We start from the raw sequence: 687,453 nt of genomic DNA, 5'->3' as shown, positions 1-687,453 counted from the left end.
TTAAACTGTCCATATTATGGGTTATAGATCATATCGGGAAGCTTTTCTTTATGACTGAAGAACTGGCATCTTTATCATTTCCTTGGCTGCTTGAATTGCTTCTTGCTTCGCTTTTTCAACAATTTCCGGAACTTTTTGAGGGTATAAGTCTAAAGCTTCTGCAATAATCGTATCCATTAGCTCGATACCTAAGAAATTAAGTGCGATTCTTAAATAATGATCGCCGCATTCTAATTCCTTCATCGGTGTACCTGTATAAAGGCCGCCGCGTGTATTGATATGGATTGCTTTTTTGCCAGTAAGGAGACCTTTTGGACCATTTGCAGTATGGGCAAATGTCTTTCCAGCGATAAAGAGGTTATCTAAGTAGGCTTTTAACACCGCTGGAGAGCTTAAGTTCCAAATAGGAGAGACGAATACATAGTAATCATAAGATACGAAATCATCAGCTAGGGCATGCATTTTAAGAATTTTCTCTCGTTCTCCGTCTGTTAACTGATCTACAGTATACCCATAGCCTGCCAGCTTGCCTCTTGCAGACACTAATTCTGAATCCATATGTGCAATATCTAGTGAAAATAAATCAATCGTCTTAATTTCCATTTCCGGGCATTCTTCTTTTATTGTGTTGATAAATGCCTCACCGATTTTCAGCCCTTTTGATTTCTCAAGTCCTTTTGGATTTGCTGTTATATATAATAATTTTCTCACTTAAACACATCCAATCAATTTAATAAAACTCATTAATACTATTATAATAAAAAGAAACTGTTCAATTTTTGTACAAAAGGTGAAGATCATGAACATTAAGTGTCGAAAAGTAAAAAAAGAATCGTCACCACGTTACGTGGATGTCCGATTCTTTTTTACCATACGGTGCCTTAGGAAATAAACAATATGACGTAATAAACCGCCATGGTAATAAGGCCGACAGGAACACCGAAGCGTGCCCATTCTTTGCTGGTTATGTTGAGTTTTCCTGCAGCGATAATATTGGGGATGTTACCAGGTATCAACATACCGCCGCTTATAATTAAACCGAGCAAAACAGCACGAATGGTGACTGGCTCCATTGCGGGACTTATTTCAGCAGCTGCAAGAGTAGCATTATCTAAAATCGCAGAAATCATGTTGAGCCAATATAACTGCACGGGGGGAAGTCCAATTATGTATTCATTAATTAGCGGTTCAAAACCATGCCCTAGGAATGTTAGTCCCATGACAAATAAGTAGATTTTCCCTGATCGAATGACTATTTCTTTATAGCTTTCTGCTTTTTGTTTTGCTCCTAAACTATAAATGCTCTTTTGGGGCTTAACCAAGAGCCAAGTCATAATCCCAAAAATCATCAGTGCTGGGATTACTTCTCGACCAATTAACTCTACCAAATAGAAGAAATCAGTATTTAATTTACTAATGGTAATCGTTGCTAATGGTTCTCCAATCGGTGTTAAAGCAGCCCCAAGCCCGATTGAAAAACAAGCTAAAACCGTAAACTTTATTTCTGATTTTCGATCAAGCGGCAGTACATTAATGATGATAACCAGGACAATCGCAGCAATAATTGCTGTGATAATGCTTGAGACTAGTCCTAAAATTACAACGGTTAATCCAAAGAAAACGCGAGGAGTGACGATTATGCTTATAGAAAGGATTAACCTTTCCAGTTGAGCTTGTCCCCACTTACAGACTAATCCAGCAATCAAAACGGCGAGTGTAATGTTGATTGGGTCAATAAGCGCCTTTTCAATTAATGATGGCTTCATCATACCGCTGATAGCCGCCGCGGCAATCCCCATCAAAAACAAGAAAACCTCTAAATTATGTTCCACTTTTTTCACTAAAAAGGGTAAAAATAAAACCATAAATAAAATGATGATTAATCCAGCCATTACTGTCTAACCCCCTGTCACTTTATTTATATGAATATGATTATAGTATAATACTTTTTTAGGGTTAATTACCGCAGTTATTATGTATAATATTTTGAATTTTTATAACAGTAAAAAAAGGGCCGGTTAAGGCCTTATCTTGTCCGTTTTCGAACTTTAATATATTCCCTTGGTTTGAAGTCCCACGTTTCAACTTCTTCCGCTTCTACTTTGATAGGAGTTACGATATAGTCAGCAATTGGCTCCACATCGGAAATCACAAATTTTATATGGTTTCGTTGTGTTTTCTCATTTAATAACCATGCACCTGAAAATAATAACATAAAAATAGAGATTGAAATTACTATTTTACTCTTCATTGAATCATCACCTTTACCCATAGTTTTTGAAAGGGAAGATGAAAATATTCACGTTTTTAAAATTTTTTTTTCTTAATAAATTCTGCGTTCCTACATATTTAATAACTGCTTTTAAATCTCAGTCCCTAGTGAACCCCTTCCCATGCAATCAACTTAAAAGTGCGTTATAATCGTATTTAAATGAATTCTAATGTAATTTCCATTCATTTCATAAAGCTGAAAATTTAATGCAAAATATGAATGAGTGATTATTTAGTAAGGGGGGAGTTTATGTCTAGTCTTCATTGGGTTGTGTTTTCACCATTTCTTTTGGCCATTTTTGTGCCATTGTTATTCAAGCAGTTTCGGCGAATACATACTGGGTGGTTTGTGCTCATTTTACCTATCATCCTTTTTGTTTACTTTTTACAATTCATAGTAGTGACAAGTTCAGGAAATACCGTAATGGAACGGGCAGATTGGATTCCATCACTTCAAATCGGCATTGATTTATACGTAGATGGCCTTGGGTTATTATTTGCACTATTAATCACTGGAATTGGCTCATTGGTGGTTCTCTACTCGGTTTTCTACTTATCAAAGGAAACAGAAAAGCTAAATCAATTTTATGTATTTCTTCTATTATTTATGGGGGCAATGCTTGGAGTAGTACTTTCTGATAATCTGATTGGATTGTATATGTTCTGGGAATTCACCAGTTTATCCTCGTTTTTACTAATCGGGTATTGGAATGAACGCGAGCGTTCCCGCTACGGTGCTCAAAAATCATTATTGATAACGGTATTGGGCGGATTGAGTATGCTGGGTGGGTTCGTTATGTTAGGTTTTATGGGACAAACGTTCAGCATTCGGGAATTAATTTCTCAGAGTGCAGAAATCTTTGCACACCCATTATTTATCCCAGCTATGCTCTTGATTTTACTAGGTGCATTTACAAAATCGGCTCAATTTCCATTTCATATTTGGCTCCCGGATGCTATGGAAGCTCCTACACCAGTTAGTGCGTATCTTCACTCCGCTACGATGGTTAAGGCGGGAATCTATCTGGTTGCTCGGTTAAGTCCAATCTTTGCCGAATCAGGTGTATGGCTGTGGCTGATTTCTGCAGTTGGATTAGTCACCTTATTCTGGGGTTCTTTCTCAGCGGTAAAACAAACCGACCTAAAAGGAATTCTTGCCTTTTCAACGATAAGTCAACTCGGTCTTATCATGTCCTTATTAGGCCTAGGTGCAGCAGCATTGCACTTTGAGAACCTTGATGACAATATTTACATGGCTGCAACAGTGGCCGCGATTTTCCACTTAATTAACCATGCTACATTTAAAGGAAGCCTCTTTATGGCAGCAGGGATTGTGGACCATGAAACAGGTACCCGTGATATACGGAAACTAGGCGGTTTATTACCATTTATGCCGATTACCTTTACCATTACCGTTATCGGCGGTTTCTCCATGGCTGGTTTGCCGCCCTTCAATGGCTTTTTAAGTAAGGAAATGTTTTTTACTGGGATGGTTAATGTCCTGGCGCTCGATATCTTTAACATGAATACTTGGGGTGTGTTATTCCCAGTCATTGCGTGGATTGCCAGCGTTTTTACATTTCTTTACAGCATGATTCTAATTTTTAAAACCTTCACGGGTAAAGCTCAATTAGAAAAATTGGAGAAAAAGCCGCATGAAGCACCCATGGGAATGTTAATTTCTCCTATCATTTTAGCTTCCTTGGTGATTACTTTTGGGATTTTTCCGAACCTACTATCTGCCTCACTTATTGAACCGGCCGTTTCTAGTATTCAGCCGTTACTTGCGCAAAACGACTTCCATGTCCACATAAGTTTTTGGCATGGGTGGTGGACACCGGAACTATGGATGACGATTGGTGTTATCGCCATTGGTATCATATTGTATCTTACTCTTTCAAAGTGGAAGGGAATATACGGGATACTCAGTCAGCGATATTCGCTAAATGCGTTGTATGACTGGATCCTCTCGACGATGGACAACTTTTCAAGAGCGTTGTCTGACAGGGTCATGACAGGTTCGATAAGAAACTATCTGGTATATATTTTTACAGCCTTTTTCTTGTTATTAGGAGTATCTCTATTCGGTAAGGGAGCTTTCCGATTAGAATTTGGTAATATAGCACCAATCGGACTGTATGAAATCATTCTTGCCTTTGCTTTGGTTATTGGTTCGATTTCAATCTTGTTTGCTAAATCACGGCTAACGGCGATTATCCTTTTAGGGGCAGTCGGGTATACTGTATCCTTGTTCTTTGTCCTTTTCCGTGCACCGGATTTGGCCTTAACTCAGCTTGTGATTGAAACGATTTCTGTAGCGTTATTCCTGCTATGCTTCTATCATTTGCCAAAGCTGACCAGCAGAAAAGAGGAACGATTAACATTTAAAGTAACAAATGCAATAATCTCTGTGGGAGTAGGTGTAGTCATCGCATTGATTGCCTTATCCTCTCATAGTCAAAAGCTATTTGACTCGATATCAAGTTTCTATTTAGAAAAAGCATATACAGAAGCCGGCGGTAAGAATGTTGTTAACGTCATTTTGGTTGATTTCCGTGGACTCGATACGATGTTTGAGATTACGGTATTAGGAATCGCCGCTTTAGGTATTTTTGCTATGATTCGCTTACGGTTGACAAGGAGGAATGATCAATTATGAAAAATGATTTAATCCTTCAAACTGTTACTAAAGTTGCTGTATTTATTATACTTCTATTCTCAATATCGATCTTTTTTGGTGGGCATTATTCACCAGGAGGAGGGTTTGTCGGCGGTCTAATGACTTCTGCAGCGATTGTATTACTGCTGCTCGCTTACGACTTGAATACGGTGGCAAAAATATTACCTGTTGATTATAAAATCATGATTGCCACGGGATTATTAATTTCAGCGCTGACCGTCGCAGGCGGTGCCATTTTCGATGTTCCACTGATGACCCATGCCTATAAATACTTTGACCTTCCGATATTGGGGCACACTTCGCTGCATACAGCTGTGTTATTTGATTTAGGAGTTTATTTGGTTGTTGTCGGTGTAACGATGACCATTATTCAAACGATAGGGGAGGATGAATAATGGAAATAGTCATGGCAGTAGTTATTGGTGTTTTATTTATGTGTGCAACCTATTTAATCTTATCAAAAAGCATTTTGAGAATCATTGTAGGGACAGGCCTTTTGAGCCATGGTGCACATTTGTTAATTTTGACGATGGGCGGTTTAAAACAAGGTGCTGTTCCTTTATTAAGCGAGAAAGCGGCGTCTTATGTGGATCCATTGCCACAGGCGTTAATATTAACTGCGATTGTTATTAGCTTTGGGGTCACTGCCTTTTTACTGGTGCTTGCATACCGTGCCTATCAGGAATTGGGGACAGATGATATGGAGTGTTTGAAAGGAAACGATACACATGAATAATCTAATATTAATGCCTGTATTATGGCCGCTCCTGACTGGAATCATCCTTATTTTCTGTGTAAAACAAGTAAGGGTGCAAAAGGCGATATCATTTCTGTCTTCCATGATCGCAATTATGATTTCCGCAGCAGTGGTTTACGTTGTAAAGCAAGAAGGGATGGTGACGCTGGCGATGGGGAGCTGGGAGGCACCCTTTGGGATTATTATTGCCGCGGACATGCTTGCTTCCTTGCTGGTGCTGACCACTTCTATTATTGCTGCAGCCGTGCTTGTCTATTCTTTCAAGGGAATTGGAACGGAGCGAGAACGCTACTATTATTATGCTGTGTTTCAGTTTCTAATAGTAGGGGTAAACGGGGCGTTCCTAACGGGTGATGTTTTTAACCTCTTTGTGTTTTTTGAAGTGATGTTAATGGCGTCTTATGTCCTGCTTGTTCTTGGCGGTACGAAGATTCAACTGCGGGAGTCTCTAAAATATATCATCGTAAATGTAATTTCATCAGCCTTTTTCGTTATTGGTGTTGCTTATCTTTATGCCGTCACTGGAACGTTAAATATGGCGCAGCTAAGCGAACGTGTAGCAGCAGTCAATCAACCGGGAATTTTAAGTGTTATTGCCATTTGCTTTTTAGTAGTTTTCGGTTTAAAAGCAGCAATCTTTCCGTTTTTCTTTTGGCTGCCAGGTTCGTATCATGCACCGCCGATCCCTGTGATTGCGATATTTGGGGCTTTACTGACAAAAGTGGGTGTTTATTCAATATTTCGTACTTATACGCTCATCTTTCATCACGATCAAGCTTTTACCCATATGATTTTAGGGACATTGTCACTGCTCACGATTGTTGTAGGAGTGATTGGGGCTATTGCGTACTGGGATGTTAAAAAAATTATTATTTACAATATTGTCATTGCCGTTGGGGTGATTCTGTACGGAGTTTCTTTAATGAACGAAGAGGCAATTGCCGGCTCACTCCTTTATCTTATTCACGACATGCTCATAAAAGCCGCTTTATTTTTGCTGATTGGCATTATGATTAGGGTGAGCGGTACAAGTGATTTACGGAAAATGGGCGGTTTGATGAAACAGTATCCTTACCTTGCCTGGACATTTTTTATTGCAGCAATCTCATTAGCGGGGATACCGCCATTTAGCGGCTTTGCTGGGAAATTGCTAATTCTAAAAGGAACTGTTTATGCTGAATCTTACGTTGGACTTGGAATTATTTTATTGTCGAGTTTAATGGTCTTATATTCAGTATTCAAAATCTTTATTCACGGTTTCTGGGGAACTGTTAACAGGGATTATGTCCCTAAGCAAGTTTCGATTTCGGGATTATTTATCCCAGCTGTCGTCCTTGTTGTGATTGCGGTTTTGTATGGTGTCGGGACAGAAGAGGTTTATCCATTTATCTCTCAAGCTGTACAGACTATCCTAGACCCAGAAATCTATATTAATGCGGTATTAAAGGAGTAATGCTATGTCCTTTCAAATTTTACTGAATGTATTTCTTGCTTATATCTGGATGTTTTTGAAAAATGATTATAGTTCAAGCACCTTTTTTATCGGGTATCTTTTGGGGCTGTTGATTATGCTGGCTTACCGGCACTTCTTTAAGGAACGGTTTTATCTTTCGAGGGTCTGGGCTGTAATTAAATTAATTCTCCTTTTTTTAAAAGAGCTGGTACTCTCTAATATTAGTGTCCTTAAGCTTGTCCTAAGCCCGAAATTGAATATTCGTCCAGGAATCTTCGCACTGGAAACAGAATTGACGAAGGATTGGGAGATTACGATTTTGGCAAATTTAATTACGTTAACACCAGGAACCCTCGTTGTGGATGTATCGCTGGATAGCAAGACTTTGTATATCCATGCAGTGGATATACCAGAGAAACACGAAGCGATTGATAGTATTAAGAATACCTTTGAAAAAGCAATTATGGAGGTGAGCAGGTAATGTTTGAGATAATAATTAAAATTGCATTATTAGGAACCTCCATTTCAATCATTGGACTTATATACCGTCTTATTAAAGGGCCATCCATTCATGACAGGGTCATTGCACTTGATGCAATCGGGATCAATTTAATTGCTCTGGTTGCGTTAACCTCCATTGTACTCAAAACAAGTGCCTATCTTGAAGCGATTCTCCTGCTCGGAATCCTTTCCTTTGTTGGAACCATTGCCTTTGCTAAGTTCCTAGAGAAAGGGGAGATCATTGAACGTGGAAGAGATTTATAAAATCGTTGCAGCGCTTTTTATCATCATTGGTACTTTTTTATCATTAGTCTCAACGTTTGGTTTAATTAGACTTCCTGATGTATATACAAGAAATCATGCAGCATCCAAAAGCGCGACATTAGGGATTATGTCTATTCTGCTCGGAACCTTTTTGTATTTCCATTATGTGCACGGTCATTTTGATACAAGAGTATTGCTGGGGATCTTTTTCATCTTCCTGACAAGCCCTGTTGCAGGTCATTTAATCAGCCGGTCTGCCTACCATTCTGGGGTGAAAATGTGGGAGAAGAGTGTCGAGGATGATTTGCACAATGCAAAAGAAAAAGTTTTTATAAAAAAATAAGTTGTAGACTGCTTCTAATAGGAGCCGTCTTTAAAATTATAATTTAGTTTTTTAAATATATTTGTCCGGTCACTCTGATTTCGTTAAACTATAGTAAGAGTGTAAGAATCATCCAAAAATCTATTTGGGAGTGAGCATTTAATGAATAAAAGAGTAGTGATTACAGGTGTTGGAGCAGTCACTCCTTTGGGAAATGATGCTCATACATCATGGGAACAGATTAAGAATGGTGTTTCCGGAATTGGCCCAGCAACCCTTTTTGATGTAGATAAGGTTGACGTCAAGATTGCAGCGGAAGTTAAAGGCTTTCTTCCGGAAGAGTTTATGGATAAAAAAGAATCAAGAAGAATGGGTCGTTACAGTCAGTTTGCTATTGCAGCAAGTCAAATGGCTGTTAAGGATGCCGGGATCCAAATTGGAGAAGACGTTCAACCGGAACGGGTCGGTGTTTGGATTGGTTCCGGAATTGGCGGTTTGGCTGAATTCGAGGAACAACATCGGAAGTTTATTGAAAAAGGACAAAGAAGGGTTAACCCTTTTACAATACCGATGTTTATTCCTGATATGGCGGCAGGACAAGTATCCATTTCTCTTGGTGCCAAAGGGATCAACAATTGTTCAGTTACAGCATGTGCGTCCGGTGCCAATTCCATTGGTGATGCATTCCGTGTGATTCAAAATGGCGATGTGGATGTGATGATTGCAGGCGGTACAGAAGCAACCATTACCGCGATGACGGTGGCAGGATTTTCTAATATGACTGCACTTTCAAAAAATCCAGACCCCGCCACAGCAAGCAGACCATTTGATAAGAATCGCGACGGATTTGTAATTGGGGAAGGCGCGGGTATCGTGGTATTAGAAGAATTAGAACACGCAGTAGCTCGTGGTGCTTTCATTTATGGAGAATTAGCAGGGTACGGAGCTACAGGTGATGCTCATCATATTACTACTCCAGCACCAGAAGGAGAAGGGGCAGGAAGAGCAATGAAATTAGCATTAGCTGATGCTGGGATTGCTCCTGAACAAGTTGACTATATCAATGCTCATGGCACGTCCACCTATTATAATGATTTGTATGAAACGTTAGCCATCAAAGACGTTTTCAAAGAACATGCCTATAAATTATCTGTCAGTTCCACGAAATCAATGACCGGCCACTTGTTGGGAGCAACTGGGGCAATTGAGGCGATTTTTTCTCTTTTGGCAATCAAGGATGGAATCATCCCGCCAACAATCAATTATCAAACACAGGATGAACAACTGGATTTAGATTATGTCCCTAACGTGGCTAAGGTGAAGGATGTTCAAATCGTGTTATCCAATTCATTAGGATTTGGCGGTCATAATGCTACTTTGATATTTAAAAAATTCTTAGATAATTAGTGCAAATAAAGTTTCTAAAAAGAACCAAAAATTGAGCTATGGTCACTTTAAGAGTTCTATAGTACCGAAACTCTAAAATGTAAAAGCTGCGGTCACCATGAGTGACCCAGCTTTTTTAACCCCAAAATACCTATAAACCCAGCTTTTTTAAGAAATCGACTGTTTCCTGATGTTCTCGTTTAATTAGTTTTTTTAATTTTTTATCTGTCTTAACTAGAGGATTTCCATTTTCATCAGCTATGGATCTTGTAAAGGCTGTGCTTTTTACAACTCTCCATATTCCTTCCTGAACCTCTAGCTGGAGATCAATTATTCCCAGCCTGCTGCCAAAAGCACCGGCCATGACAACTGGTTTTCCCTTAATTTTTCCTTCGTTAATATCGGTATTTGGCAAATTCTTGTATGCGCGTCCCGGGAAAATGCCGTGGGAATGACCGGCAAGAATGGCATCAATATCTTTCATTTCACTTAGGTAATAGACTGCATTTTCCGTTTCAGGATGGTAAGGTTCACTATCAATACCTGTATGGGCAAGAGCGATTATTATATCTGCACCTTCTGCCTTCATCTTTGGAACGAATTCTTTTGCAGCTTCCACTATGGGCCGTGCAATCACCTTACCCTCTAGATTTGCTTTATCCCAACGCATAATTTGAGGCGGCATAAATCCTATGACGCCTATATTTAATTCATGGCTTTGTCCCTGATTATCCAATACATTCCTTTTTAAAATAACATAAGGCTTAAAGTAAGGTTTAATGGTTTTCGCTTTATATACAGTGGCGTTGACAACAGGCATTTTAGCTCCCTTTAGCACAGTTTTTAGAAATTTAAGCCCATAATTTAGTTCATGGTTTCCGATTGCAATACCATCATATTTCAGATAATTAAACGCACGGTAAACGGGGTGTATATTCCCTTTTTGGATTCCCTTAATTCTCACCAGGTATTCACCAAGCGGGTTCCCTTTTAAATGGTCGCCATTATCGAATAGAAGGGAATTCTCTGCCTCATTTCTCGCTTGATGAATAAGACTGGAGGTCTTTACAAGCCCAATTGAGTTGTCTGTTTTCGTCTGGTAATAATCATAATTCATTAAAGCAGCATGTATATCCGTCGTCTCGAGGATTCGTAAATCGACGATTCCATTGTTTTCGGCATAAGTGTTAGAAGAAAATAGAGCCTGAGAGATTGTAAACATGAAGAGTATAAGGAATAACTTTTTATTGTTCATAAACGTCAGCCCCCTTTAAACGGTTAGTTATGTGGTGTTATTATTTGGCAGTTTGCAGCCGTTGATACATTAAATAAAAAAGCCTGGGTTTCATTTACCCAGGCTCATTTATCCAAAAATTATTTTTAAAAAACCTCTATTTGATCACTTGAATCATAATTTTGGTGACGTAATCTTCATTATGATTCATGACAACTGTATCATAAATATACTCTTCAAAAACAAAATCACCTAAGGTTAAATTTAAACGTTCCATCTCCGAGAATAGTCGCTTATATGTTTTATGAATTGTTTTCTCATCTCCAATATGATATCCAATTAGAAAATCACCCTTTACACTTTTAAAATACGGATACCCTTCCTTTGGATGTGGCTGCTCCATATATAAATAGCTATAATTAGTGAATTCTCCTTTTAGGACTTGCTCCCGTTTGGTTATAACACCTATTGGATATCCTGTATCAAGTTTTGATTGAGACAATTCATTTATAAAATCAGAAACTACCTCTACAAATTTCTCGTCGGTTATATTTTCAATATTCCTGCTTAAATAAAGTGTTACTTCTGGTAATTGTTCCAGCGTTATTTGTTGAAAATTAAGACGTGACGCTTCTTCCATTAATGCTATTTTTGAGTCGATTATTTTTTTCTTCGCTTCGATCTCCTGAAGTTTTTCCACAATCTCTTCCTTCTTTCGGTACATTAAGGACAAAAAACTCTCAGGCGTTTTATTTTGCGTATATTCTTGAATATCGTTTAGCGACATACCAATATCCTTTAATAAATCAATAACAAAGAATAGCTCGATCTGGCGAATTGAATAATACCGGTACCCTTTTTCATTTTTCAATATCGGAGAAAAAAGCCCGATTTGGTCGTAATAAAAGAGAGTTTGTTTGTTTACTCTGCAAAGCTTCGCAAACTCACCTGTAGTTAAATATTTTCCATTTTTATTATTCATTTTTACTGCTCCACTCTTGACTATATAGTTACTATATACACTACGATGAGATTTGTAAATAAATGAAAACAATACTAGTTAGTTTACTGTAATTAGTCTTGTTAAGGAGAATGTAAAATATGAAGACTCATAATGTCACTTTAACATTATTATTAATAAATTTATTCATTGCCTTTTTGGGAATTGGTCTTGTCATTCCAGTCTTACCAACGCTGATGAACGAATTAGGTATTACTGGAACAACAATTGGTTATTTAACTGCAGCTTTTGCCATTGCTCAGCTGATCGTTTCACCATTTGCAGGGAAAGCGGCAGATAAATTCGGCAGGAAAATTATGATTGTCATTGGCTTATTTATTTTCGGGATCTCTGAATTTTTATTCGGAATCGGAAAAGAAATCGAGATGTTATTTTTCTCTCGGATTTTAGGTGGAATTAGTGCTGCATTCATTATGCCGGCCGTTACAGCTTTTATTGCAGATATTACAAATTTGGATACTCGCCCAAAAGCGCTAGGTTATATGTCAGCTGCGATTAGTACAGGATTTATTATTGGTCCAGGTATTGGCGGATTTTTGGCGGAATTTGGAACACGTATACCATTCTTCTTTGCGGGAGCACTTGGGACAATCGCAGCCTTACTCTCTATTATTTTATTATCTGAGCCAGCACGTAACGTTGAGCATATTGAACAAGCCTCAGATGGAAAGTTTGGCTATAAACGTATTTTTGCCCCAAAATATCTCCTTGCGTTTATATTAATATTTATTGCCTCATTTGGTTTAGCAGCTTTTGAATCGTTTTTTAGTCTATTTGTGGACCATAAATTTCAGTTTAAACCATCCGATATAGCCATTGTCATCACAGGTGGTGCCATTTTTGGTGCAGTTTCACAAGTCCTTTTATTTGATAGGCTTACAAGAATTTGGGGTGAAATAAAACTAATTCAATATAGCTTAATATTATCAGCCTTACTTGTCTTTTTAATGACTGTTGTCCATTCATACTTCTCAATTTTACTAGTTACATTCATTGTTTTTGTAGGCTTTGATTTATTCCGTCCGGCGGTTACTTCATACCTCTCAAATATCGCCGGGAACGAACAAGGTTTCGTTGGCGGTATGAACTCTATGTTTACAAGTTTAGCGAACATTAGCGGGCCAATTCTAGGGGGAATATTATTTGATATAGATATTAACTACCCTTACTACTTTGCTACTGTGATTCTATTTCTGGGAATTGTGATTACATGGTTCTGGAAGAAGCAAGCAAGTGGTTTATCAAAAAAAGTAAAGGCTAGTGCAGCTAATTTTTAGCTATTACCTATGTGTAACACTAAAAAATAGGAGGTATCTCCCGTAGATACTGTGGGTTTTTCCTGAAACGATTAGTAATAATAAACAGTGATACGCTTCACTTAATTGAAAATGATTTTCAGTTAAAATATAGGTAAGACATCACTAGGAGGGAAATAGGATGGAAAAAAATTCAGTTAAAGCCTATCAAGAATTCAGCGAAGAGAGATTTACAAAACGTATCATTTACAAAAAGGGTGAAACGACAGCATTTGTGCTAAACTTCATGCCTGGACAGCAGCTTCCCGTTCATAAACACCCTGGAACAGAAGTTTATCTTTACGTAGTAACTGGAACCGGCACCTTCATTATCGATGGTCAGGAAACTACAGTTTCAGAAGCGGATTTGGTTCATGTTGGCGGCGACGAGGAGCTTGCGTTTAACAATACAGGCAGCGAACCTGTCAGCTTATATGTCGTGTTAAGTAAAGTCCCTAGTGACCAATACGCAAAAAATATCTAAAAACGATTGCATAAAGAAAGGCCAGCCAAATAAAATTTAGGCTGGCCTTTTGCTTTTCTTCGCTTGTTCTTTATTCTTAAAACCAAAGAACCACCAGTTCCAATCCCCGAACAACTTCATCAAGGCCGGAACTAGCACCATTCGCACGATGGTGGCGTCAATGAAGATCGCAATCGCGATGCCGACGCCAAGCTGTTTAATCGGCATGACTCCTGTAAAAGCAAACGCACCTGTCACCACAATCATAATCGCGGCAGCAGAGGTAATAATTTTACTGGTGTATGTTAACCCAGATATCGTAGCCTCTGTATTATCACCTGTTTTCAAATAAAACTCCTGAATCCTTGAAATCAAGAACACTTCGTAATCCATTGAAAGTCCAAAGACCAGTGTAAAAACAAAGACAGGTAAAATTAACGCAATATCGACAGGCTCGACACCAAAATGCCCCTTCTGAAAAATCCAGACAACAATCCCGAACGTACAGCTTAAGCTCAAGATATTCATTAGAATAGCCTTAAGCGGAATAAGGATTGACCTGAAAGCGGCCATGAGAATGAAGAAGGTTGAAACAACGATTAATAACAACCCGTATGGTGCTTTCTCAAATATCTCATCAAAGATTTCCTGTTCGAATTTTATCGATCCCCCAAAATGGGTAGTCAACACACTGCTGCGATTGGACCAGTCACGGACCCATTCTCTAGCTTCTGCGGAATGGTCTGTCGTTTTTAAATAGACCTCAATCAGCATTTTATTGTCCCTGATAAAGTAGTCTAAAATCGGTGCTGTCTGTTCTTTTGGACCAAAGGAGAGCGTTTGAGATAATACTTTCTCATCCTTTATACCCGTCACAGAAAAAGGAGAATCAACGGTATCAACTAGTGTTTCGTTCTCGAGTTCCTTGATATATCGGTTGACCTGCTTAAGGTTATCGACTTCTAAAACAGATTCTTTTGTTTCAAGTACTATGGTTACTTTGTTTTCAGTCCGTTTATCTTTAGAAATAAAATGTTCCTCAAAGGTTTCAAAAGCCACTCTGGATGGATATTTGGCGGGGAGTGATTCTGTCCCCGGAATCGACATCGTCAACTGTGCAACAGGAATGAGTCCTGCTAATAAAATGGCTAGAGATAGAACTGCCATCAAAACAGGATGCTTCATCACAAACGTAGCAAATCGATGCCATATACTCGTTTCTGAATCTTTTGCCCGAAGCACACTAAACTTGTTAATTCTAGTCCCAATCATGGCGAGAAGGGCAGGCAGGAAGGTCAGTGCACAAAAGGCAGAAATAAGCACAACTGTCATACCGCCCAAGGCAACATTCTGAAAAATATCTATTTGAATAAACCATAAAGCAGATAAGCCAATAAAAACACAAAGTCCTGAAAAAATAATCGAACGCCCAGCCGTTGCCACGCTAATCTGAATGGCTTCCCGAATGGATTTTGTTTGTAATTCCTCTTTGTAACGATTAATTAACAATAATGCAAAGTCAATACTTAAAGCGAGCCCAATCATGGGAACGATATTTAAAATGAAAATGGTTAAATCAGCACGGTAACTAAAAAAGAAGACGGCGCCCATTGTTGTAAGAATAGATACAACACCAATAACAATTGGAATTGATGCAGCGATTAACCCCCCGAAGGCAAGGACTAAGACAAGGAGAGCAATCGGCAGTCCAATCATTTCAGCCTTAGCTAAATCCTCTTGGCTTGCTAGGTTTAGGTCTTGAACAATGATTGGTTCACCCGTCATGGTAACGGTTAATCCCTGATTATTTTTAAGTAACTTATCCAATTGGTTAATTTCAGTACCGAGATCCTCTGCATTTTTATCAAAAGTTAACAGACCATAGGCAACTTCTTCCTTTATCATCTTTTCTCGGTCAAAAGGACTTATCATACTTTTGGCACCATCGAAGGTTCTTAAATTCTCAATAGTTGCTTTGATATATTGTTTCCAGTCACGATCAGGAACTGTTCGCTCTCTTTCGAATACGAGTATTATGGATGACTTGGCTTGTCCAAATTCCTCTTCAAGGAGCATTCTTGTATCGTTATATTCACCTTTGTATTCAAAGCCGTTACCGCTTAATACAGAGGGTAATTTTAAGGCGAATACTACAGATAGTGCAATGATAAGCAGCCAAATTACGAGAACCGTTTTCCGGTAATGGTATATGAGTTCTCCAAGTTTCCCCATTTGAGACCTCCTTATATAGGAAATATATTCCTTAAACTTAGTATAGCAGAGTGGCATATGGCAAGGGTTGACTATTTCATGTCAACAAAATGGACATAGTAAATATGATAAGAATCATTCCCTGTTTTGAGAATGAAAATGCAGCAGGGGTGAGGTAAAAAATGTTCAGTTTGAGTTTTACAAATGTAAAAAGATAGTGGGTTCACCTCACATATTGTTATAATTATAAAAAAAATGGAATGAAAGGTGATGAACAGTGGACCTAGAAAAACTTAGCAAGGTAATCGAGGCAGCAAAATTATATTATTTATTGGATTATAATCAAAACGAAATTGCCAAGATATTGGGTGTTTCACGCCCAACAGTGTCGCGTTTATTACAACAGGCAAAAGAACAGGGAATCGTCCAAATCAATATCATGGATCCAACTGAAAATGTTGAAAAATTAGCTGTTCAGCTAGAAAAAAAGTTTAACTTAAAAAGAGCAATTGTTACCTCCATTCCACAATTTGAAAATCACATTATCAAAAATTATCTAGGAGAAACTGCAGCATTATATCTTGATGAAATTGTAAAGGATCAAGACATTATTGGTGTAACGTGGGGAACAACTTTATACCACATTGCAGTAGAGCTAAAACAGAAATTTGTGAAGGATGTTAAGGTAGTTCAGTTGAAAGGCGGCGTCAGTCACGCTGAAACTAATAACTACGCATCAGAAATCTTGTATTTATTTGGCAAGGCGTACAATACAACACCTCTAAATCTTCCGCTGCCTGCAATTGTTGATCATGTTGTTGTAAAGCAGGCAATGGAAGCAGACCGTCATATTAATAAAATTCTTGAACTAGGTAAAAAAGCTAATATAGCACTGTTTACCATTGGATCGATTAAAAAGGATTCCTTATTGTTCCAAATGGGTTATTTTACCGAGAGTGATCAAAAGGCCATAAATGAAAAAGCAGTAGGTGATATTTGTTCACGTTTTTTTGATAAAGATGGTGAAGTGTGTAATGAAAGTCTGAATGATAGAACGCTGGGAGTAAAATTAGAGGATTTACGAAACAAAGAATACTCGATACTTATTGCCGGCGGACCGAATAAAATTGAAGGCATATACGGTGCTTTAAAGGGGAATTATGCCAATGTTTTAATAACCGACCAATTCTCTGCAAAGTTCCTGCTCGATAAAAAATAATTACTTTACATTTGTTCAAAAACATATTTACATATGTTCATTCATTTTGTTATAGTTACATTATAGATAGAAACAGTGCTTGTCTAAAATAGGGAGGATGTACATTATGACTCAAAATGTGACTAAAATGATCGATCATACATTATTAAAGGCCAATGCAACTAAGGAAGAAATCGTGAAGTTAGTAGAAGAAGCTAAGAAATATTCCTTCGCTTCCGTATGTGTTAATCCAACTTGGGTAAAAATATCAGCAGATATGCTGAAAGATACCCCAGAGGTAAAAGTTTGTACGGTAATTGGATTTCCTTTAGGAGCATCTACGCCGGAAACAAAAGCATTTGAAACAAAAAATGCAATTGAGAATGGTGCAAATGAAATCGATATGGTAATCAATATTGGCGCACTTAAAGATAAACAAGATGACTTAGTAGAAAGAGATATCAAAGCTGTTGTTGAGGCAGCGAAAGGTAAAGCACTGACAAAAGTTATTATTGAAACATGTCTTTTAACACAAGAAGAAAAAGTTCGAGCATGTGAACTATCAGTTAAAGCTGGAGCAGACTTTGTAAAAACCTCTACTGGGTTCTCTACAGGCGGGGCAACAGCTGCTGATATCACTTTAATGCGTGAAACAGTTGGGCCTGAAATTGGTGTAAAAGCTTCCGGAGGGGTCCGCAGCCGCGAAGATGCACTTGCAATGATTGAAGCAGGAGCTACTCGTATCGGTGCAAGTTCTGGAGTGTCTATTAGTAAAGGTGAAATTTCTCAAAGCAATTATTAATTTACGATTTGAGGGAATAAAGATGAAAGAAGTTCTATTAGCATTGGTTGCTGGTTTAATTGTTGGAATCATCTTTAAATTTATGAAGCTTCCATTACCTGCTCCGCCAGTATTTTCAGCAGTTGTCGGCGTATTTGGTGTATATTTTGGAGGCGTTGTTGCTGGTTGGATGGTAAAGTTTTTCCAAGGATAATTGAAGATTGCGGAGTGTGAGCATAATGGATGTACAACAACTAGTGGATGAAGCAAAGAAGGCCCGGGGCTTTGCTTATGTGCCGTATTCAAAATTTCAGGTTGGTGCAGCTCTTCTAGCAAAAGATGGAACGGTATTTCATGGATGTAACATTGAAAATGCATCCTATGGAATGACGAACTGTGCAGAGCGAACTGCATTATTTAAAGCATACTCCGAAGGGGTTACGAAATTTGATACACTTGTTGTGGTGGCAGATACAGATGGTCCGGTTTCTCCATGTGGAGCATGCCGGCAGGTGATTTCTGAACTATGTGAGCCAGATATGGAAGTTATCCTTACAAACTTAAAAGGCGATGTTCAGAGAACCCTTGTTAAGGAACTTCTTCCTGGTGCATTTTCACCAAATGATTTAAAATAAAATGTTGAGGCAGGATACCAGTCCTGCCTCTTTTTAATGCAATTTAATAAAAAGGGCATAATTAAAAATAATATTAATGGCATTGAATTTTGAAAATGCAAACGGAAGAGGAAACTATGAATAGTAAAACAAAATTATTTATTTCGATCATTGATAATGATGAAATGATTCAATCACTGCTAGTGAGGATTCTCAATTTAATGAATATCGACCAATTTGAGATTTCCATTGAAGCATATGACGATGGGGTTCAATTTTTTGAATCACACACCCTGGATGCGATTGGAGAACACCTTTTGATTCTTGATGGTGTTATGCCAAATATGGATGGTATCGAGATTCTGCAAAAAGTGAAGAGTGACAGTACTAGACATGTATATGTATTAATGCTGTCAGCAAGAAAAAGTAAATCTGAAATTGACAAGGCACTGAAATTAGGTGCTGATGACTATATGATAAAACCTTTTAGTATTAAGGAACTTCAGGCAAGAGTCCTTCAAATCATACAAAGGATGAAGTAAATGATCAATCAAGAGCTTTTATTTCTAACTATAATTACTTTATCTCTACTATCTTTACTGTTTCTTTTGTTGTTGTATTTGATGTCTCGTAAATTTTTCGATATTAAAAAAAGAAGAAAGATTGAAGAATATAAAAATAAAATTTACCCGAAAGTTCTTTCGATAATAGCTGAAGGTGACTTAGTCAGGGGGCTGGGTTTTGAAAAAAAGGCGATAAAACAAAAAGCAATGGAAGAGCTCCTTAGTAAATATGTAAAAGTTTTAGAAGGTGAAGAGGAAAAGAAGAGATTATCAGAATTGGCTGCTATATGCCTTCAGGATTATTATCAAAAGCGTCTTAAAAGTAAAAGATGGAGTCATCGTATGAATGCTCTATACCATATTGAGGATTTTCAAATGACAAAGCTGCAGGGCGATGTTGTTCTGTTAACTAGAAAGAAGAAAATCAGCCATCAAGAAAGTATTCATATTCTGAGAATTCTTGCTTCCTTTCAGTTTGACGGTTTAAAAGACTTACTTCAAAATCAATATCATTATTTATCTGAGTATGACTACCGAAGTATTTTAACCAGATTAGATCAAGGACTGTTTGATCAGTTTGTATTAAGCTTTCATAAAAGTCCCACTCCATTGAAGTATGCGATTCTTGATGTTATTGCAGTTAAAAGACTAATAAAATACCGCGTATTTGCCGAGAATGTTTTTTCTGCTTATAAAGATGAAGTTAAGCTTCGTGCCCTAAAGGCACTAGCGGAAATAGGCTGCGTAAAGGATATTGAGCCATTCTTAGAATTGATGAACTCTTCAAAATGGCAGGAGAGAATGGTGGCAGCAAAGCTCATCGGTTCGATCAAGGAAGAAAAAGGTATTCCAAGATTGATTGAGCTGCTCCATGATCCGTCTTGGTGGGTCCGTTCACAGGCAGGACAATCAATTAATCAGTTCCCTAATGGGAAGACAATTTTGCAAAGAGTCTTAGAAACTTCCAAGGACGCATATGCGAGAGACATGGCGTGGGATTGGCTGCACAAAGGAGTATAGAAAATGTTTAATGTTCAATGGGTGGATATTGTTTCCTTTTTTGGTTGGTTTATTGCTGTATATATGGTAATTGTTATTGTTTTCTATTCTGTAATATTAATTATTTCAACCATTCAACTACGGAAGGAATACCAATTAGATAGAATACAGGCTTACGAAGATTATATGGAAGAGTTTAATACAAGACCTGTCTCAATTATTGTTCCTGCCTTTAATGAGGAGGCAGGAATTATTCAGAGTGTGCGTTCCCTTTTGAGTGTCAATTATCCAACCTATGAAATCATTGTTGTCAATGACGGCTCCACCGATCAAACCTTGAAAAAATTAATCGAGCATTACGATATGAAGGAAATAAGCAGAGTTGTCCGTAAACAAGTACATACAAAGCCGATTAAGACTATTTACCAATCTTCAATCCTTTCTAACCTGTTTTTAGTGGATAAAGAAAATGGCGGAAAAGCGGATGCATTGAATGTGGGTCTTAATTTTTCACATTATCCTTACTTTTGCTCACTAGATGGTGATTCTGTATTAGAGCCGGATGCATTTTTAAAGGTAATGAAACCTATTATTGATTCCAATGAAGAGGTGATAGCTTCAGGCGGCAGTGTACGAATTGCGAATGGCTGTGAAATAAAGAATGGACATATCTTGAAAATTGGTCTTTCAGATAATCCTATTGTCGTGATGCAGATTATTGAATACCTGCGTGCATTTTTAATGGGAAGAATTGGTTTAAGCCGACATAATCTGCTTTTAATTATTTCCGGTGCATTTGGAGTTTTTTCAAAGCATTGGAGTATTGAGGCCGGAGGATATAAGACTGATACAGTTGGAGAGGACATGGAGTTAGTAGTTAGAATTCATCGTTTATTGAAAGAAAGAGGGGTAAATAAAAAGATTGTTTATGTTCCTGATCCGGTATGCTGGACGGAAGTGCCTGAGGATACGACAATTTTGAGGAGACAAAGGCGGCGCTGGCATAGAGGACTATTTGAAAGCTTATGGACACATCGTGGACTAACATTTAACCCAAAATACGGATCCATAGGAATGATTTCATTTCCCTACTTTTGGATTGTTGAGTTTTTGGGACCTATCATTGAGTTTTTAGGTTATATATTTATGATTCTTTGTCTTTTTTTAGGCGGGGTTTATATTGAATTTGCCATTTTATTATTTCTTCTATCCTGTCTTTATGGTTCGCTTTTTTCAATGACAGCTGTTTTATTAGAAGAATGGAGTTTAACCAAATACCCCAAAGTATCAGATATTCTAAAGCTCTTTTTATACTCATTAACGGAAACGATTTGGTATCGGCCGATGACCGTCTTTTGGAGATGTGAGGGGGTATGGCAGATGTTAAAAGGGGATAAAAGCTGGGGAGAAATGAAAAGAAAAGGTGTTTCAAAATGAAAAAACAAACCTCATTAATTGTTTATACCTTACTATTTATTATTATCTTATTAAGCCCTTTTTGGCTTTGGAAATTCCAGCCCTCTAAAGAATTAAAGGTACTAATCTTTGATAAAACAGTACCAGATCAAACCTATAGGGAGCACAAAGGACTTGTTTGGATTTTAAATAATGCAAAATATATCAAGGAAAATAAAAAGAGCTACGAAATAAATGAAGATTATAAAGGTTTTGTACCAAAAGATGGACAACAATATTCGATTACATCACTGCCTAAGGATTTGAAAGATTATGATTTATATTATTTAACTGATCAGTATGGTGTGTACGAAGAAGATTTTATAGGAAAAAACGAAACAGGTGAGAGATCTTCCATCATGTTTGGAGGCTTAGAATCATCAGATGTAGACGCAATAGAGCAAGCGTTACTAAGTAGTAAAGGGAAGACCTTAATTGCGGAATTTAATACATTTGCCAGTCCGACTCCTGAACCAGTCCGGGAAAAAATAACGAACCTGCTAAATCTTGAATGGACAGGCTGGATTGGCAGGTATTTTCCTGACCTTGACAATAATGAAGTTCCTATTTGGGTGAGAGAGCAGTACGAAGTAAGCAATAAAAAGTGGGAATTCAAAGGAAAAGGGTTTGTTTTTGTAAATAAAGAAAATGAAATTATTGTAGTAGATCAGGATAATGTTAAGAATAATGGTGCTCTTTTTACTTTAACAGATAAAGGCCAGAATCATTTTAAACGAGAACTTAACGGGAAGTATCAGTATTGGTTCGATATCAATATTGCTAGAAGCGATGAGGAAATTCTAGCAGCATATGATCTGCCTATTACGGATAGTAAGAAGGAAGAGTTAGAGGCGCTGGGGATACCAACCCATTTTCCAGCGATTATTCATCACCAGAATGCTAAATATAATACTTATTATTTTGCTGGTGATTATGCAGATGAAGCAGAAGTGCCGGCTATCTACCAAACTAAAGGGTTGGAATGGTGGAAGAAACATTTCGGCACCCAAGATTCCTTCTATTGGGATGTATATGTTCCAATGATGAAAGTTTTATTGGCTAGTGGTCTAAATCAAACTATTAAACAAGAACAAGTAGAAATTGTCCAGAAAAATGAGATCGAAACCAATAGCACTACAGGTGATACATATATTCAAATTCAAAAGAATGGTAAGTGGAGTGACTTCCTGATTAAGGGAGTAAATATGGGTATTGCCAAGCCAGGATATTTTCCAGGTGAAACAGCCATAAGTAAAGAGGAATACTCACGTTGGTTTAAGGAAATTGGTGAAATGAATGCAAATGCCATTAGGATATACACGCTCCATCCGCCTCAGTTTTACGAAGCATTTTATGAGTACAATCAGATTGCAGAAAAGCCTTTATTTCTTTTTCATGGTTCTTGGGTGAATGAAGAAAAACTCCTGCGAAATCAAGATGCCTTTGCGGCGGAAAATGTTGAAGATGCAAAGACAGAAATAAAGAACCTGATTGATATCATTCATGGGGATGCGGAGCTGCCTGAACAACCTGGGCACGCTTCAGGTGTATACAAATATGATATTTCCAAATATGTTCTTGGAATTATTGTTGGGACGGAGTGGGACCCGTACATGGTCTCCAACACGAATCTAAAACATAATGGTATTGCTGAATATGATGGGAAATATTTTAAAACCGATGGTGCAAGTCCATTTGAAGTTTGGCTGGCTAAATTACTGGACTTTGCTGCTGAATATGAAACAACACAATACAATTGGCAGCACACCATGAGTTTTACAAATTGGGTAACGACTGATCTATTAGAACACCCCTCAGAACCACTAGAAAACGAGGATTTAGTATCAATTGATCCCAATCATATTATGGCTGCAGAAGGTTTTTATGCAGGTTTATTTGCTTCCTATCATATCTATCCCTACTATCCAGATTTTTTGAATTATGAGAGAAGCTATTTAGAATATATCGATCATGAAGGCGAAAAGAATAATTATGCTGGGTATTTACATGAATTGATTGCTGCACATAACATGCCAGTACTAGTGGCTGAATTTGGCGTTCCATCCTCTAGGGGCTTAACCCACAAAAATGCCATCGGAATGAACCAAGGATTTCATTCTGAAGAAGAGCAAGGCTTAATAGACAAAGTGTTATTTAAGTCTATCGTTTCGGAAGGATATGCAGGCGGCTTAATTTTCACGTGGCAGGATGAGTGGTTTAAACGGACGTGGAATACAATGGATTTTGATAATCCAGATCGAAGACCTTTTTGGAATAACCAGCAAACAAACGAACAGCACTTCGGATTGCTATCCTTTGAACCAGGAACAAAAGAATCTGCCATTCTGGTAGATGGAAAAAGAATGGATTGGAAAGAAAACAACAGCAAGCTAATCTATCGATCGAAGGAAAAACCTGAGACACTTAATGAGGTTAGAATCTCCTCTGATAATGGCTATTTATATTTTTTGCTATCCTTTACGCAGCCAGTTGACTTTGCTCACGAAGCTGTGTATGTTCTTCTCGATACAATTGAAGATCAAGGCCAAAATAATATCACATTATCAAAGGAAGCTATCCTAAAAACAGACCTTGGAGTAGACTTTTTGATTAATCTTTTAGGTCCAAAGAATTCTACTATTATGGTTGACAGTTATTATGATACTTACTATTACCAATACGCTCACTTATTGAATATGGTTAAAAAGGAGCCTTACGCTAACCAAAAAAATAATGGGGTGTTCCATCCAATTCGTCTTGCTCTAAATAAAGAATTGAGGATTCCAACAACTAATACTATCGTGCCTTTTGAGGGTTATGAAACAGGGGTCCTAAGGTTTGGAAATGCTGACCCAGCTGATAAGGAGTTTGACTCGTTAACAGATGTCAGTATAAGTAGTGATAAGCGGGTAATTGAAATGAGGATACCATGGCAATTAGTCAATGTTAAAGACCCAAGCTTAAAAGAAGTAATGGGTGATGTATGGAAGTCTGGATTAAACAAAAGTGAAAGCATTGAAGGGATCCGGGCAGCGGTGACGACAACAAAACATGGGAAGATTAAGGAAAGCATTCCTAAGGCAGTTAATAATACCATCAACAAGAAAGATGTATACTTATATTCATGGGATGAGTGGGAACACCCATCCTACTATGAACGTTTGAAAGAGTCATATCAAATCATAAAAGAGGCGTTTGGAACCATTAATAATGCAAATGATTTGAAATAAGAGTGGATGTGATTAAGTGAATAAAAAGATTGGATTCATTGGGGCAGGAAAAATGGCCCAAGCAATGATTGAGGGCATTTTAAAGAATAATCAAATAAGTAGAGAAAATATAATGGTTAGTGCTGCGACAGATAAGACAATTGATAAAATCAAAACTAATTATCAATTAGCTGCCACCAAAGACAATCAGGAAGTTGCCAGGTTTTCAAATATCCTTTTTCTAGCCGTAAAACCAGACTTACATTCAAAACTGATAGCAGAGATAAAAAATGATATTAAGCATGAAGTCATTATCATAACGATTGCAGCTGGTATTACATTAGATGATATTGAACGCAATTTTGGTTACAAAATTAAGAGTGTTCGAACGATGCCAAATACTCCCTCATTAGTGGGGGAAGGCATGAGTGCGATTTGTCCGAATGATAGTATGACTGAGGATGAAATCAAGGAAATCGAAAATCTTTTTCATACTTTCGGGAAAACTGAAAGAATGGATGAGAAACTAATGGATGCTATCCCTGCGATAAGTGGATCTTCCCCAGCATATGTTTATATGTTTATTGAAGCATTGGCAGATGGAGGGGTAATTCAGGGAATACCAAGGGATAAAGCCTATCGTCTTGCAGCACAGGCAGTTCTTGGAGCAGCAAAGATGGTGCTCGAAACCGGAATTCACCCCGGACAGTTAAAGGATAATGTTTGTACTCCCGGCGGGGCAACAATTGAAGCAGTAGCAGCACTTGAGAAAATGCAATTTCGAGGGTCTATACTTTCTGCTATGGAAAGCTGTACCGAAAAGGTTAAATCATTAAAATGAATATGTAAATGATGAAGGAACCTGCTTTGAGGCAGGTTCTTTCAATATATTTCGGGCTTTCTAATGACAGTTATTGAAGTCATTAATCCAACAAAAATAATAGTTAATAGAGAGTAGAAGAATTTTTCTAAACCCACTACTTGAATCCCGCTGGTAATGACAATTCCATCAATTAGGAAAATGATGATTCCAATATTAACAGAAGTAAATTTAGTAAGAATCTGGGCTAATAAATCAGTTCCACCCGTACTCGTTTCATAGCGGAGCATTAAACCGATCCCCACTCCTACCAGAATACCCCCAATAATGGTACTGGGAAAAATACCAACCTGTATCTTTCCATTGATAAACGAAAGAAGGTCAATGCAAAAAGATGAGATGATTAGTCCATGAAGACTATAGTAAAAATAACGTCTTTCAAAGAACCATGCCAAGATATAGAGTGGAAGACTTAAGACTATCATACTAAGTCCAGTGGGCCACCCGTAAAAATAGTGAATGATTAACCCTAAGCCAATCACGCCGCCATCAAGCAAATGATAGGGCACCAAAAAACCATTAACCCCAAGGCTTAACAATAGACTGCCGATAAGCATAGCCATAATTTTTTGTCTCAATAATAATCACCCCAAACTTGTCCCTACATAAAAAATATGAAAGGGATTAACATTTAGAAGTGGTGAAAATAAAAAAGAGGATGAAAAAATCATCCTCTTTGATCAATTTAATTAAATTTAAAAGAAAAGATTTAAAATGAAATAAGAAATAGCTGCAATACCTGCTGAAATAGGAAGTGTAATTACCCAAGTAATTAACATTCTTTGAGCCGTGTCCCATTTTACACCCTTTAGGCGGTGTGAAGCACCAACCCCTAAAATACCGGAAGAAATAACATGTGTAGTACTAACAGGTACATGTAAGAAAGTGGCCCCAAAAATAACAGCTGCACCTGTCAAATCTGCTGCTACCCCGTTAATTGGTCTAATTTTCATAATCTTACCGCCAACGGTTTTAATAATTTTCCATCCACCGACAGAGGTACCTAATCCCATTGCCAGCGCACAGGAGAATTGTACCCAAAATGGAACTTCAGCATTAGCTCCAAGATAACCATTAGCAATTAAGGCCATTGTGATAATCCCCATTGCCTTTTGTGCATCATTCGTTCCATGTGAGTAAGACTGGAGAGCTGCAGTGGCGATTTGCATATAACGAAAATTTCGATTAGTCTTCGCTAAATTTGCATTCTTAAACACCACTTTAAAAATACTGTACACAATATAACCGACAGCGAACGCTAATACTGGTGAAAGAAGCAATGCCTGAATGATTTTCAAGAAACCATTATAGTTAAGGGCACCAAAACCAGCTGATGCAATCGCTGCCCCGGCAATTGATCCAATAATTGCGTGAGAAGAACTACTAGGGATTCCAAAGTACCACGTTAATAAGTTCCAAAAAATAGCTGATATGAGTGCAGCTAGAATAACTACCGATCCATTTTCAAGCGTAAAAGGGTCAACAATATCTTTGGATATGGATTTAGCTACACCTGTAAACGTCATTGCTCCTACAAAATTCATAATTGCAGCTAACAGAATGGCGTGACGCGGTTTTAATGCCTTTGTTGAGACAGAAGTCGCAATCGAGTTAGCCGTATCATGGAACCCATTAATAAAGTCAAATGCTAGGGCACCGATGACAACTAAAATAATTAATATTTCCATTTGTTTGCTCCTTATGCATTTTTCATGATAATGGCTTCAAGTGTATTCGCAACGGATTGGCAGCTATCAGCAATATCCTCAAGATTTTCATATATTTCCTTAAACTGAATAATCCGGATTGGGTCTTTCTCTACTGTAAATAAATGCTTAATTGACTGACGAAGGATATTATCGCATTTAGATTCATAATCTTTTATCTTTATTGCGTGTTCTCTCATATGAGGAAGTTTTTTATTTGATAATAGTACAATTGCTTCATCAATTTCATGAACACTGGATTTTATTGCACCAACAAACTGAAGCATAAAATCATCTGCCTGTGTGATTGAGTACATCTCAAACAATGCCGCGGTAGCTTCTAGTCCGTCAAGTACATCATCCATGCTGTTCGCTAGGTGAAGAATATCTTCACGTTCAATAGGAGTAATAAACGCGTCGTTTAATTGTTTAATTACTTCATGAACAAAGGAATCACCCTTCGTTTCAATCTCTTTCATCTTCTCTGAGAAAATTTTCAAATCACTTATATTTTTTAATTTATAATCAGCAAAGTAATTTGCCCCTTCCTTTAAGTTAGAAGAAATATTACTTAATAGAGCAGAAAATTTATCAACCTTTTTTGCCATTTTCAAAATCCCCCTAAATAGTATGTAAAAAGTTTTTACACTGACGGACAACATTGTATCTGATATAGAAAAAAAAATCATAAAAAATTTACGTAATTTACAAAAACTTAACAAAAGAATTTTCTGACTTTTCCGTGTGATTCCAATTCTAAAATATTTACTATTACTTTCCCCGGGTATTATTTTAATTATGTATCAAAAAAGACTTGTTTTATGTATGTAAAAATAGTAATTGGGTACTTTAATGGTACAAGACAGTGTTTTAATTATTATTACTGCTTGTTAACTTTAGTTGTGATCATTTGTAAAAATGAATACAAAAAAGGAGTGTTCGCAAATGAGTTTCTTATGGGCATTAATTGTTGGTGGAGTAATTGGCTGGTTAGCCGGCCTTATTGTTGGCAGGGATGTTCCAGGTGGTATTATCGGTAATATAATTGCTGGGTTTGTTGGTGCATGGCTTGGTACTTTACTATTAGGAGATTGGGGACCAAATGTTGCCGATTTTGCAATTATTCCTGCCATAATCGGTTCCGTTGCTTTAGTCTTCCTATTATCACTAATAATGAGAGCATTTAGAAAAGCAGACTAAAAGCAAAAATGAGGCCTCCCACAAAAAGTGGGCGGCCCTTTTTGTTATAAGCTATGTATGTCTATCCCTTTAAATAGAGGGGGCTGATCCAAAAATGGAGCATAACAAATCACTTTTTCCTCAGTAATAGGGTGTATAAATTCTAACTTTGCTGCGTGTAAAGCCTGTCTATTAAATAGCGGCTTTCCTCCATAAAGAGTATCGCCAATTAAGGGGTGCCCTATATGACTTAAATGTACACGTATTTGATGAGTTCTTCCTGTTTCAAGCCAACATTTAACATATGAAGTATTGGTATGTTCTTTAATAACTTGATAATGCGTTAGGGCATCCTGACCAGACGGAGAAACTCTTCTTCTTGTAGAATGGTGGCGGTCACGACCAATGGGCTCGTGTATGCTCCCTTTTTTCTTTCTTATATGGCCTTGGACAATGGCAAGATACGTTCTTTTTAATTCATGTTTTTCGAGCATTCTGTCCAATATTGAACCTGCCAATGCATGTTTAGCAAAAAGGATAGCACCAGTTGTATCCTTATCTAAACGATGTACATGTCTGATATCGAATTCTTTTTCACCCTTGGAATGCAAGTAAAACTGAGCTGCATTTAAAAGTGTATTTTTATCAGTGTCATCATTAGGGTGGGTGCTCATAAAAGCAGGTTTATTAAAAACAATAACATGTTCATCTTCAAACAGAACTTGTATATCATAGAAGAAAGAAGGTATAAAATTTGGTTCCTCTTCTTCAAAAATTTTAATCAGAACCCTATCTCCCAATTTAAGAGGAGATCCCCAGGCAGCTTTACTTCCATTTACAAATACTTTGTTTTCCATTCGGAATAAATGAGTAAGCTTCTTTGAGACTTCCCATTCTTTTCGAAAGATATCCTCAATAGATTTTCCTTCCCATTTTTCGGGTGTAATAATTTCCATCCAATTGCCTTTTTGCACTGTTTTTAACATCTTAACTCCTTATATATCAAGATTTCACTATAGATTTGTCGTGGTTATAATTACCACCGAAAATTCACTCTCATTTATGATATCCTTATGTATATATATTACGATAGATTATTGTTATCGCAAAGGTGGGTTACAAGTGAAAATTGTTTTTGCCTCAACACCGGGTCAGGAAGAAGAAATTTGTGGACTTGTGAGGTATATCTATTCAACTGTTTTTCCACTCTATTTTACGGATAAGGAAATTAGGGAGTTTGAGCAATTAAAAGTATTGCATACTCCAGATGACTTTAATACATTAAAGGACGCTTTTCAAGTAATGGCAAGTATGCAAACAATCATTTCCATACTTGAGACAACAACACTTGATGATCAATATGAAGCGTTATTTAATAAAAATGTTATGAACCTCCAAGATTTTGGTCTTTTCTTTCCGTTTGAGTATGAACAATTCGTTGATGCAAAAAATATGAAAAACAGTGTATTTAGTATCTATATCAAAGCCGCAAATGAACTACTTGTATAATTTCAAGGAAAAAATGTCTGCAATTGCAGACATTTTTTTTATTATAATCCTTGAACTTACTGAGATAAAATATACAATAAAAAGAAGGTGTAAGTTTATTGGGAAATTCGAACAATAATGTAGATGGAAGCATAAGGAGGAAGAAATTGATGGATTGGAAAGAAAATGCAAAAAGGTGGATACAGTTCTCAAACTTGAATGAAGAGTTAAAGCAGCAGCTTGAGGAAATTAACAATGATGAAAAACAATTAGAAGAGTTATTTTATAAAAATCTTGAGTTTGGTACTGGCGGAATGCGAGGAGAAATTGGTGCAGGGACTAATCGTATGAATCTCTATACGGTCCGTAAAGCTTCTGCTGGATTAGCAGCATACATAGACGAACAAGGTAATGAAGCAAAACAACGTGGAGTAGTGATCGCCTACGATTCACGACATAAATCTCCAGAGTTTTGTATGGAAGCAGCAAGAACGCTCGCAACAAAAGGAATAAAAACATATGTATTTGATGAGTTAAGACCAACACCTGAATTATCTTTTGCTTTAAGATATCTAAACGCATTTTCCGGTATTGTTATAACAGCAAGCCACAATCCACCTGAATATAATGGATATAAAGTATATGGTTCTGACGGCGGGCAGTTACCACCTGACGCAGCTGACGTGGTTATTGCGAAGGTTAACGAAATTGAAAATGAATTGTTGATAGAAGTAGATACCGAGGAAAACCTAAGGTCACTTGGATTAATTAATACAATTGGTGCTGAGATTGACCAAGCCTATATTGAAAAATTAAAGACGATCTCTGAAAATCCAACAATTTCGAACGAAACAGATGTGAAAATAGTATTTACACCTTTACATGGTACAGCTAATAAGCCTGTCCGCCAAGCATTGCAAGCACTGGGATATACAAACGTAACGGTTGTAAAAGAGCAGGAACTTCCAGATCCTGAATTTTCAACAGTTAAAAGTCCAAATCCAGAGGAACATGCCGCATTTGAATTAGCCATTCGAGATGGTAAAAAGGTGGGCGCAGATCTATTAATTGCCACTGACCCTGATGCAGACCGCTTAGGAATTGCTGTTCTTAATCCTGAGGGTGAATATGTTGTTCTAACGGGGAACCAAACGGGAGCTTTGTTATTAGATTACATTCTTACACAAGAGCAGAGCAAAGGGACTCTTCCTTCAAATGGAGTTGTGCTTAAGACGATTGTAACATCAGAAATTGGCAGGAAAATTGCAGAGGCTTATCAGTTAAAAACCTTTGATGTGCTTACAGGATTTAAGTTTATTGCCGAAAAGATAAAGGAATATGAAGAAAGTGGCGAATACACTTTCCTTTTTGGTTATGAAGAAAGTTATGGCTATCTCATCGGAGACTTTGCCCGTGATAAGGATGCTGTGCAGGCAGCCATTTTAGCTGTAGAAGTATGTGCATTTTATAAAAAACAAGGTATGTCACTTTATGAAGGATTAATGCAAGTATTTGAAAAGTATGGATATTATCAGGAAGGTCTTAGATCTTTAACCTTAAAGGGTAAAGAAGGTGCAGAACAGATTCAGCAGATTTTAGCCTCTTTCCGTTCTGAACCAATTGAAAAGCTTGGTGATTTAACGATATCATCGTCCGAAGATTACCTGACTGGTATTCGACAGACATCTGCTGGTGACGAAAAAATCGATTTACCAAAATCAAACGTATTAAAATATACTTTCACAGATGGCTCATGGGTATGCTTGAGACCATCCGGAACTGAACCAAAAGTAAAATTCTATTTTGGTGTAAATAGTAAAAGCTTAGAGGAAAGCAGAAGTAAATTAAGTGAAATTGAAAAGAATTTTATGGGACTTGTGGACGATAAGGTTAAAATGGTAACTGGAAACTAATTTTTCATGACTCACCTAAGTATTTCAACACGAAAGGAAAAAAAAATCATGTTAAAGGATCAAGTATCAATCGTTACCGGAGCATCTAGAGGAATTGGGAAAGAAATTGCCATTAAGCTGGCCGAGCAGGGAATGAAATTGGCGATAATCGGCAGCTCAGCACAAATTTCAGAAACAGCCGATGAGCTTAAGCGTAAAGGTTTTCCTCATGTACTTCCAATTCAGGCTGATGTTACAAAGGAAGAAGATCTGCAGCAAGTGATTAAGAAAACCATTGAAGAATATGGACAAGTGGACATGCTTGTTAATAATGCTGGTGTCGGATTCTTTAAATTAACAGAAGAAGTAACTCTCGAAGAGTGGAGAAAAGTGTTTGAAGTGAATGTACAGGGTGTGTTTTTGGCTACCAAGGCGGTGCTTCCACATATGAAGGAGAGAAAAACAGGTACTATTATTACCATTTCTTCAGATGTTGCCAGGTATACAATTCCGAATGGTTCAGCTTACACAGCTTCAAAATATGCTGTTCAAGGCTTTTCAGGGTCTGTAGCACAAGAGGTACGTGAATATGGCATCCGGGTGGGCACCATTAATCCAGGGATGGTTGATACTTATTTTGCCGACTCTACACAAGGTTTACCAGAAAAACATGATTGGCTTAAGGTGGAAGATATTGCAAATGCTGTGGTGTACATGGCTTCTGCTCCAAAGTATATGCTTATTGATGAAATCGTCATTCATCCCCTTGTTCAACAATATCCAATCGCTTAACATATAGAAAGTTTAAAAAACGGCTCCGTTGAGGAAGCCGTTTTTTTTGGTGGAATTCTTTGGTCCGGTTGTAAAATATTTTCTCAACAAAAATTGTATCCACTTGATTTTTCAGGAAAGACTATACATCGGTAACTCATTATTATCATGTTCAACTGTTTCGTTAGCATGGTCGATATAACGAAGCAGAGAATATAAACTTTTTTCAATTACTGAGTAGTCACGTTCAAAGTTATAAGCATGCAGGAAATGCTCAATCCGCTTTGATAAAATTTGGTCTTTTGTTCGTACCATGAGTATCAGTAAATTATCCCATTCAGATCGATGTGTATAATATAGGGCTCGATCATAATCCATTTTATTCATTTGTTTTGTCTCCTCCTTACTAGGAGTTGAGTTTATTTTATGACTTTTTGCCGATAACTTTCGCAGAAAATGTTGGACAAGTTGTTATAACGCTGTTTTCAACTTTTACCTGTATAACAAATAAGGAATTTGATTAGAAAGGGAGGTTTTATGAAGAAACTTATTTGTATTTTATTGTTCTTATCCATACTTATTGATGATATTGCAGCGGCAAGAATTGTATATACAAATCAAACTTATTCGTATGAGAATATGGAAAAAGATATAGTAAAAATTCAAAAACAATATAGTAGTGCAAAGGTAAAGAAAATTGGAAAGACTCATTTCGGCAGAACGATTTATGCAATCAAGCTTGGAAGCGGAAAGCGTAATATCGTTTTAATTGGAGCTCATCATGGACGTGAATGGATGACGAGTATGCTTTTGATGAAGAAACTCGAAGAGTACGCTAAAGCTTATCAGAATCAAGCCGATTATGGCCGCTTTTCAACGGCTATATTAGACGATGTTTCTATTTGGTTTATTCCTATGCTTAATCCAGATGGTGTTGCCATACAACAAAATGCTCTGCATCAGTTCCCGAATAACCACCAAAAACAGCTGTTTTTAATGAATGAAGAAATGAAAAGTTTTGAACGCTGGAAAGCAAATGGAATGGGGGTGGATTTAAATAGACAATATCCTGCAGGCTGGAAAGAGCTTAAGAAGCAGCCCAATTCACCGCACTACCAATTTTATAAGGGTAAGAAGCCATTGGAAGCAAAAGAAGTTCAGGTATTAACAAAATTTATACGTAAAATCAATCCGGAAATCGCTGTAGCATACCATTCGGCGGGCAGGGAGGTTTTTTGGAATTATCATAATGGTAAACATCATTATAGAGATAAACGTATTGCAAAAAAAATATCAAAATTGACAGGATATAAGCTCGGAAAACCACCTAAACATGCTACCGGGGGAGGGTTCACCGATTGGTTTATCACCAAATATCATCGCCCTGCTATGACAATTGAAATTAGCCCACTGGTTGGAGAAACGTCTCCTCCTATGTCAATTTTTGAGACAGAATGGGAAAGAAATAAGTATGTAGGACTAATCCTGGCAAAAGAGGCAAAGAACTTAAAAAAGGGAAAATAAGAGGTTAGACTTGCTGTTTTTTACATCTTGTTTCATCTTTCCCGGTTTTTCCTCATACATTGTGGTAAGAGGAAAAGGGGGAATGGCGATGAATGGGGACGATCGCAAAGCACTCGAATACGCGATTAGTGAGATTACTGAAATTGCGCGGGGCTTTGGCTTAGATTTTTATCCAATGCGATATGAAATTTGCCCGGCAGAAATCATTTACACATTTGGTGCCTATGGAATGCCTACCAGATTTTCACACTGGAGCTTTGGGAAGCAGTTTCATAAGATGAAACTGCATTATGATTTAGGACTAAGTAAAATATATGAACTGGTTATCAATTCAAATCCTTGTTATGCCTTCTTATTAGATTCCAATTCACTCATACAGAATAAATTAATTGTTGCACACGTACTTGCTCATTGTGATTTCTTCAAGAATAATGTCCGTTTCCAAAATACCAAGCGAGACATGGTTGAAAGCATGGCTGCGACGGCTGAAAGAATTCGTCTTTATGAAATTCAATTTGGAAAAAAAGAAGTCGAGACCTTCCTAGATGCAGTATTGGCTATTGATGAACATATAGACCCTTCACTAATGAGACCAAAACTTGCATGGTCACTTGAGGATGATGCAGAAGATGAGGTTCAGCAAACAGCTTCTCCTTACGATGATTTATGGAAGCTCGATGAAAAAGACAAACAACAGCCAGCTCAGCCTAGAAAAAAGCAATTTCCTCCGAGACCTGAGAAGGATATATTATTGTTTATTGAAACCTATAGCAGGGAACTAACTGATTGGCAGCGGGATATTTTGACGATGATGCGTGAAGAAATGCTTTATTTTTGGCCGCAGCTTGAAACGAAAATTATGAATGAGGGCTGGGCGTCATATTGGCATCAACGAATCATAAGAGAGATGGATTTAACAAGTGGTGAAGCCATTGAGTTTGCAAAATTGAATGCAGGTGTTGTTCAGCCTTCAAAGACAGGAATTAACCCGTACTATCTTGGCATTAAGATATTTGAGGATATTGAAGAAAGATACAATAATCCAACGGAAGACATGATAAGAAGAGGAGTTACCCCAGGATCTGGCCGGGAAAAGATGTTTGAAGTTCGTGAAGTGGAATCCGATATATCTTTTTTACGGAATTATTTAAACAAAGACCTAGTGATGAGGGAAGATATGTATCTCTTCCAGAAGCAGGGAAGGGATTATAAAATCGTGGATAAGGAATGGGAGCATGTTCGCGACCAACTTGTCAATATGCGTGTAAATGGGGGCTTCCCATACATTACCGTCAATGACGGTGACTATTTGAAAAACGGTGAGCTCTATCTGAAGCATTGGTATGAGGGTGTAGAATTAGATGTGAAATATCTTGAAAAGGTATTGCCGTATATTCACCAATTATGGGGAAGACCTGCTCATATAGAAACCATGATTGAAGACCGAAGAATGTTGTTTTCCTATGATGGAAAAGGTGTTCATCGGAAGTATTTGTAAATTCTGGCTTCGCGCTCAGAAAAACACATGACCATGGTGTCAGATTGTCGAGAAAGGTATCTTTCTCGGCAATTATTATTTTTTGCCTGCCCAAAGGCCTGTTGATTTCCGCTCCAGGTGCTTCGCTTTCCGCGGGCGTGCCGGGGAGCCTCCTCAGCGCTTAAGCGCCTGCGGGGTCTCCCCAGCCCCGTACTCCCGCAGGAGTCTTCGCACCTTCCACTCCAATCAACAGGGAGAATGAACCTGGATATTGCCACACACTTTTTCAAACCTGGCTAAGTGCGTGGCAAACTTTTTCATGTTTTGGATGCATCGGTAAGTAACACTTGTTCACCAATAAAAGAAAAATTAATATACTTGTCCCACCTTTCTTAACAGGTGATTGTGAGGCACTAAATCATCAATAAATACAAATTCCGCTTCATTTTGTATCTCTTTTTTAGGCTTATACATTTAATCCATCGGCCTATTAATATAAATAATATTATGTTAAATTAACGCGGTGAAATGTTAAAGTTATTGAAGAATAAAGGCTCTTTTCTAACATATTGTTGCAAAGAGTGGATTGGAGCGAAAGGTGCTTGACTCCTGCGGGATGTAGAGGAAAAGTCGAGACCCCACAGACGCGCAGCGTCGAGGAGGCTCGACTTCCTCCCCGCGGAAAGCAAGCACCTGTAGCGGAAAGGAACGGTCCATTTGTATACAAAAAACAACATTCTATACAAAAAGAGCCAAAATAAAAGACTGTCGAGAGTTTCTCGACTGCCTGACACCATGACCATGGTGTTTTTCTTTTTTTATTCTAGTTTTTTCATGTTATTTATTTAAAAGAACAGCACCAATAGCAATTAGGAAAATGCCAATAATGGAATAAACTGAAATTTTCTGATGTAGTACTAAAATTGATAAAACTGTAATCAGAACTGCATTTACTCCCGTTTGAATACCGCCAAGCATTACCGTATTTCCAAATATTGTACTGCCTTGAATGAACCCCCAGGCTAGTACAATGTTTCCGATAAAAGAAAGAGGGAGAAAATATACATTAAACCGGATGCTGTCTTTTAAAGTGGGTTGAAAAAAATATGCTGATAAAATTGGTAACAAAGAAAAAACAGCAGCACCAATGATAATTGCGCCAATTACAAGAAATTTCAAAGAAACACCTCTTTTAATGGACTATTTTATCTTAAATATTCTTTGTTCTATCAGTGATCCATAACAAGACTACCTGAGGATGTTGTATTAACTGATATGTACTCATAACGTCGCTCCTTGTCATTTCATTACTTTATAGAATGTGCATTACAATAAATTTTTATAAAAAAAAGCTATCTTGCAGAACAAGATAGCCCATTTCTAAAAAAATAATTTCAATCCAACTAAGATTAGTCCGATTAGGAAGCCGCAGACGGCGCCGTTTACTCGGATCCATTGCAGGTCTTTGCCAACGTTGTTTTCAATCATATCAATCAGTGTCTCATTATCAAGTTTTTCGAGATTTTCTTCAACAAGTTTACCAATTTTAGAATGATTGTTATCGACAAAGGTTGTGATTTGCTGCTTAACCCAGATATCAATGGCTTTTACTTTTTCTTCATCTGTCTTAAGGCTTTCAAGTGCCTGTGATAATAAAGGAAGGAGGTAGCCCTCGTAAAAGCCCGGTAACACAATCAGGTTGGAGGCTTTTTCTTTTAGCTGGTCTATAAATTCGATGATTTTACTTTCCAGGTCCCATGAGGCGACTAACTGATCCTTAATATTGCTTAGCTCTAAGGCAAGGTTTTCATCAGTTTTGATACCCTGAAGCTTGGTATTGATATGATAAAGTAAGGTTTGCCTATTATGATTAAATGGGTCTTTGAAGCTGACTACCCCTTTTTGGATAAGTCCAATTATTATACTTCCTAACTTTTCCTCATTGACTATGTTAGTAAACGATTTTAATGCAAATTGCATAAAACCGTCTGCTTTAATATTTTCCAATGCGTCAACTGCCATTCTGCCCAGTCTTTCTTTTGTACTTTCCTTTTTTGACCAATCTTCAATTTCCTTTAGGACAAAATCAAGCGCTTTTTCATCATATTTCCGAGCTATTAGTTGATCAATGGCAAGCGGAAGATATTTACTTGTATCCATATCCTGCAGCTTTTCTTTCAATTCTCCTACTATGGTTGGTGCTAGTTTTTTACTATCAACAGAAGAAAGGAGATGCTGGATTAGCTTTATACTGCCATTTTTTACGGCCTCACCTGGTAATGCTTTCTCGGCTATATCAAATAGCTTCTCAGGAAATTGAATGCTTGATACTTTCTTCCTAATGCTTTCTTTCGTAAGCCAATCGTTTTCAAGCATGGAGATTATTGCTCCAATAATTCTTTTACGGTTCTTAGGCAATAGTGCTGTATGTGGTATGGGCAGACCTAAAGGGTGACGGAATAATGCGGTAACTGCAAACCAATCTGCAAGTCCACCAACTAAACCTGCTTCAAATCCTCCCTGAAGAATAGTTCCCCATAGGGAATCCTGAAACGGAATCGTCACTACAAACCCGACTCCCATGACAGCTAGAGAAATCGTAGCTAAGTGCTTCGATTTATTCTTTTTTCTCGACATCTTTGAATCCCTCATTTTTAACTGAAATATGTTTGTTTATTGATATTATCTCAATAACAGAAAAAAAAGCAAAAATAAACTCCTCAACACTAGTGAGAGGAGTCCTTCATTTTTCTCTTTTCAGGTTTGATGTGCGTTATGAGCCCATCCAATTCAGTGATATAAAACTGTGTAACAGGAGCAGATTTTAGATATTTTTCTTGAACTAATTGATAATAGTTAACCCTTCGATTTGGGTCAAATTGAAGCATTGGATATTCCTTACGTTCCTTAACATACAAGTCTACTGCTTTTTGGACCATGTCCATTTCAGCAGGGATAATCTTTTCATTTTCCTCGAAAAGATCATAAGTCTCTTTTGACATATAATATTTCTTAGAAGGAATGCCGCCTAGAATATGTGCCAGTTGTTTGAAGTCAATGCTGTTATCATCTTGAACAATAATCGATCGGTATACACCCTTTGGCAAATTATCAGAGAATTGTCTCACAGCCTTCCGAACTTGGTCGATAGTGACATCAATGATTGGGTAGTTTTTATCGTCGGCCTGTTCTTTTTGTGAGACATTTTTAACCTGTGAATCCTTATCATCCGGCTTCTTAAAATACTTTTGAACCATAACGTATCCAGTAAGTCCTCCAATTCCGATACCGATAAAGGTGAAAACTACGGTTAACCAAGGCTGCAAACCGTATCGGCCATCTAAAAAAGAGCCAAGTTTATAAAATCCGAAAACAGTTAAGGCAATTGTTAATCCAAAAACCATATTGAGGGAAAGGGTTTTCATTAAAAAGTTTGTAAACTCGTTCCAATGTTGATCATTGAAGTTCTTTTCATTGTCCAGGAATTTTCTAACCTCTTTCTTCATCTCTTCAGAAACCTTATTTTCCTTAAAGAAAGGCTCTAAATATTCACTTTTTGTTTTATCTTTATTTTTTAAAATACATGCTGTTTTTTCTGTGTTTCCTTTTGTGTAATGTACGTAAATATACTTTTCCTCAAAACCCAATTCAAGATTTTCGGTAACTCTTCCTAGGTATTTTGTAAACTTGTGTCTCATATTTTACGCCCCCTTACTATCTTTATGCATGAATGAACGGGAACGGAATAATTCCTCTTTCGCTTCCTTTACTATTTCTTTTGCCTGGAATTTCGCATCGGAAATAATTAATTTGGCCTCATATTCACTATGTTTCATTATTTCCCTGGCGTCTTTTCTAGCTTGATTTAGGACTTCGGCACTTAGCTCCAAATTTTTTTCTGCCTCCTGTTTATATTGTTCTGTCAGCTGGAGCTGATTTTCAATATGTTGTTTTCTGCTATCCATGACACCAACTAACTTTTTAAAAACAAGTTTCTTTAAAATAAAAACTAAAACGGTAAATATAAGTGCTTGATAGACCATGGTTCCTAGAGAGATGGGGAGCCCAAACAGAGTTATATCTCCCAAAATAATCAACTCCTAACCTTCATATTTTCTATTATGTTAAACGATGAGCTATATAAACCATAGTGAGTGTAACAAATATGTAAGCTTGAATAGTGCCAATGAAAACACAGAATGCTTGCCAAATGAGCATTGGAATAGCGGCAAGGGAAGCAACCGCAAATCCATGTGTGACTGCACCTGCTAATAATGCAAGCATTACCTCCCCAGCATATATATTACCAAATAATCTAAGACCAAGGGTTAAGGTAGTTGCAAATTGTTCCAAAATGTTGATTGCAAATAAAGCTTTAAAGGGTTTGAAAAAACTGAGTAGATAATGTTTTAAACCATGCAGGCGAATGTCGATGAAGTGTGTGTAGGCAATAATCATGATGGCTAAAGTCATGGTAACATGAGCATCAGCAGTTGGAGAGCGCCACCAAGAAACAGGATGGTCTTCACTGGTTATGATGGAAAAGGGGACACCTAAAAGATTGGCAATAAATAAATACATTAATAGAGATACTCCAGTAGATAAAACAAATAAATTGTTAGTGTGACCCATTGAATTATTCATGATATCTCTAACAAAGTCCATGATCCATTCCATAAAGTTTTGCCACTTCTTTGGGATACCTTCTGTGAGGTTTCTAGTAGCTAAATAAGCAATGAAAAAAACAAGCAGTGAAGCAATTGTGGTAGTCAATATGATGGATAAATCAAAGGTTAAATTAAATAAGACTACTTGTGGCCTAGCGTGTTCCATGATGTTCAACCCCCTTCTTATAGTAGGTTAAATTAAGCGATATTGCTTAAGAAATAGGAAATATTTACTAGGTAGCGCTTTCATTATAAGGCTAATTAATCATTATTGCAACATAGTTCACAATTTATTGCTAATTTTCAGAATTATATAGTTACCAAGGTTACAAACAAAGTTAGTGTATTGTGATTTGCCCCAATTTTATTGTTTGGAATAGTATTAATAATGGAAAAGGGCAGCCATATAATGGCTGCCCGAAATGATGATAATGGAGAATTAATTTAATTTCTAATGGTTTCCTTGAAGGAAATTTGGATTTCCTTTTCTTCTTCATTGTAGGATAAACAGGTTTCGGTGTCTTCAAAGAACCATACATCATTTCCTTCTACATAGAAGTGAATGCCATTAATCTCTTTTGTAAATCCAATATTTGATGGTGCCTCTCCTGAAAAAGCAAGGCTGAAGCCTTTGTGTTTTTCACCAAAACCACTGTACTGTGGAAACATTCTTACCGTATTAATCTCGAATTCATTTGTAAACCACTTTGCAGCTTTTTCATCAATAGAAATTAACATAAAAATTACACCAGCCTTTTCAAAATGGTACTATCCATAATAATAGTTAATCTGTGTTTGATTAAGAAATATGGTTATTTCTTATGCTATTAGATTAAGGCTTTTTGTTATATTTGCATGTGACATTTTTCACAAGGATTCCTATCATAAAGATTATTTTGAAAAAAGTTCAAAATTCCGCAATAATCATCACAAAAGGTGGATAATAAAAAAATAATAAATACATTAACCTTGGATTAGATATGCAGTCACTTTGGTATTATTGTTTTGGAATTTGTAACATATATAAAGTGTTAAAGGTGTTAAAATGGATTTATAACGAAAAGGGAGCTAGCAATCATGGAACATAAACTTGATAAATTGACAGAGAATATTTCTGATATTAAAACGCTAATTGACACTTTCAATAAAACCTTAGAAAACATTGAGCATAGACTATCTCGATTAGAGCAAATGGACAGTATTGAACACCGCGTAGAGGTTAATCAGATTGACTTGTCAGATATTAAAGAATCGCTGCAGCGAATTGAGGACGTACAGAGTACCGTAGTAAAAGAAGTAAAGAATAATTCAGGAAATGGCGAGAATATAAAGCATATTAATCGTCGGCTTGATTCACACCTAATTAAATTAGCCAAAGCAGAAGAAGAAATTATTATGTTGAAAAATAGGTAAAAAAAAATAGAAAAGATCAGATGATAATCTGATCTTCTTTAACTCTTAAAGGCAAGCTGGTAATTTATTTGAATAATGATTTAACACCTTTAAAGATTAGCACTAATGAAAAAATGATAACGGCTAATGCTCCAACGATATCAAATATTGGACCTAGGAAACTTAAAAATGATACCGGCTCAACGCTCATTAATGCAAATCCAGAAAGTATAGAAGCTAAAAATAATAAAATTAGTTCCATCGTTTTTATCACCCCTTTAATGTAAGATATGTTTTCAAGGGGGATAGTGCTTGGATTTTAAGTAGAATATTACAAAATTATTACAAAAAAACAGCCAAAATCACTTTTGGCCGTTTTGTAAGGTTCTATATACTAGGAAAGTACTTCCGTTTGAGATAATGCTATATTTTTGGCGCTGGGTTCTTCATCATGAACTTTTTTTGTAACTTCAATATACTTTATGTGATGTTCCTCCATATCAAGAATTTTAAAGCTATAAGATTCATGCTGTATGGAGTCTCCTTCTTTTGCTTCATAATTCTCGGTTAATATCCAGCCGCCGATGGTGTCAATATCTTCATCATTGATGTCGACGCCCAACAAATCATTTACTTCTGTTACTAATACCTTAGAGTCAATTATATAGTGGTTCTCCTTAATTTTACGTATCATTGGTATTTCATCTGAATCAAATTCATCACGGATTTCACCAACAATCTCCTCAAGGATATCTTCAACTGTAACTAACCCTGATGTACCGCCATATTCATCCATTAATATTGCCATATGCATTCGGTCTTTCTGCATTTTTACTAGTAAATCATGGATTGGAATGGTTTCAATCACCCTGATAATTGGACGGGTATAGTGTTCAAGTGTCTTAGTTGAAAGTGTTTCTTTACTAATTAAATCTGTCACCATTTCCTTAATGTTAACTAGCCCAATAATATGGTCCTTATCACCATCAATAATCGGATATCTCGTATATTTTTCCTCACGGATGACTTGGAGAAAAGTGTCCAATGTATCATCTTTCGATAATGAAACGATTTCCGTCCTTGGAACCATAATTTCTTTGGCGATGCGGTTATCAAATTCAAATATTTTATTTACATACTTAAACTCTGATTGGTTAATTTCGCCGCTTTTATAGCTTTCAGATAGGATAATTCGAAGCTCTTCCTCGGTATGTGCCATTTCGCTTTCTGAGACAGGCTTGAGACCAAAAATGCTTGTTACTATTCGTGCTGACCCATTTAATAACCAAATAAAGGGATACATCACTTTATAAAAGAGGATCAAAGGCCGTGACATAATCAAAGTTATCAATTCAGCTTTCTGAATAGCAAGTGTTTTAGGTGCCAGCTCTCCTACGACAACATGTAAAAACGTAATGGTCGCAAACGCAATCCCAATTGATAAGACATGGGAAACGCCTTCAGGAATTTCTAGTCCATTAAAAAGGGGAGCGAGTATATGCTCAATCGTTGATTCCCCAATCCAACCTAAAGCGAGGGCAGTAATGGTAATTCCCAACTGACAAGCTGAAAGATATTCGTCTAGGTTTGAAATTACCTTTTTTGCATGAATAGCGCTCGAATTACCTTCTTCAATCAACTGATCAATTCTTGAACTGCGAATTTTAACAATAGCAAACTCTGAAGTTACAAAAAAAGCAGTTAACGCAATTAAAATGGCTATTAACACCAAGTTAAATATGTCCAAATAATTTCCCTTAGCTCGTAAAATACGAGTTAAGGAGTCACCTCCTAGTAATTTAAAAAACTCGTTACATTAAAAAAGGGATTTCATCGAGACTCATAATCTAAATTTAAAAACAATTATAGTAAATTACAACTGTACAGTCAAACGTTCTGGTTTGTAAATTAGTTGGTATAAACATTTTATGAAAAAAGTCTTGTACATATGAATCTGAAAATTGTAAATTGTTAAAATTTTAATTAAAAATAAACGTCTCCTATATAGAAGACGCTGCAATAGGTAATTTAATTGTAAATATTGTAATATCTGGGGTAGAAGAACAGTTTAGTTCACCTTTATGTTTTTCAATGATTTCATTACATACAAAGAGCCCGAGACCTGTACCCAGTTTTTTTGTTGTAAAGAAAGGCTCGAATATCGTTTTACTTAATTCTGCAGGAATCATTGGGCCGTTATTGGAAATGGATAGAACAACATTTTCATTATTTTCTATAAAGCTTTTAATCTCAATAATTGGATTGGAGCTTCTGTGATGGTTTAACACGTCAATCGCATTAAATATTATATTAATGAGTACTTGCCGCATTTCATCGGCATACCCATAAAGTGTAATCTCTTCAACTATTTCCTTTTTGATTTTTACTTTACCATCTAAAATACTCGGATATAAGAAATTTAAGACTTCATCAATCAACTTATTAAGATGAAACTGTTCTTTTTCCTTTCCAATTAGTTCTTTCTTAGATAAAAGTAAAAATTGTGAAATTCGAAAGTTAAGCTGCTCCAGCTCACTTGAAATGATTTCCAAATATTTCATATTTGGATGGTCAGCTTTAAGAAGTTGAATAAACCCCTGTATTGATGTAAGAGGATTTCTAAATTCATGAATAAAACTAGATGTCATTTGTCCGAGAAGTGTTAAACGGTCCTGATGTGTTGAATCAATAAACATCGTTTTCTCTTCGATAATTTTGTTTTTAGCCTCTGTATAATGGGTGACAGCATAATATAGAAATTTATCAAAACAGTAATTTATTTTATTAATGGATTCCTGAAGTTCATCCCACTGTAAGCCCGCTCTGCTTAGGTAACTGTATAACACACTTCTGCCAAGATTAACATTATAAACAAAGTCACCAATATTAATGTTCGCCAGCGCTCTTTCCTCAGAAATTTCAATAGCATATTTTCGGATAATCTCTAATAACTCTTCTTCACTCATGGTATGCATAGTAAGGATAACATTAAATAAAGCAATTCCATTTTCACGTATTTTTTCTTTATAGGGGTCCCCGTTAGAAATAACAATTGAACTTTCCCACTCGCGTACTAAACTTTCTTTATTCTCATCAAAAAAGACTATTAATTTCGTTTGTGTACCAGATAGCATCACAGTTTCCTCCTAAAGACATTGCCAAACTGACTAAAAAGATAATTCGTGATAATAGCTGAAAATCCCTTTAAAATAAAATGGGTAAACCTTACCAATTTTAAAACATACTGCATAATTATTTTCATTATACCACGGATGGAAGATTATCCTTGTAAAAGTCCTATAAAAATAGTATATTCGTGTATGAACATAATTAAATATTTCCACAGGGGGAGCTGCTATTAGCGGCTGAGAGTGAACGTTCGAGTTCTGACCCTATGAACCTGTTAGTTAACGCTAGCGTAGGGATGTGGTTTGCCAACTATTAAAAGCTAACAATGCAGACAATCCTAACTCGTCCTGCATTGTTTTTTTTGTTTTTATAGGCGCCATATTAATTCTTAGGAGTAATACCTGTCGAACGTTCTCCACTATACAAATAATAAGGGGGAACATGTATGGAGAAAAAACGCAGCAATACATTATTTTTAGTTGAAGTAGCTGTATTTTCAGCACTAGCTTATTTATTGGATTTCGTTTCAGGATTGTTGTCATTAAAAATATGGCCACAAGGAGGTTCTATTTCAATCGCAATGATTCCAGTCTTCCTTATGGCGTTCCGATGGGGAATTAAAGGTGGACTCTTATCTGGCTTTTTGCTAGGTTTACTTCAAGTTATCCTTGGCACTCCACAAATTCTCACCATTGTTCAAGCACTACTTGACTACGGTATTGCGTTTACTGTTATCGGTTTGGCCGGAATTTTCTCAAATCAAATTAAAAACGGTCTCGAAAATAAAAATAAAGCTAAATGGATCACTTATGTAGTTTTAGGGACATTTTTGGGAAGTGCCTTAAGATATTTAGCTGCCGTGTTATCAGGAATAGTGTTTTTTGCACACTATGCACCTGAGGGCCAGCCGATAGAAATCTATTCTTTAATTTATAATGGAACTTACATGCTTCCAAGTTTTATCCTCAGTGCCATCATTGTAATTCTTGTCATCAGTGCTGCACCGAAAAAAATGATATAAGTGGAAAATAGAAAAGTCTGTGACTTTTCTATTTTTTTTTCGAACTTTTGTCACAGAATGAGCCATCTTTCAATGGTAAAATAATGTTATAAATAAAGATAATCATTCTCAATTAACAGAAGTTAGGGTGATATAAATGTTCGGCTCATTTAGAGTAGGTGAAAAAGGAAAAATAATAAATATATCTAAAGTTGGCCGCCTTGTCCAAAGAAGGTTATTAGATCTAGGAATAACAGAAGGTTCTGAAGTATGTGTTAAATGTATCATGCCATTTGGCGGTCCCGTTATGATTGAGTCTTGTGGACAGTGTGTAGGACTCCGTCGGAAAGAAGCTCGCCTAATAGAAGTGGAGAGAGTTTAATGGAAATTGCCCTAATAGGAAACCCAAATACAGGAAAGACCTCGTTATTTAATAATCTTACAGGATCCTATGAATATGTGGGCAACTGGAGCGGTGTTACAGTTGAAAAGAAAGTAGGGGTTTTCAAGAATAATATAGGAAAATTAATTGATTTGCCAGGAATCTATTCCTTGAATCCATTATCAAAGGATGAAGGTGTCGTTACTACTTACTTCCTAGTTGAACAAGTCGATAGACTGCTAAATATTCTTGATGCTTCTCAATTAGAACGAAATTTACATTTGACTCTGCAGCTGCTCGAGTATGAGAAACCTGCCTTAATTGGTTTGAATATGATTGATGTCGCGAATAACCGCGGAATTAAAATAGACCCTGCTAAGTTATCCCAGATTTTAGGTGTACCCGTTGTTCCTGTTGTGGCAAGGAGCGGTAAAGGCTGCGACCATTTAATAGAAGTGATTTCAACAAGTTCGAATCATTCAAAGGTCAAAAAACATGTTTACTATGGAAAAGCAATCGAGGATGCTATAACAAAATTAAGTATTGAACTATTTGGAAGAACACAGCATTCACCTAGATGGCTTGCCATTCAGCTTTTCGAAGGTAATGAATATGTATTTCAATACCTTGCTGATCTTTTAGAACCAAGTAAACTAGAGTCACTCGTTTCAAATTTGGAGTCGGCAGTTAAACAAGAAAATAGTCATGTAAAATCGCTGGAAAACTATATCTATATGAAAAGAAAAGAAGTAATAGAAAAAATACTGGCAGCATCTGTTCAAAAGGTGTGCAGCATTGTACCTTTGTCTGAAAGAATTGACGCTATCGTAACCAATCGCTTTTTAGGAATGCCAATCTTTCTAATTTGTATGTATTTGATGTTTATGCTTACCTTTGATTGGCTTGGTACTCCATTATCTGATGTTTTGGATGGATTTCTTACAGGACCAGTAACCACAGGATTTGAGAAATTCCTTGGTGCTGTTCATGCTTCAGACTTTATCCATGCATTGATTATCGAAGGACTGATCGCTGGCGTCGGAGGGGTATTGGTATTTGTTCCACAGATATTTATTCTATTCTTTTTTATTTCCCTTTTAGAGGATTCTGGCTACATGGCCCGGGTTGCGCTAGTAATGGACCGGATTATGGAGTCTGTGGGGCTGAACGGAAAGGCATTTATTCCAATGATGATTGGATTTGGCTGTAATGTCCCAGGAATTATGGCTGCAAGAACGATAGAAACACCGCGCGAGAGACTAATGACCATATTATTGACACCCCTGATGTCATGTTCAGCACGCCTTCCTGTATACGCATTGTTTGTGGGAGCATTTTTTGCAGCTCATAAAGCACTAGTGGTATTAAGTCTTTATGTTCTAGGAATCGTTGTCGCACTTTTACTAGCAAAACTATTTACAAAAACATTATTAAAATCAGAAACATCGTTATTCGTGATCGAGTTGCCGCCATATCGTCTCCCGCAGATACAATCGCTCTGGAGAAGCACTTGGGATAAGGGAAAGGGTTTTGTTAGAAAAGCTGGAACCTTCATCTTCGCAGGCTCCGTTTTCATTTGGCTGTTATCGTATGCTGGACCGAATGGATTAAAAGTAGATATGGATGATAGCTTTTTGGCATTTATAGGGAATTTGTTTGCACCGTTATTAGAGCCAATTGGCTTCGGAACTTGGCAGGCTGCTGCATCATTAATAACAGGGTTCTTAGCAAAAGAAGCAATCAATTCAACCATGAATATTATTTACTTTGTTCCAGAGAATGCAAGTCTGCAAGGTTTATTAAGTGATTTTTACACACCGCTGGCTGCCTATAGTTTTATGGTGTTTATTCTATTATATATTCCTTGTTTAGCAACTGCGGCTACTATTTATAAAGAAACAGGCTCAAGGAAGTGGACTGCATTTTCAATCCTATACGCACTATTTATTGCATATGTTTTATGTTTGGTCATTTATCAGGGCGGTAAACTGTTTGGATTAGTCTAAGATAAGGATGTGTACCGTATGATAGCTAATATCATCATTGGCGCTGCGATTTTCGGTTACGCCACTTGGGCATTAGTAAAGTTTATTAACAAATCGAAAAAAGGAAAATGTGCGGCATGTGACCTTGAAAAATCCTGCTCTAGTCAAAGTAACTGCGGCACTCCAACTAAATAAAACAATAAAAACTGCTGTCTTTTAATCGATAGCAGTTTTTTCTTTTAAAAATAAGGCAACTTGTGTAAAATTACACTAGTAGGTTTTTGAAAGAAGGTCTTAGCATGAATAGGGAAGAAATCATTATGCTAGTTTCAGATAAATTGCGATTGATCCGTGCGGAAGCCGGCTATACTCAGGATAAAATGGCAGAAATTATTGGTGTATCTAAGAAAACTCTTGTACAAATCGAAAAAGGAAGGGTCCTTGCAGGCTGGTCGACGGTTGTTACGGTTTGTGCTTTATTTAGAGAAACAGAAACGGTTCAATTTTTATTTGGGAATGAACCACTCGAAGTTTTGGAGACAGTTGCCCGCGAAGGAATTGATTATCGGAAAATGAAAACGTTTGGAGGGAGAATTTGGTGGCGTGAAGTCTCGAGAAAAAATGGATTTATTCTCCAGCAAAATATTCTCAGCAAGCATTTTCGAATACTGGATGACAGAAATTATCGGGTATACAGCAGCTTTGATGAAAAACAATCCAAAATACGCTTTAAAGAATTAACCAAGAACGAATAACCAAAAGCATTCGAATATTATTTCGAGTGCATTTTTTCTCTCCTTGAAGGTTGATAGCCCGAGAACCTGCTATTTTGGGAAAGAGCGGTCACTCATAAGAGGATGAGAGCCCGTGAATAGCAAAAAGACCAAAGAGCGGTCACTCATAAGGAAGATGAGAGCCCATGAATAGCAAAAAGACCAAAGAGCGGTCACTCATAAGGAGAATGAGTGACCGTGAATAGTAAAAAGTAGAAAGAGCGGTTACTCATAATAAGTCCATTGCTTACATCCAATAACTTTATAATGTTTCTGCAGGATTCTCCGTATAGTTTTCCTAGAATCTATCACCTTACACCAATCAAAAATCATATTAGTTGTAACTCTGAGAGTTGGAAAAAGCAATTTAAACTCTTCGGTACTACGTTTAACAGCTGATTCAACCTCTTCCTCGAAACCGCAAATTTTACAAGTAAGTAACCATTTGTCACATGACAAAAAAAAAGAATTGCATTTAGCATAAGTGGTCCCTTTTTGTAGTGATTGATATTCGTATGAAGGTAATTTTGGATAGGGAGATTCAATTTTGTGGTCTGCAATTAATTTTTCAGCAAGTTTTTGCTGCATCCCATTAGGATTAGTTGGTTTTAAATTTTGTTTATCCATAAAGCTGCTAAGCTGTGGAGGGAAAATAATTGACTCATTTTGGGGAGCTTGATATAAAAAGAATTTTGGATTGATAAAAACTAGAAAAGGAACAATTCGAAATTGGAATCCATTTTTCTTGAGAAATTGTTGGAGCAAAGTTTCTACTCTCTGAATTTGGTGCAATGGATTCATGATTGGATTTTTTAAACCAGTTAAATAGAAATCGCCATCCTTGTACAGATAATTCCTTCATAATTTTTTACTTCACAGGGGATTATTGTATCTTGAATAATCAAAGAGGAATCAATTTGAAATTTTGATTGATTAATTTCAAGCATTAGATCATTTAGAATAAATATTTCATTATTGAGCTTTTCCGCTGCCATTAAATCAAATGCAACTTCCCCTTCATATCCTTTTTTTAGATATAAATACTGCTTCAGTTCGTCTTCAGTTAAAATCATTCGTGTGTTTAGAAATCCCAATAGTGTTAATAATTTTGGTTCAGTTCTAGAGTTTAAGAACATATTCCACTTCCTTTATCGAAACTATAACCTAATCATATAAGAAATTAACCGAAAATTTGTGACAAAATATCTACAAGTTTGGTTAATTTTACCTCATTTAGGGAAAAAGAAAATGATGTCCTTCATTTCTATTTTTATTTCGTAAGGAGGAACTATGAAAAAGGTAGTGAATAATTGGAAGCGATGGCATATGAACCAATTAATGGTTCTCTCGTTTTCACTTTTAGTTTTGGGATTTCTAGGAATCGTATATGCATATTCAATGGATGCGGATATTTCTTCACTAAAGAATGAACTTCCCCAGGCTACAGTTTTTTATGACTTGAACGGCGAGGTTGCAAGTAAGGTATCGGCCAATAAAAATGAAGGTATCCCCATTAGTCAGGTCCCAGACTCTATGAAAAATGCAGTTATTGCAATAGAGGACCGGAGATTTTATGAGCATCATGGTGTCGATTATATTGGTATCACAAGAGCACTGATAAGGGATATCAAAGCTCGCGGAATGGTAGAAGGCGGAAGTACCATAACCCAGCAATTAACAAAAAACACACTGCTTACCTCTCAAAAAACATTAAAGAGAAAAGTAGATGAAGTATTCCTAGCCATGCAAATTGAGCGGCAATACAGCAAACAGGAAATCCTTCAAATGTATTTAAACCAAATCTATTTTGGTGATGGTGCATGGGGAATTAAGCATGCAGCACGAAATTACTTTGCAAAAGAGGTCAAGGATCTTTCTATTAGCGAATCGGCATTACTGGCGGGATTAATAAAAGCACCATCAGCTTTAAATCCATATCATCACTTGGAAAAAGCAACACAAAGAAGAAACCTTGTATTAACACAAATGAAGAAGCAGGGATATATAACGGCACAGCAATATGAACAAGCTCTAAATGAAAAAATCAACTTAAATAATAAAGGCGGGGATCCTTTTCGAGGGAAGTATCCTCACTATGTGGATCAAGTATTTGATGAAGCGATAAAAGTATATCATTTATCGCAGGATGAATTATTAACAGGCGGGTTTCAAATTTATACAGAGCTTGACCCTGCTTTGCAGAATGCTATGGAGAGAACCTATCAAAAAGACTATTTATTTCCAAAGGGCACTGACCAAATGGTTCAAAGCGGCGGTGTATTAGTTGATCCCAAGACCGGAGGAATCCGGGCTATTGTTGGCGGCCGCGGAGAGCACACTTTTAGAGGATATAATCGTGCAACTCAACTAAAGGCACAGCCAGGTTCAGCTATTAAACCGATTGCCGTCTTTACTCCAGCACTCGAAAATGGCTGGAAAATAACCGACATGTTAAAGGATGAACCGATGAGCTTTGGTGAGTATGAGCCAAGCAATTACAACCATGAATATGCAGGGGAAGTTCCCATGTATGAAGCAGTGAAAGATTCAAAAAATGTTTCAGCAGTCTGGTTATTGAATGAGATTGGGATTGAAAAGGGCTTAGATTCGACCAAACGTTTTGGAATACCACTAGAAAAGGGTGATCGCAATCTATCTCTTGCACTTGGAGGATTAGAAGAAGGAGTATCTCCGTTAATAATGGCTGAGGCCTATTCTGCTTTCCCAAATAATGGTGTCCGGATAAAAGCTCATGTTATTAAAAAGATTGTGGATGCAGAAGGGAATACAGTTGCAGAATGGAAGGAAAAAAAGGAAAAAGTCACCACAAAAGCTGTTTCAGAACACATAAACACGATGCTGCTTGGCGTTGTTGAACATGGGTCTGGAAAAAACGCTCAAATACCTGGAAGAGAAATTGCTGGGAAAACAGGTTCAACACAAGTTCCAATTGAAGGAGTAAAAGGTGTCAAGGATCAATGGTTTGTAGGCTATACACCTCATTTAGTTGGCGCGGTCTGGGTCGGCTACGATAAAACTGATGAAAAACATTACTTGAAAACCACTAGCAGTGCAGGTGCAGCCATTGTTTTTCGGGAAATCATAAAGGAAGCATTAAGAGATACGCCTTCAACCAGCTTTGATGTTCCTCGGATTGATGGTTTGATTCAAAAAAGGCAAGAGGAAGAAAAAGAAATGAACCGAGAAACAATTGAGGAGCATTTTAATAAAGGTGCGAAAAAATGGGAAGAAAAATGGAGGAAACAAAAAGAAAAGTGGGAAAAACGATGGAAAAGAATTGGACCCAAAATAAATTATTAATGGTAAGGCACGAGGTTTTTCGTGCCGTATTTTTTTTAAAAACGACAGGACCTCAAAGTTGTAAGAATCATCCTTATGAGTGACCGAAGCTGCCCTTTTAATAAGATTTCGGGTTCTCATCACCCCTATGAGTGACCGAAGCTGCCCTTTTAATAAGATTACTGGCACTCATCAATCTTATGAGTACCGCAGCTGCCCTTTAGAATAAAATCGTGCCTTTTGTGTTAGAAATTATATTATTTAATAAAAATATTATAAAATATGAACGAAATGATTAGATTCACGTCTTATACATATACAAAAAGATAAAGGGTTCGATGGGGGAAAGAGAGGACAAGTGTGATGGATCCGTTAATAAAAAGCGCAAAAGAAGGGGATCATCTTGCATTTGCTATGTTGTTTAAAGAAAATTATCCATTCCTTGTAAAATACTTAATGAAAATTACAATGAATCCAGATATAGCAGAGGAACTAGCACAAGAAACAATGGCAAAATGCATTCAAAAAATTCACCTCTATAATGGTCAAAGCAAATTTTCCACTTGGCTGATTTCCATTGCTACTAATGCTTACATTGACCAATGTAGAAAGCAAAAGAGAGAAAACCAATGGAAGGGACAAGAAGAAGTTTATCGAAAGCTGAAATGGCATTTTGAAAGCCGGAATGAGGAATGGAACGATGCCATTGAGGCATTAGGTAAATTGCCGGTAGACGTTCGGGTTCCTATTGTACTAAAGCATTATTATGGATACTCATATGATGAAATTGGTGCATGGATGAAAATATCCTCTGGAACGGTGAAATCAAGAGTTCATAATGGAATCTTGGCAGTAAGAAGGGAGCTGAAACTAGGTGAAGAAACAGAAGGTCGTCATACTCGACAACGAACAACAAAATAAGCATGACTTGGATGCTATTCACAAGCTTCAAGAAGGGTTAAGCAAGGTTGATCAATTCCCTGTCTATACACCGGACCTGCAATGGTTTGAAAATATGGTAATAACGGAAAAGGAAAATAGCAGAAAAAAACTAAGGAAAGAATTATCCTTATTCCTTACGATTGCCTTATTCATTTTAAGTGGAATTATTGTATCTTTTTATCAAATGCCAATTGTGTTTCTCTTTATTCAGATCATTACTACAATTTTTATTGTATTCTACACAGTGACTGGGTTTCGCAGGAAGGTGAAAATTAATGAATAATGAATTATCCCCCACCGTCATAATTATCGTAGCAGCGATTCTTTTAACGCAAAGCATCTTTTTATTTTTAGATGCCAGAAAACGCAATCACAACTATTGGTTATGGGGAATCGTAGGGCTTATTCAAGCTCCAATGCCAACCCTTTTTTACCTGTTATTTGTTCGAAAGATTTTTCGAAAGAGGTAAAATTAAGCAGGATGAAAAATTCTGAAAAATAGGAATTGACATATAAATAAACTGGTGATAATCTAACAAAGGATGTAAAAAAAGGAAATGGAGGGTTACCAAATGATTGTTACACACAGAACTTTAACTGCAACTGAATACTCGAATGTAACCTGTCCAATTTTACATGCATTAGTCTGATTTTTTCTATTTGCAATAGTAATGGAGTCAACACAGGTTGCGTTCTTTTCTTGACGTAATGTGTGTTTTTTTGTCTCTATTTTTAGGTTTTGAGGCATACTGCACAAATGCGGTATGCTTTTTTGTCTTTTTTACAGGGGGGATTTTATGTTTTCGGTTCTAAAAAAATTAAGTTGGTTTTTTAAGGAATATTGGAAGCGATATGTTATTGCGATTTCTTTATTAATTTTAGTCGGAATTTTAGATGTGCTGCCGCCTAAAATAATCGGGATGGCCATAGACGATATTCATTTAGGAGAAATGAATACTGGAAAGATAACAGGCTATTTAGGCAATCTTTTGCTGATTACCGTTTTCTCTTACGGAATTACGTATGTTTGGATGTACAAATTATTTGGCGGAGCTTTTCTGGTTGAGAGGAAGCTGCGATCAAGGTTCATGGGACACTTATTAAAGATGTCGCCGACATTTTATGAGAAAAATCGAACAGGCGATTTAATGGCTAGGGCAACAAATGATTTAAAGGCGATTTCCAATACTGCTGGTTTTGGGATATTAACTTTAGTTGATTCTAGTGTCTGGATGCTGACACTTATTATAACAATGGGAGTGCTTATCAGCTGGAAACTTACCCTTGCGGCCATTCTTCCTCTGCCAATTATGGCCTATATCATGCAGGTATATGGAAATAGGATTCATAAACGATTTATGGAAGCACAAGATGCATTTGGGGAATTGAACGACCGAGTATTAGAAAGTGTTGCTGGTGTAAGGGTAATTCGTGCCTATGTCCAAGAAGAAGCAGATGGCAGACGGTTCCATCAATTAACAGAGGATGTATTCGAAAAAAATATCAAGGTGGCAAGGATTGATTCATTATTTGACCCAACTGTCAGGATCCTTGTAGGAATCAGCTATATTATTGGTCTTGGATATGGAGCGTATTTAGTCTTTAATCAGGCGATTACCTTGGGCGACCTCGTTGCTTTTAATGTTTATTTAGGAATGTTAATTTGGCCGATGTTTGCAATAGGTGAGTTAATTAATATCATGCAAAGAGGAAATGCTTCCTTGGACAGGGTAAATGAAACACTATCCTTTCAGGAAACAGTAGAGCAGCCATCAAAGCCCGTTAAGGTCGAGACTGCAGATAGAATTGATTTTAAGCAAGTGGGATTTCGGTATCCGTCTTCTAAAGAAGATAATTTAATAAATATATCTGTTCAATTACTCCAAGGTCAGACACTTGGGATTGTCGGAAAGACAGGAAGTGGTAAGACCACTCTCATTAAACAGTTGCTGAGACAATACCCTTTAGGCATTGGTGAACTATCCATCTCGGGTGTTCCTCTTAACGAGCAAACCGTCAATCAGATTCGGAAGTGGATTGGATATGTTCCACAAGACCATGTTCTTTTTTCGAAAAGTGTTAAAGAGAATATCTTATTTGGAAATAAGGATGCAAGTGACGAAGAGCTGGAAAAGGCCATTGAGTTAGCTGCTTTCCGGAAAGACTTAGAAATGCTCCCTGAAGGTTTGGAAACACTGGTCGGTGAAAAAGGTGTAGCCCTTTCAGGCGGCCAGAAACAAAGAATTTCTATTGCCAGGGCGCTTATTAAAAATCCAGAGATTCTGATACTTGATGATTCTTTGTCGGCTGTTGATGCCAAAACTGAAAAAAGTATTATTGACAATATCCGTGATATAAGGAAGGACAAAACCACGATTATCACTACCCACCGCATGTCAGCTGTTCAGCATGCAGACCATATTATCGTTCTTGATGAGGGCCGAGTAATCGAAGAAGGAACACATGAGCAGCTGATTTCACTTGATGGCTGGTATAAGGAACAATATTTACGACAACAGGTGGAGAATAACTTTGAAGAGGGGGTGACAGCATGAGTACAGGATGGCGATTAACTCAGTATGCGTTAAAGTATAAAAAAATCATCTTTGCTGCATTATTTATGCTGACCATTTCCGTTGTTGCAGATTTAGCAGGTCCATTCATCGCAAAAAATATTATCGATCAGCATATTTTAGGTATTGAATCGGTTTGGAATGAAACCAAAGAGGGAAAAAACACCGCAGCGTATCAAGGGAAGTTTTATAAAAAAGAAAAGAATTTCGCCAACGACGAGGTAAAGGGCAATAAAATAAGAATTTTACAGGTTGGTGCAAGATTTGTCATCGTTGAAGGGGAGCTTGAATTCGATGGTAAAAGAACCTTTAAAGAAGGTGTGCTGACACTTCAAAAGGGTACCCAGAAGGCAGAATATGAGGCACAGGTCTTGACGACAAAAGAGTTAATGGCGTTTTACCAGCTGGAGATTCCAGGGATTATTACGCTGCTGGTCATTTATTTTTGTTTATTGGTTATTTCTTCAATTTTTCAATATGGCCAGCGGTTTTTATTGCAAAAGTCAGCCAATCGAATCATTCAAAAGATGCGTGAAGATGTGTACGGACAAATCCAGCGTTTGCCTATTCAATACTTTGATAACCTGCCCGCTGGAAAAGTGGTAGCAAGAATCACCAATGATACAGAGGCGATACGTGAGCTTTATGTAACGGTATTGGCACAATTTTTTACGAGTGCAATTTATATTACGGGAATCTATGCAGCACTGTTTATTTTAGACGTGGAGCTGGCTGCAATCTGTTTAGTATTATTACCAATCCTTTATGCATGGATGAAAGTTTACCGGCTTTTTGCCTCTAAATATAATCATGTAATACGTTCACGAATTAGTGATATTAATGCGACAATAAATGAATCAATTGGCGGTATGAGTATCATTCAAGCGTTTCACAGGGAAAAGGATACTGAAAAGGAATTTGAAAAGCTTAATACCGAACATTTTACCTTTCAAAATAAGCTGTTAAGCTTGAACGCTTTAACCTCTCATAACTTAGTTGGGGTGCTTAGAAACCTCGTATTCGTTGCCTTCATCTGGTACTTTGGAGGGCAGGCGGTAAATCCGGCTTCCGTAATATCCTTAGGCGTGCTCTATGCTTTTGTCGATTACATTAACCGTCTTTTTCAGCCTGTACAGGGGATTGTTAATCAGTTAGCGAATTTGGAAACTGCTTTGGTTGCCGGGGAACGAGTGTTTAAGCTGATGGATGAACAAGGTGAAAATGTCAGTACTGAACGAATGAAGCGTTTTTCTGGGAATGTCACTTTTGATCAAGTCTCTTTTGGGTATAAAGAAAATGAGTATGTACTGAAGGATATTGACTTTGAGGCGAAGCAGGGGCAGACTGTTGCACTTGTAGGACACACTGGTTCTGGAAAAAGTTCGATTATGAATTTACTATTCCGTTTTTATGATTGTCAAAAGGGCAAAATTCTAATTGATGGTAAGGACATTATCAATATTCCACGGCAAACCATTCGGAATCATATGGGTATTGTGCTGCAGGATCCATATTTGTTTACCGGTACGATTGCCTCTAATGTAAGTTTAGGTGATCCAGAAATCACGAGGGAAATGGTAGAAAAGGCTTTAAAGGATGTTGGGGCTGAAAAAGTCTTTAAGAACTTAGAAAATGGATATGATGAACCTGTTATTGAAAAAGGAAGTACGCTTTCAAGCGGACAGCGTCAGTTAATCTCTTTTGCTAGAGCCCTTGCTTTTAACCCGGCAATTTTAATTTTAGATGAAGCAACATCAAGTATCGATACTGAAACAGAAGCAGTTATTCAAGAGGCAATGGATGTTTTGAAGAAAGGCAGAACAACGTTTATCATTGCACATAGACTGTCAACGATTCGCAATGCTGACCAAATTCTTGTGCTTGACCGTGGAAGGATTGTTGAACGTGGTTCGCATGAAGAATTGATGGTTCTAAAGGGAAAATACTATCAAATGTATGAACTCCAAAAAGGGCGAACGGAGCTTGCAGGATGATGTTCACTAAAATTTCACAATGTGATTGGTGAACTGTTAATTTTATCACATATAAAAACCGCTAATTATGATAATTTAAATATGTTTAAGCTCTAACATAATAAGGGGTGGATATAATTGACAGATTATTCTATTGTTAATGTAATTGGAAGTTTATTAATTCTTTCGTATTTTATTGGCTATATGATTGTTAAGCATTAAAGTGCAGACATTTGTCTGCATTTTTTTTTGTAAAAAAGGAATAAGAATATGAATAACGATACAAAAATGAAATAGAGAGGTGGTAAGCTATGGAAAAGTTTAGATTGGAAAAAGATACTCTCGGTGAGGTTCGGGTCCCCGTTGATAAATATTGGGGTGCACAAACACAAAGGAGTCGTGAAAACTTTCAAATTGGCAGCGAAAAAATGCCGCTAGAGGTGGTTTATGCTTTAACCCAAATAAAAAAAGCAGCTGCAAAAGTTAACCATCAACTAGGTAAATTAGTGGATACAAAAATGAATGCGATTATTACTGTTTGTGATCAAATTCTTAATGGAGCATATGATCAGCATTTTCCACTTGCTGTTTGGCAAACTGGAAGCGGCACTCAGACCAATATGAATGTTAATGAGGTAATTGCTAATCGAGCGAATGAATTATTAAGCAGGCAGGGCAGTATAGTTAGGGTTCATCCAAATGACGATGTGAATATGTCACAAAGCTCTAACGATACTTTTCCTACGGCCATGCATATTGCTGCGTACATAAAAATTACTGAGAATTTAATCCCTGCTATTAATGAATTAAAAAGCACCCTGTTTAATAAGGAAAAAGCTTTTATGAAAGTGGTGAAAATCGGCAGAACCCATCTACAGGACGCTACACCATTGACCCTTGGTCAAGAAATAAGCGGATGGAGGGGAATGCTTGAAAAGAATGAACATATGGTTTTAGATTCAAGTAAATATGTACTCGACCTGGCAATTGGCGGCACTGCAGTTGGAACTGGTATAAACGCTGATCCTCAATTTGGAGATAAAGTAGCAGAGCAGATTTCATTATTCACAGGTTATCCATTTAAAGCTTCTCCAAACAAATTTCATGCCTTAACCAGTCACGATGAAATCGTATTTTTACATGGTGCTCTAAAAGGGCTGGCAGCAGATTTAATGAAAATAGTCAATGATGTCAGATGGCTGGCCAGTGGACCAAGAAGTGGTATTGGTGAGTTGATTATTCCGGCCAATGAGCCGGGGAGTTCCATTATGCCTGGTAAAGTAAACCCAACTCAAAGTGAAGCATTAACAATGGTTTCATGCCAAATTTTTGGGAATGATGCCACAATTGGATTTGCGGCAAGCCAAGGGAACTTCGAATTAAATGTTTTTAAGCCAGTGATTATATATAATTTAATTCAATCGATCTCACTTTTAACAGATAGCATTCGTTCCTTTAATGAAAAATGTGCTATGGGAATAGAAGCAAACAAAGAAGTGATTAATAAGCATGTGGAACGCTCTTTAATGCTAGTCACTGCACTAAACCCTTATATAGGTTATGAAAAAGCAGCTGAAATCGCCAAGCTTGCTTTTAAAGATAATAGTACATTGAAAGAAGCAGCCGTTAAAACAGGCTATGTTACGCCGGAGCAATTTGATGAGTGGATTAAGCCTGATAAAATGGTGTAGAAATAGTGCTAAGTTAAATGAAAGCCCCCTCCGATGAAGGAGGGGGCTTAAGCCATAATATTTATTTTTTCTGTGGTTGCTTAAAGATTAGCGTTGGAATCCGCCAAGTTGTTGCTCTGCCATTGCTACTAGACGCTTAGTGATTTCTCCTCCGACAGAACCGTTGGCACGAGAAGTAGTATCTGCACCAAGATTTACACCAAATTCTGTAGCAATTTCATACTTCATTTGTTGAAGTGCTTGCTCCACTCCAGGTACTAAAAGTTGATTAGAGTTGTTGTTACTAGCCATAGTTGAATAACACTCCTCTTAATAATTTTGGGGTCAGTATGGAATTGAACCATTATGGTTAAGCTAACCATTGCCACCTTGGCCTAACCCATCTTATAAATTTATTAGATATTGGAGCTGCTTTCTAATTTCCTTTTGTGGCTGGGTTAGCCGGACTTGCACCGGCCTAAGGCCCTTTAGAAAAGAGATGTCTTTTCCACTTGGTAACCCATCGATTAAATGTTGTTGCTTGCTTTGTAATATTTATTATGATTAAAAATGGACAACTTATTCGATTATTTTAACTGGTAATTTATTCCGGTACATAGTGCTGTAATAGTAACGCAAACTAAATATATACAAAAACTTAAAGGGTGAATGTAAATGTCAATATGCCCAATATGCAACGGTTTACGTGAAATCAATTTACTATGTACACATTGCGGGGGACAAATGTTAGACAGCGGAAGGTTAATGGATTACTATGATGATTATAGTCCGTACATGGAAATCGATTTAATGAAGATGGAAGATGGATATCCAGACAGTAACTCTGGAGGAAAATGCCCGCATCTTTATCAATGTCCATCCTGTCAAAAGGATCAAGTAATCTTTATAAAAGAGTAGATATACATATGTAAAAAAGGTCCCGCTAAAAAAACGGGACCTTTTTGTATCATCTATTCATTCGCTACGCGAATACGAGACTCAGTTTCAATGTCAAAGAAATGACCCTTATTTAAATCAAATGCTAAGTCTAATGTATCGCCTGGGTGAATGTCAGCTCTTGAATCAAGGCGGGCCACGAAGTCCTGACCATCGATACTAGAGTAAACCATTAATTCAGCACCAGTTAACTCAGCAACATCAACATTTGTTGTGATCTTTGTGCCGGCAGATGCTTCGATAAATACAGGCTCATCATGGATGTCTTCAGGACGAACACCCAAGATAATTGGTTTTCCAACATATCCTTGCTCACGAAGAACTTTCATCTTACCTTCAGGAACAGCGATAGAAGTATTACCGACTACAAATTTGCCCTCTTCTAATTTACCATTAAAGAAGTTCATTGCTGGTGAACCGATGAAACCGCCAACAAATACGTTTTCAGGCTTTTCGTATACTTCTTTAGGTGTTCCCACTTGTTGAATAAGACCGTCCTTCATAACTACCAGCCTTGAAGCCATTGTCATCGCTTCTGTTTGGTCATGCGTTACATAAATAGTTGTTGTGTTTAAACGACGGTGAAGCTTAGCAATTTCAGCACGCATAGCTACACGAAGTTTTGCATCCAGGTTAGATAAAGGTTCGTCCATTAAGAATACCTTTGCATCACGGACAATCGCACGTCCTAATGCAACACGCTGACGCTGACCACCAGATAAAGCTTTTGGCTTTCTCTTTAGGTAGGCTTCTAATCCTAGAATTTTTGCTGCTTCATTTACACGACGCTCAATTTCTTCTTTTGGAAACTTACGAAGTTTTAATCCGAAAGCCATGTTATCATATACAGTCATATGCGGATATAGTGCGTAGTTTTGGAAAACCATCGCAATATCACGATCTTTAGGAGCTACATCATTCACTCGTTTGCCGTCGATGTAGAAGTCACCTTTTGAAATTTCCTCAAGTCCAGCGACCATACGCAGTGTTGTAGATTTACCACATCCAGATGGACCAACAAAAACGATAAACTCCTTATCCTGGATATGTAAATTAAAGTCTGTAACAGCGGTTACTTTATTATCGTAAATTTTATAAATATGATCTAATTTTAATTCTGCCATTTTGAAAAACCTCCCTGTTTTGATTAACTTAAGTGTACATGAAAAGGTTTACAAAAAGTATGGACATACTGCACAAAGTTCCCAAATTGAATTTTGTGCATTGTGTCCTATTTGTCTTGTTCAAAGAGCAGGCAGGCTAAAAAGACGGTAAAAGCTCCGTAAAAGTCCTTCAACTGAACTCCTGTTTTTTCGATAAATTTATCGATTCGATATTGAAGAGTATTCCGATGAATATACAGCTTTTTAGCAGTTAAACTAGCATTTAAGTTGTTTTCTAAAAAAACTTTAATGGTTGTAAATAATTCGGGATCCTCTGTAAAAACGGTTGAAAGTTCCAGTTTAACCTTATCCTTGATAGATTCAGGCAGACTAAATGCTACATACGATGGGAAAATTTTTTCAAAGGTTATAATATTCGAGCTGGTGTGATTATTCTTGGCAAAATCAAAATACTCCTTTTCTTGTTGAAAATGGTTGCGTAAATGATTTGAGAAGGGGTAAAGCTTGCCGATATAAAAGGAAACCTTCACATATAAGTCACTCTCTAACGTATCTGCTATAGATGTTAACTCTTCTTCTGTAAGAGATAGCTGTCTGCTTTCTTCGATAACAATGCCATTGTGGATATTTTCCCAAAAGATTTGAACTTCATCTGGAAAAAATCCTTTTATTGCTGATTCAATTTCTTCTTGATCAACCCCGTGACCTTTAATATGAAACTGAATGAAACGAAAATTACTTTCAAGGTTTAGTGAAGGGATGGAACCGTTAGATAGTAAAAACTCATACCATTTTTTTGATAGTGTGGTTAACGGCTTAGATGGGAGTTTTACCTGTTCATAAACCACTTGCAAAAGATTTAGCTCTTTTTCTGATAAACTTTTTTTGGGAATCGAAAGCCAGTTGTTCTCAGACTCATCAAAAAATAGATAAAATTGGTCAGATGTATGGTTTGGCTGTTCAGAATATAGTACTGAATTTTCATATAAGGACATAATTTTTTTTAGCAAGGTCAACTACTCCATTTTGAAATTTAGAAAATGATGTCCTAATTATAACATCTTTTTAAATTTTGGCTGTGTTATATTGGCCTGTTGATTTCCACTACAGGCACTTCGCTTTCCGCAGGCGTTGCGGTGAGCCTGTCTAGCTACAGCGCCTAGCCCCTCGAGTCACTTCGGTCCTGACGATGAAGTCAAAGAGCGACTTCAGCGCCAGGCCCTCCAGCGCTTGTCGGGGCTAGACAAGGCGCTTCCGCTTTTCCTTCTCCTCGGCGCTAGCGCCTGTGGGGTCTCACCCGCTCCGTACTCCTGCAGGAGTCTTCGTGCCTTTTGCTCCAATCAACAGGGTGCAAAATCAACAATTATCTTTAACACAGCCTAAATTTTAAATAAAAAAAGGCTGACACGTGATTTATTCACTGTGTTAGCCTTTTTATTTTAGTCATTTATTTGAGTAGGAGGTTCTTCTTCACTTAGATCACGAGCTTCTTCAATATTGGTTGTGTCATGTCGGGAGTGAACAGATCCACCTGATAATCCTTCGTTAATGATTCGGTCAATATCTAAAAAGACTTTATCTTTCCCTTCATACTGCAAATCTTTTTTTCCCTTATTCATGGTAATCAGCCCTTTTCTATTTTACCTATAGTTTGTGAAAAGGGCATTATTTCATTCAATGATGTTATTCATAAACATGGAATAGCATTAGCTCATGGATTTGGCTGGTTAAAGAATCAATTTCATCCTGTTCGGGTGTATTTGCTGTCCATTCAATTTTTCCAGTTTGGTGATAGATCCCTGCATATCTTTGTTTTTTATAATAAAAGCTGAAGTTCCACCCAGGAATATTTTTATTTTCAAATAATGGCTTATACTGAAAGTGTGTCAGCATTCCTACATCTCCCTTGTAAGCTATTGGTTACCTCTAGCTTACGAGAAAACCAGCCTATATTCCAGCATAATTTTCAAATGTCAGGATAACCTGTAAGCTGCAGGAATAAATTGCAGAGATGATCAATTTTTCTCTCTTCGATTTCATTCTCATCAAAACTCATTGGTTTTGAGTTCACCTCATAAATGTAGTAGTGACCAGATTGACTGATACCAGCATCGATTGAAAACTCCCCGAAAAATCCAAACTGTTCAGATAGTGCTTCTCCAATTTGCTTTACTATAGTATGAATAAAAAGATCGTGTTCCTCCGTTTGTAACAATTCATAAGGCAAAAGTCTGCCCCCTGTAGGAACATGAGTGGTAATATCCTGTTTTTGGGATTGCCTGATCCCGACTCCTGTAACGATATATTGGTTATTTTCGGCATGGGCAAGAATTCGAAAATCAAACCTTTTTCCTTCATAAAGAAGTGACTTTATTTCTTCTTGAGCTAAATAGTTTTTCTTCATAAGTAAGTCTTCCCACTCTTGCCAAAAATGGTCAAAGGTTAGAAACTCTTCGCATTTATTTAATCCTTTTAAATGAATCCTTTTTTGGGAATCCACATTTAATATAAAAATCCCATTTCCTCTCGCTGACTGAGCTGGTTTTAAATAAACTGATTGATATTGGGATAAAAAAATCATTAGTTTTTGCTTTTGTATTGCTGATATCGTAGCTGGTAGATAAGAGTGTAGAGCAGGGTGGTTTTTTAGGAGGCGGTAAAGTTCGAATTTATCAATAAAACCCGGGTTGAAAAAGGGAATATTTTGTTCCTTTAAACGAGAGAAGAACCCGCTATGTGTTATTTCCTCCTCCGATTTCCGAAAGGGAATACGGTTGTAAACAAGGTCTGGGTACGGGGAATTTATCCGTTCCCATTCATCCTTTTCTGGAATATATGTGAAACCATCAATTGAATCAGCATGAACACCGTCTAATGTAAAGATAAAGCTTATTCCATTAAGTGAAATAAGCTTTTTTTGGAGTTCAATAAAAAGCGGTCCATTTCCAGCGATGGTGCCATCCTTTTTTTTTGCAGTCAAAATACCAATGACAGGAACCATTCTTTTGCTCCAAGGATTGATTACTGCCATTTAAGGACTTCCTCAGGGTGCAAAATGGTTTGTTCTGTTAAAAAAACCGCAAATGCAAGAGAGAGCTTACACGTGAGTTTATCAAAATCCTTTAGTTCCGGGTGACTAAAAATCGATCTCCCTGGTTTCGAATTTGCTTCAAATAACCAAACGCCGCCATTCCTATCAATACCTAAATCAAAACCAATCTCGGCAATAATCCCTTCCATATTATTTTCAATACTCTTACTCAACTGAAGGGCAGCATTTACAAGCCTTTCGGTATAATATTGGCATTCTTCCGGCTGAAAAATTTCTGCTAATGTTTTGACATCGCCCCCGCTTCGGGCATGGGTAGTAACGCTGCCTCGACCAGCTATTTTTGCTGCCATTGCCGTGACATGCCATTTCCCGGATTCATCTTTATTACTATGAACACGAAAATCAATAGGCCGCTGCTCTTGTCGCAGCAGGTGAATACCTTGTTGAACAATCATTCTATCTAGATTACGTTTGGCAAAGACGGTTTGGAACAATCCTTCTATGGATGAAAACTTTCTAAGACGATTCGTTCCATTAGTATCTTGATAGCGACAATAATATTCATTTTGCATTTTATCGTAGAGAATTTGATGGACACCTAAACCGAGGCTGCCGTTTATTGGCTTAAGATAGATATGACCATATTTGGCCAGCATGTCTTCAATTGATGAAAATGAAGTGAATGAATGTGTCTCTGGCAGATAGACAGCGACTGATTCGTCCTGCTGTAACCTTTCATAAATATCCAGTTTACTGAAAAAACCTGGATTATACCAAGGAATTAGATAATCCTTTTGCAGCTTTTCCTTTACACTAACTAATTTTGGATTTCTTTCACTTTTTCGGTTTGGAAGTCGATCATAAACTACATGTGGAAATGGAACTTCTATGCTCTGCCAATTGTTGTCATGATAAAAATATCCATTAATTGTACCCTTTTCCCAATGAATATGTTGTTCCCCAAAAACAAATGGAATGGCACCAACATTGGTTCTTACCGATAATAGTTTAGAAAAAAAATTCGTTCTATCACCTAGCGGACGATGTGGGAATGGTGTGAATCCTGCTGTGAATATTCCAACAAGCGGTCCAATGTTTAGAACTTGATTTTCGATAAAGACATGTAATCTTACTGCAAAATCAGGGAAATGTAAGAGCTTTTGCAGTTCTTTGCTTATTACAATGCATCCATTTTTCTTAGGATTTTGCCTGAACTCCACTTCGATAACTTTTGAGCCAAAGGCGATTTTTTTTAATTCCTTCTCCATTAAGAGCTCTTGAGGGCAGTAAACAACGAAAGTGCTATTTCCAGTTATTTCAATGGTATAGCGTTTTCTCATAGTAGCTCTTCCTTTCTTTCCTATCATTAGTAGTAAGGTATTTACCATATAGGAGTGGAGCAAGGGATAAGGTATCTTTTAAATCTGGCTGTGTGTTCATTATTACCTTTCTCCCTGGCTTTGAATTTACATCGAGAATCCAAAGTGCACCATTCTTTGCCATTCCAATATCAATGCCAATTTCAAATAAAGGCAGGATTTCCCTTTCAAGGACAGAAGGGAGTTTTTTTGTTATAAAGTTTAATTCAGTTGCAATGTACTCTTTATTGGCTGCTGCAGATAAAGTAGATAACCAGGAAGCGAAGTCTTTGACAGAGCCCCCTGCACTTAGGTTTGAAAGAATACCGCCAGTATTTCCTATGCGTATTCCCTTTCCACGCTCAACCCAAAGTCCTTGCTCATCTTTTTGCAGCAGGATTCTAATATCAAAGGGCTGTGAAGAACTATTTGATAGCTCTAGATAAGGCTGAAGCAAGTATGGTCTAAAATTAATTAACGGTTGCAGCCATTGAAAGAACTTCGTTTCATTAGGAAAAATCCTCGAGATGATTTTCTTATTTTTTTCTGTTTTAACATGAATGGTTTTATCATTTCGCTTTAGATAATAGATTCCGTAACCCTGAGATCCATTAATTGGCTTGATGATAATTTTCTTTTGACTGTTTAGGGCATTTGCAACCTGTAAGCAATCCTTAATAGCCTGTGAGTGTGGTAAATAAGGAGCTAAGACAGAATTAGATAATGTTTCATATAACTCTAGCTTATTGGGTAAACCAAAGCCTAAAAAAGTAATATCCTCTCTGCTCTTTAACCATGAAACGATGGGGATACATTTCTTTGAATGTTCATCGTCTCCGTAAAAACAACGATCATAGATGAGTGAAGGGAGAGGAAACTCATCTTCCACCCAACATTGTTGATTTGCATCAAACCGCCTGCCCTGGATTTGTGTGGTGAGAGGGTTAATATTAGATGGCAGGAAGTGAAAACATTCCATGCCGCAAGACTGGCCCCTTGCGGCGATTTCATGTATATATCCTGCTTCACTTTCTAAGTTTAAGGTCATTATCCCAAAGGTAATCATCTATGAATCCTCCATTTCTGAGCTTGTATCGAATGCAAGCTTTGTACAAAACTTGATAATGGCTTTGGCTGAAGGCCTTATTTTCATTTGACCATCTTCAAAGTTTTTCGAGGGTTTTGAATTGACTTCTATAAGCCATGGTTTACCTTCCTGATCTATCCCAATATCGATTCCAAGTTCTCCGGTTATTCCAGAAGATTTCCTATCAATAATCACTGCTGTTTCAATGGCTAATTCTTTCATTTGTGTGATAAGCCACTTTGCGTCGCTTATACTCATGTTTTCTTTCAATGCATTTAGTGGAGTCATTATTTCTCCGCCCCGGGCAATATTGGAAACAAACTCATCTTCCGCCGAAATTCGAGCTACCGCCGAGGTAGCCTTCCAGTTGTTTTGTTGACTTTTATGACACAGAATCCTATAGTCCATCCCTCTAGACTGATAGGTTAGGAGGGGAATCCCTTGTTGGATAATGTAGATTCTATTGTTCAACAGCGGTTTAAGATGCTGGTAGATTTCATCAATGGAAAGTATCACATGCTTTTTCTCTGTTTGCGATTTAATGGAAGATTCCAATGTAAAATAATCATTTTTCTTTTGGAGTTTGAAAATGTTTCTTCCCTGACTTCCATGTACAGGTTTAATAAAAACAGTTTCATAGCTTTTTGCAAATGTGGTTAAATGCTCTTTTGAGAAGAGTTTTGTATCAGGTACATAAGAGAGCAGATGATTTTCATGGATTAAGTGCTCATGAACCTCCCATTTGGAAAGAAAGCGGTCGTTAAAAATAGGAATATTTAACTCAGCAAGTCTATGTCGAAATAAATGATATTCTTTACCAAATTCGATTTTTCGAGAATGGATACGGTTATAAATAACATTTGGAAGAGGGAGCTGTGCAGCCTTCCATTTTCCACCTTCAAAGTAATATCCTTGATCAGAAAACTCTGGATAAGAAAATACATATAAGAAGCCTCCATTTTCCGAAAGACCATGATGGAGTTCTTCACAAAAAGTGTGGATTGAACGAAAATGGGGTTCTTCATTTCCTTTATTTTTAAAGTCTGTTACCAGACCTATAACGGGACCCAATAAAAGTGATTGTGTATTTTCCTGATAAATCACATGAAATTTGTACCTTTGAATCGGTAATTGAAAAAGTTGAAATAGATTTTCGGGGAAATGAATCTCATCAGGATTCATTTCAACACTTCTTATCTTTACTGTCACCATTTTCTTTCCTATAGAAATCGAGATTTCTTTTGTATCGAGCAGCAGCTGTTGATAAAGTTGTTCGGACATTTCAACAAAATTAGCTGATTTCATAGGAATAATCGTGATAGGGGGCATAGTCACTCCTCATTTATAGGCAAATATGTGTTTCCATAATAGGCATTCTTTGATATGGTATCGTATGATACCGCCCAGTAGTTGGTGATACATAATTGCACCCTTAGTTGAACATCCTCGCGTTTATAAACATAGTTTGTTATAGTTATAAAGATTATGTTTTCTTAAAAGGAGTGGAATCAATGTCCGTTAATGTATACGATGCAGCAAATGCATTAGAAAAAGCAATTCGACAAAGTGATGAATATAAACACTTACAGCAAATTTATCAAGAGGTAAATGCTGATCCAGCTGCAAAAAAAATGTTTGATAACTTCCGTCAAATTCAAATGAATTTACAACAAAAACAAATGATGGGACAGGAAATATCTGAGCAAGAGGTTCAACAGGCTCAAGCAACTGTAGCTCTTGTACAACAAAATGAAAAAATTGCTAAACTTATGCAGGCTGAACAGCGGATGAGTATGATTATTGGTGAGTTAAACCAATTGATTATGAAACCACTAGAAGAACTTTACGGTAATTTATAATAGAATCACCAAAAACTTTCGGTCTTCCGGAAGTTTTTTGTTTTATACTGCACTTGTTCTATCTTTGGGTGAAATATCATAAAAGTGATATAAGGGTATCTTCACCAAGAACAGGGGGCAGCGTAATGATTTATCGTTTGCTTGCATTAAATATTGATGGAACTCTATTGCAGAGTAACGGTAAAATTCATAAGTCAACAAAGGAAGCGATTGAGTATGTACAGCAAAAGGGAATTTATGTAACGCTCATGACATCTAGAAGCTTTCCCTCAGCCAAGAAGGTGGCAAGGGCGTTAAAAATAAAAAACCCGCTGATTACTCATCAAGGGGCTTATATTGCTAACATCCAAGATAAACAGAATTTTGTTCAAAGAATTAGTGAAAATATCACGTATGATACAGTCCGTTTTCTGGAGGGCATGCCTTGTCAAATTAGACTTGTACATGAACAATTTTCGTTAGCTAATAGGTTGAAGTTGAACAATAATTTGTTAGCGAAAACCGTCTTTACCTCAGGAGATCCTGTTTTTTATTCGCAGCAATTTGTTTCAACACTAAGTGAATACTTACATGATCAACCGGTTACCCCGCCAAAGATTGAGGTTTATTTTGAGGAGGAAAGTGATCTTCAAGATGCACAACAGGCTATCGAAAAGATGTTTACAGAAATTGAGAGTATTCAACTTGACCGGCTGCGATTAGATATTGTCCCTGCGGGTGTCTCAAAGTTAAAGGGCCTATCCTTTCTAGGAAGTCAACTTGGGATCCAATTAAAGGAAATGGTCGTAATTGGAGATGGATTAGATGATATCCCTGCTATTGAGCAAGCAGGATTAGGTGTAGCCATGTGGAACGCGGATTTTGAGGTGAAAAGAGCAGCTGACTGGGTAACTAGATCGAAAAATGAGCACGGTGTGGGATATATGGTTAAAGAACACTTCAGAAAACAACAGCCAATTGAGTTTCTAAGGAAGATGAATATCATCAAAAAGTAATTTAGCGGACATCATCGTATACATACGGTGATGTCTTTTGATATTGGTGAAAGCCCGAGCCATCTATAAATTAGAAGAACAGTCACTCATAAGGGCAGGTACTCCCTGGAGTGAATAATTTCCATTATATTGACCTTATAATATTGATTCTGTAAACTTAAAGGAGTTTTATAATAATGTCTAGCTGGAGAGCCAGTGCGCTTTTCACTTTTCTATAAAAAAGGTGATTTAATTGAAAATTAGTATTTTAGGTTTAGACGATGAACGCTTTAACCGAATGTTGCAGCTCATCGGAAATTTATTTTTTGAAGAAACAGAGATTGTGAAAGTTCAAGATGAAGCTTCTGATTTAATCATAAATTTTGCTTTAGTCGAAAATGACTTGATTAATGTTTCCGCTGTTTTAAAGGATACAGATGGCAATTCCTATACAGAGAGTTACGAAAAAGAACTCCAGCCTTCACAAACAGACAAGGAACAATTCAAGCAAATTAAAAACGCAGTTGCTCACGTTTATTTAGTCCTTTTACAGAAATGGACTGGAATCACCCAAAAGTGGGGCATCTTAACGGGCGTTAGACCTACCAAGCTGTTGCATCGGAAAGTCCAAGAGGGTGTGCCTCAACATATTGCTCACCAGCAATTAAAAGATGATTATCTCATAACCGACGAAAAGATAAATCTAATGCAGCACATAGTCGATAGGCAGCTTGCGATTGTACCAGACCTCTATTCACTGCAAAAAGAAGTAAGTATTTATATTGGAATTCCTTTTTGTCCGACAAAATGCGCTTACTGTACGTTCCCGGCATATGCCATTAACGGCCGGCAAGGATCAGTTGATTCGTTCCTAGGCGGGCTGCATTATGAAATAAAGAAAATTGGGGAGTGGCTGAAGGAAAAGGGGGTACGGATTACAACTGTTTACTATGGCGGCGGTACACCAACCAGTATTACGGCTGAAGAGATGGATATGCTTTACGAAGAGATGTATACTTCTTTCCCAGAAGTTGAAAAAATACGTGAAATCACAGTCGAAGCAGGTCGTCCCGATACGATTACCCCTGAAAAGTTAGAAGTATTAAAGAAATGGAAAATTGATCGGATTAGTATTAATCCCCAATCTTATACGCAAGAAACATTAAAAGCCATTGGGCGTCATCATACGGTTACAGAAACCATAGATAAATATCATTTAGCCAGAGATATGGGTATGAATAATATTAATATGGATCTTATCATCGGCCTGCCAGGTGAGGGGATAAAAGAATTTACACATTCACTTGCTGAAACTGAAAAACTAATGCCGGAATCCTTAACCGTTCATACGCTATCCTTTAAGCGTGCTTCTGAAATGACGAAAAACAAGGACAAATACAAAGTGGCTGACCGTGAAGAAGTAGAACAAATGATGAATCTAGCAACAGAGTGGACAGACAGTCACGGGTATGTTCCCTATTATCTCTACCGTCAAAAAAACATTCTTGGTAATCTCGAAAATGTCGGTTATGCTTTTCCTAATCAAGAAAGTATCTATAACATCATGATTATGGAGGAGCAGCAGACGATTATCGGGCTTGGCTGCGGAGCTTCCAGTAAATTTATTGACTCACAAACAGGAAAGATTACTCAGTTCGCTAATCCTAAAGATCCTAAAACATATAATGAAAGCTTTGAAGCGTATACAGAAGAAAAAATAAAAATATTAAATCAAATTTTCTCTGAAAAAGAATCTCCTGCTTAATTGCAGGAGATTTTTTTTGTTCTTAATAGAGGAATTGTCCTAAACCTGACGAATATTTTATAGGTAACGAGTCATAGAATACTATAATTTGAAAACGTTTTCAGTTATGGAGGGGATTTTAGTAATGATGCAAACGCCTTTAACAATGACACAGATGATTGAAAGAGCAGAAAAGTATTTTTCGAAGAAGCAAGTAGTTTCTAGAACATCAAGTGGCATTCATCGTTTTACGTATAAACAAATCGGTGAAAGAACGAGAAGGCTTGCAGATAGTCTAAAAAAGTTAGGAATAGAAAAAGGTGATAGGGTAGGAACACTTGCCTGGAACCATCATCGCCATCTAGAAGCCTATTTTGCGATACCTTGTATCGGTGCTGTTCTTCATACCATTAACATCCGACTTTCTCCACAGCATATATCCTATATTATCAATCATGCAGAAGATAGTGTCCTCTTAGTAGATCCAGATTTGATTCCATTACTTGAAAAATGTGCATCTGAGCTTAAAAGCGTAAAGGCTTATGTAATTATGACAGACGAAAAGGTACTTCCTGAAACGACACTTTCGCCCATCTATCATTACGAGGATCTTTTAGCTCAAGCCAATCCTAAATTTCAATATCCAGAAGACATAGAAGAAAACGATCCTGCTGGTATGTGCTATACATCTGCGACCACAGGAAATCCAAAAGGAGTCGTATACTCCCATAGAGGAATATTCCTTCATAGTATGGCATTGGGACTGGCAGATAGTGCGGCAATGAGTGAGAAAGATATCGCGTTGCCAGTGGTTCCAATGTTCCATGCGAATGCATGGGGAATGCCATTTGCAGCTGTTTGGTTTGGAACCTCTTTAGTGCTGCCAGGACCATATTTTACACCAAAACTAATTGCTGAATTAATTGAAAATGAAAAAGTAACTATAACGGCGGGTGTTCCTACCATTTGGCTTGGGTTATTAAAAGAACTAGATGAGGACTCTTATGATCTTAGTAGTTTAAGAGGAGTGCTTTGCGGCGGTTCAGCTGCGCCGAAAGGGATGATTAAGGCATTTGAACAACGTCACAATGTGCCGTTCTTACATGCATACGGGATGACGGAAACAAGTCCGCTGGTGGTTATTTCAACTCTAAAAAGCTATCAAGAGAATTTAGATTATGAAGAAAGACTAGAAATAAGAGCTAAGCAAGGGGTTCTTGTTCCTGGACTAAGTATAAAAATTCTCGGCAAAGACGGAGAAGTGGCTTGGGATGGTAAGGAAATGGGAGAGTTATGCATTAAGGGTCCGTGGATTGCCTCAGAGTATTATAAGGATGAGCGAACACAAGATGCATTCCGTGATGGATGGCTGCACACAGGTGATGTCGTAACGATTGACGTGGAAGGTTTTGTGAAAATTGTCGATCGGACAAAGGATTTAATTAAGAGCGGCGGTGAATGGATTTCATCCGTTGATTTGGAAAATGCCTTGATGGCCCATGAATCGGTTTTTGAAGCGGCAGTTGTTGCTGTCCCACATGAACAGTGGCAGGAAAGACCGGTGGCATGTGTTGTGTTAAAAGAATCATATAAAGATAAGGTGAAAAAAGAAGATTTAATCGAATTTTTAACACCACAGTTTGCAAAGTGGTGGTTACCTGACGAAATTTTGTTCTTAGAGGAAATTCCGAAGACCTCGGTTGGGAAGTTTCTAAAGATGACCCTGCGTGAGCAAGTACAAAAGGAAGTATCAAGAAAGTAAGGTGTAATGGACAAAGAGTCTGCTCTTTGTCTTTTTACTCGTAAAAATGTTTTTGTTGAATAGGGTAGTGAAAATTCCATATATTATGAAAATTTATTCTTTATCTTACTATTTCAAGCTATAATAGAGTTGAATAAAGTTATGGGAGGCGTGCAGGGTGAGTATTAATTTTGTAACAGATAAGGTAAAAGTGAGAGTAAATGGCCGGGTTGCAACAGTGGAGATGAATAGACCTGAAGCATTAAATGCACTCGATTTGGAAATGATAAAGGGGTTAGTTTCTAAACTAAAAGAAATATCTGAATCGGATGATATTGATGTCATTGTATTGACAGGTAATGGCAGGGCTTTCTCGGCAGGCGGCGATATCAAAACAATGCTCTCAGACCTAAGTGAAACCGAATTCTTCCCTGTTATGGATTGTATTAGTGAATTAGTGATTACGCTTTATAGTATCCCAAAATTAACAATAAGCGCAGTCAATGGTGCGGCCGCAGGTCTTGGGTTAAGCCTCGCATTAGCTGCGGATTACATTATTGCTGATAGTAAGAGCAAATTAGCAATGAATTTCATTGGGATCGGGTTAATACCAGACGGCGGTGCACATTACTTTTTAGAAAAGAAATTGGGAGAACTTAAGGCAAAGCAGGTTATATGGGACGGGAAGATGATGAGTGCAGCGGAAGCTTTAGAATTAGGGCTGATCCAAGAAGTTACCGATAATCTGCAAGAAAGTTTGGAAGCTAGAATCTCTGATTGGCTGAAACGTCCGGTACAGGCCATGATAAAAACGAAAAAAATATTAGCAGATAGTAACCGCCCGCAGCTGTTAAAAATATTAGAACTAGAAAAACAAGGGCAATTAAAAATGCGCCGGACCTTCGACCACCAAGAAGGAATTCGAGCATTTATTGAAAAGAGAACACCTAAGTTTATCGGAAAGTAACAAGAAAAAAAGAAGCATTTTTGCTTCTTTTTTCTTTCTTCAAATTATGAGTGGAACAGCAATAGCTTTCCGCTTGGAGATGTACACCGATGTGTTTTATCTAGTAAATTCTTTTCTGCTAACAGTTTTTCTGCTAATTCTTTTGCTGCATCATCATGTTCAGCTTGAAACGCTTCATCTACTATTTTTTCACCGTTTTTTTCAAAGGCAGTTAATTTGTAAGTTTTCATGCAATATCCTCCCTGCTTTCAATATTGATATTATAATATTTGCACAATTCTTGTTTTTTTGCAAAAATGAAACTTTTTTAGAGGAATATCGTAGTAACTCTGTGAGGGGGAATTTGTATGGTTTTAAAACTTGAACATGTGACAAAACGATTTGGAGATTTTACGGCTGTTAACGATTTATCCATTGCTATACCAGATAAAGAAATGTTTGGATTTTTAGGAGCTAACGGTGCCGGGAAGACAACTACATTTCGAATGATCTTAGGGCTGTTGGATTCTAGCGATGGAAGGATTACCTGGGATGGGAAGCCAATCAATTATTCTACAAGTCATTTAGTGGGATATCTCCCTGAAGAAAGGGGTTTATACCCAAAGTTAAAGGTTGGGGAGCAAATTGTCTACCTTGCAAGATTAAGAGGAATGCCAAAAAGTGAGGCAGTTTCCGAATTAAAATATTGGCTGGAGAAATTTAAAGTCCCAGAATATGAAAATAAGAAGGTAGAAGAGCTATCAAAGGGAAACCAACAGAAAATACAATTCATTGCGGCAGTCATACATAAACCAAAATTATTGATACTCGATGAGCCATTCAGCGGTTTGGATCCAGTAAACGTTGAATTGCTTAAAGAGGCAGTTCTCTCATTAAAGGAAAAGGGAACAACAATTGTATTTTCAAGCCATCAAATGCATCATGTTGAAGAGATGTGTGAACATCTCTGTATCATGCATAAAGGAGCACCAGTTGTTCACGGTTCATTAAAAGAAATTAAACGTGCCTTTGGTAAAAAGAACCTGGTTATTCATGCTGATTTTCCATTGGGATTTCTGGGGAATTATCCAGGGGTAGTCAAAGCTAAATCGACTACTGAGGGAATTCATCTTCAAATCGATGCGGAATATGTTGCTGAAAAGATACTTAAAGAGATCGTAAACAAGGGATTCATCAGGAAATTTGACCTTGAAGAGCCTTCTTTAAATGATATTTTTATCGAGAAAGTGGGCGATTCCTATGAATAAATTTTGGATTATTTTATCCCATACTTATCTAAATAAATTAAAAACAAAATCCTTTATTATCACCACATTGTTAACTGTAGTTATTACTTTAGGGTTAACCAACATGAGTAATATCATTGAAGTTTTCGATAAAGGCGGTGATAAAGAAAAGGTTGCTGTGTTAGATGAAACAGGGCAGCTCTATGCACCGCTTAAAGAACAAATGAGTGCACTAAATAAAAACCTATCACTGAAAGAGTTTGACGGCACTGAAAAAGAGGCTGAAAAGGCAGTGGAAGAAGGAGAATATACAGGATTTGTCCAGCTTCGTTATGATGAAGAGCAATTACCTGAAGCTACATATAAAGCAATGAGTGTTGCTGATTCAAATATATTTACTGATCTTCAGGCTGGACTTCAGCAGTTGAAAACCATGCTTGCAGCATCAAAAATTAGTTTAACACCTGAACAGCTTCAACAGTTATATGAACCAGTCACGTTCGATAAAGTGGCTCTTGAAGAAAATGCAAAAACAGAAGAAGAATTAAACCAGGCTAGAGGACTTGTTTATGTCCTGCTGTTTGTTATCTATTTTGCCGTTATTATGTATGCTAGTATGATTGCAATGGAAGTGGCTACTGAAAAGTCATCGAGAGTAATGGAAATCCTAATCTCCAGCGTATCCCCTATCAAGCAGATGTTTGCAAAAATACTGGGGATAGGTCTGTTAAGCTTAACGCAGCTCGCGGTACTATTATCAGTAGGTTATTTCTCAATAAAAAGGAATTTGTCTTCACTAGAAGGCGGCTTTTTTGATGCATTTGGATTTGGTAACGTATCAATATCAACGATTGCTTATGCCGTCATATTCTTTATCCTTGGCTATTTCCTTTATGCTACGCTTGCTGCCTTTTTAGGCTCTCTAGTCAGCAGGATAGAGGATGTACAGCAAATGATCACACCTATGACTTTGCTGGTTGTAGCAGGATTTATGATTGCAATGTTTGGGCTGGGGCAGCCGGACTCACCTTTTATCGTCATAACTTCCTATATACCATTTTTCACCCCAATGATTATGTTTTTGCGTGTAGGAATGCTGAATATCCCAATTTGGGAATCTGTATTAGGAATCTCCATCCTGGCAGGTACTATCGTTATTTTAGCGGTATTTGGCGCACGGGTTTACCGAGGTGGAGTATTAATGTACGGGAAATCAAATTCCTTTAAGGATATTAAAAAGGCTTTGCAATTAACAAAAAAGGAATAGATATGTGAAGGGCTTTGTCAAAAAAGACAAAGCTCTTTTAATATTTACTTTCAGAACGTGCATTCGCTTTTTTAAGGTGTTACAATAAAGGAAAACTCACTCCAAAGGAGATTTATATGAAACAGATATCATTTATACATGCTGCAGACCTGCATTTGGACAGTCCTATGGTTGGCTTAAAGCATTTGCCAGCTAACATCCTTTCCAGAGTGAGAGAGAGTACATTCGCAGCTTTAGAAAGGCTGAGCGCAGCTGCTATTGAACATAACGTTGACTTTGTAATTATAGCCGGAGATTTATATGATGGTGAGGACAGAAGCTTACGTGCACAATCACGTTTCCGGAATGAAATGCAGAAGCTTGCACAAAAGGATATCCCTGTATTTGTTATTCATGGCAACCATGATCATTTAAATGGTTCATGGGTACACCTTGACATGCCCGCAAACGTTCATATTTTTGGCAGTGATGTTGAATGGAAGGTACTCCATACCAAACGCGGCGAAACTGTTCATCTTTATGGTTTTAGTTATATCCAGCGGCATATTCTTGATAAAAAAGTTGATGACTATCAAAAACAAGATTCAGCAGATTTTCATATTGGTATTCTTCATGGGAATGAAGGTGGAGGAACGGACCATGATAATTATGCTCCCTTTACCATTAAAGACCTTTATGAGAAACAATTTGATTATTGGGCATTAGGTCATATTCATAAACGGAAGATTCTATCAGAACATCCTCCGATTATTTACCCGGGAAACCTTCAGGGACGAAATAAAAAAGAGACAGGTATAAAAGGGTGCTACCATGTAACCTTAAATGAATTTGAAACCATTAAGGCGTTTATCGAAACATCAGACGTGGTTTGGGAAGAAGTCTCTTTTGATGCTTCTCCCGCCAATAGTTTTCAAGATATTCTTCAGTTATGCCGATTAGCAATTGAACGATTGCGTAAACCCCGTATCGGTACATTGCTGACTCTCAACTTACAAAATGTTCAATTAGACGATATCCAAGATAAACGGACCTTGGATGGAGAATTGCTGGAATTACTGATGGACGATGAAAATGATGAAGAATCATTTGTCTGGCTGGTAGACTTAACTGTACAGAACTCACAGCCTCTGGATAGAAATCATCTTATAGGTGAGGCGGATTTTTACGCAGAGCTGTTTGCCGCCATCGATGATTACCAAAACCTTGATCAGGCAATCGCACCTTTATACGAACATCAAGTGGGACGCAAGTATTTAAGCGGGTTAACACAAAGCGAACAGAAGGAATTATTGGATAAGGCTGAGAAACTATTAATCGGATTATTATATCAATAGTAAAAAGGGGATGATGGATTGAAAATCAAAGAGATACATATATATGGCTATGGTCAGCTAAATAATGTGGTCATCAAGGACCTGTCTGATTTTCAAGTGTTCTATGGTGAGAATGAAGCAGGAAAATCCACGATAATGTCATTTATACATGGAATTCTATTTGGATTCCCTTTAAAGCAATCCACAGAACTGCGTTATGAGCCGAAAAATGGGTCTAATTACGGCGGTAAGTTAAGGATATTCTTCGACGAAGTTGGCCTTGTAACGATTGAGAGGGTTAGAGGCAGGGCAGCGGGGGACGTTACGGTATCATTGGAAGATGGAACAACGGGTGAGGAGCTCCTTCTCAAGCAGCTTCTCGGAAATATGGACAAGGGATTATACCAAGCTATTTTTTCATTTAATATCCATGGCTTGCAAAACATTCACCAAATGAAAGGGGAGGAATTGGGCAAATTTTTATTTTCCACAGGTACGCTCGGAACTGAAAGGCTAGCAAAGACTGAGGCAGAACTTCAGAAGGAATTAGATGCCCGTTTTAAACCGAGCGGCAAGAAACCTGAGATCAATGAAAAACTAAAGGCTATTCACGAGCTTAGCAGTGACCTAAAGAAAGCTGCGGCTAAAAATCAAGGCTACGAAGCTTTAATCTCAGAAAGAGACGCAATCAATCAAGAAATAATGGATATAAACCATTCACTGCAGGAAGTAAAAAAAGAAGTAGATAAATTAAATGAATGGCAGAAAATTCATTCCCTCGTCAAAGAGGAAAGATGGATAAGCTCAGAAATAAGGAGATTGGGTGATTTTACATTTCCGGCAAGAGGAATGGAGCGATTAGATAAATTAAATGGGTTAATCCTTCCTTACAATGCTCAAATTTCCAGCATAGAAGAAAGAATCACTCTATTAAAAGTAGAGATAGCTTCCATTAAGACACAAACAAAATTAATAGAGGATGAGCCTCAGATTCTTGCTGCAATTGAGCAGATACCCCTCTATGAACAGCTGACGCATGAAAAGCAGCAATGTGAACTGAAATTAGACCTTCTAGAAGAAAAGATTACTTCGTTAAAGGAAAAACTTCACCTGCCATTAAATGAAGAAGAAGTTCTAACCATCAATACAAACATTTATATGAAAAATCAGGTTGAACAAGTATCTCGAAAAAAGCAAAGACTTTTAGAAGTCAAACAGGAACTCGAGGAGAAATTCCTTGAGGAAAAGAATACGCTTGAAGAGTTAAAGGCAAAGATCTCTTCAGCGAAAACGCAAATCATTTCTGATATTGATAGAGCGAGCCTCGAAGCAGTGGTTAATGATGATCATGAAAAGAGGAATGTAGAGTTAGAATTGAATGCAGTCCAGGATAAAATAGAATATTATCACCATTCCAATGAACAGGACAAGAAGACATTTGCAAAAATTAATAAGCAAAAACAAGTGCAGTTCCTGACAATCGGTGTGCTGCTGCTTGTTTTATCACTATATGGATTGTATACAAGGCAGTGGGGGCTGCTGGTTATTGGTGTAATTGGCAGTATATTAATTGGTGTGTTTTTAAGCAAAAACCTAAGGCCAAAAAATGATCACACTGTTAATATGGCCCTCGGTCAGCTGTTAGAAAAAGAAAAAGCATTGCTGCAAAAACTTAAGGATCTTTCCAAAAGTAATATCCCAGTGATTCAGGAAAGATTGAACCAGGATAATCGGGTGAGAGAGCAGCTGCAGCTATTAAAAATTAAACTTGAACAACAACAGATGCAATACGATAAAGTGATTAGGAAATTTGAAGACTGGGAAAAGGAAGCTGCAGAAAATAAAGACCTCTTACAAAAATTATCTAGTGAACTCAACATCCCTGAATATATTGCCGACACCTTTCTTCTTGAAGCATTTCAACTGATTGAACAATATAAACTAGTGGGAAGAGAAAAAAGGAATTTGCATGCTAGATTGAAAGATATTAAACTTGAGCAGGCAGGTATTATAGATAAACTTTCTTATTTTTCACAAGAATACCTGGCAAATCAAGAGTCTGATCTGTCAAAAATCGCTTATCAATTACGAAACAAACTTAAAGAAGAACAAGGAAAGTTAATTAAAAGTGATGAAAAGCTTGGGAAGCTTGGTGACCTGGAGGCAGACTTAAACCAGTTAAAACAGGAGCAGGCCCATTTGATTTTAGAAAGGACAAAGCTTCTTAATGAAGCCGAAGTCGAAGTAGAAGAGGCATTCTATGAGCTCGGGAATAAAGTTGAAGAGAAGTCTAGACTGATGGAACGGCAGGCTGATATAAATAAACAGTTATGTTACACATTCCTAGAGGAATCGGACCTTGATAGATTCCTGCAAATTCATAATACCGACGAATTGGTGAGCAAATATCGTAACGAGCTGGATCTATTATCGGTTCAATTAAGTGAACGGCAGGAAAAACTGGCGGCTGCAAACTACCAGATTCAGATTCTTGAAGAGGGAGGGTCCTACTCTGAGCTTCTTCACCAATTTAAGCAGAAAAAGTTTGAGTTAGAAGAAGCAGCAAAGGAATGGGCAGGTTATAGTTTGGCGCAGGACATTTTATCGCAAACGGTCGAGAAGTATAAAAACGGTCATCTTCCAAGAATGCTTGCAAAAGCAGAGGAGTATTTATCCTATCTGACAGACAAGCATTACTGCCGCATTCACCTGCAAAAGTCTGGGTCTGGGTTTCTGATTGAAAGGGACGACCACACTTTATTCGAAGCAAACGAGTTAAGTCAAGCTACTACAGAACAGGTATATGTTTCTATAAGACTGGCGCTTGCGGTCACACTTTACGAAAAATATCAATTTCCGATTATTATTGATGATAGCTTTGTGAATTTTGATGAAAATAGAACCAAAAAGGTAATGGAGCTTTTAACAACACTTAAACATAACCAAATCTTATTTTTTACCTGTCATGCTCATTTACTTCTGTTTTTTCAAACAGAAAAAGTCCATTTTCTCCATAAGGGAAATGTTGAAGTAATTTCATAGAGATAGGTGCTATACTTTTACTATCGGGAGGGAGCAAGAAAAGATGAATAAAGGAATACTAGATTATGACTTTGGAGTACAGGTTGATCTATATTTACTGATAAAAAGCGCCACAAAGGGGATTGCCAGTAATGGTAAGCCATTCTTAACGCTTATCCTTCAGGATCAAAGCGGCGATATCGAAGCAAAGCTTTGGGATGCTAGTGAAGAGGATGAAAAGAATTACACCGCCCAAAAAATCGTTAAAGTTATCGGTGATATTCATAATTATCGCGGGAAGAGTCAGTTGAAAATTAGACAGATTCGAAGAACTGGACCTAGTGATTCAGTAAAACTGGAAGATTTTTTAGAAACGGCTCCATTAAGTCAAGAGGACATGAATAGTAAACTGACACAATATATTTTTGACATGAAAAACCCAAACATCCAAAGAATTACCCGTCACTTATTGAAAAAACACCAACAGGCTTTTTTAGAGTACCCTGCAGCCACGAAGAACCATCATGAATTTGTATCAGGGCTAGTCTATCACGTGGTCAGTATGCTGGATTTAGCGAAATCCATTGCCACTCTTTACCCAAGTCTTGATAAGGATTTACTTTATGCAGGCGTGATTTTGCATGACATGGGGAAAGTGGTAGAATTGTCAGGACCAATATCCACTGTGTATACAGTTGAAGGAAATCTGCTCGGTCATATTACCATAATGGTGAATGAAATCGGTAAAGCTGCACAAGAGCTCGGAATCTCGGGTGAGGAAGTATTAATTCTTCAACATCTAGTGTTAAGCCATCATGGAAAGGCAGAGTGGGGAAGTCCAAAGCCGCCATTAATTAAAGAAGCAGAAATTCTCCATTATATCGATAATCTAGACGCAAAGATGAATATGCTCGATCGTGCATTAGAAAGAGTAAAACCAGGAGAATTTACTGAACGAGTATACGCCTTAGAAAATCGTTCATTTTATAAACCGATATTTCATAAATAAAATAACCCAGCCGGGTTATTTTTTTTGTTCAGATGAATATTTATTGATAACTCGAATATGTTGTATAAAAAGTGGACAACCACTTACGAAGGGAGCAAAAATAAATGACTATTCCTATTTGGGTATATGCAGTCGTGGTTGGTATTGTGATAAGTGCCTTGATGGCCATCAAAACAGGCAGAGAAGAGCGAATGTTGGAAATGGAAAATATTGAAAAAGAGGGAGAGATTTATCTAAACCGTTTAGAACAGGAAAAAGAAAGACGCGAAGGTGAAAGAGTAACAGCGGAATAAAAAAAGAAGGGACTCCAAGGAGTTCCTTCTTTGCTTCTCTTACTGAGCCGGAGCCGCAGGTGCTGGATCAAGTGCATTTTTTAAATCTTTATCGCTTATTTTTACTTTTGCATCCTTAATTTCTTTTTGCATAATTTCGTTAATCTTCTCATTGGTTAATTTTGAAGATTTTAATTCCTTTTCCATTTGGTCTTTCATATCCTCAAATGACTTTTTCTCTTTTGCTTCAGTAACTTCAATAATATGATAACCAAACGAGCTTTTAACTGGTGCACTGATTTCATTTACCTTTAGTGCGAATGCTGCTTTTAAGAAGTCAGGATCCATTTGTGCTTCAGGACCAAACCAGCCTAAGTCACCGCCAGCCTGCTTAGCCGCTTCATCAGTAGAATACGTATTGCTAACGTCTTCAAATTTCTCTCCAGCGTCAAGCTTTTGCTTCACTTCTAACGCAGTCTTTTCATCGGCAACAAGAATATGACGAGCCTTAATATCAGGCTTATAGTTATCGTAGTATTCTTTTACTTCTTTATCTGTTACTTTAATTGACTTCATTGCAGCCTTTTCTTGCAACATTCCAAGTTTCATTGTCTCTTTAAAGTCTTCTTCATTTGCATAACCGTATTGTGCAAGTGCCGCTTCAAAATTTTCTCCAAGCTGTTCTTTTAATTCATCAACCTTTGCATCCAATTCTTTGTCGGTTACTTCGTATTTCTCAGATAGGACTTTTTCATAAACAAGCTGTTGTAATGCTTGTGAACCCACCTTTTCCTTCATTGCTTCATAAAGCTCTTCCTGTGTAATATCACCGGCATTGCTTTCTGCCACAGTAGAACCATTTTGATTACACGCGCTTAAGGCAATAACCCCGCCAGCTAATGTAAGGGCTAACATCCATTTTTTCATGAGGAACCTCTCCTAAACAGTAGTTTCTTGTGGGTTTTTGTCCACAAACTATACTATAACATAAATGGTAACACCTGCAAAAAATTTTCGCGTATTTGTTTTCATTATTATGGGCATTTACCTAGTGCGAAATTCGAATATGTACATACAATACCGTGTAAGAAAAAATATCTATTCAACTGACCATCAGAGAAGCGTTAATTCTAAATGGATTACTACCCAAAATGAAAAAGCTGGACTTTTTCATAAGAAATAAGGTAAGCGCCTAGTCGAAATGAATACAGCTTGAATAGTATATCGTAGAAAATCATAAAGGAGGTATTACGATGAGTGGTGGACACGGATACGGAGCAGGATTTGCATTGATTGTAGTCCTATTCATTCTATTGATTATTGTTGGAGCATCTTGGTTTTAATTAAAGGGTAACACCTGATGCAGACAACAGCTTTACCATTTAAGAAAGGGGAGAATTGTGTGTCTGGTACTGGATTCCACGGTGGAGGATTTGCGTTAATCGTAGTTCTTTTCATCCTGTTAATAATTATTGGGGCTTCTTGGCTCTAACATCTAACATGCAAAAAAACATGTAAAAGCGATGAGAATTTTCTCATCGCTTCTATTTTTTAGAAACATTACTATTAGCCTATGTATACAAAATTTCTACATAGGATGATATGAGTAATATCGTGACAAGTACATTAATTGTCCGAAACACTTTGTGCTGACGTTCCTCTGGGATTTCTTTTTGAATACAAAGGGAATTGGTCATTTTGTTTACATAATATAAAATAAAAACAGCTAAGACAATAAATATGGAGATCACCCGCCGATTCCCTCCCTGATGTTCAATTTATGTTTAATACATTATCAAAAATTCACAAAAAAAGATAGTTAAAAGGAATGGTAGAAAAGTAGGAAAAAATTTGAAATTGTACCTACTTAAGAAAAAGGTTTACCTCTGCCTAAAAAAGGTAAATAATGAACATAAGAAACGTAAAAAATGTTTGGAGGTTGTTATATATGGATAAATATTTTGAATTACAATCTAAGGTGAATCTCCTTGAATACCATCAAAGGTTACTGTTAAAAATGTTATCTGCCCCTAATCTCGAATTCTATAGATTGGTCATCGAAAATGGAATATCAGAACTTGAAGTACAAGAATTCAACAAACTTTGTGAGGATTTGAACAAAAAGATGGAAGAACAAAAAGCGGAGGGGTTTGTAAATTTTCATCCGCTTTTCAATGAGTTTCTATATTCGCTGCCTGCAAAATTTGACGCGAAGGAAGTAGTTCAATCCTGTGTAAATCAACGACTATATGAACCTCTTTTTAGAGAGTTTCAAAAATGTCTATAATCATTATGAAAGTTCTTGTTCTTTCTCTGACTTCTTGAGTTTACCATCATCCTCGTTAAATTCTGTCTCGATATTATGGAAAGAACGCTCGAAGATCTCCATAAAGTCATCACCATAAATATTACGAACAATTGCCATCATTTCAATAATATCCGGAAATTTTCCATATAAATCTCTTAATGGCAAGGCTCCTGCATATGCTGCATTACCAGTTGGCTGATAAGACTCCATTATCCTGAGAAAGATATCTTCACCTTCAGGGGTAAGCTGGATATACGTATTCCGTTTATCATTCTCTTTCTTTGAAAATTGAAGCAGGCCTCTTTCTTCTAACTTTTTTGAAAAATTGAACGCTGTAGAGACATGCATGACTCCAAACTTTGCCACATCTGAAATGGATGCTCCATTTAAATGATATGCAATCCATAGGATATGATGTTCATTAATATTTAAATCAAAGGGTTTTATCCATTGCTGCCAATCCTTCTCAATCGATTTCCACAAAGCTTTACTTAATTGTGCAATCCGTTGGCTGAATAGCATCGCTTCTTTCATTGAATACTGTTTCTCCGTCATCCCCAATTTCACCTACTTTTTTATTTCTCTATTAACATTATGCCAATAAAATAAAAATTAATAAAGATGTAAATTCACAAAATTTTTAGAAATTACGTTTTTTTCTACTTGTAATTAATGATTTTTACTCAAAGTACGAAATTATTAAAATATTTCATCTTTATTTTAAGGTTATTCTCTTAATAATTCCAACTTTTTGAATATTCTACATAGGTAAGGACAGTAAAACATAAGAATGATAGTATCAACTTTTGGTGCGTCGATAGGGGGTATTATATGAAAAGCGTAATTTCACTTCTATTTTTCCTAAGTGTATTGTCCATTGCCGGTGGGATATGGCATGCGTTAGCCGTTAAAAGACCAGGGTTTTATCCACCTAAAAAAGTTTTGAAAAAACGTGCTGCAGCCTTGGCAGGCGGCGGAGGTATATTGTTAATTGTGACCATCATATTATCAAGCTTTTGATCATGGGTATAAGATATTTATAGAAAGAAAAGAACCTTGCTGAGGTTCTTTTCTCCTGCGTTATTTGGAAATGACAACGGATGATTGCAACTTCGTTCTTTTCACTATTGAGAGTGCAACTGGATACAAAATAACCATAATAATTGTATTTAATGCAATCGCAGGTAAGACGCCTGCAGCAAAAAGTACAGTGAAAGAACTTGGCAGGCCAACAATAAAATGTGCTGCCCCTAAAAAGACAGAGCCTGAAACTAATGTCCCTACAGCAGTTAAGACTGCAACACTTATAATAGAATTACGGTGTTTCTTTAATGCCAAAAATAAACCAAAAAAGATTAAGGCAGTTATAGGCTTATCAATGATATTTGGAAGTTGACCGCCAGGAAAACCTGTTGTTAAGGCAGATAACCCTCCTGTCACAATTGATAATAACATAACACTTTTTATTTCAGGAATAAGAATAATTCCTAAAAACATCATGGCCAGCATCATATCTGGTTTAATGGTAAGAAAGGCTGGCATTACCGTGTGCAAAACGACCCCAATTCCGGCTAAAAGTGATAGGACTACTAGATTTTTTGTATTCATTTCTCAACTCTCCTCTGCTGACTAAGCTATTAGTTCCTCCTGTAGTGCGCTAATGCCTACAGCGAAAAACTTGTTATCATTATAGCACAGGTATATAAAAATAATAAAGAAATAATTTTCAGATAATTTAAGTTTTTCTTTAAATATGCTTACTGATCTTATCTGCCATTTCTTTTAGTGTTTCTGGAGAATAATCACTCGTATTGGTCTTCCAAACAGCACCAAATCCATCTCCTTTTCCATAGCGTGGTATTAAGTGCATATGGAAATGAAATACCGTCTGACCAGCGTGTTCGCCGTTATTATTTACTAGGTTAAGTCCGAGTGGTTCATATTCACTTTTTAATGCCTTTGCAATTGCCGGAACAGATGCGAAGAGGTTATTCGCGATGTCAGGAGTTAGTTCATACAAATTCTCTTTATGTATTTTTGGTATGACTAGTGTATGTCCTTTTGTAACCTGACTGATATCGAGAAAGGCTAAAACATGTTCATTTTCAAATACTTTTGCTGAGGGAATATCACCATTAACAATTTTACAAAAAATACAATCACTCATTTAATTAACAACTCCTTACTAATTTTTATATCCGTATTTTACCATATGTATTAGTTTAAGAAAAAGAAAGAGACAGGATCCGCATGGAATCCTGCCCTCTCGAAGGGGAATTGCTTCATTTTATACGTTCATTCAGGAATTACGTTTGATAAACACCTCATTTGACAATTTAGTGTTTTTTATAAACAGTAATCTTTGTTCAAGCTGACCATCCCCTATGTGTTTTTATAGTTTTCCCAACTTATAAAAACGGATGATAATCTGCGGTAAACACCTCATTTATTTTTTTGATAAATAGCTGGTGTTATTTGAACTCTAAATGGTTACAAGGCAACTTGTGCAAAACAACCATCCCCTTATTTGAAACGTTTAGAAGCTGCATGTTTGAAAAGTTAAATGTCTTTGACAGACACCTCATTTCAAATTTTTGATGAATCACTTCATCGAGTAGGTGTTTCCCCTTCGAATATTATGATAACCCTTTTGAAGAAGAATATACAAAAAAACATCAAAAATTTGAATTCCTATTTTTATCCATAATGATTTGGTAAAATGGAAGATAATCATGTAACAGAAAGGACGTAACTCATGTCTTTATTATCAATCGAAAGCCTTACAGGAGGATATACTAGAAACCCAGTTCTAAAAGATGTATCTTTTGAAGTAAATGAAAAAGAATTGGTTGGATTAATTGGCCTGAATGGTGCAGGGAAAAGTACGACCATTAAACACATTATCGGTTTAATGGAACCGCATCGTGGCGAAGTAAAAATAAATGGAAGTTCGATTACGGAAGATAAAGAAGCTTATCGAAAAATGTTTACTTTTGTACCGGAAACACCCGTTTTATACGAAGAACTCACCCTCGAGGAGCACCTGAGATTAACAGCAATGGCCTACGGGTTAGATGAGAATACATATAATTCAAGGATTGGTAAATTATTAACGGAATTCCGTATGGAGAAAAGATTAAAATGGTTTCCAGCTCATTTTTCTAAAGGGATGAAACAAAAAGTCATGATTATGTGTGCTTTCTTGGTTCAGCCGTCTCTATATATAGTGGATGAGCCCTTTGTCGGTCTTGACCCGCTTGGGATTCAGTCATTGCTTGATTTAATGAAAAAAATGAAAGATAACGGTGCGGGAATATTAATGTCAACTCATATTCTTACCACGGCGGAAAAATACTGTGATGCCTTTGTGATTCTTCATGAAGGGAAAGTTAGGGCAAAGGGGACTCTTGATGAACTTAGAAAGCAATTTTCCATGCCGCAGGCTTCATTAGATGATTTATATATTCAATTGACGAAGGAAGAAAAATATGTTTGATGAGAAAAAGCTATGGAAAGACAGATCTGTCCACCGTCTAAAGGAATTTGGAATTTATCTTAGGTATATATTAAATGGTCATCTAGTTGTCGTCCTGCTATTTCTAATTGGAACGGCTGCATTTTATTATCAAGAATGGATAAGTTCATTATCACAAGAATTTCCTGCAGCGATTATTATTGCTTTAATTATGGGTGTCTTTTTAACACACAGTCCAGTGTATACTTTTTTACTTGAAGCGGATCAGGTTTTTTTGATTCCACTTGAAACAAGATTAAAGGGGTATTTTTTTCGATCGGGGTTATTAAGTTTAATTTTTCAAGGATATATTTTATTAATGGTGTTAGCGGTATTGATGCCAATATATGCACACGTGAGTGCAAATGGATTTAAATCGTTCTTTATTTTTTTATTGGTATTGTTGGTAATAAAAGCATGGAACCTTGTTGTTAACTGGCGGATTCACTATTATGTTCAGCCCTCGGTTTATGTATGGGACATGTTTGTTCGATATTTCATAAATGTAATTTTTTCCTTTTTATTATTTAGCAATGCAAATATACTTTTCTTCCTAATATTTACCTTCATTTTGGCATTTTACTATTATTCCTTTTATGTCAGAACGAAAAAAATGGGTTTGAAATGGGATTTACTAATCGCTCAAGAAGAGAAGCGTATGGCTTCTTTTTATCGATTAGCTAATTTATTCACAGATGTTCCGAAATTAAAGGATACTGTGAAGAGAAGAAAATGGTTAGACATATTTATTAATACAATTTCCTTTTCACAAAATAATACCTATCGGTACTTATTTGCACGAACGTTCCTGAGGGCCTCTGATTATTTTGGTCTCTTTATTCGTCTTACTGTAATCGGTGCTTTAGCCCTGTACTTTATTTCCTTTGGGTGGGGGCAATTGGTTCTGTCACTTTTGTTTATTTATTTAACTGGATTTCAACTGCTGCCTTTATGGAATCATCACCAAAACAAGCTTTGGATTGATTTATATCCTGTTGACCCAAAGCACAAAATGGCTGCATTCCAATCTATTCTAAAAATAATTCTTTTCGTACAATCCACTGTTTTTACTTTAATTGTTTTGATAAAAGGGGAATGGTTGTTTTCTTTAGCAGTCCTGATTTCAGGTCTCTTGTTTAGTTACTTATTTGTAACTGTTTATAGTAAGAAAAGACTAAAAGCATGAATGGATCTAAAAAATAACTAATATTCTTTTCTAAGGTTATTTTCGTAACGATTGGGAGTGGGAGCATGAATGAATATGAGTTAAAGGTTTACGGTGAAGTGGTTGAGTGGAAAAGGAAATTAACCAGACGTTCTGGAATGATGAATCGCATCTCAAAAAAGGCTCAAGGGAAAATAAATGAAATCATTCCAGAGAAGGTCCATGAAGTAATGACTGAAAGTATAAAAGGAATGGTCAAAACCACTTTATTTGGATCACAGCTCACGACAAATAAAAATCAAGCAGCAGGTCTCTCATTAGAAGAACGTGATGAATTAATGAGAAAAAAGACGGCTGTGTTTCAAAAAACGGCTCTGGTAGAGGGAGCAGGGACAGGAGCAGGGGGAATTCTGCTGGGCCTTGCTGATTTCCCATTACTGCTTTCCATAAAAATGAAATTTCTTTTTGAAGCAGCAGCTATTTATGGATTTAACACGAAGGAATTTGAAGAACGGCTATTTTTACTGCATATCTTCCAGCTTGCATTTTCAAGTGATGATATTCGCAGGGAGACATTAGCTGAGATTGAGAATTGGGAAGAGAGAAAGCAGACACTTGTAGAAATGGATTGGCGTAAATTTCAACAAGAATATAGAGATTACATCGATCTTGTAAAGATGTTTCAGTTAGTACCTGGAATCGGTGCATTTGTGGGTGCATATGCCAATAACAATTTATTAAAACAATTAGGCGAGACTGCAATGAATGCATACAGATTAAGAATCCTAACAAAAGCCCCTGAACTGTAACCTTCGTTCAGGGGTAAAATTCTTTATTCAGCCTGGTGTACTCTAATAGCTGCAGTGCCGAGTGTTTTCGCTGCAATTAGCATCGCGTTCTCATCAATATCAAATTTGGGGTGGTGATGAGGAAATCCAGGGTCAGCACCGGGCGGTTTTGCGCCTGTGAAAAAGAAGGTACCAGGTATTTCCTTTAGATAGTAAGCGAAATCTTCTCCGCCCATTTGGAGTTCAGATTCTTCAATCGTAAGAACCTCAGGAACATCCTTTGCACAAGTAATAAGAAATTCAGTTTCTTTTGCATGATTGACCACTGCTGGATATCCTCTTTCGTATAAAAAGGTAAAGGAGCTGTCAGATAAATGGCAAGTGCCTTGAATAATTTTTTCCATTTCTTCTTCAATAAACTGCCGAACCTCATCGTTAAAGGTCCGGACTGTACCTATCAGCTTTGCTTTATCAGCTATCACGTTAAAGGCATTTTCAGCAGTAAATGAGCCAACCGTAACAACCGCAGAATGTACTGGATTCACTTTCCTGCTGACAATTTGCTGAAGGTTTAAAACTAGCTGGGAAGCTGTAACAATGGCATCCCTCGTCTTATGAGGCTGTGCACCATGTCCGCCTTTACCCTGAATGTCAATTTCAAAACGATCAGCCGCTGCCATAATTGGACCTGTCCGATATTGTATGGTGCCAGTCGTTTCGCTGGCCCATAAATGTGTTCCAAATATAGCATCAACTCCTTCTAAGCAGCCATCCTTAATCATTGAAATGGCCCCGCCTGGAGCAAACTCCTCTGCATGCTGATGAATAAAGACATAATTTCCTTCGAGGTCATCCTTTAATTCATTTAAAGCCTTTGCAAGGACCAGAAGCGTTGCTGTGTGGCCATCATGACCACAGGCATGCATAACGCCAGGTACTAATGATTTGTAAGGCACGTCCTTTTCGTCATGAATAGGCAGGGCATCAAAATCAGCTCTTAATGCTACTGTTTTTCCAGGTTTTTTGCCATACACTTTTGCCACTACGCCATTTCCGCCAACTTTTCCTTTTACCTCAATTCCAAGGTTTTCATAAAACGTCTGAATAAACTGTGCAGTATTATATTCTTGAAAGGATAACTCTGGATGCTGGTGCATAAATCTGCGAATGGAAACCATTTCTTCATAGTATTCTTCTAATTTAGAAAACAATTGATTGATCATGAACATTCCCCCAACACCATAAAATAGTATTTTCAAACTATTTTAACACTTTTACACTATTATGTAGATTTTTAAGTTTGTTTTCTTTATAATTTTATAGAGTTTTGACTTAAGAGAGAGGATCATGTAACCGATGAAAAAAGGGAACAGTTATACATACTTAATATTAGCATTTGCTATTATCATAGCAATCTATACCTCAATTAAAGTTGCTGCTAAAGAAACCTTTTGGCTGGATGATAAACTAGCAGACTTATTTGCTTATGTACCTGACAATCTAAACCCATTTTTTCTTGTGCTGACTGAATTAGGAGACAAAAAGGGAATTGGTATTGTGGCATTACTTGTTTTAGCCTGGTTATTATTAATAAAGAGAAATTTTTTAGGGGCGGCAGCCATTGCTTTATCTGTTGCTATAGGTAATGAAGTTAATAAACTCTTAAAAGACTTCATCGATCGTCCAAGACCAGAGCTTGAGCATCTAGGACATGTGGATAGCTTAAGTTTTCCAAGTGGGCATGCCATGGTAGGATTAGTATTCTATTTTTTCATTGCCTACATAGTGATTGAAGAATTGAAGTCTTCTACAGCGAAAAAAATGGTCATTTTCTTAGTAACATTGTTATTGCTATTAATCGGTGCAAGTCGAATCATTCTCCAAGTCCATTACCCAACTGATGTCATTGGCGGCTTTGCATTCGGATATATTTGGGTGATGATATCGCTATGTATATACAATTTCTTTAAAAAGAAACTAAAGAATAATCGGAAATGAAAAAAAGAGAAGGTGCCGAGTAAGAAGGCATTGAAAAACCTACTGTATTTTTAAACCACTAAATTACTGTAACACAAAAAGACGACTAAAAAAATTCAGGTAATGAATTTTGAGTCGTCTTTTTTGTTATTTGGTTGTATTTGTTCCCTGCTCCACATGAGGAGAGGAATAGGCAAACTTTCAAGAGGAATTGGATATCAGTGGCTTTTTAATTTATGAGAAAATGATTGGGATTGGCTTTCCAACTAAAGCATGGTATTTAACATGACAATAAATGAACCAACGTGGAGGAGGAAAACAGTATGAAAAAGCTATTATTTCATTTACTTGCATTGATGGTGATTTTCATTATTCCTGCTTGCAACAGCAATAATGATACAAATCACGTTTCCCAACAGGAGCCATCAGGTGAAAGTTCCGAGCAGCCATCCTCTGGGGCTGGAACTATCCTTGTCAAGTTCCCTGAAAACTACAATAAGGGTGTACTCTACACGACTGTGACTCGTGGGAATACTTACGAAGAGCTGTACACAAGCCGTGAAGCAATCGAGGCTGTAAAGAACGGAGAGCCAATCCCCAGCGGCACCGTTATCACTCTTGAAATCTATGAGGATGAAGAACTTGACCGAATCTTCGTGATGGAAAAGCAGAATGGTTGGGCTGAACAAAACTCGTCTGAAATGCGTAACGGCGATTGGCAATACCAGGAGTTTACAGAAGACGGGGCAGTGAACGAAGAGGCAGACATCGGTCGATGCTTTTCCTGCCATGCAAATCAGGAACGTGATGATTACGTTAACACACTAGATGATATGAAGGATTTTGATTTAGATAATTATACTGGCTTTAATGAAGTAAATATTGAATCCCAAATCGCGGGTATTCCGATTGATGAATGGGAGGTAAAAGAGGTTGGCAATCATCTGAATGCTCAGAAGGATGAGCATGAGCTAATAGCAGATGTGTCAAAGGAGGAAATGATCCAGAAGGCACTTTTTATGATTCATTTTAATAAGGAGAAAAGCTGAACGGCTTTCCTGCTTTACACCAGAAACTAGAACAATTTGTAAAAAAATCGAAAGAGGTGAACTTTTTGAATCTAAAAATGTTAATCAGACTGGTTATCGATTTTTCTATGACTATTCTCATGTTAGTCGCAATTGCTTACCATATAACTGGAAATGCAATCCATGAACTGGTTGGAGTTTTCCTCCTGGTATTGTTTCTTGTCCACAATATTTTAAACCGGAGATGGTATAAGACAATTTTTAAGGGAAAGCACAATGTCCGACGTATTCTAAGCTTTGCGGTCAATCTGCTTTTTCTTGTGTCCATGACTGTGGTGATGGTAAGCTCTGTACCTATATCCCAAGACATATTCCCTTTTATTCCAATAAACAATGATATCGTTCTACGACAGATGCACGTTCTGACTTCTTACTGGGGATTTATCTTCATGGCTATACATATAGGATTGTCCTGGGGAACGCTGCTCAATGCAGCGCGAAAAATGACTGGTATTACAAACCCAAGCATTATCCGGACAATAACGTTGCGTGTGATAGCTGTGTTAATTGTTGTTTATGGTGTCCAGGCATCTTTTGAGAGAGAGATAGTTTCCAAGCTTACTATATATAATCCATTTGGTTGGGCCATTGATGGGTCCACTTCAGAATTTATATTAGATTACCTATCTATAATGGGTATTTATATCGCTGGTTCACATTACGCTCTGAAAATTGTTCAGAAGCAGGGAAAAGATAGAGCCCACTTAAGGTAATTCTGATACTGATAACAAGGAGCAGTGGTCTAAAGCCGCTGCTCCTTTTTTTCTTCATGCGTTAATCCTTTGATCATAGGATTCTTTCAGGCGTTTTATATCCTCTTTGGGTGGTAAACCAAATAACCGGGAATATTCACGGCTGAATTGTGATGGACTTTCATAACCTACCCGGAATGCAACATCTGCAGCACCTGCTGCCTCAGTTAATAACAAATGACGGGCTTCCTGCAGTCTCAGTTGTTTTTGGAACTGTATAGGGCTCATCGCCGTAACCTCTTTAAAAAGTCTATGAAGCGAAGAAACACCCATATTCGCCATTTCGGCAAGCTCCTCAACCCGAATAGCCCTATCATAATTATTCATGATATGTTCGATTGCGTCACTGATTTGATAGGCAGAACTTCCTTCTACTGCAATTTGCCCCAGTGCAGCACCGTGCCGCCCTTGTAGAACCCTATAGATGATTTCCTTTTTGATAAGAGGAGCAAGGATTGGGATATCTTCAGTGTTGTCAAGTAAGCGTACAAATCTGGCAACCGCATCCAACAGAGGTAACTCTATCAGGTTGACATACATCCCTCTCTTAGTATTTTCTTCTTTACTCACACCAATTTGAAATTCTCCTAAAACCTCTAAAATTTCATTAGGCGTAAACTCAATTTTCAGAGCCAGATATGGAACCTCTGAAGAAGCCTCCGTTACTTGCCCAATAATTGGCAAGTTAACGGACGTAACAAGGTAATCGGCAGGTCCGTATCTAAAGATCTCCTTTGATAGCAGGACCTCCTTCATACCTTGAACGACGATGCACAATGAAGGTTTATGAACACCGTAAAAAGGTCCGGCAGCATCAGAGAAATGAGAGAAAAATAAAGATGGAATAGCAGTCCCGTGACCCCCGTCCTGACCTGTGAGAGATTGAATGAGTTTGGCAAGTTCAGCCTGGTATTTATGGATTTTTTCAGACATATTGACCTCCTTGTTCTTTTCTTATATCTCAATTGTAATGAACCTTACTGTTTTGCGAAAGTATGGTGAGAGGATTAGGCAATGATTTGATAGGAATTGGATATCAGTAGCGTTATCATTTGTTACATAATAATAAAGTACAATTCACGGAATAGTAACTACATTGCATAATCGTAGGGAAAACAGGAGGAGTTTATATGCAAAAAGTAATTTTGAACAATGGTGTTGAGATGCCTATACTCGGCTTTGGTGTTTTTCAAATGAATGATTCAAAAGAATGTGAACAGGCCGTTTACGATGCACTTAGGGCAGGCTATCGTCTGATTGATACAGCTGCCTCTTATCTAAACGAAGAAGCAGTGGGCAGAGCCATAAAGCGGAGTGATGTACCAAGAGAAGAATTGTTCATTACAACAAAACTATGGGTTCAAGATGCCGGTTATGAGGGCACAAAAAAAGCATTCGCAAAATCACTGGAAAGACTGCAATTGGATTATTTGGACTTGTATTTAATTCATCAGCCATTTGGTGATGTACACGGTTCTTGGCGTGCCATGGAGGAATTGTATCGAGAAGGTAAAATCAAGGCTATCGGTGTGAGTAACTTCCATCCTGACCGCTTGATGGATTTAATCATTTATAATGAAGTGATTCCTGCTGTTAACCAGGTTGAAACGCATCCTTTCAATCAACAAATGGAAAGTGCTCAATTCATGAAGGAGAATAATGTGCAAATACAGTCTTGGGGACCTTTTGCAGAAGGTAAAAATGATATCTTCCGGAATGCTGTGTTAGTTTCAATTGCTGAAAAGCACAATAAATCCGTAGCACAGGTTATTTTACGTTGGCTGACACAAAGAGGAGTAGTTGCGATTCCAAAATCGGTTCGTAAGGAAAGAATCATCGAAAACTTTAATATCTTTGACTTCGAGTTAAGCCAAGAAGATATGGAAAATATCTCTACGTTAGACACGAATCAGAGTTTGTTCTTTTCACATAGAGATCCTGAAATGGTGAAATGGATCGGTACAAGGAAAATTGATATTTAATTACTCAACAAGGCTGCCCCACTTCTATAATGGGTCGCTAATGTATAGGAAAGCGAGGGAAATTTAAATGGAATATGTGAAACTTGGGAATACGGGTTTGGACGTATCTCGGCTTTGCCTTGGTTGCATGGGTTTTGGTGTTGCGGAACGATGGGTTCATCCTTGGGTAATGGATGAAGAGAGCAGCCGTCCGATTATTAAAAAGGCCCTTGAGTTAGGAATTAATTTTTTCGACACAGCGAATGTATATTCAGATGGAACAAGCGAAGAAATTGTTGGACGAGCACTAAAGGATTTTGCCAATCGGGATGAAATTGTCCTTGCAACAAAGGTTTATTTCCCTATGCATGAAGGTCCAAATGGTAAAGGTCTTTCTCGAAAGCATATTATGAGTGAAATTGATAAGAGCCTTAAACGACTCGGTACGGATTATGTGGATCTGTACCAAATACACCGCTGGGATTATAACACTCCTATCGAAGAGACTATGGAAGCGTTGCATGATATTGTGAAGGCTGGCAAGGTAAGATACATTGGTGCGTCTGCTATGTTTGCATGGCAGTTTCTAAAAGCAAACCATGTCGCTGAAAAAAATGGTTGGACCCAGTTTGTATCGATGCAAAATCATTTAAACCTTTTATATCGTGAAGAGGAACGTGAAATGCTCCCGTTATGTAAAGAAGAAAAAATCGGGGTAATTCCTTATAGCCCACTTGCATCAGGAAGATTGACACGTGATTGGTCTGAATCTACGCATCGGTCTGAAACTGACCAAGTACAAAAATCTAAATATGACGCATCTGCTGATACTGACAGATTAATTGCAAAACAGGTTGCTGAAATTGCAGAAAAACGTGGAGTACTTAGATCCCAAATTGCTCTTGCTTGGCTGCTTCAAAAAGAACCTGTAACAGCTCCTATCATTGGGGCAACAAAAATATCGCATCTCGAAGATGCAGTACCAGCTCTTTCAATAAAGTTAACACCTGATGAAATAACAAAACTAGAGGAACCATACGTACCGCATCCCGTAGTCGGTCCTTTAATTTAGATATTGATAAGAAAATCAAAAAACACCGTGATTTTAAATTACGGTGCTTTTTGAGCAGCTTGTTTATATTAAAAACATTGCTACAATCGTTGTGACTACAAGACCAATAGCAACAGGTAGAAGATTTCGCCTTGCTAGCTCAAATGGATCAACATTACAGATAGCTGCAGCAGGAATTAACGCCCAAGGGACTAAAGTTCCTCCACCTACCCATATGGCTGCTATTTGACCAAGAGCAGTTAGTGTGGCAACACCTTTCCCAATTGCAAAAGCAAACAATCCAGCTACTGACCCCGCAAGAGATATTCCCGAAAACCCAGAGCCATCTAAGCCTGTAATCGCACCTACCGTGGTTAACGTTACGGCTCCCACGACTTTACTCAGTGGAACAATATTAGCTAATGCGATACCAAGGTCATTTACAATTCCTTGGGAGCCATCTGGTAAAAAGTCACCGATAATCTTTCCAAAACCAGCATCACCTAGATAGAAGAAGGCAGCTATTGGAATAACAGGCCCAAATACTTTAAATCCGAAGGTAAATCCTTCAATTAAATAGCTGGTTGTTTTTTCGAGACCTTTGTTTTTATGGCTGACCATTGTGATTAAGAGAAGGATGAATATCGATGTTCCCCCGACTAAAGCAGTTGCGTCGCCGCCAGTCAAATCAAGGATAAACATACCGGCAACGTCAATGGCAAATAAAATAGGAACTAGAATGGCGAAGAATTGCTTTTGACCAATTGTGAGGAGATTTTTCTCTGATGCTGCATCCTCGTTTGAATCTACGGGGATAAATGGAGTGGGTTGCAGCACACCGTTTTTCATATCTCTTCTTAAGAAATAAAAGGCTGCAATCGTGGTTACGATCCCCATTGTAAAGACTAAAGGGATACTTGCACTGATTACATCACCGATTGGGATTCCGGCAGCATCCGAAGTTAGTTTTGGTGCTGCCTGAATAACAAAGTCACCTGAAAGGGCTATACCGTGCCCAAACAAGTTCATTGCCATCGCTACGCCCAAAGCTGGAAGTCCTGCTCGTATTGCAACTGGAAGGAGTACGGCACCTAGTAGTGCAACAGCAGGTGACGGCCAGAAGAACCAGGAAATAACCATCATTAAAATCCCGATGGTCCAATACGCTAGTGCAGGGTTACGGATTAATTTTGTGAAAGGTGAAATCATCACATCGTTTATCCCGGTGGATGTTAAGGTTTTACTCATGGCGACAATAATAGAAATGACCAAGATGGTTGATAACAACTCTGTAATGGCATAAATAAAACTGTTAAAAATACTGCTGACTGAACTGCTTAAAGACCCTGTTGCAGTAATGGCAATTAGGAATATTCCAACGATACAAATGAGTGTAGTGTCTCTTCGTTTGACCATAAATCCGATAATAAGAGCGATAAAGACAACATAAATCCAATGAAGAGCAGAAAGCTCGACTAGCATATTTAATCACCCCTTTCATTTCACCAAAGGGACGAATATAGTTATTCGCCCTTACGAATGTAATACAGAATATGAAAAAACTTATAGGTGGTGAGGGGGATTTAAAATAATTCTTTTTTTAAATATGACCAAGAACAGGTGGAGGATAAAGGTAAGAGGTACAAGAGTGTTCATGTGACCAAAACAGGTGGAGGAAATAGGAAAAGTGGTCACAAGAATGGTTCATGTGACCGAAAAAAGTGTATGAAATAGGAAAAGTGGTCACAAGAATGGTTCATGTGACCAAAACAGGTGGAGGAAATAGGAAAAGTGGTCACAAGAATGGTTCATGTGACCAAAACAGGTGGAGGAAATAGGAAAAGTGGTCACAAGAGTGGCTCATGTGACCGAAAGAGGATGAGATTCAAAATAAAGTGGTCACATGAGGTTATTCAGCCGGAATATGATATTTACTTGCATAAGGTGCACTGGTGAACATGTTAGATTGAGTAACAATTTCATACCTTTTTTTAATCTCAGACTGCAAAACCGATTTATCATAGGTCCTCTCATCTTCCCATATTGATAGGATTATATAGGAGTTTGATGATAATGGTCGAAGTACACGAATGGACCTAAATCCTTCTTCTGTTTTCACTAAGCTGGGGAGATTCTTAAATTGGTGTTCAAATAGTGGACTGCTTTCTTCATTGATTGGGACGTAGTTCAAGACACCAAACCCTTCCTTTATGAGCGTCCCTGACCAGCTTAAAATTTCAAATTTCCGCGGCTCTTTAAAAACAGAGGGTTTACTAGTCTCATGGAGCAGGAGAGCGCCATTTTCATTGATCATGGTTACCATTGACTCTGCAGGATACTTTAATTCTATCCCTTTTAAATATTCGAAGCTTCCTATTGTGATATAGGTATACATTATGGTCACCTCTATTTGTTATGTTTTAACAGATTATTGTGTACGCTTTTATATTATTTACACCATATCTACAAAATTTCCAACATTTCTTTTGCAGCAAAATCGACTTTTTTTTGACACTTTTCATCGTAAGCTATACACAAATAGGAATAATCGATATAGTGAAGGCAGAGCTGTGTACGCCATAAAGTTTTTTATTTTACGCTACATATATTAAAATAGAATTAGATAGGTCTTTTGAAAGGTGGATTTTTTTACATGATGAAGCAAATCAACGAAACATTTTTAAAAGCAGCAAGAGGAGAAAAAACAGACCATGTACCAGTATGGTTCATGCGTCAAGCTGGACGGTCACAACCAGAGTATAGAGAGATTAAAGAAAAGTATTCTTTATTTGAAATTACACACCAGCCTGAACTTTGTGCTTATGTTACCCGTCTTCCAGTAGAGCAGTACAATGTGGATGCGGCTATTCTATATAAAGATATCATGACACCGCTTCCTGCGATTGGTATGCAGGTTGAAATAAAATCTGGAATTGGTCCAGTTATCGACAACCCAATCACTTCATTAGCTGATGTTGAAAAACTTGGTGAAATTCATCCGGAAGAGGATGTGCCTTACGTTTTAGATACGATTAAATTATTAACGCAAGAACAATTATCAGTGCCTTTAATCGGATTTTCTGGGGCTCCATTTACACTTGCCAGTTATATGATCGAAGGTGGACCTTCGAAAAACTATAATAAAACGAAAGCATTCATGTACTCTGAACCAAAAGCATGGTTCGCTTTAATGGAAAAGCTTGCTGATATGATCATCACATATGTGAAATCACAAATTAAGGCCGGAGCTAAAGCAATTCAAATTTTTGATTCTTGGGTTGGTGCACTAAACGTACAAGACTATCAATATTTTATTAAGCCAGTCATGAATAGAATTTTTACTGAGCTGAAAGAAGAAAATGTTCCACTTATTATGTTTGGCGTAGGAGCAAGCCATCTTGCACTGGAATGGAATGACCTGCCAATAGATGTAGTTGGTTTGGACTGGCGTTTGCCAATTCAACAAGCAAGAGAAATGGGAATTCATAAAACCGTTCAAGGTAATCTTGACCCAGCAATCTTGTTAGCACCTTGGGAAGTGATTGAGGAAAGAGCTAAAGCCATTCTTGATCAAGGAATGGCGCAAGGCGGCTATATCTTTAATCTCGGACATGGTGTATTCCCATCAGTAAACCCAGCGACCTTAAAAAGATTAACCTCATTTGTTCATGAGTATTCTGCAGCAAAAATGAGCAAATAAAAACGTTATTCGAGTGTTAAAATTGGTAAGAATGCTGTTTTTTTGGCACAATATAATATGCATAAAAAGAGGGCCCTAAACATTAGCGGCCCTTTAATCCTTAATTGAGGCCATTTATATGAGAGAAGATCTTATGATTTGGATAGGGCAACAAGACTTAAGAACGAGGTGCGGATGATGACTAAAAAGAAAATGGGACTACTTGTAATGGCTTACGGTACCCCATATCATTTAGATGACTTAGAACGATATTATACACATATACGGCACGGAAGAAAGCCTACTCCAGAAATGATTGAAGAATTACGGAGCCGCTATGAAGCGATTGGCGGCATATCACCACTAGCAAAAATTACAATTGAGCAGGCTGAAAAACTAGAAAAGCATTTAAATCGGGTCCAGGATGAAATTGAGTTTAAAATGTATCTTGGCTTGAAGCATATAGAACCATTTATCGAAGATGCTGTTAAGGAAATGCATGCAGATGGAATTCAAGAAGCTGTTAGTATAGTCTTAGCTCCGCATTTTTCAACTTTTAGCATTAAATCTTATAATAACCGGGCAAGTGAAGAGGCGGAAAAACTCGGCGGTCTAAAAATCACTTCCATTGATAGCTGGTATGATGAACCAAAATTTATTCATTACTGGGCTGAGAAGATCAAAGGGATTTATGAACAAATGCCCCAAGAAGAACGAGATGACGCCATGATGATTGTTTCAGCGCATAGTCTTCCTGAGAAGATCTTGCAATTTGGTGATCCATACCCAAGCCAGCTGCAAGAAAGTGCTGATTTAATTGCAAAGCAGGCTGGTGTTAGCAACTATGCGATAGGCTGGCAGAGCGCAGGGAATACACCTGATCCTTGGCTTGGCCCGGATGTTCAAGATTTAACACGTGCTTTAGCAAAAGAACATCCTTATAAGGCATTTGTTTATGCGCCTGTAGGTTTTGTATGTGAGCATTTGGAAGTACTATACGACAATGATTATGAGTGCAGAATAGCGGCTGAGGAAGTGGGCGCAAGTTATTATCGTCCTGAAATGCCAAATGCACATGATGATCTAATTGATGCCATGTCTACGGTTATCTTAAAAAAATTAGCCATTCAATAACGGAAAGCAGGGTGAAAACCGTGGCGGAAGAAAAAAAGAAGGTCGCGATTATTGGAGGCGGAATCGCAGGACTCACTGCGGCATTTTACCTTCAGAAAATTATAAATGAAAAAAAGCTGCCTCTCGAAGTCAAACTTATTGAAGCATCTCACCGTCTCGGAGGCAAAATGCAAACCGTTATAAGAGATGGTTTTACCATTGAAAGGGGTCCTGATTCCTTCCTTGCTAGAAAAGTGAGCATGATTAGACTAGCAAAGGAAGTAGGGATGGAGGACCAATTAGTTTCAAACTCAACAGGAAAATCCTATGTTCTAGTGAACGACAAGCTGTATTCAATGCCTGGAGGATCCATTATGGGAATCCCGACTGAAATTGGACCGTTTATTACGACGGGTTTATTTTCAGTTCCAGGAAAAGTTAGAGCAGCGGCGGATTTTATTTTACCAAGATCAGCCTCTAATGTTGATCAATCATTAGGGAAATTTTTTCGCAGACGCTTAGGGGATGAGGTAGTTGAGAATCTGATTGAACCTTTGTTATCGGGAATTTACGCTGGGGACATCGATCAAATGAGCTTAATGTCAACTTTTCCGCAATTCTATGAGGTTGAACAGAAACACCGAAGTCTTATTCTAGGAATGAAAAAGACAACACCTGCCAAGCCAAAAACACAAGCGTCGAACGAGAAGAAAAAGGGTGCATTTTTAACCTTTAAGTCCGGCCTTCAATCGTTTGCCGAGAGTATTGAAGCGAAACTTGATCCTCATTCGATATTAAAAGGACACCGGGTTGATAAAATTACAAAGGTAAATAAACAATATGAACTGTATCTAAATAACGGTGAAACATTGGCTGCAGATTGTATTGTTGCAGCAACACCTCATAAAATAACACAAAGTATGTTCTCGGATTATGAATTTTTTGATCCCTTTAAGTCAGTTCCATCAACATCTGTTGCTACAGTTGCCCTTGCATTTCCTGAACAGGCTATTAAAAAGGATATAGATGGAACAGGCTTTGTTGTCTCACGAAATGGTGATTATTCGATTACTGCCTGTACTTGGACTCATAAGAAATGGGAACATTCTACACCAAAAGGAAAGGTACTGCTTCGGTGTTATGTTGGCAGAGCTGGTGATGAAACAATAGTAGATCTTTCCGATGATAGAATCATTCAGATTGTTCTTGATGACTTAAGCAGGACAATGGATATTAGTATGCAGCCTGATTTTGCTGTTGTTTCACGCTGGAAAGATTCAATGCCGCAATATACAGTAGGACATAAAAAGCGTTTAGAGTCCATCAGAAAGCATATTAAATCTGAACTGCCTGGAGTCTTTTTAGCCAGCGCCTCTTTTGGCGGTGTAGGATTGCCTGATTGTATTGATCAAGGTGAAGAAGCTGTAAAAGGAGTATTAGAGTATCTAAATGTCACAGAATAAACTCAGAAGCTGTTTTTTAAATAGCTTCTTTTTTTATCAAAAGGGGGGTTTTTAGTATGAAATTAACAATAATCGGTTTTTGGGGCGGCTATCCTAATAAAAACGGAGCAAGTTCAGGGTATATACTAGAGCATGAAGGATTTAATTTGTTAATTGATTGTGGCAGCGGTATTCTTGCGAAAATACAAAATATCATTCAGCCAGAAGAGCTGGATGCTGTTTTGATTTCCCACTATCACACAGACCATATTGCAGATATAGGGGTTCTGCAGCATGCACGGTTGATACAAGGCTTTTTAGGAAAGAGTTTCCCTGCATTACCTATCTATGGACATTCTTTAGACAAAGAAGAATTTGCAAAGTTAACCTATAAAGAAATCACAAAGGGAATTGCGTATTCGCCTAATGATGTTCTAACGGTTGGGCCCTTCCAAGTATCCTTTCTAATAACAGACCATCCAGTGCCGTGTTATGCAATGAGGATAGACGCAAATGGAAAGTCAATGGTATACACAGGAGATAGTTCCTTTAAAGAAGAATTTATTGAGTTTAGTAAAGGGGCAGACCTTTTATTATGTGAATGTAATTTTTATCAGAATCAAAATGGGAAATCTGCAGGGCATATGAACAGCGTTGACGCAGGCAGATTGGCTGCCAGAGCAGGTGTTAAACAGTTAATCTTAACCCATCTGCCGCATTACGGAGATTTATCTAAGCTTATCAGTGAAGCTAGTACAGAATATACTGGTATAATAAAACTTGCAGAAGAATTTCAAACCATTTCACTATAAGAAGGGGAAGGATAGTATGTTATTTATCGATAATAAAGGTATCACCGATCCACGTATAAATCTAGCGATTGAAGAGTATGCCTTAAAAAACCTCGATATCAATGAAACGTATTTATTATTTTACATAAATGAGCCGTCCATTATTATTGGGAAAAACCAAAATTCCATAGAAGAAATAAATACAGAGTATGTAGAGATTAATGGCATTCATGTAGTACGCAGGTTGTCTGGCGGAGGAGCCGTATATCATGACCTTGGCAATCTTAATTATAGTTTTATTACGAAGGATGACGGAGACAGCTTCCACAATTTCCGCAAATTCACAGAGCCAGTGATTGCCGCACTTAAGCAGATGGGGATAAACGCAGAATTAAGCGGCAGAAATGATATTATAGCTGAAGGCAGGAAAATATCAGGCAATGCTCAATTCTCGACTAAGGGCAGAATGTTCACCCATGGAACACTTCTTTTCAATTCCGAAATGGACCATATTGTCTCTGCATTAAGAGTGAAAAAGGATAAAATAGAATCCAAGGGAATTAAGTCCGTCCGAAGCAGGGTCGCTAATATTTCAGAGTTTTTATCAGGAAAAGTGGATATTGAGGAGTTTCGGTCCTCTTTGTTGAAATTTATCTTTCAAGGGGAAGAAGTATCGGAATATGTACTTACGGAAGAGGATTGGGAGAAAATCCACCAGCTTTCAAGGGAACGCTATCAAAACTGGGATTGGAATTATGGGAAATCACCAAAGTTTAATCTTCAGCATTCACATCGTTTTCCTGTCGGGCAAATTGATGTCCGCTTAGATGTGGAGAGAGGAGTCATTGAAAATTGTAAAATATATGGTGACTTTTTTGGTGTTGGTGACGTAAATGACATAGAGAATAAACTAAAGGGTGTTCGCTATGAGAAAGGCGAGCTAGAAGCAGCACTGAAGGATGTTGACACAACTCATTATTTTGGAAATGTCTCAAAAGAAGAATTTATCAATTTAATTTATTAAGTTTAAAACGATGATGAAAATCATCGTTTTTTTTTTAGGCTTTTTAATGTGCTGCTTAACACAAACACAACACAAAGACATTCATAATATATGAATAAACGAATATTAAACTGTGCCATTGCTGAGTTTATATATTTTGAAAATCCCTTATTGGAGTTGATGTTGGTGGATGAACTCATCGTTTCTCGGATGTCTTTTGAAGAAATTGCTCCTATTGTCCCCTATGTTATTGAAGGAAGATTGAGAGTAAGAAATACTGAAAATACAGTTTGGTTTGGGGCAAAGCTAGGAGATGAAGTAGTTGGTGTGGTTTCCTGTGTTTTAAGGAGGGCATACATTTATTATAATACTGACTTTGTCAAAAAAGAATTTAGAAAAAAAGGAATATACACTCGTTTATTTGAAGAAAGGGACAAGTATGTGGTAACCCTAAATAGGGACTTAATAAGGGCAAAGTGTACACGATATTCTCTGAATCACTACTTAAAGAATGGGTTTACAGCGACAGCAAAAGGGGGAAGTTTAACTCCCGTTGAAAAAAAATTGGGTAAATCATAAAAAAAGAGGAGCATATCAAAATGCTCCTCTGAATTATTTAACGAATAGATTCTTATATCTTTATTGTATTACACGTCTAGCCGTAATATAATGCTGCTGATAATAATCCATTAACATGACTCTAGTAACAGTACCATAGGCGGTAGAGGCTAATAGTAATCGGTGATCTCCTGCATAAATACCAACTAATGCTGGTGTACTTGAACCTGCCGTGTTATTAAAGAAAACAAGATCCCCTTTTTTAAGGTTAGCCTTCGAAACGGGTTGGCCTAATTTCATTTGTTCACGAATATTTTTAGTACCTAAATTCATACCTGCTTGTTTATAAATTTGATGAATCAATCCAGCATTTGTATAGGTTGATGTTGCTGCAATGTTGGTTGTAGAGCTAATTTTTACTTTATCCTTTAAAGCAAAATATCCTGATACAATTTGGTCGCCTTTTGTTGCAGGGTTTGCTGATAAAAGGTTGGGAAGTACTCTTTTTGCTGTTACATAATTGTTTCTATAGTAAGAAGTACTATTTAAATCAGAGATGGTTACATCTAATTCAGCATTTGCCATATGAATAATCTTATTATCGCCAATATATAGTCCTACATGGTCGGCAGGATCAGTGTTTGTTGGATTAGAGTCAAAAAATACAAGATCCCCTTTTTGCAGCTGGTCTCTTGGAACTTCATATCCTTGTGCCATCATATGCTCTTCTCTTGAGGTAGCTAAATCCACACCATTTTGTTCAAAAACAAAATTGATAAATGAAGCGCAGGCAAATTGATAAGGATATGTCTTTTTAATGTTATGGCCATACGAAGCTTTACCAATTAAGTTTTTTGCGGTTGCGATAAGGGCGTTGGCTTTTGCATCAACCGCTGCTTGATTGTTGTACGGGTTAGGGATCGCTGTCGTTGCAGCGGCCGCATGATTTGTCGTTATATTCATAGCTGGAATACTCATCCCGCTAAATGTAATCATAAGGGCTACTGACGTGGTGATTAATTTCTTTTTCATATATGTTTTCTCCTCGCTTTCTAAAAATGGTCTCCTGCGTAGGAACAAAACCATCTTAACATAGAAAATAGGGGAGAAACCGAGGAAATATATTACCTGTTTACCAGAATTAGGATTTTATGATGACTTGAAATCTGCGGCAAGTTTAATCATATTTGAGTTATTACCAAAACTCTTAATTAATATTGCTGCGTTTTCATCTAAGATATTTTCCAGTAGTGTGTAGACTTCATCGTAATCAAAAAATGAGTAAATATGACACCTTAATCCTAACTCACGGGTGTAGTTCGCCATATTCTTTGCACGATTTCCAATCGTGATGATGGTATCTACTCCATGTTTACTTACAATTTCACCTGCTTCCTTGTGAAGTTGAAGGCTATAATCGCCAAGTGCAGCCATATCAGTAAATAGAGCAATTCTGTGTTTTCCGCCGGCTACATAGTTTAAAACCTGCATGCCAGCCTCTAACGAAGTAGTATTAAAATTCCAAGTGTCATCAATAATAGTAGCACCGTTATATCCTGTGGCTATTTCTAAATGCCTTCCGAGATTCTTGAAAGTACGTAAATGATTTGCCGCTTGGCGAAGGTCCATGCCTACCTCATTTACTGCAGCTAAGGCAGCCAGGGCATTTGCCACTTGATGTTCTCCGTAACCTGGAATAAATACAGGTATGCTAATGTTTTTTTGTTTGAGAATAAAATTCATGCCCCCCTTTCCGTATTGAATGTCTGCTGCCTGAAAGTCAGCATGGTTCTTGATTCCAAAGTAAAGAATCTTCTCCCCTTTAAAATGATCTAAAGTGATGGTATTCGTCTTATCATCGTCTGCATTTAAGATTAAAACACCGCTATCCCCTATAACAGATACCATTTCCGCTTTAGCTGCTACATAAGCCTCGATGGTTTTGCAGGAATTTAAATGACATGCCCCAATGTTTGTAATAATTCCGATTGTTGGTTTAAAAAATTTAGATGCATAGCGAATGTCACCTGGCTTCCCTACGGCAGTTTCTATTACTGCAGCTTCAGTATGCTCATCAATTCCAAGGAGATAGTGTAAATGGGCAAGCCTGGAGTTTGCACTCCTGAAAGTTGATTGGACTTTTTTCTCTGCGCTGAGGAGATGGGTAATCATTTCCTTTGTTGTTGTCTTCCCGCATGTACCTGTTACAGCTACTACAGGAATCGTAAATAGTCCTCGGTAGTATTGGACAAATTTCCAAAATGCAGTGTTTACATTTACTACTTTTATAATGGTTAATTCCTGTACTGACTTAAGTCCATTTGTATCAAAGTCGATTACGATAGCACAAGGAAGTCTTGTTTTAATATAATTCAGATCTAAGTCAGCTTTATTTCTTATAAAAATAAGGACGTTTCTCTTATTTTTTCGAATTTTTTTATAATGTGGTATATAGTCCACTATAAGTTCATCAGAGCCTTCAATTAATTCACCATTAATAATTTGTCGGATTTCGAAAATGGAAAAAGCCTTCATGAATTTTCATTCACTTCCTAACCTAAAAGTACGTTCACTTGTTAGTGTATGATTTTTATTACTCTTGAGATTGGTCTTTTAACTATGAATCCAAAGGATACAATCAGATGAAATTTCGTGAAATATTGAAAATGTCTATACAAAATTTATTGTTTTTCATAACATATAGGGCATTCATCATTGTCGTGGGAAATAGGAGTGAGAAGAATGAAGACGATCATTTTTATCGGATTAAATAAATCAGGGTCAAGCAGAGAGGCCGTTAAAGCGGCAAATGAATTAGGATATTATACGGTTGTTTTGACAGATAAAGAGAAACAAATTCAGCAAAGAAGTGAATATATAGATGTTCATCAACTCACTTTAGTGGATATTAGTCAAATAGAGGAAATAAAAAAACAAATACATTTATTGCAGCAACGTGGTAATGAGATTGTAACCATAACTAGCTTTGTAGCAAACTATGTACAAATTGCATCATTATTAGCGGATGAGTATTGTAAGAACTATTTATCCACAGAAGCTATTGGTATTATGGAAGATAAAGAAAAAACACGGACATTTTTTGCTTCACAACCTTTTACACCAAAATTTGAGTTAGTTACAAAAGATGTAAAGCTGCCGCTTGATTCCGAAGAAAATCATTTTAGGTTTCCAGCGGTAGTGAAATGTGCTTCCTCTACAGGATCAAAGGATGTTCTGTTTGCAGAAAGTATGAAGGAATTAGAAAAAAATGTACGGAAGTTACGAACCAAAAATCCAAGTGAAACTATTATCATTGAAGAGTATGTCGTTGGTGATCAATATTTAGTTGAGGTCCTAGTTACCAGCTGGAGAGTACAAATTGGTGCGATTATTAAGCAAGAAATCACAAAAGGAAGACGGTTTATCGTTACGGGATATGGGGTATTAGCAGAAGTTCCATCAAATATAGAAGAGAGTTTACTGGATGTAATCGAAACGATTGTATCCATGTTAGAATTACAGAATGGAACTTTCCATTTAGAAATAAGATTGGCTATGGACGGTTGGAAATTGATTGAAATCAACCCGAGGATTTCGGGTGGAGCTATGAACAGGATGATTGAAGCCGCATTTGGTTATAGCTTAGTAGAAGAAACGCTAAGAATGTTGGCAGGAGAGGATCCAATTTTAGAAAAAAGCTCAAACTATTTCGTTTACACACAGTACATTATCCTTGAAAGTAAGGGGATCTTAGAAAAAGTAACAGGAAAGAAAAGGGCGATGGCAACCCCCGGTGTAGTGGAGGTATATGTTAAACCGAAGAGTGGAACCTACGTTACACCTCCATTGTCAATGGGGCATCGATATGCGTACGTTATTGCAAGAGGAGAAACGCTCGAAGAAGCACAAAGCATTGCCAAGCAAGCAGCCAGCGAAATAACATTCCACGTGAGAGAAGAGTAAAAAAGATCCCCATACTCGTCAATATGGGGATCTTTTGTATCTATCTAACAATTTCTTCTTTGACACCAATGGCTGAAATGAGGAATTGAACCGTGTTAAACATATTCATTATACTAGCCCCTTTTACAAGAATCGTATCATCTTCTTGCAAAATGTTTAGAAGGTATTCGTGCATCTCTTCTTCATCCATGAAATGTCTGAAATTTTCAGGAGATAGCCCTGTACTGATAGCCTTCTGCCCGATTCTGTTGGCATCAGCTCCAAGGGTAATGATAATATCTACTCCCTGGTTAACTAGATATTTTCCAATTTTTTGGTATTCCTCGATGGTATGACGTTGTCCAAGCCCAATCATCCGTCCTAACACTGCTATTTTTCTGTAAGGGCTAATATTTTTTAAGACATCTATGGCGGCTATGACACCCTGAGGTGTTGAATGGACAGTATCATCGATTAGGGTGATTCCGTAGTTTAAGTGATATTCGGTTAAACGCTGAGGCGGCTTTTTAAAGTGTAAACCGGACTTTATTTCCTGTGGTGAAAAGCCTAAGTAATCTGCAACGGCAATCGCATTTAGAGCATTATATACATGGTGCTCCCCATAAATAGGAATAAAAAACGACCACTCTTTGTTATGAAGCTTTACCTTAAACTTCATTCCACTATCAGCATAGGCGACATCATAGGCGCGATAATCTGCCGATTTTTTAATTCCTATACTGATTATTTTACCTTTAAACTCATCAATTTCGAGTAATTTTGAATTTTCGTCATCTCTGTTAATAAACAAAATTCCGTTTTTCTTTGTTCCGTGAATTATCTCTGATTTTGCTTTAGCTATTCTTTTAATGTCTCCACCGAAGTTACCTATATGTGCTGTACCGACATTTGTAATGATACTCATATTGGGCTGGATAATACGGCAATGTTCAGTTATAACCCCAGGGAACCCCATTCCATACTCTAAAACAACAGCTTGATGTTTAGTATTAATTAGACCTGCATGTATTCGAGTATGATCCGTTCTGTTCCAGTAATCCTTCGATTCGAATGTGTTCAATCTTGTTTTAAGAATGGACGAAATAAAGGATTTGGTCGTGGTTTTTCCGGCACTCCCCGTAACAGCAATAATTGGAATCCTCCTTTTTTCCAGGTCATTTCTCTTAAATTGGCGAATTTCCTGTTTTAACTTTTCGTGGTTTTTGGCAAGATATATCGCATATTGAATGGTATTTTTGACAACATCGAGTTCTAAGTAAAAAGCAGGGGGGCAGCCTGGGCGCCAGTTTACCTCATAAATCCATAATTTTTGGTTTTCATCTAAGCCAACATCAATTCCTATCTCATCGATGACTTCAGAGTATTCAAGCATCTGTAGTTGATCAAGGTGTTTGGCGAGTGAAAGTGTAAAGTATTCTAGTGTTTTTTTAATATTATAGGCTTCCTCTTCATCGAACTCTTGGAGTAGAAACGGTAATAAATAATTTGTATAACCACCATTATTGATATTGGTTATGATCGTACCCTCTGCCGCGATTCGGGGGTAAATAGTAGTAATAACCCATTTGCCTTCTCCATTTTTCTGAGCGTGCAGGCGGAAGTCAAAGATAACACCAGATTTAGTCTTACTCCTCACATATGGCTGTACAATATAAGTGTTTTCTTGAAGTAAAAACTTCAATAACTCCTTCAATTCCTTTTTTGTATAGACTTTATCCTTATAATCTTTATTGACAACAAAACCTTTTTCGGTTGTCCTTATAAAATAAATTCCTTGTCCTTTCCTCCCATCCATCGGTTTCACGACAACATCCTTATACAAGTTCAGGTATTCAGATAGGTTACTCCAATCATTTAGAATCTCTGCTGGAATTAAGTACTTAGAAAATTCCTTCCCTTTTTTTAGCCGTTCATTAATCGTCCATTTATTCCCTAACGAGACGGTGGTAAAGGGAATGCTTTCCTTTAGTTGACTAATAATTTCCTTTGAAACATCGAGTTTCTCCGGACTGCCTGTATTATAGATAACATCTGGGAAAGGTGTAATCTTTTCCTGCCAAGCTCCATTTCTATACTCATATCCTTCAATGGTCTGGTTATCAAAATTCACACTCTTCGGGGTGAAATAAATGAAATCAGCACCTTCGGCCATGGCGACAGCCGCATAGGCATAGGACTTAATAACGGTATTAGGATCCTTTCTATGATGAAGCATGCCTATTAAGGTCATGCAAAATCCCCCTTCCATATTACATACTGATAAAATATGATATATTACTGTATTTTGTTATGGATAGAAGCGGAAGTAGAAATTTGTATCTTTTTGGAACTTTAGGCTTGTATACTTAAATTTCTTTAAATATAATATATTTAGAAAATTTTTATTATTAGGTGAATGAACATTCATTCACAAAGGGAGGCATATTATGAATTTATCATCTAAGCTTCACGAAACTGCAAAAAAATCAGCGAATAAAATTGCTTATTATTTTATGGGCCAAGGAACTACATATGCAGAATTGGATGGAGCGATTACTAAGTTTGCATCTGGTTTAGAAAAGTTAGGAGTTAAACAAGGGGACCATATTGCATTATTACTAGGTAACTCACCACATTTTGTTATTGGATTATACGGGGCATTACGGTTAGGGGCAACGGTGATTCCTGTTAACCCTATTTATACAGCAGATGAGATTGGGTATATATTAAATAATGGCGATGTGAAACTGGTAGTCGCACTAGATATGGCCATTCCATTAGCTGAAAAAGTACATACTTTCTTGCCTAAGGTAGAAAATTTTGTATTCTGTGAAACTAGTAAAGATGGTATTTTACAGCATAATATTGAATCACTCTCACTTTACCCTAAAATGAAATCGTTTACAGAGGTAGTTGCCTCAGGTAACCTTACTTTTAATGGGCCAGAGCTGCAGGATGATGACACCGCGATTATCCTTTATACTTCCGGGACCACAGGGAAACCAAAAGGTGCCATGTTAACCCACAAGAATCTATACAGCAATGCCAGTGATGTGGGTGATTATTTAAAGATGAATGATCAAGACCGTGTTATTACGACCCTGCCTATGTTTCATGTATTTTGCTTAACGGTAGCTTTAAACGCACCATTATTGAGTGGAGCCACTTTGTTGATTGCTCCAAGGTTTAGTCCGAAGGATATTTTTGAACTGGCAAAAGAGTTTGAAGCCACTGTTTTTGCAGGTGTTCCAACGATGTACAATTTCTTATATCAATATCCAGAAGGGAACCCAGAGGATTTTAACACGTTAAGATTATGTATTTCTGGTGGAGCATCTTTACCGGTAGCACTGCTTAATAATTTTGAAAAGAAATTTAATGTTCGAATTTCTGAGGGTTATGGTTTGTCAGAGGCTTCACCTGTAACCTGTTTCAACCCACTGGACCGCCCGCGTAAGGCTGGTTCCATTGGGACATCCATTCTCCATGTTGAAAACAAAATAGTAAATGAATTAGCAGAAGAACAGCCAGTTGGGGCAGTTGGTGAATTAATTGTTTCTGGACCGAATGTCATGAAAGGCTATTACAAAATGCCAGAGGAAACAGCTGCAGCCATTCGTGATGGCTGGTTATATACTGGGGACTTGGCTAGAATGGATGAAGATGGTTATTTTTATATAGTTGATAGAAAGAAAGATTTGATTATTGTTGGCGGATATAATGTATATCCTCGTGAGGTTGAAGAAGTGCTCTATAACCACCCGGATATAGTAGAAGCGGCAGTGCTTGGTGTACCAGATTCGAATCTTGGTGAATCAGTGAAATGCTTTGTTGTCAGCAAAAGTCCGGATACAACTGAAGAGCAATTACTAGAGTATTGCAAAGAACATTTAGCCAAGTACAAGGTTCCTTCTTCGATTGAATTCTTAGAAGAATTACCGAAAAATACAACAGGAAAAATTCTGCGAAGAGCATTAAAAACGCAGATAACTCAGACTGTCTAAAAGCATTGCAGCAGTTCATATACTTTATAAGGGCAGGCAGTCAGCCTGCCTTTGTTTAGAAAAAAGAAAGGAGAGAAAAGCAATGGATCAGATTTTACTTGAGGTTCAAAGCCATGTAGCTATTGTTACGATTAATCGTGCTGAAGCTCTTAATGCCTTCAATTATCAAACGCTTATAGAATTACAGGATAAAGTTGAGGAAATTCGAATCAATCGTGACATCCGAACAGTTATCTTTATCGGCTCCGGAGAAAAAGCTTTTAGTGTTGGCGCAGACTTAAAGGAGCGAAAAGATCTTACAGATGAGCAAGTAAAACGTAATCTACACAAAATAAATGAGGTCTTTAACGCAATCGACCAACTTCCTCAGCCTACGATTGCAGCAATGAATGGTTTTGCCTTTGGAGGGGGAATGGAGTTGGCACTTGCTTGCGATATTCGAATTGCAGCAGAAGAGGCTGTGATGGGATTAACTGAAACGGGGCTTGCCATTATTCCTGGTGCCGGCGGGACTCAGCGGCTGCCTAGACTAATAGGACAGGCTAAAGCGTTGGAATTAATTCTTACCGCACGCCGTTTTACTGCAAACGAAGCTCTCACATATGGGGTAGTGACAAAAGTGGTTAGTCGGATTGATCTGCTATCCGAGAGTCTAGCCTTTGCCTCGCAAATGCTCAACAATGGACCAATTGCGTTACAACAGGCCAAATTCGCCATTAAAAACGGAATGAATGCTGATTTGAACACTGGCCTTCAAATTGAAAGAAAAGCATATGAAGTGACCCTTCCAACGGAAGATAGGATAGAAGCACTGCAAGCCTTCGCAGAAAAAAGAAAACCTATATTCAAAGGAAAATAACATGGCATTCTGCCGTGTTTTTTTATTTCATTCTTTTGCGAAAATTTGATAAAATATTATTTTGATCCAAGCATGAAAGATGTCTAGCTTCAGTCAGGCACCTTACGCTTTTTTGGGAGGGATAAATTTGTCGGAGTTTGCAATAGGAAAGGAATCATCTGAGTTTAAAAAGGGACTGCAGGCAGGGGTTAGTATTGGAATTGGTTATTTTCCCATTGCATTGACGTTTGGTCTCCTCGCTAAAACAACTGGACTATCTATCTATGAAGCTGTGTTAATGAGTATGATAGTCTTTGCAGGAGCCTCACAGTATATATCACTTAGCTTGCTCGCCTATGGAACGGGGATAGTTGAAATTGTTTTAACAACTTTTATCGTAAATATTCGCCATTTTTTAATGTCGACAACTTTAAATGAGAAATGCGAGGATGACACACTCAGCAATAAAATGCTTTATTCGTTTGGGATTACCGATGAAACCTTTTCTGTCGCGGCAACCAAAGAGGGGACAGCGTCAACTGGATTCATGTTTGGTGTAAATTTGCTGGCATACTTAAGCTGGGTTGTTTTTACGGGGATTGGTCATTTGATTGGGGCAAGTCTTCCTCAAACCTTACAAGAAAGTATGGGAATAGCCCTTTATGCAATGTTTGTTGGTCTCTTAGTGCCGTCTTTGAAAAAAAGTGTTAAAGTGTTATTTCTAGCTGCTCTTGCTGCGATTTTTAATTCGGTCTTTACACTTGGCGGCATTATGGCACAAGGCTGGTCTATTGTTGTTTCGACTATCCTGTCTGCTGTTTTGATGGAGCTGATTGAAATGATGAAGGCAAAGCATTGGGGTGTTAATAATGAAAAGTGAAATCGTTTGGATGATTATTGGAATGGGTTTAGTTACATATATACCTAGAATGCTGCCGTTTGTATTATTTAAAGGTAAGGAGCTTCCGCCCTTTATTCAAGGAGTATTAAAAAACGTCCCATATGCAACTTTGGGAGCATTAATTTTCCCAGCGATCCTTTTACTTCAAAAGGGTGATATCTGGTATGGAATTGCAGGAGCCGCTGCCGCCTTTGCTGCAGCTTTCTTAGGGGCAAATGTCATTATTGTGGTTTTAGGGTCCATCACATTCCTTGCTGTATATTCTTATTTTCTTTAAGTCGGTAAGTCCGGCTTTTTTTTGTTCTAAATATTAACTTTAAAACTAAACTATGTATAGAGAGGTTGTACAAAAGGAGGGACAACACACTACATGGTTAGAAAAATGGGATTCTATGCGGTTTTGGCCTATGTATTGTATGGGTTATTTTTCTACTGGTATTTATTTCACTTCGCAGACACAAGCCTGCCTTTTGAATATCAAGGAACAAAAGCAGATCCTGCAACTTTTTTAAATGGCAGAGAGTTAATGCTAAGTGAAGAGTATTCAAAGATAAGAAATTTATTGTTTTTCCTTTCAACACCATTTGAATGGCTTTTCTATTTTTTTATTTTATTATTTGGCTTTTCAAAGGCATTTAAAAAATGGGCAGAGAGTTCATCTAAGTACAAATTGCTTCAAACTGCTATCTATCTGATTTGGCTTTCATTTTTCTCCTTTGCGGCCACATTGCCTCTTAGCTATATTAGTTATTCCTTGTCAAAAACCTATAACATCTCAACCCAGACCTTTGCATCATGGATGAAGGAAGAGTTAATTGATTTCTGGATTAACTATGGAACGTTAATGATCATTGTTCCGGTATTATATTGGCTGATGCAAAAAAGTGTTAAACGCTGGTGGCTCTATGCTTGGGCATTATCGATACCTTTTACATTGTTCATGATGTTTTTACAGCCAATTGTCATTGACCCTTTGTATAATGACTTCTATCCTTTGAAAAATAAAGAATTGGAAACCAAGATCTTAGCGTTAGCAGACAAGGCTCAGATTCCAGCAGAACATGTCTTTGAAGTGAATATGTCCGCAGAGACGAATTCATTAAATGCGTATGTAACAGGCATTGGTTCAAATGCAAGAATCGTATTATGGGACACAACTCTAAATAAATTATCGGATGACCAAATTTTATTTATCATGGCACATGAAATTTGTCATTATGTTGAAAAGCATATTTATATTGGTATTGCCTTGTATTTACTACTATCCCTGTTTGGTTTATACCTAACGTATCGAATAATGAATTGGGCAGTTTTACGTTTTGGAAAAGAACTAAAAATCCCAGATGTAAGGGATATTCGATCATTACCATTATTTTTTATGATTCTTTCGATGTTAATGTTTACCGTCAGTCCGTTTTCAAATCTAATTTCTCGTTATGAAGAAACAAGGGCGGATAGATATGCCATAAATATGACTGGGAACCCTGATGCTGCTATTACTTCTTTCCAAGAATTATCCCGCTCAGGTCTTAGTCAAGTCAATCCGCCATTATTAGTGAAGATTTTCCGTTACAGTCACCCATCTATGCTTGAACGCATTGCTATGCTGGAGGAATATGAAGTGAAAATGAAGAATAAATAACTAAAAAAGGAATGGGAAATGGAGTCTATCTCCATTTCCCATTCCTTTTTGATGGTACACTACGTTCCGAACCGTTTGTTTATTTCGATAAGTTGTTTAGATAAATGGTAAAAGTCTTTTTTATCCCGATGGTCAATCGCACAATCAATTTTTTTAAGCAGTTTTTCTTTTTCAATACCCAATTGAATTTCTGATAAGAGCATATCAATGTATAAATCCTGAACAAAATTCTCTTTCCGTTGACGTTTCATGGCACCAAGTTTCATTAATTCCGTGTATGATTTCTCATTCATCAAAATCACCTCTGATGCTTTTTAATATTATATGGATTTTTTTAAATAATATCAATGAATATTTATAATTTTCCGACTTATATTTTTGTTAATAACTTTGTGACAAAATACGTAACAATTCAGAAAAATAAATGAACTGTAAATCATTCGTGATATGATGGATAAAATTGCTAATGGAGTTGAAAAATATTGAAGCTGAAGCAAATTGAAGAATATGAGGTAAACCCATTTACGATGTTCATTAAACCCATCGTGTATGGCAGTAAAATTTATTCGGAGATTTTTGAGGTAGAAGATAAATTCCTATCCCCCTTTAAACCGCTTGATATTATAAAAAATAGTTGTGAATATTATGGATGTGATTATGAAGGCCGCAGGAATGGTACAAAACAGTTAGTCGGTTATGCACATAAGATTCCAATTGCAATTGATCCCACAAACCGTATTTTTTTCTTCCCAACCACTTCACCTAACCGTCAAGAGTGTATTTGGATTTCACATGAACATGTAAAAAAGCCGGTTTCAATTAATCCCCAAGAAACTTTGATGATATTTAATAATAATCAGTCATTTGAACTTCCTGTTTCGTGCAGTTCGATTATTTCTCAATGGGAGAGAACCTCTCATTTAAGAGCGAAGTTAATGCAAAGGATTGAATACAATGAACGAAAATCATTTTACTTATTACAACGGCCGAAGGCCTTAGAAGCGTCAGAAGAATCCTACCAATATGGGAAAAAGAGAATAAAGGATAAACGTTAACAACCTAAGGGGACAGGTGCCGTTTTTGGAAATAAAACTCCATTAGTTCTTGAACTTTATTGCGTATTCTTGGATTAAAGTAATTATGAGCTTCTTCATAGCCTTTATATAAGAACATATACATAGTAAAAGCATCGTCCCGTTTCGTTTCAATTACTTTCAGGTTATTCTTCTTCATATACCGTTTTACTTCTGCTAATTCTGTTTGGATGCTTTTCATCGTTTCTTCAATGAGTTCTAAATAGGGTTTTTTTAATTTAAATGGACTCTTTTCCACAACCGTTAAATCACGATTTAAGACAATTAATACCATCGGTAAATAAATGGCTTTTTCCATTATATTACGATCATCCTCTGGAATTCTGGTCATACACCATCGGCTCCTTTCTTATTATAGGAACAAACGTTCTACTTCATCATACAAAAATCTAATCGAAAACGCAATGCTTAAAAGCTTGCGTTTATTTTATTTGCAAAATTTGGTACATGTATGAGAAAGTTTTTGATAGAAGGATATTTTCTCGGGGAGAATGAATTATAGTATAGACATATTAAATTAATTTAACGATTGATAGTCCTCAAAATTTTACATAGATGGGTGAGTAAAGTATGAGATATGAAAAACATAAAAAAAAGAAAAAAAGAAAAACAAAATCGATATTTTTAGCTCTGCTGTTAGTAGTTGGCGCAACAGCAGGATATTCTTATTATCAGTATAAACAAGGAGTCAGCCAATCCTTAGAGCAAATTAATAATGGAAGTGCAGAAAATAATGTGAATGAAGAAGTATACACTTTTGAAGGTAAAAAGGATCAATATGGGGCCACCAATATCCTTTTATTAGGAAGTGACGCAAGAGAGGGTGAGGAGGTATCCCGAGCTGATACAATCATGATTGCTCATTATAATGAAGACAAAGGAACCTATAAATTAACTTCTATTATGAGGGATATTTATGTGAGTATCCCTGGTGAAGGCAAGCATAAAATCAATTCCGCCTTTATGCGGGGCGGGCCTGAGCTCATGAGAAAAACCATCAAGGAAAACTTTGATATTGATTTACAGTATTATGCGATTGTTGACTTTGAAGGTTTTGAACAATTGATTGATGAAGCTTTTCCTAATGGTGTTGAAATTAATGTTGAGAAGAGAATGGAAGAATATATAGAGGTTCCACTTGAGCCTGGACTGCAAAGATTAGATGGTAAAGAAATGCTTAGCTTTGTTCGGTTTAGACACGATGCAATAGGAGACTTTGGCCGGGTTCAACGACAGCAGCAGGCGCTTCAGGCGATAAGTGATCAGCTTTCAGGCATTCAAACGATACCGAAGCTGCCCAAATTAATTGGAGTAGTCACACCATATGTCAACACCAACATGGATACTGGAGATATGTTGTTTATGGCAAAGGATTTCTTTGCAAAGGATAGGGGAGATATTTTGACCTTTAGAATTCCTATAGAAAATGGATATACAGATGCAAAAATAAAAGGAGAAGGTGCAGTTTTGGATTTAGATTTAGAGATGAACACTGAGGCCTTTCATCAATTCTTAACTCAATAATAAAAAAAACAGCACAAAGCATTAAATAAGGAGCATGCGTATGGACTTTGAAGCGATTAAGGCATGGTTCACACTTGAAAATATAATGGATTTAATACAAGAATATCGGTCTTTTGGACCGTTACCTGGTATCGTGCTGCCCATGATTGAAGCATTTTTACCATTTTTACCATTAGTAATATTTGTAATGGCTAATGCAAGTGCTTTTGGGCTATGGCTGGGATTTTTATATTCTTGGATGGGGTCATGCTTAGGGGCATTATTACTATTTTTGCTTATAAGGAGGTATGGACAAAAAAGAATTTTTTCTTTTCTCTCAAAACACCCAAAGGTTCAAAAGTTAATGGATTGGGTTGACCGGCATGGTTTTGGACCACTATTCTTGCTGCTTTGTTTTCCATTCACACCTTCAGTTGTGGTTAATGTAGTAGCGGCTTTTTCAAAGATCAGTATTTACCAATACATGCTCGCCGTGGCAATCGGCAAAATGGTAATGATATTCACCATGAGTTTTGTTGGTTATGATCTTCAATCATTAATTACGCAGCCATACCGTACGGCAATTGTTTTTATCGTAATTTTTATTCTTTGGTATGTTGGAAAAAGAATTGAAGTAAGATTGAATAAGCGCATGGAAAATGACCATAATGAGGAGATAAATAGAGGAAAAGAATTGAAGAAACGGAGGAGCTAAAAATGAATATTGAATGGAAAAAAGAGGGGATTGAATGGATTAAAGCCTTTGCTATTGGAATTATCATTTTTGCTTTTATACGAACATTTTTCTTTTCTAACTATGTCGTTGAGGGTGAGTCTATGATGCCTACTCTCCAGGACGGAAACAAATTAGTAGTGAATAAACTAGGGTATCAAATTAGTGATCTTAGCCGTTTTGATGTTATTGTCTTCCATGCAAATGAGAAAGAGGATTTTGTAAAACGTGTTATTGGCCTTCCAGGAGATAAAATTGAATTTAGAGACGATCAATTATTTATTAATGGACAAAAGTACAAGGAACCATTTTTATCTGTTTATAAGCAAGACATCCCAGGTATCAAACTGACAGGCGATTTTAGTTTAAAGGAAATTACAGGAGAAAGTACCGTACCAGAAGGAAAACTATTTGTTCTAGGAGATAATCGCTTAGGCAGCTGGGACAGCAGGCATTTTGGATTTATCTCTGTCAGCCAGGTAGTTGGAAAAGTTGATCTCCGGTACTGGCCGCTAAATGAAGTAGATGTTCAATTTTAATAATAGCAGTTTGAGAAACCTGAGAGTACGATGATGATATCGTCTCTTTTTTTGTTAAAAAAATTTACCATTATTGGTGTTAATCTTTATAAGGTGTTCCAAACGTTTGTGCTCATTTTATGATAAAATGAGTGTATTAAATGATAGAAGGGTAATCGGAAAGCGAGGAAGATACATGTCTTTAAGAATGGTAACCGGAAGGTCGGGCAGCGGTAAAAGTCAATTGTGTATGAACGAAATACAAGACAGGCTGCTTGAGAATCCAGAAGGAGCACCGATTATTTATATAGTTCCAGAACAGATGACGTTTCAGGCAGAGTATCGTTTGGCAACCAATCCAATACTTGGTGGTATGATTCGTGCGCAAGTGTACAGTTTTTCTCGATTAGCTTGGAGAATTTTGCAGGAAACCGGCGGTATAGGCCGTTATCATCTAAGCAGTGTTGGAATTAGTATGCTTATTCGAAAAATAATTGAAGAGAAAAAAGATCAATTAACATTGTTTGGGCGCGCAGCTGACAAAAATGGTTTTGTTCAGCAAGTAGAACAAATGATTACTGAATTTAAACGTTATTGCATTACTCCTGATGAACTCATTCAAGAGGCTGAAATGGAAAACGGGAATGCATCGAGAGCGTTGAAAAATAAATTAAGTGATTTAGAAATTATTTATAGACAATTTGAAGATGAGGTCTTTGGGAAATATATCGATTCCGAAGACTATTTTCATTTGCTGTCAGAAAAAATTTCTGAATCAACCTACTTGAAAAATGCCGAGATTTATATTGATGGTTTTTATAGCTTTACACCACAGGAATTACGAGTCTTGAAAGAATTAATGAAACACTGTCCAAGAGTGACCATTACCATGACGACTGATTTAGACTCCTTTACTGTACCACCTGACGAATTAGATTTATTTCGGTTATCGACTGAGGCTGGTTTCATTATTTATGAAATGGCAAAATCTGAAGGAATTGAAATTGAAAATCCTATCTTTTTATCACATCAACAAAAATGGAGTAATCCATCTCTAAGTCATTTAGAGAGTAATTTTGATACGAGACCAGCACCCTCTTACTTTGGACAAACAGAGGTCCATATTGGTCAAGCTGTTAATCGCAGAGCAGAGATAGAAGGGATAGCGCGAAAAATTATTCAGCTGGTTAGGACCGGGAATTATCGCTATAAAGACTTAGCACTATTGATAAGAAATGGCAGTGATTATCATGAAATTGTAGAGCCAGTTTTCTCAGATTATCAGATTCCTTATTTTATTGATCAGAAGAGAACTATGCTGAATCATCCATTAATTGAACTAATCCGATCTACACTAGAAGTAATCCAATCATTTTGGCGATATGATCCTGTTTTCAGAGTAATAAAAACAGAATTGATATTCCCGCAGCAGGAAAATCCAGATAAAATGCGGGAGCAGATGGATAGGTTAGAAAACTATGTCCTTGCTTACGGAATAAAAGGGAGCAAATGGACGAAAAAAGAGCGATGGACGTATCGGCGCTTCAAAGGTCTTGAAATGGAAACAAATGGGCAAACAGATGCTGAAAAAGAAATAGAACAGCAATTAAATGAATTAAAGCTTATGGTGTCAGCACCGATTCTGCGTTTGTCCAGGAGGCTTAAAAAAGCTGATTCCGGTCGAAAACTTTGTGAAGCAATCTATTTATATTTAGAGGAATTAGATATTCCTTCTAAATTAGAAAATTTAAAAATAGAGGCTGAAGAAAAAGGAAATCTTGTTAAAATGCGTGAGCATGAACAGGTGTGGAATGCATGTATCGACCTTTTAGACCAGTATGTTGAAATATTAGGGGATGAGGAGGTTTCCTTAAAGTCATTCTCAGCTATATTAGAGGCGGGATTTGAATCTCTCTATTTTTCACTAATTCCTCCAGCGCTGGACCAGGTTATTATCGGAGATTTAGAAAAATCTAGATTGACAGATATAAAGGCAGCCTTTGTCGCAGGTGTGAATGAAGGTGTATTACCAGCTAAGATTTCGGATGATGGGATATTATCTGATGAAGAACGTGAGAGCTTAATAGCTCAAAATTTAACCGTGGCACCAAGCAGTCGAACACGATTATTAGATGAGAATTTTATTGCTTATAAAGCACTAACTACCCCAACAGACGCTCTATATGTCAGCTATCCGCTAGCAAATGATGAAGGAAAAGCATTAATACCTTCTTCGTATATCAAGAGATTGAAAGATATGTATCCGGGTTTAGAAGAGCATTTTTATGGTTTAGATTCTGCGGAATTAATAGAAGAGGAACAGTTGGACTTTGTTACCAATTACCAAACAACTTTGTCTTACCTAACCTCACAGCTTCAATTGAAAAAGCGGAATTATCCTCTTTCTGACCTATGGTGGGATGTATATAACTTTTATATATCAGGTGAGTGGAAAGGCAGGGCAGAGAAGGTATTCTCTTCTCTCTTTTATACCAACCAGACCATACAGCTTTCAAAGGAAACGGCGGATGAATTGTATGGTGATACGATACAAGCAAGTGTTTCAAGAATGGAATTATATAATGGCTGTGCCTTTTCTCATTTTGCACAGCACGGACTAAAGCTCCGCGAACGGCAAGTCTTTCGGTTGGAAGCTCCTGACATAGGTGAGCTGTTTCATGCAGCCTTAAAGTATATATCTGATTTTGTCAATGAGCAAAAACTTAGCTGGGATTCACTTACAAAGAGGCAATGTGAAGAACTAGCCAGGGAAGCAGTTACTGCTTTAGCTCCAAAGCTGCAAAATGAAATTCTATTAAGCTCTGAGCGGCATCATTATATAAAGCGAAAGTTAGAACAAATTATTACTAGAGCCTCTCAAGTATTAAGTGAGCATGCAAAAGTAAGTGGATTCTCTCCAATTGGGTTAGAACTAAGCTTTGGACGGAATGGCAAGCTTCCCCCATTAACGTTTTCATTAAAAAATGGAAAACGGATGGAATTAGCAGGCCGGATTGACAGAGTGGATCAAGCAAAAGGTGAAAATGATAGTACTTTTTTGCGTGTGATCGATTATAAATCGAGTGAAAAGGATGTTAATCTTAACGAAGTATATTATGGACTAGCACTGCAAATGTTAACCTACTTAGATATCGTCATTACACATTCTGATGAATTGGTAGAAATGAAGGCAAGTCCTGCAGGAGTCCTTTATTTCCATGTTCATAACCCGTTAATAAGTACAACTAAATTATTGACCATTGATGAAATAGAAAAGGAAATCATGAAAAAATTCAAGATGAACGGTTTAATGCTGGGTGACCAAAATGTCCTGAAGCTGATGGACCAAACCCTTGAATCAGGCGATTCGCAGATTATTTCGGCCGGTATTAAAAAAGATGGGAATCTGACGAAGAAATCAAAAGTAGCGAGCCTAAATGAATTTGATGACCTTAGGAGTTATGTCCGCAAGCTCTACCAAACTACAGGGGAGGCTATAGTGGACGGCCAGGTTGAAATCGCCCCTTTTAAATTAAAAGATAAAACGCCTTGTACATTTTGTTCGTACAAATCTGTTTGTCAATTTGACGAGTCCATTGAAAATCATTATAGAATTCTAACGCCACAGCCTAAAGAAACAATCTTTGAGTTAATGAGAAAGGAGGTCGGCGAAAATGAATAAATATGTAATACCGCCTAAACCCGCCGGGGCAAGTTGGACGGAAGACCAATGGAAAGCCATTATGGAAAAAAATAAAGACATCCTTGTTGCTGCGGCAGCCGGTTCTGGTAAAACAGCTGTCTTGGTTGAACGAATTATCCAAAAAATTCTTTCCGAACAAGACCCTATTGATGTGGATGAGTTATTAGTCGTAACGTTTACGAACGCATCTGCAGCTGAAATGCGTCATCGAATCGGAGAAGCATTGGAAAAGGCGATAAATAATGACCCAGGTTCAAGGCATTTACGAAAACAGCTTAGCTTATTAAATAAGGCATCTATCTCGACCCTTCACTCCTTTTGTATGGAGGTTATCCGTAAATACTATTACCTCATTGATATTGATCCTGGCTTTCGGATCGCTGATGATACAGAGGCACAATTAATGAGAGATGAAGTAATGGACGACCTGTTTGAAGAGGAGTATGGAAAAAAGGATAATGAGCCATTCTTTCGTTTAGTAGATTCCTTTACCAGCGACCGAAGCGACAGCGCCTTAATGGATATTGTCCGGGATATTTATGATTTTGCACGATCGAACCCAATGCCTAGTCAGTATTTACAGTCAATGATTGATATGTATGATGTAAATGCAGTAACAAATATAGAAGAATTACCCTTTATTCAAGCACTGCTATTTGATATTGAGCTCCAACTTGAAGGAGCTAAGGAAATGATAGAGCGCGGATTGGAAGTGACCAGGCTTCCGGGTGGTCCTGCACCAAGAGCGGAAAATTTTATGGATGACATAAATGTTATTAATACTCTAATCGAGGCAAACCGTGACTCGTGGTCAGCTCTTTATAATGCTATGCAAACATGGTCCTTCACTAGAGCAAAACAAGTAAAGGGGGACCATTTCGATAAAGAGTTGACTGAAAAGGCTCAAAAACTTCGTGATAAAGCTAAAAAGAAGATTCAAGATATCAAAGAAGAACTTTTTCTAAGAAAACCAGAGGGCTTCTTACGTGATATGGACGAAATGAGGCCACTAATTGAAACGCTTGTCCATTTGGTCACTGCTTTTTCTGCGCACTTTGAGAAAGCGAAGCGAGAAAAGGGTTTGGTGGATTATGCAGATTTAGAGCATTATTGTCTGGCCATATTAACAGGGGAAATTCGTTCAGATGGAGTGTTTCTGCCATCAGAAGCTGCATTAGCCTATCGCCATCATTTTAATGAAGTATTTGTGGACGAGTATCAAGATGTCAACATGGTACAGGAAACCATCTTACGGCTCGTTGCAAAAGAAGATGAGATCAATGGTAATCTATTCATGGTCGGTGACGTAAAACAATCCATCTATCGTTTTCGTTTAGCCGAGCCGAATTTATTCTTGGGAAAATATAACCGTTTCAGGCCGGACGCTCAGGGTACAGGATTACGTATTGATCTTGCACGAAATTTTAGAAGCCGGAAGGAAGTATTAGAAGGTACAAACTATTTATTTAAACAGATTATGGGTCTGAAGGTAGGGGAAATTGAATATGATGAAGCTGCTGAACTGCGGCCGGGTGCACCCTATCCTGAAGATGAATCATTTCCAATCGAGCTATTACTCATTGATCAAAATAATGATCGTAAAGAAGTGCCTGCAGACGCTGCTGATTCAGAAACGGAAATAGGACCTCTTGAATTTGATGAGGTGGATTTAGAAAAATCCCAGTTAGAAGCAAGAGTAATGGCTTCAAAGATTAAAGAATTAATAACGAATGAGACAAAGGTTTATAATCCTAAGACAGAGTCTAACCGTCCCATCAGGTATCGGGATATGGTTATCCTGCTCCGATCTATGACCTGGGCACCTCAGATTATGGAAGAGTTCAAACAACAAGGAATTCCTATTTATGCGAACCTTTCTTCTGGCTATTTTGAAGCAACAGAGGTGGCTGTCATGATGTCGTTGTTAAGGGTGATTGATAACCCAGTTCAAGATATTCCATTGGCCTCTGTCCTGCGGTCGCCCATCGTTGGGCTGAACGAAGAGGAGCTGGCACAAATACGTTTGCATAACAAAGGTACTTTTTGGGAGGCAGTTAAAAAGTTCTGTATGAGCAGCCCAACAGAAAAAACAGAGCTTTTATACGAAAAGGTCCGGCGTTTTTATGATTATTTGGTTGAATGGCGTTCCATGGCCCGCCAAGGATCACTTTCTGAACTAATTTGGCAGCTATACAGGGATACACAGTTTTATGACTTTGTTGGCGGTTTGCCAGGCGGTAAACAGCGGCAGGCTAACTTACGTGCCTTGTACGATAGAGCTAGACAATATGAGCAAACCTCTTTTAGAGGCTTATTCCGTTTCTTACGATTTGTGGAGAGAATGATTGAAAGAGGAGACGATCTAGGTGCAGCTAGAGCACTAGGTGAGCAGGAAGATGTTATTCGGGTTATGACTATTCACAGCAGTAAAGGACTTGAATTTCCAGTTGTATTTATTGCAGGGATGTCGCGAAACTTTAATATGACTGATATCCGAAAAGCCTATATGCTCGATAAAGAGTACGGTTTTGCTGCTAAATATGTAAATGTGGAAAAACGAATTTCCTATCCCTCTTTACCTCAAATTGCTTTTAAACGGAAAAAGAAAATGGAAATGCTCGCAGAAGAAATGCGGGTTCTTTATGTAGCCTTGACGAGGGCAAAAGAAAAGCTTTATCTGACTGGAACCATAAAGGATGCCGGTAAAAAAATAGAACAGTGGAATGATGTCTCAGCGAATACTGAATGGCTGCTCAAGGATTTTGAAAGAGCAGGTGCAGGCTGTTATATGGATTGGGTTGGGCCGGCGCTTATTCGACACCAAGACAGTAATGAAATAAGAAAGTTTGATAATATGCTTGTTCCCGAAGAGATTACCAGTCACCCTTCGTCATGGAAAATCACTTTAATTAATGCTGATGAGATCAATAATCAGGAGATTATTCAGACCACAGAAGAGGAATCCCTTCTTGAGCAGGTTGAGCAAAGTAAACTAATACCGATAACATCACCCTTTAGTGATGAAATTAAGTCTCGCTTAACATGGGAATATTCCTTTAGCAATGCCTCTACACATCGCTCAAAGCAATCAGTTTCGGAAATGAAGCGGCAAAGGGAAATGTCTGATGAGCATAGTGGAACAGAATTGTTAAGTAAGTTTAAAAAGTCAATCACGAAACGACCTAAGTTTATGCAGGAAAAGTCCTTAAGTCCTGCAGAGAGAGGAACAGCACTGCATATGGTCATGCAGCATGTTGATTTGAAAAAACCGATTACAGTTGAAAATATTGACGCACAAGTAGAATCTATGGTTAACAATGAACTGCTGTCTGTTGAACAGGCAGAGGTTATTGATACTCAGCTTATTGTGAAATTCTTTGATTCCGATTTAGGTAAAAGGATCACGAATGCTAAAGCGGTAAATCGTGAAATACCCTTTACCCTTTCATTACCTGCCTCAGAGGTATATCCAACTTGGACAGGTGAGGATGAATCTGTTTTTATTCAGGGGATTATTGACTGTGTTTTTGAGGATGAACATGGACTTGTCCTTATCGACTTTAAATCAGATGGAATTTATGATCGGTTCAAAGATGGATTTGAACAAGCTAGACCTATCCTTGAAGAACGCTACCGATTACAAATCAATTTATATACGAAAGCGTTAGAGCAAATTTGGAAGAGGAAGGTCAATGAAAGATATTTATTCTTCTTTGACGGCGCACATATTTTATATCTATAACTAATAAAAGACATAAACCGACTTTGGTTTATGTCTTTTATTAGTTATTCCCGCCAATTGGCTGGTCGAGTACATTCGCATCTAATACATTTGTACCGCTGATTCCGTTTGCTGTAAAGATAATTCCCCCCGTATTAAAGCCGCCTGAACCTGCATTTGTCTTAGAGGCACTTTTTGGAGAGATATAGACGGTATCACCGAAATGAACAACACCACCACTTACATTCACAATTTGAACTGGACCAATTATCGCTGGCATAAAAACATCCTTCACTTAAGTATTCCTACATATCATATTCTTTAATGCTCTCTATTGTTCATCTTCCTTATCGAACAACTGCCTGATATGTTTAACCCTTGCTTCTAATGAGACGTTTTCACTATTTCCAACATGAAGGATTGTCGCCGAAGACATGGCGATGATGGAAATATTATTAACCTTTATAAGTGGAAGGGTATTATGGGTAGAATGTGACAATTCTTCAGTTATTGGCAATAAAGGAATTGGTTCCGAAAAAATAGGATATTTTGAAAAGTTCCCTTCTTTTCCAAAAAACACATCAGCTTCCCGCTGAACAGCTAAGGCTCGTGAAAATCCATTAACCATACAAGAATCACCCAGTTGTATGGTAGAGGCGAAGGAAGCCGAATTCACTTTAATGGAGTTTACGACAGATGTTCTCTGGAGCATTTGACAGGCCCCCTTAAAATAATGGCACAAACGGCCCCATTATCAGTGATTCTGCTGGAGTATCAAAAGTTGAAGCCAATTGAATGGTTTGAGTGTCTCCAACCATTATGAGTGAGGAACTTGCTACCCCCATAATTCGAATAGTATCTACATGGAGGTCACGATTATATACTTCAAAGTTCATTGTGTGTATTCATTCCTTTCACGTTATCTGGTAAGTGATTAATAAATATTAAAATCCCTTTTTTAATTTCCTGTTTGATTAATTGAATAATACTATCTTCGGTATTTTGTTCGCCTTCATGTTCTCTGGTATTTTTGATATGGTAATCAATCCTAGCTGGAAGCTGCTTCATGATATCTTGTTTAATAAAATCTAAATAGGAATCATCTAACCGAATATTTAATTGATTCTGAGTTTCCTTAAATAGTGCTGGAAGTTCTGTTTCTAAATACTGATAAACTGACTCTTCTATTCTCATAGACCTCTGCATTTGTGCTTTAGGATGAATGGGAGTATTTAAGGATTGATTATCTACAGCAAAATCTTCAATATTTGCCAAATCTGAGGGGTTTAGTCCAATGTTTAATGTTCCATCAAGACTTTCAACCTTTAATTGATCGAATTTGTATTCAATTTTATCCACTCTAATACTAGGCTTATCCTTTAATTGCTTCATTTCTTCCTGAAGTTTTTGAATGGTCTGTTCCAGAATTGCTATTCTATTTTCTTGTGTTTGTAAAGTAATTTGGACCCACTGAAGAAGTTGTGAATAATCCTGATACATACCATCACCTCACCTTGAATCTTCTTCTCGTCCAGCACCAGACAAAGGTACCGCAAAATTAGATTGCCCGCTTGTTGTTTGCGTGCCCCCAGCTGTTGGTGCAGGGCCTGTAAAACCACCTGTATTATATAGATAAGAGGCAGGTTTGATGATTCCAGCACTGCCAATTTGCAGAACGGAAGAATTAGTAATACTGCTAATCTTAATAAAATTAATTTGAATGGACTGCTGGATATAAAAATTCATTGAAAAATCAACCTTTCCTTACGCATTAAGGAAGATTCCTTGATCAATACCATCTGAATCATTGGTATTCGTATTACTTAAATTATTATTATGGACATTTAAACTTTCCCCCGTATTAAAGGACCCAGCTCCGGAAAAAGTTTTTGCTGATGAAAATGGCATGATTTTATAGACATCTCCAATATGAAAAACTGAACTTGTGCCAAGTGAAATGACTTGAGCAACTCCTACAATGGCTGGCATAAACAACACCCTTTTTACCTTTTTTCTCCTAATATGGTATGTATGGGTTGGTGTAATGTGATTCATTCGCCCAATAAAAGTAAAAGTGAGTAAAACGATGTTGGGAAAAAAACGAAAATAGGCATATATCCCTATAGTTTTTGTATAAATGGTATATTAGTAGGATATAAGATAAAGGCAAAAGGGCTTATTATTAGTTTAAGAGGTCAGTCGGAAACTAAACACTGATTCTCGATAAAGGCAAAACTGATGAAAATCAGTGACGCAAAGCTAAAGGGGCTAAGGCGCATTTGCGCTACGCCAGCCAGTTACCGAAAGAACCGGGTGTTTTTCGTATGCTGCAGCAATCCAATACATAGTATTTTTATGTACATTGTTGTATTACATTTGTTAACCCCCCTTTCGGTAAAGGCGGGGTTATTTTTATTTTAGTTTTATTGAACCCTGCCTAACCGTTCATATTTTCTTTATGTTTTGTGAGCAAATTGGTTTTCAAAAACAAAAACAAGGCGGGTGGAATCTATGGGGCTATTAAAACAAATCCAACAGACGACTCAGGGACAAGATGTAGAACACAAATTATACAAGTCAGCAAGGCTGGCTATTAAAAGGAATTCATGGAAACCATTAGAACTGCAGGATCTAATTCGTAACGAGACCCTGTCAAAAGAAATGGCTCTCTTCCTCTGTACATGTGTGAAAGCTAGATTAAATATTCTAGTAAGCGGTGGGACAGGGGCAGGTAAAACAACCCTTGTCAATGCACTTTCCACTTTCATTCCAAAAGAGGAAAGAAGAATTATTGGAGATATTCGAGATAAGGATGGACGTGACATACTTCTGAAAGAAAATAAAGCATTTGATGGTTTTCTTGCAGCAGGGCACTCCAGCAGTCCAAGTAATATGATTGATCGCTTGGAACTTATTGCCTATCTTAATGGAATGAATATGCCTATCAATGCGATCAGGGAACAAATTGCTGGTACCATTGACATCATTGTTCACCTTTCACGTTTAAATGATGGATCAAGAAAAATTACGAAGATAACAGAGGTCCGGGGACTCGAAGGGGAAAATATTGTGCTTAGAGATATTTTTAAGGTTAGTCCTCTTAAAGGTTCTTATTATTAATTACACTTTTTATTTAGGATTTAGCTAATGCCTGTGGTATGATAGTGTTGCTATAAGCTATTGTACATAGGAGGAAAATTACATGATTCACGGTCACGTTACAGCTTGGGTTTTAGCCCTAATATTATTTATTGTCGCTATATTTTTACTAAAAGGCGGAAAAGAAAAGGGCGCTAAAATTGTTCGGATGATTTTGCGTGTACTTTATCTGCTAATTATTGCAACAGGAGTTGGACTGTTGTTCATGCTGTCCAATATTGATTTGTTGTATATATTAAAAGCGGCAGTAGGGATATGGGTAATTGGGTTATTTGAAATGATTCTTAGCAAGGTTGCACAAAATAGAAAGACATCAGTTCTGTGGATACAATTTGTTATCGCCTTCTTACTTGTATTGTATTTAGGATTTGATAAACTTCCAATGTCAATCTTTTATGTATAAGTTAGTTTTTTAAAGGAGCTGTCGGTTTATTTACCGGCAGCTCTTTTTTTGTGTAAAAAGTGATGACAAGGATTGCAAATAGTTTTACTATTTATGTAAGGAGAGAGGAGTGTTTGAGATGCTAGTAAGAGTGTTTGCTAATCTCCGGCAGATTTGCGGCGGAGTGGGGGTAGAGGTTATTCCGGAAGGCCAACGGGTAATCGATGTACTAGATAAAATGGTAGAAATGTTTCCTTATCTCAAGGATGAAATATTTACTGCTGAAAAAGAACTGCTGCCATTTGTCCATGTTTTTATTAACGGAAGAAATATTATTCATTTAGATGGTCTTGTAACCATTGTAAAAGAAACTGATCAATTTGCACTCTTTCCGCCTGTGGCAGGTGGTTAACATGCTGCAGCAGGAATTGGAGTTTCGTGGAATAAATCGAGAGCACCTCGGAATGTATTTTGAGGAGTTAGGCGGTAAACAAATTACCGATCATTTTCCTTACGTATATCAATCTAAGGACTGGTACGGAGAAATAGTATACGAAGAGGAGATTTCGATTACTTCAACATTTAAAGTGAATGCTGTCTATATCCGCTTTTATGCTTCAGATGATATCACGCTTAACCAGCTGATCAAAGATTATCGTGTGAAAACTAGGAGAATAGGTGGATAGTAAATTTCAAGACAAAAGGCTTCTGCAAAATATGCAGAAGCCTTTGATTATGTCATTAGACTAACTGATTTTCCGGATCGATAATCTCAAGCTCACGAAGCTTTGCTTCGGTAACTTTACCAGCCTCCCAGCCGCGGACTTGGTAGTACTCTTTAAGCATAATATCCATACGGCTGACCTCACCAGCACTATTACCAGATGCAGGCTCATCTGTGAATCGTTTTGGAAGATAGTCATCTTCTTCTTTATCAAATCCAGCGAGGTTGTTATAATAACGCTCAAGATTGTAAATTCTTTCTCCAGCCTTCATTACATCATCAGCAGTCAACGGAATACCAGTCATAGTGCTATATTGCTCTGCATAATGCTCAGCGTTTTCCGAGAAGGAAGAAAACTTACAAATATTCATAGAATCAGAGAAAGCAAGCATATCTTGGAATATTTTTAATAACTCACCTTTTCCTTCAGGCTTAAGGCGGTCTGTTGGTTCTGGAATACCCGCAATTTCACTGGCAACCGTATAGCCGCGTAAATGACAGGCTCCACGGTTACTAGTTGCATAACCGAGACCAATCCCTTGAATACCACGTGGGTCATATGCAGGAATAGACTGTCCCTTTACAGACATAGAAAGCTCTGGTGCACCCCAGGAAGCTGTTGCTTTCGCAGGGCCTTCAGCAAGGATACCGCCAAACCCTTCACGGAATACAATCTTCTTAGTTAAGTCAATCATGGAATCGGCATCGCCCCAAATGAGTTCTTCTGTGATTAACCCCTTTTCATAGGCTTCCATCGTGACAGAGAAGCAATGGCCAAGCTCAATTGTATCGAGCCCATATTCATTACACTGGTCAATTAGATAAGAAATAGCTTCAGCATCACTTAATAAGCAGTTAGATCCAAGTGACCAGGAAGATTCAAATTCAAAGCTTTCTACTCTAGTTTTATACTTGCCATCCTTTACTTCTACTTCAATTTTGCAGCCAACAGGGCATGCATGGCATGTATTGTTTTTAACAAGCAAATGCTGGTTTACATATTCACCACTGTGCTTTTCTGCCTCATCCCAATGAGTGAACTGAGAGTTCTTTGTTGGAAGTGCTCCAACCTCATTGATAATGTTAGTTAATACGTTTGTACCGTAAACGGAAAGACCGCCTTTATTTGGCGCAGTTAATCCGCCGTCAAGAATTGCTTTTACTGCCTTTTTGTTCGCTTCTTTATACTCAGTTTCTAATTTTGGCTGCGGCATATTACCTTTTTGAGATGCCTTAATTACAACCGCTTTCAATTTTTTGTAGCCTGCAACAGCGGCAGTTCCGCCTCGTCCTGCAGCGCGATCATGCTCGTTAATAAAGGAAGCGAACTTAACTGTGTTTTCACCTGCTTGACCAATCGTCATGACACTAAGATCTTGTTCACCATATCTAGCCTGCATCGTTTTAACTGTTTCTCTTGTTCCTTTACCCCAAAGATCTGACGCATCACGCAATTCCGCCTTGCCATCCTCGATATAAAGATAAACTGGCTTGTCACTTTTACCTGTAAGGATTATATTATCAACACCTGCCCATTTTAAGCGGGCTGCTGTCCATCCTCCCATATGGGAATCCGTAACGGTTCCTGTTAACGGAGACTTAGTTACAACACAAAGACGTCCGCTCATGGAAGAACGTGAGCCGGTTACAGGACCAGTCATAATACAAAGCATGTTTTCAGGAGACAATGGCTCAACCTCAGGACCGTTATCAAGGACATATTTAACGCCCAGCCCGCGGCCGCCAATGTACTTTTTTGCATCTTCCTCGTTAATAGGTCTGTAATTAATACTGCCTGCTGTTAAATCAACTACCACTTCTTTGTTTAAGAAACCGCCTAAATTCAATGTTTTTCCCTCTCTTTCATTAATAAATTGAAGCTTATCTCCCATTTATATTAGAAAATATTAATAGGATATTCCTCTCAAAATTAATAAATAAACCCAATTCCTATTATACAATCATTTTTACATATTTAATATTTAAACTTTTCTAAAATTAAATTAAAATTAACGTAGATTGCATGACTCGTTACAATGTACTATTAATCTAGAAAAGAGGATTACTATATGGACGATTTAGGACGATATTCAAGACAAATTCTTTTTTCAGGAATAGGGAAAGAGGGACAGGTGAAGTTACTGGAGAGTAAGGTCGCTATTGTCGGTGTCGGTGCCCTTGGGACAGTATGTGCCAATCATTTAGCCCGATCGGGTGTGGGATACATAAGATTAATTGATAGAGATGTAGTAGACCTTTCCAATCTGCAGCGTCAATCACTTTTTAATGAGGAAGATGTAAAACTTAATCTTCCAAAGGCAGTTGCTGCAGGGAAGAGACTAAACTCTATTAACTCTACGGTTACAGTTGATGCTGCTGTTACAGATTTAAATCTTGATAATGCAGAGGAATTATTAGCAGGGGTTGATGTTATCATTGATGGCACAGATAATTTTATGACCCGCTATTTAATCAATGATGTTTGTGTTAAATATGGGATCCCCTGGGTTCATGGGGCTGCAGTCAGTTCTAGAGGAATGTTTGCTGTAATAAAGCCCGGAATCACCCCTTGTTATCGCTGTCTATTTCCGACTGTGCCAGCTGGAAGAGGAGAAACCTGTGATACGATTGGTGTTCTGTCACCAATAACGGATATAATTGGTTCCTTTCAGGCAATGGAAGCTATAAAACTATTAATAGGGGCACCCACGAGTTCTAACCTTGAGCAAATTGATGTTTGGGATACTTCTTTTTTTTCAATGGATACAAGTAAGGGAGCAAACCCGCAATGTCCGTCATGTGTAAACCATCAATTTGACTTTCTAGATCGTTCATCATCCCTGCAAGAAGCGTATAGCTCGCTATGCGGTCGAGATACGGTGCAAATATATTTTAGGGATAAGCGTGAGCGAGACCTAATAAAACTTAGTGAACGCCTAAAGAAAAATGGAAAGGTAACCGGAAACCAATTCTTACTTCGTTTCTCACCTAACGAAGAAACTTCAATAGTCGTCTTCAAAGATGGTCGGGTTCTTGTCCACGGAACAAATGATATCGTAAAAGCAAAATCCCTTTATTCAAAATATATAGGAAACTAAAAAACAGTAAAAGGTGTGTTTTATCTATACAAGGCTATGATAATAGACATTTATGATTGGAGCGGAAGGCGCGAGACTCCTGCGGGAGGACGGGGCAGGGGAGACCCCACAGGCGCATAAGCGCCGAGGAGGCTCCCCGGACCGCCCGCGGAAAGCGAAGCGCCTTGAGCGCAAATCAACAAACAACTTTTACATAGCCTTTATGAAAAACACACCTTTTCTATTATGAAATCATTTTTTCAATGACCAATCGTTTTCCGGTATTTAAGGTAAATTCAAAGCGGTCATTTACCTTTTCAAAATAGCAAAAATGATGTTGAACATTACAAATTTGCTCCTGGTTATCGAATACAATAAAGTTTACCCCATCCTTTCGATTATCATCGGACAAGAATGATAGGTGATTATAACAATAAATACAATCATAAATAGAAAAGTCTAGGGAGTTTAATGTCGTGACAAATTGAAAGAAGGCGTCATCATTCATTCCCTCTAAAAGTCTCTCTAATGAGTAAATTAAATGCTTCCTGATTCTAACCTTGTCATGGTCGCGAAGCATTATCAGCTCATTTCCACTTCGAATCTTTCCGGATTCGATTAAAATCCCTTTCCTCCAACGATTAACCCTAAATATTTCGACCTCTTGCTGAAGATAGTCATCAAGCATAGCTGCTTCTTCTGTTTCCTCATCAAAAAAAATCCATTGATCACTGATTTGCTCAACTGCTCCTTCGTTATAGGCCCTCAGTTGAAAATCTAATAGTTTAATTCTCTGTTGTCGATTCATGTTTAACCTCCGTGCCTAATGCTTTCTTTTTCTTTGTAGACATCTTTATGAACTTTTATAACTTGTTTATCTTTAATTTGGACAATTTACCAAATAAATTGGGCTGAATAGAATAAAAGCATGTAATGATATCCAGTGTCAGTTACTGGAGAGAGGAGCTTTATATGTGCGGAGTTTCAGGATGGGCTGATTTTACTAAAGATTTAAGAAATGAAAAAGCTGCGATTGAAAAAATGACAAAAACTCTAGCAAAGCGGGGACCAGATGAAACGAACCTCTGGGTTCAAACACATGCTGGATTTGGTCATAAGCGTCTGATAGTTGTTGACCCTGAAGGGGGAAGACAGCCAATGACTAAACAAAAAGATGGTATACAATATACAATTTGTTACAATGGGGAGTTGTACAATACTGAAGATATCCGCAAAATTCTCCTTACTAAAGGATATTCTTTTAAAGGTCATTCTGATACAGAAGTTCTGTTAACAGCCTATATAGAATGGGCGGAGGAGTGCGTAAATTTCTTAAACGGGATATATGCCTTCGCTATTTGGGATCAGCAGAAAGAACAATTGTTTATTGGCCGCGACCGGTTAGGAGTTAAACCCTTATTTTTTACAGAATTAAATAACGGGATTGTATTTGCTTCTGAAATCAAGGCTATTCTTGCAAACCCTGGGATGAAAACAGAGCTGGAATATGAGGGGCTGGCCGAGATATTCGGTTTAGGACCGTCACGGACGCCGGGATCTGGAATCTTTAAAGGAATTAAAGAGTTAAGGCCGGCACATGCCATGACTTTTTCTAAAAACGGGCTAAAGATTTGGCGCTATTGGAATGTGAAGAGTGATGTGCACAAGGATAATGTTGAGGAAACGGCTGAAAAGGTCCGTTATTTGGTAACAGATGCTGTAACAAGGCAGCTGGTATCGGATGTTCCACTCTCTACCTTCTTATCAGGCGGCCTGGATTCAAGTATTATCACGGCCATTGCAGCACAGGGATTTAAAGACCAAGGAAAAGGTCAGCTTCATACTTATTCTATTGACTATGAAGGAAACGACCAATTCTTCAAAGCAAATGAATTCCAGCCAAATGCGGATGAAAAATGGATTAACATTGTAACCAATGAGTTTAATACAAAGCATCATTTCAAAACCATTTCTCAGGATCAATTAGTGAAAGACTTAACAGAAGCGGTTCATGTCCGCGACTGTCCTGGTATGGCTGACATTGATTCCTCCTTGCTTTGGTTTTGTAAAGAAATTAAAAAGGATTTTGTTGTTAGTCTTTCAGGAGAATGTGCAGATGAGATATTTGGAGGGTATCCATGGTTTCACCGCAAGGAAGATTTAGAGAGACCAGGTTTCCCTTGGATGCGTTCCGTAAATGAAAGAAACAATTTGTTAAGAGCTGATTGGCAGCAAAAACTGAATTTAAAGGATTATGTTATCGAAAGATACAATCAAGCCATCCAGGAAACACCTAAATTGGATGGTGAGAGCTTGGCAGAAACAAAACGGAGAGAGCTTTTCTATATTAATATGACACATTTTATGACAACGCTGCTTGATCGAAAAGATCGGATGAGTATGGGCGCGAGTTTAGAAGTTAGGGTGCCCTTTGCAGACCATCGTCTTGTAGAATACGTCTGGAACATCCCGTGGGATGTAAAAATGGTTCATGGCAGGGAAAAGGGGATATTAAGAAAAGCTTTTGAAGGGGTTCTCCCTGAGGAAGTATTATATCGTAAGAAAAGTCCTTACCCGAAAACCCATAATCCAGCCTATACGCAGGCTGTTCAAAAGCAGATGCGGGAGATATTAAATGATAAGTCCTCGGTACTTTATGAATTATTTAATCGTGATTTATTAAATGAAATCGTTGAATCAGGAGGAAATTCTTTTAAAGAGCCTTGGTTTGGTCAGTTGATGTCAGGACCACAGCTATTAGCTTATTTTATCCAGCTGGATATTTGGTTTAAAGATTACAATATTAACATAATAAATGCATAGACGTTAATAGTTGGATTACCATCTTTATTAGATTAAAATGAGTGTATGGAAGGGGATTGAAGATGAAGAAAACCTTGATTACACTCATTTTATTTTGTATTTTAATTATTTCAGCAGTACCAGCTTACGCAGAGACAAAGAAGGATACACGGAAGTGGCAGGATGAAACTGTTTATAGCTTAATGGTCGATCGTTTTTTTAATGCTGATACGAAAAATGATATTGATGTAAATACTCTAGACCCTCTTGCCTACAATGGCGGGGATTTCCAGGGAGTTTTGGATAAGCTTGATTATCTCAAGGATATGGGATTCACAGCTGTCCGGTTAACATCGATATTTGACAATACTCCTTTTGGATACCACGGTTATTGGGTGAATGACTTTTATAAGATTGAAGAACATTTTGGATCAATGAAGCTCTTTAAAAAGCTCGTTCAAGAGGCACATAAAAGAGATATGAAAGTGATCATTGATTTTACAGCCAATAGTGTTTCCACAGAAAATCCATGGGTAAAGGATGAAACGAAGCAAGACTGGTTCAACAAAAAACGAGAAATTGCCAATTGGGCTGATCAGGATGAGGTATTGAATGGCTGGGTGAATGGTCTTCCTGACTTAAATCAGGACAACCCTGAAGTTAAAAAATATTTATTGGATGCCGCCAAATGGTGGATAAATGAGACGGATATAGATGGATACAGCCTTCCAGAAGTAAATCATGTACCTGTTTCTTTTTGGAGTGATTTTGCAAAAGAAGTCAAAAGCGAAAAGGAAAACTTTTTTCTTTTAGGGATCACCACCTCAAACAGTGAAGTAGGTCTTGAAACATATGCAGGTGCAGGAATTGACAGCGTTACTGATTATCAACATAGTGAGAACCTGCGCAGGGTCTTTGCTTCTACCAATCAATCGTTTAATGAGTTGAAAGATAATGATCTTCAAAAACCAGAAATACAGCCGCAATTTTTTGATAATGAACTGACGACTAGGTTTACAAGTGATATTGTTAAGAACAAACATTTTCCAGGAGCCCGCTGGCGGACGGCTTTGACTTATATATATAGTACCCCAGGCATCCCAATCGTCTTTTATGGCAGTGAAATTGCTTTAAATGGCGGAGAAATTCCGGACAACCACCAGCCAATGAATTTTAGGACAGAAAAAGAGCTCATTGATTATATTACGAAGCTTGGCGAATTAAGAAATCAGCTGCCTTCTTTGACGCGGGGAAGTATGGAGATGCTTTATGAAAAAGATGGAATGGCTGTTTATAAACGCGTCTACCAAGATGAAACGGCGATTATTGCTATCAATAATACAAGTGAATCTCAAAATGTTACCTTAAGCGATGAGCAAATTGATGGTGGAAAAGAACTTCGTGGAATGCTTAATGGAGATTTAGTCCGAAGCACTAAAGATAACCAGTATGATCTGATAATTGACCGAGATGAAGCAGAGATTTATGTGCTTGCAAAAAAGAGCGGGATTAATCTTCCTCTAATTGGATCACTAGTTGCAGTCTACATTTTATTTACTCTTTTTATCATAAAAGTAAAGAAGAGAAAAAAATAAAAATTATCAAAAAAGGCGATTCTTCATTGGGGAAGGATCGCCTTTTTTTTCTAGCTTGGATTCCTAGTAAATATTCTATCCATTAACGATTTTACCGCCATTAACATGGAGTATTTGACCACTTACATAGGATGAATCATCAGATGCAAGATATACATAGCTTGGGGCTAACTCGTAAGGTTGGCCGGCTCTCCCCATAGGGGTATCTGTACCAAAGGAAGCGACTTGGTCTTCAGTGAATGTTGAAGGAATGAGCGGTGTCCAAATCGGACCTGGTGCGACACCATTTACTCTTATCCCCTCCGGAGCCAGGGATTTTGCTAACGAACGTGTGAAAGTTACTATAGCCCCTTTTGTAGCTGAGTAATCTAATAATTCTTCGTGCCCGGCATAGGCTGTAATCGAAGTGGTATTGATAATGGAGGCACCCTTTTTTAAGTATGGTAATACCATTTTGGACATATAAAAGTAGGAGAAAATATTAGTCCTAAACGTTTTTTCAAGCTGTTCAGAGGTTATATCCAGCAGACTTTTCTGCGGGTGCTGCTCTGCTGCATTATTAACTAAAATATCAATTTTTCCAAATTGCTCTTTTATTTGCTTTACAATATCTTTACAAAATTTTTCGCTGCCAATGTCACCAGCAAAGAGAAGGCAGTTACGCCCTTCTGCTTCAACAAGTGCTTTTGTTTCTTCTGCATCCTGCTGCTCCTCTAAGTAGGCGATGGCAACATCTGCACCTTCTTTAGCAAAATAAATAGCAACAGATTTTCCAATACCACTATCCCCGCCAGTAATAATCGCTGTTTTCCCTGCCAGTTTCCCTGCGCTTTTATAGTTAGTGTCCACTGAAACGGGACGAGGGTTCATTTCACTTTCGACCCCAGGCTGATGATTTTGATGCTGCGGGGGGAAAGACTTCTTCTGCTGTTGTTGTTTGTTGTTAGTCATTCATTCCTACCTCCAAGATTATTTACCATGTTAGTTTAAGGAATATGAACGAAAATATTAGCAAATAAAAAAGGAGAAGAGGAATTTTCCTTTTCTCCTGTAAATATTGATCATCGATAGTTAATAAATTGGACATCGACTGTAAGGTCTGCTTCGCGTACCAAAGAGATAATCTTCTGCAGGTCATCACGGTTCTTACCGCTAACACGTACTTGGTCGTCCTGAATTTGGCTTTTTACCTTAAGGCCGCTATTTTTAATAATGGTGTTAATTTTTTTAGCATTTTCTTTATCAATTCCTTGGACAAGTTTTGCTCTTTGACGAACAGTCCCGCCAGATGCTTTTTCCAATTTTCCATAATCTAGATTCTTAACGGGAACACCTCTTTTGATTAACCTGCCAAGCAGGACGTCCTTCAGTTGATCCATTTTAAATTCGTCATCTGAAACCAGAACAAGCTCTTCTTTATCAAGAGTAACTTCACTTTTGCTGCCTTTAAAATCATAACGAGTTTTAATTTCCTTCATCGTTGCAGTAATTGCATTTGTGACTTCCGGAAAATCGACTTTGGATACAATATCAAAAGATTCATCTTTGGCCATAGTAATAATACCTCCAAAATATTTTTAATTACGGTATGTAATTTTGCTAAAGTTTCCCTTTATGGCTTCATTATAGTAAAATATAGCAAGTCAAACAACCCTATAGACAACTATAGGAGAGAAAAGGTGAGTTAAGATGTCTTTACAAGAACTAATTGGTCAAACCGTTACGTTAACCGTAGCACGAAAAGCCGACTTCGGGTATTTTTTAACAGATGGAAATGAAGATGTTTTGTTGCATATAAATGAGGCTGACCGGGATTATGAGGAAGATGAATCTGTAGAAGTCTTCCTTTATGTTGACTCCGAAGGCAGGACCTCTGCTTCTACAACCATACCTGAAGTTGCGATTGGTAAATATGCTTGGCTTAAAGTAGTAGATTCTAACCCTCATGTTGGAGTGTTTTTAGATATTGGGATTAAAAAGGATTTATTATTAGGGATTGATGATCTCCCTGTTCATAAATCAGTCTGGCCAAAGGCAGGGGATTTGGTTTATGTTACATTGAGGGTGAATAATAATTTTCTGCTATATGCTAAGCTTGCGACTGACCCTGTTATTGAATCGATTTCTAATCAGGCAACTAGGAAAGATTTTAACAAAAATGTTCAGGGGCATATCTATCGTACAGCAAAGGTAGGCAGCTGGATCTATACCATTGAGGGCTATAAAGGATTCATTCATGAGTCTCAAAGACAAACAGAGCCACGGTTAGGACAAATGGTAGAAGGAAGAATTATTGACGTCAAGGAAGATGGAACAGTAAATGTGTCGTTACTTGCGAGGAAGCAAGAAGCACAAGACCTTGAGGCTGAACGAATCTTTGAATATTTAATGAGCAGAAATGGTGCTATGCCATTTAATGATAAAAGCATGCCTGAAGAGATACAGGAACGTTTTCAGTTAAGTAAAGGTGCATTTAAACGTGCGCTTGGAAAACTTATGAAAGATGGCCGTGTTTATCAAGAAGGAAGCTGGACATATCTTAAGAAAGATTAATTTTTTTCTACATACTCTTTTATAAATGGACAACACTAATGTTGAAAGCATTTTGAAAGGGGTATGAGTATGCCGCATACATCAGATAATGATAAAAAAGCTCAAGATAATAATGCACTAAGACATGAGAAAAATATGATGAGAGAAAAAAATCGTCAAGCTGGTAAAAACCAATACTCGAAAAAAACAGATCATAAATAAAAATAAGCGGGATTTTCTCCCGCTTATTTTTTATTAAATTATGATGGCAATTTGTTTAAAAAGAAAATGGAAATGGTGCCTGGGCCTGTATGAGCACCAACTGCGGAACCAATAGAACTAATATAAACCTCTTGTGGATTCAGTTCCTCCTCAATCAACGCTTTTACCTCTAAGGCGGTTTCAATTGTATCCGCGTGGCTTATTCCAACAATTTGATCCTTAAAGTTTTCACCGCGCTCTTTCATGATTTCAATTATGCGACGATAAACTTTCTTTTTCCCGCGAATTTTTTCAATTGGAACGAGTTTCCCGTCCTCTACATTTAGAATAGGTTTTATGTTTAGTAATCCACCCAGAAAGGCTGAGGCTTTAGATACACGACCACCTTTAGCTAAATAATCTAAGTCCTCTACCGTAAACAAATGCTCCATATGCTGACTGCGAAATAGCACATCATTTAAAATTTCTTCCTTTGAGGCATTTTGGGCTGCAAGCCTTGCTGCTTCTTTAACAGAAAGACCAAAACCAAGAGAAGCACATTTTGTATCGACAATCGTTAAATTAAAGTTTGGATATTTTTCCTTTACTTGGTCAAGAATCATAACAGATGTCTGATATGTACCAGATAAAGCTGATGAGAAAGCAATATATATTCCATCCTCATTATTTTCAGCCATTTTCGTAAAGACTTCCTCAAATAATAAAGGAGAAACTTGAGACGTTTTAGGAACATCGCCAGAGCGTATGGCGTCATAAACAGTTTTAGGATCAATCGTTTTAACATCCTCATATTCTTGCCCATTAACCTGAACCTTTAGTGGAAATAATGTGACGTTATGTTCAGGGTAAAAATCTTTGGGTAAATCGCATGCGCTGTCAGCTAGTATTTTTACCGGCATGAAGCTCACCTGCTTTCAAGCTATTATAGTTAGTTTTAGTTTATCGGTTTCACCTCGAAAATACAATTATCTGTTTAGAGATTAGCCTTAAAAAATTGAAGGAGATGGTGCTTTTGTTTTGGCAGCAAACCAAGAAATCAATAATTGTTATTGTGGGTGCATTCCTAAATGCCCTGGCGATAAACTTATTTTTAATTCCAGCAAATGTTTATTCTAGTGGATTTACTGGAATTGCACAATTATTATCAAAAGTATTAAGCGAACAAACCCCCTTAAATATCTCAATGGGATTTCTATTACTATTGCTAAATATACCAGTAGCCATTTTAGGGTGGTTGAAGGTAGGAAAATCCTTCACCATCTATAGTTTTTTGAGTGTGGCTTTATCCTCACTATTCTTAGAATTGATTCCCATTACGCAAGTTTCGAAAGATATTCTTCTTAATGCTGTATTTGGCGGGGTAATATTAGCAGTTGGAGTTGGACTTACATTAAAATGGGGTGCGTCAACTGGAGGCTTAGATATTATTGCCATGGTTTTATCTAGGATGAAAGATAAACCAATTGGCAGTTATATGTTTATTTTAAATGCATTTATTATTATTACAGCTGGTTTTTTATATGGATGGGAAAAAGCTCTTTATACAATTGTTTCCTTGTATGCTTCAACAAGAGTAGTGGACGCTATCCATACGAGACATGCAAAGCTTACAGCCATGATTATTACGAAAAAGGCAGATGAGCTAAAGGCAGCAATCCATTCGCAATTGGTAAGGGGAATTACATTGATTCCTGCAAAAGGTGCTTTTTCAAATGAACCGAAAGACATGCTGATGATTGTTATAACGCGCTATGAGTTATATGATTTGGAACGTATCCTTGCTGAGGTTGATCCCAATGCATTTACCAATATCATTCAAACAACTGGAATTTACGGTTTCTTTAGGCGTGAATAGGAGGGGAAAGTTTGAAAAGTTTTTTATGTATAATCTTGTTTCTATTTCCGTTTAGTTTAAAAGGAGAAGCGAACAATGGTGAGAATGATCAACGATTTCAGTTTTCAATTATTCCTATTGCTGGGCAGGATAAAGTGGAATTTGAGATTCTCATCAAAAATGAAGGTGATGAACCATTGAGTTTGAAGTTCCCAAGCTCACAGTATTATGAGATTTCTGTTACAGATCCATCTGGTCTAGAGGTTTATCGTTATTCAAAAGGACGCTTCTTTTTACAGGCACTGCAAACTGTAAAAATTGATCCATATCAAACCTATCGGAAAATAGAGAGCTGGAATTACCAGGTGAATGGAGAAAGAGTGCCTGCGGGTCAATATACAGTTACTGCAGCTCTTTTATCTAGGGAACTAAATGACAAGCCATTGAGTAACAAACAAAGAGTAGTCAGCAAGGTGAATTTTAATTTGCCAGAAGAAAATCCTGTTATTCGGAATGTGAAGGCAACAGGTGACAGCGGCAATTATTTGATAACTGGAGAGTCCAAAGGATCTGTTGGACTTTTTTATATCGTCGAGGATGGGCATGTAGAATATATTACTGAGAAACCTATTAGAACAAAGAGAAGTCAGGAGTGGGAGCACTTCAAACTTGAAGTTCACATCCCAAAGGATAAACTGCCTGATAATGGTTCATTAATCTTCACTGTTTATGAGCGCAGCGGTGAGGAAATAAAGAATACTTATCCGGTAGTATTAGAAGAGTTTTAAAAAATTAGAAATGAAAAGCTGGCACGCTTTTAGTAACGTGCCAGCTTTTTTCGGTTATTTCAATTGTTCAAGCTCATTTTGCATTTCTTGGAGCTGACTTTGTTCTGCGGCTGTTGAATTAGCGTATGCAGAACTTAAAGCATTTTTCGCTTTCGAAACCACAGAACTCCGTTCAGCAGGGTCGGCCGACTTCGCCATCTCAACAAATCTTCTGGCTTCTTGGAACAACTGGTTTCCCATATTTATATTCCTCCAAGCGAGGAGTCACGCACATTGGACATTTTCTGGGCTTCCGCTTCAGCGTAGGTCATGTGGTAAGGAATACGTTCATCGTGCTTACTGACAGTATCCACTCCTTGCTGGACAAAGCGTTTTGATTTGTTTCGTTTACCCATTGCAATCCCTCCAATTTGGTGAGCTTGTGTGAAGCAGTGTATACTGCCTCACAAAAGTTAGTATGCTCAACTCAGAGTTTTTCATTTAGGTAAACAATGGTGACCGCCAACCATTATTTGAGATTTAACAAATCTGACAAATATACGCCAATACCATCTTCTTCATTCGTAAGCGTCACTTCATTTGCGACTGTTTTAACTTGATCTATCGCATTTCCCATTGCAATTCCATGACCTGCATATTCAAGCATTTCCAAGTCATTATCTTCATCACCAAAAGCAATAATTCTTTCAGGGGGAATGTTGAAGTATTCAGAAGCTTTTTTTAACCCAACAGCCTTGCTTAAGCCAGTTTTAATGATTTCAATTACATGCCATGGTGCTGCCCAGCTGCGGTGGTCAATAACCTCAGCATGAACATCTGACAAATGTTGTCGGATACTCTTTAATTCACTCTCCTCGGTATGAATTAACAAACTCGTAGGAGAATCTTGAAGGTAATTCCGTAAATCACCTGTTGTAACTCTTGGATTTCCCATACTAAAGATATCTAGCAATTTTTCGTCATGATAATGGAAATAAACATCATCAATCACTTCTGCAATAATATTGTGGAAATGAAAGGAGCGGCAGGCTTCCACAATCTCCTTCGCTACCTTCACATCAAGCGGGTCATGGAAAAATCCCCAGCTTGAATCAAGAGGATGATGCATGAAGGCACCATTAAAATTCACAATGGGAGTGTCCAGCTTGAGTTCGCGGTAATATGGTTCACTGGAACGATAGGGTCTTCCCGTTGCAATCATTACAACATGTCCCTCTTCACGCGCTTTACTTAGAACATTTTTTGTTTTTTCAGAAATGGTTTTATCATCTTTTAATAAGGTTCCATCTAAGTCTAATGCGATTAAATGTTTTTCTGCCATATTAACTCCTCTTTAAATGTTTTTAATTCCATAAGTCTAAGCTTTAGATAATTAGTGAACGAAATGTTACACTACAACTATGAATTTTCTTTTTATAGTTTGAAAATCAAATTTGTATAAATACTATGTTAACAATTTTATACCTTACCTGTAAAAAAATTCACTTTATATGAATTGGAATTCCGATATACTTAATTTACCCAGGAGGTTCTACCTAAGTGATTGTTGTAGAAAAAAGTTTGCTGAAAAATAATCCTTATCTACATATAGTAAATAAGAGTGACCAACAAAAAAAACTTCCGTTTATTATTTTTAATCATGGATTTACGAGTGCAAAGGAACATAATCTCCATTACGCCTATTTATTAGCGGAAAAGGGATTTCGGGTTATCTTACCAGAGGCGATCTACCATGGTGAAAGAGGGAAGGGGTTACCTGAGAAAAATCTATACAGTCATTTTTGGGAAATTGTCATTAAGACAATCCATGAATTAAACGATTATAAGGAATACTATGTTAATGAGGGCTTAGCAGATCAGGAGCAAATTGGACTTGCTGGAACTTCAATGGGTGGTATTGTTACCTTGGGTGCTTTAACTAAATATAAATGGGTTAAAGCAGCAGTCAGCTTAATGGGAATGCCAGCTTATGAGGAATATTTACATTGGCAATTAGAACAAATGCAAAGCCTTGGTGTTAATCTTTCTTTCACGAATGAACAAATTGAAGAGCAATTATCATATCTGCGACAATATGATTTAAGTCTTCAACCAGAAAAACTTGAAAATCGCCCTTTATTATTTTGGCATGGAAAAAAGGATCCAATTGTCCCGTATCACTTAACATACAAATTTTATCAAACAATAAAAGAAAATTATCAGCAGACACCAGCTAATCTTCACTTCATAGGTGATGCACAAGCCGATCACAAGGTTAGCAGAGAAGGTTTAAAAGCCACCGTTGAATGGTTCGAGAAACATTTATTAAAATAAAAGGAGTGTTTATAAAATGAATGAAGAATTAAAAGAAAATATCATGGGTGCACTAGAATTGGTAATAGACCCTGAATTAGGTGTAGATATTGTAAACCTAGGCTTGGTATACGATGCTGAGATGGATGATGAAGGGAACGTTACGATTACGATGACGTTAACTTCAATGGGCTGCCCGCTTGCAGGTACAATAGTAGACCAAGTAAAAAGAGCATTAGCAGATATACCAGAAATAAAAGAAGTTGAGGTTAATATCGTGTTTAACCCGCCATGGAACAAGGAAATGATGTCCCGGTATGCTAAAATCGCATTAGGAATTCGCTAAGAATTTAAGTAAAACAGCAGATAGTTTCTGCTGTTTTTTTATTGTCTCTTCACAAAGTGGACATATCTTTTAGGCGTAATGTGAGGTAGTTCACTTATCGATAGTGGAATCCCCTATATAATACAGGTAATAAGGCTGTTTGGTTTTTGAAATGGCCGTTTAGGAGGCGTTTCATATGGCTTTTGGCCGAGATTTTAATAAAGATCCATTTATCGTTATATGGGAACTCACACGTGCTTGTCAGCTGGCTTGTTTACACTGTCGTGCAGAAGCTCAATTAAGAAGAGACCCGCGTGAACTATCTTTTGAAGAAGGTAAAAACCTAATCGATCAGATATACGAAATGAATAATCCAATGCTTGTCTTTACGGGCGGAGACCCATTAATGAGACAAGATGTTTTTGATATTGCAAAATATGCAGTAGAAAAAGGCGTTAGAGTTTCCATGACCCCGAGTGCGACACCAAATGTTACAAAAGAAGCGATTGAAAAGGCGAAGGAAGTTGGTCTTTCCCGTTGGGCATTTAGTATTGATGGACCAACTGCTGAAGTTCATGATCATTTCCGCGGAACAGCGGGATCCTTCGACCTCACAATGGAAAGAATTAAATACTTACATGAACTCGAAATTCCAATTCAAATAAATACGGTAATATCAAGATATAACATTGAGTACCTGGATGAAATGGCAAAAATGGTCGAGGATTTAGGGTGTGTCCTTTGGAGTGTCTTTTTCCTTGTCCCAACAGGAAGGGGTCAAGAATCAGATATGATTTCACCTGTAGAACACGAGAAGGTATTCAGATGGCTGTATGACCTAAGTAAACGTGTTTCTTTTGATATAAAAACAACTGCAGCCCAGCATTATCGCCGCGTTGTTATTCAGCAAAAGATGCGTGAGGCAAAAGATCAGGCAGAAGAAATAAATTATTTAAGCGCGTTAACAGAACAGGGGTTAACTGGATCAATTGACGGGCTTGGACGAGCACCTAAAGGTGTTAATGATGGAAATGGATTTGTCTTCATCTCGCATATTGGAGATGTATATCCAAGCGGTTTATTACCAGTAAAAGCAGGAAATGTCCGTGAAACACCATTAGCGGAGATTTATCGAGAATCACCAATTTTTAAATCACTTAGAAATCCTGATCTTTATAAAGGAAAATGTGGTGTTTGTGAATTCCGCCATGTCTGCGGCGGTTCAAGATCAAGAGCTTATGCAATGACTGGAGATTACCTGGAGAGCGAACCATTCTGTGTATATATTCCAAAAGCGATGAGGGAAAAACAAGTTCAATCATAATAAAAAATGGAAGCAATCATTCGTGATTGCTTCCATCCTATTATTCAATGCTGCAGTAGACAGCCGGACAATTTTCACAGCCGATTTCATCTTTTAAATATTGAAGATCTAAAATTGATATTTTTCCTTTTTTAATACTTATTTTTTTATCTTTTTTCAATTCACTTAGGATACGGTTTGTGCTTTCTCTTGAAGTTCCACAAAAGTTTGCAAGCTCCTGGTTTGTTAATGGTAGATCAATTAATATTTCGTTTTCTTTATGAATACCATAGCTATTAGACATTCGAATTAACGTAGAGAAAAGTGCTCCTCGTTTTCCATTCAAGACAAGGTCACGAAATTTCGTCTGGGTTTTACGGAAATGGTCACTCATCCATTTCATAAACTCAAAGGCAAGCTTACTATTTTGGAATATTTCACTCTCGATTACATCCTTTTTAATAGCTACTATTTCACCTTCCTCTAGAATTCTGGCGCTTAATAAATACCTTGGATTGTCAGTAAAAAGCGTTAATTCGCCGCAGATATCATTTTCGCCGCAAATTCTTAAAGATAGTTCACGTCCATCTGAAGTAATTTTACTGATTTGAACTTTTCCAGAGATAATGATATAAAGTTCTTCTGCCAGCATACCTTCCTGAAATAAATAGGATCCTCTTTCACTTCTAATTTTCCGATCGGCAAATCTAAGTAATTCTTTAATTTCTATGGAATGAGTTGGTTTAATATTAGTTATCATATATTCTCACCTCGAGGGTATTGTTTGACCTTAAACTTTTATTTTCGTTAGTCTTATTTTATCGCAGGTTTTTAAGTTTTAACGGAGTAAACAATGACAATATAGTGAAAACTCTCAAATTTTATGGTCAACTTTTAATAAATCTTCAATGATTGCGTTAATAAATAAGAAAAGAAATGTTATGATAGTGAATAAAGTAACTGTATTTTTTATTAATAGTTGGTACACTTGCAATATATTATTCGCTTTTAAAATAATGGAGTTGATATTAATGGAAAAGACCATTATTAAAGATAAATTAGATCGCCCGTTACGTGATTTAAGAATCTCAGTAATCGATCGTTGTAATTTTCGCTGTCAATATTGCATGCCTGCCGATCAATTTGGTGATGATTTTGAATTTCTGCCCAAAAGTGCGTTGCTTACTTATGAGGAAATTGAGCGTGTTGCAAAGGCTTTTATTAGTGTAGGTGTGGAAAAAATACGCTTAACTGGCGGCGAGCCGCTTCTTCGCAAAGATCTTCCGATTTTGGTAGAAAAGCTTTCAAAAATTGAGGGTTTAAAAGATATAGCACTGACAACAAATGGGGTACTCCTTCCTAAACTAGCTGAAAAATTAAAGAATGCTGGTCTTAAACGGGTCAATATCAGCCTGGATACCTTAAATGACGAGTTGTTTGGTAAAATTAACGGTCGTGGTGTTGGCACTCAGCCTGTTTTAGATGGGATTGAAGCAGCTAAGAAGGCTGGTCTCAAAATTAAAATAAATATGGTCGTAAAAAAAGGCCTCAACGATACTGAAATCATTCCAATGGCTGACTTTTGTTTAAAGAATGGGCTGGAGCTCCGCTTTATTGAGTATATGGATGTAGGCTCATCTAATGGCTGGAAAATGGATGATGTTATCACAAAAAAGCAAATATATGAACTATTAAAAGAGCACTATCAATTAGAGTCTCTTGACCCAGCCTATTTTGGCGAAGTCGCAAAGTTATATAATTATCAAAACTCTGATGTTAATGTAGGATTTATCTCTTCGGTATCGGAATCATTTTGCAGCAGTTGTACCCGGTCCAGGCTTTCTGCTAATGGACAAATTTTTACTTGTTTGTTCAATGGGAATGGTCATGATATTCGGAACTTTATGAGAAACGGTGCAACAGATGAAGAACTGCGAAACCGGATCACTTCTATTTGGAATGGACGGAATGACCGGTATTCAGATGAAAGAACAGAGGAGACAGCAAAGAACCGTAAGAAAATTGAAATGTCCTATATTGGCGGCTAACCTCTCTTTCCCAAAGAGAGGTTTTTTACATAGAAAAGAGGCTGGTTCGGCAGCCTCTATAAATTACTTAGAAGTATCTAGGGAATAAAATGTTATTTTCGAGATGTACATGCATAAATGTTAGTCCTTCTAGTTCTTCTAATCGCTTGTATACTAATGTGTACGTCCCGCAAGCATCAACTGGGAGCGCATAGTCCGATGTAACGGCGCGAATCTGTCTTAGGATTTCACCTGCATGGTCATGTTCTTTCTCAAGCTCAACAATCATATTAATTGCTTCTTCTCTATTTTCCACCGTACCATCGGCAAGTTGTTTGATTAACGGAAATACAACTGCTTCTTCTTTAGCCATATGCTCCATTAATTCTCTTTTAAATTCATAAAATAATTCATAAACCTTTAATAGCTCTGGATGAGTGTCGCCATGAACACGTGAAACCTTAGTTACATAAGGGCTAAGCAGGGATAATTCTTCTTCTGATGTTCGGTGATAGTGGTTGATAACATGATCTATAATGGTTGTAGAATCTGATTTAGTCCAAACATCTAAATCAGTCTCCGTAGAGCTATACTTTTCAAAGACTGCTTTTAATTCATTCATCAATGCTTTTTCATCTAATCCGTTTGCTTCTATAGCCTGTGATAGTGGAATATTACCACCACAACAAAAATCAATTCTGAATTTCTTAAAAACATCGCTCGTTTTTGGCAGTTCATTTACAATATCTTTAACTAATGTATTTGTAGAAAAAGGGAAAGTAATCATAATTTCCTCCTAATATTTGTTTGTTCTTCATATATCTAACCTAAGGATAAGGTATTCCTTAAAAAAAATGGGTGACCTGAATCACACATTCGAATGTATTTAATATTTTTTTGTTAAATAATGTGATGTTTGCTATATTAGTGACTTTTCGATAGGCTTATAATGAAATAGGTATAAGAGAATTATCATAAAATTGATTTGTTTCCTGCAGGAGTTGAGTGAATTGTTAGAGAGAAGAAAGCCAATCCCCATTGGGGATGCAGTTAATAAAATAATGGAATATCAATTAGATGGAAAAACAGAGTATGTTTCAATTGATGAGAGCTATGGCCGCTATTTATCAGAAGATTTACTTGCCACGAGTGATGTTCCTCATTTTGATCGAGCACCATATGATGGTTTTGCTGTCCGGTCTATAGATACCAAGGGAGCCTCTATTAATAATCAAGTAGAGTTTAAAGTGGTTGACCACCTTGGAGCGGGAATGACGTCTTCTAAGGTCATTGAAGAATACGAGGCCGTTCGAATTATGACTGGAGCAATGATGCCTGAAGGTACAGACGCAGTTGTCATGTTTGAAGTTGCTAAAGCCTATGATAAAAATGGAACACCATATATGTCAATAAAACGAAGCTTTAATAAGGGGGATAATGTATCCTATCGAGGTGAAGATGCCAAAGAAGGTGAAGTCCTAGTAAAAAAGGGTACATTAATAAACCCTGGAATTCAAGCAATGCTGGCTACATTCGGCTACCACTCAGTTCCTGTTGCAAAAAAACCGGTTATAGGGTTGTTTGCGACTGGAACGGAATTGTTGGAAGTGGATGAGGAATTGGTACCTGGTAAAATCCGAAATAGTAATTCACATATGATCGCTGCGCAAATTCAAAGAACTGGGGCAATTGTCCATTATTATGGTAAACTTCCAGACGTATTTGATACTTGTTATACAGCAGTAAAAAACGCTCTGGATAAAGTCGATATACTCATAACCACTGGCGGCGTTTCTGTTGGCGATTTTGACTATCTCCCTGCGATCTATGAAAAGCTTGGTGCTGAAGTTTTATTTAATAAAGTGGCGATGAGACCTGGAAGTGTAACAACAGCAGCACAATTTAAAGGGAAGCTTCTATTGGGATTATCAGGTAATCCATCTGCCTGCTATGTAGGATTTGAGTTATTTGCTCGGCCGATTATCCGTAAAATGCTGTTTTCCGCTAAACCTCATTTACGTAAAGAACAGGCATTGCTCGAGGTCGATTTTCCTAAAGCCAACCCATTCACACGATTTGTCCGAAGTGCTTACTCCGTAAAAAATGGCAGGTTAATTGTAACCCCGAGTGGATTAGATAAATCTAATATTATAATGAGTCTTTCAGGAGCTAATTCCTTAATGATTCTTCCTGGGGGAACGAGAAGCTTTCATGCTGGAGATGAAGTAGACATTCTGCTGCTTGAAGACCATATTGGCAGTGAGTGGCCTTGGTAAAGCCATTCATCTATCAAATTGTGGGGTACCAAAATAGCGGTAAAACCACTTTTATAGTAAAACTAATTCAAGCATTAAAAAATCAAGGTATAAAAAGTGTTACCATCAAGCATCATGGACATGGTGGAAGGCCTGATGTTATTCCTCAAAAGGACTCATCCAGGCATCTTGAAGCTGGAGCACTTGCTGCTTTGGTTGAAGGCGATGGGAGACTAATCCTGCAAGCAGATGAATCCTTTTTAACTCTTGATGAACAAATTAGATTTATGGCTTATTTTCACCCAGATATTATCTTAATTGAAGGACATAAGAAACAATCATACCCCAAATTACTAATTCTTAGAAACGAGAATGACCTGGAACTGATTACATATGTAAATAATATTAAGGCAGTCATTGTCTGGACTCATTCTTTAATAGAAGTAGTCAGGGAACAATTGGGTGTTCCTGTATTTCATATACAAGAGGATAGTGCAGTAGCGGAGGTTTCAGAAGAATTAATAAAACTTGTTCAATAATTTGACGAAGAAAATTAATAAAATTGTCAAATATGTTACTTTTATCACTGAAGAAAGTACCTATCTACGTTAAGATAATAATTGGGGATTATATGTTTGTTCAATTTATAGAATAAAAAGTAGAAGGCAGTCTGCCTTCTATTTTTATTTGCACTATTTGTGATGTGTTTCACTTTTTTATACTTTTAGCTGGTATATAGTGAAGGAAAGTAGTAAAGGAGTGGAGAGCATGAAGTTATTTTTACCAAAACAACATGGTGCTTGGGCAATGACCATTATCCCTTTTTGGTTAGGAGTAATACATGGTGGGTTTTTGTGGCAGCATATCTCATTTTTTATTGGCTGGTTATTCCTATACTTAGCCACGTATCCAATGCTGCTCATATTTAAGAAGAAAAAAATTCAATTTTACACAAAATGGACAATCATTTATATGGTGCCAGCATTATTACTCTTACTATTCCCGCTTATTAAAATGCCTTCTATTATCATATTCGGATTATTGATGATTCCTTTCTTTATTATCAATGCTTATTATACTTCTCAAAACCAAGAACGTGCATTGGTGAATGACTTTAGTGCGATTTTTGCCTTTTCTATAGCTGGATTAGCCAGCAGCTACTTAGGTAATGGTCAGGTAACATTTGAATCTATTGTCATCTTTATAACATCAGTATTATTTTTTGCAGGCTGTACATTTTATGTAAAAACAATGATCAGAGAAAAAAAGAATTCTCATTATAAATGGATCTCATGGGGATATCATTCGTTATTGCCCATTATCTGGTTATCCTTTGGTTACTGGATCGTGGCAATTGCGTACCTCCCAAGCTTAATTCGCGCCATCATATTTTACGGAAAACCATTATCGCCAATGAACATTGGCATCTTTGAAATCATAAATTCGACTATATTCTTTACGTTTATGATTGTCCAAATTATCTTGCTCTAAGAAAAAAATCGGTCAAGGGACCGATTTTTTTCTTTAGTCTATTTTACAAATTTCTGTAGAACAGTCCTCGCAATCAATTTCATTCTTTAGATAATCCAAATCATGAATAGTGATGGACCCTTTATCAATTGATATAATACCTGTTTTTCTCAAATCACTTAGTAATCGATTAACTACTTCCCGTGATGTTCCGCAAAAATTAGCCAATTCTTGATTCGTTAATGGAAGATCAATCAAGATTCCTTGATTTGTCTGTGTTCCATAACTGTTAGTTATTCTAATTAATGTTGAATATAATGCGCCTTTCTTACCATGCAAAACAAGGTCTCTAAATCTTGTTTGCGTTTTCCGGTATTGCTGGCTCATCCATTTCATAAATTCAAGGGAGAGTTCACTGTTTTTTGTCAGCTTCTCCTCAAGAATATCCTTCATAATAACAGCTACTTCGCCGCTTTCAGCAACACGGGCACTTAATAAATATTTTGGAGCAGGAGAAAATAAATCAAGTTCCCCAATAAAGTCTCCTTTTGAACACATTCTTAAAGTAAGTTCCCGGCCATCTGGAATAATCTTGCTGATTTGAATGATTCCGCTTTGGACAATATATAATTCATTTGCAGCAGAACCTTCCTGAAATAGGAAAGTGCCTTTTTCGATTTTCTTCATATGGTGAACCGTTTCAAACAGTTGTGTTAACTTTACAGGTATTTCTTTTATTGACTGCATACAAATAACCACCTTTAAAGGGGCGAAATCAATCGCTAATTTGCTTTCCTAAATAAATGACAGTCAAAGTTTCATTTACTAGATAATACTATAATTATATTGTTAACAACGCTTATATATCAATAATTGTGGCATAAATTCATACAATCGTCATATTTAAAAATTAATTGGGAAAATGCTTCATTACATAATTATTCCTTTAATGACCTTAGCGTATATGGAAATAATAAAGAAGAACGAAAAAAGGAGGGACAAAAATGGGACAGAATCGTCAGTTTAAATCAGGCCAAAGAGCACCCAATAATGGGATATATATAGAAGTCGGTGATACAGGTTCAAACGTCAATAATCCAAAGCAGATAAGGTTAAAAGCAGGAGATCGTTTTCCTGAAACATCAAATGATGAACGAATCTGGACATACCAGCGTAAACCTTAATACATTCCAAAAAGTCATCCCTTGAGGATGGCTTTTATTTTATATTTTGATACATACTCGTATATAATAAAAACAAATAGGTCAAATATGGTCAAAGGGGTGGAAGTGATGGATTTAAACCGTATGACAGAGCGGCTGCAAAATGGTATTTTAGATGCCCAGTCCTTAGCAATCAAAAGTAATCATCAAGAGGTAGATGAACCCCATTTATTCTTAACACTTCTCCATCAAGAGGATAGTTTATTGAAGGCTTTTCTAGAAAAAGCAAGCATCCAAAATGAGAGTGTTGTTAAGGCATTGCAGACTGCTCTTCATAAGAAGCCGCAGGTTTTGGGCAGCGGCGTGGAGCAAGGAAAGTTATATATTACTTCAAAGCTGCAAAAACTTTTTGTTTCTGCAGAGGAATTTGCGTCTAAGTTTTCAGATGATTATATTTCGATTGAACATATTTTATTAGCTGCGTGCTACGATAAAGACTCCGTAATGGGCAAAATAGTACTATCGAATGGAAAAACTGCAGAAAATATTCTATCCGCAATAAAGGAAATTAGGGGGAACCAAAGGGTGACATCACAAAATCCGGAGGCTGTTTACGAGGCGCTAAAGAAATATGGAAGAGACCTTGTAGCCGAAGTGAAGGCAGGTAAACTCGACCCAGTCATTGGAAGGGACGCGGAAATTCGTCATGTAATTAGAATATTATCACGAAAGACGAAAAATAACCCTGTATTAATCGGAGAACCAGGAGTAGGGAAAACCGCTATTGTAGAGGGGCTGGCCCAGCGAATTGTCAGGAAGGACGTTCCCGAGGGTTTAAAGGATAAGACCATTTTTTCCTTAGACATGAGTGCTTTAATCGCAGGGGCTAAGTTTAGAGGTGAATTTGAAGAAAGGTTAAAAGCAGTTTTGAATGAGGTTAAAAAGAGCGAAGGACAAATTCTGTTATTCATTGATGAGCTCCATACTATCGTAGGAGCAGGAAAAACGGATGGAGCAATGGATGCCGGCAATATGTTAAAACCGATGCTGGCTCGTGGGGAGCTTCATTGTATTGGAGCAACAACTCTTGATGAGCATCGAAAATATATTGAAAAGGACCCTGCACTCGAGCGGAGATTTCAGCAAGTGCTTGTTCAAGAACCTAATGTGGAGGACACGATTTCCATTTTACGTGGTTTGAAAGAAAGATTCGAGGTACATCATGGCGTAAAAATCCATGACCATGCTCTCGTTGCAGCAGCTGCCTTGTCAGACAGATATATAACCGACCGCTTTTTGCCGGATAAAGCAATAGATTTAGTAGATGAGGCATGTGCATTAATCAGGACAGAGATTGATTCTATGCCTACGGAACTTGATGAGGTTACACGAAGAGTTATGCAGTTGGAAATTGAAGAAGCTGCCCTGAAAAAAGAACAGGATGAGGCTAGTAAGAAAAGGCTTGAATCACTTTTAAAGGAGCTTGCAGAATTAAAAGACCAAGCAAACACCATGAAAGCCCAATGGATGCACGAAAAACAAGGTATACAAAAATTACAGGAAAAAAGGGAACAACTTGAAAAGCTGCGTAGAGAACTGCAGACAGCAGAAGACAAATATGACCTAAATCGTGCAGCAGAGCTGCGTCACGGTCTAATCCCTTTAGCTGAAAAAGATCTGAACGAGCTTGAATCAGCAGCCTCAGCCAATGAAAGATTACTTCGCGAGGAAGTGACTGGCGAAGAAATATCAAATATTGTATCAAGATGGACGGGGATTCCTCTATCCAAGTTAGTTGAAGGGGAAAGAGAAAAGCTTCTAAGATTAGAATCACTGTTACATGAACGTGTAATTGGACAAAATGAAGCAGTTCAATTGGTTTCTGATGCAGTTTTAAGGGCACGAGCAGGAATTAAGGATCCAGACAGACCAATAGGATCATTTCTTTTCTTAGGACCAACAGGGGTTGGAAAGACAGAATTGGCGAAAGCACTTGCTGAAGCGTTATTTGATAGTGAAGAGCAAATAATTCGGATAGATATGTCCGAGTACATGGAAAAGCACGCGGTCTCAAGGTTAATTGGTGCACCCCCTGGATACGTAGGCTACGAAGAGGGTGGACAACTTACTGAATCCGTCAGAAGAAGACCTTATTCTGTTATCCTGATGGATGAAATTGAAAAAGCCCATCCAGAGGTATTTAACATTCTCCTGCAGGCACTCGATGATGGAAGAATTACGGATTCACAAGGAAGAATAGTGGATTTTAAAAATACAGTTATTATCATGACGTCCAATATCGGATCCCACTTTCTTTTAGAACGCAATGAGAATGAAGTTGAAATATCTGAGGTTACAAGAGATAAAGTCCTAAGCCAATTAAAGAGTCATTTTAGGCCTGAATTTCTAAATAGAATTGACGAAACCATACTATTTAAACCTTTATCGTTAATGGAAATAAAAGATATTGTGGTTAAAATGATGAAGGAACTTCAAAGCAGGTTAAAGGAACAGGAGATTGAAATAACGATTTCTGACAGCGCTAAGGAGTTTATCGCAGTAAATGGCTTCAATCCTATTTATGGAGCAAGACCGTTAAAGAGATTTATTCAAAGGAATATAGAAACAAAACTTGCACGGGCTATCATAGCAGGTGAAGTCCTAGAACATTCAGTAGTCAATGTAACAACTGAAAATGGAGAAATAATGATCTCCATAGAGTAAGGAAGCAAAAAGGTCATCCAAAATTGAGGATGACCTTTTTTCCTAATTAATGTTTCTCAACAGGTTCATTTGGGATTACAGCCGTAGCAATAACGATTAAAAGGAAAACACCAATTGAAATAATTGCTCCTGACGTGAAGTCGAAAACGCCGCCTTCTGTCATTGAACTAACTACATATGAAAGCATTTGCACTAAAACAAACGCCCAGAAAAAAGTCCAAAAGTATCGCACTATCTTTCACCTCAACCCTATTTATCATCTTTAATAATATTACCATATGAATTTAAAATAATAAACGCATAAATTGACATTCACCTAATACCTTTCCATTTATAATAAAAACACTAGTTGGATGGTTTTTGCTAGGCTATATTCCCTTTCATCTCATGTGAAATCACATACAATATTTTGAGGAAATATGTAAAAGGAGATTTAGCGATGGAGAACCGGAATTTTCAGATGGATACCCAGTGGAATATCATCCATTACCCTGAAAAGCCCACAGGTTTTGGAGTATTAATAATTGGAGATGAAAGGCATTTTGTGGATGAAAGCAAATGCTTTTGGACTCAAAATGAAGGTAAGCTGGCTATTATCAATCAATTGAGACAATCAGGATATACTATCTTTTCCTCAAATTTGTATGGGCGAAACTGGGGAAGTGATCAAGCGGTAGATCTTGCACAAAGGCTGTACCAACAGGTAATTAGAAGTGAAATTTTGAATAATAAAGTCCATCTAATAGCTGAGGGAATGGGAGCGCTTGTTGCCGTAAAATTAATGGAAAAGATGAAAGGTCAATTAAGATCGGTCGTTTTACTAAACCCGATACTTTCCTTAAAAAAACATATTGAGCTTGAAAAAGAACATAAGTTTTTTTATAAAAAATTAATAAGGGAACTGACTGCTGCTCATAAGCTCGATCAGCTCACTCTTGCCCAGGAACTTGAAAATATGGGGGATGAAGTGAATTTGCAATCAGGTGTACCTTTAAAAATTATCCATGTCTTATCAAGTGGTAAATCATACAATCAATCCAAACAATTACAGCAATTACTAGCGAACACCGATATTAGCCCAACCTATATTGTTCCAGAAAAAAAGCAGCAGCTTGGAAGCATGATTAAAAAGTTCTTCAATCAATATGAGAAGGTGCTCTAACATACTACCTCCCCTTAAGAAGATATATTTCTGAATGAATCCGCATAGGATTCAATAAAGAAGCTTGGGGAGGCAGGAATTGTAATGGACAAGGTCGTTATTGCTGGAGTATTTGACTTTGTGAATTTTCATGTATGCAAAGCATTGCTTGATAAAGGAATAGAAGTTAAGGGTATACAGATTGAAACAGAAGAAAATGATATTCTTGTTGAGAAAAGGTTAGAAGTCGGACGAAATGCTAACTTTACTGAGGCATCAATAGGAGAAATAATAAAGGATTCAGACGGAAGTGAGACAGTTATACTCTCCATTTACGACTTATATATGTGCTATAAGGAAGATTTCTTACTAAATGAGGACTTTATTAAAAAAGGTAATTGGGAACAGCTTGTTATTTTTGCTCCAAGCCAGCTGCTAACAGATGAAATTGCTCCAGAATCTAATTTGATAATCAATAATTTTTTAAGAAGTGCGGCAGGTAAAGACATTCATTTGCTTTATTTACCTACTATATACGGACCTTGGCAACCCGATACATTTTTGTTTCAACATAAAATCCTTTCAGAAATGGATAGAAGGAATCCATTTATAGGTTTGCGAGAAGAGACTTGCGATGCTCTTTTTGTTGAAGAGGCAGTGGAATCGATAATAAAAATAATTGAAGATAAGCGATCAGGCAGATATTTACTTCAAAGTGGAAAGAAAAATCAGTGGGATATATGTGCTTCCTTTTTAGGAATCAATCAACAAGACTCAACCGAAAGAAACGTAAAAATTATTGAAAAAGGTGACCTAACAAAAATAACAGTACAAAGTTCCGTACCTATACCTATTGCTTTAACAAAGCAAATTGACCATGCCCATCGTCTTTATCGTTAAATTGCTTAGTAACTTTAAGAAACGTATTTAGGAAACCCAGAAAAAGCTGCCGCGGATTGCGGCAGCTTACTTTTTCTTCAAAAATCCTTGTACGAAAGGATACACCATCTGAAATAATGGTTTTAGATTTTGGGAGGAATCCCTTAATTTGCTTATGTTTTCCAGTATTGATTCAATATCTAGTGAAGATGGATTCGATTCAGGAACACTATGATGATTCTCCCGTATACTCTGTCTTCGATCACCAAACATCATTCTTGAAAAGCGATCATCTCGATGGCTTTCATTTCCCATCTTTTTAGCCCCTCCTTATATGATTCTCCTTTAGATTATGAAATATATGAACATATGGTATGGTCATAAGCGGGGAAGGTTTATTTAATTGTTGCTTAACTATACTTTTATTTGATAAAATTAGTACCAAGTCATAATAATTGATAATAATTTAAGATGAATTATATAAGGAGATGATTCCTTGAACGCTGGAATTATTGGAATTGGAAGGTATTTACCAGAAAAAATAGTAACTAATGCAGATTTAGAAAAAATAATGGATACATCAGATGAATGGATTCGAACACGTACAGGTATTGAAGAACGTCGTATCGCAGACGATAATACAAACACTTCTGATATGGGTTTTGCAGCTGCGCAAAAAGCAATTGAAGATGCAGGAATTACACCGGAAGATATCGATTTAATCTTAGTTGCAACCGTGACACCAGACCAGCCATTCCCTTCTGTTGCATGTATGCTCCAAGAACGGTTAGGTGCAAAAAAAGCTGCGGCAATGGACGTAAGTGCCGCTTGTGCCGGCTTTATGTATGGTATCGTTACAGGGAAGCAGTTTGTTGAATCTGGAGTTTATAAGCATGTCTTGGTGGTAGGTGTTGAAAAACTTTCAAAGGTTACCGACTGGAATGATCGTAACACTGCGGTCCTATTTGGTGATGGTGCCGGCGCAGTAATTGTGGGAGAAGTTTCAGAAGGCAGAGGTATCCTTTCCTTTGAATTGGGTGCAGATGGTACAGGTGCTAAGCATTTATACCAAGATGAGTATATTATCATGAATGGACGGGAAGTCTTTAAGTTTGCGGTGCGCCAAATGGGTGAAAGCTGTATTAATGTTCTCGAAAAGGCTGGGCTGACAAAAGAGGATGTGGATTTCCTTATTCCTCACCAAGCTAATATCCGTATTATGGAGGCTTCTAGACAAAGACTTGAACTTCCGATTGAAAAAATGTCTAAAACAGTTCATAAATACGGCAATACTTCAGCAGCATCTATTCCGATTTCTATCGTTGAGGAATTAGAGGCAGGGAAAATAAAAGACGATGATCTTATTGTAATGGTTGGCTTTGGCGGCGGACTTACTTGGGGTGCCATAGCCATTAGATGGGGAAAATAAAGGCAAATTGCTTGATATACAATGAAGTGTAATAAAGGAGATGTCTCAATGGAAAAGCGCAGGGTTGTAGTAACAGGCTTAGGAGCGGTTACCCCGCTTGGAAACGATGTTGAAACAACGTGGAAAGGGATTATTGAAGGAAAGTCTGGAATCGGGCCATTAACTAGAGTGAATGCAGAGGAGTATCCTGCAAAGGTTGCTGCACAGATTAACGACTTTAACCCAGAATCCTATATGGATAGAAAAGAAGCAAGGAAAATGGATCGTTTTACACAGTATGCGGTTGCAGCTTCACTGATGGCTGTTGAGGATGCAAAGCTAACGATAACTGATGAAAATGCCCCTCGAATTGGAGTTTGGATTGGTTCAGGGATTGGCGGAATGGAAACATTTGAAGAACAGTATGAGATTTTTCAAAAAAGAGGTTATCGCAGGGTAAGCCCATTTTTTGTACCGATGCTAATTCCAGACATGGCAACAGGTCAGGTTTCGATAAGATTAGGTGCAAAAGGATTTAATTCCTGTACGGTGACAGCATGTGCAACAGGAACCAATTCAATTGGGGACGCTTTTAAAGTCATTCAGCGGGGTGACGCTGATGCGATGATTACGGGCGGTGCGGAAGCGCCAATCACTAAAATGTCTGTAGCTGGATTCTGTGCGAATACAGCTCTTTCCACAAATCCAGACCCGAATACTGCAAGCAGACCTTTCGATAAAAATCGTGATGGATTTGTAATCGGTGAGGGAGCAGGTATTGTGGTGCTTGAAGAGTTAGAGCACGCATTAGCCCGCGGTGCAAAAATATATGCAGAGATCGTTGGCTATGGTGCAACGGGTGACGCTTATCATATTACAGCACCTGCACCTGGTGGTGAAGGCGGTGCTCGCGCGATGAAAATGGCTATTAACGACGCAGGACTAAATATTGAAGAAATCGATTATATTAATGCTCATGGTACGAGCACTGAGTATAACGATAAATTTGAAACATTGGCAGTTAAAGAAGTATTTGGAGTTCATGCATATAAGCTGGCAATGAGTTCAACCAAATCTATGACTGGCCATCTACTTGGCGCAGCAGGCGGTGTAGAAGCTATCTTTACTGTACTTGCTATGAAAGAAAGCATTCTCCCTCCAACAATTAACTACGAAACAGCAGATCCAGAATGTGATTTAGATTATGTCCCAAATAAGGCACGTCAAAAAGAAATTAAAGCAGCCATGAGCAACTCGTTAGGCTTTGGCGGCCACAATGCAACAATTGTATTTAAGAAATACGAAAAATAAACGGCTTGACCAGGTAACTCTGGTCGGCTTTTTTCTTTGAAGGGGATGACAACACCCGAACCTCCTACTTTATCATTCATAAAATGTAAAATAATGAAAAGTATGGAGTGAGGAAATGGGCATCATTCGAACGGATAAATGGCTAGAGGAGGAGTTTGATCGTCCTGCAAAAATTTGTGAAAAGCTGCTCCCTGCTTTTAAAGGGCTAAGTGCTCCAAAAATCTATAATCAATTAACCGATTTCGGGATGTATCGAGCATCCAGAATGACCAAGGAAATTTTCAATTCGATGAAGGAAAACCTGGTTTGGGAGGAAGTGGATAGTTTTTTTCAGGAATATAAAAGGAGATGGGGTGGTCCGGATATCCCAATCTATCTGTTTCCAATTGGTCAAGAAAGAAGCTTTTTTTTTAGACAGGAAGAAAAAGTTAAGGGTGGAGTCTCCTATCCGGATAAAATGTTTTTATTTCTCTCAAACAGACTAACCAGTAGAGAGTTAGAGGCATTATTTGTACATGAATACCATCATATTTGCAGGTTAAATAAACAAACTAAAAGATTTGAAGATTATACCTTGCTGGACTCAATCATCATAGAAGGGCTTGCAGAATACGCTGTGTTGGTACATTGCGGGAGAAACTATTTAGCAGACTGGTGTACCATGTATACTGATGCTGAATTGGAAAATTTATGGGATAGATATTTACATGACCATTTGGATTTGAAAAAAAGTGATAGAAAACACGATGATTTACTATTTGGGTCAGGAAGAATTCCTAAATTACTAGGATACGCAGCTGGGTTTAAGATTGTTGAAAATTATTATAAAGTTAATTCTTACTCTACAAAAGTTTCCTTTACTATGCCTGCAAGGAAATATATAAGTGCCGAACATAACTCCACTAAAAAAAGCCGAAAAAAATAGGCTTTTTTTTTATACCTTCCAACTAAGGAATAAATTAACTTATGTCTGCCCATACTGATTGACAAACAGTTTCTTGAAGTGAGGGGTTGTACAATGTTGTATCTTCATGATGTTTGGGTAAATTGGTTTGAAGGTGAAGAAAATGGATATAATGTGTGCCACTTTCATGAATGGCGCAAAGATGATGGTGTAGAGCTGTTAGACCAGGCTCCTTTGTTAAAAGTAGAACCGATTCTCTTTCACTATATTGAGAACGATCTCTCGGAATTACCTCAACAGCTTCTAGATGATATTTTTCAAAAGGCTTATTTAAGAAAAAATCATGAAAGAGTCCAACTCGAATATTGCTTTGTGGTTACAGATGGGGTAGGAATATTAGCTGTTGATACAATTGGATATTCAATACCAATTAGAAAAAGCCGGCTTATCCCTAGACAAGAGCAGCTAGTGTACGAGATGATTGCCAATCATGAGGCGAAACAATACCATTTTCAAAAGAGTACAGTCGAAAAGGATTTCCATATTTTATCACCTGAGCCAGAATTAATGACTGGTCTAACCCGCAAGGAGCGTCAGCTAAAGCAGTTGTTATTTATGGCACTAGATCAATTACATACATCTAAGAACGAAGCGGAAGTCCGTTACTGGTTTACGGAATGGTGCCCAGAGCGTTACTCTGCTATCCAGGAATTAAACTTTGAAAGTGCTTGGCAGCAATTATTCGAGGAAACGAAATACGGCTGGTCTAAACGACATGAAACATTTTGCGAAAATCTAATAAAAGGTCAGCCATTTTTTGAAAAGCTATGGGAAATGGAGCACGGCCCGAAAGTAAATTAAAAAGCCGGTCACGAAAGATAGCGATTAATCTTTCGTGACCGGACTTTTTTTATCTTCTTTTTCTTCCTAATCCCATTGCGTTTTCCATTTTCTTAAGGGTTTTGCTTGCTGCTTGGTTTGCTTTTTCGGCACCTTCGTCAAGGATTCTATCTAGTTCTGTTGATTCCATTAGGTTATTATATTTTTCTTGAATTGGCTCAAATACATCTGCCACTACTTGTGCTAAATCTCCTTTGAAATCGCCATATCCTTTGCCTTGATACATTTCTTCAAGCTCTGTAATGGTCTTATTGCCTAAGATGGAGTAAATAGATAGTAAGTTAGAAATCCCAGGTTTGTTGGTTTTATCAAATTTAACAATACCCTCAGAGTCTGTAACAGCACTCTTTATCTTCTTCACGATTTGTTTTGGATCATCTAATGGTGTGATAAACGCCTTATTATTTGGATCAGATTTGCTCATTTTTTTTGTTGGTTCCTGCAGCGACATAATCCGTGCACCAACTTCTGGAATGCGAATATCAGGGATGGTTAGAACTTCCCCATATTTTTTATTAAATCTTTCCGCTAAATCACGCGTTAATTCCATATGCTGCTTCTGATCTTCCCCAACCGGAACAAGATCCGTATTATATAAAAGAATGTCAGCAGCCATTAATGGCGGGTAAGTTAATAAGCTTGCAGAAACCGCGTCTTTACCAGCTGACTTATCCTTAAATTGAGTCATTCTTTCCAATTCACCAATATAGGCAATGCACTGCATTAACCATCCTGCCTGAGCATGGGCTGGAACTTCTGACTGGATAAACAAGGTTGCTTTCTGTGGATCGATGCCTACTGCTAGGTAGAGGGCAGCTAAACTGCGGATATTTTTCCGAAGCTCTAAACGGTCCTGTGGGACAGTTATCGCATGTTGGTCGACGATGCAAAAGTAGCAATTATAATCATTCTGTAATTCAACGAATTGCATCATCGCTCCAATATAATTTCCAAGTGTTATCGTGCCGCTTGGCTGAATTCCTGAAAAAATTGTTTTCATGACCGAAATCCTCCTAAATTTATATATCTAAATAAAAAAAACCATTCATCCCTAAAAACAATAGGGACGAATGGTTCGCGGTACCACCCTAAATTACTCAAAAAGAGTCACTCAATTCCAGAACTATCTGAATGGATAGTCTGTTATCCTTTTAACGCAAGGTCAACGTCTTTTCCTACTAATCATTAGAAGTTCGGAAAAGAAGCTCAAAAGTCCATTCGGTATTTTTCCGTGTTTGTTTTCACCAGCCACAAACTCTCTGAATCGGTTAAAAATACGTACTACTCTTTGTCATCGCTAAAGCAATAATTTATTTATTATTATTATCACTATTATAAATAAATGCAAAGTGTGAATCAAGTGTGTTAAGGATTACTTCTTCTTCCCGCCGACCTTTTTCCACTGTGTTTGGAACCGTGCACTTTGGTCAACAAATTCAGAACGTTTTTTTCCTCCGAAAACATTTTCTCCAAAACCGTTCGTCATTACTCCCATAAGTGCAGTAATACCTATGATTAGAATAGCAACCATAGATAAATCAGCTATGTAACCACCCATGATAAAACCTCCATATTCAAACAAAAGTTAGAATCAACTGTTTGTTTTGTTTATTACCCTTATTTATATTTTAAAAGAACTTGAGCGTTATTAAAAGAGGTAATGCAATAAAAACATTAAAAGTTATATAAAAATGAAGGCGTTTTCACTCATTGAGGTTTAATTGAGAATATCTTGGGGTATAGAAAGTATGAAACTTTTTTGATATTTAACCGTCTAATATAATGAGTTGGACATTCAATTAATTTTGAAAAAAGGATACCTTTTTTAGAAACAGTGGTGTATAATTAATGATATAAATTACTTATTTATAATAATTTTAATCAAGATACAAAAACTAGATGGATTTACTATAGATATCGATAGTAATAAAATGAGGAGTGTGGAGACGAATGGTTACATTATACACTTCACCAAGTTGTACATCATGTAGGAAAGCGAAATCATGGTTGGAAGAACATGAGATTCCATATACAGAAAGAAATATATTTTCTGAGCCGTTGTCAATTGAAGAAATTAAAGAAATCCTGCGAATGACTGAAGATGGTACAGACGAAATTATATCTACACGATCTAAAACATTTCAAAAATTAGATGTAAACTTAGATACAATGCCGCTGCAAGACTTATTTGAATTAATTAAGGCGAATCCTGGATTATTACGTCGTCCAATAATTATTGACGAAAAGCGTTTACAAGTTGGATATAACGAAGATGAAATCCGGCGTTTTTTACCGAGGAGAGTTCGAACTTTCCAATTAAGAGAAGCACAGCGTATGGTAAATTAAACAAATATGAGTAAGCCTTCATTGCTGAAGGCTTTTTTTATACCCTTAGTGTCATCTGGTTTGAGATTTCTCTGTCATTTTGTTACAATATAAGGAATATCTAATTAATAGGCAAATTAATGGTTTTTGCAATTAGAAGTAAATTTATTTCCCAAAAGAAAACTTTTGTCATAAAATGAAAGTACAAGGATTACATTCTTTTTTATCTCACAAATTAATCCTAACAATTTTAGTAATTGCATAAAGCATTTGTCTGCTGGGGGTATTTAGTCCCTTCAATATGGAAACGGAAGGGAGAGGTGAAGATGGAAATCGAACGAATTAATGAGAATACAGTAAAGTTTTACATCTCTTATGGTGATATAGAGGAAAGAGGCTTCGATCGTGAGGAAATTTGGTACAATCGTGAGCGAAGTGAGGAGCTTTTCTGGGAAATGATGGATGAGGTTCATCAAGAGGAAGAGTTTGTGGTAGAAGGTCCACTGTGGATTCAAGTCCAGGCGTTAGAAAAAGGTTTGGAAATTCTAGTGACAAAAGCACAGGTTTCAAAGGATGGACAAAAGTTTGAGCTGCCAATTCCTAATGAGAAATTAAAGGATTTACCTGTTGATAATAATATTGAAGATATCTTGGACCATCATTTCAATCCAGGACAACGCGAAGATGATGACCTTTTAATGGAAGAGGAGTCTTTAGAGTTTTTAATTGCCTTCAAAGATTTTGAAGATGTAATTATGTTGTCAAATCGGGGCGGTCTAGATGATTTACAAACAGTGTTGTATAGCTTTAATAATAAATATTATTTATATACTGAGTTTCCAGAAGATTTGTTTGAAGAGGACGAAATTGATGATATCCTAAGTATCCTGTTAGAGTATGGGTATGAAACACAGTTAACCATCCATCGTATTCAGGAGTATGGCAAAGAGATTATTTCTAAGAACGTGTTTGCTGAAATTAGAAAACATTTTAAATAAACGTACCGATTTCTATTATTGAAATCGGTATTTTTTACTTTGTATTTTTTAAATGGCGGTGATGAGGCTGAAAAATACAGTTAGAATCGGTTTGTTTGTGATATTTCTATCCATACTATTGTTTTTCTTAAAGGATCATTTAGCAGGCGGAATCTTGGGGTTCCTAAGCCTTTTAATGACACTGTCTGTCATTTTTATTTCGTTTGTTATTTTCCTTGAAAATCGCCATCCTACACAAACTATTACTTGGTTAGTTGTTTTAGGAAGCTTTCCTTTAGTTGGTTTTTTCTTTTATTTACTATTCGGAAGGAATCATCGAAAGGAGAAAATGTACCGGAAGAAGTATTTTCTCGATAAACAAGCTTTTTTAACGGTGGAGGGTGAAAATGACCCGCGCAGTGATGAAAAGCTTAGTTTAATGGGGGAACATCAGGCGAGGCTGTTTACATTGGCACAAAAATTAGGGAATAGTCCTATTTCTTTTGATACGGCAACGAAGGTGCTAACCAATGGGGAGGAAACCTTTCAACATATCCTTGAGCAATTGAATAGAGCCAGACATCATATACATATGGAGTATTATATCGTTCGAGATGATGGGATTGGCCGAGAAATCAAAGAGCTATTAATTGAAAAGGCTGTACAAGGGGTAAAGGTACGATTCCTTTATGACGCAGTGGGTTCTTGGAAATTATCAAAAGAGTATATTAACGACCTGAAAAGAGCGGGGATAGAAACGGTTTGTTTTGGACCTGTTAAGGTACCAATTTTAAATAACAAATTTAATTTTAGAAACCACCGGAAAATTATCGTGATTGACGGGACGATTGGGTTTGTTGGAGGACTTAATATTGGTGATGAATACTTAGGCAGAAATAAACACTTTGGCTTTTGGCGGGATACCCACTTAATGGTGAGAGGAGAGGCTGTAAGATCATTACAATTGATTTTTCTGCAGGATTGGTATTATATGACCAATCATAGCTTTTTAACTGCAGAATATTTGTCTCCGCAGGTAGATGATAAAAATCATGGAGGAGTCCAGTTAATTGCCGGCGGCCCGGATAATGAATGGAGTGTAATTAAAAATATATTTTTTTCTATGATAACTTCCGCAAAAAAATCGGTTTGGATTGCATCCCCATACTTTATTCCAGACCAGGATATTTTTTCTGCAATAAAAGTGGCTGCTTTAAGCGGGATTGATGTGAGACTACTTGTGCCTAACGCCCCAGATAAACGAATTGTCTTTCATGCTTCAAGATCCTATTTTCCCGAGCTTCTAGAAGCGGGTGTTAAGGTTTATGAATATGAACGCGGGTTTATGCATAGTAAAATCATTATTGTCGATCATGAACTAGCATCAATTGGCACTTCGAATATGGATATGCGTAGTTTTCATTTGAATTTCGAGGTTAATGCTTTTTTATTTCGTACAAAGAGTACCCAAAAACTAGTGGCAGAATATATAAATGATTTAGAATCTGCGAGGCAGCTTGAATTGTCTTCTTTTAGGAAGAGACATATTGGATTACGGTTAATTGAGTCAACAGCCAGGCTGCTATCACCGCTTCTTTAAGTTCACAAACTCGTCAAAATTGACGGGTTTCTTTTTTTCAATAAAGAGGATTTATTGAGTGACACCAAGAATGATAAGATAGAAAACAAGGAGGGTGATATCATTTTGCTGACAGCAAAAACAAGATTAGGTACAATTTTTAACTTGGGACATAATCATAGGAAAGAAAGTTTATTGTTTCTTCGGAATACAGAGGAGTTTTTTTGTCCTGTTTGTGGGGAAGCAGTATCTCTTAAATTAGGGAATCAACGAATTTACCATTTTGCACATCGAAGCGGTACTGTATGCAGAGATATATATGAAAGTGAAACGCAGTATCATATGGAAGGAAAGCTCCAGCTTTATCAATGGCTTGTTAAGCAGCATATCCCTGCAGTTTTAGAATATTATGATCCCATAATCGGGCAGCGTCCTGATATTATGTTCGAGAATGACGGGAAAAAGTATGCTTTGGAATTTCAATGTTCTCCAATAGCCGAAGAACTATTTATGAAGCGAACGGAGGCGTATTATCAACAAAAATACATCCCACTCTGGATAATAGGAAGTAAGCATATTAAAGCAAAAAGAAGTAATATTTTTTCGCTTTCAAACTTCCATTATTTCTTTCTAAGAAAAACAAAAGACGGGCATTTTATACTTCCTTCTTATTGCCCCGAAGAGAAACAATTTCAAATCCTCAGTTCAATTCTTCCTTATTCCATTAAAAATGCAATCGCAAATAGCTTCCATCGTTCTATTCAAGATACTGGCATTGTAGAATTACTAGAACCAAATTTGAATTCTCATTCTAATATCTCAAAATGGTTTTATGAAAATGAGAAAAATACAATAAACTGGTCACTTCATCCCAGCCCCGTACAAAAGGGTTTTCTTCGCGAAATTTATCATCATAACCTCAACTTATATTTACTGCCGCCTGAAATCGGCTTGCCGGTTAGTCATTCTCTTCTCATCCAAACACCTGCTGTTGTCTGGCAGACATACTTGTATTTAGATTCTCTAGAGGATAAATTACCTTATGATCTAATTGATTTGAACGATGTCGAAAGAAAATTCAACAGAAGAATTAAGTCCAATGAGATTATCATAAGAAAATTACCACAAGTTCCGGGTGAAACCTCTATTATATCGGTAAAAGAGTATTTCCTTCACTTAGAGAGACTAGGATTAGTCATAAAAAAAAGTGAAACGCTGTATCAACTAAAAAATAGAATTTACATTCCTCAATCAAATCGTGAAAAAGAAGAGAGAAGGAATGAATTTCTTCAAAAAAATAAGTTTATCCTTTCGAAAATATAAATGAAATAGCATCTTAGGGCATAATATAATGGGTAAATCTAATTTATTAAAGGAAATAGCATGAAAAAAGGAGAATATTAACAGGGGTTAAAAATTTTTACTCTGAAAAATGTTGAATGGAGGAAGAAATATGGCAAATGAAGCAGCAGTGAAAGCATTGCCACAAAGAAATGAAATACCTGTTGAAGATACCTGGAGATTGGAAGATATCTTTGCTAGTGATAAAGATTGGGAAACTGAATTTCAAGAAGTAAAGAACCAAATTTCTGGCATTAAAGAGTTTGAAGGAAAGCTTGGAGAGAGTGCAGATACTCTTTATAGTGCTCTTCAATTTCAAGATAAGCTTCTTGAGCGGCTCGGAAAGCTTTATACATATGCCCATATGCGCTATGATCAGGACACCACTAATTCCTTCTACCAGGGACTAGATGACAGGATGAAGAATCTGTACTCTCAAGCAGCGAGTCAATTAGCATTTATTGTTCCTGAGATTCTTTCATTAGAAGAAAGTAAGGTTAACGGTTTCTTAAATGAGAAAGCAGAATTAAAACTTTATGAGCATGCCATTGAGGAGATTAACCTCCAGAGACCACATGTTTTGTCTGCAGAGCAGGAAGCATTGCTAGCAGAAGCAAGTGAAGTCATGGATGCATCTAGTAACACCTTTGGAATGTTAAATAATGCAGATTTAAAGTTTCCTTCCGTTAAAGATGAAAATGGTGAAGAGGTTGAGATTACGCATGGCCGATACATCCGCTTCCTAGAAAGTGGTGACCAAAGAGTGCGCCGTGACGCCTTTAAGGCAGTCTACGAAACCTATGGTAATTTTCGAAATACTTTTGCCAGTACGATTAGCGGTAATGTGAAAAAGGATAATTTTAATGCAAGAATTAGAAAATATGACTCTGCAAGGCATGCAGCACTTTCTGCAAATAATATTCCGGAAAGTGTCTATGATAATCTTGTTAACACCATAAACGATCATTTACATTTATTGCACCGCTACGTCAAACTTCGCAAAAAAGTGTTAGGTGTAGAAGAATTGCATATGTACGATCTATATACGCCGCTAGTAAAAGATGTGAAAATGGAAATTCCATATAAGGAGGCAGAAGAGCTCGTTGTAAAAGGGCTTGCACCATTAGGTGAGGAATATTCACAAATTTTAAAAGAAGGCTTTGAAAACCGCTGGGTAGATGTTCACGAAAATAAAGGAAAGCGCAGTGGAGCATATTCTTCCGGTGCCTATGGAACCAATCCTTATATTCTTATGAATTGGCAGGATAATGTGAATAACTTGTTTACATTGGCACATGAATTCGGCCATTCTGTTCACAGCTACTATACAAGGAAGAATCAGCCCTATCCATATGGAAACTATTCCATATTTGTTGCAGAAGTGGCCTCAACCTGTAATGAAGCACTGCTAAATGATTATTTATTAAAAACCATTGATGATGAACAAAAAAGGATCTATTTATTAAATCATTATTTAGAAGGCTTCAGAGGTACTGTATTCCGTCAAACGATGTTTGCTGAATATGAGCATATCATTCATCAAAAAGCCCAAAATAATGAGGCATTGACAGCCGATTCATTAACAAGTGAATACTATGCCTTAAACAAGAAGTATTTTGGTGATGAGGATATTGTGATTGATGAAGAAATTGGCTTAGAGTGGGCAAGGATTCCTCACTTCTACTACAATTATTATGTATATCAATATGCTACCGGGTATAGTGCAGCAACAGCATTAAGCAAGCAGATTCTTGAAGAGGGTGAGCCAGCTGTTAAACGCTATATCGATTTCCTAAGTTCAGGAAGCTCTGATTACCCAATTGAAGTTCTTAAAAAAGCTGGTGTAGACATGACCAGCGCCGACCCAATAAGAAACGCATGTAAAGTATTCGAAGAAAAATTAAACGAACTAGAGCAGCTATTATCATAAAGAGTTAAAGGGATGGTACCAAAGTGTACCATCCCTTTAAAAACCTCTAAATCTCTTCCTGTCATTAAGATAAAAAAGAAAAATAAAAATCCCAATAAAAAATAGAGGAATGCTAATAAGCATTGGGAACACCTTCATTAAGGCTAAAATATGAAGAAAAAAGCCAAATAACAGGAAGAGAATCATAAGAAAAACAGGTAAATTCTTCATTTTACATACCACCTTAATAATAAAGTCAGCCAAGTATCACCTTAAATATAGTTTATTGTCCAAAATTGGATAATATGATTTTGACAATTATGTGAAACAACGCACAATCACATTGCCAGCGGGGGCAAGCCCATGGTATATTCTATACGTGAAGTTAATCACAACAAACATATACCCCTTTGTTTGACCGTGAAAAATTTCTCCCATCCCCTTTGTTCGTATTAATAGAAAAAGACCTTGCAGCGGAAGCGGCAAGGTCTTTTCATATAAAAAAGTTATTCTTCTACGCCCACGTATCTCCAAAACGTTCCATACTTTGCAGGCAGCTGTTCAACCTTTTGCAGTAAAAGCAATTTCTTCATTTCCCGCTCGACCTGAGAAATTGTCATATTATAAACTACTGCGATTTCTTTTGATGCCACTAGTTTAAAGTATTTCAAAAATGTATCTAATGGGGGCGGTTGATTTTTAATAGGTTCTTCAGATAGCATTTCTTCAAGGATTTGAACATAAACCTCATACGGATAGGGACCAGTGATTTTAATTCCTTCATCCTCTGCATTCTCGTTAAAAAATACAAGAGTCGGTATTTCTTGTACTTCCATTTCAGTGGTGATTTTTAAGTCACACTGAAAAGCTTTGGCCGCACTCTCAGAATGGAAGTCTGAAATGAATTCCTCAACATCTAAACCCGCACTTTCTGCACAAACTTTTAAAACCTCAAAATCTGAAATGTTCTGTTTACCAATAAAAAGTTTCTCTTGCAGCTTTCGTAAAAAACGTATACCTGCTCTTCTGCCTTGTAACTCCGCTGCCTTAATTGCAATAGAAGCAATATAAGGTGATGCTACTGGATTTTCTAACCACAGGCTCCCGTCACATGACATCCCTGAACGACTAGCTGTCTTTTCCCATAAATCTGCTATAACTTCATAATTCTTTCTTTTGCTGACATTTAAATTAGCGATACGACCACTTAACACATGCTTTAGAGAAAAGTATCTGCCATATTCGATGTGCAATTTTTTCAAGATAGGCTCAAGTGCCCAACACTCAGGGCATAAAGGATCGATGAACATGTATATTTCAAGTGGCTTCTTGTCATAACCGTAAGATTGCTGCTTTGATGTGAACTTTGGGTTACTCACGTATTTTCACCCGATACCTCACTGCCTTCAGGCGTATTCACCATGTGCTGTGCAGTAAGATAGAGCCTAGAATAAAATTCATCCCTAAACGGACCCTCTAATCCAGTCTTGTCCATTGCTTGGTTCATGCAAGATAGCCATGCTTTTGCACGGTTAGGAGTAATGGGAAAAGGCAAATGTCGTGCACGCATCATCGGATGACCATGCTCTTCAGTATACAAAGGTGGTCCTCCCAAATATTGTGTTAAAAATTGCTTTTGTTTACGGGCAATTTCTGTAAAGTCATTTGGAAAGATTGGAGCAAGATCAGGATGTTGTGCAACTAGCCCATAAAAAGTATCCACAAGACGATGTAGAGTATCTTCGCCAAGGGACTCATATGGAGTAGGCTTTTTCTCATTCATGTTGACAACTCCTTTTAATATGTTGTTTGTTATATTTTATCAATGCATTTTTTATATCTCAAATAAACCGCTTATAATTTTTGCTGGTAAAACCGTGCAATCTTATTTGGGGTTATCCGTATAGGTATTTCATATTGCTTTAGCAGTTCTTGGAATACGATTTGACCTTGTTGAAAATCCTCAACTTCGTATTCAATCTCATAGTCTTCTGTATCTAAATAATGGCTATGATCCAATACCAGTAATCCATTTTTATAGGGGAATTCTACCCTCCTGGTAGTGAGAGACCCAAAATATTCTATATTATTAACTATTACTTTTAATTGTTCTAATCGATCTTGAACGATTCCTTTTGGAAATTCATGGTATTCGATTGCTAGTTGGAAATCATTTACAGATAATACTTGTGTCGTTTCCAAGAGACCAATATCAGCCGGTTGTTTTAAGGTCATTTCAAAGCTATTATATTTTTCTCTGATTCTCAATGCAGATCCTTTATCTTTTAATGTAAATTCAGGTGTGTCAAAGTAATGATTTGTTTGGATGAAAGCAGCTTTTTCTTCTACTTGAAAGGCTTTAAGAAGAGTTTCATATTCAACTTTCTTAAGTAAATTCTTAAATTCTATTTCAATAGTCTCTGACATCAGGTCCATTCCTTTCTTATCCATCAATTTATTGTATCGCAGCTTTTAGTTAAACCGCAATTCTTGGGAGAAATGGATAGATTATGCTAAAATAAAGAGTGAATAGTGGAGGTAAAAAAGATGAATAAAAGAATAACGATTAACAAAGCAAACTTTTTGGATAGTAAACTATATCTACATGCAAGTGAGTCAATTAGCGGGTTAAGTCCTGCAGAACAAATTCTGGTTGATTCAAAAGAATTTTCTTTTGTCTACATAATGGAAAATCATGAGGGTTATACATATATCGAAATGAATGAACCAATTTGGCCTTTATTAAAAAAGGGTTTGGAACAAAAAATTCCAGTATGGGTCCTTTTTGAGGATGATCAAAAGGAATTAACTAATTTTAATGAGGAATTAAATGATTTAATAAATAACATAAGAGGTAACAGTAATTATGGTGCAGAAATGGTCACGAAAGTAGAAGAGATTTTTTAAACATATTTTAGTTGTCATTGGGGTGGAATGATGAAGCATTGGGACCAGTTTTTAGCTCCATATAAACAAGCCGTGTCAGAGCTGAAGATAAAATTAAAAGGGATGAGAGGACAATTTGAGCTAGATTCCAGCCATTCACCTATTGAATTTGTGACGGGGAGAGTTAAGCCAATTGCAAGTATCCTTGATAAGGCAAATCAAAAAGGTATTCCACTAGATAAATTGGAAGAAGAAATGCAAGATATTGCAGGTATGCGAATCATGTGTCAATTTGTAGATGACATTCATCGAGTTGTAAGCTTATTAAGGAACCGAAATGATCTTGAAATTGTTGAGGAAAGGGATTATATATCACACAAAAAAACAAGTGGATATCGCTCTTACCATGTTGTTATCATGTACCCAGTCCAAACGATTCATGGGGAAAAAAAGATACTTGCTGAAATACAAATAAGAACCTTGGCGATGAACTTTTGGGCAACAATTGAACACACTTTAAGTTACAAATATAAAGGGGTTTTCCCGACCGATATTCAAATAAGGCTGCAGCGGGCTGCTGAAGCAGCATTTCGTCTAGATGAGGAAATGTCACTGATTCGTGGAGAAATTCAAGATGCCCAAGCGTTCTTTACAAGAAATAAAGAGTTTAAACAAGAGGAGAAAAGCTAATAGAGGCTTTGTAAGCATCCTGAGTACAAGGAGTATATGATGATGAAATTTTCCATTACATCCAAAGGAGATCAAAAGTCGAATATCTTAATGCATAAAATGAGGACGTATTTACTTGACTTTGATCTAGTTTACGACGAGGACCAACCAGATATTGTCGTCTCAATTGGCGGCGATGGGACGCTGCTATATGCTTTTCACCGATACAGCAGCCGCCTGGATAAGACTGCTTTTGTCGGGATTCATACTGGCCATCTCGGCTTTTATGCAGACTGGACTCCTGATGAGATTGAGAAACTTGTAATTGCAATCGCCAAAACACCTTATCAAGTTGTTGAATATCCGTTGATAGAAGTAATCATTCGATATCAGCATGCAGGTAAAGAATCCAGGTATCTTGCACTAAACGAATCAACTGTCAAAAGTGTTGAAGGTACATTGGTGATGGATGTGGAAATTCGAGGGCAGCACTTTGAGCGGTTTAGAGGTGATGGTTTATGTGTCTCCACACCATCTGGCAGTACTGCCTATAATAAAGCACTTGGAGGGGCAATCATTCATCCATCCATACCGGCGTTACAGGTTGCGGAAATGGCTTCAATAAACAATCGGGTGTTTCGAACTGTTGGATCACCTTTAATCTTACCGTCACATCATACTTGTATGTTGAAACCTGTTAATCGGGTGGATTTTCAAGTAACGGTTGACCATCTAACTCTACTTCATAAAGATGTTAAATCAATTCAATTTAGGGTGCCGGATGAAAAAATTCGCTTTGCTCGTTTCCGTCCATTTCCTTTTTGGAAAAGAGTACATGATTCATTTATATCAGACTCAGACTGATTCGGGTAAGCTGGAGGAAACAACATGAAATCAGGTTTTCAACTTCAGTGGGAAATAAATGAACTGCAAGCAGGCAGCATAATTAGAGAGTTTCTCAAAGAAGAGGAAATATCTCGTGTGGCCCTAACGGACATTAAATTCAATGGCGGAAAAATTCTTGTGAATGATATGGAAGTAAATGTTCGGTATATGTTGAAGGAAGGAGAAGTCTTAACTGTTATTTTTCCTCGGGAAAACCCAAGTGAAGGGGCAGCGGGAGAAAAAATTCCATTGGATATTCTCTTTGAAGATCAATATTTACTGGTAGTTAACAAACCAGCAGGAATGAGTACCATACCATCAAGAGAACATCCTACAGGCAGTTTAGCAAATGCCTTAGTAGGATACTATGAAGAAATTGGTTTAAGTGCAACCTCACATATTGTCACGCGTTTAGACCGAGATACCTCTGGAATCGTTTTAATTGCCAAGCATCGACATGTACATCATCTGCTCAGCAAACAACAGAAAAATGGTAATATAAAAAGAACATATGAAGCACTTGCTGAGGGTAATTTTGCACTTGAAAAAGGTACAATCGAAAAGCCGATTGGCAGAAAGCTAGACAGTATAATTGAAAGAGAGGTACGCAGTGATGGGCAATATGCATGCACCCATTACTGCGTCCTTAAAAGGCATAAAGAGTTTACTCATGTTGAATTACAGCTAAAGACTGGACGAACCCATCAAATTAGGGTTCATATGTCTTTTATTGGTCACCCCTTATTGGGTGATGACTTATATGGCGGGACTCTTTCTCTCATAGCACGACAAGCACTGCATTGCAAAATTATTCAATTTCCTCACCCTTTTACCGGCCAAAATATGATTTTTACAGCAGATCTTCCCTTAGACATGTCTGAATTGATAAAGGCTGACTTCTAAAGTCAGCCTTTTTGCGTAATTTGGTGATTTCCTAGGAAATTTGTCGGGTCGATAGGTTTATTTACCCTTTTTTTAAGCAAAGTCTTTAAATTTTTCTTTAATGTATGGCATAGTAGAATCTACAGAAACTATTTCCATCTCAGGATACCTTAGCGCAGTCAACTTACCGCCAAAAACGGCCCCAGTATCAATATTATATGTATTATTGATAATTCTTGGTTCCTTCACTGGTGTGTGGCCGTATACAATCAGAGCATTGCCCTCATACTGTTGTGCCCAATCTCTTCTTACAGGGGAACCATCAGGGTGTTTTTCGCCAGTAATATCTCCGTAAAGGACAAACGTCTTCACCTTAGAATTTGTTTTGCCGATAAATTCTTCTTTAATCCCAGCATGTGCTATAACTAGCCTATTTTCATCTAATACTAAGTGAAGCGGCGATTTTTCATACAGTTCAATGAATTTCTTTTTAATAGTTTGCTGTTCCTTACGAGGCAGTGATTTGAACTCTGCTACCGTTGTCTCTAGCCCATGTGTTTCTTGAACCTTGTTCCCAAGAAAGTATCGATATAGTTTATTGCAATGGTTTCCAGGTGTGTAAAATGCCTTTTTCTGTTCTATTACCAGCCGCCATACTATTTCGGCTACTTTTAGAGAAGATGGTCCGCGGTCAGTTAAATCGCCAACAAAACCAAGCAGCCTGTTTTCAGGATGATTTGGAATTCCGTCCAACCATTGGTAACCGCATTTCTTAGTTAAAGCTTGAAATTCGGGCAAACAGCCATGTATATCTCCGATGATATCAATTTTCATTGGAATCTTCCCCCTTGATTATTTATATTTTGTTTATCTAGTGATTTTTATAAAAAAAACGAAGGAGGACATTTATGGAACAACATGCTTCTGTAATATCTTTATTAGTAGTAGTGACGGTTGCGTTTGTAACGCCTATTTTACTACATAGATTAAAATTAAATTATATCCCTGTTGTAGTTGCAGAAATCATTATGGGACTTGTGATTGGAAAAAGCGGCTTCAATGTGGTTCATGAAGATATGTGGCTATCAACGCTGTCAACACTAGGATTTATTTTTCTAATGTTCCTTAGTGGGTTAGAGATTGATTTCACTGCTTTCACAGGGGGAAAGAAAAATAAAACACTTCCAAATGGTAAAAAGGAACCGAACACCTTCTTGGTCTCAACTATCATTTTTATTGGTATATTTATTATTTCACTGCTGTTATCCTATTTGTTTGTATTTGCCGGTTTTATAGACAATGCCTTTTTAATGACGCTCATCATATCAACGATTTCACTTGGAGTGGTTGTACCAACATTAAAAGAAGCACATCTGATGAAATCAAACATTGGTCAAATCATTTTATTAGTTGCGGTGATTGCTGATTTAGCGACCATGATTCTCTTGGCCATTTTTGTATCAATTTATGACCCAGGCCAGGGGAATACATGGCTGCTGCTCATTTTATTTGCAGCTGGTGTTGTTTTGTACTTTGTTGGTAAACGTTTTAAAAATCGTCCTTTGCTAGAATCAATGTCAAAAGGAACGGTGCAAATCGGAACCCGGGCTGTATTTATGCTTATTATTGTATTAGTTGGACTTTCAGAAACAGTAGGAGCAGAGAACATATTAGGTGCCTTTCTAGCCGGTGTACTTGTTTCCCTTCTATCTCCAAATCAAGAACTAATCCATAAACTAGATTCCTTTGGATATGGTTTCTTAATACCAATCTTTTTTGTGATGATTGGTGTGGAGCTGGATGTCTGGTCTTTATTTGCCGATAAGAAACTATTATTATTAATACCGCTTTTATTAGTTGGGCTTCTCCTTTCAAAAATTGTCCCGGTTTATTTATTAAAAGTCTGGTATGATTCGAAAACTGTCCTGGCTTCGGGCTTTTTGCTAACATCTACACTTTCGTTAGTAATTGCAGCGGCAACAATCGGTGAGCGTATGGAGGTCATTTCTTCTGAGATGAGCGGAACACTAATACTTGTTGCAGTCATCACCTCTATATTCACGCCAATTGCTTTTAAAAAGTTGTTCCCTAAAGAAGTTGCTGCAGCTCCAAAAGAAAGGATTGCCTTTTTAGGAGCGAACCAAGTGACACTTCCCGTTTCTCGGGAATTAGAATCAAGTTTATATGAAACAATTTTATATCACACAAAAATGGACAAATTAGATAAAATGATCTCGAATTCATTATTTGAAATCGTTGAAATTAGTGATTATTCGTTGGAAACAATTGAAAGCAATAAGATTTTTCAAACAGATATAATTGTCATTTCTACTGGTAATGATCAAACAAATGCTGATTTGGCAATAAAAGCAAAGGAACTTGGCGTAACCAGGGTAATTGTTCGGATTGAAAGTCCTGATGTTGAGCAGAGCCTAAGGGATAAAGAAATTGAAGTTTTCTCTTCTTTCATGTCTACTAAAACACTGCTTCGGGCATTAATTGAAACACCAAGTGTCGTTAACATCTTAACCAATCAAGAAACCTCATTATATGAAATAAGAATGCAAAATGAACAGTTCGACGGGATAACCTTAAGAAGATTTCCGTTTACTGGAGATGTCATTTTTGTTCGTATTTTTCGTGGGAAGGATTCGATAGTACCGCATGGTGATACTGAATTGCTCCTCAATGATCGTTTGATTGTAACTGGGTCAAAAGAGTATGTGGATGAATTGAAAAGGGAACTTGAGTTCTAATTGCTTGAGAATCTGCTGCTTTTCATTTTTTAGTAAATAGTGTAATATTAGTACCAAGTACTAATAACTAATAGTAAAGTTTGAGTAGGGGGACTATTTCTATATGAATCTTTCTTTGGCTGGAAAAACATATGTTGTAATGGGCGTTGCAAATAAACGCAGTATCGCATGGGGAATCGCTCGATCATTAAACAATGCAGGTGCACGTTTAATCTTTACTTATGCAGGGGAAAGGCTTGAAGGCAGTGTTCGACAATTAGCGGAATCCTTAGAAGCAGAAGGTACGCTTGTACTGCCTTGTGATGTAACCAATGATGAAGAAGTGGCTAAATGCTTTTCTGAAATTAAGGAAGCTGTTGGTACCATCCATGGCATTGCACACTGTATTGCATTTGCTCATAAAGAAGAACTAAGCGGAGAATATTTGAACACAACAAGAGAAGGCTTCTTGCTGGCTCATAATATAAGCTCTTATTCTTTAACAGCTGTAGCAAAAGAAGCTAGAGGGTTAATGACAGAAGGCGGAAGTATCGTTACATTAACCTATTTAGGCGGCGAACGAGTTATTCAGAATTATAATGTAATGGGTGTTGCGAAGGCCTCTTTAGATGCAAGCGTTCGTTACTTGGCTGAAGACTTAGGTAAAGAAGGTATTCGTGTCAACTCAATCTCAGCTGGACCAATAAGAACTCTATCGGCTAAAGGAATTAGTGATTTTAATTCCATTACAAAAGTGATTGAAGAAAAAGCACCATTACGCAGAACCACAACACCAGAAGAAGTGGGTGACACCGCATTGTTCCTATTCAGTGAATTGTCTCGTGGAATCACTGGTGAAAATATACACGTTGATTCTGGCTTTCATATTTTATAAATTGTACTGCCCGCTGAAAATAGCGGGCATTTTTTTATGAACGAGTATAGGCAAACTGCATACATATAGAGTGTAGGGCTAGGTAAATGGAGGTGAATTGGGTGGAGAAAAACACAAAAAAGGGACCGTTATTATATGTCTCTCAAACTTTTTTAAATACACCTGTAAAAAATAATCAGGAAGTATTTACAACGAGGCAGGAGGTCCAGCTGCCAATCGAAGAACCACAGCTAGAGGAGGAAAAAGAAAAGAAAAAGGTATTCGAGGTCTCACTAGCTAAGACTGATCTACCTAAAGTGTCTAAGAAAAAAGAAGTGAAAGAGGAGATTAAAGCTCAAACAAATCAAGAAAAACAACGAAATTTCAACCGAGTAAAAGGCTTTAAGGAAATGAACCTTATTGAACGTTTGGAATATCTGGCTAACTTCCCTAAGGCATTGCCGCCTGTTCCATGTGTTTATTATACAGAAGAAAAGAATTACCAGGGTTATCTAGTTGAATACAACGAACAAGAAATAACGATTAGAATTCCAAATCAAAAAACAGAAACCATACCTGTCAAAAATATAAAAGATATTATTATGATTGGAATAAGAAGATAAACAAAAAAAGCCAGCCGGGTTATCGACTGGCTCATTTTATTCTATTAGTCACAAATACCCAGGTCTACATCAGCAATACACTGTATAGCACAGAAACAATTTAAATCAACCGTAATACAGTCATTGGTAGAACGAAATGCGTTAACCTGACATACTCTTTCAAGGTTAATACAGCATACTTCTCCTCCGCCAACGAGATCAACCGGGCTAAACCCTCCATTTGTCCTGTTTCCTGGCTCTAACACACGAAGTGTTGCACAGCAATTATCAAATACCTCTTCAACGCGGAAGTAAATTGAAACGCATGCTCCGTTTGTAGGCATAAAGAACGCGTGGAAGGGTGAACCATCAGCGTTTTTTAATACAAATACACGAGTATCAGCGCGATCTCTAGCTGGTGAAACTAATGTACCAAGTGGTTCCAAGAAACAACTTGGGCAATCTAGGCAATCATCATCTTGTACAGCATTATCCTGGATATCTTTTATTGCACGAACAACATCGCATACACAGCCACTGGTACTGCGTACGTCACTATTTCGGCCACAACCCATTAATTACTCCTCCTATCCGTGATATATATCTTACATTACTAACATATTTAAACAGGACCAATTGGGTCACGGACAAACGCCTTTTTGACTAAAATTAGGCTAATTTAATGGAAAGGACAGAAAAAATGAATATTGATCTTTTAAATTTTATTATATTAGGGTTAGCCTGCTTCCGATTAACAAGGCTCATTGTTTTTGACAAGATAACTGAATTTATAAGGCATCCGTTCTTTGATGAAATAGAAGAAGAAAGGGAAGACGGTTCGATGGAGGTGTATTATCTGCCGAAGAGGACGCCTATAAAAAAATTCATTGGAGAGCTGCTAAGCTGTTATTGGTGTACGGGCGTATGGACTTCAGCTTTAGTAATAGCGGGATACCTGTTTTTACCGACAATATTTGGACCAATTATTCTAGTTTTTGCTATTGCTGGTTTGGCAGCAATCTTGGAATCTGTTGTTCAGACCTGGATATAACTTTGTACACTAAAATGGTTGTACGTCCGAGACAAGTTATAAATTTCTTTCATATCTTATTAGTAGTAATAATAAGAATATGGAGGGGTGAAAGGTGAACGGAAGAAATAAAAAAATTCAAACAACGAAAACTACTCAAACAAAAAAGTCTGGAAAGAAAAAAGGCTGCGGCTGTGGTAAAAAAACTCAACGATAATCATTAAACTGCCGAATTTAATGGCAGTTTTTTTGTGGTCCAAAAATTGAAAATATAAAAGTTAGGACAATCAAGTCATAATTTTAGTCAATCTCGAAAAAACTACAATGTAGTGGTATTTCTATTAATTCGGATGAGGGAAGGAAATGAAATGGTCTATATAATTCGACTAATGATAATTGCTAGTATGATCTTAATGAGTTCATGTAGTCAGGGGCACACAGAGGAGGATAGCCAGCTGGCTCTCATGAAAGCGACCAATCCTAACCCGACTGTTACGGAGAAGAATAACGGCCAGGACAAAGTCGAAGAAATTGAAAAGAAAGTAAGCAATTTTAATGAGATTTATGATGCGGCGATAATAAAGGGAAAAGAAGCAACACTTGTCGTTTATAAGGTTAAGCATATGCAGCGATTCAACATGAAAAAAATTGAAAAGGACTTAAACAAAACTCTGGAAGAAGATTACCCGAAAGAAAACTTCACAGTATCAAGTGATTATAAGATTTTTCTGGAAGCTGTTCGGCTAATAGAGAGGAAGAATAATGGAAGTTATTCCGATAAACAGGCTGAGAAACGGTTAAACGAAATACTTAAAATGACATCAGATATGAAGTAAGAAGGGATGAATACCAATGGCGAGTAAGCAGAAGAATATGACGCCCCAGCAGCAAAAGTATCAACAACTTCAACAGAAGCATGAACTAAAACGACCGGTTCTAAAGAACTGTATCAAAGCTTTTTGGGTAGGCGGATTGATATGTGCGGTTGGGCAGGCAATCAGTTATTTCTACATATACTTTTTCCACTTCACAGAACAGAATGTTGGTAATCCAACAGTAGCAACTATGGTATTCCTGTCCATGCTGCTTACTGGTTTCGGAGTTTATGACCGCCTTGGACAGTTTGCGGGAGCTGGAAGTGCGGTGCCTGTCACCGGGTTTGGAAATGCTGTTATATCAGCTGCGATAGAACACCGAACAGAAGGCTTTGTATTAGGTGTTGGTGGAAATATGTTTAAGCTTGCTGGCTCCGTTATTCTCTTTGGAGTGTTCTCTGCGTTTGTTGTTGCGCTCATAAAAACATTACTGGGAATGTGGGGGGTTTTGTAATTGTTAAAAGGGCATCAATCTTGGGTTTTTAATAACCGTCCAATGATATCTGCAACAGGTGTTTCCGGAGGCCCCTTTGAGGCAAATGGCAACCTCGCCAATGACTTTGACATCCTGCATGAGGATTTATGGATGGGGATGGATTCCTATGAGAAGGCGCAGCGAGTTTTGCTGGAAGAAGCAGTTAGAACTACATTAGCTAAAGCAAAAATGGAGAAAGAACAAATTGAATTTTTATTTGCGGGGGATTTAATCAATCAAATAACGCCTACTAGTTTTGCAGCGAGAACCATGCAAATTCCCTATTTCGGGCTTTTTGGGGCATGTTCGACATCTATGGAAGGGTTGGCGTTAGCATCCTTTGTTGTTAATTATCAAGGGGCAAGAAACGTGTTAACGGGTGCCACAAGCCATAATGCTGCAACTGAAAAACAATTTCGATATCCAACAGAGTATGGAGGACAAAAGCCGCCTACAGCTCAATGGACTGTTACAGGGGCTGGCGTAGGATTAATTACTCAAAATGTTCCTGGGGAACAACAGCCCGTCACTACCTCCGCAACTATTGGAAGAGTAATTGATATGGGGTTATCTGATCCTTTTAATATGGGTGGTGCCATGGCACCTGCTGCTGCAGATACCATTATGGCACATTTTCGGGATATGGAATTAGACCCGTCCCATTATGATTTAATCCTCACTGGAGACTTAGGCAGAATCGGCCAAGATACCACTTTCGAGCTTCTTATTAAAAGTGGACTAAAAATAGACCGTAAGCAATTTCAAGATTGCGGCCTGTTACTTTATAAGGATGATCAGCCAGTGCAAGCTGGGGGAAGTGGAGCGGGCTGCTCTGCTACTGTTTTTTATGGTCATATATTAAATCAGATGAAAAAGGGAATGTATAAACGAATATTAGTTGTAGCAACTGGAGCGCTGTTATCTCCGCTTAGCTTTCAACAAAAAGAATCAATTCCGTGTATTGCACATGCTGTGGCCGTTGAAATGAATGAAGAGAGAAGGTAATACTTATGTTAGCAATGTTTTTTTGGGCATTTGTGGTTGGGGGTTTAATTTGTGTAATCGGACAGCTTTTATTTGATGTTGCTAAACTTACACCCGGGCATACCCTAAGTTTACTTGTGGTGGCAGGAGCCATCCTAGACGGATTTGGGTTGTATGAGCCGCTAGTGAATTTTGCTGGTGCAGGAGCAACCATTCCAATAACGAGTTTCGGTAATTCATTAGTACACGGTGCCCTGCAGGATGCAGAAAAGCATGGTCTAATCGGAGTTTTAACTGGTATGTTTCAGGTTACCAGTTCAGGGATATCAGCCGCCATTATTTTTGGATTTATTGGTGCTTTAATTTTTAAACCAAAAGGATAAAAAATTTCACAGGTTGTCTGTAGAGTAGAGCCCAGTACACTTTGTAGCAATGTCTCATATGTTATTAATGAGAATACGAAGTGAGGTGACATTATATGTTCTATGGATATGGCGGCTGTGGCTACGGTGGTGGATATGGCGGCGGTTCAACTTTTGTATTAATCGTCGTATTATTCATTCTTTTAATCATTGTCGGTGCTAGCTTTTATTAATAATAGCAACGGCAGAAAAGGTTGGCCATCACACTTGGCCAGCCTTTTTCTTTCATAATTCTTTTTCACGTTTTTACCCTTCCTTCATACAATAACAGTAGCCTATGAAGGAGCGTGATATTTACCATGGATAATGGTTTCTTTAAAAATGTCGAAAAGAAAACAGGCGTTAATATGAAAGATATTCTTGATTTAGCGAATTCCTTACAAAATGCCAATTTTAAAGATGAAACAACCGTACGCAATGTGATCCGCCGAGTTTCGCAAATTGCTAATAAACCGGTAAATAAAGAAACAGAAGATAAAATTGTGCAATCTATAGTAAACGATGGAAAACAACTTGATTTCAATACAATTTCAAAGATGATTAATAAGAAATAAGTAAAAAGGACCTCTTTCCTTGATGGAAACAGGTCCTTTGGTTATTTTTTTCCTTTTTTTATTAGGGGTAGTAAAAAACGTGACGTGCTGGCTTTTTTTCCTCTTCGATTCTGTGGAACAGAAATAAGAAGCTCATGTTTGGCACGTGTCATAGCTACATAAAAAAGTCTTCTTTCTTCTTCGAGCGCGGAAAAATCACCATTCCTTAAACTATCCAAGGCATAATCGTGCGGCAGGCTGCCATCTACTGCACCAATGATATATACGTTCTTATATTCTAATCCTTTGGCCCGGTGGACAGTACTTAAGCTAATAGCTTCTGTAAAATGCTTACTTAAATTCTTGATTTCCTTATTCATTGCAGTCATATGTTCAGCATGGGACAAGAAAGCTTCAATACTAGTAAAGCTTTTTACAGCAACTTTTAGGTCTTTTAAGTCATCCGAACCTTTGTCTTGCTGATTTGATTCATTTCCTCGTTTTTTCAAAAAATCAAGGAAACCGATGTCCTTTTCTATGGTTTCAACCGATTTAATTGGGGAGGAAAATTTCAACGAACGAATCAGCTGCACTGCCTTTTTTAATTTCTTTTCTTGAAAAGCATGTTTTGTTTTTATGTGTGAAAGTGCCTCAAGATAGGTACAATCTTTTAGGATGCTTTCAGCTTTTAAATCTTTTAATACAGCTTGACTTAAAAATAATATAGGTAAAATGTCAGATAATGCCTGATTGTCATCTTCATTTAAGCTGATTTTTAGAAAGGCAAGAACAGTTTTCACAATTCGACGTTCATAAAAAGCCTCTGAATCCAAATCAATTCTAAAAGGCAGGTTTGAACTTGCTAAGCGTTCAAACACAGCCCGTGAACCTGCATTGGTTCGATAGAGAATAGCAAAATCAGATGGGTTAGCTCCATGCATAACTTTCTCCTGGATATCAGTTACGATCATGGTTGCTTCTTCCTCCTCATCATATGGGAAAAAGAGCAATGGAGAAGTACCAGATGCAAATTGTGCCTTCATTTTCTTTATTCGGCGGACTTTGTTTTTCGAAATCATTTCATTTGCAGCAGAGACAATTTCATGTGATGAGCGATAGTTTTGTTCAAGTGAAACTAATTTTGCGTTAGGAAAGTCTTTTTCAAACTCTAACAAATAACTTGGGTCACTGCCCCGGAAGGAATATATCGCCTGATCATCGTCACCAACAGCACAGACATTTCTATGCTTACCTGACAGCAGCTTAATCAGTTCATATTGAACCTTATTGATATCTTGAAATTCATCAATCAGAAAATAGTGAAACCGATTTTGATAAAGTTCCAAAAGTGAGGGTGTTGTACTAAGAAGCTGATAACAGCCTATCAGCATATCATCAAAATCAAATAGCCCTTTTTGAGATTTATATTCCTCATATTTTTTATACAGGAATACAGCTTTTTCTTCCCATTCAGTTTCAGGCTTAATGTCATGAGGGAAAAGAAGCGAGTTCTTCCAAAATCCAATTTGCTGAAGTGCCAAATCATAAGCAAATTCCTTTTCAGATAACTCGATTTCCTTACCTGCATCTTTAAGGATTTTATCTCGCTGCCATTCTTTCTTCAACAGCCGCTCCGAAGACCAGTTACTCCCTTCGTGAAACATAAGAATTCTATAAAAAATACTGTGAAAGGTGCCTGTCACCAACTTACTTATTTGATCCTTTTTAATCTGCGGGTAGGAGGTTAAACGATTTTTCATTTCCCCTGCAGCTTTTGAGGTAAAGGTGACGAGCATGATGGAGCGCGGGTCAATCTTTTTTACATCGAGCATATAAGCAGTACGGGCGGTAAGTACTCGCGTTTTGCCGCTGCCGGCTCCAGCAAGAACTAACAATGACCCTTCAGTTTTTACGACAGCCGCAGCCTGACTTTCGTCCAATACGACTCCATTTGCTGCAAGGTCTCTTAAATAGGAATCGTGTTCAAGATGTTTAGCACCATTCGATTTTAGAAAGGGAATGCTGCATTCAATCGTTTTTGCAGGACGGTATAAGCTGGCGGTTTTGGTTGTTTCAATAATGTTCCTGCCTTGTGGGATACGAAATCCATTCCTCTCGACAATAACTGGTTCAATTGCTTCTATATCTGGTTCCGGGCATGACTTTTCCGGAAATTTACTATGAAAAAAATAGGGCTCTTCCTGTATTCCAAGAAATAATCGAACCTTTTCTTGACAGACGGGGCAGGTTAGTTCGTTGTTTTTCCCTTGTATATATAGCTGTTGATATTGTTCTCTTGCTAATTGGTCAAGAACAATCCTTTGATTATGGTTCATAGCAATTTTCATTTTTTAGCCTCTTTTTTCAAAAATACGACAAACTCTATCATAACAAAACCAGTTGGTATCGAAAAGAGTACTATAGAAAAATGAATCAAAAAAGCACTTGCCACTATGGGCAAATGCTAAGAATTATATTTTTTTAATCATCGTTTTATGAGGAATTCCAGCGTCTAAGAATTCTTCCGAAGCAACCTCATAACCAAGACCAGAATAAAAAGGAATGGCATGTGTCTGGGCATTCAATTTTAATTTATGTAAACCTTTCTCAGAAGCATAAGTTTCTATTTTATTCATAATGGCTTTTCCAGCGCCGGTTTTTCTAGCAGTCTTTAATACACAAATACGTTCTACTTTTCCGTAACCATCCACAACCCGGAAGCGTCCGGCTGCAATAGGTGAACCCTCTTGGTAGGAAACGAAATGTACCGCATCTTTCTCATATTGATCAATTTCTTCTTCCTCAGGGACTTCTTGTTCATCGATAAAGACAGTTCTTCTGACAGAAAAAGCATCCTCAAGTTCTTTTTCATTTTCTACGATTTTTACATTCACAATTGATTATTCCTTTCCTAGTCGAAATGTTTCATATACCGTCCACGAACCGTTATCTAATTGATAAAGCAGATGAAAACGGTCTATAGTCTCTTCGTGGTCAAATCTTTTCATCCTTAAGGAGCCATACACATCTGAGTGCTCATCATTTGAAAGATCTTGACCAATTGTAATATGTGGAACGAAAGCATATTCTAAATTTTGCTCACTAAATTCTTGATTGATTTCATGGTGCAGCTGATTTAACTCTTCAGTTGGATCTACTTTAAAGTAGATTACATTATTTACTGGCTGAAAAGAGCTGATTTTTGTGGTCTTTAAGGTAAATGCTTTGGTTTTGCTGGCTATTTGCCTTAATTTATCAGCAAAGCTAACAACGTCTTTTTCCGTGGCTTCAAATGCATTTTTCAATGTTAGATGTGGAGTTATGAGTGAATAATGCGGGTCATAACGCTTACGATAGGAATTAGCTAAATCCTGCAGTTTCTTTGATGGAAAAATAACAACCCCAAATTTCATATATCTAACCTCCATGATAAGAATCTTTCTGATAATTATATCAAATATTCAAAAAAATATGAAATCAACCAATATCGTTAAAACATCATCTTTAGGGCTCTTCTTAAATCGGGCTGCCAGTGCGTCCAGGTATGGTCGCCATTGAATTCCTCATAAAAGTATGTATTAAACTTACCCTTAAGAACTGTGGAAAGTTCACGATTTGGTGTAAGGAAATCACTAATTCTCCCATTGGTCGTTTGTACTTCTGTTTCTTGATTCCCAATGATGTGATAGATTTCTAATAACCCTGTTTCTTTAAAGCTCTCGGCCAATTCCATTACCCCTTTATCCACATAAGGTGATTGCAGCAGCACTTTTCCGAAAGTGTGCGGGTATTGGAGAGCAGTCATGAACGATACTGTTGCTCCTAATGAGTCACCGATTAATGCTCTTGTGGAGCCCATGTGATAAGTTGGGAATTCCTGATCCAGGTACGGAACTAATTCATGCGCTAAAAAACGTATGTATTGTTGATGCTGTTCACCATCAGGATGGTATTTCCTGCGTCGATCCTCTACATCTTTATAGGGTATCCCAATAATGATTAAATTTTCAATTTCTCTTTCATAAAGATACTCATCTGCTAATCGGCCAATTTTGCCAAGTTGAAAATAATCTCTGCCATCCTGCGCGATTAACAGTGAGTATTTATACAATGGTGAGAAATTTGCTGGCAAATAGATGAGAACGAGAATTTCTTCTCCCAGCTCTTTACTTTTAATTGTATGTTCTTTTATCGTGCCTTTTGGTATCTCCATGCGACAATTCCCCCAATGTTCATAGATACAAATGCATTTTATCATATCTATGTTGGAAATGCTCAGCTGGGGTGAGAAGGATATTAGGGGTATATTTCAGTGTAGAAAATGATTGTTTGAAACAGTATTTGGCATTATGGATAAAATATTTTCGCGGCGGAAAGTCCGAATCTGTTTACGGAGAAGACAATAAGCACGAATGTACTCATCATTCACTTCTTTTACAAGTAATTTACGCTGTGAAATCTGTTGATCTTCTGATAAATAAATCATTTCTAACGGAAAATTTTCCTCGATAGAACGCAGCAAAAGCCCATCCATGTTTATCCCGCCTTTCTTGTTGTTTTATACTATTATTATATACGAACATTCGTTCTTTATTCAATTATTTTGGAATGTATGTTCGATTTTAAAGGTATTGACATTTTTTCAGTTTTTACTATAATTATATTTGTAGCTTAATAAGAGATCTGTTAGCTCAGCTGGGAGAGCGCAACCTTGACAGGGTTGAGGTCGGGGGTTCGAACCCCTCACAGGTCATATACAAAAAGCCTAACATCTTAATGGTGTTAGGCTTTTTCTGATTATTAGGTCAGTCTCGCAATGAGGCTGACCCTTTCTACGTCTCCAGCCCTACTTGAAAATCAAGCTCAGGCTCAATTATGTGAAACGCTGAAAAAAGGTAAGATGATATCAAGAAAGCAAAGGAGGAAAACAAAATGAAAAAATTTGGTTTAGTTTTAGCTGGAGGAATTGCAGCCATTATCTTACTCTCTACACTTGGTCCGATGGTGGGATTATTAATAAGTCTGGCGATACTGTATTTCATCTATAAACAATTTTTAAAGGCAGAATCAACTGGCGGGAAAATTGCGCTGGGTATAATTGGGGTTATTTTTCTAATGGCTTCGATCTCTAACGCACCAGCGATTATTGGCCTTGTGGCAGCGTATATTTTATACCTTGTATATAAAAACTGGAATTCCAGCAAACATGCTGTAATCAAGGAAGAATCTGATCCCTTTGTAAATTTTGAAAAACAATGGAATGAAATAAAAAACTATTAATTAAAGGAGCGAAAATAACATGACAAACCTTTTCACAAGAATTAAAAATACGATTACGGCAGACTTAAATGAGGTAATTGATCGAAAAGAAAAACAAAATCCGATTTTCTTACTCAATCAATACCTGCGCCAATGCGAACAGGAAACCGAAAAAGCTGCAAAATTCTTGGAACGCCAAAATGCACTTAAGGATGAATTTACAAAAGAGTTGTACAATGCGGAACAGTTAGTTGAAAAAAGGAAATATCAAGCTGAAGTTGCTTTAAAAGCGGGAGAAACTGAGCTTTATCAATTTGCCTCTGAGGAAATGCAACTTTATTCTAATCGGGCCGAAAAATTAAGAGCATCACTCGAACAAGTAAAAGGTCAGCAAAACGAACTAGAAAGAAAGCATGGAGAAATGAAGAATAAACTAAAGGATATGCAGATCCGTCGTATGGAGCTTATGGGGCGTGAAAACGTAACAAGAGCAAATCATCGAATGGATCAAGTATTAGATTCTAACAGTGATAAATCATTCTCGCGGTTCCAAGAAATCGAGAATTATATCTATCTCTTAGAGAATCAAGTGAATCGTTCATATAATGTGACAACAATTGACTCACGTATTGAACAATTAGAAAAAGAAATAAATCAATCAACTCAGAATTAGCACAATGCAAAACGCATGGATTACGGAATCCATGCGTTTTTGCATTTATTGACTTTGTTTTTTTATCCAATTTATGTAGTTATCCATCACCGTATCAATAAACTGAACAGTGGGTTCATGTACCAAACTGCCGGATTCATCAAGTTTTTCATGAACTGCACCAATAAATACTTCATTTCCCGGTAAAGTTAGTGCAGATATGCCAGGAGAATTTAATATTTGACGTAAATGCATTTGCGCACGCGCGGTTCCTAATACACCAGGGGAGCCTCCCACGATCATGACAGGTTTGCCTGCCATTACCTTATCGACACGAGAAAACCAATCAATTGCATTTTTCAAAAAGGCAGGAATAGAATGATTGTACTCAGGTGTAACAAAAAGAACACCATCACTATCAGCCACTTTTTTCTTAATCTCTGTAACGATTTCCGGCGGTGTCAGCTCATCATCTTGATTATACATCGGTAATTTTTCTATAGGCAGAATTTCAATTTCTACAGTTGCTCTGTACCGTTTTTGCATATATAAAGCTAATTTTTTGTTAAATGAATCCTTTCGATTACTCCCTACGAGTGCTGCGATTTTCACGAATATCTCTCCTTTCATATCAGTAATAATAGTATCACTTATATGATTGTAATTCATATTCAGGGACTCGCAGATGATGAATTAGTACAAAAGAAACAGAAATAATGAAACCTTCTTACTGCTATATCGTATAATTAAAAAGAAATATTTTACATAATTGGAAATCGGGGTGTTAATAATGGAAAATCAAACAGAAATCATTACAAAAGTACCAAAACCTTCATTATTAGGGATGTTTACGAGTCCGGGTGAACAGTTCGAAAGGATTAAACAGAATCCGAAAATTTGGCTGCCGCTAGTTATTGTAAGTATTCTTTATGCAATTGGAATGACCTTAATGGCATTATCCATGGATGCTTCAACCTTGATAGAACAGGGAGTTCCGGAAGATCAAGTTGACATAGTATTAGGTATTACAAAAGTTACCATTGCCATAACAGGCATCCTTACACCCATTATTGGTGTTCTTATTAGCAGTGCAATCCACTTAATAATTACCAAGATTGCTAGTTCGCCAGTAACATTTAAACAATTATTTTCAATGAATACGTATATCGCGGTAATCGGTGCTGTGGGGCTCATTCTAAATACAGGTATTAGATATGCCATTGGTGGAAATTCGGAGATATATGTTACTAGTTTAGCAGGATTACTAAATCAAGATAAAGTTGGAGTGTTAGGTTCAATTGAGGTTTTCGCAATCTGGACTATGTTTATAACGGCCATTGGACTTTACAAAACAGCCCAACTCTCTAAGGGACTTGCATGGACCATTGCGATTGTGTTCTTTTTAATCGGAATTGGTTTTACTTTAATCGGTAGCCTGTTACAAGGAGCGCCGATGTTATAATGAAAAAGAAAATTTGGATCATAATAGGCGTAGTCAGCTTGGTATCCATTATGATTTCAGTCAGTGTTTACCGGGAGGTCTTTGCAAAAGGACCTTCTGTAGAAACCACTGAAATGAAGGAAGAGGAAATTTCCTCGGAGCTAATGATTCCAGGTACAGTAAGGCTTGAAGAGGAACAGATTGTTTTTTCCTCACCAGAAAAAGGCGAGCTAAAAGAACTGCTTGTAGAAGAGGGGCAGGAAGTTAAGAAAGATACTGTAATAGCTAGGCTTCATAATCCTCAGCTTGAACTTGAACTGGAGCAAAATAAGCTATCTATTGAATCGGCTAATCTAAAAATAAATCAACTTGATAATCAATTAAAGCTTTTAAAAGAGAAAGAAAAGACTCTTTCAGATCAAGTGGGAAAAAAGGAAGCGAAAAAACAACTGGATCCTGAATATGGCCAGCTCGAGATGGAAAAAAAACTTGCCAATCTGGAGTTGAAGCAAACATCTCTTCAAAAGGATATGCTTAGTAAGCGTCAAAGTGAGTTAGAGATTAAGAGTACGATAGATGGTGTCGTCCTCACCGTTAATAAACCTCATTCAACCTCTCTCGAAAACAGCTTGGCTGAACCTATTATACATATTGGTAAGCTCGATGCAATGATTGTAACCGGATTATTATCTGAATATGATACCTTGAAAGTAAATAGTGGACAAAAAGTAACCCTTCGTACTGATGCTATACCTGATCAGGAATGGCAGGGAGAAATTATCAAGATTTCTCTTTTGCCAGAACAAAATCAAACTGCTCTTCAAAGTGGAAATCAGGCTGTACAGTATCCAGTAACGATGAAGATTACTGGTGATAGTAAAGCATTAAAGCCTGGTTTCCAAGTAATCATGGAAATTGAAACGGACAAAAAGCTGGCAAAAGTACTTTCAATTGACGCCTTATTTGATGATGGAGATCAGCCATATGTTTTTATCATTAAGGATGGAAAAGCAAATAAGAAAAAAGTTAAAACAGGAATTACTTCAGGAAGTAAGATTGAAATTCTAGAAGGTATATCAATGGATGACAAAGTTATGATTAACGGACCAGAATCAATCAAGGATGGCATGGAAGTGAATGTAAAATGATCCATCTGGAATCTATTACCAAAACCTATTTGCTTGGAAAAGAGAGCGTGAATGTACTAAATAATATTAGTTTAAGAATAGAGCAAGGTGAATTCGTTGCCATTATGGGTCCCTCTGGTTCTGGGAAATCTACTTTGATGAATATGATAGGCTGTTTAGATAAACCAACAACTGGAACATACAACCTTAGCGGGGAAAACGTTTCTCATTATAGTGAAAATGAACTTGCAAGGGTAAGGAATCAATCAATTGGATTTGTATTCCAGCAATTTCATTTATTACCCCGATTGTCAGCATTAAAGAATGTAGAACTTCCGATGATATATGCGGGGGTCTCCAAATCCGAGCGCCAATCTAGAGCGGAAGAAGCATTAATAAAAGTAGGATTAGCTGATAGAATGGACCATCTTCCTAATGCCCTGTCTGGAGGGCAAAAGCAGCGTGTTGCAATCGCAAGAGCGATTGTTAATAAACCAAAGATCATTCTTGCGGATGAGCCGACGGGAGCACTAGATTCGAAGACAAGCGTAGCTATAATGGAGCAATTTAGGGAACTAAATCAAGAAGAGGGAGTTACTATCATTGTAGTTACCCATGAATCCGAAGTGGCAGAGTATGCAAAACGTACTATATTTGTTCGAGATGGGATGATTCAGGCTCCTTCATCCTCCAGTAAGGGGGCATTTGAATGAGTTTTATGGAAAACCTTTTAATGGCGTTAAATTCGCTGAAAGCTCATAAAATGCGAAGCATTCTAACTATGCTGGGGATTATTATTGGTGTTGGAGCGGTTATCATTGTAGTCGCAATCGGGCAGGGCGGAGAAGCTATGCTTAAAACACAAATTACCGGTCCAGGTAACACTGTAGAACTATTCTATCAGCCTTCTGATGAAGAAATTCGATCAAATCCAAATATCTTTCTTGTGGCTCCGTTTAAACAGGAGGATATTCGGGCAATTGAGCAGATTCAAGAAATCAAAAGTATTGTTGCCTCCAGCACTCAAATGTCAACTGTTAGTTATAAGCAGGAAACCGCTGATGCGTCTTCCACAGGTATTAATCAGGCTTATTTAAAATTGAACGAAATGGAAGTTGAAAAAGGGAGAAGTTTCTCTACTTCAGACTTTCTAGGAGGGCGCAGAGTTGGCTTGGTAAGTCATGTAATCCAGGAGGAACTATTTAAGGGTGATAATCCAGTAGGTGAAGTAATCAAAGTGGCAAATCAGCCGATTGAAATTATTGGTGTATTAGAAAAACCTACAGGGCTGCTTTCATTTGGTTCAATGGAGGTTTATCTTCCATTCCAAACCTGGCGGACGATATATGGCAGCAGTGATTTTACACAGGTCACCCTTCAGGCAGAATCATCAGAACAGCTGCAGATTGCTGGTAAAAAGGCTGCTAAACTATTAAATAATATGCATAACACGGAAGATTCCTATCAGGTGCTTAATATGGAAGAAATCGCAGCCGGGATTGGGCAGATTACTAGAATCATGACCATTATCATTGGAAGTATTGCAGGTATTTCGTTGTTCGTAGGCGGTATTGGTGTCATGAATATCATGCTCGTTTCTGTAACAGAACGGACAAGAGAAATTGGAATTCGTATGGCTCTTGGCGCGACTAGAGGGCAGGTTTTAACTCAATTTTTAATTGAATCGATGACATTAACATTAATTGGCGGGATCCTTGGGATTTTTCTAGGCTGGGGTACTGCAAGTATTGTAAGTTTCTTTGCAGGATGGCCATCATTAATATCGTGGCAGGTAGTGTTAGGCGGTGTTGTCTTTTCGATGGTGATTGGGGTTGTGTTTGGACTGCTGCCAGCAAATAAGGCATCTAAATTAGACCCAATTGAAGCGTTGAGATATGAGTAAATATTTTATTTGAATATTCAGTAAATATATATTATAATAATTTCAACTCTAGCATGAGTAATATTTTAGTAGCAGGGAGACGAGCTGAGTATGGAAAAGGTTAGTGTAGAGAATAGGGGTTATTTTGGAGAATTTGGCGGGAGTTTTGTGCCTGATGAGCTGCAGCTTGTTCTGAATGATTTGGATGCACAATTTGTAAAGTATAAAGATGATCCGGATTTTATCGAGGAGTTTAACTTCTATCTTAAGGAATATGTTGGGCGTGAAAACCCGCTTACCTATGCAGAAAATTTAACGAAACAAATGGGCGGAGCAAAAATCTATCTTAAACGGGAAGATTTAAACCATACTGGTGCCCATAAAATAAACAATGCGATTGGACAAATATTATTGGCGAAACGTATGGGCGTAAAACGAATTATTGCCGAAACAGGAGCAGGTCAGCATGGTGTTGCGACGGCCTCAGCATGTGCAATGTTTGGAATGGAATGTATTATCTATATGGGCAAGCTTGATACAGAGCGTCAGGCATTAAACGTCTTTAGGATGGAGCTATTAGGTGCAAAGGTAATCCCGGTAGAAAAAGGACAGGGCAGATTAAAGGACGCAGTGGATGAAGCTTTAGCTGACTTAGTTCAAAACTACCAAAATACATTTTATTTGTTAGGCTCGGCAGTTGGTCCCCATCCATATCCATCCATGGTTAAATACTTTCAATCCATCATTAGTGAAGAGTCAAGGCGCCAAATTATCGAGAAAGAAGGAAGGCTGCCAACAGCTGTCATTGCATGTGCTGGCGGAGGCAGTAATGCTATTGGTGCTTTTGCTCATTATATCGATGAAAAATATGTCCGCTTGATTGGGGTCGAGCCGGAAGAAGCACCAACCTTAACAAAAGGAACCCCTGCAGTCATTCATGGCTTTAAATGTTTAACTCTATTAGATGAAAATGGTAACCCTCAGCCAACCTATTCAATCGCAGCCGGTTTAGATTATCCTGGTGTTGGGCCTGAGCATAGCCACTTGAAAACAAGTGGAAGAGCTGAATACGTGACGGTTACTGGGCAAGAAGCATTAGAAGCATTTTTACTTCTTAGTAAAACGGAGGGGATTATCCCAGCGTTAGAGAGCTCCCACGCCGTTGCCTATGCTATAAAACTAGCAAAAGAATTACCGAAAGATGATGTCTTAATTGTAAATTTATCAGGCCGCGGCGATAAAGATGTGGAGCAAGTATTTAAAATGTTGAAAAAGCAATAATATAAAAGAGACGTATCTAGTATAGATGCGTCTTTTTGTTATTTAATCGAACAATCAGTGAATGACCTTGTAAATCTTAGGAAAAAGTGAGAATCTTGATTCGGGGAAGTAAATAATAAAAACTCCCAGCAGGAGTGACATAGATGATTAAGAAAAAAATACGACATATTCAACGGTATCGAGACATTGTATATGCCTTTACTAAGTATGGTTTTGGGTTGGTCATGAAGGAATTAGGACTTCTAGAATTGTTATCAGTTCCGAAGAGAGTATTTATTGAAGGGAATCAATCACTGAATAGCAGAACAACAGGAGAAAGAATTAGAATGTTTCTCGAGGAGCTTGGCCCAACCTTTGTAAAAATCGGCCAAATTGCCAGCACTAGACCTGATATTATTCCGGCTGAAATTCTTCAAGAGCTGGTGAAACTTCAGGACAATGTTTCTCTTTTCTCATTTGATGAAGTGAAAAGAATAATCGAGGAGGAATTAGCTGATTCACTCGAAAATTCATTTTTAGAATTCAGTGAGACACCGGTGGCTGCCGCATCTATCGGGCAAGTCCATCATGCTGTCTTGCTGACTGGAGAGCGTGTTGCTGTTAAAGTTCAACGTCCCAATATTATGAGTGTGATTGAAACGGATTTAGAAATTCTGCAAGACCTCGCCAGATTAGCGGAAAATAGAATTGATTGGGTTGAAAGGTACCAGATACGGACGATTGTAGAAGAATTATCAAGGTCTCTTCGTGAAGAATTAGATTACGAAAATGAAGGAAGAAACGCTGAAAAGATTGCTAAACAATTTAGTAAAGACAGCAAGATCAACATTCCCAAGGTATATTGGGTTTACACGACCAAAAAGATATTAACGATGGAATTTATTGATGGAATTAAATTAAATGAAATCGAAAAGCTTCATCAAGAGGGATACAACACAAAGGAAATAGGTGAAAAAGTAGTCCATGCTATTTTTCATCAAATCTTAATTGATGGATTCTTTCATGGCGATCCCCATCCAGGGAATATCGTTGCCCTGCCAGGGCAGGTTATTGCATTTATGGATTTTGGTATGGTGGGACGAATCACTCCCGAAATGAGATCTCACATAGCCTCTTTTGTGATTGCCTTAATGCGTAAAAATACAGCTGATGTTGTGAGGGCCATTACGAGCATGGGACTTGTACCAGAGGATGTAAATGTAAAACAGTTACATTCAGATGTAGATAAGCTTCGGGAAAAGTATCTTGATGTTCCTTTTAGCCAGATGAGTGTTGGTACGGCTGTTAATGAACTGTTTTCAGTTGCCTGCCGACATAAAATTACGATACCAACAGATTTAACGATTTTAGGAAAAACGCTGCTGACTTTGGAGGGGACAGTTGAAAAGCTAAACCACGAAATAAGTATATTAGCTGTCGCGGAACCATTTGGAAAACAACTGCTTATGGATCGTTTTAAACCCAAAAATATGGCAGAGTTTGCATGGTCTAACTTCTCAGAATATGGGAATATCCTTCATGAGTTCCCAAAAACAATCAAAGATTTTACCTCTGTTATGAGTAAGGGAAAGATGCAGATTGAAATTTCAACACCTGAAATTGACCCGGTCCTCAATAAACTTAATCGGATAAGCAACAGGCTTTCCTTTAGTATCATATTGCTTTCCTTTAGTATTATTTTGGTAGGCATTATTATTGGAGCCTCCTTATCAGGACAAACATCAATCCTGTTATACAAACTGCCAGTTATAGAAATAGGATTTGGTATTGCCGCCGCATTGTTCCTGCTGCTGCTTTATTCCATTTTTAGATCAGGGAGATTTTAGTAGAAGATGGACTATATTAATTAGAACTCTGTGTAACAAATTGAAACCATTTTATGCAGGGTTCTTTTTGTGTTTATTTGTCAAAGAAATTTCACACCTTTTTGTTAAGGTTTTGTGAATAATCACTAAAACGTCGACAAAATTCGACTGCATTCTTCCAAGATTTTTATATGTAAAGTGATAAAACAGGATGACCCTTTTTTCTGAATAAAAACACCAAGAATCATAGCAGATAGTGTCGAGATTCGCACGTTTACAAGAATGCCTCCAATCACAAATAATGAAAATTGAAACAGGAATTGAATTTTTGGGAGGCATGTGTTTATGATTTATCAACAAAAGCCATGGTTAAAGTTTTATGATCCTAGAGTTGACGAGCATGTAAGTGTAAAGTATGAATCCTTGTACGATTTCCTAGAAGATGCGGTTGCCCGTTTTAGTGAAAAAACTGCATTTACATTTTATGGTAAAGTTTTTAGCTACCAGGAAACGAAAATGATTGTAGACAGTTTAGCATCTGCATTACATAAAGAGGGCTTGAAAAAAGGGGATACAGTAGGTGTTATGCTTCCGAACTGTCCTCATTATATTTTTACCTTATTTGCTATTTTCCGCATAGGGTGCATTGCGGTACAAGTGAACCCAATGTATGTTGAGAGAGAAATAGAATTTGTCTTAGAGGATTCAGGAGCTAAATACATGGTTGCTCATGATGCTTTTTATCCAAGAATTAAAAAGGTCCAATCGGCCACTTCCTTGAAAAAGGTTATTGTGGTAGGCTTTGGCGGTGAAAGACAAGAGCTTGGAGAAGGAGATTACTACTTTGAACAGGCACTTCAAGGTGAAATACTTACCCCGGAAGTGGAGATTAACCCATATGAGGATTTAGCAGTACTACAATATACAGGTGGTACCACAGGTGTTCCAAAAGGAGTTATGCTTACTCACAATAATCTATTAGCCAATTTCAATCAGGTTTGCGATTTTATATATAATACATGTGATGATTTACCAGATAACTTCAAAATGATTACGGTTCTTCCAATGTTCCATGTATATGGGCTCTCGAGTGTTGCTTTATGCGGATTAAGGGAAGGTGCAAATCAAATTGTATTGCCTCGTTTCGATATCAGAGAAGTCTTTGAAACGATCAAACGGGAAAAACCATCCATTTTTGCTGGGGTTCCAACAATGTACTTTGCTCTAAATAGTCAGCCTGAACTATTAAAAGAGTGCGGTTTCGAAAATCTTTTATACGTAGGCAGCGGCGGGGCGCCATTACCAGTTGAACAAGCGAAAATATTTGAAAAAATAACTGGTGCAATCTTAAGAGATGGATATGGCTTATCTGAGGCAGCACCGACAGTTGCGTTTAATCCGCCATTTTTACCAAGGAAATATGGAAGTATCGGTATACCAGTACCTAGCACGGTAATAAGGATTGTTCGCGAGTTAGAAAATGGGGCATTTGAAGATGTTCCTGTTGGAGAATCAGGAGAACTAATTGTTAAAGGTCCACAGGTAATGAAGGGATATTGGAACCGACCTAAGGATACAGAAGAAGTGATTAAGGATGGCTGGTTGGTTACAGGAGATATTGCAAGAATGGATGAAGAAGGGTATTTTTATATCCTTGATCGTAAAAAGGATATGATTATTGCGAGCGGATACAATGTCTATCCACGTGAAGTAGAAGAGGTCCTTTATCAAATGGAAGAAGTAGAAGAAGCGATTGTTATTGGCATTCCTGATACCTATAGAGGTGAAACCGTAAAGGCTTTTGTTAAAGTGAAAGAAGGTTTTACACTATCTGTAGAAGAAGTTATACAGTTTGCAAAGGATAATCTTGCTCCATACAAGACTCCGAAAGAAGTTGAAATCCTAACTGAACTGCCAAAATCATCTGTTGGTAAACTACTTAGAAGAGTGCTCCGAGATGAAGAGCTAGCAAAAATAAAAGCTTAATCAGCCATTAAAGATAGTAAAACAAGATGCCTGACCAGATGGTCGGGCATTATTCATATTTAAAAGAATATACTGTAAAGGAGAGATAAATCTAGCTGAAGGGGCGGATTATGTATAAGAAGAGAGTTAGTTATTATAATAGTTATACCCGATCTGCTTATATATCTATTAATAAAAGATTATTATACGTCTTCTGCGGGGCTTCACTAGTTGGGGTATCCTTACAGTTATTGTTGGTGAAAAATAGTGTTATTGATGGCGGTATTGTAGGACTAAGTATTATTCTCTCTCATATCACCAGCATAGAAATTGGTTTATTTCTATTATTATTAAATACTCCTTTTTTTATTTTGGGCTACTCTTACCTTGGAAAGAGATTTCTAATCCTAAGTCTTTTTGCGATAACTGTCCTTTCATTCGTAACCCATTTTTTTGAACCATTTTCTTCCCTAACAAGTAATCCATTAATTGTTATTGTAATAGGCGGGATTACCTTAGGACTAGGTGTGGGTTGTGTGATTCGATTTGGAGGATCCTTAGATGGTACAGAGGTATTGGCCATTTTAATAAGTAAACGAACCCCTTTTTCTATTGGAGAAGTTGTTATGTTTTTTAATTTATTTATTTTTGGAAGCTCTATTTTTATATTTGGATTGAAAGAGGCAATTTTTTCTTTGGCAACATTTTTCATTGCGTATAAAACGATTGATTTCATTATCAAATAAAACAAACCTTGAGTAAAAGGGTCCATGAATATCATGGATTTTTTTTGTTGAAATGCAGAAAAATGTCGAAAATCGTAAGTTTACAAATTTACCATTTATTAGAATAATAATTGTAATAGAATAAAGGAGTGATAAGGCAGATGACAGTTAATGATTTATTTAGTTTACAAGGGAAAACAGCAATTGTAACCGGAGGAGGAAGAGGTCTTGGTGAACAAATAGCAGATTCCTATGCAGATGCTGGTGCAAATGTGGTTGTTTGTTCTCGAAACCTTGAGGCTTGTCAGCAAATTAGCGATAGTCTAAAAGCAAAAGGGGTTCGTTCACTTGCATTAAAATGTGATGTTTCAAATCCTGAGGAAATTCAGTATGTTGTTGATGAGACTATTAAAGAGTTTGGAAGAATTGATATTTTGGTCAATAATAGTGGTGTAAGCTGGGGGGCCCCTGCACTAGAAATGCCTGCAGACAAATGGGATAAGGTAATGAATATCAATCTTAAAGCCGTGTTCTTATTTTCGCAGGCAGTTGGGAAAGTTATGAAGGAACAGCGTTCTGGTAAAATCATAAATATTGCTTCGATAGCAGGACTTGGCGGTCAAGATCCAACAGTGATGGATGCAATTGGCTATTCAACCAGTAAAGGAGCAGTCATTACGTTTACGAAAGATCTGGCAGTTAAACTGGCACCATATAATATTCATGTCAATGCCATTGCTCCAGGATTTTTCCCAACAAAGATGGCAAAAGGGATATTAGATTATTCAGGGGATAAAATACTTGAGAGAACACCGGCAGGACGATTTGGATCTGATGACGATATGAAAGGCCCAGCATTATTTTTAGCCAGTGATGCTTCTAACTATGTTTACGGTCATGTTCTGGTTGTAGACGGCGGGACAAGTGCAAGTGTTCAGTAAAAATAGAAATGCCCAGTCAAAATGATTGGGCATTTTTGGGATGAAATTATAGGTTATTTAGAAACTCTAGGACTCTTTTATTTACTAAATCATTCGCTTCCGTTAGATAGATGTGACCGGCGCCATTAATGGTCAGAAATTCAGCATTGGGTATTTTCTCGGCCAGTGTAACACCATTTTCATATGGAACTAATTTATCCTCAGTTCCATGAATAACCAAAACAGGTACTTTTATTTGGTCTATTTCATTATATGTGTCATGAGCTAGACATGCTTGGAGCTGCAGCATGTAAGCGTAGGGAAGGACAGGTATCTCAATTCGCCTTTGGACATCTTCAGCGACGAGTTCCCTATGATTTTCGATGAACGATTGACTATAAAGGATAGGAGCAGTTGCCCAGGCCATTTCTTCTGGTGTGGCTGTAGATGAACCTCTAGACAGCATTAGCATAGATACCTCAGCACCAGGTTGTACATGTTTTTCTCCTCCTGATGTCGTGCAGCCTAGGATGAGGGACCTAACTCTATCCGGGTAGTTGACAGCAAATCTTTGCGCTATCATTCCTCCCATAGAAATGCCGTAAACATGTGCTGAATCTACACCTGCGGCGTCCAAAACAGATCTAGCGTCTTCGGCCATTAATTCAATTGAGTAGGGAGTATTAGGTTTCCCGCTTAGACCTACACCGCGATTATCGAATACGATCACTTTATATTGTTCACTTAAAGCGGGCAATGTTCGAAACCATGATTTAGAAGTAAGGGATAAACCCATAATTAAAAGCAGCGGTTCACCTTCACCATGAACTTCATAATATAATTCAATTCCATTTGCCTTAGTAATTGGCATTCTTATCACTCCCTTTTTACTATATATTGTAAATTATATGAAATCTCACAATCTGAAAGAACAAAAATGGTACTGAAAGTGCTGTAAACATTTATAGGAAAATATTATTTTATCTAGTTAACTTAATGTAAGCAAAGATTTAGCAGAGGGAAATGAGGATATTGTCAAATAAAACTGTTACAATTTTGTGGCAAGTAAGTTTTTTTCGACAAATTTCTTTAATTCTTACATCCTATTGGAGTTGAAAAAATAGTCATATCATGAAGGATTTGAATAATATAAGAGTTTTATTTGGAATATTGTAGAAATGTGTCGAAAATGGAAGGTTTACAAAATAGCATTTTATTACAATAATTTGAATTATACAATATTTTAATCTGCGAAATTTAGTAGGTTATTTGAAATATGTGTCGAACTAAATATTATTGAATGAGAATCTTAAGGAGGTTGTGTTTTGGTTTATCAAGAAAAGCCGTGGTTGAAGATTTATGATTCGAGAATTAGCGAGCATGTAAATATTGAACACGAAACACTCTATGATTTTTTACAAGGTGCAGTAAGCCGGTATACCGATAAACCTGCATTCACATTCTATGGTAAGGTTTGGAGTTACAATGATACGAAAGAAATAACTGACAAGCTGTCAACTGCCTTATATAGAGATGGATTTAAAAAAGGCGATACTTTGTCTATTATGCTTCCCAATTCACCACATTACCTTTTTACATTATTCGCTGCTTTTCGTTTAGGTGGAATCGCTGTTCAAGTTAACCCGATGTATGTAGAAAGAGAAATAGAGCATGTATTAACAGATTCTGGCTCTGAATACATAGTTGTTCTTGATGCGTTATATTCAAGAATTAAGAAAGTCCAGTCAAATACCTCTTTAAAGAAGGTAGTTGTTGTAGGATTTGGCGGATCCCAAATTGACCTTGCTGAAGGTGACCTTTATTTTGATGATTTTCTTGCTGAGGATATCGACAACCCAGTAGTAGAAATCAATCCACTAGAGGATGTCGCGATGCTTCAATATACTGGTGGAACTACAGGTCTAGCTAAGGGCGTTATGCTTACCCATAATAATCTGTTAGCAAACTTTAACCAAGTTTGTGATTTTGCTTATAAAACATGTGAGAATCGACCAGAATCCTTTAAAATGATCACCGTTCTGCCGTTTTTTCACGTTTATGGACTCTCAAGTGTTGCGCTTTGTGGAATTAGAGAAGGAGCAAACCAAATTATTTTACCTCGATTTGATGTTAAAGAAGTTATGGAAACTGTTAAACGTGAAAAACCATTCCAAATGTCAGCGGTTCCAACCATGTTTTTTGCATTAAACAGTCAACCAGGTTTAGAAGAATGTGGATTCGATCAATTGTATTACATAAGCTGTGGAGGAGCTCCTTTACCGGTAGAACAAGTGAAGATCTTTGAAAAACGGACGGGTGCAAAGCTGCTCGATGGATACGGTCTTTCTGAGGCAGCACCTACAGTCATCTTTAATCCTCCTTTCGTACCTAGAAAGTATGGCAGTATCGGAATTCCTGTTCAGAGTACGATTGCAAGAATCGTTCGTGAAACCGATGATGGATATATAGACGCACCGGTAGGAGAAGAAGGAGAATTAATTATTAAAGGTCCTCAGGTTATGAAAGGTTATTGGAACTGTCCTGAAGATACAGCAGCTGCATTAAAGGATGGATGGCTATTTACAGGTGATATGGCCAAAATGGATGAGGATGGATATTTTTATATTCTAGACCGTAAAAAGGATATGATTATTGCAAGCGGATACAATGTATATCCAAGTGAAATTGAGGATGTTCTTTACCAGTTGGAAGCTATAGAAGAAGCGCTCGTAATTGGTGTGCCTGATCCTTATAGAGGAGAGACGGTTAAGGCATATGTCAAATTAAAGGCTGGTCATTCGCTTTCAGAGGAGAATATAAAATTATTTGCTAAAGAAAACCTAGCTCCTTATAAGGCTCCAAAAGAAGTAGAGATACTGCCCGAACTCCCAAAATCAACTGTTGGAAAATTACTAAGAAGAACATTAAGAGATCAAGAGAGAACCAAATTAAAAGTTTAATAGGGCGTTTGGTGTTAGATTTATACTTTTGTAGATTGACTAAAAGATATATATTTCTTATCCTAAAATTAACATACTAACTGGTCAGATTAGAGGGAACTTATGGAATCGAGGCATCAAGACCCTGAAACTTTTTATAAAGAGTTAGAAAAAGAGTGGAATAAGAGAATTCATGCATATACCAATTCTTTAACCTTTACACATGCTTTTGGAAAAACACTGGATAAACATTTAGACTTTATTGTGTTTCAGCGAAAGTTAATAAACAATTGGCTTACTGTATTTGATATTCCCAATAAAGGTGAATTTGTAACTCTTGCAGGAAAAAAAGTAGATTGTATAGAAAGGATAGATAGTCTAGAAGAAACAATTTACGAACTAAATAAGGACTTGGAAAAGGACAATATCGTATTTAAAAAGCTTAATAATTCTCTATCAGACCTGCTCTCCCTTATTGAGGATGAAGTCAAAAACATCAAGACAGCTAAATTAAAAACATTAGAAAAAGAGCTCGAGGAATTGAAGTTCATATTTAAAGATTAGAATAGAGGAGGAAATCAATTATGACAACTCAAAATGAATCAACAGTTGAAAATCAAGGTTACCAGGACAAACAACTATCAAGCTATGAATTGATGTGGAAAGCTGCCTTTGAAGAAATGGATGCGTGGGCTGAACGCTTAAATAAGCGTGATGGTGTATTCTTAAACGCGACTAAACAGTATGTCGAAGATATTAAAAGGAATCAAGAAAATAGTAAAGCTATTACTGAGCAATTTAAGAGAGAGCTTCTTGTTTGGGAAAAATATGCTCGGGAAGAATTACTCATGACCACAACTACTGTTCAACATTTTTTCCCTGTTAAATCATATGAAGACATTAACCGAGTAGTTGACGATATTCAGAATAAAACTACAACACTTTTAACAACCCCTATTCGCTCTTTATCGAATGGTCAAGCACTGGATAAGTACTTAGAGTATGTAGAACAATATATTGCATTTAGAAAGAGAAGCCGAGATAAATATATTCAAGCTGTAAAGGGGACAACAAATATTTTATATGAAAATCAAAAAATATTTGTCAATCTATTTGAAAAGCAAGTAAAATCTGCCCTATTTCCTTTTCAGCAATATATGAAAAATATTACCGAATCTACAAAATCTTAACTCTATTGAGGTGAACAAAATGACGACAAATAGACCGTATGATCCATATGATTCATTCAAAAAATACAGTGAATTGTGGGAAAAACAGATAAATGATTTTATTTATCTTTGGACAAATAACTCTGAATTCGTCAAAATGTCAAAAGCAGGGGCTGAAACACAATCTCGATACCTTGAAGCATTTAGAAAAAATCAAGAGGCACTTGCGGGTGTACTAAATATCCCAACTAAGAACGACCTGGCTAATGTTGCGACATTAACCATCCAAACAGAAGAAAAAATTGAATCTCTTGAAGAACAAATTTGGGATTTACAAGATTCCATGAAAACACAAAGTAAAGAAATTGAAACGGTAGTAGAAGTGTCTAAGGAAATCATTAAACTTACAAAGCAGCTTAAAACAGAGTTAGTTAAAACGAAAAAAGAGCTGGCTGATTCTAAAAACATACAAAGTGAACTCCAAGAGATGAAGCTTGAACTAAGTAAATTAAATACTTTTAAAGATGAATTTGAGATACTGAAAAATTTGATAGAGAAAGACAAAAGGGAAGAACCAATCCTAGCAGGAGCGGGTTCAGCGAAATAGTCAAAGTAGGAGGTCAATAAAGTGGCAGTAGAAACACCTAATTTATTTCCACCGTTAGACTTTGAGAAAGAAATGAAGCGTTGGAAGCATGTTTTTCAAGTGTTAAATGAACCGGAACCGAAAATCGGCCATACACCTAGAAATGAAGTATGGAAAAAAAATAAATCCGTATTATGGCATTATCCTGCCAAACAAAAAAAATATGCAATTCCTTTATTCTTCGTTTATTCTCTATTTAATAAACCATATATTCTTGATATCGCACCAAAGGCAAGTGTGATTGAGGGACTTACAAACCGTGGTTATGAAGTGTATTTGTTAGACTGGGGTGAACCCGGTTTTGAGGATAAAAATATTGGGCTGGATACATATATCCAAAAATATTTAAGAACAGCTGTTAAGCGTGCGTTGCGCCATTCTGGTGCAGAGGAGATAACGCTGGTTGGTTATTGCTTAGGTGGAACTATTGCTTCTATTTACGCTTCAATTGCTGAAGAGCCAATTAAAAATTTGATTGTTGCCACGGTACCGATTGACTTTAGTACAATTGTCGGTCCTGATAAATGGGCAGAAGGTCTAAAAGATGGAACCATTAATGTTGATCGCTTCATTGATGTTTTTGGGGTTGTCCCTCCTGCATATGTAGAAGGAATGTTTAGAGCAGTATCTGCACCTATTTATTTTAGTAACTATACAATGCTTTTGAACCGGGCTCATGATTCACGATATGTAGATAAATGGCGCCGTATGAATAAATGGACAACTGATCAGGTTCCTTTTGCAGGTGAAGCATTTAGACAATTGTCGAATGATCTTTTTAAAGAGAACAAGCTTGTAAAGGGTGAATTAATGATAGGAGATAAAAATGCAAATTTGAAAAATATTAAAGCAAATATGCTTGTTGTCTCTTCATCTAATGATAATTTAGTTTTAGAACCTCAAAGCTTGCCAATCATGGATCTAATCTCAAGTGAGGATAAGACATATAAACTAGTTGAAGCTGGTCATGTATCCTTAGCATTAACCGGATTGTTTGCAGTAGTTGTAGATGAGTGGGCTGCAAGCAGGTCCAATCCACTTTAAATTAAAGTAATAAAGGTGAGGACAAGACTATATAATTGATAAGGAAGAAAGGGAAGGGGCAGTCCTTCCCTTAACTGGCTTTTTTATGTTTGTGTAAAAAGTTCCGCAAAACTTCGTTAAAGGCTTCTTTTGCTTCTAGTTTAGCAATATGCCCTGTATTTCTAAATATAACAAAATCAGAATGTCTAATCTGCTTATGCATTAATAATTGAATCCAGACTGGTGTTACGGAGTCGTATTGACCACCTATAATTAGGGTTGGTACTTTAATCTTTGACAGCAGGCATAGATTATTGACTTCAAGGCAAGCTTTCATAGAAGGTATATAAAATTCGCGATTCGGATGATAAAATTTATGAAAATTCTCAATGTTTTTTTCAGTCCATGAGTAGAGGCAGAGACGTGCTGCCATATTTTTTTGTTCCTCTAGGGAAAGAGACTCCGCGCGAGACTTTCGAAATTTTATAAATAGCTCACCAAAACGTTTAGGTGCATAATGGAATGTACTTACGAGCATAAGTGACCTGCACATTTCAGGTGCTTGCCGATAAATTTCCTGTGCAACCATTCCCCCCATAGATAACCCGCAAATGTGTGCGCTTTCAATTCCAAGACCCCTTAACAAACAAATTACATCAAATGCAAAGTTTGGTATAGAAATTTCCTCGTTGGTAATATACTCTCCATGCCCTCGTAAATCGGGGATAATCAGGTCATACTGTTCTGCAAACTCAAACTGGTTCGACCAGCCTTCTTTTATTTCACCAAGCCCATGAATAAAAACCAATGTTTCACCAGCACCCATTCGTAAATAGGGAATCCCAGAAAATAACTCACCCAAAGTAACTACCTCCTATGGTTTAATATTATTATTTACTTTCCCATATTTCGGATAGTGTAAACAGGTATAATGCAGTGATTAACATATTATATATACCTTTTTAAGTTATTATTACCAATAGGTGTAATTAACATATATATTGACGAGCGAAAGGACAACCGCTTGGCGGTTGTCCTTTCTTATATTCTTTCCATCTACAGGTTATTCTTAATCCGTTATCAATCATCATCATGGCCATTATCGTTACTATCGTTTTGTTTACTTTCATAATCGTCCCAGGATACTGTCATAATATTTCCTGTAATTGCATGGATTTGAACAATTGCTTCACGATCATCCTCTGTTTCAATCTTAACCAGGTAATGGCTTTGATTATTTTCAGTTTCAAACCAAATATCCTCAACCTCTCCCTGAACCTCTGTACGTGCTATTTCTGCAGCCTCTTTTTCAGTCAATGTTTTAGGCTGTTGTTTAATTGGAATTGAGTTAGAAGAGAGGATACGGCCAGAAACGGCATCTACTGTGATCGTAGTCTGATTTTCTTTGTCAACCACAATAGCCTTATAGAATAAATCGGAACCGTTATCTATTTTTTCTATTGAAGAAATTGTTCCATTTACCAATTCGGAAAGGATAATTTCCTTTATTTTCTCTTCTGATAACTCAGCATCTTGTTGAGGATTTTGTGATGGCGCTGGTGTTAAAGATTCAGAATTCCTTTGTGTAAAAGATAAAACTTTTCCATTAGTGGAATCTAGTTTTATAGTGTAGAGCTGATTTTGCTTTTCCAATTCTATATGATACTGTTGTTTGTCTGTTTTTATTGATGAAACTACTCCTTGATAGCGTTCTTGAACAAGCTTCTCGGCTTCCTGTTCTGTTAACATGTCTGCAGAGGGGCTAAGCTTTCCAAACTGCTGGAAGCTGACAAAGACTACAATTAGGATTATGGAGCTAATAGCCATCCAAAACCAAGAAATCTTTTTCATATAAATTCACCACCTTATTTACATTTATTTTCTTATATGAAAATGAGAAAGTGATGAGAATTTTAATAATTTTTTCGAATTTTTTTAAGAAGTATAGTGGCTGTAGTTCCTATACCCACTTTGCTTTCCAGTTGTAATTCAATTCCAATTGCATCGGCAATTTCTTTAGCAATCGACAGCCCAAGACCAGAACCGCCTTGTTTTCTGCTTCTTGCTTTATCAACACGATAAAATCTGTCAAATACCATTGGAAGTTCGCTTGCTTGGATGCCAATGCCGCGATCGATAATGTTGATATAAATTTCATCGTTGCTTTCCCCAAGTTCGACTGAAATGATTTTATCACTATATTTTCTTGCATTGTCTAAAAAAATAAATAACACTTGCTTAAGCTTTTTTTCATCACTTTCAAAGTATAACGGAGCTTCGTTTAACGCAGAAAATTTAATATCACGATTATAGGCATTCTTGAAAGCATTGACAGTTTGGGTAATTAATTGGTTGAGATTTACCTTGCTGAGTTCGATATTCCACTGTTCATGATGCCTCGCTAACATCAACAGCTGCTCAGTCATTTCCTTCATACGCAGTGCTTCCGAGTGGATGGCTTCAATCGATTCGGTGAAGAGCTTTGGTTCCGTTAAGCCCCTTCTTTTTAAAAGACTCGCATAACTCTCTATTACAGTCAAAGGGGTCTTAAGTTCATGTGAAGCACTAGAAACAAATTGCTCTTGTTTTTCAAAGTTTGTTTCTAATAGCTCAATCATATGGTTAAAGGTTTGACCCATTTGAAAAAGCTCATCTTTGGAATTAACTTCCAATTTTATGGTTTTAAATGTTCCGCTTTTCCTTATTTCTGTCATGGTATTTATTATAGACGTGACAGGTTTAGTAATTAAGTTACTAAGAAACCGGCTGGAAATTAATACGGGAATCATAGCAAGCAGTGTAACCAAAATTAAAACTAGGCGAAGGATGGATAAAATATTCGTTGCTGTCTCCATACTTTTGGTAATTTGAAGGTTAGCAACACGACCGTCTTGCAAGATTATAGGCATTGATTCAAAGGTATATTGATGTCCCTCGTATTCTGCCGTTTTGCTGACTTCACTACTATAATATACTGGTTTCCTCTTGCTTAGATTTTGCTGGCCGCTGCTCGTAAACGCAGGAGAATTTTGGTTATCCTCAGTCACGATTTGAATCATGCCATTTATAGGAACGTAGGATCTAAGAAGGGAATCATCCGGTACCTTTCCTAGAGACTTTCCAAAATTATCGGATACTTGTTCCATCTCCTTATGTGCTGTAGTAAGCTCACTGTCGAGAATTAAGTTACTGAATGTATAATAAACAGTAATATTTATGAGCAGCAGCAGCAGGGCAAATAGAAATGCTGTATACAGGTTAATTTTATTTCGTAGTTTCATTTTGTATCCTTCATCACATAACCAACGCCGCGAACGGTATGAATTAATGCGGGTAAATGCGGGAGGTCTAATTTCTTGCGTACATAACGAATATAAACATCTACTACGTTTGTATCCCCCAAAAAGTCATAGCCCCATACTGCCTCTAATATCTGGTCCCTGCTCAGGACCTGCCGTTTATGAACCATTAGGTAGACAAGCAAATCGAATTCTCTTGGAGTTAATTCAATAGGTTCTCCAGCTCTTATTACTTCCCTGGATTTTTGATCAATACTTAAATCAGCAAAACGCAGCAGGTCACTGTCATTATGAGGTTGTTCAACAATTTTGATTCTTAATGCAGCACGAATTCTCGCTAAAAGTTCTTCTATTTGAAAAGGCTTTGTAATATAATCGTTAGCTCCTAAGTCAAGACCAGACACTTTATCTTCAACAGAACTTTTTGCTGTTAAAAGAATAACAGGTGTAAGAATGTCATTTTTACGAATCCGTCGAAGCAGTTCAATCCCGCTTAATCCTGGGAGCATTACATCCAATAAGATTAAATCCCAACTTCCGGTACGATATGCTTCTAGGGCCTCAAGACCGTCTATAACTTTCGTTACTGAATACCCTTCATATTCAAGTTCCAGCTCCAATACCCGCGCAATCTTTTCTTCATCCTCAACAACCAGAATGGTCCCTTTATAAGTAGACATTTGAATTCTCCTCTTGTTTCATTTCTACATTCTATTCGGCACAATAAAGTAAAAAACCTTTCGAACATAGGCTCATAGTTATTTCAAGTGTATCAAAAAAGTATTAATTTATTGTGAACGAAATCCCACCATAAATCGTTATATTGAAGGATGAACGTTTTAGGGGGGAGAAATTTTGACAAATATAATAGAGGTCGATAGAGTAAGCAAAAAATTTAATGACACTGTAATATTAAAGGATATTTCTTTTACAATTAAAGAAGGAAGTATCAATGGATTGCTAGGGCCAAATGGGGCAGGCAAAACAACGATTATCCGTTTATTAAATGGAGTGATAGAGGCAACAACTGGAATCATGAAGGTAATGAGCTTTGACCCAAAAATACAGGGGGATGAAATTAGGGAAAGGGTTGGAATTGTAACAGAGAGTGCAAGCCTTTATCATGATATGACAGCTTGGGAAAACTTAGTCTTTTTCTCAAAAGTATATGGTGAATTTGACCCGAAGAGAATAACTGATTTATTGCAGCAATTTGATATGCTTGCATTTAAGGATCAACTGGTAGGGAGCTTTTCGACGGGAATGAAAAAGAGAATATCACTTGCAAAGTCTTTATTGCACCATCCAAAACTCCTATTTTTAGATGAACCGACAAATGGACTGGATCCAGAAGGAATCAATGAGGTCATTCATTATTTACGTAAGGTGAATCAAGAAGAAGGTGTAACAATTCTGATTTGTTCTCATGTACTGCACCAATTAGAAACCATCTGTGATTCGTATTTGTTCCTGAATAAGGGGAGAATATTCGAAAAGGGGACAAAGAAGCAGTTAGAGGAAAAATATTTAAAGAACGTTGATTTAGTAGTTGAAACCGGTCTTAATCCATTACACAGCTGTAGTTACAAAGGGTATACATACAGTAGAAAAGGACCTGGTCAATTAGAATTTAAGCTTTCCTCAAAGGAAGAAATTACTCCTTTATTATCTCATATTCTTAATGAATCCTGGGTTCATAATTGTGAAATAACCAATAGAAGTCTCGAGGCTCTTTATTTCCAAATTAGAGGGGGGAAAGATATTGAATAAAAATATTATCATAACCATTGCAGTGAAAGATATGAAAGCCGTATTTTCATCCAAAAAGGTATGGGTACCAATGATCATTGTTGCATTAATCATTTGTATTGCAGTACCATCATGTATTGCTTTTTTCGGACTTCAATTTGATTTAATTGGAACCTCTACACAGGAAATAGAAAAACCTATAAATGCGTTTATTAAAGACTTCCCAAATGAGGAAATGAGAAATACACTTGCAGCTTTCCCGACTCTTACCTACAAATTTGTTTATTTTTTCCTAACCTTTATGATGATCCCTTTTTTCTTAATGGTAGCCATTATAAATTCAATGGTAACCTCATCAAATAGTTTTGTAGGTGAAAAGGAAAGAAATACGTTAGAGACCTTGTTGTTTGCACCTATTTCCATTAAAGACTTATTTCTTGGCAAGGTACTAGCCTCACTAATCCCAACCTTAGGAATTTCCTTTGCTGCCTTTATCGTAAGTTTTATCATGGTTAATATTATCACGTATCCTTACTTTGAGGTAATCCTATATTTTAACTCTACTTGGATGATTTTAATGTTTTGGGTAATCCCTATATTAGTGCTCTTTAATATCATCTTGAATGTTTTGATTTCGGCAAAAGTCAAAACGTTCCAGGAGGCCCAGCAATTCGGCGGTCTGCTAGTACTGCCAATCGTAGGGATCATTATAAGCCAAGCAAGCGGGATGTTCTTCTTAAGCCCATTAACCCTATTCCTAATAGGAGTTGTACTGTTAATAGCCAACCTAGCCCTATTAAAACTTGTTACGAAATTCAATAACCGTAACGCGCTATTTCAAAGTCAAATTCATTAACAAAAAGACAGTGTCCACCTGAGGTGACACTGTCTTTTGTTAATGAAAACGATAACCAGATCCCCATACAGTTTCAATGTATTCAGGGTTAGAGGGGTCGTGCTCGATTTTTTCTCTGATTTTTCGAATGTGGACGGTTACGGTGGAGACGTCTCCATTGCTGTCATATCCCCAAATCCTCTCGAAGAGATGATCCTTGCTAAAGACCTGTTCAGGGTTAAGGGCAAGAAAGGTGAGTACGTCAAATTCCTTTGTAGTTAAGGTAATTTCTTTATTGTTTACAAAAACCCTTCTTGCAGACCTATCTATGAATAAACCGCGGATATATATGCCTTGGGATTCTGCAGTTTGTTTCATGGATAATCGCTCATATCGAGATAGATGTGCTTTAACTCTGGCAACCATTTCATTTGGGCTAAAAGGCTTAACCAAATAATCATCGGCACCTAGCCCAAGTCCTCTAATTTTATCAATTTCTTCTTTTTTCGCTGTTACCATAATAATTGGGATATCTTTGCTATTTCTTATTTTTTTGCAAATTTCAAAGCCGTCGATGTTTGGCAGCATGACGTCTAGTAAAATTAAATCGTAATCTTGAGTGAGTGCCTTCTGAAGCCCGATATCTCCTGTATGAACCATCTCTGTATGGAAGCCATTAATCTCCAAATAATCCCGTTCAAGCTCTGCGATACTTTTTTCATCTTCAATAATTAATATTTTTTTCATGATGTGCCTCCTCGGGGACACAGGTTTAGTACGGCAAAATAATGGTAATCTTTGTTCCCACCTGTATTGTACTTTCCAATTTTATCACACCATTATGTTCTTCGATAATCATTTTTGCTATTGAAAGACCTAAACCGCTGCCGCCGGTTAGTTTATTTCTTGATTGCTCTGCTCGGTAAAACTGATTAAAAATGAAAGGAATCGACTTATCTGGAATACCTGGCCCATTATCGGCAATGGAAATCTCTACATTCTCATTAGTAGAATGCATGGATATGGTTAATTCTTTTTTATCTTTATCCATATACTTCAAACTATTGTTAATGATATTTGCAAGAACTCGTTTAAACTTGTCTCGATCAACAAGAACATCGTAATCACCTTGTGGGTTAAATTGAAAATTCAATTCTACATTTTGTTTACGAAGGTCAAAGCTTAATTCTTCAAAAAAATCAGTTAAATAGTTTTTAATATCAATCTTTTCAAATTCGAAGGGAACTTTGCCTAAATCTAGTTTAGAGAATAAGAATAATTCATCAATTAAATGATCCATATCCACTGCTTTCGTATAGATGGTTTGAATATACCTTGCTCTCCTTTCAGGGGTGTCGGCCACTCCATCACGGATTCCTTCTATATAACCCTTAATTGAGGTAATTGGTGTTTTAAGATCATGCGAAATATGGGCAATTAATTCCTTCCGATTATTCTCATATTGTTTTTGGACTTCGTGAGACGCCTTTAACTGAATCCTCATTTCTTCAAATGCTTGTGTTAATTGACCTATCTCATCATTTCGAGATGCTGTAATGGAATGCTCAAGGTTTCCATTTTTAATAAAGTGAGCGGCTTTTTTTAGTTGATTAATTGGTTTGATAATACTCTTGGATACAAAATAAGCTAATAAACCATTAGTGGCAATTAATATCAATAAGCATAAACCAAACAAAATCGGGAAAAAAGTTCTTACAAACTGATTCCAAGGACTTGCATCTCTCATTAGAAATAGTGAAATTTGGCTGCCATCATGTAAGTAAAAATCATGCTGTTTAATAGCAAATGTCTGCTCACCAATTTTTTCAAGGCTGCGAAAGCTTTTTTCCGCTCCAAAAACAGGCAGCCCTTGAGTGTGAACTCTTTTAAGCTCAGAAGTAGCATAGATTACATCATCGTTTTTTCGGATAATTAATCCAGAGTCGATTTCTTTAAGATCTTTATTCAGTGCTTCTAAATATTCCTTACTTAACAATTCTTCTGGGTCAGCAGCGGATTTTTCTTTTAATGATAAAAACAACAATGTGTCCTCTTGTTTTGTTTTGTGATAGTTGTGACTTTCTGGTAAAAAATTTGCCATTTCCCGGATATCACCGAGAAAAACAATCATTAAAAGAAAAGAGGTAATCATAAACAAGATAATCGGTACTGTGATCATGGCTATATTTGATAAAATTAGCCGGAGTTTGATAGACATTTGAATAGCACCCTTCACTTATGCTTCTTTTCTATTAAACATATAATAGCCTATTGAAAAAAACAATGTGAAAGAAGAGCACAAATAAGTGACAGTTTGGATGATCCAACGAAATGAGACATCTCCAAGCCACTGCATATACCAATCCAAATAGGTTGATGGAAGCAAATACAGGGTGGAAGGGAGCAGGTATGGAATAAACATCATGATTAAATAAAGGACAATCATAGTAGATATCGCAAGAACACTAGACCGAATTACTAATGACAGCATAACGGCAAATGCAGAGATTACGATGATAGGAAACCAGGATACAATAAATGCTCCAAGACTCGCAGTAACCGAACTGAATTCAAAAGTATTATCAAAAATTGCACTGCTAATTATTACGGACAACCATTCAGCCAAAAGTACAGTTAAGGTTAAGATTCCAATGGCAGATAATTTGGAGACGAATAGCTCGAGTCGACTAATGGGTCTAACTTGTAATAATGTTCCGCGTTCACCTTCTCCAGTGAATAAATCCGTAGAGGCGATAAATATGTAAAGTGGAATGAGCATGGTTACGAATAAATCCAACAAAGTAAAATTTATATTTTCTGTTGGCAATGCCATCCAATCAGTGAGAAAAAGATTATTTACAAGAATCTTTGTTAGCACAGGAATAATCACAGCACTGAAAAGCAGCAGTTTGGTTACCTTTTTTGCTAGTAACTTTTGTATCTCATTCAAACTATTTGCAAGTATTGTGTTCATCTGCAAGCCTCCTCCACTTTCATGATATAAACATCCTCTAAAGACTGATTGCGGGTTTCATAAAACGAAGCCTGGCCCTGAATGAGAAAACAGAAACGATTGCATAATTTCTCAAGTTCTGATATATGATGACTAGAAATCACAAAAGTCACTCCAGATTTACTAGATATTTCCTGAATGGTCTTTCTTAATAATAATAAACCATCAATATCTAAACCGTTGGTAGGTTCATCTAAGATAATTAAACGCGGCTTGGAAATAAGGGCTGAAGCAATACCAAAACGCTGCTTCATTCCCATAGAAAAGGAGGATATTTTCTCATCTTTATAAGATGTTAAACCAGTTAAACACAATGCTTGTTCAATATCTTCATGAGTAATACCAGAATACAATCGGGAAATCATTTTTAGATTTTTATAGGGTGACATGTTTTCATAAGCAACAGCCGGTCCAATTAACGCGCCAACAGGTGTAATCGCATTTTTAAAATTACTTTGAAGGTCAGCGCCAAATAATTCTACACTACCTTGATCAGGGGAGGTCAGACCGGTCATACATTTTAATAATGTTGTTTTACCTGCTCCATTTGGACCAAGTATTCCCACTATTTCCCCCTGATCAATGGATAAGTTAATGTCCTGTATTCCTCTGCCGTTTCCATATTGCTTCGTTAATCCGGTGATAACCACTGCTTTTTCCAAATTTGTCACCCTCTATTAATTACTCATTTTTTACTTACTTTTTTCCATGTTCAAATTCGACTACTTTATCTGCTTTTATCTCGACAGGAGTTACTGTAGTTTGGTTGTAATCAGTTGCATTCAAGTCCGCACTTAAAACGATTTCATGGGTCATATCTTGTTTATCCTTGCCTGTTACAACGACCTTGACAAGCTGTTGTTCAATGTAATTTTCCTTGTTAACCTGTGCTGTTAATTTGACCTGCTTAACAGTGATATCATGATCCAGCTCTGGGAAATCTGCCTTGATGTGAAAGCCTGAGCCGTCACTATCATTATTGTCTTGAATCATGACAGCGTGTTTAATCATCAACGTGCTTAAAGCATTCGCAGTAAGAGGAATTTCTTTTCCGGTTAAATTAAGCTCAATAACGTGATTGCCATCTTTCTTTTCCGCCACTGTAATTTGTTGTTGAAGATTTTTAGTCATAACATCAATCAGATTTTCAACGTCATCTTTTAATTCTGCCGTATTACTGTGATGTGGATTTTTTGAAGTATCCATTTTGTAAACAGTATCAAGCCCGTCCTTCATTACAAACCAATTTTCGTTCTGCTTATACATGTTCATATTGCTGACCTCTGAATCATTGGACATACGGGTTGAAATAGAGTTTACTTGATTTACTGAATCAGATTTGAAAATGGACTGTGATGTAATGAGAGATTTTTTGTTGTCCTCCAGTTTAAGGTTGAAATTTAACGTTGCACTCTCGGCCGAATGTGTTTTCTTTAAGGCTTCTTTATATAGGTCATAACCAGATGTATTTGCTGAAATCGAATAGACACTGCCTAACATAAGCGCTCCACTAATTCCGATAGCAGCTAAAATCTTCTTATTCATAATCTTCTTCCCCCAATCATTATTTTGTTACAAACTTAGTGTAGTCGGGAGATATAAAAGCAATCTAAAAAAACTATTAAATTTTTCTTAAATAAAGGCAGTTTTTAATATTTTGGCACTCTGTTAATTGGAGCGGAAGGCACGAAGACTCCTCGAAAATGCTATCGCATTTTCTTCGTGCGTGGGCATATTCGAGGAGGTAAATCAATGTCCTGCGGGAGGACGGGCAGGGGGAGACCCCGCAGGCGCTTAAGCGCCGAGGAGGCTTCCCGGACCGCCCGCGGAAAGCGAAGTGCCTCGTGACAGGCAAAGACCGCCTGTCCCTGCGGTGATTATTCAAAGAAGCTTTCCTTTGTGGAGCGGAAATTAACAGACAACTGTAAAACGGTAAAACCATTGGTTTGAATAAAAGTGAAAAAATTTTTTAATTGATATTAAATATAATGTTTGAATTTTTAGAAAATTAACTGTATAATAAGAAAAAGCTCAAGGAGTTGATTTCCATGGAAAAGAGATTATTAAATTCACCACAACAAACTGATGAAAACAACGATTCTGTAATTGCTGAGATGTTTTTAAACCACGCCTTGATTGAATTTAGAAGACATGTGCTCCGTAAGGAAATCGACCGCTCTTTACAAGAGAGAAATGAGAAAGCCTTCCTCGAGTTATCAGAGGAACTAAAGAAAATTTCATCGTAAATACCTGACAGACATATTCTCATATTGGAAGCCCTTTTCTCAAATGAAAGGGCTTCTTTTGTTTCATAAATTCATGTTATGATTGAATAGCAGCTCAAAAAAAACAGGTGCCCTGTTTTCTATGGCACCAGTACTTACTTCTGTTTTTCTGTATTTTTATTATTCATTAAATAAAATGTAACAGGCTGGTCCGAACCGGTCATAAGATTATACACATAGGAGGATGTAATTTTATATCCTTCATCAATTTTTTCTGCTAGGTAGTTTGTTCGTTCAAAAAGGATGGAGCGAATATGATTGATTTGACGGAAAATTTTCTCCGTTAATGCTTCTTGCTGATCCAGCCGATTTAATACCCCCATTTGAAATTCTTCTTGTTTACTAATTTTTTCGGATAATTGTTTTTGTAAATCCTCTTGTGTTTTCAATAAATGAATAATTAATTCTTCGTATTCTTTATGTTGTAAATTACTTGTTCTAAGTTCATTTAATTGTGTAGTAATCGTATTCAAGTGGCTTGCTTGTACTACCTCTTGGTTAAGGAATTGATGCTTCATCGCGTTGATGGCATTAATGAGTGAAACATTTGCTTGCTGCTGTTCGTCTATTATTTCAGTAAGATAATCCTTTCTCACCAGCTCTTGGTTGGGCTCTGATATTTTCTTATTATTTTTAAATACAGTTGGATGTTTACCTTTATTAATATATAATCCCATTTTTTACACCCCTAATCATCAGTGAATGTATTATAGTATGCTTGAATTGTTAAAAATGGGAAATTTTTATAAAAAAAACAGGAAAAATGTGTTTCTATGAGGAATTTAATTTAGTGAATTATAATATATGAGATATACGAATTCCTGTTTACGGGATAAGTCTTAAGTCTTAAGTCTTAGTTGAAAATAATACTCCAGATTGTTTATACCAGGAGATATGTACGGTATGATAAATATAAAGAATAATAGATAATATCAAGGGATCATGCGAAAAGAATCCCTTCCTATAGAAAAAGAGGGGGAATATAGGATGAGGAAGGTTTACGTACTTCTTACTGATACCGGGACCGTATTAACAAAAATGATTAAACTATATACGAAGAAACCGCATAATCATGCTTCCATTGCACTTGATGATCAATTATGGGATGTTTATAGTTTTGGAAGAAAAAGACCCCGCAATCCTTTCTTAGCTGGCTTTGTTAGAGAAAATATCCGAGGCGGAATATTCAGGAATGCTGATTGTGCTATTTACTGCTGTACAATCTCAGAAAAACAATATGAAACAATTTGTCAAAAAATTAAGGAAATTGAAAAGAATAAAGGAGAGTATCGCTATAATTTATTAGGTTTATTTGCTGTTATGTTCAATTTGGAATTAGACCGTAAAAATGCGTTCTTTTGTTCCCACTTTGTTGCCGCTTTACTTGAAGAGTCAGGAGTGAAAATCAATAAACAAAAGCCGCTGTCGCTTGTTACTCCAGATGACATCAAAGAATCTGCTTCCTTAGAATTGGTTTATGAGGGGAAATTATCCTCCTACTTTGCTGAAGCACATGAACATGATATTAATAACTTAACGCCCCAAACATATTATAGAGATTTTAACTCCGATAGAGTGGAAGTTATATAGCTGTATTAGAAGAAAGACGTGTGTCTATAGATACACGTCTTCTCTAATTTGTTTATCTTTATTTTTAAATACTTCAACTAAACTTTTAAAAATCACTAATGATTTTTGGAAAACAGGACTTTGGATTAAGGTATATAGGAAGGTTGCAATAAAAACCGGTCCTCCTAGAATAAATCCGATGACCAGCACAAAACTTTCAACCAGAATACGTGCCTGACTTACCGATAATTTTGTATTATGCGAGATGGAGAGCATAAAGCCATCCCGTGGTCCTGCACCAAGACCAGCAGCAACATACATCCCCCCGCCAATCCCAGCAATTACAATGGCAAGCAGTAAAATTAGATAATCAATCCAGGAATTTGCAGCCTCAGGTAATATATCTAACCACAGAAAAAAATCCATGATGGGTCCAATAAATAAAGCATTTAAAAAAGTCCCAATGCTTATATACTTCCTTGCTGTAAAAAAGGAAATAATAATTAGAAATAATCCACAAATAACGCCCCAAGTTCCTATGGTAAGTCCAAAATGTTGATACAAGGCTACATTTAAAACCTCCCATGGATGTAAACCAATATATTGCACTTTTACTGCAATGGCATTTCCTAGTCCGAAAAGTGTCAATCCCAAGAAAAATAGTAAATATTGAAAGGCTTTCACCGGCAAGGACCCCCAAAAAATGTATAATCTGTACGTTAATTATTCTAAATCTTAAAAGATATCCTTTTGATTATCAATCTTTTTGTCTATAAAGTTAATATTCATCATATAAATGTAAAAAAGACCTTCAGCACAATGAAGGTCTTTTACATTTTATACGAAAGAGGGATACAAATGCCAAGTGAAATTCAGCAGATAGAATTAGATATCCCCATAAAAGTGATTTGGGATTTTGCAAGGGATGCGAATAATTGGGCACCACTTGTTCCGGGATATATTCAACATGAACAAATCAATGATCACTTAATTACATGGGAATTTAAGAGTGACCTTGGTATTATGAAAAAAAAGGTTGGTTTAGTAATAAATATTAAAGAGTGGAATGAACCAACTAAAGTCAGCTTTGAATTAAGGCGCACCAATGAAAAGTATATTGGGGAAGGTTATTTTGAAGCACAAGTGCTTAATAAAAATAAAACCTTGCTGACCGGATACATTGAAATTAATGCTAGCGGGGCATTGGGTTCATTGGCAAATTCGCTTTTTAAAAATGCGATACCGAAATCAACAGAAGAAGTAGCTGCAGCGATTTCTTCAAAGCTTGAAGAATTTAAGCAAAAGTAAAAGTCAATTTTACGCAATCCGGATAAATTTCGGGTTGCTTTTTTTAATTATTCTAAAAATTTTTTTACAGAAGACTAAAAGATATGTTATATTAATAAATAAAAAAATTTAGTCAATGAACTAGTACAGGGAAGGTGAAAGCATGAGTACAGAATTGAAAGTGAATGACAGCAGTCTTCCACTTCGCCGCGATGTTAAATTACTTGGACAAATACTTGGTGAAATCCTTGTCAATCACGGGGGAACAGATTTACTAGATAAAGTGGAAAAAATTCGTATGATGTGTAAAACACTTAGGATTCATTTTGATCAAGATATTTATTCTGAATTAAAACAGGAGATCTCAAACCTCAGCAGCCCAATGAGAAAACAAGTGATTCGCGCATTTTCAATGTACTTTCATTTGATAAATGTAGCTGAACAAAATCACCGTATTCGCAGAAAGAGGCAATATCATTTAGAAGATGACACCATCGTTCAACCCGACTCAATTGAGAGTGCGGTTCTTGCTTTAAAGGAAAATAATATTAATGAACATATGATTCAAGATGTTTTAAACAAATTGTCCTTAGAGCTGGTAATAACGGCCCACCCTACAGAGGCAGCAAAGCGTTCAATATTGGAAATTCAACAACGTATAGCTGCAATTTTAAAGAAACTTGATCATCCTCTTTTAACAAGCAGAGAACGTCGGAAGCTCGAAGAGAGTTTATTCAATGAAGTTACTATTCTATGGCAAACAGATGAACTGCGTCATAATAAGCCGACTGTGCTAGATGAGGTGCGGAATGGGCTGTATTATTTTGATCAGACCTTGTTTGAAGTTCTTCCTGAAATTCACCGTGAAGTAGAGGATTGTTTAGATAAGAACTATTCTGCAAAAAAATGGGATGTTCCTAATTTTTTAAGATTTGGTTCATGGATAGGCGGAGACAGAGATGGGAATCCCAATGTTACGCCTGAGGTAACGTGGGAGACATTACAAAGGCAGCGGAAGCTTGTCTTAAAAAAGTATAAAAATGTTTTAGTCGATTTGATGAAACGATATAGTCATTCTACAACTCGAGTAGAAGTAAGTTCAGAATTCATTGATACAATAGAGGAAGAAGAAAATAAGTATTTAACTGATGATAAAAAATGGCCGGTAAAATCAGAAGTTTATCGCCGAAAGTTCGCTGTAATCATCGAACGATTAAAACAAGTTGGACAGTCTGATTTAGGGTATGTTACTGCAGAAGAGTTGCTAGAGGATTTATTCTTAGTCAAAAGAAGTTTGAAAAGTCATCATCCTGCGGCACATGAGTTAAAAACAATCCAAAAGTTGATTCGTCAGGTACAGCTTTTCGGTTTTCATCTTGCGACACTTGATATTCGTAATCACAGTGGTGAGCATGAAGCAGCCATGACAGAAATTTTACGAAAAGTACGAATTTCGGATGATTATGCACAGCTTTCCGAAGACGAAAAGGTAAGAATTTTAGAAAGTATTTTAAAGGACCCAAGACCGCTTCTTTTATTAAATGAAGATTATACTCCTGAAACTCAGAAAATGATTCAGGTATTTCAAATGATTAGAAAAGCTCATAAAGAGTTTGGAACCCGTTCGATTTCTGTTTATCTTGTAAGTATGACCAAATCTCCTAGTGACTTACTTGAAGTATTGGTTTTGGCCAAAGAGGCAGGAATTTATCGGCTTCATGCAGATGGGAGTGTTGAAAGCCAATTAAATGTGGCTCCATTACTTGAAACGATTGAAGATTTAACTGCGGGTCCAATAATTATGGAAACCTTATTTAAAATGCCTGTGTATCGCAATCACTTAGAAGTCATGAACAACCAACAGGAAGTCATGCTTGGATATTCAGACGGAAGTAAAGACGGCGGCACGCTGACAGCCAATTGGAAGCTGTATAAAGCACAGCTTGAAATTCATGAAATGGCTAGCAAGTATCAAATAGGATTGAAATTTTTCCATGGCCGCGGCGGGTCTCTTGGAAGAGGCGGCGGTCCATTAAATAAAAGCCTATTATCTCAACCTGCAGAAACAATTGGGGATGGAGTAAAGATTACCGAGCAGGGGGAAGTTCTTTCATCTCGTTATTTACTTGAAGACATCGCTTATCGGAGCCTAGAACAGGCAACCTCGACACTAATGCTGGCAACAGCTCACGTTTCAAAAGAGGCAGAGCGTGGCAACATGCGTGATGGTTCATGGGAATCTGCAATTGAAGAGATTTCCAGCGTCGCATTAAAGAAATATCAATCACTCGTTTTTGAAGATTCAGACTTTCTTACCTACTTTAATGAAGCGACACCTCTTAGAGAACTTGGGGACCTTAATATCGGATCACGACCAATGAGCAGAAAGAACCGCGGCCGATTTGAGGATTTAAGGGCTATTCCATGGGTGTTTGCATGGACACAAAGCAGACAGCTGCTGCCTGCTTGGTACGCTGCAGGTACCGGGTTGGAAAGCTTTGCTTCAAAGAGTGATCAAAATCTTCAACAATTAAAGGTGATGTATGAGAAATGGCCATTCTTCCGGTCAACAATTGATAATCTGCAAATGGCTTTGATGAAGGCGGATATCACAACTGCAAAAGAATACCTATTACTAGTAGAAGATCAGCAAATTGCTGAGCGGATCTTTTCTAATATCTTGGAAGAATACGAAAAAACAAAGAGTATTTTGCTCAAAATAACTGGTGATAAAGAATTGCTTGATCACACACCTAACATTAAGGACTCGGTATATCGCCGAAATCCATATGTTGATCCATTAAACTTTTTACAGGTCGAATTAATTAAACAATTAAGACAACAAGACGAGCCTACTGAAGAATTAATGACTGAAGTCCTTCTTACAATAAGTGGAATATCAGCAGGATTACGTAATACTGGTTGAGTTAAATTGTAAACCGCATCCCCAAAAAAGAGGGGTGCGGTTTTTTATTTTCAATTGAAGGAGTAGTTATTTTTGAACAATTTGTGAAAATATTAAAAATGAATGAATGTTCATTCGTTTTTTAGCAAAATTCGACAAATTCAGCATTGCTCAGCATGATATATTTTAGCCAGAAAAGATTAATTCACCTAATTATTGGGTGAGGAAAATACTTATTGAAAAGAATGACTTGGAGGGATAGATAATGGCAGTAGAAGAAAGAGTCTTAAAGGAAAAACATGTTGCAGCAATGATTGATATCTTAGCTAAAAATGGAGCTAAGGCGTTAGCTGAATTTCGCTGCTTCAATCAGGAAATGGTAGACGAGATTGTCAAGCAAATGGCCTATACTGCCCTTGATAACCATAAAGATTTAGCTAAGCTGGCAGTAGAAGAAACTAGAAGAGGCGTATATGAAGATAAAGTATTTAAAAATATGTTTGCAACAGAGTTTATCTATAACAATATTAGAGACCTAAAAACAGTTGGAGTTATTAATGAAAATGAACATGAGGGAATGGTAGAGATGGCCGAGCCAGTTGGTGTCATAGCTGGTGTTATACCTATTACGAACCCAACCTCCACTGTAATTTTTAAATCATTGATTTCTCTTAAAACTAGAAATCCAATTATCTTTGCGTTTCCAAAATATGCACAGAAATGCTGTGTTGAAACTGCACGCCTTCTAAGGGAAGCTGCAATAAAGGCAGGGGCACCTGAGAATAGCATTCAGTGGATTGAAACTCCCTCCCATGAAGCATTTCAAGCCCTAATGAAGCATCCAAAGGTTTCGCTCATTCTTGCAACAGGCGGACCTAACTTGGTGAAGGCTGCATATAGTTCAGGAAAACCAGCACTTGGTGTTGGGGCGGGGAATGTTCCTTGTTATATAGAGAAAAGCGCCAATATAAAACGTGCAGTAAATGACATTATCCTATCTAAAACATTTGACAACGGGATGATTTGTGCCTCTGAGCAAGCCCTAATTATCGATAATGAAATCTATGAAGATGTAAAAAGGGAAATGCTCGATAACAATTGTTATTTCTTAAATAAAGAAGAAAAACAAATGATTGAAAAAGCAGTGATAGATGAAAAAAGTGCTTCTTTAAATCCACTGATTGTTGGATTACCTGCATTTATGATAGCAAAAATGGCAGGTGTGAATGTTCCCGCAGATACCAAAATCTTAATAGCAGAATTAAAAGGCGTTGGCCCGAAATACCCGCTTTCTTGTGAAAAATTAAGCCCTATTCTAGCATGCTATAAAGTAAATAGTTTAGCTGAGGGCCTGCTTCTAGCTGAAGAAACACTTGAGTATGGGGGACTGGGACACTCTGCAGCTATTCATACAGCAGACCAGCATGTAATTGATACATTTTCCCTGCGTATGAAAGCTGGGAGAATTATGGTTAATACACCATCGACTCACGGTGCTATTGGTGATATCTATAACACATCATTACCGTCCTTAACGATTGGGTGCGGAACTTATGGAGGGAACTCTGTGTCTCAGAATGTAGGAGCAGCGAATTTGATTAACATTAAGAAAGTTGCAAAAAGGAGAAACATGACACAATGGTTTAAGGTTCCATCACAAATATTCTTTGAAAGAAATTCGATTCAGGTACTATCATCTGTTCCAGGAATCTCAAGAGTATTTATTGTAACAAGTTCAAGTCAAATGAAAAATGGATCCATCGATAAAGTACTGTATCAATTAGAAAAACATCCTGGCAATATCCAATATGAAGTGTTGTATGACATTGAAACTGAACCAGACATTGATGCTGTTAAGAGAGGTGCAGAAAGGATGAGAAAGTTTCAGCCTGACTGTCTTATAGCTCTGGGAGGCGGTTCTGTCATGGACGCTGTAAAGGCGATGTGGTTGTTCTATGAACATCCAGAGGCAGATTTTAATAGTTTAAAACAAAAATTCTTCGATCCTAGTAAGAGAGTGGTTAGATTCCCTGCTCTTCGCGGTAAGGCAATATTAATTGCAATACCTACCACATCAGGAACAGGTTCTGAGGTAACCTCCTTTTCGGTTATTTCAGATAAAAAGTCTAATATGAAATATCCGCTAGCAGACTTTCAATTAACACCAGATTTGGCTATTATCGACCCACAGTTTGTTATGACCGTTCCTAAGCATGTTACGGCAGATACAGGGATAGATGTATTAACACATGCCATTGAAGCGTATGTTTCCGTGCTTGCCAATGATTTTACAGATGGATTGGCATTAAAAGCAATTCAATTAGTATTTGAGTACTTGCCAAAGGCTTACAGAGATGGCGATGACGAACTTGCCCGAGAAAAGATGCACAATGCGTCAACCATAGCTGGTATGGCATTTGCAAATTCATTCTTAGGAATTAACCATAGCCTGGCACATGCACTTGGTGCTGAATTTAATATTGCACATGGCCGTGCTAATGCCCTGATGCTGCCACACGTGATTCGTTACAATGCTCAAAAGCCTAATAAATTTATGACATACCCAAAATATGAACACTTTATAGCGGATCAACGCTATGCAGAAATCGCTAAAATGCTTGGTCTGCCTGCAGCAACGACAGAAGAAGGGGTAGAGAGTTTAGTTCAAGCAATCATGAAACTTATTGTTGAGTTGGAGCTTCCAACGAGTATAGAAGAATCAGGTATAAACAAAAGTGAATTCGAAAGAAAAATAAATGTGTTAGCTGAACATGCCTTTGATGATCAAGATACGATTGCAAATCCCAAACAGCCACTTGTTGCAGAGTTAGCGCAAATCTACCGTCAGGCATACAAGAATTGCTAATTTAACAATGTGAAAACAGGGAAAAAGATAGTTTAGAATAATTTTTCCACTGTATTTAGGTAAGTTTTAATTTCGAGAATTGTGTGAACAAGGTTTAAAGTTTCGACATAAAACATCAATCTTCGTAGATATATGCCTTGTTGGTATTTTTTCGGCCTCGTAAGTTAGTGGTATTATTTAAAAAATGTGGAAAAATGTCGATTTGGCTACGTTTACAAAAACCTTTTTTAAAACAATAATTTAAGTGTTTAAGAAACCTCCCAAGAGTATTTTAGTAGGTTAAAACCTACTAAAATACTCTTGGGAGGATAGTAAAAAGGAGGAGATTGTGTGGTTTATTCACAGAAGCCATGGTTAAAGTTTTATGATCCTAGAATTAATAAAGACGTATCGGTAGACTATGATTCATTATTCGATCTTCTGGAGCAGGCAGCCAATATTCACGGGGAAAACCCAGCTCTTACTTTTTATGAGAGGTCATGGAGTTACAAAGAAACAAGAGCTATTACTGAATGGCTTGCTGCTTCCTTGTACCGTACTGGCTTCCAAAAGGGAGATAGATTAGGAATAATGCTGCCTAACAGCCCTCATTATATTTTTAGTTTATTTGCAGTCTTCCGATTAGGAGGTATTGCAGTTCAAGTTAATCCAATGTATGTCGAAAGAGAAATTGAATATGCTTTAAATGATTCAGAAGCAAAATATATGGTTGTATTTGAGGCGTTCTATCACAAGGTCAAAGAAGTTCAGCCAAGAACATCTTTGCAAAAAATTATTGTAGTTGGGTTTGGCGGTACCAGGGTTGACCTTGCTGAAGATGATATTTACTTTGATGACTTCCTTACACATGATAATGTGATTCCTGATATTCCTATTAACATAGAAGAAGATGTTGCTATTTTACAATACACTGGAGGAACAACTGGTGTTTCAAAAGGTGTAATGCTTACACATCAGAACCTGCTGGCAAATATAATTCAAGTTTGTGATTTTACCTATAATGCAGTTGATGAAAAACCAGAAAATTTTAAAATTATCAGTGTTCTCCCGATGTTTCATGTGTATGGTTTGTCATGCAATGCACTTTCGGCAATCCGAATTGGGTGTAATCAACTAATTCTCCCTCGTTTTGATGTGAATGAATTACTTGAGCTGATTAATAGAGAGAAGCCATTCCAGTTGACCGCAGTTCCTACAATGATATTTGCATTAAATAGTCATCCACAATTGGAACAAAGCGCAATTAAGGATATCTTCTACTTTAGCAGCGGGGGTGCCCCGCTTCCTGTAGAACAGGTGAAATCCTTTGAAAATCGTGTAGGTATAAGACTTGCAGATGGCTATGGGCTTTCGGAAACAGCGCCTTCAGCTATTTCTACACCGCCATTCCTTCCGCGTAAATTGGGAAGTGTAGGAATACCTATCCCAGGAACGGAAGCGAGAATTGTTAAGGTAACAGAAGAGGGGTACGAAAATGTCCCAGTTGGTGAAGCAGGGGAATTGATACTTCGTGGTCCGCAGGTTATGAAAGGCTACTGGAAGCGTCCTAGTGACACACAATTAGTAATTAGAGACGGCTGGCTTTTTACAGGCGATATCGCCAAAATGGATGAGGATGGTTATTTCTATATATTAGATCGCAAAAAGGACATGATTATCGCGAGTGGATACAATGTATACCCACGCGAAATCGAGGAAATTATTTACCAGCATGAAGCCGTTGAAGAGGCCATTGTAGTTGGGAAACCTGACTCCTATAGAGGAGAAACAGTCAAGGCATTCGTAAAATTAAAAGCAGGATCAAGTGTTTCATCAGAGCAATTGATAGAATTTGCTAAACAATATTTAGCCCCTTATAAAGTACCAAAAGAGATCGAGTTTTTATCTGAGCTTCCTAAATCATCAGTAGGTAAACTGTTAAGGAGAATGCTTCGTCAAGAAGAAAGTGAAAAGGTTCATTCTTAAAAAGCTATAAAAGCTAATAACTCACAATACTAACAACGCAGACTGCATCAAGACACCTCAAAAGAACACATCACGATAGTTTACCTTAAAAAATATGCACCTTATTTATAGTTTCCGACCTATAGGATTAATAAAAGGAGGAAAGAATACAATGGCTGAAAAAAAAGAAAGCAATGTTAAAAAAGAAGAATCTCCAAAAAACACTAAAAGGAGACGAAACACTGTTGATAATCCTGAATTAGAAAATAAAGTGGAAGAACAGAAATTGTCAGCGCTGCATGAATCCCTCGATGGGGAGAAAGCCAAAACTGCTGATCGTGTTGAAGGTATCGGTATAGAAAATGATCAAGAACAGTTTTCGTCCTTGGATATTATTTGGAATCACGCTTTTCGTGAGTTAGACCAATGGGTGAAGCACGCTGATTTTCGCGACGACGTGTTTTTAAAGCAAGCAATGTATTTTGCAGACAGTATAAAACGAAATCAGGAAACCATTAAATCTGCCAGAGAACAGTTCAGTAAAGAGTTTACTAGTTGGGAAAGAACTGCCCGAGAAGAATTATTAATGTCCACTACTGCGCTGCAGCACATTTTCCCAAAGAAATCTTATGAGGAAATTAATCAGCAGATAGACCAAATTCAAACTAGAACAGCAGCGATTCTAAGAACACCGATACAAATGGCTGTAAGTACTCAATTGATGGAACAATACCTTCAAATGATAGACCAATATATTGCACTTAGAAAGAATGGAAGGACGCAATATGTAAAAACATTAAAACAAGCTGCAAGCCTAATCTATGAGAGTCAAAAAGGTTTGGTTAATCTATTTACCGGACAATTTAAAGCCTTTATGTTCCCATTAAATAAATACATGGAAAAGACAGAAGAAACGACAAAATCATGAGAATGAGGATGATGAACGATGGAAAAAGAAAAGATGTATGATCCATACGAAGGCTTTAAACAAATTAGTGAAATGTGGGAAAGACAAATAAATGGTCTACTCTTTATGGCAGCGGACAATAATGAATTTGTTCGTTTAGCCAGTTCAGGGTTGGGGATTCACTCTCGCTACATGGAGCTTCTACGAAAAAACCAGGAGCTTATGGCAGGTTTCATGAATATTCCTACAAAGAAAGACGTTGCAAATGTTGCGAATCTATCAATTCAAGCAGAAGGAAAAATTGATATTTTAGAAGAACAGATTTGGAATCTTCAAGACAGCATTGGTTCATTAAATAAGGAAAATCTTGAATTATTTCAAGAAATGGTGAGAATGATTAAACAAATGCAGGCGGAATTCCAAAAAAACATCCATGAAGCAGCCGAATTAAAGAGAATGTATAATGACTTACATGAAATCAGAAAAGACCTCGTTGACATAAAAATTATTCAGGTAAATCTTCGAGATGTAAGGGAAGAGATTGAGGAGATAAAGGATCTTCAAAAGAAACTAGTTGGAGTGAACAGTCTTAATGAACAAGCAAACATTCACGGCGGTTTGCAGGAAGTTAAACATGAACTAGATCAATTAGCTGAAATAAAAAGTGAATTAGCTTTATTGAGGGGGATTTTGGTAAAAGAAAGTCCAAAAGGAAAGGTAAAAGAAAAGGAATTGGTAACAACAAAATAATCAAGCGGGGGAATAATGATGAGTATGCAAGGAAGTATTAAGGACTTCATTCCACTCCTTGATCTTGGTAAAGAGACAAAACGGTGGGAACAGGTATTAAGAATATTAAAAGAACCGAAGCCAGATATTATTCCTACTCAAAGAGAGGTTGTATGGAAAAAAAATAAGTCAACTCTGTGGTTTCATCCTGCAAAAGAAAAAAAATATAAAGTACCATTGTTTTTTGTTTATTCACTCCTAAACAAGTCTTACATTCTTGATATTGGTGAAGGCAGCAGCGTAATAGGCGGTCTAACAGAAATGGGCTATGACGTTTATCTTCTTGATTGGGGTTCCCCGGGCTATGAAGATAGCAATATTACTCTAGATAATTATATTTTAGATTATTTAAAAGCAGCGGTAAAGAGGGCAATTCGTCATTCAGGGGTAAATGAAATTACAGTTGTTGGATATTGTTTAGGTGGAACTATTTCAGCCATTCTTGCTGCCATTACAGACCTGCCAATAAAAAATCTTGTCCTTGCCACAATTCCAATTGATTTTAGTATGGGTATTGTTCCTTCAAAATGGCTGGAGGGACTGCAGAACGGCCAATTAAATATTGAGCGCTTTGCAGATGCCTATGGAGTAATTCCAGAAGATATTATGTATGCGATGTTTAGAGGACTTTCTCCAATATATATTAGTCCGATGGTTAACCTAATTACCCGCGCCTATGATACGGATTATGTAGAGAAGTGGCGACGAATGGACAAATGGACAAAAGACTCAGCCTCTTTTTCGGGTGCAGCCTTCAAACAGTTATTTAATGATCTTTATAAAGATAATAAGCTGTTAAAAGGAGAATTAGTAATTGGTGGTAAGCGAGTTGATTTGAGTAATATTAATTGTCCGTTATTTGTCGTATCCACTTCAAGGGATACACTTGTTTTGGAGCCGCAAAGCCTGCCAATTATGGATCTTGTTTCGAGCATGGATAAGACCTATCAAGTAGTAGAAGCTGGTCACGTCTCGCTCGCATTGACAGGTACTTTTTCTATTATTGCAGATAAATGGCTTTCAGCAAGATCTGAAGAAATCCAACCAATATTCTCATAATTTGTAAGACAATAAATATAAGCGGGAAGGACCGTAATCTTTCCCGCTCATATCAATTAAGCAGCAGCCTTTTGCCGGTTTAAGAACTTTCTTAGCAGTAGATTAAACCGGTTGGCTGCTTCTAATTTTGCTAAATGACCTGAGTTTCTCATAATGATAAATTCAGAATGAGGTATCAATTTGTGCATACAGTATTGTATCCATACAGGTAAAACCGAGTCATACTGGCATCCAATGATTAGTGTTGGAACCTTGATTGTTGGTAATAAAGAAATATTATTTACCTGAAAACAAGCTTTAAGAGATTTTAAAAAGATATCGCGCTTAGGCTGGAAATATCGTTTGAAATGATTCATGTTTTCCTCAGACCAAGAATAAAGACTCATATGAGCAGCTGTTTCTTTAACTGCGTCATCTGTTGCTGCAATACCTAACCTTAGCTTCTTGAATTTAAATAGCGGTTTTCTGAGTTTTTTTGGAAAAAAGTGGAATGTGCTGATCAACATGAGAGATCGGACTAGGTGGGGAGCTTGACGGTAAATTTCCTGAGCGACAGCGCCGCCCATGGACAAACCTAAAATGTGAGCGTTTTCAATTTTTAACTCATTTAATAAAGCAACAACATCTGAAGCGAAATTTTGAATAGATATCCCTTCCGTTTTGGTGCATTCACCATGCCCGCGTAAATCAGGAATAATTAGCTCATATTGTTCAGCTAATTCAAATTGTGACTGCCAACCTTCTTTCACTTCACCTAAACCATGGATTAGAACTAAGTGTTCACCATTGCCAAAATGTAAATAAGGCACCCCTAACATACTTACTTTCGATTTTACCAATTTGACACCACCTTCAATTTTTATTAATTTTATTACCAAGTTACGAAAATTGTAAACGTGATGTTACACCATATAATAACATTTATTTGTCAAGTTGACAAAATATTACCCATAGGTGTAAAATACATATAGGTGAGGTGATATTGAAATGGTAAATCAAGACAGTCAATCTGTCAATCCTTCAAAAAATTTTGTTCTGCCATTTATTCTATTGCTTCTTAGCAGGATGTCTCTTCACGGCTATGAGCTAAGTCAAAAATTGCAAACATTTGGTTTCAAAACAATTGATCAAGGTAATCTCTACAGAATGTTAAGACAGCTAGAAAAGGAAGAGCTAGTATCATCAGAGTGGGATACAAATGGCAGTGGTCCTGCTAAAAGAAGATATTCCATTACAAAGGCTGGTATTACATACTTAAATGGCTATGCCAATCAACTAGAATCGTACCAATCGATGCTAGACCAATTCTTTAAAATGTATTCAAGTTTTCTTGAGCTCTATATTCCTTCATTTCAAAAGAGGGATCAAATAGAGAAAGACAATAGTAAAAAGAGGAGGAAGGACGATGGCACAGAAAAAGAGTGAACCAGTTCTAGCTGTTGAAGAAAAAATGATTCCTGCAGCAGAAGAACCTAAAAATGAAGGACTATTTGTAGATACACTGTGGAATCAGTATGAGCAATCACTGGAGCGTACTAGACATTTGCGTGAAAGCCGTGAAGATGCTTATATGAACGCTCTAAGAGAAGTTCTTAAGTTTAACAAGCAATATAGAAAATCATTAGGTAACCTCTTTGAGCAAACTAAAAAAACAAACAAAGAAGTTATTTCTGGACTTATGCAGCAAATGAATGCACGCAGAGAAGAATTATTGAAAAACGAAGAGAGTGTAGAAGCAGAAATGATGAGTGAAAGGGAGGAGCTTAAACAGCAGCTTGAAAAAGTTACCAACCAATTAGAAAACCTTGCTATCACTCCTATCAAATCTGTATTTCAAATTATTGATCAGTTAGAGGATAATTTTGAAAAGAGTACAGAAGCCAACATTGCTTATGGCCGTGAACGCCGAAATGCTTGGCAGCAAGTTACGAATGAGTATGTTAAAATGGCTAGAAGTACACATATTGAAATTGTTAATCGTGGAAAAAATAGTGTAAAAGAACTTTTGAGAACAAATTAATTTAAGATATTGCTGAGAATTATCTAACATAAGCAGACCTAAATTACGGTCTGCTTTTTTGTGTTTGTGAATGAACAATGAGAGTATTTCTTGAAATATAAATTTAATATTACTATTATTGATTTAACAAGAATTCATGATATACTTCTAGTTGCAGTTGAATAGGATAAAAATGGGTATAAAGGATGAATTTTGGTAATTTAATAAAGTATAGATAGCTAGTTTACATATAACAAATTGTGTTGCTTTATGCGATGAAGGAAAGCAGGGGAATAGAATTGAAAAAGAAGATAATAGCTTTTTGTTCAATAATCACGTTTGGAAGTCCAACTGTGTTACTTCAAGTAGAAGCAGAGGAAAATGATAAACAACTAGTAGAAACAACGGAAAATGAAAGTCCACAAGTAGAAACTGAGGAAAATAAAAACCAGCAAGTAATAGATGAACAGCGTTCTAGAATCCAATTAGAAATATTAAAGGGAAATGAAGAGCTAAACCAGGTAAAAGATGAAATTAAAAAAATAAATGATCAAATCATCCGTGTCGAGCAAGCTATAAATGATAATAATAAAATTATTCTCGAAACAGAGAATAAAATAAATGCTTCCCAAGTTGAAATACAGAACCTAGAGTCAGAGATTAAAACACTAAACGAAAAAGTTAATAAGCGTAATGAGATATTAAAAAAGCGTGCTCTTACCTTTCAGGAAACAGGAGGAAAGGTTAGTTACATTGATGTTTTACTTGGTGCCTCAAGTTTTAAGGACTTTGTAGGACGTGTTGGTGCTGTAGCCTCATTTGTTGATGCAGACCAAACCCTAATAAAACAACATGAGGATGACAAGCTGGATGTTAAAAAGAAGCAAGATCAAGTTCAGGATAAATTATCAGAGCTTCAGAGTATGAAAGTAGAATTAGAAGGAATGCAGGCGCAAATACTCGAACAAAAGCAACAAAATGAATTGTTAAAATCAGAATTAAAGAAAAAAGAGCAAGTCAAACTAGCTGAACAAGCCGGGTTAATGCAGCAGGATTCCGCGCTTACTGCGATGTATACATTACCCGATATTGACCCTAATCAAATCTTGAGCGATTCATTAATTTCGAACGAAACTGTTCAAGAGCTAATTTCCGAAGGACTTAAGTATGTAGGGAATTCAGTCTATGTATTCGGCGGAGGGCGAAATGATTACGATGTTGCTAATGGCAGGTTTGACTGTTCTGCTTTTGTTAGTTGGGCATTTGCTCAGGTAGATATTAAGATTGGTGCTAGTACAGAGATCTTGAAAAATACAGGAACACCCGTCACTGTTGAAGTAATGCAGCCAGGGGACCTCGTATTTTTTGATACGTATAAAAAAGATGGGCATGTTGGGATTTATCTCGGTGCTGGCAAGTTCTTAGGATCGCAAAGTTCTACTGGCGTTGCCATTGCAGATATGACTAGCGGTTATTGGTTAGAAAAATTTAATGGCCGGGTAAATCGCATCATATTACCATAAGCAGCGGGGCTAGCGCAGCCTCGCTGTTATCTATGTTAAAAAGTATTTGCTAAAAACAATGGATATTGAGTACAATTAAAAAGTTATGCACTATCCTTGTCATTACTAAAGAAGATATAGTTAGGAGTAGTTTTGTAAATGGAGTTTTTATTGATAATTAAAGCAATTATTTTAGGGCTAGTAGAGGGTCTAACAGAATTTGCCCCCGTATCATCAACCGGTCATATGATTATAGTAGATGATATGTGGCTTCAATCAGAAAAGTTTTTGGGAAAGTATGGCGCAAATACATTTAAAGTAGTGATTCAATTAGGTTCAATATTAGCAGTTGTTGTGACCTTCAAAGATAGGTTTATTGATCTTTTAGGAATGGGACGAATAAAAAATAAACTATCTGGACAAAGTGGCGGTCGTTTAAAGTTAACTCAAGTAATTGTTGGATTAATTCCTGCTGGAATTTTTGGGGTATTACTAGAGGACTATATAGATGAATATTTATTTTCGACTGAAACGGTTTTAATCGGTTTAGTGATTGGTGCTATTTTTATGATTATTGCTGATCGCTTTGGTCCAAAAACACCAAAGATTCAAACGGTTGACCAAATTACGTATAAACAAGCCCTAACGATTGGTCTCATTCAATGTTTATCATTGTGGCCAGGTTTCTCTCGTTCCGGCTCGACTATTTCAGGCGGCGTTCTATTAGGATTGAGTCATAGAGCGGCAGCAGACTTTACTTTTATAATGGCAGTACCTATTATGGCGGGTGCCAGCTTTCTATCTTTACTTAAAAATTGGCAGTATATGACGGTGGATGCCCTGCCATTTTTTATTGCTGGGTTTATTAGTGCCTTTGTTTTTGCATTAATTTCTATTCGCTTTTTCTTGAAGCTTATTGATAAAATTAAGCTCGTTCCATTTGCTATATACCGAATCCTATTAGCGTTTATTATATTCCTTGTGTATTTTTAAACAAATGTATTAACCAACAACAAAAAGTTGTTGGTCAGATTGTCGAGAAAGGTATCTTTCTCGGCAATTTTTATTTTCTTCCTGCCCAATGGCCTGTTGATTTCCGCTCCAGGTGCTTCGCTTTCCGCGGGCGTGCCGGGGAGCCTCCTCGGCGCTTAAGCGCCTGCGGGGTCTCCCCAGCCCCGGACTCCCGCAGGAGTCTTCGCACCTTCCGCTCCAATCAACAGGGGGAATGAACTAAGAGATTGCCACACACTTTTTCAAACCTGGCTAAGTGTGTGGCAACCTTTTTCATGTTTTGACATGCTGCTGTAAGTAACACTTGCTCACTCGCATTTCACAATCCCCGTAACCTACAATAGCGAAGCCCATGTAGTTCTTTAGAATCTGCGAAGCTTCGCTCTACTTTTTCTTTTCTAAATTTATATAGTATTTTACCTGACTTTGAAAGTCTGTTAAGTCGAACCTTTTCCTTATGTTCCTCCCAAACATGTCTGGTAACTACTTTTGTTTTATTTTGAGATTTTGTACACTCCGGCAGGAGTGGGCAGTTAGTACACTTTTTAGGAACTGACTTATATTCTCGATAACCTTCTCTTGTAGTTGTTCGATATTGTAACTCCTGACCATTTGGACAAACATACAAATCTCTTTCTTTATCATATGTAAACTTCCATTTAGGAAATAACCCTTTTGTTCATTGATATCTTCTGTGGGCGATAACTCCAAAAATATTGTGGTCATTAAGTCCCTTACAAATCGGATTTGTCAGGTAACCTGAATCAAGTGCGACAGCTTCTACTTTAAATCCAAAACGTTCGACCTGACGGTCTAACCGAGAAAGATAGGGGACAGAATCATGAACATTTCCTGGTGGAACGTACGCAAACGTTATGATGTTGAACTTCATGTCGGTAGTCCGATGATCAAGATAACAGAACATTTCCTGTTTATTCTCTCGTGACATAAAACCGCATTCAGAATCAGTTGTGCTGAGACGTATTTCCTTTTTCTCGGTCACCTCCTCCTTTTCCTTTAAAGGCTTTTTTCCATGATCTCTCCTGTCCTCCTCAATAGCTTTGTTTAATTCTCCTACGTATTCGCGTGTTTCAACTTCCACTCTAGAGAATTTATGTTTGTTTGCATTCGCTTTAAGGTGTGTTGAATCGGAAAATAAAACTCTACCACCTACCATCTTGTGGTTAATTGCTTTGAATACAATCTCATCAAAAATCTCCTGAAATATATTTGTATCCTTAAAACGGGTTCGCCGATTCCAACTAATGGTGGAATGATGGGGAACTGGATCGTTTAGCTTTAATCCTAAGAACCATCGATAGGCCACATCGTCTGAATTTCACGCTCTAATTGTCGTTCAGAACGAATGCCATAAAAATATCCGATAAACATCATCTTAAAGAGCTGTATAGGGTCCGAAGGTCGCCCGTTATTTTGAGAGTAAAAAGGAAGGACCTTCTCACCAATAAAAGAAAAGTCGATATATTTGTCCACCTTTCTTAACAGGTGATCTTGAGGCACTAAATCATCAATAAATACAAATTCCGCTTCATTTTGTATCTCTTTTTTTGGCTTAAACATTTAATCCACAGTCCTATTAATATTAATAATATTATACAAAATTAACGCGGTGAATTAGTAAAGTAATTGAAAAATAAAGACTCTTTTCTAAAAGATTGGTGCCATTATCAATGTTGATAGTAAAGAGTGGATTGGAGCGAAAGGTGCTTGACTCCTGCGGGATGTAGAGGAAAAGTCGAGACCCCACAGACGCGCAGCGTCGAGGAGGCTCGACTTCCTCCCCGCGGAAAGCAAGCACCTGTAGCGGAAAGGAACGGCCCATTTGTATACAAAAAACAACATTCTATAAAAATGTGCCAAAATAAAAGACTGTCGAGAGTTCTCGACAGCCTGACCAACAACAAAAAGTTGTTGGTTTTTTGTGGATAAAAACGGGTACAAGGATATGGTTTTTCTAAACACTTGTCCATTATTTTTTTTACAGGCAACTGTCACACTTTTAATTTATTAGTCAAATAACTGTATGTACATAATGAACTAGCCTGCACCAACTACCAGAAAAAGAATATTTTATTGTAACAGGTAAACTATCACAAAAAAGGTGATGAAAATCTTTGGTGGGTGCAAAAAAATGAATTCAATCGTTTTTTTAGGGACCAACAAATCAGGATCAAGTTATGAAGGAATAAGAGCAGCAAAAAGGCTCGGTTACGAGACCATCCTTTTTACAAATCGCACCATTTTTGTAGAGGAAAAGGAGGATTATACAGAAATAGATGAGGTAGTACTAATTAATATGTTAGACACAGACGAAATATTGTTAACGATTAATGACCTGCTTGTTGAAGGGAAAAAGGTTGACTGTTTTATTAGCTTTTTAGATGAATATATTTATTTAGCTGCCTTGCTATCGAATGTTCTTTGCAATACGCCTCTTACGTATGAACCCTTGAAAATTATGACCGATAAAATCCAAACTAGAAGGTTCTTATCTGGAAAGCATTATTCTCCTTATTATAGGGTTCTAAGCTCCCCTGATACCCTTGAACAGGATATAAATGAGTTAAATGATAAATTTCCTTTAATTATCAAATCACCACAATCAAATGGCTCAAAGGATGTCATCCTAGTCAAGAATATTTTGGAATGCAGGAAGGGTGTAAAACAACTTCAACGAAAGAATCCTGAATTTCCTATATTAGTAGAAGAATATTTAGAAGGTCCACAATATTTGGTTGAAGTGGTTGTCTATGATTCAACCATCACCATTGCTGCACTTGTTGAACAGGAAGTAACAAAGGGCGAACGTTTTATTATCACTGGTTATTCTATCTGTCCTGATTTGGCCGCAGAACAACTGCCAGGCCTAAAAGAAACAGTCTTTGCAATTATTGAGGATTTTGAGTTAAGAAATGGTACTTGCCATTTAGAGATAAAATTAACGAATAATGGTTGGAAGTTAATTGAGATTAATCCGAGGATGGCTGGTGGTGCAATGAATCGGATGATTGAAGAGGCGTTTGGTTATAGTCTTGCAGAACAGACAATTAGGTTGTTCGCAGGGATGCAGCCTGAATTAATAAAAAAAAGGGATACCGCTATTTATACACATTATTTAATTGTTAAATCTGTTGGGATATTACTTAAAGTTTCCGGTTGTGATACGGCCAAAGAACAAGCAGGAATCATAGAGGTGTATACGAAGGCAGAAAATGGTCAACTTCTCACCCCGCCTCGCTCAATGGGACAGCGGTATGGATATGTAATAGCAGCAGCCGATTCAATACATCAGGCTAAAAAGTGCGCCATAAACGGTGCACAACACATTCAATTTTACTTGCAGCCAGTTTAATAAAATTGAAAGGAGGATTGGATTATGGGGGAAAATCAAAAGAATACATGTGTTTGTCAGGAACTTCAACAACTTTTGGAAGAACAGAGGAGATTATCCTTTGAAGATTTTCGTTTTATAAATGATGAATTTGGATATAACACGATTCCATTTATACTCTCTACGAGAGAATGTCAATTTGAGGCTTGGGGTTGGACAAATAATGGGGACTTCTTTACAACAAATGTATTTAGATTAGAAGCATTAGATGAAAAGAGATGCTGCGCTACACTATCTCTTCTTGAGCCAATAGATATAGATGGCTGCCCAGTAGATCTTTGCGAAAATTTCTTTTCGTTAAGAACTACAATGAATTGTATTATTGTAGACCTCACCTGCTTTACTTCAATACAGGCTCTATCACCAAGATTAGTAAATCGTATACTGCCGATTATAGATCCAAAGTGTTAAAGCCCAATTAGATTATTGGGCTTATTCTTTTTTTGGAAAAGTGGGTTATTTGGATATGTAACTATCGCACATTTTTAACCCTATGAATAGGATATATGGAATTAAAAAAGGAGGTAATGTAAATGTCTGGTTCACATGGCGGGTATGGCGGCGGCTTTGCCCTTCTAGTTGTATTATTCATTTTGTTAATTATTATCGGGGCTTCTTGGGGCCGAGGATACTATTAAATTAAAGAGGGGGTTATAAATATGCCATATGGATATGGTTACGGTGGCGGCTTTGGTTATGGAGGCTGTGGTACTGGATTTGGCGGCGGCTTTGCTTTAATCGTAGTTTTATTTATCCTATTAATCATCGTTGGTGCAGCTTGCTTTAGATAAAACGAAAAGCGGAAGCGCCTTGATCAGGGAAAATGAAGTTGTTCCTAGGCGCTGCAGCAGACAAAAATAACAAGCCCTCTTGACTAGTCAAGAGGGTTTGTTATTTTTGAATGTTTCCACTTTTTAAATTCATCAATCTCAGCTGATAATTTTTTTAGCGTAAAGGTGATAACTGCTGCATCATCGAGGATGCCTAAGCCCACCAAAAAATCAGGGACAACGTCTAATGGAGAAACGAAATATAAGATTGCACCAATAATAGTCAAGATAGTAGCAGGTGCGACGTTTCGATATTCGCCTTTTGAATATGCTTGAACTAAATCAAAAAATAGTTGCAGCTTTTCCCATGCGTCACCTAAAGTTCCTTTATTATTCCTCGCCTTTAAGATTGCCTTCTTCAATAAGCCTTCGGTCTTTTTAGGATTATCAATGAACCTCTTTGCGTTTTCCTGGTACTTTTTTGCTTCAAAATCTATTTTTGAGTCCATCATTTTACCATACACTTCCTTTACGTAGAATACATAAAGTTATTGTGCCTCAGTAACATGCATTTCATTTATGTGCAAAACATCATCACTTATTACTGGAGTCTTTCCCCATACAATATCTTCTACTTCAAAGCCTTCAAGAGTTTCCTTTTTTAACAAGCTATCGACTAAATGTTGATACTGCTGCTGATGACTCTTAATGAGATTCTCTGCTTTTTCTATCCCTTTTTCAAACAGTCCTTGCATCTTTACTTCCTTGTCCTGTTTGTTAAAAGTTAGGGTAAAACCGCCTTGGATCATACCAGTATCTACCATTTGTTCAATAATTTGCTTTGCTTGCTTAACGTCACCGCTGACCCCTATACTATGTTCACCAAGAAGCATTCTTTCGGCAACGCCGCCAGCTAATACCATTGCAATTCGATCCAGCAAATCGCTTGTTGTTGATAAATGCAGCTCCTTAGGAATTGGTGCCACATAACCGAGTGCTTCGCCGCGAGGGATAATGGTAGCTTTTCTTACAGAACCTGGCTTGGTTAATGAAGCAACAATGGCATGACCTGCTTCATGAATAGCCACCCGGCGTTTCGTGTCGATATCTTGTAAAGAACGAGAAGTACTGCCTAATATAGTTCGGTCAAGAGCATAGTCTAGGTCAGCTTTTGTTAATACTTCCTGCCCGTTACGTACAGCCATTCTGCTTGCTGTTTCAAATAGCGACTGCAGCTCTGCACCGGAAAAGCCAGACGTACTTTCGGCTAATTCATCTAAAGAGGCTAGAACCTCAGCACTTAGTGCTTTTCCTTTTGTATGAATATCAATAATTTCTCTTCTTCCTTTTGTATCAGGAAGCGGAACTTGGAAAGTGAAGTCAATTCTCCCTGGTCTTAAGAAAGCTTCATCCAGCATATCTTTTCTATTCGTGGCGGCAATAAATAATATTCCATCATTTGATTGCCCCCCATCAAGCTGGACAAGGAGTTCTGTTAGAGTTTTTTCTGCCTCTTCACCGCCATGGGCTTTTCTTCTGCCTGCTAGTGCGTCTACTTCGTCAATGAAGATTACAGCCGGGCCTTGTTTTCTTGCATTCTGAAATAAAGAGCGTACCCTGCTGGCGCCGACGCCAACGAATAACTCATTAAAAGCAGACCCGCTGGCTGAAAAGAAAGCTGCATTTAATTCATGAGCAATCGCTTGTGCTAATAACGTTTTACCTGTTCCTGGCGGTCCATATAATAAGATACCTTTTGGAGGTTTTATCCCCATTTTAATGGCTCTCTCAGGTTCTTTTAGTGATGAAAGTGTTTGGAGGATTTCTTCCTTCATTTCTTCACCAATTCCGCCAACATCTTCTAAACTAATATCAGGAAGAGGGCGTGCTTGAGAAACACTGCTTTTCATCGAGTTTGAAAGCCCAAGACCACCTTTAGTTTTTTGAAGTACCAAAGCAGTTGAAACGAGGGCAAGTAGTATACCTGCCATGATCCACTTTCCATAGGTGCTGCTATTTGAAAATGAGTAAGTTATATTATATTTTTCAACTAGTTTGTCCACCATTTGGCTGTTTGGAGGAACATGAGATACGTATTTATGATTACCCGCTTCAAGAAGAAGGCTGCCGTCTGAATGCTCGGTTAGTGCAACAGTTTTCCCATTCTGGTTTTGAATGGTCCTTTCTACAGAAGAAAAAGGAATTTCTATTTTTTTATTCGTTGTTTGGATAAACCAAGTAATACCTGCTGTCAATATTAGTAACGCTGCGATGAGCGGAATGATCTTTGAAACTAGTTTTTTACTTTGATTCAATTATAGTCATCTCCTTAAACAGAGTCTTATTCTATTATAAAAGGAAAATAACATAAGTGGGTGTGGGAATAGGTGGAAATGAATTTCCAATTGGATTATATTAAAGGATTGCAAATTTTACCGCAAGACTATAAGATTAAGGGTACGTGAAAAATTTTTTGATTGTTAAAAGAGAGGAATTTGAAATGGGTAAGAATTTTAAAGAAGAAGTACTATCGCGCAGGACCTTTGCGATTATTTCTCACCCGGATGCCGGGAAAACAACACTTACAGAAAAATTATTATTGTTCGGCGGAGCTATACGTGACGCTGGAACGGTAAAAGCAAAAAAAACAGGTAAGTTTGCAACAAGTGACTGGATGGAGATTGAAAAGCAACGGGGAATTTCTGTTACATCCAGCGTTATGCAATTTGACTATAATGATTTTCGTGTCAACATTTTGGATACACCTGGACACCAGGACTTTAGTGAAGATACCTATCGTACCTTAATGGCTGTAGACAGTGCTGTTATGATCATTGATTCTGCAAAAGGGATTGAAGAACAGACATTAAAGTTATTTAAGGTCTGCCGTATGCGTGGAATTCCTATCTTTACTTTTATCAATAAGCTGGACCGTCAAGGGAAAGCACCATTAGAGCTTCTTGCTGAACTAGAAGAGGTTCTTGGTATTGAATCATATCCAATGAACTGGCCAATTGGAATGGGAAAAGAGTTTCTTGGGATTTACGACCGATATTACAATCGAATTGAACAATTTAGAGTAAACGACGAAGATCGTTTTATTTCTTTAAATGGTGAAGGAGAAATAGAAGGTGACCATCCATTAAAGGCTTCTGGACTGTATGACCAAACGCTCGAAGAGATTATGCTGCTTAACGAAGCGGGTAATGATTTCTCTGCTGAAAAAGTAGCGGATGGCAAGATTACCCCAGTTTTCTTTGGCAGTGCATTAACCACTTTTGGGGTCCAAACATTCCTAGAGACGTACCTGCAATTTGCTCCAGCACCAATGGCTCGTAATTCTTCGGTGGGTGAAATTGATCCGCTTGGAGACCAGTTTTCAGGCTTTGTTTTTAAAATTCAAGCTAATATGAACCCTGCACATCGTGACAGGATAGCTTTTGTTCGAATTTGTTCTGGTAAATTTGAACGCGGAATGACGGTAAACATCCCGCGTTTAAGTAAACAAATAAAACTTTCTCAATCCACTTCTTTTATGGCTGAGGAAAGAAACACGGTTGATGAGGCAGTCAGCGGAGACATCATCGGACTTTATGATACTGGTACCTATCAAATCGGTGACACCATAACCTCAGGTAAAGAGAGCTTTCAATTTGAAAGACTACCGCAATTTACACCTGAGCTTTTCGTCAGGGTATCTGCTAAGAATGTCATGAAACAAAAATCCTTTTATAAAGGAATACAGCAGCTTGTTCAGGAAGGTGCGATTCAGCTCTATAAAACGGTCAAAACGGATGATTATTTGTTAGGGGCTGTTGGCCAGCTGCAATTCGAGGTTTTTGAACATAGGATGAGAAATGAATATAATGCTGAGGTATTAATGGAACGCATAGGATCTAAAATAGGTAGATGGGTTGAAGGAGAAGTCGTTGATGAAAATCTCTCGAGCTCGAGAAGCATGCTCGTAAAAGATCGTTTTGATCGTTATGTCTTCTTATTTGAAAATGATTTTGCTCTTCGCTGGTTCCAAGAAAAAAATCCAGGTGTGAAGTTATATAACCCTATGGATCAGGAGTAATAAAGTTTTGACGGGATTATTCCCGTCATTTTTTTTGGGTGTTAAAATACAGAAAATTCAGATTAATAACTTGACTAACATTTCGCGAACGGCATACAATTAGTACAAATGTCTACTTTACATTTTTTGGGAGGGATATTAATGGGATATGGGTATTTTTTTACAGGATTTCCGGGTTTTATATGCAGCCAATTAATTAGAGAAGTATTACAAAAGAATGAATTAAAAGGGACGGTTTATGTTCTTGTCCTACAAGGGATGATGGATAAAGCAAGAAACGAGCGTCAAGTAATCATCTCGGAGCTTGGTTTAAGTGAGGAAGCTTTTGTTATTATTGAAGGAGATATTACAAAACCTTCACTTTTGATTTCAGAGGCAAACCAAGAAAAATTAAGAGAAGGGATCACACATGTTTTTCATCTTGCTGCTATTTATGATTTGGCAGTGCCAAGGGATATCGCCTATAGGATTAATGTGGAAGGTACGGATAATGTGAATAAATGGGTAAGAGAGCTGCCTCATCTAAAAAGATACGTCTATTTTAGTACCGCATATGTTGTGGGAAAACGTGAGGGAACTTTATTCGAGACAGAGCTTATTCGTCCCACAAGCTTTAAAAATCATTATGAAGAAACCAAGTATGAAGCAGAGGTCCTAGTGGATAAATTGAAAAAGGAAATTCCCATCACGATCATTCGCCCTGGAATTGTTAAGGGACATTCGCATACAGGAGAAACGATTAAATTTGATGGTCCATATTTTATGATGAATTTTTTGGAAAGGTTAAAATTTCTCCCGATACTGCCTAGATTAGGAAAGGGCGAAGCATTCGTGAATTTGGTTCCAATTGACTATATCGTTCAGGCAGCAGCCTATCTTAGTTTTTTTGAAAATGGGACAGGAAAGACTTACCACCTGACTGATCCTCGGCCATATCGTGCAACTGATATTTATAGTTTTATGATGAAGGAAATGTTAAACAAAAAACCGATTGGAACGCTTCCGTTAACGATGGGTAAATGGTTTCTTTCTATTAAACCAATGAGAAAATTATTAAGGGTTGAAAAAGAGGCGTTGGATTATTTTACATGGATGGGGCATTTTGATTGTACTCAGGCTGTCAATGATTTAAAGGGTTCTGGTATCAGCTGCCCCGATTTTAAGGAAGGGATAAAGCCTATGACAGCTTTTTATTTGAAACAAAAAGATAATCCTAACTTTCATATCCCAATTTTATAATTTTTAATTATTATTGCTGTAAGAAAATATTTCTTCTCTTTCTCGTTTATTAGGTGAATTACTGGTAAAACTAACTTGGAAGCAACTTACAGAAGCGAGATAGAGAAATGAAAAAAATAAGTAAATTAGAAGCAGTACTATGGAACATAGCCTTTCCAGGATTTAGCCAACTGTTAACTGGCCAGTACATCAAAGGTTTATTGTTTGTAACTCTTGAATTTATTATGAATGTAAACAGTCGTTTTAACAGCGGAATTATGTACAGTTTTTTAGGTGAAATTGAAAAGGCAGAGGCTGTAATTAATTACCAATGGCTCTTGTTTTACCCGTGTGTTTATATGTTTTCAATGTGGGATGGATATCGTACAGCGATGCCTGAGGGAGAAAAGTATTCTTATTTGCCATTTGTATTCTCTGCATATATGGTTACTGTGGGTCTAATGATTTCACCAAAGGTCACTATATTTAATGTCCATCCAGGTCCTGTCTTTTTACCAATGTCATTTGTAATACCAGGATTGCTCATAGGTTTTTTTATTAGATGGTTGTTAATTTCTCGAGATAAAAAGGCTGTTGGCTCAAAATAGCTTCAAATCTGACAAGGATTTGAAGCTATTTTAATGCAAATTTTTAAAATGCCCCCATAAAAGGAGGCTTATTAGACGTAAATATTTAGAGTGAAAGAGGCTTTATCATCAACAACTTTTTAAGGGAAAATTTTCAATATTTGGAGTCTATTTTTTACTCTATGCATTTATCACCACAAAATCCAAATTCCTATTCATATGGTATAATTGGGTTTATTGAGAGGTGAGACAATGCTAGGTTTATTGTTTTTAACCAGGAATAAAAAACGTACATTAGAAGAGTCGGTTCAATTAATTCAACAAGGCGACACCTCTCTTCTAAATGAAATAATAGACGCTTATAAACCATTTATAGCAAAAAACGTATCTTCTGTTTGTAAACGATATATATATGAAACCGATGATGAATTTAGTATTGGTCTTATTGCATTTAATGAAGCGATTGAAAAGTATTCACCTGAGAAGGGCAGTTCGCTGCTTAGTTTTGCTGAGGTCATTATTAAAAGAAGAGTTATTGATTATATTCGGAAACAAACTAAAAATCAACACGTTAGTATCGACTTAACCTATTCATCACTTGAGGAAGAGTCAGCAGGAATGGTGATTGTAAACGAACTTTCCCTTGAAGAATATAGAAAAAAGTCAGACGAGGAAATTAGAAAAGAAGAAATTATTCACTTTCAAGCTTTGTTAACATCATATGACTTAAGCTTTAGCGATTTAGTTGAGAATTCACCTAAGCATGCAGATGCTAGAGAAAATGCCATTTTGGTAGCTAGACAATTAGTTGAAAATAAGGAACTAAAAAGCTTCTTAATTGAAAAAAAGAGGCTTCCGATAAAGCAGCTGGAAAAAATGGTTAATGTCAGCAGAAAGACAATCGAGCGGAACAGAAAATATATTATTGCAATTGCACTTATATTATCTAGTGATTATGTATATTTAAATGATTATCTAAAGGGGGTGCTAGAGACATGAGAAAGGGAATTGTAATGGAAATTGATGATCCCTATTTGACATTACTAACTCCAGATGGTGAGTTCTTACGTGCCCATAAAAGTGATAGACTTTATTCTGTAGGTGAAGAAATAGATTTTTTTCCAGTAACTGATAATATTGTTAGTAAAAAGTCTAAATCAATTAGAACCTTTTTCACCTTAAGAACTGCTTTAATGTCGGCGGCTGTGCTTATTATTTGTTTGGGTTCCATTATTCCAGTGTATCAAAGCAACAAGGCTTATGCATATATGTCGATTGACGCCAGCACGAGTATTGAGATGGGACTTAATAAACAAATGGAAGTTGTCCACTTAAAGGGATTTGATAAAGAAGCAGATGAAATCATATCTCAGCTGGGTGAGTGGGAAAAAAAGGATGTTTCAGTGCTAACCGCTATTATTGTTGCAGAATTAAAAGATGAGGGGCAAATATCCCAATCTGAGCCTGTTGTTATTTCGACTGTAAAAACGAAACAGTTAAATGATAATGTGGAAACGAAACTAGAGAAAAATGTCGTGGAAATCCAACAAACTATAGACCAACAACTTGTAGAAGTAAAAGTGTATACAATTACGGAAGAAGAGATTGAAAAAGCACGGGACTCAGGTGTGCCAGTTGGAATATACCAAAGAAGTAAAAATAAATCGGCTAAAAACAAACAACCTAGAGAAAAAAATAATAATATGGCTCCCATTGAATCATCAGCAAAGTCAACATTGCCTCCAGGTCAGCAAAAGAAACAAAAAAATAACAGTAATCTTCCTGATAACAGACAAAGTGAATACCTAAATGAAAAGAAGAATGATGAAAATAAGAAACCTGTTGTGATAAATCAAGAAAACGGGAACCAAGTTTCACCAGGAGTTAACATTGGAAAAAACAATGGAAACGAAAAACGAAATAATAGTCAAGTGAAACAGAGAGAGAACAATAAGGTAAAGAACCAAGAAAAACAGAATAGTTTAAACCAAAGTAATAATCGAGAAAAACAAAATATTAATAATAATAAACAAGAAAAACAGAAAACAAATAATCATAATAATGTAAGAAAACATGAGAATAAAGGAAAAAAATAAGTCCGGCAATAATGCCGGACTTTTTCCATGTGTATTTAGTTGTATTATTGTTGTTGTTGACCTGCCATTTGAGCTTGAGCTTGTTTTACTAGTCTTTTGGTAATTTCGCCGCCAACAGAACCATTTGCGCGTGAAACTGTATCTGAACCTAAATTAACGCCAAACTCTTGTGCAATTTCATATTTAACTTGATCAAGGTATTGCTCGATTCCTGGAACTAATAATTTATTGCTGCTGTTAGCCATTATTTTCAACTCCTTAGTATCTATACAGAGAGTAATTTCTTTTCTCTGTAATGGTATTATGATTCAATTTTGTTTTTTCATAAGTGGTAATGTTTTGCGGATTTGGATACTTATATAATTTAATCAGTTCCCTTGCTTACGTCTTTGTCTGGGTGCATGAAGGGATATGCTTGCGGTTTCTTTTTACTTTCGAGCAGTTCTCGGTTTTCTGCTGTATTCCAGCCAATATCATTTGTTGGGTGAACCCATTCGTCCCCGGCCATAATTTCGGGATCGGTATTTTCAGTCCAATTTTCTAAAGGCGAGTTTGGTGAAGAATATAAGCTGTCTCCAATCACAACGCCATGTTCATTTATGAATGGAGGCTGCATTTTTATACCTGTTCCTTCGAAACTTGGTGCATTCATTTGATGTGGGATTGTTTCATTCATCGTTGGATTATCAGGTTTTTGCTTTTTCTTATTGGTCATCATGCTCACTCCTATTTTTCTTTATTTTTCGCTTGAAAGTCAATTTTATTTAAGAAAAATAAGGAAGTGATTGAATTCCTGCTTCCTGTGAAAACTAATATTGTAACACACGATAGGAGGTCAAAAAATATGGCAAAACGAAAAGCTGAATATGATGCAGTAAATAAGTATTCGAAGACACCTCACAAAAATGTACAGGAAAGTGAATTCTCAGCTGAATTTACTGATGATGATAACGCAATTAGGTTTGCAAATCGTAATTCAAAGCTTGGGAAAAAAGGAAGAAGTTAAATGAAAGAGAAGAAAAGCGTCCAGAACACTCGTGAGGAATTTAGTATTGAATTTGGCGATGTAAACGGCACTAAGCTATATGAAGTACTTCAGGCCAACAAGAATAATAATAAGTCTACTAAAAAGAAATAAGCCGGCTAAATCAGCCGGCTGTTTTTATAGTTTATACGAAAACATGAGTGTGCCTTTGTTTGAAGGATCAAAATAGGCAATTAAAGTCGAAGGATGCTTAATAATAGTTCCTGTAGATAGGTATTCAGAAAGATCAAAGGAAAGCTCTTCAATCATTGTGTGCTTATATAAATCTTTCTCATCAAGGTCTAATTCCAAATAGTTTTGTCCTAAGAGAGATGGGTTTTCAACTATTTGCTTATAAATCTCAGTTCGATTCTGTTTAGAAAAGCTTTGTTCCCACCACGGCTTCCGGGGCTTGTACTTATGATTAATTAAATAATCATATTTCATCAAACCTGCGATGATTTCTATATCGTTAACAGACCGATTTTCTAAAAAGGAGAACAATCTTCGGAATAAATCTTCTAACTGATGACCAATTCTAGACCACCCCTGTTCATCCCAATAGGTACCAAACTCCTGGAAAAAGTCAAAAGGTGACGGGAAAACATTCGTTACTAAGTACTCGATTGTGTGGTTCATCCGATGGTCATTCCAATATTTTTCCAGCACATCCTCGACCTGCTTGATTCGAAGAATATCATCAAAAGGCAGGACATTATTCCCCAAAATCTCATATGGAGAATGATCCATATAAACATACTCATGATCTGCAGCGCGAAGTCTAAGTCCTGTTCCCCGGAGCATTTTTAAAAACCCTAACTGCAGTTCTTCTGGTCGAAGCTCGAAGACATCATTAAATGTTTTCCTAAAGGAGGCGTAATCTTCCTCTGGCAGCCCGGCAATTAAATCAAGATGCTGATCTATTTTACCGCCATCCTTTACCATCGTGACCGTTCTAGTTAATTTTTCAAAATTTTGTTTCCGCATGACAAGTTCGTTTGTATAATCATTGGTTGATTGTACACCGATTTCGAAACGGAAGAGGCCATTAGGGGCTTCATTATTTAGAAATTCGATAACCTCAGGTCTCATGATGTCAGCAGTAATTTCAAATTGAAAAACAGTCCCCGGCATATGTTCGTCTATTAAGAATCTGAACATTTCCATCGCATAGCTTCTGCTTATGTTGAAGGTGCGATCAACAAACTTAATTGTCTTTGCTCCATTGGCCATTAAATAACGTATATCATCCTTAATTTTCTCTCTATCAAAATAACGTACACCAACTTCAATAGAAGAAAGACAAAATTGACAGCTAAATGGACAGCCTCTGCTTGTCTCAATATAAGTGACGCGTTTTCCTAAATAAGCTTTATCTTCAGGGAATCGATAGGGAGATGGAAGTTCCTTTAGATCAAGTTTATTTAGTTGAGGTGTGACTTTTACCTGTCCATTTTCGCGGTATGCTATTCCGTGGACATTTTTAAAGTTTCCCTCACCGTTCATTTCAGAAAGTAACTCCTTAAATGTTTGTTCTCCCTCACCCATAACAATGAAGTCTACACTTGGAATTTTTTTCATCCATTCAACAGTATCGTAGGATACTTCAGGACCACCGAAAACAATCTGAATGGAAGAGTCAACTTTTTTAATCATATTAACAACTTTAATGGTCTCTTCAATATTCCAGATATAACAACTAAATCCAATAATTGCAGGTTTTTGCTGATATAGGTCAGAAACGATGTTCATCACTGGATCCTTAATTGTGTATTCCTTTAGTTGGATATCAAATTCGGGAGCTGCAAAAGCTTTTAAGTAACGAATAGCCAAATTCGTATGGATATATTTAGCATTTAAGGTACTGCAAATAACGTTCATAGTAAAACTCCTTCGACAAAATACAAACAATAGTATATTATATCTCATTTTTGAAAAAAACCATAATCGAACGAGCGTGGATGGCTGTTATACCACAGTTTATTCTCTGTTATATAGTTATTTTTTGGATGAAATCCATATAAATTAACGTTTTGTTTATGTGTTTGAAAGGTGTTATAGAAAATTATTAATGATGTTTGATTTTTGTCACAGCATGAAAAAAATATATGTCCTACAATGAGTGAGGGGAATTAATATTATATGTATTTTTAGTTTTTTGAACAGGAAGGGGAGGGCCATTATGTCTATATTACCGAAGAAAAATGAGCTGGGGTTCTTTGAGATTCGCCTTGAATCCATTGGCGGTCTTGGAGCAAACCTAGCAGGAAAAATGCTGGCTGAAGCAGGAGTGCTTGGTCTTGGTCTGAATGGATCTAACTTTTCATCATACGGTTCTGAAAAAAAGGGTTCACCGGTTAAAAGTTTTATCCGTTATTGTGAACATGATGTTGAAATAAGAGATCACAGCCCAATCGAGCAGCCGCATATTGTTGCTGTTTTTCATGAAGCACTCTATAGAACAGTTGATGTTGTCAGCGGATTGAATGCAGATGGAATCGCACTTGTAAATACGTCACGGGAGTTTGATGAGGTTAAAAAAGACTTAAAGCTTGAGTATGGAACACTTGCCCTTGTCGATGCTTTAGCAATTGCGGTTGAAGAAAAAACAAAGGTAAACACTGCAATGCTTGGAGCCTTATATCGTATTTGTGATTTCTTAGATCCAGATTCCATGCGTAAGGTTATCCGCAAAACGTTTGAAAAGAAGTACCCTCATCTAGTTGAACCAAATATCCGTACATTTGACCGCGGCTATAATGAGGTTCAATTTAAAACCTATGATGTTCCAGAAGGTGCAGAAGGTAAAAGTTTTTCTCGTCCACTGCCGCAATTAGGTTACATGACTCAGGAAATCGGAGGAGTTATGACTGCTCAGGGCAATAGTATATTGAAAGATTTAAGCGGTTCACGGCAAGGATTTCTTCCACAGTTTGAACAGGATAAATGTATCCATTGTGCTGCGTGTGATAATGTATGTCCCGATTATTGCTTCGTCTGGGGAGCTGGCGAGGATAAGAAGGGCCGAAAGCAAATGTTCCTTAAAGGGATTGATTATCAATATTGTAAGGGCTGTTTGAAATGCGTAGAAGCCTGTCCAACTGATGCACTAGGCGATCTTCGTGAAATGATTGGATATGCAGATGCTAACACAGTGAAACAGAACTTTCCGTATCTAGCAGGGGGGATTTCATAATGGCAATGTTAGAAGATAAAATTACCAGTTCGTCGATCGCTGAGCAGCTTTCCACCTTTGAATCTGGAAATGAAATGGCTGCTATGGCAGCTGCACAAATTAATTATCATATTATGGGGTATTTTCCAATTACACCTTCTACTGAGGTAGCGCAATTTCTGGATCAGATGAAAGCGCGCGGTGAGCATGATATTAAGCTGATTCCTGCTGATGGTGAACATGGCTCAGCGGGTATTTGCTACGGTGCCTCAGCTACCGGAGCAAGAGTATTCAATGCAACAAGTGCAAATGGTCTTCTTTATATGATAGAACAGCTGCCAGTTCAGTCTGGAACCCGTTTTCCAATGGTTATGAATCTTGTAACTCGTGCTGTCAGTGGACCTCTTGATATTAGAGGAGATCATTCTGATCTATACTTTGCCTTAAATACTGGCTGGGTTATCTTAACAGCTAGTACACCGCAGGCGGTTTATGATATGAATATTATGGCTTTGAAAATTGCAGAACATTCTAAGGTGCGTCTGCCGGTTATCGTTGCTTATGATGGATTCTTTACATCCCATCAAAAGCGCCGGGTGGAATATTTTAAAGAAAGAAAGGTCGTTCAGCAATTTGTTGGTGAATGTCCAACAGATTATCATTTTGCAAGAGATCCAAAGAAACCAGTAACAATTGGTGCTCATATGAATGGTGATGACCTTATCAACAACAATTTTCAGCAATCCGAAGCCATTTATGCAGCTGGAGAGGTGTATAAAGAGGTTGCAGCTGAATACGCTCGTTTATCAGGCCGTGAATACTCAGTGCTTGATTTATATAAAATGGAAGATGCGGATGTTGCATTATTCCTCTTAAATTCTGCTGGTGAATCAGCGAAAGATGTAGTTGATGAATTACGTGCTAAAGGAATTAAGGCGGGGGTAATCAGCCCAAATGTTATCCGTCCATTCCCGGCGAAGGAAATTCGTGAGGCTCTTAAAAATGTAAAAGCATTACTAGTGGGTGAACGTGCAGATTCATATGGCGCAAATGGACCAAATTTAACACATGAGGTGAAATCTGCCCTCCAAGAAGACCGTGAAAATAAAACAATCGTACTAAGTCGAGTTTTCGGCCTGGGCGGTAAAGATTTCTACGCATCTGATGCACATAAATTCTTTGATATGACCGTCGATGCAATGGAAAAAGGATATGCTGAAAAGCCATTTGATTATTATGGACATGTTCCTGGTAATCCAGATCAAATTCTTAAGCCAGTAATTACACCTCAGCACGGTGAAGTATACAGATCTGGTTTAATTGATGTGAAATTGGATGAAGAAACAAACAAACTTAAGGTGAAAATTCCACCGCTTCGTGCATTGACGGGCAAACCTAAGCGAATTGCTTCCGGACACGGTGCCTGTCCTGGGTGTGGAATATTTGGGGGATTGGAATTATTCTTTAAAGGAATTGAAGGTGATATCGTCACATTATTCCAAACAGGTTGTGCTTATGTGACAACAACCTCATATCCCCACAGTTCTCATAAACAAACCATGATGCATAACTTATTCCAAAATGGTCCTGCAACGTTATCAGGAACACTTGAAGCGTTTATGGAATTAAAACGCCGTGGAGAAATTGAAGTTTCTGACGATGCCACGTTTGTTATGATAACCGGTGATGGCGGGATGGATATTGGAATGGGATCTGCCATAGGAACTGCGCTTCGGGGACATAAGTTGATTATGCTGGAGTATGATAATGAAGGCTATATGAATACTGGCTCACAAATGTCTTATTCTACTCCATTAGGTCATATGACAAGCACATCAGGTGTAGGAAAAGTACAAAAAGGAAAAGGGTTCCATCACAAGGATACAGCGCAAATTATGGCTGCAACAAATATCCCTTACGTATTTACAGGGGCAGAAAGCTTTCCTCAGGACTTAGTTAAAAAAGGTGCGAAAGCACAGTGGTATGCACAAAATGTTGGTACTGTTTATGGCAAAATTCTGATTACCTGCCCGCTTAACTGGAAGTCAGAGGATCGTTATGGAACCACAATTTTGGAGCAAGCAGTAAATTCCTGCTTCTTCCCGCTGTATGAAGTAGAACAAGGGGTTACAACTATAACCCATGATCCAGAGGCGAAAAATAAACGAGTTCCAATATCCGAATGGTTAAAATATATGGGTAAAACAAAACATCTTCTAAAAGAAGAAAACAAATCTATCTTAGAAGAATTTGAGGAAGAAGTCGAAAAGAGATGGCAGCGTCTTAAAGCAAAGCACGAAAATCCATTCCTATAAGGCAAGGTCGTAAAAGGTAAAGCGGGAAATTTTGCGCTTTACCTTTTTAATTTTCCCAATCAAATTTACAAACAATATACTTATTTTTTTGTCAAGTAAAAAGGATTTTATATTATAATGTAGAATATAGAGATATTGAATTACCTTATTTTAGGTTTCATGAGGCAGGTGCAGTAAGTGGGAAAAACAGCGAATCAGAACGAGGCTTCGCCAAGTGAACAAAAATTCCGAAGAATATTTGAAGATTCGATGGACGGATTAATTTTATGGAATGAAAATTATCAGATTGTGGATATAAATTGCGCTGCGGTGAGAATTTTTGATCTTCCAATAGAAAGACTGTTAGGCAAATCCATCCTAGACATATTTAGTAAGATAGAAGATAAAAAACAGGAAATTATTAATCATATAGAACAAGTAAACAATAAAGGTAAAAAACATTCATCAATGGTCATTAAATGGTATGACGGAAGTGTTAAACATTTTGATTATTCTACAAAGCACGGAATAATTGATGGTATGAATCTTACTGTTATTATTGATGTAACTGAAAAAGCTGAGATGCAGGAACAGTTAAGAAAGTCGGATCGGTTAAATATTGTTGGAGAACTTGCAGCAGGAATTGCACATGAAATAAGAAACCCTATGACTGCTTTAAAGGGATTTATTCAATTACTTGAGCCTAGTATTAAAGCACAGCATTCTTTGTATTACGATGTAATAACTTCTGAGTTAGCAAGAATTGACTCTATTATTAATGAGTTTCTAATTCTGGCAAAACCTCAAGAGATTAGATTTCTTGAGAAAGATGTATGTCAAATTATGAGGGAAACTGTCGAGCTGTTAAGTGCCCAAGCGGTGCTTTTCAATGTACAGTTCGAAACACATTATGAAAACAATTTGCCGCTAGTATACTGTGAACCTAACCAATTAAAAAAGGTTTTTATTAACCTAATTAAAAACGCTATTGAAGTGATGTCAGATGGAGGGAAAATTACAGTTTCGATAAAATCAGTTGACGATCAATATTTACAGATATCAATTCAGGATGAAGGGATTGGTATTCCAAAGGATAAAATTAGAAAACTCGGAGAACCCTTTTATACCACAAAAGAAAAAGGGACTGGGTTAGGCTTGATGGTCAGTTACCGGATTATCGAGGAACACAATGGGCATATTCAAATCGAGAGTGAAGAGGGAATAGGTACCACTTTCCAACTCATTTTACCAATTAGAACTATTGATAATTAAAAAACCACTCCCAAAAACTGGAAGTGGTTTTTTGTTAATATAAATCCGGCCTTCTATCTTTAAAGATAGGTATTTGCTTACGAATATCTTTGACAAGTTCTAACTCAATTTCTGCAGACAATATTTCCTCATTCGCACCAGCTTCAGCAATTACTTCTCCCCATGGATTTATAATCATAGAGTGTCCAGCAAATTCATTATTGGGATCAGAACCTGAGCGGTTACAAGCAATGACAAAACATTGGTTTTCTATTGCTCTAGCAATCAGCAGTGCTCTCCAGTGTGTTAAACGAGCTGCCGGCCACTCCGCAACTACGAATAATGCTTCTGCACCCTTTGCAGTATGTGTACGGATCCATTCCGGAAAACGGATATCATAGCAGATTACACCACTGAAGGTAAGACCCTCCAATTCAAATAATCCTTCCTGATCTCCAGCCTCGAGATAAAGATGCTCATCCATCAATTTGAATAGATGTAATTTACTGTATGAATGTACCAGTTCTCCCTTTTTATTGATAATAAGAAGGGTATTCTTTACTCCTGATTCCCCCTGATTCGCAACAGATCCTCCCACAAAGTGAACTTGATATTTTATCGCGGCATTTCTTAAAAAACGAATAGTATTACCTGCATCCTTGTCAGCAATTTGCTCAAGACGTGTTAAATCGTATCCTGTCGTCCACAACTCAGGAAGGACAATAATATCAGGTTTCTCCGTCATAGCTTCATCAATTAGTTTTTCTGCATTTTGATAGTTTTTATTTGGACTCCCAAAAGCGATATCCATTTGCAAACAAGTTATTTTAAATTTCACTTCTATTCACCTCGTTCGAAATTTTAGAATTTTTACTTTACAAGCTGTATTAAAAGTTATATCATTTGTGACTAGAATTCAACAATAAACTGAAATAAATTAAGCAGGTGAAAAGATGAAACACTTTCCAACATCAAATATATTAAATAATCTCCCAAACCAGTTTTTTGCTTCATTAGTAAAAAAAGTAGGGAAATACGTTGAAGCAGGCTGCGATGTAATAAATTTAGGACAAGGGAATCCCGATCAAGCAACACCGCAGCATATTGTGAAAAAGATGCAGGAAGCATCCGCTAATCCTGTAAACCATAAGTATTCACCATTTCAGGGTTATCGATATTTAAAGGTGGCAGCAGCAGACTTTTATCAAAAAGAATACGGTGTGACCGTTGATCCTGATAAAGAAGTGGCAATTCTGTTTGGTGGTAAGGCTGGATTGGTAGAAATCCCACAATGCTTATTAAACCCAGGGGACACAATGCTTGTGCCAGATCCAGGGTATCCAGATTATTTATCAGGCGTAGCTTTATCAAAGGCAGAAATGGTAACCATGCCATTACGTGAAAAAAACAACTTTTTACCAGACTTTAACGAATTAGATGCCAGTGCAATTGAAAGAGCAAAATTAATGTTCCTTAATTACCCGAATAACCCCACAGGGGCTTGTGCGACAAAGGAATTCTTTGAAGAAACTGTCCATCTCGCCAAGCAGCATGAAATTTGTGTGGTTCATGATTTTGCTTATGGTGCAATAGGATTCGATGGAGAGAAGCCGTTAAGCTTTTTGCAGACTGATGGGGCAAAAGATGTTGGAATAGAAATATATACTTTATCAAAAACGTATAATATGGCTGGCTGGCGTGTAGCCTTTGCGGTTGGTAATAGCAGTGTTATTTCAGCAATTGAGCTTTTACAAGACCATTTATATTGCAGTATATTTGGCGGCATTCAGGAAGCCGCAGCAGAAGCATTAACTGGCCCTCAGGATTGTGTGCAGGAATTAAATAATCTTTATGAGCGCAGAAGAAATGTTTTGATTGACGGACTTAAGTCCCTAGGGTGGAATGTTACGGCTCCAAAAGGATCATTTTTTGCCTGGCTAAAAGTACCTGAAGGGATAACATCTACAGAGTTTGCTGATATTTTACTTGAACAAGCGCATATTGCTGTTGCACCTGGAGTCGCATTTGGTGAACTGGGAGAAGGATTTGTACGGGTTGGTCTGCTTACAAGTGAGGAACGCTTAGAAGAGGCTGTTAAAAGAATTAGTAAGTTGCAAATTTTTAAAAAATAGATTGACAAAAAATATTATTCTTGGGATAATGCAAAATATAGTTTATCAACGTGATAAAAGTAAATAATACGATCGTTTTCTTATCAAGAGCTGGTGGAGGGAAAAGCCCTATGAAGCCCGGCAACCGACTTAACAATTATGTTAGGCACGGTGCTAAATCTTGCAGCAAAATGCTGAAAGATGAGAAGATGTTAGTTTGTGACGCTAACCTCTTCTTTTTGAAGAGGTTTTTATGTTTTTGGGGAAAGGAAGATTAAATTGTCTGAATTAATAGCAAAATACCTCGTTCATGATGAACCAAATATTGAAAAAAAAGCGGAGGAAATCGCCTTAGGGTTAACCGTCGGTTCATGGACAAATCTCCCTGAACTTGAGCAAAGTCAATTACGTAAGCACAAAGGAAGGGTAGTTTCCACTGAGAGAATAAATTCTGAACAGGCGGAATCACTTATCACTATTGCCTATCCAACTATCAATTTTTCTAATGATATACCCGCAATCCTGACAACTGTTTTTGGAAAACTTTCACTAGACGGAAAAATAAAATTAATTGATTTGCAGTTTGAAGATGAATTAAAAAACAATTTCCCAGGCCCCCGATTTGGAATTGAGGGATTAAGGGAAAAGCTTGGAGTTTTTAACCGTCCATTATTAATGAGCATCTTTAAAGGAGTTCTTGGAAAGGATATAGATTTCCTGACAGAGCAGCTAAAGCAGCAGGCGCTTGGCGGAGTTGATTTTGTTAAGGACGATGAAATTCTATTTGAAAATGTCCTGACTCCCTTTGAAAAAAGGATAGCCGAAGGTAAAAAAGTCCTGCAGGAAGTATATGATCAAACAGGACATCGTACATTGTATGCGGTAAACCTAACAGGCCGGACATCACAATTGAGAGAAAAAGCAAGGAAAGCGAAGGAGCTAGGTGCTGACCTGTTACTATTTAATGTGTTTGCTTATGGTTTGGATGTGTTACAGGAGCTTCGGGAAGATGACCAAATTGCCCTGCCATTAATGGCTCATCCTGCTGTAAGCGGTGCTTTAACATCATCATTACATTATGGACTTTCTCATTCGTTATTACTTGGAAAGCTGCTCCGGCTGACAGGTGCGGATTTGTCATTATTTCCATCACCATATGGAACAGTAGCTTTGGAGAAATCTTCTGCTATTTCTATAGCAGAAGAATTAACAAAGAAAGACAGTATTAAAATGTCGTTTCCTGTTCCATCTGCAGGAATACATCCTGGGTTGGTACCACTCTTGATTCGCGATTTTGGAGTGGATTCTGTCATCAATGCCGGAGGCGGTGTACATGGTCATCCTGATGGTGCTCGCGGCGGCGGACTTGCATTCCGACAAGCTATTGAAGTGAATCTTCAAGGAAAGACCCTGGCAGAGGGTGCAGAACAATATCCGGAGCTGAAAAGTGCATTACAGTTATGGGGAAATGCAGAGGTGTCAGCTTAAATGAAGCCTGCCATTTACTGTGATTTTGATGGGACGATTACTGAGAGTGATAACATAATTGCAATCATGAAGAAATTTGCTCCTCCCAATTGGGAAGAAATTAAAGACAAAATATTATCTCAGGAAATTTCAATAAGTGAGGGCGTTGGTAAATTATTCTCGCAATTACCAAGTGGAAAAAAAGAAGAAATTACAAAGTTTGCAATTGAAAACGCCAAGATTCGTGAAGGATTTTCTGAGTTTGTAGAATTTGCTAGAACAGAGGATATTCCGCTCTATATTGTCAGCGGCGGAATTGATTTCTTTGTATATCCGATTCTTGAGAAATTTGGCCCATTCGAAGGGATTTATTGTAACCAGAGTGACTTTTCAGGAGAAAATATAAAAATTCTTTGGCCATACACTTGTGATTCTTTATGTCAAAACGAATGCGGCTGTTGTAAACCAAGTATTATTCGGAATATCAATCGAGATGAGGATGGTTTTACAATCGTAATCGGCGATTCAGTCACCGATCTAGAGGCCGCTAAACAAGCAGATTTTGTGTTAGCAAGAGACCTCCTAGAGGTAAAGTGTTCTGAGTGGGATTTAAATTATAAAGGATTTACTACCTTTTATGATTGTATAGAAGCAATAAAAAACCAGATAGAGGTGAAGAGGACATTATGATAAAGGAAAAATGGCTTGAGTTAGCGGACATAAAGGATGAATTGGCTGAGCGGGATTGGTTTATGGGAACAAGCGGCAACCTTGCCATTAAGGTTAGTGATAAACCTCTTCAATTTCTGGTGACGGCGAGTGGTAAAGATAAGCGTAAACGAACAGAAGAGGACTTTCTATTAGTCGATGAATTTGGTAAAGCAGTGGAAGAAAATCACTTGAGACCTTCAGCGGAAACGCTGCTTCATGTTGAAATATATCGAAAAACAAATGCAGGCTGCAGCCTTCACGTTCACACAATTGATAACAATGTGATATCGGAGTTATATGGGGATCAAGGCGTGGTAACGTTTAAAGGCCAAGAGCTAATTAAGGCCTTTAATAAGTGGGAAGAGGACGCCGTTCTGACAATCCCTATTATTAAAAACCATGCTCATATTCCAACGCTTGCATGTGAATTTTCAGAGCATGTTAAAGAAGATTCTGGTGCAGTATTAATCCGTAATCACGGTATAACAGTATGGGGAGAAAATGCGTTCGAGGCAAAAAAGATACTTGAAGCATCTGAATTTTTATTTAAATACCAATTACGCCTTCTAGCGCATAAGTCATCACAATTAACTAAAGCAGTATAAATATATATTTAGGAGAGGAAGATTTATTATGGCATATATTACATTCCAAAGTAGAGAAGACCAAATTCATAATCAAGAAGAAGTAGCAGCCTTTCTAGCATCACAAGAGGTTATTTATGAAAATTGGGATATTTCTAAACTTCCAGGTGAACTAGTGGAGAAGTACCTTTTGAGTGATGAAGAGAAAGAAGAAATCCTGAATGTATTTGCAGCGGAAATTTCAGATATTTCGGCCCGCCGAGAATACAAAGCTCAAGATGTCATCTCATTGTCTGATAATACTCCAAATCTAGATACTTTGCTGACGAACTTCAAAAACGAACATCACCATACGGACGATGAAGTTCGTTTTATCGTGAGTGGTCATGGTGTCTTTGTTATTCAAAGTAAGGATGGCGAATTTTTCGAGGTTCACCTTAGCCCAGGAGACTTAATTTCAGTGCCTGAAAATATAAGACATTATTTTACATTAGAAGACGATCGTAAAGTAGTTGCAGTTCGTATTTTCGTTACCACAGAAGGCTGGGTGCCAATTTACGAAAAAGCAGAAATTCATCAATAATTAAACAAAAACTGGCTGGAGATCCATTAACAGCCGGTTTTTTTTGTTTATTTTTTTAATCAACATTTACTTATTTAGTAAATATATTTACTAAAAAGTTACCGAAAACTAGTGAAAAATGTCGTAAAATCGAAAAAACAAGCATAAATTTTGTCGAAATATGGAGTATAATGCTTGTTTTGTCTACTTTTGCGAAAGTATTTACTTTTGTCTTAAATCTTGTCATAATTCATCAAGTAATCAAATTTTTTAGCAGTTTAGTGCAAAAGAGTAAGGAGTAGGTGGAGAAAATTGTATATGGAGAGTAATAACCCTTCTGAGATGCTTAATGCCATAAAAGTAAAACGTGCCATGATGATAAATTGTGCGAACAAACAAGGTTTTACCAGTGAAGAAACGATAAAATATAGCCAGGAGCTTGATATTTTAATAAATGAGTATCAAAAAGCATCCCAGCAATTTTCACGGCCAATTGAAGAAGTGAAGTTTGCGTTTAATCACATGACTATGATCTGGCCGAAGGTATGTGTTTAAGAAATTCATACATGTCTTAGAAAATATCAATGATAAGTACCATCACTAAGAGACCGGTAATAAAAGCATAGGTAGAGACTCTCTCATTGCCATCACCATGGCTTTCTGGGATTAACTCTTTATAGATAATAAACAACATCGCACCGGCTGCAAAAGAAAGACCATACGGGACAAGTACTTGAACAAAGGATGTTAGATAAAAGCCCATGAAAGATGTTACAATCTCAATTGCACCCGTTAAGGTAGCCAGGAAGAAGGCCTTGAATTTGCTGATTTTTTGATTGACTAAAAATAGGGCAACAAGAAGGCCTTCTGGCGCATTCTGAAAACCAATAGCCAATGCAATTAAATTCCCCGTATCTTCTGTTTGTGAAGCATAGCTGACTCCAACCGACAAACCTTCTGGAATATTATGCAGTGTAATTGCTGCAATGATTAACAATGCCTTTTCATCAAATTGAATACCATGTCTGTTATGTTCAAGGTCAATATGTGGAATTCTCTTTTCAAGAGTTGTTAATGCCATAACCCCAAAGAAAACCCCAATTGCAAGTGGAACAAAACCACCTAGTTTTAACGCCTCTGGAATAAGTCCAATGGTTGAAGCAGCCATCATGATTCCAGCACTAAATGCTAATAAGATGTCCATCCAACGGTGTGTAAACGATTGATTAATAAAAAGAATGATAAGAGCTCCTGCACCAGTTGATAAAGCAGAAAGAACACTTCCCACAAATACTTCGAGCATGTCAGCCTCAACCCTTTCACCTTTTAAAATTGACTTTAAAATTATCAACAATATTAGACAGAAACTGTGATGTTTGTCATTGTTATAATCTGAATATTTCTTATAGTTAAATTAGTACTGCTTTATTAAAAAACTCAACCGCAGCATGAAATATTTCCATTCATATTTACTCCTAGAATTTACCTCCATCATTAAATTTATCAATTTTGAAAAAAAGAAATCTATCAATGTTTGGTACTATGCTTGTGTTGCGATTCATATATCGTAATATGGCATTTTTTATAACCAAGGAAGGCAAGCGCTTTCAAAACAATCATAGCCAATATGGGGGAGGGAAATTCCTGCATGCACATTGTCGTATGTGTCAAACAAGTACCAGATACAAAGATCATTAAGATTAATCCGAAAACGAACACGCTTGATCGGCGCAGCGCACCAGCCATTTTAAATCCTTACGATGCTCATGCTGTGCAAGCTGCAGTAAGTATTAGAGAAAAGACAGGCGGTACAATCTCCGTTTTATCAATGGGGCCGCCGCAAGCAACAGCAGTAATCAAAAAAAGCATTGAAATTGGCGCAGATAGAGGGTTCCTAATTTCGGACCGTGCCTTTGCAGGAGCCGATACACTAGCAACCAGCTATGCCTTATCCAAAGCATTAGAAAAAATTAATAAAGAAATGCCTGTTGATATGATCATTTGCGGCAAACATGCTATTGATGGTGACACAGGGCAGGTAGGACCAGGTATTGCAAGGAGGATGGATATTCCTCCTGTGACAAATGTTATTGAAGTATCCGAGGTTAACTTAGAAGAAAAAACGGTATTAATCAAAAGAAAGTTATCAAATGGCTATGAATTAATCCAAGCGGAATTACCATGCCTGTTAACGGTTGAAAAGGAAATAAATCAAATTGAGTACTCACCAATGCCAAATATGATTAAAGCTGCAAGATATGAACCTGTCATATGGGCTGTAAGTGATTTTGAAAATGTTGACCGTTCTCAGCTTGGACTAAAAGGATCACCAACAATAGTTGGAAAAATGTTTACACCTCCACGGCCTGAAGGCGGTAAAAAAATCGAAGGGTCTGTGGATGAACAAGTCAATCAACTCATGGACATTTTGATGGAGAAAAAAGACGTATTAACGTTACAGTCATCTAAATAATAAAGTTCATTCTTGGTGATGTGGGGAGGGGTTTACATGAATTTTGATGAATACCGCGGCGTCTGGATATTCATTGAGCAAAATGATGGGAAGATTGAAGGAGTTTCACTGGAACTCTTAGGTGCTGGACGAAAGCTAGCAGACAAACTACAGGTCCCGCTTGGAGGTTTTTTACTAGGAAGTGGTATTAAACCATTGGCCAAGCAAGTAATAGCCTACGGCGCAGATGAAGTTTATATGGTAGATCATCCAGTCCTAAAGCAATATCGGACAGAATCGTATATGCAGGGGGTAATGCTTCTAGTAGAGAAATATAAACCAGAAATTATCCTTTATGGAGCTACTCCAAATGGGAAAGATTTAGCTAGTGCTGTCGCAACCGATTTAGTAACCGGGTTGACTGCTGATACAACCATGCTTGATGTTGATGTAGACAGCCGTTTGCTTGAGGCAAGCAGGCCAGCGTTTGGCGGTAATATCATGGCAACAATACTCTGTAAAAAGCACAGGCCGCAAATGGCAACCGTTAGACCAAAGGTAATGAAGGCACTTGAACCTGATTCAGGCAAAGTGGGTAAGATTATCGAGGAAAGCATAGACCTCAAAGAAGAGAATATGCGGACAAAAGTACTGCAAATTGTGAATGACGTAACAAAAAAGGCAAATCTGGCAGAGGCACATGTAATAGTTTGTGGAGGAAAAGGGATGGGCGATGTTCAAAACTTCCAGATTCTTTACGAATTGGCAGATACAATTGGTGCCACGGTTGGAGGTACACGCGATGTTGTAGAAGCTGGGTGGCTTCCACATGAGTTGCAAATTGGTCAGACAGGTGAAACTGTAACGCCTAAAATTTACTTCGCGATTGCCTTATCAGGGGCCATTCAGCATGTTGTGGGCATGAAAAACTCTGATTTAATCATCGCCATAAACAAGGACCCAAATGCACCAGTTTTTGATGTAGCAACATACGGAATAGTAGGAGACGCATTGGAGATTGTACCTAAATTAATACAGCAATTTAAACAGCTGCAAAGCGAAAAAGGCGGTGAAGTGAGCTATGCCAGAGAAATTTGATGTGATCGTCGTTGGGGCAGGCCCTGCAGGTACTTCTTGTGCACTTGTATGTGCCCAAAAAGGCTTAAACGTTTTGCTTATTGAAAGAGGAGAGTATCCAGGAAGTAAAAATGTCATGGGCGGCGTTTTATATAGGAAACAAATGGAAGAGCTAATCCCGGAATTTTGGAAAGAGGCACCGCTGGAGAGACCCGTAATTGAACAGCGTTTTTGGATGATGGATAAGGAATCAGTGGTTCAGTTTGGTTACAAAGGTCTCGAATGGGGAGTAGAGCCATATAATAACTTTACGGTATTACGAGCCCAATTTGACCAATGGTTTGCTAAAAAGGCAGTTGAAGCAGGTGCGTTATTAATTAATGAAACAGTTGTAACGGAATGTATTGTTGAAAATGGTAAGGTTATTGGGGTCCGAACTGACCGTCCGAATGGAGAAGTTTATGCCGATGTAGTTGTTTTGGCAGATGGTGTTAACTCGCTGCTGTCTAAACAGTTAGGCTTCCATAAAGAATTCCGTCCTGATGAAGTGGCCTTAACGGTAATGGAGGTTATTAATTTACCAAAAGAAAAAATTAATGACCGTTTCAATCTAGAGGATAACCAAGGATGTACGATTGAGATTTTTGGAGATTCAACTAAAGGGAATCTGGGAACTGCTTTTCTGTACACCAATAAGGATAGCTTGAATATTGGAGTAGGGACTACACTGTCTAGTATGATAAAGGCAAAATTGAAGCCATATGATCTGCTGGATTATTTAAAAACTCACCCTATGGTAAGACCGATGCTGGCTGGAGGAGAGTCAGCTGAGTATTTAGCTCACCTTATCCCAGAGGGAGGATACCGATCTGTACCGAAAGTAGCTGGTAATGGTGTGGTTGTTGTAGGTGATGCAGCACAACTGGTAAACGCCATTCATCGTGAAGGTTCGAACATGGCAATGCACTCTGGTTTACTGGCAGCTGAAACGGTTATAGAGGCAAAATACCGAGGGGACTTCTCAGAGTCTAGTTTAAACCTCTATCGTCAGAAGCTATATGATAGTTTCATAATCAAAGATTTAGAGAAATATAAGGACGCAACACATACATTTGAGAATAATCCACAATATTTTAAAGAATACGTACCAATGATGAACAAAGCAATGAGCAAGTTTTTTACAGTTGACGGAACACCAAAACGTGATAAGCAAAAAGAAATTATGAAGAGTGTAACATCGGAAAGAGGAACCATCAAAGTAATACAAGATATATATCGTGCATGGAAGGCGGTGAAATAATGTCAACTAAGAATATTGAAGAAAAACAGTATCTTCTTCGATTTAAAGCTGATACGAAGTCACATTTAACCGTAATGGACGATGATATTTGTGCAACAAAATGTCCTGATAAAATTTGTACCATTTTCTGTCCAGCTGAGGTGTATAAATGGGAAGGACTGAGGATGCAGGTTGGTTATGAGGGCTGTCATGAATGCGGCAGCTGCAGGATCGGCTGTCCGTACCAAAACATCAAATGGGAGTATCCAAAGGGCGGCCATGGAATTGTATTCAGGCTGGCTTAATAAAAAAAGAGTGTTGTTTGCGATTAGCAGGCAGCACTTTTTTTGAGGAAAATTATTATCACTGTATGTAGGTTTTTTCACATGGCAGGGAAAAAAGAAGGTGAAGCGCAAAAGGGGGATGTTTTTTGAAGATTAACTTATTTTCTCTTGTAGGTTTAAGTTGGAGAGTTGATCTAATTTACTAGATGTTACCAAAGAGCAGGCAAGTTCATTGGCACTATCCATAGATTCCATAATTGGGGAACAATAATATGGTTTCTTCCAATTAAAATCACCGTCTTCTTTTGATGGATAGATACTTACTTTCCAGTTAAAGTATATCTTTGGTTGAGGGAGCTGCTCTCCTTCAACTGCGATGAGCCAATGAGTGGAAGGTGAATCTAAATCATAGGATTCGAATTCCTTTAGTGCCAGCAGGTCATTGAAGCCAATTGGTATCAATGCTTTTTGATAAAAGTCATGATAATTTGGTGTTTTCATAATCTTTGCCCTCCCTTTTATGTTGTAACTATATTATATGATAGATTATTAGTTTTTTTGAGTATAAATGTTAAAATTTTTTGAAAATTTAAGGATGGGCTCTTAAGCCCATCCTTTATTATTTCTCTTTATTCCATTCATGGACCAATTGATCACTCGGAAGAAGGAACGCAAGTAAACCAAGCAAGGGCAGGAAACCAATGGACGAGACCATAACTGTTATGCTTAATAAATCCGCTATGTACCCTAGACCGACTGAACCAATAGCTCCCATACCAAATGCGAGTCCCACCGTTAACCCCGACATGGTCCCGATTTTTCCAGGAACAAGTTCCTGTGCGTAAACCACTGTTACTGAAAAACTTGTCATTAAAATAAAGCCTGTTATAGTCAGAAAGATAAATGCCAACGTTGCTGGTACAAAAGGAATAAGTAATGAAAATGGGACAGTTGCCAACATTGAGATTGAGATAACTTTCTTTTTTCCAAAGCGGTCAGCAAGTGGACCGCCAAAAAAAGTTCCAAAGGCACCTGCAATTAAAAAGGCAAATAGGAAAAGCTGTGATTCCTTAATCGACAAGGAATATTCTTCTATAGCAAAGAAAGCATAAAAATTTGTCATACCAGAAATATACCATGACCTTGCAAATATTAATAAAAGAATTAACAGCAGCGACTGTTTTACCTTTTTGGAAAGACCTGATTTTTTGGTTACTGATGTCTCTTTCCTTTTTATGTTGGGAAGGTCTAGAGCTAATTTTTGTTTATACCAATTAGCGATGTAAATTAATAATAATACAGCTAATGCGGCAACAAGTGAAAACCAGGAAGCCCCCGTCTGTCCAAGCGGGACAAGAATAAGTGCAGTGATTAACGGGGCCAATGCCTGCCCTGTATTACCTCCTACTTGATAAATGGATTGCGCGAGTCCTCTTCGGCTGCCCGCTGCCATATACGCTACCCTAGATCCTTCCGGATGAAAGACTGCAGAGCCAAGTCCAATAAATATGACTGAAATAACAATCAAACTAAAGGAAGGCGCAAATGCTAATCCTAGTACACCGCCTAATGTCAGGGTAAGTCCTATTGGTAACGCGAAGGGCATCGGTTTTTTATCTGTCACGAGTCCAACAACAGGCTGAAGCACGGACGATACCATATTTAACCAAAAGGCAATAATTCCAAGTTGAGTAAATGATAATCCCATAGATTTCTCAAGGATAGGGAACATTGCAGGTACAACAGCTTGTATGGCATCATTAAGCAGATGGCAAAGCCCAATGATGAAAAGGATATTAAACATTGTTTTATCCGCCGCTTTTGGTGTTTTTGCAGACACTGCTGCTGGTTGACCCATTATTCGCACCTCATTTTAGTAAAATATCAAACTTTTAATACTCTTATCTTACATAAATACTATAAAAATGAGAAATGGAATGTTTCAAATTTGGAATATTTAAATATAATTAGAGTGATAGTGACATTGATATGGAAAAGAGGAGCAGGATGGAGAAACCAGTTGAAATCTTATTTACAGAGGATATTCTAAAGAGATTTTTAAACTCTTTCGGTTTACAATCGGAGGTTAAAAAGCTGGGAGATTTTGAGAATTATGTTTTTGAGGTCAGCCATGGTGATACACCTGTAATTTTAAGAATTACGCATAGTTCTCACCGAAGTAAGGATGAAATTTATGCTGAGCTTGATTGGATGAATTACTTAAATAATCAAAGAGTTAATTGCCCAACTGTATTTCAATCAGTAAATAATCAAATAATTGAAGTGCTGCAAGCCGCCGATGGATCATTTTTTTATGGATGTCTTTATTCAAAAGTACCGGGTAATCCAGTGAAAATCAGTTCAGAGGAATTTAATGAACAGTTATTTTATGCGTGGGGTAAAGCGACTGGTCAAATGCATTGTGTAACGAAGAATTACAAACCAAGTAAGGAGGCAAAGCTTCGGCCATCTTGGGAGGATGAAGAATTACTTGATATTGAAACTTATGTTCCTAATGAAGAGAAAATCATTAAGAATTCAAACCTTTTAATTAATGAATTGAAATTACTGCCTAAAAACAAGGATAATTTTGGACTCATCCACAGTGATATTCATTCAGGAAACTTTTTTTATGATGGTGAGTCTATTCATGTATTTGATTTTGATGATTGTAGTTACCATTGGTATGCTTCGGATATAGCGATTCCGCTTTATTATTCAATAATGTATGGATATCATAGTGCAAGTGAGAGAGAAAGAGTACAGTTTGCTCATAAGTTCCTTACTTATTTTGTTGAAGGTTATGAACAGCATACATCCTTACCAGAAGGCTGGAAGGAGCAGCTCCCGCTATTTTTTAATCTAAGAGATATTACTCTTTTTACAGTTTTACATAAGAAGATACCGACAGAGGAAAGAGATGAGAGTCTAAATAAAATGATTGAAGGATTGAGGAAGAGAATCATAAATAGAGAACCAATCGTAAAACTAGATTAATTTGTCAACAGGAGTTGAATTGACACTTAGATAAAAGTTTTTTATAATAATCTTGAAGTCGAGATATTATAAAAGGAATGATTATTTATGGAAAATGATTCGGTATCACAATCGTTGAAATTATTTATTGTCCTTTCGAGAGCATATAAAGCGATTAATGAGCATGTAAATAAAGTTATTCAAGCAAGTGGTTTAAACCCAACTGAATTCGCTGTATTAGAGCTTCTATATCATAAAGGTGATCAGCCTATGCAGCAAATTGGCGGAAAAATATTACTTGCCAGCGGCAGCATTACCTATGTAGTTGATAAGCTTGAACAAAAAGGAATGCTAGTGAGAATTGCCTGTCCGAATGATAGACGTGTTACGTTCGCACAAATTACCGATAAAGGGAAAGCCTTTATAGAAGAGGTATTTCCTGAACATGCACAACAAATTCATTCGTTGATGTCGAGTTTGTCAGATTCCGAAAAACAGGAAGCGATTGATTTGTTGAAGAAACTTGGATTGCCAGCAGGGAAATTTTAATACGGCACTTGCCGTATTTTTTTTTACATAAAGGAATATTAATGGAGAGTGTCGAAAGATAAAGTTGGAAAAGTTTGAGATAAAGGGGATGTACCTATGAGATTTGAAGAGTATACATATACCCGCCCAAACCTTGATGAAGTAAAAGCAGGATTTGAGGCGGCGATAGAAAAGTTTACGAAGGCTTCTTCTATTGAAGAGCAAAGTTTGGCTATGAATGAAGTAAATGAAATAAGAAATGATATTGGAACGATGTTTAATCTTTGTTATATTCGTCATTCTGTTGATACCAATGATGAGTTTTATAAAGCGGAGCAGGATTATATGGATGAGGTGCAGCCTGAGATTGAGGGGTTCGTTACCAAATACTATCAAGCTCTTGTTTCTTCTCCGTTTCGTACAGAATTAGAAGCTAAATGGGGCAAACAATTATTTGCTCTAGCAGAGGGACAATTAAAAACCTTTAAACCGGAAATTGTTCCATTGCTTCAAAAGGAAAATCGCCTATCGACAGAGTATACAAAATTAATTGCGTCAGCAAAGATAAACTTTGAAGGGGAGGAGCGGACTCTAGCTCAGCTGGAACCTTTCACAGAATCAATTGACCGCGAAATGAGAAAGAAGGCAAATGAGGCCAAGTTTGGATTTTTAGCTGAACACGAAGAAGAGTTTGACCGGATTTATGATGATCTTGTGAAAGTCAGAACTCAAATTGCCCATGAACTAGGTTATAAGAACTTTGTTGAGTTAGGCTACTACCGGATGATGCGAACAGATTATAACTCAGAAATGGTAGCTAATTTCCGTCAGCAGGTAAAGGACTATATTGTTCCAATTGCAACTAAATTAAAAGCAAGGCAGCAAGAACGTATCGGCGTAGAACAGTTAAAATACTTCGATGAAGGATTTAACTATAAGACTGGAAATGCTGCTCCAAAGGGCAGTCCAGAATGGATTATTGAAAATGGTCAGACCATGTATCAAGAATTATCAGCAGAAACCGGAGATTTTTTCCAGTTTATGCAAGATAATAACTTAATGGATTTAGTGGCGAAGAAAGGAAAAGCCGGAGGAGGCTATTGTACGTTTATTGAAAACTATAAAGCACCCTTTATCTTTTCCAACTTTAATGGTACCTCTGGAGACATTGATGTCCTAACACACGAAGCGGGCCATGCATTCCAGGTTTATTCAAGCAGAAATTTTGAAATTCCTGAATATTATTGGCCTACTTACGAAGCCTGTGAAATCCATTCAATGAGTATGGAATTTTTCACATGGCCATGGATGGACTTATTCTTTAAGGAAGATACAGATAAATATAAATTCTCACACCTAAGCTCTGCTTTACTATTCCTGCCATACGGGGTTTCCGTTGATGAATTCCAACATTGGGTTTACGAGAATTGGGAGGCAACACCGGAAGAACGAAAGCAGCAGTGGCGCGAAATTGAGAAAAAATATTTGCCGCATAAGGACTATGATGGTAATACCTATTTAGAGAATGGCGGCTTCTGGCAGCGCCAAGGACATATTTTTAATTCACCATTCTATTATATTGATTACACGCTAGCTCAAATCTGTGCTTTCCAATTTTGGAAACGTTCTAGAGAAAACCAAGAAGAAGCGTGGGCAGATTATGTTAATCTTTGCAAGCTTGGCGGCAGCATGTCGTTTACAAAGCTTGTTGAAGCAGCTAATCTGATTTCACCTTTTGAGGATGGCTGTGTAGAATCAGTGGTAGAGGAAATTGAAGCCTGGTTAAATTCAATTGAAGATCAAAAGTTATAATATACAAAAGAAAAGCGAAGCCTCATTGGCTTCGCTTTTTCCATTAATGAGCGTTTACACTTTCCGCAGTTATTACCTTCAATTGATCATCTTCTATTATTGCAGATAATACGTTCGCCTCAGGCTGCTCAAGAATAAAGTCGGCAATTTTATCTTCAATCTGTTCTTGAATCACCCTGCGGAGCGGGCGTGCACCAAATGCTGGATGGTAACCTAACTCTGCCAGCTTTTCTTTGGCCTCCATTGTAATTGTAAACTCAATATCTTGCTCTTTTAAAGTTTCTTGTAGTTCAGAAATCATTAAATCAACAATCTCCAAAATATGTTCTTTTTCAAGTGAGTGAAATTCAATGATGCTATCAAATCGGTTTAAGAACTCTGGCTTAAAGAAGCTGCCAAGAGAATCTAGAATTGAAGCTTCTTCAATTGCATCGTTTGTAGTTCCAAAACCAACATGAATCGTTTTGTGCCCACCACCAGCATTACTTGTCATGATTATAACAGTATCCTTGAAGCTGACGGTTCTTCCTTGACTGTCAGTCAGACGACCATCCTCTAAAATCTGCAAAAACATATGCTGGACATCAGGATGTGCTTTTTCAATCTCATCCAATAAAATAATGCTATATGGGTTTCTACGTACCTTTTCAGTCAGTTGCCCAGCCTCATTATGACCTACATATCCAGGAGGTGAACCAATTAATTTTGAAATACTGTGTTTTTCCATGTACTCACTCATATCGAGACGAATCATGGAATCAGTTGAGCCAAATAATTCTGCTGCGAGTGTTTTTGTCAACTCTGTCTTACCAACACCTGTCGGACCAACAAAGAGGAAGGAACCAATAGGGCGATTCTTTGACTTTAACCCAGCACGGCTTCGGCGAACAGCCTTAGCAACCTTTTCTACAGCTTTCTTCTGCCCGATAACCTTCTTATTTAAGTTTTCTTCAAGGTGCTTCATTTTTTGCTGCTCATCCTCTTGCAGTTTACCAACAGGAATACCAGTCTTCTGTTCGATGATTTCCTGGATGTGCGATACCTCTACAACAGGTCGTTTTTTATCTGGACTTTCATTTAGAGTTTTTTCAAGTGACGCTTCCTCATCACGGAGGGAAGCAGCTAATTCATAATTTTCACTTTTGAGTGCAGTATCTTTTTGTACCGCAATTTCTTTTAAGCGATTTTCAATCTGATCTTGGCTTGTTATACCAGAGGAAAGATTTAATTTTGATCCGGCTTCATCAAGTAAGTCAATTGCTTTATCAGGTAAGAAGCGATCTTGTATATATCGATGTGACAGCTGAACACATGCCCTAATTGCAGCATCCGAATAATTTACTTCATGATAATCCTCATACTTATTTTTTATTCCTGCTAAAATTTCGATTGCAGCCTCAGGAGTGGGCTCAGAAACTTGAACAGGCTGGAATCGTCTTTCTAAAGCCGAGTCCTTTTCAATTTGACGGTATTCCTTTAAAGTGGTTGCTCCAACAAGCTGTAGTTCACCACGTGCAAGCGCAGGTTTTAGTATATTACCTGCATCCATAGAACCTTCTGCTGAACCAGCCCCTACGAGGAGATGGATTTCATCGACGAAGAGGATTATATTTTTTCTCTCCTGTAATTCTGCAATTAATTGCTTCATTCTTTCTTCAAACTGACCACGAATACCTGTATTCGCAACTAGCGAAGCAACATCCAGCAAGTAAACTTCTTTATTACTTAATTTTGCAGGTACTTGGCCGGCAACAATTTTTAGTGCAAGACCCTCTGCGATTGCGGTTTTACCGACACCAGGTTCACCAATTAATACTGGATTGTTTTTATTACGGCGATTCAAAATTTCAATAACCCTTTTAACCTCTTCATCACGGCCAATTACTGGGTCAATCAAGCCCGCTTTGGCCATTTGTGTTAAATTACGGCCAAATTGGTCGATAAAGCCCCCGCCATTACGCTCGGCAGTATGCTGCTGACTATTTGGCGGAAATGCTTCTTTAGACTTCATATTAAAAAATAAATCTTCTAATGGAAAACCAGGAAAGGAGCTCATCTTTGGTCCAAACCCAGAACTGATTTTATTTTTATTTGCTGCATAGCAGTCATGGCACAGCTTCATGTCACTGTGCTGGCCATTAATGTTTAATTTTAATTGAACAGTGGCTTGGTTTTCTTTACACAATTGACAAAGCATAAAATAAAACCCTCCTATATATTTAAATTATTTTGTCTTTGACTATATTTGACCTTATGCGAATAGTATACTTTGACCTTCTTTGACTTTTCAAGTAGTCTGCTTATGGTAATTTTTTCAAAATAGAAATTGGGATCATTTAAAAAAAGCTCGTCTTTGTTTGTCCTCTTGCTCATATATTGTATTTGAGGGGGAGATGAGGTGAAAAAGAATTGGTCAGCAGCTTTTCAAATCGCTGCAGTCTACGTTGGAACAGTCGTAGGAGCAGGGTTTGCTACAGGAAGGGAAATTGTAGAGTTTTTCTCTCGATTTGGCTTCATCGGTTTTTTAAGTATTTTATTGAGCGGCTATCTCCTTATCGTATTAGGCTCGAAGTTAATGAGAATTGCCGCTCGAATTAATGCAGTCTCATATCAGGAATTTAATGTACACTTGTTTGGAAAATGGGCAGGCAGGGGTATTAATATAATTATGCTGTTTATGCTGCTTGGAGTAAGTGCTGTGATGCTTGCAGGAGCAGGAGCGGTTTTTGAAGAACAATTAGGTCTATCGAAGAATTTAGGTGTTTTTATTACCATTTTTTTATCCTTTTTAGTTATGTTAGTCGGTACCAAGGGCTTATTTGCAGTAAATTCATTTGTTGTTCCGATTATGGTTTGCTTTAGTCTGATGTTAATGTCACTATCCATTAAACAGTCTGATTTTCTAAATCACTTATTATTTATACCCCATGCGGAGGATGGATGGAAAAGCATATTAGCCCCCTTTTCCTATACAGCTTTAAACCTTGCTTTAGCACAGGCTGTGCTTGTCCCAATAGCAAATGAAATAAAAGATGATTGGACGATTAAATGGGGAGGTATTCTAGGAGGAACCGCATTAACAGTTATACTAATCTCAAGTCATTTTACACTGATAATGCTTCCAAACGTAGAGCTTTATGAGATACCAATGGCAATCATAATGAAACAAATAGCCCCTTTTTTTTATTGGATATTTGTCCTGGTTATTTATGGTGAAATCTTCACTTCAGTTATCGGGAATGTATTTGGTCTAGACCGGCAGTTAAAACAATTTGTTAATGTTCCGACTTTCATAACCATATCAGCTATTTTTATCGTGTCATATATGATCAGTCTTATTGATTATAGTAAGCTTCTGTCAAACCTCTACCCATTATTTGGGTATATAAGCCTTATCTTCTTTATTCTTCTTTGGATGAAGCCATTAAATGATGCAGCGAAAAAACCATAAAAAAAGAAAAGCATTTATCTATACATAGATAGATGCTTTTCTCATATTAGCGGCAAAATAATAAAGATCATTATATCAAAAACAATATGCGAAACAATTACTAAAGGCATGCTTTTTTTCCACATGTATAGGGCTCCCCACAAAAGTCCAGAAAGAAATGCTGCGAGCATTAAGATGAAGGTTCCTGAATAAATATGGACAGAAGAATAAAGCAAGGCTCCGATTGTAATACTTCCAACCGGACCGAAATATCGAAGCAGCCTTTTTTGAATAAATCCACGCCAAAAGAGTTCTTCTCCAGGAGCAGCCACTAAAATTAAGGCAAGATATTGCCAGAATAAAGTTGGGGCAAACCAACGGTATAGATTTTTAATACTCTTTTCAAATGGGAGGTTAAATAGGTCAAAGATTTGAACCCCCAGCCAAAAGAGAGCATAGAGAAGTAATCCAGATAATACACCCATCGAAATATATTTAAAAAATGATGCCTCATCATCAACATCTTCTTGAAACATTGCAAAAGTAATTAAAACCAGAAGTGACCCAGTGAATATATACCAAAATATGGCTCTATCGCTGAAGGTAAAGTACATTAGAGCATGGGCAAGGATGTATCCAGCAATTAGACGCAGGTCAATGAAGCGGTTCTTCATTTATTTATAGCTCCTTTCTAACATAAAACTTATTTTAGCAAAATTGATTTATGAAAGGAAATGATTGCATCACACTTTTAAACATTTACAATAATAAGAAATGAAGAAATTGAAAAAAATAGGAATGTGAAAGGAAAGGAGGAAGGACGATGAGTAAATCCAAAAGCCAGCAAGAGCGGGAATGGACTGTTCGTAAACAAGACCAAAATCCTCACGGAAAAGTAAAGTCAAAGGATCAGTTATTAAAAGAAGCTGGGCAGGATAAATAATAAGCAAAAAGGCAGCAATTGGCTGCCTTTTCTACGAATTTATTAAATTAATAAGCGCTTTCTTTAATAATCTTATAGTTTTTATGGTTAACTACAGTCCTCTGATCTAGTTCGAGGTCGCGATAATTATCCATTAATGTCAGGTCGACTATTACAGAGTTTTCATTTACCTTTTCAACAATCCCTTTTAATCCACCGCGGAATTCAATGATATTTCCTACTTCTGCTTTTTTCAATTAGTCTCTCTCCTTTACGTGACAATCTATAGTTATTTAAGTAACAGTTTGCACTACTTTACTAGTTTCGTAAAGGGTTTTCACTGACAATTTTGTTAATTCCTTTAAAAAATTGCAATCGGTTACATTTATTACTGGTTATTGTGCAGCAAAAGGTGTAATTGTTGACTACAAAATGAATTCTTACTATAAAATGTAATAGAGGTGACTTATATGCAGGAACAATTTATTGAAGAGATTTTGGATAAATTAAAAACAGGTGAGCTATCTGAGTATTATGTTGAAAAAGAAGCTTTTATGGATTTTCGTCAAGTCCTTGTCAAGAGGGAAGACTTTAAACATTTTCGTGGAATAGGTCAGCGGGGAGGCGATGTATTATATCACTACTTAAAAGAGCCTAGAAGCTAAATATTAGTGGATAAATTTATGGCTAATTTGTGAACTTTTAAAAAAAGTCATAATGTCGATTTTTTAATGCGCTTACAAAAAGGGTTTTATGTTGTCTGTGCTGTTTGAACATGGTATCCTTGCAATTGTATGAATTTCTAATAATAAAATGAGGCTTGTTGATTTACATACTTCGTATTACTTTGGAGAAAATATAACAATTAGTTCAGTTATATTTATCTGACTATAAGCCGTTAGATATGTAATAGCCAGTGTCATTTTATAATAATGAGAAGGAGTTTGATTTAACATGGCAGAAAAACAATTTAAAGTAACAGCTGATACAGGTATTCACGCTAGACCTGCAACTTTATTAGTACAGACAGCTAGCAAATTTGATTCAGAAATCAACTTAGAATATAAGGGTAAAAAGGTTAACTTGAAATCTATTATGGGTGTCATGTCTTTAGGTATTGGACAAGGTGCTGATATCTCCATTAGTGCAGAAGGCAGTGACAGTGAAGAGGCTTTAAGAAGCCTTGATGAATTATTGAAAAAAGAAGGACTGGCTGAGTAATGACATTTTTACAGGGAATTGCTGCTTCAAATGGCATTGCCATTGCAAAAGCATATCGGTTAGTTGAACCAAATTTAACATTTGAAACACAAACAATCGAAGATACGGCATCAGAGGTTTCGCGTTTTAGGGAAGCAATTGCAAAATCTAAAGCAGAACTAGAAGCTATTCGCGACCGTGCTAAGGTTGACTTAGGGGCAGATAAAGCAGCCATTTTCGAAGCACATTTACTTGTCTTAACAGATCCAGAATTAAATGGTCCAATTGAAGACAAGATTCAATCAGATAAAGTAAATGCAGAAGCTGCGTTAAAAGATACAGCAGATATGTTTGTTACGATGTTTGAACAAATGGACAATGAATATATGAAGGAACGTGCAGCAGATATCCGTGATGTTACAAAACGTGTTCTTTCACACCTGCTAGGGGTACAGCTGGTAAATCCAAGCATGATCGCCGAAGAAGTAATTATTGTAGCAGAGGATTTAACTCCATCAGATACTGCTCAATTGAACCGGCAATATGTACTAGGATTTACTACTGATATTGGCGGACGTACTTCTCATTCAGCGATTATGGCTCGTTCAATGGAGATTCCGGCAGTTGTAGGTACAAAAACGGCTACAGAAGAAATTAACAATGGTGACTTAGTCATAGTCGATGGGCTTAAAGGTGAAGTACATATTAACCCGACTCCAGAACTTGTGGAAGAATACCGTAACATCCATCAGCAATTTGAAGCTCAAAAGAGTGAATGGGCAAAGCTTGTTAATGAAAAAACGGTATCAGCGGACGACCACCATGTTGAGTTGGCTGCTAATATTGGTACTCCAAATGATTTAAAGGGAGTAATTGAAAATGGCGGTGAAGGCGTAGGTCTTTACCGGACTGAGTTCCTTTATATGGGAAGAGACCAGCTTCCTACTGAAGAAGAGCAGTTTGAGGCTTATAAAGCGGTTTTAGAAGGTATGAAGGATAAGCCTGTGGTTGTTCGTACATTGGACATCGGCGGCGATAAAGAGCTTCCATATCTTCAATTACCAAAAGAGCTTAATCCATTTTTAGGTTTTAGAGCGATTCGTTTATGTTTAGAGGAGCAGGATATCTTCCGTACTCAGCTCCGTGCGCTTCTCCGAGCAAGTACTTATGGCAGCTTAAAAATTATGTTCCCGATGATTGCAACTTTGGATGAATTCCGTGAAGCTAAGGCTATCCTTGAAGATGAAAGACAAAAGCTTATTGCTGCTGGTCAAAAGGTATCAGACAGTATTGAGCTTGGAATCATGGTTGAAATTCCATCAACTGCTATTTTAGCTGACCAATTTGCGAAAGAAGTGGATTTCTTTAGTATTGGTACGAATGATTTAATTCAATATACAATGGCAGCTGACCGAATGAATCAACGTGTATCCTACCTATATCAACCATATAGCCCGTCAATTCTTAGATTGGTAAAAATGGTTATTGACGCTGCACATGCAGAAGGAAAGTGGGCTGGAATGTGCGGTGAAATGGCTGGAGATGAAACGGCAATACCACTTCTTCTTGGCCTTGGATTAGATGAATTTTCAATGAGTGCAACGTCTATTTTAAAAGCACGTTCACAAATTAAAAAGTTACGCAAGGCTGATATGGAGAAACTGGCCAATCAGGTATTAAATATGCAAACAACCGATCAGGTGATCGAAGCAGTTAATGCTGCAACCAAATAATGATCGACAAAAAAGAGGCAGATTTATTTTGTCTCTTTTTTGTTGTACATGTTTTAGGAAATAGAGGTAATTTTTAGTATAATAGGGATAGACGAGTTTAAAGGGGGATGGATGATGGATTTAAATCTGAGCGGGAAAACAGCGCTTGTAATTGCTTCCAGCCAAGGCCTAGGTTTTGCGATTGCGAAGGCGTTAGTAAAAGAAGGCACCAATGTAATGATTTCAGGTCGAGATGTGGAAAAACTCAAAAAGAAGGCAGCGGAATTAGAGGTTCTGGGGCTTGGCAAAGTGGCCTTCCAAAAAACAGATATAACAAAGACAGAGGATATCAAACAACTTGTATCAAAAACAATCGAGACATTTGGCACTCTTCAATTACTGGTTAATAACGCGGGCGGTCCGCCAGCTGGAACATTTGAGGAATTAACAGATGATGAGTGGCAAAATGCATTTGAATTAAATTTATTATCATATGTCCGTATTATACGTGAAGCATTGCCACATCTAAAGAGACAAGGTGGAAAAATTCTTAATATCGCCTCATCTTCCATTAAGGAACCCATTCCAGGCTTAATACTCTCAAATACGTTTAGAACCGGTATCGTAGGACTCTCCAAAACTTTAGCAGCGGAATTAGCTGAATATAATATACTTATCAACACAATTGCACCAGGACGAATTGCAACTGACAGAGTTAGACATTTAGACCAAATTAGAGCGGATAAACTGGGAGTAGATCTAAACACTGTTGAATTATCAATGAAGGCGACAATCCCTTTAAAAAGATATGGTACACCTGAAGAATTTGCAAATGTAGCGGCTTTCCTTCTATCAGATGCAAATACTTATATGACAGGCAGTTCGTTTTTAGTTGATGGGGGAATGATTAGAGCCATTTAACCTCTCTGCCTTAATACTATAATCAACCTCATTTTACGTTTATTACCAATAATATTTGGTTAAGGTAAAAACATAAAGGAGTGTTTAACATGCGGAGAAGAATAAAAGTGTTTTTACTTATAGTAGGTTTAATGTTTATTGGAACAACACTTACAGGTTGTGGACTCCCTCTAACAGAAGAATTAATAGTAAACCGCTATGCGGATGCTTTGTTAACAAAGAATAATGAACTGCAATTTCGTTTTAGGATAAATAATGAGATTTTAGATAGACATGAATTATATAAAGTAAGGGTTACAATTCATAATGATCAACTTGCCGCTGCAATTGGCAAACGAGAAATTATCTATGGTGAAGATCAAGTTTTAAATGGAGAATATTTAGAGGTGAAGGGGAAAAGTGAAAAGTATATTTTTATGGATCCGCTCCCTTTAAAAGAAGATTTACACATTCATGACCTAAAAAATATGATTGAAAAAAATCAAGCTGTTTCCATAGAAATATACAACAATCAGGAAGTTTTTGGACGTGTTTTTTTAACAAATTTCTCGTCTGAACTTTAGAAAAGTTCGTTTATCCTGGTTTAGTATAGGAGAAGCTAAAAAGGTGCATAAATTTGGAGATTGAGCACGATAACCGGAAAGTACTTTGTTCCGGTTTTTTTCTCGTTAACGATATATAATTAAATAGATAAAAATTTAAAATCGGAGGATGATTCCTGTGTTCACTCCAGAAAATACGATAATTGGATTTATTGGGACAGGTGTTATGGGGAAAAGTATGGCGGGGCATTTATTAGGTGCTGGATTTCCACTAATTGTTTATTCAAGAACAAAGGAAAAGTCAGCAGAACTTTTAGATAAAGGCGCCAAATGGGTAGATTCACCAAAGGAAATGGCTGAAAGTGCTAATATTATTATCACCATGGTCGGCTATCCTGATGATGTAGAAGAGATTTATCTAGGAGTTAGTGGATTAATTAATCATAGCCGTAAAGACAGCGTCCTAATTGATATGACGACATCCTCTCCGTCTCTTGCAGTGAGAATTAATGAAGCTGCAATAGAAAAAGGAATTCATACCATTGATGCACCTGTGTCCGGTGGTGATGTAGGGGCAAAGGAAGCAAAGCTGTCAATTATGGCTGGCGGGGAGGATGAAGTCTTTGAATCTATAAAGCCGCTGTTAAACCTGCTCGGAACAAATATTGTTTATCAGGGAAAGGCAGGTGCAGGTCAGCATACAAAAATGTGCAACCAAATTGCAATTGCTACGAATATGATTGGTGTCTGCGAGGCAATTATTTATGCTGAGAAGGCAGGGTTAGATCCAGAATCGGTTTTAAGAAGTATAACCACAGGTGCTGCAGGCAGCTGGTCCTTAAGTAATCTTGCACCTAGAATGCTAAATGGTAATTTTGAACCAGGATTTTACATAAAACATTTTATTAAGGATATGAAAATTGCTTTAGCGGAAGCAGACCGTATGGAAATGAAGGTCCCAGGATTGGCATTGGCAAAATCACTTTATGAGCAGCTTGCTGAAATGGGCGAGGAAAACAGTGGAACGCAAGCGCTTTATAAATATTGGAAGTCTTAAACATTGAATAAATTCCTCCTCCTTTTTAAAAACTAGAAAGGAACATAAAAGAGGAGGAGATTTTATAATGGCTAAAAAGAATAAAAAGAATGACCCGCAGCAAAAAAACAAAAAGGGTTTTGACTCTGCTGTTTTAAATGAGGAATTTGCTCATGAAATGGGTTCAGCAGCTACCAATAAAATTCACAAAGATAAAGCAAAAAAAGAAAAAGCATCTAAAAATAACGGTAAATATAAAGGTTAATAAAAACAAAAGAACCCTCACTTTTTTCGCAGTGAGGGTTCTTTTGTTATATGTCAGCATTTAAAAATTTCTCCATCCGGTTCAACCCATTTTCCAATGTTTCGTGAGAACAGGCAAAGGATAGTCGAAAGTAGCCTTCACCATACTCAGAGAATGCACTTCCAGGAACTACGGCTACCTTAGCTTCATGAACCATTTTCAGGGCAAAATCAAAGCTATTCAAGGAAATAGATTCGGGAATTTTTACAAAGAAATAAAATGCCCCATCTGGTTTAACTACATTGAGCCCCATTGCGGTAAGGCGGTTATAAACATAGTCACGTCTTATCGAATACTCTTTTTTCATCGGAATAGCGTCATCAATCCCGGCCGTTAATGCAGCTAAAGCGGCTTTCTGAGCAATTGAATTTGCACACGATACATTGTATTGGTGTACTTTTAATATGTGCTTTGTAATATTTTGTGGTGCAAATAGAAAACCAATTCTCCATCCGGTCATCGCATGTGATTTGGATAACCCATTAATAACAATTGATTTCTCCTTTAGGAAAGAAGCAATTGAGACATGTGTTTGATCATAAATTAACTCGCTGTAGATTTCGTCAGCAAGTACAAAAATATCCCGGTCCTTTAAGTAATCAGCGATTTCCTTTAATTCACCTTCTGACAGGCTCACACCAGTAGGATTTGAAGGATATGGTAAAACAATACAACGAGTCTTTTCGGAAATATAAGGTTTAATCATTTCTAAAGTAAATCGGAACTGATTTTCTCTTATATCCACATGAACCGGAACTGCTCCACACATTCGAACAATGGGTTCATATCCTGGGTAAATGGGTCCTGGTAATATTACTTCGGTACCTTCGCTCAGAATCGCTCTAAAGGTTATATCAATCGCCTCACTTGCACCCATTGTGACGATTACTTCAGATTCTGGTTCATAGGAAAGCCCATATTTTTTTTTAACAAAATCACATGCGGCAGTTCGTAATTCAGTGATTCCAGCATTAGGCGTATAAGATGTGAAATTTTCCTCAATCGCTTGAATGCCGGCTAGTTTTACATGTTCTGGTGTTTGAAAATCTGGCTGACCAATTGTAAATGAAATCAAATCGTCTATGTGTGATACCATATTATAAAACTTTCTTATACCTGAAACCTCTATTCCCTGAACTTTGGTATTAATTAAATGCTCCACCCTCGTTCATCCTTCCCTTGCTTTCATGAATACTCTGATTATAAACAGATTTATAGAAATATTCTACAATAATAGGCAGGACCAGGGGGGATTGGAGAAAGTAAAACAGCCTGAACATGTATTCAGGCTGTATTTTGGGTAGGAAGTTTATATAATTTTATTGAGTATTTCTAATATCCATAGTCCCAATCTACTTCATCTTCATGCCAGAAAACAGGGGAAACGGAACCGAATGAAACGACTTTATCATTTAGTTTACAGCTGCATTGATTGCAGCCACATTGATCTTTAATTTCTTTGTACACAGAGAGATCAACATCTTCAATAAATGTAATTCTCTTTTCTTGAAAAAGTATCGCTGTCCCTTTCATGTCTAAGGCACCTCTTTATATTTTTTTTCTTCTTACTTGCATTGTAAGCTTGATGAGGAAAAGGGTCTAGATTTTGTTAAAGAGTTCACAAAATTATCAATAATATGTTTCGAATTTATGTACAAAAAAATACGTAAAAAGCCTGATAAATCCAGCTTTTTACGTATATCGTTCTCCTAACTTTTTAAAGATTGGTTTTTGATATGGACGATTTTTTCGTTGATTTGCAGGTGGTTGTTCCATCTCTACAATGCCTGTAAATTGCTGTAGTATGCCCTTTGCCTGATTAAGTGAAATCGAGGATTTTGGATTTCTAACACTGCCATCTAATTTTCCCAAATGAGGAAGCTCAGAAAAGTCAGCCTTTGTAGGAGGAATATGAAAAGTATAATGACCGCACTGAACGAGGACATCTGATTGCTGTTTGCTATTACGAGGATTTTCCGAAAAATGAAGCCCAATTTTTTTCGCTTTACCTTCGTCTAATAACTTCTTTAATGATTCATGCTTTAATTTATATAAAAATTTGGGGTTTGGAGCTGTCTTTGCATGGCGATTTACAATATAGAGAGCTTGTGAGAGGTTATCAATCGTTATCTTTCCTTTAGGGTGGGGATTTTTTCTTTCTTGAGTCAAAATATGTACTCCTTTCTATTACAAGCAGGAAACTATCTTACTTAGTATGATTTAATTGTAAAATAGAAATTCAAGAAAGTAAAAACATTATTGTAAAAAACAAGAACTTTTACATAATTAAAAAGTCCTTACCCCTTGCAAAGGTAAGGATTTTTTAATTTGTTTTTGATGAAATCAATGTAAATAAAGTTAATTCAGGTTTTGCCATAAAACGAAAAGGGAGACGTGTTGTCCCAATTCCTCGATTAACATATAAAGACAAAGGATTAATCTCACCAATGGAATAATAACCTTCAGGGTAATTTTGAGCAAAAGGCGGAATTACAAGAGCACCCAAGAAAGGCATTTTTACCTGCCCGCCATGGCTGTGCCCGCTTAACTGCCAATGTATTTGATACATTGAGGCTTCATCAGCGATATCGGGGGCATGAGCTAAAAGGAGTTTAAATGAATCCTCAGGTACATGTGTCATTGCCAGTTTTAAGTCAGGTTTACCCAGCATTTGATCATCAATCCCTAATAGTGAAATAAAACTTCCATCCTTTTGTTTAATTGGAAGGGATTCATTTAAAAGAAGGGTAAAATTAGACATTTCCATTAGATTTCTATAGATTTCTGAACCATACCCTCCATGGTCATGGTTCCCATAAATACAATACTTTCCAATTGTTGCTTTTAACTGCTGTAAAATTGGAGGAACTTTGTTAATATCATCATACTTATTTGGCTCGTCCATTAAGTCTCCCGTAAAAAAAATCAAATCAGGCTGAAGTTGATTAATCTTCTCAACTAAATTTCTTAATTGATTAATATTATAATGAAAACCTAAATGTGTATCACTAAATTGTACGATTTTTACTCCATTAAAACTTGCAGGAATTAAGGAATGCTGAATTTCTAGTTTATTTACTTCAAGAAGTGAAGGTTCAATTCGATTGGCATAGAAGTAACCGCCTGAACCTAGACCAATAACGGTGAGAAATGTACCTGCAGTCCTCTTCAGGAATGTTCTCCTCTTCATTTTTTTGTACATAATTAATCTACCAACCTATCTCCCGATTTTTTCTGTGTAAAAAAAGTGTCAATCGTATTTTCTTTAAAAATGAACAATTTTGCAAGCTATATGCAGGAAAAAACATATTATAAAAAAAGGGATATATTAGTTCATATTCTAAAATCAATAAAAAATGCATAAAAGCAGCCGGTTGGCTGCTTTTTCACTTACTTGTAACTTACTGCACGATTCTTAAGGGCATTCCAGGATGCAATAAATTGATCTTTACCTACTCTAACTTGTTTTTTTCCAGAGAGTGGATCGTTTAAATAAACATAGTTTGCATCATAACCCACAAGTACCACAGCATGCAAATCAAGGGGAGTTTTAATAACTTGCTGTCCATGATTCCAAGACTCCCATCGGTCGGGTAATCGATAATCCCCGGTTGTCCACACTACCACAGGGAAACCAGCAGAAACATGCTCTAGAACCTTTTCAAAAGGCTGGTTAGATAAGTTCACAGCTCTTCCCGGAAGTTTTTGATTTATTAGTGCTTCCATCGGTTTATCGAAAACCGCATATCCTGGTTGTCTGCCTGTCATATCTCCGACGAAACCATCAGCAGGATTGCCCCAATGTAAAATATCGCCATTAGGAGATTTTTTTATTGGATCAGAATCTTTCTGAATTGAACGATACAAATCCATTTTATCTGTCTTCACGCCTGCATGATTTAATACCATCGCGAGACTTGTTACCTCACACCCATATCGCAATTCTGGATTTTGTTTAATTAACACAACATCCAGTATGACTGAATCCTTTTTCGCAGGCTGATTTACAGGTGTACCTTCCTTTTTTGAGCTAACAGGACTTGGAACTTGTTCATATATTTGTGTGTAGCTGTCTTGTTCTGATTTCTTTGAAACGGTGTTATCGTCAGTATTATTACATCCAAACAGTGGAAGGATGGAGACAAGCAAGCAAAGTTTTTTCAAAACTTATCCTCCTATCATGTGGACTTGTTACTATGATTCGTTTGTTTCAGTTAGACTATGATGGAATCTTTGGGAAATGAACATGATGTGCAAGATAAGCGTATTGTATATAAGGGTATGGTATAATGAGGAAAATCTTTTTTGGAGGGTACTTGAATGGATGCATTGGATATCCTAACGGATCTTGAAAATGTCATTCCTTATTTTCAACCAATTTTTAGTGCCGATGAGCAGCGTGTCATTGCATATGAGGTATTAGGAAGATATCGATTTGAAGGCAATATCATCTCTTTAGGTCCATTTTTTCTGGATGATCAAATTCCAGACGAATATAAGTATGAAGTGGATAATCTGTTAGTGAAAAAAGCATTAGAACTAGCATTTGAGCTTGAGGATGATGTTAGTATCTTTTTAAATCGAGATGCAGATCTACTTATGTATCAACATGGTGAGCCATTTTTACAAGAATTATTGGCATTTGAAAAAAGAGGAATGAATTTAAAGAGAATAGTACTTGAAATTTCTGAAGGTCGTTATAAGGGCGATTTTGCTCAATTGGATCATCTATTGCAATACTATAGGACATATGGGATTAAGGTTGCTATTGCTAGTATAGATAGTGATACAAATTATTTTGAACGAATCGGCCAATTGAGTCCTGAAATTATTAAAATTAACTTACAAGCGCTAAAATCTAATGCTGCGGCAGCAGGTTTTACTGATGTCTTATTTTCCTTGTCATTATTAGCGAGGAAAATAGGAGCAACATTACTTTTTGAGAATATTGAAATGAGCTACCAGCTTCAATTTGCTTGGAAAAACGGCGGCAGATATTATCAAGGGTTTTACCTTCATCCTCCTGAATCTGAATTTATTGACCGTGAATTACTAAAACAACGTTTAAAAACGAAATTCCATGAGTTTATTACCTATGAGAAGAGAAAACTGGAAGCCATTTATTCAGCAGCAGAATTTTTTCAAAATAAAGTACAAGATATTTTATTAAAGAATAAAAAAGCTAATTATGAGGAATTATTTGGTTCACTTATTAAAGAAATGGATCAGATAGCATTTAGAATGTATGTGTGCGACGAAGATGGGTTCCAAAAGTCTTCAAATATTTATAAAAGTAATGATGGCTGGAATACGCAAAAAGAATATGTTCAAAAAAATTGGAGCTGGCGTCCATATTTTCTAGAAAATATAATTAAAATGAGAAATGAACGTAAGGGAATCCTTTCTGACCTATATAGTGATATTGAGACAGGAGAGACCATACGGACGTTCTCCATTCCAATTAACGGGAATGATTATTTGTTTATTGATATTACGTATCAGTATTTGTTCGATAATGACCAATTGTTATAACTTAATGAGTATAGAATGATTCATGCGGTGGAATTTTAATAGAAACATGATTAAAGGAGAAATCGCTCATGAATCTGTTCGTTAATGCACTTTCAATTGTTATAGTTGGAATTCTTGCGGTTTCGCTTATTTATACATTATCAGTGGCAAGACAGAAAAAAGCCGTTGAAGGAGAAATCGATACAAGTATAGCTAAGCCAGTACAAAGACATATTTATTTGAGTAACCCGATTTTTTGGGCATATGGTATATTTTTCACCCTAGTTTTGTTTATCATCCTATTTGTTACAATCACTTTTTTCCGATAAGGCCTCTCATTGAGGCCTATTTTTTATTAAAATTTTTCGGGAGATTCATTAAATAATTTGGGGGTTCATGTCTATTGATGGTGTTTTTTTACGATTTATTTTTGCAATTGTTAGGAATAATTGTTGTTAAAATGAATAATAACATTCGTTTTATGTAAGGGGGAAAAGGAAATGAAGAAAACATTACTGATGCTTCTTATTGTCTTATTATTAATACCTTTGTCTCCAAACGCAAAAGAGAATTTAAGTAGTAAAAAAGAGGTTTTTAGTATGTTGCAGAATGCCTTTCAAGTTCAGGTTTCTCTGAGTGAACAGACTAGAACAAAAAAAGAAATAAATGATTTATTAGACCCTTATTTCTCAGAAAGTTACCAAAAGTTGTTTTGGGATGAAAATGTCTTTGAAGAAGAGGGGAAATTTGTTACTTACGGTTCAGATTTTGCACTATATTATATTCCTTTTTTCCAGTATTCAGATGAGACAAAAATGATTATTTCTCAAGAAAGCATCTATGTTTTTGAATTTTTTCCTTCAAACAGTGATGGTCCAGTTGGCTACGAGGATCATTATGAGGGAATAATGCTAAAAAAAGAGAATGGAGGCTGGAAGATAGACGAATTTTTATATAACAATATTCCAGATTCCGTCTTGGAAAAGGCTAAAAGCACAAATAAATAAAAAAAGTTCCCATTTTTTTCATTTTTACATGGACAGATGCTGTCTGTTATTTTATTCTTTTAATATTGGCATATTCACCAGGCAAAAAATTTGCTGGAAAAAATCCATAAGGATAGAAATATGTCAAAAGAGAAACATAACAGTAGAAAGTTTGCTTGTGTTTGAAAGGAGACGAAGCATATGTCACAGCTTCAAGGGATATTAACCCGGTTAAAAAACCTTCAGGAACAGTCTAATGGAGGAGAACCGGCACAACGCTATTTCGAAGTAAATGGCGAAAGAAAGTGTCAGGTAACATTTCATCCAAAAACAGAAACATTTGAATTGGAAATATATAATGAAAAGGAAAAGCCAAAACGTTATCAATTTGATAATGTTGACATGATTACAATTGAAATTTTTGATTTAATTCAATAGGGACCGATTCCGGTTCCTATCTTTTTTTGTGTGAAAAAGTCCAATTTTGAATTTATTACGTTTTCATAAAAAAACCCAGTTCTCCGAAAACTATGGTAGAATATACATGTGGTATAACAAACATTGAGGAGTTTTCGGCGATGATAAGTCTTCACAGTGGTGAATTTTTAGAAATAGATATTCGCAAATTAATGATCCCTTCCGAGCGAGTTGCTCATGTGCAGGTTGGGAATAATCTTGAGCATGCACTGTTAGTTTTAACAAAAAGTGGATATACGGCAATCCCCGTACTTGACCCACATTACAAACTACATGGTCTTATTAGCACCCCAATAATAATGGATTCGATTCTTGGTCTTGAAAGAATTGAATTTGAACAACTTGAAAAAAAAAGAGTGGAAGAGGTTATGAATATTTCTGTTCCCCGGGTAAAGAACACGGCTTCCATCAAGACGTGTCTTAGGCTCCTAGTAGATCATCCTTTTTTATGTGTTGATACTGAGGATGGTTATTTTGAAGGAATCCTGCCACGCAGTACATTATTAATGCAGCTGAATTTGGATGTAAATAAGATGAATAAAAGTGAGAAATAAGGCTCCCAATAGGGGGCTGTATTATTTTTTTGTGAAATATGAGGTGTAATAATGGACAATCCAATTTCTAAATCGAAAAGGGGAAAGACAAATAGACCGCTAGTACTCGCAGCCGTAATGCTGGCCATGTTTATGGGAGCGATTGAGGCAACGATTGTTTCAACTGCCATGCCTGCTATTGTTGCTGACCTAGGTGGTTTTACCCTCTACAGCTGGGTTTTTTCAGCATATCTACTAATGAATGCGATAACAGTCCTTATTTATGGCAAATTATCGGATTTATTCGGCAGGAAACCCATTCTTTTTTTCGGAATTATTATTTTCTTAATTGGGTCGATTCTTTGCGGCTTTGCAACATCGATGGAATCACTGATTATTTTTCGATTAATTCAGGGATTTGGGGCAGGTGCTGTTACGCCAATAGCAACTACCATCGTTGGAGATATATACTCTGTAGAGGAAAGGGCACAAGTTCAAGGGTATTTAGCGAGTGTATGGGGAATCTCTGCTGTTACCGGTCCGGCAGTTGGCGGATTATTAGTCCAATACGTCAGTTGGAATTATGTATTTTGGATAAACATTCCCCTTGGAATCCTTTCATTAATCGGTTTAGGATACTTCCTGCACGAAAAGGTTGAAAAGAAAAAACGTGAAATTGATTACATAGGTGCTCTTTTATTAACTGTGTCTATTTCATCATTAATGTTCTTGTTAGTTGAGGGCGGCGGTAGATGGTCTTGGGGCTCATGGCAAGTGATCAGCTTGATTACCCTATTCCTAGTAACGATTACTATGTTTGTCTATCATGAAGGCCGGACAAAAGAACCTGTCATGCCGTTTAATATTTGGAAGGAACGCTCTATTTTCGTAGCAAATGTTACTTCTTTAACCACTGGTATTATGTTAATTGGAATTTCTAGTTTCCTTCCTACTTTTGTCCAGGGGGTAATGGAACAAACTCCAATTGTTGCAGGATTTACATTAACCGCCATGTCAATTGGCTGGCCAATTGCCTCAACAATATCTGGGAAATTGCTAAATTCAATAGGTTATCGTAAAACCTTGCTTATTGGTGGAGCATCGTTGATTATTGGCAGTATAGTATTTGTGACTATGACAGCCTCCTCAGGGCCTCTTTGGGCGGCGTTAGGTTCCTTTATTATTGGTGTAGGCATGGGATTAACCTCCACGGCTTTCATTGTATCTATTCAAAGTACGGTAGGCTGGGAACAAAGAGGGATAGCAACAGCTGCTAATATGTTTATGAGGAATCTAGGAAACACTATTGGCGCTGCCTTGCTTGGAGGAATTCTTAATAATAGGCTGGCAAACTACCTAAATACTAATGCTGACAAAAGTGATGGGTTGACGGTGGATTCAGCAAACCTGCTATTAAAGGAAAATGAAAGGGCAGGTTTACACGAGAATGTGAAGGAAGTGCTTCAGGAAGGACTAACCCAATCCTTACATTGGGTATATTATGTCGTTCTAACATTTTCCATTATAAGTTTAATCCTAATAACGTTTATTCCGAAACATAAACAAGGCTCTGCATAATGATTATGCAGAGCTGTTTTTTTGAATAAAAACTATCTAAGTAATGAAAAGTTTTAATTTTCTCTATATAATAAGTTATGCGGAAGTTTAAACAAGCAAAAGGTGGATGGTTTTGTCTTCTATATCTGAATTTCACTTATTATCTGTTTTAGCACAAGAAATGAATATGAGGAAAGCTTCAGAGAGGCTATTTGTATCACAGCCTGCTCTGTCACAACGCCTGCAAAGTATTGAGAAGGAGTGGGGAACTAAGCTATTCATTCGTTCACAAAAAGGGCTTTCACTTACTCCTGCTGGCGAACACGTCATCCAATTTGTAAATGAAGTACTGGTTAAAGAAGAAAAAGTTCGAGAAACCATTCATTCGCTGCAATCAGGTGTATCAGGAACACTGAAAATCGCAGTTGCTTCAATAGTGGGTCAAAATTGGCTGCCGCCTGTATTAAAAAAATATAGTGATACCTATCCGCAAGCAAAAATTTCACTCATTACAGGCTGGAGCAGTGAAATACTAAAAAGTTTATACGACGATCAAGTACATATTGGAATTACACGCGGACTTCCAGATTGGAAAGGTGTTAAAGTTAAACTATTCAGCGATCCGTTATTCTTAGTGGATAAAGACATAACAAGACCTGAGCAGCTTTTGGAAACGGACAGGCCCTTTATCCAGTTTAAAAGTGATTCAAATTATTATCAGGAAATCCAAGATTGGTGGATGCGTCAGTTTAAAACCTCTCCGAAAAGAACAATTATAGTGGATCAAATAGAGACTTGTAAGCAATTAACCTTTAATGGATTAGGATACTCTATCCTGCCTGGAATTACATTGACTAACACCGAAAAGGAAATTTACAAAGTTCCCTTGCTTAATGAGAATGGTGAGCCTCTAAAGCGTGATACTTGGTTATTAGGCTATGAATCATCCTTCCAACTAAAACAGGTGCAGGCATTTGTAGATCTTATCAAGGAACATAGTAGTCAGAGTCAATGATTGATATTCATTTTTCTTGTTTTCAAAACTTTTGTTTGGTAAAGTAAATTTTAATTCAACTTGGAGGTAGTATGATGAAAATGATGGACGCAAACGAAATTATTTCTTTTATTCAAAATAGTAAAAAGTCAACACCTGTAAAAGTATATGTAAAAGGTGATTTAGAAGGGCTTGACTTTGGAAGCAATTCTAAAACGTTTATCAACGGCAATACAGGAGTTGTTTTTGGAGAATGGGCTGATATTAACCCTGTTTTAGAATCAAACCAAGCAAAAATTGAAGATTATGTAATTGAAAATGATCGCAGAAATTCAGCTATTCCATTGCTAAATACTAAAAATATTAATGCTCGTATTGAACCAGGAGTAACAATTCGTGACCAAGTCGAAATTGGTGATAATGCTGTTATCATGATGGGTGCAGTTATAAATATTGGCGCAGTAATAGGTGAAAAAACAATGATTGATATGGGTGTTGTCCTTGGCGGCAGAGCAACAGTGGGTAAGAACTGCCATATTGGTGCAGGTACTGTTTTGGCTGGTGTTATTGAACCGCCATCCGCACAGCCTGTCATTATTGAGGATGATGTGTTAATCGGTGCAAATGCAGTTGTATTAGAAGGTGTAAGAGTTGGACAAGGTTCAGTAGTTGCTGCTGGTGCGGTGGTTACGAAAGATGTTCCTCCATATACCGTTGTAGCAGGAACACCAGCTAGAAAAATAAAAGATATTGATGAAAAAACAAAGTCAAAGACTGAAATTATGCAAGAACTTCGTCAATTATAGATTAGACAAAGGAGCGTGGAGCATTTCCACGCTTTCTTTCTAGTATAAGGAGTGGATTGTGAGAATGAACCCTTTTGTAAAAATCCGACGCGATCTTCATTTAATACCAGAGTTAGGATTTCAAGAATATAAAACCCAAGCATATTTGTTATCTTATTTAGAGACATTATCACAAGAGAGGTTATCCATTAAGAAATGGAAAACAGGACTGTTTGTTAAAGTTCATGGATTGAATCCTGGAAAAGTAATTGGTTATCGTGCGGATATTGATGGTCTGCCAATCGTTGAAGAAACGGGATTAGAATTCTCCTCAACTCATACAGAACAAATGCATGCCTGTGGGCATGACTTTCATATGAGTATCGCTCTTGGTGTTTTAACACACTATGTAGAAAACCCGATTGAGGATGACCTTTTATTTATCTTCCAACCTGCAGAAGAGGGTCCTGGCGGTGCAGAACCAATGCTGAAATCCGACATCATGAAGGAATGGAAGCCAGACATTATTTTTGCCTTACACATTGCACCAGAGTACCCTGTAGGAACCATTGCTCTCAAAGAGGGGTTATTGTTTGCAAATACATCTGAACTCTTTATTGACTTAAAAGGGAAGGGCGGGCATGCTGCCTATCCACATTTAACAAATGATATGGTGATAGCGGCCTGTTCACTAGTAGGTCAGCTGCAAACAATCATTTCCCGTAATGTGAATCCATTAGACAGTGCGGTCATTACCATTGGAAAAATCACGGGTGGGACCGTTCAAAATATTATTGCCGAGAATGCAAGACTTGAGGGAACGATTAGAACTTTATCGGATGAATCTATGGATAAGGTTAAACAACGAATCAATGCTGTGGTGAAAGGAATAGAAACTAGCTTTGAATGTGAAGCAGTTATTGATTACGGTTCTATGTACCATCAGGTATACAATGATGAGAAAATTACGAGAGATTTTATTCAATACATGAAAACCCAGCCTAGTATTGAAGTTATTGAATGCAAAGAAGCAATGACGGGGGAAGATTTCGGATACATGCTAAAGGAAATACCGGGATTGATGTTCTGGCTCGGAGTAGATTCGCCATATGGCCTGCACCATGCCAAATTAAATCCAAAGGAAGAGGCAATAGAAGTTGCGATTAATCTTCTCACCAGCTACATAACGTTTCAAGGAAATTGATGAAGATTAAATCAATAAGGCATTTCATTTTATTCTTTTGACCTATGATGTTAAACTGAAAATTAGAAAAGATTGTTACATATCGTCGTTTATTCTTTATGTAAAAAGGGTAAACCAATGAAGGAACTAATTATTTAATTGGAGGGATTAGACATGCCAGAACGTATGGTAGCTAAACAAGCACCTAGATTTGAAATGGATGCGGTATTACCAAACAAAGAATTTGGAAAAGTAAGTCTTGAAGAAAACATGAAAAACGACAAGTGGACTGTGTTGTTCTTCTATCCAATGGATTTTACTTTTGTATGTCCAACTGAAATCACAGCAGTTTCTGATCGTTATGAAGAATTTGATGATCTTGATGCAGTTGTAATCGGTGCTTCTACTGATACCATTCATACTCACCTTGCGTGGATTAATACAGACCGCAAAAACAATGGTCTTGGTGATCTAAACTATCCATTAGCAGCAGATACTAACCATGTGGTTGCTCGCGACTATGGTGTCTTAATTGAAGAAGAAGGTATTGCACTTCGCGGCTTATTCATTATCAGCCCAGAAGGTGAATTAATGTATTCTGTTGTTAACCACAATAACATCGGTCGTGATGTAGATGAAACATTACGTGTGCTTCAAGCGCTGCAAACTGGGGGACTTTGCCCAGCTAACTGGAAGCCAGGACAAGCTACTCTTAACGCTTAATTCTAAAATTCTTAAATACGCAGGGCCTAACCTTTAGTGTTAGGTCTTTTTTAAAAAGGAGAATACTTATGAAATTACGGGAGCCAATGCCAGAATTAACTGGTGCAGTTGAATGGTTAAATGGAGAAGTTACAAGAGAGGACCTAGTGGGTGATAAGCCTGCGCTAATTCATTTCTGGTCGGTCAGCTGTCACTTATGTAAAGAAGCAATGCCGCAAGTGAATCAATTCCGTGACCAATATAAAGATAAATTAAATGTAATTGCTGTTCACATGCCTAGATCCGAAGATGATTTAGACCTAGATCAGATCAAACAAGTTGCTGCAGAACATGGAATCAACCAGCCAATCTTTGTTGACAGTGAACATAAGCTAGCTGAAGCATTTGAAAATCAATATGTTCCTGCCTATTATGTATTTGACAGAGAAGGCAGGCTCCGTCATTTCCAAGCAGGCGGAAGCGGCATGAAAATGCTCGAAAAAAGAGTAAATCGAGTACTAGACGAACTAGAAAAAACCGAATAATAATCTACCGCAAGGCTGCTCGTTTATACCGAGTAGTCTTTTTTATTTTTTTTAGAAATATAAGGCAAATGGGTAGATTATTATTTCGAAACCCGTTATATTAAATATTACGTGTTAATTCAAAAAATTAAAAATAGTTAGAAAGGGGTTAAGCCTTTGGAGACATTTAAAAAATTAAGTCCTTACTACTGGCCTTATAAAAAGTATTTCCTTTACTCAATTGCCTTTTTAGTGTTAGTTACGGCAATTACAGTTGTTTACCCAATGATCCTGCAAGTGACAATCGATGAAGTGGTTCTTAAAGGGAAATACCATTGGATTCCATACTTATCAATCGGATTTATTTTATTAATGCTAGTAAAAGGTATAGCTACATATATAAACCAATATACCGGAGACCTATTCGGGATTAGTTCGGTTTACAGGATGAGAGATGCCCTATACGAAAAACTACAATACCTGCCGTTTAAATACTATGATAATGCCAAAACAGGAGATCTTATGTCACGTCTAACCGCTGATGTGGAAGGATTCCGTTTCTTTCTCTCCTTTGGTTTTACAGAATTACTTCGGTTCTTCTTATTAATTGTAATTAGCGTGGGTGTCATGTTTTATTATTCCGTATCCTTAACGATTGTCACATTAATTACGCTTCCATTTTTAGGATTGGCAGTTTATAAATTTGATCGTGCTGTCCATCCAGCATTTAGAGGAATCAGGGAATCCTTTGGAAAACTGAATACAAAAGTACAGGAAAGTATTAGCGGAATAAACACGGTAAAGTCCCTGTCTAAAGAAAACTATGAAATTGGTAAATTTAACGTCTCCAATAATGATTACAAGGAGAACTATTTATTTACTTCAGCAATATGGGCAAAGTATTTCCCTTTAATGGAGCTACTGGGGAACATAAGTGTTATCCTTCTTTTAGCCTATGGTGGTTCACTTGTAATGAATGGTTCATTAAAACCTGGTGAGTTGGTTGCTTTCTATAGTTTGGTTTGGTACATTATTTGGCCAATTGTGAACCTAGGGTTTGTTATTAATCAATTTTCCCAAGCAAAAGCTTCTGGTGAAAGATTAATAGAAGTTTTAGACTCAGAAAGCGAAATTAGTGATCAATCTGAGTTAACCAGCTTTGAGCGCTTAAGAGGAGAAGTTGAATTTAGAAATGTTTCTCTTCGTTATGATGAAGACTCAAAAGAAGCTCTACATGATATTACATTTAAGGCTGTCCCTGGAAAGGTATTTGGTCTAATTGGTTCAACGGGTTCAGGAAAAACGAGTCTCACACAATTAATGACTAAATTCTATGAACCTAGCAGCGGTGAGGTTTTAATAGACGGTAAGTCTGTTAACAGCTATTCCTTAACGGCATTAAGAAGAAATGTTGGATTTGTTTTGCAGGAGTCATTTCTGTTTTCTACAACAATAAAAGAAAATATCTCATATGGTCGACCGGAAGTTACATTAGAACAAGTAATAGATTCTGCCAAACGTGCTCAGGCACATGAGTTTATTATGGAACTTCCAAAGGGATATGAAACGGTACTTGGAGAAAGAGGTATGGGGTTATCTGGGGGGCAAAAGCAAAGAATAGCAATTGCACGGGCACTGTGTATTGACCCTAGCATTCTAATTCTAGATGATGCTACAAGTGCAGTCGACATGGAAACGGAAGTAAACATTCAAAAGGCACTAAATGAAGTGATGAAAGGGCGGACAACATTTATTATTGCCCATAGGATTAGCTCTCTTAAGCATGCAGATGAAATTCTTGTTCTTGAAGATGGAAGGATAGTGGAACGAGGAAAACATGAAGAATTGATTGAAAATAATGGAGCTTATCAACGTATTTACGATATTCAATTTAAAGATCAAAAGACTGTTCTTACCTCAAATATCAGTTAAGGAGTCAAATATGAGCAAGGAAATTAAAAAACGAAATGTCTCAAAAAGATTTCATTATTCAGTTGATCAAGTCATTGATATGCCTTTTAATTGGTTACAAATGACACGTCTATTTGGTTATTTAAAGCCATATCAGACGAAGCTGCTGCCGCTCTCCTTCCTAATGGTTATTATCACTACAGCTGTTCGGTTAATAATCCCAATACTAATTGGTGTATATACTCTTGATAAGGCAATCGGAAATAAAGATACTAAACTGCTGACGATATTAGTCTTTATGATTGCACTCCTTTATATCATTTCATATACTGCTAATATTTTCCGTATTCGCTGGATGAATGAGCTGGGGCAGGGAGTAATTTACGATATTAGAAAGCATTTATTTACACATGTACAAAGTCTTTCCCATCGTTTTTTCGACCAGCGGTCAGCAGGTTCCATTCTAGTTCGAATAATGAACGATATCAATTCACTGCAGGAGCTGTTTACAAACGGTGTCATCAATTCATTAATGGATACATTATTATTGGTAGGAATATTTGCTATTCTATTTTCATTGAGTCCGTCACTTACTCTAGCCATTATGATTATCCTGCCATTAATGTTCTTTATTTCAACAAGTTTACGTCGCAATATCCGACGTTCTTGGCAAACGGTACGGTTGAAGCAATCGAAGTTGAATTCCCATCTAAATGAAAGTATTCAAGGAATTCGTGTTACTCAGTCATTTACCCAAGAAAAAGAGAATATGTCCTTTTTTGAAGGAGTAAATTATGAGAATTTTGAAAGCTGGAGAGCTGCATCCCAAAAGAACGCCATGTTCAGACCGCTAGTTGAGGTAACGAACGCACTTGGTACAGCAGTATTGATTTGGTATGGAGCACATTTAATTCAAAACGGAACCATAACCATCGGCGTTTTCGTGTCCTTTGCTTTTTATTTAGGCATGTTTTGGGAACCGATATCTCGTCTAGGTCAGGTTTATAACCAATTATTAATGGGAATGGCTTCATCGGAGCGGATTTTTGAGTTTCTCGATGAAAAGCCGATTGTTTCGGAAGGTGAAAAGGCAATAGATATAGGTGAAATAAAAGGAGAAATAGTTTTTAAGAATGTTTCCTTTGCTTATGATGAAAGCAGGCCGGCTCTAAGAGGGATAAATTTAGAAATTAAAGCTGGGCAAACTGCTGCCCTTGTCGGTCACACAGGATCAGGAAAGTCCACAATCGCTAACCTGATCAGCCGATTTTATGACCCTACATTGGGAGAGGTTAACATTGATAATCATAATATTAGAGAAATTTCACTTAAAAGCTTACGCCAGCAAATTAGTGTAGTTTTACAAGATACCTTTATTTTTTCTGGTACCATTATTGAAAATATTCGGTTTGGCAGACCAGAAGCAACTGACGAAGAAGTAATCGAGGCAGCTAAGTCGGTTGGTGCACATAAGTTTATAGAACAATTGCCGAATGGTTATCACACAGAGGTAGAAGAACGTGGAAATATTCTATCAGTGGGTGAGCGCCAGCTGCTATCATTTGCAAGAGCATTACTGGCGAACCCAAGAATCTTAATTTTGGATGAAGCAACTGCTAGTATTGACACTGAGACGGAAGTCCAGATTCAACAAGCATTAAAGACTCTTTTAAAGGATAGAACAGCGATTATTATCGCACACAGGCTCTCGACCATTCGAGATGCTGAACAAATTATTGTCCTTGACCATGGTGAAATCTTAGAGAGAGGCAGCCACTCTCAGTTGATGGCGGAAAACGGTCATTATCACAGACTGGTAAAAGCGCAATTCAATATGTTAAATGCAGGATAAAAAACAGTCTTTGGCTGTTTTTTATTTTTTTGTAACCATCCCAATTATTTATCGTCGGTATTAATAAATAGACAGAAGGGGGTTATCGTATGAACAAATGGTTGAGATTACTTACTATCATATCGCTGGTTCTTTTTCTAGGTGCCTGCAGTTCAAACAGTAAAAGTGATGAAGCGAAGATGAGTAGTGACAGAAGCGTGGAAAGTGATTCAGGTCAGGCTTCTAGTGAGGAAAAGTTACAAGTATCTTTTGATAATAATGCAAAACAAGAGGAAGCAGCTCCTAAGGAAATGGAAGTCCCCAGTCAAATGGTAATTTATCAAGCTGATTTACAATTACGTGTAAAGAAATTTGAAAAAACCTTACAAAATATAGAAGAACAAGTAATAAAGTATGGCGGCTATATCTCTGAGTCCAATGTTTTTAAAGAAGGTGAAGAACAAGTTAGTGGCCAAATTGCTGTACGTATTCCCCAAAAGAATTTCCAAGCATTTTTGCGTGAGGCTGAGGGGCAGGCTGCTGAGGTTCTGCAGAGAAATATTACTGGTACAGATGTTTCAGAAGAGTATGTCGACCTTGACTCGAGACTAAAATCAAAAAGAGTAGTGGAAGAACGATTAACATCATTTATGAAGAATGCACAAAAGACAGAAGATTTACTAAAAATTTCTGCAGACCTCGCTGCCGTACAAGAGGAAATAGAAAGAATTCAAGGAAGAATGAAATATTTAGAAAATCAGACTTCACTATCTACAATTCATATATCACTTTTTGAAAATAAGGTTATTGTACCTAATCTTGAAGATGATGACTTAAATACTTGGGATAAAACAAAAAAACAATTTATGAAAAGCACAAACATGCTATTAGCAGCTATCTCAGGGATATTTGTATTTTTGGTTGGTAATTTGCCTGTTTTAGGAATCCTTGCAGTGGCTGCTGTTTTTATTTACCTATTCATCAAAAGAGTACTGAAAAGAAACGACAATCAATAAATTAGTATATTCAACTAAATTGGATATGCTAAAATGAAAATGGTTAATTGATTTTGCTGGGGGAGTACTTGTGAGGAAAAATTTTGCAGTAATAGGTCTTGGCCGTTTTGGCGGGAGTATTTGCCGGACTCTTTCTGATGAAGGTTTTGAGGTGCTGGCGATTGATAAAAATGAAGAAAGAGTAAATGCATACGCGATGATAGCCTCGCATGCTGCTGTAGGTGATACAACAGATGAAGCAGTTCTAAAGAGTCTTGGTATTCGTAACTTCGATCATGTAATTGTTGCAATTGGTGATGACATCCAATCTAGCATCTTAACAACTTTAATATTAAAGGAATTAGGGGTTAATCATATTACCGTAAAAGCACAGAATGATTATCATGAAAAAGTGCTTGTGAAAATTGGGGCAGATAAGGTTGTTCATCCTGAAAGAGATATGGGAAGAAGAATTGCTCATAATATGGCTTCCAGCTCTGTGTTGGATTATCTAGAATTGTCAGATGAACATAGTATTGTTGAAATTGTGGCAAACAGCAAGATTAGCGGTCATACCATTATTGATTTAGACATTCGAAAGAAATATGGATTAAATATTGTAGCGATTAAAAGAGGAATGGATATCATCGTTTCTCCAAAGGCAAATGAAGATATCCGTCACAACGATGTATTAATTGTTATCGGTACAGATGAGGACATCGATCGATTTGAAAGGAAAGTTATGCAATAAGAAAAGGAAGCGCTTGTGCGCTTCCTTTTAGCTTATACTTCCATAATGATCGGTAAAATCATTGGTCTACGTTTTGTTTTTTCGTATAGGAATGGTGCTAATGTATCGGTAATTTCATTTTTGATTTCTGACCATTGGCTTGTTTTACGTTCCATAACTTTATTTAAGTGTTTAGTAATTAAATTTTGAGCGTCGTTTATTAAATCTCCGGATTCTCTCATATAAACAAATCCTCTAGAAATAAGGTCAGGACCTGAAGCAATCTTGAAATCCTTCATGTTAATGCTGACTACCACAACAACTAATCCTTCTTCAGAAAGGATTCTTCTGTCGCGCAGAACAATATTTCCTATATCGCCAATACCGCTTCCGTCAATATAAACGGAGCCGGATGGGATTTTTCCTGCTACTTGCGCACTGTTTTCGGATAGAGCTAAAACCTCACCGTTGTCCATGATGAAGCAATTTTCCGCTTCTACACCACAGTCCACAGCTAACTTGGCATGCATTCTCTGCATTCGGTATTCGCCGTGAATCGGCATGAAGAATTTTGGTTTAATTAAGCGAAGCATTAATTTTTGTTCCTCTTGGCCGCCATGTCCAGATGTATGGATGTTACTGAGTTTACCGTGAACAACTTCAGCACCTGCTCTAAACAACTGGTTAATCGTCCGATTTACACTTATCGTGTTCCCAGGAATAGGTGAAGATGAGAATACTACCGTATCTCCAGGGATAATTTGAATTTGTCTATGAGTGCCATTGGCAATTCTAGATAAAGCAGCCATTGCTTCCCCTTGACTTCCAGTACAAAGAATGGTGACTTTATCTGCCGGTAACCGATTGATTTGATTCGCTTCAATAAATGTCTCTTTTGGGGCAACAATATAGCCCAATTCTTGACCTATGTTAATGGCTGATTCCATGCTTCGACCGAAAACAGCAACCTTTCTTCCATTCGCTACAGCAGCTTCTACAACTTGCTGAAGCCTATAAATATTTGATGCAAACGTGGCAAAGATAATCCGTCCAGAAACCTTTCGGAAGATATCATCAATGCTCTCTCCCACAAGACGTTCAGACATCGTGAATTCAGGAATCTCACTGTTCGTACTATCTGATAGCAAACATAGTACGCCTTCTTTTCCGATTTCTGCCATTTTTGTTAAATTAGCAGGTTCCCCTACTGGTGTAAAGTCAAATTTGAAATCTCCCGTATGGACGACTTGACCTGGCGGTGTTTTAACCACAATTCCGTAAGAATCAGGAATACTGTGAGTTGTCCGGAAAAAAGATACAGAAGTCTTGCGGAACTTAATCACATCGTCTTCCTGAATGACGTTTAACTTTGCATTTCTTAATAAACCATGCTCTTCAAGTTTATTTTTAATTAAACCTAAAGCAAGTTTCCCGCCGTAAATTGGAATATTTACTTCTCTGAGTAAATAAGGGATTCCGCCGATATGATCTTCGTGTCCGTGTGTGATAAACAAACCTTTGATTTTGTCTTCATTTTTTACTAAATAAGTGTAATCAGGGATGACATAATCAATTCCTAAAAGCTCGTCCTCAGGAAATTTAATTCCAGCATCAATTAGGATTATTTCATCCTGGAATTGTACAGCATATGTGTTTTTACCAATTTCGCCCAAACCGCCTAAAGCAAAAACTGCGGTTTGGTCATTTTTTACAAATTTCATAAATTATCAAATCTCCAATACTTTATAATCTTCATTTTGTTGTTCATATTCTAAATATGCTGCGGTTACTTCTTGTACAAATTCAACATTATATCCACGATCAACAATTTTTTTTCGAACATCCCTTACAGAATCTCCCTCGACATAGATAACCTTTGTTTTTTCTCTGACAGGGACTTCAGTAATTCTTTCTTGAAAGTAAATTTTAAATACCATAATAAATCGCTCCTTAATCGATCATGACTTTTTCTATTATATTAAATAATTACATTTTTTTCATTTAATTTCACTTTTCGCCTAATTTAGGAAGCACTCGGACTTATAGAAAAATATGTAAGTAAATACACTGATAATCAATTTACAATAAGGAAGGAGCCCTTCGCAAGTTTGAAGGGCTCGAAAAAGTTGTTGTTAAGCAATTGATTTCTTTCGCAGTAAATCTTTCCACTGTTTTAAGAGCTTCTTTCTTAGCTTCTTTAACATAGTGGATCATCTCCTTACTTCCTATTTTAAACGATCCTTGTCCAATGTAAAGCAAGCCATGATAGATTATTGCAGTTTTTTTTAATTTAAGCATTTTTTATACTAATATTATATGGAATTAACAAGAATTCTTTCATGGATAAACATGGAAGAATTATGAAAGTTTAATGAATTGACAATTATTCTTGTTAAGATTAGTGTTTATTAGAGAAATTTATTGAAAAATGACTTTAATTATTAAATGCAAAGAGGTGTTAGAATTACTTATGAAGAAAATTGTTTTTTTTGATATAGATGGGACCTTGCTCGATCATGAAAAAAAACTCCCGGCTAGTGCTAAGAGAGCTATCCAATCACTTAAGGAGAATGGTGTATTTGTAGCGATTGCGACCGGAAGAGCACCTTTTATGTTTTCTAGTTTAAGAAAAGAACTTGATATTGATTCCTACGTAAGCTTCAATGGCCAATTTGTAGTGTTTGAAAATGAACCGATTTATAAGAATCCATTAAATCAATCTGAGTTAAAGAGATTTCTTGTTGATACAAAGGCCAGCAGCCATCCATTAATATTTATGAACGAACTAACTATGAAGGCAACCACTCATTATCATCCTTATATTGAAACAAGTATGGGGAGCTTGTTATTCCCGCATCCTGATGAAGACCAATCCTTCTACGTCCACAATGAGATTTATCAATCTTTACTCTTCTGTAAAGAAGAAGAAGAGAAATTATATTTCGAAAATTATTCCGAATTTGATTTTATAAGATGGCACCCATATTCAGTTGATATCTTACCAAAAGGCGGTTCAAAAGCCGAAGGAATAAAGAAAATGGTTGATCGTTTAGGCTTTGACTTAAAAGATGTTTATGCATTTGGTGATGGTCTGAATGACTTAGAAATGCTTAAAGCGGTTGGAACTGGAGTTGCAATGGGTAATGGCGTTCCGGAGGCTAAGGAGCTTGCAAATTTAGTTACGACTGATGTTGCAGATGATGGTATTTGGAATGGATTGAAAGAATTAGAGCTTATATAATAGAAAAAAAGCGCAAGAGCCAGGGAGCACTTGCGCCATTTTTATCTTTCGATTGCGATTGCCCCTTCAATTGGTTCGAAAGGATCTTGTTTATTGATATGATCGTAAAACATAATTCCGTTTAAATGGTCTATTTCATGTTGAAAGCAAATTGCCGGCAGACCTTTTAAACGTAATTTCACTTCTTCACCTTCTAGTGAAATTCCCTTTACTGTAATTCGAGCAAACCTTTCTACATAACCAGGAATGTCTTCATCAACAGAAAGGCAGCCTTCACCTGAAACCAAGTAAGCTTTTTCGACTGAATGGCTAATAACTTTGGGATTAAACAATGCATAACTGTAAAGGTTTCCTTTGTTATCATGGAGGTGAACAGCAATCATCCGCTTGGAAACATTGATTTGTGGTGCAGCTAAACCGATCCCAGGCCGCAGCCCATATTTCTCTGCTATTTCTGGATTCTGGCTGTTTTTAACATATTCTTGAAGACTTTGAAGTATTTCTTTTTCTTCATCCGAAGGCGGCATTGAAACTTCTGCAGCTACTTTTCTAAGTGTAGGATGGCCGTCTCGAATGATATCATCCATCATTAACATGATTCCATTCACTCCTGTTTCAAAATAAAGATATTAATATACATTAGTCTATCAGACAATACCATAAAAGTTAATGTAAGAATAACCATTCTTCTTTTGTTACTTGATAATTTATATGAGATATTGTCAAAAATACTAAGTACCGATATAGTAGGAATTGTAATCAGTAAGGGGGCTGCCACTTGGCTATTTTAAGAACTCGCTTTATTTTATCTTTAATTGCAGTGGGTATGATATTGACTGGCTGCACAAGCAAGGAGAAAAACGCTGAAGAATTGTATCAGGTGTTGGAAAGCGTTGTGGATGCAGAAAAAGAATTTGAGGAGCAGCAAGAGCCGCTTGTAGAGTTGGAAAAACAAGAAAAGGACATTTACAATCAAATAATGGAACTCGGTATGAAACAGCATAAAGAGATTGTAAAGCTTTCTGACGAAGCTCTCTTATTAATTGAAAAAAGAAGAAATCATTTACAGAAAGAAATAGATAGTATAAATGCTTCGGAAGAGAAGTTTAAAAAAGCAGAAGAAATAAAGAACAAAATTAAAGATCCTGATCAGAAAAGAAGTGCAGAGGATTTATTCGTAATAATGACAAATAGATATAAGGTACATAAACAGCTTTCAAAAGAGTATTCAAACGCGCTCGATCGTGATAAAGAATTGTATATAATGCTTAAGAAAGAAAACATATCTTATGATAAGCTAGAGACGCATGTTACGGAGTTAAATACTACCTACCAAAAAGTAGCTGCTGCAAATGAAGAATTCAATGAATTAACAGCCCAATATAATGAGAAAAAGCTTGAATTTTATAAAAAAGCAGGGCTTAATTTAGAAAATGAAGAGTAAGAAATCGGCTTTTAAGACCGATTTCTTTTTTTTGTGTAAAAACCGAAAATATATTAATATAACAGGGTGAGGTATTGAGTGATACAGAGCTATGGATTTTTAGCGAGTTAATAATATTGGCGTGTTATAAAATTATGAAACATAGTATTTGACGAGCGTATTTAGATGATGTAAACTCAATATGGACTTAATTATTGTACCATTAATTCTTTGAGAAATTATAGTACAGAACAATAGATGGTTATGGATAAAATTAATCATTTATGATGTTAAAGTTTTTTGGGTAATCTAATATGAGTGAATTTATTTTACATTTTTGTAATGGAAGAAAGGAAGATGTGACGAATGGCTTCTAAAACGCAGAACGCTCAAGTCGATGCTAAAAAAGTACTTGAAGTAGTAGAAGATCAATTTACAACGCTTCAAATTTTAAATGAAGAAGGCGAAGTTGTTAATGAAGCAGCAATGCCAAACTTAAGTGACGAACAACTACAAGAATTAATGCGACGTATGGTTTATACACGTATTTTAGACCAGCGTTCAATTTCATTGAATCGTCAAGGACGTCTTGGCTTTTATGCACCAACAGCAGGGCAGGAAGCATCACAATTAGCTTCTCAATTTGCACTTGAAAAAGAAGATTTCATTTTACCTGGTTATCGTGATGTTCCGCCAATCGTATGGCATGGTCTTCCGTTATACCAAGCATTTTTATGGTCCAGAGGTCATTTAGCAGGTGGACAGATACCTGAGGGAGTAAATGTTGCGATTCCTCAAATTATCATTGGTGCGCAGTACGTTCAAACTGCAGGTGTTGCTTTGGGAATGAAAAAACGTGGAGTTAAAGCTGTTGCTCTTACATATACAGGTGATGGCGGTACATCTCAAGGTGACTTCTATGAAGGAATGAACTTTGCAGGTGCATATAAAGCGCCGGCAATCTTTATTGCTCAAAATAATAGATTTGCTATCTCAACTCCTGTTGATAAGCAAACTGCAGCTAAAACACTTGCTCAAAAAGCAGTTGCTGCTGGTATTCCTGGTATCCAAGTAGACGGTATGGATCCTTTAGCTGTATATGCAGCGGTAAAAGATGCACGTGAGCGAGCGATTAACGGTGAAGGACCTACATTTATTGAAACGTTAACTTACCGCTATGGTCCACATACAATGGCTGGTGATGATCCAACACGTTATCGTACAGCAGAATTAGACAATGAATGGGAAAAGAAAGATCCACTAGTACGTTTCCGTAAATTCCTTGAAAAGAAAGGTCTATGGAATGAGGAAAAAGAAAATGAAGTGATCGAACTTGCGAAAGAAGAAATTAAAGAAGCACTAAAGCAAGCAGATGCTGCTCCTAAGCAAAAGGTAACGGACCTAATCAATATTACGTATACGGACTTACCTCAAAACTTAAAAGAGCAATATGAAATTTATACAGCAAAGGAGTCGAAGTAAGTCATGGCTCAAATGACAATGATTCAAGCAATTACAGATGCGATGCGAGTGGAATTAAAGAATGATCCTAACGTATTGGTTTTTGGTGAAGATGTCGGTGTAAATGGCGGTGTTTTCCGTGCGACGGAAGGATTGCAAAATGAATTTGGCGAGGATCGCGTATTTGATACACCTTTAGCTGAATCAGGAATCGGTGGTTTAGCGGTAGGTCTTGCGCTGCAAGGTTTCCGCCCAGTTCCAGAAATTCAGTTCTTCGGATTTGTTTATGAAGTAATGGATTCCATCTCTGGACAGGCAGCTCGTCTTCGTTTCCGTACTGGCGGTAAGTTCAATGCTCCAATTACATTCCGCTCACCATTTGGCGGCGGCGTACATACACCAGATATGCACGCAGACAGTTTAGAAGGCTTAATGGCACAGCAGCCAGGACTTAAAGTAGTTATTCCGTCAACACCATATGATGCGAAAGGTCTTCTTATCTCAGCAATCCGTGATAATGACCCAGTTATTTTCCTTGAGCATATGAAATTATATCGTTCATTCCGTCAAGAAGTTCCTGAAGGAGAATATACCATTCCGCTAGGAAAAGCAGATGTTAAGCGTGAAGGTACGGATCTTTCTATTATTACTTATGGTGCAATGGTACATGAGTCGCTAAAGGCTGCAGAAGAGTTAGAGAAGGAAGGTTTCTCTGCTGAAGTCATCGACTTGCGAACTGTCAGCCCAATCGATATTGAAACAATTATTGCGTCTGTAGAAAAAACTGGACGTGCAATTGTTGTTCAAGAAGCTCAAAAGCAAGCTGGTGTAGCAGCTAATGTAGTTGCTGAAATTAACGACCGTGCGATTCTAAGCTTAGAAGCACCTGTTTTGCGTGTAGCAGCGCCAGACACTATTTACCCATTCCCACAAGCAGAAGCAGTTTGGCTTCCAAACTATAAAGATGTAATTGAAACAGCAAAAAAAGTTTTAACATTCTAATATAAGTTGGGGAATAGTAATACTGTTTCCCACTTATTTCTTATTATTGATCGGTAGAAATTTATGCAAAAAATAGGAGGATGAATCCCAAGTGAGCGCAACCGCAACCACATTCCAATTTAAAATGCCTGACATTGGTGAAGGTATACATGAAGGCGAGATTGTTAAATGGTTCATAAAGCCAGGTGATAAAGTCCAAGAAGATGATGTACTTTGCGAAATTCAAAATGATAAAGCAGTAGTAGAGATTCCTTCACCTGTTGAAGGTACTGTACTTGAAGTTTTAGTAGCTGAAGGAACTGTTGCGACTGTTGGACAGGTACTAGTAACTTTTGATGCTCCTGGTTACGAAAACCTTCAATTTAAAGGTGACGACCATGCTGAAGAAGCACCAAAACAAGAAGCGGCTCCAGCGCCAGCTACTGCTGCTGCTCCTGAGGGACAAACAACACCACCGCCAGCTCCGCCTGCGTATGGTATCGGCGTAACTGAACCACAAGTACAAGCGGAAGTAGATCCAAACCGTAAAATTATTGCGATGCCATCTGTTCGTAAGTACGCGCGAGATAAAGGTGTGGAAATTACACAAGTTCCAGGTTCAGGTAAAAATGGACGTATTGTAAAAAGTGATATCGATGCATTCTTAAGCGGCGGTGCAGCTGTTACAGCACCACAAGCGGCGGCAGCACCAGCACCAGCAGCTGCTCAGACGGAGGAAGCACCAAAAGCTGCTCCAATCCCACAAGGAGAATATCCTGAAACACGTGAGAAGATGAGCGGGATCAGAAAAGCAATTGCTAAAGCAATGGTAAATTCAAAACATACTGCACCACACGTAACTCTAATGGATGAAATTGATGTAACAAAACTTGTTACTCATCGTAAAAAATTCAAAGAAGTTGCAGCAGCTAAGGGTATCAAGTTAACATTCTTACCATACATCGTAAAAGCATTAACAAGTGCTTTACGTGAATTCCCTGCTTTAAATACATCACTTGATGACGCAACAAGTGAAATTATTCATAAGCATTACTACAATATTGGAATTGCCGCTGATACTGAAAAAGGTTTATTGGTACCAGTTGTTAAAGATGCTGATCGCAAATCAGTATTCTCAATTTCAAATGAAATCAATGAATTAGCTGGAAAAGCACGTGACGGAAAGTTAGCTCCAAACGAAATGAAAGGTGCTTCTTGTACTATTTCGAATATCGGATCTGCAGGCGGTCAATGGTTTACACCAGTAATTAACCATCCTGAGGTGGCTATCCTTGGTGTTGGCCGAATTGCTGAAAAGCCAATCGTTCGTGATGGAGAAATCGTGGCAGCTCCTGTATTAGCATTGTCATTAAGCTTTGACCACAGAATGATTGATGGAGCGACTGCTCAAAATGCATTAAATCACATTAAGAGATTATTGAACGATCCAGAACTATTGTTAATGGAGGCGTAACAAATGGTAGTAGGAGATTTTGCAATTGATACTGATACTATAGTCATTGGTGCTGGTCCTGGCGGTTATGTGGCTGCGATTCGTGCAGCCCAGCTAGGTCAAAAGGTGACTATAGTAGAAAAAGAATATATTGGCGGCGTTTGTTTAAACGTAGGTTGTATTCCGTCAAAAGCGGTAATTGCTGCTGGACATCGTTACGAAGTAGCAAAACACTCCGATTCATTCGGAATTAAAGCTGAAAATGTAACAGTTGATTTTTCAAAGGTTCAGGAATGGAAAGCTGGAATCGTGAAAAAGTTAACTGGTGGTGTTGAGGGCTTATTAAAAGGAAATAAGGTAGAAATCGTTCGTGGTGAAGCATACTTTGTGGACGGTAATTCTTTACGAGTTATTGGTGAAAATTCTGCACAAACGTACAACTTCAAGAATGCAATCATTGCATCGGGATCTCGACCAATTGAACTGCCAACTTTTAAATACTCAAAACGAATACTTAATTCAACTGGTGCACTTAACTTACAAGAACTTCCTGAGAAAATCGTCGTAATCGGCGGAGGTGTCATTGGAATAGAACTTGGCGGTGCCTATGCGAATTTTGGTACACAAGTTACCATTCTAGAGGGTGCTGACGATATATTAGGTCTTGGCGTTTTTGAAAAGCAAATGGCTGCTCTTGTTAAAAAGACCATGAAGAAAAAAGGTGCAGAATTCTATACAAAGGCTATGGCTAAAGGTGTAGAAGAAACTGAAAATGGTGTAGTTGTAACCTTTGAAGTAAAAGGCGAAGAAAAGAAAATTGAAGCAGATTATGTATTTGTAATGGTTGGACGTCGTCCAAATACGGATGAAATGGGTCTTGAACAAATCGGTGTTAGCCTTACAGATCGTGGACTAATCGAAATTGACAATCAGTGTCGTACAAGTGTTTCTAACATTTTTGCAATTGGTGATGTTGTAGCGGGGCCTCAATTAGCACACAAGGCTTCTTACGAAGGGAAAATTGCAGCGGAGGCAATTGCAGGACATAATGCTGTAATCGACTACTTAGGTATTCCGGCTGTTGTATTCTCAGATCCAGAACTTGCGAGTGTAGGTTATACCGAAGGGCAAGCTAAAGAAGAAGGAATTGATGTTAATTCAGCAAAATTCCCATTCGCAGCAAATGGACGTGCTCTATCATTAGATAGTGCAGATGGATTTGTTAAATTAGTTTCCCGTAAAGAAGATGGTGTCTTAATCGGTGCCCAAATCGCCGGTGCAAGTGCTTCTGATATGATTGCTGAACTAGGTTTGGCGATTGAAGCAGGAATGACTGTTGAAGATTTAGCGTTAACTATCCATGCTCATCCAACTTTAGGTGAAATCACAATGGAAGCCGCTGAAGTAGCAATGGGTACTCCAATTCATGTATTAAAATAATAAAAATGAAAGTCCTTTCTGAAATGGAAAGGACTTTCTTGTTTTTTATGGAATACGAATGATATCTTTTTCATTTCTGTCATATATTTAAAACACTACAATCTTTATAAGTAAGAAAAGATTTCGAGTGGTGATAATAAATGAGGGTTTACGTTATTATGATACTCCAACTAATTATTTGGAGTGCTTATACTCTAATTGAATGGCTTTCAAAGCATGACCAACTATTATATAAGGTAATAATGTTTTTTGTGTTTTTCTATTTAGCTTTTATCCTTTGTAACAGAGTGACCCGGTCGACTGCCAAAACACTTTTTATAACCACTTTAAGTCTTATGGTATATACTTCTATACATTATACACTCGCACTTCTAACGCATTAAAAAAACTCCCGGTATGGGAGTTTTCACTTCTTACTTCCTTGGATAATAGTACATGATTCTTTCATTAAAAAGATGCAGCTCTCCTTGCAGCTTCTTTGCAAGGAATTTACAGAATTCATTTGCTTTGCCCTTATCACCGAACGTGGATTGTTCTGGAAGAGTAACTTGTATGTATGTTTGAATTCTATCAGTGCCATCTTCTTGGCGAATACTCTCTTGATCAACACCAATTAAGATAGCGTAATAACGCTCATTAGTAGAGTGGAGATAGAACCATTTCCCTTTTCCTTCCTCTTTTTCTTTAATCACGTATGGAAAAGCAGAGTCACCATATTCCCAATCAACTTGGTTACCGGTTTTACCAGTAATATCTTTATAATAATATAAGAGTTCTTTTACTTCTTCTACTGTAATTGTTTGCTTTGCGGATGAAGGCACTAGTTTTATAAATGCGTTCTCAGCCATCATCATCCCCCCTAGTCCCATTTGATATCTCCTTTATTCTAGCATTGTAAAAAGCTTGATGACAACATTTAGACACATAAATGTCATTTGTTATTTTAATAAAAAAGAATTATAATAATATTCTAAATACTTAATTAAAAGGGAGGACTCATATGGAATTATTTGATAAGCTCTATGATGAGCACGAAAATGTTAAAGTAAGATTTATTGGATTTACTACTGAACAGACCCGTTATGATTTTGGGATTATTTACACCAATATGTTTTTTGGTAAACCTCTTGTTGTCTGCATGCAAACAGGCCGTTCTACTCTCCTCGATCCTAAAGAAATTGAAGATATTGAATACCTTCAAAATGTATTCCGGATTCCAGATAAGCAGCAAGCAGCAGATTTAGCTGAATTCTTTAGAGATACCCTCCCGCAAATCCCATTTGAAACCCAATATGATTAATTCTCAGATAAAGACCTATTAGTAGGTCTTTTTTGTTATAAAAATATTAATGTGACATACAATTTGGGCTTGATAAATTCAATGTGTTATATTATTATTAAGTTAACAAGTATAAAGCGTTTTCGATGTAATGAACATTTCATAATGAAAAGGGGATTGAAAAAGATGGGTACAATTGTATGCCAAGCTTGCGACTCAACAATTGATCATTTCGAAGACGAAAAGGTAACAGTTCTCTATTCAAGATGTAATTGTTGCGACGGTCACCATTCAGAAGAAGAACTATAAAAAATATCATACTTAAATAGAAACAGGATTCCTCAGAGGAATCCTGTATTTTTATTTTATAGCCTTATATTCTTTAATTACACGGATGGTCTTGATTTCGTCATCCTCTGGCCCTTGAACAGGCAAACCAGCTTCGAGGTTTTCTCGAACATAATGCAGGTTTTCTTTTGTGATAATTTCACCTGGAATAAAAATTGGAATTCCGGGTGGATAGACCATGATAAATTCTGCGATAATTCTTCCTTCAGATTCTTCAAAAGGAATAACTTCCGTTTCAGCATAAAAAGCATCTCTTGGAGTCAGCGCTAGAATAGGAATATCTGGCAGAAGAACTTGGATAGGTTCGAACTTTTCATTAAGATGTTCTCGTTCCTCTGCGAGTTCTTTTAATGCATTAACCAAAATATCGCCTTCCGCATCGGTATCGCCAATTGTTATGATACAAAGGATGTTATAAAGGTCAGACATTTCTACTTCAATATTATGTTTTTCTCTGAGCCACTTTTCGACATCATAACCCGTTAATCCTAATTCTTTCACTGAGATAATTAATTTAGTTGGATCATAATCAAAGGTTGCTTTCGAACCTAAGATTTCTTCTCCCACACAATGTAGATGATCGATTTCATTAATTCTTTTTCTAATTGATTGTGCAAGGCCAATCGTTTTATCTATTAACTCTTTTCCTTTGGTGGCTAATTGTTTTCTAGCAACGTCTAGGGACGCAAGTAATAAATAGGAAGTTGAAGTCGTTGTCAGCATACTTAATATGGATTGAACGTGTTTAGCAGAGACAAGGCCCTCTTTTACGTTTAAAATTGAGCTTTGTGTCATGGATCCGCCAAGTTTATGGACGCTCGTTGCAGCCATATCAGCACCGGCCTGCATGGCAGATAGTGGCAAATCATCGTGAAAATGAATATGAACCCCATGAGCTTCATCAACTAGGACCGGAACATTATGAGAATGTGCGATTTCGACTATTCTTTTTAAATCTGCTGATATCCCAAAATACGTTGGGTTAATCACAAGGATAGCTTTTGCATCTGGATGCTGTTTTAGCGCCTTTTCAACTGAATCAATCGTGATTCCATGTGATATACCTAAATCCTCATCGATTTCCGGATGAATGAAAACAGGGATTGCCCCGGAAAAGACTATAGCTGACATAATTGATTTATGAACATTCCTTGGGACAATGATTTTATCCTCAGGGCCGCATACGGCCATAATCATTGCAATAATGGCACCGCTCGTTCCTTGAACTGAGAAGAAGGTTCTGTCTGCTCCGAAAGCCTCAGCAGCCAAATCTTGTGCTTGTTTAATGATTCCTTTTGGCTGATGAAGGTCATCGAGAGGACCAATATTAATTAAGTCTATCGATAATGCATTATCGCCGATAAAATTTCTAAAATCAGGATCAATTCCCACACCTTTTTTATGACCAGGGATATGAAATTGGATCGGATTTTTTTTTGAATGTTCTAATAAACCGCTGAATAACGGTGTTTGGTTTTGAGACAATTTATTTCCACACCTCTTTATTTACAAAATGCTTTAATATCAATACAAAACAAATGAATTATAGCACTAATACAAGTGCTTGCATAGAAATTTATATCTTTATTCTTTCATTTTTTCGTGTTACTTTAGTTTGCTCAATAAAACAGGAAAATTAACCTTTAAGAGCGAAATAGGATGGTAACAATAATTAGGAGGGTTTTTCTTTGAATTGGCAAACTCGAGTTACTGAAATCCTTAATATCCAATATCCAATAGTTCAGGGAGGATTAGCATATTTAGCTTATTCTGAACTTGCAGCAGCTGTCTCCAATGCCGGTGGACTTGGACAAATTACAGCAATGTCTCTTGAAAATCCGTCGCAGCTTCGAGAGGAAATTAGAAAAGTAAAGAAACTAACGAATAAACCTTTTGGAGTCAATTATGCAATTGGTCAGCATAATAGGCCATTTAAAGAAATGCTGCAGGTAGCCATTGATGAAGACGTACCAGTTGTCTCAATGACAGGGGGGAATCCTGCACCCATTTTTGAACAATTAAAAGGAACATCGATTAAAAAACTTGTTCTTGTAGCTGCTAGAAGGCAGGCTGAAAAGGCGGAAGAGCTCGGAGCCGATGCAGTTATGGTGGTTGGCCAGGAGGGTGGCGGTCATCTTGGAAGGGACGATATTGGTACGATTGTATTAATACCTCAAGTAGTTGACGCTGTATCTATTCCTGTAATTGCATCAGGGGGTATTGGTGACGGCAGAGGACTAATGGCAGCACTAAGCCTTGGAGCAGAAGGAATCGAGATGGGAACAAGATTTATTGCAACAAAAGAATGTGTCCATGCAGCTGAACTGTACAAAAGAAGACTAGTCGAGGGGACAGAGGCAAATACAGTTGTTATCAAACGCGCTCTAGGATCACCAGCACGTGCTATTTCAAACACATGGACAGATAAAATCCTAGAAATTGAAAAAGAATATGGGAGTTACGAGCAATTAAAGAATTACATTAGCGGGCAGGCAAATAAACGATATATCTACGATGGAGTAGAAAATGAGGGGTTTGCATGGGCAGGTCAGGTGATGGGTCTAATTAAAGATGAACCAACAGTTGCTGAATTATTTACTCGCATGATAGGTGATGCAGAACAAATTCGTGAAAAATGGGCAAAATAAGGGTATTATACATATAGGTAAATAATATAAGCAGGTGACAACATGGAATATCAATACCCAATCGATTATCATTGGACCACTGATGAAATTGTTGATGTAATCAAATTTTACGAGGCTATAGAGAGAGCATATGAAAAGGGAATAGATCGTGATGAATTAATGGCTATTTATCGACGATTTAAAGAAATCGTCCCTAGTAAAGCTGAAGAAAAAACAATTTGTGGTGAATTTGAAGAAATTAGCGGATATTCTTCATACCGGACGATAAAAAAAGCAAAAGATTCAGCCTCTGGTGACAGTATATCAATGAAATAAACAGGAAAAACTCCGAACAAAGGTTCAGGAGTTTTTTTATTTGATATTCAGAGCAATTTTATATAATGGTGCTACTTTAGTAAATACATATTCAACTTGCTTAAGGAAGTCGTCAACACTTAAATGAATCAGATCATCACGTTTAATTTCGTACCCGCACAGTAATTCAGCTTTCTTAACATTTTCTAACCGCTCAAACATTCCCCGCAAATCTTCCTTTTTAAGCTGACCATGCGGCACTGATTCAGATTTGGTATGATCTAATGACCAAACAAAATCTTTAGGGATCTCTTTATGAATCTTATTTAATTTTTTCGTAAACCTGGCGGCCATTTCTTCCTTTTGTGGTGCTTCATATATAACAGCAAACCAAATAAATAAATGAGTATTCCACAAACCTATTTGAAAATGTGGGAGCATTTTATATCCACGTGAATTATTTGCAAATGCTGCCCAAGTATCTTTTGGCGGGTTAATCGTCCTTCTGGCATGTTTGGCAACATGAACAAACATCTCGTCACCAGTCAGTGTGGTTAAAGTTGGTGCGAATATATGCCCAAGACTTTCTAATTTTGGCCGAATCCTCTCCTTTAACCCCTCCATGCGTGCTTCTAATCCATCTATTTGAAAAACATCAAAGTCTTCATTCGTAAAGTTCTTAAATTCCATAATACACACTCCATATGATGACGTTTGTCATTTATTGTAGCATACTAGCGAAAATTCTTGAAACGAAGTGCTTATATAGGTTAATGCACATATTTGTTGCAACCTTACATGGTGGCTCATATTATATTACTAAAAATAGTCTGAAAAATTAAATAACAGTTGAAAGGAGATAGCTGAAATGAAACAATTAATGAATACATCATTGAAAAAAGTTGGAGAAAAGGAAAGATTAGCATATTTACGATTAGAAATGGATTATGAGCTAGCAACATTATTTGAAGCTCTTGAAGAAAAAAATGAGAAAAAGATGAAGGAATGTAAACAAAAACTAGAAAAAATTCGCCAAGAGTTATTAAAATTAAAAGCTCTTTGATAAAATATTTTCAAAGGGGATACTAATTTAGAATGAAAAGAAAGAAGTATATATTGAAATTATAAAACGAACTCTGAGCAAGAAAGTAGAGAGTTCGTTTATTGTTTTGTCCACTAAAATAAGGTTGTTAAAAGTTGAAGGCTTACCTAAATTTGATTAAGCTAAGAATATGTTACATATAAGGATTGAAAAAATTGGAGGGATAGAATGGACTGGGAAAATATTGATCTTCTGGCTAAGCAATGGGTAAAGGAAGCTGGGGATAAGATTAGGGATTCTTTTACTAAAACGTTAAATATCCAAACCAAATCAAATCCAAATGACTTAGTAACCAATATAGATAAAGAAATTGAGCAATTTTTTATCAATAAAATTAGAAGTGCCTTCCAAAACCATAGGATTTTGGGTGAAGAAGGGTTCGGGGATGAAGTAAATAATTTAGATGGCGTTGTATGGATAATTGACCCAATCGATGGGACGATGAACTTTATCCATCAACAACGAAATTTTGCAATATCTTTAGCTGTATATGAAAACGGTATAGGAAAAATTGGTCTTATTTACGATGTTGCTCACGGTGAATTATATCATGCTATTAGTGGCAAAGGTGCTTTTATGAATGACTCAAAGCTGCCTAGTTTAAGTAAGAGTACGGTAAAAGAATCAATCATTGCATTAAATGCTACATGGGTGATGGAAAATCATCGCATTGACCACAACCTGCTCATCCCTCTGGTAAAAGAGGCAAGAGGGACGCGGTCTTATGGTACAGCTGCACTTGAAATGGTTTTTGTGGCAACAGGAAGAGTTGACGCCTATATATCAATGAGATTATCACCATGGGATGTTGCTGCTGGAGCAGTCATCATTGGAGAATTAGGCGGTGTTGTTACTAATTTAAGAGGAGAAAAGCTTGATTTCCTTTCAAAAGATTCATTGCTTGCAGCTAAACCGGGCTTACACCAAACGATAATAAATGATTACCTAAAAAAAGGTAAATGGTAAAAAAAGAAGCCCCGCAAGGCTTCTTTTTTTATAGTTGACCGCTGGCACGTAATTTAGCTTTTGTTTTAAATCCAAACCCCATAATAAATATTAGTGCAAGGATACTGCCAATTACCCCCAGAATACTCTTTTCACCTATAGCCACACCAATGCCCATTATACTCACTGCAGCCAGTACTGCGTAAAGCACAAATACCCATTTAATCTGCTTCATTTCAACGATTCCCCTTTGTATTATAAATAAAGAATTTTAAGGTGATAATTAATATAGCTTTATTCTACATAAAATGCTTTTAGCTTTCCACCATAAATGTGGTATAATACTTTAGTTGTATATGGGAAACTATAAATAGCTTAAATTTTTGAAATAGAGGCAGGAGTGAATCATTTGAAATTAAGAGAAGATATTCGCAACATAGCGATCATCGCACACGTTGACCATGGGAAAACGACTTTGGTTGACCAACTATTGAAGCAATCAGGAACATTTCGTACGAACGAGCATGTTGAAGAGCGTGCAATGGATTCGAATGACCTTGAAAGGGAACGTGGAATAACGATTCTCGCTAAAAACACAGCGATTCAATATAAAGATAACCGAATTAATATTTTGGATACACCAGGGCATGCTGATTTCGGCGGTGAAGTGGAACGTATCATGAAAATGGTTGATGGTGTTCTACTTGTCGTTGATGCCTATGAAGGAACAATGCCGCAAACTAGGTTTGTATTAAAAAAGGCTTTAGAGCAAAATTTAACTCCAATTGTTGTTGTTAATAAAATTGACCGTGATTTTGCCCGTCCTTTAGAAGTAATAGATGAAGTTATTGATTTATTTATTGAGCTGGATGCTAATGAAGATCAGCTTGAGTTCCCAGTTATTTTTGCTTCTGCAATAAATGGAACTGCCAGCACGGATCCTGAAAAACAGGATGAAAACATGCAATGTTTGTATGATGCCATTGTAGAACATATTCCAGCACCTATTGATAATAGCGATGAGCCTCTTCAATTCCAAGTGGCGCTGCTTGATTATAATGATTATGTAGGAAGAATTGGAATTGGCCGAGTTTTCCGCGGGAAAATGCATGTTGGGCAACAGGTAGCATTAATGAAAATAGATGGTTCTGTTAAACAATTCCGAGTAACAAAAATCTTTGGTTTCTTTGGTTTGAAACGGCAGGAAATCCAGGAAGCTGTGGCAGGAGACTTAATTGCGGTTTCTGGAATGGAAGATATCAATGTAGGCGAAACCGTATGTCCGGTTGAACATCAAGAGGCACTGCCAATTCTAAGAATTGATGAACCTACTTTACAAATGACGTTTGTTGTAAATAACAGCCCATTTGCAGGAAGAGAAGGTAAGTACCTAACTTCTAGAAAGATTGAAGAGAGATTGCTCGCTCAGCTGCAAACGGATGTAAGCTTACGTGTTGAAAATACTGATTCACCAGATGCTTGGATTGTTTCAGGTCGTGGAGAGCTTCATTTATCCATTTTAATTGAGAACATGCGCCGTGAAGGGTATGAACTTCAAGTTTCCAAGCCAGAAGTTATTGTAAAAGAAGTTGATGGTGTACGTTGTGAGCCAATTGAGAGAGTTCAAATTGACGTACCTGAAGAACATACAGGTTCAGTGATGGAATCAATTGGTGCGCGTAAAGGCGAAATGATTGATATGATTAATAATGGATCTGGTCAAGTACGCTTGATTTTTAATGTTCCAGCCCGCGGATTAATTGGTTATACAACCGAGTTCTTAACCATGACACGTGGATATGGAATTATCAATCATACGTTTGACAGCTATCAGCCGTTGGTTCAAGGTCAAGTTGGTGGAAGACGTCAAGGTGTACTAGTTTCCATGGAGTCTGGAAAAGCTTCGACATATGGTATTATGGGAGTTGAAGACCGTGGTACAATCTTTGTTGAACCTGGAACTGAGATTTACGAAGGTATGATTGTTGGCGAACACACTCGTGAAAATGATATTACTGTTAATATCACAAAAGTAAAACAGGCAACGAATGTTCGTTCTGCCAATAAGGATCAAACTTCGGTTATTAAGAAACCAAGAATTATGACACTAGAAGAGTCATTAGAATACCTAAATGATGATGAATACTGTGAAGTAACACCTGAATCAATTCGTTTACGTAAGAAAATTCTTGATAAAAATGAACGAGAAAGAATGGCTAAAAAGAAAAAATATGCAGAATTAAGTTAATTTCTCTTCGGGGGAGGTTTTAAGAGTGAATGTAGCAGATCGGCTTTCTTTTTTTCCAGCCCTCTATAATGTAACTGAACAACCAAAATTGGGAATGTGGCTGCTTTATTTTACAATTGTTGCTCTCTCAATATTGGTTTATAAACTTGGCTTTGCTCAAAAGCAGAAGCTCCCGTTAATTAAATCGATATTGATTTATATCTTTTTAGCTGCAGGGTGTACGATCCTAACTGCACTCGGCATCTTTTTACCAATAACAGAGGGGCTTGTTGTAGCAGCTTTGATTTTAATCATTTACAAAATTCGCTTACATCAGTCGAAAAAACAGCATGCTTGAGGCAAAGTAACGGGGGATTTTTAACATGAGATCGGTGCAGGATGTACTCTATAATTGGCTTTCGATAAAGGTTGTTTGCGACGTGCGACCTGAGGATACTGCAGCAAGAGAAACCTTAGACCTCTTTGAGGGGATTATTAAGGATGAACATCACTTATCAAACGTTGAAGTTACAACAGATGAAGTTATGTATTATGTTTCCTATACTCTAGGAGGGGAATCGAAAAAGACGCGATTTCCACGTGAACTCATCGAAGTAATGCTCAATCAAATTAATCAAGAGCCAGATAAATATTGTAACTTTCCAATAGAAGAATAAAAAAATTCATGCCGAAATTCGGCATGAATTTTTTTTACCAATCATCCTTTTCTGACTGTGTACGATAAAATCTAAAATTACCTGTATCAATTCTTGCCTTTGTTTTATCAGAGATTCTAGTACTGCAGTCTTGACACATATATGTATGGATTGGACGATTCCGAAGACGTTTAGCTGTAAATGATTCATCTTCTATCGATTCAATTTTGTCGCAGATTACGCATTTAACTCTCATCATGCACCTCAAGTCCTCTAATCTTGCTTGGTTTTATTATAGTATATCATGCAAATATGGTGACGAGTAAATCAATCTGATTAAGTTGCTGAAAAAAACAGATAATAGTACTATGAGAATGTCTGTTTTTTTAGCCTAAGGCAGGAATTGAAAAAAGGGGTTGTAAGGATGCCAAATCAAGTAGAACCAAGACTCATTAAGCCTTTATATGATGAGCTGCAAAAAGAAAGGTTTGTAACATTAGCTACAGTGGATTTTGAAACAGGTGGCCCGAATGTTAGTGCGATATCTTGGATATTAGCAAAAGATGAAGAAACAATCTTTTTTGCTGTAGATAATAAATCAAGAATCATTCAAAATATCACACACAATAATAAAGTGGTTATCAATTTAATTGCGAATGAATCTACATATTCCATACAAGGCGAAGCTTCCCTGAAAGAAGAGCGGCTCCAGGACGTTCCTTTAAAGCTAGCGTTACTTGAAATAAGGGTACAGGAAGTAAGAGATGTCATGTTCTATGGTTCAAAAATTGTTACAGAACCGCAGTACGACAAAACCTATGATAAAAATGCCGCCGCCAGACTAGATAAACAGGTAATGGAAGCAATGAAAAAAGCTTAGTCGAAAAGACTAAGCTTTTTTTATTTGTCTAGCTCACGCCTAGGCGCTGAAGAATTTCTATTTATAATGTTTGGATTCTTCTTGTTGTTTATCCTCTAAACTTCTTTTTTCGTTCTTCTGAAGTTTTTTCTTTGGTTCTTCTGGAGCATTTTTAGGGTTAGGATCTATCATATCTCCAGGGATTTCAGGCATTAACCTGCCGGCGACGTCAGCAAGTTCCTCCATTATACCTTGGATTGGTCTTCCATTTTGAATGTCTGCCGAGATTTCCTTCAATCGTTGATTGGTATCTGCATCGGCGACAACGATTGCGCGTGCACCGTATGGGTCAGCCTTCAAACTCTCAGCTACTGAATATTTTATTGACCCTACTTGAGATCGTTCAATCTTAGAATTCACATCAATGCCAACAATAGCATACCTGCCAATGACAACTGCCGTAGCATCATGAACATTTGGGATACTAGTGGCAAGTTCAACTAATCGCTTAGAAACTTCCTGGCCGGTTTTCCGGTCTACTTCTTCAATATAGCTGTTCTTTACGTTTACTAATGATTGCTTTTCATTATTCTGAGCATTGTTGCTGCTGTTGTTACAAGCCGTTAAGACCAATACTAAAGTGGTAAATATGAAAAGCCTCTTCATTTAAAATCCACCTCCAGATAGAGTTGTATGAACGTTTTCATATGGACGATAGAAATTCGTTATACTCAACTTACATTTATTGTGCGGAAATCCTTCTATCTTTATTCGAACAAACATATATTTTACAAAAGTCCTATCTAGCAATCGGTTTGTTATAAAAGAAGCAGCAAACCAAACAACTAGGAAAAGTGGAGGCGTCGCTTTGAGTAAAATATACGTGTTAGATACAAACGTCTTATTACAAGACCCGTATTCCATATTCTCATTCGAAGATAATGAAGTAGTCATTCCTGCAGTTGTCCTTGAAGAAGTGGACTCAAAGAAAAGGTACATGGATGAAATCGGCAGGAATGCCCGTCATGTATCTAGATTAATTGATGAATTGCGAGCAGCGGGGAAGCTTCATGAAAAAATCCCACTTGAAAATGGTGGAACGATTAGAATTGAGCTCAATCATCGTGCATTTCATGAATTACAGGAAATCTTTGTTGAGAAAACAAATGATAATCGAATTCTTGCAGTAGCAAAAAATTTATCAACAGAAGAACAGCAGAAAGAAGATGGAAAACCAGTAATCCTTGTAAGTAAAGATACATTGGTCAGGGTAAAAGCAGACGCTATAGGGTTAATAGCAGAGGACTTTTTAAGTGACAGGGTAGTTGAAATCGATCATATATATACTGGCTTTTTGGAAGTTTTTTTACCTGTAGAACTGCTCGGAACCTTTTATGAAAAAGGTGAGTTGCTTTTATCTGAAGTCGGTAAATATTCATTTTATCCGAATCAATTCTTAATTATGAAAGATGCCCTGGGAGGGTCTGCTTCCGCAGTAGGGATGGTGGATAAAACAAGACTTAGAGTAAAAAAACTTGCTATTAATCAAGAGCATGTATGGGGAATCCATCCAAGAAATGTTCAGCAAACAATGGCGATTGAACTGCTTCTTCGTAAAGATATACCGCTTGTAACCTTGATAGGTAAAGCAGGAACAGGAAAAACATTACTAGCCTTAGCGTCAGGCTTAATGCAGACGGAGGACTATAGAGAATTTAAAAAGCTATTAGTTGCTAGACCAATTGTTCCGGTTGGAAAGGATTTAGGGTATTTACCTGGAGAAAAACAAGAAAAGCTTAGGCCTTGGATGCAGCCTATCTTTGATAATCTTGAATTTCTCTTTAATACAAAGAAACCTGGTGAATTGGACGCCATTCTTGCAGGAATGGGTTCGATAGAGGTAGAGGCATTAACCTATATACGTGGAAGAAGTCTGCCGAAGCAATTTATTATCATTGATGAAGCTCAAAATTTAACGAAACATGAGGTAAAAACAATCTTAACCCGTGTAGGTGAGGGGAGCAAAATAGTCTTAATGGGTGATCCAGAACAAATCGACCATCCATATCTTGACGCCTACAATAATGGTCTAACATACGTGGTTGAACGTTTTAAAGACCAAGTTATTTCCGGACATGTTAAATTGTTAAAAGGGGAGCGGTCTGGATTAGCCAGGCTGGCAGCAGACTTGCTGTAAACTTACCTGAGGAAAAATGTACTAACGCAGAAAACGGGTACCAATTTGGCACCCGTTGTTTACTATTTAATAATAAATTCCCTAACATTTTTTATTGGATTTTGTTGATTAGAACCATCCCCGTAGTAAACATGGACAGGTCCATCCTCTGAAAGAGGCTTGCCAGATTTTGAAAAACCTAAGATAAGATCCTGTGCAATGTCTAAAGGTATTTCATGTACAGAGGTTGATGTTTTAATAACTAATACAGCGGCTTCCTCTGTTGGTTCTGCATTCTTAATAAAAGGCTGAAGGGATATCCCGAAACTACCTGTTAATACCTTTTCTTTCTCATATTTTTTCTCAGTTTTTAAGGTTGGCGGATAGACAGCGCCTTCTATTATTTCACGGTCCCAATGCTTTGAAATTGATTTTGTATACTCCTCAAGTTCATTATTTTGTTCCATACTTTTAGAGAAATATGTAGTTAAATCAACCTTGCGATCATCAAAAATCCAAACACTGGGATCAAGAGTAATTGAATATTTAACCTTTCCGGATATTAATAATATATTTTCCATCTTTCATTCCTCCAGTTCATTTCTATTAAAGTATATCGTGAAATAGGGTGAATGTCATATCTAGAAATAATGGTGCAATATAACCTTGAGGTTATAGTTCTTGCATTTTTCTGTAGTAAAAGGTAAAATTTATAGATAAGTTGGGTTATCGCTCTGAAATGGGGGGATCAATGTTGGCGTCTGAAATGATAGTGAATCATCAGGAAAAAGCCTATGCCTTGTTACAGGCAGACGCTGAAAAAATATTAAAGCTTATTAAGGTGCAAATGGAAAATCTTACGATGCCTCAATGCCCTCTTTATGAAGAGGTATTGGATACGCAAATGTTTGGTTTATCAAGAGAAATAGAATTTGCGGTTAGGTTAGGCTTAATTGATGTTAAGGATGGCAAAGCGATTCTAGATAAATTAGAAAGAGAATTATCTGCGCTTCATGAAGCATCCCTTAGAAAATAGCTAAAAAAACTCAAACAATGATGAAGTGTTGTTTGAGTTTTTTATTAACCTTTTACTTTTTCAGAATATTCTTAATTGAAATATTGGAGTAATGTAACTTTTCCTCAACTAATTCGTCCCATTTTCTATTATAATAGCAGTAACGACTATTCTAAAAACGAGGAAGTTATAACATGTTTAAAAAAATATTGAAATCCTATGACTATTCACTAGTCATCGCAATTATCCTTTTATCTTTGTTTGGATTAGTAATGGTTTATAGTGCCAGTATGGCATCAAGCGTCCAACGATACGGGGTGGAGAGTGATTATTTTTATCAAAAGCAAAAGCTCTATTTATTAGCATCAGGTTTTATTTTTACCTTTATTGCACTTTTCCCATATAAGATAATGAGAAGCACAAAATTTTTACTGCCAATGGTTGGTTTGTCTATCCTTAGTCTTATAGGTTTATTTGCATTTGGACAAGTTAGAGGAAATGCTCAAAGTTGGTATGATTTTGGTTTTATAAGTATACAACCAGCAGAGTTTGTTAAAATATCGCTGATTATTTATTTGTCAGCCGTATATGCAAAAAAACAGGCATATATTAATAAGTTTAATCATGGTGTTCTGCCGCCGCTAGCCTATCTAGTAATCGTACTTGGACTAATCGCTTTTCAACCAGACTTTGGTACAGCACTTATAATTGGTCTGATTGCAGGTACTATTATTCTCTCATCAGGAATGAATATCAAAACGATTACCAAATTAGTTTTGCTAGGAATGATTCTCCTATCTCCTGTAATATTAGTACTGCAGGACGAAATTTTTTCTGAAAAACGTCTGGAACGATTTGAGGTCTTAAATGATCCATTTCAGGATGAATTAGATTCTGGATTCCATCTAGCAAACTCGTATATTGCGATTGGGTCTGGCGGTGTAAATGGATTAGGTCTAGGGAAAAGTGTTCAAAAACTAGGTTATTTACCTGAATCTCATACGGATTTTATTATGGCAGTCATTGCAGAAGAGTTAGGTGTATGGGGAGTCAGCTTCGTCATTATTACACTAGGTTATATTGTACTAAGAGGAATATACCTGGGAATTCGATGTAAGGACCCTTTTGGAAGCTTATTGGCCATTGGGATATCTAGTATGATTGGAATCCAATCTTTTATCAATCTTGCGGGTGTTTCAGGTGTCATGCCGCTTACAGGTGTCCCTTTGCCATTTGTAAGTTATGGAGGTTCTTCACTTTTACAACTGGCAATTGCAGCTGGTATTCTCGTAAATGTTTCCATGTTTGTTAAATACGAAAGTAAATACTCACAAAAACACCAAGAGAAAGAAAAGAACATTAAAGCACAAGATGGAAATGTATATCAACTTCGAACATAGCGCGGGGAATAAAATCCCAGCGCTTTTATTTAAAATGAGAGATAGAGGTGCTTAGAATGACGAGACAAATCAACAAAGTATTAGTTGCAAACCGAGGTGAAATTGCAATTCGTGTATTTCGGGCTTGTACCGAATTAAATATCAAAACCGTTGCAATCTATTCCAGGGAAGATACAGGAGCGTATCATCGCTATAAAGCAGATGAAGCCTACTTAGTTGGTGAAGGGAAGAAACCAATTGATGCCTATTTAGACATTGATGGAATCATTGAAATTGCTAAGTTTAGCGGTGCAAATGCCATTCATCCGGGTTATGGTTTTTTATCAGAAAACATCCATTTTGCTAAACGCTGTGAAGAAGAAGGAATTATCTTTATCGGACCAACATCCAGACATTTGGATATGTTTGGTGATAAGGTTAAAGCTAGAAAACAGGCAGAATTGGCAGGAATCCCGGTTATTCCAGGCACCGATGGGCCAGTCGTCAATATTGAAGAGGTCGAGGATTTCACCTTGAATCATGGTTTTCCGATTATTATTAAAGCAGCCCTTGGCGGCGGCGGACGTGGAATGAGGATTGTAAAAAGACAGGAAGAAATGCAAGAAGCATTTGACCGTGCTAAATCAGAAGCAAAGGCTGCCTTTGGCAGTGACGAGGTCTATCTTGAAAAGTTAATTGAGAAACCAAAACATATTGAAGTTCAAATATTTGGCGATAAATCTGGAAACATTGTTCATTTATATGACAGAGATTGCTCTGTACAACGGCGGCATCAAAAGGTAGTTGAAGTAGCCCCAAGTGTTTCGATATCCAATAACCTTCGTGAGAAAATATGTTCTGCGGCAGTTAAATTAATGAGAAATGTGAATTACTTAAATGCTGGTACAGTCGAATTTCTAGTTTCAGGGCAGGATTTTTACTTCATAGAAGTAAACCCAAGGATTCAAGTTGAACATACAGTAACAGAAATGGTAACTGGAATTGATATTGTACATACACAAATTTTAGTTGCCGAAGGGCAGGAATTGCACAGCCCGATAGTTGGAATTCCTCCACAGGAAGAGATTAGGATTAACGGTTTTGCCATCCAGTCACGTGTTACCACAGAAGACCCTCTTAATAATTTTATGCCTGATACCGGTAAAATCATGGCATATCGCTCTGGTGGAGGATTTGGCGTTCGTCTTGACGCAGGAAATGGATTTCAAGGGGCTGTCATCACGCCATATTATGATTCCTTACTTGTGAAGCTTTCTACATGGGCATTAACCTTTGAACAAGCTTCCTCGAAAATGGTTCGAAACTTACGCGAGTTTAGAATTCGTGGAATTAAAACGAATATTCCTTTCCTTGAAAATGTAGTGAGGCATGAGAAGTTTAGAAGGGGAGAGTACGATACTTCATTTATTGATACAACACCTGAATTATTCGTATTTCCAGTCAGCAAGGACCGCGGGACCAAGATGCTTTCGTATATTGGTAATGTGACGGTGAATGGCTTCCCAGGTATTGAGAAAAAGAAAAGACCTGTATTCTCTAAACCGCGTATCCCAAAAATAAAATATGACCTGCCTTATCAAGAGGGGACAAAACAAATACTGAACCAGGAAGGTGCAGAAGGTCTTGTTCAATGGATAAAGGATCAAAAGCAGGTATTATTAACGGATACGACATTTAGAGACGCACATCAATCTTTATTGGCAACAAGGGTAAGAACAACGGATATCTTGCATATTGCTGAGCCTGCTGCAAAGCTGATGCCCAACCTGTTTTCCTTTGAGATGTGGGGAGGAGCAACCTTTGATGTCGCCTATCGCTTTTTAAAAGAAGATCCATGGGAAAGATTGCAGACACTTCGAAAAAAAATTCCGAATGTTCTGTTTCAAATGTTAATCCGCGGTTCTAATGCAGTTGGCTATAAGAATTATCCAGACAACCTAATCCGTGAATTTGTTAGAAAATCTGCGGACGAAGGCATCGATGTTTTTAGAGTCTTTGACAGTTTAAATTGGGTGCCTGGGATGGAAATTGCCATTGAAGCTGTACGAGATAGTGGGAAAATAGCAGAAGCTGCAATTTGTTATACTGGTGATATCCTTGATAAAACGAGAGTAAAGTATGATTTGAACTATTATAAGATGCTTGCAAAAGAACTAGAAAATCAAGGAGCACATATATTAGGAATTAAAGATATGGCCGGCCTATTAAAACCCGAAGCTGCATACGTGCTAATTTCAGAATTAAAAGAGAGTGTTGATATACCGATTCATCTTCATACTCATGATACAAGTGGAAACGGTATCTTCACCTGCGCACGTGCCATTGACGGTGGAGTAGATATTGTGGATACCGCTTTAAGTTCAATGGCGGGGCTTACTTCACAACCAAGTGCAAATTCACTTTATTATGCATTAGAAGGCAAAGATAGGAAACCAAATATAAATATTAATGCTCTTGAACAGCTTTCCTATTATTGGGAGGATGTTCGAAAATATTATCAAGATTTTGAAAGTGGAATGGTTGCACCCCATTCAGAAGTATACCAGCATGAAATGCCGGGAGGACAATATAGTAATCTTCAACAACAAGCAAAAGGTGTTGGGCTGGGCGACCGCTGGGATGAGGTCAAGCAAATGTACACGAGGGTCAATCACATGTTTGGTGATATCGTTAAGGTAACGCCATCATCTAAAGTTGTCGGTGATATGGCACTCTTTATGGTACAAAATAATCTATCAGAAAATGATGTTCTTAATAGCGGAGATTCGCTTGACTTCCCGGATTCTGTAGTTGAATTGTTCCAAGGTTATCTTGGCCAGCCTCATCAAGGATTTCCTGAGAAACTTCAGAGTGTAATATTAAAAGGTAAAAAGGCTTTGGAGGTTCGTCCAGGAGAGTTATTGCCTGAGGTGAATTTTTCAAAATTAAAAGAAGAATTAAATAGAGATTTTGGAAGAGACGTTTCGGATGTTGATTTAATTTCTTTTGCACTATATCCAAAGGTATTTAAAGAGTACTTAAATACGGTGGACCAATATGGAAATATCTCTTTCTTAGATACACCAACTTTCCTTTATGGGCTGCGCCTAGGCGAAGAAATCGAAGTAGAGATTGAAACGGGAAAAACACTTATTGTAAAACTTGTTTCGATTGGTCAGCCGCAAGCGGACGGTACGCGTGTTGTGTATTTTGAACTAAATGGACAGCCGCGTGAAGTAAATATCAAAGATGAAAGTATTAAAGCAGCCATATTATCTAGATTAAAAGCAGACCCTAAGAATGAAAAGCATATTGCCGCGTCAATGCCTGGAACAGTTATAAAAGTATTGGTGGAAAAAGGAGAAAGAGTGGAACGGGGTGACCATCTCATGATTACGGAGGCTATGAAAATGGAAACAACCGTCCAAGCTCCTTTTTCAGGAGTAGTAAAAGATATTTATGTGAAAAATGAGGATACTATCCAAACCGGAGATTTGCTCCTTGAATTAGAAAAGTAAATAGAATAAAAAAGTTGCCAATAATGATAATGGCAACTTTTTTATTTTTACTTTTTCTTCCTAGACCGCGAAAGTAAAAATAGAAAATAACTTAGAACACCGAATAAACAGGTAATAAATAAAGCGTGCATTAAAGCAATAAAGAGATTTAATCGGGTAAAAATAACAAGTGCACCAGATAAAACTTGGAGAGATACTAAAGTAAATGCAATAATCCAACCCCAATAAATAACTTTTTGGCTGCGATAATTTTTTACTGCTAAGTAAGTTACATACCCAATCCAAATGAAAATAAGTCCTGCAGCAGCACGATGTCCCATCTGAACCCATTCATATAGATTACTTGGAAGCGCGGGGCTGTCATTGATACATAATGGCCAATCACGGCAGACTAAACTTGATTCAGTATGACGGACTAGTGCTCCTGTATAAATAACAAAGTAGCTATAAATGGAAATAGAGATAATATGAAAGCCCATTTTCTTATCGATTACCAGTTTATCTGCATCAAACTTTTTATCAACTTCAAAAATCAATAAGGTAAGCAGCAATACAGCGGCAAAGGAAATAAGAGATATGCCAAAGTGCAGAGCGAGGATAAAGTCAGACTGTTCCCAAATAACAGCAGCTGCTCCTATTAACCCTTGTAATAACAAAAAGAAAAAAGAAAGAAAGGATAGGAATTTTGTTTCCCTGATGTGCCCGATTACCTTCCAAGACCAAATGGATAAAATCAACACCAAAAAACCGACTGATCCAGACACAAGTCTATGGGCAAGTTCAATGACTAATTCGGCTGTTATCTCCGTTGGAACGAACTCACCATTACATAATGGCCAAGATCTCCCGCACCCCATACCTGATTCCGTTTTTGTTACAAGGGCTCCCCCTAGTAATACTAATATCATTCCAATAGTAGTTGCTACTGCTAACCACTTTAAAGAACGTTGCAAGTAATCACCTTCTTAAATAAATGTTAACAAAATTATTAGATATTTTGTAAGTATAATGATTTGGAATATGAAACGATAAAAGTACTTACTTATCATAACGAAAACATAAGAAAAAGAACAGAATAAAAACTTAAATTTTTGGTTTACTTTAAAAAAAATTTGATGTATGGATAACTTTTAGTTTTCACTATTATTATAGTGAAAACTATTGCTAAATAGATATGTGTCTGTTAGAAATATATAGATAGGTAAAAATTTTCTTATATATAACAAGGTATAATTACATGATTGTTGTCTATAACACATAGGAATTATTATAGTTATACTTAAAATAGAGTGTATTTTATTATCTAACGATTCAAAAATATAGTATAATGGTTATTAAATACCAGCGGACACAATTTAGACAAAAATTATTCAAAAAAAGTTCACAAAAATGCAACAAAGTGTGATTTAATATACAGAGAAAGTGTTGTATAAGTAACAGTATTATAAAATAATAATAGCTTTTAAATAACTATTATAATTTGGTAAAGTTATCTATCAGGTTTATAATAATGTTTATAACAAATTTAGGAGGGGGAAAGATGCCAAATACAAAGGCATACGGTGAAGCAGCGATTGACAGCAGCTCAACTGGGCTTAATTCACAAATAGAAAAATCAACAATGTGGAAAGACTTTATGGCACTTATTAAGATTGGGATTGTTAATTCAAATCTTATTACCACTTTTACTGGCTTATGGCTGGCTCTCCATTTTAGCGGTCAGAGTTTTCTGAATAACTTAGATATCGTTTTATATACCGTAATTGGTTCCTCTCTTATTATTGCAGGCTCATGCTGCATTAATAATTATGTTGATCGTGATATCGACCCTCTAATGGAAAGAACGAAAGCTAGACCTACGGTAACGGGGAAAATCGTTCCTTCAAAGGTACTTGGATTGGGAATTTTCTTGATTGCCATAGGTACAATATTTCTATTGTTTACTACCTTAACTGCAACAGTAATCGGACTGCTTGGGGTTTTTAGTTATGTTGTTCTGTACACCTTATGGTCTAAAAGACAATTAGTCTCAAATACAATAATAGGCAGTATTTCTGGTGCAGTACCACCATTAATAGGGTGGGCAGCAATAGACGGAAATCTTGATATGATTGCTTGGGCTTTATTTATTATTATGTTTATTTGGCAGCCGCCGCATTTTTATTCCCTTGCAATGAGAAGGGTAGAAGAATATAGAGCTGCGGGTATACCAATGCTTCCAGTAGTGAAGGGGTTTAAAACAACCAAGAAACACATCTTAATATGGGTAGCAGCATTACTGCCGACACCTTTATTACTTACTTCATTAGGAATCCCATTTCTAATTTTGGCAACTGTATTAAATATCGGTTGGCTTGTATTAGGGATTTATGGATATAAGATCAAAGATGATATTAAGTGGGCAAAATTGATGTTTGTGTACTCATTGCAATATTTAACGATTATTTTTGTTGCAATGGTCATTGTTACATTGGTTTAGCTTGGATGTTCTTTCTTAGTTAAGGGAAATATAACTATCCTTAAGGTGAAAAAATCGGAGGTTATTATTATTTTTAATAAGCCTCCGAGTTTCCTAAAATATTTAAGAAAGAATAATACTACATACATTTTTGATCACAGATAATTTAAGAAATCATTTAGCGAAAGAGGGGTATGATTTAGCTATGAAAAGGCTTGCAAAATGGCGTTTGATCTCGATATTTGCGATTCTTTCGCTTATCCTTTCAGGATGTGGCGAACCGTTCCTATCGACGTTAAGGCCTGCTGGTGAAGTTGCAGACATTCAATATGATCTGATGAAACTAAGTACATTGATTATGGTAGGAGTTATTGTAGTAGTAATGGTAATCTTCTTTATCGTTATGTTTAAGTTCAGACGTAAAGATGAAAAGATACCAAAACAAGTAGAAGGAAGTCACAAACTAGAAATTATTTGGACTGTTATACCTATATTATTACTATTGCTTTTAGCAGTACCAACCGTTTCTGCTACATTTAAATTGGCAGATGTAAAGGAAATGGATAAAAAAGACTCAGACGCACTTGTTATCAACGTACGCTCTAATTTATATTGGTGGGAATTTGAATACCCTGGTCAAGGAATTGTGACTGGTCAAGATTTAGTCGTTCCTACTGATGAAAAGGTATACTTTAATTTAATTTCTTCAGATGTTAAACATTCATTTTGGGTTCCTGCTGTAGGTGGTAAGCTTGATACCAATACAGAGAATGTTAATAAGTTTTGGTTAGAGTTTGACAGCGCTAAAGCTGATGAAGCTGGAAATCTATTCTATGGTAAGTGTGCAGAGCTTTGTGGACCATCACATGCATTAATGGACTTTAAAGTTAAAACAATGAGCCGTGATGATTTTGATGGCTGGGCAGCGGCAATGAAAGATGTTGAAAAACCAGTCCAAGCTAAAACTGATTTAGCTCAGGAAGGTCAAGAAATCTTCAATAAAAGTTGTGTAAGCTGTCATGCTGTTACACCTTCAAATGCTGCTCCACCTGAAGCAAGACTTGCTCCAAACTTAACGAACTTTGGAGAACGATCTCGTATTGCGGGTGTATTAGACCATAATGAAGAAGAATTAAAAAATTGGTTGCGTACTCCTGAGAAATACAAGCCAGGAAATTTAATGACTGGTAAATATCCGCAATTAAGTGAAGAACAACTTGATGCTTTAACAGCATACCTAATGGAATTAAAGGTCCAGGAATAATAGGGGAATTGGTAGAAAGGGAGGTAAAAAGCGTGAGTACCTACGCACAAAAAAAGGGATTTGGCGCGACTTTATGGGACTATTTAACAACAGTTGACCATAAAAAAATCGCCATCCTATATCTTATTGCAGGTGGATTTTTCTTCGTAGTCGGCGGACTAGAGGCAGTTTTTATCCGTATCCAGCTTGCAGTACCAAATAATGATTTTGTCAGTGCAGGATTATTTAATGAAATTATAACCATGCATGGAACAACGATGATCTTCCTTGCAGCCATGCCGCTCGTGTTTGCTTTTATGAATGCGGTAATGCCATTACAAATTGGAGCGCGTGACGTTGCATTTCCATTTGTCAATGCATTAGGATTTTGGTTATTCTTCTTCGGAGGAGTTTTTCTAAACCTTTCTTGGTTTTTTGACGGGGCACCTGATGCTGGTTGGACATCTTATGCGTCTCTTGCCATGGCCTCAAAAGGGCACGGTGTCGATTTCTATGTTTTGGGTTTACAGATATCAGGACTTGGGACGTTGATTGGTGGTATTAACTTCCTAGTAACGATTATTAATATGCGTGCTCCAGGAATGACGTATATGAGGATGCCATTATTTACATGGACTACCTTTGTCACTTCTGCACTTATTTTATTCGCATTTCCACCACTAACTGTCGGTTTAGTATTAATGATGTTTGACCGTATGTTTGGATCAAACTTCTTTGTTACAACAATGGGTGGTAATACTGTAATCTGGGAGCATTTATTCTGGATTTTCGGACATCCAGAAGTTTACATCTTGATACTTCCCGCTTTTGGGATTTTCTCGGAAATATTCCCGATGTTTTCTAGAAAACGTTTGTTTGGATATTCTTCAATGGTTTTTGCGACTGTATTAATAGGCTTCTTGGGCTTCATGGTATGGGCACACCATATGTTTACAACAGGTTTAGGACCTGTTGCCAATGCGATTTTCGCTGTTGCAACAATGGCAATTGGTGTTCCAACTGGTATTAAAATTTTCAACTGGCTATTTACCATTTGGGGAGGCAGTGTAAAATTTACTACTCCAATGCATTGGGCCTTGGCATTTATTCCTTCGTTTCTTGCAGGTGGGGTAACTGGAGTAATGCTTGCAGCAGCAGCAGCTGATTATCAGTACCACGATACGTATTTCGTTGTAGCACACTTCCACTACGTTATTGTTGGAGGCGTTGTATTTGCAATCTTTGCTGGTACCCACCTATATTGGCCAAAAATGTTTGGGACAATGTTAAATGAAACATTAGGGAAAATTACATTCTGGTTGTTTTTCATCGGTTTCCATATGACATTCTTTATTCAACATTTTCTTGGTCTTTGGGGTATGCCGCGTCGTGTATTCACATATTTACCAGGTCAAGGGTTCGAAACTTCAAACTTAATTAGCTCTATTGGGGCTGTATTTATGTCCTTAGCGGTTATCGTTATGCTTTACAACATAATCATGACTTCAGTGAAAAATGTTAAAGTTGGAAATGATCCATGGGGAGATGGAAGAACACTCGAGTGGGCACTTCCTTCACCACCGCCATTCTATAACTTTAAACAGCTTCCACTTGTACGTGGATTGGATGCATACTGGTTAGAGAAAATGGAAGGTAAAAAAGGGATGACTCCTGCAGAACCACTAGGAGATATTCACATGCCTAATTCATCGTTCCTGCCATTTGTGATTGCATTTGGATTATTTGTTGCTGCGTTCGGTGCATTGTTTAACATGGATGATAAGGCATGGTCAGTGCCAGTAATTATCATTGGTTTATTGATTACATTTGGTGCTATGTTCTTACGTTCTGTTAAGGATGACCATGGTTTCCATATTCATAAAGAAGAATTAATGGAAGATGATAACGATAAGGGGGTTAAGGCATAATGCACGCAGAAGAAAAGTTAACACATGAAACATGGCCTGCTGAGCCTGAAAAATCAACCCTTGAAGCAAAAAATAAATTTTTAGGCTTTTGGTTCTTCCTTGGTGGAGAGACAGTGCTGTTTGCTTCACTCTTTGCTACCTACCTTGCATTAAAGGACAAAGTACCTGATACGACACATACATTAGCAAAAGATTTGTTTGACTTGCCATTGACCTTTGTTGCTACAATGCTGTTATTAACAAGTTCACTAACAAGTGTTTATGCTATGTATCATATGAAGAATTTTAATGCAAAAAAAATGAACCTTTGGTTAATTCTAACACTGCTCCTAGGAGCTGCATTCCTTGCACTAGAGGTTTATGAGTTCTCGCATTATGTTCATGAGTATCATCATACATTTACAAGCAGTGCGTTTGGATCGGCATTTTACACATTAGTTGGTTTCCATGGCGCTCACGTTGCTTTCGGTTTACTGTGGATAACTACATTAATTGTTCGCAATTACAACCGTGGTTTGGACCTTTACAATGCTCCTAAATTCTACGTTGCAAGTCTTTATTGGCATTTTATTGACGTAGTTTGGGTATTCATCTTTACAGTAGTATATTTAATGGGGATGGTGGGATAAACTGATGGCAAATTCACAATTAAATTCAGGTAACCCAAGAGTAGACATTGAATATCGTAGGAAAAAAAGCGCTGAAGAAATGAAACAGCAAGTGGTGTCATTTGCCTTAATGATTTTCTTAACATTAATCGCTTTTGCCGCGGTAGCGATGAAAGGAGCATCTGCATGGTTTGTCGTGCCGTTTATACTCCTTTTGGCTGCAGTGCAGGTCGTTTTTCAGCTTTACTATTTTATGCACATGAAACACAAAGGACATGAAGCTCCTTCCATGTTTCTATATTCAGGTTTACTTGTTGGCTTAATCACTATATTAGCTTTCACAACCATTATTTGGTGGTAAACGTAAAAAGAAAATCGGCGTTATGCCGATTTTCTATTTTTAAGGAAGCTTCTTTGCTCTTAACTTATCTATGTATATAATAAAACTATGATTTAACTATTAATATAGAGGTGATATGCGGTGCTTACATTAGATATATTCGGCTTTAAAGCACTTTGGAGCCCGTACTTTCTATTATGTTTATTAGCGGTAACAGCCATCTACTTTTTAATAACAATAAAATTCCGATACAGATTTGCAGATAGTGAGCCATTAACCAAAAAGCAGGCTGGATTATTTTTACTATCCATTTTGATGATTTATGCTATTAAAGGATCTCCGTTAGATTTAATGGCACATCTAATGTTTTATGTGCATATGATTAACATGGCAGTATTGGTGCTTGTAATACCGCCAATCTTTATTTTTGGAATACCGGTTTGGATTTGGAGAAAGCTTTTCAAAATACGCCTAATTGATTCCTTGTTTAAATTTTTTACAAAACCTCTTATTGCGTTATTCGTTTTTAACGGCTTATTTTCTTTCTACCATATTCCATTGATTTTTGACACAGTTATGCAAAGTTTCTGGTTACATGCAGGATATTCGCTGCTTTTATTTATTGTGGCAATATTAATGTGGTGGCCGCTTATTAACCCTGTACCAGAGCATCAAAGGTTAAGTGGTCTAAAGAAGGTAGGGTATATTTTTGCCGATGGTATATTAATCACTCCTGCTTGCGCATTAATTATATTTGCTCCTGGTTCTATTTATGCAACTTACTCTGATCCCCAAGTTTGGGCACAGGTGATGAGTCTTTGTGTGGGACCGGCAACGTTTTCTGGTTTAGATATAAGTGGTCCAGAATTATTTAGTTCGATGTCATTATTACATGATCAACAACTTGGTGGTGTATTAATGAAGATTATTCAGGAAATTGTGTATGGTATTATCTTAGGACATGTTTTCTTTGAATGGTATCGTAAGGATCAAGCAGATTCTGAAAAAGAAATGAAGCAATCCCTAAAACCTTTGATAGATTAATCTCCCATAGAACTGGGAGATTTTCTTTTTATTGAAAAACTTGGGGAACTAAACTAAAATTATTGTAGAAATATATATAAAGTGAGGCTAATTCCATGAATTCCCTACCTATTTTACCCACGATAAGTACGACTTTCATTGTTTTAAGTGCCATAACGGTGGCAATAGGCTGGTGGCAAATTAAACAAAGGAAAATAGAAGCGCACAAAAAGACTATGTTCTTAGCTGGAATTTTTGCTCTGATTTTCTTTATTATTTATGCTTCCAGGACAATCTTTATCGGTAATACTGCTTTTGGCGGTCCGGAACACTTGAAAATCTATTACACTGTTTTTTTAATTTTTCACATTACGTTAGCAACCACTGGAGCTGTTTTTGGTATTGTTTCGTTATATACTGGATATAAAAGTAATTTACCTATACATAGAAAACTTGGTCCGATTACAAGTGTCATTTGGTTCTTTACGGCAATTACCGGTGTAGCAGTTTACTTATTGTTGTATGTATTTTTCCATGGTGGAGAAACAACCTCCGTTATTAAAGCAATATTAGGATTTTAAAGTGTCTTCTAAGAGACACTTTTTTCTTTTATAGAGAGGAGTTTTTGTTTAAAGATAGAAATAATTATGGAGAGGAGTGATAAATGTGGTAATAAAAGAGCTTAATGAAAAAGATTATTTGGAATCAATGAAGCTTTCAATGTATGCCTTTCAATATAAAATACCTGAAGAGTCCATTCCCGCTAGATTAGAAATGTTAAAACGGCATAAACTAATAGGAGTTTGGGAGGATAATAGCATTTTGGCAAAGCTTCATATCATTCCTCATCAAATTTTCATCAATGATCAGAGATGGAAAATGGGGGGATTGGCTGGTGTTGCAACGTATCCAGAGTATAGAAGAAAAGGATATGTAAAACAGTTAATCATTCATGCCCTGCAGACGATGCGCGAGGAGGAACAAATCGTTTCCTTATTACATCCTTTTGACATTGGTTTTTACCGGAAATTTGGCTGGGAAGTATTTACGGATAACAAAAAGATTCATATTGAGAAAAAGGATCTTAAATTTACTAATGAACAGCCTGGAATCATTAAGCGATTTGCTAAAGAAACTCATCATACCGATATAGAAAACCTTTATACCCAGTTTAGTGAAAAATACACGGGTATGCTTGTCCGTGATTCAACATGGTGGAAGAATAACGTTTATGGAGATGGGCAGATTGCTGTCTATTACAACGACAATAATGAAGCTCAGGGTTATATTCTATATGAAGTAAAAGAAAGTAAAATGGATATTGAAGAGTTTGCAGCATTATCGCATGAAGCCAGGTGTGGATTATGGAATTTTATTTGTCAACACGACTCTATGGTGGAAAAAGTCAGTATCCTAACCTCAAACCATGAATTGTTACCATTTACCTTTCAGCAACCGAAAGTAAAGATGGAAGTAACACCGTATTTTATGGCACGCATCGTAAATGCAGCGGAATGCTTAAAGCAATATCCTTTTAACGATATTAGTCAAAATATTTTCATACACCTCGAGGATCAATATGCGCCTTGGAACAACGGGAGCTATTTCATTTCAAATGGAGAAGTAAAGGAGTTTAAAGACAAGCCAGGCAGCAATTGTGTGCAGCCGCCGAAAAGAGGAGTAAGGTTGGATATTAATTCATTGACTGCGTTAATATTTGGTTACAAACGACCTGCTGAATTATTCGAAATAGGATCAATAAAGGGTCAGGAATCAGAAATCGCTGTTTTAGAATCTTTATTTCCTAAACACAAACCATATTTTTATGATTTTTTCTAAAAAAAGAGCGCATGAATTATTTTCATGCGCCTTTTTTTTTTATAAAGCAAATTTTTCAACTTCTTTTTTTACATCATCAAGAATTTTCTTGCATTGATTTACTAGTGAAGTTGGGAAGTTTTCGCCTTCGCCATATTCAACGCCATGAGGATAATAATGCTTCCCTAATAATGGAGTCAGGAGCTGAATAACTGCCTTATGCGAATCAACATTTCCTTCAATAGCATAGCCGCGAACTCGTAAGTAAAAGACGCCTTCTTTTAATTCAAATTTGCGGTCGTATGTAACACGCTCGTAATCCCACTGACCTTCACGGACTAAACCGTACTCTAGCATCACATCATCTAAACGGTTTAAATCAGCTTTCATCTGGTCCAAGCCAGTATTCTCGAATTTCATAATTAGTCCCTCCTAGAAACAATGCCTAAACAAGCAAATTAATTCAATTTAATAATAGTTGAAAATGTGTAAACTTGCAATGAATACCTTACCGAATAAATCAACCCTTTTTGGAAATCCTATGAAAATGTAAAGGAATATGCATACTGGGGGCGTTGAAATGGAAAAGATTCGTGATATCATGACAGATAACGTAGAGTGTTGTACTTTGTTGGATAATGTTTTTGAAGTGGCAGTTAAAATGAAAGAATTAAATGTTGGAGCTATTCCGATTGTCGACGAAGAAAAGCTAGTTGGTATGATTACAGACCGTGATATCGTCGTCCGAGGCGTTGCCGAAAAGCATCCTGGATCAACAAAAGTGGAAGATATAATGAGCAGTAAACTTGTTACAATAACTGCCGACGCTACTAGTCAAGAGGCAGCCAAATTAATGGCAGAGCATCAAATACGCCGTCTTCCGGTTGTTGAAGGTGATAAATTAATTGGCATTGTTTCACTCGGAGATTTTGCAATAAGAAAACTTACTGATGACCAAGCGAAAGAAGCATTAACTGAAATCTCTGAGCAAAATTATAATGGTGTACAACATTAAAGGGGAGAACAGATACATCTCAATGATGTATCTGTTTTTTTACATAAATTTTATTTTTCTGACAAGTTTAATATTCTCTATTACTAACAATGGTAATGGTGATATAATTATTAATACATAGCATATAATGAAAGAGAATGTAATAGAGAGGGTGAATACATCTGCGTACTCTCTTCAGAATCCTCATCCTAGCGTCTATTTTCGTGACAATTGGTTTTTATGCAAGTATAAATGAAAATGGCGATAATGAAGTTTTAATTACTGATGACCATACGTTAGAAAAGAATAAATCATTATATCAAAATCAGGATAGTAATATTCAGGAGAAAACTTCTGCTGTACGTCCAGTTAGTGGTATGGGCTTGCTTGTTGGCCAAGATATTACCTATTTAAAAGGGGTATTAGGAGAACCGCAAAGAATCGATGAATCTTTATATGGCTACCAATGGTATATATATAATTCTGATTACTCTAGTTATGTACAGGTTGGTGTGGAGAATAAGAGAGTAGTGACGGTATTTGCAATAGGTGAAAATTTAGATGTTTCGCCCTTTAAAATTGGACAGCCAATTGAAGAAATTTTTAATACCCAATCTATTAATACAAATATAGACTTCGAATTTAAAGGGAATTCCTATCGTTTTGAATTAAATGATACAGATTTAAATATTCGCCCATTAATTAGATTGGGAGATATTTTTGTCCAGCTATATATCGATCAGTTTACCGGCAGCCTTTCAAGTGTCCGTTTTTTAAATGAGGAGACCTTAATTAAGCAGCGGCCCTATGAACTAGTATACAGCGGAGAACTAGTTGAAACAGCTGAACCAAGTGAAGAGATGTGGAGAGCAATTGAGCAAGGAACAGAGAAGGAAATCCTTGATATAACCAATGTAATGCGAATTAGACATAATGTTAAGTCGCTAAAATGGGATGAGGATACATCTGCTGTCGCCTATGGTCATAGTAAGGATATGTCAGACAACAATGATTTCTCGCATACCTCAAAGCAGTTCGGCAGTCTATCTGACAGACTAGAGGCAGCTGAGGTAGCCTATAAATCTGCAGGAGAGAATATAGCTGCAAATTACATTGACGGCCCTGCAGTGGCTGAAGGCTGGTTAAACAGCAAAGGCCATCGAGAATCTCTGCTAAATGAGGATTTTACCCATCTTGGCGTTGGCGTTTATCAGAAATATTATACACAAAACTTTATTCAAAAATTTGAGGATTAGAAAAAAGTAAAAGGGTGACTTATTTGTCACCTTTTTACTTTTTATCCGCTTTCATCTTATGGTATTCATTAAAGTGAAAATGATTTCCTTGCCAGGAACCGTATATCCGTACCACCTCGCCAATTGTAAAGGTATCGGCCTCAAAATGATTTTTTATCGGTATAATTTTTTTTGCTTTTATTAATTTCGTTTCCGTTTGGAGTGTAAGTTCATAGACAAGTATATAACGATGATAATAAAAACGTTGTTTCTCCATGTTAACACTTTTTATTTCACCACTCAGAACAGCTTCCTTTATTACGTCAGCAGATGCCAGCCATTTACTATCGTTTAGTTTCATTTCTTTTCTAGTAATCCAAAAGAAGTAAAGGCAGATAATAGGTATTACTACTGCAGTAACCATTTAGTTCCTTCTCCCCAAATCTCCTATTTTTGGATAATAAAAAATGTACCTGTAGCATGTGCTATTTTTTTTCCATCAGAACGGAAAGCTTCTCCTGAAACCACCACTGTTTTACTTCCATGATGAATAATTTCAGCCTTACAAGTGAGGGTGTCACCTAAACCAGGAGCAATGTAATGGATATTCAGTTGATTAGTTACGGCTCCAAAACCTTCAGGAAGAATGGCATTTATTACTGTCCCCATAACAGTATCAAGTAAAGTGGCAGTGATTCCTCCATGAACAATATCTAATGAATTATTCCACACGACATTTAATGGTACTGTAATTTCGCAGGTTTTCTTTTCTCGATCTATTTTCCTTTCCATATGGAGCAGCCCATCAATATATTGTGAGTACTTATGGTCAATTTTCTTCTCAAGCCCTTTTAATATATACTCTAGCGCACTTAGGTCACTGTCTGAGCCTTTTTCGATACAATTATCTAATAGTTGTTGTAATGTGTTTTTCATCTAAATCCCTCTCTCATTTCTAGTACTGAAGACATCTTACCATTATAAATATAATTTTTACAGCATCAGGTTTTTCACAATTTTTAATTTAGCACATATCGTATAATAGGCACATTGGATTTAGGCAGGGGTGAAGTATTATGCAGAAAAATTTACATCCTTCCGTGATTAAATTTAAAGAGTTTGTGAAAAATAACCCAGCGTTAATTAAAGAAGTACGGAATGGAAATACTACTTGGCAGGAGTTGTATGAGGATTGGTATCTTCTTGGGGAAGAAGATACTCGGTGGGAAACAATAGGGGTAAAAACTAGTCCTAGTGCTGAAGTGGCGGAAGAAAAAAAAGGAGACTGGATTTCAACAATCTTAGGTTCCGTCCAAAAAATGGACCCTGATCAAATTCAGCATTATGTAAATAACTTAAGTCAAGCCTTGGGAGCTATTCAAGGGGTCCTATCCCAATTTCAGGGCAGTCAACCTAAACAAGGATCTCCGAAAGTTGAACCAAGACATCCTTTTTCATTTCGTAAAGACTAACAGAAGGGAAAATGTCGATGAGAAGAGATGTACTAGAATATCTAAATAGCCAAAAAGAATTAAAAAGATTTATTCGCGAACAGCCGCTCTGGTATCGAAAGCTATCTAGGAACCCCTATGATCTGCAGACATTAGAAATAGAATCACTTCACTATTATAAAAAGACAATTCCTCATAAAGTAGAGAAATTTACAAATAATGTACAAATGGCTTCCATGATGTTTTATATGCTGCAGTCAATGAAAGACCAAAATGGATGAGGACCACTAGATAGTGGTCTTTTTATGTTGTGGAACTAGAATATTGACTAAAAAAATAAAGGAGGAGAACAATACAGGTAAAAGGAGTGATGGAATTGAAAAGAATCATGGGAGTTATCCTTCTATCTATCTTTATAGTGGTCATTATGACTGGATTTCAACAAAATGAAAACCAAAACCCTTCATTTTTTGTGCAATCCAGCATAAAAGGCAATAATGTGTATGTAGAGTGCATATTATCTGGAATCAGCTTCCGGGAAGCAAATCAAAATGGTCAAAAAGCAGGGAAGCTTGTTATTTGGCTGGATGGAAAAAGAAGGGAAGAAGTAAACTCTGCAGCTTTAATTATTAAAGGTTTATCTCCTGGCGAACATAAAGTTAAACTTGAGGTTGTAGACTTGAAAAATGAACCGTACGGATTAATAAAGGAATTCATGGTAAATATCCCTAAATGATAGTTTATTTCACTTTCTATACTCATTCATGTTAAAATGTGAATGGAGGTGGGCGTGCATGCTTGCTACATCAGAAAGAGTAGAACTAATAGAATATGCTGAGGAATTAGCTCAAATGGTTTTAGAATCTGATATTGTTGAACAATATCATATTTGCCTATATAAAATGCAGAATAATAAGGAAACGCAAGAAAAGATCAGCCGTTTTGTAAATCTTAAGGAGCTTTATGAAGAGGTACAGCGGTTTGGTAAATATCACCCAGATTATAAAAAGGTGATGAGTCAAATTCGGGAATACAAACGGGAAATGGACTTAGACCAACATGTAGCTGAGTTCAAATTAGCGGAAAATGACCTGCAGCATCTGCTGGATGAAATTAGTATGTTAGTCGGCGGTGCAGTTTCAAAACATATTAAAGTTCCTTCAGGGAATCCATTTTTTGATACAGGTTCTCATGGCTCAGGCTGCGGCGGCGGCGGAAGCTGCAGTTGCTCAGCGTAAAAAATCGGCTTAATTTTCATTAAGCCGATTTTTCTTACCCTTTTAACCGTGTACAATCTACGCACAAATTTCCGCAGCAAAACATTTTTTCCTGAGGTACATAAAACCGGTGGCGATAGACAAACAGCATGTCATCCTGCCGTACAAATACAGTTTCGCTATGCAGACGTTTTCCTTTTATAGCGATATCAGAACACTTCTTGATCAAACTTTCAAGAGTGGAGTGAGGTGTATCATGGTTTATCTGTATATAGAGAAAGGGAATTCCAGTTATTTTCTTCCAATATGCTTTGTAAATGCACTCATCTAAGGTAAGCTGCTTTATAAATAATTGCCAAGTGGGCTCTAAATCCATTTCAATCACCTTTAACCTTGGTGTTATTTTTTAGGAATCATCAGGTTTGAATTGAAAAAAGGGGTTTTAATATGCTAGACTTAGTAAAATGATGGTTTATTGAAGGGGAAAAAAGTATGTTCGTTCAAAGGCAAGGTTTAGTTATTTGGCTCTATTCTTTAAAACAAGCAAAAATGTTAAGACGTTTTGGTAATGTTCATTACGTTTCAAAAAAGTTAAAATATGTTGTATTGTATTGTAATCAAGATGAACTTGAAGTGATAATGGAAAAAATAAATTCCTTTTCATTTGTTAAGAAAGTAGAACCGTCATATAAGCCTTTCTTAAAAATGGAGTTTGAAAACGCTGCACCAGATAAAGCTAAAGAATATGATTATAAAATGGGAATTTAATTTATAGCTTCAGCGCAAATCGCGCTGAAGCTTTTTTAATGTAAGGGTCGTATATAATGGTTTAATCTCAATATTGCGATTAAATGTTGATAATATAGCTCTTTCTCATGGAAGATAGAAGAAGGTTTGACAGAAAGTTGAATAATTTCCTTTCCAAGTTCCTCTGCAGTCTGCTGAAACAAGTCATACCTTTTATTAGGTATAAAGTTTGGATTTGGAATACCTTCACGGCAGAAATAAAGGGCTTGGAATTTTCCAGGGTCTGTGAGTTGTAAAACTACTGCTAAAGAAGTCACTTGCTTCTCATTCTTAACGGTGTGGAATGCCATCATATGAAGTAGCCTGTGATGATTGGCTTTTGCTAGTTCAAGCAGCTCATATATATCAGAATAGCCTTCACCTAGTTCAATAAAGCGTTGTATCAAAAATAACTCTCCTTTATTTATGATTTCATTCCTTACTTTATCATAATTTTAGTAACAATGTTAAAAACAAAGAAAAAACCCTGCAGACATAAATCTGCAGGGTCCTTCTACATCCTCGATAAAGGATAGAAGGCAAAGGGAGAGGAGAAACCGGAGGAAGAACTTATGGGGAAACGTAAGTCTTCTCCGCGGTTGGCAACAACATCCTCGAATTGATGTTGTTAGTAACATTATCTCCACAACTAACAAGCTTATACGTCTTTTAAAATAATTTTTTGTAAATTAATCCGGCAAGTTGGCTAGTTTATTCAATTATGATAGGATAATGTTAAAAATAGAATATAGAAAAATTGTGGTGATAATGATTGAGAGTCGTTTCAGGTGTTTGTAAAGGCAGAGCTTTAAAAGCTGTTCCTGGAAATACAACCAGACCAACAACGGATAAAGTAAAAGAAGCCTTATTTAATATGATTGGACCCTATTTTGAAGGAGGATTGGGGCTTGACCTTTTCGCTGGAAGTGGTGGACTAGGACTGGAAGCCCTGAGCAGAGGATTAGATAGGGTTATATTTGTTGACCGAGATGCAAAGGCCATTCAAACGATCTATGAGAATATAGAAGCGTGTAAAATGGAGGATAATGCAGAAGTTTATCGAAATGATGCAGAACGAGCAATAAAAGCCTTGATAAAAAGGGAAATACGTTTTGATTACATATTTTTAGATCCGCCATACAAAAAGCAGCAGTTACTTAGTTTAATGCAAAAAATATCGGAACACAGACTCTTGAATAATGAAGGGTATATTGTCTGTGAACATAGCCATGATGTTGAATTACCAGACAGTGTCGGGGAGTTTACACAATATAAGCATGAAAAGTATGGAATTATTGCGATAACAATTTATTCGCGGTTTAGTGAGGAATAAGGGGGAGTCATTTGTGTCTAGTATTGCTGTTTGTCCTGGAAGTTTTGACCCAATCACGTATGGTCATTTAGATATTATAAGAAGAGGCGCCAAGGTATTTGATATGGTCTATGTAAGCGTGATGAATAATTCATCTAAGAATCCGCTTTTTACAGTGGAAGAGCGGATGAATCTAATAAAAGAAGTAACAAAGGACCTCCCAAATGTAAAGGTTGATGAACATTCTGGGCTCCTAGTTGAATATGCTAAGGCTGTTAATGCAAATGCAATCATTCGAGGTTTACGTGCGGTTTCAGATTTTGAATATGAAATGCAAATAACCTCGATGAACAGAGTTCTAAATGATGAAATCGAAACATTCTTTATTATGACAAACAGTCAATATTCATTTTTAAGCTCTAGTATTGTTAAAGAAGTATCAAAATACAATGGGAATATATCAGAGCTCGTTCCTCCAATCGTGGAAATGGCACTGAACAAGAAATTTAACCGATGATATATAAAGACATGTAAAAAGCCTTGGCAAAGTGCCAGGGCTTCTTTCTGCATATTCTAGTAGCTTTTACGTAATCGGCTGTAAAGGATAAGCACATAAATACAAAGTGAAATAATCGTAATTAGTGGACCGAGTTCCATTAATTTCTGAAAGTAAGAATGTAGCCAAGACTCTTCTCCGAAGAAACCAACAGGGATTGCGTTAGAGGGGTGTTCTGTTTGATAAAAGCGTATATAAATTGGTTTCCACAAAATTAGTGCAAATACGCTGGCGAATATACCCTGCAAAATTCTTGCAAAGAAGAACGGCTTAAAGCGAATACCAGCTTGTGCTAAAATGCTGGCAACCTGTGCTTGAACACTAAAACCGCTAAAGCCTAAAATAAAGCTGGTGATGATCGCTTGCTGCAGCAAAGTAGCCTCCTGAACCCGGCTTGTTAAATCGCTCCCCATTGTAATTTCAAATAATCCAGATATGAATGGAATGCTAAGTATATCTGGGAATGAAAGGAATGAAAAAATTAAGTCAAAGCCTTTTGCAAGTGCTCCAGTAATATGTAGAAGAAAAAGCAGCTTGTTAATAACTGAAAACAAAATAATAAATCCACCAACCATTAGTAAGGTTTGAATAGATGAATTGACAGCATCACCAAGAAGTTTGCCGATCGGCCTTTTGTCTTTTAATCTAGTTTGATGCAAGGCTGATAATGCAGTTTTTACTATAAATTTACCTTGCTTGTCCTTCCCCTTATCAGGAGTTTCACTGCCATAAAATCGCATAATAATACCAACACAAATATTCCCTAAATAATGGGCCAGTGCCAGGATTACCCCTAAGTGCGGGTTGTGAAAAAAACCGACCGCTACGGCACCGAAAATAAATAATGGGTTAGAGGAGTTAGTAAATGAAACCAGCCTTTCTGCTTCAATTTGTGTTAACTGACCCTCCTGACGAAGTCTTGCAGTCAGTTTGGCGCCAGCTGGAAAACCAGAGGCCATTCCCATTGCCCAAACAAAACCCCCGACACCAGGAACTCTAAATAGAGGTCTCATGAGAGGCTCTAATAAGACCCCGATAAATTTAACTACTCCAAAACCAATAAGCATTTCTGATACGATAAAAAAAGGCAGCAAAGAAGGAAAAACAATTTCCCACCACATGTTTAGACCGCGTATGGAGGCTTCAAGTGACTCCTTTGGAAAAGTTATCAAAGAACCAGCTAAAATGATAGCTGATAAAGAAAGAAATATTGTTTTTATTTTTGATTGAAACAAAGAAAGAGCCTCCTTTCCGATGGTTTTGTTATACTGTATAAATAAATAATGTTAAAATAAGGATTATTCATTCACACTTTTAGACTTGACTTGTCCCCATATAACACAAATATACTCATAGAACGCTAATTTAGACCATAAGATTGAACGAGATTTCTCCGAACATATTATGTTTATTGTCATAATGCTTTTATAGCTTATGAAAAGGAGGGAATGCTTTGAAGCGTCCTATAATAGGGTTAGCACTTGGTTCGGGTGGAGCACGTGGATTTGCACACTTAGGGGTTATTAAAGTCTTGAAGGAAGCAGGAATCCCAATCGATTTGATCGCCGGAAGCAGTATGGGAGCACTTGTAGGGAGCTTTTATGGAGCGGGTATAGAAATTGACCGCTTATATAAATTATCAACAGCATTTAAACGGAAATATTTTTTGGATTTTACTGTTCCGAAAATGGGTTTTATTGCTGGGAAAAGAGTGAAGGATTTCATTAAGGTCTTTACTCATAGTAAAAATATTGAAGATTTGTCCATTCCACTGGGAATCGTTGCAACCGATTTGCTTACTGGTGAAAAAGTTGTTTTTAAAAAAGGACCTGTGGCTGAAGCGGTAAGAGCAAGTATATCTATACCAGGGATTTTTGTGCCTGAAAAAATAAATGGAAGAATCTTAGTGGATGGTGGAGTTTCTGATAGGGTTCCAGTGTCCGTTGCGAAAGAAATGGGTGCGGATATTGTGATTGCAGTGGATGTATCAAGGGTAAAGCGTAATGCGGAAATCACCTCGATTTATGACGTGATTATGCAAAGTATCGATATTATGCAAACAGAAATTCTCATTAATCGTGAGATTGCTTCTGATATCATGATACGCCCGCCTGTTGAGGTATATAGCTCCCGAGCATTTACAAATATAGATGAAATCATTATTCTCGGAGAAGAAGAAGCAATAAAACAAATAGACCTAATAAAGAATGTTATAGAGGAATGGAAGGAGTAAATGCTGTGAGAAGAAAAATATTTGTAAGTTCTTCCATTGTAATAGCATTAATGATGATTGCTGGAATATTCTTTTCATTGCCTTATTATGTATCAAAACCAGGCATAGCAAAAGAATTATCTCCCATCATTCAAGTTGAAGGCGGCGAGGAAGGTAAGGGAAGCTTCATGCTTACAACTGTAAGGATGGGAAGAGCCAATATCTATTCTTATGTTGAGGCGAAGTTATTTGATTATGTTGAGCTCTACCCAGTGGATGCTATATTACATGAAACTGAAACCCAAGATGAATACAATGCCAGGCAGCTTCACATGATGGCAGGGTCCAAGCTGAATGCGATTGAAGTAGCTTATAAAAAGGCTGGTTTACCGGTTGAATACAAATACCAGGGTGTCTATGTTGTGCAGGTAGTGCCTGATATGCCTGCTGAAGGAAAACTGCTTCCAGGCGATCGTATCATTGAAGTTGATAATCAGAAATTTACCTCATCTGAAAATTTTATTGAATATGTGGGCGAGAAAAAGGCAGGCAATCAAGTAGAATTAACGATAAAGAGGAATAATAAAACTAAGAATGTTAATGTAACCCTGCAGGCCTTTAAAGAGGATCCAAAGAAGGTTGGTATTGGAATTTCTTTGGTGGATGATAAGGAAATAATTGTAGATCCAACCGTTTCAGTCAAGACAGATGAGATTGGCGGACCATCGGCTGGATTGATGTTTACATTAGAAATTTATGATCAATTAATGGATGAGGACTTTACGAAGGGCTACAAAATTGCAGGGACAGGGACCATTGATTCCAAAGGAGCAATTGGACCAATTGGCGGGATTGATCAAAAGATTGTTGCTGCAGACAAGGCAGGAGCAGAAGTTTTCTTTGCCCCGAATGAAAAGGGAAGCGCTGATTCCAATTATAAATTAGCGCTCAAGACAGCTGAAGAAATTGATTCAAAAATGAAAATTGTTCCAGTGGACTTAGTAGATGACGCAATTAATTACCTGCAAAAACTACCTATGAAATAAAAAAGATGATGCCTTAACATGGGCATCATCTTTTTCTTTAATTGATGTGATGGAAATATAGATTTTAGAACCCTGTTGATTTTTGCGGAAGGCGCGAGACTCCTGCTCAGAGGACGGGACAGGGGAGACCCCGCAGGCGCTAGCGCCGAGGAGGCTTCCCCGAACCGCCTGCGGAAAGCGAAGCGCCTCGTGACAGGCAAAAACCGCCTGTCCCTGCGGTGCTTATTCGAAGGAGCTTTCCTTAGTGGAGCACAAATCAACAGCCCAATTTAACACAGCTATTTTATAAATATAGGTGGTTGTTTATATTCTTGATGTAATAGGTTGATCCCTTTCTGTTTTCCTATTCCTAAGGAATAAACACGAGAGGCCTTAATATCAAGAGAAATATCATTTTCCTTATATGCTGACAGCTTTGATATCAACGGAAGTTTAAAGTGTGATTTATTTTTATTCAAGTAATCTTTTCCTCTAGTTGTCATTCCTAATAGCCTTAAATAAGCGGCCTTTTCTAGAGAAACGCCCATATCCTCCTTTTTTGTATTGGTTAAGATATGGACACATATCCTTTGTATTCTAGTCCAGGTATATCGTTTGGTTTTAACCTTTTCCATAAATTCTTTAAAGGTAAAGGAATCTATTGCTGCAGCCATTAACCTGTTTTCTATTCCTTCCTCAACTTCATAAATATCTCTTAGTTCTGCAGGATTGCTATGGAGCAGGCGAAAACGTAATAAATCCCAATAATTTTCCCAACCGTGAAAGTTCCCGTATTCATTTAAATACTCTTTTAGTAATATGTAAGTTGACGCTGGAACATATTGCTCAATGGCACTATTATTTTCTTCTGAGGCGAAGAGAGCTTTCCTTATGCTTGTCGCACTGGCAATTGTCTCAGTAGCAAAATGTTCATCATGATAATCAGCATTTTTTCTTTTGACAGTGAGGGGAATGATTGAACTTTGTTGTTGTTGTATCGCTTTTACATAATGAAAACCTAGGATATTATTCGGTTTTTCTAAACTCATTATGTTTTCAATACTTGACAATGATTGAAAAGACAACGATAATGCTTTAGGGAAACTAACTCCTGTTTTGATATTCATTTTAATACTTTCATCATATTGTTCCTTATGTTCTTCTAAATAGTTGACAGTTTTTATGATCGTTGAAATATCACCACTTTCACTGCCAAAGCAAAGTGACTGACACCCTATTGCGTCTAGCATCGAGACTGCACCATTTGCAAAAGTCTCTGCCTTTTGAGTTGCAAATTGATAAGGAAGTTCTAAAACGATATCAACACCGCCAAGAAGTGCCATTTTTGCCCGATACCATTTAGAAACTAGGGCAGGTTCACCGCGCTGAAGGAAATTACCACTCATTACAGCGATAGTTAAATCTGCTTCCGCTATTTCCTTTGCAGCTTGTAAATGATAGGCATGTCCATTATGGAAAGGGTTGTATTCAACAATTACACCAACAGCTTTCATAAGTAACTACTCCTTATTGATAAACTAATTTTTACAGTATTCGTATTATAGCAAAAATTACCATAATAAGATAATGATACTGCATATTCGAATAAGGCGATTGTAATGTGAATGAACTGGGTAAACTAATATGAGGACGTTGTTATTGAAAAAATATTAAAATCAAAATCACCTTTTTAGGTGTAAAGAAAAAACATTGACAAAAATTTAATCGAAGGCTATAATTACCTTTGTTGCCTTGGGGTGATTCAATTGAAATGGACATTAAGCCAATTACAAAAATATCGAAACAAGGATTTTCTGATTGATGATACTATTAGAGTTGATGAAATTATTGAAACGGATCCATCGATTCGTGAAGTATCTCCGATGCACATTACAGGTCGGGGTGACATTGATTCAACAAAAGTAACATTTCATTTGAAAATAGAAGGTTATTTAATCCTGCCTTGTTCTCGTACTTTAGTGGATGTAAAACTTCCGATTAATGTCGAAACAACTGAAACTTTCCTCTTACAAGGTTCAGAATATGCAACTGAAGAGGAAGTATATCTTGTAAAAGGGGAAGTAATTGATTTAATGCCAGTCATTAGAGAAATCCTTTTACTCGAAGTTCCAATGCAGGTGTTCTGTGATGATGTTAATCATGAAGATGCAGCACCACAATCCGGTAAGGACTGGGAAGTTGTTCATGATCAAGATCAATCCAAAAAGATTGATCCAAGACTAGCAGGTCTTGCAAAGTTTTTTGATAAAAACAATTCTTCTTCCGAATCATAATCAGCAAAACAAGAAGCAAAGTGAAGAACCAGCGTTCCTGGACTTCATTACTTTCTTAATACTCTTTAAGGAGGTGGGAAGAATGGCTGTACCTTTTAGAAGGACTTCTAAAACTGTAAAAAGAAAACGTCGTACACATTTTAAATTAAACGTACCTGGTATGGTAAGCTGCCCAAACTGTGGTGAAATGAAACTTTCACACCGCGTATGTAAAGCTTGCGGAACATACAAAGGAAAAGACGTTGTTAACGACTAATTCCATTAGGATAAAAAGCACAAGGAGCAACATGCCCTTGTGCTTTTGTCGTTTCTATAAATCTAATACAGAATACATACCTTTCAAAATGGAGGAGAATCAGTTTGTCCTATTCAATCGAGAAACGAGAGAGTGGCTATTTACTTTTTACAATTGCCCGAAGTGAAAAAAGAAATGCTATTAATTACGATGTGATGGATGGCTTGTCGGAAGCGATTTCTTTGGCAGGTGATCCAAAGATAAAGGCACTAGTCATTACTGGAGAAGGTGATACAGCGTTTTGTTCAGGTGGAGACTTATCGGTTTTTCACGAACTTCAAACAAAAGAAGAGGCTTATCCAATGCTTTCAAGGATGTCGAACATACTGTATTCTCTGTTGACGCTGACTAAACCCACCATTGCCCTAATTAATGGGACAGCTGTTGGCGGTGGATGCGAGCTTGCAGCTGCTTGTGACTTCCGCTTAGCAAGGGCAGGAGTTAAAGCTGGATTTGTACAAGGAAAACAAGCCATTACTACTGGCTGGGGAGGCGGGACAATTTTAGCAGAAAAACTGCCAGCATTAAGTAGTATGAAGCTTTTAATGGAAGCGGATATTCAAAGTATTGAATATTTAAAAGAAGTTGGCTTTATAGATTATATTTATTCAAATAACCCCATATCTTCTTGTGAAACCTATTTGGAGAAGCTGTTAGCCACTGATATACAGGTATTAGAGTCATATAAAAAGGTATGGATTCGAAAATGGGAAGAGAATAAACTTAGAGAAAGAATAGAAAAAGAAGTCAGTAATTGCAGTGTTTTATGGGAAAGTGAGCCCCATCATCACTATGTAAAAAACTTTATTAGTAAAAAAACAAAGAAATAAGAATAAAGACAAACTGTTATCAGTCTATCTTTTCTAGTAGATGCATATGTATGAATAAAAACACTAGGAGGGATTTTCTGATGTCACCAACTCGCCAAGATGCATGGTCCCAAGATGAAGATTTATTGCTTGCTGAAGTTGTGTTAAGACATATTCGAGAAGGCGGGACACAGCTCCAAGCATTTGAAGAAGTTGGAAAACAGCTATCTCGCACATCAGCAGCCTGCGGATTTCGCTGGAATTCGTTTGTAAGGAAGCAATATAAATCTGGAATTGAATTGGCTAAGAAACAGCGGAAGGAATTAAAAAAACAGGGTATTCCAACAGAAACAGAGTATAGCAATGAGTTTGCAAGTGAAGAGACGCCAGTACCTGCTTCATCTAGGAGTGAAGGAGTGTCATATCAATCCGTGCTTCAGTATTTAGAAAACCTTCATAAGAAAGCTTCTACTGCGTCAAGCATTGAGCAGGCAAAGGAAAAGTCTCTTCAAAAAATTCGAGAACTTGAAAAGAAATCTTATACACTTGCGGCAGAAAATGAAAGATTATCCAAAAACTTAAAGGCAATTGAAGAAGACTACCGTTCCCTAATTGAAATTATGGAAAGAGCACGAAAAATGGTTGTCTTGCAAGAAGAAGATAGACAGCAAAAAGTAAAATTCCAGATGGATAAAAACGGGAACCTTGAAAGAGTTGAAAAATAGTAAAAGCGGACATAATGTCCGCTTTTTACTTTATTCATTATGAGCTGCTTCTACACCTTCTGGATACCAGACAAGAGGGTTTTCACCACGATCGCGCTCCGTATCATATTCTACATTAGTAAAGTTCATATGCTCCCAAAAATTTCTTGATTGTACTCTTGGGTTTGTTTTAATTGGAAGACCAAAGCTCTTTGCAAATTCTACAAGCTTTTGTCCATAACCCTTACCCTGATATTCTGGTAAAACCTCAAGCTTCCATAATTCTAAATAATTTTGTGGAGGGTAGAAGTATCGGTCAAATTTAGCATCTATTTGATATAGGCTCATTCGTGCTACTAGTTTGTCTCCGAAATAGATCCCGTAAAATGGAGAATCACTATCATTATCAACCATATTTGCTTCTAAATCCTCGAGCATAGACAGCTCTTGAATTCCATATTCTTTAAATTTCTTAAATTCCTCTAGTGTTTTAAAGTTTACTTTTAATTTTTGAACGTTCATCACCATATATAAGCCCCCTAAGAAATGATTATCATATCAACTGTATATATTCATTTAATGCTGAATAATATGGAAATGGGTAAGATATTCGATTATTCAAAATGAATTAATAATATTATATAACAAAAATACGAAAAATTCTTTATATATTAACAAGAAAGCGTTTTCTATTTTTGCAGGAAATCTAAAGAATCTTGTAGAAATATAAGAGTGAAAGCGTTAAGGGACGAAAGGGGAAACTATGTGCAAAAAATATTAATCGCTAATCGTGGGGAAATTGCATTAAGGATTATTAAAACCTGTACCCAAATGGGGATTGAAAGTGTTGCTATTTATTCAGAGGCAGATAAAGAAATGCCATACGTAAAAGCAGCTTCAAAAGCAGTGTGTGTAGGGGAACCACCTGTAAATAAATCGTACTTGCAGTCAGATAAGATTTTAGAGATAGCAAAAAATGAAAAGGTAGACGCTATTCACCCTGGTTATGGTTTCCTTTCAGAAAATGCCGCTTTTGCACAAGCTGCTAGAAGGGAAGGTATTATTTTTATTGGTCCAGACCCCGAGACGATACAATTAATGGGAGATAAAATTGATTCTCGTAAAACAATGGAGCAGGCAGGAGTGCCGGTAGTCCCTGGAAGCAATCAGGGCCTAAAAACGATTGAAGAAGCCTGCGGTCTGGCGTCCCAGATTGAGTATCCAGTGATGCTTAAAGCAAGCAGCGGCGGCGGTGGAATTGGTATGGTGTTGTGTGAAAATGAGCAAGCGCTCATCAAACATTTCACCTCTACAAAGTCAAGGGCACTTGCTTATTTCGGGTCTGATGAAGTGTTTATTGAAAAATATATTGATGAAGCACGACATGTCGAGGTTCAAGTCTTCGGTGATCATATAGGTAATATCGTTCATCTATATGAAAGGGATTGTTCCATTCAGCGAAGACATCAAAAAGTGATTGAAGAATCGCCATCTCCTTTTTTATCAGAAGGGACAAGGCAAAAAATTTATGAAACGGCTTTAAAGGCAGCAAAGGCTGTAGGGTATAAAAATGCTGGAACCATAGAATTCATTGTTGATGGAAAAGAGAATTTTTACTTTTTAGAAATGAATACCCGGCTTCAGGTGGAACACCCCGTAACAGAAATGATTACAGGAGTAGATTTAGTTAAGTGGCAGATTCTGATTGCACAAGGGGAGACCTTGCCGTTGCAGCAATCACAGATAAAATCCACAGGTTATGCGATGGAATTCCGTTTATATGCAGAAGATCCTATTCGGTTCTTGCCATCACCTGGTAAGATCACCAAATTTGGTTGGAATGAGGGTTCTGGAACTAGAATAGATGCAGGTTATCAGGAGGGAGATACGGTCACACCTTATTATGACCCGATGATAGCTAAATGTATTTTTCATGGTGAAGGACGGGAAGAAGTTATTAAGTCCGCAGAAGAATTTTTTAAGAACCTGCAAATTGAAGGAATCAAAACAAATGTCCCGCTTTTCTTAAATATTTTAGTAGACGAAGACTTTAAAAAAGGCATATATACAACAACCTTTTTATCAAAAAAAATAGTGAAATAAGGAGAGAGTAGAATGAAAGAAATTACAGCAACTATGGCAGGTACTGTACTTAATGTAATGGTATCAAACGGTGACAATGTTAATGCAGGACAGGAAGTTTTGATGCTTGAGTCAATGAAAATGGAGATTCCAATTGAGAGTGAACTGGATGGTTTAATCAAAGAAGTAAAAGTTAATGTTGGAGATTTTGTAAATGAAGGCGATGTTTTAATTATTGTAGAATAAGTACTTTAAGGGGGACATTATGACAACTACCAATATATTAAATGAGCAATTGTTTGAAAAAAGGAAGGGGATTGAAGCAGGCGGGCATCCGAAATACCATGAAAAGTTAAAACAGCAAAATAAACTGTTTGTCCGTGACCGGCTTGCCTTATTGTTTGATGATGGAAAATATGAAGAGGATGGTAAATTTGCCAATGTTCAAGCAGGTGACCTGCCGGCTGATGGTGTTGTAACGGCAATTGGGAGAATTAACGGAATGACAGTATGTGTTATGGCCAATGATTCGACCATAAAAGCTGGCTCATGGGGAGCACGAACGGTTGAAAAAATTATCCGAATTCAAGAAACCGCAGAAAAGTTAAAAGTTCCATTGTTTTACCTTGTAGACTCTGCAGGTGCAAGAATTACGGACCAGTTGGAGATGTTTCCAAACCGCCGTGGTGCGGGGAAAATCTTTTATAACCAGGTAAAGCTTTCTGGGATGATTCCGCAGGTTTGTATCTTGTTCGGGCCATCTGCTGCTGGAGGCGCATATATCCCTGCTTTTTGTGATGTGGTAATCATGGTGGATCAAAATGCTTCCATGTATCTTGGCTCACCCCGAATGGCTGAGAAGGTAATTGGTGAAAAAGTAACATTGGAGGAAATGGGCGGAGCACGTATGCATTGTTCCGTCAGCGGGTGTGGTGATGTCCTTGCCTATAGTGAGGAAGAAGCGATTGAATCGGCAAAAAATTATATCAGCTACTTTCCTTCAAGTTTCAAAGAAAAAACCAAAATAGTTGATGGTGAAGCTCCCAAGGAGGGGCGCGAATTAGAGGCAATTATACCACATAATCAAAATGCACCGTTTGACATGTATGAAGCCATTGATAGGTTAATTGATAAAAATAGTTTTTATGAAATAAAAAAATTATTTGCGGCCGAGCTTATTACTGGATTCGCTAGAATTGACGGTCGAGTAGTTGGAATCATTGCTAATCAGCCAAAAGCAAAAGGCGGGGTCCTATTTGTTGATTCTGCAGATAAAGGTGCAAAATTTATCCAATTATGCGATGCGTACCATATTCCATTGTTATTCCTTGCTGATGTACCAGGTTTTATGATTGGTACAAAAGTAGAACGTGCCGGAATCATTCGACACGGAGCTAAGTTAATTGCTGCCATGAGCTCTGCAACCGTGCCTAAAATATCTGTTATAGTAAGAAAAGCTTATGGTGCCGGCCTTTATGCAATGGCAGGTCCAGCGTTTGAACCAGATTGCTGCATTGCATTGCCAACAGCTCAAATTGCTGTTATGGGTCCCGAAGCTGCGGTCAACGCGGTTTATTCCAATAAAATTAGTGAAATTGAAGATGCTAAAGAAAGAATAGCCTTCGTACAGGCAAAGCAGCAGGAGTATAAAGAGCATATTGATATCTACAAACTGGCCTCAGAACTAATTGTCGATGAAATAGTTGCACCATCTGAACTCAGGGAGGTTCTCATCCAGCGTTTTGCTTATTATGAAACAAAAGAAATGAACTTTAGTGTTCGGAAACATCCTGTATATCCAGTGTAATGCTAAAATCCCATTTCGCAATTTTGCGAAATGGGATTTTTCTATTTTTAGGACAGACTTACAAACTAGTATCTGCTAAAATATTAGTAAAAAAGAAAATAAATGGGTGGGTATTATGAACATTGGTATTATTGGCGCTGGTTCTATTGGATTATTATTTGCCTCATACTTAAGTAAGGCATTCTCTATTACGCTGTATACAAGAACCATAGAACAAGCAGAAGAAATCAATCAAAATGGAATCCTACTGCAAAAAGGGGAAATTCAAAGCAGAATTATAGTTAAGGCATTTCCGCTTTCCATGTGGAAGGGGACAGAGGAATTATCAATAATTGCAGTAAAACAATATCAACTTCGCCCCATTATTGAATATTTAAATAAATTGGACTGCATACCTAAAAATCTATTATTTTTACAAAACGGTATGAGTCACTTGGCATTGCTAGAAAAAGTTGATGCTGCTGCTATTCTGGTCGGATCCGTAGAGCATGGAGCTAGTAAGATAAATTCTTATAGTGTGCGTCACAATGGTGAAGGAGCCGTCAATATAGCGGTATTTAAAGGTAAATCAACAACTCTAAGTGAATTTGCACAAGCCTGCGCAGAAATACATTTTCCTTTAACGATCAAGGAAGATTATTATCAGATGTTAGTAAATAAATTAATAGCAAATGCAGTGATAAATCCTCTAACGGCACTCCTTCAAGTTAAAAATGGTGAATTAATCAGTAATACTTTCTATTTTTCTGCTGTCAAAAAGTTATTTCTTGAAATCTCTTCTATCTTAAATTTAGAAGATCCTATTAAAAAGTTCAGAGATATAATTAATATATGTAAAAAGACAGGGGATAATCAATCTTCTATGCTTAAGGATGTAAAGGCAGGAAGAAAGACTGAGATAGACTCGATTCTTGGCTTTTTGTTAGATGAAGGAGCTAAACAACAAAAGACAGCGGTGAATATTGAAACTTACTATCTTTTATTAAAAGGAAAAGAACAGACTAGGGGGGAAGTGAAGTGAGTTTATTCATCTCATCCATTATCACTATTTTCTTAACAGTTCCTCTGCTAGGCTTTATTACCATCTTTATAATAAATAAACTAATTACAAAAAACGCTCGTAAGTCTTTTCATAAGGCGCTGGACTACTCTACTATTTTATTTATCATGGCTGTTCATTTTTTGGTAATAACCATTTGGGGAAAATCACTTTTTTGGTTAATACTGCTCGTATTAATAATCATTGCGATGGTATTCGTGTTAATACATTGGAAAATAAAGGGTGAAATTATCCTGCCTAAAGTTTTTAAAGGCTTTTGGCGATTTAATTTTCTAATCTTCTTTATAGCGTATGTATCGCTGACTTTATTTGGTATTCTACATCGTGCAGTAACTTTTACATTTTCTTAAGCAAAGATTTTTTTTATTAGGATGGATGATGGTATACTACTCATATTGGAATGAATATGGTTGATCAGAAAGGAAGTACTTAAATGGAGATTTTAAATCTCTCATTATCAGCAACGAACCGATTTGCTTCTAATTATCTAGAGAAATCTCCTGATGTTCTGTCTTTTTTTCATTATCGCTTTAATGACTTGAGTGAAGATCAGAAAAGATTGGATGAAATAAGCAATCGAAACTTTCCGCGTGAAAAAGTAGCTGATCACATTGAGAAATTTATGGAGCGTTTTCCATCATCAGAAGCAGTTAATAATTCACTTGCAAAACTAAAACAATTGAATAGTGTCGTTGTCATAGGCGGTCAACAAGCAGGCATTCTTACAGGTCCTCTTTATTCAATACATAAAATTATCTCAATTATTAAATTAGCTGAGGAAAAAGAGAGACAGCTGGGAGTTCCAGTCGTCCCTGTATTCTGGATCGCAGGAGAAGACCATGATTTTCACGAGGTAAATCATGTGTTTATGCCTGTAGAGCGAAGAGTAGACAAATGGTCTTACCCAGAAAAGGTTAAGCAAAAGATAATGGTCTCGGATATTACCCTTGATAAAGATGTCTGCAGGGAGTGGGTAATTAATCTTATTGAAAATTACGGAGAAACCAATTACACAAAAGAGTTGATTGCGTTTGCAGAAGATGCATTAATGAAATCGTCTACCTTTGTTGACTTTTTTGCCAGCATTGTGATGGAGCTCTTTAAGGATTACGGTTTATTAATCGTTGATTCAGGTGATAGTAAATTCCGCCAATTACAAAAGGTTAACTTCTCACAGCAAATTGAGAACCATAGAGAGATTACAAATAATTTACTAGAACAGCAAAGTGTTATAGGGAAAAATGGTTATCCTATCACAATTGATTCACATGAGAATGCAGCTAATTTATTTTATTGCCATCCAAAATCAAATGAACGAATCCTGCTGGAATATGATTTAATAAATAATACATTTGTAGGGAAAAGTGGAGCCGTCTCATTTACAAAAGATGAATTAATACAAATTGCCAATCAAGATCCTGCAAAACTGAGCAATAATGTGGTGACTCGACCCATAATGCAAGAGTTGCTTTTTCCAACACTAGCGTTTATTGCAGGACCAGGTGAAATTTCTTATTGGGCTGAATTAAAGCTTGTCTTTGAACATTTTAATATTAAAATGCCGCCGATTGTCCCAAGATTAAACATTACGCTGGTAGAAAGAGCTGTCGAGAGCGAAATAAATGATCTTAATTTAGAACTTTCCGAGGTATTAAGCAGAGGAAGTGTGGAAGAAAGAGACCGTTATCTGGAGTCAATTAAGGATAAAGAGGTTGCTGAACTATTTTCTTCACTAAAATCTCAATTATTAAAGCAGTATCAGCTTATTGAAATGAAAACAAATGAGCTGGATCGCAGTTTAATACCTTTATTAAAGAAAAATGAAAACTATTTAGTAAAGCAAATTAATTTTATGGAAACAAAACTGGAAGAATCAGTAAAGTCAAAGTTTGATGTGGTTCTTAATAAGTTTAACCGTATTGATTTATCATTGCGTCCGGATGGTTTTCCTCAAGAGCGAGTGTGGAATATATTCTTTTATTTAAATCAGTATGGAACTAATTTTATTAAAGAATTAATGGAACTTGAGTTTGAATTTGATGGTCGTCATAAGGTAATTAAACTTTAAAGAAACTTCACTTATTCAGTGAAGTTTCTTTTTTTTTGAATAAATTTTCTGGATAAAAAAGGATTTGGGGAAGTTAGCAAGAATAATTTATAAAATAAGTGGAGGAAAGTGGGGGAATGTGGTACATTTTATATAGAAAGTGGGGGTACCGGGTATGTTTATGGGTGAATACCATCATAGCATTGATAATAAAGGCCGTATGATTGTGCCATCCAAATTCCGCGATGATCTTGGTGAGATGTTTATCATCACACGCGGCTTGGATCAATGTCTATTTGGTTACCCATTATCAGAGTGGGCGCTGATTGAGGAAAAACTTAAAGGCCTGCCACTGACAAAAAAGGATGCCCGTGCATTTACCCGATTCTTCTTTTCTGGTGCAACAGAGAGTGAACTGGATAAACAAGGAAGAATTAATATCCCAGCACCATTGCTTCAGTATGCAAAATTAGAAAAAGAATGTGTAGTTTTAGGAGTTTCCAATCGAATTGAAATTTGGAGTAAACAAATTTGGGAGGACTATTTCGCGCAGTCTGAAGATTCTTTTGCTGAAATTGCGGAAAATATGATTGGTTTTGATATATAATGGACAAGTTATTCTATTATAACTTGCGTTTTATATCGTTCGATTGGAAAAGGTGATAATAATGTTTGAACACACAACTGTATTGCTGGATGAAGCCGTTAATGGGTTGAATATCAAACCAGATGGCACTTATGTTGATTGTACTTTAGGAGGAGCCGGCCACAGTTCCTTGATACTTTCAAAACTTACTGAAAACGGAAAATTGTTTGCCTTTGATCAAGACGAAATCGCTATTGCGCATGCAAAAGAGAAATTGTCACGCTACGGTGAACAACTAACAATAATAAAAAGCAATTTCTTATACATCCAGGAAGAACTTGAAAGACTTGGGGTTAAAAAAGTTGACGGTATTCTGTATGACCTTGGTGTCTCCTCTCCTCAATTAGATACGCCAGAAAGGGGCTTCAGTTACCATCATGACGCACCTCTGGATATGAGAATGGATAATGAAGCAGATATTTCAGCCTATGACGTTATTAATCACTGGTCTTATGAGGATTTGGTCAGAATCTTTTTTCGCTACGGAGAAGAGAAGTTCTCTAAGCAAATTGCTCGAAAAATAGAGGCTAGGAGAGAGATTAAGCCAATAGAAACTACCTTTGAGCTGGTTGAACTTATTAAGGAAGGTATTCCTGCACCTGCAAGAAGAAAGGGCGGACATCCAGCCAAGCGGATTTTTCAGGCAGTCAGAATTGCGGTTAATGATGAATTAGCTGTTTTCGAAAAGTCCTTACATAAAGCAATTGATATTCTCCACCCGGGTGGAAGGATAAGTGTTATTACTTTTCACTCATTAGAAGATCGGATATGTAAGGCTGCTTTTAAGAAAGCAAGTGAATTGCCAGAATTACCGCATGGCTTACCTGTAATTCCCGAAGAATTCAAGCCTGATTTGAAGTTAATTACTAGAAAGCCAATTCTTCCAACAGAAGAAGAATTAGAACATAATAATCGTGCTCGATCTGCAAAGCTTCGGATTGCAGAAAAAAATATAAAATAAATTATGTGGAGGGGAAAGAATGAGTAGTCTTGCCAGGAAATTTCAGCAACAACAAGAAGTAGAAGTGACAGTACAGGAGAAACGTATTGTAAAAACAAAAAAGCACTGGCTTACACCTGGGGAGAAAATAATCGGAGTAGTATTTACAGGGTTGGTTTGTTTTGGTGCCGTCAACCTCATCTCGAATCAAGCGGAAATTTACCAGGTAAATAAGGATATTCAAGAGGTTCAAACCTCGATTAATGAAATTACAAAGGTCAATAATGACTTGCAGGTACAAGTAAGTGAACTTAGTACGTATGAACGTCTTTGGGAGAAAGCAAAACAAATGGGGCTTGTTATCAACGAAAATAACGTCAAGGTTGTGCACGAGAAATGAACAAGAAACAGCCATATATGAATTTCGGAGCAGCCGGTTTATTTGCATTATTCGGCCTGCTCTTTTTTATTTTGCTCTTTAGATACTTTTCAATTCAAATCACTGGTGAGGTTGGTTCCCAGCCGCTTGCAGCAAAGGCTCAGCAAAAATACAACAGAACAGGGAATTTAGAGGGTGCAAGAGGCGTCATTTATGATACAAAAGGAGAAGTTATTTCTGAGGATACCACTGCTTATACTTTAATTGCTATTTTAGATAAGAAGATGACAACAAGCCCCAAAAAACCAAACCATGTAACAAATCCAGAAAAAACAGCTAGGGAATTAGCAAGGTTTATTGATATGGAAGAATCTGAGATTTATAGTATTCTAACGAAAGACCTTTTTCAGGTTGAATTTGGGAAAGCGGGCAGGGATATTTCTCACCAAATCAAGAAGGAAATTGAAGAACTTAAACTTCCTGGTATTACCTTTAAACGTGATTCGAAAAGATTTTATCCGAATGGAATATTTGCATCTCACCTGATTGGTTATGCTGACAGAATTGAGGAGAAAGATGGAACTTACAACTATGTTGGCAAAATGGGCATTGAAATGACCTTGAACGAGGAGTTAACAGGTAAGGATGGAACGATAAATTATGAAAGTGATCTTTGGGGGTACTTACTTCCGAACGGAGAACAAAAAGTTACCCCTGCCAAGAACGGGAATGATGTGTATTTGACATTAGATAAAAAAATTCAAACCTTCTTGGAAGATGCCATGAACAAAGTAGTGGATGAATATAACCCTAAAAAGATTATCGCCATTGTTGCTGATCCTAAAACAGGTGATATCTTAGCGATGGGGCAAAGACCATCCTTTCATCCAAAAACAAAAGAAGGAATCGATAATAGCTGGCATAACGAAGCAATTGAAACCTCTTTTGAGCCTGGTTCGACGATGAAGATATTTACGCTTGCAGCGGCTATAGAAGAAAATAAATTTGATCCCAATGAATTATTCCAATCTGGTTCTTATAAAGTAACATCAAAAGATAAACCGATACATGATCATAAAAGAGCTGGCTGGGGAACCATTTCCTATCTTGAAGGGGTTCAGCGTTCTTCGAATGTTGCTTTTGCAAAACTAGCAAATGAAAAACTAGGATTTGATAAGTTTCGTGAATATCTAACGAAATTCGGCTTTGATAAACCAACCGGGATTGACCTGCCTTCGGAAACATCCGGGAAAATCCAATATACTTGGCCAGTTGAAAAAGCAACTACCGCTTATGGACAGGGTACAGCGATAACGCCTATTCAACAAATTCAAGCGGCGACTGCTGTTGCAAATAATGGGAAAATGATGAAGCCTCAAGTGATTGATAAAATCGTTAACCATGATACTGGAGAAATCATTAAAGATATTAAACCAGAGGTTGTTTCGTCTCCAATTTCAGCTGAGACCGCCAAAGAAGTCCGTGATATTCTTGAGACGGTTGTGACTAACAAAAAAACAGGTACAGGAACTCGTTATCAAATTGACGGCTATAGTGTTGCAGGGAAAACAGGAACTGCAAGCATTCCTGATCCAAAGGGCGGTTATTTAACCGGACAAGAAGATTATATTTTTTCATTCTTAGGAATGGCCCCTAAAAATGATCCAAAATTAATTGTATACGTTGCTATCCAACAACCAGAGATAGACCACTATTCGATGGGGTCTATTCCAGTATCGATGGTTTTTAATCCAGTAATGAAAAATAGTTTACAGTATTTAAATATTCAGCCTTCACAGCAAGAAAAAGCTTCCACTACAAAGCTGGGTGATTTAGATGGACAGAGTGTAACTGAAACAATTAAGCAGCTTGAGAAATCAGCTCTAGAAGTGGTTGTTCTAGGAAAAGGTTCAAAAGTAACTGGCCAAATTCCGGCACCTGATACAAATGTTCTTGAAGGTGAGAAGGTTATTATCAAAACGGGTGGTGATTTGGAAGCACCCGATATGACAGGATGGTCACTAAGGGACGTGATGAAGGTTGCTAAACTATCAGGTGTAAAACTAAATTCTACTGGCAGCGGGTATGTTGTTAAGCAAAATATTGCCGAGGGTGCAGTCTTACACGATGGGGATTTCCTGATTGTTGATTTAAAGACTCCAGAAGAAGTATTGATGTTAGAAGAAGAAAATAAGGAAGCCGATGAAAATAGTGAGGAATCTGAGGGAGAACTAGAGAATGTCCCGCTAGATTAATAATAGGTGCACGAACGGGTTTAGTGATCGTTCTATTCAAATAGGTACAAGCATATAAATGAACGAGTAGGATAAAGGAGGCTCGTTCATTTTATGCGTGTTTCAAATGTTACTGTTCGTAAAAGGTTAATGATTGCATTGTTCGCAGGAATTCTAATCTTTCTAATCATTGATGTACGCCTTGGTTATGTACAGTTTGTTCTAGGTGATATGTTGACTGGTCAAGCTAAGGGTTCGTGGAGCAGGAATATTCCTTTTGAACCAGAGCGCGGCGAGATAATAGACCGGAATGGTGTCCCGTTAGCAACAAATATTAGTGCTCCAACTGTATATGTGGTACCAAGGCAGGTAAAAGACCCAGCCGCAACTTCAGAAAAACTTGCTGCAGTGTTAAATATTCCAAAAGAAAATGCTTATAGACAAATTACTCAGGGTCAATCGATAATAAGGATAAAAGAAGGAAGAAAGATTTCTCATGAAAAAGCGAAAGAAATCAGGGCTTTAGGACTTGAAGGGGTTTATATTGGAGAAGACTCAAAGAGACATTATCCGTTTGGAAGCTATCTCTCGCATGTTTTAGGATTTTCGGGGGTGGACAACCAGGGGTTAATGGGATTAGAACTTTACTATGATAAAGAGCTAAGCGGTGAAAGAGGTTCGGTTAAGTTTTATGCCAATGCCAAGGGAGAAAGAATGGACGATATGGCTGACGACTACGAGAAGCCTGTTGATGGACTAGATTTAAAGCTTACAATTGACACGAAAATTCAAACAATTATTGAGAGAGAACTTGATATTGCGGAGGCGACCTATAACCCGGATGGGATTATTGCTATTGCGATGAATCCAAATAATGGGAAAATACTTGGAATGTCGAGCCGTCCAACGTTCGATCCAGCTAATTTCCGAAATGTTCCACAAGAGGTTTACAACCGAAATTTACCGGTATGGTCAAGCTATGAGCCTGGTTCCACCTTTAAAATCATCACGCTTGCCGCTGCCCTTGAGGAGGGGAAAGTGAACCTTGAAAAAGAACATTTTCATGATCCAGGTTCGGTAGAAGTTGCTGGTGCCAGGCTGAAATGCTGGAAACGAGGCGGACATGGAAGCCAGACCTTCTTAGAAGTAGTCCAAAATTCATGTAACCCGGGATTTGTAGAATTAGGTCAAAGGTTAGGTAAAGATACACTTTTTAAATATATAAAGAATTTTGGTTTTGGTCAGAAGACTGGTATTGATTTAGCCGGAGAAGGCTCAGGGATTTTATTTAATTTAGATCGAGTAGGTCCGGTGGAATTAGCTACAACCGCTTTTGGGCAGGGCGTTTCTGTTACCCCTATCCAACAGGTTGCTGCCGTTGCGGCAGCGGTAAACGGCGGGACTCTTTATAAGCCATTTATAGCAGAAGAGTTAATTGACCCTGTCACGAAGGAAGTGGTCATGCGAAATGCTCCTGTTGAAAAACGGCGGGTAATATCTGAAGAAACGTCCAAGGAAATTCGTCATGCCTTAGAAAGTGTTGTTGCTCAAGGTACAGGATTTCGAGCATTTGTTGATTCCTACCGGATTGGCGGAAAAACCGGAACAGCACAAAAAGCGCAAAACGGACGATATTTAGAAAATAACTTTATCGTTTCTTTTATGGGCTTTGCTCCTGCAGATGATCCTGAAATTGTGGTCTATGTGGCAGTCGATAACCCTAAAGGCGGACTCGTCTTTGGGGGAACCATAAGCGCTCCTATCGTGGGCAGTATCATGAAGGATGGCCTTATGGCAATGGGAGTAAAACCTAGAAAAGACCAAATTGAAAAAGAATTAAGATGGCCAGACACTCCGCCAATAACCATTCCTGACTTAACAGGTTTAACGAAACTAGAGATTACGGAACAGATGTTAAATCTTAAAATTGACGCAAGTGGTGAAGGTGATATTGTTGTGAGACAATCCCCTGAAGCTGGGGCAAAAGTAAAAGAAGGTTCAACAATAAGACTTTATTTTGGTAAAGAGGAATAATTAAAGAAATTAAACTCTTTAAGTTAGGCGGCCGGAATGAATTCCGCCGCCTATTTTTTTGAAAAACAAAAAGGTAAATGGCATTCTAGTTTGTTTTGCTGTAAAATAAGGTGAATCTTTTTTAGAAGAAATTTTAAGGTGAATATATAGTTTGTCTTGTAAAAGGTAAGAGAGGATTTGAGATTATGAAACTAATTGATTTACTTCAACATTTGCACCTCCTAGTTCCTTATCAAGGAACTAATCCTGAAATCACGTCTATTGAAAACGACAATCGTAAAGTGCAAAAGGGAAGTTTATTTATTTGTATTAAGGGATATACCGTCGATGGTCATGATTATGCTGAGTCAGCTGTGAACAATGGAGCTGCCGCAGTACTAGCTGAAAGGGAACTTCCTTTATCCGTACCAGTAATCATCGTAAAAGATACAACTCGAGCGATGGCCGTGCTCGCTGATGCTTTTTATCAGCATCCCACAAAAAAAATGCATCTTATCGGCATAACAGGTACAAATGGAAAAACAACGACTAGCCATTTAATTGAAAAAATATTTTCTGATGTAAATCGCTGCACAGGTTTAATAGGGACCATGTATACGAAAATCGGTGATCAGAAGATTGAAACAAAAAATACAACACCAGAAAGTCTTGTCCTCCAAAAACATTTTCATCAAATGCTGGAGGCGGGTGTTGATACAGCCATTATGGAGGTTTCTTCGCATGCCCTGCATATGGGAAGAGTCCATGGTTGTGATTATGATATCGCTGTGTTTACAAACCTCAGTCAAGATCATTTAGACTATCATAAAACAATGGACGAATACCAGCACGCTAAGAGTTTATTATTTTCTCAGCTTGGAAATACATTTGACCCAAATAAACCCAAATATGCGATTTTAAATGCAGATGACTCTGCTTCAGAAATGTATCGTAAATCAACTGCAGCCCATGTTGTTACATATGGTATTGATAATGATGCAGATTTCCATGCAAGAAATATCCGGATGACTTCTGCGGGGACTACTTTTGAAATAGTAATAAAAGAGAAGAGTTATCCAATCAATATACAATTAATTGGGAAATTTAGTGTTTATAATGTCTTAGCTAGTATCGCAGCTGCTTATGTTTCAAAAATTCCGATGAATAAAATAATCGATTCCATCGAAAGTGTTAAAGGAGTAGACGGAAGATTTGAGCTTGTAAATGCAGGACAGGAATTTACCGTAATTGTAGATTATGCTCATACACCAGATAGTTTAGAAAATGTTTTAAAAACGATACAAAGCTTTGCGCAAAAGAGGGTTTTTGTAATCGTTGGGTGTGGAGGCGACCGGGATAAAACCAAACGGCCATTGATGGCTGAAATTGCCTGTCGCTATGCAAGTGATCCTATCTTTACCTCAGATAACCCAAGAAGTGAAGACCCTTTAGCTATTCTTAAAGATATGGAAAATGGTGTTCCAGGAAAAAAATATATCACGATTCCTGATCGGAAAGAGGCTATTGGTACGGCGATTAACAATGCTGCAGATGGTGATGTTATCTTAATAGCAGGCAAAGGTCACGAAACATACCAGATTATTGGCAGTGAGGTTTATGATTTTGATGACCGAGTCGCAGCTCGGGAAGCTATCGAGGAGAGATAGAATGTATTTAGCATTTAATGACTTAGTAACGTTATTCCCGGATTTTAAGGGTGTACGAGAGGCGGACCATAGATATATTACTGTAACTGATCAAGCAGGCATAATGCAGACCAGGGGCCTTTATATACCTTTAAATGATAACTCTGGAGAGCTTTTAGATGCAATTGCAAATGGTGCTATTGCTGCTGTCTGGGATAAAGGGAAACCTGTACCAAGGTATACCCCCAATCATTTTCCAATCTTCTTTACTGACAAACCAGTAAGTGGAGTTATAGATTTGCTGCAATTTTATTTTGAAAAATTAAATGGAGATAATGAAGAGAAAATGGATATAACAAAATTCGTATTTTTAGATAAAAAACTTCTCAAAGAAAATAAAGAAACATATGATATAGCTGTACTGTTAGAAAAGATAGCTAAGATTGAAAGGAGGGGATAGAATGCTGGAGCAAGTTATTTTTTTCACAATACTAATGGGCTTTTTGATAACGGTTTTGCTTTCTCCCATTTTTATTCCCTTCTTAAGAAGGTTGAAATTTGGACAAAGCATTCGAGAAGAAGGCCCTAAGTCTCATCAGGTAAAAACAGGGACTCCAACGATGGGCGGAATCATGATTTTATTTTCGATTATTATAACGACTCTAGTGATGACTGGAAAGTTTTCAGAACCGACTGTTAAAACATACCTATTAATTCTTGTAACCTTTGGTTTTGGTTTACTTGGCTTTTTGGATGATTTTATCAAAGTGGCACTAAAGCGTAATTTGGGCTTAACCTCCAGACAAAAGCTGTTAGGACAAATTATTATATCCGTTATTTTTTATCTAGTTTATAAACAAAATGGGTTTCCTACAGACGTTACGATTCCCGGTAGTGATTACTCCATTGAACTAGGCTGGTTTTTTGTGTTTTTCATTGTCTTTTGGCTTGTAGGATTCTCAAACGCAGTCAATCTAACAGATGGATTAGATGGATTGGTTTCTGGGACAGCTGCAATTGCCTTTGGTGCTTTCGCTGTTTTAGCCTGGAATCAATCTCAGATGGAAGTTGCGATATTTTCAGTTGCTGTAGCTGGGGCCCTTTTAGGATTCCTGGTATTTAATGCGCATCCTGCAAAGGTTTTTATGGGTGATACAGGGTCATTGGCGCTTGGCGGTGCCATTGCAACGATTGCCATTTTAACTAAGTTAGAATTACTATTAGTCATTATTGGCGGAGTATTTGTAATTGAAACTTTATCGGTTATTTTACAGGTCATTTCTTTTAAAACAACGGGTAAAAGAATATTTCGAATGAGTCCGCTTCATCACCATTACGAGCTGCTTGGCTGGTCGGAATGGAAGGTTGTTGTAACTTTTTGGAGTGTTGGGTTAATATTAGCGATACTAGGTATCTATATTGAGGTGTGGTTATAGTTGAAACAGATAAATACGTATCTTCATAAAAAAGTTCTTGTCCTCGGTTTAGCAAAGAGCGGCGTGACTGCTGCAGCACTTTTACATAAGCTAGGTGCGTTCGTGACGGTAAATGATAAAAAACCATTGTCGGAGAATCCTGAAGCCCGGGGGTTATTAGAGCAAGGAATCAAAGTTATTTGTGGAGAACATCCAGTAGAACTCCTTGACGAAGGATTTGAATTAATCGTTAAAAATCCAGGTATTCCCTATCAAAACCCCATTATTGAAGGTGCTCTTGAAAAAGGTATTCCTGTATTAACAGAGGTTGAACTTGCCTATCAAATATCAGAAGCGCCCTTCATAGGTATTACCGGGACAAATGGTAAAACCACAACGACAACACTTATTTTTGAAATGTTGAACGAAGGTAAAAAGAAGCCTCTAATTGCCGGTAATATCGGAACGGTAGCTTCAGGTGTTGCGGAGGAAGCTGCACCTGATAATAACATTGTTATCGAATTATCCTCTTTTCAATTAATGGGGATAGAGACTTTTTGTCCAAAGATAGCAATTATTACAAACCTTTATGATGCTCATTTGGATTATCATGGGACTAGAAAAGAGTATTATCAAGCAAAAGCTAATATTACTAAAAATCAAACTGACTCTGATTATTTTATTTATAATGCTGATCAGCAGGCTGTGCTGGAAATTGCTGAACATACTCAAGCCGCCGCTATTCCGTTTTCAACAAAACGTGTCCTTAAAGAAGGTGCTTATATAAGTGATGGCTGGATTTGTTTTAACGGAGAGAAAGTAATGATAGTGGATGAAATTGCTCTTCCTGGTGTTCATAATCTTGAAAATATCTTATCTGCCATGGCTGCTGCAAAGTTAACGGGTGTTAGTAATGAAGCAATTCAGGACGTACTTAGAACGTTTACAGGTGTTAAACACCGCCTGCAGTACGTAACGGAAATTGATGAAAGAAAGTTTTATAACGACTCAAAGGCAACAAATATTCTTGCTACTATACCTGCGTTACAGGCTTTTAAGAGCCCAATTATCTTGTTGGCAGGCGGACTAGACCGTGGAAATGAATTCGATGAATTAATACCGTATTTAAAGAATGTGAAAGCATTAATTTCTTTTGGCCAAACTGCTGCTAAAATTCAGCAGGCTGGGGCAGAAGCAGGAATAAAACAAATTAACACTGTCGATAATGTTGAAAAGGCCGTGCCGGTTGCTTTTGAATATTCAGAACCAGGCGACGTTATTTTGTTATCTCCTGCATGTGCAAGCTGGGATCAATATAAAAGTTTTGAAGTCAGGGGAGACATTTTTATCGAAGCGGTGCATAAGCTTAAGTAAGGGCTTGTCTTACAAGGAGTTACCTTGGGGGGCCCTAAAACTTGCTATTCGAGGTGTTAGGTGTGCCGACAAAGAGAACAACTCCTGATTTTATATTATTAATTTGTACTTTTACGTTATTAGCAGTAGGGCTTATTATGGTATATAGTGCAAGTGCGGTATGGGCAGAGTATAAATTCGATGACTCTTTTTTCTTCGCTAAAAGACAAACGCTCTTTGCGGGTGTTGGGATAGCAGCCATGTTTTTTATCATGAATATAAATTATTGGACATGGAGAGAGTGGTCAAAGGTCTTAGTAATTGCCTGCTTTGTATTACTTATACTTGTCCTTATCCCAGGGGTTGGAAATGTACGGAACGGTTCACGAAGCTGGATTGGAGTCGGTGCCTTTTCCGTTCAGCCATCAGAGTTTATGAAGCTTGCTATGATAGCCTTTTTAGCGAAGTTTCTGTCTGAACGGCAAAAGTTAATAACCTCCTTCCGAAAAGGACTTGTTCCATCTTTAGGTCTTGTTTTTATAGCATTTGCCTTAATTATGCTTCAGCCTGATTTAGGTACTGGAACAGTAATGATTGGCACATGTGTGGTTATGATTTTTATTGCTGGTGCTAGAGTAGGACATTTTGCTTTCTTAGGATTAATAGGATTAGCGGGATTTGTAGCTCTGGTTGCTTCAGCACCATATAGGATGAAACGGATCACCTCCTTTTTAGACCCCTGGCAGGACCCGTTAGGGAGTGGGTTTCAGATAATCCAATCGCTATATGCAATCGGTCCTGGCGGGCTATTTGGTCTGGGACTAGGTGAAAGCAGGCAAAAGTTCTTTTACTTACCGGAACCGCAGACTGACTTTATTTTTGCGATATTATCGGAGGAACTTGGTTTTATTGGCGGCTCATTCATTATTCTATTATTTGCATTGTTGTTATGGAGGGGCATACGTATTGCCTTAGGTGCACCAGATTTATATGGAAGCTTTCTGGCGGTAGGTATTATTTCAATGGTAGCAATTCAGGTAATGATTAACATTGGTGTTGTAATTGGATTAATGCCTGTTACTGGAATTACCCTTCCATTCCTAAGTTATGGGGGATCTTCACTAACCTTAATGTTGATGGCAATAGGCGTTCTTTTAAATATAAGCCGCTATTCTAGATATTAATTTACCCTGTTATGTGGCAGGGTTCTTTTTATTTACTTGCTTCGTTTAGTTTACAATTAGATAACATTCTTTTATCAATCATTAACTTCTGTTAATTTTATAGTAAGATAGGATAAGACATGAACTTATAGCACTTTTTATACGGGGTGGAATTATGAAAATAGTAGTAAGCGGCGGGGGAACTGGAGGGCATATATATCCAGCTCTTGCTTTAATAAGGGAGATACAAAAGGAAAATAAAGATGCGCAATTTTTATACATAGGGACAAAAAATGGACTGGAGAGTACAATTGTCCCAAGGGAAAAGATTCCATTTAAATCAATCCATATTACAGGGTTTAAAAGAAAGTTATCCTTGGATAATATCAAAACCGTTTTAAGATTTTTAAAAGGTGCTAGGGACAGCAGAAGAATGTTAAAAGAATTCCAACCTGATATTGTCATTGGAACAGGTGGTTATGTCTGCGGTCCAGTTGTTTATGCAGCAGCAAAGTTAAAAATTCCAACGATTGTTCATGAACAAAATAGTGTACCGGGGCTGACAAATAAATTTTTAAGCAGATACGTAAACAAGGTTGCTATTTGTTTTGAAGAAGCAAGAGAACACTTTCCAAAGGAAAAAGTGGTGTTTACTGGTAACCCGCGTGCCTCAGAAGTAATTGGAAAAGATGGAATCAGAGGAAGGCTTTCTGCTGGATTAAGCACTACTATGCCGGCAGTATTGATTTTCGGAGGGAGCCGGGGTGCAAGACCAATAAATGATGCTGTTGTAAAGGCGCTATCACAATTTGGTGAAAAGCCATATCAAGTATTATATATTACAGGTGATGTTCATTTTGAAGATGTACAAAAGGAAGCAGAGCTTGTAGGCAGTCCTAAAAACGTAGTGATTAAGTCATTTATCCATAACATGCCTGAGGTACTGGCAGGAATTGACTTAGTTGTTTCTAGAGCTGGTGCAACGACACTTGCTGAAATCACTTCATTAGGAATTCCGAGTATACTCGTGCCAAGTCCTTATGTGACAAATAATCATCAGGAAAAAAATGCTAGGTCATTAAGTGATCACGGAGCTGCAGAATTACTAATAGAAAAAGACTTAAATAGTAAAAGTTTAATTCATCATATTGATAAAATTTTGTTAGACGAAGAGAATCTAAAGAGTATGAAAATAAAAGCTAAAAAGTTAGGGGTCCCTGACTCTGCTGAAAGATTATATAAAATTATGAAACAGCTGGTCCAAGGAAAATAAAAAGTAGCCCAAAAAAGTTTTTAGCATAAACTAAAACTATACGTTTGTTTTGAAAGATAGGGTGATAGGAATGGACGGATTATTTGCAGAATTACAAGAATTAAATATTGGCAAAGTCAAGAGAAATGAACTGCTATCCCAGCATACAACCATGAAAATTGGAGGGCCGGCTGATATCTTTATTGAACCATCATCATTAGAGAATATACAAAAAGTAATGACCTTTATTAAGGAACGTCAAATCCCTTGGAGAGCAATTGGCAGGGGATCAAATCTTCTTGTTTCTGATAAGGGTATTGAAGGTGTGGTAATAAAATTAGGTACGGGATTGAACCATCTAGACATTAATGGGTCCACTATTACTGTTGGGGGAGGACATTCTTTAGTCAGTTTATCAACATTAATTTCGAAGAAGGGCTTGTCTGGACTTGAATTTGCAAGTGGGATTCCTGGATCAGTTGGCGGAGCAGTATACATGAACGCAGGAGCACATGGTTCTGATATCAGTAAAATTTTAACCAAGGCTCACATATTGTTTGAAGACGGTTCGATTGAATGGTTATCGAACGGTGAAATGGAATTTACTTACAGGACTTCAGTACTTCAAAATAAGCGGCCAGGTATTGTTCTTGAAGCTGAATTTCAGCTGACTAAGGGCGATAGGACAGTAATTGTTGCACAAATGCAAAAGAACAAGGATTATCGTAAAGATACACAGCCCTGGAATTTCCCGTGTGCAGGAAGTATCTTCAGAAACCCGCTGCCAAATTATGCAGGTAAATTAATAGAGGAAGCAGGTCTAAAAGGTTTCCAAATTGGTGGAGCGAAAATATCGGAAATGCATGGAAATTTTATTGTAAATGCCGGTAATGCAACAGCTAAAGATGTTCTAGATTTAATTCAATATATTAAAGATGAAATATTAAATCTATATGGAGTTAAAATGGAAACTGAGGTAGAAATTATTGGCCGAAAGTGAAAAGAATTAAAGTACTAACTACAAATATTGTGTTATAATTACTCATTATAAATATGGAAAAAAACTGAGAAAATGAATGACGGCATGATTTTTCGTGCCGTTGTTTTCGCTTTTCAGCGAAGGAAAAGCGGGTAGTATATCATAGGTTTTCTTTTAGGACATGCTAAGCGTTATTCTTAATGGAGGGAAGTGTATGGATAAAGGTAAGATTGTTGCTCTTGAGGATCGAATTCCAAAGCTTAAAGAGCAAAGACGGCGTAAAGCCAATAGAAGACTGATTATTCTTCTGTTTTTGTTCTTTACCATGATTGCCGTTGTCGCTTATGTACAGTCACCATTAAGTCATGTGAAAAAGGTAACCGTTAAAGGAAATGAATTATTGTCAACAAATGAAATTATCGAAACTGCTGAAATAGCGAAGAAAACAAACATTTGGAGTGTAAAGAAAGATATTGTTGCACAAGAGCTCGAGAAGTTAAATGTAATAAAAGAGGCAAAAGTAAGAATCACTTTCCCTAATACCGTTATCATCGAGATCCAAGAGAGGAATAAAATTGCGTATCTCGAGGATGATCGTTCTTATTTTCCTGTAATGGAAAACGGAAAAGTCCTAAAGGATAGAAAAGTGGCTGAAATACCAGTTACTGCTCCAATTCTTTTTAACTTTAAAGAAGGTGCTTTCCTAAAAGAAATGGTTACTGCATTAGAAGAACTTCCTACTGAAGTTCTGAACGCTATCTCTGAAATACACTATACACCGAAAAAAACGGATCAATACCATATTTCTTTATTTATGAACGATGGTTTTGAAGTCAGCGCTACTTTGAGAAGTTTTTCGAAAAAAATGGTCCATTATCCTTCGATCATAAGCCAATTAGATCATAACAAAAAAGGGATTATCGATTTAGAGGTAGGTTCTTATTTTAAAGCCTATGAATTGGAAGCGGAGAAATCGGAGGAATCGGAAATTGAGAATGATAAAGGTGAAGGGTAAGCACGTAATTTTATCCCTTGTATGCCTTGTTCTTGGGTTTATGATTGCATTTTCCTACCATTTTACCCAAAAAGAAATTAATCAAAAAGACAAAAATTTGACAAGTAAACAATGGGAAAAAACCATAGACCTCAGAAATCAACTAATCGAAGTTGAAGAATTAAACCGGAAGCTGCAAAAGGAATTAAACAAAAAGCAAGAAAAGGTACTAGAAAACGAAAAGGCTCTTTCAAAAGAAGCTGAAGCATATGTGACCCTTGCTGAAGACGCAGAAAAATACCGGATGTTTTTAGGTAAAGTTAAGGTTAAGGGGCAAGGTGTAATGGTTCAGTTATCTGATGGGGCGTACGATCCAAAGGAAGAAAATGTTAATAACTATCTTGTACATGAGTACCATGTCTTTAAAGTGATTAATGAACTATATATCTCAGGTGCTGCCGCGATTGCAATTAATGGTCAGAGGTTAACAAGTCAGTCTTATATTCTATGTAACGGACCTGTTATTACAATTGACGGTATTCAACATCCAGCTCCATTTGTCATCACAGCAATTGGTGACCCTGAGGTATTAACCTCTGCCTTAAATCTTACTGGCGGTGTAAAAGATCAACTTGTAAATGATAATATTGTTTTTACTCTTGAAAAAAAGAACGAAATTATCCTAAATCCTATTTTAGGAAATTCATAAAAAAATTCGAATATGTCCACGTTTAGATAATAGTAAAAGGTAAGGTGAAAAAAGTGGACAAGCATAAAAAAAACTTTAGTTTCATTGCTATATCCACCGTTATTGGTTTTATGATTGCTATTCAGTTTCAATCTATTAAGGAACCGGTTGAACGCGATACTCGTGATTTATGGCAGCTCCGGGAGGCATTGCTTCAAGAAAAGGAACTGCAATCTGAGTTAATAAGTGAGATTCGTTCTATTGAAGAAAAATTACTTGCTTATGAATCAAAGCAGAAACAAAGTAAAGAACAAGCATTACGAGATACCATCGAAGAATTAGAATTTGAGGCAGGCTTAACGGAAATGCTTGTTCCAGGGGTAACATTGAAAATTTCCCCTATACTAGAGGAAATCCAAATAGGAGCATCCGTATCAAAGGCAGTGTCACCTGAATTGCTCAAACGGTTATTGAATGAATTAAATATGTATGATGCTAAATACATTTCCGTTGATGGTCAAAGAATCATTAATACTACTGTTATTAGAGATATTAACAATGAAACTAAAATTGATGGCCACGCATTGTCAAGCCTGCCAATTGAAGTCAAGGTTGGTGTCGATAATATTGCAACAGCTGAAAAATTGTACAATCGGATAAAAGCTTCCAAAGCAACAGAGGAATTCTTTACCGAAAACCTTAAGCTTACCATTTCAGAACCAAATCCTGAAGTTACCATTCCCGCTTATGATAATCCTATCCGGATTCGATATTTAGAGTCATTGAAGGCGGATGAAGGAGGGAATACATAATGTGGCTGCCGATATTAGGATTAATTGCTGGTATATTACTAGGTCTATTAACTGATATAAGGATTCCTGAAGAATACTCTAATTATCTATCAATTGCCGTACTTGCAGCTCTTGATACGTTATTTGGAGGAATACGAGCACATTTGCAAAATATTTATGATGAAAAAGTGTTTGTTTCTGGATTCTTTTTTAATATAATACTTGCTGCAAGTTTAGCTTTTCTAGGCGTTCATCTTGGTGTAGACTTATATTTAGCCGCTGTTTTTGCTTTTGGTGTTCGCTTATTTCAAAATATTGCTGTAATAAGACGAATATTATTGACAAAATGGTCAACAAACAAAGAAAAGTTAGAAAAAAATTGAATTTTTTAAAGGGAATTATTTAGTTGTGACGAATAATTTTATAAGATATAGGTATGAAATCTTTTAGTTATATCTTGTGAAATATAAATGTTGTTCGATTGAAGGAATGCTAAGGAGGTGCCAAAGAATGAACAGCAATGAGATATATGTTAGTCTTGACATCGGTACATCCAGTGTAAAAGTAATCATCGGTGAAATTGTCAATGACTCGATCAATATAATTGGTGTTGGAAATGTAAAATCGGAAGGTTTGCGTAAGGGGTCTATCATTGACATCAATGATACCGTTCATTCTATTAAACGCGCGATTGAAGAAGCAGAGAGAATGATTGGTATGGAAATACGACAAGTGATTGTAGGTATTTCTGGCAATCAGGTCGCTCTTGAACCATGCCGTGGAATTGTAGGAGTTTCTAGTCAAAACCGTGAAATTACAAATGATGATGTTAGACGTGTAATAGAAGAGGCTCAAGTTGTTTCTATTCCTCAGGATAGAGAGATTATAGGAGTAATACGAAAACAATTTATCCTTGATGGCAAGGATGAAATTAATAATCCATGTGGCATGATTGGTGTTCGTTTAGAAGTAGAAGGGACACTTATCACTGGATCAAATGCAATTATTACAAATACACTGCGCTGTGTAGAACGTGCTGGATTAGAGATTACTGACATTATTCTACAGCCGCTTGCAGCTGGAGATTATGCATTGTCAAAGGATGAGAAGAATTTAGGTGTAGCATTAGTTGATTTAGGCGGCGGTTCTACAACCATAGCCTATTTCGAACAAGGATACTTGGCTGCAACAAGTGTAATTCCTGTCGGTGGAGATCTAATTACCAATGACTTATCAAAAGTATTACACACTTCTACCGAAGATGCTGAAAAAATCAAAGTAAAATATGGACATGCTTTTTACGATGATGCATCTGAGGATGAATTCTTTAGTGTTCCTATTATCGGAAGTGATCAGCACCAGCAATTTAATCAATTATATGTATCTGAAATTATAGAGGCTAGAATGGAAGAAATCTTTGAATTGATTGCTCATGAACTAAAACGATTAGGTATAAATGATTTACCTGGAGGATTTGTTTTTACAGGTGGTACTGCAAATATGCTTGGTATATTGGAACTAGCACAATCAATTTTCCAAAGCCCAGTTCGCAAAGCCGTTCCCAACTATATTGGAGTGAGAGAACCTCAATATACAACTGCGGTTGGTTTAATCAAATATGCATACAAGAATGCTAGATTACCAGGCGGGACCTTCGTCGCTTCAGCTCCTGTTTCTGAACCAATCGAGAAGAAAGTTCAAAAACAACAACAACAACAACCAAAAGCAAAACCAGAAAAACATCCGGAAGATAAGATGTCATCAAAAGTAAAAAAATTCCTTGGTCTCTTTTTCGAATAGGCAATACGAAAAGGAATATCGACGAATTAGGAGGATTTGTCATGTTAGAGTTTGATACAAATTTAGATTCTCTTGCTACTATAAAAGTTATTGGGGTTGGCGGCGGAGGAAATAACGCAGTAAACCGAATGATCGAACATGGTGTTCAAGGAGTAGAGTTTATCGCAGTTAATACCGATGCACAAGCTTTAAATCTATCAAAAGCAGAAGTTAAAATGCAAATTGGTTCAAAGTTAACCAGAGGCCTTGGAGCGGGTGCAAATCCTGAAGTTGGTAAGAAAGCAGCAGAAGAGAGTAAAGAGCAATTAGAAGACGCACTGCGTGGAGCGGATATGGTGTTTGTAACTGCTGGTATGGGCGGTGGAACGGGTACTGGTGCGGCGCCTGTTATTGCTCAAATTGCCCGTGATTTAGGCGCTTTGACGGTCGGTGTTGTAACACGTCCGTTTACATTCGAAGGTAAAAAACGTTCGAATCAAGCTGCAGGTGGAATCGGTGCAATGAAAGAGGCAGTAGATACTTTGATTGTTATCCCGAATGACCGCCTGTTAGAGATTGTAGATAAAAGTACTCCAATGCTTGAAGCTTTCCGTGAAGCGGATAATGTACTCCGCCAAGGTGTTCAGGGTATTTCAGATTTAATCGCAGTTCCTGGACTTATTAACTTGGACTTTGCAGACGTTAAAACCATTATGTCGAACAAAGGATCTGCGTTAATGGGAATTGGAATGGCGACCGGAGAAAATCGTGCAACTGAAGCAGCGAAGAAAGCAATTAGTTCTCCGTTGCTAGAAACGTCTATTGATGGTGCACAAGGAGTTCTAATGAATATTACCGGCGGCAGTAACTTGAGCTTATATGAAGTTCAAGAAGCTGCTGATATTGTGGCTACAGCCTCTGATCAAGAAGTAAACATGATTTTTGGATCAGTAATTAATGAAAATCATAAAGATGAAATCATTGTTACTGTTATTGCAACTGGTTTTAATGAAGAAGTTATCCAGCCAAAAACAACACGCCCAGCTTTTGGTCAAGCGGCTAAGCCACAAATGAATACGATCAAGAGAGAGCAAAAACGTGAAGAAGCTCCACAAGAACCTGTTCGTACTAACAATGCACCACAAGAAGAAACACTAGACATTCCAACATTCCTGCGAAACAGAAACCGTAGAAGATAATATTAAAGAAGGCATGGTCCAAATGGGCTATGCCTTTTTTGTTAGGCTGTGCAGACAAAATTAACACAGCCTAGCTAAAAATGAAATTAGACAAAATACGTTGTTTATAGTGAAAATTTCTGTTTATTTGATTACACAAAGTGACACACTTCAGCCCTCAAAGTAGGTTATACTTTTTCCTAAACAGAATAATAGAAATAAAGAGGTAAGACACCCTTATGTATATCCATAAAGCTTCTAATAGCTTGTGACATTAAAAGGGGGTAAGGCTTGGTTGTCTGTCTATTTAGATGTTATTTGGGCTCTTAATCTGTTATTTGATAGCCTTCTCCTGTATCTATCAGCCATTTTTTTAAAAAGAAAAATAAAGATTTGGAGGTTAATTGCAGGCGGATTTATTGGTTCATTGATCATATTATTTTCGTTTACTCCATTACATGCCTATTCAAGCCATCCGATATCTAAGCTTTTATTTTCTGTAGTAATGGTTTTGGTGGTATTTGGATATAAACGATTATCATTTTTCATTAAGGCATTAATGACTCTTTATGTCACGACCTTTCTAATTGGAGGAGCATTAATCGGAGCTCATTATTTCGTTCAATTTGACGCAGAAATGTCAACAAAAGTAGTGATTGCTAATGTTACAGGGTTTGGTGATCCCATTAGCTGGCTTTTTGTTATGTTAGGTTTCCCAATCGCTTGGCATTTCTCAAAGAGGAATATTGAGGGTATGGAAATGACCAAAATCCAGTTTGATCAGATTGTTAATGTAACAATAAAAATAAATGGTGATTCTTATACATTTAAAGGGCTTGTCGACAGTGGAAACCAGCTTTATGATCCAATAACCAAACTTCCAGTTATGTTTGTTTGTATTAAGAATATCTTAGAAGGGATGGCCGAACCGGTAAAAAAAATGGCAGCAGATCCTGAATCTCTGATTCTTGGAAATGAGGAAATTCCGGTTGAATGGCAGAACAGGCTCAGGATAGTTCCATGCCGGGTGGTGGGACAAGAGCATCAGCTCATCGTTGCTGTTAAGCCTGACTCGATATTAATTGATTTAAAGGATGAGAGTTATTTATGCGAAAAAGGTCTTGTGTCGTTTACGATGCAGCAATTATCTGCTGATGATGCCTTCCAATGCATTGTACATCCTAAAATGCTCACCGGACCTAAGCAGCATGATGATTCAGTGAAAGTAAGCTAATAATACTATACTCGTAGAAAACCTATTTTAGAAGGAGGAACTTGCGTGAAAAAATGGAGACTTCGCTTATCCTACTACTGGTATAAGATACTAATCAAATTAGGAATTAAAAGTGATGAAGTTTATTATATTGGCGGCAGCGAAGCCTTACCGCCTCCTTTAAGTAAAGATGAAGAAGAACTGCTTTTAAATAAGCTTCCAGGCGGTGATAAGGCCGCTAGATCAATATTAATTGAGCGAAATCTAAGACTTGTTGTATATATCGCTAGAAAATTTGAGAATACCGGAATTAATATTGAGGACTTAATTAGTATTGGTACCATTGGCTTAATTAAAGCAGTTAACACTTTTAATCCTGAGAAAAAAATTAAGCTGGCTACATATGCATCCCGTTGTATTGAAAATGAAATTCTTATGTACTTGCGTAGAAATAACAAAATAAGGTCTGAAGTTTCCTTTGATGAACCATTAAATATTGATTGGGACGGGAATGAATTATTATTATCCGATGTTTTGGGGACAGATGATGATATTATTACGAAGGATTTAGAAGCGAATGTTGACAGAAAACTATTAACAAAGGCGCTTCACCAATTATCAGATAGGGAAAAGCAAATCATGGAGCTTCGATTCGGTCTGACGAATGGAGAAGAAAAAACGCAGAAGGATGTAGCTGATATGCTTGGTATTTCTCAATCGTATATTTCCAGGCTTGAAAAAAGAATAATTAAAAGATTACGAAAAGAATTTAACAAGATGGTCTAATATCACAAAAAAAGAATTTTTTTCATGTGATTAGGCCGTTGAAACTAGAGAGTTAATCGTATTTTTGACATTTTCATGGCAATCCCTCAGAAAGTACAAGTGCATATTTTTCCTTCTCAAGGAAATACTGTTTTTTGTACAGCAACTCCTATGAGGAGGGAAAAGGGATTGACTCGAAATAAAGTTGAAATTTGTGGCGTAGATACATCAAAACTTCCTGTATTAAAAAATGAAGAAATGAGATTACTCTTCAGGCAAATGCAAGAGGGCGATATTACAGCACGAGAAAAACTCGTTAACGGAAATTTACGACTCGTATTAAGTGTAATACAGCGGTTTAACAACCGAGGCGAGTTTGTTGATGATCTGTTTCAGGTTGGCTGTATTGGACTTATGAAATCGATTGATAACTTTGATTTAAGTCAAAACGTAAAGTTTTCCACTTATGCCGTACCAATGATTATTGGCGAAATACGCAGGTACCTGCGCGATAACAATCCTATTCGCGTGTCGAGGTCCTTAAGAGATATCGCCTATAAGGCTCTTCAAGTAAGGGAACGATTAATGAGTGAAACTTCACGTGAACCAACAGCTGAGGAGATTGCAAAAGTATTAGAAGTCCCTCACGAAGAAATAGTCTTTGCGCTAGACGCTATTCAAGACCCAGTATCCCTGTTCGAGCCCATCTATAATGATGGTGGAGATCCTATCTATGTGATGGACCAATTAAGCGATGAACGAAATAAAGATATCAACTGGATTGAAGAAATCGCATTAAAAGAGGGTATGCGGCGCTTAAATGAGCGTGAAAAGTTAATTCTAAGAAAACGCTTCTTCCAAGGTAAAACACAAATGGAAGTGGCCGATGAAATTGGAATTTCCCAAGCTCAGGTTTCAAGGTTAGAAAAAGCGGCAATTAAACAAATGAATAAAAATATCCAAAGTTAAAGCTGCCCACACGGCAGCTTTATTTTTTCTGTCTTTTACAGATAAATTGCGCAATCATATCATATATTTTCATTAGGATAAAAAAGGCGGGAGTGAGCGATATGGTTAAAATATCTGAATTTCAGATTAAAGATGTGGTAAATGTATCTGATGGAAAAAAACTTGGGAACATTGGTGATATTGAAATTAATCTATCGACAGGAAAAATTGAAGCGGTTATTGTAACTGGTAACGGTAAAGTTTTAGGGTTTTTTGGCCGGGATGAAGATATTGTTATCCCATGGAAAAATATTATTAAAATAGGTCAAGATGTAATATTGGTTAGATATAAAAGTGTCGATGAAAGGGCTGCAGAAGAATTAGAAGTATAGTTATCACCGCCATCATTACGGTGACCAATTATACATTTCATGGTAAACTAGAAAAAAACAAATGAGGTTTGAGTATGGAACCCTTTATAATGGATAATCAATCATATTTTTCAATAAAAAATTGGATGAATCAATTTCCTGGGCTTGTTGCCGGAATTACAACCAAAAATGGCGGAAATAGCACAGGATTTTTTGAAAATCTTAACATGGGCTTTCATGTTGGTGACCTTCATGAGTCTGTTTGTTCTAATAGGGATAAACTGGCTAATCTACTGCACTTTCCATTGAAGCATTGGGTAGGGGCTGAACAGACGCATGATACCCTAATAAAAAAAGTTATGAAAACTGACCGTGGTAATGGGGCCGATTCCTATGAAAATGCTTTTAAAGGGACAGATGGTTTTTATACAAATAAAGAGGGGATTTTATTAACACTTTGCTATGCAGATTGTGTCCCTCTTTTCTTTGTTTCTCCGAATTACAGGATGATTGGAGCAGCGCATGCTGGATGGAAGGGAACCGTAAATGAAATAGCAAGAAAGATGATAGAGAAATGGGCAGAGGAAGGTATACCAGCCGATCAAATATTTGTAACTATTGGTCCGTCTATTTGTGAAAAATGTTATATTGTTAATGATTATGTAATTAACTTTGTAGAAAATACACTAGTAGATGTCGAAAAAAAACCATATAATTTAATAAATGAAGGTCAATATGAATTAGACTTACGAAAACTGAATAAAATGATTCTTCTTAAGGCCGGGGTCCCGGAAAAAAATATTCAAACATCACAACTATGCTCAAGTTGTCACCAATCTGAATTCTTTTCACATCGCCGTGACCACGGGAAAACGGGAAGAATGTTAAGTTATATAGGATGGAAGGAGACCTCCGAATGAAGGTAGCAGAAAATCTCATACATATAAGACAGCAAATTATCAATGCCTGCCAAAAGGTGAATCGGGCTCCTGATGAAGTAAAACTAATAGCTGTTACTAAATATGTCAGCATTGAAAGAGCTCAGGAAGCAATGGATGCTGGTATAATAAATCTAGGTGAAAATCGAGATGATGGACTTTTAAAAAAGTGGAACGTATTAGGGGACAAGCCCTTCTGGCACTTTATCGGAACGCTGCAGACACGCAAAGTTAAAAATATTATTGATAAGGTAGAATACATTCATTCTTTAGACCGAATTTCACTTGCAGAGGAAATAAATAAAAGAGCAATAAAGAAGATGAAATGTCTTGTCCAAGTGAATGTTTCACAGGAAGAATCAAAACATGGACTTGCACTCGAGGAAGTAATTGATTTTATAAAAAGTCTTCATCCATATGAAAATATTAGTATTGAAGGATTAATGACGATGGCCCCATTTACAGATGATGAAGAACAGCTTAGGAGCTGTTTTCGGAGCTTAAAAGAGCTCCAAGAAGAAATAAAGAATCTCAATCTTGATTATGCTCCTTGTACTGAGCTTTCTATGGGGATGTCTAATGACTTTAAGATTGCCATTGAAGAGGGAGCCACGATGATTAGAATCGGCACTGCACTTGTCGGTTGAGGCTCGATTGAGGAGGGAATAAAATGACGATTAAATCTAAATTAAAAACATTTTTCTTTTTAGATGATGATTATGATGATAATAATCAGGATGAATATGAGAAGGTTGAACCAATAAAGCCCCAGCAGAAGCAGCCTTCGAAGCCTCAAAATGTTGTAAGTCTGCAGAGTGTACAAAAAGGGGCAAAGGTAATTTTGGTGGAACCTAGAGTTTATGCTGAAGCACAAGATATAACCGACCATCTTAAAAATCGCCGTGCAGTTGTAGTAAATCTGCAGCGTATTGATCACGAAGAGGGCAGACAAATTGTTGATTTCCTTAGTGGAGCAGTTTATGCATTAGGCGGCGATATTCAAAAGATTGGCTCAAGTATTTTTTTATGCACACCAGATAATGTTGAGATATCTGGCAATATTTCTGAATTAGTGAAGGAACAAGAATATCATGATACGAGGTGGTAAAAGAAATGGATATGATCTTTGACCTATTGATCCAATTAATCGGAATATACAAATGGATGCTTATTATTTATATCCTATTATCCTGGTTCCCGAATATGAGAGACTCACAAGTTGGAACAATTCTGGGTAAATTATGCGAACCATTTCTAGAACCTTTTAGAAAAATTATACCGCCAATTGGTATGATGGATCTTTCTCCTTTAGCAGCATTCTTAGTTTTATCTTTTGCCCCTAATGGTTTAAGAGTTATCCAAAATCTAATTTTTTAATGTTGATTAATTGAGCTTAGGAGTTAATTATGAATATTTACCAGCATTTTCGCCCGGAGGAACGAGAATTTATTGATCAAGTTTTACATTGGAAGGATTTTGTAGATTCCAGCTATACAGCTAAACTTACTGATTTTCTTGATCCTAGAGAGCAGCATATTTTAAGAACCATAATAGGTGAGAATGGAAGTGTTAAGTATCAACTCTTTGGGGGGAATTCTGAGGGAGAAAGAAAAAGGGCATTGATAATGCCTGATTATTTAGTACCGACAGAGAATGAATTTCAAATTAATCTTTTTGAAATCGACTATCCTATTAAATTTGTTTCAATAGAACATCCCCAAGTTCTTGGCTCACTTATGTCTTTAGGATTAAAACGTGGGAAATTTGGCGACATTCTCATGAAAGAAGGACGAGTTCAATTTTTCACTGCTGCTGAAATTGGTGACTATATTAAGAGTAATTTAGAATCAATCGGCAGGGCTTCAATACGTTTAAAAGAGTTAAACCTTGAAGAAGCCATAAAAGTTGAGGATTTATGGATGGAACAAGACATCACTGTATCTTCCTTACGGCTCGATACCATTATCTCTGGTGTACATCATATCTCCAGGCAAAAATCTCAGCTTTTCATTCATCAAGGATTGGTTAAGGTAAATTGGACATCAATTGAAAATCATTCCTTTGAATGTGCTGAGGGTGATTTGTTGTCAGTCAGAGGCTATGGCAGGGTGAAGATTTTGTCAATTGAAGGAAGAACCAAAAAAGATAAATGGCGAATTGTTGTTGGAAAGCAAAAATAATTTTTTGTTTTAGCAGGATTCCGGAAGAAGTTTGTCGAATATTTGCTTATACACTAAATACATACAGAAGAAACATTCTTGGAGGTGGCATCATGCCGTTAACGCCGTTAGATATTCACAATAAAGAATTTAATAAAGGCTTTCGTGGTTACGATGAAGACGAGGTAAATGAATTTTTAGATCAAGTTATTAAGGATTATGAACTAGTCCTTCGCGAAAAGAAAGAAATGGAAGAACGTTTAAACGAAATGAAGGACCGTTTAGGTCATTTTGTAAATATTGAAGAAACGTTAAACAAGTCGATTGTTATTGCACAAGAGGCTGGGGAAGATGTAAAACGTAATGCGCAAAAGGAAGCAAAGCTCATTATTAAAGAGGCGGAAAAGAATGCTGATCGTATCGTTAATGAGTCTCTTTCAAAAGCTAGAAAAATTGCACTTGAGATCGAGGATTTGAAAAAGCAATCAAAAGTATTCCGTACTCGTTTTAAGATGTTGATAGAAGCTCAGCTTGATATGTTAAATACAGATGACTGGGATCATTTATTAGAGTATGAGGTCGACGCAACCGAACTGAAGATCCATCAAGAGGAAGATTCCTTAGCTTGACGAATTGGTATTATTTCGCATATAATTTCTTAACAGGTAAATAAAGAATGATAATGACAATGAGAGGGACAGTATAATTTTTCAAAAACTTTTGATAGCGAGCCGGGGATGGTGGAAGCCTGGGAAAAGTGAAGAATTAGAAGATCACCCTTGAGTCCCAAACTGAAACTCTTATAATTAGAAGAGTAAGTTATGGCGGGTTATTCACGTTACGAATCTTAAAGAGGATAGTACTTTTTCGTACTATTTATCAGGGTGGTACCGCGGGAATAAAACCTTCTCGTCCCTTTTATGGGATGAGAGGGTTTTTTTATTTGTCTATTGGCAATTCTGTTTATGATGAGTGTTACAGGAGGAATAAGAAAATGGAATATAAAGATACGTTATTAATGCCAAAAACTGAATTCCCAATGCGTGGGAATCTCCCACAAAGAGAACCTGAGATTCAGGCAAAATGGGAAGAAATGAATATTTACAAAAAGGTTCAGGAGCGGACTGCTGATCGTCCGATGTTTGTGCTTCATGACGGACCTCCATATGCAAATGGTGATATTCATATGGGCCATGCCCTTAACAAAGTATTAAAAGACTTTATTGTTCGCTTTAAATCAATGAGCGGCTTTAATGCCCCATATGTACCGGGATGGGATACACATGGATTGCCAATCGAGCAGGCACTTACAAATAAGGGAGTAAAGCGTAAAGAGATGACGGTAGCTGAATTCCGCCAGCTTTGTACAAAATATGCCCTTGAGCAAGTAAGTAATCAGCGCGAGCAATTCAAACGCATCGGTGTTCGTGGTGACTGGGAGAACCCATATATCACGCTTAAACCTGAATATGAGGCACAGCAAATTAAGGTCTTTGGGGAAATGGCAAAGAAGGGCTATATTTATAAAGGCCTTAAGCCTGTATATTGGTCCCCGTCAAGTGAATCAGCCCTAGCAGAAGCAGAGATTGAATACCAGGATAAAAAGTCTCCTTCCATTTATGTAGGTTTTAAGGTAAAAGACGGTAAAGGTGTTCTAGATACTGATGTTCAAATTGTTATCTGGACGACTACACCATGGACCATTCCTGCAAACTTAGGAATTTCCGTACATCCAGACTTAACATATGTAGTGGTTGCAGCTAACGGAAACAAATATTTAGTGGCGGAAGCTTTACTAGAGGCAGTAACAAATGAAATAGGCTGGGAAAATGCTGAGGTTGTTCAAAAGGTAAAAGGAAATGAGTTAGAAAATATCCTTGCAGCACACCCATTATATGGACGCGACTCATTGGTAATGCTTGGTGAACATGTTACTACCGATGCTGGAACAGGTTGTGTTCATACAGCACCAGGACACGGGGAGGATGACTTCCATGTTGGTCAAAAGTATGGACTTGAAGTACTTTGCCCGGTAGATGATAAAGGTGTAATGACGAGTGAAGCACCTGGTTTCGAAGGATTATTTTACGATACTGCAAACAAGCCAATTTCTCAAGCTTTAGAAGAGGCAGGAGCTCTCTTAAAGCTTTCATTTATCACTCACTCCTATCCACATGACTGGAGAACGAAGAAACCTGTTATTTTCCGGGCAACTGCACAATGGTTTGCGTCGATTAAAGATTTCAGAAATGAACTTCTGGAAGCAGTTAAAGAAACAAAATGGGTACCGGCATGGGGCGAAACACGATTATTTAACATGGTCCGTGACCGCGGAGATTGGTGTATTTCACGCCAGCGTGTCTGGGGTGTTCCAATTCCAGTATTCTATGCTGAAAACGGTGAAGAAATCATTACAGATGAAACCATTGATCATGTTTCTGCCTTGTTCCGTGAATCTGGATCAAATATCTGGTTTGAGCGTGAAGCGAAGGACCTATTGCCAGAAGGGTTTACGCATCCTGGAAGTCCAAATGGAATGTTTACAAAAGAAACAGATATCATGGATGTTTGGTTCGATTCTGGGTCATCGCATCAAGCCGTCCTTCTTGAAAGAGAAGACTTAGTACGACCTGCTGATTTGTATTTAGAAGGTTCAGACCAATATCGAGGCTGGTTTAACTCTTCCTTGTCGACTGCGGTAGCGGTAACAGGCAAAGCTCCTTATAAAGGAGTATTAAGCCACGGGTTCGCACTTGATGGAGAAGGAAGAAAGATGAGTAAGTCATTAGGAAATGTTGTTGTTCCTGAGAAGGTAATGAAACAGCTGGGAGCAGACATTTTAAGACTTTGGGTTGCTTCTGTTGATTATCAAGCAGATGTTCGTGTATCCGATGCAATCCTTAAACAAGTTGCTGAAGTATATCGGAAAATCCGCAACACCTTCCGTTTCTTATTAGGTAATTTGGCTGACTTTAATCCAGCAAAGGATAAGGTAGCATACGAAAACCTAAGAGAAGTAGATCAGTTTATGCTGGTAAAACTAAATAAGCTTATTAAATCGGTTCGCAATGCTTATGAGAATTACGAGTTTGCCGGAATTTATCACGCTGTCAATAACTTCTGTACCTTAGATTTGAGTTCATTTTATCTTGATTTTGCTAAGGACGTTTTATATATCGAAGCGGTTGATAATGCAGAGCGCCGTGCCATTCAAACGGTTTTATATGAATCATTGTTTGCATTAACGAAGTTAGTTGCTCCTATTCTTCCACATACAGCAGATGAGGTTTGGAAATTCATTCCTGATGTTAAGGAAGAAAGTGTTCAATTAACAGATATGCCAGAATATCAGGAACTAAATAATGCAGTAGCTTTAGAAGAAAAGTGGACTGCGTTTATGAAATTGCGTGATGATGTTCTAAAAGCCCTTGAAGAAGCTAGAAATCAAAAGGTCATTGGTAAATCATTAACAGCAAAGGTTTCCTTATATGTCACTGAGGATACAAAGGCGCTATTGAAGTCTATTAACGAAAATGTGCAGCAATTATTTATCATTTCTGCATTTGAAATCGCAGGAAGCTATGAGCAAGCACCTGAAGATGCAATCAAATTAGATACAGCTGCCATTGTTGTCACAAAAGCTGAAGGCGAAACATGTGAACGATGCTGGGTTGTAACACCTGAGGTTGGTAAAGATTCAGAGCACCCAACGCTTTGCCCGCGCTGTGCTGAAGTAGTTAAAGGAAACTATACACATTTAGCCTAATAATGATACAATGCCCCATGATTAATTCATGGGGTTTTTTCATTTTTTAACCTATTCCGTTAATTGTTGTTGATGATGTCAAATGTTTTCCCGAGTTAGTCTAATTAAAGAGGAGATAATATTAGAAATGACTTGACGGAGGTTACAACTATGAATGCAATGCAGGAACAGCTGTTTTGGGAACTCCGTAAAACGCAAATAGAAATTTTAAGATCATTAAAAAATAAGCAAAAAAATGAATGGATGATCCCTATATTAGAGGATGAACTATCAGATATATCAACTGCCATTCAAAAGCTGGAGGAAGGAAACTTTGGCCAGTGTGAAGCATCAGGTGAACCTTTACCCGAACATCTAATAAAGATAATGCCGACAATGAAATCATCGAAGGATTCTGACAACTTAGAGCATTTTTATAAGAAACCAATTAATTCAGGCTTTTTCTAACCTTCCATTGTTGTTTCGTTAGAGATTATGCTAAAATGCTAAGGAAGTAAAGTCTTCGTAGATGGGGGTATTCCTTAGTGTTTTATTATTTAATCGCAATTTTTATTATTCTATTAGACCAAGTGACGAAATGGATGATCGTCAAAAACATGTATCTTGGTGAAAGTATCCCAATTATTGAGGACTTTTTGTATATTACTTCTCACCGAAATCGCGGAGCAGCATGGGGAATACTTCAGGGTCAAATGTGGTTCTTTTATGTGATAACCGCTATAGTGATTATTGCGATCATTTATTACATTCAAAAAGAAGCAAAAGGTAAGTGGTTGTTAGGTGTTTCCCTGGCATTTATGCTTGGCGGAGCAATAGGAAATTTTATTGATCGTTTGCTGCGTAAAGAAGTAGTTGATTTTATACATACGTATATTTTCAATTATAACTTCCCCGTATTTAATATTGCGGATTCGGCTTTAGTCATTGGCGTAGTATTATTAATGATTCAAATGCTGCGTGATGAGCGTGAAACAAAGGAGAAATCATATGGAGAAAATGGTACACACCATTCTTGAACAGGAAAAAGGCGACCGTATTGATAAGGTTATTTCAACTTTAGATGAAGATTGGTCAAGAACTCAAGTTCAACAATGGATTAAAGATGGAAATGTCTTAGTCAACGGACAAAAGATAAAAACAAATTATAAATGCAGTATAAATGATGAAATTGAAATAAGTATACCAGACCCAGAATTATTAGATGTCATTCCAGAAGAAATGAACTTAGATATTTATTTCGAGGATAGGGATGTTTTAGTCGTTAATAAACCTAGCGGTATGGTAGTCCATCCAGCCCCGGGACATTTAACAGGGACACTCGTAAATGGGTTAATGGCCCATTGTAAGGATCTATCAGGTATTAATGGGGTTTTGCGTCCTGGGATCGTTCATCGCATCGATAAGGACACGTCAGGCCTTTTAATGGTTGCTAAAAATGATATGGCCCATGAAAAGCTTGTGAACCAATTAGTCGAAAAGACCGTTACCCGAAAGTATAGAGCAATTGTTCACGGTGTAATTCCTCATGATTTTGGTACGATTGATGCACCGCTTGGGAGAGATATTAGAGACCGCCAAAGTATGACCGTTGTGGATAATGGTAAGCATGCCGTTACTCATTTTCATGTAATAGAAAGATTCAAGGATTTTACATTTGTGGAGTGCCAGCTAGAGACAGGCAGAACACACCAAATTCGTGTTCATATGAAATATATTGGCTATCCGCTTGCTGGTGATCCAAAGTATGGTCCAAAGAAAACATTGGATATCAATGGTCAGGCTTTGCATGCAGGAATCCTTGGATTTAACCACCCTAGAACCAATGAATACCTTGAATTTGAAGCACCATTACCGGAAGAGTTTGAAGAGGTTTTAGAACAATTACGAAAAAATCGTTGACACATTTGTCGAATTATTGTACGATAGCAACAGTTGAATATGCCTTTAAATCAGTCCAGTGAGGCTGAGAAGGAAACGGATGAATTGGTTGGGATACCTATGCCCATACTAATAAACTCTTGTACCTCTCACCTCAAGGTGAGAGGTTTTTTTATTAAATTAGGCAGGTGTTGAAAATGAACCAAAAAGCCGTAGTATTAGATGCACAAGCAATTGGAAGAGCATTAACAAGAATTGCTCACCAAATTATTGAAAAGAATAAAGGTATTGAAGATTGTGTCCTCGTGGGAATTCGTACAAGAGGGATATTCATTGCCGAAAGACTTGCTGCCAAAATTGAGGAAATTGAAGGAAAACCAATACCTGTAGGTGAATTGGACATTACTTTATATCGAGATGATCTAACGAAGAAAACAGACAATCATGAACCACTCGTTAAGGGATCAGATATTCCAGTCGAAATGAAAGATAAAAAAGTTATACTTGTTGATGATGTTTTATATACAGGCAGAACGGTTAGAGCAGGACTAGACGCTATTATGGATCTTGGACGCCCATCTTCTATACAACTTGCTGTACTAGTTGACCGTGGACACCGTGAACTTCCTATAAGAGCAGATTATGTTGGTAAAAACATCCCAACATCAAGCAGTGAAAAGGTAGTTGTTGAATTAGTAGATGTCGATAAAGTAGACCAAGTAAGTATCTTTGAAAAATAAATAGCTACCCTTTAATTGCAGTCCCGTGAGGCTGACAAAGGGGAAAATGCCATCATAAAAGCTTTCATGGCATTTCCATACCCTCTTTGTACACTCATGGACAAAGAGGGTTTTTTTATGAGAAAAAACACACATTAAAAAGAAGGATATTGGAGGAGAAACCATTGAACAATAAACCTATCTTAGACGTAAATGAAATTCCCAATCCTGCCCAATGGCTCACCTTAAGCCTGCAGCATTTATTCGCCATGTTTGGAGCAACAATTCTTGTACCTTATCTTGTTGGGTTAAGCCCAGCGATTGCATTGATATCAAGTGGTTTAGGAACACTCGCATTCTTAATAATTACAAAGTGGCAGGTGCCTGCATACCTTGGTTCCTCGTTTGCCTTTATTGTTCCGGTAATAGCAGCGAAAGCATCAGGTGGTCCAGGCGGGGCCATGATTGGTTCATTCCTTGCAGGACTTGTCTATGGAATTGTCGCACTGATCATTAGTAAAGCAGGTCATCGCTGGATTATGAATCTGCTGCCTCCAATTGTTGTGGGTCCAGTCATTATCGTAATCGGTTTAGCGCTCGCAGGTACAGCAGTAGGAATGGCAATGAATAACCCAGCAGGAGAATATAGCTTGATTCATTTCTCCGCAGCGTTAGTAACGTTAGCAGCGACCATCATTTGTACCATATACATGCGCGGCATGTTAAGCATAATCCCAATTCTAGCAGGTATCGTGATTGGGTACCTATACTCCTTCGCAATCGGCATCGTTGATTTTAAACCGGTATTAGAAGCTAATTGGTTTGAAATGCCTGAATTCATCATTCCGTTTGTAAGCTACGAGGTAAAAGTAACATGGGACTTGGCGCTTCTTATGGTGCCAGTTGCAATCGTAACTCTTTCTGAACATATTGGCCATCAGCTTGTACTTAGTAAGGTAGTTGGCCGTGACTACATTAAAGAACCAGGTCTTCACCGCTCTATATTAGGGGATGGAACAGCAACCATTATTTCTGCACTCATTGGCGGGCCGCCAAAAACAACCTATGGTGAGAATATCGGTGTTCTTGCAATCACTCGAGTTTACAGTGTGTATGTCATTGCTGGTGCTGCAGTTCTCGCAACAATCTTTGGATTTATCGGAAAAATTACTGCACTAATCAGTACGATCCCGACACCTGTTATGGGCGGTGTCTCCATTCTACTCTTTGGAATCATCGCTTCATCTGGTTTACGGATGCTAGTTGATAGTAAGATTGATTTTGGCAACAAGCGTAACTTGGTCATCTCATCAGTCATTCTCGTAATCGGAATTGGCGGTGCCTTTATAAAAGTATCAGAATCTTTCCAAATACAAGGAATGGCATTTGCAGCCATAGCTGGTGTTCTGCTGCACCTTATCCTTCCGGGTAAAGAACCAGTAAGTGAAGATATGTTTGAACAAACTGTAGAGAAAGAGAATCAAAAAACTGCATAAAATTTCAACCTTTTAAAAGTAGTCCAGAGAGGCTATAAGGGTGTAATACTAAGTGCCATCGTAATGTATCTATACATTTATGGTCTTAGTATGTAACAGTGCACCCTGATCAAAAAGATCAGGGTCTTTTTTTACAAAAAAACGAGATGGGGGAATAGCATGTTAAAACACTTGCTAACCACAAATGAACTTAAGGTCGAAGAGATTTATCAAATTCTATCTGATGCGCAGCGTTTTGCTGAGGGGATGAAGTGGTGTCCGGAAGGTAAACTTTTTACTGCTAATCTATTTTTCGAGAACAGTACAAGGACAAAGTCGAGCTTTGAAATGGCTGAAAGAAGGCTGGGGCTGGATGTTATTCCTTTTGAAGTCCAAACTTCGAGTGTACAAAAGGGTGAAACCCTATACGATACGGTAAAAACGCTTGAATCGATTGGAGTTAATGCCGTTGTCATTCGCCACGGTCAGGATCGATACTTTGATGAACTCGTTGAAAAAATAAATATCCCGATTATAAATGGAGGAGATGGCTGCGGTCATCATCCTACGCAGTCACTTCTAGACTTGTTAACCATCTATCAGGAGTTTGGGGAGTTTGAAGGTTTGAAAATTGCCATCATAGGTGACATAAGGCACAGCAGAGTAGCACGTTCCAATGCAGATACTCTTACCAGGCTGGGAGCGGATGTTATTTTCTCAGGTCCCAGGGAATGGTTTGATCATCATAGTCTTAGTGCTGCAAGATTTAGGCCGATTGATGAAGCTATAGCTGACGCAGATGTTGTTATGCTCCTTCGTGTTCAACATGAAAGGCACCAAAAAAAAGGAAGCTTTACAGCAGCAGAATATCATAAACAATTTGGACTCACTTTAGATAGAGAAAAGACAATGAAACCACAAAGTATCATTATGCACCCTGCACCAGTAAATCGAAATGTTGAGATATCTGATAGCTTAGTAGAATGCAAACGTTCAAGAATCTTTAAGCAAATGGAAAATGGTGTGTTTGTAAGAATGGCTGTCCTAAAAAGGTCAATAGAAAGTCTAAAAGGAGTGTATGGGAATGAAACTACTTATTCAGAACGCCAGCTACATAGTATCTAACGGTGAAAATAAACAGGCCGATATATTAATAGAAGATGGAAAAATTGTAAAAATTGATAAACAAATAGAGACAACTGTTGATCGAGTTGTAAATGCAGAAGGAATGTTAGTATCACCAGGATTTGTCGATTTACATGTTCATCTCCGCGAGCCAGGAGGAGAAAAGAAGGAAACCATTGCAAGTGGTACACTCGCTGCGGCAAAAGGTGGATTTACTACACTTGCGGCAATGCCGAATACAAGACCAGTACCAGACTCAAAAGAACAAATGGAATGGCTGCAGAAGCGTATTCAAGAAACTGCAAACGTCCGGGTCTTACCATATGCCTCCATTACAGTAAGACAAATTGGGAAAGAACTAACCGATTTTGAAGCATTAAAAAATGCAGGAGCATTTGCCTTCACTGATGACGGTGTAGGTGTTCAAGATGCGAGCAAGATGCTCGAAGCCATGAAAAAAGCTGCAAGTGTGAATATGGCTATTGTCGCACACTGTGAAGAAAATACACTGATCAATAAAGGCTGTGTCCATGAAGGTTCTTTTTCTAAAAGAAATGGATTAAATGGAATTCCTTCGGTTTGTGAGTCAGTTCAGATTGCGAGAGATGTACTGCTGGCTGAGGCTGCTGACTGCCATTATCATGTGTGCCATGTCAGTACAAAAGAATCGGTTCGTGTGATTAGGGATGCAAAAAAAGCAGGGATTAAAGTTACTGCCGAAGTAACACCCCATCATTTACTCTTAACACAAGATGATATTCCGAATAGTCTTGATCCGAATTATAAAATGAATCCGCCGCTTCGTGATAGGGCAGATCGGGACGCGCTAATTGAAGGGTTGTTGGATGGAACAATTGATTTTATTGCAACGGATCATGCACCGCATACAACCGAGGAAAAGAATGAGGGAATTGAACTGGCACCTTTTGGTATTGTTGGTCTAGAAACAGCATTTCCGCTGCTATATACTCACTTCGTCTTAAAGAACGTTATGAGTCTTGAACAATTAATACACTTTTTAACGAAAAAGCCAGCAGAAAGCTTTTCACTTCCTTTTGGAAAAATTGAAGTAGGAGCAGCTGCCGATATCGTTCTATTAAACCTTGACGAAGAAAAAGCAATTGACCCACAAGAATTTTTATCTAAAGGAAAAAATACTCCATTTGGCGGTTGGAATTGTAAGGGCTGGCCGCAAATGACAATTGCCAGCGGCGAAGTAGTTTGGGAGAAGGGACGTGTAACAGTATGAAAGCACAGCTAATTTTAGAAGATGGAACAGTATTTATAGGTGAAGGTTTTGGAAGTCACATGGACACAATTGGAGAAGTCGTCTTTAATACAGGAATGACGGGATACCAAGAAATCCTATCTGATCCATCCTACTGTGGGCAAATTGTTATGCTGACATATCCTTTGATTGGAAATTACGGGATAAACAGGGATGACTTTGAAACTATTAATCCAGCAGTAAAAGGCTTTATAGTCAAGGAGGCTGCTGAATTCCCTTCCAATTGGAGAAGTGAATTTACGATTGATGAGTACTTTAAAATGAAAAAGATCCCTGGAATTGCAGGAATTGATACGCGTAAATTAACCAGGATTATTCGCCAATACGGGACATTAAAAGGAGCCATCTGCTCGATAGAAAGTGATCCAAATGAGGTAATCAGCAAGTTGAGACAGGCAAAACTTCCAATCGACCAAGTGAGAAGAGTTTCTACAAAAAACTCTTACCCAAGTCCAGGCAGAGGGAAAAGAATTGTGCTCGTTGACTTTGGGATGAAACATGGTATTTTACGAGAATTAAATAAACGTGATTGCGATGTTGTGGTAGTACCTTATCATACTACTGCTGAGGAAATCATCCAATTACGCCCTGATGGAATCATGCTTTCGAATGGCCCTGGAGATCCAAAGGATGTTCCAGAAGCAGTCCATATGATTAAACAGTTATTGGGCATAGTGCCAATTTTCGGAATATGTCTTGGGCACCAATTATTTGCTTTAGCATGCGGTGCCGATACAGTGAAAATGAAATTCGGTCATCGCGGCTCTAATCACCCCGTTAAAGATTTAGCGACTGGGAAAGTTGCGATTACTGCTCAAAATCATGGATATACAGTTGATGAAAAATCATTATTAAATACAAATCTTGCAGTAACACATATTGCTTTAAATGATGGCAGTGTTGAAGGCTTAAAACATTTAGATTACCCTGCCTTTACTGTTCAATATCACCCAGAAGCTTCACCAGGTCCTGAAGATGCAAACCATTTATTTGACCAATTTCTCACCATGATAGAATCGGAAAAACAGGAGGTTTCAACAACATGCCAAAACGTACAGATATAAATTCCATTTTAGTGATTGGGTCCGGACCAATTGTCATTGGGCAGGCTGCTGAATTCGATTATGCAGGTACTCAGGCTTGTATTGCACTTAAAGAAGAAGGATATCGCGTTATTCTTGTTAATTCAAATCCAGCTACGATAATGACGGATACAGAAATAGCAGATGCAGTCTATATTGAACCGTTAACGGAGGAATTTGTCAGCCGAATCATCCGCAAGGAGCGTCCTGACGCTCTATTAGCTACACTTGGCGGGCAGACTGGCCTTAATCTAGCGGTTGAATTGTCAAAATCAGGAGTCTTGGAAGAGTGCGAAGTTGAAATCTTAGGAACGAAGTTATCAGCTATTAAACAAGCAGAGGACCGCGATTTATTCAGAAGCTTAATGAATGAACTGGGTGAACCTGTACCGGACAGCGAAATCATCCACGAATTAGCAGAAGCGCATGCATTTGTAGAAAAAATCGGTTATCCCGTTATCGTTCGCCCTGCTTATACTCTTGGTGGTACTGGCGGCGGTATCTGTAATAATTCAGAAGAGTTGGACGAAATCGTTACAAGCGGCTTAAAGCATAGTCCTGTTAATCAATGCTTGCTGGAGAAAAGCATTGCAGGATATAAAGAAATTGAATACGAAGTAATGCGTGATGGAAATGACAATGCCATCGTTGTATGTAATATGGAAAATATTGACCCTGTTGGTGTTCATACCGGTGACTCAATTGTAGTTGCACCAAGCCAAACGCTGAGTGACAGAGAATATCAGCTATTAAGAAATGTTTCTCTTAAAATTATTCGTGCACTAGGAATAGAAGGCGGTTGTAATGTTCAGCTGGCACTAGACCCTTATAGCTTTAACTACTACATCATTGAAGTAAATCCAAGGGTAAGCCGTTCTTCGGCTCTTGCCTCAAAAGCAACAGGCTACCCGATTGCTAAACTTGCAGCGAAAATTGCCGTTGGTTTAACGCTGGATGAGATGCTTAATCCTGTAACAGGAAAAACCTATGCAAGCTTTGAACCTGCTCTTGATTACATCGTAACAAAAATACCGAGATGGCCATTCGATAAATTTGAATCAGGGAACCGTTCACTTGGAACGCAAATGAAAGCCACTGGTGAAGTAATGGCGATTGGAAGAACTTTTGAAGAATCTTTATTAAAAGCAATCCGCTCGCTAGAAGCTGGAGTATATCATTTTGAATTAAATGGTGCAGAAGAAATCAGTAATGAATTACTAGAAAAACGAATTTGCAAAGCTGGAGACGAGAGACTCTTTTATATCGCTGAAGCACTTAAGCGAGGGATTACTGTTGAAACCATTCATCAATGGAGCCAGATAGACTTATTTTTCTTAAACAAGTTCCAAGGAATGATCGAATTAGAAACAAGAATTGCTTCTAATCAAATGGATATTAATATTCTTAAAGAAGCTAAACAAAAAGGTTTCTCTGATAAAACAATTGCAAAACTTTGGAATCAAAAGGAACAGGATATTTATACTCTACGCAAAGATCTGGGTATGATTCCAGTGTATAAAATGGTAGATACCTGCGCAGCAGAATTTGAATCAGAAACCCCTTACTACTATGGAACATACGAAGAGGAAAATGAATCGATTGTAACTGACAGACAAAGTGTCATTGTTCTTGGTTCAGGTCCAATTCGTATCGGCCAAGGTATTGAGTTTGATTACGCAACGGTTCATTCTGTTAAAGCGATTAAAGAAGCTGGTTATGAAGCGATTATTATTAATAATAATCCTGAAACGGTTTCGACCGATTTCAGTATCTCGGATAAGCTTTACTTTGAACCTCTAACGATTGAGGATGTCATGAGCATTATTGATTTAGAAAATCCATTAGGTGTAGTCGTACAATTTGGCGGCCAAACAGCGATTAATCTTGCAGCACAATTAGAGGAAAATGGGGTTAAAATTCTTGGAACAAGCCTAGAGGATTTAGATCGGGCAGAGAATAGAGACAAATTTGAACAAGCACTTGTACAACTTGATATCCCAATGCCGCTTGGAAAAACAGCATTATCGGTAGAGGAAGCGGTGGAAATTGCAAATGGAATTGGGTATCCAGTCCTTGTACGTCCATCCTATGTACTTGGCGGCAGGGCAATGGAAATTGTCTATCGTCAGGAAGAGCTGCTTCATTATATGGAAAATGCAGTTAAAATCAACCCTGAACATCCTGTCTTGATTGACCGTTACTTAACAGGAAAAGAAATTGAAGTGGATGCAATCTGTGACGGCGAAAATGTGTTGATACCTGGAATTATGGAGCATATTGAACGTGCTGGCGTACACTCTGGAGACTCGATTGCGGTTTATCCTCCTCAGACGTTATCTGAGAGAATTAAACAAAAGCTCGTTGAGTACACAGTAAAAATGGCTAAGGGTCTAAACATTATCGGATTGCTAAATATTCAGTATGTTATTTCTGAAAACGAAGTATATGTACTAGAAGTCAATCCGCGCTCAAGTCGTACGGTTCCATTCCTAAGCAAAATTACCAATATTCCTATGGCTAAAATTGCTACCAAAGCCATTTTAGGGGTATCAATCCCTGACCAAGGCTATACACCAGGAATTGTTCCTGAAAAAAGCGGCGTGTATGTAAAGGTTCCAGTCTTCTCCTTTGCAAAGTTAAGAAACGTTGACATCACGCTTGGGCCAGAAATGAAATCGACTGGTGAAGTAATGGGGAAAGATATTACCCTAGAAAAGGCACTTTATAAAGGATTAGTTGCCTCGGGTATGAACATTCAAAAATTCGGTACAGTACTGTTTACAGTCGCAGACAAAGATAAACAAGAGTCATTAAAACTTGCGAAACGCTTTGCGGCGAACGGCTACCGGCTAATGGCGACAAGCGGAACAGCCGCAGTCCTTGAGTCCGCTGGTCTGTCAGTTAAAGTAATCGGCAAAATTGGTTCAGAAAGCAAAACATTGCTGGATGTTATTCATAATGGAGAAGCCCAATTTATTATCAACACATTGACTAAAGGGAAACAGCCAGAACGTGATGGCTTTAGAATCCGCCGTGAAGCAGTTGAAAATGGCGTTCCTTGCTTAACATCTTTGGATACAGCAGATGCTATTCTTAAAGTAATTGAATCAATGAATTTCTCAGCAGAAGCTATGGCAGTAGAAGAAAAGGAGGCAGTTTTTGCATGATAAAAAAGGAATTATGCAAAATCATCTCCCAAGAAGAAATTGCTAAAGATATTTTTCAACTAACAGTTGAAGCAGAATTTGTTAAGGAGATTAAAGCACCTGGTCAATTTGTGCATATTCGGGTCGATAAGTCTTTCGACCCCTTATTGCGAAGACCAATAAGCATCTCATCTGTAGATAGCAAAAACTCACGATTCACAATGATCTATCGTAAAGAGGGAAAAGGGACGTCGCTGCTTGCTGAAAAAGGCCCGGGAATACTGCTGGATATTCTTGGTCCGTTAGGCAACGGATTTCCAGTCGATGAAGTACATGAAGGAGAAACTGCCTTACTGGTTGGCGGAGGGATCGGTGTTCCGCCTTTGTATGAGCTTTCTAAACAACTGATTGCAAAAGGGATAAAGGTGGTCCATGTACTGGGCTTCCAGACTGAGTCAGCAGTTTTTTATGAAAAAGAGTTCTTGGAAAATGGAGAGACCTATATTACAACCGTTGATGGATCATATGGCAGCAAAGGTTTTGTTACAGATATTATCAAAGATCTAGAATTTGATTCTTTATATACATGCGGACCTACACCTATGTTGAAAGCAATTGAAAAAGGATATGGACACAAAAAGGTATTTTTATCCTTAGAAGAAAGAATGGGCTGCGGCGTTGGAGCATGTTTTGCATGTGTATGTAATAGCAGTAGTGATATTAATGATGTTTCATATAAAAAAGTATGCAGTGATGGTCCAGTTTTCCGTGCCGGGGAGGTTTTAATATGAGCAGTCGTTTAAACATCGAGTTACCAGGTTTAACCTTAAAAAACCCAATTATGCCTGCTTCTGGATGCTTCGGATTTGGCAGAGAGTATAGCCAATTCTATGATTTAAGTAAACTTGGTGCGATTATGATTAAAGCGACAACGGTAGAACCTCGATTCGGCAATCCAACTCCTAGAGTTGCAGAAACTTCATCAGGCATGCTGAATGCAATCGGTCTGCAAAATCCCGGTCTAGAAAAAGTAGTAAGCCATGAACTTCCATGGTTGTCTCAGTATGATGTTCCGATTATTGCCAACGTTGCAGGCTCATTGGAAGAAGATTATATCGAGGTGGCAAGTCAAATCTCCAAAGCTTCCAATGTTCATGCCTTAGAATTGAATATTTCCTGCCCAAATGTAAAAACAGGAGGAATCGCTTTTGGTACGATTCCGGAGGTAGCAAAACAGTTAACGCGGAAAGTAAAAGAAGTCTCCGAAGTTCCAGTTTATGTTAAGCTTTCACCGAATGTAACCAATATTGTAGAAATGGCAAAGGCAGTTGAAGATGGCGGTGCGGATGGCTTAACGATGATCAACACACTTGTTGGTATGAGATTGGATTTAAAAACAGGAAAGCCAATCTTAGCTAATCGTACCGGCGGTCTATCCGGACCTGCGATTAAACCAGTCGCACTTCGGATGATTTATGAAGTGAGTCAGGCAGTAGGTATCCCAATCATTGGGATGGGCGGTATTGAGTCTGCTGAAGATGTCATTGAATTCTTCTATGCCGGGGCAAGTGCGGTTGCTGTTGGTACAGCGAATTTTGTGGACCCGTTTGTCTGTCCGACTATTATTGAAGAATTACCAATACTATTAGACCAATTAGGCTATGAACATATCACTGAATGCAGAGGGAGGAGCTGGCAGGAACATGGACAACTCACTTATCATCGCGCTTGATTTTGCAAATCGTAAAGAGGTGGAGCAATTTTTACAGTCTTTTAAGAGCCAGGAGCTTTTTGTAAAAGTAGGAATGGAGCTGTTTTATCAGGAAGGTCCTGATATTGTGCATTATTTAAAAGAAAATGGCCATCGTATTTTTCTAGACTTAAAGCTTCATGACATACCGAATACAGTGAAAAGTGCAATGAAGGGTCTTGCTAAGCTGGAATGTGATCTTGTAAATGTCCATGCCGCCGGAGGCAAAGAAATGATGCGTGCTGCATTAGAAGGACTAGAAGAAGGTACTGGAGCTGGAAGAAAGCGTCCAGCGTGTATCGCAGTCACCCAACTTACAAGCACCTCAGAAGAACAAATGAACAAAGAGCAGCTCATTCCGGGTCCGCTCAAACAATCTGTTCTTCACTACGCTGCAATAACAAAAGAGGCAGGATTAGACGGAGTGGTATGCTCCGCTTGGGAGGCAGCAGAAATTCGGGAGAATTTGGGTGAAAAATTTCACACGGTTACTCCAGGTATAAGAATGCCTGAAGATAATACGGGTGATCAAAAACGGATTGCAACCCCAGAATTTGCAAGAAGTGCGGGCGTTACGTCAATTGTTGTAGGACGTTCAATTACACGATCAATAGATCCAGTTAAAAGCTATGATAAATGGATAGAAGCTTGGAGAGGAGTTCAACTATGAAACAATTAATTTCAGAAATGCTATTAGATATTCATGCTGTTGCGTTACAACCAAACAATCCCTTTACATGGACCTCGGGGTTACGCTCGCCGATATATTGTGATAACCGCTTAACACTTTCTTATCCAGAGGTTAGAAGAGAAATAGCAAAAGGCCTGCAAAAAATAATTCTTGATAAATTTCCTGGTGCACAAGTAATAGCGGGAACTGCTACTGCTGGAATTCCACATGCTGCATGGGTAAGTGAAAATATGAATCTGCCCATGTGCTACGTTCGTTCAAAGGCAAAAGGTCATGGTAAAGGGAATCAAATTGAAGGAAGAGTGGAAAAGGGTCAACAGGTTGTTGTGGTAGAAGATTTAATCTCTACTGGCGGCAGTGTACTTACAGCTGTTCAAGCTCTTAGAGAAGCTGGATGTGAAGTCCTTGGTGTAGTTTCAATTTTTACATATGGACTTGAAAAAGGGATCGAAGCATTTGCACAAGAAGGTATTATTAGTGAATCACTTACTGATTTTCCTGCTCTTATAGAAGTTGCAATAGCAAAGGGGTATATCAGCAGTGATGATCAAGAAAGTTTACTATCCTGGAGTAAGGCACCTGCTGAGTGGGGTAAAAGGTTCGTATAAAGTAAGTAAAAGCCCCGGAAAAACCGGGGCATTTTCTATTTCTTCAATTTCAAAACCAATTCTTCTTCTGGAGTTACGTATATGGTCTGCTGATTATCATAAATAACAAATCCAGGCTTTGCACCGTTCGGTTTTTTTACGTAACGTACTTTAGTAAAATCAACGGGCACAGAGCTTGAGCTTCTAGCTTTACTAAAATAGGCTGCCAAGTTCGCTGCTTCCTGTATGGTTTCATGTGATGGTTCTTTACTTCGAATGACAACATGCGAGCCTGGAATATCCTTGGTGTGAAGCCAAATTTCGTCTCTTGCTGCAAGTTTATTGGTTAAATAATCATTTTGCTTATTGTTTTTCCCAACAATAATTTCAGTACCATCAGAAGAAGTGTAATGATCAAGAATAGGTTTAGCATTGGATGTTTTTTTTGCATTCCGTCTTTGTCTGTCGCGTATATAGCCCCCTTCAACAAGTTCTTCACGAATTTCTTGAATATCCTTTGGAGAAGCCGTCTGCACTTGTTGTAGTAAGTTATCAAAGTAAGTAACTTCTTCACGTGCTTTTTCAATTTGTTCGATAACGATAGAAACAGAATTTTTTGCTTTCTGGTACTTAGAAAAATATTTCTGGGCATTTTCTGAAGGTGTCTTTCGCGGATCCAATGGTATGGAAACTTTTCCGCCCAATTCATCGTAATAATCGATTACTTCGATTTCCTTCATCCCTCTTTTAGCTGCGTAAAGATTGGCTGTTAATAGCTCTCCATATCGTTGAAGAGAGTCTGCTTTCTCTGCCTCTCTTAATGTACTCTCTAACTTTTCAATTTTCTTCTCATTCTTTTCTTTTTCATTAATGATGAGCCGTTCTATATCATTCCCTTGCTGTTTAACCCGATCTCGTTCGGCCTTGCCAAAATAAAAACGGTCGAGCATTTCGCTTAGGGTAGAGAAGGTCTTAACTTCCCCGTTAACATGATCAAGGGGAAATAAGTAGAAGATTTCCTTGTTCACTGTGGACATTATGGCGGGCTTGATTTCTGCATTCTTAATTTGTTGAATCAATTGAATGAATGCTTTAGGAACAGTCATTCGGTTGGCAATCCCGCTTCGGAAAATAACTTCTTTAGCAAATAGCGGCGAGGTACCGGCAAAATGCTCAACAAGCTGCCGATCAAGTTTTCCGCTATTAAAGTCAATTTTCTTTAAAATATCATCTTCGCCAGCCATGAACGGATTTTGTTTGTTTTGCGCTGGAGGGTAAATATAAGGTTGGCCAGGTAATATAGCTCTATGACTATTTACTGCAAACGAAACATGCTTAACGCTGTCAAGAATAACGTTTCGTGTTTTATCAACCAGAACAATATTACTGTGTCTGCCCATAATTTCTATAATCAACTGCTTGTAGCTGACATCTCCAATTTCATTTCGGCCTTTGATTTCAAAAATAATCATCCGATCATTTTCAACCTGGTAGACATCCTCTAATATATAGCCTTCAATATGCTTTCTTAATAACATACAGAACATCGGCGGTTCGCTGGGATTCTCGTATGCTTCCGTTGTTAGTTGTACACGTGCATAGCTTGGATGTGCTGAAAATAATAATTTTTGATTCACTCCATTTGCACGAATGGTTAATATGACTTCATTTTTATATGGCTGATGTACTTTATTAATTCTGCCGCCTTTTAAAGACTGCGCGAGTTCATCGACCATTGCTTTTGTAAATAAACCGTCAAATGACATGGAAAACATCCTTTACTTCAAACATATTTATTCCTTTAGTATAACGTACAAGTTTAGAGTATGTCTCATTTTAAATAGTTCATACAGTTATCATTGCTCATCTTAATTATCATAGCATTTTTTGGGACGAGGCTGAATAAGCTTTCTTTAGAGTATGCCTATACATTTAAGGAGAGTGAGATGGTCGGATGAAATTCCATGAGATGGAGATAAATCAAGTAGAAAAGGTCTTAGACACCGACTTTTCGTCTGGGTTATCACCAGAAACTGTAAAGAAACGAATAGCCCAGCATGGGCTCAATGAACTGGAGGAAGGGGAAAAGCAATCCGCTTTACTCTTATTTTTTAGCCAGTTTAAAGATTTTATGGTATTAGTGCTGCTGGCTGCGACATTATTATCTGGTCTGCTTGGAGAGTATATTGATGCAGTCGCCATTATTGCAATTGTCATTATTAACGGAATTCTTGGCTTCTATCAAGAAAGAAGAGCTGAAAAGTCCCTGCAGGCATTAAAGGAATTATCCGCTCCGCAGGTTTCTGTTTTACGTGAGGGACAGTGGATTAAGATCCCTTCTAAAGAAATTGTCGTCGGAGATATAATTAAATTTGCAAGTGGAGATAGAATTGGTGCGGATGTGCGGATTATTGAATCTAATAGTTTAGAAGTAGAAGAGTCAGCCCTCACGGGGGAGTCCGTACCGGTATCTAAACATACAGATCCTTTAAAAACGATAAATCCCGGGATTGGTGATATGGAAAATATCGCCTTTATGGGGACTATGATTACTAGGGGAAGCGGACTTGGGGTTGTCATCGGTACAGGTATGAAAACGGCAATGGGACAAATTGCTGATTTACTTCAAAATGCCCAAACACAGGAGACCCCTTTACAGCGCCGCTTAGAACAGCTGGGAAAAATATTAATAACAGTAGCATTATTATTGACGGTTCTTGTGGTTGCCATAGGAGTCTTACAAGGACATGAATTATATACGATGTTCCTAGCAGGTGTATCTCTAGCTGTAGCTGCTATACCAGAAGGATTACCTGCAATTGTTACGGTCGCATTGTCGCTCGGAGTACAAAAAATGATTAAAAAGAATGCAATTGTCAGGAAACTTCCGGCGGTTGAAACGCTGGGATGTGCTTCGGTTATTTGTTCTGACAAAACAGGAACAATGACGCAAAATAAAATGACAGTTACTCATTTATGGAGCGGTGGTCATACTTGGACAGTGGATGGAGTTGGGTATCAGCCGCGAGGTGACTTTTATCGAAATAATACAAAGGTACATCCAAAGGAAGAGAAAGCTTTACAGCAAATGCTCGTTTTCGGGATGATCTGCAACCATTCTGAATTAGTGTTTAAGGAAGAAGATTACATTCTTGACGGAGATCCAACCGAAGGTGCACTGCTCGTTAGTGCTATGAAAGCTGGGCTGGACCGATCAAATTTATTAGATGAGTTTACAATCATCAAGGAGTTTCCATTTGACTCTGCTAGAAAAATGATGAGTATGCATGTGAAGGATAAACAAGGCAGAAATTTTATTGTAACAAAAGGGGCACCTGATGTAATTATTGGGAAAAGTGAGTCAATCCTTTGGGATGGTAAAACACAATATCTTGGCCAGAATGTTCAGAACCAGGTCCAAGAAGCGATAAATAATCTTGCTTCAAAAGCACTTAGAACGATTGCGATTGCTTTTAAACCCGTTCCTGCTAACACCATTATACTTAGCGAACAGGAAGCAGAGAGTAAATTAACCTTCATAGGTGTACAAGGAATGATTGACCCGCCTAGACCAGAGGTTAAAGACGCTGTGAAAGAATGTAAAGAAGCAGGGATTAAAACCGTCATGATTACAGGTGATCATGTTATCACAGCAAAAGCGATTGCTGCACAGCTCGGTATATTAACAAGAAATAGTAAGGTTCTCGATGGAAATGCTTTATCCATCATGTCCGTTGAGGAGCTTGAGGAAGTAGTCGATGATGTATCGGTTTTTGCGCGTGTTTCACCAGAGCATAAATTGAAAATAGTTAAAGCCCTGCAAAATAGAGGTCATATTGTCGCAATGACCGGTGATGGAGTCAACGATGCACCAGCCATTAAGGCTGCAGATATTGGCGTTGCGATGGGGATCACAGGAACAGATGTTGCAAAAGAAGCTTCTTCACTTGTTTTGTTAGATGATAATTTTGCAACTATTAAAGCGGCCATTGAAGAAGGAAGAAACATTTATGAAAACATTCGAAAGTTTGTTCGCTACTTACTTGCTTCGAATGTAGGTGAAATTTTGGTTATGTTGTTTGCGATGTTATTAGCATTGCCGCTACCGCTCGTACCAATTCAAATTCTCTGGGTTAACTTGGTAACAGATGGTTTACCTGCAATGGCCCTGGGACTTGATCGTCCCGAAGAGGATGTAATGAAGCGAAAACCACGAAGTCCAAATGAGGGTGTCTTTGCCCGCGGGTTAGGCTGGAAAGTGGTCTCAAGGGGTTTTCTCATAGGAGTAGTAACGTTGCTGGCTTTTATGCTGGTTTATAAACAAAACCCTGCAAACCTGGAATATGCACAAACCATTGCATTCGCAACCCTAGTATTGGCACAGCTAATTCATGTATTTGATTGTAGAAGTGAAAAATCGGTTTTATCAAGAAATCCATTCGGGAACAAATACCTTGTTTGGGCAGTTATTTCTTCCCTTGCTTTGATGTTTGTTGTTATTTACTACCCGCCATTACAGCCAATATTCCACACCCTTCCAATTTTAGCAAAAGACTGGCTTTTAATTATTGGACTGTCATCTATTCCAACTTTTTTACTAGCAGGATCATTTTTGTTAAGAAAAACAAAATAAAGTGTGTTATAATCCAAAAGGTAGTAGAGGTCACTCTATTACCTTTTGTTAGTTTCCAAATTAGTACAATTTACTTTACATAGTAGGTTAGCGCTCATCTTCATTTGATTGGAGTGTACTTAATGGTTATAAGTATGACGGGCTTTGGGAGAAGCAGGATTACCTCAGCCTCTTTTTCTGTGAATGTCGAAATTAAAACAGTCAACCATCGTTTTAGTGAAGTAAATGTCCGGATGCCTAGGCATTTATTAAAGGTTGAAGATAAAATAAAGAAGAAAGTGAATGAGCATCTCCGTCGCGGCAGAGCTGAAGTTTATATAATGATAGAAGGGGAAGGTGCGGTTACACGGAAAATTCAGGTTGATTGGAAACTGCTTGAAGACTACTACCTGTTTATTAAACAAGCACGCGATAAATTCAATATTGAAGGAGAAGTTATACTTCAAGATTTATTAAGCCGTAATGAATTTTTACATATTGAAGAAATGGATGCTGGCAGCGAAGAATTGGAAAGTTTAGTACTAAGAGCAACAGAAGAGGCTGTTTTACTCTGTAAACAGATGCGAGTTACAGAAGGAGAAGAGCTAAAGAAGGATATGCAGTTTTCATTAGGACAATTAGATGCAAATATAGATAAACTGACGAAATATGCACCCTTGGCAGCATCAGCTTATAGAGAACGGTTAATGAAAAAAATTGAGGAATTAATCCAGGGGCAAGTGGATGAAACTCGTGTGTTAACCGAGGTTGCTATATTTGCGGACAAAATTGATATTAATGAAGAATTAACAAGGTTAAGAAGCCACATTCAGCAATTCAAGCAAACATTAGACGAAGTTGAGCCAATTGGGAGGAAACTTGATTTCCTTGTTCAAGAAATGAATAGGGAAGCCAATACGATTGGATCTAAAGCTAATGACTCAAGTATTACTAAAAAGGTAGTGGAGATTAAAAGTTTGCTGGAGAAGCTGAAAGAACAAGTTCAAAATATTGAGTAAAATGGTTTAGAAAGTGTTTAACACGGCCAAAATATATTATTGATGATTGGATGATAATCATGTCGATTAAATTGATTAATATTGGATTTGGAAATATCGTATCTGCCAATCGGATAATTTCTATTGTAAGCCCCGAATCAGCTCCGATTAAGAGGATTATTCAAGATGCCCGAGATCGGGGTTCATTGATTGACGCTACATATGGAAGACGCACTCGTGCAGTAATTGTAATGGATAGTGATCATGTCATATTATCAGCCGTACAGCCTGAAACGGTTGCCCATCGACTTGCAGACCGTGATGAAATTATTGATGAAGGGTAGGATTATAGAAAATGCAGGAAAAAGGATTGCTAATCGTATTTTCTGGTCCATCTGGTGTCGGAAAAGGAACAGTTAGAAAAGAAATATTTTCCCATCCGGACACGGCTTTTGAATATTCTATTTCAGCCACAACACGGGCGCCGCGCCCTGGTGAAGTAAACGGAGTAGATTATTTCTTTAAGTCACGGGATGAATTTGAAGAATTAATTAAACAAGGTAAACTTCTAGAGTATGCAGAGTTCGTAGGGAATTATTACGGAACACCTGTAGATTATGTACGTGAAACCTTAGATGCTGGAAAAGATGTATTTTTAGAAATTGAAGTGAAGGGTGCCAGGCAGGTAAGGGAAAAGTTCCCAGAAGGATTGTTTATCTTCTTAATGCCTCCGAGTCTTTCTGAATTAAAGAACCGGATTGTTACCAGGGGTACAGAAACAGAAGAGTTAATCAACAATCGAATGCTGTCTGCCCGTGAAGAAATAGAAATGATGGAATTATATGATTATGTAGTTGAGAATGATCAAGTTGAATTAGCCTGTGAACGTGTAAAAGCAATAGTTGTCGCTGAACATTGCCGCAGAGAACGTGTAGAACACCGTTATAAAAAATTACTGGAGGTTGAATAAATGTTATATCCTTCTATTGATTCATTGCTTAACAAAATTGACTCAAAATACTCTCTTGTATCCGTTGCAGCAAAACGTGCCCGTTCTATGCAGCAAACACGTGATGAAAGACTGCCTAAATATGTTTCGTATAAGCATGTAGGTAAAGCGCTCGAGGAAATTTACAGTGGTGAACTTACTTATCGTGTTCCTAAGAAATCAGAAACAGGTGCAATTTACGGTAAAGATAGCAATATAGGCAAGTAATATCATGAAGGTCTGACAGCAGCAAATGTCAGCCTTTTTTATTTTTAATTGCAAAAACAGACAATTTTTTTAGAAACAAAGTTCCAAAAAGATGAAAATATAATGTGATTCTAGCATAATAAAGGAAAAGATTGTTTTGGAATAGAAGTGAGGGATACGATCATGATGGATAAAAAGATATTATTGTGTGTAACCGGTGGAATAGCTGTATATAAGGCTGCTGCATTAACAAGCAAACTTGTCCAAGCAGGAGCCAAGGTAAAAGTGATCCTCAGTGATTCTGCAGGAAAATTTGTTTCCCCTTTAACTTTTCAGGCCTTATCCCGCAATGAAGTGTATACTGATACCTTTGATGAAAAAAATCCAAATGTGATCGCGCACATTGATTTAGCCGATTGGCCAGATTTAATACTAGTTGCACCTGCAACCGCCAATACAATAGGAAAGCTGGCAAATGGTATAGCAGATAATATGATTACCACAACCTTACTGGCCGCAACTGCTCCGGTGTGGATTGCTCCGGCAATGAATGTACATATGTACGACCATCCAGCTGTAATAAAAAACATTATGACTTTAGCATCTTATGGCTATCGTTTCATTGAACCGGGTGAAGGCTATTTAGCTTGTGGCTATGTAGGGAAAGGCCGGTTAGAGGAACCTGAAAAAATTGTTGAATTGATAAGACAGCATTTTTCTGCAAAGAACACATTAAAACTTAAAGGAAAAACTGTTTTAGTTACGGCCGGCCCCACGAGAGAAAAGATTGATCCTGTCCGCTTCATAACCAACCATTCTACAGGAAAAATGGGGTATTCTCTTGCTGAGGAAGCAAAGAAAGAGGGCGCACGGGTCATATTGGTTTCTGGACCAGTTAATTTGACGCCGCCACTGGGTGTGGAATTAGTTAGGTGTGAGAGCGCAGAGGATATGTATCATTCGGTCATGGAACACTTTGATTCAGCAGATATTGTAATAAAAACAGCCGCAGTAGCGGATTATCGTCCAAAAGTATCCTTTGACCATAAAATGAAAAAGCAGCCAGGGGACAAAGTAATTGAACTTGAACGAACAAAGGATATATTATTAGAGCTCGGAACCAAAAAGAAAAATCAGATACTTGTTGGGTTTGCGGCTGAAACGGAAAATGTGGAAGAATATGCAACAAAAAAATTAAACGCAAAAAATGCAGATATGATTGTAGCAAATAATGTTAAATCAGAAGGTGCTGGATTTGGAAGCGATACGAATATTGTTACGATATTTAAACGAGATGGCAGCAAGATTGAACTACCTTTAATGTCAAAAACAGAGGTAGCGCAAAAGATTATTGAAGAAATTGCTGCATTTCAAGAGGATTTAGGATTACATGAAGATCGCTAGTGTTATCGTTGATGTCCCAACAAAACAAACGGACAGGGAATTTGATTATTTGATTCCCGAACAATGGCTGGAAACCATTCAGCCAGGAATGCGTGTAATTGTCCCCTTTGGCCCAAGAAAAATTCAAGGATTTGTGACTGAGATTAAAGGAGAATCTGAATTTAAAAAGCTGCGTGAAATTAGTGAGCCGATGGATTTAGAGCCAGTTTTAAATAAGGAGTTACTTGAACTTGGTAATTGGCTGACTGAAAATACGCTGTGCTTTAAAATATATGCCTACCAAGCTATGCTTCCGGCCGCCTTGAAAGCTAAATATGAAAAGAAAGTGAAGCTGTCTTTAGGGGTAACTCTTAATGATTTACCTGCAGCGCTTCATGAGGTCTTTGAAAAAGGGGAAGAGATCCTATGGGAGGATGCATTGAAGAATGGCCTTGTTCCCATTCTCCAAAGAGAAGCGGCAAAAGGTCTGCTTGAGGTAATTTACCTAGTTAAAGGAAAACTGAATAAAAAGAAATTAAGGTTTGTAAGCCCGCTTCTTTCTCCTGCAGACCTAGAAGCTGAACTTAATGCCTTACCACTGAGAGCGCAAAAACAAAAAGATGCATTAAGGTACTTTGTCCACACCCCTGAACCAATCGAGCTGAGACAATTGTCAACAGACTTAAAGATCTCGGCAGCGACTGTAAGGGCGCTTGTGGAAAAGGGGCTCCTTACAGAACAGGACAAAGAGGTCTACCGTGATCCCTATGAAAACAGGACCTTCACTCGAACGGAGCCGCTGCCATTAACCACTGATCAGCAGGAAGCAATGGGGCCGATATTAGGTTCAATCGAAAATAAGCTCCATGAAGTATTTCTCCTCTATGGGGTAACAGGCAGCGGGAAAACTGAAATTTACTTGCAATCCATCCAGGATGTCATCGAAAAAGGCAAAGAAGCCATTGTTCTTGTGCCGGAAATTGCCCTTACCCCGCAAATGGTAAATCGCTTTAAGGGTCGTTTTGGCAATTTAGTTGCTGTTTTGCACAGTGGTCTTTCAGCCGGTGAGAAATATGATGAGTGGCGGAAGATTCAGCGTAAAGAAGTGAAAGTGGTTGTCGGTGCAAGGTCAGCGATTTTTGCACCATTCGAAAACCTGGGGATTATTATTATTGATGAGGAACATGAAACAAGCTATAAACAGGAAGAAATGCCGCGTTATCATGCGAGAGATGTTGCGATTGAACGCGCTCAAAAATATAATTGTCCCGTTGTTCTCGGGAGTGCTACACCATCTTTAGAATCTTTTGCAAGAGCTCAAAAAGGAGTTTACAAACTGTTATCTCTTCCAAACCGAATGAATCAGCGGGCACTTCCTGCAGTGGAAATTATTGATATGCGTGAAGAGCTTAGGGAAGGTAATCGTTCCATGTTTTCTAGAAAGTTACTTGAACTCCTAAAAGGAAGAATCGATAGGAAAGAGCAGTCAGTATTATTTTTAAATAAACGCGGTCACTCTTCCTTTGTTATGTGCAGAGATTGCGGGTATGTAATGAATTGCCCTAATTGTGATATTTCATTAACCTATCACAGAGTTCATGAACAAATGAAATGCCATTATTGCGGATTTGAGAGCCATGTTCCTACTCAATGTCCTGAGTGTTCAAGTGATTATATCCGATACTTTGGTACAGGCACACAAAAGGTTGAGGATGAACTTGGCAAAATTCTTCCTGAGGCAAGAGTAATCCGTATGGATGTTGATACAACTGGGAAAAAGGGATCGCATGAAAGGCTCCTAAAAGAATTTCATGAAGGCAAAGCCGATATTTTACTAGGGACACAGATGATTGCAAAAGGGCTGGATTTTCCGAATATAACACTTGTTGGTGTTCTCTCAGCTGATACAATGCTGCATTTACCAGATTTTCGCTCCTCCGAAAAAACCTTTCAATTATTAACACAGGTAAGCGGAAGGGCGGGGCGCCATGAATTGCCAGGTGAAGTCATTATCCAGACTTACACCCCTGAACATTATAGTGTTGAGTTAGCTGGAACACAGGACTATGATCTCTTTTATAATCGGGAGATGATGATGCGAAAAGCACATCACTATCCACCTTTTTACTATTTGGCTTTAATTACTGTCAGTCATGAACAATTAATAACGGTAGTCGGAGCAACTGAAAAAATCACTGCATTTGTAAGGTCGCGAATTTCAAATCAAGCAGTTGTTCTAGGACCCGCCGCTTCACCCATCCCGAGGATTAATAATCGATACCGTTACCACTGTCTTATTAAATACAAGCGTGAACCGGAGCTTTCCAAAACACTAAAAGCCATCCTTGACCAATATCAAAACGACCCCAAAAGCGGTCTGTTAGTCTCAATCGACGTAAACCCATATATTTTAATGTAGATACGCAAATAACGTTGATATAAAAGGTTATGATAAAGAAATTTGGGTGAAAATGTATAGTATACAAATAATATAAAAAAATCAGAAACTACAATGATGGAGGAACACCTTTGGCGATACGAAAGATAGTAATGTACCCTGCAGAGGTACTTGAAAAAAAATGCAGACCTGTAGAAAAGTTTGATAAAAAACTTATAAAATTACTAGATGATATGTACGATACGATGATTGAATACGACGGTGTGGGTTTAGCAGCCCCGCAAATTGGAATAGATGAAAGAATTGCCATCGTGGATATTGATAATGAACTTGGAACCATCGAGATGATTAATCCCCACATTATAAAAACATCAGGAGAGCAAAATGGTCCTGAAGGGTGTTTAAGCTTCCCGAACCTATTTGGAGAAGTAAAAAGACCAAACTATGTAATGATTGAGGCTTATAATCGCAAAGGGAAAAAGTACACTCTCGAAGCCGAAGAATTTCTAGCTAGAGCGATACTTCATGAAATCGATCATTTGGACGGGATATTATTTACAACTAAGGTTTCCCGATATCTAGAGGAAGATGAGTTAAAAGGAGTAGAAATTGAATGACGAAAATCGTGTTTATGGGTACTCCGGATTTCTCCGTACCTGTCTTACAAAGAATTATTGAAGACGGATATGAGGTTATCGGAGTAGTTACCCAGCCAGACAGACCAGTAGGAAGAAAAAAAGTACTAACACCGCCACCAGTCAAAGTGGAAGCTTTAAAGCATGGAATCCCTGTCTACCAGCCAGAAAAGATTCGGCAAAAGGAAGAAGCAGAAAGAATAATTTCTTTGAATCCTGATTTAATCATTACGGCTGCTTTTGGACAAATACTGCCAAAAGAAATATTAGAAGCACCTCTACATGGCTGCATTAATGTCCATGCCTCGCTCCTGCCAGAACTTCGCGGCGGAGCTCCTATACATTATGCGCTGATTCAAGGCAAAAAGAAAACGGGAATTACCATTATGTATATGGTTGAAAAGCTGGATGCAGGTGATATTTTAACTCAGGTTGAGGTAGAGATTACCGAAGAAGATAATGTTGGTTCCCTTCATAATAAACTTAGTGTGGCAGGGGCAGCATTACTGTCGGAAACACTTCCTAAGCTGCTGGCAGGAAAATTAACGCCTGCTCCTCAAAATAATGACGAAGCAACGTTTGCTTATAATATAAAAAGGGATCAGGAAAAAATTGATTGGTCCAAAACTGGTGAAGAAATCTATAATCATATCCGCGGTTTAAATCCGTGGCCCGTCGCCTTTACTACTCTTGATGGTCAAACATTAAAGCTATGGCGTACAGAGAAAGTAAAAGGTGTAAAGAGTGAAGTGCCAGGGACTATTATCAAAAATGATTCTGACGGTATTATTGTATCTACCGGTAATGAAACGGCAATTAAGATAAAAGAGCTGCAGCCCGCTGGCAAAACAAAAATGGCAAGCGAAGAGTTTTACAGAGGTGCAGGATCGAAAATCGTAGTTGGCAGCAGACTAGGAGAATAAAATGACCAATAAGAAAAAGAATGTGCGGGAAGCCGCAATGGATTTACTCGAAGCAATTGAAAAGAATCAATCTTATAGTAACTTACTGCTTAATAGTACGATTGAAAAAAACAAAATATCATCGATTGACACTGGGCTGTTAACAGAGTTAACCTATGGTACCTTACAGAGAAAGATGGCACTGGATTACTACTTAAAACCCTTTATTAAAAATAGTAAAAAGTTAGAAAAATGGGTGCTTCAGTTATTACGAATTACCCTCTATCAAATGGTATATCTAGATAAAATCCCAGACCGGGCAGCTATTTTTGAAGCAGTAGAAATTGCAAAGAAGCGCGGCCACAAGGGAATTTCAGGGATGGTAAATGGTGTATTGCGGAGTATTCAGCGTCAGGGAATTCCTTCACTTGAAGCAGTAAATGATCCCATTGAAAGGCTGTCAATTGAAACCAGTCACCCTGAATGGCTAGTAAAGAGGTGGGTAAGCCAGTTTGGCTTTGATCGAACGAAGGAAATGTGTGAGGTCAATCTAACGGCACCTCTGCAAACGGCGAGAGTCAACCTTACTAAAACGACCATACGCGAATGTATTGAAGATCTTGACGAAGAAGGCTTTCTAATCGAAAAAAGCCCAATTATTCCTGAAGCTATCCGGTCATTAAAAGGAAATTTAGCTTTTTCCAGGGCGTATAAAAAAGGCATGATTACAATACAAGATGAAAGTTCAATGCTTGCAGCCTATGCATTAGCACCCCGCGAAAATGAATTAATCCTTGATGCTTGTGCCGCTCCTGGTGGTAAAACTACTCATATAGCTGAAACAATGAAATTAACAGGCGGAGTCATTTCGCTGGATTTACACGAACATAAAGTGAAATTAATTAAACAAAATGCAAAACGATTAGGTTTGGGTAACATAAGGACAATTGCAATGGATTCAAGAAATGCGGGAGAACAGTTTGATAAGGAATACTTTGACAGAATCCTGCTCGATGCCCCGTGTTCTGGATTGGGAGTAATGAGAAGAAAACCTGATATGAAATATACAAAGAAAGAACAAGATCTTTATCAATTAAGTACAATTCAGCAGAATTTATTAAACTCTGTATCGCCTTTAGTCAAAAAAGGTGGAATTCTTGTCTACAGTACGTGTACAGTAGATAAAGAGGAAAATGAAAATACTGTCAGCCAGTTTTTAAAAGAGCATCCAGAGTTTGAAATGGATACAGCATTAAAAGAAAGAATGCCTGAGGCCATTCAACCGCTGGTAACAGATGGGTACTTACAAATTTTTCCCCAGGACTTTGGGTCTGACGGATTCTTTATCGCAAGCTTAAGAAAGAAGGTGTAACAGTTGGAACAATTAAATACAACTGAGAACAATACAACATTGGATATGAAAAAAACTTCTATTTATTCACTGCAGCTTCATGAATTAAAGGAATGGCTTACAAATAATGGTGAGAAGCCTTTCCGAGCAGACCAAATTTATGACTGGCTGTACAAAAAAAGAGTATCTACTTTTGAAGATATGAATAATTTATCAAAAGGATTACGTGACAAACTTTCGGAGAATTTTACCATTACCACATTAAAAACCGTTATTAAACAATCTTCTTCTGATGGTACCATTAAATTTCTCTTTGAGCTGCATGATGGGTACTCCATTGAGACTGTTTTAATGCGTCATGATTATGGTAATTCAGTGTGTGTAACCACGCAGGTTGGCTGCCGGATTGGGTGTACCTTCTGTGCTTCAACACTTGGAGGGCTAAAGCGTCACCTCGAAGCAGGTGAAATTGTTGCTCAGGTTGTTACCGTGCAGCAGGCTCTTGACGAAACAGATGAGCGTGTAAGCTCGGTTGTTATTATGGGAATAGGAGAACCTTTTGACAATTATGATAATATGATGTCGTTTCTAAAGATCATTAATCATGATAAAGGCTTGATGATCGGTGCACGTCATATAACAGTATCCACTAGTGGTATTGTTCCGAAAATTTATCAATTTGCAGATGAAAATATGCAAATTAATTTTGCGATATCTCTACATGCCCCTAATACTGAATTAAGGTCTCGTTTAATGCCAATTAACAGAGCATATAAACTTGATGACTTAATGAAATCTGTAAGGTATTATATCGATAAGACGGGGCGCAGGATTAGCTTTGAATATGGACTTTTTGGCGGTGTTAATGATTCTGTTGAACACGCGGAAGAATTGGCTGACTTGTTAAAAGGGTTAAAATGCCATGTTAATCTCATCCCTGTTAACTATGTTCCAGAGAGGGACTATGTACGGACCCCAAAGGATAAAATTTTTGCTTTTGAAAAGACGCTTAAAAATCGTGGTATTAATGTGACGATTCGCAGGGAACAGGGTCACGATATTGACGCAGCATGTGGACAACTTCGTGCAAAGGAGCGGAAAGAAGAGACGAGGTGAAAGGGTTGAAAGCTGTATTTATGACTGACCAAGGCAAGGTCAGGCAGCATAATGAAGATGCTGGAGGAATATTTGTTAATAAGGACGGTCACCGCTTAGCCATTGTTGCAGATGGTATGGGCGGTCACCGTGCTGGTGATGTTGCCAGCGAAATGACCATATCCCAGTTGAAAAACGACTGGGAAGCTTCAGAAGGGTTAGTAACTGCTGGTGATGCAGAAAATTGGCTGAAAGAACAAATTACAAAAGTAAATAATATGATTTTTAATCACGCAATGAACCACCTGGAATGTGATGGTATGGGTACTACCATTGTTGCGGCAATAAGTAACGATCGATTTGTAACCATTGCACACATAGGTGACAGCAGATGTTATTTACTAAATGAAAGTGGTTTTAAACAGGTTACTGAGGATCACTCTTTAGTAAATGAACTCGTGAGGACTGGACAAATTTCAAGAGAAGATGCCGAATATCATCCGCGAAAGAATGTACTTTTACGAGCGCTTGGTACCGAAAAAACAGTTGAAATGGATATTAAAACGATCATATTCGAGGAAGGGGATATCCTCTTATTATGCTCTGACGGCCTTTCAAATAAAGTGAATGAAAATGAAATGACCGCTATTCTAACGAATGAAGAGACTTTGGAGCAAAAGGCAGTCACACTTATCTCGCTTGCTAATGAGTATGGTGGAGAGGATAACATAACACTTGCGATTGTAGAGTTCTTTGATACCAGCGAGGGTGATGAATAATGTTGATTGGGAAACGTTTAAGCGGTCGCTATAAAGTACTAGAAATGATTGGCGGGGGCGGTATGGCCAATGTGTATTTAGCCCACGACATGATTCTGGACCGTGATGTAGCCGTCAAGATGCTTCGCCTTGATTTTGCAAATGATGAAGAATTTATACGAAGGTTTCGTAGAGAGGCTCAATCTGCGACAAGTTTAGCACATCCTAATATCGTAAATATCTATGATGTTGGTGAAGAAAATGATCTTTATTATATTGTCATGGAATATGTTGAGGGTCAAACATTAAAACAATACATACAGCTTAATTCACCTTTACAGGTGGAAGAAACACTTGAAATCATGAAACAGCTTACTTCCGCTATCTCACATGCACACCAAAATCATATTGTTCACAGGGATATAAAGCCACAAAATATTCTCGTTGACCGTTTTGGAAATGTGAAGATAACTGATTTTGGAATTGCCATGGCTTTAAGTGCCACAAGCATTACCCAAACGAATTCGGTTCTTGGCTCGGTTCACTACTTGTCGCCAGAACAAGCTCGCGGGGGCATGGCGAATAAAAAGTCAGATATTTATTCCCTAGGAATTGTTATGTTTGAATTATTGACCGGAAGACTTCCTTTTTCCGGTGAGTCGGCTGTTTCGATTGCATTAAAGCATTTACAATCGGAAACTCCCTCTGTAAGAAGATGGAATCCAAACATTCCTCAGAGTGTTGAAAATATTGTGTTAAAGTCGACGGCAAAGGATTCTTTTCATCGATATAACTCTGTAGAGGAAATGGAAGAGGACTTAAGGACTGCACTTGATGCAGAGAGAATAAACGAAACAAAATTTGTTATCCCGATTGATGACGAAGCAACTAAGGCAATCCCGGTCATAACAAATGATCGCCGTCCTCTGCAGAATCTAGATGAAACGATGGTACATCCTCAGGAAAAAAATAAAGATAATGGTACCGATTCAAAAGGAAAAGGGCAGAAAAAACGTAAAAAGTGGCCGGCAATTTTAATCACAACTTTCTTGGTGTTATCATTATTAGGGTTATTTACTTTTCTAGTATTGCCAGGTCTGATTTCACCTAAAGATGTTACTATTCCTGATGTTAGCGGCATGGAAGCAGATGAGGCGATTGCAAAGATAGAATCAGCAGGATTGCTGGTTGATGAAGAAATAGAGAGTACCCATGAAGAAATAGAAGAAGGCAAAGTAATAAAAACAAATCCCGAAGAAGGAAGTACCGTTAAGGAAGAAACTGGGGTAACTCTTTATATTAGTATTGGAAAAGAAAAGTTTGAATTATCGGATTACACCGGCCGTAAATACAGTGATGTGATGCGTTTCTTAGAAAACCAAAACTTTAAAGATATTAAAATTACAGAGGTATTCGATGACAGTGATCCTGGAACAATCTTAAGTCAAAACCCTGAAAATGGCGAGGAAGTGGTTCCTGAAGATACCATCCTAGAATTTGAAGTTAGTAAGGGACAGGAAAAAATAATCTTAAAAGACCTAACACAATCTAATACAAAGGGTGCACAGGATTATGTTGATTCTGTCGGCTTAACACTTGACGCCTCTGAGGAAAAGTATGATGATACCATTCCTGCTGGAAATATTATTTCTCAAACACCTCCTCCAGGAACAGAGATGAAAAAAGGTGACAGGGTTTCTGTTGTTATTTCAAAGGGGAAAGAAGAGAAACCACCTAAACCAGTTTCAATTGATATAACCATTGAATATACAGGAACAGAACCAGAACAAGAGCAAAATGTTATCATTTACATTGAAGATGTTAATCGCAATATGACTACTCCAGCAGATACCTTTACAATTTCAGCAACAACCAAGACAAGGATTGAGCTGCTGGTTCCATTTGAGGGTGGAGCAGGATATAAAGTAATAAGAGATAACACAGTAGTTGCAGATGAGTCTGTGGAGTATCCAAAGTAATGCTATGAAATGCAAGGAGTGTGGCTATGCCTGAAGGAAAAATTGTAAAAGCATTAAGTGGATTTTATTACGTACTTCATAATGGAGAAATGATTCAATGCCGGGGCAGAGGTGTTTTTCGTAAAAATAAGATTACCCCGCTTGTCGGAGATGAGGTAGTTTTTCAAGCCGAAAATGACCGAGAAGGTTATATTATGGAGGTTAAGGAAAGAAAGAATGAACTTGTTCGTCCACCTATTGCGAACGTCGACCAAGCCATTCTTGTTTTTTCCGCTGTGGAACCGGAATTTAGTACCGTCCTTCTAGACCGGTTTCTTGTTCTAGTTGAATATAATCGGATTCAACCACTTATTTGTGTTACCAAAATGGACTTAACCAATGAGCAGGAAAAGCAGGCTATATTGGAATATGCTGATCAATACAGAAGTATTGGGTATGAAGTATTACTTACATCATCTGAAACAGAAGCAGGGATAGAAGCTTTAAATCCACATGTCGAGGATAAGATATCCGTTTTTGCCGGCCAATCAGGTGTGGGAAAATCTTCTCTTTTAAATGTATTGAGACCAGACCTTGAACTGAAAACCAATGATATTTCCTCCCATTTGGGCAGAGGGAAGCATACCACTCGACATGTTGAATTAATTAGTATTGGGAATGGCTTAATTGCGGATACACCGGGATTTAGTTCATTAGAATTCACTACTATTGAGGCGGAAGAATTAACGCATTGCTTTCCGGAAATGGCACGTGAAAGTGAGAATTGTAAGTTTCGAGCCTGTTTACATATTAGTGAGCCTAAATGTGCCGTAAAAGCAGCAGTTGAAGCACAGACCATTACTCAATATCGCTATCAACATTATGTTGATTTTCTCCAAGAAATAAAAGACAGAAAGCCGAGGTATTAATGATGGTGAAGATTGCACCTTCCATCCTATCTGCAGATTTCGCAAGACTAGGCGAAGAAATAACTGCAGTTGAAAAGGCTGGGGCTGACTATATTCATATTGATGTTATGGATGGTCATTTTGTTCCAAATATCACAATTGGACCATTAATTGTGGAGGCGATTCGTCCTGTAACGAAGCTTCCCTTGGATGTCCATCTCATGATTGAAAACCCAGACCAATATATAGAAGCATTTGCTAAAGCAGGGGCAGATTATATTACAGTACATGTTGAAGCGTGCAAGCACCTTCATAGAACGATTCACTATATTAAATCTTTTGGTATAAAGGCAGGGGTAGTATTAAATCCTGCTACTCCTGTTGACAGCATTCAGCATGTACTTGCTGATATTGATATGGTTTTGTTAATGTCTGTAAATCCCGGATTCGGCGGTCAAAAGTTTATTCCAGAGGTTCTTCCTAAAATTAGGAAAGTAAAAGAAATGGCTGACCTAAAAGGGAAAGAAATAGAGATAGAAATTGATGGCGGTGTTAATTCTGAAACTGCAAAGCTATGTATTGAGGCAGGGGCAAATGTTCTTGTTGCTGGATCTGCTATTTATAATCAAGAAGACTACGAAGCAGCGATATCGTTAATAAGAGGATAAAAAATTCGAAAGCCGGCTATTTTGCTGGCTTTTTGTGTAGTAAAAAGGGGGATACCTGGTGCATATAAATATCTTAGCTGGAGGTCCTGTGGAACTTCTTCCTAATTTGAATGAATATAAACAAGAAAACGAGGTATGGGTTGGTGTCGACAGAGGGGTTTTTACCCTGATAAATATGAATATTACTCCACAAATCGCTTTCGGAGACTTCGATTCCGTAACTAAACAGGAATTAATGATCATCGAAGAGAATGTAGAAAATATGAAGATTTATAAACCGGAAAAAAATGAAACCGATATGGAGCTTGCTCTAAATTGGGCAATAGAACAAAGGCCGGATTTAATCAGAGTCTTTGGAGCAAGCGGCGGCCGATTGGATCATTTCTTAGCGAATGTCCAATTGTTAGTCAAACCATTAATGGAAGATAATAATGTAAAAATTTTTCTTATAGATAAGCAAAATATCATATCATTAAAAGGTCCCGGCAGTTATAAAATTAAAATGAGGTCAGATAAAAAGTATATTTCTTTTGTACCTCTAACCCTTAGTGTAAAAGGGCTGACACTAGAAGGGTTTAAATATCCGTTAAAAAACCGTCATATTTCCATCGGGTCTACATTATGTATTAGTAATGAACTTGTTAGTGATAATGGTACTTTTTCATTTTCAGAAGGCATATTATTAGTGATAAGAAGTAATGATTAATACGATTTTTAGAGGTACTGATTTCGTCCGTAAGAATAAAATACTAAGTGCGTACGAGAGAAGTTTAGATGTGTGAGATGGTGAGGAGGGACATTATGAAGTTTTATACAATTAAACTGCCAAAGTTTTTAGGTGGACTTGTCCGAGCGATGATTGGTGCATTTAAAAAGAATGAATAGAAAATCTGTCTAAGCACCTATTATGGGTGCTTTTTTATTTTTAGGCTGTGATAAACTGGGCTGTTGATTTGCGCTGCAGGCACTTCGCTTTCCGCAGGCGTTGCGGTGAGCCTCCTCGGCGCTAGCGCCTGTGGGGTCTCACCCGCTCCGTACTCCTGCAGGAGTCTTCGTGCCTTTCGCTCCAATCAACAGGGTGCAAAATCAACAATTATCTTTAACACAGCCTTATTTTAAAAAATATGGTAAAGAAAATGAGAAAGGGCACCCTATAAAGGATGCCCAAACATATTAAACGCGTTCTACTTTACCAGCTCTTAACGCTCTTGTAGAAACCCAAACACGCTTAGGCTTTCCATCAACAAGAATACGTACTTTTTGTAGGTTAGCACCCCATGTACGCTTGTTAGCGTTCATAGCGTGAGAACGTGCGTTACCAGTTGTAGTTTTCTTTCCAGTTACAACACATTTACGTGGCATAATGATTCCCTCCTTAATACCCAAAGCTTTATACAGCATTTACGTTATTGTCTAAAGATACCTTAATAATTTATCATACAACCAGTTTGAATGCAATAGTGATTAACAAACGTTTCAAGAAAAAAACCTTGACATGCATATTTATTGTTGTGTAAATACTATAAGAAGAAAGTATCGCTTTCAAATTTTTCTTGACTATAGTAAAATGACTTTAGTCAAGGAGCAATTTCCAAAAGGGGGAACGATTCATGTCCATCGAATTAAAAACCAAGTACGGACAAATTGATATATCAAATGAAGTAATCGCCACCATCGCTGGAGGAGCCGCTATCGATTGTTATGGTATTGTTGGTATGGCATCCAAGAGTCAAATAAAAGACGGTCTTACAGAAATTTTAAGAAGAGAGAATTTTACTCGTGGAGTTATTGTTCGCCAAGAAAATGAAGAAGTACATATTGATATGTATATAATTGTCAGCTATGGAACAAAGATTTCCGAGGTTGCTCATAACGTGCAATCGAAGGTGAAATACACACTTGATAAGACCGTTGGACTTGCCGTTGACTCGGTAAATATTTACGTTCAGGGAGTTCGTGTAACGAACCCGTAAGTGGTGTAACGAACCGCAAGTAGAGGAGGAAAGTTTGTGTCTATTACAGCTTTAGATGGAAAACGTTTTGCAGAAATGGTGATTCAAGGAGCGAATCACTTAGGAGCAAACGCAAAAATGGTTGACGCGTTAAACGTTTTTCCTGTGCCCGATGGTGATACTGGAACGAATATGAATTTATCAATGACCTCAGGGGCAAAGGAAGTAAAAAATAATGTTCAGGAACATATTGGTAAAGTAGGAATAGCTTTATCAAAGGGTTTACTTATGGGTGCCAGAGGAAATTCCGGGGTTATTCTATCCCAATTATTTCGTGGATTTTCAAAGGCAATCGAAACAAAAGCAACAATATCTAGTAAAGAATTTGCACAAGCTTTAGAGTCAGGCGTTGAAACTGCATATAAAGCAGTAATGAAGCCTGTTGAGGGAACAATTTTAACAGTTGCTAAGGATTCAGCAAAAAGAGGTGTGCAAGCTTCCCAAAAATCAAACGATATCATTGAGATTATGGAAGAAGTCTTAAAAGAAGCAAAAGCATCACTAAAGCGTACACCAGATCTGCTTCCGGTTCTAAAAGAAGTTGGAGTGGTTGACAGCGGCGGACAAGGGCTTGTTTTTGTTTATGAAGGATTTCTTGCTGAATTAAAAGGTGAACAGCTGCCTGATTCACCGCAAAGCTATCCTTCTATGGATGAAATGGTTAACGCAGAACACCATAAAAGTGTTCAAAGTCATATGAATACAGAAGATATTGTATTCGGCTATTGTACTGAATTTATGGTGAAATTTGAAGATGCCAAGCTCGCAAAGCATCCATTTGATGAACAGGTTTACCGAAATGATCTCAGTAAGCTTGGAGATTCTCTGCTGGTAATAGCTGATGACGAGGTTGTTAAGGTACATATTCATTCTGAACAGCCTGGTGATTGCCTAAGCTATGGACAGAAATACGGCAGCTTAATCAATATTAAAATTGAAAACATGAGGCAGCAGCATTCCAATATTGTTGGAGAGACACACACTCCTTTAGTTTCTGATAAACCGCAAGTTCCTAAAGAACAACAGGAGTATGGAATTGTTACGGTATCAATGGGTTCCGGGATCGCTAAGTTATTTAAGAGTATCGGGGCACATGCTGTGATTGAAGGCGGACAAACAATGAATCCAAGTACAGAGGATATTGTAAAGGCCGTAAAAGAAGTGAATGCAAAAAAGGTATTTATTCTTCCGAATAATAAAAATATTATCATGGCTGCACAGCAGGCAGCGGATGTCTCGGATGAAGAAATTTATGTTATTCCATCTAAAACAGTTCCACAGGGTCTTTCTGCACTTTTAGCATTTAATCCTGCTGGAGATGTTGCAACAAATGAAGCATCGATGACAGAAGCTATGCAGCATGTAAAGACGGGGCAAATTACTTTTGCAGTTCGCGATACCCAGATTGACGGGTTAGAAATCGAGAAAGATGATTTCATGGGAATTGCTGAAGGTAAAATTGTTGTGAAAAACAAAGATAGAGTAAAAGTGGCTGAAGATTTGCTATCTAAGATGTTGGATGATGATTCGGAAATCCTAACCATTATTTATGGTGAAGATGTTTATGAGGATGAGGTCAATAATCTTGTTACGTATGTTGAAGAGCACTTTCCTGATTTAGAGGTTGAACTCCATGATGGAAAACAACCATTATATTCATTTATCTTTGCAATTGAATAAGTGATAAAATAGAAGGGGAGAAAACCCTTCTTTTTTCTTTTTTCTGTGTTATAAATAAAGATGGATTACCAATGAGATTTATTTGTCCGAGGGGAGAAAGACGAATGAAATATAGAAGCGTGTTTGACATAATTGGACCTGTGATGATTGGACCTTCCAGTTCTCATACTGCTGGTGCTGCCAGGATTGGCAGAGTTGCCAGGAGTTTATTTGGCAGGGAACCAAAATGGGCAAATATATCTTTATACGGTTCATTTGCCAAGACGTATAAAGGACATGGTACAGACGTGGCAATTATTGGTGGTTTATTAGACTTTGACACCGATGACGAAAGAATAATAAAAGCAATTGATATCGCGAAAGAGCGGGGGATTAAACTCCGATTTATAGAAGAAGAGGCCATAACTGACCATCCTAATACTGCAAGAGTAATCATTGGGGATGATAAAGGTGAACTAGAGCTAGTCGGAATATCAATTGGCGGCGGTAAAATCGAAGTAATAGAGCTAAATGGTTTTGAACTGAAATTATCTGGAAACCATCCTGCTATACTAGTTGTTCATAATGATCGTTTCGGAGCAATCGCCAGTGTATCAAATATATTAGCAAAATATGAAATCAATATAGGTCATATGGAAGTTTCTAGAAAAGAAATTGGGAAGCTTGCCTTAATGACAATTGAAGTTGACCAGAACATTGAAGATAAAATCCTTCAAGAACTTGAACAGCTTCCCAATATACTAAAAGTCACTAAAATTGTAGATTAGTTAGAGATAAACAACAACGAGGGGGAAAACAATGTTTCGAAATGTTGCTGAGTTGGTAGAGCTTGCAATAAGCAAGAATAAAAAAATCTCAGAAATTATGATTGAGCAGGAAATGGATGTTACCGGACGCAGCCGGGATGAAGTTCTTGCTTTTATGGATAGAAATTTAAGAGTCATGGAAGAAGCGGTTGAACGTGGAATTAAGGGTGTGAAATCACACTCTGGATTAACCGGGGGGGATGCGGTTCTTCTACAAAAGTATATCGAAAAAGGCAACTTCCTGTCAGGCAAAACTATCCTTGACGCAGTTAGTAAAGCGGTAGCGACGAATGAAGTAAATGCAGCGATGGGAACAATTTGTGCTACCCCAACTGCCGGTTCTGCAGGAGTGGTGCCTGGTACATTATTCGCAGTAAAAGAAAAACTAAATCCGACTAGAGAGGAAATGGTGGCATTTCTTTTTACAGCGGGAGCTTTTGGTTTTGTGGTTGCGAACAATGCTTCAATCTCAGGTGCTGCAGGCGGATGCCAAGCAGAGGTTGGTTCAGCATCAGGTATGGCTGCAGCTGCTATTGTTGAAATGGCAGGCGGTTCACCGGAGCAATGTGCCGAGGCAATGGCCATTACACTGAAAAATATGTTAGGTCTGGTATGTGATCCTGTTGCTGGATTAGTCGAAGTCCCATGTGTAAAAAGGAATGCAATGGGTGCTGCAAATGCCATGGTCGCGGCGGACATGGCTTTAGCAGGTATTACTAGCAGAATTCCATGCGATGAAGTCATCGATGCAATGTATAAAATAGGTCAATCAATGCCTACAGCATTGAAAGAAACTGCACAGGGAGGGTTGGCGGCAACTCCGACAGGTCGTGAACTCGAGGCTAAGATCTTCGGTATTCCGCGCGTGTAAAGTGAATCATTATCTTAAACAATCAGTAACAGTATTAAAAGGCATTGGGGAAGAGACAGCTGAGAGTTTAGCAGAAATGAAAATCTATACAGTTCAGGACTTATTAGAGTACTTTCCATACCGTTATGAAGATTATCGTCTCCGTGACCTAACAGAAGTTCAGCATGAAGAGAAAATCACAGTGGAAGGGAAGGTTCATAGTGAGCCTTCTCTTACCTATTTTGGCCGTAAGAAATCGAAGTTAATGATTAGGATGTTCGTGGGGCAATACCTTATTAAGGTAGTATTCTTTAATCAGCCCTACTTAAAGAGTAAACTGGTCATGAATGAAACCATCACTGTAACAGGGAAATGGGACGCCCATCGCCAGACGATTACGGGAAATGAAATGCAGGCGGGACAAAATACTAAAGGTAAAGATTTTGAGCCTGTCTACTCACTAAAAGGAAAAATTACAACAAAAGGAATGCGGAAGTTTATTTCCATTGCATTCCAACAATTCGGCCAATATATTGAGGAAAGTCTTCCAAATACCCTTGTGACAAGGTACCGTTTGTTGAACCGTTATGAAGCTTTAAGAGCCATGCATTTTCCAGTTAACCAGGAGGATGTAAAACAGGCCCGCCGACGTTTAGTCTATGAAGAATTTTTATTATTTCAGTTGAAAATGCAGGCATTACGGAAATTCGAACGGGAACACTCACCTGGAATTGAACAACAATATCTAGAAACAAAGGTAGAGAAATTTATTACTTCGCTGCCATTCCCTTTGACGCAAGCACAAAATCGGGTCGTTACTGAGATATTAAGTGATTTAAAATCGCCGCTCAGAATGAATCGCTTATTGCAGGGGGATGTAGGCTCAGGTAAAACAGTAGTGGCAGCCATTGGCTTATACGCAAGTGTTACCGCAGGTTATCAAGGGGCTTTGATGGTTCCTACAGAAATATTAGCTGAGCAGCACTCGGAATCGCTAAAAAGTCTATTAGAACCTTTTGGCCTAAGTTGTGAATTATTAACTAGTTCTGTTAAAGGCAAACGACGAAGGGGAATTCTTCAAAATTTAGCTGAAGGAAAAGTCGATATTTTAATAGGGACGCATGCTCTCATTCAAGATGAAGTAACCTTTAAGAAACTGGGATTTGTGATTACAGATGAACAGCATCGGTTTGGTGTTGAGCAGCGAAGAGTGCTGCGGGAAAAGGGAGAAAATCCTGATGTTCTGTTTATGACGGCAACGCCAATACCAAGAACTCTTGCCATTACTGTATTTGGTGAGATGGATGTATCAATCATTGATGAAATGCCTGCGGGTCGAAAAGCGATAGAGACTTATTGGGCAAAACCAGATATGTTGGGAAGAGTCCTGTCTTTTATAGAAAAGGAATTGGTGAAGGGGCATCAAGCCTATGTAATTTGTCCGTTAATTGAAGAATCAGACAAGCTGGATGTTCAAAATGCAATCGATGTTCATACTACTCTAACACACTTTTTTCAAAATCGATATAAAGTCGGACTTATGCATGGCCGGTTAAGCTCCGAAGAGAAAGATATCATTATGAAGGCATTTAGTATCAACGAGGTACAAGTTTTGGTATCCACAACCGTTGTCGAAGTAGGAGTCAATGTTCCGAACGCCACAATGATGGTGATTTATGATGCGGAAAGATTTGGTCTTTCACAGCTCCATCAGCTCAGAGGGAGAGTAGGAAGGGGCAGCGACCAGTCCTATTGTATTTTGTTAGCAGATCCAAAGTCTGAAGTAGGTCAGGAAAGAATGAGAATTATGACTGATACAAACGACGGATTCGTTCTAAGTGAAAAGGATCTTGAATTACGGGGGCCAGGTGACTTCTTTGGGAGAAAACAAAGTGGTGTACCTGAATTTAAACTTGCAGACATGGTTCATGACTACCGTACCCTCGAAACAGCTAGAAACGACGCATCAATTATGATCCAATCTGCACACTTCTGGAACGATAAAGAATACGAATACCTAAGAAACCAGCTCGACGACACAGGTGTATTAGAAGGCGAAAAGCTTGATTGATTTATAAAATTAACTATAGGCAGGTTGTAAGAATAAAAACTTATTCTTGCAATCTGCTTTTTCTAATTTTATACTACTATTAGTACCTAGTCATAATAGCTCGGACGGTGTTTGATATGAGAAGAACAAAAAAAGAACGTCAGCAGATGTTAAAAGAGACCATAAAGGAAAATCCGTTTATTACGGATGAAGACCTTGCAGATAAATTTCACGTGAGTGTACAAACCATTCGCCTTGACCGTCTGGAATTATCAATTCCTGAGTTACGGGAAAGGATAAAATATGTTGCAGAGAAAAAATTTGAAGACGAGGTACGATCACTGCCAATTGAGGAAATAATTGGTGAAATTATTGATATCGAATTAGATCAGAGCGCTATTTCCATATTGGATGTAAAAGCAGAGCATGTTTTTGTTCGTAATAAAATTGCTCGCGGCCACCATCTTTTTGCACAGGCAAATTCACTAGCAGTAGCGGTAATAAATGATGAATTGGCACTGACAGCGAAGGCAAATATTCAATTTAAGCGTTCCGTCAAACAAGGCGAACGTGTCATTGCGAAAGCAAAGGTTCTTAAAATTGATGATGGCCTTGGCAGGACAATTGTCGAAGTAATGAGCTATGTTAATAACGAACTTGTCTTTAAAGGCGAATTCGATATGTACCGTTCAGAAAAATCACTAAAGGATGAGAAAATATGAAATTAGCTATCGATGCAATGGGGGGCGACCATGCTCCTAAAGAAATCGTAATCGGTGCGATGAAAGCAGTAGAAGCATTTTCAGATTTACATATAACCCTTGTTGGGGATGAAACAAAAATAAAGGAATACTTAACCAAACAAGAACGAATCAGCATATTACATACAACCGAGGTAATACTTGGTACGGACGAACCAGTGAGAGCAGTACGCCGCAAAAAAACAGCCTCCATGGTATTAGCTGCCCAACAAGTAGCAGAAGGGAAAGCAGATGCTTGTATATCTGCCGGAAATACTGGTGCATTAATGGCGGCTGGATTATTTGTTGTCGGAAGGATTGAGGGGATAGAACGTCCTGCCCTTTCTCCAACATTGCCTACCATCGGTGGAGAAGGTTTCCTCTTATTGGATGTAGGGGCTAATGTTGACGCCAAACCTGAGCATTTGCTGCAATATGCAATTATGGGTTCCATCTATAGTGAAAAAGTTAGAGGGAAAGCAAACCCTCGAGTGGGACTTCTAAATATCGGTACGGAAGAAAAGAAAGGCAATGAACTGACCAAACAGGCTTTTGAGTTATTAAAGAATGCAAATCTTAATTTTGTAGGCAATGTAGAGGCAAGAGACCTGCTTGATGGTGTTGCTGATGTAGTGGTGACAGATGGTTTTACAGGTAATATGGTGTTAAAAACAGTGGAGGGTACAGCACTTTCTATGTTTAAAATGCTAAAAACTACGTTAATGAGCAGCATGAAAAGTAAACTTGCTGCTGCGGTATTAAAACCAGAATTCAAAACGTTAAAAAATACATTAGACTATTCTGAGTATGGTGGAGCAGGTCTTTTTGGCTTAAAAGCGCCTGTTATTAAAGCACACGGCTCCTCAAATGGACAAGCAATCTTTAGTGCAGTTGTGCAAACAAGAGAAATGGTGGAAAGTGATGTTGTAGGGCTCATCAAAAAGACCGTAGAAGAAGAGAAATTATCTAAAAAAGAAGTGTAGAACGGGGGGCAAAATATGGGAAAGATAGCTTTCGTATTTCCAGGGCAAGGCTCACAAACAGTTGGTATGGGGCATCAGCTTGCTGAGCAGTATCCTGAAGTAATGGATTATTTTAATAAAGCAGATGAAACACTATCTGCTGAACTAAGTAAGCTTATATTTGAAGGTCCGCAAGAAGAATTAACCAAAACCGTAAACACTCAGCCAGCGTTATTAACGACAAGTATGGCGATTCTAGAAAGATTCCAAAAAGCTGCTATCACTCCTGATTATGTAGCCGGGCATAGTTTGGGGGAATATACAGCACTTGTGGCAGCTGGTGCATTATCCTTTGAAGATGGCGTCTTTGCTGTTAGAAAAAGAGGCGAATTTATGGAAGGTGCTGTTCCAAATGGTGAGGGCTCAATGGCAGCTATATTAGGGCTTGACCGTGAACCACTAGCTGAAGTAACAGCCGAAGTAAGTAACTCAGGCTTCCCGGTTTCATTAGCGAACTTGAATTGTCCTGGTCAAATTGTAATTTCGGGCTCTCGAAAAGGTGTGGAGCTTGCAGGGGTAAAAGCGAAAGAAGCCGGTGCAAAAAGAGCGATTCCTTTAGAGGTCAGCGGACCATTTCATAGCTCATTAATGAAGCCGGCTGCAGCTCAATTGCGTGAGGTTTTGGATGGACTTGATATGAAGGAAGCACGTATCCCTGTTATTGCAAATGTGTCAGCAAATCCAATGACAACAGCGATAGAGATTAAGGAAAATTTAATTGAGCAGCTTTATTCACCCGTTTTATGGGAAGATTCTGTGGTGAAAATGATTGATTTAGGTGTTGATACCTTCATTGAAATTGGTCCTGGTAAAGTACTTTCAGGATTAATCAAGAAAATAAACCGCAGTGTTAAAACCTATTCGATATCTGATGAGGAAAGCTGTCAATCTGTTATCGAGGCGTTGAAGGAGGAAAATTTATGACATTAGAAGGCAAAGTCGCCTTAGTAACCGGTGCGTCAAGAGGGATAGGCAGAGAAATTGCCCTCGAGCTTGCCAGACAAGGTGCAAATGTAGCAGTAAACTATGCTGGCAGTGAAGGTAAAGCGAACGAAGTGGTGGATGAGATTAAAGCCATGGGGAAAGAAGCCTTTGCAATAAAATGTGATGTATCCAATAATGAAGAAGTATCTGTAATGGTGAAGGAAACAGTAGAACGATTTGGTAAATTGGATATACTTGTAAATAATGCTGGTATAACAAGAGATAACTTGCTAATGAGAATGAAAGAAGACGAATGGGATGATGTGATAAACACTAATCTTAAGGGTGTATTTCTCTGTACCAAGGCTGTAACGCGTCAAATGATGAAGCAGCGAGTTGGTCGTATCATTAATCTAACATCCGTGGTTGGTGTAAGCGGGAATCCCGGTCAGGCAAACTATGTTGCAGCCAAATCAGGTGTAATTGGGTTAACAAAGACGACAGCAAAAGAACTTGCTTCTCGAAATATCACGGTTAACGCTATTGCACCAGGATTTATCACAACCGATATGACAGATAAATTATCGGATGAAGTGAAAGCGGAGATGTTAAAACAAATTCCGCTGGCACGTCTAGGTCAGCCAAAGGACATTGCAAAAATGACAGCTTTCTTAGCTTCTGATGACGCTTCTTACATTACAGGACAAACACTTCATATTAATGGCGGCATGGTAATGTAATTAGAAAAGCGGAAGCGCCTTGTTCAGGGGCGACAGGCATAAGACGAGCCGGCAGAAAGGTTGCTCTTTAACCTTTTTGACGGATTGGCTTATGACCCGAGCCCCTAGGCGCTGGAGCTGGACATTTCTCGAAGTTCAGAATATATTTTTGTTTTTTATAAGGGTGTATTATTTTTTTGATATACTTTATAATAGCTTGAGGGGAGGTGAACGACAATGGCAGAGGTATTAGAACGTGTAACAAAAATCATCGTTGACCGTTTAGGTGTAGATGAGTCACAAGTTAAGCTTGAAGCTTCATTCAAAGATGATCTTGGTGCTGATTCCCTTGACGTAGTTGAACTAGTTATGGAATTAGAAGATGAGTTTGATATGGAAATTTCTGACGATGATGCTGAAAAGATCAGCACAGTTGGTGATGCTGTGACTTACATAAATAGCAAAAATTAATTCGTTGGATTTTCTTCAAAAGCTCCGTTTTCAAACGGAGCTTTCTTCTGTATTATTAGACTTGGCAGCTTCTAAAAAATACTGCCAGGTTTCTTTGCGTTTTGAATGGAATTTACTTAAACTAATGGTAGTTGTGTGAAAATATATGCAAGGTGGAGACTTTAATGCGCAGAAAAGGTAAAGAAAAAGAAATGAACAATCGCGCAAAAGAAAATCAATTTAAGGATTTTCAAGACAAGATCGGTATTCATTTTGAAAATGAAAAGCTGTTAAAACAAGCTTTTACTCATTCATCGTATGTGAATGAGCATCGCAGAAAGCCTTATGAAGATAATGAAAGGCTTGAATTTTTAGGAGACGCGGTACTAGAACTTACTGTTTCGAAATTTCTATTCCTGAAATATCCAATGATGAGTGAAGGAGAACTTACGAAGCTCCGCGCGGCTATTGTATGTGAGCCCTCGCTTGTAACCTTGGCAAATGAACTAAGCTTTGGCGCATTAATCTTGTTAGGAAAAGGTGAAGAAATGACGGGCGGCAGGGAACGTCCTGCGCTTTTAGCTGATGTATTTGAAGCATTCATTGGTGCGCTTTACTTGGATAAGGGACTTGAGGTAGTAAATGAATTTCTAGATAAAATTGTCTTCCCGAAAATTAATCAAGGTGCTTTTTCTCATGTGATGGATTTTAAGAGCCAGCTTCAAGAATTAATTCAAAGAGATGGGACAGGTGTTATCGAATATAAGGTGTTAATCGAAAAAGGTCCTGCTCATAGTAAAGAATTTGTTTCAAGAGTTTCATTAAATGGGGAAGAATTAGGTATCGGTACTGGTAAATCGAAAAAAGAAGCAGAACAACATGCCGCCCAAATGGCGTTGGAAGTACTAAAGCAAAAACATCATAGTTAAACATCAAAAGAATGCTAAGGAAAGATTCCGGCCAAGCTCTAGGGAGGAAAAGAATATGTTTTTAAAACGGTTGGACATCATTGGCTTTAAATCTTTTGCAGATCGTATTGGAGTGGATTTTGTTCAAGGGGTCACTGCTGTAGTAGGTCCAAACGGAAGTGGTAAAAGTAATATTACAGATGCAATTCGCTGGGTGTTGGGAGAGCAATCTGCTAAATCACTTAGAGGCTCTAAAATGGAAGATATCATTTTTGCGGGAAGCGATACGAGAAAGCCGTTAAATTATGCGGAAGTGACCTTAACACTCGATAATCAAGATGAAGGATTAAACATTGATTACAACGAAGTGAGTGTAACGAGAAGAGTCACCCGTTCTGGGGATAGTGAATTTTTAATAAATAAGCAGCCTTGCAGACTTAAAGATATTATTGATTTGTTCATGGACTCTGGTCTTGGCAGAGAAGCGTTCTCCATTATCAGCCAAGGGAAGGTAGAGGAAATTCTAAACAGTAAGGCAGAGGATAGAAGAACGATTTTTGAAGAAGCTGCGGGTGTTTTAAAATATAAGAATCGCAAGAAAAAGGCAGAATCTAAACTAGTAGAAACACAGGATAATTTAAACCGAGTCAATGATATCCTCCACGAACTTGAAGGACAAGTGGAACCGTTACAGATTCAAGCATCTATAGCAAAAGACTATTTAGAGAAAAAAGAAGAGCTTGAAAAAATTGAAGTAGCATTAACCGTTTATGATATTGGAGATTTACATGAAAAATGGACGGATTTATCCAAGCAGCTCGAAGAGCATCAACAGGAAGAAATTAGGCTTTCTGCTAAGCTTCAGGTAAAGGAAGCTAGAATAGAAGAAACTAGGGATCATATTGCGGCGCTAGATGAGTCTATTACTGACTTGCAGAATGTCCTTCTTCATGCTAGTGAAGAATTAGAAAAACTAGAAGGCAGGAAAGAAGTCTTAAAGGAACGCAAGAAGAATGCTTCTCAAAATAGAGCACAGCTTGAAAAGAGTATTGCAGAGCTTACGGACAAAATCTCTCAGCTGAAAAGAAATAAAGATATACAGCATGAACTAGTAAATAAGCTGACACAGGAAGTGAATTTACTTCAATCTCAATTAAAAGAAAAGCAAGAAAAATTAGCATTATACACGGAAAATATTGATGAGAAGATTGAATCCCTAAAAAGTGAATATATTGAACTGTTAAATGATCAAGCCGGAGCAAAAAATGAACTTAAATATATTGATCAGCAGCTGGAACAGCAGGAAGCAAAAAGCTTACGCCTTGATTCAGATAATGTAAAGTTCATTGAGGAAAGACATATAGCTCAAGAAAAGATGTTACAAGTTCAAACAGCACTTGATGTAGTACAAAACAATCTTTCTGACCAGGTTGCAATCTTCAGAGAAAAGCAGCGGAAGTTTGAAAATGCAAAAAACAATTACCAAAAGCAAGAAAAAACGCTATATCAAGCCTATCAAATACTTCAACAGGCAAAATCTAGAAAAGAAATGCTTGAGGAACTGGAAGAAGATTATTCAGGTTTCTTTCAAGGTGTAAAAGAGGTATTAAAAGCACGCGGGAAGAAACTTCAAGGAATTGAAGGAGCTGTAGCTGAGCTTATTACTGTGCCAAAAGAGTACGAGACGGCACTTGAAACCGCATTAGGCGGAGCATTGCAGCATATCGTCGTTGATAGTGAACAAAATGCGCGCAGTGCAATCACCTACTTAAAACAAAATTCTTTCGGACGGGCTACCTTTTTACCACTAAGCGTTATTAAAGGGAGGGCGTTGACCTCTGCGCAGCTTTCGTCGATTCAAAACCACCCATCATTGGTAGGAAGTGCTGTAGACCTAGTAACCTTTGAAGCTAAATACTCAGAGATTATTAGCAGCTTATTAGGTAATGTTGTTATTACAAAAGACTTAAAAGGTGCTAACGAGCTCGCTAAAATCCTGCAATACCGATGCAGACTTGTTACTTTGGATGGAGATATTGTCAATCCCGGCGGCTCTATGACTGGCGGGGCACAAAAACAAAAGACTAGCTCACTTTTGACCAGAAAAGGGGAGCTTGAAGGTTTAAAAGAGAAACTTGGTGTAATGAGCGAAAAAACATCCAGCTTAGAAGATCTGGTTAAGTCTTTAAAAGAAGATGTTAAAACGCTTGAAATAGAGTTAGAGGCAATGCGAAAGTCTGGAGAAGAGTTAAGACAAGAGGAGCAAACATTAAAGGGTGACCTCCGTGAAGCAGAATTCGAGGTAAAAAATATTAATGAACGCTTGGCAATCTATGATTTAGAAAAAGGTCAGTTTTTAAAAGAGCAGGAAACGTTATCAAACCGTAAGAGTAACCTCTTTGAGGCATTAGAGAGCTATAAAGGAAAGATAGCAGATCTTGACCTGCAAATAGCCAAGCTGACTGAACAAAAAACAATTGATATTTCTTCAAAAGAAACATTAACAAAGGAAATTACAGATTTAAAGGTCGAATTTGCTGCTAAGAATCAGCAATTTGTCAATACAAAAGAACGACTTGCATTGATCGTCGAAGAATTAAGCGAAAGTGAAGAGAAGCTTTCTCTTCATACTGAGGATTTAATGCTGCTCACCTCTGAAATGGAAGGCAGTAGTTCCGGAGAGGAACAGTTGGAAGTTTCAGCAAAAATGAAGCAGCAGGACAAGGAAGAAACGATTGCGCTTATTTCTTCTAGAAGGCAGGAACGTCTTCAAATGCATTCAGAACTAGAAGATGCCGAGCTGGAAGCAAAGGAAATAAAGAGACTTCATAAGGGCATGGTGGAAGTTTTAAAAGATGAGGAGGTAAAGATTAACCGCTTAGATGTTGAACTTGAAAATAAGCTTGCGCATTTAAGAGAGGAATATTTACTATCTTTTGAAGGAGCGAAAGAGCAGTACCCGCTCATTTTACCTGTAGAAGAAGCGAGGAAAAAAGTAAAACTGATTAAACTGGCGATTGATGAGCTGGGAAGTGTTAATCTTGGGGCAATTGAAGAATATGAGAGAGTCTCAGAAAGATATGAATTCTTGAAGGAACAAAAGACCGACCTTCAAGAAGCGAAGGATACTCTTTATCAGGTAATTGACGAAATGGATACTGAGATGAAAAAACGTTTTGAGCAGACGTTTGTTGGGATTCGTGAGCATTTTGATCCTGTATTCCGGGCATTATTTGGCGGCGGAAGAGCAGATTTAAAACTAACAAATCCTGAGGATCTATTAAATACTGGTGTCGAGATTGTAGCCCAGCCGCCAGGGAAAAAGCTGCAGAACCTAGGATTATTATCTGGCGGAGAAAGAGCGTTAACAGCAATTGCTCTGCTATTTTCCATTTTGAAGGTACGTCCTGTTCCATTTTGTATACTAGATGAGGTTGAAGCCGCTTTAGACGAAGCGAATGTTTTTCGTTTTAGTCAATATTTAAAAAGATTCAGTGCAGAAACTCAGTTTATTGTCATTACACATAGAAAAGGCACAATGGAAGAGGCGGATGTTTTATATGGTATTACCATGCAGGAATCAGGTGTTTCAAAGCTGGTTTCCGTTCGTCTTGAGGATACAAAGGAGCTTGTAGAAACTTAAAAAATAGGAAGTGAAGAAATGAGCTTTTTTAAAAAGTTAAAAGAAAAAATTACGAAACAAACCGAAGCAGTAACAGAAAAATTTAAAGATGGTCTTTCGAAAACAAGGAATAATTTTTCCGGAAAAGTAAATGACCTTGTTGCAAGGTACCGCAAAGTGGATGAGGACTTTTTCGAGGAATTAGAAGAAATATTAATCCAAGCAGATGTGGGCTTTGATACAGTTATGAAACTCATTGAAGAGTTGAAGATGGAAGTCAAACGTCGAAATATACAGGATCCCGGGGAAGTTCAAAGTGTAATTTCGGAGAAGTTAGTGGATATTTACAATTCGGGTGAGGAACAATCCTCAACATTAAATATTCAAGAGAATGGACTTACCGTCATTTTATTTGTCGGTGTGAATGGGGTGGGTAAAACCACTACAATCGGAAAAATTGCACATAAGTTTAAAAGTGAAGGAAAATCGGTCTTGTTAGCGGCAGGAGATACCTTCCGTGCAGGAGCCATTGAGCAGTTAGAGGTTTGGGGCGAAAGAGCAGGCGTTGACGTGATCAAACAGGCTGAGGGCTCTGATCCTGCAGCCGTAATGTATGATGCGATAAAGGCTGCAAAATCTCGTAATGTTGATATGTTGATTTGTGATACAGCTGGACGTTTGCAGAATAAAGTTAACTTGATGAAGGAACTTGAAAAAGTAAAACGTGTAATTGAGCGAGAGGTTCCTGGTGCACCGCATGAAGTTCTGCTCGTACTAGATGCAACCACAGGTCAAAACGCACTTATTCAAGCTAAGACCTTTAAAGAAGTAACTAATGTGAGCGGGATTGTTCTTTCTAAGTTAGATGGTACAGCAAAAGGCGGTATTGTTTTGGCCATTAGAAATGAATTGAAAATTCCTGTTAAATACGTGGGCCTTGGAGAAAAAATGGATGATCTCCAGGAATTTAATGCCGAGCAATATGTGTATGGTTTATTCGCTGACCAAGTGGATAATGCTGTAAATTGATGTAAAGATATTTTCTTGACAGACTGCGGGCGACTGTGTAAACTACATTTGTAAAGGCTTTTCACTTAACAAAGGGAGGTAGTAGCATGCTTGAAAAAACAACACGAATAAACTATCTTTATGATTTTTATTATTCGTTGTTAACACCAAAGCAGCAAAGCTATATGTCTCTCTATTATTTAGATGATTACTCACTTGGAGAAATCGCTGAAGAGTACGATGTAAGCCGTCAGGCCGTATATGATAACATCAAACGTACGGAAGCTATGCTTGAGGAGTATGAAGAAAAGCTATTACTATTTCAGAAATTTCAAGAGCGCAGCAAACTATTAAGACAGGTAAGAGAATTGCTAAATGAGGAACACCCTTCAAAGCAGGCAATGATGGAAGTGGTTGCCGAGCTTGAGAAATTAGATTAGGAGGCGGCATGAATGGCATTTGAAGGATTAGCCGACCGACTGCAGAATACAATCCAAAAAATCCGTGGAAAAGGTAAGGTTTCTGAAGCGGATGTAAAAGAAATGATGCGTGAAGTCCGTCTTGCACTACTTGAGGCAGACGTTAACTTTAAAGTTGTTAAAGACTTTGTAAAAAAAGTCAGCGACCGCGCGGTAGGACAAGAAGTACTAAAAAGCTTAACCCCTGGACAGCAAATCATTAAGATTGTTAATGAAGAACTGACCCAATTAATGGGTGGTGAGCAAAGCAAGATTGCTGCTTCTAACCGTCCTCCTACTGTGATTATGATGGTTGGATTACAGGGTGCTGGTAAAACAACCACAACAGGTAAGCTTGCTAACCTGCTTCGAAAAAAATATAACCGTAAACCTATGCTCGTTGCAGGCGATATTTATCGTCCAGCAGCGATTAAACAGCTGCAAACCCTTGGAAAACAGTTGGACATGCCTGTATTTTCCCTTGGTGACCAAGTCAGCCCAGTAGAAATTGCAAAGCAAGCGATTGCTAAAGCGAAAGAAGAACATCACGATTATGTCCTAATTGATACAGCTGGACGTTTGCATGTGGATGAAAATCTAATGGGTGAGCTAAAGGATATCAAAGAGCTGACGAAGCCGGATGAAATTTTTCTTGTTGTTGATGCAATGACAGGTCAAGATGCGGTAAATGTTGCTCAAAGCTTTAATGAACAGCTTGGTTTAACTGGGGTCGTCTTAACAAAGCTAGATGGTGACACACGAGGCGGAGCTGCGCTGTCTATTCGTGCTGTAACCCAAACACCGATTAAATTTGTCGGTCTAGGTGAAAAAATGGACGCTATTGAACCTTTTCATCCTGAACGGATGGCCTCTAGAATTCTCGGAATGGGTGACGTTCTTACCCTAATTGAGAAGGCCCAGGCTAATGTTGACGAGGAAAAGGCAAAAGAACTTGAGCAGAAAATGCGGACGGCATCCTTTACGCTTGATGACTTTTTGGAGCAGCTAGGGCAGGTACGTAATCTAGGCCCGCTAGATGAATTATTAAAAATGATGCCAGGTGCAAACAAAATCAAAGGCTTGAATAATATTCAAATCGAAGAGAAACAAATTGCACATGTAGAAGCCATCATTCGCTCTATGACCATGGAAGAAAAGACTCATCCTGAAATCTTGAATTCAAACCGTAAAAGAAGAATTGCCAAAGGAAGCGGAAGATCCGTTCCAGAGGTTAATCGCTTATTAAAACAGTTCGAAGACATGAAGAAGATGATGAAGCAAATGACAGGTATGCAGCAAAAAGGCAAGAAAAAAGGCGGTTTTAAGTTTCCTTTTAAGCCTTTTTAAAACGAAAAGCGGAAGCGCCTTGTCCAGGGGCGACAGGCATAAGTCAAGCCGGCGAGAAGGTTGTCCTTTGACCTTCTTGACGGATTGACTTATGACCCCGAGCCCCTAGGCGCTGAAGCTGGACATCAGGTTTTAACTTGTATGAAATTGGTAATACTAGTGTAAAGAAAAAACACTTTACAAATGATTTAAAAATTGATAATATACTATCTTGTGTGAAACTATTCGGAGGTGCTTATTTAAAATGGCAGTAAAAATTCGTTTAAAGCGTATGGGAGCTAAAAAGACTCCTTTCTATCGTATCGTAGCAGCAGATTCTCGTTCTCCTCGTGACGGACGTTACATTGAAGTAATTGGAACTTACAATCCAGTAGCTCAGCCAGCTGCAATCCAAATCAATGAAGAATTAGCTCTTAAATGGTTACAAGATGGTGCAAAACCATCTGATACAGTTCGTAACCTTTTCTCAAACCAAGGCATCATGGAGAAATTCCATAATGCTAAGCATAGCAAGTAATTGTTATGAAGCAATTAATTGAGAGTATTGTTAAGCCCCTTGTTGATTTTCCAGAAGATGTTCGAGTTAATGTCAACGAAGAGGATCAACGAATCACCTATCACCTAACTGTTAATAAAACAGATATGGGAAAGGTGATTGGTAAGCAAGGGCGTGTTGCAAAGGCCATTAGAACTGTTGTTTATGCAGCAGGATCGTCACAACAAAAGAAAATTTTTCTAGAAATTGGTGAATAGCTTTTTGCATCTAGATTAAGGGAGGGATCATAATCCTCCCTTTTTTGCTATTATAAAATAGATGCTTAAGGGAGGCTGGTAGATGATGCAACTGATTCAAACGGTTATCGTGAAGCAAATCTTAACGGAACAAAGCAAACAAAAGTTACTTAATAAATATTTTGCAGGGAAACTGCAGATGCAAAAAGAATATGAGCAGCTCCAATTTGAGTTGAAAAAATTAGAAAAAGCGAAAAAGTATCAAGCAAGTGCGCTTAAAACTCATTTTGAAAAAGAATTGGAAAAACGTCTGGATAAAGAAAAGCTTTATGAGTTTCAAATTGAACAACTACATATGCTACCATTAGGCAGTGAATTAAAGGAAAAAGAGGTACAAGCCCTCATAGAGGTAAATGTCGGTGACGATTGGGAAAAGGTGATGGGGCAGCATACCATCATTATTAAAGACGGCAAGATTGAGGAAATAAGATAGAGGTGAAGAACAGGATGGAAAAATGGTTTAATGTTGGCAAAATCGTCAATACACACGGTATTAGAGGTGAAGTAAGGGTAATTTCTAAAACGGATTTTCCTGAGCAGCGATACAAAATAGGGAATGTCTTATATCTGTTTATGCCAGGCTCAAATAAGCCGATTGAATTAACGGTAAAAACCCACCGTACTCACAAAAATTTCAATCTGTTAACCTTTGAAGGTTTTGAAAATATTAATGAGGTCGAAAAGTTTAGAGACGGGATCCTGAAAGTTCCAGAATCACAACTAGGCGTACTTGATGAAGATGAATTTTACTACCATGAAGTTATTGGCTGTCATGTAGTAACTACAGAGGGACTTGAACTTGGAAAAGTTACAGAGATATTATCTCCCGGTGCCAATGATGTGTGGGTAATTAAATCTAGTGAAGGCAAAGAGATATTGATTCCTTATATTGAGGATGTTGTAAAAAAAGTAGATGTTAAGGGAAAAGTTATTTTAATACAACCAATGGAAGGTCTGCTTTCATGATGAAGATAGACGTACTAACGTTATTTCCTGAGATGTTTACCGGTGTACTCGGACATTCCATTTTACATAAGGCTGCACAAAAATCTGCCGTACAATACAATGTTGTCAACTTCCGTGACTATGCTGATAATAAACATCAGACTGTTGACGACTATCCCTATGGGGGCGGAGCTGGAATGGTCTTAAAGCCGCAGCCGCTGTTTGATGCTGTCTCAGCGCTAAAGGAACAGGCAGAGAGTAGTAAAACAAGGGTAATACTACTTTGTCCTCAAGGAAAACGTTATGATCAAAAAGCAGCAGAAGAATTAGCGAAAGAGGAGCATCTTATATTCGTATGCGGACATTATGAAGGCTATGATGAAAGAATTAGGGAACATGTGGTCACAGATGAAATATCAATAGGTGATTATGTATTAACCGGCGGTGAGCTGGGAGCGATGGTAGTAATCGATAGCGTTGTTCGTTTATTACCAGAAGTCTTAGGGAATCAAGAATCACATATGAAAGATTCATTTAGTACCGGGCTCCTCGAGCACCCTCACTACACCAGGCCATCAGATTTTCGTGGAATGAAGGTTCCAGAGGTCCTCCTGCAAGGTAACCATAAATTAATTGAAGAGTGGCGAAACAAAGAAGCTTTGCGCCGGACATTCCTAAGAAGACCTGACTTATTAGAAAAAATAGAATTAAGCAAAGACCAGGAAAAATGGCTGAATGAAATAAAAAAAGAATATGAGTAATTATTGCATAGAGTTGTCTTTTATGTTATGATACTTCTTGTGACTTGAGCTGGGTAACTAATTCAGTATGGTCTTATAACGATGTTCCGCTGCAATGTAAAAGGATAGTAGATGTGCATGAGCGTCTGTTGGAAGGAGTTGAAAACGATGCAAAAATTAATTGAAGAAATCACAAAAGAACAACTTCGTTCTGATTTACCTGCGTTTCGTCCTGGTGATACTGTACGTGTACACGTTAAAGTTGTCGAGGGTACTCGTGAGCGTATTCAGTTATTCGAAGGTGTAGTGATTAAGCGTCGTGGTGGTGGAATTAGCGAAACTTTCACAGTTCGTAAGGTTTCTTACGGAGTAGGCGTTGAGCGTACTTTCCCTGTACACACACCTAAAATTGCGAAGCTTGAAGTATTGCGCCGCGGTAAAGTTCGCCGTGCTAAGCTATACTACTTACGTAAGCTGCGTGGTAAAAAAGCTCGTATTAAAGAAATTCGATAATAAAAGAGAGAGCTTGCGTTGCAAGCTCTTTTTTCGTACATACCATATTGTATTCGCCTAAGAATAATAATATTAAAGTTAGATTAAAAGTGTGGCCCCAACGTGTTTAAATTACAATTTTTTTGTAAAATAAGATAATAGCAGACATTTTTTTTGTGATTGGCGGGGAAAAAGACATGATAAAAAAGAAGAATGAACTTTGGGAATGGACGAAGGCATTATTAATTGCAGTTGTGCTTGCAGCTGTCATTCGTTACTTTCTTTTTGCACCAATAGTAGTAGACGGGCTTTCGATGATGCCCACGCTGCAGCACCAAGACCGTATGATTGTTAATAAGCTAAGCTATAATATAGGTGAGCCAAAACGGTTTGATATTATTGTCTTTCATGCGCCTGAACAGAAGGATTACATAAAAAGAGTAATTGGACTTCCTGGCGACCGTATCGAATATAAAAATGATACTTTATATGTGAATGGAAAAGCCTTCGATGAACCATATTTGGATGAATACAAGAAAAAAGTCGAAGGACCTTTAACCGATCCATTTACGCTTGAAGAAACTCCTGCTGGTGTAGAGACGGTTCCAGAAGGTGAATTATTTGTCATGGGTGATAACCGTCGTTTCAGTAAAGACAGCAGGCATATTGGGACTGTCGCAATGGACAAGATAATCGGTAAAACAAGTATTGTTTACTGGCCAATAAAAGACGCACACATCGTGAAATAGATTTAGGAGGTGACTGCTTTGACAATCCAATGGTTTCCTGGCCATATGGCGAAGGCTCGAAGAGAGGTCACGGAAAAATTAAAACTCGTAGATATTATCTATGAATTAGTGGATGCAAGAATTCCGTATTCGTCTCGTAATCCGATGATTGATGTAATTATTCAGCATAAACCAAGACTAGTCCTTTTAAATAAGGCTGATTTGGCAGATAAAGCAATTACAAAAGAATGGATTGCATATTTTGCGGCAAGAGGAATTAAAGCGATAGCTATTAACTCTCAAGCTGGAGAGGGTATGAAGGATATTGTAAAGGCATCTCATGAAATTTTGAAGGAAAAGTTTGATCGTTTAAGAGCAAAGGGTGTTGTTAACCCAAGAGCCATTCGTGCCATGATTGTAGGGATTCCGAACGCAGGTAAATCTACATTAATTAACCGGCTGGCAAAGAAAAATATCGCAAAGACTGGTAATACACCGGGGGTAACAAAAGCACAACAGTGGATAAAAGTGGGAAAAGAGTTGGAATTATTAGATACTCCAGGGATTCTGTGGCCAAAGTTTGAAGACCAAGAGGTTGGAAAGAAGTTAGCTGTAACGGGAGCAATCAAAGACACTTTATTGAATTTACAGGACCTTGTTGTCTTTTCAATTAAGTTTCTAGAAGAGCGGTATCCAGAAAGACTTAAGGAACGATATAAGCTTGAATACGTCCCTGAAAATGTGGTAGAGATGTTTGACCATATTGGTGAGCTAAGAGGCTGTCTCGGGGCTGGTGGAGTCGTTGATTATGACAAGGTTTCAGAACTGGTCATTAGAGAAATTAGATCTGATAAATTTGGCCCGGTGACTTTTGAAAGACCTAGCGATATAGCGGATAAAATTGAAAATAATTAAACAAATGAACTCTCCATATGGTGAGTTTTTTTGTTTATTTTTGGCATTGTAAATAAGTGCGTGAGAAGGTATTATTACAACGGGTGAGGAAAATGAAAGTACAGACAATAGCAGAAATAGAACAACAGCTTATTGGCATAAAGGATGAAAGTGACCCTATAATTCAGAAACTCCAACAGGATGAGCGCAAAGGGGTTCAACAATTAATACATAAATGGTATAGGAAAAAGGAACAAGAACGACAACTGCAGGAAAAATTTCTTGAAATGAATGTCTACGAAAATAAATGGCGTTTGCAGGGATATAAGTATATTGCTGGTGTGGACGAAGTAGGCAGGGGGCCGCTTGCAGGCCCAGTAGCAGCCGCGGCAGTAATTTTACCAAAGGATTTTTATTTGCCAGGTATTAATGATTCCAAAAAGCTTTCTGAGAAAAAGCGGATTGAATATGATGAAATTATTAGAAGAGATGCAATAGCTGTTAGTGTCGCATTGATTGATGCAGTTGAAGTAGATTCTATTAATATTTACGAGGCTACCAAAAAGGCAATGAAAGCTGCAATTGCCTCATTAGCTTCTAAGCCAGAAGTTTTATTAGTCGATGCTATGAAGCTGGAAACACCTTATATAGTGGAACCTATCATTAAAGGTGATGCAAAGAGCGTATCAATAGCGGCGGCATCCATCGTGGCAAAAGTGGCCAGAGATTCTCTTATGATTGAATTATCAGCAGAATTTCCGGAATATGGTTTTGAGAATAACATGGGCTATGGGACAAAAGAACATATCCAGGCTGTTGAACGATATGGCATTACGCCGTATCATCGAAAAAGCTTTGCACCTATAAAGAACATGGTGCGCAATGAATAACAAGGCAAGCTTGATAGGCTTGTTTTGTTATTTTTAGAAAACAATTAGCTGTAAAAGTTTGGACTATTTACATATGAAAGCGCTTTAATTATGAGATATGATAATTTAAAATATTATGAGGATAATAATTTTTTTACGCATAACTGTGGACAAGGTTTCTGTCATTATATAAAATGAAAACGGAGTCAATTTTTTGAAGAGTTTGATAGGAGGATGGGAAATGAATATCCATGAGTATCAGGGGAAAGAAATCCTCAGAAAATATGGGGTAAGTGTTCCTAACGGAAAAGTGGCATTCAGTGTAGAAGAAGCAGTTGAAGCCGCGAAAGAATTAGGCACACAGGTATGTGTAGTAAAAGCGCAAATTCATGCTGGCGGTCGGGGTAAAGCTGGCGGTGTAAAGGTTGCTAAAAACCTTGATGAAGTGCGTACATATGCAACTGAAATCCTAGGGAAAACGTTGGTTACACACCAAACAGGTCCTGAGGGTAAAGAAGTTAAACGTCTATTAATTGAAGAAGGCTGCGACATTAAAAAGGAATACTACGTTGGTCTTGTCTTAGATCGTGCTACATCTAGAGTTGTTCTTATGGCTTCTGAAGAAGGCGGAACTGAAATCGAAGAGGTGGCGGAAAAAACTCCGGAGAAAATCTTCAAAGAGGAAATTGACCCGGTTGTTGGCTTAATGCCTTATCAAGCTCGTCGTATCGCATTTAATATCAACATTCCAAAAGAGCTTGTCAATCAAGCGGTTAAATTCATGATGGGCTTATACAGTGCTTACATTGAAAAGGATTGCTCAATTGCCGAAATCAATCCATTAGTTGTAACAGGTGATGGAAAAGTAATGGCATTGGATGCAAAGTTAAACTTTGACTCAAATGCTTTATATCGTCAAAAAGATGTACTAGCATACCGTGATCTTGAAGAAGAAGATCCAAAGGAAATCGAAGCTTCAAAGTATGATTTAAGCTATATTTCTTTAGATGGAAATATCGGCTGTATGGTTAATGGCGCAGGTCTTGCGATGGCAACAATGGATATCGTTAAGCACTACGGCGGTGACCCGGCAAACTTCCTTGATGTTGGGGGCGGTGCTACAGCTGAAAAGGTTACTGAAGCATTCAAAATTATCCTTTCTGATCCAAACGTAAAAGGTATTTTTGTTAATATCTTTGGCGGAATCATGAAATGTGATGTCATTGCTGAGGGTGTAGTAGAAGCAGCGAAACAAGTTCAGCTAAGTGTACCTCTTGTTGTTCGTTTAGAGGGAACAAACGTTGATTTAGGTAAGAAAATCCTGGCTGAGTCTGGATTAGCTATTACGCCTGCAGAATCTATGGCTGACGGTGCACAAAAAATCGTTTCATTAGTGAAATAGGATCGAAAGAAAGGGGAATTATCGTGAGCGTTTTTATTAATAAAGATACCAAAGTTATAGTTCAAGGGATTACAGGTTCAACTGCCCTTTTTCATACAAAACAAATGCTAGAATACGGTACACAAATTGTTGCAGGTACCACTCCAGGTAAAGGCGGCATGGAAGTAGAAGGAGTACCTGTATTTAACACAGTAAGTGAAGCTGTTGCTGCTACAGGCGCTACTGCTTCTGTTATCTATGTTCCAGCACCATTTGCAGCAGACGCCATTATTGAAGCTGTCGATGCTGAATTAGATTTAGCCATCTGTATTACTGAGCACATCCCAGTATTAGATATGGTCAAAGTTAAACGTTATATGGAAGGCAAAAAGACTCGTTTAGTAGGTCCTAACTGCCCTGGTGTCATTACAGCTGATGAATGTAAAATTGGCATTATGCCTGGTTACATCCATACAAAAGGCCATGTTGGTGTTGTTTCCCGTTCCGGAACATTAACTTACGAAGCTGTACATCAATTAACTCAAGCTGGAATTGGTCAAACTACAGCTGTTGGAATTGGCGGCGACCCAGTTAACGGTACAAACTTTATCGACGTATTAAAAGCGTTTAATGAAGATCCTGAAACCTATGCGGTTATCATGATTGGTGAAATCGGCGGTACAGCTGAAGAAGAAGCTGCGGAGTGGGTAAAAGCCAATATGACTAAACCTGTTGTCGGCTTCATCGGCGGGCGTACGGCGCCTCCTGGAAAGCGCATGGGCCATGCTGGTGCGATTATTTCAGGCGGTAAAGGAACTGCAGACGAAAAAATCCGCGTAATGAACGAATGCGGAATTAAAGTAGCAGATACACCATCCGTTATGGGTGAAACATTAATCGAAGTACTAAAAGAACAAGGTATATACGACAAGTGTAAAACACACTAAGAATAGTAGAAATAGTCCCTATCCCTAAGGGGCTATTTCTCTTTTCTAATTAGGGCTGTGTTAAGGGGAATTGTTGTTTTTAGAACTTGTTGATTTTTGCGGAAGGCACGAGACTCCTGCAGGAGGACGGGACAGGGGAGACCCCACAGGCGCACCAGCGCCGAGGAGGCTTCCCGAACCGCCTGCGGAAAGCGAAGTGCCTGGAGCACAAATCGACAACCTATTAACACAGCCGAATTTCAATTAGTGGAGGCCAAGAATGGATGAAATAAGAGAAAAACTCATAGCTTTAATGCATAGTCCCGGTATTTCCTGGAATGCAGCATTACATTATTTAAAAAAAGACACATCTCTCCCAATAAAACCACACTACATCCAACAAAACCTATTCCCTTCTACAACACAAACAAACTTTCCTTCAATAACACCATTACAAACAAAATTTATCACTGAACAAATCCGGCAGTACGAAAATAACGGAATTAAGACGATCACCATCCTAGATGAAGATTACCCCGGGCTCTTAAAAGAAATCTATCAGCCGCCCTGGGTGTTATTTGCCAAGGGTGATCTATCTTTGCTGGGAAAACAGCACAAACTGGCAGTAGTGGGTTCGCGAGAATCAACTCAATATGGGAGGAATGCAATCCGAATAATGTTTCCTCCATTAGTGGAAAAAGGATTAGTCATTGTCAGTGGTTTGGCAAATGGGATTGACACTCTTGCTCATGAATATGCAATGAAAAACGGGGGGGCAACCATTGCTGTTATAGCCGGGGGTTTTAATCATATCTATCCGAAGGAAAATGTTGAATTAGCTATAGAAATGATGAAGACACAGCTTGTCGTTTCTGAATATCCCCCAGATACCAAGCCAGTACGGTGGCAATTTCCAGCACGTAACCGAATTATCAGCGGGATGTCAAATGGTACATTTATAATAGAAGCAAAAAGAAAAAGCGGCTCACTAATTACAGCGAGCTATGCACTAAATGAAGGCCGCGAGGTTTTTTCGCTGCCGGGCAGTATCTTTAATCCACATTCGCAGGGGACGAATGACCTAATTCAACAAGGTGCAAAACTAGTAATGCGAAGTGAGGATATTTTGGAAGAACTTCGAATATAACATTTTTTATACCAATGAATATCCATAGATATTGAAGGTATTTTTTGGGTAATTTGAGAATTATCCTAAAAAAGCTTGAAATTTTTTCTAATATGTTATACATTTTCCAACAGATATCCGAAAAAAGAATGTGTAAATAGGAATAATTTGGCGTATGATTATCATTAATTAGTTGTAAACGGTTTCGTTATCATTGACATCAGTAGTCATTTAATGAAGAATAATAAATATTATTACCGAATATGTAATCCATTCTGTCCAGGATTCATTATATAAAAAGTAAAAAAATTGGGATAAGTCATTTTTGTAAAGTATTTTCTCCGGTCCAAGTTCGAAAACTTGGAATTTAGGAAAACTTCTCAAATGTAAGCAGGTCTGAATTGATTGTGACTTCAGGGTGCTTTACACTTCTATATCCCCTTGAGGAGGATTATTAGCATGTCAGAGTTTCTGGTAATAGTAGAATCGCCGGCTAAAGCGAAAACAATCGAGCGATACTTAGGAAAAAAATATAAAGTTAAAGCTTCCATGGGACATGTCCGTGATTTGCCTAGAAGTCAAATGGGTGTCTCTAAAGAAAATAATTTTGAACCTAAATACATTACGATTCGCGGAAAAGGCCCAGTTTTAAAAGAGCTAAAGACAGCAGCCAAAAAAGCAAAAAAAGTTTATCTCGCAGCTGACCCGGATCGTGAAGGGGAAGCTATTGCATGGCACCTTGCACATAGTTTAAATGTAGATATACATTCAGACTGTCGTGTTGTGTTTAATGAAATTACCAAAGAGGCAATTAAAGAATCGTTTAAGCACCCGCGGCCAATCAATATGGATTTAGTTGATGCTCAGCAAGCAAGAAGAGTTTTAGATCGTCTAGTCGGTTATAACATTAGCCCGCTTCTCTGGAAAAAAGTAAAAAAAGGACTAAGTGCCGGACGCGTACAATCTACCGCGGTTCGTTTAATCATAGAACGAGAGAATGAAATAAAAGCATTTATTCCAGAAGAGTATTGGACCATAGAAGGAGAATTGCTTAAGGGGAAAGATCACTTTAGTGCGGCTTATTTCTCTCTAGCTAACAAAGAGAAAACAGAGTTGAAATCTGAACAAGATGTTAATGAGATTTTAAAACAAATGGAAGGCGATAATTTCAAGGTGGTTTCTGTAACCAAAAAAGAGAGAAAAAGAAATCCATCTCCTCCATTTATCACATCTTCCCTCCAGCAGGAGGCAGCTAGGAAACTCAATTTTCGTGCTAAGAAAACAATGATGCTGGCACAGCAATTATACGAGGGAATTGAACTTGGTTCATCAGGAACAGTGGGTCTCATCACCTATATGAGAACAGACTCGACCCGTATATCTGAAGTAGCTCAAAAAGAGGCTGCAGAATATATCCTTAGTGAATATGGCAAGGAGTACTTAAAAGAAGATCAAAGAAAAGAAAAAAAACAAAGCAATGCACAAGACGCACACGAGGCCATACGTCCGACTAGTGTATTACGTGACCCTAACAGTCTGAAGCAATTTTTATCAAGGGATCAATTACGGTTATATAAATTAATTTGGGAGAGGTTTCTAGCTAGTCAAATGGCACAGGCTGTCATGGATACGATGAGCGTTGACTTGCAAAATGGGAATGTCCTATTCCGTGCAACTGGATCAAAAATAAAGTTTCCGGGATTTATGAAGCTGTATGTGGAAGGTTCAGATGATCAAGTTGAGGAACGGGATAAAATGCTGCCAAATCTACAAGAAGGTGATGTTGTTTTCAAAAAGGATATTGAACCAAAACAACATTTTACGCAGCCGCCGCCAAGGTACACAGAGGCTAGATTAGTGAGAACTCTTGAAGAACTAGGTATCGGACGTCCATCTACCTATGCACCAACTTTAGATACAATCCAAAAGCGAGGATATGTTGCACTTGATAATAAAAGATTTGTTCCTACTGAGTTAGGTGAAATTGTCGATGAATTAATCTTAGAATTCTTTCCGGATATTATCAATGTTGATTTTACCGCCAAAATGGAGCAGGATTTAGACAATGTTGAAGACGGAAAAGTCAGCTGGGTTAAAATCATTGACGGGTTTTATCAGGAGTTTGAGAAACATCTTGTTATTGCAGAAAAAGAAATGCAATCAGTTGAAATCAAAGATGAGCCAGCAGGCGAGGATTGTGAATTATGCAATAATCCAATGGTGTTTAAAATGGGCAGATATGGTAAGTTCATGGCGTGCAGCAATTTTCCGGATTGCCGGAATACAAAAGCCATTGTAAAAGAAATCGGAGTTACCTGTCCAAAATGTAAAGAGGGAAATATCATTGAACGTAAAAGTAAGAAGAAAAGAATCTTTTACGGCTGTGACACGTTTCCAGCGTGTGAATTTATTTCATGGGATAAACCTTTACCAAGGGCCTGTCCTAAATGTGAAGGAACACTCGTAGAAAAGAAATTAAAAAAGGGTGTCCAAGTACAATGTACAGAATGTGATTACAAAGAAGAACCACAAAGCTAAGGGTGAGCACAGCTCACTCTTTTCTATTTATTTCATTCCAACTCCAGCGCCAAGGGGCTGCTGCTTTTTTTATAATCATAAAACTTTTTTGTTTTTGATTCGTATAGTACAATGCAAGATGGGCTAAAAAGAGGGAAAAGTAATCATAGTAAAAAGTAAAGCTAAAATGATTGATCATCAGCTTTGAAAAATCAGGAGGTAAATATATGAACGATGTCACAATAAATGTAATCGGGGCAGGTTTGGCTGGAAGTGAGGCTGCGTGGCAGATTGCTAAACGCGGTGTAAAAGTCCGGCTTTATGAGATGAGACCAGTTAAACAAACACCTGCACATCATACGGATAAATTTGCTGAATTGGTATGCAGTAACTCCTTAAGGGCCAATACTTTGACAAATGCTGTCGGTGTATTAAAGGAAGAGATGAGGTTACTTGACTCTGTAATTATTGCTGCTGCGGATGCATGCTCAGTTCCAGCTGGAGGAGCTTTAGCGGTAGACCGGCATGAGTTTGCGGCAAAAGTGACAGATATGGTAAAAAATCATGAAAATGTAACAGTAATCAATGAGGAAGTGACAGAGATACCAGAGGGGATCACAATAATTGCTACAGGTCCACTAACGAGCCCTGAGTTATCTGCGCAATTAAAATCTTTAACAGGTGAGGATTACCTTTATTTTTATGATGCTGCTGCACCTATTCTTGAAAAGGACAGCATTAATATGGATAAGGTTTATCTAAAATCGAGATATGATAAAGGTGAAGCTGCTTATTTAAATTGTCCAATGACGGAGGAAGAGTTCAACACATTTTATGATGCGTTAATTGCAGCTGAAACAGTTCCTTTAAAGGAATTTGAAAAGGAAATCTTTTTCGAAGGCTGTATGCCAATTGAAGTTATGGCACAAAGAGGAAAGAAAACAATGTTATTTGGTCCGCTAAAGCCAGTTGGTTTAGAAGATCCAAAAACAGGGAAAAGACCTTATGCTGTTGTACAATTGCGTCAAGACGATGCTGCAGGCACTCTTTACAATATTGTTGGCTTTCAAACCCATTTAAAATGGGGTCCGCAGAAAGAGGTCATTCAGTTAATTCCAGGTCTTGAGAATGCAGAAATTGTTCGCTACGGGGTTATGCACCGTAATACTTTTATCAATTCACCTAAGGTACTTAAAGCTTCGTATCAATTTAGGGAACGAGAAAATCTGTTTTTCGCAGGTCAGATGACAGGTGTGGAAGGTTATGTTGAATCAGCTGCAAGTGGACTAGCCGCTGGAATCAATGCTGCTAGGTTAGCTATGGGCAATGAACCGCTTGAATTTCCTGTGGAAACAGCAATTGGAAGCATGGCGCGTTATATTACAACGGCGAATGCGAAAAATTTCCAACCCATGAATGCTAATTTTGGGCTATTCCCGGATTTACCTCAGAAGATTAAGGGGAAACAGGAGCGTAATCTGCAGCATGCAAATAGGGCATTAGAAACAATTCAGAACTTTGTGAAGGTTTTGTAAATTTTATTGCAAGGGAGAAAGAAGTGTGTTACGCTTTAGTAGCCTTTGTGATGTGGATATATTAATAATGTGACTAATTTATTAACGTTAGTACATAGCCATTTACAAATGGTGAGAAATTAACGACAATATACAATTGGACAATCCAATATGCTCGGACGTGAATTTTTTCTTGTTCATGGGTGAACAAGTGAGGTTTAATGGAACAATTGAAACGTATATGCCCATACTTAAAAGGGAATAAATGAATAAAGTTTTCATACTATTCTAGTGTAATGCACTTGTCTTCTTATGATAATCTCTTGTTACATAGGTTTACTAATAGAAATGCAAGAGGAGGATTAATGATGAACCAATTTCATGCTACGACGATATTTGCAGTCCATCATAATGGTCAATGTTCAATGTCTGGTGATGGCCAAGTCACATTTGGTAATGCAGTAGTGATGAAGCACACAGCAAAAAAGGTAAGAAAGATATTTAATGGAAGAGTATTGGCAGGATTTGCCGGATCTGTTGCAGATGCATTTACCCTTTTTGAGATGTTTGAAGGGAAACTAGAAGAATATAACGGTAACCTCCAAAGAGCCGCAGTAGAGCTAGCTAAACAGTGGAGAAGTGATAAGGTACTAAGAAAGCTAGAAGCAATGTTAATCGTCATGAATAAAGAAGATTTACTCCTCGTATCGGGAACAGGAGAAGTAATTGAACCTGACGATGGAATTTTAGCAATCGGATCAGGTGGTAATTATGCGTTAGCAGCTGGACGCTCACTAAAGAAATATGCAGGTGACCATCTTTCTGCAAAAGAAATTGCAAAGGCTTCTTTAGAAATAGCTGCTGAAATCTGTGTGTATACAAACCACAACATTATCGTGGAAGAGCTCTAACGGGAGGGAACCTTACAATGGCTAAAACAGACAACCTAACACCGCGCCAAATTGTTGAAAGACTTGATCAATATATTATCGGTCAAAAAGATGCAAAAAAGGCAGTTGCAGTTGCACTTAGAAATCGTTACAGAAGAGGTTTGTTAAACGAAAAACTCCGTGAAGAAATTATTCCTAAAAATATTTTAATGATAGGTCCAACCGGTGTAGGTAAAACAGAAATTGCCCGTAGAATTGCCAAGTTAGTTGGTGCACCATTTGTTAAAGTAGAGGCTACTAAATTTACGGAAGTCGGCTATGTTGGCCGTGATGTTGAATCTATGGTTCGTGACCTCGTTGAAACATCTGTCAGATTAGTGAAAGAAGATAGAATGTTAGCTGTAAAAGAACGTGCTGAGGAAAACGCAAATGCAAGGCTTGTTGATTTACTTGTTCCATCTGCGAAAAAAGCACAAAATTATAAAAATCCGCTTGAGATGTTGTTTGGCGGCGGCAATCAAACTGCTGAGCAAGAAACTCACCAAGAAGATTACTCCGTGACTGAAAAACGAAAAATTGTTAGGGAGAAGCTTGCTCTCGGTCAATTAGAAGACGAAATTGTTACGGTGGAAGTTGAAGAGCAAACGCCTTCCATGTTTGATATGCTTCAAGGATCAGGAATGGAACAAATGGGTATGAACATGCAAGATGCATTGAGCAGCTTTATGCCTAAGAAACGCAAGAAACGGAAATTGACAGTTAGTGAAGCAAGAAAAGTGCTAACGAATGAAGAAGCGGCAAGATTGATTGATATGGACGAGGTTACAACGGAAGCTGTTTACCGTGCAGAACAGACAGGAATTATCTTTATAGATGAAATTGATAAAATTGCAAGTAAAAATGCAGGTGGTTCATCAGCAGATGTTTCTCGTGAAGGGGTCCAGCGAGATATTTTACCAATTGTTGAAGGTTCAACAATCGTAACGAAATATGGATCCATTAAAACCGATTATATTTTATTTATTGCTGCTGGTGCTTTTCATATGTCAAAACCATCAGATTTAATCCCAGAATTACAAGGGCGTTTACCAATCCGTGTTGAGTTAACTAAATTAACAGTGGATGATTTCTTCAGGATTTTGATTGAACCTGATAATGCTCTAATTAAACAATATCAAGCTTTATTAGAAACAGAAGGTATACAAATTGAATTTTCTGACGATGCTATTCGTAGAATTGCTGAGGTTGCTTTCGAAGTGAATCAAAATACGGATAATATTGGGGCTAGAAGACTTCACACAATATTGGAAAAGTTACTAGAAGACTTATCTTTTGAAGCACCAGATATTTTAATGGAGAAAATAGCGATTACTCCACAGTATGTTGATGATAAGCTTGGAGCAATTTCGAAAAATAAAGATTTAAGCCAATTTATATTGTAAATTACAAATTTGAATATTTATAACAATAAAACTTAATAATGGTTGCAGTTAATTAGGAGGAAGAAACAGATGGATTTACTTACAAAAACAAGAAAGATTAATGTATTATTACAAAAAGCAGCAGGAAAACCTGTGAATTTCAAGGAAATGTCAGAGACCCTAAGTGAAGTAATTGAAGCAAATATTTTCGTTGTCAGCCGCCGTGGTAAGCTTTTAGGTTTTGCTATAAATCAGCAAATCGAAAATGACCGTATGAAAAAAATGCTGGAGGATAGACAATTTCCTGAAGAATATATTAATGGTCTATTTAATATTCAAGAGACATCTTCAAATCTTGATGTTGAAAGTCAATACACAGCATTTCCTGTTGAAAATAGAGACCTATTCCGTGAAGGATTAACCACTATTGTGCCAATTATTGGCGGCGGTGAACGTCTGGGAACATTAATCCTTGCAAGATTGGAAGAAAAGTTCCATGATGATGACCTTATTCTTGCTGAGTATGGTGCAACTGTTGTTGGAATGGAAATCTTACGTGAAAAGTCAGAAGAAATTGAAGAAGAAGCTAGAAGTAAGGCTGTTGTTCAAATGGCAATCAGTTCATTATCTTACAGCGAACTTGAAGCGATTGAACATATCTTTGAAGAATTAAATGGTCACGAAGGCCTGCTTGTTGCTTCAAAGATTGCAGACCGTGTAGGTATTACTCGTTCTGTAATTGTTAATGCTCTAAGAAAGCTTGAAAGTGCTGGAGTAATTGAATCACGTTCTCTTGGTATGAAAGGAACGTATATCAAAGTGCTAAACGATAAATTCCTAGTTGAACTTGATAAGTTGAGATCTAACTAATAGAAATTAAATCCCTGGTTTTACCGGGGATTTTTTTCTGAAGTAAAACTTGATTGTTATCTTTTCATATGCTATATTATTTAACGGTGTTATTACACACGCTTGTTGATTTAACAGCCGGTGCTGTAAAAACAGTTGCTGTTCAAATATGAGACAAGCGGAGGAAAACGAAACCATAGGAGGAAAAAAACATGTCAGTAATTTCAATGAAACAATTGCTTGAAGCTGGTGTACACTTCGGACACCAAACTCGCCGTTGGAACCCAAAAATGAAGAAATATATCTTCACAGAGCGTAACGGTATCTATATCATCGACCTACAAAAAACAGTTAAGAAAGTTGAAGAAGCTTATAACTGGGTAAAAGATCTTGCTGCTAACGGCGGAACGATTCTTTTTGTTGGTACTAAGAAACAAGCTCAAGATTCTGTTAAAGAAGAAGCAGCTCGTTCAGGTATGTACTTTGTTAACCAACGTTGGTTGGGTGGAACTTTAACTAACTTTGAAACTATCCAAAAGCGTATTGGCCGCTTAAAAGATATCGAAAGAATGTCAGAAGACGGTACTTTCGAAGTATTACCTAAAAAAGAAGTTGTTCAATTAAAGAAAGAACAAGAACGTCTTGAAAAATTTCTAGGCGGAATTAAAGATATGAAGCAGCTTCCAGATGCACTTTTCATCATCGACCCTCGTAAAGAGCGTATCGCAGTTGCTGAAGCTAAAAAGTTGAACATTCCTATCGTAGGAATTGTTGATACTAACTGTGATCCAGACGAAATCGATGTAGTTATTCCTGCGAATGACGATGCGATTCGTGCGGTTAAGCTTTTAACTGGTAAAATGGCTGATGCTATCCTTGAAGCAAAACAAGGTGAAGAAGTAGCTGTAGAAGCTTAATTCAAATAGTTTGAACTAATAAAAGGTGATAAGAGGGAGACCCTTTATCACCTTTTTTTAAAGGTTTACCTTAGCGCTCAGGTGGCTAAGCTAATAGTATGTACATAAGCGATTAAAGGAGGAAATATATTATGGCAGTTACTGCTCAAATGGTAAAAGAACTACGTGAAAAAACAGGCGCAGGCATGATGGATTGTAAAAAGGCGTTAACAGAAACAAATGGTGATATGGAACAAGCAATCGACTACTTACGAGAAAAGGGAATTGCTAAAGCTGCGAAAAAAGGTGACCGTGTTGCTGCAGAAGGTTTAACATATGTTGTTGCTGAAGGTAATAACGCAGTTATCCTAGAAGTAAACTCTGAAACAGACTTCGTTGCTAAGAACGAAGCGTTCCAAAACCTTGTAAAAGAATTAGCTGCACACTTGCTTGCTAACAAGCCAGCAACAGTTGAAGAAGCTTCTGCGCAAACTATTAATGGAGTGACTGTAGCAGACTACATCAATGCTGCAATTGCAAAAATTGGTGAAAAGCTTTCTCTTCGTCGTTTTGCTTTATTATCAAAAACTGATAATGATGCTTTTGGTGCATACCTTCACATGGGTGGACGTATCTCAGTACTAACTGTTTTAGAAGGTACTACTGATGCAGATGCAGCGAAAGATGTTTCTATGCAAATTGCAGCAATCAGACCTTTATATGTTTCTCGTGACCAAGTGTCTCAAGAAGAAGTTGAACGTGAGCGCCAAGTATTAACTCAACAGGCACTTAACGAAGGTAAGCCTGAAAATATCGTTGCTAAAATGGTTGAAGGTCGTCTTGGGAAGTATTTTGAAGATGTATGCTTACTTGACCAAACTTTTGTTAAAAACCCTGACCAAAAAGTTCGTCAGTTTGTTGAATCAAAAGGTGCTACTGTTCGTGAATTCGTACGTTACGAAGTAGGCGAAGGTATCGAAAAGCGTGAAGACAACTTCGCTGAAGAAGTTATGAACCAAGTAAATAAAAAGTAATTTTTTAAAGCATGGTACGCAAAATATGTTTTGAATAGGGAACACGTTGTGTTCCCTATTTTTAAAGTTTTTTTAAATAATTCATATACATAATAAGGAGGTTCATATGAGCGGTCCTAAGTACAAACGTGTCGTTCTAAAACTAAGCGGGGAAGCACTTGCTGGAGAATCAAGCTTCGGTATTAAACCATCCGTTATTAAATCAATCGCCGGACAAGTAAAGGAAATTGCAGAACTAGGTGTAGAGGTGGCAGTTGTTGTTGGCGGGGGTAATATATGGCGTGGTAAAATAGGCAGTGAAATGGGTATGGACAGAGCTACTGCTGATTATATGGGTATGCTTGCCACAGTTATGAATTCATTAGCACTACAGGACAGTTTAGAACACCTAGGTATTGAATCACGAGTTCAAACTTCCATTGAAATGCGCCAGGTGGCAGAACCATATATTAGACGTCGAGCAATGAGACATTTAGAGAAAAAGAGAGTGGTTATTTTTGCTGCAGGCACTGGAAATCCATATTTCTCTACTGACACAACGGCTGCTCTGCGTGCTGCTGAAATCGACGCTGAAGTGATTTTAATGGCAAAAAATAATGTTGATGGTGTCTATTCGGCAGATCCGCGTTTAGATCCTAATGCAACAAAATATGAAGACCTCTCATTCCTTGATGTCATTAAAGAAGGATTAGCTGTGATGGATTCTACTGCATCCTCATTATGTATGGATAACGATATTCCACTAATTGTATTCTCTATTATGGAACAAGGAAATATAAAACGTGCCGTTATGGGCGAAAAAATTGGAACAATTGTTAGGGGGAAAAATTAAATGCCAAAACAAGTGGTTTCAGCAACGAAAGATAGAATGCTTAAAGCGATTCAATCATATTCACGTGAACTTGCTAGTATTCGTGCAGGAAGAGCAAGTGCTTCTTTATTAGATAGAATTACGATTGATTATTATGGAGCACCAACTCCAGTGAATCAAATGGCGGGAATTTCTACACCAGAAGCTCGTCTGCTTGTTATCCAGCCTTATGACAAATCAATTCTAGGTGATATTGAAAAGGCAATTCTTAAATCTGACTTGGGGTTAAATCCTTCAAATGATGGTCAGGTCATCAGACTTGCTATCCCTCAATTGACAGAAGAACGCCGAAAAGAGCTAGTGAAATTAGTAAAGAAGGAATCTGAAGACGCTAAAGTTGCTATCCGTAATATCCGTCGTGACGGTAACGATGATTTGAAAAAGCTAGAGAAAAACGGTGAAATAACAGAAGACGCACTTCGCGGTTATTCAGATGATATTCAAAAACTAACAGACGAACATATTAACAAGATTGATCAAATAACAAAAGATAAAGAAAAAGAAATCTTGGAAGTTTAATTATTTTGGAGAACCCTCTTTTTAGGGGGTTTTTTCACTATATTTATCCTATAGATATTTTTTTACGGCTATATAAAAGGTCATTCTTATTTCTTGTACAAGTACATAACTTATTTAGTAGAAGATATATTGTTACTTTTTTGGTATGATAAAAGCATGCGAAAAATCAGCATTCTTCATATATATCAACACACGCTCTGTGGGCATGATCTATAATCGGAGGAAATGATAATCTTAGTTTGGAGGAGCAATGTTATGTTTAATAAAATAAGGCTTTGGAAGAATCAAAATAATAACTCTTCCACTCTCCGAGAAAATATAGAAAAGGTAAAAAAATTGCCGGTACCAGAACATGTTGCGATTATTATGGATGGCAATGGACGCTGGGCTAAGAAAAGAGCTCTACCACGTATTGCTGGACATCATGAAGGTATGAAAGTCGTGCGTAAAATAACGAAGTTAGCCAATACCCTTGGTATAAAAACGTTAACATTATATGCTTTTTCGACTGAAAATTGGAAGCGGCCAAAAAATGAAGTGGACTACTTAATGAAACTTCCAGAAGAGTTCTTAGGAACCTTTCTACCTGAATTAATTGAAGAAAATGTTCAAGTTAGTATGATGGGCTATAGAGACCAATTGCCGGTACATACTTTAAATGCAATTGAAAAAGCTATCGAGGATACAAAGAACAATGATGGGCTGGTATTAAACTTTGCACTTAACTATGGTAGCAGGTCTGAAATTATTGATGCAGCCAAAAAAGTCTTAAATGATTATAAAAGTGGAATACTGAAAGAGAGCGAGTTAAACGAAGAGATTTTCTCCTCGTATCTGATGACTTCCAATCTCGATGACCCTGATTTATTGATCCGCACTAGCGGCGAAATTCGGCTTAGTAACTTTATGCTATGGCAATTAGCATACACCGAGTTTTGGTTTACGGAAGTATTGTGGCCGGATTTTAGAGAAAAACATTTAATTGAAGCTATTGAAGCATATCAGAATCGTCAGCGGAGATTTGGCGGTATTTAAGGATACAATCTCTCTCAAGTACTATAAAGGTGTTGAAATCTTAGATGAAGCAAAGAATCATTACAGGAGTAGTAGCAGCTGCTTTATTTTTACCAATAGTTTTTTACGGTGGACTACCATTTGTCCTTTTAACGTATTTCCTTGCAACTGTAGGGTTGTATGAATTATTAAAAATGAAAAAACTTAGTATTTTTTCTGTTCATGGGCTGCTTGCAGTTTTATTTCTCTGGGTTATTCTTTTTCCAGAGCAGTATAGTGAAATAGTAAATACTTTTTATTATACAAAAACAGAACTTGGTATTGTTTTAATCCTTTTGTTATTGGCATATACAGTCATCACAAAAAATCGGTTTACCTTTGAAGACGCAGGTTTTTCAATCCTGTCAGCAATTTATGTGGGGATTGGCTTTTATTTCTTTATTGAAACCCGTGATGCGGGGATAGTCTATATCTTTTATTCATTATTTATGATATGGGCGACAGATTCCGGTGCTTATTTTATTGGAAAAGCTATAGGGAAAACAAAACTTTGGCCTGAAATAAGTCCAAATAAGACTGTTGAGGGGTCAATAGGCGGCGTGGTTTCTGCATTAGTTGTCGCTTTGTTGTTTGCTATTTTTTCAGAATTCAATGCAACGACGCTTTCGCTCATGGGAATAACGGTCGTGCTGTCCATTTTTGGACAAATTGGCGACTTGGTCCAATCAGCCTTCAAACGCCATTTTAATGTAAAGGATTCAGGAAATATATTACCAGGGCACGGTGGAATTCTTGACCGTTTCGATAGTTTATTATTCATACTGCCATTATTAAACCTTTTCCACCTATGGTAGGAGTAGATTTTAGGAGTTGAATTTTTGTTGAAGAACATTAGTATTTTGGGGGCTACGGGTTCTATAGGCACCCAAACTTTAGATATACTGCGTGAACATCCATCAAAATTTAAGTTAGTTGCAATTTCTATAGGAAAAAATTTAGAATTGGCAAGAAAGATGATTCATGAATTTCAACCAGAGCTTGTTTCTGTACAAGAGCACGATGACTATATTACATTAAATTCAGAATTTCCAAATACCAAATTTACTTTTGGTGAAGAAGGTCTCATTGAAGTGGCTGTCTATCCAGCAGCTGATATCCTTGTAAATGCAGTGATTGGCAGCGTTGGTTTAAATCCAACTCTTCAAGCAATTGAAAGTGGAAAAACGATTGCAATTGCCAATAAAGAGACTTTAGTAACTGCCGGTCATCTAGTGATGGAGTCTGCTAAAAGAAATAATGTTGCTTTACTGCCTGTGGACAGTGAACATTCAGCTATTTTTCAATGCTTACAGGGAGAACAAGAAAAGACTATCGAAAGACTAATCTTAACAGCCTCTGGCGGCAGCTTTCGCGATCGCACGCGTAAAGAACTAGAAGGAGTTACTGTTAAAGAGGCATTGAATCATCCCAATTGGTCAATGGGTGCAAAAATAACAATCGATTCAGCAACCATGATGAATAAGGGATTAGAAGTAATTGAGGCTCATTGGCTTTATAACATTCCATATGAAAAAATTGATGTTCTGCTTCATAAAGAAAGTATTATTCATTCTATGGTGGAATTTCATGACAGCAGTATAATGGCACAGTTAGGGACACCTGATATGAGGGTACCTATTCAATATGCGCTATCTTACCCAGACCGGTTACCGCTCGCTTCCTCGCAAAGATTAGATTTAGCACTAATTGGTAAATTGCATTTTCAAGAAATGGATTCAACCCGATTCCGCTGTATGCAGTTTGCATACGAGGCAGGTAAAAAAGGTGGAACACTGCCAACCGTTTTGAATGCCGCAAATGAAGTGGCAGTAGCTGCTTTCTTAAATGAAAAGATTACTTTCTTACAAATTGAAGATTTAATTGAAAAGGCATTAAGTAAGCATGATGTGATACAAAATCCTGACTTATCTATTATTCAAGAAGTGGACAAAGAAGCTAGACAATATGTACAAACACTTCTATAAAAAAGGTGGTTTTTAGTTTGACTACAGTTATTGCCTTTATTGTTATCTTTGGTGCACTCGTCTTCTTCCATGAATTAGGCCATTTGATTTTTGCTAAACGGGCAGGAATTTTGTGCCGTGAATTTGCAATTGGATTTGGTCCAAAGGTTTTCACTCATAAAAAAGGAGAAACTACTTATACGATTAGGTTACTGCCAATAGGCGGTTTTGTTCGCATGGCTGGTGAAGACCCAGAGGGTGTTGAATTAAAACCTGGGTATAGGATTGGACTATTGTTTGACAAAGATAATAACGTAAATAAAATAATTTTGAACAATAAAGAAAAATATCCTGATTGTCGGATTATAGAAGTGGAATATGCCGATATTGAACACAAAATGTTTATTAAAGGCTATCCGGAAGACAACGAAGATAGCATTCAAACATTTGCTATCAGTCCAACAGCTGTTACGGTCGAAAATGGAATAGAAACACAACTAGCTCCTTATGACCGTCAATTTGCTTCAAAAACCCTGCCTCAAAGAACAATGGCAATCTTTGCAGGACCGATGATGAATTTTGTCCTTGCATTCTTTTTGTTTATTATTATTGCTTTCTTACAGGGGGTTCCAACGAACGAACCTAAATTAGGTGTTATTACTCCTGATGGGGCTGCGAATGCTGCAGGATTGGCAGAAGGGGATATTGTCCAGAGTATTAATGGCGCTGAAATCTCCAGCTGGTCTGATGTCGTAGAAATTATCAGGGAAAATCCGAATGAGGAACTTGATTTTTCTATTAGCCGTGATGGGAAGGATCAGGAAATCACCGTAACCCCAAAAGAGCAAACTGTGGAAGGTGAAAAAATTGGTCTGATTGGTGTTTACAGCCCTATTGAGAAATCTCCTATGAAGGCCATTACTGCTGGTTTCACTGAAACCTATTTTTGGACAAAGCAGATTTTTGTGATGCTGGGACAGTTAGTTACTGGCCAGTTCTCCATAGACATGCTCTCAGGTCCGGTCGGGATATATGCTTCAACTGATACCGTTGTCCAATCAGGAATTTATTATGTCATGAAATGGGCAGCGATTCTAAGTATTAACTTAGGAATTATGAACCTCTTGCCTATTCCAGCACTTGATGGCGGAAGGTTAATGTTTTTTGCAGTAGAAGCAGTAAGAGGAAAGCCAATTGACCGTCATAAGGAAGGCATGGTCCACTTTATTGGATTTGCACTACTTATGCTCCTCATGCTGGTTGTAACCTGGAATGATATACAGAGATTTTTCTTATAGTTGGTTTACCGGTTTAATTAAAAAGGTTCCTTGTGAACCTTTTTTTATTTACTTTTTTGGTTTTATTTTTCTGTCGAAATTAGCCGAATGATTAGGTATCATATGATATAATTACATTTTGATAAAAGAATAATTAGAGAGACTTTATATAGATGGGAGAGGGAATGATGAGCGAACATGCCTCTGGCAAAAAAGAGCGATTCTTACTCTTGCTCCAGCAACTAGAATTAAAAGAAGACGCTGTTGTAGCACAATTTCAAAATGCTCAAATTGAAAGATTTATTGTCGAAAAAAAATCACGTAAATGGCATTTTCAATTTTTACTCGAAAATATTCTTCCTTTTAGTCTTTATCTTCGATTTACTACTCAGCTTGAAAGAAAGTTCTCAAGTATTGCCAAGATTTCATATGACATAAGAGTAGAAAATCCTAGCATTAAACCAGAATTACTTTTAGAGTATTGGAATTATAGTATTCAGCAAATCGATGGGATCTCGCCGCCGATGTTAAAATTATTGAATGAACAGGTGCCGGCAGTCAGCGGGAATAAGCTGACGATCTCAGTCCGTAATGAAACTGAAGGAATGGCCCTAAAAAGAAAATATGGAACAATGATTGCTAGTCTCTATCATTCCTATGGATTTCCGACTTTGACTGTAGAAACGGACATTCAGAGTGGTGAAAAAAATGACGAGTATCAAAAGTTTCTATTGGCGAAACAAAAAGAAGATCAGGAACGCGGACTTATGGCATTAGCTGACCTGCAAAAGAAAGAGGCTGAGAAAGATGCAGGAGGAACTCCAGAAGGACCGCTATCCATTGGTCTCACCATTAAAGATGACCAAGATCTAAGAAATATGATTGATATTGTTGACGAAGAAAGACGAGTCACTGTAGAAGGCTTTATTTTTGATGCCGAGACAAGGGAACTGCGAAGTGGCCGTACTCTATTAACTTTTAAGATTACCGATTACACAAGCTCGCTTATGGTTAAAATGTTCTCTCGTGACAAGGAAGATGCAGCACTTTACCAGCTGGTAAAAAAGGGAATGTGGGTAAGAGTTAGAGGAAGCATTCAAAATGATACCTTTGTCCGTGATTTAGTCATGATTGGAAATGATATAAACGAAATTAAACCTGAAGGTCGTAAAGATACAGCACCGGAAGATCAAAAACGTGTAGAACTACATCTTCATACACCGATGAGCTCAATGGATGCAGTCACTCCAGTTGGTACACTGATTTCTCAAGCGAAGAAATGGGGGCATAAGGCGATTGCTGTTACGGACCATGCTGTTGCTCAATCATTTCCTGAGGCGTATGGCGCTGGAAAGAAAAATGATATAAAAATCCTATATGGTGTAGAAGTAAATCTTGTCGATGATGGTGTTCCGATTACGTATAATGATGCCCATCGATTAATCGAAGAAGATACATTTGTGGTATTTGACGTTGAAACCACAGGCTTATCTGCCGTGTACGATACGATTATTGAGTTAGCCGCAGTTAAAATTAAGGATGGCGAAATTATCGACCGCTTTGAATCTTTTGCCAACCCGCACCATCGATTATCGGCAACAACGATCAATTTAACAGGAATTACTGATGATATGGTGCAGAATGCTCCTGAAGTCGGTGAAGTAATCCAAAGGTTTCATGATTGGACAGGTGATGCCGTATTAGTTGCACACAATGCATCTTTCGATATGGGTTTTTTAAATGTTGGATATAAAAACATTGGCATTGAAAAGGCTAAAAATCCAGTTATCGATACCCTGGAACTTGGTAGATTTCTATATCCGGAAATGAAAAATCACCGCTTAAATACATTAGCAAAGAAATTCGATATTGAATTAACCCAGCACCATCGAGCTATTTATGACGCTGAGGCTACTGGGTATTTATTATTGAAAATGCTTAAGGATGCATCGGAAAAAGGAATACATTACCATGACCAATTTAACGATAACATGGGGAAGGGAAATGCGTATCAACGGGCACGTCCTTATCATTGTACGCTTCTTGCCCAAACGGAAGCTGGCTTAAAGAATTTATTTAAACTCGTATCGATTTCGCATATTGAATATTTTTATAGAGTTCCGAGGCTGCCACGCTCCGTTCTCCAAAAATACAGAGAAGGAATCCTTGTTGGTTCCGGCTGTAATAAAGGAGAAGTATTTGAGGGGATGATGCAAAAGTCTCCTGATGAAGTAGAAGCTTTTGCACAATTTTATGATTATCTTGAGGTTATGCCGAAGGAAGTAAATGCTCCATTACTTGAAATGGAACTCGTTCGTGATGAAAAGGCACTTGAAGATATCATTGGCAATATTGTAAAGCTTGGCGATAAATTAGGGATTCCTGTCGTTGCAACGGGTAATGTACATTATTTGAATGAAAACGATAAGATTTATCGAAAAATATTAGTGAACTCACAAGGCGGAGCAAATCCGCTAAATCGTCACAAGCTTCCAGATGTCCACTTTAGGACAACAAACGAAATGCTTGCTGCCTTTTCTTTTCTTGGAGGAGAGAAAGCAAAAGAAATTGTTATAACGAATACAAACAAAATAGCTGAAATGATTGACGTCATTAAGCCGATTAAAGACGACTTATATACGCCGAGAATTGAAGGCGCTGATGTAGAAATGCGAGAAATGAGTTACTCCATGGCAAAGAAGATTTACGGAGAACCTCTTCCAGAAATCGTGGAAGCACGTCTTGAAAAAGAATTGAAGAGTATTATTGGACATGGTTTTGCGGTAATTTACTTGATTTCGCATAAGCTTGTAAAAAAATCATTAGATGACGGGTACCTTGTTGGTTCACGTGGTTCAGTAGGATCTTCCTTGGTTGCTACAATGACAGAAATTACCGAGGTAAATCCGTTACCTCCGCATTACGTTTGTCCTTCCTGCAAGCACTCAGAATTTTTCAATGATGGTTCTGTAGGATCAGGGTTTGATTTACCCGATAAGGATTGCCCTCAATGCGGCAGTAAATATATTAAAGACGGACATGACATTCCATTTGAAACCTTCCTTGGTTTTAAAGGGGACAAGGTTCCCGATATCGATTTAAACTTCTCTGGAGAATATCAGCCTCGTGCCCATAACTATACGAAGGTACTTTTCGGAGAAGACAATGTATTTAGAGCAGGTACAATTGGAACGGTTGCTGATAAAACAGCTTTCGGATATGTAAAGGCGTATCAGCAGGATAATAATTTACAATTACGCGGGGCAGAAGTTGAGAGATTAGCATCCGGCTGTACGGGTGTAAAAAGAACAACAGGTCAGCATCCAGGCGGTATCATTGTTATTCCTGATTACATGGATGTATATGACTTTACACCGATTCAATTTCCGGCAGATGATCGAAACTCAGAATGGAAAACGACTCATTTTGATTTCCATTCCATCCACGATAATGTCTTAAAGCTAGATATACTAGGGCACGATGATCCAACTGTTATCAGAATGCTGCAAGACTTAAGTGGAATGGATCCTAAAACCATTCCGACGGATGATCCAGAAGTAATGAAAATCTTTAGCGGTACAGAATCATTAGGTGTTACCGAACAGCAGATTATGTGTAAAACAGGTACGCTTGGAATACCTGAATTTGGAACACGCTTTGTTCGACAGATGCTTGAAGATACAAAACCAACAACTTTTTCTGAATTAGTGCAAATCTCCGGTCTGTCACATGGAACAGATGTATGGCTGGGAAATGCACAAGAATTAATTCATAACAACATCTGTAATCTGAGTGAAGTAATTGGTTGTCGTGATGATATCATGGTCTACCTTATTTATCAGGGACTAGAACCATCATTTGCTTTTAAGATTATGGAGTCGGTTCGTAAAGGGAAGGGCCTGACAGATGAAATGGAAGCGGAAATGAGGAAGAAGGAAGTTCCTGAATGGTATATCGATTCTTGTAAAAAGATTAAGTATATGTTCCCGAAGGCCCATGCTGCCGCCTATGTATTGATGGCAGTCAGGATTGCCTACTTTAAGGTGCATCTTCCTTTGCTGTATTACGCTGCCTATTTTACAGTCCGTGCAGAGGACTTTGATATCGAAGCAATGTCAAGAGGCTCAGAATCTATTCGGGCGAAAATTGAAGAAATTAATGCTAAGGGTCTTGAAGCGTCAAATAAGGAAAAAAACTTGCTGACTGTTCTTGAACTGGCTTTGGAAATGACCGAAAGAGGCTTCTCCTTCCAGAATTACGATTTATATAAATCGGATGCATCAGAATTTATTATTGAAGGGAACTCATTAATCCCTCCATTTAATTCGATTCCAGGACTTGGAACAAATGCAGCTTATAATATTGTTAAAGCAAGAAAAGATGGAGAATTTTTATCTAAAGAAGACTTACAGCAACGTGGTAAAGTATCAAAAACTATTCTAGAATATTTAGATAAACAAGGTTGTCTAGGTTCTTTGCCAGAACAAAACCAGTTATCCCTATTCTAAAGAGTAAAACCCTTGACTTTATGCCTTTCGGTTTGCATATAAAATTTGGTTATGGTATAGTTTTATTGGAAATACTAAGAAATACTCTCGTGTTCAAGAGTGGGGAAACCCGCTCTTTCGTTTTTTTATTCAGAGTAATTAATAAAACTTTCCGTGAATTACCAATAATATGGGTGAGAATGTCGGTAAAGGAGGTTAAACATGAGCAAAGTAACGGAAGTAGTAGAAGAGCTAGCGCAGCCAATTATCCAAGAGCTTGAATTAGAATTGGTGGAAATCGAGTTTGTAAAAGAAGGGAAAAACTGGTTTCTGCGCGTATATATTGATAAAGAAAACGGTGTTGATATAGAGGACTGTGGCATTGTCAGTGAACGGCTTAGTGAAAAACTCGATGAGCTTGACCCGATAACCCAAAATTATTTTCTTGAGGTATCTTCTCCAGGTGCAGAACGACCGCTTAAAAAAGCAAAAGATTTTGAAAAGGCAATTGGTAAAAATGTATTCATTAAAACATACGAACCAATTGACGGCGAAAAAGGCTTTGAAGGGAAATTACTTGATTATGACGGAAAGACCGTAAAGGTGGAGATGAAAATCAAAACCCGGAAAAAAGTGATTGAGATTCCTTTCGAAAAAGTGGCTAGCGCAAGACTAGCAGTTATTTTTTCATAATGAAAGATAAATATATTATGGATAGGGGGATATAATTCAATGAGCAGCGAATTATTAGATGCTCTTACGATACTAGAAAGAGAAAAGGGCATTTCTAGAGATGTTTTAATTGACGCGATTGAGGCTGCACTTGTATCGGCATATCGACGTAATTTCAACCAAGCCCAAAATGTTCGGATTGATTTAAATCTGCAATCTGGCTCAATGAGAGTATTTGCAAGGAAAGAAGTAGTGGATGAGGTTTTTGATCCACGTCTTGAAATATCTTTAGCAGATGCGAGAAACATCAACCCTAACTACGTTGTTGAAGATGTAGTTGAAATGGAAGTAACCCCTAAGGACTTTGGCAGAATTGCTGCTCAAACAGCGAAACAAGTTGTTACTCAAAGAGTTAGGGAAGCGGAAAGAGGTATCATTTATTCCGAGTTTATTGATCGTGAAGAAGATATCATGACAGGAATTGTTCAAAGACTAGACTCTAAATTTATTTATGTGAGCCTTGGAAAAATTGAAGCACTGCTCCCTGTAAATGAACAAATGCCAAATGAGCGCTATAAGCCTCATGACCGTATTAAGGTGTTTATTACAAAAGTTGAAAAGACAACGAAGGGTCCTCAGATTTTCGTTTCACGTACACATCCTGGACTGCTTAAGCGACTTTTCGAAATTGAAGTTCCAGAAATATATGATGGTACAGTAGAAATTAAATCTGTTGCTCGTGAGGCGGGTGACCGTTCAAAAATTTCTGTTCATTCGGATAACAATGAAGTTGACCCAGTTGGATCTTGTGTAGGTCCAAAAGGTACGAGGGTTCAAGCTGTTGTGAATGAATTAAAAGGCGAGAAAATTGATATTGTCAAATGGTCTGATAATCCTGTCATCTTTGTCGCAAATTCTTTAAGCCCATCTAAAGTTCTAGATGTTATGGTGAATGAAGCTGAAAAAGCGACAACTGTCGTTGTTCCAGATTACCAGCTTTCACTAGCGATTGGAAAACGCGGACAAAATGCCCGGCTTGCAGCAAAGTTAACAGGTTGGAAAATAGATATCAAATCTGAAACAGAAGCACGTGAACTAGGAATCTATCCACGTGAAGAAATGATTCGACTTTTTGATGATCAACTAGATGTTGACTTTAATGAAGATGAAGAAAAGGAATAAAAATGAGGTGAATGGATTGTGAACAATCGTAAAAAAGTTCCTATGCGTAAGTGTGTCGCAACCGGTGAAATGAAGCCGAAAAAAGAACTCGTTCGCATCGTTCGCTCAAAAGAAGGGGAAGTTTCTATCGACTTAACTGGGAAAAAGTCTGGTAGAGGTGCATACCTTTCTAAGGACAAAGAAGCAGTCCTACTAGCCAAGAAGAAAAACACCTTATCTAATCATTTACAGGTTGCTATAGATGAAGCACTATATGAAGAACTATTGGAATTGATAGAAAAGGAAAACAGGCAGTCTATATGAATACAAATCAATGGATGTCGTTGCTTGGCTTAGCCAATCGAGCACGGAAAATCATTTCGGGTGAGGAGCTTTCCGTTAAGGAAATACGCAGCGGAAAAGCAAAGCTCATTTTATTATCGGCAGATGCATCTGCAAATACGACAAAAAAAATTACAGATAAATGTAAGTCATACGAAGTTCCCTATAAATTAGTGGAAGATCGCCACCTTCTAGGCCAAGCGATTGGCAAAGAAGCCCGCGTTGTTGTAGCTGTACTGGATGATGGATTTGCAAAAAAACTGATGACGTTGCTCGATTAATTCTAGCGGGGGTGAAAATATGAGTAAAATTCGTGTCTATGAGTATGCGAAGAAACACAATATTTCAAGTAAAGATGTAATCAATAAACTGAAAGAAATGAACATAGAAGTTTCAAATCATATGGCAACAATTGAGGATGAAGCAGTAGTAAAGCTAGACGCTGCCTATAACAAAAAACAAAGTAATCCACAGCAAAAGCAAGCGAGACCGCAACAACAAAATCGCCAGGATCAAAAACCACAGCAGGGAGTTAAACCACAAGTGCAAAGTAAAACAAGTCCAAAAGCTTTTGAGGATGATGACGCAAAAACCACTACTCCTAGCAAGGTGAAAGTGGCTTCTCCGCCAAAAACGGCCGACACTAAAAAGCAAAACCAACAATTCCAATCTAAAGAAAATAAAGTTTTTAGCTCTGGAAAAGGGAATAAAAAACCTTTTAATAATAATAATCAAAATCGCAATAATAATAACAACCGGAAGAAGAATCATACACCTGTTCAACAGGCACAGCCACAAGTAAGAAAAGTGAAAGAACTTCCGGCTAAAATTACTTTTAGTGAATCTTTAACTGTTGGTGAGCTTGCAAAGAAGATATACCGTGAGCCTTCAGAAATTATTAAGAAGCTATTTTTACTCGGCGTAATGGCAACAATCAATCAGGTATTAGATAAGGATGCTATTGAATTGATTGCAAGTGAATATGGTGTTGAGGTTGAAGAGGAAATTAAAATAGATACTACAGATCTTGAGGTTTATTTCACAGAAGATGAATCAGAAGACCTCGTTGAAAGACCATCTGTGGTTACCATTATGGGTCACGTTGACCACGGGAAAACAACATTACTTGACTCCATTCGTCACACAAAGGTAACCGAAGGTGAAGCAGGAGGAATTACCCAGCATATTGGTGCATACCAAGTTGTTGAAAATGGTAAAAAGATAACGTTCCTAGATACACCGGGACATGCTGCCTTTACAACGATGCGAGCACGTGGAGCGAAAATTACGGATATTACCATCCTCGTAGTTGCTGCTGATGATGGTGTAATGCCGCAAACTGTTGAAGCGATAAACCATGCAAAAGCTGCGGAAGTACCAATTATCGTTGCTGTTAATAAGATGGATAAAGAGGCTGCCAACGCCGATCGAGTTATGCAGGAACTTACTGAGCATGGATTAGTTTCTGAAGCTTGGGGCGGAGATACAATCTTTGTTCCGCTTTCCGCGAAAACTGGAGAAGGAATCGACAATCTATTGGAAATGATCCTTCTTGTCAGTGAAGTCGAAGAATGGAAAGCAAACCCTAATCGTAAAGCAGTTGGAACAGTAATTGAAGCACAATTAGATAAAGGCCGTGGATCAGTGGCTACCCTGCTCGTTCAGAATGGTACATTGAAAATAGGTGACCCTATTGTTGTAGGAAACACTTATGGCCGTGTACGTGCTATGGTAAATGACCTAGGACGCCGTGTGAAAGAAGCTGGACCATCTACACCTGTTGAAATTACAGGTTTAAGTGATGTGCCGCAAGCTGGTGACCGTTTCGTTGTATTTGACGATGAGAAAACAGCTCGTTCAGTTGGTGAAGCACGTGCGCAGCAAGCACTCGCAGCTCAGCGTGGTGAAAAATCTATCGTCAGCCTAGATAATTTATTTGAACAGTTAAAGCAAGGTGAGATGAAGGATTTAAATATCATCCTAAAAGCTGACGTTCAAGGTTCAGCTGAAGCCGTGGCTGCTTCATTGCAAAAAATTGATGTTGAAGGAGTTAATATCAGAATCATTCATAGTGGTGCAGGTGCCATTAATGAGTCAGATATTACCCTTGCCTCTGCTTCTAATGCAATTGTGATTGGCTTTAACGTTCGTCCTGATGTCAATGCGAAGCGTGCAGCTGAACAAGAAAAGGTAGATGTTCGCCTGCACAGCATTATTTATAAAGTAATTGAAGAAATTGAATCAGCAATGAAAGGTATGCTTGACCCTGAATTTAAAGAAAAAGTCATTGGTCAGGCAGAAATTCGCCAAACCTTTAAAGTGTCTAAGGTTGGAACAATTGCTGGTTCGTATGTAACAGATGGGAAAATTACCCGCGATAGCGGAATTCGTTTAATTCGTAATGGTGTTGTCATATTTGAAGGAAATATCGATGCATTAAAACGATTTAAAGATGACGCCAAAGAGGTTTCACAAGGTTATGAATGTGGTATTACCATTAAAAACTTCAATGATGTTAAAGAAGGAGATATTATTGAAGCTTACGTAATGGAAGAAATTGAGCGTAAATGATTGTAGGTTTAGCACTTTGTGAATGCATCATCTATGATGCACATTCATTGAAAGATAAACGTGCTGTTTTACAGCGTATTCTTACCAGGTTAAAACAAAAATTTAATGTATCAGTTTCTGAAGTTGATTACCAGGATGTGTGGCAAAGAACGAAAATAGCGATCGTTGCGGTAACATCCAAGCAAGTAATGACTGAACGGGAACTGCAAAATGCACTTAAATTAATTGATTCTTTTCCTGAAATAGAAAGAACAATCACGCGTTTTGAATGGCTTTAAGTTAAGAGGTGAAGAGATGAGCCACAGAGCAAATCGTGTTGGAGAACAAATGAAGAAAGAACTAAGTGACATCATCGGCCGGAAAATTAAGGATCCCCGGATCGGCTTTGTGACGGTTACTGATGTTCAAGTAACAGGAGATCTCCAACAAGCAAAAGTATATATTTCTGTTTTGGGCGATGAAGAGCAAAAGGAAAACACTCTTAAAGGTCTTGCAAAAGCGAAAGGATTTATCCGAACTGAAATTGGACATCGAATTCGTTTACGCAAGACTCCTGAGATTCTTTTTGAATGGGATGAATCAATGGATTATGGAAATCGAATCAATTCACTCATTCATCAATTGCACCATGAAGAAAGAAGTATGGAAAAAAATGAAGAAGAATAAATGGATAGACAATAGTCTATCCTTTTTTTTCGAGACAAAAATGAATTGGAGTGACCTAGGGTGGAAGGAATCATCCCTTTATTTAAACCGGCAGGACTAACGTCGCATGATTGTGTTTTTAGATTAAGAAAAATATTAAAAACCAAAAAGGTGGGCCATACGGGTACACTTGACCCAGATGTGACCGGAGTTCTTCCTATTTGTATTGGTAAAGCAACAAAAGTAGCAGAATACATAACCGATGCTGGAAAGAGTTATGAAGGAGAAGTGAGACTTGGGTACTCCACTACTACCGAGGATGCTTCCGGAGACAAGGTTGAAGAGAAAAAGGTAGAAGGTACCATCAGCAGGAAAGAAATCCTTCATGTCCTAGATTCTTTTACAGGTGAAATAGAACAAACACCACCGATGTTTTCAGCCGTAAAAGTGAATGGTACTCGTTTATACGAATATGCACGCAAAGGAATCGAAGTGGAACGTCCTACGAGAAAGGTAACACTCTATTCGATGGAGCTCCTTGATGATAGAGAGATATTTTCAGGTGAAACTATTTCATTTCGATTTAGAGTGAGCTGCAGCAAAGGAACCTATATCAGGACACTCGCCGTAATGATCGGAGAGGAACTTGGCTATCCCGCACATATGTCAAATTTAATTAGAACCCAATCATCTGCTTTTACGATTGATGATTGTTTGACTTTTGAACAGATTGAAAAGTTAATGGAAGCTGGTACGATTTCCTCTTATTTAAGACCGTTAGAAATGGCACTTTCTCATTTGCCGAAATACATATTAAATGATAAAGTAGCAGAGAAAGTGAAAAATGGTGCACTTTTACCAATACCAGATTATTTAATAAATAGTAACGGACCTATAAGCGCGGAAAACGAAGAAGGAAAAGCTCTAGCGATTTATTCGGTTCATCCGAGTAAGCCTGGGCTGCTAAAACCGGTTAAAGTTTTGCGTAATGATCAAGGATAAAAAGGTTTCGGTCTAGAAAAGGTGAGTTTCATTGGAAGTTATAAAGCTGAATTTCCCATTAAATATAGATAAAACTACGTTACCACCCTTATCAATGGCACTCGGCTATTTTGACGGTGTGCATCTTGGGCATCAAAAGGTAATTATGGAAGCAAAAAGACAAGCTGAAGTAAAAGGATACCGTTCTGCTGTCATGACTTTTGATCCGCATCCATCTGTTGTATTAGGAAAAACGAATAAACATGTTCAATATATTACTCCTTTAAGTGAGAAAGTAAAACTTGTTGAGGAGTTAGGCATCGACTATCTTTTCATTGTCCATTTTACTCTGGAATTTGCTAATTTATTGCCGCAAGAATTCATTGACCAGTATGTAATTGATCTCAACGTGAAACATGTTGTTGCAGGATTTGACTACTCTTACGGACGCATGGGAAAGGGCACCATGGAGATACTGCCTTTCCATTCAAGAGAAAAGTTTACATTCACGGTAGTTGAAAAGCTCACTTGTGGAAATGAAAAGGTAAGTTCAACTAGAATTCGTCAATCTTTAAAAGAGGGTAGGACAGCAGATTTGCCAGAACTACTGGGAAGATTCTACAAAACTGCTGGCACAGTCGTCCACGGTGATAAAAGAGGCAGGACAATTGGCTTTCCAACCGCAAATGTCGAAACAAATGAAGAATACATCTTACCTCCCCTTGGTGTCTATGCAGTAAAAATCAAGATAAATGAGAACTGGCACGAAGGAGTCTGCAATGTAGGTTACAAACCAACCTTCAATAAAGAAGCTCTAAGAGTGTCAGTAGAGGTAAATGTGTTCAACTTTGACAGAGATATTTATGGTAAGCAAGTAATCGTCGAGTGGCACAAATACCTGAGAAAAGAACAAAAATTCTCCGGAATAAACGAACTCGTAGCGCAAATTGAAAGAGATAAACAAAATGCAATTCAATACTTTAATAATCTTAGTTAAAGCAATGAATTGATTTTGGCACTCTGTTGATTGGAGCGTAAGGCACGAAGACTCCTGCGGGATGACGGGGCAGGGGAGACCCCGCAGGTGCTTCAGCGCCGAGGAGGCTCCCCGGACCGCCCGCGGAAAGCGAAGTGCCTGGAGAGGAAATCAACAGACCAGTTTAAAACTGTTAATAAAATCGACAAACACTTACCAAATAATTGCGAAAAATAGGCTTTTTATCTGTTATAACTTGCTTTTTGACATAAAACGTTGTATTCTTATTAACGTATTAAAAATAACCTTTGCTTGGCAAGTCGAGTCACCGACGCTTGCTCAGTAACAGGGGATAGTAAATTTAGGAGGTGAATAGGATGGCAATCACACAAGAACGTAAAAACGAACTTATCGCTGAGTACAAAACTCATGATAACGACACTGGATCTGCAGAGGTTCAAATCGCTGTCCTTACTGAATCAATCAACAATTTGAATGGGCACTTACGTACTCATAAGAAGGACCACCACTCACGTCGCGGTCTGTTGAAAATGGTTGGTAAGCGTCGTAATCTTTTAACGTACCTACGTAACAAAGATGTTCAACGTTACCGTGAATTAATCAATAAGCTTGGACTTCGTCGATAATCAAAAGAAGCGGGATTTTTCCCGCTTTTTTGTTAGGTTAAAAAAGATAATCATAAGAACTGCAGGAAAATCTTATATACATATTTTAAGTCGCGAAAATTTGTGCATACTATTAGTATATTTGTATTGATAACATAAGCGTTATACGCTTTTTTTATATTAGATGATTAGAGCGAAATGATTTCGCATTATCCTCTAAAGTGACCTGGATAGAGAGGGGTAAAAAAATGGAACAAACGAAACATGAGTATTCCATGGATTGGGCTGGACGTAAATTAACCGTTGAAATTGGACAACTAGCCAAACAAGCAAATGGAGCAGTAATGGTACGTTATGGAGATACAGCAGTATTAAGTACAGCTACAGCTTCAAAAGAACCAAAGAATTTAGACTTTTTTCCGTTAACATGTAACTATGAAGAGCGATTATACGCTGTGGGGAAAATACCTGGCGGTTTTATTAAACGTGAAGGCCGTCCCAGTGAAAAAGCAATTTTAGCTAGTCGATTAATTGACCGGCCAATTCGTCCACTTTTCGCGGATGGTTTCCGTAATGATGTTCAAGTCATTAGCATTGTCATGAGTGTGGATCAGGATTGTTCGTCAGAAATGGCAGCAATGTTTGGATCATCTTTAGCACTGTGTACATCTGACATTCCATTCGAGGGACCAATTGCTGGTGTTATCGTTGGCAGAGTCGATGGAGCATTCGTAATTAACCCAACAGTAGAACAAGCTGAAAAAAGTGATATTCATTTAACTGTTGCAGGTACAAAAGATGCAATAAACATGGTTGAAGCTGGTGCAAATGAAGTTTCTGAGGAAGTAATGCTTGAGGCTATTATGTATGGTCATGACGAGATCAAACGCCTCATTGAATTCCAAGAAAAAATTATGGCTGAAGCTGGCAAGGAAAAAAGAGAAGTTATTCTTTATGAACTTGACAAAGATTTAGAAGCTGAAGTTAGAGAAATGTGTGAAACTGATATGGTTACCGCAATTCAGGTGCAGGAAAAGCATGCACGTGAGGATGCCATTAAAGAAGTGAAAAATCGTGTAATTGCAAAGTTCGAGGAGAATGAAGCGACAGACGAGGATTTGAAGCAGGTAAAACAAATTTTAGATAAAATTGTAAAAGGTGAAGTTCGCCGTCTAATTACAGTTGAAAAGGTCCGTCCAGATGGTCGAAAAATAGATGAAATACGACCATTATCTTCACAGATAAGTATCCTTCCGCGTACTCATGGATCTGGATTGTTTACTCGTGGACAAACGCAGGCACTAAGTATTTGTACATTAGGTGCGATGGGAGATGTACAAATATTAGATGGATTAGGGATTGAAGAAGAAAAACGCTTCATGCATCATTACAATTTCCCATTATTTAGTGTTGGTGAAACAGGTCCAATCCGCGGTCCAGGCCGTCGTGAGATCGGACATGGTGCTTTAGGTGAACGTGCATTAGAACCAATCATACCATCTGAAAAGGATTTCCCATATACAATCCGACTTGTATCAGAAGTTTTAGAATCAAATGGTTCTACATCCCAAGCAAGTATCTGTGCAAGCACACTGGCAATGATGGATGCTGGTGTTCCAATCAAGGCACCCGTTGCGGGAATTGCAATGGGATTAGTAAAATCAGGTGAACATTACACCGTTTTATCAGATATTCAAGGTATGGAAGATCACCTAGGCGATATGGACTTCAAAGTTGCAGGTACGGCTAAAGGTGTAACGGCTTTGCAAATGGATATTAAGATAAAAGGACTTTCACGTGAAATCCTTGAAGAAGCGCTGCAACAGGCTAAAAAGGGAAGAATGCATATCCTTGATTCTATGCTTGCAACAATTTCAGAGCCTAGAACTGAGCTTTCTAAATTTGCACCAAAAATCTTAACAATGACCATTAACCCAGATAAGATCCGTGATGTTATTGGACCAAGTGGTAAGCAAATCAATAAAATTATTGAAGAAACAGGCGTTAAGATTGATATTGAACAGGATGGAACAGTATTTATTGCCTCAACTGATCAAGCAATGAATCAGAAGGCAAAGAAAATTATTGAAGACATCGTTCGTGAGGTTGTAGTTGGCGAAATGTATCTTGGCAAAGTCAAGCGTATTGAAAAATTTGGTGCGTTTGTAGAAATATTTGCTGGAAAAGATGGACTTGTCCATATATCCGAATTGGCTGAAGAGCGAGTTGGAAAAGTCGAGGATGTCATTAAAATTGGTGACGAAATTTTAGTGAAAGTTACTGAAATTGATAAACAAGGTCGTGTGAACTTATCACGTAAGGCAATATTAAAGGAACAACGTGAAAAGGCTGAAGCAGAGAAACAATAATAAGCATTACTCATTAAAAGTGAAATAGAAAGTCAGGGGGAACCCTGACTTTTTCCATGTTAGTTCTTCTAGCTGCAGCACCTATTTGCCTCCGCTTTTAGTTCTACCTTGTCCCTCTCATTCATATATTCTGTATGAAGGGGGAAGGTATATGAAGAAGCTAAAAATGGCTGCAATCTTAATTTTTGCTGCATGGTTTTCTGTTAATAATCCTTTTGTAGATACATATGTTGCTTCACTTACAGGCAATGTGCTAACCGTGGGGAAGCAAGAAGATCCTCTCTATCAAAGTATCGTAAAAAATGCTTCTACATATGAAATACCGCCTTCAAATGCTAAAATTGATGAAGTGTGGAAAGCTATACCGGGCTATAATGGGTTAACGGTTGATATAGATGCTTCATATAAGAATATGAAGAAAAGTGGCATATTTGATGAAAAAAAATTAGTATTTAAACAAACCAAACCATCTGTGCATCTTAAGGATTTGTCAGCTTCTCCTATTTACCGTGGTAATCCTGATAAACCAATGGTCAGCTTCATTATTAATGTAGCCTGGGGGAATGAATATTTACCTGAAATGCTTGCAGCATTAAAAAACCATCAAGTAAAGGCAAGTTTTTTCCTTGAGGGAAGATGGGTAAAAAATAATCCTGACTTGGCAAAAATGATTGTGAGTTCAGGACATGAAGTTGGAAATCACTCTTATACACATCCTGATATGAAAAGAATTTCTGCGGCACAGACGAGAGAGCAATTGCAAAAAACAAATGAAGTCATTGAAGCGGCAACTGGTAAGAAAAGCATTTGGTTTGCCCCTCCAAGCGGCAGTTATCGGGATGAAACCGTACAAATAGCAGCTGAATTCAAGATGAAGACAGTTATGTGGACGGTCGATACAATAGATTGGCAGAAGCCATCACCTGACCAATTAATCCATCGTGTAATCTCAAAAATAGATAAAGGATACATGGTCCTCATGCATCCAACAGCGTCTACTGCAAAGTCATTAGATCGTTTGATTACACTCATTGAGGAAAAAGGATTAAAAATAGGTACGGTAAGCGATTTAATGAGCGAAGAAAGAATTATGAAATAAATTAACAAAGAATCCAGATAATAAAGAAAAGATTAGTTTTGCGCTTTTATATAGACAGGAGGATTTTGATGATAAACAGATATTCTTGCAAAAATGGAGTAAGAATTGTATTAGAAAATATTCCTACAGTAAGATCCGTGGCAATTGGAGTCTGGATTGGTACTGGTTCAAGAAATGAAAATCCCCAAACGAATGGTATTTCACACTTTTTAGAACATATGTTTTTCAAAGGAACCAAAACACGCTCTGCGAAAGAAATAGCTGAATCCTTTGATAGTATTGGCGGTCAAGTGAATGCTTTTACCTCTAAAGAATATACATGCTACTATGCTAAAGTACTTGATACGCATGCTCAATTTGCTTTAGATGTTTTAGCTGACATGTTCTTCAATTCAACCTTTGTTGAAGAAGAGTTAAATAAAGAAAGAAATGTGGTTCTAGAAGAGATTAAAATGTATGATGATACTCCAGATGATATTGTCCATGATCTGCTCAGCAGGGCCATTTATGGTGATCACCCGTTAGGATATCCGATATTAGGCACAGAAGAAACCTTGAACACTTTTACAGGATCAACACTTAAGGATTATATTCATAATCGGTATACACCAGAAAATGTTGTTATTTCAATAGCTGGGAATGTTTCAGATAAATTTATTCTTGAGGTTGAGAAGTACTTTGGCTCCTATGAGGGCGGGGATAGCTCAATCATTGAAAATATTCCAGTCTTCCAATCCAATCATTTATCACGAAAGAAAGAAACAGAACAAGCTCATCTTTGTCTTGGCTTTGAAGGATTAAAAATTGGACATGAAGATGTATACAGCTTAATCATATTAAATAATATCTTAGGCGGCAGTATGAGCAGCAGATTGTTCCAAGAAGTTCGGGAGCAGCGAGGCTTAGCCTATTCTGTCTTTTCTTATCATTCCGCTTATCAGGATAATGGAGTTGTGACCGTATACGGCGGTACAGGTGCAAAGCAGCTTGATGTTTTATATGAAACGATTCAAGAAACACTTGAAAAATTAAAGCAAGATGGCATTACGGAGAAAGAATTAAATAATAGTAAAGAACAGTTAAAAGGAAGTTTGATGTTAGGCTTGGAAAGTACGAATAGCCGGATGAGCCGAAATGGTAAAAACGAACTTCTATTAAAGCGCCACCGATCACTTGATGAAATTATTGAGCAAATTGACCAAGTTACGAAACAAAGTGTAGATGGAATGGCGACATCCGTGTTTACTGACAAATACTCTGTTTCTTTAATTAGTCCTAATGGAGAATTACCAAAAAGTTTAGTTTAGAAAACAGTTCATCTCGAACTGTTTTTTCTTTTAGTCTAAATTAGCTCTTCCATCGATAAACATATAGTAAGAGTGTTGAGAGAGGAGTTCATTAAGATGAGGCTGAGTGAATTAAGCGGAAAAGAAATAGTGGACGTGAAAAAGGCTGAGCGTTTGGGAGTTCTGGGTCAAACAGATCTAGAAATCAATGAGGGCACCGGGCAAATACAAGCCTTGCTGATCCCATCCGTAAAGTGGTTTGGATTTAGAAAACAAGGCGGGGAAATTAGAGTACCATGGCAGCATATAAAAAAGATTGGGAGTGACATGATCATTATAGATGTACATGAAGAAGAAAAAGTTGAAGAATAGTAAAAAGTCCCTAATGACCCAAGCAAATTAAAATTTGCTTGGGCTTTTTTTTTTATCTGTCAATGGAAAACTCACAGATTTATTCATTCTTACATAAGATGTTGAAGTGATAAGAAGAAAAAGATTCTGCTTGGATTTTTAAAAAAAGAAGGTGAAGGATTTCATGCTGACAGGGATGCAGATAGCCGTGATCGGTGGAGATGCAAGACAGCTGGAAATTATCCGGAAGTTAACCGAGTTGGATGCCAGATTATCTTTAATTGGCTTCGAGCAGCTTGACCATGCGTTCACAGGCGCTGTGAAGGAAAAGTTGGATGAAGTCGATTTTTCAACTATGGATGCCTTAATCTTACCGGTACCCGGGACAAATTTAGAAGGGCATGTTGAAACAATCTTTTCGAATGAAAAGGTGATTTTGACGGCCGAAATGATTATGAAAACACCTGACCATTGTACCATTTACTCCGGTATAAGTAATGCTTATCTAAACGGTATTACAAAGGAGGCAAATCGTTCCCTTATACAGCTATTTGAAAGGGACGATGTGGCCATATACAATTCTATTCCCACAGTAGAAGGAACGATCATGATGGCCATCCAGCACACTGATTTCACGATTCATGGCTCGAATATTACGATATTAGGTCTGGGAAGAGTGGGGATGAGTGTAGCAAGAACCTTCCATGCGCTTGGAGCAAAAATAAAAGTTGGTGCAAGGAAAAGTGAACATCTCGCTAGAATCACCGAAATGGGTTTAACCCCTTTTCATTTAAACGAATTAGAACAACAGGTTAAAGATACAGATATTTTAATTAATACCATTCCGTTATTAATAGTAAGTGCACGGGTTATATCAAAAATGCCTGCTCATACTCTAATCATTGATTTAGCATCAAAGCCAGGTGGGACTGATTTTAGGTATGCAGAAAAAAGAGGGATAAAAGCACTGCTAGCACCAGGATTACCTGGAATTGTCGCGCCAAAAACAGCTGGTCAAATACTAGCCAATGTTCTGGCCCAATTGCTTCAAGATGATTTAAGTAAGCGAAAGGGGATAATAAAATGAGTTTAAAAGGAAAAAAAATAGGCTTTGGTTTAACAGGTTCCCACTGTACGTATGACGCTGTATTTCCAGAAATCGAAAAGCTGGTTCAAGCGGGTGCTGAGGTTTTACCGGTTGTTTCATTTACAGTAAAGAATACTGAAACCCGTTTTGGAAAAGGGGAGGACTGGATTCAGAGGATTGAGGATTTAACAGGTAACAGAGCGATAGATTCCATCGTTAAAGCAGAGCCCTTAGGTCCAAAAATTCCTTTAGACTGCATGGTAATTGCCCCTTTAACAGGCGTATCAATGAGTAAATTTGCAAATGCAATGAATGATAGTCCAGTATTAATGGCTGCAAAGGCGACCTTAAGGAATTTAAAACCAGTTGTACTTGGAATTTCAACAAATGATGCGCTGGGTTTGAATGGAGTTAACTTAATGAGATTAATGGCAACAAAAAATATCTATTTTATTCCATACGGGCAAGACGATCCAATCAAGAAGCCAAATTCAATGGTTGCAAGAATGCCAATGTTAATGGAAACGGTTGAAGCAGCTATCGAGGGCCGCCAAATTCAACCGGTCTTGGTGGAAAGATATAAAGATGCAGAGTAATTCAAACTCCTTTCATCAAATATGGTTATTTCTTTAAAGGAATATGTTAATATATTTATAATTCAATCATCAGTGGGACAAATGATCTCACTGATGAGAATTTATATTAACTTTTTTCTGATTCTTAACCTTGAACAGAAATGACCAATAATAATAGATGAGAGATTGAAAGGGGTACTAGAAAATGAATCAAGCAAGTGGATATCATGTAGCAGTAGTAGGCGCAACAGGAGCGGTTGGTCAACAAATGATCCAAACGTTAGTAAAAGAAAAATTCCCAATTAGACAATTAACACTATTATCTTCTGCGCGTTCTGCTGGTAAAAAGGTGACAATCGATGGTGTTGAGCATACCATTCAGGAAGCTAAACCAGATAGCTTTGCAGGAGTGGATATTGCTTTATTCTCGGCAGGCGGCGATATCTCAAAAGAGCTTGCTCCAGAAGCAGTTAGACATGGAGCCATTGTAGTTGATAACACAAGTGCATTTAGAATGGGGCAGGATATTCCATTAGTTGTACCTGAGGTAAACGAGAATGATTTGTTAAATCATAATGGTATTATAGCAAACCCAAATTGTTCAACAATCCAAATGGTTGTAGCTTTAGAGCCTATTAGGAAGAAGTTTGGTCTTAAGAAAGTAATTGTTTCCACCTATCAAGCTGTTTCAGGTGCAGGTGCAGTTGCCATCGAGGAGCTGCAGAGTCAAACACAAGCACTGCTTAATGGTGAAAAAGTAGAACCAAAGATTTTACCTGTTAAAAGTGACAAGAACCATTATCAGATTGCATTTAATGCAATCCCGCAGATTGATAAATTCCAAGATAATGGCTATACATTTGAAGAAATGAAAATGATTAATGAAACAAAGAAGATTATGCATATGCCAGAGCTTCCTGTTGCAGCCACTTGTGTAAGACTGCCAGTAGCTGTTGGTCATTCTGAATCAGTTTATTTTGAAATTGATACAGATGGAGTCAGTGCGAATGAAATAAAGGAATTATTAAAATCGGCACCAGGGGTAGTTTTACAAGATGACCCAGAAAATCAAGTATATCCGATGCCTGCAAATTGCGTAGGAAGTAATGATGTGTTCGTAGGCAGAATTCGTAACGACCTTAATGAAAGTCGTGGTTTCCATATGTGGGTTGTTTCTGATAACTTGCTCAAGGGTGCTGCTTGGAATTCAGTTCAAATAGCAGAGAGCTTAATTAAGCTAGGATTAATTAAAGAAAAAAAATAATGGTTTGATAATAAAGGCAGGTTTATATGTCTATGAAAATGATTGTTCAAAAATTTGGCGGTACATCTGTAAAGGATGAAGGCAGCAGACAACACGCTAAGAAACATATTAAAAAAGCATTAGCTGATGGATATAAAGTTGTAGTAGTAGTATCTGCCATGGGGAGGAAAGGTGATCCATATGCAACAGATACACTACTTTCGTTAATTGGCGGGAATCAAAGTAAGGTAAGTAAAAGGGAACATGATTTATTGTTATCCTGCGGTGAAATTATTTCAAGTGTCGTATTTGCAAATATGCTGCAAGAGGATGGCATAAACGCTATTGCTTTGACAGGGGCTCAAGCAGGATTTCGTACAAATAACGATTATTCACAAGCAAAGATAATTGAAATGAAATGCGATCGATTGCTGCGAGAATTAGAAGACAAGGATGTAGTTGTTGTTGCAGGGTTTCAAGGTGCTGCAAAGAATGGTGACATCACGACAATTGGACGAGGTGGCAGTGATACATCAGCAGCTGCTTTAGGAGCTGCGCTTAATGCAGAATATATTGATATCTTTACAGATGTAGAAGGTATTATGACTGCAGACCCTAGAATAGCAGATAATGCTAGAAGATTATCTGTTGTGACCTATACGGAGCTATGTAACATGGCCTACCAGGGCGCAAAGGTTATTCACCCAAGAGCAGTTGAGATTGCTATGCAGTCAAAGGTTCCCATTCGTATCCGCTCTACCTATTCTGATAATTTAGGAACTCTAGTCACTTCAATATCAAAAGGGTCTCGGGGCAGTGATATTAAGGAAAGAACGGTAACTGGAATAGCACATGTTTCAAATGTAACCCAAATTAAAGTTTTTGCAAAAAAAGATCAATACAATTTACAGGCAGAAGTTTTTAAAGCAATGGCAAATGAAAAAATTAGTGTGGACTTCATTAATATTTCACCGAACGGCGTTGTTTACACGGTTACAGAAGAAATGACTGAACGAGCAATAAAGGTTCTAAATGAAATAGGCCATGAACCATTAGTGGAGCGAAATTGTGCAAAGGTATCAGTCGTTGGAGCAGGAATCGCTGGGGTTCCGGGTGTTACTTCAAAAATTGTTACAGCTCTATCTGAAAATGGAATTCGTATCCTTCAATCAGCCGATAGCCATACGACAATTTGGGTACTGGTAAAGGAAGATGACCTAGTAAAATCAGTGAATGCATTACATGACGCCTTTCAGCTTGAAGAAGAGGAATTACTTGAAACAAAGCTTACGGATATCTAATATAATAAAGGAAACGATAAATGGCAGGATGTTAGAGTAATGTCAATATCGACCGGATTTTCGTAATCGAAAGGAGCAGTAAAATGGTTCATTTTGGACGGGTATCAACGGCCATGGTTACACCCTTTGATAAAAAAGGACATATAGATTTTCCGAAGACCACTCAATTAGTAAACTATCTAATAGAAAACGGTACGGATTCCCTGGTAGTTGCAGGTACAACTGGTGAATCACCTACACTTTCAAAGGAAGAAAAATTAGCTTTATTTGATCATGTAGTAAAGGTAGTTAAAAAAAGAATCCCAGTAATTGCGGGAACAGGCAGCAATAATACCTATGCTTCAGTGGAATTGACAAGAAGAGCGGAACAGCTTGGTGTGGATGGTATTATGGTAGTGGCACCCTACTACAATAAACCAAATCAAGAAGGCTTGTTTCAACATTTTAAATCTGTTGCAGAAGCTACTTCTCTGCCGGTAATGGTTTATAATATTCCCGGGCGAGCATCAGTAAATATTCATCCCGATACCATCATAAGGCTTTCAATGGTTCCGAATATTGTGGCTGTCAAAGAAGCAAGCGGGGATTTAAACGCGATGACTCACATTATTGCCAATACTGATCGTGATTTTGATCTATATAGTGGAGATGATGGAATGGCTCTGCCAGTTCTGTCTATTGGAGGAGTAGGAGTTGTCTCTGTAGCCTCCCATGTGATTGGGAATGAGCTACAAGAGATGGTTAAGTCATTTTTAGAAGGACAAAATGAGGAAGCGTCAAAACTGCATCAGCAGCTCCTGCCGCTAATACAAGGTCTTTTTGCGGCACCAAGTCCTGCACCTGTTAAAACAGCACTCCAAGTTAAGGGGCTGGATGTTGGTTCAGTTAGATTGCCATTAGTACCCTTAACCCAACAAGAACGCTCAGAATTAAGTAAATTATTATAATTAATTTACAAAAGCCAATCGAGAAAACTCGGTTGGCTATTTTTATTATAAGAATTAAGACCTCATAATCTCTACAAATGGGCAAAACAACTAAATTTGGTTGTAAAGGTTTTCATATATCAAGTATAATAATCATAACTGATTTCGATCGGGCAATTTTGAAATGTCGAAGACTTCTAGTGAATGAGTGCTTGAGCTAGACAATCAACATAGGAGGAAACGGAAATTGATAAATAGAAAAAATAGTTCCATTAAGATTATTACACTTGGTGGTATTGGAGAAATCGGAAAAAACATGTACCTTGTAGAAGTGGACAAGGACATATTCATAATTGATGCCGGGCTAATGTTCCCCGAGGATGAAATGCTTGGCATTGATATTGTGATTCCAGACATTAGTTATTTAACAGAAAACAAGGAAAGAGTGAAAGCAGTATTTCTTACACATGGTCACGAAGATCATATTGGCGCTCTTTCCTATGTTCTCCGCCAAATGGATGTACCTGTATATGGAACAAAACTTACATTAGCACTTGCAAATGCAAAGCTAAAGGAGCAAGAGTACAATGGTAAGACTAATTTTATCGAAGTAACATCAGATACGATCGTAGAAATGGATTCTGTCTCGGTAAGTTTCTTCCGTACCAATCATAGTATTCCAGACTCAGTCGGTGTCTGTGTACATACTTCGGAAGGAAGCATCGTTTATACAGGTGATTTCAAATTTGATCAGGCAGCAACAAAGCTATATAAACCTGAAATAGGAAAAATGGCTGCAATTGGCGAAAAAGGTGTATTATGTTTGCTATCAGATAGTACGGAAGCTGAAAAACCAGGGTACACAACCTCTGAGGCAATTGTAGAGCGGGAATTATCAACAGCATTTTATAATACACGCGGCAGAATTATTGCAGCATGCTTCGCGTCAGACATAAACAGAATTCAGCATATTTTTGACGCTGCAAAAGAACATGGACGTAAAGTAGCCGTCGTAGGAAAAAGCCTTGAAAGGATTTATCATATCGCACTAGACTTAGGATACCTAGAAGTGGGTGAGGACCTTATAGTCCCGGTTAGTGAAATAAATAACTATGAGGACAATGAAGTCGTCGTATTAATGACGGGAAGTCAAGGAGAGCCTATTGAGGCTTTGCAAAAAATGGCCAAGCAGACTGCGAAATATGTAAATATTCAAAAGGGTGATACGGTATTGATTGCTGCTTCACCACTTAGGGGAAGCGAGTTATTGATATCCAGGACAGTGGATATGCTTTTTAGAGCAGGAGCCAATGTGATCTCTGGAAAAAGAACCATACATGTATCGAGTCATGGCAGCCAAGAAGAATTAAAATTTATGATTAATTTAATGAAACCAAAATTCTTTATTCCGGTGCATGGTGAATATAGGATGTTAAAGGCACATCGGAAATTAGCACTAGATTGTGGTTTGACAGATGAAAATATCATCATTCCAGATCGTGGCGATGTAGTAGAATACAAAGATGGAATGTTTAATATAAGTGGTAAAGTTCCTTCTGGGAATATTTTGATAGATGGCATTGGTGTGGGTGACGTTGGAAATATCGTTTTACGAGACCGAAGGCTTTTATCACAGGATGGTATCCTCATTGTAGTGGTTACATTAACAAGACAGGATAAGAAAATAGCAGCTGGTCCAGAAATTATTTCAAGAGGATTTGTCTATGTTCGTGAGTCTGAAAAATTACTGGATGAATCAACTAAATTAGTACGAGATGTCGTTCAAAAGAACATTTCTAAGGATTCGTTTGAATGGTCGAGTCTAAAACAAGACATAAGAGATGGGCTAAACCGATATTTATTTGAGAAAACAAAAAGAAGACCAATGATCCTTCCTATTATAATGGAAGTGTAAATGGCAGAAGAAGTATTGGGGAACCAATGCTTCTTTTTTTCGATATGTCTAAGAATGAAATTATAACATAGGTCAATACTAACGTTATCATGCGTGAAGGGAGACTTATGATGAATAAGTATATACAAAAAGGTGAATCGGGAAATCAAGAAGGACAAGAACCTCAAAAAGAGGAAAAGCCTTCTTCACTAATGGAAAAAATTCAGCAGCTGGGACAAACGAATGTACCTCAATTGTCCTCAGATTCAAAAATTCATTGTTTAACAATTATCGGCCAAATTGAGGGTCATTTAGCACTGCCTCCACAAAATAAAACTACAAAATATGAACACTTGATTCCTCAATTAGTTGCGATTGAACAAAATCCAAAAATAGAAGGAGTACTGATAATCTTAAATACAGTTGGCGGAGATGTGGAAGCAGGCCTAGCGATTTCCGAAATGTTGGCTACACTTTCAAAACCAACGGTATCAATTGTCTTAGGTGGTGGGCATTCAATTGGAGTGCCTATAGCAGTCTCCTGTGACCATTCCTTTATTGCGGAAACGGCTACGATGACAATTCATCCTATCCGCTTAACTGGTCTCGTAATTGGAGTACCGGCAACCTTTGAATATTTAGATAAGATGCAGGATCGAGTAGTCAATTTTGTAACAAAGCATTCAAAAATTTCTGAGGAAAAATTTAAGGACTTAATGTTTGCAAAAGGAAATCTTACTCGTGACATTGGGACAAATGTAGTTGGTCCAGATGCCGTGGAATATGGATTGATAGATGAGGTTGGAGGACTTGGGCCAGCAATGAAGAAACTTAATGAATTAATAGAACAATCTAAGGTTGAGAACGAGGGGCTGATTCAATGATTCTATATACGACGATGCCGCAGGAATTTATCTTTCCGACTGAATCAGAATCCTTTACGAAACAACAAACTGTAACCTACCAAGGGGTATCACTTTTAGTAGAACTATCTGATGCCCAAAATGTACAAGTAGTACGGATACTAAGCAGTGATCCTCAGCATTTTTTAGATGAGCGCATATGCCCTGGTACTAAAATTTCTTGTGCAAGCATAGAAGGATTGTCCGCAAACTTTTAGGATATTATGGTATAATTATAATACTAAAACAAAGAGCAGCCACATGAGGCTGCTTTCTTCCTTTTATAGGATTTATCCTCTTTAACCTTTGGCTGTGTTAAAGATAAATGTTTATATTTAGACGATGTTGATTTTTGCGGAAGGCGCGAGACTCCTGCAGGAGGACGGGACAGGGGAGACCCCGCAGACGCTTTAGCGTCGAGGAGGCTTCCCGAAGAACCGCCTGCGGAAAGCGAAGCGCCTCGTGACAGGCTTAAAACCGCCTGTCCCTGCGATGACTATTCCAAGAAGCATTCCTTAGTGGAGCACAAATCAACATCCCAATTACACAGCCTAACATTAAAATCATGTTTGATAATGCAAAAGGTTGATAATGATAGTACTACACTTTACATAGACAGGTGATTATATGGCTAAGAAAAAAAGAAGATCAAAAAAAAGAGATAATCATTTAAAACAAACCGTTCAATATGAACTTACTGCGCTTGCAATCTTAGCACTTGCTATCATATCAATAGCAAAACTAGGCGCTGTAGGTGAAGCTGCTGTATTATTTTTCCGTTTTTGGATGGGCGAATGGTACATGCTAAGCTTGATAGGTCTTGTGATTCTAAGTGTATTTCTTATGTGGAAACGAACCATTCCATTTGTCTTTCATATTAAACTAATTGGTACATATCTTATAGTCTCTTCTATTTTGCTATTAAGCCATGTAACACTTTTTCATTTACTTACGAATGATGGGAATTTTAAAAATCCAAGCGTCATTAGCAGCACGTGGGAAATATTTATGATGGAAGTCAGAGGGGAAACGAGCACAATTGACCTTGGAGGAGGAATGATTGGAGCCGTTCTGTTTGCTATGTTTCATTATCTTTTTGCTGAAACGGGCACAAAGATTATCGCATTTATCTTTATTCTAATCGGCTTTATATTACTCACAGGCAAATCATTCGGAGACTTTATTGCAAAAATAGGTACGGCGTTGATTGAATTTTCAAAGGGACAATGGAGTGCATTTCGATTAGATCTAGAAGAATGGAAGCAGAAAAAACAGGAACGGAGAGAAGAAAAAAGGATTCAACAACAGCGCGAGCGAGAAAACCGTGCTACTGCTGCTGTTCAGCCAGAAATCATTCCTCCTCTGGCAAATCAGCAAGATGAAATCGTAATACCTGAACCTCTCATTTCAAGCTTTGCAGACCGTGCCTATCCAGGAGATGACCCACAAAAAGCAAAGCAAAGGAAAGAGGATACGAAAAACAAAGGGAATGAACAAAAGGCAGAAGAAGAAGATTCCACTCCTCCGATTACTTTTACGGAAGTGGAGAATGTTGCATATGAATTACCACCGCTGAGACTCCTTAAGGCTCCAAAGAAAACAGATCAGAGCGGGGAATATGAATTAATTCATGCCAATGCTGCTAAACTTGAGAGGACTTTTCAAAGCTTTGGTGTGAAGGCACGTGTCACCCAAGTACATCTTGGACCAGCTGTTACCAAGTATGAGGTCCACCCTGATGTTGGGGTAAAGGTGAGTAAAATCGTAAGTTTAAGTGATGACCTTGCATTAGCACTTGCTGCTAAAGATATACGAATTGAAGCTCCTATTCCCGGAAAGTCAGCAATTGGGATTGAAGTACCTAATTCAGAGGTAGCCATGGTGTCATTAAGAGAGGTACTAGAAGCAACCCAAAATAATAAACCAGAAGCGAAATTGCTCATTGGTCTTGGAAGAGATATTACCGGGGAAGCAGTACTTGCTGAATTAAATAAGATGCCCCATCTGCTTGTAGCAGGTTCAACTGGAAGCGGGAAGAGTGTTTGTATTAATGGTATTATTACGAGCATATTAATGAGAGCTAAGCCTCATGAAGTTAAATTAATGATGATTGACCCTAAGATGGTAGAGTTAAATGTGTATAATGGGGTTCCGCACTTACTAGCACCTGTAGTAACGGATGCTAAAAAAGCCTCGCAGGCTTTGAAAAAAGTCGTTAGTGAAATGGAAAGACGTTATGAACTGTTCTCTCATACTGGAACACGTAACATTGAAGGGTATAATGACCACGTTAAAAGGCATAACATCGAGGAAAATGAGAAACAGCCGCTATTGCCATACATTGTTGTCATTGTAGATGAGTTAGCAGATTTAATGATGGTTGCCTCTTCTGATGTAGAAGATTCTATTACTAGACTTGCACAAATGGCTCGTGCTGCTGGAATACACTTAATAATAGCAACCCAGCGTCCTTCAGTTGATGTCATCACGGGTGTTATAAAAGCTAATATTCCGTCAAGAATTGCCTTTGCCGTATCAAGTGCTACTGATTCTAGGACAATCCTTGATATGGGCGGTGCCGAAAAACTACTGGGCAGAGGGGATATGTTATTCCTGCCTGTTGGAGCTTCAAAACCTGTACGTGTGCAAGGTGCTTTTCTATCAGACAATGAAGTTGAGGAAACGGTTAATTTCGTTATAGGCCAGCAAAAGGCACAATATCAGGAAGAAATGATACCTGATGATACACCTGAAGCAGTCGGTGAGGTTGACGATGACTTATATGCAGAAGCAGTGGATTTAGTTGTAGAAATGCAAACCGCTTCCGTCTCGATGTTACAACGCCGTTTTCGAATAGGCTATACAAGAGCTGCAAGATTAATTGATGAAATGGAAGCACGAGGTATTGTAGGAGCCTACGAAGGCAGTAAACCAAGAACAGTTTTACAAGCTAAGCAAAATGAAGAGATAAATTAAAAAAGCCGAAGACGGCTTTTTTTTATGCTAAAATTATGCCATATTAGGAGACGACTATAAATTATAGCAGATTTCAGAGTAAAAAGTCCTATGAATTTTGACAACTTTCGACATTTTCGCTTTTTTCGACAAAAATTACAAATTCTATTTCCATAAGCTTAAAAAAATGGTATATTATTTTCGATTAGTAGGAATGATTATACATCAGATGTCTGATGTCTTAGGAAGAGTTGGAGGTACCGGCATGTCTATTAAGCTAGATAACCGACATTTATATCTACAAGTAATTGATCGGATAAAACAAGATATCGAACTGGGAGTCTACAAAGAAAAGGAAAAATTACCTTCTGAATTCGATCTTGCCAAACAACTGGGCGTAAGTAGAGCCACACTGCGAGAAGCACTACGAATACTTGAAGAGGAAAATGTTATCATTCGCCGTCATGGTGTTGGTACGTTTGTTAACTCAAAACCTCTGTTTACCTCAGGGATTGAACAACTTAATAGTGTTACGAACATGATCTTACAGGCCGGGATGAAACCAGGTACCATTTTCTTAAGTTCATCGACAGTTGGAGCCACGGAAGAGGATATTCGTCGTTTCTCATGTTCTACAAATGAGGAAATTGTGGTCAGAGAGCGGGTTAGAACCGCAAATGGGGAACCTGTCGTTTACTGTATCGACAAGGTACCTGAAAAAATCCTGCCAGAGACATTTTCTCATGGAGAGGAGTCGATTTTTTCCATTTTGGAAGAAGAGGCAAATCGGAAGATCACCTATGCGGTTGCTCAAATTGAACCAATAGGTTATCATGAGAAAATTTCACCCATTCTAGAATGTGAACCAGAAACGGCACTGCTTGTATTAAAGCAAATGCACTTTGATGAAATGGATGAACCAGTCCTTTTCTCGGTAAACTACTTTAAAGCAGATAAATTTAGTTTTCAAGTTTTACGAAAAAGAATTTAATTTTTTGTTGATAATGAAAACGTAATCAACCTGCTTTCTGAAATTTCCTACTAAATCAAACAAAAAATAGGGGGTCAATTGCTTTGAAAAAACGTAAATTTGGCTTAGCTATGTCATTGATTTTAGCTTCAGGCACATTGTTAGCAGCATGTGGCGGCGGAGATGACAAGGATACTGGCAGTGATAATGGTAAAAAAGCTGAAAAAATTGGTATGGTTACTGATGCTGGTACAATTGATGACAAATCATTTAACCAAGGTACTTGGGAAGGTATTAAAAAAGCTGAAGAAGAACTTGGAATTCAGTCAAAATATCTTAAACCAGCTGGTACAACCGAGGCAGAATACTTAAAAGAAATGGGTAATCTGTATGATGCGGGTTATAAATTTATTGTAACACCTGGTTTCAAATTTGAAACTGCTGTATTCAAAGCTCAAGATAAATATAAAGATGCAAAATTCGTCATTCTTGATGGTAATCCACATTCTGGTGACAATAAACCAGTTGTTAAAGAGAACACTGTTGCCGTTTTCTTTGCTGAGCATGAGTCAGGTTTCCTAGCTGGTGTTGCTGCTGCACTTGAATTAAAAGAAGGTGAAGCAGGTTTCATCGGAGGTATGGAAATTCCTGCTGTACAAAAGTTTAACTGGGGATTCCAGCAAGGTGTTAAATATGCAAATGATAACTTAGGCACAAATCTAACGTTAAAAGCTGAAAACGTACTATATCAAGGTTCATTTGATAACGTAGCTGCAGGTGGACAAATTGCTGCACAAATGTATGACCGTGGCGTAGATGTAATCTTTACTGCTGCTGGCGGTGTTGGTGTTGGTGCAATCAACGAAGCTAAAACACGTGGTAAAGCAGGCGAAAAAGTTTGGATCGTTGGTGTTGACTCTGACCAATACGAAGATGGTAAGTATGAAGGAGATAAATCAATTATCTTGACTTCAGCTATGAAGAAATTAGACAATGTTACATTCGATCTCATTAAGCGCGAGCTAGATGGTGACTTCCCTGGCGGCGAAACATTAGTATTCGATGCTAAGAACGACGGTGTTGGCTTACCAGCTGAAAATCCAAACTTAAGCGACGATACAGTAACTAAAGCCCAGGAAGTATTTGAAAAAATTAAGTCTGGTGAAATTAAAGTTGCTTCTGAACAAGGAAGTTTATTTAAGTAAAAAGATCATAAAGAGACGGTTTTTTTCCGTCTCTTTTATGTCCTTTATGTATGATTGATCTGTTAAGTATGCATATTACTAGAGAAATCATATATAACTGTTTCAATATCCTTCTGTTTTTGATGTTGTAATAGGGGACTCCCTATTTTCAAAGAATTAGAGTCTAAATAAAAAGGTGAGTGCTACTATGAGTTATGTGGTTGAAATGCTGAATATTAGGAAAGAGTTCCCTGGTATTGTAGCAAATGATAATATTACCCTCACATTAAAAAAAGGGGAAATACATGCCTTATTAGGGGAAAACGGTGCAGGTAAGTCAACACTAATGGGTGTATTATTTGGTATGTATCAACCTGAAAAAGGGACTATTAGAATTCGAGAAAAAGAAGTAAAAATTTCAAATCCTAATGTAGCCAATCAGCTTGGTATTGGAATGGTGCATCAGCATTTTAAATTAGTAGAAAATTTTACAGTAACTGAAAATATTATTTTAGGCAGTGAACCATTAAAAGGTATGGTTTTAGATATTGATAAGGCTGCTAAAAGAATAGCGGATTTATCAAAACACTACGGCTTAAACGTTGATCCACATTCAAAAATTGAAGATATCTCAGTAGGAATGCAACAAAGAGTAGAAATTATGAAAATGCTTTACCGTGAAGCCGAAGTTCTAATCTTTGATGAACCAACAGCTGTATTAACACCGCATGAAATTGACGAATTAATGAAAATAATGCGTAACCTAATTAATGAAGGTAAATCAATTATCATTATTACACATAAGTTAAAAGAAATTAAAGCGGTTGCAGACCGTTGTACGGTTATTCGACGTGGAAAAGGAATTGGAACAGTTAACGTAAAAGAAACAAGCACGGCACAGATGGCAGAAATGATGGTTGGCCGCGAAGTTAACTTCAAAGTGGATAAGAAAGCTAGTACACCTGGAGAGGTCGTACTTCAAATAGATTCTCTTTCTGTAAAAAATAATAGAAAAGTTTTGGGACTGAAAAATTTCTCTGTTGAAGTGAAACGAGGAGAAATAGTCGGTATCGCTGGAGTCGAAGGAAATGGACAATCAGAAATCGTTGAAGCGATTACCGGACTTAGAAAAGTTGAATCAGGGAAAATATTATTAAAAGGCAAAGATATTACAAATATTCCAATCCGTCAAAGAATTGAAAGCGGAATTGGCCATATCCCTGAAGATAGACATAGAAGAGGACTCGTTCTTGATTATACATTAGAAAACAACATGGTTTTAGAGGTTTATAATAAACCGCCGTTTGCAAAGGCTGGATTATTAAATGGCGCAGCAATTAAGAAATATGCTAAAAGTATTTTAGAAAACTTTGACGTTCGTTCAGGTGAAGGTGGAGCTTCTATTGCAAGGACTCTGTCTGGAGGTAATCAGCAAAAAGCAATCATTGGCCGTGAAATAGAATTAGATCCTGATTTACTCATTGCAGTCCAACCTACACGTGGTTTGGATGTAGGGTCGATTGAATATATTCACAAAAGATTAATCGAGCATCGTGATAAAGGCAAGGCTGTTCTTCTGGTTTCATTAGAGCTTGATGAGGTACTGCAGCTTTCAGACCGTATTGCCATCGTTAATAATGGAGAATTGATTGGAACTGTTAAGGCTTCTGAAACGAATGAAAATGAGGTAGGACTCATGATGGCTGGAGTGAGTAAGGAGGGAAGCGTGTGAGAAACACCATTGTATCATTAATTTCAATTATTTTAGGACTTATTGCGGGCGGCCTACTAATGCTATTTATAGGGGCAAGCCCAATTGAAGGTTACACGTATTTATTCCAAGGTGCATTAAAAAATATTTCCCGTATTGGTGATACGCTTGCAACGGCAACACCACTCATTTTTACTGGACTTGCTGTCGCTTTCGCCTTCCGTACAGGTTTATTTAATATCGGTGCCGCTGGTCAGATGTTAATTGGCGGTCTTTGTGCTACTGCTGTGGGATTAACATTCGATCTATCAAGACCAATCTTACTACTAGCAATGATAGCAGCCGGAATTTTAGGCGGAGGATTATGGGCATTTATTCCAGGCTATTTTAAAGCAAGATTCAACGTACATGAGGTTGTATCAACAATCATGATGAACTGGATTGCTTATTGGACAGTTTATTATACTGTTCCTGCCTATTTTAAAGGTGGAACCGAAACAGAATCCCAACTAATCTCAGAAACTGCTTCATTAAAAACGCCTGTGTTATCTGAAATGTTTCAAGGATCGTATATTAATTTGGGAATTTTCCTTGCGATAATCGCTGTGATTATTATTGCATTTATTATTAATAAAACAACCTTAGGATTCGAATTAAAAGCTGTAGGTTTCAATAGACATGCTGCAGAATATGCAGGTATGAAAGTTAATCGCAATATTATCTTATCCATGATAATTTCAGGTGCTCTTGCAGGTCTGGGCGGGGTAGCATTATATACTGGTAATGCATCCAGCATTCAAATTGGTATTTTACCGTCACAGGGTTATGATGGGATTGCCGTAGCATTACTTGGGGCAAACTCTCCAGTTGGTGTATTCTTTGCTGCACTCCTTTTTGGTATTCTTTATTCTGGGACAGGTTTTATGAACGCGATGATCGAAATTCCGCCAGAACTTGCAAATACAATCATTGCCATTATTATTTACTTTGCTGCTACTAGCGTTCTGATTCACCGTGTGTTAAATAAATTCCGTAAGACTCGTTCAAATGCTAATGATGTAAATGGACCTGTTGGCAAGAAGGGAGAAGCATAATATGTGGGCTATAATTGAACAAATATTCCCTTACGCAATTGTTTTTACAATTCCACTTCTTATTACAGCATTAGGTGGTCTATTTAGTGAAAGAAGCGGTATCGTAAATATTGGTTTAGAAGGTTTAATGATTTCTGGAGCATTTGCGAGTGCAATAACTGTTAACTTTCTGCAAGATAGTATGTCTGGGTCAGCGGTATTATGGATTGGGTTATTAGTTGCTGTCGTGGTAGGGATTTTGTTTTCCTTATTACATGCATTTGCCAGCATCAACTTAAGTGCGGACCAAGTAATCAGTGGTACTGCCATTAACATGATTGCAATGGCTTTGACAGTTTTCTTAGCGAGAAATATTACTGGTAGTGGAAACATTCGTATTACCAGCGGTTTTACACCATTTGATGTGCCAATTTTATCTCAAATACCAATTATTGGGGATTTGTTATTTACAAAAACGTATGCAACAACTTGGTTTATTCTAGTAGTACTTCTCGTGAGTGCATTTATTCTAAACAAAACAAAATTCGGTTTACGTTTAAAATCTTGTGGAGAGTTTCCACAGGCAGCTCAAGCAGCAGGGATTAATGTTGTAAGAATCCGTTATATCGGAGTTATGATTTCCGGTGCATTATCTGGCTTAGGCGGAGCAATCATTATTTTAACATATGCAGGTGAATTCACCGGTTCCGTTTCAGGTCTTGGATTCTTAGCACTTGCTTCCTTAATATTTGGTCAATGGAGACCATTGGGAATCTTAGGAGCAACATTATTCTTCGGATTTGCCAGCACCATTGCGAACGTATCTCAAGTTATTCCTGAATTGGCCGTTATACCGCCAATCATTCTAAAAATCTTCCCATATGTAGTAACGTTAATTGCTTTAGTTATCTTCTCTAAATCTTCACAAGCACCTAAAGCAGCTGGAGAACCATTCGATCCAGGAAAACGATAATATGGAGCAAAACAGGTCTGGCTATTTAGTCAGCCTGTTTTTTTGTTTCCCTAGTGGTTTAAGCTTGTAAAATACAAGCCTGGCAAATTATAGTAAGAATAAGGGTTTATTACAATGGAAATGATGTAAAATAACCGGATGAATGTTTACATATATAATAAGTAGGTTTTAGAAATTTGAAGGAGGTCTTTTAATGGATTCAACTACTGAAAAAATTATCCCTATGCAAGGATACAAACTCCATGTCATTGAAACAGATAAATATAAAACGAATACATTTGTTTGGAAAATGAAAGCTCCCCTAACGAAGGAAGATGTTACGAAAAGGGCGCTGCTTCCTCAAGTGTTACAAAGCAGTACCTCCAAATACCCAACAACGACAGCATTGCGTTCATATTTGGATGAATTATATGGTGCTACACTTTTTATTGATTTAGCCAAAAAAGGGGAATACCATATTATAAGTTTCACGCTTGAAATCGCAAATGAGAAATTCTTAAGTGACACTACTCCATTGTTAAAAAGAGGATTCGAGCTTCTTTCAGAGGTTTTAACAAAACCCAATGTTTTAGGCAATGCGTTTGATCAAGATACAGTGAACAAAGAAAAGAGAACGTTAAAACAACGAATTCAATCCGTATATGATGATAAAATGCGCTATTCTAATGTACGTCTGCTGCAAGAAATGTGTAAAGATGAGCCTTACGCTCTTCAAGTAAATGGTGAAGCAGAAGATGTAGAAGCCATTACAGCTGAAACGTTATTCGACTATTATAATAAGGCATTTTCCGAAGACGAATTGGACCTTTATGTGATTGGCGATGTAAAGGGAGACGAGGTGAAAAGTCTTGCTGATGATTTACTGAAGTTTGAAGAACGCACCCCTAAAAAAATTGTGAATTCAGAACAACAGATAAAAGATAAAGTACAAGAGATAAAAGAAGAACAAGATGTCAAGCAAGGAAAATTAAATATTGGCTACCGTACAAATATTATTTATGGGGATTCCGATTATTTTGCACTTCAATTGTTTAATGGGATTTTTGGAGGATTCTCACATTCAAAATTGTTTATTAATGTCCGGGAAAAGGCAAGCTTAGCCTATTATGTATCAAGCCGGCTGGAAAGTCATAAAGGACTAATGATGGTCATGTCAGGAATTGACTTAAAGAACTATGACCAGGCAGTGGGAATCATTCGTGATCAGTTAGAAGCAATGAAAAAAGGCGACTTTACAGATCAAGAACTCGTTCAAACAAAAGCAGTGATTCGTAATCAAATCCTTGAAACCATTGACACATCAAGAGGGTTAACAGAAATACTTTACCATAACGTTGTTGCGGGCAAGGAAATTAAACTTGAACAATGGATAACAGATATGGAGAAAACAACAAAGGAAGAGATTATCGCTGTTGCGAATAAAATTAAATTAGACACCATTTACTTTTTAACTGGAACGGAGGCGGTAAAATAATGGAGAAAATTAACTTTGACCAGCTCCAAGAAGAACTTTACCATGAAAAGTTATCCAATGGTTTAAATGTTTATATATTACCAAAAAAAGGTTTTAATAAAACTTTTGCCACGTTTACTACGAAGTATGGGTCAATTGATAATAACTTCGTGCCATTTGGAAAAGAAGATTATGTAAAAGTACCAGATGGAATTGCCCATTTTCTGGAGCATAAGCTTTTTGAAAAAGAAGATGGAGACGTTTTTCAACAGTTTAGCAGGCAGGGTGCTTCAGCCAATGCCTTTACTTCTTTTACGAGGACTGCCTATTTGTTTTCAAGTACTTCGGATGTAGAGAAAAACCTGGAAACGTTAGTTGATTTCGTTCAAGATCCTTACTTTTCGGAAAAAACGGTTGAAAAGGAAAAAGGGATTATTGGTCAAGAAATCACCATGTATGATGATAATCCGGATTGGCGTCTCTATTTTGGGCTGATTCAAAATTTATATCAAAATCATCCAGTAAAGATTGATATCGCCGGGACCATTGAATCGATTTCCCATATTACGAAGGATTTACTTTATGAGTGCTACAATACCTTCTATCATCCGAGTAATATGTTATTGTTTATTGTGGGACCAGTCGATCCAGCTAAATTTATGGATCAAGTCAGAGATAACCAAGAGAAAAAAGATTACAAAGAGATGCCCGAGATTCAACGTAAGTTTGAAGATGAGCCGATTCAGACAGCAGAACAAAAACAAGTGCTGGAAATGAATGTGCAAACCTCTAAATGTTTAATTGGGATGAAAGCACTACATGTGGATCAAAGTGGTGCTGAGTTATTGAAAAATGAATTGACTATGAATGTTCTCTTGGATTTATTGTTTGGAAAAAGCTCTAAAAATTATAATCAACTTTATAATGAAGGACTAATTGATGAAACCTTCTCCTATGACTATACACAGGAACAAGGATTTGGCTTTGCGATGGTTGGCGGGGATACAGAGAATCCTGATAAACTTGCCGACCAGTTAAAAAATATGTTATTTGATGCTAAAAAAGGAACAACATTCACAGAAGAGCAATTAGATAGGGCAAAAAAGAAGAAAATTGGCGGATTTTTACGTGCTGTGAATTCCCCTGAATATATAGCAAACCAATTTACCCGATATGCTTTTAATGACATGAATTTATTTGATGTTGTTCCAACATTGGAAAAAATAACAATGGAGGATCTTAAATCAATGGCTTCAGAAGTTATATCGGAAGAACGTTTCTCAGTTTGCCAAGTAATCCCTAAAAAGTAAGAGAAAGCGTCGCTAGCCGGCGCTTTTCTTTTGGTTTAAAATGTAGGAAGTAAAATAGAAAGAGTGAAGCTAGTGAAAAAATACGCATTAATTACGGGAGCAAGCGGCGGGATCGGACAAGTGGTGGCGCTTAAATTAGCTTCTTTAGGCTATAATTTATATCTACACTATAATCAAAATGAAAGATCGATAAAGGAATTAATGGAAAAAATTGAACCCTTTGGCGGAGAATACATCTCTATTCAGGCAAATCTTGAGGAATCAGAAGGATATAAAAAGATTTGTCCGCACATCTTCTCCCTGGATGAAATTATTCATTGCAGCGGGAATACTCATTATGGTCTCCTCGTTGATTTAAAACCAGAGGAAATGGAATCATTAATGAGGGTACATGTGATGAATCCATTAATGATAACAAAAGAACTTCTGCCCAAACTTATTAAGAAACGATCTGGAAATGTAATATTTATTTCTTCCATTTGGGGTCAAACCGGGGCAGCATGTGAAGTTGCTTATTCGACTGCAAAAGGAGCGCAAATTTCTTTTGTAAAAGCTTTAAGCAAAGAGGTCGCACTAAATGGTGTGCGTGTGAATGCTATTGCACCTGGTGCCGTCGAGACACCGATGATGGGACAATTCTCTGAGGAGGATATACAGCTGCTGCAATTTGATATCCCCATGGGCAGGCTGGGTCTTCCAGATGAAATAGCAAATGGAGTGAAATTTTTACTATCAAATGAGTCCTCGTATATTACTGGCCAAATCCTTTCCATTAATGGCGGCTGGTATACATAAATTATACATTTATATTCGTGAATAAAATCCCCCCTTTCATTGCAAAATAACACTGTACAACTATAAAGGAGGGTTTAATATGTCTGTTTTAGATAACTGGAAACAATGGGAAGACTTTCTTGCTGATCGACTTCATCAAGCACAAAACGAAGGGATGAGCGAAGGGGCCATAAGTGCTCTAGCGTTACAAATTGGTGATTATTTAGCTGAGCAAGTAGAACCTAAAAATGAGCAAGAGCGAATCCTCGCTGATTTATGGTCTGTTGCAGATAAAGAAGAACAGCAAGCAATTGCAAATATCATGGTGAAATTAGTACAAAATAATGGCAGTCGCTAAGAGAGAGGGTTCACCTCTCTTTTTTTTGCTTTTTGAAAGCAAAATAGATTAAATAAGTATTGAACTTGTTTTTGCTTTCATCTTCAATCAAAATCATATATTATTATGGATAGATAAGGGATTGAAAAATTTGTCGTTTTAACTGAGGAGGTTTTTTATGGAGAAGAAAGAGTGGTATTTAGAATATGAGATTCAGAAAAACCGTCCTGGGTTGTTGGGCGACATCTCATCTTTACTCGGAATGCTGTCCATTAATATTGTTACGATTAATGGTGTAGATGAAGGACGACGTGGTTTATTAATCTTAGCTAAAGATGATAATCAAATTAAACGGTTAGAGTCAATTTTAAATACAATGGACACAATAAAAGTAATTAAGATTAGGGAACCAAAACTTCGGGACCGGCTGGCAGTACGCCATGGACGTTACATACAACGTGATGCAGATGATAAGAAGACATTTCGATTTGTTCGGAGCGAACTTGGTGTATTAGTTGATTTTATGGCTGAATTATTTAAGCAGGAAGGTCACAAGCTGATTGGTATTCGAGGAATGCCAAGGGTTGGAAAAACAGAGTCAGTGGTTGCAGCGAGTGTATGTGCCAATAAGCGCTGGTTATTTGTTTCCTCCACGCTTTTAAAACAAACCATTCGTAATCAACTCATTCAGGATGAATACAATGAAAATAACTTGTTCATACTTGATGGCATTGTCTCAACAAAACGTGCAAGTGAACGTCATTGGCAGCTTGTGCGTGAGATTATGCGTTTACCTGCAGTTAAAGTAGTTGAACACCCGGATATCTTTGTGCAAAATTCTGAGTATACACTAGATGATTTCGATTATATTATCGAGTTAAGGAACGAGGCAGACGAAGAAATTACATACGATATTGTCGACCAAAATAACTTATTCTCTGGCTCGGATTTTGGAGATTTTGGATTTTAATTAATTGGAAGGTGTTAATAAGTGACTGAATTAGGTAATCGACTAAAAGAAGCGCGATTAGCCAAAGGATTAAGCTTAGAGGATTTACAGTCAATCACGAAAATTCAAAAGCGGTATTTGATAGGGATTGAAGAAGGCAATTATTCTAGTATGCCCGGAAATTTTTATGTTCGCGCTTTTGTAAAACAATACGCTGAAGCGCTGCAGCTTAACCCGGATGAAATTTTTGAAACATATAAGAATGAGATTCCGGCAACTCACAATGAGGATTTACCAGAACAATTATCAAGAGTAAAAACGCGAAAGTCAGTAACGGAGGGATCCTCTAAAATTTTTGATATTATTCCGAGGATTTTAATCGGGGTCTTTATTGTTGGGGCTGCTGGTTTACTGTATTATTTCTTTGTTAATAACGTTGGAGACAAAGCCAATGACTTAGTTAATAAGGAAAATGAACCGGTAAAATTTGTACGCTCTGAAAATCTAGACAAAGCAGATGAGAAAGAAAAAGAAGATGCACAAGAAACAGAAGATAAAAAGAATAATGACCAAAAGAATGATGACCAAAAGACTAATGAGGAAACTCCGGTTGTAGAAGCCCCGAAACAAGAATTAGCAGCTGTTCAAAATAGTGGGAAAAACTCTACATATGATTTAAAAAATGCAGAAAAATTTGTTGTTAAACTTGTTTCAACTGGGCAGACATGGGTCAATGTTAAAAATAGCAGCGGTCAATCCAAGTTTCAGGGGTTATTATCAACCACTGGTACACCAAGTGCAGAAGTAGATTTAACGGGCGATACCAAAGCCGTCCTTGTTATTGGCAGGGCGGTCGATACAGAGATTTATGTAAATGACCAAAAGCTTGAGTATGCTATCGCACCTACTGATGTGGTTCAACAGAACATTACGATCCAATTTGTTCCGAAGAACGAATAGTCATCAAGTGATGACTATTTTTCGTTCTAATAATACCTGGAGGCAAAAATAATGAATGTACCAAATCAAATAACGATATCAAGGATACTATTAATTCCAATTTTCTTGATAATAATGCTAGTTCCCTTTGATTGGGGAAATATGCATTTGCTGGGAGCTGACCTTCCGGTAACTCATTTTGTCGGAGCATTAATATTTATTTTTGCATCTGCGACGGATTGGGTAGATGGCTATTATGCCCGAAAATATAATCTTGTTACGAATATGGGGAAGTTTCTTGACCCGCTTGCTGATAAATTACTTGTTTCTGCTGCACTGGTTGTCCTTGTTGATCTTGGATATGCAGCCTCTTGGATTGTGATTGCAATCATCAGCAGGGAATTTGCTGTTACAGGTCTTCGTCTCTTGTTAGTAGAGGGTGGAGAAGTGGTAGCTGCCAATAACCTTGGGAAAATTAAAACCTGGGCACAAATAATCGCAATTTCAGCTCTTTTATTACATAATATTATTTTTGAAATGATTGGGTTTCCATTTGATGATATAGCATTGTGGGTTGCATTAATTTTTACAATCTGGTCTGGATGGGATTACTTTGCAAAAAATATGCATGTTTTCAAAAATTCTAAATAGAACTTGGGGTAATGGGTGATGAATGCAGAAATTATTGCTGTTGGTTCTGAATTACTGCTGGGTCAAATCGTTAATAGTAATGCACGGTTTATTTCACAACAACTTGCAGGACTAGGTATTAATGTTTTTTTTCATACAGTAGTTGGTGATAATCCGGATCGATTAAAGTCCGTAATAGAAATTGCGGAAATGCGTTCAAATTTGATCATTTTTACGGGAGGACTAGGGCCGACGAAGGATGACTTAACGAAGGAAACCATTGCTCGGCATTTAGGGAAAAATCTTGTAATGGATCAAGAAGCATTAGAATCTATTGAACTTTATTTTAAAAAGGGAAATAGAATAATGACTGAAAATAATAAGAAGCAAGCTCTTGTTTTAGATGACTCTACTATCCTGCCAAATCATCATGGGATGGCACCTGGTATGATGATAGAGAGAGGTAACTGCATATATATGCTTTTGCCAGGCCCTCCGAAAGAAATGGAACCAATGTTTTTACACTTTGGTACTGCGGCTTTGTCCAAACAAGTAAAAATAGATGAAAAAATAGTTTCAAGAGTTTTAAGGTTCTTCGGAATTGGAGAGGCTGCGCTGGAAACGGAAATCATTGATTTAATTGATAGACAAACAAATCCAACGATTGCCCCGCTGGCTGCAGACGGAGAATGCACGTTACGGCTGACTGCGAAGCATCAAGATTTGCAAATAGCAGAAGATATGCTTGATGAAGTAGAGGGTAATATTAAAGCTCGAGTAGGGCAGTTTTTATATGGGTATGACAATACCTCGTTAGTGGCTGAATTAATGCAAGTCTTAAAGGAAAAAGAATTAACGATTTCTGCTGCAGAGAGTTTAACAGGCGGATTGTTTCAACAGGAGCTAACGAGTGTTCCAGGCGTAAGTTCTGTCTTGAAAGGCGGCGTGGTTTGCTACACGAATGAGGTTAAGAAGAATGTTTTAAAGGTGAAGCCTGAAACCATTGATACATATGGAGTTGTCAGTCAAGAGTGTGCAAAAGAACTGGCTGAAAATGTTGCGGCATTGGTATCTACGGATATCGGGATTAGCTTCACGGGTGTTGCTGGACCAGCCGAGCTTGAAGGCAATCCTGTTGGAACAGTGTACATCGGGATTTCGATTAAAGGAAAACAAACAGTCGTTGAAAAGCTGGAACTTGGCGGATCGAGAGAGGCAAACCGAAGTCGTTCGGTAAAATATGGCTGCTATTATTTATTAAAGCAATTACAAGAATCACAGAAAGCTTAACTAAGCTCTCTGTGATTTTTTCATTGAAATTAAAAGCACAGAATATAGAAGAAAAAGCTTAAATCAACTAAAAAGTATTCTTAAAAGATATATTTGTCTGGGGCAATTACCTATTTTTACATGACTATCAGCAGTAAAAAAGTCGAATGAATGTTCGTTTTTTTACTGTACAAATGTCCAAAAAGAGGTTATATTATTAATAGGATTTAAATAATAGATTTTGGCTATTAACTTTTTGGTTTATATATAAGGGAGGAACTAGTAGTGACTGATCGTAAAGCTGCCTTAGAAATGGCGCTAAAACAAATTGAAAAGCAATTTGGAAAAGGTTCCATCATGAAAATGGGGGAAAAAACAGACACAAGGATTTTAACAAGTCCAAGTGGCTCATTAGCCCTTGACTCAGCTCTTGGAGTGGGTGGATATCCTAGAGGAAGAATTATTGAAATTTACGGACCTGAGAGCTCAGGTAAAACAACTGTTGCCCTGCATGCAATTGCAGAAGTACAAGCAGCAGGCGGACAAGCAGCATTTATTGATGCTGAGCACGCACTTGATCCAGCGTATGCACAAAAGCTTGGAGTAAACATCGATGAGTTATTGTTATCCCAGCCAGACACTGGAGAACAAGCGCTAGAAATCGCAGAGGCACTTGTACGAAGCGGTGCAATTGATATTCTAGTAGTCGATTCCGTTGCAGCCCTAGTTCCAAAAGCAGAAATTGAAGGAGAAATGGGAGATTCTCATATGGGTCTTCAAGCACGCTTGATGTCGCAGGCACTCCGCAAACTTTCTGGTGTCATTAACAAATCAAAGACAATCGCAATCTTTATTAACCAGGTTCGTGAAAAGATTGGTGTCATGTTTGGTAATCCCGAGACGACACCTGGTGGCCGTGCGTTAAAATTCTACTCTACGATTCGTGTTGAGGTACGTCGTGGAGAAGCATTAAAGCAAGGTACTGACGTGGTTGGAAACAAAACAAAGATTAAGGTTGTAAAAAATAAAGTCGCTCCTCCATTCCGTACAGCTGAAGTGGATATTATGTATGGTGAAGGTATTTCTAAAGAGGGCGAGATCATTGATATTGGTTCTGAATTAGATATCGTTCAAAAGAGCGGTTCCTGGTATTCATATAATGAGGAAAGAATTGGTCAAGGACGCGAAAATGCTAAGACTTTCTTAAGAGAAAATCCAAGTATTCGTCTTGAAATTCAGCAAAAAATCCGTGAACACTACGGATTAGATGGCGAAAAGATTGTAACTGAAGCTGATGACGATGAGCAGTTTGAATTAATCGACTAACATTAAGAGCAAAGCCTGTTTAGGTTTTGCTCTTTTTAGTAAAATGAATAATTATTCCTGAACTTGTATTTTTATTCAATCTAAACAACATCAAACTAATTGTTAAAATATGAACAAAGTCTAAATATTTCCAAAAGCTATCTGGAGTTACCCTTGACAATGATTATACACACATTTACAATTAACATGTATATTTTACATTTTTGTTAATATTACAATGAAAAGCTTGGTGCTTGCTGTATGTTGAACAAAACCAATATACATGCCGACACTTAAAAAGTGTAACAAAAAAGTTCATAGCAAGAGGAGGTGTAACGATGGACACTATTACTATCATCTCCATTTTGCTTGGCATTATCGTCGGTGCCGTTGTTGGCTATTTTGCTCGTAAATCCATTGCTGAGGCAAAAATAGCAGGTGCAAAGAATGCTGCAGAGCAGATTCTTGAAGATGCAAAGCGAGACGCTGATTCAGTGAAAAAAGAAGCTTTGCTTGAGGCAAAGGATGAAATTCACAAGCTTCGTACAGAAGCCGAACGTGAGGTTCGTGAACGAAGAAATGAACTGCAAAAACAAGAAAACCGTTTACTGCAAAGAGAAGAGAATTTAGATCGAAAGGATGAATCGTTAAATAAACGAGAAATTCTATTAGAAAAGAAGGATGATTCTCTAAACCAAAGACAACAGCATATTGAACAGATGGAAAGCAAAGTGGACGAGCTGGTACGAACACAACAAACTGAACTTGAACGTATTTCGAGTTTGACTCGTGAGGAAGCTAAATCCATCATTATCGATAAAATGGAGCAGGAATTAACCTATGACACTGCGATAATGATTAAGGAAAGTGAAAACCGCGCGAAAGAGGAAGCTGACAAGAAAGCGAAGGAAATTCTATCGCTAGCAATCCAGCGTTGCGCTGCTGACCATGTTGCGGAAACGACTGTATCTGTAGTCAACCTTCCAAATGATGAAATGAAAGGTCGTATTATAGGCCGTGAAGGAAGAAATATCCGTACACTAGAGACACTTACTGGAATTGATTTGATTATCGATGATACCCCAGAAGCTGTTATTCTATCAGGATTTGACCCAATACGTCGGGAAACTGCTCGATTGGCACTTGAAAAGCTAGTCCAAGACGGACGAATCCATCCCGCACGAATTGAGGAAATGGTTGAAAAGTCTCGTCGTGAAGTGGATGAGTATATCCGTGAAGTGGGTGAACAAACGACCTTTGAGGTTGGTGTTCATGGATTACATCCGGATCTTATCAAAATCCTTGGACGCTTGAAGTTCCGTACAAGTTACGGTCAAAACGTTCTTAAGCACTCAATGGAGGTTGCTCAGCTTTCAGGCTTACTAGCAGCTGAACTTGGCGAGGATGAAACGCTGGCACGCCGTGCAGGTTTACTACATGATATCGGTAAGGCAATTGATCATGAAGTAGAAGGCAGCCACGTAGAAATCGGTGTAGAGCTTGCGACTAAATACAAGGAACACCCAGTAGTTATCAACAGTATCGCATCTCACCATGGTGATACGGAGCCAACATCAACTATAGCCGTTCTAGTGGCTGCTGCTGATGCATTATCAGCTGCAAGACCTGGAGCTCGTAGTGAAACTCTTGAAAACTATATCCGCCGTTTAGAAAAGCTGGAAGAGATTTCTGAGTCCTATGATGGTGTTGAGAAATCCTTTGCGATTCAAGCTGGTCGTGAAGTCCGGATTATCGTAAGACCTGATGCAGTTGATGATTTAGCTGCTCATCGTCTGGCTAGAGATATTCGGAAACGAATAGAAGAAGAGCTGGATTATCCAGGACATATAAAAGTTACAGTCATCCGTGAAACACGGGCTGTGGAATACGCAAAATAAAGCGGTGCAAAAGCACTGCTTTATTTTTTTGCGGAGTAGACATACGATTAAAAAAGGTAAAGTGTGATACAATTTATAGTAAATATTGCTTTTGAAAGGGATAACAAATGAACTTATTATTTATTGGTGATGTTGTTGGCTCACCTGGACGAGATATGGTCAAGGAGTATGTGCCGAAAATTAAAGAAAAATATCGACCTAATTTTACAATTATTAATGGTGAAAATGCAGCAGGAGGCAGGGGAATAACAGAAAAGATTTACAGAGAATTTTTGGGTTCTGGTGCCCAGGCTGTAACACTGGGAAACCATTCCTGGGACAACAAGGAGATTTTTGAATTTATTGATTCAGCAAAAAATATGGTACGACCCGCTAATTTTCCTGAAGGAACTCCAGGTAAGGGTTTAGCATTCTTTAAAGTCAATGACATAGAAGTGGCTGTTATCAATTTACAGGGCCGAACCTTTATGCCACCATTGGATTGTCCTTTTAAGAAGGCTGATGAATTATTGGAAATGGCACAGGAGAGGACCCCATTTATTTTTGTGGATTTCCATGCAGAAGCAACAAGTGAAAAACAAGCAATGGGCTGGTACTTAGACGGAAGGGTTTCTGCTGTGGTAGGTACCCATACACATGTGCAAACCGCTGATAGCCGTATATTGCCTAACGGCACAGGTTATTTAACGGATGTAGGAATGACAGGTCCGTATGATGGAATTCTCGGGATGGAAAGGGATGCTGTCATCACTAAATTTCTTACAAGCCTTCCAGTCAGATTCGAAGTCCCTAAAACGGGTAGAACCCAGCTTAGTGGAGTCTACATGGAACTTGACAGGAAAACTGGTAAATGTAAAAAGATGGAAAGAATTTTAATAAATGAAGATAATCCTTGGTATTCTTAACCTTCCGCTATGGAAGGTTATTTGTTTTTTATTGATAAATAGTCACTTTTTTTGTCCAAGCCGGAATATGTCATTTGAAAAATGAATATAGTAGCAGTGGAATCTTATATACCTGATTTGTTCATGAAACTGCTCATGCCAGGATCGGGATTATACAAGGGGGAGCTAGGAATGGAAATATTAAAAGTTTCAGCAAAATCTAATCCTAATTCTGTAGCTGGTGCACTTGCTGGAGTTCTGCGTGAAAGAGGTGCAGCAGAAATACAGGCGATTGGTGCAGGTGCATTGAATCAAGCTGTTAAGGCAGTAGCGATTGCAAGAGGGTTTGTAGCACCTAGCGGAGTAGATTTGATTTGCATCCCTGCGTTCACTGATATTCAAATTGATGGTGAAGAACGCACGGCCATAAAGCTTATTGTTGAACCCAGATGAAAGAGATAGAATCAATGAAGTGAAACAAGATAATTAAACAAACTTTTACCTGCTTAAACTGTAAGCAGGTATTTTTATATACAATTTATATAAAGAATGTTATTCTAATATAAATGAAAACGTTTTCTGTAATAAAATTTTAAAGTAATATATTTTATTAGATTTAATAATAAATCGCGTAATAACAACGTTTAATGTCAATTTTATCGTGGGATATGCAGCTTTCTTAAATGTCAATTTTTATAATATAAAAAAATATTCATATTTTAGACAATATTTCGTCTGAAAGGGTTGCAATTTTTGGTTTAGAGGTCTAGAATTGTAAGCGTTTAGTACATCTTCTAGTTTCAATTGATTTTGTCTTTAAAGCTTTAAAAGGCTAAATTCTAGTGAATTACTCGGAATTGTGCTACACTATTAGTGATTTATAAAATATATTTTTTACATATCCAAAGGGGTGTAAGTCATGATCAATCAACTTTCGTGGAAAGTTGGCGGACAACAAGGGGAAGGTATTGAAAGTACGGGGGAAATATTTGCTATTGCATTGAATCGCCTCGGTTATTACTTGTATGGTTATCGTCACTTTTCATCTCGTATTAAGGGCGGTCATACAAACAACAAGATTAGAGTTAGTACGACTGAAGTTCGTTCAATCTCAGATGATCTTGATATTCTTGTCGCTTTTGACCAAGAAACTATCGATGTAAATTACAAAGAGCTGCATGGAAAAGGTGTAATCCTTGCAGATGCGAAATTCACGCCAAAGAAACCAGAGGATACCGAAGCTTCATTGTATGCGGTTCCATTTACGGAAATTGCTACTGAGTTAGGGACATCTTTAATGAAAAACATGGTAGCGATTGGTGCAACTTCTGCCGTTTTAGATCTTGATATTCAAGTGTTTGAAGAAGTAGTTCAAGAGATTTTCGGTAAAAAAGGTGCACAAGTCGTTTCAAAAAACATGGATGCAATTAAAGCTGGATTTGATTATATGAAAAAACAGCTTGTAGATGGCATTGAAATTATGGAACTTGAAAAAGCTGATGGCAAGAAGCGTATGTTCATGATTGGAAATGACGCGATTGCATTGGGAGCTGTTGCAGCAGGCTGCCGTTTTATGGCTGCTTACCCAATTACACCAGCTTCTGAAATAATGGAATATTTAATTAAAAAACTTCCTGCTCTTGGAGGAACAGTTATTCAAACAGAAGACGAAATTGCTGCTTGTACAATGGCGATTGGTGCAAACTATGCTGGTGTTCGTACAATTACTGCATCTGCAGGTCCTGGACTATCATTGAAAATGGAAGCAATTGGTCTCTCAGGTATAACTGAAACTCCTCTAGTGATTGTTGATACGCAGCGTGGAGGTCCATCTACAGGATTACCAACAAAGCAAGAACAGTCAGATTTAATGGCAATGATTTATGGAACACATGGAGAAATCCCTAAAATTGTTATGGCTCCAAGTACTGTAGAAGAAGCATTCTATGATACTGCTGAAGCATTTAACCTGGCTGAAGAATATCAATGTCCAGTTATCATTCTTTCAGATCTTCAATTATCTTTAGGCAAACAGACTGTTGAACCTTTAGGTATGGATAAGGTTGAAATTAGACGTGGTAAGCTGGTTGCAGGTGAAATTCCTGACAGTGAAAATAAAGCTTATTTCAAACGCTATGAAGTTACCGAAGATGGAGTTTCTCCACGTGTAATCCCTGGTATGAAAAATGGTATTCACCACGTAACAGGTGTTGAGCATGATGAAACTGGTAAGCCTTCAGAATCAGCTGCAAATAGAATTGCACAAATGGACAAGCGATTCCGTAAAATTGAAAATATCCGCTTCAACACACCTGTTTACAAAAATGCAAAGCATGAAGATGCTGACATTTTACTAGTTGGATTCAATTCAACAAGAGGTGTTATTGAGGAAGCAATGGTACGTTTAGAGAATGATGGATTGAAAGTAAACCATGCACATATCCGTTTAATTCATCCATTCCCAACGGACGAAGTGCTGCCGCTTGTTCGTTCAGCAAAGAAAGTTGTGGTTGTAGAAAACAATGCAACTGGACAATTAGCAAACATTATGAAAATGAATGTTGGTCATGCTGAAAAAATTATTAAACATGTAAAATATGACGGTAACCCGTTCCTACCACACGAAGTATATACAAAATGTAAGGAGTTGTTCTAATCATGGCCACTTTTAAAGACTTTAGAAATAATGTAAAACCGAACTGGTGCCCTGGCTGTGGCGACTTCTCTGTACAAGCGGCAATGCAACGTGCAGCAGCGAATGTAGGTCTTGAGCCTGAAAACTTAGCTGTTATTTCTGGTATCGGATGTTCTGGTCGTATTTCTGGTTATATTAATTCATATGGTTTCCATGGTATTCATGGTCGTTCATTACCAATCGCACAAGGTGTGAAAATGGCAAACCGTGATTTAACAGTCATCGCTTCTGGTGGTGATGGTGATGGTTTTGCAATCGGTATGGGCCATACCATTCATGCAATTCGTAGAAATATTGATATTACCTACGTAGTTATGGATAACCAAATCTATGGATTAACAAAAGGGCAAACGTCTCCTCGTTCTGCTGCCGGCTTTAAAACGAAATCATCGCCGCTAGGTTCGATTGAGCAGCCAATTTCACCAATGGAGATGGCTTTAACTGCTGGAGCAACGTTTGTTGCGCAAAGCTTCTCTACAGATTTGAAAGATCTTACTGCTTTAATTGAAGCTGGTATTAAACATAAAGGATTTTCTTTAATTAACGTATACAGTCCTTGTGTGACTTATAATAAGGTTAACACTTATGATTGGTTTAAAGAGAACCTAACAAAGTTAAGCGATATTGAAGGTTATGATCCTTCAAACCGTGAAAATGCTATGCAGACATTGATGAAGCATAATGGTCTAGTTACTGGTTTGATTTATCAAAACACAGAGCGTCAATCTTACCAGGAATTAATTAATAATTACTCTGAAACTCCATTAGCACACGCTGATCTAAACCTAGATCAAAATTATTTTGATAAATTAGTCGGCGAGTTTATGTAATAGGAATTGGAAAAATCCCGTAGTAGACGACTACGGGATTTTCTATTGTTTTCAAGCCTTTTAACCTTTATACTATAATAATGTGCGGATGTGTGGAAGATTCATTTCTTATTCACTAGTACAGGAAAAAATTTACTTTTCTAATATTCATAGACAGTAATTTGACTGAAAGGAGATTTTACTTATGAATGAAAAACAACGTGTAGAAGCCAGGCAAATCGAACCTGCTAATTCTTCGGACAAAAAATCCGCCAAGGATTACAGTAAATATTTTGAGCAGGTAATAACTGCACCTTCCTTAAAAGATGCAAAAAAGCGTGGAAAAGAAGAAGTAAAGTATCATAACGATTTCTCTATTCCTGAGGAGTTTCGCGGCTTAGGAGAAGGGCGCAAATTTTATATCCGTACCTATGGATGTCAAATGAATGAGCATGATACTGAAGTGATGGCAGGGATCTTCCTGGCATTAGGATATGAGCCGACAGATTCTACAGAAGATGCAAATGTTATTCTCTTAAATACATGTGCAATTCGTGAGAATGCTGAAAATAAGGTATTTGGTGAACTAGGACACTTAAAGCATTTGAAGACAGAAAAGCCAGATTTACTCATTGGTGTTTGCGGCTGTATGTCCCAAGAAGAATCCGTTGTTAATAAGATATTAAAAACCTACGATCAGGTGGACATGATTTTTGGTACACATAACATTCACCGTCTGCCAAATATTCTACATGAAGCTTATATGTCAAAAGAAATGGTTGTAGAAGTATGGTCTAAAGAAGGGGACGTAATCGAAAACCTTCCAAAAGTTAGACGTGGTAATATTAAAGCCTGGGTTAATATTATGTACGGCTGTGACAAATTCTGTACCTATTGTATTGTTCCGTATACACGTGGTAAAGAACGAAGCCGCCGCCCTGAAGAGATCATCCAAGAGGTACGTCATCTAGCCGCACAGGGCTACCAGGAGGTTACACTCTTAGGTCAAAACGTAAATGCATATGGAAAAGATTTAGAGGGTGTGAACTACGGCCTGGGTGAACTTATGGACGAGCTGCGGAAGATTGATATCCCGCGTATTCGATTCACAACAAGTCATCCTCGTGATTTTGATGACCATTTAATTGAAGTCCTTGCAAAAGGCGGTAATCTAATGGATCATATTCACCTGCCTGTACAATCTGGTTCCACAGATGTTCTTAAGATAATGGCTCGTAAATATACAAGAGAACAATATCTAGAGCTAGTGAGTAAAATCAAGGCAGCAATTCCAAACGTTGCATTAACCACAGATATTATCGTTGGTTATCCGAATGAAACAGACGAACAATTTGAAGAAACATTATCTTTATATCGTGAAGTTGGGTTTGAACTTGCTTATACGTTTATTTATTCACCACGTGAGGGTACACCGGCAGCGAAAATGCAGGATAATGTCCCAATGGAGGTAAAGAAAGAACGTTTACAGCGTTTAAATGCTCTGGTTAACGAACTTTCTGCTGAAGCAATGAAGAAACATAAGGGTCAAATTGTTGAAGTTCTTGTAGAAGGGGAAAGCAAGAATAATCCAGATGTGCTTGCAGGATATACATCTAGAAACAAACTTGTGAATTTTGCTGCACCCAAATCAGCAATTGGTAAAATTGTAAAAGTAAGAATAACCGACGCAAAAACATGGTCATTAAACGGAGAAATGGTGGAAGAACTAGAACCAGTTGAGGTGAAATAAAGTGGCGAAATATACAAAAGAAGATATCATCGCACGTGCTCAAGAGCTAGCAAACATGATAGCGGAAACGGAAGAAGTAGATTTCTTTAAACGTGCAGAAGCACAAATTCATGTGAATCCTAAAGTTAGCACGCTAATTTCTGATATTAAGGGTTTGCAAAAGCAAGCTGTTAATCTGCAGCATTACGGAAAGCCAGAAGCACTGAAAAAAGTAGAAGACAAAATTGCTTCCATTGAACAGGATTTAGACAATATTCCGGTTGTTCAAGAGTTTAAGCAGTCTCAAATAGAAGTAAATGAATTACTTCAGCTAATTGCTACAACCATCTCAAATAAGGTTACAGATGTCATTATCGAATCAACCGGTGGAGATGTATTACGCGGTGAAACAGGTGCAAGTCTAGATAATGGCGGGTCTTGCGGAAATCACGACCACGACCATGACCACAATCATTAAGAAACCCCTGCCAGGCTTTTATAAAAAGTCTGGCAGTTTTTTTGTTCTCAATAGTTTTAATATTACCTCGCTTTAAGTACTTGCCTAATTGGAACCTACATAAAACTCCCGCATAAAATGAACTATGACTAAACTTTTAACCAGTATTCGCAGAAATATATCGCACACTAGTCTAAAAAATTGCATAGGATGAAATGAAAATGAATGAGGAGGTTTCGCGCGAAATGGGAGAATATAGAGAGATAATTGTTAAGGCCGTAGTAGCGAAAGGGCGTAAATTCACCAATTCCAATCATACGATTAGCCCGGCACATAGTCCAACCAGCATACTTGGCTGTTGGATTATCAACCATAAATACAACGCGAAAAAAGTCGGCAAAACTGTAGAGATACACGGCTCTTACGACATCAACGTATGGTACTCATACAATGATAACACCAGAACAGAAGTTGTTACTGAATGTGTTAAATATACAGATGTCATTAAGTTAAAATACCGTGATCATGATTGCTTGGATGACAATGAAATTTGTGCTCGTGTCTTGCAGCAGCCAAATTGTTGTGAAGCAGTCATCTCACCAAATGGCAATCGAATCATTGTCCATGTCGAAAAGGAATTCCTAGTGGAAGTAATAGGCGAAACAAAAGTATGTGTCGCCATTAATCCAAAGGGATGCCACGATGATGACGATGATTGGGGAATGGATGTAGACGACGAAGAATTTGAGGAATTAAATCCAGATTTCTTACTCGGAGTCGAAGAAGAATAAACATACTAGGAAGTCTTTACTTCCTAGTTTTTTCTTTTTAAACATCTTATAATATAAGATGAATGTATGATAATATGAAAAATCAGCAAGCTATTTTTAGGAGGTGTCAACGATATGGAACTTAGACAGCCTGGAAATAATAAACTACCTGATTTTGACGAATTAAACGACAGGATCATCGCTGAGCAGCCCTCAGGCCCCCACTTAATAATTAAAACAAATCTTGACCCAGAGGATTCAACTGATAATAACCCCTATTATCAAGGGAAGGAAACGAATAATCCCAGAGCATTTAAGGATTATTTCGAAGAGTAAAGCCAGGATTCCTGGCTTTTTTATTTTTAAACCTGATTTGATTCCCATTCAGACTTTAGTAAAGATAAAATATGAGTTGTGTGATATTTATTGTTTTGAAAAAAGTAATCTCGTAGTTCACCTTCTTTGCTAAATCCTAACCCAGTTAAAAGATTAAAGGATGCCTTGTTTTCTATGTAAACGACTGCACCAATCCGATTTAATTCTAATTCACCGAAGCCATAACGTAATACTTCTCTAATTGACTCAGTGGCATACCCATTCCGCCAAAAAGAAGGATTTAACTCATAGCCAATTTCAGCTTTTTTGTTTTTTAATTGTAATCCATTAAGCCCTATTGTCCCAATAAGCTGATTATTTTCTTTCAGAATAATGCCCCAGCGGTAAGCACGCTTTTCATAATAATTCTTTTGAAACATTTCGATTAGCTTATTAGCCTCTTCAATGCGGGTAAAGGTTTCTGACCCGTAATACTTGGTTACTTCATCTAATGAAAAAATTTCGAAAAGACTTTGAGCATATTTTTGGGTAATTTCCACAAGCTGTAATCGTTCGGTTTCCAAAGTTGGAAATTTCATTCGTACACCTCATCCATAAAAAATAAAATAGATAATTAAATAAAGAATATTTTTTCTACTTTAAGTGTATATCGAATGTATACTAAAAGTATAGAAGATTTTAATCTGTTCGTTTTGAGGTGTTCAAATGAAGATTGATAAATATATTAGATTAATTGGAAATGAATTATTGCCTAACATTCAGCTATCCATTGAAGGTCCATATGATCCCATTATTGTAAAGAACTTCTCAAACACTTGGAAAACAATCGGGAGTGGGAATTATGCAGGTGTTTTTTTGCATCAATCCAACCCAAAATGGGTGGTAAAGGTATATGGCAGGAAACCTGAGGAGCTAACGAAAGAAGTCGAAGTATATAAAAAATTAGGCAATCATCACTCCTTTTCTTCACTGATTGATTATGGTGATAATTATCTGATCTTAAAAAGAATAGATGGGATTAATCTATTCGATGCAGTTATAAAAGGAATCCGCATTCCTGAATCAGTTATTAAAGATGTCGATGAGGGGATAGAATATGCTCGGTCAGTGGGATTAAACCCGTTTGATGTCCATGGAAGAAATGTTGTCATGAGTGATGGAAGAGGGTATATCGTTGATGTCTCGGATTTTTACAAACAGGGCAAATGCCGTAAGTGGGATGATTTAAAAAAGGCTTATTATAAAATCTATATTCCATTTATTCAAAAATATCATCCACCCATTCCATTCTCTGTGGTAAATAGCGTTAGAAAAGGATATAGACTTTATAGGAAAATAAAAAAGGGAAATATATGAAATGATATTTCCCTTTTGCATGTTATTGTTTATTGATTTCTATGTTGAAATTGAATCATGAATTCACTAAATGCTTTACATGTTTCATATGGGACCGCATTATAAGTGGATGCACGGCAGCCTCCCACAGAGCGATGCCCATTAACACCGACAAATCCTTCGCTTTTTGCTTCAGCTAAGAATTTTTTCTCCAATTCTTCATCCTTTACCCGGAAAGTAATGTTCATGAGCGAGCGGCTTTGGGTTTCAGCATGACCAATATAAAATCCATTGCTTTGGTCAATTGCATCATAAATTAGTTTTGCTTTTTCTTTGTTCCGCTTTGTAAGGGCATTTATTCCACCTAGTTCCTTGATCCAGCTTAAAACCTCACCAAGCATATATATTCCAAAGGTAGGAGGGGTGTTATATAAAGAGTTGTTTTTTGAGTAAGTGCTATATTTTAACATGGTTGGAATGTTAGGATTAGCTTTTTCAATCATATCCTTGCGAATAATGGCCACAGTAACACCAGAAGGACCAAGGTTCTTTTGAGCACCGGCATAGATTAAAGAAAATTTGCTGACATCAAAAGGCTTTGATAAGATATCGCTGGACATATCTGCAATTAACGGTACATCACCTGTATTTGGAAAATCACTCCATTGAGTACCATAAATAGTATTATTGGATGTGAGATGAATATAGGCATCTTTCGGATTATACTGCAATTCGTCAAATCGCGGGATACGGCGATATTGACTTTCCTTGGTACTGACAACATGATAAGGATCCCCAAATAGTTTAGCCTCAGAATATGCTTTTTCCGACCATGAGCCGGTCATAATATAACCAGCTTTTTCTCCAGGCTTCAAGAAGTTCATAGGAACCATAGAGAACTGAAGACTTCCTCCTCCTTGTAGAAAAAGGACCTCATAATTTTCCGGTATCGATAACAATTCTTTTAGAAGGGCAATGGCATTATTATGTACCTCTTCATAGGCTGCGCTGCGGTGGCTGAGCTCCATGACCGACATACCAGTACCACGAAAATCAATTAGTTCCTGCTGGGCTTTTTCAAGAACAGCCAGCGGAAGGGCTGAGGGACCTGCATTAAAATTAAAGGCACGTTGTACAAGAGAATTCATTTTCTCACTCCCATTTTTCATTTATTTGAATATAACATATTTTCTAATATTTTAAATGAAAATACATCAAAATATTTCAATAGTTTTCGATAAATATAATGAATGCGTTTACATTTAATTAGGATGTATAACAAAAAATCAATAGGGCCAAAACGGTCCTGCAAAATTATACTAATATCTAATATCCTTTATATGACAGGTGAAGAAGATCAGCTATTTCTCTCATCAAAACAACCACCCTGACAGAATCAGGATGGCTGCACATAATGGTTAATCGTTGTTTCTTTCCAACATGTCAATTAATAATTGAGCTTTATGCGATAAGGTTAGTTTTGCATTAGGAGTGATGTAAGATGCGTTTTTGTTCTGATTAATTTCTGCTGCGTATTTCTCAATAAATTTCAGTGCTTGCTTTACAGATCCTTTTTCCAAGTGATGCTCTGCTTGTTTGAGCGAATTTTCTAGTTTTGAAACTAACGGACCATTCAACTCTCCACTGGATATATATTCCGCCATAGCACCTTCTAACACAGTCAGCACCCCAGGAGTCCAAAAATTTGGAACTGGAACTTTTGACCAATTTGTATCACTTCCGAAATAAAAGCTTGTATAGGAAGGTTGGTTATAAGCTGTATTTTGTCTTGCTACTTCGGCACGATATTGTGCGTCGTGCATTAATGTATACAATTTGTGGTTTGTAACCTCTGTATTAGTATAAATACGAATCGCTGAACTATCCGCAGTTCTTACAAGCAATTCTTCTCTCCAGTCGCCGAGTATATCTGCCACTAAACCTGGGTTTCCTTTTGTACTGTTATTCGTTCTAGCATCAGCTGCGGTTAGGACCCTGCCTTTTTTCCAATCGTCAATGGTAGTCGAAGCATTGCCTGAACCATTGATAATTTGTGTCGTCATATCTGCAGCCCATTTTATATTCATATTGGTACCAGGAGCAGAGTTAGAAATCCTTTCTCCAGCTGCGCTCCACAATCCCACAGCCCAAGTTTCTAATCCAGGTGTAGATGGATCTACATCACCAACCATACCACGTCCTGTATCCCTTCCAGTATAGCCTCCATAAATGATTTCCCCTGTTTTGGCATCTCGTAATGAATAGCCATACGGTGCCCATGTACCGCCTTCATGGACCATAAAGATTTCCATTCCTGGTCTGTTTGGATCGATGTCCGTTACATGCAGCGCATCCCCATGCCCGAGTCTAGCAGTGGTGTTGGGTGCTGCACTTTGTGGAGGCATAGTATCCATTGAACTGTATAATAAAGAAGAACCGTCATCATCAATGGTTGCGCTGCCGTAAACGATTTCTTGTTTGCCATCTCCATCAACATCTGCAGCACTCAGAGTGTGTGCCCCTTGTGTTGTCAAGGTGCCAAATTCCGGATCGGTCCCGTCTCTGCCATGCGGGCCATCATTAAATGGATTACTCATAGGGGTCCATCCGCTGTCTACCGCCCAGTTTTCCTTAAGGTTTTTCCCATCCCAGCTATATGTAACGAGATTGGATCTTGTGTAATATCCACGTGCAAACACGGCGTATGGTTTTTCACCATCAAGGTATGCTACATTTGCTAGGAAACGATCGACACGATTTCCGGGTTCAATTCTACCCATTGCATAATCGCCCCACATAAGGCCATCATCATGTCTGCCAGGTTTGTAATCAATCGAATCCATTTCTTCGCCTGTTCCTCCATTAAAGACTGTCAAATATTCAGGACCCTCTAAGATGAAACCTTCAAATTCTCTTAATTTGTTGTTTCCACTTCTTTTTGGTGCGTAAACATCCATAAAGTAATCGGTTAAGCTTACGGCATCTTCTTTAGATAAAGGATAGGTATATTGTTTTTCAATCCCAAATGCTTCCTCAAGGGTACTTGGCCAGTTTCCTTTGACTACTTCTTCATGCTCATCCCAACTCATAAACATTTTCACAACATGATTATAATAATCTTCTCGGCTCATCCGGTAATCATCTTCATTACTATATCCAGCGTCGATGTCCTTTTGAGGTATTGTTATAAACTTTTCAGAGGTGATATTTCCAGCTTTATCAAATTTAATAACCTTTGTACCTGGTGCGGTTTTGAACATAATCTCTGATTTGCCATCACCGTCAAAATCATAAACCAAGAATTGAGTATAGTGGGCTCCCGAGCGAATATTTACACCGAGGTCGATTCGATATAATAGAGTTCCATCAAACCTGTAGCAGTCAATGTACGTGTTACCTGTATATCCTTTTTGTGATACGTCCTTTGAGTTGGATGGTTCCCATTTAACAAAGTACTCATATTTGCCGTCTCCATCAACATCTCCAACACTCATATCATTAGCAGAATAGGTATAATTTTCTCCTGCAGGGGTAACACCATCAGCTGGCTTCTTGAGCTGTAAGTCAACATAGGATTGCTTCCAAGGGGTTACGGAAGAACTTTGATCAAGCTCTTTTCCATTTAATACGGAACGAACATAATAGCTGGAAGAAGAGGTGCCATTTTGATCTACAAAGTTGGTGCTGTCTTCTACTGTTGCAATCAAATTACCATCACGGTATACATTGAAGTTGACCCCGGTTAATCCAGTTTCAGAATAACCATTCACCTCATTCGCTAATAATCTCCAACTGAGGAATATACCCTGAGATGTTGGAGCGGCAATCAACCCTCTGTCAAGGTATTCTAATTGGACTCCTGGAAGATTACTAGCTATATTGTTTTTCTGAGTCTCCACAGCAGATACACCAGAGACCCCTGATATAAGTAAGGGTAATGCAATTGCAGTAGATAGTACCTTTTTAGATAATAATATTTTCTTCAAATTATTCGCCCTCCTACACTTTTATAAAATAACTGAATACGCTTACAAAAAACTAAGTACACCTCCATACAAAAATACTAATAAGGAACTCATATTATATTTTATTTTAAATATTCGGAATACGATATTTAATTATCAGTACTCTTTGATAGAAAATCAGTTTTATCTAGCTGAAAAAAGGCAATTTATGCCTATACTCATAGTCCTAATGAACTAACTAAAGTGTTTGTCCTTTTTTGCAAAAGTGTGATAACAAGGCAAGAAACTACCATTTCGATAGTTAGGTAGAACAAAAATGTCTAATAGTAAAATGAACTAAATCGTGTTATTGAATATATAAGGGATAAAATTTCTATTAAATAAATTGGAGGGTATTTATGAGGATGAAACCAATAAGAATTTTTCTTGCAGCAGACTCAACTGTACAGACCTATGATGTACATGAAAAACATCAAGGAGGCTGGGGAGAGTTCCTCAAGGATTATTTAGATGAGGAGGTACAAGTATTAAATCATGCTATTGGAGGTCGGAGCTCAAAATCATTTATTGGAGAAGGGCGATTACTTCAAATATTAAAGGAAATTAAAGCTGGTGATTACTTATTTATACAAATGGGTCATAATGATGCGACAAAAAGTAAACCCGAACGATATACAGAACCATATACAACCTATAAGCAATATCTAAAAATGTACGTAAAGGGTGCAAGAGATAACCAGGCTGTGCCTGTATTAATAACTCCGCCAGCGAGGCTTCATCTAGAAAATGGAAAATTTATTAACGATTTTCCTATATACTGTTCAGCAATGAAAGAAGTTGCAAAAGAGGAAGATGTAACGTTAATAGATTTAATGGAGAAGAGTTTATACCTGCTTGATAGCATTGGCTATAAGGAGTCATTAACTTTGTACATGGCCTCCGTAAATGAAACGGATTTTACCCATTTTACGAAAAAAGGTGCCTGTCACCTGGCAGGATTAGTTGCCCAAGGGTTAAAGGGCAGTAAACTTCCCATCGCAGAAAATATCAAATTGTAAGCAGATACACTGTTTTTTAATAGATTTAAACTGAATTTTGAATTAAATACTAAAAGTAGTTTAAATATAATTAGAATGTGTACCCTAGGAATCTTTTAACCCGAAAATTTTCCTTACCATTAATGATTAATTTTGAGGAGGAAATGATAGATGCATAGACTAGAAATTGAACAGAAAATTGAGCTCCTAATTGAAAACTTAATAAACCTAAATGATCCAGATGGGAAATATGCAATTCCGCTTGCGGATGGAAGAAAAATTGATAATAAGAGTTTCAATTATTGGGAATGGACCGCCGGTGTAGGTCTTTATGGAATGATGAAGTATTATAAACTAACTAAAAAAGAAGAAGTATTAAATATTATTGTAAAGTGGTTTGATGATCAATTTAAAGAACTTCCAGTTGAAAAAAATGTGAATACGATGGTACAAATGTTAACGCTTGCATATTTGTATGAAGAAACAGGAAATCCAACGTACCTTCCATACTTAGAAACTTGGGGTGACTGGTTGTACCATGATATGCCAAGAACAAAAGATGGCGGAATTCAGCACGTGGTGTTCGGAAATGAAAATTATCAGCAGCTCTGGGATGACACTTTAATGATGAGTGTACTGCCATTAACGAAAATTGGTTTATTGCTAAATAAGCCGGAGTACATTGAAGAAGCTAAAAAACAATTCTTAATACATATCAAGTATCTATTTGATAAGAAAACAGGCCTTTGGTTCCATGGCTGGACGTTTGAAGGAAACCACAATTTTGCAGAAGCATTATGGGGACGTGGAAATTCTTGGGTAACCATTGCCATTCCTGAATTCCTGGATTTAGTTGAATTAGATGAAAAAGATCCAGTTCGTCAAATCTTGATTGATACATTAGAAAGACAATTGGAAGCACTTGAATCGTGTCAAAATGAAAACGGTTTATGGCATACTCTTCTTCTTGATCCAACTTCATATGTAGAGGCATCCTGTACAGCTGGTTTTGCATTTGGAACATTAAGATCCTTACGTAAACGCTATGTTGAGAAGAAATACAATGATATGGGATTAAAGGCGATAAAAGCTGTTATTGAAAACATCGATGAAACTGGTGAATTGCAGCATGTTTCAGCTGGAACAGCTATGGGAGAAACGCAAGAATTTTACAAGCAAATTCCTGTTACAGCAATGCCGTACGGACAATCAATGGCAATCCTTGCATTAGTAGAATACCTGCATCACAGAATCTAAAGAAGTATAGGTGGGATGGAAATGTTAAACATTGGAATAAGAGCACATGATATTGAAAACCTTCCACTAGAAGAGTTAGGACAAGAAGTAGCTGGTAAAGGACTTACATCCGTTCAGCTGGCTTTAAGTAAATCCTTAGAGGGTGTGAATACAGAACTAGGCAGTTTGAGCCCAGGTTTCGCACGTTATGTAGCTAATGCATTCGCAAAGCATAATGTACAAATTGCTGTATTAGGCTGCTATTTTAATATGATTCATCCTGATTTGGATGAGAGACGTAAAGGGATGGAGCGCTTTAAAGAGCATATCCGCTTTGCTAAAGATTTTGGCTGCAGTATAGTGGCGACTGAAACAGGAAATGTAAATCCGGAAATTTTCTATACCGAAGAGAACTTCAAGGAAGAACCTTTTTTAGAAGTGGTAGAAAGTGTCTCTGAACTTGTTAAGGAAGCAGAAAAGTTTGGAGTTATTGTGGGGATAGAAGCAGGAGTAAATCATCCAATTTATTCGCCAAAAGTAATGAAGAGACTCTTAGATTCAATCAATTCCAATAATCTGCAAGTGATTCTCGACCCAGTGAATCTATTAACAATTGATACGTACCAAAATCAAGAAGAAATTTTTCAAGAAGCAATGGATTTATTTGGTGACAGAGTAGTCATCCTCCATGCAAAAGACTTTACCATAGAGAACAACCAACTAGTCCCAACAGCCGTTGGTAAGGGACTACTAAACTATGAGTATATTATAAAAGAAATAAAAAAGAAAAAACCTTTTATAAACATCTTACTAGAAGAAACAAAAGAACCCTTCATAGAAGAAAGCATCGCATACCTAAGGGGAAAATAAAAGCATATACTGCCCATTATTGTTGGTTAACTTTAATGGGAGTTTTCTTTTAAAAATAAATTTTCTATAAAAATAGGGGGAAACACTTTGAATAGAATCGTAGTTTGCGGACTTAGTAACCGAGCATTAGGAATGTTTATTCAATCAATCGTTCATCAATTCGGTTCAACTAACCAAGTTGTTGGCGTCCTAGATACCGACCCGCGAAGAATAGAAATTTGCAAAGAAAGTTTTTCTGAATTAAAATCCGTTCCCTCTTACAATCCGAATCAATTCCAACAAATGATTGATGAAACAAATCCAGATACAGTCATCGTAACGAGCAGAGACGATACCCATATCGATTACATATTACAAGGCTTAGAGAATAACTTAACCGTTATTACCGAAAAGCCAATGGTGACAAAAGCAGAAGATGCTAGAAGAGTAATGGAAGCAGAAAAGGAAAGTAAGGGAAAAGTAATTGTCGCTTTTAACTATCGTTACAATCCGTTTCACCGGAAAATAAAAGAACTTATTTTAGAAGGAAAAATCGGCAGGGTCACTTCCGTTGACCTGAATTGGTATATTGATACCTATCATGGCGCGAGCTATTTCAAAAGATGGAACCGAAACCGAAATTTTTCAGGCGGCCTATCCATTCATAAATCCACACACCATTTTGACCTAGTAAATTGGTGGCTTGATCAGAATCCAGAAGAAGTATTTGCATACGGTGCCCTAAATTACTTCGGTAAAGACGGAGAATTCAATCCAAGCCCAACAGACAACCGCTATTGTAGTACCTGTGAAGAGAAGCCTTCGTGTGAATACTATATGCGCTGGTCAAACCGCCGAAATAACATAGCCGTTAAAGACGACCATATTAAAGCAGACAGCATTGAGAAGTCTGCCCAAAATTATACTCATTATCGTCCAGATTCCTGTATCTTTGATCACGAAATTGAAATCGAAGATACCTATGTTGCTACTGTAAAGTATGATAAAGGCGCTTTCTTAAGCTATTCCGTAAATTTCTCCCTTCCATATGAAGGCTACCGTTTAGCGATAAATGGAACGAAGGGCAGAATTGAAACAACAGAGTTCCATGAACCAAGCCGGATTCCATTCTCCGTTCCAGAACAAACGATTGAATTCTACCCATTATTTGGCGGAGCAAAAGAGATTATTCATGTTCTCCAAACCGGAGGAGGACACGGCGGCGGAGACCCTGTTTTATTGGAAGACCTTTTCTTAGGGGTAGATCAAAATCGCCCATATCCTATTTTAGCGGGTGCAGAGGCAGGAGCTTACTCCATTGCAGTAGGTGAAGGGGTATGGAGGTCTGTGAAAGAAAATAAGCCAATGAAAATAAAGGAATTATTAAACAACAACGTGGATCTAACGGTACCAAAAGCTGTTTTCTAGAGCTTTGGTTCCCGTTGAACCAGGAAAAACCAGGTAGAGGGAATCAAAGAAGCGTTTTGGTTCCCGTTGAACCCAAAAAATCAAGGTAGAGGGAATCAAAGGTGCGTTTTGGTTCCCGTTGAACCAAATATACCAAGGTAAAGGGAATCAAAGAAGCGTGTTAGTTCCCGTTGAACCAAAAATATTAAGTCAGCGGGAATAAAAAGATTGGTTCTTAAAAATTTACCCCTTAAAGGAGGATATGTATGCCACAGTTAGTACTTGAGGAAAACAAGGTATCTCAGGCAATCGGTCGAGTTGTTGAGAGAACCTTTAATATGGATTTCAGTTGGGATTGGCCGGGAGGAGTTGCTTTTTATGGTATTGCACAAGCATATGAAGCGACCGGAGAAGAGCAATATCTTCAAGGAATTAAGGAATGGGTGGATGCAGAGTTAGAGGATGGGCTTCCAAAGTTAACGGTTAATGCTTCCTCGATTGGTCACGTTTTATTAACTCTATATAAAGCGACCAATGATGAAAAGTATCTAGAAACAGCAATCAAAATGGCAGACTATCTGCTGCATGATGCTGAGAGCTTTGCAGATGGTGTCCTGCAGCATACGGTAAATGGTACGAAATATCAATTCCCTGAGCAGGCATGGGTGGACACCATGTTTATGGCCGGTTATTTCCTTTTAAGAATCGGCAATTTGTTAGACAGAGAAGATTATTTCAATTTTGGATTAAAGCAATACCATGGTCATGAAAATTTCCTTCAGGATGATCGTACAAATCTCTATTATCATGGCTGGGATAACTTGGCACAAAATCATATGTCAGGTATTTTCTGGGCGAGGGGAAACAGCTGGGCTGCGTATACGATGGCTAGGGCTCTAGAACTTATTGAAGTCCAGCATCCGTCCTATATGGTGATACAAGGATCACTGCGTGACCAGTTAAGCGCACTGGTAAGATTACAATCAGATTCTGGACTTTGGCATACAATTTTAGATGACCCAGATTCTTATTTAGAAACCTCTGGTTCGGCAGGAATTGCAGCGGCACTGTTAACCACAGGGAAACTATACAATAAATATACGCAAAAAGCTCTTGGAGCCATCCTAAACCAAATCAGAGAAGATGGTTCGGTTATGGGAGTTTCAGCAGGTACGGCTGTTATGTTTGATGCAGATGGATATAAAGAAGTCCCTTATAAGCGGGTACAAGGCTGGGGACAAGGGTTAGCACTTGCCTTTTTATCCTTATTATTAAAAAGAGAAAAGAAGCAAGAGTAAAAAATAACCTGTGGGATATCTGAATGTTCCACAGGTTATTTTCTAGTAGAGCAACAAAAATACACGAGAGTACTAAAAACCAAAGAATGGGAGGAAAAATGTTGAGGCTATCAAATGTAGTAATCAATGGTGATTCCATCATTTCCCTGCCAGAAAATTGCAGCCTGCCAGTCAGACATGCAGTGGATATGATTGTGAGAGATCATGAAAAGGTATTTGGGAAAGTTCCAAACCTCATCACATCAAATACAGAGAAGGCAGATATTGTGGTTCGATATACCTCAAATCATGAGGAATGTCCTGAAAGACCAGAAGCCTATGGTTTTCGCTTCATGGAAAATGCCGAAAAACCTTCATATCACATTGTGGGCTATGACGATCTAGGAATCATATACGGCCTGCTGCATTATAGCACCCAATACCTAGGAGTAGATCCTTTTTGGTTCTGGGCTGATTTACCAATAAAACAACATTCGGAAATACATATACCAGCAAAAAATTTTAATTCCCCAGAGAAGAAGGTAAAGTACCGCGGCTGGTTTGTGAATGATGAGGTATGCCTAATCGGCTGGAAGGAAGAGTACCCTCCATCGAAGGAAATTTGGTATCCCGTTTTTGAAGCATTATTACGCTGCGGCGGGAATATGGTGATCCCTGGTACAGATCTTCCGAAAAATGGTATCCATGCTGATTTAGCGGCAGATATGGGCTTATGGGTAACGCATCACCATGCTGAGCCGTTAGGGGCCGAAATGTTTCTGAGGGCATTCCCCGGCAGGAAGCCCAGCTACAAACAAAATCCAGAGTTGTTTGAGTCTTTATGGCAGGAAGCGATTGAGAAACAAAAGGATGAGAAAATTGTCTGGGTTCTTTCCTTCCGAGGACAAGGGGATGCTCCTTTCTGGCATTACGATCCAGAATTTGATACCCCTGAAAAGAGAGGGGCAATGATTTCAAAGGTTGTTCAAAGGCAGTATGAAATGATTAGCCAATCAGTATATAACCCTGTTTATTCCATGGCGTTGTATGGAGAAATTTCTGAACTATACAAAGCGGGGCATGTGAAGGTACCTGAAGGCGTCATTAAAATATGGGCGGATAACGGATATGGAAAAATGGTCTCCCGAAGACAGGGAAATGAAAATTACCGGATTCCATCCCTCCCAGAAGTTAATGACACAGGAGAGCACGGGCTTTATTATCACATAACCTTCCATGACCTCCAGGCATCGAATCATTTGACGATGTTCCCCTCCCCGCCGGAGTTGATCAAAGAGGAGCTTGAAAAAGCGTTTGATGCCGGAGCCCTTTCGTACTTACTGCTCAACAGCGGGAATATCCGCATGCATCTTTACCCGCTGGATATTGTGAGTGAATTATGGAATAACGGCACGATAAATATTGAAAAACATTTAGAGACATTTATTAAACGTCTATATACAACAAATAACAAAGACATTGCAGAGCTGTACAAAAGCTATTTTGAAAGGACAATATCCTATGGTCCTCATCTAGATGACAAAGCAGGGGACGAATTTTATCACCATCCAGCAAGAAAAATTATTGGTCATTGGCTTCAAGGGAAAACAGATATTCCAATGGAAAGACTCTACTGGGCGACAGGTGAAATCTCTTTTACCGAACAAGTGAAATGGTTCTTGGAGAAATGTGAGCAGGGATTTGCAGGCTGGGAAGAGTTTTTAGAACAGTGTCGTCAGGTTTCTTTGCTGCTGCCAAAAGAAGATAAACAGCGCTTTTCAGATCAGCTTTTGCTGCAAGCAGAATTACATGCCTTCGGCTGTAATGGTTTTATATCTCTATGTAAAGCCTATATTTCTTTTACAAAAAAAGAATATCCACTTGCTTTTGTCTATGCCTCAGAATCTATTAACTCTTACAGGGAATGTAAACAAGCTTTAAGACGTGCAGAGCATGGAAAGTGGGAAAATTTTTATCGTGCAGATTGGTTAACAAACATAGACAGTACCATTTATTCTTTGGAAGCACTGCGTAAATTTTTAAGAATGCAAGGCGACAGTCCTGATTTCTTTTTATGGTATAAAGAGTACCTCATGCCTGAAACAGAAAAGTATATTTATTTGGAAAATACACACAGAAACCCATTGTCTGATGATGAACTTGCACAAAAGTTAGCTGTAAAATTCCTTCAGAGATAGGGAGTAACTATTTTACAAGGTTGTGTTAAAGCTATATGTGATATTTGCACTCTGTTGATTTGCGCGGAAGGCACGAAGACTCCTGCAGGAGTACGGAGCAGGTGAGACCCCGCAGGCGCATAGCGCCGAGGAGGCTCACCGCAACGCCTGCGGAAAGCGAAGTGACTGGAGCACAAATCAACAGACTATATAACACAACCTAATACAAAAAAGTGCAAACATACAAGAATGTCTAAAGTGTAAAAAGAATGAATTCAAAAAATGACGATTGCTGAAAATTTCAGGGTACATTACCCTACAGTAAACTGCACTTTAGGAGGGATTGTACAAATGACAGAGAAAAACAACAAAAATCAAATGGAAGAATATCGTCAGATGGAAAGTCTAAATCGGGGCTTGGTTGCCGTTAAGGTAGAAGGTGGTGTTTATATTGGATGGCGTTTGTTTGGAACAGACCCAGAAGAAATAACCTTCAATGTTTACCGTGATGATCAGAAAGTTAATCAAACCCCTATTAAAACCAGTACCAATTATCTGGATATTAATGGTGCTTCAGATTCTACTTATTATATCTGTGCATTGTTAGACGGAGTGGAACAACTCCCATCTGAAAAGGCGACAGTTTGGGATACTAATTATCTGACTGTTCCACTTAATAAACCAGAGGGCGGAATTTCACCGGATGGAATAGAGTTCACCTATCACGCGAATGATGCAAGTGTAGGGGATGTAGATGGAGATGGTGAGTATGAAATTATCCTAAAATGGGATCCATCCAATTCCCATGATAATGCCCATAAAGGCTATACGGGGAATGTCTATCTGGATGCCTATAAGCTAAATGGAACGCATTTGTGGAGAATCGACCTAGGAAGAAATATTCGCGCAGGTGCTCATTATACTCAGTTCCTTGTCTATGATTTTGATGGAGATGGCAAGGCTGAAATTGCCTGCAAAACAGCAGATGGTACGGTTGACGGACAAGGGAAAATAATCGGGGATGCAAATGCCGATTTTCGTAATTCAGAAGGTTTTATCCTGGAAGGCCCCGAGTATTTAACCATTTTTGAAGGACCTACAGGGAAAGAATTAGTCACGACCGATTATGATCCTCCTAGAGGAAAAGGGTCAGATTGGGGAGATGATGAAGGGAATCGAGTGGACCGTTTTCTTGCCTGTGTTGCCTATCTTGATGGAGTAAAGCCGAGTCTTGTGATGTGCCGTGGTTATTATACGAGAGCAGTATTGGCTGCATATAATTGGCGGAATGGAGAACTTACAAAAGTATGGAAGTTTGATAGTCTTGAGCCGGGGAATGAAGGTTATTCTGGGCAGGGGAACCATAGTGTCAGTGTAGCAGATGTAGATGAAGACGGGAAAGATGAAATTATCTATGGATCCTGTGTGATTGATCATAATGGACAAGGATTGTATACAACGGGACTAGGTCATGGCGATGCCATTCATGTAGGAAATCTTATTCCTAGCAGGCCAGGACTGGAAATTTTCCAAGTCCATGAGATTCCGCAAGAAAATGGGACAGAAATCCATGATGCGGAAACAGGAGAAATTTTATGGGGGATTCCATCGATAGAAGATGTAGGCAGAGGTATGGCTGCAGATATTGACCCGCGGTATGAGGGTGTTGAGGTTTGGTCTTCTACCCATTGGAAAACGGGAGGAGCCGGTTTATATAGCAGTTCTGGAGAAAAAATCTCTGAAACGAATCCACAATCATTTAACTTTGCCATTTGGTGGGATGGAGATTTACTGAGAGAACTGCTTGACCATGAATACGATGAGGAAACAGGGATTGGTGTAGGTAAAATCGACAAATGGGATTATCAAAATGGCAAACTAGTAAATATCCTTACTGCAGATGGAACTAGATCCAATAACGGCACAAAAGGGAATCCATGTCTACAGGCTGATATTTTTGGCGATTGGCGGGAAGAAGTCATTTGGCGGACAGATGATAGTACAGCACTAAGGATCTATACGACAACGGATATAACCGATCATCGTATTTATACACTTATGCATGACCCTACTTACAGATTAGGTATTGCCTGGCAGAATGTTGCGTATAATCAGCCTCCACATCCAGGTTTCTTCCTTGGACATAACATGGAAAAACCGCCGACACCGAAAATCTATGAAGTGAAACAAGACCCTGACCTAGAAAATCAAAACCAACCAGATAAATTATATTTATAAGGAGTGTATAATCATTGATTAATATATTCTTAGCAGGTGACTCTACCGTGGCAAGCTGTCCTCGGTATGAGGCACCGATGGCAGGCTGGGGGCAAATGTTTCAATCTTTTTTTACCGAAGACGTTAACGTTCACAACTTCGCAAAAGGCGGAGCAAGTACCAATACCTTTATGGAACAAGGATATTTAGATACGATCCTTGCATTCATTCAACCAAACGATTACTTGTTTATTCAATTTGGCCATAACGACCAAAAATCATTTGGCACCCAGCCCTATACGACGTATCAGGCTAATTTAACGGAATATGTTAATGGGGCAAGGAAGAAAGGGGCTATAGCAATTTTGGTCACCTCTGTTCATAGAAGGAACTTTGATGAGAATGGCAGATTGGTGAATACATTAGGGGACTTTCCTCAAGCTATGATTCAGCTCGCTGAAAAATTGGATGTCCAAGTAATTAATCTTTGGGAAAAAACAGAAAAGCTTTATCAATCATTAGGTCCGGAAGATTCAAAACAATTGTTTACTATGTTTGAAGCAAATGAACATCCAAATTACCCAGATGGGATAGAGGACAATACACACTTTTGTGAACATGGAGCAAGGGAAGTCGGAAAGCTGGTAATAGAAGGAATAAGAGAATTACAATTACCCATTGTCCCATTTATTAAGGGATAGTTTTATAGAAAATCAAACAACATGAGGTGAAAGTAGGATGGGCAAAAAATTATATCATGGTGCGGCATATTACCCGGAGCTATGGGATGAAAGAGTAATAGAAGAAGATATAATAGAAATGAAAAAGACAGGTATCAATGTTGTCAGAATTGGTGAATTTGCTTGGGCATCGATGGAGCCTGAAGAAGGCAAATTTGATCTGAGTTTTTTTAAGAATATTATTAACAAGCTTTACGAAAATGGTATTGAAACCGTTATGTGTACACCAACTCCTACACCGCCTATTTGGTATTCCCACGGCCACCCAGAACGGATGTATGTGGATCATGATGGGAAAGTGATGGGGCATGGTTCAAGACAGCATGCCTGTACGAACCATCCTTATTTCAGGGAAAGAGCAGCATTGATTACTGAAAATATTGCAAAAGAAGTAGGAAGTTTACCTGGTGTTATTGGCTGGCAAATCGATAATGAGTTTAAATGTCATGTCAGCGAATGTATGTGTCATACCTGTAAAGATTTATGGCATGGCTGGTTAAAGGAGCGCTACGAAACAGTAGAAAACCTAAATGAAGCATGGGGAACCAAAATTTGGAGCGAATATTATCATAGCTTTGAGCAGGTACCACAGCCAGGACCAGCACCATTTTTACACAATTCATCGCTGAATACCATGTACCAATTGTTTTCAATGGAGAAAATTGCAGAGTTTTCTGATGGACAGGCTGAAATCATCAGAAAATACTCAAGTGCACCTATTACGCATAATAGCTCTGTATTTTTCAGTGTGGATAACGAAAGAATCTTTAAAAACCTTGATTTTGCATCGTTTGATACCTATGCAACCATTGAGAATTTCCCTGCATATCTCATCAACAGTGATTTGTGGAGAAACTTTAAAAAGGACAGAGGTTTCTGGGTAATGGAAACAAGTCCATCCTATGCTGCATCGCTGGCAAGCTATGCAGCACCGCATCCTAACGGTTATTTAAAAGTTGAAGCAGCTGCGGCATACGCATTAGGAGCGGAAGCTTTTTGTTATTGGCTCTGGAGGCAGCAGCGTGCCGGATGCGAACAGCCGCATGGCAGCGTTCTGAGTGCTTGGGGGAAACCAACTGTTGGCTATGAAAATGTGCTAGAAGTGGCAGATTTGAAAAATGAAATTGAACCAATCATTGTATCGACAGCACCGAGCCAGGCAGAAGTGGCCATCACGTACTCTGATCGTGGAAAAGCATTCTTAAAAACAGAATCTCATCGCAATTTAAATCATCGCAGTTTGGTGACTGATTTTTATAAACGGATCTTAAACATGGGTATCCATCGTGATGTGATTCCTGAAGGTGCAGACCTAGAGGGCTATAAGGTATTATTTACGCCATTTATTCACTATTTATCATCAGAATATATTTCAAGGGCGAGGGAATTTGTTGAAAAGGGCGGAATTTGGATTGTTGGTCCTCTAACAGGAGGACGAACAGAAAATCATACCGTCCATACCGACTGTGCATTAGGAGAACTTGAAAAAACAGCAGGTGCAGAAGTACTATATACATTCCCAATGGATGATTCAGGAACTGTAGGACGTGCATTTGATATCTCTGCACCATTAGGTATGTGGAGCTCTGTCTTTGAGGCAAATTCTGAATCCTCTGTAGGTGTGATCGAAGAAGGTCTTGCTAAAGGGAAATCATTTATAACTGAGCATAAGCTTGGTGAAGGAAAAATTGTAATGCTTGGGTCTATGCCAATTGGTGAAAGCGGTGATTTGCTGCTGCAAAAACTGGTAAATCACTATTCCGAGGAAGCCAATGTTACGTTGAGAAGTGATGTAACACAAGGGACGATTGTTGCACCAAGGCAGGGAGATGGCTTTACAGTTTGGTTTGTCATCAATATGGACGGAAATGGCGGAAGTGTTACTCTTCCACAACAAGGAGTAGATCTACAGACTAATACTGTTATTGAAGCAGGCAAGCTCGAGATTGGTAAATTTGAATATAGAATGATTCAATTCAAACAAATGTAAGGGTTAATAGGAGGAAAAAGTTATGATTCGAAAGGCATCTGTAATGAAAGTGTTTGAAGGCTGTCATGAAGAATATAAAAAACGCCATGATGAATTATGGCCGGAAATGGAAGTTGAATTAAAGAACCATGGGGCTTATCATTATTCGATTTTCCTAGATTCTAAGACAAATAATTTATTTGCCTATGTAGAGATTGAGAGTGAAGAAAAGTGGAATGCCATGTCGCAGACAGAAATTTGTCAGAAATGGTGGGCCTATATGAAGGATATCATGGAAACAAATGAGGATAACAGCCCCGTTTCAACAGAATTAAAGCAAGTATTTTATTTAGAGTAGGAAACGGTACAAAAATCTATGAACTAGACGTGAATAATGGCCATCATCTGTAGGTTTAGGTGATGGTCTTTTTTTATAGAATAAGTCAATTGTTGATAAAGGCTGTAAGCAAAAATGTATTATTGATGGAAATAAAAAACGAATTTAAGGTAGGTAATAGATATTAATAATTATCAAAAAGAAATGAGGAGTAGTAGATGGGAAAAGGGAAAAAATGGCCAGCTGAACTTAGTGAATTTACTGATCCAATTTCGGGTGCAAGGATTACACAATTAACCGATTACTTCGCACATAGCTTTCATTTATATTTTACAAATGATGGCTGGTATGACAATGGAACCAAATTATTAATCTGTTCAGATCGGGACAATGCTTCAAATCTCTATAGCTTGGATTTAACAAATGGCGAATTAATACAACTAACAGATTTTGACCAAAAAATGCCTAAGGGAATTCAAGGAACCTATATCAATCCCGCTAAAAACGAAGCTTACTTTACATTAGCAAATAGTATTACAGCTATTAATCTAGATACATATGAAGAAAGTAGTATCTTCGATTTGCCAGAAGGTTATAACTTTAGCAATCTTAGTTGTACGGCAGATGGCAATCATTTATGCTTTGGTCTTTCAGAAGATTTATCTAAAACCATTCAAAGTAATCTTTCGGGTGGATATGTCGGCTTTGAGGAAACGGAAGCAGCACGGCCGCATTGCCAGATTTGTCTGCTAACCTTTGAGACCGGGGAGACAAAAGTGATTCATGAAGAAAAACGCTGGATTGGGCATGTGAATGCTTCACCAACCCAGTCTCATCTGATTACATTCTGCCATGAAGGTCCGTGGGAAAAGGTGGATCACCGAATTTGGGCAATGAATATTGACACTGGGGAGGTTTGGAAGATACGAGAAGGAGAACCAAACCAGTTTGCCGGTCACGAATATTGGCATAGTGATGGTCTTCATATTGGCTATCACGGATTTACTGAATCACTAGATCGGAAAGACGGTAAATTCCTCGGTTACACAAAATTTGATAATTCGGAGACGCAGGAGTTTGAATTCCCCTATCAAAATATGCACATTCACTCGAATGATTCAGAGTTAATTGTGGGGGACGGACAGCAGTCTAGCGCCTACCATGGTGAGAAGTATCAGGATTGTATTTTCTTGTGGAAGAAAACAAGCGATGGAATGGATGGACCGCGGATTTTATGTAAGCACCGAGGAAGCTTCCAAGTACAACAGCTCCATGTTCATCCACGTTTGAGCCATGATGGAAATCAAGTGTTGTTCACCTCTGACCGTAATGGATATGGAAATATATACCTAGTCGATGTACCTGAATTTGAAAGCCTGCCACAACTAATAGATGGAAAATTAGTGAAAGAATAGGAGGATAAGATATGAAATTAAAATGGTTAAACAAAAAGCCATTTGAAAAAGCAGGGGTTTCATGGGGCGTTCCATGGAAAAAAGGAGAACTTGATCGAAATCACCTGCTAACTCTACAGGATAGCAGCGGGATAGATATTGCCATCCAAAACTGGCCAATGGCCTATTGGCCAGATGGAAGTGTTAAGTGGACTGGACATGCCGCGGTTTTGGAAGGAAAAAGTGATAGCTATAAACTTAGTATCAATAATGAGAAGCAGGATAGCAGCAGCACGCTTATGGCTGACGAAACAGATACAACCATTGAAATTGATACTGGTGAAATTAGCGTAACCATAAACAAACAAGGCAGCACGATTATCAAAAACGTAAGAATAGGGACAAAAACAATCAGTGAAAATGGCAGATTAATAGCATTAAGAGAGTCACGCCGTAAAGAGAATGGAATAAAAGTTACCAGGGAAGAACCACTGCAAAGTGAGATTAAGAGTGTAACGATTGAACAAAAAGGACCATTAAGAAGTGTAATTAAAATTGAAGGAAATCATCAAAACGTTTTTGGAAAAGAGCCATTGCTGCCGTTTGTTTTACGGCTTTATTTTTACCGTGATACTTCATCTATTCGTGCAGTTCATACACTCTTTTATGATGGAAATCCCAATGAGGACTTTATTAAAGGCGTAGGACTTGAACTAAGTGTGCCATTATCGGGGAAACCATACAATCGGAATGTGCGATTTACAGGGGATTCTGGGATTTATTCTGAGCCGGCACAGTTATTACTGACAAGAAGGCACCGAAATGCGGGCGGATTATATGAAAAACAGATTAACGGAGAAGTGGTCACTCTTACCGAAGAACATGCTGCCATCCTAGAGCATGCTGAACAAAATGCGATCTGGAATGATTTCAAAATCTCTCAGGATTCTTCTGACCATTATCGAATTGTTAAACGAACAAATGAAGAGCACTCCTGGGTAGAGTCGACGCATGGCAAGAGAGCAAAAGGATTAATGTATGTGGGCGGTAGAGACAGTGGTGTTGCGATTGGTTTAAAGAACTTTTGGCAGAAGTTTCCTTCATCATTGGAGGTTAACGATTTAAGTCAAGATAGTGCAGTACTCAAAGTTTGGTTCTGGTCACCGGATGCAGAAGCAATGGATTTACGCCATTACAACAAAGAAACACATGTGGTTTCTGCCTATGAAGGATTTGATGAATTGAGAGCAGACCCCGCGGGGATTGCAAACACCAGTGAACTGTTTTTCCACTTTTATACCGAAACACCGACAAATCAAATGTTAGTAAGCAAAAGTGATGAGTGCCAGGCACCATTATTGTTAGTATGTGAACCAGAGTATTATTACGGCACGAAATCTTTAGGAGTTTGGAGTTTGCCGGATCGAAGTACAACGATGAAAGCAACAATCGAGGACCAACTGGATGAAGCATTTAATTTTTATAAAAAAGAAATCAATCAGCGCAGATGGTATGGTTTTTGGAATTATGGTGATGTCATGCATACATACGACCCAGTTCGTCATCAATGGAGATATGATTTAGGTGGATTTGCATGGCAAAATACAGAGCTTGTTCCGAATATTTGGCTGTGGTACACGTTCCTGCGCTCAGGCAGAGAAGATGTATTCACCATGGCCGAGGCGATGACCAGACATACAAGTGAAGTGGATTGCTATCATTTTGGTGAATATAGAGGATTAGGGTCTAGGCATAATGTCAGCCATTGGGGCTGCGGCTGTAAGGAAGCAAGAGTTAGTATGGCAGGACTTCATAAATTTTACTACTTTTTAACGACGGATGAAAGAACAAGAGATTTATTAACGGAAGTAAGAGATGCGGATAAGGCTTTATTGAACTTGGATCCTATGAGAGAGTTTTATAAAACGGAGCAATTTAAAAGTCATGCAAGAGTGGGTCCAGATTGGGCAGCCTTTTGTTCGAATTGGCTCTCAGAGTGGGAACGAACAGAAAATGGCGAGTATAAAGACAAAATCGTTTCTGGAATTGAAACATTAAAAAAGCTTCCATTCCGATTATTATCCGGTCCGACATTTGGGTATGATCCAGAAACAAGTACGTTGCATCATATGGGAGATGGAAATGCAGGCGGATATCATATGGTGGTTGCATTTGGCGGACCTCAGGCGTGGATGGAAATCGCAGAGATTCTTGAAGATGAAGAATGGGGAGACATGCTCGCTGACTTCGGTGAATTTTATGTTCTTAGCAATGAAGAAAAGTTGAACAGGAGTAATGGTATTTTGCATGATAAATTATTTAGTCTGCCGATGCTTGCTTCTGGAATGGCAGCATATGCTGCAGCTAAGAAAAAAGATGCAAAGCTTGCTGAAAAAGCGTGGAGTTTATTGCTAAATGAGGAAATAAGTCAAATGGTGCTGCCAATTAAAGTGGAGGAAGTTAGCACGTGGAGGGAAATAACCGAAATTCCAAGCATTACAACCAATACAACCTCACAATGGTGTCTGAACACTATTGTTTCATTGGAATTAATCGGTGAGTACCTGTTAAATCAGGACGTTCAAGAAAGTATTAATTCGACAATAAAGTGTTGAAATAGGATAGGAACTTGATGAAATCAAGGTTTTCTAAGGTACAAAAAAATGTAATTGTCAGAAATGTGAAAGCGGTTTACATTTTGGTTAGAAAGTTATTCAGTAACTCATAACCGAATAAGGAATGAGCTGAACCAAGAAGTAAAACTGTATAAACATAATACTGGGGGTAAAAAAAATGAAAAAAAGAATGAAGAAAAGGTTATTTGGTAAAAAAGTTGCCATTCCTGCTATTTCTGCCGCTTTACTATTTTCATTAGCTGCATGCAGTGATTCCGAAACTTCTAGCAGTAAGAGTAAAGATGGAAAAGACTCAAAAAATGAGATTAGAATTATGACAACGGCATATACTCCAGATCCACCATCTGATGACAGCCCCGTATTAAAGGAATTAGAAAAGTTTACAAATACGAACATTACTATGAATTGGGTACTAGACAGTGCGTATCAAGATAAGTTGAATATTACATTAGCATCTGGTGACCTTCCAGATGTCATGATGATTCCTTCTAAGATTCCTAGTTTCGTAAGTGCTGTTCGTGATGGTGCATTCTGGGACCTGGGACCATATTTAAAGGATTACCCGAATTTAAGTAAAGCGAATGAAATCACACTGCAAAATAGTGCAATTGATGGAAAAACGTACGGTATTTATCGTGCCCGCCCACTTGGAAGATTAGGGGTAACATTCCGCAGCGATTGGCTAAATAATGTAGGGTTAGAAACACCAAAAACCATTGATGATTTCTATAATGTATTAAAGGCATTCACACATGATGATCCAGATGGTAATGGCAAGGATGACACATATGGAATGGTTGTTTCAAAATATAATGGTCCATGGGATATTATGCAAATTTGGTTCGGTGCTCCAAATAAATGGGGTGAAAAGAATGGCAAGCTTGAGCCTGACTTCATGAGCGACGAATATATGAACGCATTAAAATTCTTCAAGAAACTGTATGATGAAAAACTAATCAATGAAGACTTTGCCGTTATGGATCCGCAAAAATGGGGAGATCCATTGATGAATAGCCAAGCAGGCGTGATTGTAGACGTTCTTGATCGTGGACGCCGGGCAGATGAAGATTTTAAAAAGTCTAATCCTGAATTAACTGAGCCGATTGACATCTTGGGTGCGGTTGAAGGGCCAAAGGGTCTTCGTTCTCTGCCGACAGCAGGATATTCAGGCTTACTTGCTATCCCTAAATCAAGTGTAAAAACAGAAGAAGAACTAAAGCAAGTACTTACTTTCTTAGACAAAGTGAATGAAGAAGAGTCACAAAAACTAGCTTACAACGGTATCGAAGGCCGCCATTATGAAGTTCAGGATGGTAAATTAGTGCTTCTTACAAACAATGATCAAGCACTTATCAATGAGTTTACTGATTTGAACCAATTCCATATGGGCATCCCTGAGGACCGATTCATTAAACCAGAAATGACACCTGTAAGAGAAAAAGAGCAGGTTATCCTGAAAGAAAATGAAAAAATTGTTGTTCCAAATCCAGCAGAATCATTCCTTTCTGAAGTTTACGCTCAAAAAGGGCAGCAGTTAGACAATATTATCAACGATGCGCGTACGAAGTTTATTGTTGGACAAATTGACGAAGCAGGCTTTAAAGATGCGATCAAATTATGGCGCAGCACTGGCGGAGACGATTATATCAAAGAAATCAATGACTTATACAAAAAAAATAAAAAATAATAGCTGGGTCTAAAACAGGCAGTGTAAGAACACTGCCTGTTTTAGAAAAAATCCTAGTAAAGTAATGTGAAAGGAGTGAATGTATGGACAGCCTCAAAGTACAAAGTGTGGACACTGTCAATCCAGGGTATAATGCAGCAAAAAATGCAAATACGGAAATAAAATCCGAAATCACCAAATTTCAGCGCTTGAAAAGAGATAAATGGCTCTACCTGTTATTAATTCCAGGGTTAGCTTATTTTATTATTTTTAAATATCTTCCAATGTGGGGGATCGTCATTGCCTTTCAAGATTACTCTCCATTTTTAGGCATATTCGGTAGTAAATGGGTAGGTTTTGAGAACTTTATAGATTTCTTCAAGAACCCGGACTTTTTTAGATTACTAGAAAATACGTTTATACTTGCTTGTCTGGATTTAATATTCTTTTTCCCGGCACCAATTATTTTAGCTCTTCTATTAAATGAGTTAAGACTTCAAGCGTATAAAAGCGTGGTCCAAACCTTTATTTATGTGCCGCATTTCATGTCTTGGGTTATTATCGCTAGTATTACGTATATCTTTTTTACCACCAGCGGCGGTGTAGTCAACGAGATCGTCTCCCTTATCTACGGGAAAGAAATTAACTTCCTTTCCGCACCGGAGTGGTTCCGTCCGCTTATCATGGGACAAATCATTTGGAAAGAATCAGGCTGGGGAACTGTCATATTCTTAGCAGCACTAGCCTCTGTCGATAAAGAGCAATATGAAGCAGCAATTGTAGACGGTGCCGGAAGAATGAGACGTATGTGGCACGTAACACTTCCAGCTGTTAGAAGCACGATTGTGGTTTTATTAATCCTGCGTTTAGGAAACTTTCTTGATACAGGATTCCAGCAAATTTTCCTAATGAGTAACTCCCTCAATCGTAGTGTCGCAGATGTTTTTGACACGTATGTTTACTTTGTCGGAATAACTCAAGGTGCCTATAGTTATAGTACCGCAGTAGGTTTATTTAAAGGGATTGTAGGGGTAGTCCTCGTTTTAGGAGCCAATAAATTGGCTAAGAAAATGGGTCAGGACGGAATTTTTTAAAGTTTTATGATGAATTAGGAGGTGGCCAGAATGTCCATGCCAAAAATGCACAATACTCCTGGCGGCAGAGTTTTTGATGTATTTAATTTTATTCTTATGGGACTCATCGGGATTATCATGATTTGCCCATTCCTTTACATTATTGCAGGCTCATTTGCAACGGAAGCAGAATTAACGAGAAGAAGTTTCTTTATCTTTCCAGAGACGTTTACTCTCGATGCCTACAAATATATCTTTTCAACCGATACCTTCACTCGAAGTATTCTGGTTTCCATTGGTGTTACAGTAGTAGGGACATTGGTGTGCTTATTCTTTACGTTCTCCATGGCCTATCCATTATCAAGAAAAACGCTGATGGGCCGCAGCTTCTTTATGAATCTTATTGTATTCTCAATGCTTTTCAGCGGGGGAATGATTCCAGGTTACATCGTGGTAAAGTCGTTAGGGTTATTAGATTCTTACTGGGCATTAATCCTGCCGCTTGCAATCAATCCTTTCAACTTAATTATCGTTAAAACATTCTTTCAAAATATACCGATTGAATTAGAAGAAGCAGCAAAGATTGATGGCTGTTCAGAGGTTGGTATTTTCTGGAGAATTATGCTGCCGCTTTCGAAGCCAGTTCTTGCAACTTTTGCCCTGTTCTATGCTGTTGCCATTTGGAATGACTTTTTCAGTGCATTGTTGTACATTACCGACAGCGCTAAGTGGCCGGTACAAGTGCTGCTGCAGCAAATTATTATTCTATCACAGGCACAGCTTGGAGATGCAGCCTCTGCGGGTGCAAGCTTTGTAGAACCGCCCGATCAATCATTAAAGCTGGCGGTGGTAGTTGTTGCAACGCTGCCGATTTTAATTGTATATCCTTTCCTTCAGAAACATTTTGCAAAAGGAATGCTTCTAGGTTCAGTTAAAGGATGATGAAAACGGATGAGAGAGAACCATTTGCATTGGATGATACTATCATTTAATGCAAATGGTTATTTGCATTTATAATATTCCGACTTTTTTAGTGAAAATTCCGACTTCCTTATAAAAGCGCATACAATTTTTGTTACAAATATGACATAATTGATTTCATTCGTACGATTGTAATGTTTTAAATCTGGAGGGGGTACCAGTGGGAATTAAAAAGATTAAGTATAAATTAAAAACGCTTCAATGGAGAGGCAGCTTTCACCGGAATAGCTTTATTTTAATTTTACTGATTGCTAGTATTCCAGGCTTGATCACTGGCCTAAGTATTTATTGGTTTGCTGTAGGGAAAGTAGAAGATGAATTAAGGGTCTTACATACCAGTCAAATTGAGCAGAGAGCTAAGAACATAGACGAACAATTTAAATATTTGGAGTACTCAACCTCGCACTGGGCATTTGAGCCAAGATTTGGCGAATCATTAAGGAATCTTGATTTTGTAAAGCAGTTTACAGAAACCCATGATATTTCTAAAACACTTTTGTTATTACAAGGCAGTCATAATCTTATAAAAAAAGTAGATTTATATGTTGAAGGCGAAAAGCCCATTTTATTTAATAATGAATATAATGTATTAGATGAACAGTCGAAGACCTTTTACCATGAGAGCTTAAAAAAAGGTAAAAAACTATATTGGGCAGAATACCCCGTTGAAGCAGGCTCTAAAAAGAAAACGCTTGCATTTGTGCATAGTATTCCTGCAACGAGTAAAGATCCCTTCGGATCAATCATTGTAAGGATTGACCAAAATAAGGCTTTGCAGCTTTTAAAAACATTAACCCCTTATGATAAGGGGGCCACATTTATTTTAGATGGAGAAAAAGAAATTTTACTATCTTCTAACAGTACAAAAGATGCCTCTTTTATAAATATATTAAAAACAGAAATTCAGAGCCAAAAACAACCTGAAGGCTCTTTTCAGATTAAGCATAATAAAAAAATGTATTCAATCTCCTATGGTAAATTCAAAAGGATAGATTCAGATTGGACATATGTTTCTGCTGCTCCAATGTCTTCGATTACAGCACCATTAGTACTCGTTTCAAGATTAATATTAATTTTAAGTATTTCAGCACTTATTCTTGCGTTTATTTTATCTTGGTTTACGTCAAACCGCATTTATTCTCCGATAAATAAACTATTAAAAAGTTTAGGACACGAAGAAGAGGGGTTATGGAGACGTAAAGGCCGGGATGTTTTTACCATCATCGAGCAGCAAATACAAAATTTATCGAATAAAAGTGAACTGCTCCAAAACCGACTGGTTGAGCAAATTACACAAATCAAAAGCAGTTTTATTCTCCAGTTAATACAAGGTTATTTGTATCATAATACGGAAGAAGATTTACGAATAAGAATGGAGAATTACGGCTGGGAGTTAGAAGGAAAATCTTTTACAGCCCTAGAAATTCAACTAACAGGCTTAGGAGAATCAAAGGATAGTTTCTCCAATAATGATGAAAGTCTAGTTACATTTATGACATCAAATATAATGGAGGAACTGGCAAACGAAATGTTTGATCAGTTTAATATTATCAAATTTACGGATTTATCCGTGGGTGCACTAGTGATTCATCCAAACAATCATTCATTCAGGAAAGAATTACACACCTTCGCTGATAAAGTAACAAAAACGGTTAATGAAATATTGAATATGCAGGTAACCGTTACAATCAGTGAACCTACTGATAGTATTAAGAGGATACCTTATATATTTGAAGAAGTTCGAAGTGGAAAGCGCTTTAGAATATTTGAAAATAGTAATCAGGTTATTGATCTTAAAGAGTATGAGAACGCAGGTAATATGAATCAAATCCATTATCCATTTGCAATTGAAAAGGAAATTATCCAAGCGATAAGAATGGGACATACCACAGAGGTTGAAAATTTAATCAGACCTTTTTTGCAGGAATTAACGGAGAAGGGCATTAATGAAATAAATATTCATCAAGGAATTATGCAGCTATATAGCAGTATCCAGCATGAAATCCTCCATTCTGGGATCCATCCACATGAGTTGTTTGAAGGAAAGAATATGTATGAGGAACTTTCTCAAATTCGTGATACAGAGAGAATTATTAAATGGTTTACTCAAGATGTCGTAGGACCATTTATTCAGAAGTTAGAAGGCCGGATGAATATTGAATTAAAACGGGTAATTGAAAAGGTTGTCACCAAAATTCAGGAATGTTATGCACAAGACATTTCCTTGGAAAGTTGTGCTGACGAAGTTGGTACAAACCCCTATTCATTAAGTAAGGCATTTAAACAAATGGTCGGTATCAATTTTATTGATTATTTAACACAATTAAGAATTGAAAAAGCAAAGGAGCTTTTAATCAACTCAGATATGAAGATAAACGACATAGCTGAAAGTGTAGGATATCGCCATAGTTATTTTAACCGGATCTTTAAAAAACAAATCGGTGTGCCGCCAAGCCAATATCGTAAGCTTAATCAAATTGACAATCAAATAAAAGTAGAAAATGATGGTTAGGCTTTAACCATCATTTTTCTTAAAGATACTGGCAAAACGGGTTTGCAAAAAAGTATGGTTGCTGGAAAATCAGGTACCTTTTATAGTATTTAATAACTATTATTCAGATAAGATGGTGAAAAGAAAATATGTTATATAGACAGTTTGAAAAAGGTGAATGTCTTTATAGAAATCCTCTTTCAACCATAAAGGATATTGAGGATTGGAAACTAGAAGGTTCAGCTAAACGCAGCTTCGAGAATCAACGGTTAACGTTAGAAAATGAATTGGATCACGATATTTATGGGGACGATGCGCATTGGGTATTTTGGTGTCCAATACATTTTCCAGATAAGATTATCATAGAGTGGGAGTTTTTCCCTGTCAGGGAACCAGGACTTTGTATGATCTTTTTTGCAGCAGCCGGGAGAAATGGAGAGGATCTTTTTTTCTCTGATTTGCCTGTTCGGAACGGGAAATACCCTGAGTATCATTCAGGTGCTATTAATGCACTGCATTTATCCTATTTTAGACATAAGCATCCAGATGAACGGGCCTTTCGAACGTGTAATTTAAGAAAAAGTTATGGGTTTCACCTCGTTGCAGCTGGTGCAGACCCTTTGCCGCCGGTTGAAGATTCAATCCCGCCTTATCATATGAAACTCGTGAAATATGAGGGAGTTGTTCAGTTTACAATCAATGATTTAACAATATTGGAATGGGAAGATGATGGAGTCAGCTTTGGGCCAATCTATGGCGGAGGGAAAATCGGCATGAGGCAGATGGCCCCTATGAAAGCATCTTATTCAAATTTAACTGTACACCAAGCTATTTTAAAAGACTGATTAATACCTAGTGTTTTAGAAGTATGTTCATAGGAGGAGGCAGCGATGCAGATGAACGGAGCCATAGGTGGATTTTACAGGGTGTGTGATTGGCTCATGAAATTAGCCTATATCAATATTTTATGGATTGTATTTACGCTTTTGGGGTTAATAATTTTTGGTATATTTCCAGCAACAACTGCTATGTTTGTGATCATAAGGAAAACACTTATGGATAAAGATGAAATTCCAATCACAAAGACATTTTGGGAATCTTATAAAAGCGAATTTATTAAAAGTAATCTTTTAGGATTAGTTCTCATTATTTCAGGCTATATCTTATTTATTAATATTCATTTTTTAAGTAACAGTACAGGACTTATTAATCTATTGTATTATCCAACGCTTATGATTGCATTAGGCTTTATCTTAACATTATTTTATGTTTTCCCAACGTTTGTTCATTTTGAACTACGGATTCACGAAATCATTAAACATGCATTTCTTATCATGCTAATGAATCCGCTATCAACCATTTTGATGGTGATTGGAACGTTTGCCGTCTATCTGTTGATGACAACAATTCCTGGATTAATTCCATTGTTTAGTGCAAGTATTTTATCACTCGTTATCATGTGGGCATCCTTTTTTGCATTTTCTAAGATAAAGAGACAGCAAGATGCCGCAGCATAAATAAGATTTGGAGGGCCACTGACATTTTGTCGGTGGTTTTTTCTAAGAAATGCATGTTTACATACATAACTAAGGTGATTAGAAAATAATATTAATTTATGTTTAGAGGGGGGAGAGTATATGCAGAGTTTGCGGTGGGCTTGGAGCTATATCCGTAATTATAAAGTTAGGCTTTTTCTTGGCCTGTTACTGGCGCTAATTGTTTCCGCCCTAAATATGTTAAATCCTTATTTGGCAGGGAAAATAGTGGATGATGTTATGTATGGTCAGGAGAAAAAACTGCTATGGATTTTTCTGGGTTTAATGATAGGTACGACGATCATAAGAACTTCTGTCAGGTATGGATACCAAATCATGTTTGAAAAATTATCCCAGAACGTAATTTTTAAAATGAGGGAAAACCTTTATGATCGGCTCCTTAAATTAGATTTTAGCTATTATGACCGTACAAAAACAGGGGACATCATGGCACGTATGACGGGCGACATGGAAGCGATACGACATTTTACTGCATGGACGATTTATATGATATTTGAGAATGCGACGATTTTACTCTTTGCGGTTATCTTTATGTTTTCAATTCATCCGCCGCTAGCGTTAGCTATATTGGCGATTACACCGATTATTGGATTTTTTGCTTATCGCTTATCGAATGATGTGAAGCCGACCTTTACGGAAATAAGAAATCAATTCGCTAAACTAAATTCAGTCGTCCAAGAAAACATCAGCGGGAATCGAGTCGTAAAGGCTTTTGCAAAGGAAAGTTATGAGATTGATAAATTCACAGTAGAAAACAAAGCTTTTAAGGAAAAAAATCTTAACTCCGCAAAAGTTTGGGAAAAGTATTTGCCGATTCTAGACTCTCTTGCAGGTGTATTAACGGTTGTCATGATTTTGGCTGGCGGATTTATGGTGATTCGCGGTTCCCTTACGATGGGTGAGCTGGTGATGTTTAATTCATTAATTTGGGCCATCAATAACCCAATGAGAATGGCTGGATGGTTGATAAATGATGTACAAAGATTTATTGCATCTGCTGAAAAAGTGGAGGACCTTCTTCTTACAAACTCGCAAATTATCAATGGACAGGTAAAAAATAATATACCAGAGAGGATTGGAACGGTGGAATTTAACCATGTCTATTTTAGTTATGGAGAAGGCATGGTTCTAGAAGATATTGGCTTTAAAGCCAGTCCGGGCCAGACAATAGGCATTATTGGACCAACAGGGTCAGGAAAGTCGACATTAGTCAATTTACTCTGCCGTTTCTATGACACTACAAACGGTGAAATTAAAGTTTCGGGGGTCAATGTTAAGGATTGGGATATTCACAAATTAAGAGCAAATATGACGATGGTTATGCAGGATATCTTTTTATTCTCCGATACAATTGAAGGAAATATTGCCTATGGAAATCCTAATGCTTCACTGGAAATGGTCCATACTGCAGCAAAAATGGCGGAGGCACATGATTTTATCAACCAGATGCCTGAGGGATACGACACCATTGTTGGGGAAAGGGGAGTAGGATTGTCAGGCGGACAGAAACAAAGAATTGCTCTTGCTCGCGCATTAATGCAAGACCCAGCCATTCTTATCCTGGATGATACGACTTCTAGTGTGGATATGGAAACAGAAGAAAAAATTCAAAATACCTTAAAGCAAATCCAAGAGAACAAAACCTGTTTTATCATCGCGCATCGGATATCCTCTGTAAAAGACGCGGATATGATTTTAGTGATGGAAAATGGGCGAATCATTGAAAGAGGAAAACATGAAGAATTACTGGAACAAAGAGGCTACTATTATAACGTTTATCAAAACCAGTATGGGAATTTTGATATGCACTTAATGCAAGGAAGTGAGATCATTGGCACGAAATAAATTTAATATTGATGAAGAATTGGATACTCCTTTCAATTTGGTCCATTTGAAAAGACTGCTATTATATATTAAACCATATAAAAAGAAAATACTGCTGACAGTTTTAATTATGCTTATTGCCAGCGGTGCGAATCTCATTGGACCTTACTTAATTAAGCAGGCGATTGATGAGGAGATACCAAGTAAGGATATAGCCGGTCTTGCAGCCCTTTCCGGAATTTATTTAGGCGCTCTGATTATCACGGGTATTTGCATGAAGTTTAGAATTCGGATGATGTCAGAAATAGGTCATAGTATCATATTGAATATCCGCAAAGACTTATTCACACATCTGCAAAAACTGTCTTTTTCCTTTTTCGATAGCCGTCCGCATGGGAAAATATTAGTTCGGGTTGTGAATTATGTAAATTCTTTGAGTGACCTGTTATCTAACGGTTTAATTAACTTAATAACAGACTTATTCAGCCTTACGGTCATTATAGGATTTATGCTTGCGATTGACGTGAAACTAACACTATATGCGATGGCCGGTTTCCCTGTCCTGGCAGGAATTATATTCTTAATAAAAAATGCACAGCGGAAGGCTTGGCAAAATTTAAGCAATAAGGTATCCAATATGAATGCTTACGTACATGAAAGCATCAACGGAATGAAAGTTACGCAAGCATTTGTTCGTGAACAAGAGAACAGAAAAATCTTCCATGAGGTTTCGGATGGATACCGAGGTTCTTGGATTAAGGCTATTAAAATTCAATTCCTGCTATGGCCATCAATTGAAAATATTTCCGTCTTGACCGTTTCTTTTATTTATGTGATTGGAATTTCAATGATTGGTCAAGGGGTAACGGTCGGAGCAGTAATAGCATTTATCGGCTATATCTGGATGTTTTGGACACCGTTGGCGAATATTGGGAACTTCTACAATGCGATTATTAATGCGATGGCGTACTTAGAACGTATCTTTGAAATGATGGACGAAAAACCGTCGATAACCAGTGAATATAATGCAAAAGAACTTCCACTTATTAAAGGAAAGGTGGAGTTTGAAAACGTTGTTTTTGGATATGAAGGCAATGGGAAGAATTTAGATCAAGTGAATATTAAAGTGAATCCAGGTGAAACTATTGCGCTCGTGGGACCAACAGGAGCAGGAAAAACAACCATAGTCAGCTTGATTAGTCGTTTTTATGACGTCAACAGCGGAGAAGTTAAAATTGATGACATCAACATAAAGAGTGTGACACTATCATCTCTAAGAAAGCAAATGGGGATTATGCTTCAGGATTCATTTATTTTTTCCGGAAGTATTATGGATAATATCCGTTACGGCCGGCTGGACGCGACTGACGAGGAAGTAATGGAAGCAGCAAAAGCCGTTCAGGCACATCACTTTATTATTCAGTTAGAGAATGGATATCAAACAGAGGTGAATGAGAGAGGAACGATGCTTTCCAATGGCCAAAGGCAGCTCATTTCCTTCGCAAGAGCATTGCTGGCTGATCCTAAAATTCTTATTTTAGACGAGGCCACTTCATCCATCGATACTGAGACAGAACTAGCTTTGCAAAAGGCGCTCGAAATACTGCTTGCAGGCAGAACTTCTTTTATCATCGCACATAGGCTTTCTACCATTCAAAATGCGACAAGAATTTTATTCATTGACAAGGGAAGAATTCAAGAAGAAGGAACACATGAAGAATTAATCAGCCTGAGAGGTAAATACTGGAAACTATATACTTCGCACTACTCATCGCTTGACGTTGGATAATACACGTAAAGCCCTCCATAATACGAGGGCTTTTTTATATCTAAAAATTGTTTCAAGGGGATCCAAGCAGAGATTATTATCAAAAATCACTATGAAAGGAATGAAAAAAATGTTAAAATTTAATTAATTTTAGGGAAAAGTTTAGTAAAAAAGGTATTGTTTTTTACTGCAATCATTGACTACGCTTACACACTATTAAAATTCAACACAATTGGAGATTTTCTTATATGAAGAATGTACTTCATAGACTAAAGAAGCAGTATGACAATTTACAAATTAAATATAAACTTTTTCTACTCGTGTCTTGGATAATGGTTATTTCATTTTCATTTACATTTTTCGGATTACAGTATGCGTTTCATATCTATGATGAGCAAATTTATAGTAAATCCTCACAGGTATTAAGCACATCCTCTAATAGTATCGAGAGCGAATTGAAGGATTTGGAGGACTTATCTTATAATATTTTGACAGATCCGCAAATTCAACAGTATTTATCTACAATCAGAGAAGAAACAACTGAATATGATAAGTTTCGTCAAAGTACGAACATGTTGGATAAACTCCTAAGCTACGCAAACAAGGAAGAGTACATCCAATCAATTAGTATTGTTGACACAACTGGAGAAGAATACGCTGCAGGACCTAAGACTACTAAACTCACTCAACAGCAAAAGACGGATATTACCAGGATGGCAAAAAGTGCTAATGGCAGTAACGTTTGGTTAAATCCCGAGGAAAATGATTTTATTTTTGCTACAGCAAGAGAAATAAGACAATTTAAGAACTTAAGTTTTGACCATTTAGGTACGATTATCATCAATCTTAATATGGAAAAACTTGTAGGGAATTTACTAGATGGATCCAGAAAAATTGATGGTGAGTTTTTAATTGTCAGCGAAAATAATCTGATTTTTCCGAAAGAAGTAAATCCAACTTTTAAAGAAGCTGCAATTTCACTAGAATCGCAAACGATAAAGTCAGGCTATCAAATAGAGAAAATAGATAATAAAAACTATTTTCTTGTTCATATTAAATCAAATTATTTTGATTGGGGTTATTTAAATGTTATTCCCTTTAATCAAATCTTTGAAAATATCTATAAAGTTAAGACATTCTTAATTGTCATATTTATCCTGATGTTTGTAGGCGTAACGTTCTTAGGCATCCGTTTTGCAAGGAACATTACGATGCCCTTGGAGAATCTTGTAGCTGGTATGCAGTATGTAAAAGTCGGTGATTTTAAGGAAGCTAAGAAGAAAGCACTTGATACATCGATTATGCAGGATGATGAGGTTGGTAAACTTCAGCAGAACTTCCAGACCATGATTCAACAGATTGATGAACTTATCCATGAAAACTATTCAAAGCAGCTTACAATTAAAGAGACAGAGTTTAAAGCGCTTCAAGCTCAAATCAATCCGCATTTTTTATACAATACCTTAGAATCTATCAATTGGCTGGCAAAAGGCAATGGGCAAGCTCAAATTTCCAAAATGGTGGAATCACTTGGGTTTTTGCTCCGTAATTCTATTAGTTTAAAGCAGCCACTGATAACGATTGAGGACGAGCTTAATATAGTAAAAAATTATGTGGTGATTCAGAAGTACCGTTTTGAAGAACGATTGGATTTTCACTTACATGTTGATTCAGATATAGCTGGGTTCTATATTCCTAAGTTGACTTTACAGCCGCTAGTGGAAAATGCCATACATTATGCCCTGGAACCTAAGATTGACCCATGTAAAATTAGTGTTTATTCCATTGTAAATAAAGATAGTATGAAACTCATTGTAGAAGATGATGGACCTGGTATGGAGTCTGCCTTTATAGAAAAGTTAAAAAAAGGTGAAGTGAAAACTAGAGGACAAGGGGTAGGCTTATCGAACATTGATGAGAGGATTAAACTATCCTATGGAGAAAGTTATGGAGTTAAAATTGAAAGCGAACCCAATAAAGGAACGAAAGTAATCATTGTTTTACCTTTTGATAAGGGGGAGAAACATGTATAAGGTATTATTAGTAGATGATGAGAGAATCATTACCGAAGGAATGGCAAAGGTCATTAATTGGGAATCGATAGGGACCCATTTAATTGGAACCGCGAGAAATGGGATAGAAGCCTTCAGCATAATTGAGCAAGAGAAGCCAGATATCGTTATTAGTGATATCAAAATGCCAGGTATGAATGGTCTTGAGCTGGTCGCAAAGGTTCATAGTGTTTTTCCTGAGATACGATTTGTTTTGTTATCAGGCTTTAGTGAATTTGATTACGCAAAACAGGCAATGCAATACGGAGTGAAGCATTATTTATTAAAGCCTTGTAATGAGAATACGATTATGGACGCCATTTCCGAGATTTGTGAGGATTTTAAACAACAACAAACACGGGAACAGTTTATCCAGAAGATGAAAGGAACACTTGAAAGTGTTTTGCCATATGCAAAAGAACAGCTTCTTAAAGAGTTTATAATTAATCATTACGAAAATAAGGACCTAGAACATTATCAAAAGCTTTTTAATATAGACTTAAATACTCCAAGTGTTAGGCTTGTATTATTTCAACTCGAGGGGAAATTTGAATTTGAGCACATGTTTGCAATTAAGAATATTGCGGAAGAGGTTTTAGATTCGTATATTCTCAGTTGTACAGTAGGTGAAACAATTTTATTTTTACTAGATGATTATTGTCACTATCATAAACTTCATGCTCAAATTGAAAAAATAAAAACAACATTTTACCAGTATTACCAAATCGACTCTACAGTCGCCATAAGTGATACAGGGAAAATTAGTAATGCGAATAAATTATATAATGAAGCACTTGATTGTCTTACCTACCGTTTTTATTTAGGTGAAGGCGGCATCATTACCAAGAAAGATATCGACTATCAGAATCCTTCAGACGCATTAGAATTCTATTATGATGACCAAACCTTTTGTCGATTAGTGAAGTCAGGTTCCTGGAAAGACGTAGATAAGGAAGTAATAAACTTTTTTAATCAGTTAAGAGATTTAAGGCTTGATATTAATAGCACAAAGTCTTATGTCATCCAATTATTTAATGCCATGATACGATTATGTGAACCGAAAGAAATGAATAGGTACTTAACAAAGCTAGCGCAGCTCCTAGAAATCGACACGATTCAAAATTTGAAAGCGTTTTTTGAAAGCGTTGCCCGAGAAATTACTCTTTCATTCTTTGACCAAAATAATAATAAACATTCAACGATTATCAATAAAGTGATTGAGACGATTCATGCGTATATTGGTAATCAAAACCTATCTTTACATTGGGTTGCTAACGAGATGTTATATATGAATGCAGATTATCTTGGGAAGCTTTTTAAGAAAGAAACAGGTGAAAAGTTTTCAAATTATATTACTAGATTAAGAATTGAATTAGCCATTAGTCTAATTGAAAAGGAAAACGATGTAAAAGTATTCGAAATAGCTGAGAAAATTGGGTATGGTGAAAATCCTCAATATTTTAGTCAGGTATTTAAAAAACATACGGGTTATACTCCATCAGAATATAAAAGAGAATCCTTGCAAGGGTTGTAAAAATTCAAAAAGGGGAAAAAAACGATGAAAAAACTATTGTTTTCAACTTTATCCCTCGTAATGGTACTTTTCGCTGGTGGGTGTGGGAAAATTGACATTATAAATTCCGTTGAGAGTAATAGTAAAGAGGAAATTACCTTAAAAATTGCCTGGTGGGGCGAAAAACCGCGACATGATTACACCTTGGAAGTTATAAAATTGTTTGAGGAAAAATATCCACATATTCATATTAATCCATTATATGCAAATTGGGATGACTATTGGAAACGGTTAGCCCCAATGGCAGCCGCTAATCAACTTCCTGACATTGTCCAAATGGATTTGCTTTATCTTAGACCGTACAGTGATAATGATTTGCTGGAGAATTTAACTCCCTTTATTGAACAAAATGTAATTGAGACGGAATCAATTAGTGACAGTATCCTTTCTGGTGGTAAAATTGACAAAAACTTGTTTGGATTACCATTAGGAATAAATGCACCCGCAATTATTATAGATCGTAATTTACTAACCCAAGCGGTGGATCGTTTTCCAAGTACTAATTGGTCATGGGACGATTTTGAAGAAATGGTCTTACAAGTTCATAGGGAAAAAGGAATTTATGGAACAAACGGAATGAAATCACCTGATGTATTCTTTTCGTATTACCTGCGGACGAATGGAAAGAGCTTATATAATAAAAATGGAACAGGATTAGGGTATGAAGATGATCAGTTGTTTATTGATTATTTCGAAATGCAATTAAGAATGTTGGAAAAAGGTGCCTTCCCAAGACCAGATGTTACAGAAAATATTAATAGAATTGAAGATGAGTTGATTGTGACGGGGCAGTCACCATTGCAATGGGTTTATTCCAACCAATACTTCGGCTATTTGGAAGCGGCAAACAGACAACTTGAACTTGTTCCGCCCCCTGGCCCTGGTCAAGAGTTAGGACTTACGGTAAAGCCTAGTATGCTTTTTTCAGTGTCAAAAAGTTCTAAGAATAAAGAGGCAGCTGCTTTATTTATTAATTTCTTTGTAAATGATATTCAGGCAAATAAATTAATAGAAGGAGAAAGAGGGGTTCCTATTTCTTCAAAGGTAATAGAGACAATAGAAGAAGATTTATCAGAAAATCATAAAAAGGTCTTTGATTACGTCAATAAAGTTAAAAATACTAGTAAAATTGTAGAAAAGGCTGACCCCTTTGGAAGTATGGAGGTAGTTAAGAAATTACAGGATGTTTCAGAACAAATTTTGTTTAAAAAAATTACCCCGAATGAAGGGGCACAAATATTTAGAAGTGAAGCAAATAGAATTCTTTCAGAACAAAACTAATCAAATAGAAACTCCCATGGACCAGCAATCACTTGCTTATTTCATGGGAGTTTTTCTGTTTAATGTGAAATGTCTGATTTTTAAACAAACAAAGCGGAATATTGGATTCAGGCAAATTGGGTCTGAGCTTTATAATAATAAATGTAAACACTTACATAAAAGTGTGATAAAAAGTAGGGGGAGATTAAATGAAAAAGATCTTAATTTTACTGTTCTCATTTGTTTTAGTATTTTCATTAGCAGCATGCAGCGGCAGCAGTTCAACGAGCAGCGATAAAAGTGATTCAAAAGATGAAAAGAAAGATGAAAAAGTAACACTTCGAATTGCATGGTGGGGCTCGCAGCCAAGACATGACTATACACTAGAAATCATTAAAATGTATGAAGAAAAAAATCCTAATGTAAAAATCGAAGCAGAATATGCAGCATGGGATGACTACTGGAAGAAGCTAGCTCCACAAGCAGCAGCAAATGAACTTCCGGATATTATCCAAATGGATTTATCATACTTCTCACAGTATGCTCAAAATAATCAAATTGCTGATTTAACTCCGTATTTGGATAAACAAATCAATACAAAAGATATTGCTGAAAACATCATCAATGGCGGTAAACTTGGCGACAAGCTATATGGAATTAACGCTGGTGTAAACGTTGTTGGTTTCCATCATGATCCAGCAGTACTTAAAAAAGCTGGTGTAGATTCAATTCCTGAAAATTGGACTTGGGATGATTACAAAGAAATCGCAGCAAAAGCAAAAGCTGCTGGTGTATTTATGGATACAGGTATGAAAGCGGATGTATTCTTCAATTACTTCCTAAGAACACAAGGAAAATCACTATATAGCAAAGACGGTGCTTCTCTAGGTTATAAGGATGACAAATTGTTCGAAGAATTCTTCAACATGACATCTGGATTAGTAAAGGATAAAGCAGTTCCAACACCTGACTTCTTAGCACAGTTGAAAGGGATTGAAGATGATCCAGTTGTTACTCAAAACGCAATTGGTATCTGGCAATGGTCTAACCAGTTTGTAGGTATACAACAAGTTGCGAATCGTGAACTAGCGATTGCTCCAATGCCAGGTCCTGACAGTGATAAAGGTTTATATTTGAAGCCAAGTATGTTCTGGTCTGTTGGTAACAACTCTGATCATAAGGAAGAAGCTGCTAAATTTATTGACTTTATGATTAATGATATCGAAGCGAATAAATTAAACCTTGGTGACCGTGGTGTTCCAGGATCATCAGTTGTAAAAGAAGCACTAAAGCCACTATTATCTCCTGCACAAGTTCAAGTATTTGATTATGTAGATTGGGCTGAAGGAAATAGCTCAGAATTCGACGGTCCAGACCCAGTTGGTGCTGGAGAAGTAATTGAAACCCTTGACAGTTTAGCTGAACAAATGGCTTATGGAAATCTATCAGTGAAAGATGCGGCAAAACAGTTTAGACAACAAGCTGAAAGCGTCTTAGCACAAAACAAAAAATAATTTCCACTTCGATAGCTGGTCGTAATTAAGATCAGCTATCGTCCTTTCATCTTAGGGAATGAATCCAAAGAATAAGGAGATGAAGAAATGAGTACACCCACGATAAAGGAAAACCTAAGAGCAGATATCGGAATAACACCTGTTAGCAAACGAAGACGTGCCATCAAGGAAAACTTAACAGGATATGCGTTTATCAGTCCATTTATCATTGGATTTCTTGCTTTTACACTAATACCTATAATAGCGTCTTTATATTTATCATTTACAAACTATAATCTATTTGCGGCACCACAGTGGATTGGCCTTGATAACTACATAAAAATGTTTACATCAGACCCGCGCTTACTTCAATCATTAAAAGTTACTCTCATTTATGTGCTTGCAGGGGTTCCATTAAGACTTGCATTTGCATTATTAATTGCAGTGATTTTAAATACAACTTCAAGAGCAGTTGGTTTATATCGCTCATTGTTCTATTTACCTTCACTAATCGGCGGCAGTGTTGCTGTTGCAATTATGTGGCGTAATGTTTTTGGAGACTTAGGTATTGTCAATATTTTATTAGATTTACTCGGACTCCCAATCGTAAAATGGTTTGGTAATCCGACAGCAGCATTATGGATGCTGATCTTCTTGTCAGTATGGCAATTTGGTTCCTCAATGCTGATCTTCTTAGCAGGATTAAAAGGTATTCCAAGAAGTTATTATGAAGCAGCCAGTGTTGACGGAGCAAATGGATTTCAGCAATTCTTCAAAATTACTCTTCCAATGCTTAGCCCAGTTATTCTTTTCAATACGGTTATGCAAACAATTGCTGCCTTTATGACTTTCGTACCAGCGTTTATTATCTCTAAAGGTACGGGTGGTCCGTTAGATGGAACTCTGCTTTATTCACTATACCTATTCATTCAAGGTTTTGAGTTCTTTAATATGGGTTATGCTTCAGCAATGGCTTGGATCATGCTTATTATCGTAGGTATTTTAACAGTCATTATCTTTACTACATCTAAATATTGGGTTCACTATGAATCGGAAGGAGGCAAATAACAATGACATCAAAGTTAAAATCACCAAGATGGTGGATATATCATATACTAGTCGGCGGTTTCGCGATTTTAATGCTATATCCAGTTATTTGGCTCGTGATGAGCTCATTTAAACCAAGTGATACAATCTTTATCACGGCTAAATCACTGATTCCGGAAACATGGATTTGGACGAATTTTGTAGATGGCTGGCAAGGGATTGGCGGTAATTCATTTGGTGTTTTTATCAAAAATACAGCCATACTGGTAGTAATTACGTTAATCGGACAGGTAATATCATCGGCATTCATTGCCTTCGGTTTTGCACGTTTAGAGTTTAAAGGAAAAGCAATTTGGTTTGGGATCATGATGCTTACCTTAATGCTTCCACATGATGTATTAATGGTACCGCAATATATTATTTTCTCTAAACTTGGATGGCTTAATTCTATTAAACCGCTAGCTATACCAGCATACTTTGGACATCCATTCTTTATTTTCCTTTTGGTTCAGTTTATACGGACCATTCCAAGGGAACTGGATGAAGCGGCGATTATTGATGGCTGCGGCACCTTCAAGATTTTCTCGAAGATCATCTTGCCATTAATTAAACCATCTTTAGCAACAGCTGCCATTTTCTCATTCTATTGGACTTGGGAATCCCTACTAGGGCCAGTACTATATCTAAATAGCCCTACAAAGTATACCGTTTCAATGGCTCTAAATATGTTCTTAAGTAATGAAACAGTATCTAACTGGGGTGCCATGTTTGCGATGTCGGTTGTTACCTTGATTCCTGTATTCGTGATCTTCTTTCTATTCCAACGTCATGTTGTCGAAGGTATCAGTACGAGTGGCTTAAAAGGGTAACATGTTACAGAAAACATTATATTTATAACTTTGCCACTTCTGACCATAAAGCGAGGTGGCAAAGATACACTATTTGAAAAAAATAGGGTACAAGGTTTAAGGAGGATTACAAATGGACACTTCTGGATTTATGGAAAGTTTAAATAAATTGCTTGAGTGGATTTCAAGACTAGCATTCTTAAATTTATTATGGATCTCATTTTCACTTCTAGGTCTCGTCATCTTTGGATTTTTTCCTGCAACGGTGGCAATGTTTGCAGTTGCTCGGAAATGGATGCTAGGCAACGATGAAATGTCTATTTTTAAGACTTTTTGGACTGCATATAAGCAGGAGTTCTTGAAGAGTAATATTTTAGGGTTACTGATTTCGGTTATTGGTATTATTTTGTATATTGATTTCAAGTTCGTCCAATTGGCTGATAATAGTTTTGCTTCAATTCTATATGTTCCATTTTTCATCATCACATTCATTTTTATTTCCATGCTGTTTTATATCATACCCATTTTTGTACACTATGATATGAAACTAAGTCAGGTAATTAAAAATTCCTTCTTTGTAATGATAATGAATCCACTTTCGACCTTCTATATGCTGATTGGCAGCTTTGGAATCTGTTTTGTACTTTCCTATGCTCCCCCAATTTGCTTATTATATAGTGGAAATCTATTAGCCTTATTTATTATGAAACCCGCAACTACTGCTTTTGAAAAAATAAATCAAAAATCAAAGTTAATACTAAATTAAATTATAATGAAGGGAGAGATAGTGGAGGGGATTCCTATCTCTCCCTTTCATCATTATATTTCTTAGAGGAGGAAAAACCGTAAATGAAAATTGGATTCATTGGTACCGGCTGGTTTGCAAATAAACATGCAAGTATTTTAGGAGAAATGAACGGTATAGAGGTATCGGCTTTTGTTGGAACTAGTTTAGAAAAAGCGGAGACTGAGGCTAGAAAATGGTCCAATGCTAAGGGGTACACAAACGTTGAAGAGATGCTCGATAAACAAAAACTTGACGCAGTTTATATATGTGTACCGCCTATGGCACATGGAGCCATTGAAAAAGCATTGCTAGAAAGGAGAATTCCTTTTTTTGTAGAGAAACCGCTGGGCATAAATGATGAGCCATTTGAAATTGCAAGAAATATAGTAGAACAGGGCCTTATAACATCTGTAGGATATCACTGGCGTTATATGGACATTTCTAAAAAAGCTCAAGCTTTGCTGCAGGAGCGCCAGGCTGGTATGGCCCTTGGTTATTGGATGGGGAGTATGCCGATGGTTCACTGGTGGAGAGACGTAAGTAAGTCAGGAGGACAATTTATTGAGCAGACTACTCACATTGTCGACCTATTACGTTTTCTAATCGGTGAAGTGAAAGAAGTCTATTCTGCCTATAGCAGCAGAGTGATGGAAAGCAAGGTTGAGGGGACTACGGTTTCTGATGTAGGAAGCGTAATTTTAAAGCTGAATAATGGCATCGTCGCAAATATCTCAAATACGTGTATTCTCCCTGAATCACACAAGGCGGGGCTGGAAATTTATACGAATGAAGGGGTAATGGAAATCACTTCTAATCTATTAAGAGACAATCGAGGTAAAGAGCTAAACGAATATCGGAATCAATTAGATCCTTACAAAGTTGAAAATGAAATCTTCCTGAACGCAGTCAAAACAGGGGATGCATCCCATATTTTATCAACCTATAGTGATGCTGTAAAAACACATGCGATAACTCTGGCAGCTGCACAATCTGCCTTGACGGGATTACCAGTCAGCTTGGAGGTGGAGGAATAATGGTTATGGGGGAAGGGCAAGGTGTGAATGCAAGAGGAAAAATTGCATTATGGGACAATGTAAAACTAGAAGAGAATGAATATAATACGGATTGTCCAAGTATTGAACCCTTTTTGCTTGAAGGGGATGGACCGTATCCCGTTATGATAATCGCTCCTGGGGGTGGTTACGCTCGGCGTGCAGAGCATGAGGCATACCCAGTAGCACAGTGGCTAAATTCGATTGGCATTTCTGCGATTGTCCTTCATTATCGAGTAGCTCCGTTTAGTCATCCTATTCCGTTAGTTGATGCCCAGAGAGCAATTCGTATGGTAAGGTATCATGCATCTGAGTGGAAATTAGATCAAGATCGTATTGGAATCCTTGGTTTTTCGGCAGGCGGTCATCTAGCTTCAACCGCCGGCACCCACTTTGACCTAGGAAATAGGCAGGCAGAAGATCACATTGAGCGGATTAGCAGTCGTCCTGATGTTATGGTCCTTTGTTATCCAGTCATCACTATGGGGGAATATACCCATGAAGGAAGCAGAATCAATTTATTAGGTGAAGTTCCAAGTTCAAAAATGATCCAATTACTATCGAATGAATCTCAGATTACAAAGGATACACCACCGACTTTTCTATGGCATACAGCTGATGACGCAGCAGTTCCAGTAGAAAATAGTTTGCTATTTGCCTCAGAGTTAAGCAGACATAAGATTCCTTTTGAGCTTCATGTATTTGAAAGCGGCCGGCATGGATTAGGGATGGCAGAGGATCATCCTGAAGCAAAAGCTTGGCCAGAGCTCTGTGAGGCATGGTTAAGGAAGAGGGGGTTTTAGTTCATTGAACATACCAAATGCTCCTCTGTTTCGGGACCCAATTTATGATGGCGCCGCCGATCCTGTGATTATTTGGAATACTGTATCGAAAGAATGGTGGCTGATTTATACAAATCGACGAGCTGCTGTCGAATGCCAAAAAAATGCCTGGGTTCACGGAACAGATCTCGGGATTGCCTCCTCATCGGACGGAGGAAAAAGTTGGACGTATCGCGGGGTGATAGAAGGTCTTGATTTTGAACGGGGAAGGAACACATTCTGGGCTCCAGAAATCATTTGGAACGATGGCCTCTATCATATGTACGTTAGTTATATTCAAGGAGTTCCAACTGACTGGAGTGGTCATAAGAGGAAGATTATTCACTATACAAGTACCAATTTATGGGGTTGGACCTATGAATCTGAATTAAAGTTAAGCTCCGATTATGTGATTGATGCTGGCCTTCATAAACTACCAAATGGTAAGTGGAGGATGTGGTATAAAGATGAAGCTAATCATTCTCATACCTATGCAGCAGATAGCCCTGATTTATTTCATTGGGAAGTTGTTGGTCCTGTCATTACCGGATTTCCTCATGAAGGCCCGAATGTATTCTATTGGAAGAATTCTTATTGGATGATTATTGATCAATGGTCAGGCCTTGGTGTCTATCAGTCTAGCGATGGTGAGGAGTGGATAAGGAACGGGATCATATTAAATGAAAGCGGTACACGTGAGGATGATGGAACAATCGGTATGCACGCCGATGTCCATGTGAACGGAGATAATGCTTACATCTTTTATTTTACCCATCCTGAAAGATTTGAAGGTGTGGAACCTTCCTATAAAACGAGAAGATCATCAATCCAGGCAGCTAAATTGGAGTTAGTAGATGGTACCCTTGTCTGTAATCGAAATTCTCCATTTGACTTATTTTTATAGATAGGAGAGAAAAATGCTTACTAATAATGACATTCGTATTCGTGATCCTTTCATTCTTAAAGATGAAAAGGGTGGATGCTACTACCTTTATGGAACGACAGACCAGAATGTTTGGGAGGGTCAGGGAGTAGGATTTGATGCCTACAGGAGCAGCGACCTAGAAAATTGGGAAGGACCGTTTCCAGTCTTTCGCCCAGCTGATGACTTTTGGGCTGATCACCACTTCTGGGCACCTGAGGTTTATGTTTATCAAAATCAATTTTATATGTTTGCCAGCTTCAAAGCAGAAGGTGTTTGCCGAGGTACCCAAATCCTAGTTTCCGAAAGTCCATTAGGTCCATTTTATCCGGTGTCTAAACATCCCATTACCCCAAGTGATTGGGAATGTCTTGATGGTACATTGTTTATGGATGAGGAGAACAAGCCTTGGATTGTTTTTTGCCGCGAATGGCTTCAGGTTCAGGACGGTGAGATGTGGGCGCAGCGGTTATCGTCTGATTTAATAAATGTTATTGGAGAACCAGAACTCCTATTTAAAGCATCAGAAGCAGATTGGACGGTTCCTGTTAGAGGGCAGAACGATTATATTACAGATGGGCCATACCTATATCGAACTCAGAACAGGGAATTGCAAATGCTGTGGTCAAGCAGGAGTCAGCATGGTTACGCTGTCGGGATAGCCCGGTCTGCCACAGGCACAATCCTTGGTCCATGGATTCAAGTTACTAAGCCTTTAATTGACGAAGACGGCGGTCATGCCATGCTTTTTCGAACCTTTAGCGGTGAATTAAAGCTGGCGATCCATTCCCCGAATAAGTCACCATATGAGCGGCCAGTTTTTTTAGCAGTAGTAGAGGAAAATAATAGCTTGGTAGTGATGAGGTAGAAGTTTCAAACCGATGATTGTACCTGAAAATCTATTGTTTTCCGAATTGGGTAACAATCAGGGTACGATTGTGCCCGAAAAACACAAAGAATAGGAATTTGGGTAACAATCAGGTCGGGATTGTGCCTGAAAAACTCATAGAATAGGAATTTGGGTAACAATCAGGGGACGATTGTGCCCGAAAAACTCATAGAATAGAAATTGGGTAACAATCAGGTCGGGATTGTACCCGAAAAACTCAAAAACTAAAAAATTGGTAACTATCAAGGTACTAAATTCTGAATAGGGGAGGAAAAAACATGTTTGATATCCAAATGTTTAAAAATCCTCCGGCTTCTTTTCGTATCCATCCTTTTTGGTTTTGGAATGGAGACATGGAAGACCATGAAATTGCCCGTCAAATACAAGAAATGGCGGATAAGGGTGTGGGAGGATTTTTTATTTGTCCAAGGCAAGGCCTAAAAGTGCCTTATTTATCACAAGAATGGTTTGAAAAAGTGAAGTTTGCTGTGGACAAAGCTAAAAACGTAAACATGGATGTTTGGTTATACGATGAATATCCATACCCAAGCGGAATCGCTGGCGGTGAGGTGACACTTCTTCATCCTGACGCCAAACACTATACATTGGTGCATAAAAGTGAAACTCTGCAAAGTAACCAAACCTGCAGATTAGAGCTGCCCTGGGGGCGTGTTTTGTCAGCTAAAGCTGTTCCGGTTGAGCAGGAAACCGGAAGTAAACGCTGGAATGCAGCAATTAATATAGAAAAATATATTGGTAATTATCAGTCTGACCCGGTATTTCAAAAAGTAGGGTTAACAACATACAATCAAAAAAGATTTTTTACATACAACACGAAAAAAATACTTAACTGGACAGCTCCTGAAGGGAATTGGGAGATTCATTGTTTTCTAGAAGAAGAAATCGATGATTTTAAATATTACGGAACCTTTGTTGACCCTTGTAATGCGGAGGCTATAAGAACGTTTATCGAATTAACACATGAACGCTATGCAGAAAACTTGGGCGAAGAATTTGGAAAAACAGTTAAAGGGATATTTACAGATGAAACGGGACTGCTGGGGAGAATTCCCTGGTCGCCACAATTACCGGACTTTTTCCAACAGCTAAATGGCTATGATTTAAGGGATCACCTTCATACATTAGTGGAACCTGAAGGAGAGGATACCTCTAAGGTCCGATACGATTATTTTCAATCTATCCATCTCTTATTACGGGAGTCCTATCATAAGCAAGTACATGATTGGTGTGAAGAGCAGGGAATTCAGTATGTGGCCGAAGTGCCATCCGTTCGGATGTCTAACCAGATATATAGTCATATCCCCGGCGGTGACAGCGCCCATGAAAAACTTGGCCGATCATTGGAATGGATTCTTACCCGTTACATGACCAGTTTTCGGGCAAATCCGAAAATGGTTAGCTCATTAGCAAACCAATTGGGGAGAGAGAGGGCATTAATTGAAAGCTTCCACAGTGTAGGGTGGTCGATGACCCTGCAGGATGCAAAGTGGATGCTCGACAGACTGGCAGCTTTTGGAATCAATTTTTTTAATTTTCATGCTTTTTTCTATACGCTGGATGGGCTGACAAAACATGATGCGCCGCCGTCTCAATTTTTTCAAAATCCATACTGGCAGCACTTTCGGCAGCTTGGAGATTATACGGGCAGGCTTGGCTATGTGATGAGCTCTGGAGTTCCAGTTCGTAACATTGCATTGCTTGATCCAACAACCAGCTTATGGACACAAATGGGTAATCCGTTTCATGGCTTTCACTACATCGGTCAAACTGAGTCAGAAAAGGAAAAACTTAACCGATTAAAGCAAGATTGGTCTGATATCTCAAAACAGCTGATCCTGCATCATAAAGGGTATGACCATTTTGACCCAGAAATCCTTTGTGAAGCAGAAGTACCAGATGGAAAAATAAACATAGGTCACGCAAGGTATTCAGTTCTAATCCTTCCGCCAATTTCTAATATTGAAACTGCTGCATGGGGAAAAATCAAATTGTTTCTCAAGCAAGGTGGTGTGGTGATTGCGAATAAATTGCTTCCATATGAAGGTATTGACGGACACTCCATTGAACAAGAGATTCTAGAAACATTTGGACTGTCTGAATCAACTCATTCAGGATATTGGAATGGTCAAAATACTAAACGAGATTCCTATCATAAAGGTAAGCAGAATGCTTATTTCATCCCTTCCGGAAAAACAGAAATTTTGCTCCATTTATTAAACAAGCACTTAATTGATGAAATACATTTTGAATGCAGAAGTGAACATAAAAGTTTCTTAACTGAAAAACGCAAGATTTCCGATGATTCTACCTTGATGTTTATCAGTAATCAGGAAGAGGGAGAACATCAAACAAGTCTGACGGTAGCTTATCCTTGTGATTTTCTTAAACTTGATTTGGATACTGGGGAAGTGGAGCTTCTCGCTTCATCCTATGACGATACAAAATGGATACTAGATTTAGAATTTGAATCCTATCAAAGCTGTCTCATTCAGATTAACCGTAAGGATGTAACAGAGGCAGTTGAGAAAACAAAAGAGCCATGGGTTTGGAAGGTTAATTCTCAAGATAATTGGGAAATGAAGGCGCTTCAGGCTAATACGCTCCGGTTTGATCATTTTGAACTTGGATTACATTCGGAGCAGAATAGTACTCACACTATGGTTCAGGCTAAAACGTTTATTGATCAATGTTCTGATTTGATGAATGAACAAACAATGCCAATCCAATTCCAGCAGCTGTTTGGTACACCAATGAAACTGACTATGAATTATCCAATATCCTGTACGTATCAAAGAAAGTTTATGGTTGAACAAATGCCTGTGAACTGTTGCTTATTGATGGATAAGGGAGCTATTTCCGGTCAATATCAAATCTTTCTTAATGAGCACAAGGTGGAGACCTTTCAACACCACTTCATTTATGACAATAGTAATCTTATAAGTGACATTTTGCCTTATTTAAAAAAAGGAGAAAACATCCTGCGTATTGAAGTAAATGTTGAGCACGATTGGGATGGTGTTGTTGATGCACTATATCTATCGGGGGATTTTGGGGTCATGTTTAACGAGGAGCAGCATCCTATTCTGACCTGTACATCAACCATTTCCTCCTTACATCAAGGGCCATACACTACTTATCCCTACTATGCAGGGACGATGATATTTACTCGAAAAATCCATTTAGACAGTGTTCCGAAAGAGGAGTGTTTCGAATTATTTTTCAATGATTGGGATAAACATTTTCATGATTGTATGGAAGTTTTGGTTAACGGTCATGTGCTGGGTGTTAAAGCGTGGACACCGTATAAATGGCAGGGTAAGTCACAGATTCTTCATTCCGGAGAAAACGTAGTGGAGGTAAGAATAACCAACACGCTAATAGGACTTTTAGAAGGAATGTATTTTGACTATGAGGAACATAAACTACGTGCGGTTACTGACATAGGGTAGTTTAAGGGTACCTATATTTTTAGATTGAGAGGGATAGCTATGCCTAAAGTTTTGATGACTTTCCCGGAAGGAAAACATAAAGTGTTAACCATGAGTTACGACGATGGCAGGGCAGCGGACAGAAGATTAGTAAGTATTTTCAACCAAAATGGAATTAAGGGTTCATTTCATGTTAATTCGGGGTTATTAGGGTTTGAAGATCGTATCCCTGAAGAGGAAGCAGTGCAGCTGTACGAAGGACATGAAATCTCAACACATACGGTAACACATCCAACCATTGCCAGGTCACCGAAAGAACAACTTATCGAGGAAATCATTGAAGACCGAAAAAGCCTGGAAAAGATTTCAGGATATACTGTAAGAGGATTGTCTTATCCGAATGGTTCCTATAATTCATTAATAAAAGAAATGCTTCCATATCTGGGAATCGAATATGCTAGAACTGTTCATAGTACAGGGAACTTTTCGATCCCCGATGATTTCCTAGAATGGAATCCAACCTGCCACCATAACCGAAATTTAATGAAACTTGCCGAGGATTTTGCCGGCCTTCATAAAAAGCAATACTTGTACATGATGTATGTCTGGGGGCATAGTTATGAGTTTGACAATGATCAAAACTGGGATTTAATTGAAAACTTTTGTGAGTTTATCGGAAATCGAAATGATATTTGGTATGCAGCGAATATAGAAATCGTAGACTATGTTAAAGCTTTCCAAAACCTGAAATTCTCGGCTGACAGCTCTTTTGTATATAATCCAACGGCGATATCGGTTTGGCTTAGTGTAGACAATGATATTGTCGAGGTAAAAGCAGGTAAGCAAATTGATTTAATTAATAAAAAATTTTAGGAGTCATTTCCTTATGAACAAAGTTATTATTAACACTGATATTACACTTGTTGCCAGTTCACTTTGGGATCATAATAACCGTCACACACAGGCTAAAGGTTTACGTGAAATGAAGATGGACCCCAAATTTTTTCAGATTTCTAATAGTAACATTCCCCAAATGAATAACAAAAAACCGATTGGTAGTCATTACCTTTCGGTTTTTTTCTTGTAGAAATAGAGTTTATTTCCATCAATATTATTTGAAAAACAATCAAAAATAAGAAGGCAAAAAACATTTTTGCAAGGGGGTAATCAAATTGATAAAAAAACCTTTAGGTTTACTATTAACAGGTGTTTTGACATTCGGTCTAGCAGCATGTAATAACAATAATGATGCAGCCGACGAAGTGCGTACAAGCAGGGCTGATCGAGACAATACCATTTTGAATGTCGGTAATGGCAGAGATGACGGAATCGACCATAACGGTCCGCTCACCGAAGATTACACCAATAGAGATAACAACGATCCGGATTGGGATCGTAATGGAAACAATCGGAACAACAATGACGATTATATTACCAATGTAAATAATGATCGTACAAACACACGAAACAACAGAACGAGAAATGTAAATAACAACCGTGCAAACGATCGACACATGAACACCAACAATGTAAATAACAATCGTTTGAACGACGGGGACATGAATACCAACAATGTTAATTACAATCGGTTACATGATAATAACCAGGGTGTAAATCGAACTACAAGGAACAACAACAATAACAACGATATGAATGATATGCTTAATATCTCAGCGGATCGTACATCATTGGATAGTAAAAATTACCCTCATACAAAAGCGATATTGATCCAACATGCGCAGTATAGATATATTCCATTTGGATCTGTGCAATGGTATCAATTTGGAGGGAATCAGCAAGGTCAGGCTCCGGCTCAGCAGCAAAAGCCGACTAACCAGGGACCAACACAACAAGCACCAGCAGCACCAGCGCCAGCGCCAACTGCGCCAGCGCCAAAACCAGCAGCACCTTCGCCGGCAGCGCCAGCACCGAAACCAGCGGCACCTGCGCCGGCAGCACCAGCACCGAAACCAGCAGCGCCAGCACCAGCTACTGGTGATGTTGGTCAATTTGTCCAACAAGTTATAGATTTAACGAATGCACAAAGAAGCAAAAATGGATTACCTGCCTTAAAAGCCGATTCACAATTAAGTAGTGTTGCACAAAAGAAATCTGTTGATATGGCTCAAAATAATTATTTCTCACATACAAGTCCAACCTACGGTTCTCCATTTGACATGATGAGGGACTTTGGCGTGACGTATAAATCTGCGGGGGAAAATATTGCTCAAGGACAACGGACACCACAAGAAGTCGTAACTGCATGGATGAACAGTGAAGGGCACAGAAAGAACATCTTAAGTGCAAACTTTACTCATATTGGAGTAGGTTACGAAAAGTCTGGTAACCACTGGACACAAATGTTTATCGGTAAATAGTGTGCCAATTAGGAAGGAATCTGAAAATGATTCCTTCCTTTTTTGAAAGCTCTGTTAAAACTGCGTTTGGAAATAAGCGGAGAATTTCCGTTTAAATTGGGAAATCCCCATATTTCCTTAAAAATAGGCGGAGTTTTTCCGCTTATTGTATCCAAAATCTTGGAATATGTCTTATTTATAGCAGTTAACCGGAATATCTCCGCTTATAGCTGCTTCTTAAGGTCTCTCTATAAACAATAGCCGGAAATACTCCGCCTATGAATTCTCACCCTTACACGAAAATCAACAATGAAAAGAAATACATTGAATTTGAAACTGAACGATTATATTAAAGACTATATTCTAATAATTATTTGGAATTTGTCTTGAGGCATGTGAAGAGGACTAAACGCAAAACATAGTAAAGGGTTGATGGTTGACCCTGCAGTTCACAAAAAATGTTCTACTAATAGGAGGTTTTACGAATGCAAACAAGCCAACACTCTCTTACACATATCCAACAAGCACGTCAGTTAGCGCAACAATTAATTCAGCAAACACAAATGGCAAACCAACAATACCAGCAAATGCTTCAAAATGAGCAGCACAACGCGCAAGTGCTTGAACAGATGGTTCAAAAAGAACGTTTGGCAGTACAGACCATTCAGCAAAGCCTCCAAGGACACGAATTGGCCATTCAAAGATGCCAGGAAGTAATCGCTCAGTGTAATCAATTAGAAAGAGAATTGACTGGGCAGCAGGTTCAGGGGACCAACGGATTTCAACATCAGACGTTTGTAAATCCAGCGTTCCAATCGACTCCTGTTCAAAGTTTTCAAAGCCAGACTTTTCGTCAATAACTATACCTAGAAGATGTTTACGTTTTTACAGGCTGTCGAGAATAACTCGGCAGCCATTTTTTCCGTAGGACTAGTTTACTTTCTTCCAAGGAACAAATAAAACACCATAAAAAAACCCATCAGTATATAAAATAGCCCAATAACCATCCCTTAAAGTAAATGGTAGTATCAATGAATGAAAATAAAAAGGGTGGTTCGGTATGCCGTTAAAAGGAGTAAGAATGAAGAATAAGGCGAGTGTACATGCTCCTATAAGTCCAAGTTTACTTGCATTGTACATTGATACATTAGTGATGGCGATTGGTTTTTATATGCTGGTTCCAATACTAAGTGTATATTTTATTACTCATTTAGGAATGAGTACAGCTCTCGCCGGATCCATTATTGCTGTTAGTGGTTTAGCTCAAAATGGATTACGTTTTTTTTGTGGAATAGCGGCAGATAGGATTGGGTACAAAAAAACGATTATGCTGGGTGTAGGTATTCGTATTGCTGGGTTTACTTTATATGGTATAGTCGACAATCCTGCAGGATATGCAATGGCAGCATTTATTTCCGGTTTGGGAGGAGCAATCTTTCATCCCGCAAGTTTCGGGGCGTATGCTAGAACGACAAGTGAACAAATGAAAACAAAAATATTTAGTATCCGTGAGACATTGAGTAACGTTGGATTTATTTTGGGGCCAGTAATTGGGATGTTTCTTCTTCGGCTAGATTTTACGCTTGTCTGTTTTTCATCCGCTTTTATGTTTTTTTTAGCATTTTTATTGTCCTGGATCCTCCTTCCTAAAATGGACGGTGAAAGGATAGAAAAGCTAGACCTCATTCCAATTGTCAAAAGAATAGTAAAGGATAAAGCTTTTCTTGGCTTTTGTTTTTTAATAGCAGGTGTATGGACTTTAAACGTCCAACTTTACCTATCCGTACCTGTCAGAGCGGAAAAACTGCTTGATCATGTTGACAGTGTTGCCTATCTATATATGGCGGGTGCATTATTTATGGTGATGTTCCAAATTCCAGTATTACAGGTATTAACGAAGAAAATCCATCAACTTAAAATTATGGCGTTAGGAACGTTCATATTGGGAACGAGCTTGCTAATGTTTGGGTTCACTATTGGGTTTTGGTTGATGCTTGGGGTTGTGCTTATTTTTACACTTGGTCAAATGCTGGTAGTTCCTACCATGAATCATTTAATATCAAAATTCTCAGATTCTAAATCTTTTGCAACCTATTTTGGATTTACCGGCTGGAGTTTTGCTATCGGAGGATTTTTGGGTAATACAGGCGGGGGATTCCTTCATGATTTCGCCAAGGAAAGCCCGTATTCTTTCGTACCGTGGATTACGCTATTTTTATTTGGAAGCATCATTTCTATTATTTTTTTTAAAAAAGGTATTACTAGATTACAAGCAAACATGAGAGTTGACGGTGAAACCAACACTGCTAAGGAGGGTTAAAAACAATAGACCTAAAAAAAACCCATTATTAGCTAAAATGTATCTCAAGTACATATTATTCTGCAATGATAAAATGACAACATTAGGAGTATGATAGAATCTCAAACTTATAAGTCTGAATTTTAGAAAAGTATTATTGAAGGAGGTTCCAGAATTAAAAATCATTAAAAATGGCCGAGGAGGTAGGGGAATGAAAAGTACGCTTGTACAGCAAAATTTGAGTACAGAACAAAATACTACATTAAAAAAGAAATCTCGTATTATGCAAAATCTCAGAAGTCTTAACAAGTATAAGGCACTTTATTTTATATCGATTCCAGGAATCCTATATTTTCTAATTTTTAAATATTTGCCCTTGATGGGATCTGTTATTGCTTTCAAAGATTATAACATTTTTGCGGGAATTTGGGATAGCACATGGGTGGGGCTAAAGCATTTTGAAGCGCTATTTCAGAATCCAGATTCCATTCGAGTGTTAAAGAATACTCTGTTATTAAGTTTTTATGATATTTTAATTTTTCCAGCACCTTTGATTTTAGCTCTTTTATTAAATGAATTGAGATTGGTGCTATATAAAAGATTCATACAAACGATTGTCTATATGCCCCATTTCCTTTCCTGGGTTATTATCAGCGGTTTGTTTATTGGAATTCTTTCTCCGACTACAGGTATTGTCAATAAATTGATTGAATGGTTAGGTCAAGAGCCAATCTATTTTATGGGGTCTGAAGATTTTATCCGACCAATACTAGTTCTCACATATCTTTGGCAAAGTGTGGGATGGGGTACCATTATTTATTTAGCTGCTCTGGCGGGCGTCAACCCGGAACTTTACGAAGCGGCTAAAGTGGATGGAGCCAACAGATTGCAGCAGATTTTGAATGTAACCTTGCCTGCGATTTTACCAACCTTTAGTATTTTATTCCTTTTGCATATAGGTCATTTTCTAGACTTTGGTTTTGAAAGGGTTTACGTATTCTTGAATCCCTTAAACCAAGCCAATGGAGACATACTAGACACTTATATTTACGAGGTAGGTTTACGGAATGCTCAGTACAGTTTTACAACTGCGGTAGGATTATTTAAATCCGTTGTTGGTCTTGTGCTTCTTGTCATTGCTAACTTTGTCAGCAAAAAAGTTTCCGGAAACAGTCTGTATTAGGAGGGGATAATATGAAAAATAGTACAAGTATAAGATCTAAAATTTTCGATATCGGTAACATATGCTTTTTGGCATTACTTGCTTTAACGATGCTTCTCCCTCTACTTTCCGTATTTGCAAAATCATTCAGCAGTTCGAATGCAATTGCAAAAGGGGAGGTCTTCTTCTGGCCGGTAGAATTTACATTGATTAATTATGAATACGTTTTCCACGATGCCTCCATATGGCGTTCATTTCTAGTATCACTGGTTATTACTGTCGGCGGGACCTTTATTAACTTATTAGCTACAACTTCACTTGCTTACCCACTGTCAAGACCCGAATACAAAGGGAAAAAGATTATCTTATTTATGGTACTATTTACAATGATCTTTTCAGCACCATTGATTCCCTCTTATTTGGTAGTCAAAAACTTTGGAATGGTAGATACATTGTGGGCTTTAATTATTCCAAGTATGATTAGTGCATTCAACTTCTTTGTTATGAGATCCTTCTTCTTAAATATACCAAGTACATTAATAGATGCTGCCAGAATCGATGGTCTTGGAGAACTAGGAATCTTATTCCGTATTGTATTACCACTATCAAAACCTGTTTTAGCAACAATAGGAATCTTCTATGGAGTGAGTCACTGGAATAGCTATCAAACTGCTTTGTACTACTTAAATGATCCGAAATTGTATCCACTCCAAGTAAAGTTAAGACAAATGATTGTGAATGATGAAATGTCCGTTGAATCGAATTCCGTTTATTCAACCATCGCCTTAAATTCTCCGGAAGGAATTCAAATGGCGACAGTGGTAATCGCAACACTGCCAATTTTACTGTTGTATCCTTTTTTACAGAAGCATTTTGTTAAAGGTACTATGATTGGGTCTATTAAAGAGTAAATATAAAAAAATGACAAGTGGACTAAAAAAAGCCCATTGTTGATAGATTCATTGACAGAATATAATCAATTCAAGCAAATGAAAACGCTTGCTTAATGAAATAGGGGGGATAGGATCTATGAAAGAGGTTAAAAAAGTATTAAAATTTTTAGCAGTAGCACTTTTTTCGCTCCTACTACTAGTAGGATGCCAAAGTGAGAAAACATCTGAAAAGACAGAAAGTACAAAGGAAACAGAAGAGGAATCAAAGGAACCATTGAAGTTTTCCATTTCTATGAGGACACTGGCTTTTACACATGTTGAAAATTCTCCTAATATTAACGAGGATGAATATGTAAAAGAGCTCGAAAAGTTAACGAACACAGATTTGGATATTCGTCTTATGCCTCATAATGAATATTCCACCAAAATGGATTTAATGTTTGCTTCAGGGGATATTCCGGATGTTGTTCAGACATCAGCAGGGTATGGCGAAGGAAGTGGACAAACTTTACAGCAGGCAGTTGAGGCAGGAGTGTTCCTTCCACTGGATGATTTAATTGAGAAGCACGGGCCAAATTTGAAGAAGTATATACCAAAGGCAGCCTGGGAGAAACAAAGATATAAGGATGGGAAAATCTATTCAATTCCAGAGTTCCTTTCAAATCCTTCTCGAAGAGCAACCTACATCCGTAAAGATTTGCTAGATAAAGCAGGACTAGAAGTACCAAAAACAGTAGAAGAAACATTAAATGTGTTGCGTGAATTTAAGAAAATGGGAGTAGCGCAGCCATTTGGCGGACGAGCAGATTTCAAATATGCAGATACTTTCTTTGGGTCCTTTGATGTTTTCCCATACAGCAGCATGTGGGAGCTTGATAAGGATGAAAAACCTGTACCGAAATTCTTTGATACAAAGAACATGGAGGCTGCACTTAAAACATATAAGACCATGTATGATGATGGTTTGCTTCATAAAGAATTTTTAACGATCGATTCAAAGCAATATAAAAACGAGGCAATCACTGGGAACATTGGAATGTGGTCCATGAATGCCAACGAATTATTACAATGGGAGCAGCAATTAAAGGAAAATGTTCCTGAGGCTGAAATTGAAATTGTCCCTTCACCGGTTGGTCCGGATGGTAAAGGCGGATATTACCTATATGGTGATGTTACCCGTGCTTACGCAATCAATAAAGAGACAGAAAATCCAGAGAGAATTATTAAATTCTTCGATTGGATGTTATCGGAAGAAGCGGCAAAGTACTTCACTTATGGAATTGAAGGAAAAGACTACACGATGGAAAATGGGAAAATCAATTATAAGACTCCTGTAAGTGTGGATGAAGTAAACATTGAGCGTTATCGTACTGCCTTCTTATGGATGGTGCAGGACACAACTTATATTAAAGGTTTACTTGAATTGACACCGGAAGGACAGGAACTGATTAAAGTTTATGATACCATTCTTGCAAAAGAAGGACGAGACGGAATAAATTTTGACCCGCCGTTAACAGCTTTGGATACATTGCCTGATTTGCAGCCTGGTTCAGATACTCCGCCAAAATTGTTGATGGGACATATGGCCAAAATGATTACTGGTGCTGAACCAATTAACGAATGGTCAAAGGTAATTGAAGAATGGAAGGAAAGAGGCGGCAATAAGGTATTAGAAGAAGCTGCTGACAGATATAAAAAGAAAGAATTTACTGAGTCAAGAAGATAATAACAAGATCCGGCTGTCCTAAAAATCTATTTAGGACAGCTTTCTTGCATTGGTATGTTAACATCAATATCTTTTCTTCGTTTTCCGAAATGTTTTTAATAATGCTAAAAGAATTCATAGTATAATAGTCTTAATATTTAAAAAAGGGGTGCAGCCATTCGTGAAAATATTAATTATTGAAGATGAATTCATAATAAGGAAAGCATTACGCCATCTCTTAGAGCATATGGAACTGGAAGGAGTATGCATTCATGAAATTGTGGAAGCCGAGGACGGTATCGATGCGGATATTCTCCTGCAGCAGGAATCTTTTGACATAGTCTTTACAGATATTAATATGCCGGAAATGGATGGGCTTTCTTTACTAGCAAAGTCGGCCAATTACAACCCGGCTGCACAATGGGTCATTTTATCAGGATACGATTCGTTCAAATTTGCACAGCGTGCCATCTTACATGGTGCAAAAGACTATCTTTTGAAACCGATTACAAAGGAGAAGTTGAACGAAACGATGCTCCGCTTAGTAGATAACATTAAAAAAGAGCAGGATGATTTTATTGATATTAAAGAAATAGAAGGAATGTTACTAGACTTAGAATCTTCTATTTGGGTTTTAGATGAGAACCTTGTGACCGAAACGATCGCAAAATGGACTGATAATATGGCGAAAAAACAATTAAAGCAATCATACTATCAAAATGTCATGAACCATATATTAAAAACGTTGGTGGAACGGATTAACCAAAAAGGAAGCATTAATCTAGATGCCGCAATTAGCTTAAGTGAAGAAAGTATTGATCAAATAACGCGCAAATATCAGGATATTTGTATAGAAATGATTAATAAGACAAGATTTCAAAGGAAGGGGAAGATCATTGATCCGATTGAGGCAGCGAAGGATTATATGCTCAAAAATGTCTGTGCCAAGGTAAACTTAGACGATGTCGCACAAAAACTAGGTCTGAATAGTTCTTATTTTAGTCAGTTATTTAAAAGAGAAACCGGGCAGACGTTTGTTGAATACCGCATTCATTTAAGAATGGAAACAGCTAAACAGCTTCTTGAAAGAAGCGATTTGAGGATAATTGATATCGCGAGTGAAATTGGCTATGATGATGCACCACATTTTGCAAAGACATTCAAAAAATATACAGGAATCTCGCCAAAAGAATACCGTCAGTCATTAGGGATCGAAGCATGAAAAAAAAGCTTGAAAATATGAACCTATTTCAAAGATTGCTGTTGTATTTTGCACTCATTATGATTCTACCTTTAATCATTGTGGCAAGCATTATTTATATGCAGTCAGCCAATCTACTTGAAAAACAAACAGAAGACTATCTCGGTCAGGTTGTCACAAACGTGAATTTTCAGACTGACCGTTTTATAAAAAATTATGAACTGGTAACACTGCCGATCCTATCAAATCCCAATGTAAAGCATTTTCTTGATTTGGAAGAGAATAATGTATTTGTAAAGGAACACATCCGTTATCAATATTATGAAAATATTTGGACGGTGATGGATAATTTCGTCATACAGAAGCCTGAAATTAATCGGATGTACATACTGGGTGATAACAAGAGACAAATTTGGTTGCGCGATAAGGGAGGTTCTTTTTCGCAAGATAAATATAATAATTTAAAAAAGATTACTCCAGAAAGCGGCAAAATTATCATTCACCCGTCCAATCAAAATGGTAGAATTACGCTTACTATCGCAAGGAAAATTAGAGGTATGAAATCATTTACTCCTAATGGAATTCTAGGGATTGAAATTAATGCTTCTGAATTAGGAGAATTGTGGAAAGAAGCGAACCTTGGGAATGAAGGGTTTTTTATGATTGCAGATACGAATGGCAAAGTAATCTATCATCCTGATGCCAAATTTATTGGTGAAACATTAAATGAGGTGGGAAAAGAAGAGATTAACAAACATAAACAGGGTACATTTTTCGATCAATGGAACAATGAGTCTACCTTCTTTCATTTTTTAACTTCGGAATATACAGGATGGAAACTGATTGCCGCAGTACCTAAATCTCAGCTATTTGCACCGATTTCCGGAGTCCGCTTAACCGCTGTATTTTCCGCAATAATTGTGATTATTATTGCCTTTACCCTATCGGTTAACTTTATCAGGCAAGTTGTCAAACCGATCCAATTATTAGAACGCACAATGAAAACGGTTGAACAAGGCGAGTGGAAAAAGGTTCCCACTCTTCCGAGGAATGATGAAATTAGCAGTCTATTAAGGAGCTACAACAGAATGGTGGACAGGCTGTCTACGTTGGTCGACCAAGTCTATAAAGCAGAGTTAAATAATCAACAGGTAAAAATCGAATTACAGGAAAGAGAACTTGAAAAACAAAAGGTAGAGATTCAGGCACTTGAATCACAGATTAATCCACATTTTTTGTACAATACGCTTGAAACAATGAACGGATATGGGATTATCAACGGAATTGAGGAAATTTCAAAAATGGCGGAAGCATTGGCAGGTATGTTCCGTTATTCAGTCCGAAATTTAGAAATGGTCACATTAGCGGATGAAGTTGAACATGTAAAGGGTTATCTCATCATTCATGAACTCAGAATAAGAAAGCCTATTAATCTGATTTTAGATATTGATCCATCGTTATATGATGCCCCAATGGTTAAGCTTAGCCTCCAGCCTCTTGTTGAGAATGCTATTCAACACGGTTTTAGGAAAGCTGTGAATGAAATTAGAATTACCATTTCGACAAAGGTCATTGATTCGTGTCTTCATGTCTGTGTAATCGACAATGGCCGGGGAATACAAAATGAAAGATTAAATGAAATACGAGAGTTCATCAAGGCAGATAGAAAAAATAAACCAAAACTTAGAAGTGATTTAGGTATAGGGGTCACAAATGTAAACAGACGAATCCAGTTGCTTTTTGGAAATCAATATGGGTTGGATTTAAGCAGCAGGGTAAATGAAGGGACAACCGTTTCAATCATCCTGCCATACCAAAATGCACAAAGTGATACGAATCAGCCGGCATAAATAACTTCTTCTATATATCTAAAAATTTGACTAATCGATATAAAGAAAACAACAGATTCGCTCCATTGTGGATGGTTAAAATGAAAAGGATACCTCTTCTAACCTCAGTAATGACAGCGTTTACACTAGACTGTTAATAGAAAGGAGCATAGTGTGTTTGGAGTTTTTAGAAGATTGTCAGATTTTAAGTGAAATGAAGGAGGATGAAAATGTTTTCAAAAAGAAACAAAAAGGGTTCTGTTTTTCTGTATTTAATGTTTGTGTTGGTCTTAGTCATTCCTGGTATTCCCGCATATTCTGCAGAAGTACAGCCTATTAAACTACAAATCGTGGAAGTAACCGCAAGTGGGAATGATGGGAATTTTCCTGAAAACACATTAGATGATGACATAGGTACGCGCTGGTCCTCACAGGGGTTAGAAGAATGGATTTTATATGATCTTGGGAGCACTCAGGAAATCGGGTATTTAGGTCTTGCATTTCACAACGGAAATCAAAGACAATCCTATTTTGATGTCCAAGTTTCTAACGATGGTATAGTATGGGAAACCATCCTTCAGAATGGAGTAAGTAAAGAAGGAGAGCTTGGTCTCGCAGCCTATGACGTTGAAGACTCTTCTGCCCGATACGTCAAGATTCTTTGTAAAGGAAACTCTGTCAATATGTGGAATAGTATTACGGTTACGCATATCTACAGTCCAACAGCGGATGGTCAGCTGGTTCTTGCAGAACTCATTCCGCCTAAACCGGAAGAACGGGAAGATGTAACCTATACAAAGCCGGGATTAATCAATCCTGATGGTTCACCACATGCGATTCATGAGCCGAATAAGGTAACCGGAAAAACTCTAAATGTTTTAGAATACGGTGCCGATTCAGAGGACAATGAAAACGATGATACTCCAGCTATTTTAGGTGCAATCGAAGCAGCCAAACCGGGAGATGAAGTGTACCTTCCAAATGGTACTTATAATTTAAATGGAACATTATCAAACGATGGTTCCTCCCATATTGCTCTTAAGTCAGGAGTAAACCTAAGAGGTGAAAGTCAAAAAAATGTTTTCCTTGTTTCTGATTTTGGTGCTGATGTACCAAGCGGTAAAGTATTGCGCTCTTACGGCATGAATAATATCGTCGTCTCCAATTTGACGATTACTTCCACTTTTGATGGCAAGTATTCTACAGATTCTACCAAGACTAACCCAGACCTTGGAGGACCGACATACGGTATTTATATTACGGATGGAGCAGGTGATGCACCGTCATATAACATTCTTGTTGACCATGTAACCATCGAAAAGTACCAAAGAATGGGTGTCAGGGTTGAAAATAGCCATGATATCGTGGTCCAGCATGCTCTATTCCAAAATGCAACCGATGTAGGCGGCGGTGGTGCAGGTTATGGCGTGAGTATCCAGGGTGTACCTAAAACAGATCGTACAGGTTATAAAAATGACACCCGCTATAACGTTGTTAGAAACAGTGTCTTCCAAGGCCCGTACATTCGTCATGGTGCACTAATCCAGTACTATGCCCACAATAATGCGATTTATAATAATACCTTTGAAAACACGGTATTAGATGCAATTGATTTACATGGTGAAGATGAATTTTTGAATGAAGTCTATAAAAATACGATTACTGGTGTTCTGACTGGCGCTGGTATTGGTATCGGAAACACTGGCGGTACAGCTCCTACGAATCACGACGCATCAGGACCGTATAACTATATTCATGATAATAAAATCAGCAACTCGCGCGAAGGGATTAAAGTGTATATGGGTTCACCGAATACCATTATTGAGAAAAATATGATTACCCATACGACGGAGCCTAGTAATGGGAAGGGAATCTATATCCTAAATGCTCCTGGAACAATCATTCGTGACAATATGATTACCAACAATACAGGCGATGGATTTACAGGAATTGTATTAGCACATGATAAAGGAGATACAAAAGCGAGTAATATAGGCGCCGGTGACCCTAAAAATATTACGATAACTGGCAATCATATTAAAGGTAATACGAATGGTATCAGAATTGAAGTTGGCAGTGAGATTGTTATGAATGACAATAAAGTTGAAAAGAACAGTGAGAATGATTTTTATATTAACTTAGAATCTGGCGGTCAGGAAGAAAGTCCAGGGGAACAAGAGATACTAACTCCTGCAGCGGACGCACTAGTTGATATTGAGAGACCTACATCCAATTATGGCCTCGAAAATCCGGATTTAACAGCAGCAGGTTCTGCTGACAAAAACTATTACAAATACTTTAACATTAAAAATAATTTAGAAAATACAAAAGGCCGGATTGCCTATTTCCAGTTTGATATAGCAGACATTAACGATGTCAAGGAAGCCATTTTAGAGTTGACTGGAAAAATAGGGAGTAACACAACGAGTGTGGAACTAGACGTTTTCGGATTAACCAATGATAACTGGGCTGAAGACAACATTACTTGGCAGAATTCTCCTAATCACGCACAGGAATCCGTTACAGTAACAGGTATCGGGGATTCTGCGGTTTATCTAGGTTCCATTACCGTTGACTCTGCAGAAGCGGAAAAAGTTAATCTAGATGCAACTCCGTTTGTTAAATCTCAAACTGACGGAAAAGTAACCTTGATGATTGTCGATACCAAAGGACAGAACGGTAATATTAATATGTATTCTAAAGAAGATAGCAACCAGGCTAACTGGCCATCACTCCTTATTAAAAAATAGGAATGAGAGAATATTATTTTCATAGTGGCTGGCTTAAAGGTGCAAATGAGAGACCTTTCGAGTCAGTCTTTTTTTGATAGAATGATCCGTATTTCTAAAAAAAAGACAATAGAGTCTAAAATTATTCCGAAGAACAATTCTATCTCCATTGTTAAAATGGGGTTATTCCAAATATATCTTACGGAGTTTTTAACATTATGACTAGGGGGTAAGGATATGCAATTTGATTTAAATGGAAGAACAGCCTTAGTAACAGGAGCAAGCGGCGGAATTGGGCAAGCCATTGCTATTGATTTAGCCGCAAATGGGGCAAAGGTGGCAGTGAATTACTTAAGCAACAGAGAAGGTGCAGAAGAAACTGTCTCCATCATCAAAAAGCAGGGCGGAGATGCGATCATGGTTCAGGCCGATGTAACAGATCTAGCTCAAATAGAAGCCCTTACGGCAGAGGTTAAAGAGAAGTTAGGATGTATAGATATTCTAGTAAATAATGCCGGTCATTTAGTAGAGAGAAGAAAAATTGAAGATATGACAATGGATTTATGGCGGAAAATAATGGATGTTAATGTTACATCAGCAGCCTTTATGAGTAAAGCAGTTATTCCAGGTATGAAAGAAAAAGGAAGCGGTATCATTATTAACCTAAGTTCCGTTGCTGCTCATGATGGTGGCGGACCAGGTGCAGTACCATATGCGACGACTAAAGGAGCAATCATTACCTTTACTAAGGGGCTTGCCAAAGAACTGGCTCCATTTGGGATTCGAGTGAATGCGCTTTCACCTGGTTTCATTGATCAAACCAAATTCCATGCTACGTTTAATACGGAGGAAGGAAGAAAGGCAACGGTTGCAAAAATCCCATTGGGCCGTGGCGGTGTACCACAGGATATCAGCGGTGCCGTCCTATTTCTTACCTCTCCATACGCTTCCTACATTACGGGAGAAACCATTGAAATCAATGGCGGTATGTTCATGAAATAAATTTATTTATAATAGTTAAGGAGGAATAACAGATGCAATCAATCTATCAACCAGTAAGTGGTATATTAGATGTAAAATATGCGCCGGATGAGAAGTCAGAATTAATTGAGAATCCCCCCCGGTTTACTTGGCTGCCGGTACAATTAGAAAATGATCAATACTGCTTGCAGATTTCAAAAAATGAGAACTTCTTACCCGAACAGACGGAAACAATTCAACCTGTTCCCTATAATTTTTATACACCTAACACCGCGATGGAACCAGGTACCTATTATTGGCGGTATGCGTTATTAGATACTGTGGAGCAAAATTGGAGTGAAGCAAGGAAGTTCAATATTCCTGAAAACCTTCCGGATACTGCTCTTCCAAGCAGAGATGAACGATACAAAGAAGTAAATCTTGCCCACCCAAGGTTATGGTTATCTCCTAATCAATTGGAGGCATTTAAAACCAACTTGAAGGAAAATACGCAGCACTGCAATTGGAAGACTTTTTACGAAAAGTCGGTTAAACCATGGCTAGATCGTGAATTAATGCCGGAACCAAGGCCGTATCCGGAAAATAAACGAGTAATCAAGTTGTGGAGACAAATGTACATGGACTGCCAAGAAACACTCTATGCCATTCGTCATTTAAGTGTGGCGGGTGTCATCCTCGAAGATGAAAAGATTCTTAATCGGGCAAAGGAATGGCTGATTCATGTGGCAAATTGGGACACAGAGGGCACAACTTCAAGAGATTACAATGATGAATGTGCTTTCCGAATCGCTGCAGCCTTAGCCTGGGGATATGACTGGCTTTATCAACACCTTTCAGATCAAGAAAGAGGACTAGTTCGACATTCCCTGTTAAGAAGAACCGAACAAGTAGCCTATCATGTTATCGAACGTTCTAAAATCCATCAGGTTCCATATGACAGCCATGCAGTCCGTTCCCTGTCTTCTGTCCTTATTCCTTGTTCAATTGCCTTACTGGATGATGCTCCGGAGGCACAGCAATGGCTGGATTATACAATCGAATATTACGCATGTCTCTACACGCCATGGGGAGGTAAAGATGGCGGATGGGCAGAAGGCGGCATGTATTGGACCACTGGGATGGCTTATCTAATTGATGCGTTAAACCTATTAAAGAATTATATGAGTCTAGATTTTTACAAACGCCCGTTTTTCCAAAAAACAGGAGATTTCCCGTTGTATTGTTATAGTCAAGATACCCGACGTGCGAGTTTTGGTGACCAATCCAATCTTGGAGAACGACCAGGATTGAAGACCGCTTTTAATATCCGTCAATTTGCAGGAATTACTGGAAATGGTTGGTACCAATGGTACTTTGAGCAGGTAAAAGCATGGGACAAAGATGCCGATCAAAAGTTCTTCAACTATGGCTGGTGGGATTTTCAGTTTGATGAAATGCTTTATCTCCATGATTTCCCTGAGGTAAAAGCTGTACCGCCAGCAGATGTTGAGCGCGTTAAATGGTTTAAGGATGTTGGCTGGGTTGCTTTTCACGATAAAATGGACCAGCCCGATGAGCATGTAATGCTGTTAACAAAGAGTAGTCACTACGGGTCGCTGAGTCATAGTCACGGGGATCAGAATAGTTTTGTCCTTCATGCATTTGGAGAGCCGCTTGTAGTACGATCTGGACATTATGTTGGCTTTAACAGTACCATGCATAAAAAATGGAGAAGGCAGACTCAATCTCATAATACTTTGCTAATCGATGGTTTGGGACAATATGCCGAATCCAATAAAATTCTAAATAAACAGGCATACGGTGAAGTATTGGAAGTGGTATCAAATGATGAGTACAGCTATGTAAGAGAAGATGCCACCAATGCTTACAAAGAAAATGTACCATATTTAAATAAATTTGAGAGAGAAATCTACTTCGTGAATCAATCATACTTTGTCATTGTTGATTCGGTAGATTTGGAACAGCCAGGCAGTGTCAATTGGCTTCTGCATTCCTTACACCAAATGAAAATCGAGGGTCAGGTGTTTAAAATAGGGGGAGAAAAAGCCGATTTAGAAGGCCGGTTTATCTATAGTTCTTCAGGAGAGCTGTCATTAAATCAGAATAATGATTACAAGGATGTGGACCCAGCCGAAGTGGAAGGCTTGCCAAGAGAATGGCATTTACAGGCCACAACAAAAAAAGCAAAAGGGCACCGAATTGTGACCCTGTTAACTCCGAACCGCAAAGGGGAAAAGAAATACGTTTCATATTTTATGGATGATCAGGACCACGGAGTACATCTCTATTTAACAGAAAATGGAAAAACATTTCGCGTCGAAGTGACAAAAGCCTATTAATAAAGAGACTGGGAGGTACTAAATGAGTATTAAACTTAACTGGGAAGCGGCAGAGCCTGGTGTGAAAAGAAAAATTTTCCCGCCCGGAAACAGTGTTATGATGATGGAAGTTCATTTTGAGGAGGGGGCAGAAGGCTATGAACACAGCCATCCCCACGAACAGCTAACCTACTGCCTAAGAGGAAAATTTGAATTTACAATTGATGGTGAAAAGCATATCGTCGGACCAGGAGAAACAATCTTTATTCCAGGTGGAGCAAAGCACGGTGCAAAGGCATTAGAAGCTGGAGCTATCATTGATACATTCACCCCGCTAAGAGATGATCTGCTAAAAAGATGAATTAAAATGCTCACAAATATTGAAAAATCAATGTTTGTGAGCATTTTTTGTGTTGTTAATAAAAGACCACTATACGTTTTTACTTGTTTCTTCCCTTGCTCTCACCTTTGTTCCCCTGACCATAACGCATATGGCCAGAATCACCCTCACCTTTTTCATTAGACTTTTTCCCGCCTAAGCTTACGTTAGGATAGCTTTTTGTATTCTCATCCATTTTATTCACCTCCAATGTTTTATTCTGTTCATTTTTTTTTAGATTATGTTTTAAAGGTGATAGCTAAAATGTCCCGCCGCACCATTTTCTTTCATCAAACAAAATACCTAGTGGAATAAAGTTCCAGTTATTATAGACCTAGGGTCATAAATTTGCTGATGATGCAAGAAAATACAATTCTCCATTTATTCAATAATTCAAATAATTGATAATGACGGAAAAATATTCCTGAACTATATTCGAGAAGGGAGGAGGTGACTGTAATGTAATCGCTTTCTTGTTTGGTAGAGAATCTACATATGTAAGCAAGTAGACAGAAAAGACTGCGATGAAATAGAGAAAAATAATTATAATGCAAAGAGAGGGGATGGAATTGTGAGAAAGAATGGATTATTAAAGATTTTAACCATTATTATCATGATGGCAGCAATTTTCGGGAGCTTTACGAATTTACCTGTAAGTGCAGAACCAAGTAATTATAAGTTTGACTTTGGAAATGGTGAGGTAGAAAAAGGGTACGTAGGTGTAAGTGCCACGGACCATTATGATGAAAAAAAGCGTTATGGCTTTAATACCCCGGAAAATATGATTAATGTACCAGCATCCGGAACAGGAGTTGCTAGTGATGCTGTTCAGTTTTTAGAGTTTGGTACAAAGAGTGATAACACGTTTAATGTTGATCTGCCAAATGGACTTTATGAAGTTAAGGTTACTTTAGGAGATGCGTTTAGAGTCAGCGTGGCTGCAGAAGAAGTTTATCAAGTAATAAATATGACAGGGAACAATGCGACGGATTCATTTCAAATTCCAATTACGGATGGTCAGCTTAATCTGCTAATTACAGAAGGCAAGGTGGGAACCAATTTTACACTTAGTGCTCTAGAAATTAATAAACTGTCCCGCCACCCAGAAACCAAAAGAACTATATATATTGGCGGCGATTCCACTGTAGCGAATTATTATCCATTGGACAACAGTATCCAGGCGGGATGGGGACAATTATTTCCGCAATTTGTTGATTCAGAGATCTTTCAGGTTAGAAATATGGCATCCGGCGGCCAAATCGCAAGAGGTTTTAAGGATGATGGCCAGTTAGAAGCCATTCTAAAATATATTAAGCCAGGAGATTATTTTATCTTACAGCTTGGAATTAATGATACAAATCCAAAAAATACAACAACGGAAGTGCAATTTAAAGAGTATATGCGGGAAATGGTCCAGCAAGTCAAGGCTAAAGGTGCTACAGTAGTATTATCAACTCCTCAAGGACGAGCATCAGACTTTAATGCAGAGGGCGTTCACACGTCGGTAAACCGTTGGTACAGACACTCAATTATCGCTTTAGCACAGGAAGAAAATGTACCATTGGTAGACCTAAATGTATTAAGTTCAGCCTACTTTACCTCCATTGGGCCGGAAGCCACGCTTGCTCTTTATATGAATGGCGATACCTTGCATCCAAACCGTGCAGGAGCAACAGAACTAGCTAGGTTGGTAGCAGAGGAGTTGAAAAGGCAGGGGCTGGACGGGTTTACTGAAGAAGAGAAAAAACACCGATAACAAAATGGACCTGATTTTAAATAGAACAAAGTGCCTGTACTTGCCGAATTTGTTGGGTGACAGGCACTTTCTTTTTGAACAGTTTCCTTTGGATGTACTACACCCAAGGGAAACTGTTTGGAATTAATGCTGCCGATGGTTAGCATTAATAATTTTTAATAGTTGGTCTGCCATGTAACTGGAGCTGTATTTGAAGCCTCCTTTAATCCATTCCACGATCATACCAAATAAAGCATACGAATAAAAAATGCCCTTAAGTTCAGCCAAAAGGCTTATTTTTCCATATTTAAAATCATATATTATTGAAGATTCAGAATATTTGTGTTAATATCTTTTTGCGGGTTATCGATGTCCCACAATTTTTTTTATCTAAAAAATTAAAACGCTTTCATATTTTCTATTATTCTTAATATAGGGGGATTTATATGGATGTAAGTGGCATTTTAAAGGTAGTTGCAGAAAGTAAGCTCGTATATCCAAGTGAAGAGAAACAGTCTAACACTTCAATTGGCAGCAGCAAAGCGTTTCAAGAACTTCTTCAAACATCACAGCAAGATCCTGAAGGTTTTTGGGACGAGGTTGCGAAAGAACTCGTTTGGTACGAGCCTTGGCAAAAAACAATAAGCGGAAGTCTTCCTGATTTTCGTTTTTTTGAAGGTGGCATTAGCAACCCTTGTGTAAACTTACTTGACACTCATGTCGAAAACGGTGCTGGAAATCGAAGTGCCCTTATTTGGGAAGGCGAAAATGGGGACACGAAGTTTTATACATATAATATGCTGTTGGCTGAAGTGAATCGCTTTTCAAATGTGCTGCGTTCCTTTGGTGTAAAAAAAGGAGACTGTGTGGCCATTTTTCTCCCGAATTTGGCAGAGGCAATCATTGCTGTGCTCGCCTGCTTTCGAATTGGGGCTATATACAATACTGTGTTTTCAGGATACTCCGAAAAGTCTCTGAAGGATCGTCTTGTTAGCTTTGAGCCAAAGATCATTGTTACGACCGACGCTACGACAAGACGTGGAAACAAAATTTACTTAAAGGAAAAAGTGGATAGAGTGATTCCAGATATTCCGTCGATTGAAGCGGTTATTGTTGTAAATCGCTTAAACACAGAAATCAATATGAAAGAAGGACGTGATTTCTGGTGGGAGGAACTGACGAGAAAAGCAAGTATCCATTGTGAACCTGAGAAGTTAGAGGCTAATGAATATGGAATCGTGTTCTATACAAGCGGTACAACAGGAAAGCCAAAGGGTGTCGTTCATTCAGGAATGGCCTTTGTGGTTCAAAACTACATTTATAGCAAATATCATATGGATCATCATGACGATGATGTTTTCTGGTGTACGGCGGATATTGGCTGGTTGACGATGCATATTTGGGGCATTGCAGGTGCATTAGCCAATGGAGTTACCACGGTCGTTTATGAAGGAGCGATTGACTATCCGGCAAAAGATAGATTTTATCAGGTAATTGAGAAATACCGTGTCAATAAATTGTTTACCGCCCCAACGGCATTACGGATGTTAAAGAGTTTAGGTGATAAAGCAGTAGATCAATATGATTTATCCTGCCTGAATGTCATTTCCCTTGTGGGTGAACCGTTTGACCCTGAATCATGGCAATGGACGTATGAAGTATTAGGAAAGAAAAAGATTTGTGTCAATAATACATGGGGACAGACGGAAACAGCTGGTTGCCCAATTGCAGGTGCAGCGTGGTTAACCCCAATGAAGCCTGGATCAGCTGGAATGCAATTTTTAGGAGCAGATATTGCAGTAGTGGATGAAGAGGGGAACCCAGTTAAACCGGGTACGTTAGGAAATTTAATTATTAGAAAACCATTCCCAATGCTTTGCCGTACGCTTTGGAAGGAACCAGAGCGCTATATTTCCTCTTATTTTAGCCAGATAGAAGGAAGCTATTTTGCCAGTGATTTGGCACTGATTGATGAAGATGGCTATGTGTGGGTGGTTGGCCGCTCTGATGATGCTTTCAATGTGGCCGGTCATCGTTTGAGCACAATGGAAATCGAGAGTGCAGTGCTTGAATGTGAAGGAGTTGCGGAAGCCGCTGTAATTGGTGTTCCAGATGAAATTAAAGGCGAGGTACCGCTCGTATTTGTTCGGGTAAATGACCTTAATCAAGGATCAAATGAGTTAAAGGAAAAAATAAATGAAAGAATTATAGAGGTAATCGGAAAAATCGCACTGCCAAAAAATATCATTTTCACAGAATCACTGCCAAAAACAGTTAGTGGGAAAATCATGCGGCGCCTTTTAAAGGAAATTTTCGTTTCTGGAAAGGTTTCAGGTGACATTACAGGGCTTGAAGACCCAACAACAGTAGCGCAAATTCAATGTATTATCAATGAAAAGTCTACAGTGAAGTAAGGTTTAGAATTAAAAATAGATATAGGGGAGTAATAGGAAGATACCATTCCTGTTGCTCTTTTTTTTATGAGTTTTGGTTATCATCGTTATGATGACTATTTCCAGGGCAGGATTCATGCTGCTCTTTTGCTTCATTATTTACATACGATTCTATTTCCCATAAAAGTACTTTTAATTTCCGCAAAAAAATATTTCGCTTGACGAAGCAATTTGTTCTGTGCTATTTTTGTATGCATGTTGGTTCTCAAACCAGTTATTAACAAATCATTTTTTTAAATGATAGTTAACTATTTTAATATAAAAATAACATTGGTTTTATTGAAAGGAGAGGAATAGTTGAATACTTTAACAAGCACGAAACGATTACAACTAGCTTTATTACTAGGGTCACTTGGACTTTTAGGTCCTTTTACGATTGATACGTACTTGCCATCATTTCCTACGATTGTGAAAGACTATGATACAACTGCATCTCTCGTTCAAGTTAGTTTAACGACTTGCCTGCTCGGATTAGGACTGGGTCAATTAGTGATTGGGCCGATGAGTGATGTGCAAGGACGCCGGAAACCACTTAGGACTTTCCTCTTTTTGTATTTGATCGCTTCTGTAATTTGTGCATTTGCACCCAATATTTACACGTTTATTGGTGCCCGTTTCATACAAGGCTTTGCGGCAGCAGGCGGTCTCGTTATTTCTAGAGCGATTGTTCGTGATCTCTACAGCGGTAGAGAACTGACTAAGTTTTTCTCTTTATTGATGTTAGTCGGAAATCTTGGACCAATCGTGGCACCGATTGCCGGAGCCATCATACTGGCGTTTACAGACTGGTCAGGAGTTTTTCTAGTTTTATCGTGTATAGGAATCATATTAGTTTTACTTGTTTCATGGAAACTAGAGGAAACCTTACCTGAAGAAAAACGTGTTTCAAGTAATTTCTCCCAGATTGTTAAAAATTTTGGTTCTTTGTTTAGAGATAGAGAGTTTACAGGGTATGCTCTTACTCAGGGATTAATCGTTGCTGGGATCTTTGCTTATGTTTCAGGTATTCCGTTTGTTTATCAAAACATTTACGGTGTTTCGCCTCAAGTATTCAGTCTATTATTTGGAGTGAATGGTGTTGCGCTGATTATTGGAAGTCAATTAGTTGGAAGATTAGCAGATATCATATCTGAAACGACTTTCTTAAAAATCGGGTTATTTACGGCTAACATAGCGGGTGCTGTGTTACTAGCAGCTCTTTTATTAAAGGCTCCGCTTCTTGCAGTGGCGATACCTATTTTCTTTTTTATTGCTTCATTAGCGGTCATTTCTTCAACTTCGTTCACTTTAGCTATGGAGAAACAAGGCCATATCGCAGGAAGTGCCTCTGCGCTTTTAGGTCTTTTGCCATTTGTTTTGGGGTCTTTAACATCTCCGCTTGTTGGAATAGCAGGAGAGTATTCAGCCATTCCAATGGGGGTTATTATGTTGGCAACTAGCTTTATCGCTTTATTGATTTATTTTGGAGTGGTACGAAAAGCCTTCAAAGTTCAGTCTAGCAGAAAGCTTAAGGGGAATTATCAAATAAAGTGATAGAGAAAACGCCTGACATTGTCAGGCGTTTTAACATCCTATAACCAATGTTCCTGTCTCCGTAATGGAAATGGCAGGAGAGGGTGGAGCATGGGGGATGGCGCTGCTAGCTTCATATATGATCATGTACACTTGGAAGGATATTTAAGCAAGAAAGTATTTGCAGAAAAAGTAAGTCTGTCTATAGCCCCGAATCCAAAGGTTTGAGCAATTTATGAAGTGAAGAGTCATCCCATTCAGGGAAGACTTTTCTTGTATAAAATTGGTGGCGTACAAAATAAACATTAAGAATTCTTGTTTAAAGTTTTGGAATATTAAATTATTTTAAATATTCAGTACTTTTTGTTTACTTCTAAAGAAATTCAGATAAAATAAAATCATCTTAACTTTGGGCTTGACTACAAAATTAAGTGGTTGAACTGAAAGTCAATAATTATAGTTTATGTAAATAGCATAATGTAAGGGGGGTTAAGCGAGTTAACTTTGATACTGTTTTTTAATAAAAATCTATATGTTTTAACTAAAATTTAAAAAAGGAAGAAATAAAATATGGGAATTCTTTTACTCCTACTTTGCACTTTGATGTGGAGCTTTGTCAGTATACTTGTGAAAGCAACTAGTTTCTCTGTAGATAGTTATACTATTACGTTTTTTCGCTTTTTTTTAGGTGTAATTTTCTTGTTTGTGTTTATTTGGATGAGTAAGAGGAAACTGAAAATCTATTGGAAATCTAAATGGATATGGTATGGAGCACTTGGGAAGATTTTGAACTATCTACTTGAAAACTATGGTGTATCAATTGGGTATGCTTATGAACAAATCCTAGTGACGCCTTTTATGACAATTTTTATGTTACTTTTTTCAGTTTTTTATTTTAAGGAAAAAGCAACATTTATCTCATGGATATCGGTAACATTGTGTTTAATTGGGGTAATATTAATTAGTTGGAATGGTTTACCAATTCAGGATTTGATGCAGTTTGACTTTTATTTGACTTTCATATTTGCATTGTCGGCTATAGGTGCCAGTATCCATTTTATGTCTCAGAAAATCCTAGTTGAAAGGATGGATGCAGGCGACATGAATTTATCAATCTTTTTATATTGCAGTTTGATAACCACCATCCCGCTCCCATCCCATGCTAAATGGACAGGCGATTTCAACGAAATAACGGTATTAGCATTAATTGCTTTAGGATTAATTACTGGAATTAGCTTTTTAATCTATGCTAAAGCATTGAAAAATGTTTCGTTTTTAATGGCCGCAATTCTTGGCAATTCCAGTGTTATATTCACTATCTTATGGTCATGGTTAATTTTTAAAGAACCAATAACAAAATATGTCCTTGAAGGGTCAGTTTTATTTTTAATAGGCATGAGTTTATTAAGTTTACCTAGTTCAAAAGTTTTGAAACCCAAAAAAGTCATCAAAGCTAGTTAGGAAGAGGGACAACCTTCGTTTAAATCTTTTATTTAAATAGATTACGTATTTATTTATATTTTATTAGATTAAATGGCGTTAAAACAAGAGAATTAATTTTAAATTTTATAGATTGAATTTTCTAATAATTTTTTGGATTATCATTGACAAAACTTTATCTGATAATATACAATTTGCTTAAACGTTTAACTAAAACGTTTAAGCTATTTAAGTAGGGTGATAATTTGGCTAGTATTAAAGAGATTGCAAGCATTGCAGGAGTTTCCATCGGTACAGCTTCTTTCGTACTTAACGGAAAAGCTGATCAGATGCGAATTTCAAAGTCTACACAGGAAAAAGTGTTAAGAATAGCGAAGGAATTAGGCTATACTCCTAATATTTCTGCTAGGCGTCTTCGCAGCGGTGGAGAAAAAGTTCTCCCGGTTATTGCAATGCTATGGACCAAAAATGCTCGTGCCTCTCTCATTAGTCGTTTCTTGGAAGGGATCCAAGATAAATCCTCCTTGATAGATCAAAAGAGGGAATTTGAACTCCTGATCCAACCATACGAAAATGGACATTTAGATAAATTAAACAGTTTAAAAACGGGGACTCATTTTAATGGTGCAATTATAGCTGGAGCTACGGAAGCAGATTTGAATTATTTAGAATCCAATGATGTAAATGTCCCGATTGTTATATATCAAAGAAAATCGACAAAATTTAGTACTGTTTCTGTTGATAGCTTTGCATCAGGAGCAAAAGTAGCAGATGTTTTTATGAAAAAGGGTCATAAGAAAGTAGGGATGATAATCCCGAAATTATCCAATCAAGCAATTTCCCTTAGAAAAGAAGGTTTTGTAAGTCGTGTTATCTATCATTCATTGGAACTTTCTCAAAGTAATGTTTTAACTTGCAGCTTTTCAGAAGAGGGAGGCTATCAATGTGTAAAGCAATGGCTGGCAGACAAAGGTGAATTACCAACTGCGATTTTTTCATTGAGTGATGAATTAGCAGTTGGGGCATTGACTGCTTTTCATGAATCAGGAATACGAATTCCCGAGGATATTGAAATGATCGGTCATGATAATAATGATATTACAAAATTCACCATTCCTTCTCTATCAACTGTTCATTTACCAGTGGAAGAAATGGCAGCCCAATGTATGACGACCTTACTTAATCTTATAGAAAAACAGGCTAGTGAACCAGTACATTCAAAGTTCGCATCCTCGATTGTTTTTCGAAATAGTTGTCCCCCCCCTCATAATTAGATGTATTGAGGGAGTTCGTACAATGCTTAAACGTTATAGCATTATTTATTACTAGGAAGGAGGATGTTTGGATGGTCTTTTCTTTGAAAGATGGTGTCTGGCCAACGATGCTTACGTTATTTTCAGAGGATAATCAAATTGATTATACTGCTATGGAACGTCTAATTGAATGGTACCGTTCAAATGGTGTAGCCGGACTGTTTGCTGTCTGTCAGTCGAGTGAAATGTTCTATCTTTCTCTTGAAGAAAGAGTCGAATTGGCTAGATTTGTAAAACAAAAAGCCGGCAGTGAAATGCAGGTTATTGCATCAGGACACATCTCCAACTCGATCGAGGACCAAATACTAGAAATAAAACAGATAGCAGATACAGGGATTGACGCGTTTGTATTGCTCAGTAATCGACTAGCTGCTGCTGACGAGTTTGAGGAAATTGTTATGAAGAATGTGAAAATCATTTTGAATGAAATTCCATCCGTAAATTTTGGTATTTACGAGTGTCCCTATCCCTATAAGCGCTTACTTTCGCCAGACTTACTTAAATGGCTGGCAGAGACAGGGAGGTTCTTCTTTTTAAAGGATACCTCATGTGATCTTCATTCAATTAAAAAAAGATTACATGCAGTAAGTGGAACAAACTTAAAAATATTTAATGCTAATTCAGCCACTCTTTTAGAATCATGCACGCTTGGAGTAAGCGGTTTCAGTGGTGTGATGGCCAATTTCCATCCTAACATTTATACATGGTTAATTAACAACTGGCAAGATTGTCCTGAAGCGGCATTAAAGGTTCAGGCCTTTCTTGGAATGGCCGCCATGTATGAACTACAACAATATCCTGTTAACGCGAAGTATTACTTACAACTTGAGGGTGTCAATGATTCGCTCTCTTGCCGTTCAAAGAATCAATTAGAATTCAAAGACCTTCAGAAAATAGAGTTAGAACAACTAAGAATCATGACCCATAAGTTTAGCGAAATTATTAAATCAGAAGCATTAATAATCTAATTAGTTAAATACAAGAGCTGCAATTCCCAGGGGGAAAATAAATAATGGTAAAAGTAAAAAGTATGCAAATAAGGAGAATGCAGAAGGAACTATTAATCAAAGAAAATACAAACTACTTTCAAAGTTGTCATGCCTCCACTGTTGTGAAGCTATCCAATGATGATTTACTAGTAGCTTTCTTTGCCGGTACAAAAGAAGGAACTGGGGATACGGCTATTTGGTTATCACGCAAAACAAAGAATGGATGGGAGGAGCCTAAAAGGGTTGTTTTTGGGGTTGGCATTCCTCATTGGAACCCAAGTTTATTTTATCAAAATAATAAAATTTGGTTATTTTATAAGACAGGTTTTGATGTTCATTCATGGATTACTAGATATGTAACGAGTGAGGATAATGCTGAAACCTGGTCGGTATCCAAGGAGTTAGTCCCTTTAGACCCTAGTCCCCGAGGGCCTGTAAAAAACAAAGTAATCTTATTATCAAATGGCGCATGGTTAGCACCCGGTTCTGTTGAAGAGAAAAGAAGTTGGGATGCTTTTACAGACTACTCTTCTAATCAGGGACTTACTTGGAAAAAGAGTGACCTAGTCAAGTTTAACCACCAACTCGGAACCCCATTAGAAGAACGAAATTTATGGGAAGGCCTAGTAGGGAATGCACTATGGGAAAATGATTTGTCCAAGGTTTCTAATTGGGATGGTATCATTCAGCCTAGCTTATGGGAATCACAGGAAGGTCTTGTTCATATGATGTGCCGTAGCACAAGAGGTTACATATATCGTAGTGACTCTATTGACTTTGGAAAGACTTGGTGTGAGTCCTATCCCACTTCCTTACCAAACAATAATAGTGGGATTGATGTTGTAAAGATGGAAAATGGAATTCTTGCACTCGTCTATAACCCTGTCTCAGGTAATTGGTCAGCCCGCACTCCGCTAACTATTTCATTCTCTGAAGACAACGGAATCACGTGGACGGATCACTATCATCTCGAAACTGAAAGTGGAGAGTTTTCCTATCCTGCCATTATTACTGAAGGGAATGAACTATTTATTACTTACACCGTGAATCGTAATAATATCGCATTTTCTCATCTGAAGGTATCAAATTAAAAATAGATAAGGAGAATCCTATAATGCTCAAAGTTGCAGTAGTAGGAGTCAATAATATAGGGAAAATTCATTGTCAAACTTACAGCGAGAACCCCGATGCCAAACTTGTTGCTGTATGTGATTTAGTTGGGGAAAGAGCAGAAGATATGGCTAGAAGGTACGGTACAAAATTCTATACAGATATGAAAACAATGCTTGAAAATGAAGAAATTGATATTGTTAGCATTGCTACGGCTGGTGAAGAGAATGGTGGCCATCATTACTTACCGACAATCATGGCGATTGAGGCGGGGAAGGATGTTCTTGTCGAAAAGCCAATTTCTAATAATATTGAAGAAGCTAGAGAAATGGTCCGATTTGCTGCGGAAAAAAATGTCCGCTTGGCATGTAATCTGAACCATAGTTCTGTTCCCGCAGCTTATAAAGGGAAAGAACTAATTGAAAAAGGTGAATTAGGGAATCTCTTATTCTTAAATATGAAACTTGCGATTCAAAATGTGAAAGAAGCCACCCCGTGGTTCCATCTTCGTGCCCTCCATCCTCATTCGATAGATGTCTTGCAATATTTTGGAGGGGAAATAAGACGAGTACAAGCTTTTATGACAAAAGCACCTGGACGCACAAGTTGGTCAACGGCATCCATTAATCTTGAATTTGCTTCTGGAGCAGTAGGGCATTTAACAGGAAGTTATGATGCTTCAAGACTGCATCCGATTGAATATTGTGAGGTAGCAGGAGATAAGGGCAGATTTGTGATTGATAATGTTTATGAGAACCTTACTTTTTATCCTCATCACAGTGATGAGCTTTTAGTCCAGCGAAATTCTATTATTACCGGAGTAGGGAATTTTAACCAAACTTTTAAGAATAGGCTTGATTGCTTCATTAGAGAGGTAAAAGAAGGGATAGCGCCTCACCAAATCCAAGCATCTGGTGCCCATGCATTAGCATGCCAAGAAGTGATTGAGGCAGCCATTCGTTCTCAGATGGAAAATGGAGAAGTAACTGATGTAACAAAGGTAACGATGGAAGCGGTTAATAAAATTTAATTTTATTATAGTAGAAAAGTGAATTGAAGGGTGGTGAAAAGGGAGGAAGACAGCCTGATTGCATGTACGATATTACGCAGGAAGGAGGGTATAAAATGGATAGGATGATGACTACGGATCAAATTGATTTTTATAGGACCAATGGCTTTATTCAGATTGATGATATTCTGAGTATAGAGGAACTTGATGAATTAAGGCAGTATGTGGATGAATCTATGAAAGAACACAATCTTAGAGCTCTTGATTCTCCCGATCGGGGTTCTTATTACCGAGTTTTGAATCAAAAGGTTAATAGTTGGCAAAATCATGCTGGTATGGCGAAGTATAGCTTTCACCCTCTTTTTTGTCATATTGCCCTGCAACTAACCGGAGCAAGTGGAATGCGCTTCTTCCATGACCATATCCTATTTAAGATGCCTGGAGATTCCAAGCCAACTCCCTGGCACCAAGACTTTCCCTATTGGCCAATGAATGAGCCAGGGGCATTGTCAGTCTGGATTGCCCTAGATGACGTGAACGAACAAAACGGCTGTATGATGTTTGTTCCTAAATCACACAAAGCAGGTAAGTTTAAACCTATCAATTTAGCAGAGCCAGAAGATATTTTTCAATATACTAAAAACATAGAGTTAGATAAAAATACGCCAGTTATTTGCCGGATGAAAGCAGGAAGCTGCACCTTTCATGATGGATTAACCTTTCACTATGCACATGCCAATCACACAAACAAACCAAGAAGAGTTTTAGCTATTATCTATTATCCTGAAAACACAACTTACAACGGCAAAAAACATATGGTAACCGATGGGATAGAATTGACAGTGAATGAACCTATTCAGGGTAAATTGTTTCCATTGTTAGCAAAAAAGTAGAATTTTCCACCTAGAAGTTTAATCAGTTTAATTTCCTAATTCAGAATATTTTAAATTTTGTATTGTTTTAAAAGAATATTATCTTTATAATAATATTTAATTCAAATACAAACAAAGGAAAAATAATTATAAAGATGTTGTTTTGTTTCTCTATATTTTTGTTTCTATTGTTTTGTAAGCGTATGCACCCTGAGGTCTATTACATAACTTTCAAGTAACATGTAATTTTCTAGTTTTATAAGTAAAAGTAAAAATACTAGGGGGGATTGTGAATGAACAAGTTCAAATCAAAAATTGTAAAGGTTTTAGCCACTTCTGTTGTACTTTCTACTCTTTTAGCTGGCTGCGGTGGTCAAGATAAAGCGTCTAGTGGTTCCAACAGTAAGAATGAACAGGTAACGCTTACAATGTTGATAGGTGATACTATTAATACGCCTGGTTTCCAAGAAGTCGTTAAAAATATTGAACAGGATTTGAATATTAAAACTGAGATAGAGATTCGTCCCGGAGGTCCTGAAGGTGAAAATATTGTAAAAACTAGACTGGCAACAGGCGATATGGCTGATCTAAGTGTATTTAATTCTGGGTCACTTCTAAAAACGCTTAACCCAGAACAAAACTTTGTTGATCTGACAAACGAACCATTTATGAAGAATATATTTGATACATTTAAGGAGACTGTTACCGACAATGGAAAAGTATTCGGTGCACCAGTCAGTTCCAGCCAGGTTGGCGGATGGCTATATAATAAAAGAGTTTATGAGGAATTAGGCCTCTCGGTACCAAAAACTTGGGATGAATTAATGGCGAACAATGCAAAAATTAAGGCTGCAGGTAAAACAGCTGTTATTGGATCCTACAATACCAACTGGACAGCTCAGTTAATTATTCTAGCAGACTACTATAATGTCCACGCACAAGAACCAAATTTCGCTAAGGACTATACTGCTGGTAAAGCGAAATACGCAAAGACTCCTGCTGCACTTAGAGGATTCGAGAAACTGGAAGATATCAATAAGAAGGGGTACATGAATAAAGACTTCAACACTACTACTTATGATCAAGCAATGAAATTGCTCGCAGATGGTGATGGGGTACATTACCCAATGTTAACTCAAGTTCTCCCGGTCATTGCTGACAAGTATCCAGATAAAATCAATGATATCGGTGTGTTCCCTCAGCCTAGTGATTCAGCAGATGTGAATGGTTTTACTGTTTGGCTGCCTAATACCATCTTAATTAACAAGAAGACTGAAAAACTGGAAGCAGCAAAAAAATGGGTTGAATATTACGTTTCAGAAAAAGGAATTGCTGCTTATTCTTCTAAATCAAAGGCTATTGGTCCAAACGTAATTAACGGTATTAAAGTTGCAGATGATGCTTATCCGGCTGTAAAAGAAATGATGCCTTACTTTGATAGCGGCAATGTTGCTCCTGCACTTGAATTCTTAACACCGGTAAAAGGTGCCAACCTTCCACAGATTTCCACAGAAGTTGGCGGCGGAATAACAAAAGCATTAAAGGGTGCTCAAATGTATGACAAAGACGTTGAGAAGCAAGCGGTCCAGTTAGGACTTCCTGGCTGGAAATAAATTGGGTTCTGAAGTAAATCTTTCGTAGTTAGAAAAGAACCCTGTAGTGATTTACAGGGTTCATTTTCTAACAGTTAAGGAGTGAATAGGATGTCTAATGTCAACAAACATATGTATTCATACTTTTTTATCATACCGGCCGCAATCATTTATACGGTATTTTTCTTAGCACCAACTGTGATGTCATTTTTCTTCAGTTTAACAAGATGGACGCTAATTGATTGGGAATTCATCGGTCTTGAAAATTTCAAGCAATTCTTCTCTGAACCATCTTTAATGATTGGTTTTAAAAATACTCTATTCTACGCTTTTTCAACAATGTCCCTGAAAGTGATTATAGGACTACTGTTGGCAGTATTCCTCTGTTCGAAAATCAGAAATAAAAACCTCCTTAGGTCTGTTGTTTTCTTCCCTGCTCTTCTAAGTACCATTGCAGTTGGGGTTGTGTTCAATGCTATGATGAATCCCACTATTGGAATCATCAATAAAGGACTAGCTTTAATCGGCATCACTGGACCTGATTGGCTGGGAGACGCTAACATTGCTCTTTTTTCCGTAGTCCTGGTGGATGTCTGGAAAGGGGTTGGAATTGCAACGGTGATTTTCATTGCGGGTATCATGGCAATACCTGCCGAGTATTACGAGGCGCACAAGATTGATGGAGGAAATTCCTTTCAAGAGTTCTTACATATTACCTTGCCGCTTTCACGCCCGGCCTTGAACACCGTAATCATTCTGGCACTTATAGGCGGTATGCGTACTTTTGATCTAGTATGGGCGATGACTGGCGGTGGTCCAGGATTCTCTACTGACTTACTTGCTTCTATTATTTATAAGCAATATGCTGGCGGGTTTTATGGACTAGCGACAGCAGGCAATGTTCTTTTATTCCTTTTCGTAGGACTAATTGCATTTCCAATCTTCAAATTACTTAACCGGAAAGAGGTGGATCTATGAGTATTGAAATCAAACAAGAGAGAACAGCTATGCTTCAATCATATGATCGGGAAATTCAAAGTAGTGTAAAGAAGAAAAAGGACCTTAAATTACTTTCAATTGAATCATTCTCTATTCTAGTCGCTCTCGTCCTTTTTGGTATCCCTTTTTATTTCGTAATTATTAACTCATTTAAAGATGTGACTGAAGCTGCCAATATGAGTCTTGCCTGGCCAAGCAGCTTTCACATCCTTGAGAACTATAAACAGGTAGTTACAGCAAATAATGGAATGGTCCTTAGGGCCTTTTTCAACAGTACTCTAATCACCCTTTTATCGATTATTACAATGATTCTCGTATGCTCTATGGCTGCTTTTGTTTTGCAAAGAAGACAGGGGAGGGGCTCCAAATTTCTAAATTCAATGGTCCTTGTGGGATTGATGATTCCTCCGGCAATTGTTCCAACAATTTGGGTACTGCAATCAATCGGGTTGTTTAAAACTTTGCCAGGAATTGTCCTGCTTGAGTCTGCGCTTCATTTTTCTTTCGCCTGCATGCTTTATAAGGCCTTTATGGCCACGATTCCGCGCGAGATTGATGAAGCAGCTCTTATGGATGGCTGCAGCTCGTTCAAATTGTATTTTAAGATTATCCTTCCACTTCTAAAGCCTGTTACATCAACGATTATTGTTCTATCATCAATTAATATCTATAACGATTTTGAAAATATGTTGTACTTCTTCCCTGGTGCCGAAAATGCAACTGTCCAGTTGACACTTTACAATTTCAAGGGAATGTTCGGTACATCCTGGAACTTACTTTTTGCTGATGTTTTACTAATCTCAATTCCACCACTAATCTTGTTTATTTTCTTTAATAAGAAAATCGTAGCCGGTATGACAGCAGGTGCAGTTAAAGGGTAAATGAGACTGACACTTTTTAGTTTTTCGTCCATATCGACCATGTGGATGGCGAAATACACCAAGAATAATAGTTAGAATTGTTTTAATATTTAAATAAGTAAAGTGCAGAAGGGAGTCAGTTAATAATCTGTTTAATGTAAACGATTTCTTATCCTGTTGTTTTAGTTAACTCTAGTATTTAATTCAAATTTAGGAGGAGATTTAGATGAAATTAGGCGTTAATACCGTATTATTCGGTGGATATGATTTGAAGACAGCTGTTGAATATATCAAGTACAGTGGATATAAAGGTTTAGAGCTTGCCTCTATTGTGGGAATGGCCGAGCACTTGAGCGATACAGCAACTGATGCTGAGTTAAAAGATATCTATAGACTTATTGAAGAAGCTGGATTGGATCTGTATTGTGTTGAGGCCGCTACTGACATATTAGTCCCAGAAAATCGCGAGCGGACAAAAAGAGTGTTTGAAAGAGCTGCAAAGCTAGGAATCCCAATGGTTACCGTAGGAAGTTCGGGCGAGTCCGATAATGAAGAAAAAACAGTTGCCTCCATCAAGGCGGTTGAGGAATTGGCCCAAGCAGCCGGAGATTGCGGTATTCGTTTTGCCTTAAAGCTTCACTATGGACACAGTATTTACAATACCAAAACTGCTCTTCGCCTCATGGAAGAGGTGAAACATCCAGCTCTTGGATTAAACTTTGATGCCACACACGTTGGCCGGGTTGGTGATGATCCAGTAGCGTGCATCGAGGCGCTTAAGGAGCATATTATTCATGTTCATATTCGCGATACGTTTATTGAACAATTAAAAATTGCCGCTCCAGAGTTTCAAATTGCAGGCAGAGGGACAACACCGCTGAAGCAAGTTGTTAATAAGATGGTCGAAATCGGCTATGAAGGAGCCACAGTTCTTGAAATCATCGGCGCGAAAAACCTTGAGCTGCCAAAAGTAGTTGCGATTGCTGCAGAAAGTCACGGCTATTTAAGCAGACTTTTCCAAGAAGCTAATGAAAAGAGGGGGAATCTAGTATGCTAAAAGTAGCTGTCGTTGGGGTTGGGAATATTGGGAAAATCCATTGCCGTTATTATAGTCAGAATCCAGATGTAAAGCTAGTAGCGGTGTGTGACCTTATTGAAGAACGTGCTTTAGCTATGGAGGAGCTTCATGGCGCTAAGGCCTATACCGATTTGAAAACAATGCTTCAAAGTGAAGAGATTGATATTGTCTCCATTGCTACAGCAGGTGAAGAAAATGGGGGTGACCACTTTGCACCAGCCGTCATTGCGATTGAAGCTGGTAAAGATGTGCTAGTTGAAAAACCAATTTCTAATAATATCGAGGAAGCTAGAGAACTAGTTCGTTTAGCTGCTGAGAAAAATGTCCGTTTGGTTTCTAACTTGAACCACCGCTTTGTTCCTGCCGCATATAAGGGGAAGGAATTGATCTCAAAGGGCGATTTAGGAACATTATTATTCTTAAATATGAAGCTTACAATCCAAAATCCGAAGGAAACAAGCCCATGGTTCCACCTGCGTGCCCTGCATCCACATTCTGTTGACGTTATGCGCTATTTTGCAGGCGATATCAAACGTGTTCAAGCATTTATGACAAAAGCGCCAGGACGTAGTATTTGGTCAACTGCTTCTATTAATCTGGAATTTGAATCTGGGGCTGTTGGTCATTTGACAGGAAGTTATGACATGGCCGGACGTCATCCTATTGAATACTGTGAAGTGGCTGGAAATAAAGGAAGATTTGTTATCGACAATGTCTATGAAAACTTTACCTTCTATCCGCATCAAAGCGATGAACTGCTTGTTCTTCGCAACTCTATCATGACGGGAGTTGGCAGCTTCAATGAGACGTTTAAGAATCGTCTTGATCATTTTGTAATGCAAGTGAAGGAAGGGGTTGCACCTTCTCAAATGGAAGCTTCAGGTGCGGATGCTCTTGCAGGTCAGGAAGTTATTGAAGCAGCCATCCGCTCACAGCTTGAGAATGGCGCCGTTATTGAAGTGCCAAAAGTAAAAAAGGAAATTTTACAAGCTTAAACGATTGTTAAGCTAGAAAGGGGCTGAATGAGTTGAAATTAAAAGGCAGTCAATATATGAATGAAAAGGAATTTCCATTTTGTATACGTTCCTTCACTCATACAGAATATAACTTGCCGCCCATTCATAGCCATGACTTTGTTGAGCTTGTTTACATAGCGGAGGGAGAAGCACAGCATAGTTTTGAAGGGGAACTGTATGATATTTCTGCAGGTGATGTGTACATTATTAATCCAGGTGAGGTCCATACCTATATCATCCAGCCAGGTGGAAAGTTAGAAATCATCAACTGCCTGTTTATGCCAAGTTTCATAGATGAGGCTTTATTAAAAGAATTTGGTATCTCCGAATCAATGGACTATTTCTATGTTCACCCCTTTCTAGATAATAAAGAACGATTTTATCATGGTTTGAATTTACGAGGGCAGGATGCTGCTGAGGTCTTTTCGCTGTTGAATCGAATGGCTGATGAGTCTAAGGGCTTACGGAAAGGTTATTCGACTTTAATACGGTTACAGTTAATTCAATTACTGGTCCAATTGTCGAGAAGCTATGAGGAGCAACAACATTACAAAGAACCAGCGATTTTTCGTAATCAGGAAAGAAAAATTCTTGTGCAAAGAATTTGTGGTTATTTAGAAAGACATTTTCATCAAAAACTGTCACTAGCGATTCTTTCGGATTTGTTCAATATTAGCGCCAGGCATCTAAACCGGGTATTCAAGGATGATACAGGGAAAACTGTCATTGAAGCTCTTCATGACATTCGGATAGAAAGAGCGAAGCATCTACTGCTGGAATCGGATGAAAAGGTCATTAGTATTGCTATGGAAGTGGGATACGATGATCCTGCCTTTTTTACACGCTTGTTCTCGCGAAAGGTAGGCGTATCACCAGGAAAGTTTAGAGGCGAAATTGTCCATTCACTGGTGAAATCTGTAAATTAAGTAAGCTCTATTTTTTATATTCTAGTAAAAAAGGAGGAGACTAAAAATCTATGAAAAAGCCAAATGTTATTGTATTCGGTATTGATAGTTTAAGAAGGGATTTTATGAGCAGCTATGGGTATCACCGGCTGACCACTCCCCATATAGATAAAATTGCCAGTGAGGGTGTACTTTTTGAGAATCATTTTAGCCCAAGTATCCCGACGACACCTGCTTATGCAGCAATGCTGACAGGCATGGACTGTTTTGGAACAGATGTGGTTGCCCTGCGCCATGAAGGTCCTCTTGGAAGCCATGTTAAAACACTAGCTGAAATATTGGGGGAAAATGGCTATAATACAACCTGTGTTGGTTTTACCGGTAATCCATCGTCAAGAGGATTTGAGAATTATCTTGATTATGAAGCATGGATTCCAGACGAAACAGGTCGTTGTCCCAAAGCAGAAAATTTAAATGCGGTTGCCATTCCTGAATTGAAGCGTCTGGCGGGAGAAGAGAAGCCATTTTTCTTATTCCTTCGTCACATGGATCCACATTCTCCATATCTGCCTCCACGTCCATTTGAAAGAATTTTTTATGATGGCAATGAATATGACCCGGAAAATAAGTCAATGGAGCCTGTTTATCAGTTTAAGCCACATGCAGATTTCTTAAAATCATGGATTCCGGATGGCGTTACGGATGAGAAATATGTTTGTGCCCAATATGAAGGTGCAGTGGCCTATATGGATGCATGCATCCAAAATATTTTTGCAACTGTGGAGGCTCTAGGCATTGAAGAGGAGACCTTAATTGTGATTACCTCTGATCATGGTGAAACATTATATGAACATGATTGTTATTTTGATCATCATGGTTTATATGATAACACCCTTACTGTCCCGCTTATTTTTAAATTCCCAGGGAAGATACCAACAGGGAAGAGGTTTGCGGATGTAAGTTTGATTCAGGATATCACACCAACAATCCTTGAATTGTTGCAGATTGATACAGGTATTGATTTTAACGGACAAAGTCTAGTTAATCTCACTAAAGGAGAAGACATTAACAGGGTTTCTGAATTCTATCTTACCGAGTGTACCTGGATGAGGAAACATGGCTGGCGGACTCCTGAATGGAAGTTGATTCAGGCATTGGAGCCAGATTTCCATTTTAAGCCTGAAATAGAACTCTATAATCTAATAGAGGATCCTGAGGAAAATAATAATGTAGCCGATCAATTCCCTGAAACCGTAGAACAACTTCAGCAGAAGATGCAGAATTATATTGCAGCTAGTGAGCAAAAAACAGGTCGGATTAATCCAATCTATACCAATGTTAATTACCATGGAAAAGGTGGAGGTCCAATCAAATCCTCTGAGGAGGCTTATGAAAAGCTCTATCTTGGTACGCTTAGAAATGCTCGTGGTTTGCAAGAAAAGGAAACCCAAAAGAGCTAATATACAAAGAAGAAGGATAGTTTAAGATATACATTTAAGAGGGTGACTCAATCAAAAACTGAGCCCTCTTTTTTTAGTATAATATCAGAGATAAAGATTATATTAGGAGGAGAATGAATGGGAGGATCTATAGGTGGTGTCTTAAAAATACCTGTAATTTTACTAAACCTTGCCTATTTGAATTTGCTATGGGTTCTTTTTTCAATACTAGGTTTAGTCTTTTTTGGCTTTTTCCCTGCAACAACATCAATGTTTGCGGTGATTCGTAAATGGGTTATGGGTGACCTGGAAATACCAATCTTTAAGACTTTTTGGTCACACTACAAAAAGTACTTTTTGAAAAGTAACCTTTTGGGACTTGTTATAACTCTTGTTGGCTTTTTCTTGGTCTTTGATATCCGACTTGTTCAACAATTTCATAGTGGTCATATGCTCTTTTTTTATTACTTTTTACTTATGATTGCTCTAATTTTGGGTTTAACAGTATTATATGTTCTGCCTGTTTTTGTCCATTTTGAACTATCAATATATAAGATTATCAAAACTTCTTTTTCATTTATGATTGTCTCACCACTTTCAACAATTATGATGTTTGCAGGAGGAATTATCATCTTTTTTATATTAAAGTCTTTACCAGGTTTAGTCTTTATTATTGGCGGCAGTCTTACTTCCTTGTTAATTATGTGGTCTTCATACCATGCGTTCTCGAGATTAAATCAAAAAAATATTTCAGAAAGAAATTTTCAAAGTCCTTATTAATTTATTCGATGGAATGGCGTGATTGACCATCTCTTTGTCCGTATAGGCAAAGAGATTTTTTGTCTTAGAGTATAAAATATAATGAATATTGAGATATAACTAAACAACATGTATAGAGGAGGATAACCACTTGAAAATTATCATGATCTCTCTAGATTCACTTAGAGCCAATAGATTGGGGTGTTATGGTTATAATAAACCAACAAGTCCCTATATCGATAAAATAGCTTCTGAAGGAGTACTATTTGAGAATGCTTTTGCATCTGATATCCCAACTGAGGTAGCTCATACATCAATTTTTACAGGGAAAGTGGGTCTTCGAACAGGTGTTGTATCACATGGTTCAGAGTTGACCACTCTATCTAAAAAAACCGAATGGCTTCCTACCATGCTTCGGCAAGCAGGGTTTACTACGGGTGCTGTCGACAACTTATATCAGTTGAAAGAATGGTTTGCGAGAGGATTCCGCTACTATATTAATAGTGTAGGGGGAAACCGATGGATTGACGGCAAAACCATAAATGAATTAGCCAGGCCTTGGTTGAAAGAACATAGAGATGAAGACTTTTTCTTATTTCTTCATTATTGGGATGCACATACTCCTTATCTACCGCCAAAAGAACTTATACCTGAATTTTATGATATAAATAAAGATCCATATGATAAAAAGAATAAAAGTATGGATCAAGCCTATAATCATCTTGCATATCCTTTTTTCAAGCATCACCATTTTGATTTACTTGGTCCCATAACTGACTCTGAATATGTAAATTCTTTATATGATGCTGAAATCAGGTATTTAGATGACAGGTTGAAAGAAATCGATACATACTTAGAGGAACTAGGTATCAAAGACGATACCCTTTTAATCCTTTTTGGTGATCATGGGGAAAGTCTGACAGAACATGACATATATTGGGATCATTGTGGACTTTACGATAGTACAGTCAAAGTGCCAATAATTATGAGATATCCAGAAAAGATTCCTGAAGGAAAACGTGTTACCGGACTGATTCAACAAGTGGATTTAATGCCAACCGTTTTAGAGGCAGTGGCTAATCAAACTTCACTTTATAAAGATAAAATATCAATGCCTAGCGAGATGGATGGACTTAGTTTATGGCCGGCTATCCGTGGGGAGGTTGAGGGAACCCACTCTAAGATTTATTTAAGCGAGTGTGCCTGGCAGGCATCTAGAGGAATACGTACTGAAAAATTTAAATACATCCGGACGCTTGATAGTGGTGTTTTTAACCGTCCTCCTAGAGAACTTTATGATTTACACGCTGACCCGGATGAAACAATTAATCTTGCAGAAAATCATCCTGAATTGACGGAAGATTTTGAGAACGACTTAGATTCCTGGGTGCAACTAATGCTCCAGGGGAGAGAGGACCCAATGATCATACAACTAAGAGAGGACGGTCTACCATTCCGTAAACGGATTGAAAAAATCCTTGCTGAAGTAAATCTAACCTGGGAAGAGTGGAATGAAAATCCTTTACGGGAACGCTTGGAACAGCTAACCCACTCTTGAGAAACGGAAAAGAAGTCTGTAATCAAGCCCTCTAACTTGAAAAGGAGAAATATAGTCAGATAGCCATTAAACCAATTAATTTAATAAATACCCGAGTACCAAAGGAGGATGAAAAAGGTTGGAAAACAGCAACAAGTTTGCATGGACATGGGAAATTAAAGAAGAATACCTTGAGGAATATGTAAATCTACACTTGGATCCTTGGCAAGAAATTCTTGAAGAGCATAGTAATGCTGGTATAAGGAACTATTCTATATTTCAAAACGGAAATCAATTTTTTTATTGTTTCGAATGTACTGATGTAGAAGCAGCGTTTGAATATATAGCCTTGAGTGATGCCTGCAACCGATGGAATGCCATTACTTCAAAGATGGTAAAAGGCTCCTTCGATTTTAATGAACCAAATCCGATCAGACCACTGCGGGAAGTGTTTTATTTAGCGTAATCATACAAAAATGTAAAGACGTCAGATCCAATTAACGGGTTCAGTTGATGGGGAGAAAAAGGCAAATAACGTTGCAAAATAACAAATTAATTAGCATATATTCCAACAGCGTTTTATCATTATAAATAGCAAGTAAAAACGCTCAGATATAAAAATCTGAGCGTTTTTTTAATTTATATTTTTATCCTTGTGGATACAAAACCTCACATTACTGCAATAAAATAGAATAATCTTATTTAACACTACAGGAGATGCATTTCTCCTGTTTTTTATGTAGTATTATTTAGTATTAAAGATGCTTAGAAGAGTGACATACATTTAGAATAATTACCACAAGGATGTGTCCCATGACTTATACGACCGAACGCACACGACGCCAAATCATCGAGAGTTTTATGCGTGTCCTGCAAACGAAACGATTCTCTTCAATCACGATTCAAGATATATGTGATGAAGCGTTGATTCATCGCACGACATTTTACCGATATTATGAAGATAAATACAGCCTGTTAAGGGATTTTATTTATCATTTATCGGAGGAGCTTATTCGATTGAATGAAAATTCCAATTCTGACACTTTTAAAGTGTTGGTTGATTATATAGAAGATAATTTTGTGTTATTCGAAAATACTTTATTAGGGACTGATGGGCACATACTTTTCAAAAGCATGGTTAACATTGCAAGCAATATATTACTTGAACACTCAAAAACAAAGAATGATCCCATTTCGGACAAAATTAATCAATCCAAATATCCTGAGGTAATGTGCGAGTTATATGCGACTTCGATTATGACCATTTTGCAGAATTGGATTAGTAAAGAATATCATTACCAGAAAGAAGAGTTGTTCGAAATCTTCAACCAAGTGGTGTTTGGATAATACAAATAGTTAAAAATGTCTCATTTTGATACACTCGTTTTATTTTGCTCTTTGAATACCCTTGGGTCCCCTGTTATATTGTTTTAGTGTTAATCAGAAATTCTTTGAGTTTTGTTCCTTCCGGAAAAAACAATAAGGAAAAACATGCTAAAAATAATGGGGAGGATACAAGGGTGAGACAAATAATTAAAGGCCGCTGGGCGATTTTTTCAATATGGTTGATTATTACTATTTTGCTTACAGTTATTCAGCCTGATATCAATGCGATTTTAAGGCAAAAAGGTCAGCAAGGAACTGGAGATGACAGTCCTTCAGTCATAGCAGATAATATCCTAAAAAAGATGGATACTGCTAAAGGCACGAACAATCTCATCGTTTTTTATGATAAAGATACTATATCAAATGATGAAATGACAAAAATTGGTGATAGTGTAAAGTCCATCAGCGATAGTCACAAAGAACTTGGGATAACGGATATGATTGATCCCTTTAGTTTACCCGATGCAAAAAGCTCTCTAGTATCCGAAGATGGCACGACAGTTATGGTCAGCTTTAAGCTAGATAAGAAAGGCAGAGAAGTAGACGATATTCAAAAGGAACTGGACAGCAAGCTTAAAAACGTTCCTGTCGAATACTACCTGAGCGGGGAAGACTTTATCAATAACGATTATTTAAAGGCTTCCATGGCAGGGGTTGAGAAGAGTGCTGCATTGACCGTAATCTTTATTTTAGTCGTATTGATTATTGCCTTTAGGTCAGTAGTGACTCCTTTGGTGTCATTAGTGGCAGTAGCGTTCTCCTATCTTGTATCTATGGGAATTGCAGCACAATTAATTGATAAAGCCGGATTTCCCATCACAAGTCTTACCCAAATGCTCTTAGTCTTGATTCTCTTTGGGATAGGCACCGATTATAATATCCTATTGTTTAATCGATTTAGGGAAGAACTTGCCCATGGCCATTCGATTGATGAATCAATCGTAAACACGTATAAAACAGCAGGTAAAACCATTGCTTACAGCATCCTTACTGTTTTTATTGCTTTTCTTGCCCTCGTGTTTGCAGAATCACCAATTTATAAATCCGGTGTCGTGGTGGCAATTGGTGTAACCGTCCTATTGCTTGAAATTTTGACGTTAACACCGTTTATAATGAAAGTGCTTGGAAAAAAACTTTTCTGGCCTTCTAAGAGTATTAGTGGGCATAAGGAAAATAAATATTGGGGAAAAACCTCCTCATTTGCCGTTAAGCGGCCGCTTATTACCGTGGTAATTACCTTGTTAATCATAGGGCCTATGGTGTATCTGCACCAGGAAAAGCTAAATTTTGATACCGTCGGAGAACTGGGCAATAAGTATCCTTCTTCGAAAGGTTTTAATATTGTTGCTGAACATTTTGGAAAAGGCCAGGCCATGCCTGCCACTATTGTCATTGAAAATAGTAAGGCATTAAATAATCATGAAGCTCTTGCTGTCATAGACAATGTGACGGAAAGTGTGAAATCCATTGAAGGTGTGAAGCAGGTCTCTTCGGTTACACAGCCTCAAGGTGAGCAAATTGATGAATTTTACATCAGTAATCAAATGGGAACTGTTACGGATGGAGTTTCACAAACTCAAAATGGTGTAGATCAAATAAATGATGGATTGAAGCAGGCTCAAGAAAAGTTAGGAGCAGCAGATTTTTCTCAGGTCAATCAAATGGTTGACGGTACGGCAAAGCTTCAAGAAGGTATGATCGCCTTAGCAAAAGGATTAACTCAAATTCAAGTTGGAATTAATGATGGATCTAGCAATTCACAAAGTATCAGTAATGGGATAGCGGCGATAGAAACAAATCTTTCAAACATGAGCGGCGGAGTATCCTTATTAGCTGATAATTTTGGGAAGATTCAGGCCGGCTATACAGAAATGGGTACACACTATCAAGATGCTGCACAGGCTCTTCTTGGTGTTAAAAGTGCACTATCTCAAATGCAGTCCATGGTTAATGCTTTAGGGACGAGTTATTCTGATTCTCAGAGTGATTCAAATTACTTGGCATTAAAGCAAACAATTGATCAGTTAAACGGTTCATTAGCGCAAATCACTCCAGAAGGCATAAAAGCCTTAAATGATAATTATAATGCTTTATCTTCAGGCTTTGGCACTGCAAACAAAAACCTTGCCAGCATGAGTACAGGGTTATCGCAAATGGCAAATGGGCTGCAGCAATTAGAAGATGGGCTTGCTAAAGCTTCAACAGGAATCGGCACCATCGTTACCAATATGAATAGTGTCAGTGATGGTCTAGGTCAAATGAAATCAGGTCAGCAGCAGCTAGTTGATGGCCTTAGTGGATTTGCTGCATTTGGCCAACAGTTTTCAAAAGTAAATGACGGACTAACGCAAATTTCTGATGGACTTGGGCAAACAAATGGATTCTTAACTCAATACAAATCCAATAAAACCTTCTTTATTCCAAAAGAAGCGTTAGCTGATAAAGGTTTTGAAAAATCATTAGATGCCTTTATGACCAATGATCGAAAAATTACAAAACTGATTGTGGTCTTAAAAGATGATCCTTATTCAGAGGACGCATTAAGTACCATCGATAAAATTAATGCAGCAGTTTCTAGTGAACTGAAAGGCACAGAACTTGCTGATTCTAAGTTTGGCACATCCGGTCCAAGCGCCACAACAAAAGATATGAATGATATATTGAGCAGGGATCTTAATAGAACGACAACGATCGTCATTATCGGGGTATTGCTAGTACTGTTTTTTGTCATCAGATCGTTCTGGACACCAATATTCATAACAGCATCTCTTTTAGGGTCTTACTATGCGGCAATGTATATCGTAAACTATATTTTCATAGATTTGCAGGGATATGCAGGGATTTCTTCCTTTGTTCCATTCTTCTCCTTTATAATTATTGTCGCCTTGGGAGTAGACTATAGCATATTCTTGATGATGCGTTTTAAAGAATACCCTCATATGGCACAGAAAGAGGCCATCGTGCTGGCTTCTAGACATATAGGTGGTGTCATTATTGCAGCAGTCATCATCCTTGGAGGGACATTTGCTACACTAATGCCTTCTGGAATGCTGCTACTTTCTGAATTGGCGATTGCCGTTATTACAGGACTAATTGTATTGTGCTTTGTACTGCTGCCAATCTTTTTACCTGCGATGATTGCTTTGCCAGACGCATTAACAAATCTATTAACTAGAAAAAAGGAAGCGGAAGTAAGGCTTGAGAAAAAGGTAATGTAACTTATCCTTTCAAAAAAGAATATCGTATTACGAATGATGTCAATAAGATTGGACAGAATTCTAATTAAAAAAAATGCCCAAGGAAGACAATTTTCCTTTGGCATTTTTTTTTATGAAGTAATAAGCTATATGTATTGGTAAACTATTATTAGGATTTTCAGCAAAATGACAACAATCATATTAAGCTAGTGTTTTTATCTATAGTTTTAGTCAACACGGAGGGAAGATGAATTACATGAAAAATGCTGTTCTCTTTTTGTCGCAATTGCTTATGCTAATTGCCATTTATGTTGGTTCAAATTACATAGTTGAATTAATAAACCTGCCTATACCCGGCAGTGTCCTTGGTATGATTCTATTATTCTTAAGTTTATCTATTGGGATTGTAAAATTAAACTATATAGAAAAGGCTGCAGAGTTTCTTATCAAACACCTAGCATTATTTTTTGTTCCATATGCGGTGGGTCTAATGACTTATGGTGATTTAATTAAATCAAGTGGTTGGAAATTACTTCTGATGATTGTTGGCAGTACGGTAATAGGATTAGTTGTAACTTCTGGAATCACACAATACTTATCATCAAAGGGGACTAAGAAACATGTACGGTCTGACTCTATTTAATATTAGTTTAACTTTACTCATCTATATTGGTTCAAGGGTATTATATAGACACATCTCCAACCCTTTTACAACTCCAGTGCTGTTAACAACAATACTAGTCATTATCATTTTAAGAATAGCTGATATAAATTATGTACAATATACCCCTGCCAAAGAATGGTTGACGTACTTGCTGGGTCCAGCGACCGTAGCACTGGCAGTTCCTATGTATAAAAATCGCCTTGTCATCAAGGAAAAAGCCATACAGGTTTCAGTAGGGTTAACGGTGGGGAGTCTTGCAACAATAGCTTCTGCCATAGGGATCTCAAAGCTGCTTAATCTTTCCGAAATGATACAGGCAACTTCTGCGGTTAAGGCGGTTACGACTCCAGTCGCAATTGAAATTGTTCCTATTATTGGTGGAGATCCGACATTAGCTGCAGTACTTGTTATTACTGCAGGAATCTTTGGAGCCGCTTTTGGCTCATGGTGCTTAACACTTTTTAAAATTCACGATCCAATCTCACGAGGTCTGGGAATTGGAACTGTGTCACATGGTATCGGTACAAGCCAGGCGGTGGCAGAAGGGAAAATACAAGGAGCTGTGTCTAGTGTGGCAATGGGTGCCGCGGCAATTCTTACTTCTATTATTCTTCCACTTGTTTACAAGCTCTTTCATTGAGGTGCTTAACAACTTCCAAGTTGATGTATAAGAAAAGTGTAATAACCTATTGTTGTGGCCATCGAAAAATTAAAAAGAAAGTATAGAATAAATGTTGACCGTAAAACAGTTCGAAAAATAATGCAGAAATTCCAAATCCAGTGCCAAGTTATAGATATAAAAAATCTAAGCACCCATTTTAGCCAGAAAGAAATAAAAATATAAAAAGGATTGATATTGCTCAATCCTTTTTTACTTTGGCCGCACATGATATTCGCTCTTTAAGTTCAGGCTCTAACCTTTGAATCAAAGGGACGGAATCAGGTTGCTGAATTTGTTGAAAGAGAGAATCCGTTATATTTTTTGCCAGGACATCCACTGGTACACCAATACTCGTTAACGGAGTTTCCAAATCTCCCATTTGAGGGATATTGTCATATCCAATAACAGAAATATCCTTCGGAATAATTAGGTTTTGTTCTTTTATCGCACGGATGATACCGCCGCTTAAATCATAGCTCCCGCCAATAATGGCAGATGGGATATTGGAAGACTCTAATAAGCGATTGGTGGTACGGTAACCACTTTGCCAATCCAACCCGCCGGTATTCAATAAGGTTTGCGCTTTTAATTGTAAATGAAAGTGTTTCATCGCTTCTTTAAAACCCTCGTATTTTTCCGTCTGTCTGGAATCGCCAAGGGAAAAATCACCAATATAAGTTATATCCCGATGCCCTAATTGGTAAAGATACTCGACAGCAAGATACATGGCTTTTTTATAGTTTACATCAATAAAAGGGATGCCCGTTTGATTCCCATCGCCATAAGAGATTGCAGGAATATTTGAAAAATATGACGTATCCAAATACGAAGAGTCATCATTTTCCTTAAAAATGATAATTCCATCTACCTGAAAACGTTTAAACATGTCAACCGCTGATTTGGTGGAATTGATGGATAAGATCATTGAGTAATCATTCTTTTCAACTTCGGCATTGATTTTGGTGACGAGTGTAGATAGCGCTGCTCTTTCAATCGATGGCCAGACCAAGCCAATGGTTTTCGTTTCCTTTGAAACCAATCTTCTAGCGGCAAAGTTGGGTTCGTAGCCCATTTCCTGTGCTATTTTGAGGATTTTTGATTTTGTTTCAGGCTTAACAAGTGGACTGTTATTTAAGGCTTTTGAAACAGTGGAAAAGCTAACGCCTGAAATAGTGGCAATATCTTTAATTGTTACTCCCATCTAGATTCCCCCGGAAAAACATTCATAATAACGTTGTTAACATTATAGCATTTTAAATGCGAATAAGTATGAGTATCCGAGCAATCGTTATAAAATAAATTCAGATTTTTGTGAATAGATTGAAAACTAATTGTTATTTCGTGTTTTATCCTGTATGATATATAACAACGTTGTTATTTTTTCGTTAAATCATTATCTGAAAAAGGAAGGGGTAATTTGCGTTGAACAGCAATAAAAGCCAGGTAACCTATAAGCAGTTAAGTGCTTTTTTCATCCCATTAGGGTTTGCTGCCAGTTTAACCTCCGTAACACATGTGATTATCAATGGTACGTTGACACGCGCAGAAGATGCCGCATTTATCATTGCTTGTTATGCTGTAGCTTTTGCTCTATTTCAAGTCGTCGAAAGACCCATCATTGTGTTTAGACAAACAAGTTCAGCTTTAGTGAAAGACAAACAATCTTTTAAACTACTAACGGTATTTTTAATGTATGTATTGGGAATCGTTGTGCTGTTTTGTTCCATTTTGGCCTTTAGCAGGATAGGAGACTGGATTTACGTTCATTTTTTCAATGCAGATCAAAGCATGGTAGAGACTATTTCAAACACATTTAAAGTGATCATATTAGTCTTAATTTTTTCGGGGATACGTGGAATTTATCAAGGCATTATTATCAATCACCTTGAAACAAAATGGGTGACAATCGGGGTAATTATACGAGTCATTACAATGTTTGTAATCTCATATTTATTGGTAGTCCTGGATTACATATCGAGTGTTGGCGGGGCATTGATTTTCTTGGCAGGGATGATCATCGAGTGTCTCATTAGTGTTTGGAAGGGGCATTTCCTGATTAAGGAATATCCCCTGTCAAAGAAAGATTTTAAATTGCAGAAGACAGATATATTTCACTTCTATACTCCATTAGTTTTTTATTTCATCTTTCAAACTATACTAATCCCAATTGTTTATGTTTTTCTGGCTAAATCGGAAAATATTCAAATGAGTATTGCTTCTTTTGCGCTGGCACATAGTATAACGAACCTGGTTTTAAGCTTCTTCATGTACACACACCAAATCGTTTTGCAATTTTATGAAAAAAGTAGAAAGAAAGTGGTCAATTTCACCTTGTTAATAGGCCTTACTCCCTCTATTCTCCTCACCGTGTTATGCTTTTCACCATTAGGCAGCTGGTTTATGGGGGTTGTAATGGGGGCTGATACCGTTTTATCCACAGCCACATTGGGTGTATTAAAATTCTTTATTTTAAAAACGCTGGTCTATCCGATAGTAGACTTTCTAAATGGATTCCTGATGCTCCAGAGACAAACTAAACGGATGGTATACTCACAAGTGATGAATTTAATTGCAGTCCTTATTAGTCTATCTTTATTTGTATACTTTTTCCCGCATTGGAACGGAATCAACGGGGCCATAGCTGCTTCGATAGGTGAAGTAGCAGGATTGGTTGTGGTGTTTATGATTGTCTATAAAATGAGCAATAAAAGCATCAAACAAAAACAAAATGTAACAAAAGGTGTGTGAATATAAGGGGCTAATTCCCTGCTAACCTTCTTTTTTTGAAGAAGTGAATATATTAAATAGTGTCATTATCCTATAATAAAGAAGGATTTTATTCTTTATAATCGAAATATTAAGAAAATACTATCAATAAGGATTGGTTGACAGTGAGAATCAGACCTTTTTTCTATCACCTTAAAATCAAGGATAAGATCTTTTCAATCATGCTGTTATTATTATTCATATTTTGTTTCATAGGAGTGTTTGCTTTTCAGTATTTTTCAAGAATGTATGAAGATGAAATTTATAAGGAATCAGCCAAAAGCCTTCAATTGACTTCTGCAGTTTTAGATAAAGAGTTACACAAGATTGAGCAGCTTTCTTTTCGAATTAGTACTGATAATTTTATTCAAAATTCTTTAAAGAGTATTATAGAGAATCCTAAAGTATTTGAAACATATCGGACCAAAGATAAATTAATCGAGGGGTTAGTTACCTATGCAACACAAGAAAGGTATATCTCTTCCCTTCAAATTATTGACTATTACAATCAAACTTACATAGCCGGGTACAATACAAAAATAAAACATAATCCAGAGGAAATACTGCCGTTGTCGTTATCTATGGAAGGAGCAAATGTGTGGATTCCCCTGGAAAATCAAAATAAACTTACAGCAGCTAGGATCATTAGAAATAAATCAAATCTAAGCCTGGATTTTTTAGGTGCATTAATGATTACCGTCGATATGGACAAGCTGATTCACGGCAGTTTAAAAATTCCATCCGATAATGGGTTTGTCATCGTTAGAGATGATGAAATCGTTTATCGAAGTGACTTTAGTGAATTTACCAAATATACGATACCTGATGTAGAAAATGGAAGCGGTTACGAGGTGATGAATATAGATGGAAAAGACTATTTAGCTGCCTTTCAAAAATCAGCCTTTTCGAATTTGACTTATTATCACTTCCTTCCTTTTGATAATATTACGGAACAAACGAACATCATTAAGATTTGGATGGTTTTCTATTTATTATTGATGATCTTCTTAACGATATTCCTCAGCAGAAGAGCCGCAGGAGCTTTATCTAAACCCCTTGAAAGATTAACTGAAAAAATGAAACAAGCACAAAAAGGAAGAATTGAACAATCGGACTTTCGTGAAGAAAAGTATTCGAACGACGAAGTCGGACAGTTGCATAAAGACTTTGAAACCATGATGAAAAAGATAAATCTTCTTATTAGAGAAAATTATGAAAAGCAATTAATGATCAAGGAAACAGAATATAGGGCGCTGCAGGCACAAATCAATCCTCATTTTTTATATAACACCTTGGACTCCATTAATTGGGCGGCAAAGATCAATAAACAACCGAAAATTTATATTATGGCTGAAGCTCTAGGCAATATGATGAGAAATATTATTAGTAAAAAGGCTCCACTCATTTCTGTTAAAGAGGAGCTGCAAATCGTTGAGAATTACATTACGATTCAAAAATATCGATACAATCACAGGCTTCATTTTACATTAAATAGTTTACCAGATATTGAACATTACCTAATCCCTAAGCTTTCTATTCAGCCGATTGTTGAAAATGCCATTCAACATGGTGTGGAGGTATTGGAAACCGGATGTCATATAACCGTCAGTATTGCTATTGATGATGAAAATCTTAAGATTGTTGTAGAAGACACTGGACCAGGGATGGATGAAGCTACTACATTGGCCATCTTTACAGGCGAGGTAAAACCGAAGGGGACAGGAATCGGCTTACGGAATATTAATGATCGAATTAAACTGATGTTTGGCAGTTCCTACGGTATTCACATGGAAAGTAAGAAAGGTAAAGGGACGAAGGTCATTATCACATTACCTTGCGCAGATGGAGTGATGAAAAATCATGTATAGGGTACTAATAGCAGATGATGAAATCAATATTCTTGAAGGGATTGCTTGTCTTGTCAATTGGGAGGACTGCGGGGCAACCCTTGTGAACAAAGCTGAAAGCGGTCGTGCAGCCTTTAATTTCATTATGGAAAATCCTCCTGATATTGTGATTACAGACATTAAAATGCCAGGTATGACGGGAGTAGAATTAATTGAAAAGGTTCACCCCATTTTTCCGGACATTAAATTCATTATTCTATCGGGGTATGACGAATTTGAATACGCGAAAACCGTGATGCAATATAATGTTAAATACTACTTACTTAAACCGAGCAACGAAGCAAAAATAGAAGATGCATTAAGAAAGGTGATTGAAGAATTAAATGAGGAAAAAGGGAAGGAACAGATTGTAGCCAATATCAAAAGCAAACTACAGGATGTCATGCCCAAAGCAAAAGAGCAATTTTTAAAGGAGTTTATTACAAATAAAAAATATGGGCTGTCTGAGTGGGAGTACTTTAGTCAATTGTTTGAAATTAATGAGAGCTCACAGGAAATCAAATTAGTCGTCTTCGAGATCGATGAAGACCATGATTTCGAGCCTGTTTTTGCTTTGAAAGAGATTGCCGTAGATTATTTAAATAACAACCAAAGCATCCAGCTTTGTACAACCATAGGTGAAAGAGTTGTGTTGGTATGTGAAAATAGTCCGGATCAGAGTCTGATCAAAAAAATAAAGAAGATAACAGAAGTGTTTGCCCCTCTATATCAATTGCCTTTTACCACTGGCATTAGCAGTGCCGGGAACATCAGTCAACTAAGAAAGCTCTATCATGAAGTGATCGATTGTTTATCGCAGCGATTTTATTTAGGAAACGGAAGTATTATTTCCGTTAGTGATTTGCATAAAGATGAGTCGTATTTTGAAAATGTACAATCATTTGATCATGAGGATTTTATTTTTTCCATTAGAAGTGGGAATATAGCTGAAGTAAAACATTATTTAGAACGTTTTTTTGAACAACTAAAAAAGGAAAATGTTACCATGGCCAAATCACATTGTCTGGAAATCTTTATGAGCATCATCCGGCAGGCAAAAAAAGAAATGATGGATGAACTATTTCAACGAATCATTTATTTTCAAGAGTTTACTAACTTAGGTCAGTATAAAGATTTCATTGATAGTGTTTCTTTTGAGATTGCCCAGCAAAATTATGCCCGTACGAAGGAAACACAAAGTGATGTCATACGCAAGGTTTTAGAGTACGTAGAACTTAACATTTCCGATCAATCAATTTCCTTATCCAAGATTGCTCATGATGTTTTTTATATGAATTCCGACTATTTAGGTAAGCTGTTTAAAAAGGAAATCGGCGAAAAATTCTCCAGCTATCTCATCAATCGAAGAGTTGAAAAGGCGATTGAAATTATCGAGAGCCAGGAAGAAATTAAGATGATTTCCGTGGCAGAAGAAGTTGGATTTGGGAATAATCCTACCTATTTTAGTAAAGTATTTAAAAAACAGACAGGATATACACCTTCAGAATTCAAAAATAATTTAATGCTAGGTTAGGATGTTGAGTTTTTTAGAAAAACTCAACTGTTTTTTTTTTTTCAAAGATTTCATCGAATACCTCTGATTTTTGCATCCACATATCTGAAATTTCCGTTTTTTTAAATAATCAGATAATTTATTATGAATATAGAAAGCGTTTTCAAAATGAATGAGGAGGATGGTTCAAGGATGAGAAGGAAGAATCTATTTTTTGTACTAATGATTATTTTCACATTAGTCCTAAGTGCTTGTTCAGGAAACAAAGCTTCAAATGAGGCAGGGAATGAAAACGACAAACCAAAAGAAGAAAAAGGTGACGAACAAGTTACGTTAAGAATGTCATGGTGGGGATCCCAAAGCAGACATGACCAAACACAGGCAATCATTGATTTATATGAACAGGAAAATCCTAACGTTAAAATTGAACCAGAATTTACAGGGTTTGATGGATATTTTGAAAAGATGGCTGCACAGGCAGCAGGTAACAATCTCCCGGATATCATGCAGCAAAATTTTGGTGAATATTTAAATCAATATGCTGATAAGGAGCTTTTAACAGACCTTACAGAATTTGTTGAAAAGGGAACCATTGATGTAGAAGGTGTAAGTGATACGATCATGGAATCCGGAACAAAGGATGGTAAGCTCCTTGGTATTCCAACTGGTACAAACGCACTGGCAGCGATCTATGATAAAGAAATGCTTGAAAAAGCAGGGGTACCACTGCCAAATGAAAATTGGACATGGGAAGATTATGAAGCCGCGGCAAACAAGGTTCATAAGGAATTAGGTACTTATGGTACAAGATTACTAGAGCCAAAGAATATCTTTGAGTATTACTTGAGGGAACAAGGTTTCAAGATGTTTAGCAAAGATGGAAAAGATTTAGGATATAAAGATGACAAATTATTAGAAGATTATTATGCAATGAATAAGGAAATGGTCGATTCCGGAACAGCCCCTGGGTATGATGTGATTCAACAGATTAAGGGTGTGGAAGATGAATTGATCGTTCATGGTAAATCTCCTTTTGACTTCCGCTGGTCAAATCAGGTTGGAGCCCTTTCAAGTGCCGCTGGTAAGCAATTAGAGTTAACCATGCTGCCTGGTGAAAATAATGATAAAGGAATGTTCTTAAAACCTGCGATGCTATGGTCGATTCCAAAGTCTTCGAAACATAAAGAAGAAGCAGCTAAATTCATCAACTTCTTCTTAAACAATATCAAAGTTTATGAAATCGGCGGTTCTGACCGTGGTGTTCCACTTAAGCAGGAAATCAGAGAAGCAATGGCACCAAACCTAAGTGAAACAGATAAGAAAGTCTTTGATTACATTTCATTAGTTACAGAAAACAGCTCTCCAATTGACAGCAACTTCCCGGCATCATCTGCTGAAGTATTACAGGCATTAGCAGACATTGATGAACTGGTTATGTACGGTGAAATGACCCCTGAAGAAGGTGCAAAAGAATTCAGGAAAAAAACTACTGAGATTTTAAGCCGATAAAATAAGAAAAAAAGTGGTCCTGGTCTTCGTCATCTTACAGGACCACTTTTCATTAAGGCTGTTTTCGTAAAGATTGTTGTTAAAATCTTAAAGCCGATTTTAACGTGGAATAAGCTGTTTTGAGCTTTAGAACTAAGTAAGCAGGTCTTTTCTCATTAATATAGGCTATTCTCAATGTAATAACCGACATTCAATGGTATTTACTTTCAAAAAAGCAACAATATTTGAGAAAAGATCCTTCATTAAAGCCTACTACTATATTTTATTAGAAAGAGATGAGGGCAATGATACCAAAAAAATCTGAGCAGTCAGAATCTGTTATGGATTTTCCAAAAACGAAAATGACAGAAAAGCCGGTTAAGCGTTTTAAGTCCAGAAAGAAAAAATCAGGATATGAAAACGCAACGGGTTACCTATTTATTTCACCTTTCCTCATAGGATTATTCTGTTTAACTCTTTATCCAATCGTATACTCCTTTTACTTATCCTTTACACAGTATGATTTATTGGGATCACCCACATGGATTGGTCTAGATAACTATACACGGATGTTCACAAATGATGATATGTTTTGGACTTCAATGAAGACAACTTTCTTTTATGCAGGAGTCGCTGTACCATTCCGGCTTATCTTTGCCTTGCTTGTGGCGCTTGCCCTCAATAAGATTACCGAAATGGTGGGACTATATCGCACCATGCTATATTTACCTTCGGTTGTAGGCGGAAGTATTGCAATCTCAATCATGTGGAGACAGTTATTTGGAAATGATGGAGCGTTTAACTCTTTTCTAGCTTTATTAGGGTTACCAACACATTCTTGGTTAGGAGATCCTGATACAGCGATTTGGACTCTGATCGTTTTATATGGCTGGCAATTTGGTTCTTCCATGTTGATTTTTTTAGCAGGATTGCGTAATATCCCAAAAACATACTATGAAGCCTCTGCTGTTGATGGAGCACGTCCAATCCAGCAATTTTTCAAAATCACTCTTCCTTTGCTGACACCTGTCATTCTATTCAATATGGTTATGCAGGTTATTAATGGTTTTATGGCCTTTACACCAAGCTTTATTGTAACCAATGGCGGACCGATGAACAGTACTGTCTTATTTGTTCTTTATATGTATAGAAGAGCATTTGAATTTTTTGAAATGGGTTATGGTTCGGCTATGGCATGGGTTATGTTGGTCATTATTGCAGCCCTTACGGCATTGATATTCAAAAGCTCCGGTAAGTGGGTCCACTATGAAGGTGAACAAAAATAACATAAGGAGAGTAGTTAATGAACACACAAAATAAGAAACTAAAAAAGTTTATTCAACATACCGCTATGATCGTCTTTACCTTAATCATGCTCTACCCTCTTGCTTGGATGGTCGGAAGTTCTTTAAAAGAAAGCTCATCGGTCTTTATTGATGCTCATAAAATTATTCCGGATGTTTTTCGCTTCGAGAATTATATTGAAGGATGGAAAGGGTTTGGCGGCATTACATTTTCAACCTTTTTTATGAACTCCTTTGTCATTGTCATCATTTCCACCATAGGCAGTGTTCTTTCTTCGACCTTAATTGCATTCGGCTTTGCAAGGATTAATTTTGTCGGGAAAAAGCTTTGGTTTGTTTGTATGATGCTCACGATGATGCTTCCATATGAAATGGTTATGATTCCGCAATATATTATGTTTAACGGTTTTGGCTGGATTGACACATATTTACCATTGATCTTACCTACATTTTTTGGTGCACCGTTCTTTATCTTTTTAATTATGCAATTTATCCGTACGATTCCAACTGAGTTGGATCAGGCGGCAAAAATTGACGGCTGCGGTACTTTTGGAATCTTTTTTAGGATTATTTGTCCATTAGTTGTACCAGCAATGATGACGGCAGCGATTTTCAGTTTCTACTGGCGTTGGGACGATTTCATGGGTCCGCTGTTGTATTTAACAACTCCTGCGAAATATCCTGTATCCTTGGCGCTGAAATTATTCTCTGATCCTAACTCGGTAACCAACTGGGGTGCCATGTTTGCGATGTCAACGATTAGTCTGATCCCGGTATTCATTATATTTTTTATCTTCCAGCGTTATATTGTGGACGGAATCAGTACAAGTGGTTTGAAATCTTAATTAAGGAGAGGAAGTATGATGGCAGTAGTTAAAAAGAATGATAGACGCAATCAATTAAAAACCCCTTTAGATTGGGGGAAGGCGGCATGTGAGTCATTAATGGCGACCTATACACCTGAAAAGCTACCACCGGAAGGCAGATGGCATTATCATCAGGGGGTATTTTTATACAGCATGCTGCAGTTGAATGAAAAGGTTGGCAGGGAAGATTATTTCAACTATATCAAAGGGTATGTTGACCATATTATTGATGAGGATGGGAACTTTTATTTTGCTCGTGAAGAACTGGATGCGATTCAAGCGGGATTGCTGCTGTTTAAGTTAGACAAAGAAACGAATGATGCCCGCTATAAAACTGCAGCAGCCAAGTTAAAAAATATGTTCCCAACCTTTAACACAACCTCTGATGGCGGATTTTGGCACAAAGACAAATATCCTTATCAAATGTGGCTGGACGGCTTGTATATGGGCGGGGTATTTGCCATGAATTACGATAAAGCATTTGGCGAGCCAGAACTATTGGATATGGTGGTTGAACAAGAAAGATTGATGAGAAAACATACAAGAGATGAAAAAACGGGTTTGTATTATCATGCTTGGGATGAAAAACGACAGCAGCCATGGGCGAATCCTGAAACCGGAAAGTCGCCGGAGTTTTGGGGAAGAGCGATTGGCTGGTATGGAATTACCTTTAACGAGATACTAGCCTTTTTGACGGGGGATCATCCTTCACGTCCGGAGATTGTTGGTGCCCTCCAAGATCTCATTAAAGGACTCGTGGAATTCCAGGATCAAGATACTGGCCTTTGGTATCAGGTGGTGGATAAGGGTGATGACATAAATAACTGGTTGGAAACCTCCTGCTCGGCATTATTTACCTACACCATTGCACGTGCGATTAATGATGGTCATACGGATGACCGTTATAAAGAGTTTGCGGTTAAAGGGTTTAGAGGGTTACTGAATCGAATGGAGTTCAATGACAAAGGATTGTTTGTCATGCCGGAAATTTGTATCGGTACAGGAGTAGGGAATTATCAACACTATTTGGACCGCCCGACTTGCGAAAATGATCTGCATGGTGTTGGTTCATTTATTCTAGCCTGTTTAGAAATGCAAAAATTATTGCCTGAACTGTAATTACAAGGTGGGGTGAATAGGATGAAAAAATTTGCTGTATGCGGAGTAAGTAAAAGGGCAAATGGGATGTTTATTAAGCCGATGCTTGAAAAGTTTTCCCAAACCAGCCAGCTGGCGGCGCTACTTGACAAAGACTCAAAACGATTCTCTGTTTGTAAGGATGAATTTCCACCAATTCTCAACGTGCCGGAGTATCGTGATCATGAATTCGAAAAAATGGTCCATGAAACAAAACCAGATTGTGTTATCGTGACCGGCAGGGACGACACGCACGTTGAATATATTGTGAAAGCATTAGAGCATGATTTGGATGTGATAACCGAAAAACCGATGGCTACAACATCTGCGGATTGTAAAAAGATCATGGATGCTGAGAAGAAGAGTAAAGGGAAAGTGACGGTTACTTTTAATTATCGTTATAGTCCGTACCATACCAAATTAAAGGAATTACTCCTTGAGGGAAAAGTCGGGCGAATCACTTCCGTTGATTTAAATTGGTATATCGATACCTACCATGGCTCCAGCTATTTTCAGCGCTGGAACCGAAAGCGGGAATTTTCTGGCGGCCTCTCCATTCATAAAAGCTCGCATCATTTTGATTTAGTTAACTGGTGGCTTGACCAGAAACCAGTGGAAGTATTTGCGTTTGGTGCCCTTAATTATTTTGGAGATCAAAGTGAGCATAATCCTGTCCAAGAGGATGGAAGGTATTGTGCCACTTGTAATGTCAAACATGAATGCTCCTATTACAGCCGCTGGAATTCACGCAGCAACAGTATAAAAGTCCAGGATGATCACATTGATTCTGATGCCAAAAGAAGAGATACATATACGAATTACCGACCTGATCAATGTATCTTTGATTCAGAAATCAATATTGAAGACACCTATACGGCGACAATCAAATATGACAATGGCGCACTATTAAGCTATTCTATTAATTTCTCATTGCCATATGAAGGGTACCGTCTAGCGATCAATGGGACAAAAGGACGTCTCGAAACGACAGAGTTTCACGCACCTTCACGAGTTCCGTTTCCAGTACCGGAGCAAACGATTGAGTATTTCCCACTCTTTGGCTCTAAAGAAACAATTCATGTAGTGAAAAGAGAGGGAGGACACGGCGGCGGTGATCCTATTATCCAGGAGGATATATTCCTTGGTGAAGACCCAGCAAGACCTTACAAAATCCTCTCCGGAAGTATAGATGGAGCCTATGCTGTGACGACAGGTGAAGCTGTGTGGCGTTCCGCTAAGGAAAATAAGCCTTTTTATATTGATGAACTATTAAACTTACAAAAAGTTACAACTTCCTAGATAGCTATTCCTGCACAGAATATAAGTGTTCTTTTGCAGGATCCCAAGAAAGGTGGAATATCGGATGATGGAAAGGAACCGGCTGTTAACGGGAATTTATAATCTCTGTAAATGGATTACACATTTTGCTTATATGAACATTTTATGGGTTCTGTTTACTTTATTAGGTGGAGTTGTTTTTGGGATTATCCCGAGTACGGTTGCCATGTTTGCCATTGCGAGAAAAACGGCAATGGGCGAAGAAGATATTCCAGTCTTTAAAACATACTGGGGAACGTATCGCTCAGAATTTTTACGATCGAATCTATTAGGGCTGATTTTAACTGTGATGGGTCTGGTATGGTATTTTGATTTACATTTCTTCCGTCAATTTGAAGGTTCCATATACACCCTAATGAATTTTGCGATGATGATGCTGGGAATGGTATTTTTTATCCTGTTGATTTATGTTTTTCCGGTATATGTCCATTATGATTTGAAACTCTATCATTATCTGACCTATGCCTTAAAAATTGGATTCCTGCGGCCGGCATCGGTGGTATTCATGTTTGTTGGAACCTTATGCACCTATTATTTTCTGATTTATTTGCCAGGATTAATCCCTCTTTTCGGCATTACCTTTTTTGCCTATTTTAACATGTGGATTGCTTATAAAAGCTTTCAGAATATCGAGGAAGTCAGTTTCAAGAAAAAAGATTTACTTGTGTAAATCTAAGGGGGGGTTCTTAGTGAGGAAACATAGGCAACGGCTTGCATTCATTGTTTCACTAATACTATTACTCTCAACTATGAATGTGCAAGTTTTCGCAGAAGACAGCACAGCGGCCTCAGGAGAAACAAATTGGGAATTTAGAGCTTTTGGAAGCAATACAAGTTCTGAGAAGAATCCTCCACCTATCGTTAACGAGGATGGTTCCTTAACTATGATTGCAAACGGCGGTAAAATTGCCGGTGGGGATGAAGGAATTTCATATTACTTCCAAAATCTATCGGCAACTTCAAACTTTGTACTTAAGGCGAAAGCTACAGTTAAAAGTTTTAATAGTAATAGCGGTATTAGTACTCCAAATCAAAAATCTTTCGGTTTAATGCTTAGGTCCAATGTTGGAGAAAACGGCACTATTATTGCACAAACCGCGAATTATGTAGCAGTTGGAGCTTTGGATACCGTAATGAAAGGCTTTTATAAAAATGGTACCCAAACAAAGTTTGAACCTTACGCAGGTAATACAAAACCTGCAGCTGGTGAAGTCTATGATTTAGAAATTAGGAAGTCGGGTAACATTTATGTTGTTTCTTCCAACGGTGATAAGGAAATCATTCAGAGTGAAAGTCTATTTACTGACCAAATATTTGCTGGTCTGTATGTTGCTAGAGATGCTGAAGTTACTTTCAGTAATATCGAATTAAACATTGATTCAAGAGAAGTTACCGAACTGGTAGTCGACAGCAGTCAAGTGAAAAAAGAATATATAGTAGAAGAAACTCTCGATTTAACCGGATTGAAGGTAAGTGCTGCATATTCAGACGGCAGTCAAGAGGAATTAACAGAAGAGGATTATATTGTTACCGGTTTTGATAGCAGTAAATCAGGAACCAATAGAATTGCAGTCAACTATAATAACGCGGTCGAATATATTGACCTCACCATAAAGGAATTGTCTGTTACAGGTTTAGAAATCAAATACTTTCCAGCTAAAACAGAATACTACATCGGCGATCCATTTGATCCTGAAGGACTTGTTGTAGTGGGTGAATACAATAACGGTATTATCCGTGAACTGAAAAATGACCAATATTCTTTAAGCTCTTCAGGAGCGCCGATTACATCTTTTAGTTCGCCTGGAGAAGTAAAAATTACAGTAACCTCAACAGAAACACCAGAAACGTATACTTTCTTCAATGTAAAGGTGAAGGATGCTGCAGTAAATGAACTAAAAATAACCCAATCACCACAAAAAACACTTTATTTTATTGGTGATGAGCTGGATCTCGATGGTATGGTGGTTTACGCATCCTATAGTGACGGTAATGAAGTAAGGCTGATGAAGAATGAATATACTGTTAGTTCACTGGATACAACTGCTGCAGGTGAAAAGGAGATCGTCATTTCCTATAAAGGAAAAACAGCTAATTTGAAAGTTGCCGTTAAAGAAAAAGAACTTACTGGTATCCAAATAACCAAGTATCCAATGACAACCTATCAAACAGGTCAAGAAATGGACTTGTCCAATTTAGAAGTATCCAAGATATACGATAATCAGGATAAGGAAATATTATCAGTTGATCAGTATACTGTCGATACAAGTAAATTTAATTCATCTTCTGCTGGAACGTATGAGGTAGGGATTATTGCTAATGATTCCAGTATTATGCCTATTTCTTTTAATGTAAGTGTTAGAGAACCTGTCGAATATGCATGGAAAAACACTCGCTTTGGCCAATCTTCTGGTCACGATACCAATTTTACAAACATTAAAGAGGATGGAAGCATTGAACTTGTTGCGCTCGATGGCAGGGCAGGGAAAGTAACCGGAGACCATGACGGTATTACCTTCTATTATACTGAAATCGATGCAGTTAAAGATAATTTTACGTTGTCCGCTGACATTAAGGTAAAAGAATATGCGAAAAATCCTCATGATGGCCAGGAATCCTTCGGAATCATGGCAAGAGATGTAATTGGTAAAGACGGTGATTCAAGTGTGTTCGCTTCAAATATCGCTGCTATTGGAGGATTTAGCGGTGGTACTAGGGAAGCGAATGGTACACAATTATTTATTAGAACCGGTGTAGAATCTCCTGATGGTGCAGGCAGCAAGGGTATCCAGAAAATCATGTTGAAAAATGAAAAGCCTCAGCTGAATAATACCTACCCTGCCAAGGATTACAGGCTGACATTAACAAAAACAAACAGCGGTTATGCCGGAAAATTAAATAATGGACAAGAAGAGATATTCTTTGATCCAGAAATCTTAAATGTTCAAGATTCAAAGATTTATGTTGGTTTTTATACAGCACGTCTTGCAACGATAGAAGTAAGCAACATTGATTTCAACGTAACGGCAGCCGCAACGGATGCACCTAAGGTCAAACCGCCCGCTCAACCTGTCGTACCAGACTATAACATCGTATCTCTAGATAAGGTATCAAAGGATAGCTATGATCTTATGGTTAAGCCAAAGGTGGATGGCACTCTTACTGTTAAGCAAGGAATTGAAGTAATCAGCTCAAATAAGGAAGTAAAAGCCGGTGAAACCTACTCAGTTCCTGCAGCACTTTCATCTGAAAATACGAATTTTAGTATTACATTTTTACCAAACGATACACAATTTTTAACATCCTACGATAAAATCGTCAAAAACTTTACGGTTACGATGAAAACTTATGTACCTGGCGGTGACATTTATGTATCACCGGAGGGCACAAGCAAGGGCATAGGGACAAGCGAAAATCCGCTAGATTTAGATACCGCCATTGACTTTGTACGTGATGGCCAGAAAATCGTCCTACAGGACGGTCAGTACGTACGAGACTCGAAACTGGAAATCCGCAAATATAATGACGGGACAAAGGAGGCAATGAAATATCTGGTGGCCGCACCTGGTGCTAAACCAGTGATCGACTTCAATAAGAAATCTGAAGGTGTTGTGCTGAGCGGGAATTATTGGCATGTGAAAGGAATTGATTTTGCACGTTCAGCAGCAAATACGAAAGGCTTTACCATCGGTGGAAGCTATAACATTATTGAAAACAGCAGTTTTTATGAACATGGGGATACAGGTCTGCAAATCAGCCGTACAGATGATTCCAATGATAAATCTGAATGGCCATCAAATAACCTTATACTTAACAGTACCTCATTTGACAACCGCGACCCTTCTGACAATAATGCAGATGGTTTTGCGGCGAAATTAACATCAGGTGTGGGTAATATATTCAGGGGCTGTATCGCACATCATAACATCGATGATGGCTGGGATCTATATACGAAAGCAGGTTCTGGTGCCATTGGTCCAGTACTGATCGAAGGAAGTATCGCCTACAATAATGGATTTTTAACAGACGGAACAGTAGGCAGTGGTGACAAAAACGGTTTTAAGCTTGGCGGCGAAGGCATCCCTGTCCCACATATCATCAAAAATAGTATGGCTTTTGGTAATGGAGCAGACGGTTTTACAAGTAACAGTAACCCTGGTGTCATTGCCATTAACAATATTGCCTTTAACAACGCTGGCAGCAACTTAACATTTACCACCTATTCCAATATTACGCCTGACTTCACGATTGACGGGTTTATCTCCTACCAAAAAGACTATCGTAACCGGGATAATTACCCATCAGAGTTAGAGTCCGATAAGAACTTCATGTTTAATGGTGAGGTGTCAGAGAATAAATCTGGAGTAAAACTAACGGATGAAAACTTTGCAAGTCTGGACGTAACAACCTTTAAAAGAGATGGGGAAGGAAATATCATTTGGGGTGACTTCCTTCAGTTCAGAGTACTGACAGAGGTTGAATTTAATCCAACTGTTTTAAATGGCAATGGAGTTGCTACAATCTATTTGAATCTTCAAGAAGGATTTAATTTGGAGGACATTGAATTTGCATCTATCAGATTAAATGGAGAAATTAAACCAATCAGTGACAAAGGATATAGTAAAAATCCAATCGCTGATTATGATGCAGACGGAGATATGGAATTTATGGTGAAGTTTTCACGGAAAGAAATTTCTAGATTACTAGAGAAGGGGAAGAATGTTCCGGTAATCATTACGGGTCAATTGAAATCTAGTAAAGCTATGTACGGTGAAACGAAGGTCACTGTAAAATAAAAGTTCAAAGGAGAGAGGTATAAATATTACCTCTCTCTATTTGAATGTAACGAGATTACATGTTGGAAATCATCTATTTCAGGAGGTTATAATTATGATAAATATAGGAATTAGAGCGCATGATATTGAGGCAGATTCATTGGAGGAGTTGGTCAATGCAGTTTCGGATAAAGGGCTCACTTCCGTACAGTTAGCGTTAAGTAAATCTTTGAAAAATATTAATACGGACTCTGGAGCCTTGAGTCCGGGTTTTGCTAGATATATAGGGGATGCGTTTCGGGACAAAAATATTCAAATTGCCGTCTTGGGCTGTTATATTAACATGATTCATCCTGATATAACGGAGCGGAATAAAGCGATGGACCGATTTAAAGAGCATATCCGGTTCGCAAGGGATTTCGGGTGCAGCATTGTAGGGACAGAGACAGGAAATGTAAACGCCAAAATGGGGTATACGGAAGAAAACTTCAAAGAACAACCTTTTTTTGACGTTGTGGAAAGTGTTCGGGAGTTAGTTGCAGAGGCAGAAAAATTTGGAGTTATTGTCGGCATAGAAGGCGGGGTCAATCATCCCGTGTATTCCCCTAGAGTGATGAAAAGACTTCTTGATTGTGTAGAGTCTAACAATCTTCAAGTAATCTTTGATCCTGTGAATTACATGACACTAGACAATTACAAAAATCAAGAGGATGTTTTTCATGAAGCATTTGACCTTTTTGGCGACCGGATTGTTATCCTTCACGCCAAAGACTTTATTATTGAAAATAACCGCATTAAAACGGTTCCTGTCGGTAAAGGATTATTAAATTATCACGCATTATTTGAAATGTTGAAGGCTAAAAAACCGTTCATTCAAGTTTTAATGGAAGCTACGAAAGAACCGCATATTGAAGAAAGTATTCTTTTTTTAAGAGAGTTGTATAAAAGGAGTAATCGTCACGTATAAACGATATAAGTGACCGAAAATGATGAAAAAATTTTATTTTCAAGCTGCTCAAAATGCTGAGCAGCTTCTTTTTGTTCAGCACATTTACTTTTTTCTTATATAAATAAAATTGAAGTTACCATTAATAATACTAAATTTACTTAACGAAAGTTTAATTATAAAATATATTTAGATAATTCAAAAAATGAGGTGGATGAACATGTTAAAAAAATCTTTAATAAAGGGTACACTTACGGTTCCTATTGCCCTTTCATTATTGGTAAGTCCTACTTTCACAAAAGCTGAATCCAATAAACCAATGCCGGCATCTAGTACTACAATCTTAGCTAATAAGGCAGTTTATGACGAGTTGAATTTTTCCGATGTGCTGGATTTCGAAAATGCTCATAAAGGATTTATTGCACCGTTAAATATGAGTCCAATCAAAAATGCAAAAGGTTCCGTTGTGTGGGACAGTAATCAATATTCGTTTATTAAACAGGATATAACAGCAGCTCATACAGTTAATCCCAGCTTATGGAGACAAGCCCAACTACAAAATATTTCAGGCTTATTCAAAGTGGTAGATGGTGTTTATCAAGTTCGTGGACAAGATTTATCCGTACTTACCATTGTTGAAGGCAAAACAGGATTGATTATTTTGGATGCGCTTTCAAACATTGAAACGGCAAAGGCGGCAATGGAACTATATTTTGAACATCGACCTAAAAAACCGGTGAGTGCCATTGTCATAAGTCATAGCCACGTCGACCACTTTGGCGGGATTAAAGGCGTTGCTGAGTTTGCTGCGGATCCGGCAAATGTTCCGATTATTGTACCAACCGGTTTTAACGAAGAAGCACTCAGCGAAAACATCCTTTTAGGTACAATTATGTCTCGACGTGCAGGATATATGTTCGGTAATTTATTGCCTGCTAATGAGAAGGGTTTTGTTACTTCCGGGATTGGCCCGGGATTAAGTAACGGGACTTTTAGCTATATGCCTCCAACTGAGGAGGTAAAGGAAGATGTCCAAACAATGGAAATAGACGGAATAACATTTAAGTTTTTATTAACCCCGCATACAGAAGCACCAGCTGAAATGCACTACTATATACATGATTACAAAACCTTAGTGGTAGCAGAAAATACAGGACACACGTTACATAATATTTATACATTAAGAGGAGCTAAAACTCGAGATACCTTGAAATGGGTGGAAGCACTTGAACAAACAGTAGATTTATATGGAAACGAAGAAGTAGACGTAATGGTTACAGCCCATTCATGGCCGATATGGGGAAAAGCTCAGGTATTAGATCAGCTGAAAAGTCAACGGGATTTATATAAATATATCCATGACCAAACCATTCGTTTAGCTAATTTAGGATATACCGCGGATGAAATCGCTGAAAAGATACAACTCCCTGAGAGCTTAGATAAAGTTTGGGCGAATCGTGGTTATTACGGAACACTAAAGCACAATGTAAAAGCAGTTTACAATTATTATTTAGGCTATTTTAGCGGCAATCCATCTGATTTGGATCCATTGGCACAAGAGGAAGCAGGTGCAAAATATGTGCAATATATGGGCGGCGAAAAAAATGTCCTTAAACAAGCAAAACAAGACTATACCAAAGGTGAATATCGCTGGGTAGCTCAAGTATTAAAGCATGTGGTGATGGCTAATCCAAATAATAAACAGGCAAAAGATTTGCTAGCCAAAGCTTATGAGCAATTAGGATACACTGCGGAATCTTCTGTTTGGAGAAACTTCTATCTTACTGGGGCTCAGGAGTTAAGGAATGGCGTAGCAGATTCGAAGGGGTCTGGCGGGATGATGAATTTAGATACGTTGTTAAATATGCCAATGGACGATTTCTTAAACTTTCTGTCTATAAAATTAAATGGCACAAAAGCAGAAAATAAGAATTTGGCATTTAATGTTAAGTTTACCGATTTAAATACAAATTATATGATAACGTTAGGAAATTCTGTTGTAAATTACAAAGAAGGTAAGTCAGCGTCAGAACCGAATACTACAATCACAATAGATAAAGTCTCATTTTATCTCATTACTCTCGGACGAGAGGATTTAGATAAAATGGCGGCAGCCGGCAAGGTATCTATTTCTGGTGACAAAGACAGTTTTAAAGAATTCCTATCTTTACTAGATCAGTTTAATCCAAAAGTAAATATCGTAACACCTTAGCACAGGAAACAAAAAATGTATGATTAAAAAGGAGTGACAGTGAATGGAGACGTATGCCAGTAAAAAACGGAAAATTGTTATTAGTGGTCTATTATTTATTGGAATGGTTTTAAGTTTTTTTGATCGTGTGGCCATTAATGTAGCGATTATTCCTATGGGGGATGAGTTTAATCTAAGTACATCCCAGACAGGCTTATTAATCAGTATATTTTTTGTCAGTTACTCCTTAATGCAGCCACTTGGCGGGTGGATGACAGATAAATTTGGTGCAAGGGTCATGATTACAGTCGCCCTGTTTAGTTGGTCTTTATTTACTCTTGCAACCGGATTCGCTTGGTCTTTTGTTTCATTATTATTGGTTCGTTTCCTTTTCGGATTAGGGGAAGGTCCTTTTTATCCGGCAAGTATGTCAACCATTCGGGATCATTTTCCTTTAAATGAACGTGGACGTGCCAATTCCTTTTTCCTCTCCGCCCAAAATGTGGGTGGGATATTAGGTACTGCACTTGCTGCCTCCTTGGTAGTGGCATTCGGCTGGCGGGGGATGTTCTCCATCGCTGGTATCATGGGCATTTTGGTTTCATTCGCGTTTTGGTTTATCCTAAAACCACAAGAAAGTAGAGGAAATGAAGAAGGAACTCAGAAAAGAAATAAAGTTCCTTTAAAGCAAATACTAAAAATTGATAATATTTGGAAACTCATTTCATTTTAGTTTTTATCCAACATCATTAACTATGGTCTTATCTCATGGATGCCTATCTACTTAGTAAAGGAAAAAGGAGTTGACATTGTTGCTGCCGGAGGTCTTATGGCCCTCCCTTATGTGGTCGGCTTTCTGATGTTTAATGTCAGCGGCTGGGTTTTGGATAAATATATGGCTGGACGTGAGAAGTACTTAGCTGCAGCAGGAGCTTTACTATCGGCGATTTTTCTATTTCTTATGTCAAAAGCAACCTCTGTTGCCATTTTCATTACGTATCTTACTCTCAACTCCGTTGCCCTTGCTTTCTTCGGAACAGTTCTTTATACAATTGTCATAAAATACGCACCAAAGGAACTTACAGGTTCTGCTTCCGGGCTTGTGACTTTTGCTGGTCAGATTGCCGGCGCGGTGTCTCCAGTAGCGATTGGCGTGATTATTAGCCTGTTTAACGGCTCATATAATGCAGCATTCTGGTTTTTAGTAATAGCCGCCTTGGTAGGGTCAATTGTTGCACTATCTATTAAAAATCATTCAGAAAAGTCTTTAAAAGAATTAGAAAATAATAGCGCTGTCATTTAAATGTGTTTTTAATAAACTAGAGGAGCCCTAGGTAGACGGTTAGTAAACAGTAAGCTCAAAAATTCTCTTTCTCTATGATTGAATGGCTGTTCTATTAAAGGTATGATTCTATTAAGAGAAATAAAAGGGGAATCATCCATGAATATTGAACAATTTGAATATATCATTAAGGTTGCTGAGATGCGTTCTATTTCCAATGCTTCTGAAAGTCTCCATATTTCCCAGGCTGGAATCAGCATGGCCATTACGAGCCTCGAGAAAGAATTAGGGATAAAAATCTTTAAACGGTCGCGGTCAGGTACCATTCCGACAGAAGAAGGAATGGAAATCATTCAAAAAGCTTACGAAGTAATGAGCAAGCTGGAAGAAATAAAAGAAAGTGCCCAATTGCAAACGAGCACAATGGAAAAAGAACTGCGACTATCATCCACTCAAGGATTATTTCTTACAGTTTTGCCTAAATCCTTGGCCTTATTTAAGAAAAAGTATCCCAATGTAAAAATATTAATGGATGAAAAAGGAGGGCAGGAGGTCATTCATGACGTCTTAAATAACAAAATTGACATCGGCCTATTAAATATTCCGAAAGAAAAACAAAACGAGGAAGAGTTGCAATATCAATCCTTGATGGAAGCAAATGTAATGGTTTCTGTCAGTAAGAATTCCCCGTTGGCTAACCGAAAAAACATAAGTCCAGAAGAACTGATTAATCAAAGTCTTGTTGTTTATAATGGTCCAAAAATGAAAGCGTTTATCCAGGACTTTTTTAATCAATATGGCGAGATGGATATTTTATTCTATACCAATAATACAGAAATAATAAAAAAAACCGTTGCTGAAGGATTGGCGATTTCGTTTTCTTACGACATAGGCTTAGGCCATGATCCGTATTACACTAGCGGAGAACTTGTTCACATTCCATTTGCTAATCAAAATAATATTTCCCTGGAGTTTGGCTGGGTTCGTTCAAAGAAACAGCATTTTTCAAAGGCTGCTAAAGAGTTTATCAGATGTCTTGAGTTCTACACAGCTACTCTAAAATAATAGTTTCCTATCTTTATGATAGGGGACTTTTTTTATTGATTTTATATCAATAATATTTAAGTTTGTATAATATATCGTTATTTTACTTCAAATAATTTTATATATATAATTTTCTTAAGATTTAAAAAATTAACAAGATGGAAAGAAGGGAAATTGATGTCGACGGTAATAGTAGAGAACTTAAAGTTACTTCATGAAATATTAAGAGATTTCATCCAAAATGAATTGCTTCCATATGAAAAAGAGCACCAGTTGAATGCTGAAGACGATATTCCGATGGAAGCGATTCATTGGGTCAGAAAGCGATCAAGAGAATTTGGGTTTTATGGAATAAACCTTCCAAAAGAATTTGGAGGACAGGACATCAGCTTAAAAGGATTATGTTTGTTTAAGGAAGAGCTGGCACGTTCGGGAGCTGTTCTCTGGGGGCAGGTACTCGGAGAAATTGGCGGGCCGCTTAGAATCGGGCAGATGTTAGAAAGTTTTACTTCAGAGCAAATTGAAAAATATGTTATGCCTGTCGTTACCGGTGAAACTAGCTGCTGTTTTGCACTTACAGAGCCTAATGCTGGGTCCGATGCATTTGCTATCCAAACGACAGCTGTTAGAGACGGGGACGAGTATATATTAACCGGGAAAAAGCATTTTATCAGTGCCGCCCCATACGCAGATTTTGCTATTGTCATAGCTAAAGAAATAGTAGAAGCTGAGAAGCCGAGAATTACTGCATTTATCGTAGATAAAAAAACATCAGAAAATTCCGGTTTTGAACTCGGCAATATTCAAGTACCAATATCAGGTGAACGTATACATGCAGAATTAATCTTTAATCAATGCCGAGTTCCCTCCTCCAACATAATTGGAGCACCAGGAAAAGGCTTGCTGCTTGGATTAAAAAGAATTAATACAAACCGCGCTTCTCATGCAGCCGGCTTTATCGGGATGGCTCAGCACCTTCTTGATCTATCAATAGAGCAGGCTAAAACAAGGGTTCAATTCGGGCGTCCTATTGGTGATTTTCAGGCAATACAGCATATGCTTGCGGAAATGGCAACAGAAATCTACGCAGCTAGATGTATGGTCTATGATGTGGTTGAAAAAATTGACCGAGGAGAGGAAGAACGTGCTGGAGCGTCCATGGCGAAGCTGTTTGCCTCAGAAGTAAACAACCGCGTTGCTGATAAGGCCATCCAAATATTCGGTTCTCAAGGGTTGGTTAAAGGGCACCCTGTAGAAAAAATGTACAGAAGTTCACGTATGTACAGAATTCTTACTGGTACTTCAGAGATTCAGAAAAATACGATTGCTAAAGAATTACTAAAGGGTTAATTTTTCAATTAATAGAGGGAGGGAACAATTGAACATGCAACAGATGACATTTCAGTCACTGATACTCAAAGGATTAAAAAGGTTTGGAGACCTGCCGGCTATCACTTTGTTGCCATCTGAGGAAACCTTGACGTACAAGGAGTTATTAGAAAAGACAGAACGTCTATCCTATTACTTGCTTCGATTAGGTGTAGGAAGAGGCATACATGTTGCCACTATAATCCCAAATAGTTTGGAGGGAGTAATATTTGGGTTAGCTGTTCAACTATGTGGTGCCACTTTAGTCCCGTTAGGTGAAAATCTAGGAACTCGTGAAGTTAATTTTATTTTGAAGGAAGCTAAACCAAAAGTGGTAATAATGGCAACACAACCCCATGTTTCCATTATCCTAGAATATTTGGAGGAATCAAACAATCCTGATGTACATATCATCGGTCTTCCTGGTTTTGGTGTCAGTTATCCGGAGAAGTTTGAGGTTTTCCAATGGCCGGAAGGAAAAATAGTCTTGAATCTGCCGATATCCTCGGGAGAAGATTTTGCTCTTCTATCCTATACAGGCGGAACAACCGGTACACCTAAAGGTGTGATTCATTCTCAAGAAGGATTAGGAGCTTCCATGATCTCTGCTTCCATCGAAGACCCGCTTGATGACAGGGACCGATTATTGTTAAGCACCCCTATCGTGCACTCGGCCGGCTCGCTCCTATGGAGAGCGCTTATTTCAGGGGTACATGTTCATGTGATGCGTTCCTTCAATGCTGAACAATTCATTCAAGCAATTAAAGACTATAGAATTACGACTACCTTCTTGGTTCCAACTATGTTATACAGGCTTATCGATCAGACGAAAAAGATGGATTATGATGTAAGCTCAATGCGGAATATTTACTATGGTGCTTCACCTATTTCTCCGGCACGGCTGAAGGAAGCGTTTGAAGTGTTCGGACCGATCATGCGCCAGCAGTATGGGATGACAGAATGCAATATCGTGATTACCAGATTATCAAAAAGCGCCCATGTTTGGGCCTATCATAATAATCCTGAAGTTTTGAAAAGCTGTGGGAAGCCATGCCTTTTAACGGAGATTCGTCTTATTGATGATAAAGGAAATGATGTAAAGCCATTTGAACTTGGAGAGATTGTTGTAAAATCACCTGCAATGATGAAAGGATATTATCAAAGACCAGAGCTTACCCAGGAAGCAATCCGTAATGGATGGTTCTATACTGGAGATATTGGGATGTGGGATGAAAGTGGATACTTGTATATAAAGGATCGCAAGAAAGATATGATTATCTCCGGCGGCATGAACGTGTATTCCTCAGAAGTAGAACGTGTGGTTAATCAGCATCCAGGTGTTGCCTTTAGCGCCTGTATTGGAGTCCCGCATCAGGATTGGGGTGAAGCCGTCTGTGTGGTGGTATCACTTCGAGAAGGATTCAGCTGTACAGAGGAAGAAATCATCCGTTTTTGCAGAGAGCACACTTCAAAGTATATGGTTCCTAAAGTTGTTTATTTTCAAGACTCGCTCCCACTTACACCGATTGGGAAGGTTGATAAGAAGGAATTAAAAAAGATGTATGCAGAAGGTTTACTGACACTCAAGTAGAATGAAAGCTGGGATGTGATGCATTCCCAGCTTTTTATCATTTAGATAGACCATTTAAAGAGCTATCTGAAATCGCCTATTAAAAAGCCTTGAAAAATCAAGGCTTTTCGCCGTCCCGAAGAGGATTCGAACCTCCGACCTGCAGATTAGGAAAAGTATGAAAATGAATCATGTGATAACATTATTAAGTATCGCTGGTACATTAGGTTACAGTTATAATTATTTATTGAAGTATTTTAATACACTGTTTTTTAAACATTAAAGTCGGTTTTTTGGTAGGAATCATTATCTATTTTTATTACACTATAATTAAGAAGTGAAGAAATGGTTTTTTGTAACCGTTTTATCCGAAAAAGAAATTATCTTACTATTATAATTGTTATTCGAAAAAATATTATTCTAATTTATTTTGCATTGTACTTTTATATATTTTTCAGCTAAGGGAGCTTTTTTAATTTACATGAAACAGTTATGGTTCTACTTCACGAATATCTATAATAATTCCAAGCTGAACGTAAAGCTTTTTTTAACCATTTCATTGATTATGGTGACCACGCTAGTGTTTGTACTGGGAGGGATTCGATATGCTTTTTCCCTTTATGATGAGCAAATTTATGCAAAATCCTCACAAGTGTTGATGATGTCATCGAACAGCATTGAAGAGAAACTTGAACGAGTGGAAGAAGTAAGCTATGAAATTGCAGTTGATCCGTATATTCAAAGAATCTTAATAGAGCTTCAAGGAAATGTAGAGAAATATGATATTTATCGCCTTGAACAGGAAATTGAAGATAAATTAGTAAAATATGTTGGTTCTGAGAAATATATTCAATCCATTTTTCTGTATGATTCTGCAGGAAGAGAATTTTTAGCTGGTTCCAGTAGCAATCCACTAAAAGAGAAAGATAAGGATCTTGCTCTTAACCAGGCAGATAAGTATGAGGGAGAAAACCATTGGTTGGAGATAGATGGGTATAATGGATATTTAACTTCAGTTCGCCTGATCCGTTCCTATGAGAACCTAAACTTTGAAAAAATTGGTAAACTTCTTGTTCGAGTTAATTTAGATACTATTGTCAGCGATTTACCTAAACCGACTGGAGATTTAGCAGGAAATATTGTTATTTCAGATGGGGATCACGTCTTTTATTCTGAAAAAGGAATGGATGAATTAAATAACTATCATTTTGTTGCTAAAAATGAGCAAGGATACGGGATTGAAAAAATCAATGGGGAAAGATCCTTTGTCAACCATTTCACAACTGATTTTGAGGGGTGGACATACTGGAGCATTATTCCATTTAACAAGATGTTCTCAAAGATAACCGTTGTGAAATACTCTTTGGTGTTGGTTTTTATGTTGATGTTCATTATTCTGATTTCACTTGGTTTCAATTTTTTGAGACGTATTACAAATCCAATTCTAGAATTGGCTGGTACCATGCAAAAAGTTCAAAATGGGAACTTTAATATCGTACATTCGTTAAATCCTTCTAAGATTTATGAAGATGAAGTAGGAATTCTTTATAGGAATTTTAAAACCATGATTCAAAGAATTGATGAGTTAATCCAAGAGAATTATTCTAAGCAGCTTTTAATTAAGGAAACTGAATTTAAAGCGTTGCAGTCGCAGATAAATCCCCATTTTTTGTACAATACGCTGGAGTCTATCAATTGGCTGGCAATAATCAACAAACAGAAGCAAATTTCAAGTATGGTTGAAGCCCTCGGAAATTTGATGAGAAATTCGATAAATTTTAAAGAAGATATCATTACGGTCGAGGAAGAACTTGAAATTGTCAATAGCTATTTAACGATTCAAAAATACAGGTTTGACGATCGGCTGGAATTCCAATTGGATGTCCCTTACCATTTCATGAAATGCAGGATCCCAAAATTAATCCTGCAGCCGCTTCTTGAGAATTCATTCAAGCATGCAGTTGAAACTTCTGTCTATACGTCTGTTATTAAATTGGAAGCCTATCAGGAGGAGGACAAGCTTTTTATTCGGGTTGAAGATAATGGACCGGGCATAGACCCCCTTATTCTCGAAAAAGTAAAAGAGGGAAAAGTGAAACCAAAAGGATCCGGTATAGGTCTCAATAATATTGATAATAGGATTAAGCTTTTCACAGGAGAAGAGTATGGTTTAAGAATTGAAAATCTTTTGGGAAAAGGGACCGCGATTACGGTGGTTTTACCTTTTCAATCGAGGTGATTATATGGCATACAAAGTGTTAATAGCAGATGACGAAAAGATTATAGTAGAAGGTATTTCCAGTGTAATTGATTGGGCAGCATTGGACTTAGAGCTTGTGTCGACGGCAAGAAATGGAATTGAGGCCTATGAAAAAATTGTGACACAAAAGCCAGACATTGTTATCAGTGATATTAGAATGCCTGGCATGGATGGTCTTAGTCTTGTTTCAAGGGTTAACGACGAATTTCCTTCTGTGAAATTTATCCTTTTGTCCGGCTTCGGCGAATTTGAATACGCAAGGACCGCCATGCAATTTGGTGTGAAAAATTATTTGTTAAAACCATGTAGTGTGGAGAAAATTACAGCCGCGCTTCATGATGTAATAAATGAATTAAAGGATAAAAAGGACCAGGATACCTTTATCCGTCAACTTCGGGAGAAATATGAAAAAGCTCAGCCCTATATGAAAGCACAGTACTTAACAGAATTCCTGTTAAGTAAAAGCCATTCAAATAAGGATTTATTTTTCTATCGCCAGCTTTTTGATATGGAGATGAATGATAATCAGGTGAGGCTAATCCTTTTCAAGCTAGAAGGTGAATTTTCTTACGAGCATTTGTTTGCCATTAAAAATATCGGGGCAGAAATATTTGAGTCTCCCTTGTTAAATACCACTATTGGGGAATATGAACTATTTTTAATCGAAGATGATTATGACTCAGAAAAACTGTACCATCAAATTGAACAGACAAGAGAACTCCTTCACAAGTACTTCCGAAGGGATACCACAGTAGCCATAAGTCAAGCAGACTATTTCCAAAACGTCAAAAGCCTTTACCGTGAAGCAATTGAGTGTTTGGAGCACCGTTTTTATTTGGGGGAAGGAAGCATTATTAGCAAAAAAGATATATTACCTGCTAATTCAGATTCATCAAATGATTTTAACATTGATGAACAGCAGATTGTATTAAAAATCAAGTCAGGGCATATCAAGGATGTTTGTGACGAAATTACCAGTATATTTGAAAAAATGGCAGATCTGCGGATGGGTATAGATATGACAAAATCTTATTGTATCCAGCTCTACATGAACATTGTCCAGACTGTTGATACAGAGTGTATGCAAACCTACCTTATGGGGACATCAGCATTGCTGGGCATGGAAACGGTTCAGCAAATCCAAGAATATATCGAAACAACCGCTAAAAAAATAACGATTGACTACTATAATAAGTTTAAGTCAAAACAGACTTCGGTAGTTAGTAAAGTAATAGATTTTGTAAAAGAGAATCTGGGTAATCCTAATCTTTCCCTTAAAATGGTGGCGAATAAGATTCTTTATATGAATCCGGATTATCTGGGTAAATTGTTTAGGCAAGAAACGGGGCAAAGATTTTCAGTCTATCTCACTAAACTAAGGATTGAAAAGGCAGTGGACCTTATAGTAGAAATGGACGATGTAAAGGTAGTAACGCTGGCGGAAATGATAGGCTTTGGCGATAATCCGCAATATTTTAGTCAGGTTTTTAAAAAATACACTGGCTACACACCATCTGAATATCGAAGAGTTACCTGAATTAAAGGTCGTTTGGCTGGCAAAGAGCGGAGGTATGAATGAGATAAGCTCTTTCACCAAAGGGGGATACATTATGAGAAAGTTTAGCCTGGCATTATTATGTTTACTATTGCTCCTTTCCATTACCGCATGCAGTTCAAGCAGTGAAGAGGATTCTGGAAGTAACGGTGAAATTGGAAGTAATAAAGTGACCCTGCGTGTAGCTTGGTGGGGAGGACAACCAAGACATGATTCTACGATAAAAGTAATTGAAATGTATGAGAAGAAAAACCCAAATGTGAAAATTGTAGCGGAATACGCCAACTGGGATGATTATTGGAAGAAGCTTGCTCCAATGGCTGCAGCCAGTCAGCTGCCAGACGTCATTCAAATGGATACAGCCTACCTGTTTCAATATGGTATAAAAGACCAGCTGGAGGATTTAACACCATATATAAAAGATGGAACGATTGAAACTAGCTCGATTGATGAAAATGCTATTTCTGGCGGAATGATCGCTGATAAATTATACGGCTTCACTCTTGGTTCCAACGTTCTTACTGTCATAGCAAATGATGATATGTTAGAAGAAACAGGGATTAAAATGGACGATGAGAACTGGACATGGAACGACTTTGAGAAAATAGCACTCGATGTCCAAAATCGTACAGGGAAGTACGGTACAAATGGAATGAATCCTGCACATGTATTTTTTCCTTACTATTTAAGGACAGAAGGTAAGAGGTTTTATAGTGAAGATGGTACTGGTCTCGGCTATTCGGATGATAAATTATTCACTCAATACTTTGAAAGGCAACTTCGATTAGTGGATGCAAATGCTTTCCCAACTCCAGATGTCGAAGCACATATAAAAGGACTTGAAGATGAATTTATTGTAACAGGAGAATCAGCGATGACCTGGAACTGGTCCAATCAATTTTCAGGTTTTGCTCAATCAGCTCAAAGCCCTTTATCACTCAATCTGCCACCAGAGCAGGCTGAAGAGACAGCATTATTCTTAAGACCAAGTATGTTCTTTTCAATTCCTAAAAGTTCAAAGCAAAAAGAAGAAGCTGCCAAGTTCATCGATTTCTTTGTAAACAACGTAGAAGCCAATAAGTTGATCAAAGGTGAGCGTGGTGTACCGGTATCTTCGAAGGTTGTCAAAGGAATCAAGCCGGAATTGGCTGAAGTAGAAACCAAAATCTTTGATTATGTTGAAAAAGCCTCTCAAAATGTAAGCGCATCAGATCCTCCTGGTCCACTAGGAAGTGCAGAAGTGATGAAAGTATTGCAAGATATATCTGAACAGATCTTATTTAAGAAAATGACACCCGAAAATGGAGCAAGGTCTTTTAGAGAACAAGCAGAAAATATTCTAGGAATCAATAAGTAACCAGCCAATGTGCTGGTTTTTTATTTTAGTCTGAAATTAGTTAATGATTTTTCCTTCTTTTAAATAAGTATGTTTTTTAACACTAGACCTCTGTTTTTTTAATTGTTCTGATTAAGCGCTTTCCTTACAATCGTTGTATAACATTAAAAGCGTTTTCAAATTTAAAAACAAAGATCATTCATTTGGAGGGATTACTGTGATACAGACTAATATCATCGAAAAGAAAGAGATTATCCATTACATAAATTTATTAATGAATAATCTAACACAAATCAAAGATCAAACAGGTGAATTTTTACTTAATTTTGACGGCTTAATTGTTGACGATAAAAGCTGGCATGTTTGGAACTGGCCTCAAGGTGTAGGGCTCTATGGAATCTATAAATATTGGAAATTGACCAATGATCAAAAAGCTTTAGATATTATCAATGAATGGTTTAATGCTAGATTCGAAGAAGGTGTTCCCCCGAAAAACGTTAATACAATGGCACCATTTTTGACATTGGCATTTTTATATGAGGATACCAAGAACCAGACTTATCTGCCACATTTAGAGGAATGGGCTGAATGGGTTATGAATGATATGCCTCGTACTTGTGAGGATGGTCTTCAGCATATGACCTATGGACCAGAAAACAAAAATCAGCTGTGGGATGACACGTTAATGATGACTGTGCTGCCATTAGCCAAAATTGGAAAACTGCTAAACAAACCGGAATACTTGGAAGAGGCGAAAAAGCAGTTTCTAATCCATATCAAATATTTAACAGATAGAAAAACTGGTTTATGGTTCCACGGCTGGACATTCGAAGAAAATCATAATTATGCCGAAGCACTTTGGGCAAGAGGAAATTGCTGGATTACCATTGCGATTCCCGAGATTATTGAAATATTGGAATTGAAAAAAGGAGATTTTCTTTACGATTTCCTATTAGATACATTGAACAGGCAAATCGAAGCACTTGCTAAATACCAAAATGTAAGCGGATTATGGCATACATTAATAGATGACCAAACCTCTTATTTAGAAGCATCTGCTACAGCAGGATTTGCATATGGAATGCTAAAATCTGTCCATAAGGGATATGTTAGCCAAGAATATAAAGAAGTAGCCTACAATGCCATTCACGGACTTATCAAAGAAGTGAATGAAGAAGGAGCACTGCAAAAAGTATCAGTCGGAACAGGGATGGGGGATACACTTGATTTTTACAAAGAAATCAGAATCACCACCATGCCTTATGGTCAATCTCTTGCGATATTAGCATTAGCAGAATTTCTTAATACTTATATTTAGTTGAAAAAATAGGTTACCACACAGAATCATCAGCTAGTTACGATCTTTTCAAATAAAAGGAGAAGAAATTATGAAGAGACAACCGAAGTTTATAAATTATTTGTCTTATGGTCTAGGTGACTTTTTAGGGGCAGGAGCCTTTGCACTAACAGCAGCATGGTTACTATTTTTCTTAACAACCTTTTGTAATCTAACAGCCGTTCAAGCTGGTTCTATATTCGCGATCGCTCGGATTGTAGACGCAATTGCAGCACCAACAATGGGGTATATAACAGATAATTTTCATAAAACAAAACTTGGCCGCCGTTATGGCAGACGTAAATTCTTTATTTTAGCTGCCATTCCACTAGTACTCGTGTATACATTAATTTGGATTGATGGATTTAATTATTGGTATTATTTATTAACCTATATTTTGTTTGAAATTGTTTATTCAATGGTATTAATTCCTTATGATACCCTTGCAGCGGAAATGAGTAATGACTATAAAGTTCGTTCAAAGTTTACGGGTGCAAGAATGTTTGTTGCCCAAGCTTCAGCTGTATTCGCAGCATTTATTCCTGGTAGACTCGTAGAATCATTAGGTAAAGATGATCCTCTTACATTCTTATATTCAGGTATGATTTTCACAGTAATCTTTTTAATTGTCTTAACATTGCTTTACAAAAATACATGGGAACGGCCAATTGATGAAATAAAGGAAGAAAAAGTAATAGATAAAAGAACTTTCCTGCAAAATGTTCATAAGATTTATGCGGACTTGTTCTCGACCTTACGTGTAAAAACATTCCGTCACCATCTAGGTATGTATTTAGGAGGATATTTAAGTCAAGACGTATTCAATGCGGTATTTACATATTTTGTTGTCTTTGCTCTCATGCAAAGTGCCATTGATGCTTCTAACTTATTAACGTTTATGTATGCCATGCAGATATTTGGTGTATGGATTGCACTTACATTAACCATTAAATTGAATCCAGCTCCGGCTTTTAGAGCGGCAATATTATTCTTTATTGCAGGAATAGCTGGATTTATCGTATTGAAATATACTGGAACACTAAATAGCACTGCATTATTGTTTGTTATGATTGGAATTTGTGGTTTAGGCCGTGGTGGGTTGAACTACATTCCTTGGAACAACTACGCCTTTATTCCAGATGTAGATGAAGCGTTAACGGGTCAAAGACGTGAAGGGGTCTTTGCTGGTGTCATGAGTTTAATCAGGAAAGGAACACAAGCTTTGGCTGTCTTTTTAGTAAGTGTGGCCTTACAAGAAGCTGGCTTTGTATCAGGACAAGGATCTCAACCAGAATCAGCTGTAAACATGATCATTTCTATCCTGTTGTTTGGTACACTCATCTTTTTAGTGGGAGGTTTGATTATCTCTTATCGTTACAAATTAACAAAAGAAAATCATGTTATTTTGTTAGATGAGATTGAACGGTTAAAAAATGGGGGCTCTAAAAAAGATGTTTCACCAGAAGCTCGCGAAGTTTTTGAACAATTAACAGGCTGGGAATATGAAAAATCATGGGGAAATAACAAAATTGGGTATGAGAATCTAATAAAATATAAAGAGAATCATAATAAAACAGAACATAAAACAGCAGTTTAACAAAAAACAAGGAAACGATAGATGTCATTGCCGTATCACATCAAATTAATGTGTGCGGCTTTTTTTAACAAATTCATCAATACGTTAAATATAGAATGTAATCTTCTATTAAGATTGGTTGACAGGAGAATTCTAAATAGTAAAATAACTATTATTTGATCTGATAATATAAATAATTAATCTCAATCTATTAGATAGAAAATAAATGGTGAATTTTGAAAGGGGACACATGTTTTGAATTCAAAATATCTAGATTTACTTGTTCAAAAGTATGATTGTGAAGAAAAAGTGGTAACTGAAATTATTAAACTGGAAGCCATTCTTAATTTACCAAAGGGGACAGAACACTTTGTCAGTGATTTACATGGGGAGTATCAAGCTTTTCAACATGTGTTACGAAATGGTTCAGGGAATGTAAAAAAGAGAATCAGAGACTTGTTTCAAGATGTTTTATTTGAAAAAGAAATAAATGATTTTGCTACATTGGTTTATTACCCTGAAGAAAAATTAAAATTAATGAAAAGTCATTTTGGCAATGAACAAGAATTACACCAATGGTATATCGTAATCATCGAGCGGATGATAAGACTTATTGCTCATGCTTCCTCAAAATATACACGTTCGAAATTACGAAAAGCATTACCGAGTCAGTTTGTGTTTGTTATTGAAGAGCTGTTATACAAAACCAATCAATCTGAAAATAAGGAGCAGTATTATAAAGAAATTGTCGAGCAGATTATCTCCCTAGGTCAGGCTGATAAACTCATAACAGGGCTAGCGTATACCACCCAAAGATTGGTTGTCGACCATCTACATGTAGTGGGGGATATTTATGACCGTGGACCCGAACCTGATAAAATCATGGATACTCTCATTAATTACCATTCCGTTGATATTCAGTGGGGAAACCATGATGTACTATGGATAGGTGCTTTTGCTGGTTCAATGGTTTGTCTCGCTAATATCATTCGTATCTGCGCAAGATATGACAACCTGGATATTATTGAAGATGTATATGGAATCAATCTAAGACCTCTCTTAAATCTTGCCGAGAAATACTATGAGGACAATTCTGCTTTCAGGCCTAAGGTACATTCAGATAAGAACCAATCTGATCAAGAAAAATTACAGATAACAAAAATTCATCAAGCTATTGCGATGATTCAGTTCAAACTCGAAATGCCTATTATTAAGAGACGCCCATATTTTAATATGTCAGACAGGCTTTTGCTTGAGAAAATTGATTATGACAAGAACGAAATAACGATTCATGGGAAAACCTACCCTCTAGAAAATACTTGCTTTGCAACAGTAAATCCTGAGCAGCCTGATCAATTATTAGAAGAAGAAAAGCAGGTTATGGAAAAATTATTATTTTCTGTCCAGCATTCAGAAAAGCTGGCCAGACATATGAATTTTCTTGTGAAGAAAGGGAGTCTTTATTTAAAATATAACGGGAATTTATTAATACATGGTTGTATTCCTTTAGATGAAAAAGGGAATATGGAAAAAATGGTTATCGAAAATAAAACCTATTCGGGTCGTGAATTATTTGATGTTTTTGAACGGTATTTACGGCATGCATTTGCACACCCTGATGTGACAGATGATCTTGCGATGGATATGGTTTGGTATTTATGGACAGGAGAATATTCATCACTGTTCGGAAAAAGAGAAATGACCACTTTTGAGAGGTACTTTATTAAAGACAAGACAACTCACAAAGAAAGAAAGAACCCATACTACTATTTACGTGAAAATGAAGAAATCTGCCGCAAAATCCTAACAGAATTTGATCTAAATCCTGACCAGGGTCATATTATCAATGGGCATACACCAGTGAAAGAAATAGAGGGAGAAGATCCAATTAAAGCGAATGGTAAGATGATTGTGATCGATGGAGGTTTCTCTAAAGCTTATCAATCAACAACTGGAATCGCTGGATATACGTTATTATATAATTCCTTCGGTATGCAACTGGTCGCCCATAAGCATTTTAATTCAAAAGAAGATGTTTTACTTAACGGGACAGACGTTTTATCCATTAAAAGAGTGGTAGATGAAGAGTTAAAGAGAAAAAAGGTTAGAGAAACGAATGTTGGAGAGCAATTATTACAGGAAATCTCTATTTTGAATAGTCTAAGAGAATATCGCTATATGAATTGAAATTACCATTTTTGAATTTTTTCGAGCCAATAGGCGGAATTTCTCCGCCTATTTATCAGTTCAGGCCCTAACCTGATTCCTCAACCGATAAGTGGGGACCCTCTGAATCCTAGAGGCGGGAATCAGCAGCTTTATATCGACCAGGTCATAAAGATAAATAAAAGTGGTATTCTTACAATTACTTCCTATAATACTGTTTTGGAGATAACCCAGTAATATTTTTAAATGCCTTAAAGAAGTTGGAATAATCTCCAAAACCCACTGCATGTGCTATATCTAGTGCTGTATCTCCGGACATGAGGAGTTCTATGGCTCTCATAATTCTTTTATAGGTGATGTACTCAAAAACAGTAAAGCCTGTATTTCTCTTGAAAATATGACATAAGTAATATTTGTTCACGTAAAATTCAGTTTGCAGCAAATCTAATGTAATTCTTTTATATAAGTTTTTATTTATGAAATCTAAAATGGAGACTATCTTTTAATCATATTTAGGGCTGTTTATAACAGGATTATTATATTTTGAAAGTACTTTATTTATGGTAATAAGCATTTGTATAAAGTAGGTTTTAATCAAAATTGGGCTTTCCAGGGAGTATTCCAGGGAAGTCTTTTCAATTTTATCCCAAAGTTCATTAATCCCATCTTTGAGGACATTATCTGCTGGTATTCTATTAAAATACCCAACTTTCTATTTTCAATAAAAGAAAGCATGCTATATTCATCACTTTGATAAGAGGAGATATACTCAGGTTTAAAGTGTATATACTTCCTTTCATAGCGCGCTTTAGAGTTAAACACAATTCTATGTAGTTCTCTGGAATTAGTTAGTATCAAATCGTTTGGACAAAGTTTGTATGCCTGAACTTCAATATAGTAGGTGAGATCTCCAGAAATTAAGTAAAACAATTCATAGCAGTCATGTATGTGAGTTGCAACATCATCTGGGGATTCAGTTACTACATGATTCATAAAAAAATTATTACTACTGTATTGTAGAATCGGTTTGTCCATGACATCCATCTCTTAAACCATTTGAATGGAGTGTATTTGTAATTCTACCTATTCTAATAAAACTAGAAAATAGCAATATTTGCTATATAATAAGCAATAAATTCAAAGATTATCAATCAAGCTTATTATAAAATACTAGATACTTAGAGGGAAAAAGGCAAAAAAAAAGAGGGTGGTATTTGTGAGTATATTTTTGTTATCTGCCTTTGCAGATGAAATCGATTCAGATTTAAAAACACAGATGGATGTTTTAGATCAGCATGGTATTAAGTTTATTGAGATGAGAGGAGTTAATGGTAAACTACTTGTTGATTATTCTTTAGATGAAGTGAAAGAGATTAAGAGTCAGCTTGACGCTAGAGGCTTTAAATTATCAGCAATTGGTTCGCCGCTTGGAAAGATTAAAATCACTGATGATTTTGAGCCGCATTTAGAGCTATTTAAGCATACGTTAGAGATTGCTAAAATTATGGAATGTAAGTATATACGGATGTTTAGCTTTTTTATGCCCAAAGGAGAGGATCCATCGAACTATAGGGGCGAAGTAATCAATCGCTGGAGGAATTTTATTAACGAAGCTAAAGGAAGTGGAGTGGTTCTCCTGCATGAAAACGAATCAGGAATATATGGAGATACTCCAGAAAGATGTCTAGATTTACTGGAGACATTGAATTGTGACTATTTTAAAGGGATTTTCGATTTTGCAAATTTTGTCCAATGTAATGCAAGAAATTATCCAGATGGCTTTGAATTGCTTAAAGACCATATTGTGTATATTCATGTTAAAGACGCGGTATACAGTGATCACCATGTAGTACCTGCAGGATTAGGTGATGGAAATGTGGTGGAAATTCTAAAAGAATTACATAGCCAGGGATATGAAGGTTTTTTATCTCTTGAACCACACTTATGGGGATATTCAGACTTTTCCTTACTTGAGCCAGGTTCTCCTAGTTATGATTTACCAGAGGGTGGCGCTAAAAGCTTCGCCGTTGCTGTTCAGGCATTGAAAAATATATTAAAAGATATCAATTAATCATTAGGGGGGAGTAGCTATGGACAAAGTCCGTGTTGGTATTATAGGGATCGGAAATATGGGGTCAGGTCATGCACAAAGTTTGATAGCAGGGAAGGTTCCGAATGCTGAACTCACTGCAGTATGTGATAGTAAAATGGAAAGATTAGAATGGGCTAAACAAAGCTTTGGTGAAAAAGTAAAGCGCTTTAATGATACGGAAAGCTTTTTCCAATCAAAAGCTTTCGATGCCGTTTTTATCGTAACACCGCATTATGATCATCCTACTTTAGCCATACAATCATTGAACGCTGGCTACCATACGCTAATTGAAAAACCTGCTGGAGTGTATACAAAAGCTGTAAGAGAAATGAATGAAGTGGCCATAAAAAGTAATAAGGTCTTTGCCATAATGTATAACCAGAGAACAAATCCTTTATATAAAAAACTGAAAGATATTATGGAGTCAGGAGAACTAGGTGACCTAAAAAGATCTGTTTGGATCATAACGGATTGGTACAGGCCACAAAGCTATTATGATTCAGGAGGATGGAGAGCTACATGGTCTGGAGAAGGCGGCGGTGTACTGTTGAATCAAGATCCACATCAACTAGATTTATGGCAGTGGATGTGTGGAATGCCAAAGCGAGTTAGATCATTTATGTCTTTTGGGAAATATCATGACATTGAAGTAGAAGATGATGTTACCACTTATGTTGAGTATGAAAACGGTGCAACGGGTGTGTTAATAACTTCCACTGGGGAGGCACCAGGAACCAATAGATTAGAAGTAACAGGGGATAGAGGAAAGATTGTCATTGAACATGGTAAACTAACCTTTTATAGATTACGTGTTTCTGAAAGGGAATTTAATAGAGATTTTAAAGGTGGATTTGGCAGCCCTGAGTGCTGGAAATGTGAAATTCCAACCGAAGGTGAAAATCCTCAACACATAGGAATTTTGAGGAACTGGACTAGTGCTATCCTAAATGGAACGGAGTTAATTGCTCCAGGGATTGAAGGTATCCATGGGTTAACCCTTTCCAATGCGATGCATCTATCAGCTTGGACAGATAGCTGGGTAGATATTCCACTTGATGTAGATTTATTCTATGAGAAACTGCAGGAGAGAATAGCTAATTCTACAATTAAAAAGAATGCCAGGGATTTAGCTCTAGATGTTACAGGAACTTATTAAAGAAATAAATTACAATTACCAGAAATCTATTTTAAATAATTAAAGGAGTCTAAAATTATGACGTTTCAAAATCCAATTCTTCCAGGTTTTTATCCTGATCCGTCCATATGCAGAGTGAACGAGGATTTTTATCTAGTTACTTCTTCCTTTGCCTATTATCCAGGAGTACCCATTTTCCATAGCAAAGATCTTGTTAATTGGGAACAGATAGGACATGTTTTAGATAGACCTTCACAGCTTCCATTAGATGGTCAAGGGCAATCCAGAGGAATTTTTGCACCTACCATTCGATATAACAATGGTGTTTTTTATATGATAACGACGAATGTAGGTGAAGGCGGAAACTTTTTGGTTACTGCAACAGACCCTGCTGGGCCTTGGTCTGATCCATATTATTTGGATGCTCCAGGTATTGACCCTTCTTTATTTTTTGATGATGACGGAAAAGTCTATTATCACGGTACACGTCCCGCACCAGAAGGGGAAAAATACAGTGGCAACTGGGAAGTATGGCTGCAAGAGTTAGACTTGGAATCCATGACATTGGTGGGAGACTCTATCGGATTATGGAGAGGTGCCTTAAGGGATGTAATTTGGCCAGAAGGTCCACATATTTACAAGGTTGATGACTATTATTACCTCATGATATCGGAGGCAGGAACAGGTCATCACCATGCTGTTTCTATAGCTCGTAGCGAAGCTATTACAGGACCATACGTAGGCAATCCGGGCAACCCGATTTTGACTCACCGACATTTAGGAAGAGATTATCCAGTAGTTAACGTTGGACACTGCGATTTAGTAGAAACCCAAAATGGTGAATGGTGGGCTGTAGGGCTTGCCTCACGTATTTATGGTGGTTATTTCAGGAACCTAGGGAGAGAAACCTTCTTGCTTCCAGTAAAATGGGAAGACGGTTGGCCAATCATGAGTCCTGGGACAGGAAAACTAGAAATGACCTATCCAATGCCTAATCTACCAGAAAGTAAGATTCTTAAACCTTCATCCTGTGATAATTTTGATGAAGAAAGACTTGATTTTAAATGGAACTTTTTACGTACACCAAGAGAAGAATTCTTTAGCTTAGCTGAGCGACCAGGTTATTTAAGTTTAAAACTTAGACCTGAAAGGATTACCGATCTAGCTAATCCAAGCTTTGTTGGTAGAAGACAACAGCATATAAATTTTTCAGCTTCTACAGCAATGGAATTCACCCCAAAGAATGATAACGAAGCAGCAGGTATCGTGTTATTACAAAGTAATGAATTTAACTTTAACTTTGTTTATACAAAAAATGGTGAAGAATCAGTAATTAGAGTAATCAAATGTGCTGGAGGAGAGGAAGAGATTCTGAAGGAACTGCCAATTCGTGCGTCTACACTATTTTTAAAGATTGAAGCACAGGGTCAGGATTATAGCTTTTGGTATGGTGAAAGTCAGTCAGATTATAAATCTCTCCTAGAAAATGTAGATGGAAGAATCTTAAGCACTGATGTTGCCGGTGGTTTTGTTGGGACTGAATTAGGATTATATGCAAGCTCAAATGGAGCCAGCAGCAATAATACAGCTTATTTTGACTGGTTTGAGTATGTAGGGATCTTAAAGGAATAATCTCGATATGTATCTCCAAGGTGCATACGATTATCTAAAATCAAAGATATAAACATAGCTATTAATAGTAGGCAGCTATCCCGCCCTTTGGGCTCTTAGGGGCTGCCTTTTTCGTGCAATCTTCAAGGAGGAATTAGCGACAGCTTAGGAGGGTTAGGATTGAGCAATATCAGCATTACGATTCCGGTTATCTGGGCAGATGTATTTCAAGGTTCAGCAAAGAAGAAAGCTGAAGGGGAATTTTCAAATTAAGGGATAATAGAAACGTCTGACTAATCATCGTCAGGCGTTTTCTTTATTGAATTTTTTTAATAAAAATAAAAAGCCTTGAAAAATCAAGGCTTTTGTACGTCCCGAAGAGGATTCGAACCTCCGACCTACAGTTTAGGAAACTGTTGCTTTTTGCTATTTATGTATAACCATTGATTTACAAAGGTTTGTATGACTGAAAGTGTGAATTAGTTCCTACAGCCTAGTATGTAGTAAGTCCTACAATCACTATTATTAGTAATTAAGTATTAAATGTCAATAACTCTATGAGATAATTTTTCTTGTAGATCTTTTTTCATTTTCTGGGTACTAAAGAAGGAATTATGCCGTCAGAGGAGAATTAATAACTCGGGGTGGGGTGTTGGGTAATTTGTGCGAAATATATCAAGGAGTTGAAGGCACATGAATTATTCAAAGAATGAAGGAAAAGAATTGGATCCTATTGAACAGTTAAAAGAGCAACAAAGAGTGATGGTTAGATGTTCAGCAGTTGGAGAACAAAAGGAAACATCAGTAAATGAGAGATTATTCGCACAAGCAATTAAAGCCTCAGAGGAACGTCATAAATCGTCTAATACTGCTATTGACAAGTTGTTACAACAACAAAGAGAAATTATGCAGCGAGCAGCGACTGAGGTAGAAAAAAATCCATTAGAAAATGATCAAGTTGAACGGTTAGAAGAGTATCAAAGTGAAATAATAAGAGATTTAGAAACTGTTCAAGGGTTCCTAGAACAACAACAAGAAATGATTAAGCGTTTAATTTCCAAGGTTCAAAAGTAATTATCAAAAGGTCGATTCTCCTAATAGGGGAACGGCTTTTTTTCTTAACTTAATTTTACGAATAGAACATGTGTTTGTGTATAATGTTAATGAGGTGATTTTATGTCCTATCATATAATGCTAACTAGAAAAATTTCTGATATAAAAGGTAAATCACAAATACAAGTCCAGGTGATTGATACAGCCGCTCCACAAATAATTTATTTCACACTGGATGAGCTAGAGAAGGATGAACTGCCAGAAGAACTAAAGGAATACATAAGGGGTATTCTCCCCCAGATTGAGGAAGGCAGATGGAGGTATGGTGGATAATATAAAAATAAGTAAAAAATTTCACTTTTTGTACTTAAATGGTGTAGCATTTTAACAAATAACAATCTATTTGTCATTAAAAACAGTAGTTTTGCTACACCTTGGGCTATTAAAAATTCACATTTTGTCTTTTGATTTTAAAAGTATGCAAGTCTATATTTAGAGGCAAGAGGGAGAGTGAAAATAATGGAAAAACGCCAAATTACCGAAAATTTTTACATTGTTAAAACTAGGGACAGAATTGGGGGAACCATCAGTACTAATGTGTATGAAAAGGAAGGTCACTTTGAGGCATACTCATGTTACGCACAAGATGAAGATGAGGCAATAGTGGGATTCGCTGAGAGTATTTATGACGAAGAGGCAGTTAAGCGTTCTAGAAAAGAATTGAGGAAAGAATGGAAAGCAGAACATTTGAAAGTTTAAGTAATATTTATTATATGTAGAAAAGCCCTTTCACCAGAAAGGGCTTTTTTCGGTGAATAATGGGCTCTACTGGCTTTTCCTATGTTGTAATTAAATTAAGGCTTATTGCATTACCAGCAATAAACATATCTAGAATTTAAATTAGCTGCTAAAAAAACTATTTCTATTCTAGTAACAAAGTATTAATATTTATTTAAGGAGCTGGTTATATGAGGAAGATATTCCTATTATTACTAATAATTATTATGGGATTTAATATAAAGGTTTACGCACACCCAGGTAATACAGACGCCAATGGTGGACATTATTGTTGGACTAATTGTGAACAGTGGGGATTTAAATATGGAGAATATCACCTTCATAATCCCAAAACCAACATTACACCTGTTGAAAAGATAGACCAAAATAACCCCCATACATATAAAGAAGGATATGACGAGGCATATAGCTTTTGGTATGAGACGGCGTTATCTGACCTGAAAAACAACCAAGCAAAGGAGTGGAATGCAACTTGGACCGACTATAATAGTAACTATTCAGATGGATATAGAGAGGGTTTTAATAAAGCTATTGAAGACGCAAGCAAGGATTTTAAAGATTATCAGTATGATAGAGGGGTAGAAGACGGTATAAGGCATGCGAGACTAGGCATAACTATGGGGTATTTAACTTCTAATGATCCTATTGCAGATTCTGAAGATTATATGAATGGGTATGATAAAGGTAACCTTGAGGAGAGGAAAATATTGAAGGAAAAACAAAAGGAAAATATAGAGAATGAATTAGCAAGTATTGAAATCCCAGAAATGTTCCAAGATAATTATGAAAGTTTTATATTAGGTTATCAAACTGGCTTTTACGATTCAAAGACTGGCTATAATTATGATGATGAACCAGAATCTGAATATACAAAAGCTGCCGATGAAAACCAATACATACTAGGATATAAAAATGGTTGGAATGATGAAGGTGGTTCACTACCTATTCGAACTGAATTAGATCTATTTTATTTTAACTATATTAAAGGTAATGAAATTTTTGCTTTAATCCCTGGTGTAGGAATAGTTGGTTACCTATTTGGAAGAAGAAAAAAGAAAATAAAATGATAATTTTATTAAATTGCATAGGATTAAAACCATTTTTTAATCTGCTGTAACCGTATTTTACCAATAGACTAGTAAAAAGAGGTGTATGAATGGATTTGTGGTTCGAGAAGTTGGCAGATAAGTATCAATTGGATTTTCAACCAGGAGTATATTCTAATATTCTTGGAGCGGCAGTATTCAATACAAATGGCACTCGCCGTTACTTCTTAGAAAAACGCTGGGCACAAGGAGGAAAGGTCCTTACTGCTATTATGATGAATCCTAGCAATGCAGCACATAATAAAACAGATGATACGGTTGACCAATTAATTGATGTTGCAAAAAATGAAGGTTGTCATGCATTATATGTTGTAAACATTTCTAGTATTATAGATGGTACGAGCAACAATGTAAAAAATACACAATTCACTTTTGAGGAGATTAATTGGACTTTTGTCTCAAAAGCGATGACAGAGGCGGATGTTGTTTTTCTCGGCTGGGGAATGAAGGGTCAACTAGGCATGCTTGAACAGCAAAAAAGTAATTCTACCTTAGTAAAGACTTTTGAAAATGTGTCAAATAAACTATATTGTTATGAAGTGCTGAAATCAGATAATCAAAGATTTGTTAAGAAACCTGTTTATTATGCACCTCATCCAAGAAAACGGTTTGAAGAGGAAAAGTATGTAGATGTGCCAATACGACAATTAACAGACCTTGAGTTTGTACAATTATTTATTAGATAACTCCAAGAATTTTATCATAGTAATCTAATAAGCTATATTTATAATTTATTAGGGTTATATTGAAATCAGCGACAATTTTGTCCAAAATCTACTATGTATGTTGTTTTACGTACTCATCCCTGTTTAAAATTTTATGAGATATTGCATATAACTAATTGGGACTAAATCAGACCACCATAGCGATGGTCTTTTTATTTCTAACTAGTACATAGCTAGAAATTCCATAAATGACAACTAATTACCAATGAACCATTAGTGATTTGTATCGTACAATAACTATGAGGTGGTATATGTGTTTGTTTCACCAATGCTGTTACAAAGGTCAGAACAGCCTTTTGATAACGATTCATATATAACAGAACTAAAGCTAGATGGCATTAGACTAATACTTTCGAAATTTGATAATAAGATAAAGCTTTATACACGCCATAACAATGAGGTAACTGGTAAGTTTCCGGAACTATTAACACTAGACATTCCAGACGGTACTCTGCTAGATGGAGAGATTATTGTTACTGATCCAACCGGAATACCGGACTTTGAGGCTATGATGAGCAGGTTCATGTCAAAACGGAACATTCTAGAAGATGGCACTTTAAGTTACGTTGTATTTGACATTATTAAATATAAAGGTAAATCTGTTACTAGGCTGCCATTAATAGAAAGAAAGCAGCTGCTCGATGAAATAATACCCACGGATACAGGCTTATTTGCAAAAGTAAAATATCTAGAGGGTCATGGTGCTGCATACTTTGATTTGGTTCAGCAGCAAGGTTTGGAAGGAATAGTATTAAAGCGTAAAGACTCACGCTATGAGGTAGGAAAACGCAGTCAGTCGTGGCTCAAGGTGATTAATTATCAATATGATGATGTGATGATTACAGGGCTTAGAAAAGGCGAATTTGGGCTGCTACTGAGCTTTCTAGATGGCAAACCGGCTGGGATAATAGAGTTTATGTCACCAGCTGAACTGAAGGCACTCTACAGACAGAAAAAAATAATTTCTGAAGATGAAAATTTTATTTTTATCGAGCCAAAGAAATGTAAGGTAAAGTATAGGAACTTAACTAAAGCCGGGTTTCTTAGGATTCCGTCTTTCGTAAAATGGAATTAAAATAAGGAGAAATTTAAAGGATGGAATCGTAATTGTTCATCCTTTTATTTTTTTGTAAGTTCTTGTAGAATCAATATTTTGTAAAAAGGGAGGAAATACATATGAATGAAAAATTAAGCGAATTTGAAAAGAAAATTGAGATATTAGAACAATCCATAAATATGACAGATGAATATGCAAGACACTTTATGGGGCAAACATTATCACAATTAAGTATAGTTCTAGCTATAGTTGCAGCAGTACTAATTGGAGCATTGTACTTTATGATTAAAGTAATGATGAATGAAAAGATAGATAAAGAAGTAGAGAAGAAAATTGTAAAAATATTAAGTGAAAATCCTCCTGTTTATTATTCAAGAGGAACCGGAATACCAAGTGATAATAAAATCCTATTAAGTACGGACATAGAAGGGATAAAGGATTTGGCACCAGACACTTTAATGATTTTGGAAGTAAAACCACAAAACGTACTAATTGGCAACCTTAATGGAGGGCAGTATCTTAAGCCGAAGTTGAAAATAAATGAAGAAAATATTAGAGAAATAGAAATTGAAAATTATCATGAGAACAACGGATTAATAACATGGTCCTTAGCATGGATCCGTAAAAAGTATTAGTAAGTTTAGATTAATCTTAAAGAGCTTGGTAAGGTATCCAAGCTCTTCAGAAATGATATTAATACTTATTTTTCCTACTAGATTATAACCCTTGCTCTTTAGCTTTTACGTAAATTGTAGAACGGGGAACGCCTACATTTTAACAATATCACTTACGCTCAATCCGTTTGATTCCCTTTTAGCATAGAGTTTTAAAGTCTTTTTAACTCCCTTTTCAGCCTTTCACCATGGGGTTTCTCTTAGCTTTCCTTGACCATAACAGTGAAATAGGTGGTCATCATACGAAACCTATTTTCGAAAATGGTTGAAAATGACGCTACTAAGGTTGAGGATATGATCCTTGTATGTACTAATTGTCGTATGCTACACCGAAACAGAACGTGGCTAGTGAACGAAAACTAATAAATATTTGTAAAAATGAGGTGATATTGTGGTTGTAAAGTTTGAAAATAAAGAACGTGAATATGAGGAATGGTGCAGTAACTATAAAAACGGCTATGTATTTAATAGGGCGGGCGGTAAAACGGGTAATGTACTACATACGGTTGATTGTTGGCATTTAAACGTACCAACACGTAAAGGTACTTACACCACACGGTATCCTAAATATTGTTCCGAAAATCTAACCGATTTATTGGCGGTAGCTGATGAATTAAGTAAGCCTAACAGTTGGCGTGAGTGTACCGCTTGCAGAAATAAATAAAAGTAATAGGGGATGTTTTAATGGCTAAATTAGACCAGCGAAGAATTAACTTTGTAAAAGGTTTACCTATTGACGTACGAGCACGAGTTTTATTCTACTTCTTAAAAGAAGGTATTAGTAATCGTAAGATTGAGGGTTTAATTGACGAACTTAATGAAGAAGATGGATGGCAAGCGTGGTCAGTTATTCATTTTTATGGGTTTGACGGCAATAGTAAAGCGAAATATCCTACGTTAACTTTGAAAAAGATTAAAGATAGTTTATTAAATGTAAACGTTGAAGAATTAGAAGAATTTCACTTAGCAAATAGTGTTGAAAGGGAGATCACCGCTAATATTAAGTTTACTGAGAATGATGGTAAAGATGTATTACGCACAATAAAAGCACGGCAAGGGCAGTATAAATTGCGTAAAACCTTACTACAAAACTATAATTGCAAATGTGCAATGTGTGATATTAACAACCCTAAGTTACTAATTACAAGTCATATTAAAACGTGGTCAGCGTCATCTGCAGATGAAAGGATAAATCCGTCAAACAGCATACTACTTTGTAAATTGCACGATGGTCTTTTTGAATACGGTTATATTAGTTTAAATGATGACTATGAGGTGCTGTATTCACCTACCTTTGATTTTGGAAGTCAAGGTATTTCAACAAACATTACTTTTACAAAGCCTATATGCGACAAACCGTCTTCTGTATTTTTAAAAGAGCATAGATTAAAACATGGATATGAACTATAACTAAATAATGTAACCCTTACCGTTAACTATGGATAAAATATAGCTTTAGTAAAACCCAATGAAAAATTCCAGGACTTGTGGCAGACCAGCTGGGATCATAGGGTTTATGCCACTCGAAGAAAAAAAGAACCTATACCTGCAGCAGAAAGTTGTTTCAGAGGATGATAAATTCATCTATATTGAGCCGATTAAATGCCGGGTTAAGTATAGGAACACAACTAAAGCCGGGTTCCTCCGGGTACCGTTAATTGTCGAATGGAAGTAAAAATGTAAATGTATTGTTAAGGATAGAATCGCAATGATACCGTCCTTTTATTAGATATACATATATGATTGTGAAGGAATCTACTTAAACTATAGGTGCAGGTTAGCTCAAGAAAGAATTACGGAAGAATTGTAGAAGAATGTTTGAATACTATTTTTGTTTGAAAAGGGAGAATAAAAAATGCTGTATCCATTCGATTGTATTACTGAGTTTATTTTTGTTGAAACTGCAATGGCTCAATCAGATGTCATTTTAATTCCTGGTGCGAGTCAGCCTCAACTAATGGAAAAAGCTGCTTTATTATATCAACAGGGACTAGCACCATACATACTACCATCTGGGGGAGTTAACCCAAGTTTAGAATCCACAGAATGGGAATTCTTAAGAAATGTTGGCATTACTAACGGAGTTCCTGAAGGAGCCATTTTAAAGGAAGATACGGCACAGAATACTTTTGAAAACGCTAGTTTCTCGTTGGAAGTTCTTCTCAGAAACGGGATATACCCTAAAAAAGTCATAATGGTCTGTAAAGCATATCACTCTCGAAGAGCATTATTGACTTATCAAACGGTGTTTCCAAAAGAAACTGAATTCTTTGTTTCGCCTATAATTGACAGGACTGAAATAACTAAGGAGAACTGGTTTTTAACTGAAGACAGGATAAAACGCATAATGACAGAAGTTGAGAAAATCGGTAAATACTTTGGTCCCCATATCCCTAACTGGGTGAAATAATCATTACCCGAATCTTTTCCGTTAAGCTGTTAAAAAATAATGGATTTAAATTACAAAGGAGGGTTTGTTAAATATCTCACTTAAACAAACGGGTAGCTTTTGTCGAATAAGAGTTACAGGACCTAATGGGTCCTTTATTATTTTGTATAATAAAAAGATAAGTTTATTTTATTGAGTACAGATAGAGAATTATGTTTACTGTATTATTATAATAAAACGCAGTATGAAGAAATTTCTTGTTTATAAGGATGAGTCTAATGGTAATTACAAATGATTTTCAATGTAATGTTTGCGATAGCATTACTCGTATAAAGGTTCAACTTGGTTGGTTAGAAAATTATCCTGTTAGAATTAAATGTGGTAAATGTAATATTTCAATATTCGGCAACGTCTATTTAGACCAACCAAATGTAGGATATTCAATTAAATTAAAAAATGTAACTCCTTTAGAAGAAATTGGAAAACCTGATTATTTAATTGAAGTATCTGGAGAGCTTTTAACTGAAAAAATGCGTCCATATACCGGAGATATAGATACTTTGTTCTCTCCCTTTTTCAAAAATGGTGTCTTCTCTATGGGAGAAAATATTGAAAAATTTAAAGAAAGAACCATTCGCTTTTTACATAAAATTGAATATGAATGGCCTACTGTAAAGCGAATAAATGAATTATGGTTTAATGGTAATCATACATACTTACCTAAAGAAATTCATAAATTAATAGATAAAACACAATTCCCTGCAGATAACGAGCTAGAATTATTAAGAGCAGTCCATTTCTTAAATTCAATGTTCACTAATACTTTTGCTAGTAATTACTTTAAAGGAATTACTTCCCATATTTTTAAAGAGTTAGGAAATATAAATGAAAAAAATCAATTATTTTTATTGGCTCAACACTTTGAAAATCAATTAGATTATTATGAACATAAACTATTCGCTATAATTAATAAGTTTATAGATAAATTCCACATGTTTATTCCTGTTTATGGATTAGATTTTTATGAAGAAAAAAATGACAAAGAAAAATCAATCAAGAATTTAGGATTAACAACCGTTGATTTTGAAGATATTAAGGATTTTTACATAGATACCTTTGAAGACATAGGCGATATATTAAATTTAATGGTTGCATACAATAATTTAAGTCACCGTGCGGATTACAAAAAAATGAAAGAGAATGTTATAAAAGATATTCTAAATATTGAAGATTTTATTAAAATGCGTAACAAAGGGAGAAAGTTAGAATTTATTACTGGTGAAGAAAACTTTGATAAAATTTTTGTCTCCAAAGTCGATAATAGACTGCGAAATGCGATAGGGCATAGAAGTTATACTTATGATGTTATTTCTCAAGAGTTAACTTATTATCCTTCTGGTGATCAAACAAAGGGTACATCAGAAAGTTTAAATTTAACAGAGTTTGTGCTTGAATGTTTTCAGTTAATGAGGTCGTGTATTGGACTTGCAGAGATTGTTTATCAAACCCGTAAGTTTATGTATGTCAAACAAGGTATTATACCAAGAACTTTAGAAGATTATTTTCCTTCGTCTATAGAAAAAAATCTTTACAATAATACACCTAAAAACAAAAAACGTTCTTTAAAGAAAAATAAAAAGAAAATATCAAAAAAGGCTCGTCAAAATAATAGAAAAAAATAAGCAAAAGGACCTTTATGGTCCTTTTGTATTGGTTAATAAAATTAATTATTCTCCCTTTGTTTCTTATCGACTAAATCCTTGCTCTTTAGCTTTTGCATAAATTGTAGGCTGGGGAGCTCCCGTCATTTTATCAATATCATTAACACTCAAACCGTTTCGGTATATAGCTTTATACTTTCCTAACTTCCTTTTCAGCCTTCTCAATACGTCCCACATGTTTCCTCTGTGCTTTGGCTCTCTCATGCCCTTCTGCCGTTCTATTTGCAATTAAGTCACGTCCAAATTATAAAATACACCTAATAGTGTTACAAAGGTAGGGGGGGGAACTAGTCTGTGCCAGGATAATTACACTAATGCAATTCCTAGTTAGACAGCATTCATTCCTTTTCTTTAATGCGTTTCTTCGCTCTAATGAGAGTACTTTTACTTATTCCGGTTATTTCCTCTACTTGTTTATATGATTTTGTTTCAAGGAGTTGTAGTCCATGTTCAATCTGTTTCTTGCCAAACTTATTTGGTCTGCCTTCTCTGAAGTCGGGATTTTGCTTAGCTATTGCTTTACCTTCTTGGGTTCGTTCTACTATCATATCCCTTTCAAATTCTGCAAAACCACTCATAATAGTCAAAATCAATTTGCCCGTTGGGGTATTCTCGACTAGACCCATATTCAATACATGAACTTTAATACCCTGTTCGAATAATTTCCTAATAATTTGAATAGCGTCAATAGCTGAACGGGCAAAACGGTCTAATTTTGTCACGACGAGAGTATCACCAGTTTTTAATAGTGAAAGAACCTCCTGAAACTTAGGTCGATCTTTTTTTGTACCTGTGAACTTTTCTGAAAAAATTTTGTCGCAGCATTCCTTTTCTAATGCTTGTAGCTGTGTTTCTAAATCTTGATGTAAAGTACTTACTCGTGCATACCCATATTTCATGTTGATTTCTCCTTTTTTTATGACACTAAGTTATGACACTGTTCTTGCTATTGATATTACTATCTTCGAAAAACAGTGTCAATACTTAAAGGTTATGACACTTGGATAATAAGTTCTTTTAAAAGAACTAACAGTAGTAACCTTTCATCATTGAAGGTATGCAAAGAGTTTAGGTCATAGTTTTTTTTGGAAAGCTAGATAACATAATAGTCATGTATCATCTTTATTTGGTATAGTAAAGATGGACTAATTTACATATAACGGTAATAGGAAAAAGGAGATTGTATATGGCACAGCTTACACAGCAGCAGCTTGAATCCCATTTATGGGAATCAGCAAACATACTTAGAGGTTCCATTGATTCATCTGATTATAAAAATTACATATTTGGTCTATTATTTTTAAAACGCTTGAATGACGTATTTGTTGAGACTGCTAAAAGAATTGAAGAGGAAGAAGGGGACGATTACGGCTGGTACGATCATGACGAACATCAATTCTTCGTTCCAGAACGGGCGAGATGGTCTCATATTCAGTCACAAACACAAGACATAGGCGACACCATTAATAAAGCATTTGAGGCTCTCGAAGAGGATAACGCCTCATTACAAGGCGTACTTGGCACGATAGATTTTAATGATAAAGAGAAACTGCCAGACCGTTTATTACTGCAACTAATAGGTCATTTTTCTTCAATTGATCTAAGCAATGCTAATTTATCCGAACCGGACATGCTAGGTCGTGCGTACGAGTATTTAATCAAACAATTTGCCGATGACGCTGGGAAAAAAGGCGGAGAGTTCTACACACCTAGCAAAGTGGTTGAATTGATTGTAAAGCTCATTAAACCAGAAGAAGGAATGCGGGTGTGCGACCCTACTGTTGGTTCTGGAGGTATGCTTATACAGTCAGTTGACTACATAAAATCACAAGGCGGAAACCCTCGTAATTTAACACTACATGGACAAGAACGTAACCTAAATACATGGGCTATTTGTAAAATGAATCTTTTACTGCATGGATTAAGTGACCACCGAATAGAAAAGGGCGATACAATACGTGAGCCTAAATTATTAGAAGGCGGGGAGCTAATCCTCTATGATCGTGTAATTGCAAATCCTCCGTTCAGTTTAAGTAATTGGGGAAGAGAAGAGGCGGAGAGTGATGAATATGGTCGTTTTCGTTTTGGAATTCCACCAAAGGATAAAGGTGATTTTGCATTTGTTCAACATATGGTTGCTACTCTTAACCATGAAGGTAAAGCCGGTGTAGTCATGCCGCACGGGGTATTATTCCGAGGTGGGGCAGAAGGGAGTATTCGACAAGGATTGCTAGAAGAGGATTTAATTGAAGGAGTTATCGGTTTACCCTCAAACCTATTTTATGGTACCGGAATCCCAGCATGTATATTAATTCTTAATAGAAATAAAAAAGAAAACAAAAAAGGAAAAGTTTTCTTTCTTAACGGTGCAGAAGATTATCAAGAAGGTAAAAACCAAAATACTCTTCGTGACCAGGATATTGAAAAAATTGTTTCAGCTTATGATAAATGGGAAGAAGTTGAAAGGTACTGTCGTCCTGTTACCTTAGATGAAATTAAAGAAAATGAATATAACCTTAATATTGCTCGTTATATTGATACAACTGAAGAGGAAGAGCAAATTGATGTAGCTGCAGCATTAAACGAACTTCGAAATTTGGAAGAAGAACGTAATGAAATTGAAAAGAAGATGTACAGCTATTTGAAGGAGCTGGGGTATAGTGAGTAAGTGGGACCAAAAACAACTGTCTGAAATTGCGGAATTAAAAATGGGGCAATCTCCTTCTTCAAAAGATTGTAATGATAAGGGCGAAGGGCTCCCATTCTATCAGGGTAATGCCGACTTCGGATACATACATCCAATTGTTACTAAGTATTGTACAAATCCTAAAAAAATAGCAGATAAAGATGATGTATTGATTAGCGTACGTGCTCCAGTCGGAGATTTAAATATTGCAAATGAAGAATGTGCAATTGGGCGTGGATTAAGTGCAATCAAGCCAACCAAAATAGAAAGGGATTTTCTATATTATTTTCTTCAATTTTATAAGCCAAAATGGGCAAATGTTCAACAGGGTAGCACATTTGAGGCTATCAATAAAGGTGATTTATCTGGATTAATTATTCCTTACCCACCGTTTGGTGAGCAAAGAAAAATTTCTATGATACTATCTTCCGTAAGTAATGCGATAGAAAGAACAGAAACAATTATTGAACAAACCAAAAATGTAAAAAAAGGATTAATGCAACAGTTACTTACAAAAGGGATTGGACACACGGAACACAGGAAAACAGAAATCGGACTGATACCAAACGAATGGCAAGTCCTTAAACTAAAAGATGTTTCAACAAAAATAACTGATGGTGCTCATCATACTCCTACTTATTCTGATATCGGTATCCCTTTCTTAAGAGTTACAGACATACAAAAAGAAGAAATTGATTTTTCAAAAACAAAATATATCCCTATTAAGGAACACGAGGAACTAATAAAAAGGTGTAATCCTGAAAGAGGCGATATTCTACTCTCGAAAAACGGGACAATTGGGATAACTAAAGTAATTGACTGGGATCAGACGTTTAGTATTTTTGTTAGTTTATGTTTAATCAAACTAAAAAAAGATATCGTTTTACCAAAGTATATTGAGTATTTTTTACAATCTGAAGTGGCATGGAAACAGATTAGATTGAGGTCCAAGCAAGGTACTGTTACAAATTTACACTTAGTTGAAATTAAAGAGCTATTATGTGGAATTCCAACGATAGAAGAACAGATAAAGATAGTAGAGATGATTAATCCTATTAATGAGAAAATTAAAAAGGAAACAAATAAGCTAAAAGTTTTGCAAAATATTAAAAAAGGTCTGTTGCAAGACCTTTTCACAGGCAAGATTGGTGTCAATGTTAATGAAGATGAGGTGGTCACTTCATGACAACTGCAAATGATTGGAACGAAAAGACGCTAGTTGAAAATCGCTTTATCAAACAATTAAAAGAAATGGGCTATGAACATGTTCATGGTCCTTCTCTTGACCCAGAAAGGGATACTCATGCGGAAGTAATATTAAAAGTCAGATTGGTAAGATCAATACAAAAATTAAACCCTTGGGTTTCAGAAAACAATCTGAATAAGATAATACGTTCAATTACTCATATCCAAGCAACTAGCCTAATGGAGGCAAATCAATTATTTCACGAAAACCTCATCAACATGATTTCCATACAACAAGACCTAGGAAAAGGGAAGAAGAATCAAACTGTTAAATTGGTCGACTTCGAACGCCCAGAGAATAATGAGTTTATGGTAGTAGATCAATTTACAATATCAAATGCAAGAGGAACCATTCGTCCAGACCTTATCATTTTTATAAATGGACTGCCTTTGGCAGTTATCGAATGTAAAAGCCCTACGCTATCACCAGATGAACAAATAAGTCAAGGCGTAAAGCAGCTACTCCGCTATCAAGCCCAATGTGAGCAACTGTTTTATTACAATCAAATACTCATAGCTACTAGTAATGACCGTGCAAAGGCTGGAACTATTGGAGCTAGGACACAGCATTTTGGAGAATGGAAAGACCCATATCCAAGAACGGTTCCAGAAATAGGAAATAATCCCTCTGCACAGGATATTTTAGTTTCCGGCATTTTTCCAAAGGAAAATTTGCTCGACTTAATTCAAAATTTCATTGTCTATGAGCCGGTAGAGGGACGTACCATTAAAAAGTTAGCCCGTTACCAGCAATACAGGGCTGTTTATAAGGCTATTAATCGCATTTTACATGCAGATGACCCTCGACACCGTGGCGGCGTAGTATGGCATACTCAGGGTAGCGGCAAGTCGCTGACAATGGTGTTCTTAGCAGTAAAATTAAGACGGATTAAGGAACTAAAGAATCCAACGATTGTAATTGTTACTGACCGAAAGGACTTAGACGACCAGATAACAAACACTTTCCGAAGGTGTGGTTTCCCCAATCCTCAACAAGCTGCCTCAGTAGCTAAATTAAGGGAATTGTTGCAACTAGGTTCTGGTACAACTGTAATGACGTTAGTGCAGAAGTTCCAAGAAGACGCAGAAAAGAACGAATACCCAGAATTAACAAAGGCAGAAAACATTTTTGTAATGGTAGACGAATCTCATCGAACTCAATATAGTGGCTTAGCCATGAATATGCGTACTGCCATGCCTAATGCTTGTTATTTAGGTTTTACAGGAACACCTATTGATAAAGATGATAAAAGCACTATCCGAACGTTTGGTACATACATAGATAAATACACAATAGAACAGGCAGTTGCAGATGGTGCCACGGTTCCAATCTTTTATGAGGCTAGAATGGTAGATTTGCATGTTCAAGGAGATTCCCTGGACGATTTATTTGAACGGAAATTCCGTGACTATGATGAAGAAGATCGTGAACGGATTAAAAAGAGATATGTAACAGAAGAGGCGATTATTTCTTCTCCAAAGCGAATTAGAAGAATTGTACTAGATATGATTGATCATTATGAAAAACACATTAAACCTAATGGCTTTAAGGCTCAAGTTGTTGCTGTTACTAGGGAGGCAGCCGTCACTTATAAAGAAATGTTTGATGAGTTAAGTGATTATGAATCCAAGGTGATAATTTCTGGAGGTCATAATGACGAAGAACGAATGAGAAAACATCATATTTCCAAGGATGAAGAAAAGAAAATCATTGAACGCTTTAAAAAGCCAATGAGTGATGATTCGCTAAGTTTTATTATCGTTTGTGACAAATTATTAACCGGCTTTGACGCACCAATTGAACAGGTAATGTATCTAGACAAGCCATTAAAAGAGCATAACTTATTACAAGCTATTGCTAGAACAAACCGTACTTATGATAAAAAGACATATGGTCTAATCGTTGATTATTTTGGGGTTTCCAGGTTCTTAGAACAAGCACTAGGTATCTTTGCAGAGCAAGATATTAAAGGGGCATTGCAAAGTGTTGATTCTGAAATTCCACGTCTACAATCGAGGCACCGGAAAGCCATGAGGTTCTTTGATTATGTAAGAAACGATGATCTTGAAGGTTGTATCCAAATTCTTGAACCAGAAGATGTTCGGAATGAATTTGACACTGCATTTAAGAAGTTTGCGGAAAGTATGGATATGATATTACCAAGTCCGAAGGCAAAACCATACTTAAACGATTTGAAATATCTAGGAAAAGTACGGCAATTAGCGAAATCCCGTTATAGGGAAGATAGTATGGACATTTCTGATTGCGGTCAAAAGGTAAAAGAGCTTATAGAAGAGTATCTATTTGCAACGAATATAGAAGTGCTGCATGAACCGATAGATATTTTATCCAACAAATTCGAGAGGCGATTAGAGGAAACTACCACTCCAGAGGCAAAAGCTGCAGAGATGGAACACGCTATTCGACATGAAATCAAAGTGAAGATTGATGAAAATCCCGTGCTTTATACTTCCTTAAAGGAACGACTAGAGGAACTAATACAAAGGCGGAAAGACCGTCAAATGACCATTGAAGAGCTTTTAGAAGAGTATAGAGAACTGGTCAATGAAATGCGGAATACGGCTCAGAAAAGCCAGGAACACGGTTTTACTAGGGAGCAATACCCTTTCTATCAAATGCTAGAGCAACAGCTCCCGGATGAAGAAGATAAGGAGTCATTGAAGGAACTAACCCATATTATCACAGAAGATATACAGGAACAGACGGTAATAGAATGGACCGAAAAAGAAGATGTAAAAAGGGAAATGCGGAAGAAGATAAAGCGGCAGCTCCGAGCGAGTAAGTGTCCAAAAGAAAAAATTGAGGGATTGACACAGCAGCTGATGGACTTAGCAGAAGTTCATTATCGAAAATAACACTTGTTCAGAGAGGTACCCTTTTATGTTAAGTATTAGTGTTCAAATGGAAATGACAGTTAGTCAACTCGATTGGTTATCAAGACCCTTTATAAAAAAGGAATACCCAGATTACGAAGTGAAATTTAAAATGCGGATACCAGAATCAAATTTTTATACTGAGCCTATTTCCTACGATCCAGCACCAGTAGGGTCATATAGATTTACCACACCAGAAGAAGAATATAGACTTATTCAATTTGAAAAAAGTGGAATCGAAGGGCAAATTGAAGGACAAGAATTTAGAAAATTTTTGCTTGAGCTAAAGAAAAAAATTGAAAAGGAAATAGGGGAAATAGGGATAGATAAAAATCACTTTTTTATTGAAGTAACTTTTGAGGCGAAAGAATTACCAGATTTTCGAGTATATTAAGTTGAGAAGACCCTTGGAATATAACCCAAGGGTCTTTTTTTTATATTTAGTTTAATGAAAGTAATGGTCCATTAACACGCAACCATTCTTTCCCTTGTTCATAATCTGGGAGGATCGAACGAACAAACCTCCAATAATCCGTAGAATGGTCTGCATATTTAAGGTGGGCTAGTTCATGAACAAGAACATAATCAACCACAGACATTGGAGCCATCATTATCCGCCAATTTAAATAGATTGATCCTTCATTGGTACAAGTTCCCCAGCGTTTTTGCTGCTCTTTAAACGCAATTTTTGTAGGTTCTAGTTCCATTTTAGGGCAATAAACCTTTTGCCTCTCCTCTATCTTTCTACTGCCTTGTGTAATGTACCATTCTTTAAAAAGTCGGCTTAGCTTAATTACTTTATCGTCAGAGTTCATATTAGTTGGAATTTCTGCTATAAAACGACCTTGTTTAAAGTTCAGAGTAGGATTATTCAAGGTGTCACTTTTATGTACCTTTAACCGATAATGTCGTCCTAAATAGGCGAATTTTTCCCCACTTACATACTCCTTTGGCGGGGGTGCAGCGGCAACCTCATCAAGTTCATATTTTTTCTTTAATATCCAGGGAGCTTTTTTATGAAGTATGCCCTCCAGCTTATCAGAATCAATTCCATGAGGTACAACTAGCTTTACTCCTTCTGTTAGGCAAACAGAAAGTGAAACATCTTTTTTCCCTTTTATGTATTCCACTGAATAATCAATTGTTGTATTTCCATATTGAAAGCTTTGCATGATGTATAATCCCCCTGTCGCTTACATCTCTATTTTATAAGCATAACCAGGCTTGGTCAAACTAGCATAGGTTGAAAAATTTGAAAATGATCCAGAATTGGGGGCGATATATGAACGAATTACTCGAGGCTAAATTAACAATTTCTAGAATAAGAACGCAACTGCTTGATCTTGCTGGTGAGCTCATTTCAGATGATACCTCGGATAAAGAATATGCAATTAAAAGGATTCTTTCTGTTGTGGAGTATATGGATGAGCATGATGTTGCGGTCAAGGAGATAACTACCGAACTTCCAAAATCCAGGTTAATTTAAAATGTACGGTCGTTCCCATACTAAGCTTTCTGAAATACATACGGAAAAAAATAGCGTTTTTGGGGATTGTGATTTTTCTAATAATATTGTGATGGGCAACTGAGGAAATTTATAGTTGTACATGGTACTGTTATTAGTATTAATGCTGTTACTTTTACTAGTGTTAATGTTATTACTGTTACTAGTTTTAACGAAAAATGATATTTAATGTTCTAAATTGCTGATGAAAATTGTTGTATTATATAAATTTGTAGTTGTATTTGTTGACGAAAAGTACTTGAAAAAAAAACTCTTGCCAACCCCTGTTTCGGGGTTGTACTATTTTTTTAAGGGTTAATTAATAGGAAAGCATTACCAATATTTAAGGCGTAGTTTGTCTTTTTATTGGTAAGCTTTCCTATTTTTTTTTTGCGAGGTGATTTAAAATGAAAAATCCATTAGTAGCAATCAGAGAAGAGAAGGGACTTACGGTTTCGGAGTTTGGTATTTTAGCAGGAGTTAGTACAATGACCATTCAACGAATAGAGCAAGGGAACGTACAGAATATATCATCGGATGTACTCGATATTCTTGAAGGCTGGGGATATAGCAGAGGACAGTTTACAGAAGATTATGTGAGGTGGAAAATGTTCAAGATCAAACAACTCCAAGAAAAAATAAGGTAACAGAATGATTGTGAAGAAAAGAATACCCACCTAGCTGGGGGGCGTGGTGGGTAGTAAGATGAAACTGCATTTTGAAAGCAGGTGACTTTCATATGAATAATAATAACATAAACTTCTCGTTTTTAGCCGAAGAGGTAAAAAAACGCTTAGATATTTTAGAAGTGGCTAATCAAGAGGGGCTACACCTTAAGAAAACAGGAAGGAATTACTTTGCACACTGCCCATTTCATTCTGAGAATACCCCTTCCTTTTCTATAAGTCCTATAAAGCAAATTTTTAAGTGTTTTTCATGTGGAAAGGGTGGCAACGTAATTACTTTATTAGCTGCCCTAAGAGGTGTTAAAAACGGGGAAATAATCTATCAATATGCTAAAGCTTTCGGGCTTATCAATAATTCCAAATCGACTGTCAAACAACAACAAGAAATACAACTACGTGCTGTTAAGTACGAGTTCAAAAGGAGAGAGGAGAAAAACTCCAATGAAGTTTACCGATTCTTATGTGACCAGGTCCATGCCTTCAGAAGGGCTATGAAACAAGCAGAAAACGAAGAACAAGTGAGTGGACTTCAAAAATTTTATCAGATATATGACAAACTACCTTACTATATAGGCTTATTGGAAGATTTAGATGGTATAAACGGAGATAATGCTCAAGTAAAAGCGTATTTCGAGGGAGAGGAGCTTATGCAGGAATGGAATGGTCGGATAAACAGTTAGTCATGATTAATAATATTAGAGAAATGCAACCCCAGGAAAAGCAAGAAGTCCAAATAACGGGGGATTGGCAAGAAGAATTGCAAAAATCTGATAAGGGGAAAGTTTTAAGCAATGCTAACAATGTATTAGTAATTCTCCAAAATGATGAAAAAGTGAAGGGGAAATTTGCTTTTAATCTATTAACCAATAAGACGGAAATCGTTGGTAAGGTACCTTGGATTCGGTTGACTGAAGACAAGGGAATGACAGATTACGATGATTCTTGTTTAAGAAACTATTTATCTATTCATTACGGCGTAAAAGGTAGGGAGATTGTGTATGACGCCTTGAATCAAGTTGTTGCTAATAAAAAATACCACCCTATAAGGGATTATCTATTAAACCTTGAATGGGACGGAAAACCTCGTTTGACTCATTTGCTAATTGACTTTTTTGGTGCTGAAAATACTGAATTAATTAGAATGCAGACCCTGTTAACATTTGTTGCAGCAGTTAAAAGAGTCCTTCAGCCGGGGTGTAAATGGGATTATGTACTTACATTAAAGGGTGACCAAGGATTAGGTAAGTCTTCATTTTTCCAGAAGTTAGCCGTAATGAATGATTGGTTTAATGATTCCTTAGATGATATGAGGGGAAAAGACGCAAAAGAACAACTCGTTGGAAATTGGATAATTGAACTAGGTGAAATGGCAGCTGTAAGTAAAGGTGACCAAAAAAGGATAAAACAGTTCATCACATCAACATATGATCAATATAGACCTGCTTACGGTAGAAGAACGATTAGTGTACCAAGACAGTGTGTTTTTGTGGCAACGACTAACGATGAATTGCCCCTAAAAGATGATACAGGTGGCAGACGTTGGTGGATAATTGATGTTAAAGAAAAATGGTTTGAAAAAAATTTCCCGTTAGAAGTTGACCAAATATGGGCAGAGGCTGTCTATTGGTACCAAGAAATGGAAGACAATAACCAACCATTAAAGTTGCCGGATCATCTGGAAAAAGAGGCAAGAAAAATACAGACTCAAAATACAGACAGGGGACATTATGCGGGTATTATCGAGGAAGTTCTTCAAAGGGGATATTACGAGGAATATGACAGTATGGTTGGTATGTACAAAAAGGTACCTATAAATGAGACTTGTGCCTTACATGTGTGGGAAAAAGTTTTAGGGCGATATAGAGACCAATTTAATACTGCTTTTGCCAGAGATATTAATGCAGTATTAAGAACACTTGACGGGTGGGAACAAGTGCCAGGAAGGATTAAATTTGGCAAATACGGCAAACAAACTGTTTATAAGCGAAAGGACAATTAGGACAAATAAAGGACAGATAAGTTTGGTATCTGTCCTCCTGTTTCCGCCTTACAGCGACAAGGGATAGAGTAGTAAAGGACAGATAAGACAGATGATTTCTATAAAACTATAAATTTATTAATAAAGACATTAAATAGACTAAGTAGGTTTTGTCTGTCCATCTGTCCTTATGATAGCTCACGCTTAGAGCCACAAGGCATAGAGCCAGGACATAAACTAGGACAAATATCTGTCCTTTAATAATTAGTAGGATAGGGTGATTACTATTAATGCCTTTTGCTATAGATATACAGATAAAGAAATAAAGGAACTTTTATCAAAATTAACTATTCTTGTCGATACCAGAGAAAAGGAGAATCAACATATCCTCCAATACTTTAATGATAAAGGTATTACTTATGAATCTATGAAATTGGATACCGGTGATTATAGCGTCATGCTGCCAGCGAATCCTGGGCTAGGAATAATTCGTAACCTCTATTTCCCGGTAGCCATTGAAAGAAAAAACTCCTTGAATGAATTGGTCCAGACCATAAAGGATAGAACTAGGTTTGAAAATGAGCTCATACGCAGCCAGAAATTTAGATTCCTACTTATGATCGAGGACCCTAGCGGCTATGAAAATATCTTACGAGGAAATTACCAAAGCAAGTACGACCCTAAAGCTCTTATGGGTTCGTTAAAATCTTTTGAAACAAGGTATGGTTTTACTACAGTATTTATTCCTAAAGAAGTAGCCGGTCACTATCTGTATTACGAGTTTTACTATTTTGTAAGAAATTACTTGAAAGGGTTCTCTAGTAGTTTAAGTCGGAAAGGTGGGCTAAACGATGGATAATTGCTTAACGAGAAAACAACAAGCCTTCGTTCTAGAGTATATTAAGGACCGCAATGGCACACAAGCAGCAAAAAGAGCTGGATACAGTGAACGAAGGGCGTCTGAAATATCTTGGCAGCTACTACAGAAAACTACAGTTTTGAAGGCTATACAAGACCTCCAGGACGAGATCGAGCAACAATTAAGAATGCGATTTGTTGAAGACGCTATAAAGGCAAGGGAAGTTCTGAGGGGAATACTGGATAATCCGGACAGTACAGACCGGGACAAAATTACAGCTGCTCGTGATTTACTGGACAGAGCTGGATTTAAACCGGTTGAGAAAAAGGAATTAAGTGGTTCCGGTTCGGGGAATCCAATTGAAATAAAGTTCGTTGACCCTTCTTAAGGTTATGGGTTATTAATAAGATAAAGCCACCATTCTTCTGGATGGTGGCTTACAATTATAACCTTTTACCTTTACGGTTAAATAACCTTCTTACAGGAGAAAATTTATTGTGCTGTTGCCTTAGATGTTCAGAATCCATTTGGATGTACTTTCTGGTTGTCTGAATATCTGCATGATCCAATATTTTTTGAAGTGTGAAAACATCTCCACCATTTAAAATGTAATTTCGAGCAAAAGTGTGACGGAGCATGTGAGGGTGCAATTTTGGTATATCTAATTTCTTTTTTAGACGATTTAATCGTTTTCTAAATGCGTCAGCAGTAAAATCATCACCGTAGGCGTTCATAAAGATTCGGGAGCCTTCGCCAAAATATTGTTCGGTTTCATCTACCAGCTGTCTTAATCTTTTTGATATCTCACGGCTAATTGGTATTTCTCTATGTTTTCGGTTTTTAGCGATTGCAGAGGGAACAATTAGAGTATTTTGTTGGAACCCAACATTGTCCACGGTCAGCGACATTGCCTCATTGATTCGTAAACCGGTGTCTAATAGTAGCAGTACTAAGGTTTTATCCCTCCATTGAGCAAATTGTTTATCATCATATGAACCTAGAATCATATCAATTTCAGCGTCGGTTAGCCCTTGAACTTCTTCCTGTTCATCATCTTTAACCAATGGGATATTAACGGTAGGATTTTTGTTTATTATACCTTCTTCTATCAAGAATCGGAAAATCGCTTTCAAATTTCGCAACCGAATATTAATCGTGAATACAGATAAGCCTTTTTTAGTTTTCTCTCGTTGTTCGTCACCTTGATAAGGTAATCGGTCGTTTTTTAAATAATTAATATAATTACGTATTATTGTACTTGTGATTTCATCAATATATCCAATATCGGGACTTAACCAATCCCGGAAATATCTAACCGTATCATGATAACCTTTGATAGTACTTTTCCGTAGCCCCTCTGCCTCCTTCGCATGAATGAAGATTTCGACAGCATTTTCAATAGAATATCGGACTTCTGGTGTCTGTCGGTCATGACGGAACTGTCGGTCATTAGTCGATTTTGTTTGTCCTCGTTGTGCAATAAATGTACGTCCCATAAGTTATTTTGCCCCCTGTTTGAATGGCTGCATGTCCTAAAGTCACAAAATTTCACGTCCTACAGTGTGCCGAAAAAACAGCAAAAAACGCTGATTTCTAGGCTACACATTAACCGACATAAATGAACGGCTAAATAGCGTTAGAACAGCGTTTTCATGATTAGTACGTCCCGAAGAGGATTCGAACCTCCGACCTACAGTTTAGGAAACTGTTGCTCTATCCTGCTGAGCTATCGGGACAATTTTATTGGGAACGTTATTTATTATAAATAGTTAATTGGAAAAGGTCAATAAATTTTACCTTCTTAACTATTCAAGTCTTTTTTCTGAAGATTAACCAGACGATGAGACTAAGGGTGATTAATAAAAACTCCATTGATACGATGTACCAAGGATAGGGACCAAGTAGATTCAATAAGCTAGCAGAGTTTGGTTTATGACTTAAAAACATATAGTTTCCACCGACTGCCTTATTGATTAGCATAATGATTGGCAGTAATACATTCAAAAAAACGGAAAGTTTCACTACAGACCATATTGTTGGACGATATCCAATCACCCAGGTGAAATAGAAAACGATCCATATCATGAATAAATGTGTATAAAAAAAGTGGAAAAAGCGGAAATGTGGGAAGTCAAAATTTAGTAAAGGCGTAAATATCGCCTGAGATGCACCTAATAAAGCTGTAAATAATAAAATTTCATAGATAATCTTTTTCCGAGTTAACAGTAATAAGACAGATAATATAAGGCTGAGACTGCATAATTCTAATGGAATGGAATGACTGACATTCCACATATCGTTTACAACCATCCAAATATGGTAACAAACCTCGATCAGAATTAAAGAAATACCGATAGCTAGCTCAGCTTTTCTCCATTCTCCATCCCTTAATTTTTCTCTATGAAGATAAATAACAGTGGAACCAATAAAAAGCAGAGCAATAATGACAAAATGGCTGACAGAGAACATGGTAAAATCATATTCTTTAGAACTTCCTCCAAACCAAGACATTTCTCCACCACCCCTTATCCTTATAGTATTTAGACAAGTTACAGACTATTCCTAGTCACGTCCCATAAAAAAACCTAAGAAAATTCTACCTAATCTAGTTTACATGATATATGGTATAATAGTTTGTCGAAGATACTCGAAATAATTAAAATGTGGGGGTCATTATGGCTGGTTATACGCCGATGATACAACAATACTTAACGATTAAGGCAGATTACCAAGATGCCTTTTTATTTTTTCGCCTAGGCGATTTTTATGAAATGTTTTTTGACGATGCGATTAAAGCATCTCAAGAATTAGAGATTACTTTAACGAGCCGAGAGGGCGGCAGTGAGGACCGAATTCCAATGTGCGGGGTTCCTTATCATTCGGCCCCTAACTATATTGAACAGCTTATTTCAAAAGGCTACAAAGTGGCTATTTGCGAGCAAATGGAAGACGCAAAATTGACAAAAGGCATGGTTAGACGGGAAGTTGTCCAGCTTATAACACCGGGAACCGTCATGGAAGGTAAGTCGTTATCCGACAAAGAAAATAACTACATTGCCTCAGTTTCCTGGTTTGACGATGGGACATTTGGATTTGCTTATACCGACCTTTCAACAGGTGAGAGCAAGGTCACGCAGCTGTCATCTAATTTTGATGAAGTGTTAAATGAATTATCGGTATTAAGTTCCAAGGAAGTAGTTGTCGCAAACGACTTCGACGGAGAGTGGCAAAAGAAAATGCGTGAGCGAGATGTCCTTGCCATTTCATACGAAGATAATAGTTCAGTAGAAATGAATTTTTCACATCTGCTAGATAATCTTAATCAGGAAAAATTAAAACAAAGCGCAGCGAGGCTGTTTCACTATTTATATCGTTCACAAAAGAGAAGCCTTGACCACCTGCAGCCGGTGACGACCTATCAAATTCATCAATATATGAAGATTGATTACTACTCTAAACGGAATCTTGAATTAACGGAAACCATCCGTTCAAAAGGAAAAAAAGGCTCTCTGCTTTGGCTGCTTGATGAAACGATGACAGCCATGGGTGGCAGAACGCTGAAAACCTGGATTGACCGTCCTTTAATTACACGTCGTGAAATTGAACAGCGTCAAACCATTGTAGAAGTTCTGATGAACAACTATTTTGAACGCCAGGAGCTTCGTGAAAAGTTGACGGAAGTGTATGATCTGGAGAGGCTTGCTGGCCGCGTTGCCTTTGGTAACGTAAATGCTCGTGATTTGGTTCAATTGAAACGATCGTTAATGCAGATTCCTTACTTAAAACAAATACTCTTTGGAATGAACCATGAAGAAGTAAATAAAATTGCTGAATCGCTTGATCCTTGTGAAGAGGTTACGGACTTATTAGAACGAGCGATTGTGGAAAATCCGCCGCTTTCGCTGAAGGAAGGAAATATAATCCGCGACGAATACAATGAACAATTGGATCAATATCGGTACGCAAGTAAAAACGGTAAAACGTGGATTGCGCAGCTTGAGCGTGAAGAGCGGGAAAAGACCGGAATTAAATCTTTGAAAATCGGCTATAACCGTGTATTTGGCTATTATATAGAAGTAACAAGGGCAAACCTGCATCTTTTAACAGAAGGGCAGTATGAGCGAAAGCAGACTTTATCAAATGCGGAACGCTTTATTACCCCTGAATTAAAGGAGAAAGAAGAGCTTATTTTACAAGCGGAAGAAAAAATTGGTGAACTTGAATATGAGCTTTTTGCTGAAATTCGCGAAATTGTAAAAGAACATATTCCTCGCCTGCAGGCTGCAGCAAAGGCGGTTAGTGAGCTGGATGTTCTCCAATGCTTTGCACAAGTGAGTGAAGAGCGCCGTTATGTTAAACCAAAGTTTTCTTCAGAAGGAAAAGTTGTCCTTAAGGAAGGCAGACATCCCGTCGTTGAAAAAGTACTCAATGCACAGGAATATGTAGCGAATGACTGCTTTATGGATTCGGAGCGCGAAGTTCTGCTTATCACAGGTCCAAACATGAGTGGTAAAAGTACGTACATGCGCCAAATTGCATTAACCGCCATTTTGGCTCAAATCGGATGTTATGTACCGGCTGATGAAGCGGTGCTGCCGATTTTTGATCAAGTATTTACGAGAATTGGAGCAGCTGACGATTTAATCTCCGGGCAGAGTACGTTCATGGTAGAAATGCTGGAAGCGAGAAACGCACTGGCCAATGCAACCCAGAACAGTCTCATCTTATTTGATGAAATTGGCCGAGGGACCTCGACCTACGATGGTATGGCACTTGCACAGGCAATTATTGAATACATCCATAAACATATTGGTGCGAAGACACTGTTTTCAACTCATTATCATGAATTAACGGTTCTTGAAGACGAACTTGAGAAATTAAAGAACATTCACGTGAGTGCAATTGAGCATAATGGAAAACTTGTCTTCCTTCATAAAATTAAGAATGGGCCGACAGATAAGAGTTATGGAATTCATGTAGCACAGCTGGCTGAGCTACCGAAGGAACTCATCAATCGTGCGAATGAAATACTATCAGCACTAGAAAAACCTGATATACAAGCTGTTGCTGTTAAAAGTACAGTGAAGGAAATTAAGGAGCAGCCTGCACAGCTGTCATTCTTTGATGAACCAAAAGAACAGAAGAAACAAGAGCTTTCTACGAAAGAAAAGAAAGTGATTGATAAAATGAAAGAAATTGATTTACTAGATATAACTCCGCTTCAAGCAATTAATTTGTTGTACGAGCTTCAGAAAAAGTTAAAGAGCTAGGAGGTGACCGGTATGGGTAAGATTATCCAATTGGATGATGCATTATCGAATAAAATTGCAGCGGGTGAGGTAGTCGAACGCCCAGCTTCTGTTGTAAAAGAGTTAGTCGAGAATGCCATTGATGCAGGCAGTACGGTGATTGAAATTGAAGTAGAAGAAGCCGGCCTTGCAAAAATTCGCATTACGGATAATGGCAATGGTATCGAAGAAGAAGACGTTCTACTTGCCTTCCAACGCCATGCAACGAGTAAAATCAAGAACGAAAATGACTTATTCCGTATCCGGACACTTGGGTTCCGCGGAGAAGCCCTGCCGAGTATCGCTTCTGTATCGAGGCTTGAGATGAAGACCTCAACCGGTGATGGTGCGGGAAATCGAGTCGTGATTGAAGGCGGCAAGGTTGAAGTTTATGAGAAAGCTTCAAGCAGGCGCGGGACGGATATTATTATTACCGATTTGTTTTATAATACGCCAGCGCGCTTAAAGTATATGAAAACCATTCATACGGAGCTTGGGAATATCACCGATGTGGTGAACCGTTTGGCACTTTCACACCCAGAGGTAGCCTTTCGCTTAATTCATAATGAACGGAAGTTGCTGCAAACAAATGGAAATGGAGATGTCCGCCAAGTGCTGGCATCCATCTATGGAATGGCAATTGCCAAACAGCTTGTGCCAATCTCAGGAGAATCACTTGATTACAAGATTAGCGGTTTTGCGTCAATGCCTGAGGTAACCAGAGCATCACGAAACTATATTTCCACCATGATAAATGGTCGTTTTATAAAAAATTATGCTTTAGCGAAAGCGATCCAAGAAGGGTATCATACTTTGCTGCCTATCGGGAGATTTCCAATTGTTCTCCTTAATATTGAGATGGACCCATTATTGGTTGATGTCAATGTGCATCCATCCAAAATGGAGGTTCGGATCAGTAAAGAAGCCGAATTGAATGAATTGGTTACAGGGATTATTAAAAATGCTTTTAAATCGAAGATCTTGATTCCAACCGCATATACCCAAGAGAAAAAAGAGATTCCGAAGTCTGAGCAGACCTCTTTGGTTCTTGACGAACGAACAGAGGAACCTCCTGTAAAGAAAGAAATGAAATGGGAGCTTCCTGTTTCAACTACTATTCAGGAAAAAGCAACGCCGCTTAAAGTAAATGTGGAACCTTGGATTCCTAATAGGGTGGAAAAAGAAGAGGAAACCTTCTCGAATAGTTGGGATTTCGCTTCTCCGGATATAGAAACAAATGAAGTGTCAGCTATTGAAGTAGAAGAAAATGAAATTGAGGCGGAAGTGGCAGCTTACACGAATCGTGATGATAGTCACGTGGAAAGCCGGATACCAAGGTTATATCCAATCGGTCAGATGCACGGTACGTATATCTTTGCTCAAAATGAAAATGGGTTATATATAATTGATCAGCATGCGGCACAGGAACGACTTAAATATGAGTATTTCCGTGAGAAGGTGGGGCAGGTCCATGCAGAACTCCAGGAGTTGCTTGTTCCCATCACGCTTGATTATTCAACCGATGAATACCTGAAAATAAATGAAAACCGTATTGAACTAGAAAAGGTTGGGGTATTCCTAGAGGAATTTGGGATGAACAGCTACATCGTTCGCTCCCATCCACAATGGTTCCCAAAAGGCGAAGAAAAACAAATAATTGAAGATATGATTGAACAGCTTCTTTCTATGAAAAAAGTCGATATCAAAAAGCTTCGTGAGGAAGCAGCGATTATGATGAGCTGTAAGGCTTCGATTAAAGCCAATCGCCATTTACGGAATGATGAAATTCAGGCGTTACTCGATGATTTAAGAAAAGCTTCAGACCCGTTCACCTGTCCACATGGCAGACCAATTATTGTTCATTATTCATCTTATGAAATGGAAAAAATGTTTAAACGGGTAATGTAGCAAATTTTTTAGGAAATATGAAGTTTTAAAGGGTACGTATTATTACGTGCCCATTTTTGTGTTTTAACCGTCCAAGGTAATGAAGGGAACGATTGTGCCCCAAAAAGCTAGTCCGCCAAATTTACGGTAACAATCAAGCTGGTATTCTGCTCGAAAAATGCAGGCGATCAGATTTACGGTAACAATCAAGCCGGGATTATGCCCGAAAATGCAGGCGATCCAGATTTACGGTAACAATCAAGCCAGGATTGTGCTCGAAAATGCGGGCGATCCAGATTTACGGAAACAATCAAGCCGGGATTGTGCCCGAAAATGCAGGCAATTCAACATTTCGGAAACAATCTTAAGAACAAAATTTCTTCATTCTCATTTTTATTAATTTCATCTAAAGTACTTATATTTGTTTGATGGATAGTGTAAAATTACACTATAAGAAATATCTAAAGGAGGTGAAGTGATGATGATTTTTGGCCTCTTAAGTGCTTTTTTACCAATTGTAATTATTATTTTTGTAATCGTTTACGCTGTGAAAAACAAAGAAATGGGGGATGAAGCAGTGATACGTCATCTATATACGTATTTAGTTCTGTTTGCAACGCTTATGATGGTGATTGGTGGTGGAATTTCGATTTTTATGGCTGCGGCAGATTTAGTAAGCCCGCCAGGATATTATCAAAACTTCGAGGATTTTAAGCAGGTTTACCATGATGCAAAAGTTCCAACAGAGGAGAGTCAAAAGTTAACAGATGCTGAAATTCGTGACAGATATGACCAAATGGTAAAAGATGAAAAGAATCGTGCTAGGGAAAATGCGAAAAACCAACTTATTAAAAGCTTAGGCTTTATCGTTATACCACTTCCGATTTTCCTATATTTTAATAATATGCGAAAACGGCAAAGTGATATATAGAGAGTAAGTGACCGAAGAGCATTCAGGAAAAGCGTTAG

General features: G+C 37.5%; 658 protein-coding genes, 2 tRNA genes, 6 pseudogenes, 3 riboswitches and 2 other annotated features. Of the genes and pseudogenes, 523 read left to right on the top strand and 143 right to left on the bottom strand.

The genetic code is table 11. From position 1 onward, the window contains the following. Positions 1 to 48 precede the first annotated feature (48 nt). The 3 genes from H0184_RS03745 to H0184_RS03735 form a co-directional block, all read right to left on the bottom strand. The gene (locus H0184_RS03745; RefSeq protein ID WP_221821115.1) at positions 49 to 711 is read right to left on the bottom strand and encodes an FMN-dependent NADH-azoreductase; all 663 of its coding nucleotides are present in this window, start codon (positions 709 to 711) and stop codon (positions 49 to 51) included. Between the two features lie 170 nt (positions 712 to 881). Beyond that, positions 882 to 1,892, bottom strand: coding sequence for a DUF1646 family protein (locus H0184_RS03740; RefSeq protein WP_221821113.1), 1,011 nt, complete (start codon positions 1,890 to 1,892; stop codon positions 882 to 884). A gap of 134 nt (positions 1,893 to 2,026) precedes the next feature. Then, the gene (locus H0184_RS03735; RefSeq protein WP_221821108.1) at positions 2,027 to 2,251 is read right to left on the bottom strand and encodes a hypothetical protein; all 225 of its coding nucleotides are present in this window, start codon (positions 2,249 to 2,251) and stop codon (positions 2,027 to 2,029) included. 270 nt (positions 2,252 to 2,521) lie between these two features. Between H0184_RS03735 and H0184_RS03730 the strand changes: the two genes are divergently transcribed. The 8 genes from H0184_RS03730 to fabF (H0184_RS03695) all read left to right on the top strand — a co-directional run bounded on the left by H0184_RS03730 (position 2,522) and on the right by fabF (H0184_RS03695) (position 9,655). Next, on the top strand, positions 2,522 to 4,930 hold the full coding sequence (locus tag H0184_RS03730) for a Na+/H+ antiporter subunit A (protein ID WP_221821107.1): 2,409 nt from the start codon (positions 2,522 to 2,524) through the stop codon (positions 4,928 to 4,930). Continuing rightward, entirely contained in the window at positions 4,924 to 5,346 is a 423-nt protein-coding gene (locus tag H0184_RS03725; RefSeq protein WP_221821299.1) for a Na(+)/H(+) antiporter subunit B, read from the top strand. The genes H0184_RS03730 and H0184_RS03725 overlap by 7 nt, the downstream gene beginning before the upstream one ends. After that, positions 5,346 to 5,687 (top strand): Na(+)/H(+) antiporter subunit C, encoded by a 342-nt coding sequence (locus H0184_RS03720; RefSeq protein ID WP_221821104.1) that lies wholly within the window; start codon positions 5,346 to 5,348, stop codon positions 5,685 to 5,687. Before H0184_RS03725 ends, H0184_RS03720 begins: the two co-directional genes overlap by 1 nt. Then, complete coding sequence (locus tag H0184_RS03715) at positions 5,680 to 7,161, top strand: Na+/H+ antiporter subunit D (RefSeq protein ID WP_221821102.1); 1,482 nt, start codon at positions 5,680 to 5,682, stop codon at positions 7,159 to 7,161. The genes H0184_RS03720 and H0184_RS03715 overlap by 8 nt, the downstream gene beginning before the upstream one ends. A 4-nt stretch (positions 7,162 to 7,165) precedes the next feature. Beyond that, the gene (locus H0184_RS03710; RefSeq protein WP_221821094.1) at positions 7,166 to 7,642 is read left to right on the top strand and encodes a Na+/H+ antiporter subunit E; all 477 of its coding nucleotides are present in this window, start codon (positions 7,166 to 7,168) and stop codon (positions 7,640 to 7,642) included. Continuing rightward, positions 7,642 to 7,926, top strand: coding sequence for a Na(+)/H(+) antiporter subunit F1 (locus H0184_RS03705; RefSeq protein ID WP_221821092.1), 285 nt, complete (start codon positions 7,642 to 7,644; stop codon positions 7,924 to 7,926). Before H0184_RS03710 ends, H0184_RS03705 begins: the two co-directional genes overlap by 1 nt. Beyond that, on the top strand, positions 7,910 to 8,269 hold the full coding sequence (gene mnhG / locus H0184_RS03700; RefSeq protein ID WP_221821090.1) for a monovalent cation/H(+) antiporter subunit G: 360 nt from the start codon (positions 7,910 to 7,912) through the stop codon (positions 8,267 to 8,269). The genes H0184_RS03705 and mnhG overlap by 17 nt, the downstream gene beginning before the upstream one ends. Before the next feature lie 141 nt (positions 8,270 to 8,410). Continuing rightward, positions 8,411 to 9,655: a beta-ketoacyl-ACP synthase II gene (fabF, locus tag H0184_RS03695; RefSeq protein WP_221821088.1), complete on the top strand. Its 1,245-nt coding sequence runs from the start codon at positions 8,411 to 8,413 to the stop codon at positions 9,653 to 9,655. Positions 9,656 to 9,785: 130 nt separating this feature from the next. Here fabF (H0184_RS03695) and H0184_RS03690 read toward each other — a convergent pair whose 3' ends face one another. Further along, the gene (locus H0184_RS03690; RefSeq protein ID WP_221821086.1) at positions 9,786 to 10,889 is read right to left on the bottom strand and encodes a metallophosphoesterase; all 1,104 of its coding nucleotides are present in this window, start codon (positions 10,887 to 10,889) and stop codon (positions 9,786 to 9,788) included. Positions 10,890 to 11,025: 136 nt separating this feature from the next. Then, positions 11,026 to 11,850 (bottom strand): MerR family transcriptional regulator, encoded by an 825-nt coding sequence (locus tag H0184_RS03685; RefSeq protein WP_221821084.1) that lies wholly within the window; start codon positions 11,848 to 11,850, stop codon positions 11,026 to 11,028. A 119-nt stretch (positions 11,851 to 11,969) separates the two neighbouring features. On the opposite strand from H0184_RS03685, the gene norA reads away from it, so the two are divergent. Together norA and H0184_RS03675 are read left to right on the top strand one after the other, a co-directional pair. Then, positions 11,970 to 13,166 (top strand): multidrug efflux MFS transporter NorA, encoded by a 1,197-nt coding sequence (gene norA / locus H0184_RS03680; protein ID WP_221821082.1) that lies wholly within the window; start codon positions 11,970 to 11,972, stop codon positions 13,164 to 13,166. A 160-nt stretch (positions 13,167 to 13,326) separates the two neighbouring features. Beyond that, positions 13,327 to 13,668 carry a cupin domain-containing protein gene (locus tag H0184_RS03675; protein ID WP_221821080.1) on the top strand — a complete coding sequence of 114 codons (342 nt, stop codon included), beginning with the start codon at positions 13,327 to 13,329 and terminating at the stop codon, positions 13,666 to 13,668. Positions 13,669 to 13,704: 36 nt separating this feature from the next. On the opposite strand, the gene H0184_RS03670 is transcribed toward H0184_RS03675, so the two are convergent. Further along, complete coding sequence (locus H0184_RS03670) at positions 13,705 to 15,879, bottom strand: MMPL family transporter (protein ID WP_221821078.1); 2,175 nt, start codon at positions 15,877 to 15,879, stop codon at positions 13,705 to 13,707. 256 nt (positions 15,880 to 16,135) lie between these two features. On the opposite strand from H0184_RS03670, the gene H0184_RS03665 reads away from it, so the two are divergent. From H0184_RS03665 to proC, 9 genes are all read left to right on the top strand, one after another. Then, a complete protein-coding gene (locus H0184_RS03665; protein WP_221821077.1) occupies positions 16,136 to 17,077 on the top strand; it encodes a sugar-binding transcriptional regulator in 942 nt (313 codons plus the stop codon). Between the two features lie 106 nt (positions 17,078 to 17,183). Continuing rightward, positions 17,184 to 17,858 (top strand): deoxyribose-phosphate aldolase, encoded by a 675-nt coding sequence (gene deoC, locus H0184_RS03660; RefSeq protein WP_221821075.1) that lies wholly within the window; start codon positions 17,184 to 17,186, stop codon positions 17,856 to 17,858. Between the two features lie 22 nt (positions 17,859 to 17,880). Then, positions 17,881 to 18,051 (top strand): XapX domain-containing protein, encoded by a 171-nt coding sequence (locus H0184_RS03655; protein WP_221821073.1) that lies wholly within the window; start codon positions 17,881 to 17,883, stop codon positions 18,049 to 18,051. Between the two features lie 25 nt (positions 18,052 to 18,076). Beyond that, positions 18,077 to 18,472 (top strand): cytidine deaminase, encoded by a 396-nt coding sequence (locus H0184_RS03650; protein WP_221821071.1) that lies wholly within the window; start codon positions 18,077 to 18,079, stop codon positions 18,470 to 18,472. Between the two features lie 116 nt (positions 18,473 to 18,588). Beyond that, positions 18,589 to 18,993 carry a response regulator transcription factor gene (locus H0184_RS03645; protein WP_221821070.1) on the top strand — a complete coding sequence of 135 codons (405 nt, stop codon included), beginning with the start codon at positions 18,589 to 18,591 and terminating at the stop codon, positions 18,991 to 18,993. Beyond that, positions 18,994 to 20,034, top strand: coding sequence for a HEAT repeat domain-containing protein (locus H0184_RS03640; protein WP_221821065.1), 1,041 nt, complete (start codon positions 18,994 to 18,996; stop codon positions 20,032 to 20,034). 3 nt (positions 20,035 to 20,037) lie between these two features. Further along, on the top strand, positions 20,038 to 21,450 hold the full coding sequence (locus tag H0184_RS03635; RefSeq protein ID WP_221821063.1) for a glycosyltransferase family 2 protein: 1,413 nt from the start codon (positions 20,038 to 20,040) through the stop codon (positions 21,448 to 21,450). Beyond that, positions 21,447 to 24,698, top strand: coding sequence for a hypothetical protein (locus tag H0184_RS03630; RefSeq protein WP_221821061.1), 3,252 nt, complete (start codon positions 21,447 to 21,449; stop codon positions 24,696 to 24,698). The genes H0184_RS03635 and H0184_RS03630 overlap by 4 nt, the downstream gene beginning before the upstream one ends. Before the next feature lie 16 nt (positions 24,699 to 24,714). Beyond that, the gene (gene proC / locus H0184_RS03625; RefSeq protein WP_221821059.1) at positions 24,715 to 25,518 is read left to right on the top strand and encodes a pyrroline-5-carboxylate reductase; all 804 of its coding nucleotides are present in this window, start codon (positions 24,715 to 24,717) and stop codon (positions 25,516 to 25,518) included. A gap of 41 nt (positions 25,519 to 25,559) precedes the next feature. Here proC and H0184_RS03620 read toward each other — a convergent pair whose 3' ends face one another. The 3 genes from H0184_RS03620 to H0184_RS03610 all read right to left on the bottom strand — a co-directional run bounded on the left by H0184_RS03620 (position 25,560) and on the right by H0184_RS03610 (position 27,871). Next, a complete protein-coding gene (locus H0184_RS03620; RefSeq protein WP_221821297.1) occupies positions 25,560 to 26,120 on the bottom strand; it encodes a YitT family protein in 561 nt (186 codons plus the stop codon). Positions 26,121 to 26,252: 132 nt separating this feature from the next. Further along, entirely contained in the window at positions 26,253 to 27,245 is a 993-nt protein-coding gene (locus H0184_RS03615) for an inorganic phosphate transporter (protein ID WP_221821058.1), read from the bottom strand. A gap of 11 nt (positions 27,246 to 27,256) precedes the next feature. Beyond that, positions 27,257 to 27,871 carry a DUF47 domain-containing protein gene (locus H0184_RS03610; protein ID WP_221821056.1) on the bottom strand — a complete coding sequence of 205 codons (615 nt, stop codon included), beginning with the start codon at positions 27,869 to 27,871 and terminating at the stop codon, positions 27,257 to 27,259. A gap of 337 nt (positions 27,872 to 28,208) precedes the next feature. Here H0184_RS03610 and H0184_RS03605 point away from each other — a divergent pair, with 337 nt between their 5' ends. Beyond that, positions 28,209 to 28,463 carry a GlsB/YeaQ/YmgE family stress response membrane protein gene (locus H0184_RS03605; protein ID WP_221821054.1) on the top strand — a complete coding sequence of 85 codons (255 nt, stop codon included), beginning with the start codon at positions 28,209 to 28,211 and terminating at the stop codon, positions 28,461 to 28,463. A gap of 44 nt (positions 28,464 to 28,507) precedes the next feature. Here H0184_RS03605 and H0184_RS03600 read toward each other — a convergent pair whose 3' ends face one another. Beyond that, positions 28,508 to 29,428 carry an RluA family pseudouridine synthase gene (locus H0184_RS03600; protein ID WP_221821052.1) on the bottom strand — a complete coding sequence of 307 codons (921 nt, stop codon included), beginning with the start codon at positions 29,426 to 29,428 and terminating at the stop codon, positions 28,508 to 28,510. Between the two features lie 136 nt (positions 29,429 to 29,564). Between H0184_RS03600 and H0184_RS03595 the strand changes: the two genes are divergently transcribed. From H0184_RS03595 to H0184_RS03585, 3 genes are all read left to right on the top strand, one after another. After that, complete coding sequence (locus H0184_RS03595) at positions 29,565 to 29,951, top strand: YhcU family protein (protein ID WP_221821048.1); 387 nt, start codon at positions 29,565 to 29,567, stop codon at positions 29,949 to 29,951. 149 nt (positions 29,952 to 30,100) lie between these two features. Next, positions 30,101 to 31,843, top strand: coding sequence for a phospho-sugar mutase (locus H0184_RS03590; RefSeq protein ID WP_221821044.1), 1,743 nt, complete (start codon positions 30,101 to 30,103; stop codon positions 31,841 to 31,843). Positions 31,844 to 31,891: 48 nt separating this feature from the next. Continuing rightward, positions 31,892 to 32,614, top strand: a complete 723-nt coding sequence (locus tag H0184_RS03585; RefSeq protein WP_221821042.1) for an SDR family oxidoreductase — start codon at positions 31,892 to 31,894, stop codon at positions 32,612 to 32,614. A 111-nt stretch (positions 32,615 to 32,725) separates the two neighbouring features. Here the strand turns inward: H0184_RS03585 and H0184_RS03580 are convergent, their stop codons facing one another. Further along, positions 32,726 to 32,980 carry a YhdB family protein gene (locus H0184_RS03580; protein ID WP_221821040.1) on the bottom strand — a complete coding sequence of 85 codons (255 nt, stop codon included), beginning with the start codon at positions 32,978 to 32,980 and terminating at the stop codon, positions 32,726 to 32,728. Positions 32,981 to 33,130: 150 nt separating this feature from the next. Between H0184_RS03580 and H0184_RS03575 the strand changes: the two genes are divergently transcribed. After that, positions 33,131 to 34,117, top strand: coding sequence for a M14 family zinc carboxypeptidase (locus H0184_RS03575; protein WP_221821036.1), 987 nt, complete (start codon positions 33,131 to 33,133; stop codon positions 34,115 to 34,117). A gap of 88 nt (positions 34,118 to 34,205) precedes the next feature. Beyond that, entirely contained in the window at positions 34,206 to 35,615 is a 1,410-nt protein-coding gene (locus tag H0184_RS03570) for a SpoVR family protein (protein WP_221821035.1), read from the top strand. A gap of 816 nt (positions 35,616 to 36,431) precedes the next feature. On the opposite strand, the gene H0184_RS03565 is transcribed toward H0184_RS03570, so the two are convergent. The 6 genes from H0184_RS03565 to H0184_RS03540 form a co-directional block, all read right to left on the bottom strand. Beyond that, positions 36,432 to 36,773, bottom strand: coding sequence for a hypothetical protein (locus H0184_RS03565; protein WP_221821033.1), 342 nt, complete (start codon positions 36,771 to 36,773; stop codon positions 36,432 to 36,434). Between the two features lie 201 nt (positions 36,774 to 36,974). Next, entirely contained in the window at positions 36,975 to 38,231 is a 1,257-nt protein-coding gene (locus H0184_RS03560; protein ID WP_221821031.1) for a DUF445 domain-containing protein, read from the bottom strand. A gap of 89 nt (positions 38,232 to 38,320) precedes the next feature. Further along, positions 38,321 to 39,292, bottom strand: a complete 972-nt coding sequence (locus H0184_RS03555; RefSeq protein ID WP_221821029.1) for an AtpZ/AtpI family protein — start codon at positions 39,290 to 39,292, stop codon at positions 38,321 to 38,323. A gap of 3 nt (positions 39,293 to 39,295) precedes the next feature. Next, positions 39,296 to 39,682, bottom strand: coding sequence for an ATP synthase F0 subunit B (locus H0184_RS03550; protein WP_221820992.1), 387 nt, complete (start codon positions 39,680 to 39,682; stop codon positions 39,296 to 39,298). 31 nt (positions 39,683 to 39,713) lie between these two features. Then, positions 39,714 to 40,427 carry a F0F1 ATP synthase subunit A gene (gene atpB / locus H0184_RS03545; RefSeq protein ID WP_221820989.1) on the bottom strand — a complete coding sequence of 238 codons (714 nt, stop codon included), beginning with the start codon at positions 40,425 to 40,427 and terminating at the stop codon, positions 39,714 to 39,716. A 278-nt stretch (positions 40,428 to 40,705) separates the two neighbouring features. Then, positions 40,706 to 40,999 carry a HesB/YadR/YfhF family protein gene (locus H0184_RS03540; protein WP_221820988.1) on the bottom strand — a complete coding sequence of 98 codons (294 nt, stop codon included), beginning with the start codon at positions 40,997 to 40,999 and terminating at the stop codon, positions 40,706 to 40,708. Between the two features lie 339 nt (positions 41,000 to 41,338). Between H0184_RS03540 and H0184_RS03535 the strand changes: the two genes are divergently transcribed. Further along, positions 41,339 to 41,674, top strand: coding sequence for a hypothetical protein (locus tag H0184_RS03535; RefSeq protein WP_221820986.1), 336 nt, complete (start codon positions 41,339 to 41,341; stop codon positions 41,672 to 41,674). 64 nt (positions 41,675 to 41,738) lie between these two features. On the opposite strand, the gene H0184_RS03530 is transcribed toward H0184_RS03535, so the two are convergent. From H0184_RS03530 to H0184_RS03520, 3 genes are all read right to left on the bottom strand, one after another. Continuing rightward, positions 41,739 to 41,915, bottom strand: coding sequence for a hypothetical protein (locus tag H0184_RS03530; RefSeq protein ID WP_221820983.1), 177 nt, complete (start codon positions 41,913 to 41,915; stop codon positions 41,739 to 41,741). A 132-nt stretch (positions 41,916 to 42,047) separates the two neighbouring features. Continuing rightward, positions 42,048 to 43,400, bottom strand: a complete 1,353-nt coding sequence (locus H0184_RS03525; RefSeq protein ID WP_221820981.1) for a hemolysin family protein — start codon at positions 43,398 to 43,400, stop codon at positions 42,048 to 42,050. 253 nt (positions 43,401 to 43,653) lie between these two features. Beyond that, positions 43,654 to 44,787: a histidine kinase N-terminal domain-containing protein gene (locus H0184_RS03520; RefSeq protein WP_221820980.1), complete on the bottom strand. Its 1,134-nt coding sequence runs from the start codon at positions 44,785 to 44,787 to the stop codon at positions 43,654 to 43,656. Between the two features lie 201 nt (positions 44,788 to 44,988). Further along, positions 44,989 to 45,095, top strand: a riboswitch (TPP riboswitch). 132 nt (positions 45,096 to 45,227) lie between these two features. Here H0184_RS03520 and thiT point away from each other — a divergent pair. From thiT to H0184_RS03495, 5 genes are all read left to right on the top strand, one after another. After that, positions 45,228 to 45,803: an energy-coupled thiamine transporter ThiT gene (gene thiT, locus H0184_RS03515; protein WP_221820978.1), complete on the top strand. Its 576-nt coding sequence runs from the start codon at positions 45,228 to 45,230 to the stop codon at positions 45,801 to 45,803. Positions 45,804 to 45,939: 136 nt separating this feature from the next. Next, the gene (locus H0184_RS03510) at positions 45,940 to 46,164 is read left to right on the top strand and encodes a FeoA family protein (RefSeq protein ID WP_221820976.1); all 225 of its coding nucleotides are present in this window, start codon (positions 45,940 to 45,942) and stop codon (positions 46,162 to 46,164) included. Further along, on the top strand, positions 46,164 to 48,170 hold the full coding sequence (gene feoB / locus H0184_RS03505; RefSeq protein WP_221820973.1) for a ferrous iron transport protein B: 2,007 nt from the start codon (positions 46,164 to 46,166) through the stop codon (positions 48,168 to 48,170). Before H0184_RS03510 ends, feoB begins: the two co-directional genes overlap by 1 nt. Before the next feature lie 18 nt (positions 48,171 to 48,188). Then, positions 48,189 to 48,344 (top strand): FeoB-associated Cys-rich membrane protein, encoded by a 156-nt coding sequence (locus H0184_RS03500; protein WP_221820971.1) that lies wholly within the window; start codon positions 48,189 to 48,191, stop codon positions 48,342 to 48,344. Positions 48,345 to 48,448: 104 nt separating this feature from the next. Continuing rightward, positions 48,449 to 48,904, top strand: a complete 456-nt coding sequence (locus H0184_RS03495) for a helix-turn-helix transcriptional regulator (protein ID WP_221820970.1) — start codon at positions 48,449 to 48,451, stop codon at positions 48,902 to 48,904. Positions 48,905 to 49,147: 243 nt separating this feature from the next. Here H0184_RS03495 and H0184_RS03490 read toward each other — a convergent pair whose 3' ends face one another. Together H0184_RS03490 and H0184_RS03485 are read right to left on the bottom strand one after the other, a co-directional pair. Further along, complete coding sequence (locus H0184_RS03490; protein WP_221820968.1) at positions 49,148 to 49,723, bottom strand: hypothetical protein; 576 nt, start codon at positions 49,721 to 49,723, stop codon at positions 49,148 to 49,150. Between the two features lie 20 nt (positions 49,724 to 49,743). Then, entirely contained in the window at positions 49,744 to 50,058 is a 315-nt protein-coding gene (locus H0184_RS03485) for a nuclease-related domain-containing protein (RefSeq protein ID WP_221820946.1), read from the bottom strand. Between the two features lie 154 nt (positions 50,059 to 50,212). Between H0184_RS03485 and H0184_RS03480 the strand changes: the two genes are divergently transcribed. The 7 genes from H0184_RS03480 (at position 50,213) to fumC (ending at position 59,401) form a co-directional block, all read left to right on the top strand. Then, positions 50,213 to 52,243 carry a transglycosylase domain-containing protein gene (locus H0184_RS03480; RefSeq protein ID WP_221820944.1) on the top strand — a complete coding sequence of 677 codons (2,031 nt, stop codon included), beginning with the start codon at positions 50,213 to 50,215 and terminating at the stop codon, positions 52,241 to 52,243. A gap of 342 nt (positions 52,244 to 52,585) precedes the next feature. Further along, positions 52,586 to 53,143: an RNA polymerase sigma factor SigY gene (gene sigY, locus H0184_RS03475; RefSeq protein ID WP_221820942.1), complete on the top strand. Its 558-nt coding sequence runs from the start codon at positions 52,586 to 52,588 to the stop codon at positions 53,141 to 53,143. Further along, a complete protein-coding gene (locus H0184_RS03470) occupies positions 53,097 to 53,447 on the top strand; it encodes a YxlC family protein (protein ID WP_221820940.1) in 351 nt (116 codons plus the stop codon). Before sigY ends, H0184_RS03470 begins: the two co-directional genes overlap by 47 nt. After that, entirely contained in the window at positions 53,440 to 53,634 is a 195-nt protein-coding gene (locus H0184_RS03465) for a sigma-Y antisigma factor component (RefSeq protein ID WP_221820939.1), read from the top strand. Before H0184_RS03470 ends, H0184_RS03465 begins: the two co-directional genes overlap by 8 nt. A 327-nt stretch (positions 53,635 to 53,961) precedes the next feature. Beyond that, positions 53,962 to 55,719: an ABC transporter ATP-binding protein gene (locus H0184_RS03460; protein WP_221820937.1), complete on the top strand. Its 1,758-nt coding sequence runs from the start codon at positions 53,962 to 53,964 to the stop codon at positions 55,717 to 55,719. Continuing rightward, entirely contained in the window at positions 55,716 to 57,731 is a 2,016-nt protein-coding gene (locus H0184_RS03455; protein WP_221820934.1) for an ABC transporter ATP-binding protein, read from the top strand. Before H0184_RS03460 ends, H0184_RS03455 begins: the two co-directional genes overlap by 4 nt. 290 nt (positions 57,732 to 58,021) lie before the next feature. Further along, positions 58,022 to 59,401: a class II fumarate hydratase gene (fumC, locus tag H0184_RS03450; protein WP_221820932.1), complete on the top strand. Its 1,380-nt coding sequence runs from the start codon at positions 58,022 to 58,024 to the stop codon at positions 59,399 to 59,401. Positions 59,402 to 59,488: 87 nt separating this feature from the next. Here the strand turns inward: fumC and H0184_RS03445 are convergent, their stop codons facing one another. Then, on the bottom strand, positions 59,489 to 59,692 hold the full coding sequence (locus tag H0184_RS03445; RefSeq protein ID WP_095248511.1) for an alpha/beta-type small acid-soluble spore protein: 204 nt from the start codon (positions 59,690 to 59,692) through the stop codon (positions 59,489 to 59,491). Positions 59,693 to 60,055: 363 nt separating this feature from the next. Here H0184_RS03445 and H0184_RS03440 point away from each other — a divergent pair, with 363 nt between their 5' ends. Beyond that, positions 60,056 to 60,298: a hypothetical protein gene (locus H0184_RS03440; protein WP_221820930.1), complete on the top strand. Its 243-nt coding sequence runs from the start codon at positions 60,056 to 60,058 to the stop codon at positions 60,296 to 60,298. A gap of 53 nt (positions 60,299 to 60,351) precedes the next feature. Here H0184_RS03440 and H0184_RS03435 read toward each other — a convergent pair whose 3' ends face one another. From H0184_RS03435 to H0184_RS03400, 8 genes are all read right to left on the bottom strand, one after another. Further along, positions 60,352 to 61,461: an ABC transporter ATP-binding protein gene (locus H0184_RS03435; RefSeq protein WP_221820928.1), complete on the bottom strand. Its 1,110-nt coding sequence runs from the start codon at positions 61,459 to 61,461 to the stop codon at positions 60,352 to 60,354. Between the two features lie 107 nt (positions 61,462 to 61,568). Continuing rightward, the gene (locus H0184_RS03430; RefSeq protein WP_221820926.1) at positions 61,569 to 62,471 is read right to left on the bottom strand and encodes a PucR family transcriptional regulator; all 903 of its coding nucleotides are present in this window, start codon (positions 62,469 to 62,471) and stop codon (positions 61,569 to 61,571) included. Between the two features lie 429 nt (positions 62,472 to 62,900). Further along, positions 62,901 to 63,080: a hypothetical protein gene (locus tag H0184_RS03425; protein WP_221820925.1), complete on the bottom strand. Its 180-nt coding sequence runs from the start codon at positions 63,078 to 63,080 to the stop codon at positions 62,901 to 62,903. Positions 63,081 to 63,144: 64 nt separating this feature from the next. After that, the gene (locus tag H0184_RS03420; protein ID WP_221820922.1) at positions 63,145 to 63,354 is read right to left on the bottom strand and encodes a YheE family protein; all 210 of its coding nucleotides are present in this window, start codon (positions 63,352 to 63,354) and stop codon (positions 63,145 to 63,147) included. Positions 63,355 to 63,427: 73 nt separating this feature from the next. Beyond that, positions 63,428 to 64,492, bottom strand: coding sequence for a YheC/YheD family endospore coat-associated protein (locus tag H0184_RS03415; protein ID WP_260631388.1), 1,065 nt, complete (start codon positions 64,490 to 64,492; stop codon positions 63,428 to 63,430). Beyond that, entirely contained in the window at positions 64,483 to 65,853 is a 1,371-nt protein-coding gene (locus tag H0184_RS03410) for a YheC/YheD family endospore coat-associated protein (protein ID WP_221820921.1), read from the bottom strand. Before H0184_RS03410 ends, H0184_RS03415 begins: the two co-directional genes overlap by 10 nt. Next, positions 65,831 to 66,937 (bottom strand): YheC/YheD family endospore coat-associated protein, encoded by a 1,107-nt coding sequence (locus H0184_RS03405; RefSeq protein WP_221820919.1) that lies wholly within the window; start codon positions 66,935 to 66,937, stop codon positions 65,831 to 65,833. The genes H0184_RS03410 and H0184_RS03405 overlap by 23 nt, the downstream gene beginning before the upstream one ends. Then, the gene (locus H0184_RS03400) at positions 66,938 to 68,287 is read right to left on the bottom strand and encodes a YheC/YheD family endospore coat-associated protein (RefSeq protein WP_221820915.1); all 1,350 of its coding nucleotides are present in this window, start codon (positions 68,285 to 68,287) and stop codon (positions 66,938 to 66,940) included. A 182-nt stretch (positions 68,288 to 68,469) separates the two neighbouring features. Between H0184_RS03400 and H0184_RS03395 the strand changes: the two genes are divergently transcribed. The 5 genes from H0184_RS03395 to H0184_RS03375 all read left to right on the top strand — a co-directional run bounded on the left by H0184_RS03395 (position 68,470) and on the right by H0184_RS03375 (position 74,243). Next, positions 68,470 to 68,817 (top strand): YlbF/YmcA family competence regulator, encoded by a 348-nt coding sequence (locus H0184_RS03395; RefSeq protein ID WP_221820913.1) that lies wholly within the window; start codon positions 68,470 to 68,472, stop codon positions 68,815 to 68,817. Positions 68,818 to 68,942: 125 nt separating this feature from the next. Then, positions 68,943 to 69,812, top strand: a complete 870-nt coding sequence (locus H0184_RS03390) for a Cof-type HAD-IIB family hydrolase (RefSeq protein WP_221820912.1) — start codon at positions 68,943 to 68,945, stop codon at positions 69,810 to 69,812. A gap of 232 nt (positions 69,813 to 70,044) precedes the next feature. Next, complete coding sequence (locus tag H0184_RS03385) at positions 70,045 to 71,556, top strand: coproporphyrinogen III oxidase (protein ID WP_221820910.1); 1,512 nt, start codon at positions 70,045 to 70,047, stop codon at positions 71,554 to 71,556. Positions 71,557 to 71,680: 124 nt separating this feature from the next. After that, positions 71,681 to 73,297, top strand: coding sequence for a long-chain fatty acid--CoA ligase (locus H0184_RS03380; RefSeq protein ID WP_221820907.1), 1,617 nt, complete (start codon positions 71,681 to 71,683; stop codon positions 73,295 to 73,297). A gap of 157 nt (positions 73,298 to 73,454) precedes the next feature. After that, positions 73,455 to 74,243, top strand: a complete 789-nt coding sequence (locus H0184_RS03375; RefSeq protein ID WP_221820905.1) for an enoyl-CoA hydratase — start codon at positions 73,455 to 73,457, stop codon at positions 74,241 to 74,243. A gap of 44 nt (positions 74,244 to 74,287) precedes the next feature. Here H0184_RS03375 and H0184_RS03370 read toward each other — a convergent pair whose 3' ends face one another. Beyond that, positions 74,288 to 74,473, bottom strand: a complete 186-nt coding sequence (locus tag H0184_RS03370; protein ID WP_221820903.1) for a YhzD family protein — start codon at positions 74,471 to 74,473, stop codon at positions 74,288 to 74,290. Between the two features lie 117 nt (positions 74,474 to 74,590). Between H0184_RS03370 and H0184_RS03365 the strand changes: the two genes are divergently transcribed. The 6 genes from H0184_RS03365 to H0184_RS03340 all read left to right on the top strand — a co-directional run bounded on the left by H0184_RS03365 (position 74,591) and on the right by H0184_RS03340 (position 82,372). Beyond that, positions 74,591 to 75,490: an ABC transporter ATP-binding protein gene (locus H0184_RS03365; protein ID WP_221820901.1), complete on the top strand. Its 900-nt coding sequence runs from the start codon at positions 74,591 to 74,593 to the stop codon at positions 75,488 to 75,490. Beyond that, positions 75,483 to 76,736: an ABC transporter permease gene (locus tag H0184_RS03360; RefSeq protein WP_221820899.1), complete on the top strand. Its 1,254-nt coding sequence runs from the start codon at positions 75,483 to 75,485 to the stop codon at positions 76,734 to 76,736. Before H0184_RS03365 ends, H0184_RS03360 begins: the two co-directional genes overlap by 8 nt. Before the next feature lie 116 nt (positions 76,737 to 76,852). Continuing rightward, positions 76,853 to 78,070 (top strand): metallophosphoesterase family protein, encoded by a 1,218-nt coding sequence (locus H0184_RS03355; protein ID WP_221820897.1) that lies wholly within the window; start codon positions 76,853 to 76,855, stop codon positions 78,068 to 78,070. An 18-nt stretch (positions 78,071 to 78,088) separates the two neighbouring features. Beyond that, positions 78,089 to 81,091: an ATP-binding protein gene (locus H0184_RS03350; RefSeq protein ID WP_221820839.1), complete on the top strand. Its 3,003-nt coding sequence runs from the start codon at positions 78,089 to 78,091 to the stop codon at positions 81,089 to 81,091. Positions 81,092 to 81,134: 43 nt separating this feature from the next. After that, positions 81,135 to 82,079, top strand: a complete 945-nt coding sequence (gene yhaM / locus H0184_RS03345; protein WP_221820837.1) for a 3'-5' exoribonuclease YhaM — start codon at positions 81,135 to 81,137, stop codon at positions 82,077 to 82,079. Between the two features lie 104 nt (positions 82,080 to 82,183). Continuing rightward, a complete protein-coding gene (locus H0184_RS03340) occupies positions 82,184 to 82,372 on the top strand; it encodes a sporulation YhaL family protein (RefSeq protein ID WP_221820835.1) in 189 nt (62 codons plus the stop codon). Between the two features lie 39 nt (positions 82,373 to 82,411). Here H0184_RS03340 and H0184_RS03335 read toward each other — a convergent pair whose 3' ends face one another. Beyond that, complete coding sequence (locus H0184_RS03335; RefSeq protein ID WP_221820833.1) at positions 82,412 to 83,278, bottom strand: peptidylprolyl isomerase; 867 nt, start codon at positions 83,276 to 83,278, stop codon at positions 82,412 to 82,414. A 326-nt stretch (positions 83,279 to 83,604) separates the two neighbouring features. Here H0184_RS03335 and H0184_RS03330 point away from each other — a divergent pair, with 326 nt between their 5' ends. After that, positions 83,605 to 83,694: a YjcZ family sporulation protein gene (locus tag H0184_RS03330; RefSeq protein ID WP_179158254.1), complete on the top strand. Its 90-nt coding sequence runs from the start codon at positions 83,605 to 83,607 to the stop codon at positions 83,692 to 83,694. Positions 83,695 to 83,711: 17 nt separating this feature from the next. Next, positions 83,712 to 83,843, top strand: coding sequence for a YjcZ family sporulation protein (locus H0184_RS03325; RefSeq protein ID WP_218781143.1), 132 nt, complete (start codon positions 83,712 to 83,714; stop codon positions 83,841 to 83,843). Between the two features lie 79 nt (positions 83,844 to 83,922). Here H0184_RS03325 and H0184_RS27560 read toward each other — a convergent pair whose 3' ends face one another. Further along, positions 83,923 to 84,102, bottom strand: coding sequence for a hypothetical protein (locus tag H0184_RS27560; protein WP_313771706.1), 180 nt, complete (start codon positions 84,100 to 84,102; stop codon positions 83,923 to 83,925). A gap of 197 nt (positions 84,103 to 84,299) precedes the next feature. Between H0184_RS27560 and H0184_RS03320 the strand changes: the two genes are divergently transcribed. Next, entirely contained in the window at positions 84,300 to 84,638 is a 339-nt protein-coding gene (locus H0184_RS03320; protein WP_221820831.1) for a DUF1878 family protein, read from the top strand. A 3-nt stretch (positions 84,639 to 84,641) separates the two neighbouring features. Here H0184_RS03320 and H0184_RS03315 read toward each other — a convergent pair whose 3' ends face one another. Next, entirely contained in the window at positions 84,642 to 85,214 is a 573-nt protein-coding gene (locus tag H0184_RS03315) for an HTH-type transcriptional regulator Hpr (RefSeq protein WP_221820829.1), read from the bottom strand. A gap of 276 nt (positions 85,215 to 85,490) precedes the next feature. On the opposite strand from H0184_RS03315, the gene H0184_RS03310 reads away from it, so the two are divergent. Continuing rightward, positions 85,491 to 85,679, top strand: a complete 189-nt coding sequence (locus H0184_RS03310; protein WP_221820827.1) for a hypothetical protein — start codon at positions 85,491 to 85,493, stop codon at positions 85,677 to 85,679. Between the two features lie 60 nt (positions 85,680 to 85,739). On the opposite strand, the gene H0184_RS03305 is transcribed toward H0184_RS03310, so the two are convergent. After that, complete coding sequence (locus H0184_RS03305; protein WP_221820825.1) at positions 85,740 to 86,267, bottom strand: tryptophan transporter; 528 nt, start codon at positions 86,265 to 86,267, stop codon at positions 85,740 to 85,742. A gap of 139 nt (positions 86,268 to 86,406) precedes the next feature. After that, a complete protein-coding gene (locus tag H0184_RS03300; protein WP_221820823.1) occupies positions 86,407 to 86,826 on the bottom strand; it encodes an HIT family protein in 420 nt (139 codons plus the stop codon). A 588-nt stretch (positions 86,827 to 87,414) separates the two neighbouring features. On the opposite strand from H0184_RS03300, the gene H0184_RS03295 reads away from it, so the two are divergent. The 3 genes from H0184_RS03295 (at position 87,415) to H0184_RS03285 (ending at position 90,147) form a co-directional block, all read left to right on the top strand. Beyond that, complete coding sequence (locus H0184_RS03295; RefSeq protein WP_221820822.1) at positions 87,415 to 88,155, top strand: ABC transporter ATP-binding protein; 741 nt, start codon at positions 87,415 to 87,417, stop codon at positions 88,153 to 88,155. Beyond that, the gene (locus H0184_RS03290) at positions 88,148 to 89,359 is read left to right on the top strand and encodes an ABC transporter permease (protein ID WP_221820820.1); all 1,212 of its coding nucleotides are present in this window, start codon (positions 88,148 to 88,150) and stop codon (positions 89,357 to 89,359) included. The genes H0184_RS03295 and H0184_RS03290 overlap by 8 nt, the downstream gene beginning before the upstream one ends. A gap of 65 nt (positions 89,360 to 89,424) precedes the next feature. Beyond that, positions 89,425 to 90,147, top strand: coding sequence for an EcsC family protein (locus H0184_RS03285; RefSeq protein WP_221820818.1), 723 nt, complete (start codon positions 89,425 to 89,427; stop codon positions 90,145 to 90,147). Between the two features lie 23 nt (positions 90,148 to 90,170). Here the strand turns inward: H0184_RS03285 and H0184_RS03280 are convergent, their stop codons facing one another. Beyond that, positions 90,171 to 91,349, bottom strand: coding sequence for a M20 family metallopeptidase (locus H0184_RS03280; RefSeq protein ID WP_221820817.1), 1,179 nt, complete (start codon positions 91,347 to 91,349; stop codon positions 90,171 to 90,173). Between the two features lie 133 nt (positions 91,350 to 91,482). Here H0184_RS03280 and H0184_RS03275 point away from each other — a divergent pair, with 133 nt between their 5' ends. The 3 genes from H0184_RS03275 to H0184_RS03265 all read left to right on the top strand — a co-directional run bounded on the left by H0184_RS03275 (position 91,483) and on the right by H0184_RS03265 (position 93,904). Then, positions 91,483 to 92,124, top strand: a complete 642-nt coding sequence (locus tag H0184_RS03275) for a phosphatase PAP2 family protein (RefSeq protein ID WP_221820815.1) — start codon at positions 91,483 to 91,485, stop codon at positions 92,122 to 92,124. Positions 92,125 to 92,426: 302 nt separating this feature from the next. Next, positions 92,427 to 93,152: a cytochrome P460 family protein gene (locus tag H0184_RS03270; RefSeq protein WP_221820813.1), complete on the top strand. Its 726-nt coding sequence runs from the start codon at positions 92,427 to 92,429 to the stop codon at positions 93,150 to 93,152. Between the two features lie 65 nt (positions 93,153 to 93,217). Further along, positions 93,218 to 93,904 (top strand): DUF4405 domain-containing protein, encoded by a 687-nt coding sequence (locus tag H0184_RS03265; RefSeq protein ID WP_221820811.1) that lies wholly within the window; start codon positions 93,218 to 93,220, stop codon positions 93,902 to 93,904. Positions 93,905 to 93,958: 54 nt separating this feature from the next. Here H0184_RS03265 and H0184_RS03260 read toward each other — a convergent pair whose 3' ends face one another. Further along, entirely contained in the window at positions 93,959 to 94,876 is a 918-nt protein-coding gene (locus H0184_RS03260) for an AraC family transcriptional regulator (RefSeq protein ID WP_221820810.1), read from the bottom strand. Positions 94,877 to 95,073: 197 nt separating this feature from the next. Here H0184_RS03260 and H0184_RS03255 point away from each other — a divergent pair, with 197 nt between their 5' ends. After that, positions 95,074 to 95,925 (top strand): aldo/keto reductase, encoded by an 852-nt coding sequence (locus tag H0184_RS03255; RefSeq protein ID WP_221820808.1) that lies wholly within the window; start codon positions 95,074 to 95,076, stop codon positions 95,923 to 95,925. A gap of 67 nt (positions 95,926 to 95,992) precedes the next feature. After that, positions 95,993 to 96,976, top strand: a complete 984-nt coding sequence (locus H0184_RS03250) for an aldo/keto reductase (protein ID WP_221820806.1) — start codon at positions 95,993 to 95,995, stop codon at positions 96,974 to 96,976. Between the two features lie 63 nt (positions 96,977 to 97,039). Here H0184_RS03250 and H0184_RS03245 read toward each other — a convergent pair whose 3' ends face one another. Then, positions 97,040 to 98,437, bottom strand: coding sequence for a hypothetical protein (locus H0184_RS03245; protein WP_221820804.1), 1,398 nt, complete (start codon positions 98,435 to 98,437; stop codon positions 97,040 to 97,042). A gap of 427 nt (positions 98,438 to 98,864) precedes the next feature. Beyond that, entirely contained in the window at positions 98,865 to 99,350 is a 486-nt protein-coding gene (locus tag H0184_RS03240) for an antibiotic biosynthesis monooxygenase family protein (RefSeq protein WP_221820803.1), read from the bottom strand. 258 nt (positions 99,351 to 99,608) lie between these two features. Between H0184_RS03240 and hemE the strand changes: the two genes are divergently transcribed. The 6 genes from hemE to H0184_RS03210 all read left to right on the top strand — a co-directional run bounded on the left by hemE (position 99,609) and on the right by H0184_RS03210 (position 105,562). Beyond that, positions 99,609 to 100,655 (top strand): uroporphyrinogen decarboxylase, encoded by a 1,047-nt coding sequence (hemE, locus tag H0184_RS03235; protein ID WP_221820801.1) that lies wholly within the window; start codon positions 99,609 to 99,611, stop codon positions 100,653 to 100,655. Between the two features lie 177 nt (positions 100,656 to 100,832). Beyond that, entirely contained in the window at positions 100,833 to 101,768 is a 936-nt protein-coding gene (gene hemH, locus H0184_RS03230; RefSeq protein ID WP_221820799.1) for a ferrochelatase, read from the top strand. A 20-nt stretch (positions 101,769 to 101,788) separates the two neighbouring features. Beyond that, positions 101,789 to 103,210 carry a protoporphyrinogen oxidase gene (gene hemY / locus H0184_RS03225; protein WP_221820796.1) on the top strand — a complete coding sequence of 474 codons (1,422 nt, stop codon included), beginning with the start codon at positions 101,789 to 101,791 and terminating at the stop codon, positions 103,208 to 103,210. Between the two features lie 56 nt (positions 103,211 to 103,266). Next, positions 103,267 to 104,001 carry an MBL fold metallo-hydrolase gene (locus H0184_RS03220; RefSeq protein WP_221820793.1) on the top strand — a complete coding sequence of 245 codons (735 nt, stop codon included), beginning with the start codon at positions 103,267 to 103,269 and terminating at the stop codon, positions 103,999 to 104,001. A gap of 16 nt (positions 104,002 to 104,017) precedes the next feature. Further along, positions 104,018 to 105,004, top strand: coding sequence for a lipoate--protein ligase (locus H0184_RS03215; RefSeq protein ID WP_221820791.1), 987 nt, complete (start codon positions 104,018 to 104,020; stop codon positions 105,002 to 105,004). 165 nt (positions 105,005 to 105,169) lie between these two features. Continuing rightward, on the top strand, positions 105,170 to 105,562 hold the full coding sequence (locus H0184_RS03210; RefSeq protein ID WP_221820789.1) for a GNAT family N-acetyltransferase: 393 nt from the start codon (positions 105,170 to 105,172) through the stop codon (positions 105,560 to 105,562). Between the two features lie 60 nt (positions 105,563 to 105,622). Here the strand turns inward: H0184_RS03210 and H0184_RS03205 are convergent, their stop codons facing one another. Then, positions 105,623 to 106,573, bottom strand: coding sequence for a C40 family peptidase (locus tag H0184_RS03205; protein ID WP_221820787.1), 951 nt, complete (start codon positions 106,571 to 106,573; stop codon positions 105,623 to 105,625). 117 nt (positions 106,574 to 106,690) lie between these two features. Then, the gene (locus H0184_RS03200) at positions 106,691 to 108,076 is read right to left on the bottom strand and encodes a Mur ligase family protein (protein ID WP_221820785.1); all 1,386 of its coding nucleotides are present in this window, start codon (positions 108,074 to 108,076) and stop codon (positions 106,691 to 106,693) included. Between the two features lie 207 nt (positions 108,077 to 108,283). Here H0184_RS03200 and H0184_RS03195 point away from each other — a divergent pair, with 207 nt between their 5' ends. Beyond that, positions 108,284 to 109,504, top strand: coding sequence for an ATP-grasp domain-containing protein (locus H0184_RS03195; RefSeq protein ID WP_260631387.1), 1,221 nt, complete (start codon positions 108,284 to 108,286; stop codon positions 109,502 to 109,504). A 40-nt stretch (positions 109,505 to 109,544) separates the two neighbouring features. Here H0184_RS03195 and H0184_RS03190 read toward each other — a convergent pair whose 3' ends face one another. Then, positions 109,545 to 111,734, bottom strand: coding sequence for a YheC/YheD family protein (locus H0184_RS03190; protein ID WP_221820781.1), 2,190 nt, complete (start codon positions 111,732 to 111,734; stop codon positions 109,545 to 109,547). Positions 111,735 to 111,930: 196 nt separating this feature from the next. Here H0184_RS03190 and H0184_RS03185 point away from each other — a divergent pair, with 196 nt between their 5' ends. The 5 genes from H0184_RS03185 to H0184_RS03165 all read left to right on the top strand — a co-directional run bounded on the left by H0184_RS03185 (position 111,931) and on the right by H0184_RS03165 (position 116,868). Continuing rightward, positions 111,931 to 113,487, top strand: a complete 1,557-nt coding sequence (locus tag H0184_RS03185; RefSeq protein WP_221820779.1) for a fatty acid--CoA ligase family protein — start codon at positions 111,931 to 111,933, stop codon at positions 113,485 to 113,487. Between the two features lie 82 nt (positions 113,488 to 113,569). Then, positions 113,570 to 114,346, top strand: coding sequence for an enoyl-CoA hydratase-related protein (locus H0184_RS03180; protein ID WP_221820778.1), 777 nt, complete (start codon positions 113,570 to 113,572; stop codon positions 114,344 to 114,346). A 127-nt stretch (positions 114,347 to 114,473) separates the two neighbouring features. Then, positions 114,474 to 115,205, top strand: coding sequence for an AzlC family ABC transporter permease (locus H0184_RS03175; protein ID WP_221820776.1), 732 nt, complete (start codon positions 114,474 to 114,476; stop codon positions 115,203 to 115,205). Next, the gene (locus H0184_RS03170) at positions 115,195 to 115,503 is read left to right on the top strand and encodes an AzlD domain-containing protein (RefSeq protein ID WP_221820774.1); all 309 of its coding nucleotides are present in this window, start codon (positions 115,195 to 115,197) and stop codon (positions 115,501 to 115,503) included. The genes H0184_RS03175 and H0184_RS03170 overlap by 11 nt, the downstream gene beginning before the upstream one ends. Positions 115,504 to 115,596: 93 nt before the next feature. Continuing rightward, entirely contained in the window at positions 115,597 to 116,868 is a 1,272-nt protein-coding gene (locus H0184_RS03165) for a M48 family metallopeptidase (protein ID WP_221820772.1), read from the top strand. Between the two features lie 59 nt (positions 116,869 to 116,927). On the opposite strand, the gene H0184_RS03160 is transcribed toward H0184_RS03165, so the two are convergent. Next, the gene (locus tag H0184_RS03160) at positions 116,928 to 117,161 is read right to left on the bottom strand and encodes an IDEAL domain-containing protein (protein ID WP_221820770.1); all 234 of its coding nucleotides are present in this window, start codon (positions 117,159 to 117,161) and stop codon (positions 116,928 to 116,930) included. A gap of 189 nt (positions 117,162 to 117,350) precedes the next feature. Here H0184_RS03160 and H0184_RS03155 point away from each other — a divergent pair, with 189 nt between their 5' ends. After that, positions 117,351 to 117,923, top strand: a complete 573-nt coding sequence (locus H0184_RS03155) for a competence protein ComK (RefSeq protein WP_260631386.1) — start codon at positions 117,351 to 117,353, stop codon at positions 117,921 to 117,923. 4 nt (positions 117,924 to 117,927) lie between these two features. Here H0184_RS03155 and H0184_RS03150 read toward each other — a convergent pair whose 3' ends face one another. Next, positions 117,928 to 118,293 carry a hypothetical protein gene (locus tag H0184_RS03150; RefSeq protein WP_221820768.1) on the bottom strand — a complete coding sequence of 122 codons (366 nt, stop codon included), beginning with the start codon at positions 118,291 to 118,293 and terminating at the stop codon, positions 117,928 to 117,930. Between the two features lie 239 nt (positions 118,294 to 118,532). On the opposite strand from H0184_RS03150, the gene H0184_RS03145 reads away from it, so the two are divergent. The 5 genes from H0184_RS03145 (at position 118,533) to addA (ending at position 128,161) form a co-directional block, all read left to right on the top strand. Then, positions 118,533 to 119,486: an LCP family protein gene (locus H0184_RS03145; RefSeq protein ID WP_221820767.1), complete on the top strand. Its 954-nt coding sequence runs from the start codon at positions 118,533 to 118,535 to the stop codon at positions 119,484 to 119,486. A gap of 40 nt (positions 119,487 to 119,526) precedes the next feature. Then, on the top strand, positions 119,527 to 120,180 hold the full coding sequence (locus H0184_RS03140; protein ID WP_221820765.1) for a TVP38/TMEM64 family protein: 654 nt from the start codon (positions 119,527 to 119,529) through the stop codon (positions 120,178 to 120,180). Positions 120,181 to 120,182: 2 nt separating this feature from the next. After that, the gene (gene lepB / locus H0184_RS03135) at positions 120,183 to 120,737 is read left to right on the top strand and encodes a signal peptidase I (RefSeq protein ID WP_221820763.1); all 555 of its coding nucleotides are present in this window, start codon (positions 120,183 to 120,185) and stop codon (positions 120,735 to 120,737) included. Positions 120,738 to 120,912: 175 nt separating this feature from the next. After that, complete coding sequence (gene addB, locus H0184_RS03130; RefSeq protein ID WP_221820761.1) at positions 120,913 to 124,398, top strand: helicase-exonuclease AddAB subunit AddB; 3,486 nt, start codon at positions 120,913 to 120,915, stop codon at positions 124,396 to 124,398. Beyond that, the gene (addA, locus tag H0184_RS03125) at positions 124,391 to 128,161 is read left to right on the top strand and encodes a helicase-exonuclease AddAB subunit AddA (protein ID WP_221820759.1); all 3,771 of its coding nucleotides are present in this window, start codon (positions 124,391 to 124,393) and stop codon (positions 128,159 to 128,161) included. Before addB ends, addA begins: the two co-directional genes overlap by 8 nt. Before the next feature lie 40 nt (positions 128,162 to 128,201). Here the strand turns inward: addA and H0184_RS03120 are convergent, their stop codons facing one another. The 6 genes from H0184_RS03120 to H0184_RS03095 are packed head-to-tail and all read right to left on the bottom strand — an operon-like array spanning position 128,202 to position 130,129. Then, the gene (locus H0184_RS03120) at positions 128,202 to 128,420 is read right to left on the bottom strand and encodes a spore germination protein (protein WP_221820757.1); all 219 of its coding nucleotides are present in this window, start codon (positions 128,418 to 128,420) and stop codon (positions 128,202 to 128,204) included. Between the two features lie 51 nt (positions 128,421 to 128,471). Then, positions 128,472 to 128,852 carry a spore germination protein GerPE gene (locus H0184_RS03115; RefSeq protein WP_221820755.1) on the bottom strand — a complete coding sequence of 127 codons (381 nt, stop codon included), beginning with the start codon at positions 128,850 to 128,852 and terminating at the stop codon, positions 128,472 to 128,474. A gap of 13 nt (positions 128,853 to 128,865) precedes the next feature. After that, positions 128,866 to 129,036, bottom strand: a complete 171-nt coding sequence (locus H0184_RS03110; RefSeq protein ID WP_221820752.1) for a spore gernimation protein GerPD — start codon at positions 129,034 to 129,036, stop codon at positions 128,866 to 128,868. Continuing rightward, positions 129,026 to 129,640 (bottom strand): spore germination protein GerPC, encoded by a 615-nt coding sequence (gene gerPC, locus H0184_RS03105; protein ID WP_221820750.1) that lies wholly within the window; start codon positions 129,638 to 129,640, stop codon positions 129,026 to 129,028. The genes H0184_RS03110 and gerPC overlap by 11 nt, the downstream gene beginning before the upstream one ends. Positions 129,641 to 129,649: 9 nt before the next feature. Beyond that, the gene (locus H0184_RS03100; protein WP_221820748.1) at positions 129,650 to 129,886 is read right to left on the bottom strand and encodes a spore germination protein GerPB; all 237 of its coding nucleotides are present in this window, start codon (positions 129,884 to 129,886) and stop codon (positions 129,650 to 129,652) included. A gap of 18 nt (positions 129,887 to 129,904) precedes the next feature. Next, positions 129,905 to 130,129 carry a spore germination protein gene (locus H0184_RS03095; protein WP_221820746.1) on the bottom strand — a complete coding sequence of 75 codons (225 nt, stop codon included), beginning with the start codon at positions 130,127 to 130,129 and terminating at the stop codon, positions 129,905 to 129,907. Positions 130,130 to 130,358: 229 nt separating this feature from the next. Then, a riboswitch (cyclic di-GMP riboswitch) is annotated at positions 130,359 to 130,445 on the top strand. 206 nt (positions 130,446 to 130,651) lie between these two features. Here H0184_RS03095 and H0184_RS03090 point away from each other — a divergent pair. From H0184_RS03090 to H0184_RS03075, 4 genes are all read left to right on the top strand, one after another. Beyond that, positions 130,652 to 131,260 (top strand): ATPase, T2SS/T4P/T4SS family, encoded by a 609-nt coding sequence (locus tag H0184_RS03090; protein WP_221820745.1) that lies wholly within the window; start codon positions 130,652 to 130,654, stop codon positions 131,258 to 131,260. Between the two features lie 82 nt (positions 131,261 to 131,342). Next, the gene (locus H0184_RS03085; RefSeq protein WP_221820743.1) at positions 131,343 to 131,702 is read left to right on the top strand and encodes a YisL family protein; all 360 of its coding nucleotides are present in this window, start codon (positions 131,343 to 131,345) and stop codon (positions 131,700 to 131,702) included. 118 nt (positions 131,703 to 131,820) lie between these two features. Then, complete coding sequence (locus H0184_RS03080; protein ID WP_221820741.1) at positions 131,821 to 132,093, top strand: ubiquitin-like small modifier protein 1; 273 nt, start codon at positions 131,821 to 131,823, stop codon at positions 132,091 to 132,093. A 1-nt stretch (position 132,094) separates the two neighbouring features. After that, the gene (locus H0184_RS03075) at positions 132,095 to 132,367 is read left to right on the top strand and encodes a hypothetical protein (protein WP_221820739.1); all 273 of its coding nucleotides are present in this window, start codon (positions 132,095 to 132,097) and stop codon (positions 132,365 to 132,367) included. A gap of 55 nt (positions 132,368 to 132,422) precedes the next feature. Here the strand turns inward: H0184_RS03075 and H0184_RS03070 are convergent, their stop codons facing one another. Next, positions 132,423 to 134,252 (bottom strand): aldehyde ferredoxin oxidoreductase family protein, encoded by a 1,830-nt coding sequence (locus H0184_RS03070; protein ID WP_221820737.1) that lies wholly within the window; start codon positions 134,250 to 134,252, stop codon positions 132,423 to 132,425. A 222-nt stretch (positions 134,253 to 134,474) separates the two neighbouring features. On the opposite strand from H0184_RS03070, the gene H0184_RS03065 reads away from it, so the two are divergent. Continuing rightward, positions 134,475 to 135,503 (top strand): ThiF family adenylyltransferase, encoded by a 1,029-nt coding sequence (locus H0184_RS03065; RefSeq protein WP_221820735.1) that lies wholly within the window; start codon positions 134,475 to 134,477, stop codon positions 135,501 to 135,503. A gap of 223 nt (positions 135,504 to 135,726) precedes the next feature. On the opposite strand, the gene H0184_RS03060 is transcribed toward H0184_RS03065, so the two are convergent. Next, entirely contained in the window at positions 135,727 to 136,290 is a 564-nt protein-coding gene (locus tag H0184_RS03060) for a DUF2777 domain-containing protein (RefSeq protein WP_221820734.1), read from the bottom strand. 164 nt (positions 136,291 to 136,454) lie between these two features. Between H0184_RS03060 and asnB the strand changes: the two genes are divergently transcribed. Together asnB and H0184_RS03050 are read left to right on the top strand one after the other, a co-directional pair. Next, positions 136,455 to 138,305 (top strand): asparagine synthase (glutamine-hydrolyzing), encoded by a 1,851-nt coding sequence (gene asnB / locus H0184_RS03055; protein ID WP_221820731.1) that lies wholly within the window; start codon positions 136,455 to 136,457, stop codon positions 138,303 to 138,305. 62 nt (positions 138,306 to 138,367) lie between these two features. Next, on the top strand, positions 138,368 to 139,879 hold the full coding sequence (locus H0184_RS03050) for an alpha-amylase family glycosyl hydrolase (RefSeq protein WP_221820729.1): 1,512 nt from the start codon (positions 138,368 to 138,370) through the stop codon (positions 139,877 to 139,879). Positions 139,880 to 139,954: 75 nt separating this feature from the next. On the opposite strand, the gene H0184_RS03045 is transcribed toward H0184_RS03050, so the two are convergent. Together H0184_RS03045 and H0184_RS03040 are read right to left on the bottom strand one after the other, a co-directional pair. After that, complete coding sequence (locus H0184_RS03045) at positions 139,955 to 140,830, bottom strand: SDR family oxidoreductase (RefSeq protein WP_221820728.1); 876 nt, start codon at positions 140,828 to 140,830, stop codon at positions 139,955 to 139,957. A 110-nt stretch (positions 140,831 to 140,940) separates the two neighbouring features. Continuing rightward, the gene (locus H0184_RS03040; protein WP_221820725.1) at positions 140,941 to 141,432 is read right to left on the bottom strand and encodes a YajQ family cyclic di-GMP-binding protein; all 492 of its coding nucleotides are present in this window, start codon (positions 141,430 to 141,432) and stop codon (positions 140,941 to 140,943) included. Between the two features lie 136 nt (positions 141,433 to 141,568). On the opposite strand from H0184_RS03040, the gene H0184_RS03035 reads away from it, so the two are divergent. Together H0184_RS03035 and H0184_RS03030 are read left to right on the top strand one after the other, a co-directional pair. Then, positions 141,569 to 142,432 carry a CvfB family protein gene (locus tag H0184_RS03035; RefSeq protein WP_221820723.1) on the top strand — a complete coding sequence of 288 codons (864 nt, stop codon included), beginning with the start codon at positions 141,569 to 141,571 and terminating at the stop codon, positions 142,430 to 142,432. Positions 142,433 to 142,501: 69 nt separating this feature from the next. Continuing rightward, a complete protein-coding gene (locus H0184_RS03030) occupies positions 142,502 to 142,633 on the top strand; it encodes a DUF3941 domain-containing protein (protein ID WP_081810752.1) in 132 nt (43 codons plus the stop codon). A 38-nt stretch (positions 142,634 to 142,671) separates the two neighbouring features. Here the strand turns inward: H0184_RS03030 and H0184_RS03025 are convergent, their stop codons facing one another. Then, positions 142,672 to 143,532, bottom strand: coding sequence for a DegV family protein (locus H0184_RS03025; RefSeq protein WP_221820718.1), 861 nt, complete (start codon positions 143,530 to 143,532; stop codon positions 142,672 to 142,674). Positions 143,533 to 143,636: 104 nt separating this feature from the next. On the opposite strand from H0184_RS03025, the gene H0184_RS03020 reads away from it, so the two are divergent. Beyond that, a complete protein-coding gene (locus H0184_RS03020; protein ID WP_221820717.1) occupies positions 143,637 to 144,488 on the top strand; it encodes a YitT family protein in 852 nt (283 codons plus the stop codon). Positions 144,489 to 144,499: 11 nt separating this feature from the next. Then, positions 144,500 to 145,255, top strand: a complete 756-nt coding sequence (locus tag H0184_RS03015) for a BsuPI-related putative proteinase inhibitor (RefSeq protein ID WP_221820715.1) — start codon at positions 144,500 to 144,502, stop codon at positions 145,253 to 145,255. 54 nt (positions 145,256 to 145,309) lie between these two features. Here H0184_RS03015 and H0184_RS03010 read toward each other — a convergent pair whose 3' ends face one another. The 3 genes from H0184_RS03010 to H0184_RS03000 form a co-directional block, all read right to left on the bottom strand. Further along, on the bottom strand, positions 145,310 to 145,495 hold the full coding sequence (locus tag H0184_RS03010) for a DUF3813 domain-containing protein (RefSeq protein WP_221820713.1): 186 nt from the start codon (positions 145,493 to 145,495) through the stop codon (positions 145,310 to 145,312). A 2-nt stretch (positions 145,496 to 145,497) separates the two neighbouring features. Continuing rightward, positions 145,498 to 145,650, bottom strand: a complete 153-nt coding sequence (locus H0184_RS03005; protein ID WP_179158304.1) for a hypothetical protein — start codon at positions 145,648 to 145,650, stop codon at positions 145,498 to 145,500. Between the two features lie 113 nt (positions 145,651 to 145,763). Continuing rightward, on the bottom strand, positions 145,764 to 146,576 hold the full coding sequence (locus H0184_RS03000) for a Cof-type HAD-IIB family hydrolase (RefSeq protein ID WP_221820712.1): 813 nt from the start codon (positions 146,574 to 146,576) through the stop codon (positions 145,764 to 145,766). Between the two features lie 218 nt (positions 146,577 to 146,794). Between H0184_RS03000 and H0184_RS02995 the strand changes: the two genes are divergently transcribed. The 3 genes from H0184_RS02995 (at position 146,795) to H0184_RS02985 (ending at position 149,196) form a co-directional block, all read left to right on the top strand. Beyond that, positions 146,795 to 147,568 carry a prolyl oligopeptidase family serine peptidase gene (locus H0184_RS02995; RefSeq protein WP_221820710.1) on the top strand — a complete coding sequence of 258 codons (774 nt, stop codon included), beginning with the start codon at positions 146,795 to 146,797 and terminating at the stop codon, positions 147,566 to 147,568. Positions 147,569 to 147,584: 16 nt separating this feature from the next. Further along, positions 147,585 to 147,893 (top strand): metal-sulfur cluster assembly factor, encoded by a 309-nt coding sequence (locus H0184_RS02990; RefSeq protein WP_045519778.1) that lies wholly within the window; start codon positions 147,585 to 147,587, stop codon positions 147,891 to 147,893. Between the two features lie 175 nt (positions 147,894 to 148,068). After that, the gene (locus tag H0184_RS02985) at positions 148,069 to 149,196 is read left to right on the top strand and encodes a TIGR04053 family radical SAM/SPASM domain-containing protein (RefSeq protein ID WP_221820709.1); all 1,128 of its coding nucleotides are present in this window, start codon (positions 148,069 to 148,071) and stop codon (positions 149,194 to 149,196) included. Positions 149,197 to 149,236: 40 nt separating this feature from the next. On the opposite strand, the gene H0184_RS02980 is transcribed toward H0184_RS02985, so the two are convergent. Next, positions 149,237 to 149,935 (bottom strand): Crp/Fnr family transcriptional regulator, encoded by a 699-nt coding sequence (locus H0184_RS02980; RefSeq protein ID WP_221820706.1) that lies wholly within the window; start codon positions 149,933 to 149,935, stop codon positions 149,237 to 149,239. A gap of 271 nt (positions 149,936 to 150,206) precedes the next feature. On the opposite strand from H0184_RS02980, the gene moaA reads away from it, so the two are divergent. Next, the gene (moaA, locus tag H0184_RS02975; protein ID WP_221820704.1) at positions 150,207 to 151,223 is read left to right on the top strand and encodes a GTP 3',8-cyclase MoaA; all 1,017 of its coding nucleotides are present in this window, start codon (positions 150,207 to 150,209) and stop codon (positions 151,221 to 151,223) included. 67 nt (positions 151,224 to 151,290) lie between these two features. Here moaA and ric read toward each other — a convergent pair whose 3' ends face one another. Continuing rightward, positions 151,291 to 151,989, bottom strand: coding sequence for an iron-sulfur cluster repair di-iron protein (gene ric / locus H0184_RS02970; protein ID WP_260631385.1), 699 nt, complete (start codon positions 151,987 to 151,989; stop codon positions 151,291 to 151,293). Positions 151,990 to 152,212: 223 nt separating this feature from the next. On the opposite strand from ric, the gene H0184_RS02965 reads away from it, so the two are divergent. The 3 genes from H0184_RS02965 to H0184_RS02955 all read left to right on the top strand — a co-directional run bounded on the left by H0184_RS02965 (position 152,213) and on the right by H0184_RS02955 (position 154,948). Beyond that, positions 152,213 to 153,478: a molybdopterin molybdotransferase MoeA gene (locus H0184_RS02965; protein ID WP_221820702.1), complete on the top strand. Its 1,266-nt coding sequence runs from the start codon at positions 152,213 to 152,215 to the stop codon at positions 153,476 to 153,478. Beyond that, positions 153,466 to 153,996 carry a molybdopterin-guanine dinucleotide biosynthesis protein B gene (mobB, locus tag H0184_RS02960; protein ID WP_221820700.1) on the top strand — a complete coding sequence of 177 codons (531 nt, stop codon included), beginning with the start codon at positions 153,466 to 153,468 and terminating at the stop codon, positions 153,994 to 153,996. Before H0184_RS02965 ends, mobB begins: the two co-directional genes overlap by 13 nt. Positions 153,997 to 154,225: 229 nt before the next feature. Further along, positions 154,226 to 154,948 carry a YwiC-like family protein gene (locus H0184_RS02955; RefSeq protein ID WP_221820698.1) on the top strand — a complete coding sequence of 241 codons (723 nt, stop codon included), beginning with the start codon at positions 154,226 to 154,228 and terminating at the stop codon, positions 154,946 to 154,948. A gap of 33 nt (positions 154,949 to 154,981) precedes the next feature. Here H0184_RS02955 and H0184_RS02950 read toward each other — a convergent pair whose 3' ends face one another. After that, positions 154,982 to 155,674: a Crp/Fnr family transcriptional regulator gene (locus H0184_RS02950; protein WP_221820696.1), complete on the bottom strand. Its 693-nt coding sequence runs from the start codon at positions 155,672 to 155,674 to the stop codon at positions 154,982 to 154,984. Between the two features lie 257 nt (positions 155,675 to 155,931). Between H0184_RS02950 and H0184_RS02945 the strand changes: the two genes are divergently transcribed. Continuing rightward, positions 155,932 to 156,111 (top strand): YjzC family protein, encoded by a 180-nt coding sequence (locus H0184_RS02945; RefSeq protein ID WP_221820695.1) that lies wholly within the window; start codon positions 155,932 to 155,934, stop codon positions 156,109 to 156,111. 108 nt (positions 156,112 to 156,219) lie between these two features. Next, complete coding sequence (gene clpB, locus H0184_RS02940; RefSeq protein ID WP_221820693.1) at positions 156,220 to 158,814, top strand: ATP-dependent chaperone ClpB; 2,595 nt, start codon at positions 156,220 to 156,222, stop codon at positions 158,812 to 158,814. 46 nt (positions 158,815 to 158,860) lie between these two features. Here the strand turns inward: clpB and H0184_RS02935 are convergent, their stop codons facing one another. Beyond that, positions 158,861 to 159,046, bottom strand: coding sequence for a YjzD family protein (locus tag H0184_RS02935; protein ID WP_221820692.1), 186 nt, complete (start codon positions 159,044 to 159,046; stop codon positions 158,861 to 158,863). Between the two features lie 207 nt (positions 159,047 to 159,253). On the opposite strand from H0184_RS02935, the gene H0184_RS02930 reads away from it, so the two are divergent. Next, entirely contained in the window at positions 159,254 to 159,976 is a 723-nt protein-coding gene (locus tag H0184_RS02930; RefSeq protein WP_221820690.1) for a lipase family protein, read from the top strand. An 84-nt stretch (positions 159,977 to 160,060) separates the two neighbouring features. Next, complete coding sequence (locus tag H0184_RS02925) at positions 160,061 to 160,855, top strand: hypothetical protein (protein WP_221820688.1); 795 nt, start codon at positions 160,061 to 160,063, stop codon at positions 160,853 to 160,855. Positions 160,856 to 160,921: 66 nt separating this feature from the next. Here H0184_RS02925 and H0184_RS02920 read toward each other — a convergent pair whose 3' ends face one another. After that, positions 160,922 to 161,149 (bottom strand): hypothetical protein, encoded by a 228-nt coding sequence (locus H0184_RS02920; RefSeq protein WP_221820687.1) that lies wholly within the window; start codon positions 161,147 to 161,149, stop codon positions 160,922 to 160,924. A gap of 181 nt (positions 161,150 to 161,330) precedes the next feature. Between H0184_RS02920 and H0184_RS02915 the strand changes: the two genes are divergently transcribed. The 4 genes from H0184_RS02915 to H0184_RS02900 all read left to right on the top strand — a co-directional run bounded on the left by H0184_RS02915 (position 161,331) and on the right by H0184_RS02900 (position 165,318). Further along, positions 161,331 to 162,263: a beta-ketoacyl-ACP synthase III gene (locus tag H0184_RS02915; RefSeq protein WP_221820685.1), complete on the top strand. Its 933-nt coding sequence runs from the start codon at positions 161,331 to 161,333 to the stop codon at positions 162,261 to 162,263. Between the two features lie 48 nt (positions 162,264 to 162,311). Beyond that, positions 162,312 to 163,553, top strand: a complete 1,242-nt coding sequence (gene fabF / locus H0184_RS02910; RefSeq protein ID WP_221820683.1) for a beta-ketoacyl-ACP synthase II — start codon at positions 162,312 to 162,314, stop codon at positions 163,551 to 163,553. A gap of 115 nt (positions 163,554 to 163,668) precedes the next feature. Then, entirely contained in the window at positions 163,669 to 164,478 is an 810-nt protein-coding gene (locus H0184_RS02905) for a DUF2268 domain-containing putative Zn-dependent protease (protein ID WP_221820681.1), read from the top strand. 93 nt (positions 164,479 to 164,571) lie between these two features. Continuing rightward, complete coding sequence (locus tag H0184_RS02900; protein ID WP_221820679.1) at positions 164,572 to 165,318, top strand: YjbA family protein; 747 nt, start codon at positions 164,572 to 164,574, stop codon at positions 165,316 to 165,318. 49 nt (positions 165,319 to 165,367) lie between these two features. Here the strand turns inward: H0184_RS02900 and trpS are convergent, their stop codons facing one another. Both trpS and H0184_RS02890 read right to left on the bottom strand, forming a co-directional pair. Next, positions 165,368 to 166,357 (bottom strand): tryptophan--tRNA ligase, encoded by a 990-nt coding sequence (gene trpS / locus H0184_RS02895; protein ID WP_221820677.1) that lies wholly within the window; start codon positions 166,355 to 166,357, stop codon positions 165,368 to 165,370. Between the two features lie 59 nt (positions 166,358 to 166,416). After that, positions 166,417 to 166,661 (bottom strand) — a binding site (T-box leader). A gap of 68 nt (positions 166,662 to 166,729) precedes the next feature. Continuing rightward, positions 166,730 to 166,915 carry a hypothetical protein gene (locus H0184_RS02890; protein WP_221820675.1) on the bottom strand — a complete coding sequence of 62 codons (186 nt, stop codon included), beginning with the start codon at positions 166,913 to 166,915 and terminating at the stop codon, positions 166,730 to 166,732. Between the two features lie 392 nt (positions 166,916 to 167,307). Between H0184_RS02890 and spxA the strand changes: the two genes are divergently transcribed. The 5 genes from spxA to pepF all read left to right on the top strand — a co-directional run bounded on the left by spxA (position 167,308) and on the right by pepF (position 173,509). Next, positions 167,308 to 167,703, top strand: a complete 396-nt coding sequence (gene spxA, locus H0184_RS02885; protein WP_045519743.1) for a transcriptional regulator SpxA — start codon at positions 167,308 to 167,310, stop codon at positions 167,701 to 167,703. 305 nt (positions 167,704 to 168,008) lie between these two features. Next, positions 168,009 to 168,680, top strand: coding sequence for an adaptor protein MecA (gene mecA / locus H0184_RS02880; RefSeq protein WP_221820673.1), 672 nt, complete (start codon positions 168,009 to 168,011; stop codon positions 168,678 to 168,680). A gap of 67 nt (positions 168,681 to 168,747) precedes the next feature. Beyond that, positions 168,748 to 170,259: a cardiolipin synthase gene (gene cls / locus H0184_RS02875; protein WP_221821289.1), complete on the top strand. Its 1,512-nt coding sequence runs from the start codon at positions 168,748 to 168,750 to the stop codon at positions 170,257 to 170,259. A 54-nt stretch (positions 170,260 to 170,313) separates the two neighbouring features. Further along, positions 170,314 to 171,561, top strand: coding sequence for a competence protein CoiA (locus tag H0184_RS02870; protein WP_221820671.1), 1,248 nt, complete (start codon positions 170,314 to 170,316; stop codon positions 171,559 to 171,561). Between the two features lie 130 nt (positions 171,562 to 171,691). Then, positions 171,692 to 173,509, top strand: a complete 1,818-nt coding sequence (gene pepF / locus H0184_RS02865) for an oligoendopeptidase F (RefSeq protein WP_221820669.1) — start codon at positions 171,692 to 171,694, stop codon at positions 173,507 to 173,509. 485 nt (positions 173,510 to 173,994) lie between these two features. Here the strand turns inward: pepF and H0184_RS02860 are convergent, their stop codons facing one another. The 3 genes from H0184_RS02860 to H0184_RS02850 all read right to left on the bottom strand — a co-directional run bounded on the left by H0184_RS02860 (position 173,995) and on the right by H0184_RS02850 (position 175,915). Further along, positions 173,995 to 174,867 carry a ClpXP adapter SpxH family protein gene (locus tag H0184_RS02860; RefSeq protein WP_313771705.1) on the bottom strand — a complete coding sequence of 291 codons (873 nt, stop codon included), beginning with the start codon at positions 174,865 to 174,867 and terminating at the stop codon, positions 173,995 to 173,997. Continuing rightward, a complete protein-coding gene (locus tag H0184_RS02855) occupies positions 174,864 to 175,271 on the bottom strand; it encodes a globin domain-containing protein (protein WP_221820667.1) in 408 nt (135 codons plus the stop codon). Before H0184_RS02855 ends, H0184_RS02860 begins: the two co-directional genes overlap by 4 nt. Before the next feature lie 71 nt (positions 175,272 to 175,342). Next, a complete protein-coding gene (locus H0184_RS02850) occupies positions 175,343 to 175,915 on the bottom strand; it encodes a CYTH domain-containing protein (RefSeq protein WP_221820665.1) in 573 nt (190 codons plus the stop codon). A 120-nt stretch (positions 175,916 to 176,035) separates the two neighbouring features. Between H0184_RS02850 and H0184_RS02845 the strand changes: the two genes are divergently transcribed. Genes H0184_RS02845 through H0184_RS02830 form a run of 4 tightly spaced genes read left to right on the top strand, consistent with a single transcriptional unit; the run spans position 176,036 to position 178,831 of the window. After that, positions 176,036 to 176,395: a UPF0738 family protein gene (locus H0184_RS02845; RefSeq protein WP_221820663.1), complete on the top strand. Its 360-nt coding sequence runs from the start codon at positions 176,036 to 176,038 to the stop codon at positions 176,393 to 176,395. 30 nt (positions 176,396 to 176,425) lie between these two features. Continuing rightward, positions 176,426 to 177,064, top strand: coding sequence for a GTP diphosphokinase (yjbM, locus tag H0184_RS02840; protein ID WP_221821285.1), 639 nt, complete (start codon positions 176,426 to 176,428; stop codon positions 177,062 to 177,064). A 42-nt stretch (positions 177,065 to 177,106) separates the two neighbouring features. Continuing rightward, positions 177,107 to 177,907, top strand: coding sequence for an NAD kinase (locus H0184_RS02835; RefSeq protein ID WP_221820661.1), 801 nt, complete (start codon positions 177,107 to 177,109; stop codon positions 177,905 to 177,907). A gap of 24 nt (positions 177,908 to 177,931) precedes the next feature. Then, complete coding sequence (locus H0184_RS02830; RefSeq protein WP_221820659.1) at positions 177,932 to 178,831, top strand: RluA family pseudouridine synthase; 900 nt, start codon at positions 177,932 to 177,934, stop codon at positions 178,829 to 178,831. A gap of 72 nt (positions 178,832 to 178,903) precedes the next feature. On the opposite strand, the gene prpE is transcribed toward H0184_RS02830, so the two are convergent. Then, entirely contained in the window at positions 178,904 to 179,644 is a 741-nt protein-coding gene (gene prpE, locus H0184_RS02825) for a bis(5'-nucleosyl)-tetraphosphatase PrpE (RefSeq protein WP_221820658.1), read from the bottom strand. Between the two features lie 74 nt (positions 179,645 to 179,718). Between prpE and H0184_RS02820 the strand changes: the two genes are divergently transcribed. The 3 genes from H0184_RS02820 to H0184_RS02810 all read left to right on the top strand — a co-directional run bounded on the left by H0184_RS02820 (position 179,719) and on the right by H0184_RS02810 (position 183,042). After that, the gene (locus H0184_RS02820) at positions 179,719 to 181,566 is read left to right on the top strand and encodes a monovalent cation:proton antiporter family protein (RefSeq protein WP_221820656.1); all 1,848 of its coding nucleotides are present in this window, start codon (positions 179,719 to 179,721) and stop codon (positions 181,564 to 181,566) included. Between the two features lie 103 nt (positions 181,567 to 181,669). Then, positions 181,670 to 182,440: an enoyl-ACP reductase FabI gene (fabI, locus tag H0184_RS02815; RefSeq protein ID WP_221820654.1), complete on the top strand. Its 771-nt coding sequence runs from the start codon at positions 181,670 to 181,672 to the stop codon at positions 182,438 to 182,440. Between the two features lie 101 nt (positions 182,441 to 182,541). Beyond that, positions 182,542 to 183,042, top strand: coding sequence for a CotO family spore coat protein (locus tag H0184_RS02810; RefSeq protein ID WP_221820652.1), 501 nt, complete (start codon positions 182,542 to 182,544; stop codon positions 183,040 to 183,042). A gap of 44 nt (positions 183,043 to 183,086) precedes the next feature. On the opposite strand, the gene H0184_RS02805 is transcribed toward H0184_RS02810, so the two are convergent. Next, positions 183,087 to 183,596, bottom strand: coding sequence for a CotY/CotZ family spore coat protein (locus H0184_RS02805; RefSeq protein ID WP_221820650.1), 510 nt, complete (start codon positions 183,594 to 183,596; stop codon positions 183,087 to 183,089). Positions 183,597 to 183,721: 125 nt separating this feature from the next. On the opposite strand from H0184_RS02805, the gene H0184_RS02800 reads away from it, so the two are divergent. The 7 genes from H0184_RS02800 (at position 183,722) to spoVIF (ending at position 187,361) form a co-directional block, all read left to right on the top strand. Next, positions 183,722 to 184,072, top strand: a complete 351-nt coding sequence (locus tag H0184_RS02800; protein WP_221820649.1) for a DUF1360 domain-containing protein — start codon at positions 183,722 to 183,724, stop codon at positions 184,070 to 184,072. A gap of 347 nt (positions 184,073 to 184,419) precedes the next feature. Further along, a complete protein-coding gene (locus H0184_RS02795) occupies positions 184,420 to 184,887 on the top strand; it encodes a YhcN/YlaJ family sporulation lipoprotein (RefSeq protein ID WP_221820647.1) in 468 nt (155 codons plus the stop codon). 16 nt (positions 184,888 to 184,903) lie between these two features. After that, positions 184,904 to 185,380 (top strand): stage V sporulation protein AC, encoded by a 477-nt coding sequence (gene spoVAC, locus H0184_RS02790; RefSeq protein WP_133371685.1) that lies wholly within the window; start codon positions 184,904 to 184,906, stop codon positions 185,378 to 185,380. Then, positions 185,381 to 186,406 (top strand): stage V sporulation protein AD, encoded by a 1,026-nt coding sequence (spoVAD, locus tag H0184_RS02785; RefSeq protein WP_221820645.1) that lies wholly within the window; start codon positions 185,381 to 185,383, stop codon positions 186,404 to 186,406. Positions 186,407 to 186,411: 5 nt separating this feature from the next. Next, a complete protein-coding gene (gene spoVAE / locus H0184_RS02780) occupies positions 186,412 to 186,768 on the top strand; it encodes a stage V sporulation protein AE (protein ID WP_221820643.1) in 357 nt (118 codons plus the stop codon). Between the two features lie 95 nt (positions 186,769 to 186,863). Then, positions 186,864 to 186,980 (top strand): YjcZ family sporulation protein, encoded by a 117-nt coding sequence (locus H0184_RS02775; protein WP_179158343.1) that lies wholly within the window; start codon positions 186,864 to 186,866, stop codon positions 186,978 to 186,980. Positions 186,981 to 187,106: 126 nt separating this feature from the next. Then, on the top strand, positions 187,107 to 187,361 hold the full coding sequence (spoVIF, locus tag H0184_RS02770) for a sporulation-specific transcription regulator SpoVIF (protein ID WP_221821283.1): 255 nt from the start codon (positions 187,107 to 187,109) through the stop codon (positions 187,359 to 187,361). Between the two features lie 41 nt (positions 187,362 to 187,402). On the opposite strand, the gene H0184_RS02765 is transcribed toward spoVIF, so the two are convergent. The 5 genes from H0184_RS02765 to H0184_RS02745 all read right to left on the bottom strand — a co-directional run bounded on the left by H0184_RS02765 (position 187,403) and on the right by H0184_RS02745 (position 191,874). Then, on the bottom strand, positions 187,403 to 189,688 hold the full coding sequence (locus H0184_RS02765) for a UvrD-helicase domain-containing protein (RefSeq protein ID WP_221820640.1): 2,286 nt from the start codon (positions 189,686 to 189,688) through the stop codon (positions 187,403 to 187,405). 123 nt (positions 189,689 to 189,811) lie between these two features. Beyond that, positions 189,812 to 190,234 carry a GNAT family N-acetyltransferase gene (locus tag H0184_RS02760; RefSeq protein ID WP_221820639.1) on the bottom strand — a complete coding sequence of 141 codons (423 nt, stop codon included), beginning with the start codon at positions 190,232 to 190,234 and terminating at the stop codon, positions 189,812 to 189,814. 6 nt (positions 190,235 to 190,240) lie between these two features. Continuing rightward, positions 190,241 to 190,753: a YjcG family protein gene (locus tag H0184_RS02755; protein ID WP_221820637.1), complete on the bottom strand. Its 513-nt coding sequence runs from the start codon at positions 190,751 to 190,753 to the stop codon at positions 190,241 to 190,243. 77 nt (positions 190,754 to 190,830) lie between these two features. Further along, positions 190,831 to 191,553, bottom strand: coding sequence for an alpha/beta hydrolase (locus tag H0184_RS02750; RefSeq protein WP_221820634.1), 723 nt, complete (start codon positions 191,551 to 191,553; stop codon positions 190,831 to 190,833). A 96-nt stretch (positions 191,554 to 191,649) separates the two neighbouring features. Then, positions 191,650 to 191,874: a hypothetical protein gene (locus tag H0184_RS02745; RefSeq protein WP_221820632.1), complete on the bottom strand. Its 225-nt coding sequence runs from the start codon at positions 191,872 to 191,874 to the stop codon at positions 191,650 to 191,652. A gap of 146 nt (positions 191,875 to 192,020) precedes the next feature. On the opposite strand from H0184_RS02745, the gene H0184_RS02740 reads away from it, so the two are divergent. The 3 genes from H0184_RS02740 to H0184_RS02730 all read left to right on the top strand — a co-directional run bounded on the left by H0184_RS02740 (position 192,021) and on the right by H0184_RS02730 (position 193,272). Then, positions 192,021 to 192,093: transfer RNA gene (locus H0184_RS02740), tRNA-Val, on the top strand. Between the two features lie 179 nt (positions 192,094 to 192,272). Further along, a complete protein-coding gene (locus H0184_RS02735) occupies positions 192,273 to 192,620 on the top strand; it encodes a lmo0954 family membrane protein (RefSeq protein ID WP_221820630.1) in 348 nt (115 codons plus the stop codon). Positions 192,621 to 192,639: 19 nt separating this feature from the next. Continuing rightward, entirely contained in the window at positions 192,640 to 193,272 is a 633-nt protein-coding gene (locus tag H0184_RS02730; RefSeq protein ID WP_221820628.1) for a PspA/IM30 family protein, read from the top strand. Between the two features lie 45 nt (positions 193,273 to 193,317). Here H0184_RS02730 and H0184_RS02725 read toward each other — a convergent pair whose 3' ends face one another. Then, positions 193,318 to 193,863 carry an NADPH-dependent FMN reductase gene (locus tag H0184_RS02725; RefSeq protein WP_221820626.1) on the bottom strand — a complete coding sequence of 182 codons (546 nt, stop codon included), beginning with the start codon at positions 193,861 to 193,863 and terminating at the stop codon, positions 193,318 to 193,320. A gap of 178 nt (positions 193,864 to 194,041) precedes the next feature. Between H0184_RS02725 and yknW the strand changes: the two genes are divergently transcribed. The 9 genes from yknW (at position 194,042) to H0184_RS02680 (ending at position 204,418) form a co-directional block, all read left to right on the top strand. Beyond that, positions 194,042 to 194,713 (top strand): YknW family membrane protein, encoded by a 672-nt coding sequence (yknW, locus tag H0184_RS02720; protein ID WP_221820624.1) that lies wholly within the window; start codon positions 194,042 to 194,044, stop codon positions 194,711 to 194,713. Beyond that, on the top strand, positions 194,713 to 195,840 hold the full coding sequence (locus tag H0184_RS02715; RefSeq protein WP_221820622.1) for an efflux RND transporter periplasmic adaptor subunit: 1,128 nt from the start codon (positions 194,713 to 194,715) through the stop codon (positions 195,838 to 195,840). Before yknW ends, H0184_RS02715 begins: the two co-directional genes overlap by 1 nt. Further along, positions 195,837 to 196,532, top strand: a complete 696-nt coding sequence (locus H0184_RS02710; RefSeq protein ID WP_221820620.1) for an ABC transporter ATP-binding protein — start codon at positions 195,837 to 195,839, stop codon at positions 196,530 to 196,532. The genes H0184_RS02715 and H0184_RS02710 overlap by 4 nt, the downstream gene beginning before the upstream one ends. After that, complete coding sequence (locus tag H0184_RS02705) at positions 196,529 to 197,722, top strand: ABC transporter permease (protein ID WP_221820618.1); 1,194 nt, start codon at positions 196,529 to 196,531, stop codon at positions 197,720 to 197,722. The genes H0184_RS02710 and H0184_RS02705 overlap by 4 nt, the downstream gene beginning before the upstream one ends. 90 nt (positions 197,723 to 197,812) lie before the next feature. Continuing rightward, a complete protein-coding gene (gene trpB / locus H0184_RS02700) occupies positions 197,813 to 198,982 on the top strand; it encodes a tryptophan synthase subunit beta (RefSeq protein ID WP_221820615.1) in 1,170 nt (389 codons plus the stop codon). A gap of 143 nt (positions 198,983 to 199,125) precedes the next feature. Continuing rightward, on the top strand, positions 199,126 to 200,808 hold the full coding sequence (locus H0184_RS02695) for an ABC1 kinase family protein (RefSeq protein ID WP_221820613.1): 1,683 nt from the start codon (positions 199,126 to 199,128) through the stop codon (positions 200,806 to 200,808). 324 nt (positions 200,809 to 201,132) lie between these two features. Then, positions 201,133 to 202,773 carry a long-chain-fatty-acid--CoA ligase gene (locus H0184_RS02690; RefSeq protein ID WP_221820612.1) on the top strand — a complete coding sequence of 547 codons (1,641 nt, stop codon included), beginning with the start codon at positions 201,133 to 201,135 and terminating at the stop codon, positions 202,771 to 202,773. A 110-nt stretch (positions 202,774 to 202,883) separates the two neighbouring features. Continuing rightward, positions 202,884 to 203,498: a YitT family protein gene (locus H0184_RS02685; protein WP_221820609.1), complete on the top strand. Its 615-nt coding sequence runs from the start codon at positions 202,884 to 202,886 to the stop codon at positions 203,496 to 203,498. A 140-nt stretch (positions 203,499 to 203,638) separates the two neighbouring features. Further along, positions 203,639 to 204,418 carry an SDR family oxidoreductase gene (locus H0184_RS02680; RefSeq protein ID WP_221820607.1) on the top strand — a complete coding sequence of 260 codons (780 nt, stop codon included), beginning with the start codon at positions 203,639 to 203,641 and terminating at the stop codon, positions 204,416 to 204,418. Positions 204,419 to 204,464: 46 nt separating this feature from the next. Here the strand turns inward: H0184_RS02680 and H0184_RS02675 are convergent, their stop codons facing one another. Then, positions 204,465 to 205,268, bottom strand: a complete 804-nt coding sequence (locus H0184_RS02675; RefSeq protein ID WP_221820606.1) for an alpha/beta fold hydrolase — start codon at positions 205,266 to 205,268, stop codon at positions 204,465 to 204,467. A gap of 454 nt (positions 205,269 to 205,722) precedes the next feature. On the opposite strand from H0184_RS02675, the gene H0184_RS02670 reads away from it, so the two are divergent. The 5 genes from H0184_RS02670 to H0184_RS02650 all read left to right on the top strand — a co-directional run bounded on the left by H0184_RS02670 (position 205,723) and on the right by H0184_RS02650 (position 210,195). Beyond that, positions 205,723 to 207,357 (top strand): long-chain-fatty-acid--CoA ligase, encoded by a 1,635-nt coding sequence (locus H0184_RS02670; RefSeq protein ID WP_221820604.1) that lies wholly within the window; start codon positions 205,723 to 205,725, stop codon positions 207,355 to 207,357. 102 nt (positions 207,358 to 207,459) lie between these two features. Beyond that, on the top strand, positions 207,460 to 207,900 hold the full coding sequence (locus tag H0184_RS02665) for a hypothetical protein (RefSeq protein ID WP_221820603.1): 441 nt from the start codon (positions 207,460 to 207,462) through the stop codon (positions 207,898 to 207,900). Between the two features lie 20 nt (positions 207,901 to 207,920). Then, positions 207,921 to 208,526, top strand: coding sequence for a hypothetical protein (locus tag H0184_RS02660; RefSeq protein ID WP_221820601.1), 606 nt, complete (start codon positions 207,921 to 207,923; stop codon positions 208,524 to 208,526). A gap of 19 nt (positions 208,527 to 208,545) precedes the next feature. Continuing rightward, positions 208,546 to 209,112, top strand: a complete 567-nt coding sequence (locus tag H0184_RS02655) for a polyhydroxyalkanoate biosynthesis repressor PhaR (RefSeq protein ID WP_221820599.1) — start codon at positions 208,546 to 208,548, stop codon at positions 209,110 to 209,112. A 21-nt stretch (positions 209,113 to 209,133) separates the two neighbouring features. Continuing rightward, positions 209,134 to 210,195 (top strand): alpha/beta fold hydrolase, encoded by a 1,062-nt coding sequence (locus H0184_RS02650; protein WP_313771704.1) that lies wholly within the window; start codon positions 209,134 to 209,136, stop codon positions 210,193 to 210,195. Positions 210,196 to 210,265: 70 nt separating this feature from the next. Here the strand turns inward: H0184_RS02650 and H0184_RS02645 are convergent, their stop codons facing one another. From H0184_RS02645 to H0184_RS02630, 4 genes are all read right to left on the bottom strand, one after another. Next, positions 210,266 to 211,036 (bottom strand): alpha/beta fold hydrolase, encoded by a 771-nt coding sequence (locus H0184_RS02645; protein ID WP_221820597.1) that lies wholly within the window; start codon positions 211,034 to 211,036, stop codon positions 210,266 to 210,268. Between the two features lie 218 nt (positions 211,037 to 211,254). Further along, on the bottom strand, positions 211,255 to 212,025 hold the full coding sequence (locus H0184_RS02640) for a PepSY domain-containing protein (protein ID WP_221820595.1): 771 nt from the start codon (positions 212,023 to 212,025) through the stop codon (positions 211,255 to 211,257). A 62-nt stretch (positions 212,026 to 212,087) separates the two neighbouring features. Then, the gene (locus H0184_RS02635; protein ID WP_221820592.1) at positions 212,088 to 213,455 is read right to left on the bottom strand and encodes a sensor histidine kinase; all 1,368 of its coding nucleotides are present in this window, start codon (positions 213,453 to 213,455) and stop codon (positions 212,088 to 212,090) included. Next, the gene (locus H0184_RS02630) at positions 213,452 to 214,153 is read right to left on the bottom strand and encodes a response regulator transcription factor (RefSeq protein WP_221820589.1); all 702 of its coding nucleotides are present in this window, start codon (positions 214,151 to 214,153) and stop codon (positions 213,452 to 213,454) included. Before H0184_RS02630 ends, H0184_RS02635 begins: the two co-directional genes overlap by 4 nt. 175 nt (positions 214,154 to 214,328) lie before the next feature. Here H0184_RS02630 and H0184_RS02625 point away from each other — a divergent pair, with 175 nt between their 5' ends. Both H0184_RS02625 and H0184_RS02620 read left to right on the top strand, forming a co-directional pair. Further along, positions 214,329 to 215,243, top strand: a complete 915-nt coding sequence (locus H0184_RS02625; protein WP_221820588.1) for an ABC transporter ATP-binding protein — start codon at positions 214,329 to 214,331, stop codon at positions 215,241 to 215,243. Continuing rightward, positions 215,236 to 216,078, top strand: a complete 843-nt coding sequence (locus H0184_RS02620) for an ABC transporter permease subunit (protein WP_221820586.1) — start codon at positions 215,236 to 215,238, stop codon at positions 216,076 to 216,078. Before H0184_RS02625 ends, H0184_RS02620 begins: the two co-directional genes overlap by 8 nt. A 39-nt stretch (positions 216,079 to 216,117) precedes the next feature. On the opposite strand, the gene H0184_RS02615 is transcribed toward H0184_RS02620, so the two are convergent. From H0184_RS02615 to H0184_RS02595, 5 genes are read right to left on the bottom strand one after another with little or no spacing between them, the layout of a single operon-like run. Continuing rightward, complete coding sequence (locus H0184_RS02615; protein WP_221820584.1) at positions 216,118 to 216,804, bottom strand: response regulator transcription factor; 687 nt, start codon at positions 216,802 to 216,804, stop codon at positions 216,118 to 216,120. A gap of 25 nt (positions 216,805 to 216,829) precedes the next feature. Next, positions 216,830 to 218,275 (bottom strand): sensor histidine kinase, encoded by a 1,446-nt coding sequence (locus H0184_RS02610; protein ID WP_221820582.1) that lies wholly within the window; start codon positions 218,273 to 218,275, stop codon positions 216,830 to 216,832. Positions 218,276 to 218,293: 18 nt separating this feature from the next. After that, positions 218,294 to 219,031 carry an ABC transporter permease gene (locus tag H0184_RS02605; RefSeq protein ID WP_221820580.1) on the bottom strand — a complete coding sequence of 246 codons (738 nt, stop codon included), beginning with the start codon at positions 219,029 to 219,031 and terminating at the stop codon, positions 218,294 to 218,296. Continuing rightward, on the bottom strand, positions 219,028 to 219,732 hold the full coding sequence (locus H0184_RS02600) for an ABC transporter ATP-binding protein (RefSeq protein ID WP_221820578.1): 705 nt from the start codon (positions 219,730 to 219,732) through the stop codon (positions 219,028 to 219,030). The genes H0184_RS02605 and H0184_RS02600 overlap by 4 nt, the downstream gene beginning before the upstream one ends. A gap of 34 nt (positions 219,733 to 219,766) precedes the next feature. Continuing rightward, on the bottom strand, positions 219,767 to 220,615 hold the full coding sequence (locus H0184_RS02595) for a hypothetical protein (protein WP_221820576.1): 849 nt from the start codon (positions 220,613 to 220,615) through the stop codon (positions 219,767 to 219,769). Between the two features lie 503 nt (positions 220,616 to 221,118). On the opposite strand from H0184_RS02595, the gene H0184_RS02590 reads away from it, so the two are divergent. Further along, on the top strand, positions 221,119 to 221,316 hold the full coding sequence (locus H0184_RS02590; protein ID WP_221820575.1) for an IDEAL domain-containing protein: 198 nt from the start codon (positions 221,119 to 221,121) through the stop codon (positions 221,314 to 221,316). Positions 221,317 to 221,450: 134 nt separating this feature from the next. Here the strand turns inward: H0184_RS02590 and H0184_RS02585 are convergent, their stop codons facing one another. Further along, positions 221,451 to 222,032, bottom strand: a complete 582-nt coding sequence (locus H0184_RS02585) for a hypothetical protein (RefSeq protein ID WP_221820573.1) — start codon at positions 222,030 to 222,032, stop codon at positions 221,451 to 221,453. Between the two features lie 310 nt (positions 222,033 to 222,342). Between H0184_RS02585 and H0184_RS02580 the strand changes: the two genes are divergently transcribed. Then, on the top strand, positions 222,343 to 222,945 hold the full coding sequence (locus H0184_RS02580; RefSeq protein WP_221820571.1) for a hypothetical protein: 603 nt from the start codon (positions 222,343 to 222,345) through the stop codon (positions 222,943 to 222,945). 24 nt (positions 222,946 to 222,969) lie between these two features. Here H0184_RS02580 and H0184_RS02575 read toward each other — a convergent pair whose 3' ends face one another. Continuing rightward, complete coding sequence (locus tag H0184_RS02575) at positions 222,970 to 223,614, bottom strand: YczE/YyaS/YitT family protein (protein WP_221820569.1); 645 nt, start codon at positions 223,612 to 223,614, stop codon at positions 222,970 to 222,972. A 168-nt stretch (positions 223,615 to 223,782) separates the two neighbouring features. Between H0184_RS02575 and H0184_RS02570 the strand changes: the two genes are divergently transcribed. From H0184_RS02570 to H0184_RS02540, 7 genes are all read left to right on the top strand, one after another. Next, positions 223,783 to 224,232, top strand: a complete 450-nt coding sequence (locus H0184_RS02570; protein ID WP_221820567.1) for a CoxG family protein — start codon at positions 223,783 to 223,785, stop codon at positions 224,230 to 224,232. Positions 224,233 to 224,374: 142 nt separating this feature from the next. Continuing rightward, a complete protein-coding gene (ppc, locus tag H0184_RS02565) occupies positions 224,375 to 227,137 on the top strand; it encodes a phosphoenolpyruvate carboxylase (RefSeq protein ID WP_221820565.1) in 2,763 nt (920 codons plus the stop codon). Between the two features lie 244 nt (positions 227,138 to 227,381). Further along, positions 227,382 to 229,982 (top strand): bifunctional acetaldehyde-CoA/alcohol dehydrogenase, encoded by a 2,601-nt coding sequence (gene adhE, locus H0184_RS02560; protein ID WP_221820563.1) that lies wholly within the window; start codon positions 227,382 to 227,384, stop codon positions 229,980 to 229,982. 330 nt (positions 229,983 to 230,312) lie between these two features. Further along, on the top strand, positions 230,313 to 231,947 hold the full coding sequence (locus tag H0184_RS02555; protein ID WP_221820561.1) for a long-chain-fatty-acid--CoA ligase: 1,635 nt from the start codon (positions 230,313 to 230,315) through the stop codon (positions 231,945 to 231,947). Positions 231,948 to 232,098: 151 nt separating this feature from the next. After that, positions 232,099 to 232,854 carry a hypothetical protein gene (locus H0184_RS02550; RefSeq protein ID WP_221820559.1) on the top strand — a complete coding sequence of 252 codons (756 nt, stop codon included), beginning with the start codon at positions 232,099 to 232,101 and terminating at the stop codon, positions 232,852 to 232,854. Positions 232,855 to 232,872: 18 nt separating this feature from the next. Further along, positions 232,873 to 233,583 carry a polyhydroxyalkanoate biosynthesis repressor PhaR gene (locus H0184_RS02545; RefSeq protein ID WP_221820557.1) on the top strand — a complete coding sequence of 237 codons (711 nt, stop codon included), beginning with the start codon at positions 232,873 to 232,875 and terminating at the stop codon, positions 233,581 to 233,583. Between the two features lie 15 nt (positions 233,584 to 233,598). Beyond that, complete coding sequence (locus tag H0184_RS02540; protein ID WP_260631382.1) at positions 233,599 to 234,681, top strand: alpha/beta fold hydrolase; 1,083 nt, start codon at positions 233,599 to 233,601, stop codon at positions 234,679 to 234,681. 56 nt (positions 234,682 to 234,737) lie between these two features. Here H0184_RS02540 and H0184_RS02535 read toward each other — a convergent pair whose 3' ends face one another. Further along, a complete protein-coding gene (locus H0184_RS02535) occupies positions 234,738 to 235,520 on the bottom strand; it encodes an alpha/beta fold hydrolase (RefSeq protein WP_221820555.1) in 783 nt (260 codons plus the stop codon). Between the two features lie 148 nt (positions 235,521 to 235,668). Between H0184_RS02535 and phaQ the strand changes: the two genes are divergently transcribed. The 4 genes from phaQ (at position 235,669) to H0184_RS02515 (ending at position 239,175) form a co-directional block, all read left to right on the top strand. Continuing rightward, positions 235,669 to 236,106 (top strand): poly-beta-hydroxybutyrate-responsive repressor, encoded by a 438-nt coding sequence (gene phaQ, locus H0184_RS02530; RefSeq protein WP_221820553.1) that lies wholly within the window; start codon positions 235,669 to 235,671, stop codon positions 236,104 to 236,106. Further along, a complete protein-coding gene (locus H0184_RS02525; RefSeq protein ID WP_221820552.1) occupies positions 236,087 to 236,701 on the top strand; it encodes a hypothetical protein in 615 nt (204 codons plus the stop codon). Before phaQ ends, H0184_RS02525 begins: the two co-directional genes overlap by 20 nt. A gap of 278 nt (positions 236,702 to 236,979) precedes the next feature. After that, entirely contained in the window at positions 236,980 to 238,203 is a 1,224-nt protein-coding gene (locus H0184_RS02520; RefSeq protein ID WP_221820549.1) for a coiled-coil domain-containing protein, read from the top strand. A 138-nt stretch (positions 238,204 to 238,341) separates the two neighbouring features. Further along, positions 238,342 to 239,175: an undecaprenyl-diphosphate phosphatase gene (locus H0184_RS02515; RefSeq protein ID WP_221820547.1), complete on the top strand. Its 834-nt coding sequence runs from the start codon at positions 238,342 to 238,344 to the stop codon at positions 239,173 to 239,175. A 220-nt stretch (positions 239,176 to 239,395) separates the two neighbouring features. On the opposite strand, the pseudogene H0184_RS02510 reads toward H0184_RS02515, so the two are convergent. After that, a pseudogene (locus tag H0184_RS02510) lies at positions 239,396 to 240,774 on the bottom strand (IS1182 family transposase). A 571-nt stretch (positions 240,775 to 241,345) separates the two neighbouring features. Between H0184_RS02510 and H0184_RS02505 the strand changes: the two are divergent. The 4 genes from H0184_RS02505 to H0184_RS02490 all read left to right on the top strand — a co-directional run bounded on the left by H0184_RS02505 (position 241,346) and on the right by H0184_RS02490 (position 243,396). Next, positions 241,346 to 242,566 (top strand): ATP-grasp domain-containing protein, encoded by a 1,221-nt coding sequence (locus H0184_RS02505; protein WP_221820545.1) that lies wholly within the window; start codon positions 241,346 to 241,348, stop codon positions 242,564 to 242,566. Positions 242,567 to 242,590: 24 nt separating this feature from the next. Further along, the gene (locus tag H0184_RS02500) at positions 242,591 to 243,016 is read left to right on the top strand and encodes a CotY/CotZ family spore coat protein (RefSeq protein ID WP_221820543.1); all 426 of its coding nucleotides are present in this window, start codon (positions 242,591 to 242,593) and stop codon (positions 243,014 to 243,016) included. Positions 243,017 to 243,138: 122 nt separating this feature from the next. Next, positions 243,139 to 243,243: a YjcZ family sporulation protein gene (locus tag H0184_RS02495; protein ID WP_221820541.1), complete on the top strand. Its 105-nt coding sequence runs from the start codon at positions 243,139 to 243,141 to the stop codon at positions 243,241 to 243,243. Positions 243,244 to 243,264: 21 nt separating this feature from the next. Beyond that, a complete protein-coding gene (locus tag H0184_RS02490) occupies positions 243,265 to 243,396 on the top strand; it encodes a YjcZ family sporulation protein (protein ID WP_221820539.1) in 132 nt (43 codons plus the stop codon). An 83-nt stretch (positions 243,397 to 243,479) separates the two neighbouring features. Here the strand turns inward: H0184_RS02490 and H0184_RS02485 are convergent, their stop codons facing one another. Continuing rightward, positions 243,480 to 243,887 carry a YkvA family protein gene (locus tag H0184_RS02485; protein WP_221820537.1) on the bottom strand — a complete coding sequence of 136 codons (408 nt, stop codon included), beginning with the start codon at positions 243,885 to 243,887 and terminating at the stop codon, positions 243,480 to 243,482. Positions 243,888 to 243,923: 36 nt separating this feature from the next. Further along, on the bottom strand, positions 243,924 to 245,690 hold the full coding sequence (locus tag H0184_RS02480; RefSeq protein WP_221820534.1) for an AAA family ATPase: 1,767 nt from the start codon (positions 245,688 to 245,690) through the stop codon (positions 243,924 to 243,926). Between the two features lie 185 nt (positions 245,691 to 245,875). On the opposite strand from H0184_RS02480, the gene H0184_RS02475 reads away from it, so the two are divergent. From H0184_RS02475 to H0184_RS02455, 5 genes are all read left to right on the top strand, one after another. Next, positions 245,876 to 247,453, top strand: a complete 1,578-nt coding sequence (locus H0184_RS02475; protein ID WP_221820531.1) for a peptide chain release factor 3 — start codon at positions 245,876 to 245,878, stop codon at positions 247,451 to 247,453. Positions 247,454 to 247,594: 141 nt separating this feature from the next. Then, the gene (locus H0184_RS02470; RefSeq protein WP_221820529.1) at positions 247,595 to 248,692 is read left to right on the top strand and encodes an SDR family oxidoreductase; all 1,098 of its coding nucleotides are present in this window, start codon (positions 247,595 to 247,597) and stop codon (positions 248,690 to 248,692) included. A gap of 107 nt (positions 248,693 to 248,799) precedes the next feature. Then, positions 248,800 to 249,279 (top strand): hypothetical protein, encoded by a 480-nt coding sequence (locus tag H0184_RS02465; protein ID WP_221820526.1) that lies wholly within the window; start codon positions 248,800 to 248,802, stop codon positions 249,277 to 249,279. Positions 249,280 to 249,510: 231 nt separating this feature from the next. After that, positions 249,511 to 250,257, top strand: a complete 747-nt coding sequence (gene sigI / locus H0184_RS02460; protein ID WP_221820525.1) for an RNA polymerase sigma factor SigI — start codon at positions 249,511 to 249,513, stop codon at positions 250,255 to 250,257. Between the two features lie 14 nt (positions 250,258 to 250,271). Further along, positions 250,272 to 251,354 (top strand): anti-sigma factor domain-containing protein, encoded by a 1,083-nt coding sequence (locus H0184_RS02455; protein ID WP_221820523.1) that lies wholly within the window; start codon positions 250,272 to 250,274, stop codon positions 251,352 to 251,354. Between the two features lie 44 nt (positions 251,355 to 251,398). Here the strand turns inward: H0184_RS02455 and H0184_RS02450 are convergent, their stop codons facing one another. Both H0184_RS02450 and H0184_RS02445 read right to left on the bottom strand, forming a co-directional pair. After that, positions 251,399 to 251,599, bottom strand: a complete 201-nt coding sequence (locus H0184_RS02450; RefSeq protein ID WP_221820521.1) for an alpha/beta-type small acid-soluble spore protein — start codon at positions 251,597 to 251,599, stop codon at positions 251,399 to 251,401. 119 nt (positions 251,600 to 251,718) lie between these two features. After that, positions 251,719 to 252,069: a DUF3905 domain-containing protein gene (locus H0184_RS02445; protein ID WP_221820520.1), complete on the bottom strand. Its 351-nt coding sequence runs from the start codon at positions 252,067 to 252,069 to the stop codon at positions 251,719 to 251,721. A 129-nt stretch (positions 252,070 to 252,198) separates the two neighbouring features. Between H0184_RS02445 and H0184_RS02440 the strand changes: the two genes are divergently transcribed. Continuing rightward, positions 252,199 to 252,360: a hypothetical protein gene (locus H0184_RS02440; protein ID WP_221820518.1), complete on the top strand. Its 162-nt coding sequence runs from the start codon at positions 252,199 to 252,201 to the stop codon at positions 252,358 to 252,360. Next, positions 252,361 to 252,492: a hypothetical protein gene (locus H0184_RS27555; protein WP_260631381.1), complete on the top strand. Its 132-nt coding sequence runs from the start codon at positions 252,361 to 252,363 to the stop codon at positions 252,490 to 252,492. A gap of 24 nt (positions 252,493 to 252,516) precedes the next feature. On the opposite strand, the gene H0184_RS02435 is transcribed toward H0184_RS27555, so the two are convergent. Continuing rightward, a complete protein-coding gene (locus tag H0184_RS02435; protein ID WP_221820516.1) occupies positions 252,517 to 254,259 on the bottom strand; it encodes a B12-binding domain-containing radical SAM protein in 1,743 nt (580 codons plus the stop codon). A 301-nt stretch (positions 254,260 to 254,560) separates the two neighbouring features. Between H0184_RS02435 and H0184_RS02430 the strand changes: the two genes are divergently transcribed. The 3 genes from H0184_RS02430 to H0184_RS27950 all read left to right on the top strand — a co-directional run bounded on the left by H0184_RS02430 (position 254,561) and on the right by H0184_RS27950 (position 259,119). Beyond that, positions 254,561 to 255,574: a 2-oxoacid:acceptor oxidoreductase family protein gene (locus H0184_RS02430; protein WP_221820514.1), complete on the top strand. Its 1,014-nt coding sequence runs from the start codon at positions 254,561 to 254,563 to the stop codon at positions 255,572 to 255,574. Further along, the gene (locus H0184_RS02425) at positions 255,574 to 257,868 is read left to right on the top strand and encodes a thiamine pyrophosphate-dependent enzyme (RefSeq protein WP_221820512.1); all 2,295 of its coding nucleotides are present in this window, start codon (positions 255,574 to 255,576) and stop codon (positions 257,866 to 257,868) included. Before H0184_RS02430 ends, H0184_RS02425 begins: the two co-directional genes overlap by 1 nt. A gap of 177 nt (positions 257,869 to 258,045) precedes the next feature. After that, entirely contained in the window at positions 258,046 to 259,119 is a 1,074-nt protein-coding gene (locus H0184_RS27950) for a PAS domain-containing sensor histidine kinase (protein ID WP_313771703.1), read from the top strand. 34 nt (positions 259,120 to 259,153) lie between these two features. Here the strand turns inward: H0184_RS27950 and H0184_RS02415 are convergent, their stop codons facing one another. Continuing rightward, positions 259,154 to 259,936 (bottom strand): carbon-nitrogen family hydrolase, encoded by a 783-nt coding sequence (locus H0184_RS02415; protein ID WP_313771702.1) that lies wholly within the window; start codon positions 259,934 to 259,936, stop codon positions 259,154 to 259,156. A 115-nt stretch (positions 259,937 to 260,051) separates the two neighbouring features. On the opposite strand from H0184_RS02415, the gene H0184_RS02410 reads away from it, so the two are divergent. The 6 genes from H0184_RS02410 (at position 260,052) to H0184_RS02385 (ending at position 265,088) form a co-directional block, all read left to right on the top strand. Beyond that, entirely contained in the window at positions 260,052 to 261,230 is a 1,179-nt protein-coding gene (locus H0184_RS02410; RefSeq protein WP_221820510.1) for a pyridoxal phosphate-dependent aminotransferase, read from the top strand. A gap of 77 nt (positions 261,231 to 261,307) precedes the next feature. After that, a riboswitch (SAM riboswitch) is annotated at positions 261,308 to 261,417 on the top strand. Between the two features lie 71 nt (positions 261,418 to 261,488). Beyond that, entirely contained in the window at positions 261,489 to 262,697 is a 1,209-nt protein-coding gene (gene mtnW / locus H0184_RS02405; protein ID WP_221820508.1) for a 2,3-diketo-5-methylthiopentyl-1-phosphate enolase, read from the top strand. After that, positions 262,698 to 263,366, top strand: coding sequence for a 2-hydroxy-3-keto-5-methylthiopentenyl-1-phosphate phosphatase (locus H0184_RS02400; protein WP_221820506.1), 669 nt, complete (start codon positions 262,698 to 262,700; stop codon positions 263,364 to 263,366). It abuts the gene before it with no gap. Continuing rightward, positions 263,363 to 263,992 carry a methylthioribulose 1-phosphate dehydratase gene (locus H0184_RS02395; protein ID WP_221820505.1) on the top strand — a complete coding sequence of 210 codons (630 nt, stop codon included), beginning with the start codon at positions 263,363 to 263,365 and terminating at the stop codon, positions 263,990 to 263,992. The genes H0184_RS02400 and H0184_RS02395 overlap by 4 nt, the downstream gene beginning before the upstream one ends. Before the next feature lie 28 nt (positions 263,993 to 264,020). Then, positions 264,021 to 264,554: a 1,2-dihydroxy-3-keto-5-methylthiopentene dioxygenase gene (locus tag H0184_RS02390; RefSeq protein WP_221820502.1), complete on the top strand. Its 534-nt coding sequence runs from the start codon at positions 264,021 to 264,023 to the stop codon at positions 264,552 to 264,554. 297 nt (positions 264,555 to 264,851) lie between these two features. Next, entirely contained in the window at positions 264,852 to 265,088 is a 237-nt protein-coding gene (locus H0184_RS02385) for an aspartyl-phosphate phosphatase Spo0E family protein (protein WP_260631380.1), read from the top strand. Positions 265,089 to 265,104: 16 nt separating this feature from the next. Here H0184_RS02385 and H0184_RS02380 read toward each other — a convergent pair whose 3' ends face one another. Beyond that, entirely contained in the window at positions 265,105 to 265,836 is a 732-nt protein-coding gene (locus tag H0184_RS02380; protein ID WP_221820498.1) for a ZIP family metal transporter, read from the bottom strand. Positions 265,837 to 266,181: 345 nt separating this feature from the next. Between H0184_RS02380 and H0184_RS02375 the strand changes: the two genes are divergently transcribed. Genes H0184_RS02375 through H0184_RS02360 form a run of 4 tightly spaced genes read left to right on the top strand, consistent with a single transcriptional unit; the run spans position 266,182 to position 269,646 of the window. After that, complete coding sequence (locus H0184_RS02375) at positions 266,182 to 267,006, top strand: electron transfer flavoprotein subunit beta/FixA family protein (RefSeq protein ID WP_221820496.1); 825 nt, start codon at positions 266,182 to 266,184, stop codon at positions 267,004 to 267,006. A 36-nt stretch (positions 267,007 to 267,042) separates the two neighbouring features. Continuing rightward, positions 267,043 to 268,083, top strand: coding sequence for an electron transfer flavoprotein subunit alpha/FixB family protein (locus H0184_RS02370; RefSeq protein WP_221820494.1), 1,041 nt, complete (start codon positions 267,043 to 267,045; stop codon positions 268,081 to 268,083). Continuing rightward, positions 268,067 to 269,362: an FAD-dependent oxidoreductase gene (locus tag H0184_RS02365; RefSeq protein ID WP_221820492.1), complete on the top strand. Its 1,296-nt coding sequence runs from the start codon at positions 268,067 to 268,069 to the stop codon at positions 269,360 to 269,362. The genes H0184_RS02370 and H0184_RS02365 overlap by 17 nt, the downstream gene beginning before the upstream one ends. After that, positions 269,362 to 269,646 (top strand): ferredoxin family protein, encoded by a 285-nt coding sequence (locus H0184_RS02360; RefSeq protein ID WP_075685099.1) that lies wholly within the window; start codon positions 269,362 to 269,364, stop codon positions 269,644 to 269,646. The genes H0184_RS02365 and H0184_RS02360 overlap by 1 nt, the downstream gene beginning before the upstream one ends. Before the next feature lie 132 nt (positions 269,647 to 269,778). On the opposite strand, the gene H0184_RS02355 is transcribed toward H0184_RS02360, so the two are convergent. Both H0184_RS02355 and H0184_RS02350 read right to left on the bottom strand, forming a co-directional pair. Further along, complete coding sequence (locus tag H0184_RS02355) at positions 269,779 to 270,126, bottom strand: hypothetical protein (RefSeq protein ID WP_221820487.1); 348 nt, start codon at positions 270,124 to 270,126, stop codon at positions 269,779 to 269,781. A gap of 118 nt (positions 270,127 to 270,244) precedes the next feature. Beyond that, entirely contained in the window at positions 270,245 to 271,483 is a 1,239-nt protein-coding gene (locus tag H0184_RS02350) for an MFS transporter (RefSeq protein ID WP_221820485.1), read from the bottom strand. A 149-nt stretch (positions 271,484 to 271,632) separates the two neighbouring features. Here H0184_RS02350 and H0184_RS02345 point away from each other — a divergent pair, with 149 nt between their 5' ends. From H0184_RS02345 to H0184_RS02335, 3 genes are all read left to right on the top strand, one after another. Next, the gene (locus H0184_RS02345) at positions 271,633 to 272,622 is read left to right on the top strand and encodes a phosphotransferase enzyme family protein (RefSeq protein ID WP_221820483.1); all 990 of its coding nucleotides are present in this window, start codon (positions 271,633 to 271,635) and stop codon (positions 272,620 to 272,622) included. Between the two features lie 87 nt (positions 272,623 to 272,709). After that, positions 272,710 to 273,150 carry a MarR family winged helix-turn-helix transcriptional regulator gene (locus tag H0184_RS02340; protein WP_221820481.1) on the top strand — a complete coding sequence of 147 codons (441 nt, stop codon included), beginning with the start codon at positions 272,710 to 272,712 and terminating at the stop codon, positions 273,148 to 273,150. A gap of 96 nt (positions 273,151 to 273,246) precedes the next feature. Further along, positions 273,247 to 274,941, top strand: a complete 1,695-nt coding sequence (locus H0184_RS02335; RefSeq protein ID WP_221820479.1) for a M3 family oligoendopeptidase — start codon at positions 273,247 to 273,249, stop codon at positions 274,939 to 274,941. A 43-nt stretch (positions 274,942 to 274,984) separates the two neighbouring features. Here the strand turns inward: H0184_RS02335 and H0184_RS02330 are convergent, their stop codons facing one another. Continuing rightward, a complete protein-coding gene (locus H0184_RS02330; RefSeq protein ID WP_221820477.1) occupies positions 274,985 to 277,138 on the bottom strand; it encodes an ATP-dependent Clp protease ATP-binding subunit in 2,154 nt (717 codons plus the stop codon). Between the two features lie 201 nt (positions 277,139 to 277,339). Between H0184_RS02330 and H0184_RS02325 the strand changes: the two genes are divergently transcribed. Beyond that, the gene (locus H0184_RS02325) at positions 277,340 to 278,392 is read left to right on the top strand and encodes a YkvI family membrane protein (protein ID WP_221820475.1); all 1,053 of its coding nucleotides are present in this window, start codon (positions 277,340 to 277,342) and stop codon (positions 278,390 to 278,392) included. Between the two features lie 41 nt (positions 278,393 to 278,433). On the opposite strand, the gene H0184_RS02320 is transcribed toward H0184_RS02325, so the two are convergent. Further along, positions 278,434 to 279,045, bottom strand: a complete 612-nt coding sequence (locus H0184_RS02320; RefSeq protein WP_221820473.1) for a CPBP family intramembrane glutamic endopeptidase — start codon at positions 279,043 to 279,045, stop codon at positions 278,434 to 278,436. A 149-nt stretch (positions 279,046 to 279,194) separates the two neighbouring features. Between H0184_RS02320 and H0184_RS02315 the strand changes: the two genes are divergently transcribed. After that, positions 279,195 to 279,314: a DUF6254 family protein gene (locus tag H0184_RS02315; protein WP_221820470.1), complete on the top strand. Its 120-nt coding sequence runs from the start codon at positions 279,195 to 279,197 to the stop codon at positions 279,312 to 279,314. Between the two features lie 47 nt (positions 279,315 to 279,361). Here the strand turns inward: H0184_RS02315 and H0184_RS02310 are convergent, their stop codons facing one another. After that, positions 279,362 to 279,550: a YkvS family protein gene (locus H0184_RS02310; RefSeq protein ID WP_221820468.1), complete on the bottom strand. Its 189-nt coding sequence runs from the start codon at positions 279,548 to 279,550 to the stop codon at positions 279,362 to 279,364. A gap of 213 nt (positions 279,551 to 279,763) precedes the next feature. Here H0184_RS02310 and H0184_RS02305 point away from each other — a divergent pair, with 213 nt between their 5' ends. From H0184_RS02305 to H0184_RS02275, 7 genes are all read left to right on the top strand, one after another. Further along, positions 279,764 to 279,958: a hypothetical protein gene (locus tag H0184_RS02305; RefSeq protein WP_221820466.1), complete on the top strand. Its 195-nt coding sequence runs from the start codon at positions 279,764 to 279,766 to the stop codon at positions 279,956 to 279,958. 289 nt (positions 279,959 to 280,247) lie between these two features. Beyond that, positions 280,248 to 280,514 (top strand): phosphocarrier protein HPr, encoded by a 267-nt coding sequence (locus H0184_RS02300; protein ID WP_221820464.1) that lies wholly within the window; start codon positions 280,248 to 280,250, stop codon positions 280,512 to 280,514. After that, entirely contained in the window at positions 280,514 to 282,226 is a 1,713-nt protein-coding gene (gene ptsP, locus H0184_RS02295; protein ID WP_221820462.1) for a phosphoenolpyruvate--protein phosphotransferase, read from the top strand. The genes H0184_RS02300 and ptsP overlap by 1 nt, the downstream gene beginning before the upstream one ends. Positions 282,227 to 282,340: 114 nt before the next feature. Continuing rightward, positions 282,341 to 283,126 (top strand): SDR family oxidoreductase, encoded by a 786-nt coding sequence (locus tag H0184_RS02290; RefSeq protein WP_221820460.1) that lies wholly within the window; start codon positions 282,341 to 282,343, stop codon positions 283,124 to 283,126. An 89-nt stretch (positions 283,127 to 283,215) separates the two neighbouring features. Further along, entirely contained in the window at positions 283,216 to 283,689 is a 474-nt protein-coding gene (locus H0184_RS02285) for a hypothetical protein (RefSeq protein ID WP_221820458.1), read from the top strand. A 157-nt stretch (positions 283,690 to 283,846) separates the two neighbouring features. After that, entirely contained in the window at positions 283,847 to 284,725 is an 879-nt protein-coding gene (locus H0184_RS02280) for an NAD(P)-dependent oxidoreductase (protein ID WP_221820456.1), read from the top strand. Between the two features lie 67 nt (positions 284,726 to 284,792). Next, on the top strand, positions 284,793 to 284,969 hold the full coding sequence (locus H0184_RS02275) for a hypothetical protein (RefSeq protein WP_221820455.1): 177 nt from the start codon (positions 284,793 to 284,795) through the stop codon (positions 284,967 to 284,969). Between the two features lie 46 nt (positions 284,970 to 285,015). Here the strand turns inward: H0184_RS02275 and H0184_RS02270 are convergent, their stop codons facing one another. From H0184_RS02270 to H0184_RS02250, 5 genes are all read right to left on the bottom strand, one after another. Next, on the bottom strand, positions 285,016 to 286,170 hold the full coding sequence (locus H0184_RS02270) for an aminotransferase A (RefSeq protein WP_221820453.1): 1,155 nt from the start codon (positions 286,168 to 286,170) through the stop codon (positions 285,016 to 285,018). A 170-nt stretch (positions 286,171 to 286,340) separates the two neighbouring features. Next, on the bottom strand, positions 286,341 to 286,541 hold the full coding sequence (locus H0184_RS02265; protein WP_221820451.1) for a hypothetical protein: 201 nt from the start codon (positions 286,539 to 286,541) through the stop codon (positions 286,341 to 286,343). 159 nt (positions 286,542 to 286,700) lie between these two features. Then, positions 286,701 to 287,177, bottom strand: a complete 477-nt coding sequence (locus H0184_RS02260) for a YkyB family protein (RefSeq protein WP_221820449.1) — start codon at positions 287,175 to 287,177, stop codon at positions 286,701 to 286,703. Between the two features lie 154 nt (positions 287,178 to 287,331). Next, a complete protein-coding gene (locus H0184_RS02255) occupies positions 287,332 to 288,210 on the bottom strand; it encodes a metallophosphoesterase (protein WP_221820447.1) in 879 nt (292 codons plus the stop codon). A gap of 188 nt (positions 288,211 to 288,398) precedes the next feature. After that, entirely contained in the window at positions 288,399 to 289,172 is a 774-nt protein-coding gene (locus H0184_RS02250) for a C39 family peptidase (protein ID WP_221820445.1), read from the bottom strand. 156 nt (positions 289,173 to 289,328) lie between these two features. Between H0184_RS02250 and H0184_RS02245 the strand changes: the two genes are divergently transcribed. The 15 genes from H0184_RS02245 (at position 289,329) to H0184_RS02175 (ending at position 303,748) form a co-directional block, all read left to right on the top strand. Next, positions 289,329 to 290,540, top strand: a complete 1,212-nt coding sequence (locus H0184_RS02245; RefSeq protein ID WP_221820444.1) for an EAL domain-containing protein — start codon at positions 289,329 to 289,331, stop codon at positions 290,538 to 290,540. Between the two features lie 68 nt (positions 290,541 to 290,608). Continuing rightward, positions 290,609 to 290,848 carry a hypothetical protein gene (locus H0184_RS02240; RefSeq protein WP_221820442.1) on the top strand — a complete coding sequence of 80 codons (240 nt, stop codon included), beginning with the start codon at positions 290,609 to 290,611 and terminating at the stop codon, positions 290,846 to 290,848. A 171-nt stretch (positions 290,849 to 291,019) separates the two neighbouring features. Continuing rightward, complete coding sequence (locus H0184_RS02235) at positions 291,020 to 291,526, top strand: DUF3993 domain-containing protein (RefSeq protein WP_221820440.1); 507 nt, start codon at positions 291,020 to 291,022, stop codon at positions 291,524 to 291,526. A 180-nt stretch (positions 291,527 to 291,706) separates the two neighbouring features. Further along, entirely contained in the window at positions 291,707 to 291,943 is a 237-nt protein-coding gene (locus H0184_RS02230; RefSeq protein WP_045515459.1) for a YkuJ family protein, read from the top strand. A 140-nt stretch (positions 291,944 to 292,083) separates the two neighbouring features. Next, the gene (gene cbpB / locus H0184_RS02225) at positions 292,084 to 292,536 is read left to right on the top strand and encodes a cyclic-di-AMP-binding protein CbpB (protein WP_221820438.1); all 453 of its coding nucleotides are present in this window, start codon (positions 292,084 to 292,086) and stop codon (positions 292,534 to 292,536) included. A gap of 51 nt (positions 292,537 to 292,587) precedes the next feature. Then, positions 292,588 to 294,093 carry an MDR family MFS transporter gene (locus tag H0184_RS02220; RefSeq protein WP_221820436.1) on the top strand — a complete coding sequence of 502 codons (1,506 nt, stop codon included), beginning with the start codon at positions 292,588 to 292,590 and terminating at the stop codon, positions 294,091 to 294,093. 112 nt (positions 294,094 to 294,205) lie between these two features. Beyond that, positions 294,206 to 295,087, top strand: coding sequence for a LysR family transcriptional regulator (locus H0184_RS02215; RefSeq protein WP_313771701.1), 882 nt, complete (start codon positions 294,206 to 294,208; stop codon positions 295,085 to 295,087). 74 nt (positions 295,088 to 295,161) lie between these two features. After that, the gene (dapD, locus tag H0184_RS02210; RefSeq protein WP_221821273.1) at positions 295,162 to 295,872 is read left to right on the top strand and encodes a 2,3,4,5-tetrahydropyridine-2,6-dicarboxylate N-acetyltransferase; all 711 of its coding nucleotides are present in this window, start codon (positions 295,162 to 295,164) and stop codon (positions 295,870 to 295,872) included. Between the two features lie 58 nt (positions 295,873 to 295,930). After that, positions 295,931 to 297,055, top strand: coding sequence for an N-acetyldiaminopimelate deacetylase (locus H0184_RS02205; protein ID WP_396953570.1), 1,125 nt, complete (start codon positions 295,931 to 295,933; stop codon positions 297,053 to 297,055). Positions 297,056 to 297,208: 153 nt separating this feature from the next. Then, on the top strand, positions 297,209 to 297,757 hold the full coding sequence (locus H0184_RS02200) for a peroxiredoxin (protein ID WP_179597466.1): 549 nt from the start codon (positions 297,209 to 297,211) through the stop codon (positions 297,755 to 297,757). Positions 297,758 to 297,825: 68 nt separating this feature from the next. Next, the gene (locus H0184_RS02195) at positions 297,826 to 298,281 is read left to right on the top strand and encodes a TlpA disulfide reductase family protein (protein WP_221820428.1); all 456 of its coding nucleotides are present in this window, start codon (positions 297,826 to 297,828) and stop codon (positions 298,279 to 298,281) included. Between the two features lie 156 nt (positions 298,282 to 298,437). After that, positions 298,438 to 300,192 carry an ABC transporter ATP-binding protein gene (locus H0184_RS02190; RefSeq protein WP_221820426.1) on the top strand — a complete coding sequence of 585 codons (1,755 nt, stop codon included), beginning with the start codon at positions 298,438 to 298,440 and terminating at the stop codon, positions 300,190 to 300,192. A gap of 10 nt (positions 300,193 to 300,202) precedes the next feature. Beyond that, positions 300,203 to 302,023: an ABC transporter ATP-binding protein gene (locus H0184_RS02185; RefSeq protein ID WP_221820424.1), complete on the top strand. Its 1,821-nt coding sequence runs from the start codon at positions 300,203 to 300,205 to the stop codon at positions 302,021 to 302,023. Positions 302,024 to 302,112: 89 nt separating this feature from the next. Then, positions 302,113 to 303,018, top strand: coding sequence for a DUF4349 domain-containing protein (locus H0184_RS02180; protein WP_221820390.1), 906 nt, complete (start codon positions 302,113 to 302,115; stop codon positions 303,016 to 303,018). Positions 303,019 to 303,088: 70 nt separating this feature from the next. Further along, positions 303,089 to 303,748 (top strand): potassium channel family protein, encoded by a 660-nt coding sequence (locus H0184_RS02175; RefSeq protein ID WP_221820388.1) that lies wholly within the window; start codon positions 303,089 to 303,091, stop codon positions 303,746 to 303,748. Positions 303,749 to 303,780: 32 nt separating this feature from the next. Here H0184_RS02175 and rnjA read toward each other — a convergent pair whose 3' ends face one another. Together rnjA and H0184_RS02165 are read right to left on the bottom strand one after the other, a co-directional pair. Beyond that, positions 303,781 to 305,448, bottom strand: a complete 1,668-nt coding sequence (gene rnjA, locus H0184_RS02170; protein ID WP_221820386.1) for a ribonuclease J1 — start codon at positions 305,446 to 305,448, stop codon at positions 303,781 to 303,783. Between the two features lie 6 nt (positions 305,449 to 305,454). Continuing rightward, the gene (locus tag H0184_RS02165; RefSeq protein ID WP_221820384.1) at positions 305,455 to 305,664 is read right to left on the bottom strand and encodes a DNA-dependent RNA polymerase subunit epsilon; all 210 of its coding nucleotides are present in this window, start codon (positions 305,662 to 305,664) and stop codon (positions 305,455 to 305,457) included. Positions 305,665 to 306,197: 533 nt separating this feature from the next. Between H0184_RS02165 and H0184_RS02160 the strand changes: the two genes are divergently transcribed. Continuing rightward, positions 306,198 to 306,968 carry a Cof-type HAD-IIB family hydrolase gene (locus H0184_RS02160; protein WP_221820382.1) on the top strand — a complete coding sequence of 257 codons (771 nt, stop codon included), beginning with the start codon at positions 306,198 to 306,200 and terminating at the stop codon, positions 306,966 to 306,968. Positions 306,969 to 307,009: 41 nt separating this feature from the next. Here H0184_RS02160 and def (H0184_RS02155) read toward each other — a convergent pair whose 3' ends face one another. Further along, the gene (gene def, locus H0184_RS02155) at positions 307,010 to 307,564 is read right to left on the bottom strand and encodes a peptide deformylase (RefSeq protein ID WP_221820380.1); all 555 of its coding nucleotides are present in this window, start codon (positions 307,562 to 307,564) and stop codon (positions 307,010 to 307,012) included. A gap of 182 nt (positions 307,565 to 307,746) precedes the next feature. Between def (H0184_RS02155) and H0184_RS02150 the strand changes: the two genes are divergently transcribed. The 5 genes from H0184_RS02150 (at position 307,747) to lpdA (ending at position 313,726) form a co-directional block, all read left to right on the top strand. Then, a complete protein-coding gene (locus H0184_RS02150; protein WP_260631378.1) occupies positions 307,747 to 308,412 on the top strand; it encodes a YkyA family protein in 666 nt (221 codons plus the stop codon). Positions 308,413 to 308,757: 345 nt separating this feature from the next. Continuing rightward, the gene (pdhA, locus tag H0184_RS02145; RefSeq protein ID WP_221820378.1) at positions 308,758 to 309,873 is read left to right on the top strand and encodes a pyruvate dehydrogenase (acetyl-transferring) E1 component subunit alpha; all 1,116 of its coding nucleotides are present in this window, start codon (positions 308,758 to 308,760) and stop codon (positions 309,871 to 309,873) included. A gap of 3 nt (positions 309,874 to 309,876) precedes the next feature. Then, positions 309,877 to 310,854: an alpha-ketoacid dehydrogenase subunit beta gene (locus H0184_RS02140; RefSeq protein ID WP_221820376.1), complete on the top strand. Its 978-nt coding sequence runs from the start codon at positions 309,877 to 309,879 to the stop codon at positions 310,852 to 310,854. A gap of 124 nt (positions 310,855 to 310,978) precedes the next feature. Continuing rightward, positions 310,979 to 312,307, top strand: a complete 1,329-nt coding sequence (locus H0184_RS02135) for a dihydrolipoamide acetyltransferase family protein (RefSeq protein ID WP_221821266.1) — start codon at positions 310,979 to 310,981, stop codon at positions 312,305 to 312,307. Between the two features lie 3 nt (positions 312,308 to 312,310). Next, on the top strand, positions 312,311 to 313,726 hold the full coding sequence (lpdA, locus tag H0184_RS02130) for a dihydrolipoyl dehydrogenase (RefSeq protein ID WP_221820374.1): 1,416 nt from the start codon (positions 312,311 to 312,313) through the stop codon (positions 313,724 to 313,726). A gap of 413 nt (positions 313,727 to 314,139) precedes the next feature. On the opposite strand, the gene H0184_RS02125 is transcribed toward lpdA, so the two are convergent. After that, positions 314,140 to 314,574, bottom strand: a complete 435-nt coding sequence (locus H0184_RS02125) for a DUF1885 family protein (RefSeq protein WP_221820372.1) — start codon at positions 314,572 to 314,574, stop codon at positions 314,140 to 314,142. 152 nt (positions 314,575 to 314,726) lie between these two features. On the opposite strand from H0184_RS02125, the gene H0184_RS02120 reads away from it, so the two are divergent. Together H0184_RS02120 and H0184_RS02115 are read left to right on the top strand one after the other, a co-directional pair. After that, positions 314,727 to 315,026 carry a DUF3055 domain-containing protein gene (locus H0184_RS02120; RefSeq protein ID WP_221820370.1) on the top strand — a complete coding sequence of 100 codons (300 nt, stop codon included), beginning with the start codon at positions 314,727 to 314,729 and terminating at the stop codon, positions 315,024 to 315,026. Positions 315,027 to 315,191: 165 nt separating this feature from the next. Next, positions 315,192 to 315,314, top strand: a complete 123-nt coding sequence (locus tag H0184_RS02115) for a GapA-binding peptide SR1P (RefSeq protein WP_221820369.1) — start codon at positions 315,192 to 315,194, stop codon at positions 315,312 to 315,314. 51 nt (positions 315,315 to 315,365) lie between these two features. Here H0184_RS02115 and H0184_RS02110 read toward each other — a convergent pair whose 3' ends face one another. Beyond that, positions 315,366 to 316,838 carry an aminotransferase class I/II-fold pyridoxal phosphate-dependent enzyme gene (locus tag H0184_RS02110; RefSeq protein ID WP_221820367.1) on the bottom strand — a complete coding sequence of 491 codons (1,473 nt, stop codon included), beginning with the start codon at positions 316,836 to 316,838 and terminating at the stop codon, positions 315,366 to 315,368. Between the two features lie 203 nt (positions 316,839 to 317,041). On the opposite strand from H0184_RS02110, the gene H0184_RS02105 reads away from it, so the two are divergent. Both H0184_RS02105 and H0184_RS02100 read left to right on the top strand, forming a co-directional pair. Then, entirely contained in the window at positions 317,042 to 318,001 is a 960-nt protein-coding gene (locus H0184_RS02105) for an NAD(P)H-dependent flavin oxidoreductase (RefSeq protein ID WP_221820365.1), read from the top strand. Positions 318,002 to 318,043: 42 nt separating this feature from the next. After that, positions 318,044 to 318,316 carry a UPF0223 family protein gene (locus H0184_RS02100; RefSeq protein WP_221820363.1) on the top strand — a complete coding sequence of 91 codons (273 nt, stop codon included), beginning with the start codon at positions 318,044 to 318,046 and terminating at the stop codon, positions 318,314 to 318,316. 36 nt (positions 318,317 to 318,352) lie between these two features. On the opposite strand, the gene H0184_RS02095 is transcribed toward H0184_RS02100, so the two are convergent. Further along, positions 318,353 to 318,985, bottom strand: a complete 633-nt coding sequence (locus H0184_RS02095; RefSeq protein WP_221820361.1) for a YktB family protein — start codon at positions 318,983 to 318,985, stop codon at positions 318,353 to 318,355. A 178-nt stretch (positions 318,986 to 319,163) separates the two neighbouring features. Between H0184_RS02095 and H0184_RS02090 the strand changes: the two genes are divergently transcribed. Together H0184_RS02090 and H0184_RS02085 are read left to right on the top strand one after the other, a co-directional pair. Beyond that, the gene (locus H0184_RS02090; RefSeq protein ID WP_221820359.1) at positions 319,164 to 319,358 is read left to right on the top strand and encodes a hypothetical protein; all 195 of its coding nucleotides are present in this window, start codon (positions 319,164 to 319,166) and stop codon (positions 319,356 to 319,358) included. Positions 319,359 to 319,565: 207 nt separating this feature from the next. Further along, complete coding sequence (locus H0184_RS02085) at positions 319,566 to 320,363, top strand: inositol monophosphatase family protein (protein ID WP_221820357.1); 798 nt, start codon at positions 319,566 to 319,568, stop codon at positions 320,361 to 320,363. A gap of 28 nt (positions 320,364 to 320,391) precedes the next feature. On the opposite strand, the gene H0184_RS02080 is transcribed toward H0184_RS02085, so the two are convergent. After that, positions 320,392 to 320,577 carry a YlaF family protein gene (locus tag H0184_RS02080; RefSeq protein ID WP_221820355.1) on the bottom strand — a complete coding sequence of 62 codons (186 nt, stop codon included), beginning with the start codon at positions 320,575 to 320,577 and terminating at the stop codon, positions 320,392 to 320,394. Between the two features lie 174 nt (positions 320,578 to 320,751). Here H0184_RS02080 and typA point away from each other — a divergent pair, with 174 nt between their 5' ends. The 3 genes from typA to H0184_RS02065 are packed head-to-tail and all read left to right on the top strand — an operon-like array spanning position 320,752 to position 323,246. Further along, complete coding sequence (gene typA, locus H0184_RS02075) at positions 320,752 to 322,590, top strand: translational GTPase TypA (RefSeq protein WP_221820353.1); 1,839 nt, start codon at positions 320,752 to 320,754, stop codon at positions 322,588 to 322,590. Between the two features lie 25 nt (positions 322,591 to 322,615). Next, a complete protein-coding gene (locus H0184_RS02070) occupies positions 322,616 to 322,927 on the top strand; it encodes a YlaH-like family protein (RefSeq protein ID WP_221820351.1) in 312 nt (103 codons plus the stop codon). Between the two features lie 25 nt (positions 322,928 to 322,952). Beyond that, entirely contained in the window at positions 322,953 to 323,246 is a 294-nt protein-coding gene (locus H0184_RS02065; protein WP_221820349.1) for a hypothetical protein, read from the top strand. Between the two features lie 34 nt (positions 323,247 to 323,280). Here the strand turns inward: H0184_RS02065 and H0184_RS02060 are convergent, their stop codons facing one another. Next, a complete protein-coding gene (locus H0184_RS02060; protein WP_221821264.1) occupies positions 323,281 to 323,481 on the bottom strand; it encodes a YlaI family protein in 201 nt (66 codons plus the stop codon). A 168-nt stretch (positions 323,482 to 323,649) separates the two neighbouring features. Between H0184_RS02060 and H0184_RS02055 the strand changes: the two genes are divergently transcribed. Continuing rightward, the gene (locus H0184_RS02055; protein ID WP_221820348.1) at positions 323,650 to 324,105 is read left to right on the top strand and encodes a pyridoxamine 5'-phosphate oxidase family protein; all 456 of its coding nucleotides are present in this window, start codon (positions 323,650 to 323,652) and stop codon (positions 324,103 to 324,105) included. A gap of 57 nt (positions 324,106 to 324,162) precedes the next feature. On the opposite strand, the gene H0184_RS02050 is transcribed toward H0184_RS02055, so the two are convergent. After that, a complete protein-coding gene (locus tag H0184_RS02050; protein WP_221820346.1) occupies positions 324,163 to 324,750 on the bottom strand; it encodes a YhcN/YlaJ family sporulation lipoprotein in 588 nt (195 codons plus the stop codon). Positions 324,751 to 324,952: 202 nt separating this feature from the next. Here H0184_RS02050 and H0184_RS02045 point away from each other — a divergent pair, with 202 nt between their 5' ends. Continuing rightward, positions 324,953 to 326,281, top strand: a complete 1,329-nt coding sequence (locus H0184_RS02045) for a PhoH family protein (protein WP_221820344.1) — start codon at positions 324,953 to 324,955, stop codon at positions 326,279 to 326,281. Between the two features lie 62 nt (positions 326,282 to 326,343). Here the strand turns inward: H0184_RS02045 and H0184_RS02040 are convergent, their stop codons facing one another. After that, positions 326,344 to 326,841 (bottom strand): peptidyl-prolyl cis-trans isomerase, encoded by a 498-nt coding sequence (locus H0184_RS02040; RefSeq protein WP_221820343.1) that lies wholly within the window; start codon positions 326,839 to 326,841, stop codon positions 326,344 to 326,346. 170 nt (positions 326,842 to 327,011) lie between these two features. On the opposite strand from H0184_RS02040, the gene H0184_RS02035 reads away from it, so the two are divergent. The 3 genes from H0184_RS02035 (at position 327,012) to pyc (ending at position 332,172) form a co-directional block, all read left to right on the top strand. Beyond that, complete coding sequence (locus tag H0184_RS02035) at positions 327,012 to 327,296, top strand: YlaN family protein (RefSeq protein WP_396953569.1); 285 nt, start codon at positions 327,012 to 327,014, stop codon at positions 327,294 to 327,296. A 173-nt stretch (positions 327,297 to 327,469) separates the two neighbouring features. Beyond that, the gene (locus H0184_RS02030; protein WP_221820339.1) at positions 327,470 to 328,675 is read left to right on the top strand and encodes an FtsW/RodA/SpoVE family cell cycle protein; all 1,206 of its coding nucleotides are present in this window, start codon (positions 327,470 to 327,472) and stop codon (positions 328,673 to 328,675) included. 56 nt (positions 328,676 to 328,731) lie between these two features. Further along, the gene (gene pyc / locus H0184_RS02025; protein ID WP_221820337.1) at positions 328,732 to 332,172 is read left to right on the top strand and encodes a pyruvate carboxylase; all 3,441 of its coding nucleotides are present in this window, start codon (positions 328,732 to 328,734) and stop codon (positions 332,170 to 332,172) included. Positions 332,173 to 332,219: 47 nt separating this feature from the next. Here the strand turns inward: pyc and H0184_RS02020 are convergent, their stop codons facing one another. Next, entirely contained in the window at positions 332,220 to 333,125 is a 906-nt protein-coding gene (locus tag H0184_RS02020) for a COX15/CtaA family protein (RefSeq protein ID WP_221820335.1), read from the bottom strand. 587 nt (positions 333,126 to 333,712) lie between these two features. Between H0184_RS02020 and cyoE the strand changes: the two genes are divergently transcribed. From cyoE to H0184_RS27945, 8 genes are all read left to right on the top strand, one after another. Beyond that, complete coding sequence (cyoE, locus tag H0184_RS02015; protein ID WP_221820333.1) at positions 333,713 to 334,651, top strand: heme o synthase; 939 nt, start codon at positions 333,713 to 333,715, stop codon at positions 334,649 to 334,651. Positions 334,652 to 334,835: 184 nt separating this feature from the next. Then, entirely contained in the window at positions 334,836 to 335,894 is a 1,059-nt protein-coding gene (gene coxB, locus H0184_RS02010) for a cytochrome c oxidase subunit II (RefSeq protein WP_221820331.1), read from the top strand. A gap of 32 nt (positions 335,895 to 335,926) precedes the next feature. After that, on the top strand, positions 335,927 to 337,801 hold the full coding sequence (ctaD, locus tag H0184_RS02005; RefSeq protein WP_221820329.1) for a cytochrome c oxidase subunit I: 1,875 nt from the start codon (positions 335,927 to 335,929) through the stop codon (positions 337,799 to 337,801). Next, on the top strand, positions 337,801 to 338,430 hold the full coding sequence (locus H0184_RS02000) for a cytochrome c oxidase subunit 3 (protein WP_221820325.1): 630 nt from the start codon (positions 337,801 to 337,803) through the stop codon (positions 338,428 to 338,430). Before ctaD ends, H0184_RS02000 begins: the two co-directional genes overlap by 1 nt. 4 nt (positions 338,431 to 338,434) lie before the next feature. After that, entirely contained in the window at positions 338,435 to 338,770 is a 336-nt protein-coding gene (gene ctaF / locus H0184_RS01995; protein ID WP_221820322.1) for a cytochrome c oxidase subunit IVB, read from the top strand. A 120-nt stretch (positions 338,771 to 338,890) separates the two neighbouring features. Further along, the gene (gene ctaG, locus H0184_RS01990) at positions 338,891 to 339,793 is read left to right on the top strand and encodes a cytochrome c oxidase assembly factor CtaG (RefSeq protein ID WP_221820320.1); all 903 of its coding nucleotides are present in this window, start codon (positions 338,891 to 338,893) and stop codon (positions 339,791 to 339,793) included. A gap of 95 nt (positions 339,794 to 339,888) precedes the next feature. Then, positions 339,889 to 340,353 carry a DUF420 domain-containing protein gene (locus tag H0184_RS01985; protein ID WP_221820318.1) on the top strand — a complete coding sequence of 155 codons (465 nt, stop codon included), beginning with the start codon at positions 339,889 to 339,891 and terminating at the stop codon, positions 340,351 to 340,353. Between the two features lie 85 nt (positions 340,354 to 340,438). Next, positions 340,439 to 341,611, top strand: coding sequence for a GNAT family N-acetyltransferase (locus H0184_RS27945; RefSeq protein WP_221820316.1), 1,173 nt, complete (start codon positions 340,439 to 340,441; stop codon positions 341,609 to 341,611). A 39-nt stretch (positions 341,612 to 341,650) separates the two neighbouring features. Here the strand turns inward: H0184_RS27945 and H0184_RS01975 are convergent, their stop codons facing one another. Further along, complete coding sequence (locus tag H0184_RS01975; protein ID WP_221820315.1) at positions 341,651 to 342,010, bottom strand: YugN family protein; 360 nt, start codon at positions 342,008 to 342,010, stop codon at positions 341,651 to 341,653. Between the two features lie 160 nt (positions 342,011 to 342,170). Between H0184_RS01975 and H0184_RS01970 the strand changes: the two genes are divergently transcribed. Together H0184_RS01970 and H0184_RS01965 are read left to right on the top strand one after the other, a co-directional pair. Beyond that, entirely contained in the window at positions 342,171 to 342,605 is a 435-nt protein-coding gene (locus H0184_RS01970; RefSeq protein WP_221820313.1) for a CBS domain-containing protein, read from the top strand. 203 nt (positions 342,606 to 342,808) lie between these two features. Next, a complete protein-coding gene (locus tag H0184_RS01965; protein ID WP_313771700.1) occupies positions 342,809 to 343,840 on the top strand; it encodes a CAP domain-containing protein in 1,032 nt (343 codons plus the stop codon). A 34-nt stretch (positions 343,841 to 343,874) separates the two neighbouring features. On the opposite strand, the gene H0184_RS01960 is transcribed toward H0184_RS01965, so the two are convergent. Together H0184_RS01960 and H0184_RS01955 are read right to left on the bottom strand one after the other, a co-directional pair. Further along, positions 343,875 to 344,243: a hypothetical protein gene (locus H0184_RS01960; RefSeq protein WP_221820311.1), complete on the bottom strand. Its 369-nt coding sequence runs from the start codon at positions 344,241 to 344,243 to the stop codon at positions 343,875 to 343,877. Between the two features lie 23 nt (positions 344,244 to 344,266). After that, entirely contained in the window at positions 344,267 to 344,755 is a 489-nt protein-coding gene (locus tag H0184_RS01955) for a PaaI family thioesterase (RefSeq protein ID WP_221820309.1), read from the bottom strand. A 140-nt stretch (positions 344,756 to 344,895) separates the two neighbouring features. Here H0184_RS01955 and H0184_RS01950 point away from each other — a divergent pair, with 140 nt between their 5' ends. From H0184_RS01950 to H0184_RS01935, 4 genes are all read left to right on the top strand, one after another. Continuing rightward, positions 344,896 to 345,291, top strand: coding sequence for a YlbD family protein (locus H0184_RS01950; protein WP_260631377.1), 396 nt, complete (start codon positions 344,896 to 344,898; stop codon positions 345,289 to 345,291). A gap of 17 nt (positions 345,292 to 345,308) precedes the next feature. Further along, complete coding sequence (locus H0184_RS01945; protein ID WP_221821258.1) at positions 345,309 to 345,551, top strand: YlbE-like family protein; 243 nt, start codon at positions 345,309 to 345,311, stop codon at positions 345,549 to 345,551. Between the two features lie 95 nt (positions 345,552 to 345,646). Next, positions 345,647 to 346,006 carry a hypothetical protein gene (locus H0184_RS01940; protein ID WP_221820307.1) on the top strand — a complete coding sequence of 120 codons (360 nt, stop codon included), beginning with the start codon at positions 345,647 to 345,649 and terminating at the stop codon, positions 346,004 to 346,006. Between the two features lie 58 nt (positions 346,007 to 346,064). Then, positions 346,065 to 346,508 (top strand): YlbF/YmcA family competence regulator, encoded by a 444-nt coding sequence (locus H0184_RS01935; protein ID WP_221820306.1) that lies wholly within the window; start codon positions 346,065 to 346,067, stop codon positions 346,506 to 346,508. Positions 346,509 to 346,542: 34 nt separating this feature from the next. On the opposite strand, the gene H0184_RS01930 is transcribed toward H0184_RS01935, so the two are convergent. Next, positions 346,543 to 346,863, bottom strand: a complete 321-nt coding sequence (locus H0184_RS01930) for a hypothetical protein (RefSeq protein ID WP_221820265.1) — start codon at positions 346,861 to 346,863, stop codon at positions 346,543 to 346,545. A gap of 116 nt (positions 346,864 to 346,979) precedes the next feature. Between H0184_RS01930 and H0184_RS01925 the strand changes: the two genes are divergently transcribed. Next, a complete protein-coding gene (locus H0184_RS01925; protein ID WP_045515404.1) occupies positions 346,980 to 347,255 on the top strand; it encodes a YlbG family protein in 276 nt (91 codons plus the stop codon). A 35-nt stretch (positions 347,256 to 347,290) separates the two neighbouring features. Here the strand turns inward: H0184_RS01925 and H0184_RS01920 are convergent, their stop codons facing one another. Next, positions 347,291 to 347,680, bottom strand: coding sequence for a DUF7147 family protein (locus H0184_RS01920; RefSeq protein WP_221820262.1), 390 nt, complete (start codon positions 347,678 to 347,680; stop codon positions 347,291 to 347,293). Between the two features lie 365 nt (positions 347,681 to 348,045). Here H0184_RS01920 and rsmD point away from each other — a divergent pair, with 365 nt between their 5' ends. Both rsmD and coaD read left to right on the top strand, forming a co-directional pair. Beyond that, complete coding sequence (rsmD, locus tag H0184_RS01915) at positions 348,046 to 348,606, top strand: 16S rRNA (guanine(966)-N(2))-methyltransferase RsmD (RefSeq protein WP_221820260.1); 561 nt, start codon at positions 348,046 to 348,048, stop codon at positions 348,604 to 348,606. A 13-nt stretch (positions 348,607 to 348,619) separates the two neighbouring features. Beyond that, the gene (coaD, locus tag H0184_RS01910; protein ID WP_221820259.1) at positions 348,620 to 349,102 is read left to right on the top strand and encodes a pantetheine-phosphate adenylyltransferase; all 483 of its coding nucleotides are present in this window, start codon (positions 348,620 to 348,622) and stop codon (positions 349,100 to 349,102) included. A 56-nt stretch (positions 349,103 to 349,158) separates the two neighbouring features. Here coaD and ylbJ read toward each other — a convergent pair whose 3' ends face one another. After that, entirely contained in the window at positions 349,159 to 350,376 is a 1,218-nt protein-coding gene (ylbJ, locus tag H0184_RS01905) for a sporulation integral membrane protein YlbJ (protein ID WP_221820257.1), read from the bottom strand. Positions 350,377 to 350,594: 218 nt separating this feature from the next. Here ylbJ and H0184_RS01900 point away from each other — a divergent pair, with 218 nt between their 5' ends. Both H0184_RS01900 and H0184_RS01895 read left to right on the top strand, forming a co-directional pair. After that, the gene (locus H0184_RS01900) at positions 350,595 to 351,374 is read left to right on the top strand and encodes a patatin-like phospholipase family protein (protein ID WP_221820255.1); all 780 of its coding nucleotides are present in this window, start codon (positions 350,595 to 350,597) and stop codon (positions 351,372 to 351,374) included. 5 nt (positions 351,375 to 351,379) lie between these two features. Beyond that, positions 351,380 to 352,399 carry a SepM family pheromone-processing serine protease gene (locus H0184_RS01895; protein ID WP_313771699.1) on the top strand — a complete coding sequence of 340 codons (1,020 nt, stop codon included), beginning with the start codon at positions 351,380 to 351,382 and terminating at the stop codon, positions 352,397 to 352,399. A gap of 278 nt (positions 352,400 to 352,677) precedes the next feature. On the opposite strand, the gene H0184_RS01890 is transcribed toward H0184_RS01895, so the two are convergent. Beyond that, positions 352,678 to 353,892 (bottom strand): nucleotidyltransferase, encoded by a 1,215-nt coding sequence (locus H0184_RS01890; RefSeq protein WP_221820251.1) that lies wholly within the window; start codon positions 353,890 to 353,892, stop codon positions 352,678 to 352,680. A 252-nt stretch (positions 353,893 to 354,144) separates the two neighbouring features. Here H0184_RS01890 and H0184_RS01885 point away from each other — a divergent pair, with 252 nt between their 5' ends. From H0184_RS01885 to H0184_RS28055, 5 genes and pseudogenes are all read left to right on the top strand, one after another. After that, entirely contained in the window at positions 354,145 to 354,672 is a 528-nt protein-coding gene (locus H0184_RS01885) for a YceD family protein (RefSeq protein WP_221820249.1), read from the top strand. Positions 354,673 to 354,754: 82 nt separating this feature from the next. After that, the gene (rpmF, locus tag H0184_RS01880) at positions 354,755 to 354,928 is read left to right on the top strand and encodes a 50S ribosomal protein L32 (protein WP_063251584.1); all 174 of its coding nucleotides are present in this window, start codon (positions 354,755 to 354,757) and stop codon (positions 354,926 to 354,928) included. A 104-nt stretch (positions 354,929 to 355,032) separates the two neighbouring features. Continuing rightward, positions 355,033 to 355,797, top strand: a complete 765-nt coding sequence (locus H0184_RS01875; protein WP_221820247.1) for an enoyl-CoA hydratase/isomerase family protein — start codon at positions 355,033 to 355,035, stop codon at positions 355,795 to 355,797. Positions 355,798 to 355,877: 80 nt separating this feature from the next. Next, positions 355,878 to 356,112: pseudogene (locus H0184_RS28060) on the top strand (RsfA family transcriptional regulator); the annotation flags it as partial. A 176-nt stretch (positions 356,113 to 356,288) separates the two neighbouring features. After that, positions 356,289 to 356,501: pseudogene (locus H0184_RS28055) on the top strand (RsfA family transcriptional regulator); the annotation flags it as partial. Between the two features lie 30 nt (positions 356,502 to 356,531). Here the strand turns inward: H0184_RS28055 and H0184_RS01865 are convergent. Then, on the bottom strand, positions 356,532 to 357,008 hold the full coding sequence (locus H0184_RS01865) for an N-acetyltransferase (protein ID WP_221820244.1): 477 nt from the start codon (positions 357,006 to 357,008) through the stop codon (positions 356,532 to 356,534). A gap of 237 nt (positions 357,009 to 357,245) precedes the next feature. Here H0184_RS01865 and H0184_RS01860 point away from each other — a divergent pair, with 237 nt between their 5' ends. The 48 genes from H0184_RS01860 to pyrE all read left to right on the top strand — a co-directional run bounded on the left by H0184_RS01860 (position 357,246) and on the right by pyrE (position 406,848). Beyond that, positions 357,246 to 358,583 carry an acetyl-CoA carboxylase biotin carboxylase subunit gene (locus H0184_RS01860; protein WP_221820242.1) on the top strand — a complete coding sequence of 446 codons (1,338 nt, stop codon included), beginning with the start codon at positions 357,246 to 357,248 and terminating at the stop codon, positions 358,581 to 358,583. Positions 358,584 to 358,595: 12 nt separating this feature from the next. Continuing rightward, positions 358,596 to 358,808 (top strand): acetyl-CoA carboxylase biotin carboxyl carrier protein subunit, encoded by a 213-nt coding sequence (locus H0184_RS01855; protein ID WP_221820240.1) that lies wholly within the window; start codon positions 358,596 to 358,598, stop codon positions 358,806 to 358,808. A 19-nt stretch (positions 358,809 to 358,827) separates the two neighbouring features. After that, positions 358,828 to 360,369 carry an acyl-CoA carboxylase subunit beta gene (locus tag H0184_RS01850; RefSeq protein WP_221820239.1) on the top strand — a complete coding sequence of 514 codons (1,542 nt, stop codon included), beginning with the start codon at positions 358,828 to 358,830 and terminating at the stop codon, positions 360,367 to 360,369. Positions 360,370 to 360,484: 115 nt separating this feature from the next. After that, positions 360,485 to 361,390 carry a 2-dehydropantoate 2-reductase gene (locus tag H0184_RS01845; RefSeq protein ID WP_221820237.1) on the top strand — a complete coding sequence of 302 codons (906 nt, stop codon included), beginning with the start codon at positions 360,485 to 360,487 and terminating at the stop codon, positions 361,388 to 361,390. Further along, positions 361,387 to 361,779 carry a DUF3397 domain-containing protein gene (locus tag H0184_RS01840; RefSeq protein ID WP_221820236.1) on the top strand — a complete coding sequence of 131 codons (393 nt, stop codon included), beginning with the start codon at positions 361,387 to 361,389 and terminating at the stop codon, positions 361,777 to 361,779. The genes H0184_RS01845 and H0184_RS01840 overlap by 4 nt, the downstream gene beginning before the upstream one ends. Positions 361,780 to 361,862: 83 nt before the next feature. Next, positions 361,863 to 363,497, top strand: coding sequence for a bacillithiol biosynthesis cysteine-adding enzyme BshC (gene bshC / locus H0184_RS01835; RefSeq protein ID WP_221820234.1), 1,635 nt, complete (start codon positions 361,863 to 361,865; stop codon positions 363,495 to 363,497). A 154-nt stretch (positions 363,498 to 363,651) separates the two neighbouring features. After that, the gene (mraZ, locus tag H0184_RS01830) at positions 363,652 to 364,083 is read left to right on the top strand and encodes a division/cell wall cluster transcriptional repressor MraZ (RefSeq protein ID WP_221820231.1); all 432 of its coding nucleotides are present in this window, start codon (positions 363,652 to 363,654) and stop codon (positions 364,081 to 364,083) included. Positions 364,084 to 364,144: 61 nt separating this feature from the next. Beyond that, positions 364,145 to 365,083, top strand: a complete 939-nt coding sequence (rsmH, locus tag H0184_RS01825) for a 16S rRNA (cytosine(1402)-N(4))-methyltransferase RsmH (protein ID WP_221820230.1) — start codon at positions 364,145 to 364,147, stop codon at positions 365,081 to 365,083. Between the two features lie 19 nt (positions 365,084 to 365,102). Beyond that, entirely contained in the window at positions 365,103 to 365,462 is a 360-nt protein-coding gene (ftsL, locus tag H0184_RS01820; RefSeq protein ID WP_221820228.1) for a cell division protein FtsL, read from the top strand. Continuing rightward, the gene (locus H0184_RS01815) at positions 365,459 to 367,696 is read left to right on the top strand and encodes a penicillin-binding protein (protein ID WP_221820226.1); all 2,238 of its coding nucleotides are present in this window, start codon (positions 365,459 to 365,461) and stop codon (positions 367,694 to 367,696) included. Before ftsL ends, H0184_RS01815 begins: the two co-directional genes overlap by 4 nt. Positions 367,697 to 367,789: 93 nt before the next feature. Continuing rightward, a complete protein-coding gene (locus tag H0184_RS01810; RefSeq protein ID WP_221820224.1) occupies positions 367,790 to 369,709 on the top strand; it encodes a stage V sporulation protein D in 1,920 nt (639 codons plus the stop codon). A gap of 185 nt (positions 369,710 to 369,894) precedes the next feature. Beyond that, positions 369,895 to 371,355, top strand: a complete 1,461-nt coding sequence (locus H0184_RS01805; protein ID WP_221820222.1) for a UDP-N-acetylmuramoyl-L-alanyl-D-glutamate--2,6-diaminopimelate ligase — start codon at positions 369,895 to 369,897, stop codon at positions 371,353 to 371,355. Position 371,356: 1 nt separating this feature from the next. Continuing rightward, the gene (locus H0184_RS01800) at positions 371,357 to 371,794 is read left to right on the top strand and encodes a hypothetical protein (RefSeq protein ID WP_221820220.1); all 438 of its coding nucleotides are present in this window, start codon (positions 371,357 to 371,359) and stop codon (positions 371,792 to 371,794) included. Between the two features lies 1 nt (position 371,795). Next, complete coding sequence (gene mraY / locus H0184_RS01795) at positions 371,796 to 372,770, top strand: phospho-N-acetylmuramoyl-pentapeptide-transferase (protein ID WP_221820218.1); 975 nt, start codon at positions 371,796 to 371,798, stop codon at positions 372,768 to 372,770. Next, complete coding sequence (gene murD / locus H0184_RS01790; RefSeq protein ID WP_221820216.1) at positions 372,771 to 374,123, top strand: UDP-N-acetylmuramoyl-L-alanine--D-glutamate ligase; 1,353 nt, start codon at positions 372,771 to 372,773, stop codon at positions 374,121 to 374,123. A 62-nt stretch (positions 374,124 to 374,185) separates the two neighbouring features. Next, positions 374,186 to 375,286, top strand: a complete 1,101-nt coding sequence (gene spoVE, locus H0184_RS01785) for a stage V sporulation protein E (RefSeq protein WP_221821256.1) — start codon at positions 374,186 to 374,188, stop codon at positions 375,284 to 375,286. Positions 375,287 to 375,440: 154 nt separating this feature from the next. Continuing rightward, a complete protein-coding gene (gene murG, locus H0184_RS01780; RefSeq protein ID WP_221820214.1) occupies positions 375,441 to 376,538 on the top strand; it encodes an undecaprenyldiphospho-muramoylpentapeptide beta-N-acetylglucosaminyltransferase in 1,098 nt (365 codons plus the stop codon). Between the two features lie 70 nt (positions 376,539 to 376,608). After that, complete coding sequence (gene murB, locus H0184_RS01775; protein ID WP_221820212.1) at positions 376,609 to 377,517, top strand: UDP-N-acetylmuramate dehydrogenase; 909 nt, start codon at positions 376,609 to 376,611, stop codon at positions 377,515 to 377,517. Positions 377,518 to 377,710: 193 nt separating this feature from the next. Further along, positions 377,711 to 378,511: a cell division protein FtsQ/DivIB gene (locus H0184_RS01770; RefSeq protein WP_221820210.1), complete on the top strand. Its 801-nt coding sequence runs from the start codon at positions 377,711 to 377,713 to the stop codon at positions 378,509 to 378,511. Next, on the top strand, positions 378,492 to 379,199 hold the full coding sequence (locus H0184_RS01765) for a DUF881 domain-containing protein (RefSeq protein WP_260631413.1): 708 nt from the start codon (positions 378,492 to 378,494) through the stop codon (positions 379,197 to 379,199). Before H0184_RS01770 ends, H0184_RS01765 begins: the two co-directional genes overlap by 20 nt. A 53-nt stretch (positions 379,200 to 379,252) precedes the next feature. Beyond that, complete coding sequence (locus H0184_RS01760; RefSeq protein ID WP_221820173.1) at positions 379,253 to 379,990, top strand: DUF881 domain-containing protein; 738 nt, start codon at positions 379,253 to 379,255, stop codon at positions 379,988 to 379,990. Further along, on the top strand, positions 379,990 to 380,352 hold the full coding sequence (locus H0184_RS01755) for a small basic family protein (protein ID WP_221820172.1): 363 nt from the start codon (positions 379,990 to 379,992) through the stop codon (positions 380,350 to 380,352). The genes H0184_RS01760 and H0184_RS01755 overlap by 1 nt, the downstream gene beginning before the upstream one ends. 127 nt (positions 380,353 to 380,479) lie before the next feature. Further along, positions 380,480 to 381,769, top strand: coding sequence for a cell division protein FtsA (ftsA, locus tag H0184_RS01750; RefSeq protein WP_221820171.1), 1,290 nt, complete (start codon positions 380,480 to 380,482; stop codon positions 381,767 to 381,769). A 41-nt stretch (positions 381,770 to 381,810) separates the two neighbouring features. Continuing rightward, positions 381,811 to 382,947, top strand: a complete 1,137-nt coding sequence (gene ftsZ, locus H0184_RS01745) for a cell division protein FtsZ (RefSeq protein ID WP_221820170.1) — start codon at positions 381,811 to 381,813, stop codon at positions 382,945 to 382,947. Positions 382,948 to 383,221: 274 nt separating this feature from the next. Continuing rightward, positions 383,222 to 384,160, top strand: a complete 939-nt coding sequence (gene spoIIGA, locus H0184_RS01740) for a sigma-E processing peptidase SpoIIGA (RefSeq protein ID WP_221820168.1) — start codon at positions 383,222 to 383,224, stop codon at positions 384,158 to 384,160. A gap of 45 nt (positions 384,161 to 384,205) precedes the next feature. Beyond that, complete coding sequence (gene sigE / locus H0184_RS01735) at positions 384,206 to 384,925, top strand: RNA polymerase sporulation sigma factor SigE (protein ID WP_063251599.1); 720 nt, start codon at positions 384,206 to 384,208, stop codon at positions 384,923 to 384,925. Between the two features lie 168 nt (positions 384,926 to 385,093). Continuing rightward, on the top strand, positions 385,094 to 385,873 hold the full coding sequence (sigG, locus tag H0184_RS01730; RefSeq protein WP_221820166.1) for an RNA polymerase sporulation sigma factor SigG: 780 nt from the start codon (positions 385,094 to 385,096) through the stop codon (positions 385,871 to 385,873). Positions 385,874 to 385,974: 101 nt separating this feature from the next. After that, on the top strand, positions 385,975 to 386,244 hold the full coding sequence (locus H0184_RS01725) for a YlmC/YmxH family sporulation protein (protein WP_221820163.1): 270 nt from the start codon (positions 385,975 to 385,977) through the stop codon (positions 386,242 to 386,244). Between the two features lie 74 nt (positions 386,245 to 386,318). After that, positions 386,319 to 387,143: a peptidoglycan editing factor PgeF gene (gene pgeF / locus H0184_RS01720; RefSeq protein WP_221820161.1), complete on the top strand. Its 825-nt coding sequence runs from the start codon at positions 386,319 to 386,321 to the stop codon at positions 387,141 to 387,143. After that, positions 387,140 to 387,808, top strand: a complete 669-nt coding sequence (locus tag H0184_RS01715; protein WP_221820159.1) for a YggS family pyridoxal phosphate-dependent enzyme — start codon at positions 387,140 to 387,142, stop codon at positions 387,806 to 387,808. The genes pgeF and H0184_RS01715 overlap by 4 nt, the downstream gene beginning before the upstream one ends. Before the next feature lie 23 nt (positions 387,809 to 387,831). Further along, complete coding sequence (locus H0184_RS01710) at positions 387,832 to 388,269, top strand: cell division protein SepF (RefSeq protein WP_221820158.1); 438 nt, start codon at positions 387,832 to 387,834, stop codon at positions 388,267 to 388,269. Between the two features lie 5 nt (positions 388,270 to 388,274). Continuing rightward, complete coding sequence (locus tag H0184_RS01705) at positions 388,275 to 388,538, top strand: YggT family protein (protein WP_221820157.1); 264 nt, start codon at positions 388,275 to 388,277, stop codon at positions 388,536 to 388,538. Positions 388,539 to 388,567: 29 nt separating this feature from the next. Next, positions 388,568 to 389,341 (top strand): YlmH family RNA-binding protein, encoded by a 774-nt coding sequence (locus H0184_RS01700; protein WP_221820156.1) that lies wholly within the window; start codon positions 388,568 to 388,570, stop codon positions 389,339 to 389,341. Positions 389,342 to 389,433: 92 nt separating this feature from the next. Continuing rightward, positions 389,434 to 389,949 (top strand): DivIVA domain-containing protein, encoded by a 516-nt coding sequence (locus tag H0184_RS01695; protein ID WP_045515360.1) that lies wholly within the window; start codon positions 389,434 to 389,436, stop codon positions 389,947 to 389,949. A gap of 50 nt (positions 389,950 to 389,999) precedes the next feature. Next, positions 390,000 to 390,240, top strand: a binding site (T-box leader). A 74-nt stretch (positions 390,241 to 390,314) separates the two neighbouring features. Further along, on the top strand, positions 390,315 to 393,086 hold the full coding sequence (ileS, locus tag H0184_RS01690; protein WP_221820155.1) for an isoleucine--tRNA ligase: 2,772 nt from the start codon (positions 390,315 to 390,317) through the stop codon (positions 393,084 to 393,086). A 150-nt stretch (positions 393,087 to 393,236) separates the two neighbouring features. Further along, positions 393,237 to 393,533, top strand: a complete 297-nt coding sequence (locus H0184_RS01685) for a hypothetical protein (protein ID WP_221820154.1) — start codon at positions 393,237 to 393,239, stop codon at positions 393,531 to 393,533. Positions 393,534 to 393,610: 77 nt separating this feature from the next. After that, entirely contained in the window at positions 393,611 to 394,102 is a 492-nt protein-coding gene (lspA, locus tag H0184_RS01680) for a signal peptidase II (RefSeq protein ID WP_221820153.1), read from the top strand. Continuing rightward, on the top strand, positions 394,074 to 394,985 hold the full coding sequence (locus H0184_RS01675; protein WP_221820151.1) for an RluA family pseudouridine synthase: 912 nt from the start codon (positions 394,074 to 394,076) through the stop codon (positions 394,983 to 394,985). Before lspA ends, H0184_RS01675 begins: the two co-directional genes overlap by 29 nt. 176 nt (positions 394,986 to 395,161) lie before the next feature. Beyond that, positions 395,162 to 395,704 (top strand): bifunctional pyr operon transcriptional regulator/uracil phosphoribosyltransferase PyrR, encoded by a 543-nt coding sequence (pyrR, locus tag H0184_RS01670; protein WP_221820150.1) that lies wholly within the window; start codon positions 395,162 to 395,164, stop codon positions 395,702 to 395,704. A 149-nt stretch (positions 395,705 to 395,853) separates the two neighbouring features. Then, complete coding sequence (locus tag H0184_RS01665) at positions 395,854 to 397,179, top strand: solute carrier family 23 protein (RefSeq protein ID WP_396953568.1); 1,326 nt, start codon at positions 395,854 to 395,856, stop codon at positions 397,177 to 397,179. A 159-nt stretch (positions 397,180 to 397,338) separates the two neighbouring features. Beyond that, positions 397,339 to 398,283 (top strand): aspartate carbamoyltransferase catalytic subunit, encoded by a 945-nt coding sequence (locus tag H0184_RS01660; RefSeq protein WP_221820145.1) that lies wholly within the window; start codon positions 397,339 to 397,341, stop codon positions 398,281 to 398,283. Further along, complete coding sequence (locus tag H0184_RS01655; RefSeq protein ID WP_221820143.1) at positions 398,243 to 399,532, top strand: dihydroorotase; 1,290 nt, start codon at positions 398,243 to 398,245, stop codon at positions 399,530 to 399,532. Before H0184_RS01660 ends, H0184_RS01655 begins: the two co-directional genes overlap by 41 nt. Continuing rightward, positions 399,529 to 400,635 carry a carbamoyl phosphate synthase small subunit gene (locus H0184_RS01650; RefSeq protein ID WP_221820142.1) on the top strand — a complete coding sequence of 369 codons (1,107 nt, stop codon included), beginning with the start codon at positions 399,529 to 399,531 and terminating at the stop codon, positions 400,633 to 400,635. Before H0184_RS01655 ends, H0184_RS01650 begins: the two co-directional genes overlap by 4 nt. Then, positions 400,614 to 403,820, top strand: coding sequence for a carbamoyl-phosphate synthase large subunit (carB, locus tag H0184_RS01645; RefSeq protein ID WP_221820120.1), 3,207 nt, complete (start codon positions 400,614 to 400,616; stop codon positions 403,818 to 403,820). The genes H0184_RS01650 and carB overlap by 22 nt, the downstream gene beginning before the upstream one ends. Next, positions 403,817 to 404,590 carry a dihydroorotate dehydrogenase electron transfer subunit gene (locus H0184_RS01640; protein ID WP_221820117.1) on the top strand — a complete coding sequence of 258 codons (774 nt, stop codon included), beginning with the start codon at positions 403,817 to 403,819 and terminating at the stop codon, positions 404,588 to 404,590. Before carB ends, H0184_RS01640 begins: the two co-directional genes overlap by 4 nt. Next, on the top strand, positions 404,587 to 405,531 hold the full coding sequence (locus H0184_RS01635; RefSeq protein WP_221820116.1) for a dihydroorotate dehydrogenase: 945 nt from the start codon (positions 404,587 to 404,589) through the stop codon (positions 405,529 to 405,531). Before H0184_RS01640 ends, H0184_RS01635 begins: the two co-directional genes overlap by 4 nt. Further along, positions 405,503 to 406,219 carry an orotidine-5'-phosphate decarboxylase gene (gene pyrF, locus H0184_RS01630; RefSeq protein ID WP_221820114.1) on the top strand — a complete coding sequence of 239 codons (717 nt, stop codon included), beginning with the start codon at positions 405,503 to 405,505 and terminating at the stop codon, positions 406,217 to 406,219. The genes H0184_RS01635 and pyrF overlap by 29 nt, the downstream gene beginning before the upstream one ends. Further along, a complete protein-coding gene (gene pyrE / locus H0184_RS01625) occupies positions 406,216 to 406,848 on the top strand; it encodes an orotate phosphoribosyltransferase (protein WP_221820112.1) in 633 nt (210 codons plus the stop codon). Before pyrF ends, pyrE begins: the two co-directional genes overlap by 4 nt. A gap of 35 nt (positions 406,849 to 406,883) precedes the next feature. Here the strand turns inward: pyrE and H0184_RS01620 are convergent, their stop codons facing one another. Beyond that, complete coding sequence (locus tag H0184_RS01620) at positions 406,884 to 408,593, bottom strand: Rqc2 family fibronectin-binding protein (RefSeq protein ID WP_221820110.1); 1,710 nt, start codon at positions 408,591 to 408,593, stop codon at positions 406,884 to 406,886. 188 nt (positions 408,594 to 408,781) lie between these two features. On the opposite strand from H0184_RS01620, the gene H0184_RS01615 reads away from it, so the two are divergent. From H0184_RS01615 to spoVM, 17 genes are all read left to right on the top strand, one after another. Beyond that, positions 408,782 to 411,460 (top strand): calcium-translocating P-type ATPase, SERCA-type, encoded by a 2,679-nt coding sequence (locus tag H0184_RS01615; protein ID WP_221820108.1) that lies wholly within the window; start codon positions 408,782 to 408,784, stop codon positions 411,458 to 411,460. A gap of 122 nt (positions 411,461 to 411,582) precedes the next feature. After that, a complete protein-coding gene (locus tag H0184_RS01610) occupies positions 411,583 to 412,458 on the top strand; it encodes a YicC/YloC family endoribonuclease (protein WP_221820106.1) in 876 nt (291 codons plus the stop codon). 59 nt (positions 412,459 to 412,517) lie between these two features. Next, complete coding sequence (remA, locus tag H0184_RS01605; protein WP_095247706.1) at positions 412,518 to 412,781, top strand: extracellular matrix/biofilm regulator RemA; 264 nt, start codon at positions 412,518 to 412,520, stop codon at positions 412,779 to 412,781. An 11-nt stretch (positions 412,782 to 412,792) separates the two neighbouring features. Then, a complete protein-coding gene (gmk, locus tag H0184_RS01600; RefSeq protein ID WP_221820104.1) occupies positions 412,793 to 413,407 on the top strand; it encodes a guanylate kinase in 615 nt (204 codons plus the stop codon). Continuing rightward, positions 413,408 to 413,653 (top strand): DNA-directed RNA polymerase subunit omega, encoded by a 246-nt coding sequence (gene rpoZ, locus H0184_RS01595; protein ID WP_179160891.1) that lies wholly within the window; start codon positions 413,408 to 413,410, stop codon positions 413,651 to 413,653. A 159-nt stretch (positions 413,654 to 413,812) separates the two neighbouring features. Further along, positions 413,813 to 415,036, top strand: coding sequence for a bifunctional phosphopantothenoylcysteine decarboxylase/phosphopantothenate--cysteine ligase CoaBC (gene coaBC / locus H0184_RS01590; RefSeq protein ID WP_221821254.1), 1,224 nt, complete (start codon positions 413,813 to 413,815; stop codon positions 415,034 to 415,036). Next, complete coding sequence (gene priA / locus H0184_RS01585) at positions 415,023 to 417,434, top strand: primosomal protein N' (RefSeq protein ID WP_221820103.1); 2,412 nt, start codon at positions 415,023 to 415,025, stop codon at positions 417,432 to 417,434. Before coaBC ends, priA begins: the two co-directional genes overlap by 14 nt. 110 nt (positions 417,435 to 417,544) lie before the next feature. Further along, entirely contained in the window at positions 417,545 to 418,030 is a 486-nt protein-coding gene (gene def / locus H0184_RS01580; protein WP_221820102.1) for a peptide deformylase, read from the top strand. Further along, positions 418,027 to 418,971: a methionyl-tRNA formyltransferase gene (gene fmt / locus H0184_RS01575; RefSeq protein ID WP_221820100.1), complete on the top strand. Its 945-nt coding sequence runs from the start codon at positions 418,027 to 418,029 to the stop codon at positions 418,969 to 418,971. The genes def (H0184_RS01580) and fmt overlap by 4 nt, the downstream gene beginning before the upstream one ends. Position 418,972: 1 nt before the next feature. Next, positions 418,973 to 420,322 (top strand): 16S rRNA (cytosine(967)-C(5))-methyltransferase RsmB, encoded by a 1,350-nt coding sequence (gene rsmB / locus H0184_RS01570; protein ID WP_221820099.1) that lies wholly within the window; start codon positions 418,973 to 418,975, stop codon positions 420,320 to 420,322. A gap of 3 nt (positions 420,323 to 420,325) precedes the next feature. Beyond that, positions 420,326 to 421,417: a dual-specificity RNA methyltransferase RlmN gene (rlmN, locus tag H0184_RS01565; RefSeq protein WP_396953567.1), complete on the top strand. Its 1,092-nt coding sequence runs from the start codon at positions 420,326 to 420,328 to the stop codon at positions 421,415 to 421,417. Between the two features lie 5 nt (positions 421,418 to 421,422). Continuing rightward, on the top strand, positions 421,423 to 422,175 hold the full coding sequence (locus H0184_RS01560; protein ID WP_313771698.1) for a Stp1/IreP family PP2C-type Ser/Thr phosphatase: 753 nt from the start codon (positions 421,423 to 421,425) through the stop codon (positions 422,173 to 422,175). Beyond that, positions 422,175 to 424,133 carry a Stk1 family PASTA domain-containing Ser/Thr kinase gene (gene pknB, locus H0184_RS01555; protein ID WP_221820098.1) on the top strand — a complete coding sequence of 653 codons (1,959 nt, stop codon included), beginning with the start codon at positions 422,175 to 422,177 and terminating at the stop codon, positions 424,131 to 424,133. Before H0184_RS01560 ends, pknB begins: the two co-directional genes overlap by 1 nt. 26 nt (positions 424,134 to 424,159) lie before the next feature. Next, on the top strand, positions 424,160 to 425,041 hold the full coding sequence (gene rsgA / locus H0184_RS01550; RefSeq protein WP_221820097.1) for a ribosome small subunit-dependent GTPase A: 882 nt from the start codon (positions 424,160 to 424,162) through the stop codon (positions 425,039 to 425,041). Positions 425,042 to 425,043: 2 nt separating this feature from the next. Further along, positions 425,044 to 425,688 carry a ribulose-phosphate 3-epimerase gene (gene rpe, locus H0184_RS01545; RefSeq protein WP_221820096.1) on the top strand — a complete coding sequence of 215 codons (645 nt, stop codon included), beginning with the start codon at positions 425,044 to 425,046 and terminating at the stop codon, positions 425,686 to 425,688. Positions 425,689 to 425,743: 55 nt separating this feature from the next. After that, a complete protein-coding gene (locus H0184_RS01540) occupies positions 425,744 to 426,394 on the top strand; it encodes a thiamine diphosphokinase (protein ID WP_260631411.1) in 651 nt (216 codons plus the stop codon). 95 nt (positions 426,395 to 426,489) lie between these two features. After that, entirely contained in the window at positions 426,490 to 426,573 is an 84-nt protein-coding gene (gene spoVM, locus H0184_RS01535) for a stage V sporulation protein SpoVM (protein WP_035445740.1), read from the top strand. A 288-nt stretch (positions 426,574 to 426,861) separates the two neighbouring features. Here the strand turns inward: spoVM and rpmB are convergent, their stop codons facing one another. Continuing rightward, positions 426,862 to 427,050: a 50S ribosomal protein L28 gene (gene rpmB / locus H0184_RS01530; protein ID WP_045515302.1), complete on the bottom strand. Its 189-nt coding sequence runs from the start codon at positions 427,048 to 427,050 to the stop codon at positions 426,862 to 426,864. A 248-nt stretch (positions 427,051 to 427,298) separates the two neighbouring features. Between rpmB and H0184_RS01525 the strand changes: the two genes are divergently transcribed. The 87 genes from H0184_RS01525 (at position 427,299) to H0184_RS01095 (ending at position 520,886) form a co-directional block, all read left to right on the top strand. Continuing rightward, positions 427,299 to 427,661 carry an Asp23/Gls24 family envelope stress response protein gene (locus H0184_RS01525; protein WP_179160882.1) on the top strand — a complete coding sequence of 121 codons (363 nt, stop codon included), beginning with the start codon at positions 427,299 to 427,301 and terminating at the stop codon, positions 427,659 to 427,661. A gap of 36 nt (positions 427,662 to 427,697) precedes the next feature. Beyond that, the gene (locus H0184_RS01520) at positions 427,698 to 429,380 is read left to right on the top strand and encodes a DAK2 domain-containing protein (protein ID WP_221820094.1); all 1,683 of its coding nucleotides are present in this window, start codon (positions 427,698 to 427,700) and stop codon (positions 429,378 to 429,380) included. Between the two features lie 104 nt (positions 429,381 to 429,484). Further along, a complete protein-coding gene (gene sdaAB / locus H0184_RS01515; protein WP_221820093.1) occupies positions 429,485 to 430,147 on the top strand; it encodes an L-serine ammonia-lyase, iron-sulfur-dependent subunit beta in 663 nt (220 codons plus the stop codon). 31 nt (positions 430,148 to 430,178) lie between these two features. After that, positions 430,179 to 431,057, top strand: coding sequence for an L-serine ammonia-lyase, iron-sulfur-dependent, subunit alpha (sdaAA, locus tag H0184_RS01510; protein WP_221820091.1), 879 nt, complete (start codon positions 430,179 to 430,181; stop codon positions 431,055 to 431,057). A gap of 1 nt (position 431,058) precedes the next feature. Next, entirely contained in the window at positions 431,059 to 433,107 is a 2,049-nt protein-coding gene (gene recG / locus H0184_RS01505) for an ATP-dependent DNA helicase RecG (RefSeq protein ID WP_221820088.1), read from the top strand. A gap of 116 nt (positions 433,108 to 433,223) precedes the next feature. After that, a complete protein-coding gene (gene fapR, locus H0184_RS01500; RefSeq protein WP_221820086.1) occupies positions 433,224 to 433,808 on the top strand; it encodes a transcription factor FapR in 585 nt (194 codons plus the stop codon). Then, positions 433,805 to 434,809 carry a phosphate acyltransferase PlsX gene (gene plsX, locus H0184_RS01495; RefSeq protein ID WP_221820085.1) on the top strand — a complete coding sequence of 335 codons (1,005 nt, stop codon included), beginning with the start codon at positions 433,805 to 433,807 and terminating at the stop codon, positions 434,807 to 434,809. Before fapR ends, plsX begins: the two co-directional genes overlap by 4 nt. A 15-nt stretch (positions 434,810 to 434,824) precedes the next feature. Then, positions 434,825 to 435,772, top strand: coding sequence for an ACP S-malonyltransferase (gene fabD, locus H0184_RS01490; protein WP_221820084.1), 948 nt, complete (start codon positions 434,825 to 434,827; stop codon positions 435,770 to 435,772). Further along, positions 435,769 to 436,512: a 3-oxoacyl-[acyl-carrier-protein] reductase gene (gene fabG, locus H0184_RS01485; protein ID WP_221820083.1), complete on the top strand. Its 744-nt coding sequence runs from the start codon at positions 435,769 to 435,771 to the stop codon at positions 436,510 to 436,512. The genes fabD and fabG overlap by 4 nt, the downstream gene beginning before the upstream one ends. 216 nt (positions 436,513 to 436,728) lie before the next feature. Further along, on the top strand, positions 436,729 to 436,962 hold the full coding sequence (locus H0184_RS01480) for an acyl carrier protein (RefSeq protein WP_095247684.1): 234 nt from the start codon (positions 436,729 to 436,731) through the stop codon (positions 436,960 to 436,962). A 164-nt stretch (positions 436,963 to 437,126) separates the two neighbouring features. Continuing rightward, positions 437,127 to 437,870 (top strand): ribonuclease III, encoded by a 744-nt coding sequence (rnc, locus tag H0184_RS01475; protein WP_221820082.1) that lies wholly within the window; start codon positions 437,127 to 437,129, stop codon positions 437,868 to 437,870. A gap of 55 nt (positions 437,871 to 437,925) precedes the next feature. Beyond that, complete coding sequence (smc, locus tag H0184_RS01470) at positions 437,926 to 441,492, top strand: chromosome segregation protein SMC (RefSeq protein ID WP_221820073.1); 3,567 nt, start codon at positions 437,926 to 437,928, stop codon at positions 441,490 to 441,492. Positions 441,493 to 441,510: 18 nt separating this feature from the next. Next, positions 441,511 to 442,500, top strand: a complete 990-nt coding sequence (ftsY, locus tag H0184_RS01465; protein ID WP_221820067.1) for a signal recognition particle-docking protein FtsY — start codon at positions 441,511 to 441,513, stop codon at positions 442,498 to 442,500. Positions 442,501 to 442,586: 86 nt separating this feature from the next. Further along, a complete protein-coding gene (locus tag H0184_RS01460; protein ID WP_221820065.1) occupies positions 442,587 to 442,919 on the top strand; it encodes a putative DNA-binding protein in 333 nt (110 codons plus the stop codon). Between the two features lie 12 nt (positions 442,920 to 442,931). Then, the gene (ffh, locus tag H0184_RS01455) at positions 442,932 to 444,284 is read left to right on the top strand and encodes a signal recognition particle protein (RefSeq protein ID WP_221820063.1); all 1,353 of its coding nucleotides are present in this window, start codon (positions 442,932 to 442,934) and stop codon (positions 444,282 to 444,284) included. Between the two features lie 244 nt (positions 444,285 to 444,528). Next, positions 444,529 to 444,801, top strand: coding sequence for a 30S ribosomal protein S16 (gene rpsP, locus H0184_RS01450; RefSeq protein ID WP_221820039.1), 273 nt, complete (start codon positions 444,529 to 444,531; stop codon positions 444,799 to 444,801). Positions 444,802 to 444,806: 5 nt separating this feature from the next. Continuing rightward, a complete protein-coding gene (locus tag H0184_RS01445) occupies positions 444,807 to 445,037 on the top strand; it encodes a KH domain-containing protein (protein WP_221820038.1) in 231 nt (76 codons plus the stop codon). 85 nt (positions 445,038 to 445,122) lie between these two features. Then, the gene (locus H0184_RS01440; protein WP_221821247.1) at positions 445,123 to 445,509 is read left to right on the top strand and encodes a YlqD family protein; all 387 of its coding nucleotides are present in this window, start codon (positions 445,123 to 445,125) and stop codon (positions 445,507 to 445,509) included. Positions 445,510 to 445,523: 14 nt separating this feature from the next. Next, entirely contained in the window at positions 445,524 to 446,042 is a 519-nt protein-coding gene (gene rimM, locus H0184_RS01435) for a ribosome maturation factor RimM (RefSeq protein ID WP_221820037.1), read from the top strand. Beyond that, positions 446,042 to 446,782, top strand: coding sequence for a tRNA (guanosine(37)-N1)-methyltransferase TrmD (gene trmD, locus H0184_RS01430; RefSeq protein ID WP_221821245.1), 741 nt, complete (start codon positions 446,042 to 446,044; stop codon positions 446,780 to 446,782). The genes rimM and trmD overlap by 1 nt, the downstream gene beginning before the upstream one ends. Before the next feature lie 147 nt (positions 446,783 to 446,929). Further along, a complete protein-coding gene (gene rplS / locus H0184_RS01425; protein WP_034675704.1) occupies positions 446,930 to 447,274 on the top strand; it encodes a 50S ribosomal protein L19 in 345 nt (114 codons plus the stop codon). Positions 447,275 to 447,450: 176 nt separating this feature from the next. After that, on the top strand, positions 447,451 to 448,002 hold the full coding sequence (gene lepB, locus H0184_RS01420; RefSeq protein WP_221820036.1) for a signal peptidase I: 552 nt from the start codon (positions 447,451 to 447,453) through the stop codon (positions 448,000 to 448,002). Positions 448,003 to 448,020: 18 nt separating this feature from the next. After that, the gene (gene ylqF / locus H0184_RS01415; protein WP_221820035.1) at positions 448,021 to 448,896 is read left to right on the top strand and encodes a ribosome biogenesis GTPase YlqF; all 876 of its coding nucleotides are present in this window, start codon (positions 448,021 to 448,023) and stop codon (positions 448,894 to 448,896) included. Positions 448,897 to 448,988: 92 nt separating this feature from the next. Beyond that, a complete protein-coding gene (locus H0184_RS01410) occupies positions 448,989 to 449,765 on the top strand; it encodes a ribonuclease HII (protein WP_221820033.1) in 777 nt (258 codons plus the stop codon). 220 nt (positions 449,766 to 449,985) lie between these two features. Beyond that, entirely contained in the window at positions 449,986 to 451,146 is a 1,161-nt protein-coding gene (gene sucC / locus H0184_RS01405; protein WP_221820031.1) for an ADP-forming succinate--CoA ligase subunit beta, read from the top strand. A 23-nt stretch (positions 451,147 to 451,169) separates the two neighbouring features. Then, the gene (sucD, locus tag H0184_RS01400; protein ID WP_034675699.1) at positions 451,170 to 452,072 is read left to right on the top strand and encodes a succinate--CoA ligase subunit alpha; all 903 of its coding nucleotides are present in this window, start codon (positions 451,170 to 451,172) and stop codon (positions 452,070 to 452,072) included. A 259-nt stretch (positions 452,073 to 452,331) separates the two neighbouring features. Beyond that, on the top strand, positions 452,332 to 453,198 hold the full coding sequence (gene dprA / locus H0184_RS01395) for a DNA-processing protein DprA (protein WP_221820030.1): 867 nt from the start codon (positions 452,332 to 452,334) through the stop codon (positions 453,196 to 453,198). A 438-nt stretch (positions 453,199 to 453,636) separates the two neighbouring features. Next, complete coding sequence (gene topA, locus H0184_RS01390; protein WP_221820029.1) at positions 453,637 to 455,715, top strand: type I DNA topoisomerase; 2,079 nt, start codon at positions 453,637 to 453,639, stop codon at positions 455,713 to 455,715. 206 nt (positions 455,716 to 455,921) lie between these two features. Then, the gene (gene trmFO, locus H0184_RS01385; protein WP_221820028.1) at positions 455,922 to 457,229 is read left to right on the top strand and encodes an FADH(2)-oxidizing methylenetetrahydrofolate--tRNA-(uracil(54)-C(5))-methyltransferase TrmFO; all 1,308 of its coding nucleotides are present in this window, start codon (positions 455,922 to 455,924) and stop codon (positions 457,227 to 457,229) included. A gap of 347 nt (positions 457,230 to 457,576) precedes the next feature. Next, a complete protein-coding gene (hslV, locus tag H0184_RS01380; protein WP_221820026.1) occupies positions 457,577 to 458,119 on the top strand; it encodes an ATP-dependent protease subunit HslV in 543 nt (180 codons plus the stop codon). Between the two features lie 17 nt (positions 458,120 to 458,136). After that, on the top strand, positions 458,137 to 459,540 hold the full coding sequence (gene hslU, locus H0184_RS01375; RefSeq protein ID WP_221820025.1) for an HslU--HslV peptidase ATPase subunit: 1,404 nt from the start codon (positions 458,137 to 458,139) through the stop codon (positions 459,538 to 459,540). A 69-nt stretch (positions 459,541 to 459,609) separates the two neighbouring features. Beyond that, positions 459,610 to 460,389 (top strand): GTP-sensing pleiotropic transcriptional regulator CodY, encoded by a 780-nt coding sequence (codY, locus tag H0184_RS01370; protein WP_221820023.1) that lies wholly within the window; start codon positions 459,610 to 459,612, stop codon positions 460,387 to 460,389. Between the two features lie 191 nt (positions 460,390 to 460,580). Beyond that, positions 460,581 to 461,285: a 30S ribosomal protein S2 gene (gene rpsB / locus H0184_RS01365; RefSeq protein WP_179161220.1), complete on the top strand. Its 705-nt coding sequence runs from the start codon at positions 460,581 to 460,583 to the stop codon at positions 461,283 to 461,285. 131 nt (positions 461,286 to 461,416) lie between these two features. Beyond that, on the top strand, positions 461,417 to 462,298 hold the full coding sequence (tsf, locus tag H0184_RS01360) for a translation elongation factor Ts (protein ID WP_221820021.1): 882 nt from the start codon (positions 461,417 to 461,419) through the stop codon (positions 462,296 to 462,298). Between the two features lie 106 nt (positions 462,299 to 462,404). Then, complete coding sequence (gene pyrH, locus H0184_RS01355) at positions 462,405 to 463,130, top strand: UMP kinase (RefSeq protein ID WP_221820019.1); 726 nt, start codon at positions 462,405 to 462,407, stop codon at positions 463,128 to 463,130. After that, a complete protein-coding gene (frr, locus tag H0184_RS01350; protein ID WP_221820016.1) occupies positions 463,131 to 463,688 on the top strand; it encodes a ribosome recycling factor in 558 nt (185 codons plus the stop codon). A gap of 255 nt (positions 463,689 to 463,943) precedes the next feature. Continuing rightward, complete coding sequence (locus H0184_RS01345; RefSeq protein ID WP_221820014.1) at positions 463,944 to 464,723, top strand: isoprenyl transferase; 780 nt, start codon at positions 463,944 to 463,946, stop codon at positions 464,721 to 464,723. A 44-nt stretch (positions 464,724 to 464,767) separates the two neighbouring features. Next, entirely contained in the window at positions 464,768 to 465,556 is a 789-nt protein-coding gene (locus H0184_RS01340; RefSeq protein ID WP_221820012.1) for a phosphatidate cytidylyltransferase, read from the top strand. 27 nt (positions 465,557 to 465,583) lie between these two features. Continuing rightward, complete coding sequence (gene dxr / locus H0184_RS01335; protein ID WP_221821243.1) at positions 465,584 to 466,726, top strand: 1-deoxy-D-xylulose-5-phosphate reductoisomerase; 1,143 nt, start codon at positions 465,584 to 465,586, stop codon at positions 466,724 to 466,726. 17 nt (positions 466,727 to 466,743) lie between these two features. Then, positions 466,744 to 468,003, top strand: coding sequence for an RIP metalloprotease RseP (gene rseP / locus H0184_RS01330; RefSeq protein WP_221820011.1), 1,260 nt, complete (start codon positions 466,744 to 466,746; stop codon positions 468,001 to 468,003). A gap of 167 nt (positions 468,004 to 468,170) precedes the next feature. Further along, a complete protein-coding gene (locus tag H0184_RS01325; RefSeq protein WP_221819998.1) occupies positions 468,171 to 472,490 on the top strand; it encodes a PolC-type DNA polymerase III in 4,320 nt (1,439 codons plus the stop codon). Positions 472,491 to 472,691: 201 nt separating this feature from the next. Beyond that, positions 472,692 to 473,162 carry a ribosome maturation factor RimP gene (rimP, locus tag H0184_RS01320; protein ID WP_221819996.1) on the top strand — a complete coding sequence of 157 codons (471 nt, stop codon included), beginning with the start codon at positions 472,692 to 472,694 and terminating at the stop codon, positions 473,160 to 473,162. Positions 473,163 to 473,201: 39 nt separating this feature from the next. Next, positions 473,202 to 474,323, top strand: coding sequence for a transcription termination factor NusA (gene nusA, locus H0184_RS01315; protein WP_221819994.1), 1,122 nt, complete (start codon positions 473,202 to 473,204; stop codon positions 474,321 to 474,323). Between the two features lie 18 nt (positions 474,324 to 474,341). Further along, positions 474,342 to 474,626, top strand: coding sequence for an RNase P modulator RnpM (gene rnpM, locus H0184_RS01310; RefSeq protein WP_221819993.1), 285 nt, complete (start codon positions 474,342 to 474,344; stop codon positions 474,624 to 474,626). After that, entirely contained in the window at positions 474,623 to 474,925 is a 303-nt protein-coding gene (locus H0184_RS01305) for a YlxQ family RNA-binding protein (protein WP_221819992.1), read from the top strand. Before rnpM ends, H0184_RS01305 begins: the two co-directional genes overlap by 4 nt. A 19-nt stretch (positions 474,926 to 474,944) precedes the next feature. After that, positions 474,945 to 477,215 carry a translation initiation factor IF-2 gene (gene infB, locus H0184_RS01300; protein WP_221819991.1) on the top strand — a complete coding sequence of 757 codons (2,271 nt, stop codon included), beginning with the start codon at positions 474,945 to 474,947 and terminating at the stop codon, positions 477,213 to 477,215. Then, positions 477,212 to 477,493, top strand: coding sequence for a DUF503 domain-containing protein (locus tag H0184_RS01295; RefSeq protein WP_221819988.1), 282 nt, complete (start codon positions 477,212 to 477,214; stop codon positions 477,491 to 477,493). Before infB ends, H0184_RS01295 begins: the two co-directional genes overlap by 4 nt. Positions 477,494 to 477,509: 16 nt before the next feature. After that, a complete protein-coding gene (gene rbfA, locus H0184_RS01290; protein WP_179161206.1) occupies positions 477,510 to 477,881 on the top strand; it encodes a 30S ribosome-binding factor RbfA in 372 nt (123 codons plus the stop codon). A 60-nt stretch (positions 477,882 to 477,941) separates the two neighbouring features. Then, on the top strand, positions 477,942 to 478,862 hold the full coding sequence (gene truB, locus H0184_RS01285) for a tRNA pseudouridine(55) synthase TruB (protein ID WP_221819986.1): 921 nt from the start codon (positions 477,942 to 477,944) through the stop codon (positions 478,860 to 478,862). A gap of 31 nt (positions 478,863 to 478,893) precedes the next feature. Next, on the top strand, positions 478,894 to 479,838 hold the full coding sequence (gene ribF / locus H0184_RS01280) for a bifunctional riboflavin kinase/FAD synthetase (RefSeq protein WP_221819984.1): 945 nt from the start codon (positions 478,894 to 478,896) through the stop codon (positions 479,836 to 479,838). 356 nt (positions 479,839 to 480,194) lie between these two features. After that, positions 480,195 to 480,464, top strand: coding sequence for a 30S ribosomal protein S15 (gene rpsO, locus H0184_RS01275; RefSeq protein WP_221819983.1), 270 nt, complete (start codon positions 480,195 to 480,197; stop codon positions 480,462 to 480,464). A gap of 227 nt (positions 480,465 to 480,691) precedes the next feature. Beyond that, positions 480,692 to 482,812 (top strand): polyribonucleotide nucleotidyltransferase, encoded by a 2,121-nt coding sequence (gene pnp / locus H0184_RS01270; protein WP_221819981.1) that lies wholly within the window; start codon positions 480,692 to 480,694, stop codon positions 482,810 to 482,812. Between the two features lie 151 nt (positions 482,813 to 482,963). Further along, the gene (locus tag H0184_RS01265; protein WP_221819980.1) at positions 482,964 to 483,911 is read left to right on the top strand and encodes a polysaccharide deacetylase family protein; all 948 of its coding nucleotides are present in this window, start codon (positions 482,964 to 482,966) and stop codon (positions 483,909 to 483,911) included. 68 nt (positions 483,912 to 483,979) lie between these two features. After that, positions 483,980 to 485,218 carry a M16 family metallopeptidase gene (locus H0184_RS01260; protein WP_221819979.1) on the top strand — a complete coding sequence of 413 codons (1,239 nt, stop codon included), beginning with the start codon at positions 483,980 to 483,982 and terminating at the stop codon, positions 485,216 to 485,218. A 96-nt stretch (positions 485,219 to 485,314) separates the two neighbouring features. Continuing rightward, positions 485,315 to 485,569, top strand: a complete 255-nt coding sequence (locus tag H0184_RS01255; protein WP_221819978.1) for a YlmC/YmxH family sporulation protein — start codon at positions 485,315 to 485,317, stop codon at positions 485,567 to 485,569. 163 nt (positions 485,570 to 485,732) lie between these two features. Then, positions 485,733 to 486,635, top strand: coding sequence for a dipicolinic acid synthetase subunit A (gene dpaA / locus H0184_RS01250; protein WP_221819977.1), 903 nt, complete (start codon positions 485,733 to 485,735; stop codon positions 486,633 to 486,635). Then, entirely contained in the window at positions 486,632 to 487,231 is a 600-nt protein-coding gene (gene dpaB / locus H0184_RS01245) for a dipicolinate synthase subunit B (protein ID WP_221819976.1), read from the top strand. Before dpaA ends, dpaB begins: the two co-directional genes overlap by 4 nt. Before the next feature lie 184 nt (positions 487,232 to 487,415). After that, a complete protein-coding gene (gene asd / locus H0184_RS01240; protein ID WP_221819975.1) occupies positions 487,416 to 488,474 on the top strand; it encodes an aspartate-semialdehyde dehydrogenase in 1,059 nt (352 codons plus the stop codon). 32 nt (positions 488,475 to 488,506) lie between these two features. Continuing rightward, a complete protein-coding gene (gene dapG / locus H0184_RS01235; protein ID WP_221821241.1) occupies positions 488,507 to 489,754 on the top strand; it encodes an aspartate kinase in 1,248 nt (415 codons plus the stop codon). Between the two features lie 83 nt (positions 489,755 to 489,837). Beyond that, on the top strand, positions 489,838 to 490,701 hold the full coding sequence (gene dapA / locus H0184_RS01230; RefSeq protein WP_221819974.1) for a 4-hydroxy-tetrahydrodipicolinate synthase: 864 nt from the start codon (positions 489,838 to 489,840) through the stop codon (positions 490,699 to 490,701). A 226-nt stretch (positions 490,702 to 490,927) separates the two neighbouring features. Then, positions 490,928 to 492,595, top strand: a complete 1,668-nt coding sequence (locus tag H0184_RS01225; RefSeq protein ID WP_260631374.1) for a ribonuclease J — start codon at positions 490,928 to 490,930, stop codon at positions 492,593 to 492,595. Between the two features lie 107 nt (positions 492,596 to 492,702). Further along, positions 492,703 to 493,458 carry a ClpP family protease gene (locus tag H0184_RS01220; RefSeq protein WP_221819969.1) on the top strand — a complete coding sequence of 252 codons (756 nt, stop codon included), beginning with the start codon at positions 492,703 to 492,705 and terminating at the stop codon, positions 493,456 to 493,458. Further along, positions 493,455 to 493,694, top strand: a complete 240-nt coding sequence (locus H0184_RS01215) for a YlzJ-like family protein (protein ID WP_221819967.1) — start codon at positions 493,455 to 493,457, stop codon at positions 493,692 to 493,694. The genes H0184_RS01220 and H0184_RS01215 overlap by 4 nt, the downstream gene beginning before the upstream one ends. A 409-nt stretch (positions 493,695 to 494,103) precedes the next feature. After that, positions 494,104 to 496,452, top strand: a complete 2,349-nt coding sequence (locus H0184_RS01210) for an FtsK/SpoIIIE family DNA translocase (protein WP_221819965.1) — start codon at positions 494,104 to 494,106, stop codon at positions 496,450 to 496,452. 244 nt (positions 496,453 to 496,696) lie between these two features. Next, positions 496,697 to 497,422 (top strand): GntR family transcriptional regulator, encoded by a 726-nt coding sequence (locus tag H0184_RS01205; protein WP_221819959.1) that lies wholly within the window; start codon positions 496,697 to 496,699, stop codon positions 497,420 to 497,422. Between the two features lie 110 nt (positions 497,423 to 497,532). Further along, positions 497,533 to 498,606 carry a BMP family lipoprotein gene (locus H0184_RS01200; RefSeq protein WP_221821237.1) on the top strand — a complete coding sequence of 358 codons (1,074 nt, stop codon included), beginning with the start codon at positions 497,533 to 497,535 and terminating at the stop codon, positions 498,604 to 498,606. Positions 498,607 to 498,793: 187 nt separating this feature from the next. Continuing rightward, the gene (locus tag H0184_RS01195) at positions 498,794 to 500,317 is read left to right on the top strand and encodes an ABC transporter ATP-binding protein (RefSeq protein WP_221819958.1); all 1,524 of its coding nucleotides are present in this window, start codon (positions 498,794 to 498,796) and stop codon (positions 500,315 to 500,317) included. Then, positions 500,314 to 501,390 carry an ABC transporter permease gene (locus tag H0184_RS01190; RefSeq protein ID WP_221819957.1) on the top strand — a complete coding sequence of 359 codons (1,077 nt, stop codon included), beginning with the start codon at positions 500,314 to 500,316 and terminating at the stop codon, positions 501,388 to 501,390. The genes H0184_RS01195 and H0184_RS01190 overlap by 4 nt, the downstream gene beginning before the upstream one ends. Before the next feature lies 1 nt (position 501,391). Beyond that, positions 501,392 to 502,342, top strand: a complete 951-nt coding sequence (locus tag H0184_RS01185; protein ID WP_221819956.1) for an ABC transporter permease — start codon at positions 501,392 to 501,394, stop codon at positions 502,340 to 502,342. Positions 502,343 to 502,535: 193 nt separating this feature from the next. Next, complete coding sequence (gene yfmF, locus H0184_RS01180) at positions 502,536 to 503,816, top strand: EF-P 5-aminopentanol modification-associated protein YfmF (protein ID WP_221819955.1); 1,281 nt, start codon at positions 502,536 to 502,538, stop codon at positions 503,814 to 503,816. Continuing rightward, entirely contained in the window at positions 503,816 to 505,105 is a 1,290-nt protein-coding gene (gene yfmH / locus H0184_RS01175; RefSeq protein ID WP_221819954.1) for an EF-P 5-aminopentanol modification-associated protein YfmH, read from the top strand. The genes yfmF and yfmH overlap by 1 nt, the downstream gene beginning before the upstream one ends. Positions 505,106 to 505,177: 72 nt before the next feature. Beyond that, positions 505,178 to 505,900, top strand: a complete 723-nt coding sequence (gene ymfI / locus H0184_RS01170) for an elongation factor P 5-aminopentanone reductase (protein ID WP_221819952.1) — start codon at positions 505,178 to 505,180, stop codon at positions 505,898 to 505,900. Between the two features lie 79 nt (positions 505,901 to 505,979). Next, complete coding sequence (locus tag H0184_RS01165) at positions 505,980 to 506,237, top strand: DUF3243 domain-containing protein (protein ID WP_034676717.1); 258 nt, start codon at positions 505,980 to 505,982, stop codon at positions 506,235 to 506,237. A 157-nt stretch (positions 506,238 to 506,394) separates the two neighbouring features. Then, positions 506,395 to 507,186, top strand: coding sequence for a DUF3388 domain-containing protein (locus tag H0184_RS01160; protein ID WP_221819950.1), 792 nt, complete (start codon positions 506,395 to 506,397; stop codon positions 507,184 to 507,186). Positions 507,187 to 507,207: 21 nt separating this feature from the next. Then, a complete protein-coding gene (locus tag H0184_RS01155; protein WP_221819948.1) occupies positions 507,208 to 508,125 on the top strand; it encodes a helix-turn-helix domain-containing protein in 918 nt (305 codons plus the stop codon). A gap of 51 nt (positions 508,126 to 508,176) precedes the next feature. After that, positions 508,177 to 508,755 carry a CDP-diacylglycerol--glycerol-3-phosphate 3-phosphatidyltransferase gene (pgsA, locus tag H0184_RS01150; RefSeq protein ID WP_221819946.1) on the top strand — a complete coding sequence of 193 codons (579 nt, stop codon included), beginning with the start codon at positions 508,177 to 508,179 and terminating at the stop codon, positions 508,753 to 508,755. An 18-nt stretch (positions 508,756 to 508,773) separates the two neighbouring features. Then, a complete protein-coding gene (locus H0184_RS01145; protein WP_221819945.1) occupies positions 508,774 to 510,024 on the top strand; it encodes a competence/damage-inducible protein A in 1,251 nt (416 codons plus the stop codon). A gap of 264 nt (positions 510,025 to 510,288) precedes the next feature. Then, complete coding sequence (gene recA, locus H0184_RS01140; RefSeq protein WP_221819943.1) at positions 510,289 to 511,329, top strand: recombinase RecA; 1,041 nt, start codon at positions 510,289 to 510,291, stop codon at positions 511,327 to 511,329. A gap of 317 nt (positions 511,330 to 511,646) precedes the next feature. Beyond that, the gene (gene rny / locus H0184_RS01135) at positions 511,647 to 513,206 is read left to right on the top strand and encodes a ribonuclease Y (protein ID WP_221819942.1); all 1,560 of its coding nucleotides are present in this window, start codon (positions 511,647 to 511,649) and stop codon (positions 513,204 to 513,206) included. Between the two features lie 107 nt (positions 513,207 to 513,313). Then, the gene (locus H0184_RS01130) at positions 513,314 to 514,111 is read left to right on the top strand and encodes a TIGR00282 family metallophosphoesterase (protein WP_221819941.1); all 798 of its coding nucleotides are present in this window, start codon (positions 513,314 to 513,316) and stop codon (positions 514,109 to 514,111) included. Between the two features lie 171 nt (positions 514,112 to 514,282). Continuing rightward, a complete protein-coding gene (gene spoVS, locus H0184_RS01125) occupies positions 514,283 to 514,543 on the top strand; it encodes a stage V sporulation protein SpoVS (RefSeq protein ID WP_003181955.1) in 261 nt (86 codons plus the stop codon). Positions 514,544 to 515,009: 466 nt separating this feature from the next. Then, entirely contained in the window at positions 515,010 to 516,746 is a 1,737-nt protein-coding gene (locus H0184_RS01120; protein ID WP_221819940.1) for a 2-oxoacid:acceptor oxidoreductase subunit alpha, read from the top strand. A 2-nt stretch (positions 516,747 to 516,748) separates the two neighbouring features. Further along, positions 516,749 to 517,615 (top strand): 2-oxoacid:ferredoxin oxidoreductase subunit beta, encoded by an 867-nt coding sequence (locus tag H0184_RS01115; RefSeq protein WP_221819939.1) that lies wholly within the window; start codon positions 516,749 to 516,751, stop codon positions 517,613 to 517,615. A 184-nt stretch (positions 517,616 to 517,799) separates the two neighbouring features. Continuing rightward, positions 517,800 to 519,344 (top strand): tRNA (N6-isopentenyl adenosine(37)-C2)-methylthiotransferase MiaB, encoded by a 1,545-nt coding sequence (gene miaB / locus H0184_RS01110; RefSeq protein ID WP_221819938.1) that lies wholly within the window; start codon positions 517,800 to 517,802, stop codon positions 519,342 to 519,344. 1 nt (position 519,345) lies between these two features. Next, the gene (locus tag H0184_RS01105) at positions 519,346 to 519,801 is read left to right on the top strand and encodes a YlbF/YmcA family competence regulator (protein ID WP_221819937.1); all 456 of its coding nucleotides are present in this window, start codon (positions 519,346 to 519,348) and stop codon (positions 519,799 to 519,801) included. A 224-nt stretch (positions 519,802 to 520,025) separates the two neighbouring features. Then, positions 520,026 to 520,571: an outer spore coat protein CotE gene (locus H0184_RS01100; protein WP_221819935.1), complete on the top strand. Its 546-nt coding sequence runs from the start codon at positions 520,026 to 520,028 to the stop codon at positions 520,569 to 520,571. Between the two features lie 114 nt (positions 520,572 to 520,685). Next, positions 520,686 to 520,886, top strand: a complete 201-nt coding sequence (locus H0184_RS01095; protein ID WP_221819933.1) for a hypothetical protein — start codon at positions 520,686 to 520,688, stop codon at positions 520,884 to 520,886. 26 nt (positions 520,887 to 520,912) lie between these two features. Here the strand turns inward: H0184_RS01095 and H0184_RS01090 are convergent, their stop codons facing one another. Beyond that, positions 520,913 to 521,464 (bottom strand): GNAT family N-acetyltransferase, encoded by a 552-nt coding sequence (locus tag H0184_RS01090; protein ID WP_221819931.1) that lies wholly within the window; start codon positions 521,462 to 521,464, stop codon positions 520,913 to 520,915. A 127-nt stretch (positions 521,465 to 521,591) separates the two neighbouring features. Here H0184_RS01090 and H0184_RS01085 point away from each other — a divergent pair, with 127 nt between their 5' ends. Further along, on the top strand, positions 521,592 to 522,242 hold the full coding sequence (locus H0184_RS01085) for a protein kinase family protein (protein ID WP_221819930.1): 651 nt from the start codon (positions 521,592 to 521,594) through the stop codon (positions 522,240 to 522,242). Positions 522,243 to 522,271: 29 nt separating this feature from the next. Here H0184_RS01085 and serC read toward each other — a convergent pair whose 3' ends face one another. Next, the gene (serC, locus tag H0184_RS01080) at positions 522,272 to 523,369 is read right to left on the bottom strand and encodes a 3-phosphoserine/phosphohydroxythreonine transaminase (protein WP_221819929.1); all 1,098 of its coding nucleotides are present in this window, start codon (positions 523,367 to 523,369) and stop codon (positions 522,272 to 522,274) included. A gap of 270 nt (positions 523,370 to 523,639) precedes the next feature. Continuing rightward, on the bottom strand, positions 523,640 to 526,207 hold the full coding sequence (locus tag H0184_RS01075) for a rhamnogalacturonan lyase (RefSeq protein WP_260631372.1): 2,568 nt from the start codon (positions 526,205 to 526,207) through the stop codon (positions 523,640 to 523,642). A gap of 383 nt (positions 526,208 to 526,590) precedes the next feature. Between H0184_RS01075 and H0184_RS01070 the strand changes: the two genes are divergently transcribed. The 46 genes and pseudogenes from H0184_RS01070 to H0184_RS00845 all read left to right on the top strand — a co-directional run bounded on the left by H0184_RS01070 (position 526,591) and on the right by H0184_RS00845 (position 588,848). Then, positions 526,591 to 527,244 carry a rhamnogalacturonan acetylesterase gene (locus H0184_RS01070; RefSeq protein WP_221821234.1) on the top strand — a complete coding sequence of 218 codons (654 nt, stop codon included), beginning with the start codon at positions 526,591 to 526,593 and terminating at the stop codon, positions 527,242 to 527,244. A 150-nt stretch (positions 527,245 to 527,394) separates the two neighbouring features. After that, the gene (gene bglB / locus H0184_RS01065; RefSeq protein ID WP_221819928.1) at positions 527,395 to 528,480 is read left to right on the top strand and encodes a beta-galactosidase BglB; all 1,086 of its coding nucleotides are present in this window, start codon (positions 527,395 to 527,397) and stop codon (positions 528,478 to 528,480) included. 21 nt (positions 528,481 to 528,501) lie between these two features. Beyond that, positions 528,502 to 529,329 (top strand): sugar phosphate isomerase/epimerase family protein, encoded by an 828-nt coding sequence (locus tag H0184_RS01060; RefSeq protein WP_221819927.1) that lies wholly within the window; start codon positions 528,502 to 528,504, stop codon positions 529,327 to 529,329. Positions 529,330 to 529,416: 87 nt separating this feature from the next. After that, positions 529,417 to 530,736, top strand: a complete 1,320-nt coding sequence (locus tag H0184_RS01055; protein ID WP_221819926.1) for a Gfo/Idh/MocA family protein — start codon at positions 529,417 to 529,419, stop codon at positions 530,734 to 530,736. A gap of 245 nt (positions 530,737 to 530,981) precedes the next feature. Beyond that, positions 530,982 to 532,013, top strand: coding sequence for a glycoside hydrolase family 88/105 protein (locus H0184_RS01050; RefSeq protein WP_221819923.1), 1,032 nt, complete (start codon positions 530,982 to 530,984; stop codon positions 532,011 to 532,013). A gap of 98 nt (positions 532,014 to 532,111) precedes the next feature. Continuing rightward, positions 532,112 to 534,190 carry a glycosyl hydrolase 115 family protein gene (locus H0184_RS01045; protein ID WP_221819921.1) on the top strand — a complete coding sequence of 693 codons (2,079 nt, stop codon included), beginning with the start codon at positions 532,112 to 532,114 and terminating at the stop codon, positions 534,188 to 534,190. Positions 534,191 to 534,520: 330 nt separating this feature from the next. Next, on the top strand, positions 534,521 to 536,407 hold the full coding sequence (locus H0184_RS01040; RefSeq protein WP_260631370.1) for a rhamnogalacturonan lyase: 1,887 nt from the start codon (positions 534,521 to 534,523) through the stop codon (positions 536,405 to 536,407). A gap of 14 nt (positions 536,408 to 536,421) precedes the next feature. After that, positions 536,422 to 537,087 (top strand): rhamnogalacturonan acetylesterase, encoded by a 666-nt coding sequence (locus H0184_RS01035; RefSeq protein WP_221819919.1) that lies wholly within the window; start codon positions 536,422 to 536,424, stop codon positions 537,085 to 537,087. Positions 537,088 to 537,124: 37 nt separating this feature from the next. After that, positions 537,125 to 539,116, top strand: coding sequence for a beta-galactosidase (locus H0184_RS01030; protein WP_221819918.1), 1,992 nt, complete (start codon positions 537,125 to 537,127; stop codon positions 539,114 to 539,116). A gap of 22 nt (positions 539,117 to 539,138) precedes the next feature. After that, positions 539,139 to 539,453 (top strand): L-rhamnose mutarotase, encoded by a 315-nt coding sequence (gene rhaM / locus H0184_RS01025; RefSeq protein ID WP_221819915.1) that lies wholly within the window; start codon positions 539,139 to 539,141, stop codon positions 539,451 to 539,453. A 197-nt stretch (positions 539,454 to 539,650) separates the two neighbouring features. Continuing rightward, on the top strand, positions 539,651 to 540,847 hold the full coding sequence (locus H0184_RS01020; RefSeq protein ID WP_221819914.1) for an oligogalacturonate lyase family protein: 1,197 nt from the start codon (positions 539,651 to 539,653) through the stop codon (positions 540,845 to 540,847). 11 nt (positions 540,848 to 540,858) lie between these two features. Next, a complete protein-coding gene (locus H0184_RS01015; protein WP_221819913.1) occupies positions 540,859 to 543,441 on the top strand; it encodes an exo-rhamnogalacturonan lyase family protein in 2,583 nt (860 codons plus the stop codon). Positions 543,442 to 543,619: 178 nt separating this feature from the next. Further along, complete coding sequence (locus H0184_RS01010) at positions 543,620 to 545,149, top strand: extracellular solute-binding protein (protein ID WP_221819912.1); 1,530 nt, start codon at positions 543,620 to 543,622, stop codon at positions 545,147 to 545,149. 83 nt (positions 545,150 to 545,232) lie between these two features. Further along, the gene (locus H0184_RS01005; RefSeq protein WP_221819911.1) at positions 545,233 to 546,222 is read left to right on the top strand and encodes an ABC transporter permease; all 990 of its coding nucleotides are present in this window, start codon (positions 545,233 to 545,235) and stop codon (positions 546,220 to 546,222) included. A 36-nt stretch (positions 546,223 to 546,258) separates the two neighbouring features. Beyond that, positions 546,259 to 547,143, top strand: a complete 885-nt coding sequence (locus tag H0184_RS01000; RefSeq protein ID WP_221821231.1) for a carbohydrate ABC transporter permease — start codon at positions 546,259 to 546,261, stop codon at positions 547,141 to 547,143. 199 nt (positions 547,144 to 547,342) lie between these two features. Continuing rightward, on the top strand, positions 547,343 to 549,694 hold the full coding sequence (locus H0184_RS27940) for an AraC family transcriptional regulator (RefSeq protein ID WP_221819910.1): 2,352 nt from the start codon (positions 547,343 to 547,345) through the stop codon (positions 549,692 to 549,694). 128 nt (positions 549,695 to 549,822) lie between these two features. After that, the gene (locus H0184_RS00990; RefSeq protein WP_221819909.1) at positions 549,823 to 550,518 is read left to right on the top strand and encodes a DUF1961 family protein; all 696 of its coding nucleotides are present in this window, start codon (positions 549,823 to 549,825) and stop codon (positions 550,516 to 550,518) included. A gap of 45 nt (positions 550,519 to 550,563) precedes the next feature. Then, complete coding sequence (locus H0184_RS00985) at positions 550,564 to 551,190, top strand: YesL family protein (RefSeq protein ID WP_221819907.1); 627 nt, start codon at positions 550,564 to 550,566, stop codon at positions 551,188 to 551,190. 120 nt (positions 551,191 to 551,310) lie between these two features. Further along, positions 551,311 to 553,074: an ABC transporter ATP-binding protein gene (locus tag H0184_RS00980; protein WP_221819904.1), complete on the top strand. Its 1,764-nt coding sequence runs from the start codon at positions 551,311 to 551,313 to the stop codon at positions 553,072 to 553,074. Next, positions 553,061 to 554,842 carry an ABC transporter ATP-binding protein gene (locus tag H0184_RS00975; protein ID WP_221819903.1) on the top strand — a complete coding sequence of 594 codons (1,782 nt, stop codon included), beginning with the start codon at positions 553,061 to 553,063 and terminating at the stop codon, positions 554,840 to 554,842. The genes H0184_RS00980 and H0184_RS00975 overlap by 14 nt, the downstream gene beginning before the upstream one ends. 227 nt (positions 554,843 to 555,069) lie before the next feature. Beyond that, positions 555,070 to 556,854 (top strand): cache domain-containing sensor histidine kinase, encoded by a 1,785-nt coding sequence (locus tag H0184_RS00970; protein WP_221819902.1) that lies wholly within the window; start codon positions 555,070 to 555,072, stop codon positions 556,852 to 556,854. Then, positions 556,847 to 558,406, top strand: a complete 1,560-nt coding sequence (locus H0184_RS00965) for a response regulator transcription factor (RefSeq protein ID WP_221819901.1) — start codon at positions 556,847 to 556,849, stop codon at positions 558,404 to 558,406. Before H0184_RS00970 ends, H0184_RS00965 begins: the two co-directional genes overlap by 8 nt. Before the next feature lie 24 nt (positions 558,407 to 558,430). Continuing rightward, positions 558,431 to 559,726 carry an ABC transporter substrate-binding protein gene (locus H0184_RS00960; RefSeq protein ID WP_221819899.1) on the top strand — a complete coding sequence of 432 codons (1,296 nt, stop codon included), beginning with the start codon at positions 558,431 to 558,433 and terminating at the stop codon, positions 559,724 to 559,726. A 188-nt stretch (positions 559,727 to 559,914) separates the two neighbouring features. Next, entirely contained in the window at positions 559,915 to 561,219 is a 1,305-nt protein-coding gene (locus tag H0184_RS00955) for an ABC transporter substrate-binding protein (protein ID WP_221819897.1), read from the top strand. 87 nt (positions 561,220 to 561,306) lie between these two features. After that, positions 561,307 to 562,266, top strand: a complete 960-nt coding sequence (locus H0184_RS00950) for a carbohydrate ABC transporter permease (RefSeq protein ID WP_221819895.1) — start codon at positions 561,307 to 561,309, stop codon at positions 562,264 to 562,266. 2 nt (positions 562,267 to 562,268) lie between these two features. Beyond that, the gene (locus H0184_RS00945) at positions 562,269 to 563,114 is read left to right on the top strand and encodes a carbohydrate ABC transporter permease (protein WP_221819893.1); all 846 of its coding nucleotides are present in this window, start codon (positions 562,269 to 562,271) and stop codon (positions 563,112 to 563,114) included. Between the two features lie 112 nt (positions 563,115 to 563,226). Then, a complete protein-coding gene (locus H0184_RS00940; protein ID WP_221819891.1) occupies positions 563,227 to 563,859 on the top strand; it encodes a YesL family protein in 633 nt (210 codons plus the stop codon). Positions 563,860 to 563,942: 83 nt separating this feature from the next. Beyond that, positions 563,943 to 564,914 (top strand): Gfo/Idh/MocA family protein, encoded by a 972-nt coding sequence (locus H0184_RS00935; protein WP_221819890.1) that lies wholly within the window; start codon positions 563,943 to 563,945, stop codon positions 564,912 to 564,914. Next, the gene (locus tag H0184_RS00930) at positions 564,914 to 565,735 is read left to right on the top strand and encodes an alpha/beta hydrolase (RefSeq protein WP_260631369.1); all 822 of its coding nucleotides are present in this window, start codon (positions 564,914 to 564,916) and stop codon (positions 565,733 to 565,735) included. Before H0184_RS00935 ends, H0184_RS00930 begins: the two co-directional genes overlap by 1 nt. Before the next feature lie 4 nt (positions 565,736 to 565,739). Continuing rightward, positions 565,740 to 566,657 carry a glycoside hydrolase family protein gene (locus H0184_RS00925; protein WP_260631368.1) on the top strand — a complete coding sequence of 306 codons (918 nt, stop codon included), beginning with the start codon at positions 565,740 to 565,742 and terminating at the stop codon, positions 566,655 to 566,657. A gap of 13 nt (positions 566,658 to 566,670) precedes the next feature. Next, positions 566,671 to 567,543 (top strand): glycoside hydrolase family 43 protein, encoded by an 873-nt coding sequence (locus H0184_RS00920; RefSeq protein ID WP_221819889.1) that lies wholly within the window; start codon positions 566,671 to 566,673, stop codon positions 567,541 to 567,543. Between the two features lie 299 nt (positions 567,544 to 567,842). Beyond that, on the top strand, positions 567,843 to 571,034 hold the full coding sequence (locus H0184_RS00915; protein WP_221819888.1) for a glycosyl hydrolase: 3,192 nt from the start codon (positions 567,843 to 567,845) through the stop codon (positions 571,032 to 571,034). A gap of 39 nt (positions 571,035 to 571,073) precedes the next feature. Next, complete coding sequence (locus tag H0184_RS00910) at positions 571,074 to 571,886, top strand: polysaccharide deacetylase family protein (RefSeq protein ID WP_221819887.1); 813 nt, start codon at positions 571,074 to 571,076, stop codon at positions 571,884 to 571,886. A gap of 13 nt (positions 571,887 to 571,899) precedes the next feature. Continuing rightward, complete coding sequence (locus H0184_RS00905; RefSeq protein WP_221819886.1) at positions 571,900 to 572,100, top strand: hypothetical protein; 201 nt, start codon at positions 571,900 to 571,902, stop codon at positions 572,098 to 572,100. A 919-nt stretch (positions 572,101 to 573,019) separates the two neighbouring features. After that, a pseudogene (locus H0184_RS28160) lies at positions 573,020 to 573,391 on the top strand (CAP domain-containing protein); the annotation flags it as partial. A 464-nt stretch (positions 573,392 to 573,855) separates the two neighbouring features. Then, positions 573,856 to 574,230, top strand: a complete 375-nt coding sequence (locus H0184_RS00895) for a hypothetical protein (RefSeq protein ID WP_221819884.1) — start codon at positions 573,856 to 573,858, stop codon at positions 574,228 to 574,230. 200 nt (positions 574,231 to 574,430) lie between these two features. Beyond that, positions 574,431 to 575,690, top strand: a complete 1,260-nt coding sequence (locus tag H0184_RS00890; RefSeq protein ID WP_221819883.1) for an MFS transporter — start codon at positions 574,431 to 574,433, stop codon at positions 575,688 to 575,690. A gap of 262 nt (positions 575,691 to 575,952) precedes the next feature. Further along, the gene (locus H0184_RS00885) at positions 575,953 to 576,852 is read left to right on the top strand and encodes an ABC transporter permease (RefSeq protein WP_221821223.1); all 900 of its coding nucleotides are present in this window, start codon (positions 575,953 to 575,955) and stop codon (positions 576,850 to 576,852) included. Positions 576,853 to 576,863: 11 nt separating this feature from the next. Continuing rightward, positions 576,864 to 577,742: a carbohydrate ABC transporter permease gene (locus tag H0184_RS00880; protein ID WP_221819882.1), complete on the top strand. Its 879-nt coding sequence runs from the start codon at positions 576,864 to 576,866 to the stop codon at positions 577,740 to 577,742. 118 nt (positions 577,743 to 577,860) lie between these two features. Continuing rightward, complete coding sequence (locus H0184_RS00875) at positions 577,861 to 579,450, top strand: extracellular solute-binding protein (protein WP_221819881.1); 1,590 nt, start codon at positions 577,861 to 577,863, stop codon at positions 579,448 to 579,450. Between the two features lie 160 nt (positions 579,451 to 579,610). Continuing rightward, complete coding sequence (locus H0184_RS27935) at positions 579,611 to 580,651, top strand: response regulator transcription factor (protein WP_221819880.1); 1,041 nt, start codon at positions 579,611 to 579,613, stop codon at positions 580,649 to 580,651. After that, positions 580,648 to 582,480: a cache domain-containing sensor histidine kinase gene (locus tag H0184_RS00865; protein ID WP_221819879.1), complete on the top strand. Its 1,833-nt coding sequence runs from the start codon at positions 580,648 to 580,650 to the stop codon at positions 582,478 to 582,480. Before H0184_RS27935 ends, H0184_RS00865 begins: the two co-directional genes overlap by 4 nt. 209 nt (positions 582,481 to 582,689) lie before the next feature. Further along, the gene (locus H0184_RS00860) at positions 582,690 to 585,209 is read left to right on the top strand and encodes a DNRLRE domain-containing protein (protein WP_221819878.1); all 2,520 of its coding nucleotides are present in this window, start codon (positions 582,690 to 582,692) and stop codon (positions 585,207 to 585,209) included. A 216-nt stretch (positions 585,210 to 585,425) separates the two neighbouring features. After that, entirely contained in the window at positions 585,426 to 586,190 is a 765-nt protein-coding gene (locus H0184_RS00855; protein ID WP_221819876.1) for an SDR family NAD(P)-dependent oxidoreductase, read from the top strand. Positions 586,191 to 586,222: 32 nt separating this feature from the next. Further along, complete coding sequence (locus H0184_RS00850) at positions 586,223 to 588,508, top strand: DUF4962 domain-containing protein (RefSeq protein WP_221819874.1); 2,286 nt, start codon at positions 586,223 to 586,225, stop codon at positions 588,506 to 588,508. A gap of 22 nt (positions 588,509 to 588,530) precedes the next feature. Then, entirely contained in the window at positions 588,531 to 588,848 is a 318-nt protein-coding gene (locus H0184_RS00845; protein ID WP_221819873.1) for a cupin domain-containing protein, read from the top strand. 79 nt (positions 588,849 to 588,927) lie between these two features. Here the strand turns inward: H0184_RS00845 and H0184_RS27515 are convergent, their stop codons facing one another. After that, positions 588,928 to 589,062, bottom strand: coding sequence for a hypothetical protein (locus tag H0184_RS27515; protein WP_260631366.1), 135 nt, complete (start codon positions 589,060 to 589,062; stop codon positions 588,928 to 588,930). A gap of 417 nt (positions 589,063 to 589,479) precedes the next feature. Between H0184_RS27515 and H0184_RS00840 the strand changes: the two genes are divergently transcribed. Continuing rightward, positions 589,480 to 590,622, top strand: a complete 1,143-nt coding sequence (locus tag H0184_RS00840; protein WP_221821221.1) for a rhamnogalacturonan acetylesterase — start codon at positions 589,480 to 589,482, stop codon at positions 590,620 to 590,622. Positions 590,623 to 590,745: 123 nt separating this feature from the next. Here the strand turns inward: H0184_RS00840 and H0184_RS00835 are convergent, their stop codons facing one another. Further along, a complete protein-coding gene (locus H0184_RS00835) occupies positions 590,746 to 590,889 on the bottom strand; it encodes a TetR-like C-terminal domain-containing protein (RefSeq protein WP_260631365.1) in 144 nt (47 codons plus the stop codon). A 158-nt stretch (positions 590,890 to 591,047) separates the two neighbouring features. On the opposite strand from H0184_RS00835, the gene H0184_RS00830 reads away from it, so the two are divergent. The 22 genes from H0184_RS00830 to H0184_RS00725 all read left to right on the top strand — a co-directional run bounded on the left by H0184_RS00830 (position 591,048) and on the right by H0184_RS00725 (position 617,371). After that, positions 591,048 to 593,015 carry an acetate--CoA ligase gene (locus tag H0184_RS00830; protein ID WP_221819872.1) on the top strand — a complete coding sequence of 656 codons (1,968 nt, stop codon included), beginning with the start codon at positions 591,048 to 591,050 and terminating at the stop codon, positions 593,013 to 593,015. Positions 593,016 to 593,351: 336 nt separating this feature from the next. Beyond that, positions 593,352 to 594,587: a multidrug effflux MFS transporter gene (locus H0184_RS00825; protein ID WP_221819871.1), complete on the top strand. Its 1,236-nt coding sequence runs from the start codon at positions 593,352 to 593,354 to the stop codon at positions 594,585 to 594,587. 549 nt (positions 594,588 to 595,136) lie between these two features. Next, complete coding sequence (locus H0184_RS00820; protein ID WP_221819870.1) at positions 595,137 to 596,027, top strand: DMT family transporter; 891 nt, start codon at positions 595,137 to 595,139, stop codon at positions 596,025 to 596,027. A 224-nt stretch (positions 596,028 to 596,251) separates the two neighbouring features. Then, positions 596,252 to 597,280, top strand: coding sequence for a LacI family DNA-binding transcriptional regulator (locus H0184_RS00815; protein ID WP_221819869.1), 1,029 nt, complete (start codon positions 596,252 to 596,254; stop codon positions 597,278 to 597,280). A 71-nt stretch (positions 597,281 to 597,351) separates the two neighbouring features. Further along, a complete protein-coding gene (locus tag H0184_RS00810; RefSeq protein WP_221819868.1) occupies positions 597,352 to 598,287 on the top strand; it encodes a dihydrodipicolinate synthase family protein in 936 nt (311 codons plus the stop codon). 44 nt (positions 598,288 to 598,331) lie between these two features. Beyond that, positions 598,332 to 599,399: a sialidase family protein gene (locus H0184_RS00805; protein ID WP_221819866.1), complete on the top strand. Its 1,068-nt coding sequence runs from the start codon at positions 598,332 to 598,334 to the stop codon at positions 599,397 to 599,399. A gap of 23 nt (positions 599,400 to 599,422) precedes the next feature. After that, a complete protein-coding gene (locus tag H0184_RS00800; protein ID WP_221819863.1) occupies positions 599,423 to 600,448 on the top strand; it encodes a Gfo/Idh/MocA family protein in 1,026 nt (341 codons plus the stop codon). Positions 600,449 to 600,543: 95 nt separating this feature from the next. Beyond that, positions 600,544 to 601,320, top strand: coding sequence for a phytanoyl-CoA dioxygenase family protein (locus tag H0184_RS00795; protein WP_221819861.1), 777 nt, complete (start codon positions 600,544 to 600,546; stop codon positions 601,318 to 601,320). A 272-nt stretch (positions 601,321 to 601,592) separates the two neighbouring features. Continuing rightward, positions 601,593 to 602,912, top strand: coding sequence for an ABC transporter substrate-binding protein (locus tag H0184_RS00790; protein WP_221819859.1), 1,320 nt, complete (start codon positions 601,593 to 601,595; stop codon positions 602,910 to 602,912). A 90-nt stretch (positions 602,913 to 603,002) separates the two neighbouring features. Beyond that, entirely contained in the window at positions 603,003 to 603,869 is an 867-nt protein-coding gene (locus H0184_RS00785) for a carbohydrate ABC transporter permease (protein ID WP_221819857.1), read from the top strand. Continuing rightward, the gene (locus H0184_RS00780; RefSeq protein WP_260631364.1) at positions 603,866 to 604,771 is read left to right on the top strand and encodes a carbohydrate ABC transporter permease; all 906 of its coding nucleotides are present in this window, start codon (positions 603,866 to 603,868) and stop codon (positions 604,769 to 604,771) included. The genes H0184_RS00785 and H0184_RS00780 overlap by 4 nt, the downstream gene beginning before the upstream one ends. A gap of 205 nt (positions 604,772 to 604,976) precedes the next feature. Next, positions 604,977 to 605,807 (top strand): sugar phosphate isomerase/epimerase family protein, encoded by an 831-nt coding sequence (locus tag H0184_RS00775; RefSeq protein ID WP_221819855.1) that lies wholly within the window; start codon positions 604,977 to 604,979, stop codon positions 605,805 to 605,807. Continuing rightward, on the top strand, positions 605,801 to 606,823 hold the full coding sequence (locus tag H0184_RS00770) for a Gfo/Idh/MocA family protein (RefSeq protein WP_221819853.1): 1,023 nt from the start codon (positions 605,801 to 605,803) through the stop codon (positions 606,821 to 606,823). The genes H0184_RS00775 and H0184_RS00770 overlap by 7 nt, the downstream gene beginning before the upstream one ends. Positions 606,824 to 606,855: 32 nt before the next feature. Beyond that, positions 606,856 to 607,770, top strand: a complete 915-nt coding sequence (locus H0184_RS00765) for an AraC family transcriptional regulator (RefSeq protein WP_221819852.1) — start codon at positions 606,856 to 606,858, stop codon at positions 607,768 to 607,770. Between the two features lie 50 nt (positions 607,771 to 607,820). Beyond that, positions 607,821 to 609,209: a sulfatase family protein gene (locus tag H0184_RS00760; RefSeq protein WP_221819850.1), complete on the top strand. Its 1,389-nt coding sequence runs from the start codon at positions 607,821 to 607,823 to the stop codon at positions 609,207 to 609,209. Between the two features lie 117 nt (positions 609,210 to 609,326). Then, the gene (locus H0184_RS00755; protein WP_221819849.1) at positions 609,327 to 609,968 is read left to right on the top strand and encodes a YesL family protein; all 642 of its coding nucleotides are present in this window, start codon (positions 609,327 to 609,329) and stop codon (positions 609,966 to 609,968) included. A gap of 130 nt (positions 609,969 to 610,098) precedes the next feature. After that, the gene (locus tag H0184_RS00750; RefSeq protein WP_221819848.1) at positions 610,099 to 611,505 is read left to right on the top strand and encodes a sulfatase-like hydrolase/transferase; all 1,407 of its coding nucleotides are present in this window, start codon (positions 610,099 to 610,101) and stop codon (positions 611,503 to 611,505) included. A 118-nt stretch (positions 611,506 to 611,623) separates the two neighbouring features. After that, positions 611,624 to 611,950, top strand: coding sequence for an L-rhamnose mutarotase (locus tag H0184_RS00745; protein WP_221819847.1), 327 nt, complete (start codon positions 611,624 to 611,626; stop codon positions 611,948 to 611,950). A 347-nt stretch (positions 611,951 to 612,297) separates the two neighbouring features. Then, positions 612,298 to 612,831, top strand: a complete 534-nt coding sequence (locus H0184_RS00740) for a TetR/AcrR family transcriptional regulator (RefSeq protein ID WP_221819846.1) — start codon at positions 612,298 to 612,300, stop codon at positions 612,829 to 612,831. Between the two features lie 173 nt (positions 612,832 to 613,004). Continuing rightward, the gene (locus H0184_RS00735) at positions 613,005 to 616,088 is read left to right on the top strand and encodes an MMPL family transporter (RefSeq protein WP_221819844.1); all 3,084 of its coding nucleotides are present in this window, start codon (positions 613,005 to 613,007) and stop codon (positions 616,086 to 616,088) included. A 226-nt stretch (positions 616,089 to 616,314) separates the two neighbouring features. Next, complete coding sequence (locus H0184_RS00730) at positions 616,315 to 616,710, top strand: CidA/LrgA family protein (RefSeq protein ID WP_260631363.1); 396 nt, start codon at positions 616,315 to 616,317, stop codon at positions 616,708 to 616,710. Continuing rightward, positions 616,688 to 617,371: an LrgB family protein gene (locus H0184_RS00725; RefSeq protein WP_221819842.1), complete on the top strand. Its 684-nt coding sequence runs from the start codon at positions 616,688 to 616,690 to the stop codon at positions 617,369 to 617,371. Before H0184_RS00730 ends, H0184_RS00725 begins: the two co-directional genes overlap by 23 nt. Before the next feature lie 220 nt (positions 617,372 to 617,591). Here H0184_RS00725 and H0184_RS00720 read toward each other — a convergent pair whose 3' ends face one another. Beyond that, positions 617,592 to 618,593 carry a LacI family DNA-binding transcriptional regulator gene (locus tag H0184_RS00720; RefSeq protein ID WP_221819841.1) on the bottom strand — a complete coding sequence of 334 codons (1,002 nt, stop codon included), beginning with the start codon at positions 618,591 to 618,593 and terminating at the stop codon, positions 617,592 to 617,594. Between the two features lie 221 nt (positions 618,594 to 618,814). Between H0184_RS00720 and H0184_RS00715 the strand changes: the two genes are divergently transcribed. From H0184_RS00715 to fbp, 22 genes and pseudogenes are all read left to right on the top strand, one after another. After that, positions 618,815 to 620,140 carry a multi antimicrobial extrusion protein MatE gene (locus H0184_RS00715; RefSeq protein WP_221819840.1) on the top strand — a complete coding sequence of 442 codons (1,326 nt, stop codon included), beginning with the start codon at positions 618,815 to 618,817 and terminating at the stop codon, positions 620,138 to 620,140. Positions 620,141 to 620,283: 143 nt separating this feature from the next. Then, the gene (locus H0184_RS27930; RefSeq protein ID WP_221819839.1) at positions 620,284 to 622,026 is read left to right on the top strand and encodes a cache domain-containing sensor histidine kinase; all 1,743 of its coding nucleotides are present in this window, start codon (positions 620,284 to 620,286) and stop codon (positions 622,024 to 622,026) included. Beyond that, positions 622,019 to 623,578, top strand: coding sequence for a response regulator transcription factor (locus H0184_RS00705; RefSeq protein WP_221819838.1), 1,560 nt, complete (start codon positions 622,019 to 622,021; stop codon positions 623,576 to 623,578). The genes H0184_RS27930 and H0184_RS00705 overlap by 8 nt, the downstream gene beginning before the upstream one ends. Before the next feature lie 171 nt (positions 623,579 to 623,749). Then, a complete protein-coding gene (locus H0184_RS00700; protein ID WP_221819837.1) occupies positions 623,750 to 625,066 on the top strand; it encodes an ABC transporter substrate-binding protein in 1,317 nt (438 codons plus the stop codon). A 341-nt stretch (positions 625,067 to 625,407) separates the two neighbouring features. Then, the gene (locus H0184_RS00695; protein ID WP_260631402.1) at positions 625,408 to 626,331 is read left to right on the top strand and encodes a carbohydrate ABC transporter permease; all 924 of its coding nucleotides are present in this window, start codon (positions 625,408 to 625,410) and stop codon (positions 626,329 to 626,331) included. A gap of 17 nt (positions 626,332 to 626,348) precedes the next feature. Next, positions 626,349 to 627,194, top strand: coding sequence for a carbohydrate ABC transporter permease (locus tag H0184_RS00690; protein ID WP_221819834.1), 846 nt, complete (start codon positions 626,349 to 626,351; stop codon positions 627,192 to 627,194). Between the two features lie 18 nt (positions 627,195 to 627,212). Beyond that, positions 627,213 to 628,334: a glycoside hydrolase family 88/105 protein gene (locus H0184_RS00685; protein WP_221821211.1), complete on the top strand. Its 1,122-nt coding sequence runs from the start codon at positions 627,213 to 627,215 to the stop codon at positions 628,332 to 628,334. A 21-nt stretch (positions 628,335 to 628,355) separates the two neighbouring features. Then, on the top strand, positions 628,356 to 629,651 hold the full coding sequence (locus tag H0184_RS00680) for a Gfo/Idh/MocA family protein (protein ID WP_221819831.1): 1,296 nt from the start codon (positions 628,356 to 628,358) through the stop codon (positions 629,649 to 629,651). A 64-nt stretch (positions 629,652 to 629,715) separates the two neighbouring features. Next, the gene (locus tag H0184_RS00675; protein WP_221819829.1) at positions 629,716 to 630,360 is read left to right on the top strand and encodes a YesL family protein; all 645 of its coding nucleotides are present in this window, start codon (positions 629,716 to 629,718) and stop codon (positions 630,358 to 630,360) included. 19 nt (positions 630,361 to 630,379) lie between these two features. Next, on the top strand, positions 630,380 to 634,486 hold the full coding sequence (locus H0184_RS00670) for a bacterial Ig-like domain-containing protein (RefSeq protein WP_221819827.1): 4,107 nt from the start codon (positions 630,380 to 630,382) through the stop codon (positions 634,484 to 634,486). A gap of 94 nt (positions 634,487 to 634,580) precedes the next feature. Continuing rightward, positions 634,581 to 635,432, top strand: coding sequence for a sugar phosphate isomerase/epimerase family protein (locus H0184_RS00665; protein ID WP_260631362.1), 852 nt, complete (start codon positions 634,581 to 634,583; stop codon positions 635,430 to 635,432). A 199-nt stretch (positions 635,433 to 635,631) separates the two neighbouring features. Then, positions 635,632 to 637,623 carry an alkyl/aryl-sulfatase gene (locus H0184_RS00660; protein ID WP_221819825.1) on the top strand — a complete coding sequence of 664 codons (1,992 nt, stop codon included), beginning with the start codon at positions 635,632 to 635,634 and terminating at the stop codon, positions 637,621 to 637,623. A 43-nt stretch (positions 637,624 to 637,666) separates the two neighbouring features. Beyond that, positions 637,667 to 638,905 (top strand): annotated as a pseudogene (locus tag H0184_RS27505) (MFS transporter). A 138-nt stretch (positions 638,906 to 639,043) separates the two neighbouring features. After that, positions 639,044 to 639,949, top strand: a complete 906-nt coding sequence (locus H0184_RS00645) for a LysR family transcriptional regulator (protein WP_221819820.1) — start codon at positions 639,044 to 639,046, stop codon at positions 639,947 to 639,949. A gap of 156 nt (positions 639,950 to 640,105) precedes the next feature. Further along, the gene (locus H0184_RS00640) at positions 640,106 to 641,278 is read left to right on the top strand and encodes an acyl-CoA dehydrogenase family protein (RefSeq protein ID WP_221819818.1); all 1,173 of its coding nucleotides are present in this window, start codon (positions 640,106 to 640,108) and stop codon (positions 641,276 to 641,278) included. A gap of 34 nt (positions 641,279 to 641,312) precedes the next feature. Further along, positions 641,313 to 642,887: a class I adenylate-forming enzyme family protein gene (locus H0184_RS00635; RefSeq protein WP_260631400.1), complete on the top strand. Its 1,575-nt coding sequence runs from the start codon at positions 641,313 to 641,315 to the stop codon at positions 642,885 to 642,887. Between the two features lie 460 nt (positions 642,888 to 643,347). Then, positions 643,348 to 645,105 carry a cache domain-containing sensor histidine kinase gene (locus tag H0184_RS00630; protein WP_221819816.1) on the top strand — a complete coding sequence of 586 codons (1,758 nt, stop codon included), beginning with the start codon at positions 643,348 to 643,350 and terminating at the stop codon, positions 645,103 to 645,105. A 4-nt stretch (positions 645,106 to 645,109) separates the two neighbouring features. Then, positions 645,110 to 646,663 carry a response regulator transcription factor gene (locus tag H0184_RS27925; RefSeq protein WP_221819815.1) on the top strand — a complete coding sequence of 518 codons (1,554 nt, stop codon included), beginning with the start codon at positions 645,110 to 645,112 and terminating at the stop codon, positions 646,661 to 646,663. Positions 646,664 to 646,736: 73 nt separating this feature from the next. Further along, the gene (locus tag H0184_RS00620) at positions 646,737 to 648,038 is read left to right on the top strand and encodes an ABC transporter substrate-binding protein (protein ID WP_221819814.1); all 1,302 of its coding nucleotides are present in this window, start codon (positions 646,737 to 646,739) and stop codon (positions 648,036 to 648,038) included. 253 nt (positions 648,039 to 648,291) lie between these two features. Continuing rightward, the gene (gene bglB / locus H0184_RS00615; RefSeq protein ID WP_221821207.1) at positions 648,292 to 649,335 is read left to right on the top strand and encodes a beta-galactosidase BglB; all 1,044 of its coding nucleotides are present in this window, start codon (positions 648,292 to 648,294) and stop codon (positions 649,333 to 649,335) included. A 70-nt stretch (positions 649,336 to 649,405) separates the two neighbouring features. Then, the gene (locus H0184_RS00610; protein WP_221819813.1) at positions 649,406 to 650,950 is read left to right on the top strand and encodes an MFS transporter; all 1,545 of its coding nucleotides are present in this window, start codon (positions 649,406 to 649,408) and stop codon (positions 650,948 to 650,950) included. A 234-nt stretch (positions 650,951 to 651,184) separates the two neighbouring features. Next, on the top strand, positions 651,185 to 653,116 hold the full coding sequence (gene fbp / locus H0184_RS00605; RefSeq protein WP_221819811.1) for a fructose-1,6-bisphosphatase: 1,932 nt from the start codon (positions 651,185 to 651,187) through the stop codon (positions 653,114 to 653,116). Between the two features lie 178 nt (positions 653,117 to 653,294). On the opposite strand, the gene H0184_RS27490 is transcribed toward fbp, so the two are convergent. Together H0184_RS27490 and H0184_RS27485 are read right to left on the bottom strand one after the other, a co-directional pair. Then, on the bottom strand, positions 653,295 to 653,516 hold the full coding sequence (locus H0184_RS27490; RefSeq protein ID WP_313771707.1) for a helix-turn-helix domain-containing protein: 222 nt from the start codon (positions 653,514 to 653,516) through the stop codon (positions 653,295 to 653,297). A 173-nt stretch (positions 653,517 to 653,689) separates the two neighbouring features. Beyond that, on the bottom strand, positions 653,690 to 654,130 hold the full coding sequence (locus H0184_RS27485) for an AraC family ligand binding domain-containing protein (protein ID WP_260631360.1): 441 nt from the start codon (positions 654,128 to 654,130) through the stop codon (positions 653,690 to 653,692). 181 nt (positions 654,131 to 654,311) lie between these two features. Here H0184_RS27485 and H0184_RS00595 point away from each other — a divergent pair, with 181 nt between their 5' ends. The 14 genes from H0184_RS00595 (at position 654,312) to H0184_RS00530 (ending at position 667,417) form a co-directional block, all read left to right on the top strand. Beyond that, entirely contained in the window at positions 654,312 to 655,166 is an 855-nt protein-coding gene (locus tag H0184_RS00595; RefSeq protein ID WP_221819809.1) for a sugar phosphate isomerase/epimerase family protein, read from the top strand. A gap of 19 nt (positions 655,167 to 655,185) precedes the next feature. After that, positions 655,186 to 656,343 carry a Gfo/Idh/MocA family protein gene (locus H0184_RS00590; RefSeq protein WP_221819807.1) on the top strand — a complete coding sequence of 386 codons (1,158 nt, stop codon included), beginning with the start codon at positions 655,186 to 655,188 and terminating at the stop codon, positions 656,341 to 656,343. A 57-nt stretch (positions 656,344 to 656,400) separates the two neighbouring features. Then, positions 656,401 to 657,954 (top strand): glycoside hydrolase family 43 protein, encoded by a 1,554-nt coding sequence (locus H0184_RS00585; RefSeq protein WP_260631359.1) that lies wholly within the window; start codon positions 656,401 to 656,403, stop codon positions 657,952 to 657,954. 672 nt (positions 657,955 to 658,626) lie between these two features. Next, a complete protein-coding gene (locus tag H0184_RS00580) occupies positions 658,627 to 659,007 on the top strand; it encodes a hypothetical protein (RefSeq protein ID WP_221819805.1) in 381 nt (126 codons plus the stop codon). A 102-nt stretch (positions 659,008 to 659,109) separates the two neighbouring features. Then, entirely contained in the window at positions 659,110 to 659,319 is a 210-nt protein-coding gene (locus tag H0184_RS00575; RefSeq protein ID WP_221819804.1) for an SMI1/KNR4 family protein, read from the top strand. Positions 659,320 to 659,505: 186 nt separating this feature from the next. Continuing rightward, the gene (locus H0184_RS00570; RefSeq protein WP_221819802.1) at positions 659,506 to 659,745 is read left to right on the top strand and encodes a hypothetical protein; all 240 of its coding nucleotides are present in this window, start codon (positions 659,506 to 659,508) and stop codon (positions 659,743 to 659,745) included. A 209-nt stretch (positions 659,746 to 659,954) separates the two neighbouring features. Then, entirely contained in the window at positions 659,955 to 660,851 is an 897-nt protein-coding gene (locus H0184_RS00565; RefSeq protein ID WP_221819800.1) for a YHYH domain-containing protein, read from the top strand. A gap of 89 nt (positions 660,852 to 660,940) precedes the next feature. Further along, positions 660,941 to 661,576, top strand: coding sequence for a DUF1643 domain-containing protein (locus tag H0184_RS00560; protein WP_221819798.1), 636 nt, complete (start codon positions 660,941 to 660,943; stop codon positions 661,574 to 661,576). A 292-nt stretch (positions 661,577 to 661,868) separates the two neighbouring features. Continuing rightward, a complete protein-coding gene (locus tag H0184_RS00555; RefSeq protein ID WP_221819797.1) occupies positions 661,869 to 662,690 on the top strand; it encodes an ATP-dependent DNA ligase in 822 nt (273 codons plus the stop codon). Positions 662,691 to 662,791: 101 nt separating this feature from the next. Beyond that, positions 662,792 to 663,307, top strand: a complete 516-nt coding sequence (locus H0184_RS00550; RefSeq protein ID WP_221819796.1) for a hypothetical protein — start codon at positions 662,792 to 662,794, stop codon at positions 663,305 to 663,307. 430 nt (positions 663,308 to 663,737) lie between these two features. After that, a complete protein-coding gene (locus H0184_RS00545; RefSeq protein ID WP_221819795.1) occupies positions 663,738 to 664,010 on the top strand; it encodes a hypothetical protein in 273 nt (90 codons plus the stop codon). 20 nt (positions 664,011 to 664,030) lie between these two features. Further along, positions 664,031 to 664,756: an HNH endonuclease gene (locus H0184_RS00540; RefSeq protein ID WP_221819793.1), complete on the top strand. Its 726-nt coding sequence runs from the start codon at positions 664,031 to 664,033 to the stop codon at positions 664,754 to 664,756. A gap of 445 nt (positions 664,757 to 665,201) precedes the next feature. Beyond that, the gene (locus H0184_RS00535; RefSeq protein WP_221819791.1) at positions 665,202 to 665,756 is read left to right on the top strand and encodes a YdcF family protein; all 555 of its coding nucleotides are present in this window, start codon (positions 665,202 to 665,204) and stop codon (positions 665,754 to 665,756) included. A 257-nt stretch (positions 665,757 to 666,013) separates the two neighbouring features. Then, complete coding sequence (locus tag H0184_RS00530) at positions 666,014 to 667,417, top strand: metal-binding protein (RefSeq protein WP_221819790.1); 1,404 nt, start codon at positions 666,014 to 666,016, stop codon at positions 667,415 to 667,417. A 377-nt stretch (positions 667,418 to 667,794) separates the two neighbouring features. Here the strand turns inward: H0184_RS00530 and H0184_RS00525 are convergent, their stop codons facing one another. Further along, positions 667,795 to 668,355 carry a recombinase family protein gene (locus H0184_RS00525; RefSeq protein ID WP_221819788.1) on the bottom strand — a complete coding sequence of 187 codons (561 nt, stop codon included), beginning with the start codon at positions 668,353 to 668,355 and terminating at the stop codon, positions 667,795 to 667,797. A 287-nt stretch (positions 668,356 to 668,642) separates the two neighbouring features. On the opposite strand from H0184_RS00525, the gene H0184_RS00520 reads away from it, so the two are divergent. The 4 genes from H0184_RS00520 to H0184_RS00505 are packed head-to-tail and all read left to right on the top strand — an operon-like array spanning position 668,643 to position 674,676. Next, the gene (locus tag H0184_RS00520; protein WP_221819785.1) at positions 668,643 to 670,124 is read left to right on the top strand and encodes a type I restriction-modification system subunit M; all 1,482 of its coding nucleotides are present in this window, start codon (positions 668,643 to 668,645) and stop codon (positions 670,122 to 670,124) included. Continuing rightward, a complete protein-coding gene (locus tag H0184_RS00515) occupies positions 670,117 to 671,328 on the top strand; it encodes a restriction endonuclease subunit S (RefSeq protein ID WP_221819784.1) in 1,212 nt (403 codons plus the stop codon). Before H0184_RS00520 ends, H0184_RS00515 begins: the two co-directional genes overlap by 8 nt. Beyond that, on the top strand, positions 671,325 to 674,264 hold the full coding sequence (locus H0184_RS00510; RefSeq protein WP_221819782.1) for a type I restriction endonuclease subunit R: 2,940 nt from the start codon (positions 671,325 to 671,327) through the stop codon (positions 674,262 to 674,264). The genes H0184_RS00515 and H0184_RS00510 overlap by 4 nt, the downstream gene beginning before the upstream one ends. Before the next feature lie 25 nt (positions 674,265 to 674,289). Next, positions 674,290 to 674,676 (top strand): hypothetical protein, encoded by a 387-nt coding sequence (locus H0184_RS00505; protein WP_221819781.1) that lies wholly within the window; start codon positions 674,290 to 674,292, stop codon positions 674,674 to 674,676. A gap of 46 nt (positions 674,677 to 674,722) precedes the next feature. Here the strand turns inward: H0184_RS00505 and H0184_RS00500 are convergent, their stop codons facing one another. Beyond that, the gene (locus H0184_RS00500; RefSeq protein WP_221819779.1) at positions 674,723 to 675,454 is read right to left on the bottom strand and encodes a M48 family metallopeptidase; all 732 of its coding nucleotides are present in this window, start codon (positions 675,452 to 675,454) and stop codon (positions 674,723 to 674,725) included. Positions 675,455 to 675,564: 110 nt separating this feature from the next. Here H0184_RS00500 and H0184_RS00495 point away from each other — a divergent pair, with 110 nt between their 5' ends. The 6 genes and pseudogenes from H0184_RS00495 to H0184_RS00470 all read left to right on the top strand — a co-directional run bounded on the left by H0184_RS00495 (position 675,565) and on the right by H0184_RS00470 (position 679,697). Beyond that, complete coding sequence (locus tag H0184_RS00495; RefSeq protein WP_221819776.1) at positions 675,565 to 675,768, top strand: hypothetical protein; 204 nt, start codon at positions 675,565 to 675,567, stop codon at positions 675,766 to 675,768. A gap of 425 nt (positions 675,769 to 676,193) precedes the next feature. Then, positions 676,194 to 676,433, top strand: a complete 240-nt coding sequence (locus tag H0184_RS00490; protein ID WP_221819775.1) for a helix-turn-helix domain-containing protein — start codon at positions 676,194 to 676,196, stop codon at positions 676,431 to 676,433. 92 nt (positions 676,434 to 676,525) lie between these two features. Beyond that, positions 676,526 to 676,771, top strand: a pseudogene (locus H0184_RS28155) (CHC2 zinc finger domain-containing protein); the annotation flags it as partial. 356 nt (positions 676,772 to 677,127) lie between these two features. Further along, on the top strand, positions 677,128 to 678,471 hold the full coding sequence (locus H0184_RS00480; RefSeq protein ID WP_221819773.1) for a virulence-associated E family protein: 1,344 nt from the start codon (positions 677,128 to 677,130) through the stop codon (positions 678,469 to 678,471). A gap of 265 nt (positions 678,472 to 678,736) precedes the next feature. Next, positions 678,737 to 679,309: an ERCC4 domain-containing protein gene (locus H0184_RS00475; RefSeq protein ID WP_221821203.1), complete on the top strand. Its 573-nt coding sequence runs from the start codon at positions 678,737 to 678,739 to the stop codon at positions 679,307 to 679,309. Further along, positions 679,302 to 679,697 carry a terminase small subunit gene (locus H0184_RS00470; RefSeq protein ID WP_221819772.1) on the top strand — a complete coding sequence of 132 codons (396 nt, stop codon included), beginning with the start codon at positions 679,302 to 679,304 and terminating at the stop codon, positions 679,695 to 679,697. Before H0184_RS00475 ends, H0184_RS00470 begins: the two co-directional genes overlap by 8 nt. Positions 679,698 to 679,752: 55 nt before the next feature. On the opposite strand, the gene H0184_RS00465 is transcribed toward H0184_RS00470, so the two are convergent. The 3 genes from H0184_RS00465 to H0184_RS00455 form a co-directional block, all read right to left on the bottom strand. After that, on the bottom strand, positions 679,753 to 680,805 hold the full coding sequence (locus H0184_RS00465; protein ID WP_221819771.1) for a tyrosine-type recombinase/integrase: 1,053 nt from the start codon (positions 680,803 to 680,805) through the stop codon (positions 679,753 to 679,755). Between the two features lie 166 nt (positions 680,806 to 680,971). Then, positions 680,972 to 681,045: transfer RNA gene (locus H0184_RS00460), tRNA-Arg, on the bottom strand. A 73-nt stretch (positions 681,046 to 681,118) separates the two neighbouring features. Further along, on the bottom strand, positions 681,119 to 681,820 hold the full coding sequence (locus H0184_RS00455) for a YwaF family protein (protein WP_221819769.1): 702 nt from the start codon (positions 681,818 to 681,820) through the stop codon (positions 681,119 to 681,121). 164 nt (positions 681,821 to 681,984) lie between these two features. Here H0184_RS00455 and mutS point away from each other — a divergent pair, with 164 nt between their 5' ends. The 3 genes from mutS (at position 681,985) to H0184_RS00440 (ending at position 687,415) form a co-directional block, all read left to right on the top strand. Next, positions 681,985 to 684,579, top strand: coding sequence for a DNA mismatch repair protein MutS (mutS, locus tag H0184_RS00450; RefSeq protein ID WP_221819768.1), 2,595 nt, complete (start codon positions 681,985 to 681,987; stop codon positions 684,577 to 684,579). Positions 684,580 to 684,591: 12 nt separating this feature from the next. Further along, positions 684,592 to 686,505, top strand: a complete 1,914-nt coding sequence (mutL, locus tag H0184_RS00445; RefSeq protein WP_221819766.1) for a DNA mismatch repair endonuclease MutL — start codon at positions 684,592 to 684,594, stop codon at positions 686,503 to 686,505. Positions 686,506 to 686,962: 457 nt separating this feature from the next. Next, positions 686,963 to 687,415 (top strand): hypothetical protein, encoded by a 453-nt coding sequence (locus H0184_RS00440; RefSeq protein WP_221819764.1) that lies wholly within the window; start codon positions 686,963 to 686,965, stop codon positions 687,413 to 687,415. Positions 687,416 to 687,453 lie beyond the last annotated feature (38 nt).

The sequence above is a fragment of the Neobacillus niacini genome (assembly GCF_019749295.1).
Taxonomy (GTDB): domain Bacteria; phylum Bacillota; class Bacilli; order Bacillales; family Cytobacillaceae; genus Neobacillus; species Neobacillus niacini_D.
Note: the sequence above shows the minus strand (reverse complement) of the source record. Positions and strands in the feature narration are given on the sequence as shown.

What these genes read in the sequence shown, in the direction of transcription:
- H0184_RS03740 (WP_221821113.1), bottom strand. Translation starts at nt 1,892, where the DNA reads ATGGCTGGATTAATCATCATTTTATTTATGGTTTTATTTTTACCCTTT.
- H0184_RS03735 (WP_221821108.1), bottom strand. Translation starts at nt 2,251, where the DNA reads ATGAAGAGTAAAATAGTAATTTCAATCTCTATTTTTATGTTATTATTT.
- H0184_RS03730 (WP_221821107.1), top strand. Translation starts at nt 2,522, where the DNA reads ATGTCTAGTCTTCATTGGGTTGTGTTTTCACCATTTCTTTTGGCCATT.
- H0184_RS03720 (WP_221821104.1), top strand. Translation starts at nt 5,346, where the DNA reads ATGGAAATAGTCATGGCAGTAGTTATTGGTGTTTTATTTATGTGTGCA.
- H0184_RS03715 (WP_221821102.1), top strand. Translation starts at nt 5,680, where the DNA reads ATGAATAATCTAATATTAATGCCTGTATTATGGCCGCTCCTGACTGGA.
- H0184_RS03710 (WP_221821094.1), top strand. Translation starts at nt 7,166, where the DNA reads ATGTCCTTTCAAATTTTACTGAATGTATTTCTTGCTTATATCTGGATG.
- H0184_RS03705 (WP_221821092.1), top strand. Translation starts at nt 7,642, where the DNA reads ATGTTTGAGATAATAATTAAAATTGCATTATTAGGAACCTCCATTTCA.
- fabF (WP_221821088.1), top strand. Translation starts at nt 8,411, where the DNA reads ATGAATAAAAGAGTAGTGATTACAGGTGTTGGAGCAGTCACTCCTTTG.
- H0184_RS03690 (WP_221821086.1), bottom strand. Translation starts at nt 10,889, where the DNA reads ATGAACAATAAAAAGTTATTCCTTATACTCTTCATGTTTACAATCTCT.
- H0184_RS03685 (WP_221821084.1), bottom strand. Translation starts at nt 11,850, where the DNA reads ATGAATAATAAAAATGGAAAATATTTAACTACAGGTGAGTTTGCGAAG.
- norA (WP_221821082.1), top strand. Translation starts at nt 11,970, where the DNA reads ATGAAGACTCATAATGTCACTTTAACATTATTATTAATAAATTTATTC.
- H0184_RS03675 (WP_221821080.1), top strand. Translation starts at nt 13,327, where the DNA reads ATGGAAAAAAATTCAGTTAAAGCCTATCAAGAATTCAGCGAAGAGAGA.
- H0184_RS03670 (WP_221821078.1), bottom strand. Translation starts at nt 15,879, where the DNA reads ATGGGGAAACTTGGAGAACTCATATACCATTACCGGAAAACGGTTCTC.
- deoC (WP_221821075.1), top strand. Translation starts at nt 17,184, where the DNA reads ATGACTCAAAATGTGACTAAAATGATCGATCATACATTATTAAAGGCC.
- H0184_RS03655 (WP_221821073.1), top strand. Translation starts at nt 17,881, where the DNA reads ATGAAAGAAGTTCTATTAGCATTGGTTGCTGGTTTAATTGTTGGAATC.
- H0184_RS03650 (WP_221821071.1), top strand. Translation starts at nt 18,077, where the DNA reads ATGGATGTACAACAACTAGTGGATGAAGCAAAGAAGGCCCGGGGCTTT.
- H0184_RS03645 (WP_221821070.1), top strand. Translation starts at nt 18,589, where the DNA reads ATGAATAGTAAAACAAAATTATTTATTTCGATCATTGATAATGATGAA.
- H0184_RS03640 (WP_221821065.1), top strand. Translation starts at nt 18,994, where the DNA reads ATGATCAATCAAGAGCTTTTATTTCTAACTATAATTACTTTATCTCTA.
- H0184_RS03635 (WP_221821063.1), top strand. Translation starts at nt 20,038, where the DNA reads ATGTTTAATGTTCAATGGGTGGATATTGTTTCCTTTTTTGGTTGGTTT.
- H0184_RS03630 (WP_221821061.1), top strand. Translation starts at nt 21,447, where the DNA reads ATGAAAAAACAAACCTCATTAATTGTTTATACCTTACTATTTATTATT.
- H0184_RS03620 (WP_221821297.1), bottom strand. Translation starts at nt 26,120, where the DNA reads ATGGCTATGCTTATCGGCAGTCTATTGTTAAGCCTTGGGGTTAATGGT.
- H0184_RS03615 (WP_221821058.1), bottom strand. Translation starts at nt 27,245, where the DNA reads ATGGAAATATTAATTATTTTAGTTGTCATCGGTGCCCTAGCATTTGAC.
- H0184_RS03610 (WP_221821056.1), bottom strand. Translation starts at nt 27,871, where the DNA reads ATGGCAAAAAAGGTTGATAAATTTTCTGCTCTATTAAGTAATATTTCT.
- H0184_RS03605 (WP_221821054.1), top strand. Translation starts at nt 28,209, where the DNA reads ATGAGTTTCTTATGGGCATTAATTGTTGGTGGAGTAATTGGCTGGTTA.
- H0184_RS03600 (WP_221821052.1), bottom strand. Translation starts at nt 29,428, where the DNA reads ATGTTAAAAACAGTGCAAAAAGGCAATTGGATGGAAATTATTACACCC.
- H0184_RS03590 (WP_221821044.1), top strand. Translation starts at nt 30,101, where the DNA reads ATGGATTGGAAAGAAAATGCAAAAAGGTGGATACAGTTCTCAAACTTG.
- H0184_RS03585 (WP_221821042.1), top strand. Translation starts at nt 31,892, where the DNA reads ATGTTAAAGGATCAAGTATCAATCGTTACCGGAGCATCTAGAGGAATT.
- H0184_RS03580 (WP_221821040.1), bottom strand. Translation starts at nt 32,980, where the DNA reads ATGAATAAAATGGATTATGATCGAGCCCTATATTATACACATCGATCT.
- H0184_RS03575 (WP_221821036.1), top strand. Translation starts at nt 33,131, where the DNA reads ATGAAGAAACTTATTTGTATTTTATTGTTCTTATCCATACTTATTGAT.
- H0184_RS03570 (WP_221821035.1), top strand. Translation starts at nt 34,206, where the DNA reads ATGAATGGGGACGATCGCAAAGCACTCGAATACGCGATTAGTGAGATT.
- H0184_RS03560 (WP_221821031.1), bottom strand. Translation starts at nt 38,231, where the DNA reads ATGTCGAGAAAAAAGAATAAATCGAAGCACTTAGCTACGATTTCTCTA.
- H0184_RS03555 (WP_221821029.1), bottom strand. Translation starts at nt 39,292, where the DNA reads ATGAGACACAAGTTTACAAAATACCTAGGAAGAGTTACCGAAAATCTT.
- atpB (WP_221820989.1), bottom strand. Translation starts at nt 40,427, where the DNA reads ATGGAACACGCTAGGCCACAAGTAGTCTTATTTAATTTAACCTTTGAT.
- H0184_RS03540 (WP_221820988.1), bottom strand. Translation starts at nt 40,999, where the DNA reads ATGTTAATTTCTATTGATGAAAAAGCTGCAAAGTGGTTTACAAATGAA.
- H0184_RS03535 (WP_221820986.1), top strand. Translation starts at nt 41,339, where the DNA reads ATGGAACATAAACTTGATAAATTGACAGAGAATATTTCTGATATTAAA.
- H0184_RS03530 (WP_221820983.1), bottom strand. Translation starts at nt 41,915, where the DNA reads ATGGAACTAATTTTATTATTTTTAGCTTCTATACTTTCTGGATTTGCA.
- H0184_RS03520 (WP_221820980.1), bottom strand. Translation starts at nt 44,787, where the DNA reads ATGCTATCTGGTACACAAACGAAATTAATAGTCTTTTTTGATGAGAAT.
- thiT (WP_221820978.1), top strand. Translation starts at nt 45,228, where the DNA reads ATGGAGAAAAAACGCAGCAATACATTATTTTTAGTTGAAGTAGCTGTA.
- H0184_RS03510 (WP_221820976.1), top strand. Translation starts at nt 45,940, where the DNA reads ATGTTCGGCTCATTTAGAGTAGGTGAAAAAGGAAAAATAATAAATATA.
- feoB (WP_221820973.1), top strand. Translation starts at nt 46,164, where the DNA reads ATGGAAATTGCCCTAATAGGAAACCCAAATACAGGAAAGACCTCGTTA.
- H0184_RS03500 (WP_221820971.1), top strand. Translation starts at nt 48,189, where the DNA reads ATGATAGCTAATATCATCATTGGCGCTGCGATTTTCGGTTACGCCACT.
- H0184_RS03495 (WP_221820970.1), top strand. Translation starts at nt 48,449, where the DNA reads ATGAATAGGGAAGAAATCATTATGCTAGTTTCAGATAAATTGCGATTG.
- H0184_RS03490 (WP_221820968.1), bottom strand. Translation starts at nt 49,723, where the DNA reads ATGAATCCATTGCACCAAATTCAGAGAGTAGAAACTTTGCTCCAACAA.
- H0184_RS03485 (WP_221820946.1), bottom strand. Translation starts at nt 50,058, where the DNA reads ATGTTCTTAAACTCTAGAACTGAACCAAAATTATTAACACTATTGGGA.
- H0184_RS03480 (WP_221820944.1), top strand. Translation starts at nt 50,213, where the DNA reads ATGAAAAAGGTAGTGAATAATTGGAAGCGATGGCATATGAACCAATTA.
- sigY (WP_221820942.1), top strand. Translation starts at nt 52,586, where the DNA reads ATGGATCCGTTAATAAAAAGCGCAAAAGAAGGGGATCATCTTGCATTT.
- H0184_RS03465 (WP_221820939.1), top strand. Translation starts at nt 53,440, where the DNA reads ATGAATAATGAATTATCCCCCACCGTCATAATTATCGTAGCAGCGATT.
- H0184_RS03460 (WP_221820937.1), top strand. Translation starts at nt 53,962, where the DNA reads ATGTTTTCGGTTCTAAAAAAATTAAGTTGGTTTTTTAAGGAATATTGG.
- H0184_RS03455 (WP_221820934.1), top strand. Translation starts at nt 55,716, where the DNA reads ATGAGTACAGGATGGCGATTAACTCAGTATGCGTTAAAGTATAAAAAA.
- fumC (WP_221820932.1), top strand. Translation starts at nt 58,022, where the DNA reads ATGGAAAAGTTTAGATTGGAAAAAGATACTCTCGGTGAGGTTCGGGTC.
- H0184_RS03445 (WP_095248511.1), bottom strand. Translation starts at nt 59,692, where the DNA reads ATGGCTAGTAACAACAACTCTAATCAACTTTTAGTACCTGGAGTGGAG.
- H0184_RS03440 (WP_221820930.1), top strand. Translation starts at nt 60,056, where the DNA reads ATGTCAATATGCCCAATATGCAACGGTTTACGTGAAATCAATTTACTA.
- H0184_RS03435 (WP_221820928.1), bottom strand. Translation starts at nt 61,461, where the DNA reads ATGGCAGAATTAAAATTAGATCATATTTATAAAATTTACGATAATAAA.
- H0184_RS03425 (WP_221820925.1), bottom strand. Translation starts at nt 63,080, where the DNA reads ATGAATAAGGGAAAAAAAGATTTGCAGTATGAAGGGAAAGATAAAGTC.
- H0184_RS03420 (WP_221820922.1), bottom strand. Translation starts at nt 63,354, where the DNA reads ATGCTGACACACTTTCAGTATAAGCCATTATTTGAAAATAAAAATATT.
- H0184_RS03415 (WP_260631388.1), bottom strand. Translation starts at nt 64,492, where the DNA reads ATGGCAGTAATCAATCCTTGGAGCAAAAGAATGGTTCCTGTCATTGGT.
- H0184_RS03410 (WP_221820921.1), bottom strand. Translation starts at nt 65,853, where the DNA reads ATGAGAAAACGCTATACCATTGAAATAACTGGAAATAGCACTTTCGTT.
- H0184_RS03405 (WP_221820919.1), bottom strand. Translation starts at nt 66,937, where the DNA reads ATGATTACCTTTGGGATAATGACCTTAAACTTAGAAAGTGAAGCAGGA.
- H0184_RS03400 (WP_221820915.1), bottom strand. Translation starts at nt 68,287, where the DNA reads ATGCCCCCTATCACGATTATTCCTATGAAATCAGCTAATTTTGTTGAA.
- H0184_RS03395 (WP_221820913.1), top strand. Translation starts at nt 68,470, where the DNA reads ATGTCCGTTAATGTATACGATGCAGCAAATGCATTAGAAAAAGCAATT.
- H0184_RS03390 (WP_221820912.1), top strand. Translation starts at nt 68,943, where the DNA reads ATGATTTATCGTTTGCTTGCATTAAATATTGATGGAACTCTATTGCAG.
- H0184_RS03380 (WP_221820907.1), top strand. Translation starts at nt 71,681, where the DNA reads ATGATGCAAACGCCTTTAACAATGACACAGATGATTGAAAGAGCAGAA.
- H0184_RS03370 (WP_221820903.1), bottom strand. Translation starts at nt 74,473, where the DNA reads ATGAAAACTTACAAATTAACTGCCTTTGAAAAAAACGGTGAAAAAATA.
- H0184_RS03365 (WP_221820901.1), top strand. Translation starts at nt 74,591, where the DNA reads ATGGTTTTAAAACTTGAACATGTGACAAAACGATTTGGAGATTTTACG.
- H0184_RS03360 (WP_221820899.1), top strand. Translation starts at nt 75,483, where the DNA reads ATGAATAAATTTTGGATTATTTTATCCCATACTTATCTAAATAAATTA.
- H0184_RS03355 (WP_221820897.1), top strand. Translation starts at nt 76,853, where the DNA reads ATGAAACAGATATCATTTATACATGCTGCAGACCTGCATTTGGACAGT.
- yhaM (WP_221820837.1), top strand. Translation starts at nt 81,135, where the DNA reads ATGAATAAAGGAATACTAGATTATGACTTTGGAGTACAGGTTGATCTA.
- H0184_RS03340 (WP_221820835.1), top strand. Translation starts at nt 82,184, where the DNA reads ATGACTATTCCTATTTGGGTATATGCAGTCGTGGTTGGTATTGTGATA.
- H0184_RS03335 (WP_221820833.1), bottom strand. Translation starts at nt 83,278, where the DNA reads ATGAAAAAATGGATGTTAGCCCTTACATTAGCTGGCGGGGTTATTGCC.
- H0184_RS03330 (WP_179158254.1), top strand. Translation starts at nt 83,605, where the DNA reads ATGAGTGGTGGACACGGATACGGAGCAGGATTTGCATTGATTGTAGTC.
- H0184_RS03325 (WP_218781143.1), top strand. Translation starts at nt 83,712, where the DNA reads ATGCAGACAACAGCTTTACCATTTAAGAAAGGGGAGAATTGTGTGTCT.
- H0184_RS03320 (WP_221820831.1), top strand. Translation starts at nt 84,300, where the DNA reads ATGGATAAATATTTTGAATTACAATCTAAGGTGAATCTCCTTGAATAC.
- H0184_RS03315 (WP_221820829.1), bottom strand. Translation starts at nt 85,214, where the DNA reads ATGACGGAGAAACAGTATTCAATGAAAGAAGCGATGCTATTCAGCCAA.
- H0184_RS03310 (WP_221820827.1), top strand. Translation starts at nt 85,491, where the DNA reads ATGAAAAGCGTAATTTCACTTCTATTTTTCCTAAGTGTATTGTCCATT.
- H0184_RS03305 (WP_221820825.1), bottom strand. Translation starts at nt 86,267, where the DNA reads ATGAATACAAAAAATCTAGTAGTCCTATCACTTTTAGCCGGAATTGGG.
- H0184_RS03300 (WP_221820823.1), bottom strand. Translation starts at nt 86,826, where the DNA reads ATGAGTGATTGTATTTTTTGTAAAATTGTTAATGGTGATATTCCCTCA.
- H0184_RS03295 (WP_221820822.1), top strand. Translation starts at nt 87,415, where the DNA reads ATGTCTTTATTATCAATCGAAAGCCTTACAGGAGGATATACTAGAAAC.
- H0184_RS03290 (WP_221820820.1), top strand. Translation starts at nt 88,148, where the DNA reads ATGTTTGATGAGAAAAAGCTATGGAAAGACAGATCTGTCCACCGTCTA.
- H0184_RS03285 (WP_221820818.1), top strand. Translation starts at nt 89,425, where the DNA reads ATGAATGAATATGAGTTAAAGGTTTACGGTGAAGTGGTTGAGTGGAAA.
- H0184_RS03280 (WP_221820817.1), bottom strand. Translation starts at nt 91,349, where the DNA reads ATGATCAATCAATTGTTTTCTAAATTAGAAGAATACTATGAAGAAATG.
- H0184_RS03275 (WP_221820815.1), top strand. Translation starts at nt 91,483, where the DNA reads ATGAAAAAAGGGAACAGTTATACATACTTAATATTAGCATTTGCTATT.
- H0184_RS03270 (WP_221820813.1), top strand. Translation starts at nt 92,427, where the DNA reads ATGAAAAAGCTATTATTTCATTTACTTGCATTGATGGTGATTTTCATT.
- H0184_RS03260 (WP_221820810.1), bottom strand. Translation starts at nt 94,876, where the DNA reads ATGTCTGAAAAAATCCATAAATACCAGGCTGAACTTGCCAAACTCATT.
- H0184_RS03255 (WP_221820808.1), top strand. Translation starts at nt 95,074, where the DNA reads ATGCAAAAAGTAATTTTGAACAATGGTGTTGAGATGCCTATACTCGGC.
- H0184_RS03250 (WP_221820806.1), top strand. Translation starts at nt 95,993, where the DNA reads ATGGAATATGTGAAACTTGGGAATACGGGTTTGGACGTATCTCGGCTT.
- H0184_RS03245 (WP_221820804.1), bottom strand. Translation starts at nt 98,437, where the DNA reads ATGCTAGTCGAGCTTTCTGCTCTTCATTGGATTTATGTTGTCTTTATC.
- H0184_RS03240 (WP_221820803.1), bottom strand. Translation starts at nt 99,350, where the DNA reads ATGTATACCTATATCACAATAGGAAGCTTCGAATATTTAAAAGGGATA.
- hemE (WP_221820801.1), top strand. Translation starts at nt 99,609, where the DNA reads ATGATGAAGCAAATCAACGAAACATTTTTAAAAGCAGCAAGAGGAGAA.
- hemH (WP_221820799.1), top strand. Translation starts at nt 100,833, where the DNA reads ATGACTAAAAAGAAAATGGGACTACTTGTAATGGCTTACGGTACCCCA.
- H0184_RS03220 (WP_221820793.1), top strand. Translation starts at nt 103,267, where the DNA reads ATGAAATTAACAATAATCGGTTTTTGGGGCGGCTATCCTAATAAAAAC.
- H0184_RS03215 (WP_221820791.1), top strand. Translation starts at nt 104,018, where the DNA reads ATGTTATTTATCGATAATAAAGGTATCACCGATCCACGTATAAATCTA.
- H0184_RS03205 (WP_221820787.1), bottom strand. Translation starts at nt 106,573, where the DNA reads ATGAAAAAGAAATTAATCACCACGTCAGTAGCCCTTATGATTACATTT.
- H0184_RS03200 (WP_221820785.1), bottom strand. Translation starts at nt 108,076, where the DNA reads ATGAAGGCTTTTTCCATTTTCGAAATCCGACAAATTATTAATGGTGAA.
- H0184_RS03195 (WP_260631387.1), top strand. Translation starts at nt 108,284, where the DNA reads ATGAAGACGATCATTTTTATCGGATTAAATAAATCAGGGTCAAGCAGA.
- H0184_RS03190 (WP_221820781.1), bottom strand. Translation starts at nt 111,734, where the DNA reads ATGACCTTAATAGGCATGCTTCATCATAGAAAGGATCCTAATACCGTT.
- H0184_RS03185 (WP_221820779.1), top strand. Translation starts at nt 111,931, where the DNA reads ATGAATTTATCATCTAAGCTTCACGAAACTGCAAAAAAATCAGCGAAT.
- H0184_RS03180 (WP_221820778.1), top strand. Translation starts at nt 113,570, where the DNA reads ATGGATCAGATTTTACTTGAGGTTCAAAGCCATGTAGCTATTGTTACG.
- H0184_RS03170 (WP_221820774.1), top strand. Translation starts at nt 115,195, where the DNA reads ATGAAAAGTGAAATCGTTTGGATGATTATTGGAATGGGTTTAGTTACA.
- H0184_RS03165 (WP_221820772.1), top strand. Translation starts at nt 115,597, where the DNA reads ATGGTTAGAAAAATGGGATTCTATGCGGTTTTGGCCTATGTATTGTAT.
- H0184_RS03160 (WP_221820770.1), bottom strand. Translation starts at nt 117,161, where the DNA reads ATGAATGAGAAATCATACACGGAATTAATGAAACTTGGTGCCATGAAA.
- H0184_RS03150 (WP_221820768.1), bottom strand. Translation starts at nt 118,293, where the DNA reads ATGACCAGAATTCCAGAGGATGATCGTAATATAATGGAAAAAGCCATT.
- H0184_RS03145 (WP_221820767.1), top strand. Translation starts at nt 118,533, where the DNA reads ATGAGATATGAAAAACATAAAAAAAAGAAAAAAAGAAAAACAAAATCG.
- H0184_RS03140 (WP_221820765.1), top strand. Translation starts at nt 119,527, where the DNA reads ATGGACTTTGAAGCGATTAAGGCATGGTTCACACTTGAAAATATAATG.
- lepB (WP_221820763.1), top strand. Translation starts at nt 120,183, where the DNA reads ATGAATATTGAATGGAAAAAAGAGGGGATTGAATGGATTAAAGCCTTT.
- addB (WP_221820761.1), top strand. Translation starts at nt 120,913, where the DNA reads ATGTCTTTAAGAATGGTAACCGGAAGGTCGGGCAGCGGTAAAAGTCAA.
- addA (WP_221820759.1), top strand. Translation starts at nt 124,391, where the DNA reads ATGAATAAATATGTAATACCGCCTAAACCCGCCGGGGCAAGTTGGACG.
- H0184_RS03120 (WP_221820757.1), bottom strand. Translation starts at nt 128,420, where the DNA reads ATGCCAGCGATAATTGGTCCAGTTCAAATTGTGAATGTAAGTGGTGGT.
- H0184_RS03115 (WP_221820755.1), bottom strand. Translation starts at nt 128,852, where the DNA reads ATGCTCCAGAGAACATCTGTCGTAAACTCCATTAAAGTGAATTCGGCT.
- H0184_RS03110 (WP_221820752.1), bottom strand. Translation starts at nt 129,036, where the DNA reads ATGAACTTTGAAGTATATAATCGTGACCTCCATGTAGATACTATTCGA.
- gerPC (WP_221820750.1), bottom strand. Translation starts at nt 129,640, where the DNA reads ATGTATCAGGATTATTCACAACTTCTTCAGTGGGTCCAAATTACTTTA.
- H0184_RS03100 (WP_221820748.1), bottom strand. Translation starts at nt 129,886, where the DNA reads ATGAATTTTTATATCCAGCAGTCCATTCAAATTAATTTTATTAAGATT.
- H0184_RS03095 (WP_221820746.1), bottom strand. Translation starts at nt 130,129, where the DNA reads ATGCCAGCCATTGTAGGAGTTGCTCAAGTCATTTCACTTGGCACAAGT.
- H0184_RS03090 (WP_221820745.1), top strand. Translation starts at nt 130,652, where the DNA reads ATGGGGCTATTAAAACAAATCCAACAGACGACTCAGGGACAAGATGTA.
- H0184_RS03085 (WP_221820743.1), top strand. Translation starts at nt 131,343, where the DNA reads ATGATTCACGGTCACGTTACAGCTTGGGTTTTAGCCCTAATATTATTT.
- H0184_RS03080 (WP_221820741.1), top strand. Translation starts at nt 131,821, where the DNA reads ATGCTAGTAAGAGTGTTTGCTAATCTCCGGCAGATTTGCGGCGGAGTG.
- H0184_RS03075 (WP_221820739.1), top strand. Translation starts at nt 132,095, where the DNA reads ATGCTGCAGCAGGAATTGGAGTTTCGTGGAATAAATCGAGAGCACCTC.
- H0184_RS03065 (WP_221820735.1), top strand. Translation starts at nt 134,475, where the DNA reads ATGGACGATTTAGGACGATATTCAAGACAAATTCTTTTTTCAGGAATA.
- H0184_RS03060 (WP_221820734.1), bottom strand. Translation starts at nt 136,290, where the DNA reads ATGAATCGACAACAGAGAATTAAACTATTAGATTTTCAACTGAGGGCC.
- asnB (WP_221820731.1), top strand. Translation starts at nt 136,455, where the DNA reads ATGTGCGGAGTTTCAGGATGGGCTGATTTTACTAAAGATTTAAGAAAT.
- H0184_RS03050 (WP_221820729.1), top strand. Translation starts at nt 138,368, where the DNA reads ATGAAGAAAACCTTGATTACACTCATTTTATTTTGTATTTTAATTATT.
- H0184_RS03045 (WP_221820728.1), bottom strand. Translation starts at nt 140,830, where the DNA reads ATGACTAACAACAAACAACAACAGCAGAAGAAGTCTTTCCCCCCGCAG.
- H0184_RS03040 (WP_221820725.1), bottom strand. Translation starts at nt 141,432, where the DNA reads ATGGCCAAAGATGAATCTTTTGATATTGTATCCAAAGTCGATTTTCCG.
- H0184_RS03035 (WP_221820723.1), top strand. Translation starts at nt 141,569, where the DNA reads ATGTCTTTACAAGAACTAATTGGTCAAACCGTTACGTTAACCGTAGCA.
- H0184_RS03030 (WP_081810752.1), top strand. Translation starts at nt 142,502, where the DNA reads ATGCCGCATACATCAGATAATGATAAAAAAGCTCAAGATAATAATGCA.
- H0184_RS03025 (WP_221820718.1), bottom strand. Translation starts at nt 143,532, where the DNA reads ATGCCGGTAAAAATACTAGCTGACAGCGCATGCGATTTACCCAAAGAT.
- H0184_RS03020 (WP_221820717.1), top strand. Translation starts at nt 143,637, where the DNA reads ATGGTGCTTTTGTTTTGGCAGCAAACCAAGAAATCAATAATTGTTATT.
- H0184_RS03010 (WP_221820713.1), bottom strand. Translation starts at nt 145,495, where the DNA reads ATGGGAAACCAGTTGTTCCAAGAAGCCAGAAGATTTGTTGAGATGGCG.
- H0184_RS03005 (WP_179158304.1), bottom strand. Translation starts at nt 145,650, where the DNA reads ATGGGTAAACGAAACAAATCAAAACGCTTTGTCCAGCAAGGAGTGGAT.
- H0184_RS03000 (WP_221820712.1), bottom strand. Translation starts at nt 146,576, where the DNA reads ATGGCAGAAAAACATTTAATCGCATTAGACTTAGATGGAACCTTATTA.
- H0184_RS02990 (WP_045519778.1), top strand. Translation starts at nt 147,585, where the DNA reads ATGAATGAAGAATTAAAAGAAAATATCATGGGTGCACTAGAATTGGTA.
- H0184_RS02985 (WP_221820709.1), top strand. Translation starts at nt 148,069, where the DNA reads ATGGCTTTTGGCCGAGATTTTAATAAAGATCCATTTATCGTTATATGG.
- H0184_RS02980 (WP_221820706.1), bottom strand. Translation starts at nt 149,935, where the DNA reads ATGATAACTAATATTAAACCAACTCATTCCATAGAAATTAAAGAATTA.
- moaA (WP_221820704.1), top strand. Translation starts at nt 150,207, where the DNA reads ATGGAAAAGACCATTATTAAAGATAAATTAGATCGCCCGTTACGTGAT.
- ric (WP_260631385.1), bottom strand. Translation starts at nt 151,989, where the DNA reads ATGATTACTTTCCCTTTTTCTACAAATACATTAGTTAAAGATATTGTA.
- H0184_RS02955 (WP_221820698.1), top strand. Translation starts at nt 154,226, where the DNA reads ATGAAGTTATTTTTACCAAAACAACATGGTGCTTGGGCAATGACCATT.
- H0184_RS02950 (WP_221820696.1), bottom strand. Translation starts at nt 155,674, where the DNA reads ATGCAGTCAATAAAAGAAATACCTGTAAAGTTAACACAACTGTTTGAA.
- H0184_RS02945 (WP_221820695.1), top strand. Translation starts at nt 155,932, where the DNA reads ATGGGACAGAATCGTCAGTTTAAATCAGGCCAAAGAGCACCCAATAAT.
- clpB (WP_221820693.1), top strand. Translation starts at nt 156,220, where the DNA reads ATGGATTTAAACCGTATGACAGAGCGGCTGCAAAATGGTATTTTAGAT.
- H0184_RS02930 (WP_221820690.1), top strand. Translation starts at nt 159,254, where the DNA reads ATGGAGAACCGGAATTTTCAGATGGATACCCAGTGGAATATCATCCAT.
- H0184_RS02925 (WP_221820688.1), top strand. Translation starts at nt 160,061, where the DNA reads ATGGACAAGGTCGTTATTGCTGGAGTATTTGACTTTGTGAATTTTCAT.
- H0184_RS02920 (WP_221820687.1), bottom strand. Translation starts at nt 161,149, where the DNA reads ATGGGAAATGAAAGCCATCGAGATGATCGCTTTTCAAGAATGATGTTT.
- fabF (WP_221820683.1), top strand. Translation starts at nt 162,312, where the DNA reads ATGGAAAAGCGCAGGGTTGTAGTAACAGGCTTAGGAGCGGTTACCCCG.
- H0184_RS02905 (WP_221820681.1), top strand. Translation starts at nt 163,669, where the DNA reads ATGGGCATCATTCGAACGGATAAATGGCTAGAGGAGGAGTTTGATCGT.
- H0184_RS02900 (WP_221820679.1), top strand. Translation starts at nt 164,572, where the DNA reads ATGTTGTATCTTCATGATGTTTGGGTAAATTGGTTTGAAGGTGAAGAA.
- trpS (WP_221820677.1), bottom strand. Translation starts at nt 166,357, where the DNA reads ATGAAAACAATTTTTTCAGGAATTCAGCCAAGCGGCACGATAACACTT.
- H0184_RS02890 (WP_221820675.1), bottom strand. Translation starts at nt 166,915, where the DNA reads ATGGGTGGTTACATAGCTGATTTATCTATGGTTGCTATTCTAATCATA.
- spxA (WP_045519743.1), top strand. Translation starts at nt 167,308, where the DNA reads ATGGTTACATTATACACTTCACCAAGTTGTACATCATGTAGGAAAGCG.
- mecA (WP_221820673.1), top strand. Translation starts at nt 168,009, where the DNA reads ATGGAAATCGAACGAATTAATGAGAATACAGTAAAGTTTTACATCTCT.
- pepF (WP_221820669.1), top strand. Translation starts at nt 171,692, where the DNA reads ATGGCAAATGAAGCAGCAGTGAAAGCATTGCCACAAAGAAATGAAATA.
- H0184_RS02855 (WP_221820667.1), bottom strand. Translation starts at nt 175,271, where the DNA reads ATGAATGAGAAAAAGCCTACTCCATATGAGTCCCTTGGCGAAGATACT.
- H0184_RS02850 (WP_221820665.1), bottom strand. Translation starts at nt 175,915, where the DNA reads ATGTCAGAGACTATTGAAATAGAATTTAAGAATTTACTTAAGAAAGTT.
- H0184_RS02845 (WP_221820663.1), top strand. Translation starts at nt 176,036, where the DNA reads ATGAATAAAAGAATAACGATTAACAAAGCAAACTTTTTGGATAGTAAA.
- yjbM (WP_221821285.1), top strand. Translation starts at nt 176,426, where the DNA reads ATGAAGCATTGGGACCAGTTTTTAGCTCCATATAAACAAGCCGTGTCA.
- H0184_RS02835 (WP_221820661.1), top strand. Translation starts at nt 177,107, where the DNA reads ATGAAATTTTCCATTACATCCAAAGGAGATCAAAAGTCGAATATCTTA.
- H0184_RS02830 (WP_221820659.1), top strand. Translation starts at nt 177,932, where the DNA reads ATGAAATCAGGTTTTCAACTTCAGTGGGAAATAAATGAACTGCAAGCA.
- prpE (WP_221820658.1), bottom strand. Translation starts at nt 179,644, where the DNA reads ATGAAAATTGATATCATCGGAGATATACATGGCTGTTTGCCCGAATTT.
- H0184_RS02820 (WP_221820656.1), top strand. Translation starts at nt 179,719, where the DNA reads ATGGAACAACATGCTTCTGTAATATCTTTATTAGTAGTAGTGACGGTT.
- fabI (WP_221820654.1), top strand. Translation starts at nt 181,670, where the DNA reads ATGAATCTTTCTTTGGCTGGAAAAACATATGTTGTAATGGGCGTTGCA.
- H0184_RS02805 (WP_221820650.1), bottom strand. Translation starts at nt 183,596, where the DNA reads ATGGGTTGTGGCCGAAATAGTGACGTACGCAGTACCAGTGGCTGTGTA.
- H0184_RS02800 (WP_221820649.1), top strand. Translation starts at nt 183,722, where the DNA reads ATGAATATTGATCTTTTAAATTTTATTATATTAGGGTTAGCCTGCTTC.
- H0184_RS02795 (WP_221820647.1), top strand. Translation starts at nt 184,420, where the DNA reads ATGGTCTATATAATTCGACTAATGATAATTGCTAGTATGATCTTAATG.
- spoVAC (WP_133371685.1), top strand. Translation starts at nt 184,904, where the DNA reads ATGGCGAGTAAGCAGAAGAATATGACGCCCCAGCAGCAAAAGTATCAA.
- spoVAE (WP_221820643.1), top strand. Translation starts at nt 186,412, where the DNA reads ATGTTAGCAATGTTTTTTTGGGCATTTGTGGTTGGGGGTTTAATTTGT.
- H0184_RS02775 (WP_179158343.1), top strand. Translation starts at nt 186,864, where the DNA reads ATGTTCTATGGATATGGCGGCTGTGGCTACGGTGGTGGATATGGCGGC.
- spoVIF (WP_221821283.1), top strand. Translation starts at nt 187,107, where the DNA reads ATGGATAATGGTTTCTTTAAAAATGTCGAAAAGAAAACAGGCGTTAAT.
- H0184_RS02765 (WP_221820640.1), bottom strand. Translation starts at nt 189,688, where the DNA reads ATGAAAATTGCTATGAACCATAATCAAAGGATTGTTCTTGACCAATTA.
- H0184_RS02755 (WP_221820637.1), bottom strand. Translation starts at nt 190,753, where the DNA reads ATGAAATTTGGGGTTGTTATTTTTCCATCAAAGAAACTGCAGGATTTA.
- H0184_RS02750 (WP_221820634.1), bottom strand. Translation starts at nt 191,553, where the DNA reads ATGGAGATACCAAAAGGCACGATAAAAGAACATACAATTAAAAGTAAA.
- H0184_RS02745 (WP_221820632.1), bottom strand. Translation starts at nt 191,874, where the DNA reads ATGGATGGGCTTTTGCTGCGTTCTATCGAGGAAAATTTTCCGTTAGAA.
- H0184_RS02735 (WP_221820630.1), top strand. Translation starts at nt 192,273, where the DNA reads ATGAAAAAATTTGGTTTAGTTTTAGCTGGAGGAATTGCAGCCATTATC.
- H0184_RS02730 (WP_221820628.1), top strand. Translation starts at nt 192,640, where the DNA reads ATGACAAACCTTTTCACAAGAATTAAAAATACGATTACGGCAGACTTA.
- yknW (WP_221820624.1), top strand. Translation starts at nt 194,042, where the DNA reads ATGGAAAATCAAACAGAAATCATTACAAAAGTACCAAAACCTTCATTA.
- H0184_RS02715 (WP_221820622.1), top strand. Translation starts at nt 194,713, where the DNA reads ATGAAAAAGAAAATTTGGATCATAATAGGCGTAGTCAGCTTGGTATCC.
- H0184_RS02710 (WP_221820620.1), top strand. Translation starts at nt 195,837, where the DNA reads ATGATCCATCTGGAATCTATTACCAAAACCTATTTGCTTGGAAAAGAG.
- H0184_RS02705 (WP_221820618.1), top strand. Translation starts at nt 196,529, where the DNA reads ATGAGTTTTATGGAAAACCTTTTAATGGCGTTAAATTCGCTGAAAGCT.
- trpB (WP_221820615.1), top strand. Translation starts at nt 197,813, where the DNA reads ATGGAAAAGGTTAGTGTAGAGAATAGGGGTTATTTTGGAGAATTTGGC.
- H0184_RS02695 (WP_221820613.1), top strand. Translation starts at nt 199,126, where the DNA reads ATGATTAAGAAAAAAATACGACATATTCAACGGTATCGAGACATTGTA.
- H0184_RS02690 (WP_221820612.1), top strand. Translation starts at nt 201,133, where the DNA reads ATGATTTATCAACAAAAGCCATGGTTAAAGTTTTATGATCCTAGAGTT.
- H0184_RS02685 (WP_221820609.1), top strand. Translation starts at nt 202,884, where the DNA reads ATGTATAAGAAGAGAGTTAGTTATTATAATAGTTATACCCGATCTGCT.
- H0184_RS02680 (WP_221820607.1), top strand. Translation starts at nt 203,639, where the DNA reads ATGACAGTTAATGATTTATTTAGTTTACAAGGGAAAACAGCAATTGTA.
- H0184_RS02675 (WP_221820606.1), bottom strand. Translation starts at nt 205,268, where the DNA reads ATGCCAATTACTAAGGCAAATGGAATTGAATTATATTATGAAGTTCAT.
- H0184_RS02665 (WP_221820603.1), top strand. Translation starts at nt 207,460, where the DNA reads ATGGAATCGAGGCATCAAGACCCTGAAACTTTTTATAAAGAGTTAGAA.
- H0184_RS02660 (WP_221820601.1), top strand. Translation starts at nt 207,921, where the DNA reads ATGACAACTCAAAATGAATCAACAGTTGAAAATCAAGGTTACCAGGAC.
- H0184_RS02655 (WP_221820599.1), top strand. Translation starts at nt 208,546, where the DNA reads ATGACGACAAATAGACCGTATGATCCATATGATTCATTCAAAAAATAC.
- H0184_RS02640 (WP_221820595.1), bottom strand. Translation starts at nt 212,025, where the DNA reads ATGAAAAAGATTTCTTGGTTTTGGATGGCTATTAGCTCCATAATCCTA.
- H0184_RS02635 (WP_221820592.1), bottom strand. Translation starts at nt 213,455, where the DNA reads ATGAAACTACGAAATAAAATTAACCTGTATACAGCATTTCTATTTGCC.
- H0184_RS02630 (WP_221820589.1), bottom strand. Translation starts at nt 214,153, where the DNA reads ATGTCTACTTATAAAGGGACCATTCTGGTTGTTGAGGATGAAGAAAAG.
- H0184_RS02615 (WP_221820584.1), bottom strand. Translation starts at nt 216,804, where the DNA reads ATGAAAAAAATATTAATTATTGAAGATGAAAAAAGTATCGCAGAGCTT.
- H0184_RS02610 (WP_221820582.1), bottom strand. Translation starts at nt 218,275, where the DNA reads ATGTCTATCAAACTCCGGCTAATTTTATCAAATATAGCCATGATCACA.
- H0184_RS02605 (WP_221820580.1), bottom strand. Translation starts at nt 219,031, where the DNA reads ATGAACACAATACTTGCAAATAGTTTGAATGAGATACAAAAGTTACTA.
- H0184_RS02595 (WP_221820576.1), bottom strand. Translation starts at nt 220,615, where the DNA reads ATGAATAAGAAGATTTTAGCTGCTATCGGAATTAGTGGAGCGCTTATG.
- H0184_RS02590 (WP_221820575.1), top strand. Translation starts at nt 221,119, where the DNA reads ATGGAAAAGAGATTATTAAATTCACCACAACAAACTGATGAAAACAAC.
- H0184_RS02585 (WP_221820573.1), bottom strand. Translation starts at nt 222,032, where the DNA reads ATGGGATTATATATTAATAAAGGTAAACATCCAACTGTATTTAAAAAT.
- H0184_RS02580 (WP_221820571.1), top strand. Translation starts at nt 222,343, where the DNA reads ATGAGGAAGGTTTACGTACTTCTTACTGATACCGGGACCGTATTAACA.
- H0184_RS02570 (WP_221820567.1), top strand. Translation starts at nt 223,783, where the DNA reads ATGCCAAGTGAAATTCAGCAGATAGAATTAGATATCCCCATAAAAGTG.
- ppc (WP_221820565.1), top strand. Translation starts at nt 224,375, where the DNA reads ATGAGTACAGAATTGAAAGTGAATGACAGCAGTCTTCCACTTCGCCGC.
- adhE (WP_221820563.1), top strand. Translation starts at nt 227,382, where the DNA reads ATGGCAGTAGAAGAAAGAGTCTTAAAGGAAAAACATGTTGCAGCAATG.
- H0184_RS02550 (WP_221820559.1), top strand. Translation starts at nt 232,099, where the DNA reads ATGGCTGAAAAAAAAGAAAGCAATGTTAAAAAAGAAGAATCTCCAAAA.
- H0184_RS02545 (WP_221820557.1), top strand. Translation starts at nt 232,873, where the DNA reads ATGGAAAAAGAAAAGATGTATGATCCATACGAAGGCTTTAAACAAATT.
- H0184_RS02540 (WP_260631382.1), top strand. Translation starts at nt 233,599, where the DNA reads ATGATGAGTATGCAAGGAAGTATTAAGGACTTCATTCCACTCCTTGAT.
- phaQ (WP_221820553.1), top strand. Translation starts at nt 235,669, where the DNA reads ATGGTAAATCAAGACAGTCAATCTGTCAATCCTTCAAAAAATTTTGTT.
- H0184_RS02525 (WP_221820552.1), top strand. Translation starts at nt 236,087, where the DNA reads ATGGCACAGAAAAAGAGTGAACCAGTTCTAGCTGTTGAAGAAAAAATG.
- H0184_RS02515 (WP_221820547.1), top strand. Translation starts at nt 238,342, where the DNA reads ATGGAGTTTTTATTGATAATTAAAGCAATTATTTTAGGGCTAGTAGAG.
- H0184_RS02505 (WP_221820545.1), top strand. Translation starts at nt 241,346, where the DNA reads ATGAATTCAATCGTTTTTTTAGGGACCAACAAATCAGGATCAAGTTAT.
- H0184_RS02500 (WP_221820543.1), top strand. Translation starts at nt 242,591, where the DNA reads ATGGGGGAAAATCAAAAGAATACATGTGTTTGTCAGGAACTTCAACAA.
- H0184_RS02495 (WP_221820541.1), top strand. Translation starts at nt 243,139, where the DNA reads ATGTCTGGTTCACATGGCGGGTATGGCGGCGGCTTTGCCCTTCTAGTT.
- H0184_RS02490 (WP_221820539.1), top strand. Translation starts at nt 243,265, where the DNA reads ATGCCATATGGATATGGTTACGGTGGCGGCTTTGGTTATGGAGGCTGT.
- H0184_RS02485 (WP_221820537.1), bottom strand. Translation starts at nt 243,887, where the DNA reads ATGATGGACTCAAAAATAGATTTTGAAGCAAAAAAGTACCAGGAAAAC.
- H0184_RS02475 (WP_221820531.1), top strand. Translation starts at nt 245,876, where the DNA reads ATGGGTAAGAATTTTAAAGAAGAAGTACTATCGCGCAGGACCTTTGCG.
- H0184_RS02470 (WP_221820529.1), top strand. Translation starts at nt 247,595, where the DNA reads ATGGGATATGGGTATTTTTTTACAGGATTTCCGGGTTTTATATGCAGC.
- H0184_RS02465 (WP_221820526.1), top strand. Translation starts at nt 248,800, where the DNA reads ATGAAAAAAATAAGTAAATTAGAAGCAGTACTATGGAACATAGCCTTT.
- sigI (WP_221820525.1), top strand. Translation starts at nt 249,511, where the DNA reads ATGCTAGGTTTATTGTTTTTAACCAGGAATAAAAAACGTACATTAGAA.
- H0184_RS02455 (WP_221820523.1), top strand. Translation starts at nt 250,272, where the DNA reads ATGGAAATTGATGATCCCTATTTGACATTACTAACTCCAGATGGTGAG.
- H0184_RS02450 (WP_221820521.1), bottom strand. Translation starts at nt 251,599, where the DNA reads ATGGCTAACAGCAGCAATAAATTATTAGTTCCAGGAATCGAGCAATAC.
- H0184_RS02445 (WP_221820520.1), bottom strand. Translation starts at nt 252,069, where the DNA reads ATGACCAATAAGAAAAAGCAAAAACCTGATAATCCAACGATGAATGAA.
- H0184_RS02440 (WP_221820518.1), top strand. Translation starts at nt 252,199, where the DNA reads ATGGCAAAACGAAAAGCTGAATATGATGCAGTAAATAAGTATTCGAAG.
- H0184_RS27555 (WP_260631381.1), top strand. Translation starts at nt 252,361, where the DNA reads ATGAAAGAGAAGAAAAGCGTCCAGAACACTCGTGAGGAATTTAGTATT.
- H0184_RS02435 (WP_221820516.1), bottom strand. Translation starts at nt 254,259, where the DNA reads ATGAACGTTATTTGCAGTACCTTAAATGCTAAATATATCCATACGAAT.
- H0184_RS02430 (WP_221820514.1), top strand. Translation starts at nt 254,561, where the DNA reads ATGTCTATATTACCGAAGAAAAATGAGCTGGGGTTCTTTGAGATTCGC.
- H0184_RS02425 (WP_221820512.1), top strand. Translation starts at nt 255,574, where the DNA reads ATGGCAATGTTAGAAGATAAAATTACCAGTTCGTCGATCGCTGAGCAG.
- H0184_RS02410 (WP_221820510.1), top strand. Translation starts at nt 260,052, where the DNA reads ATGAAACACTTTCCAACATCAAATATATTAAATAATCTCCCAAACCAG.
- H0184_RS02400 (WP_221820506.1), top strand. Translation starts at nt 262,698, where the DNA reads ATGAAGCCTGCCATTTACTGTGATTTTGATGGGACGATTACTGAGAGT.
- H0184_RS02395 (WP_221820505.1), top strand. Translation starts at nt 263,363, where the DNA reads ATGATAAAGGAAAAATGGCTTGAGTTAGCGGACATAAAGGATGAATTG.
- H0184_RS02390 (WP_221820502.1), top strand. Translation starts at nt 264,021, where the DNA reads ATGGCATATATTACATTCCAAAGTAGAGAAGACCAAATTCATAATCAA.
- H0184_RS02385 (WP_260631380.1), top strand. Translation starts at nt 264,852, where the DNA reads ATGGAGAGTAATAACCCTTCTGAGATGCTTAATGCCATAAAAGTAAAA.
- H0184_RS02380 (WP_221820498.1), bottom strand. Translation starts at nt 265,836, where the DNA reads ATGCTCGAAGTATTTGTGGGAAGTGTTCTTTCTGCTTTATCAACTGGT.
- H0184_RS02375 (WP_221820496.1), top strand. Translation starts at nt 266,182, where the DNA reads ATGCACATTGTCGTATGTGTCAAACAAGTACCAGATACAAAGATCATT.
- H0184_RS02370 (WP_221820494.1), top strand. Translation starts at nt 267,043, where the DNA reads ATGAATTTTGATGAATACCGCGGCGTCTGGATATTCATTGAGCAAAAT.
- H0184_RS02365 (WP_221820492.1), top strand. Translation starts at nt 268,067, where the DNA reads ATGCCAGAGAAATTTGATGTGATCGTCGTTGGGGCAGGCCCTGCAGGT.
- H0184_RS02360 (WP_075685099.1), top strand. Translation starts at nt 269,362, where the DNA reads ATGTCAACTAAGAATATTGAAGAAAAACAGTATCTTCTTCGATTTAAA.
- H0184_RS02355 (WP_221820487.1), bottom strand. Translation starts at nt 270,126, where the DNA reads ATGAAAACACCAAATTATCATGACTTTTATCAAAAAGCATTGATACCA.
- H0184_RS02350 (WP_221820485.1), bottom strand. Translation starts at nt 271,483, where the DNA reads ATGGGTCAACCAGCAGCAGTGTCTGCAAAAACACCAAAAGCGGCGGAT.
- H0184_RS02345 (WP_221820483.1), top strand. Translation starts at nt 271,633, where the DNA reads ATGGAGAAACCAGTTGAAATCTTATTTACAGAGGATATTCTAAAGAGA.
- H0184_RS02340 (WP_221820481.1), top strand. Translation starts at nt 272,710, where the DNA reads ATGGAAAATGATTCGGTATCACAATCGTTGAAATTATTTATTGTCCTT.
- H0184_RS02335 (WP_221820479.1), top strand. Translation starts at nt 273,247, where the DNA reads ATGAGATTTGAAGAGTATACATATACCCGCCCAAACCTTGATGAAGTA.
- H0184_RS02330 (WP_221820477.1), bottom strand. Translation starts at nt 277,138, where the DNA reads ATGCTTTGTCAATTGTGTAAAGAAAACCAAGCCACTGTTCAATTAAAA.
- H0184_RS02320 (WP_221820473.1), bottom strand. Translation starts at nt 279,045, where the DNA reads ATGAAGAACCGCTTCATTGACCTGCGTCTAATTGCTGGATACATCCTT.
- H0184_RS02315 (WP_221820470.1), top strand. Translation starts at nt 279,195, where the DNA reads ATGAGTAAATCCAAAAGCCAGCAAGAGCGGGAATGGACTGTTCGTAAA.
- H0184_RS02305 (WP_221820466.1), top strand. Translation starts at nt 279,764, where the DNA reads ATGCAGGAACAATTTATTGAAGAGATTTTGGATAAATTAAAAACAGGT.
- H0184_RS02300 (WP_221820464.1), top strand. Translation starts at nt 280,248, where the DNA reads ATGGCAGAAAAACAATTTAAAGTAACAGCTGATACAGGTATTCACGCT.
- ptsP (WP_221820462.1), top strand. Translation starts at nt 280,514, where the DNA reads ATGACATTTTTACAGGGAATTGCTGCTTCAAATGGCATTGCCATTGCA.
- H0184_RS02290 (WP_221820460.1), top strand. Translation starts at nt 282,341, where the DNA reads ATGGATTTAAATCTGAGCGGGAAAACAGCGCTTGTAATTGCTTCCAGC.
- H0184_RS02285 (WP_221820458.1), top strand. Translation starts at nt 283,216, where the DNA reads ATGCGGAGAAGAATAAAAGTGTTTTTACTTATAGTAGGTTTAATGTTT.
- H0184_RS02275 (WP_221820455.1), top strand. Translation starts at nt 284,793, where the DNA reads ATGGCTAAAAAGAATAAAAAGAATGACCCGCAGCAAAAAAACAAAAAG.
- H0184_RS02265 (WP_221820451.1), bottom strand. Translation starts at nt 286,541, where the DNA reads ATGAAAGGGACAGCGATACTTTTTCAAGAAAAGAGAATTACATTTATT.
- H0184_RS02255 (WP_221820447.1), bottom strand. Translation starts at nt 288,210, where the DNA reads ATGTACAAAAAAATGAAGAGGAGAACATTCCTGAAGAGGACTGCAGGT.
- H0184_RS02245 (WP_221820444.1), top strand. Translation starts at nt 289,329, where the DNA reads ATGGATGCATTGGATATCCTAACGGATCTTGAAAATGTCATTCCTTAT.
- H0184_RS02240 (WP_221820442.1), top strand. Translation starts at nt 290,609, where the DNA reads ATGAATCTGTTCGTTAATGCACTTTCAATTGTTATAGTTGGAATTCTT.
- H0184_RS02235 (WP_221820440.1), top strand. Translation starts at nt 291,020, where the DNA reads ATGAAGAAAACATTACTGATGCTTCTTATTGTCTTATTATTAATACCT.
- H0184_RS02230 (WP_045515459.1), top strand. Translation starts at nt 291,707, where the DNA reads ATGTCACAGCTTCAAGGGATATTAACCCGGTTAAAAAACCTTCAGGAA.
- cbpB (WP_221820438.1), top strand. Translation starts at nt 292,084, where the DNA reads ATGATAAGTCTTCACAGTGGTGAATTTTTAGAAATAGATATTCGCAAA.
- H0184_RS02220 (WP_221820436.1), top strand. Translation starts at nt 292,588, where the DNA reads ATGGACAATCCAATTTCTAAATCGAAAAGGGGAAAGACAAATAGACCG.
- dapD (WP_221821273.1), top strand. Translation starts at nt 295,162, where the DNA reads ATGAAAATGATGGACGCAAACGAAATTATTTCTTTTATTCAAAATAGT.
- H0184_RS02200 (WP_179597466.1), top strand. Translation starts at nt 297,209, where the DNA reads ATGCCAGAACGTATGGTAGCTAAACAAGCACCTAGATTTGAAATGGAT.
- H0184_RS02195 (WP_221820428.1), top strand. Translation starts at nt 297,826, where the DNA reads ATGAAATTACGGGAGCCAATGCCAGAATTAACTGGTGCAGTTGAATGG.
- H0184_RS02185 (WP_221820424.1), top strand. Translation starts at nt 300,203, where the DNA reads ATGAGCAAGGAAATTAAAAAACGAAATGTCTCAAAAAGATTTCATTAT.
- H0184_RS02180 (WP_221820390.1), top strand. Translation starts at nt 302,113, where the DNA reads ATGAACAAATGGTTGAGATTACTTACTATCATATCGCTGGTTCTTTTT.
- rnjA (WP_221820386.1), bottom strand. Translation starts at nt 305,448, where the DNA reads ATGAAATTTGTAAAAAATGACCAAACCGCAGTTTTTGCTTTAGGCGGT.
- H0184_RS02165 (WP_221820384.1), bottom strand. Translation starts at nt 305,664, where the DNA reads ATGGTATTTAAAATTTACTTTCAAGAAAGAATTACTGAAGTCCCTGTC.
- H0184_RS02160 (WP_221820382.1), top strand. Translation starts at nt 306,198, where the DNA reads ATGAAGAAAATTGTTTTTTTTGATATAGATGGGACCTTGCTCGATCAT.
- def (WP_221820380.1), bottom strand. Translation starts at nt 307,564, where the DNA reads ATGTTAATGATGGATGATATCATTCGAGACGGCCATCCTACACTTAGA.
- pdhA (WP_221820378.1), top strand. Translation starts at nt 308,758, where the DNA reads ATGGCTTCTAAAACGCAGAACGCTCAAGTCGATGCTAAAAAAGTACTT.
- H0184_RS02140 (WP_221820376.1), top strand. Translation starts at nt 309,877, where the DNA reads ATGGCTCAAATGACAATGATTCAAGCAATTACAGATGCGATGCGAGTG.
- H0184_RS02135 (WP_221821266.1), top strand. Translation starts at nt 310,979, where the DNA reads ATGCCTGACATTGGTGAAGGTATACATGAAGGCGAGATTGTTAAATGG.
- lpdA (WP_221820374.1), top strand. Translation starts at nt 312,311, where the DNA reads ATGGTAGTAGGAGATTTTGCAATTGATACTGATACTATAGTCATTGGT.
- H0184_RS02125 (WP_221820372.1), bottom strand. Translation starts at nt 314,574, where the DNA reads ATGGCTGAGAACGCATTTATAAAACTAGTGCCTTCATCCGCAAAGCAA.
- H0184_RS02120 (WP_221820370.1), top strand. Translation starts at nt 314,727, where the DNA reads ATGGAATTATTTGATAAGCTCTATGATGAGCACGAAAATGTTAAAGTA.
- H0184_RS02115 (WP_221820369.1), top strand. Translation starts at nt 315,192, where the DNA reads ATGGGTACAATTGTATGCCAAGCTTGCGACTCAACAATTGATCATTTC.
- H0184_RS02100 (WP_221820363.1), top strand. Translation starts at nt 318,044, where the DNA reads ATGGAATATCAATACCCAATCGATTATCATTGGACCACTGATGAAATT.
- H0184_RS02095 (WP_221820361.1), bottom strand. Translation starts at nt 318,985, where the DNA reads ATGGAATTTAAGAACTTTACGAATGAAGACTTTGATGTTTTTCAAATA.
- H0184_RS02090 (WP_221820359.1), top strand. Translation starts at nt 319,164, where the DNA reads ATGAAACAATTAATGAATACATCATTGAAAAAAGTTGGAGAAAAGGAA.
- H0184_RS02085 (WP_221820357.1), top strand. Translation starts at nt 319,566, where the DNA reads ATGGACTGGGAAAATATTGATCTTCTGGCTAAGCAATGGGTAAAGGAA.
- H0184_RS02080 (WP_221820355.1), bottom strand. Translation starts at nt 320,577, where the DNA reads ATGAAGCAGATTAAATGGGTATTTGTGCTTTACGCAGTACTGGCTGCA.
- H0184_RS02065 (WP_221820349.1), top strand. Translation starts at nt 322,953, where the DNA reads ATGAGATCGGTGCAGGATGTACTCTATAATTGGCTTTCGATAAAGGTT.
- H0184_RS02060 (WP_221821264.1), bottom strand. Translation starts at nt 323,481, where the DNA reads ATGAGAGTTAAATGCGTAATCTGCGACAAAATTGAATCGATAGAAGAT.
- H0184_RS02055 (WP_221820348.1), top strand. Translation starts at nt 323,650, where the DNA reads ATGCCAAATCAAGTAGAACCAAGACTCATTAAGCCTTTATATGATGAG.
- H0184_RS02050 (WP_221820346.1), bottom strand. Translation starts at nt 324,750, where the DNA reads ATGAAGAGGCTTTTCATATTTACCACTTTAGTATTGGTCTTAACGGCT.
- H0184_RS02040 (WP_221820343.1), bottom strand. Translation starts at nt 326,841, where the DNA reads ATGGAAAATATATTATTAATATCCGGAAAGGTTAAATATTCAATTACT.
- H0184_RS02035 (WP_396953569.1), top strand. Translation starts at nt 327,012, where the DNA reads ATGTTGGCGTCTGAAATGATAGTGAATCATCAGGAAAAAGCCTATGCC.
- H0184_RS02030 (WP_221820339.1), top strand. Translation starts at nt 327,470, where the DNA reads ATGTTTAAAAAAATATTGAAATCCTATGACTATTCACTAGTCATCGCA.
- pyc (WP_221820337.1), top strand. Translation starts at nt 328,732, where the DNA reads ATGACGAGACAAATCAACAAAGTATTAGTTGCAAACCGAGGTGAAATT.
- cyoE (WP_221820333.1), top strand. Translation starts at nt 333,713, where the DNA reads ATGCCAAATACAAAGGCATACGGTGAAGCAGCGATTGACAGCAGCTCA.
- coxB (WP_221820331.1), top strand. Translation starts at nt 334,836, where the DNA reads ATGAAAAGGCTTGCAAAATGGCGTTTGATCTCGATATTTGCGATTCTT.
- H0184_RS02000 (WP_221820325.1), top strand. Translation starts at nt 337,801, where the DNA reads ATGCACGCAGAAGAAAAGTTAACACATGAAACATGGCCTGCTGAGCCT.
- ctaF (WP_221820322.1), top strand. Translation starts at nt 338,435, where the DNA reads ATGGCAAATTCACAATTAAATTCAGGTAACCCAAGAGTAGACATTGAA.
- H0184_RS01985 (WP_221820318.1), top strand. Translation starts at nt 339,889, where the DNA reads ATGAATTCCCTACCTATTTTACCCACGATAAGTACGACTTTCATTGTT.
- H0184_RS01975 (WP_221820315.1), bottom strand. Translation starts at nt 342,010, where the DNA reads ATGAAATTCGAGAATACTGGCTTGGACCAGATGAAAGCTGATTTAAAC.
- H0184_RS01970 (WP_221820313.1), top strand. Translation starts at nt 342,171, where the DNA reads ATGGAAAAGATTCGTGATATCATGACAGATAACGTAGAGTGTTGTACT.
- H0184_RS01960 (WP_221820311.1), bottom strand. Translation starts at nt 344,243, where the DNA reads ATGGTTACTGCAGTAGTAATACCTATTATCTGCCTTTACTTCTTTTGG.
- H0184_RS01955 (WP_221820309.1), bottom strand. Translation starts at nt 344,755, where the DNA reads ATGAAAAACACATTACAACAACTATTAGATAATTGTATCGAAAAAGGC.
- H0184_RS01950 (WP_260631377.1), top strand. Translation starts at nt 344,896, where the DNA reads ATGCAGAAAAATTTACATCCTTCCGTGATTAAATTTAAAGAGTTTGTG.
- H0184_RS01945 (WP_221821258.1), top strand. Translation starts at nt 345,309, where the DNA reads ATGAGAAGAGATGTACTAGAATATCTAAATAGCCAAAAAGAATTAAAA.
- H0184_RS01935 (WP_221820306.1), top strand. Translation starts at nt 346,065, where the DNA reads ATGCTTGCTACATCAGAAAGAGTAGAACTAATAGAATATGCTGAGGAA.
- H0184_RS01930 (WP_221820265.1), bottom strand. Translation starts at nt 346,863, where the DNA reads ATGGATTTAGAGCCCACTTGGCAATTATTTATAAAGCAGCTTACCTTA.
- H0184_RS01925 (WP_045515404.1), top strand. Translation starts at nt 346,980, where the DNA reads ATGTTCGTTCAAAGGCAAGGTTTAGTTATTTGGCTCTATTCTTTAAAA.
- H0184_RS01890 (WP_221820251.1), bottom strand. Translation starts at nt 353,892, where the DNA reads ATGAAAGCTGTTGGTGTAATTGTTGAATACAACCCTTTCCATAATGGA.
- rpmF (WP_063251584.1), top strand. Translation starts at nt 354,755, where the DNA reads ATGGCTGTACCTTTTAGAAGGACTTCTAAAACTGTAAAAAGAAAACGT.
- H0184_RS01865 (WP_221820244.1), bottom strand. Translation starts at nt 357,008, where the DNA reads ATGGTGATGAACGTTCAAAAATTAAAAGTAAACTTTAAAACACTAGAG.
- H0184_RS01855 (WP_221820240.1), top strand. Translation starts at nt 358,596, where the DNA reads ATGAAAGAAATTACAGCAACTATGGCAGGTACTGTACTTAATGTAATG.
- H0184_RS01850 (WP_221820239.1), top strand. Translation starts at nt 358,828, where the DNA reads ATGACAACTACCAATATATTAAATGAGCAATTGTTTGAAAAAAGGAAG.
- H0184_RS01845 (WP_221820237.1), top strand. Translation starts at nt 360,485, where the DNA reads ATGAACATTGGTATTATTGGCGCTGGTTCTATTGGATTATTATTTGCC.
- bshC (WP_221820234.1), top strand. Translation starts at nt 361,863, where the DNA reads ATGGAGATTTTAAATCTCTCATTATCAGCAACGAACCGATTTGCTTCT.
- mraZ (WP_221820231.1), top strand. Translation starts at nt 363,652, where the DNA reads ATGTTTATGGGTGAATACCATCATAGCATTGATAATAAAGGCCGTATG.
- rsmH (WP_221820230.1), top strand. Translation starts at nt 364,145, where the DNA reads ATGTTTGAACACACAACTGTATTGCTGGATGAAGCCGTTAATGGGTTG.
- ftsL (WP_221820228.1), top strand. Translation starts at nt 365,103, where the DNA reads ATGAGTAGTCTTGCCAGGAAATTTCAGCAACAACAAGAAGTAGAAGTG.
- H0184_RS01815 (WP_221820226.1), top strand. Translation starts at nt 365,459, where the DNA reads ATGAACAAGAAACAGCCATATATGAATTTCGGAGCAGCCGGTTTATTT.
- H0184_RS01810 (WP_221820224.1), top strand. Translation starts at nt 367,790, where the DNA reads ATGCGTGTTTCAAATGTTACTGTTCGTAAAAGGTTAATGATTGCATTG.
- H0184_RS01805 (WP_221820222.1), top strand. Translation starts at nt 369,895, where the DNA reads ATGAAACTAATTGATTTACTTCAACATTTGCACCTCCTAGTTCCTTAT.
- H0184_RS01800 (WP_221820220.1), top strand. Translation starts at nt 371,357, where the DNA reads ATGTATTTAGCATTTAATGACTTAGTAACGTTATTCCCGGATTTTAAG.
- mraY (WP_221820218.1), top strand. Translation starts at nt 371,796, where the DNA reads ATGCTGGAGCAAGTTATTTTTTTCACAATACTAATGGGCTTTTTGATA.
- murG (WP_221820214.1), top strand. Translation starts at nt 375,441, where the DNA reads ATGAAAATAGTAGTAAGCGGCGGGGGAACTGGAGGGCATATATATCCA.
- murB (WP_221820212.1), top strand. Translation starts at nt 376,609, where the DNA reads ATGGACGGATTATTTGCAGAATTACAAGAATTAAATATTGGCAAAGTC.
- H0184_RS01770 (WP_221820210.1), top strand. Translation starts at nt 377,711, where the DNA reads ATGGATAAAGGTAAGATTGTTGCTCTTGAGGATCGAATTCCAAAGCTT.
- H0184_RS01765 (WP_260631413.1), top strand. Translation starts at nt 378,492, where the DNA reads ATGATAAAGGTGAAGGGTAAGCACGTAATTTTATCCCTTGTATGCCTT.
- H0184_RS01755 (WP_221820172.1), top strand. Translation starts at nt 379,990, where the DNA reads ATGTGGCTGCCGATATTAGGATTAATTGCTGGTATATTACTAGGTCTA.
- ftsA (WP_221820171.1), top strand. Translation starts at nt 380,480, where the DNA reads ATGAACAGCAATGAGATATATGTTAGTCTTGACATCGGTACATCCAGT.
- ftsZ (WP_221820170.1), top strand. Translation starts at nt 381,811, where the DNA reads ATGTTAGAGTTTGATACAAATTTAGATTCTCTTGCTACTATAAAAGTT.
- H0184_RS01725 (WP_221820163.1), top strand. Translation starts at nt 385,975, where the DNA reads ATGGTTAAAATATCTGAATTTCAGATTAAAGATGTGGTAAATGTATCT.
- pgeF (WP_221820161.1), top strand. Translation starts at nt 386,319, where the DNA reads ATGGAACCCTTTATAATGGATAATCAATCATATTTTTCAATAAAAAAT.
- H0184_RS01715 (WP_221820159.1), top strand. Translation starts at nt 387,140, where the DNA reads ATGAAGGTAGCAGAAAATCTCATACATATAAGACAGCAAATTATCAAT.
- H0184_RS01710 (WP_221820158.1), top strand. Translation starts at nt 387,832, where the DNA reads ATGACGATTAAATCTAAATTAAAAACATTTTTCTTTTTAGATGATGAT.
- H0184_RS01705 (WP_221820157.1), top strand. Translation starts at nt 388,275, where the DNA reads ATGGATATGATCTTTGACCTATTGATCCAATTAATCGGAATATACAAA.
- H0184_RS01700 (WP_221820156.1), top strand. Translation starts at nt 388,568, where the DNA reads ATGAATATTTACCAGCATTTTCGCCCGGAGGAACGAGAATTTATTGAT.
- H0184_RS01695 (WP_045515360.1), top strand. Translation starts at nt 389,434, where the DNA reads ATGCCGTTAACGCCGTTAGATATTCACAATAAAGAATTTAATAAAGGC.
- ileS (WP_221820155.1), top strand. Translation starts at nt 390,315, where the DNA reads ATGGAATATAAAGATACGTTATTAATGCCAAAAACTGAATTCCCAATG.
- H0184_RS01685 (WP_221820154.1), top strand. Translation starts at nt 393,237, where the DNA reads ATGAATGCAATGCAGGAACAGCTGTTTTGGGAACTCCGTAAAACGCAA.
- H0184_RS01675 (WP_221820151.1), top strand. Translation starts at nt 394,074, where the DNA reads ATGGAGAAAATGGTACACACCATTCTTGAACAGGAAAAAGGCGACCGT.
- pyrR (WP_221820150.1), top strand. Translation starts at nt 395,162, where the DNA reads ATGAACCAAAAAGCCGTAGTATTAGATGCACAAGCAATTGGAAGAGCA.
- H0184_RS01660 (WP_221820145.1), top strand. Translation starts at nt 397,339, where the DNA reads ATGTTAAAACACTTGCTAACCACAAATGAACTTAAGGTCGAAGAGATT.
- H0184_RS01655 (WP_221820143.1), top strand. Translation starts at nt 398,243, where the DNA reads ATGAAACTACTTATTCAGAACGCCAGCTACATAGTATCTAACGGTGAA.
- H0184_RS01650 (WP_221820142.1), top strand. Translation starts at nt 399,529, where the DNA reads ATGAAAGCACAGCTAATTTTAGAAGATGGAACAGTATTTATAGGTGAA.
- carB (WP_221820120.1), top strand. Translation starts at nt 400,614, where the DNA reads ATGCCAAAACGTACAGATATAAATTCCATTTTAGTGATTGGGTCCGGA.
- H0184_RS01640 (WP_221820117.1), top strand. Translation starts at nt 403,817, where the DNA reads ATGATAAAAAAGGAATTATGCAAAATCATCTCCCAAGAAGAAATTGCT.
- H0184_RS01635 (WP_221820116.1), top strand. Translation starts at nt 404,587, where the DNA reads ATGAGCAGTCGTTTAAACATCGAGTTACCAGGTTTAACCTTAAAAAAC.
- pyrF (WP_221820114.1), top strand. Translation starts at nt 405,503, where the DNA reads ATGGACAACTCACTTATCATCGCGCTTGATTTTGCAAATCGTAAAGAG.
- pyrE (WP_221820112.1), top strand. Translation starts at nt 406,216, where the DNA reads ATGAAACAATTAATTTCAGAAATGCTATTAGATATTCATGCTGTTGCG.
- H0184_RS01620 (WP_221820110.1), bottom strand. Translation starts at nt 408,593, where the DNA reads ATGTCATTTGACGGTTTATTTACAAAAGCAATGGTCGATGAACTCGCG.
- H0184_RS01615 (WP_221820108.1), top strand. Translation starts at nt 408,782, where the DNA reads ATGAAATTCCATGAGATGGAGATAAATCAAGTAGAAAAGGTCTTAGAC.
- H0184_RS01610 (WP_221820106.1), top strand. Translation starts at nt 411,583, where the DNA reads ATGGTTATAAGTATGACGGGCTTTGGGAGAAGCAGGATTACCTCAGCC.
- remA (WP_095247706.1), top strand. Translation starts at nt 412,518, where the DNA reads ATGTCGATTAAATTGATTAATATTGGATTTGGAAATATCGTATCTGCC.
- gmk (WP_221820104.1), top strand. Translation starts at nt 412,793, where the DNA reads ATGCAGGAAAAAGGATTGCTAATCGTATTTTCTGGTCCATCTGGTGTC.
- rpoZ (WP_179160891.1), top strand. Translation starts at nt 413,408, where the DNA reads ATGTTATATCCTTCTATTGATTCATTGCTTAACAAAATTGACTCAAAA.
- priA (WP_221820103.1), top strand. Translation starts at nt 415,023, where the DNA reads ATGAAGATCGCTAGTGTTATCGTTGATGTCCCAACAAAACAAACGGAC.
- fmt (WP_221820100.1), top strand. Translation starts at nt 418,027, where the DNA reads ATGACGAAAATCGTGTTTATGGGTACTCCGGATTTCTCCGTACCTGTC.
- rsmB (WP_221820099.1), top strand. Translation starts at nt 418,973, where the DNA reads ATGACCAATAAGAAAAAGAATGTGCGGGAAGCCGCAATGGATTTACTC.
- pknB (WP_221820098.1), top strand. Translation starts at nt 422,175, where the DNA reads ATGTTGATTGGGAAACGTTTAAGCGGTCGCTATAAAGTACTAGAAATG.
- rsgA (WP_221820097.1), top strand. Translation starts at nt 424,160, where the DNA reads ATGCCTGAAGGAAAAATTGTAAAAGCATTAAGTGGATTTTATTACGTA.
- rpe (WP_221820096.1), top strand. Translation starts at nt 425,044, where the DNA reads ATGGTGAAGATTGCACCTTCCATCCTATCTGCAGATTTCGCAAGACTA.
- spoVM (WP_035445740.1), top strand. Translation starts at nt 426,490, where the DNA reads ATGAAGTTTTATACAATTAAACTGCCAAAGTTTTTAGGTGGACTTGTC.
- rpmB (WP_045515302.1), bottom strand. Translation starts at nt 427,050, where the DNA reads ATGCCACGTAAATGTGTTGTAACTGGAAAGAAAACTACAACTGGTAAC.
- H0184_RS01525 (WP_179160882.1), top strand. Translation starts at nt 427,299, where the DNA reads ATGTCCATCGAATTAAAAACCAAGTACGGACAAATTGATATATCAAAT.
- sdaAB (WP_221820093.1), top strand. Translation starts at nt 429,485, where the DNA reads ATGAAATATAGAAGCGTGTTTGACATAATTGGACCTGTGATGATTGGA.
- sdaAA (WP_221820091.1), top strand. Translation starts at nt 430,179, where the DNA reads ATGTTTCGAAATGTTGCTGAGTTGGTAGAGCTTGCAATAAGCAAGAAT.
- fapR (WP_221820086.1), top strand. Translation starts at nt 433,224, where the DNA reads ATGAGAAGAACAAAAAAAGAACGTCAGCAGATGTTAAAAGAGACCATA.
- plsX (WP_221820085.1), top strand. Translation starts at nt 433,805, where the DNA reads ATGAAATTAGCTATCGATGCAATGGGGGGCGACCATGCTCCTAAAGAA.
- fabD (WP_221820084.1), top strand. Translation starts at nt 434,825, where the DNA reads ATGGGAAAGATAGCTTTCGTATTTCCAGGGCAAGGCTCACAAACAGTT.
- fabG (WP_221820083.1), top strand. Translation starts at nt 435,769, where the DNA reads ATGACATTAGAAGGCAAAGTCGCCTTAGTAACCGGTGCGTCAAGAGGG.
- H0184_RS01480 (WP_095247684.1), top strand. Translation starts at nt 436,729, where the DNA reads ATGGCAGAGGTATTAGAACGTGTAACAAAAATCATCGTTGACCGTTTA.
- rnc (WP_221820082.1), top strand. Translation starts at nt 437,127, where the DNA reads ATGCGCAGAAAAGGTAAAGAAAAAGAAATGAACAATCGCGCAAAAGAA.
- smc (WP_221820073.1), top strand. Translation starts at nt 437,926, where the DNA reads ATGTTTTTAAAACGGTTGGACATCATTGGCTTTAAATCTTTTGCAGAT.
- ftsY (WP_221820067.1), top strand. Translation starts at nt 441,511, where the DNA reads ATGAGCTTTTTTAAAAAGTTAAAAGAAAAAATTACGAAACAAACCGAA.
- H0184_RS01460 (WP_221820065.1), top strand. Translation starts at nt 442,587, where the DNA reads ATGCTTGAAAAAACAACACGAATAAACTATCTTTATGATTTTTATTAT.
- ffh (WP_221820063.1), top strand. Translation starts at nt 442,932, where the DNA reads ATGGCATTTGAAGGATTAGCCGACCGACTGCAGAATACAATCCAAAAA.
- rpsP (WP_221820039.1), top strand. Translation starts at nt 444,529, where the DNA reads ATGGCAGTAAAAATTCGTTTAAAGCGTATGGGAGCTAAAAAGACTCCT.
- H0184_RS01445 (WP_221820038.1), top strand. Translation starts at nt 444,807, where the DNA reads ATGAAGCAATTAATTGAGAGTATTGTTAAGCCCCTTGTTGATTTTCCA.
- H0184_RS01440 (WP_221821247.1), top strand. Translation starts at nt 445,123, where the DNA reads ATGCAACTGATTCAAACGGTTATCGTGAAGCAAATCTTAACGGAACAA.
- rimM (WP_221820037.1), top strand. Translation starts at nt 445,524, where the DNA reads ATGGAAAAATGGTTTAATGTTGGCAAAATCGTCAATACACACGGTATT.
- trmD (WP_221821245.1), top strand. Translation starts at nt 446,042, where the DNA reads ATGAAGATAGACGTACTAACGTTATTTCCTGAGATGTTTACCGGTGTA.
- rplS (WP_034675704.1), top strand. Translation starts at nt 446,930, where the DNA reads ATGCAAAAATTAATTGAAGAAATCACAAAAGAACAACTTCGTTCTGAT.
- lepB (WP_221820036.1), top strand. Translation starts at nt 447,451, where the DNA reads ATGATAAAAAAGAAGAATGAACTTTGGGAATGGACGAAGGCATTATTA.
- H0184_RS01410 (WP_221820033.1), top strand. Translation starts at nt 448,989, where the DNA reads ATGAAAGTACAGACAATAGCAGAAATAGAACAACAGCTTATTGGCATA.
- sucC (WP_221820031.1), top strand. Translation starts at nt 449,986, where the DNA reads ATGAATATCCATGAGTATCAGGGGAAAGAAATCCTCAGAAAATATGGG.
- dprA (WP_221820030.1), top strand. Translation starts at nt 452,332, where the DNA reads ATGGATGAAATAAGAGAAAAACTCATAGCTTTAATGCATAGTCCCGGT.
- topA (WP_221820029.1), top strand. Translation starts at nt 453,637, where the DNA reads ATGTCAGAGTTTCTGGTAATAGTAGAATCGCCGGCTAAAGCGAAAACA.
- trmFO (WP_221820028.1), top strand. Translation starts at nt 455,922, where the DNA reads ATGAACGATGTCACAATAAATGTAATCGGGGCAGGTTTGGCTGGAAGT.
- hslV (WP_221820026.1), top strand. Translation starts at nt 457,577, where the DNA reads ATGAACCAATTTCATGCTACGACGATATTTGCAGTCCATCATAATGGT.
- hslU (WP_221820025.1), top strand. Translation starts at nt 458,137, where the DNA reads ATGGCTAAAACAGACAACCTAACACCGCGCCAAATTGTTGAAAGACTT.
- codY (WP_221820023.1), top strand. Translation starts at nt 459,610, where the DNA reads ATGGATTTACTTACAAAAACAAGAAAGATTAATGTATTATTACAAAAA.
- rpsB (WP_179161220.1), top strand. Translation starts at nt 460,581, where the DNA reads ATGTCAGTAATTTCAATGAAACAATTGCTTGAAGCTGGTGTACACTTC.
- tsf (WP_221820021.1), top strand. Translation starts at nt 461,417, where the DNA reads ATGGCAGTTACTGCTCAAATGGTAAAAGAACTACGTGAAAAAACAGGC.
- pyrH (WP_221820019.1), top strand. Translation starts at nt 462,405, where the DNA reads ATGAGCGGTCCTAAGTACAAACGTGTCGTTCTAAAACTAAGCGGGGAA.
- frr (WP_221820016.1), top strand. Translation starts at nt 463,131, where the DNA reads ATGCCAAAACAAGTGGTTTCAGCAACGAAAGATAGAATGCTTAAAGCG.
- H0184_RS01345 (WP_221820014.1), top strand. Translation starts at nt 463,944, where the DNA reads ATGTTTAATAAAATAAGGCTTTGGAAGAATCAAAATAATAACTCTTCC.
- H0184_RS01340 (WP_221820012.1), top strand. Translation starts at nt 464,768, where the DNA reads ATGAAGCAAAGAATCATTACAGGAGTAGTAGCAGCTGCTTTATTTTTA.
- H0184_RS01325 (WP_221819998.1), top strand. Translation starts at nt 468,171, where the DNA reads ATGAGCGAACATGCCTCTGGCAAAAAAGAGCGATTCTTACTCTTGCTC.
- rimP (WP_221819996.1), top strand. Translation starts at nt 472,692, where the DNA reads ATGAGCAAAGTAACGGAAGTAGTAGAAGAGCTAGCGCAGCCAATTATC.
- nusA (WP_221819994.1), top strand. Translation starts at nt 473,202, where the DNA reads ATGAGCAGCGAATTATTAGATGCTCTTACGATACTAGAAAGAGAAAAG.
- H0184_RS01305 (WP_221819992.1), top strand. Translation starts at nt 474,623, where the DNA reads ATGAATACAAATCAATGGATGTCGTTGCTTGGCTTAGCCAATCGAGCA.
- infB (WP_221819991.1), top strand. Translation starts at nt 474,945, where the DNA reads ATGAGTAAAATTCGTGTCTATGAGTATGCGAAGAAACACAATATTTCA.
- H0184_RS01295 (WP_221819988.1), top strand. Translation starts at nt 477,212, where the DNA reads ATGATTGTAGGTTTAGCACTTTGTGAATGCATCATCTATGATGCACAT.
- rbfA (WP_179161206.1), top strand. Translation starts at nt 477,510, where the DNA reads ATGAGCCACAGAGCAAATCGTGTTGGAGAACAAATGAAGAAAGAACTA.
- rpsO (WP_221819983.1), top strand. Translation starts at nt 480,195, where the DNA reads ATGGCAATCACACAAGAACGTAAAAACGAACTTATCGCTGAGTACAAA.
- pnp (WP_221819981.1), top strand. Translation starts at nt 480,692, where the DNA reads ATGGAACAAACGAAACATGAGTATTCCATGGATTGGGCTGGACGTAAA.
- H0184_RS01265 (WP_221819980.1), top strand. Translation starts at nt 482,964, where the DNA reads ATGAAGAAGCTAAAAATGGCTGCAATCTTAATTTTTGCTGCATGGTTT.
- H0184_RS01260 (WP_221819979.1), top strand. Translation starts at nt 483,980, where the DNA reads ATGATAAACAGATATTCTTGCAAAAATGGAGTAAGAATTGTATTAGAA.
- H0184_RS01255 (WP_221819978.1), top strand. Translation starts at nt 485,315, where the DNA reads ATGAGGCTGAGTGAATTAAGCGGAAAAGAAATAGTGGACGTGAAAAAG.
- dpaA (WP_221819977.1), top strand. Translation starts at nt 485,733, where the DNA reads ATGCTGACAGGGATGCAGATAGCCGTGATCGGTGGAGATGCAAGACAG.
- dpaB (WP_221819976.1), top strand. Translation starts at nt 486,632, where the DNA reads ATGAGTTTAAAAGGAAAAAAAATAGGCTTTGGTTTAACAGGTTCCCAC.
- asd (WP_221819975.1), top strand. Translation starts at nt 487,416, where the DNA reads ATGAATCAAGCAAGTGGATATCATGTAGCAGTAGTAGGCGCAACAGGA.
- dapG (WP_221821241.1), top strand. Translation starts at nt 488,507, where the DNA reads ATGAAAATGATTGTTCAAAAATTTGGCGGTACATCTGTAAAGGATGAA.
- dapA (WP_221819974.1), top strand. Translation starts at nt 489,838, where the DNA reads ATGGTTCATTTTGGACGGGTATCAACGGCCATGGTTACACCCTTTGAT.
- H0184_RS01220 (WP_221819969.1), top strand. Translation starts at nt 492,703, where the DNA reads ATGATGAATAAGTATATACAAAAAGGTGAATCGGGAAATCAAGAAGGA.
- H0184_RS01215 (WP_221819967.1), top strand. Translation starts at nt 493,455, where the DNA reads ATGATTCTATATACGACGATGCCGCAGGAATTTATCTTTCCGACTGAA.
- H0184_RS01210 (WP_221819965.1), top strand. Translation starts at nt 494,104, where the DNA reads ATGGCTAAGAAAAAAAGAAGATCAAAAAAAAGAGATAATCATTTAAAA.
- H0184_RS01205 (WP_221819959.1), top strand. Translation starts at nt 496,697, where the DNA reads ATGTCTATTAAGCTAGATAACCGACATTTATATCTACAAGTAATTGAT.
- H0184_RS01200 (WP_221821237.1), top strand. Translation starts at nt 497,533, where the DNA reads ATGTCATTGATTTTAGCTTCAGGCACATTGTTAGCAGCATGTGGCGGC.
- H0184_RS01195 (WP_221819958.1), top strand. Translation starts at nt 498,794, where the DNA reads ATGAGTTATGTGGTTGAAATGCTGAATATTAGGAAAGAGTTCCCTGGT.
- H0184_RS01185 (WP_221819956.1), top strand. Translation starts at nt 501,392, where the DNA reads ATGTGGGCTATAATTGAACAAATATTCCCTTACGCAATTGTTTTTACA.
- yfmF (WP_221819955.1), top strand. Translation starts at nt 502,536, where the DNA reads ATGGATTCAACTACTGAAAAAATTATCCCTATGCAAGGATACAAACTC.
- yfmH (WP_221819954.1), top strand. Translation starts at nt 503,816, where the DNA reads ATGGAGAAAATTAACTTTGACCAGCTCCAAGAAGAACTTTACCATGAA.
- H0184_RS01165 (WP_034676717.1), top strand. Translation starts at nt 505,980, where the DNA reads ATGTCTGTTTTAGATAACTGGAAACAATGGGAAGACTTTCTTGCTGAT.
- H0184_RS01160 (WP_221819950.1), top strand. Translation starts at nt 506,395, where the DNA reads ATGGAGAAGAAAGAGTGGTATTTAGAATATGAGATTCAGAAAAACCGT.
- pgsA (WP_221819946.1), top strand. Translation starts at nt 508,177, where the DNA reads ATGAATGTACCAAATCAAATAACGATATCAAGGATACTATTAATTCCA.
- H0184_RS01145 (WP_221819945.1), top strand. Translation starts at nt 508,774, where the DNA reads ATGAATGCAGAAATTATTGCTGTTGGTTCTGAATTACTGCTGGGTCAA.
- rny (WP_221819942.1), top strand. Translation starts at nt 511,647, where the DNA reads ATGGACACTATTACTATCATCTCCATTTTGCTTGGCATTATCGTCGGT.
- H0184_RS01130 (WP_221819941.1), top strand. Translation starts at nt 513,314, where the DNA reads ATGAACTTATTATTTATTGGTGATGTTGTTGGCTCACCTGGACGAGAT.
- spoVS (WP_003181955.1), top strand. Translation starts at nt 514,283, where the DNA reads ATGGAAATATTAAAAGTTTCAGCAAAATCTAATCCTAATTCTGTAGCT.
- H0184_RS01120 (WP_221819940.1), top strand. Translation starts at nt 515,010, where the DNA reads ATGATCAATCAACTTTCGTGGAAAGTTGGCGGACAACAAGGGGAAGGT.
- H0184_RS01115 (WP_221819939.1), top strand. Translation starts at nt 516,749, where the DNA reads ATGGCCACTTTTAAAGACTTTAGAAATAATGTAAAACCGAACTGGTGC.
- miaB (WP_221819938.1), top strand. Translation starts at nt 517,800, where the DNA reads ATGAATGAAAAACAACGTGTAGAAGCCAGGCAAATCGAACCTGCTAAT.
- H0184_RS01100 (WP_221819935.1), top strand. Translation starts at nt 520,026, where the DNA reads ATGGGAGAATATAGAGAGATAATTGTTAAGGCCGTAGTAGCGAAAGGG.
- H0184_RS01095 (WP_221819933.1), top strand. Translation starts at nt 520,686, where the DNA reads ATGGAACTTAGACAGCCTGGAAATAATAAACTACCTGATTTTGACGAA.
- H0184_RS01090 (WP_221819931.1), bottom strand. Translation starts at nt 521,464, where the DNA reads ATGAAATTTCCAACTTTGGAAACCGAACGATTACAGCTTGTGGAAATT.
- H0184_RS01085 (WP_221819930.1), top strand. Translation starts at nt 521,592, where the DNA reads ATGAAGATTGATAAATATATTAGATTAATTGGAAATGAATTATTGCCT.
- serC (WP_221819929.1), bottom strand. Translation starts at nt 523,369, where the DNA reads ATGAATTCTCTTGTACAACGTGCCTTTAATTTTAATGCAGGTCCCTCA.
- H0184_RS01070 (WP_221821234.1), top strand. Translation starts at nt 526,591, where the DNA reads ATGAAACCAATAAGAATTTTTCTTGCAGCAGACTCAACTGTACAGACC.
- bglB (WP_221819928.1), top strand. Translation starts at nt 527,395, where the DNA reads ATGCATAGACTAGAAATTGAACAGAAAATTGAGCTCCTAATTGAAAAC.
- H0184_RS01060 (WP_221819927.1), top strand. Translation starts at nt 528,502, where the DNA reads ATGTTAAACATTGGAATAAGAGCACATGATATTGAAAACCTTCCACTA.
- H0184_RS01050 (WP_221819923.1), top strand. Translation starts at nt 530,982, where the DNA reads ATGCCACAGTTAGTACTTGAGGAAAACAAGGTATCTCAGGCAATCGGT.
- H0184_RS01045 (WP_221819921.1), top strand. Translation starts at nt 532,112, where the DNA reads ATGTTGAGGCTATCAAATGTAGTAATCAATGGTGATTCCATCATTTCC.
- H0184_RS01040 (WP_260631370.1), top strand. Translation starts at nt 534,521, where the DNA reads ATGACAGAGAAAAACAACAAAAATCAAATGGAAGAATATCGTCAGATG.
- H0184_RS01030 (WP_221819918.1), top strand. Translation starts at nt 537,125, where the DNA reads ATGGGCAAAAAATTATATCATGGTGCGGCATATTACCCGGAGCTATGG.
- rhaM (WP_221819915.1), top strand. Translation starts at nt 539,139, where the DNA reads ATGATTCGAAAGGCATCTGTAATGAAAGTGTTTGAAGGCTGTCATGAA.
- H0184_RS01020 (WP_221819914.1), top strand. Translation starts at nt 539,651, where the DNA reads ATGGGAAAAGGGAAAAAATGGCCAGCTGAACTTAGTGAATTTACTGAT.
- H0184_RS01015 (WP_221819913.1), top strand. Translation starts at nt 540,859, where the DNA reads ATGAAATTAAAATGGTTAAACAAAAAGCCATTTGAAAAAGCAGGGGTT.
- H0184_RS01010 (WP_221819912.1), top strand. Translation starts at nt 543,620, where the DNA reads ATGAAAAAAAGAATGAAGAAAAGGTTATTTGGTAAAAAAGTTGCCATT.
- H0184_RS01005 (WP_221819911.1), top strand. Translation starts at nt 545,233, where the DNA reads ATGGACAGCCTCAAAGTACAAAGTGTGGACACTGTCAATCCAGGGTAT.
- H0184_RS01000 (WP_221821231.1), top strand. Translation starts at nt 546,259, where the DNA reads ATGCCAAAAATGCACAATACTCCTGGCGGCAGAGTTTTTGATGTATTT.
- H0184_RS00990 (WP_221819909.1), top strand. Translation starts at nt 549,823, where the DNA reads ATGTTATATAGACAGTTTGAAAAAGGTGAATGTCTTTATAGAAATCCT.
- H0184_RS00985 (WP_221819907.1), top strand. Translation starts at nt 550,564, where the DNA reads ATGCAGATGAACGGAGCCATAGGTGGATTTTACAGGGTGTGTGATTGG.
- H0184_RS00980 (WP_221819904.1), top strand. Translation starts at nt 551,311, where the DNA reads ATGCAGAGTTTGCGGTGGGCTTGGAGCTATATCCGTAATTATAAAGTT.
- H0184_RS00970 (WP_221819902.1), top strand. Translation starts at nt 555,070, where the DNA reads ATGAAGAATGTACTTCATAGACTAAAGAAGCAGTATGACAATTTACAA.
- H0184_RS00965 (WP_221819901.1), top strand. Translation starts at nt 556,847, where the DNA reads ATGTATAAGGTATTATTAGTAGATGATGAGAGAATCATTACCGAAGGA.
- H0184_RS00960 (WP_221819899.1), top strand. Translation starts at nt 558,431, where the DNA reads ATGAAAAAACTATTGTTTTCAACTTTATCCCTCGTAATGGTACTTTTC.
- H0184_RS00955 (WP_221819897.1), top strand. Translation starts at nt 559,915, where the DNA reads ATGAAAAAGATCTTAATTTTACTGTTCTCATTTGTTTTAGTATTTTCA.
- H0184_RS00950 (WP_221819895.1), top strand. Translation starts at nt 561,307, where the DNA reads ATGAGTACACCCACGATAAAGGAAAACCTAAGAGCAGATATCGGAATA.
- H0184_RS00945 (WP_221819893.1), top strand. Translation starts at nt 562,269, where the DNA reads ATGACATCAAAGTTAAAATCACCAAGATGGTGGATATATCATATACTA.
- H0184_RS00940 (WP_221819891.1), top strand. Translation starts at nt 563,227, where the DNA reads ATGGACACTTCTGGATTTATGGAAAGTTTAAATAAATTGCTTGAGTGG.
- H0184_RS00935 (WP_221819890.1), top strand. Translation starts at nt 563,943, where the DNA reads ATGAAAATTGGATTCATTGGTACCGGCTGGTTTGCAAATAAACATGCA.
- H0184_RS00930 (WP_260631369.1), top strand. Translation starts at nt 564,914, where the DNA reads ATGGTTATGGGGGAAGGGCAAGGTGTGAATGCAAGAGGAAAAATTGCA.
- H0184_RS00920 (WP_221819889.1), top strand. Translation starts at nt 566,671, where the DNA reads ATGCTTACTAATAATGACATTCGTATTCGTGATCCTTTCATTCTTAAA.
- H0184_RS00915 (WP_221819888.1), top strand. Translation starts at nt 567,843, where the DNA reads ATGTTTGATATCCAAATGTTTAAAAATCCTCCGGCTTCTTTTCGTATC.
- H0184_RS00910 (WP_221819887.1), top strand. Translation starts at nt 571,074, where the DNA reads ATGCCTAAAGTTTTGATGACTTTCCCGGAAGGAAAACATAAAGTGTTA.
- H0184_RS00905 (WP_221819886.1), top strand. Translation starts at nt 571,900, where the DNA reads ATGAACAAAGTTATTATTAACACTGATATTACACTTGTTGCCAGTTCA.
- H0184_RS00895 (WP_221819884.1), top strand. Translation starts at nt 573,856, where the DNA reads ATGCAAACAAGCCAACACTCTCTTACACATATCCAACAAGCACGTCAG.
- H0184_RS00890 (WP_221819883.1), top strand. Translation starts at nt 574,431, where the DNA reads ATGCCGTTAAAAGGAGTAAGAATGAAGAATAAGGCGAGTGTACATGCT.
- H0184_RS00885 (WP_221821223.1), top strand. Translation starts at nt 575,953, where the DNA reads ATGCAAAATCTCAGAAGTCTTAACAAGTATAAGGCACTTTATTTTATA.
- H0184_RS00880 (WP_221819882.1), top strand. Translation starts at nt 576,864, where the DNA reads ATGAAAAATAGTACAAGTATAAGATCTAAAATTTTCGATATCGGTAAC.
- H0184_RS00875 (WP_221819881.1), top strand. Translation starts at nt 577,861, where the DNA reads ATGAAAGAGGTTAAAAAAGTATTAAAATTTTTAGCAGTAGCACTTTTT.
- H0184_RS00865 (WP_221819879.1), top strand. Translation starts at nt 580,648, where the DNA reads ATGAAAAAAAAGCTTGAAAATATGAACCTATTTCAAAGATTGCTGTTG.
- H0184_RS00860 (WP_221819878.1), top strand. Translation starts at nt 582,690, where the DNA reads ATGTTTTCAAAAAGAAACAAAAAGGGTTCTGTTTTTCTGTATTTAATG.
- H0184_RS00855 (WP_221819876.1), top strand. Translation starts at nt 585,426, where the DNA reads ATGCAATTTGATTTAAATGGAAGAACAGCCTTAGTAACAGGAGCAAGC.
- H0184_RS00850 (WP_221819874.1), top strand. Translation starts at nt 586,223, where the DNA reads ATGCAATCAATCTATCAACCAGTAAGTGGTATATTAGATGTAAAATAT.
- H0184_RS00845 (WP_221819873.1), top strand. Translation starts at nt 588,531, where the DNA reads ATGAGTATTAAACTTAACTGGGAAGCGGCAGAGCCTGGTGTGAAAAGA.
- H0184_RS27515 (WP_260631366.1), bottom strand. Translation starts at nt 589,062, where the DNA reads ATGGATGAGAATACAAAAAGCTATCCTAACGTAAGCTTAGGCGGGAAA.
- H0184_RS00840 (WP_221821221.1), top strand. Translation starts at nt 589,480, where the DNA reads ATGATGGCAGCAATTTTCGGGAGCTTTACGAATTTACCTGTAAGTGCA.
- H0184_RS00830 (WP_221819872.1), top strand. Translation starts at nt 591,048, where the DNA reads ATGGATGTAAGTGGCATTTTAAAGGTAGTTGCAGAAAGTAAGCTCGTA.
- H0184_RS00820 (WP_221819870.1), top strand. Translation starts at nt 595,137, where the DNA reads ATGGGAATTCTTTTACTCCTACTTTGCACTTTGATGTGGAGCTTTGTC.
- H0184_RS00810 (WP_221819868.1), top strand. Translation starts at nt 597,352, where the DNA reads ATGGTCTTTTCTTTGAAAGATGGTGTCTGGCCAACGATGCTTACGTTA.
- H0184_RS00805 (WP_221819866.1), top strand. Translation starts at nt 598,332, where the DNA reads ATGGTAAAAGTAAAAAGTATGCAAATAAGGAGAATGCAGAAGGAACTA.
- H0184_RS00800 (WP_221819863.1), top strand. Translation starts at nt 599,423, where the DNA reads ATGCTCAAAGTTGCAGTAGTAGGAGTCAATAATATAGGGAAAATTCAT.
- H0184_RS00795 (WP_221819861.1), top strand. Translation starts at nt 600,544, where the DNA reads ATGGATAGGATGATGACTACGGATCAAATTGATTTTTATAGGACCAAT.
- H0184_RS00790 (WP_221819859.1), top strand. Translation starts at nt 601,593, where the DNA reads ATGAACAAGTTCAAATCAAAAATTGTAAAGGTTTTAGCCACTTCTGTT.
- H0184_RS00785 (WP_221819857.1), top strand. Translation starts at nt 603,003, where the DNA reads ATGTCTAATGTCAACAAACATATGTATTCATACTTTTTTATCATACCG.
- H0184_RS00780 (WP_260631364.1), top strand. Translation starts at nt 603,866, where the DNA reads ATGAGTATTGAAATCAAACAAGAGAGAACAGCTATGCTTCAATCATAT.
- H0184_RS00775 (WP_221819855.1), top strand. Translation starts at nt 604,977, where the DNA reads ATGAAATTAGGCGTTAATACCGTATTATTCGGTGGATATGATTTGAAG.
- H0184_RS00770 (WP_221819853.1), top strand. Translation starts at nt 605,801, where the DNA reads ATGCTAAAAGTAGCTGTCGTTGGGGTTGGGAATATTGGGAAAATCCAT.
- H0184_RS00760 (WP_221819850.1), top strand. Translation starts at nt 607,821, where the DNA reads ATGAAAAAGCCAAATGTTATTGTATTCGGTATTGATAGTTTAAGAAGG.
- H0184_RS00755 (WP_221819849.1), top strand. Translation starts at nt 609,327, where the DNA reads ATGGGAGGATCTATAGGTGGTGTCTTAAAAATACCTGTAATTTTACTA.
- H0184_RS00740 (WP_221819846.1), top strand. Translation starts at nt 612,298, where the DNA reads ATGACTTATACGACCGAACGCACACGACGCCAAATCATCGAGAGTTTT.
- H0184_RS00730 (WP_260631363.1), top strand. Translation starts at nt 616,315, where the DNA reads ATGAATTACATGAAAAATGCTGTTCTCTTTTTGTCGCAATTGCTTATG.
- H0184_RS00725 (WP_221819842.1), top strand. Translation starts at nt 616,688, where the DNA reads ATGTACGGTCTGACTCTATTTAATATTAGTTTAACTTTACTCATCTAT.
- H0184_RS00720 (WP_221819841.1), bottom strand. Translation starts at nt 618,593, where the DNA reads ATGGGAGTAACAATTAAAGATATTGCCACTATTTCAGGCGTTAGCTTT.
- H0184_RS00705 (WP_221819838.1), top strand. Translation starts at nt 622,019, where the DNA reads ATGTATAGGGTACTAATAGCAGATGATGAAATCAATATTCTTGAAGGG.
- H0184_RS00700 (WP_221819837.1), top strand. Translation starts at nt 623,750, where the DNA reads ATGAGAAGGAAGAATCTATTTTTTGTACTAATGATTATTTTCACATTA.
- H0184_RS00695 (WP_260631402.1), top strand. Translation starts at nt 625,408, where the DNA reads ATGACAGAAAAGCCGGTTAAGCGTTTTAAGTCCAGAAAGAAAAAATCA.
- H0184_RS00690 (WP_221819834.1), top strand. Translation starts at nt 626,349, where the DNA reads ATGAACACACAAAATAAGAAACTAAAAAAGTTTATTCAACATACCGCT.
- H0184_RS00685 (WP_221821211.1), top strand. Translation starts at nt 627,213, where the DNA reads ATGGCAGTAGTTAAAAAGAATGATAGACGCAATCAATTAAAAACCCCT.
- H0184_RS00680 (WP_221819831.1), top strand. Translation starts at nt 628,356, where the DNA reads ATGAAAAAATTTGCTGTATGCGGAGTAAGTAAAAGGGCAAATGGGATG.
- H0184_RS00675 (WP_221819829.1), top strand. Translation starts at nt 629,716, where the DNA reads ATGATGGAAAGGAACCGGCTGTTAACGGGAATTTATAATCTCTGTAAA.
- H0184_RS00665 (WP_260631362.1), top strand. Translation starts at nt 634,581, where the DNA reads ATGATAAATATAGGAATTAGAGCGCATGATATTGAGGCAGATTCATTG.
- H0184_RS00660 (WP_221819825.1), top strand. Translation starts at nt 635,632, where the DNA reads ATGTTAAAAAAATCTTTAATAAAGGGTACACTTACGGTTCCTATTGCC.
- H0184_RS00645 (WP_221819820.1), top strand. Translation starts at nt 639,044, where the DNA reads ATGAATATTGAACAATTTGAATATATCATTAAGGTTGCTGAGATGCGT.
- H0184_RS00640 (WP_221819818.1), top strand. Translation starts at nt 640,106, where the DNA reads ATGTCGACGGTAATAGTAGAGAACTTAAAGTTACTTCATGAAATATTA.
- H0184_RS00635 (WP_260631400.1), top strand. Translation starts at nt 641,313, where the DNA reads ATGCAACAGATGACATTTCAGTCACTGATACTCAAAGGATTAAAAAGG.
- H0184_RS00630 (WP_221819816.1), top strand. Translation starts at nt 643,348, where the DNA reads ATGAAACAGTTATGGTTCTACTTCACGAATATCTATAATAATTCCAAG.
- H0184_RS27925 (WP_221819815.1), top strand. Translation starts at nt 645,110, where the DNA reads ATGGCATACAAAGTGTTAATAGCAGATGACGAAAAGATTATAGTAGAA.
- H0184_RS00620 (WP_221819814.1), top strand. Translation starts at nt 646,737, where the DNA reads ATGAGAAAGTTTAGCCTGGCATTATTATGTTTACTATTGCTCCTTTCC.
- bglB (WP_221821207.1), top strand. Translation starts at nt 648,292, where the DNA reads ATGAATAATCTAACACAAATCAAAGATCAAACAGGTGAATTTTTACTT.
- H0184_RS00610 (WP_221819813.1), top strand. Translation starts at nt 649,406, where the DNA reads ATGAAGAGACAACCGAAGTTTATAAATTATTTGTCTTATGGTCTAGGT.
- H0184_RS27485 (WP_260631360.1), bottom strand. Translation starts at nt 654,130, where the DNA reads ATGGACAAACCGATTCTACAATACAGTAGTAATAATTTTTTTATGAAT.
- H0184_RS00590 (WP_221819807.1), top strand. Translation starts at nt 655,186, where the DNA reads ATGGACAAAGTCCGTGTTGGTATTATAGGGATCGGAAATATGGGGTCA.
- H0184_RS00585 (WP_260631359.1), top strand. Translation starts at nt 656,401, where the DNA reads ATGACGTTTCAAAATCCAATTCTTCCAGGTTTTTATCCTGATCCGTCC.
- H0184_RS00580 (WP_221819805.1), top strand. Translation starts at nt 658,627, where the DNA reads ATGAATTATTCAAAGAATGAAGGAAAAGAATTGGATCCTATTGAACAG.
- H0184_RS00575 (WP_221819804.1), top strand. Translation starts at nt 659,110, where the DNA reads ATGTCCTATCATATAATGCTAACTAGAAAAATTTCTGATATAAAAGGT.
- H0184_RS00570 (WP_221819802.1), top strand. Translation starts at nt 659,506, where the DNA reads ATGGAAAAACGCCAAATTACCGAAAATTTTTACATTGTTAAAACTAGG.
- H0184_RS00565 (WP_221819800.1), top strand. Translation starts at nt 659,955, where the DNA reads ATGAGGAAGATATTCCTATTATTACTAATAATTATTATGGGATTTAAT.
- H0184_RS00560 (WP_221819798.1), top strand. Translation starts at nt 660,941, where the DNA reads ATGGATTTGTGGTTCGAGAAGTTGGCAGATAAGTATCAATTGGATTTT.
- H0184_RS00550 (WP_221819796.1), top strand. Translation starts at nt 662,792, where the DNA reads ATGAATGAAAAATTAAGCGAATTTGAAAAGAAAATTGAGATATTAGAA.
- H0184_RS00540 (WP_221819793.1), top strand. Translation starts at nt 664,031, where the DNA reads ATGGCTAAATTAGACCAGCGAAGAATTAACTTTGTAAAAGGTTTACCT.
- H0184_RS00535 (WP_221819791.1), top strand. Translation starts at nt 665,202, where the DNA reads ATGCTGTATCCATTCGATTGTATTACTGAGTTTATTTTTGTTGAAACT.
- H0184_RS00530 (WP_221819790.1), top strand. Translation starts at nt 666,014, where the DNA reads ATGGTAATTACAAATGATTTTCAATGTAATGTTTGCGATAGCATTACT.
- H0184_RS00525 (WP_221819788.1), bottom strand. Translation starts at nt 668,355, where the DNA reads ATGAAATATGGGTATGCACGAGTAAGTACTTTACATCAAGATTTAGAA.
- H0184_RS00520 (WP_221819785.1), top strand. Translation starts at nt 668,643, where the DNA reads ATGGCACAGCTTACACAGCAGCAGCTTGAATCCCATTTATGGGAATCA.
- H0184_RS00510 (WP_221819782.1), top strand. Translation starts at nt 671,325, where the DNA reads ATGACAACTGCAAATGATTGGAACGAAAAGACGCTAGTTGAAAATCGC.
- H0184_RS00505 (WP_221819781.1), top strand. Translation starts at nt 674,290, where the DNA reads ATGTTAAGTATTAGTGTTCAAATGGAAATGACAGTTAGTCAACTCGAT.
- H0184_RS00500 (WP_221819779.1), bottom strand. Translation starts at nt 675,454, where the DNA reads ATGCAAAGCTTTCAATATGGAAATACAACAATTGATTATTCAGTGGAA.
- H0184_RS00495 (WP_221819776.1), top strand. Translation starts at nt 675,565, where the DNA reads ATGAACGAATTACTCGAGGCTAAATTAACAATTTCTAGAATAAGAACG.
- H0184_RS00490 (WP_221819775.1), top strand. Translation starts at nt 676,194, where the DNA reads ATGAAAAATCCATTAGTAGCAATCAGAGAAGAGAAGGGACTTACGGTT.
- H0184_RS00480 (WP_221819773.1), top strand. Translation starts at nt 677,128, where the DNA reads ATGGAATGGTCGGATAAACAGTTAGTCATGATTAATAATATTAGAGAA.
- H0184_RS00470 (WP_221819772.1), top strand. Translation starts at nt 679,302, where the DNA reads ATGGATAATTGCTTAACGAGAAAACAACAAGCCTTCGTTCTAGAGTAT.
- H0184_RS00465 (WP_221819771.1), bottom strand. Translation starts at nt 680,805, where the DNA reads ATGGGACGTACATTTATTGCACAACGAGGACAAACAAAATCGACTAAT.
- H0184_RS00455 (WP_221819769.1), bottom strand. Translation starts at nt 681,820, where the DNA reads ATGTCTTGGTTTGGAGGAAGTTCTAAAGAATATGATTTTACCATGTTC.
- mutS (WP_221819768.1), top strand. Translation starts at nt 681,985, where the DNA reads ATGGCTGGTTATACGCCGATGATACAACAATACTTAACGATTAAGGCA.
- mutL (WP_221819766.1), top strand. Translation starts at nt 684,592, where the DNA reads ATGGGTAAGATTATCCAATTGGATGATGCATTATCGAATAAAATTGCA.
- H0184_RS00440 (WP_221819764.1), top strand. Translation starts at nt 686,963, where the DNA reads ATGATGATTTTTGGCCTCTTAAGTGCTTTTTTACCAATTGTAATTATT.